Source organism: Thalassotalea fonticola (assembly GCF_032911225.1).
In the GTDB taxonomy this organism is placed as follows: Bacteria; Pseudomonadota; Gammaproteobacteria; order Enterobacterales; family Alteromonadaceae; genus Thalassotalea_A; species Thalassotalea_A fonticola.
Map to the genome: position 1 here is coordinate 3,344,946 of NZ_CP136600.1, position 922,746 is coordinate 4,267,691.

At 39.3% G+C, this 922,746-nt stretch carries 771 protein-coding genes, 9 tRNA genes, 7 rRNA genes, 3 pseudogenes and 1 riboswitch (2 of these 791 running past the window's edge); of the genes and pseudogenes, 396 read left to right on the top strand and 394 right to left on the bottom strand.

Annotated features, from left to right (window positions below; genetic code table 11):
• The 42 genes from RI844_RS13540 to RI844_RS13745 all read right to left on the bottom strand — a co-directional run.
• Nucleotides 1-30, bottom strand: partial view of a DUF1330 domain-containing protein gene (locus RI844_RS13540; protein WP_348395204.1) — the 5' portion only. The gene continues 276 nt to the left of window position 1, outside the view; only the first 30 of its 306 coding nucleotides appear in the window; the start codon lies at nucleotides 28-30; the stop codon falls past the left edge of the window.
• A 135-nt stretch (nucleotides 31-165) separates the two neighbouring features.
• Nucleotides 166-549: a hypothetical protein gene (locus RI844_RS13545; protein ID WP_348395205.1), complete on the bottom strand. Its 384-nt coding sequence runs from the start codon at nucleotides 547-549 to the stop codon at nucleotides 166-168.
• Between the two features lie 45 nt (nucleotides 550-594).
• Entirely contained in the window at nucleotides 595-936 is a 342-nt protein-coding gene (locus tag RI844_RS13550) for a TolB-like translocation protein (protein ID WP_348395206.1), read from the bottom strand.
• Between the two features lie 29 nt (nucleotides 937-965).
• Nucleotides 966-1,484 carry a hypothetical protein gene (locus RI844_RS13555; protein WP_348395207.1) on the bottom strand — a complete coding sequence of 173 codons (519 nt, stop codon included), beginning with the start codon at nucleotides 1,482-1,484 and terminating at the stop codon, nucleotides 966-968.
• Nucleotides 1,485-2,352: 868 nt separating this feature from the next.
• Nucleotides 2,353-2,700: a RidA family protein gene (locus RI844_RS13560; protein ID WP_348395208.1), complete on the bottom strand. Its 348-nt coding sequence runs from the start codon at nucleotides 2,698-2,700 to the stop codon at nucleotides 2,353-2,355.
• Nucleotides 2,701-2,820: 120 nt separating this feature from the next.
• Nucleotides 2,821-3,570, bottom strand: coding sequence for a type 1 glutamine amidotransferase domain-containing protein (locus RI844_RS13565; protein ID WP_348395209.1), 750 nt, complete (start codon nucleotides 3,568-3,570; stop codon nucleotides 2,821-2,823).
• Nucleotides 3,571-3,747: 177 nt separating this feature from the next.
• Nucleotides 3,748-4,194, bottom strand: a complete 447-nt coding sequence (locus RI844_RS13570) for a hypothetical protein (RefSeq protein WP_348395210.1) — start codon at nucleotides 4,192-4,194, stop codon at nucleotides 3,748-3,750.
• 111 nt (nucleotides 4,195-4,305) lie between these two features.
• On the bottom strand, nucleotides 4,306-4,890 hold the full coding sequence (locus tag RI844_RS13575) for a class I SAM-dependent DNA methyltransferase (protein WP_348395211.1): 585 nt from the start codon (nucleotides 4,888-4,890) through the stop codon (nucleotides 4,306-4,308).
• A 149-nt stretch (nucleotides 4,891-5,039) separates the two neighbouring features.
• A complete protein-coding gene (locus RI844_RS13580; protein WP_348395212.1) occupies nucleotides 5,040-5,231 on the bottom strand; it encodes a DUF3185 family protein in 192 nt (63 codons plus the stop codon).
• A gap of 112 nt (nucleotides 5,232-5,343) precedes the next feature.
• Nucleotides 5,344-5,646, bottom strand: a complete 303-nt coding sequence (locus RI844_RS13585; RefSeq protein ID WP_348395213.1) for a hypothetical protein — start codon at nucleotides 5,644-5,646, stop codon at nucleotides 5,344-5,346.
• A 78-nt stretch (nucleotides 5,647-5,724) separates the two neighbouring features.
• The gene (locus RI844_RS13590) at nucleotides 5,725-5,904 is read right to left on the bottom strand and encodes a hypothetical protein (RefSeq protein WP_348395214.1); all 180 of its coding nucleotides are present in this window, start codon (nucleotides 5,902-5,904) and stop codon (nucleotides 5,725-5,727) included.
• Nucleotides 5,905-5,992: 88 nt separating this feature from the next.
• Nucleotides 5,993-6,361: a VOC family protein gene (locus RI844_RS13595; protein ID WP_348395215.1), complete on the bottom strand. Its 369-nt coding sequence runs from the start codon at nucleotides 6,359-6,361 to the stop codon at nucleotides 5,993-5,995.
• 136 nt (nucleotides 6,362-6,497) lie between these two features.
• Entirely contained in the window at nucleotides 6,498-6,800 is a 303-nt protein-coding gene (locus tag RI844_RS13600; protein WP_348395216.1) for a hypothetical protein, read from the bottom strand.
• A 104-nt stretch (nucleotides 6,801-6,904) separates the two neighbouring features.
• On the bottom strand, nucleotides 6,905-7,645 hold the full coding sequence (locus RI844_RS13605; protein ID WP_348395217.1) for a carbon-nitrogen hydrolase family protein: 741 nt from the start codon (nucleotides 7,643-7,645) through the stop codon (nucleotides 6,905-6,907).
• Nucleotides 7,646-7,760: 115 nt separating this feature from the next.
• Entirely contained in the window at nucleotides 7,761-8,114 is a 354-nt protein-coding gene (locus RI844_RS13610; protein ID WP_348395218.1) for a GFA family protein, read from the bottom strand.
• Nucleotides 8,115-8,275: 161 nt separating this feature from the next.
• A complete protein-coding gene (locus RI844_RS13615) occupies nucleotides 8,276-9,034 on the bottom strand; it encodes an alpha/beta hydrolase (RefSeq protein WP_348395219.1) in 759 nt (252 codons plus the stop codon).
• A gap of 532 nt (nucleotides 9,035-9,566) precedes the next feature.
• A complete protein-coding gene (locus tag RI844_RS13620) occupies nucleotides 9,567-10,001 on the bottom strand; it encodes a hypothetical protein (protein ID WP_348395220.1) in 435 nt (144 codons plus the stop codon).
• A 131-nt stretch (nucleotides 10,002-10,132) separates the two neighbouring features.
• A complete protein-coding gene (locus RI844_RS13625) occupies nucleotides 10,133-10,489 on the bottom strand; it encodes a DUF2750 domain-containing protein (protein ID WP_348395221.1) in 357 nt (118 codons plus the stop codon).
• A 22-nt stretch (nucleotides 10,490-10,511) separates the two neighbouring features.
• Complete coding sequence (locus RI844_RS13630; RefSeq protein ID WP_348395222.1) at nucleotides 10,512-10,979, bottom strand: GNAT family N-acetyltransferase; 468 nt, start codon at nucleotides 10,977-10,979, stop codon at nucleotides 10,512-10,514.
• Between the two features lie 139 nt (nucleotides 10,980-11,118).
• The gene (locus RI844_RS13635; RefSeq protein WP_348395223.1) at nucleotides 11,119-11,505 is read right to left on the bottom strand and encodes a hypothetical protein; all 387 of its coding nucleotides are present in this window, start codon (nucleotides 11,503-11,505) and stop codon (nucleotides 11,119-11,121) included.
• Nucleotides 11,506-11,667: 162 nt separating this feature from the next.
• Nucleotides 11,668-12,288, bottom strand: coding sequence for a hypothetical protein (locus RI844_RS13640; protein ID WP_348395224.1), 621 nt, complete (start codon nucleotides 12,286-12,288; stop codon nucleotides 11,668-11,670).
• 260 nt (nucleotides 12,289-12,548) lie between these two features.
• The gene (locus RI844_RS13645) at nucleotides 12,549-12,929 is read right to left on the bottom strand and encodes a DUF2784 domain-containing protein (protein ID WP_348398356.1); all 381 of its coding nucleotides are present in this window, start codon (nucleotides 12,927-12,929) and stop codon (nucleotides 12,549-12,551) included.
• A gap of 146 nt (nucleotides 12,930-13,075) precedes the next feature.
• The gene (locus RI844_RS13650; protein ID WP_348395225.1) at nucleotides 13,076-13,444 is read right to left on the bottom strand and encodes a hypothetical protein; all 369 of its coding nucleotides are present in this window, start codon (nucleotides 13,442-13,444) and stop codon (nucleotides 13,076-13,078) included.
• Between the two features lie 203 nt (nucleotides 13,445-13,647).
• Nucleotides 13,648-13,896 (bottom strand): DUF3297 family protein, encoded by a 249-nt coding sequence (locus RI844_RS13655; protein ID WP_348395226.1) that lies wholly within the window; start codon nucleotides 13,894-13,896, stop codon nucleotides 13,648-13,650.
• Between the two features lie 177 nt (nucleotides 13,897-14,073).
• Entirely contained in the window at nucleotides 14,074-15,063 is a 990-nt protein-coding gene (locus RI844_RS13660; protein ID WP_348395227.1) for a M28 family metallopeptidase, read from the bottom strand.
• A 256-nt stretch (nucleotides 15,064-15,319) separates the two neighbouring features.
• The gene (locus RI844_RS13665; protein ID WP_348395228.1) at nucleotides 15,320-15,619 is read right to left on the bottom strand and encodes a type II toxin-antitoxin system RelE/ParE family toxin; all 300 of its coding nucleotides are present in this window, start codon (nucleotides 15,617-15,619) and stop codon (nucleotides 15,320-15,322) included.
• Nucleotides 15,607-15,864: a type II toxin-antitoxin system Phd/YefM family antitoxin gene (locus RI844_RS13670; RefSeq protein WP_348395229.1), complete on the bottom strand. Its 258-nt coding sequence runs from the start codon at nucleotides 15,862-15,864 to the stop codon at nucleotides 15,607-15,609. The genes RI844_RS13665 and RI844_RS13670 overlap by 13 nt, the downstream gene beginning before the upstream one ends.
• 178 nt (nucleotides 15,865-16,042) lie before the next feature.
• Nucleotides 16,043-16,558 carry a P-loop NTPase family protein gene (locus tag RI844_RS13675; RefSeq protein WP_348395230.1) on the bottom strand — a complete coding sequence of 172 codons (516 nt, stop codon included), beginning with the start codon at nucleotides 16,556-16,558 and terminating at the stop codon, nucleotides 16,043-16,045.
• Between the two features lie 335 nt (nucleotides 16,559-16,893).
• Nucleotides 16,894-17,139 carry a Rho-binding antiterminator gene (locus tag RI844_RS13680; RefSeq protein WP_348395231.1) on the bottom strand — a complete coding sequence of 82 codons (246 nt, stop codon included), beginning with the start codon at nucleotides 17,137-17,139 and terminating at the stop codon, nucleotides 16,894-16,896.
• A 92-nt stretch (nucleotides 17,140-17,231) separates the two neighbouring features.
• The gene (locus RI844_RS13685) at nucleotides 17,232-18,089 is read right to left on the bottom strand and encodes an alpha/beta hydrolase (protein WP_348395232.1); all 858 of its coding nucleotides are present in this window, start codon (nucleotides 18,087-18,089) and stop codon (nucleotides 17,232-17,234) included.
• Between the two features lie 263 nt (nucleotides 18,090-18,352).
• Nucleotides 18,353-19,078, bottom strand: a complete 726-nt coding sequence (locus RI844_RS13690) for an SIMPL domain-containing protein (protein ID WP_348395233.1) — start codon at nucleotides 19,076-19,078, stop codon at nucleotides 18,353-18,355.
• A gap of 139 nt (nucleotides 19,079-19,217) precedes the next feature.
• Nucleotides 19,218-19,529: a DUF3817 domain-containing protein gene (locus RI844_RS13695; RefSeq protein WP_348395234.1), complete on the bottom strand. Its 312-nt coding sequence runs from the start codon at nucleotides 19,527-19,529 to the stop codon at nucleotides 19,218-19,220.
• A 154-nt stretch (nucleotides 19,530-19,683) separates the two neighbouring features.
• Entirely contained in the window at nucleotides 19,684-19,989 is a 306-nt protein-coding gene (locus RI844_RS13700) for a DUF6966 domain-containing protein (RefSeq protein ID WP_348395235.1), read from the bottom strand.
• 109 nt (nucleotides 19,990-20,098) lie between these two features.
• A complete protein-coding gene (locus RI844_RS13705; RefSeq protein WP_348395236.1) occupies nucleotides 20,099-20,488 on the bottom strand; it encodes a hypothetical protein in 390 nt (129 codons plus the stop codon).
• A gap of 104 nt (nucleotides 20,489-20,592) precedes the next feature.
• Nucleotides 20,593-21,180: a hypothetical protein gene (locus tag RI844_RS13710; protein ID WP_348395237.1), complete on the bottom strand. Its 588-nt coding sequence runs from the start codon at nucleotides 21,178-21,180 to the stop codon at nucleotides 20,593-20,595.
• 130 nt (nucleotides 21,181-21,310) lie between these two features.
• Nucleotides 21,311-21,742 carry a hypothetical protein gene (locus tag RI844_RS13715; protein WP_348395238.1) on the bottom strand — a complete coding sequence of 144 codons (432 nt, stop codon included), beginning with the start codon at nucleotides 21,740-21,742 and terminating at the stop codon, nucleotides 21,311-21,313.
• A 3-nt stretch (nucleotides 21,743-21,745) separates the two neighbouring features.
• On the bottom strand, nucleotides 21,746-22,105 hold the full coding sequence (locus tag RI844_RS13720; RefSeq protein WP_348395239.1) for a hypothetical protein: 360 nt from the start codon (nucleotides 22,103-22,105) through the stop codon (nucleotides 21,746-21,748).
• A 119-nt stretch (nucleotides 22,106-22,224) separates the two neighbouring features.
• Nucleotides 22,225-22,506 carry a hypothetical protein gene (locus RI844_RS13725; protein ID WP_348395240.1) on the bottom strand — a complete coding sequence of 94 codons (282 nt, stop codon included), beginning with the start codon at nucleotides 22,504-22,506 and terminating at the stop codon, nucleotides 22,225-22,227.
• A 123-nt stretch (nucleotides 22,507-22,629) separates the two neighbouring features.
• Nucleotides 22,630-23,397, bottom strand: coding sequence for a DUF3800 domain-containing protein (locus tag RI844_RS13730; protein WP_348395241.1), 768 nt, complete (start codon nucleotides 23,395-23,397; stop codon nucleotides 22,630-22,632).
• 119 nt (nucleotides 23,398-23,516) lie between these two features.
• Nucleotides 23,517-23,966 carry a hypothetical protein gene (locus tag RI844_RS13735; RefSeq protein WP_348395242.1) on the bottom strand — a complete coding sequence of 150 codons (450 nt, stop codon included), beginning with the start codon at nucleotides 23,964-23,966 and terminating at the stop codon, nucleotides 23,517-23,519.
• An 84-nt stretch (nucleotides 23,967-24,050) separates the two neighbouring features.
• The gene (locus RI844_RS13740; protein ID WP_348395243.1) at nucleotides 24,051-24,482 is read right to left on the bottom strand and encodes a hypothetical protein; all 432 of its coding nucleotides are present in this window, start codon (nucleotides 24,480-24,482) and stop codon (nucleotides 24,051-24,053) included.
• 213 nt (nucleotides 24,483-24,695) lie between these two features.
• Nucleotides 24,696-25,247, bottom strand: coding sequence for a sugar O-acetyltransferase (locus tag RI844_RS13745; protein WP_348395244.1), 552 nt, complete (start codon nucleotides 25,245-25,247; stop codon nucleotides 24,696-24,698).
• Nucleotides 25,248-25,315: 68 nt separating this feature from the next.
• Between RI844_RS13745 and RI844_RS13750 the strand changes: the two are divergent.
• Nucleotides 25,316-26,280: pseudogene (locus RI844_RS13750) on the top strand (integron integrase).
• 97 nt (nucleotides 26,281-26,377) lie between these two features.
• Entirely contained in the window at nucleotides 26,378-27,286 is a 909-nt protein-coding gene (locus tag RI844_RS13755) for a nucleoside-specific channel-forming Tsx family protein (RefSeq protein WP_348395245.1), read from the top strand.
• A 100-nt stretch (nucleotides 27,287-27,386) separates the two neighbouring features.
• Here RI844_RS13755 and glmU read toward each other — a convergent pair whose 3' ends face one another.
• Both glmU and RI844_RS13765 read right to left on the bottom strand, forming a co-directional pair.
• Complete coding sequence (gene glmU / locus RI844_RS13760; RefSeq protein ID WP_348395246.1) at nucleotides 27,387-28,745, bottom strand: bifunctional UDP-N-acetylglucosamine diphosphorylase/glucosamine-1-phosphate N-acetyltransferase GlmU; 1,359 nt, start codon at nucleotides 28,743-28,745, stop codon at nucleotides 27,387-27,389.
• A gap of 55 nt (nucleotides 28,746-28,800) precedes the next feature.
• Nucleotides 28,801-29,697, bottom strand: coding sequence for a choice-of-anchor H family protein (locus tag RI844_RS13765; protein WP_348395247.1), 897 nt, complete (start codon nucleotides 29,695-29,697; stop codon nucleotides 28,801-28,803).
• Nucleotides 29,698-29,942: 245 nt separating this feature from the next.
• Here RI844_RS13765 and RI844_RS13770 point away from each other — a divergent pair, with 245 nt between their 5' ends.
• The 4 genes from RI844_RS13770 to RI844_RS13785 all read left to right on the top strand — a co-directional run bounded on the left by RI844_RS13770 (nucleotide 29,943) and on the right by RI844_RS13785 (nucleotide 33,993).
• A complete protein-coding gene (locus RI844_RS13770) occupies nucleotides 29,943-30,245 on the top strand; it encodes a PepSY domain-containing protein (RefSeq protein WP_348395248.1) in 303 nt (100 codons plus the stop codon).
• Between the two features lie 3 nt (nucleotides 30,246-30,248).
• Nucleotides 30,249-30,932 (top strand): response regulator transcription factor, encoded by a 684-nt coding sequence (locus tag RI844_RS13775; protein WP_348395249.1) that lies wholly within the window; start codon nucleotides 30,249-30,251, stop codon nucleotides 30,930-30,932.
• A 3-nt stretch (nucleotides 30,933-30,935) separates the two neighbouring features.
• Complete coding sequence (locus RI844_RS13780) at nucleotides 30,936-32,291, top strand: ATP-binding protein (RefSeq protein ID WP_348395250.1); 1,356 nt, start codon at nucleotides 30,936-30,938, stop codon at nucleotides 32,289-32,291.
• A 175-nt stretch (nucleotides 32,292-32,466) separates the two neighbouring features.
• Nucleotides 32,467-33,993 carry a DUF3300 domain-containing protein gene (locus RI844_RS13785; RefSeq protein ID WP_348395251.1) on the top strand — a complete coding sequence of 509 codons (1,527 nt, stop codon included), beginning with the start codon at nucleotides 32,467-32,469 and terminating at the stop codon, nucleotides 33,991-33,993.
• A gap of 639 nt (nucleotides 33,994-34,632) precedes the next feature.
• On the opposite strand, the gene RI844_RS13790 is transcribed toward RI844_RS13785, so the two are convergent.
• The 8 genes from RI844_RS13790 to RI844_RS13825 form a co-directional block, all read right to left on the bottom strand.
• On the bottom strand, nucleotides 34,633-35,784 hold the full coding sequence (locus RI844_RS13790) for a serine hydrolase domain-containing protein (RefSeq protein WP_348395252.1): 1,152 nt from the start codon (nucleotides 35,782-35,784) through the stop codon (nucleotides 34,633-34,635).
• Between the two features lie 139 nt (nucleotides 35,785-35,923).
• Nucleotides 35,924-37,198, bottom strand: coding sequence for an ATP-binding protein (locus RI844_RS13795; RefSeq protein ID WP_348395253.1), 1,275 nt, complete (start codon nucleotides 37,196-37,198; stop codon nucleotides 35,924-35,926).
• 3 nt (nucleotides 37,199-37,201) lie between these two features.
• On the bottom strand, nucleotides 37,202-37,891 hold the full coding sequence (locus RI844_RS13800; RefSeq protein ID WP_348398357.1) for a response regulator: 690 nt from the start codon (nucleotides 37,889-37,891) through the stop codon (nucleotides 37,202-37,204).
• A gap of 56 nt (nucleotides 37,892-37,947) precedes the next feature.
• The gene (locus RI844_RS13805) at nucleotides 37,948-38,397 is read right to left on the bottom strand and encodes a DUF3019 domain-containing protein (protein ID WP_348395254.1); all 450 of its coding nucleotides are present in this window, start codon (nucleotides 38,395-38,397) and stop codon (nucleotides 37,948-37,950) included.
• Nucleotides 38,398-38,410: 13 nt separating this feature from the next.
• Complete coding sequence (locus RI844_RS13810) at nucleotides 38,411-39,268, bottom strand: MipA/OmpV family protein (protein ID WP_348395255.1); 858 nt, start codon at nucleotides 39,266-39,268, stop codon at nucleotides 38,411-38,413.
• A 406-nt stretch (nucleotides 39,269-39,674) separates the two neighbouring features.
• Nucleotides 39,675-41,231: a sulfatase-like hydrolase/transferase gene (locus RI844_RS13815; protein ID WP_348395256.1), complete on the bottom strand. Its 1,557-nt coding sequence runs from the start codon at nucleotides 41,229-41,231 to the stop codon at nucleotides 39,675-39,677.
• Nucleotides 41,232-41,465: 234 nt separating this feature from the next.
• Nucleotides 41,466-43,529 carry a VIT and vWA domain-containing protein gene (locus RI844_RS13820; RefSeq protein WP_348395257.1) on the bottom strand — a complete coding sequence of 688 codons (2,064 nt, stop codon included), beginning with the start codon at nucleotides 43,527-43,529 and terminating at the stop codon, nucleotides 41,466-41,468.
• Between the two features lie 189 nt (nucleotides 43,530-43,718).
• Nucleotides 43,719-44,474, bottom strand: a complete 756-nt coding sequence (locus RI844_RS13825) for a helix-turn-helix domain-containing protein (protein ID WP_348395258.1) — start codon at nucleotides 44,472-44,474, stop codon at nucleotides 43,719-43,721.
• Nucleotides 44,475-44,634: 160 nt separating this feature from the next.
• Between RI844_RS13825 and RI844_RS13830 the strand changes: the two genes are divergently transcribed.
• Complete coding sequence (locus RI844_RS13830) at nucleotides 44,635-48,105, top strand: acyl-[ACP]--phospholipid O-acyltransferase (RefSeq protein WP_348395259.1); 3,471 nt, start codon at nucleotides 44,635-44,637, stop codon at nucleotides 48,103-48,105.
• A 228-nt stretch (nucleotides 48,106-48,333) separates the two neighbouring features.
• Here RI844_RS13830 and RI844_RS13835 read toward each other — a convergent pair whose 3' ends face one another.
• The 19 genes from RI844_RS13835 to rpmH form a co-directional block, all read right to left on the bottom strand.
• Nucleotides 48,334-48,759 carry a F0F1 ATP synthase subunit epsilon gene (locus tag RI844_RS13835; protein ID WP_348395260.1) on the bottom strand — a complete coding sequence of 142 codons (426 nt, stop codon included), beginning with the start codon at nucleotides 48,757-48,759 and terminating at the stop codon, nucleotides 48,334-48,336.
• 29 nt (nucleotides 48,760-48,788) lie between these two features.
• On the bottom strand, nucleotides 48,789-50,174 hold the full coding sequence (gene atpD / locus RI844_RS13840) for a F0F1 ATP synthase subunit beta (RefSeq protein ID WP_348395261.1): 1,386 nt from the start codon (nucleotides 50,172-50,174) through the stop codon (nucleotides 48,789-48,791).
• Between the two features lie 83 nt (nucleotides 50,175-50,257).
• Nucleotides 50,258-51,118: a F0F1 ATP synthase subunit gamma gene (gene atpG / locus RI844_RS13845; protein WP_348395262.1), complete on the bottom strand. Its 861-nt coding sequence runs from the start codon at nucleotides 51,116-51,118 to the stop codon at nucleotides 50,258-50,260.
• Nucleotides 51,119-51,142: 24 nt separating this feature from the next.
• Nucleotides 51,143-52,684 (bottom strand): F0F1 ATP synthase subunit alpha, encoded by a 1,542-nt coding sequence (atpA, locus tag RI844_RS13850; RefSeq protein ID WP_348395263.1) that lies wholly within the window; start codon nucleotides 52,682-52,684, stop codon nucleotides 51,143-51,145.
• A gap of 14 nt (nucleotides 52,685-52,698) precedes the next feature.
• Entirely contained in the window at nucleotides 52,699-53,232 is a 534-nt protein-coding gene (atpH, locus tag RI844_RS13855; RefSeq protein WP_348395264.1) for a F0F1 ATP synthase subunit delta, read from the bottom strand.
• Nucleotides 53,233-53,245: 13 nt separating this feature from the next.
• Nucleotides 53,246-53,716, bottom strand: coding sequence for a F0F1 ATP synthase subunit B (atpF, locus tag RI844_RS13860; RefSeq protein ID WP_348395265.1), 471 nt, complete (start codon nucleotides 53,714-53,716; stop codon nucleotides 53,246-53,248).
• A gap of 46 nt (nucleotides 53,717-53,762) precedes the next feature.
• A complete protein-coding gene (gene atpE, locus RI844_RS13865) occupies nucleotides 53,763-53,978 on the bottom strand; it encodes a F0F1 ATP synthase subunit C (RefSeq protein ID WP_143582908.1) in 216 nt (71 codons plus the stop codon).
• Between the two features lie 148 nt (nucleotides 53,979-54,126).
• The gene (gene atpB / locus RI844_RS13870; RefSeq protein WP_348395266.1) at nucleotides 54,127-54,918 is read right to left on the bottom strand and encodes a F0F1 ATP synthase subunit A; all 792 of its coding nucleotides are present in this window, start codon (nucleotides 54,916-54,918) and stop codon (nucleotides 54,127-54,129) included.
• A gap of 12 nt (nucleotides 54,919-54,930) precedes the next feature.
• A complete protein-coding gene (locus tag RI844_RS13875; protein ID WP_348395267.1) occupies nucleotides 54,931-55,326 on the bottom strand; it encodes an ATP synthase subunit I in 396 nt (131 codons plus the stop codon).
• A 249-nt stretch (nucleotides 55,327-55,575) separates the two neighbouring features.
• A complete protein-coding gene (locus tag RI844_RS13880; RefSeq protein ID WP_348395268.1) occupies nucleotides 55,576-56,466 on the bottom strand; it encodes a ParB/RepB/Spo0J family partition protein in 891 nt (296 codons plus the stop codon).
• A gap of 15 nt (nucleotides 56,467-56,481) precedes the next feature.
• On the bottom strand, nucleotides 56,482-57,267 hold the full coding sequence (locus RI844_RS13885; RefSeq protein ID WP_348395269.1) for a ParA family protein: 786 nt from the start codon (nucleotides 57,265-57,267) through the stop codon (nucleotides 56,482-56,484).
• Nucleotides 57,268-57,361: 94 nt separating this feature from the next.
• Nucleotides 57,362-58,000 carry a 16S rRNA (guanine(527)-N(7))-methyltransferase RsmG gene (gene rsmG, locus RI844_RS13890; protein WP_348395270.1) on the bottom strand — a complete coding sequence of 213 codons (639 nt, stop codon included), beginning with the start codon at nucleotides 57,998-58,000 and terminating at the stop codon, nucleotides 57,362-57,364.
• 46 nt (nucleotides 58,001-58,046) lie between these two features.
• Nucleotides 58,047-59,936 (bottom strand): tRNA uridine-5-carboxymethylaminomethyl(34) synthesis enzyme MnmG, encoded by a 1,890-nt coding sequence (gene mnmG, locus RI844_RS13895; RefSeq protein WP_348395271.1) that lies wholly within the window; start codon nucleotides 59,934-59,936, stop codon nucleotides 58,047-58,049.
• Between the two features lie 400 nt (nucleotides 59,937-60,336).
• Nucleotides 60,337-60,780: an FMN-binding protein MioC gene (gene mioC, locus RI844_RS13900; RefSeq protein ID WP_348395272.1), complete on the bottom strand. Its 444-nt coding sequence runs from the start codon at nucleotides 60,778-60,780 to the stop codon at nucleotides 60,337-60,339.
• A gap of 251 nt (nucleotides 60,781-61,031) precedes the next feature.
• Nucleotides 61,032-62,417 carry a tRNA uridine-5-carboxymethylaminomethyl(34) synthesis GTPase MnmE gene (gene mnmE / locus RI844_RS13905; protein WP_348395273.1) on the bottom strand — a complete coding sequence of 462 codons (1,386 nt, stop codon included), beginning with the start codon at nucleotides 62,415-62,417 and terminating at the stop codon, nucleotides 61,032-61,034.
• Nucleotides 62,418-62,723: 306 nt separating this feature from the next.
• Nucleotides 62,724-64,382: a membrane protein insertase YidC gene (gene yidC / locus RI844_RS13910; protein WP_348395274.1), complete on the bottom strand. Its 1,659-nt coding sequence runs from the start codon at nucleotides 64,380-64,382 to the stop codon at nucleotides 62,724-62,726.
• Nucleotides 64,383-64,388: 6 nt separating this feature from the next.
• Nucleotides 64,389-64,637 (bottom strand): membrane protein insertion efficiency factor YidD, encoded by a 249-nt coding sequence (gene yidD, locus RI844_RS13915; RefSeq protein ID WP_348395275.1) that lies wholly within the window; start codon nucleotides 64,635-64,637, stop codon nucleotides 64,389-64,391.
• Complete coding sequence (gene rnpA / locus RI844_RS13920; RefSeq protein WP_348395276.1) at nucleotides 64,604-64,927, bottom strand: ribonuclease P protein component; 324 nt, start codon at nucleotides 64,925-64,927, stop codon at nucleotides 64,604-64,606. Before rnpA ends, yidD begins: the two co-directional genes overlap by 34 nt.
• 65 nt (nucleotides 64,928-64,992) lie before the next feature.
• Nucleotides 64,993-65,127 carry a 50S ribosomal protein L34 gene (gene rpmH / locus RI844_RS13925; protein ID WP_143582920.1) on the bottom strand — a complete coding sequence of 45 codons (135 nt, stop codon included), beginning with the start codon at nucleotides 65,125-65,127 and terminating at the stop codon, nucleotides 64,993-64,995.
• Nucleotides 65,128-65,748: 621 nt separating this feature from the next.
• Here rpmH and dnaA point away from each other — a divergent pair.
• From dnaA to glyS, 6 genes are all read left to right on the top strand, one after another.
• Nucleotides 65,749-67,122: a chromosomal replication initiator protein DnaA gene (gene dnaA / locus RI844_RS13930; protein ID WP_348395277.1), complete on the top strand. Its 1,374-nt coding sequence runs from the start codon at nucleotides 65,749-65,751 to the stop codon at nucleotides 67,120-67,122.
• A gap of 14 nt (nucleotides 67,123-67,136) precedes the next feature.
• On the top strand, nucleotides 67,137-68,240 hold the full coding sequence (dnaN, locus tag RI844_RS13935; RefSeq protein ID WP_348395278.1) for a DNA polymerase III subunit beta: 1,104 nt from the start codon (nucleotides 67,137-67,139) through the stop codon (nucleotides 68,238-68,240).
• Between the two features lie 18 nt (nucleotides 68,241-68,258).
• A complete protein-coding gene (gene recF / locus RI844_RS13940; protein ID WP_348395279.1) occupies nucleotides 68,259-69,350 on the top strand; it encodes a DNA replication/repair protein RecF in 1,092 nt (363 codons plus the stop codon).
• Between the two features lies 1 nt (nucleotide 69,351).
• A complete protein-coding gene (gene gyrB / locus RI844_RS13945; RefSeq protein WP_348395280.1) occupies nucleotides 69,352-71,790 on the top strand; it encodes a DNA topoisomerase (ATP-hydrolyzing) subunit B in 2,439 nt (812 codons plus the stop codon).
• 287 nt (nucleotides 71,791-72,077) lie between these two features.
• Nucleotides 72,078-72,998 carry a glycine--tRNA ligase subunit alpha gene (glyQ, locus tag RI844_RS13950; protein WP_348395281.1) on the top strand — a complete coding sequence of 307 codons (921 nt, stop codon included), beginning with the start codon at nucleotides 72,078-72,080 and terminating at the stop codon, nucleotides 72,996-72,998.
• Nucleotides 72,999-75,065: a glycine--tRNA ligase subunit beta gene (gene glyS, locus RI844_RS13955; RefSeq protein WP_348395282.1), complete on the top strand. Its 2,067-nt coding sequence runs from the start codon at nucleotides 72,999-73,001 to the stop codon at nucleotides 75,063-75,065. It abuts the gene before it with no gap.
• Between the two features lie 334 nt (nucleotides 75,066-75,399).
• Here glyS and tusA read toward each other — a convergent pair whose 3' ends face one another.
• Nucleotides 75,400-75,645: a sulfurtransferase TusA gene (gene tusA / locus RI844_RS13960; protein ID WP_348395283.1), complete on the bottom strand. Its 246-nt coding sequence runs from the start codon at nucleotides 75,643-75,645 to the stop codon at nucleotides 75,400-75,402.
• A 134-nt stretch (nucleotides 75,646-75,779) separates the two neighbouring features.
• Between tusA and RI844_RS13965 the strand changes: the two genes are divergently transcribed.
• The 4 genes from RI844_RS13965 (at nucleotide 75,780) to RI844_RS13980 (ending at nucleotide 81,240) form a co-directional block, all read left to right on the top strand.
• Nucleotides 75,780-77,663, top strand: a complete 1,884-nt coding sequence (locus RI844_RS13965) for a transglycosylase SLT domain-containing protein (RefSeq protein ID WP_348395284.1) — start codon at nucleotides 75,780-75,782, stop codon at nucleotides 77,661-77,663.
• 66 nt (nucleotides 77,664-77,729) lie between these two features.
• The gene (gene pepQ, locus RI844_RS13970; protein ID WP_348395285.1) at nucleotides 77,730-79,049 is read left to right on the top strand and encodes a Xaa-Pro dipeptidase; all 1,320 of its coding nucleotides are present in this window, start codon (nucleotides 77,730-77,732) and stop codon (nucleotides 79,047-79,049) included.
• A gap of 3 nt (nucleotides 79,050-79,052) precedes the next feature.
• Nucleotides 79,053-79,676 carry a YigZ family protein gene (locus tag RI844_RS13975; protein WP_348395286.1) on the top strand — a complete coding sequence of 208 codons (624 nt, stop codon included), beginning with the start codon at nucleotides 79,053-79,055 and terminating at the stop codon, nucleotides 79,674-79,676.
• Nucleotides 79,677-79,788: 112 nt separating this feature from the next.
• Complete coding sequence (locus RI844_RS13980; protein ID WP_348395287.1) at nucleotides 79,789-81,240, top strand: TrkH family potassium uptake protein; 1,452 nt, start codon at nucleotides 79,789-79,791, stop codon at nucleotides 81,238-81,240.
• A gap of 114 nt (nucleotides 81,241-81,354) precedes the next feature.
• On the opposite strand, the gene trkA is transcribed toward RI844_RS13980, so the two are convergent.
• The 4 genes from trkA to def (RI844_RS14000) form a co-directional block, all read right to left on the bottom strand.
• Entirely contained in the window at nucleotides 81,355-82,737 is a 1,383-nt protein-coding gene (gene trkA, locus RI844_RS13985; protein ID WP_348395288.1) for a Trk system potassium transporter TrkA, read from the bottom strand.
• A gap of 61 nt (nucleotides 82,738-82,798) precedes the next feature.
• A complete protein-coding gene (gene rsmB, locus RI844_RS13990; protein WP_348395289.1) occupies nucleotides 82,799-84,094 on the bottom strand; it encodes a 16S rRNA (cytosine(967)-C(5))-methyltransferase RsmB in 1,296 nt (431 codons plus the stop codon).
• Nucleotides 84,087-85,073, bottom strand: coding sequence for a methionyl-tRNA formyltransferase (gene fmt, locus RI844_RS13995; protein ID WP_348395290.1), 987 nt, complete (start codon nucleotides 85,071-85,073; stop codon nucleotides 84,087-84,089). The genes rsmB and fmt overlap by 8 nt, the downstream gene beginning before the upstream one ends.
• Before the next feature lie 9 nt (nucleotides 85,074-85,082).
• On the bottom strand, nucleotides 85,083-85,595 hold the full coding sequence (gene def, locus RI844_RS14000) for a peptide deformylase (protein ID WP_348395291.1): 513 nt from the start codon (nucleotides 85,593-85,595) through the stop codon (nucleotides 85,083-85,085).
• A gap of 149 nt (nucleotides 85,596-85,744) precedes the next feature.
• Here def (RI844_RS14000) and RI844_RS14005 point away from each other — a divergent pair, with 149 nt between their 5' ends.
• From RI844_RS14005 to RI844_RS14020, 4 genes are all read left to right on the top strand, one after another.
• Nucleotides 85,745-86,842, top strand: coding sequence for a LysM peptidoglycan-binding domain-containing protein (locus RI844_RS14005; RefSeq protein WP_348395292.1), 1,098 nt, complete (start codon nucleotides 85,745-85,747; stop codon nucleotides 86,840-86,842).
• Nucleotides 86,843-86,927: 85 nt separating this feature from the next.
• Nucleotides 86,928-88,043 (top strand): DNA-processing protein DprA, encoded by a 1,116-nt coding sequence (gene dprA, locus RI844_RS14010; protein WP_348395293.1) that lies wholly within the window; start codon nucleotides 86,928-86,930, stop codon nucleotides 88,041-88,043.
• A 43-nt stretch (nucleotides 88,044-88,086) separates the two neighbouring features.
• Nucleotides 88,087-88,560, top strand: a complete 474-nt coding sequence (locus tag RI844_RS14015; protein ID WP_348395294.1) for a DUF494 family protein — start codon at nucleotides 88,087-88,089, stop codon at nucleotides 88,558-88,560.
• 77 nt (nucleotides 88,561-88,637) lie between these two features.
• On the top strand, nucleotides 88,638-89,195 hold the full coding sequence (locus RI844_RS14020; protein WP_348395295.1) for a DNA topoisomerase family protein: 558 nt from the start codon (nucleotides 88,638-88,640) through the stop codon (nucleotides 89,193-89,195).
• 78 nt (nucleotides 89,196-89,273) lie between these two features.
• On the opposite strand, the gene RI844_RS14025 is transcribed toward RI844_RS14020, so the two are convergent.
• Complete coding sequence (locus RI844_RS14025) at nucleotides 89,274-90,434, bottom strand: 5-(carboxyamino)imidazole ribonucleotide synthase (RefSeq protein ID WP_348395296.1); 1,161 nt, start codon at nucleotides 90,432-90,434, stop codon at nucleotides 89,274-89,276.
• Nucleotides 90,435-90,439: 5 nt separating this feature from the next.
• On the bottom strand, nucleotides 90,440-90,922 hold the full coding sequence (gene purE / locus RI844_RS14030; protein WP_348395297.1) for a 5-(carboxyamino)imidazole ribonucleotide mutase: 483 nt from the start codon (nucleotides 90,920-90,922) through the stop codon (nucleotides 90,440-90,442).
• 221 nt (nucleotides 90,923-91,143) lie between these two features.
• On the opposite strand from purE, the gene RI844_RS14035 reads away from it, so the two are divergent.
• The 3 genes from RI844_RS14035 to hemF all read left to right on the top strand — a co-directional run bounded on the left by RI844_RS14035 (nucleotide 91,144) and on the right by hemF (nucleotide 94,358).
• Nucleotides 91,144-92,790, top strand: coding sequence for an acyl-CoA synthetase (locus RI844_RS14035; RefSeq protein ID WP_348395298.1), 1,647 nt, complete (start codon nucleotides 91,144-91,146; stop codon nucleotides 92,788-92,790).
• Nucleotides 92,791-92,880: 90 nt separating this feature from the next.
• A complete protein-coding gene (locus RI844_RS14040; protein WP_348395299.1) occupies nucleotides 92,881-93,453 on the top strand; it encodes a Sua5/YciO/YrdC/YwlC family protein in 573 nt (190 codons plus the stop codon).
• The gene (gene hemF, locus RI844_RS14045) at nucleotides 93,450-94,358 is read left to right on the top strand and encodes an oxygen-dependent coproporphyrinogen oxidase (RefSeq protein WP_348395300.1); all 909 of its coding nucleotides are present in this window, start codon (nucleotides 93,450-93,452) and stop codon (nucleotides 94,356-94,358) included. The genes RI844_RS14040 and hemF overlap by 4 nt, the downstream gene beginning before the upstream one ends.
• Before the next feature lie 64 nt (nucleotides 94,359-94,422).
• Here hemF and RI844_RS14050 read toward each other — a convergent pair whose 3' ends face one another.
• Nucleotides 94,423-96,255 (bottom strand): DUF3413 domain-containing protein, encoded by a 1,833-nt coding sequence (locus tag RI844_RS14050; RefSeq protein WP_348395301.1) that lies wholly within the window; start codon nucleotides 96,253-96,255, stop codon nucleotides 94,423-94,425.
• A 126-nt stretch (nucleotides 96,256-96,381) separates the two neighbouring features.
• On the opposite strand from RI844_RS14050, the gene RI844_RS14055 reads away from it, so the two are divergent.
• The 3 genes from RI844_RS14055 to RI844_RS14065 all read left to right on the top strand — a co-directional run bounded on the left by RI844_RS14055 (nucleotide 96,382) and on the right by RI844_RS14065 (nucleotide 98,454).
• Nucleotides 96,382-97,086, top strand: a complete 705-nt coding sequence (locus RI844_RS14055) for an OmpW/AlkL family protein (protein WP_348395302.1) — start codon at nucleotides 96,382-96,384, stop codon at nucleotides 97,084-97,086.
• Nucleotides 97,087-97,417: 331 nt separating this feature from the next.
• The gene (aroE, locus tag RI844_RS14060) at nucleotides 97,418-98,239 is read left to right on the top strand and encodes a shikimate dehydrogenase (RefSeq protein ID WP_348395303.1); all 822 of its coding nucleotides are present in this window, start codon (nucleotides 97,418-97,420) and stop codon (nucleotides 98,237-98,239) included.
• Nucleotides 98,239-98,454, top strand: coding sequence for a hypothetical protein (locus RI844_RS14065; protein ID WP_348395304.1), 216 nt, complete (start codon nucleotides 98,239-98,241; stop codon nucleotides 98,452-98,454). Before aroE ends, RI844_RS14065 begins: the two co-directional genes overlap by 1 nt.
• A 21-nt stretch (nucleotides 98,455-98,475) precedes the next feature.
• Here the strand turns inward: RI844_RS14065 and RI844_RS14070 are convergent, their stop codons facing one another.
• Nucleotides 98,476-99,024 carry a gamma carbonic anhydrase family protein gene (locus RI844_RS14070; RefSeq protein WP_348395305.1) on the bottom strand — a complete coding sequence of 183 codons (549 nt, stop codon included), beginning with the start codon at nucleotides 99,022-99,024 and terminating at the stop codon, nucleotides 98,476-98,478.
• Between the two features lie 732 nt (nucleotides 99,025-99,756).
• Between RI844_RS14070 and RI844_RS14075 the strand changes: the two genes are divergently transcribed.
• The 5 genes from RI844_RS14075 (at nucleotide 99,757) to rrf (RI844_RS14095) (ending at nucleotide 105,332) form a co-directional block, all read left to right on the top strand.
• A 16S ribosomal RNA gene (locus tag RI844_RS14075) occupies nucleotides 99,757-101,299 on the top strand.
• Between the two features lie 117 nt (nucleotides 101,300-101,416).
• Nucleotides 101,417-101,493 (top strand) — tRNA-Ile (locus RI844_RS14080).
• A 133-nt stretch (nucleotides 101,494-101,626) separates the two neighbouring features.
• Nucleotides 101,627-101,702 (top strand) — tRNA-Ala (locus RI844_RS14085).
• A 411-nt stretch (nucleotides 101,703-102,113) separates the two neighbouring features.
• Nucleotides 102,114-105,002: ribosomal RNA gene (locus tag RI844_RS14090) — 23S ribosomal RNA — on the top strand.
• Nucleotides 105,003-105,217: 215 nt separating this feature from the next.
• Nucleotides 105,218-105,332 (top strand): 5S ribosomal RNA (gene rrf, locus RI844_RS14095).
• Together the 16S, 23S and 5S rRNA genes with 2 tRNA genes alongside form the textbook arrangement of a ribosomal RNA operon.
• Nucleotides 105,333-105,950: 618 nt before the next feature.
• On the opposite strand, the gene RI844_RS14100 is transcribed toward rrf (RI844_RS14095), so the two are convergent.
• Nucleotides 105,951-106,469 (bottom strand): CBS domain-containing protein, encoded by a 519-nt coding sequence (locus RI844_RS14100; RefSeq protein ID WP_348395306.1) that lies wholly within the window; start codon nucleotides 106,467-106,469, stop codon nucleotides 105,951-105,953.
• A 759-nt stretch (nucleotides 106,470-107,228) separates the two neighbouring features.
• Between RI844_RS14100 and yihI the strand changes: the two genes are divergently transcribed.
• From yihI to hemN, 4 genes are all read left to right on the top strand, one after another.
• The gene (gene yihI / locus RI844_RS14105; protein WP_348395307.1) at nucleotides 107,229-107,801 is read left to right on the top strand and encodes a Der GTPase-activating protein YihI; all 573 of its coding nucleotides are present in this window, start codon (nucleotides 107,229-107,231) and stop codon (nucleotides 107,799-107,801) included.
• An 8-nt stretch (nucleotides 107,802-107,809) separates the two neighbouring features.
• A complete protein-coding gene (locus RI844_RS14110; protein WP_348395308.1) occupies nucleotides 107,810-108,310 on the top strand; it encodes a DUF2489 domain-containing protein in 501 nt (166 codons plus the stop codon).
• Between the two features lie 16 nt (nucleotides 108,311-108,326).
• Nucleotides 108,327-108,638 carry a TraR/DksA family transcriptional regulator gene (locus RI844_RS14115; protein ID WP_348395309.1) on the top strand — a complete coding sequence of 104 codons (312 nt, stop codon included), beginning with the start codon at nucleotides 108,327-108,329 and terminating at the stop codon, nucleotides 108,636-108,638.
• A 143-nt stretch (nucleotides 108,639-108,781) separates the two neighbouring features.
• On the top strand, nucleotides 108,782-110,149 hold the full coding sequence (hemN, locus tag RI844_RS14120) for an oxygen-independent coproporphyrinogen III oxidase (RefSeq protein WP_348395310.1): 1,368 nt from the start codon (nucleotides 108,782-108,784) through the stop codon (nucleotides 110,147-110,149).
• 7 nt (nucleotides 110,150-110,156) lie between these two features.
• On the opposite strand, the gene RI844_RS14125 is transcribed toward hemN, so the two are convergent.
• Nucleotides 110,157-110,690, bottom strand: coding sequence for a DUF1285 domain-containing protein (locus RI844_RS14125; RefSeq protein ID WP_348395311.1), 534 nt, complete (start codon nucleotides 110,688-110,690; stop codon nucleotides 110,157-110,159).
• Nucleotides 110,691-110,773: 83 nt separating this feature from the next.
• A complete protein-coding gene (locus RI844_RS14130; protein WP_348395312.1) occupies nucleotides 110,774-112,591 on the bottom strand; it encodes a diguanylate cyclase in 1,818 nt (605 codons plus the stop codon).
• A 284-nt stretch (nucleotides 112,592-112,875) separates the two neighbouring features.
• Here RI844_RS14130 and RI844_RS14135 point away from each other — a divergent pair.
• Together RI844_RS14135 and RI844_RS14140 are read left to right on the top strand one after the other, a co-directional pair.
• A tRNA-His gene (locus RI844_RS14135) sits at nucleotides 112,876-112,951 on the top strand.
• A gap of 238 nt (nucleotides 112,952-113,189) precedes the next feature.
• Nucleotides 113,190-114,455: a hypothetical protein gene (locus tag RI844_RS14140; protein ID WP_348395313.1), complete on the top strand. Its 1,266-nt coding sequence runs from the start codon at nucleotides 113,190-113,192 to the stop codon at nucleotides 114,453-114,455.
• 30 nt (nucleotides 114,456-114,485) lie between these two features.
• On the opposite strand, the gene RI844_RS14145 is transcribed toward RI844_RS14140, so the two are convergent.
• A complete protein-coding gene (locus RI844_RS14145; protein WP_348395314.1) occupies nucleotides 114,486-114,722 on the bottom strand; it encodes a hypothetical protein in 237 nt (78 codons plus the stop codon).
• Nucleotides 114,723-114,833: 111 nt separating this feature from the next.
• Between RI844_RS14145 and RI844_RS14150 the strand changes: the two genes are divergently transcribed.
• From RI844_RS14150 to RI844_RS14165, 4 genes are all read left to right on the top strand, one after another.
• Nucleotides 114,834-115,412: an RNA polymerase sigma factor gene (locus RI844_RS14150; protein WP_348395315.1), complete on the top strand. Its 579-nt coding sequence runs from the start codon at nucleotides 114,834-114,836 to the stop codon at nucleotides 115,410-115,412.
• Complete coding sequence (locus tag RI844_RS14155) at nucleotides 115,413-116,471, top strand: FecR family protein (protein ID WP_348395316.1); 1,059 nt, start codon at nucleotides 115,413-115,415, stop codon at nucleotides 116,469-116,471.
• A 288-nt stretch (nucleotides 116,472-116,759) separates the two neighbouring features.
• Complete coding sequence (locus RI844_RS14160) at nucleotides 116,760-119,591, top strand: TonB-dependent receptor (RefSeq protein ID WP_348398358.1); 2,832 nt, start codon at nucleotides 116,760-116,762, stop codon at nucleotides 119,589-119,591.
• A 377-nt stretch (nucleotides 119,592-119,968) separates the two neighbouring features.
• Nucleotides 119,969-121,204, top strand: a complete 1,236-nt coding sequence (locus RI844_RS14165) for a PDZ domain-containing protein (RefSeq protein WP_348395317.1) — start codon at nucleotides 119,969-119,971, stop codon at nucleotides 121,202-121,204.
• Between the two features lie 107 nt (nucleotides 121,205-121,311).
• Here RI844_RS14165 and RI844_RS14170 read toward each other — a convergent pair whose 3' ends face one another.
• The 5 genes from RI844_RS14170 to RI844_RS14190 form a co-directional block, all read right to left on the bottom strand.
• Complete coding sequence (locus RI844_RS14170; protein WP_348395318.1) at nucleotides 121,312-122,610, bottom strand: sensor histidine kinase; 1,299 nt, start codon at nucleotides 122,608-122,610, stop codon at nucleotides 121,312-121,314.
• The gene (locus RI844_RS14175) at nucleotides 122,600-123,301 is read right to left on the bottom strand and encodes a response regulator transcription factor (protein ID WP_348395319.1); all 702 of its coding nucleotides are present in this window, start codon (nucleotides 123,299-123,301) and stop codon (nucleotides 122,600-122,602) included. Before RI844_RS14175 ends, RI844_RS14170 begins: the two co-directional genes overlap by 11 nt.
• Before the next feature lie 68 nt (nucleotides 123,302-123,369).
• On the bottom strand, nucleotides 123,370-124,482 hold the full coding sequence (locus RI844_RS14180) for a type 1 glutamine amidotransferase domain-containing protein (protein ID WP_348395320.1): 1,113 nt from the start codon (nucleotides 124,480-124,482) through the stop codon (nucleotides 123,370-123,372).
• Between the two features lie 71 nt (nucleotides 124,483-124,553).
• A complete protein-coding gene (locus RI844_RS14185) occupies nucleotides 124,554-127,037 on the bottom strand; it encodes an ABC transporter permease (protein ID WP_348395321.1) in 2,484 nt (827 codons plus the stop codon).
• Complete coding sequence (locus tag RI844_RS14190) at nucleotides 127,031-127,717, bottom strand: ABC transporter ATP-binding protein (RefSeq protein ID WP_348395322.1); 687 nt, start codon at nucleotides 127,715-127,717, stop codon at nucleotides 127,031-127,033. The genes RI844_RS14185 and RI844_RS14190 overlap by 7 nt, the downstream gene beginning before the upstream one ends.
• 171 nt (nucleotides 127,718-127,888) lie before the next feature.
• Between RI844_RS14190 and RI844_RS14195 the strand changes: the two genes are divergently transcribed.
• Both RI844_RS14195 and RI844_RS14200 read left to right on the top strand, forming a co-directional pair.
• Nucleotides 127,889-129,532, top strand: a complete 1,644-nt coding sequence (locus RI844_RS14195; RefSeq protein WP_348395323.1) for an amidohydrolase family protein — start codon at nucleotides 127,889-127,891, stop codon at nucleotides 129,530-129,532.
• Between the two features lie 63 nt (nucleotides 129,533-129,595).
• Entirely contained in the window at nucleotides 129,596-130,618 is a 1,023-nt protein-coding gene (locus tag RI844_RS14200; protein WP_348395324.1) for an HpcH/HpaI aldolase/citrate lyase family protein, read from the top strand.
• 74 nt (nucleotides 130,619-130,692) lie between these two features.
• Here the strand turns inward: RI844_RS14200 and RI844_RS14205 are convergent, their stop codons facing one another.
• Both RI844_RS14205 and RI844_RS14210 read right to left on the bottom strand, forming a co-directional pair.
• Nucleotides 130,693-133,764, bottom strand: coding sequence for an efflux RND transporter permease subunit (locus RI844_RS14205; RefSeq protein ID WP_348395325.1), 3,072 nt, complete (start codon nucleotides 133,762-133,764; stop codon nucleotides 130,693-130,695).
• A 10-nt stretch (nucleotides 133,765-133,774) separates the two neighbouring features.
• Nucleotides 133,775-134,875, bottom strand: coding sequence for an efflux RND transporter periplasmic adaptor subunit (locus RI844_RS14210; RefSeq protein ID WP_348395326.1), 1,101 nt, complete (start codon nucleotides 134,873-134,875; stop codon nucleotides 133,775-133,777).
• A gap of 137 nt (nucleotides 134,876-135,012) precedes the next feature.
• Here RI844_RS14210 and RI844_RS14215 point away from each other — a divergent pair, with 137 nt between their 5' ends.
• Nucleotides 135,013-135,633 carry a TetR/AcrR family transcriptional regulator gene (locus RI844_RS14215; RefSeq protein WP_348395327.1) on the top strand — a complete coding sequence of 207 codons (621 nt, stop codon included), beginning with the start codon at nucleotides 135,013-135,015 and terminating at the stop codon, nucleotides 135,631-135,633.
• Between the two features lie 34 nt (nucleotides 135,634-135,667).
• On the opposite strand, the gene RI844_RS14220 is transcribed toward RI844_RS14215, so the two are convergent.
• From RI844_RS14220 to RI844_RS14235, 4 genes are all read right to left on the bottom strand, one after another.
• Nucleotides 135,668-136,897: an alpha/beta hydrolase gene (locus tag RI844_RS14220; protein ID WP_348395328.1), complete on the bottom strand. Its 1,230-nt coding sequence runs from the start codon at nucleotides 136,895-136,897 to the stop codon at nucleotides 135,668-135,670.
• Between the two features lie 170 nt (nucleotides 136,898-137,067).
• Complete coding sequence (treF, locus tag RI844_RS14225; RefSeq protein ID WP_348395329.1) at nucleotides 137,068-138,606, bottom strand: alpha,alpha-trehalase TreF; 1,539 nt, start codon at nucleotides 138,604-138,606, stop codon at nucleotides 137,068-137,070.
• Between the two features lie 16 nt (nucleotides 138,607-138,622).
• Entirely contained in the window at nucleotides 138,623-139,861 is a 1,239-nt protein-coding gene (locus tag RI844_RS14230) for an MFS transporter (protein ID WP_348395330.1), read from the bottom strand.
• A gap of 110 nt (nucleotides 139,862-139,971) precedes the next feature.
• Nucleotides 139,972-140,994 (bottom strand): LacI family DNA-binding transcriptional regulator, encoded by a 1,023-nt coding sequence (locus RI844_RS14235; protein WP_348395331.1) that lies wholly within the window; start codon nucleotides 140,992-140,994, stop codon nucleotides 139,972-139,974.
• A 199-nt stretch (nucleotides 140,995-141,193) separates the two neighbouring features.
• On the opposite strand from RI844_RS14235, the gene RI844_RS14240 reads away from it, so the two are divergent.
• Nucleotides 141,194-143,458, top strand: coding sequence for a TonB-dependent receptor (locus tag RI844_RS14240; protein WP_348395332.1), 2,265 nt, complete (start codon nucleotides 141,194-141,196; stop codon nucleotides 143,456-143,458).
• 79 nt (nucleotides 143,459-143,537) lie between these two features.
• On the opposite strand, the gene RI844_RS14245 is transcribed toward RI844_RS14240, so the two are convergent.
• Both RI844_RS14245 and RI844_RS14250 read right to left on the bottom strand, forming a co-directional pair.
• Complete coding sequence (locus tag RI844_RS14245) at nucleotides 143,538-143,771, bottom strand: hypothetical protein (protein WP_348395333.1); 234 nt, start codon at nucleotides 143,769-143,771, stop codon at nucleotides 143,538-143,540.
• A 405-nt stretch (nucleotides 143,772-144,176) separates the two neighbouring features.
• Nucleotides 144,177-145,424, bottom strand: coding sequence for a c-type cytochrome (locus RI844_RS14250; protein WP_348395334.1), 1,248 nt, complete (start codon nucleotides 145,422-145,424; stop codon nucleotides 144,177-144,179).
• Between the two features lie 298 nt (nucleotides 145,425-145,722).
• On the opposite strand from RI844_RS14250, the gene yihA reads away from it, so the two are divergent.
• Together yihA and RI844_RS14260 are read left to right on the top strand one after the other, a co-directional pair.
• A complete protein-coding gene (gene yihA / locus RI844_RS14255; protein WP_405054488.1) occupies nucleotides 145,723-146,400 on the top strand; it encodes a ribosome biogenesis GTP-binding protein YihA/YsxC in 678 nt (225 codons plus the stop codon).
• Between the two features lie 494 nt (nucleotides 146,401-146,894).
• Nucleotides 146,895-147,017 (top strand): hypothetical protein, encoded by a 123-nt coding sequence (locus RI844_RS14260; RefSeq protein WP_348395336.1) that lies wholly within the window; start codon nucleotides 146,895-146,897, stop codon nucleotides 147,015-147,017.
• Between the two features lie 340 nt (nucleotides 147,018-147,357).
• Here RI844_RS14260 and polA read toward each other — a convergent pair whose 3' ends face one another.
• Together polA and gorA are read right to left on the bottom strand one after the other, a co-directional pair.
• Nucleotides 147,358-150,114 (bottom strand): DNA polymerase I, encoded by a 2,757-nt coding sequence (gene polA / locus RI844_RS14265; RefSeq protein WP_348395337.1) that lies wholly within the window; start codon nucleotides 150,112-150,114, stop codon nucleotides 147,358-147,360.
• Nucleotides 150,115-150,675: 561 nt separating this feature from the next.
• Nucleotides 150,676-152,025: a glutathione-disulfide reductase gene (gene gorA, locus RI844_RS14270; RefSeq protein ID WP_348395338.1), complete on the bottom strand. Its 1,350-nt coding sequence runs from the start codon at nucleotides 152,023-152,025 to the stop codon at nucleotides 150,676-150,678.
• A gap of 491 nt (nucleotides 152,026-152,516) precedes the next feature.
• Between gorA and prlC the strand changes: the two genes are divergently transcribed.
• The 3 genes from prlC to RI844_RS14285 are packed head-to-tail and all read left to right on the top strand — an operon-like array spanning nucleotide 152,517 to nucleotide 156,127.
• Nucleotides 152,517-154,559, top strand: coding sequence for an oligopeptidase A (gene prlC / locus RI844_RS14275; protein ID WP_348395339.1), 2,043 nt, complete (start codon nucleotides 152,517-152,519; stop codon nucleotides 154,557-154,559).
• A 42-nt stretch (nucleotides 154,560-154,601) separates the two neighbouring features.
• Nucleotides 154,602-155,318 carry a DNA-3-methyladenine glycosylase I gene (locus RI844_RS14280; protein WP_348395340.1) on the top strand — a complete coding sequence of 239 codons (717 nt, stop codon included), beginning with the start codon at nucleotides 154,602-154,604 and terminating at the stop codon, nucleotides 155,316-155,318.
• Between the two features lie 59 nt (nucleotides 155,319-155,377).
• Nucleotides 155,378-156,127: a class I SAM-dependent methyltransferase gene (locus RI844_RS14285; protein WP_405054489.1), complete on the top strand. Its 750-nt coding sequence runs from the start codon at nucleotides 155,378-155,380 to the stop codon at nucleotides 156,125-156,127.
• 1 nt (nucleotide 156,128) lies between these two features.
• Here RI844_RS14285 and ubiK read toward each other — a convergent pair whose 3' ends face one another.
• Nucleotides 156,129-156,383, bottom strand: coding sequence for a ubiquinone biosynthesis accessory factor UbiK (gene ubiK / locus RI844_RS14290; protein WP_348395342.1), 255 nt, complete (start codon nucleotides 156,381-156,383; stop codon nucleotides 156,129-156,131).
• A 170-nt stretch (nucleotides 156,384-156,553) separates the two neighbouring features.
• On the opposite strand from ubiK, the gene rep reads away from it, so the two are divergent.
• A complete protein-coding gene (rep, locus tag RI844_RS14295; RefSeq protein WP_348395343.1) occupies nucleotides 156,554-158,584 on the top strand; it encodes a DNA helicase Rep in 2,031 nt (676 codons plus the stop codon).
• 125 nt (nucleotides 158,585-158,709) lie between these two features.
• Here the strand turns inward: rep and RI844_RS14300 are convergent, their stop codons facing one another.
• The 6 genes from RI844_RS14300 to ftsY form a co-directional block, all read right to left on the bottom strand.
• On the bottom strand, nucleotides 158,710-159,792 hold the full coding sequence (locus tag RI844_RS14300; RefSeq protein ID WP_348395344.1) for a GGDEF domain-containing protein: 1,083 nt from the start codon (nucleotides 159,790-159,792) through the stop codon (nucleotides 158,710-158,712).
• Nucleotides 159,793-159,881: 89 nt separating this feature from the next.
• On the bottom strand, nucleotides 159,882-161,888 hold the full coding sequence (locus tag RI844_RS14305) for a putative bifunctional diguanylate cyclase/phosphodiesterase (RefSeq protein WP_348395345.1): 2,007 nt from the start codon (nucleotides 161,886-161,888) through the stop codon (nucleotides 159,882-159,884).
• Between the two features lie 187 nt (nucleotides 161,889-162,075).
• Nucleotides 162,076-162,945, bottom strand: coding sequence for an RNA polymerase sigma factor RpoH (gene rpoH, locus RI844_RS14310; protein WP_348395346.1), 870 nt, complete (start codon nucleotides 162,943-162,945; stop codon nucleotides 162,076-162,078).
• A 233-nt stretch (nucleotides 162,946-163,178) separates the two neighbouring features.
• A complete protein-coding gene (gene ftsX, locus RI844_RS14315) occupies nucleotides 163,179-164,159 on the bottom strand; it encodes a permease-like cell division protein FtsX (protein ID WP_348395347.1) in 981 nt (326 codons plus the stop codon).
• Nucleotides 164,159-164,845: a cell division ATP-binding protein FtsE gene (ftsE, locus tag RI844_RS14320; protein WP_348395348.1), complete on the bottom strand. Its 687-nt coding sequence runs from the start codon at nucleotides 164,843-164,845 to the stop codon at nucleotides 164,159-164,161. Before ftsE ends, ftsX begins: the two co-directional genes overlap by 1 nt.
• Nucleotides 164,846-164,882: 37 nt before the next feature.
• Entirely contained in the window at nucleotides 164,883-166,070 is a 1,188-nt protein-coding gene (gene ftsY, locus RI844_RS14325; RefSeq protein WP_348395349.1) for a signal recognition particle-docking protein FtsY, read from the bottom strand.
• Between the two features lie 170 nt (nucleotides 166,071-166,240).
• On the opposite strand from ftsY, the gene rsmD reads away from it, so the two are divergent.
• On the top strand, nucleotides 166,241-166,828 hold the full coding sequence (rsmD, locus tag RI844_RS14330) for a 16S rRNA (guanine(966)-N(2))-methyltransferase RsmD (protein ID WP_348395350.1): 588 nt from the start codon (nucleotides 166,241-166,243) through the stop codon (nucleotides 166,826-166,828).
• A 56-nt stretch (nucleotides 166,829-166,884) separates the two neighbouring features.
• On the opposite strand, the gene RI844_RS14335 is transcribed toward rsmD, so the two are convergent.
• The 3 genes from RI844_RS14335 to RI844_RS14345 form a co-directional block, all read right to left on the bottom strand.
• Nucleotides 166,885-167,100 (bottom strand): dodecin, encoded by a 216-nt coding sequence (locus tag RI844_RS14335; RefSeq protein WP_348395351.1) that lies wholly within the window; start codon nucleotides 167,098-167,100, stop codon nucleotides 166,885-166,887.
• Between the two features lie 77 nt (nucleotides 167,101-167,177).
• Entirely contained in the window at nucleotides 167,178-167,771 is a 594-nt protein-coding gene (locus RI844_RS14340) for a YjaG family protein (protein WP_348395352.1), read from the bottom strand.
• A gap of 48 nt (nucleotides 167,772-167,819) precedes the next feature.
• Entirely contained in the window at nucleotides 167,820-170,246 is a 2,427-nt protein-coding gene (locus RI844_RS14345; RefSeq protein ID WP_348395353.1) for a coiled-coil domain-containing protein, read from the bottom strand.
• A 200-nt stretch (nucleotides 170,247-170,446) separates the two neighbouring features.
• Between RI844_RS14345 and RI844_RS14350 the strand changes: the two genes are divergently transcribed.
• On the top strand, nucleotides 170,447-171,289 hold the full coding sequence (locus RI844_RS14350) for an EamA family transporter (RefSeq protein ID WP_348395354.1): 843 nt from the start codon (nucleotides 170,447-170,449) through the stop codon (nucleotides 171,287-171,289).
• 68 nt (nucleotides 171,290-171,357) lie between these two features.
• Here the strand turns inward: RI844_RS14350 and RI844_RS14355 are convergent, their stop codons facing one another.
• The 10 genes from RI844_RS14355 to RI844_RS14400 all read right to left on the bottom strand — a co-directional run bounded on the left by RI844_RS14355 (nucleotide 171,358) and on the right by RI844_RS14400 (nucleotide 182,567).
• A complete protein-coding gene (locus tag RI844_RS14355) occupies nucleotides 171,358-171,621 on the bottom strand; it encodes a YdcH family protein (RefSeq protein WP_348395355.1) in 264 nt (87 codons plus the stop codon).
• Between the two features lie 36 nt (nucleotides 171,622-171,657).
• A complete protein-coding gene (locus RI844_RS14360; RefSeq protein WP_348395356.1) occupies nucleotides 171,658-171,975 on the bottom strand; it encodes a TraR/DksA family transcriptional regulator in 318 nt (105 codons plus the stop codon).
• Between the two features lie 189 nt (nucleotides 171,976-172,164).
• On the bottom strand, nucleotides 172,165-173,943 hold the full coding sequence (locus RI844_RS14365) for a M61 family metallopeptidase (RefSeq protein WP_348395357.1): 1,779 nt from the start codon (nucleotides 173,941-173,943) through the stop codon (nucleotides 172,165-172,167).
• 36 nt (nucleotides 173,944-173,979) lie between these two features.
• Entirely contained in the window at nucleotides 173,980-174,396 is a 417-nt protein-coding gene (locus RI844_RS14370) for a GFA family protein (RefSeq protein ID WP_348395358.1), read from the bottom strand.
• Nucleotides 174,397-174,398: 2 nt separating this feature from the next.
• Nucleotides 174,399-174,623: a VF530 family protein gene (locus tag RI844_RS14375; RefSeq protein ID WP_348395359.1), complete on the bottom strand. Its 225-nt coding sequence runs from the start codon at nucleotides 174,621-174,623 to the stop codon at nucleotides 174,399-174,401.
• A gap of 193 nt (nucleotides 174,624-174,816) precedes the next feature.
• On the bottom strand, nucleotides 174,817-175,548 hold the full coding sequence (locus tag RI844_RS14380; protein ID WP_348395360.1) for a glutathione peroxidase: 732 nt from the start codon (nucleotides 175,546-175,548) through the stop codon (nucleotides 174,817-174,819).
• A gap of 273 nt (nucleotides 175,549-175,821) precedes the next feature.
• On the bottom strand, nucleotides 175,822-178,236 hold the full coding sequence (locus RI844_RS14385) for an ABC transporter permease (protein ID WP_348395361.1): 2,415 nt from the start codon (nucleotides 178,234-178,236) through the stop codon (nucleotides 175,822-175,824).
• Nucleotides 178,229-178,939, bottom strand: a complete 711-nt coding sequence (locus tag RI844_RS14390) for an ABC transporter ATP-binding protein (RefSeq protein WP_348395362.1) — start codon at nucleotides 178,937-178,939, stop codon at nucleotides 178,229-178,231. Before RI844_RS14390 ends, RI844_RS14385 begins: the two co-directional genes overlap by 8 nt.
• A gap of 39 nt (nucleotides 178,940-178,978) precedes the next feature.
• A complete protein-coding gene (locus RI844_RS14395; RefSeq protein ID WP_348395363.1) occupies nucleotides 178,979-180,247 on the bottom strand; it encodes an efflux RND transporter periplasmic adaptor subunit in 1,269 nt (422 codons plus the stop codon).
• Nucleotides 180,248-180,437: 190 nt separating this feature from the next.
• The gene (locus tag RI844_RS14400; RefSeq protein WP_348395364.1) at nucleotides 180,438-182,567 is read right to left on the bottom strand and encodes a winged helix-turn-helix domain-containing protein; all 2,130 of its coding nucleotides are present in this window, start codon (nucleotides 182,565-182,567) and stop codon (nucleotides 180,438-180,440) included.
• A gap of 337 nt (nucleotides 182,568-182,904) precedes the next feature.
• Here RI844_RS14400 and RI844_RS14405 point away from each other — a divergent pair, with 337 nt between their 5' ends.
• From RI844_RS14405 to RI844_RS14415, 3 genes are all read left to right on the top strand, one after another.
• Nucleotides 182,905-183,702, top strand: coding sequence for a type 1 glutamine amidotransferase domain-containing protein (locus tag RI844_RS14405; protein WP_348395365.1), 798 nt, complete (start codon nucleotides 182,905-182,907; stop codon nucleotides 183,700-183,702).
• 8 nt (nucleotides 183,703-183,710) lie between these two features.
• Complete coding sequence (locus RI844_RS14410) at nucleotides 183,711-184,103, top strand: hypothetical protein (protein ID WP_348395366.1); 393 nt, start codon at nucleotides 183,711-183,713, stop codon at nucleotides 184,101-184,103.
• A 251-nt stretch (nucleotides 184,104-184,354) separates the two neighbouring features.
• Nucleotides 184,355-185,392 carry an NADP-dependent oxidoreductase gene (locus RI844_RS14415; RefSeq protein WP_348395367.1) on the top strand — a complete coding sequence of 346 codons (1,038 nt, stop codon included), beginning with the start codon at nucleotides 184,355-184,357 and terminating at the stop codon, nucleotides 185,390-185,392.
• A 71-nt stretch (nucleotides 185,393-185,463) separates the two neighbouring features.
• Here RI844_RS14415 and glmS read toward each other — a convergent pair whose 3' ends face one another.
• Both glmS and RI844_RS14425 read right to left on the bottom strand, forming a co-directional pair.
• Complete coding sequence (gene glmS / locus RI844_RS14420; RefSeq protein WP_348395368.1) at nucleotides 185,464-187,296, bottom strand: glutamine--fructose-6-phosphate transaminase (isomerizing); 1,833 nt, start codon at nucleotides 187,294-187,296, stop codon at nucleotides 185,464-185,466.
• Nucleotides 187,297-187,320: 24 nt separating this feature from the next.
• Nucleotides 187,321-188,082 (bottom strand): DeoR/GlpR family DNA-binding transcription regulator, encoded by a 762-nt coding sequence (locus tag RI844_RS14425; protein WP_348395369.1) that lies wholly within the window; start codon nucleotides 188,080-188,082, stop codon nucleotides 187,321-187,323.
• A 216-nt stretch (nucleotides 188,083-188,298) separates the two neighbouring features.
• Here RI844_RS14425 and hutG point away from each other — a divergent pair, with 216 nt between their 5' ends.
• Together hutG and RI844_RS14435 are read left to right on the top strand one after the other, a co-directional pair.
• Complete coding sequence (gene hutG, locus RI844_RS14430) at nucleotides 188,299-189,090, top strand: N-formylglutamate deformylase (protein WP_348395370.1); 792 nt, start codon at nucleotides 188,299-188,301, stop codon at nucleotides 189,088-189,090.
• A gap of 19 nt (nucleotides 189,091-189,109) precedes the next feature.
• Nucleotides 189,110-190,483, top strand: coding sequence for a formimidoylglutamate deiminase (locus tag RI844_RS14435; RefSeq protein ID WP_348395371.1), 1,374 nt, complete (start codon nucleotides 189,110-189,112; stop codon nucleotides 190,481-190,483).
• Between the two features lie 18 nt (nucleotides 190,484-190,501).
• Here RI844_RS14435 and RI844_RS14440 read toward each other — a convergent pair whose 3' ends face one another.
• The gene (locus RI844_RS14440) at nucleotides 190,502-190,858 is read right to left on the bottom strand and encodes a hypothetical protein (RefSeq protein ID WP_348395372.1); all 357 of its coding nucleotides are present in this window, start codon (nucleotides 190,856-190,858) and stop codon (nucleotides 190,502-190,504) included.
• A 157-nt stretch (nucleotides 190,859-191,015) separates the two neighbouring features.
• On the opposite strand from RI844_RS14440, the gene ccoG reads away from it, so the two are divergent.
• Genes ccoG through RI844_RS14455 form a run of 3 tightly spaced genes read left to right on the top strand, consistent with a single transcriptional unit; the run spans nucleotide 191,016 to nucleotide 194,146 of the window.
• Nucleotides 191,016-192,461, top strand: a complete 1,446-nt coding sequence (ccoG, locus tag RI844_RS14445; RefSeq protein ID WP_348395373.1) for a cytochrome c oxidase accessory protein CcoG — start codon at nucleotides 191,016-191,018, stop codon at nucleotides 192,459-192,461.
• Nucleotides 192,462-192,472: 11 nt separating this feature from the next.
• A complete protein-coding gene (locus RI844_RS14450; RefSeq protein WP_348398359.1) occupies nucleotides 192,473-193,453 on the top strand; it encodes a serine/threonine protein kinase in 981 nt (326 codons plus the stop codon).
• A gap of 57 nt (nucleotides 193,454-193,510) precedes the next feature.
• Nucleotides 193,511-194,146: a thiol:disulfide interchange protein DsbA/DsbL gene (locus RI844_RS14455; protein ID WP_348395374.1), complete on the top strand. Its 636-nt coding sequence runs from the start codon at nucleotides 193,511-193,513 to the stop codon at nucleotides 194,144-194,146.
• Between the two features lie 86 nt (nucleotides 194,147-194,232).
• Here RI844_RS14455 and RI844_RS14460 read toward each other — a convergent pair whose 3' ends face one another.
• Together RI844_RS14460 and RI844_RS14465 are read right to left on the bottom strand one after the other, a co-directional pair.
• A complete protein-coding gene (locus tag RI844_RS14460; protein ID WP_348398360.1) occupies nucleotides 194,233-194,583 on the bottom strand; it encodes a RidA family protein in 351 nt (116 codons plus the stop codon).
• A gap of 42 nt (nucleotides 194,584-194,625) precedes the next feature.
• On the bottom strand, nucleotides 194,626-195,207 hold the full coding sequence (locus tag RI844_RS14465) for a TetR/AcrR family transcriptional regulator (protein ID WP_348395375.1): 582 nt from the start codon (nucleotides 195,205-195,207) through the stop codon (nucleotides 194,626-194,628).
• A gap of 129 nt (nucleotides 195,208-195,336) precedes the next feature.
• Here RI844_RS14465 and RI844_RS14470 point away from each other — a divergent pair, with 129 nt between their 5' ends.
• Complete coding sequence (locus RI844_RS14470) at nucleotides 195,337-196,392, top strand: alkene reductase (protein ID WP_348395376.1); 1,056 nt, start codon at nucleotides 195,337-195,339, stop codon at nucleotides 196,390-196,392.
• A 72-nt stretch (nucleotides 196,393-196,464) separates the two neighbouring features.
• Here the strand turns inward: RI844_RS14470 and RI844_RS14475 are convergent, their stop codons facing one another.
• The 3 genes from RI844_RS14475 to RI844_RS14485 all read right to left on the bottom strand — a co-directional run bounded on the left by RI844_RS14475 (nucleotide 196,465) and on the right by RI844_RS14485 (nucleotide 198,915).
• A complete protein-coding gene (locus RI844_RS14475; protein WP_348395377.1) occupies nucleotides 196,465-197,142 on the bottom strand; it encodes a TVP38/TMEM64 family protein in 678 nt (225 codons plus the stop codon).
• Between the two features lie 16 nt (nucleotides 197,143-197,158).
• Nucleotides 197,159-197,833 carry a single-stranded DNA-binding protein gene (locus RI844_RS14480; RefSeq protein WP_348395378.1) on the bottom strand — a complete coding sequence of 225 codons (675 nt, stop codon included), beginning with the start codon at nucleotides 197,831-197,833 and terminating at the stop codon, nucleotides 197,159-197,161.
• A 71-nt stretch (nucleotides 197,834-197,904) separates the two neighbouring features.
• Nucleotides 197,905-198,915, bottom strand: a complete 1,011-nt coding sequence (locus tag RI844_RS14485) for a LacI family DNA-binding transcriptional regulator (RefSeq protein ID WP_348395379.1) — start codon at nucleotides 198,913-198,915, stop codon at nucleotides 197,905-197,907.
• 166 nt (nucleotides 198,916-199,081) lie between these two features.
• Here RI844_RS14485 and RI844_RS14490 point away from each other — a divergent pair, with 166 nt between their 5' ends.
• From RI844_RS14490 to RI844_RS14510, 5 genes are all read left to right on the top strand, one after another.
• The gene (locus RI844_RS14490) at nucleotides 199,082-200,125 is read left to right on the top strand and encodes a UDP-glucose--hexose-1-phosphate uridylyltransferase (RefSeq protein WP_348395380.1); all 1,044 of its coding nucleotides are present in this window, start codon (nucleotides 199,082-199,084) and stop codon (nucleotides 200,123-200,125) included.
• Nucleotides 200,125-201,282, top strand: coding sequence for a galactokinase (gene galK, locus RI844_RS14495; RefSeq protein ID WP_348395381.1), 1,158 nt, complete (start codon nucleotides 200,125-200,127; stop codon nucleotides 201,280-201,282). Before RI844_RS14490 ends, galK begins: the two co-directional genes overlap by 1 nt.
• An 80-nt stretch (nucleotides 201,283-201,362) precedes the next feature.
• Nucleotides 201,363-202,937: a sodium/sugar symporter gene (locus tag RI844_RS14500; RefSeq protein ID WP_348395382.1), complete on the top strand. Its 1,575-nt coding sequence runs from the start codon at nucleotides 201,363-201,365 to the stop codon at nucleotides 202,935-202,937.
• Nucleotides 202,938-203,052: 115 nt separating this feature from the next.
• A complete protein-coding gene (gene galE / locus RI844_RS14505; RefSeq protein WP_348395383.1) occupies nucleotides 203,053-204,078 on the top strand; it encodes a UDP-glucose 4-epimerase GalE in 1,026 nt (341 codons plus the stop codon).
• Nucleotides 204,078-205,073: an aldose epimerase family protein gene (locus RI844_RS14510; RefSeq protein ID WP_348395384.1), complete on the top strand. Its 996-nt coding sequence runs from the start codon at nucleotides 204,078-204,080 to the stop codon at nucleotides 205,071-205,073. The genes galE and RI844_RS14510 overlap by 1 nt, the downstream gene beginning before the upstream one ends.
• Before the next feature lie 50 nt (nucleotides 205,074-205,123).
• Here the strand turns inward: RI844_RS14510 and RI844_RS14515 are convergent, their stop codons facing one another.
• The 6 genes from RI844_RS14515 to RI844_RS14540 all read right to left on the bottom strand — a co-directional run bounded on the left by RI844_RS14515 (nucleotide 205,124) and on the right by RI844_RS14540 (nucleotide 215,315).
• Nucleotides 205,124-205,327 carry a formate dehydrogenase subunit delta gene (locus tag RI844_RS14515; RefSeq protein ID WP_348395385.1) on the bottom strand — a complete coding sequence of 68 codons (204 nt, stop codon included), beginning with the start codon at nucleotides 205,325-205,327 and terminating at the stop codon, nucleotides 205,124-205,126.
• A gap of 39 nt (nucleotides 205,328-205,366) precedes the next feature.
• Nucleotides 205,367-206,221, bottom strand: coding sequence for a formate dehydrogenase accessory sulfurtransferase FdhD (fdhD, locus tag RI844_RS14520; protein WP_348395386.1), 855 nt, complete (start codon nucleotides 206,219-206,221; stop codon nucleotides 205,367-205,369).
• Entirely contained in the window at nucleotides 206,214-209,117 is a 2,904-nt protein-coding gene (fdhF, locus tag RI844_RS14525) for a formate dehydrogenase subunit alpha (RefSeq protein ID WP_348395387.1), read from the bottom strand. The genes fdhD and fdhF overlap by 8 nt, the downstream gene beginning before the upstream one ends.
• Nucleotides 209,117-210,742, bottom strand: coding sequence for a formate dehydrogenase beta subunit (locus RI844_RS14530; protein WP_348395388.1), 1,626 nt, complete (start codon nucleotides 210,740-210,742; stop codon nucleotides 209,117-209,119). Before RI844_RS14530 ends, fdhF begins: the two co-directional genes overlap by 1 nt.
• A 1-nt stretch (nucleotide 210,743) precedes the next feature.
• Nucleotides 210,744-211,250 (bottom strand): formate dehydrogenase subunit gamma, encoded by a 507-nt coding sequence (locus RI844_RS14535; RefSeq protein WP_348395389.1) that lies wholly within the window; start codon nucleotides 211,248-211,250, stop codon nucleotides 210,744-210,746.
• A 318-nt stretch (nucleotides 211,251-211,568) separates the two neighbouring features.
• Nucleotides 211,569-215,315, bottom strand: coding sequence for an Ig-like domain-containing protein (locus tag RI844_RS14540; RefSeq protein ID WP_348395390.1), 3,747 nt, complete (start codon nucleotides 215,313-215,315; stop codon nucleotides 211,569-211,571).
• Nucleotides 215,316-216,183: 868 nt separating this feature from the next.
• Here RI844_RS14540 and RI844_RS14545 point away from each other — a divergent pair.
• The 8 genes from RI844_RS14545 to RI844_RS14580 all read left to right on the top strand — a co-directional run bounded on the left by RI844_RS14545 (nucleotide 216,184) and on the right by RI844_RS14580 (nucleotide 226,897).
• A complete protein-coding gene (locus RI844_RS14545; RefSeq protein ID WP_348395391.1) occupies nucleotides 216,184-217,659 on the top strand; it encodes a tetratricopeptide repeat protein in 1,476 nt (491 codons plus the stop codon).
• Nucleotides 217,660-217,997: 338 nt separating this feature from the next.
• Complete coding sequence (locus tag RI844_RS14550; RefSeq protein ID WP_348395392.1) at nucleotides 217,998-219,464, top strand: Gfo/Idh/MocA family oxidoreductase; 1,467 nt, start codon at nucleotides 217,998-218,000, stop codon at nucleotides 219,462-219,464.
• 121 nt (nucleotides 219,465-219,585) lie between these two features.
• Nucleotides 219,586-220,896: a DUF3472 domain-containing protein gene (locus tag RI844_RS14555; protein WP_348395393.1), complete on the top strand. Its 1,311-nt coding sequence runs from the start codon at nucleotides 219,586-219,588 to the stop codon at nucleotides 220,894-220,896.
• Nucleotides 220,897-220,909: 13 nt separating this feature from the next.
• Nucleotides 220,910-222,463, top strand: coding sequence for a sulfatase family protein (locus RI844_RS14560; protein ID WP_348395394.1), 1,554 nt, complete (start codon nucleotides 220,910-220,912; stop codon nucleotides 222,461-222,463).
• A 760-nt stretch (nucleotides 222,464-223,223) separates the two neighbouring features.
• Complete coding sequence (locus tag RI844_RS14565) at nucleotides 223,224-224,762, top strand: hypothetical protein (RefSeq protein WP_348395395.1); 1,539 nt, start codon at nucleotides 223,224-223,226, stop codon at nucleotides 224,760-224,762.
• 21 nt (nucleotides 224,763-224,783) lie between these two features.
• Complete coding sequence (locus tag RI844_RS14570) at nucleotides 224,784-226,136, top strand: hypothetical protein (protein ID WP_348395396.1); 1,353 nt, start codon at nucleotides 224,784-224,786, stop codon at nucleotides 226,134-226,136.
• Between the two features lie 20 nt (nucleotides 226,137-226,156).
• Complete coding sequence (locus RI844_RS14575) at nucleotides 226,157-226,696, top strand: fibronectin type III domain-containing protein (RefSeq protein ID WP_348395397.1); 540 nt, start codon at nucleotides 226,157-226,159, stop codon at nucleotides 226,694-226,696.
• 12 nt (nucleotides 226,697-226,708) lie between these two features.
• Nucleotides 226,709-226,897, top strand: a complete 189-nt coding sequence (locus RI844_RS14580; RefSeq protein WP_348395398.1) for a hypothetical protein — start codon at nucleotides 226,709-226,711, stop codon at nucleotides 226,895-226,897.
• A gap of 439 nt (nucleotides 226,898-227,336) precedes the next feature.
• On the opposite strand, the gene RI844_RS14585 is transcribed toward RI844_RS14580, so the two are convergent.
• The 4 genes from RI844_RS14585 to RI844_RS14600 all read right to left on the bottom strand — a co-directional run bounded on the left by RI844_RS14585 (nucleotide 227,337) and on the right by RI844_RS14600 (nucleotide 235,944).
• Nucleotides 227,337-229,412: an ImpA family metalloprotease gene (locus tag RI844_RS14585; RefSeq protein ID WP_348395399.1), complete on the bottom strand. Its 2,076-nt coding sequence runs from the start codon at nucleotides 229,410-229,412 to the stop codon at nucleotides 227,337-227,339.
• 41 nt (nucleotides 229,413-229,453) lie between these two features.
• Complete coding sequence (locus tag RI844_RS14590) at nucleotides 229,454-230,416, bottom strand: putative Ig domain-containing protein (protein ID WP_348395400.1); 963 nt, start codon at nucleotides 230,414-230,416, stop codon at nucleotides 229,454-229,456.
• An 84-nt stretch (nucleotides 230,417-230,500) separates the two neighbouring features.
• Nucleotides 230,501-234,007, bottom strand: a complete 3,507-nt coding sequence (locus tag RI844_RS14595) for a putative Ig domain-containing protein (protein WP_348395401.1) — start codon at nucleotides 234,005-234,007, stop codon at nucleotides 230,501-230,503.
• 41 nt (nucleotides 234,008-234,048) lie between these two features.
• Nucleotides 234,049-235,944 carry a sulfatase-like hydrolase/transferase gene (locus tag RI844_RS14600; protein WP_348395402.1) on the bottom strand — a complete coding sequence of 632 codons (1,896 nt, stop codon included), beginning with the start codon at nucleotides 235,942-235,944 and terminating at the stop codon, nucleotides 234,049-234,051.
• A gap of 137 nt (nucleotides 235,945-236,081) precedes the next feature.
• On the opposite strand from RI844_RS14600, the gene RI844_RS14605 reads away from it, so the two are divergent.
• Nucleotides 236,082-238,013, top strand: a complete 1,932-nt coding sequence (locus RI844_RS14605) for a M60 family metallopeptidase (protein WP_348395403.1) — start codon at nucleotides 236,082-236,084, stop codon at nucleotides 238,011-238,013.
• A gap of 97 nt (nucleotides 238,014-238,110) precedes the next feature.
• Here RI844_RS14605 and RI844_RS14610 read toward each other — a convergent pair whose 3' ends face one another.
• The 9 genes from RI844_RS14610 to RI844_RS14650 form a co-directional block, all read right to left on the bottom strand.
• Nucleotides 238,111-238,419 (bottom strand): EF-hand domain-containing protein, encoded by a 309-nt coding sequence (locus tag RI844_RS14610; RefSeq protein WP_348395404.1) that lies wholly within the window; start codon nucleotides 238,417-238,419, stop codon nucleotides 238,111-238,113.
• Nucleotides 238,420-238,501: 82 nt separating this feature from the next.
• A complete protein-coding gene (locus tag RI844_RS14615; RefSeq protein WP_348395405.1) occupies nucleotides 238,502-241,405 on the bottom strand; it encodes an Ig-like domain-containing protein in 2,904 nt (967 codons plus the stop codon).
• Between the two features lie 369 nt (nucleotides 241,406-241,774).
• Nucleotides 241,775-244,084, bottom strand: coding sequence for an Ig-like domain-containing protein (locus tag RI844_RS14620; protein ID WP_348395406.1), 2,310 nt, complete (start codon nucleotides 244,082-244,084; stop codon nucleotides 241,775-241,777).
• Nucleotides 244,085-244,094: 10 nt separating this feature from the next.
• Entirely contained in the window at nucleotides 244,095-246,206 is a 2,112-nt protein-coding gene (locus RI844_RS14625; RefSeq protein WP_348395407.1) for a LamG-like jellyroll fold domain-containing protein, read from the bottom strand.
• A 72-nt stretch (nucleotides 246,207-246,278) separates the two neighbouring features.
• On the bottom strand, nucleotides 246,279-246,608 hold the full coding sequence (locus tag RI844_RS14630; protein ID WP_348395408.1) for an EF-hand domain-containing protein: 330 nt from the start codon (nucleotides 246,606-246,608) through the stop codon (nucleotides 246,279-246,281).
• Between the two features lie 27 nt (nucleotides 246,609-246,635).
• Nucleotides 246,636-248,111: a sulfatase gene (locus RI844_RS14635; protein ID WP_348395409.1), complete on the bottom strand. Its 1,476-nt coding sequence runs from the start codon at nucleotides 248,109-248,111 to the stop codon at nucleotides 246,636-246,638.
• Between the two features lie 3 nt (nucleotides 248,112-248,114).
• Nucleotides 248,115-249,590: an arylsulfatase gene (locus RI844_RS14640; protein WP_348395410.1), complete on the bottom strand. Its 1,476-nt coding sequence runs from the start codon at nucleotides 249,588-249,590 to the stop codon at nucleotides 248,115-248,117.
• An 81-nt stretch (nucleotides 249,591-249,671) separates the two neighbouring features.
• Nucleotides 249,672-253,007, bottom strand: a complete 3,336-nt coding sequence (locus RI844_RS14645) for a glycoside hydrolase family 2 TIM barrel-domain containing protein (RefSeq protein ID WP_348395411.1) — start codon at nucleotides 253,005-253,007, stop codon at nucleotides 249,672-249,674.
• 27 nt (nucleotides 253,008-253,034) lie between these two features.
• Entirely contained in the window at nucleotides 253,035-254,414 is a 1,380-nt protein-coding gene (locus RI844_RS14650; RefSeq protein ID WP_348395412.1) for a sulfatase-like hydrolase/transferase, read from the bottom strand.
• Between the two features lie 346 nt (nucleotides 254,415-254,760).
• Between RI844_RS14650 and RI844_RS14655 the strand changes: the two genes are divergently transcribed.
• From RI844_RS14655 to RI844_RS14665, 3 genes are all read left to right on the top strand, one after another.
• Nucleotides 254,761-256,260 carry a hypothetical protein gene (locus RI844_RS14655; RefSeq protein ID WP_348395413.1) on the top strand — a complete coding sequence of 500 codons (1,500 nt, stop codon included), beginning with the start codon at nucleotides 254,761-254,763 and terminating at the stop codon, nucleotides 256,258-256,260.
• Between the two features lie 110 nt (nucleotides 256,261-256,370).
• The gene (locus RI844_RS14660) at nucleotides 256,371-257,882 is read left to right on the top strand and encodes a sulfatase family protein (protein ID WP_348395414.1); all 1,512 of its coding nucleotides are present in this window, start codon (nucleotides 256,371-256,373) and stop codon (nucleotides 257,880-257,882) included.
• Nucleotides 257,883-257,908: 26 nt separating this feature from the next.
• Complete coding sequence (locus RI844_RS14665; RefSeq protein ID WP_348395415.1) at nucleotides 257,909-260,359, top strand: sugar-binding domain-containing protein; 2,451 nt, start codon at nucleotides 257,909-257,911, stop codon at nucleotides 260,357-260,359.
• A gap of 538 nt (nucleotides 260,360-260,897) precedes the next feature.
• Here RI844_RS14665 and RI844_RS14670 read toward each other — a convergent pair.
• The 3 genes from RI844_RS14670 to RI844_RS14680 all read right to left on the bottom strand — a co-directional run bounded on the left by RI844_RS14670 (nucleotide 260,898) and on the right by RI844_RS14680 (nucleotide 262,909).
• Nucleotides 260,898-261,257, bottom strand: a complete 360-nt coding sequence (locus RI844_RS14670) for a hypothetical protein (protein WP_348395416.1) — start codon at nucleotides 261,255-261,257, stop codon at nucleotides 260,898-260,900.
• Nucleotides 261,258-261,422: 165 nt separating this feature from the next.
• Nucleotides 261,423-261,830 (bottom strand): hypothetical protein, encoded by a 408-nt coding sequence (locus tag RI844_RS14675; RefSeq protein WP_348395417.1) that lies wholly within the window; start codon nucleotides 261,828-261,830, stop codon nucleotides 261,423-261,425.
• A gap of 794 nt (nucleotides 261,831-262,624) precedes the next feature.
• Nucleotides 262,625-262,909, bottom strand: coding sequence for a hypothetical protein (locus RI844_RS14680; protein WP_348395418.1), 285 nt, complete (start codon nucleotides 262,907-262,909; stop codon nucleotides 262,625-262,627).
• 578 nt (nucleotides 262,910-263,487) lie between these two features.
• Here RI844_RS14680 and RI844_RS14685 point away from each other — a divergent pair.
• Complete coding sequence (locus tag RI844_RS14685) at nucleotides 263,488-263,844, top strand: hypothetical protein (protein ID WP_348395419.1); 357 nt, start codon at nucleotides 263,488-263,490, stop codon at nucleotides 263,842-263,844.
• Between the two features lie 487 nt (nucleotides 263,845-264,331).
• On the opposite strand, the gene RI844_RS14690 is transcribed toward RI844_RS14685, so the two are convergent.
• Together RI844_RS14690 and agaR (RI844_RS14695) are read right to left on the bottom strand one after the other, a co-directional pair.
• Nucleotides 264,332-266,239: a family 20 glycosylhydrolase gene (locus RI844_RS14690; RefSeq protein WP_348395420.1), complete on the bottom strand. Its 1,908-nt coding sequence runs from the start codon at nucleotides 266,237-266,239 to the stop codon at nucleotides 264,332-264,334.
• A 4-nt stretch (nucleotides 266,240-266,243) separates the two neighbouring features.
• Nucleotides 266,244-267,017 (bottom strand): transcriptional repressor AgaR, encoded by a 774-nt coding sequence (gene agaR, locus RI844_RS14695; protein ID WP_348395421.1) that lies wholly within the window; start codon nucleotides 267,015-267,017, stop codon nucleotides 266,244-266,246.
• Between the two features lie 440 nt (nucleotides 267,018-267,457).
• Between agaR (RI844_RS14695) and RI844_RS14700 the strand changes: the two genes are divergently transcribed.
• The 8 genes from RI844_RS14700 (at nucleotide 267,458) to RI844_RS14735 (ending at nucleotide 278,330) form a co-directional block, all read left to right on the top strand.
• The gene (locus RI844_RS14700) at nucleotides 267,458-268,744 is read left to right on the top strand and encodes a D-tagatose-bisphosphate aldolase, class II, non-catalytic subunit (protein WP_348395422.1); all 1,287 of its coding nucleotides are present in this window, start codon (nucleotides 267,458-267,460) and stop codon (nucleotides 268,742-268,744) included.
• Nucleotides 268,745-268,756: 12 nt separating this feature from the next.
• Nucleotides 268,757-269,878 (top strand): SIS domain-containing protein, encoded by a 1,122-nt coding sequence (locus RI844_RS14705; RefSeq protein ID WP_348395423.1) that lies wholly within the window; start codon nucleotides 268,757-268,759, stop codon nucleotides 269,876-269,878.
• A 24-nt stretch (nucleotides 269,879-269,902) separates the two neighbouring features.
• Complete coding sequence (locus tag RI844_RS14710; protein ID WP_348395424.1) at nucleotides 269,903-270,817, top strand: ROK family protein; 915 nt, start codon at nucleotides 269,903-269,905, stop codon at nucleotides 270,815-270,817.
• On the top strand, nucleotides 270,807-271,997 hold the full coding sequence (nagA, locus tag RI844_RS14715) for an N-acetylglucosamine-6-phosphate deacetylase (protein WP_348395425.1): 1,191 nt from the start codon (nucleotides 270,807-270,809) through the stop codon (nucleotides 271,995-271,997). The genes RI844_RS14710 and nagA overlap by 11 nt, the downstream gene beginning before the upstream one ends.
• A gap of 32 nt (nucleotides 271,998-272,029) precedes the next feature.
• Nucleotides 272,030-273,739 carry a GMC family oxidoreductase gene (locus RI844_RS14720; RefSeq protein WP_348395426.1) on the top strand — a complete coding sequence of 570 codons (1,710 nt, stop codon included), beginning with the start codon at nucleotides 272,030-272,032 and terminating at the stop codon, nucleotides 273,737-273,739.
• On the top strand, nucleotides 273,732-274,361 hold the full coding sequence (locus RI844_RS14725; protein WP_348395427.1) for a gluconate 2-dehydrogenase subunit 3 family protein: 630 nt from the start codon (nucleotides 273,732-273,734) through the stop codon (nucleotides 274,359-274,361). Before RI844_RS14720 ends, RI844_RS14725 begins: the two co-directional genes overlap by 8 nt.
• Nucleotides 274,362-274,780: 419 nt before the next feature.
• Complete coding sequence (locus RI844_RS14730; RefSeq protein ID WP_348395428.1) at nucleotides 274,781-276,778, top strand: beta-N-acetylhexosaminidase; 1,998 nt, start codon at nucleotides 274,781-274,783, stop codon at nucleotides 276,776-276,778.
• Nucleotides 276,779-276,878: 100 nt separating this feature from the next.
• On the top strand, nucleotides 276,879-278,330 hold the full coding sequence (locus RI844_RS14735; protein ID WP_348395429.1) for an immunoglobulin-like domain-containing protein: 1,452 nt from the start codon (nucleotides 276,879-276,881) through the stop codon (nucleotides 278,328-278,330).
• Between the two features lie 191 nt (nucleotides 278,331-278,521).
• On the opposite strand, the gene RI844_RS14740 is transcribed toward RI844_RS14735, so the two are convergent.
• The 6 genes from RI844_RS14740 to RI844_RS14765 all read right to left on the bottom strand — a co-directional run bounded on the left by RI844_RS14740 (nucleotide 278,522) and on the right by RI844_RS14765 (nucleotide 287,525).
• Nucleotides 278,522-279,091, bottom strand: a complete 570-nt coding sequence (locus RI844_RS14740) for an outer membrane beta-barrel protein (RefSeq protein WP_348395430.1) — start codon at nucleotides 279,089-279,091, stop codon at nucleotides 278,522-278,524.
• Between the two features lie 155 nt (nucleotides 279,092-279,246).
• Nucleotides 279,247-280,701 carry a sulfatase family protein gene (locus tag RI844_RS14745; RefSeq protein ID WP_348395431.1) on the bottom strand — a complete coding sequence of 485 codons (1,455 nt, stop codon included), beginning with the start codon at nucleotides 280,699-280,701 and terminating at the stop codon, nucleotides 279,247-279,249.
• 236 nt (nucleotides 280,702-280,937) lie between these two features.
• Nucleotides 280,938-282,446, bottom strand: coding sequence for a sulfatase family protein (locus tag RI844_RS14750; RefSeq protein ID WP_348395432.1), 1,509 nt, complete (start codon nucleotides 282,444-282,446; stop codon nucleotides 280,938-280,940).
• Nucleotides 282,447-282,712: 266 nt separating this feature from the next.
• Complete coding sequence (locus RI844_RS14755) at nucleotides 282,713-284,212, bottom strand: arylsulfatase (protein WP_348395433.1); 1,500 nt, start codon at nucleotides 284,210-284,212, stop codon at nucleotides 282,713-282,715.
• A gap of 16 nt (nucleotides 284,213-284,228) precedes the next feature.
• Complete coding sequence (gene pgi / locus RI844_RS14760; protein WP_348395434.1) at nucleotides 284,229-285,893, bottom strand: glucose-6-phosphate isomerase; 1,665 nt, start codon at nucleotides 285,891-285,893, stop codon at nucleotides 284,229-284,231.
• Between the two features lie 297 nt (nucleotides 285,894-286,190).
• A complete protein-coding gene (locus tag RI844_RS14765; RefSeq protein ID WP_348395435.1) occupies nucleotides 286,191-287,525 on the bottom strand; it encodes a sugar MFS transporter in 1,335 nt (444 codons plus the stop codon).
• 291 nt (nucleotides 287,526-287,816) lie between these two features.
• On the opposite strand from RI844_RS14765, the gene RI844_RS14770 reads away from it, so the two are divergent.
• The 4 genes from RI844_RS14770 to RI844_RS14785 all read left to right on the top strand — a co-directional run bounded on the left by RI844_RS14770 (nucleotide 287,817) and on the right by RI844_RS14785 (nucleotide 296,303).
• Nucleotides 287,817-290,429: an alkaline phosphatase D family protein gene (locus RI844_RS14770; RefSeq protein ID WP_348395436.1), complete on the top strand. Its 2,613-nt coding sequence runs from the start codon at nucleotides 287,817-287,819 to the stop codon at nucleotides 290,427-290,429.
• Between the two features lie 110 nt (nucleotides 290,430-290,539).
• Entirely contained in the window at nucleotides 290,540-291,976 is a 1,437-nt protein-coding gene (locus tag RI844_RS14775) for a sulfatase (protein WP_348395437.1), read from the top strand.
• Nucleotides 291,977-292,187: 211 nt separating this feature from the next.
• Nucleotides 292,188-292,958, top strand: coding sequence for a transcriptional repressor AgaR (gene agaR, locus RI844_RS14780; RefSeq protein WP_348395438.1), 771 nt, complete (start codon nucleotides 292,188-292,190; stop codon nucleotides 292,956-292,958).
• 342 nt (nucleotides 292,959-293,300) lie between these two features.
• Nucleotides 293,301-296,303 carry a TonB-dependent receptor gene (locus RI844_RS14785; RefSeq protein ID WP_348395439.1) on the top strand — a complete coding sequence of 1,001 codons (3,003 nt, stop codon included), beginning with the start codon at nucleotides 293,301-293,303 and terminating at the stop codon, nucleotides 296,301-296,303.
• A gap of 162 nt (nucleotides 296,304-296,465) precedes the next feature.
• On the opposite strand, the gene RI844_RS14790 is transcribed toward RI844_RS14785, so the two are convergent.
• Nucleotides 296,466-296,542: transfer RNA gene (locus tag RI844_RS14790), tRNA-Arg, on the bottom strand.
• 233 nt (nucleotides 296,543-296,775) lie between these two features.
• On the opposite strand from RI844_RS14790, the gene RI844_RS14795 reads away from it, so the two are divergent.
• Nucleotides 296,776-297,834: a glycosyltransferase family 4 protein gene (locus RI844_RS14795; RefSeq protein WP_348395440.1), complete on the top strand. Its 1,059-nt coding sequence runs from the start codon at nucleotides 296,776-296,778 to the stop codon at nucleotides 297,832-297,834.
• Between the two features lie 44 nt (nucleotides 297,835-297,878).
• On the opposite strand, the gene RI844_RS14800 is transcribed toward RI844_RS14795, so the two are convergent.
• Entirely contained in the window at nucleotides 297,879-299,423 is a 1,545-nt protein-coding gene (locus RI844_RS14800; protein WP_348395441.1) for a hypothetical protein, read from the bottom strand.
• Between the two features lie 309 nt (nucleotides 299,424-299,732).
• Between RI844_RS14800 and RI844_RS14805 the strand changes: the two genes are divergently transcribed.
• A complete protein-coding gene (locus RI844_RS14805) occupies nucleotides 299,733-301,043 on the top strand; it encodes an O-antigen ligase family protein (RefSeq protein ID WP_348395442.1) in 1,311 nt (436 codons plus the stop codon).
• A gap of 28 nt (nucleotides 301,044-301,071) precedes the next feature.
• On the opposite strand, the gene RI844_RS14810 is transcribed toward RI844_RS14805, so the two are convergent.
• On the bottom strand, nucleotides 301,072-302,205 hold the full coding sequence (locus tag RI844_RS14810) for a glycosyltransferase (RefSeq protein WP_348395443.1): 1,134 nt from the start codon (nucleotides 302,203-302,205) through the stop codon (nucleotides 301,072-301,074).
• 603 nt (nucleotides 302,206-302,808) lie between these two features.
• Between RI844_RS14810 and RI844_RS14815 the strand changes: the two genes are divergently transcribed.
• On the top strand, nucleotides 302,809-304,770 hold the full coding sequence (locus tag RI844_RS14815) for an acyltransferase family protein (protein ID WP_348395444.1): 1,962 nt from the start codon (nucleotides 302,809-302,811) through the stop codon (nucleotides 304,768-304,770).
• A 72-nt stretch (nucleotides 304,771-304,842) separates the two neighbouring features.
• On the opposite strand, the gene RI844_RS14820 is transcribed toward RI844_RS14815, so the two are convergent.
• Both RI844_RS14820 and RI844_RS14825 read right to left on the bottom strand, forming a co-directional pair.
• Nucleotides 304,843-305,358, bottom strand: coding sequence for a hypothetical protein (locus tag RI844_RS14820; protein ID WP_348395445.1), 516 nt, complete (start codon nucleotides 305,356-305,358; stop codon nucleotides 304,843-304,845).
• 173 nt (nucleotides 305,359-305,531) lie between these two features.
• Nucleotides 305,532-306,470, bottom strand: coding sequence for a glycosyltransferase (locus RI844_RS14825; RefSeq protein ID WP_348395446.1), 939 nt, complete (start codon nucleotides 306,468-306,470; stop codon nucleotides 305,532-305,534).
• Between the two features lie 337 nt (nucleotides 306,471-306,807).
• Here RI844_RS14825 and RI844_RS14830 point away from each other — a divergent pair, with 337 nt between their 5' ends.
• The 4 genes from RI844_RS14830 (at nucleotide 306,808) to RI844_RS14845 (ending at nucleotide 311,737) form a co-directional block, all read left to right on the top strand.
• Nucleotides 306,808-307,692, top strand: coding sequence for a formyl transferase (locus RI844_RS14830; RefSeq protein WP_348395447.1), 885 nt, complete (start codon nucleotides 306,808-306,810; stop codon nucleotides 307,690-307,692).
• A gap of 10 nt (nucleotides 307,693-307,702) precedes the next feature.
• Nucleotides 307,703-308,866: a GNAT family N-acetyltransferase gene (locus RI844_RS14835; RefSeq protein WP_348395448.1), complete on the top strand. Its 1,164-nt coding sequence runs from the start codon at nucleotides 307,703-307,705 to the stop codon at nucleotides 308,864-308,866.
• A 227-nt stretch (nucleotides 308,867-309,093) separates the two neighbouring features.
• A complete protein-coding gene (locus RI844_RS14840; RefSeq protein ID WP_348395449.1) occupies nucleotides 309,094-309,996 on the top strand; it encodes a cupin-like domain-containing protein in 903 nt (300 codons plus the stop codon).
• 184 nt (nucleotides 309,997-310,180) lie between these two features.
• Complete coding sequence (locus RI844_RS14845) at nucleotides 310,181-311,737, top strand: oligosaccharide flippase family protein (RefSeq protein ID WP_348395450.1); 1,557 nt, start codon at nucleotides 310,181-310,183, stop codon at nucleotides 311,735-311,737.
• 96 nt (nucleotides 311,738-311,833) lie between these two features.
• Here the strand turns inward: RI844_RS14845 and RI844_RS14850 are convergent, their stop codons facing one another.
• Nucleotides 311,834-312,979, bottom strand: a complete 1,146-nt coding sequence (locus tag RI844_RS14850) for a glycosyltransferase (protein ID WP_348395451.1) — start codon at nucleotides 312,977-312,979, stop codon at nucleotides 311,834-311,836.
• Nucleotides 312,976-314,328, bottom strand: a complete 1,353-nt coding sequence (locus RI844_RS14855; protein WP_348395452.1) for a phenylacetate--CoA ligase family protein — start codon at nucleotides 314,326-314,328, stop codon at nucleotides 312,976-312,978. The genes RI844_RS14850 and RI844_RS14855 overlap by 4 nt, the downstream gene beginning before the upstream one ends.
• A 230-nt stretch (nucleotides 314,329-314,558) precedes the next feature.
• Here RI844_RS14855 and RI844_RS14860 point away from each other — a divergent pair, with 230 nt between their 5' ends.
• A complete protein-coding gene (locus RI844_RS14860; protein WP_348395453.1) occupies nucleotides 314,559-315,743 on the top strand; it encodes a hypothetical protein in 1,185 nt (394 codons plus the stop codon).
• Nucleotides 315,740-316,759 (top strand): polysaccharide deacetylase family protein, encoded by a 1,020-nt coding sequence (locus RI844_RS14865; RefSeq protein WP_348395454.1) that lies wholly within the window; start codon nucleotides 315,740-315,742, stop codon nucleotides 316,757-316,759. The genes RI844_RS14860 and RI844_RS14865 overlap by 4 nt, the downstream gene beginning before the upstream one ends.
• On the opposite strand, the gene RI844_RS14870 is transcribed toward RI844_RS14865, so the two are convergent.
• On the bottom strand, nucleotides 316,739-318,088 hold the full coding sequence (locus tag RI844_RS14870; protein WP_348398361.1) for a TIGR03013 family XrtA/PEP-CTERM system glycosyltransferase: 1,350 nt from the start codon (nucleotides 318,086-318,088) through the stop codon (nucleotides 316,739-316,741). The genes RI844_RS14865 and RI844_RS14870 overlap by 21 nt on opposite strands.
• Nucleotides 318,089-318,299: 211 nt before the next feature.
• Between RI844_RS14870 and RI844_RS14875 the strand changes: the two genes are divergently transcribed.
• From RI844_RS14875 to RI844_RS14895, 5 genes are read left to right on the top strand one after another with little or no spacing between them, the layout of a single operon-like run.
• Nucleotides 318,300-318,941 (top strand): XrtA/PEP-CTERM system exopolysaccharide export protein, encoded by a 642-nt coding sequence (locus RI844_RS14875; RefSeq protein WP_348398362.1) that lies wholly within the window; start codon nucleotides 318,300-318,302, stop codon nucleotides 318,939-318,941.
• A gap of 34 nt (nucleotides 318,942-318,975) precedes the next feature.
• A complete protein-coding gene (locus RI844_RS14880; protein ID WP_348395455.1) occupies nucleotides 318,976-320,562 on the top strand; it encodes an XrtA system polysaccharide chain length determinant in 1,587 nt (528 codons plus the stop codon).
• 2 nt (nucleotides 320,563-320,564) lie between these two features.
• Nucleotides 320,565-321,476: an XrtA-associated tyrosine autokinase gene (locus tag RI844_RS14885; protein WP_348395456.1), complete on the top strand. Its 912-nt coding sequence runs from the start codon at nucleotides 320,565-320,567 to the stop codon at nucleotides 321,474-321,476.
• Nucleotides 321,433-323,046 (top strand): TIGR03016 family PEP-CTERM system-associated outer membrane protein, encoded by a 1,614-nt coding sequence (locus tag RI844_RS14890; RefSeq protein ID WP_348395457.1) that lies wholly within the window; start codon nucleotides 321,433-321,435, stop codon nucleotides 323,044-323,046. The genes RI844_RS14885 and RI844_RS14890 overlap by 44 nt, the downstream gene beginning before the upstream one ends.
• A gap of 1 nt (nucleotide 323,047) precedes the next feature.
• Nucleotides 323,048-324,118, top strand: coding sequence for an XrtA/PEP-CTERM system-associated ATPase (locus RI844_RS14895; RefSeq protein ID WP_348395458.1), 1,071 nt, complete (start codon nucleotides 323,048-323,050; stop codon nucleotides 324,116-324,118).
• Nucleotides 324,119-324,428: 310 nt separating this feature from the next.
• Here RI844_RS14895 and RI844_RS14900 read toward each other — a convergent pair whose 3' ends face one another.
• The 5 genes from RI844_RS14900 to RI844_RS14920 form a co-directional block, all read right to left on the bottom strand.
• A complete protein-coding gene (locus RI844_RS14900) occupies nucleotides 324,429-326,672 on the bottom strand; it encodes an Ig-like domain-containing protein (RefSeq protein WP_348395459.1) in 2,244 nt (747 codons plus the stop codon).
• A 670-nt stretch (nucleotides 326,673-327,342) separates the two neighbouring features.
• A complete protein-coding gene (locus RI844_RS14905) occupies nucleotides 327,343-329,343 on the bottom strand; it encodes an Ig-like domain-containing protein (protein ID WP_348395460.1) in 2,001 nt (666 codons plus the stop codon).
• A 647-nt stretch (nucleotides 329,344-329,990) separates the two neighbouring features.
• The gene (locus tag RI844_RS14910) at nucleotides 329,991-332,405 is read right to left on the bottom strand and encodes an Ig-like domain-containing protein (RefSeq protein WP_348395461.1); all 2,415 of its coding nucleotides are present in this window, start codon (nucleotides 332,403-332,405) and stop codon (nucleotides 329,991-329,993) included.
• A gap of 1,353 nt (nucleotides 332,406-333,758) precedes the next feature.
• Nucleotides 333,759-334,154 (bottom strand): hypothetical protein, encoded by a 396-nt coding sequence (locus RI844_RS14915; RefSeq protein WP_348395462.1) that lies wholly within the window; start codon nucleotides 334,152-334,154, stop codon nucleotides 333,759-333,761.
• A gap of 598 nt (nucleotides 334,155-334,752) precedes the next feature.
• Nucleotides 334,753-335,541: a divergent polysaccharide deacetylase family protein gene (locus RI844_RS14920; RefSeq protein WP_348395463.1), complete on the bottom strand. Its 789-nt coding sequence runs from the start codon at nucleotides 335,539-335,541 to the stop codon at nucleotides 334,753-334,755.
• Nucleotides 335,542-335,853: 312 nt separating this feature from the next.
• On the opposite strand from RI844_RS14920, the gene RI844_RS14925 reads away from it, so the two are divergent.
• Entirely contained in the window at nucleotides 335,854-336,420 is a 567-nt protein-coding gene (locus RI844_RS14925) for an RDD family protein (RefSeq protein ID WP_348395464.1), read from the top strand.
• A gap of 43 nt (nucleotides 336,421-336,463) precedes the next feature.
• Here RI844_RS14925 and RI844_RS14930 read toward each other — a convergent pair whose 3' ends face one another.
• Both RI844_RS14930 and gpmI read right to left on the bottom strand, forming a co-directional pair.
• A complete protein-coding gene (locus tag RI844_RS14930; protein WP_348395465.1) occupies nucleotides 336,464-337,597 on the bottom strand; it encodes a murein hydrolase activator EnvC family protein in 1,134 nt (377 codons plus the stop codon).
• 45 nt (nucleotides 337,598-337,642) lie between these two features.
• Nucleotides 337,643-339,187: a 2,3-bisphosphoglycerate-independent phosphoglycerate mutase gene (gene gpmI, locus RI844_RS14935; RefSeq protein WP_348395466.1), complete on the bottom strand. Its 1,545-nt coding sequence runs from the start codon at nucleotides 339,185-339,187 to the stop codon at nucleotides 337,643-337,645.
• A gap of 243 nt (nucleotides 339,188-339,430) precedes the next feature.
• On the opposite strand from gpmI, the gene RI844_RS14940 reads away from it, so the two are divergent.
• The 4 genes from RI844_RS14940 to gpsA are packed head-to-tail and all read left to right on the top strand — an operon-like array spanning nucleotide 339,431 to nucleotide 341,719.
• Complete coding sequence (locus RI844_RS14940) at nucleotides 339,431-339,856, top strand: rhodanese-like domain-containing protein (protein WP_348395467.1); 426 nt, start codon at nucleotides 339,431-339,433, stop codon at nucleotides 339,854-339,856.
• Between the two features lie 23 nt (nucleotides 339,857-339,879).
• Nucleotides 339,880-340,137 carry a glutaredoxin 3 gene (gene grxC, locus RI844_RS14945; RefSeq protein WP_348395468.1) on the top strand — a complete coding sequence of 86 codons (258 nt, stop codon included), beginning with the start codon at nucleotides 339,880-339,882 and terminating at the stop codon, nucleotides 340,135-340,137.
• Between the two features lie 55 nt (nucleotides 340,138-340,192).
• Entirely contained in the window at nucleotides 340,193-340,711 is a 519-nt protein-coding gene (secB, locus tag RI844_RS14950) for a protein-export chaperone SecB (protein WP_348395469.1), read from the top strand.
• 3 nt (nucleotides 340,712-340,714) lie between these two features.
• Nucleotides 340,715-341,719, top strand: coding sequence for an NAD(P)H-dependent glycerol-3-phosphate dehydrogenase (gene gpsA / locus RI844_RS14955; protein WP_348395470.1), 1,005 nt, complete (start codon nucleotides 340,715-340,717; stop codon nucleotides 341,717-341,719).
• Nucleotides 341,720-341,822: 103 nt separating this feature from the next.
• On the opposite strand, the gene trmL is transcribed toward gpsA, so the two are convergent.
• On the bottom strand, nucleotides 341,823-342,287 hold the full coding sequence (gene trmL, locus RI844_RS14960) for a tRNA (uridine(34)/cytosine(34)/5-carboxymethylaminomethyluridine(34)-2'-O)-methyltransferase TrmL (RefSeq protein ID WP_348395471.1): 465 nt from the start codon (nucleotides 342,285-342,287) through the stop codon (nucleotides 341,823-341,825).
• Between the two features lie 125 nt (nucleotides 342,288-342,412).
• Here trmL and fieF point away from each other — a divergent pair, with 125 nt between their 5' ends.
• Complete coding sequence (gene fieF, locus RI844_RS14965) at nucleotides 342,413-343,315, top strand: cation efflux pump FieF (protein WP_348395472.1); 903 nt, start codon at nucleotides 342,413-342,415, stop codon at nucleotides 343,313-343,315.
• A 49-nt stretch (nucleotides 343,316-343,364) separates the two neighbouring features.
• On the opposite strand, the gene RI844_RS14970 is transcribed toward fieF, so the two are convergent.
• From RI844_RS14970 to RI844_RS14980, 3 genes are read right to left on the bottom strand one after another with little or no spacing between them, the layout of a single operon-like run.
• A complete protein-coding gene (locus RI844_RS14970) occupies nucleotides 343,365-344,423 on the bottom strand; it encodes an alpha/beta fold hydrolase (protein ID WP_348395473.1) in 1,059 nt (352 codons plus the stop codon).
• A gap of 50 nt (nucleotides 344,424-344,473) precedes the next feature.
• A complete protein-coding gene (locus RI844_RS14975) occupies nucleotides 344,474-345,877 on the bottom strand; it encodes an ATP-binding protein (protein WP_348395474.1) in 1,404 nt (467 codons plus the stop codon).
• Nucleotides 345,867-346,571, bottom strand: coding sequence for a response regulator transcription factor (locus tag RI844_RS14980; protein ID WP_348395475.1), 705 nt, complete (start codon nucleotides 346,569-346,571; stop codon nucleotides 345,867-345,869). The genes RI844_RS14975 and RI844_RS14980 overlap by 11 nt, the downstream gene beginning before the upstream one ends.
• 208 nt (nucleotides 346,572-346,779) lie before the next feature.
• On the opposite strand from RI844_RS14980, the gene RI844_RS14985 reads away from it, so the two are divergent.
• Nucleotides 346,780-347,292 carry a Spy/CpxP family protein refolding chaperone gene (locus RI844_RS14985; protein ID WP_348395476.1) on the top strand — a complete coding sequence of 171 codons (513 nt, stop codon included), beginning with the start codon at nucleotides 346,780-346,782 and terminating at the stop codon, nucleotides 347,290-347,292.
• Between the two features lie 6 nt (nucleotides 347,293-347,298).
• Here the strand turns inward: RI844_RS14985 and RI844_RS14990 are convergent, their stop codons facing one another.
• The 4 genes from RI844_RS14990 to RI844_RS15005 all read right to left on the bottom strand — a co-directional run bounded on the left by RI844_RS14990 (nucleotide 347,299) and on the right by RI844_RS15005 (nucleotide 351,927).
• Entirely contained in the window at nucleotides 347,299-347,679 is a 381-nt protein-coding gene (locus tag RI844_RS14990) for a BlaI/MecI/CopY family transcriptional regulator (protein ID WP_348395477.1), read from the bottom strand.
• An 87-nt stretch (nucleotides 347,680-347,766) separates the two neighbouring features.
• Entirely contained in the window at nucleotides 347,767-348,348 is a 582-nt protein-coding gene (locus RI844_RS14995) for an NADPH-dependent FMN reductase (RefSeq protein ID WP_348395478.1), read from the bottom strand.
• 112 nt (nucleotides 348,349-348,460) lie between these two features.
• Nucleotides 348,461-349,594: a glycerate kinase gene (locus tag RI844_RS15000; RefSeq protein ID WP_348395479.1), complete on the bottom strand. Its 1,134-nt coding sequence runs from the start codon at nucleotides 349,592-349,594 to the stop codon at nucleotides 348,461-348,463.
• Nucleotides 349,595-349,602: 8 nt separating this feature from the next.
• Nucleotides 349,603-351,927: a Tex family protein gene (locus tag RI844_RS15005; RefSeq protein WP_348395480.1), complete on the bottom strand. Its 2,325-nt coding sequence runs from the start codon at nucleotides 351,925-351,927 to the stop codon at nucleotides 349,603-349,605.
• A 195-nt stretch (nucleotides 351,928-352,122) separates the two neighbouring features.
• Here RI844_RS15005 and greB point away from each other — a divergent pair, with 195 nt between their 5' ends.
• The 3 genes from greB to envZ all read left to right on the top strand — a co-directional run bounded on the left by greB (nucleotide 352,123) and on the right by envZ (nucleotide 354,787).
• Complete coding sequence (greB, locus tag RI844_RS15010; protein WP_348395481.1) at nucleotides 352,123-352,599, top strand: transcription elongation factor GreB; 477 nt, start codon at nucleotides 352,123-352,125, stop codon at nucleotides 352,597-352,599.
• A 154-nt stretch (nucleotides 352,600-352,753) separates the two neighbouring features.
• On the top strand, nucleotides 352,754-353,479 hold the full coding sequence (gene ompR, locus RI844_RS15015) for an osmolarity response regulator transcription factor OmpR (RefSeq protein WP_348395482.1): 726 nt from the start codon (nucleotides 352,754-352,756) through the stop codon (nucleotides 353,477-353,479).
• A gap of 15 nt (nucleotides 353,480-353,494) precedes the next feature.
• Entirely contained in the window at nucleotides 353,495-354,787 is a 1,293-nt protein-coding gene (gene envZ, locus RI844_RS15020; RefSeq protein WP_348395483.1) for a two-component system sensor histidine kinase EnvZ, read from the top strand.
• A 17-nt stretch (nucleotides 354,788-354,804) separates the two neighbouring features.
• Here the strand turns inward: envZ and RI844_RS15025 are convergent, their stop codons facing one another.
• The 4 genes from RI844_RS15025 to hslR form a co-directional block, all read right to left on the bottom strand.
• Entirely contained in the window at nucleotides 354,805-355,176 is a 372-nt protein-coding gene (locus RI844_RS15025; RefSeq protein ID WP_348395484.1) for a hypothetical protein, read from the bottom strand.
• A 246-nt stretch (nucleotides 355,177-355,422) separates the two neighbouring features.
• Nucleotides 355,423-357,030, bottom strand: coding sequence for a phosphoenolpyruvate carboxykinase (ATP) (gene pckA, locus RI844_RS15030; RefSeq protein WP_348395485.1), 1,608 nt, complete (start codon nucleotides 357,028-357,030; stop codon nucleotides 355,423-355,425).
• 260 nt (nucleotides 357,031-357,290) lie between these two features.
• Nucleotides 357,291-358,148 carry an Hsp33 family molecular chaperone HslO gene (gene hslO / locus RI844_RS15035; RefSeq protein ID WP_348395486.1) on the bottom strand — a complete coding sequence of 286 codons (858 nt, stop codon included), beginning with the start codon at nucleotides 358,146-358,148 and terminating at the stop codon, nucleotides 357,291-357,293.
• Nucleotides 358,149-358,151: 3 nt separating this feature from the next.
• Nucleotides 358,152-358,565 carry a ribosome-associated heat shock protein Hsp15 gene (gene hslR / locus RI844_RS15040; RefSeq protein ID WP_348395487.1) on the bottom strand — a complete coding sequence of 138 codons (414 nt, stop codon included), beginning with the start codon at nucleotides 358,563-358,565 and terminating at the stop codon, nucleotides 358,152-358,154.
• A 341-nt stretch (nucleotides 358,566-358,906) separates the two neighbouring features.
• On the opposite strand from hslR, the gene gspC reads away from it, so the two are divergent.
• Genes gspC through RI844_RS15100 form a run of 12 tightly spaced genes read left to right on the top strand, consistent with a single transcriptional unit; the run spans nucleotide 358,907 to nucleotide 370,418 of the window.
• Nucleotides 358,907-359,857, top strand: a complete 951-nt coding sequence (gene gspC, locus RI844_RS15045) for a type II secretion system protein GspC (protein ID WP_348395488.1) — start codon at nucleotides 358,907-358,909, stop codon at nucleotides 359,855-359,857.
• Between the two features lie 12 nt (nucleotides 359,858-359,869).
• Nucleotides 359,870-361,996 carry a type II secretion system secretin GspD gene (gspD, locus tag RI844_RS15050; RefSeq protein WP_405054407.1) on the top strand — a complete coding sequence of 709 codons (2,127 nt, stop codon included), beginning with the start codon at nucleotides 359,870-359,872 and terminating at the stop codon, nucleotides 361,994-361,996.
• Complete coding sequence (gene gspE, locus RI844_RS15055; protein WP_348395489.1) at nucleotides 361,993-363,576, top strand: type II secretion system ATPase GspE; 1,584 nt, start codon at nucleotides 361,993-361,995, stop codon at nucleotides 363,574-363,576. Before gspD ends, gspE begins: the two co-directional genes overlap by 4 nt.
• Nucleotides 363,577-363,578: 2 nt before the next feature.
• Nucleotides 363,579-364,793 (top strand): type II secretion system inner membrane protein GspF, encoded by a 1,215-nt coding sequence (gene gspF / locus RI844_RS15060; protein ID WP_348395490.1) that lies wholly within the window; start codon nucleotides 363,579-363,581, stop codon nucleotides 364,791-364,793.
• A gap of 10 nt (nucleotides 364,794-364,803) precedes the next feature.
• Complete coding sequence (gene gspG, locus RI844_RS15065) at nucleotides 364,804-365,241, top strand: type II secretion system major pseudopilin GspG (RefSeq protein WP_348395491.1); 438 nt, start codon at nucleotides 364,804-364,806, stop codon at nucleotides 365,239-365,241.
• Nucleotides 365,242-365,275: 34 nt separating this feature from the next.
• Nucleotides 365,276-365,848: a prepilin-type N-terminal cleavage/methylation domain-containing protein gene (locus tag RI844_RS15070; RefSeq protein ID WP_348395492.1), complete on the top strand. Its 573-nt coding sequence runs from the start codon at nucleotides 365,276-365,278 to the stop codon at nucleotides 365,846-365,848.
• Nucleotides 365,838-366,236 carry a type II secretion system minor pseudopilin GspI gene (gspI, locus tag RI844_RS15075; protein ID WP_348395493.1) on the top strand — a complete coding sequence of 133 codons (399 nt, stop codon included), beginning with the start codon at nucleotides 365,838-365,840 and terminating at the stop codon, nucleotides 366,234-366,236. Before RI844_RS15070 ends, gspI begins: the two co-directional genes overlap by 11 nt.
• Nucleotides 366,233-366,856 carry a type II secretion system minor pseudopilin GspJ gene (gene gspJ / locus RI844_RS15080; protein ID WP_348395494.1) on the top strand — a complete coding sequence of 208 codons (624 nt, stop codon included), beginning with the start codon at nucleotides 366,233-366,235 and terminating at the stop codon, nucleotides 366,854-366,856. Before gspI ends, gspJ begins: the two co-directional genes overlap by 4 nt.
• 1 nt (nucleotide 366,857) lies before the next feature.
• Nucleotides 366,858-367,970 (top strand): type II secretion system minor pseudopilin GspK, encoded by a 1,113-nt coding sequence (gene gspK / locus RI844_RS15085; RefSeq protein ID WP_348395495.1) that lies wholly within the window; start codon nucleotides 366,858-366,860, stop codon nucleotides 367,968-367,970.
• Nucleotides 367,970-369,193, top strand: coding sequence for a type II secretion system protein GspL (gspL, locus tag RI844_RS15090; protein WP_348395496.1), 1,224 nt, complete (start codon nucleotides 367,970-367,972; stop codon nucleotides 369,191-369,193). Before gspK ends, gspL begins: the two co-directional genes overlap by 1 nt.
• Nucleotides 369,190-369,660, top strand: coding sequence for a type II secretion system protein M (locus tag RI844_RS15095; RefSeq protein ID WP_348395497.1), 471 nt, complete (start codon nucleotides 369,190-369,192; stop codon nucleotides 369,658-369,660). Before gspL ends, RI844_RS15095 begins: the two co-directional genes overlap by 4 nt.
• 2 nt (nucleotides 369,661-369,662) lie before the next feature.
• The gene (locus RI844_RS15100; RefSeq protein WP_348395498.1) at nucleotides 369,663-370,418 is read left to right on the top strand and encodes a type II secretion system protein N; all 756 of its coding nucleotides are present in this window, start codon (nucleotides 369,663-369,665) and stop codon (nucleotides 370,416-370,418) included.
• A 16-nt stretch (nucleotides 370,419-370,434) separates the two neighbouring features.
• On the opposite strand, the gene RI844_RS15105 is transcribed toward RI844_RS15100, so the two are convergent.
• The 3 genes from RI844_RS15105 to rsgA form a co-directional block, all read right to left on the bottom strand.
• The gene (locus tag RI844_RS15105) at nucleotides 370,435-371,172 is read right to left on the bottom strand and encodes a glycerophosphodiester phosphodiesterase (RefSeq protein WP_348395499.1); all 738 of its coding nucleotides are present in this window, start codon (nucleotides 371,170-371,172) and stop codon (nucleotides 370,435-370,437) included.
• 8 nt (nucleotides 371,173-371,180) lie between these two features.
• Nucleotides 371,181-372,053, bottom strand: a complete 873-nt coding sequence (gene asd / locus RI844_RS15110) for an archaetidylserine decarboxylase (RefSeq protein ID WP_348395500.1) — start codon at nucleotides 372,051-372,053, stop codon at nucleotides 371,181-371,183.
• An 86-nt stretch (nucleotides 372,054-372,139) separates the two neighbouring features.
• Complete coding sequence (gene rsgA / locus RI844_RS15115; protein WP_348395501.1) at nucleotides 372,140-373,171, bottom strand: small ribosomal subunit biogenesis GTPase RsgA; 1,032 nt, start codon at nucleotides 373,169-373,171, stop codon at nucleotides 372,140-372,142.
• Nucleotides 373,172-373,269: 98 nt separating this feature from the next.
• Between rsgA and orn the strand changes: the two genes are divergently transcribed.
• Together orn and RI844_RS15125 are read left to right on the top strand one after the other, a co-directional pair.
• Entirely contained in the window at nucleotides 373,270-373,815 is a 546-nt protein-coding gene (orn, locus tag RI844_RS15120) for an oligoribonuclease (RefSeq protein ID WP_348395502.1), read from the top strand.
• Nucleotides 373,816-373,924: 109 nt separating this feature from the next.
• On the top strand, nucleotides 373,925-375,589 hold the full coding sequence (locus RI844_RS15125) for a hypothetical protein (protein WP_348395503.1): 1,665 nt from the start codon (nucleotides 373,925-373,927) through the stop codon (nucleotides 375,587-375,589).
• A 32-nt stretch (nucleotides 375,590-375,621) separates the two neighbouring features.
• Here the strand turns inward: RI844_RS15125 and queG are convergent, their stop codons facing one another.
• Entirely contained in the window at nucleotides 375,622-376,767 is a 1,146-nt protein-coding gene (gene queG, locus RI844_RS15130) for a tRNA epoxyqueuosine(34) reductase QueG (protein WP_405054410.1), read from the bottom strand.
• A 10-nt stretch (nucleotides 376,768-376,777) separates the two neighbouring features.
• On the opposite strand from queG, the gene RI844_RS15135 reads away from it, so the two are divergent.
• From RI844_RS15135 to hpt, 13 genes are all read left to right on the top strand, one after another.
• Nucleotides 376,778-378,271, top strand: a complete 1,494-nt coding sequence (locus RI844_RS15135) for an NAD(P)H-hydrate dehydratase (RefSeq protein ID WP_348395504.1) — start codon at nucleotides 376,778-376,780, stop codon at nucleotides 378,269-378,271.
• Nucleotides 378,268-378,738 (top strand): tRNA (adenosine(37)-N6)-threonylcarbamoyltransferase complex ATPase subunit type 1 TsaE, encoded by a 471-nt coding sequence (gene tsaE, locus RI844_RS15140; RefSeq protein ID WP_348395505.1) that lies wholly within the window; start codon nucleotides 378,268-378,270, stop codon nucleotides 378,736-378,738. The genes RI844_RS15135 and tsaE overlap by 4 nt, the downstream gene beginning before the upstream one ends.
• Before the next feature lie 55 nt (nucleotides 378,739-378,793).
• Nucleotides 378,794-380,101, top strand: a complete 1,308-nt coding sequence (locus RI844_RS15145; protein ID WP_348395506.1) for an N-acetylmuramoyl-L-alanine amidase — start codon at nucleotides 378,794-378,796, stop codon at nucleotides 380,099-380,101.
• Complete coding sequence (gene mutL, locus RI844_RS15150) at nucleotides 380,101-381,966, top strand: DNA mismatch repair endonuclease MutL (protein ID WP_348395507.1); 1,866 nt, start codon at nucleotides 380,101-380,103, stop codon at nucleotides 381,964-381,966. The genes RI844_RS15145 and mutL overlap by 1 nt, the downstream gene beginning before the upstream one ends.
• A gap of 28 nt (nucleotides 381,967-381,994) precedes the next feature.
• Nucleotides 381,995-382,933, top strand: coding sequence for a tRNA (adenosine(37)-N6)-dimethylallyltransferase MiaA (gene miaA / locus RI844_RS15155; RefSeq protein WP_348395508.1), 939 nt, complete (start codon nucleotides 381,995-381,997; stop codon nucleotides 382,931-382,933).
• Nucleotides 382,934-383,040: 107 nt separating this feature from the next.
• Nucleotides 383,041-383,286 carry an RNA chaperone Hfq gene (gene hfq / locus RI844_RS15160; protein ID WP_348395509.1) on the top strand — a complete coding sequence of 82 codons (246 nt, stop codon included), beginning with the start codon at nucleotides 383,041-383,043 and terminating at the stop codon, nucleotides 383,284-383,286.
• A 32-nt stretch (nucleotides 383,287-383,318) separates the two neighbouring features.
• Nucleotides 383,319-384,605 (top strand): ribosome rescue GTPase HflX, encoded by a 1,287-nt coding sequence (gene hflX, locus RI844_RS15165; protein WP_348395510.1) that lies wholly within the window; start codon nucleotides 383,319-383,321, stop codon nucleotides 384,603-384,605.
• 102 nt (nucleotides 384,606-384,707) lie between these two features.
• Nucleotides 384,708-385,862, top strand: a complete 1,155-nt coding sequence (hflK, locus tag RI844_RS15170) for an FtsH protease activity modulator HflK (protein WP_348395511.1) — start codon at nucleotides 384,708-384,710, stop codon at nucleotides 385,860-385,862.
• Nucleotides 385,863-385,864: 2 nt separating this feature from the next.
• Nucleotides 385,865-386,749: a protease modulator HflC gene (gene hflC, locus RI844_RS15175; protein WP_348395512.1), complete on the top strand. Its 885-nt coding sequence runs from the start codon at nucleotides 385,865-385,867 to the stop codon at nucleotides 386,747-386,749.
• 81 nt (nucleotides 386,750-386,830) lie between these two features.
• Nucleotides 386,831-387,019 carry a DUF2065 domain-containing protein gene (locus RI844_RS15180; protein WP_348395513.1) on the top strand — a complete coding sequence of 63 codons (189 nt, stop codon included), beginning with the start codon at nucleotides 386,831-386,833 and terminating at the stop codon, nucleotides 387,017-387,019.
• 145 nt (nucleotides 387,020-387,164) lie between these two features.
• Nucleotides 387,165-388,463: an adenylosuccinate synthase gene (locus tag RI844_RS15185; protein WP_348395514.1), complete on the top strand. Its 1,299-nt coding sequence runs from the start codon at nucleotides 387,165-387,167 to the stop codon at nucleotides 388,461-388,463.
• A gap of 388 nt (nucleotides 388,464-388,851) precedes the next feature.
• Entirely contained in the window at nucleotides 388,852-390,099 is a 1,248-nt protein-coding gene (locus tag RI844_RS15190; protein WP_348395515.1) for a malic enzyme-like NAD(P)-binding protein, read from the top strand.
• A 502-nt stretch (nucleotides 390,100-390,601) separates the two neighbouring features.
• Nucleotides 390,602-391,129 carry a hypoxanthine phosphoribosyltransferase gene (gene hpt, locus RI844_RS15195; protein ID WP_348395516.1) on the top strand — a complete coding sequence of 176 codons (528 nt, stop codon included), beginning with the start codon at nucleotides 390,602-390,604 and terminating at the stop codon, nucleotides 391,127-391,129.
• A gap of 227 nt (nucleotides 391,130-391,356) precedes the next feature.
• Here hpt and RI844_RS15200 read toward each other — a convergent pair whose 3' ends face one another.
• The 3 genes from RI844_RS15200 to RI844_RS15210 all read right to left on the bottom strand — a co-directional run bounded on the left by RI844_RS15200 (nucleotide 391,357) and on the right by RI844_RS15210 (nucleotide 394,244).
• Complete coding sequence (locus tag RI844_RS15200; RefSeq protein ID WP_348395517.1) at nucleotides 391,357-391,596, bottom strand: nickel-binding protein; 240 nt, start codon at nucleotides 391,594-391,596, stop codon at nucleotides 391,357-391,359.
• 477 nt (nucleotides 391,597-392,073) lie between these two features.
• Nucleotides 392,074-393,297, bottom strand: coding sequence for an MFS transporter (locus RI844_RS15205; protein WP_348395518.1), 1,224 nt, complete (start codon nucleotides 393,295-393,297; stop codon nucleotides 392,074-392,076).
• Between the two features lie 119 nt (nucleotides 393,298-393,416).
• A complete protein-coding gene (locus tag RI844_RS15210; protein ID WP_348395519.1) occupies nucleotides 393,417-394,244 on the bottom strand; it encodes a helix-turn-helix transcriptional regulator in 828 nt (275 codons plus the stop codon).
• Nucleotides 394,245-394,444: 200 nt separating this feature from the next.
• Here RI844_RS15210 and RI844_RS15215 point away from each other — a divergent pair, with 200 nt between their 5' ends.
• The 5 genes from RI844_RS15215 to speB (RI844_RS15235) all read left to right on the top strand — a co-directional run bounded on the left by RI844_RS15215 (nucleotide 394,445) and on the right by speB (RI844_RS15235) (nucleotide 401,715).
• A complete protein-coding gene (locus tag RI844_RS15215; protein WP_348395520.1) occupies nucleotides 394,445-396,739 on the top strand; it encodes a TonB-dependent receptor in 2,295 nt (764 codons plus the stop codon).
• Nucleotides 396,740-396,898: 159 nt separating this feature from the next.
• Entirely contained in the window at nucleotides 396,899-398,284 is a 1,386-nt protein-coding gene (locus RI844_RS15220) for an aminotransferase (RefSeq protein ID WP_348395521.1), read from the top strand.
• A 60-nt stretch (nucleotides 398,285-398,344) separates the two neighbouring features.
• Complete coding sequence (locus RI844_RS15225) at nucleotides 398,345-399,760, top strand: aldehyde dehydrogenase family protein (protein WP_348395522.1); 1,416 nt, start codon at nucleotides 398,345-398,347, stop codon at nucleotides 399,758-399,760.
• 18 nt (nucleotides 399,761-399,778) lie between these two features.
• Nucleotides 399,779-400,735 carry an agmatinase gene (gene speB / locus RI844_RS15230; protein ID WP_348395523.1) on the top strand — a complete coding sequence of 319 codons (957 nt, stop codon included), beginning with the start codon at nucleotides 399,779-399,781 and terminating at the stop codon, nucleotides 400,733-400,735.
• A 32-nt stretch (nucleotides 400,736-400,767) separates the two neighbouring features.
• Nucleotides 400,768-401,715, top strand: coding sequence for an agmatinase (gene speB / locus RI844_RS15235; RefSeq protein ID WP_348395524.1), 948 nt, complete (start codon nucleotides 400,768-400,770; stop codon nucleotides 401,713-401,715).
• 89 nt (nucleotides 401,716-401,804) lie between these two features.
• Here the strand turns inward: speB (RI844_RS15235) and RI844_RS15240 are convergent, their stop codons facing one another.
• Nucleotides 401,805-402,035, bottom strand: a complete 231-nt coding sequence (locus tag RI844_RS15240) for a DUF2970 domain-containing protein (protein ID WP_348395525.1) — start codon at nucleotides 402,033-402,035, stop codon at nucleotides 401,805-401,807.
• Nucleotides 402,036-402,184: 149 nt separating this feature from the next.
• On the opposite strand from RI844_RS15240, the gene RI844_RS15245 reads away from it, so the two are divergent.
• Complete coding sequence (locus RI844_RS15245; protein WP_348395526.1) at nucleotides 402,185-404,005, top strand: acyl-CoA dehydrogenase C-terminal domain-containing protein; 1,821 nt, start codon at nucleotides 402,185-402,187, stop codon at nucleotides 404,003-404,005.
• 77 nt (nucleotides 404,006-404,082) lie between these two features.
• Here the strand turns inward: RI844_RS15245 and purU are convergent, their stop codons facing one another.
• Nucleotides 404,083-404,943 (bottom strand): formyltetrahydrofolate deformylase, encoded by an 861-nt coding sequence (gene purU, locus RI844_RS15250; protein WP_451923621.1) that lies wholly within the window; start codon nucleotides 404,941-404,943, stop codon nucleotides 404,083-404,085.
• 180 nt (nucleotides 404,944-405,123) lie between these two features.
• On the opposite strand from purU, the gene RI844_RS15255 reads away from it, so the two are divergent.
• Nucleotides 405,124-406,179, top strand: coding sequence for a cysteine synthase A (locus tag RI844_RS15255; protein ID WP_348395527.1), 1,056 nt, complete (start codon nucleotides 405,124-405,126; stop codon nucleotides 406,177-406,179).
• 10 nt (nucleotides 406,180-406,189) lie between these two features.
• On the opposite strand, the gene csiR is transcribed toward RI844_RS15255, so the two are convergent.
• The gene (gene csiR / locus RI844_RS15260) at nucleotides 406,190-406,861 is read right to left on the bottom strand and encodes a DNA-binding transcriptional regulator CsiR (protein WP_348395528.1); all 672 of its coding nucleotides are present in this window, start codon (nucleotides 406,859-406,861) and stop codon (nucleotides 406,190-406,192) included.
• Between the two features lie 209 nt (nucleotides 406,862-407,070).
• Between csiR and glaH the strand changes: the two genes are divergently transcribed.
• Together glaH and lhgO are read left to right on the top strand one after the other, a co-directional pair.
• Nucleotides 407,071-408,030 carry a glutarate dioxygenase GlaH gene (gene glaH, locus RI844_RS15265; protein WP_348395529.1) on the top strand — a complete coding sequence of 320 codons (960 nt, stop codon included), beginning with the start codon at nucleotides 407,071-407,073 and terminating at the stop codon, nucleotides 408,028-408,030.
• Nucleotides 408,031-408,057: 27 nt separating this feature from the next.
• Entirely contained in the window at nucleotides 408,058-409,254 is a 1,197-nt protein-coding gene (lhgO, locus tag RI844_RS15270) for an L-2-hydroxyglutarate oxidase (protein ID WP_348395530.1), read from the top strand.
• Between the two features lie 72 nt (nucleotides 409,255-409,326).
• Here the strand turns inward: lhgO and RI844_RS15275 are convergent, their stop codons facing one another.
• A complete protein-coding gene (locus RI844_RS15275) occupies nucleotides 409,327-410,745 on the bottom strand; it encodes an aldehyde dehydrogenase family protein (protein WP_348395531.1) in 1,419 nt (472 codons plus the stop codon).
• Nucleotides 410,746-411,552, bottom strand: a complete 807-nt coding sequence (locus RI844_RS15280; RefSeq protein WP_348395532.1) for a gamma-glutamyl-gamma-aminobutyrate hydrolase family protein — start codon at nucleotides 411,550-411,552, stop codon at nucleotides 410,746-410,748.
• A gap of 149 nt (nucleotides 411,553-411,701) precedes the next feature.
• Here RI844_RS15280 and RI844_RS15285 point away from each other — a divergent pair, with 149 nt between their 5' ends.
• Both RI844_RS15285 and RI844_RS15290 read left to right on the top strand, forming a co-directional pair.
• Entirely contained in the window at nucleotides 411,702-413,075 is a 1,374-nt protein-coding gene (locus tag RI844_RS15285; RefSeq protein WP_348395533.1) for an aminotransferase, read from the top strand.
• Nucleotides 413,076-413,396: 321 nt separating this feature from the next.
• Entirely contained in the window at nucleotides 413,397-414,215 is an 819-nt protein-coding gene (locus RI844_RS15290) for a helix-turn-helix transcriptional regulator (protein ID WP_348395534.1), read from the top strand.
• A gap of 99 nt (nucleotides 414,216-414,314) precedes the next feature.
• On the opposite strand, the gene RI844_RS15295 is transcribed toward RI844_RS15290, so the two are convergent.
• On the bottom strand, nucleotides 414,315-415,661 hold the full coding sequence (locus RI844_RS15295) for a glutamine synthetase family protein (RefSeq protein ID WP_348395535.1): 1,347 nt from the start codon (nucleotides 415,659-415,661) through the stop codon (nucleotides 414,315-414,317).
• A 71-nt stretch (nucleotides 415,662-415,732) separates the two neighbouring features.
• Nucleotides 415,733-418,000, bottom strand: coding sequence for a TonB-dependent receptor (locus tag RI844_RS15300; RefSeq protein WP_348395536.1), 2,268 nt, complete (start codon nucleotides 417,998-418,000; stop codon nucleotides 415,733-415,735).
• A gap of 354 nt (nucleotides 418,001-418,354) precedes the next feature.
• Between RI844_RS15300 and RI844_RS15305 the strand changes: the two genes are divergently transcribed.
• A complete protein-coding gene (locus RI844_RS15305; protein WP_348395537.1) occupies nucleotides 418,355-419,734 on the top strand; it encodes an APC family permease in 1,380 nt (459 codons plus the stop codon).
• Between the two features lie 275 nt (nucleotides 419,735-420,009).
• Here RI844_RS15305 and RI844_RS15310 read toward each other — a convergent pair whose 3' ends face one another.
• The 4 genes from RI844_RS15310 to RI844_RS15325 all read right to left on the bottom strand — a co-directional run bounded on the left by RI844_RS15310 (nucleotide 420,010) and on the right by RI844_RS15325 (nucleotide 423,684).
• On the bottom strand, nucleotides 420,010-421,224 hold the full coding sequence (locus RI844_RS15310) for a CaiB/BaiF CoA transferase family protein (protein ID WP_348395538.1): 1,215 nt from the start codon (nucleotides 421,222-421,224) through the stop codon (nucleotides 420,010-420,012).
• Complete coding sequence (locus RI844_RS15315; RefSeq protein WP_348395539.1) at nucleotides 421,224-422,405, bottom strand: acyl-CoA dehydrogenase; 1,182 nt, start codon at nucleotides 422,403-422,405, stop codon at nucleotides 421,224-421,226. The genes RI844_RS15310 and RI844_RS15315 overlap by 1 nt, the downstream gene beginning before the upstream one ends.
• Before the next feature lie 83 nt (nucleotides 422,406-422,488).
• Nucleotides 422,489-422,671 carry a hypothetical protein gene (locus RI844_RS15320; RefSeq protein ID WP_348395540.1) on the bottom strand — a complete coding sequence of 61 codons (183 nt, stop codon included), beginning with the start codon at nucleotides 422,669-422,671 and terminating at the stop codon, nucleotides 422,489-422,491.
• A 92-nt stretch (nucleotides 422,672-422,763) separates the two neighbouring features.
• Nucleotides 422,764-423,684, bottom strand: a complete 921-nt coding sequence (locus RI844_RS15325; protein ID WP_348395541.1) for a LysR family transcriptional regulator — start codon at nucleotides 423,682-423,684, stop codon at nucleotides 422,764-422,766.
• 97 nt (nucleotides 423,685-423,781) lie between these two features.
• Between RI844_RS15325 and RI844_RS15330 the strand changes: the two genes are divergently transcribed.
• From RI844_RS15330 to RI844_RS15340, 3 genes are all read left to right on the top strand, one after another.
• Nucleotides 423,782-425,239, top strand: coding sequence for an NAD-dependent succinate-semialdehyde dehydrogenase (locus RI844_RS15330; protein WP_348395542.1), 1,458 nt, complete (start codon nucleotides 423,782-423,784; stop codon nucleotides 425,237-425,239).
• A gap of 88 nt (nucleotides 425,240-425,327) precedes the next feature.
• Nucleotides 425,328-426,608, top strand: a complete 1,281-nt coding sequence (gene gabT / locus RI844_RS15335; RefSeq protein WP_348395543.1) for a 4-aminobutyrate--2-oxoglutarate transaminase — start codon at nucleotides 425,328-425,330, stop codon at nucleotides 426,606-426,608.
• Nucleotides 426,609-426,631: 23 nt separating this feature from the next.
• Entirely contained in the window at nucleotides 426,632-426,799 is a 168-nt protein-coding gene (locus RI844_RS15340) for a hypothetical protein (protein WP_348395544.1), read from the top strand.
• 103 nt (nucleotides 426,800-426,902) lie between these two features.
• Here the strand turns inward: RI844_RS15340 and RI844_RS15345 are convergent, their stop codons facing one another.
• Entirely contained in the window at nucleotides 426,903-427,820 is a 918-nt protein-coding gene (locus tag RI844_RS15345; protein WP_348395545.1) for a LysR family transcriptional regulator, read from the bottom strand.
• Between the two features lie 141 nt (nucleotides 427,821-427,961).
• On the opposite strand from RI844_RS15345, the gene RI844_RS15350 reads away from it, so the two are divergent.
• The 8 genes from RI844_RS15350 to RI844_RS15385 all read left to right on the top strand — a co-directional run bounded on the left by RI844_RS15350 (nucleotide 427,962) and on the right by RI844_RS15385 (nucleotide 437,111).
• The gene (locus tag RI844_RS15350) at nucleotides 427,962-429,299 is read left to right on the top strand and encodes an aspartate aminotransferase family protein (protein ID WP_348395546.1); all 1,338 of its coding nucleotides are present in this window, start codon (nucleotides 427,962-427,964) and stop codon (nucleotides 429,297-429,299) included.
• A gap of 66 nt (nucleotides 429,300-429,365) precedes the next feature.
• Nucleotides 429,366-430,856 (top strand): CoA-acylating methylmalonate-semialdehyde dehydrogenase, encoded by a 1,491-nt coding sequence (locus RI844_RS15355; RefSeq protein WP_348398366.1) that lies wholly within the window; start codon nucleotides 429,366-429,368, stop codon nucleotides 430,854-430,856.
• Nucleotides 430,857-430,866: 10 nt separating this feature from the next.
• On the top strand, nucleotides 430,867-431,538 hold the full coding sequence (locus RI844_RS15360; RefSeq protein ID WP_348395547.1) for a cupin domain-containing protein: 672 nt from the start codon (nucleotides 430,867-430,869) through the stop codon (nucleotides 431,536-431,538).
• A gap of 35 nt (nucleotides 431,539-431,573) precedes the next feature.
• Nucleotides 431,574-433,049, top strand: a complete 1,476-nt coding sequence (locus tag RI844_RS15365; protein ID WP_348395548.1) for an aldehyde dehydrogenase family protein — start codon at nucleotides 431,574-431,576, stop codon at nucleotides 433,047-433,049.
• Between the two features lie 63 nt (nucleotides 433,050-433,112).
• On the top strand, nucleotides 433,113-434,525 hold the full coding sequence (locus RI844_RS15370) for an NAD(P)/FAD-dependent oxidoreductase (protein ID WP_348395549.1): 1,413 nt from the start codon (nucleotides 433,113-433,115) through the stop codon (nucleotides 434,523-434,525).
• 13 nt (nucleotides 434,526-434,538) lie between these two features.
• A complete protein-coding gene (locus tag RI844_RS15375) occupies nucleotides 434,539-434,997 on the top strand; it encodes a GNAT family N-acetyltransferase (RefSeq protein WP_348395550.1) in 459 nt (152 codons plus the stop codon).
• A gap of 18 nt (nucleotides 434,998-435,015) precedes the next feature.
• Nucleotides 435,016-435,894 (top strand): hypothetical protein, encoded by an 879-nt coding sequence (locus RI844_RS15380; protein ID WP_348395551.1) that lies wholly within the window; start codon nucleotides 435,016-435,018, stop codon nucleotides 435,892-435,894.
• On the top strand, nucleotides 435,891-437,111 hold the full coding sequence (locus RI844_RS15385; RefSeq protein WP_348395552.1) for a serine hydrolase domain-containing protein: 1,221 nt from the start codon (nucleotides 435,891-435,893) through the stop codon (nucleotides 437,109-437,111). The genes RI844_RS15380 and RI844_RS15385 overlap by 4 nt, the downstream gene beginning before the upstream one ends.
• Before the next feature lie 138 nt (nucleotides 437,112-437,249).
• On the opposite strand, the gene RI844_RS15390 is transcribed toward RI844_RS15385, so the two are convergent.
• From RI844_RS15390 to RI844_RS15410, 5 genes are all read right to left on the bottom strand, one after another.
• On the bottom strand, nucleotides 437,250-437,603 hold the full coding sequence (locus RI844_RS15390) for a hypothetical protein (RefSeq protein ID WP_348395553.1): 354 nt from the start codon (nucleotides 437,601-437,603) through the stop codon (nucleotides 437,250-437,252).
• A 411-nt stretch (nucleotides 437,604-438,014) separates the two neighbouring features.
• On the bottom strand, nucleotides 438,015-438,296 hold the full coding sequence (locus RI844_RS15395) for a hypothetical protein (RefSeq protein WP_348395554.1): 282 nt from the start codon (nucleotides 438,294-438,296) through the stop codon (nucleotides 438,015-438,017).
• A 395-nt stretch (nucleotides 438,297-438,691) separates the two neighbouring features.
• Nucleotides 438,692-439,948, bottom strand: a complete 1,257-nt coding sequence (locus tag RI844_RS15400) for an aminomethyltransferase family protein (protein ID WP_348395555.1) — start codon at nucleotides 439,946-439,948, stop codon at nucleotides 438,692-438,694.
• A complete protein-coding gene (locus RI844_RS15405) occupies nucleotides 439,938-441,533 on the bottom strand; it encodes a phytoene desaturase family protein (RefSeq protein ID WP_348395556.1) in 1,596 nt (531 codons plus the stop codon). The genes RI844_RS15400 and RI844_RS15405 overlap by 11 nt, the downstream gene beginning before the upstream one ends.
• Nucleotides 441,526-443,157, bottom strand: coding sequence for a phytoene desaturase family protein (locus RI844_RS15410; RefSeq protein ID WP_348395557.1), 1,632 nt, complete (start codon nucleotides 443,155-443,157; stop codon nucleotides 441,526-441,528). Before RI844_RS15410 ends, RI844_RS15405 begins: the two co-directional genes overlap by 8 nt.
• A 167-nt stretch (nucleotides 443,158-443,324) precedes the next feature.
• On the opposite strand from RI844_RS15410, the gene RI844_RS15415 reads away from it, so the two are divergent.
• Nucleotides 443,325-444,347, top strand: coding sequence for an AraC family transcriptional regulator (locus tag RI844_RS15415; protein WP_348395558.1), 1,023 nt, complete (start codon nucleotides 443,325-443,327; stop codon nucleotides 444,345-444,347).
• Nucleotides 444,348-444,541: 194 nt separating this feature from the next.
• Here the strand turns inward: RI844_RS15415 and RI844_RS15420 are convergent, their stop codons facing one another.
• The gene (locus RI844_RS15420) at nucleotides 444,542-444,733 is read right to left on the bottom strand and encodes a hypothetical protein (RefSeq protein ID WP_348395559.1); all 192 of its coding nucleotides are present in this window, start codon (nucleotides 444,731-444,733) and stop codon (nucleotides 444,542-444,544) included.
• A gap of 205 nt (nucleotides 444,734-444,938) precedes the next feature.
• Between RI844_RS15420 and RI844_RS15425 the strand changes: the two genes are divergently transcribed.
• Complete coding sequence (locus tag RI844_RS15425) at nucleotides 444,939-447,002, top strand: winged helix-turn-helix domain-containing protein (RefSeq protein ID WP_348395560.1); 2,064 nt, start codon at nucleotides 444,939-444,941, stop codon at nucleotides 447,000-447,002.
• A 52-nt stretch (nucleotides 447,003-447,054) separates the two neighbouring features.
• Here the strand turns inward: RI844_RS15425 and RI844_RS15430 are convergent, their stop codons facing one another.
• Nucleotides 447,055-448,347 (bottom strand): NAD(P)/FAD-dependent oxidoreductase, encoded by a 1,293-nt coding sequence (locus RI844_RS15430; RefSeq protein ID WP_348395561.1) that lies wholly within the window; start codon nucleotides 448,345-448,347, stop codon nucleotides 447,055-447,057.
• A gap of 551 nt (nucleotides 448,348-448,898) precedes the next feature.
• Between RI844_RS15430 and RI844_RS15435 the strand changes: the two genes are divergently transcribed.
• Entirely contained in the window at nucleotides 448,899-451,331 is a 2,433-nt protein-coding gene (locus tag RI844_RS15435; protein ID WP_348395562.1) for a TonB-dependent receptor, read from the top strand.
• 73 nt (nucleotides 451,332-451,404) lie between these two features.
• Here the strand turns inward: RI844_RS15435 and RI844_RS15440 are convergent, their stop codons facing one another.
• Nucleotides 451,405-451,953: a cupin domain-containing protein gene (locus RI844_RS15440; protein WP_348395563.1), complete on the bottom strand. Its 549-nt coding sequence runs from the start codon at nucleotides 451,951-451,953 to the stop codon at nucleotides 451,405-451,407.
• A 230-nt stretch (nucleotides 451,954-452,183) separates the two neighbouring features.
• Here RI844_RS15440 and RI844_RS15445 point away from each other — a divergent pair, with 230 nt between their 5' ends.
• Both RI844_RS15445 and RI844_RS15450 read left to right on the top strand, forming a co-directional pair.
• Nucleotides 452,184-453,470: an NAD(P)/FAD-dependent oxidoreductase gene (locus RI844_RS15445; protein ID WP_348395564.1), complete on the top strand. Its 1,287-nt coding sequence runs from the start codon at nucleotides 452,184-452,186 to the stop codon at nucleotides 453,468-453,470.
• Between the two features lie 49 nt (nucleotides 453,471-453,519).
• On the top strand, nucleotides 453,520-455,241 hold the full coding sequence (locus RI844_RS15450; protein ID WP_348395565.1) for an amidohydrolase: 1,722 nt from the start codon (nucleotides 453,520-453,522) through the stop codon (nucleotides 455,239-455,241).
• A gap of 66 nt (nucleotides 455,242-455,307) precedes the next feature.
• On the opposite strand, the gene RI844_RS15455 is transcribed toward RI844_RS15450, so the two are convergent.
• Nucleotides 455,308-456,672: an MATE family efflux transporter gene (locus RI844_RS15455; RefSeq protein WP_348395566.1), complete on the bottom strand. Its 1,365-nt coding sequence runs from the start codon at nucleotides 456,670-456,672 to the stop codon at nucleotides 455,308-455,310.
• A gap of 242 nt (nucleotides 456,673-456,914) precedes the next feature.
• Here RI844_RS15455 and RI844_RS15460 point away from each other — a divergent pair, with 242 nt between their 5' ends.
• The 3 genes from RI844_RS15460 to RI844_RS15470 all read left to right on the top strand — a co-directional run bounded on the left by RI844_RS15460 (nucleotide 456,915) and on the right by RI844_RS15470 (nucleotide 459,374).
• Nucleotides 456,915-457,790, top strand: a complete 876-nt coding sequence (locus tag RI844_RS15460; protein WP_348395567.1) for a helix-turn-helix transcriptional regulator — start codon at nucleotides 456,915-456,917, stop codon at nucleotides 457,788-457,790.
• A gap of 154 nt (nucleotides 457,791-457,944) precedes the next feature.
• Nucleotides 457,945-458,778 carry a hypothetical protein gene (locus RI844_RS15465; RefSeq protein WP_348395568.1) on the top strand — a complete coding sequence of 278 codons (834 nt, stop codon included), beginning with the start codon at nucleotides 457,945-457,947 and terminating at the stop codon, nucleotides 458,776-458,778.
• A 2-nt stretch (nucleotides 458,779-458,780) separates the two neighbouring features.
• A complete protein-coding gene (locus RI844_RS15470) occupies nucleotides 458,781-459,374 on the top strand; it encodes an MOSC domain-containing protein (RefSeq protein ID WP_348395569.1) in 594 nt (197 codons plus the stop codon).
• A 78-nt stretch (nucleotides 459,375-459,452) separates the two neighbouring features.
• Here the strand turns inward: RI844_RS15470 and RI844_RS15475 are convergent, their stop codons facing one another.
• From RI844_RS15475 to RI844_RS15510, 8 genes are all read right to left on the bottom strand, one after another.
• Nucleotides 459,453-461,912: a TonB-dependent receptor gene (locus RI844_RS15475; RefSeq protein WP_348395570.1), complete on the bottom strand. Its 2,460-nt coding sequence runs from the start codon at nucleotides 461,910-461,912 to the stop codon at nucleotides 459,453-459,455.
• A gap of 165 nt (nucleotides 461,913-462,077) precedes the next feature.
• Nucleotides 462,078-463,679 carry a tetratricopeptide repeat-containing sulfotransferase family protein gene (locus tag RI844_RS15480; protein WP_348395571.1) on the bottom strand — a complete coding sequence of 534 codons (1,602 nt, stop codon included), beginning with the start codon at nucleotides 463,677-463,679 and terminating at the stop codon, nucleotides 462,078-462,080.
• Nucleotides 463,680-463,822: 143 nt separating this feature from the next.
• Nucleotides 463,823-464,095: a hypothetical protein gene (locus RI844_RS15485; RefSeq protein WP_348395572.1), complete on the bottom strand. Its 273-nt coding sequence runs from the start codon at nucleotides 464,093-464,095 to the stop codon at nucleotides 463,823-463,825.
• A gap of 11 nt (nucleotides 464,096-464,106) precedes the next feature.
• A complete protein-coding gene (locus RI844_RS15490; RefSeq protein ID WP_348395573.1) occupies nucleotides 464,107-464,772 on the bottom strand; it encodes a hypothetical protein in 666 nt (221 codons plus the stop codon).
• Nucleotides 464,773-464,824: 52 nt separating this feature from the next.
• Nucleotides 464,825-466,414 carry a phytoene desaturase family protein gene (locus RI844_RS15495; protein WP_348395574.1) on the bottom strand — a complete coding sequence of 530 codons (1,590 nt, stop codon included), beginning with the start codon at nucleotides 466,412-466,414 and terminating at the stop codon, nucleotides 464,825-464,827.
• Nucleotides 466,415-466,441: 27 nt separating this feature from the next.
• On the bottom strand, nucleotides 466,442-468,244 hold the full coding sequence (locus tag RI844_RS15500; RefSeq protein ID WP_348395575.1) for a sodium:solute symporter family protein: 1,803 nt from the start codon (nucleotides 468,242-468,244) through the stop codon (nucleotides 466,442-466,444).
• 8 nt (nucleotides 468,245-468,252) lie between these two features.
• The gene (locus RI844_RS15505) at nucleotides 468,253-469,464 is read right to left on the bottom strand and encodes an aminomethyltransferase family protein (RefSeq protein ID WP_348395576.1); all 1,212 of its coding nucleotides are present in this window, start codon (nucleotides 469,462-469,464) and stop codon (nucleotides 468,253-468,255) included.
• A gap of 11 nt (nucleotides 469,465-469,475) precedes the next feature.
• Nucleotides 469,476-470,777: an NAD(P)/FAD-dependent oxidoreductase gene (locus RI844_RS15510; protein WP_348395577.1), complete on the bottom strand. Its 1,302-nt coding sequence runs from the start codon at nucleotides 470,775-470,777 to the stop codon at nucleotides 469,476-469,478.
• Nucleotides 470,778-471,043: 266 nt separating this feature from the next.
• Here RI844_RS15510 and RI844_RS15515 point away from each other — a divergent pair, with 266 nt between their 5' ends.
• The 3 genes from RI844_RS15515 to RI844_RS15525 are packed head-to-tail and all read left to right on the top strand — an operon-like array spanning nucleotide 471,044 to nucleotide 473,821.
• A complete protein-coding gene (locus tag RI844_RS15515) occupies nucleotides 471,044-471,451 on the top strand; it encodes a GFA family protein (RefSeq protein ID WP_348395578.1) in 408 nt (135 codons plus the stop codon).
• A gap of 36 nt (nucleotides 471,452-471,487) precedes the next feature.
• Nucleotides 471,488-472,699, top strand: a complete 1,212-nt coding sequence (locus RI844_RS15520; RefSeq protein ID WP_348395579.1) for an MFS transporter — start codon at nucleotides 471,488-471,490, stop codon at nucleotides 472,697-472,699.
• A 36-nt stretch (nucleotides 472,700-472,735) separates the two neighbouring features.
• Entirely contained in the window at nucleotides 472,736-473,821 is a 1,086-nt protein-coding gene (locus RI844_RS15525; protein ID WP_348395580.1) for a 2Fe-2S iron-sulfur cluster-binding protein, read from the top strand.
• Between the two features lie 23 nt (nucleotides 473,822-473,844).
• Here RI844_RS15525 and RI844_RS15530 read toward each other — a convergent pair whose 3' ends face one another.
• From RI844_RS15530 to RI844_RS15555, 6 genes are all read right to left on the bottom strand, one after another.
• Nucleotides 473,845-474,696, bottom strand: a complete 852-nt coding sequence (locus tag RI844_RS15530; protein WP_348395581.1) for a hypothetical protein — start codon at nucleotides 474,694-474,696, stop codon at nucleotides 473,845-473,847.
• Nucleotides 474,697-474,794: 98 nt separating this feature from the next.
• Complete coding sequence (locus RI844_RS15535) at nucleotides 474,795-476,150, bottom strand: aspartate aminotransferase family protein (protein ID WP_348395582.1); 1,356 nt, start codon at nucleotides 476,148-476,150, stop codon at nucleotides 474,795-474,797.
• A gap of 88 nt (nucleotides 476,151-476,238) precedes the next feature.
• A complete protein-coding gene (locus tag RI844_RS15540; RefSeq protein WP_348395583.1) occupies nucleotides 476,239-477,582 on the bottom strand; it encodes a glutamine synthetase family protein in 1,344 nt (447 codons plus the stop codon).
• Nucleotides 477,575-478,345 (bottom strand): gamma-glutamyl-gamma-aminobutyrate hydrolase family protein, encoded by a 771-nt coding sequence (locus tag RI844_RS15545; protein WP_348395584.1) that lies wholly within the window; start codon nucleotides 478,343-478,345, stop codon nucleotides 477,575-477,577. The genes RI844_RS15540 and RI844_RS15545 overlap by 8 nt, the downstream gene beginning before the upstream one ends.
• Nucleotides 478,346-478,650: 305 nt before the next feature.
• Complete coding sequence (locus RI844_RS15550) at nucleotides 478,651-479,055, bottom strand: acyl-CoA thioesterase (RefSeq protein WP_348395585.1); 405 nt, start codon at nucleotides 479,053-479,055, stop codon at nucleotides 478,651-478,653.
• A gap of 206 nt (nucleotides 479,056-479,261) precedes the next feature.
• Entirely contained in the window at nucleotides 479,262-479,921 is a 660-nt protein-coding gene (locus tag RI844_RS15555; RefSeq protein WP_348395586.1) for a TorF family putative porin, read from the bottom strand.
• A gap of 295 nt (nucleotides 479,922-480,216) precedes the next feature.
• Between RI844_RS15555 and rpe the strand changes: the two genes are divergently transcribed.
• The gene (gene rpe / locus RI844_RS15560) at nucleotides 480,217-480,888 is read left to right on the top strand and encodes a ribulose-phosphate 3-epimerase (RefSeq protein ID WP_348395587.1); all 672 of its coding nucleotides are present in this window, start codon (nucleotides 480,217-480,219) and stop codon (nucleotides 480,886-480,888) included.
• 23 nt (nucleotides 480,889-480,911) lie between these two features.
• Nucleotides 480,912-481,916 carry a tryptophan--tRNA ligase gene (gene trpS, locus RI844_RS15565; protein WP_348395588.1) on the top strand — a complete coding sequence of 335 codons (1,005 nt, stop codon included), beginning with the start codon at nucleotides 480,912-480,914 and terminating at the stop codon, nucleotides 481,914-481,916.
• 63 nt (nucleotides 481,917-481,979) lie between these two features.
• On the opposite strand, the gene RI844_RS15570 is transcribed toward trpS, so the two are convergent.
• The 5 genes from RI844_RS15570 to bioH all read right to left on the bottom strand — a co-directional run bounded on the left by RI844_RS15570 (nucleotide 481,980) and on the right by bioH (nucleotide 486,110).
• Nucleotides 481,980-482,372, bottom strand: coding sequence for a VanZ family protein (locus RI844_RS15570; RefSeq protein ID WP_348395589.1), 393 nt, complete (start codon nucleotides 482,370-482,372; stop codon nucleotides 481,980-481,982).
• Between the two features lie 120 nt (nucleotides 482,373-482,492).
• A complete protein-coding gene (locus RI844_RS15575) occupies nucleotides 482,493-482,822 on the bottom strand; it encodes a DUF4144 family protein (protein WP_348395590.1) in 330 nt (109 codons plus the stop codon).
• A gap of 2 nt (nucleotides 482,823-482,824) precedes the next feature.
• On the bottom strand, nucleotides 482,825-483,946 hold the full coding sequence (locus RI844_RS15580) for a mechanosensitive ion channel family protein (protein WP_348395591.1): 1,122 nt from the start codon (nucleotides 483,944-483,946) through the stop codon (nucleotides 482,825-482,827).
• Between the two features lie 46 nt (nucleotides 483,947-483,992).
• Nucleotides 483,993-485,273 (bottom strand): NADH:flavin oxidoreductase/NADH oxidase family protein, encoded by a 1,281-nt coding sequence (locus RI844_RS15585; RefSeq protein WP_348395592.1) that lies wholly within the window; start codon nucleotides 485,271-485,273, stop codon nucleotides 483,993-483,995.
• 48 nt (nucleotides 485,274-485,321) lie between these two features.
• On the bottom strand, nucleotides 485,322-486,110 hold the full coding sequence (gene bioH / locus RI844_RS15590) for a pimeloyl-ACP methyl ester esterase BioH (protein WP_348395593.1): 789 nt from the start codon (nucleotides 486,108-486,110) through the stop codon (nucleotides 485,322-485,324).
• 61 nt (nucleotides 486,111-486,171) lie between these two features.
• On the opposite strand from bioH, the gene RI844_RS15595 reads away from it, so the two are divergent.
• The gene (locus tag RI844_RS15595) at nucleotides 486,172-486,918 is read left to right on the top strand and encodes a ComF family protein (protein ID WP_348395594.1); all 747 of its coding nucleotides are present in this window, start codon (nucleotides 486,172-486,174) and stop codon (nucleotides 486,916-486,918) included.
• 29 nt (nucleotides 486,919-486,947) lie between these two features.
• Here RI844_RS15595 and RI844_RS15600 read toward each other — a convergent pair whose 3' ends face one another.
• The gene (locus tag RI844_RS15600) at nucleotides 486,948-489,500 is read right to left on the bottom strand and encodes a M14 family zinc carboxypeptidase (protein WP_348395595.1); all 2,553 of its coding nucleotides are present in this window, start codon (nucleotides 489,498-489,500) and stop codon (nucleotides 486,948-486,950) included.
• 266 nt (nucleotides 489,501-489,766) lie between these two features.
• On the opposite strand from RI844_RS15600, the gene nfuA reads away from it, so the two are divergent.
• Nucleotides 489,767-490,345, top strand: coding sequence for a Fe-S biogenesis protein NfuA (gene nfuA, locus RI844_RS15605; protein ID WP_348395596.1), 579 nt, complete (start codon nucleotides 489,767-489,769; stop codon nucleotides 490,343-490,345).
• Nucleotides 490,346-490,425: 80 nt separating this feature from the next.
• On the opposite strand, the gene RI844_RS15610 is transcribed toward nfuA, so the two are convergent.
• Together RI844_RS15610 and RI844_RS15615 are read right to left on the bottom strand one after the other, a co-directional pair.
• Complete coding sequence (locus RI844_RS15610) at nucleotides 490,426-491,682, bottom strand: MFS transporter (protein ID WP_348395597.1); 1,257 nt, start codon at nucleotides 491,680-491,682, stop codon at nucleotides 490,426-490,428.
• 6 nt (nucleotides 491,683-491,688) lie between these two features.
• A complete protein-coding gene (locus RI844_RS15615; protein ID WP_348395598.1) occupies nucleotides 491,689-493,044 on the bottom strand; it encodes an MATE family efflux transporter in 1,356 nt (451 codons plus the stop codon).
• A 243-nt stretch (nucleotides 493,045-493,287) separates the two neighbouring features.
• Between RI844_RS15615 and RI844_RS15620 the strand changes: the two genes are divergently transcribed.
• From RI844_RS15620 to RI844_RS15640, 5 genes are all read left to right on the top strand, one after another.
• A complete protein-coding gene (locus tag RI844_RS15620; RefSeq protein ID WP_348395599.1) occupies nucleotides 493,288-493,725 on the top strand; it encodes a hemerythrin domain-containing protein in 438 nt (145 codons plus the stop codon).
• 20 nt (nucleotides 493,726-493,745) lie between these two features.
• Complete coding sequence (locus tag RI844_RS15625) at nucleotides 493,746-494,030, top strand: DUF2249 domain-containing protein (RefSeq protein WP_348395600.1); 285 nt, start codon at nucleotides 493,746-493,748, stop codon at nucleotides 494,028-494,030.
• Nucleotides 494,027-495,310, top strand: coding sequence for a hypothetical protein (locus RI844_RS15630; RefSeq protein WP_348395601.1), 1,284 nt, complete (start codon nucleotides 494,027-494,029; stop codon nucleotides 495,308-495,310). Before RI844_RS15625 ends, RI844_RS15630 begins: the two co-directional genes overlap by 4 nt.
• Nucleotides 495,311-495,673: 363 nt before the next feature.
• Nucleotides 495,674-496,723, top strand: coding sequence for a polysaccharide deacetylase family protein (locus tag RI844_RS15635; RefSeq protein WP_348395602.1), 1,050 nt, complete (start codon nucleotides 495,674-495,676; stop codon nucleotides 496,721-496,723).
• Between the two features lie 33 nt (nucleotides 496,724-496,756).
• Nucleotides 496,757-497,422, top strand: a complete 666-nt coding sequence (locus RI844_RS15640) for a glutathione S-transferase family protein (RefSeq protein ID WP_348395603.1) — start codon at nucleotides 496,757-496,759, stop codon at nucleotides 497,420-497,422.
• A 91-nt stretch (nucleotides 497,423-497,513) separates the two neighbouring features.
• Here the strand turns inward: RI844_RS15640 and RI844_RS15645 are convergent, their stop codons facing one another.
• From RI844_RS15645 to RI844_RS15670, 6 genes are all read right to left on the bottom strand, one after another.
• Nucleotides 497,514-498,233 (bottom strand): YebC/PmpR family DNA-binding transcriptional regulator, encoded by a 720-nt coding sequence (locus RI844_RS15645; RefSeq protein ID WP_348395604.1) that lies wholly within the window; start codon nucleotides 498,231-498,233, stop codon nucleotides 497,514-497,516.
• Between the two features lie 183 nt (nucleotides 498,234-498,416).
• The gene (locus tag RI844_RS15650; protein WP_348395605.1) at nucleotides 498,417-499,055 is read right to left on the bottom strand and encodes an SCO family protein; all 639 of its coding nucleotides are present in this window, start codon (nucleotides 499,053-499,055) and stop codon (nucleotides 498,417-498,419) included.
• A 17-nt stretch (nucleotides 499,056-499,072) separates the two neighbouring features.
• Nucleotides 499,073-499,987, bottom strand: a complete 915-nt coding sequence (gene cyoE / locus RI844_RS15655; RefSeq protein ID WP_348395606.1) for a heme o synthase — start codon at nucleotides 499,985-499,987, stop codon at nucleotides 499,073-499,075.
• 8 nt (nucleotides 499,988-499,995) lie between these two features.
• Nucleotides 499,996-501,018: a COX15/CtaA family protein gene (locus tag RI844_RS15660; RefSeq protein ID WP_348395607.1), complete on the bottom strand. Its 1,023-nt coding sequence runs from the start codon at nucleotides 501,016-501,018 to the stop codon at nucleotides 499,996-499,998.
• Entirely contained in the window at nucleotides 501,018-501,584 is a 567-nt protein-coding gene (locus RI844_RS15665) for a hypothetical protein (protein ID WP_348395608.1), read from the bottom strand. The genes RI844_RS15660 and RI844_RS15665 overlap by 1 nt, the downstream gene beginning before the upstream one ends.
• 53 nt (nucleotides 501,585-501,637) lie before the next feature.
• Nucleotides 501,638-502,414: an SURF1 family protein gene (locus tag RI844_RS15670; RefSeq protein WP_348395609.1), complete on the bottom strand. Its 777-nt coding sequence runs from the start codon at nucleotides 502,412-502,414 to the stop codon at nucleotides 501,638-501,640.
• Between the two features lie 41 nt (nucleotides 502,415-502,455).
• Between RI844_RS15670 and RI844_RS15675 the strand changes: the two genes are divergently transcribed.
• Nucleotides 502,456-502,665 carry a DUF2909 domain-containing protein gene (locus tag RI844_RS15675; protein WP_348395610.1) on the top strand — a complete coding sequence of 70 codons (210 nt, stop codon included), beginning with the start codon at nucleotides 502,456-502,458 and terminating at the stop codon, nucleotides 502,663-502,665.
• 189 nt (nucleotides 502,666-502,854) lie between these two features.
• Here RI844_RS15675 and RI844_RS15680 read toward each other — a convergent pair whose 3' ends face one another.
• The 7 genes from RI844_RS15680 to RI844_RS15710 form a co-directional block, all read right to left on the bottom strand.
• A complete protein-coding gene (locus RI844_RS15680; RefSeq protein ID WP_348395611.1) occupies nucleotides 502,855-503,736 on the bottom strand; it encodes a cytochrome c oxidase subunit 3 in 882 nt (293 codons plus the stop codon).
• Between the two features lie 17 nt (nucleotides 503,737-503,753).
• Entirely contained in the window at nucleotides 503,754-504,323 is a 570-nt protein-coding gene (locus RI844_RS15685; RefSeq protein WP_348395612.1) for a cytochrome c oxidase assembly protein, read from the bottom strand.
• Nucleotides 504,324-504,335: 12 nt separating this feature from the next.
• The gene (gene ctaD, locus RI844_RS15690) at nucleotides 504,336-505,871 is read right to left on the bottom strand and encodes a cytochrome c oxidase subunit I (RefSeq protein ID WP_348398367.1); all 1,536 of its coding nucleotides are present in this window, start codon (nucleotides 505,869-505,871) and stop codon (nucleotides 504,336-504,338) included.
• Nucleotides 505,872-505,940: 69 nt separating this feature from the next.
• Nucleotides 505,941-507,482, bottom strand: coding sequence for a cytochrome c oxidase subunit II (gene coxB / locus RI844_RS15695; RefSeq protein ID WP_405054417.1), 1,542 nt, complete (start codon nucleotides 507,480-507,482; stop codon nucleotides 505,941-505,943).
• Between the two features lie 378 nt (nucleotides 507,483-507,860).
• Complete coding sequence (gene lexA / locus RI844_RS15700) at nucleotides 507,861-508,475, bottom strand: transcriptional repressor LexA (RefSeq protein ID WP_348395613.1); 615 nt, start codon at nucleotides 508,473-508,475, stop codon at nucleotides 507,861-507,863.
• Nucleotides 508,476-509,056: 581 nt separating this feature from the next.
• Nucleotides 509,057-509,701, bottom strand: a complete 645-nt coding sequence (locus RI844_RS15705; protein ID WP_348395614.1) for a hypothetical protein — start codon at nucleotides 509,699-509,701, stop codon at nucleotides 509,057-509,059.
• Nucleotides 509,702-509,818: 117 nt separating this feature from the next.
• Entirely contained in the window at nucleotides 509,819-510,316 is a 498-nt protein-coding gene (locus tag RI844_RS15710; protein WP_348395615.1) for a TFIIB-type zinc ribbon-containing protein, read from the bottom strand.
• Between the two features lie 218 nt (nucleotides 510,317-510,534).
• Between RI844_RS15710 and RI844_RS15715 the strand changes: the two genes are divergently transcribed.
• From RI844_RS15715 to def (RI844_RS15725), 3 genes are all read left to right on the top strand, one after another.
• Nucleotides 510,535-510,912: a hypothetical protein gene (locus RI844_RS15715; protein WP_348395616.1), complete on the top strand. Its 378-nt coding sequence runs from the start codon at nucleotides 510,535-510,537 to the stop codon at nucleotides 510,910-510,912.
• A 72-nt stretch (nucleotides 510,913-510,984) separates the two neighbouring features.
• On the top strand, nucleotides 510,985-511,515 hold the full coding sequence (locus tag RI844_RS15720) for a hypothetical protein (protein ID WP_348395617.1): 531 nt from the start codon (nucleotides 510,985-510,987) through the stop codon (nucleotides 511,513-511,515).
• Nucleotides 511,516-512,013: 498 nt separating this feature from the next.
• The gene (def, locus tag RI844_RS15725) at nucleotides 512,014-512,559 is read left to right on the top strand and encodes a peptide deformylase (protein ID WP_348395618.1); all 546 of its coding nucleotides are present in this window, start codon (nucleotides 512,014-512,016) and stop codon (nucleotides 512,557-512,559) included.
• Between the two features lie 431 nt (nucleotides 512,560-512,990).
• Here def (RI844_RS15725) and RI844_RS15730 read toward each other — a convergent pair whose 3' ends face one another.
• Nucleotides 512,991-513,749, bottom strand: coding sequence for an alpha/beta hydrolase (locus tag RI844_RS15730; RefSeq protein ID WP_348395619.1), 759 nt, complete (start codon nucleotides 513,747-513,749; stop codon nucleotides 512,991-512,993).
• A 622-nt stretch (nucleotides 513,750-514,371) separates the two neighbouring features.
• Nucleotides 514,372-516,585, bottom strand: coding sequence for a DUF5916 domain-containing protein (locus RI844_RS15735; protein WP_348395620.1), 2,214 nt, complete (start codon nucleotides 516,583-516,585; stop codon nucleotides 514,372-514,374).
• A 156-nt stretch (nucleotides 516,586-516,741) separates the two neighbouring features.
• On the opposite strand from RI844_RS15735, the gene RI844_RS15740 reads away from it, so the two are divergent.
• The gene (locus tag RI844_RS15740) at nucleotides 516,742-517,614 is read left to right on the top strand and encodes a LysR substrate-binding domain-containing protein (RefSeq protein ID WP_348395621.1); all 873 of its coding nucleotides are present in this window, start codon (nucleotides 516,742-516,744) and stop codon (nucleotides 517,612-517,614) included.
• 139 nt (nucleotides 517,615-517,753) lie between these two features.
• On the top strand, nucleotides 517,754-518,374 hold the full coding sequence (locus RI844_RS15745) for an NAD(P)H-dependent oxidoreductase (RefSeq protein ID WP_348395622.1): 621 nt from the start codon (nucleotides 517,754-517,756) through the stop codon (nucleotides 518,372-518,374).
• Between the two features lie 267 nt (nucleotides 518,375-518,641).
• Here the strand turns inward: RI844_RS15745 and RI844_RS15750 are convergent, their stop codons facing one another.
• Complete coding sequence (locus RI844_RS15750) at nucleotides 518,642-519,559, bottom strand: LysR substrate-binding domain-containing protein (RefSeq protein WP_348395623.1); 918 nt, start codon at nucleotides 519,557-519,559, stop codon at nucleotides 518,642-518,644.
• A gap of 130 nt (nucleotides 519,560-519,689) precedes the next feature.
• On the opposite strand from RI844_RS15750, the gene RI844_RS15755 reads away from it, so the two are divergent.
• From RI844_RS15755 to RI844_RS15765, 3 genes are all read left to right on the top strand, one after another.
• Nucleotides 519,690-520,142: a DoxX family protein gene (locus RI844_RS15755; RefSeq protein ID WP_348395624.1), complete on the top strand. Its 453-nt coding sequence runs from the start codon at nucleotides 519,690-519,692 to the stop codon at nucleotides 520,140-520,142.
• A 79-nt stretch (nucleotides 520,143-520,221) separates the two neighbouring features.
• The gene (locus RI844_RS15760; RefSeq protein WP_348395625.1) at nucleotides 520,222-521,175 is read left to right on the top strand and encodes a glutathione S-transferase family protein; all 954 of its coding nucleotides are present in this window, start codon (nucleotides 520,222-520,224) and stop codon (nucleotides 521,173-521,175) included.
• Between the two features lie 96 nt (nucleotides 521,176-521,271).
• Nucleotides 521,272-521,979, top strand: a complete 708-nt coding sequence (locus RI844_RS15765) for a pirin family protein (protein WP_348395626.1) — start codon at nucleotides 521,272-521,274, stop codon at nucleotides 521,977-521,979.
• Between the two features lie 29 nt (nucleotides 521,980-522,008).
• Here the strand turns inward: RI844_RS15765 and RI844_RS15770 are convergent, their stop codons facing one another.
• Nucleotides 522,009-523,436, bottom strand: a complete 1,428-nt coding sequence (locus tag RI844_RS15770) for an alanine/glycine:cation symporter family protein (protein WP_348395627.1) — start codon at nucleotides 523,434-523,436, stop codon at nucleotides 522,009-522,011.
• Nucleotides 523,437-523,773: 337 nt separating this feature from the next.
• Here RI844_RS15770 and RI844_RS15775 point away from each other — a divergent pair, with 337 nt between their 5' ends.
• Genes RI844_RS15775 through RI844_RS15785 form a run of 3 tightly spaced genes read left to right on the top strand, consistent with a single transcriptional unit; the run spans nucleotide 523,774 to nucleotide 525,503 of the window.
• Complete coding sequence (locus RI844_RS15775) at nucleotides 523,774-523,932, top strand: hypothetical protein (RefSeq protein ID WP_348395628.1); 159 nt, start codon at nucleotides 523,774-523,776, stop codon at nucleotides 523,930-523,932.
• A 20-nt stretch (nucleotides 523,933-523,952) separates the two neighbouring features.
• Complete coding sequence (locus RI844_RS15780; RefSeq protein WP_348395629.1) at nucleotides 523,953-524,735, top strand: SDR family NAD(P)-dependent oxidoreductase; 783 nt, start codon at nucleotides 523,953-523,955, stop codon at nucleotides 524,733-524,735.
• An 18-nt stretch (nucleotides 524,736-524,753) separates the two neighbouring features.
• Nucleotides 524,754-525,503, top strand: coding sequence for an SDR family NAD(P)-dependent oxidoreductase (locus RI844_RS15785; protein WP_348395630.1), 750 nt, complete (start codon nucleotides 524,754-524,756; stop codon nucleotides 525,501-525,503).
• A gap of 30 nt (nucleotides 525,504-525,533) precedes the next feature.
• On the opposite strand, the gene RI844_RS15790 is transcribed toward RI844_RS15785, so the two are convergent.
• Nucleotides 525,534-526,913 (bottom strand): diaminopimelate decarboxylase family protein, encoded by a 1,380-nt coding sequence (locus tag RI844_RS15790; RefSeq protein WP_348395631.1) that lies wholly within the window; start codon nucleotides 526,911-526,913, stop codon nucleotides 525,534-525,536.
• Between the two features lie 168 nt (nucleotides 526,914-527,081).
• On the opposite strand from RI844_RS15790, the gene RI844_RS15795 reads away from it, so the two are divergent.
• From RI844_RS15795 to RI844_RS15805, 3 genes are all read left to right on the top strand, one after another.
• The gene (locus RI844_RS15795; protein WP_348395632.1) at nucleotides 527,082-529,520 is read left to right on the top strand and encodes a TonB-dependent receptor; all 2,439 of its coding nucleotides are present in this window, start codon (nucleotides 527,082-527,084) and stop codon (nucleotides 529,518-529,520) included.
• Nucleotides 529,521-529,598: 78 nt separating this feature from the next.
• Entirely contained in the window at nucleotides 529,599-530,747 is a 1,149-nt protein-coding gene (locus RI844_RS15800) for an MFS transporter (RefSeq protein WP_348395633.1), read from the top strand.
• Between the two features lie 36 nt (nucleotides 530,748-530,783).
• Entirely contained in the window at nucleotides 530,784-531,926 is a 1,143-nt protein-coding gene (locus RI844_RS15805; protein ID WP_348395634.1) for an Ldh family oxidoreductase, read from the top strand.
• Between the two features lie 100 nt (nucleotides 531,927-532,026).
• On the opposite strand, the gene RI844_RS15810 is transcribed toward RI844_RS15805, so the two are convergent.
• Nucleotides 532,027-533,094 (bottom strand): arginase family protein, encoded by a 1,068-nt coding sequence (locus RI844_RS15810; RefSeq protein ID WP_348395635.1) that lies wholly within the window; start codon nucleotides 533,092-533,094, stop codon nucleotides 532,027-532,029.
• A gap of 196 nt (nucleotides 533,095-533,290) precedes the next feature.
• On the opposite strand from RI844_RS15810, the gene RI844_RS15815 reads away from it, so the two are divergent.
• On the top strand, nucleotides 533,291-533,779 hold the full coding sequence (locus RI844_RS15815) for an SRPBCC family protein (RefSeq protein WP_348395636.1): 489 nt from the start codon (nucleotides 533,291-533,293) through the stop codon (nucleotides 533,777-533,779).
• Between the two features lie 90 nt (nucleotides 533,780-533,869).
• Here the strand turns inward: RI844_RS15815 and RI844_RS15820 are convergent, their stop codons facing one another.
• From RI844_RS15820 to RI844_RS15835, 4 genes are all read right to left on the bottom strand, one after another.
• Nucleotides 533,870-534,661 (bottom strand): SDR family NAD(P)-dependent oxidoreductase, encoded by a 792-nt coding sequence (locus RI844_RS15820; protein WP_348395637.1) that lies wholly within the window; start codon nucleotides 534,659-534,661, stop codon nucleotides 533,870-533,872.
• Complete coding sequence (locus tag RI844_RS15825; RefSeq protein WP_348395638.1) at nucleotides 534,651-536,171, bottom strand: aldehyde dehydrogenase family protein; 1,521 nt, start codon at nucleotides 536,169-536,171, stop codon at nucleotides 534,651-534,653. The genes RI844_RS15820 and RI844_RS15825 overlap by 11 nt, the downstream gene beginning before the upstream one ends.
• A gap of 2 nt (nucleotides 536,172-536,173) precedes the next feature.
• Nucleotides 536,174-537,496, bottom strand: coding sequence for a pyridoxal phosphate-dependent decarboxylase family protein (locus tag RI844_RS15830; RefSeq protein ID WP_348395639.1), 1,323 nt, complete (start codon nucleotides 537,494-537,496; stop codon nucleotides 536,174-536,176).
• A gap of 80 nt (nucleotides 537,497-537,576) precedes the next feature.
• On the bottom strand, nucleotides 537,577-538,962 hold the full coding sequence (locus RI844_RS15835) for an aminotransferase (RefSeq protein ID WP_348395640.1): 1,386 nt from the start codon (nucleotides 538,960-538,962) through the stop codon (nucleotides 537,577-537,579).
• Between the two features lie 140 nt (nucleotides 538,963-539,102).
• Between RI844_RS15835 and RI844_RS15840 the strand changes: the two genes are divergently transcribed.
• Entirely contained in the window at nucleotides 539,103-539,954 is an 852-nt protein-coding gene (locus RI844_RS15840) for a helix-turn-helix transcriptional regulator (RefSeq protein WP_348395641.1), read from the top strand.
• A 4-nt stretch (nucleotides 539,955-539,958) separates the two neighbouring features.
• Here RI844_RS15840 and RI844_RS15845 read toward each other — a convergent pair whose 3' ends face one another.
• From RI844_RS15845 to RI844_RS15860, 4 genes are all read right to left on the bottom strand, one after another.
• Nucleotides 539,959-541,140, bottom strand: a complete 1,182-nt coding sequence (locus tag RI844_RS15845; protein ID WP_348395642.1) for an MFS transporter — start codon at nucleotides 541,138-541,140, stop codon at nucleotides 539,959-539,961.
• A 27-nt stretch (nucleotides 541,141-541,167) separates the two neighbouring features.
• Nucleotides 541,168-542,796: a long-chain fatty acid--CoA ligase gene (locus RI844_RS15850; RefSeq protein WP_348395643.1), complete on the bottom strand. Its 1,629-nt coding sequence runs from the start codon at nucleotides 542,794-542,796 to the stop codon at nucleotides 541,168-541,170.
• An 85-nt stretch (nucleotides 542,797-542,881) separates the two neighbouring features.
• Nucleotides 542,882-544,135: a Zn-dependent hydrolase gene (locus RI844_RS15855; protein WP_348395644.1), complete on the bottom strand. Its 1,254-nt coding sequence runs from the start codon at nucleotides 544,133-544,135 to the stop codon at nucleotides 542,882-542,884.
• A gap of 249 nt (nucleotides 544,136-544,384) precedes the next feature.
• On the bottom strand, nucleotides 544,385-544,780 hold the full coding sequence (locus tag RI844_RS15860) for a Cd(II)/Pb(II)-responsive transcriptional regulator (RefSeq protein ID WP_348395645.1): 396 nt from the start codon (nucleotides 544,778-544,780) through the stop codon (nucleotides 544,385-544,387).
• Between the two features lie 104 nt (nucleotides 544,781-544,884).
• On the opposite strand from RI844_RS15860, the gene RI844_RS15865 reads away from it, so the two are divergent.
• From RI844_RS15865 to RI844_RS15880, 4 genes are all read left to right on the top strand, one after another.
• Nucleotides 544,885-545,274 carry a hypothetical protein gene (locus tag RI844_RS15865; protein ID WP_348395646.1) on the top strand — a complete coding sequence of 130 codons (390 nt, stop codon included), beginning with the start codon at nucleotides 544,885-544,887 and terminating at the stop codon, nucleotides 545,272-545,274.
• Between the two features lie 123 nt (nucleotides 545,275-545,397).
• A complete protein-coding gene (locus tag RI844_RS15870; RefSeq protein WP_348395647.1) occupies nucleotides 545,398-546,738 on the top strand; it encodes a TolC family protein in 1,341 nt (446 codons plus the stop codon).
• Nucleotides 546,735-547,748, top strand: a complete 1,014-nt coding sequence (locus tag RI844_RS15875; RefSeq protein ID WP_348395648.1) for an efflux RND transporter periplasmic adaptor subunit — start codon at nucleotides 546,735-546,737, stop codon at nucleotides 547,746-547,748. Before RI844_RS15870 ends, RI844_RS15875 begins: the two co-directional genes overlap by 4 nt.
• Nucleotides 547,749-547,758: 10 nt before the next feature.
• A complete protein-coding gene (locus RI844_RS15880) occupies nucleotides 547,759-550,887 on the top strand; it encodes an efflux RND transporter permease subunit (RefSeq protein WP_348395649.1) in 3,129 nt (1,042 codons plus the stop codon).
• Nucleotides 550,888-550,954: 67 nt separating this feature from the next.
• Here RI844_RS15880 and RI844_RS15885 read toward each other — a convergent pair whose 3' ends face one another.
• The gene (locus RI844_RS15885) at nucleotides 550,955-553,018 is read right to left on the bottom strand and encodes a CapA family protein (protein ID WP_348395650.1); all 2,064 of its coding nucleotides are present in this window, start codon (nucleotides 553,016-553,018) and stop codon (nucleotides 550,955-550,957) included.
• A 256-nt stretch (nucleotides 553,019-553,274) separates the two neighbouring features.
• On the opposite strand from RI844_RS15885, the gene RI844_RS15890 reads away from it, so the two are divergent.
• From RI844_RS15890 to RI844_RS15905, 4 genes are all read left to right on the top strand, one after another.
• Nucleotides 553,275-554,060, top strand: a complete 786-nt coding sequence (locus tag RI844_RS15890; RefSeq protein ID WP_348395651.1) for an alpha/beta fold hydrolase — start codon at nucleotides 553,275-553,277, stop codon at nucleotides 554,058-554,060.
• Nucleotides 554,061-554,283: 223 nt separating this feature from the next.
• Nucleotides 554,284-556,710 (top strand): glycerol-3-phosphate 1-O-acyltransferase PlsB, encoded by a 2,427-nt coding sequence (gene plsB, locus RI844_RS15895; RefSeq protein WP_348395652.1) that lies wholly within the window; start codon nucleotides 554,284-554,286, stop codon nucleotides 556,708-556,710.
• A 151-nt stretch (nucleotides 556,711-556,861) separates the two neighbouring features.
• Nucleotides 556,862-557,905, top strand: a complete 1,044-nt coding sequence (locus tag RI844_RS15900) for a Kelch repeat-containing protein (RefSeq protein WP_348398369.1) — start codon at nucleotides 556,862-556,864, stop codon at nucleotides 557,903-557,905.
• A gap of 113 nt (nucleotides 557,906-558,018) precedes the next feature.
• Complete coding sequence (locus tag RI844_RS15905) at nucleotides 558,019-558,147, top strand: hypothetical protein (RefSeq protein WP_348395653.1); 129 nt, start codon at nucleotides 558,019-558,021, stop codon at nucleotides 558,145-558,147.
• Between the two features lie 158 nt (nucleotides 558,148-558,305).
• Here the strand turns inward: RI844_RS15905 and RI844_RS20295 are convergent, their stop codons facing one another.
• Complete coding sequence (locus RI844_RS20295) at nucleotides 558,306-558,398, bottom strand: hypothetical protein (RefSeq protein WP_405054490.1); 93 nt, start codon at nucleotides 558,396-558,398, stop codon at nucleotides 558,306-558,308.
• Between RI844_RS20295 and RI844_RS15910 the strand changes: the two genes are divergently transcribed.
• Both RI844_RS15910 and RI844_RS15915 read left to right on the top strand, forming a co-directional pair.
• Nucleotides 558,393-560,348: an alpha/beta hydrolase domain-containing protein gene (locus RI844_RS15910; protein ID WP_348395654.1), complete on the top strand. Its 1,956-nt coding sequence runs from the start codon at nucleotides 558,393-558,395 to the stop codon at nucleotides 560,346-560,348. The two genes, RI844_RS20295 and RI844_RS15910, sit on opposite strands and share 6 nt — an antisense overlap.
• Before the next feature lie 25 nt (nucleotides 560,349-560,373).
• Nucleotides 560,374-560,685 carry a cupin domain-containing protein gene (locus tag RI844_RS15915; protein WP_348395655.1) on the top strand — a complete coding sequence of 104 codons (312 nt, stop codon included), beginning with the start codon at nucleotides 560,374-560,376 and terminating at the stop codon, nucleotides 560,683-560,685.
• 92 nt (nucleotides 560,686-560,777) lie between these two features.
• Here RI844_RS15915 and RI844_RS15920 read toward each other — a convergent pair whose 3' ends face one another.
• The 7 genes from RI844_RS15920 to cyaY form a co-directional block, all read right to left on the bottom strand.
• Nucleotides 560,778-561,578, bottom strand: coding sequence for a hypothetical protein (locus RI844_RS15920; protein WP_348395656.1), 801 nt, complete (start codon nucleotides 561,576-561,578; stop codon nucleotides 560,778-560,780).
• 93 nt (nucleotides 561,579-561,671) lie between these two features.
• On the bottom strand, nucleotides 561,672-562,802 hold the full coding sequence (locus RI844_RS15925; RefSeq protein ID WP_348395657.1) for an MltA domain-containing protein: 1,131 nt from the start codon (nucleotides 562,800-562,802) through the stop codon (nucleotides 561,672-561,674).
• A gap of 58 nt (nucleotides 562,803-562,860) precedes the next feature.
• Complete coding sequence (locus tag RI844_RS15930) at nucleotides 562,861-564,045, bottom strand: heme biosynthesis HemY N-terminal domain-containing protein (RefSeq protein ID WP_348395658.1); 1,185 nt, start codon at nucleotides 564,043-564,045, stop codon at nucleotides 562,861-562,863.
• The gene (locus RI844_RS15935; RefSeq protein ID WP_348395659.1) at nucleotides 564,042-565,379 is read right to left on the bottom strand and encodes a uroporphyrinogen-III C-methyltransferase; all 1,338 of its coding nucleotides are present in this window, start codon (nucleotides 565,377-565,379) and stop codon (nucleotides 564,042-564,044) included. Before RI844_RS15935 ends, RI844_RS15930 begins: the two co-directional genes overlap by 4 nt.
• A 33-nt stretch (nucleotides 565,380-565,412) precedes the next feature.
• Nucleotides 565,413-566,156: a uroporphyrinogen-III synthase gene (locus RI844_RS15940; protein ID WP_348395660.1), complete on the bottom strand. Its 744-nt coding sequence runs from the start codon at nucleotides 566,154-566,156 to the stop codon at nucleotides 565,413-565,415.
• Nucleotides 566,143-567,075 carry a hydroxymethylbilane synthase gene (hemC, locus tag RI844_RS15945; protein WP_348395661.1) on the bottom strand — a complete coding sequence of 311 codons (933 nt, stop codon included), beginning with the start codon at nucleotides 567,073-567,075 and terminating at the stop codon, nucleotides 566,143-566,145. Before hemC ends, RI844_RS15940 begins: the two co-directional genes overlap by 14 nt.
• Nucleotides 567,076-567,102: 27 nt before the next feature.
• Nucleotides 567,103-567,423 (bottom strand): iron donor protein CyaY, encoded by a 321-nt coding sequence (gene cyaY / locus RI844_RS15950; protein WP_348395662.1) that lies wholly within the window; start codon nucleotides 567,421-567,423, stop codon nucleotides 567,103-567,105.
• Nucleotides 567,424-567,573: 150 nt separating this feature from the next.
• Between cyaY and lptM the strand changes: the two genes are divergently transcribed.
• The 6 genes from lptM (at nucleotide 567,574) to RI844_RS15975 (ending at nucleotide 572,964) form a co-directional block, all read left to right on the top strand.
• Complete coding sequence (lptM, locus tag RI844_RS20300; protein WP_405054418.1) at nucleotides 567,574-567,723, top strand: LPS translocon maturation chaperone LptM; 150 nt, start codon at nucleotides 567,574-567,576, stop codon at nucleotides 567,721-567,723.
• Nucleotides 567,724-567,785: 62 nt separating this feature from the next.
• On the top strand, nucleotides 567,786-569,033 hold the full coding sequence (gene lysA, locus RI844_RS15955; protein ID WP_348395663.1) for a diaminopimelate decarboxylase: 1,248 nt from the start codon (nucleotides 567,786-567,788) through the stop codon (nucleotides 569,031-569,033).
• Nucleotides 569,034-569,064: 31 nt separating this feature from the next.
• Nucleotides 569,065-569,895 (top strand): diaminopimelate epimerase, encoded by an 831-nt coding sequence (gene dapF / locus RI844_RS15960; protein ID WP_348395664.1) that lies wholly within the window; start codon nucleotides 569,065-569,067, stop codon nucleotides 569,893-569,895.
• Nucleotides 569,892-570,623 (top strand): DUF484 family protein, encoded by a 732-nt coding sequence (locus RI844_RS15965; RefSeq protein ID WP_348395665.1) that lies wholly within the window; start codon nucleotides 569,892-569,894, stop codon nucleotides 570,621-570,623. The genes dapF and RI844_RS15965 overlap by 4 nt, the downstream gene beginning before the upstream one ends.
• Before the next feature lies 1 nt (nucleotide 570,624).
• Nucleotides 570,625-571,341: an HAD-IA family hydrolase gene (locus RI844_RS15970; protein WP_348395666.1), complete on the top strand. Its 717-nt coding sequence runs from the start codon at nucleotides 570,625-570,627 to the stop codon at nucleotides 571,339-571,341.
• A gap of 108 nt (nucleotides 571,342-571,449) precedes the next feature.
• Nucleotides 571,450-572,964: a S10 family peptidase gene (locus tag RI844_RS15975; protein ID WP_348395667.1), complete on the top strand. Its 1,515-nt coding sequence runs from the start codon at nucleotides 571,450-571,452 to the stop codon at nucleotides 572,962-572,964.
• A gap of 72 nt (nucleotides 572,965-573,036) precedes the next feature.
• On the opposite strand, the gene RI844_RS15980 is transcribed toward RI844_RS15975, so the two are convergent.
• On the bottom strand, nucleotides 573,037-573,483 hold the full coding sequence (locus tag RI844_RS15980) for a CBS domain-containing protein (protein WP_348395668.1): 447 nt from the start codon (nucleotides 573,481-573,483) through the stop codon (nucleotides 573,037-573,039).
• A gap of 248 nt (nucleotides 573,484-573,731) precedes the next feature.
• Here RI844_RS15980 and uvrD point away from each other — a divergent pair, with 248 nt between their 5' ends.
• Nucleotides 573,732-575,903, top strand: a complete 2,172-nt coding sequence (gene uvrD, locus RI844_RS15985; protein WP_348395669.1) for a DNA helicase II — start codon at nucleotides 573,732-573,734, stop codon at nucleotides 575,901-575,903.
• A gap of 15 nt (nucleotides 575,904-575,918) precedes the next feature.
• Here uvrD and RI844_RS15990 read toward each other — a convergent pair whose 3' ends face one another.
• The 3 genes from RI844_RS15990 to RI844_RS16000 are packed head-to-tail and all read right to left on the bottom strand — an operon-like array spanning nucleotide 575,919 to nucleotide 577,581.
• Nucleotides 575,919-576,791 (bottom strand): M48 family metallopeptidase, encoded by an 873-nt coding sequence (locus RI844_RS15990; RefSeq protein ID WP_348395670.1) that lies wholly within the window; start codon nucleotides 576,789-576,791, stop codon nucleotides 575,919-575,921.
• A gap of 18 nt (nucleotides 576,792-576,809) precedes the next feature.
• A complete protein-coding gene (locus RI844_RS15995; protein ID WP_348395671.1) occupies nucleotides 576,810-577,262 on the bottom strand; it encodes a YbjQ family protein in 453 nt (150 codons plus the stop codon).
• 1 nt (nucleotide 577,263) lies between these two features.
• Nucleotides 577,264-577,581 carry a YbjQ family protein gene (locus RI844_RS16000; RefSeq protein WP_348395672.1) on the bottom strand — a complete coding sequence of 106 codons (318 nt, stop codon included), beginning with the start codon at nucleotides 577,579-577,581 and terminating at the stop codon, nucleotides 577,264-577,266.
• 222 nt (nucleotides 577,582-577,803) lie between these two features.
• Here RI844_RS16000 and RI844_RS16005 point away from each other — a divergent pair, with 222 nt between their 5' ends.
• Both RI844_RS16005 and RI844_RS16010 read left to right on the top strand, forming a co-directional pair.
• Nucleotides 577,804-578,892 (top strand): YjgN family protein, encoded by a 1,089-nt coding sequence (locus RI844_RS16005; RefSeq protein ID WP_348395673.1) that lies wholly within the window; start codon nucleotides 577,804-577,806, stop codon nucleotides 578,890-578,892.
• Nucleotides 578,892-579,926, top strand: a complete 1,035-nt coding sequence (locus RI844_RS16010; RefSeq protein WP_348395674.1) for a M48 family metallopeptidase — start codon at nucleotides 578,892-578,894, stop codon at nucleotides 579,924-579,926. Before RI844_RS16005 ends, RI844_RS16010 begins: the two co-directional genes overlap by 1 nt.
• 71 nt (nucleotides 579,927-579,997) lie before the next feature.
• On the opposite strand, the gene rarD is transcribed toward RI844_RS16010, so the two are convergent.
• Nucleotides 579,998-580,897: an EamA family transporter RarD gene (gene rarD / locus RI844_RS16015; protein WP_348395675.1), complete on the bottom strand. Its 900-nt coding sequence runs from the start codon at nucleotides 580,895-580,897 to the stop codon at nucleotides 579,998-580,000.
• A 59-nt stretch (nucleotides 580,898-580,956) separates the two neighbouring features.
• The gene (locus RI844_RS16020; protein ID WP_348395676.1) at nucleotides 580,957-581,409 is read right to left on the bottom strand and encodes a thioesterase family protein; all 453 of its coding nucleotides are present in this window, start codon (nucleotides 581,407-581,409) and stop codon (nucleotides 580,957-580,959) included.
• Between the two features lie 152 nt (nucleotides 581,410-581,561).
• Between RI844_RS16020 and recQ the strand changes: the two genes are divergently transcribed.
• On the top strand, nucleotides 581,562-583,373 hold the full coding sequence (gene recQ / locus RI844_RS16025; protein ID WP_348395677.1) for a DNA helicase RecQ: 1,812 nt from the start codon (nucleotides 581,562-581,564) through the stop codon (nucleotides 583,371-583,373).
• A gap of 50 nt (nucleotides 583,374-583,423) precedes the next feature.
• Here recQ and RI844_RS16030 read toward each other — a convergent pair whose 3' ends face one another.
• From RI844_RS16030 to RI844_RS16065, 8 genes are all read right to left on the bottom strand, one after another.
• Complete coding sequence (locus RI844_RS16030; RefSeq protein ID WP_348395678.1) at nucleotides 583,424-584,260, bottom strand: 23S rRNA (adenine(2030)-N(6))-methyltransferase RlmJ; 837 nt, start codon at nucleotides 584,258-584,260, stop codon at nucleotides 583,424-583,426.
• A gap of 21 nt (nucleotides 584,261-584,281) precedes the next feature.
• On the bottom strand, nucleotides 584,282-585,139 hold the full coding sequence (gene ubiA / locus RI844_RS16035; RefSeq protein WP_348395679.1) for a 4-hydroxybenzoate octaprenyltransferase: 858 nt from the start codon (nucleotides 585,137-585,139) through the stop codon (nucleotides 584,282-584,284).
• 232 nt (nucleotides 585,140-585,371) lie between these two features.
• Nucleotides 585,372-585,785, bottom strand: a complete 414-nt coding sequence (locus RI844_RS16040) for a DUF3718 domain-containing protein (protein ID WP_348395680.1) — start codon at nucleotides 585,783-585,785, stop codon at nucleotides 585,372-585,374.
• A 309-nt stretch (nucleotides 585,786-586,094) separates the two neighbouring features.
• On the bottom strand, nucleotides 586,095-586,655 hold the full coding sequence (locus tag RI844_RS16045; RefSeq protein ID WP_348395681.1) for a chorismate--pyruvate lyase family protein: 561 nt from the start codon (nucleotides 586,653-586,655) through the stop codon (nucleotides 586,095-586,097).
• A 2-nt stretch (nucleotides 586,656-586,657) separates the two neighbouring features.
• Nucleotides 586,658-587,527, bottom strand: coding sequence for a rhomboid family intramembrane serine protease GlpG (glpG, locus tag RI844_RS16050; protein ID WP_348395682.1), 870 nt, complete (start codon nucleotides 587,525-587,527; stop codon nucleotides 586,658-586,660).
• A gap of 17 nt (nucleotides 587,528-587,544) precedes the next feature.
• Nucleotides 587,545-587,880: a thiosulfate sulfurtransferase GlpE gene (glpE, locus tag RI844_RS16055; RefSeq protein WP_348395683.1), complete on the bottom strand. Its 336-nt coding sequence runs from the start codon at nucleotides 587,878-587,880 to the stop codon at nucleotides 587,545-587,547.
• Nucleotides 587,881-588,000: 120 nt separating this feature from the next.
• Complete coding sequence (tdh, locus tag RI844_RS16060; protein ID WP_348395684.1) at nucleotides 588,001-589,026, bottom strand: L-threonine 3-dehydrogenase; 1,026 nt, start codon at nucleotides 589,024-589,026, stop codon at nucleotides 588,001-588,003.
• A gap of 23 nt (nucleotides 589,027-589,049) precedes the next feature.
• Nucleotides 589,050-590,243 carry a glycine C-acetyltransferase gene (locus RI844_RS16065; protein ID WP_348395685.1) on the bottom strand — a complete coding sequence of 398 codons (1,194 nt, stop codon included), beginning with the start codon at nucleotides 590,241-590,243 and terminating at the stop codon, nucleotides 589,050-589,052.
• A 233-nt stretch (nucleotides 590,244-590,476) separates the two neighbouring features.
• On the opposite strand from RI844_RS16065, the gene RI844_RS16070 reads away from it, so the two are divergent.
• Together RI844_RS16070 and waaA are read left to right on the top strand one after the other, a co-directional pair.
• On the top strand, nucleotides 590,477-590,905 hold the full coding sequence (locus RI844_RS16070) for an Lrp/AsnC family transcriptional regulator (RefSeq protein ID WP_348395686.1): 429 nt from the start codon (nucleotides 590,477-590,479) through the stop codon (nucleotides 590,903-590,905).
• Between the two features lie 106 nt (nucleotides 590,906-591,011).
• Nucleotides 591,012-592,295 carry a lipid IV(A) 3-deoxy-D-manno-octulosonic acid transferase gene (waaA, locus tag RI844_RS16075; RefSeq protein WP_348395687.1) on the top strand — a complete coding sequence of 428 codons (1,284 nt, stop codon included), beginning with the start codon at nucleotides 591,012-591,014 and terminating at the stop codon, nucleotides 592,293-592,295.
• A 13-nt stretch (nucleotides 592,296-592,308) separates the two neighbouring features.
• Here waaA and RI844_RS16080 read toward each other — a convergent pair whose 3' ends face one another.
• On the bottom strand, nucleotides 592,309-593,343 hold the full coding sequence (locus tag RI844_RS16080; protein WP_348395688.1) for a glycosyltransferase family 9 protein: 1,035 nt from the start codon (nucleotides 593,341-593,343) through the stop codon (nucleotides 592,309-592,311).
• 56 nt (nucleotides 593,344-593,399) lie between these two features.
• On the opposite strand from RI844_RS16080, the gene RI844_RS16085 reads away from it, so the two are divergent.
• Nucleotides 593,400-594,143: a 3-deoxy-D-manno-octulosonic acid kinase gene (locus RI844_RS16085; RefSeq protein ID WP_348395689.1), complete on the top strand. Its 744-nt coding sequence runs from the start codon at nucleotides 593,400-593,402 to the stop codon at nucleotides 594,141-594,143.
• A 4-nt stretch (nucleotides 594,144-594,147) separates the two neighbouring features.
• On the opposite strand, the gene RI844_RS16090 is transcribed toward RI844_RS16085, so the two are convergent.
• A complete protein-coding gene (locus RI844_RS16090) occupies nucleotides 594,148-594,813 on the bottom strand; it encodes a TetR/AcrR family transcriptional regulator (RefSeq protein ID WP_348395690.1) in 666 nt (221 codons plus the stop codon).
• A gap of 270 nt (nucleotides 594,814-595,083) precedes the next feature.
• Between RI844_RS16090 and coaD the strand changes: the two genes are divergently transcribed.
• Together coaD and RI844_RS16100 are read left to right on the top strand one after the other, a co-directional pair.
• The gene (coaD, locus tag RI844_RS16095) at nucleotides 595,084-595,557 is read left to right on the top strand and encodes a pantetheine-phosphate adenylyltransferase (protein ID WP_348395691.1); all 474 of its coding nucleotides are present in this window, start codon (nucleotides 595,084-595,086) and stop codon (nucleotides 595,555-595,557) included.
• A 73-nt stretch (nucleotides 595,558-595,630) separates the two neighbouring features.
• A complete protein-coding gene (locus tag RI844_RS16100) occupies nucleotides 595,631-596,047 on the top strand; it encodes a MaoC family dehydratase (RefSeq protein WP_348395692.1) in 417 nt (138 codons plus the stop codon).
• Between the two features lie 23 nt (nucleotides 596,048-596,070).
• Here RI844_RS16100 and mutM read toward each other — a convergent pair whose 3' ends face one another.
• The gene (gene mutM / locus RI844_RS16105; RefSeq protein WP_348395693.1) at nucleotides 596,071-596,886 is read right to left on the bottom strand and encodes a bifunctional DNA-formamidopyrimidine glycosylase/DNA-(apurinic or apyrimidinic site) lyase; all 816 of its coding nucleotides are present in this window, start codon (nucleotides 596,884-596,886) and stop codon (nucleotides 596,071-596,073) included.
• Between the two features lie 147 nt (nucleotides 596,887-597,033).
• Between mutM and RI844_RS16110 the strand changes: the two genes are divergently transcribed.
• On the top strand, nucleotides 597,034-597,555 hold the full coding sequence (locus RI844_RS16110) for a GNAT family N-acetyltransferase (RefSeq protein WP_348395694.1): 522 nt from the start codon (nucleotides 597,034-597,036) through the stop codon (nucleotides 597,553-597,555).
• Nucleotides 597,556-597,558: 3 nt separating this feature from the next.
• On the opposite strand, the gene RI844_RS16115 is transcribed toward RI844_RS16110, so the two are convergent.
• Nucleotides 597,559-598,011 carry an Lrp/AsnC family transcriptional regulator gene (locus tag RI844_RS16115; RefSeq protein ID WP_348395695.1) on the bottom strand — a complete coding sequence of 151 codons (453 nt, stop codon included), beginning with the start codon at nucleotides 598,009-598,011 and terminating at the stop codon, nucleotides 597,559-597,561.
• Nucleotides 598,012-598,110: 99 nt separating this feature from the next.
• On the opposite strand from RI844_RS16115, the gene RI844_RS16120 reads away from it, so the two are divergent.
• Nucleotides 598,111-598,704 (top strand): LysE family translocator, encoded by a 594-nt coding sequence (locus tag RI844_RS16120; RefSeq protein ID WP_348398370.1) that lies wholly within the window; start codon nucleotides 598,111-598,113, stop codon nucleotides 598,702-598,704.
• A gap of 168 nt (nucleotides 598,705-598,872) precedes the next feature.
• Here the strand turns inward: RI844_RS16120 and rpmG are convergent, their stop codons facing one another.
• The 3 genes from rpmG to radC form a co-directional block, all read right to left on the bottom strand.
• Nucleotides 598,873-599,028, bottom strand: a complete 156-nt coding sequence (gene rpmG / locus RI844_RS16125; protein ID WP_033078277.1) for a 50S ribosomal protein L33 — start codon at nucleotides 599,026-599,028, stop codon at nucleotides 598,873-598,875.
• Nucleotides 599,029-599,039: 11 nt separating this feature from the next.
• Nucleotides 599,040-599,276, bottom strand: coding sequence for a 50S ribosomal protein L28 (gene rpmB, locus RI844_RS16130; protein WP_348388116.1), 237 nt, complete (start codon nucleotides 599,274-599,276; stop codon nucleotides 599,040-599,042).
• Between the two features lie 265 nt (nucleotides 599,277-599,541).
• Nucleotides 599,542-600,213 (bottom strand): RadC family protein, encoded by a 672-nt coding sequence (gene radC, locus RI844_RS16135; protein WP_348395696.1) that lies wholly within the window; start codon nucleotides 600,211-600,213, stop codon nucleotides 599,542-599,544.
• A gap of 187 nt (nucleotides 600,214-600,400) precedes the next feature.
• Here radC and coaBC point away from each other — a divergent pair, with 187 nt between their 5' ends.
• From coaBC to RI844_RS16155, 4 genes are all read left to right on the top strand, one after another.
• Entirely contained in the window at nucleotides 600,401-601,606 is a 1,206-nt protein-coding gene (coaBC, locus tag RI844_RS16140; RefSeq protein ID WP_348395697.1) for a bifunctional phosphopantothenoylcysteine decarboxylase/phosphopantothenate--cysteine ligase CoaBC, read from the top strand.
• Nucleotides 601,599-602,069: a dUTP diphosphatase gene (gene dut, locus RI844_RS16145; RefSeq protein ID WP_348395698.1), complete on the top strand. Its 471-nt coding sequence runs from the start codon at nucleotides 601,599-601,601 to the stop codon at nucleotides 602,067-602,069. The genes coaBC and dut overlap by 8 nt, the downstream gene beginning before the upstream one ends.
• A 47-nt stretch (nucleotides 602,070-602,116) precedes the next feature.
• Nucleotides 602,117-602,701 (top strand): nucleoid occlusion factor SlmA, encoded by a 585-nt coding sequence (gene slmA, locus RI844_RS16150; RefSeq protein ID WP_348395699.1) that lies wholly within the window; start codon nucleotides 602,117-602,119, stop codon nucleotides 602,699-602,701.
• Between the two features lie 94 nt (nucleotides 602,702-602,795).
• The gene (locus tag RI844_RS16155) at nucleotides 602,796-604,256 is read left to right on the top strand and encodes an aminoacyl-histidine dipeptidase (RefSeq protein WP_348395700.1); all 1,461 of its coding nucleotides are present in this window, start codon (nucleotides 602,796-602,798) and stop codon (nucleotides 604,254-604,256) included.
• A 122-nt stretch (nucleotides 604,257-604,378) separates the two neighbouring features.
• Here the strand turns inward: RI844_RS16155 and yrfG are convergent, their stop codons facing one another.
• A complete protein-coding gene (yrfG, locus tag RI844_RS16160; protein WP_348395701.1) occupies nucleotides 604,379-605,053 on the bottom strand; it encodes a GMP/IMP nucleotidase in 675 nt (224 codons plus the stop codon).
• Between the two features lie 174 nt (nucleotides 605,054-605,227).
• Between yrfG and nudE the strand changes: the two genes are divergently transcribed.
• From nudE to RI844_RS16175, 3 genes are read left to right on the top strand one after another with little or no spacing between them, the layout of a single operon-like run.
• Nucleotides 605,228-605,791, top strand: coding sequence for an ADP compounds hydrolase NudE (gene nudE / locus RI844_RS16165; RefSeq protein WP_348395702.1), 564 nt, complete (start codon nucleotides 605,228-605,230; stop codon nucleotides 605,789-605,791).
• Nucleotides 605,788-606,615 (top strand): 3'(2'),5'-bisphosphate nucleotidase CysQ, encoded by an 828-nt coding sequence (cysQ, locus tag RI844_RS16170; protein ID WP_348395703.1) that lies wholly within the window; start codon nucleotides 605,788-605,790, stop codon nucleotides 606,613-606,615. Before nudE ends, cysQ begins: the two co-directional genes overlap by 4 nt.
• Before the next feature lie 16 nt (nucleotides 606,616-606,631).
• Nucleotides 606,632-607,216 (top strand): YceI family protein, encoded by a 585-nt coding sequence (locus RI844_RS16175; protein ID WP_348395704.1) that lies wholly within the window; start codon nucleotides 606,632-606,634, stop codon nucleotides 607,214-607,216.
• Here RI844_RS16175 and RI844_RS16180 read toward each other — a convergent pair.
• From RI844_RS16180 to RI844_RS16190, 3 genes are all read right to left on the bottom strand, one after another.
• Complete coding sequence (locus RI844_RS16180; protein ID WP_348395705.1) at nucleotides 607,213-607,437, bottom strand: YheU family protein; 225 nt, start codon at nucleotides 607,435-607,437, stop codon at nucleotides 607,213-607,215. The genes RI844_RS16175 and RI844_RS16180 overlap by 4 nt on opposite strands.
• Complete coding sequence (locus RI844_RS16185; protein WP_348395706.1) at nucleotides 607,434-608,408, bottom strand: hydrolase; 975 nt, start codon at nucleotides 608,406-608,408, stop codon at nucleotides 607,434-607,436. The genes RI844_RS16180 and RI844_RS16185 overlap by 4 nt, the downstream gene beginning before the upstream one ends.
• Nucleotides 608,409-608,473: 65 nt before the next feature.
• Entirely contained in the window at nucleotides 608,474-608,917 is a 444-nt protein-coding gene (locus RI844_RS16190; protein ID WP_348395707.1) for an META domain-containing protein, read from the bottom strand.
• Between the two features lie 172 nt (nucleotides 608,918-609,089).
• Between RI844_RS16190 and RI844_RS16195 the strand changes: the two genes are divergently transcribed.
• The 3 genes from RI844_RS16195 (at nucleotide 609,090) to RI844_RS16205 (ending at nucleotide 623,629) form a co-directional block, all read left to right on the top strand.
• Entirely contained in the window at nucleotides 609,090-609,665 is a 576-nt protein-coding gene (locus RI844_RS16195) for a PhnA domain-containing protein (RefSeq protein ID WP_348395708.1), read from the top strand.
• A gap of 289 nt (nucleotides 609,666-609,954) precedes the next feature.
• On the top strand, nucleotides 609,955-623,190 hold the full coding sequence (locus RI844_RS16200) for a thrombospondin type 3 repeat-containing protein (protein ID WP_348395709.1): 13,236 nt from the start codon (nucleotides 609,955-609,957) through the stop codon (nucleotides 623,188-623,190).
• 61 nt (nucleotides 623,191-623,251) lie between these two features.
• The gene (locus tag RI844_RS16205) at nucleotides 623,252-623,629 is read left to right on the top strand and encodes a hypothetical protein (RefSeq protein ID WP_348395710.1); all 378 of its coding nucleotides are present in this window, start codon (nucleotides 623,252-623,254) and stop codon (nucleotides 623,627-623,629) included.
• Between the two features lie 119 nt (nucleotides 623,630-623,748).
• Here RI844_RS16205 and RI844_RS16210 read toward each other — a convergent pair whose 3' ends face one another.
• Nucleotides 623,749-625,653, bottom strand: a complete 1,905-nt coding sequence (locus tag RI844_RS16210) for an ATP-binding cassette domain-containing protein (RefSeq protein WP_348395711.1) — start codon at nucleotides 625,651-625,653, stop codon at nucleotides 623,749-623,751.
• Nucleotides 625,654-625,729: 76 nt separating this feature from the next.
• On the opposite strand from RI844_RS16210, the gene RI844_RS16215 reads away from it, so the two are divergent.
• Nucleotides 625,730-625,921, top strand: a complete 192-nt coding sequence (locus RI844_RS16215; RefSeq protein ID WP_405054419.1) for a YheV family putative zinc ribbon protein — start codon at nucleotides 625,730-625,732, stop codon at nucleotides 625,919-625,921.
• Nucleotides 625,922-625,940: 19 nt separating this feature from the next.
• On the opposite strand, the gene RI844_RS16220 is transcribed toward RI844_RS16215, so the two are convergent.
• On the bottom strand, nucleotides 625,941-626,171 hold the full coding sequence (locus tag RI844_RS16220; protein ID WP_348395712.1) for a SlyX family protein: 231 nt from the start codon (nucleotides 626,169-626,171) through the stop codon (nucleotides 625,941-625,943).
• Nucleotides 626,172-626,446: 275 nt separating this feature from the next.
• Between RI844_RS16220 and fkpA the strand changes: the two genes are divergently transcribed.
• Nucleotides 626,447-627,205, top strand: coding sequence for an FKBP-type peptidyl-prolyl cis-trans isomerase (fkpA, locus tag RI844_RS16225; RefSeq protein WP_348395713.1), 759 nt, complete (start codon nucleotides 626,447-626,449; stop codon nucleotides 627,203-627,205).
• A gap of 160 nt (nucleotides 627,206-627,365) precedes the next feature.
• Here fkpA and rsd read toward each other — a convergent pair whose 3' ends face one another.
• Both rsd and RI844_RS16235 read right to left on the bottom strand, forming a co-directional pair.
• The gene (gene rsd, locus RI844_RS16230) at nucleotides 627,366-627,833 is read right to left on the bottom strand and encodes a sigma D regulator (protein ID WP_348395714.1); all 468 of its coding nucleotides are present in this window, start codon (nucleotides 627,831-627,833) and stop codon (nucleotides 627,366-627,368) included.
• Between the two features lie 163 nt (nucleotides 627,834-627,996).
• On the bottom strand, nucleotides 627,997-628,854 hold the full coding sequence (locus tag RI844_RS16235; protein ID WP_348395715.1) for a S1/P1 nuclease: 858 nt from the start codon (nucleotides 628,852-628,854) through the stop codon (nucleotides 627,997-627,999).
• Between the two features lie 367 nt (nucleotides 628,855-629,221).
• On the opposite strand from RI844_RS16235, the gene hemE reads away from it, so the two are divergent.
• The 23 genes from hemE to tuf (RI844_RS16350) all read left to right on the top strand — a co-directional run bounded on the left by hemE (nucleotide 629,222) and on the right by tuf (RI844_RS16350) (nucleotide 654,263).
• Nucleotides 629,222-630,289 carry a uroporphyrinogen decarboxylase gene (hemE, locus tag RI844_RS16240; RefSeq protein ID WP_348395716.1) on the top strand — a complete coding sequence of 356 codons (1,068 nt, stop codon included), beginning with the start codon at nucleotides 629,222-629,224 and terminating at the stop codon, nucleotides 630,287-630,289.
• Nucleotides 630,290-630,398: 109 nt separating this feature from the next.
• On the top strand, nucleotides 630,399-631,421 hold the full coding sequence (murB, locus tag RI844_RS16245) for a UDP-N-acetylmuramate dehydrogenase (protein WP_348395717.1): 1,023 nt from the start codon (nucleotides 630,399-630,401) through the stop codon (nucleotides 631,419-631,421).
• Entirely contained in the window at nucleotides 631,421-632,395 is a 975-nt protein-coding gene (gene birA / locus RI844_RS16250) for a bifunctional biotin--[acetyl-CoA-carboxylase] ligase/biotin operon repressor BirA (RefSeq protein ID WP_348395718.1), read from the top strand. Before murB ends, birA begins: the two co-directional genes overlap by 1 nt.
• On the top strand, nucleotides 632,395-633,111 hold the full coding sequence (locus RI844_RS16255; RefSeq protein WP_348395719.1) for a type III pantothenate kinase: 717 nt from the start codon (nucleotides 632,395-632,397) through the stop codon (nucleotides 633,109-633,111). Before birA ends, RI844_RS16255 begins: the two co-directional genes overlap by 1 nt.
• A 164-nt stretch (nucleotides 633,112-633,275) precedes the next feature.
• Nucleotides 633,276-633,351 (top strand) — tRNA-Thr (locus tag RI844_RS16260).
• A 32-nt stretch (nucleotides 633,352-633,383) separates the two neighbouring features.
• Nucleotides 633,384-633,468: transfer RNA gene (locus tag RI844_RS16265), tRNA-Tyr, on the top strand.
• A 31-nt stretch (nucleotides 633,469-633,499) separates the two neighbouring features.
• A tRNA-Gly gene (locus tag RI844_RS16270) sits at nucleotides 633,500-633,573 on the top strand.
• Nucleotides 633,574-633,586: 13 nt separating this feature from the next.
• Nucleotides 633,587-633,662 (top strand) — tRNA-Thr (locus RI844_RS16275).
• A 98-nt stretch (nucleotides 633,663-633,760) separates the two neighbouring features.
• The gene (gene tuf / locus RI844_RS16280) at nucleotides 633,761-634,945 is read left to right on the top strand and encodes an elongation factor Tu (RefSeq protein ID WP_348395720.1); all 1,185 of its coding nucleotides are present in this window, start codon (nucleotides 633,761-633,763) and stop codon (nucleotides 634,943-634,945) included.
• 1,071 nt (nucleotides 634,946-636,016) lie between these two features.
• Nucleotides 636,017-636,092, top strand: a tRNA-Trp gene (locus RI844_RS16285).
• A gap of 67 nt (nucleotides 636,093-636,159) precedes the next feature.
• Nucleotides 636,160-636,540: a preprotein translocase subunit SecE gene (secE, locus tag RI844_RS16290; RefSeq protein ID WP_348395721.1), complete on the top strand. Its 381-nt coding sequence runs from the start codon at nucleotides 636,160-636,162 to the stop codon at nucleotides 636,538-636,540.
• 3 nt (nucleotides 636,541-636,543) lie between these two features.
• The gene (gene nusG, locus RI844_RS16295) at nucleotides 636,544-637,092 is read left to right on the top strand and encodes a transcription termination/antitermination protein NusG (protein WP_348391016.1); all 549 of its coding nucleotides are present in this window, start codon (nucleotides 636,544-636,546) and stop codon (nucleotides 637,090-637,092) included.
• 406 nt (nucleotides 637,093-637,498) lie between these two features.
• Complete coding sequence (locus RI844_RS16300; RefSeq protein ID WP_348395722.1) at nucleotides 637,499-638,401, top strand: sulfite exporter TauE/SafE family protein; 903 nt, start codon at nucleotides 637,499-637,501, stop codon at nucleotides 638,399-638,401.
• Between the two features lie 290 nt (nucleotides 638,402-638,691).
• Complete coding sequence (rplK, locus tag RI844_RS16305) at nucleotides 638,692-639,120, top strand: 50S ribosomal protein L11 (RefSeq protein WP_348395723.1); 429 nt, start codon at nucleotides 638,692-638,694, stop codon at nucleotides 639,118-639,120.
• A 3-nt stretch (nucleotides 639,121-639,123) separates the two neighbouring features.
• A complete protein-coding gene (rplA, locus tag RI844_RS16310; RefSeq protein ID WP_348395724.1) occupies nucleotides 639,124-639,822 on the top strand; it encodes a 50S ribosomal protein L1 in 699 nt (232 codons plus the stop codon).
• 288 nt (nucleotides 639,823-640,110) lie between these two features.
• Nucleotides 640,111-640,605 (top strand): 50S ribosomal protein L10, encoded by a 495-nt coding sequence (gene rplJ / locus RI844_RS16315; protein WP_348395725.1) that lies wholly within the window; start codon nucleotides 640,111-640,113, stop codon nucleotides 640,603-640,605.
• 75 nt (nucleotides 640,606-640,680) lie between these two features.
• On the top strand, nucleotides 640,681-641,046 hold the full coding sequence (gene rplL / locus RI844_RS16320; protein WP_348395726.1) for a 50S ribosomal protein L7/L12: 366 nt from the start codon (nucleotides 640,681-640,683) through the stop codon (nucleotides 641,044-641,046).
• 242 nt (nucleotides 641,047-641,288) lie between these two features.
• Complete coding sequence (gene rpoB, locus RI844_RS16325) at nucleotides 641,289-645,317, top strand: DNA-directed RNA polymerase subunit beta (RefSeq protein ID WP_348395727.1); 4,029 nt, start codon at nucleotides 641,289-641,291, stop codon at nucleotides 645,315-645,317.
• Nucleotides 645,318-645,402: 85 nt separating this feature from the next.
• Nucleotides 645,403-649,635, top strand: a complete 4,233-nt coding sequence (gene rpoC / locus RI844_RS16330; protein ID WP_348395728.1) for a DNA-directed RNA polymerase subunit beta' — start codon at nucleotides 645,403-645,405, stop codon at nucleotides 649,633-649,635.
• A gap of 225 nt (nucleotides 649,636-649,860) precedes the next feature.
• Complete coding sequence (rpsL, locus tag RI844_RS16335; RefSeq protein WP_077343579.1) at nucleotides 649,861-650,235, top strand: 30S ribosomal protein S12; 375 nt, start codon at nucleotides 649,861-649,863, stop codon at nucleotides 650,233-650,235.
• Nucleotides 650,236-650,318: 83 nt separating this feature from the next.
• Entirely contained in the window at nucleotides 650,319-650,792 is a 474-nt protein-coding gene (rpsG, locus tag RI844_RS16340; protein WP_348395729.1) for a 30S ribosomal protein S7, read from the top strand.
• Nucleotides 650,793-650,869: 77 nt separating this feature from the next.
• On the top strand, nucleotides 650,870-652,975 hold the full coding sequence (gene fusA, locus RI844_RS16345) for an elongation factor G (protein WP_348395730.1): 2,106 nt from the start codon (nucleotides 650,870-650,872) through the stop codon (nucleotides 652,973-652,975).
• Between the two features lie 103 nt (nucleotides 652,976-653,078).
• The gene (gene tuf / locus RI844_RS16350) at nucleotides 653,079-654,263 is read left to right on the top strand and encodes an elongation factor Tu (protein ID WP_348395720.1); all 1,185 of its coding nucleotides are present in this window, start codon (nucleotides 653,079-653,081) and stop codon (nucleotides 654,261-654,263) included.
• A gap of 734 nt (nucleotides 654,264-654,997) precedes the next feature.
• On the opposite strand, the gene RI844_RS16355 is transcribed toward tuf (RI844_RS16350), so the two are convergent.
• From RI844_RS16355 to RI844_RS16385, 7 genes are all read right to left on the bottom strand, one after another.
• Entirely contained in the window at nucleotides 654,998-655,429 is a 432-nt protein-coding gene (locus tag RI844_RS16355; RefSeq protein WP_348395731.1) for a VOC family protein, read from the bottom strand.
• A gap of 37 nt (nucleotides 655,430-655,466) precedes the next feature.
• Entirely contained in the window at nucleotides 655,467-656,015 is a 549-nt protein-coding gene (locus RI844_RS16360) for a VOC family protein (RefSeq protein WP_348395732.1), read from the bottom strand.
• A 362-nt stretch (nucleotides 656,016-656,377) separates the two neighbouring features.
• Complete coding sequence (gene feoB / locus RI844_RS16365) at nucleotides 656,378-658,570, bottom strand: ferrous iron transport protein B (protein WP_348395733.1); 2,193 nt, start codon at nucleotides 658,568-658,570, stop codon at nucleotides 656,378-656,380.
• Complete coding sequence (locus RI844_RS16370) at nucleotides 658,570-658,794, bottom strand: FeoA family protein (RefSeq protein ID WP_348395734.1); 225 nt, start codon at nucleotides 658,792-658,794, stop codon at nucleotides 658,570-658,572. Before RI844_RS16370 ends, feoB begins: the two co-directional genes overlap by 1 nt.
• Nucleotides 658,795-658,921: 127 nt before the next feature.
• Nucleotides 658,922-659,689 carry a PepSY-associated TM helix domain-containing protein gene (locus RI844_RS16375; RefSeq protein ID WP_348395735.1) on the bottom strand — a complete coding sequence of 256 codons (768 nt, stop codon included), beginning with the start codon at nucleotides 659,687-659,689 and terminating at the stop codon, nucleotides 658,922-658,924.
• Nucleotides 659,690-659,694: 5 nt separating this feature from the next.
• A complete protein-coding gene (locus RI844_RS16380; protein ID WP_348395736.1) occupies nucleotides 659,695-660,213 on the bottom strand; it encodes an FMN-binding protein in 519 nt (172 codons plus the stop codon).
• Between the two features lie 211 nt (nucleotides 660,214-660,424).
• Nucleotides 660,425-661,600 carry a porin gene (locus RI844_RS16385; RefSeq protein ID WP_348395737.1) on the bottom strand — a complete coding sequence of 392 codons (1,176 nt, stop codon included), beginning with the start codon at nucleotides 661,598-661,600 and terminating at the stop codon, nucleotides 660,425-660,427.
• Nucleotides 661,601-662,028: 428 nt separating this feature from the next.
• On the opposite strand from RI844_RS16385, the gene RI844_RS16390 reads away from it, so the two are divergent.
• The 7 genes from RI844_RS16390 to RI844_RS16420 are packed head-to-tail and all read left to right on the top strand — an operon-like array spanning nucleotide 662,029 to nucleotide 675,719.
• Nucleotides 662,029-665,445 carry a c-type cytochrome gene (locus RI844_RS16390; protein WP_348395738.1) on the top strand — a complete coding sequence of 1,139 codons (3,417 nt, stop codon included), beginning with the start codon at nucleotides 662,029-662,031 and terminating at the stop codon, nucleotides 665,443-665,445.
• A gap of 25 nt (nucleotides 665,446-665,470) precedes the next feature.
• The gene (locus RI844_RS16395; RefSeq protein WP_348395739.1) at nucleotides 665,471-666,142 is read left to right on the top strand and encodes a NapC/NirT family cytochrome c; all 672 of its coding nucleotides are present in this window, start codon (nucleotides 665,471-665,473) and stop codon (nucleotides 666,140-666,142) included.
• A 23-nt stretch (nucleotides 666,143-666,165) separates the two neighbouring features.
• The gene (locus tag RI844_RS16400) at nucleotides 666,166-667,737 is read left to right on the top strand and encodes a cytochrome c3 family protein (RefSeq protein WP_348395740.1); all 1,572 of its coding nucleotides are present in this window, start codon (nucleotides 666,166-666,168) and stop codon (nucleotides 667,735-667,737) included.
• Nucleotides 667,738-667,761: 24 nt separating this feature from the next.
• On the top strand, nucleotides 667,762-668,700 hold the full coding sequence (locus tag RI844_RS16405) for a DmsE family decaheme c-type cytochrome (RefSeq protein ID WP_348395741.1): 939 nt from the start codon (nucleotides 667,762-667,764) through the stop codon (nucleotides 668,698-668,700).
• Between the two features lie 13 nt (nucleotides 668,701-668,713).
• The gene (locus RI844_RS16410) at nucleotides 668,714-671,095 is read left to right on the top strand and encodes an MtrB/PioB family decaheme-associated outer membrane protein (RefSeq protein WP_348395742.1); all 2,382 of its coding nucleotides are present in this window, start codon (nucleotides 668,714-668,716) and stop codon (nucleotides 671,093-671,095) included.
• A 17-nt stretch (nucleotides 671,096-671,112) separates the two neighbouring features.
• Nucleotides 671,113-673,461 carry an OmcA/MtrC family decaheme c-type cytochrome gene (locus RI844_RS16415; RefSeq protein ID WP_348395743.1) on the top strand — a complete coding sequence of 783 codons (2,349 nt, stop codon included), beginning with the start codon at nucleotides 671,113-671,115 and terminating at the stop codon, nucleotides 673,459-673,461.
• A gap of 14 nt (nucleotides 673,462-673,475) precedes the next feature.
• Complete coding sequence (locus RI844_RS16420; RefSeq protein ID WP_348395744.1) at nucleotides 673,476-675,719, top strand: OmcA/MtrC family decaheme c-type cytochrome; 2,244 nt, start codon at nucleotides 673,476-673,478, stop codon at nucleotides 675,717-675,719.
• Nucleotides 675,720-676,190: 471 nt separating this feature from the next.
• Here RI844_RS16420 and fusA (RI844_RS16425) read toward each other — a convergent pair whose 3' ends face one another.
• Nucleotides 676,191-678,284 carry an elongation factor G gene (gene fusA, locus RI844_RS16425; protein ID WP_348395745.1) on the bottom strand — a complete coding sequence of 698 codons (2,094 nt, stop codon included), beginning with the start codon at nucleotides 678,282-678,284 and terminating at the stop codon, nucleotides 676,191-676,193.
• 367 nt (nucleotides 678,285-678,651) lie between these two features.
• Between fusA (RI844_RS16425) and tuf (RI844_RS16430) the strand changes: the two genes are divergently transcribed.
• From tuf (RI844_RS16430) to RI844_RS16440, 3 genes are all read left to right on the top strand, one after another.
• Complete coding sequence (tuf, locus tag RI844_RS16430; RefSeq protein WP_348395720.1) at nucleotides 678,652-679,836, top strand: elongation factor Tu; 1,185 nt, start codon at nucleotides 678,652-678,654, stop codon at nucleotides 679,834-679,836.
• Nucleotides 679,837-680,582: 746 nt separating this feature from the next.
• Nucleotides 680,583-681,398, top strand: a complete 816-nt coding sequence (locus RI844_RS16435; RefSeq protein ID WP_348395746.1) for a mechanosensitive ion channel family protein — start codon at nucleotides 680,583-680,585, stop codon at nucleotides 681,396-681,398.
• Nucleotides 681,399-681,475: 77 nt separating this feature from the next.
• Complete coding sequence (locus tag RI844_RS16440; RefSeq protein WP_348395747.1) at nucleotides 681,476-681,910, top strand: hypothetical protein; 435 nt, start codon at nucleotides 681,476-681,478, stop codon at nucleotides 681,908-681,910.
• 51 nt (nucleotides 681,911-681,961) lie between these two features.
• On the opposite strand, the gene RI844_RS16445 is transcribed toward RI844_RS16440, so the two are convergent.
• Nucleotides 681,962-682,489 carry a phosphoglycerate mutase family protein gene (locus RI844_RS16445; RefSeq protein ID WP_348398372.1) on the bottom strand — a complete coding sequence of 176 codons (528 nt, stop codon included), beginning with the start codon at nucleotides 682,487-682,489 and terminating at the stop codon, nucleotides 681,962-681,964.
• Nucleotides 682,490-682,492: 3 nt separating this feature from the next.
• A pseudogene (locus RI844_RS16450) lies at nucleotides 682,493-683,599 on the bottom strand (acyl-CoA desaturase); the annotation flags it as partial.
• A 140-nt stretch (nucleotides 683,600-683,739) separates the two neighbouring features.
• Here RI844_RS16450 and fabR point away from each other — a divergent pair.
• Nucleotides 683,740-684,363 (top strand): HTH-type transcriptional repressor FabR, encoded by a 624-nt coding sequence (fabR, locus tag RI844_RS16455; protein WP_348395748.1) that lies wholly within the window; start codon nucleotides 683,740-683,742, stop codon nucleotides 684,361-684,363.
• Nucleotides 684,364-684,395: 32 nt separating this feature from the next.
• Here fabR and trmA read toward each other — a convergent pair whose 3' ends face one another.
• Nucleotides 684,396-685,490, bottom strand: a complete 1,095-nt coding sequence (trmA, locus tag RI844_RS16460) for a tRNA (uridine(54)-C5)-methyltransferase TrmA (RefSeq protein WP_348395749.1) — start codon at nucleotides 685,488-685,490, stop codon at nucleotides 684,396-684,398.
• A 172-nt stretch (nucleotides 685,491-685,662) separates the two neighbouring features.
• Between trmA and RI844_RS16465 the strand changes: the two genes are divergently transcribed.
• The 5 genes from RI844_RS16465 to RI844_RS16485 all read left to right on the top strand — a co-directional run bounded on the left by RI844_RS16465 (nucleotide 685,663) and on the right by RI844_RS16485 (nucleotide 694,343).
• On the top strand, nucleotides 685,663-687,015 hold the full coding sequence (locus RI844_RS16465; protein ID WP_348395750.1) for a YjiH family protein: 1,353 nt from the start codon (nucleotides 685,663-685,665) through the stop codon (nucleotides 687,013-687,015).
• Between the two features lie 102 nt (nucleotides 687,016-687,117).
• Nucleotides 687,118-689,175, top strand: coding sequence for an NADPH-dependent 2,4-dienoyl-CoA reductase (locus RI844_RS16470; RefSeq protein WP_348395751.1), 2,058 nt, complete (start codon nucleotides 687,118-687,120; stop codon nucleotides 689,173-689,175).
• Between the two features lie 307 nt (nucleotides 689,176-689,482).
• A complete protein-coding gene (locus RI844_RS16475; RefSeq protein WP_348395752.1) occupies nucleotides 689,483-690,583 on the top strand; it encodes an efflux RND transporter periplasmic adaptor subunit in 1,101 nt (366 codons plus the stop codon).
• A gap of 10 nt (nucleotides 690,584-690,593) precedes the next feature.
• Nucleotides 690,594-693,743, top strand: coding sequence for an efflux RND transporter permease subunit (locus tag RI844_RS16480; protein ID WP_348395753.1), 3,150 nt, complete (start codon nucleotides 690,594-690,596; stop codon nucleotides 693,741-693,743).
• A gap of 318 nt (nucleotides 693,744-694,061) precedes the next feature.
• Nucleotides 694,062-694,343, top strand: coding sequence for a hypothetical protein (locus RI844_RS16485; protein WP_348395754.1), 282 nt, complete (start codon nucleotides 694,062-694,064; stop codon nucleotides 694,341-694,343).
• 92 nt (nucleotides 694,344-694,435) lie between these two features.
• Here RI844_RS16485 and uvrA read toward each other — a convergent pair whose 3' ends face one another.
• Nucleotides 694,436-697,258, bottom strand: a complete 2,823-nt coding sequence (gene uvrA / locus RI844_RS16490; RefSeq protein WP_348395755.1) for an excinuclease ABC subunit UvrA — start codon at nucleotides 697,256-697,258, stop codon at nucleotides 694,436-694,438.
• 427 nt (nucleotides 697,259-697,685) lie between these two features.
• On the opposite strand from uvrA, the gene rpsJ reads away from it, so the two are divergent.
• The 30 genes from rpsJ (at nucleotide 697,686) to RI844_RS16640 (ending at nucleotide 715,137) form a co-directional block, all read left to right on the top strand.
• Nucleotides 697,686-697,997 carry a 30S ribosomal protein S10 gene (gene rpsJ / locus RI844_RS16495; protein ID WP_118958508.1) on the top strand — a complete coding sequence of 104 codons (312 nt, stop codon included), beginning with the start codon at nucleotides 697,686-697,688 and terminating at the stop codon, nucleotides 697,995-697,997.
• 15 nt (nucleotides 697,998-698,012) lie between these two features.
• The gene (rplC, locus tag RI844_RS16500) at nucleotides 698,013-698,651 is read left to right on the top strand and encodes a 50S ribosomal protein L3 (protein WP_348395756.1); all 639 of its coding nucleotides are present in this window, start codon (nucleotides 698,013-698,015) and stop codon (nucleotides 698,649-698,651) included.
• Nucleotides 698,652-698,668: 17 nt separating this feature from the next.
• Entirely contained in the window at nucleotides 698,669-699,274 is a 606-nt protein-coding gene (gene rplD, locus RI844_RS16505) for a 50S ribosomal protein L4 (RefSeq protein WP_348395757.1), read from the top strand.
• Entirely contained in the window at nucleotides 699,271-699,573 is a 303-nt protein-coding gene (gene rplW / locus RI844_RS16510; protein WP_348395758.1) for a 50S ribosomal protein L23, read from the top strand. Before rplD ends, rplW begins: the two co-directional genes overlap by 4 nt.
• 9 nt (nucleotides 699,574-699,582) lie before the next feature.
• Entirely contained in the window at nucleotides 699,583-700,407 is an 825-nt protein-coding gene (gene rplB / locus RI844_RS16515) for a 50S ribosomal protein L2 (protein WP_348395759.1), read from the top strand.
• A 30-nt stretch (nucleotides 700,408-700,437) separates the two neighbouring features.
• Entirely contained in the window at nucleotides 700,438-700,713 is a 276-nt protein-coding gene (rpsS, locus tag RI844_RS16520) for a 30S ribosomal protein S19 (protein ID WP_076420823.1), read from the top strand.
• Nucleotides 700,714-700,724: 11 nt separating this feature from the next.
• Entirely contained in the window at nucleotides 700,725-701,057 is a 333-nt protein-coding gene (rplV, locus tag RI844_RS16525; RefSeq protein ID WP_348388185.1) for a 50S ribosomal protein L22, read from the top strand.
• Nucleotides 701,058-701,068: 11 nt separating this feature from the next.
• The gene (gene rpsC / locus RI844_RS16530) at nucleotides 701,069-701,767 is read left to right on the top strand and encodes a 30S ribosomal protein S3 (RefSeq protein ID WP_348388186.1); all 699 of its coding nucleotides are present in this window, start codon (nucleotides 701,069-701,071) and stop codon (nucleotides 701,765-701,767) included.
• A gap of 11 nt (nucleotides 701,768-701,778) precedes the next feature.
• Nucleotides 701,779-702,192 (top strand): 50S ribosomal protein L16, encoded by a 414-nt coding sequence (gene rplP / locus RI844_RS16535; protein ID WP_348395760.1) that lies wholly within the window; start codon nucleotides 701,779-701,781, stop codon nucleotides 702,190-702,192.
• Complete coding sequence (gene rpmC / locus RI844_RS16540) at nucleotides 702,192-702,383, top strand: 50S ribosomal protein L29 (protein ID WP_033078134.1); 192 nt, start codon at nucleotides 702,192-702,194, stop codon at nucleotides 702,381-702,383. The genes rplP and rpmC overlap by 1 nt, the downstream gene beginning before the upstream one ends.
• Nucleotides 702,383-702,631: a 30S ribosomal protein S17 gene (rpsQ, locus tag RI844_RS16545; RefSeq protein ID WP_348395761.1), complete on the top strand. Its 249-nt coding sequence runs from the start codon at nucleotides 702,383-702,385 to the stop codon at nucleotides 702,629-702,631. Before rpmC ends, rpsQ begins: the two co-directional genes overlap by 1 nt.
• A 454-nt stretch (nucleotides 702,632-703,085) precedes the next feature.
• Nucleotides 703,086-704,984 carry a putative bifunctional diguanylate cyclase/phosphodiesterase gene (locus tag RI844_RS16550; protein ID WP_348395762.1) on the top strand — a complete coding sequence of 633 codons (1,899 nt, stop codon included), beginning with the start codon at nucleotides 703,086-703,088 and terminating at the stop codon, nucleotides 704,982-704,984.
• 408 nt (nucleotides 704,985-705,392) lie between these two features.
• Complete coding sequence (gene rplN / locus RI844_RS16555) at nucleotides 705,393-705,761, top strand: 50S ribosomal protein L14 (RefSeq protein WP_033079354.1); 369 nt, start codon at nucleotides 705,393-705,395, stop codon at nucleotides 705,759-705,761.
• 12 nt (nucleotides 705,762-705,773) lie between these two features.
• Nucleotides 705,774-706,088 (top strand): 50S ribosomal protein L24, encoded by a 315-nt coding sequence (gene rplX, locus RI844_RS16560; protein ID WP_348395763.1) that lies wholly within the window; start codon nucleotides 705,774-705,776, stop codon nucleotides 706,086-706,088.
• Nucleotides 706,089-706,105: 17 nt separating this feature from the next.
• Nucleotides 706,106-706,645, top strand: coding sequence for a 50S ribosomal protein L5 (gene rplE / locus RI844_RS16565; protein WP_348395764.1), 540 nt, complete (start codon nucleotides 706,106-706,108; stop codon nucleotides 706,643-706,645).
• Between the two features lie 11 nt (nucleotides 706,646-706,656).
• Nucleotides 706,657-706,962 (top strand): 30S ribosomal protein S14, encoded by a 306-nt coding sequence (rpsN, locus tag RI844_RS16570; RefSeq protein WP_348395765.1) that lies wholly within the window; start codon nucleotides 706,657-706,659, stop codon nucleotides 706,960-706,962.
• Between the two features lie 11 nt (nucleotides 706,963-706,973).
• A complete protein-coding gene (gene rpsH, locus RI844_RS16575; protein WP_348389487.1) occupies nucleotides 706,974-707,366 on the top strand; it encodes a 30S ribosomal protein S8 in 393 nt (130 codons plus the stop codon).
• A gap of 11 nt (nucleotides 707,367-707,377) precedes the next feature.
• Nucleotides 707,378-707,911, top strand: a complete 534-nt coding sequence (rplF, locus tag RI844_RS16580) for a 50S ribosomal protein L6 (protein ID WP_348395766.1) — start codon at nucleotides 707,378-707,380, stop codon at nucleotides 707,909-707,911.
• 9 nt (nucleotides 707,912-707,920) lie between these two features.
• Nucleotides 707,921-708,274: a 50S ribosomal protein L18 gene (rplR, locus tag RI844_RS16585; RefSeq protein ID WP_348395767.1), complete on the top strand. Its 354-nt coding sequence runs from the start codon at nucleotides 707,921-707,923 to the stop codon at nucleotides 708,272-708,274.
• Between the two features lie 10 nt (nucleotides 708,275-708,284).
• Nucleotides 708,285-708,788 carry a 30S ribosomal protein S5 gene (gene rpsE / locus RI844_RS16590; RefSeq protein ID WP_348395768.1) on the top strand — a complete coding sequence of 168 codons (504 nt, stop codon included), beginning with the start codon at nucleotides 708,285-708,287 and terminating at the stop codon, nucleotides 708,786-708,788.
• A gap of 6 nt (nucleotides 708,789-708,794) precedes the next feature.
• Nucleotides 708,795-708,974 (top strand): 50S ribosomal protein L30, encoded by a 180-nt coding sequence (gene rpmD / locus RI844_RS16595; protein WP_348388196.1) that lies wholly within the window; start codon nucleotides 708,795-708,797, stop codon nucleotides 708,972-708,974.
• A 3-nt stretch (nucleotides 708,975-708,977) separates the two neighbouring features.
• Nucleotides 708,978-709,412, top strand: a complete 435-nt coding sequence (gene rplO, locus RI844_RS16600) for a 50S ribosomal protein L15 (RefSeq protein ID WP_348388197.1) — start codon at nucleotides 708,978-708,980, stop codon at nucleotides 709,410-709,412.
• 6 nt (nucleotides 709,413-709,418) lie between these two features.
• Nucleotides 709,419-710,744 carry a preprotein translocase subunit SecY gene (secY, locus tag RI844_RS16605; protein WP_348395769.1) on the top strand — a complete coding sequence of 442 codons (1,326 nt, stop codon included), beginning with the start codon at nucleotides 709,419-709,421 and terminating at the stop codon, nucleotides 710,742-710,744.
• A gap of 16 nt (nucleotides 710,745-710,760) precedes the next feature.
• Complete coding sequence (gene rpmJ / locus RI844_RS16610) at nucleotides 710,761-710,874, top strand: 50S ribosomal protein L36 (RefSeq protein ID WP_348388199.1); 114 nt, start codon at nucleotides 710,761-710,763, stop codon at nucleotides 710,872-710,874.
• A 136-nt stretch (nucleotides 710,875-711,010) separates the two neighbouring features.
• Nucleotides 711,011-711,367, top strand: coding sequence for a 30S ribosomal protein S13 (gene rpsM / locus RI844_RS16615; protein ID WP_348390967.1), 357 nt, complete (start codon nucleotides 711,011-711,013; stop codon nucleotides 711,365-711,367).
• A gap of 15 nt (nucleotides 711,368-711,382) precedes the next feature.
• Nucleotides 711,383-711,772: a 30S ribosomal protein S11 gene (rpsK, locus tag RI844_RS16620; RefSeq protein ID WP_068544990.1), complete on the top strand. Its 390-nt coding sequence runs from the start codon at nucleotides 711,383-711,385 to the stop codon at nucleotides 711,770-711,772.
• Between the two features lie 22 nt (nucleotides 711,773-711,794).
• Complete coding sequence (rpsD, locus tag RI844_RS16625) at nucleotides 711,795-712,415, top strand: 30S ribosomal protein S4 (protein WP_348390966.1); 621 nt, start codon at nucleotides 711,795-711,797, stop codon at nucleotides 712,413-712,415.
• Between the two features lie 25 nt (nucleotides 712,416-712,440).
• Nucleotides 712,441-713,430 (top strand): DNA-directed RNA polymerase subunit alpha, encoded by a 990-nt coding sequence (locus tag RI844_RS16630; protein WP_348395770.1) that lies wholly within the window; start codon nucleotides 712,441-712,443, stop codon nucleotides 713,428-713,430.
• Nucleotides 713,431-713,469: 39 nt separating this feature from the next.
• The gene (gene rplQ, locus RI844_RS16635; RefSeq protein ID WP_348395771.1) at nucleotides 713,470-713,877 is read left to right on the top strand and encodes a 50S ribosomal protein L17; all 408 of its coding nucleotides are present in this window, start codon (nucleotides 713,470-713,472) and stop codon (nucleotides 713,875-713,877) included.
• Between the two features lie 357 nt (nucleotides 713,878-714,234).
• Nucleotides 714,235-715,137: a phosphoribulokinase gene (locus RI844_RS16640; protein WP_348395772.1), complete on the top strand. Its 903-nt coding sequence runs from the start codon at nucleotides 714,235-714,237 to the stop codon at nucleotides 715,135-715,137.
• A gap of 129 nt (nucleotides 715,138-715,266) precedes the next feature.
• On the opposite strand, the gene RI844_RS16645 is transcribed toward RI844_RS16640, so the two are convergent.
• From RI844_RS16645 to RI844_RS16680, 8 genes are all read right to left on the bottom strand, one after another.
• Nucleotides 715,267-715,671, bottom strand: coding sequence for an OsmC family protein (locus RI844_RS16645; protein ID WP_348395773.1), 405 nt, complete (start codon nucleotides 715,669-715,671; stop codon nucleotides 715,267-715,269).
• Nucleotides 715,672-716,216: 545 nt separating this feature from the next.
• On the bottom strand, nucleotides 716,217-717,014 hold the full coding sequence (locus tag RI844_RS16650) for a DUF1338 domain-containing protein (RefSeq protein WP_348395774.1): 798 nt from the start codon (nucleotides 717,012-717,014) through the stop codon (nucleotides 716,217-716,219).
• Between the two features lie 223 nt (nucleotides 717,015-717,237).
• The gene (gene astD / locus RI844_RS16655; RefSeq protein ID WP_348395775.1) at nucleotides 717,238-718,707 is read right to left on the bottom strand and encodes a succinylglutamate-semialdehyde dehydrogenase; all 1,470 of its coding nucleotides are present in this window, start codon (nucleotides 718,705-718,707) and stop codon (nucleotides 717,238-717,240) included.
• Nucleotides 718,708-718,734: 27 nt separating this feature from the next.
• The gene (gene astA, locus RI844_RS16660) at nucleotides 718,735-719,751 is read right to left on the bottom strand and encodes an arginine N-succinyltransferase (RefSeq protein WP_348395776.1); all 1,017 of its coding nucleotides are present in this window, start codon (nucleotides 719,749-719,751) and stop codon (nucleotides 718,735-718,737) included.
• Nucleotides 719,752-719,795: 44 nt separating this feature from the next.
• Nucleotides 719,796-721,001 (bottom strand): aspartate aminotransferase family protein, encoded by a 1,206-nt coding sequence (locus RI844_RS16665; protein WP_348398373.1) that lies wholly within the window; start codon nucleotides 720,999-721,001, stop codon nucleotides 719,796-719,798.
• Nucleotides 721,002-721,285: 284 nt separating this feature from the next.
• Entirely contained in the window at nucleotides 721,286-721,627 is a 342-nt protein-coding gene (locus RI844_RS16670) for a PilZ domain-containing protein (RefSeq protein ID WP_348395777.1), read from the bottom strand.
• A gap of 63 nt (nucleotides 721,628-721,690) precedes the next feature.
• A complete protein-coding gene (locus RI844_RS16675) occupies nucleotides 721,691-722,278 on the bottom strand; it encodes an anthranilate synthase component II (protein ID WP_348395778.1) in 588 nt (195 codons plus the stop codon).
• Nucleotides 722,279-722,310: 32 nt separating this feature from the next.
• On the bottom strand, nucleotides 722,311-723,144 hold the full coding sequence (locus RI844_RS16680) for an MOSC domain-containing protein (RefSeq protein ID WP_348395779.1): 834 nt from the start codon (nucleotides 723,142-723,144) through the stop codon (nucleotides 722,311-722,313).
• Nucleotides 723,145-723,282: 138 nt separating this feature from the next.
• On the opposite strand from RI844_RS16680, the gene RI844_RS16685 reads away from it, so the two are divergent.
• Nucleotides 723,283-724,476 carry a Bcr/CflA family efflux MFS transporter gene (locus RI844_RS16685; RefSeq protein WP_348395780.1) on the top strand — a complete coding sequence of 398 codons (1,194 nt, stop codon included), beginning with the start codon at nucleotides 723,283-723,285 and terminating at the stop codon, nucleotides 724,474-724,476.
• Nucleotides 724,477-724,685: 209 nt separating this feature from the next.
• Here the strand turns inward: RI844_RS16685 and RI844_RS16690 are convergent, their stop codons facing one another.
• The 7 genes from RI844_RS16690 to cutA form a co-directional block, all read right to left on the bottom strand.
• Nucleotides 724,686-724,850, bottom strand: coding sequence for an oxidoreductase-like domain-containing protein (locus RI844_RS16690; RefSeq protein WP_348395781.1), 165 nt, complete (start codon nucleotides 724,848-724,850; stop codon nucleotides 724,686-724,688).
• Between the two features lie 4 nt (nucleotides 724,851-724,854).
• Nucleotides 724,855-725,007, bottom strand: a complete 153-nt coding sequence (locus RI844_RS16695) for an oxidoreductase-like domain-containing protein (RefSeq protein WP_348395782.1) — start codon at nucleotides 725,005-725,007, stop codon at nucleotides 724,855-724,857.
• A gap of 216 nt (nucleotides 725,008-725,223) precedes the next feature.
• The gene (accC, locus tag RI844_RS16700; protein WP_348395783.1) at nucleotides 725,224-726,570 is read right to left on the bottom strand and encodes an acetyl-CoA carboxylase biotin carboxylase subunit; all 1,347 of its coding nucleotides are present in this window, start codon (nucleotides 726,568-726,570) and stop codon (nucleotides 725,224-725,226) included.
• A 23-nt stretch (nucleotides 726,571-726,593) separates the two neighbouring features.
• A complete protein-coding gene (gene accB, locus RI844_RS16705) occupies nucleotides 726,594-727,052 on the bottom strand; it encodes an acetyl-CoA carboxylase biotin carboxyl carrier protein (RefSeq protein WP_348395784.1) in 459 nt (152 codons plus the stop codon).
• A 29-nt stretch (nucleotides 727,053-727,081) separates the two neighbouring features.
• A complete protein-coding gene (aroQ, locus tag RI844_RS16710) occupies nucleotides 727,082-727,528 on the bottom strand; it encodes a type II 3-dehydroquinate dehydratase (protein WP_348395785.1) in 447 nt (148 codons plus the stop codon).
• Between the two features lie 260 nt (nucleotides 727,529-727,788).
• Nucleotides 727,789-729,615, bottom strand: coding sequence for a protein-disulfide reductase DsbD (locus tag RI844_RS16715; RefSeq protein WP_348395786.1), 1,827 nt, complete (start codon nucleotides 729,613-729,615; stop codon nucleotides 727,789-727,791).
• Nucleotides 729,616-729,618: 3 nt separating this feature from the next.
• Nucleotides 729,619-729,933: a divalent-cation tolerance protein CutA gene (gene cutA, locus RI844_RS16720; protein WP_348395787.1), complete on the bottom strand. Its 315-nt coding sequence runs from the start codon at nucleotides 729,931-729,933 to the stop codon at nucleotides 729,619-729,621.
• A 138-nt stretch (nucleotides 729,934-730,071) separates the two neighbouring features.
• Here cutA and RI844_RS16725 point away from each other — a divergent pair, with 138 nt between their 5' ends.
• The 4 genes from RI844_RS16725 to RI844_RS16740 all read left to right on the top strand — a co-directional run bounded on the left by RI844_RS16725 (nucleotide 730,072) and on the right by RI844_RS16740 (nucleotide 733,884).
• The gene (locus RI844_RS16725) at nucleotides 730,072-730,593 is read left to right on the top strand and encodes an FxsA family protein (RefSeq protein WP_348395788.1); all 522 of its coding nucleotides are present in this window, start codon (nucleotides 730,072-730,074) and stop codon (nucleotides 730,591-730,593) included.
• 156 nt (nucleotides 730,594-730,749) lie between these two features.
• A complete protein-coding gene (locus RI844_RS16730; protein WP_348395789.1) occupies nucleotides 730,750-731,040 on the top strand; it encodes a co-chaperone GroES in 291 nt (96 codons plus the stop codon).
• A 68-nt stretch (nucleotides 731,041-731,108) separates the two neighbouring features.
• Complete coding sequence (gene groL, locus RI844_RS16735; protein WP_348395790.1) at nucleotides 731,109-732,761, top strand: chaperonin GroEL; 1,653 nt, start codon at nucleotides 731,109-731,111, stop codon at nucleotides 732,759-732,761.
• 538 nt (nucleotides 732,762-733,299) lie between these two features.
• On the top strand, nucleotides 733,300-733,884 hold the full coding sequence (locus RI844_RS16740) for a DUF4202 domain-containing protein (RefSeq protein ID WP_348395791.1): 585 nt from the start codon (nucleotides 733,300-733,302) through the stop codon (nucleotides 733,882-733,884).
• A 70-nt stretch (nucleotides 733,885-733,954) separates the two neighbouring features.
• Here RI844_RS16740 and RI844_RS16745 read toward each other — a convergent pair whose 3' ends face one another.
• The 6 genes from RI844_RS16745 to nosR all read right to left on the bottom strand — a co-directional run bounded on the left by RI844_RS16745 (nucleotide 733,955) and on the right by nosR (nucleotide 741,703).
• Nucleotides 733,955-734,449: a nitrous oxide reductase accessory protein NosL gene (locus RI844_RS16745; RefSeq protein WP_348395792.1), complete on the bottom strand. Its 495-nt coding sequence runs from the start codon at nucleotides 734,447-734,449 to the stop codon at nucleotides 733,955-733,957.
• Nucleotides 734,449-735,267, bottom strand: a complete 819-nt coding sequence (locus RI844_RS16750; protein ID WP_348395793.1) for an ABC transporter permease — start codon at nucleotides 735,265-735,267, stop codon at nucleotides 734,449-734,451. Before RI844_RS16750 ends, RI844_RS16745 begins: the two co-directional genes overlap by 1 nt.
• Entirely contained in the window at nucleotides 735,264-736,190 is a 927-nt protein-coding gene (locus RI844_RS16755) for an ABC transporter ATP-binding protein (RefSeq protein ID WP_348395794.1), read from the bottom strand. Before RI844_RS16755 ends, RI844_RS16750 begins: the two co-directional genes overlap by 4 nt.
• A 13-nt stretch (nucleotides 736,191-736,203) precedes the next feature.
• Nucleotides 736,204-737,523 carry a nitrous oxide reductase family maturation protein NosD gene (locus tag RI844_RS16760; RefSeq protein ID WP_405054420.1) on the bottom strand — a complete coding sequence of 440 codons (1,320 nt, stop codon included), beginning with the start codon at nucleotides 737,521-737,523 and terminating at the stop codon, nucleotides 736,204-736,206.
• Nucleotides 737,524-737,594: 71 nt separating this feature from the next.
• A complete protein-coding gene (gene nosZ, locus RI844_RS16765; RefSeq protein WP_348395795.1) occupies nucleotides 737,595-739,484 on the bottom strand; it encodes a TAT-dependent nitrous-oxide reductase in 1,890 nt (629 codons plus the stop codon).
• Between the two features lie 86 nt (nucleotides 739,485-739,570).
• Nucleotides 739,571-741,703, bottom strand: a complete 2,133-nt coding sequence (gene nosR, locus RI844_RS16770; protein WP_348395796.1) for a transcriptional regulator NosR — start codon at nucleotides 741,701-741,703, stop codon at nucleotides 739,571-739,573.
• A 283-nt stretch (nucleotides 741,704-741,986) separates the two neighbouring features.
• On the opposite strand from nosR, the gene RI844_RS16775 reads away from it, so the two are divergent.
• Nucleotides 741,987-742,517, top strand: a complete 531-nt coding sequence (locus RI844_RS16775) for a DUF4136 domain-containing protein (RefSeq protein WP_348395797.1) — start codon at nucleotides 741,987-741,989, stop codon at nucleotides 742,515-742,517.
• Nucleotides 742,518-742,622: 105 nt separating this feature from the next.
• On the top strand, nucleotides 742,623-743,129 hold the full coding sequence (locus RI844_RS16780; protein ID WP_348395798.1) for a DUF3016 domain-containing protein: 507 nt from the start codon (nucleotides 742,623-742,625) through the stop codon (nucleotides 743,127-743,129).
• A 58-nt stretch (nucleotides 743,130-743,187) separates the two neighbouring features.
• Here RI844_RS16780 and RI844_RS16785 read toward each other — a convergent pair whose 3' ends face one another.
• From RI844_RS16785 to epmB, 3 genes are read right to left on the bottom strand one after another with little or no spacing between them, the layout of a single operon-like run.
• Complete coding sequence (locus tag RI844_RS16785) at nucleotides 743,188-744,090, bottom strand: transporter (RefSeq protein ID WP_348395799.1); 903 nt, start codon at nucleotides 744,088-744,090, stop codon at nucleotides 743,188-743,190.
• Nucleotides 744,091-744,126: 36 nt separating this feature from the next.
• Complete coding sequence (locus tag RI844_RS16790; RefSeq protein ID WP_348395800.1) at nucleotides 744,127-744,432, bottom strand: hypothetical protein; 306 nt, start codon at nucleotides 744,430-744,432, stop codon at nucleotides 744,127-744,129.
• Nucleotides 744,433-744,477: 45 nt separating this feature from the next.
• A complete protein-coding gene (gene epmB / locus RI844_RS16795) occupies nucleotides 744,478-745,494 on the bottom strand; it encodes an EF-P beta-lysylation protein EpmB (RefSeq protein ID WP_348395801.1) in 1,017 nt (338 codons plus the stop codon).
• A gap of 90 nt (nucleotides 745,495-745,584) precedes the next feature.
• Here epmB and efp point away from each other — a divergent pair, with 90 nt between their 5' ends.
• The 3 genes from efp (at nucleotide 745,585) to RI844_RS16810 (ending at nucleotide 747,771) form a co-directional block, all read left to right on the top strand.
• Entirely contained in the window at nucleotides 745,585-746,154 is a 570-nt protein-coding gene (gene efp / locus RI844_RS16800; protein ID WP_348395802.1) for an elongation factor P, read from the top strand.
• Between the two features lie 176 nt (nucleotides 746,155-746,330).
• The gene (epmA, locus tag RI844_RS16805; RefSeq protein WP_348395803.1) at nucleotides 746,331-747,305 is read left to right on the top strand and encodes an elongation factor P--(R)-beta-lysine ligase; all 975 of its coding nucleotides are present in this window, start codon (nucleotides 746,331-746,333) and stop codon (nucleotides 747,303-747,305) included.
• Nucleotides 747,306-747,381: 76 nt separating this feature from the next.
• A complete protein-coding gene (locus RI844_RS16810) occupies nucleotides 747,382-747,771 on the top strand; it encodes a MerC domain-containing protein (RefSeq protein ID WP_348395804.1) in 390 nt (129 codons plus the stop codon).
• 62 nt (nucleotides 747,772-747,833) lie between these two features.
• Here RI844_RS16810 and glnG read toward each other — a convergent pair whose 3' ends face one another.
• The 4 genes from glnG to glnA form a co-directional block, all read right to left on the bottom strand.
• Complete coding sequence (gene glnG / locus RI844_RS16815) at nucleotides 747,834-749,240, bottom strand: nitrogen regulation protein NR(I) (protein ID WP_348395805.1); 1,407 nt, start codon at nucleotides 749,238-749,240, stop codon at nucleotides 747,834-747,836.
• A 2-nt stretch (nucleotides 749,241-749,242) separates the two neighbouring features.
• Complete coding sequence (glnL, locus tag RI844_RS16820; RefSeq protein WP_348395806.1) at nucleotides 749,243-750,322, bottom strand: nitrogen regulation protein NR(II); 1,080 nt, start codon at nucleotides 750,320-750,322, stop codon at nucleotides 749,243-749,245.
• 89 nt (nucleotides 750,323-750,411) lie between these two features.
• The gene (locus tag RI844_RS16825) at nucleotides 750,412-750,936 is read right to left on the bottom strand and encodes a DUF4124 domain-containing protein (RefSeq protein WP_348395807.1); all 525 of its coding nucleotides are present in this window, start codon (nucleotides 750,934-750,936) and stop codon (nucleotides 750,412-750,414) included.
• Between the two features lie 197 nt (nucleotides 750,937-751,133).
• Nucleotides 751,134-752,540, bottom strand: a complete 1,407-nt coding sequence (glnA, locus tag RI844_RS16830; RefSeq protein ID WP_348395808.1) for a glutamate--ammonia ligase — start codon at nucleotides 752,538-752,540, stop codon at nucleotides 751,134-751,136.
• A gap of 379 nt (nucleotides 752,541-752,919) precedes the next feature.
• On the opposite strand from glnA, the gene RI844_RS16835 reads away from it, so the two are divergent.
• The 4 genes from RI844_RS16835 (at nucleotide 752,920) to RI844_RS16850 (ending at nucleotide 758,466) form a co-directional block, all read left to right on the top strand.
• Nucleotides 752,920-754,428, top strand: coding sequence for a tetratricopeptide repeat protein (locus tag RI844_RS16835; RefSeq protein ID WP_348395809.1), 1,509 nt, complete (start codon nucleotides 752,920-752,922; stop codon nucleotides 754,426-754,428).
• 208 nt (nucleotides 754,429-754,636) lie between these two features.
• Nucleotides 754,637-756,493 (top strand): translational GTPase TypA, encoded by a 1,857-nt coding sequence (typA, locus tag RI844_RS16840; RefSeq protein ID WP_348395810.1) that lies wholly within the window; start codon nucleotides 754,637-754,639, stop codon nucleotides 756,491-756,493.
• Nucleotides 756,494-756,872: 379 nt separating this feature from the next.
• On the top strand, nucleotides 756,873-757,505 hold the full coding sequence (locus tag RI844_RS16845; protein ID WP_348395811.1) for a urate hydroxylase PuuD: 633 nt from the start codon (nucleotides 756,873-756,875) through the stop codon (nucleotides 757,503-757,505).
• Between the two features lie 148 nt (nucleotides 757,506-757,653).
• A complete protein-coding gene (locus tag RI844_RS16850) occupies nucleotides 757,654-758,466 on the top strand; it encodes a hypothetical protein (RefSeq protein ID WP_348395812.1) in 813 nt (270 codons plus the stop codon).
• A 28-nt stretch (nucleotides 758,467-758,494) separates the two neighbouring features.
• Here the strand turns inward: RI844_RS16850 and RI844_RS16855 are convergent, their stop codons facing one another.
• Nucleotides 758,495-758,722, bottom strand: a complete 228-nt coding sequence (locus tag RI844_RS16855) for a hypothetical protein (RefSeq protein ID WP_348395813.1) — start codon at nucleotides 758,720-758,722, stop codon at nucleotides 758,495-758,497.
• Nucleotides 758,723-758,805: 83 nt separating this feature from the next.
• Here RI844_RS16855 and RI844_RS16860 point away from each other — a divergent pair, with 83 nt between their 5' ends.
• The 6 genes from RI844_RS16860 to RI844_RS16885 all read left to right on the top strand — a co-directional run bounded on the left by RI844_RS16860 (nucleotide 758,806) and on the right by RI844_RS16885 (nucleotide 763,654).
• Nucleotides 758,806-759,672, top strand: a complete 867-nt coding sequence (locus RI844_RS16860; RefSeq protein ID WP_348395814.1) for a virulence factor BrkB family protein — start codon at nucleotides 758,806-758,808, stop codon at nucleotides 759,670-759,672.
• Nucleotides 759,673-759,699: 27 nt separating this feature from the next.
• Nucleotides 759,700-760,656 (top strand): prolyl aminopeptidase, encoded by a 957-nt coding sequence (gene pip / locus RI844_RS16865; RefSeq protein ID WP_348395815.1) that lies wholly within the window; start codon nucleotides 759,700-759,702, stop codon nucleotides 760,654-760,656.
• A gap of 24 nt (nucleotides 760,657-760,680) precedes the next feature.
• A complete protein-coding gene (dtd, locus tag RI844_RS16870) occupies nucleotides 760,681-761,118 on the top strand; it encodes a D-aminoacyl-tRNA deacylase (RefSeq protein WP_348395816.1) in 438 nt (145 codons plus the stop codon).
• A gap of 18 nt (nucleotides 761,119-761,136) precedes the next feature.
• On the top strand, nucleotides 761,137-762,066 hold the full coding sequence (locus tag RI844_RS16875; RefSeq protein WP_348395817.1) for a bifunctional GNAT family N-acetyltransferase/hotdog fold thioesterase: 930 nt from the start codon (nucleotides 761,137-761,139) through the stop codon (nucleotides 762,064-762,066).
• Nucleotides 762,067-762,933, top strand: coding sequence for a Rossmann-fold NAD(P)-binding domain-containing protein (locus tag RI844_RS16880; RefSeq protein WP_348395818.1), 867 nt, complete (start codon nucleotides 762,067-762,069; stop codon nucleotides 762,931-762,933).
• Nucleotides 762,934-763,177: 244 nt separating this feature from the next.
• Nucleotides 763,178-763,654, top strand: a complete 477-nt coding sequence (locus tag RI844_RS16885) for a YcxB family protein (protein WP_348395819.1) — start codon at nucleotides 763,178-763,180, stop codon at nucleotides 763,652-763,654.
• A gap of 26 nt (nucleotides 763,655-763,680) precedes the next feature.
• On the opposite strand, the gene RI844_RS16890 is transcribed toward RI844_RS16885, so the two are convergent.
• From RI844_RS16890 to RI844_RS16905, 4 genes are all read right to left on the bottom strand, one after another.
• Nucleotides 763,681-763,977, bottom strand: a complete 297-nt coding sequence (locus RI844_RS16890; RefSeq protein ID WP_348395820.1) for a hypothetical protein — start codon at nucleotides 763,975-763,977, stop codon at nucleotides 763,681-763,683.
• A gap of 196 nt (nucleotides 763,978-764,173) precedes the next feature.
• Nucleotides 764,174-765,127: an SPFH domain-containing protein gene (locus RI844_RS16895; RefSeq protein ID WP_348395821.1), complete on the bottom strand. Its 954-nt coding sequence runs from the start codon at nucleotides 765,125-765,127 to the stop codon at nucleotides 764,174-764,176.
• Complete coding sequence (locus RI844_RS16900) at nucleotides 765,127-766,044, bottom strand: SPFH domain-containing protein (protein WP_348395822.1); 918 nt, start codon at nucleotides 766,042-766,044, stop codon at nucleotides 765,127-765,129. The genes RI844_RS16895 and RI844_RS16900 overlap by 1 nt, the downstream gene beginning before the upstream one ends.
• Before the next feature lie 83 nt (nucleotides 766,045-766,127).
• Nucleotides 766,128-766,580 carry an NfeD family protein gene (locus tag RI844_RS16905; RefSeq protein ID WP_348395823.1) on the bottom strand — a complete coding sequence of 151 codons (453 nt, stop codon included), beginning with the start codon at nucleotides 766,578-766,580 and terminating at the stop codon, nucleotides 766,128-766,130.
• A 240-nt stretch (nucleotides 766,581-766,820) separates the two neighbouring features.
• Here RI844_RS16905 and RI844_RS16910 point away from each other — a divergent pair, with 240 nt between their 5' ends.
• On the top strand, nucleotides 766,821-767,534 hold the full coding sequence (locus tag RI844_RS16910) for a CPBP family intramembrane glutamic endopeptidase (RefSeq protein WP_348395824.1): 714 nt from the start codon (nucleotides 766,821-766,823) through the stop codon (nucleotides 767,532-767,534).
• Nucleotides 767,535-767,621: 87 nt separating this feature from the next.
• On the opposite strand, the gene RI844_RS16915 is transcribed toward RI844_RS16910, so the two are convergent.
• From RI844_RS16915 to RI844_RS16980, 14 genes and pseudogenes are all read right to left on the bottom strand, one after another.
• Entirely contained in the window at nucleotides 767,622-769,634 is a 2,013-nt protein-coding gene (locus RI844_RS16915) for a urocanate hydratase (protein WP_348395825.1), read from the bottom strand.
• A 17-nt stretch (nucleotides 769,635-769,651) separates the two neighbouring features.
• Complete coding sequence (gene hutH, locus RI844_RS16920; protein ID WP_348395826.1) at nucleotides 769,652-771,154, bottom strand: histidine ammonia-lyase; 1,503 nt, start codon at nucleotides 771,152-771,154, stop codon at nucleotides 769,652-769,654.
• Between the two features lie 19 nt (nucleotides 771,155-771,173).
• The gene (gene hutC / locus RI844_RS16925) at nucleotides 771,174-771,875 is read right to left on the bottom strand and encodes a histidine utilization repressor (protein ID WP_348398375.1); all 702 of its coding nucleotides are present in this window, start codon (nucleotides 771,873-771,875) and stop codon (nucleotides 771,174-771,176) included.
• A gap of 201 nt (nucleotides 771,876-772,076) precedes the next feature.
• On the bottom strand, nucleotides 772,077-773,777 hold the full coding sequence (locus tag RI844_RS16930) for a Na(+)/H(+) antiporter subunit D (RefSeq protein WP_348395827.1): 1,701 nt from the start codon (nucleotides 773,775-773,777) through the stop codon (nucleotides 772,077-772,079).
• Nucleotides 773,764-774,093 carry a hypothetical protein gene (locus RI844_RS16935; protein WP_348395828.1) on the bottom strand — a complete coding sequence of 110 codons (330 nt, stop codon included), beginning with the start codon at nucleotides 774,091-774,093 and terminating at the stop codon, nucleotides 773,764-773,766. Before RI844_RS16935 ends, RI844_RS16930 begins: the two co-directional genes overlap by 14 nt.
• Before the next feature lie 270 nt (nucleotides 774,094-774,363).
• Nucleotides 774,364-775,620, bottom strand: a pseudogene (locus RI844_RS16940) (proton-conducting transporter transmembrane domain-containing protein); the annotation flags it as partial.
• A complete protein-coding gene (locus tag RI844_RS16945; RefSeq protein WP_348398376.1) occupies nucleotides 775,617-776,990 on the bottom strand; it encodes a monovalent cation/H+ antiporter subunit D family protein in 1,374 nt (457 codons plus the stop codon). The gene RI844_RS16945 and the pseudogene RI844_RS16940, both read right to left, overlap by 4 nt.
• Before the next feature lie 101 nt (nucleotides 776,991-777,091).
• Nucleotides 777,092-777,472, bottom strand: coding sequence for a cation:proton antiporter subunit C (locus RI844_RS16950; RefSeq protein WP_348395830.1), 381 nt, complete (start codon nucleotides 777,470-777,472; stop codon nucleotides 777,092-777,094).
• On the bottom strand, nucleotides 777,472-778,428 hold the full coding sequence (locus tag RI844_RS16955) for a Na(+)/H(+) antiporter subunit B (RefSeq protein WP_405054491.1): 957 nt from the start codon (nucleotides 778,426-778,428) through the stop codon (nucleotides 777,472-777,474). Before RI844_RS16955 ends, RI844_RS16950 begins: the two co-directional genes overlap by 1 nt.
• 53 nt (nucleotides 778,429-778,481) lie before the next feature.
• The gene (gene mnhG / locus RI844_RS16960) at nucleotides 778,482-778,847 is read right to left on the bottom strand and encodes a monovalent cation/H(+) antiporter subunit G (protein ID WP_348395832.1); all 366 of its coding nucleotides are present in this window, start codon (nucleotides 778,845-778,847) and stop codon (nucleotides 778,482-778,484) included.
• On the bottom strand, nucleotides 778,848-779,171 hold the full coding sequence (locus RI844_RS16965; RefSeq protein WP_405054421.1) for a monovalent cation/H+ antiporter complex subunit F: 324 nt from the start codon (nucleotides 779,169-779,171) through the stop codon (nucleotides 778,848-778,850). It lies immediately after the preceding gene.
• The gene (locus RI844_RS16970; protein ID WP_348395833.1) at nucleotides 779,153-779,626 is read right to left on the bottom strand and encodes a Na+/H+ antiporter subunit E; all 474 of its coding nucleotides are present in this window, start codon (nucleotides 779,624-779,626) and stop codon (nucleotides 779,153-779,155) included. Before RI844_RS16970 ends, RI844_RS16965 begins: the two co-directional genes overlap by 19 nt.
• A 411-nt stretch (nucleotides 779,627-780,037) precedes the next feature.
• Nucleotides 780,038-780,898 (bottom strand): universal stress protein, encoded by an 861-nt coding sequence (locus RI844_RS16975; RefSeq protein ID WP_348395834.1) that lies wholly within the window; start codon nucleotides 780,896-780,898, stop codon nucleotides 780,038-780,040.
• A 516-nt stretch (nucleotides 780,899-781,414) separates the two neighbouring features.
• Nucleotides 781,415-781,675, bottom strand: coding sequence for an RNA recognition motif domain-containing protein (locus RI844_RS16980; RefSeq protein WP_348395835.1), 261 nt, complete (start codon nucleotides 781,673-781,675; stop codon nucleotides 781,415-781,417).
• Nucleotides 781,676-781,992: 317 nt separating this feature from the next.
• Between RI844_RS16980 and RI844_RS16985 the strand changes: the two genes are divergently transcribed.
• From RI844_RS16985 to sigZ, 3 genes are all read left to right on the top strand, one after another.
• Nucleotides 781,993-783,201 carry an efflux RND transporter periplasmic adaptor subunit gene (locus RI844_RS16985; RefSeq protein WP_348395836.1) on the top strand — a complete coding sequence of 403 codons (1,209 nt, stop codon included), beginning with the start codon at nucleotides 781,993-781,995 and terminating at the stop codon, nucleotides 783,199-783,201.
• A complete protein-coding gene (locus RI844_RS16990) occupies nucleotides 783,201-786,350 on the top strand; it encodes an efflux RND transporter permease subunit (RefSeq protein ID WP_348395837.1) in 3,150 nt (1,049 codons plus the stop codon). Before RI844_RS16985 ends, RI844_RS16990 begins: the two co-directional genes overlap by 1 nt.
• A 552-nt stretch (nucleotides 786,351-786,902) precedes the next feature.
• Entirely contained in the window at nucleotides 786,903-787,439 is a 537-nt protein-coding gene (gene sigZ / locus RI844_RS16995) for an RNA polymerase sigma factor SigZ (protein ID WP_348395838.1), read from the top strand.
• 122 nt (nucleotides 787,440-787,561) lie between these two features.
• Here the strand turns inward: sigZ and RI844_RS17000 are convergent, their stop codons facing one another.
• The 5 genes from RI844_RS17000 to RI844_RS17020 form a co-directional block, all read right to left on the bottom strand.
• Entirely contained in the window at nucleotides 787,562-789,322 is a 1,761-nt protein-coding gene (locus RI844_RS17000) for a nitrilase-related carbon-nitrogen hydrolase (RefSeq protein ID WP_348395839.1), read from the bottom strand.
• 220 nt (nucleotides 789,323-789,542) lie between these two features.
• Nucleotides 789,543-792,872: an efflux RND transporter permease subunit gene (locus RI844_RS17005; RefSeq protein WP_348395840.1), complete on the bottom strand. Its 3,330-nt coding sequence runs from the start codon at nucleotides 792,870-792,872 to the stop codon at nucleotides 789,543-789,545.
• Nucleotides 792,872-794,029 carry an efflux RND transporter periplasmic adaptor subunit gene (locus RI844_RS17010; protein WP_348395841.1) on the bottom strand — a complete coding sequence of 386 codons (1,158 nt, stop codon included), beginning with the start codon at nucleotides 794,027-794,029 and terminating at the stop codon, nucleotides 792,872-792,874. Before RI844_RS17010 ends, RI844_RS17005 begins: the two co-directional genes overlap by 1 nt.
• A 369-nt stretch (nucleotides 794,030-794,398) precedes the next feature.
• Nucleotides 794,399-794,986, bottom strand: coding sequence for a TetR/AcrR family transcriptional regulator (locus tag RI844_RS17015; protein ID WP_348395842.1), 588 nt, complete (start codon nucleotides 794,984-794,986; stop codon nucleotides 794,399-794,401).
• A gap of 151 nt (nucleotides 794,987-795,137) precedes the next feature.
• Nucleotides 795,138-795,374 carry an RNA recognition motif domain-containing protein gene (locus RI844_RS17020; protein ID WP_348395843.1) on the bottom strand — a complete coding sequence of 79 codons (237 nt, stop codon included), beginning with the start codon at nucleotides 795,372-795,374 and terminating at the stop codon, nucleotides 795,138-795,140.
• Nucleotides 795,375-795,700: 326 nt separating this feature from the next.
• On the opposite strand from RI844_RS17020, the gene RI844_RS17025 reads away from it, so the two are divergent.
• Together RI844_RS17025 and RI844_RS17030 are read left to right on the top strand one after the other, a co-directional pair.
• Complete coding sequence (locus RI844_RS17025) at nucleotides 795,701-797,224, top strand: hypothetical protein (RefSeq protein WP_348395844.1); 1,524 nt, start codon at nucleotides 795,701-795,703, stop codon at nucleotides 797,222-797,224.
• A gap of 104 nt (nucleotides 797,225-797,328) precedes the next feature.
• Nucleotides 797,329-798,498 (top strand): hypothetical protein, encoded by a 1,170-nt coding sequence (locus RI844_RS17030; protein WP_348395845.1) that lies wholly within the window; start codon nucleotides 797,329-797,331, stop codon nucleotides 798,496-798,498.
• A 119-nt stretch (nucleotides 798,499-798,617) separates the two neighbouring features.
• On the opposite strand, the gene RI844_RS17035 is transcribed toward RI844_RS17030, so the two are convergent.
• Genes RI844_RS17035 through bglX form a run of 3 tightly spaced genes read right to left on the bottom strand, consistent with a single transcriptional unit; the run spans nucleotide 798,618 to nucleotide 804,277 of the window.
• Nucleotides 798,618-800,180, bottom strand: coding sequence for a glycoside hydrolase family 16 protein (locus RI844_RS17035; RefSeq protein WP_348395846.1), 1,563 nt, complete (start codon nucleotides 800,178-800,180; stop codon nucleotides 798,618-798,620).
• A gap of 41 nt (nucleotides 800,181-800,221) precedes the next feature.
• Nucleotides 800,222-802,048 (bottom strand): glycoside hydrolase family 3 protein, encoded by a 1,827-nt coding sequence (locus RI844_RS17040; protein WP_348395847.1) that lies wholly within the window; start codon nucleotides 802,046-802,048, stop codon nucleotides 800,222-800,224.
• Nucleotides 802,049-804,277 carry a beta-glucosidase BglX gene (gene bglX, locus RI844_RS17045; RefSeq protein WP_348395848.1) on the bottom strand — a complete coding sequence of 743 codons (2,229 nt, stop codon included), beginning with the start codon at nucleotides 804,275-804,277 and terminating at the stop codon, nucleotides 802,049-802,051.
• Nucleotides 804,278-804,693: 416 nt separating this feature from the next.
• On the opposite strand from bglX, the gene RI844_RS17050 reads away from it, so the two are divergent.
• Nucleotides 804,694-806,199, top strand: a complete 1,506-nt coding sequence (locus RI844_RS17050; RefSeq protein ID WP_348395849.1) for an MFS transporter — start codon at nucleotides 804,694-804,696, stop codon at nucleotides 806,197-806,199.
• Between the two features lie 114 nt (nucleotides 806,200-806,313).
• Here the strand turns inward: RI844_RS17050 and RI844_RS17055 are convergent, their stop codons facing one another.
• From RI844_RS17055 to RI844_RS17065, 3 genes are all read right to left on the bottom strand, one after another.
• Nucleotides 806,314-806,916, bottom strand: coding sequence for an MlaC/ttg2D family ABC transporter substrate-binding protein (locus RI844_RS17055; RefSeq protein WP_348395850.1), 603 nt, complete (start codon nucleotides 806,914-806,916; stop codon nucleotides 806,314-806,316).
• Between the two features lie 148 nt (nucleotides 806,917-807,064).
• Nucleotides 807,065-807,661, bottom strand: a complete 597-nt coding sequence (locus RI844_RS17060) for a TetR/AcrR family transcriptional regulator (RefSeq protein ID WP_348395851.1) — start codon at nucleotides 807,659-807,661, stop codon at nucleotides 807,065-807,067.
• Between the two features lie 160 nt (nucleotides 807,662-807,821).
• Nucleotides 807,822-809,951: a family 16 glycosylhydrolase gene (locus RI844_RS17065; RefSeq protein WP_348395852.1), complete on the bottom strand. Its 2,130-nt coding sequence runs from the start codon at nucleotides 809,949-809,951 to the stop codon at nucleotides 807,822-807,824.
• 509 nt (nucleotides 809,952-810,460) lie between these two features.
• On the opposite strand from RI844_RS17065, the gene RI844_RS17070 reads away from it, so the two are divergent.
• On the top strand, nucleotides 810,461-811,567 hold the full coding sequence (locus RI844_RS17070; protein ID WP_348395853.1) for an acyltransferase: 1,107 nt from the start codon (nucleotides 810,461-810,463) through the stop codon (nucleotides 811,565-811,567).
• 44 nt (nucleotides 811,568-811,611) lie between these two features.
• Here the strand turns inward: RI844_RS17070 and RI844_RS17075 are convergent, their stop codons facing one another.
• From RI844_RS17075 to RI844_RS17085, 3 genes are all read right to left on the bottom strand, one after another.
• Nucleotides 811,612-812,124, bottom strand: a complete 513-nt coding sequence (locus RI844_RS17075) for a phosphatase domain-containing putative toxin (RefSeq protein WP_348395854.1) — start codon at nucleotides 812,122-812,124, stop codon at nucleotides 811,612-811,614.
• A gap of 219 nt (nucleotides 812,125-812,343) precedes the next feature.
• On the bottom strand, nucleotides 812,344-815,361 hold the full coding sequence (locus RI844_RS17080) for a family 16 glycosylhydrolase (RefSeq protein ID WP_348395855.1): 3,018 nt from the start codon (nucleotides 815,359-815,361) through the stop codon (nucleotides 812,344-812,346).
• A gap of 258 nt (nucleotides 815,362-815,619) precedes the next feature.
• Entirely contained in the window at nucleotides 815,620-820,107 is a 4,488-nt protein-coding gene (locus RI844_RS17085; protein WP_348395856.1) for a putative Ig domain-containing protein, read from the bottom strand.
• Between the two features lie 412 nt (nucleotides 820,108-820,519).
• Between RI844_RS17085 and RI844_RS17090 the strand changes: the two genes are divergently transcribed.
• On the top strand, nucleotides 820,520-823,546 hold the full coding sequence (locus RI844_RS17090) for a di-heme oxidoredictase family protein (RefSeq protein ID WP_348395857.1): 3,027 nt from the start codon (nucleotides 820,520-820,522) through the stop codon (nucleotides 823,544-823,546).
• Between the two features lie 278 nt (nucleotides 823,547-823,824).
• On the opposite strand, the gene RI844_RS17095 is transcribed toward RI844_RS17090, so the two are convergent.
• A complete protein-coding gene (locus tag RI844_RS17095; protein ID WP_348395858.1) occupies nucleotides 823,825-826,128 on the bottom strand; it encodes a tetratricopeptide repeat protein in 2,304 nt (767 codons plus the stop codon).
• Between the two features lie 289 nt (nucleotides 826,129-826,417).
• On the opposite strand from RI844_RS17095, the gene RI844_RS17100 reads away from it, so the two are divergent.
• Together RI844_RS17100 and RI844_RS17105 are read left to right on the top strand one after the other, a co-directional pair.
• The gene (locus RI844_RS17100) at nucleotides 826,418-826,810 is read left to right on the top strand and encodes a DUF3718 domain-containing protein (protein WP_348395859.1); all 393 of its coding nucleotides are present in this window, start codon (nucleotides 826,418-826,420) and stop codon (nucleotides 826,808-826,810) included.
• A gap of 306 nt (nucleotides 826,811-827,116) precedes the next feature.
• Nucleotides 827,117-829,333 carry a Calx-beta domain-containing protein gene (locus RI844_RS17105; protein WP_348395860.1) on the top strand — a complete coding sequence of 739 codons (2,217 nt, stop codon included), beginning with the start codon at nucleotides 827,117-827,119 and terminating at the stop codon, nucleotides 829,331-829,333.
• Here RI844_RS17105 and RI844_RS17110 read toward each other — a convergent pair.
• The 4 genes from RI844_RS17110 to RI844_RS17125 all read right to left on the bottom strand — a co-directional run bounded on the left by RI844_RS17110 (nucleotide 829,330) and on the right by RI844_RS17125 (nucleotide 838,689).
• On the bottom strand, nucleotides 829,330-830,649 hold the full coding sequence (locus tag RI844_RS17110; protein WP_348395861.1) for a hypothetical protein: 1,320 nt from the start codon (nucleotides 830,647-830,649) through the stop codon (nucleotides 829,330-829,332). The two genes, RI844_RS17105 and RI844_RS17110, sit on opposite strands and share 4 nt — an antisense overlap.
• 36 nt (nucleotides 830,650-830,685) lie before the next feature.
• Nucleotides 830,686-832,599, bottom strand: coding sequence for a S9 family peptidase (locus RI844_RS17115; RefSeq protein ID WP_348395862.1), 1,914 nt, complete (start codon nucleotides 832,597-832,599; stop codon nucleotides 830,686-830,688).
• 304 nt (nucleotides 832,600-832,903) lie between these two features.
• Nucleotides 832,904-835,885: a TonB-dependent receptor gene (locus tag RI844_RS17120; protein ID WP_348395863.1), complete on the bottom strand. Its 2,982-nt coding sequence runs from the start codon at nucleotides 835,883-835,885 to the stop codon at nucleotides 832,904-832,906.
• Nucleotides 835,886-836,010: 125 nt separating this feature from the next.
• Entirely contained in the window at nucleotides 836,011-838,689 is a 2,679-nt protein-coding gene (locus tag RI844_RS17125; RefSeq protein WP_348395864.1) for a family 16 glycosylhydrolase, read from the bottom strand.
• Between the two features lie 615 nt (nucleotides 838,690-839,304).
• On the opposite strand from RI844_RS17125, the gene RI844_RS17130 reads away from it, so the two are divergent.
• The 6 genes from RI844_RS17130 to RI844_RS17155 all read left to right on the top strand — a co-directional run bounded on the left by RI844_RS17130 (nucleotide 839,305) and on the right by RI844_RS17155 (nucleotide 848,315).
• Nucleotides 839,305-842,766, top strand: a complete 3,462-nt coding sequence (locus tag RI844_RS17130) for a hypothetical protein (RefSeq protein WP_348395865.1) — start codon at nucleotides 839,305-839,307, stop codon at nucleotides 842,764-842,766.
• Nucleotides 842,767-842,990: 224 nt separating this feature from the next.
• Nucleotides 842,991-843,950, top strand: coding sequence for a glycoside hydrolase family 17 protein (locus RI844_RS17135; RefSeq protein WP_348395866.1), 960 nt, complete (start codon nucleotides 842,991-842,993; stop codon nucleotides 843,948-843,950).
• 161 nt (nucleotides 843,951-844,111) lie between these two features.
• Nucleotides 844,112-845,260, top strand: a complete 1,149-nt coding sequence (locus tag RI844_RS17140; RefSeq protein WP_348395867.1) for a sensor histidine kinase — start codon at nucleotides 844,112-844,114, stop codon at nucleotides 845,258-845,260.
• A gap of 4 nt (nucleotides 845,261-845,264) precedes the next feature.
• Nucleotides 845,265-846,098, top strand: a complete 834-nt coding sequence (locus tag RI844_RS17145; RefSeq protein ID WP_348395868.1) for a LytR/AlgR family response regulator transcription factor — start codon at nucleotides 845,265-845,267, stop codon at nucleotides 846,096-846,098.
• A 113-nt stretch (nucleotides 846,099-846,211) separates the two neighbouring features.
• The gene (gene hutI / locus RI844_RS17150; protein ID WP_348395869.1) at nucleotides 846,212-847,447 is read left to right on the top strand and encodes an imidazolonepropionase; all 1,236 of its coding nucleotides are present in this window, start codon (nucleotides 846,212-846,214) and stop codon (nucleotides 847,445-847,447) included.
• 232 nt (nucleotides 847,448-847,679) lie between these two features.
• Entirely contained in the window at nucleotides 847,680-848,315 is a 636-nt protein-coding gene (locus RI844_RS17155) for an OmpA family protein (protein ID WP_348395870.1), read from the top strand.
• 52 nt (nucleotides 848,316-848,367) lie between these two features.
• Here RI844_RS17155 and soxR read toward each other — a convergent pair whose 3' ends face one another.
• A complete protein-coding gene (gene soxR, locus RI844_RS17160; protein WP_348398378.1) occupies nucleotides 848,368-848,811 on the bottom strand; it encodes a redox-sensitive transcriptional activator SoxR in 444 nt (147 codons plus the stop codon).
• A gap of 269 nt (nucleotides 848,812-849,080) precedes the next feature.
• Between soxR and RI844_RS17165 the strand changes: the two genes are divergently transcribed.
• Nucleotides 849,081-849,500 (top strand): VOC family protein, encoded by a 420-nt coding sequence (locus tag RI844_RS17165; RefSeq protein ID WP_348395871.1) that lies wholly within the window; start codon nucleotides 849,081-849,083, stop codon nucleotides 849,498-849,500.
• A gap of 47 nt (nucleotides 849,501-849,547) precedes the next feature.
• Nucleotides 849,548-849,760 carry an acetyltransferase gene (locus RI844_RS17170; RefSeq protein WP_348395872.1) on the top strand — a complete coding sequence of 71 codons (213 nt, stop codon included), beginning with the start codon at nucleotides 849,548-849,550 and terminating at the stop codon, nucleotides 849,758-849,760.
• Nucleotides 849,761-849,910: 150 nt separating this feature from the next.
• Here RI844_RS17170 and rraA read toward each other — a convergent pair whose 3' ends face one another.
• A complete protein-coding gene (gene rraA / locus RI844_RS17175) occupies nucleotides 849,911-850,396 on the bottom strand; it encodes a ribonuclease E activity regulator RraA (RefSeq protein ID WP_348395873.1) in 486 nt (161 codons plus the stop codon).
• Nucleotides 850,397-850,560: 164 nt separating this feature from the next.
• On the bottom strand, nucleotides 850,561-850,773 hold the full coding sequence (gene rpmE, locus RI844_RS17180) for a 50S ribosomal protein L31 (protein ID WP_348395874.1): 213 nt from the start codon (nucleotides 850,771-850,773) through the stop codon (nucleotides 850,561-850,563).
• Between the two features lie 272 nt (nucleotides 850,774-851,045).
• On the opposite strand from rpmE, the gene priA reads away from it, so the two are divergent.
• From priA to RI844_RS17255, 15 genes are all read left to right on the top strand, one after another.
• A complete protein-coding gene (gene priA, locus RI844_RS17185) occupies nucleotides 851,046-853,268 on the top strand; it encodes a primosomal protein N' (protein WP_348395875.1) in 2,223 nt (740 codons plus the stop codon).
• 233 nt (nucleotides 853,269-853,501) lie between these two features.
• Nucleotides 853,502-853,972, top strand: a complete 471-nt coding sequence (locus RI844_RS17190) for an SPOR domain-containing protein (protein WP_348395876.1) — start codon at nucleotides 853,502-853,504, stop codon at nucleotides 853,970-853,972.
• Nucleotides 853,973-854,076: 104 nt separating this feature from the next.
• Entirely contained in the window at nucleotides 854,077-854,595 is a 519-nt protein-coding gene (hslV, locus tag RI844_RS17195; RefSeq protein WP_348395877.1) for an ATP-dependent protease subunit HslV, read from the top strand.
• A 62-nt stretch (nucleotides 854,596-854,657) separates the two neighbouring features.
• A complete protein-coding gene (hslU, locus tag RI844_RS17200) occupies nucleotides 854,658-855,986 on the top strand; it encodes an HslU--HslV peptidase ATPase subunit (RefSeq protein WP_348395878.1) in 1,329 nt (442 codons plus the stop codon).
• 30 nt (nucleotides 855,987-856,016) lie between these two features.
• Nucleotides 856,017-856,385, top strand: coding sequence for a gamma-butyrobetaine hydroxylase-like domain-containing protein (locus RI844_RS17205; protein WP_348395879.1), 369 nt, complete (start codon nucleotides 856,017-856,019; stop codon nucleotides 856,383-856,385).
• Nucleotides 856,386-856,398: 13 nt separating this feature from the next.
• Nucleotides 856,399-856,872: a YehS family protein gene (locus tag RI844_RS17210; protein ID WP_348395880.1), complete on the top strand. Its 474-nt coding sequence runs from the start codon at nucleotides 856,399-856,401 to the stop codon at nucleotides 856,870-856,872.
• A gap of 130 nt (nucleotides 856,873-857,002) precedes the next feature.
• Entirely contained in the window at nucleotides 857,003-857,374 is a 372-nt protein-coding gene (locus RI844_RS17215; RefSeq protein ID WP_348395881.1) for a YbaN family protein, read from the top strand.
• 168 nt (nucleotides 857,375-857,542) lie between these two features.
• Nucleotides 857,543-858,100 carry an RNA polymerase sigma factor gene (locus RI844_RS17220; protein WP_405054422.1) on the top strand — a complete coding sequence of 186 codons (558 nt, stop codon included), beginning with the start codon at nucleotides 857,543-857,545 and terminating at the stop codon, nucleotides 858,098-858,100.
• A gap of 2 nt (nucleotides 858,101-858,102) precedes the next feature.
• Nucleotides 858,103-858,603, top strand: coding sequence for a hypothetical protein (locus RI844_RS17225; protein WP_348395882.1), 501 nt, complete (start codon nucleotides 858,103-858,105; stop codon nucleotides 858,601-858,603).
• A 66-nt stretch (nucleotides 858,604-858,669) separates the two neighbouring features.
• Entirely contained in the window at nucleotides 858,670-859,623 is a 954-nt protein-coding gene (locus tag RI844_RS17230) for a DUF4097 family beta strand repeat-containing protein (protein ID WP_348395883.1), read from the top strand.
• 261 nt (nucleotides 859,624-859,884) lie between these two features.
• Complete coding sequence (locus RI844_RS17235) at nucleotides 859,885-861,819, top strand: PrkA family serine protein kinase (protein WP_348395884.1); 1,935 nt, start codon at nucleotides 859,885-859,887, stop codon at nucleotides 861,817-861,819.
• Nucleotides 861,820-861,837: 18 nt separating this feature from the next.
• A complete protein-coding gene (locus tag RI844_RS17240; protein ID WP_348395885.1) occupies nucleotides 861,838-863,136 on the top strand; it encodes a YeaH/YhbH family protein in 1,299 nt (432 codons plus the stop codon).
• A complete protein-coding gene (locus RI844_RS17245) occupies nucleotides 863,126-864,649 on the top strand; it encodes a SpoVR family protein (protein ID WP_348395886.1) in 1,524 nt (507 codons plus the stop codon). The genes RI844_RS17240 and RI844_RS17245 overlap by 11 nt, the downstream gene beginning before the upstream one ends.
• A 172-nt stretch (nucleotides 864,650-864,821) precedes the next feature.
• Nucleotides 864,822-866,249 (top strand): replicative DNA helicase, encoded by a 1,428-nt coding sequence (gene dnaB / locus RI844_RS17250; protein ID WP_348395887.1) that lies wholly within the window; start codon nucleotides 864,822-864,824, stop codon nucleotides 866,247-866,249.
• Between the two features lie 160 nt (nucleotides 866,250-866,409).
• Nucleotides 866,410-866,622, top strand: coding sequence for a DUF2375 family protein (locus tag RI844_RS17255; RefSeq protein WP_348395888.1), 213 nt, complete (start codon nucleotides 866,410-866,412; stop codon nucleotides 866,620-866,622).
• Between the two features lie 53 nt (nucleotides 866,623-866,675).
• On the opposite strand, the gene RI844_RS17260 is transcribed toward RI844_RS17255, so the two are convergent.
• Entirely contained in the window at nucleotides 866,676-867,119 is a 444-nt protein-coding gene (locus RI844_RS17260) for a transcriptional repressor (RefSeq protein WP_348395889.1), read from the bottom strand.
• Between the two features lie 214 nt (nucleotides 867,120-867,333).
• Here RI844_RS17260 and RI844_RS17265 point away from each other — a divergent pair, with 214 nt between their 5' ends.
• The 13 genes from RI844_RS17265 (at nucleotide 867,334) to RI844_RS17325 (ending at nucleotide 879,391) form a co-directional block, all read left to right on the top strand.
• Nucleotides 867,334-868,332 carry a hypothetical protein gene (locus tag RI844_RS17265; RefSeq protein WP_348395890.1) on the top strand — a complete coding sequence of 333 codons (999 nt, stop codon included), beginning with the start codon at nucleotides 867,334-867,336 and terminating at the stop codon, nucleotides 868,330-868,332.
• A gap of 10 nt (nucleotides 868,333-868,342) precedes the next feature.
• On the top strand, nucleotides 868,343-868,819 hold the full coding sequence (locus tag RI844_RS17270) for a hypothetical protein (RefSeq protein WP_348395891.1): 477 nt from the start codon (nucleotides 868,343-868,345) through the stop codon (nucleotides 868,817-868,819).
• 52 nt (nucleotides 868,820-868,871) lie between these two features.
• Nucleotides 868,872-869,852 carry a tRNA dihydrouridine(20/20a) synthase DusA gene (gene dusA, locus RI844_RS17275; RefSeq protein ID WP_348395892.1) on the top strand — a complete coding sequence of 327 codons (981 nt, stop codon included), beginning with the start codon at nucleotides 868,872-868,874 and terminating at the stop codon, nucleotides 869,850-869,852.
• 688 nt (nucleotides 869,853-870,540) lie between these two features.
• Entirely contained in the window at nucleotides 870,541-870,837 is a 297-nt protein-coding gene (locus RI844_RS17280; RefSeq protein ID WP_348395893.1) for a hypothetical protein, read from the top strand.
• 14 nt (nucleotides 870,838-870,851) lie between these two features.
• Entirely contained in the window at nucleotides 870,852-871,514 is a 663-nt protein-coding gene (pspA, locus tag RI844_RS17285) for a phage shock protein PspA (RefSeq protein WP_348395894.1), read from the top strand.
• Between the two features lie 213 nt (nucleotides 871,515-871,727).
• Nucleotides 871,728-871,940: a PspC domain-containing protein gene (locus RI844_RS17290; RefSeq protein ID WP_348395895.1), complete on the top strand. Its 213-nt coding sequence runs from the start codon at nucleotides 871,728-871,730 to the stop codon at nucleotides 871,938-871,940.
• 41 nt (nucleotides 871,941-871,981) lie between these two features.
• Nucleotides 871,982-872,317 (top strand): hypothetical protein, encoded by a 336-nt coding sequence (locus RI844_RS17295; protein ID WP_348395896.1) that lies wholly within the window; start codon nucleotides 871,982-871,984, stop codon nucleotides 872,315-872,317.
• A 123-nt stretch (nucleotides 872,318-872,440) separates the two neighbouring features.
• Nucleotides 872,441-872,869: a copper chaperone PCu(A)C gene (locus tag RI844_RS17300; protein WP_348395897.1), complete on the top strand. Its 429-nt coding sequence runs from the start codon at nucleotides 872,441-872,443 to the stop codon at nucleotides 872,867-872,869.
• Nucleotides 872,870-872,906: 37 nt separating this feature from the next.
• Nucleotides 872,907-873,899, top strand: coding sequence for a DUF2333 family protein (locus RI844_RS17305; RefSeq protein WP_348395898.1), 993 nt, complete (start codon nucleotides 872,907-872,909; stop codon nucleotides 873,897-873,899).
• A gap of 42 nt (nucleotides 873,900-873,941) precedes the next feature.
• Nucleotides 873,942-874,670: a TIGR04219 family outer membrane beta-barrel protein gene (locus tag RI844_RS17310; RefSeq protein WP_348395899.1), complete on the top strand. Its 729-nt coding sequence runs from the start codon at nucleotides 873,942-873,944 to the stop codon at nucleotides 874,668-874,670.
• A 437-nt stretch (nucleotides 874,671-875,107) separates the two neighbouring features.
• Nucleotides 875,108-876,922 carry an assimilatory sulfite reductase (NADPH) flavoprotein subunit gene (locus RI844_RS17315; protein ID WP_348395900.1) on the top strand — a complete coding sequence of 605 codons (1,815 nt, stop codon included), beginning with the start codon at nucleotides 875,108-875,110 and terminating at the stop codon, nucleotides 876,920-876,922.
• Nucleotides 876,922-878,658, top strand: coding sequence for an assimilatory sulfite reductase (NADPH) hemoprotein subunit (cysI, locus tag RI844_RS17320; RefSeq protein WP_348395901.1), 1,737 nt, complete (start codon nucleotides 876,922-876,924; stop codon nucleotides 878,656-878,658). Before RI844_RS17315 ends, cysI begins: the two co-directional genes overlap by 1 nt.
• On the top strand, nucleotides 878,651-879,391 hold the full coding sequence (locus tag RI844_RS17325) for a phosphoadenylyl-sulfate reductase (protein ID WP_348395902.1): 741 nt from the start codon (nucleotides 878,651-878,653) through the stop codon (nucleotides 879,389-879,391). Before cysI ends, RI844_RS17325 begins: the two co-directional genes overlap by 8 nt.
• A gap of 57 nt (nucleotides 879,392-879,448) precedes the next feature.
• Here RI844_RS17325 and RI844_RS17330 read toward each other — a convergent pair whose 3' ends face one another.
• The gene (locus tag RI844_RS17330; RefSeq protein WP_348395903.1) at nucleotides 879,449-881,443 is read right to left on the bottom strand and encodes a sodium-translocating pyrophosphatase; all 1,995 of its coding nucleotides are present in this window, start codon (nucleotides 881,441-881,443) and stop codon (nucleotides 879,449-879,451) included.
• Between the two features lie 342 nt (nucleotides 881,444-881,785).
• On the opposite strand from RI844_RS17330, the gene ppa reads away from it, so the two are divergent.
• From ppa to fadA, 3 genes are all read left to right on the top strand, one after another.
• Nucleotides 881,786-882,334 carry an inorganic diphosphatase gene (gene ppa, locus RI844_RS17335; protein WP_348395904.1) on the top strand — a complete coding sequence of 183 codons (549 nt, stop codon included), beginning with the start codon at nucleotides 881,786-881,788 and terminating at the stop codon, nucleotides 882,332-882,334.
• Nucleotides 882,335-882,601: 267 nt separating this feature from the next.
• Nucleotides 882,602-884,773 (top strand): fatty acid oxidation complex subunit alpha FadB, encoded by a 2,172-nt coding sequence (fadB, locus tag RI844_RS17340; protein ID WP_348395905.1) that lies wholly within the window; start codon nucleotides 882,602-882,604, stop codon nucleotides 884,771-884,773.
• Between the two features lie 14 nt (nucleotides 884,774-884,787).
• Entirely contained in the window at nucleotides 884,788-885,951 is a 1,164-nt protein-coding gene (gene fadA / locus RI844_RS17345) for an acetyl-CoA C-acyltransferase FadA (RefSeq protein WP_348395906.1), read from the top strand.
• 195 nt (nucleotides 885,952-886,146) lie between these two features.
• Here the strand turns inward: fadA and RI844_RS17350 are convergent, their stop codons facing one another.
• Nucleotides 886,147-886,875: a hypothetical protein gene (locus tag RI844_RS17350; RefSeq protein WP_348395907.1), complete on the bottom strand. Its 729-nt coding sequence runs from the start codon at nucleotides 886,873-886,875 to the stop codon at nucleotides 886,147-886,149.
• A 750-nt stretch (nucleotides 886,876-887,625) separates the two neighbouring features.
• Here RI844_RS17350 and RI844_RS17355 point away from each other — a divergent pair.
• The 4 genes from RI844_RS17355 (at nucleotide 887,626) to rrf (RI844_RS17370) (ending at nucleotide 893,217) form a co-directional block, all read left to right on the top strand.
• Nucleotides 887,626-889,168, top strand: a 16S ribosomal RNA gene (locus tag RI844_RS17355).
• Between the two features lie 546 nt (nucleotides 889,169-889,714).
• Nucleotides 889,715-892,603: ribosomal RNA gene (locus RI844_RS17360) — 23S ribosomal RNA — on the top strand.
• A gap of 215 nt (nucleotides 892,604-892,818) precedes the next feature.
• Nucleotides 892,819-892,933: ribosomal RNA gene (gene rrf, locus RI844_RS17365) — 5S ribosomal RNA — on the top strand.
• Nucleotides 892,934-893,102: 169 nt separating this feature from the next.
• Nucleotides 893,103-893,217 (top strand): 5S ribosomal RNA (gene rrf, locus RI844_RS17370).
• Nucleotides 893,218-893,867: 650 nt separating this feature from the next.
• Here rrf (RI844_RS17370) and RI844_RS17375 read toward each other — a convergent pair.
• The 3 genes from RI844_RS17375 to RI844_RS17385 all read right to left on the bottom strand — a co-directional run bounded on the left by RI844_RS17375 (nucleotide 893,868) and on the right by RI844_RS17385 (nucleotide 898,579).
• Nucleotides 893,868-894,797, bottom strand: coding sequence for a mechanosensitive ion channel family protein (locus tag RI844_RS17375; protein ID WP_348395908.1), 930 nt, complete (start codon nucleotides 894,795-894,797; stop codon nucleotides 893,868-893,870).
• 10 nt (nucleotides 894,798-894,807) lie between these two features.
• Nucleotides 894,808-897,429 (bottom strand): ATP-binding protein, encoded by a 2,622-nt coding sequence (locus RI844_RS17380; RefSeq protein WP_348395909.1) that lies wholly within the window; start codon nucleotides 897,427-897,429, stop codon nucleotides 894,808-894,810.
• Nucleotides 897,430-897,610: 181 nt separating this feature from the next.
• The gene (locus RI844_RS17385) at nucleotides 897,611-898,579 is read right to left on the bottom strand and encodes a class 1 fructose-bisphosphatase (protein WP_348395910.1); all 969 of its coding nucleotides are present in this window, start codon (nucleotides 898,577-898,579) and stop codon (nucleotides 897,611-897,613) included.
• Between the two features lie 235 nt (nucleotides 898,580-898,814).
• On the opposite strand from RI844_RS17385, the gene RI844_RS17390 reads away from it, so the two are divergent.
• The 10 genes from RI844_RS17390 (at nucleotide 898,815) to RI844_RS17435 (ending at nucleotide 913,633) form a co-directional block, all read left to right on the top strand.
• The gene (locus RI844_RS17390) at nucleotides 898,815-901,226 is read left to right on the top strand and encodes a zinc-dependent metalloprotease (protein ID WP_348395911.1); all 2,412 of its coding nucleotides are present in this window, start codon (nucleotides 898,815-898,817) and stop codon (nucleotides 901,224-901,226) included.
• A gap of 33 nt (nucleotides 901,227-901,259) precedes the next feature.
• Entirely contained in the window at nucleotides 901,260-902,621 is a 1,362-nt protein-coding gene (gene mpl, locus RI844_RS17395) for a UDP-N-acetylmuramate:L-alanyl-gamma-D-glutamyl-meso-diaminopimelate ligase (RefSeq protein ID WP_348395912.1), read from the top strand.
• Between the two features lie 68 nt (nucleotides 902,622-902,689).
• Nucleotides 902,690-903,307 carry a flavin prenyltransferase UbiX gene (locus RI844_RS17400; RefSeq protein ID WP_348395913.1) on the top strand — a complete coding sequence of 206 codons (618 nt, stop codon included), beginning with the start codon at nucleotides 902,690-902,692 and terminating at the stop codon, nucleotides 903,305-903,307.
• Between the two features lie 218 nt (nucleotides 903,308-903,525).
• The gene (locus tag RI844_RS17405; RefSeq protein WP_405054492.1) at nucleotides 903,526-906,711 is read left to right on the top strand and encodes an amidohydrolase family protein; all 3,186 of its coding nucleotides are present in this window, start codon (nucleotides 903,526-903,528) and stop codon (nucleotides 906,709-906,711) included.
• A gap of 143 nt (nucleotides 906,712-906,854) precedes the next feature.
• On the top strand, nucleotides 906,855-907,970 hold the full coding sequence (locus RI844_RS17410; RefSeq protein WP_348395915.1) for a transporter: 1,116 nt from the start codon (nucleotides 906,855-906,857) through the stop codon (nucleotides 907,968-907,970).
• Between the two features lie 268 nt (nucleotides 907,971-908,238).
• On the top strand, nucleotides 908,239-908,898 hold the full coding sequence (gene ssb, locus RI844_RS17415; RefSeq protein ID WP_348395916.1) for a single-stranded DNA-binding protein: 660 nt from the start codon (nucleotides 908,239-908,241) through the stop codon (nucleotides 908,896-908,898).
• Nucleotides 908,899-909,452: 554 nt separating this feature from the next.
• On the top strand, nucleotides 909,453-910,379 hold the full coding sequence (locus tag RI844_RS17420) for a glycoside hydrolase family 17 protein (protein ID WP_348395917.1): 927 nt from the start codon (nucleotides 909,453-909,455) through the stop codon (nucleotides 910,377-910,379).
• 30 nt (nucleotides 910,380-910,409) lie between these two features.
• The gene (locus tag RI844_RS17425) at nucleotides 910,410-911,582 is read left to right on the top strand and encodes a glycoside hydrolase family 17 protein (RefSeq protein ID WP_348395918.1); all 1,173 of its coding nucleotides are present in this window, start codon (nucleotides 910,410-910,412) and stop codon (nucleotides 911,580-911,582) included.
• Between the two features lie 166 nt (nucleotides 911,583-911,748).
• Nucleotides 911,749-913,107: a sodium-dependent transporter gene (locus RI844_RS17430; protein ID WP_348395919.1), complete on the top strand. Its 1,359-nt coding sequence runs from the start codon at nucleotides 911,749-911,751 to the stop codon at nucleotides 913,105-913,107.
• Between the two features lie 34 nt (nucleotides 913,108-913,141).
• A complete protein-coding gene (locus tag RI844_RS17435) occupies nucleotides 913,142-913,633 on the top strand; it encodes a GNAT family N-acetyltransferase (protein ID WP_348395920.1) in 492 nt (163 codons plus the stop codon).
• Between the two features lie 3 nt (nucleotides 913,634-913,636).
• On the opposite strand, the gene RI844_RS17440 is transcribed toward RI844_RS17435, so the two are convergent.
• From RI844_RS17440 to RI844_RS17475, 8 genes are all read right to left on the bottom strand, one after another.
• Nucleotides 913,637-914,401 carry a HesA/MoeB/ThiF family protein gene (locus tag RI844_RS17440; RefSeq protein ID WP_348395921.1) on the bottom strand — a complete coding sequence of 255 codons (765 nt, stop codon included), beginning with the start codon at nucleotides 914,399-914,401 and terminating at the stop codon, nucleotides 913,637-913,639.
• Nucleotides 914,402-914,403: 2 nt separating this feature from the next.
• A complete protein-coding gene (gene thiE, locus RI844_RS17445; RefSeq protein WP_348395922.1) occupies nucleotides 914,404-915,924 on the bottom strand; it encodes a thiamine phosphate synthase in 1,521 nt (506 codons plus the stop codon).
• On the bottom strand, nucleotides 915,924-916,727 hold the full coding sequence (locus RI844_RS17450) for a thiazole synthase (protein ID WP_348395923.1): 804 nt from the start codon (nucleotides 916,725-916,727) through the stop codon (nucleotides 915,924-915,926). The genes thiE and RI844_RS17450 overlap by 1 nt, the downstream gene beginning before the upstream one ends.
• A gap of 107 nt (nucleotides 916,728-916,834) precedes the next feature.
• Nucleotides 916,835-917,044, bottom strand: a complete 210-nt coding sequence (thiS, locus tag RI844_RS17455) for a sulfur carrier protein ThiS (protein ID WP_348395924.1) — start codon at nucleotides 917,042-917,044, stop codon at nucleotides 916,835-916,837.
• A gap of 19 nt (nucleotides 917,045-917,063) precedes the next feature.
• Nucleotides 917,064-918,182: a glycine oxidase ThiO gene (gene thiO / locus RI844_RS17460; RefSeq protein WP_348395925.1), complete on the bottom strand. Its 1,119-nt coding sequence runs from the start codon at nucleotides 918,180-918,182 to the stop codon at nucleotides 917,064-917,066.
• A 2-nt stretch (nucleotides 918,183-918,184) separates the two neighbouring features.
• A complete protein-coding gene (gene thiC / locus RI844_RS17465; protein WP_348395926.1) occupies nucleotides 918,185-920,182 on the bottom strand; it encodes a phosphomethylpyrimidine synthase ThiC in 1,998 nt (665 codons plus the stop codon).
• Between the two features lie 101 nt (nucleotides 920,183-920,283).
• A riboswitch (TPP riboswitch) is annotated at nucleotides 920,284-920,383 on the bottom strand.
• 119 nt (nucleotides 920,384-920,502) lie between these two features.
• Complete coding sequence (ggt, locus tag RI844_RS17470) at nucleotides 920,503-922,347, bottom strand: gamma-glutamyltransferase (RefSeq protein WP_348395927.1); 1,845 nt, start codon at nucleotides 922,345-922,347, stop codon at nucleotides 920,503-920,505.
• Between the two features lie 5 nt (nucleotides 922,348-922,352).
• Nucleotides 922,353-922,746, bottom strand: partial view of an ABCB family ABC transporter ATP-binding protein/permease gene (locus RI844_RS17475; RefSeq protein WP_348395928.1) — the final stretch only. Its footprint extends 1,397 nt past the window's final position; only the last 394 of its 1,791 coding nucleotides appear in the window; its start codon lies beyond the right edge, outside the window; it ends in the stop codon at nucleotides 922,353-922,355.

The following is a 922,746-nucleotide window of genomic DNA, read 5'->3' on the forward strand; positions in this document are numbered from 1 at the left end:
ATTTAAACCAACTAGTATTTCATACGACATTTAAACTCCAAAATTCAAATTGTGCAACTGACACCTAACGCTCACAATAATGGGCAAATAATGCTTGGCTAAAATTATCGACGCAGGAGCAAAGGCCAAGCTGTTATTTGTCCTGATTTGTTTGCTTGTTAGGTACTACTTTGCCCCCAAACCTTTAAACACAGTACGCAAAGCTATCACAAGACAAATAACATGAATAAAAACAGCCATATAAAACCCTGCTGGTTGTGTATTCAGATGATACACATGATCATTTTTGAAATGAATTGAACCATACTTATATGCATTAATTAATTGCCATGAAAAAAAAGGAATGCAAAGAAACATTAAAAACCTTGTAATGTAAGCTTTATTTATTTTATTGAGCTTCTGAGGCTCAGGTTCCTTCTCAGGATTTAATTCTCGCTTTCTTATTTCATTTAATAGTGAATCGTATCGTTCGGGATAAGACTCATTATCAATGTTATCTTTAACATCATACAACTCTACAAGTGTATATTTCGTATAATCTGGATTCATTCAACCATATCTGTTGTAATACCTAACGCCTAAATTGCTAATGCTTCACACTTTTGGTCTTAGGCTCTCAATAACCTTAGCATCCACCCAATATCTTTTTCCTACGTAATTACGACTTCCATCTTCTTTTACTTTCCACTCTCCCCGAGTAAAAAATAGATATTTTCCATCATGAGTCACATGAGGAGAGCTTTCCTGAAGTTCTGTGTTTATTAGTGAGCCCATACTCATTGCTGGTAACCAAGAACCACCTTTGCGCCTAAAACTGATATAGATATCCGATTGTCCATGCCCGTCTTCTCGCTCTACATCCCACATTAAATAGGATTCATCTGGCGCAATATAGGGGTGAGCAATGTATTTTCCTGTGTTTATCTCGGTATCCATTTTTACTGGATTTTCATGTTTGCCGCCTATCAGGCGTGAATAACCAAGATTGCCATGTCCGTTATCTTCTTTTTTAAAAAAAGGAAATAATAAGTTCCGTTAGATGAAACCGACATACCATGTGCCTGTTCCTTTAAGAACACTCCTGGGCTTTTGGGCTCCGACCAACCAGTGTCGGTTCGTTGTCTATACTCCTTTCCAACGTACATTATATTGCCATCAGCAGAGAATTGTGGCCATCTTATATCAGTCTCAGATTCCTGACCCCATCTATTGTTTTCATATCGAATAACAAAAAATGTGCGCTTTTTATATTTCCCATTTTTCCTAGTGAAATAGAACTCCTTCATATCTGGCGAAAACGTACCACCTTCAAAACTCCCTTCTGGGGATACTATTTTAGGATCAAAAAGTTTAGGAATTAAGGCCGGTGGCTTTTCGCCCAAATAGCGACTTTCTATGGTTGGAGGTTTATCTTTACTATAACTAATGCCACTTATGGTTATAGTAGAAAACAGTAATACAATTGCAATACAAATTCGATCCATAATCTACCTTTCCTTTAAATCAACGAGTTATTCAACTTCCATATTGAAGTCGCTTTCATTGATATTACGCTTAAATGTGATTGAGCAAGCAGTGACTTTAACCAAACAAGCTTTAAAATACCTGACGTCTATATGACTTTTAGATGATTTTGTACTGAAAGCGAGAATCAATTTATTAGGTGCATATAACGTCAAGCCAAGCGTTATGCGTCCATTTTAGTAACTTGTTATGAGTTTTATTTCCATTCGTCGACATGCGAGTGAATTTTTATTTCATCAACATCGGGAAGCTCACTTAATTTTAACCCGCAGTGAGCGCAAACACTTGCCCACATACCCGAATTAGCTAACTGTGCACCACCAAATAATATATTAAATAAGCCAAAATACTTTTTATCGCATCTAGGGCAAGTAGACAAAGATAAACGGTAGATTAAGAAAAAATAGAAATAAACTGCGATGGCGGGAATTATACCCAAAGGGGGTATCGCAAACGACAGTAATGCGAATATAAAAAACGCATAAATACAGGCTTTTTTATAAGAATGAAAATTGTCGGACCTGGTTTTTATTTTCCTTAATCCGTCGAAATACTTTTCCAACTAAATATCCTTGAGAAACATCATAACGCCTATTATTGCCTTGTTATATTTAAAATCCCGTACCGCTCCCATCGTGAGTACCACTATAACCAGGAGGATTTATATGTTTAGTGAAGAACAACTGGTTGAGAAGCTGATTGTCCCATCGTATTTCCCTAATCACATAACGCCCCAATAAGAAGCTAAAAATAGTTGGTTAAAATAAGCGACGAAGGAGCAAAAACCAACTGTTTTTTGTCCTGCTTTAATGACTTGTTAGCTGTACATTAACGCACAGCTGTGACTGTTACCTCAATTAACACATCTCCTTCCAGAGCTACACCCAAACATGCTCTTTGTGGCCAATGTTGAGAATTGTCCCCAAACCACTCACACCAGACAGAGTCCATTGACGGTTTAGAATTCATATCTGCTATATAAACTTGAGCTGATACTATTTTTGTTTTGTCGCTACCCAGTTCAACTAAGTTATCTTGAATTGTATCTAAAGTTAATTTAGTTTGTCCTTTGATACCTAAAGAAGTATCTGATGATGTAGCTACAGTCCATACTAAATCTTTATATGCGGAAGACTTATTTCTTCCATTATAAATACCAGATTTACGCTCTATCACTGAATTATCCTGTATTGCTAACGCCTTGCTACAAGGCAAAAAACAGTTGCTTAAAATAAGCGACGAAGGAGCAAAAAGCCAACTGTTAGTTGTCCTGCTTGAATGATTTGTTAAGTGCCATTACAACTTATTTAAGATTATCATTTCTTTTGCAACAAGTGCAGCTGAAGGCAGAAACATTGTTGAGATAATACGTTGATCTGCGATCACTGTGTGCTTATCTTTTAGGGTTTTCTTATTTTGAGCGATAGCACCATTCTTATTAAGCTGACTTTCAATAAGAAAAGGCAACAGCGTACCTTGCTTTGCCCATGACTTAGATGTTTCAGTAGAGTTAGGAAATCCAGCTATTTTTTTCCCTTTTACCAAAAACTCCCCGTTAGATAATGTCACGTTTGCAATACCTGCTGAGCCGTGACCACCAACCCCTACAACACCACCAGACTCATATACACTACTGATAATGGAATGGATTTTTATATTATCTGCAACGTCAAACATTACACCGTAACCACCACCAATGAATACGCCCCAATAGTCGTTAGGGATAATTTGAGAAGGTGTAAATGAACTGTTCGCTTTTTCTAAGAAACCTTCATGTTTGATGGTGTAGCTACTTATGCCTAGAGGGTCCATCATAAACTCGACTTTTCCACCTTCAGGCGATACAAAGTCAACTTCAAAGCCGTGACTAACAAAAATGTGATAAGGGGGCGCGAACTCCCATAAATTATTTCTTGCGTCATGCTTTTCAGGATCTCCCATATCTACCATATTCGATACTATGATTAGAACTTTCTTGGTAGGTTCTGCTACAGCATTTGTGGTAAGCAAAGCAGCCGTTATTAAAATAGTGATGAAAAATTTCATTGTCTTCCTTCGTAAATAATTAAAATCATTATTTAGACGATACAAATGAATAAAAGGTTTAAATGCGGAATCAGCTTAGGCACCTAACGCCTTACTACAAGGCAAATAATATTGGCATGTGTTTTTGCGTCTTTTGCAAAAACCATGGCGATGTTATTTGTCCTATTAAGTAACTTGTTAGGCATTTTTTACACTTAATTGTGACCAAGACTGAAAAGTACCAACGGCATATAACGTACCAATTATTAAACAAATCCCCGAACTGATAAGCCAAAACGTTAAACTATTTTCGGGAAATATTGGCATTATGGCCATAAATGCTACACCTCGAAGTAAATAAATAAGAGAAATAACAACCAAGCCTAATCGAAGAAACGGAAGCCGAAATATAACTTTTGAGCCAGAAAGGGCATAAAGTGACCACACAGACAGAATCAAAACAATAATTGATGTAACAACAGTTGGGTACCAATGTCCATCCTCGGCCATTCTTGCCATTTGTTCACCAGCACCAAAAAAACGATACCAGTCACCACCGAAAATGATACATCCCAAATGAGCTATAGCAGCAAGAGCACTACAAATCGAACCGATGATTAAATATTTATTATTGCATGAGTGCACGGTACTTCCCTGAATGCCTAACGCCCCAATAAGGGGATTATATTAGTTTGCTAAAATGTGAAACGAAGCGGAACTGAGCAAACTGTTAGCAGTCCCGTCTTCATTGGCTTGTTAGGCATTTTTACCACATGCCATCAAAACAGACATTTTTCCTTTTGAACTTTCCATTATGAATGGGCTGGTCACTTGGATATCTATAAATTGATTTGATTCAAATGCCTGTCTCACTCTTGCTTCAGATAACCCCATACTGGAAGAATCATCTTCTGCAAGCCAATCCCATTGAATAAATGTTCCCCCGACCTTTAAGACTGATTTTAGCAAAGTTAAAGTTTCCTCATAAGATGGAAGAAAACCACAGACTGAAGATGCCACAACGAGATCAAATTTATCATGAAACCTTGAATGCTTTTTAATGATACCTTCAGATAGATAATCGGAAATAGTTGCAACATTTTTCAATGATTTTTTATCTAGGCACTTAATCATTTCTGAAGAAGGGTCTATAGCTACAATATTTTTAACCTCAGGGCTGATAAGTTGCGTAAGTGCACCAGTCCCACAACCAAAATCGAGAACAGTTAAAGCATCAAGGTTTACTTTCTTTACTAGTTCAGCAAAAGCCTTATTAGCATATACTTCAACAGAAGGATCAATATCCCAACCTTCTGCATACTCATCCCATTCGTTACTCAAAATGCACTCCAAGTTTGATTACATGGCTAACGCCTTAATAAGAGGCTAATGATACTGGCATGTGGTTTAGCGTTTTTTGCTAAAGCCATGACAGTGTTATTTGTCCTATTGAGTAACTTGTTATGTGTTTATACACAACAAGCTCACTTTTACTTTAACCTTGTGATACCAATTAAAACAGAAATAACACCACCTACCATTCCTGCCCAAGCTTCAATGGGTGTATCGCCGTTTAATGCGCGACTAAGTTGAGAGCTAGCTGAATCATAAATGTTGTAACCCCACATAACTAAAACAACACCTACAATGATAAGTACGATCCCAATAATTTTATTAATCATTATTACTCCAAATATTTATAAGATTACAGTTTATTCAACCTGGTGATTACGAAAACACATAACGCCCTAATAACAGCCAACGGTTAATTGTCCTTTTGAATTACTTTTTAGGTTATTGTTTACGAAAAGTCGCATTACAATCAATACATTTTTTTGGTTTTATCGCAAATCCTCTTCGCGTAAAGGCTGGTGTAATGATGGAGTTGCAATTTGGGCACCTGTAATACCGGTAGCCCCAAATATTATAAAGAATAGCCGCAATGATAGGACCCGCCCATGGGTTAATAAACGAAACATCTAACCAATAAACAGGAAAGATAGTTAGCGCAATTAATGCCGCTGTGCGCATAGTTTTAAAGAACTTAGTTTCAATTATTTTGAATTCTTCAGATACGTCGACTTGTTCTAATTTCATACCTATTAACCTAACGCCTGAATAATAGGCAAAAACCATGACGATGTTATTTGTTCTATTGAGTAACTTGTTATGTTTTTAGTCACAACAACTACCGCCACTTGAGCGTCCGCCTAATAAATAGAAAGCTTTACCTCTTCTATATCCTCGCAACACACCAAACCCAATAAAAAAGAGGATCACACCTATGGCAGGGATGTTTATAAAAAATAAAAATAAGCTCAACACAACTAATATAACACCAATAAATACTTGCACTAATTTTTCCTGATTAATTTGAGCCTAGCAATAATAAAAAGCCCTGACACTTTAACGGGTCCGATGCAGCTACTTGTTATGTATATGTTTAGATGTAACAGTGAAAGTTGAGCTTGTTGCCATCTAGATCCCTGAAATAACCAACATAAAAGTTACTCCCTTTCAGATATGGCCCACCTTCAGTGGTAGCGCCAAGTTCTAATGCTTTAGCGTGTAATTTATCTACGGCTTCTTTACTTGATGCAGACAAAGCCACCATTACACCATTCCCCACAGTGGCATTGCTTTCATCGAATGGTTTAGTCACGGTAAATAAAGGTTTTCCTTCACCAAAACTCCACGCAGTCAATCGTTCAGCATCAAATGCTTTAGAAGCACCCATTTCTTTGAAAATAATATCGTAAAATGAAGCAGCCCTTACTAAATCATTTGTTCCAATGGTGATATAACCTATCATATCCTTCCTCTTCGCTGATGCTCACTGAGCACATAACGCCTCACTAAGAGACAAATAATTGTTGGCTAAAGTGGTGAGGCACGAACAAAAGCCAACTGTTTTTTATCCGATTGAATGCCTTGTTATATACCTTTTATTACAAAGTAAAGTATAGAAAAAAACCAACACAGAATATTGCTAAATAGGTAAATGTACGGCCTATTTTCTGTGCGTCTTCACTTTCTTTAATTCGTTTTCTTTTCGGTGCTTTCTGTCCTATGGCCCATGTTCCAACACCAATAGGAACAACTAAATAGAGAAAACCAATTATTGGATTACCAAATGAAATTTCATTAAATAGCTTACCGCATTCATCATAACAAGAATTAGAAATCACTCTTGCTAACGCATATTGCGGAAAAAATAATATTAGAAGTACGATTCCTTTTATCTTCACCATACCCTCATAGGTATATAACGCCCGAATAATGGGCAAATAATTGTTGGTTAAAATATTGAGGAACGAAAACAGCCAACTGTTTGTTGTCCTTGTTTAATTTCTTGTTATATTTCAAATACGTGCCCAGACCATTTGTCATTTAGTTTTTCGGCTACAACAAGAGCATTTTCATTCTCAGAGGCACTAGCAAGTAATCCTGTATTTGACCAAATTGCACTTTTACCGGTAGGAACCCAATTACCAGTTGGTTGATTATGATTAGCCATTGCAACAAGAATATTATATTTCTTAGCATAATCAGCCATTACTGCAGTATCAGCATCATAGCCACCTGCTGTAATTAATACTCCAGCAACATAGACAGACGCACCTAATTCAGAGCAAGTATGTACATGGTTTGTATTATTGGTATCAGCACAGATCGCATTCGCAATTTTCGTGTTACCAATAGTTATTAACTTATGATTAGTTCCATAATTAAAGTATACCTCTTCACCTGAATGCAGGTGCATTTTTTCATAAGTATCAACTGCGCCTAATTCGGAAATTACAATAAGTCCGATTTTTGGTAAACCATTCGACTGCAAGGGAGCACCAACACCAATTTTGATATTATATTTAATTGCTGAGGCAATTAATGGTTTTAGTCTTTTATCATCACTTGAGAAAGCTAAATGTGCTGCTATTTCAGGCTCATAGCCTGTAAGCGATAGTTCAGGGAATACGACATAGGAAACCCCAAGTTCACTTGCCTTTTTTACAGCCTTTAAATGGGTACTGATATTCTCGTCAACATCTCCCTTTACCGATGCTACTTGAGCTACAGCAATTTTTAAATTTGGCACCAAACTTCCTTTGAAATAACGCTTTGCTAATAGGCAAATAATTGTTGGCTAAAATGTGTAGCGAAGCGAAACCGAGCAAATGGTTAGCAGTCCCGCTTTAAATTCTTGTTAGGCATTACAGCTCATTTTTGCCATCAAAATGAATAATTTTAAGTTCTCTTGGTTCAATATCATCAACACAACCTAAATTAATTCTGTATTTTCCTGGATCATAAGAAGTATCATGGAATGGATAAATACCACATGTTTTACAAAAGTGGTGGTTTACATCATGATCTCCCCAGTGATAAGTGCCAAGGTTTTCCTCGCCACTTAATAAAGTAAACTCACTAGCTTCATAACTTTGTTTAGACATAATTGCATTTTTTCTTATGCAAATAGAGCAATTACATTGTAATGCTTCTTCTATTGTTTCGCTCTCAAATTCAAATTGAACAGCTTTGCAATGACAACTACCTTTATACTTCATCTTTATTCCTTGTAGAGAAAACCGACACAGCTGTATATAAAAACAGTTATTAAGTAAAGACCGAATTTAAGTAATGCCTAAAGCCCTAATAAGCGAAAAATAATGGTTGGCTGTAATCGCAGAGCGATGGCCAACCATTATTTTTCAGTTGGATTAACTTGTTAGGCATTTTTGCCAAACAACCACATGATTGAGGCTTCAAGTAAATCTCCACCATGCACTAAGTTATGCCCCTCTGAGCCAAACTCAAACCTATAGTCATAGCCTTTGAAGTTTAAAGCTGACTCCATCTGTTTGTTAGCGAGCGCCCAATTTCCATACTTGGTATTCAAGTCGTTAGAACCACTTTGAAAAAACATTCTAATGGGTTTGGGGTATTCATTTCTTATTAGATATGGAAATTTACCTCCTCCTCTAATATCAACAAAGCTACCACAGTGGCTTAGTACATTACCGAATAAGTCTGGACGAAACCATGCAATTGACCAAGCACATATTCCACCTGAGCTGAAGCCCACAGTTGCTCGCTCTTTTGGATCTTGCGATATGTTTAGGCCATCCAATGCCTCAGGTAGCAGCTCATTGATGAGAAAGCGAGTATATTGATCATTAACTGAATCATACTCGAAGCTACGTAGTGTGTCTGAATGATGTTCTGGTTTTGTTGGCTCTTTGATAATACCAGGATTAATAAAAACACAAACCGTGGGAGGGATTTTATTAGAAGCTATGAGTTTATCAATTACTTGGGGGGCCCTCATAGGTTTAGCTTCGTCAATATAGTAGTACCCGTCTTGAAAAACCATCAAATTAGCAGGGGTATCTCCTTTGTAGCGTTCAGGAATGTAAACCCAGTAATCTCTATGTGTTCCTTCATAAATCTTACTATGAAAGGTCCTTTTTGTTAATTTACTTACCATACTTAGTAGACTACTCCTTAATGCCTAACGCCCTCGTTAATGAGCAAAATTTAGTTGGCTAAAATTGTTGATGAACGAAAACAGCAAACTGTTTTTTGTCCAGCTTGAATGACTTGTTAGCAATACTTTACACGAACTGTTTTACAGTTAATGACTTGAGGTAATTGAATAGACGGCTCTTAACTTGTGGCGTTAAACCCAAACTAATTAAGAACGTTGAAAAAATAGAAATGAACATAATACTTTTGATTATTTTAGCGCCCGTAAGTAACGCTACTATTATTAATAGAGCAACATACCCTAAGCCAATCATGCCTAGAAAAAGGCACATTCCTTTAATGTCGTTATTCATAGTGTTCCCTTAACTTAATTATAAAATCACTTTAATTCTAACCTAAACGCGTGAAAATGCACTCATAATCGAGAGTGTTGCTAACGCCCTGTTAAGGGGCAAATTGTAGTTGGCTAAGATGTGAAGCGGAGCGGAACCAGCCAACTTTATTTGCCCCGCTTGAACAGCTTGTTAGTATTATTACTTAGCAGATAACGCTGACTTTCTAGCTAATACTTTTATTTCACCAGTTAATTCATCATCGAATGAAAATGAATAAACTCTCCATCCTTGTTTAACTTTGAAAAATTGAAATTCATAACGAATAGGTTGTCTGTCATATGTCACTAAATAAGTAACATGAACGAAATCATCTCCGACTGCATATGTATCAATTTTGCCGATATTATTAATTTCTCCAACCAGTCCTTTAAGAGATGAAAGTTGATTTTTTACATTTATTATTTGATCTGGGATAGATGAAACATATTTATTTGATTTGTATATTGAATCAACAGCCTCATTAATTTTTCCATTTTTATACAGTTCGAAAAACTCATCTATTTCTGATTGATAGTCGGATGCGAATGTATTTAAAGAAAGTAAGGTTGTGATTAATAATATTGATAACTTCATGTTAAGTAAAACTCCATTAATGCTAACGCCCAGCTAAGGGGCTGTTAATTGTTGGCTAAACTTTAGCGAGGAACGAGCGACAAGCCAACTGTTTTGTCTCCCGTTACTTAATGCGCTTGTTAGGAAATACCTTACGCAAAAGCTTCAACTTGATTGATTAGCGACTCTACAGATAAATCAATACCTGTAAGATTTTGACTACTGAGGTTAACACCAACCATTCGCTTTTTCTCGGTTAGTATAGGCGCTAAAACATCTTTAAAAAATAACCAAGAAATCTCTCTCGGCGAGTACTCCCCCAGCAAATCAGGATTTAGTTTTTTGAGCCTCATCACTCTAGATTTAGAAGACCAAAGAGGAAAAGATACTTTACCGCCATCGACATCAAATTCTAAAGCATCACCATCTCCAGTTTTTGCGAACCACAGTATTTTGCTTTCTGAGACTTCTTCGTAGAATTTATTTGCCCGGGAGCTTCCACTACTCATTTGGTATTCCTAACGCCTCACTCTATATAGGTTTAATCATGTGAACGGTTTCAGGCTGAAAACCTAAATTTTGATAGAAACCTTTTGCATTTTTATTATTTGCAAAAACCTCTAGATGCAATAACCTGCACCCTAAATCTTTAGCCCAGTTTTCCGCAAACTCAATTAAAACTTTACCTACCCCTAACCCTTGTGATTTTGGTGATACGGCAAGAAGCGGTATAGTTCCGCAAGTTTCACCTGAAATGCTATCTTTATGTGTGCGCACATGAATAAAACCCAACGGAACATTATTGGTTTCAGCGATCAATGTGGTATTTGGTTGCGATGTTTCAGCAAGCATTTTAGAAATATAATCGTCTTGCATTTTTTGAATGACTTCATCCGCGTGCCACTCTAGCAGTGCGACTTCTGCTAGGTTAGGTGAAAGCCCCAAAATAAACGGTTGATCACTTTCATTTGCTACTCTAATTATTACTTTATTCTTCATATAATTTTCTTGAATATTACTCTAAAACCCGAATTGCATATAACGCCGCATTAAGCGGACAAAAGTAGTTGGCTAAAATGTGCGACGCAGGAGCAACAGCCAACTGTTATTTGTCCTGCTTGAGTGGCTTGTTAGGTATTTATTGCACCATTTCTAAAGGTGACTTTTTATAAAATTTAAACTCTATCAAATTACTTGCTGGATCCTTAATAATAAATTTACCGGACTCACTACTATCATCGTTTATTTTTTCACTAGGTGAAAGAACAAAAGGAATACTCTCAACTTCTATCTTTTTAGCAATAGACAACCATTCTGATTTATCTAAAATAACACCAAAATGATCTATGGATTGAGCTTTCATATTTTCTGTTTCTTGATGAAGTGTTAGCTGATGCCCAAAAAAGATAATATCTATCCATTTTCCGGTATCCCTGCCTTTTCTACAATTAAGTAAATTGACATAAAACTCTTCAGCTAAACGTAATTTTGGAACAACAAAAGACAAATGAAATGGATTACTCAACTTGGCACTCCTATATGAAAAATACCTAACGCCCAAATAACAGGCTAAAAACTGTTTGCTAAAATTAGCGAGGCACGAGCAAAAAAGCAAACTGTTCTTAGTCCTGTTGATTTGCTTGTTAGGCGATATATTCCTCAACCTCACTAATTGTAGTAAGAGCTATCAATAAGCAAAAGAAAACTTAGCCCAAGTAGATTTATCTGTATCTACTGCTTTTTCGGGAAATGAGAATGCCGTAGAGCGCTTTTCATGATAAATGCCGCTTACGCTAATCATGATATTCCAAGTTTCACCAACAAATTTCTTCCGCAACACTTGCATTTCTCTATGTGATCCTTTCAAGAATTTTGGACGCCTTCCATCTTCGGAATCTTCGGTGCCCGCATAAGGTACCCAAAACCCACTCCAATCCTTTAGATTCCAGCGGTCAGGCTCACTCCACTTTTTCCCTTTGAATAATCTTTCGCTCAATTGAGCTGAGGCATGGAGTCTATGGAGGTGACCAGTTTCAGCGTTTTCTATATAGATATCAATAACTGCATAATCTTCTGATTTGCCTTTAGCACACACGTATAATGAGTATTTATCATGCATGAGATAAACGGAAGTTTGTGCTGGCAGTTCGAATTTTGTTGCTGATTGCCATTCCTCTTTGTCACAACGACCATCGAATAGCGGAGCTTTGTTGGTAGAATTTATTGCGATGACTTCGGAAGCGTTGGCTTCAGAAGTTACGAATGATAGAGAGGCGCACAATAACAACAGTTTTGACATGTTTTTCATGGGATTCCTCTTGGTGTTTCGTGTTTTGGTTCTTATTACAGTACACATAAATTAAAGTTCGCTCTTTTGATGTAAAATGGAGAGCTTAAGCCAACCGAAACTAAAACACATGAAGTTCAAATGAATTTTAGCTGACTTCTTGCTGACTCCTAACGCCCTGTTAAGGGGCAATAATATAGTTGGCTAAAATATTGAGCGGAGCGAAAACAGCCAACTGTATTTTGTCCCGCTTGAACAGCTTGTTAGGTGATTGACTCATATTACTTCTTTTTAAATTGGTTTGGGCGTACCAAAATCCAACTTGCTAGAACTAGGCCGCCAAAGCCTGTGTACAATACAATGAATACCCATTCAGGTGCGCTATAGTAAAGTAGACTCTGAATCCAGTATTGAATAAATGAACCCGAATAAATCTCAGAGCCAACCTCTTCTCGGAGCGACATTTCCCAAATGGTTAGGGGGCAAATTACACTAAACCAAGACTGCACGACCACAATTCCGGTAGCCACCAAATGTAATATCCGAAAAGCAGGATTTCTAACCCAACGCCACTTTAGATAATATCCCAAGTAAGTTGCCACAAGGCCAAAAACCACGAAGAACACGAATAATACATGCGTGACTAGAATTATATCTGCCATGAATGTTAGTAGTGATTCTCTGGGCAAACCTTTCACCTAACGCCCACCTAAGGGGCTGATAATAGTTTGCTAAAATTGTGTAGCGAAGCGAAACCGAGCAAACTGTTAGCAGTCCCGCTTGAAATTCTTGTTATGTGTATGAAAACCTAATCTTTATTTAGGCCCAGATCTATATACGCAATAATATAGCCATACTCCTTGTCACTTAGCTTTTTGTTACTATGTAATTCTTTAGCATAATCAAAAGTCCAAGAGTTACCGTTTGGTGATAAAGATATGCTTAAATCTATGTTTAGTAGGGATTCATCGACAACTTTATGACCCTTTTTTACCGCCTTTCTAGCACAATAACTCAAAATATACTCAACCGCATATTTATCGACTGAAGGCTCCCAAGTATATTCAGTTTCACATGCTGTTTTGTGCTCACCATTGGAAGTTATATATTCCAACTCACCTTTAGTTGCACAAGAAACTAAAAGCATCATCACGAAAAATGAAAAGAATAACCGCAATTTAGCATCTCCCTAGTGATACACATAACGCCTCAATATAAGGCTAATTATGCTGGCATTGTTTTTGCGTTTTTTTTGCAAAAAGCATGACAGCGTTATTTGTTCTATTAATTCTCTTGTTAAGGGACAAATTGTAGTTGGCTAAAATGTGAAGTGGAACCAGCCAACTGTTATTTGTCCCGCTTGAACAGCTTGTTATATGCTTAACTATAAAAAGCTTCAACCGTTCCTTTAAGCTTAATTAGCATTGGCTGCCCTCGACGATCCAATGCTTTAGGAGACGGGATTTTTACCCAACCTTCACTAATACAATATTCTTCAACATCAGTACGTTCTTTTCCGTTCAATCGAATACCAACATTGTGTTCGAAAATTTCTGCCACATGATGTGGACTACGAGGGTTTCCAGAAAGACGATCAGGTAAAGCAGGAAGAGATTTAGTATCGTTCATATTTTTGACTCAAATTTATATAAAAGTACGCCATTGTAGATAATATATATTTGGCGCTCAATAGCTTACTACTTGCCTAAGCATATAACGCCCATTTAAGGAGCTGATAAGAGTTTGCTAAAATTGTGTAGCGAGCGAAATAGAGCAAACTGTTAGCCGTCCCGCTTTAAATTCTTGTTAGGTTTCCTCTAGTGTTTTTCTGTCTAAATACTTTTCAGGAGTTAACAAGAAGGTAGAAAATACATTCACAGCTTGTTCAAGTTGCTCTTTAACTCGATTAGGAAATACTTGGTCAATTGTATCCAACCGATCAAATTTAGAATGTAAAATAATGCCCCAACGACTTTCAGTTTTTCGATCACAAGCGCCTTGAGATGACGAGTCGAAGCAATCCCAAAAAGCAGGATGCGTTGTTTGTGATAATCCATCTAATCCATACAGTCCATTAATTGAAAAATTTGTAGACTCTAAAAATGCAATTGGTATTCCAGCACAAGAAAAGGGGAAATGATCTGACCAAGGACCTGTTTCACCTTTTGGGTACTCCTTAGATTTTGGGTGCTCAAGGAATTGAATACTATTATTAAGTGAATCTGATGTTTTAATAATAGCTTTACGTAAAATAGGAGACCCATTATAAAGAGAAGTAGATTTACCACATGGATATGGCGTTGAAAGCGCGCTGTGAACATACATTTTATCGCCTCCAGCAATCATATCAAAATTAATCATGCCAGCTATATTTTGCAATGCTGTAGGGGTTAACTGTTTAACATAATGTTGTGAGCCTGATATCCCTATTTCTTCTGCTCCAAATGCAATAAAACGTATATTAAAATGTTTAGATGGCCTTTTAGAAATAATCTGGGCAATCTCCAGCATAGCGGCAACACCTGTCCCATTATCTATTGCTCCATAAGAACCATCGCCTTTAGAGTCGTAATGAGCACCAAGAATGATAGTTGGTAAATCATTACTATCTAATTCGGCAATTATATTATTTGACTTGAAATGTTGTTCTTTGTTTTTAAATTCAAAAGGTTGAACCTTAACTTTGAAGCCTAGTTCGCTAAGTGTTTTAGTTATAAATTCAGAGGTAATCTTTTCTTCTAAGGATCCTGAAGTTCGAACCCCAATGCCATCATTAGCAGATACCAATTGCTGCAAATATGAATAAGCATCTTTTTCATTAGCGAAAACTGAGGTGGTACAGCAACATAGGAGTATTATATTTACTATTTGTGAGATTCGAGTTCGAAACACTTTTTAATCCTTTCTTAAAGAGTATTGGCACAATCTTCGATTGATAGCTTTAAAACCTAACGCCTTACTAAGAGGCTAATGATGCTGGAACTGATTTTGCGTTTTTTGCAAAAGCTGTGACAGCGTTATTTGTCCTATTGAGTAACTTGTTAGCCGTTTATTAACTATTTAAAAGAAACTTCCTAAGATCTCGTTCTTGCCGCATCACATGTAAAATATAAACTTTATCCTTATCCACTTTATAGAAAACCCGACAAGGATTTACAACAATTTCTCTGTAATTGAAATTTTGTAATTCTAAGGGGATTCTTCCTGATTCTGGATGAGTCTCAAGACGATTTACTTTATCGAAAACTTTTTGGACTAGATTTTTAGCCGCCAATAAATTACTTAATGCAATGTATTCTGCAACTTCATCTAAATCATTGAGGGCTGGAGCTGTCCATATTACTTCAGCCATTTATTCATTTTCTCTTTAGCTTCCACATTAGAAAAAATATTACCCTTTCGAATTGCCTGCTCACCTCGAGCAACAGCTTCAAGTATAGCCATTCTTTGTTGCATGAATTCATAGTCATCAACATCAACAAGATATGCTGAAGGCTGTCCATGCTCTGTAATTAAAACAGGTTCTTTGGAAGTGTGAAGATCTGCCAATATTTTAGTAGCTTGTCGCTTTAGCGTTGTAACCAACTCTACTCTCATAGTACTTCCTATATTTTGCAAGAATTAATGTATCACTATAGTATCACATTATATTGAGGTTACAACATATACGGCTAACGCCCACATAACGGGTTTAAAAATTTTTTGGCTATAAAAACGAGCGCAGCGAGAGAAGCCAAACTTTTTAAATCCCTGTTGATGCGCTTGTTATATGCATTTATTTCACATTATTACGAATAAAACTACTTAATTCAGATATAGACCGAATTATATATATAGACTTACTAGTCGATATTTCTTCTAATTTTTGTAAAAAATCATCATTCCAAAACTTTGGACAAAGCTTCAACATTTTATAACTTTGTAAAGTTCCTTTAAAAACTGAACTACCATCCGGCCAACCTTCAGGCTTAACAAATACACTTTGTAGAAGTCGCTTGGCCACTAGCCAATAACTGACAATATAAGGTAAATCTATATAGATCAAAGTATCTGCCACATCTATTCGTTTATTAAATGATTCAATTCGATCGAAGCCATCAATAATCCAACTATCAGAGGATAGTATATTTCCATGTACCTTATCGTAAGTCTGCCGATCTACAAGATCGCCATTTTTTTTATATAAAATTGAATCTAATTGATGCAACTCAATACCTGTCACTGATGCTAAATTTTTACTTAACGTGGACTTACCACTACCAGGCTTACCAAAAACTGCTATTTTTTTCATACTACCTCCATTCACTGTGACTAATCCCTTGAGGCAGATATAGAAAACCCGCCTCTTGGGCGGGTTTGACAAATGTAAAGCGCATCAAAAGCCCACCATTCCTATGGAATGATAATAATTCGGGCTATTGTGCGAGTAACGTATATATTCATACGTTCATACTGATAGATCGTAATATATGTGTCAACTGAAAATAGATGTAAAAGTGTACACTAAGGCATATAACGCCTCATTAAGAGGCAAATTTAACTTGGTTAAAATTCCGGAACGCAGTGACAAAAACCAAGTTGAATTTGTCCTGCTTAAATGACTTGTTAGACAACAAGCCCCGTAATCTATTTAAAACTTACAACCTTAAAGTGTGGGTTATCTACAAGAGCTTCTATTTTAGAAACTGAATCCAATACAAACAAACTCTCTGTATTATTAATTTTAATCTTTACACACTCTTCTCGACTTTTATTACGTTTGACTTCAAGAGCGACACCCTCGAATTCATCACCTGAATTGAGAGTTAGTCTGATTAAATAATTATACATACACGCTATTTCTACATAATCATGTTGTTCACAAGAAATCATGAAAGTTCACCATTTAGAGTGTTGCCTAACGCCCTGCTAAAGGGCTGATAATAGTTGGCTAAAATGTGCGAGGAACGAAGCGCAGCCAACTGTTATTTATCCTCTTTTGACTTTGGCTGCAAGCTTTTTAACCATTTCAAACTGTGTGCCGCCACCAGAGGAGACGAATCGCTATGTCCATAGGACTCAACAACAATGCGCTTTATTGAAGCTAATCCCTTATATTTTTTATTTCTTAGTTGGCTAACAAAATCTTCGACAAATGGCCCTGACTCTTTCTCTAATTCACCATAAGAAATAAAGACATTAATCGCAGACTGTTTACTTTTTAAAGCGGCATGTTCTTGAGCAAAGAGTGTAGGAACTTTCTCGTCCAATGGACTACCGAGAATGTAATTTTTAAATGTGTCGGGTTGTACCATTAGTGCGTAAACACCAAATACTCCACCAGCGGAAAAACCGAAATAGGTTCGATTGTTCGGTTCGGTTCGGTAATTGCTTTCTACAAACTTAAAAACATCTTTGCGAATAAAAGCCAGGTGATTATCAGCTTGGCCAAATTTTATTTTGGGATGTCTTGGATTAATGGTCTTCTTAAATGTGTAATCCATATAACGACTGACATGAACCCCATATTGTTGCTTTAAATCCTCTGAAATGTCTTTCTGCCAGGAGATGCCTACTAAAATTACATCTTCCATAATCATATATGAGGCAGATGATAATAATTCGATATGCTCGACGGCATCAGTAAAGTAAACGACCGGGTAGTTTTTGTCCTTATTTTCCGCGTAATTATCGGGTAGTTTTATTAGTAGTTCGTATTGTTTATTCGATATCGTATCTTTAATCGGAATAACTTGTGTTCCAGGCATTTGGTATAATTTTTGCTCACTTGCTCCAACATTGATGAAAGGTAACAAAAACAAAAAAACTAAAATCTTTTTCATATCGAATCACTCACTTGTAAATTGCAAAATTGCATGACAGGTCCTTGTTATAAATCAACAAGGGTTTGAATGTATAGGATTAGAATGCAAAATACCTGACGTCCTTATGACTTTTAGATGATTTTACCCTGACGGCGATAAACAGCATATTAAGTGCATATAACGCTTTGCTAAGCGGCAATAAAATAGCTGGCTAAAATTAGCGAGGTACGAGCAAAAGCCAGCTGTTTTTTGTCCGTTTGAGCAACTTGTTATAAACAAAATTATTCCATTGTATAAACAACATAAACCGTTGCAGTAACACTCATTTCACCTATTTCAAAAATTCCAGGTGGAGGAGGTGGGACTCTACGTCGTTGCTCTGCAACAGCATACGACTGACCATAAATTCTTTGTTCAGGTCTTAGGCTGTAAGAATTATCGTCTCTTGTTTTAAACTCTGAGATTGAGTGTACATCTTTGACTTTTTTATTCTGAAGCTCTGCAAGGTTTTCAGCTTTAACTCTTGCGTCTTTCAAAGCAAGCATAAGAGCTTTTTTCTTTAGTTCATTCTCATTTGATACTTCAACAGTGGATGATATTTTTGAAGTAATCCCAACATTAACTAAAATATCATTTAGTTGTGGATATTTTTTTAGATCTTTCAGGACGATATCTACATTACGATTTACGCTTGTTCCTTTATCTATTTTTTTCCTATCTTCATATTCAAAAGCAGGATTTATTTGCAAAGGTGTAGCTGTTATATCACCTTTTTCAACATTTAATTTTTTTACTGCTTCAAATAGTTTTAGCGACTTCTGATCTACTTCTGATTTTGCGACTTCCGCATCAAGATTAACTGCTCTTAAAGAAACTGAGACTTTTATTTGATCTGGAAAAACACCAAACTCAGATGTACCTTCTACGTAAATATGAGGTTCATTAGGGATAACTGAGGCAAGAGAAGTACAAGATATGAGAGATAATACCAACAAAATTTTTTTCATAAATAATCCTTTAATAACACCCAAACTTTGATTTGCTTATAACGTCTCACTAAGAGGCTTTTTATAGTTGGTTATAATGTAAAGCGAAGCGGAAACGAACCAACTATGAAAAGTCCTGCTTGATTGCCTTGTTATGTGCTTATAGCCTTTGTAATTCTTTTGGTTCATAGCTAGTTACTTCAACTTCACTTAGCTGTTTGCGTATATAAAACTCTACGGCTATAAATGCAAAAGGAACAATAGATGCTAAGAATACAAGCAACCAGACAATTACAGACCAATTTCGTTTATGCGAAGCATGGAGGGATAAGATTAAATATGCAATGAATAAAGCACCATGCAAAGAGCCTAAATAAAACACATAATCTCGACTAATTATACCAAGCGTGATACTCAATATAAGTAAATATGAAATTCCCTCGAACAGACTAGCTAACCTAAATACTTTCAACTTTACTCTCTCTAATAATTAAATTGTACATTCAGAACCTTACATGTTCAGGTGTACATAACGCCCTAATAATGGGCAAAAAATTGTTTGCTAAAATGTTGAGGAACGAAAACAGCAAACTGTTTTTTGTCCTTATTAATTAGCTTGTTATGTGCTACAACTCCATAGCACGCTTTATAATACTTCGTTTAGATTTACATACAAGCCACAGGTTAGTTCTTAACTCAAAACCTAACTTGGCATCTTGTTCAGAGGCACCAGTAAAAGTTAATGAATCGTTGAAACTACCCATGCCACCATAAGCACCAAGAGAGTGAGAAATACTCTTCTGAGGTTTTCCCTTGTAAAGTAACTCCAATGACTTTCGGAAATAATTAGCCCAATGTTCTTCATTGTAAGCTCGAAGTAATTCGATGAGTTTCTCTAACTTATTTTGATAATCAGAATAATCAGTTTTCATCTAAACTCTAGTGGCACATAACGCCCTGTTAATGGGCAAAATATAGTTGGCTAAAGTAATCGACGAAGGAGCAAAAGCCAACTGTATTTTGTCCTTGTTAAACAGCTTGTTATGTATATATTTTACCTAAGCCTGATATTATATCTTCACAAATAATGTCATATATTTCGTCATAAAACATTATTTGAAAATGCTTACACTTAGATAAATGAATAGGTGAAAATGATTTAAGCCAAGCAGAGTCGACTATTTCATTTATAGCTGCATTTGATTCACCAGTAGCAACAATATTCCCATGAACTTCATCTGTGGCCATTGCATATGCTTGAACACCAATTAATTTAATATGCTTAATTTGGGGCTCTACATAATCGTCATCCGGATTAAAATACTCAAAGCCTTCAGGGATTACACCTGATGTTTTCCAAATAACATTTTGTGGTTCAGGGCCTCTTCCATCATGATAGAAAGATGACTCTAATATTGGATTTATACTCATACTTCCCTATATACATAACGCCTTGCTAAGCTGGAAATAATGGTTGGCTATAATCGCGAAGCGATGGCCAACTGTTATTTTTCCGTTTAAGCAACTTGTTATATTTATTTACAGTAATTTTCTATAACTTGATAATCGTTAACTTCGACTTTTGAGTATGTCTCAGGACTGTTTTCTACAATTTCGAAAAGCTTCACTCCGCAGGTTTCTTTACCATTAGGTAATTCTACATAATCATAAATAGCTTCATAATTTGAGTTAGCCATAGGTGTAAAGGCTACAGCTTTACGACACCAAGAATATAAAGCCCCACCAGAATCCGTTTGACCTGGAGCGAAACCACTTATACCGACGCCATTAAATTGAAAGAAGAATTTATTCTCGGCAGGAATATAAATTTCATTTTGATGCGAATCGGTAATATCGTTGTTATATGCTGGCATATCAATACGATTTAAACTACGTAAAAGATTTACTTTAAAACCTAGAGTTGCAATCTGAGATAATCCTTCATCACGTGAACCTGTAGGTATACACTCTCGTGGGCTGCCTTCATCAACAAAATTATTGTTACTTGGAATAGTAACCAAGCGTAACTTTGCATTAGCTGTATTTGGAATTTGCTGTAAATATTGATTATTCGCACAACCAGTTAAAGTAATAATAGCTAAACTCAATAAACTTTTTTTCACCTTGAAAAATTCTCCATAATTAGAATATAAATATAACGCCCTGCTAAGGGGCTGATAATAGTTGGCTAAAATGTGCGAGGAACGAAGCGCAGCCAACTATTAGCAGTCCGTTTTGAGCAGCTTGTTAGTATTACTTATACTCAAGGTCTTTAAATTTCTTAGTATTTTTAAAGCTTATTATAAAGGTTGGAATACCCCAAACCGCTAATAATTTACCAGAATGTTCAGGTACAAAAAAAGCTACTGTTGCAATACAAAACCCTATTAAGAACGCTATGAGCATGAATTTTTGGAAACCTTCGACTTTTGCTCTGTAAAACTTAAACACAGGATCTAAGTAAAATGATACAACAAAAATTAAAGAAGCAATTACCCCTATCTCCCAATATCCCTTACCAAGAGTAACAACGGACAATAAAAGTAAACCGAATGGATAATTCGCTAACCTTGAATTTACACGTTTAGAGTTTGAATTAATAGCTGAACTCTCCTGTAATACTAACGCCCCACTAAGAGGCAAATATTGCTTGGCTAAAATCTGGAACGCAGTGACAAAAGCCAAGCTTTATTTGTCCTGCTTGAGTGCCTTGTTATGTGTGTTTTTAACTAACCACCAGTTATATATAACAGATATTTTTAAAGGTACTACTAGAGCCAAAATTGTATAAAAAACAATACCATAAATTTTTGAAACTGTTGCATCTTTATCCTGGGATAGTTCCATATAGGAAGATAATGATTCAGCTAGTTTTTCTTTAGGTAAAGTCATTAATTCGGCTTGACTCAACTCTATAAAGTGATGATTTTCAATATTCCCAATTGCTGCCAAGTGGTAATAGATCGCTGCAAGCTTAATTCCATTAGCTAAGGCTAAGGCTGAACAAACTGATATTAATATAAAAACTATACGTTGAGTTTTAGTCATAACCTTAGATACACATAACGCCCTGTTAATGGGCAAAATTTAGTTGGCTAAAATGTTGAGGAACGAAAACAGCCAACTATGTTTTGTCCCTCTTGAACAGCTTGTTATACGTATTTACGCTACTCGCTGTTTTTATTATTTTTCAATTTAGGCTTCGGTCGCCACAATACGGGTTTTTTAATAAATTGAGGCTTACGCCATTTAATCAGTGAAATGGCTAATTCAACAAGCCACAAAATAAACCAAAGTATGACTTCTAAGAATAAAACGACTAGTAAAGCACCCAAATCAATCAAGGAAAGTGTTTCACCTGCAGCGACAAAAAATCCTGCAATAAATTCAACAAAGGCAGATATTAAAGCGAATACTGCTTCTGCTATTGCAGTAACTATTGAAAACAATCCTTCGAGCAATGCACATTATCCTTGATACGTATAACGCCCTAATAATGGGCAAAAAATAGTTTGCTAAAATGTTGAGGAACGAAAACAGCAAACTGTTTTTTGTCCTTATTAATTAGCTTGTTATATTTCACTTGGCTCTACTGCCTTGATACTAAAATTAGGGGTAATCGCTTTTGTAGCAGGTCTTGACCTATTTTCAGACGGAAAGCGCCAAATGTTAAAGTCTTTATTGGGATATGTATCATAAACCAGTTGATCCCAACTAAGCATATTTGCCATTTTAATGAATGTGGCTTCTTTTGCTACAGATAAACTTAACTTAGGGTTTAGGAATTTCATGTAACCTGAGTTTACTGCACCAGTTAAGATATCTACGACTTGTAAACCAAGGTGCTCTTTTGAATCATTCATTGTTACTTCTTGAATGGTTCTATCTGAGCCAAGTTTTGCCAACATATTGTTAGCAACTATACCAATAACTTCATCGTTCTTTTTATACTTGTCACACTTTTGATCTATCAAAACGATAAGTTTTGATTTTACTTGTTTTGCAGTGTTTTTTAATAAGTAGGTGTAAGTTTGATAAAATGCTTTTTCTCTATCTGATTTCCAGTTGTTGTAAATAGATTTTTCAACAACGATAGAGTGAAAACAACACGAACTTCTCAGAACCATTGAGAGGAGATCTACACAGATATTTGCTTGCCCAGCACTATTCTTAATTTTTGACCACTTTAGTTCGCCAACAATCCCATGTTTTTTCTTTAAATCAAGAACGTATTTATTGAACTCGTCAACCTTAGATTTTGGGACACAGAGCAAACCAATAGAGTAACAGCGGTCACTTCCTGTCGTTCCACTTTCGTCTCCGTATACTAGATAGTCCAAGTGAGCCTCCGTACTCTCTGTGAAATATAACGCCTTACTAAGAGGCAAATAATATTGGCATTGCTTTTGCGCTTTTTGCAAAAACCATGACGATGTTATTTGTCCTTTTGAGTAACTTGTTAGGCATACTTTTCACTTTCTTTCCAATTATACAGTGCTTCATCATTGAGATACTTACCTTTAAGTTCGTACCATTTCGAAAGTGTTAAAATCCATTGTTTATGTCTAATTGAAGCTGAATTAGCTTCAATCTTTAACTCATTATCACCTGTTTTTTCAGCTTCATATAGAGCATCTAACCGATATGAGTCCCAAAACTCTTTTCTATCTCTGCGGTTTGAAAAGTAAAAGTCGATAGCTCCTCTAATTGAAATTAAAACTCCAATCGACTTCCCATCTTCGAAAAGTTCGTTAATCGTTTTTTCGAACAAATCAACAAGGTTATCTAGATCAAAAACATCATTTGAATCAAACCCAGGTAAATTTACGACCAACATAAAAGCAATATCACTTTTATGTGCTGGAATTAGTGAAGAAAACCAAGAATTAAAATGATTAAGTGGACTCATAATTCTCCATGTATGCCTAACGCCCCAATAAGAGGCTAAAAATTGTTTGCTAAAATGTTGAGGAACGAAAACAGCAAACTGTTTTTAGTCCTTCTTGATTGGCTTGTTAACTTGCCATTTAAACTTTTCTGATACTGGTCCAATAAAGCACATAGCTATTAACGCACCCTGCATCATCTGGACAGACCACTCTAAATCGGTTACCCAATTAAGTTCATAGCCCCAACCCTTAGTATGCAATAAGGGGCCCGAAATACTAAAGATAAGAAAGCCCCATTTTCCGATATTATTGTGAATTGCCAATAAAGCTAAAGATATAAAAGCCAATGCTTTACGAATATCATATACATACAATAATATATCGTCAGATAGTAACCAATGAGGCATAGGTTGCATCATCCAGTAGTTTACTACTTGGTAAGGTATTATTGATTCATCATTATTGAAATACCAAACTGATATTAAATAAGCTGTAAAAACAGCAATAAACAATCTAAAAACGGAATTAATACTCATAGCTTCCCTGGCAAGTTAACAGCTTAATAGAAGGATATTACCTACATTTACCAGTGCAGTTAACCCATTCTAAATTTTAAAAATATATTTTACTTTATCGTTATTTCAATATTTATCAAACAGTTAATTTTACATGTTCATTAATTACATTTTTATACCTACGTTTCTATGTTGAAATGGAGGTGTTGTGCTTTTTGTCACATTAAATAAATTTTAATTAATTATTTTTGCCGGGTTTCCAACAACAGATACATCTTCTGGTATGTCTTTGGTTACAACACTACCAGCGCCAATAATACTTCGCGCGCCAATTGTTACTCCTGGTAAAATTATGGCGCCACCGCCAATCCACACATCGTCACCTATATTTATCTGTTTTGCTGATTCAAAAAATTTGCGACGTTCATTCGCATCTTTGGGGTGTATAGAAGTATAAATTTGTACCGCAGGGCCAATAAATACATTGTTGCCTATGGTTACTTTGGCAGCGTCTAGTACTACGCAATTAAAATTAAAAAATACTTGTTTGCCAAGTTCTATGTTGCTGCCGTAGTCACAATAAAAAGGCGGCTCTATCCACACTTGTACTTTTTTCTTAAAGAGTGCTTTTAGTAATTCTCGGCGCTGCTTTGTATCTTGCGGAGCAGAGTCATTAAACTGTTTTAGAGTAGTTTTGCATTCTTCTCGTTCTGCGCTTAATTGTCGATCAAGTGGGTTGTATTGTTCGCCGGCGAGCATTTTTTGTTTTTCAGATTTGAAGGTCATGTCTAGTTATCTACAAATTAAATTTATCGACTATACTGATAGTGATTAATTGAAAAGGAATTCAAATTATGAAATCAGAGTTTTTATTGCATATCAAACAATACATGTGGACCCGCAGATATGCAAAGCGCACTATAGAATCTTATCTATATTGGATAAAAGCATTTATAAATTATAACAACAAAAAACATCCCAAGTTTCTACATAATAACGATGTTGAATTATTCCTTTCATTTTTAGCAAATGAAATGTATGTAGCCCCTCGTACGCAGGCCCTAGCATTAAATTCTTTAGTCTTTTTATATCGAGATGTGCTGTTAAAGCCTTTAACTTTACAATTACGATTTAATAAAAGCAGCGCGCCCACTAAGTTGCCAGTTGTGCTTACCAAAGAAGAGGTTAAAATATTTTTTGCTCATTTACCCGCTAAGTGGGTTTTACCATGCCAGCTTTTGTATGGGAGTGGTTTACGGTTAATGGAAGTTATTAGGTTACGTATACAAGATATTGATTTTGACTATGTATCCTTGCAAGTATGGCAAGGAAAGGGCGGCAAGAATCGTCGAGTAACATTGGCTAAAGAGCTGCTTGAACCACTAGAAGAACAAGTATCATTCGCTAAACAGTTCGTAACCCAAGATTTAAAGAATAATGACTATGCCGGGGTTTGGTTGCCTTATGCGTTAGCTAAAAAGTATCCAAAGGCGCCTAAGCAGCTGGGTTGGCACTTTCTATTTCCGTCAACTCGGTTAAGCCATGATCCTGAAAATGGGTTATTAAGAAGACATCATATAGATCATACCGGCTTACAAAAAGCCGTTAAAAATACAGCAATAAAAGCTAAATTAAAAAACGGGTAACATGTCATACATTACGTCATTCTTTTGCTACCCACTTATTGCAACGTGGCGCCGATATCAGAACGGTGCAAGAGCAGCTTGGCCATAGTGATGTTAGAACAACACAAATATATACTCATGTAATTGAAAGAGGAGCAAGTGGCGTTCTCAGCCCGTTGTCAGATCTTCTTTGAGTAGCTGCAACCAAAGCCGGCTTCATAATGAAATATTTGAACTATAATTTTTTATCAACGTTAAAAACGTCTTAACTTTATTACTTGGAGACATTTCATGAGTGTGTTAACTCGCTTTATATTGTTATTAAGTTTGTTATATCCAAGTGCGCTGTTAGCCGCTGACGTTCCTGAAGATATCCATGACAATGATTTTTTATGGTTAAATCTGCATCTCTATCACGGTCAAGATCAACGTGGTGGTCCGTTTAAGTTTAACGACCAATATATGGAAATTGAATTTGGCGGACGCTCCGGTTTATTTGATTTATATGGCTATGTTGACTTTAAAGATGCATTTAATAATTCCGACAGTGATGCACACGATGGTTCAAATATGTTTGCCGATATAGAGCCGAGAATGTCGCTCGATTATTTATTTGATAAAGATCTGTCGGTTGGCATTATTAAAGAATGGTACATCGCTATGGATATTTATTATGGCGATAATGAATGTGCACAAACCTGTGTGGTAGATGTAGTCGATGAAGTGCCAGTAACCACCGCAAGTAGTGGTTTGAAAATTGTTTGGCTTGGTGTAGGTACCGACATGGATCTGCCTTGGCTGGGTAAAACTGGGGTTAATTTGTATGCCCGGTTAATTAGAGAAAATTATGGTGCCAGTAATGAAGATGAGTGGGATGGTTATGCCTTTCATATGAACTGGTTTAAAGCATTTTACAGTTTTAGTAATGATGGTTTTCTCGCCTTTCAGGGCTATTTTGATTATGAATTTGGCAGTGACTTAGATGAAGGCAACAGTTTTGAGCAAGAATATCGTACCGACACCTCTTTACAAACCTATTTGGGTGTTTGGTATCACTTGCCTAGCTCCCATTTTAAAATGGGCTATGGCTTGAAACTCTATGATGATATGACTCAGTGGAAAGATGGCACTATTTTAGGCGGTAAGGAGGTAGATACCAGTGGTGCAGGGCATTACTTTAATTTAACTTATTCATTCTAAACTTTCTCTACGACAGAGATGAAATCGCCGGCATTTGCCGGCGTTATTATACAAATTGAGAGAATTTATTGAGCAATAGATTATCGGACTTGCTCTTACATTACTTTTTAGTTGGTCTTGCCCAACCGTTAATGTTGCGCTGTTTCGCTCTTGAAACTGCTAAGGTTTCATCTTCAACATCTTTTGCAATAGTAGAGCCAGCGCCGGTTGTTGCCATTTTTCCAATGGTAACTGGTGCAACCAATGAGGCATTAGAGCCAATGAATGCACCATCACCAATGATGGTTTTTGATTTATTTACGCCATCGTAGTTACAGGTGATTGTACCGGCGCCAATGTTCACTTTTTTACCAATTTCAGCATCGCCTAAATAGGTTAAATGGCCGGCTTTGGCACCCTCATCCATTATGGTGTTTTTCATTTCAACAAAGTTACCAACATGTGAATTGGTTTTCATTACTGTGCCTGGGCGTATTCTGGCAAATGGTCCGGCAGAGCACAGCTCTCCAATTGTGGCGTTTTCAATAATGCTGTTTGGTTTAATTTCAGCACCTTCGCCAATTTGGCTATTAATGATGATGCAGTTTGCACCAACTTTAACATTGTCAGCTAAACTCACATTGCCTTCAAAAATACAGTTCACGTCAATTTGTACTTCATTGCCAACCGTTAAGTTGCCACGAATATCTATGCGCGATGGATCGCGTAAGCTCGCGCCAGCAATCATTAGTTCTTCGGCTTTGCGTAACTGATACGCTCGTTCAAGGTTAGCTAGCTGCACTCTATTATTAGCGCCTTCAACTTCAACCTCAGTGTCTGGGTGTGCGGTATGAATGGTTTGGCCATCGCTATGGGCCATAGCAATTATATCGGTAAGGTAGTATTCACCTTGGGCATTATCACTTGAAAGGTTAGACAACCAACGTTTTAAGTCGCCACCATTGGCTAATAATATGCCGGTATTACACTCAGTAATTGCCAATTGCTCAGCTGTTGCATCTTTTTGCTCAACAATACCAACAACATCATCGCCTAAGCGAACAATTCGGCCATAACCTGTAGGATTGGCTAAATGCACCGTTAATAACGCCATACTGTTTTCTTGCTTGGCTTGAATGAGTTTTTCAATAGTTGAAACTTTGGTCAGTGGCACATCACCATAAAGCACTAACACATCTTCATCATCTGTTAAAAATGGACTTGCCATATCTACTGCATGGCCAGTACCGAGTTGTTCGGCTTGCTCAACAAATGTTAAGTCATCGCCTTGAATACGTGCTTTGAGAACATCACCACCGAAACCATAAACTAAATAAATATTATCTGCATCTACGGCACGAGCCGAATCGATAACGTGCTCAACCATAGATTGATGAGCAACTGGGTGTAAAACTTTTGGCAAGTTAGAGCGCATGCGGGTGCCTTTACCCGCGGCTAAAATAACCACTGAAAGTGACATAGAAGATCCATTTTTATTGTAAAGATGTTGATAATTGCGCCTATTTTAGCGTTAATTACGCTTTATTTCTAACTAATTTACCGATAAAAGTGCAGCGTAGTATTGTTATCATCAGCATTACTATTAAACTAATAAAACCTGTACTGCCACTGTGATGATGGTGATGGTCATCGTAATAGTATTCATCATAATAAATATCGTATTCATCACTCTCAAGTGGCAGCGCATACAAAGCATCACTATCGTCAGAACTAAAAGTGGCCACTAAACCAGAATATCCCACTTCGTATAAATCTATTAACACATCATAATTATCGCTGTAATAACCTTCATAAAGGGTGGTGATTACCTCATATTCATCATTAATATTTTCTCCCTCTATAGTAAACACATCGGTGCTGTAGTAATGAGTCCAAGGGCCGCCATCTATACTTAAATATAATTCGGCATATACATCGGCTCGTTCATTAGCAATGCTGCTGATCACATCGGCATCAAACACAATACCAAACGTTTGGTAATAACCATCTTCATCAAAGTCATCGTATAAATAACTTTGTGCGTCATAAATAAGGAATTCATGACTATAGTAGCTGCTTACCGTTGCCATAGTTGTTGATTTACTGGCAAGCTTGTTTTCATCTACGTTCGTTGAATTGAGCCTTTGCGTACGAGTCATGCTGCTTGCCTTACCAATGTCCTGGTCACTAAATATTTGCTCGCGGCTTTGTTCAATAAAATTCAATTTATCTTGTTCATTAAAGGCTTGTTGCTTTTGACCATACGAAACAGTTTTCAAGACTGGGGTGGTTTGTTCTTGCGCATGAACTTTGTTGATGCCAAACAACACCATTAATATTTGAATTGCTAATAAAAAAAGTAAGACCGCTAAGGTAGATAATAGAAATTTATCTACAAAGTTAAATTTTTCAGGAATGTTAAATTTCGCCATAATAGTCACCAACTTGTTTTTCACTTTGTTGGCTTATTAAAGCGCACATTAACTGAACATTAGCTGAACAAGGTTTTTATTTTTTTGTTCAGCCTATATTCAGCTAACTCAAATTATCCTTATGGCGTTAAAAAGACAAAATCGAATTAACATTTTGGTTGTTTTAAATCTTGGTTTATTTAATTGATTCATTCTTTTACACTGGTATTACTTTCTAAATTGCGATTATTGTTTAAGGTTAGCGAATGAAAATTATTGTATTTTGCATTTTGTGTATTGGGGTATTAGCTTCGCCGCTCACTAAGGCCAAGTTAAACAACCCTTTGCCTAAAGCACAATACGTTCAACACATACCTTACAAAAGTGCGGCCCTAAAAGTTGCGAATAAACAACAAGCGGCAAAGTTAGTAAAATCCCGTATGGGCGGTAAAGTGCTTAGTGTAAAAGCGGTGAAGGGCCAACAGGCCTATAAAGTTAAATTACTTAAAGATGATGGCCGTATAGTTTCGGTATTTGTTAATGCAAAAACTGGAAAAATAAAGGGATGATCAATGCGCTTACTTTTAGTTGAAGACGACTTACAACTGCAAAGCCAACTACAGAACCATTTACAACTCGCCAACTTTTCAGTTGATGTGGCATCAGATGGTGAAATAGGTTTATTTCAAGGCACCGAGTATCCGTACGACGCGGCAATAATTGATGTCGGTTTACCAAAAATTGATGGCATTAGTTTAATAAAATCACTGCGTGAGCAAGATATTAAGTTCCCTATATTAATATTAACCGCCCGCGATCATTGGCAAGATAAAGTTACCGGCCTTGATGCAGGTGCTGATGACTACTTAGCAAAACCGTTTCAATTAGAAGAATTACAAGCAAGATTAAATGCCTTAATAAGGCGTAGTGCAGGGCAGGCAAGTCCTGTTATTAGTAATGGTCCGCTCACCATTAACACCAAAAGTATGCAGGTTGAAGTAAACCAACAAGTCATTAGTTTAAGCAGCTCAGAATACCGTTTACTCGAATACTTAATGCTGCACTCGGGCGAAGTAAAGTCAAAAGCAGAGCTTACCGAGCACATTTATAACGAAGACTTTGATCTTGATTCGAATGTTATTGAGGTGTTTGTGCGCCGCTTGCGCAAAAAGCTCGATCCTAACAGTGAATACGACTTTATTGAAACACTGCGTGGCCAGGGTTATAAGCTTAAACCTTGGCAAAACAAGGCCTAACCTGTGGCTTTAATTTCTCACCTAAAAGCGTGGTTTAATTCATTACAGGCGCGGGTAATGGTATCGGCACTGTTAATGATTTTAATCATAGTGCCCAGCCTGGCTATTATTTTAAATAATGCCTTTAGCGAACAAGTGCAAAGCTCAATTGAAAATGAATTAAATGCCAGCAGCTATGCAATTTTGGCACTCGCAGAAGTTGATAAGCAACAATTGCAAATGCCAGAACAATTATTAAATAATCAATTTAATGCCATTGGCTCTGGTTTATACGCATTAATTACCCAACAAGTAGACAATAACCAGCACACTCTTTGGTCGTCGTCTTCGTTCTTAGGCTTAACTGCCCCTGAAAATTTCCCAATACCTGCCATCGGCGACAGCCGTTTTAGTACGCAAACTATCGATGCTAAAAAACACTTAGTGTACAGCTTCACCGTCAGCTTTATACAGCAGCAACAAACCTTTACCGTAACTTTGCACATAATGAAAGACCAGTCTGACTTTATTCAGATGGTTGCTAAGTTCCAGCAAACATTGTGGTCCTGGCTAGGGTTTATCATGGCTGTGTTAGTTATATTGCAATTTGTGTGGTTAAAATTCACCTTAAAGCCGTTAGCTAAATTACAAAAAGAGCTTAAACAGATAGAACAAGGAAATAAACAGCAGATTGAACAACATTATCCGTTAGAGCTTGCCCGAGTTTCCAAGCAACTCAATACCTTGCTAACTGCACAAAAGAATCAACGTAAACGCTATCGTAATGCGCTGTCTGACCTTGCTCACAGCCTAAAAAACCCACTAGCTGTAATGCAAAGCCAAGGGAATTTAACCACCAGTTCTTTGCAACAACTGTCATTAATGAATAAAACCATTGAACATCAATTAAAGCGAGCGCAAAGTGGCGGGGAAACTGCTTGGCATGTAGGTATAAAAATAGCACCCATAGCAGAAAAGCTGGTAAGCAGCCTGCATAAAATTTACCGACAAAAGCAACTAGTCATTAACGTCAATATTGATGAACGGGCGACATTTAATGGTGAAGAAAGTGACTTGTATGAAATTTTAGGCAATTTACTCGACAACGCCAGCAAGGCCGCCCAAAAAATAATAAATTTAAATGTCACGCAAAGTGAATCACAACTCACGTTCACCATTAGTGATGACGGTAAAGGGGTAAGTGAAGCGCTTAGAGAAAATATTTTGCAGCGTGGGATCCGCGCCGATACTTATCAACAAGGCCATGGTATTGGCCTGGCAATTGTGCGTGACCTAGTCGACAGCTATCATGGCGAATTATCTATTGGCAAAAGCCCTGACCTAGGCGGCGCTTTGTTTACTATCGCCTTTAAACGCTAACCTGCGTTATCAATAATCAGCTACCAATTCATCAACCATTTCCTTCCTGAATTTATTTCAGGATCTATCTACCTCGTTTCTAAGTTACCATTCAGCTTATGTTCAGTTTCATTCAGTTAAAGTGGTCACACAATAACTATATTTGTCACCTTTAAACGTGGCTTAGGATGGAAAAATGAAAAGTTTAACGTTAATTTTTGCATTAGCCTGTTTGCTTAACTTGCCGGTTGGCTATGCTGAATCGGCACCTGAAAGCCCCCCTGAACCGATCGAATATAGCCAAGCCGAACTTGAGCAAATGTTAGCCCCAATAGCGCTTTATCCAGACAGTGTCCTAACACATATATTAATTGCGGCAACTTACCCATTAGAGGTTATTGAGGCGGAACGTTGGGTTACTAAAAATCCCGATTTATCAAACAATAAACTTATGGATAAAGGTGAACAAATGGAGTGGGATCCAAGTGTGGTTGCGTTACTCCCATTTGCCAACATACTAACCAAAATGAGCGATGAACTGACTTGGACACGCCAGTTAGGTGATGCTTTTTTATCTAACGAAGAGCAAGTTCTTGCAAGCATTCAATCACTAAGACAAAAAGCCGACAGTGCCGGTACGTTAGCGCAAATGGAAAATGTTGACGTTGCCCGAGAAGATAATAATATTGCCATCACTCCCGCTGATCCGCAAATTGTTTATGTACCCTATTATGATGCCCGAGTAGTTTACGGACCTTGGTATTGGCATAGTTATCCGCCGGTTTATTGGGCGCATTACCCGTCATATTACTCACCTCATTATTATGCTGCGTATCCTGCGCCATTTTATTGGCATAGCGCGGTGCATATTTCAGTAGGTTGGTTTTTCGGCGGATTTCATTGGGGTAACCATCATGTAGTGGTTAATCATCATCCGCACTCTTATTACTATCGCCACCATAACAACCATCATCATGGTCATGTCAGCCATTACAGTGGTGGTAAAAAACACTATAGTTCAGGTAAAAAACATTACAGTTCGGGTAAACCGCATACAGCCAAGCAAAGCTCTAAGGGTTATCAACGCTGGCAACATCAACCCAGCCATAGAAAGAGTATTGCTTATAAAAATGAGCGGGTAGCAAAACATTATAAAAGTAGTAAACCCAGTGTTAGCCAAGCCAGTAAATCTAGAAAGCAAGATAGAAAGTTACTGGCATTAAATAAATATAATGGCTCACAAAACACCAGTAGCAATAAGAATTATAAGGTGAAAAAAGGCAATAATATAACCAGTAGCCAACATCAAAAAGTTAAACAGCAGTTGGGTAAAACCAGTGTGCGCAGTAAAACCTATAAAAGTAACAATACTGTCGCGGCAACTAACAGCAACAATCGCAAAAGCAGTGCTAACAACCTAGGTATAAAGAGATCCAAACCAAGTAAATCAAGTACGGTTAAAGCAAATACGAACAAGGTTTATAAAGAGCAAAGTAGAAAACCGTCTTTAAATGCTAGCGCAAAACAACATAAGCAGCTATCTAACAAAAACACCTATAAAGCGCCTAGTTCAAATTATAAACAAAAAGCTAATAAACCGAGTTACAGCAAGCCAAGTTACAAATCGTCAAAACAACGTTCAGCGCCAAAGCAAAGGACAGCACCAAGCAGAAATTCGAGTCCTAAGTCATCTCGTAAAAGCTCTTCTAGGCCTAAGCATTAATTGACAGCTCGACAAAGCCTTCTTTGAAGGTTGGCATTCCTTCGTCCTTGAAGTGAGCCAACTTTATAACATCCATGTTAAGTTGGCATTCCTTCGTCCTTGAAGTAAAAAAAATGCCACCTATAGAGGTGGCATAAAAAATAGCATTTCAGGGAGGAAAACTATGAAAGTTAACTGTGTTTAATCATAAACCTTTGGTAAATAAATACCGTTAACCAAATGTAAAACATTATTATAATTTGTTGTATCTATACCAGTTAAAACTAAACAGGAGATCTGCGCCAGTGATTATAAAGACTGGTTAGTTTTCTGTGTTTGAATTGCCTCATTAATTTTTCTTATATCAGCTCTGCACTTCTCAGTTTCTTTTTTTGTCCCCGAATCACAGGTAGATTTTGTCTTATTGCTAGCACCTTCAAATTCATACTCAACGCCATAATAGACACAAGATGACAATAGAAAGACACAGACCAAACAGCAGATAATTCTCATAATGTTCTCCGGAACATAAATTTGTAAATCGTTTCGACCAGAAGTCGTACTCAGGCAGATTTAAACTATTAATTTGTCGACGACTCGAGAGAAAACTATCAGACGTTTTTTTGATAAAAGCGTCTGATATTTTGACCATACCTACCGTTAATAAAGCTCGTTAGCGATCACCTTTTTAATCAAACTGTCCATAGTGCGCTCACAAACAGGGGCTGTGCTACAGTTCATAAACGCGGTTATACTTAGGCCTTTTTCTTTGATATAGATATTTTGAGTGTGGTAACCATAGTCGAGCCCAGCATGATAATAAGCTGTGTTGTCGCCAATAGGATCTACATTAATGCCAAGGCCATAAACACCATTACTATGATTAGGTAGAGTGCCAACAAAGTCATTTCTTATACTATCATTGATAAAGCTCTGCTCGGCAGCAACACTTTTCATAAATAATGCCATATCTTCAACACTTGACACCACCGGCGAACTTGCTTCACTAATATTTTCCAGGTACGACTTAGTCTCGTAGGTTGTGTCGTGGTCATCAAATTGGTGATAGCCAGAAATAAAATCACCTTGATCTTTTTCTATACCAATATAATAAGTTGCATCCATGCCAAGAGGAACCAAGATGCGCTCTCTTAATGCGATTGAATGATGCATGCCTAGTACTTGGTCCATTATTAAACCAGCCAAAAGGTAACCTGTGTTTGAATATTTACTGCTATCACCCGGTTTGAAATGAGCGGGTTGATTCAATGCAAAAACTAAGAAATCAATGTCGGTTTTAACTTTGTCCGGATCGCTAATCAACAGATCAAGATAGCCCTCATTCTCAGTGTAATTATAAATCCCACTGGTGTGATTTAACAATTGTCGTAAAGTCATTGCAGCGCTATTAGGAATTTGATTAAGAATATCATCCGACAACCAGGTATCAATCGTATCATCCAGGTCTAGCAAGTTATCATCTGCCAGCATCGCAGCCAGTAACCCTATCATGGGTTTGCCAGCACTTGCCGTTGGCATGGTGTGATATATCTGCATCGGATTTTGTGTAGCTATATTTTCAACCCCGGCACTGCCGAGAAATCTTTTTTCCGGACTTTCGACTAACAGTATGATGCCAGGAATGGTATCGGAAACTGTTTCATCAATAATTTGTTGATAATCCATTGTTATTACTTCTTGTACTTCAGATATTTGTGGTTTCTTATCACCTGAACTACCGCCACAAGCGGTTAACAATAGCGCGATAGAAGTGCAGAGTAATTTTGATTTAAAGTTGTAGTTCGAAGTCATGTTTATTCCTTAAGTGTTCTTGATGAACACACTATAAGAAATAATATTGTTGGAATGCGTAACAAGATCCATCGTCTGTAACAAAGTGTATCAACTGGTGTTACAACAATTGATACACTTTTTATTACTAGCAGTATTTTTATCGGTTAAAGGTCAAACAGAATTCGGCACCGCCCAGTTCAACAGAGTCGGTAATAGAGAAGGTGGCATCGTGTAACTGGGCTATCCTTGAAACAATGGCCAGACCCATGCCGTAACCAGGGTTTTTATGAGTCTGTTCACCGCGCATAAACGGTTTCAATAATTCGCTGCGCTTTTCTTTTGGGATGCCAGGACCATCATCGCTAATAATAAATTGTAGTTTTGAACCTCTTTTTGCAATCCTTAACTTAATATTACTACAGGCATATTGTTGGGCATTATTTAGCAGATTATTAATTAACATGCTCAGGTAATTAACATCGCCGTTAATCATCGCAACGCTATCTGCTTGCCAGTTAATAACCTTGTCATCGTCAGTTACCGATTGAACGCACTGGCTGACCAATTCATTAAGGTCGACACTTTGTTGTTCGACGGCAATCATCGATTGTTCTATCCGCGCATAATTAAGTAATACGTTGACTAAACGTTCCATTTCATCAATGTCACGACATAGATGATGTTGGTATTTTTCTCTTTTTTGCGGGTTTTCAGTTTCCTGCAAAACCTCAATACCAAAGCGTAACCTTGCCAAAGGTGTCCGTAAGTCATGGGAAACAGCATCACTAAGCAGCTTATTGTCACTGACTAGGGTTTCAATCCGCAGGGCCATTCGGTTAAATTCATTTTCAATATCGGCGATATAAGATGTTGAGTTGATATTAATTCGTTGCTGTAGCTGGCCCTCGCCAAATGCTTTAGTCGTTCGCCGCAACTGCCTCAGTTGCTTGATCAATGGATAAAGCCAAATTAATACCACCATTAAAATGCCAATATAGAAAACACTGGTTAACAGTAGCTGAAATGAACTATTAATATTCTTCTTAACAACAGGCGGGATTATAAAAGTCAGTACTTTTTGCTGTGAAGACAAAATAAAATGCATTGATCGGTTGTCGTCTGTTTCTAATACCAGTGGCTCTCCGGCATAAAAGGATTGTTGTAACGAGTCTGGTAAAAAGAAATCGTCTAATTGCACTAGGGCAACTGAAAACTCATCTTGTTGCCGCCAATTGGCGATGAATTGTTGAGGTTCTTGTTGCTTGTCTAGGGTTGCAGCCAGCGAGTTGCCCAGTTGACGATAAGGAGATAATTCATCCGATTCATTGATGGACTGAGTCTGATATTGGTTAAATAAATTGTCCAGAGCCCCGCCTATGCCTATCACTGCAATTAATATCACCAATAACAGCGACAAGGTTAGTTTTGGCATAAGTTAGCCCCAGGCATTTTTAACAAATAAATAACCTTTACCCCACACTGTTTTAATTCGATACGGATTGCTGGCATCATCGCCAAGTTTTTTGCGAATTCTTGATACCAAAATATCGATTGAACGATCAAAACCATCATATTCAATTCCTCTACGCTGGATCACCAAGTCTTTACGACTCACGACTTTATCTGCCGCCTGGGCTAGTTGCCAAAGTACATCAAATTCATTCGAAGAAATTGCCACTTTAGTGCCTGCCAGAGTAGTAGTTCGGGAATTGGCATCGATGGATAATTTACCTAAGTTTATTTTATTTTGATTAGTTTCAGACGCAACTGCCGGCGAAGAAATTCGACGAAAAAGCGCTTTGATCCTTGATAATAATACTCTTGGCTTAACTGGCTTAACCACATAGTCATCTGCGCCTAATTCTAATCCCAGCACCTCGTCAGTTTCATGATCTCGTGCCGTCATCATTAAAATAGGTCCAAGATAAAAGGGTCGAATAGCCTGGCATACTTCAAAGCCATCTTTTACTGGCAACATAATGTCTAATATCACCAGATCAGGCTGATCCGATTCAATTAACTCAATAGCAACGTCTCCTCGGTTAGCCAAAGTCACCAAGTATCCCTGCTCGCCCAGATAGTCGCCAAACCATTCGGCTAGCGACATATCGTCTTCTACCAACATAATATGCTTAGCCCCGTCAGTGCCTTGCAAAAGGGTTTCGGTCAAAGTGGTTTCTGTCAAAATAATCTCCAGGTTGATTTCGCCCGTTTAGATGATTTGTATACCCAGGCCACAGGTATTCGTGCACGAGCTAAATCTGTTTCTGATTGCTGTTTACGTAAGGCAAAGTCATTGCTTAAAGTTGATTGGAAATCAAAATTGAGTTCACCTTTAGCCTGTTGCTGCCAGCACTTAATTGTTTTAATTGTTGTTATATTTACCAAGCAGTAATCGCCAACTTTTGGGTGTCGCCAGCTAAAGGTCACCTCAAGATAGCATTTTTGTCCTTTACGTAAGGCAATACAGCGCTTGGGGGTTACTTTCAATTGCGCTAACTGTGCTTTGTTGTCTTGAGTTCCATCGGCATTAGCCGAGACAGAGGTAAAACAGCAGGCAATACACAGAAAAACAGCTAGTTTTAGGTATGGTATCAGGCTATAGATTTTATTTGTATTTAGAGTCAGCATCTTTATGTTCCCCTTAAAATACATAACTAAGACTGGTACGAAATGATGTCGCTACTGAGTCCAATTTTGAAAATTTAGGACTATCGGTAATTTCATCGGATCTTGTCACGGCTCGGGCAGTCGCCCTGAATACCCAGTCTTCAGTAATAGGGTAAGTAACCCCGATTTCAGTACTAAAATTCACACTAGCATCTGCTTCATAATCATCTAAACTAGTCGTGGCTGCTGTCTCTGCTGATACTCCTACATAGTAGTCATTTAGCTTGGCTGAGACATATTCTGCGCCGATAATGCCGTGAAAATTCCAGTTTCGATATTGCCAGCTTCTGCCGATTAGTGCTGAAGCAGTGGTACCGTCATGATCACCAGATGCATCCTGATTGAGCGAAAATTGCACGATATTATTACCCCAATATCCAGACAGTCGACCGCCGACCATAAATTCACTTTTATCATCAGAATAGCGACCGTTAGATTCGAAGCTACTTTCCGCCCAATCAGTGGTCGCCATTAAGTCGAATGACCAATGATCATTGTTAAAGGCGTTATAACCAAAAACTATTCCATGGCCACTTTCACTATAGTTTTCAATAAATAAATTATTCCAAGCATAGTTACCATTAATAATCAGATCCGTAGAACTATTGCTACTTTTTCCGCCACTATCTCTAAAAGTCGCTTCATCGCGCACTATATGCATTAAACCAATTTCGAAGTAGTTTTCTGTGCTAACTACTGCCTGAGTATTGTTTCTGAGGTTTTGACTAATATCGTTAGCAAAGCTGGTACTAGAAAAACTAGCACCAGCAAAAATCATCGCAGCCAAAGGCATGCATGGGATAAGTGATTTGTTTATTTTTAAATTATTCATCGGTTTTTACTTGTCATGTTAAAGTCCATTTCATTATGCCGGCGTACAAAATAAATTGACGTAACAAGGTCCATCATCTGTAACAAAATGTAACAACTGATGTAAATTGCAATTGCAGCAGATATATTTATTACTTTGTTGCAGTAAATATGCAATCAATAGCCAACCAAACCCTATAAAGCCGTTACAACTGTATGTTTTATCAATTAAAATACTAATTATAAAAAGGCGGTTATTGAATCCTATTTGGCTGAAATTATCAAGCCTAAGACAGCTCAAAACAGACCAACAGATAAACCCTAATAGTCGATGTTTTTTTGGTAATTACAGTCAGAAAAAAGTGTAGTTTTGCAATAAAAGAATGTGCGGTTTAGACATTCAAACTCGCATTAATAGTTGTAGGTTTTTAGAGCTGACTTTGAGATAGTAGGGTGAAGTACAATGACTCCATTTTAGCAGATGTTATTTGTCTGTTATCTTCGCTTTTACTCAATCTATCCCAAATATACCAAGGCATTTCATAAAAGCGTTTCCCTGATACATCAATGGTTTTGCCATTTTCAATAAATAATGAAATGTTGGTTTTGTTGTCCAATGTATATTTAATCTCTTTGCCAAAAATTGACGGTAAATGATCGCCGGTAATAAAAATAATTGAGTTTGGATCAAGCTCAATCAGCGCCTTAATATATTCAGCGATGGCTTTAGTTCGATAATAAAACTGATTTGATATTCTTTTTACTCTTTCGTCTGCATGAATAACATTACTGATGTCAGGCCTTTTGTTTAAGTCCCGAGCAAATGGCATATGGCCGTACATTCCTAATACATAATTAAAAATGGGTTGGTCTGTTTTGCTTAAAGTAGCCCTGAGATTATTCAAATTATAATCAAACAGTTCACCGTCAAATATTGGCCCCTCACCATTTAGCCGCATAAAGCCTATTTGCTCTTCAATAAACGTTACCTTGCTAAAGTCCAAACTTTTATATGCTTGCTTGGAATTGAAAAAGGATGGGCTGGCAGCAATCGTTGCTAACGTTTGATAGTTATGTTGATTTAAGTGGTTAACAAAGCTGCTGGTGATATTGCCTTGCATGACATTAAATTCGATTTGATTTACTTTTGATAATGCCTTCACTCCGGTTAACAGTTCAAATTCAGCCTGCGCTGTGCCTCCACCGTAAATAGGAGAAGTAACGAACGAGAAACTCTTTTGATTGTTGAGATATTGGTTTAGCTCCTGCGCTAATATTGGCTGAGTAAATTCTATGTTTTGTATCAATCGCGGATCGAAAAAGCTTTCAAGCGCGATGATATGAATGTTTTTAGCTTGTTTAAGGTCGCCAGGAAATAATGTTTTGTGGATATCAATTTGACTCTCACTGGCTTTAAATTGGTTAAGTTGTTTATTATTACTATTTTCATTATTGGCATAATAAATAAAGCTTGAGAACTTACCATTTTCTCTGATGGTATCTTCTTGTGACCACACAGAATAATTAAATATTTGTTTATGGTAATGAATAAATGCGCTGGATGTTAATGCAAAGAAGGCTGAAGCTATTATTAATAAGCGCACTGTAATCGATAGATTATATTCACTTTTTTGTAAATTTTTTGATGCGCTGTAGGCTAATACCACTATCGAAGCAGGTATAAGTAAGAAAATAAACACTGTGCCTACTGCCATTTCTAATTCAAATTCAAATATCGAAATCATATTCTGAAAATCAGATGGCAGAGGCATGCGCATTAAATAGTTGTAAAACAGATCAAACATTAAATACAAAACTAAGAAAGGCACTAGAGGAAAAAAATAGCGTACAAAACGACTGTTAATTTTTGGAAAAAACAAGGTCAACGAACACATTATGATAAAAGGTACTTCTATCCAATAAAATTGTTCGGTGAAAAAACGACCAGAACTGCCAAGCTCAGACCATAAGTAGGAATAATCCATGTAAACAATTATAGAGAGGTAGGCTAAAACTAAAAATATGGTGGTACGGCTAAAAGCTCTCACTTTGTTATTATTAAGTCTTAAACTTGCGAACATATTTTTCTAATATCTTGGTTATTATTGTTTTAGTTTGTAAAATTAAATCAGCCATTTATTTAAAACTCCGAGGACAATATCAGCACAAATCAGGCTTCCTTGCCCAAATTGTGCATTTTACCAAGTTGATTATTAGTATTAACTTTCAGTTGTTGATAATAACCGCTTGGTTAACATTGGTAACAACAATATTAACATCCATGGCGTTATGCTACCACCACCGCCACCACCAAAACTAGGTCGGCTAGACTTGAACGCAGGTTTTGTCTTATCTACACGATTATTACGTACTGGCGCTTGAGCCCGTTTTTGTCTTGCTGCTTGCTCTTTTGCAACACGCTGCTTGTTGTTGCGGTCAATATTTTGCGCGGCAAATTGCTCTTCTCGCATTACTAACATAGAGGTGTAGTTTGTCACTAAACCATACTCTATCGCTAAGTCGGTAATTGCTTGCTCAATATCAGAGTCTTGACCAAAGTAATCCATTTTATCTTGTAAGTTTTCAATCGTTGCAAAGGCCCATAAGCGTTCAATTTCAGGATTTAACGTGCTTTCTTGAGCTAAATTAAAGCGAGTACTATAACGCTTATCTTGGCCTGACACTTTCCCGTTAATGATTAATTCAACGTCTTGGTTTTCATTGCCATAGTAGTGACCAAACACAATAAGCTGTTGGCCGCGGTATAAAGTATTTATTTGCTTGGGTGTTACATCCTTTACTTTTACACCTTTAATTTTCACATCAATATCATGAAATGCTTGAAAACCCAGTTTTGCTGTAGCCTGCATTAACTGCCCAACTATGTCATCGCTGTTTGAAACATTAATAGCAAAACCATTTGATACCTTCACCATTCCTTCTAGTAGAGGTCGGTTCGCACTGTTACCCATTACAAAGGTAAACAGTCTTACATCATGCTCACTTAATAAGTTAATGAATGCCTTTTTTTCTGTTGTGCCAACATTAGTAACACCATCAGTCACCAAAATAATGGCACTACTACGGTCATCATCTAAACTTTTAATAGCCAATTTCATCCCGTGATACATATTCGTACTGTTGCCCGGTACTTCAGCAGCTAGTTGATTAGCCCAATGTATAATATTTTCCTTTGTTGCATTAACATAGCCATTAGTAATTTCTTCAGCGCGGCTGTTAAAAATAACAATTTTAAAACGATCATTACTATTCATTTTATCTAAGCTTTTAGTAACACCGTCTACCATACTTTGATATTTAGCACTCATAGAGCCTGAATAATCGAGCACAAAAATCCAATCCCTACCTTCTGTAATTGGTGCTAAATCTTCAGCCGGCGTTACGGTCATCATAAAGGTACCGCGCTCTTTGCCTGGCTCTTTATAGGTCACCAGATCAACCGTTCCAGGTAAACCGTCTTGCAAGCGCCAATACACGACAATATCTTGCTCTAATGAAAACGCAGCCGGTGTGGTCAATTGACTCGTTTGAGTTGCAGCACCTTCTTCTGCTATGTGCTGACCACGCTTTGAATCAAAGTTAACGCTCCATTCGTTCGCTGATGTTTGTTGAATAAGCGCTTGCGGATGTTTAGGCAAACGAAATTCATCAATAGGGTAACTTGAACGAAATGTTAGGTTAAAACTAAAATGCTCTTGCACTTTATTTTGATAATTCCAAAATGACAGTTTTTGTTCGTCAACACCACCATCTTCAAGCGGGTATACATACCGTCCTATAGAAGTTTCAACGTGTGCGGCTTGTATATAAGTAAGCTTTATTCGCACATCTTGCCCGGCACGAACCGGATATACTTTTGAGTCAAAAGTTCGATAATCATCTTGCTCAGTGAGCGCGACTTCTCTACCGGCTTGTTTCTCTTGTTGGTATAGTTGGCGAGCTTGCTCTTTTTCAACCACTTCACCAATCACTGGTTGCCCATCTATCCAATAGGCAAATTCGCCAACCGCAGCTTTATCTGGTACTGGAAATGAATAAGTCGCTTCAAGATCGATAGCGTGCGGGTTAAAGAATACTTGCTCAATACTCGTTACCGCATAGCCATCTTCAATAACGACATTAACATGATGTTGTTTTATTTCTAACGGTGGTAATGAACCGTCCTTAGGGGTAAGCAAGCCACTGGCAAAGCTTACATGACTGCAAGCAATAGCCCCTAAACATAAGGTGTTAATCATTATTTTAGTGATAAAGTTGTTCATATGTTTTCCTTATTTTATAACGATAACAATTTGTTATCGGTTTGATTTGGAAATTGAACATTGAAACAACAGACACATATAGGCAACCAAAACACTAAAAGTTTAAAACCTGCAGCGGTTTAGTATCGTATATCGATACCTTTGGTTAATTAATTGTTAACTAAAGGTGGGGTTATAGCTGGTATGATTTTAGTCGCTACTTTGATATGGCTTATTTTTAAGTAGATGCTGCGATAAGCCAAAACGCCAACTGCGTATGGCAAGAACAACGGTGATGCCATTACGATCATCTAAAGGTAAGCTCGAGTCTTCATGATTTAGTACTTCAAACTCTTGCGCAATACGTTTAAGTTTACGTTGAAATTCACTATTACTGGCGCTTGATAACATTCCATTTAACACTAATAAACATTCATCATCTTGGCTAAATCTGGAATTGAAAAATTCTTGCCCGATGTATTGCTGGAAAAATGCTTGAATAGGGCCATTATCTCGCCAGCCAAAATTTGCGCCTACCAATAGCTTTATTCTATTTCCGGGTAATAACTCAATAATCTTTAGTTTATCTAAACGTGCTAGCTTTTGAATACAATAGGTTTCTTCGAGCTGGTAATACTCAACAATTTCCATCATTGTCCATTTATTAAGGACACAAACAGTGATTAATAATAACCCGAGATCTTTAGTAATTTCTTGTTCTTGTTCAACCGTTAATTGTTGTAGGTTGGTTTGCTGTTCAGACATTGCTCGCACTAAATCAGATATTTCCATATCCATCATTTGGCAAATTTGATCAAGTCTATTTAAAGAAATATTCTCTTCTGAAAACAATCGCTTAATACTTGCTTGAGCCAAACCTAAATGTTTTGCTACATCAGCATAAGTATAGCCATGCGCCTTTAAGGCTTTTTTCAAAGCAATTAATAGTGAACTTGTTTGTGCCATAGGTTACTCTAGTTATTGTTGATTATTTAGCCTCAAGGTATTAAATATTTATACCATAAGACTAATATAACGCAACAAACCGATTGATGGTAGCAACTAAAAACAAATAGCAGCATTATAGCTGCTCAGAACAAGCAATCATTAAAAACAAAGGGAATGTATGAAACAGTTATTCAGCTTTAAAGGCTTTTTTGCCTATATCGCCATGGTATTTATTAACGCGTTTGTTGATTTAGGCCATAAAATCATTGTCCAAAATACCGTATTCAAAATGTACGACGGTGATATTCAAATTGTTCTAACTGCAGTGTTAAATGCACTTATCTTATTACCATTTATTTTTTTGTTTTCCCCTTCAGGCTTTCTTGCCGATAAGCACCCAAAACCTACAGTGATGCGTAATAGTGCGATTGTTGCCATTGTTGCTACCTTGCTAATTACCATGTGCTACTACATGGGCTGGTTTTTAGGGGCATTTTTTTTAACGCTATTAATGGGCATTCAATCAGCAATTTACTCTCCCGCTAAATATGGTTATTTAAAAGAATTAATTGGTGTTGAAAACCTAGCGCAAGGTAATGCCATGGTGCAAGCTGTCACTATTGTTTCTATTTTAATGGGTACCTTCGTATTTTCAGCACTATTTGAATTTATGCTTAGTGGTATTGAATTAACTTCGACCGCGGTGATTTTAAAGGGCGTGGTTGTATTAGGGTGGATATTAGTTGCTTTGTCTATTATCGAGTGGTGGTTCTCTTGTCAGTTAAAAGATACCAAACCGGTCGACAACTCAATGAAATTTGATCTAAAAAAATACGCTAAAGGTCAGTATTTAGGCGGCAACCTTAAAAAGATTTTCAATAACCGTGTAATTTGGTTATCAATAGTTGGCTTGTCAATGTTCTGGTCTGTATCACAAGTGATGTTGGCAACATTTCCAGCATTTGCTAAAGAGGTATTAGCTGAAAACAATACCTTAATTATTCAAGGCATTTTGGCTTGTACTGGCATAGGCATCGTCATTGGGTCGTTATGGGCGGCTAAAATATCTAGAAATCATATTGAACTTGGGTTAGTACCAATTTCAGCTATCAGTTTTGCACTGTTATTAGGTAGTGTTGCAGGTTTAGATTCTCGCCTAGCTATGGCAGGCGCATTTCTTGGTTTAGGTATAACAGGTGGTTTGTTTATCGTCCCGCTTAATTCTTTAATTCAGTATAGCGCCAAAGAAAACGAGCTGGGTACAATTTTAGCCGGTAATAATTGGGTACAAAACGTTGCTATGCTCAGCTTTTTATTAGGGACCATTGCGCTAGTATCGCTGGGTTTTAGTAGTATAGATATTTTCTATTTATTGATGGCATTAGCGTTAATAGGCGCAACTTATACTGTTTATCAATTACCGCATTCAATGATCCGCATTGTTGCCTCATTTATTATGAAACGACGCTATAAACTGCAAGTGCTTGGTTTTGACCATTTACCAGCAGAAGGCGGCATGTTGTTACTAGGAAATCATATTAGCTGGATTGATGGCTTAATAGTACAAATGGCATGCCCAAGAAAAGTTCGCTTTGTTATGTTACGAAGCATTTATAATCGCTGGTACCTCAAACCTATTGTTAAGTTCTTTGGTTGTATTCCAATTAGTGAAGGTAACAGCAAAGAATCATTAGCCGCAGTAAACCAAGCGTTAAAAGATGGTGATGTTGTATGTTTATTCCCTGAAGGTGCTATTAGCAGAACTGGTGCTATGGGGGTATTTAGAACAGGCTATGAGCGCGTTGTAGACGGTGTTGAGGGCGTGATAATTCCATTTTACTTGCATGGTTTGTGGGGCAGTCGTGTGTCTCGGGCTAATAGTCGTAAATTGCGTGAAAACACCAAACAAGGGTTTCGTCGTGATGTTACCGTTGCTTTTGGTGAGCCATTAGATATGCAAACCCCAGCAGGCGAGCTTAAGCAAAAAGTATTTGAGTTGTCATTTGAAGCATGGGAGCAGCAAACCAATAATGCAGATCCTTTACCGTTAGCGTGGATCAAATCAGCAAAACAAAATTTATCTGCACTTGCTGTTAAAGATACTAGCGGTAGTGCGTATTCAAACCGTAAATTGCTAGCGGCAACCGTGACGTTTGCTACAACAATTAAGAAGCTGGATAAAAGTCAAAATATAGGTTTAATGTTGCCAGCGAGTAGCGCCGCAATTATTGCTAATAATGCGGTATTATTAAATGGTCAAACGGCGGTTAATTTAAATTACTCAACCAGTGTTAATGCCGTTTGCTCGGGTCTCAAAAATGCCAATGTTAAAACGGTGATAAGTTCAAAAAAATTCCTGCAAAAATTGCAATCTAAAGGCATAAATACTGACACTATGTTAGCTGGCATTAATGTTATATTTATGGAAGATTTGAAAGAGAAAGTGTCTAAAACCCGCTATATGTTTGCACAAGTTGCCAGTCATTTATTACCTGCTAATGTGTTTTATAAAGTGTTTGGTACTACCGTCAGCGTTAATGATGCCGCTAGTATTCTATTCTCAAGTGGCAGTGAAGGTACGCCAAAAGGCATAGTGTTAAGTCATAAAAACTTTATGGCTAATATTAAACAAATTAGTGATGTATTAAGAACCAATGATGACGATGTTGTCATGGGATCACTACCGCCATTTCATTCGTTTGGTTTAACTGTAACTACATTATTGCCATTAATTGAAGGTGTGCCGGTAATATGTCACCCAGATCCAACCGATGCGATAAACATAGCAAAGGCCATCGCAAAAAATAAGGTAACTCTGCTTTGTGCAACCGCAACATTCTTACGTTTATATACTCTTAATCGTAAAATTAACCCGCTAATGTTAGATAGCTTACGGTTGGTTGTTGCCGGTGCTGAAAAGCTGCCAAATGATACCCGCCAGGCATTTAAAGATAAGTTTAACAAAGTTATTTATGAAGGCTATGGGGCAACAGAAACCACACCGGTTGCCAGTGTAAATATTCCTGATCAACTTGACCCAAACGATTTAAAAGTTCAATCAGGCAGTAAATCAGGCTCTGTTGGTATGCCAGTACCCGGTTGTTCATTTAGAATTGTAGATCCGGTGAGTATGCAAGTACTGGCAACAGGTGAACAAGGGTTGATCTTGATTTCTGGTAGCCAAGTAATGTTAGGTTATTTAAATGATGAAGAAAAAACCAAACAGGCAATTGTCGAGCTTGATAACCGCCGCTGGTATAAAACAGGTGACAAGGGTTACCTTGATAAAGATGGGTTTTTAACCATAGTTGATCGCTATTCTCGGTTTGCCAAAATCGGCGGTGAAATGGTGAGTTTACAAACCATTGAACAAGAAGTGATAAACGCGACGATGAAAGTTGGTATTGTTGATGATAACGACACAGAGTTACTTGCTGTTAGCTTACCTGATGACAAAAAAGGCGAGAAAATTATTTTATTAACAACTGCAGATTTAACGTTAGAGCAAATAAGGCAAGCATTATTAGATAACAGCTGTAATCCATTAATGATCCCGTCTCAAATTTATAAAATAGATACTATACCTAAACTTGGTAGTGGTAAAACTGACTTTAGTGAAGCGAAGAAGTTAGCGATAAGCTTCGCTTAATTAACTATATTAACGAATATTGATTACTAACACCGTCATCCCACCGTGCTTTTGGGTGGGATCTTCTAGATTCATAAAGAGACTTTAACGAAGCCACCTTGTACTGGAGGACGTTCCGCACAACAACATTGCGGAATGACAGTGTATATTTTCTGACTTTGTATCAGCCAATAAAAAAGGCACCCTAAGGTGCCTTTTGCAGAAATATTGGTTGCTTAGTGCGACCGTCTATCTCTTATGTTTACTTGCTTCCTGGATAACACGTAATTGCGCTACCGCTCTGGCTAGCTCAGCAGCAACTTCAGCATAGTCAACATCGCCTGAGGCGTTGCTGATATGATCTTCTGCACGTTGCTTGGCATCTAAAGCAGCTTGCTCATCCAAGTCATCGCCACGTACAGCCACATCGGCTAATACAGTAACGCTGTTTGGTTGAACTTCCAACATACCGCCTGAAAGGTAAATAACCTCTTCAGCGCCATGTTGTTTAACAATACGCGCCATACCCGGTTTTAACGCAGTTAGTAATGGTGCATGACCAGGCATAATACCCAGTTCACCTTCACTACCTGAAATTTGCAATGATTCGATGCGACCCGAGAATAAACTCTCTTCTGCACTTACTACATCCAAATGTGTCGTCATGGCTGCCATATTAGTCTCCTGTACCTTATAAGGCCAAATTACATTTTGCTGGCTTTTTCAGCCGCTTCTTCGATTGCACCAACCATGTAGAACGATTGTTCTGGTAGGTCATCGTAGTCACCCGCTAGGATGCCTTTGAAGCCTGCAATTGTATCTTTAAGAGATACGTACTTACCTGGAGAACCAGTGAATACTTCAGCAACGAAGAACGGTTGCGATAAGAAACGCTCAATCTTACGGGCACGGGCAACAGTTTGCTTATCTTCTTCAGAAAGCTCGTCCATACCTAAGATAGCGATGATATCTTTTAGTTCTTTATAACGTTGTAAAGTCGACTGAACGCCACGAGCAGTTTCATAGTGCTCAGCACCAACTACTAACGGGTCAAGTTGACGTGAAGTAGAATCTAGTGGATCGATTGCCGGGTAAATACCTTGCGATGCGATATCACGAGAAAGTACAACAGTTGCATCTAAGTGAGCAAACGTAGTTGCTGGAGATGGATCGGTTAAATCATCCGCAGGTACATATACCGCTTGGATTGATGTAATTGAACCATTCTTAGTAGATGTAATACGTTCTTGAAGTACACCCATCTCTTCTGCAAGAGTTGGTTGGTAACCTACCGCTGACGGCATACGACCTAGAAGTGCAGATACCTCAGTACCAGCAAGTGTGTAACGATAGATGTTATCTACGAAAAATAGTACATCACGACCTTCGTCACGGAACTTCTCTGCCATTGTAAGACCAGTCATGGCAACACGTAAACGGTTTCCAGGAGGCTCATTCATTTGACCGTATACTAACGCTACTTTATCAAGTACGTTTGATTCGCTCATCTCGTGGTAAAAATCGTTACCTTCACGAGTACGCTCACCAACACCAGCGAATACAGAGTAACCACTGTGCTCGATAGCGATGTTACGGATAAGCTCCATCATGTTAACGGTTTTACCAACACCAGCACCACCGAACAAACCAACTTTACCACCCTTAGCGAATGGACAAACTAGGTCGATTACTTTGATACCAGTTTCTAGTAATTCATTTGATGCCGCTTGTTCTTCATATGATGGAGCTTCACGATGGATAGTCCAACGCTCTTCTTCACCAATAGGACCTGCTTCATCAATAGGCTCACCCAATACGTTCATAATACGACCAAGTGTTTTCACACCTACTGGTACTTGAATATTGGTGCCTGTATTTTCTACATTCAGACCACGACGCAGACCATCAGAAGAACCCATAGCGATAGCACGAACTACGCCACCACCTAATTGCTGTTGTACTTCTAGTACTAAACCAGCTAGGTCGCCTTCTGTTACTGTTAATGCGTCATATACCTGAGGTACAGCATTTTGTGGAAACTCAACGTCCACAACTGCGCCAATGATTGACACTACCTTACCTGTACTCATGTTTATTCCTCTAAACTATTAATTAAACTTTGCCTACATGGATGTAGGTACTTAGGCTCCGTCTGGAACCTAAGAGCCTGTGCCTATACCGCAGCTGCGCCAGCTACAATTTCACCCAATTCTTGGGTAATACTTGCTTGACGTGCTTTGTTGTATATCAATTGTAAATCATCAATTAAGTCACCAGCATTATCGGTTGCTGCTTTCATAGCAACCATACGTGCGGCTTGTTCACTGGCTAGGTTTTCAACCACGCCTTGATATACTTGAGATTCCACATAACGAACCAATAACTTATCAAGCAATGCTTGTGCGTCTGGTTCGTAAATGTAATCCCAACGATGCGAGATAGCGTCATCATCTGACTTAGGCAAAGGTAACAATTGATCGATTGTTGGCTGCTGGGTCATAGTATTAACAAACTTGTTACAAACTACAAACAGCTTATCGATTTCACCGTTATCATAGGCATCTAACATAACCTTCACAGAACCGATTAAATCGGTAATAGAAGGCGTGTCGCCTAAACCTGATTTTTGCGCGACTATATTTGAGCCAACAGTACCAAAGAATGCAGAGGCTTTAGAGCCCACTACAGCTAAGTCTACTTCAGCTCCTTGTTCTTGCCATTTGGCAGAATCTTTTAATACAGATTTGAACAAGTTAATATTTAAGCCACCACAAAGACCACGGTCGGTAGAAATAACGATATAGCCTACACGCTTAACTTCACGCTCTTCCAAATAAGGATGGCGATATTCAAGTTGGCCGCGTGCAATGTGACCGATCACGTTTCTAATGTTTTCAGCGTATGGGCGTGAAGCTGCCATCAATTCTTGCGCTCTGCGCATCTTTGAAGCAGCAACCATTTCCATAGCGCTGGTGATCTTCTGTGTATTTTTAACACTTCCGATCTTAGTTTTTATTTCTTTACCACCGGCCATGACTATTCACTCCGAAACTATTAATTACCAGGTTTGAGTTGCTTTGAATGTTTCAAGCAATTTAGATAAACCCGCTTCGATATCTTTATCGTAGTTACCAGTTTCGTTAATGGTAGCCATAAGCTCAGCATGCTCATTGTTTGCATAAGTTAACAAGGCAGCTTCAAAGTCTACAACTTTGTTGATTGCGATGTCATTTAAGAAACCTTTCTCAGCTGCAAATAATGAAACACCAGTTTCAGCCACTGACATAGGGCTGTACTGCTTTTGCTTCATTAATTCAGTAACGCGTTGACCGTGCTCTAATTGTGCACGAGTTGCGTCATCTAAATCAGATGCGAATTGAGCGAAAGCCGCTAATTCAGCATATTGAGCTAATGCTAAACGGATACCACCACCAAGTTTCTTGATGATCTTAGTTTGTGCCGCACCACCAACACGAGATACCGAGATACCAGCGTTAACAGCTGGACGGATACCTGAGTTGAATAGGTTTGATTCTAAGAAAATCTGACCATCAGTGATAGAGATTACGTTTGTTGGAACGAATGCAGATACGTCACCAGCTTGTGTTTCAATAATCGGTAATGCTGTTAATGAACCAGTTTGGCCTTTAACTTCACCGTTAGTGAATTTTTCAACATAAGCTTCGTTTACGCGAGCAGCGCGCTCAAGTAGACGAGAGTGAAGATAGAAAACGTCACCTGGGTAGGCTTCACGTCCTGGAGGACGACGTAATAGCAATGAGATTTGACGGTAAGCAACAGCTTGCTTAGATAAATCATCATATACGATTAGTGCATCTTCACCGCGGTCACGGAAGTATTCACCCATAGTACAACCAGAGTATGGTGCTAAGTATTGTAATGCTGCAGCTTCAGAAGCTGATGCTACTACAACAATAGTATTTGATAACGCGCCGTGCTCTTCTAGAGAACGTACAACGTTAGCAACAGTTGACGCTTTTTGGCCAATTGCTACGTAAATACTCTTAATACCAGTATTCTTTTGGTTAATAATTGCGTCTAGTGCGATCGCAGATTTACCAATTTGACGGTCACCAATGATAAGCTCACGTTGACCACGACCAATTGGAATCATTGAGTCAATTGACTTAATACCAGTTTGTACTGGTTGGTCAACTGACTTACGTTCGATAACACCTGGTGCTTGTACTTCAACAGGAGAGAAACCATCGTTGTCGATAGGTCCTTTTCCGTCGATAGGCTCACCAAGAGTGTTCACTACACGACCTAAAAGGCCGCGACCTACTGGTACTTCTAAAATACGTCCAGTAGATTTAACTTTTAAGCCTTCGTAAAGGTCCTGGTAAGGACCCATTACTACCGCACCTACCGAATCACGGTCTAGGTTTAACGCGATAGCGTAACGGCTGCCAGGAAGTTCGATCATCTCACCTTGCATTACATCAGCAAGGCCATTGATGCGAATGATACCATCTGTTACAGAAACGATAGTACCTTCGTTACGAGCTTCACTAACAACGTCAAATTGATCAATACGATTTTTGATCAATTCAGCGATTTCAGTGGAATTCAGTTGCATGCTCTGTTCCCCAATTAGGATTGTAATGTAGTTGCTAAACGGTTCAGTTTACCACGAACTGAGCCATCGATAACCATATCACCAGCCTTGATAACAAGACCAGATACTACGGTAGCATCTACTGTACAATTTAGCTTAACTTTACGTGCCAAACGCTTTTCAAGCGCGGCGCTTAATGTTTTAACTTCAGCTGCTTTCAATTTTTGAGCAGAAGTTACATCTACAGAAACTTCTTGTTCGTAATCTGCTTTTAATTCAACAAATTGGACAAGAATTTCTGGTAACGCCAACAAACGTTGATTTTCAGCCAACAACTTAATAAAGTTTTGGCCTTTGTCGTTTAATTGCTCACCACAAACACTGATGAATAAGTTTTTCACTTCTTCAACGCCTTTGTCACCATTAAGGTAACCGGCTACTGTGTCGTTTTGTGCTACTTCAGCGGCAAACACTAGCATTTCTAACCAAGTGTCTACTGCTTTAGCTTCAACGGCAAAATCGAACGCTGCTTTAGCATAAGGACGAGCAACGGTAGTCAATTCAGACATAGCTCATTTCCCCTTAAAGTTCAGCGACTAGTTTATCTAAGATGTCGCTATGTGCAGCGGCATCAATAGAGCGTTCAAGAATTTTCTCTGCACCAGCAACGGCAAGAACAGCAACTTGTTTGCGTAATTCTTCACGTGCACGGTGACGCTCTGATTCAATTTCTGCGTGTCCTGAAGCGATAATTTTATCACGTTCAGCAATTGCTTTGCCGGCAGCTTCTTCAATCATTTGAGTTTCGCGCTTTTTAGCACCTTCAACGATTTCAGCAGCTTGAGCTTTAGCTTCTTTTAATTGTGCTTTTGCATTGTCTTGAGCAAGCTCTAGATCTTTTGCAGCACGTTCAGAAGCAGCAAGTCCGTCAGCAATAGTTTTTTGACGGTCTTCGATGGCACCCATAATTGGTGGCCATACGAACTTCATGCAGAATATTACGAATACGACAAATGCGATTAATTCACCAACAAGAGTAATATTAATATTCATTTGTGTACCTCCTTTAAGTTATTCAAGTTTAATAAAAAATGTCTTATTAAAGAGCGAATAACATGTATAGACCAATACCTACACCGATCATCGCGATAGCATCGATAAGACCCGCTACGATGAACATTTTTACTTGAAGTTGTGGTGCTAATTCAGGTTGACGAGCAGCTGATTCTAAGAATTTGCCACCAAGTAGACCGAAACCAATCGCAGTACCTAAAGCACCTAAACCGATTAGTAAAGCAACAGCAATATATAACATGTGTATCTCCAGTTATTATTTAGTTAGTTAAGTTAAAAATTAAAGTATTTAATAAAATTAAATTTTGTACATTTGGGCTTCCTGCCCTAAACCATTATGGTTACTTCCTGTGTTACTAGTTCTTGCTAAGTAATTATCTTAGTAGGAACTAGTGATCTTCGTGCGCTAAGCTTAAATACACGATGGTTAACATCATGAAGATAAACGCCTGAAGAGGAATTACGAGTAAATGGAACGCTGCCCATAAAAAGTGTACCGGCAATTGGAACAAACCAATTGTGGCGATCAAAACAAAGATCAACTCACCAGCATACAAGTTACCGAACAAACGCAGAGCCAATGATAATGGACGAGCAAGTAAGGTTACTGTTTCTAGGATGAAGTTTACCGGAATAAAGGCCCAGTGGTTAAACGGTTGTAGTGTAAGTTCCTTCATGAAACCACCAAAACCTTTTATCTTGATTGAGTAGTATATGACTAGGAAGAACACCCCTAAAGAAAGGGCGAAAGTCATATTTAAATCTGTAGTAGGTACTGATTTAATGTAAACATGTTCAGGATCAACCCCCATAAAGCCACCAATAAATTGGGCAATAGTAGGAATTAAGTCAACCGGAACCCAGTCCATGGCATTCATCAACAATACCCATACAAAGATGGTTAATGATAATGGTGCAATTAGCTTATTTTTGCCGTGGAATGTTTCTTTGACAGAGCTATCGACAAAGCCAACTATCATTTCCACTGCACATTGCAGCTTACCGGGAACACCTGTGGTCGCTTTTTTTGCTACCGAGCGGAATGTTAAGAGAAAAACCAAACCTAGAAAGATTGACCAACCTAATGTATCTACATTAAGCGTCATAAAACTTCCTTCGCCTACACTAACTTGCCAGTTAGTAAGGTGATGTTTGATATAAGAGCCTGTATCTGCAGCCATCTTCTATCCTAATTATTGTTGATTAAAGTTAAATTTATTAACAACACCTGCCAAAAACGGCGCAAGCATTGTTAAGGAATATGTTGTAAAAAATGCTATCGGCGTCAAATCGAGAAATTTAAAACACAAAACAAATAAAATTGCCGTTAGTATCATTTTTAATTTTACGCCTTTGTAAAACGAGTCTACGACTTGTTGTGAGGCGCTGGCTCCAGCAAATTTAAATGCTTTAAGAGCAAATACAAAATTAGGGATAATACTTACTGCACCACCAGCTAATGCTGACTGGGCTAAAGTAAATCCCCAATTAAAATAAATAGTTATAAAACTTAGTAGCGTTACTATCAGCTGCATTAGCAGTTGAATATTGGCAACCTTTTTACCCGGTTTCGTTAAAATATTTGTCACCGGTGACTCCTAAGAAACACTGTCATAAAACGTATTTTTTAAGCGAATGTTTTTTTTATAGTCAAACGCGTGCGCAAGTATACTGATTTACAGCGCTTTTGCAACTTTTAAGCCAATAACAATACACTAATTCAGCAAATTTATTATTAGACATTTGGCTAAAAATGTCTGTAGTTGTGAATTATTTCATTAAAGCAAACTTTGGTAGTAACAAAGCACAACTTAATAACAAAAATCAGAAAAGAGTAACTATTGTATTTTTGCCAAAATACCTTCTAACTCATCAAGTGAAGCGAAAGAAATTTCCATTTTGCCTTTGCCTTTTTTGTTGTGCTTGATTTGTACTGGTGAGCCGATGCGCAGAGCTAAATTATCTTCAAGTTTTAAAGTATCAGGGTCTTTTACCTCAGGCTGTTTATCAACAATGGGTTGTTGGACCTTTTTGACTAACTTTTCCGTTTCACGAACGGTCAGCTCTTTGGCGGCAACGGTGCGAGCAGTAGTCGTTTGCAGATCACCTTGTAAGCTTAATAGGGCGCGAGCGTGGCCCATTTCAATATCGCCATTTTCGAGGAAGGTTTTTACGTCATCATTTAAACTATTTAAACGTAATAGGTTGGTTACTGTAGTACGCGATTTACCAACAGCAGTAGCAACTTCTTGATGGGTGAGTTCAAATTCACTTAATAAGCGCTCTAATGCGATGGCTTCTTCCATCGCATTAAGATCTTCACGCTGAATGTTTTCAATTAACGCAATAGCGACAGCTGATTCATCAGGCACATCTTTAATTAAACACGGGATAATGTCTAATTCAGCTAGCTGTGATGCACGCCAGCGACGTTCACCTGCAATAATTTCATATTTATCTTTACCAACAGGACGGACAACTACAGGTTGGATAATACCTTGCGCTTTTATCGAATTAGCAAGCTCTTCAAGAGCACCTTCAGACATATCTTTGCGTGGTTGATACTTACCAGGCTGTAACTGTTCAATAGGTAACTTTTGCAATTCACTTGGAATAACCGCTACATTATTTTCAGTTATATCTTGTTCAGATCTATCTGTTTTTCTAGGTGCTGAGGTTAATAGGGCATCTAAGCCTCTACCTAAGCCGCGACGTTTCGACGTGCTCATGAATATCCTTGCTTATTATTCGCTAACCGCTGCCGGTTGTGCTTGTTTTTTTAATACTTCACCAGCCAAAGCTAAGTATGCTTTTGCACCGGTTGCTGATTTATCATAATACATTGCTGGAGTACCAAAACTTGGTGCTTCTGCTAAACGTACATTGCGAGGGATAACCGTTCGATAAACTTTATCACCAAAATGACGTTTTAATTGCTCAGATACATCATTGGCTAAACGATTACGAGGATCGTACATGGTGCGGAGAATTCCTTCAATATGTAGATCTTTATTCACTACTGAAGAAAGCTTTGAAATTGTATCCATTAATGCGGTTAAGCCTTCAAGAGCGTAATACTCACATTGCATAGGAACTAATACAGAATCTGCAGCAGCCATAGCATTAACGGTGAGCATATTTAGAGAAGGGGGACAATCAATAATGATAAAGTCATAATTTTCTTTAAATGGTGCTAAAGCATTTTTTAAGCGTTGCTCACGAGCATACACTTCCATTAATTTTATTTCAGCAGCAGTAACATCAGTATTTGCTGCAATTAAATCATAATGACCTGTGGTTTCACTGCAGATAACTTCTGGCAGGGGTAATTCATCAATTAGCAACTCATAGCTCGTTGCGTGTACGTCGTATTTATCAATACCACTACCCATAGTTGCATTACCTTGTGGATCAAGATCTATAAGTAATACTTTACGTTTGGTAGCTGCCAATGAAGCGGCCAAGTTAACCGACGTTGTCGTTTTGCCTACACCACCTTTTTGGTTGGCAACTGCTATAATTTTTCCCACAATGTCCCCGCGCCAATAATTTTTTTAAGTTCAGCTGTTATTTTTGTCTGGCTGATTTGCTAATTTAGCAAACAATTCACAGATTAGCTGTTAATTATTTAATTTTCTTTAATTCAATTAAATGTCGTTGCCCTTCAAGCTCTGGCACATTTAGTGTAAAACTTTCAACCAGCTCAAAGCCAGCAGGCATGGAATTTAATTCTTCAGTTGGATACAAGCCTTTTAACGCATAAAATCGACCACTTTCATCAACTAAATGCTGACACCAAGTGATCATATCCTCTAATGAGGCAAAAGCACGACTTAATACCCCGTCAAATGGTATATCCGGAATATATTTTTCCACTCGAGATTGTACAGGCGTTACATTTTCCAGCTTTAATTGATAAACAACTTGCTTTAAAAATGTCACTCGTTTGCCTAAACTGTCTAATAATACAAATTTTTTGTTTGGGTACAAAATAGCTAATGGAATTCCCGGCAAACCAGGGCCAGTTCCAACATCGATAAAACTATTACCATTTAGGTGAGGGCCATTTACTAACGAATCTAAAATATGCTTTACCAACATTTCGCTTGGTTCACGAACGGAAGTTAAATTGTAGGCTTTATTCCATTTATGCAGTAACTCAACATAACCAACAAGCTTATTAATTTGATCTGTACTTAAATTTAAATCTGTTTTGTTTACTAATGCGTTAAGTTCAGACGTAAGTTGGGCTGTTAAATCCATGGATGTGATTGACCGTTAGTTGTTTAATGATAAAAGGCAAATCGACTTAAGCCGATCTGCGTAAAAGTCCGTGTTTCTTCAAGTATACCAACAATAAAGAGATTGCCGCAGGTGTTATACCTGAAATACGCGAGGCTTTGCCTAATGTTTCCGGGCGAGAGTCTGTTAGCTTGGCCACAACTTCGTTTGATAATCCTGAAATTTTTGAAAAGTCAAAATCACCAGGGATCAGAGTATTTTCATGACGTTTCTTTTTATTGATCTCATCTAACTGACGATCAATATAACCTTGATACTTAGTTTGAATTTCAACTTGCTCAAATGCTTGTTTATCAGTAATCCCAGGGCCAAATTCACTAATAGACATTAATTCTTCATAACGAGTTTCAGGACGACGTAACAATTCTTCCAAGTTAGCTTCTTTGCTTAATGGATTTTTAAGCATAGGGTTTAATTTATCTACCGCTGGATGATCTTTTTGTACCCATAAAGCGCGTAAACGTTGACGTTCCTGCTCGACATTTTCCATTTTTTCACAAAAACGTGCCCAACGCGCATCACCAACTAAGCCTAGGTCACGACCTTGCTCTGTTAAGCGAATATCGGCATTGTCTTCGCGTAGTAATAAACGATATTCAGCACGTGAAGTAAACATACGGTAAGGTTCTTTGGTACCTAACGTAGATAAATCATCAATCAAAACGCCCATGTATGCCTGTTCACGACCAGGAGTCCAAGATTCTTTATCTTGACTGCGACGAGCTGCATTTAAGCCGGCAACTAAACCTTGTGCACCAGCTTCTTCATAACCAGTAGTTCCGTTAATTTGACCAGCAAAAAATAGATTTTCAATATGCTTGGTTTCTAAGGTTTGTTTTAAGTCGCGAGGATCAAAGAAATCATATTCGATTGCGTAACCCGGACGTGTAATATGTGCGTTTTCAAAGCCTCTAATTGAGCGAACTAATTCCATTTGCACATCAAACGGTAAACTTGTGGAAATACCATTTGGATAAATTTCATGGGTTGTTAAACCTTCAGGCTCAACAAAAATTTGATGCGAGTCTTTATCACTGAAACGCATAATTTTATCTTCAATTGATGGGCAATAGCGTGGGCCAATTCCTTCAATTACACCGGTATACATTGGTGAACGATCTAAGCCACTACGAATAATGTCATGCGTATTAGTATTAGTATGGGTAATGTAGCAAGGGATCTGCTGCGGGTGATGTTCAGTTTTTCCCATAAACGAGAATGTTGGCACTGGTGCATCGCCTGCTTGTTCTTGCATCACAGAAAAATCAAGACTGCGGGCATCTAAACGAGGTGGGGTTCCGGTTTTTAAACGATCGATCCTAAATGGCATATCTCGTAAACGATCAGCTAAATTAACTGATGCAGGATCGCCTGCGCGACCACCTTGATAACTGTTTAAGCCAATATGTATCTGACCTGCAAGGAAAGTACCTACGGTTAATACAACAGTTTTACCAGTAAACTTTAATCCCATTTGCGTAGAAACACCGGCTACACGATCACCATCCATGATCAAGTCATCACATGCTTGTTGGAATATTGTTAAATTTTCTTGGTTTTCCAAATAGTTACGTACATAAGACTTGTATAATAAACGATCCGCTTGTGCTCTTGTTGCACGAACAGCCGGCCCCTTTGAAGAGTTAAGTGTACGAAATTGGATCCCGGCATGATCAGTTGCTTCAGCCATTAAACCACCTAGCGCATCAATCTCTTTTACCAGGTGACCTTTACCGATTCCACCTATTGCTGGATTACACGACATGGCACCCAAAGTGTCAATATTATGAGTAAGCAATAATGTTTTGCAACCCATACGAGCTGCCGCTAAAGATGCTTCTGTGCCTGCGTGTCCGCCCCCAACAACAATTACGTCAAAGGATTCTTGATACAACATGCTTGAGCACCTCTAAAAATTTATGAATGAAAAATATAAGATGTGTATTCTACCGTTATTTTTAGCTGAGGGATACGATCAAAGTGTTAAAAAGATCTAAGGTTTGATCGTTAAATAATATATAAAGATCTATTATTAGATCTTATTACTATTACTATTAAGGATCCTTATTTCTGTTGATAAGTAGTATTTTCATATATACAACATATGTTTAGGTAAGATCGGATCCTGTGATCAAAGCTTGATCAACTACCGTATAAGCTTTGATCAAAACATCTATTTATCCACAAGCACTTTTACTTAAATTTAATGTACACTGAATAATAATAGAAAATTAATATGTTTTACCCAGAGTTATCCACATTTGTATTTTAATGTGATCTAATATGTGAATAACTCTTTATAACTGATCAATTATTGATCGTACCCAATTGGCAGAAGCTTCTTCTGGATCATCAATATCGATCATATCTATGGTAAATATATTAGCTAGCTGTTTTGCACTTTTATCTAACATTATGTTTTGTATGCTTTTTCCTGCAGAACAAAACGTGTCATAGCTGCTGTCGCCGACAGCGATCACGAAGAAAGGTAGATCGTTAAAGTCTTGATCGTCAGCTTTTAGATCGTGGATAAAATTTTCGATGTTTTCAGGGAAATCCCCTGCACCATGAGTTGAAGTACAAAACAGCCAAGTCTGATCTTTTTTATTTATTTCAGAATAATTGGGCTGAAAGTGTATTTTTGTGCTGTGACCATGCTCTTTTAGTACTTCTTCAGCTGCTTCTGCAACGTACTCTGTACCACCTAACATACTGCCAACTATGATTTGAAATGAGGACATTGATACTCCCTATTTGGATAAAATATTGTGATTTTATATAGCGGAAGTATATAGGAAAACAGAAACGAGAGGCGAGAAACTAGAAACGAAAATCGTGGATAAATTCCAGTTCATGCTTAGAATTGCAAGTATTGTGGTAGGAGTAATGATGAAAAAATATTTTAATAGAATATATTTAGCCTTCTGCAAATAGAAAAGCCTAACAATATCAATTGTCAGGCTCTTCGTTTCTAGCACTCTCGTATCTTTCTTTATTTACCTATACAAAACGAAGAAAATATCTGGCCTAACAGGTCATCAGAAGTAAACTCACCGGTGATTTCATTGAGTTCTTGTTGGCATATGCGTAATTCTTCGGCTAAAATTTCGCCAGCAACATATGACTCAAGTTGATCTAAGCCACTAATTAAATGTTGGTGAGCATTATTTAATGCGACTAAATGACGTCGACGTGCCATAAAACCACCTTCAATATTACCTTCATAACCCATACATTCTTTTAAGTGATCTTTTAATGTCGTAACACCAGATTCAGTTTTTGCCGACAAAGAAACCGTTGGCGTGCCGTGATCTATCGTTAAACCGGTTGCTATACCACTGACATCGGCTTTATTTTTAACTATAGTTACTCCCATATTCGCAGGTAGCTTTTCAAAAAACTCAGGCCAGAAGGCTTTTGGGTTGTCGCCTGTTTCTTTACATGAGTCGATCATTAATAAGACTCTATCGGCTTGTGCAATTTCTTTCCAGGCACGCTCAATGCCGATTTGTTCCACTTTATCTGGACTTTCTCGTAAACCAGCAGTATCAATAATATGTAATGGCATGCCATCAATATGGATCTGTTCGCTTAATACATCACGAGTAGTACCTTCAATGTCAGTAACTATGGCGGAATCTTTTCCACTTAAAGCATTCAGCAAGCTTGATTTACCTGCATTTGGACGCCCTGCAATCACCACACGCATACCTTCTCTGATAATGGCGCCTTGTTGAGCTTTAGCCATCACATCGTCAACCTGGGTGATTAACGATTTTAAATCGGTATTAATTTTAGTATCGGCAAGAAAATCAATTTCTTCTTCAGGAAAGTCGATAGCAGCTTCTACGTACATACGTAAATGGATCACATCATCTACTAATTGATGTACAAGCTTGGAAAAATCACCTTGTAGGGAGTGTAAGGCGCAGCGAGCAGCTTGTTCAGAGCTTGAATTGATTAAATCGGCGATCGCCTCGGCTTGGGTTAAGTCAAGCTTATCATTCATAAATGCTTGCTCTGAAAACTCTCCTGGACGGGCCATACGAACAGCTTTTAAGCTTAATATATGTTTTAGCAACATATCCAAAATAACCGGTCCACCATGGCCCTGTAATTCTAATATATCTTCGCCAGTGAACGAGTTAGGACCTTTAAAGTAAAGTGCGATGCCTTGATCTATAACTTGTTTATTTTGATCATAAAATGGTAAATATTCTGCTTTTCTGATTTCTGGTACTTTACCTAATAAATGCTCGGCAACCATTTTGGCTAGGGGTCCTGAAACACGAATTATGCCCACACCACCTCTACCTGGTGCTGTCGCTTGTGCAGCTATGGTTTCAGTGTTGTGGCTTAGAGAGCTTGTGTTTGGCATTGGTTAATTCGCTAATTCGTTTAAATTGGATAATTGGTTGTATTATAAACATAAAAGAAACGAGAGACTAGAAACGAGGGACGAAGAGCCGAAAATTAACAGATATTAAATATGTTATTAGATAAAATATACTGTCATTCCATCACTCGCACTAGCGAGGGGGAACCTTGTGGGTAAATTATTAACATATTTACTCTTTAATTCGTTTCAACATCCAGCTTCCAGACATGCTCTTCGTTTCTCGCCTCTTAAAAGTAAAAAGGGTAGCTAACCAGCTACCCTTGTTTATTCATTTTAGAAGTTATATTACTTCTTCGCTAACAGTGCTTTTTCTTCGGCTTTATCTATACCTCTGAAAATAATCAGCATTTGAACAATAGTAATTACGTTTGAAATAAACCAGTAAAGTACTAATCCTGATGGGAACCATAAGAAGAAGAAGGTGAAAAACACTGGCATCCACTGCATCATTTTTTGCTGCATAGGATCTTGGCTCATCGCTGGTTGTAATTTTTGCATTAACAACATCGATGCACCCATTAAAATAGGCAAGATAAAGTAAGGGTCTTTTGATGATAAATCAGTGATCCATAGTCCAAACTCTGCATGACGTAATTCAACACTTTCCATAAACACCCAGTAAAGTGCTAAGAAAATTGGCATTTGTAGAATTAGCGGTAAACAACCACCAGCAGGGTTTACTTTCTCTTTCTTATAAAGCTCCATCATAGCTTGTGACATTTTTTGTCTGTCATCGCCATGGCGTTCTTTTAATGCAGCCATTTTTGGTTGAATTTTACGCATTTTCGCCATTGACGTATATTGCGTTTTAGTAAGTGGGTACATTAATGTTTTCACTACAATAGTGATACAAATAATTGCTAAACCCCAGTTTACCACGATATCTTGAATGAAAATTAGTAACCAGAATAATGGTTGGCTGATCATCCAAAGGAAACCGTAATCAACTGTTAAGTCTAAACCTTCAGAGATTTTTTCTAACTTGTCTTGGTCTTTAGGGCCTACATAGAAAGTAGATGTGGCAGTTTCAGAACTACCTGGAGCAATATTAATTAATGGTTCTTTAAAACCGATAACAGCTTGACCATTGTTGTCTAAATAACGGCTATATAGTTGATTGTTTGTTTCATTACTTGGTACCCAGGCGGTAACAAAGTAATGCTGAAGCATAGCTACCCAGCCAGCTTTAGTTGATTCTTTTAAATTTGCGTCTTCAATATCACCAAAGTCATACTTTTCATAACGAGTTTCGCTCGTAGAGTATGCAGCACCTCGGTAGGTTGGCATCATCATATTAGAGTCTTCATCAACATTGGTTGATTGCTTTAACTGACCGTATAACTGAACAGAAGCTGCGGCTGACGAGTTGTTGATAATTTTATAATTAACAGCTACGTCATATTTACCTTTAGTTAAAGTAAAACTCTTTACATAGGTGATGTCATTTTCAGAAAATGTTAATTCAACAACTAAGCTGTCATTGCTTTCATTTAAAGCATAACTTTGCGCAGCAGTTGAGTAAATTGGACGACCTGCAGGATTAGCATCAGGACCTTGACTACCGATTAAGCCACTTTGAGCAACAAAGGTATAACCTTGAGTGGTTAATATTGGCATTGGGATGCCACTGCCTTGTTCAGTTTCAAAGGCTAATAAATTAGCTGCAATAATGTCGCCACCTTGTGTATTAACTTTAAGTTCTAATACATCTGAAGTAATGGTAATTATGCCACCTTTAGTTTCAGCTTGCGGTACTGACGTTTGTTCGCCAGTTGCAGCAGGAATAAACTCGCCAGATTCAGCTGAGTTACTAGAAGGTACAGAAGTAGTTTCACTAACTTCTACCGGTGTTTGAATAGGGGCATTATCCATTTGCCATTGGTTGAATAGTAAATAACTAACAACTAACAATGCTACAAATAGCAAACCGCGTTGTGATTCCATAATGTGCTAATTCTCTTGTTTTGATTTTGGTACGGGATCTTCTCCACCCGCATGCAGTGGGTGACATCTTAATATACGTTTGCCTGCTAACCAACCACCTTTTAACACGCCAAAGCGATTAATTGCTTCAATAGCATAAGTAGAGCAGGTTGGATCGAATCGACAATTATTGCCTAAGAGCGGGCTAAGCCAACGTTTATAAGCAATTATGGGAGCAATAATTAACTTTTGTGCCGTTGAATTATTTTTCGCCATATTTTTTCCAGTTGTTGATTTATCGCATCGTTATCGAGTTTATCAATGCCAGACTTTACCATAACAACCAGATCGACTGCAGGTAATTTATGTTGATTTAATCGAAAACTTTCTCTGGTAAGTCGTTTTACACGATTTCTTTGCACAGCTAATTTAACTCGCTTCTTGGCAATAGCCATGCCTAAGCGATTATTATTGTCTGAATTTGAAGTAATTAAGATGGTGAAATGGTTAGAACCATAACGAGTGGGGTTGTCGAAGACTTGTTTAAAATGACCGGGAGTCAACAAACGTGACTCCCGATTAAATTCGTAGTTACCCATATGGGTTACTTATCCTTATTTTACAATAAGAATTAAGCGGTAAGCTTAGCACGACCTTTTGCACGACGACGTGCAATTACTGCACGACCGTTTTTAGTTGCCATGCGAGCACGGAAACCGTGGTTACGTTTACGCTTTAAGTTACTAGGTTGAAATGTTCTTTTCATTACGCTAATCCGTCTGTTTTGTTTGCTTTGCGAAAACAAACGTTTTCGAGCAGGGTGATAAAATTTGAGGCCGAATTCTAAGTTTAATTGCAACTAAAGTCAACGATAATTATAAATTAATAATAGAAAAGATCCTTTTCGCATTAATAGGGATCTTTTTGATCACAAATTACGATCGTTAATTATGATCTTTATCCTCTATGGCCAGTGTTTTTATGGTTAAAACAATAATGTCCACAGTTTTATAACAATAGAAAGTTTTAGCTTTAATAACTTTATATTTGGCAAGGAGTATTATAGTTTATTATATCGCTTAATTAATAGTAGTGATTACAATTTAATCTATTTATTATAACGTTTAATATCAACAAGTTATCTTTAATATCTATTTTTAGTAAAAGTTTTTTTTCATTTAATGCTTTTGCCGTATTGCACTTGTGGATAAGTAGGGAGATAATGACTTTAATCTAACAATTATTATTATAACTTAGATCGTTTCGACCATTATTTATTTAGCACTCAATTAGTCATTAAATTTATTGTTTTTCAATATTTTTATATAACTGATTCTTTTCTAGTTAGTGCCATCAGAGTTAAGCGATTTATTACAGGAGTTTTTGAGTGGAACATTCACTCTGGAAAAGTTGCTTATCTGTTCTTGAAGAAGAACTACCTGCCCAGCAATTTAGTATGTGGATAAGACCACTACAATGTGTTGTTGACAGCAACAGCATGACTTTATATGCACCAAACCGATTTGTCCTTGATTGGGTTCGTGAAAAGTACATGACCCGAATTACTCAGTTGGTTGCTATAGAAGAATCAAACCCACCAGAATTACGGTTCGATGTTGGTAATAAACCCGCCCAAGTTCAAAGTGTTGCTGCCGAGGTTGCCAATAAATTTGCAGCCAGCCACAACCAAAATTACGCACAAGCAAGTGCTAGTGCCGAAGTTGTTCCAAATATTCCTAAAACTACCAATGTAAGAGATAAGTATACTTTCGATAATTTCGTAGAAGGTAAATCTAATCAGCTGGCCCGTGCCGCAGCTTCACAAGTTGCCGATAATCCTGGTCAAGCATATAACCCGTTGTTTATTTATGGCGGCACTGGTTTAGGAAAAACCCACTTATTACATGCTGTTGGTAACGGAATTCTGTTAAAAAATCCAAAAGCCAAAATTGCTTACATGCATTCTGAACGTTTTGTACAAGATATGGTTAAAGCATTGCAAAACAATGAAATTGAAAAATTTAAGCAATACTATCGCGGTGTCGATGCCTTACTAATTGATGATATTCAATTTTTTGCTAATAAAGAACGAACGCAAGAAGAGTTTTTCCATACCTTTAATGCCTTATTAGAAGGTAATCAGCAAATAATATTAACTAGTGATAGATATCCAAAAGAAATCACTGGTGTTGAAGATAGATTAAAATCCCGTTTTGGTTGGGGCTTAACTTTAGCAATTGAACCGCCAGAGCTTGAAACAAGGGTGGCAATATTAAAACGCAAAGCGCAAGAGAGTAATACTAATTTGGCAGATGAAGTTGCATTCTTCATAGCCAAACGTTTACGTTCTAATGTTCGCGAATTGGAAGGAGCATTAAATAGAGTTATCGCTAATGCTAATTTTACCGGCCGCCCAATTACTATTGATTTTGTTCGTGAAGCATTACGTGATTTACTAGCCTTACAAGATAAACTTGTGACGATAGACAATATACAAAGGACTGTTGCTGAGTATTACAAAATTAAAGTTGCAGATATTTTATCAAAACGTCGCAATCGATCCGTTGCCAGACCAAGACAAATTGCAATGGCATTAGCAAAAGAATTAACTAATCACAGTTTACCTGAGATTGGTGATGCGTTTGGTGGTCGTGATCACACTACGGTCCTACACGCATGTCGTAAAGTTAAATCTTTACGTGAAGAAACACATGATATAAAAGAAGATTACTCAAATCTAATAAGAACACTATCATCGTAACAGGATATTAAAGAATGAAATTTTCATTATCTAGGGATTTACTTTTAAAACCACTTTTATTGGTTTCTGGTGCAGTTGAGCGTAAAAGCACTTTACCTATTTTAGGTAATATACTACTAGAAGTTAGTGGGCAGTCACTTACTATGATAGCCACTGATTTAGAGCTTGAAATGGTTTCTTCTACTGAAATTAACAATGAAGGCCCAGATGGGAAAGTTACAGTTCCAGCGCGTAAATTGTTGGATATATGTAAAAGCCTGCCTGATGATGCTCAAATCCAATTTGAACTTTCCGGTGAATCAATCAGTATTGTTTCCGGCCGCAGTCGTTACTCTCTTGCTACTCTTCCTGCTAATGATTTTCCTAATATTGAGCAATGGCAGGGGGATGTTGAATTTAGTTTGCAAAAGTCCCAATTGCTACGACTAATTGAAAGTACTCATTTTTCTATGGCGAATCAAGATGTACGTTATTATTTAAATGGTATGTCGATTGAAACAGAAAATAATGAAATACGTTCTGTTGCTACCGATGGTCATCGTTTGGCTATTTGTAAAATAGTTAATGACAGCTTAACTTTACCAGCGCGTCAAGTTATTGTGCCTCGTAAAGGCATTCTTGAAATTATCAGATTGCTTGACCCTATTGATGAAAATGTACAAGTTTATTTAGGGCCAAATCATATTCGCATCATAGATAATGACTTTTCATTTACCAGTAAACTTGTTGATGGCCGCTTTCCTGATTATCGTAGAGTACTACCAAGAAATGGTGATAAAGTACTGACTACAAATAAAGAAAAATTAAAACAAGTGTTATCACGAGCTTCTATTTTATCTAATGAAAAATTTAAAGGTGTAAGATTAAACTTTGCTCCTAATGAATTAAAAATCACTGCAAATAATCCTGAGCAAGAACAAGCTGAAGAATACCTTGAAATTGACTTTCCGTTTGATAGTTTAGAAATAGGCTTTAACGTAAGTTACATCCTTGATGTTCTAAATGCTATTAAAGAAGATGGGGTTAAGTTTACTTTGTCTGATGCAAACTCTAGTGTAGTACTTGAAGGTGAAGAAACCGGCGAAGCCCTTTATGTGATTATGCCTATGCGACTTTAGTTGTTGATTTAACCGTTAATGAGTATTAGCAGTTTAACAACCAGTCAATTTCGAAATTTAAGTTACATCAGTGTTAATTTTCATTCTAAATTAAATTTAATCACCGGAGATAATGGCAGTGGCAAAAGCAGTTTACTAGAAAGTTTATTTTTCTTGGGGCATGGGAAATCTTTTCGTACCACAAAAATTGAAAATTTAATTAATAATGTAAGTGACCATTTTGTTGTTAGTGTTAAAGATGACAGAAATTATCAACTAGGTGTACGACGAGACAATAGCGGTAATTTTGACATAAAAATTAATGGCGATTCTAAATTTAGATTATCAGATTTAGCCAAGAATATTGCCGTTCAAGTTATTACACCAGAGACGTTCAGATTATTTTTTGGTGGTCCTAAAGAGCGACGCAAATTTGTAGATTTAGGATTGTTTCACGTGGAACATCAGTATTCTGATCTTTGGCGTGATTTTAGAAAGGTTCTATTACAACGTAATGCTTGTCTAAAAACTAGAATTACGGGTCAGCAATTTGACTATTGGAATGAATTATTTTGTCAATATTCTCAGCATATTGCCGATGTTAGGGTTGCCTACATAGAACAACTTTCTGGCGAATTAAACAGATGGTTGAAGATTTTATTACCGACACTATCTGAAGATATTGTTTTACATTACTCGCAAGGTTGGAGTAGTAAGCGTAAGTTGATAGACGTTTTGAATGAAAATTCACAGCGAGAAAAAAAATATGGGCATAGCTTATTTGGGGCTCATAAATTCGATGTTAAATTTAATTATAAAAAATCAAACATTGAACAAGTTTTATCTCGGGGTCAACAAAAATTATTTTTGATGGCTCTGACAATAGCGCAGGCTAATTTAATTTTTAACTGCCAACAAATAGCACCAATAATTCTTATAGATGATATTGGCGCTGAGTTAGATACCAGTTCCAGAACTGCTCTAGCTCGAGCAATTGAGCAATTAAATTGTCAGTTGTTCATTACGGCAATAGACACAAATGCACTGGAACCAATAATTCCAGAACAACAAAATTATAAAATGTTTCACGTGGAACATGGCGTGATATCAGAACTAAAGCAAGGCGATTAAAATGAGTGTAGAAAATGAATACGGCTCGTCCAGTATCAAAGTCTTAAAAGGCTTAGATGCAGTACGTAAAAGACCAGGTATGTATATCGGTGATACCGATGATGGTACTGGTTTACACCACATGGTTTTCGAGGTTCTTGATAACTCAATTGATGAAGCATTAGCTGGTCATTGTCAGGACATTACTGTAACTATTCATGGTGATAACTCGGTATCTGTTAAAGATGATGGTCGTGGTATCCCAACTGATATTCACCCAGAAGAGGGAGTATCTGCTGCCGAAGTAATCATGACAGTACTTCATGCTGGTGGTAAATTTGGTGGTGAAGATTCTGGTTATAAAGTTTCTGGTGGTTTGCACGGTGTAGGTATTTCAGTAGTAAATGCGTTAAGTTCTAAACTGGAATTAACTATCCGCAGGGCTGGTAAGGTTCATGAACAAGCATATAGTATGGGTGATGCCGTAGCACCATTGAAAGAGATCGGTACAACAGAAAAAACAGGTACTCAGGTACGCTTCTGGCCAAGTGATGAAACATTCTCTGATACTATTTTTCATTACGATATATTAGCGAAGCGTATTCGCGAATTGTCTTTCTTAAACTCCGGTGTATCAATTCGTCTTAAAGATGAGCGTGATGGGCGTGAAGATCACTTCTATTATGAAGGTGGTATTCAAGCATTCGTTGATTATTTAAATACCAATAAAACACCTGTAAATGATCAAATATTTTATTTTGATCTTACCCGTGATGACGGCATTGTGGTTGAAATAGCAATGCAGTGGAATGATGGCTTCCAAGAAAATATCCACTGTTTTACTAATAATATTCCACAGCGTGATGGTGGTACTCATTTAAGTGGTTTTAGAACAGCATTAACTCGTACCTTAAATAGTTATATGACGAAAGAAGGTTTAAACAAAAAAGCTAAAGGCGGCGGTGAAACCAGCGCAAGTGGCGATGATGCTCGTGAAGGCTTAACGGCAGTAATATCAGTTAAAGTGCCAGACCCTAAGTTTTCTTCACAAACTAAAGATAAATTGGTTTCTTCAGAAGTTAAAACTGCTGTTGAACAAGCTATGGGTGAAAAGTTAGGTGAATACTTACTTGAAAATCCAACTATAGCAAAAACCATTATCATGAAAATTATCGATGCCGCACGTGCTCGTGAAGCGGCGCGTAAAGCTCGTGAAATGACTCGCCGTAAAGGCGTATTAGATATAGCAGGTTTACCGGGCAAACTTGCCGATTGTCAGGAAAAAGATCCTGCACTTTCTGAACTATATATTGTGGAAGGGGACTCTGCTGGCGGATCAGCCAAGCAGGGGCGTAACCGTAAAAACCAAGCAATTCTTCCGCTTAAAGGTAAAATACTAAACGTCGAAAAAGCTCGTTTTGATAAAATGATATCTTCACAAGAAGTGGGGACGTTAATCACTGCTTTAGGTTGTGGTATTGGCCGTGATGAATATAACCCAGATAAAATGCGTTATCATTCGATCGTTATCATGACCGATGCCGATGTAGATGGCTCACACATCCGTACATTATTATTAACCTTCTTCTACCGTCAAATGCCAGAAGTAATTGAACGTGGCTATATTTATATTGCTCAACCACCATTATATAAAGTGAAAAAAGGTAAGCAGGAAAGATACCTAAAAGATGATGAACAAAAGGAAGAGTACTTCACATCGCTTGCATTAGATAATTCATCTATACACGTAAATGAAGGTGCTCCTGCTGTATCAGGATTAGCGTTAGAAGGTTTATTTAATCAATATCGCGATACAATGAAAATTATTCAACGTGTTTCCCGACAAATACCGGAATCATTATTGAATCAATTAGTTTACGCTCCAGTAATTGGCAATGGCGACTTTGCAGATAAAGCTAAAGTTGAAGCGTGGACGAAGACTTTCGTAGAATTGCTAGAAGAACAAGGCGACAACGGTTCATTATACTCAGCAACGGTAGAGCATGACAGTGAACGAAACATCTACTTTCCGTCTGTTACAATCCGTATGCACGGCATAGACAACGTGCACAACTTTAGTTATGAACTCATTCATTCTTCAGAATTTAAAGCTATTATGGCGCTTAACGAAGCCATTAATGGTCTCATGGAAGAAGGTGCATACGTTAAACGTGGCGAGAAAGTTAAACCGGTTAAGTCGTTTGTAGAAGCTCGTACATGGTTAATGAAAGAAGCTGAACGTGGTCAATATATCCAACGTTATAAAGGTTTGGGTGAAATGAACCCTGAGCAGCTTTGGGAAACTACAATGGATCCTGAAACTCGCCGCATGTTACAAGTAACTATTGAAGATGCAGTAGGTGCTGATCAATTGTTTACTACTTTAATGGGTGATCACGTTGAACCGCGTCGTAAGTTTATTGATGATAACGCGCTGAACGTTGAAAACTTGGATGTGTAGTTAAATACCTATAACGTTATCATTTTCAAAACCCAGCTAACTAGCTGGGTTTTTGTTTTTAAGAGTTATAGTTTTAGAAACGAGAAACCCGAGTAAGTGAACACATTTATAAGTGTATATAAAAAGTAAATGTTCCGTCGCTTTCAAGTTATTGCTACAAGATAAAGAAGAGTGGCTCTTCGTTTCTCGTATATCGACTCTAGTTTCTGATATTTTTCACTAGGCGAAGAAGTAAACAACCGTTATAATTAGCGCAATTTTTTCACCTAACAAACAATACGGTATTCATGAGTACATTTGATATCAAAACATTTCAGGGATTAATACTTAAATTACAACAGTATTGGTCAGAGCAGGGTTGTGTAATTGTACAACCATTAGACTTAGAAGTGGGTGCTGGTACATTTCACCCAATGACATTCTTACGTTCAATTGGCCCAGAGCCAATGAGCAGTGCTTACGTACAACCTTGTCGTCGTCCTACCGATGGCCGTTATGGTGAAAATCCAAATCGTTTACAACACTATTACCAATTTCAGGTAGTGCTAAAGCCATCACCTAAAAATATTCAGGAGTTATATCTTAACTCATTAAAAGAAATAGGCATTGATACATTAGTTCACGATGTTCGATTTGTTGAAGATAATTGGGAGTCACCTACGTTAGGTGCTTGGGGATTAGGCTGGGAAATCTGGCTTAATGGTATGGAAATTACTCAGTTCACTTACTTTCAACAAGTAGGTGGCTTAGAGTGTGCTCCGGTTACTGGTGAGATCACATACGGCTTAGAACGTTTAGCCATGTACATTCAAAATGTTGATAGCATATATGACTTAGTTTGGGCTGACGGTCCATTAGGTAAAGTATATTACCGCGACGTATTTCATCAAAATGAAGTTGAGCAATCTAAATATAACTTTGAGCATGCCAATGTTGATGCGTTATTTAATCAATTTGATGTTTGTGAAGCCGAAAGTGCAAAATTAATAGAACTAGGCTTGCCATTACCAGCTTACGAGCAAGTGATGAAAGCATCACACGCATTTAATTTATTAGATGCCCGCCATGCAATTTCTGTTACCGAAAGACAGCGCTATATATTAAGAGTACGTACCTTAGCAAAAGCATGTGCACAAGCTTACTACGCAGCTCGTGAAGAATTAGGTTTTCCAATGTGTCGTGATAATAAAGACCAGGAGGGTAAGTAAATGAGCACTAATACTCTTCTTATTGAATTAGGTACCGAAGAACTACCACCAATGGCGCTCAAAAAACTGGCGACAGCATTTTTTGATTCAATCACTGAACAATTATCATCAGCATCATTAAATTATAGTGAAGCAAAATGGTTTGCTACTCCACGCCGCCTAGCGGTAATGGTAAAAGAGTTAGAACAACAGCAAGCTGATAAAGTTGTTGAAAAACGTGGTCCGGCTATAAATGTTGCTTTTGATGCTGAAGGAAATGCCACCAAAGCAGCTCAAGGTTGGGCTCGTTCAAATGGTATTACTGTAGAACAAGCCGAGCGTTTAGCTACAGATAAAGGCGAATGGTTACTGCATAAAGCAACACAAAAGGGTCAGTCAATAAATGACTTAATTGAAGTTATAGTAAATACAGCTGTAGGCAAACTTCCAATCCCTAAACCAATGCGTTGGGGCAGTAGCCGAATTCAGTTTATTCGTCCTATACATACTTTAACTATGATGTATGGCGAAGAAGTTATTGCTGGTGAAGTGTTAGGAATTCAATCTAGTAATCAATTGCAAGGCCATCGTTTTCATTTTGATGGCAATATTGAATTGCCAAATGCTGATGTATATGAAGCTACGCTTGAACAAGCATATGTAATAGCAGACTACGAAGTTCGTCGTAATAAGATCATTGCTGAGGTAAATGCGGCAGCTAATACACTAAATGCAACTGCATTACTGGATGATGAATTGGTTGATGAAGTAACATCAATTAATGAATGGCCATCAGTGCTAGTTGGCAGCTTTGATGAAGACTTTTTGCAAGTGCCAGCGGAACCATTAATCTATTCGATGAAAGATCATCAAAAATACTTCCCTGCAGTAGGGGCTAATGGTGAACTATTAGCTAAGTTTATTTTTGTCACTAACATTGAATCGAAACAACCAGAAGAAGTTGTTCGTGGTAATGAAAAAGTTATCCGTCCACGTTTGGCTGATGCTGAGTTTTTCTTTACAACGGATAAAAAACAAAGTTTAGAAGATCGTCTAGTTAGCCTTGAAAATGTATTGTTTCAAAAGCAGTTGGGTACATTAAAAGATAAATCAGAGCGTATTGCCGATTTAAGTAAACACATTGCTGGTTCATTAAAGGAAAATACTGAAAATGCCTATCGCGCCGGCTTATTAAGTAAAACCGATTTAATGACAGATATGGTTCTTGAGTTCCCACAAGTACAAGGAACTATGGGCAAGTATTACGCACAAAATGATGGTGAAGTTGAAGCTGTTGCCCAGGCACTAGAAGATCAATATCGCCCACGTTTTGCTGGTGACAAGTTACCGGAAGGCGTTATTGGCGCAAGCGTTGCTATCGCAGATAAAGTTGATACATTGGTAGGAATTTTTGGTATTAACCAAGCACCTAAAGGTGATAAAGACCCATTTGCATTACGTCGAGCGGCAATTGGTTTAATTCGAATTATTATCGAGAAGAAACTGCCTCTTGATATCGCTGAGTTACTGACAGTAAGTATTGCATCATATGGTGATAAGCTTTCTAATACGAATACTGCTGCAGACGTTATAGAATTCATCATGGGTCGTTTCCGTGCCTATTATCAAGAGCAGGGTATCACTGTTGATGTGATTCAAGCTGTCTTGGCAAATAAGCCTACTGCACCATTGGATTTTGACCAACGTGTTAAAGCCGTAAGTTTCTTCCAGACGTTAGATGAAGCGCAAGCATTAGCTGCAGCAAATAAACGAGTTGGTAATATTTTGGCTAAATTTGAAGGTCAACTATATAGCGAATTTAATCTTGAACTTGCAACTGAGCCTGCAGAATTAGCACTAGCAGAAGTATACAGTAATTTAAGTACTGAACTTACACCATTATTTGCTAATAAAGAATATCAACTAGCTCTAACAAAGTTAGCAAGCTTAAGAGCACCAGTTGATGAATTTTTTGATAATGTAATGGTTATGGCTGATGATGAAGCTGTTAAGACCAACCGTTTAACTTTGCTCAGTCAATTAAGAGAAAGTTTTTTTAATGTAGCCGATATCTCGTTGTTACAATAATTGCTAGGTAATTATTGTGTCGTCCTGAAATAGGGTTACACATTCAGGACTGGACATATATTAGAACAAAAAAAGACGCCAATTGGCGTCTTTTTTATTATGAGAGACGAGAACCGAAGAGCCATTGTTTGTAGGCACGTTTTGAATTTGGGAGGTCCCGTGCAAAAGCATTACGGGATGACGTGGTGTAAATTAACTAACATCATGAATACTAGTACATTATTAGAAAAAATAATCTGTCATTCCGTTGAACGACTGCATGGACGCAGGAGGTAGAGTAACGCAGGGAGCAGTTACCGAAAACGGAACCCCCTTTATTGACAGCGAGCGGTGCTTATTTCTTCTTGATCAAATACTGATAGGGCGAAGAAGCGACATCCTTTATTACTAACTCATGCTCCATAAAGTCGCAAAAACTGGGTATATCTCGAGTAGTTGATGGGTCATCAGCTATTACCAGTAAAGTTTCGCCCACTGCAATCTTACGAATATTCATTCGTACCATCATGACTGGCTCCGGACAACGCAATCCTATTGCATCGAGAGTATGGTCAGCATTATTTAAAGTAGCTTGCTTCATTGGTTATTTATTTTCTTGGTAAATTTATTGCAATTAAGTACGGCTATTTTATGTTTTTATAGCTAATATAAACAAGTATTATTTATTCACTCCTCCTAAGGTTATACATGTATTTACCATGGTTATTCAAAATTATGTTCGGAATAATTTTGTTATCGGCCTCTTTTGCACAAGCTGATGAGTTTAATGACCTTCGAGCTGATTTCTTACTGGCAGAAGAGGTTAAGTGGGATATTAATTCTGCTGCATATCAAACAAAGCTAAAAAAATTTGATGGTTATCCATTACAAGATTATTTTCAATTAGCACAATTGAAGAAAAACTTGTTGATGAAGAATGAGCAACAAATATCAGCATTTTTGAGTTTATATGATAACACGCCGTTAGATTGGAGCTTACGTAAACCATGGTTACTACACTTAATTAGGTATAAGTATAAAAAACGTTTTATAAAATATTATAAGCCGAGTCGTAATAAACAATTTACCTGTAACTATTATCAATATCAGTTAGATACAGGGGTAAATAAAAACACGGTATTGCCCAAAATAACTGAACTTTGGCTAAATGGTGAGTCATTACCAAAAGAGTGTGACAAGTTATTCTCGCTGTGGACTAAAAAAGGGTTCCGAACTAATGAGTTAATTTGGCAGCGAGTTATGCTGGCTCAGCAAAAAAGAAAATATGGTTTAGTAAAATATTTATTGAAACTGTTGCCGCAAAAAGAGCAGTATTTGGTTGAGTTGTGGAAAAAAATTAAGCGCTCACCCAAACAAATTGCGCAACTAAATAAGTTAAAACGTAATAATAAACAAGAAACACTAGTGATTGTTGATGGCTTGAAACGACTTGTTTGGAGAGATGAGGTGTTAGCCTTATCGGTGTTTGAAAAAGCTGATAAACAGGGCCGATTTAACAATGAACAAAAGGAACATATTCTAACGTCTTTGGTTACTGCTGTGGCTCGCTCTGAAGACCCGACGGCACAATTGTGGTTTACCAACTTAGAAAGAGAGCATATTCATAGTGGTGCTGTTCAATGGCGTGTTGCAGCACTTTTACGTAGCGGGAATTTTCGTAATTTAGCCACAGAAATTGAACAGCTAACTACAGATCAGCAAGCTGATAGACAATGGTTATACTGGCTAGCGAGATCGTTTGAGCAAACCAATCAAGCAGATAAAGCGCAGCAAATATACCAACAATTAGCCGACCAGCGCAGCTACTACGGCTTTTTGGCTGCAGCGAAAATAGGTGACAAATCCGTATTAAATCATAAACCTATAAATATCCCCGGGCATCTTAATGGTAGCATCAGCAACCTTAAAGCAGGACAAAGAGCTATTGAACTTTATCGTTTAAATCGCCTGACAGAGGCTAGACGAGAGTGGGGTTTTTGGATGACACAGCTGAATGAAACAGAACAAATGATGGCGGCTAAATGGGCGCATCAGCAAGGCTGGTATGATCGTGGTATTTATTCTTTATCGCAAATTGGTTCATTAAACGATATGGATGTGAGATTTCCGATGCCGTTTCAAGATCAGTTTTCTAAAGCGGCGAAGAAATATAACGTAAATGAAGCATGGGCTTATGCTATTGCTCGCAAAGAAAGTATATTTATGAGTGATGCAACATCTTCGGTTGGTGCATTGGGCTTGATGCAAGTTAAGCCAATCACAGCAAACTATATCAATAAATCTAAATTAAAACGCTGGCAAATTCTTGAGCCTGATACCAATATTGAGCTAGGGGTCAAATATTTAAGTTACTTACTGAAAAAGTTTGATAATAATATTGTGCTTGCCACGGTAGCCTATAATGCTGGACCTAAAAAGGTTTATCGCTGGCTAAAAGCTGAACCCAGTTTACCTGTTGACGCTTGGATAGAAACCATACCTTATAAAGAAACTCGCGGATATGTTAAAAGTGTTTTAGCATTTACCGAAATTTATCAACAAAAGCAGGGTAAGGGTGAGTCTCCATTTATCCAATTAATTGAAATGCAGATCGAATAGCCTGATCGACTGGTATTACTGGCTATGCTATTATCTGCGCATAATTTTTATCACTATGATACTGATATGAAAGATTTAGCAAAACACTACCCAGCTCATATAGCCGAGCTGCAACAACGCACCGCAATTATCCTTGAGCGTGAAAATATAAACGCCTTAGTCATTCACGCTGGTCAAGTAGGAAAAATTTTCCTTGATGACATGTATTACCCTTTTAAAACCAATCCTCACTTTAAAGCCTGGTTACCTATTATTGACACGCCAAACTGTTGGTTAATTGTAAATGGAAAAGATAAGCCTGTTTTAGCGTTTTACCAACCGACTGATTTTTGGCACAAAGTCACTAAATTAGCGGACGATTACTGGACTGCTTTTTTTGATATCAAGCTGATGAGCAATGCTGACGATATTTCAGCTATTTTACCAAGTAATAAACAAAACATGGCATATATTGGTGCCCATCAAGATGTTGCCCAAAATTTAGGGTTTGAATTGATCAATCCAGAATTAGTGTTGAATTACTTCCATTATCATCGCGCCTATAAAACCGAATATGATCTTGTATGTTTGCGCGAGGCTAATCGTATAGCGGTGGTCGGTCATAATGCCGCTAAAGACGCTTTCTATAGTAAAGCATCAGAGTTTGAGATCCAGTTAGCCTATTTACAAGCAACAGGTCAGGGCGAAAATGAAATGCCTTATGGCAACATTATTGCGCTTAATGAGAATGCGGCAATATTACACTATACCGTATTAGAGCAAACTAAACCGTTGCAGCACCATTCATTTTTAATTGATGCTGGTGCTAACTTTAATGGTTACGCAGCTGACATTACTCGTACTTATGCGTTTGAAGAAAATGAATTTCAGCTGTTAATTATGGCAATGAATGAAATGCAATTAGAGCTTGGTCAGAGCTTAAAAGCGAATAGTAGTTATGTAGATTTACACATCACCAACCACTACAAATTAGCAGCTATATTAAAACGCTTTGAATTAGTTAATTTAGAACCTGAAGCTATGGTCGCTAAAGGGATTACTTCAGCATTTTACCCGCATGGTCTTGGCCATCATTTAGGTTTACAAGTACATGATATGGGTGGTTTTATGGCTGATGAAACGGGCACTCATGTGCCTGCGCCAGCAGAATATCCTTTTTTGCGGACCTCTAGAGATATAGAGAGTAAGCAAGTATTCACTATTGAACCAGGTTTGTACTTTATTGACCAATTTTTAACTGACCTATCTTCTTCAGGAAATTCTAAATATATTAATTGGGCAAAGGTTGATAGTTTTCGAAAGTTTGGTGGTATCAGAATTGAAGACAACATAATTGTCCATGATTCCAGCGTTGAAAATATGACTAGAGATTGTAAGCTTTCTTAGTATATGCCTGTAAATACTAGCCCATATTTTATCCCGGTTGATGAATTAGAAGTCGAAACAATTGTTAATCGGAGTCGCTTTATTTGCTCAATAAAGCACTGTAGTGATAACACTCAAGTTAAAAACTTTATTGAGCAAATTAGACAACAATATCCTGATGCATCTCATCATTGTTATGCCTTTGTCTCTGCACGACCAGAAGATAGTCAACGTTACGGTTTTAGTGACGACGGCGAGCCAAGTGGTACAGCAGGACGGCCTATGCTTGCTGTCTTACAGGGTAGCAATATTGGTGAAGTTTGTGCTGTGGTCACTCGTTATTTTGGTGGCGTAAAACTGGGAACGGGTGGTTTACAAAGAGCTTATGGGAATAGCGTAAGGCAAGCTCTGTTAGAACTAACAACAATATTAAAGATCCCCAAGGATAAAGTGTATATCACTTGTGATTACCAACAAGTGAAAGATATCGAACATACGTTGCAAGGATTTGAGGGTGAGGTTATCAGCCAAGAATATGCTATGGAAGTTAGCCTGACAATTGAAATGCCGATTCCAAACATTGTTAAATTCTGCCAACGCATTACGACATTAACCTCTGGTAGAGTAATACCTAAAGTTAAAGAGTAGCAAAATAGCTGTAATTGCTTAGATAAAAAGCATATAAGTTGGCTAACAGGCAGGTTATGCTATATTCTTGGCATTAACACTCTGTAGAAAAATAAAATAATTAAAATAAACAATGCAGTATCGTAATATAACCCGAATTTTGGGCATGTTGGTAATGATCTTAAGTTCCACCATGTTACCACCAGGCTTAGTCTCACTTATTTATCGAGACGGTGGTGGTGTTGCTTTTATGACCGCATTTTTATTATGTTTAAGTGCCGGCTTTTTTGCTTGGTATCCAAACCGCGCACAAAAAGGCGATTTAAGGGCCCGTGAAGGTTTTCTTATTGTTGTACTATTTTGGACAGTATTGGCCAGTTTTTCCTCAGTACCACTAATGCTCACCGAAACACCTAATTTATCAATTACTGATGCATTCTTTGAATCCTTTTCTGGTTTAACGACGACCGGAGCCACAATTTTAACTCAAATCGATGGCTTACCACATGCAGTGTTATGGTATCGGCAACAGCTGCAATGGATAGGCGGCATGGGTATTATTGTATTAGCCGTGGCAGTTTTACCTATGTTAGGTGTTGGTGGCATGCAGTTATATCGTGCCGAAACGCCTGGACCTGTAAAAGATTCGAAAATGACTCCACGGATAGCTGATACAGCTAAGCACCTTTGGTATATTTACTTGTCATTAACTATTGCCTGTGCACTTTGTTATTGGCTTGCCGGCATGTCTGGTTTTGATGCAATATCTCATTCGTTTTCAACCATAGCAATTGGTGGGTTTTCAACTCACGATGCTTCCATGGGCTATTTTGACAGCACATTAATTAACATGATTTGTGTGTTCTTTCTGGTAATTGCCGGCGTTAACTTTGCATTGCATTATACGGCCTGGGCAAGTAAGAGCTTTCGTACTTACTTTTTTGATCCCGAATTTAAAACATTCATCTCAATCCAAGTTGTATTAACCTTGATTTGCTTTTTTTCATTATTAATTTATGGTGTTGAAAGTAATTTTGAGCAAGCCTTTGATGATGCCATCTTCCAAGCGGTTTCAATAAGTACAACCGCAGGTTTTGCGACAACAAACTTCTCTCAATGGCCAGCAATGCTTCCGATACTACTGATATTTGCCAGCTTTATCGGTGGTTGTGCCGGTAGTACTGGTGGTGGTATGAAAGTTATGCGAGTGGTGTTGTTATATCTACAAGGTATTCGTGAACTTAGCCGCTTGATCCACCCTAAGGCAATTATAACCATTAAACTAGGGCAAAAAGCACTGCCAGATAAGGTTGTTGATGCTATTTGGGGCTTCTTCTCAGCTTATGCAGCAATTTTTATTATTTGTATGGTGTTATTAATGGCCTCTGGTATTGACGAGATAACCGCGTTTACCGCTGTTGCTGCTTGTTTAAATAACCTAGGCCCAGGTTTAGGCGAAGTGGCTGCAAACTTTGCCAGCATAAATGATTTTAGTAAATGGGTGTTAATTATTGCGATGTTATTTGGCCGTCTTGAAATATTCACCCTGCTAGTATTATTCATGCCAGCGTTTTGGAGAAATTAAAAAAACGCCATTATTGCGCAGCAATAATATGTTTTTTTATCCCAAATTCATTTTGGGATCTATACTAGGTGGTTATCCCAAATTCATTTTGGGATCTATTACAATTTGTTGGTCCTAGAAAAATATCGCACTAACGGCAAACAGCTTCTCCACTTGATGAATATATTTCTTATCAACTAAAAATAAAATGACATGATCATCTGATTTTATTACCGTCGTGGAATGGGCTATTAATACCTCATCGCCCCTAACAATTGCGCCAATAGTCGCACCTGGCGGTAATTTAATGTCTTGAATTTCTCTGCCAATAACTTTCGATGATTGTTCATCACCATGAGCTATCGTTTCAACAGCTTCTGCAGCGCCGCGTCGTAAGCTATAAGCATTAACAATACCACCGGTTCTAACGTGGGTTAACAATGCCGATATGGTCGCTTGTTGTGGGGATACAGCAATATCTAAATCTAGAATGTTGCCATGAATAACATCGTGGTAAGCATTACGCTGAATTAGAGCGATGGTTTTTTTAGCACCACAACCTTTCGCTACCATTGAAGACATGATATTAGCTTCATCATCGTTAGTTACAGCAATAAATACATCTACCTGGTCGATATGTTCTTCAACCAACAACTCTTTGTCTGAAGAGTCGCCAATAAAAACTAAGGTATTATTTAATTCGTTCGATAATTTTTCAGCGCGTTTAGGGTTACGTTCAATGATCTTAACTTGATAATTTTTTTCAAAAATTTTAGCTAAACCTGAACCAATATGACCGCCACCAGCAATCATAATGCTTTTATAAGCAGCCTCAAGTTTCTGTAATTCACTCATTACGGCGCGAATATGTTTAGTTGCGGCAATGAAAAACACTTCATCATCGGCTTCAATAACTGTAGTACCGAGAGGTCTGATCGGCTTGCCTTTACGGTAGATTGCTGCAACTCGAGTATCTACATTTGGAATATGCTCACGTAAGGCTGACAGAGCATGGCCAACGAGTAAGCCACCATAGTAGGCACGGATACCAACTAAGGATACTTTACCGCCAGCAAATTCACGAACTTGTAAGGCGCCGGGGTAATCAATTAACCGAGCAATATCTTTAGTTACCAATTGCTCTGGGGCAATAACGAAATCAACGGGAATATCTTGATTATGGAAAAGAACTTTTTCATGCTTTAAGATTTGCTCCGAGCGAATACGAGCAATTTTTGTTGGCGTGCTAAATAATGAAAACGCGATTTGGCAGGCTAGCATGTTAGTTGCGTCATCGCTGGTTACTGCGATTAGCATATCGGCGTCTTCAGCACCTGCTTTTGCTAATACATCCGGATGGCTGCCATAACCCGTAACAACTTGCAGATCAAACTTATCCTGAAGCTCGTGTAATTTATTAGTGTCAGTATCAACTAGGGTGATTTCGTGTTCGCCCACCAGGTTTTCGGCTAAGGTTCCGCCGACTTGTCCTGCACCTAAAATGATGATCTTTTTCATTAATTTTTAACTACTTAATACTATTATTGTTTTTTGGTACATTTATGTCACTTGGTATAACTTAGCACTTTTTACTGAGTTTGGCATAATAAAAGCCATCCATAGAATTATCGCCAGGTAATATTTGCCAGTCATTACTTTGTTCAGCAATTACTAGTGACTCTAAAACTGCATCCGGTGTTTCAGCAATAAAGTTTGTTATTTGTCGGCAATTTTCTTCAGGTAATATTGAGCAGGTGGCATAAACCATTGTACCGCCCGGTTTTAATAATGCCCAAATAGCGTTAAGTATCTGTTTTTGTAATATTACTAGCGCATCAATATCGGTTGCTCGCCTTAACCATTTTATATCGGGATTTTTTCTAATTACACCAGTACCAGAGCAGGGAGCATCGAGTAAAATTCGATCAAACAATTCACCATCAAACCATTGCTCAGGGTTTGCCGCATCACCAGCTATAACTTTCGCATTTAAGCCCAAACGTGTCAGGTTTTCATTTACTCGTATGAGTCTTGACTCTTCAACATCGATGGCTGTCATTGCTTTAATGTTAGGCGCTAGCTCAAGTATATGACAGGTTTTACCGCCAGGTGCTGCGCAACAATCTAAAACATTGTCACCAGCTTGAGCATCTAATAGTGGCGCCGCCATTTGTGCAGCACCATCTTGAACCGATACCCAACCATCCTCAAAATGAGGCAACTTGGTAACATCAGTTGCTTGCTCTAGCAAAATAGCTTGGCTTACAGGGGCTACTTGTTTAACCACAATTTCTTGTTCAGTTAACAAGCTAAGGTAATTTTCAACGGTTGATTTTTGTTGATTTACCCTAAGCCACATAGGTGGACGTTGCAGGTTCTGTTCAAGAATATGCTGCCAATTATCAGGATAACCAGCTTTAATTTTGTTAATAAACCAGCCCGGATGGTTGTAACGAACAGGGTCGGCAAGTTGCTCAAGGTTAGCCAGCTCAGGATCTCGTTGGTAACTGCGTAATACCGCATTAACCATGCCTTTTAAATGGCGGTTTTTTAATATTGCTGTTGCTGCAACAGTTTCAGCTACGGCAGCGTGGTCGGGAATACGAGTGAACTTTATTTGATAGATACCAACCATCATTAAAAAGTGAAATACTCTTTGTTTGCCGGTTAATGGTTTTTTAACAAAGCGTCGTACGTGCTGTTCAAGCTCTGGTAAATAGCGCAGCACACCATAACAAAGCTCTTGCAGTAAGCCTTTATCTTTACCTGATTCAATCAATAATTGCTGTTTGGGTAACTCTTCTGAAAGTGAACGACCTTGATCGATAACAGCATAAAGGCAGCGAGCAGCAATGGCGCGAACGTTTTTACTCATTATTTGTTTCCACAGCGTTACCTGTTATCAGGTTACCGACGACAAACCAATCTGCGCGACCATTTAAAATATCGGCGACAGCCATGGCTTTTTTTCCTGGCAATTGTAAGCTGGTTAGTATTAAACAACCTTGTCCTGTAACCACTGTTATTCCAGTTTTATCAACATTAACAATTGTGCCAATAGGTTCTTTTGATTGTTCAGCTAATGGTTGTGCCTGCCACACTTTAATACGTTGCTCTTTGCCATTATCGTTAAAAGTGATTTGCGCAAAAGGCCATGGTTGATAAGCACGAATTTTTCTATCTAAAATATCGGCGCTTAATGACCAATCAAGTTCGGCTTCATCTTTACTTAGTTTTTCAGCGTAGTTTGCCAAAGTGTTGTCTTGTGGTTCAGCAATATGAGTTCCTGACGCCATTTGACTCATCGTTTCCAATAAAGCCTTTGGCCCTAACAGAGCAAGTTTTTCATAGAGAGTCGCACTGGTATCAATATTGGTAATAGGACAGCTGGCTTTTAACAGCATGGCGCCAGTATCTAAACCTTTATCCATTTGCATGATCGTAACGCCGGTCTCACTATCACCCATTTCTAACGAACGCTGTATAGGGGCAGCTCCGCGCCAGCGAGGTAACAATGAACCATGAACATTTACACAACCTAAATTTGGGGTATCTAATATCACTTGCGGTAGTAATAACCCGTAAGCAACCACCACCATTACATCTGCTTGGTAATTTGCTAAAACAAGTTGATCTGCCTCATTTTTAAAATTAACCGGTTGCTCTACAGGAATATTATGCTCGACAGCAAGTTGTTTAACCGCACAAGCGGTTAGCTTTTTACCTCTTCCAGCCGGTTTATCTTGCGGGCAGTAGACCGCTTTTACATTATGCTCAGAATTAATTAACGCTTGTAAATGCTCGGCAGCAAAATGTGGTGTGCCAGCAAAAATTATATCTAATGGTTTTGACAATACGGTTCCCTAAGCTTTGGCTTCTAAACGTGCTGCTTTTTCTAATTTTGTTTTAATGCGCTGGCGCTTTAATGGTGACAAATAGTCAATAAATAAAACACCTTGCAAATGATCCAGTTCATGTTGAATACAAATAGCGAGAAGCTCACTTGCTTGTCGCGTAAATTCCTTACCTTGAGCATCAAGAGCCGTTACCGTTACTTCAGTATGGCGGTCAACTTTTGCGTAATTTCCAGGAACAGATAAACAACCTTCTTCGTTTATCATTATTTCACCGCTTTTTTCGGTAATAACTGGGTTAATCAGTACTAAGGGATCTGACTTGTCGTCAGAAACATCGATTACCACAATTCGTTGGTGAATATTTACTTGTGTAGCGGCAAGGCCTACACCGTTTTCTTCATACATGGTTTCGAACATGTCTTCAGTAATTTTTCTAATGTCATCATTGACTTCGGTTACTTCTTTAGCAACAGTTCTTAGGCGTTCATCCGGGAAGCGTAATACATTTAAAATAGTCATAATATTTGCAAAACAATTAGCGATAATTGATATAGAGTGTTATGTTTTAATTTTAGCCATTATTTTCTAGTAATAATAGGGCTTTATACTCAGCAAGTAGAATTATCTGCTTACTGAGGCAGTAAATTGCTTGAAATGGACCAATCAGCATGTATAAAAAAATACTAATAACAATATTTTGTCTGTTTACATCATTACTTGTCCTCGCTGACGAGTTGCAAATTAAAGATGATGCTCCGAAAACCTATGTGGTCAAAAAAGGCGACACCCTTTGGGATATTTCTGGCATATTTCTAAATGAACCTTGGTTGTGGCCAAAGCTTTGGCGCATAAACCCTGAAATCAATAATCCTCATTTAATTTATCCTGGTGATGAGCTGCGCCTTGTCTATGATGAAAGTGGCCAACCTATGCTGGTTAAGGGCAAGCCTGAATTAAAATGGTCGCCACAAGGTAGAAAAACCTTAAAAGATAGCAATCCGATCACTATTTTACCGTTGGAGCATTTGGCGCCTTATTTAAATTATTCTACTGTGCTGAGCCAAGCAGATATTGACTCGTCATCTTATATTTTAGGTGGTGATGAAAAGTATAAATCAAATATGGAAGGGGCTAAAATTTACGTCAAAGGTGAGTTAAAAGCAGGGCAAAATTACGCGATTTATCATAAAGGTGATGAAATTTTAGATCCTGAATCTAAAGAGCATTTAGGTTATTACGCTATACTGGTAGGAACTGCCAAAGGCATTCGTAATGGTAACGAGGAAAATAAAGAGCCTTCAACAGCATTTTTAGAATCGTCTAAACGTGAAGTTAGAGCAGGCGATGTTGTTATTGCGGTTAATGAAGGACAGCTTTTGCCGTCATTTTATGCGATGCAAACAGTTAAGGACAAAGAGTTACAAGCACGGATGATTAGCTCATATAACTTGGCTCGTGAGTTTGGCAAATTTGAAATTGTATTGCTAAACAAAGGTGCCAACCATCAATTAAATATGGGTGAGGTTTACGCCATTAATCGTCAAAGCCCAGATGTTATTGAAACAGCAGACGGCCCAGTTTATGAAGAAGATGCATCATTTTGGTACCGTTTAACACGCCCAAATGATAGTGATAAACGTATTAGTATGCCAATGGAGAATATTGGCCACTTAATGGTATTTAAGGTAATGGAAAAAACCAGTTATGCCATTGTGTTATCAACAACTAAAGCAGTTCGCATAGAAGATTATGTAAGCGGCCCTTAATGAGGCAATAAAAATAATACTGACCTTGTTTTGAGGCAATGAGCAGATAATTAGTCAACTTGGTATAATTCTTAAGGATGAGAATATGTCAGAAAAAATATCTAACGATCATTACTGGTTAGCGCTGAAGCTAATTCCTCGTTTAGCCAGTAATATCAAAATCAATTTACTGGATGAATTTGGCTTAATCGAATTATTTCAGCTTTCAAAAAGTACTTTAACCAGTCTAGGGCTCAACCAAACCCAAACTAGCGCCATTTGTCAGCCAGATTGGCTAAAAATAAATGCAATCATCTCTTGTTGTCAGCAACATAAAATAACTGTTATCGGTTTACACCATGAATATTATCCTAAACTATTAAAGCAAACTGAAAACCCACCTATATTGCTCTTTGGCCAGGGTAACCTGAGTTTATTAAATCAGTATCAGTTAGCTATGGTCGGCTCTAGATCAGCAACAATCAGTGCAAGGGAGCTGGCTAAAAAGTTTGCCTATCAACTGTCTTTAGAAGATATTGTTATTACTTCCGGGTTGGCTTTAGGAATAGACTCTGCGGCTCATAGAGGCGCATTAACGGCGAATATGCCGACTATTGCTGTCGTCGGTACGGGGTTAGATATTGTTTATCCTGCCCGAAATAAACCACTCGCAAAAGATATACTTGCTTGTGGTGGTGCCATTATCAGTGAATATTTACCTGGTACTAAACCAAACCCCGGATGCTTTCCCAAGCGCAACCGTATAATTACCGGGATGAGTCTAGGTGTTTTTGTGGTTGAGGCACAGCTCAAAAGTGGTTCATTGATATCTGCAAGGATGGCAATTGAACAAAATCGTGAGGTATTTGCTATGCCTGGCGCAATTAATAATCCACAAAGCAAAGGTTGCCATAGTTTAATAAAACAAGGGGCAACGTTGGTGGATGAAGTAGAGGATATTTTATTCTTGTTAGATCTCCCCGTCACAACTGGTCTGTATAAAGATAAGGCCGAAAATGAGCAAAAAAAACACCAAAAAAGTGACCAACAAGACTTGTTTATCGATCCATTGTTGCGTAGTGTGGATTATGAAACTACTTCCGTAGACACAGTAGTTTCTCGGAGTCAGCTTCCCACAGAGGAGGTCTTAACCCGATTGATGACGCTAGAGCTTAGAGGTCTGGTAACTGCGGTACCGGGAGGCTATATCAAATTGAACTAAAACAATAAATTGCATAAGTTCAATCACTTAAAAGGGGCTAGTTATGTTCGATATTCTTATGTACCTTTTTGAAAACTATATCCACAGCGAAGCTGAGGTAATGGTAGATCATGATCTACTTACTGAAGAGTTAACCCGAGCAGGTTTTCATCAAGATGAGATCTACAAAGCTCTATCATGGTTAGAAAAACTGGCTGCGCTACAAAATACAGATGCTTACCCATACCTTACTCGTCGTCCGGGTACATCAGTACGTATTTATACACCTGAAGAAACTCGCTTTCTAGACGTCGAATGTCGAGGTTTTTTAATGTTTTTAGAGCAAGTTAATGTACTTGATTTTACTACCCGAGAAATGGTTGTAGACCGAGTCATGGAGCTTGATACTAAAGACTTTAATATAGATGATTTAAAGTGGGTTGTATTAATGGTGTTGTTTAATGTGCCAGGCAAAGAGTCTGCTTACTCTCAGATGGAAGATTTAATCTTTGATGAGTGTGAAGGCCCTCTACACTAACTAACATCAAAAAAGCATAACTTTGCTTTAATTAATTCGCTATTTTTATGTCATAATAGCCCCTTAACGGAGTTCTTATGACTAAAGATAGCAAACCATTATTTTCTCAACACGAACACGCTCTGGAAAAGGCCTATGAGGTATGCCCAGAATGTGGCAGTGAGCTTGCCGTTAAAAATTCTAAAGCTGGCGCATTTCTTGGTTGCGTCAATTATCCAACTTGTACCTACACTCGTCCTGTTATCGAACAAGAGAAATTTGAAACGCAAATCCTAGCAGGTAGTATATGTCCTGAGTGTTCAAGTGAACTGGCTGTTAAACAAGGTCGCTATGGTTTATTTATTGGTTGTACCAATTTTCCTGAGTGTTCCCATATCGAACAAGAAGCAAGTGAAGTTTTCGAAGATGTGCATTGCCCAAAATGTAAAAAGGGGCATTTAGCAGAAAAGCAGAGCCGTTATGGTAAAACCTTTTATGCCTGCGATAATTACCCAAAATGCAAGTATGCTATTAACCATAAGCCGGTATCTGGTAGCTGTGAAAAGTGTGGTTTTAAACTGTTGTTATCCCGCTCCATGGCCGCAGGTGATATTTTACAATGTGCCGATAAAAAATGTTCGCACATCCATAAATAATTATTCAGTCAAACATTCCTGAAGATAAAAAAGACGAGCAAATCTCGTCTTTTTTATTGTTTATTGTTGCAGTTCTAATTAAATACTAACTTTTTGTTTTAATTGCTGAGCAAAGTCAGCTAAATCAGGGTAAGCATGAGCATCTAAAATGTCTGCTAGCTGAACTAATTTATTAGCTAATTCGATGTCACTATTAGCACAAAGGTTGATATGACCCATTTTACGGCCAGCACGCTTTTCTTTTTCATACCAATGTATGGCAACTCCAGGCATGGCGAGTACCGCTTCAGGCAGTGAATCTTCACCTAAAATATTAACCATTGCTGTTGGGCGTATTAATTCAGTATTGCCAAGTGGTAGCGCACAAATTGCACGTAAATGATTTTCAAACTGACAAGTGTCAGCTCCTTGTTGAGTCCAGTGACCAGAGTTATGAACACGCGGCGCAATTTCATTTACCAATAATTCATCACCAACTTGAAAAAATTCGATGGCTAAAATACCTACATAATCTAGTGCTTGCGTTATTTTACTGAAGACCTCAAAAGCTTGTTGTTGTAATTCAGTACTAACAGGCAGTGCTAAAGATACGCTTAACACACCATTGGTGTGGTGGTTTTCAGTGACAGGATAAACAGCAATCTCGCCCTTACTATTACGAGCACCAACAATGGAAACTTCGCGATCAAATGGCACCATTTGCTCGGCAACAATTGCTTGTGGAACTGAGGTTTTAGCTTGTTCAATAAAGTCTGCCATCTCAGTCCAAATTGCTTCAGCCTGATCCATTGACTTTAAGCGCCATTGACCTTTGCCATCGTAACCCTCTAGAGCACTCTTGAAAATAATAGGCAAGGATAACTGGCTAAGCGCCATTTTAAAATCATCGTAATTGGCAATGATTTTGTGTGTGGCATTGGCAACTTGACAAGATTCAAGCAAGTCCTTCTCAAGACGGCGGTCACCACCAACCTTTATTGCTGTACTGCTTGGCAGCAATTTGCCACTGGCCTGACATTTTTCAAGAACATCATGAGCTAAATGTTCAAATTCAGCAGTAATGACATCGGCATTGTTGATGCCATCTTCTAGATTGCCCAAGACATAATCGTTAGCAATAGGGTGCACGACTCTATTCGTTCTTGGGTCAAATGCAGTTATATCAAGATTTAGTGGTGATCCTGCTAAATCCATCATTCGCGCTAATTGACCAGCGCCAAGCACAAGTACCTTTGTCATAACTTTTATTCTGCCGGGTTAGGGTTGTTTAAAATTGTTTCTGTTTGGGTTTTACGGAACGCGTCGATGTTAGCCATAATGCTTTCATCATGTGTTCCTAAAATTTGTGCAGCAAGTAAACCTGCATTTGCTGCACCTGCAGCACCAATTGCAAGCGTACCTACAGCAATACCTTTAGGCATTTGTACAATAGATAGTAAAGAGTCTTGACCGCTTAAGGCTTTCGATTGCACCGGAACACCCAATACTGGCAAGCTTGTATAAGCTGCTGTCATACCTGGTAAGTGGGCTGCGCCGCCAGCCCCTGCAATAATTACTTTGATGCCGCGCTCTTTTGCTGATTCTGAATATTCGCTCAACAAATGAGGCGTTCGGTGTGCTGAAACAACTTTGGTTTCATAAGGAACGTTTAATAAATCAAGCATTTCTGCCGCATGTTGCATTGTTGGCCAATCTGATTTTGACCCCATAATGATACCTACAGTCATCAAAGAATACCTTTTGGTTGTGTTTAAGTGGGTAATAAGTGCCGACCCAACGGGTCAAAAAATAAGCGCGCATTATACCCTTGTTTCACTAAATCCCCAACTTTTCTCAGTGATTTTATTCGTTCTCAAAATAACCAGATTGCTAGACTAAGGTAGAATTGTAAATTTACCTATCCTAATCCATTATTTATATAACATAGATAAATTATTCAGGTGAAACCATGTCAGATATGTATATTAATGGACTCGCTCAAGTTGCAGCAAATCATCAAGCCCTAAGTCCAGTCAACTTTCTTAAACGCAGCGCTGAGTTATATCCTGATAAAACCGCCATTATTCATGGTAATGAACAATATACTTACAGCGAATTTCAACAAAATGTAAATCGTTTAGCCTCAGCATTACAACTACGCGGTGTGACAAAAGGTACAACAGTAACCGTTATGGCAGCGAATATCCCTGCTTTTTTAGATGCCCACTTTGCAGTACCTATGTTAGGGGCAGTACTTAATTCTTTAAATACTCGCCTAGATGCCGAAAACCTTGCATTTATTCTTGATCATGCCGAGTGTGACGTTTTACTAACGGACACCGCCTACAGTGGGGTAATGAAAAAAGCCGTGGCGCTATCAAGTAGAAGCCCGCTTATTATCGATATCGATGATCCACAAAGCCAGGGGGGAGAACGCTTGGGTGAGGTGGAATATCAACAGTTATTAGCTGAAGGTGATTTATCATTCGAGCAACCAGTTATTGAAGATGAATGGCAAGCTATGGCGTTAAACTACACTTCGGGCACAACTGGCAACCCGAAAGGTGTGGTGTACTCTCACCGTGGAGCTTATTTAAATGCGCTTGGGAATAATATGATCTGGCCATTGGATGAAAATTCAGTGTATTTATGGACATTACCAATGTTTCATTGCAACGGTTGGTGTTTTCCCTGGACTGTTACTGCTATGGCGGCTACGCATGTATGTCTACGCCAAGTCGAAGTAGGCGCTATCATTAATTCAATATCTGAACATAATATTACCCATATGTGTGGGGCGCCTATTGTGTTAAATATGGTGTTAAATGGCCCAGAAGAACTGACTCAGAAATTAACTGGCAAGGTTAAAGCCATGACTGCTGGTGCACCGCCACCCGCAGCAGTGATCAAAGGTATGGAAAAACTTGGCTTTGATATTACCCAAACCTATGGTTTAACTGAAGTTTATGGCCCTTGTGTGGCAAGCTCATGGAAACAAGAGTGGGATCACTTAACCAGTGATGAACGTGCAGCTTTAAAAGCAAGGCAAGGGATCCGCTACCCAACTCAAGAGGATGTTGATGTACTGGATCCTGAAACAATGTTGCCTGTTCCTGCAGATGCGGAAACTATTGGTGAGATAATGTTTCGCGGTAATACCACGATGAAAGGGTATTTAAAAAATCCTACCGCCACAGAAGAAGCCTTTAAAGGCGGCTGGTTTCATTCAGGTGATTTAGCCGTTAAACATCCTGATGGCTATTTAGAAATCCGCGACAGATCAAAAGATATTATTATTTCAGGCGGTGAGAATATTTCATCTGTTGAAGTTGAAGGTGTTTTATATCGCCACCCGGCGATAATGGAAGCTGCCGTTGTTGCTCGAAAAGATGATACCTGGGGAGAAACACCTTGTGCTTTTGTTAGTTTAAAGCCGGGTGAGCATGCTACCCAATGTGAAATCATTGAATTTTGCCGAGAAAATATGGCGCGATTCAAATGCCCTAAAACAATTGTTTTTGCTGATTTGCCAAAAACTTCAACTGGTAAAATTCAGAAATTCATTTTAAGAGAAAAAGTAAAAAACTTATTTGAGAATATTTCAGAAACCGCTTAAATAAGCTCTGCCTAAACAAATCAATGCGGTCATTCGTTTAAAACGATATAATGATCGCATTTTTATTGACCGTAAAAGTTTAGTGCTTAGATGAACTCTGACAATCCACTTGCTACTTATTCTTCAGCCCAAGAAGCCTTCGAACAGGGCGGAATAATTGCTTATCCAACGGAAGCTGTATTTGGTATAGGTTGTGACCCTGATAACCCCTCGGCCGTAGAGTGTCTGTTAAAATTAAAACAGCGCTCGATTAGCAAAGGTTTAATTTTACTTGCGGGTAATTATTCGCAGTTATTACCTTACATAGATGACAGTAAAATCCCTCAAGATAAACGCTATAGCGTATTGTCTCGTTGGCCTGATGGCATTACTCAGGTTATGCCGGCAAACCCATCTATTGCGAAGTATTTAACCGGCGACTTTGCCACCATTGCGGTTCGAGTAACTAGCCAGCCGGATGTTGTTGCGCTATGTAATGCTACTAATAAACCAATCGTATCAACGAGCGCTAATTTAACCGGCGCTGCACCCGCAGATACATGGCAACAAGTGGAAGCAGCTTTCGGTGATCGAATCGATTTTTTGATTAAAGGCGAAACTTTAGGTTTTGATAAACCATCAACAATTATTAATGCACTAACAGGAGATGTATACCGTTCATGAGCCAAACTAATATTGAACAAGTGATTGAATTTTTAAAGTCATTGCAAGACCAAATATGTTCTGCTTTAGAACAAGCAGATGGGAGTGCTAAATTTATTGAAGATAATTGGCAACGTGAAGAGGGCGGCGGTGGCCGAACCCGAGTATTAACCAATGGTGCGGTAATTGAACAAGGCGGCGTTAACTTTTCAACCGTTAGTGGCGATAAATTACCTCCATCTGCTACAGCTCATCGGCCTGAATTGGCTGGCCGTACTTGGCAAGCATGTGGTGTCTCTCTGGTAATCCATCCTAAAAACCCTAATATTCCAACATCTCATGCTAATGTACGTTTCTTTATTGCCGAAAAAGAAGGTGAAAAGCCAGTGTGGTGGTTTGGTGGAGGTTTTGATTTAACGCCATTTTATCCAGTAAAAGAAGACGTTGTGCATTGGCATCAAACCGCTGCCGACTTATGTGCGCCGTTTGGTGATAATATTTACGATGAGCACAAAAAATGGTGTGATGAGTATTTCTATTTAAAACATCGAGATGAAACACGCGGTGTGGGCGGTTTATTTTTTGATGATTTAAATTGTTGGGATTTTGATACTTGTTTGAATTACATCAAAGCAGTAGGGCAAGGATTTATCGACGCCTATGTACCTATCATCAATAAACGTAAAGACACACCGTTCACCGAGCAACAACGCCAATTTCAACTTTACCGTCGTGGACGTTATGTTGAGTTCAATCTGGTATTTGATCGTGGCACTTTATTTGGCTTGCAATCGGGTGGCCGTACAGAATCTATCTTAATGTCTATGCCGCCACTGGCGAGATGGGAATATAATTATCAACCGACAGCTGGCAGCCAAGAAGCAGAGCTTTATGAGCATTATTTAAAACCACAAAACTGGTTATAAACTTACGTCAAATCCAATGACATAAAAGAGCTCTCTTGGTTCAACAAAGAGAGCTCTTTTTTTATTATTTATTAAAGCGGCGTAACTCTTCCATTGCTTCTAACACCACTTTCATATTCAATTTACCGTCTGGTATTTCTTGGTAGTCATTATCAAAAATTGTAAAGTTACCCAAACGATCCAATTCATTTAATTGTTGATTATCTTTTATCGCATAATAACCATCACGGCCAAAGATCAACCAGCTGTGTTCTTGTTTTGCAAATAATGACTGACCAGAACTATATTCATCGCTATTGTTGCTGCAACCAAGAGCATCTGTAAGTAACGTTGGTGCAATATCATAATGGCTCGTTTGAGCCTGATAGAGTTGCTGCTTAGCATCTGGCCAATGAATAATTAATGGCACCTGAGTCTGATACCTTGAATAATTAGAGTTATGTCCCCAAAACCCTTTTTTACTGTCATTGAACTCTTTGCCGTGGTCTCCGGTAATAATAATAATGGTATTGCTTATTTCATCGCCCAATTGTTCTATTACTTTCTTAATTTGTAAGTCGATAAAATAGATAGAATTTTTATACAAATTTAGAAAAGGTCCGGGATCATAATCATCATTCAACGCCATATAATTAATATCATCTAAAGAAGGTGTATATTTACGCTCAAAATCTTTAGGAATTGAAAATCCATGGGCAGCATCAAAAAGCATAAAAGCAAAAAAGGGTTTTTCACTGGTTTTATTTTTGTGCCATGCAATAAAGTCTTTAGTAATATCGATGTCGCGCTCAAAAGGCTTATCACCTTTTGAATGAGTTCGAAGATTATCTACATTACTAAATAACGTTTGATCAAATTCTGGGCTGGTAAGCTTTGCGCTGGCAAAAATGCCCATTTCAAAGCTTTGCTGTTTAAGCACATCCATCAAAACAGGTGAGCGTTGAGCATCTAAAATAGGTTGCCAGTAATGACCAGGAATGCCATAAAATAGGCTAAACATGCCATGCCGGGTGTTATTACTACCGCTGTGATGTTGCTTAAAGTGAGTACCTTTATTAGCAATGCTTTGAATGGCCGGAGCCATCTTGGCATCCATCATATCGCTACGCCATGAATCTAAAGTGATCATCAGTATATTTTTTTGTTGCTCTGGAGCCTTACACTGCATAGACATTATCGGATAATTAATTGCAGATTTAACCTTTTTCTGTTTTAACAAAGCCTGTTGTTTTTGCGCTTCTATATTAACCACCCCAAATTTGGCCATAAAGCTTTTTGCTGTTAATGGAAAGGATATAGGTAAATAACGCGCTTGCTGAGTAATGTTCTTTTCAAACATTGCATCTGCCCAGGTATGAATACCATGACTAAGTAATAACAATATAAACCATATTTTTAATGGCGTTTTTAATGAAAAGTGGCTTTGCACATATTTGTTTCTGAGCAATTCACTTAAAAATATTTGTGCGGCAAAAAACGCTAAAATAATTAAGCTGATCAAAGTCCATAGTTGCCATGAAAAGCTGAATATCTCAGTGCCACCTTCAACCATCAGTTCGAGAACAATTCCATTAAAATGAAATCGATATTGTTGATAAACAAAGGTATCGGCAAGTAACAGCGATAAGGCTAAAGAAACCAGGATGATGGCGATAAAGCGTATAGCCAGGTAGTGCCTTATTATTTTAGCCAATAAATGCAACACACCGGCAAGTAATAGAGCGAGTAATCCTAGGTGAGCAACACTGTAGGTAAGTAAGAAAATTGATGAGATAACACTATCTGGGTAGGGGTGCGGTGATAAATATCTTAAGGCTATAAAAAGCGTAATGATAAAGTTAACAATTAAGTACCGGTTTAACCAGCTTTTAACATTGTTCGGTTGGAAGTTATTCATAAGTTATTTATTTTATTATCTTTTGCCTAGTATCAGAAAAAATTTGTTTTAAATCAATATCCCTACTTTTTTTGTGGTTACAATCCATTACAAATTTTGACAATATTAACATGTAAGGCAAGAGCCATGAAAAAGAATTTAATGAGTTTAGCTGTAGTTTCTTTATTAGCTAGTAATGCAGCAGTAGCTGCTTCATACGAAGCTGGTGATTTTGTTATCCGTGGTGGCTTAACTATGGTTAGCCCTGATGATAGCAAAGCGGGTGTTAACGTTCCTGCTTTGGGCGGTGATACACCACTATCGGTATCAGTGGATGATAATACCCAATTGGGTTTAAATTTTGTTTACTTTTTTGACAGTAATTGGGCTATTGAGGTACTTGCCGCAACTCCATTTACTCACGATGTTAAGATTCATGATCCACAAGGGATCTCTGAAGGAGTATTTGGTGTTGATGTTGACGGCATAACTTTAGCCGAAGTTACTCAGTTACCACCGACCGTTAGTGCAATTTACTATTTTGATACTGGCTCTAACTTCATGCCTTATGTTGGTGCGGGTTTGAATTACACAATTTTCTTTGATGAAGAGTTTAAATCAGCCCCTGAAAGCCTTGGCTTTAATGATTTGGAATTAGATGGCTCATTTGGGTTTTCTGTACAAGTTGGCGCTGATTATCAATTAAATGATAGCTGGCATATCAATGCATCAGCTCGTTACATTGATATTGGTACAGAAGCTAACTTTAAAATTGGCGATTCAATTACTGGCTCTGCAGATGTTGATGTAGACCCAATGGTTTACTCGGTAATGCTTGGTTACAAGTTTTGATTAGTTTAAGTAAATAATACCATTCTGCATAAGGAATGAGTTACTCAGCGATACTAAGAGATTTTTAGGCAAGGCTTTCATTTTGTACTGTGGTTATTCCACTGAAAAAATGTTTAACGCAGCCTAAAATTCTTTTAGCATCGCCCTTTGGGTGATTATATACTTATGCAGACTGGTATAACCCTATGTGAGCCAGTTATATTTACTATATAACTGGCTTTTTTACTTCAGGGATGAAGGAATGCCATCTTAACAGGGATGTTATAAATTTGTAATTCCCATTCGCATGATATTTCGTTACTCTTAACAAAACTCATCATAATTAGTGCTCATGGACAAATATCTCGTATTTGGCAACCCAATTGCTCAATCAAAGTCACCACTCATTCATCAAATGTTTGCCGAGCAAACACAGCAAGATATAAGTTATTCAAAAAAACAACCAGAAGAAGTTGATTTTAAGGCTGAAGTATCAGCATTTATTATTGCGGGTGGTAAAGGGGCTAATGTAACAGCACCTTTTAAAGAGCAAGCAATGCAAATGTGTGATCAGTTAACAGATCGAGCAGCAAGTGCTGGCGCTGTTAATACCTTAAGTTTTGCTGATGGAAACATTTATGGAGATAACACCGATGGCGTTGGCTTAGTCAATGATTTAAAAAGCCATAATGTGCAACTAACTAATAAAACAATATTATTAATGGGAGCTGGAGGCGCAGCTCGCGGTGTCATTTTACCTTTACTGGCTGAATACCCTAAGCAGATTATTATTGTAAACAGAACAACCGAGAAAGCGGAACAACTGGCGGCTCGCTTTAATGATGAAAAAATCTGTGCAATCAGCTACTCAGAAACAGCAAAAACAACATTTGATGTAATCATTAATGCGACATCAGCAAGTTTGTCGGCAAGTTTACCCGACTTAAATCCTGCCTGTATTACTACAAATACAGTTTGTTATGACATGGTATATGGCGCTGAATTAAGTCCATTTTTAAAGTGGTGCTCTCAACATAAGTCTCAACTAGTGATTGATGGCTTAGGCATGCTAGTAGGGCAAGCGGCAGAAAGCTTTTTTATTTGGAGAAAAGTAAAGCCGCAGCAAAGCCAAGTATTAGCGAAATTAAGAAATAAATTGCAAGGCATTGATTAATGAACCAGGCTATTTTATTTAATGATGACCACTCCTATATAGTAGCTAAAAAAATATGGCACTTTACCGGATTAATGTCGGGTAACTTGATAAATATCTATATTGCTCATTCGACTTCAACAGCTAGCCAAGCAGATAAGTTTGACTGGGAAGAACAAGTCGAAGAGTGGTTAGAAGATAATGAGCCAGATGAGAATAATGAGATCTGGCTATAGTCAGGTTAAATCAATTTGTAACTATTTATCTTGAGCTTCAATATACTCATCTTTTAAGCGCACGTAATTTGCATTAGTTTCACGTAAAAAAGTTAACTCTTCATTGGTAAGCGGCCGCTTTTGTTTTGCTGGATTACCAACATACAAAAATCCAGGCTCTAATGTCTTATTTGGTGGTACAAGAGAACCTGCTCCTATAATACAATCATTACCTACAATTGCACCGTCCATTATAATGGCGCCCATGCCGACCAAAATACGATCTCCCAAAGTACAACCATGCAGCATTACTTTATGACCTACGGTAACTTCCTCACCTATAACTAGAGGATAGCCATCAGGAAATTTGGTGGTTTTGCGAGTGACATGCAATACACTACCATCTTGAATGTTACTATTTGCGCCGATAGTTATATGATTCACATCACCGCGTGCTACCACTAAAGGCCAGATACTAACGTTGGCAGCTAAAGTTATATCACCAATTAATACACTGCTCGGATCAATATATACTTTTTCAGATAATTTAGGGTATATGCCTCTATAAGGTCTAGTGGAAGAAACTGTCATAAATGAAGCCTATTAATTGATTTACTAATTACTCTATCAAAAAAACTAGAGCAAACTGATAAAAAAACACATTATCTAATATTAAAATGTATCTTAGAAATTAACTGTAACCGATAAAATGTAATTCAAATATAACTAAAAACGATCATATCGATATCACTGAGCTCAATAATAGCGCAGCTTGTACAGAATATAATCGAATTTGAGTTTTTTTCAAATTAATTTCAAAAAGCAGTTGACGGCAGCGCAAAAATCTCTAAAATGCGCTTCACTTCTTCGGGACATCCCAACGAGGCGTTTTAATAAGTTAAGTAATCCAATAGGGTACTTAATCGCTGATGAAGCATTTAAAAATAAACTTTTAAATAATTCAAAAAATCGGTTGACATTAAAACTAGGGTGCTTATAATGCGCTCCACTTCAAACAAGGCAGCTAGCCGGCTTGAAGCAAAGAGACTAACGAATGCGATTAGCTCTTCGTTCGAATAGAACGATTCTTTAACAATTAGTTATCATGCAATTTGTGTGGGCACTCACATTAAGATTGATTTACAACATAGATACCTCGGTATCGAAATCACTTAATGATGATGAACACACAAACAAATTAATTTTTCTTTATTTAGCGATGAGGATTAATTAGTACGTTTTAGTATCATTCGCTTCGATTGATACGAAACATTCAGAATTCATTGAGTAGCATCGCTTGTCGATGCATATGTAACAACTTTTTAATTGAAGAGTTTGATCATGGCTCAGATTGAACGCTGGCGGCAGGCTTAACACATGCAAGTCGAGCGGAAACGAGAAGTAGCTTGCTACTTCGGCGTCGAGCGGCGGACGGGTGAGTAATGCTTGGGAATATGCCTTTGAGTGGGGGACAACAGTTGGAAACGACTGCTAATACCGCATAATGTCTACGGACCAAAGGGGGGGATCTTCGGACCTCTCGCTCATAGATTAGCCCAAGTGAGATTAGCTAGTTGGTAAGGTAAAGGCTTACCAAGGCGACGATCTCTAGCTGGTTTGAGAGGATGATCAGCCACACTGGGACTGAGACACGGCCCAGACTCCTACGGGAGGCAGCAGTGGGGAATATTGCACAATGGGGGAAACCCTGATGCAGCCATGCCGCGTGTGTGAAGAAGGCCTTCGGGTTGTAAAGCACTTTCAGTTGTGAGGAAAGGTTAGTAGTTAATAACTGCTAGCTGTGACGTTAGCAACAGAAGAAGCACCGGCTAACTCCGTGCCAGCAGCCGCGGTAATACGGAGGGTGCGAGCGTTAATCGGAATTACTGGGCGTAAAGCGTGCGTAGGCGGTTTGTTAAGCAAGATGTGAAAGCCCAGGGCTCAACCTTGGAACTGCATTTTGAACTGGCAAGCTAGAGTATTGTAGAGGGTGGTGGAATTTCCAGTGTAGCGGTGAAATGCGTAGAGATTGGAAGGAACATCAGTGGCGAAGGCGGCCACCTGGACAAATACTGACGCTGAGGCACGAAAGCGTGGGGAGCAAACAGGATTAGATACCCTGGTAGTCCACGCCGTAAACGATGTCAACTAGCTGTCTGTAGACTTGATCTGTGGGTAGCGCAGCTAACGCGATAAGTTGACCGCCTGGGGAGTACGGCCGCAAGGTTAAAACTCAAATGAATTGACGGGGGCCCGCACAAGCGGTGGAGCATGTGGTTTAATTCGATGCAACGCGAAGAACCTTACCATCCCTTGACATCCAGAGAATTTTCTAGAGATAGATTAGTGCCTTCGGGAACTCTGAGACAGGTGCTGCATGGCTGTCGTCAGCTCGTGTTGTGAAATGTTGGGTTAAGTCCCGCAACGAGCGCAACCCCTATCCTTATTTGCCAGCGAGTAGTGTCGGGAACTCTAAGGAGACTGCCGGTGATAAACCGGAGGAAGGTGGGGACGACGTCAAGTCATCATGGCCCTTACGGGATGGGCTACACACGTGCTACAATGGCAGATACAGAGGGCAGCGAGGCCGCGAGGTGGAGCGAATCCCAGAAAGTCTGTCGTAGTCCGGATCGGAGTCTGCAACTCGACTCCGTGAAGTCGGAATCGCTAGTAATCGTGGATCAGAATGCCACGGTGAATACGTTCCCGGGCCTTGTACACACCGCCCGTCACACCATGGGAGTAGGTTGCAAAAGAAGTAGCTAGTTTAACCTTCGGGAGAACGGTTACCACTTTGTGATTTATGACTGGGGTGAAGTCGTAACAAGGTAACCCTAGGGGAACCTGGGGTTGGATCACCTCCTTACCTTAAGTAGACAACTTAATGAGAGCGCAAGCTCTGCGAGTGTTCACACAAATTGTATGATAACGATTGATGAAGAAGTATAGGTCGTGACTACTTAAGTTGCAGACCCATCATGATAGGTCTGTAGCTCAGCTGGTTAGAGCGCACCCCTGATAAGGGTGAGGTCGGCAGTTCAAGTCTGCCCAGACCTACCAATTAACGTTTTTTCGGCGTTATTTTATAACTCGTTTAGGTGAACTAAACGTCGTCATAAAATGCCTTGGAAAAAGCATTAATTATATTTGAATTAATATGATTAAGAGCGTTGATTACCATGAGTAACATCATGGGGCTATAGCTCAGCTGGGAGAGCGCCTGCCTTGCACGCAGGAGGTCAGCAGTTCGATCCTGCTTAGCTCCACCATTTACTCTTCTTCGATTAAAGAAACCAAATTTAAGACATCAGATTGATGATTTAAATTTGGTTTTTTACCAAAATCCTCACCGAATGCGTGTGTTGATTAACTCTTTAACAATTTGGAAAGCTGATATTAAACCCGGTGATTTGTGTTTATGACCTCCAATCATAAACGTCAGCAAGTCACCACGATAAACAATTTATTGTTTATCACTGAGTTGTTTTATACAACAACTCAACATTATAACTAGCAACTCTTATCGTGTTGTTAGTTGTTCTTACTCAAGGCCTAAACAGCAATGTTTAGGTTTGACATGAAGATGTCAACATTCTTATGAATGCGTGAAAATGTCAGACTTGCAACTTAGTTCGGTTTAGTCACCGAACAGTCTTAAAGGAAACTTTTTGGGGTTGTATGGTTAAGTGACTAAGCGTATGTGGTGGATGCCTTGGCAGTTAGAGGCGATGAAGGACGTGTTAATCTGCGAAAAGCTGTGTTAAGCCGATAAAAGGCGTTATAGGCACAGATGTCCGAATGGGGAAACCCACCCGTCATCAGGCGGGTATCGTAACGTGAATTCATAGCGTTATGAGGCGAACCGGGAGAACTGAAACATCTAAGTACCCCGAGGAAAAGAAATCAACCGAGATTTCGTTAGTAGCGGCGAGCGAACGCGAATCAGCCCTTAAGCTATTTGGGCGTTAGTGGAATGTTCTGGAAAGGACAGCGATACAGGGTGATAGCCCCGTACACAAAAACAACCTAATAGTGAAATCGAGTAGGTCGGGACACGAGAAATCTTGACTGAATATGGGGGGACCATCCTCCAAGGCTAAATACTCCTAACTGACCGATAGTGAACCAGTACCGTGAGGGAAAGGCGAAAAGAACCCCTGTGAGGGGAGTGAAATAGAACCTGAAACCGCATACGTACAAGCAGTGGAAGCCGGATTTAGTCCGGTGCCTGCGTACCTTTTGTATAATGGGTCAGCGACTTATGTTCTGTAGCAAGGTTAACCGAATAGGGGAGCCGTAGCGAAAGCGAGTGTTAACTGCGCGTTTAGTTGCAGGGCATAGACCCGAAACCCGGCGATCTACCCATGGGCAGGTTGAAGGTTGAGTAACATCAACTGGAGGACCGAACACACGTATGTTGAAAAATGCGGTGATGACTTGTGGGTCGGAGTGAAAGGCTAATCAAGCCGGGAGATAGCTGGTTCTCCCCGAAATCTATTTAGGTAGAGCCTCGCACGAACACCATTGGGGGTAGAGCACTGTTAAGGCTAGGGGGTCATCCCGACTTACCAACCCTTTGCAAACTCCGAATACCAATGAGTGATATGCGGGAGACACACTACGGGTGCTAACGTCCGTTGTGGAAAGGGAAACAACCCAGACCGCCAGCTAAGGTCCCAAAGTCATAGTTAAGTGGGAAACGATGTGGAAAGGCATAGACAGCTAGGAGGTTGGCTTAGAAGCAGCCATCCTTTAAAGAAAGCGTAATAGCTCACTAGTCGAGTCGGTCTGCGCGGAAGATGTAACGGGGCTAAACTATGCACCGAAGCTGCGGATTTGAACTTAGGTTCAAGTGGTAGGGGAGCGTTCTGTAAGCCGTTGAAGGTGAATCGTAAGGTTTGCTGGAGGTATCAGAAGTGCGAATGCTGACATGAGTAACGATAAGGGGAGTGAAAAACTCCCCCGCCGAAAGACCAAGGTTTCCTGTCCCATGTTAATCAGGGCAGGGTAAGTCGGCCCCTAAGGCGAGGCGGAAACGCGTAGTCGATGGGAAACAGATTAATATTTCTGTACTTCTATATATTGCGAAGGAGGGACGGAGAAGGCTAAGCAAGCATGGCGCTGGTTGTCCATGTGAAAGTATGTAGGTTGTGAGTTTAGGTAAATCCGGATTCACTGAGACTGAGATACGAGACGAGACTCTACGGAGTTGAAGTTGTTGATGCCATACTTCCAGGAAAAGCTTCTAAGCTTCAGATATATAGGAACCGTACCCCAAACCGACACAGGTGGTTAGGTAGAGAATACTAAGGCGCTTGAGAGAACTCGGGTGAAGGAACTAGGCAAAATAGTACCGTAACTTCGGGAGAAGGTACGCTCTCTAGTGTGAAGCCCTTGCGGCGTAAGCACAGGAGAGTCGAAGTAACCAGGTGGCTGGAACTGTTTATTAAAAACACAGCACTGTGCAAAATCGAAAGATGACGTATACGGTGTGACGCCTGCCCGGTGCCGGAAGGTTAATTGATTGGGTTAGCTCTGCGAAGCTCATGATCGAAGCCCCGGTAAACGGCGGCCGTAACTATAACGGTCCTAAGGTAGCGAAATTCCTTGTCGGGTAAGTTCCGACCTGCACGAATGGCGTAATCATGGCCACACTGTCTCCACCCGAGACTCAGTGAAATTGAATTTGCGGTTAAGATGCCGTATACCCGCGGCTAGACGGAAAGACCCCGTGAACCTTTACTATAGCTTGACAGTGAACATTGCTCCTACATGTGTAGGATAGGTGGGAGGCATTGAAACCGCGTCGCTAGATGTGGTGGAGCCAATCTTGAAATACCACCCTTGTATGCGTGATGTTCTAACCTAGGGCCCTTATCGGGCTTGGGGACACTGTCTGGTGGGTAGTTTGACTGGGGCGGTCTCCTCCCAAAGAGTAACGGAGGAGCACGAAGGTTAGCTAAGTACGGTCGGACATCGTACGGTTAGTGCAATGGCATAAGCTAGCTTAACTGCGAGACAGACACGTCGAGCAGGTACGAAAGTAGGTCATAGTGATCCGGTGGTTCTGTATGGAAGGGCCATCGCTCAACGGATAAAAGGTACTCCGGGGATAACAGGCTGATACCGCCCAAGAGTTCATATCGACGGCGGTGTTTGGCACCTCGATGTCGGCTCATCACATCCTGGGGCTGAAGTCGGTCCCAAGGGTATGGCTGTTCGCCATTTAAAGTGGTACGCGAGCTGGGTTTAGAACGTCGTGAGACAGTTCGGTCCCTATCTGCCGTGGGCGTTTGAGAATTGAAGAGGGCTGCTCCTAGTACGAGAGGACCGGAGTGGACGAACCTCTGGTGTTCGGGTTGTCACGCCAGTGGCATTGCCCGGTAGCTATGTTCGGAACTGATAACCGCTGAAAGCATCTAAGCGGGAAGCAGGCTTTGAGATGAGTTCTCACTGGGACTTTAAGTCCCCTAAAGGGTCGTTGGAGACTACAACGTTGATAGGTCAGGTGTGTAAGTGCTGTGAGGCATTGAGCTAACTGATACTAATTGCCCGTGAGGCTTAACCATACAACACCCAAGCAGTTTTGTTTGAGGCTGTATGGTCTGACAAAGAAATGTGGAAACACATCACGCATTAAAGAATAGAGTAAGTACGGTTTAATATTGTTTTTTCCAAATTAGTTAGAAGACTGATGCTCGGTAAGTGTCAGTAGGGCCTGAAATGAATTCAGGATAAAAAACTTCTAGCAAGCAAAAGAGCTTCTTTTGCGAAACGTTTTTTGTCTGGCGACAATAGCACTGTGGAACCACCTGATCCCATGCCGAACTCAGAAGTGAAACGCAGTTGCGCCGATGGTAGTGTGGGAGTTCCCATGTGAGAGTAGGTCATCGCCAGGCTTCCAATTCAAGAAAGCCCCTAGCTAACGCTAGGGGCTTTTTTACTTTTCAGCCTAGCTCCTAATTGAAAATGAAAAGGGCATCCGCAGGGTGCCCTTTTTGTTTGTCCGGAATAAAGTCAACTCTGCATACACTATCTAGTATGTACGGATGCCGTTTCCATTTTAAGAAGAGCACGTGATACCAATCACGCGTTCACAACTCTCAAACATCCCTGTTTTCGTTGCATATAGTATTTCCTATACAAAACACGATCCCGAAGGGGAGTCCCTGCTCACAACAAGTTGCTCCCGAAAATGAAATACGAAACATGTTTCGTCAAAAGCGTTTCATTTCCCCCATGTGAGAGTAGGTCACGAAAATATGCACCCTGCATTTTCGATATTCACCACATCCATGTGGCTTATCGCCAGACTTCCAATTCAAGAAAGCCCCTAGCTAACGTTAGGGGCTTTTTTATGTTTGGAAATCTTTGTTCGACCTCGATAACTGCTCCTGCGTTATTCTACCTACGCCCATCCATGGGCTAGTCCCCAGGGATGACGTGGTTTAAGTTGAGAAACTCTGTGTATGCTCAAATCCCTTTTTTTGTGTACTGTGCTTTGATAGCTTATGATTTCATTGCGAGGATAACTTCTTTAATATATCCATAGCGGTTACAACACCTACTAAACAATTATTTTCGGTAATGAATATGCGGTGAATGTCGTGCTTGGTGATCATCGAACAAGTGTCACTCACTGAGCTGGAACTGTCTAACGATAAAACTTCGTGGGTCATAATGGAATTAACCGTGCAATATTCGTTAGCTTTATCCTGTAGACGACTGACTTCTGCATCACTTAATTCACCGCCATATGGTCCACAATAAAATTTCGCTAACCTTTGCATTTCAACTTCTGTAGGCGTTCGGCTTTCGAACCTAATTACATCAGACTGGGTAACAACCCCTACCAATTCATCATCTGCGGCAATTACCGGGGCCCCAGAAATTCTATGTTTTACAAAAAAACTGGCCAGACGTTTAACTGACCAACCTTCATAAACAGTTAATACATTTTTAGAAATGATATCAGTAAGAGAAAAGTTACTAAGTTCTGATAAAGCAGTTGAGTTTGATAATGCCTGTGATCCCATATTCTACCTCGGATGATGTATGTTTAAATCCACCTAAATTAGTATGGCATACATATTCCAAATTTCTATTTAGTAAAGTAAACATCGATTTATTTTAATAGACTCGGCATAAGCAACTAAACAAGTAAAATTGCTTAACAGTCGCTTAATACATACCTATTAATGAGCTGATTTTGTTGTGCGACATTGACCATACCTTGTATAGACATTAGCGGAAACAGTTATTGATTAAATTAATAAAGTCAATAATAACAAGTGCTTATGGTGATTGTTTGTTTAATGACCAGTTACGACCTTTGTAACAGATTGTAATAAAGTGATGAAGGTTTAAACTTTATAACAGTTACAGGATGTAGCTTATTAGAAATCAAGAAGTGGAAATTTGGTAGGGATGCTATAAGGACAGACTTAATGGATTATTAAGTTAATCAGGAAGATTATTTATCAATGGATGACTTACCCCTCGGGGTTTATGGATAGCAACTAAGGTGTCAGGATGACCGAAAATAAAAAACAATGTATGGAAACGATTAAAATATAGGGACAGTATTTCAAGGATAGGTTCGGGGCTGGATTAACCAGAACAATGACAAAAGTATTTGTCGAAGAGCGATAGTTATTTAACTATCGTTTTTTTTGTCTTTCAAAAAGTAATTAGTATAAGACTAAGGATAAATTGTCAGTTTATTGAACAAAAACTAACAGTTTTAGCGAGAGATCGCGTAAAATAGACATAATTACTATTTATTTAAGATTATTATGAGCAGAACCAAAAAATCTCGCAAGCCAGGCCGCATGAGAACAATAAGCGAGCCAAAAAAGACCGTTATCGAAGAGAAAGAGCCTCGAGCTCGTAAAACATCAGGCAATAAAGCAGGTACCCGTCAGCAAGTTGCTTTTGTAAAGGAAAGTCCTGTAGATAATGTAAAAGATAAAGATCCCCGCATTGGTAGCAAGAAGCCAATAGATCTTGGTGTTGCCGCTACTCCTGTTAAACAAGCTAAACCGAAAGCTAAAGTTCTACAGCAACCGATTGCTGCGATTAAAGATGTTGAAGTAGACAACACTGAAATTGAGCTTCTAGAAAAAGAATTATTTGCCATAGAAGATAATGAAGAATTACAAATCCTAGCCGCTCGTGCAGAAGCTGGTGAAGAGTTAACAGAAACTGAAGCTCAACAACTCTCTGATAGCTTTGATCGTTACGAAGAGCTATTAGCTGCTTTAGGCATTGAAACAGAAGATGACGATGAAGAGTATGATGACGAAGATTCGGACGATCAACTTTGGGATAAATTGGACGAATCTGATTTTTCAGAATTTAAAGAGTAATTTTTATTGTGTCTTTTAGTATCATTTTACTTATTATTTTTGCTTCATTATTTCTTTTTGCTTTAGCGAGTTATGCTGCGTTTTTAATGTTTAAATTACGCAACCAAACAATAAATATGAAGCTTATTGAAGAAGAACATAAGCACCAACAAATCGTTCGTGATTTGAAAGCTGTTGACTCTATAGTACTGATAACCAAAGCAATTAATGAAAAACAATGTGATATATCTGAAGGCTGTTGGCGCCTATCTGTATTAATGGAATCATTGCCTCAACATAGTGAAGAGTTAAACATTAAATTTCCTGCTATATTTAAGTTATACAGCGAAATAAGTCATATGCCGATCCTTGAAGCACGCAAACAACTATCAAAGAAAGATAGGTTAGCGCTAGATCTAGAGCGTATGGGGATTGAACAAGAATTAGAGTCTGCTGTATATTCGGATGTAGCAGATTTACTACCCTTTGTTAAATCACTGCAAAAAGAGCTTAACCAACAAAAAAAATAGCAAGCGAGGCTGAATTATGTCAGAACAGCTAAAATCAGATTTTACCCAACGTATAATTGCTTTACAGGAACGTGTTAATTCAATTCATGGTGACTTTGCCGATGGTAGAGACGCGGACTGGGCTGAGCAAGCCTGCGAACGTGAAAATGATGAAGTACTCAATGCACTCGAATCTGAAGCTAAAATTGAAATACAGCAACTTTCCAATGCCATTACTCGTATAGAAGATGGCTCTTATGGTATATGCGCAGAATGTGGTGATGATATTGCAATCGGTCGATTAAAAGTCCAACCGTCAGCTACAAAGTGTATTCAATGCGCCGAATAGGGCGCAATAACAATAAACCCTATACTTCCTTAGGCTAAAATAAACTCAATTGTTAACCAAGTGCTAAAACATTGCGCTTGATCAATACGCATTATTATAATCTTTTTATACTAATCACGATTAGTATAAAAAGGTTTTTGTAAATGACGTCTCAAATGTTTTCTCCGGAATTATTAGCCAAATATAATGTAAGTGGGCCACGCTATACATCGTATCCAACTGCTTTAGAATTTAACGAGCAGTTTACCGATGTAGATTTAATTGCAGCGGTAAATAATTCAACAACAAAAGATTTGTCTTTATATATCCACATTCCTTTTTGCCATAGTCTTTGCTATTACTGTGGATGTAATAAGATTGTCACTCGTCATCGTGGTAAAGCCGATGAATATCTCGACTATTTATTTAAAGAAATAGACTCTCGAGCACAATTATTTCAAGACCACCAGGTAAAGCAATTACATTGGGGTGGTGGAACACCAACGTTCTTAACAAAAGAACAAATTAGCCGACTGGTAAACAAGCTTAAAGCAGTATTTAATTTTTCAGATTCAGCTGAATTAAGTATTGAAGTTGATCCAAGAGAAATCGAATTAGACTTAGTAGACCATTTATATGCTGAAGGCTTTAATCGCTTAAGTATTGGCGTACAAGATGTTGATACTAAGGTTCAAAAAGCAATAAACAGAGAGCAGAGTACAGAGTTTGTTACGGATTTAATTCATCATGCAAAAGCGGTTGGTTTTAATTCGGTAAATATCGATTTAATTTATGGCCTACCGCATCAATCACCTGAAACTTTCGCCAATACTATTGCGGCAGTAAAAGTAATGGATCCGGATAGGATTTCTCTTTTTAGTTATGCGCATATGCCTAGTCGTTTTGCCGCGCAGCGCAAAATAAGAGACGAATGGATGCCTAATGCAGACCAAAAATTTGCCATTATGCAGTACGCGATAGAATCACTAATTGACTTAGGTTATGACTTCATCGGAATGGATCATTTTGCTAAGCCTACGGATGAATTATCTATTGCCCAAAAAGCCGGAAAATTACACCGTAATTTCCAAGGATACACAACACTAGGTGACTGCGATTTACTCGCCATGGGCGTATCTTCTATTAGCGCTATTGGCCAAAGCTTTAGCCAAAACAGCAAAACCCTAAAAGAATATTATCAAGCGGTGGACGAGAAAGGCCATGCGCTAGAAAAAGGCATTGTGACTACAAAAGACGACGTGATCAGAGCTACAGTAATTAAAGAGCTAATGTGTAATTTTAGTTTGTCTAAAACACTAATTGAACAGCAATATGATATTAACTTTAATGAGTATTTCGCTGAAGACTTACACAGCTTACAGACTTTTATTAATGATGACTTATTAACTAACAATATTGATGAAATTATAGTTGCCGAGAAAGGGCGATTGTTAATTCGCAATATTTGTATGTCGTTTGATGCGTATTTAAAATCAAAAATCCATCAACAACGATTTTCTCGGGTAATTTAATCAGCGATTATATCTTACCTAGTATGTGATTAAGACCAGCACTGTTTATAACCAGATGCTGGTTTTTTTTGTCTTCCATTATTTCAGCTTGTTCAGCCCATTGATAAAATACATTGCGGTGAATCGACGCATATAGGTTTCGTCTTACTCGAACTTTTAATTCTCCATTATTACTAATTTCTAACTTATGCTCTTCATCAAGCAAGAGCATGTCTCCTAAGTTAGTGGTTAATTCAATTGTTGACGGAGTTACATCATCTAACCAATGCCAATGAGTAATCACAAAGGGCTCTTTGGTTACAGTGATCTTAATTTTTTCAACTGGAGTTACTAAAAAATAGTCATTCTCTTCCTTTTTCAAAACAGTAGAAAAGAGCCTAACCAAACGCTCCCGATTAATAACAGTACCCATATAGAACCAACTACCATCGGCTTTAATTTCCATAGGCATCTCACCACAATATGGTGGATCCCATAGTTCTACGGGGGGGAGTTTACCTTCAAGATCAGTTAATTGTTTACTAATATGTTCTAGAGACATGTAAGGTTTCTTTCGTTAGTGATTAGACAGCTATAAGTATAGCTGTTGGCGGCACAAGGTGTGTTACCGAGAATAATAAGACGTTAAGCGGCATAATTCGTAACTTTATTTTTACCTCCGGCTTTTGATAGATACATGGCTTCATCGGCTTTTTTAATAACTTCTTCTAAAGTGTCGCCTTCTTCGACTTGCGCTAGCCCTAGACTCACGGTTGTAGAAAATTCTGTACCATCGAAGGTAATGATGCATTCTTCAATCGCTTTTCTTATTCGTTCGGCTAAGTTATAGGCATCGCCTAAAGAGTTATTATGACAACCAATCATAAATTCTTCTCCACCAATTCGGCCACAAAAATCACTCGCTCGAATAATACTTCGCGTTAAATCGCCAACTTCTTTCAGAGTTTGATCGCCTGCAGGGTGGCCATATTGGTCATTAATCAGCTTAAAGTTGTCTATATCAAAGGCAATAAAAGCCAAAGGCTTTTCTTGGCGATTAGCCTGAGCGATAGCCATTTTGGCTAAATTCATAAATGCTCGGCGATTCGGTAGACTAGTTAACATATCTGTTCTGGCTTCAAACTCAGCCTGTTCTTTAGCCGCCTTAAGCATTTGGTTTTGTTGTTTAACTTGTTCTTGTAATGCATAAGCTTTTTCATAAGCATTACTTACCGTATCTAAATCCTCGGTTGAGCCATAGTTATAGTGAGCAATGGCTTTACCGTACATTGCCCAAATTAAACAAATAAGTTGCGCTAACATGCCTATTGTGGGTAAAAAGACTAAACCATAAGAAGGCGATACCCAACCCCAAGCTTGTAAGTTGGTGCTTAGTAAAATCATAAAAAACAAAGTCTTAGCCAACACCATAGTAGTGATTTTCTTTTCACCTAAACTACCACAATAAACCGCGGCAATAATTGCTGCAGGGAAAGTGAAAATTGCAAGTTGTTGAATTTTCATCGCCAATTCGTGAAAACCAATAATTGCTACAGGTAAAGCAATCAACACAAGTGTTAATGTTAAATGCATTACTTTGTCGGCCTTTATAGAATGATAAGATGCATTGCTATAAACGCGCATAAATTGTATCCCGGCAGCCATCATTATGATCATAGATATGGTTCCGAGAGGGTGATAGCCAAGATTTGGCACATACAAATTTAAAATACCTGTGGTTAACCCGAGTACAGGCAAGGAGCTTATAGCAAATAAGCTATACCACATAAAAAACTTTTCTTTTAAAAAGTTAAATAAAGCAAGACTAATAAATGCTGAAATAATAATAAAGCTTACTACTATTGTAAAAATCACGTGCTCAACATTAGACGCTTTAACAATTGCTTTGGTCGACCATATTCGAAATTCAGCAAATCTAGGAGTGGCAACATCACTGAATGTTTCTAACAATACCTCGACACTCTCATGTGGTTTTAACTCGAGCGGAAGTGCAACTCGCGGAAATGCAATTGAACGGTCAGCGGCACTTTCAAACAGGCTGTTTTTTGTAGAACTGAAATTTTCCTCACTATCTAGCGTGCGTTGATATAGCACTACGGTGGAAGGTTGGTGGTATGGATATTCTATATGAATGACTACTACAGAATCACTACCATTTGTTATGATGAATTTATTCCAAACAGAACCAGCAATGTTACCTAGCCAGGACTCTTCTGCACTACTTTCTTTAAAGTAATTTACTTTTTGCCATACTTGCTCAGCAGTTAAGCTGGATTGTTCATCAAGTAAATACTGAACAGGACCTTTAATTGAAGTACCATTTTCATTACCATGAACCAATAATACCGTTCGCTCTTCTGCACTAAAGCTAGGCAATGAAGAAAGGCAAATAAATACCAGAAGTACTGATCTTAGAAGGTAATTGAAAAATTTATTATTCAAGTAAGTATACTTCCATTAAGGCAAAATCAATTTGCTGTTATTGCATATTCTTCAAAAGAAAAATACGCAATACGTCCATGTTCTGATTTTTATTATTTGTATTGTTTTTATTTAATCTAGCAGACTTTTATCATAATTGTAAACGAAGGGTTAATTTGCCAAGCTTTCATTTCAATGTAAGGGTAAAAATATATTAAAAATGCTTGCAAAAAATCCGCCATCTAATATACAATCCGCGCACTGTTTCAAACCCTGATGCAGTTCATACGCGCAACACCTCAGTGGTGGCTATAGCTCAGTTGGTAGAGCCCCGGATTGTGATTCCGGTTGTCGTGGGTTCAAATCCCATTAGCCACCCCATTTTTCTTTTCTAGTTTCAAATTCAACATAAAAAATTATAGCAGTAACAGAATCACCAGTAATTCCATTCTTAATTACCGTGATGTTCAAATCCCATTAGCCACATTGCTTTCCACTAAATTAAAAAAATAACAAATGCTTTGATCTAGATCAATAAAGCCTGTGATGTATTCTAGGAATTACATATATCTTTTGCTATACCTAAGGACGACTTCCATAGTGAATTGACTACCAAATTATGAACTATTTAAGCAAAGATGTACTAACTAATAAATGCAACCATCCTGCAATAGTACTTCCTGGTGCGGCAACTGGTTTGGCAACGATTAGAGGTCTAGCAGAGGGACATCTAAAGGTATACGCAATTCTTTTTGAACACAGAGATGCTATTCAATATTCCAAATACAGCCAAACGGTAAAATTTAAAAATAGTATGCAGAATGAAAAACAGTTTATGGCTGAGTTATTGGCGTTTGTATCTTCGCTCGCTACCAAAGCCGTTATTTTTCCATCAAAAGATTCTCAAGCACTATTTTTGGCTAGACACAAGCAGGCATTATCGCCATTCTTAATAATGCCGAACACCTCCTATGAACAGTTACGAGATATAATCTGTAAAGATAGGTTGCATGGTAAAGCTCCTGCTAATGTCAATTTAATACCGTCAATCATTTCTCCCTCGGCTGCCGAATTAAAATCATGGTGTGCCGAAAATCCGGGTCCCTATTTTTTAAAACCGTTTTACCAAGGTATTGCATGTTGCCATTTTTCGGATAAGAATATTCAGTTTCCAGACAGTAATAGTTTAATCAGTTATGCCAAGCAAAATGGTTTGAATGGGGTTATTGTCCAGAGATTTCTAAAGGGGGGAGATGGATATATATTCGACTGTTACGGGCTTTGTAATTTTGATGGGGAAGTTGTCGTGCGGGCCACTCATCGCAGGTTTAGGCAATTACAACCAGACACCGGCACAACAACTTACGGAGAAATTCCTGCTAATCTATCTGTTGAAGATGAAAATGCCATTTTAGACGCGACTAAAGAACTGCTAGATACGTTACATTATCATGGCATATTTGGTATAGAATGGTTACAGGATAAAAACACTGGCAAATTTTATTTAATCGATTTTAATGCAAGGCCATTTAGTTCCATAGGCCATTTAACCAGTTGTGGCTTAAACCTCCCTTTGTTGTCTTACCAAGAACTTATTGGTGAAAACTTATCTTCAATACCTGAAATCCCTAAATTAAAACACAAATATTGGATGAGCTTTACCCGTGATTTGGATTCTTTTTTAACAAAAAGGACCCAAAAAGAGATCCATTTAGTGGCTTGGTTAACATCAATTTTAAAGTGTCGGAGCTTCGCCTATTGGGATTTTAGAGATCCATTGCCAGCATTATTCCAATTCGCTTTATTATTAAAACGCTTGACAAAAAAAATAATAAAAACAATTAGATGGAGGAGGTTGTCAGTAATTTCAGCTGAGAAAAAATAATTTTCAAGCTTGTTACCCAAAACGTGAAAACTATTCGTATTGTTTAATTTTCAGATCTGAACAGTCTGTAGCGCTGATGACATGTAAGACGATACCAACCATAAAGAAGAATGTAGCCACGCCAATATTTGCTGTATATACCTCAGTTACTTCGCCAGAATTAATCGCTAATAACACTCCTGTGATGGCATAAGATTCACCCTGATAAATGGATAGACTGAAATCGTTGAATAAAGTGACTTTTGATTCCGGTTGTCGTGAGTACAAACCCCATTAGCCATGCCCCTCACTATTTATGTTTTATATGAAAATTAGACTTTAGCATCAATTAGTGATTAATATGGCTATTAAAATATCTAATAATAAGCACATTTTTTAATGGATAAAGAAGTGAAGCTCTCCGATATATTTATGGGTTATCGCGGTAAAATTCGACAAATTATCAGTCGTATTGTTAAGCGTGATGATATTGATGATTTAATCCAAGAAACCTTTTTACGCACTTATCAGGCAGATCTTAAGAAAGAAATAAAATATGTACGCAGTTACATGTTAACTACTGCCAAGAACCTAGCTCTTAATCACATCGCAAAATGGGACAATAAATTTAATGATTCATTAGAGGATTTTACTGAGTCACCTGTCGAATTAAAGAGCTGCTCTTTTGAAGAAAATTTTGAAAGTAAAGAAAGGTTTCTATTTTTTTGTCGCGCCATTGAGCAATTGCCTAATTCGGTACGTAAGTGTTTTGTTCTGAAAAAAGTTTATGGTTTTAGCCAAAAGGAAATAGCCCAATATTTGCAGTTGAGTGAGAGCACCGTTGAAAAGCATATAGCGAAAGGTTTATTAAAAAGTGTACAAATTATGGAACAAATGGAGCATGTTCGTGGTCGAAACCCTGTGGAAAAGGATTCATACATATCCAGCAAAGGCAAAAAGAAAAGAGTTATCAAGTAAATGAGCAATGTTAGTCAGTTTTACAGTAAAGAGCATATACAAGAACAAGCCTGCTTGTGGATAAGTCGTATCGATCGTGGTTTATCATCTGCAGAAAAACTAGCGCTAGTTAATTGGTGTCAGGAAAATAACAAACACTATAATACATTACTTGCAATGGCTTCTTTTTGGGATAAATTAACGGTACTCAATGAACTGAGCAGATTGTTTCCAATAGAAAGCAGCCAGCCAAAAGCAAGAAAATTAATAGCTATAACAATGGCCGCAAGCATTGTGTTGTTCTCATTGATAAGTGTTAATACCTTGTTGGATGAATCATTTATACCCTTCTTACCATCGTACAATGAGCACAAGTTAACTCAAGTACAAACCTTTTCTACCCAAGTAGGCGAACAAGCAAGTTTTACTTTATCTGATGGTAGTCACATTCAATTAAATACCAATACTGCAGTTGCAATCAATTACAGCACTAAGCAAAGACAGCTAACTTTATTACAAGGCGAGGCGCAGTTTGACGTCATTAAGGATACCCGTAGGCCATTTACGGTTGTTGCCGGGGAAAAATCTTTTACAGCTTTAGGAACTATTTTTAACATAAAAAAAAATGACGATCAGGGTTTAGAGTTAGTTGTCACAGAGGGTAGAGTATTTATTGCTAAAGCTAATGAAAGAATTGAAATGATTAGACAGTCGTTTGACCACCCCCAAGCTAACTTGCTACCAGGTATATTAGTTAATTCAGGTGAAAAAGCGACAATTGCAAACCATGTTGATGCACCTGTACAGGACGTTTCTTTAATCCAGATGCAACGTGATTTAGCGTGGCAACAAGGGATGCTTATTTTTGAAGGAGAGCCATTAACTGCTGCTTTAGCCGATATCAGTCGATATACAAAAATTAACTTTGAAATTATTGATCCGCAAATAGCTAATTTTAAAGTTGCTGGTTACTTTAGAGCTGATGATATTGATGGTTTGATAGCTTCACTAGAAATTAACCTCAATATTGTTTCTAGCAAAGCGCCGAACAATACCATTTTACTCTCGTTAGCGAATTAATCCCTTTCTAAAAAATTAATAAACTTTGATAGTTAACATGTATTTTTTAACTATCCTTTTTTATTCCCACAAAACATAGCACTGCAGATTTGTATAATGCCACCCTGATTTATGGTGGTATTTTGTTGATATTTATAGGAAACTAAAAAAAACATAAAAAAATATAGAGGAAATTTCCTGCTGGCCTGTTTATTAATATTGCACAGTTGGCGAAAAGTTTTTCGTCTGTTTCATGTTACGACAAAGCTAAGACTTAAACCTTATATCATCGCGTCAGCCTTGATCACTATGATGTCGCCGATGGCTTTTGCCGATGATCTGATTCGCTTTGATATTGATAAACAACGAGCTGATAAAGCCATAATTGCATTTGCCACAAAAACAGATCAAACCGTTATTTTTTCGTTTGATTTGGCAAAGAAACATCAAGCCAATGCATTAAAAGGTTATTATTCGGTCACATCTGGCCTAGAAAAACTGTTAAACGGTTCGGGTTTAATCGCTGTTGTTAATAACTCTGGTCAACTGAGCATTCAAGTTGATACTAATAATGAGAGAATAACAACAATGAAAAATAAAACTATGAAAGCGGCTTTAGTACCTATTGTAATTGGTGCTGCAAGTCAAACAGCGTTAGCCCAGGAACCTGCCCAAGAACAAGAAATTGAACAAATATCTATTATCGGTAGTCGCGTATCTAGCCGCTCTGCCGATGAATTGCCTGTTCCTGTCGATATATTGTCAGCAGAGGCACTAGCCAATACTGGTCAAACGGAAGTGGGTAGAATGTTGCAAGCAATTGCACCTTCATTTAACTTTTCGAGCTCATCAATCAGTGATGGTACCGATGCATTACGCCCGGCAACATTACGCGGCTTAGGCCCGGATCAAACACTAGTGTTAATCAATGGTAAGCGACGACACCAAGCGAGTTTAATCCACATAAACACCTCTGTGGGTCGTGGTACCGCCGGGACCGATATGAATGCAATACCTGCATCTTCAATTAAGCGTATTGAAGTTTTACGTGATGGCGCGGCTGCACAGTATGGCTCTGATGCCATTGCCGGGGTAATTAATATTGTTCTTAACGATGCCAGTGAAGGCGGAAAGGTCGCCGTCTCTTATGGAGAGTATTCTGAAGGTGATGGTGAAACCACAAACGTAGATATTTCCAAAGGGTTTTCGCTAGGTGAAAACGGTTACTTAAACGCTACTTTAAACTTCCGTGATCGTGGTGTAACTAATCGAGCCGGCTTACATGGTTCGTGTCAATTCTCAGGTTGTACTGAGCTTGCCAATGGCGACATGTTATTAGGAGACCCTAGAGAAGCAACTGCCCCTAGAACCACATTTCGTATTGGTGATGCAGATTCACAGCAGGTCGGTTTGGCCATTAATACTGGTTATCAGCTAGGCGAAGGCGAACTTTATGGTTTTATTACCTACTCTAAGCGTGATAATCAATCGGCTGCTTTCTTCCGTCATAATGCCAACGCTGGTGGTAATGCACAGTTGCAAGACGGTGATGCAACAATCCCAGCAGGCTTCTTACCTAAAATCAATTCAGATATTAAAGATGTTTCATACAACTTTGGCTATCAAGTCGATTTTAGCAATGATGCGAGTTTAGATTTTTCATACACTTACGGTCAAAATAATATTGACTACACTACTAGTGATACTATCAACTCATCATTTGCCAACTCTTTACAATACACTACATCAATGAGTGCCAATGACATTCGTAATTCAGTTCCTCGTGAAGCCTTTGCCTACGGTTTAGAATTGACTTTGCAAACCCTAAACCTTGATTATACGAAAGAATTTGATTTGTTTTCATTGGCTATGGGCGCTGAAATTCGTACTGATGAATATCGAGTTACTCCTGGTGATGAATACTCTTATCGCGATTACGATACTGAAAATGGCAATAGTTTATTTGCAACCGATACAAGCGCAGGTAGTCAAGGTTTTGGTGGTATTGGACCAGTTTCTGAAGTAGATGAAACTCGAGATGTAATATCTTTTTATGTTGATGCTGAAACAGAAATTACTGAAGATTTAATTATCAGTGGTGCAATTCGTTATGATGATTATGACGGTTTTGGTGATAGTAGCAATTTCAAATTAGCAGCAAACTGGTCGATAACAGAAGATATTGCTATTCGTGGCGCTACCAGTACTGGTTTTAGAGCTCCGTCAATGCAGCAACTCTACTTCAATAACATCAGCACCCAGTTTATTACCAACCCGGATGATCCGGCAGGTGATCAAATTGCTGTGCAAGTTGGTACGTTCCGCAATGACAGTGTTTTAGCACAAGCCATTGGTATTCCGGAACTGAAAGAAGAAGAAGCGACAAACTTTAGTTTCGGTACCGTGATTCAAGTTGCTGATAATATTAACTTAACTGTTGATTGGTATTCTATTGATATCGATGACCGTATTGTTATTAGTAATAAACTTGGTTCGGGGTTATCGCCAGCCTTGGATGCCGCATTAATAGCATCTGGCGCCGGTGCTGGTCAGTTCTTCTTAAATGGAGCTGATACAGAAACAAGCGGCGTTGACATTATTGCAACCTGGAATACCGCAGTGTTGGGTGGTGATTTAGACTTAACTTTTGCCGCTAACTTTACTGAAACAGAAGTTGTTAATATTTTCACACCAAAAGACAGTGGTTTAGGTGATATTCCACCGGAAGATATTTTTTCTGAGCAGGACATATCCATTATTGAAGAATGGCAACCGGAAGATCGAATTAGCTTAAGCGGCTTATATAAGCTGGGTGATTTTACCATTAATTTAGCGTTGAATCGTTATGGTGAATATACAATCACCGATGGTGACAGCCAAACTTATGGAGCAGAAGTGTTAACTGATTTACGAGTTAATTATCAACTAACAGAATACTTATCATTTAATCTTGGTGGTAATAACATATTTGATGTTTACCCAGACAAAAATGAAATTGGCAACTCACGTACTGGCACCATAGTTGATGGTAGTGGCAATGTTATTGTTAGTAGCCCTGGAGTATTTACTTACTCTCGTCGTTCTGCACCGTTTGGGTTTAACGGAGCTTTTTACTACGCAGGCGCAGAGTATAAATTTTAGTCACATAGTTTGACCTAAGTATAGGGTTGTTGAACTTTCAAGCATTTATGAGTTAAGTTAATGCTTATTTATAGCGGAAGTTCAACAGCCCTTCTATATTCTAAAAATTATCTACTCCTCTGACTTAGTCGGTAAATTAATTTGCGATAGAACTACAATCAAATCCATCGCCTTGAAGTTCAAATTCCATTAGCCAAACTATTATTAAGCTTTTTATCCAACTTCACTATTTCCCCTGTAATGGCTAGTAAACGGTTGTTTGCCGTTTTTCACATCGATTTCACAACTCTAAAGTTAAGCTTGTTGCAATGGTCTTGCTAAGTCGATTGCACATGTTGATCCTTGATAAGACAAAAATAAATACAGGAGTTTTCAATATGAATGGTGTCGCTCGATCGTTAATCTTAGCCTTATGTTTGTTACTAGTCAGTGGCTGCAGCGTTGTAAATATTCTTAAATTAAGAAATGCGAATAACAATGTTGAACCAATATGGAGTCATTCCGAGGATCAATTTAACCTTGCTACTGATTATATCGGCGAAAAAGTCTTTATCTATGGCGCGATTAATGGCGTAGATGGATTCAAGTTTATGATTGATACCGGGGCTTCTTTTACCTACTTAATGGATACCCCAAAAGTTGTCGCGTTAAATTTACCTGAAGGCTATGAATTAAATCTTGGCGGTTGGGGTGATGAAGATGATTCTCTTGGCCATCAAACAAATATGATGTCGCTGAAGTTTGGCGAGATGGCGGTAGAGGATTTCCAAGGGGCTTTTCTTCGAATGAGTAAGACCCGTTATTTCAACAGCTCAGATGAACTTATTTATGACGGCATCATCGGTCATGATTTATTGCGTCACTTTGTTTGGACATTCGATAAAAAAACCAACCAGGTTAGTATCTCCAATAAACCTCATAGTGTAACAGATGGCATCAAAGGGCTGCCCTTCGATACGTTTATGAGCAAAATTAGTATTGTAGGAAATATTGACTTTGGCAATGGCCATAACGTCGAACATGAATTTATTATTGATACTGGCAGCAGACATTATTTTAAATTGAGCTCTGAATATCCAAAAGCCAACGGAATCGAATTACCAAATGCACAAGTGACTGCTGCAGATTTTGGGTTAAGTGGTAAAGCGGAACATCAGCGGGTAACTTTGCCACAAATTGAATTTGGTGATACTCAGATAACGAAGATCAAAACTAATATCATTAATACTGATGATGAAGACGATTATTGGATCATTGGCAACGGCACACTTAATCAATTTGTGACTACTATTGATTACCAAACTAGCAATATTTATATGCAACCCTATGAAAATCAGCCATTTCAATCTCGTTACAATCTTTTGGGTTTGGAAGTGAGAAAGTTGCTCTCAGGTGAATTTCTGGTGCGATATGTAATGCCGGCGTTGCCCGCAAAATATGCTGGTTTGAACGTTGGTGATATTATTACCCAAATTAATGGTGTTAGTGCCAAAGACATTTCGAAAGATGAATGGCTGTCAATAAGTGCTACGCCGGGTAACTATAAAATTTGCCGCCAGCCTTATGATTGTTTGCCATTGCAGTCTCGACATATCAAAGGGTATTCCAATTAATCAAGTTACTATAACTTGAACATACATGAAGCCGAAAAATGGTACTAGGAGCAACGAAGATAATAAACAACATTGTTCCTTTTCCATTTGTGAGGTTGAAATAATTTTTAGGCGAGTGTCTCGTCAGTAAAAGAAACAGATATTTTCGTCCCTCTGTCACTCACAACAGTTAACAACCAGGCTTGATGCTCACACAGCCGCTTAACAATAGATAAACCAAAACCATAACCAGTACTTTGACTGCCTTTGACATTTGGCTCAGTGACATTCTTTGAAATATCCTGCTCTATGCCCGGACCGGTATCCGTTATGGTTAGTTGCTCGTTGATAAAGCATATTGTTACCTTACCTAAATCAGTATATTGAAAGGCATTGCTGAGCAAGTTATCCAACAGCACTTTTAGCATGCCCGGCTGAGCAAAGACACTGGTATTGCAATTGTCATCAACAAAAACTTCCACTGATTTACCATCGAGTAAATGGCTATGATCGATTATTGATTGCTCTATCATTGGCAGCAGTTTTACCTTTTCTTTCTTTCTTGACGTTTGCTCTTCTCTCGCCAAAATTAACAAGGTAGTCACAGTTTGTTCCATTTGCATACTGGCATCGGCAATTCGGCTAACAATCTTTTTGCCATCGTCTTTCACGGCGCTTTTCTCTTGATATAGCTCTTGGTAAACTTCAACCGCATTTTTTATGATCGCCACCGGGGTTCTTAATTCATGACTGACATCACGAGTAAAGCATTTCTCTCTCTCAAGGGCCTGATTAATCCGTTGCATGGTCAATTCCAAGGTTCTAGCCAAAATGCCAATTTCATTGTTTGGAAATTGATAGGCAAAACTAGCAGGAATGTTTTCAGGATCGACACCATCAACCAAATCAGCTAATTGCTGTAATGGTCTTGCCGTCTTTCGTCCCAACATCCAAGCGATTAAAAAGGCGATGCATACTAAAATCACACCACTGAGCAATATGAACTTCAACACATCATCTCGTATCGGACGGACCAACAACATTTGACTCACTTGTGCAACAAGGTAAACATCTTTCTGCTCAGGTAAGGCATATATATGATAATGCCGGCCATGTGTGCCATAAAACTCTTTTTGCTGTGGCTCCTCGATAAATTGCAGGCGCACGTCCTCGGGTAAGTTGTGTTTCGAAAAATACAGCTTCATATATGAGTTTCGTGCCGTAGGCCATTGCTTTGTTTGACGAAAGCCCGCACTTAAATAATTAGCCTCTCGCAACACTTCACGCTCAATAAAGCCATCTTCTAAGTTATACAGCAGCAGAAAGCAGAAAGCACCATAGGTAGCCGATAATGCTAAAGTAAAAATACAGAATTGGGCAACAATTCGCCTGCTCAGACTATGAAACGATCCTGTATTATTTTTCATCTTTTATATCCAGAGTAAAACCAACACCATGTACGGTTTTTAATATTGGAAAATCAAAAGGCTTATCCAATACACAGCGCAGTTGATATATGTGAGAGCGCATTGCATCAGATTCCGTCGGTTCGTCTCCCCATAGTTTTTGCGATAACTGTGATCGACTGACAATTTGCGGGTAGGCTTGAGCTAATACCGTTAAAATGCGAAATCCCATGCTATGTAAATTAAGCAGTTGCCCTTCTCGGGTAACTTGTCGTCTTTTTCTGTCAAGGGTTAAAGGACCTAGGGTTAGAATATCAGTTGTTTGCAACAAATAGCGCCGAGATAACGCCATGCATCGCACTTCAAGTTCTTGTAATGAAAATGGCTTGGTTAAGTAATCATCAGCCCCTACGGTAAAACCAGATACTTTATCTTCAATACTGTCTCTGGCGGTCAGCATTAATATAGGAATATGACGATCGGATTTTGCTCTGATTTGCTGACAAACTTCAAGACCGTCCATCACTGGTAAATTTAAATCGAGAATGATCAAGTCATAGTGATTTTCCAGAGCGAGATCAAGGCCGTGCTGACCTTGATTGGCAAAATCAAAAACATGTCCTTTGGCTTCCATGTAATCTGAAATATTACCAGCAATATTAAGTTGATCTTCAACTAATAATACATAAAGTGATGTTGCCTGATTTGTCATAGCACTTCCCAAGTTAGCAAGCCGCGCCTCAAGCTCCAATGTTAAGGCACGGCTTTAATTTTTATACGTTATAAAGTTTTTAACATGTCTAAGGCGGGTTTGTAATCAGGTTTTGTTGCTAATAACTGATTTAAGGTAATTTTCGCTTCTTTTGCTTTACCTAATTTATACTGCGTTTTGGCAATTTTCATGTCTAACATCGGATTATTAATTGCTTTTTGGGCAACGGTCATCAAGGTAAGTGCATTTTCGAAGTGCTCATTTGTTTGTGCAACTTTCAAGTAGTAGAAGCCATACATGCCCACTAAGGCAATTTGATATTGGTCTTGGTTATCAGTCAACCTTTGTGCTGCTAACTTATCTCCTGCTAGTAAATCAGCCACAACTGCCAAGGTTTTATCTTCAATATCCTGCTTCGTAGTTACAGGTATTAACCCCAAGCTTTTAACCAATTCGGTTGCTACATCTACGGTCGATGTTGGATTTTGTCCAGTAATAAGACGCTCATCAACGGCCACATGGCTTAGCATTATTTCACTTGATTGAAACTTGCCTCCACGCTCGGTTAACTTATCCTCCAACATAAACTCAAACTTATTTAGCCACTTTTTGCCAAATAATTGTTCTTCTTTATTGGTAAAACCATTGATGGCTTTATTGGCAACTAGATAACTACCATCATTAAGCTTTACGTCAACTAATGCTGCAGGGCCATGACACACTGCAGCAACTGTACCTTGCTGCTGATAAATATCGGCAATAACGGATTGCAGAGCCTGATCTTTTGGCAAATCAAACATCGCTCCTTTGCCGCCCACGATAAATACTGCGTCATAGGCTTTAGCATTAAGTTTGTTGGTTGCTATGGTGTTGTCCAATTTCGCCATAATTGCTGTGTCTTTTAACACTTGCGCGTTGTATGATTTCTTTGGATCATATTTGTCAGCTTCCACCTTACCACCGTCTGGGCTGGCAATATCGACAGTAATGCCGTTTGCTTTAAACACCGAATATGCTTTGGAGAATTCATCAAATTCATAACCGGGTGTTGTTTCACCCTGTTGTTGGCCATGGCCACTAACGACCATGAGTATTTTTTTGTTTACTGCCGTTGCATTTACCTGCACCGAAATCACTAATAAAGTTAATAGGGTGACTAATTGTTGTTTCATCTGTTTCATATTTTACTCCTAAGGTTTCCTGCATGGTGACAAATTCGCAGTGAAACAAATGTGAAATGTTTCGAATTATTCTAATTTGCTGAAATTAATTGCCTAACAGAGCTACGAAGACTCTTTCTACTGGCGTAAACACCAAAACTAGTGACAACAATTAAAACGATGGATAGCGTAGCTATCAGCCAAATAAAGTCAGGTTTGTAGGTTAGAGAAAATTGCGACTGGTAGATCATCAACCCTGCAATATAGGTGCCCGATATAGCGCCTATTGCGGTAATTAGCGCGGTCACCAACCACTCAATAATATTAAGCCTTAAACAGGTTGATTGTGAAAAACCAAAGCTCATCACAACGCTGTTTTTTTTCATTTCTTTAGATTCAAGCGCATTAATAGAGGCTAGAATAACCACAGCTGAAAGACAAATTATCATTAAGGAAAAGCCGCTAATAACCTTAGTGATCATTGCCAAAATTGCATCAAACCGATCGGTCATTGCTTTTAACGAGACCATCCGCAGTGTTGGAAATTTTTGCCATAAGTTGGTTAAAAGCGGCCATTGTTGCTCATTAATCTCTATACTCGCCATGCTGTAATGAGGTGATTGAATATGTGGCAGGGCAGCTAGTGGCATTTGTACCCAAAAGGTAATGGAGCCTGCGCCTGGTTTAAATTCATGACTGGCGGTGATCTCAAAGTTAAAGCTTTGTTGGCCAATATAAAATCTTAACCAATCACCAAGCTCTAAGCCCATATCTGTCAATACTTCCTGCTCAACTGAAATTTGCTGCCAATTTTTATTATTAGATTGCCACCATTGGCCGTCGACGATTTTATTATTTTGCGGAATTGAATCATTCCAATGTAATCGAATTGGGCGGGTGAATGTGGCCAAACTATCACTTGGTTTTTGGCTAAATTCAGTTAGTGATTGGTCATTTACTGCGACTAACTTGGCGTACATATACGGTTTCGCCTGACGAATCATTATGTTTTGCTGTTTTGCCCAACCCTTAATAAATGTAAGTTGCGACTGAGTTGCTTGTGACACCATAACATTACCATCATGCTGTCGTTGATAGGATGCCATGGTAGCGCCGACATCTTTTAGCAGCATTAAGGTAAACAAAAGTAAAAAAGCGCAAAGTCCTACGCCCATTATTTGTGTACTTTTGCTGACCAGTCGTTGTTTCATCATAAATAAGGCAAAAGGAATTAACCCAGAGATATTCTGAGTGACTTTTTCTCCAACGGTTAAGGTGCCCCAACTCAACAGTATCATCAAGCCAATGGTAATAACGATAGCTGCTACCATCATCAAGGTTAATAAACCATTATCTGAATAGGTAATCACTATACCTAATAACACCAGTATACTACTCACTTTGCTAAACCAATGATCGGCCTCTTTGTTGGTGGAGATAAACAATTTGGCAACAGAGGCTTTGTGCAGAGCGAACCAAACTGGAGCATGAAATACTGCAAAAATAATAGTCACACAGCTGGTCGTTTTCAGCATCGAGAAAAAGTTAAACTGCCAGTGCAAATTGATAAATGTTTCTTGTAACCAGTAAGTTATCAGCCAATGAAAGAGCGCCGATAATAATAAAACCAAGGGTAACAACAACGCCAAAGAAATTAGCCATTTAAACAATGACACTTGCATGCCCGTTGTTTTTGATGCTCCTAGGCTCATGCAGATAGCTGAAAAGTATTGGTCTTTTTTGATGTGCACTTGTGCTAATTGATCAATGGCAATGGCCGCCATAAAAAACAAGATAATAGATGCTAATCCGATAAAGTTTTCTGTTCGCTGCCAAAAAAGCGCCAATGGGTGAGCACCTTGCTTATGGTGAACTTGTGCTGCGGGTAAATTTTTCTGTTGCCATTTGAGCAAGGTACTAATTTGATCACTAGTAGCTGCAATTAGGTATCGATAATGGATAAGATCAGGTGCAAACCCCAGGGCTTCAAAATCCATAGTATTAACCATAGCTCGCATATCAACATTATGACCCTCCATCAACCTATCAGGTTCATGTTGCAACACGCGAGAAACCACAAGGGGTTTATCTGCAACCAATATCTGATCACCAATAGTTAACGCTAAGCTGGCAAACAATCTGCTATCTAACCAGACACTACCTGGTTTAGGACCACCCAATGTTTGCTTTCCTTGCTGTTGTAGTGTCAAAGAAGTTAACAACTCACCCTGCAATGGGTAACTGTTATTAACGGCTTTGAGTTTTGCCGGTTGCCATTTGTCGTTATGGGTCAACGTCGCTTGAATTTGTTGAGTAACAACAATTTTATTGGTCAACTCATGCACTGCAGCGTATTGGTCTGCCGTTAACGCCTGTTTTTGGCTGAGCACAGCATCGGCGCCAAGCAAGCCTTGTAAATTATTTTCCAGATAATCTTGTATGCTCTCACTTGTTTGACTTAAGGTAACAATAAATAGCAACAATATTCCCTGGGTTAAACGCAATAGTCGTTGATGGGAATGTTGATACTCTTGTTTAAAAAAATGCCAAGCTAATTTAACATTTTTAGTTAACATGCGATCACCTTGAGTGTCTCGTTTGACGCCTGTTTAAATGTGCCATCCTCTAAAGAAAAAACATGCTGAGCACGATTGGCCAGAACGTCGCTATGGGTAACCACAACGAGACCGGCATTATTTTCTTGGCAGCAGGAAAACAAAATATCGGCAATTTCTGTTGCGCTTCTTTGATCTAAATTTCCGGTGGGTTCGTCAGCGAAAATAAAGTTGGGTTCAAAAACGAGCGCCCTTGCTATCGCCACTCGTTGCTGTTCACCGCCGCTGAGCTCACTGGGTTTATGATTGATGCGCTGGCTTAAACCAACCTTGTCTAACCAAGTCATGGCTTTTTTAAGCGCCTGTTTATCACCCCTTAACTTGAGTGGTAATGCCACATTATTAAGAGCTGTTAATTCAGGCAACAAGTGAAATTGTTGAAAGATAAAGCCGATATCAGCTCTTAGAAAGTCTAAGGTTTTACTTTGTTTTCCTTTTACATATAGGCCTTGTCCGGTGGTTGGTTGCTCCAATCCCGACATTAACATCAGTAAACTTGATTTTCCGGCACCAGAAGGACCCGTAATGGCATAAGATTCACCCTGGACTATGGATAAATTGAGATCCTCGAAGAGAGTGACTTGTGAGTCGTTCATTTGAAACGACTGACTAATATTCTTTAATGCAATGTAGTTGGACATGGTTTTGACCTGTAAAACAATAATATGCTTTACCTTAAAACGAAGGTTGTAAAATGAATGTGAAATAAAGCAGCTATTTCAAATTATTCTCGATAAATCTAAATGTTGTTTTTTATCTCGTTAAAATTTACTAAGATGAATGCATCCTAATATTCATCCAGTAAACCTATTATGTTTAAAATACTTATGTTTTCTACGTTAATGCTCGCGAGCACTATATCACTCAAAGCGTTCGCGCAAACTATAGCGCTAACCAATATTAATGTGCTTGATGTTGCTACGTTAGAAATAGTGAAAAATCAAACGGTAGTTATTGAAGATAATAAAATTAAATTGGTAACCAGTAAGCGCAAACCTAAATTGAGTCAAGATGCCATCTCTATAGACATGAGTGGTAAATATATTATGCCGGGCTTAATTGATACACATGTGCATCATGGAACTGAGCCTGACGCGGGAGATAACGATAAAATAACTCGCATGAGGTTACGTAATTTACTGCGAGGTGGTGTTACCTCTGTTCGTGATATGGGAGGAGATGTTAGAGCATTAAGTTCACTAAAACGACGAGCAGAAATAGATATTATTCAATCTCCTGATATTTATTATTCAGTTATTATTGGTGGAGAAGAGTTTTTTTCAGATCCTCGCACTGTTGCTTCAGCGAAAGGGCGAGTGCCTGGCAATGTTGATTGGATGAGAGCCGTCGATGAAAACACTAACTTTGATGAAATCATGCTACGGGCTTTAGGTACTGGTGCTACAGGCATAAAAATATATGCCAAAGTACCAGCTAAAGTAATTGTAAAACTTAGTCAATCAGCCAAAAAGTATGGCTTAAAAGTTTGGTCTCATGTATTTGTTGGCCCGGCGCGTCCTATTGAAGCAGTAACTTCTGGCGTTGAAACCATTTCTCATGCAGCCGATTTTTCAGCTGAGGTTATTGATAATTTTTATGAATTACGCCGAAAGGGCGAAAACATCACTGACCAACAACAAAAAGAATCGTTTGAATTATCCCGGTACCAAAGTCTAATTGCACAAATGAAAAAACACGGCACTATATTAGATGCGACTATGACCGTTTTTGAACAAAGACAAGAAGCACGCGGCGAACGTGGCACTCTAATGCATCAGTGGAGTAAAACGTTTACAAAACTTGCCTATGAAAATGGGGTACAAGTTTCTGCAGGCACCGATGGCGCAAGTGATTATTTCAACATGGATTATCCATTGGTGCATCATGAAATGCAGTTGTTAGTGAATGATGCCGGATTATCACCATTAGCAGCCATACAAGCTGCAACCTTGCACGGTGCTGAGGTCATTGGAATTGCTGAGCAATACGGAGAAGTAGTGGCAGGGAAAGTTGCCAATTTGGTTATTTTAAATGAAGATCCTACTGATGATATTAAAAAAACATTAGATATTGCTCATGTAATTAAAAATGGCGAATTTGTCTATTTAGGTGAAAACTCAAAGCTTCCGTTCTCAAGTGCTAAAGCTATTGGTGATACATTATGGTTATCAGGTCAGTTAGGTAACTTACCATCTACCATGACTTTAGCCAGTAAGACTATTGAAGGGCAAATGACACAAACCATGAAAAATATTGGTGTGTTATTGCAGGAACATAACCTGGATTATGAAGATATTGCTAAATGTACTTTGATGCTGGCAGATATTAATGAATGGCAAGCAGCGAATAAAGCTTACACGCCATTCTTTACATCCTTGCCTGCCCGTAGTGCTTTTGCCGCTTCAGGGCTAGCTTTAGGTGCTAAAGTTGAGGTGGAATGCGTAGCGAAGCTATAAATAATTGATTACACACTCGGCATTTATAGGCCGATTACATAAAAGTTAATGGAGAACGAATTAATGCAAACCAAAACCCCAAGAAACTTTTTTAAAGCTCTGGCTGTTGGCGCGCCAAAACCATATCAGGAGTTACCTACGCGCTTGGAGCGAATGATTCACTTTTTTCCGCCACAGATTGAAAAAATGCGCAACAAAGTGCCGGAAATGGCAAAAAATGTTGATGTGATTTTAGGTAATTTGGAAGATGCGATACCCGCTGACTCGAAAGAGGCTGCACGCGCAGGCTTGATAGAAGTCGCCCAAAGTACCGATTTTGGCTCTACTGGTTTGTGGGTACGTATTAACTGCTTAAACTCACCATGGGGCTTAGAGGACATTACAGAGTTGATGAATGCTATTGGCGATAAGTTAGACGTGATTATGTTGCCAAAAGTAGATGGCGCCTGGGATGTTCATTACTTAGATCAACTCTTAGCCCAATTAGAAGCTAGAAATAATATTAAAAAACCGGTGTTAATTCACGCTATTTTAGAAACGGCAGAAGGTGTGAAAAACGTCGAAGACATTGCTGCTGCTAGTCCTCGCATGCACGGTATGAGTCTTGGCCCAGCTGATTTGGCCGCTTCACGCGGAATGAAAACCACTCGTGTAGGTGGTGGTCATCCTTTTTATGGCATGTTGGCTGATCCAACTGCAGATGGTGCTGATCGCGCATTCTTCCAACAAGATCCATGGCATTACACCATAGCCAAAATGGTCGATGCGTGTATGGCCAATGGAATCAAGCCTTTTTATGGTCCCTTTGGTGACTTCTCAGATAATGATGCCTGTCGAGCGCAATTTCGAAATGCCTTTTTATTAGGCTGCATGGGTGCTTGGTCTTTGCATCCAAAACAAATTGAAATCGCCAAAGAGGTGTTTTCACCAGACCCTGAAGAAGTAGTTTTTGCTAAACGTATACTTGAAGCCATGCCAGATGGCACGGGTGCAGTAATGATTGACGGTAAAATGCAAGACGATGCTACTTGGAAGCAAGCCAAGGTTATTGTTGATTTAGCAAAACTTGTTGATGAAAAGGGTTAATACCAACCAGCATAAATATCTGATCATTTTGATTGGTATAACCTAAATAGAAAAAAGAAATATAAAGCGAGGTGTCAACTCGCTTTAACTTTATAAAAACTGCAATAAAGTACGGGTACAACGCCAAGGGTTAAAATAGTGCCGATACCCAAGCCAAATGCGATGACGTTAGCCATGCCGTAAAACATCGCATCGTTACCAATAATTAATGGCAGTAGTCCCATCACAGTGGTGATAGTTGTCATCGTAATAGGACGCAAACGAGTTAAACAAGCATCAATAACAGCTTGATAATCACTTTTACCTTCTGATATCTCTATCTTTATCCGGTCAATTAAGACTATGGCATTATTGATAATAATACCGGCTAAGCTATATAAACCAAGGGTTACCATAAACCCAAATGGCGCTTGCATTATTTGCAAGCCGATAACGGCACCGATAAAAGACAGTGGAATGGTTAAGGTGATCACCGCTGCTTTTCTAAATGAATTAAACTGGGCAACGAGTAAGATAAGGATAAACCCCAACACCATTGGCATGCTTGCGCTTAACGCTTTTTGAGCATCTTGTGAGTCAATAATTACCCCGCCATATTCAATGCTATGATTGACAGGAAGGTCAGCTCTTAAGGCGTTTATTTTATCATCAATCAGTAATTTCAGATCCTCTGCGGCAACCCTAGTATTACGCGCTTCAACACTAATGGTGGTGAACATATCCTCATGTTGAATCACTGAAAATTGATTGATTGGTGCTAACGTAGCCACTTGAAATAAAGGAATTGCTTTGCCTGTTTTTTCAGAATAAATATTAAGCGTTCTTAGCCGATCAAGATTGTATCGCTCGGCTTCTTGTGCGCGAAATACTACAGGGATAATCTCATCATCCTCTCTGAATTCGGTAATTTGTGCGCCGGAAAAATAGGCTTCAAGTGCTTGCGCAATGTCATTAGAGCTTAAGCCCGCACGCTTTGCGCGATGTTGATCAATTTGCACATCAATTTTAGTGATTAAGTTTTCCCAATCATTTCTTACGTCAACAGTGTCAGGTTGTTGATGTAACACGTCCATGATTTGTTGGGCTTTTCTGTAAATAACGTTTTTGTCAGGCCCTTTTACTTGGATCTTAATCGTACTGGAGTCAGACGGCCCTAAAAACATTTTCTTTACCCGCGCCGATACATTCACAAAAGTATGTTCTAGGCGAGTATCCAATTCAGCCACTTTTGCCGTTACATCAGTATGCTCTGCAACATTTAACACAATGAAGCCTTTATTTGCTGCTGGATCTTCCGGATTAAGTGATAACACAAATCTTGGACCACTAAAGCCAACATAACCTGAATAGCTTTCGATAAATTCAAGATCAGGGGCTGTATTTAGCCAAGTGAATATATCTCGCATTTGCCGATCAGTTTCTTTTGAGGAGGTACCATTAGGTAAATCGATGTTCACTACAATTTGGGTACGGTCGGAATCTGGAAAGAACTGTTTGGCGACAAACTGCATGCTAAATATCGAAGCAATAAATAAGGCCAACATTACAGTCATAAACAGTGCTTTATGAGTTAAAACCCAATGCAAAAACCGTTCATAACCTTGATATATATTATCCATTAACTTACTTGGAGACGCCCCAGTACTGGTTAACTGTTGAGTTTGATTACTTTCATGTTTAATGAAGAAATAACAAAGTAGTGGGGTAACACATAAAGCTAATACCCAACTGGTTAACAAGGTAATTAATATTACTAATGAAACTGAACGAGTAAATTCACCGGCTACATGTTCGGCCAACATTAGCGGTAAAAAGAATAAAATAGTGGTCGCAGATGAGCTCAGTAAAGGTATGGCTAATTCTTTGCTACCTTGTAACATTGCATCGTATCGCTTGATGCCTAATTCTAATCGACGCTTAAAGTCTTCTGCGATGACAATACCATTATCAACTAACAAGCCTAGTGATATGATCAAAGTCGCTAAACTCATGCGCTCTAATTTCATCTCAGTAAATTGCATAATTGACAGCGTAGCTAACATAACAAAAGGCACAATTGCACCGACGATCAGACCAGTTCTGAGGCCTAAAAATACAATAACCACCACCAGAACAATAGCCAGAGTTTGTATTACATTGCTAGAAACACCGTTAATGGTTTTTTCAACTTGCTCAGCTTGAAACGTGGCAACATCAAGTTGGTAGCCAATCGGTAATGTCGCCGTAATTTGCTCAACATGTTTCATAAAGCGGGGTGCATATTCTAAAATATTGTTATCGGCTAGCATTGATGTAGCGAAGAATATTGCCGGTTGACCGTTGAAATAGGCCAACTTATCGGGCGGATCAATAAAGTCTCTACGCAGTGTCGCGATGTCTTTTAAAGTTATATAGTTTTCACTGTTTGGAATGCTAATTTGGGTGTTGGCGATATCTTCAAACTTAATAAAGTTGCCCGATGGTTCGATAATAAAGCTTCTTGCTCCAGTGTCTATTTGCCCACCAGATTGAATTATATTTTGGTTGCGCAGTTCGTTAATTATTGTTGTTGGCGCAATACCTAGCTGAGAAAGCTTTGTATTGGAAATTTCAATAAAGATTCGTTCGGCTCTGCGGCCCATAATATCGATTTTCTTGGTGCCTGTTACAGCATATAATGTATCTCTTATATGTTGAGCGATATCATACATTTTCCCCATATCAAAACCATCAGCCGTAAGGGCCAGAGTAATGACCGAAACATCACCAAATTGATCATTAACAAATGGCAGAGAAGCCCCTTGTGGCATATTTGCATGGGCAGCTGCGGTTTTATTACGCAAGTCTTGCCATATTTCATCAAGATTAAAATACTTGTCGTAAACTTTTACGTGTATGGTAGACAGTCCTGTAGAAGAGGTTGATCTAATTTCTTTTACCTCTGCAATTTTACGAATTTCTTCTTCAAGCTTTTTGGTAATGAGCTGTTCTACCCGATCAGGTGCCATACCTGGGAATGCAGTACTTACGATAGCTTCTCGTATGGTGATAGTAGGGTCTTCTTGCGCTGGCAGGGTAAAGTAAGCAAATACGCCGTTAATCAATAATAAACCTACGACGAGTAGAACCGTTTTACGATAATTAAAAGCGATTTCAGTAAAGTTCATCATAACCCCTTTAATTAAACCGCTGTGTAGAGTTGTCTAATAGAGTTACCTGCTGACCATCACGCAAAAAAGCAACGCCGGCGGTAGCTATTATTTCTCCATCAGATAAGCCACTTGATAAATAGACTAAGTTATTAAGAATATTTTCCGTCTGCACTTGACGTAAACGAACAACACTGGCCTCAATATCATAGACAAAGACATAAGATTTTTGATCTAAGCCAGCACGTAATGCGGTCATGGGAACAGCAATCGTTTTGCCTTTGTAGCCAGTACGCCCGATACCATCAAAAACAAAATCGACCTCAGCGGTCATTCCTGCACGTAACTTATTATTGGTTTCGGCCAAAATTACCGTAACAGGAAAGGCATTCGCTGATTGTGCACGAGTACCAATTTCGTTGATACGGCCCTGCATCGTGACACCAGTTAACACTGGAAAACGAATAGCCAAGAATGTGTCTTGTTTTAACTCTTGAATTAGGGTTTCGGGGACGAGCACTTCAATTTCAAAACCATGATTACCTTCAACTTCGAAAGCGGCTTGGCCAGCGCCAATTTGTTGAGAGGGCTCAATTAAACGCTTGGTAATAACGCCATCATAAGGCGCGAGAAGGGTACTGTCTTGCAAGTTCTTATTGGCAATGTCAACCTGTGCTTGGGCGACACCTACGGCACTTTTATTTGAATCATAAGTGGCTTTGGCATTATCAAACCCAGATTGCGAGACTAACCCTTGCTTCACCAATTTGTCATAACGTTCAAATGTGTTTTTAGCTTCAGCCATTGCCGCATTTGCTTTATCTAACTGAGCTTGTGCTGATTGTAAGCTGAGATCAAAGCTGCGATGGTTTAATTGCGCTAGTACCTGACCAGCTATTACTATTTCACCAAGTTGAACCTCAACTGTTTCTACTTTACCAATTACTTCAAAGCTTAAATTGGTTGCTTCAACGGGAGCAACGACTCCTGATAAAGTGCGTAACTGTTTTAAATTAGTCTCTGAAACTTTACTCCAAGCAATCGGACGAATAGCCTTTTCTGTGACAACGGCTTGCTCATTACAGCCCAGTAAAACTGAGGCTAACAGGATAGTTAATAAAATACGCATAATAATTCCAATGATGAAGGCTACTAATGAGTTAAGTAAATAAACCCGAATAAGTAAATTGGTACTGCCAAGTACCGCGTATTCTGGTACTATGTAGTACCAATGTCAACAAATATTATAAAAGTGTTAATGCAATAATGCTAAATTGTGAACAAAAACATAAAAATGGATTAAGTGCGCGTGGGCAATTAATACTCGCTGCAGCGCAAAAATTATTTCTCAAACATGGTTTTGATGAAACGTCTCTTGAAATGATCATCAGTGAAGCTGGTGGTTCGCGGCGTTCTATTTACAATGAATTCAATAATAAGCAAGGCTTGTTGATGGCGGTTATGCAGCAGCAAGTTGCGATTCAGATAGATACTATTGCTGCTATCAAATATGATCTAGAGCCGAGTGCTGCACTAAAAGAAGTTGTAGTACGGTTTGTACAAGGGATGTTATCTGAAACTCTGGTCTCGTTGTTTAGATTAGTAACTCAAGTTGTGCCAAAAATCCCCGAAGTTGGCCAGCTTATTTATGAGCGAGGGCCTTTAAAAGGATGCACTCCACTAGCAGATTACTTAGCCTACCTAAATAAGCAAGGCACATTGGTAATTGACGACTGCAGTTTTGCCGCTCAAATGCTAATTGAAATGTCTAAAGGAGGTTTACACCTTAAGGCGATATTAATGCCCAGTGTAAAAATAACCGATGACGAAATTGTTCAGCATATTGATCGCACAGTAGACTTATTTATGAAAGCTTACCAACCATAAGCAAATAAAAGTATAAGTACAAATTAGTACTAAGTTACTTCATTTCCCATATTTGCCACATAGGTAGCTTTTGTTGCTGAGCTAAGGTCATTGCTTTTGTTTGAGCTTTATCAGCAAGCTCTATTTGGCCAAGCCCTGCTAAAGCTAAACTGTATTGATGATGCCATAAAGCTATTTTTGCACCCTCAGCTTTTACACGATCTAAAATGTCTTGTGCTTTTTGAAATTGTTTTTTAGCATTAAAACCTTTCGCCAAGTAATTAGTTACATTGACTATTGAGTTTGGAAATTGTTGATTAATGATCGTCAAAATTTCTTCAATTTTATCCGTTTGCTTTGAACCGAATACATACTTGGAAAACTTGTAGGCTTGTAACCACTCGATTCTAAAACCATTATAATTTTTCTTTTTATTTTCAAATGTTGCTAGCACAGCAAACACATCTTTATGGGCCTGCAGTTCATAACCGTCTTCGTAATAGCCTGCAAATAAATATCCCAATGCATCGTGTAGTGCTGGCAACGCAGTACTAAAGTGGTTTTCGTCAGGATATTGTTTATAGATTAATTTCCAATCATTTATGTTTTGTTCATTAAGGCTTTTATAGACTTTATCTACACCCATTCCTTGCTCATTAGCAACCGACAAAAATAGCGGTGAAGGGGGATTTTTATACTGTCTATAATATTCACCAATATAGTTTGCAATAGATTTTTCTGCGGAGTAATCATCAAACCAGTAGCTAGGGCTCATTGCTAAAAAGGCATTAAAAGGCGTATTATTTTGTACCATTGTATAGGTGGTAAATAACCCCCCTAATGAATAGCCAGACATTATTCTATTGCTGTTAGAGCGGTAGTTATCATCAATATAGGGTATTAATTCATCCGTGATGTATTGATAGAAAGTTGACGCGCCGCCGTAATCTTGTTCACCTTTGATCCGCCAAGTGGTTTGGTAAATATAATCCGCATTGCCCTGAGTCGCTATACCAATGACAATCATTGGCGGAATTTTCCCCATACGTGATAAGTTTTTGACAACCGCTGAAACATGTTGAAATTGAAAGTCACCATCAATGACATATAGGGTAGGGTAAGAAAGGGCATTATCATGATAATTTTCAGGTAAACCGATCATGAAGCGGCGATCCTGTTTCAATATATCTGAATGATGACTATCAACATAGCCAGCAACAATAGCCTCTTTTGCTTGAGCTACGCCGATAAAGTGCAATGTTAAAATGAGCAGCAAGCGCATCATATATTTTCCTTTGGTTAATGAACATGATAAGAAATAACTTTGGATAGCCATTTTTATTAAAACTTCATCGTAGTCAAAGACTTTAACTAAAACGACTTAACAATATCCAGTATTTATTTGTTACAAAATCTTGTGCATTAAAAAGGTACCCTCTACTCGGTTAACTAAAGTTATTTCTTTAATTCATTATAAAAAGCTTGGCTTACCCCATTTGTCCAACCAAAACCTTCTTGTACAGTATACTCTCCACCGCTGGCGGTATTCGACAGTTGACAGACGTTGTACTTTTCCATCATTTTTCCCGTCTGAGAAAAGTATGTTTCTACCGTAGATAACCACCGCTGCATAATGTCTTCAGCCAGAGGCCTGTTTTGATATTTTATGAGTCCTTGTACCGCAAACCAATGCAAAGGTGCCCAACCGTTAGGAGCATCCCATTGTTGTTCGCTTTCAATAGCGGTAGTGACTAAGCCGCCTTTTTTTAAAAATTGCTGGTTAATCACTTTTGCGACCTTATCGGCTTGCGCTTGCTCAGCTAAACCAACGAATAAAGGCAGTATGCCAGCCAATGATTTAACTGGACTATGAGTTTGTCTATCCAGATCATAATCTAAGAAAAATCCCTCATGCTCTGACCACATGTGGCTTAAAATAGCCGCTTTTCTTTGTTTAGCCAGGTCAGAATAAACTAAACTTTTTCCACCCTTACCTAGCATTGTGTAGTAGGTTGAGAGCAACATTTCTTGTTTGTACAATAAGCAGTTCAAATCTACGGGTAATATTCGGCTAGTGCGAATTGACGTCAATGAATTAGATTCATCAAGCCAGCGCGAACTAAAATCCCAACCAGATTCACAAGCGGCACGAACATTACGATAAAAGCGTATTTTTTCCTTGCCGGTTAGTCCTTCTGATAATTCCATGTCTTCCCGATACGATTCGGGTCTAGGCGTAGCACTGTCATCCCAGTATCGGTTTAACAGACTACCGTCAGGCATTTTAACCACTCGCGATTGTTCAGTGTGGTTATCAGATAATAGCTCACTACCATGCATCCAAAAATTATATTCAGCTTCAATTGCGTTAATATGAGCAGATAAAAATGAGTTCTTGTCAGCTTTTATAGGCAACAGTAATTCAACCAGTAGCGCCAAAATTGGTGGTTGTGAACGAGAAAGGTAATAACTTCTATTACCGTTAGGAATGCATCCAAATCGTGTTTGCAAATCAATAAAGTTCTCAAGCATCGATTCAACCAGGGCAACATGACCAGATTCAATCAGGCCTAATGCGGTAAAATAACTGTCCCAGTAATAAATTTCTCGAAAGCGACCGCCTGGTACTACATAAGGGTATTTAAGTGGTAATAAAGAGCTTTCATCTACTTCATCTGCCGGTTTCTGTAATAGCTGCCATAGGATTTTAATATGTTGTTTAACGTTTACACCGCGCTGATTAGACGATATCTCGGTTTGTTCCGGTAGGAAGAAAAACTCACTGATGAAATCTTCCAGGTTAAATTCATGATTAGTTTGTTTATTAACTTCATATTGTTGCAATATCTCATCTATCGGTCCTTTCGGAATCGCATCAGCAAAGGTTTTACTGTCTGCAAAAATCTGAGAGATTTGCACGGTTTTGAATAATTCACTATTGAAAAAGTCCAAACCAAGTTGAGATGTTTGAGCAGATGAATTGGTTTTTACCATGTCGATACCTTTCATGTTACGGCTTAGCTACAGAATGCTTTTGGGTTGAGGTTTTAAAGAAATATAAGCTAATTAAAATCAGCGCCATTGGTACGATAGACATATAAAATGCTCTTTGCCCGCCAAATTCGGCAAAGATAAAACCGGTAATGATAGAGCCCGTTGTGCCACCAAGAGCTGAAAAAATCACGATTAAGCCTGTCATCGCGGCATGTTTTGAGCGTTCTAAGCTACTTAACATCACCGAATTTAAAACAGGATAAACAGGTGCCATAATCAAGCCTATTAATGGTAATAGGTAAGCAGCAATAGGTGCATTAAATACGTTGGTCACTGGCTGGTTTGGCAGATCACTGGTTAAAGGTAATATCAGCAGAATAATCATCACCATCATGACTAAACAACCATTTAAGAATGGATACCAATTAATATAACGCAATATTTGACCCGCTAATAATCGTCCAATAGCAAGAGCTGCGGCAAATATACTGGTCATTTGCACACTGACGTCAGTTGGTAGTCGTAAAATTTCACTGTTAAATGTGGGTAACCAGGTGCCGATGCCTTGTTCGATTAACACATAAAGAAATACTGAGATCACAAAAACCAGTACCAGAGGCTGATAGCTCATTCTTATCATGTCAACGAAACCTTCAGTAGTAGATGACTTAATTTTATCAGTGTTGGGTTTACTGATAGGAGAAAAGCCAACCAATAATAAGGTTAGTAACGTTATTCCGGCAAGTGGGTAATATACGTTAAGCCAGTCGGTAGACTCAGCCGATAAAGGGTCGACATATAAACTGAATAACCAATAACCAGATAAACTGCCAAGCATAAATATGCCCTCTATGGTATTGAGCAATGATGAATGTGCTTTGGTTGAATTGGTTAATTGGCCAATTATCGAATATACGGAAACTTTAACTAAGGCAAATGAAACACCTATGCAGGCAAATAATAGCTTAATGATCAGAAAGTTACCGACAATGGGGGTAACCAAACAAGCAATGGTTACGATCAACAAACCTATCATTAAAGCCATTTTATAACCGATTCGAGGGATTTGTGATGCAATGAAAAATGAAACAAATGCGATCGATAAGTCTTTGAAGCCTTCTAAAGTACTCGCTTCCGGCTTAGTTATCCCCAAACTATTGATAGATTGTAAAATAACGGTACCTACGCTATTGAGTAATATAGCAAAGACAAAGTAACTCGTGGCAATTGCAGCAATGATAATAAATCGAGGCATCAAATAGACTCATCTTGTGGATATTTACCCTCAGTCTATATTCGAAATGAAATAATTGCAAACGTTTGCAATTATTTGTTGGATATTAATCCTTTTAATAATATGAGCAATTAGTGAGTACGAGAGGAGTTACGCTCAATCAATTCAATATCAATGACAGTTGATTGTGCCGCTTGCCCATTAAGTTGTTTAACAAGTTGCTGCACCATTATTTTTGCCGCCGATTTAGTATCTTGCTTGATGGTTGTTAAAGAAGGATGCAACAGTTCTGCCATAGCAATATCGTCAAAACCTACAATGCCAACATCGCTTGGAATGCCTATGTAGCGCTCTTTTAGTGCCTTTAAGGCTCCTAATGCAACCATATCACTGGTCGCAACAACACCATCAAAAAATAATCCTTTTTCCAGAATGGCGGCTGCTATTTTATCGTAGGCAGCTTTGCTGGTAATATCACAAGATAGAGTCAAATTGCGGCGAACATCAAGGTTGAATTCTGTTAATGCCCGAATATAACCTTTATGTCGTTCGCTCATTTCGGCATGTTCAGGATCACCTAAAAATAGAATGTTTTTACAAGCGCCTTCAATCAAGTGCTTAGTCGCGAGATAGCCACCTAATTCGTTATTACTCCCGACAACAGAATAGTTCGATAAACCTATAGGATCTCCCCAGACCACTAGAGGTGCGCCAGAGTTTGCTACTTTTTCAATGTTATCAGTGCTTTTACCCTGACCAATGACGATGATCCCGTCAGCTCTGCTACTGCTGATAAAATAATTAGCCCAATCTTCGGTAGCCATTAATGAATTGGAAAGTAAAAGTTCATAACCCATTTGGTTAAGCTCTTGGTTTAAATCGCCAACAACCTTCAGTAGAAATGGATCGCTAATACTCTGATCGGTACTGTCTGTCAGGTTTAAAATAACCGCGACAACATTGGTTTTTTGGGTTCGCAGGCGACTGGCTGCGCGATTCAAACTAAAATTATGCTCTTTCGCTAATGCCTGTAATCGTTCTCTAGTTTCTTTTTTTATCAAAGGGTTATCATTAAGTGCCCTTGATACAGTAGACGTCGAAACCGATGCTAGTTTTGCTAGTCCCGCTAACGTTATTTTATTTTCATTGGCCAATTGAAATTACATCCTAGATAGCATTTGTTGAATTATCACATAATCAGCCAGTTTTGCAATCGAAAGCAGATTAAATTACAAACGTTTGCAAAATTTAATTGCAAACGTTTGCATTTGGATCTATATTTAATTCGGGGAAGGAAAAATATTCAATAAATGCAACATTTGTTAATGTTGTTATATTAAGAGAGAACGAGACATGACCAATACATTTAAACTAACGTCCATTGCAATGGTAATTGCATGTACCTGCACAGTTCAACAAAGTTTGGCGGCAGAGCAACCGGCAGCAGATACAACTAATGATAATGTTGAAAAAATTATTGTTACCGGTACTTTTAGTGGTAAAGCGGTTAAAAAAGAAGAAGCAAGTTTTGCCATCAGCTCTTTTTCTGAAGATGATATTAAAAAATTAGCACCTAAAAGCACCGCCGATCTTTTCAAGGCTGTCCCGGGTATATGGGCAGAAAGCTCAGGTGGTGTTTCTGGAGCAAACGTATTTGTTCGTGGCTTCCCTGGTGGTGGAGATGCACCGTTTCTTACAGTTCAACTGCAAGGGGCACCCATTTTTCCACCACCAACTCTTTCTTTTCTTGAAAACTCTACGTTATTTCGTTTGGATGAAACGGTTGAGTTTATGGAAGCACTACGTGGTGGCCCAAACCCGGTAGTATCAAATGGACAACCAGGTTTAACCACCAACTTCTTATTGAAAGAAGGCTCTGAACTTACCGAAGGGCTAGTTAAATATTCAACCTCGGATTATGGCTTACAGCGCATTGATGGTGTCGTAAGTGGCAGCTTAGCCGACGATTTATATTTCATGATTGGTGGCTATATTAAAAGCTCTCCAGGAGTTAGAGATGCAGGCTTTAATGCGGAAGAAGGTAATCAATTTACCATTAACATTACTAAAAAATTAGACGATGGTAAGATTAACCTATATACCCGTCAAACCGATGATCACGGCGTTTGGTATCTACCTTCGCCATTAAATGTTGATTCAGTTGATAATGAATATACTCAAATTGGTACAAACAACCGTCAGGCGACTATTCAATATGGTGCCGATAACACGACAGAAACAATAGATTTCGGTAAAGGCCGAGGCTGGGATGGTTCAGTTTCTGGTGGTAGCGTTGACTTAACGCTGGCCAATGGCTGGGATTTGGTCGACCGCTTTATTTATACTAAAGGTAATGCAGATACCTATGGTTTAGTGCCAAATGGTGATCCTGCCATGCTGTCAACAGTGGCAGATAATGGTAATACTGCCTTTGGTGCAGTAACAGGAGCTGAGTATGATGGCTCTACTATGGTTCAACAAATTGGCCGTTGGGTAGTAAAAAAAGAAATTGAAGCATTCACCAATGATTTCACCTTAACCAAAAGTTTTGACAAAGGCACATTTACTGTCGGTTTTTACAATTCTACCTTTTCCGCAAAAGATTGGTGGGCACTAGGCAATCAAGCCTATCATGTGGTTGAATCTGGTGGTGAAATGTTAACTGGCATTGATTGTAATGATAACCAAGATAGTTGTGGTTGGAACTACGATATCAACAGTATTGGCGATGGCTCAACCCAAGCGCTTTACGCCGCAGCATCATACGATATAACTGACAGTCTCACCATAGATGCCGGTGTAAGAAACGAAAATCATGAAATTGAATACACCGTTGATGAAGGTTTAGATGGCGTTATAACCAAGGCGGTATCCTACGATGAAACAAGCACCGCCTGGACTGTTGGTGTTAACTGGATGTTTACTGATAAGCAGGGGGTCTTTGCCCGAGTAAGTGATGGTAGTAAAATGCCATTTTTTGATGATTTTAGAGATAACTTTAGTGCTTATCAAGATGGCGAAGATTTAATTAAAGAAGTGAGCCAATATGAATTGGGTTATAAACTTGCCAGCGACAATTTTGAATTGTATGCCACAGGATTTTTCAATGAAGTAAAAGGTGACACTTTTGTCACCCAGCCTGGAGCACCGGCGCAAGTATTAACGAACGAAGCCTATGGTATTGAGTTAGATTTAAATTACTACACGGATGGTGGTTTCTCTGTGAATTTGAACTCAACGGTGCAAGAAACCGAAATTACCGAAAGCCCGGATAATCTAGGAAATGAAGCACAAAGACAGCCGAGCTGGCAAGTACGGATGACACCGAGTTATGATATTGATTTTTCAAACGGAATGTACGCGACCATTTACGGTACCGTTTCTGCCGTAGGCGATCGTTATGCCAATAATGAAAATACGGTAACATTAGAAGGTTATGAAAAAGTTGATATTGGCTTGCTGTTGAACATCACTGATGAAGTTCAAATGCAGTTAGCGGTGAGCAATTTAACCGATGAAGATGCGTTAACTGAAGGTGATCCGCGTGATTCATTATCATCAAATGGTCGTTATATTTTACCAAGAACGATAGATTTTAGTGTCAGCTACCAGTTCTAACAACTAACTCTCTTCCAAATAAAACTTTAGGCTATTCGTGATGAATAGCCTTTTTTATCGAAAATATTTACATGCCTTGTTAAGCACCATCCTTTCTAATTTTCAAATCAGGGATATCGGTGGCACCTATTGCATGTAAAACAATGCCAACCATAAAGAAGAAAAATGTTGTGGCGCCAACGGTCGCTTTAAAAATTTCAGTGGCATCAGCAGAATTAATCACTAAAAAACCACAGGCAACAGCCGCAATAATAAAGCAACAAATGGAACAGAATGAGGAAATTTTTTGTAATAAACGTTTGTTGGTTTGCATAGTCTCTCTGTGGTTCATTTAATTATTTATACCGAAGTATACAGGCAAATAGGATTAATACCTTGATACGGGTCAAGCTCATATCGTTTATCATGAAATTCACACAAGGTTAACATAAGCAGATTTTGATCCTTATCAAGTACCTGACCAAATTAATCAAGTAATATAAGCCTATCTTTTAAATAGAGGGGAATATTATGGGTTGCTGTGGCGCTTGTGGTGGAGAAGAGAAGAAAGCTGTTGAAGAGCAGGAACAAACTCAAGAGACTGCTGATACAACAGAAGAGTAAATGTGATTAAGTAAAATACTTTTAAACAGATGTTTGTATGTAGAACAACAAAAAAGCGACCTAAAGGTCGCTTTTTTAATTCAGGATGATGTCCCGTCCTGAAATAAGTATTAGCTTATTTTAAAGAAGACATATATTCAGCAACTGCAGCAATATCAGCATCAGTTAATTTTGCGGCAATGTTTACCATCATTGAATTCATATCATTATGACGAGTACCATCGCGGAATTTAGCAAGCTGCGATTTCAAGTAATCTACATTTTGGTTGCTAACGGCAGGGAATCCAGCTAGTGCTGCGCCTTTACCGTCAGTACCATGACAGGCGATACAAGCAGTGATTGCTCGAGTCGCGTCACCGCCTTGGTATAATTCCATGCCAACTTTATTCGTTTCTGTTGTCGATACTCTAGCTTTTTGGCTAGCAAAGTAAGCCGCTAAGTCTTGCATATCTGTTGGTGATAAAGCCGCGACCATACCTGCCATTACTGGATCGTTACGTCCTTCAGGGCCTGCTTTAAAATCAGCTAACTGTTTAGCAAGGTAGTTTTCATGTTGGCCAGCCAAATTAGGATACATAGCAACTAAGGCATTACCGTCTGCGCCGTGACATGATGCACACATTGCCGCTTTAGCTTTACCTGCTTCAACATCACCAATAAATGTTAGTTTTGCAGCAGAAGGCTTTTTAGCCGCCACTGTGGCTACCGCTGCAGGGTCTTTAAAGTAAGCACCTAAATCAGCAACATCTTGCTCAGTTAAGTTTTTAGCAACAACATTCATTGAAACGTTAGTGCGTGTTTCATCTTTAAATGCATTTAATTGTTTTGCTATGTATTCAGGATGTTGCTTAGAAAGATTAGGGTTAATCAGCACATCCGAGTTACCTTCTTTACCATGACAAGCGACACAAGCAGTGATACCGCGAGCAGTATCACCATTTTCGTACAAACTTTTACCTGTTGCTGCGTCAGCAACCATGGTTGGCGTTGCTAAGGTAGCGGGTGCCGGCGTTGCAGATGTTGAAGAAGAATCTGTTGCTGCTGTTGCACTTTCACCACTACGGCTGAACGTTGCAAAGTAAGCTGCTATATCACTCATATCTTGATCAGATAAACCAGCAGCCATCGGTGCCATAACAGGGTCTTTACGAGAGCCATCTTTAAATGCTTTTAATTGCTTTGCAATGTAATCAGCATGCTGGCCAGCCAGGTTAGGGTAAGCATCCGCAATACCAATACCATTTGCACCGTGACAACCCGCACAAACGGCTGCTTTAGTTTTGCCTGCTGTCGCATCGCCTGCAGCAAATGCATTGCCTAATAACCCGCAACCTAATATTGCTGAAATAATGATTTTTTTCATAGATGTTCTGCCTGTTAATACCGTGGAATTCAGTTTTATACTGATTATTCCCTTTAAAAGCGCTTTTTACTAAGTGATCTGAAACGTTAAAGCAAAGTTTAATGTTTTCAGTTTACCTAGAGTGATAAAAAATTTACGCTATTTTACACAATTCCCACGTTTGTGTAATGGTTAATGGCTAATTTTCGACAAAAAGATTAGTTTATTGCCTTTGTGACCCCGATTACAAAAAAACACTGCCTCAAATTGTTAAAAACAGGATATAATTGAATAAGTTATTTTATTTATGTTTTTATTTATGGTGGATCCCGCTTTGACAACTCCTCTGGTTAATTTACATGTTGCCAAATTTGAGCTTAGTGCTCCTGACATTCGTCGACTTCCCGCTGACAGCGGTATTGAGGTTGCGTTTGCCGGTCGTTCTAATGCGGGTAAATCTAGTGCTTTAAACACACTAACGAATCAGAAAGCTTTAGCCCGAACAAGTAAAACCCCAGGTCGTACCCAGTTGATTAATGTTTTTGATATTCGAGAAAACCGTCGATTAATTGATTTGCCAGGTTACGGGTTTGCTAAAGTTCCTTTAGAAATGAAGAAAAAATGGCAAAAAGCATTAGCTGAATATTTAGAAAAGCGGATGAGCTTAAAAGGTTTGGTCTTATTAATGGATATTCGTCATCCGCTAAAAGATTTAGATGTAGACTTAATCAACTGGGCCAATGATTGTCAGTTGCCAACTTTAGTTTTATTAACTAAGGCTGACAAATTAAAACCCGGTAAACGAAATTCTGAAGTACTACAAGTTCGCAAGAAATGTGTGACTATGCATGACAATATCAAAGTCCAAGCATTCTCATCATTAACTAAAGTTGGATTAGAACAGGCTACTGCCGCCATTAGTGACTGGTTTATCAATATCGAACATCAAGAATTGGTCGATATTGAAGATGAAGAAGAATTCGACGAAAACGAGTAATTTAAAACTTATTTCTTACAAAGAGCCTAACGGCTCTTTTTTTTGCCTCGGATAGTCTATATTGAAAAATGCACTAATACTCAATGTATGTTGTTAGGACAATGTAGGGAACATTTGCTGAAGAGTAATTTTTTGTTTTTACTTCAAGGATGAAAATCACCAAGAAGGGTATTAAATTTGTAAAGTAGGGTGCAGCAATAGCAACTTAATTATGTATTGAAACTGCCCATATATTTCAGGCAAAAAAAAACCAACGTCAAGGACGTTGGTTAGAAAGCTTATGGGGAAGCTAGAAAACAAAAGTTATTACAACAAGAATTCCGTTAGGAATGAGGCTATATTAGAGTGTTCACTCTAGTTTGTAAAGTATTTATTCTAAGTTTTATTACATTTTTGTAAAAAATATGAAATAAATAGGCTTTTTTTCTTAAGTTTTATTTGTCGATTGAATGTTTATGTAGTTTTATTACATAAATGCTCGGCTAGTAAAGTGTTTGGCAGCAGGTGCTATTCGTGGTCTTGAGGTTAAAGGTGTATTTTTTTATGCTGAAATTTTAATAAATCTGGCAGTTTTTTCGATTGTTTCCACAATGTCGCGTTACCAAGGTAAAAAATAAGCTTATTTTGTATTAATGACGAGCGCTGTTTTCTTATAGTTTTGAATTTTTAAAGAGTGTAGAGAAAATTAAATTTAGATCTGACCCTATTTATTTCAGGCAAAAAAAACCAACGTCAAGGACGTTGGTTAGAAGCTTATGGGGAAGCTAGAAAACAAAAGTTATTACAACAAGAATTCCGTTAGGAATGAGGCTATATTAGAGTGTTAACTCTAGCTTGTAAAGTATTTATTCTAAGTTTTATTACATTTTTGTAAAAAAAATGAAAAAAAACAGCATTTATACGCTGTTTTTTATCTGCTTCTGTAACTTTTTGTAATTTTATTACATTTTTGTTTGTTTAATGCGCTTGCTGCCAGTTGTCGCCAGTACCGGCCTCTGAGATTAAAGGCACATTTAATTGCACCGCATTGTCCATAATTTCAACTAATTTTTCGGTTGTTTCCACAATTATGCTTTCTTCGACTTCAAAAATTAGCTCATCATGTACCTGCATGGTCATTTTTATGCGCGGATCATTATTTTCTATCAGCCATTTATCAACTGCGATCATCGCCTTTTTAATAATGTCTGCGGCGGTACCTTGCATAGGCGCATTTATTGCTGCCCGTTCAGCGGCTTTGCGTCTTGCACCGTTTCTAGATTTAATCTCAGGTAGAAATAGTCTACGGCCAAATAAGGTTTCAACATAGCCTTGTTCAGTCGCTAGTTGTCGGGTATCTTCCATATACTCTAATACGCCAGGGTAGCGTTCAAAGTAGGTGTTCATATAGTCTTGTGCTTTACCACGAGCAATGCCTAGCTGCTTGGATAAACCAAACGCAGACATACCGTAAATCAAGCCAAAGTTTATTGCCTTAGCACTACGACGGTGATCTGCCGTCACTTGCTCCAATTCGATGTTAAATATTTCAGCGGCAGTTGCTTGGTGAACATCCCTACCTTCAGCAAATGCAGACAATAGACCCTTATCATTCGATAAGTGCGCCATAATACGCAATTCAATTTGAGAATAATCTATTGCGAGTATTTTATAACCGGTTGGAGCTACAAACGCCTGGCGAATTTTTTTGCCTTCTTCACTACGGATAGGAATGTTTTGTAGATTAGGATCGGTTGAAGATAAACGCCCAGTTGCCGTTACTGCTTGATGATAAGAGGTATGCACTCGTCCAGATTTTTCACTCACCATTAATGGTAATTTATCTGTATAAGTAGATTTTAATTTACTTAAACCACGATGCTCAATAATCAATTTAGGCAATGGGTAATCTAAAGCCAGCTCTTGTAAAACTTCTTCAGCTGTAGAGGGAGCACCTTTTGGGGTTTTCTTGATCACCGGTATGCCTTGCTCTTCAAACAAAATTGTTTGTAATTGTTTTGGTGAGCTTAAGTTAAAGCTTTTACCGGCAACATTGTGCGCTTGGATTTCTAGTTCATCTAAACGCATGCCCAGTTGATGACTTTGTTCGATTAATAAATCAGAATCAATTAGTACACCCGTTTGTTCCATGCGCGCAAGCACCGGCATAAGTGGCAATTCGATTTCGTTGAAAACTTGCTTTTGCTCGGCTTGTTTAGCTAATTTTGGCCAAATGGCTTGGTGTAAACGTAGAGTAATATCAGCATCTTCGGCGGCATAATGACCAGCTTGCTCGATATCTATTTGGTTAAAGGTAAGTTGCTTCTTGCCTTTGCCGGCAATATCTTCAAAGTGTACGGTTTTGTAGCCTAGGTATTTCTCAGCCAAGGCGTCCATGTTATGGCGAGTAGACACGCTGTTTAAACAATAGGACTCAAGCATAGTATCAAAACCAATACCTTGAATTGTTATGCCATAATGACTTAACACATTGGTATCATATTTTAAATTCTGCCCGATCTTCAAAATTTTGCTGCTTTCTAATAATGGCTTAAATTGTTCTAATACCCAATCGAGTTCTAATTGCTCTGGAGCATCGATATAATCATGAGTAAGTGGCACATAAGCTGCTTTTCCAGCTTCAATAGCAAATGACAAGCCTACTAATTTGGCTTCCATATAGTTGACACTAGTGGTTTCAGTATCAAAGGCAAATTCGTTACAAGCGTTTAATTTATCCAACCAGGTTTGTAAATCTGCTTTGCTTAAAATGATGTCGTATGAACTTTCAATGGCGTCAGGCAATTCATCTTCTTCGTCAACTTCTGTTTCTTGTGCTGCACTTTTTGCTGTTGGGTTATCACTTGTCGTATTGCCTTTATCAAGATCGGCGAGCAAACGTTTAAGTTCAAACTCGGTATACATTTCACGTAATGTATCGGTATCTGCAGGTATCGCTTCTATTTCATTAATCGGCTGTTCCAGTTCTACATCCAGCTTGATTGTAGCTAATTCATAAGAAAGCGGTAATTGTTCAAGGGCTGCTCGCAGGTTTTCACCGATTTTACCTTTAACAGAATCAGCATTGGCAATAACATTGTCTAAGTTTTCATGTGCGGTGAGCCATTTTACTGCGGTTTTAGGGCCGCATTTTTCAACACCAGGGATGTTATCCACCTTATCGCCCATTAACGCCAAGTAATCGATTATTTGATCGGGGCGCACGCCAAACTTTTCAATTACACCATCAACATCCATTGCCACATTCGTCATGGTATTAATTAAGGTAACATGCTCGGTAACCAACTGTGCCATATCTTTATCGCCGGTTGAAATTACAGTTTCTAAGCCAAGGTTGCTGGCTTGGTCTGCCAAGGTACCAATAACATCATCTGCCTCTACACCATCTATAACTAATAATGGTAAGCCCATTGCTTTAATGATTTTATGAAGCGGCGCAATCTGGCAGCGTAAGTCATCAGGCATTGGTGGACGGTTAGCTTTATATTCAGGATATAAATCATTGCGGAAGGTTTTGCCTTTGGCATCAAAAATAACAACGATTTTTCCCGTAGGATAATCTTTTTGCAGACTTTTGATCATATTTAATACGCCAGTAATTGCACCGGTGGGATGACCATCTTTTGTCGAAAGCGCTTGTAAATAAGGCACATAATAAGCACGAAATAAGTAAGACGAGCCGTCAACGAGAATATAAGGGGAAGATTGAGTCATGATATTTTTTATTGTCTTTAAAATTACTGGCAATAGAATGCCATATATTTGCTGAGTTTGGTATTGGTACTAATCATAAAAAACTATGAATATATCGAGCATCTGTGGATAAGTCTGTTGAAGGAATTGCTAAGCCCACCTGCTACAAAGAAACTTAGCGAGTGTAAAGTGCCTGTAAGGCTTGTTAATTATGATGTTCGGAAGTTACAAATGACCGTTTCTATTTATTATTATTGGTAAAATAGATGTGGATAATTTTTCCATAAATCCCAAAAGGTAAATACTACTGAGGCTAATTTTTCCTAAATGGGACAATGATACTAGCAGAAAGGTTTTTTAAAACAAACGTTTATTTAACATAATATTAATAAAATAAGTTAATTTAAAAGTCGTCTTTTAATTAAAAAAAATGATTGCCCAGTCAAGCAAAGGCTTGCAGCTAAATTGAGTAAGGAAAACAAGAACTGCAGCTTTTTAGTGGGCAAAATAAAGAAGAAAAAAAGCCTGTTTATCCGAATAAAATTCTAATAAACAGGCGTGTTGAATTTGCGATCTGGAAAGTTAACGCATAGTAACGAATTCTTCAGCTGCAGTTGGGTGAATTGCAACTGTGTTATCAAAATCAGCTTTAGTGGCGCCCATTTTTACCGCCACCGCAAAACCTTGTAGCATTTCATCACTACCAAGTCCGATACAATGCATACCGACAATTTTTTCATTTTTTCCTTGGCATATTAATTTCATTCGACATGGTTGTCTATGCTGAGTAACAGCCGTATACATAGAAGTAAACTGCGATGTGTAAACAGTTATATCTTCATCACCAAATGAAGCGACCGCTTGCTGCTCAGTTAATCCGATGGTACCAATTGTTGGATGTGAAAATACCACTGTTGGGATCAAGTTGTAATCTAGATGTTCATCGGTTTTACCATTAAATAAACGCTCAGATAAACGACGCCCTGCCGCGACCGCTACCGGCGTTAACTGTGCACGTCCGGTGTTGTCACCAACAGCATAAATGTTATCTACGCTGGTGTTTTGGTATTTGTCAGTATCGATAAAACCGCGAGAATTTAACTCTAGGCCTGTCGCATTGATATTGATGTTATCGGTAGCAGGCTCTCGGCCTATGGCCCAAATAAGAGCATCAACAGTAATTGCTTCTCCATTTTCCAACTCAAGAGTTAAGCTGTTGTCTTCATTTTTAATGACTTCTTTTGGAGTACAATGAGTTTTAAGTGTTGGCCCCTCTGCTGCCATGATTTCAACCAAGGTGTCTGACATCATGTCATCAAAATCACGCAATGGTTTATGTTTACGCACTAATAATGTTGTTTCACTGCCTAAAGCATTTAATACTCCGGCAATTTCTACAGCAATATAACCCGCGCCAACTACAGCAACGCGTTTAGGTTGTTCAGTTAATTCGAAAAAACCATCAGAAGTAATGCCATATTCAGCACCTGGGATATCTGGCACACTAGGGCGCCCGCCCGTAGCAATTAAAATGTTGTCTGCAGTATAGGTTTCGCCATTTACTTCAATGGTATTTTTATCAATAAATTTACCAAAACCATTAATAACGGTAACATTATTTTTAGCCAGACCATTGTCATATGACTGATGAATTCGAGAGATGTAAGCTTGACGACTCTCAACAAGTTTCGCCCAGTTTAGTTTTCCTGCAGTCAAATCAAAACCGTAGTCTTGAGAGTAATGTACGGCATCGGCAATTTGACCGGCATACCACATTACTTTTTTAGGAACACAACCAACATTAACGCAAGTACCACCCAAAGCTTTTGCTTCTATTAATGCGCACTTCTTACCATGCATAGCAGCACGGTTTATCGAAGCAATTCCGCCACTGCCGGCACCAAGGGCGATATAATCAAAATGTTGACTCATGAATAATTCCTAAATAAGAGTTATACCCGCCACCATTCAAGATGCAGGTTTCAGAGTGCTTGAGCGATTCCAATACAAGGCGCAGTTATGTAGTAATGGTTATTCCCTTACAAATAGCTGCAACGAAGTAGTGGGATTGCTCAAGCGCTTCTTCGATGGGTTTAAAAGCAATTTATGCCGCGTTATTAAATTGAACAATGGAATAACCATTCTCTAAATTTAATACCTTGCCTAAATTGCTTTTAACTCCCACTGAAATCCCGCCTTTGAATGGCGGCGGGTATCTATACTAATAATTGTGCTCATTGACACATATTTCAACTATAAGAGTGAAGTTTCACGATTTTAATTTCAGCAGCACTGTCAATGGTAACGGGTATACATAAATAAAAGCGCCCATAATGGCTTTTTTTTGATTGTTACTTGAATAATTCCCTTAAAGCACTTATCTCTAGTAGTATTACTATCTCCCTAACTTTATAAGCAGCATTATGAGCAACCCATTATTAGAGCAAGCAGGCCTTCCTGAGTTTTCAAAAATTAAACCTGAGCATATTAAGCCGGCAGTCGAGCGAGCTATTGCTAACGGTAAAAAAGCTATTGAACAAGTAGTTGCCAGTAAAGGTCCTTATACCTGGGATAATTTAGTTGCTTTTATTGATGAAGCTGATGATCAGTTAGAAAAAATGTGGTCGCCAGTGTCGCACATGAATTCAGTAGTAAATAGTGACGAATTGCGTGAAGCGTACGATTCATGTTTAGCAATGCTATCTGAATACGGTACTTGGGTTGGTCAACATGAAGGTTTATTTAATGCTTATCAACAACTTGCCAGCAGTGAAGAATTCAACACTTTAAATAATGCACAACAAAAAGTCATTACCAATGCTTTACGTGATTTTAAACTATCGGGTATTGCTTTAGCTGATGATAAAAAAGCACGTTATGGTGAAATTCAGACCAAACTATCAGAGCTTGCTTCTAATTTTAGCAACAACCTATTAGATGCAACCGGTGCCTTTTCGGTAAATATTACCGATGAGAAAGATTTAACCGGCTTACCAGACAGTGCTCTAGCTGGTGCGAAACAAATGGCCGAAGCGCAAGAAAAGCAAGGTTGGTTGTTCACCCTTGATATCCCTAGTTACTTACCGGTAATGATGTATGCTGACAATGCTGATTTACGTGAAAAAATGTATGTGGCATACGTTACACGGGCATCAGATAAAGGTCCTAATGCAGGCGAATTTGATAATTCAGCATTGATCACTGAAACCTTGGCGTTACGCCATGAAGTTGCAAAGCTTTTAGGCTTTACTAATTACGCTGAAGAATCACTTGCCACTAAAATGGCCGAGAATACCGAACAAGTATTAGGGTTTTTAGAAGATCTGGCGAGTAAATCAAAAGCGCAAGGTGGTGAAGATTTGCAACAGCTAACTGACTTTGCAAAAGCTGAATTTTCTGTTGATAAGTTAAACCCATGGGATTTGGCTTATTATTCGGAAAAATTAAAACAAGCCAAATATTCGATTTCAGATGAAGACTTACGCCCATATTTTCCAGAAGATAAAGTGGTAGCGGGGCTATTTGAAGTCGTGCACCGTTTATATGGTTTAACCATTAAAGAACGGACAGGTGTTGATGTTTGGCATAAAAATGTCAGTTTCTTTGATGTTTATGACAATAGCGAAAACTTACGTGGTAGTTTTTATTTAGACCTATATGCTCGCGACAAAAAACGCGGTGGTGCCTGGATGGCAGATTGCGTTGGTCGTCGTCAACTAAGCAAGAATACCGTGCAATTACCGGTAGCATTTTTAACGTGTAACTTTACTAAGCCCGTGGGAAGTAAACCGGCACTATTTACTCATGATGAAGTCGTGACGTTATTCCATGAGTTCGGTCATGGTTTGCATCACATGCTAACCAAAATAAATGCTGCTGGCGTCGCTGGTATCAATGGCGTACCTTGGGATGCAGTAGAGTTACCAAGCCAATTTTTAGAAAACTGGTGCTGGGAGCCAGATGCATTAGCATTTTTATCCTCACATTTTGAAACCGGTGAGTCTTTACCGCAAGCTATGTTAGATAAAATGCTGGCGGCGAAAAATTTCCAATCAGCGATGCAAATGTTACGTCAGTTAGAGTTTAGTATTTTTGATTTTAAAATTCATGCTGATTTTGACGCTAATGTTGAAAATCAAGTACAGCTAATTCTCGATCAGGTACGCGCTCAATACGCCGTTGTTAAAGCGCCGGAGTTTAATCGTTTTCAACACAGTTTTGGCCATATTTTTGCTGGTGGCTATGCCGCAGGTTATTATTCTTATAAGTGGGCAGAAGTCCTATCAGCCGATGCATACTCGCGTTTTGAAGAAGAAGGCATCTTCAATCCTGTTACTGGTAAAGATTTCTTAGAATGCGTACTCGAAAAAGGTGGTTCACAAGAGCCTATGGCGTTATTTAAAGCATTCCGCGGCCGTGAACCGCAAGTAGATGCTTTATTACGTCACAGCGGCATTAACGCATAAAATAATTGGGGTCAGATCTAAATTAATAGGGTTAGGTTAAACATGGAAAAAATTCAGTCCATTTATCAGCGGGCAATTGATCGCAAAGGCGGAGCAGATAATGTTGAGCTTTTACTTTCGCCATACCAAACGCTGGCAAATTCAAATACAGAATTGGCTAAATTGGGCAACGATAGGTTTTTGGCTGAATTTACCAAAAAGGTCTTTCAATCTGGTTTTGTTTGGCGCGTGGTTGAAAATAAATGGCCGAGTTTTGAAGAGCATTTTTTCGATTTTAATATTGAAAAAATATTAATGATGCCCGATGAGATGCTTGAGCGTAAGGCGCAAGATCCTAAAATTATCCGCAACTTTAAAAAAGTGCAAACCATAAAAGCTAACGCTCATATGATTCATGATGTTGAACTAGAGCAGGGCAGTTTTAGTGAGTTTATTGCGGCCTGGCCTGAAGAAGATATTATTGGTTTGTGGGCTTACCTTAAAAAGCATGGCCAACGCTTAGGTGGTAATACTGGGCCATATGCGTTGCGAACTTTGGGGAAAGATACTTTCTTATTAAGCCGGGATGTGGAAAGTTATTTTCGTAATCATGAGCTAATTACTGGCGGGCTTACCAGCAAAACAAGTTTAAACACCATTCAGCAATGCTTTAATGAATGGCGCGCACAAAGCGGCTTTAGTTTAAAGAAAATTAGTGGATTGATTGCTTTAAGTACCGGTGATAATCATTTTCATGTAGAACAGGTTCCTGCAACGTAATGGCAGATCCTAATGCTATACCACATTGTTTAGTGTTTGCTGATAGTTTTAATAACATTATGCGAGCTGAAAATGCCGCGCAAAAATGGGGCTTACCTTATGGTGGTGAATTACGTGATTTAAATAAAGTGAAAAGCCCTTTTTACTTATTAGCTACCGATCACCAATTAGAACTGCATAAAACAGACGAGCCAAAATTAGATGGTATTGTTGTTGACTTTATTGGTGGCGCTGTCGCTCATCGGAGAAAGTTTGGCGGTGGTCGTGGTCAAGATATTGCCAAAGCAATTGGCTTAAAGCATGGCTTTCAGCCTAGTGTATTAGACGCTACAGCTGGCCTTGGCCGAGATGCTTTTTTATTAGCAAGTTTAGGCTGCAAAGTTACCATGATGGAACGTCAACTGCCTGTTGCGGCATTATTAGACGATGGCTTAGAGCGTGGCAAGCTTGATGCTGATATTGGTGACTGGCTCAGCGAACGATTAGGGTTAATTAACGCATCATCAATTGATGCTATGGCAAAGCTAACAGATATTGATGTGGTTTATTTAGATCCTATGTACCCGCATCGAGAAAAATCTGCAGCGGTAAAAAAAGAAATGCGCGTATTTCAAACCCTAGTAGGCAGTGATCCTGATGCCGATGAATTATTAGATCAGGCATTGGCTTTAGCAAAATACAGAGTAGTAGTAAAACGCCCTAGTTATGCAGAACCATTAAATGGCAAAAAACCATCCACGAGCATCAAAATGAAAAAAAATCGCTTTGATGTTTATGTCAACAAGGGCATTCCAAAAGCTGAACCTTAAATTATTCAGCGTTATCTATTTTTTCTTCGAGTTCGGCGATTTTAGCAGCCATTTCATCGAGCTTAGCTCGTGTTTTTATCAATACTTGCGTTTGCACATCAAACTCTTCACGGCTAACAACATCTAATTGTGATAATTTGCTCTGTAGTACTTGCTTTGCTTTTGCTTCAAAGTCTGTTGCTACATTTTTTACACCTGGTGGAATTGCTTCGGTAATTTGCTTGGCGATATCTTCAATTTTCTTCGCGTTAATCATAATGGTCTCGTTGGATTAATTTCTCAAATAGATAGCGCATATAATAGCGACTATTGACCGCTAAGCACAGACTTTGAATAAATTTGTTAACACTTCTTGGTAATTGAAGAATTATATAAAAAAAACAGGTAAAATTGCCTCTTTTAAAATCTGACTATAAAATCATATAAATGAAACTTAACCCTGGACAAAATGAAGCAAAAAACTACGTAAGCGGACCATGCTTAGTATTAGCCGGTGCTGGTAGTGGCAAAACAGGGGTTATTTGTCAGAAAATATCGTACTTGATTCAGGAATGCGGCTATAAAGCTCGAAATATTGCCGCGGTAACTTTTACCAATAAAGCTGCTCGTGAAATGAAAGAGCGAGTAGGGAAAATGCTTGGTAAGGATTTAACCCGAGGGCTCATGGTTTCAACCTTCCATTCTTTAGGCCTTGATATCGTTCGTCGGGAAATTAAAACATTAGGGTTTAAGCCTGGTTTTACCTTGTTTGATGATCAAGACTCGTTGGCTTTGTTAAAAGAACTTACTGAAAAAGAGCTCGATGGTGATAAAGAATTATTGTCACGTTTGCAAAGTATGATTTCCAATTGGAAAAATGATCTGATGTTGCCTGAGGTCGCCTTAAAAAGAGCGAGCGGCGCTGATGAGGTATTATTTGCTGAATTTTATCAACGTTATCATCAAAATATGCGCGCCTATAATGCGCTCGATTTTGATGACTTGATCATGATCCCAACCCTGTTATTACGTAACTATGAAGATGTACGTCAGCGCTGGCAAAAAAAAATTCAGTACTTATTAGTCGATGAGTATCAAGATACCAACACCAGCCAATATGAATTAGTTAAAAATTTAGTTGGTGAGCGCGCACGCTTAACGGTGGTTGGTGATGACGATCAGTCTATTTATTCATGGCGCGGTGCTAAACCACAAAATTTAGTGTTGCTTGGTAAAGACTTTCCACAATTAAAATTGATTAAACTGGAACAAAATTATCGCTCCAGTGGCCGCATATTAAAGTGCGCCAACATTCTTATTGCAAATAATCCTCATGTTTATGACAAAGCTCTTTTTAGTGAACTTGCCTATGGACCAGAGCTTCGAATAGTAAAAACAAAAAATGAAGACCACGAGGCAGAGCGAGTTGCCGGTGAGTTACTTGGCCATCGTTTTTTAAACAAAAGCCAATTTAAAAATTACGCTATTTTGTATCGAGGCAACTTTCAGTCACGAGTGATAGAAAAAGTACTAATGCAGAATCGCATTCCATACAAAATAAATGGCGGCACGTCATTTTTCTCACGTTCAGAAATTAAAGATATTATGGCGTATTTACGCGTTATTGTTAATCCTGATGATGACAATGGCTTCTTACGTATCGTCAACGTACCAAGGCGTGAAATAGGTCCGGCAACATTAGAAAAACTCGGTACCTATGCCAATATACGCCAAATCAGTATGTTTGCTGCTAGCTTTGAGTTGGGTTTAGAACAACATTTAACCGGTAGAGGTTTAGCGCACGTACAAAAATTCACTCGCTTAATTGTAGAAACAGAAGATAACGCCACCCGAGGTGATACCGCCGCAGTGCTTCGAGGTTTTATTCAAAGTATTAACTATGAAGATTACCTGTACGACACATCTCCTAGCGCGAAAGCCGCTGAAATGCGGATGAAGAATGTTACCCAACTTTTTAGTTGGGTCACTGATATGCTTGCTGGCGATGATGAAAATGAACCGATGACATTAGCGCAAGTAGTCACGCGCTTAACCTTACGCGATATGATGGAAAGGGATGAAGAGGAAGGAGAAGCTGATCAAGTGCAATTGATGACATTACATGCATCCAAAGGTCTGGAGTTTCCGTATGTCTTTCTTATTGGCATGGAAGAGGGCATGTTGCCGCATCAAACAAGTATTGATGAAGAAAATGTTGAAGAAGAACGTCGATTGGCTTACGTGGGCGTAACAAGAGCACAACGAGAGTTGATTTTTACCTATGCGCAAGAGCGCAGACAATATGGTGAAGTTATTCGCACCGAACCTTCAAGGTTTTTATATGAAATGCCGCAGGATGACTTAGCCTGGGAACAAGGCGGACAACGCAAACAAAGCGCAGAAGAAGCTCAAAATAAAGGCAAAGCAGGTGTTGCAGGTTTAAGAGCGATGCTAGACGCTAAAAAACAAGCTAAATAAGTTTTTGCGCCTGCGGATATGGTACTTCGTATCTTCGAATATATAGCTACGCTATTTCGAATACGCTGACGCTTCGATAGCTGCTGCGTAATTCGAAACGTAATGTCTTCTAGATTCGTTCCTGATTAAGCCATTTGCTCAATAATATCAATGTTGCCAACGCCCATACTTTTAGCTTGAAATAACGCGGTGTCGGCAATCGAAACTAATTCACCGATAGTGTTACTGGAATTACGAACCGCGATTCCCATACTAATGGTATTGAAAATGGTTTTATTACCAGAGCTGATAAAAGGCGAGTTTTCTATTTGTAGGTTTAACTTGTTAGCAAACTTTTCAGCTTCTGCTTTGGTATATTCAGGCAGGGTAATAACAAATTCTTCACCGCTAATGCGGCCAACCTTTTCTCCATTCTTACACATATGGTTGATTACATTCGCGAAATAAACTAAATATTCATCACCAACTAAGTAGCCATGTTCATCATTTACTCGTTTAAAGTTATCCAAATTGGTTAAAATTAACGAGAATGGCCGACTATTGGTATTGGCTATTTCTAGTTGTTTTTGACCTTCCTCAAAAAAGTAATTTCGATTTAAACAATTGGTTAATTTATCAGTTGTTGCGGTTTTATTTATTTGCATCTCGTGTTGACCAATTTGTTGATTAAACATTGCCGAAATCACCACCAGTTCAAGCATGATAAAAAATACTACTGATTGATAAATAGTGCTATTTAGGTCACTCGATAATATGATTAAAGGATCTGGATTTAATGTATTTTCACAATAAAAAAATAATAAAGTAGCCAAAATAGAAAGAGCTATTTTTTCTTTCTGCTGGTCTAATTCAAATAACAAAAATGCACCGGAAGGCACTAGAAAGTAGAATAAATGAAAGCCAGATTCTTTGCTGACAAAGATGTTTGTGCATACCCATACGTGTAACATTAGTACGCTAAAAAACCAGAGTTTTGCATTCGTTATGGCACGAAAGCGCATAAATAATAATCCAAGAGCGTAACTAATGGTAAAGGCTAAGTTAAACAGGCCGACTTTTACTTCATTTAAAATAAACAGATATAAAAGCGTATAAATGGCCGAGATGAACACGGTAAATAACGTAACCCAGTTGGTAGTCTTTATTTTATTAGCAACATTAAATGGTTGAAATTCAGCGCCAGTATTGATGATTTTGGAGATAGACATGAAAAAATTTGCTCAACTAGATCGCTTAAGGCCAACTAATCTTAGCTCATTAATAAATAAAATGTAAATAGAGCAATTCTTTATGCCTTTTATGCACAGTGGTCAATCCCGTTATCATCTTTATCGGCTTTGATAGCTTCTGGTTCACTAATAAAGAACCCCTGACCATATTCACAACCCGCTGCAATTGCTTTATCTAGTTGTGCTTGCGATTCTATGCCTTCTGCAATTAATCTAAAACCAAAAGACTCACCAAGAGCAGATAAACTTTTCGCTAACTCCCAATTTCTAATATTGTTGATAAATGAGCGAACAAAATGTTGTTCTAATTTAATAAATTCGAAAGGATAGTTATTTAAGTAGTTGATTGATGATTGACCAGAGCCATAATCATCAAGGGCAAGTCTTACTCCGGTTTTTTTAAGTAGTTTTAAATTTTTTAATGAACGTTCTGGTTGCTGGTTAAACGCTTGCTCATTAAACTCAATAATTAAGCGTTCTGGTTCATTAAAGTGATGTTGGATCAGCTTACTAAGTTGTTGTACTGGTTTTGTTTGAAATATGTGTTTGCCAGAAAGGTTGATGCTGATAAATATGCTTTTCAACTCAGGTTGAACGTCCCAGAGCGCTAATTGTTTAGCTACACTAGCAACTACCCAATTTTCAATTTCAATGATTAAACCTGTTTCCTCAGCTAACGCTAGAAAGCTAGAGGGTGTTAATAATCCTTTCGTCGGATGTTGCCACCTTAACAACGCCTCATAACCGATAATGGCTGAGCTATTCAAGTCTGCTATTTTTTGATAGTTAAGCACAAACTCTTTTTTATTAACCGCCTGGCGTAAGTCTTGCTCAAGAGTAAGGCTTGCTAACAATTCTTCCCGCATACTGTCGTCAAAGAACATTAAACGACCTCTACCCATAGCTTTAGCTTGATACATTGCTGCATCTGCATCACGTAATACATCAGTCGCTTGTTTATAATGTTGATCGCAAATGGCAATACCAATGCTAGTGCTTGTAAACAATTGTTGGCCATCAATCTGAAATGGCTGTCTAGTTGCATCAATAATACGGTTTGCAATATCTTCAGCGTCATCTGCATGCAGCAAAGTATCAAGCAATACGACAAATTCATCGCCGCCTAAGCGAGAAACTATATCGTTACTACGTATACATTCTAAAATACGATCAGCAATTTGAATTAATAGCTCATCACCGACATTGTGCCCTAAGGTATCATTAATTACTTTAAAGCGATCTATGTCGATAAATAGTACGCCAAATCGATGATTTATATGACGTTTTAAATGTTTAATAGAGTGCTCTAAACGTTCGGTAAACATTGCCCTGTTCGGTAATTTAGTCAGCGCATCGTGGTGAGCATCATAATAAAGTTTAAGCTCACTCTTTCGACGCTGCTCAACTTGTTGCCGCAAGTTGAAATTGCTTTTTTGCAGGTTTTTAGTCCGATCGAATATGATGTCTTCTATATCTTTACTGTACAGTTTCAGCTGGTCATTGGCTCTATTTCGATGAATTGCAGCTGCAATTTGCAACGCAACAAATTTAATCATTTCTAAATTTGTTTGTGCTTTATGGTTAGGGTTTATAAAACCCTTCACCCCAACTATGCCAATGGTTATGCCTTCAACTAATAATGGCGTAGCTAACCATACATCAATAAGATGTGTTTGCGATTTTCGTGTAGGGAAGGGCCTTTCAGTAATACTGTTGTCACTATTTAAAATACTAACTTGATCGTGATTGATTAATACCGGGTTTGAAATATGATGAATAAAGTCAATTATATCTGGGGTAAGTTGTTGTTCAATAGGAGAGCAATTAAGTTCATCAATATAAAAGTGTTCAGCCTGACTAAAATTTGCCTGTGTATATAACTGGATATATAAATTTTCAGCAGGAAAGTACTTTTGAATGACTTGTTGCAATGCAGGATAAAAGCAAGACATATCCGTAACTGAACAACAAAGCTCAGAAAGTTTTAATAAGCCAGTCTGAACTTTCTTAGTTTGTTTATATTGCGATAAAACAGACTTGAGCTTTTTTATTTTGGGGACTGTTCTTCCTGCCATATTCTGCCTTTGTTCCTTCAAAGTGCCTTTTTACATTGCTTATAAGTTTAGCAGTGAATCAAATCTTGTCGAATTTTAGATACAAGCCCACTCAAAAGGCCATCCCTGCCTGTCGTGGATAAAAATATCCATATACAAAAAAGCCAGGCTAAACCTGGCTTCTTCAATATAATACAGGATTGCACAATTAGTGTTCTGCAATAGAGCCTTTTAATTTGTTTAAGGCATTTTTTTCTAATTGGCGAACTCTTTCTGCTGATATTTGATATTTATCGGCTAAATCTTGTAGTGTTGATTTATCGTCGGTTAACCAACGTGCTCTAATAATATCTTGGCTACGCTCATCAAGACTGGTAATTGCCTGGCTTAGCTGATTATTAACATGGTTATCCCAATTTGAACTTTCAACTTGCTCTGATAAGTCTGAACTGTGATCTTCTAAGTATTGTGATGGCGAAAAGCTGCTAGTTTGGTGACCAGCATCATCATCGCTATCGGTTAGGTCAAACGCTTGATCACTACTTGCCATGCGGTTTTCCATCTCAAGTACGTCTTTTGTTGATACACCTAAAGTTTCAGCCACAGTATGTACTTCGTCATTACTAAACCAACCCAAGCGTTTTTTGTTTTTACGTAGGTTAAAAAATAATTTACGTTGTGCTTTCGTGGTTGCAATTTTAACAATGCGCCAGTTTTTTAGTACGAATTCGTGAATTTCAGCTTTTATCCAATGCACTGCAAAAGATACTAAGCGTACGCCTACTTCTGGATTAAAGCGCTTTACCGCTTTCATTAGCCCGACATTACCTTCCTGGATAAGATCAGCTTGTGGTAATCCGTAGCCCGAATAACCTTTTGCTACATGAATAACAAAACGTAAATGTGACATGATTAACTCTTGTGCCGCATTTAAATCGCCATCGTAATGTAGACTAGAGGCGAGTTCGTGCTCTTTTTCAGCCGTAAGCATTGGAATGCTATAAGCTGATTGCATGTATGATTCAATGCTGCCACTTTGTGGGACAGTAAGTGCCATTGATTGCATTGTATTACTCATTTCTACCTCTTCTAAAACCTTGTTTTTCGCTATTTCTGACACACCTATAAACTAGGTGGACTTTGGATACTATCATAGCTTTTTTGAGATCGCTAATTTAAAAAATAGCTTAATTTAATCGAAAAAAATGTAGCATTTAATTTGCTACTTAACTGTTTGATTAAAATAAATTTAATTAGTTCAATTAGCATGTTTTCAAATTGTAACCAATGATGAATTTTAGACAGAAATGACTAATCAGCGCTAGGTTCAATCGACTTAATATGTTGGCGAACAGAAATATAGCTGCCCAGTAAACCTAAACCAATAGCAGTAAACACCAGCAAAATGATCTCATCAAAGCTTAATGTTTGTAATGAAAATTGGCTTTGGTATAACTGAGCCAAATCAACAATAGCGTAATCGAGATAACTACCCAGAATCGCAACCGTTATTGAGGCAAGTAATCCGCCAAAAACACCATACCAAAAGCCGGTATACATAAATGGTCTCTGAATAAAGGCATCTGTCGCGCCAACCATTTTCATTACCGCTATGGCATCTCTTTGATTTAGTATTGCTAAGCGTATGGTATTGCCAATAATTAATACCACAGATAAACTTAATAAGATTGCTAATGAAGTAACGATATCTTGAATCAATACCATGATAGCTTCTAAACGTGTTAGCCACTCTAGATCGAGTTTACCTTGGGCCACACCTCTTTCTTTTTCTAATTTTTCCAGTAAAGCTTGTGCCGCTGTTGGTTGGCTGAAGCGTTTCGATGGGGTTACTAAAATTGTTGCCGGCAAAGGGTTATCATCTAAATAAGACAATGCCTTGCCAAACCCGGATAGTTTTTTGAATTCGATTAGAGCATCTTCAGCCGAAATATAACGTACGTCTTGCACTTCAGGGTACAGTTGTATGCGCTTTACCAGATTTTGTGCGTCTTTATCTTTTACCGACAGTTTTAGAAATACGCTAATTTGCGCCGCAGAATCCCAGTTTGAACTGACTTGTTGGGCATTCTTAGTAAATAAATGCAGGGTTGCCGGCAACGTTAAACTAATTCCCAGCACCAATATTGTCATGATAGACGCCATAGGCGTGCGCCATAAATCTCCTAAGCTGCCAATCGCTTGTTGCAGGTGACGAACAGGCAACATGATCAAAGTATTTAAAGAAAAGCCATTGCCTTTGCGAAGTAGAGCATTTGAGTCTTTCTTAGCCATTACTCTTCCTCCTCTTCACTATGACTTAAACCATCGGTGATCATCGTCCCTTGTTTTAGTGTAAGTGTGCGGTATTTCATCCGGGCGATAAGACCAAGATCATGGGTTGCAATAAGTACGCATACACCAACAGAATTAAACTCTTCAAATAGGCGAATAATGTCTAATGATAACTTCGGATCTAAATTACCAGTAGGTTCATCGGCCAAGATGATAGGGGGCTTATTAACAATTGCTCTGGCGATACCCACTCTTTGCTGTTCACCACCAGAAAGCATGTGCGGGTAGCATTTAATTTTGCTCGATAAACCTACTTTTTCTAATGCGGCTTCAACTCGCTTGCGAGTTTCTTTATGGCCAACGTTTTCAATAACTAATGGTAAAGCAACATTGTCAAAAATAGTGCGATCCATTAGCAAGTTATGATTTTGAAAAATCATCCCTATATTGCGGCGCATATAAGGAATTTGTGAATAATTAATCCGTGATATATCACTATTATTAATCAGGATTTGCCCAGCAGTTGGCTTTTCCATCACACTGATCAGTTTTAATAAGGTACTTTTACCAGCACCGGAATGGCCTGTTAAGAACGCCATTTCACCAGCGTCTAAATCGAAACTAATGTTTCTTAAGGCGTTAAACCCTCCAGGATAAGTTTTATTTACAGCATTAAAACGGATCATTATTTGTCACTTTTTATTTTTATATAAATTGTTTGCGCTATTCCTGTGTTTCAAATAGAGCTTCAATAAAATCTTCACCATGGAATGGGCGTAGATCATCAATACCTTCACCAACACCTAAGTAGCGAATAGGTACGCTGAATTTATCTGCTAGGGCGAAAATAACGCCACCTTTGGCGGTACCGTCTAGTTTAGTTACGTTGATACCGGTTAACCCAACTGCTTCATTAAACAATTGAGTTTGGCTTATTGCATTTTGACCGGTACCAGCATCAATTGTTAGCATAACCTCATGTGGTGCTTTCTGATCAATTTTTTTCATAACGCGCACAACTTTAATTAACTCTTCCATTAAATGTGCTTTGTTTTGCAGTCTGCCAGCTGTGTCGGCGATTAAAATATCGATGCCTTTACTTTTCGCCGAATTTATCGCGTCAAAGATAACTGATGCACTGTCGGCACCGGTGTGTTGCGCGACCACGGGAATATCGTTACGTTCTCCCCAAACTTGCAGCTGTTCAACGGCCGCAGCGCGGAAAGTATCACCAGCAGCTAGCATCACCGACTTGCCTTCGGCTTGAAATTGTTTGGCAAGTTTACCAATAGTTGTAGTTTTTCCTACACCATTAACACCAACCATTAAAATAACATGTGGGCCTTCAGTCGTTTCAGGTTCAGCTTGTTCGACGCTAGCAAGAATTTTTTGCAGCTCTGCTTTTAATAACTCGTATAGTGATTCTGCATCTTTTAGCTGTTTGCGCGATGCCGATTCTGTCAGTGAATTTATAATTTTGGTGGTGGTCTCTACGCCAACATCAGCTAATAATAATTGTGTTTCTAATTCTTCAAATAGCTCATCGTCAATTTTTTTGCCGCGAAATAAATCAAAAATTCCGCCACCAAGATTTTGTCTTGTTTTACTTAAACCTTGTTTTAAACGGGCAAAAAAACCTGATTTTTGTGGCGTATCAAGAACAACCGGGGTAGATTTTTGCTCTGGCTCTGGCTCTGGCTCTGGCTCTGGCTCTGGCTCTGGCCCTTCTTCAACCTGTGCCGGTTCAATAATTACTTCAGCCTCAGATGTAACGGCTTCTGCTATTGTGATTTCTGATTCATCAATTACAGCGTCTTCTGCATTAGGTTCTTGCGCTTCTATAGTATTTTCAGGAGCAACAATAGGTTTATCTTTTTTGAGCCAGCCAAAAAGGCCTTTTTTCTTCGACATAGTAAATAAATTCGATAATAAGTTGGTGGCTGCGACAACAATAATTTTACCCGGTTAGGTATATAGATTGGTATAATCGCCGATAACAATAAATTTGTGTTTATAATATCATCATACTTGGTTTGGCAAAACCAACCAAGATAAAATAAACTCGCAGAAGTGGTAAGTAAATGGCTAAAAATCGTAAAGTTATTGGGCAAAAACAACAAACTGGTCAAGTTCGGATTATAGCCGGACAATTTCGCGGCCGAAAATTGCCAGTCATTATGGCCGATGGCCTACGACCAACAACCGATAGAGTGAAAGAAACAGTTTTTAATTGGTTAATGCCTTACCTTTATAATGTCAAATGTCTAGATTGTTTTGCTGGCTCGGGCAGCTTAGGCTTTGAAGCTTTATCGAGAGGAGTGCGTAGCACTCAATTTTATGAATTAAATGCAATTGCGGCTAAACAAATTCAAGATAATATTCAATTATTAAAAGCGAGTAACGCTAAAATTAATAAAGGCAGTTGTTTGGCGCTATTAGAAAAAGAACAACAAGAATTTGATTTAGTATTTATCGACCCGCCTTTTAGAAAAGGTTTTGTAGGTCAAACAGCAGAGCTGCTTGAATCTAAACAATTACTTGCCGATGAAGCAGTTATCTATATAGAGGTTGAGTCTGAACTCGCCGACTTGCAGCTACCAGTAAACTGGCAGTTATTAAAAGAAAAGGTCTCTGGCCAAGTTGCTTATCGTTTATATCAAAGAACTTAAAAATCAGGGTCAGAGTCAGGTATTCATATGGATACCTGATTTTGCCCCTGGTTTATTTAGCTGTATTTAATTCTGAAACCTATTTTAATGGTTACTTGATAGTGAGCAACTTTGTTATCTACAAGGTGGCCTCTGGTTTCAATCACTTCAAACCAATTCATATCATTCACCGTTTTTGCACATTCGGCCAATGCATTTTCAATAGCTGCTTCAATACTCAGTGGTGAAGAACCAACGACTTCTAATTTTTTGTAAGTGTGATGATCTGACATGGCTATTCCTAATGTTCACGATAGATATATTAAGAATAGCTGAATTTTTATTAGTTCCTAGTTCTCAAAAAAATCTATTAAATTTCTATGCCTAAGTTAGACATACCTTCACTCAATGCCATTTCTTTTAATTGTTTGCAGGTTTGCTTATTTTCTTTACTAATTTTAACCGACATGAATAATTCTTGTTGGGTTTCTACTTCCCATTGCATTAACGGGTGATCTTCAATGTCTTGTTCGTTAATAACAATAGCTTGCAGTTTTTCCTGTTCAGAAGCTAGCAAAATACCTAGGTAATAACTCACGCTACTTTGCGATAGCAAGCCTACGTTATTTATCGTCTCTTCATCTTTATCTTGCATGCCTTGTAGTAATGAGCCTAAGGCCATACAAGTATCAAGCGCGGGGTGAACACCAAAAAAATCAAACTTGTCTACATCAGGTATTTCATCTTCAAGCTTTTCCAATTGTGCGGCAAAATTAATTTTTAACTGCCCTTGTTCAAGCAGTTGCCATACCAAGTCGAGCTGGTTGCGTAATATTTTGAAATTGCCAAAGTTGGCAGCTTGCGAGAACATTTGATAGTTAGGCAACATACGTTCAAGAATTGCAGCTGAAAAAGCGGTTTGCTGCCAAAGGGAAAGGTCTTGCAATGAAATATTTACTGGCACAATGAGTGTCTCAATGATGATAAGTGCGCTAATTATAGCGCATCTACTTTAACCAATTGCTATTTGTTTTTGGGCATACTCAAATTTTAAGCGATATTCAGTAACTTTTGATTCCATTTCGGCTAATTCATCGCTTAATTGACGTTTTAATTCATGGTTTTCATCACGTAAGTCTTTTAATGTATGACGAATTTGCACATCACTTGAATCTTGCCGAGATTTTATTGCAGCATTTTTTTGTACATACTCAGCAATTTTTTCTCGTTCAAATTCTAATAAGCGTTCCAGACGAGTTACTTCTGAAGTGCCGTTGGCGCTGCTGTGCTGTAATTGCTCATATTGTGATTGGATGGAGTCTTTATCTTTATTTAATTTTTCGATGATTTCATCAGTTTTATTTTGATGATTTTCAAGCCTTTTTAAAGCAGTAGATAGCTGTAATTCTAAATCACTAATTTTATTTTGTTGGCTATATTGCTTTGTTTCAGCTTGCAAATTAGCTTGTTCAAGAAGTTGCTTTTGTTCTTTATTTACGGCGTTGAGTTGTTTTTCTGATTTCTCGCGTTGGCTAATTAATTGACTATTAATTTGTGAGTTCTTACTTCTTAGCTCTTCTAATTGTTCGTCTTTACTGGTTATTTTATCTTTTAGAGCGCTGTTTTGCACCCAAGTAGATTTCTGTTGCTTTTCGCTTTGCTCTAATAAATTCTCTGTGTCTGCAAGCTGCTTTTTCAAGTTAGCGGTTGCACCGGCAACATCTTGTTGTTCAGCATTAAGTGACAGTGTTAATTTATCAACTTGCTGTTGCAAGTCTGTGGCTTGTATTTTAGAAGTAGAGAGTGAGTTCTTTAACGATTGTTCTTTATTACTGTAGTCATTATTGATTTTATTCAATTCAACTTGCTGAGCCGTTTTAATATCGCTAATTTGTTGCTTTAAGTTTTGTTGCTCAACATCTGCACTACTCAGTTTTTGTTCAAACTCTGCGATAGTCTCTGTAATACCATTTTTATCTTTGGCTAGGGTCGCTAGCTGTTTGTCAAAGCTTTGTTGTTGCGTTGACAAGGCTTTTTCATGGACTTCATTAATGCACTCACATTTGATATTTAAGTCGCTAATATCTGTTTCGAGAGTTTTGAGCTGTAGTGATTGCTTATTAATTTTAGTGTTTTGCTGCTGTTCTTTAGTTGCCAACTTGTCTAGAGCCAGTAGTTGTTTGTCACACTCTTTTTGCTTTACTTTAAGCAATTTATCTTGTGCACTAATCGCCGTTTTATGTTCCTTTTCAAGTTTAGCAATGGCTTGCTCATGAGCTTTAACTAAGTTTTTACTTTCAACTGTAAGGGTTTTACTTTCTTGTTTCAGGCTTTTAATCTGACTTTTTAAGTCACTTATTTCATTTTGTAAGTTATTAGTTGTTTGTTGCGATTTGTCTAATTGCTGTTCTAATGTTTTTAAGGCATCAGTACTCGAGCCGGAAGCTTGTTCGTAAACTTTTAAGCGTTCATTGTGAGACTTTAATAACTTATCAGTGGCTGTTTTGTGTTCTTTTTTTAAAGAAGCGGTTAACCTTTCAGCTGCTTTCTTGTCAGACTCTACTGCAATAATCTGATTTTTTAAGTTACTTATTTCACCTTGTAAGTTATTAGTTGCTTGTTTCGACTTGTCTAATTGCTGTTCTAATGTTTTTAAGGCATCAGTACTCGAGCCGGAAGCTTGTTCGTAAACCTTTAATCGTTCATTGTGAGACTTTAATAACTTATCTGTGGCTGCTTTGTGTTCTTTTTTTAAAGAAACGGTTAACTTTTCAGCTGCGGTCTTGTCTGATTCTACTGTAATAATCTGAGCTTTAAGAGACTCATGTGATTTGTTCAACAGGTCAAAATCAGTTTTTAATGTTTGCTGATTTTGTTGGCCGTCAATAAACGTTGCCTTAAGTTCAGCAATATCATGGTCAGATGATTGCTGTAATTGTTGATATTTGTTCTCTAGTTTTTCTACATCCTTTAACAGCTTTTCTTTATCTTTGGCTAAGCCGGTCACTTGTTTATTAAGGGGTTCTAATTGGCTTTGTAGTAATTCGCGATTTTCTTTGGTTAAGCGTAAATCTTCTAAAGCTTGTTGTTCATCTTTTAATTTAATTTTTAAGTGAGTTTCAATTTGAATCGCACGTTCTTTTAAAGCAGAGTATTTGGCTTCGTAGGTAAGTAGTTTCTTTTTGAGTTGTTCAATTTCGCTAAATTTAAGATTTACCGAGTCATGCTTAGATTGGCTCAGCTTTTCATGGACAGCACTGTTTTTTTCGTTAAGTTCAAGTTTTTGCTTTTTTAATGCTTGTTGTTTATCGATTTCAGCATGCTCACTAATTTTAGCGGCAAGTTGATTGAATCTATCTTCAAGTTGAATAAAAATATCGCCGGCAAGTAATTGTAATTGCTCGTCAATTTCGCTATTGATTTCTGCTTGAGTTGTCATACAAAATTCTTGAATTTGTTATTATTGTTATCGATAAACAAGTGTTGAACATGCTCATCACTCTGTAAGTAGTGATATTGTTATCTTCACTATTGTTTTACAATAGCAGAAAACATTGTGCTTGCTTACAACTTTTTAACAAGTCCGATGATTAGTTCTTTATAGCGGCATATTTCGCCAATAATTTTACCGGGAGTTCCATGCTTTATTTAGTATTGGTGTCTGTAGTTTGGGCATTTTCATTTGGATTGATTAAAGGCCAATTGACTGGTATTGAGCCCGAAGTTGTCGCCAGCATTAGATTATTATTATGTGTTGTAAGTTTTTTGCCTTGTTTACTATTTTTGAAGTCATTTAAGCCGAATAGTAAATTGATGCTGTTAGGGGCTCTACAATTTGGCGTAATGTATCTTGCTTATATCCAGTCTTATCAATATCTTCCTGGTTATTTAGTCGCAGTATTTACCATTTTTACGCCTTTGTATGTATTGTTAGTTAATTCAATTATTAATAAATATTTTAATGTTAAACACTTACTGCCTGTACTTATCTCAATTATTGGTGCTGGTGTTATAGTCTTTAAATCGCCCCAACAAGCCGAATTTATTACCGGTTTTTTATTGCTGCAGCTTGCTAATGTTGCATTTGCTATTGGCCAGGTAAGTTACAAATATGTAGCAAAAAATCAACCTGACAGTGAGAATATGCTGTGGATGTATATTGGCGCAGCGTTATTGGCCAGTATCTATACGGTAGTGAATGTTGATATGAGTTTGGTAAATATTGCGGCTAAGCAGTGGTGGGCACTTATTTATCTTGGTGTAATTTCTTCAGGGCTGTGTTTTTACTTTTGGAATAAAGGCAGCAAACAGGTAAATACACCAACCTTGGCAGTCATGAATAATGGTTATGTACCATTAGCGGTAATTTTTGCCATCACATTTTTTGCTGAAACTGCCGACTATACCCGTCTGACAATTGGCGGTTCATTAATCGCAATAAGTGTGTATCTGGCATATTCAATGCAGAAGAGGAATAGTTAAAATAATACGCTGATTGAAGTAACTCCCGATAGTTGAGCAACAACAATCGGGAGAATTTTTATTAGTCGTTAGATTGATTGAGCTAGTTTAGCCTGATGTTTTTTTAACATCAAAAACAATTCGTCTTTATGGTTAAGGCGTTGCATTTTAAGTTCATCTAAATATTCATCTGTAGTGTTTTCTACACCTTCTTCAATGCGAATTACTTCATGATCAAGCTCGTGATATTCTTTAAAAACTTTCGCAAAATGGTTGTTGTTCATTTTTAAGGTGCGGATCTCATCTCTAAACTCTGGAAATTCATGATGTAAATCGTGTTTTTGTATGTTCATTATCTCTTCCTGATTGTTAATGTGAACTGTAAATTTCTATTCTTGACTGCAATTAAAACAAGTTTTGGTGTATGGCAATGCTTCTAAACGCTCTTTTGATATTTGCTTACCACACTCCGTACAAATACCGTATTGTTCGGTTTGTAACATTGCCAGTGTTTGTTGAATTTTTTGTAGTTCAAGCAAAGTTTGCTGATGAATTTCATCAAGAACTTCATCGTTTTCGCGCTCGGCACTTTGCTCGGAAAAATCTTGACTACGACCTTTTTTAAAGTCATTTTCAATCGCCGCTAAGCGGCTTTTTAATTCATTTTGTTTGGTTATTAGTGAGGCTTTTAGTTTCTCAACAATCATTGCAATTCTCCTTATGCTGCTAGATTAGCTTGTCTGAAAAACTACAATTTGATCTGGCTCAAAAAAGCATCGGTTGATTACAATCAGTGATTAGATAAGGTGAAATGGCTAGGTAGACGCACACTTAACTTGGTTAAATGCAAGTTAAGTGTGCACTTTGGAATGATGAGTTATGGTGGTCGTTGATTGTTATATAATAGTTTGCCAGTTATTTACTAGTTCATCGTCAGCTACATCTAATTGCACAGCAAGTTTCGGGGCACACACAATTTTTAATTGCAAATTCAATAGCTTGTCATCTCTGAAAATATGGCAATCTATCAATTTGTTTTCGGGAATATGGTTAAGTAGCGATTGAAGAGATTTCTCATTAGCCTTTAAATTATCAACGGCAATAATAATATCATCCACACTTAAGCCTGCATGCTCGGCTGGGGAATTATTTTCTACAATCGTTACTTTTAAACCTGCAGGAGTCTGTTGATAAAATGCGCCTAAATAGGGTTTGTATTCAGAGTTTTTATCGCTCTCAAAACTATTTAATTTTTTATAAGGCGTATGTTCAAAAGCAATGCCTACTTTAGCTAAAAGTTGTTTAACGGGCACTCGGTTGGCGGTGTGGAGCAATTGGATAAATTGAGTACTTATATCACAGCTACACAATTGATTGGCAATATCAATAAAGTGTTGTTCATTGGTGCCTACGCCTGTCTTACCATGATTTAACCACAATGTTCTCATCATGTTATCTAAACTAAATTTTCCATTGCTGTATTGTCTTATAGTTAAGTCTAACCATAAGGCAATTAAAGACCCTTTCGTATAATAACTGACAATATTATTAACCGCATCTGGACCCTGTTTATAAAATTTAGTCCAGGTATCAAAACTTGATTCGCTGACTGATTGCTTAAGCTCTCCCGCGCCACGATAAACACGGGTCATGGTTTTCGACAATATCGTTAAGTATTCTTTAAACTCAATTATGCCAGCTCTGAACAATGAAAAATCATCATAGTAAGAAGTAAATCCTTCATAAGCCCACAATTGCTCAGTATGTACTTCTTTACTTAAATCGTATGGTACAAACTCTTCTGGTTTTATCCGGCAAACATTCCAGGCATGAAAGTATTCATGTGAGCAAAGTGACAAAAATGTTTTGTAATTGTCAGTTAGTTCTTTCGGTTTGTTTGGGTTAGGCAAGTCGAATCTACTGGCAACTAATACCGTTGAGTTCTTATGTTCTAAACCGCCAAACCCTTCTGCGAGCAGGTTAGTAATAAACCAATACTCTGTAAAAGGCGCTTCACCAAATAAATCGATATGATGCTGGCATAGCTTGGATAGATCATTTTTCAATCTTTCACGGTCACCAAAATGTCGGCCGGCAAAAACTAGATAGTGCGGTACATTTGCAACACTAAATTCAATAACGTCAAAGTCACCAAGCTCTACAGGGCAATCGATTAAGTGCTGATAATTGTCGGCAATATAGTCACCAAATTGATAAATATCGGTGCCATTCTCTCTAGGTAAGCCTGTAGCAACTTTCCAATTGCTTAACCCTTCGGGTTTAATTATTTGCAAACTACAAGAGTGCTCAGCTAATTCTTTTACTTCTAAAAACGTTGAACTACCATTGAAAAATCCACGTTGGTTATCTAAAAAAGCGGTGCGTACCGATAAATCAAAGGCATAAATGTCATATTCAACACTAACTGCTTCGCCGTTTGTTGTTAACAGCCAAGTTTGTTTATCTGTTTTGCGAAACTCTATTTGTTGTTGATGAGCTGATGCGTTAAACGTAATGATATTTTTGGCAAAGTCACGGATCATATAAGAGCCCGGTAACCATGAAGGCAAGCTTAGAGTAAGCTCAGAATGCTGATGAGCAGGTATATCTATAGTTACCGTAAATTGATGAGCATTAGGGTTACTGGCACTAATGCTATAAGCTATTGTCGTCATATTAGGAGATTACTCTTAATGGTAAATGCAAAAACGTTATTTAGGCCCTTGTTCAAACTTTGGTAGTTTTTCAAAGCTGGTATGCCAATTAGGTGTTTCAGAGCAAAAAATATTTTGTGTGGGTTTTAATTCAATTTCATCATCTAAGGTGCCAACAGGTAATACAAAAAGTTGTTCGGTTTGAGTTAACCATGGCATCGTTGAACCGCAATTTGTACAAAAGCTGGTGGCAAAGTACTTGGCTTTAGGCTCGGTATAACGCCCTAAAAAAGCTTCACCACTGAGCCATTTAAATTGCTCTAAAGGTACGAAAATATTGGGAGCAAAAGCACTACCGGTTATTTTACGACAGCGTGAACAATGACAGTACTGAAATATTTTTAAAGGTTCGCTTACTTGATAGCGAACTTGTCCGCATAAACAACTGCCTTTGTAGGTTTTGGCTTCGCTCATTTTTACCCCAGCTGATGTTTGTTTTTAATGTAAAGCTGCTCAACTTTTTCACGAGCCCAAGGAGTTTTACGTAAAAATTTCAAACTAGATTTGATGCTTGGGTCAGTGGTGAAGCATTTTATTTTGATTAACTTTCCAAGTTCAGCAAAACCAAAGTGCTGTTCAAGATCAGTAACGATTTTTTGCAAAGTAACGCCGTGCAAAGGATTGTAAGGTTGATTGTCCATAGTGCTTTATATTGAATAGACTCGATAACTAAATAGTAGCATTAATCTGAGATCATTTGAGCTGGTTTTTTGATCAAAATAAAAAAGCCCCTCTTAGAATTCTAAAAGGGGCTGAAAGTTGCAATAAGCAAGGAAGAGGCTCATTACTTTTCAAAGTGCGCGAGCACAATTCTATGGTTAAAAGCTATTTAAGTTACGCTTTTAAATAAGCAACTAGGTCTTCGCTGCTACCGATATGGTTATTGTCAATAAATACCTGCGGCACGGTGTCGCTGCCAGTGATTGCTTTTAATGACGTTAAACTTGCGTCTTTACCTAATTCTATTTCTTCAAAGCTGTAACCGTTGTCAGTTAAAAGCTGCTTGGCTTTTATACAAAATTGACAACCAGGCTTAGTGAAGATACTTACCGCTTGTGGTTTTTTCGCGGTTGGGTTGATGTAATCAAGCATGGTATCGGCATCAGAAACTTCAAACGGGTCGCCTGGAACATTAGGCTCAATAAACATTTTCTCTACCACTCCATCTTTAACTAACATTGAGTATCTCCAGCTGCGCTTACCAAAACCTAAATCAGCTTTGTCTACTAGCATGCCCATACCGTCAGTAAATTCACCGTTACCATCTGGAATTAACGTTACGTTGTCACTTTCTTGGTCGCTTGCCCAAGCATTCATTACAAAGGTATCGTTAACTGATAAACATACAATGTCGTCAACGCCATTTTCTTTAAACGTTGTTGCTAACTCGTTGTAACGAGGTAAGTGGGTTGATGAGCACGTTGGGGTGAAAGCACCAGGTAGTGAAAATACAACAACCGTTTTACCTTTAAATAATTCATCTGTAGTTACGTTTTTCCATTCGTTATTAACACGAGTTGGAAATGTTACGTTTGGGATTGATTGACCAGTTTTGCTATCTAACATAGATGCTCCGATAAAGTTTAATAAATGTAAGGTCAGTAATTAATACTGCTTGTTAATTCGATGGAGTAATTATGAAACAACTAGCTAATTAATTAAAATGATATAAATTGATTGTTGTAATTGGAAAAAGTGATTAATACTTTGCAGCTATAGATAAAACATATAGTGAACAGTGTTAAACTTTACCTTTATATTAGTGCTGAATTTTAAATGCCGCATAAAAATAAGCGGCTTTAAATTGAAAATTTAACGAATATTGCAACTGATAGTAAATTATTCACAAGACAGTGAGTCAACAGGCGGAGCTGTCGCAGCTCGATAAGCAATTACCATCACTGTGACGTAAGCGATAATTAAACTAAAAAAGCCACTTAAAATAAAGGCACTGTAAGGCATCTCTATCCGATAAACAAAACCGTTTAACCAATATCGCATCAGAAAATAAGCGACAGGTAAGGCAACAATATTTGCCAATACGACTAAGTTAGAAAATTGATTTACTAGCATAAAACACAATTGCGGTGTGTTTGCTCCTAGTATCTTACGCACTGCAATTTCTTTCACTCGCCTTTGGGTATTAAACGCAGCCAAACCGAACAATCCTATTGCAGTTACCATAATGGCTAATAAGGTAAATACATTAAGTAATTGAGTTTGTTGGTTTTCATTTCGATAAGAGGCTGAAAACAAATCGCTAAGCCAGTTATATTTAAACGCTAAACTGCCATCTAAATTTAACCACAACTGCTCAAGTTCTTTGACAGATTGCAAGTTTGAACCTGCTTTGAGTCTAATGGCTACCCAACGAAGCGGCCTATCTTGCGGTGCCGCGGATAATTCATAAGTCATTGGCGGCACAGTATTTTTCGCATTAACATAGTGGCTATCTTCAACAATGCCAATAATTTGATGATTATGTAAACCGTCATTGCCACCTCCTAAGGTGATCATTTGGCCAACAGCCTCTTCAGGGCTATAGCCTAATGTGGTTGCTAATGTTTGGTTGATAATTATCTTTCCTTTTGAGCTTTGCCAGTCGTCTTTATTTTCTTTATAGGCATCATTCACATACGCTGTTGAAAAATCTCTGCCAGCAAGTATCTTAATACCAAACGTTTGAAAGAAATCATAACTAACAGGGTTGTTTCCAGACCAAATTTCAATACTGATATCATCCGCGCGCCTAACAGTATTTGATGTGCGTGTTGCTTTGGTCGGCACCGTATGAGACATGGTTGTAGAAATAACGTCGGGATGGCGCATAGCTTGGCTTTTAAATGCATCAAAGATATTTTCTCCGCGGCTAACAATAATAACATTTTCACGATCAAACCCTTGTGGCATGTCTTTAATGAACTGCATTTGCCCATTTACAATTAAGCTAGATACAAGCAGGAATGCCGCGATACCAAATTGTAAGATAATCAGGCCTTGGCGAAGTAAGTTGCCAGATTTTGAACTACTCACTAGCCCTTTTAATACATGAGCAGGTGATAAGTGACTCAGGTAAAAAGCCGGATAACTGCCGGCTAAAATAGCAACTAATAGTGTTAAACCAACTAGCTGTAAGGCCAAGGGCAATGAAAGTACAAAACCAATATTGCTACTCATTAATAAATTAAATCCCGGTATAAACAACTCTACCACCACTATTGAGCAGCTTGTTGCGGCACTGGTGAGTAATATTGCTTCTAATAAGTATTGCGTGATAAGTTGACTTTTGCTGGCGCCAAGAGCTTTTTTGACTCCTACATCTTTTCCCCTACGCATAGCTGCAGCAGTTGATAAATTGGTAAAATTAACGCAAGCCAATATTAAAATCATTAGTGAAATAATACTAAATACGTTAACCATCACTTCACTACCCGGAGCAACAAGACTGTATGTAGTATTGTTGTCTAAATATATTTCAAGTAGGGGTTGGAAAGTCACACGTCTTTTTTTGTAAGACGATAACCCTTTTGCGCGTTCATCATAATACTCACCCGCGGTTAACGCTAAGTTTGAAATATTTTCAAAGTTAGTTATTTTGGCAAACGTCACCGTAGCAGCATAGTTCCAGCGTTCAGACCAGTCAGGTGCTGGTAATTGACGGTAAAAATTCTCCATTGGGATCAATAGTGTGACTGGCATTGTATTTGGTATAAATGTCTTTTTAACAACGCCAGTGACTTGATGGTCTTTACCGTTGATGATTAAGTGACTGCCTATAACTCCGGTACTTCGACCAAAATATTTTATAGCAATGTCCTCATGAATAACTAAGCTGTCAGGTGCATTTAATGCTGTATGGATATCACCTTCTAACAACTCAAAATCAAAAAATTCAAAATAGTTACTATCACCATATAAAGCACGCTCTGAAAATACGTTTTGTTGATGTTTCACTGAGATGGTAGATCTTGATACGCGGGTAGTATCAGCAACCTGATTAAAATTGCTTGCTAACGCTTTAGCAAAAGCTAAAGTTGTAGAAGCCTGCGGCCTTTTGTCATCACGGGTAAGGTTTACTCGGTAAATACTCTCTGCTTGACTAAATTGCGAGTTGTAACTTTTTTGATTGTCCACATACAGTTGCACTAAAATGAAACAGGCAATACCGATAACTAAACCAGATAATTGAATAAAACTAGTAAGTTTATCTCGGCAGAAATTACGCCAAGCAATTATTAATAATAACTTAACCACAAGCCACCTCCGAGATATCAGTGAAACTTGCGATATGTTCATCTTTTACAATTTTACCATCGAGTAGTTCCAGTACACGAGTTCCATAATGTACATGTTCTGGTGCATGGGTCACCATGACAATGGTCGAACCGGCCTTATTAAGTTGCTGTAATAGTTCCATTACTTGCACTGAATTTTTTGAATCAAGGTTACCGGTAGGCTCATCAGCCAATATTAATGCCGGCTTTGTAACGATAGCTCGTGCTATGGCAACTCGTTGTTGCTGACCACCCGACAATTTAGCAGGTAAATGCTTTCGACGATGAGTAATATCAACTCTTTGCAATACTTGATCGACTAACCGCTTACGTTCATCTTTAGCTACTTTATGGTAATACAGAGGCAGTTCAATATTCTGCTCTACGGTTAGCTCATCAATTAAGTTAAAGCTTTGAAAAATAAAGCCAATATTGTTTTTACGCAATTGTGCTCGTTGTTTTTCACTGCTTGTTTCAACTTGATGTGTTTGAAACTTAAATTCGCCTTGATCGATACTGTCTAGCATGCCTAATACGTTAAGTAATGTCGATTTTCCACAACCCGAAGGGCCTAAAACTGACAAGAACTCGCCTTTTTTTATAGTTAAACTCATTTTGTCGATGGCAACAGTTTCTACTTCATCGCCGATGAATGAACGGCTGATATTGTTAAATGTGATCATGAAATTTCCTTAATTTTAGATTGTTTTTATTGGATTTTATTAGTTGCTTGAAAGCTGTAAGCTTTCCGCATCAATAAAGCTGGCATAAGACGAAGTAATTACTCGCTCGCCAGGTTGTAAGCCTGAAACTACTTCGATGACTTGCGGGTTTTTTCTTCCTAAACGTACATTACGTTTGCTCGCAGAATTATTTTGTTCATCAAGAACAAACAACCAGCTACCTGCGGTATTTTGTAAAAATCCGCCATTCGCTATTTGCAGTTTTGATTCGCTTGATGAAAGATTGAACTTAAGCTGTAAACTTTGACCAAGTCTTAACTGCTTAGTGAATGCCTGCTCAGGCAACAGAAAGTCGATTTTGAACGTACCGTTTTCAATACCAGGGTAAACTTTTGCCACTGAAAGCTCATAGTCTTGCTGGTTAATGTTGAACGTCGCATTTTGACCTTTAAATACTCGGCTAACGTAAAATTCATCAACCTGTGCACTTACTTTATATTGTTCAATTAAATCAACTCGTCCAAGGCGCTGCCCATTGCTTTTAGATTCACCAACTTTGGCATCTAAAAACGTTAGTTGCCCTGAGCTTGGGGCACGAATTATCAATTTATCTAAACTCGATCTTGATATGGCTAGATTGCTTTCTAGTGTTTTAATACTTTGCGCTAATTGCGCAAGTTGTTGTGTTTGCAGTAATGCTTCTTTTTCTTGACTTTCTTTGACTAATTCTCGGTACTTTAATTGAAATGCTAGTTCGTCTTGTACTTTTTCAAATGCTTGGATAGAAATTAATTTTTGCTGCGTTAATGTTTGTATACGGGCAAATTCCTTTTCCAATCTAAGTACTTCAAAATCGAGTTCAATAACATCACGCTTAAGTTTTAATTGGTTTTGTTCTAGGGCTAATCGTGTATTACGCATGTTGTTTATTTGCTCTGAAACTTCAGCTTCTCGCGCCAAAACATTCAGTTGTAAGTTGGTATTGCTCAATTTAAGTATTGGCTGGCCTTTCTCAACAAGTGCGCCTTCTTGAGTGAATATTTCTTCAACTCGGCCGCCGTCTATTGCATCGATAAATACCATATCTTCTGGTTCAACAGTGCCACGTAAAGGTAGATATTCTGCAAATTGTGCTTGTGTAACTTTACTAATCACTAAATTTTTTATTGATACGTTATAGGTTTTTCCTGTATCGCTTGATGTATTGTTCGAGGCATAAACAATGCCAGCGATTCCAAAGACAAATAAAATAGAAAATATTTTTTTATAATTTACTTTAATTGCTTTCTTGCTTAGTGGTTTGTCCATAAAGATGATCCCTGTTTGAAAATGTTGAGCGTAGTGTCAGGGAAATTTGTTATGAAAGAAGGAACAAAGAAGGAATTAAGCGTGAACAACGATGAAATAATTGTGACCACTGCTCCGGTCACAAGTTTAGTGCAATAATATCAATGAGTTGAGGTTTATTTTAAGTGTTGTCAGATCTAAGTTTTAACAGTTATTGGCTAGAGGTTTGCATTACATCAGCAACTGATTGGCTCATTTTAGTATAAACAATACCGTCGCCGGTGCTATCAAAATCACTTTTTGGCAACGGGGAAAACCATGCATTTTGCAATTGATGTGGCGTATTGATGTCATAAGCAAGCAAGCCTTGTTCGGGCAAAGAGGATTTGCACACTATTGAATCACCTGATTGATGTAAATTTAGTTTTCGGTTGATAAAGCTAGAACTACAATACAATTTAGTTTCTTCAGGTTTTTCGGTAAAGTTTTTAAACTTCATTACTTGTGCATCCTTATCAGCGATAGCATAGTAGTGTTCATCAACTTTAGAGTATATTCCGCCTTGATAACCAGACGGTAATGATGATAACTGCTGAGTGCTGATTTGATAACGCATGAAATACCAGTCATTATTTTTAATGGTTGAAAATAGTAGTGTATCTTTGTTCTGCCAACTTAATCCACTGATGGCGATATTATCAAGAGGCAGCTTTTCTATCTCGTAACTGATTGTATCTGCAATAAATATTTGATTATCAGCCAAAATAGCTAATTGGTTGTCATCAGGTGAAAAAGCCAGGTGATATAGCTTTACCGGGTTCTTAAAAAAAGTTAGCTGTTGGCTTTCATTAGTGTCTATATTGGATACATAAACTTCAGCAGATGTTGATCGCTTAGATACAAATGCATATTTGTCACTGTTATTTGCTAGCGTGGGCAAGTAGTCCATCACTGATGAATTATCCAAACTGACAGCAGGAGTTTTTCCTATTAATGAGCGTGATTGGTAGTAAATATCTCTATTGAGTAAATAGGAAACAAACGAAAAGTCTTTACCATTATTAATTCTAGATACGTGCTTTACCCGAGAAGTATTACTGGCAAGAATGGACAAATTTTCACCTTTAAGGTTACTTTGCCATAACTCGTACGCAGGGTGAGGTGATGGATGAACAATCGTACTATTATCATGAGCCCAGCGAACCGAACGCATCAAATAAGGTAATTGCACTGTTTTAGTTAATCGTGAATCTTGAATATCGAGGGTGTAAATACGTGTTTGCGGCGAAAATTCACTATTAAGCAATATTAAACGTTCACCATTAGGCGATATATCAAACGCATAGTTACCAAGCCCACTAGTAATCGGCTGATTTACAATGTCTTTTTGCATCGTTTGTAAATCAACTCGAAATACTTGGTAGCCATTTGTATTCGATTGGCGATCATTAAAATAGAAAGATTGACCATTTGGAGAGAATACAAATTGAGGGCTACTGTCTGCGCCACATTCACTAATCGCTTGCCACGACTTTACATTCTTAATGTCACTTAATGCTGACCAATATATGATGCAAACGTGATTGTGTTGATATAAAAAGGCTATTTTATCCTCAATAGGTGACCAAACTGGCTTAGACAGTTTTCCTCTGGGATGGGAGATACTTTGCTTGTTTTTAGATTTTAAGTTTTCAATATTGATATAAGCACGTTTCCCTTCGTGCTGTTTAGTATATGCTAGTTTTGTTAAATCAGGAGATACCGATGGGTTTAGTTCCTCTGCAACCTCTCGCGTTAATGGTCTAATTTGTTTAGTCTCTAATGCCGTGGTGTTATCACTATACCAATACGCTTTGTAAATCATCGCGACTAAGAAAAAAATAATTCCAACAACAATCGCTAAACTTTTGTTATTCGTCTTAGTTGCCTTGTAGTTACCTTCGTGATTATGACTAATGGCAGAGTTGTCAAAATGCTGATTAAGTTGCTCAGTTTCTTTGGTGTTATTTATCGTTTGGATAGCATCATCAATCGCGGTAAATTCTGCGACCATGCGATAGCCTTTTTTGGGTACAGTGATGATGAATTGCGGATACTTAGGGTCGTCATCTAATACTTTTCGCACTTTAACTAAAGTACGACTTATGGCATTTTCTGTAACAATAGTGCCAGACCACACGTTATCCATAAGCTCATCTTTGCTAATGACGCGATGATGGTTTAGACAAAAATACACCAACAAATCATAAACTTTAGGTGCAAGTGGAATTTGAACGCCTGATTTAATAAGTAGTTGATTATTGGTATCGATACAAATATCGTTGTACTGAAGGTAACGCAAAGCGACTCCGGCTTTTATCTTTATAGCTTTTCTTTTAACGTATTAATGTTTAGCGCAGCTATAGTTCTTTTTAAGTGTACCCATACTACTTCACTTCAATTCGTATAGTAAATGCATTCACAAAACTTTTACAATTAAACGTTTTGACACTTAGCCGATTGCTTTCAATACGCAAAATTTTGTTATAAATAAATATCTAATCACTTGAAAAATAAAGTAATCATTACTTGGTCACAACTTTTTCATCTTAATTCCGATCTTGTTCATTCTTTTTGTTTATAAGCCAGTTAACGTAACGTTTGTCATTTAATATTAATAACCCAAAAGAGAGAAAATAATGCTAAAACGTATGCTGCAACAACAAACATCAATGAAATACCACGCCCTGTGGATCATGCTTGCTATGTCTTTTTACTTTATTTGCGGCAGTGTTATTGCTGCGCAAGTGAGTGGAGCAAAACAAGACATTGTTAATGATAAGGTGCTTATTGTTGTATCCAGTGACAAATATGGTTATTGGTTACCAGAAGTACTAGAGCCTTATCAAATATTACAACAGGCGGGTTTTGAAATAGATATCGCCAGCCCTAAGGGTGGTGAAGGAACCGCGAGAGGTTCGTCTCGATTGTCTAATAAGCAAAAAAAGTGGTTTGAAAACTCTACCTTACAAAATAAATTGTTACAGAGCATGCCATTAGCAATCATAGATAGTAATCAGTATATCGCCATATATTTTGCCGGTGGGGCCGGGCCAATGTTTGATTTAGTCAATGAATATGACGCACAAAGAGTTACTAGAGAAATATATGAGGCCGGCGGTATAGTGTCTGCTGATTGTCATGGTCCTGCTGCGCTTTTAAATGTTAAATTATCGAATGGTCAGCGCCTAATTGCTGACAAAGAAGTAACGGGCAAATCTAATATAGAAGAAGGTCGTTGGGCACTCAGTAATTACCCTTTCTTGTTAGAAGATAAACTTACTGAGGTAAGTAAAAAGTACAGTGCAAAGGGAAAAGGGAAGGTTCATGTAGTGGTTGATCAACGCGTTATTACCGGACAAAACCCTGCTTCAGCAGCCCCTATGGCTGAAGCATTGTTATCACAATTGAGCTTGCTGGTTGCAATAATTAAGTAAGGATCTCTATGTTAAAAGTTACCATGCTATTCATAGTAATCTTCAGCAGTGCATTGCATGCTGATGAAATTGAAAATAAACACTTAGATGGCGCATTTGGGCGAATATTAAAGATAGAGAATGATGAAAATAACTTTACTGAAAAGTTCAGTAGTACTTATATCATCATGCATAAAAAGTTATATGGCCCTAATGCCTACCTGAGTCAATTTAGATGTCTAGACGGTGTGGCGAATGAGTCAAAAGCAGCATTATTAGTTAGTGCTATCAATTCAACCGATAATACTCGTTGGACATATTTAATAAAAATGGCTTATGAAGAATCGCAGTGGCAAGTTATATCTATTGGCACTTATGATAAAATAAATTTTGAAAAAAATAAGAACAGTTATTTACAGTAATGAGCCAGTTACCGTAGACAGTCATTAACGTTTTTTGGTACACCTACACTCGATGAAGTGCTTTTTACCTTTATCTAATTTGATGGAGTATAGATACGACAACTTGTGCAAAATTAAAATGATATAAACTTATGTTTGTAAACGATAAAATAGATTAATGGTTTTGATAAAAATTGTAATGGCAATGAATACAAATTAAATATTGAACAGTGCTAAACTTTTACCTCCCTGTATTAACACTGGAGCTTTAAATGCAACATCAACAAGCGTGGATAATTAATGAGTATGCAAAGGGTGACTTAACCGGTAATGAATTGTCACTTGTTAAAATACCACAGCCAGATTTAAATGACGGTGAAGTATTAATTAAAACCTTATTGTTGAGTTTAGATCCCTCTAACCGTTTATGGCTAAGTGAAGAGAAAGATTATTTACCACAACTACAGATTGGCGACGTAATGCGCGGTTTGGTAGTTGGCAGAGTAGAAGAGTCTAAAGACGATCACTTTAAGGTAGGCGATCATGTTTTCGCCATGCTTGGCTGGCAACAGTACGCTGTAGTTTCTGCTAAGCAATTAACCGCGCAAAATGCGGCTATTAAATTTACTCCACATCCAGAAATACCACTTGAAGCTTATGTTTCTGCTCTAGGGTTAACAGGCTGGACAGCCTATGTTGGCATGCACCATATTGGTAATGTTAACCCCGGTAGTAAAGTGCTTGTTTCTGGGGCCGCTGGTGCGACAGGCCTGGCGGCATGTCAAATTGCTAAAGCAACTGGTTGTTATACGGTTGGTATTGCCGGCTCAGAGCAGAAATGTGATTTACTACGTTCAAAGTTTGAGCTGGATGGCACTATCGATTATCGCAATGAACAAGACTTATCTGCAGCGATGAAAGCCCAGTTTCCGAATGGCATCGATGTGTTTTTCGATAACGTTGGTGGTGAGATGCTTGATGCAGCTCTTGAAAATATGGCAATGAATGGCGTGGTTGTTGTTTCTGGCAGTATTTCTCAATATCAGACCTTGGAAGAAAAAGACAAAGTCTATGGCTTGAAAAATACCTTTATGCTGGCGAGTAAGCGTTTGCGCATGGAAGGTTTTTTAATACTGGATTACTTAGAGCAAATGGACTCGATTTTACCAACCATGGAGCAATGGTTGCTTGAAGGTAAACTACAATATCGAAATACTATTGTCGATGGCTTAGAAAATGCGCAAACGGCATTACCAAGATTATTTTCGGGTAAAAACACCGGCAAACTTGTTATAAATGTTGCTGGTTAAAATTGAAAGAAAACCATGCTTACCGGAATGTAAACATGGTATTTATACTTTAAATACGACTGGCAGATTAACTATTCAACCGTAACTGATTTTGCCAAATTGCGCGGTTGATCAACATCCGTACCTTTAATTATGGCTACATAATAGGACAACAATTGTAGGGGTAGGGTATACACAATTGGCGCAATAACATCATCACAGTGTGGCACGTTAATGACCTTCATTGTATCGTCACTGGCAAACTTTGCGTCAACATCGGCAAATACATACATTAAACCACCACGGGCACGTACTTCTTCCACATTTGATTTTAGTTTTTCAATCAAGTCATTGCGCGGCGCTACTACGATAACTGGCATGTCAGCATCGATAAGGGCCAATGGACCATGTTTTAGTTCACCTGCGGCATAAGCTTCGGCGTGAATGTATGAAATTTCTTTTAGCTTTAATGCACCTTCCATGGCGATAGGATATTGATCGCCACGCCCTAAAAATAATGAATGGTGTTTGTCGGCGAAATCTTCAGCTAAATCTTCAATGCTACTTGCCAAAGTCAGTACTTCTTCAAGCTTATTCGGTAAGCTCATTAGTGAGGTAACAATGTCTTTTTGTGCTTCATCATCCATGCATTTGTGCTGGCCAATGGCGATAGTCATCATCATTAACCCTACTAGCTGGGTGGTAAAAGCTTTCGTTGAAGCAACACCAATTTCGGCGCCCGCTTTAGTCATAAAGGCTAAGTCTGATTCACGCACCAGTGAAGAACCCGGAACATTACATATGCTAAGGCTGGCGCGATAGCCAAGATCTTTAGCTAAACGTAATGCTGCTAACGTATCGGCTGTTTCACCCGACTGAGAAATAGTAACAATCATGGCGTTTTTAGGAACAAATGATTTGCGATATCTGAACTCGCTGGCAATTTCAATGTTACACGATACGCCGGCGTGTTCTTCTAACCAGTAGCGGGCAACCATGCCTGAATGGTAAGACGTACCACAGGCAATAATCTGCACATGTTCTATGTCTTTAAAAATTTTATCTGCATCAGGACCAAACGCATCGCTATTAATTTTGCCATCGGTGAAACGGCCTTCTAAAGTGTTACGAATAGCGGTTGGCTGTTCATAAGTTTCTTTAAGCATAAAGTGGCGATACTCACCTTTATCACCCGCGTCATGACTAACCGATGCTTCAGTAATTTCACGTTCAACGCTGTTACCATCTTTATCTAATATGTTTACCTCAAAACGCGTGATTTCAGCCACGTCGCCTTCTTCTAAATAGGCAAAGCGACGAGTAACCGGTAATAAGGCCATCATATCTGAGGCTAAAAAGTTTTCGCCTAAACCGTAACCAATAACCAATGGGCTACCAGAGCGGGCAACAACAACCCTGTCTTTATCATTGGTATCCATTATTACCGTGCCGTATGCACCTTCAAATTGCTTGCTGGCGTTTTGCACGGCTTCGAGTAATGATTGAGCCGTTTTCAATTGGTGATGAACCAAATGACCAATAACTTCGGTATCAGTTTCAGAAACAAAGACATAACCTAAGGCTTGCAATTGTTCTCTCAGTTCTTGGTGGTTTTCAATAATACCATTGTGTACTACGGCTATGTTATTTCCTGAAACATGTGGATGAGCGTTAGCTTCGCTTGGTACACCATGCGTTGCCCAGCGAGTGTGAGCGATTCCGGTACCACCATGTACAGGTGTTTCATCTAAGGCATTTGATAATTCTTGTACTTTACCTAAACGGCGTACTCGTTGGAGGCTATTATCGCTGCCAATTACAGCAACACCGGCTGAATCATAGCCTCGATACTCTAAACGGCGCAAGCCTTCTACTAAGATGTCTGCTACATCACGCTGTGCTACCGCACCAACTATTCCACACATATTAAACCCTTAAAATTGTTATAATTAATTATATTTTGCACAAATCAGTTGAATGCCCTGTGCTTTAATTTTGTTTTGTAATTCTGTTGATAAACCATCATCGGTGATCAGCGTGTCTATGCTGTGCCATGGTAATTCTAAATTTGGAATTCTTCGCCCTATCTTTTCTGACTCAACCACAACAATTACCTCGCGTGCGACTTCGCTCATTACTTGTGAGAGACCAATTAGCTCATTAAATGTTGTCGTGCCACGATCTATATCGATACCGTCTGCACCAATAAATAATTGATCAAAGTCATATGATCTTAGTACCAATTCAGCCACTTTTCCTTGAAATGCCTCAGAACTTGCATCCCAAGTGCCACCGGTCATCAATAGAGTTGGCTCGTTTTCTAATTCATTCAAAGAATTAGCAATTGATAATGAGTTTGTCATTACCACTAGGCCTTTTTTTAATTTGAGCTCAGGGATAATCGCTGCCGTTGTTCTGCCACTATCAATAATGATGCGATTGTGATCACGAACATGCTTTGCTGCTTCTATAGCAATGGCAACTTTTTGCTTAGAGATTTTTTCAGAAGACGTTATTTCTTTAGGTAAAGGTACTGCGCCGCCATAACGGCGTAAGAGTAGCCCACTTTTCTCTAATGCTGATAAGTCCTTGCGAATGGTCACTTCAGATGTTTCAAATTGAACTGACAATTGATCAACACTCACTTCGCCGGTTTCGGTTAACTGGCTAAGAATATTGTGACGTCGCTGCTGAGTGTTTCTTTTTGACATAAGTTTCAGTTTATCGGCGTAAGTTTCGTTTCGAAAGAAGTGGGATTAAAACAAAACTTAAGTAAGAATGCAAATCAAATTGCTATAAATTAGGAATTCCTTTGCCTGTAAGCCGGCAAAATGTTAAATTGCCTTAATAATCTGTATATACAACTTGTGAGTGTTGATATTTATTCAATACAAATAAGCTCTTTTGAACTGCAACGTTAGGTTTTTATGACACATTCTACGTATACCTTAATAACCGGTCGAATCCCGCTATTAATTAGCATGCCGCATAATGGTGAAGAGATCCCGGATGATATTAAAGCTAAGATGACTGACATCGGTTTATCTGTGCAAGATACTGATTGGTACATGGATAAGCTTTATGATTTTGCTGTTGAGCTTGGCGCATATATTTTAATGCCTAAATATAGTCGCTATGTTATTGATTTAAACAGAGATCCTGCCGGCATAAATTTATACCCTGGCAGTGATACTACTGAGCTTTGTCCAACCACAAGTTTTGAGTCCAAAGCGCTATATTTACCCGGTCAACTACCTGACGAAGCTGAAAACGAGCGCCGGGTTAAACTTTATTGGCAGCCATATCATCAAGCCATTTCATCAACTTTAGATAAGATACAACAACAATTTGGTAAAGCCGTAATGCTTGAAGCACATTCAATTGCATCTGTAGTGCCAAGGTTTTTTGATGGACAACTACCGGATTTCAATTTTGGTACCAACAATGGAGTAAGTTGTGCTAGCGCATTAGTTGCAGCAATTGAAGCGGTTGATTACTCACCTTACAGTCAAGTAACTAACGGTCGTTTTAAAGGTGGCTATATCACCAGAGCTTATGCAGATTTAGAGCGTAACATCCATACTTTGCAACTTGAGCTGTCGCAACGAACTTACCTAAACGAAGAATCGTTAACCTATAATGAGCAGCAGGCTGATTTAGTTAAGCCTAAGTTAGCAATGATTGTCGATGCTATGGCAAAGTTTGCCTTAACCAGTTAACCAATAAAATAGATTTATTATGATGAAACTATTCGCAGAAAATATTTTGTTAGCCACAGGCTGGCAGCAAAATAAAACCTTACATATAGACAATGGTGTGATCAGCAACATTACTGATGGCCAAGAGACAGATGCAGAACTAGTCACTGGTGCGGTTATTCCAGGTATGGTGAATTGCCACTCGCATGCGTTTCAGCGTGGTTTTGCCGGATTTTCTGAGCAAGGCAGTGATCGCGGTGACAGCTTTTGGACTTGGCGCAAAATTATGTATCAGTTTTTGGATAATATTTCTACTGAACAAGCCGAAGTTATTGCCAAGCAGCTGTATATTGAAATGCTTAAAGCCGGCTATACAAGAGTGGCAGAGTTTCATTATTTGCATCATGAAAAAGATGGCAACAACCATCAGCAGCTTGCTGCTATGGCAAAAGCTATTTTTAACGCTGCAGATGATACAGGCATAGGACTTACCATGTTGCCAGTAATGTATCGATTTAGTGGCTTCGGTCCACTTGCGCCTAATGATGGTCAGAAGCGTTTTATCAATACAATTGAGCAATTTAATCAATTAGTCAGTGATTGCTTTGCCATGGCTAAAACCAGTCAAAACGCTAATGTTGGTATTGCTCCGCATTCATTACGTGCCGTAGATAAAGAATCATTAGTTGCGGCAGTTAAACACGTACGCAGTCTTGATGAAAAAGCGCCGGTGCATATTCATATTAGTGAGCAGCAAAAAGAAGTACAAGATTGCTTAGCTCACTATGGCAAGCGTCCAGTGCAATGGTTACTAGACAATATGGAACTCGATCAACATTGGTGTTTAATTCATGCCACTCATATCGATGAACAAGAGGTTGCCGGAATTATTGCAGCTAAAGCCATTGCCGGTATTTGTCCAACTACTGAAGCCAACTTAGGTGATGGTATTTTCCCTACTACCGAGTTTATGGTGCAAGGTGGTCAAGTTGCTATTGGCTCTGACAGCCATATTAGCGTGTCGGCAATTGAAGAAATCCGTTTACTTGAATACGCACAGCGCTTAATCAAGCAACAGCGCGCTATTTTAGCAAACAATGAAACCCGTTCTGTCGGGCAGAATTTATGGCAACATACCGCCAAAGCTGGGGCATTAAGCACTAGTAGCAATATTGGAGAACTCGCTATTGGCAAGCAGGCCGACTTGTTAGTACTTGATGAAAGTAAAACCCGTTTATTTGCCAATCAAAATAATTTTATTTTAGACAGTATGATGTTTGCCAGCCAAGACAATCCAATAAAAGACGTGATGGTAAATGGTCATTGGTGTGTTCTAAATGGCGAGCATAGTGAACAAAATACTAGTGCTGATGCGTTTGCTAAGGTGTTAAAAGACTTAGGTGATAATCGCTAGCCTATAAAGAGCATAAGGTTAAAGAATTCTATATTGATCAATAGTTGCACAAACTTTCAATTGATACTGTCTGCGTAACCGTGGGTTGTCTTTCGGCTCTACGCAGTACTCTTTATGAAATGTTTTTAATGAGTCACGTGTTTGCGCCACTTTTTTCACATAGGCAACTTCATTTTTAGAGAACTTTTTAAAGTCTTGCTGTAAAGCTGAAATCAGCTTAGATGGGGCAACTTTGGCCTTGGTATCAGCGATTTCAGCAAAGCTTTCCTGTGCTTCTTCTTTTGTTGTACTAAGCCATTCATTAAACTCTTCATTTGGATAAAAGTGTAAATACACGGCTATAGCAACAATTATTATTATTAGATTTTTAAACATGTGCGCTCTATTTTATCGAAATGAGTCATTAACTATGATAATAACTCATTTTGTCAAAATGTTAAAAAAATTCAGAAAACTTAATCTAAATCACGCTTTTACCCTATCTTTTGGTTATAATTAGCCGATAAAAACATATCTAAATTTCGGAATGGCCATGGTTGACAATAAAAAGCCTGCAGAAGTACAAACTCAAACAATACCGGTTAAAAATATTAAGGTTCATCGACCTAAATCTGGTGGTGTTGAGCAATATAAACCACGCGATCAAATTTATGTTCGTAAAGTTAAAGGCTTCTTCCAAAACATTCGTCGTAAAATGAATATTTTTTTCCTAGCCATGTTTGCCGCCCTTCCTTGGCTGCAATACAACGGCCAACAAGCAATTTTATTTGATGTTGGTGAGCAAAGGTTCAACATTTTTGGGTTAACGCTTTGGCCGCAAGATTTAACCTTGCTCGCTTGGATTTGTATCATTGGCGCGTTCTTACTGTTTTTTGTCACGACTTTTTTAGGGCGAGTTTGGTGTGGTTATTTATGCCCCCAAACCGTGTGGACATTTATCTTTATCTGGTTTGAAGAAAAACTTGAAGGTGCTGCCAATAAGCGCAAAAAACTTGATTCGCAACAGATGAATTTTGATAAATTCTGGCGTAAAGCGCTGAAACATAGCTGTTGGCTGCTATTCTCGTTGTTAACTGCTATTACCTTTATTGGTTATTTTACCCCAATGCAGCAGTTAACCATCGACTTTTTTACCTTTAATGCCTCAGTGATGATCACTCTTTGGATCTTGTTTTTTGCCTTTTGTACTTATGGTAATGCCGGTTGGATGCGTGAAATTATGTGTTTGCATATGTGTCCATATGCACGTTTTCAATCAGCAATGTTTGATCAGGATACATTAACCGTTTCTTATGATTACCGCCGTGGTGAAAACAGAGGGCCAAGAGGACGCAAAGTTGATCCAAAAGAATTAGGTTTAGGCGACTGTATCGATTGTAATCTGTGTGTTGAGGTTTGTCCTACTGGTATCGATATTCGTAATGGCCTGCAATATGAGTGTATAAACTGTGGTGCTTGTGTGGATGCTTGTGATGGCGTGATGGAAAAAATGAAGTATGAAAAAGGACTTATCCGCTATACCACCGAAACAGTTCTCAAAGGCAAAACTGTGCATATTCTGCGCCCAAAACTGTTTATGTATGCAATTGTATTGGTGCTAATGGTTGGCTTCTTTGTCAATGATATTGTTAGCAGGGTGCCGCTACAACTTGATATTATTCGTGATAGAAACGCCCTGGCACGTGAAAATATTGATGGCTTTATCGAAAATGTTTATACCTTAAAAGTATTAAATAAATCGCAACAGCAAGCCAGTTATAAAATAGATGTTGAAGGCTTGGCAGGCTATGAATGGCAAGGCGATAGAGTGGTAACTGTTGATGCCGCTCAAATGCATACTATTGCCATTAGTATTGCCGTAGACCCGTATGATTTGAAAGAGTATATGACCGATATATCGTTTGTCATTCATCAAACAAAACCTGCTAATAATGATGTGATCATTAAACAAAGCAGCGTGTTCTTTAATAAACGATGAGTACTAATAACTTGGCAGACTTTAGTTTTTCATCCCTTCGGCCGGAAACCATCATTGATGGATTAGAAGCCGCAGGTTTTAGTGTCGCCAGTGGTTTACTGGCGTTGAACAGTTATGAAAACAGAGTGTATCAATTTCATGACGACGACATGGTAAAGTACGTTACCAAGTTTTATCGACCTAATCGCTGGAGTCTTGCGCAAATTCAAGAAGAGCATGATTTTGCTTTAGAACTTGAAGCGCAAGAATTACCTATGGTTGCGCCACTGGTGAAAGATGGTCAGAGCATCTTTACTCATCAAGGCTTTACCTTTGCGGTGTTTCCTTGTCGTGGTGGCCGAATATTTGAAGTAGACAATTTAGACCAACTGGAATGGATGGGCCGCTTTGTTGGCCGTATACATGCAGTTGCCAGCACTAAGCCATTTGTATGCCGCCCTGAAATCAGCACTGAAGAAAGCTTAATTCAAGCTCGAGAGATAATTGCTAATGGCAATATGGTCAGTTCAGGTTTACATTTACCCTTTTTTACTGTCTTAGATCAAGTTATAGATATTGCCATAAGCCAATATAAACCGACTAAAAAGATACGTTTACATGGCGATTGTCATGCAGGTAATATTTTATGGACTGATGCTGGTCCACACTTTGTTGACTTGGATGACTGCCGTACTGGTCCTGCCATACAAGACCTTTGGATGATGCTTTCCGGCGACCGCCAAAATAGGTTGTTACAATTGGATACGCTTTTAATGGGCTATGAGGAGTTTTTTTCATTTGAACATAATGAGCTAACACTGATAGAATCATTACGTTCAATGAGATTAATTAATTATATGGCGTGGTTAACTAAGCGTTGGCAAGATCCAGCTTTTCCGCGAAACTTTCCCTGGTTTAATACCGAGAAATATTGGGAACAGCAAATTTTAATGTTAAAAGAGCAGCATGCTATTTTACAAGAGCCAAGTTTAAGTTTGAACTTAGGTAACTAAAACTTAGATACGACTAAGCCATAAATATAACAATATATGCAAGGAATTTGTTAAGTAATGAAAAAGTTTATTAGCTCAATTTTTATCGCCTTAATGGTATCAGCGTGTTCACAAGCTGCTGACTACAAAGAAGGCACACATTACACTGTAGTAAATGATACTGTGTCAGCAAAACCGGAAGTACGAGAATATTTCTCATTCTATTGCCCGCACTGTTTACGTTTTGAACCATTAATGAAAGACATCAAAAAGTCTTTACCTGAAGGTGCTACATTTGAAAAAAATCACGTAGATTTCTTACGTGCAGCAAGCCCTGAAGTGCAATTTAACATCACTAAAGCAATGATTGCTGCTCAGCAAATGCCTCAAGCAGAGCAATTAATTGCCGCAATGTTTGATGCCATTCAAGTACAGCGTAAGCCATTAGCATCTACTGCTGAATTACGTAAGTTATTTGAAGGTGTTGGAGCCGATGGTGAGAAATTCGAAAAATTAATGTCTAGTTTTGGCGTTAATTCAAAAGCTAAGCAAATGAAAAAGTTTCAAGATGAAATGACTCGTAAGGGCGCGATTACTGGCGTACCAACCATTATTGTAAATGGTAAGTATAAAGTTGAAGCTGGCGGTCTAGATCGAGCAGACTTCTTAAATGATTATAAAAACGTGGTAATGTATTTACTAACGTTAAAATAATTTAAACGCTAAGTACTAAATTTTAAAGGCCCTGTTAGGGCCTTTATAGTATCTAGGGGAGGAGCAATACTTAAATGCTATAAACGTTACTTTTCTGCAGCAACAACTGATATTTCAACTAATAGCGCATCGCGGGCCATACTTGCTTCTACGCAGGCTCTTGCTGGCGCAAATCCTGCCGGTACCCAGTTATCCCAAACTTCATTCATTGCGGCAAAATCAGCCATGGTTTTAACATAAATGGTCGCCGATAAAATGTGTTCTTTATCACTACCCGCTTGCTCTAATAAGGTTTCAACTTTATCCAACATGGTTTGTGTTTGTTCAGTAATGCCTTGCTCAGCATCTTTACAAACTTGCCCACATAAATAAATGGTGCCGTTGTGTTTTACAATACGGCTCATCCGTTGCTTGGTTTCAATACGTTCGATCATAATTTTTCAGTGATTTAGTCATTAATTAAATTGAATTTTAACAGCTTAGGCAGAAATGTCATGATAAAGCTGTTGCGCTAATTGTTCTAATACATCTGCTTTAGGATGGGTGTGCGCAAAAGTTCTTAAACCGTAAATCCCCATCAAAAAATAGCGGGCTAAATGAGTACTATCTTTTTCGGCGTCGATGCTTTGTTCAGTTTTTGCTTGCTCAAATTTTTCAGCGAGAGCCTGCTGTAACATTAACAAGTTATCACTAATAATTTTTTGAATTTCTTCATCTTGCTCTGCTATTTCATTTAATGCTTTGGTCAGTAAACAAGATTGTGCGCTGTCGCAACTTAAGCACTCGGCCACCACATTATCAAGATAAGCCTTTAAATTAATTAGTGTTGGTTGGGTACCTGAAAAAAATTGCTCAAACTCGGTTTTTCGATCTAACCGATATTGCTCAAGTGCAGCCAATAATAAACCTCGTTTATTTTCAAAGGCACAATAAATAGAACCTGGATGTAATCCTGTTGCCGCTTTGAGATCTTGCATGCTGGTTTTAGCATAACCTTTATGCATAAAAGCATTCATTGCTGACCTTAGGACTTTTTCTTTATCAAATTCTGCATTACGCATTAATTCTATAACCTTAAACACATTATATTTTCGATTGTACGCAATTTTGAATGAACATTCAAAAATAATAGTTGAATGTTCATTCAAATAAGGTTATCTTGAACGCACATTCAAAAAAGAGATTCCGCGATGACTGAAAATTTATTTAAACCTTATGCGCTAAATAATACGATTAATTTGAACAACCGTATTTTAATGGCGCCGTTAACACGCTGCATGGCAGATGATGATTTAGTGCCAACCCAAGCTATGGCCGATTATTATGCTCGCCGAGCAGAAGCAGGTTTGATCATTTCTGAAGCGGTGATAATTCGCCCTGATGGTCAAGGCTATCCCAATACTCCTGGATTATTCAGTCAGTCACAAATAGAAGGTTGGCAACGGGTAACGTCAGCAGTACACAATAATGGCGGTAAAATATTTGCCCAGCTTTGGCATACTGGCCGTGTCGCTCATCCTTACTTTTATAGTAATGGCGATGATAATGCTGCAGTCATGGCACCATCAGCTATTGCTGTTGAAGGTAGCGTACCAAGAATGCGTGAACTCACCTATAAAACGCCGAAAGCCGTAACAATAGATGAGATCAACACCTTAATATATGATTATGCGCAAGCGGCCGAAAATGCGATTGCGGCAGGTTTTGATGGCGTCGAAATTCATGGCGCTAATGGCTACCTCATCGATCAATTTTTGCATCATGACAGTAACCGTCGTACTGATGAGTACGGTGGCAATAGTGAAAATATGAGTCGCTTCGCATTGCAAGTTGTTGATGCCGTTATTGACCGAATTGGCCATGATAAAACTGCATTAAGAGTTTCGCCAGGAGCCTATTTTAATCTGGAAGGGGACAATCGAGACCGTGATGTATTTGATCACCTGCTACCTCAACTAGAAAAGCGAAATTTAGCGTTTCTGCATATTGGTATATTTGACGATAGTATGGAGTTTGACTATTTAGGTGGCCGCGTTTCTAGCTATGTAAGAGCTAACTATAATAAAACATTAGTGGGTGTGGGCAGTTACAGTGCAGAAACTGCAAGTAGCGCAATAGATACTGACAAATTTGATCTTGTCGCTATCGGTAGGCCTTTTATCGCTAACCCTGATTATGTTGCAAAAATTAGAAATAATGAGCCACTAGTCAGCTATTCTGATGAAATGTTAACGAGCTTAGTTTAAGCGTTATAGTAATTCTATTAAGTTAAAAACAAGAGGCTTCGAAACGAACAACCTCTTGTTATAGTGCTCTAGTTATTTGCTAGTTTCTAACTCAATTTTATATTTATGATACAAGCGATAACTTAATAAACAAGCGACAACACTTAGTACAGCACTTGCCCCTATTTGCCAATAAGACATCATTTGAATGCCACTGCCGGCCAAGGCAAATATTGCCATTTGTGGGAAGAAACCTAAATATGATGCGCTAATGTATTTTTTAGCTGAAATATCACCAACACCGGAACATAGGTTCAATAGAAAGTTATTACCGGCGGGAATAAGACGAATAATAAAGGTTTTTTGGAAGGTGTCTTTTTGCAGGAAATTGTTAAAGATTTCAACTTTGTCACTAAAGCGTTTTAAAACTAATGGTCTGGCAATAAATCGGGCCGTATAAAAGGTGATGCAACAACCTAATGCTGCCGCAAAGGTAGCAACTAAAGTGCCTTGCCATATACCAAACGCATACCCTGCGGCAAAGGCGGCCACTTGTCTTGGCAAACCTACACTTGTTGCTAAAGCAATCACCGTAATAAAATACAAAATGCCGGAATTACCTTGCTGCTTAATGCTGTTATCGACCCAATTCTGATCAAATTGAGATAGTAGGCCTGAGTAATTGAATAGCAACCCTATGGCTGCACTGACTATTAAGAAAAAGCCTAAAAATGTAATAGCGGCTTTATATTTCAACCAAAAAGATTTCATCAACAATAGCCAAAAATTAAGGTGCAGGGCAAATGATAACTTTCTTGGCTTCAATCAATTGCTGTTTTTTATTGGTGCTAAGGTAACTTACCGTCCCTTCTATAAGGATTTGCTCTTCAGGTTGAGCTTTACTGGCAAAAAACTCTGCGCTTTTGCCCCAAAGATGAACTAAGCGACTGATCTTTTGACCTTTAAAGTGATGATCGGATTCTACAAAGCCTGGCTCATTAATTGTTACGGTAAATTCAGCCAAACTTACGTTGTTTTCAGTGGTTACTAACTTAACTGCAGAGCTTAAAGTCGCATTACAAATAAGCTGGTTAATACCGTTGTGGATACCTTTACCAATTAACGACAAAGACTCAATTTGAATGATATCTTTATTACGTTTTTTACTGGTACTCATCGCGCCATGTATTAATAGTAACTGGCCTTTGTCAGCATAAAGAAAGTGCTTTTCTACGTCATGACCTTCAAAGTGACAGGTATGATAGCTAGTCCAGTCTTTAAACGAGTTGGTTCTCTTATCAAACCAAGACTGATTAGTCGCAATTACGAATTCTGCAATAGGCACAACAGGGTTTGCCCGATAACGAATTTCAGGCTTGGCAACTAAATTACCGGCCAAAATTACATGACATTGTTGTTGTTTTTCTACCGGTTTATCAATAGGTCTGGTTTTATCTGTCATAACTTGAATTAGGGATTAAAAGTTAACCGCTATAATAAGAAAAAATTACCTGGATGAACACTAAAATTATATTATTGATCATTTATACTGGTTGATTCACGCTTTGTCAGTGTTGGAATATATTTAAAGTCTTTTGTATTGTTGTTTTTGTCATTCTTATTGGCTAAATCAAGGGCTAAATTTGCAGCTTGAATTGCCATTTCTTCAATAGGGTAGTTAAGTGTGGTAAGCTTAGGTCTTGAATAACGTGATAGTAATACATCATCAAAGCCTATTACTGAAATGTCAGTAGGTACTCTGTAACCATTATCTTCTAACGTTGAAATGGCACCAATTGCCATTGCATCGTTATAAACAAACAAGGCGGAAAACTTTTTACCTGAGGCTAATAACTTCTGCGTGGTAATTTCACCACCTTGTAAGTTAGGTTCGCCATATTCAACCAGTTGTTGATCAAGGTTAAAGCCAGCAGCATTTAGCTCACTCTGAAAGCCTTGCAGTCTGAGGCTCGGATCATCAATTTGATACTTACTGGAAATACAGGCAAAAGTTTGATGCTTTAACGTTAGTAAATGTCGAGCTGCTATTTTGCCGCCTTCTAAATTATCTAACCAAACACAGCGATGAGCAACTTGTTCAATATATCTGTCGATGAGCACTAACCCTGATACTTTATTTGTTAATGCAATCAGTGCGTCATCAGATAATTTTTTACTATGGATCACCATCACATCACAGCGTCTTTCAATAAGTAAATTAATGGCTTGTTGCTCAGATTCTGCCGTAACTAAGCCGGTACTTAATAGCAGTTGCATGTTTTGCTGGCGAGCAACTTGCTCAACGCCATGGGCAAGAGAAGCAAAAAAAGGGTCGGTTAAGTCAGGAATAACAACACCAACAGTGGTACTTTTCTGTGTCACTAATGCACGAGCATTGGCATTAGGTGTATAGCCTAAATCAGCCATTACCTTATTAACATTCTCAATGGTCTTCTTACTGACTTTCGGTCCGTTATTTATAACTCTGGATACAGATGCAACTGAAACACCGGCAATTCGAGCGACATCTTTAATGGTGGCCATTAGGGGTAAATGTTTACCTTCACTGTCTTTTAAACTTAACCATAATATATATTATTTGGCATCTGATAGGCAAGTTATAAGTGTTTTAACGAAAATTAATACTTGCATCACAAAAGGTAAACGTTTACCCTTTGGTGCATATGGTATAGCGAGGCATGTAAATATTATGACAAATGAATTTGACCCTACCGAACATCCGCATCGAAGATATAACCCATTAATCGATGAGTGGGTGTTGGTTTCACCTCATCGGGCAAAGCGCCCTTGGCAAGGGCAAGTAGAAGCCCTTGATGAAGAGCAAAAGCCGGCGTATGACGAAAAATGTTTTCTTTGTGCAGGTAATATCAGAATAAATGGTGAAGTAAATGCTGACTATAAAGAGACGTTTGTGTTTACTAATGACTTTGCTGCGATTAAACAAGATACCCCAGTTGTTGAAAGTGATGATCCGCTGTTTAAAATGGCCACTGAACAAGGTGAAAGCCGAGTGATCTGTTTTTCTCCTGATCACAGTAAAACCTTACCGCAGCTGTCAATAAGCGAAATTTCCAGCGTAGTAGATACTTGGCAAGAACAGTGTGACGAGTTAGGGAAAAGCTACACTTGGGTACAGGTATTTGAAAATAAAGGTAGCATAATGGGCTGCTCTAACCCTCATCCACATGGGCAAATTTGGGCACAGCAACAATTACCCACTTTGGTGATGAAAAAGCATAAAGCGCAACAAGCTTACTTTGACCAGTATGGCAGTAACTTGTTGCAAGATTACGTCGCCAAAGAGGTAAAAAACCAAGAAAGAGTTGTGGTAATTAATGATGATTGGTTGGTAGTCGTACCGTATTGGGCTGCCTGGCCGTTTGAAACCTTACTTTTACCACGATTCCCAGTAACCCGAATTACCGAACTAAATGCACAGCAGAAATTATCTTTAGCTGACATTCTCAAACAAATCACGATCAAGTATGACAATTTATTTAATTGTTCTTTTCCTTATTCTATGGGTTGGCATGGCGCTCCTTTTGATGGTGAGAATCACGATTCCTGGACCTTACACGCTAGCTTTTTCCCGCCGTTACTGCGCTCCGCTACGGTTCGTAAATTTATGGTTGGTTATGAAATGATGGCTGAAGCACAACGCGACCTTACAGCAGAGCAAGCTGCACAAAGGTTACGTGACTTATCTAATATTCATTACAAGGAGCAAAACTAATGACTCAGCAAAGCCCAGATCAACAGCAGCTTGCCCAACAGTTATTTAGCCAACAATTTGAAAGAACTGCAGAATTAGTTTGTCATGCCCCGGGCCGGGTGAATTTAATTGGTGATCATACCGATTACAATGATGGCTTTGTATTACCAGCCGCGATTAATTATGGCACTACTATTGCCGCATCAAAGCGCGAAGACTCAATAGTTAAAGTGTATGCTCATGATTGTGACGAGCAAACCAATGAATTTAACCTGAATGAAGTATTGTTTGATCAGCAGATGATGTGGAGTAACTACGTAAAAGGCACATTACTAGCATTGATGGAAAAATACCCTGATATTAAAGGCGCTAACCTTGTTGTTACGGGGAATGTGCCACAAGGCGCGGGCTTAAGCTCTTCAGCCAGTTTTGAAATTGCCATTTTAAAAACCTTTGCCGAGCTTTATCAATTAGATCTAGATGGCATCAGGGCAGCTCTAATGGGGCAAAGGGCCGAAAATGAATTTGTTGGTTGTAATTGTGGCATCATGGATCAACTTATTTCTGCAATGGGTCAGAAAAGTCATGCCATGCTGTTGGATTGTAAAGACTTGTCGTTTGAAGATGCGCCTATTCCGGATGACTTAGCGTTGTTCATTGTTAATTCAAATGTAAAACGAGGCCTGGTCGACAGTGCATACAATTTAAGACGCGAGCAATGTGAACAAGTGGCCCAATTCTTTGGTAAATCGGCGTTACGCGAAGTTACCATGGAGCAGCTTAACGATGCTAAAGAGCAAATTGAACCTGAGTTGTTCAAGCGTGCCCGCCATGTAATTAGTGAAAACGCTCGAGCAGTTGCTACGCTAACTGCTCTGAAAAATAATGATATTGCCAGCATTAGTGTGGCAATGAAAGAATCTCATAATTCTTTGCGTGATGATTTTGAAGTGACCACCAAAGAAATGGATGGCCTGGTAGAAATTATTGATGGCGTTGTAGGTGTCAATGGTGGAGTACGAATGACCGGTGGTGGTTTTGGTGGCTGTGTTGTTGCCCTGGTGCCAAGGGCTTTGGTGACAAAATTAACAGATGTGGTTAATAATGATTATCCACAGCAATTTGGTTTAAAACCAAGCATTTATCTATGTACGGCAACGCAAGGCGCATTTAGATAATTACAACAAACGAATAACTCGAGACAACGAAAGTTAGCTAGAAATTACAATTATAATTAAAAGTAAAAGGTGAACAAATTATGGATTTTGCAAATAAATTGGGGACGATAGACAGCACAATTTTTATTGTCTATGTCATAGGGCTATTATGCTTGGCCTTGTGGATTTCTCGTAATGAGAAGAAAGAAGGCGCGAATACCGAAGATTACTTCTTAGCTGGTAAAGCATTGCCATGGTGGGCTATCGGCGCTTCATTAATTGCAGCCAATATTTCTGCTGAACAAATTATCGGTATGTCAGGCTCTGGCTACGCCATTGGTTTAGCGATTGCTTCTTATGAGTGGATGGCAGCCATTACCTTGATCATAGTCGGTAAATATATGCTGCCTATTTTCCTGGAAAATAAAATTTTCACCATGCCCCAGTATCTTGAGCAACGCTTTGACAGCAAAGTAAAAACTACGTTGGCAATTTTTTGGCTAGCGGTATACACCTTTGTTAACTTAACCGCCGTGTTGTGGCTGGGTGGCTTAGCAATTGAAACTGTTGCTGGTGTAGACTGGATGTTTGGTATGATATTCTTAGCCGTGTTCTCTGTTGCCTACTCGTTATACGGTGGTCTAAAAGCCGTTGCTTATACCGACATATTCCAAGTTGTGTTATTAGTGTTTGGTGGACTGTTCTTAAGCTATTTAGCCTTAGATGCTGTATCTGATGGTCAAGGCATATTAGCTGGTTTTGGCGTACTTACTGATAAAATGCCTGAGCATTTTGACATGATCTTAAGCCCTGAAAATGAACACTATATGAGCTTGCCCGGTATTTCTGTGCTAATTGGTGGCATGTGGATCATGAACTTCAGCTATTGGGGATTCAACCAGTACATTATTCAACGCGCACTAGCGGCGAAAGACATTAAAGAAGCACAAAAAGGTATCGCCTTTGCTGCCTACCTTAAACTGTTAATGCCAGTTATTGTAGTGTTACCTGGTATTGCTGCCGTGGTGTTATATCCTACCTTAACGACACCTGATCAAGCTTACCCATCAATGATGGCGTTAATGCCAGTTGGTATTAAAGGGCTAGTATTTGCTGCATTAGTTGCTGCCATCGTGTCGTCTCTTGCGTCAATGACAAACAGTATCTCAACCATCTTTACCATGGATATTTATTCACGCTTTAAGCCGAACCAAAGCCAACGCCACTATGTGCATATTGGCCGTATTGCTGCGTTAATTTCTTTATGTATTGCCTTAATCGTGGCTGAGCCATTACTGGGCAAGTTTGATCAAGCGTTCCAATACATTCAGGAATTCACTGGGTTCTTTACACCAGGCATCGTAGTGATATTTGTGATGGGCATGTTCTGGAAACGTGCTACCTCAATGGGCGCTCTTTCGGCCGCAATTGGCTCGGCTGCATTCTCTTTCATCTTTATGAAATTCTGGCCTGAATTACCGTTTATGGACCGAGTGGGCTTAGTGTTCTTACTGTGTTTAGCGCTTTGTTACCTAGTCTCTATTATGGGTAAACCGAATACAGAAGATAGCAGTGTGTCTTTAGATACAGTGAGCTTTGCTACCAACAAGTCATTTAACGTTGCTACCGTTGGTGTAGTACTTATCCTTACCGCTTTGTATGCCACTTGGTGGTAAATAGTCAGCTGAGTTTGAGGTAAGCAGCAAGGCTACTTTCAAAATCAGCTTATATACGTAATTTAAGTAAGGTCAATTGGTTATCGATTGGCCTTACATTTTTAAAGGTAACAACATGCAAGTATTAGTCACTGGTGGCGCCGGATATATCGGCTCGCATACGGTTTTATCATTATTAACTCACAACTACGATGTGGTCGTGTATGACAATTTATCTAACTCAAGTGTTGAGTCAATTGCCAGAGTGGAAAAGCTGACCGGCAAGTCAGTAAGTTTTGTTGAAGGTGATATTTGTGACAAAGCAAAGTTAAGTGACGTATTTGAGCAGTTTAACATTGATGCGGTTATTCACTTTGCTGCACTAAAAGCCGTAGGTGAATCGGCGCAAATACCACTAAGTTATTATCAAAATAATGTGCATGGTTCGGTGTGTTTGCTTGAAGTGATGCAACAGTACAATGTTCATAATTTCATTTTTAGCTCGTCAGCCACCGTTTATGGTGAAGAGAATGACGTACCTTATGTTGAAACAATGAAGTTAGGCACGCCATCAAGCCCATATGGCGCAAGTAAAGTGATGGTTGAGCGGGTGTTGGCTGACTTTGCGTTGTCAGATACAAATTTTAGAGGTGTATCATTACGCTACTTTAACCCTATTGGTGCCCATGAAAGTGGCGACATTGGTGAAGACCCCAAAGGTATTCCCAATAATTTATTGCCTTATGTAGCGCAGGTTGCTGTTGGCAAACGCGATAAGCTCAGCATCTTTGGCGATGATTATCCTACCGCTGATGGCAGCTGCGAACGCGATTATTTGCACGTTATGGATTTAGCGCAAGGACATGTTGCAGCACTAGATTGGCTAAATAGCAATAATGAATTTCGCGGTGTTGAAGCATTTAACCTGGGCACAGGTAATGGTGTTTCGGTGTTTGCCATTGTAAAAGCATTTGAACAGGCAATTAATAACTCCATAGCATTTGAAGTTTCGCCACGAAGAGCCGGCGATCTCCCCGCTTTTTGGGCTAACGCTACAAAAGCCAATAACGAACTTAACTGGCAAGCAAGCCGAAGTTTAGAGCAAATGATGAGCGACACCTGGCGCTGGCAATTAAACAACCCCGATGGGTATCAAGCTTAATGGCTAATGTGATGGCAGCATTGAACACTGTGACACTTGCCAATGATAATGGCATGACGGTTGAAATCATTAATTTCGGCGCACGGATAAAATCAATTAAATTTCCGGTTAATTGCAAGCCAACGGAAATGACTTTAGGCTACTCAACGGCCCTCGAGTATTTAACCGATGAGTTTTATCTAGGGGCTACGTGTGGGCGAGTGTGCAATCGCATTGCTGAGGGAAAGTTTGAACTCAATGATCGTGAATATCAGTTGTCATTAAATGATGGCAAAAACTGTTTGCATGGCGGTGACAAAAACTTCTCTGTTCGTTATTGGCAAATAGACAGCCAATCTCAGAGTCGTTCAAAGGTTACTTTATCGCTTATTTCCAAAGATGGTGATCAAGGTTTCCCTGGTACGTTAAAGGTATCGGTTACCTATACATTAAGCAGCGATAATAAACTAAGCATAAAATACCTGGCCAATACAGATGCAGCCACGCCAATTAATTTAACCAATCATGCTTACTTTAATTTAGGCGAAGAAAACTGCGAGTCTTTAAACTTACAAATTATGTCTTCGGCCTATCTTGAATCGGACAGTGCTAATCTTGCTACGGGCAACCTATTACCTGTAGCAGGCACTGATTATGACTTTAATGAGCCGACTCCAGTTGGCAAGCGGCAGAGTAATAGCCGGGATAAATCATTGCAAGAGAAGCACGGGTTTGATCATTGTTTTGTTTTAAATGATGGGGCATTTGAACAGCCAAAAGCGGTGTTAACATCATTAAAAAACCGAGTAAGGATGTCGGTATATACTGATCAGGCGGCTATTCAGCTATACACCGGCTTCTACTTAACCGGGCAATTTAATTCATATCAAGGGCTGTGTTTAGAAGCGCAAAACTATACTGACGCGATTAATATTAAGCATTTTCCAAATAGTGTTTTAAACCCCAATGATCAATATCAGTGTGAAATAGTCTTTGCTTTTCAGTCAATTGATTAAGCTTTGTGAGTTAATTAAAAAAGTTTGATGCTGATATTTATCGTCTAGAACTAATCAGCTGCTTGCATCTCAGCTAATTTAATTGTTGCCAGTTTCGACAATTCATTAAGCAGTTGCCCATCATTTTTATAATAGGCGATTAAATCGTTTTTCATCGATTGTGCCCAAAACAATTGGATGTGATTAACCACTTTATCTACGGCTTGCTCAGCGGATAGATGTAAACCAATATTGTCTGAAATTTGGTTGCTCATTTTTATTATACTAGTTAGTTTGGCGCTCATAACGGTTCTCTAAATTTTGTGATGTTTGCTATTGCTAGCATTCATGTTTGTATACTCGACCAGTCGCTCTGAGCGGGCGAAACCAATTAAATTTAACTGGTGTTGCAATGCCCATTGTATAGCCTTACTCGTTGCTGCGGAGATACTGACTAAATGATTAATGCCTGCTGCAATTGTTTTATCAACCATTTCATAACTGGCACGACTGGAAACCAAGACAAATCCTGGTGTAATTTCTTGCTCTGGCAATTCATCTTTTAGCTGGGCTAAATTGCCCATTAGCTTATCCAGCGCATTATGTCGGCCAACATCTTCCCTGATCGCAATAATCTCGCCCGTTTGTATTGAACAATAGGCTGCAGCATGAGCCGAACCGGTTTTATTGTTTAATAACTGTTGTTGAGTAAACTCAGATAGAGCCTGTTGGATCACTTCATTTGGTAATACCGCAGTAGGTGGCAGTGTAGCTCGGGTTTTAATCGTTTGTTCTAAAGATTCTACGCCACACAAGCCACAGCCACTATTACCCATTAAGCTGCGACGTTTGTGCTTCAATTCACTAAACAATCGAGAGCTGATACTTAGCTGTATTTCAATGCCATGTTCAGCTTCAATGATCTCGTGCTCTAATATATCAGCAGGCTGGCGAATAATACCTTCTGAGAGACTAAAACCGATAGCAAAATCGAGCAAGTTGCACGGTGTTGCCATCATTACCGCATGTGAAATGCCATTATAAACCAGGGCAATGGCTTGCTCTTCAATTACCCAGTCATTATCTGCTTTCACTTGGTTAGCATCGATAGTTCTTACCTGCCGACGCACCTGCTTTATGCCATTGCTGAGATTTTGATTGTTACTCATGAGCATGTGTTCTGCCTTTGCGTGTTTTTGGCAAAAAATCGATTTGCTTACGAGAAAAGTCTTTATTGCGTTGCTGCCAATTTGACGGCGATGAGACCTTCTCTACTTGCACAGCGGTTACTTTATATTCTGGGCAATTGGTCGCCCAATCTGAATTGTCAGTGGTGATCACATTTGCACCACTTTCAGGGTGATGAAAGGTGGTATAAACAACGCCGGGTTGCATACGACTGGTGATTTTTGCCGTTAAAACGGTATTACCTGCACGGCTGCTGATACCTAAATTGTCACCGTCTTTAATACCTCGCTCTTGGGCATCGTGCGGGTGAATTTCTAATTGATCTTTATCATGCCACATTTGGTTGTCAGTACGGCGAGTTTGAGCGCCAACATTATATTGTGACAAAATTCGCCCTGTAGTGAGCAACAATGGGAACTTACGACTGGCACGTTCGTCGGTAGGCACATACTCAGTGATGGCAAAGGTGGCTTGACCTATAGGAAAGTCGTTAATGTGCATAGTCGGTGTACCTTGCGGGTTAAGGTCATTACACGGCCATTGAATACTGCCTAATTGCTCGAGCTTTTCATAACTCACCCCAGTGAATGTCGGTGTTAACTCGGCAATTTCAGCCATAATTTCTTTTGGATGTTGATAGTTCATTGGATAGCCAAGTGCATTCGACAAGGCCATGGTCGTTTCCCAATCGGCTTTTCCGGCGAGTGGTGTCATTACCTTTCTAACCCGATTAATTCGACGTTCGGCATTGGTGAAGGTGCCGTCTTTTTCTAAAAACGAAGAGCCAGGTAAAAAGACATGTGCAAATTTAGCCGTTTCGTTTAAAAAGATATCTTGCACAATCAAGCACTCTAATGATTTTAATGCGGCTTCAACATGGTTAGTGTTTGGGTCCGATTGGGCAATATCTTCACCCTGACAATACAAACCTTTAAAGCTGCCATCAATGGCGGCATCAAACATATTTGGAATACGAAGCCCTGGTTCATTATCAATGTTAACTTGCCAATGCTGCTCAAATTTCTCTCTTGATGCATCGTTATTGACGTGCTGATAGCCGGGTAATTCATGAGGAAATGAGCCCATATCACACGAACCTTGCACATTATTTTGGCCACGTAGTGGGTTCACGCCAACACCTTCACGGCCAATATTTCCGGTTAACAAGGCCAAATTAGCAATACCCATGACCATGCTTGACCCTTGTGAATGCTCCGTTACTCCCAAACCATAATAGATGGCGCCATTGTTAACACTGGCATATAAACGGGCAGCTTTACGCAGTTGCTCAGCATCAATACCGGTAATGTCTTGGGTGTTTTCAGGTGAGTGACGGCTATCACTGATAAAACTATGCCACTGCTGGTAAGCTTGTGTTTGACAGCGCTCAGCAATGAACGCTTTATCTTCTAATCCTTCATCAACAATGACGTGCGCCATAGCGTTAATAAAGGCAACATTTGTACCTGGACGCAGTGGTAAATGATGATCTAAGGTTACGTGTGGGCTATTGCCTAAATCGATTTTTCGAGGGTCGGCAATTATCAAGTGCGCGCCTTGGCGTAAGCGTTTTTTCAACAAAGAACCAAATACCGGGTGGGCATCAGTCGGGTTAGCACCAATGACAATAATTGTATCGGCTTGCATCACTGAATCAAAAGTTTGCGTACCTGCTGATTCACCTAAAGTGGCTTTTAAACCATAGCCCGTAGGAGAATGACATACGCGTGCACAAGTATCGGTATTGTTATTGCCAAAAGCGGCGCGAACAAGTTTTTGTACCAAATAAGTTTCTTCATTAGTACAACGTGAAGAGGTGATCCCACCAATACTGTCTTTGCCATATTTTGCTTGTACTGATTTAAGCTTATTTGCGGCAAAGTCAATTGCTTCTTGCCAGCTGGTTTCTCGCCAAGGTTGATCAATAGAGTCTCGCACCATCGGTGAGGTGATACGATCTTGATGGGTGGCATAACCGAAGGCAAAACGACCTTTAACACAAGAGTGACCGTGATTGGCTTGGCCATCTTTAGCCGGGACCATGCGAATGACTTCCTCGCCTTTCATTTGCGCTTCAAAAGAACAACCGACACCACAATAGGCGCAAGTAGTGGTAACACTGCGTTCAGGCTGACCTTGCTCAATCACACTGTTTTCCATTAACGTTGAAGTAGGGCATGCTTGTACACAGGCACCACAGGAAACACAGTCGGAACTTAAAAAGTCATTGTTATCGCCGGTTGAAACTTTGGAATCAAACCCACGACCATCAATAGTTAGGGCAAAGGTACCTTGTACTTCTTCACAGGCGCGCACGCATCGTGAACAAACAATACATTTACTTGGTTCAAAGGTGAAATAGGGGTTGGAGGTATCTTTGGCAGCGTCAAGATGATTTTCACCGTCAAAGCCATAACGCACTTCTCGTAAACCTACGGCACCAGCCATATCTTGCAGCTCGCAATCACCATTGCTGGGGCAGGTTAAGCAATCTAGTGGATGATCTGAAATATACAGTTCCATGATATTTTTACGCAAACGAGCTATTTTTTTATTTTGAGTACTAACCTGCATATCTTGCTCTGCAGGGGTGGTACACGAAGCTGGCATACCTCTTCGGCCTGCTATTTCGACTGCACATAAACGGCAAGAGCCAAATGCTTCCAGATTATCAGATGCACATAATTTAGGAATGGTAATGTTAAGCAGTGCAGCCGCGCGCAATACAGAAGTACCTTCAGGTACAGAAATCTGTTGACCGTCAATGGTTAAGGTTACGTGCTGATCAGATAGCACTTCAGGCGTACCTAAATCTACCATCACATTAGCTTGCGTGGTTTGATTTTGTGCCGCATTAGGATCGTAAAAACTGACCATTATTTTTGCTCCTTAGCCGTAACTTTTTCATGGTACTGAGTAGAGTTGTCAGTAATGAAATCATCGGCAAAATGAGTCATAACACTTTTAACTGGGATCGGCGTCATACTGCCCATTGCACATAATGAGCCATCAATCATAGTGTCGCATAAATCGACTAATAGCTCGTTAAGCGCAACGCTCTGTTCAGTCGGTGATTGATTCTGGTGTGCGGCGATCATATTATCAATTACTTCAACGCCTCGGGTTGAGCCAATACGACAAGGGGTACATTTGCCACATGACTCCGCCGTACAAAATTCCATGGCAAAACGTGCTTGTTCAGTCATGCTAATGCTGTTATCAAATACCACGATACCACCATGACCAAGCACCGCACTGATGGCCGAAAATGCCTCGTAATCCAGAGCGGTATGCCATTGTTGTTCTGGTAAATAGGCACCTAAAGGGCCACCTACTTGTATAGCTTTGATAGGTTCGCCGGTATATGTTCCGGCGCCAAAGTCATTAACAATATCGGCTAAAGTTGTACCAAAGGCTAATTCAACGAGTCCGCCTTGTTTTATGTTACCGGCCAATTGAAATGGCAAAGTACCGCGTGAACGGCCTACGCCAAAGTCTTGATAATATTGTGCACCCTTGGCCAAAATAATTGGCACTGTTGCCAAGCTGATCACGTTGTTAACAATGGTAGGCTGACCAAACAAACCTTCAATGGCAGGTAACGGCGGTTTAGCTCGAACAAGGCCGCGCTTACCTTCAAGACTTTCCAGCAAAGAGGTTTCTTCACCACAAATATAAGCTCCAGCGCCTATTCGTACTTCTAGATCAAACTTGTGCCCGCTGCCTTGGATGTTGTCACCCAAATATTGCTGTTGATAAGCCGTCGCTATTGCTTGCTCAAGTATAAGTTGCGCTTGTGGGTATTCTGAACGCAGATAGATATAACCTTGTGTGGCACCTACAGCAAGACCTGCGATAATCATACCTTCGATTAAGCTAAATGGATCTGCTTCCATTAATAAACGATCTGAAAAGGTGCCAGAGTCGCCTTCATCGGCATTACACACAATGTATTTCTGCTGTTCTGCGCCGGTTGGTTTTGCATCAAGTACGGTTTGCCACTTTATTCCTGTCGGAAACGCTGCGCCGCCACGGCCGCGTAGCCCTGAAGTTTTAATTTCATCGACTATGTTTTGCTGATCTTCAGCTAAAAGTGTTAAGGCATTGTTTAAGCCAACAAAGCCATCATGAGTTATGTAGTCATCAATGCTAACCGGGTTAATAATTCCCGCACGCTTAAAGGTTAAACGCTGCTGTTTTGCTAAATAGGGAATGTTTTCGGTAAGGCCTAAATACAATGGATGATCGGCATTGCCTGTAAGCATTCCCTGAGTAAGTAGAGATTCAACATCATCAACTGAAACAGGGCCGTAAGCAACACGGCCTTGCGGCGTTTCAACTTCGAGTAAGGGTTCTAGATAAAACATGCCGCGCGAACCATTACGGATTAGATTAACTTTTTCGGAACTCTCTTTTGTTTGAAAGACGATAGCTTTAGCCACATCGTCTGCGCCCATAGCTATTGCTGTGGTGTCCATAGGTAAATATAGAGTGGTAGACATCTTATAGTTCCTCGCCAAGGTTGAGTTGATAAAGCGAGAGTGTTTCAGTCAGCTCAGAAAACTTGCTACTGGTCATTCGGCCATAGGTTTTAACGCCTACTTTGATTGAAGGAGAACAGGCACAATTCCCTAAACAATATACTGGCTCAAGGGTAAAGTTTTTATTCGCTGAGGTCTGGCCATAATCTATGCCTAATTGATTTTTAACCGCTTGCTCCAGCGCTTTAGAGCCCATAGCCTGGCAGGCTTCACCGCGACAAATCTCAATAGTATGTCTGCCCGGCTGTTCGAGGTGAAAATGAGCATAGAAAGTTATCACACCATAAATTTCGGCTTCTGTTTGTTGTAACCCTTGCGCGATAATGGCTAAAGCCGATTTCGGGATAAATCCAAATTGGTGCTGAATGTCATGCAATATTGGTAATAGTGCTCCAGGTAAGTCTTTTTTATTATCAACAAGGTTTTTTATGGTTTGCTCTGGGGATTGTGCCTTCGCATTGGTGTTCATCTTCAGCTCTCATTTACTCGGGTTATTCACTATAGATAATATGCTTATTGTATCACTACCGCCAATAAACTTTCTTATCGCAGCATAAGTAAAATTAGTCAAAAAGATCATTGCGCTAAAATGCCATGAAAATTATTTCACCTAGTTTTTTATAAGAGTGACTCAAGATTAATCTAATAGAGACTTATATAAAAGGTGCACAGATAGGACTAATTTTTAAAAGAACTGATATCTGATAGCTCAAAAAAAGCCCCTCATCACAAAATGATGAAGGGCTTTTAATTATTTTAAAGAAATTAAAAAGTATTTACAGACTTGCTATTTCTTTCTCGCAAACACTCGAATAAATGCTAACAACCCAAGCAGATAACCGAATGAACCACTGCTGGTATCTGTTTTCTCAGTACGGGTACTGTCGAATGGGAATTTATCGGCATTATCGCCAACACCATCTTCGTCAGAATCGATAGTTTCAGTCGCATCTTGTGGGAAGGTATCGAATAAATCTGGCGTGCCATCACCATCTGTATCGGTTACATCATCTTGCCATTTAGAAGCGTCATTTGGGTAGTAGTCGGCATTATCACCTACTTCATCACCATCGCTGTCTTTTGTTTCTGCTGCATCCTGAGGGAATGCATCATATAAATCAGGTGTGCCATCACTATCTGTATCGGTTACATCATCTTCCCATTTAGAATTATCGTCTGGGTAGTAATCTGCGGCATCTGGAACGCCATCGCCATCGGTATCTTTACCATCAATTGACGTTGCGATTAGGGCTGTGCCATCTTCAGATAAGGTAATTTCAAAGTAGGTGCCACCAGCTTCAATAATTTTTGCAGAGAACTGTTCTAGCAAGGTACCAGGTGTATTGCCACCATCCGTGCTATTAACACTGAGTAAGGTAAAGCCTGTACCTTCTGCAAATGCAGCGCCAGTGGGATTAATGACTAACGTACTGTCAGCTAAATTTGCATTACCGTTTATTGCCAGCATTGGTGTATCACTTACATCTTTGGCTGCAACGCTTGAGTTTGTTACGTTAAAAGTTAACTCACCGGCAAAGTCCAAATCGCTGTTGATAGTGCTGGTAGTTTGAGCCGTACCTTCAACAATAATAGAGCTGGTATGTCTTATCGAGCCAACCGTACCTCCATTTGTCGTGTACGTTCCGCCAGTATCAGCACCAAAGGCTAATACGCCGCTAATAACGCCTGAGTTAGTCACAGAATTAATGGTAACACTAGGGTAGTAGGCGTCTACGTAATCTTCGATAGGATCACCGATTGGTGAGGTCGCATTACCATGGTTATCAATCACATAAACTTTTTTCGCAGCCTTGCCTTGGGTACTTTTTAAGGTACCAACGTGGCCATTTATAGTACCGCTGTTAGTAATTGAATCAATTGTTGCGCCCATTGCCGTAGACAAATCACCAGTAATGGTGCCGCTATTATCAATAAAATCAACGCTGTGAGTATAATTTTCTTTACTCTCGTGACCTAATCTAATTGAGTAACCTGCAATGGTGCCACCTTTCTCATCTAAGTATTCAATGGTACCTGAGTTTGTAATACCGCCGATTACTGATGTAAAGCTGCCATCACTACTGGTTATTTCAATACCTGAACGAATATAGGTTATCTTGTTCGATGTATGACCAGTAGAAATTAAACCTTGATTCACAATACCATTCGTTACGGTAACATTATCCAGTCTTATTGCTGAGTCGTTACTTCTTATTTTAGAGTTTACGCCACTGTTAGTTAGGCCATATATGGTTAAACCTGTCGCGCTATCTAAGTTAATTGCCCGAGCAGCTGTTCTATCATCGCCATCTGTTACTTCAATGCTGCCTTCGTTAAGAATATATAAGCTACTTAAAACATCGGCACCACCACTGATACAAGGTAAATTAGTATCGTCAGGTCTTTGACAATCAATAACCACATCTTTTGCTATATTTACTGATGTTACATCAGCTGGTATAGCGTAAGCCTCTGCTAAGGCTTCAGTTACAGCAAAATCTTTTGGATTATCACCACGTAAGTTTTTGCTTTTTGACGGGTCTTCCGGATAATCATCGCTATTATCACCTACGCCATCGCCATCGGTATCGGTATCTTCAGTTTCATCTTCCGGGAAGGCATCGGCATTATCACCTGTACCATCACCATCAGTATCGACTGATTCATTTGGATCTGAAGGGAATTCATCGTATAAATCAGGTGTGTTATCACCGTCAGAATCGGTGACATCATCTTGCCATTTCTCTGGGTCAGTAGGATAGTAGTCACTATTATCGCCTGTACCATCAGCATCGGTGTCAGTATTTTCTGTTTCATCTTCAGGGAAGGCATCAATCGTTAGTGTTGAAGAATCTTGACAAGTTTGATCACAGTCATCATTGTACTCATCCGGATAACCATCGTCATCACTATCAACCGATGCCGATATATCAGTTGGGAATTTGTCCAGCTCATCTGGTACACCATCACCATCTTCATCGGCAGCATTGTTGTCTACAACATTCACTGTGATCGTTTGCGTAGTTGTACTACCTTTACTATCGGTAGCTACTGCATAGATAGTTCTTTCTCCAAACTCAGCGATTGTTGGCGTCCAATCTGCACTAAAGGTAAGGTTATCACCTTGTAAAGTTGCTGCTGAAATTAAGGTTTCACCATCAAAGAATTCAACTTTAGTAACATCTTCAATGCCATCGGCATCAGTCACTTCAACACTTAAGGAAACCTGTTCATCAACATTCAATTCAGCCTGTGCAAGCGGGCTAGCAAATGAAACAATGGTTGGTGCGTTAGGCGTAATATTTAACGTTAACGCCGTCGTCGTTTGTGTAGTAGAAACCACATAACTGTTTTCATCAAAGCCGGTGATGGAAATAGATTTAGGTTCAACTTTATAGTTAGCTAAATCAATCTCAGCTTCTGGATCAATAACAACGCCGTCTTTTACATCACATACTGAATTAGCAATGAAAGCGTCAGCCGTGATTAAAGGTAAAGTTACTGCGCCGCCAGTGTAGCTACTACCATCAACGGTAATGTTACTGTTACAAATTGCGGCATTACCGTCATGGGTTGTTGGGTCAAATGGCGTTGTTAATTCAGAAAAATCTAAGCCACTGTCTTGTTGAATATCTGCTAAAGATTTAGCAGATATTGCTATAGGACTAATGCCTGTTTCACTCAAGTTAAATTGAATACTAGCTTCTGGATAGTTACCACCTTCAACAGCAGCGACCTTTAAGCCGGCAAAATTGACCGTCGCATCTGAGCCACTTATTTGAATTCCACCTGCTGACCTCATTGCTAGTAGGTTCACTATGGCGTCGCCACTTACGTTTAATGTACCACCGCTTCGTAACGTTGACTGACCGGACGTAAGAGCTAAACTACCAGATGAAATATTATATTGACCATCAGAGGTCACTACAAAAGTGTCAGCAACAGTGTCGGCGTCAGTATCTATATTGATACCATTACCACCTAAAGTTAAAGAACCTTTGGTAACTACAACAGTCCCTTTCTTAACGTTAGTGGTTAAAGTGGCATTAACTTTAACTGCCCCACCTGTTTGATTGATTTTACTGGTCGCTCTAGTTAACTCATTGCCTGCAGAATCGTAGGTTACATCGCCAGGGATAGCTGCTGTGCCTGCGTAAGACACGTTAATTTGTTGCATGGTTAAATTTGCAGCGGCAGGAATAATTAATTCACCAGAAACTCCCGCATGCTCTGGAAAATTACCATCGATTTTACCCGTTTTGGAACCAACGTCTAATGGACCAATGCTTAAAGGACTTGCAAGATCAAAGGTAACAATGTCGTTACCAAGAATACCAATATTATCAGCATTGTCAGCACTGGGGGCGACACCACCATGCCAACAGGCATTATCAGACCAATTACAAGTATCGCCAGAATTTACCATGTCGGTTACAACTGTAGCTGCATGTGCTGTAGCTGCGCCGGTTAAATATAAACTTGCAATCGCCAGAGCTATTTTACTTGGCTTTGCCGTGATTCTTTTCGTCATCATTTTTATTCCTATCCCTATTCTTGTTGCCTGACAGATGCTTGTGCAGCCCTATATCTAAGCCAATGTATTGTGAAATAAGCGTGTGCTATTTAATTTGTTTTTATCGTTATATGTAAGAACATTAATTAAACAATGACACTTTTGCAAGCTTTTTGTTTCAAAAACTTTCATAAATAGTGTTTTTGTCACAACAAAAAAATTTGAAATAAACAGTAACACGGTCTATTTATCGTAATTACTCTGCCTAAAAGTGTTTTAAATTTAAAGTTTATCTAAGTCTAGAGAATCATTAGACTTTTATCTGTTTCCTGGCTATTTCCGTTGTTAATGTAGTGTTAACCTTGCGAGGTTGCAGGGTGATTGGAAATAATGCCCTTTGAAATTAGTAAGAAAAATATCGCTTGAAAAACAAACAGAGGCACCTTGGACATAAATGTTAATATCATTATTTACGAAACCAAATGAAAGTGGTATATTGGTATTGTCTTGCGATAAGTTGAATAAAAAATTTTAATTTAAAAATGCTCTTTCAGCTTCTCAGTTAATCTGTATTTCGTTGTATCATTGACTGAATCAGCATTACATTAGTAGATTTTTTATTTAGCTGAGGCACTAAATTATAATGAATGTTAAGTATAAGTTAATGGTGTGTTAATGGCGCGGATCCCTCTAACACTCTATCTTTGGTTTTGAAGCAAAGTGAAGATGCATCCAACCATTTTAAAATATTACTGCTGTGGTGTTTAAATATTGCCTCTATTTAACCTGACCTCAGCTTATATAACTTATTATAAAGTGCGTATTACTAGCTGGTAGATAATGAGTCAATGATTTTACTTAAAAGTAATAAAGATAATAAAGGTAAGAAATGAAGAAGTTTAATGCTTATGTGCTGTTCATGTTGTTCAACTGTACCATCTCCTTTCCTGGTTTAGCAGCAAATATAATACATGCAGATAATGCCTTTTTGGAAAAGGATTACGTTACCGCGTTAGCGGAATATAAAAAAGCGGCAAAAATTGGTAATGCGAAAGCCTTTTATCAATTATCCAAAATTTATCATCAAGGCCTGGGAACTGAAAAAAATGAGTTGCTTGGCATCGTTTGGATGGCCGTTGCTGCCGAGTACCAATATGATAATGCTGTGGTCAATTTGGAAAAAATGCAAAAAAGTTTGGCACCTAACAAACGTAGTAAAATAGAAACTATCATCAATCGATATGTGCAGGAGTATAGTAAGCTAAGTATTAACGAAAAGTTCTTCCCAAAACTTATCGACAATAAACTCGCCGAAAAAATTCAGCTTAGTAGTGACGATTCAGTCGAGTTTTTTAGCGAACAAAACGTAACCACAGCTGTTGATGAGCCGTTAGATCTAAGTGATGACTTATTATCTGAAGATGGCGCAGAAGAAGATTTCGCCGAAGATGTAAGTGAATTACCTATAAATATGCCTTACTACCTTGTTGCAGAATACGACATCGGTCCAGATGGCTCGGTAAGAGACGTTTATGCTGCATTTAGTATTGGTGATGATGAATATGCGCTTGAACAACTTAGTATTACGCCTGTATCAAAACCTGTGTTTGCCGGTAGCAATGTGTATTTCATCAACCGTTCTATTATGGGGATCAGCAACACAGATACCATCTCGATGCGTAGAAACAATACCGAGTTTTACACCTCTACACTAAGGTATGTGGGCAAAATAAAAGATAGTGATCAGGCCGTTGATAATTACAATCATGCATTAGCATTAATGCACTTCCCTTGGTTAAGAGGAAAAGATGAAACCATAGATGAATTATTAATAAGTTCTGCTAAACAAGGATTTGCCTTGGCCCAATATGAATATGGTTTGAAATTATACCGACAGCAAACTGCGCCTAAACAAGCTGTTTATTGGATAAGCGAAGCCGCAAAACAAGGAATTACTAAAGCGCAGTACCGTCTTGCTCGACTTTTACTTGATAGTCCCTGGGTAGAGAGGGATATAAACAAGGCTTATTTCTGGTTGTCACAAGCGGCACTAAAAAAACACACCGTAGCTGTACGTAAACTTGCTGAGCTGAAACTCACCACAAAGGGCAGTTCTGTTTATGATCCAAAAGGTGCGATGATGCTGTTAAATACAATCGCAAGCGAACAATCGGGCAATCCAGAATATCGTTATGCACTGGCCCTTGCTTATGCCAAACCTGAAAATCGTCAGTTTGCCTACGCAGTAGCAAATTTGAAAAAAGCGATTTCTCTCGCGGAAAGTTTTCATTGGGACACTCAGGATTGGCGTGCCTTACTGAATAAATGGACTTCGGGCGGAACGGTAACTGTTACCGATATATAATTAAGTACCTAATTACTCGCGTCCTTATTGAATGCTATTGGCTACAATACAATAGCATTCAATCCAACACATCAGGCTTTTCACTTCCTTTCATCTTTCAGCGAATATCAAGTTTCGTTTCTTTACGTAATATTTACAATAACAATATTTATTGTGTATGTTGTTGTTATGGTTGTGTTTTGTTGTCAAGTGACTTTTGTTTCATATCGTTAAAAGTGCTCATACCGAAAGAATATGAAAGTTTTGTTGTTGCATTTCCTGTTGTTGTACGGTATAAAAGTATCGTACAGTTTTAACTTATAAAAAAAATAGTTAACAAATATTTAATTGGATCATTTATGAAAAACTTAGATCGTCGTAATTTTCTCAAAGGAGCTGCACAATCTGCAGCCCTTGTTGGCTCAGCAGCAGTAATTGGCGGCTGTGCCAAAGCCAGTGCGCAAAAGTCATTTCCCAAGGCACAAGGTGCCACTGTTATGGGCCTTACAGTACCTAAAATGGACGTAGTTCGTGTCGGTTTTATTGGTGTAGGTCAACGTGGTAAAGGCCATGTTAAACATTACTGTCATCTTGAAGGTGTGGAAATTAAGGCTATTTGTGATAGCGACACGCGAGTAATTGACCGTTCAGTAAATTATGTTGTTGAACAAGGCTTTGCAAAACCTGACGTCTACACAGGCTCAGAGTACGCATACCGTAAAATGTTAGCACGACAAGACATTGATATTGTGATCATCTCAACTCCTTGGAAGTGGCATACGCCAATGTCGGTAGAAACCATGGAAAGCGGTAAACATGCATTTGTAGAAGTACCGGCGGCTACTACCCTTGAAGAATGTTGGCAATTGGTTAACACCGCAGAGCGTACGCAGAAAAACTGTATGATGATGGAAAATGTTAACTACGGTCGTGAAGAGTTAATGGTACTTAATATGGTACGCCAAGGTTTATTTGGTGACTTATTGCATGGTGAAGCGGCTTACATTCATGAGCTTCGTTGGCAAATGAAAGAAATAGATCAAAAGACAGGCTCATGGCGTACTTACTGGCATACTAAGCGTGATGGAAACTTATATCCAACACATGGCTTAGGTCCAGTTTCACAGTACATGAACATTAACCGTGGTGACCGTTTTGATTATGTTACCTCAATGAGTTCTCCTGCTCTTGGTCGCGCCGAATATGCGAAAGAACAATTCCCTGCTGATCATGAACGTAATAAATTAACCTTTACTGCTGGTGATATGAATACCAGTATCATCAAAACAGTAAAAGGCCGTAGCATCATGGTACAACACGATACCACCAGTCCACGCCCGTACAGTCGCCATAACTTAATTCAAGGCACTAACGGTACCTTTGCCGGTTTCCCAAATCGCGTTGCGGTAGAAGATGCACCAGATGCCATTAAAGCGGTATACGAAAAAGAATATCAACAACAAATGACTGACTGGAAAGCGAGTGGCAAAAAAGGCCGTAAGCCGCGTAAACCAAGTTTTCATAGCTGGGATCAGGACATGGATAAATGGTATGACGCCTATGATCATCCGCTGTACGTGCGCATGGGTGAAGAAGCCAAGAAAAATGGTGGCCATGGCGGCATGGATTTCTTGATGATGTATCGTATTGTGTATTGTTTACGTAATGGTGAGCCACTAGATCAAGATGTTTATGATGCAGCAGCATGGTCTGCAGTCTTCCCTACGAGTATGGCGTCAGTTGCCGATAGAAGTAACAGTAAAGACATACCAGACTTTACTCGTGGCGTGTGGGAAACAGCAAAACCGTTAGGTGTTGTGGCTTAATCGCATTAGCGAAAACACATTGTAAAAACTTAAAATGCATATGGATGTGCATTTTTACAATTATTTTTATTGCATATCTCATCATTTCAACAAGCAAGTCAATTAAGGTAGTCCTATTAAAATGAAGAAACTGTTTTTATATTCATTATTTTTTTTGGGTGTGCAAGCTTGCAGTGGTGGTGAAACATATTCGCAAGCGAGCATTGAAGAGTCTGCGCTATTTCAATTTTCAATGCCGTTTGCTCCCAATGTTTGGGTGGTTGATGATCAGCAAGCAACAGAGGCTTTGGTCGATGTCAGGCAGGCCAAACTTAACGGTTGGCAAGACGCAAAGCACCAACTGGCATTCTATTTTTATAGTGATACCAGCGGCGATATTAATTTATCACTAACCGGCACTTTTCCACAAAAAGGCGAGTTATCAATATCTCTTGCTAAGCAGAAAAGAAAGGTTAATTTTGCTGATAGCAAAAACGGCAAACTTACCCTCGGAACATTCACCCTGACAGAGCCGGGTTACCATCAACTCATTTTATCTAAATCGTTACTCGATGAAAGTAACGTGAATATCAAAAATGTAGACGTTGCATCGAATGACGTTGCCAGATTTAATTTTATAACTGAAAAAGAAGTGTATTTTGCTCGTCGAGGGCCTTCTGCTCACCTTAAATATCAGCTGCCTAATAATGAGCAAGATTGGCAATGGTTTTATAGTGAACTGGAAGTACCAAAAGGCTTTGATCCAGTCGGCTCGTACTTTATGGCCAATGGCTTTGCCCAAGGCTATTTCGGTATGCAGGTGAATTCTCAATCTGAACGACGGGTATTGTTTTCAGTATGGAGTCCGTTTAAAACGCAAGATCCAAAAAATGTACCGCCGGAGCAACAAATTAAGCTAATACGTAAAGGTGATAATGTACATACCGGTAAATTTGGCAATGAAGGTGTTGGCGGCCAAAGCTACAAAAAATTTAACTGGCAAGCCGGCACTAAATATAAGTTTTTGCTGAAAGTATCACCAAGTGGCGATAACCGTAGCGAATTTACCGCCTACTTTTATGCGCCAGAAATTCAGCAATGGCAATTAATTGCCAGTTTTCAAAGACCAAAAACATCGACATATTTACAGCGTCCACATGCCTTTATTGAAAACTTTATTACCTCACAAGGTGACAAAATACGTAAAGCGAACTACTCGAATCAGTGGGTAGCAGACACTAATGGTAACTGGACTCAAATTAATCAGGCAAATGTAACTTATGATAATACCGCGCGTAATAAGTACCGTTTTGATTACCAAGGTGGCAGTGAAAACAGCAGCGTTTATCTGCAAAATGGCGGGTTTTTCAATGACCCGACGTCGTACAATAAATTATTAACAATAAAAACAACAAATTCAGCACCGCAAATCAATTTTGATTTGCTGCCTTAGTTTAGGAACATTTATGAAAATACAATTAGCACATTTAAGTTTACTCTCCGCAGCGTTATTTAGCATCGCGGGTTGTAGTAATGCTGCAACCGAGGCTACTGACATAACAACAGCAACTTCTAGCACTGTGGCAAAGCCAAATATTGTCATTTTATATACCGATGATCTTGGTTATGGCGATGTAAGTGCCTATAAATCAGGTACATTACCAACACCTAATATCGATAAGTTAGCCAATGAAGGCATATTATTTAACCGAGGCTACGCTACCGCAGGTACATGTACACCGAGTCGTTATTCACTATTGACTGGTGAATATCCATTCAGGAAAAAGCGTGCTCGAGTTTTACAAGGCGATGCGCCTATGCTGATCACTCCTGAACAACAAACGTTACCTAAAATGCTACAAGGTGCAGGTTACACTACAGGTGTTATTGGTAAATGGCATTTAGGCTTAGGCGATGGCAATATCGATTGGAATGGTCATATTACCCCAGGTGCCAATGAAATTGGCTTTGATTACTCATACATAATGGGAGCGACGAACGACCGTACACCCAATGTTTACGTTAAAAATGGCCGTGTGGTTAATTTAGACCCGAACGATCCTTTAGAAATTAGCTACAAGAAAAACTTCCCCGGTGAGCCAACTGGTAAGAAAAACCCTGAATTGTTAAAAATGAAGTTTAGCCAAGGCCACAATAGCTCTATTAATAATGGTGTGTCTCGCATTGGTTATCAGCGTGGTGGTAAATCTGCCATGTGGGTAGATGAGGATATGGCAGATTTATTTAACGATGAAGCGTTACAATTTGTTGAGCGCAATAAAGCTAAACCATTTTTCTTATTCTATGCGTTTCATCAACCACACGTACCAAGAATGCCAAATCAACGTTTTGTTGGTAAATCTGGGCAAGGACCTAGAGGTGATGCAATCCTAGAAGCTGATTGGCAGGTAGGTCAATTTATGCAAAAACTTGATGACTTAGGTTTAAGTGAAAACACTATTGTTATTTTCTCATCAGATAATGGCCATGTGCTGGACGACGGCTATCACGACGATGCCGAAGAAAAGCTAGGCGACCATACCCCGTGGGGGCCATTTAGAGGTGGTAAATACAGCTTGCTTGAAGCGGGTACTCATGTGCCTTTCATCGTGCGTTGGCAGGGCAAAGTAAAGTCTCAAACGTCTAATGCCTTAGTGTCACAACACGACTTTATTGCTTCTTTTGCTGCCTTAACCGGACAGAAAACAACAGCAATGGATAGTGAAAACCAAATTGATGCCTTACTGGGCAAAGATGAAAACGGTCGTGATCACTTAGTTGTGCAGGGTACTAAGAACTCGTTCTCTTATCATCAAGATGGCTGGGTATACATTCCGCCACATAAAGGTAAAGGCTACGCAACATTTGTTGGCAATGAATCAGGCTTTAGTAAAGAAACACAGCTTTATAACTTAAGTAAAGATCCTGGCCAAACAACAAACTTAGCTGAAAAGCACCCTGAAAAAATTGCTGAAATGAAAGCAGCCCTTGAAGCGATAAAAGCGAAATCGAATGCATAAGTTCGCGAGTTTTATCCTCTTCATGTAAAAATTTGTCCACTCTGAGGGATGTGTTTAGAACCATCTCCCAATCGCGCTATTTGCAACCTTCAGGGTAGACAAACTCCTCATCAAATTATAAGAAACAACATTTACACAATCAGTTATCTTAGCCCGTAAAAATTCAAATCCTACTGCCTCAAACAGAATATATTTTAACCCTCTAGATAATCACTATGCGAATAGCAAAAGTGTTATTAATCAGCTATTGGCTGCGCTTGTTTAAGTAGTGCTGTTTTTAGGAGTTTTTTACTTGCAAATGGATGAAATTGAAGTGAGATTTTATCGAATAAAGAGCTGGTTACAAAACATTTCATTTCTTGTATTTATAAATATCAAAATAAAATAAAGCAGCTTTTGTTGGTGTAAGTCTGTGAAGTTTTTATTGTTGTCTTTAATTGCTATCGATCTGATTTGTTTGGGTGTTACGTGTTGTCTACATGTTTATTAGTGGTGGTAATGTATATCTGTAGCTGAGTAGTTAGAATAATAAAAATTCAAAACGAAAGAAAGTGAAATCTTTCAGTTGTTATTTTTATATTCGCATTGTAGTATCGTTGTATACGTTTTAATCAACAGTGGAGCATTAAGTTAAATTGACTTTAAAGGAACTTAATATCACCCATAGAATTGAACAGCCGTAAGTTGTTAGCGTGTGGTGAATAAAAAAATAAAAAAATCAACAAGGCATTTGTTGAGCATATAACTAGGAGAATAATTAATGAGCAAACCCAACACTCATTCTTTAACACATACGATAAAATATGGACTAATGTGCCTTGCACTGTGTTCACCATTTGCTAACGCAAATAACACGTTTGATATAACAACCACTGAACTTGTAGGGGGGAGTGTAACTATTGCGATAGATGCTGATGGACACGTAAGATCAACCGAAACAGATGTTGCAAATAGTAGTGGTGTGATAATGCAAACTCTCGAAGCAACTGGTGATACTAGATACTCGATTGTTCGTTTTACAGTGCCGGGTAGTGTCGACTTTAGTGGTAGCCCAAGCGTAATTTTAGAGTTGGTAACTGACAGAGTTAATAAAGCAGATAAAGCAGCTGGAGTAAATTACACATTACATAAGGTTACTAACGCGGATATAAGTGTAAGCGCAATTAACGCATTAACGTATCAATCACTAACGTTTAACCCAACTGCAGTAGTTGGTGCTGATTTTACCGTTAATGCGAATAACACAGTTCATGAAATTGATTTAGCTGCCGATGTTACTGCCTCAGGTGATTACGCTTACGTGATAAAAAGTGGTGGTAATTCAGCTTATTTAAATTTTGACACTTCTGAATCAACAGAAAATGATTCAGGTAATGCTAATACCGACATCGGAGATAGCCCTCGAGTTGTCATAGAGACTGCGGCTACCCCAGTAGAAGTAACTACTAACTATGGCTTTAGCGTTTCGCCAAGCACGTTTGTGGTAAATGCTGATAAAACTGATGGTAACAGCTCACAAGTGTTTACTGTTACTAATCATGGTGAACTCCCCCTATTGATAACATCCCTTAATCCAAATGCTGGTTTTTTTGCTAACGACTCTTACACCGAGGAGGATGTTGACTGTGTTGATGTTGAACTTGCGCAAGGTGCAACTTGTACTTTTAAAATGACAAAAAATTATATTGATGATATCTACCCAGGAACCGAAGGAGATATTACAACAGGGCCAGTGGGGATCTCCGTCGGCAATAATTCCAGTCAGTACGACAATATTACTATAAGGTATGACTACACTGGGGGGGCTACGAATCAAGCTTACGCTATTTTAGCTGTAGATAGTGATTTTGAAAACACAGCAAGCCAAGCAAAGCGTCGTATTGCGCCACTGTTAACTGGCTTAACTGTTAATGATAGTACACCTGCAGGCTATCAGGTTACTGTTGATGTAGATGGTTATTACGATGACTATGAACTTATCGTTGCATTATTTGATTGTGTGACTGTTGATGATACTTGTGCACAAAGTTATAGCTCAAAACTTACTTCTGAGCAGGTAAGTGTTGGCGGCGCAGGCAGTGGTACTAACAGCTATGATGGAGTCCCATCAAACCCTAAAACCTTTACCGTAGATTTTACTGATGATGTTACTTTTTCTAACACAGCCGTAGCCCGCATATACTACAAACCAATTGATAGTGAATTTGTAGAAACTAATTTTATTTCAGTGATTGGCGCAGGTGGCGCTGGTATGGCATTTACGGATAGTTTAGGCCGTAAAGTAATCATCGCACCATAAATAAACTAGGAGGATAAAATAATGAAAACAACTATGATAAAAAAATCGTGTAATGCAACTCTTAGCGTATTGTGTTTATTGTTACCGGCGACAAGTTTTGCCGCACTTGAAATAGAAAAGCAAAAAGTTAGCTTTGAAATTGATAGTGTTGTTCAACCATCGGACCCAGTTCATACCGCTGTAGAAACCGTTACCATAACAAACCCTAGTACTACAGAGCCTGTTAGTTTTACTGTAAGTGAGCTTCGTAAAGGCAATTATTCAGGCTCTGTACTTTCGAACACCAATTTTTCAGTGTCGGGATGTGAAGGTGAAATTACAAAACCTGATCTATCAACTGCTGGTGGAACTTGTGCAAGTACCTTAAGCACGTTAGCTTCCTTAGATGTAAAAATAGATACACTAAACAAAGTAATCACTGATGTTGGGGATGGAACTCCTGGTATCTTGAAAGCAGATGCCACAAGTATGGAAACTACCCGAGTGGTTGCTGATACGGAACTTTGTGTTAAAACATTAGCCCCTGAAGCGTCATGCCAGTTAACCATAACCTACAGCCAAAATGTTGATGAGTTTCAAGCAATGTTCTTAGATATAAAAGAACGTGAAATGGTCGCGAGCACAGATTCTGGAACTGTGACTTATGCGGATCTACAAAGGTATACAGAAGTAGTTTTAGATGATCCTGAAACCCCAGAAGACGAGGGTAGCACTGTTAAAGATGGTACTAAAACAATAGATGTATATGACAGTTTACCAGCTAATGGCCCTTTACCTATTGCGGGCGTAACCTATCCATTGTTTATCTCAAACTACAACACAACCGGCATTGCAAAAAATGAAATTGCTCGCCGTGCGTCACCTGTGGTTGAACAAGTGTTGTTTTCTGATTTAGCCGATACAACTTTTACAACACCAATTACCGGTGTTCTTGCCCCGGGAACTTATAATGTTCGTTGGACAGTATTAAGTTACGGAGCAGTTAAATCAAAAGTTGTTGCATATGATTGTACAGGTATTGTAAGCCCTGGCTGTGCTCTTGCAGAAGATTCTTTAGAGGGAGTTGATTCGGGTTTAGTTGAACGTACACAGATAGTTGAAGGAGTGTTCCCTGATTACCATTACAGTGGCCGTCAAGCTCAGCATTTTCAATTTGATGCACAAGTGACAGTAACTGCTTCTGCTGACCCTATCGCCTTACGATTTTTCCATACCACTACTGAAGATGAAAAAGACGGTGTTGATAAAAACATTAGTACGTTACTCGGTGGAGGCTTGGATTTCTTAGGTCAAGATACTGATGGTAATGGCGGTACAAAAGGTTACTACACTACAGATGGTCGCCGTTTACAAGCAACAGTTACAACGCCATAAAATAATAACGAGGAATAAACATGAAAGCATATCAATTACCTTTACTGCTTAGCGCGTTATTATTAACCGCATGTGGTGGCAGCAACTCTAGCGATGCTCCAGAAGAGCAGGCACCAGTTGAGCAAGTTCCAGAAGAACAAACGCCAGAAGAGCAAGAGCCAGCAGTTGAGCCAGAGGCACCAACTGAGCCAGAGGCACCAACTGAGCCTGAGACACCAACAGAGCCACCAACAGAGCCAGAATCACCTACTTTAACTTTAGATGAAAGTGCCGCGGTACCTGGTAAATTACGCATTACTAATACGGAAGATACCGTTACCTTGTCTTGGGGCCCTATAGTTGGTGCTACCTCATACAATGTGTTTTATAGCGAAATAGGTACGGCTGATGAAAACTCGCAAAGTTTTAGTGCCAATAGTACGCGCTTTACTCATCAAGATTTAGCCGTAAATGTTCATAACTATAAAGTACAAGCCGTATTTGCCGGTAACGATACTGTTAGCTCTCTTTCTGCAACGCTAACTGCAGATTTAAACAATCAAGTTTTCCTTCAGGATTAAATGGTGAAAATTATGAAAAATAACACTGATAATACCAATAGCCAAAAGCAAGAAGTTGCTAATGAACGTCGCAAATTCATTACTAAGTACGGTAAACTTGCAATTGTTACTCCTGTTGCTGTGACTGCTTTGATGTCCCCTAAAACATCATATGCAATGAGCTCTCAGGGTAACGATGGCTCTGACGATGGTGTAATTTAATTTAATTAAATTACTATTTTTGTAAAACGTTATTGGCTTAGGCTAATAACGTTTTTTTATGATTTTTATTCACCTACTAATTCTCACTTTGTCAGCAATATTCCTAATTTCAATTTCGTTTGTGTTATGAGCAAATTCAGAGTTACATGTTCCAAGTATACATAGCACGCTCAATGGGGTACCGGCCTCGACCCTAGCATCCTCGACAATTGCTCCTGCATTGTTCTACCTACGTACATCCTGTACTAGGGCTTAGCTCTACCTTCAGTATCCATACAGTCGTTCGCTAATCTAAGACGGTGTACTTTTTCTATGTTTTGTAAGGATTTATCAAACGTCAGAAACGAAAAAGAATTACGAGAAATAAAAAGCGGTAATGACATTCTTTGTTGTCATTACCGCTAAGGGGGATTGATAAGTGAAGGGGGGTAATCCTGTATTAGCTAACCCACGGTTGCTTGCCATCTATAGGGATTGCTTTCACATCTAACGTTTCACAGTATTGTTTGGCCGAAAAATTGAAAAATACATTCGGTACCACTTCATGCTTGAACGATTGCACTTGTGCTTTGGCCGTATCAGTAAAGTTGATGCCCCACATCTGATAGTAATCGGTAAAATCAAGCTTTGCCGCGTGTGAAGTGGCAATTAATAACCAGTCGTTTTGTTTGATTTTTTTCGCTTGTTGTAAACTGTATTGTGAAAAACCCAGGTTTGCTCTTTTGGCTAGCCAAGTGTTTTTGTTCTTTATCGCTTGTTTAAATTCACGATGAATAATGTGCTGACGTGGCAGTAAGTGCCAACCGTTTTCCAGCTCACCGTATTTTTGCGCCGCCATGCGGGTTTGAATACTAATGCTGGCGCCATCTTTCCAGCCGTTCAGTTTTGCCGAGGCCATTGTCGCACTAGGATCATCACTTACCGCAGCCGCTTGTAGCTTGTTAAAATAACCTTTTTGTTCAATGGCTTTACAAGCTCGTTCATAACCTTGCTCAACAGGTAAGCGTGATTTCACGTAAAAGGCGTAATGGTTGGTCGAGGTATGCGTTTCCCAGCCTTTAAAACGCAATTCTTTACGTTCAATAGTATGACCAATTTCGTGTAAATCGCCATGTCCGGTTGGTTGGAAATGCCAGCGTGCATCATAAGGGTTGCCAGAGCAGCCTACACCACAGCTAGGTTGGTCGGCATTAAAGTGATGAACAGTGTCCCATTCAAACATGTTTAATTGGTGCTCTTGCGCAAATTGAGCTATTTCTTCAATTACGTCAATGTCATCACCACGGTAACCGGCTTGAATACGCAAGTAGTTATGGGTGTATTGATTAATATCTGCTGTTAAAGGAATTAACTCTTTATAGTTTTCGCGTAGCGCTAACGTTTCACGCATTTTGCCTATGGTCGAATGTACTTCAAAATAGCGCGTGCTAAATTCGGCCCAATCGTAATCATTATCTTTTAGTTGCCGATTAAATTGTGCAATGGCTTGTGGCGAGGTGTCGCCATCATAATATGGGTGTTCACCAACCTGTTGAAAACTAAATTTAGTTAAGTTACCGGCAGAGCTATTAAAACCAATTTGAATAGGGCCGCCATATGGCGACGTTATCGACACGCTTTCTCCCGGCTCAATGTCATACTGCACCGAACGTAAAAATTCCGGACGGTTGTATTTACCACCCTTTTTGTTGCTGTCACTAAATGCTTGTGTTGCCCCAGGGCGCAAAGTATTGATGAAAAAATAGGTTTCTTCTTCAGTTGTGTCGGTACGGGTAATGGTAAAGGTTTGCCCTGGTAGCGCATAAGCGCCACTAGCACGGAATTTTTTACGACTTGCTAACTCTATACCTTTGGTTTGTGGTGTGATGTGCGAAAAGTTTGAGCGACTAAAGTTCCCCATATCACGCTGGGCTGGGTTTAATGCTCGTGCACCATAAACAATATGATCGGCAAAATAAGAGTGCATAAATTCTGCTTGAGTTGTGGTGCTTATGCCCATTGGAAATGTTGCCTGCTGGCGATAGTGATCGGCGAGTAAAACAATATTTTTTAACCAGTTGTTGCCGGTTATTGTAAACAAATCAACTTTATCTTCATCAAGCTTGTCTACTGTGCGTTTTAGAAACATGGCCGGTTTATTAAAGTCTTGCATAAAGTTGGGTGCATCACACTTATTTGGATTGCTACACTTTGCTAAATCAAAATTGTATTTATTATCTCTTAGGCTAATGAGTAACGCAGTTATGCTGCTATTCATGGCCGGCTTTATATCAACAATTTGCGCTGCGCCTTGCTGTTTTTTTGCGATGTTATTTAGCTCAATAAGGGCTGCATCTAGATAATGAGTCGCCGTTGGGTCTAACCTCGCATCGCCAGTTTGTAGGGCGTTAGCATGATTCTCAGATAGCGTTTGCTGAGACACTTTACTCGATTGATTTGCTTGACCATCACTACTACAAGCGACAATCTGGCTTGTTAATAGGGTGAAGAGTAAAAAAGAAATGCGTTTATTCATGGTTATGCCTTTATTCTAAATTTTGTTATTTCAAACCGAGTTTATTCACAACTTATCATTGCAGGTAATGGCACAGGCGCAATTACCTCAATATCAAAGTTAACCTGAGCTGTGTTTTCACCATCACTCACGGTTAAACTGATATTTTCAAAGATGCCTTCATCAATATCCTGAGCTGTGCCATATATTAAACTTTGTTCGCTATCTATTAATAACCAAGACGGGGCATTGGCCAAGTTAAGTGTAAGCTTGTCACCGTCAGCATCATAGATTTGTGGGATGAATTGATAATATTGTCCCGCTAGCATTGAGGTAACAACGAGTTCGATGGTTGGCGGTTGATTAGTTGTATTTTCAATCGGCAGTACAGCGATTTCAAACAATAACTCTGTGCTGTCGGTGCCATCACTTACCATAAGGCGGATATCTTTATATATCCCCTCATCGCTAGGCTGCGCGGTGCCGTAAAGGAAGTTTTGCTCGCTATCTATTAATAACCAAGAAGGGGCATTCGCTAAGGTAAGAGTAAGCTTGTCACCGTCAGCATCATAGATTTGTGGGGTAAATTGATAATATTGCCCGACTAACATCGAGGTAACAACAAGGTCAACGGTTGGCGGCTGATTAGTTGCCATCTCACCAGGTAGTACAGTGATTTCAAATAGCAGCTCTGTGCTATCGGTGCCATCACTTACGGTAAGGATAATGTCACTAAATAGCCCTTCATCGCCTGCTTGCGGTGTACCACTTAATCGTTGATTTTCACCATCTAAAATCAGCCATTGAGGCTGGTTTTCAATACTAAGGGTTAAAGCATCGCCATCTGCATCAAAAATGCTAATTGCCGAACTGAAAGTTTCACTAACAACAGCTTCGGTAAATTCAACGCTAAGTATTGGTGCGTTATTTGTTTGTTGTGACGGTTCACTAGAATTGTCACCACCACAAGCGACTAAACATTGTAAAAGTAGGGCAGTGATCGTTATTTTTATCTGCTTTTTCATCAAGGTTATCTCGTGTTTAGTTATTCAGATTGTTGTATTTGTAAGCTATTCCACCCCATGGCTGAGGTGGAATAATTCGGCTTATTAATCGGTTATTTGCGTCATTTGTATATTATCGAGTAATACCCGGCCAGAGCCGGTATCGGCAACATCAATTTGCAGCCATAATGGCGCACCAAGCTGGTATCCTGTTGCTGTTGACAAAATTAGAGACTGCTCCGCCATTTCCCCTTCTGTTTCAAGAGCTGGTATTACCGGGGCACTGCTAATAATCGTTGCACCTACAACTTCGATTAATGGATTGCTCTCATATTTAGTATTTGCATCACTAGCTAGTAACGGATCGCCACCTACAAGTAAACTTACCTGAGTATCAAGACCTGCCTTATCAGTTCGACGGCCCAGTAAAAAGCTGATATTCAGCTCCATATTTTCTTGGTAAGTGCCTATTTGTTGGTAGATCCAACGACCACGAGCCAACTCTGCCCAGTTATTTCCATATGTAGAGTCTGGGTGAGTCGCTATTTCATCATTTTGGGTATAGGTATAATTTGTAGCGTCGTGCCAAGTAGCTATGCTATTACTGGTTTCTTCAGCTTCTAATCCAGGATCTTCAAAACTATTGTTAATCAATGGAGGATTGGTTAAACCAGTGATAGGAGCCTCAGGCTCAGCGGCATCAAACCACCAAACATCACCGTTGAGTGTTCCTGAAGAAGTAATCGTGTCAATACGCCAGTAATAACGACCAGCATTAGCAATATTAGGTGTAAAAGATGTCGCAGTTTGTTGCCCCTGATATTCAGCTGAAGCTGTCGTAGCGTTAAGTACACTCTCGTAACTATTGCCAAAATACACATCAAACTGATAACCAGATGGCTTGCCAGTAACCCAGCTAAGCTCTTTACTGGCATCAACATCGACCATGCCGTTGGCTGGTGTCGGAGCACCTGCGCCAATATCGGCGCCAGGGTTGCTATATAGTTCCTGAACATCATCCATAGAAAGCGCTTTATGGTAAATGCGCACATCATCTACGGTAACCGGTGTGTCGGTACTCTGAGTTTGTTGGCTAACAGAATCGAAGATCACCAGAGGGTGATGTGAGTTATCAATTGCACCATCAGCAATGGTCGTGCCAAAAGTGGTGTTTGTTATTTCTTGATTATCGACCCAGGCCCGCAATTGTTTGCTGGTACGATCCATCACCATCACAAGGTGATGCCAGGTATCGTTCTCAATCAATGATGTTGCTTCCAGATCAAACTGTGGATTGGTATAGGTATATTGTGAGTCACGATTTAGGTTACCTTCAAAACGGAAACGACCATCGTCGGTATGACCAATGTCCCAGCCACCACGCGGGTTGCCAAAACGAGAGCGGATCACCGCGCCACCTTTGGCGATGATTGGGCCTGAAACTGCAGGGATCCCCGATTGAAATTTCACCCATAACGACACGCTTAAATCGCCATCGAGAGGATCACCCGTGCCCCGAAAATCGGCACTGGTTTTAATGTCTGCGCCGCCGGAATTCTCATCGACGTTTCGCTCTAGCGCGTTACCGACCATGCCGGCAACTGAGCCACCAGGACCTGTGCCGTCAAAATCAATTCCGTCGGTTAATTTACCATGTGCCTGAAATGGACCGATGTCATGAGTAGTTGTACCGGTAGTTTCGTCAAAAGTAATGTGTGTGGCTAAACCATTATTATGCACGGCCACTTTGACGTACCCCGTGCGGTTGGCGATACCGGTTTCATCCATTACATGATAAACAAACGTATCTTGCCCTTGCCAATGCACCGGTGGCGTATAGCGGACTTTGTTATCGATAATTGTTGCGCTGCCGCCTTTTTCAGTCACGGCGTCAACATAAGAAATGCTTAAGCTATCGCCGTTACCATCATAGTCGTTTTCAAGCACGTCTATATCTTTACTGGTATTCATTACCATAGTGGCTACATCTTCCATGGCAAATGGCGGCAATGGACTGGTGTAATTTAACGCCGGTGATTGTGCTTCAGTAGCAATGTGGGCATTACCTATCATCCGCTCTACTGTACCAGAGCCGAGTGCTGAATTTGAGCCACTCATGGCATCGCCCCAAGAAGACCAGTGGCCTGCGCCTAACGTATGGCCTAACTCATGGCCGTGACTTTTTGAATATGCGGCTAACGTACCTGTGGTATGACGGCCCCCCATAAACAGATCGCCAGAAGCACCGGCACCACCAGGTTTTTTAAACAAACCGCGAACTTCAAACACGGCACCATTAGGCTGGTGCACATTAGTCCATTCATTCTGCCATTTTTCTGGGTTATCTTCTAAATTAACCACCATCCAATTGACTTCGTGGGCAAGGCCCATATCACGGGCATAGAAAAAGTCGGTGTCGTTCATACGTTGTTCAACCCGGGCGACAGATGCTTCTATGCTGCTGTCCATGCCAACATAATAGTCATTGTTTATTGTTACTGCGTAATCGAGTCGGCGCATATTGTGCGCTGGCACAATATAACCATTGGCAGTAGGGGCTATGCGATCAGCTACAAACGGAACAACTTGATTACCGGTGCCAGGCTCGGCAGTACCTGCAAGTCCAGTAATAGTTACCGGTACCTGAGTTAAGCGAATGTTGATATGGTGGCCATCGCTAAGGTTGGCATTCATGGTGACATTACCCGGTTCAATATTAGCATTAACGCGCATGTCTGGATCGTCTTCAACAAATCCCCGGTATGTTCTTACCTGTGGCGGAGTAACCTCAAGGTAGCCGTTAACCGAATCCCAGGTAAGTAGTTTATGCCCATTGGTCGAGCGCATTGAACGTTTCTCTAAGACTAACACTTCATCCTTGGAGTCATTATCAATATCGCCAACATTCAAACTAAGGCTATCGGGCAGGATGGCACCATCGCTATATGGCGTTGCCGCGGTCACTTTAATAGTAAATATTTCTTCGGTTTGATCTTTACCATCACTGACAATAAGCGATATGCCAAAATAACTGCCTTCATCTTCAGCTGTCGGAGTCCCAAAAAGTTGGTTGCTACTTGAGTCTAGACTTAACCAGTTCGGCTGATTGCTTAAGGTTAAGGTTAAAGCATCGCCGTCGGCATCAAATAATTGTGGAGTTAACTCGTAGCTTTGACCAACTTTTGCATCAGCAACGGTTAGGTTAATGGTCGGTGCTCGGTTAAGCGAAGGTTCAGGTGTTACCGGTTTCACTTCTATATCAAACAGTTGTTCAACCTGATTCACGCCATCACTAACCACAAGAGAGATATCGGTAACATTGCCAATATCTGCAGTCGTTGGTGTACCCGAAAGTAGGCTACTTTTGTGATTAAGGCTAAGCCATGCTGGCTGGTTAGTTAAGCTTAAAGTTAAAGCATCGCCTTCAGCATCGGAGGTAGTAATTACTGCATTATATTGCTCTCCACTTACCGCCGTACTAATATTAATAGCAAGAGTTGGAGGCGTATTGGTTGTTGGCTCTGTTGTGTCTGAGCCTGAGCTAGAACCGCCACAGGCAACCAGAGCGTTTATCATTAGCAGTGATAGCGAGAGTTGAATTCCCTGTTTCATTATTTTGATCCTGTTCTGTACTTGTCAGCCGTATATGGCGATTATGACGCGTTGAATTGCTGGGTAAAAAACTTCAGCTGATTTCTTATGTTTAGTGTGCTTTCTACTTGCAAGTTGATTTTACTTGGGTCTACTTGATAGTTTTTCCCGTAATACATTTGGTAAAAGGTCAAGCTACCCATAACTTCTACCGCAAATATTTCATTGTTGGTGGCGTTTAATAGTGCAATTAAAGTATCAGTCATATTGCTTTGTTCAACTTGGGCTAAATACTCCGCGGCTGCATATTTTACATAAGGGTTATCGGCTTTTAATAACGCTGTAATTTGTGCTGACAGACTTTTGGCTTGCTGTTTAAACGTTGCTGCGGTTTTAATCGCCCAGAATTGTTGCATTACATCCTTGCTGGTAAGTAACTTGGCTAACCGCTGTTTTACTTGGTCAAAAGGTTGTAATGCCATATCGGCAATGGTGATTAACTTGGCAATATCTTTTTGCTGTTGCTGGCTAAATGTTGTCGGGTTTTCGAAAGCGTGGGTCAGTAAATAGCTTTCTGGGTAAAAACCCAGATCAGGCATGGCTTTTAGTTGTCGTTGCAACGATTGGCGCAAATTCACAAGCAATGCTTTGTATTCTGCTTTTCCCGCCAGGTTATTCACCTGATGCGGATCGTTTTCTACGTCATACAATTCTTCTAATTGTTTAGGTTCAAAAAATTGGCTTTGCGCGGCATTTAATTTACCTAGTTGGTATTGTTCACGCCAGTCGCGATAGGCCATTTGACGATAGCGATACTGGTTTTGCGCGCCATGCGGTAAGTGCGGTTGGTAATTACGGTTATATAAATACTTACCTTTGCGTAATGAGCGGATAAGGTCTACTTTTTCATCAAATCTGTCGGCATAAGCGATAGACTCATCACTTTCTGCGACCATTTTTGCCGAAGTATTTACTCCTAAAAACGGCGTGCCATCTAAATGTTCTGGAATAGGAATGCCAGCTAAGTTAATTGCAGTGGCACTTAAATCGACAAAATCAACAATGCCAGCAGTACGAGAGCCTTGCTTAAAGTCGGTTAAATGGGCGTAATTTTTCGGGATATGCACTACTAACGGCACCCTTAAGCCTGAGTCAAATAAGTAGCCCTTACTTCTTGGTAATACGCCGCCGTGATCACCAAAATAAAAGACAAACGTATCATCGAGTAAGTTGTCCTTGGCTAATTTGCTCACTACTGAGCCAACCCAATCGTCCATTGCTACCATTCGGTCTAAATAGTGCGCATAGGTGTAGCGACTAATTTCAGTATCTTGCAAGTAGTCGGGCAGAGTAACGGCTTTCGGATCATGACCTAACTTTTCAGGCGTCATTTTTTTAAAATGTAAGCTGCCTTCATGCGTATGACTTTTGCTTTCCATATAAAAGAATGGTTGTTCTGTGTGTTCGCGATCTTGCCATGAAGATTTGCGTTTACTTTTGCTCCAACCGTTATCGTCAATCAAAATGTTGTAATCGGTTTTAGCGTTATTGGCAGTAAAGTAGCCTGCTTCACGCAAATATTGGTGGAAAAATTTGAAGCCATTTTTAGGCTCTGAATGTGCCATTTTTCGGTGGTATTGTGCTGCCAGCTTTGGCGCATAAACACCGGTAGCTAGTGTCGTTCGGGCAACTGAGCATACTGCACCATTGGAAAACGCATTGTCAAAGGTGATTCCAGTCTCAGCAAGAGCTTCTATATTTGGTGCTTTGGCACCGCCTTTAAAAAAATGCGCCAAATAATGACTGGAGTTATCTTCTGATACTAACCAGACAATATTGGGCTTACCTTTACTAGTCTTTTCATTAACTTGTTGTTTTTGATGGGCTAAGCCGCTAGCCGAAGTCAATACAAGGGAGAGCTGGATAATAGTGATAAATGATTTTTTTAAGAAACACATAAATAGATTAATACTTTGTTAATGAAAGTTAACATACTTACACAATATTTCATTCAGTGCAAGTTTGTAGGTTTCACTATCTTTCGAAAGTGCGCTGATGTATATTGCTGTTAAACAATATCACATGAGAAACTTCTATGCCCCGACGTTTATACAAAGGAATTTATCTAGCCGCTATTGTGCCAGCATTAGCCAGTAGTCAACTTTTTGCTAACCTTGACGGTGCAGCTACTTCAAATACTAAGTCATTTACCGAGCAACTTATTGTTAGCCAAGCATTATCATCTTCGTGTCTTGATGCAGTAAATTCAACCGTAACTTTGAGCTACTGTAATGCAAACCAAACTAGTCAGTTATGGAGTTACAATGCAGCGGCGCAGCAATTGGTGAATAAAGCCAGCGGTCAATGCGTTAGCAAGCATAAAAACCAGCTGAAGTTATTCCGCTGTAATAATAGCGATGAACAAAACTGGTCTTTAGATAACGACTCATTTAGTCAAAACCGATGGGCATTTGATGTAAATGCTAAAAATAACACTGTTATTATCTACCCTGCACATGGTGGCAGTAATCAGCGTTGGTTAGTACCATCACAAGCGAAAAGTTATATTAAGCAGCACAATTTGCCCGCAGCTAATTACCCACTTAAGCTTGAAGATAGTACAGCAATCGAGCTTGATGTTAAAAAAGATCTGATTAACCGATTAACGCCGCTTAACCAAGCATTTCCTTACCCTAGAGATGTCAGTGAATTTCCTGGTGCAGTTAAAGACAGCACGCCTAGGATCAGTAAAACCGTATCGATTGACAGGCATTATTATGAAATGGACATCCCCAGTATTATCACCCGTAAGCACTGGACCAGTACTGGTTTATACGCCGCTGCCGGCGATATTATCAATATAGATGTATTAACAGACGACTTGGCCAAGACAGACAGCTTATTTGCCATAATCAATGTTCATACCGACGTGCTCAGTGCTGGCTCTGGCAATGTTAAGAAAACTGGAGAAATCAGACGCTACCCGAATGTCAGCAGTAAAACTTTATTAAAGCCGGGTAGTAACAAGTTACGCAGCCAATATGGCGGACAAGTGATCATCTATTCTGCCAGCCCAGTAAACACCTCTATTGATATTGCCATTAGTAATGTTGTGGAAGCACCTCATTTTAAGTTAGGTCGTGATAGCAATGCTGATTGGTCAGCCATTCAATCTAAGCCTGCTCCATGGGGTGTGTTAGAGGGCAATGGTGTGTATCTTGATTTACCTAAATCAGCACTTGAACAAATATCCGATCCAGAAGCATTGTTAAGTACCTTTGATCAAGGTCTCGATATGATCCATTACCTTGCCGGCTTTGATAATAATACCAGCAAAGGGCCACACCAAAAACCGACAATAAAAGAGCGTTTTGTCGATGATGTACAAATCACTGCCGGATTTGCTCATGCTAATTATCCGATCATGACCAGTCCTGGCTGGGAGCTTCATTCGGTAGAAAAGGTGCAACAGCAGGGGTGGGGGAACTGGCATGAGCTAGGCCATAACTATCAACAGTTTTGTTTATGGAGCAGACCATTTGGCAGTGAATCTACCAACAATATTTATTCGCTATTCGTACAAGAAAAGTTAAACGCACAATCACGAATCCAAAATGAGAAGCGCTACAGCAAGGCAATAAAAAAACTTGCCAGCAATGACTTTGATTTTGTCAAAGATGCTGGTGCTTGGGATAAGTTGGTATTTATTATGCAAATAAAACATGCATTTCCTGATTTGGGCTGGGATGTGTTTAGACAGCTTAATCGTCGTTTTCGTGAATTAAATAAGCGGCAACAAGATCTGGTTTGTGCAACGGATGCGGCCAGTTTTGATATCACTTTTGAACTGTTAAGTGAAATCACCCAATATGATTTAACTCAGCACTTTAAAGCCTGGAAAGTACCTGTTTCAGAGCAAAGTTACGCTAAAGTCGCTAGCATGAAATTGCCAAGCCCTACGCTCGATATCTCTGCAATTAACCCTGAACCTAAAAGTGGTCGCAATGTTCAGCGTATTGCTAAATAACCATTAGATGAGCATTACGTTAATCTAATAAAAAGTCCGTATTCAGTTAACTGAGTACGGACTTTTTTTAAGCTGAGAACTGAGGTATTAGTTCAGACTATTTCTTTTTCTTCGTTTGCTTTTCTTTCATTTTTTGCCAATAACTTGAATATTCATCAAGGCTAATTTGTTTATCGCTGTTAGCATCGATGGCTTTGAATAATTTTTGTTTTTTCTTAACCTTATCACCTGATAAGGTTTTGCCTTTGGCATTCTTAACACTAAACTCTTCCATAGAAAGAACGTTATCGTTATTGCTGTCGTATTGTTTGAAATTTGCTAACTGCTTTTCGCTAGCCGCTTGCACCGATAATGGGCTTGCAATAGCGACAACTAAACTGGCTATGATCATTATATTCTTTAACATTTTGACTCCCAATAGACTGGTTTTGTAGTTTTTTTTAAGGGGTATTAAGCAGACACCTCACCATGAGGTGCCTGCCTAGGCCTTATGGATTACTAATTTCACTGACCTGAATGTTATCAATTAAGGTACGGCCGGCACTTTCTTCAACCGAAATTTGCAACCAAAGTGGTCCTCCAACGGTATAACCTGAGCCTGTTGACAGTGTTATTGTATGCTCCGCCGTACTACCTGAACTTGGCGGCGTTATAATTGCTGAGCTGGTAATTAAGCTGGCACCAACAATATTGATCAATGGGTTACTACTAATTTTGGCATTCGTATCGGCCGCTAAAGCCGGGTCGCCACCAGTTAATAAATGCACCGTTACATCATGAGCACCAGTATCGGTTTTAGCACCTAAGATAAAGCTAATGTCTAAATCCACATTTTCTAGGTAAGTGCCTATTTGTTGATAAACCCAACGACCATTACCTAACTCTATCCAGTTAAAACCATACGGTGTTTCTGGGTGAGTAGCACTGTCTTCATGCTGCGTATTCGTATAATTTAGCGCATCAAACCACTCATCAATATCGCTAGACATTGCCCCTGATGCTAAAGTCTCATCTTCAGCGCTGCCATTCTTAATTGGCGGGTTAGACAATACACTAGGCGTTAACGTATCAAACCACCATACATCACCAGTAACTCTTGAGCTACCACCAATTTTAGCATCTATACGCCAATAGTAACGTGTACCAGCATCTAATGTAGGTGTATATGATGTGCTTGAAACTTTCCCCATATAGACACCATTTTGGTCATTCTTTTTATGACCTGCCGTTGCTACCGCAGTTTGGTCAGTACCAAAATAAACTTCGTAATCTGAGGCATCCGGATTACTTAGCCAATTCAAGCTACTATTTAGCGCAACGTCAATATATCCAGTTTCTGGCGTGTGATCACTGGTCGTATCCTGAGTACCAGGGTTGTTATACAAATCACTGACTTCACTGCTTGATAATGGCTTAGTATAAATACGCACTTCATCAATGGTCATCGAACTATCCACTTGTTTTTTATCTTTATACCACTCAAAAATGGTTAATGGATGATGACTTTCAATAATATGATCATAGATGGTTGTGCCAAACGTCGTGGTTGATAGTGCTTGATTGTTAACCCAGGCACTCAGTTGCCCAGTGTCACGGTCGATAACCATGGCTAAATGGTACCAAGTATCAGCTTGAATAGCGGTATCTGAATCTAAATTAAATTGACCATTTTGATAGGTGGCAAGATTATCAACATCGAAAAGTGTATTGCCAACAAACCTAAACTTACCTTCTTCAGTTAGTGCAATTGTCCAACCAGATCGTGGGTTATCAAGCTTCGCTTCGTTAAATGCGCCGCCTTTTTGAATGATGGGCGTATTCGTTGTCGGTACCACTGGGAACTTAACCCAAAGTGAGACACTTAAATCGCCAGCCATAGGGTCACCTACGTTATTGAACTCTGCTAAGACCTGTTCATTATTACCAGAGACCGTACGCGCAAGTGCACTACCAACAACGCCGGTAACGGAGCTGCCATCGTTTGAGTTGAACGTCATGTCATCAACAAGTTCACCGTGAGCTTGAAAAGGACCGCTATCGGTAATCGTTGTGCCCGATGTTTCATCAAAGGTAAAGTGTGACGCAAGGCCATCATCATGAACCACCACTTTTATGTAACCTGTACGGTTACTAATACCGGTAGCATCGGTAACGTGATAGGCCAAGGTATCTGTACCTTGCCAGTTAGCTGCAGGTGTATACGTTACTTTGCCATTACTAATAACCGCACTGCCACCGTTACTGGTTACAGCATCAACATAAGAGATGTGAATGGCATCACCATTACCATCATAGTCGTTTTCTAATACGTCAATATTGATACTGGTATTTTTGTTTCCTATAACGTAATCCTCCATCGCATAAGGCGGCAAAGGCGAACTGTATATTACGCCTGGCGAGTCAGTTTCTGAAATGGTGTCGATATACGAAAAAACTTGCTGTACTGATTTAGTCCCCATATTAGAGCGGGTAGAACCGACAGATAAATTACTGCCCATAGCATCTAACCTATCCATATAATGCCCGGCTCCCAACGCATGGCCTAATTCATGCGGAGATGACTTTGCATTGGCAGACGTTGTACCATTAGTATGTCTACCGCCCGCCCAAGCTCTGCCTGAAGCGCCGGCTGAACCTGGTGCTTTAAAAAATGTCGGTATACTAAACTTTTCACCCAATGGCGCTAACTCGTCATACCAAACCTTATGGTAGTTGGTCGGATTTACCTCTAAATTAACTACCATGCCATTAAATTCAAGCGCTAATCCAACATCACGCGAATAAGCAAAGTCATGATCATTAAAGCGTTGCTCTGCACGAGCAACGGCGGCTTCAACACTGCCCATTTCAAGGTAATACGAATTATCGATGGTCGCTGCGTAATTCAACCTGCGCATAGCACTTGACGGCACTAAATAATTGCTGGTTGTAGGCACCGTGCGAGTAACCACTAGCGGCGTTTCAATATTGCCGGTGCCAGTGGGGTTGGTACCATCCCCACCTGAAATGGTTACAGGAACACTTTCTAACATATAGTTAATTATCTTCCCGTCACTAAGGTTAGCATTCATGGTTAGGTTGCCAGGTTCAATATTGGCATTAACCCGCATTGACGGATCATCCTCAACGTAACCACGATAAGTACGCACTTCTGGTGGAGTAATTTGCACAAAACCATTAACCGAATCCCACGTCATTAACTTATAATCGGTGGCAGAACGCATAGAGCGTTTGGTTAAAATTAATGTTTCGTCTTGACCATCGGCGTCAATATCACCAACGTTAATGGTGAGATTATCGGGCAAAACGGCATGACTCGCCATCGGTAAAGCGAGCAATAAGGCTGCTGAGAGCACTTTGATTGCGGGGAGTTTTGATAACTTTTGTACCATAATTACATATCCTTCTACTTGTTATATTTTTATTTGCTTTTCACCGTCCTTAGTGTTGATAGTCCATCATTGTTTTATTGTTGTTTTATTCTGTTGAGCATTATTAAATATCATCTATAGATACTTAATGAATAATTATATATTTACATAACTTTACAAAACTAGCAAATATATCTTTCATATGATTACGGTGATAGGTAATTTTACTTTCACTTTGTGTGAAGGGTTAGAAGGAAGAGGTTGGTTAATCTGAAATAAGCTTAACGAAACAGAAATTAAAATAGCGGTTTAGAAGGAGTTATCAGACGCGAGTTTAGACAAGTTAACCCGAGCCCTAAATAGTAGGATCAGGTTAACTTAGTTAGGTTATTATTTAGTAGGAGAGGCTGATGGTAGTGCCTGTAAATTATACAAAGCGCTTATTTCGACAATTGATAAGCTTTTGTTATAGATACTTACTTCATCCATAACGCCAGCAAATGGTCCGAATTTCTTTGGTTTGTAAGTATTGATACCTAAACCCGCAGAAATGTATTTATCCCCTGAAGGTTTGCCTTTAATAAAGCTGCCCGGCTGTAATTTTTGCGGTTCGCTCAGTTGCTTATTGTTAACATAAGCTGATAGCGTATCGGTTGTGCGGTCGATGACTAATACTAAGTGATACCAAGTATTGGCTCGTAAACCACCTGCAGCTTGATAACTTAACTGTTTAAGGGGCATAGTATCAGTATCGTTAGTGGTAGATAGTTGCTCCCGCACTTCAAAGTTTATTTGGCCTTCTTTAGTGTCGGCATAGATGGTGTAACCGTCAATTAATGCACTTTTGGTGCTGGATGAGTTAGAAATAACATAACTGTCCATACCTGACTTAATAACCTCTGGGGCGAATTTGACCCAAAGAGATACACTATGATCGCCGTTAAAGGGATCGGCAACATCGTCAAAATCAACAAAGGCACGGGCTTTATCGTCATCTTCTTGTCCTTGTGACATTATCCAAGGGAAATGTAAGCCTGAACCAGATACACCTTTGGTGATTTTATTAGCGTCAGTAAAGTTCACTAATTTACCGTGCAATTTGGAGCCTGAAATATCTTGAATTTCAGCACCATTATTACCAAGTTGCTCAAAATCATAATGTACTAATAATTCACTACCAACATCTATTTGCACCCAAGTGTCGTTAGTAAACTGGTGGTCGGCAACACGATAATTAAAGGTATCACGACCGGTAAAACCTTTTGGTGGGGTATAAAGAAGTTGTTGATCGCTTATTTGTTTAATAACACCGCCTTTGGCTGTTTTTAAATCAAATTGGCCAATAGCAATAGCATCACCATTACCGTCAAAATCATTGGCCAAGACATTAATTTTAACTGCTTGGTTGTTGGCAGTGCGCACTAAATCTGGTGTTGCATAAGGATGAACATTCCAGTTATAGACTTGGTGCGAAACTTTAGGCAATTTACCACCAACTTGCGGATCTTCTTTTAAGTGGATCATACGTTGTGCTGTGGTTGGGCCAAACCAAGGGCCACCGCCCGACATTGAATCTCTCGGGTAAACAAAATGACGCCCCCCCCAGTTATGGCTGATTTCATGACTCATGCCGCCGGCATCAAATGGCTTTAATGTCACTTGCGCGAAGTTACCGCCTGTTAACGGTGCTTTACTGGCAAACGCCGCCGGGTTACCACCAACAAATGCTAATACTAACTGTTGAAATGGAATCGATTTTTCTTTCGAATAATTTTCTGAACCGGGATTAATGCCTAACCCATTCGTGCGCCATGTGGTTTTGGTATCTGAAGCGCGTTTGTGTAAATTGGTATCGCTGCGTTGAATATAACCGGTAATAACATGACTCATAGAAATGTCACGCACATAAGAAACATCCAATACGTTAACGCTATGCTCGGCAATCGCCACGCCTTTTTCAATGGAATTATTGGCCATTTTCTCTAACCATTCTGGTTCAGCATCTACTGCCACCTGCACTCGAGTGACGCCATTGTCAGTATTAGGTTTCAATGACCAACCATGAGCCTTAGTGCGATCAATCGTTTTAGGGAAAGTAATATTATCTAATGAGATGGGGGCTTGATTAAAACTCGGTACCCAATCAGGTGATTTGCCACTTATACTGACAAGCGGCTTTTGTTTTTTACCTTTCTTCTTTTTACCTTTACTTCGTTGAGCGTTAGCTACTTGAATTGCCGCATCATTGATGGCTTTGACATTAGCGCTCACTTTACCTGCTTTATCAATTATGATTGGTAAGTCATCGACTTTCCACAATACCCGTTTTCCCTCATCAATGGCGGCCGACATGGTATCATCACCAGGCCAAATGCTGGCGACGACAGAGCTATTGGGCTGCTCTAATACTTTGCCGCGATAAGTTCGAACTGGAAACTGAGCTAAGTCCATTTTTTTGAAGTTACGTTTATCAGCCCCTTTAGGAACTTTATTATTATCGTAACTTTGCTCGTCTAAATACACTTCAAAATGGTTAGGGTCGCGTACCGAAAATCGTGTTAACTCAAGGGTAATTGTGCCTTTTACCTCATCCGGACGTGGAACTTTAATGGTAAACTGCTCCGGCAACGCCATCACATCAAAACCCCAGCTTGATACAAATAAGCTGGTAATAAATAATAACTGAGCTCTTGTCATCATAATTTCCTATTTATTCCGTAACCAATGAGACGTTGCCGCTGACGATTTGATTACCGGGCTGTTGATATAAGGCCAATACGTCTTGTTGTGATAACACTGAATGATAAATTTGTACATCATCGACGGTAATTGGCGTATCTACTTTATAGGCACCTTTCATCGCATTAAAGATCACCAACGGATAATGGGAATGGTGAATAGCCCCTTGGCCTATGGTCGTGCCAAAGCCTGTTTGGGTTAATGGCTTGCCATTAACCCAAGCTTTTAATTGCTGGCTGCTGCGATCAATCACCATCACTAAATGGTACCAAGTATTCTGCTTGATCTGCTCACTCGACTCTAAGTCAAATTGAGGTTTATTAAAGGTATATTCTGAATCACGGGTTAAGTTACCTTCAAACCGGAACCGGCCGTCTTCGGTATGACCAATATCCCAGCCGCCTCTAGGGTTACCAAAACGTTTTGTGATTACCGCGCCACCTTTGGCAATGATCACTCCTTCTGTTTCAGGAGCTTTATCTTGATATTTAACCCATAACGACACCGACAAGTCACCATCTAATGGATCACCTGTTCCCGGAAATTCTGCGCGGCCTTTTTTAGCATCTACTTTTGCCATCGCACCACCGATAATACCTTTAACCGCGCCACCTGAGCTTTTACCATTAAAGGCCATTTTACCGCCTAACTCGCCGTGAGCTTGAAATGGACCGCTGTCTTTAATGCTGATGCCACGGGTTTCATCAAATTTTATATGACTGGCTAAACCATTATTGTGCACCGCAACTTTCACGTAACCGTGTCGGTTGCTAATGCCAGAGCTATCGCTGACATGGTAGGCAAACTCGTCTTGTCCTTGCCAATTCTTAGCTGGGGTATAACGCACTTTGCCATTAACGATTTTTATTGAGCCGCCATTTTTGGTTTTGCTATCAACATAACTGACGTGGATATCATCACCATTGCCGTCATAATCATTTTCTAATACATCAATGTCTTTGCTGGTATTGACCAACATAGTGGCAACATCTTCCATTGCATACGGGGCAATTGGACTGGAATAGTGAATTTCAGGAGACTGTTGTTCTGTGGCTATTTGCGCGTTACCTATCATGCGCTCAATCGTACCCGCTCCTAAATTAGAGTCCGCGCCACTTAAGGTATCAGACCAAGAGGAATAGTGACCGCCACCTAGGGTATGACCGAGTTCATGACCGTGCCCGCCGGAGTAGGCGATTGGTCGGCCAAGTGAATGACGAGCGTCTTTAAATAAATCTCCCGCGGCACCTGCGCCGCCTTTTTTCTTGAATCGGCCACGAACATCAAACTTAGCGCCATTTTCTGCATGAACATTAGTCCATTCATTTTGCCATTTTGCTGGATTTTCATCTAAGTTGATCACCATCCAGTTAATTTCCAGCGCTAACCCCATATCTCGGGCGTAAAAGGCATCGGTGTCATTCATCCGCTGTTCGGTGCGAGCGACAATCGCTTCTATGTCGGCATCTAGTGCCTCAACATAAGTATTATCAACGGTTAACGCGTAATCCAAACGGCGCATAATATGTGGAGGGATAATATAACCATTTTTGGTTGGTACAACGCGATCTGCCTTAAAGGCTACCATTTTATTGCCGTTGCTGACTTGCGCTGTTGTATTTGATTTAGTTTTAGATTTTGCTTTGTTTGAGCTTTTCGGCAGTTTCACTTTTAATTCAGTTAAACGATAATTCAAGCCACGACCGTCACTTAAGTTGGCGTTCATGGTTTTATTACCTGGTTCTATATTGGCATTCACCCGCATTGAAATATCGTCTTGCACATAGCCGCGATAAGTGCGTACTTCTGGTGGCGTAATTTCTTGGTAACCGTGAGTTGCATCCCAAGTTAGTAACTTATGGTTTGTTGCCGAGCGCATAGAACGTTTGGTTAACACCACCGTTTCTTCAGCACCATCGTCGTCGATATCACCAACATTCAGGGTGAGTTGATCAGGTAAAGCCGCGATGCTGCTCATTGGATAAGTTAATAACAGCATTACCGAAAACTGTTTAAGCGATAAGTGCGTTTTACCCAATTTCGAAGTAAAAGGCTGCGCACGTTTAGAAAATATTTCAAACATGGGAATAAATCCTTGATTTGCGATTTTGATTTTTAACCCACCTAGGTGACTAAGTGGGCGAGATAAGCGAAGTTATTTTTTCTTCTTTTTCGACGCTTTTTTAGCGCGTTGTTTAGACTGGTAGCTTGAAAATTCACCGTTGGTAATTTTCTTATCTTTGTTACCATCTATTTGTTTAAACAGCTTCTTCTTCTTTTTTATTTGCTTATCTGATGGTGTTTTGCCTTTTTTCGCTTGCATCGAAAACTCTTCAATAGAGACATTACCATCTTTATTGTGGTCAATTTTTTGAAATGCTTGCTTATCTTTACGTTCTGCTAAAGCCTCACTTTTGGCATACACAGATTGAGACATTAATGCCGTGGTAATAATCGCTGTTGCAATAACTTTTGTGTTGAACATGACGTTCTCCTTATTTCACTTTTGCTGTTATTTTAATTGTTGTTGTACTTGTGGCCAGGTCACATAAGAGTCGCGCTTCAGTTCATATTTTGTACTGAACTTAGGGTTTAACTCTGTGGGTACTGGAGCATTAGTAGATTTACGCCACTGTAGTAACTTCTGGTATAGTTTTGCGGTTACTTTAGGCTCTACTAATGCGAGGTTTTTAGTTTCTTTTAAATCGCTAGCGACGTTGTAAAGTTCTAACTGGCCATACTCGAAATACTCGATCAGTTTGTAGTCGCCCATGCGGATCATACTGCTTGGCGAATTACGCCACAGGCTTTTGCTTTTTTTACCGCCTTCTAAATACGCCGGAAAGTGAAAGAATATTGCCTCGCGATCAAAACTTTTATCGCTTAATAACGGTAAAATATTGTCACCATCTATCGGCTGCGTTGTCGGTAATTTACCGTTAGCCAAGGCAACTAAAGTAGGGTAGAAATCTAATGTTGATACAGGTTCTTCAATCACTACTTGCTGTTGCTGTTTAGGTGCTTTTATTAACAGCGGCACGCGGATACCACCTTCGTATAACATGCCTTTGGCGCCGCGCAAATCGGGTGCTTGAGTCACGCCACTGTGACCGCCGTTATCCGATGTTAAAATAACCCAGGTATTATCGCTAATACCTTTATCCTCTAATGCCTGCAAAACATTGGCGACACTATTGTCGCTGTGTTCAATCATTGCCGCATAAATTGGATGGTTTTGGTATTCATTACCTTTTCGGTCTTTATGCTTAGCGATAGTTTCCTTTGGTGCCTTCATTGGCGTATGTACGGCATAGTGTGATAAAAACAAAAAGAACGGTTTATCGTGATCTTGCTTAATATAATCTGCCGCTTCTTTACTTAATCTATCCGGCAGGTATTCACCCTTAGGACCGTCCTTAATGGTTGAGTTTTTATATGGTGAAAAATATGACTTTGGTGTGCCTGTGTGATTGCCGGCAACATTAACGTCAAATCCCTGTACTAACGGACCACCTTCATCACCAGCACCTAAGTGCCATTTGCCCATAAAGGCAGTGTGATAGCCGGCGTTTTGCATACTTTCACCTAACGTGACCACATCATCTGCCAGTACCTTGGTGTTTTGTGTTGGTACTAAACGACGTTTCTGTGGTTTACCGCGAGCAGAGCTGTTTACTGTAAAAATTCCAGTACGCTGGCTGTATTGTCCCGACATAAATGCTGCCCGTGTTGGTGCACAGTTTGGAGAGGCACTGTAAGCTTGGTTAAAGCGATAACTATTTTCAGCTAATTTATCAATGTTAGGTGATTGGTAATATTCACTACCCATGTAACCAACATCTTGCCAGCCCCAATCATCAAGCATGATAAATACTATGTTAGGTTGTTTGGTTTTGGCTGTTTCAGCTTGGCCATGTGCTTGCGCTGTTTGGCTCACTGCATGACTGAGAGCAAGACTGGCAACTAAGGGGATTAATAACTTTTTCATTTTCTATCCTTTATTACTGCTCGGATTCCACGATGCTCTAGCTGATGGTGTTCTATCTTGCATCGCCAGTTTCATTTTTTTGATAATGTCCGGGTGTTTTTCGGCAATATTATTTTGCTCGCTTGGATCTTGGGCTAAATTATAAAGCTCAATGGCAGCGTCTGGATTTTTCTTAACGTTTAAACGAACGCCTTTCCAATCTCCCATACGCACTGCTTGTTTGCCTTTACCTTCCCAAAACTCCCAGTACAAGTGAGGATGTTGAGGTTGTTTTTCACTTTCGCCTATTAACGTAGGTAAGAAAGACACACCATTGCTATCGTTATTGCCTTGGTTACCAGTGATTTCTGCAAAGGTATTCATCAAATCCCACTGAGCAGAAATATGCCCAGTGACCGTATTAGCTTTTACTACACCTGGCCATTTGACGATCAATGGCGCACGAATGCCACCTTCGTAAAGATCGCGCTTTCGGCCTCTTAAACCGCCACTGGCATCAAAAAACACATTGTCATAGCCGCCTTCAACCGATGGGCCATTGTCGCTAGAAAACATCACTATGGTGTTGTCATCCAAACCTAATTTTTTAAGTTCGGCCATTAGTGTACCTATGTGTTTATCCATATGAGTGACCATGGCGGCATGAGCTGCACGCGGGTACTGATGAGGGGTATAACCTTTGCCTGTATAGCCAACTTCTTCAAATTTACCTACATATTCTTTCAAGCTTTCTTCCGTGGCTTGCAAGGCAACATGAGGGATAGTAAGTGGGTAATAGACAAAGAATGGTTTACTCTTTTGTTTATTGATAAACGTTAATGCATCTTCAAGCATTAAATCAGGTACATATTCTTTACCTAGGTAACTTTTGTAATCTTGTGAGGGCTTTTTACCTAAACCATGCACTTTAACATTGTTATCTAACTCAACTTCCTTACCAAAGCGGTAGATATAATCTGGATAGTAGTTATGGGCGTGTTTATGATCTAAATAACCAGAAAATACATTGAAACCTTGTTTCGCTGGATGGCCAGTAGAGCTTTTGCCGCCTAAGCCCCACTTACCGAAAATGCCGGTGGCATAGCCTTTTTCCTGAAATATATGACCAATAGTGCGCGAATCTTGTGGTAATGGGTAATTACCTTGCTCACGACCTTTACCGGTTTTCCAATTACCACGAACGGTAGAATGGCCGGTATGCTTACCTTCCAAAATGGTTGAACGGGTAGGGGCACAAACCGTTGAGCCTGAATAGTGCTGAGTAAAGCGCAAGCCATCTTTGGCAAGCTGATCGATGTTGGGGGTAAGAATTTTGTCCTGGCCGTATACACCTACTTCGCCATAACCTAAGTCATCAGCAAGAATATAAATAACATTAGGTTGTTCTTTGACCACCTTGTCTGCCAATGCTGGTGAACTTGTTGTTATGGCAATCGTTGCAGATAAGCTCAACCCGATTAAGGATAATTTTGTCTTCATTTTCGTTTTGCTCTTTAATTTATACTGGTACTTAAGTCAGGCACTTAATCATAAATTAAGTGCCTGTTGATGGTATTTTCTTTACAGTTTTTTACTTAACTTAAGTAATGCGTCTATATTGGCTTTTGTTACTGGCATCAAGGTGAAGCCGTAACTGATAGTTTGGTTGGCATAATCTAGGTAAGCCTTTTCAGGTTTGGCTCCCCAACTGTTGTTACCACCGACTCCGCGATTCATTTGATCAATATTTAACTGCACTAAATCTTGTTCAACAATATCTACCGTGTGCTTACTTAAATCACCAACAAGTTCACCTTTGTCGTTGTATTTATGATGCTGATTACGATTGATACCCTTGTATTCAAGGCTGTTAGTAATATCAAAATCTTCGTTCGGTGTATGTAAAGCGCTGAACCCGATAGGTGCGTTTATATCTTTACTAACAACAAGCAAACCATCACTTGATTCGTTAGTAAGTGCCAACCAACGAACGTCAGTTTTATAACCGTTTTCCTGTGGTCTTATATAAGGTACGTATTGCTCGGCTACTGTTGAGTGATAAAGATCAACGAATGCTGAAGCTTTTCTGTCCTGATAGTTTTCCCAAGGCCCACGACCAAAATAGCTTAAATTACTGTACTGCTTAGCCAGTTGCATACGCATACCAAATCGCGGTAAATCGGATTTTTCTTTGGTTGCAGCTAAGGTATTTTTAACACTAACTTGTCCATTAGCGTAAATGTCATACACTGTGGTTGCGCTAGTGTTAATACCCGGCAGTTGGTAAGTAGCAGTTACTTGGTAGTTATCACCTACTTTTTTGTGTGACAATTTAGTTAGTGATTGTTGCAGCGTTGCTTCTTTCCAATTGATATTTTTATACATCATTTTACTACCAACATCATTGTCGGTAGGTGCTCGCCAGAAGTTTAATTGAGGTCCTTGCTCGTCATTCAACAACTCTTTGCCTTGATGTTGGTACGATACAATTTGTCCGTTGCTCTTGTTTATTACTAGCTGTAATTGCGAAGAGGTGAACGTAACTTGCTGTTTTGTTTCGGCCAAATTCAATTTGCCACTGTTGTTGTCTGCAATTTGTGTGGTGTGAGTTAGTTGTTTCAATGCCACTTGTTCACGAGCTACTTCAAAACCTTTGTTTAGCATGCCCCAGTCTTTATTTAATCGTGCCGAAAAGTGCAAAAAGTACTCGGTATTTGGCTTGGCATTAATCGCAGAAATATCTAAGTTAATTACCTTGTTTTGATGTGGAGCCAATGAAATTTGGTCTAAGTCAATGGTTTCAACAACGAGTCCATCAGCTTTTATTTCAGCACTAAGGGTAAAATCTTTCAGGTTGGTGAAGTCATAAAGGTTTTCCAACAAAACTTTAACGGATTTGCTGTCTTGTTGTTCAACTTTAAAGTTTATGTACTCGTGCGCTTTACGCACTTCATATAAACCCGGTTGCGGCGTACGGTCTGGGAATACAATACCGTTATTTAAAAATGTATTGTCGGTTGGTACGTTTTCACCAAAATCACCACCATAGGCGTAGTATTTATTGCCATTCTCGTCGGTCTTCCAAATTGACTGGTCAACCCAGTCCCAAATGAAACCACCTTGCAGGTTGTCATATTGCTCAATTATGTCCCAGTAATCCTGGAAGTTACCGGTACTGTTACCCATTGCATGAGCGTATTCACTCGGGATATACGGGCGATCACCTGGATTTTTACCTTCTTTTAAAAATCGGTCAACGCTTGGGTACTGAGGTACAATAATATCGGTATTTCTATCTCGAACTGCGCGCTCATATTGCACAGGGCGTTTACTGTGGTCAAAAGCTTTTATCGCGTCGTAACCGTCATGAAAATTCACCCCATTACCGGCCTCGTTACCCAGTGACCAAATAATCACTGATGCGTGGTTTTTGTCACGTTCAACCATGCTCATAATACGATCTAAATGAGCTTTACCCCAGTTAGGCTTTTTCGCTAATGAATGCTCGCCATAATACATACCGTGCGATTCAATGTTTGCTTCATCGACAACGTATATGCCATGTTTATCGGCGAGTTTATAAAACATTTCAGGTTGTGGGTAGTGGCTTAAACGGGCCGCATTAATGTTATTTTCTTTCCACATACGGATGTCTTTTTCAATCAATTCTGCAGTGATCACATGCCCGGTATCTGGATTATGTTCTTGCGTATTAACGCCTTTTAACGTCACGCGAACGCCGTTTACTAACAATAAACCGTCTTTAATTTCAACACTGCGAAAACCAATACGGTTACTGGTGGCTTCTAGAGTCGTGCCTTTATCATCTTGCAATTCTAGTACTAAGGTGTACAGGTTAGGATGTTCGGCGCTCCAGGATTTAACGTTTTCAATAGTGGCATTGAAGTTTTGTAGACTGGCTTGCTGCTTTATGCTGATATCTTGCTTGCCAGTGGCCACGACTTTTTGTTGCTCGTCGATAATTTTATAATTTACGTTAACGGCTTGATTAGCCGATAAGTGATTTTTCAAATCAACGGTTAAAGCAAACTTACCGTGTTGGTAACTACTGTCTAATGTAGATGTTACTTGAAAATCTTGGATACGAATTTTCGGCTGTGCATAAACACTTACACTACGCTCTATACCAGAAATGTCCCAAAAATCTTGATCCTCTAAATAAGCGCCATCGGTCCAGCGATAAACCTGAATAGCTAGGGTGTTTTTCCCTTCCTTGGCAAATTTTGACAAGTTAAACTCTGCCGGCGTTTTACTGCCTTGTGAATAGCCCACGTAATTGCCATTTAACCAAACAAAACCGCCGGATTTCATGCCATCAATTTTTAGGAAGGTTTCTTTTTCTAACCAGTTTTTCGGCAAGTTAAAATCTTGTCGGTAAGAGCCTACAGGGTTGAAATCCATAGGTACTTTACCTGGATGTTTAGGCACGGCGCCGATGTGTTCCATTTCTGTTGATAATGGCGCTTTTTTATCGGCAAACGGGTAGGCATGGTTGGCGTATAAAGGTAAACCATAGCCTTCAACTTCCCAGTTACCTGGCACTGTGATGTTATCCCATTGGCTAACATCGAATTCAGGCTTGAAAAAATTTAATGGCCGTTGCCCAGGGCTTTTTGCCCAATGAAATTTCCATTGACCGTCGAGCAGTTGATGAAAGCTGGCGGCACTAATGTCGTCATTGATTGCTTTAGCTACTGAGCTATACGAGGTAAAAGAGGCACGAGCGTCTTCTTTGTGTTCATTAATAAGCTGCTCATTCGAAATATAGTGTTTTACTTGCTCGATTGAAAAATCACCGGCTAGACTTGCTGTATTAGTCTCTTTACTGGTATTTTCACAAGAAAACAATAATGAACTTATTGTTGCTGCTAGGAATATTTTTTTATAGTTGGACATAATTAACTCTTGATCTGGTGTTATTTATTATTGAGATACTTGTTTAAAAGCTCTATCCAGCTTTTCAATGTACTCATTGTTAAAATTTTTTTTAGTTTGCCACTTGGCGTGTTGATGTTTTCGTTCCCATTGCCAAAGGGCTTTTAGCATAGCTTTTACTTTGTCTGGATGTTTTTCGGCTAAATTTATATGTTCACCAGCATCTTCATTGACGTTAAATAATAAGGCTGGGCGATCACTTAAGCGGATTAATTTAAAGTCTCCCTGACGCACAGCGGCATACCCGTGACGTTTCCAGAATAATGTACGCTCAACTGCAGCTGATTTTCCGGTCATCACAGGTAAGAGATTAATACCATCGTATTCTCGATCTTTGGCTAGCTCGCCGCCAGCAGCTGCTACTGCAGTAGCAAATATGTCTAATGAAGATGCTGGCATGTTCACTACTTGACCGGCTTTTATCTGTGCAGGCCAACTCACAGCATACGGGACTCTTAAACCACCCTCTAATACAGTACCTTTATAGCCCGTAAGAGGGCGATTACCTGCTGAATTAGATTCAGTACCGCCATTATCATTTAAAAAGAATATTAAGGTGTTTTTGTCTATACCTTTATCGTTCAGGTTTTTTAATACGCGGCCAATATTTTGATCAAGCGAATAAGTCATGGCAGCAAGGGCGCGTCGTTTTTTATCTTGTATATCTGCAAACATAGCTAGGTGCTCTGGTTTTGCATGTAATGGCGTATGCGGCGCGGTATAAGACAAATACATGAAAAACGGTTGCTCACCTTGCTTGTTAAGGTAGTTAATGGCTTTGTCTGTTAAGGTGTCAGTGAAATAACCTTCATCTTTAACGGTAGTCATATTTTCTTGTGCCGGGCCTAGCCCTTTTTTATTCGGCCAGTAAGATCGTGAGCCACTTTCAATGCCGTAAAAATAATCAAATCCTTGTACATTTGGGTGAAATTTTTCACCATAACCTAAATGCCATTTACCTATGGCTGCCGTCTGATAGCCTTGCTGTTGCAATGCCTCGGCTAGCGTTATTTCACTTGCGGGTAGACCGGCATATTCGGGTGAATATATTTCAGGCACTTTACGTGGCAAATTATCAAAATAACCAAAACGTTGTTGGTTTCGGCCAGTCATAAGGCCGGCGCGAGATGGACTACAAACAGACGCACTCACATACCCTTGCGGAAAATGAACACCTTTTTGACTGATGCTGTCTATATTCGGTGTATTGAAATTTGCTTCACCACTAAAACTAAAGTCACTATAACCAGCATCATCACTAATAATCACTAAAATGTTTGGTTGTGCGCTGCTCGTATATGCCAATACTTGCCACGGGGTAAATACAAGAAATGCAAAAGTAAATGTTAATAAAGTACTAGGTTTCATATTTTTCTTTCACTGGTTTATCACCAGTCACTCAATGTTAATAATATGTTTATCTTTTCTCTATCATAACAGAAAGATTTTCTTTCACAAGCTTTCAGATTGTGTTACTTATATTTACACTTGATTGTTGTGGGTTCATTTGTAAAGTAATGTAAATTCACTTGTGTGACTGTTGTTTACAGGGTTTTTGTGTTTTCTAAACCTAGGCGGTGTAACTTGGTTTTAGCCTGTACATAGTTAGGTTTTGAAATGTAAATACATTAAATGAAAGCAATGTGACTATTGTTTATCTTATTTTTTAAGGCGGTCAATAGTCCATTAATGAAAGATTAAATAAGAGAGTACTATGAAAATCCTTTTGAAAAAATGCTTGTCGGCATTGATGCTATTAAGCAGTGTTGCAGTGATTCCAGCTAAAGCTAGCGAGCAGCAAATTAATATGATTAATGATGTGAGTCATCATTATTCATTTTTTTATGCATGGAAAAATCCTAACAGTTTTGGTGGTAAGTATGGTTATGTAGATTGGAATAATAATCAACAATTTATACAAAGCCAAGCGACTATATCTACCATAAATTTAACCGATATTAATCTTTTTAATGTATTACTTGGTGCTAACCAAGATTTGCTTTACACCGCAAAAGATGTCGCTCATTTAAATAAGTATTTAACCGCAGGTGGAGGTCTGTTTTTGGTAAACACTGCAATTATGCAAGAGTCTCCTAATGCTCGAGCACTTTTACAAGAATATGGTGTCGCTATTGCAAAAGAAATGAGCAATGGCCGAATTTTTAGCGCTGACGGTGAAGAATATGAAATTTCAAAACAAGTAAACCTATTGGCACTTGATGATAAATATGAGTGGGAAGTATTGGCGGCAGATGAAAGTGATAATCCAGTTATTGCAACTCGTGAACAAGGTAAAGGCCATGTAACGGTATCAAGCTTTTCGCCATTTAAACGAATTCAAACGAAAGGCAAGCAGCTTGCTGATGATTTTAGGTTTCCTAATTATGAATTGATGCAGCCTATATTTAAACAAACAGCGTCGGGAAAAACCGTTAAAAAAGAAATCAACCTTGACAGTATTCCTACCGACAAAGTGAAAGATATGGGTAGTTTTCAGATTCGCTACACTGATTATTCAGCGCATATCGTGGAAAAAGTGTTAAAAGATTATAACGTGATTTATCCAGAGCTTGAAAAATATATGGGCGTACCTATGGCTGCTGGCCATGGTGAAGGCGAAATTTTTGCCATTGATTTATTAGCCACTGGCGGCGGTGGTGTTTCATATGGTAAACGCATTGGCATTAGCATGTTCAAAGATAACTACTTTGGTATTTTAGGTCATGAGTTAACCCATTCTTGGGTGTTACCTCATGGCGAACCATTATCAGGGGAGGGCATAGCGATTCATGTTGGTAGTAAAACCCAAGCTCTGGCATCAAAGAAAATTGGTTATGAAAAAGGCGTTAAAATTGGTTCTACTACATTAACAAACCGCATATCTAAAGCGGTTAAAGCTGAAGGGTTTAAGCAATGGGATCCGATAAATATGAGCGCTAAGGAAGGAATTAGTTTTGGCAAGACAATTACTCATGGTAAGTACTTATATATAATTGACCATTTTGAAACAACCTATGGTGAAGATGTTGTTGCTCGCTATTTTCAATTAAAGCGTAAATTAGTACCAGCAACCGAATTTAATTTTACTGGCCATGACAGTGTTTGGTTGTGGAGTAAAGCCACCGGTGAAGATCAATTTACCTATTTCCAAAAGCTCGGTATTGCCGCTGACAAAGCCAAGGTTGCCATTCCGGCGGCGCTTGCTGAAAGCTAAAAATTCGTCTTAATTATTCGCAGCCAATCAGATCAATATTGTATCTAAATGGCTGCGGTTGAACCCGATTTTTAATCAGGTTCGACGGTTTATTAAAAGAGAAACTGAAGATGTTAAAAAGCAAAACTATCTTAAGGTCTTTACTGACCATGTTTTTTATCGGTCAAACTGCCTTGGCTAATGCACAGCAGCGACCTAATGTGTTATTGATTATTGGTGATGACCAAGGCTATGCCGATATTGGCGCTACCGGTTTGGCCAGTGATGTTAACACGCCAAACTTAGATGCATTAGCCAAAACGGGTGTTCGCTTTACTCAGGCTTATGTAGCTGCGCCTATTTGTAATGTTTCGCGCACCAGTTTAATTACAGGCTCTTATCCGCAGCGCTTTTCCGGGTATTGGTATGGTGGCTCAGGGTTAGAAAATGCTAAATTTGCAACGTTAGCGGAAGTTATGCAAAGCCAAGGTTACCAGACCGGATATATTGGCAAATACCATTACGGCAGAAACTTATCTACTAACAATCGTAATTTTCCATTACGCCATGGATTTGACAGTCTGTATGGTTTTGCCGGTGGGCGTAAGCATTATATGATCCACAATGCTGAGCAAGAAACTAATTTTAAGCAGCGTATTAAGCAAGCCTCGAAAAAATCAGGAAAAAACCTAGGTTCGGCCAAGGCGCTGAAAATGGAGCCGATGTGGGTAAATGACCAGCAAGTTGATCAACAAGGGTTTTCCACTGAATTATTTGGCGAGCAGGCGCAAAAATATTTAACCGATTACAGCAGTCATGTAAAAACAGTTAATGCTGAAGACCAGCAACCATTTTTCTTACAAGTGTCTTTTAATGCCATACACAATTTTACCCATCAATTGCCAGAAAAATACCTCAAAGACAACGGACTTACAGCTCGTCAAGATTGGCAACCAGAAAAAGAAAGCTTTATGCAGTGGTATAAAAGCACTATGTATCCTAATAACCCACAAGGGCGGGAGTATTACTTAGCGCAATTGTCTTATCTTGATAACGAAGTGGGCAAAATTATAACCACATTAAAAGCACAAGGTTTAGCCGAAAATACCTTAGTTGTGTATATCAGTGACAATGGCGGTTCTACCTCCATTTATGCTAACAACGGGCCGTTAAATGGTAGTAAGTATACGTTATATGAAGGCGGACTACGCGTGCCAATGATAGTGAATTGGCCACAAAAATACCCAACAGCAAAAGTATTAGACAATGTTGTTAGTGCCATGGACTTATATCCTACAATATTACAAGCCGCAGATATCGCAGTGCCCACGCATATTGATGGTCAAGATCTTAGCCCTTTATTAAGCGGTGCTAAGCCAAATTTATCGCATGACATTTTGTTTTGGGATACTGGTCATGCAGTTGGCGTACGCGCTGGTAAATGGAAATATCGTTTTGCTAAATCTGATCAGTATGCAAACAGACAACAGGTGAAAATAGAGCTTGGTGAATTTTTATATAATTTAGATAACGATCCCGGTGAAAAAAATAATCTAATCAAAGATTTTCCCGAAGTTGTTCAGGAGCTAAAGCGTAAATACCTAGAGTGGGCGAAGAATAATATTAAAGGCTCATCTCTTTAGGTTTTGGTGTAATAAAGGTTTAAAAAATGAAAGCATTACTAACTGCAATATTACTCACAGTGCTTTGTGCCAATAGTTATGCAGAAACTGAGAAAAATGTTGGCCGACAGCGGGTTAACATTGACTTTGACTGGCTATTTTATTTAGGCGATGACGCAGAGGCAAAACAGAGCAGTTTTGCCGATCAAAACTGGCGCAAATTAGACTTACCGCACGACTGGAGCATTGAAGGGGAGTATCAGCAAGATAATCCTGCAGGTTATCGTGGGGGGTTTCTACCTACGGGGATTGCCTGGTATCGTAAGCACCTGCAATGGGATGAACGCTGGCGTGACAAACACGTTGAAATTGAATTTGACGGCGTTTATATGAACAGTGAAGTCTACATCAATGGTCACTTACTGGGCAAACGGCCTTATGGCTATATTGGCTTTGTCTATGATCTGAGCCAATACCTTAAACCTGGCGATAATGTCATCTCGGTACGTGTTGATCACAGCAAAGCGCCAAGCGGTCGCTGGTATACCGGCTCAGGCATATACCGTCATGTTTGGTTAACAACTAAAGCCAAGGTACACATCCCCTATAGTGGCACTTGGGTGCGTAGCGAAAATGTCAGTGAAACTCAGGCTGACTTAATGGTGACTACAGAAATTAGTAATCGTTTAGCCCAAGCGCAACAAGTAATGCTAAGCACCGAAGTGATTGATGATTCAGGGCAGATTGTTGCACTATTAACTACACCAGTAGCGTTGCCAGCAGGCGTAACAAAGTCGACAGAACAAAAATTTACAATCAAAAATCCCAAGTTGTGGTCAGTTGATCAAGCCAAATTGTACACCGTACGCAGCAAAATCAGCCAGAATCAACGATTATTGGACAATGTAGATACCAGCACTGGTATCCGCAATATTGAAATTAGTGCCGCCCGTGGCTTTGTACTGAACGGGAAACCGTTGATTTTACAAGGTGCTGGTATGCACCATGACGCTGGGCCTGTAGGCTCTGCCGTACCCGATGATGTTTTGCGCGGCCGATTAATCAAGCTCAAAGCTATGGGGGTTAATGCCATTAGGACCACCCATAACCCGTTTGCCCCAGAATTTTATCAAATGGCCGATGAAATGGGCTTTGTTGTGATGAATGAAGCGTTCGATGGTTGGTGGACACCTAAAGCCAAATTCGACTACGGACTGTATTTTGATAAATGGTGGCAGCGCGATCTTGAAGACTTTATCAAGCGTGATCGTAATCATCCCAGTGTGGTGATGTGGAGCATTGGTAATGAAGTGCCAAAGTACACCAGTGAGCAACAAAAGCGGATAAAAACTTTTGTTGAGCAGCTTGATAGCACAAGGGCAATAACTCAAGGCCGCGGTTATGCGGGAGGGCATCTTGATATTGCTGGCTTTAATGGTCATGGTGAATACCTTAATGCCATGCCTGACTTCCATCAAGAATATCCGAATTTGCCAGCGATAGGCACTGAAATGACTCATACCATGCATACTCGCGGCGTATACCGTTCTAAAACGCGCTACCGTACTCGTGACAATCCAGCTCCGTGGGAAGTTCAAAACAACGAAAAAAAATGGCAAGCACTAAAACCTAGTGTCTATCCCTTGGCGGATTTCACCGAAACGGAAGTGTTTCCAGAGGCGAACATAAAATATGGCTCGTCATTTGATAATTCGGTGGTGCGCATGCCTATCAGAGAAGAGATCAGATTGGCGCGTGATCTGCCGTATTTGCTAGGGACGTTTCGCTGGACTGCTTTTGATTACATTGGCGAGTCTTTTGGCTGGCCAGCACGCACAGCCAACTTTGGTGTGCTGGATTTAGCCGGATTTCCTAAAGGCGTGTACTACCTTTACCAGAGTCAGTGGGCGAAAGCTCCTATGGTGCACCTAGACCCTCACTGGACCCATCCAGGTAAAGCGGGTATTGAAATTCCTGTGGTTGTTTACAGCAACCAATATTCGGTTGAGCTGTTGTTAAATGGCCACTCCCTAGGCGAGAAAATCATGACCGACGAGATGCAGTTGCTGTGGAAAGTGCCATATCAGTCAGGTACTTTAACCGCCATCGCCAAAAATGCAAACGGCAAAGTGATTGTCAAAGATATAGTGCAAACTGCGGGTAAAGCTACCGGGTTAGCGATTAAGGCTGATAAAACAATGATCAGTGCTAATCGCCGCGATGTTGTTCACCTAGAAATCGATATAGTCGATGACAAAGGTGTAATGCTCCCTAGTGCTAATAATCTAGTAACAATAAATATCGAAGGTCCTGGGCGGCTGATTGGCGTTGAAAATGGAGATATTTTGGATTTGGCACCGCATAAAGTGCCAACCAGAAAAGCGTTTATGGGTAAAGTATTAGCACTGGTACAAGCCACAGATCAAAGTGGTGATATTGAAGTAACGATAAGTGCTGCGAGCCTGACTAGCCAACACATTACTATTGTCGCCCATTAGCAAGGTTAGTTTCTGACGCTTTCTATCTTGAAATGACTAAAAATAGGAGATGAACTTTCACAAAGTTACCGTCGAGAAAAACCTAATCAAAGATCATTATGAACTAAGAAAGCATAAACTCCCTGAACTTGTTTCAGGGCCTATCAATTGATCTGACAAGTGTCACAACCAGCTATACAAGATTAGAAAAAATACACCGTCTTCCCGTTGAAAAACGGGATCTCATTGATCGTATTGTAAATCGATAAATTAGATTTTTGGACTTGAATTGAAATCTTCAATTGGTCGGCTCAGGGCCCGAAACGGCAATACAATATCAGAAAAAATACTCCGTCATATCCCCCCCACGAGTGGAACGAGATGAGGGACCTCCTTAAGCGTGCTGTGACTTAATTAAAGTAAATCCTGAACGGTAATAAAGTGCCAGGAGCTGCCTGTTAGCAATTTCTAATATATTGGAGTTAACGCCAAGCTAACGTGCAATTAATGATGGCACTGCTTTTTGCGTCTTTTGCAAAAACTGTGACAGTTTTATTTGTCATGTTGAGCGCCTTGTTAAATTACCATTGCGAAAAACTATACCTTTTTCAGGTTGTTGCCTGCCATCAATTTCTGGATGTCCTGCAATATAACCAAGAAAACCAAATACACTGTACTTTTTACGAATATGCTCCGCAAAAAACAAACCAATAATGATACCGAAAAAACCAGAAAAGCGTAGAAGAATAATAGCCTTTTCAATAGACACAAAGCTAAAACTTATAGAACATAGTAAAGCCAACAAAAAAGCTGGCGCTAAAACTAATTGGGCATAGCACCAAATGAATATTGAGTAGGCTGTTAGGCTCACAAACCAATCTAGTGGTGCAATTAGAATTTTAGAAACGAATTTGAACACAACACTCTTCCATGTGGTAATTTAACATCTTATTGTAAAGAAAAAATCGGCATTTAAGCTGTAGAAATGCCGACTCTGTATTCAAAGGCTTATGTCGCCTAATCACTCATTTAAGTCATTCACTTTCAATAAGCTACGTTGTTTTTCTTATTTGAAAAATTGTTCTTATATCGAAATTTCAGTTGCTAAATCATTCCAAGTTTCTTCAGAAAATAAATTAGAATTCACGCTAAAACTATCACCATTTATTAGACAGAAGATAGTGTAATTCTTTTCTTTTTTGACTTTTGATATTAGGTTTTTCTTTACCCGCCAATAGGTAGACTTATCATTCTTGTAAATCAGTTCGTCATTAGTTAATACTAATTGGTCAGGTGTAGATGTTTCAATATTGAATAAGGATATTAAAACATTAACGACAAAAAACGTAATAACCATAATTAGCATATCAAAACTAACTATTTCTAATAAATACAAAGCAAATAATACGCAAATAATAAAAACAAACATTAACCTTATCCGTTTATTATAAAGCTTCCTATCAACTATTATTTGAGATTTAAATTCTTTCATTCAGATTGTTTTTACTTTCGATTTTCGCTCTTAGTAGAATAACCACTTTCAGCTTTTAGTCTATTGAATGCATGTTAATTTTTTATTAATTATTTATCTAATGACAGGTATATGAAGGAAGTGAATTGTTTCTAAGTCATTTGAGTATTCAAACGGTCCGCTAATCGCTCTTATGAGACCTTAACCTTTTCAGTAGCTTAAGGTCAAATTTGTGCCATTTGTAGGTATTAACACTACAATCTCATGTTACGTGTATCTATTGATAATATAGACATGAAATAAGCTTGTGGTTTAACTTATGATACCTACATTCATGATCTTTACCACTTGGGTTGCCTACTACACGGTTATTATCAGGTATGTAAGTATCTTGATGGGTAAGAATAAATATATACAGTTCATCATTTTCTGTGGTCTTAACAAAAAACTCTTTCGGCGTATGGCCTCTAGCAATAAGACTACTAATTATTGACTCAATTGCTTTCGACTGTGTAACTGAAGTAGCCTTTAGTTCCGTTAACCTGATTTCACTTTGTGCTTTTACGTTTAGAGTAAGAAATAAAAGTAAAATTAACAATGGGATTTGATATTTCACTAGCTAACTCTCCTACACATAGTAATTTTAATAAATGGGAAGGTGTAAGAAAAGCGCATTTCCCCACCTTTTTGACACGTTAAACTTATCAACAACAATCATTCTTTGAGTGACCGCTGCTCGCTCATTCTAGCCGTTAGATGGCTGTTCATAAATTGATGTACATATATCGAATCTATCGCACCAAAAGTATTCGATTTTATGAATTTGGTGAAAATAATGAAAACAGAATAAATACAACGAACATAACCGCAACAATTCTATTAGCTAAACCGAACGAAACAACAGTTCCCTTTTTTACATAATAAATATCACCAAATACCAATATACCAAGTGCTACTGGACTGATTGTAAAGTACATCAACCAAAATGCCCATTGCCTCCGAAACCATGGGACATCTGAATACGTTTTAAACTTAGCGTTAGAAAATCCCCCCTTCAATTCGAAGTTGTAATCGGGAGTTTTGTATGGTTCTTGAGACATGATTACCCTTGATTATATCAACAGTTTTATTAAGTGGAAAAATGTATGGAACATGGAATTATTCCACCTTCCCACATGATTTTAATCCATAACGACCGTCTGTAATGACTGACCGTTAATAGCTCTTAACCGCCGTTGGGCAGGTTAATTATTTGTAATATCACTATATCTGATGTTATTGTAAAAACACAAGTTTTTAGCAGTCGTCTTCGTCTGCAATGAGCGACAAACGGCCGTTGGTTACATCACCAGCATAATCTAATTTATGCTGTCTTCAGTTCATTCGTTAAATACCGTAATTTTCCAATATGGATAACTTTACGACAAATACAACATTTATCTTACTTGATTTTTTTAGATTTTGAACTATACCTTACGCCAAAGATTACATTGAGCGACTATATACAAAATTTAGTTTAAGTCATTTATGCAACACAGCACCCTAATGTACAAGTTCAATTAACTCTTTTGAAGTAGAACCTATGGTTTGCAACTAAATTATATTGGAATTGCAAAGTTGTTGAATGAGTTTCAATTTATTTATTGCAGGTAATTTTACCCTATAAAAGGAAATTGAAATGACCCCCTTCAGTAAAAAATCAATTTTGATAATTTCAGCAACTACACTATTTGCCTTATCAGGCATTGCAGTAGCAGGAAACAATGCCGAAAAACAAGTCAAAGCTGGCTTTGATTGCTTCAATGCTGGCCCCAGCAATTGGACACATTGCTGGCGAGCGAAAGATTTCTCACAACCAGCCATACCTGTCAATGTCTATTCAGAGGATGGATCAGAGTTTCTAGGAACTGAGCTACTCATTCGTCAAGATCTTTATCATGGACAGCCTTGTCCACAGGATAATGGGGAAGAATGGGAACTTAATGAATCTTTAGGTTATTACGCATGCCACCACTTTGAAACAGGGCATCATTAATTATTATATTGATGAATAAAGCCTCTCTCCTTTATTCATCATATTTACCTCTATCTGATTTAAGATAAACTCTAATAAATATTTAAATGGCAGTTCATGGCACAAACCAGCCTGTTCAAGTCACCTTAAAACTGGAGGAGATCCCACTCAAAAACACAGTGGGATGACGGTATATTTTTTCTAATATCGTATGGCAGTTCCTGGCACAAAGCAGCCGAAATCATGGATTCCCGCTTTCGCGGGAATGACGGTGTTTTTCTACTACCGCTGATGGCACTGAAGGGACGGATGAGTTTCAATGGGATTACCGAAAGGTAGTCCCATTTTTCATGTCAAAAAGCTGGAAATGTTATACGAATTTTACTCAAGTGTTGTCTTTCAACAATTAACGCTAATAGAGCCAAAATAATCCATTTAGGATTCGCTTTGTTGTAAAAACATAGAGTGAAACGTTAAGCACTCACTCTAACTGAGATCAGCTTACTTGCTAAATCTCATCAATCCAGGCACTTACTTGCCAAACTTGGTGCTTATAGCCGAGTTGACTGTTAATTTTTAGCTCATTATTACCTGCCTTTAACTCAACAATAACGGGGTCACGCAACCAATACAGATCTTCTGTTGACCAAGGTTCTTCTTTAATGGGAGAACGCCAAACGCTTCTAAATATTTTTAGATTGCCTGGTTTACGCCATGTTGGTGGTGCTAACGATTTACCATTGAGGCTCACTGTTGAGCCAAACGCATCCCATTGACCTTGTTCTGGAACACCTTGCCACATACGATGCGATCGTTCTGGCATATTGATACCCACAAACAGTTTAACTTTTTTGGCACTATCACTGTGGATAACTCTAGTCGCGGATAGCTTAGTGCCCACTGCGACATCTTGAAAATAGCCAGCGCTGATATTGCCTCGTGATTGACGGGTTTTGAATACCAGGGTATTACCACCATACAATTGTTCTGAATTGCTGATTTTATTGGCATCATTTCCTGGCTTAGAGTTAGCGTTATTGTTCAATCTTACCTGCCATTGCGCATTGGCTTGCGGGCGATAAAAGAAGATTTCATCATTGTCATAAAAATAGCGGCGCTTATGGAGCAATAATCGCTGTTCAAATTCTGCCAGCATAGTGTGCTCAACAGAGCCAACTGGCGGAAACTGAAACTGGTATTGGTTACTGCCGGTTTTGTTGCCTTTCCACAGAACTTCCGCACCAGTCAGCGCTGATGTGTAAAATGGATTGTTACGCAGAATTTCACTTTCGTCGTCGACGTTCACATCATTCCAGGTGGCAATAATGCCACCTAGGCTTACCGTTTTATCAGCGCTGTATTTACCATTTATACGTTTAAAATACACTTGGTTTAAGGTATTAAACGGGTCCATTTTGTTGGTATACAAATCAACTGAATCCAGTGTTTGACGTTCAGGGTAATGATTTTGACCTTTCCAGGTATGCGATATGGTCTTTGATAGCGGCGCAAGGCCTGGGGCCCATACCACGGCCGTTCGACCTTGGCTTTCAATTTTATCGACCATCAATTGAATAAAGACCTCTGGATCTTTTATTTTTACTTCGTCGGCACCAAGGTGAATTATAGGAGCCAATGAACGAGGTACTTGTTCAAAAAACTCCTGTAATAAATCCAGACAAATTTTTCGGCCTTGTTCAGAGCCCATGGTAAAACCAAAGGTGTTAGTAAAAAACTGACTGTGGCCAGGCATATCTAGTTCAGGTATAACGTTAATATTGAGCTGATTGGCAAACTCAATTAATTCGATAATTTCTGCATAACTATAAAAACTACCCGGAGCACGGCTTTGACGGTAATTGGCTTTGTCATTAAGTTGTGGGTATTTAATCGACTCAATGCGCCAGCCTGGATGATCACTTAAATGCCAATGGAAGGTATTTAATTTATAACGAGATAAATGCACTAATTGCTCTTTAAGTGCAGCTATAGACTGGAAATTTCGGCCTACATCATGCATTACACCACGAATTTTGTAGGCTGGAGCATCTTCAATCTCGACAAACGGGTATGAAGTTTCGTTTTCACCGACAAGCTGTTTTAATGTTACTTTGGCATAAAATAAACCACGTTGGTGATTGGCGTGAATTTTAATACCGTGTTCATTAATACTTAGTTTATATGCCTCTTCACTTTCAGAGAAGTGCAACGGCTTAATCACCTCAGTGATATGATTGCCTTGATAAGTCCTATTACCCCAACGAATGTTTTCAGGGTAGGGGATCAACGCAGCTTTGGCCGAACGTAGATTTTTGATATCAGCCATTGGGGCATAAATTTCAGAGTTAGAGTTGCTGTCGGCTTGAGCGCTGCAGCATAATACGCCTACTAACAGGCTTAAAACTATTTTAATCATAATTTTAATCAATATCTACCAGACGTAACTCGACATTCATCTCGGTCAGGAGTTTAGTAAACTCTTCTGGGATACCGCTGTCGGTTACTAGAATGTCAATTGCATTTAAGGGCAGGATTGAATGTAAAGAGCGACGGCCAAACTTGGCTGAATCAGTTACCACAATAATTTTTTCTGCGCTATTACACATCACTCGATTTAATTTGGCTTCCGGTTCAAAATGAGTGCTTAAACCAGTATTGATATCAATACTGTCTACCCCAAGAATAACTTTATTGAAGTTAAAGTTATCAATACGTTCTTCTGCATGCGAGTCATGAAACGACATCGATTTATGCCTAAGTTTGCCGCCAGTCATGTATACATCACAGTTTGAATTTCGGGCTAATTCATTCGCAATATTTAAGCCATTGGTCATCACTACTAAATTTTCTTTAGTAGACAGACAGTGGGCAACTTCTTCGGTTGTTGTGCCTGAGTCGATGATAATGGATTCACCATTTTCTATTAAGCCGGCAACTTCAATAGCGAGTAGTTTCTTACTGCGGTAGTTGTCTTTTTGCTTTTCTTTAATTGATAATTCTTTGGTTAATCGGTTACTGGCAATAGCACCACCGCGTGAACGAACTATCAGGCCTCTTTTATTGAGTTCATTTAAATCATAGCGAATAGTAACGGTTGAAACATCAAATTGCTCCGATAACTGTTTCACCGATACCTTGCCATTGCGCTCTGTTAGCAAAACAATTTCATGACGTCTTTCAATGGTGTTCAACATTGTGCATTCCTTTTCCATAATTATTTGTAACCGTTTTAAAACTGTTGTTGATTTTATCTGGCCAGATTTAAGAAATTTTCAGTTTCACTAAGCTAGCCATTTTTCAGTTGTTCTATACTGGTAAATTCAATATTGCATTGTGATTGTTAAATTAATGTTATATATACAGGAGAAAAAATCAGCACTCAATACTTTATTTCATAAAGTTTCATTTTTGTGTTGTTATGCCCTACTAAATTAATTCGAAAACATTGCTGAATATTTTGTGTAAGCCCTTACAGTTACCTTTAATGTATTGTGGTTATTGAGTTTTGTAAGGTTTTTGTAATTTGCTAACATATTTGTAGCGAAAGCATTTGAAAGGTGGTATAGTTTCGTTAAATCCAATTGCCAAGGTTAGAAATAAACTGACCTTTTTACTTAATTATATGGCTGGAAACATGCAGGAAATTGTAAATATTATTCAAGGCAACTTGAGCGGAAATCAAACTGGAATATATGCGGTGTGTTGTGCACAGCCTTTAGTGATAGAGGCTGCAATAGTACAAGCCAAACAAGATAATAGTCCTTTATTAGTGGAAGCTACTGCCAATCAGGTTAACCAGTTTGGTGGCTATACGGGTATGTACCCAAAGGACTTCATCAACTTTATTCATGCCATTGCCAACCGATTAGATTTTCCTGTTGAGCATATTATATTAGGTGGTGATCACTTGGGACCAGTGTGCTGGGTTGATGAACCAGCCGCCAGTGCAATGGAAAAATCGAAAGACTTAATTGCTGCTTATGTTGAAGCAGGATTTAAAAAGATACATCTAGACTGCAGCATGGGCTGTCTAGATGATCCTGAAATATTATCAGATGAAATCGTGGCCAGGCGTGCGGCCGAGCTTTGTGAAGTTGCCGAAGAAACCGCAAAAAGAATGTTTGGCAGTTCTGACATAGTTTATGTTGTTGGTACTGAAGTACCACCACCAGGTGGTGCAACAGAAGAACTGGATGGCCTTGAACTTACCTCACCAAGCGAAGTAAAAGCAACGGTGGAGATTCACCAGCAAGAATTTTATAAACGCGGCTTAGGTGATGCGTGGCAACGGGTGATTGGTTTGGTTGTTCAACCTGGCGTTGAATTTGACCATACTAGCATCATCGACTACGAGACCGATAAAGCGACAGACTTAAGTGCTTGCATTCACCAGTTTGATGGGATCGCCTTTGAGGCACATTCAACGGATTATCAAAATGCACAAGCGTATCAAGAATTAGTTACTGACCATTTTGCAATATTGAAAGTTGGACCACAGCTAACTTATGCCATGCGCGAAGCATTGTTTGCGCTGAGCTACATTGAAGACATATTGGTACCTAAAGAGCAGCAATCTTGTTTGCGTGATATTTGTGAAGCACAAATGCAGGAAGAGCCGAAAAATTGGCAACGATTTTATCAAGTACCAGCAAGCCAAGGTTTACTGTATCGCCGCTATAGTTACAGCGACCGTATTCGTTATTACTGGAATGATGCAAGGGTGAATAAGGCTGTTGAGCAATTATTGGAAAATCTATCAGCGATTCAAATTCCCATGCCATTGATAAGCCAATTCTTACCTGATCAATATCAGGCAATTAGGCAGGGCAAGCTATCTGCTGATCCTAAACAATTAGTATTAAATAAAATTATGCAAGTAACCGCAGTATATGCCGAAGCTTGTTACAAACAAGAATTATAATAAGGGCTAAAAATGACGACATATTTAACCATTGAAGAAGATATTCTTAAGCAGAAAAAAGCATATTGGACCGCCAAAGAGATAGCGCAACAACCTAGAGTATGGCAAGAAGCACAGCAAACTGTGCAAGATAACCAAGCTGAATTAAACGCATTTTTAACACCTATCTTGGCAATCGCTAACTTACGCATTATTTTAACTGGCGCTGGTACGTCAGCTTATATTGGTGATGCAGTAGCACCTCACCTATCTGCGGTAAATGGCCGGTTATTTGAAGCGATTAGTACAACAGATTTAGTAAGCAATCCGAATCAAAACTTATTGAAGCATGTACCAACATTGCTGATTTCTTACGGACGTTCAGGTAATAGTCCTGAGAGTGTCGGAGCGGTAGAAATTGCCGATCAAGTACTAGATAGTTGCTATCACTTAGTGCTCACCTGTAATCCAAAAGGTGAGTTAGCCGAAAGCGCTGAAAAAAATCCTAAGGCATTTAGTTTACTAATGCCAGAAGGGACATTGGATGAAAGTTTCGCCATGACAAGTAGTTACTCGTCAATGCTAGTATCAACATTATGTATTTTTTCTCCCGATACTAAGCAATTAAACATGGCTATTAATACGACAGAAAACTTGTTAGCAAACAGCATAGATGCCATTAAAGAGCAGGCAAAAAATGGTTGCGATCGTCTAGTGTTTCTTGGCTGTGGCTCATTGCTTGGTATTGCACGTGAAGCGGCATTAAAATGTTTAGAACTTACCGCGGGTTCTGTACTTAGTTATTGTGAGAGCCCTCTGGGCTTCCGTCATGGTCCTAAATCTTTGGTAACCGACCGCACAGAAATTATTTTATTATCATCCTCTGACAAGTACAGCAAAGGTTATGACGATGATCTTTGGAATGAGCTAGTTCGTGACGATGCGGCGCTTTCTGTTTTCAGACTAGACAGTCAAAGCTTTGGTCAAAATATGGATTTAGATGATATTTGGGCAGGATTACCTTATATTGTTTATTGTCAAATCTTATCATTTTTCAAATCAGTAGATTTAGACATTTCACCGGACAACCCATGTCCAAGTGGTGAAGTAAATCGTGTTGTGCAAGGTGTTACTATATATCCTTTAGCATCATAAAATAGTTTTTGTCAGGCGTTTAAAATGGCTGTTTATGGATTAGATATTGGTGGTACAAAAATCGAAACAGCGATTTTTGACCACAATTTAAATGTATTAAAAAGTTGGCGGATAGATACGCCAACTGAAGATTATCAAGTTTTTCTTGAAACGATTGGGCAGTTAGTTGCACAAGCGGATAGCTATACTGGTGAGCGCGGCAAAGTTGGTATAGGCATGCCAGGATTAATAACCCCAAAGGGCCAAGCGTTATCGGCTAATATTCCTTGCGCCAGTGGTAAATATATACGTGATGATCTAATAAAAATATTATCCCGCCCGGTGGCGCTTGAAAATGATACTCGCTGCTTTGCTTTATCTGAAGCCATTAGTGGCGCAGGCAAAGGCCACGACAGAGTGTTTGGTGCCATTATCGGCACGGGGGCTGCTGGCGGATTTTGCCGTAATGGTCAGCTCGATATTACTGGGCAGGGCTTTGCTGGTGAGTACGGGCATATTCCATTGCCCGCAGATATTCAGGCTCAGTACAAGTTACCAGTATTGAAATGCGGTTGTGGATTACAGGCTTGCGTAGAAAGTTATATTGCTGGCCCTGGCATCAGCCGATTATATAAACACTTCAGTGGCAAACACATTTCTCCTGAGCATTGGGTTGCTCGTTTAAAGCAAGGTGAGCAACACGCTAAAACTGTTTTACAGTGCCATCTGGATATTCTTGGTTCGACATTTGCTTCCCTTGCTAAATTTCTCGAACCAGATGTGATTGTACTCGGCGGCGGTGTTTCATTAGTCGATGAAATTGTTGAAAATTTACCGCAGGCTATTGAAAAGTACCTGTTTGCTGGCTTTCGAGCACCACTGTTAAAAAGGGCTTTGCATGGTGATTCCAGTGGCGTTAGAGGCGCCGCTTTACTAGGAGCTGAAATTAATGACCAATAAACGTTTTTATTTAAAAGCAAAACAGGTGTTTACCGAACACGGTATTAAAACTGATCATTATGTACTCGTTGACAAAGGTCTGATCAAAGATATTAGTGCTACAGCTAATTTGGACATTCAGGTATTTGACTTAGGCGACAGCCAGTTAATGCCGGGTTTTATAGATATGCATATTCATGGCCGTGAAGGCTGTGATGTTATGGATGCGAAGCTGTCTTCATTAAACACTATTTCAGCATCTCTGGCCAAACATGGCGTGGTAGGTTTTTTAGCGACAACGGTTACTGCAAAATGGCAGGACAGTATAAAAGCGTTTGGCACAATAGGCGAAGCTGCTCATTCTTCATTAGATGGTGCACAGGTATTGGGTGCCTATAATGAAGGGTTGTTCTTCACTGATGAGCATAAAGGTGCTCATAATGAAAAATTCTTTTTAAGATTAACTAAAGAGCGAGTCGATGCAATTTATGCGGCAACTCAAGGTACGCTAAAAGTTGTGGCGATGGCACCAGAGTTTGAAGACTCAAAAGAGATGATCACCTATCTGGACTCTCTCGGAGTTAAAGTAATGCTCGGCCATACCAATGCCAATTATCAACAAACCGTGGATGCATTGGATGCAGGAGCCTGTGGTGGTGTTCATATCTTTAATGGTATGAGTGGTATACATCATCGTGATCCAGGTTGTGCCGGCGCGGTGTTAATGGACCCAAATGCAATTGCTGAAGTAATCGCTGATGGCGTACATTTACATCCAACGATTATGCAAATGGTGTACAAACTAAAAGGTCCGAACAAAATGGCTCTGATCAGTGATTGTATCAATGCTGGTGGTTTTAGTGATGGCACTTATCGTTTAGGTGAATTAGATGTTTATGTTAAAGACGGTGTTGCTCGAACGGCTACTGGCTCTTTAGCAGGTAGTACACTTACTCTTGAAAAGGCTATTGATAATTTGGTTGAACTGGCACAAGTACCACTGTTAGAAGCTGTACATATGGCGAGTTTAGTACCGGCAAAGTTCTTAGGGTTAGCTGACCAAATTGGCAGCATAGCGGTTAATAAGCGTGCTAACTTCGCCATTTTAAAAGATAATCAGCAAGTACAGGCAACCATGATTGACGGTAAAGTGGTTTATCAACAGGAAAGTTTTCATTCACTTGCCACATTAATACGCTGATCGACAGGTGATCGTTATTCAGGGAGTTGCTGGTGTCTGTAGATAATCACTCAACATTTGATGCTATCGTCATTGGCTCTGGCATGACCGGTGGCTGGGCAGCAAAAGAGCTCACCGAGCAAGGTTTAAATGTTCTACTGCTAGAGCGTGGTCGCATGGTCGAGCATGGCAAAGATTACCCTACGGCACACCAAGACACTTGGGATCTACCTTTTCGCGGTAAGCCGACACAAATCGACCTTGAACAGCAGCATAAGCAAGCCCGCAGTCCCTTTCTGGTAAATCAGGCAATCAAGCACTGGTTTGTTAATGACCTTAAACACCCTTATAGCGAAACCAAACGTTTTGACTGGCACCGAGGCTATCATGTTGGTGGTAAAAGTTTAGCCTGGGGGCGACAATGTTTACGGTTGAGTGATTTAGATTTTTCGGCAAATAAACTTGATGGTCATGGTATTGACTGGCCAATACGATACCAAGATATTGCCCCCTGGTACGATAAGGTAGAGCAGTTTATTGGTGTTATTGGAGAATCACTCAATTTGCCACAACTCCCCGATGGTAAATTTTTACCTCCTATGGCGTTAAATTGTGTTGAACGACACTTTCGTCAAAGCCTTAATCAAGAATTTACTGATCGCACTTTAACCATAGGTAGAATTGCTCATTTAACCGATGACAAAGGTTTTGCCGGACGCAGTAAATGCCAGTACCGCAATCGTTGTATGCGCGGCTGCCCAACAGGCAGTTACTTTAGTGCTAATTCATCAACGTTACCCGCAGCGCATCGTACCGGTAGATTAACCTTAAGAACCGATTCTATCGTCAGCGAAATTTGCTATGACGATAGCAGCAAGTTGGCAACTGGGGTGAAAATAATCGATGCCAAAAGCCATGAGCAATTAACTTTTAATGCCAGAATAATATTCTGTTGTGCCTCTACCATAGCAACCACATCGTTATTGTTACAATCTAAATCGAAACGCTTTCCCAACGGTTTAGGCAATGATAGTGGTGAACTTGGTCATAACCTGATGGATCATCATTTTCAGGTTGGTGCTCGCGCCGATGTTGATGGTTTTGATGACAAGTACTATAAAGGCCGTCGTCCCGTTGGTTTTCACATACCGCGCTTTCGTAATATAAAAACACAAGATGAACCGCTTGATTTTGTGCGAGGTTATGGCTTTCAGGGCTATTGCAGTCGTAGCAACTGGCAGCGCGGCATTAAAGAAATGTCGTATGGCAAAGAGCTAAAAGAATCATTATTAAAACCTGGATCTTGGCGTATTGGCTTGGTTGGTTTTGGCGAATGTTTACCTTATCACGACAATAAAATTAGTTTGAATTACAGCCTGCTGGATCAGTGGGGCTTGCCTACGGTCAGCTTTGATTGTCAATTTAAAGATAATGAACAGAAGATGCGTGCTGACATGAAGGCGCAAGCGGTTGAAATGCTAAGCAAAGCGGGTTACAAAAATGTGACTCCTTATGAGCTTGAAGCTATTCCGGGTCACGCCATTCATGAAATGGGCACGGCTCGTATGGGGCACGATCCCAACACCTCGGTAGTAAATAAGCACAATCAATTGCACGCAGTGGCAAATGTTTATGTTACTGATGGCTCATTCATGGCATCTTCTGCTTATCAAAACCCATCGCTAACTTATATGGCATTTACCGCCCGGGCGGCAGCACACGCGATAAAACAATTTCAAGCAGGTGGTTTCAATCATGGATAGACGAGCTGCAATAGGCTTTTTGCTTAAGTCTCTCGGCGTTACTGCGACTATACCTACACTGGTAACGACTCTTTCTGGCTGTGTTGAGTCTCCTGTCGCGGCGAATGAAAAACTTACTTTTCTAAGCTCTGAACAATACTCACTTGTGCAGGGGATTGTTGATATTATCCTTCCTAAAACTGACATTGTCGGCGCTACTGAACTCGATATTGCTCTGTTTATCGATAGCATGCTCACCCATACAGTCGATACCGAATTAAAGAGTGTTTTTAAACAGGGAGCACAGCAGTGTTCAGCTGAGCTTTTTAGGCAGACAAAACGGTCTCCATTACAGGCCGAATTTGTTCATTACCAGCAACTTATAGCAGAGTTTTTTGATATTGATGATACCCTACAGCAGGATATTTTTATTCAGCAGAGCAAAGTTGTTAGTGAGCTCAATGATGGTCAACGCCAGCAATACAATTTGTATAAGTTCCTATTAACAACACGTCAGCTTTGTTTACTTGGCTTTTATACCAGTGAATATGTAGGCGAACATATTTTAAGTTATGCTCCAATTCCTGGCGAGTATGACGCATGTGTTGACCTTGACCAAATAGGTAATGCCTGGTCAGCATAACCTCTATTATTTATTTTAATTTCAAAATTATCGCCATTTTCAAGCGGTGAAAATAGCTGCACAAGCAAGGTCCTAATTAATACCAATCTGCTAAACCCATTATTTAAAACAGATAAATCCTCAATTGCTGGTTGTTTCACATTGTTTCATATTTGCCTAGTTCTAATGTATGCCTAACTCTATGAAATATATAGATATGGTCATTGTTTTATTGCCTGTTGGTTTTGGTACTGATAATGAGCAAGTTGTTTTTATTTTTAAGTGAAAGTTATTGAAAGTTTCGCTGTGTTCTGTAGTATAGGGTTGACTTATTTAGCATTAACCCAATTCTTGCAGCCACGCTATAGCGTCATGAATAAAGCAGCCATGCGTAAGTTTTCGGAAGTGGCTTTTTCAAAAAACAAACAGGTAAATCAGCAATGAAAACAATGATCAACAAGGTCTTTTTAATATTCTTGATATGGTGCAATTGGAGCAGTGCTTGGGCTTTATCTGAGCCGTCTATTATTCCCCGCCCGGCGCAATTGAAAATGATAAAGGGTAACTATCAGATCCCACAGCAGTTGTTAATTTCCTCTGAGCCACGCTTTAGTAATGAAGTGGCATATCTTAGCCAGTTGTTGTCAAACCACCTTACCGTTATTAGCCAGACAAGTAATGTTGCTGAAAAACATGCTGGCATCATTATCAGTACGAGTAAAAAAGACTTAGGTAATGAAGGTTACCGTTTACAGGTAGATGCTACAGGGGTGAAAATTCAGGCAACCACTGAGACTGGTGTTTTCTATGGCATTCAAAGTTTACTGCAAATGCTGCCTGCAACATTACTTGCAGAAAATTCTACCGTAGAGCAATTAACTTTACCGTATATCAACATAACTGATACACCACGTTTTTCATGGCGTGGCTTTATGTTGGATGAAGCGCGTCATTTTCAAGGTAAACAAGAAGTAAAACGTCTACTTGAGCAAATGGCGCAACTTAAAATGAATGTGTTTCATTGGCACTTAACTGACGATCAGGGCTGGCGTATTGAGATCAAAAAATATCCGCGCTTAACTGAAATTGGTTCAAAACGTAGTGACACTCAGCTTGGCGGTTGGAACAGCAAAAAGCGCTCAGGTGAAGTCCATGAAGGTTTTTATACTCAAGACGATATCCGAGAAATAGTTGCCTACGCTGACAAGCGTCATATCACTATAGTGCCTGAAATTGGTATGCCGGGTCATGCCAGCGCTGCCGTTGCCGCCTATCCTGAGCTTGGCACCGGCCGTCGTCAAATTGAAGTCCCTGTGGTGTTTGGCAAAATGGTCGATAGCTACAATGCCGCGGATGAAAAGGTTTATCAAATATTAAGCGACATTCTCGATGAAGTGGTCGCATTATTTCCTGGGCAGGTGATCCACATTGGTGGTGATGAAGTGCGTTTTGACCAGTGGCAAGAGAGTGCTGAGATTAAAGCATTAATGACTCGAGAAAAGTTGCAAACCATGGCCGATGTACAGATTTATTTCACCAACCGCATGTCTAAAATCATTGAAGCTAAAGGTCGACGGATGATGGGCTGGAATGAAATTATGGGTGATGATCTGCATGGCTTCCTTAAGGATGGCCAAACCGGAAAAGCGGCAGAGCTGTCTAAGAGTGCGTTGGTTCATTTTTGGAAGGGCAATAGAGAACTGGCCGAAAATGCCATTAAAAAAGGTCATCAGGTAGTGAACTCATGGCATATGTACACCTATTTAGATTACGGTTATCGCACCATTAGTATGGCTAAAGCTTATCATTTTGATCCGATATTTTCCGGTTTAGAAAAAAAGTACCACAACAAGGTTGAAGGTTTAGGTTGTCAAATGTGGGGCGAATGGATCCCAACAGTAGAGCGCATGTATAAGCAAGTGTTTCCACGCCTTAGTGCCTGTGCGGAAGTTGGCTGGACAGACTTAGCGCGTAAAGACTTTGGCGGATTTCAACAGCGGATGAAAACCCAGTACCAACGCTGGCAAATTCAAGGTATTCCTTATGCCGACAATAACGACAAAGTATTAACTGCAAAAGACTTTTTCAATCAACCTTTGGTCGCTAACTGGACTCCTGCAGAGCTGACGACTGGGTTTAACAAGTTATCTTGGGAAGTTACTGAACATGTTAAAAAACAAGGCAAAATTAACGTCGCCATGCTTTATCGTGAAGGCAAAAATGCTCTTGAAATTGAATCCCTAGAACTTTATGAAAATGGCAAACGCATTGCCAAAGATAGGCACTATGCATTAAGTGGCGAAATACTATCAAATATTGTCTACAAGCTAAAACTACCTGAGTATAAATCAGATGCCACTTATACGTTAAAAGCGTCGGTAAAAGGCAGCCTAGGCATCGATTCATTCGGACAAGTGAAAATGTGGCAAGCGGATTGAAGTTTGCAAGCATTTTGCTGTTCCAGACATTGAAGGTAATTCTAGATATTTTGGCTAGCCCCTTTTATTTCTAAACATATAAAAACATTAAAGGATTAAAATGAAACACTTATTAATCATAGTATTAAGTTTATTAACGGTTGCTTGTGGAGGCGGCGGTGAAAGTGATACTGACACTTCACCAAACATTGAGGTTGTTGGTGCTGCAGTTATTTCAATTTATATTGGTGAAACCTATAAAGACCTAGGTGCAACAGCTGAAGATGATATTGACCAAGATATTAATGATAAAATAATCATAACTACCGATTTAGATACATCTGTTGAAGGGGTCTATGAGGTAATTTATACCGTGACTGATAGCGGAGGAAATACCGCAACTACCACTAGAGCTGTAGAAGTGAAGAGCCCTATTTATGCTTTAAGTTTTACAGATCCTAATTTAACTTTATATGAAGGTAGCTACACGCATCGATTTTATTTTGAATTTGATGTAATTGAAAAGGTCGATAAAGTTGTAAATTTTAACATTCAAGAAAGTTCGACAGCTGAAAGTGACATAGACTATCGCTTAATTTCAAGCGAATTCACCGTATTCAAAGGTTTGAATCGAGGTTATATCGAATTAGAGTTGCTTGATGATGATTTCGATGAAGGGAGTGAAGTTATTGATATATCGCTAGTTGATCCAAATTTAAAAGAAATAGTATTCATTCAGATCACTCTCGACGATAAAACTACTACCGCAGTTGCACATAATGATTTACCAAGTTCTGCCATCACATCACCTGTATCTATTATTGATGATTATATGTATATCATGGGGTCTAGGAGCATAGATAAGTATAACCTTATAGATGAAGTTTCTAGCACTAATAGCGCACCTGCTGTGGACAATTCATATGGTGATTCTATCGTTTATAACGAAGAAATATATTTTTATACGGGCGGCAGTTTATATAACGTTAATGAAAAAGATTTTAATTATGAGCTAATTTCACAAGCACCAATATTTCTAGAATGGACAGCAGAATTACAAGTCTTAAATAACGAATTATATGTTATTGGTGGAAAAACCATCGATGAAAGTTCATCAACAATAGTGCAAGCTTTTAACTTTGATACTCAAACCTGGAGCAGTAAAAGTGATTTAAACCATAACAGGTATGGTGGAGCGACAGGGATAGTAAATGGAGAAATATTTGTTTTTGGTGGAAATTATAGTAGTGGTACGTCAGAAAAATATGATCCTAAAAGCAATACTTGGGTTTACATAACTGCTAATGCAAAATTAGCTGGATCTTTTAGTTTTAGTACTGCGATTAGTAATGGCAATTTTATTGAAATTATTACTTCTGATATATCGGCTGAAACTTCTGTTTTAAGATATAACGCGCTAGCTGATAGTTGGTCAGAGTTTGTGGTAGACACCCCATCTAAAATGAGTATGGACTCAATGCTTTATAAAGGAAGAACATACTTAGTAGGCGGTTTCAGAGGTGATGAGGGAAGCAGTAAAGGCCTTCACTCTTATTATATCGGTGATAATTAATGCTGATTTTAAAGCCTTGATAACTAACCCTAAATTCAAAGAGTTAATTGCACCTGCAAAAGCAGAGTTAGTTACAAAAATATAAGCCACTCAAGTAGAGCAAATAAAGCTTGGCTTTTGTCATTGCGGCATTAAAACAAGAAAAGGCATAAACCGATTAACGGCTTATGCCTTTTTTTAAATCAAGCTAATTAGAAACGGTAGGCGATATTTAGTGAAGACGTTGCTGCGCTGATATCATCGATTTCAGCAAAATCTTCGTAGTCACTCGTTGTACGTAAAGATAAGGTGAAGTCCAAAGCGACTTGTTCCCAATTGTAGCCAATGCCACCACCTAGCTGAGCACCTGAGAAGTCTTCATCAATATCATCATATTCCATTGATTCGGAATAAAAACCAAACGAGCCATAGATTTTAAACCCGGTACTTGCCAAACCCGTACCAGCTAACAGTTGCAATTCACAACCACTTAATTCCAGCTGAGAAAAATCGTCATGTTCAGTATCATAATAAGAAGCCTTGATTGCAACATTATCAGTTGCGCCATAGGTTAATGACAAGTTGTAACCAGTAAACTCATCTTCATCATAGTCACTGTCGTCTGGCTCAAGCACAAGCGCATAAGTACCAATACCCACTTGCCATTGCTTGTCTAGTGCAACTTGGGTTGAATTATCTTCGCTGTTGCTGGGTTGTTCGGCGAATACGACAAAACTAGTGAGTAAAAGGGAAGTAAGGGTAGCGACTTTAATATTTAGCATTTCATTTCCTTATGCTGTTTGTGTGTAAAAAATAGTAATTAATGTTCTTGGTTTAATTTTTTGAAAACCGTGCTGAGACAGCAAGAGTCGTTGGCAAAAAAAATACCTAACCAAGATGATGTTAAGTATTTAAATGCCAACTAGTCCTAGCTGTATCAGTCGCTGGCGATAGCTTTTTCTACTTCCGCTTGCATGTGCTCATGGTTGTAGAAAACATCGTTATGTTCTAGTGCATAGGCTTTTAACGCTGTAGCCATAAAGTGAACAACAGCACGATATTTAATGTCGGTGTAATAGTTAATTAACTCATCGGGGTCGTTTTCCAAATCAAACAACCATGGCTCACCTTCAGGGTTAAAGACTAGTTTGTAGCGATCAGATATTGCGGTGATCCAGCCTTCGCCGGTTTTTGATGATTGGCGCATAAAGGCAAGATCTTGCCATTCCTGGCAATTTTCAGGGTCCATTAATAATGGTGAAGCATCACGGCCGTCTTCGTTACCACTGGCTGCTATGCCGGCTAGTCCCAATAGCGTTTGCTGAAAATCAACTGTGGTAAGTGCTTGAGTTACTACAGTTTTTGCAGGAATCTTCTCTGGATAATAAACCAAGAAAGGAATACGTGCTGAACCTTCAAAAGGTACACCTTTGTTCTGGCGAGCATGTTCACCTTTTAAGTCTCCATGATCTGAGGTAAAGACGATTATGGTGTTATCAAGCAGTTGCAACTGTTCTAACTTGCTATATAACTGCGCCATTTTATCGTCAATGAGCTTGATCATGCCGTAATATCCCTGCATTGAATTGGATTTTGAAGCAGGTTGACCCCAAATTGGCGCATCGGCAGGATCGACATTCATCGTATGGGGTAAGCTAAATTCAACACTCTCGTACATAGTGTCATAAGGCGTTCGTACGGAGTCGGGTCCATGCGGGTCACCTAAACTTAGCATCATTGCAAAAGGCTTAGCTTTATTCAATTCGATAAAATCAAACATTTTATTAAACAGGTAATCGGTAGAAAAAGACGTTTCATCGGCAGCACTTGCGCCTCCATCAGCTACTTTAGGTCCATCAACTGTATCTTCAAATATCTTCCAATGACCTCTATTAAACATATAACGATTGTCGTCAAAACCAAATTGACGCTCTGGTGCCCATTGTGGTTTGCCACTACCATCTAAATGCCACTTACCAATGTAGCCCGTGGCATAGCCACTTTCTTTTAATACTTGCGCAAAAGTAATGGCATCGCCACGAAGTGGTTCGTTATTTTGTACTGCATGATTATTTTGTGGGTACATGCCGGTGACGAATGCACCACGTGATGGTGTACAAACGGGCGCAGCAGCATAGAAACTAGTGGCAATAGCTCCATTGTCTGCTAACCAATCAATGTTTGGTGTTTCTACTACAGTATCACCCCACATTTTAGCCTGTTGTTCGACTAGTCCCTGCCGATATGCACCGAGCGTGCGAAAATTGTGCTCATCGGTCATAACAATAATGACATTAGGCTGAACTGTTTGCTCTGCAGCTGTTACGGGGTGAATGCATAAGATGGTTGTAATAGCTAAAAACAATCGTTGCATCAAGCTTGTTTTGTTCATGATTAAATTGTAATCCTGTGTCGATTTATAAGTCTATGGCGTCTAATTTTTTGTACGACTACACATTATTTCTAAATGCCAGTCTATTTATAGCGTAAATACAGTTCGAAATCAATCGTAGCTTTCGTACGGTTTCGGCTCGGGTTGGCTATAGATAATTGATTTGTTGTTTTATTTAGGTGAGTAGTAAAAAAATACCCGCCGAAGCGGGTATTAAAGGGAGTAGCAGAATAAATTTATTTTGCGTTTATCGCTGAGTTTACTTGCTTGGTCATATGTTCGTTATCAAGGAGGAAAATATCATTGCGTTGCATCGCATAGTTTTTCATCTCGGTTGCCATAAAGCGAACCTGTTCTTTATAAGCAGGTTGTTTGTAGAAGTTAATTAACTCGTCCGGATCTTTTTCCAAGTCGAATAACCAAGGTTCACCTTCTGGGTTGTATACCAGCTTATAGCGCTCGGTAATAGCTGTTAGCCATCCCTCTCCGGTCTTAGATGATTGACGCATAAAGGCGATGTCTTGCCATTGTTTACTGGCATCTTTTACTTTGCTAAGTAGAGGCGTAGCATCGCGACCTTCTTCATTGCCGCTTGGATTAACCCCTATTAAGCCTAGTAGAGTTTGTTGAAAATCTACTGTCGTTAATGCTTGAGGTATCACTGTTTTTGCTGGGATTTTACTTGGGTAGTAGACTAAAAATGGAATACGTGCAGAGCCTTCAAACGGATTGCCCTTATTTTGACGACCATGCTCCCCTTTTAAATCACCGTGATCTGAAGTGAAAACAATGATGGTATTTTCCATCAAGTTTTCATGACGAAGTTCTGCGTATAAACGTGCCATACTATCGTCAATTAACTTAACCATGCCATAGTAATTTTTCATGTTAGGCGCTTTTTTACTGCCACTTGGCTGAGCCCAAATAGGTGCTTTATCTGCATCAACTAGTTGTGTACGAGGTCGTTGAAATTCGATATCTTGGTACATTGTATCGTAAGGTGAACGTACAGTATCTGGGCCATGCGGATCACTCAAACTTAACATCATCAAAAACGGCTTATCTCTGTTGGTGTCAATAAAGTTGATCACTTTGCCAAATTGGTAATCAGTGGAAAATGATCTGGAATCAGCACCTTTTGCACTATATGTTGGTTTGCCTTTTTCGTTTGTTGCAGCAATTTTTGAGCCAGTTTCAGTATCGACAAACTGCTTCCAATGGCCACGGTTATACATATAACGATTATCGTCAAAACCAAAGCTGCGTTCAGGAGCCCAGAGTGGTTTAGCACCGCCGTCTAAGTGCCACTTACCAATATAACCAGTAGCATAGCCTTTATCTTTTAATATATGAGCAAAAGTAATAGCGTCTTCACGTAACGGTACATTGTTTTGCACGGCACCATTATTTTGTGGGTACATGCCAGAGAAAAACGACCCACGTGCTGGTGTACATACAGGTGCAGAAGAATAGAAGCTTGTGGCTATGGCGCCATTATCGGCTAACCAATCTATATTTGGTGTTTCAACAACTTCTTTGCCCCACATTTCACCCTGCTCTTTACTCATCAGCTTGCGATAAGCTCCTAAGGTGCGAAAGTTATGCTCATCGGTCATAATTACCACCACGTTCGGCCTTTCAGCTTTGTCCTTTTCAGAACGCTTACTTGCTGCAAAAGCTGAACTAAGTAAACTTGTCGTAACAAGCGTAGTAATCGTACAGGATAAAATTATCTTTTTGATCATGTCATCTACTCATTTATCAGTATTGTGAAAACGTTAAATTAGTTATAACCCAAAAGTAAGCTAATAACAATTTAATTCTTTCACTTGCTTTCGTTTTTACAAGATCTTTACAATTTAATTGTTTGCTAAGGTTTGTGGGACGTGTCGGGTTGGAGTGACTACACATAATTGTGTAATCACTATTGATGTTATACCAATCTACATAAGTATATAGTCAACTCATTCGTTATGCAGGTTGGTATTAGATGGCAAGCAATCGCTTAAAGCTATTCGCTTGCATCATTTTTTACTTTATAGCCATCAAAATCCCAGCGTTCCAGGCTCGCTGGCGATCTGTTTGTTAAAGCTGCTTTGATTTTAGCAACCACGTCTGGGTGTTTGCTGGCAACGTCATTGTTTTCGCTAATGTCGGTTGATAAGTCAAAAAGCTGAATAGGCGCATTAGGATCTTGCTTCAAATTGGTACGAATACCTTTCCATTTACCCATGCGGATTGCTTGTTGGCCACCTTTTTCTGGGTATTCCCATAACAGGTACTCATGTTGCTGTTGTTCGCCTTTACCCAACAGAGTAGGCGCGATAGAAATACCGTCAGTATCTTCATTGGCTTTTACACCAATTAAATCAGCAAAAGTTGCCATCATGTCATATTGTGCAGAAATTAGATCAGAACTTTGCCCAGGCAATATTTTCCCTTTCCAGTAAGCAATGAACGGCGCGCGAATGCCACCTTCATACAAATCCATTTTTACGCCACGAAATGGCTTGGCACTTTCAAAAAACTCAGAATCTGAACCGCCATTAAAAGTTGGGCCATTGTCACTGGTGAAGATAATTAGGGTGTTATCTTCTATGCCATTCTTTTTCAGAGCAGCAAGCATTTGACCAACATAATCGTCTAATAAGGTTACCATGCCAGCATAAGCTGCGCGTGGGGTTTGATGTGGGAAGTAACCTTTATTGCCAATATATGGCGTTTCATCAAAGGCACCGTCATATTTAGCCAAAGCTTGCTCAGGTAACTGCAGGGCCGCATGTGGGATTGGTGTTGGAAAATACAAGAAAAACGGTTTGTCGGCCTTAGCATTGCTGTTAATAAAGTTAATCGCTTCATCAGCCATTAAATCACCGCTAAACTCTTTGCCTTTAAAAGCAGCATAGCTCTTTGGATCATTAACGGCATCGCTTTTAACGTTACCCTTTTTGATCATTTCAGGATTATCTAGCTCAACAAACTCACGATTTTTTACTAAATATGTTGGGTAATAATTGTGCGCGTGGCGCTGATCAAGGTAACCATAAAACAAATCAAAGCCATGGTCATTTGGATGGCCAGTACCAACCATGCCGCCTAGTCCCCACTTCCCAATGGCTGCAGTAGCATAACCTTGCTCTTTGAACATATCGGCAATGGTACGCGTATCTGGTAAAGGGTGATTGCCGCGCATACGGCCTTTGTTACCATCGCCAGTGTTGCCACGAACATGAGCGTTACCAGAGTGTTTGCCTTCAATAAATGTTGAACGTGAAGGCGCACATACAGCACTGCCCGAGTAATGTTGGGTAAACTGTATCCCTTCTTTTGCCAGGTTATCAATATTCGGCGTTTTAATTTTTGTTTGCCCGTACGCGCCGAGTTCGCTATAGCCCAAATCGTCAGCCAATATATAAATAATATTTGGCGCTTGCGTGGCTTTATTGTCCGCACATGCAGATACACTGAGTAAGCAAGCGGCAATTGTGGATAATGCTGTTAATGTTTTCATAGTTGTTCCTATGTGTTTAAGTATGCTGTAAATTTTGTTTTTTTTCGATATTTTTAAAGTAACGAAGCAGGTTCGTAGTTGAACAGTCATGATTGGCGCTAATACTATCGGTATCTAACTCTAGGTTAATCTTATGCGCTAAGCCTTTACCTAGCTCAACCCCCCATTGATCGAAAGAACAGATACCAAGAATAATGCCTTGTACAAAAATTTTGTGTTCATATAAGGCGATTAGCTGGCCTAAGGTACTGGCGTCAATACGATCGAGTAGTAAAGTATTTGTTGGTCTATTACCTTTATGCACTTTATGGGGAGCAACCATATTGATGTACTCTTCGGTGCGGCCTTTTGCTTTTAAGTCTTCACGTACTTGCTCTTCGTTTACTCCGGTCATTAATGCCTGAGTTTGTGCAAAAAAGTTGGCCATTAGCGTTTGGTGATGATCTTTTACCGGGGTCACGCTTTGTACCGAGCCGATAAAGTCGGCCGGTACTATATTATTGCTTTGGTGCAAATATTGATAAAATGCGTGTTGACCATCTATGCCCAGTTGTCCCCAAATAGTAGGTACTGTCGCATAATCTATTGTGTCGCCATGCCAGGTAACAGACTTACCGTTACTTTCCATTTCTGCCTGTTGTAAATAAGCGGTGAGCATATGCAATGTTTGGTCATAGGGTAGGATCGCTTGTGATTTGGCACCCAGAAATGTGGTGTTCCACACACTCAATAGCGCCATGATAACCGGCATGTTTTTATCTAACGGAGCGTTTTTAAAATGTTCATCCATAGCCTTGGCGCCAGACAATAGTGCCTTAAATTGGTCAAACCCTAAACTTATAGCAATGGCTAAACCTATGGTTGACCATAAAGAAAATCGACCGCCAACCCAGTCCCACATGGTAAAAATATTGTCACTGTCTATCCCCATTTTTGTTGCATTTTCGGGTTTTGCGGTTACCGCGACAAAGTGTTTAGCAATGGCTTTGTCATCAAACGAGGCGGACGTTAACCAGTTAATTGCCGTTCGTGCATTAGTGATGGTTTCAGTTGTGGTAAAAGTTTTAGATGAAACAATAAATAGTACTTTTTGCGGATCAAGCGGTTTAAGCACATTCGCAATTTGCGTGCCGTCAACATTTGATACATAGTGAACATTAATGCTGTCGTCACTATAGTTTTGCAGTGCTTCCGTAACCATTTGCGGCCCTAAGTTAGAGCCTCCTACGCCAATATTGACTACGTCGGTAATGCGCTTGCCTGAATAGCCTAACCATTGTCCCTGTCGAACTTTATTAACAAAAATTTCCATTTTGTTTAATTGCTGCTGTACTTGCTCACCAACATCTATACCTTCAACAATAAGTGGCGTTTTCACGCTGCCTCTAAGGGCACTGTGCAAAACCGCGCGTTGTTCAGTTTTATTGATTTTTTCGCCATTGAACATGCTGTCACGCCATTGCGGTAACTCACATTGGTTAGCTAAGGTAATCAGTGTATCGATCACTTCCTGATCAATCAGGTTTTTTGAATAATCGAGCAGCATGCTGGGCAGCTTGATTGAAAATTTGCTAAAGCGCTGATCATCTGCAGCAAATAAGTCATTCATATGCTTATTTTTGTTTAATACAGCAAGTTGTTTAAGATGCTTCCAGCTAGCCAAATGTTGGCGACTTGTCATAAGTTTTCTCTGTGTTTCATTAGATGGATATGGTTGTTAACGCGTGGTGAGTGATGCCATATACCAGTTCTCTTAATTAAGTGTTCTACTTTTTCATGAGAGAAAAAGGATAAATACAAGGCATGAAATTTAGTAAGTAGTTATTCTACTTATAAATTTTATAACGCTGTAGTTATTCATTTTAACCATTAAAAATGACCAGTTAGTTATGAGGATTGGTATTAAAGTATGTATCTTCAAACCAGGCAATTCAGAATGCATTCGCTCAATTACGAGCGAATGCATTCTTTAAAATGGTTACTTTTTTGCTGACCATTGCTTGATTTTATGGCCTTTTATCGCATAAAAAAGAATAAAGCCGTAACAAGGTAGCATGATCCAATAAGAGGCTTGGGCATTGTTGGTAGACTCAGCAAGTGCTCCGTATAGAAGTGGGAAAATAGCACCGCCAGAAATACCCATAATCAATAATGCCGAGCCTGAGGCCGTGTGTTTACCCAGATCTTTTAATGCCATAGGCCAAACGGCTGGCCAAACCAAAGCATTGGCAAAACCTAGCAGTGCGACAAATAACACAGTGTTAGGGATCGCATTAACACCGGTCCAAAAAAACATGCTGTCCCAAATTCCTGTGCTGCTAGTACTGGTGGTGGTAATTAATAGTGAAAAAAGCAAGCCAAGCAGCGCCGAAGTTACTAAAGCTTTTTCTTGGCTAATCCAACGAGGTATTGCAATCATGCCGATAATGTAAGCAGAAACCATAAATGCCATAGTATAAGCCGTTAATTCTCCAAAGTTTTCAACGCCCATTTGTTTACCATAAAGACCAATGGTATCTCCAGCAACAACTTCGGCACCTACATAGAAGAATAAGGTGATCACGCCAAGAATTAATTGTGGAAATTGTAAGATGCTTTTCTTATTTCCATGGGCATTGTCAACTGCTTCATCATCAAAAGTAGGCTCCGGTAGTGGTGAAACTTTTATCGCTAAGGCTAAAACAACTAGCATAACGGCCATAATGATATAAGGCGTAATCAATCTTTCTGAAAGTTCTTGTAATTCTAGTAATCGTTGAGCGGTGTCTAGCGAGGCTAGACGCACTTCGTTAAATTGTGACATATCAGTCAATACATATGCGGTAAAAACGATCGGTGCAATAATTCCTGCACTTTTATTAAGAATTCCCATCATGCTAATGCGGACAGCAGCTGTTTCGCGTGGTCCAATTAGTACAATGTAAGGGTTGGAAGCGGTTTGTAGTATGGTTAAACCAGTACCTAAAATAAACAGGGCGGTTAAAAATATACTATACATTTTAGTTTGCGCTGCCGGAATAAAAATTAATGCGCCGATGGCCATTACAAATAAGCCAATAACGAGTCCGTTTTTATAGCCTGTTCTTTTTAAAACCGCAGCCATTGGCAGTGCCGTAACTGTATAGGCAATATAAAATACCAAGGTAACAAAATACGCTTCAATATGGTTCAGTTCACAGGCTATTTGTAAAAACGGTATTAAAGAGCCGTTTAGCCAAGTGACAAAACCAAACATAAAAAACAAACCACCAATAATAAGCATTGGTACCATACTTGACCTAGGTTTTTCGGATGCTGTAGCGCAAACGTCCATTATTTTCTCCTGACTAATTTTTGTTGTAAGAGAGAATTTCACTTAACAAATTTAGTTGTATCTATGGTTTAGTGAAACCGCTCTGCTTTCATTTGCTTTCTGTTTGTAGGGCATTTGTAGCATGTTAGCGAGGTAAATGCCATGTTAATTTTACTTTAACCTGTTGTGAAATGAAATGAAAGTGTTATTATGTTGGCGATGATTTTACCAAACACGCGGAATTTTCGTTTATTAGCGGCATGCTTTATCATCATTAAAAGCTGCAGAAAACTTCCCCGATAAGAGAGTAATATGAAAATAAAAACACTATCTCATTTAAGTAGCATGATAGTTGCTGCCATGCTGTCGGTAGGCTGTGACGCCGCTAAAAAAGACATCGTGGTAGAACAAAGCCAAGACAATAGTTACAGCAGCTCTTGGTCAAACATTAAAGATGGTCATTATTTAGGCAGCGATCTTTGGGCTAACCCAGTACAAGACTGGCGCATTAAAAATGGTGAATTAGAATGTAATGTCTCTGGCGGCGAACGCAACATTTTCTTACTGACTAAATCATTAAATGATGCCAGTGGTAACTTTGACATGGCGGTAACGGTTCGTCCTTTAGCTGAATTTTTAGCACAACCTACAAAAGGGTATGTTGGCTTTCGTTTAGGTGTGAATGGCCAATTTAATGATTATCGAGATTCAGCTGTACATGGTCGTGGTATGAAGGTTGGTATAGATAGCAAAGGCACTTTGTTTATCGGTAAACAGGAAGGTGAGCAAATAAGCTTGAATGAACAGCCTATTCGGTTACATTTTACTGGCACAACAGAAGCGAAAAACAGTGCACTTACGTTAACCGCATTTGATGCAAACAATCAGCAACTTGCCCAACTTACCCGAAACGTAGCAAGCAGCGTTGTTGCTGGCGGGACTGGCTTAGCTTGTCATGCGGGTGATAACAGAACTCGTGAAGGCATGCCTTTTCAGCGTGGTAAAACCAAACGTGCTGGTAACATCGGATTTGCGTTCAGTGACTGGACTATTAATGGTGATGTGATTGCCACGAATGCTGACCGCACCTTTGGTCCGATTGCATTTAGCATGTATACCTTAGATAAAAACACCATGAAAATGACGGCACAAATGCTGCCTGTGCCTAAAGAAGCGGGTACCCAAATAACTTTAGAGTTGCAATCTGCTGATACGAAAACATGGCAACAAGTGGCATCATCTACCATGGTGGATGATTCCCGCACGGCTCATTTTAGTATTGAGGACTGGCTGTATAAACAAGATATGCCGTACCGCATAGGTTACCAAATGGCAGATCGCGCCGGTAACACTAGTCAGCATTATTATCAGGGTAAAATCAGTAAAGAGCCGGAAATTGGTTCACAACTAAAAGTAGCCAGTTTAAGCTGTCACTTGGATTTAGGTTTCCCTCATCAAGATATGGTCAGCTTTATTGATTCGCATAATACTGATTTAGTATTGTTCACAGGTGATCAGTATTATGAAGGTAATGCTGGCTATGGCGTGCAAAAAGCCCCTCTTGCTGCCGCAAATTTAGATTATTTGCGCAAATGGTATCAATTCGGTTGGGCATTTCGTGACCTTTATCGAGATGTGCCGAGTGTTTTCTTAGTTGATGATCACGATGTATTTCACGGTAATATCTGGGGCGATGAAGGTAAAGCGGCTTCAGGTAAACCCGGTGCTGACATACAAGACTCAGGCGGTTTTAAAATGCCTGCACCTTGGGTTAATGCTGTACAGCGTTCGATGACTTCACATATGCCGGATCCGGTTGATCCTACTCCGGTTAAGCAAGATATTTCGGTTTATTATACTGATTTGAATTACGCTGGTGTGTCATTTGCGATTTTAGAAGACAGGAAATGGAAAACCTCGCCACGCAAAGCCTTGCCTGACGCTAAAATTAAAAATGGTTTTTCCAATAATTTAGACTGGGATGCGAAAGAAAGTGGCGATACGGCTGGTTTAAATTTATTAGGCGAACGTCAAATGAATTTCTTGAACGAGTGGGCGCAAGATTGGTCTGCAGATGCGAGAATGAAATCGGTGGTTTCACAAACTTTATTTTCCAGTGTTCAGACCCGTCCGAAAAGTGACATTATTAACTTTAAAGACAGAGGCATGGGCCCGGTCGCCGTAGGCGACTATCCTGAAGAAGACATAACCGTACAAGATTTTGACACTAATGGCTGGCCACAAACACCACGTCAAAATGCATTAAAATTAATGCGTAAAGGCTCTGCATTTCATATTGCTGGCGATACTCACTTAGGAGTAACGTTCCAATATGGAATTGATGGTTGGAATAATGGTGCATGGGCGATAGGTTCACCGGCTATCTCTAATACTTGGCCTCGTCGTTGGTTTCCAAAATCTTTACCACTTAATTATGTAGAAGGTCAGCCGCGTAATCTGGGTGAATATTATGACGGTTTTGGTAATGAAATTACTGTTAAAGCCGTTGCCAACCCGACAGTTACTGATATCGAGCCGGTTAGAATCAATCAACGAGCACCGGGCTATAATATTTTAACGTTTGATACCGCCGCGCAAACCCTTAAAGTTGAAGCCTGGCCACGTTGGGTAGATCCACAAGCTGATGATGCAAGTCAATTTAAAGGTTGGCCGATGACATTTAATCAAAAAGATAATGGCTACCCAAGTAATGGTCATGTTTTACCTACGATTAGCGGTTTATCAAAATCTGGTGCGGTTATTCAAGTAGAAAATCAACAAACTCAGGAAATTGAATATACCTTGCGTTTTACCGGTGAAACCATTTCTCCTAGAGCGTTTTCTGATGGACTTTATACCGTGCGCTTGTACAACGAAGAGATGGAGTTAATAAAGACCTTAGCCGATCAACGTACTCAAAAGTAAACGATAGTAAACTGTAAACCATCATTGTTTGTGTTAACGCTGCTCTTTGAGAATAAGAGCAACGTTAACACATACTCTTATTTATTCGAACCAAAAAACAGGTAAAAGTTATGAACTTTAAACCCTTATTTGTACTTGGCATTATTGCGAGTTTATCTTTGTCGGTCGAAAGCAAGCAACAAACGGCTAACCAAAGTAAACCCAATGTATTAATTGTTTTTGTTGATGATTTAGGCGCGATGGATATCGGCAGCTATGGTGCATCGTTTCATGAAACACCAAATATTGATGCGTTTGCCAAGTCGGCAGTACGTTTTAGTGATGCCTACTCGGCATCACCTGTTTGTTCGCCAAGTCGCGCGGCACTTTTAACTGGCAAAGCTCCGGAACGGGTAAAAATTACTGATTGGATACCAGGTGCCAAGCTTGCGGAAAACGCACCGCTGGTTACACCGAAAATATTGAATGAATTGCCGTTAACTGAAACCACTTTGGCTGAAACGTTCAAAACTAATGGCTATAAAACATTTTTTGCCGGTAAGTGGCATTTAGGTGATCAAGGTTTTTTTCCAGATCAACATGGTTTTGATGTTAATATTGGTGGCTACCACAAGGGCTCACCGAGAAGTTACTACTCACCCTATAAAAACCCAAAGTTAGAAAACGGTCCTGACGGAGAGTATCTAACCGATAGGTTGACCAATGAAACTTTAGACTTTATGAAAGAGCAGGGCGATACTCCGTTTTTTGCGATGTTGTCTTTTTATACTGTGCACACTCCCTTACAGGCTGCGAAACCTTATTTATCGTACTATCAACAAAAAGCCGAAGCTTTACCTGCGCTGAGCGTAACGACAGAAAAAGAACGCAATGACACCAAAACACGATTGCGCCAAGACAATGCAAAGTATGCCTCTATGGTACATGCTATGGATGTAAATATTGGCCGTTTACTTAAAGGTATGAAGGATACTGGTCTAGATCAAAATACCATTATTGTATTTACTTCTGATAATGGCGCCTTGTCGACATTGAAAAGACCTGGGCCGGCCAGTAACAAACCGTTCAGAGCAGGGAAGGGCTGGATTTATGAAGGTGGCATTCGAGTACCGATGATCATTCATGCCCCTGGTGTGGCTCAACAAGGCACTGTATCTGCAGAGCCAGTGATCACCACAGATATCGCACCAACTTTGCTCGAACTTACCGGGATCAACAAGCATCAAATGACTACTCTGGACGGTGTTAGCTTAGTGCCAGTATTAACACCTAAAGGCAAAATTGGGCGAAAAGCCGTGCGGGTTTATTATCCACATTATCATGGTTCAAAATCAAAGCCGTCTTACATGGTACGTGAAGGTAATTGGAAGTTAATATATTTTTATGAAAGTGGTGATACAGAATTGTATAACTTAGCTGATGATATTGGCGAGCAAGTCAATTTAGCCAATGTTAACCCTAAAATGGCCGCTCGAATGAAATCAGAGATGCAGCAATGGTTAAACTCGGTCGAGGCTGAACAGCCGAAATTGAAAAATAAAAAATAAATACCTTAGCACACTCCATTTCTCTACATGAGTGCACTGGTGCTGTCTGCGTTGGTGCATTTTTGTTAAAAAAATTCAATCATTTATATTTCTTAGCTGACGAACAACATTTTATCGGTTACTCTAACCAAAAAGAAAGCTATATTCAGTTTCCTTAGCTTATACAGGCTTAGAAATAACGAATAAAAACCTTACTGAAAGGAAATGTGAAATGTTAAGTACAATAGAGCGCCGACAAGAAATTGTGATGCTAACGGAAAAATTAGGCAAGGTTTCGGTTAAAGAGTTGGCCGAAAAGTTTGAAATTTCAACGGTCTCAATCAGACACGATTTAAATGAACTTAATAATCTTGGTTTAGTAGTGCGTTCTCGCGGTGGCGCTGTTGCCAGTAACCGCTTAACTAAAGAGCTGTCAATTAAAGAAAAGCATAAAAGCAATCATGCTATTAAGCAGCTCATTGGTAAGGCCGCGGCTAACTTAATTAACGATGGCGAGTCTATAATCATTGATTCAGGCTCTACAACGGAAGAAGTAGCGCCTTACCTATCGACCAAGAAAGACTTAACGGTGATGACAAATGGCTTGAATATAGCCAATGAGTTGAGCAATATTCCTGAATGTGAAGTATTGGTTGCAGGTGGCAGTTTACGAAAAAAATCATTATCGTTTTATGGCGCAGATGCGATAAAGCAATTAGGAAATTATAACTTTTCGAAAGTTATCCTCGGCGTCGATGGTATAGATGCAAAATGTGGTATAACTACGCATTTTGAACCAGAAGCCAACGTTAATCAGGCAATGTGTAATAGTGCACAAACGGTAATTGCAGTTACCGACTCTTCTAAGTTTAATAAGTACTCACTCTATTCAATTTTACCGCTAGAAAAAATTGATATTATTATTACCGACAAGGGTATACCACAAGAATACATAGATATTTTTGAATCTTTAGACATCGAATTACAAATCGTTGATGCATAGTTATAACCGATAACATGTAAAAATATAATTATTGTAAGACTTTGAAACCACCGAATATTTATAGTTACGGTGGTTTTTTTATTTCATCAATAAACTCATACCTCACCAAAACGCATATAAAACAAGGGGCTTTAAGCCTTGCTCAGCGTAAAACAAGCTATTGTAAATTTATTGTAAACTTTTTACTTTCGAAAGCTTGTGAAATTTTCGTGTTGTTGTTATGATGATTTCGATAAATTAAATAAAATAATAATAAATAGGCCAAGTTGCCTACTTAGAAAACAAAAAATATAGCATTTTGGATAGCTTGAACCATAGCTGGTTTAACTGTTAGGAGAGAACATGAAATTTAATAAAAGTAGTTTGTCTATTCTAATTTCTGCGATCATTACCGGAAGTATTACACCTTGTGCCTTTGCTCAAGAAAATACCAATGAAGCAAAAACAGAGCTTACCAGTGCCGAGCAAGCTCGCGCACTAAAAGAGCAGCATGAAAGTGAAGAAATAGAACGCATTATTGTTCAAGGCTATGAAGCCAGTTTAGATGCCGCAGAAGAAAATAAACGCAATGCCGACCAATTCTTGGATGCCGTAAGCGCGTCAGGGCTAGGCGAGTTTGCTGATGATAGTGTCGGCGATACACTAAATGGCATTGCTGGTGTAGACATTGATAGTAATGATGGTATTGCTGATGGCATTTACGTTGGCGGTTTACCTCCAGAATATAACCAAATTCAAGTTAATGGTAACACCTTAGGTGCGGGCACCAATGATAGTGCTTCATTTGTCAGTGAAGGTGCAACAACCTCTGGGATATTTTCTACTGCAGTACTTTCAGGGCTGGAAGTATTTAAATCGGCACGAGCAGATAAATCTGAGGGTTCACTTGGTGGTACAGTTAACTTTAAAACCTGGAAACCACTAAATTTTAAAAAACCTAAGTTTAATGTCAACCTGACCGCCGGTTATCATGAAATGGATGAGTCAAATGATGGCAAAGCCAGCTTCCTGTATGGTGATCGTACTAATGATGAAAAATTTGGTTGGGTGATCACTGCCTCGCACGATATCACCAAGGGGCGTATCGATACGTTCTCGGCAAGTGACCAAAAGCTAAGGATCTATGATTTGCGAGATTCTACCGATCTTGCTGGAAATCCAGTGGATGATGGCAGTAGAGAAACAGCATTGGCAGGTGATTATCATTTTAGAGTAAAAGACAGAGAAACTACTCGTACTAACTTAGTGACAGCGTTTCAATACCAAGTAAATGATGATTTAACTTTGAGCATAGAAGCAAATTATGCAAAATTTTCTCGTTGGTTCCACGAAGAAAAAAATTCATTTCAATTTAAAACAAATGCAAAATACTACGTTGATGACAGTGTCTTTATTGATGAACCAATGTCTACTCCTAATGAAGCTGTAGAACGTTTCATTACTTCTGGTGTTGCATTTGATGGTTCTCAAACTTTAATCAATTTTGAGCGTGAAACTGAAGATGAAGCGAAAGGCTTAAACTTTCAGGCCGATTGGATAATAAATGCTAATTGGGACATGCAGCTAAAAGCAACCTATTCTGAAAACAGCTTTGAATGGACACCAAATGATAAAGCGCACCAGTCGATGAAACGTGATGGTGTGCCTATGGTTTATCAAACCGATGTTAATGGTGGCATGCCTGAAATCTATTTTTTAAACTCTGATATTGATGCCGGTGGTTATATGTTTAACTACGCTCAATATCCAAATTTTGATATTAATGACAAAAATACCTGGGCACCTGCGATTGATGCGACAGCAAATGAGAATAATGAATATTTGTCTAATGCACAATCAGCTGATACCAAAGATAATAGTGTAGAAACGGCAACCTTAGGGACTGATTTTACCTATTACATGGACAATTCAGATTATTTTAACTTGATCAAGTTTGGCTTTAAATATACCAACAATGAAAGTCATTTTGCTTCACAAACGACTAATAACAAAAAAGTATTTCCGGCCAGTAATTTTAAAGAAGATTTTTCGCTGGATGATTTAGGCGAGCTAACGGCAACTGAAGAGTTTATGGGCGGTCACAATTATCAGGGCATTCCATTAACGTGGCAAAGCTGGAATTGGGATACGTTCAATGACATCGTCTGGAACAGTGGCGCAGGCACTTGGCCTGGTCTAGGTATCACTGATATACCTGCGTTTATGGCTCTTGATGTACAGCATGTGACTGAATTGAACAGTATTGCCGCCTATGCCATGACTTCATTTGAAGTTGGCCAGTTATCGGGTAATGTCGGCGTAAGATACGTTTACGATGATTACGAAGCGTATTCATACAACTTAAAAGATGAACTTGTAGATAGTATGGAAGCCATGGTGTATTTGCCAGGTGAAGCACCGGAGGGGGAAGATTCAATTAATGAAGAGGCAATGGCCGCCTGGAATAACCCTGATAACTTTAATAAGTTAACCGGAGGCCGCCAGGAAGATTATCTACTACCAAGCTTTAATGCGCGCTATACCTTAGCTGAAGATTTATTCTTACGCTTCTCGGCGGCGCTAACAATGAACCGTGCCCCTTATGCGGCCACCAAAGCAAAAGCCAACTTTAGTTATGGAGAAGATGATGAGTCGGGTGATGATATCTTATACATCAATGGTCAAAACCCAGCACTTGAGCCTACCTTCTCGCGTAACTACAATCTAGGTATCGAATGGTATTTACCAAAACAAGGGTCAGTGACTTTAGCCGTTCGACATAAAAATTTATACAACGTGCGCAGCAAGGAAGAGGTTGAGCTTGAATTAGATGAAAATCCATTCACTGGCGAGCCATTAACTGTTGATAAAGTTCGAATTACTCGCCAAGCTAATGACGGCTCAGGCACCGTTGATACGGTAGAATTTGGTGTACGTCAAAAACTTAAGTTTTTACCAGGTTTTTTACAGCATACCGGCTTTAACTTTAATACCAGCTACAGCGAGTCTGACGTAACTAAGCCAACCACAAATGGTAAAGCAAAATTACCAAGACCACCAAAGGTTGGGTTTAACGCGCAACTGTATTACCAACACAAAGCTGTTACTGCCCGTTTATCCTACAAATGGCGCGAGGAGCGTTTGACCAGAGCCGCAAATGATAACTCTTTGGCGACGCTAGACGATTACCGTCGTAATTTGGATTTTTCTACAAGTTATAAGTTTAACAAGAACTTTAAAGTAAGTTTCAATGTGAGGAACGTACTAGAAGAGAATCATCGTCGTATAGCTGAAGAAGGTGGGCTACTTGTCGGTGAGGTATATAATAGCCGTCACTTCATGTTGACAGGTCACTATACAATGTAACCGTGAAACACTATTAAAAAAGCCAGGAATATTCCTGGCTTTTTTGTTTGTAGGAAATACCCGTAATCAGCAATTTCGCAGATATTGCAGCCAACTTTTTGAACTAATTAATTGTTCATTAACTTTACAGTGAATGGAAAATAGCTTTGATAATAAAGGAGATGGCCCACCCGACAGGAGTCGAACCTGTGACCTCGCCCTCCGGAGGGGCGCGCTCTATCCAGCTGAGCTACGGGTGGTTTAGCTAACCTATAATACTAAAAGGATTATCAGTATCTTTACGGTAAGTAACGCCATTTTATAGATCAGATAGTTACTGTCAACCAATGAGTTAAGGTATGAGCTTGTTTGTTGAAATAAGAAGCGTTTTTGAGGGTTTAAGTCGTTTAGCAATAAGCAAAATAGATATTATCAACTACCCTTTAGGAATACTGGATTTAAAAATTATAGCAACTAGTTGGCAATGCATTCATTGAATTTATCAGTAACCCATTTAGTATCAAGCTTAAACTTTGGCGGTGCAGAGCGCTTTGTCATTGATTTAAGTCAACAGCAAAAAGATGACGGCATAAATGCTAACATTATCTCCTTTGGAACTGACACTGATCCTTTATTGGAGCAGTGTAAAAAAAACCAACTGGAAGTGCTAACCATTAATGCGATTAAATTAGTGGCGCATTATCGATTCTATATAGCGGTAAAGGATGCCGATGTGGTCCATATTCATTCACCTCATGTGTTAAAGTTTTTGGTTCCTATCTTGCCCTTGCTGATAAGTAAAAAAATAATCTACACTCGCCATGGCGCACATCCTTTTAATCAACGCTTGTGGTTAATCGTCCACCGTTTCTGTCAAAAGTATATTGATCACATTACCTTTGTTTCCGAAGAAGGTAAGCAAATATTCACTGATAACCATGGCTGGCATAGTAAAAATAAAAGTGTAATTGATAATGCGGTAAGGCTTCCTCGCATCATTAAACGACAGCAAAATAATAAACAAATAAGCTTAGGTTCAGTTGGGCGGATGGTCGATTTAAAAAATCAAATTTGTTTATTAGAGGCGCTAACTAAACTTAGTATGGAAGAATTACAGCACATTAATTTGCATTTCTTTGGTGATGGCCCATGTATGGGAAAATTAAAGACCTATCAGCAGCAACATTTAGCTGACTGTAGTATTTATTTTCATGGCTCTGTGGCTGATCGGCAAAAGATTTACAGCTCATTCGACGTGTTAGTTGTTACCTCGGAGACGGAAGGATTATCTTTAGTAATAATAGAAGCTATGGCTTCTGAATGTTGTGTGATTGCGACAAACGTAGGCGGTAATCCTCTGTTAGTGAGTGACAATGAGACAGGGTGGTTATTTGAGTACAACGATAGCACTAGATTAGCGAACTTAATTAAACGTTGCCTAGAAGATAACAATGATGTGAAGGCATTTGCGCAAAAATCAAAACAAAAGATTTCTGAGCAATTTTCATTATCCAAATGTGCTCAAGCGTATCAAAATATATATGTTGATTAGCGCATCTATCTGCACGGTTCTGCTTATATTCTGTAAATTAAATACTACTTTAACTTAGCACTCTCAAATTCTTCAGCAAGTTCCGTTAAAACCCAAGGCATATTTCCGGTAGTACCAAACCACCAATTGAATTTTCTTACCGGGCTTAACTGCCATCGCGTTCGATTTTTATCATTCACCTGTAGGCTATGCTGGCATGATAACAGCAGCTTATCCGCAAGACGAACTAGTTGAGTAATATCTTCACCGTCTAGTTTTGACAAATACGCAGATAAACTGACCATCCCTGCTACATCGCAAGCGTGTTGTATATCTGACCATTGCTCATTATTTTCCAATGTAGGCCTTTCCAGAAAAATTAAATATTTAGGTACTATTCTTCCTTTGATTTGCCCATCTGATGCAGTATAAGTTCCATGACGGAGTACTGATTTTCCCAGAGATTTAATGATATTCTTACTTTTTTCATTCCCGGATAATTGAAATAAACGCCAAAACTGATAACTTGCTAATGCACTCATCCAGGGGGAGCAAACCAAGTCATCCGCCTTTCCTCCTTCATGAACTCCATAGGGATGAGCGATACAATCATAAGTATTCGCATTGAATGAATACAGTGCGGAAGAGGTACCATCAACCAAGTCCTGAATACGAACTAACGCTGTGATGCTTTGATTCAACTCCCATTGAGTAATCGCTGCTGCCAGTGCTACCGCTAAGTTACGTTCGGTCCAGAACCCTACCTTTTGAGTATACTTACTCGGCCAACTTAATGTATTGATAAATATTTTATGAATGGCTTTTTTTAAAGACAGTCTTGGGTAAAACATATAATCAATTAACAAACCAGTGTTCAATAAGTATTTATGATCTGCATTTTTTTTTAATCCAAAGTAGCCCTGTTCGGTTAAATTTTGTTGATAAAACAGCGCCGCTTCATGAGCCTTATGTTTGATTGTTATATCCCCTGTTTTAAAATAGAGTTGATATAAAACGTATACACGGTCATATAACCAAGGTGCTGGGTCCGTTAATTTTTCCTGGATTTTTTTATGTTCGGCAATCGCTTTATCATCAGTAACAAAATCAGAATAATTTATATAAGCCTTATTGAACCAATAGAAGTCATCACTTATAGGAGCTAATAATGGCGCATATAAAACGTTACTAAGCCAATCTATTGGAAATTTTGCATCAATTGTTTTTGTTATGTGGTTATCATAAGGAGCTATTTGTTTACCTAGCTCGGGGTGCCAGGTTAACTTGTAAATGTCGCCTTTACGGACACCACTAAACGGTGTCAATAACAAGCTACGCAGAAAAGGTTTGTTATTATTTTTTGATGGCCAAATTAGCGAAGATTGTGCATCAAATTTAACGCTTTTACCATTAATTGTTAATTGCAATTTTTGTGTTAAATCCAAGACTTCATTTTTGAACGGAACGACAATTGAAGCATGTTCAGAAAGTGAATTTAATGCTTGAAAATGAACAAAATTCTCACCAAAAGATATTTCGTCACTCGCAAAACTGTATGAACCCCCTAAGGCGATCGCTAGCAATATCAATCCAATAAAAGGTAATTTCATACCATACTCCTATTGCCCTTCTTTAGATTATTAAAATAAACCTTTGAATACGACATAACATAACTGTAGAGCAGAAAAGTATTTTTTATTACTTTTTTCATACTTTTTGTGACGAATTTTAAATTTACAGCTAATACTATAATGAGGAAGGCAAAGTTGAAGTGACCGCCATTGAGTTTGAGCTAGGTGTTTATTTTTATCAAGTTGTTGGCTTTATTAATCTGGACTATGGTTAAAATACATCCGTATGCCACTACAGCCTACCCATCATACTGTCTGGTAAATACAAAAATTTAGGGATAAATATTAATGCAAAAAAAGCAAGATGAGGAACTAGAAAATTCAAGTGTAGGGTTCTTCTTTTTATTTTTATACAGCATTGCCATTTTTATCAGGCCACATGAGTGGAACTATACTACTGTTGAACCAATACCTTTGGGGCGCTATTTATTGATCGCCGCCTTTGTGTTCTATCTGTTTTTCCAGAAAAAGAAAATCTGGGGCTATCAATGTTGGTGTTTATTAGGGGTATTTCTAATCATTCCTTTGTCTGGGTTAAAGAATGGTTGGCTTGGTGGTGGAGTATTTCAAGCGATTGATTTTTTTATCTATTCATTATTACCTTTTTTATTATACGCGTCATTAATAAACAGCAGCAAAAAGCATCACGCGATATTTTTAGTGTTCACAGTCGCTTCTCTCGTTATGCTCCATCACGGCATTTCGCAAAAAATGTCCGTAGATGGGACCGGTTGGTCTGGAATTCAATTATCGGTAGGCACGCGTATTACCTTTTTGGGGTTCTTCAAAGACCCAAATGATTTAAGTATGTTTTTTGTGATGAATATACCGGTTATGTTTTATTTAAGACATAGTGCGACTAATTGGTTTAGCAAATTTTTCTTTTCATTGATGATTATCGCTTTGTTGGTGGGGATTTATTTAGCCAATTCTCGAGGTGCGATGGTGGCTTTATTCGGGCTTGGGCTAACTTATTGTTTTTTTAATTGGGGTAAACTGAAAACATTATTCTTCAGTTTAGTTTCAATTCCTATTGTAGTAATTATAATGTCGGTGTTTCGCACTATTGACTTGGATGATGGTAGTACTTCTGGCCGAATCAGGGCTTGGTACCAAGCTATTCAAATGTTCAAATCTAGCCCGCTGATCGGTGTTGGCAAAGAAAATTTTGACAAACACCATTCTTTGACCGCCCACAACTCGTTTTTGCTTATAATTGCCGAACTTGGTGCCATAGGCTATGCCTTATGGTTTTTCACCATAGCGTTGACTATGTGGATGCTATATAAGGCATTCAACCTTGAACCAGAAAAAAATAAAGGCATTCTTGCCGACCCTAAAGTTAGGCAAGATGTTATTCTTGCCAAGACATTGTTTTTCTCATTGGTGGCATTTTTATATACAGCATTCTTTTTAAGTCGCAGTTATATTGTATTTTTATATGTTTTTCTTGGTTTGTCTTATGCGGTATTTATCCGCTTGGCTAGGCAAATACCGGAACTTCAAGAAGTCACAGCTTCGAAAAATTTATTACTCATATTTATGGCTGCACCATTGACTATGATCCTATTATATCTGCTAGTTAAAATATTATTATGATGAAGTTGGCATTATCATTTTTGCTCTTTTAGTGTTTACGCCATAAGTTTTGTGTAGAGGTGAAGTAATACTTCCATCCAGCCAGAAATGCTGCGTAATTTAAACTGCAAAAACTCACGCAGATTGAGCCTAAAGGTAAGTTAATATTTTTTTTAGTCAAAACAAGTGCCAACAGACTATAACTGTAAAAAATTAGCTGAATGAACAAGATGATTTTCCCTCCAATGTGCTGGCTTAGCATTGAAGTTAATAGCAAAGAAATAAGTGCATATGGAATCACCAACCGCAAAATTTTATGTGATATAAACTGAAAAAAAACAGGATTTTTAAATGGATTTAATAACCATGGTAATTGATGAATTAACTGAAAATTTCCCGCAAGAGTACGCACTTTTCGGGTAAATTCTTCTGTTATCGATGAGGAGCTTTTATCGTAGGCAATAGCATCGTCAATAAATTTTATCTTGTATCCATTTTTAATGATAGTAAGCGGAATATACATATCATCAAGTAAGCAGTTATCAGGGATCTTCGGTATTAGTGATTTTCTTGCCATATAAATTGCCCCAGTAACGCCTATTAAAGAATCGGCATCACTTTCACTTCTTCTGATCCACTTTTCATAAAGCCAATATAATCCAGGTTCGGATTGAATATTTTCATCATCACCAGTAATGTGTAAGTTGCCACTAACTGCGCCAATATTTTCATTCGCAAATTGTGCTTGAAGTGCAGTTAATGCTTGCGAATTAAAAGATTGTCTGACATCTGCAAAAGCGACTAAATCAGTATGCACATTTTTGAACGCAATATTTAAGGCATATGACTTACCTCGATTTTGAGCATATTCGATGAATTTTATGTTAAGTAAATGATGATAGCTTTTAATAACCTCTTCGGGCTGGTCGGTTGAGCCGTCGGATACTATTATTAACCTCAATTTGTCCAGAGGGTAATCAGTATCTAAGATGTTCTCTAGTCGTTTGAGCAACAAATTACGGCTGTTGTAAATACATAATACAATGGATATTTCAGGTAAATCATCGTCTGAATTGTCGATAAATTGCACCGCCCTTATTTTTCCAATTAAAGCGATTAATAACGGATAAGCGATAAAAGTATATAAAATAATGACTATACTCAGATAAAAAATGGATTCCATGGCAATATTATCTTTCCAATAGTTTATTAGTAGATGACTGCTATTTATCTAGCCAAATCAATATACAATTCTAGTCATCAGGCAAGAATAAACAAAGTTAATACTCATCTTATTTATATTATTCAAAAGGGTGAGGTAATTAATAAGCTTCAAATCAGTGAAGTCAGTATCATTGCCATAGCTAAAATAATGCTATGCCTAATAATATGAATAAGAAAGTTCGTAAAATAAAATTCAACTAACGAATTGTGACTGATTTCGCTGTGAACTCAGCCCAATGAGACGAAACAACCTGTTCAAATCAACCTTGCTAACCTTGACTGAGCCTTGATCCTTTCTATACTCAGATATTCGGTATTGTAAGTAAAATGACGAGTGAATAAACCCATAATAACTCGAACTGGTTAAATGCAGGAGTCAGCGATCGAACAAGAAAAAGCTTCTAGTAAATATAATAATTAGCACTAGATAAAACGCAAAAATAGCTATAGTCAGTATGTTAATTCTTAAATTTGGGTTGCAGGTTTTGCTGAACTTTTACTGTAAATCAGACCAACGAAAAAGCTAACGTATGAAATGCACTAGTGGCTTAAGGATGGAACATTGAAATATAGAAGTGATATTGATGGCTTGAGAGCAATTGCTGTCGGTTTAGTCATCCTTAACCATGTTGGCTTTAGTTTTTTTACCGGTGGCTTTGTCGGCGTTGATGTTTTTTTTGTTATTTCTGGTTTTTTGATCACATCCATCATTTTTCCAATGATAATAGAAAATAAATTTAGTTTTACTTGGTTTTTAAGTCGCCGAATAAAGCGATTAATGCCGGTATTGCTGTTTGTCATATTTATAACAATAATTGTTTTTTCATTTGTACTGTTACCTAGAGATTTAATGCTGTTTTATCGCAGTGTTATTTGGGTTGTTCTGTATGTCGGGAATTTTTTCTTTTGGCGCGAACATGGTGGTTATTTTAATGGTGGTTCGCAAGAAGCTCCGTTATTGCATACTTGGTCGTTAGCGGTAGAAGAGCAGTACTATTTGTTGTGGCCTTTGATGCTATTAATGGCGGTTAAATTCTTAGGCGCTAAAGTAACAGCCTACTTGTCGTTAGTTGTATTTGTGGCAGCTACCGTTTTCTCTCAATGGGGAACCGAGGTAACCTTAGGCGCTGCTTATTATTTGCTGCCGACCCGTTTTTTTGAACTGTTAATGGGCTCATGTTTAGCCATTTTTTGGCAAAAACTACCAACTATCTCAGTTAAGGCGCAGCACTTACTGTCTATCATAGGGTTATTTTTAATCATAGCTAGTGCTTTGTTTTTGAGTGAGCATTCGCCATTTCCAGGCTACAACGCTTTGTATCCTGTTGTGGGTACCGCACTGTTAATATTTTCAACAACGGGCGTTGTAAATAAGTTTTTATCATTAAAATGGATGGTATTTACCGGCAATATTTCTTATTCCCTTTATCTATGGCATTGGCCTGTTTTTGTCTTGGTGCGCTATACCGCGATTGAATTTACTCTGCCAGTACAATTGTTTTGTATTGTTTTTATTTATGCTCTTTCAGTTTTATCTTACAAGTTTATAGAGCAACCTATGCGTAGTATGAAGTTGAATTCGTTTGCGCCAATTGCCCGAACAATGTACGTTATCCCTGCGGTTGTGCTAATTTTTATTGCGTCCAGTGGCGTTTATTTCAATGGTTATAAATATCGATTTTCTCCAGAAGTAGTCAAAATGGATGAGGCATTAAACTCGTTTGCCAGCAAATCCAGAGTTGGCTGTCATGCTGCTTTTAGAAATAGTGAACAACGACCAGATGATAAATGTATTTTTGGCTTGGCTGAGCGTGAACAAACAGCAAGTTTCTTTATTATTGGTGATTCACATGCGAATCACTTACTTCCTCTGTTTCAGACATTAGCGGCGGAAGGTAATTTATCTGGTCAAGATTATACTCTCGATCGCTGTATTCCTATTCTGGATTTAAATTGGGGCACTAATGAATTTTTTGCCAAAAAATGTCGAGCAAGAAATGAATTAGCCAAACAGCATATTCAAAGCAACAATTTTGACTATGTCGTTTTGGCGGCTTCGTGGCCACACTATACGTCGAAAAGGCTTTATACTGAACAGCAAGTGTTCGACGAAAGTGAAAAAAGAGCGTTGCTGAAAGAAAAGCTCTCCCATACATTGCAAGTTATTGTTGAGGCGGGATCAGTACCTTTATTTGTTGAGGATACGCCATCACTTCATGGTAAAAGTCATAAATGCCCTATTAAGAAAGAGGTTTTTAACAATGCTCTTGATTGCTCGATGACACGGGTAGAAAATATCATGTTAGACGGTATTCTTGACGAATTAAAATTGAAATTTCCGACTCTGGTGGTTATGCATCCGCATCAATTGTTTTGTAATGATAACCAATGTGTCATGGCATTAAATGGCTTACCACTTTATAGAGATGACAATCATTTAAATGAACAGGGAGCTAAGTATTTGGGTAAGTTGTATTCACAAAATTACTCTAATCCATTGCTCAATAATTTAATGACAAAATAACCTAACGTTGACGAAATTTGTCGACTAGTTTAAGTACTGGGCGTATTTACGAGTTTATCAGTATCCTGCATATTATTGACTTGTATCATCTATATGACCATCTTTGTTGATTAATTCTCGAATTGCAATTGTCACCACAGCACAACTAAGAAATAAAGCACCAAATGACTCTAGAAACTGTTCATAACTAATAACTCGCCCCAGTAATACTACAGTGCCTTCGGTATATAAAAAATCTGCCACTTGTGAAAAAATGGTACATACAGTAAAAAGAACCAGAAAGAAAAAAGTATTCTTTGTGAACGTTTCTTTTAAATTAAATAATAGTAATACTCCAAGCAATACCCCATAAAATAAAAATATAAGAGTATCTTTGAACCCCATCTGAGAGCCTAAATACTCATGGATCATATATAACTCATCAAAAGCCAATAATGCTAGTAATAGACACATTGACCACCACCAAAGTGGTTTATTTAGCGGTTTAGTTTTCAGCTTTAAAGTACATAAAATAAAGATAAAATATGCTACAAAAGAGCCAAATATAAAGTTTAGCGCGGTGATAAAATCACCTAATTCACTTTCCATTGTTGGTTGAAACCCTTTGATTCTAATAATTATAAATAATGCATATAAAATTATTGGAAATGAAAAAAGTTTTACTAAATCTAGACTGTGTAACTTAAACATATATCCCTCTTCTTAATATCATCTGACTATCGATAAATCCATTGAATCTACGTTAACCCAGATTGGCATCATTATTTTCCGTGGATGGTCTTGTATTCTTCGTGTTTAATGCCAAAAAAACCTGCAATTGTGCCAATTGCAGAAGAAAAGCGGAATAAGCCATTAATTACTTTTGTTTTATTTCGGGTGATCAAACCAAGCAAGCAATACCCAAATCCTCTCAAAATTCTTATCCCGCACATGAATAGACAATTAGCAATGGCTTTAATCTTTGGCTCCTCAAACAAATGGCTGCGGGTGTAGCCAATACCAGATCTAAACCCCCGCTTTAAAAACCATCTAATGGTTGCTCTTGATTTAGGAAATTCCTCTATTACTGGAGCGTCGGTATAAAAAGCACTAAAACCTGCTCTGGTACACTTTAAAGCGAAATGATAATCACTAGCACCTGTGGTGGCGAATCTAGCATCAAAAGCGGGGACAACTTGTTCAAGAACATGCCTGCTGATCAGTAAGTTGTTGGTGTAGTATGTTGTTAAAATGTCGCCTTCGTGGTGAGTGTTCTTTCCGTAAATTAAATCGATGGCCCAGTACGGTGTGCCCTCTTCACCAACTGAAATAACATGACTAGTCATTATGTCGGCTTGATATAATGCTTGCCTGTCCAGCAGTTTCTGTGCCCAGCTTTCATCGGCCGGCCATTCATCATCGTCTATAAAGAATAGAAATTGAGAGTCGCTTGCTAAAAACGTTGTTACACATCGATTGCGGGCGGCAACGATGCCTTTAATTGGCTCTGTTTGATAAATAATGGTGTGAGGGGAATCTTTCTGCAGTTTAATAACGACTTCTTTAGTAGCCAGGTCACAATCATTATCAACAACCAAGATATCAAGAGTAATGTTGTTGCTAACGATTTGTTTACAAAGCGCCTGTAATAATCTTTTCAACCAAGCGGGACGTTTACAGGTTATCACTGCTATGGTTGCGTGCTTGTTATTACTGGCCATTTTGAACCCTCGATTTATTGCTCATCGCGGAGCCTTTATTTTATTGTCTTTAATGATAGCACTTACTCGAAAAATCACTTGCTAATTGCTCGTTATTTTTACTGAAAAATATCGTTCACCGATGAGCGCCACAAGACTGAATTGACAAAATCGAAATCAAAAATTTGTAATTAATAGCAACTAAGTGTATTCGGATCTGTGCCTAGCTTGAAAGAGGTATTTATTATTCCTATACTTTTAGAAATCCAGCTTAAAGAGCATTTGATCATTGACTTTTGAATCTCCAAATAGCAAAGGAATAATGAAATAGGTATGGTTTCTAAACCAAGGAAAAACAATGAAAAGCCTAAGAATCGCCGTATTGGTTAGTCCGGATCCATCAGATATTTATTTTGCCAATAAAATAATGGAAGCCATTGATGTGGAAGTGGTTTTTGTCGAAACTAAATTTAGGGAAGAAAACAATCTCCAGCGCTATCTAAAGTTTTTCAAGGCATTGTTTAACCCTGTTAAAGTCATTACTAAATTGCGCGATTCCCGTTTAAGAAAACAATTAGACCACCGTAGTGGTACGATTGCCGCCGAAGGATTTGGTGATGCAGGTAAGCAGATATTCCCTAAGAACGGGACGACCGTTATCTATACTGACGGGCCAAAAGATTTAAATTCATCGATTAACGTGGCGCGATTAAAGGCGTTTAAAGTGGATCTAATTGTCTGTTGCGGTTGCTCTATCCTTAATAATTCTGTCATTAGTATTCCCCGCTTAGGCGTTTTAAACCTTCACGGCGGACTGTCGCAACGTTACCGAGGAATATTACCTATCCTCTTTTCCATCAATAATAATGAACCTGAATATATCGGTTTAACTGTACATTACGTTCGCCAGGGTATAGATGACGGGGAGGTTATTTATCAAGCCCGGCCAGTAATTTGCCTGGATGATAATCCAGAAAGTATTTATATAAAAATTGTAAAGTTGGGCATTGAAAATATGCTCCAGGCTATTGCTGATATAGCATACGGAAAAATTAAAAGTTACAAACTTATAGAAAAGGGGAAGCTGTATACGGCAAAAATGGCTACGGCAGAAGTTATTGCCAAAGCATGGGAGGGCAGTGAATTGGTGATTGCTAGCTACCTCGCAAATAAAGATGAACAAGATAAAGAAGTGCTGATGATGTTAAATAAACATTATTCAACGGATAGCATTTCGACATGAGATTAGTGCTATGAATTCTAAAATTCAATACCGTCTTATCGATGATCCGGAAATTCTGGCGAAAATGCGCCCTTCTTGGGACAGGTTGTTACAACAAACCAATAATGACAATATTTATATCACTTGGGAGTGGTTAAGCCACTGGTGGCAGGTTTACCATGAGGGGCGTTCGCTTTTCATTGTTATTGCTGAGCGGGATAATGAATTAGTTGGTTTGCTCCCTTTACTGCGCCGTAAAATAACCTATTATCGCTGCTTCAAATTTAGACGAATTGAGTTTCTCAGTACCGGCGAAACTGAAGAAGAAGAAGTGTGCCCAACAATAATGAATTGTTCAATTCTACCTGGCTTAGAACAGCAAGTTTGCGAAGGTTTCATCCATTTTCTTGTTGACGAGTTAGGAGATGAATGGGACGAGTTGCGGATGACTCCTCTAGTAATGGATGATCTGAAAACGAAGCATTTTTCCCGCTGTTTTGCGACACAACGTAACTATCTGTGTAGAACAGAGGAGCAGGGGATTAATGCTTATACCGATTTAAGTAATGGTTGGGATGAGTTGTCAAAATCTTTCGGTAGGAAAACCAGAAAAGGTCTTAGAAGGGGGCGAAAATTTATCGCTGAGACTCAGGACTCAGGCTATAGATTTCTAGAAAATACCGAGGATTTTGATTATTTTTATGACGCGTTTGTTGAACTACACAGTAAACGTTGGAATAACAGCAGTATCTTTGATAACTCAAATTTTGCTAGGTTCCAACGACAAGTTTGTAAGGACATATTTGAAAAAGGCTGGTTAATGTTATCGTTGCTCACTATTGATAACAAAATTATATCGGGAAACCTCGATTACTGCCACGGTGATACTGTGTATGGTTATCTTACTGCTTATGATCCTGATTTTAAAACAAAACTCAGTTTGGGGTTACTTGGCATGAGTTATTGTCTGGAACACTCATCAAATAATACTTATAAGAAATATGATTGGTATCGGGTAACCGATAAAGGCAATTATAAAAAACACTTTTCACCGAATATTCGATATATGGTGACTTTTAATTGTCAAAAGCAAACTTTGAACTCTATATTGTATACAGGGGCAAGAAAAATTGTTTTGGCGCTTAAACGCCTGCGTAGACAACAGTTAAAAAGATTTTCTCTTGGCAATGATTGAGTGCCGAATATTGAAGGGTGGATGTCAGAGAAATGATAATTCTATGACTTAACTGGAAGCTCAGTCATTTTTTGTATTGTTTCACGATAAAGAAAAAGTAGGAGGTATAACAATTCGCTAACGATTGTCTACCGTCCTAATTGAGAAATATAGGCTAAAAGCCTGTGATTGATAATTTATCAAGAAGTTTAATTATCTCTGTAATTGCTACAAACGCGAGGTAAATAATGAAAATTCATGATCTAAATTTAGAACAAATTGAGCGGGTTGAGATCAAATCGGAAGATAATGTGCGAGAACTTTTAGCGACGGCTCGCCGTCCAATAATTTTAACTGGTTTGGAGAATGACCTCAGCTTTCTCAGTGACTTCAACCTTGACTCTCTATCTCAATTAAACGAAAACGTCAGAACCCAGCGTCCGAATTCTGATGGTGTTAACTATTTCTTCCAGTATACCAATATGCCGATGTCGGAATTTATCGAACGAATTCGTAATGGTGAAAACCTTTATGCCGGAGCTAGAAAAGTATTGGATTCGGGAGGGGTACCAACAAATTTTGCCGGACTGTTAGATATGGCCGACAAGCTAAAAATACCATCATGGATAGAGCGTTCACGCATCTATAATGCCTGTCTTTGGGTGGGGGCCGGCGGCAATCGAACCCTGCTGCACTACGATGCATGGGATACTGTACAAATGATTGGCGAAGGCGAAAAAGAGTATTTTGTTTTTCCACCTGAAGAATCTGAGCGATTACATCAACACGGTATTTTTGATTTTAAGGCATTAATTGCCGGGCAAGTACTGCACAGTAAAATACGTCCGCTAGATGTTCAGGAGCGCTACCAGGAGACGTTTTCTAAACTTAAGGGGTTTCGCGGTAAGTACTCTGCGGGGGAAGTCATGTTTGTGCCAGCGGGTTTCTGGCATTATGTTGAATCATCGGGCTTAAACATTGCGGTGAACTTTTTTATTCATTTTGTTGATCGTAGTTTGCAATTTAAAGAGCCATTGAGAACATATTGGATCAAGGCCAATATAACGAGCCGACCTATCGACTGGTATTGGGCGCTGCGAGGGCGTGCTGGCACATTATATCGTCGACTGTTCAAACCGCAAAGAGTGTAGGTAGTTGCTGGCAGAGAACATTCTCTATCGGCAATTTGGTCAATGCCTAACCTAAAGCGGGCACTGTGGTTTTCGACTGCGTAGCTGCTCATTCGTAATAATGTTATTAATTCGTCTACAATTAATAGTACCTAAAGCTATAACATCCCCTTTTTGGTGTTAAGTACTTATCGAAAGAATAACAATGAAGAATTTATCTACCGAACGAAGACTTATTACCAGCTCAGTATTTCGATTTGTCGAGAAAGCCGTAATCGTAATATCATCATTATTGCTTACCCCTTTTCTAATAAATACCTTAGGGCAATCTCAATATGGTTTATGGATTTTAATTTTATCCATATTGGGTTGGTTTAGAGTTATTCAATTAGGTTTTCCAAGTGCAGTACAGCGCTATATCACCCTTTACTTGGAGCAACAGAAATTTAACGCTGTCAATCAAGTCTTTTCCACCAGTCTTGTCTTATTTTCAATTCTAGGTTTAATTGCGGCTAGTTTATTAATATTGTTATCTCAAACCCCCGAAGTTTTAGGAGCCCAAAGCAGCCATCAAGTAACTCTTTCCTTGGCATTCTTAATATTTAGCTTGAAGGTGTTCTGGGATCTTTGCATGACCTCAATTAATGCTTTTTTCTCCGGCTTAATACGTTTTGATGTGGACGCGAATTTATCATCACTAAATGTCATCATAAAGTCGGTGCTCATTTATCTACTTATTACAGATTTAAATATTTCGGGCGCTATCATTGCTGTGATGGTCGCTGACATAACCTCCAACTTGGCAAAAATATATTATGTTAAAAGACTTTATCCCAGGTTAGAATTTAAATTTAGCTTAGTGAGTCTTGCCGAATTGAAAAAGCTTTTTTCTTTTGCTAAGCATATTATCGCAGTAGGGTTTACGAAAGCCATTAACACCCGCATCGATCCCTTTATCATCAGTAAAATATTCGATTTAAACGCAGTAGCGTTCTACAGTGTCGCCGATCGGCTGGCAAGCCATGTTGAGCAATTCAGTTTAACAGTATCAGGAGTCTTTCAACCGGTATTTACAAAAATGGTCGCTAGTAAGGAAAACATGGAAGGTTTATTTTTACAAGTGTCTTTTTTAAATCTATTTATTGCGAGTGCTTTATATTGCCCCTTGCTTATTTTTGGTGAAAGTTTTTTAACGCTATGGATCGGGAGTGAATTTAGCCAGGCGATTGTCTTAATAAACATCTTAGTATTTGCTTTAATATGCTCGGCGTTTTCGATATCCATAACCCATGTGTTGATTGCCCAGGCTAACCATAAACTTGTTGCCCCTCTTTATTTTGTCGCAGCTTTAATCAATCTGGGCCTTTCTATTTTATTAGCTCAGTACTTTGGTTTAAAGGGAGTAGCGATAGGTACTGCTATAGGTTCATTTTTAGCTAACGTTGTATTTTGTCTGTTAATGTTAAAACGCTACAACCATTTTGATTTAAGGGCGTTGATTCAACGATTTTTATTTTGCATATTAATGCTTTTTGTTATTGGTTTATCCGGGCAGTATATGGTTAAAACTTATCTACAACTTACTTGGATAAGTTTGTCTTTATCTGTATTAGTGTGCCTGCCATTAACTACCTGGATTTTCTGGTTGATTATTTTGCCGTCAGCAATGAAAAAGCAAATCATTAAATACCTAAAACAAAATATAAAAACAAGCGTAGGGTTAAAGTTCTCCTTGTTCTTTAAAAGCAAAGATCTAAGATGATCCGAAAATAGTGCATTTATATTTGTTACAATGAGATAACGAGTTATGCCTATTTGATTAAAAGTGAGCAGATACTTAATCAACTCAGTATTAGATTCAGCCCTTGGTTAAAGATCTTTTGTTAGTGAGTAGTTGCTCTGCCAGAGCAAGGGCATTTAAATCCCAGTCAAATTTTGCCGCATGTATACTGATTTCATTGCTTGACCACGTTTTGTTTAATGCTGTTTCAATACCTAAGGTTAATGCTTCTACATTTTTTGGGGCAACTAAAACGCCCACCTTACTATTGACTACTTCGGGTATTCCCCCAACGGTTGTAGAAACAACCGGTGTGCCGCAAGCAATTGATTCTAATATGATATTTGGTACCCCTTCAGCGTAACTCGGTAATATGACCAGTTTGGCAGGGCGAATAAGGTTGGCAATGTTTTTATGTGCGACAGAGCCTAAGAAATCAACCGCAGTGTTCAAGCCGGCTTGCGCAATTTCCTTTTGCATCACCGGTAGCATTGGCCCGGTTCCTGCAACTTTCAATGTTAGGTTTGGATGTTTGGCACGCAAAGTCACGAACGCTGATATTAATTCGGTAACCCCTTTGTTGGCTTTTAGGTTACCCACATAAAGCAAATAATTTTGACGGTTTATTTGTTGATCGGCATAGAATATTTCTTTATCAACGCCATTGTAAATCAAATGAACCTTGTCTTTTTTGACCCCCAGAGACACTAACCTTTTTTTCAATGCCTCGCTCACAGCAATAACACCTTGCGCTTGATTACATGCCCAGACGACTTGTTTCGCACGCAGTGGATACTGGCAAGAGTCATTGATATCGCTGCCATGAACTTTAATGAAAAAACCTTTGCGGAGTAATTTGGCTAAACATGAGGTAACCACGCCTTCCGGATATGCCCAACTTGCTAACAAGACTTCGTGCTTGCTTCGTTTAATCCAACGCCATGAATTAATTAATAAAGACAGCAACATAAACACACTATATAAACCAGGAAACATTTTCGGTGTATAAAAATACCATGGATACCGAATATCAATGCCACATTCAGACACTTTAGGCCGTCTTTGTGTTTTATTTGCGCGCAACCACTCTGGCCATGCCACTGGCACTAAAATTGACAATTTACAATGCTTCGATAAATGGTCGAATTGTTGCTTATTAAATGTTGCCTTGTTTGGCTGCCAATCAGATGGGTAAAGGTTTGAAATAACTAATACTTTTTTCATTGTTCTAATTCTGAAATGGTAACCCTGTGCTTTCCGCTTTTCGATAAGGCGATACTCTCGACCAAATGAAAATTAACCTTAAAACTGTCACTCAACAGAAGCTTAACCTGCTGCTCTATTTGTGTTAGCTCATCACCAATGAAATGCTTATTGACCTGATAGTAAAGATCGATTGAAGCAAGCATTTTTTGTTTAACCTGAAAGCGTTCAATTCCTTTGAAGTCTTTAATTAAGTGTGGAAAAAATTCACCAGGTAATACGCCACCTTCGACATTACGAATGATATCCAGTTTTCGCCCTGATATATTTTCCATTATTGGCAAAGGGTTGCCACAACTACAAACACGGTTCGACAAACAAGCTTGATCGCCATTCATATAGCGTATTAATGGCATACCGTAATTATGTAGATCCGTAATTAAAATATCACCAGGTTCATCGTAAATTTGTTGTAATTGTTCATCTACGGTTTCAACGACTAATTGATCAATATTAATGTGCAATCCTTGCTGCTTTGCACATTCAGCGGCGATTAACATAAATTCACGACAGCCATATGTATTTATGACTTTGCACTTAAATGCCAACTCAATTTCTTGTCTTTGGTATTCAAGTAACGCCTCGGCGCCGGTGAGTATAATTTGTGGGGGAAAGACGGTTATTTTTTGACTATTAATAAATTTTGCTAAAGCATACAAGGGAGCAACGTAACTCACTATCGCTTGTGGTTGATATGCGTTAATCTCTTCAATATAATCACAAAAAGTATGTTGGTTTAATAAAAATGAATTGGCAATTTTGCGATTGTGAAAACGATGGTACGACCAATCTTTAACGCGCTTGAGCCAATTCAGCTTTCCAAGTTCGACTCCCCAAAGGTACCAAGTCTTTCGACCAAGACCAGCCTGTAACCAACCATAGCCTCGCCACATAATAGCTTGCCGAGTCTCATCACTATATTTATCTAATTCAAAATGAAATGGTCGACCGGTTGAGCCTCCGGTAGATTTTTTTATGTTAGTTTCCCGTTTTGTGCTAGGAATAAGCTCATCATAATGCTCGCTTACCAACTGTTTGGTGAGCACTGGTAACTGTTGCAAATCATCAATAGAATTTACATCCTGAGGATTAAACCCTAATTGCTGCCATTGTTTTTGATAATAAGGAACTTGCTGCTGACAAAAGCTTAACAATTTTTTTAACTGGGCTAATTGAAAGAATTTGAGATGTTGTAGATCACCATTAAGGCGCTGCTGTGCGGCTTTTAGCAGTGTAGTAGTATTTCTACCATGCAACTTTTCATAGACTGGAAATAAGCAAGATTTAAATAATTTCTCATATACATTCATAAAAAATTTCAATTTTTTGATTTCGTAAAAACTATTAATCACTATAGTCAACATTTATGAGTTGTCATAAATTAATCCAAGTTTTACTAATTATTTATCTTGTTAACTACAATTTTTTAGATAGTGATATATAGTTAAATTTAATATTATTTATTATCGCGCAGCTATATTGTGGAATGTATTTTTGCTTTATGCACATAGCAAGGAAATAGGGAGAGGACCTTTAAAAAATGACATTTTTAATTAGCTTGTTAGTTATTTTTATCTTCATTTTTATTTTTATCATAAAGGCTAAAAATATAGATTTATGGTTAGGCCATTATTTACTGCGCAAGTTAACCACTAAGAAATACTCTGGAACTAAGCACATCATGTTTTGTGTTGTCGATCATTTTGAACCACAGTGGGGTGACAATATATCTATAGGACAAGAACGAGCAAGGGTTGATCGTTGGTTAAATGATTACCCGAAAGTGGCAAAGAAATTCAAAGATGCAGACGGTTGCCATCCAAAGCATTGCTTTTATTATCCCGAGGAAGAGTATCGACAAGAACACCTGGATAAAATTGCCAACATCTGTGCGCAAGATCTGGGAGAAATAGAAATTCATTTACATCATGATAATGACAACAGTGAAAATTTAACAAAAACCCTGAGCAACTTTACCCAGATATTACATGAAAACCATGGCGCATTTACCCGGCACCCAGTAACCGGACTTTTACAATATTCATTCGTCCACGGCAATTGGTGCTTAAATAATTCAAATCCTGACGGTACAATGTGCGGAGTTAATGATGAACTGATTATTCTTAGAGACACTGGTTGCTATGCCGATCTCACCTTTCCATCGGCGCCTAGCCCTACCCAACCAGCCTTTGCCAATGAAATATATTACGCTTCCGATAAGCCTGGAATGCCTAATTCTCATAATAAGGGGAAACCGGTAACCTGTAGTAAGCCAGCCTCAGGCGATTTAATGATAATAACCGGTCCATTAGGATTAAATTTCAAACAAAGAAAAAAAGGAGTTTTCCCAAAAATAGAAAATGCTGATATACGTAAAAATTTGCCAGTAACGTTGAATCGAATAAAACTCTGGGTTGAAACCGCCATTTCAGTAGCAGGGCGGCCGGAATGGATCTTTATCAAAGTACATACCCATGGTGCGCAAGAAGAGTCGATGGATACTCTTTTAGGCACACCATTTGAGCAAATGTGTCATGACCTAGACACGCATTACAACGATGGCAAAAACTATGTTTTACATTATGTCTCAGCGCGTGAAATGTACAACATAATAAAAGCAGCTGAAACGAATAAAAAAGGAAATCCAAATCAATATAGAGACTTTTTGATTGCTAAACCCAACTATAAGAATGCATCTGAAAATGTTCGAGTAGCTTGCTCATGATGAGTTATTATCAAAGGATTTTACAATTATCTGTGGTAGAAAAACTGTGTTGGCATTTTAAACCACATGGTTTGTACGTTTTTAATTATCACCGAATTGGTGATGAAAATGATACCGCCTTTGATCCTCACCTATTTAGTTGTACACAAGAGCATTTTAAAGAACAGTTAGAATTTTATAAAAACAATTTTGAAGTTATTAATATTGAAACATTAAATTCTTTAATACATAGCAACAAAAAAATTAACAAGCGACTCGCATTAATTACCTTTGATGACGGCTATCTTGATAATTATTTACATGCTTATCCTTTATTAAAAGCAGCCAATCTTCCAGCTTGTTTTTTTATAGCGACTGATTTTATTGACCAACAAAAAGTCCCTTGGTGGGATGAAATTGCCTGGTTATTAAAAAATAATGAATTACATCAAGAGTTTATTAAAAAATGGCAATTACCAAATGGTTTTCAAACATTAGACTCTCGTGAACAGATATATTTGCTTTTGAAAAAAGTAAAAAGTGACACAAAAACAACTATGGAAGAAAAACTTATCCAAATAAGAATGGACTTAAATATTGATGAACGGCAGGTAATGCCTAAAGAACAATTGTTCATGGACTGGGATATGGTGCGAGAGGTTTCAGCAAATGGTATTACTATAGGTTCACATACTTGCTCGCACCGAATACTTTCCCACTTAGAGGAGCAAGAGCAAACATTTGAAATTTTACAATCCAAACAGAAACTTGAGACGCAATTGAACGGCCAGCCAGTGCGTAGTTTTGCTTACCCTGTTGGTGGGGAAACATCCTACAACAAAAGCTCGACTAAGTGCCTTGAAGAATTTGAATATCAAATGGCTTTCACTTTTTTACCTGGGATAAACACGCGACTGAACAAGAATAGATTTACGTTAAAACGATTCGCAATATCAGATAATTGCAATGTTGAAACACTGAAATCTTCCCTTTGTTTACATTTCATCAAGGAAACACTATCTGCCTCTACCGAATAAGACCACTTCGGCAGTTTGAATTAGTATTAGTAAGTCCATCATGAAGCTGCGATGTTTAATATAGTAAAGGTCATATTTGAGCTTTTCCATTGCATCCTCTTCAGTTGCGCCATAAGCATATTTAAGCTGTGCCCAACCGGTGAGCCCTGATTTAACGGTATGTCTTGCAGAGTAATAAGGAATATTAACTTTTAACCTGTCTACAAATTCGGGCCGCTCTGGTCTTGGCCCAACAAACCCCATATCGGCGGTTAATATATTATAAATTTGTGGTAATTCATCGAGCCTATACTTACGAATAAATCGACCAACTTTAGTCACTCTCGTATCATTCTCTTCTGCCCATTTTGCACCATCACATTCGGCATCTAAAGTCATAGAGCGAAATTTAACGATTTTAAACACTTTGCCATTAAAGCCGATTCTTTCTTGCCAATAGAGGATGGGAGCATCAATACCATCCTCTATTTTAATGGCGAAGGCGGCTAACAGCATAAAGGGCCAAGTGAGAATGAATAAGACAATGGCCAAACCGCTATTAAATAACCTGTCAAAGGTGGCTCTTAAATCATTACTGGAAGTAAATCCTTGGGAATAAATGACCCAGCTTGGATAAATTAAATTTACGGCAATTTGGCCCGTTTCATTTTCAATAAAATCAAGGATTTCGGTAACTGAAACCCCCCGAATTTTACAGGCGAATAACTCATCAATTGGAAGAGTTCCCCGTCGTTCATCGGTAGCAACGACTATTTCATGAATTTGATTCTGTAAAACAAATTGGACGAGACTGGTGGACAATATTACGATATGTTCCTCTGCGATTTCTTTATTTATATCCCCCCCCATAGGTACAAAACCAATCAAATTGTAGCCTTGTCGATCAACTTCTCTGCGCATGCGAGTTTCAATAACTAAAGCCCTTTGGCCAGAACCTAGAACCAATATATTACGCTTGGCGAAGCCTAACACATTAAACTTAAACAGCAATAAACGAAATATTGCCGTAGAGATAAAACTGATAAAACAAGCAGTTAGGACAAAGTCAGTGTGCAGATAAGGATTGCCAGTAAGTTGTCCAAAAATAGTCAATAATATATAACTTATTGCGCTAGCTATGAGCAAGCGCCTTAAAATCCCCCATAACTTTTCCCGAATTTTAGACTTATAAAGACCTAATCCTAAAAAGCTAAGTTGCATAATAAAAACAAATAAAACGGTACTGGTAATTATCTCTATTGTTAAAGTTTCGGAAAATGAGTCAACATTCGAAAGGAAAAATGCAATGAAAAATAAACCTATATCACCGAGTAAAAGTAGCCTTAGCATGAGGTTGGAATAATTCACGTTATTGTTATGCAAAATTTACTACCTTGTAAAAATTAGATTATCGGAAACAATTAATCATTGGACTAAGATTTAATAATAGACCAAGCAAATAAAATAGAAGCTTTTTTGAGTGAAATTTATGCAATTTTTTATCTATCGACTAATCTCAAAGCTAGTAACAATATTTAAATTAACAATAAGGCTTTTAGTTATGACGAAAGTTTTTTTGCTCTTAAAGTCTGTGATAGCGGCTATTTTTTTGCTAAATTTATTAGCAAGTTGTAGTAGCGTGGGCAGGACATTGCCGACTGCAACTGTCTATCCTGCACAAACTGATACCGCCACGGCTTATAATTATTTAATTGGCCCCGGTGATACCCTCAATATCTTTGTTTGGCGAAACCCCGAGGTATCGGGAAGTTTTATCGTACGGCCAGATGGAAAAATTACGACATCACTAGCGGAAGATATACCAGCCTCGGGAAAAACCCCGACCCAATTGGCCAGAATCATTGAAGAAAGATTATCTATTTACTTAAGAGAACCAATAGTTTCCATCACCATTGAAGATTTTGTCGGCCCGTACAGTGAGCAAATCAGAGTAATTGGCGAAGCCACAGAACCTAGTGCGGTGAGTTATGGTAAAAATATGACTTTACTTGATGTCATGATTGCCGTTGGAGGGCTAACTGACTTTGCCGATGGTAATGATGCTGTTTTAGTAAGGATTGAAAATGGTAAACAAAAGCAATATCAATTATTTATCGAAGATTTAATTAAATACGGTGATATTAAGGCAAATGTTGATCTACTTCCGGGCGATATTATCGTGATACCAGAAGCATGGTTTTAATGTAATTCAATACAATACAAATAAAGATATATAGATGCAATATCAACTAGAACAATTAAAGGAAATCTTACTTGGTGTTTGGAATAAAAAACATTATGTGATTATTTCTACTTGGTTAATTTGCCCGATTGGCTGGTTTGTGGTTGCCTCTTTACCGAGCCAATACGAAGCCTCCGCTCGTGTTTATGTTGACACTCAATCATTGCTTAGGCCATTAATGAAGGGGGTAATGGTTGAAACTGATCCCGATCTTCAGATCCAACTAATGATTAAAACCTTATTGAGTCGTTCGAATTTAGAGCGTATTGTTAAGATGACAGAAATGGATTCAATGGTGAAAAATAGTGATGAATTTGAATCTCTTATAGAGGATCTTAAAGATGATATTGTCATATACAGTTCCGGCCAAGAAAATATTTATACACTTTCTATTAAGGAAAAAACTCCGCAATTAGCGCAGAGTATTATCGAAGCCGCGTTAGCTGTTTTTATCGACAACACATTAAGTGAAACTCGCAGTGATACTGAGAGTGCGCAATTTTTTTTACAGCAACAAATTGAAGATTACGAGCAACGTCTCGCTGAAGCCGAAAGTCGTTTAGCCGAATTTAAACAAAAATATATCGGCATAATGCCCGGTAATTCCAAAAGTTTTTATTCATCACTTGAAAAAATCAAGCTTCTCCTTAAAGAGACCAATTTAGAGGTACTTGAAACTCAAACTCGATTGTCATCGGCGCAAGAGCAACTAAGTAAAGAATTTGGTGAGCAAGATAAAATTTCAGATAATGTGATGGAAGATGGCGCAATTATCACAACATACGACGAAAGTATTTTATCGTTGCAAGCCAATCTCGACAATCTTTTAATTGGTTATACTGAGCAGCACCCAGATGTAAGAGAAGTTAGACGTCGGTTAATTGAATTGAAAGCGCAGAGAAGAAAAGAAATTGAAAATTATTACACAAATAACAATGGCGAATCGAACAGTTTAAATGCAACTAGAAAAAATCCAGTATATCAAGCGATGAAAATTGATATAAACAAATTGGAAAATGAAATTGCCTCTTTACGAGTAAGGGCCCTAGATTATCAAAGAGAAGTTGATGAATTAAATTCCAAAATACATATATTGCCTAAAATTGAGGTCGAACTTGTTGCTTTGAACCGGGACTATGAAATCAACAAAACAAAATATGAAGAATTGCTATCAAGAAAAGCAACTGCTGCTCTGGCAAAAGAAGCCGATGCGACAGCGGAAAGAATTCAATTTAGAATAATAGATCCCCCGAGGGCACCGTTGAAACCCGTAGGTCCATATCGAATGGCTCTGTTTTTCGCCGTGTTAATTGCCGGTTTTAGTGCTGGCCCTAGTTTAGTGATTTTAATGTTGCAAATCAATCCTTTAGTTATGTCAGCACCGCAACTTAGCCGAATGGTAGGGCTACCGACATTTGGCATAATTACGGCGTCTGAAAAATTGCAACTGGCTAGTAACCTAAAACAGAAAAACCGTATATTTCATATTTCAAATTTACTCATACTACTTATGTTGATGGCTTTCATTAGCTACTTTTGGGCAGCAAATATTCTCCAACCGCAACAGTTAAGGAACTTTTAATAATGTCGACAATTGAGCGGGCTCTGGCCAAGAAGAAAGCGTCTAGAATACATGAAGTAGAGCTAGAATCGGCGCTCGAGAAAAACATTGAACAAAAAAATGAAGCTGAACAACCCGAAATTGCAAATCCGCAAATAAATACTCCAATCAGTAGCTTAGAGCAAACAAATTGTTTAGAAATAAATTTAGCGAAACTGGCCTATAATGACTATATTGTGCCAGAGACAATGGCAGACAATCGAGCTCTTCAAGAGCAGTTTAGACAAATAAAACGTAAGCTTCTTAATAATGCTTTTGGCGTAGTATCGAGAACATTGGATAATCCGAATTTAATCATGGTTACCAGTGCTAAAGCTGACGAAGGAAAAACCTATATTGCGATCAATTTAGCCTTAAGTATTGCCTTGGAACAAGATAAAAAAGTGTTATTAATTGATGCCGATGTATTAAAGCCTAGTGTTATTTATGAATTTGGCCGTAGCGGTAAATCGGGACTAATCGAATACTTGCTTGGCGAAAAGGAACAGGTTTCAGATATTATTTACCATACCAATATCGATAACTTAAAATTCATTCCTGCCGGCACGCCAAACTATCTGTCCAATGAATTATTGGCCAGTGAGCGTATGGCTACTTTAGCCAAAGAACTATCAACCAGGTATCCCGACCGGGTAGTTATATTCGATTCACCACCGCTGTTAGGGGTAACAGAAACCTCCGTATTAGCACGCCTAATGGGACAGGTGCTTATTGTGGCCGAAGAAAATAAAACGTCGGTAAATCAGGTAAATCAAGCGTGCTTGTTACTACCTGATGAACTAGCCAAAGGGCTAGTCATAAATAAGGCAATTAATTCACAAAAGGAATTGTATGGCTATTACGGATACGGTTATGGTAACAAACCGGAGAATTAAATTATCTGTAGTTTCTGTTCTAATGTTATCTACTTGTTCAACTTTCGCTGGTGATTTACAGGTGACCCCAAGGTTGAGTGTCGATGAAATTTATAGTGACAATATAGAGCTGCGACCGAGAGCAAGAAACGATAACTTTGTGACACTACTAACGCCAGGGTTAAACCTTCAATACCTAGCCGACGGGGCGAGCGTTGATCTGGATTATGCTATAACACAAACTTGGTATAGCGATAATCATGACTTAGAGGACACCTACAATACTCTTCTCGCTAATGGCAGTATCGATTTGCTGCCTAATGGACTATCACTTCAAGCTTCAGCATCTATAACTCATGTTAGTCGAAGTGATGCCCGTAGCTCTTTTGCAGATTTTGTATCCGCCAATACTGTTGAATATAGCAGCTACAAGGTTGGATTGGCTTACAATATTATTTCTTCAAGTTTTTCCGTCGACTCTGCTATTAATTTGGTTTTAGATGAGGCTGAAGATAATGTTGGTGAAAGAGATGGCTATAACGCGTCATTTGCCAGCGAAAGTGGTCATAATTCACGACTGTTATTTTGGGATGTAAATAGCAATTATTTTGATTATGAAGAAAGTAGCCGCGAGGGACGGTTTTATATGGCCGATATGAAAATTGGTTATATTACTAACTCAAAAATCAATCCATTTCTACGCTTTTATGACGAAGATTTCAGCGGCAATTTAGACGTGAGTGAAATTCAAGGCACATCTTCTATCGGAGCAGGCTTACGTTGGCGTGCTGCCGATCACCTAACTATCGATGTTTCTTACAATATTGTGGATGAAAAAAATGACTCACAAGGGGAAGCAGGCGATGAAACAGATGATTATTTCAGCGGTTCAATCGGGTGGAAACCGTCAGCGAGAACCGATTTGTTCGCTAAATACTATAAACGCTTTTTTGGCGATGCGTATCAACTGGCATATAGGCACAGAACAAAACGTTTGACCACAACAATTAGTTATAATGAAGTAATCGATGCATTTGATCGTGCTGAATATGTGCCGACAGACATTCAAGAGTTATGGTGCCTAACTGGAGAGTCGGTAGAATTAGACAATTGTCTGTTATCGCCCGATGAAAGTGTTGATTTGAGCCAGTATACTTTTGTCGATACCGTATCCCAATTAGAATTGCAAAAATCTAATGCTTTTAGTTTAATTAAAACATTTAGTTTTACTACAGAACTAAGTTTAAGTCGAACTACTTACCAATTAAATTTAAAGACAGACAAAAGAGAAAATCTCGAATTTGGAGATTACGACACTTATGATAGCGCGGGCTTTACAATCACTCGGCTTACCTCGAGAAGCTCGGAATTATCCTTTAAATTTAGCTATTATGAAAATAGCCTGAATGAAAACGATTTACTCTCCTCTGCTCAGAATGACTATTATCGTCGCTACAATATTGGATGGACCAAAACCTTAAATCGGACTCTCAATGTCACCTATTCTGTTCTACACCTTAATAAAAGCTCAAACCTTTCTGTTAATTATGAAGAAAACCGTGTTTACCTGCAGCTAGTAAAAGAGTTTTAATATGTACGAAGAATATTACGATATAAAAACTAAACCCTTTCAATTAACCCCCGATCCAAAGTTTTTCTTTGCTTCGAGTAAGCATAAACAGGCACTTGCCTATTTACAATATGGTTTAGAGCAAGGCGAAGGGTTTATCGTGATAACGGGTCCTGTAGGTACCGGTAAAACAACTCTGGCACTTAGCTTATTACAACAGATTAAAAACAGTAATATTAAAGCCATCCAAATCGTTACATGTCGATTATCGCCAGAAGATTTACTTGCTGTTATCGTCAAAGAATTTGGCCTGACTCCGTCTTCAAACAATAAATCAGAGTTGTTAAAATCAATTGAGCGGCACCTGATTTATTTAGCTGAGCAGGGCAAGCGTGCCTTATTGCTGGTGGATGAGGCACAAAATCTACCTACAGATACCGTTGAAGAGTTAAGAATGTTGTCCAATTTCCAAAAGAATGGCAAACCGTTATTGCAAAGCTTTTTACTCGGTCAAGAAGAATTAAGAACCATCATCCAAAGTCCAGAGATGGAACAATTTCGGCAACGAATAATTGCTTCTTGTCACCTCCAACCACTTTCAACTGATGAAGTTAGCAAATACATTAACCATCGATTGAATCTTGCAGAGATAAAAAATCCGAATCTATTTTCAGAAGACTGTTTTACCATAATTCAACAAAAAACCCTTGGGGTACCGAGAAAAATCAATTTACTCATGGATCGCACCTTACTTTATGGGTTTTTGAATAATGTAAAATTCTTTGAAGTAAACGATGTATTGGCCGTGATTGATGAGATGGCGGATGAACTGAGTGCTTCTATACACACTAGTCACTCTATGGAAGCCGCGGCCGTAACTAGAGGGTTAATAAATACTCAAGAGAATCAGCAAAATGTAAATTATGATAACGAGAATATAATGCAGTTATTAACAAAAATGGACGACTTTTTACAAGAAAACATTGAAAAAAAAATTAAAATGAATCGTTATTTGGACAAGTTGATTAAACAAAAAAATTTAATAGTCGCCAAGCCTAATGGCAGAGACGAGAATACGGAAACAAGGAATTAACAAGGATAGGTTGGACTATACTTCTTATACGAAGCTGACTAAATATCTGTTCATTTTTTTAATGGTTAAAACAAATAACTACGGCTTTATAAAATTGAAAAGAGGGATAACTACTTACTAAATTTCAGGCAGGGTAATTACCCGTTTTTCCTCATGAAAATAGGCCATATACTTAATAAAATTGGTATAAACTAGGTCAATTTTAGGGGCAGACAAAACGAGACTTTGTGCGCATAGATTCTTCGTACTTAATTAAAAGTAAAGGCGTGTAAACCAATTAAAACGGGATTACACACCTCTATGAGTGTTGCTAGCTACTCGTTTTCAAGAATAAGTAAGTGCCCCAGGCATTACTACGGTTATTCCAGTTAAACTTTCTTTCAGTTGCGCCGTTACTTCCGCATGACTGGGTAAAGTAACTGTTATGAATGTCTTCAATTAAATTATTAAATTCTGCTTTTTCAGCCGTATCGTTGCTAAAGTGATAGCCCATCGCTAAGGTTAAAACAGCTTCAGCGTTATGTGCATCCGAAGACTGACCGTTACTATTCTGCGTCGAAATCAATGCTTGGTCATCCGCGGTAGAAGAGCCTGAATATAAGACGATAGGCTTATAACCGTTAGTTTCTACAGAGCAGCTACTGTTCCACTCATCACCATTAGGTAAATCAGACAAGCCGCTGCCAAATTTATCGATATAACCGCTCGATGTGTTAAAGCCCCATTTCAGTGCGCCTCTGGCCATACCTAACAACATCTGTTTGATTTTATCTGAAGGCGCTATTTGATATTGATGCCATAGGGCATCGACAATATTCTCACTCATCCATGGCGAGAAACGTCTATCGTCGGCAATAACACCCGGATAGCTCTGACCTTCATGACGTGCCCATGAATGACGGAATGTACCATCAACAGCAAAGCCATCCGGCGGAGTTTGTTGCATATCATAGAGCACATCAATACGCTGGTTTATATCCGTTAATATCGACTCGGCGTGTTCTGGTAACAGTTCGTAAGCGATAACTTTCGCCAATAAGGTAATACCGGCACTTCGTTCCGTGAAACTACCGTCGGCTTCGTAATTATCATAATTATCCCCTTGGTAGTGCGTTTCATCGGCCAAATCTGCCATTTTCTTCAGAAAAACTTTATCACTAAATACGTTGTCGATACCGGTTAATGCCGTATGAAGTTTGATCGGCTCTAGGTATAGGTATTTAGTATCGCAAGCTTTGCTCGAACCATTGATATTTAAACCGCCGGCACAATCTGGGTATGATGCTTGCCCCTGGGTGACTAAATTGCTTTGCCAATAATGATATGACTGTATTGCCTCAACATAACAGTCAGTTTGACCGTTTCTCATACACATTTTATAAAGCGCTGTTGGACGGTCAAATAACCAGTCGGATAAAGAAGAGCTGTCAAAATTAAGGTCTTTGGCCCAACTAAACTGCGCTGTTGTATAGGTTTTATGATTATCACTGGCTTCTGGTTTAAACGGCTCGATCAGTTGCGAGTCGGCAAGGTATTGAGGTTTATGGATAGCAACGATTTTCGGAATGTCGACGCCGGCTTTACCCGAAACTGTACTGGCGGTTAAGGATTGTGACAACGACTGTTCGCTAAGATCTTGGGCTGTATCACGCTCTTCGCTGATATCCCAACTGTAAGTTTGTTCTTCACCGCTATTCATATCGGCGTAAAACTGTACTTTAACCGCACGTATTGTATTGTCAGGAGCGGTTTTAAAGTGCCATTGCAGGGTTGGTTTCACAAAAATGTTTACTTCCTGACCTGACTCGTCAAATATTTTAACCATATCGGTGCTGGCTAGTGCGCCAGGAGCAAATGGAATGCCCATCGTAACCAGAGTATTACCCGAAGAATCTATCGAACTTAAAGTGAAGTGTTCAGGATCTGTAGGCACAGGGTCCACAGGGTCCACAGGGTCTGTTGGGTCTACTGGATCAGTTGGGTCTACTGGGTCAGTTGGGTCAACTGGATCAGTTGGGTCTACAGGGTCAGTTGGGTCTACTGGGTCAGTTGGGTCTACTGGGTCAGTTGGGTCTACAGGATCAGTTGGGTCAACTGGATCAGTTGGGTCTACTGGCTTTGAAGCGGTGGTGAAAACCGAACTGGTTTCGGTGATTTCCCTTGCAGATGTTTCTTCGGAGCCAATGGTAAGTGTATACTTACTTGAGTAATCTAAATCTTCTGACGGGGTAAAAATAAGCTGGTCATCAGAGATGACACTGCTACCGGCGACTTCCCCTTGTGAATTTTCCAATATGACCGTTGATTGCACCCCTGGTGATTCGATTGATTCTGAGAATGTCACTTCGATATTTGGGCTTATAGTGATTTCATCAGCATTAGCTGCTGGGGTATGACTATCAACAGTGATCGGGGTATTTGGATCTACAGGGGCATCGGATTCATTATCACCACCTCCACCTCCACATGCAGTTAAAGTAATCAACACAAGTGCCTGCACCAGCAATGAACACTTTCTTTTGTGATAATTGAATTGAATTTTATTGTTTAACATTCTAATTTACCGTAATGATGTTTTTGTTTTCAAAAGCTGAGTTACCTTAACTACTCCCTTCAGGTACTCTTTGTATGGCCTTTAATGAATTTACTTCCATTGCAATTGATGGCCAATCAATCCGAGCAATTAATTAAATTAGAAACAAGAACTCCACTTGTTTATATTGCTCATTTTTAATTCGATCCACTAGCCGTTTCCACTACTGCTTTTCCCTTCGTCCTATATTTAAAACACCTTCAATCGCGATTTGTTCAGGCACAGTAATCCCGTGCAAAAGTGATTGATTTAAATCTCATGGATTATGATGTACTTCAAATAATGGCGCGTGTTACAGGCGGGGCTGCTGCTTACTATTATTGAACCGATTAAATTTCCTACAAAGATTAACAGGATTGTTTGTATCAATTTGTAACGATTTGTACAAAACTTAAGCGGAATTGGACTTAAAAAGCAGCAAAAATAAATTTCTTATATGAATCAGTAAGTAAAAATACAAGTTTAGAAAAATTTTTTTTTGCATTTAAACAATATAATGACGTTTGTCGCTATTGTGGGCATAGTTCCACAATTTTATTTCAAGTCCGATAATTAGTAATGTCATCATTTCGCTTAAAAATAAAGGCGTGTAAACCAATTAAAACAGGATTACACACCTCTATGAGTGTTGCTAGCTACTCGTTTTCAAGAATAAGTAAGTGCCCCAGGCATTACTACGGTTATTCCAGTTAAACTTTCTTTCAGTTGCGCCGTTACTTCCACATGACTGGGTAAAGTAACTGTTATGAATGTCTTCAATTAAATTATTAAATTCTGCTTTTTCAGCCGTATCGTTGCTAAAGTGATAGCCCATCGCTAAGGTTAAAACAGCTTCAGCGTTATGTGCATCCGAAGACTGACCGTTACTATTCTGCGTCGAAATCAATGCTTGGTCATCCGCGGTAGAAGAGCCTGAATATAAGACGATAGGCTTATAACCGTTAGTTTCTACAGAGCAGCTACTGTTCCACTCATCACCATTAGGTAAATCAGACAAGCCGCTGCCAAATTTATCGATATAACCGCTCGATGTGTTAAAGCCCCATTTCAGTGCGCCTCTGGCCATACCTAACAACATCTGTTTGATTTTATCTGAAGGCGCTATTTGATATTGATGCCATAGGGCATCGACAATATTCTCACTCATCCATGGCGAGAAACGTCTATCGTCGGCAATAACACCCGGATAGCTCTGACCTTCATGACGTGCCCATGAATGACGGAATGTATCATCAACAGCAAAGCCATCCGGCGGAGTTTGTTGCATATCATAGAGCACATCAATACGCTGGTTTATATCCGTTAATATCGACTCGGCGTGTTCTGGTAACAGTTCGTAAGCGATAACTTTCGCCAATAAGGTAATACCGGCACTTCGTTCCGTGAAACTACCGTCGGCTTCGTAATTATCATAATTATCCCCTTGGTAGTGCGTTTCATCGGCCAAATCTGCCATTTTCTTCAGAAAAACTTTATCACTGAATACGTTGTCGATACCGGTTAATGCCGTATGAAGCTTGATCGGCTCTAAGTAAAGGTATTTAGTATCGCAAGCTTTGCTCGAACCATTGATATTTAAACCGCCGGCACAATCTGGGTATGATGCTTGCCCCTGGGTGACTAAATTGCTTTGCCAATAATGATATGACTGTATTGCTTCCACATAACAGTCAGTTTGACCCGTTCTCATGCACATTTTATAAAGTGCTGTTGGACGGTCAAATAACCAGTCGGATAAAGAAGAGCTGTCAAAATTAAGGTCTTTGGCCCAACTAAACTGCGCTGTTGTATAGGTTTTATGATTATCACTGGCTTCTGGTTTAAACGGCTCGATCAGTTGCGAGTCGGCAAGGTATTGAGGTTTATGGATAGCAACGATTTTCGGAATGTCGACGCCGGCTTTACCCGAAACTGTACTGGCGGTTAAGGATTGTGACAACGACTGCTCGCTAAGATCTTGGGCTGTATCACGCTCTTCGCTGATATCCCAACTGTAAGTTTGTTCTTCACCGCTATCCATATCGACGTAAAACTGTACTTTAACCGCACGTATTGTATTGTCAGGAGCGGTTTTAAAGTGCCATTGCAGGGTTGGTTTCACAAAAATGTTTACTTCCTGACCTGACTCGTCAAATATTTTAACCATATCGGTGTTCGCTAGTGCTCCAGGAGCAAATGGAATGCCCATAGTAACCAGAGTATTACCTGATGAATTGATCGAGCTCAAGGTGAAGTGTTCAGGCTCTACTGGATCTACCGGCTTTGAAGCGGTGGTGAAAACCGAACTGGATTCGGTGATTTCCCTTGCTGATGTTTCTTCAGAGCCTATAGTAATAGTGTACTTGCTTGAATAATCTAAATATTCTGACGGGGTAAAGGTAAGTTTTTCATCAGAAATGATACTGCTACCGGGGATGGCCCCTTGTGAATTTTCCAATACAACGGTTGTTTGCATCCCAGGTAATTCGATTGATTCTGAGAATAGTACTTCGATGTTTGGAGTTATATCGATATTATCAGCATTAGCTGCCGGAGTGAGGCTGTCAACAGTGATCGGGGTATCTGGATCTACAGGGACATCGGATTCATTATCACCACCTCCACCTCCACATGCAGTTAAAGTAATTAACACAAGTGCCTGCAACTGCAATGAACACTTTTTTTTATAATAATTGAATTGAATTTTATTGTTTAACACTTTGATTCACCGTAATGATTTTTTAATTTTCAAAAGCTGAGTTACCTTAACTATTCCTTTCAGGTACCCTTTGTATGACCTTTAATTAATTGCTTTCCATTACAACTGATGGCCAATTTATCCGGGCAATAAGTAAAATTAGGAGCAAGAACGCCTTTCACCAAAATTGCTCATTTTTAATCCGCCCGTTTAGCTGTTGCCGCTGCTGCTGTTGTTTCCCTCCTATATTCAAAGCATTACAAATCGAGTTTTGTCCAGGCGCAACAATGCCAGGCAAAATTGAGCAATTTAAATCTCATGGATTATGACGTACTTCAAATAATGACGAGTGTTACAGGAAGTTCTGTTCTTACTATTATTGAACCGTTTAAGTTTCCAACAGATGTTAACAGCATCGCTTGCGCCAATCCGTAACGAATTGTAGGAAGAATGTACAGAAAGCGACTCAAAAAACAGCAGCTGATATTTTCTTATATGAATCAGTAAGTAAAAAATATGCAGAAAAAATAAAGGCGTGCAATCCGATGAACAACAGGATTTGCACGCCTCTATAGATATTGTAAGTAACTAGTGGTTAGTGATTAGCTAGCATCTTTAATGAATAAGTAAGTGCCCCAGGCATTACTACGGTTATTCCAGTTAAACTTTCTTTTAGTTGCGCCGTTACTGCCGCATGATTGGGTAAAGTAACTGTTATGAATGTCTTGAATTAAATTATTAAATTCTGCTTTTTCAGCCGCATCGTTGCTAAAGTGATAGCCCATCGCTAAGATTAATACGGTTTCAGCATTATGTGCATCCGAAGACTGACCGTTACTATTTTGCGTCGAAATCAATGCTTGATCATCCGCGGTAGAAGAGCCTGAATATAAGGCAATAGGCTTATAACCATTAGTTTCTACAGAGCAGCTACTGTTCCACTCATCACCATTAGGTAAATTAGATAAGCTGTTGCCAAATTTATCGATATAACCGCTCGATGCGTTAAAGCCCCATTTCAGCGTACCTCTGGCCATACCTAACAACATCTTTTGGATTTTATCTGAAGGCGCTATTTGATATTGATGCCATAGAGCATCGACAATATTTTCACTCATCCATGGCGAGAAGCGTCTATCGTCGGCAATAACACCTGGATAAGAAGTATATTCATGACGCGCCCATGAATGACGGAATGTATCATCAACGGCAAAGCCATCCGGTGGTGTTTGCTGCATATCATAAAGCACATCAATACGCTGGTTTATATTACTTAATATTGACGCTGCATGCTCTGGAAGCAGTTCGTAAGCGATCACTTTCGCCAATAAGCCAATACCGGCGCCTCGTTCGGTGAAACTATCGTCGGCATCGTAATCATCAGAATGATTGCCCTGATAGTAAGTTTCGTCAGCCAAATCTGCCATTTTCTTCAGAAATACTCTATCGCTGAATATTTTGTCGATACCAGTAAGTGCGGTATGAAGTTTAACCGGTTCTAGGTATAGGTATTTGACATCACACGCTTTGCTCGAACCGTTGATGGTTAAACCGCCGGCACAATCCGGGTATGATGCTTGCCCTTGAGTGATTAAATTGTCTTTCCAATAATGATATGACTGGATTGCTTCCACATAACAGTCAGATTGACCGTTTCTCATACACATTTTATACAGCGCTGTTGGACGGTCAAATAACCAGTCGGATTGGCTAGAACTTCCAAAGTTAAGATTTTTCGCCCAACTAAATTGTGCCGTAGTATAGGTTTTGTGCTTATCATTAACTTCTGGTTTAAACGGCTCGATAAGCTGCGAGTCTGCTAGGTACTGAGGTTCATGGATAGCAACGATTTTAAGAATGTCGACACCGTCTTTACCTGATGCGGTACTGGCGGTTAAGGATTCTGACAGCGACTTCTCGCTAAGATCTTGACTGGTATTACGCTGTTCACTGATATCGAAACTGTAGGTTTGTTCGTCACCGCTATTCATGTCGGCGTAAAACTGTACTTTAACCGCACGTATTGTATTTTCAGGAGCAGCTTTAAAGTGCCATTGCAGGGTTGGCTTCACAAAAATGTCTACTTCTTGGCCTGACTCGTCAAATACTCTCAGCATATCTGTGTCCGCGAACACGCCAGGAGCAAAAGGAATGCCCATGGTAACCAGAGTATTACCCGATGATTTTATTGAGGTTAAAGTGAAATTTTTAGGAGCTGAAGGTGCAGGGTCCACTGGATCTACTGGGTCAACTGGATCAACCGGATCAACCGGGTCAACTGGATCAACCGGTGCAGCAACGGTGATGAAATCAAAACTGGTTGCTCTAATTTCTCTTGCAGATTCGGCAGCAGAGCTGATAGCAACTTCGTATTCACTGTTATTTTCTAAATCAGCTGAGGGGGTAAAGGTAAGCGTTGCACCAGAGATAACCGTGCTGCCAGCAACTGCGCCTTGTGCATTTGTCACAGCGATAATTGCTTGAACCTCAGACGATTCAATGGACTCTGAAAAGTTCACTTCTATGCTTGGATTGATTGCCACACCTGTAGCGTCATGTCGTGGAGTATGGCTGCTAACTGTGACTGGCTCAACAGGATCAACCGGATCAACGGGATCAACCGGATCTACTGGATCAACCGGATCAACGGGATCAACCGGATCTACTGGAACTTCCGGAGCTGCTGCTGTGGTGAAGGCCCAGCTGGTTTGAGTTATGGTCTTTTTAGATGATGATGCAGACCCAACGGTAACTGAGTATACGCTCTCAGGATCTAGATCTGCTGCTGGGGTAAAGGTAAGTCGAGCATCCGTGATGCTAGTCGTTCCGCTGACGGTCCCCTGTGAATTTGATACTTTTATCGTTGCCTTAACTGAGCCGGACTCGATTGATTTTGAAAAATTCACTTTAACGTTGGTGTCTATTGCAACATTATCAGCGTTAGCAGCAGGTGTATGGCTAGTAACTGTGATAGGTTGTTGACCTTTTGGTGACCCTTTTGCTGCTGATGCTGTCACAGAATATGACACTAATGAAGCTATCAGCGAGGCAGTTATTATTTTTGTCGAACTGCTTTTTATTTTTATTAAAATATTATTTAAGAACACTTCAATGTTCCTCCAACTTTTAATTGATATATGAAAACTAATAAGGCGGTTTTAAAAATTTGTTGTTCTTAAACCGCCAAATAGATAATAATCAAAGCTACGGCTTACCTTCGAAAAGTGAGGTAAATTTAGCCAATAAAAACTTGATTAGCATCTGGCGAAAAACACTTAAAAGCATTAGTTCAGCACAAAGCCTTAAAATAACTATTTAAGCATTAACTGCATTGTAAAAATGAAGGGATTTAATGAATTCGATAGTGTGTTGAAGCACCTTAATAATTAAGGTAAGTCGGGGAAAGTGCACAATAAAGTGCATCGTCAGTAATGACGACTTATGTAAAAACACTGTTCCTGTCGTAAAAAACGACAAACGTTATTTTTACCAAGCTTTAGTAAGTAAAAACCAAGCAGTTGGTCATACAAAACATTTCAGACTCCACTATTAGGTGAAATCTACACACATGCTAACGCATTAAATTGTCTATTATTATTTTTATGTTAATCAAAGGTTAACATGCAATAAATTCCTGACAGTTCTGAAAGCTAGGAAAAGTATCGTAGTCTATTTTTTAAAAATAAATTAAGTATTTGTACCATTCATTTCAAAATCGAATACGGTTTCTTTAGCTAAGTTACAAAACCCCTTAAAAGCTCAATTTTATTGGTTTAACTCCAAAAAAACCGACCTAAAAGTTGTTTATTCTTCTTATATCCTGATAAGAAAGGTATGATAAAACTGGTGGAGAGGTCAACAGTGGAGGTTGATTTTTAGTCAGTTGTTAACTCTGCTGTTTTAACTTACGAACCACTAAAGTTAATAAATGTTTAATTTAAAACGAGTTAATTTTATACAATTGAAAAAAAAATAATTGCATATTTTTTGTAATCAAAATGTACAGTTAACATATTTTTTACAGAGAATTATATAAAACAAGCCATTTGACCTATATAATCACCCGACTGCTTAAAAGCTATACTTTACTTTATTTGTGATAAAACAGCGCAAAGCAACTAAATTAACAACTGCATTGAATACATTCTAATTTGCTATGATCAGTGCACCGTTCCAATTTCCGATGACAAAAAAAATAAGCTGCGATGAGTAGGTATAGGTTGAAGGCATTTTGACTTAGGTAGGTCACGACAAAGAACGACCGCATATCGAGACAAAAAAAGTGAGACTTTGTCCTATCAGGCAGCCTTTTTGCCGACAATAATTTCTGGATAGTTTGAAAATTTATAGATACAACCAAGCATATCAAACTACCCTTGATTGAGGTAATTCCATAAAAGCTGTTCTTCCACGTTTAAAAATGCAACAAGAGCCGCGTGATCATCACTATACGCTTTCACGTCGATCCTCTTTATTACTACAGGGTTAGTTCGTATTTCTTGTAGTCGGCAAGTCTTGTCAAAATCAATATCGACTAAAAGAAGTTGCGCACCGTTAAAGCACCAATTGTTCTCATTATAATCAAGGTTAACAATACCATGCTTTAAAGACCAATCTAGAAGTTGAGAAAAAAAATCAATTATGCAATCGCGTGTATTGATTTTATCAACGCTTATTTGCGGTCCGGCATCGTCAACAATCATGGCGCACCCTCCTAAGTATTCACACTTAGGAGCCAAACCTTCATCAGCAAGTTGATTCATCATCAGACAACTCTGCTCCGTTCTATATGCGTTTTTATTATCACATTTGTGATAAAACTCCTGCCGAGTTATTTTAAGTAATCTGCTGCTACCAAAAATCTTGAAAACATAAAAATATTTACCCTCAGCATAATACTTTACTTTACAACTCTGGTTATTCCTTAATACTAGTTTGTGCCATACGGGAGTATTCTTTAAAAAGTACCTATGGAGTTTCCACAGTAAAACATTGGAATTAGGGGAAATTTCCGAAAATAACCACTGAGTGGGAATCGGGGTTGAAATTAGTGATAAGACTTTTTGCAAAAGTAAACTTCCTATTCAACGTAAGGATATAATTATTGTTTAAATTTACCTTTGTACATTCTTGTAAAAATAGAATTACTGCAAAGGTTATAGAAAGCATAGTTTCCATTTTGAATCCAAGCAAGTTTGCAATCATTTATAGGGAATTGACTCAAATAGAAGGTATCCCTAGCATTCGTTTGATTAAGCAAAAATATATTATTGACTCATAAAAATGTAACCAGTTATGGGGCATATTTATGTTTCTAAAAGATACTAGAGGTTACCTATAACTGCATTAATGTGTGGAATTAGGCTATTCGACCTGTTTATGACTGTAGTCAATATTCATTTGTTGACTGATTTGAATACTGGACTCGGTAGGTAATAACTGTGAAATTGTAACCAACTCAATATTACGCTTTGCCAGAGTTGGGATCATTCTCTTTAAGACTTTCACTGTCGTGGGATGTGGGTGAGCGATGGCAATTACCGCGCCATTTCTCTTACTACTCGAAATTAATTTTTTAAATTGTTGTTCAATGTATTGCTCATCAATTTTATTATCCAAGAAGATATGCCGATGTAAACTTGGTACACCTACATGTTGCGCAATATATTCTGCCTGGGAATATTTACTGGTTCTTGAGTCTAAGAAAAATAAATCATTATCTTTTAAAAACTGCATAGTCCAAGACATAGGAGCAGATTTTTGCGTAAGTAAACTACCCATATGATTATTGATACCAATTACATGAGGGATATCAGCAATAGAAGCCGCTAATGTTTTCTTAACGTTGGCTTCGTCCATGGTGCTTGTTAAGGCGCCCGGGCCTAGCAATAAATTGTTGATTGATTCCATTGGTACATGCAACAAAATTTCACGTTGTTGCTGGTTGCCTTGTTCAGCTAATTCACGACCAAACGGGGTATGTGGCAGAACTGAAAAAGTAACTTGTTTGGGGAGTTGCAAGGCAGTTTTGTCGGTTGCTCTATAGCCGATGTCATCAATAACAATGGCTATTTTATCTTTGCTTTGTGCATTGGCACCTACAGCAAATAGATTAAAGGATACAAAAATAATTAAAGAGAAAAATATACGCACTGAAAAATTCTTATTTTTATAAAATGCATTGGTCTAAAGCCATGCTTGTAAATGTCAGAATAGCAATATTAAATCCTAAAATCGAGTGGTAAACGTTTTTTTTAAATTTAATTAACCTTTAGTTTTCAATAAGTTTACCAGGCCTTTAAATATGCGGGTTACAGCTTGATATTGTTCAGTTACAGCTTGATTACAGTTATCAATGGGGGTACTGTTTATACTGAAAAAAGGTCAATTGAAAAATAATTCAATAATAAATAAGTACGGGTTACTATTTATTGAACATATTTATATGTGGTTTAGGAGTCTTAAATGAAGTCAGTTAGTTATGCAAATATTTGGCAACGTATGATGGCCAATGTGATTGATGGTTTGATAATTTTGCTCTTTATATTACTCATTTCAAGTTTGGCTTATGTGCACATTTCTTTTGCTTTCTTTGCGATAATTTTTAGTCATTTTGCTTATTGGTATTATGGCTATTATTTTAATGGTAAGTACGGCGCTACTTTTGGTAAACATTTTTTAGGTTTAATGATTGTCGATAAAAATTTACACCGCTTTGACTTTAATACTTCCTTTAAGCGCAGTTCAGTAGATCTTGGTTTTGCAGTATTTGGCGCTGCTTTTGCTTTAACGGCATTATTTACGATGGACTTCAGTCATTATGCCAATATGGGCTTTCATGCTCGAGAGGCGTATTTAGCTAGTTTTAATCCTGCTATTTCAGCCCTGTGGGCACAATTATTTGGGTATTGGCTAATGAGCGAATTTGTGGTGATGATGTTTACTAAACGTAATCAGGCAGCGCAAGACTTGTTAGCGGGTACCGTCGTTATAGTAAAAGCGCCCAGCAAAGAACTTGCCAGCTCAAACTAATTAACCGTAGGTCTGAATTTATTCGGACGTTATCCTCGAAGAGTTACTTACACCAGAGTTTTGGGTTTACTGGTTTACCTTTATGGCGAATCTCAAAATACAGGCCAGACTGACTTTGACCACCACTTTGACCAACCAAAGCAATAGGCTCACCAATTTCAACCCGATCTCCTACGCCTTTTAACAGTGTTTGGTTATGTCCATACAAGCTCATGTACCCTTCACCATGATCAATCACTATGACTAAGCCATAACCTTTGAGCCAATCAGCAAATAATACAGTGCCATTGTGAATGGTTTTAATACTTTTACCTACGCCAGCATTTAATAACACACCTTTCCAGCGTAAGTAGCCTTGCTTTTTTGTACCAAAGCTATGTGCTATACGACCTTGTACCGGCCATTTCAGTTTTTTCTTAAGCTTGCTTAGGCCTTTCAGTTCTTTCTCTTTTTGTAGCTGAGCTTGAATTCTGGCTAAGGTTTGAATTAAAGATTTTTCTTCACCTTCAAGTTTATTAAGACGTTGTTTGCTAGACAATATTTGTGAATTTAAGCTTTTCAACGTTTGCTTACGTTCTTGCTGCTTTGTCTCAATCGCCTGCTTTTGTTGTTTTTGCTCGGCAACTAATATTTGCAGCTGCTCTGCTTGTTGCTGCTGTTGTTGTTCAATTTTACTTAGCTCAATCAATACTTGTTCAAAATTTTCGATGCTGGTCATCCGAGCATCATTCAAGTATTGGTAATAGGTGAGGGTACGCTGAACTTTACTAGGACCTTGCTGATTAAGTAATAGTTTTAAATAATCGTGATGGCCGGCAGAATAAGCACTGCGAATTTGTTCCGCCAGTACATCTTCTTGCTGTTTCTTTTTAGTTGCTAATATTCGCTGTTGTTGATTTAGCTTATTTATCTTTTCTTTAGTTTGTTTTTGTTTTACTTGCGTTTCATTCATCTTTGCCGCAGTTTTGGCTATGGCTAAGTCATCTTTTTTGAGTTGCTGTTGAATGCGTTGTTGTTGTTCATTGGTAAGTTGAATTGCGGCTTTTTGTTGTTTTATTTTTTGTTTAACCGAAGATAAATCTTTTTTAGTCTCATCATTTTGCGCATGGGCAGTACCTTGATTCAAGCACAAAAAACATAACACACACAATGAAAAAAGCTTAATTGCTTTATTCATTGTGTGGCTATTTTGTATGAATGCGTACAACAAGGTCACTTAAGTTTAATCACTCAAAGTCATTAATGGTGTGCCAGTCATTTCACTCGGTTGTTCCATTGCCATAAGGTGTAGCAAGGTAGGTGATATGTCACTTAATGCGCCTGTTTTAGCAACCGTTGCATTTCGGCCAACATAAATTAATGGTACTGGCTCACAAGTGTGGGCAGTATGAGCTTGTCCACTGGCGGCATTTACCATCATCTCAGCATTACCATGATCGGCAGTAATCAAACATTCACCGCCGTTGCGTTTTAGTGCTGCAACGACTCTACCAATAGAATGGTCGACAGCTTCACAGGCTTTAACCGCGGCATCAAATTTTCCAGTATGACCGACCATGTCACCATTTGGATAATTACAAACGATTAAGTCATGTTCACCACTATCGATTGCCGCAACAAGTTTATCGGTAAGTAATGTTGAATTCATTTCTGGTTGTAGGTCGTAAGTAGCTACTTGTGGAGAAGGGATTAAAATTCGCTCTTCGCCATTAAAGGTATCTTCTTTACCGCCACTGAAGAAAAACGTTACATGAGCATATTTTTCTGTTTCAGATATACGTAATTGGGTTTTGTCATGTTTTTCTAACCATTCTCCCATCACATTGTGTAATGGTTCTGGTGGGAAAGCTGCTGGCGCATCTATATCTGCAGCGTATTGAGTAAGCATGACAAACTCAGCGAGTTTTGGTTGTGCTTTGCGTTCAAAACCAGAAAAGTCAGCTTCAGTAAAGCAACGGCTGAATTGTCTAGCTCTATCAGCTCTAAAGTTCATAAAAATTAGCGAGTCACCATCGTTTACAGAAATCGCATTACCATTGACATCTGGAATATTTGTAGCAGATACAAATTCATCGTTTTCATCTCGGTCATACGCAGCTTTTAGCCCAGCAACTGCAGATTCTGCTGTAAATAGTGATTCGCCGCTTACTAATAAGTTGTAAGCTGCTTCAACACGATCCCAACGTTGGTCTCTGTCCATAGCAAAATATCGACCAATAATAGACGCGACTTGTCCATTACCTAACTCGGAAAATTTTTGTTCAGCTTTTTTCAGTGCGGACTCTGCACTACGTGGCGGTGTATCTCGGCCATCTAAAAATGCATGTAAATAAACTTTATTTGCCCCGCGCTCTTTTGCCATATCTAATAAAGCAAGAATATGATCATCATGACTGTGCACGCCGCCTGGCGACATCAAACCAAATACATGTACTGCTTTGTCGTTTGCTACGGCTTTATCAACCGCACCTGTAAGAACTTGGTTTTGGCTAAATTCACCTGTTTCAATGGCTTTAGTAATGCGAGTGAAATCTTGATAAACAATTCGGCCTGCGCCTAAATTTACATGGCCAACTTCTGAGTTACCCATTTGACCGTCAGGTAAACCTACCGCCATACCTGAGGTTTCAATTAACATGCTCGGGCAATTTTTCATTAAATCATCAATTACAGGTGTATTGGCATGAAAAATGGCATTTGAATTGCGATTTTCACGATATCCCCAACCGTCGAGAATTAATAACACCATAGATTTTTTGTTGTTCATGAGATTGCCCTGTTAATGCAGTAATGAAATTTATCTGGATAAGGCTCTAATACTATTAAATATCAGCCCTCAGGGCTATAGTTGAGAGCAAATCAATGAGTATTTTTTTAATTAACTGGCATCTTAATGCTCAAAAGGTATACTTGTCCCCTTTAAATGGGTGTGCAGGATGTCTGTTTTACGCCAAAAGTAAATGTATATCGATAAGTTGAAATTGATATTAAGCATAGAGTAAATAGTAGTATGGAACAATACATTGAATTTGCTGGAAATAATCCAGTATTAAGTATGGCGTGGTTGGCAATTGTAACTATGTTGTTGGTAATTACCATCAAAAGTAAGTTGTCTAAAATTAAAGAAATTAATAACCAGCAGCTAACCTTATTGGTTAACCGTGAAAATGGTGTAATTGTTGATATTCGCAGTGATAGTGATTTTAAAAAGGGCCACATTATTGGTTCAAAGCAAGTATCAATTGAAAAAATTACCAACAATGAGCTTACAAGCCTTGAAAAAGAAAAAGCTAATCCCATTATAGTTGTATGTGCTGCTGGAATGAGTGCTAGCAAAGCCGCAAGTAATCTGGCTAAATCGGGTTTCGAACAGGTAAGCATTCTAAAAGGTGGTTTTGCCGCATGGCAAGGCGCTAATTTACCAGTAGCTAAATAGCTCGTTTCAAGTAAGGCAAACTGATGGCAAATGTTGTTATATACACCCGAATGACTTGCGGCTTTTGTGTTAGAGCTAAGTCTATTTTTACACAAAAGAACGTTGACTTCGAAGAGATAAGCATCGATTTACATCCAGAAAAACGTGCCGAAATGATTCAACGCAGTAATGGCGGTATGACAGTTCCACAAATTTTCATTGACGATCAGGTTATTGGTGGCTGTGATGATTTAATGGACCTTCATTATTCACAAAAATTAGATGCGTTATTAATAAATTAATAAGTTAGAACAGCTGTTCAGCAGCGATATTTAATCAAATTAGGAAGTACAGAATATGTCTGAAGAAAACCAAAATCCAGCGACAAATGGCGCTGATGAGCAACAAGCACAACCACAATTTGCTATTCAACGCATTTTTACAAAAGATGTTTCTTTTGAATCTCCAGCAGGCCCTGCTATTTTTCAAAAAGAATGGCAACCAGAGATCAAATTAGATCTTGATACACGTTCTAACAAATTAGCAGAAGGTACGTTTGAAGTAGTGCTTGCGTTAACTGTTACTGCTAACTTAGGCGAAGAAGTTGCATTTTTATGTGAAGTTCAACAAGCGGGTATTTTCACTATTGGTAATATGCCTGAGCAACAAGTTGCACATACACTAGGTTCTTTTTGTCCTAATACGTTATTCCCTTACGCTCGTGAAGTTGTTAGTAGCTTAGTTTCGCGTGGTACTTTCCCGCAGTTAAACTTAGCACCGGTTAACTTTGACGCACTATTTGCATCATACGTACAAAAGCGTGCTGCAGAAGCTCAAGCAGCTCAAGGTGATTCAGCGCAACAATTAGACGCATAATTTATGTCAGTATCAGCTGATATTAGTGTAATTGGAGCAGGGTCGTACGGCACTGCTTTAGCTTTTTGTCTTGCACGTAATACTCATAAAACTCTTTTATGGGGCAGAAGTGCTGAGCATGTAACGGCTATGTCTGCTGCACGCTGTAATGAAAAATACCTTCCGGGCTTTATCTTTCCCGATTCTCTATTTTTAGAGGCTGATATTGAAACTGCTGTTAAGGCGAGCACTAATATTTTATTAGTGGTGCCAAGTCATGCCTTTGTCGATATGTTAAAACAAATTAAACCATTTTTGACTAGCGAACATAAAATTGCCTGGGCGACTAAGGGGTTAGATCCGCAAGAGGGTCGACTTCTGCAAGATGTTGCGGCTGAAATTCTCGGTGACAGGGTAAGTCTGGCGGTATTATCTGGACCAACGTTTGCTAAAGAAATGGCAGCCGGTCTACCAACGGCAATCTCACTTGCATCTACCGATGACGCTTTTGCTGATGTCTTGTCTGATTTACTGCATTGTGAAAGAACTTTTCGAGTTTATAAAAATGACGACTTCATAGGTGTTCAGCTTGGTGGTGCGGTTAAAAATGTGATCGCCATAGGTGCCGGTATTGCAGATGGCATAGGCTTTGGAGCTAATGCTCGTACAGCACTTATTACTCGTGGTTTAGCTGAAATGTCTCGTTTAGGCGCTGCTGTAGGGGCTGAGGCCTCTACTTTTATGGGCATGGCCGGCTTAGGTGATTTAGTCTTAACTTGTACGGATAATCAGTCTCGAAATCGACGTTTTGGCTTAGCACTTGGCGGTGGCGATACAGTTGAAAATGCCATTGAAAATATTGGTCAAGTCGTTGAAGGTTATCGCAATACTAAAGAAGTACACATGTTAGCCAAGCGTCATAATGTTGAGATGCCGATAGTGGAGCAAATTTACCAAGTGTTATATCAAGGTAAACCAGCCCAAGATGCTGCAATAGCATTATTAGGTCGAGATAGAAAAAGCGAGTAATATTTTATCAGCTATTATCAATTAAAAAACGTCCAATTGGACGTTTTTTTATATATGTTTTTTAACTTTAGAAACGAGAAACGAGAAACGAGAAACGAGAAATTTAAACCGCGCCTTTAAAGCCAAACTGACGCCAAGATTCATAAACAATAACAGATACTGAATTAGCTAAATTCATACTTCTCGAGTTTTCAACCATTGGGATACGAATTTTGTGTTCATCCGGGATCAAGTCTCTTACTGAATCAGGTAAGCCACGGGTTTCAGCGCCAAAGATAATATAATCACCTTCTGCAAAGCTTACATCACCATGAAAACGTGTTGCCTTAGTGGTTGAGGCAAAAATGCGTTTCGGTTGTTCATTTTTGATAAACTCGCTGTAATTCTTATGAAGCTTTAAGTTCGCAAATTCATGATAGTCTAAACCGGCACGTCGCAGCTTTTTATCATCGATATCAAAGGCTAACGGTTCTATTAAGTGTAAGCGAAAGCCACTATTGGCACATAAGCGGATAATCGCTCCGGTATTTTGTGGAATTTCGGGCTCAAAAAGAACAATATCTAACATAAGTAAGTCGCAAAATAATTATTTAAAATTTATAAACTGATTATACAATGAGTTATTCACCTTACCAATCTATATGATGTAAAATACGATTAATTGTAGCCTTTAAGTCTAGAGATCCTCCGTTAATGCAAAACAAAGATTATGAAAGTTTAGTTAAGTTAGCCAGCAAAGCAGCGGTTACTGTGGCATTTATATTGGTAACGACTAAAATTTATGCTTGGTGGATTTCAAATTCAGCTGCAATGCTGGCCTCTGCAACCGATTCCTTACTAGATGTGTTTGCTTCTTTAACCAGCTTTATAATTTTACGTTTTTCGTTAGCGCCCGCAGATGAAGAGCATAAGTTTGGTCATGGTAAAGCAGAAAATCTGGCGGCACTAATGCAATCGTCATTTGTATTGGGGTCGGCAATATTGTTGATATTTCATGGCATCGAACGTGTGCTCAATCCTAGCCCAATTGAGCACAGTAACGTAGCAATTGGCGTTAGTATTTTAGCTATTTTATTAACATTAGCATTAGTCCTTTTACAAAAATACGTTATAACCCGCACAAAATCGGTTGCTATAGCCGCTGACTCTTTACACTACCAAAGTGATTTATTTTTAAACTTGGGAGTGATTATTGCCTTAGTGTTAAGCCAATTTAATATGGTTTATGCCGATGGTATTTTTACTATATTAGTCGGTGTGTTTCTAATTGTTGGTGCGATACAAATTATCTACCACAGCGTGCATGACCTGATGGATAAAGAGCTGGATGACAGTGATTTAGTTGTAATTAAAGATATAATTAACGCTAACACTGATGCACTTGGTTTTCATGAATTAAGAACTCGCCAAGCGGGTAAAATGAAGTTTATTCAATTTCATTTAGAATTGCCCGACCAATTGGTTTTAGTTGAGGCGCATAAAATAGCCGATCAAATAGAGCAAGCTCTACTGGCGCGTTTTGAGCATACTGAAGTGCTTATCCACCAAGATCCACATTCAGTAGTGCCTAGTGAGTTATCACGTCAAAAAGCATAGTTAATCAGCACTCAGTATTTGAGTGCTGCTTAGCTCGAGTTCAGGTTGGTTATTCGTGGCTGTGTTGATTAAACCAAATCAATGTCTGGTTTAATGCTTCATTGCGGATTTCATCAATTTCAAATAATAACTCATGCAGGGCATTGTTTAAAACCGTAGGTTGCCCATTCGGACAGGATTGCGAGTGTAGAGCATGTAATTGCTGACAAAACTGGTTTTGTTTAGCATTACTTACCACAGTGTCGTTTTCGGCTTGCAAAACTAGAGTTGGCGTTTTAATTCTAGCTAAATTCTCAAAAATTAAAGCTTCAGCTGCTACCGCACTATTTAACCAAGCCCATGTTACGCCGCCAAGTTTTAATTGCGGAAACTGTTGGTAGGTTTGTTTAAATAGCTGAAAACGAATTTCTGACTGCATTAAGTCATTATCTTTAAAGAATTTTTCTTTATAAGGGCCATGACCAAAAAAATATGCCGATTGCTCACTAAATAAGTCATCAATAAAATGGCTGGTTTTAATAAACGGTCTACCAAACCAGTCAGGAATAGAGCCACCATTTACTGAAATCATCGGTGAAGATAGCACCACTGCATTAAATGTTTGCGGAAACTGTTGTATATATCGAGCAGCTATTGTTCCGCCCATAGAATGAGCCAAAAGAAACATGTCATTACTACATTTTGGTTTAACAATATCACTCAACCATTGATGCATATCGAGTACGTAATCATTAAAATCTTTGACAAAACCTTTATCTCTATCAAGCAGCTCTCGCTCTGACAGGCCTTGTCCCCGGTGATCTATCATCGCAACGTTATAGCCATTACTTGCTAGATCAAAGGCAATTTCTTTGTATTTTAAATAACCTTCAGAACGGCCTTGAGCGACGACTATGCATTGAGTATTTTCAGGTTTGAAAAACAAAGCGTAATGAATATCAAGTTGATCATAACTTTTAAAGCTTGAGAATTCACCTCGTTGCCAAAACTCTTCAATAGTCGGTTGTTTGGCAATTAATTCGTACTCTTGGGTTAATTGAAATGGAGTGGCCATTGCCTGGATATTTCCTAACAGGGTAGTGATGATTAAAATAACAATTATACGCATTGATTAACCCATTTTAATAGGGTAACACCCTAGGTATATTTCAATCTAAGTTAGCTACTAGGATAAGGCAATTTGATGGTAACTTTCAATCCCGGAAATTCATCATTTTCACTAGCGGCTTGTGCAAAAATTTTACCGTTGTGAGTATCAACAGCACGACTTGCAATTGCTAGTCCTAAACCCGTGCCGCCACTTACTCTGTCTCTAGCTTGAGCTGTACGATAAAAAGGTTTAAATATGTTCTCTAATTGCTCTTCTGGAACACCCTTGCCTTGATCGCTTATGGTGAAAATTACTATATCTTGTTTTATGATTAAAGAGATTTCTATACTTGTTGATTTAGGGCTGTAGCGAATGGCATTATTGAATAAGTTTTCAATTGCACTGGATAATAATTGCTGATCTCCTAATACGGAGATTGGCTCAGGGTTAATAAAGTTCACCGTTAGCTGTTTGTCTTTTAACACATATTCAGCATCGTTGATAATGTTGCTAATTAATACATTTATATTAACGGGTTGAAGATTAATTTGGTGTAATTGATTTTCTATTCTCGATAATTGTAAGGCTTGGGCAATCATGCTGTCCAAACGATCAATTTCCACTTTAAAGCGATCGAAGTATTTAGCGAGTTCTTCTGGCTTATTGTCGACTTTATTCGCTAAAGACAAAGCTAGTTGTAAACGGGTAAGCGGTGACCTTAATTCATGCGAAACATCACCGAGCAAACGTTGTTGTGCGCATATCGAGCTTTCTAGGTGTTCAGCCATGCCATTAAAGGCTTGTCCTAAACGGCCAACCTCATCATTGCGTTGATTAAATTCTGGTAGTCTTGTAGCTAAATCACCTGAACCAAAGCGATGACTTGCCTGTGTTAACTTATTTAACGGTCGGATTAAATACCATGATAATAGCCAAGTTAATCCGCCGGTTATTGTTAATATGGTAAACACACGAAGCCAGATCGGCATTACATAGATAAAACCCACGAAATCTTTCGGGCGATTATGCTTACCAATAAATAAGTTAAACTGCTGTTGCTCAAGAGTAACTTGAATGGGGCCTACTAACTCATAACCTCTTAAGTTTGTTACTACAGCTTGGGTAAATTGCTGTTGTTCAATGGCTTGAAAAACTTCAGGCTTTGCAAGTTTAGCGTTAGTGAAAATTTTGTTGGTCGTGTGAGATTTAAGCCATATATCTTTAGGTAATCGCCTATCTTTATTGGCAAGAAGCCTTAGGATATTTAATTTCGGCTTTTTAGATAAGGCTTTAATACGATTACTAGTTTTATCAATTTGTTGTTGCTGGAAGGGGGTTATAGCCGATACGCGATCTAAATCAATAAATTGAAGTGAGATCCAGCGCGTGATAAACATTGCTGATAGAGCAATAATCCAGAATCCTAAAAAGACTTTTAATGTTAATGAGCTAAAGAGCTTTTTAAACCCCATTCTCATCACCACTCATAAAAACATAACCTACACCGCGAATAGTTTTGATCTTATCTAATTCAGCATGAACTTGCAGTTTTTTACGAATGTTTGAAATGTGCATATCAATACTTCTATCATAAGCACTTAAAGGCCGCCCCAATATTTGTTCAGAAAGCTGTTCTTTTGACACTATAGTATCTAAGTTTTCCATTAATAAGTGCAGCATTTCAAACTCGGTACCAGTAAGTAGCAGTAACTGGTTGTGACAAAAGACTTCTCTACTCGCACCTTTTATTAATACCTGATTATGTTCAAGTGTAACGGCTTTATCTTTATTTTGAATAATCTCTATGCGACGTAAAATTGCTTTAATGCGAGCGAGTAATTCACTTGGGTTATAGGGTTTAGGCAAATAGTCATCGGCGCCGAGCTCTAAGCCCAACACCCTGTCAGTATCATCGCCCTTTGCGGTAAGCATTAGTATTGGCGTATGGTGTTTGTCGCCCAGTGCTTTGAGCAATTCGAAACCATTTAAACCTGGCAACATCACATCGAGTAAAATTAAGCTGTATTTTTCAGTTCTCGCTTTCTCTAGGCCACTAATGCCATCAAAAGCGCTACTTACTTGATAACCTTCGCTTGCTAAAAACTCAGTCAGTAACTCGACCAATTCTTGGTCATCGTCTATTAGCAATAATTGTTTATCAGTCATGAGCTTAAATTCTATAATTTATAAGATTAAATTCATCATAACGATTTAATTGATATTCGTCACGACTTTACCCAATATTTACGCAAGCTTTGCGCATCTTTGCATTGTTATTGGCTATTATATTTATAATCGCTATATTGCAGTGAGATTAGAAAGTTATACTTTCAATTGTAGCGAGTATTTATACTTTAAATAAGGAATTAACAAGATGACTAAGCAATTATCAAAAATCGTACTACTGATTTGTACAATAGGCGCGTTAAGCTTCAATGTCTTGGCAAAAGATCAGGGTGGCCCTCATCGAGGAATTGATAAAAGGGATGATATGCACAGGGTAATGAGTAAACTTGATTTAACTGACCAGCAAAAACAGCAAGTTAAAGATATACAGTCAGCTAAAAAAGAACAAATGCAGACTTTAATGGCTAAACAAGGCGACAAAAAAGCAAGTCGAGATGAGTTCACCGCGTTAATTCAAGCTGAAGAGTTTGATGAAAATGCATTTATGTTATTGCAGCAAAAAAAGTCTGAACAGCAAGCACAAGCTAGTTTGATTTCAGCTAAGAGCATGCATCAAATGTATCAATTGTTAACTGCTGAGCAAAAACAACAATTAACTGAACTGAAACAACAGCACATGGAAAAAAGGCAGTTGAAGAAAGAGAAAATGAAGCAAAAAAAGCAGAAAAAAAATAACCAAAAAGATAAATCCGAAGGTTAATTTATATTAAGCTAACTGTTGTTCTAATACTTGCATAATATCAACAACATCAGTTTTAGATTTAATTTGATTCAATGCTTGTAAAACCAGCTGTTTGCTCGAGCCTGAAAATGCCGAATTAATTAAATCTTCAATGAGTTCGGCCTGTGTTTGATTCGCACTTACTTTTGCAGAATAAACATGGGCTCTCATACTTTCATCACGCTCGACCAAGCCCTTATTAAACATAATTTGCAGTATTTTTAATACCGTGGTGTAACCGCTATTTTGTTTTTTAGAGACAGTTTCATGCACTTGACGAACGGTTGCTGGGCCAATTTCCCATAGGGTTGCCAGTAAATTGAGTTCTGCTGATGTTGGTTTTTTGGTGGCAGTAATAATAGTCATTTTCAGCTCTTATTTTTTTTGTTCTTTAGACTATTTAATGTAGTATGTTTTTTAATCACTATCAATATTTTGAGTAGGAATAATTGATTATTCAATGTCAGGATTGAGTCTTGTTAACAGTTTATGCAATTTCGCCCCCATCTCTCGTACCTGATTATGCTTAATTTCATCAATAAGCTTTCCTTGCTCAAATGCTGAATAGGCATGTGCAATTGCTATTTGTTTGGGAAGCACGGTAACGTCAATATTGCTAAATAGCATGCGCAGTGTAACTAACCCGCGTAAGCCACCTAAAGCCGCCGGAGATGCGGCCATTATTGTTGCGTATTTTCCTTGGAATGCACTTAACGGCACTTCATCAGGAGTGTTTGCTCTTGAGGCCCAAGTTATGGCATTAATTAGTAACGGGCTGCATGAACTATTATATTCCGGAGAAGCGATTAATAACGCATCATGTTCGCTAACAAGCTTTTTAAATTGCTGAGCAATTTCAGGCATACCTTGCTCAGTTTCATCATCTTGGTTGAAAATAGGCATAGGAAAATTTTTCAAGTTTATAACCGTCACCTCTGCACCATCGGCTTGTGCACCTCTTGCAGCAATTGACACTAATTGCTGGTTAAAAGAGTTTTTTCGAGCGCTGCCTGAAAACGCTAATATCTTACTCATAATTAATATCAACTAATAAAAATTTAGGGTAAATATTACAATAGGACAGAGATTTAAACTTTGCCAGTATTTGTTTTAATAGACTGTGGTTGTTTTTTTAAAGCATTAATTATCAGTTGGTTAGCTTGATGGTTTGAGCGATATTGAATGCGGTACGTTCAATGTTAGTTGCGCCATTAGCTAATGCATCAGCTAAATTACCGGGCTCTGACAAAATCGGAAATACTGCGTCTATGCCATGTTGAAGTACTATTTCATAATCAGCGCTAACTGAGCCTGCAATTGCGATAACAGGGCAGTTATTGTTTGTTGCTACTTTAGCTACACCTATCGGGGTTTTGCCAAATACTGTCTGGCTATCAATTCGACCTTCACCGGTTATTACAACGTCAGCACCTTTAACTTGCTCATTTAATGCCAAAGTATTAATGACAAGCTCGACACCCGATTGCAACGTTGCATTACAAATTGCTAGTAAACTTGCTGCCATGCCTCCTGCGGCGCCAGCACCGGAAAAATTAATTATGTTCTTGCCTGTTAAGGCTTCCAGCTTTTGACCAAAATGTAATAAATTAGCATCCAGTAAAGCAATATCTTGCTTTGATGCGCCTTTTTGGGGGCCAAAAACTGCGCTAGCTCCGGTGACACCACATAAAGGATTTGTAACATCACAAGCAACTTGAAAACTTGCCTTGCTTAATTTTGGATGCAACGCGCTTACGTCTATATTGCTGACTGAATGAAGGTGGGCTCCACCTGGCGGTAATGCATCGCCATTCCTATCGGTTAACATAGCACCAAGCGCGGTTAACATCCCGGCACCACCATCATTGGTCGCACTACCTCCAAGCCCTATGATAAACTTACTAATGCCCTTTTCTAGGGCGTCGATAATAAGTTGACCAGTACCAAAGCTGCAAGTAAATTTGGCATCTTTATTATCTTCATTGAGCAGGTGTAAACCCGATGCTGCAGCCATCTCTATAACTGCGGTTTTACCATCACCCATTATGCCGTAGAAACTGTCCACAGTGGCATGTAAGGGGCCTTTTACTGAAGTATGCACAATCTTACCGTTGGTGGCATCAATAAGCGCTTGTACTGTTCCTTCTCCGCCATCGGCCATTGGTACTTTAATGTACTGGGCGTCAGAAAAAACTCGCTTAAACCCAGATTCAATGGCATTGGCAACTTCTAACGCCGTTAAGCTTTCTTTAAATGAATCTGGGGCAATAACGATCTTCAAAGCAGCCTCTATTTTTTAGCCTTGGCAAACGCATCAGCAAAGGCATTACCCATCATGCTGTTTTGCGGCTGTTGCTGTGGCTTTTTCTTGGCAGCATGATTCTTACCTGCTTGCTGTTTTGGTTTGTTATGTTGCTTGGCTTTTGGTTGGTTATTGGTATTCGCCACTTCCTCAAGTCGCATGGTCAGGCTAATGCGTTTTCTGCTTGGATCAACCTCTAATACTTTCACTTTTACAATATCACCAGCTTTAACTATTTCACGCGGGTCGCTAACAAACTTATTGGTTAACGATGAAATATGCACTAAACCATCTTGATGGACGCCAATGTCAACAAAAGCACCAAAGTTGGTCACATTTGAAATAACCCCTTCAAGAGTCATATTAAGTTCAAGGTCGTTAATGGTATTCACACCTTCTTTGAAGGAAGCTGTTTTAAATTCTGGGCGAGGATCTCGACCTGGTTTGTCCAACTCACTGATAATATCTTTAACTGTAGGTAAGCCAAATTGGTCATTGGTAAACTCTTGTGCGGATAAATTACTTAATAAGTTCGAATCGCCAATCAAGTCATTAATTCCTACTGCAGACTTAGCAATAATACTTTCCACAACACTGTAACTTTCTGGATGCACGCCTGAGCTGTCGAGTAGGTTTTTGCCGTTATTAATACGTAAAAAGCCTGCTGCTTGTTCAAATGCTTTTGGGCCTAGGCGAGCAACCTTTTTTAGTTCACTGCGTTTTTCAAAGCGGCCATTTTGTTCACGGTATTGCACAATATTTTGAGCCATGGTTTTAGATAAACCTGATACGCGATTTAACAGTGGCACTGATGCAATGTTAAGATCTACACCGACGGCGTTTACACAATCTTCTACTACGCCATCTAGAGTTTTACTTAACTGACTTTGGCTCACATCATGTTGATATTGTCCCACACCAATGGCTTTAGCCTCAATTTTTACCAGTTCAGCCAATGGATCTTGTAAACGACGACCAATGGATACAGCACCACGCAATGACACATCTAAGTCTGGAAACTCGTTTGCGGCAAATTCCGAGGCAGAGTAAATGCTGGCGCCAGCTTCTGAAACAATAATTTTATTTGGTTTATTGCCTGCAAGTTTGGCGATTGCTTCACCGGCAAGTTTATCGGTTTCACGTGAGCCTGTGCCATTACCTATGGCAATAAGTTCAACCTTGTACTGCTGCACTAAAGTCGAAATTGTGCGTAATGATTTTTCCCAATGTTTTTGTGGCTCATGGGGATAAATGGTGGTGGTATAGAGTAATTTCGACGTAGCATCGACGATTGCAATTTTACAACCCGTGCGAATGCCAGGGTCAATGCCCATAGTCACTTTTGCGCCGCCTGGTGCTGCCATTAATAAATCGTTTAAATTATCGGCGAAAACTTTTATCGCCGCTGTTTCCGCGCGTTCACGCATTGCGGTTAATAACTCGTTTTCAAGCGATAGCGCAAGCTTTACTCGCCAGGTTAAACGCACAACTTTGTTAAGCCATTGTGCTGCTGGTTGACTGGATAAACGTAAGCTGAAATGATCGCGGATAATTTGTTCACAACTTGATTCGGCATTTTTTTCAAAGCCAGGATCTACATCTAGATTTAACTGTAATAAGCCCTCGTTACGGCCTCTAAGCATAGCTAAACCGCGGTGTGATGGAACTTTAGCGAGCATTTCCGAATGTTCAAAATAATCTTTGAATTTTTGTGCGGTTTTTTCTTTGCCCTTAACTACATTACTGGTTAAATAGGCCTGTTTAATAAGATGCTTACGCAACTTTTGTATCAATGCTGCGTTTTCACTTAAACGCTCCATTAATATATAACAAGCGCCTTCTAATACTGATTTGGTGTCATTGAATTTGGCATCAGTGTTGATATATTCGCTAGCCGCTTGTTCCGGTTCTAATGACCAATTTTGGTAAAGCTTGTTTGCTAAAGGTTCAAGGCCAGCTTCTATGGCAATTTGCCCTTTAGTTCTGCGTTTAGGGCGATAGGGAAGATATAAATCTTCTAATTCAGTTTTATTATCAACACTAATGATTTGTTGTTTTAAAGAGTCGCTTAACTTGCCCTGTTCTTTGATGTTTTTTAACACCAGTTGCTTGCGCTCATCTAATTCGCGCAAGTAGCTTAAACGTTGTTCTAAATGACGTAAATGATTGTCATCTAGGCCTTGGGTGGCTTCTTTACGATAACGGGCAATAAATGGCACGGTAGAGCCATCATCAAGCAATGAAATTGCAGCATTAATTTGGGTTTCTTTAACGTTTAGCTCTGCGGCAATTTGCTGCGAAATATTTATCATTACTCAATAATCCTGATTTTAATTTCCGTGCTAGCCTGCATTTTGCAATCGCACGGGTATATACTGTAGTTCTGGAGAAAATTATATCCTCCTAGAGCAGTGAATTTGCCAAAAATTTTCTAATTGTTACTAAAAAACTCCTCGGCGATAGTGATTATACAGTATTAGCCTGATTAAATTTAAGAAGTTTACGTTGTGAAAACAAAATTAATAACCCGTGAAGGCTATCAAAAACTGCAAAAAGAGGAAGATTATCTTTGGCGGGTAAAACGTCCTGAAATTACTAAAATTGTATCTTGGGCTGCAAGCCTTGGCGATAGATCGGAAAATGCCGATTATCATTTTAATAAACGCGTGCTTCGCCAAATAGACAGTCGCGTGCGTTTTCTGCGTAAACTTTTACCAGATTTAAAAATTGTTGATTATTCGCCACAGCAAGACGGCAAAGTATTTTTCGGTGCCCGCGTAGAAATAGAAAATGAAAATGGTGATAAAAAAGAGTTTCGTATTGTTGGGCCGGAAGAAATATATGGTGAAGCGAAAGATTATATTTCTATCGACTCGCCTATGGCACGGGCATTACTAAAAAAAGAAGTAGATGATGAAGTTGAAGTCATTACTCCTGATGGACCGGTTACTTGGTATATCAATAAAATTGGCTATCAAAAATAGGTTTTTGCTAAACCTAAGGATAAACATTGCTTATATCATTCATAACTTGTAACAATCTAGCTTGCCTAATTTAGTTATTAGTTTTTGAAAAACAACAAAATTAGCTTATAGTCGATATTATATTAATTAGTAACATTAAGTGATAGAGGGTCATATGGGACAGGAAACCCCGAAAATATTAGTCGTTGATGATGATATGCGTTTACGCGCATTGTTAGAGCGCTATTTAGTTGAGCAGGGCTTTGTTGTTAGAAGCGCAGCTAATTCTGAACAAATGGATAGGTTAATAGAACGTGAAAATTTTCACTTGCTCGTTCTTGATTTAATGTTACCTGGTGAAGATGGTTTATCTATTTGCCGTCGTCTACGCCAAGAAGAAAATCAAATCCCAATTATTATGCTAACTGCAAAAGGTGATGAAGTAGATCGTATTATCGGTTTAGAACTTGGCGCCGATGATTACATGCCTAAACCTTTTAACCCGCGTGAATTACTCGCTCGTGTGAAAGCGGTATTACGACGTAAAACTCAAGAGGCTCCGGGTGCCCCGTCACTGGAAGAAGAAGTTATTGAGTTTGGTGAATTTTCCCTAAACTTAGCAACTAGAGAAATGTCTAAGGGTGATCTGTCTATGCCACTTACCAGTGGCGAATTTGCTGTATTAAAGGCGTTAATCACCCACCCAAGAGAGCCATTGTCTCGTGATAAATTGATGAACTTAGCTCGTGGTAGAGATTATTCTGCGCTCGAGCGCAGTATTGATGTACAAGTTTCACGTTTACGCCGTATGCTTGAACAAGATCCGGCTAATCCTCGTTATATTCAAACTGTTTGGGGACTTGGTTATGTGTTTGTACCCGATGGAAGTAGAGTTGCTTAACTAATCTGATCACAAATGAAAATATTACCACGTAGTGCTTTCGGCCAAACCGTATTGTTGATAGGTTTTTTGTTATTAATAAACCAGGTAGTGTCATATTTATCGGTTGCCATTTACGTTATTAAGCCTAATCTAGAGCAAATAAATCAGCTGCTTGCCAAGCAAGTTAAAGTGGTATTTATCGATGGCGGTAATTCTAAGTTTAACCCTCAATTAGCCGAAGCGTTTCATCAAGAAACAGGCATTGGTGTGTATCGGGAGCGAGACGCTTTAATGTTAGGCTTGGCTGAGGCTTCATATTATCCTTATTTGTCTATGCAAATGAGTGAGTTACTCGAAGGTGAAGCAGAAGTTCGGATCTCTCAAGGTGATGAATATTTGTTCTGGATCAGGCCGCCACAAGCACCAAGCTTGTGGGTAAAAATTCCTTTGCATGGTTTAGATGAAGCCAGTTTTTATCCATTAATTTTTTATCTTGTTTTGATTGGTGTGTTAAGTGTCGCCGGGGGCTGGTTATTCATTAGACAATTAAACCGCCCGTTAAAAGCGTTACAAAAAGCCGCTATCGACGTGGGTAAAGGACAGTTTCCTGACCCACTGAAAGAACAAGGTTCAACAGAAGTTACCGCCGTAACGAGAGCCTTTAATCATATGTCAAAAGGGATAAAACAATTAGAGGCTGATCGTAGTTTACTAATGGCCGGTATATCTCATGACTTACGTACTCCGCTAACACGCATTCGTCTTGCCAGCGAAATGATGAGCGAAGATGAAGATTATTTAAAAGAGGGTATTGAAAAAGATATTGACGATATGAATGCCATCATTGATCAATTCATAGATTACATTCGTCATGACATGATGGATAAAACACAACCAATCGAACTCAACCAGATGATAAAAGATGTGGTTGAACTTGAAAGCGGTGATGGTACAAATATTCACCTGCAACTTGGCCCAAATACTGAAATTCCGATGGTTTATGCGGCAATGAAGCGAGTCTTGGCCAATTTAATTCAAAATGCATTTAAATATTCTAACAACGATATTGAAATCAGCAGCGGTATTAACCAAGAAACCAATAGAGCTTATTTCAGCGTTGCAGATAATGGCCCTGGCATTAGCGATAGTGAAATAGAACGTTTATTTCAGCCCTTTACTCAAGGTGATACGGCAAGAGGCACAGAAGGCAGTGGCTTGGGCCTTGCCATTATAAAGCGAATTGTTGATGGGCATGGCGGCAGAGTTACCTTGCAAAACCGCAGCAGTGGCGGCTTGATAGCTACGGTTGAATTACCAATAAATTAACCGGATTTTTATCGCTTCTAGCTAAAAGCGGTATTAATATAGATAGCCGCACAATTTAATAATATAATTAACAGCAATACAGCTCTTGATAACTCTTTTGATAAGGCGCAAAAAGCCATGGCTGAAAATATTTGCAAAAGTTTGCCAATCAATACCCCTGCAAATATGCCAAATTCATAAGCTAAATATCGCACTACTAAGTTTGCTTCCAGAGCAATGCTATCCTTAATCATAAACTGCAGAGTCGTTACGTAATCTAAGGTGGCGGTTAATAGCAAAATAAACCAGAAAATCCGATACTTCTGTAAAGCATAAAATAGGTTTTGCTGTAAGGAAACCTCTCTGTCTAATATGGTCATAGTGATTTGAGCGGAAAAAATAAAATCCATTTTAAAGCAATCCGTGCGGGGACACACTCACTCCAAAGTAATGATAATAGACTAAGAAGTTTAGCTGGCTTTGCTAATTTTTCCATGTTTGCGGCAATTATATCCACTTTCAAATAAATAGAGTCAGATCTAAATTAAATCATATTTAATTTAGATCTGACTCTATTTATTTCCTTGCTGCATTCAAGGCCAAAAAAAACCTGCAGTAGCAGGTTTTTTAACAACAATTGGATGCAGATTTAAATTCTACAGTTGCGGACCTGCAGCAACTAAACCAGCACCGTGGTCATTGTCGGTAAATTTGTCAAAGTTGCTTACAAAGCGTTTTGCTAAGTCTTCAGCTTTAGTATTCCATTCACTTGCATCTGTATAAGTATCACGAGGATCCAAAATGCTGCTGTCTACGTTATTTAGAGCTTTTGGTACAGATAAGTTGAACATTGGTAATGTTTGAACTTCAACATTATCAATTGAACCATCTAAAATGGCATCAATAATTGCGCGAGTATCTTTAATTGAAATACGTTTTCCTGTGCCATTCCAACCAGTGTTTACCAGGTAAGCTTCAGCACCAGAGGCTTGCATACGTTTAACTAATACTTCGGCGTATTGAGTCGGATGTAAACTTAAAAATGCTGCGCCAAAACAACTTGAAAAAGTAGGCGTTGGCTCTGTTATACCACGTTCAGTACCAGCTAATTTAGCGGTGAAGCCTGACAAGAAGTAATATTCAGTTTGCGCTGGAGTTAATTTAGCAACAGGAGGTAGTACACCAAATGCATCAGCTGTTAAGAAAATAACTTTTTTTGCATGTCCTGCCTTAGAGACCGGCTTAACGATGTTTTCAATGTGATGAATTGGGTAAGAAACACGAGTGTTTTCTGTTTTTGAACCATCATCGTAGTCAATTGCACCGTCGTTGTTTACTACAACGTTTTCTAATAGAGCATCGCGACGAATAGCATTAAATATATCTGGTTCGTTTTCAGCGCTCAAGTTGATGGTTTTTGCATAACAACCACCTTCAAAGTTAAATACGCCGTTATCATCCCAACCATGCTCGTCATCACCAATTAGTTGACGTTTAGGATCTGTTGATAATGTTGTTTTTCCAGTACCTGATAAACCGAAGAAAATCGCCGTGTCGCCATCTTTACCAACATTGGCACTACAGTGCATTGAGGCGATACCTTTAAGAGGTAATAAGTAGTTCATCATTGAGAACATACCTTTCTTCATTTCGCCGCCGTACCAAGTACCACCAATTAACTGCATTTTTTCAGTTAAGTTGAAGGCAACAAAGTTTTCTGAATTTAAACCATGCTCTTGCCAATCTTGGTTATTCGTCTTAGCACCGTTCATTACGATGAAGTCAGGCTCGTAGCTTTCAAGCTCTGCATCCGTTGGACGAATAAACATGTTTTTAACGAAATGCGCTTGCCAAGCAACTTCTGTAATGAAGCGTACTTTTAAGCGAGTGTCATCATTAGCACCACAAAATGTATCAACAACAAATAAACGTTTACCAGAAAGTTGCTCGGTAACGAGTCCTTTAATATGCGACCATGTTTCAGGTGTCATTGGTTTGTTATCGTTTTTACCTTGATCAGACCACCACACAGTGTCGCGACTTACGTCATCACGAACAATGTATTTATCTTTAGGAGAGCGTCCTGTAAATATACCCGTATCTACAGCAACAGCACCTGATTCAGTGACTGTGCCTTTTTCATAACCTTCGAGGTTAGCTTTAGTTTCTTCTTCGAATAATAATTCATAAGAAGGATTGTAAACAATCTCAGCTGTTTGGTTGATACCGTATTGCGATAAATCGATGGTCTTCGCAGTAGTCATTTTGACAAGCTCCTGGCCGCGTTAGAGTAAAAGGTCTAAAAAACATTTGTATTGTGTGAATAGTAACGAAATTGTTAGGAGATTAAAAGGTAAAATGTAGCCAATAATGAAAGTTTTTCAAGGCCATTACAAAAAAGGCGCTAACATTAGCTGTAATGGGGAGTTTAGCTATATGTTAGTGCCGTTTATTATAAGAAAAATTATATAATTTAAAGTTAACTTTTCTAACTTGCAAAGTATAATTTTATTAACCTAATTACTTAGTTTGGGTTAAGTAATGGATTCAATTTTTCTTGATCGAAGTGGTAATTAGTTTTACAAAAATCACAAGTGATGTTGATTTGTTGGTGCTCATTTAAATGTTCAATAATTGCCTCTTTGCCCATGTTGGCAATGGCCGCTAAACATTTATCTTCAGAGCAACCACAAACAAAACTCACTACTTGTGGTTCGAACAAACGCACTTGTTCCTGATTATACAAGCGGTACAGCACTTCATTTGCGTCTAAATTAAATAATTCATCTGGCTTAATTGTCGCAGTTAACTGACTGATATGCTCAAAATCGCTCATTTGTTGTTCTTTATCTTCTGAATCAGGTACCACTTGCAGTAAACACCCTGCGGCTTGAATTGTAGTGGTATCAGCAAATAACCAAATTTTAGTGGCAAGTTGTTCCGATGTTGCAAAATAATGCTCTAGACATTCGGCTAAGGTTTCACCTTCAACAGCAACCACACCTTGATAGCGTTCGCCTTGTTTTGGGATAATAGTAATAACCATATTGGCTTTACCCATTAAATCTTGCAAGCTTGTACCCTTGATTTCGCCTTCTATACTGGCTATGCCGCGCATTTGTTGTAAATTATCACCATTAATGACAGCATATTTTACTGGGCCATTGCCTTGAATTTGAACAGATATTTCACCTTCAAATTTTAATGTTGCCGTTAGTAAGCAAGTCGCCGCCATTAATTGGCCGAGTAAATCGGTTACTGCAGCCGGGTAGTCGTGGTTGGTAATGATCTCTTTAAAACTTTTATCTAATTGTACTAACTCACCACGAGCATGGGTGTTGTCAAATAAGTAACGATTTAATACATCAGTATTGGTGCTCACTAATTACATCCTTTCTTTAAATTCACGTATTTTACGACGCTGTTTTTTGTCTGGTTTACTGTCACTTGCTGGGCTTAACAATATGCCCTGCTTTCTCGCCGTGCTGACTTTTTCGCGTGTTTCGATACTTTGCTTGGTTTCTTCATAAAGTGTCTGTGCGAATGTTGCATCACGGCGCCTGTCCGCGAGTGCGATAACAGTGACTTCTTTTTCATCAAAGCCTTGGCGAATTCTAATTTTGTCGCCAAGTACGACATGTTTACTCGACTTACTGCGTTGACCATTGTAAAACACTTTACCACCATCAATCATTTGTTTGGCAATGGCACGAGTTTTATAAAAGCGAGCAGCCCAAAGCCACTTATCAAGGCGAAAGTGTTCAGTATTCGATAATTCTTTGTCTTGATGCTTGCCCATACTAATGACCCTGGTAAATTTGCGCGAAAGTTAACATATTTAGCAGCAATTCTCTACAATAGAGACTATATTTTAACTGATTAATTGCATAAAAAATGCACTAAAAAGTTACCGTTTGTAATAACTTGCGTAAATGAAGGGGGCTTGGGTAAGATTAAAGTGAATTATTGGATAATATCTTGGTCTGTACACTATAGGTTACAGGAAACATGTAAACCAACTGTAAACCTATGGAATATGACAAAAAAAATGCCCAAAGTAACTTGTTGCTACGCGCTCGGTCACGTATTATCAGGAGCAGTTAAAATTTATTACCTTTTATATAAGTATTTAAAAACATCATGGATTTAGCGCAAATTACAATTCGGTTACAGTCTTTATGGCAACAAGTGCCACAAAAACGACTAACACAAGCGTTAATCTCTTTGTTGGTAGTTTATATCGCTTATTGGAGTGCCAACTTTAGTTGGACGCTTTATCCTGAAGCTGAAACTAAATTATCAGCTTCAGCGCTCAGAGCGACAACAACTACTTCAAATCAACAAATAAATACTTCGGCAATTCGAAATTTAAACCTGTTTGGCGAATACAATAAAGAACAACCAGTCGTTAAACAGATTGAAAAAATTGAATCAGCTCCAGAGACTCGTTTGAAACTTACTTTAACCGGTTTAGTTGCTTCCGATGACCCGGCCACAGCAGCTGCTATAATTGAATCTAAAGGTAAGCAAGAAACTTACGGAATTGATGACAAAATCGAAGGCACTCGAGCAATTTTAAAACAAGTACAAAACGATCGAGTGATTATCGAATCATCGGGCCGTATGGAAACGTTAATGTTAGATGGCTTTGAATATACACAGGGCAATAGCCGTGACGTTATTGAAACTGAGCCAACTAGAAAAACGGTAAAAAATAGTGTTAAAACTAGTTTAACCAATAAAAATGCCAAGGACTCTGAAAAAAGCGCTCGTATTAAAGAGCGAGTAGCTAAAGCGAGAGCTGATATTTTAGATAATCCTGGTAAATTAACCGATTACATTAAAGTGTCGCCTTATCGTAAAGACGGTAAAGTAACAGGTTATCGTTTGATGCCAAGTAAAGATCCTGAATTTTTTGCCGGAGTAGGTTTATTACCAGGTGATATTGCCATACAAATCAATGGCAAAGATTTAACTGATATGCGTGAAGCTCAAAAAGCGCTAATCGAACTGCGTAAAGCAGAACATGTAGACATACTAGTAGAACGAAACGGTGAATTACACGACGTTTCTTTAGGCTTAAATAATTAATTGGAGAGTTTCATGCGCCTGAATCTTAGCGCAAAACAGTTTAAACGTGCATCCGCAAATATATTGGCGGCAATAACCATGGCTTGTACCTTGTGCATTGCATCAGCATCTGCTGCTCAATATTCACCTAACTTTAAAGGCACGGAAATCACTGAGTTTATCAACATTGTTGGTAAAAATTTAAAGAAAACCATCATAGTTGATCCAAAAGTGCGCGGTAAAATTAACGTACGTAGTTATGATTTATTAACTGAGCAACAGTATTACCAATTTTTTCTGAACGTTTTAGAGGTCTATGGTTTTGCCGTTGTTGAAATGGAAAATAACGTAGTTAAAGTAATTCCAAATAAAGATGCTAAAAGCGCTTCTATTCCTGTAGTTGGTGATAATAACCCAGGCATGGGTGATGAAATGGTTACCCGCGTTGTTGAAGTTAAAAATGTATCGGTGCGTGAATTATCTCCGTTATTGCGTCAATTGAGTGATCAGGCTGGTGGTGGTAACGTAGTTCACTATGAGCCGTCCAACGTAATTATGCTTACCGGTACTGCTGCGGTAGTGAATCGTTTGGTGAATATTATTACCCGCGTTGACAGAGCTGGTGATCAAGACGTACAAATAGTGAAGTTAAAATACGCATCAGCCGGTGAGATGGTACGTATTATTGAAAACATTAACAAACCTACTTCTGGTAAATCTGACACTCCTGCATTTCTAATCCCTAAAATTGTTGCCGACGACAGAACCAACTCGGTTATTATCAGTGGTGAAGGCCAGGCTCGTGATCGTATTGCTCGTTTAATCGAAAAATTAGACAGCGAATTAGAATCGTCAGGCAACACTCGTGTTTATTATCTTAAATATTCAAAAGCTGAAGATTTGGTCTCGGTGTTACAAAGCGTCAGTGATTCGATGCAAAAGAGTGCTACCGCATCAAAAACCACCTCTAAAACTTCGACTAGTCGTAGCCGCTCATCTGGTACTCGTAATGTCAGCATAGAATCGCATGAAGACACTAATACCTTGGTAATCACTGCTGAGCCAGATATGCTGCGTTCGCTTGAATCAGTTATTCGCCAACTAGATATTCGCCGAGCACAAGTGCTCGTTGAGGCTATTATCGTTGAAGTGTTTGAATCTGATGGTGCACAGTTAGGTGTGCAATGGTTCCATGAAGAAGGCGGTTTTACTCAGTTTAATAATGGCATAGTGCCAATTAGTGGTGTTGCTGCTGGTGCAATCGCAGCTGAAGGTGAAGAAGGTAATACCGTAACGACTATTGATGGTAATGGTAATCCGGTAACAACTACAAACCCTGATACCGATGGTGACTTTACCATTTTGGCGCAATTATTAGGTAACGTGAACGGCATGATGTTTGGTGTTGTAGAAGATAACTGGGGCGCTATTGTGCAAGCGGTTAGCTCTGATGTTAATTCTAACATTCTTGCTACGCCAAGTATTACTACCTTAGATAACGAAGAAGCCTATTTTATTGTCGGCCAAGAAATACCAATTATTACTGGTTCTGCTACGGGCAGCAATAATACTAACCCATTCCAAACGGTAGATCGTAAAGAAGTTGGTATTAAATTAAAGGTAACACCACAAGTAAACGAAGGTTCAGGGGTACAATTAACCATTGAGCAAGAAGTGTCTAGTGTAAGTGGTGCAACAGGCGTCGATGTTTCAATCAATAAACGTGAAATCAAAACTACAGTAATGGCTGATAGTGGCTCTACTATTATTCTTGGTGGTTTAATTGATGAAGACGTGCAAGAAAGCATGCAAAAAGTACCGTTTTTAGGCGACATTCCTATCTTGGGGCATTTATTCCGCTCAACCGGTAGTACAACTCGCAAGCGTAATTTAATGGTGTTTTTAAAGCCCACGATTATTCGTGACGGCGATTTAATGGAATCCATCTCAAAAGAAAAATATAACTATATTCGTGCCGATCAAATACGGAAACAAGAAAACGGGTTAGCCTTGATGGATAACGCGGTGCTGCCGTTGTTACCGAGTTGGAGTGATGAATTAGAATTGCCACCAACATTTGATGAATACATGGAAGAGCGCGCGATAGAAGAGTTAGGGAAAGACTTAACCGAAGCTGAAAAGCAAGATGCAAAAAAATGAGTAGTACCGATACATTATCCTCTACAGACAGCACAATTAATGAAGAATCTGTAGTGCTGACAGAGCAAGAATTGCTTGCACAAAATGAGCTCGCTGAGGAGGAAATACCACAGCTACCTTATCAACTACCGTTTGGTTTCGCCAAGCGCCATAGTGTGCTGGTTGAATCAGATGATAATGATTTAATCTTGCATGTTACTGAAACTTTAAAGGCCGATATTCTACTTGAAGTACGCCGTTTTTTAGGGCGCAGGTTTAGTGTTAAGAGTCATAATGCTGAAGAGTTTGAACGATTACTAACTCTTGCATATCAACGAGACTCATCGGAAGCACAGCAAATGATGGAAGATATTGGTAATGAGGCGAATCTATATTCGTTAGCCGATGAAATTCATGAAGCTGAAGATCTGCTTGAAAACGAAGATGATGCGCCAATCATCAAATTAATCAACGCGATGTTGTCTGAAGCTATTAAAGAAAATGCCTCAGATATTCACATTGAAACCTTTGAGAAAGTGTTAAAAATACGCTTTCGTGTCGATGGTATTTTGCGTGAAATATTAAAGCCAAATCGTAAGCTGGCATCAATGTTAGTATCGCGTATTAAGGTTATGGCCAAGCTCGATATTGCTGAAAAACGTGTACCACAAGATGGTCGTATTTCATTAAGAATCGGTGGTCGAGCAGTGGATGTTCGTGTATCAACAATGCCATCTAGTCATGGTGAGCGCGTGGTACTGCGTTTATTAGATAAAAATGCCGCCCGTCTGAATTTACAAGATTTAGGTATGACTGATAAAGGTCGTGAAACCTTTACCAGTGTTATTAATAAGCCACACGGCATTATTTTAGTGACCGGGCCAACCGGTTCAGGTAAAAGTACAACGCTTTACGCTGGTTTAACCCAAATTGATGCCAATGAAAGAAATATTTTAACGGTAGAAGACCCTATCGAATTCGCTATTGAAGGCATTGGCCAAACGCAAGTAAATACGAAAGTGGATATGACATTTGCCCGCGGTTTACGGGCAATATTACGTCAAGATCCGGATGTAGTTATGGTTGGTGAAATTCGCGACCTTGAAACGGCTCAAATTGCTGTGCAAGCAAGTTTAACGGGTCACTTAGTACTGTCAACATTACATACCAATACTGCCGCTGGCGCTATAACCCGATTAGAAGATATGGGCGTTGAGCCATTCTTATTATCATCGAGTCTGTTAGGTGTGTTAGCGCAGCGCTTGGTGAGAACCTTATGTGTGCATTGTAAAGAAGCGCATGTGGCTTCCGATGAAGAAGCTAAATTATTAGGTATCACTAATAACAAAGAACATTTAATTTATCGTGCCACCGGGTGTGATAAGTGTAAAAATCTAGGTTATAAAGGCCGTACTGGCATTCATGAATTGTTAGTTGTTGATGATAGTGTGCGTGAGCTTATTCAAAATAACGCTGGTGAGCAAGCCGTTGAAAAACTTGTGCGAAGCCATACACCAAGTATTCGTGATGATGGTTTTGGAAAAGTGTTGGATGGGCAAACTACCCTTGAAGAAATTTTACGAGTAACTAGAGAAGACTAGTTATGCCAGCATTTGATTATCAAGCGGTAGATTCCCGCGGTAAAAATAAAAAGGGTGTTGCGGAAGGCGATAACGCACGGCAAGTACGCAGTCAATTGCGGGAACAGGGCTTAATTCCAATTGAAGTTACGCCCAGTTTAGAAAAAGCTAAAAAAGACTCAAGCCGTCCAAGTTTTGGTGAGAAAAAAATATCAGCTGGCGAGCTGGCTTTGATTACTCGTCAACTAGCGACGTTGGTTGAGTCGGGCCTGCCACTAGAAGAAGCCTTGATTGCCGTTGCTGAACAGTGTGATAAAGACAAACTCAAAAGTATGTTGATGTCGGTACGCTCAAAAGTTACCGAAGGATATGGTTTAGCCGAATCGATGGCAGAATTCCCCAGCGTATTTGATAATTTATTTCGCGCCATGGTTTCTGCCGGAGAAAAATCAGGCCATTTAGATAATGTACTAAACCGTCTTGCCGATTACACCGAACAACGCCAACACATGAAGTCACAGTTGGTGCAAGCACTTATCTACCCGATAATTATGACTATTGTTGCTACTGCGGTGATTGTTATTCTATTAGTTGCGGTAGTACCGCAAATTGTTGGTCAGTTTGAGCATATGAGCCAGGAATTACCAGGTACAACGACCTTTTTAATTGCGGTCAGTGAATTCTTACAAGACTACATTCTATTTATTATTGGCTTTATCGTTATTGCCAGCATGTTGTTTAAGCAAATGATGAAAAAAGCGGCGTTTAAAATGCTCGTACATCAACGCGCATTGGCTTTACCTATATTGGGGAAAGTGACGCGGGGCTTGAATACCGCGCGTTTTGCCCGCACATTAAGTATATGTACAGCGAGCGCCGTGCCTTTACTGGAAAGCATGAAAATTGCAGGCGCAGTATTGACCAATGTTCATATTGCCGAGAAAGTTGAAGAGGCATCAGGGCAAGTGCGTGAAGGCGCAAGCTTGCATGCATCTTTGAAGAAAACAAAATTGTTTCCACCAATGATGTTACATATGATCGCCAGTGGTGAAAAGTCGGGTGAATTAGAAAACATGTTAGGTCGCGCGGCCGATAACCAAGATCGTGAATTTGAAGCTGTGGTGAGTATTTCACTGAAAGTGTTCGAACCGGCGCTCATGGTGAGTATGGCTGCGGTGGTATTATTTATCGTTATGGCTATTATTCAGCCAATAATGCAATTGAATACATTAATTTAGGTAGTAAAAAATGAAAGTTACACACAAAAAAGTAAAAGGTTTTACCTTACTGGAAGTTATGGTTGTTATCGTAATTTTAGGTATTTTAGGTGCTATGGTTGTACCTAACCTTATGGGAAACCTTGATACTGCAAAGATCAAAACTACGGTGTCTGATATTGGCGCGTTAGAGCAACAGTTAAAACTATATAAAATGGCCAATTATAATTTTCCGTCGACTGAGCAAGGATTAGAAGCTCTTGTCGAAGAAACTGATATTGAACCATTACCCCGTCGTTTTCCTGAAGGTGGTTATTTACCACGTTTACCGATAGATCCTTGGGGCAATGAGTATGTATTATTAAACCCAGGAGAAAACGGTATAATTGATGTATTCAGTGCGGGTCCTGATGGTGAAGTAGGTACTGAAGATGACATTGGCAATTGGAATGTTGAAGAATTTAGATAAGCTCTAATTTTTCACAAGTAATGAACAATGAATAATGAAAAATGATAGGGGATTTACACTACTGGAAGTGATGTTAGTACTGCTGGTTATCGGTATGCTGTTAAACACACTTGTTGGTAATCTAACTCGTTCCCCTATTGAAGATAAACTTGAGCTTGATAGTCAAAAATTTTCGGCTTTGTTTAATTTGGCAAGTGAGTATGCGTTATTAAATAATATTGAGTTAGGTTTACTCGTTGAAGAAGATAGCTATCAGTTTTTGGCGTTTGATGGCATCAAGTGGGTACCCGTTCCCGAGCAAGACAGCCTAATTGAAGAAATATTCGAAGAGCCTTTTTATCTCACCCTTACCTTAGATGAACTGCCTGTAGATGGGCAAATGATCATCAGCCAATCAATGTTTGAAGAATTTGAAGATGAACAGGCCTTTGAGGATGAAGAAGAACTGCTTTATCCACAAGTGTTCATATTATCCGGCGGTGATATCACCCCGTTTAAGTTAACCTTCAGTTATGATGATGATTTTGACGAGCCGATGTACTTCGATGTAACAGGTACATACACTATTCCACTGGTTATCGAAGGGCCTTTTTTTGATGAACAGTAATAAAGGTAGGGGCAGAGTAATAACCAAAGGGTTTACCTTAATAGAGGTTATGCTGGCATTAGCCGTATTTTCTTTTGCTGGGGTCGCATTATTGAAAGTAGCTGGTTCAAGCTTATTGGGCACCGCGCAATTAGAAAAATTAAGCGTAGCGGGCTGGGTCGCTGCAAACCAGTTGGTTGAGGTTAACCTTGATCAATCATGGCCACCAAAGAAAAAAACGGGTAAAACTGAAATGGCTGGCCGCGAATGGCATTGGCAACGAATTATCACCCCGACCGAAGATAAAAACATGCGTGCGGTAAGTGTTGAAGTACGTGAAAATGAAGCTGATAAACATTCAATCACCAGTATCATGACTTATGTCAGTAATCCTAAGGCGCAAAAATGACAAATTCGCGCGGCTTTACGTTACTGGAAGTACTTATTGCTATTGTACTGTTTTCGTTTATATCACTGTCCGGCGCTAAGCTATTAACGACAATAATAGACAGTAGCGAGCAAGGTAAAGTGCACAGTGATAGACTGGCTACCCTGCAACGCGCATTTTTAGTGATGGAACGAGATTTCATTCAAATGACCCGCCGCAGTGTGCGTTTAAACGGCGATACACCATTAAAAACATTCATCCATACTAATGAATCAACATACTCTTCTAACACTCATGGTATAGCCTTTGTGCGTCAAGGCTGGCGTAACCCAGCGTTATTATTACCACGTAGTGATGTACAAGCCGTGGCCTATCAATTAGAAGAAGATGTATTGAATCGTCTGCATTACATATTTGTTGACTCAGTCACCGGTGAAGAACCCAAAGTTAGGCCATTAATTTCTGACGTGGAGAAAGTAGACTTTGAATTTTTTAATGGTAAACAATGGGTAAGCGAGTTGCCTGAAGAAGATTTGCCTATGGCAGTTGCTATTGAAATTGAAATTAAAGATATAGGCTTAATTAGACGTCAATTCTTAGTTCCGGGTAGTGCAGATCCAAATGCTGAAAGTGATGATTAAGATGACTATACTTAAACTTCAGCGACAAACGGGTGTGGCGTTAATCACAGTTATGTTAGTGGTGGCTATTGCAGTAGTGTTAGCGACTAAAATGAGCAGTGCATTAATTTTTCAAATACAGCGTACTGATAACCTTAACTCTAATCAACAAGCGTATTGGTATGCTATGGGAGCAGAGGCATTTGCCAAATCAGTGTTAACTCTTTCGTTTAAAGAAAAAGACGATAAAGCGGTTACTCATTTAGGTCAGCCTTGGGCGTCTGGAGAAACGAGTTTCCCTGTAGATTTAGGTACTATTAGCGGTGAAATAACCGACATGCATGCCTGTTTCAATTTAAACTCATTAATAAACAAAAAACAAAATAATGATGAACAAGGAAATGTTCCAGGCTCAAACCCTGATGAAAATGAACCACCAGAAGAAGATGATAAACAAGGTGGAAGTAATAAACCACCTGGTAATACTGGCAGTAGTGGTAAAGTAATAGAAAATAAAGCCAAAGTCGCTTTTATTGAGTTGATAAACTTATTAAATATTGACGGTATAGGCAGCTTTGAGGCTGAGTCGATGGCGGAAGCATTAATCGACTGGCTTGATGAGGACTCTTCTATTGCAAGTGCCGGCGGTGCTGAAGATAACGACTATGCCGCCAAAGAGTATCCTTATTTAGCGGCAAACAGTTTATTAGCGAGCGTGAATGAATTAAGGTTAATAGAGCACTTTACTCCACAAGTGATCTTTGCGTTAAAAGATTATGTCTGTGTGATCCCCAATTCGGATACACATAAAATAAACATCAATACAATTGATGAAGAGAATATAGAATTATTACAAGCTTTATTAGGCGGCGTAGACGCCAGTGCCGCAGAAGAAATATTTTCTGAGCGTGGTGAAGAAGGTTTTAAAGATATTAGTGAATTTACCAGTTTACCTGCAGTAAAGTCACTGAAAGATTTTAGTCAGTTCAAACAACAATTTGTTGTAGATAGTGAATACTTTAAACTGACTACTAAAACATCATTTAATGATAGTTACTTTAGTATGAATTCAATTATGAAAATAAATAAAGACGAAACCATTAGCGTGGTTAACAGAAGTATTGGAGTGAATTAATGCGAGAAAATTTATATATTCGCATTGGTAGTCAAGAGTCAGATCCAATTCAGTGGTTAATCACTGCTGAAGGTGAAACCGATGAAATAGCCAGTGGTGAGCTCGCCAATAAAGAAAACCTTAGTGAGCTGACAGAGAAAGCGAAAAGCCGCACCGTAAAAGTGATTATTAATGGTGCTGACGTGCGCTTGCATAGCATAACTGTGCCGGGGAAATCTGAGCGAGCGATAAAAGCTGCTGCGCCATATATGCTAGAGGATGAGTTAGCGGATGATGTAGAAGACTTATTTTTTGCATTTTCCAGTAAACCAAAAAATCATAGCGGTGATGAAAATTGCTTTTTTGCTGTACTTGCTCACCAACAACTGGAAACTTGGCTGTCTTGGTTTAGCGAAAGCGAAATCACCGTTAAAACTATGGTGCCTGACTTTCTCGCTTTGCCAATTGTCGAAAATAGTTGGACTGCACTTGCTATTAACCAGCAAATTATCATCCGCAGCCAAAGTTGGCAGGGGTTTGTGGTAAATGACACCATTGCAGAATTGGTTTTTGCGCAGTTATTAGCTGAACAAGAAGAACCGCAACAAGTTGCCACTTATTCACCAATAACTGTTACTGAAGAACAAATTGAAATTACGGCTATGCCAGAAGAGTTACCACTACTATTACTGGCTAAAGGGTATGAACAGCAATCATTTAACCTTTTGCAGGGTGAATACTCAGTAAAAGAACAGCGTTCACCAGAGCTCAAAAATTGGTTATGGGTTGCCGGCATTGCAGTGTTTGCTTTATTGCTGAATTTGACCGGTAAAATTGTTGAGTTAAACCAATTACAAGGTAAATACGAGCAAGTTAGCAATGGCATAGAAACTGATTATAAAAAGGCATTTCCAAAAACAAAGCGCGTGCGCTTATCTACGGTTAAACGCCAAATTACCAGTAAACTAGCTGAGCTTGGTGGTGCAACAGCTGATTCAGGGTTGCTGGCAATGCTAGAGAAAGTCCAGCCTGCATTTATGAAAGTTCCAAAACTTAAGCCAGAATCGTTACGTTTTGATGCGAAACGAAATGAGTTGCGTTTATCAGTAACGGCAAACGATTACCAAAGTTTCGAGCTATTTAAACAGGCATTAGAGCAGGCGGCATTAACGGTTGATACCGGAGCACAAAATAACCAGGGTGATGTAGTAACCGGGTCATTCAATATTAGGAGTAAGTCATGAAACAATGGTGGAAGGGCTTAAATCCAAGAGAGCAACAATTAGTTGCTGCTATGTCTGTTATCGTAGTGGTTTTTTTATTTATTAGCGTCGTTTGGCAACCATTGAATACTAATATTGAAAAATCACGAATTAAGCTAGGTAAGCAACAAGAGCTTGCCGTCTGGGTAAGCGAAAATTTAGCTCAATATAAGCAATTACAAAAAAGTGGTGGCAATAAATCATCTGGCGGCAGCTTATCAAGTGTGGTAAATCGTACCGCTAAGCAGAGAGCAATTGCAATTGCAAGAATGCAACCGCAAGGTGACGACTTACAAGTATGGATTGACGAAGTTGCTTTTAACGATTTGATCACTTGGCTCGAGCATTTAACCACTAACGAAGGCGTTATTATTCAAGCTGCAGATATTGCTGTGGGCAACGTTGCCGGTACTGTTAAAGTCAGACGTTTACAATTAGGAAAAGCATAATAATGCAACTGCAAGACATTAAGAAGTATTCGGCTATTGGCGCCGGATTTATTGCCTTATATTTAATATTTTTAATTTCATCAGCACCCGCAGATAAATTGATTACACAAGTACCACTGCCTAAAGGGGTGAGCTTACAAGGTATATCTGGGTCAGTGTTTTCAGGCAAAGCCAGAACGGTCACCATAAATAAATATACCGTCAACAATATTGAATGGTCAGTGAGTCTATTATCGCTGTTAACCTTTGATCCAAGTATTACCATTAATTTTGGTGATCGTTTAGGTAGTGTGTCTGGCTCAATGGATTTATCTAATCTGGGACCAGAAATACTTATTGAAAACGCCCAGATAATTGTTGATGCCAATGAGATCGTAACTCAGCTTAACTTACCAATAGATCTAAATGCTGGCGGCCAAATAAAGCTTAATGTTGCTTCTTATGGCATGGGTAAGCCGGTTTGTGCAGTTGCCAATGGGATTATTTTATGGGATAACGCTAATGTGAACGCGATGGACGAAGATATCGACTTAGGTTCATTACAAGCTTCTTTATCCTGCAATAAAGGCGCGTTGGAAGTTACCGTTGATCCAAAGAATGATTTAGGTCTAGAGCTTACTGCTAACGCATACAGCATGAAAAGAGTCACGGCAGATGGTTACCTAACCCCAGGAGATAAATTTCCTCATGCTCTTAGACCCGTACTCGGTTTTATTGGTAAAAAAGATTCGAAAGGGCGCTATACCATTCGTTTATAAACTGGTTGGTTTAACCTTAATAAAACGCTGCAGGGCTATCGTCGATAAGCGGTAGCCCGTTTAAATGAGCAATTTTTACTAATGACTTGGTTGGATAATTAGTGAAAATTCCATCGACACCTAAATAATGCATCTCGCTGATATCATCCTCATCATCAACGGTGTATACAAATACTTTCAAGCCACGCTGATGAGCATCATTTACAAATTTTTGATTAATAAAATCTATATTAATATGTACACTGTAAGCATTTAAGTGTTGGGCAAACTCGGCGTAAGTTAACGGGCAACTTGCGGTTAACGCGCCAATATTTAATTCTGGCTTGATCGATTTAATCTCAAAAAGTAGATGATGATTAAATGAAGAAAATAAAAACTGATTATAGCTAAAATTATATTTGATAATGGCTTCATCGATAAGATCTAAAACCGGTAGTACGGTTTGATCTGCTTTTAATTCAATGTTTAGATGGCATCTGCCATTTATAGTCGCTAACACTTCTTCTAGAGTCGGTACTTGCTGACCTTTGCCGGCATCCAGCTCACGTATTTCCTTAAAAGACAGTTTATTAATTTTACCCTGGCCGTTAGTGGTTTTATTTACCCAACGGTCGTGGATCACAATAAGTTCACCATCGCTAAGGTGGACATCAACTTCGATGGCATCTACCTGCATGGCTAATGCTTGTTTTATTGCTAATAGCGTGTTCTCTGGCTCATGGCCACTTGCACCTCGATGCGCAAAAACAAGCATACTTATTCTTACTCCGAAGTTGTTACATTTGCATAGGTATCACCTAAACGAGTTACCGTTTCAGGACCTGCATCTTCGGTAAACTCTATAGTGTTTGCTGGGAAACAACACACGGTAGTTGAGCCCAGTTTGAAACGCCCCATTTCTTCACCTTTAGCGAGGTGAATAACACCTTCGCCTTCACTTGGATAAGTCCAGGTTGTGACTTGCTTTTCTTTGCTTGGTGCAATCGTTCCTGCCCAAACGGTTTCTATACTGGCGACAATTGTTGCGCCAACTAATACCATCGCCATAGGGCCAATAGCCGTATCGAAAATAGCGACTACTCGCTCGTTTCTGGCAAATAAATTAGGAACATTTTGCGCGGTTAAAGGGTTAACTGAAAATAAATCACCAGGTACAAAAATCATTTCACGTAAGGTACCGGCAATTGGCATATGAATACGATGATAATCTTTAGGAGCTAAATAAATGGTAGAAAACTTACCCCCCCGAAATGGTGCCGCGGTTTCAGCTTTACCACCTAGTAGGGTTTCTAAGGAATAGTTGAAACCTTTAGCTTGAATTAATTGATCATTAATAATGTCGCCCTGTTGGCTAATTGCGCCATCAACCGGGTAACAAATTTCATTTTCATCAGGGTTAATTGGGCGCGCGCCGTCAACTAATTCACGAGTAAAAAAGTCGTTAAAGGTAGCAAACTCTTTAGGGTCTTGTATTTTTGCCTGACTCATATCTATGCCATAGGCTTTTATAAAACGCTTTATTGCAAATGTTGTTAATGGCCCGCCTTTACCAGCAGCTAACTTACCAACTAAGCGTGATAAACCATGTTTTGGCATTGCATATTGCAAAGCAATTTTTAAATTATCAACTGACACTAGAGTTTCCTTTTTCATTTTAGAAAACGCCAAGCAGGAAATAATGTCTACTTGGCGTAATTTATTATAGGTTATTTATATACAGATTAATTAAATCTTGAGGTTAATTTATTATCACCAAGGCTCGCTAAAATTCGTTGATAACTAGCAAAGCGTAACGGATTAATTTTACCATCGCTTACCGCTTGTTGTAGCGCGCAGCCCGGGTCATTTTGATGTTTACAATCTCGAAATTTGCAATAACCAAAGTAATCTTGAAACTCAATAAAACCTTGATCTACTTCCTCTGGCGATAAATGCCAAAGACCAAATTCACGAATACCAGGCGAGTCAATCAATCGACCACCAGTAGGAAAGTGGTACAAACGAGCCACGGTAGTCGTATGTTGCCCCAGGCCTGAGTTTTCAGAAACCTCTTTGGTGCCAATACCTAATTCTGGCATTAAAGAGTTGACTAAGGTAGATTTACCAACACCTGATTGACCAACAAAAATACTGGTTTTATCATTTAATCGTGCGGTAATGTTTTCAATGCCTTCTTGTAATTTACTGCTGGCAAAAATTACTTCGTAGCCTATTTCTTGGTAAAGCGCGATGTGTATATCGATTAGTTCTTGATGCTCTGCACTGAGCAAATCAATTTTATTTAAAACGATAACTGGTTTAATACCAGTTAATTCAATTGCAACTAGATAACGGTCGATAATATCGGGATTAAACGCTGGCACCACAGACGAAACAATAAATATTTGATCAATGTTGGCAGCAATTGGTTTTAACCCATCATATACATCTGGTCTGGCTAATTCTGTAGTGCGCTCATGCACAGCTTCAATAACGCCGCTAATGCTGTGCTCTGTTTCTTTGCCCTGACGCCAGACTACTGAATCACCACAAACGATACTTTTAACTGTACGGCGAATATTACAGCGAAATATATCACCATTACTCGCTTCAACATCAGCATGCTGGCCAAAGCGGCTGACAATGATGCCATTTTTCTGTTCGCTTAATTCGCTATCTTGCCAAGCAAGATCTTTATCTTTACTAAGTTTATCAGCAAGATTTTTTTTAATGCGCCGGTGTTGACCTTTGGTCAATTTTTTTGCTTTAGCCACGGGTATATTTCATTTGTTACCTGTTGAGCATATAAATGCTTTAAATTATGCCGTATTATACAAAAAGAAAAGTGATAATGAAAATATAAGGCGTTTAAATGGCTGTAAATGCAAATAATTTAATCTGGCTAGATCTAGAAATGACAGGCCTGGAACCTGAGCAAGATGTAATATTAGAGATAGCTTCAATCGTTACTGATGGCGACCTTAATATATTGGCACAAGGACCGGTATTTGCCATTCATCAAAGTGATGACGTGCTAGCCAATATGAATGAATGGTGTGTAAAACAGCATGGTGCTAGTGGCTTAACTCAGCGTTGTCGTGAATCAAAAGTTACCTTACAACAAGCTGAGCAAGCGACGATTGAATTTATTGAGCAATACGTAGCAAAAGGTATTTCTCCTATGTGCGGTAATTCAATTGGTCAAGACAGACGCTTTATTAATGCCTACATGAAGGATTTTGAAACCTGGTTTCACTATCGCAATATTGATGTAAGTACGATCAAAGAATTGGTCAGACGCTGGCAGCCTGCAGTGTTAGATAAGGTTACTAAACAAGGAACTCATCTAGCATTGGATGACATCATAGAATCTATTGCAGAATTAAAAGTTTATAGACAACATGTATTTAAAATATAACAATAACTAGTAAATATTTTGTTAATAAGTTCAAGGTGTTGAAGATTTGTACTAGTATTAACTGATACCGTCACTGAAATGTAGAATAACAATAAAAGGATTTGTGACTATGCAAGGCTCTCAAGCTTTGGTGAAAACACCAAGCTATATTATCACTAAGGCCGTACTGTATGTTGCCTTATTGCTTTCCACCATGGGCTTATTGGTGGCAACTTCATTATGGCTTTATAATCAGCAGGCTGAAAAAGCAGAGTTCCTGCATAAGCAGCAAATTCCCTTTATTAAAAATAATGCTCAATTGATGAAAAGTGTCGCTGAATTAGAAAATCAGCTGGTCGCTCAGCAACTGGCTATTCGTCACCAACAACTTGACCAACCTCTAGATGATGTCAAACAAGCTTGGCTAGAAATTGTCGACTTAAGTAAGCAACATGTGTTGATGGTTAATGATAATTTACGAGATAATACTGCCGACGAAATTGCCAAAACAGCGCAATCTTTTGCTGATGGTTATAAAAAATTTGTTATTTTAGTTGATGACTTAATTCTTATTCGTCAATCTCGCAATGGTCAATACAGTGCCAACACTAAAACCTTAACTGAAATTATTGAGCATGTTGATTCTATTCGCCGTGATAAACAGCGGCAACTTAATAAAAACTCTTTAGATTTTGTAAATAGTCAAAATAGAGTCGGAACTAACACTTTTAATTCCGTTATAGCATTGATGAATGAAGGACAATTCTATCAATATATTTATCAAGAATTATTGAAATTACAAAACCAATTAACAGCATTATCTTCAACTGTATCGTCGTATCAATTTAATCAAATATCTACACAAATTGCGACGTTAACCAAGAACATTAATAAAGAATTACAAACCAGTAAAGCCAGTGATAAAAAGTTAGAGCAATTGACTGATGATATTCGAGAGATTACCAATCAATTGATGGGCTCAGGACAATTGTTTGCTAAGTGGCGCGATGAAAATATTACGACGAATAAAGTGATAAGTCAGTTAAAAGATTATCAAGATTTTTTGAAGCAAACAGCTATGTTAATTGAGCGGCCTAACTTTTATGACCTGCCTGAATTTGAATTAAACCTGCCAATTATCGGGATTAAGGTAAAAGAATCAACCATGCTACCAATTGGCTTTATATTTATTCTGGTATTGGTATTTTCGAGTGTTTTTTTAGCATGGCGTATTTTAAATCTGGTAAATCGTACATTCCATGCCGGCGCCGACCACATGCAACTTGAGCATGAGAAAGAATTACAGGCCGAACAAGCATTAATTAATGTTAAAAAGAAAGAAAAAAACCAGCTTAAATCAATCATGGAAACTAATACTCATTCAGAGCTTAAGCAAACTGAAAAACAAGCAATTGCTGAGTTAGATGAAGAGATTGAAGAAGCACAACCGAGCTTCTATCAAATTAACAACCTGGTGATGAACCTTGAAAAGTTTAACCAATACCATGGTTCAGCTGAAATGGCAGTATTTATGCTTGATGATTACATGGATCGTAATAAACAAAACTTTGAAAAACTAAAAGATGCCCTCGCTCATGAAAACTTATCCCGAGTTAGCGAAATTAATGATTCTATTTTAAAAACCGCAGTTATTTTGTCGGCGCCACGCTTAATTAAATCGTGTGAACAGCTTAGCGATATTTGTGCAAAACAAGCAATCCATCAGGCAGTGCCAATTATCGTAGAAATGAATGAAGCTATTCTAGAAGTAGCTAAATTTGTTGAAGAGAGTTAATAGTTTCTGATTATTGCCGGAATATTTGCAAGTTAAGCATCTCTTGATAAGCCTTTTTCGATAGTACGTATTAAACGAGCGGTTAATCGCTCGTTTTTATTTTCAGCTAGTTTTTCAAGTTTTAATTGCTGTTGTTCTAACGCCCAATCAATATGTTCTTGTACCATTTCACTTGTTGTCTGTTGTTCGTTTAGGGCATCTACGATCTTTTGATCAAAAGGTGCGTTACCTAATGCCACCGCTATGTTGCGTTGCCAACAGTCAAAACCAATGCGGCGAATGGGTGAGCCTTGAGTATTTTTTAAAAACTGTTGTTCATTCCAACTAAATATTTCTAATAAGGTGATATCGTCAAGTTGATTGCGCGGTTGAAAGTCACCTTCGACTGAAAGTTTGGCAAATTTGTTCCATGGGCAAATTAATTGGCAATCATCACAGCCGTATATCCTGTTGCCGATTAATGGCCGAAACTCTTCAGGAATGGCATCTCTTAGTTCAATGGTTAAATAGGAAATACAACGCCTGGCATCAACAACATAAGGTTCAACTATGGCATCAGTAGGGCATATTTTGATGCAAGATACACATTGCCCACATTGGTTCTGTTTGGGCTCGTCAATTGGCAACGGGATATCAACCATTAGTTCACCCAAGAAAAACCAAGATCCAGCTTGTTGATTGATTAATAGCGTGTGTTTGCCTACCCAGCCAAGACCTGCTTTTTCTGCTAATGGTCGCTCTAAAACTGGCGCTGAATCTACAAATGGGCGAAAATTAAGGCTATGACAATAGGCTTCAATCTTTTGGCCAAGTTGTTTTAAACGGTTACGCATAAGCTTGTGATAATCGCGGCCTAGCGCATAACGAGATACAAATGCATGCTTAGGTTGCTTTAATATTTTGGCAAATTTAGCTTGCGTAGGCAGGTAATCTAAACGAGCGGAAATTACTCTCAGTGTGCCGGGTAATAATTCGTCAGGTCTAGCGCGCATCAAATCATGTCGCGCCATGTAATCCATATTACCGTGATAGCCTTGTTCAAGCCATTTGCTCAGGGCTTTTTCATGATTTTTTAAATCTACGTCACAAATACCAACATCACTAAAACCAAGCTCTTTTGCCCAAAGCTTGATTTTTTCCGCTAGATGCTGATAGTTAATAGATGAATGATCAATCATGGATGTTTAGATGAAACCCGTTAAATTTTTGGCAAGCATACCACACAATGCCTATCAGGCTGAAGATGTCCAAAAAAACGAAGGGAAAATAGCGGCACTTGCAAACTTGAGTTTGTACCAATTAATGGAAGCTGCTGGTGTAGCTGCATTTCAATTACTACGAACACAATGGCCTGATAGTAAAACCATCCTAGTGGTTTGTGGTAAGGGAAATAATGCTGGCGATGGCTTCATAGTAGCAAGGTTGGCATTAGAGCAGGGCATGCATGTTTATCTGCATAACTTAGCCAATATTGATGACTACCAAGGTGATGCTAAGCTTGCGTGTACAAAGTACCTCGAGGCGGGCGGTAATCTGCATAATCTTGATGAGATAGATTTAACCAAAGTAGAGCTTATCGTTGATGGCTTACTTGGTACTGGCTTATCTGGGCAAGTCAGAGATAACTATCAAACGGTTATTGAATTATTCAACTCGTTAAAAAAGCCAATTTTGAGTCTGGATATTCCTTCCGGATTATGTGCCAACACTGGGCAGGTCCTCGGGTGTTCGATTAAAGCGGATATAACCATAACCTTTGTCGCGGTTAAACAAGGGCTGCTAACAGGTGTAGCGAGTGATTATTGTGGTGAGATTTATGTCTCAGGTTTAGGTATTGGAACCAGTTTTAGTAAAAATATACCATCATCTGTAACGGTTAATTCTCAACACTCTTTAAAAAAATTGACGAGTAGGCGACAAAGCGCTCATAAGGGTAATAGCGGTTTTGTATTAGTTGTCGGAGGTAATCAAGGGATGCCAGGGGCGGCAAAGTTATCAGCCGAGGCTTGTTTGCGCAGTGGTGCAGGTTTGGTTGCGGTTATGTGCTATCACACTAATGAAGTCATAATATTAGCCAATCGACCGGAATTAATGTTACTAAGTTTTGAGAATGACTCGATTGATAACCAACAAAAAATTGCTAAGGCGAATGTGGTGGTGCTTGGCCCTGGCTTAGGCTGTGATATTTGGGCCGAAAATAATTTTCAACAAACTTTAGCACTCAACAAACCTATGGTGATTGATGCCGATGGATTAAATTTATTAGCAAAAAAACCACAGTACCGAGATAACTGGGTGTTAACTCCCCACCCGGGTGAAGCCGCTAAATTATTGAATTGTTCCGTAGCTAATATAGAGCAAGATAGATTTGAGTCAGCCCGAGCTATTGCGTTAAAATATGGCGGTATTTGTGTATTAAAAGGCGCTGGTACCTTAATCAGTGATGGCGAACGTATTGCCATCAATATAACGGGCAACCCAGGTATGGCTGTTGGTGGTATGGGTGATGTCTTGTCTGGTATCATTGGCGCTTTAATATTACAATCAAGTAATATATTTCAGGCAGCTAAATACGGTGTATATTTACATGGTCTAGCAGCTGATATGGCAATAATTGATGGTCAAAAAGGCTTACTGGCCAGTGATCTATTTCCTTATATTCGACAACTGGTAAATGAATGAACGAAGTAACATTAGCATTAGCCGATGAGCAAGCAACCGTAGCTATGGGTAAACAATTAGCTGACATTACAAAACAGCTTAATTTAGATAATTTATTGGTATTTTTAAATGGTGACTTGGGCGCGGGAAAAACTACTTTAACGCGTGGTTTTGTACAAGGCATGGGCCATAATGGCAACGTAAAAAGCCCTACATACACTTTGGTAGAACCCTACGAGCTATCACCATGGCATGTTTACCATTTTGACTTATATCGCTTGAGTGACCCGGAAGAGTTGGAATATATGGGGATTCGCGACTATTTTGCCCAGAAATCTTGCAGTTTTATCGAATGGCCTGAAAAAGGTTCTGGTATTTTGCCCCAAGAAGATCTTATTATTAATTTACAGTATAATGACACGCAAAGAATCATCACACTATTGGCTGTAACCAGCCGAGGTGAGCAAATAATAAATCTAATAACATAAAAGCCAGTTATAGCAGTTGATATCTAGAGCTTTTTGGAAAGCGTAAATACAAATCATGAGAAGATGTAGCCTAAAAGTTGTCGTTGTTTTTTTTAGCATGTTTGCCATTAATGCTTGGGCAATTAATGTTATTGAAGGTGTGCGAATTTGGCCGGCTCCTGAAAATACCCGAGTAGTATTCGATTTAAGCGATAAACCCGACTACAGCTATTTTTACCTTAGTAACCCGAATCGTTTAGTTATTGATTTTAAAAATACCCAAAACATTTCTAACTTAACGAATCTTGCTAAAAATGATACTCGTATTAAATTAATTCGAACCAGCACCAGTAAGAATAACACTGCCGTGCGATTAGTCTTAGAACTCAATAATAGCTACGACGATAGTATCTTTGTACTTGCCCCAACAGGACCATATGGTGATCGTTTGGTCGTTGATTTACTTGATAAAAAACGTAAACAAGTGGCCACTCATAAACCAAAAAATACCAAACGTGATGTGATCATTGGCATAGATGCAGGACATGGCGGTGAAGATCCCGGTTCTATTTCTAAAAATGGCACATATGAGAAGAAAATAACCCTAGCTATCGCTAAACGATTACAAGCTATTGTGAATAAAGAGCCCGGCATGAAAGCGGTAATGATCCGCAGCGGTGATTATTTCGTAAACTTAAATCGTCGCACCGAAATTGCCCGAAAACAGCAAGTCGACTTTTTAGTATCTATCCATGCAGATGCATTTCGTACCTCACAGCCACGAGGCGGTTCGGTATGGATTGTAAATAATTCTCGAGCTCAATCAGAATTATCGCGTTGGTTGGTTAATCGTGAGAAAAACTCAGAATTACTTGGTGGCGGTGGTGAATTAATTAAGCGAACCAATGATGACAATCTTGCGGTTTTCTTAGCCGACCTAACCAAAGACAAGTCATTAGAAATAAGTGATCGTATGGCGAATAACGTCATCAAAGAAATGAAAAAAATCACTAAAATGCATAAGTCGAAACCACAAAATGCCAGTTTAGCAGTATTAAAATCTTCCGATATTCCATCCATGTTGGTTGAAACCGGCTTTATTTCTAATCCCCATGACTTTAAAAATTTAATGTCTTCTAGGCATCAAGGTAAATTGGCTAATGCCATTTTTACTGGTATGAAAAACCATTTTGTCCGTTATCCGCCTGAAGGTTCGCTACTTGCGAGTCAAAAACCTACTCAGCACAAGATTAGCCGGGGAGAATCACTGTCAGTGGTTGCCCAGCGTTATAAAGTGTCAGTAAAAGAAATAAAACTCGCTAATAACTTGAAAACTGATGTTGTTCGTATCGGTCAAACCCTGACAATTCCAAGAGTAAATTAATGTCTATTGCTGTATTACCCGCTCGCCTTGCTAATCAAATTGCAGCTGGTGAAGTGGTGGAGCGTCCGGCCTCGGTAGTAAAAGAATTAGTGGAAAATTCCATTGATGCCGGCGCAACCAAAATAACTATTGAGATAGAAAAGGGCGGCTCAAAAAGAATTAAAATTACCGATAATGGCAAAGGTATTGTTAAAGATGAATTAACCCTGGCTTTATCTCGTCATGCGACCAGTAAAATTAAAAGCTTGGATGATCTAGAGTCTATTCACAGTTTAGGCTTTCGCGGCGAAGCATTGGCCAGTATTAGTTCGGTCTCTCGGTTAACGTTAACCTCTAAACCTGTTACACAAGAATCTGCTTGGCAAGCAATAGCTGTTGGGCGTGACATGCAGGTAGATATTAAACCTGCTGCACATCCTGATGGTACCAGCATTGATGTTGAGGATTTATTCTTTAATACTCCAGCCAGACGAAAATTTTTACGGACCGAAAAAACCGAGTTTACTCATATTGATGAAGTGGTGCGCCGTATTGCTTTATCTAAATTAGAAATTACCATCATCCTTTCTCATAACGGTAAAGTTATTAGGCAGTATCGTGGTGCCAAAACAGAAAAACAAATTGAAAAACGTATCGCTTCCGTATGTGGGCAAGGGTTCATTGATAATGCCATTGCGTTAGACTTTAAACATGATAATTTGCACTTGTGGGGCTGGATTGCCAAACCTGAGTTTTATCGCAGTCAGAATGACTTAAGTTACAGTTATGTCAACGATCGAATGATGCGCGATAAATTAATAAACCATGCGATAAGACAAGCGTATGCCGATCGTTTAAATCATGATGGTTATCCTGCATTTGTGCTGTTCTTTAATTTAGATTTTGCCGATGTTGATGTAAATGTGCACCCGGCAAAGCATGAAGTGCGTTTTCATCAAGCTCGCTTTGTGCATGACTTTATTTGCTCCGCAGTTGAGCAAACACTTAATAACGAGCAAGCAAACGTATCCGAAGCGCTTTTATGTGATGAGCATGGTGAAGTTATTGCAAGTGCGAATCAACCTTATGCCCGAGATTATGTACAGCCCTTACAGATGGTCTCAGAGCAAACAAGTGGGCAAAGTAACAGTGCGGCAAATACCTATCAACACAACCAACGTCCATCCAGGCAAGCGGTTGGTAATTATCATTCGCTGTTAACAACGCCGCATACAGCTAATGTAGATGCCGTTGCAGTAGCAACAGAGGAGTCTGTTGCAGCAACTGCACTTTCTACCGCCACTGAATATGCTTCAACAGTAACTGTGAATCAAGCACTGATAAATGATGAATTACGTTTATTAACCATGATTGATGACTTTGTTGCCGTAGTTGAATACAAAAAATCTATATGTTGCGTGCAGTTAAAGCCATTGTGCAGAGCAGTCAATAGTGAACTATTAGGCCAATCCTTTGCCGTCGGCATTGTCTCTCAGCCACTATTATTACCGGTATCTGTTGCGCTTGATAAGGCTTCGGTAAATTTTGTTGATACCAACCTAGAGCTATTCGAGCAAGCGGGAATAAAATGCGCATTAAAAGGCCTGCAATGTATTATCCGCCAATATCCTGCGCAATTTAGAGATAAAGACATCAGCCAGAGCTTTTTGCAATTGCTTAATTTACTCATAACAGCAGAAACATTAACCAAGCAGTCATGGATATCAGCTTTCGCTGAACTTAAAATGCCAGAGCAATTAGATTTAACTTATGCTCAACAGCTGTTATTAAATCGTAAAACTTTACAAAACTTTGATCTTTCTGATTATATGCGCTTGAATTCTATTGAAGTAGACCTTACTTCATACATTAACCAGCTAGCATAAATCCAACATCTAAGAAGATATGAGCGAAATGCAACAACAAAAGTTACCACCAGTAATTTGTATTATGGGGCCAACTGCCTCAGGCAAAACTGATCTTGCTTTTGGCTTAAGTGATCGTTTACCTTGCGATATCATTAGTGTTGATTCAGCACTTATCTATAAAGATATGAATATCGGCAGTGCTAAACCAACTAAAGAAGAGCTGGCCAAGTACCCACATCGGTTGATAGATATCATTGACCCGAGTGAGAGCTACTCTGCAGCAGATTTTTGTCGGGACGCAAAGCGCGAAATCGATGAAATTCGTAGTCGTGGTCGTATACCTATTTTGGTTGGTGGAACTATGATGTATTTCAAGAGTCTACTGGAAGGTATTTCACCTCTGCCCGCTGCGAATGCAAAGATTCGTGCAGATATAGCCGAACAAGCAGAGCAAAAAGGTTGGCAACATATTCATGACTTACTCAATGAAGTAGATCCTGTTTCAGCCGAGCGAATTCATCCTAATGATCCACAAAGGTTAACTCGAGCTTTAGAAGTTTATCAACTAACAAATAAAAGCATGACCGAGCTAACCAAAATCAAAGGTGACACTCTAGATGGCGATGTTTTACAATTTGCAATTAGCACCACTGAACGCGCTGAATTACATCAACGCATAGAACTTAGATATAACATCATGTTGGAGCAGGGCTTTCAACAAGAAGTCGAACAATTAAAACAACGCAATGATTTACACGAAGACCTACCGTCAATTCGTTGCGTTGGTTATAGACAAATGTGGCAACATTTAAACGGTGAGTTTGATTATGACGAAATGATCTTCCGCGGCGTTTGCGCTACTAGACAGCTGGCCAAGCGGCAACTTACTTGGCTTCGTGGTTGGCCAAAGTTAACTTGGTTAACCACAAATGATGAAACTAATCTCCAACAAATATTAAGTTGTTTAGCAAAGTTGAAATCATAGTGTATACTTAAAAAGCTCGTTGTGTAACTAACTAAATTTGCACAATTAATTTACTCTAATTTGGTTATAGTAAATCGGATTAACAATAACAATAAGGGGCCAATACAATGGCAAAAGGTCAATCTTTACAAGACCCATTTTTGAATGCTTTACGTCGTGATCGCATTCCCGTGGCAATCTATTTAGTCAACGGTATTAAATTACAAGGCCAAGTTGAATCATTTGATCAATTTGTGATCTTACTTAAAAATACGGTAAGCCAGATGGTATATAAGCATGCTATCTCAACGGTTGTGCCGTCTCGTGCAGTTAACACATCTAATCCGGCTGAATTTACTCAACCGGGGGAATAACGCCTAAATGAAATTGAATTGGAATTGCTCATTTGTTTGATAGACATCAAGCAGGTGAGCAAGCTGTACTCGTTCACATAGATTTTCCGCAAGAAAACGCTCGTGAAGACTTACAAGAATTTGAAATGTTGGTTTCTTCTGCCGGCGTAAATTCTTTAACAGTAGTAACTGGTAAACGAAGTACCCCTCACACTAAATTTTTTGTCGGTAGCGGTAAAGCTGAAGAAATTCGCGATGCAGTGAACTTGTATAATGCTGACGTGATTTTGTTTAATCATGCGTTAAGCCCTTCACAAGAAAAAAATATCGAAGCATTATGTGAATGTCGAGTCATCGACCGCACTTCACTTATTTTAGATATTTTTGCCCAACGTGCTCGCACCCATGAAGGTAAGCTGCAAGTAGAACTTGCCCAGCTTCGCCATATGAGTACTCGATTAATTCGAGGTTGGACACATTTAGAACGACAAAAAGGTGGTATTGGTTTACGTGGGCCAGGTGAAACTCAGTTAGAAACTGATAGACGTTTACTGCGTGATCGGATGCATAATATTCGTGGTCGATTGGAAAAAGTTGAAAAACAACGACATCAAGGCCGTAGAGCACGCGAAAGAGCAGAAATACCTACTGTGTCATTGGTCGGTTATACCAATGCTGGTAAGTCTACAATATTTAACCGTATTACCAATGCAGATGTGTATGCAGCCGATCAATTGTTCGCAACCCTTGATCCAACACTAAGAAAGCTCCATATAGAAGATGTAGGGCGTATTATATTAGCCGATACGGTTGGGTTTATTCGTCATTTACCTCATGATTTAGTTGCTGCCTTTAAGGCGACACTGACAGAAACCCGAGAAGCTGATTTACAGTTACACGTAGTTGATATTGCTGATGAACGCCGCGCTGATAATATGGCGCAAGTAGATGCCGTGCTGGAAGAAATTGAAGCGAATGAAATCCCGCAATTGCTGGTGTGTAACAAAATTGATAACTTGCATGACATTGCGCCGCGTATAGATAGAGACGAGCTGGGCAAGCCGATTAGAGTTTGGTTATCTGCCAGAGCGAATATTGGTTTAGAGCTATTAAATGTTGCTTTGTCTGAATTATTAGCAACAGATATTGTCAAACACACACTTAAAATACCAGCAAGCGCTGGAAAATTGCGTGGCAAGTTATACCAGCTAAACTGTATAAAAGACGAAACATATGATGAGCAAGGTAATTGTTTACTGGATGTGACATTACCATTGCGAGAATGGAATAAATTGTTGAAAGCAGGTAAAAGCGAATTACAAGGCTTTATCCTGAATTAAGCTGCTGTTACTATTGAAGTAACAAAGATAAATGAAGGTAAATATCTGCATATTATATTTGCCAATATAGATTTTTAAACATTGCACCAAACGGAGAGCAAAATGGCTTGGAATGAACCGGGGAAAAACGATAATGATCCCTGGAAAAATAAAGGCGGTCGTGATCAAGGACCACCAGATTTAGACGAACTATTGAAAGATCTTGGCAATAAATTTGGCGGAATTTTCGGTGGTAATAAGCCAGGTAAATCTGGCGGTTCTAACAGTTTCAGTAGCTTTGGTGCTGGTATTGTGATCGCAATTGCTGTTGTTGTATGGGCAGTAAGTGGTTTCTATACGATTAAAGAAGCAGAGCGCGGCGTAGTGTTACAGTTTGGTGAATTTAACGGCTTGGTCGAGCCGGGCATTCATTGGCAACCTACCTTTGTGCAAAAAGTTATTCCTGTAGACGTACAAACAACTCGTAACCTTCCTGCTAGCGGCTTTATGCTAACTCAGGATGAAAACGTTGTACGTGTAGAGATGCAAGTTCAATATCGTATTGTTAATGCGCGTAACTACTTATTCAGCGTAACCAACGCCGATGAAAGTTTAGAGCATGCTTTTGATAGTGCTATTCGCTATGTTGTTGGTCATTCTGAAATGGATGAAGTGTTAACTTCAGGACGTGAGGCTGTACGTCAATCGGTATGGGCTGAACTTGAAAAAGTAATTGAGGCTTACAGCTTAGGTATCATCATTTCAGATGTTAACTTTAAGGATGCCCGTCCACCGGAGCAGGTTAAAGCTGCGTTTGATGATGCGATTGCTGCAAAAGAAGATGAAGAGCGTTTTGTGCTAGAAGCCGAAGCTTATGCTTTATCGGTAGAGCCAGAAGCGCGTGGTCGTGCTAAGCGCATGGAACAAGATGCCATTGCTTACAAGCAACAAGTTGTACTAGCCTCAGAAGGTGAAGTAGCTAAGTTTGAAAAGCTTTTACCAGAATATAAAGCGGCGCCAGAAGTTACTCGTCAACGTTTATATATTACTACGATGGAAAAAGTATATTCAAATACGTCAAAAGTTATGGTTGATGTAGATGGTGGTAATAACATGATGTACTTGCCACTTGATAAAATTATGCAGCAACAGCAACAAACGTCACCTTATAAAAGAGAAATCAATCCGTTGACGCAAGCACCAGTACAACAAGGTAAAAATTCATCAGTGAATTCATTATCTGGCCGTGCTGATCGTTTTAGCCGAGGAGATAACTAATCATGAAAAACTTTGCAATTATAATCCTGGTAGCGCTAGGTCTATTAACGGTTTCATCAATATTTGTTATTAATGAAGGCGAGCGCGGTATCGTGTTTCAATTCTCAAAAATTAAACGTGACTCTGCTGGAGAAATGAAAATTTATTCTCCAGGTTTGCATTTTAAAATTCCATTAATTGAACGTGTTAATAAAATTGATGCACGTATTCAAACCCTTGATGGTGCTCCGGATCGTTTCGTTACGGCCGAGAAAAAAGATTTATTAGTAGACTCTTACGTGAAATGGAAAATCGTTGATTTTTCTACCTTCTATGTACGTACAGCTGGCGGTAACATTGATAACGCCCGTGCCTTGTTAAAACAAAAAGTGAACAATGGTTTACGTACTGAGTTTGGTTCGCGCACTATTAAGCAAATTGTTTCTGGTGATCGCGATTCACTTATGGAAGAAGCAATGCTTAGTGCTGAATCGAGTAAAGCTGACTTAGGTATCGAAGTTGTTGATGTGCGTGTAAAACGCATTAACCTACCTGAAGAAGTAAGTAATTCGATTTATGAACGTATGCGTGCTGGCCGTATCGCTGTCGCACAAGAACATCGCTCACAAGGTCGTGAGAAAGCTGAAGTATTACGTGCAACCGTTGATGCTAAAGTGACGGTAATGATAGCAAATGCTAAAAAGCTGGCATTCACTTTACGCGGTGAAGGCGATGCCTTAGCCGCTAAAGTATATTCAGATGCTTATAACAAAGATGCAGAGTTTTTCTCTTTCGTCAGAAGTTTAGAAGCTTACGAGAAAAGCTTCAGTTCTAAGAGTGATATCTTAGTTGTTAAGCCCGACAGTGACTTTTTCAATTACTTAAAAGCCCCTAAAACAGGTAAGTAATGGATTGTTCATGTTTTTAAATTTATAGCCCACCTTTTGGTGGGCTATTTATTTCTGACATAAAAACTAAAAGGTAGTGACATGTCATTTGAATTATTGTTAAGTGCATTTGCCTTAATGCTTGTTTTTGAAGGGCTTGGCCCGTTATTATTCCCAAATCGTTGGCGCAGTTTTATCTTAAAGCTGGCCGAAGAAAAACCAGATAATATCCGCCAGATTGGCCTAGTGTTGGTTGTTATTGGCGCCATCTTATTGTTTTTGAACAATTAAAGTCTAATTTCTACTTGCTAATCTAACTAAGCCATCACGCTGCTAACAAGTTAACTACAAAAAAATAAATAAAGTTGATGATCTAGGCATGCTTGTTTGTTAAAATCCCCGCCTAATTTTCTTTCGAAATATGTAAATTATTATTATGGGCAAAAACGTCGTTGTTCTTGGCACCCAATGGGGTGATGAAGGTAAAGGTAAGATTGTTGACTTACTAACTGATAAGGCTAAATTTGTAGTTCGTTATCAAGGTGGTCACAATGCTGGACACACATTAGTAATAGACGGTGAAAAAACCGTGTTACACCTTATTCCATCAGGTGTTTTACGTGATAACGTAAAATGTATGATCGGTAATGGTGTTGTATTATGTCCGAAAGCACTTATGACTGAAATTAAAATGCTTGAAACTAAAGGCATTCCAGTTCGTGAGCGCTTACTAATTAGCGACGCATGTCCATTAATCATGCCTTATCACAACGCCTTAGATGCAGCTCGTGAAGCAGCACGTGGTAAAAAAGCTATCGGTACTACTGGTCGTGGTATTGGTCCAGCTTACGAAGATAAAGTAGCCCGTCGTGGTTTACGTGTTAGCGATCTGTTCAACGCTGAAACATTTGCCGATAAGTTAAAAGAAATTATGGAATACCATAACTTCGTGTTAACTAATTACTATAAAGCTGAAGCTCTGGATTTTGATACTGTATTAGCCGATGCATTAGCAGTTGCCGATATCATCAAAGCAATGACTGCTGATATTAGCGAAATACTTGACCAAGCTCGTAAAGCTGGTGATTCAATCATGTTTGAAGGTGCCCAAGGTACGCTTCTAGATATCGACCACGGTACTTACCCATATGTTACTTCTTCAAATACTACTGTTGGTGGTGTTTCAACAGGTAGCGGTTTTGGTCCATGTAACCTTGATTACGTATTAGGTATTACTAAAGCTTATACAACACGTGTTGGTTCTGGTCCTTTCCCTACAGAGCTTGATGATGAAATTGGTCATCACTTAGGTACTGTTGGCCATGAGTTTGGTGCTACAACTGGTCGTGAACGTCGTTGTGGCTGGTTTGATGCCGTGGCTATGCACAGAGCTGTACAAGTTAACTCAATTACAGGTTTTTGTTTAACTAAGCTTGACGTATTAGATGGTTTGAAAGAACTTAAAATTTGTACCGGCTACAAAACTGAATCAGGTGAAATCATAACTGTACCGCCAATGGCTGCAGAAGGTTATGAAAATATCACTCCTGTTTATGAAACAGTTCCTGGTTGGTCTGAAAATACTGTTGGCGCAACAAGTGTTGATGCATTACCCGCTAATGCAATTGCCTACATTAAACGTCTTGAAGAAATTACCGGCGTGCCAATTGATATCATTTCAACAGGTCCTGATCGTAACGAAACAATGGTTTTAGTTAACCCTTTCACTGAATAACTAACAACACGTTTAGTTAACAAAATAGGGACCTAATAGGTCCCTTTTTTTACTTCAAGGATGAAGGAATTCAAACTACCATGGACGGCATTATGTTTGTAGCTTCATAATATGCGAAAGTGTGCGCCGTCATCCTGTGGAAGCCTAAGCGAGACACGAGACCACCTACAGCATATCGTGGCTTTAAAAATTAGCATAACAGTCATTTCAACTATTGTTTAATAGGCTTACTTTATCAGCTCATAACTTTAATTTATGGTTATACCTAGTATTGGTATGAGTTATAACGAATTAGTTATAATTATGGGTAACTTAGATGAAAGTTTTCAGGTAGTATTACAAACCCTAACATTAGGTCCTAGCTATTTCTTACTAAAAGGTACATTCCATGGCTGATTTTCGTCAACAAGCACTTGATTATCATGAACACCCAACTCCAGGTAAAATCAGTCTAGCACTCACCACTGCTGCCGAAACCGCTGAAGATCTAGCTCTTGCCTATAGTCCCGGTGTTGCCGAGCCCGTGCGTGAAATAGCTGCCAATCCTGATGATGTATATCGCTACACCAATAAAGGCAATACGGTTGCAGTTATTACCGATGGCACAGCCATATTAGGTCTAGGTAACTTAGGCCCATTAGCATCAAAGCCTGTTATGGAAGGCAAGGCATTGTTGTTTAAACGCTTTGCTAATATCGATTCATTTGATATTCAGGTGAAAAACACTACAGTTGAAGATTTTGTTAATACAGTTGCTAATATTGCCGACAGTTTTGGCGGTATCAATTTAGAAGATATTAAAGCACCAGAATGTTTTGCTATTGAGAAAGCATTGATTGAACGCTGTAAAATACCAGTATTTCATGATGATCAACATGGTACTGCAATTGTTACTGCAGCAGGCATGCTTAATGCTCTTGATGTACAAGGAAAGCAACTTAAGCACGCTAAAATTGTGTGTATGGGTGCAGGAGCAGCAGCTATTGCTTGTATGGAACTATTGATCAGCTGTGGTGCGCAACGCGAAAACATTTACATGCTTGATCGAAAGGGTATTATTCACACTCGTCGTGATGATTTAAACGAATATAAAAAGTTATTCGCTAACAACACCGATAAACGTACATTAGAAGATGCTATTGATGGCGCCGATGTTTTCGTTGGTGTTTCAGGACCAAATGTATTTTCCGCAGAGCAATTAAGCCTTATGGCTGCTAACCCCGTAGTTTTTGCTTGTTCAAACCCTGATCCTGAAATTAAACCTGAATTAGCGCACGCAACTCGCGATGACTTAATTATGGCAACTGGTCGTTCAGACTATCCTAACCAAGTAAATAATGTGCTTTGTTTCCCGTTCATTTTCCGTGGCGCGCTTGATGTAAGAGCAAGAACGATCAATGCAGAAATGAAAGTTGCTGCTGTTAATGCAATAAGAGAAATAGCTAAAGAGCCGGTACCGGCAGAAGTTCTAAAAGCAAGTGGCAGCGTTAGCCTAGAATTTGGCCCGCAATACATTATTCCTAAGCCTATGGATCCAAGACTTCTCGAACGTGTTGCTTATGCAGTTGCTAAAGCCGCTGTTGAAACCGGAGTAGCCGCTGTCGATATGCCTAAAGATTATATGGGCAAAGCGTAAAGTCAACGAACTAACCCTCAAAAAAGCAGCATTTTCATGCTGCTTTTTTTATTCCAAGTCCATAATTAATGGATTTGGTCTTATACCAAACGGATTAAATATCTGACCATTTAGCGAAAATTAAAAGGTTTAAATACAAGGCATTGATTGAAGAGAATGGTTATTCCCTTGTCAAAATCAATAACGCAGTAGTTAAGCCTATTAAATTCGCCCATCGGGAGCTTGAAATAGACGAGATAACTGCCCTAAATTCATATAAATGTAGAATAACTATATCAATATAAATTTTGATTGTTCTCCCATCCATTTCAATGCTCTAAATGACCAGATATTTAATCCGATTGGTATTACTTCAAGGACGAAAGAATGCAAATCATCATGGGCAGCTTATAGATGTGTAACTTTAACAAAAATTAGCCGTAAATTTTCCTTCTTTAAATTCATATCGCCATAACTTACTTGGCAAGCTATAGTTACGTTAATTATTTAATACGAGAACACTATGAAACATAAAGTTGAAGTGATGATTTCTGAGCAAGAAGTCAGTGAAAGAGTGGCTGAACTTGGTCGGCAAATAACCGAATTTTATCAAGACCGTGACAATCTGGTTATGGTGGGCTTATTACGAGGCTCATTTGTATTCATGGCAGACTTAGCACGAGCAATTGATATCCACCACACCGTCGATTTTATGACCGCATCCAGTTATGGCAATAACATGGAAAGCTCACGCGACGTGCATATTCTGAAAGATTTAGATGATGATATTCAAGGGAAAGATGTACTTCTGGTGGAAGATATTATTGATACAGGGAATACTTTAAGCAAGGTCCTGCAAATACTAAACTTACGCGAGCCTAACTCGATTGAAATTTGTACGTTACTTGATAAACCTTCTCGACGAGAAGTGCCGGTAAATGTGAAGTGGATAGGCTTTGAAATACCAGATGAATTTGTGGTTGGTGTAGGAATTGATTATGCTCAAAAGTATCGCAACTTACCTTATATTGGAAAAGTGATCCCGCTTTAATCGCCTTGAAATTAAAATCGTCGAAAAATAACTAAACAAGATATTTTTATATTTGACATTAAGTCTTTGAAAAGCTTAATGTCTCTTATGAGCGACAAGGCGACAAGGCGACATTAAGAAAATTAGTAGATGCTTGGAGTTTTTTTAAACACAGCCACCTTATCCACCTATCACAGACGGTAATATATTTTATTCTATAGCTGTTTCAGTGCGTCATAGGCAATCTCTCACCCACGCGTCGACTCCACTTCGTGGATACAGTCACACTTGATGCCAGCCTTTGCATGATGTTTTTCAATCGCTTCTTTGTTTGGGGCATCCAACACACAATATATCTTGTTGTCTTCTGAGCTAAATAGAATGTCGTGGTGTGTGACCCCGAACTCATCAGGCGGTGCATTCTGCAAGCTTTTCAATTCGTCCGCAGTGAATGGTTCCATGGGGTGGCTATCGATAAACTTAGGCATGATCATTCCTCCTATTTCCTATAAAGATAGGCTCATGCCGGAGATCTCTTATCAACACTCAACCCGCTAATAAAAGGCGTCCAGCTTAAGCTTCTTTGTCACGTTTGTTGATAACGACAACCTTATTATAGTGTGACATTAACAATTATAATAATAATCGCTGGCCAACGATTGAATTAAGCTAGTATAAGGATAGCGTTGCATTCACTAGTTGAAATCACAGCACTTTTCAGCCGGTCAGGGATCACCTTTTTATATCCACAGCACGCTCAATGAGGTCCTCGATTTCGCTTGAGCTCCTCGAGGATGAAGGTGTTCTTTTTCTATTTTCGCGTTGTCGCAATAATGCTCATTTTAGAATCGGATTAACTAGGTCGGATGTTAAAAGTTTACATTGTCATACGTATAAACTTGAAATAAAAAGGGAATACTTTAGCAGCATTCCCTTAAGTAGTGACACTTGCGTTATATTTAAGTCTAATTTGAATCGGCAATATCTGGCGCAATACTTTTAAGTTTTGCATACACCACAGTATATATAATCATTGCGCTTATTGTGCCTACCGCACACAACATCATCACACCTGAATAACCATAGCCTTCACTGAGAATATAACCGGCCACGGCAGGAGAAACAGACTGTGTTAAACCTTGTGCGCCAGGTACAAGCGCAGCGTATTTGCCTGTATGGTCAATATTACCTATGGTACCTAACTGAAATACATCGATGAATAACCAGCAAAAGTTAAATACTGTTGCCGCTACTACATAGCTGGTGGCGTCTACTTTAAATGCTAATAAAAACAAAATAGCGGTCATCAAAATAAATGCTGCCAATAATGGTTTTGACTGACCAAAACGATTGCTCATCCAAGTCGCAATTGCACAACCCGTTAAGGTAAATAAAGTGCCTAAAGCTAAGGTATTACTAATAAAATCATTACTTAAATTTGCATCTACACCTAAACGTTCAATGAAAGCCCAAAACGCACCAACATTAATATAAACACAAGCAACTGCGGCTAAACATAACCAAGGGATCCATGATGGAATTTCAGTTGCTGATTGTTGATTTGCATCTTGAAGTTGTTCATCACTTTCTACTTCACTGTTTTCGATTTTATTGTGTTCGTTTGTTTTTGGTAAATAACGGACAAAATAGTAGGTGCCAACAAAGGCTGCACAGAAAAATAGGAATATCCCATCTACTCCCCATTTGGCTGAAATATCAGGGAATGTATATAGTTCAATGGCATTAACTGCTACCAGAACAAATAACAAAATACTAAAATTACGGGCGGTTTTATGTGTTCCTGCCAAGCTGGCAACGCCAACCGAGTAACAGATCCCACCACCTAGACCCGAAATGATCCTAATCATGAATAAGGTGTCAAATTGATGAAATAAGGTTGAACAAAAGTTAGCGATGATAGCGATGGTGATACCGATATAAGCTAAGGTTTGTCGATTAACTTTATTTATGAGCAGTGAAACAGCAATTGAGGCAACAAAAATACCCATTAAATCCGCTGAGGCTAACCAGCCTAACTGTTGTTCATTAAAACCAAGGGTATCGGCTAATGAACCAACCAACATGGGCATACCAATAAATACAGCATTACCAACAATACTGATAATTACTGCGGCGGCAATAACCATAGGTTTATCGAAAATGGATTCTTGGGTTCGCGACTCTAGCATATAACGATCACTTAATTTTATAGTAATAATTTGTTAACAGACTATTTCAAAAAACCACGATGCAGAACATCCCCTGATAAGGTGATGGGCTAATAACGTTTGAGATAATACTGGTCAAATCAGGTTAAGTAAGTAAGTGGATCAAGAGCAGCATCTGCTGGCATGGCTTTAAGTGAAGCAATAAATAAATAAAACAATTCTGATTGTGAGCTTACATCCAGTTTCATATAAATGCTTTTTCGATGGTGCTTTATTGTTTCCAAGCTATTTTCAAGTTTCTCAGCGATAAACTTAATGGCATAGCCATGCAAGATATAGTGTAAAATTTTGCATTCTCTTGGCGTTAATATCGAACTGCCAAATTTAACCAAGGCGTTATCTAAATGCCGCTCAAGGTTGAGTTGTTCGGGTTGAGCAATATTTTGCTGACATTTAACTATAATGCTTTTCAATAACGGGAAGACGATGTTCAGTTGCTTAATGTGTTGAGCTTTAAAAGGCTCTTCATTGGTATGTCTTACTAGAGAAATACTGGCTATGTCATGTTCATTCAACTGAAATATTATACAAATTTCATCTAAATAGCCTTGTTTCTTATAAAACAGATCAAAATATTCAGATTGCTCAAAACCTTGTGGAGCAACATCGCTCATCGCATATGGCCCTTCAATTTTTTCATCTATAGCCATGCGATAAAACGGGTCTAATAAATAAGCGCCACTGTCATAGGGATCAATTTGGTGCTGAGGATTCTCGTTTGCTAAAAGTCGATAATGGGTAGTTTGCGGTTGCTTACCTTCAGGAAAAATAGTCAGCATTGCACTACTCGCATTAAGTAAATGTTCTAATCCCCTTAACAAATCAGAGATGGATTCGGAATTGAAATCTTTACTGATTACAGTTGCAAGTACTTGGTGCCAGTAGGTTAAATCTTTTATTGTGGCCATTTGTAGACTTATATTCTCTAGTTAAATTTGCGTAACTTAAATTATCCCCTGATGAGGTGATAACCAAATGTCTCGCATTTTGCGATAGTTATTAAAACGTTAATTCAAAGAAAACTAAGCGTTACAGCAAACATCTTAATGAACTAATTAGACCAAGTAAATTGGCAACGTAAATAACTATAACCCGTGGAGAGAAGATTGTGAAAACTAATCTTATATTTTCTAAATCAGCATTAGCATTAGCTGTTTTAGCAACAATAACATCAACTGTACACAGTGAAGAGATTGAAAAAATATCTGTTACTGCCCAAAAACGCACACAATCTATTACTGAAGTAGGAGTAACAACTACCGCTTTTAATGGTGACGCGCTTGAAGATTTAGGTGTTGAAAATGCCGTTGACCTTGGTGCTCATACTCCAGGGTTAGTTGCCGTTAATGCCACGTCAGGTGGTACACCAATTTTTGCCATACGTGGTATTGGCTTGGATGATTTTAGCCCAAACAATAGCAGTGGTGTAGGTGTATATACGGATGAAGTATTTGCCAGTAGCCCGGTTTATCTTGGCGGTCAATTGTTTGATATTGAACGTGTTGAAGTGCTAAAAGGTCCGCAAGGTACTTTATACGGTAAAAATACCACGGGTGGTGCAATTAACTTTATCACCAAAAAGCCTACTGATGACTTTGAAGCGTTTGTTGAGGCTGATTACAGCAGCTATGACACTTTAGAGCTTACCTCTGCTGTTGGAGGTGCGTTAACCGATACGGTGAATGCTCGTTTATCAGTGAACTACGCAAAATCGAACGAAGGCTGGCAGGAAGATGTTAATACTGGCGAAGAATTTGGCCTGCAAGACAGTTTTGCAATACGAGGTCAGCTTGGCTTTGAACTGGGCAGCAGTGGCACTGGTTTATTACGAGTATATGCAAGCCAAGATAAAGGCAAGCCGTTATCTCCAGACAGCGAAGGCAATGAAATTACTTGGGGGGACCCAGCTTTTTCGGCCTTAAACTCTCCTTCCGCACCTGACAAAGTTAGTGTTGGTGAGCTTGATGTGCAACGTGATGAAAGCGGCTCAGGTGTTGCATTAACGTTAGATTATAGTTTTGATAATTTTGACATTGTTTCAATCACCTCGTTTGATCAATACGAGAAATTTATGATTGATAACTATGATGGTTCAGCCGCATCTACAATGGAACTTATTCAAGATGATGAATTAGAGCAATGGTCGCAAGAAATTCGCTTTATCAGCACTGGTAATGACGATTTTACTTGGGTTTTAGGCGCTAATATCTCAAATGAAGAAGTCGACGCAGTAGATTTATTTGATGATTCATTTTTCGTGTCTGACTCCGGTTTTGATGGTGTACTCTACCCAGAAGATATCAATTTCTTTGGTGAAGACCGATTTGTCGCCGCCTATGTACAAGAAACTGACTCATACGGCGTTTACTTACATACCGAAACTCAGCTAAACGATAGTTGGAAATTTATTGCCGGCGTTCGTTATTCATTCGACGAACGTACTTTTAATGGCACTGCTACCAATGAAAGCTTTGGCGATGTTTACCCGGTAACTGAGTTACATGAAACCAACGATGAAGATGCTATTACCGGTAAAGTAGGACTTGATTGGAAGGTTAATCGTGACTTATTAGTGTTTGGTAATGTTTCGACCAGTTACAAAGGTGGTGTTTATTACGGCGGGGCAGTGTTAGACAGCAGTGCTTGGAGCTATGTTGAACCTGAAGATGTAACGTCTGCTGAGCTTGGTTTTAAGTGGACCCTTTTAGAGGGGAGCATGCAACTTAATGGTGCTGCGTTTGCTTTAAAATATGAAAACCGTCAATCATTACTGACTTTTACTTCAGATGAATTTAGTGATTTTAGTGGCTTTGCGGTTTCAGATACTACTTTAGCAAACATTCCAGAGTCTGAAACTAACGGTTTTGAGTTAGATATTCATTGGTTACCAATTGATGATGTAACCATTCAAGCTGGAGTCTCTTACTTAAATTCAGAAGTAACAAAAGCACCTACAACTGACGATTTACGTGGTATTAATGCAGATCCATCAGTAAATGATTTAGCAAATGAAAATGGCTATGGTTTTGTTGATGCGCTGGCTGCACCTTTAACCAATGGTACCGTGTTAGCACAAGCACCAGAGTGGAGCTATAACGCCTTAGTTGCTTATGATATGCCATTAGAGAATGACAAGTATTTAAGATTTCAAACCAGCTATAGTTGGTCTGATGAACAATACGCGCAACTTGCTGACAGTAATGCATTATATGGCAGTAATAGTTCATTAAACGGTTTAATCAAATTGAGTTCAGATAGTGATGGCTGGGCAGTAACATTATGGGCCAGAAACTTGCTTGATAATGACGCAGAAACATATTCATTTACCGGTTTCTCTGGTCGTACTGTCTATCGCCAACAGCCTGCTACTTTTGGCTTAACGTTTAAGTATGATTATTATTAATCACTAGCTTATTAAAGCTCAAGTTAGCTGTTAAATCAGTTAGCTTGGGTTTTATAAGCGCCCTAATTCATATAAGTGCTCCCCCTTTCAGGGGATTTATCCTTTTTTTCCTATCGCTATACTATTTAACTAATAGCACCAATATTATAAGAGGTTTAAATGAACAACTTCACCAAAGAAATAATGCAAAAAGATAAAGATCATTTTATGCATCCATGGACAATCTTTGATGTTTATAAAACCGACGGCGCGTTACCAATTGAAAAAGCTTCTGGTAATTATCTTGAAGATACCGATGGCAATCGTTATTTAGACGCTGTTGGAGGTTTGTGGTGTAATAATATTGGCACTGGTCGTAAAGAAATGGCCGATACAATCGCTGAGCAAGTAATTAAAATGTCTTATGCTAATCCATTTGTCGATATGACCAATGTGCCAGCGACATTACTGGCGGAAAAAATTGCTGAGTTAGCGCCTGGCGCTCTTAACCATGTATTTTATAGTTGTGGTGGTTCTACGGCTGTAGATACCGCTTATCGTTTAATTCAATATTATCAAAACTGTCGTGGCAAACATGCTAAAAAGCATATCATTTCTCGTGATATGTCTTATCATGGCTCGACTTACGCAGCTATGTCAATTGGCGGTAAAAAAGGCGATCACCCGGAAGAGTTCGATTTCATTGAAGACACTATTCATCACCTAACTGCGCCTAAGCACTATGGTCAGCATGAAGATAAATCCACTGCTGAATTCTTAGAGTTTTTACTAAACGAGCTCGAACAAAAAATACTGACCTTAGGCGCAGATAATGTCGCGGCATTTTTTGCCGAACCCATTATGGGGGCCGGAGGCGTTATTGTACCGCCTGCGGGATATCATAAAAAAACTTGGGAAATTTGTAAAAAACACGACGTTCTTTACGTTTCCGATGAAGTTGTTACAGGTTTTGGCCGCCTTGGCCACTGGTTTGCATCCGAAGACGTTTTTGACATTCAACCTGATATTATCATCAGTGCCAAAGGCTTAACCTCTGGCTATCTTCCTTTGGGTGCAACCATTTTTTCTGATCAGATTTGGGATGAGATTAGTGAAGATGGTCATGGCCGTTGTTTCGCCCACGGCTTTACTTATTCAGGTCATCCGGTTGCCTGCGCCGCAGCGTTAAAGAATATAGAAATAATGGAGCGCGAGCAGTTATTAGATAACGTAACAACGCTTGCCCCGTATTTCCAAGAAAAGCTTACTACCTTAGCTGACTTACCTATTGTTGGTGATATTCGAGGTCATGGGTTTATGTGGTGTGTTGAATTTGTTGCCAATAAAGAAACCTGTGAATTATTCCCGGAAGAAATGGATATAGGCAAACAAATTTCTAATCATGCAGATGCAAAAGGCTTAATTGTTCGACCGGTAGTGCACTTAAATGTGATGTCGCCACCTTTGACTTTAAACAAAACTGAAATCGACTTTATTGTAGATACGTTAAGGGCAAGCATTGAAGCAACCTTAATTGACCTTGAAGACCAAGGTTATCAGTATTAGTAAAAACATACTTATCAGGTTACTTCAACGTACGCAAAATACTTTAAATAGAGTAAAACAATGAAAGATTTAACGAAATTATTTATTAACGGCCTTTGGGTTGAACCGCAATCAAAACAAACCTTGGACGTGATTAATCCAAGTAATGAAAATGTTGTCGCCAAAGTTGCCAACTCGAATGTTGATGACGTGAATTTGGCTGTCGCTGCAGCGAAAAGTGCTTTCGATGATTGGTCTTTAACTCCCGCTACCGAGCGCAGCAAAATAATCAATAACATTGCCACTCGTATGGAAGAGCGAAAAGCTGAATTAATTACCGCAGTATCACAAACAATGGGCTGCCCTGAACACATCGCCGGCTGGTTACAAGTGGATGGGCCTATAGAAGGTATGACATTATTTGCCGACAAAGCCCATTTAACTGAACAAATCAAAGACGCAGGGTCATCGCTAATTATTAAAGAAGCGGCTGGTGTGTGCGCGTTTATCAATCCATGGAATTACCCATTGCACCAGTTCGTTGGTAAAGTGGGGGCGGCACTTGCTGCCGGTTGTACTATGGTCGTTAAACCTTCTGAGCAAACACCATGGCAAGATTATATTATGGCGGAAATTTTTGTTGAATGTGGTTTACCAGCAGGGGTGTTTAATTTAGTACCAGGGCTTGGAGCTGTAGTTGGTGAAGCCTTATGTCGTCATATTGATGTTGATGTAGTGTCATTCACCGGCTCTACTCATGCAGGTATCAAAGTTGCACAAGCAGCAGCCCCAACAGTAAAGCGTGTTACCCAAGAGTTAGGTGGCAAGTCGCCTTTTATCATTACCGATGATGCTGATTTAACTGCAGCGATTAAATACGGTGTTGAAGATGTAATGCTTAACAGCGGTCAAACCTGTACCGCCTTAACCCGCATGCTTGTGCCACAATCTAAATATACAGAAGCGGTAGCATTAGCAAAATCTTGCGCTGAAAGTTTAGTGGTGGGTAATAATGAGAATGCTTTCTTAGGGGCAATGAGCTCAAAAGCGCAACAGCAACGAGTATTAGAGTATATTAGAATTGGAGTTGAAGAGGGCGCCGAGTTGATTTGCGGTGGCTTAGAATCTCCTCTTGTTGAGCAACCGGGATTTTATGTTGCGCCAACTATCTTTGCTGGCGTCAACAATAATATGCGTATCGCCAGAGAAGAAATATTTGGTCCGGTGCTTTGCATGATCCCATACCAAGATCTTGATGAGGCCATTACTATTGCAAATGATACTCCTTTTGGTTTGTCCTCTGGGGTATATGCAAATGATGAAGCAAGTGCCATTAGCATTGCTCGAAAAATTCGCGCCGGGCAGTGTTATATCAACGGTGCTTTTTTTAACTATTTAGCCCCATTTGGTGGTTATAAACAATCTGGCAATGGTCGAGAATTCGCTGATATTGGCGTTGAAGAATTTCTTGAAACCAAGGCGATTCAACGCGGTTAATTTTTAGAGGTAAATTTTATGTCAAACAACACTTATAACCAGCCATTAGGCGGAAATGAAATGCCACGTTTTGCTGGCCCGGGTACTATGTTTCGCCTGCCTAGTAGTGCAGCTACTGACGAAATCGATATTGGTATTGTTGGAGTGCCTTTAGATATTGGTGCAAGTAACCGCAGTGGTACGCGTTTTGGTCCTAGGTCGGTACGCAATGAATCGGTATTGGTACGTCCGTATGGTATGTATACCAAAGCCGCGCCGTTTGATAGTTTTCAAATTGCAGATATTGGTGATGTCGCCATCAATACATTTAGTTTAGCCGATTCAATTAAAATTATTGAAGCTCATTATGACAACATCATGGTGCGAAATATTAAGCCGGTAACTGTTGGTGGTGACCATACCATTAGCTTGCCTATATTACGGGCGTTATACAAAAAACACGGCACTATGGCATTAGTGCATATAGATGCTCATGCCGATATCAATGACAATATGTTTGGCGAAAAAGAATGTCATGGCACTATTTTTAGACGCGCTATTGAAGAAGGTTTAGTAGACCCTAAAAAAATGGTGCAGATAGGACAACGTGCTACAGGATATAGCTCAGATGATTTTCAATGGGCAATTGATCAAGGTGTGCGAGTTGTGCAAGCTGAAGATTGTTGGTTAAAATCTTTATCGCCATTAATGAGTGAAGTGCGCGAATTAATTGGTACTGAAATGCCGACCTATTTAACCTTTGATATTGATGGCATTGACCCCGCTTTTGCTCCAGGCACAGGAACCCCAGAACCTGCTGGTTTAACCTCACCACAAGCGTTAGAAATTATCCGTGGTATGTATGGTACTAATCTTATTGGTGCCGATTTAGTTGAAGTTTCCCCGCCTTACGATACAACAGGGAATACCTCGTTATTAGCGGCCAACTTAATTTTTGAAATGTTATGCAGCTTTCCAGGCTGTATCCGTCGATAAACATTTAATTAGTATTATAGAGAAGATTTAAAATGACTAGAGCTACTGATTTTGCAATCACCAGAGAAGAGTTATTAGGTACCGACATAGAACCAAGTTATTCGGGGGTGTTAAGTTTTGTCAGACGAAAATATAGCCGAGACTTAACGCATGCCGATGTTGCGGTAACAGGTATTCCTTATGATTTAGCCTGTACTAATCGCCCTGGCGCCCGCTTTGGTCCACGAGCAATTCGTGAAGAGTCGTCCGCTATAAACTGGGGTACAGTACCGCATTGGGGTTTTGATCCATTTGACGAACTTGCCGTGGTTGATTTCGGCGACTGTGGCGTTGACAGCAGTTTGCCAGAAAGTATTCCTAATGAAATTGAAGCTCATACCAGCAATATTATTGCTAACGACTGTGCAACATTGACTTTAGGTGGTGATCACTTTGTCACTTATCCCATTTTAAAAGCATATGCGAAAAAATATGGCAAAGGACTGTCCCTTATTCATTTTGATGCGCATTACGATACCTGGAACGACAGAGCCGGAAAAATTGAGCACGGCACCATGTTTTACCATGCGGTAAAAGACGGCATTATTGACCCTGCTAAGTCAGTACAAATAGGTCAACGCACATCAATTGAAGACACTATGGGCTTTAACGTCTTGAATAATCAGTGGGTGCATGAACATGGCGCCGAGCAAGCAGCCGCTAAAATTAAAGAGCTTGTTGGCGACAACCTGTGTTATTTAACGTTTGACATTGATTGTTTAGATCCAAGTTTTGCACCCGGTACAGGTACACCTGTTATTGGCGGTTTATCTACCTACCAAGCACAAAGAATTCTCCGTGGGATTGAAGGTATAAATGTTATTGGCATGGATGTAGTCGAGGTCGCACCCGCCTATGACCATGGCGCCATAACTGCTTTAGCCGGAGCTTCATTGGCTTTAGATATGCTGTGTTTATTCGCTCGTAAGCCAAGTGCGTAGCAATAACGTAAAAAATAATTAGGCATTGCTATTTGAGTTGCTCTCTTTTTAATAAGTTGTGAGGGTAATAAAAGTAGTAATGCCTTTTTTCAATTGGGTAAGACCAAATTCACAATCGCAATCAATGCGCCTACAAATAGCACTACCCCAATCAAGCCAACTACAACGAAGTGACTGAACTTACCTTTAGTAAAGTCTCGCTCGCGATTTTTATCACTTTGTACACCAATAAATGCTGCAGCGACACTTCCTGCAACATCTTTTAGTGATGATTCAGGCTCATCTTTTGAAGGTGTTTCAGGCTTTTTATTATCGTCCATAATTAGTCCATGCGATTGATCAGAAAACTAGATTAACAGTCAGCGCATGAAAATTAAACTAATAAAGTGGTTGGACCAGTTAGAATTTCTGTTATACTCAATGCCAAATTATATGCGATAAGATAAATTTCAGGGCTAGGATTTCCACTATGTTGAGCTATAAAGCACCAGTAACAGATATAAAATTTTTACTTGAAGACGTGTTTAAATATTACGATCACTACCAAAAACATGCTGAGTTCGAAGAAGCAACTCCTGATCTTGTTGATGCAATTGTTAGCGAATGCGCCAAGTTTTGTGAGAATGAATTATTACCGTTAAATCAAAGTGGCGATAAAGAAGGTTGTACATTTAATGATGGTGTTGTGACCACACCAAATGGCTTTAAAGAAGCCTATAAACAATATGTTGATGGTGGTTGGCAAAGCTTGTCACATCCAATTGAGCACGGTGGTCAAGGTTTACCACCATCGTTAGGCATGGTGAAATCAGAAATGATGGGCACTGCCAACTGGTCTTGGGCTATGTACCCAGGTTTGAGCCATGGCGCAATGAATACCATTCAAGTACATGGCAGCGATGAGCAAAAAGAGCTTTACCTTACCCGTTTAACGACAGGCACCTGGACCGGTACTATGTGTTTAACTGAACCACAATGTGGCACAGATTTGGGCCAGGTAAAAAGCAAAGCTGAAGATAACGGCGACGGTACCTATAACATTACCGGTACCAAAATATTTATTTCTGCCGGTGAACATGATTTAACCGACAATATTATTCATATCGTTTTAGCCCGCTTACCAGGCGCCCCTGCTGGAACAAGAGGTATTTCGTTATTTATCGTACCTAAGATGCAAACAGATCAACAAGGCAATATAGGTGCAGCAAACAATGTCACTTGTGGCTCTATTGAAGAAAAGATGGGCATTAAAGCGTCTGCAACAGCAGTGTTAAACTTTGACAATGCTAAAGGGGTATTAATTGGCCCGGAAAATAAAGGCTTAGAATGTATGTTCACCTTTATGAATACCGCACGTGTAGGCACGGCGTTACAAGGTGTTTGTGCCGCAGAACTCGCTTATCAAAACTCACTTATTTATGCGAAAGAGCGTTTATCAATGCGCTCTTTAACGGGTAAAAAACACCCTGATAAGGTTGCGGATCCTATTATTGTGCATCCAGATGTTCGTAAAATGCTGATGACGCAAAAAGCTATTAGTGAAGGTGGTAGAGCAATGATCTATTACACCGCTAAATTAGTTGATGATATCGAAATGGCGAAAACTGAAAAGGAGCGTAAGCGCGCCGATTACCGATTGGGATTTATCACTCCAATTTTAAAAGCCTTTTTAACCGAGTTAGGCTCTGAAAGTGCAAATCTCGGCCTGCAAATATTTGGTGGCCATGGTTATATTAAAGAATGGGGCATGGAACAAATTGTTCGTGATGCACGCATTTCTACCTTGTATGAAGGTACAACCGGAATTCAGTCTTTAGATTTGTTGGCTCGTAAAATACTGCTAAATCGCGGTAAGTCGTTCAAACAGTTTGCTTTCGAAATTTTAGGGTTTTGTAAAGATAAATCTATGGTATCAAGCAACCCGCATAAAGCCGCAATGAATCGCTTCATTTGGCCACTCAGTAAAGCGACAGCAAATTGGCAGCAATACACGTTGCGTTTAGCTTTGAAAGCGAAAAAAGACCGAGACATTATCGGCTCAGCTTCTGTCGATTATCTGATGTATTCAGGTTATGTGACCATGGCCTACTTTTGGGCGCAAATGGCTCAAGCCGCTTATGAAAAACTGGCAACTGATGTCGAAAATAGAGATTTTTACCGCGCTAAAATCAAAACTGCGGAATTCTATTTTGAACGCATGCTACCAAGAACTAAGTCGTTAGCAGAAACCATGATGGCTGACCCTAAAACCTTAATGCAACTTGATGAAGAATTGTTAAGCTTTGTCTAAGTAGGGCGATAAATTCGATTGAAAAACAATTACCACTGGAAATTGAGTAAATTTTCAGTGGCTTTTTTATTGATAAATTAACCAAATACAATGGTTTTGTTGTTGTGCACCAATACTCGCTCTTCTAAATGATTCCTTAAACCGCGCGACAATACACTCTTCTCTACATCTTTACCCAGACGAACAAGATCATCCACTTGATGATAATGATGCACTCGGGCAATATCTTGATCGATTATAGGTCCAGCATCGAGATTTTCAGTAACATAATGACAAGTGGCGCCAATCAGTTTTACGCCGCGTTCAAGTGCTTGATGATAAGGTTTTGCCCCCATAAATGAAGGTAAAAAACTGTGGTGAATATTAATCACCTGATTTTGATATTTTGCACACATCCAGGGTGGTAGTATTTGCATATATCTGGCCAATACTACTGTGTCAGGTTGATATTTATCTATGATATCAGATGTCGCATTAAATGCAGTTTCTTTGCCTTTCTCATCTTTTGGTACGGCTATATGAAAGTATGGTATCCCAAACCATTCAACGTACTCTTTTAAGTCTGGATGATTTGAAATGACACAGGGAATGTCAAAGTCTAATTCGCCACTTTTCCAACGGTATAATAAATCCTTTAAACAATGATCAATCTTACTGACCATCAACAACACTTTGGTTTTCTTCTGCGTGTCGGTTAACTTAAAGTTCATTGCATAGCGTTCAATAATAGGTAAGAACAACACCTGAAAATCTTCAGCATTCATTCGCAAATTTGCCGGGTCAATAACGTAGCGCATATGAAACATGCCACTGCTATCGTCACTGTACTGATGCGACTCAATAATATTGCCGCCATGACCGGTGATAAATCCACTAACGTCGGCAATAATACCTGGCCTATCGGCACATGAAATGGTTAAGCGGTAGGGATGTATCATGGCTATTCCTTAAATAACTTATTAAATTTTCTATTAAATACAGTTTTATCATTAGTTTAGGCTATTTACCTAGAATTATGTTTTATATCTAATACCAATCGTCTTAAGTAATGCCTTATCTTGACTTGTGGCTTGCACAATCTAGTATTTAATATATTCAATCATACTGAGTTTTGATTTATGGCGGCTCCCCCAATACGCGAAAACGTTGCACAACTTATTGGTAACACCGATCTAATGCGTATCAATAGTGTTTCTGATTTAACCGGTTGTGAAATCTTATTAAAATGCGAACAACAAAACCCTGGGGGATCAATAAAAGACCGAGCAGCGCTGCAACTTGTTGAAGATGCTATTGCTAGTGGTAAACTGAAACCGGGCATGACCATAGTTGAGGGCACAGCGGGTAATACTGGTATTGGATTAGCATTAGTGGCAAGGGCTTTGGGGTATAAAATGGTAGTGGTGATGCCCACTGGCCAAGCTCGAGAAAAGGAACAAATGGTAGAACTATATGGCGCAACATTAAAATTAGTGCCTGCTTGTGGTTTTGCTGATCCTAATCATTTTTACCATACGGCGAAACGCTTGGGGGAAGAAAATGATGATTATTGGTGGGCCGATCAATTTGAAAATATCAGTAACACTAAAGCGCATTACGAGCATACTGGTCCAGAAATATGGCATCAAACACAAGGTCAAATTGACGCTTTAGTGTCAGTTGTTGGTACTGCCGGCACGATTGCTGGTAATTCCCAATATTTGTCAGAGCGAAATCCTAATTTAAAAACTTGGCTTGTCGATCCTGATGGCTCAGGCCTGTATAGCTACTTAAAAAACGGTAAATTTGTCAGTGTCGGCAGTTCATTTACCGAAGGAATAGGGATAATGCGCAGTGTTGAAAATTTTCGCCAAGCCAAAATAGATTGTGCCATTACCTTGCCTGACCAAGATTTAATCGATATTTCACGTCATGTTCGCAACTGTGATGGGATTTTATTAGGTAGTAGTTCAGCACTTAATGTTGCTGGTGCTATGTATGCGGCGGCAAAAATGGGGCCGGGTCATACCATAGTGACGTTTTGCTGCGATCTGGCCGAGCGTTCTTATGCAAAGCTTTATAACCATAACTTTTTACAAGAAAAACATTTGCTCGAAACCAGCGAAACTTTAGTTGAAAAGTTCACTCGCTATCAAGCAGAACCAATAGATAACGTGGTGCGAGTGACTAAATAAATTATTATAGTTAATTGTGTGCCTTCATTAACGTTTTGATGATTGCTACTGGTGTCATTAAATGCTTAAAAATTAGATTTTGCGCTTGTTGCCCATCTCTATTTAACACTGCATTTTGTATTTTCAGATGTTCTTGTTGATTGGCTTTTAGCACGTCATCTTGGCCTATATTAGCTCTGAGCCAAATATTGCGATAGCGTGTGGCTTTATCTGCAAGTGACTGGCGAACCTGAATTAATTGATGTGAACCGCATCCTTCAGCAATTGCATCATGAAAGTCTTTATGGCGTTTCTGCCAAATAGTAACATCGATATTTTCACTGTTGCCATACTTATTTAAACAATGCGCAGCGGCAATAATTTTTGCTTCCCAATCGTCATCGCCCAGTTCGACTGCCATTTTAATGCATAAGGTTTCAATTTGTGCTCTTGCCTGATAAATGTCTTCAAGCTCATCTATCGATATTGGACTGACGCGAAAGCCACGCTGATTCTCTACAATCACTAGCTCTTCAACTAAAAGTTGTGATAAGGCCTCCCGCAATGGGCTTGTACCAACAGCATAACGCTCTTTGAGCTTACTCATTAATAACTTAGTGCCAGGGGCGAATTCACCACTAAGGATGTCATTTTTAAGGTTACCCAACACTTGGCTGGCAAAATTACTGCTTTTTGTAGTCATTACTCGATCATTTTTATCACAATGGCGTCAATATTATCCTAATGCGTTTTTATTAATAAATATATATGTATTAAAAATAATACCTAACACTTCTGGGGTATCGTTAAAATTACATAATGTTGATATTTTTATAAAATGTCGACATTATTATTTTGTCGCATAAAATCAATAAATAAGAATTTCTTTAAATTAATGAATAGAGGTTTACAATGAATGCAACAGCCCAGCAAATAGCAAACGAGTTCGATCATAAAGGTTTTACAATTAGTCCCTATGCGAATAATTCACGCTTACAGTTAATAACATTGCATGCAGATACGGTTAAATTATTTATTAAACAAGTATCGCCTTATGGTTTACAGGCAATTGAATACAAACCATTCTTACGTTTTAAAGTTGCTGACATTCTTAATAAACTCACTAATAATCAATTGGGTGAATTTTTATTAGGTACGATTAAAAATCGTGAAACCGGTGCATTTTTATTGCAATACGAAGCTAGCCAAGAGCAAATTGCCGATAATGATTTTAAGGTTATTTTATCAACGGCAATATCGCACTTAATTGGTGTGCCAAATTTTGACTCTATGTACGGTAAGTTTTATGCGCGCTTTAGTGTCAATAATACCGACAATAGTGACAGTTATTTACGCCAACCACACCGTCGCATGGAGCTGCATAATGATGGTACTTATGTAAGTGAACGAACTGATTGGGTGATAATGCAAAAAATGGCTGAAAAAAATATGGAAGGCGGTGATTCTTTGCTATTGCATGTTGACGATTGGCAACAGCTCGATCAATTTTATCGTCATCCTTTAGCGAAAGAAGATATACAATGGATGTCACCAGCAAGTAAAAATGTTAACTACAAAACTCATCATCCAGTATTTTTCGAAGAAGATGAACAGGGTCGACCAAAAATGCTATACATAGATCAGTTCTGTGAACCACTTAACATGCGCCAAGGCCAATACTTACATGATATCGGTGAATCACTAGAAGCTGAGGCTAATACCTTTAATGTTCGAGTACCAACCGGTAGTTTACTTGTGGTAAATAATCATTGCTGGTTACATGGCCGTGATAAATTTATTGCCCATCAAGGGTTACATCGTGAATTACTTCGTCAACGTGGTGCATTTTATGAAAATGCCAAATCTGATTAATGCAGCAACTGATATTAAGGAACCATTATGATGTATGATTATATTATTATTGGTGGCGGGATTGTCGGGGTTTCTACTGCTTGGCAGGTACAACAGCGTTATCCCGATAAAAAAGTATTATTAGTCGAGAAAGAAGATGAATTTGCCTTCCATCAAACGGGTCACAACAGTGGTGTGATCCACGCAGGCGTTTATTATGAGCCAGGAAGTTTAAAAGCCAAGTTTTGTCGTGAAGGTGAGCAGGCGACGGTGAACTTCTGTCAGCAACATAATATCCCGTTTGAGCAATGCGGTAAGCTATTAGTGGCGACTAATGCACTCGAATTGGAGCGTATGCAGGCTCTTTATAGCCGCTGCGTGCACAATGATATTGAGGTGCAATTACTTGACCAACAAGAGTTAAAGCAACATGAGCCAAATATCAGTGGGCTTGGTGCTATCTTGGTAAAATCTACCGGCATTGTTGATTACCAGCTAGTCACTATTAAGATGGCGGAAGAATTTAAAGCTTTGGGTGGCGAGTTTAAATTAAATACTAAAGTTACTGACCTTGTAGAGCATGATGGTTATGTTTCGATACAAACGAATCAAGGTATTTATCAAAGCCGATATTTGATTACCTGCTCGGGATTAATGGCTGATCGTACGGTGAAAATGCTGGGCATTAAAACCAACTTCAAGATCATCCCGTTTAGAGGTGAATACTATCGTTTACCACCTGATAAAAACACTATTGTGAAGCATTTGATTTATCCAATCCCAGACCCTGAGTTACCCTTTTTAGGGGTACACCTGACTCGTATGATTGATGGCAGTGTTACTGTTGGCCCCAATGCAGTATTAGGGTTTAAACGAGAGGGCTACGGAAAAATTAATATCAGTATAAGGGACATTGCCGATATGGTTACTTTTGTAGGCTTTTGGAAAGTGTTACGGCAGAATCTAAAATCAGGCATCACTGAGTTTAAAAACTCCATCTTCAAACGTGGTTACTTGGCATTAGTGCAAAAGTATTGCCCGCAAATTCAGCTGACAGATTTACAGAGTTACCCTGCTGGCATACGCGCGCAAGCGGTTATGGATGATGGCAGCTTAGTGCATGACTTTTTATTTGCCAATAGTAAACGGACCATTAACGTGTGTAATGCCCCGTCGCCGGCGGCAACGTCGGCAATACCGATTGGCCATTACATTTTAACCAAAATTGAAGAGCAATTTAATTAACCTCAGGCTAATTTAAAAAAAGGGGGGATAATTAACCTGAGGTTAATTATTCCCCCTTTGCTGTCAAAGCGATTAACTGCTTATTGATTTTGTTTCTAAAAAGTCTTCAAAACCAAATTCACCCCATTCTCGACCATTACCTGACTGCTTATAGCCACCAAAAGGTGAGGTGTAATGATGAGCTCCGCCGTTGATGCTGATCATCCCTGCTCTAATTTGCCGTGCTATGCGTTGAGCACGTTGCGGGTCAGCCGATTGAATGTAAGCCGCAAGCCCGTAGGGTGTGTCATTAGCAATTTCGATCGCTTGCTCTTCACTGTTATACGGGATCATAACCAATACAGGACCAAAAATTTCTTCTCTGGCGATAGTCATATCATTATTTACATCAGTAAAGATAGTCGGTTTGGTGTAGTAGCCTGTTGCCAAACCATCTGGTTTACCCGTGCCGCCGGTTAATAAGGTTGCTCCTTCATCAATCCCTGCCTGGATCATTGCTTGTACTTTATTAAAGTGCAGCTCACTAACGAGTGGGCCAATGTGCCCGCCACTTTCAGCAGGGTTGCCTACTTTAACTGTTTCTGCCGCAGCTTTGGCGACTGAAATTGCCTGCTGATATTTACTTTCAGGCACTAGCATACGAGTCGGGGCATTACATGATTGACCAGTATTACTCATACACGATTTAACGCCACGGGTAACCACTGCATCGATATCTGCATCATCAAGGATAATGTTTGGCGATTTTCCGCCTAACTCCTGTGCGACTCGTTTTACCGTATCTGCTGCTGATTTTGCTATGGCAATACCCGCTCGGGTTGAGCCGGTAAATGAAACCATATCAATATCTGGGTGTGCAGATATTGCCGCCCCCACTTCTAAACCGTCACCATTTACCATGTTATACACACCGGCAGGGTAACCGGCATCATGAACCATTTGAGTAAATAAATGCGCAGATAATGGTGCAATTTCACTAGGTTTTAATATCATCGTACAACCTGTAGCCAAAGCTGGCGCTACCTTACAGGCTATTTGGTTAATCGGCCAATTCCATGGGGTAATAAAGCCGCAAACACCAATGGGCTCTTTAATTATTTGCGCATTAGCTAAGGTGCGTTGAAATTCAAACTCTTTCAGTGCTGCCAGTGTTGCTTCAATATGGCCTTTACCGCAATCAGCTTGAGCATTGATGGAAAAATCAATTGGTGCGCCCATTTCCAGTGAAATCGCATGCGCCATTTCATCATATCGGTCCATATATTGTTTAAGCAGAGCTTCAAGTAATGCAATACGTTGTTCAACGCTGCTATTGCCATAGGATGCAAACGCTTTACGAGCTGCGGCTACCGCAGTATCAACATTAGCACTTGAGCCTAAAGTAATGTTGGCGATCACTTGTTCATTTGCTGGATTAATAACAGCAAAATCGTTAGTGATAGCTGGGTTTTTCCAGCTACCATCAATATAAAATTGTCTACAGTCTTGCATTTATTTCTCCATATGTTTTTGTAAATATCGTTTATGTACCGCATCACCAAAAGCACCAAACAATGCTGTTGATAACTTGTCTTGATTAAATTTCCATTCAGGATGCCATTGCACCCCAACAGCAAAGCTGTGCTCATCTTGGCTTTTGTCACCTTGATAACGAATAGCTTCCACTAATCCATCTGGTGCATAGGCTTCAGCAACCAATCCTTGGCCAAGTGTTTTAATACCCTGACCATGTAAAGAATTTACGTTGTGGCTTGTTGCATTCAGTAAACTAGCAAATAAGCCATCCTCTGCGAGAGTAACTTGATGAGCCGTTTGATACTGCTCGTCACGTGTCCCATGTTTGTCTTCTCGGTGTTCAATAAATTGTTCGTGCTGATGTAAACATTGGTACAACTCTCCGCCCAATGCAACGTTTAATTCTTGCATACCTCGGCAAGCTGCCAATAATGGAATACCATTTTCAATCGCTAATTTAATTAACGGTAAGCTTGAACCATCACGTTGAGCGTCGTGGCTTTCAGGTGTTGCTGATGCTTCATTTGAATAATGGCTTGGCTGTACATTTGACGGACTACCGGGCAGAAAAATACCATCAAGTTGTTTAAAAAAATCACTATTGAAATGTTTTTCCAGCGACTCTAAATCTTCGCCTGCGGGTTGTGCCGGGATCAAAATAGGTATGGCATTAGACCCGTGTGCTAATGCATTAATATATTTCTCTCCAGCGCCATGAAATCCATTGGCACCATATTTGATGACATCACATACAACACCAACAACAGGTTTAGTTAAATTCATTTTATTTGGCTCCTATACAACTCTTTAGGGGTAATCCAATTGGATATTTTTTATGTAAGACTATTAAACATTAAGAGAGCAAGGTCGACTATAACCCCAAAGAGTAGTTAATACAGACCTTGTATTCATAACGTGCAGAGGATAGAAAATTGAATATAGCAAACAATACTTTTAAAACTTTGAAGGATTTGGATAAGGCTCATTACTTACATCCGTTCACTGATTTGCAAGAACATAAACAAAAAGGTGGAGATATTTTCTCTCGTGCTGAGCATATTTATATTTACAATTCAGAAGGTAAACAATTACTTGATGGGATGTCAGGTCTTTGGTGTAGTAATTTAGGTTACAGTCAACCAACAATAAATAAAGCCATTACTCAGCAGTTAGAAGTACTGCCTTATTATAATAGTTTTTTCCAATGTACTCATCAGCTTGCCGTAGATATGGCGAAATCATTGGTTGAAGTAACGCCTCCTCAGTTCAATAAAGTATTTTTTACTAACTCAGGCTCAGAGGCAAACGATACCAATATTCGCTTAGTACACCGTTACTATAATTTGCTTGAAAAGCCTAACAAGAAGCAGATTATCAGTAGAAAAAATGCTTATCATGGTTCTACTGTTGCCGCAGGCTCTCTTGGCGGTTTCAATGGCATGCATGAGCAATATACCGGTGTAAACTATGTTCACCATATTGCTGAACCGAACTGGTTTGGCTATGACGGCGAGCTTGATCGTGATGCATTTGGTAAGCATGTGGCGCAAGAGCTGGCGGCTAAAATTGATGAATTAGGCGAAGAAAATGTTGCCGCTTTCATTGCTGAGCCTATTCAAGGTGCTGCTGGTGTTATTGTTCCTCCAGAAACCTATTGGCCAGAAATATCAAAAATTTGTAAAGAGCGTGATATTTTACTAATTCTTGATGAAGTTATTTGTGGTTTTGGTCGTACTGGTAATTGGTTTGCTGCAGAAACTTATAATATTGAACCTGACTTATTAACGTTTGCGAAAGGGGTTACCAATGGGTACCAGCCTTTAGGTGGTGTTATGGTGAGTGATAAAGTCGCTGATGTGATCACCTGCAATGAGGGCGAGTTTACTCATGGCTTCACTTATTCAGGACATCCTCTTGCTTGTGCTGCTGGTATTGCGACTCTAGATATTCTAAAAAATGAACAGGTTATTGAAAAAGGCGCAGCAGATATCATGCCGTACTTTCAAGCCAGATTAAGAAGCTTAGAAGATCACCCGATTGTCGGCGAGGTTAGGGGCGTAGGCATGTTAGCCGCTTTGGAGCTGGTGAAAAATAAATCATCAAAAGAACGTTTAGCCCCGGACTGCGAAGGCGGTGCTATTTGTAAAATGCATGCGATAGAACATGGTCTAATGGTGCGTTCGGTTGGTGATGCTATTGTTACTGCGCCACCGCTTATTTGTAGCCGTGAAGAAATTGATTTATTGATCACTCGCTTAACTATTGCTCTGGATTACACCGCCAAGCATTACGGTATTAAGTCCTAAAAAATCACTTAATCACTTAATATAAAAGCAATACTCCTAATGGGTGTTGCTTTTTAATTCATGGAAGAATTAATGCAAACCACCAAGGATGGTTCTAGGTTTGTAAATTCATGGAAGAATTAATGCAAACCACCAAGGATGGTTCTAGGTTTGTAAATTCATGGAAGAATTAATGCAAACCACAAGGATGGCTCTAGGTTTGTAAATTCATGAAAAAATCACTGCAATAAACTGATAATTAACATAAGTCGTTACATTGTTAATATTTAGCATTATAGTTATATCCTCTATTTTTGATTTTGCTATGTAACAAAGATAATTATGAATTATATCGCCCAATTCGCCCAAATCTCTGCCGACTTGATTGATGAATCTGCTGAATTAGATTTTATCGAACGCTTGGCTCTGGGGTTTAAAGCGTTGGTTGAAACCAACGATGTTACCTTCATTTTATATCGTAAGTCTGCCTTGCCGGTAATTGAGTATTTTGATGAGCCAATGAAAGGTGGTAGCTCTAACCTCGATATATTTCTTAAAGGAGCCTTCTTGCTTGACCCTTATTACCTGCATGCAACACAAAAAAATCAACGTGGATTTTTTAGTCTGGAGCAGATCTCTCCAAAAGGTTTTAAGCAAACGGAATATTATCGAACCTGGTATAGCAAATCTGGCTTACAAGATGAATGTGGCTATCTTATTTCGCTAAGCGATGATGACTTTGTCAACATATCGATTGGTCGCACGAGCTCACTTAAGCGCTTTACTAAACAGGAATTGACTTTGCTTAATGATATAAAGCCAATGATTGAAATGTTGGCTAAGCAATATTGGAATAAAAACCATCTTGCCGCCGGTGACTCAGATATTAGAGAAAGAATGCAACATGCGCTGGATAACTTTGGCGTGTCAATTTTAACGAAAAGAGAACAACAGGTTGTGCATTTGATCTTACATGGTCATACCACGAAAACGGTGTCTGAAGAGCTTAATATCGTCGTTGAAACGGTAAAATTACATCGTAAGCATGCCTACGCCAAACTTGATATTAATTCACAGTCAGAATTATTTTATTTATTTATTGATTCATTAATGAGTGTTGAAAAGTATGTCGAGGGCGACCCGTTATCCAACTATATGTAGTTAAGTAATATAACTAACTTGCACCCAGCATAAACAGTCTTGGCTATACTGGGGTCAAGTTAATCAATTTGGTATGAACAGCGAGCAAGCTTGTTTCAGCTATAAGTAGGTTTCATACTCAAGTGTGGTGATCTGACGATTAAATTCGGCAATTTCTTGCTCTTTAGTGGCACTAAATACTCGTTGAAATTCAGTACCAAAATATTCCGCAATAAAGTTTGAATTTTTAAATAAAGCAACAGCTTTCGACCATGAATTTGGCAAACTAGCTGCTACTTGATCGTAGGCGTTGCCTTCAATTGGCTCAGGCGCTTCAAGTTTATTTTCTATCCCATAGAGCATGCCCGCAGTGATTGCGGCAGCAACTAAATGTGGGTTAGCATCTGCTCCGGCAACTCTGTGCTCAATACGCATGGCTTTATGACTTCCGGCCGGAACTCGCACTGCAACGGTTCGGTTTTCATAACCCCAGGTTGGCGTCATCGGCACATGGCTGCCATTTTGAAAACGACGGTAAGAATTTAAATGCGGAGCAAATATTAACATGCAGTCATTTAGGGTTGCTAAACAACCGGCAATCGCATAACGCAATAGGTCATTACCTTCGCTGGTGCCATTATCAAAGGCATTATTACCTTCATTATCAAGTAAACTACAGTGCATATGCATACCATTACCGGCTAAATCAGCGAAAGGTTTAGCCATAAACGAGGCACGTAAATCTAATTGCTTAGCCACACCTTTTATGGTTCTTTGCAGCATTATTGCTTGATCAGCAGCAACTAATGCATCAGGTTGATGATATAAATTTATCTCATACTGAGAAGGTGCAGCTTCAGTGATTAAGGTGTCAATTGGCAGCTTTTGCGCTTTCGATGCATCACGTACGCCATGCATAAATTCAGCCATATCTTGCATAGAGTCCAAGCCATAGGTTTGCCCAGCATCAATGCCTGATGAATTTACCTGAGTATGCAGGGGGCGACCGTGGGCATCATTATCTTGCTCAAATAAGCTAAATTCCATTTCAAATGCCGGCATAGGAGCTAAAGCAGACTTGTTAAAACGAGTAATCACCTGCTTTAATACATTGCGAACATCGTAACTGCATGGAGTATCATCAAAGTTATTAAGCGACATTAGTATTTGTGCTGTCGGACGCTTTAACCAAGGAACGGTTGTTAAGGTACGAACATCGGCGATACAGACACCATCTTCGTCACCACTTTGATAAACCCAACTAAACGGGTCTCGGCCCCAAATATCGAATGCAAGTGCTGTTAATGGTAATTTGAGGCCGCCGTTTAGCACTTTAGCAATGTTATTGCGTTCAATCCATTTGCCACGGAGTTTTCCGTTTATATCGGGCAGTATAACTTCGAAAACCTCCACCTCAGGATGCGCGGTTAGAAATTTCTCTAATAATTCAATATTTTGTTCAGACATAATTAACTCAAGATAATTAAGGGAAAAAGAAAACCCTAGGAAAGTGTTCCTAGGGCTAGGACAAAAAAGGGTTAAAAGTCCATATCGAAGCTGATGCCAACGGTACGAGGTTTTGATGGCCATACAAAAGTATTCACTAAGCCAAAACCGTTTAGGTTATCGGCATCTGCATTTTCCCAACCACGTTCGAAGTAGCTCTCATCGGTAACATTGTCTACGTATAAGCTTACATTCCAGTCAGAGTTACTTGCATAGGTAGCACGCAGACCTAACTCATTCCAGGCATCTACTTTCGCCGTTTCATAGTTGCCTGGACCGCCGTAAACATCATCTTGGAAAACCCACTGAGCGATTAAAGAAAGTTCACCATCGGTTAGCGGATACATGTAAGTGGTAATAATTGAACCACTAAAATCTGGCGCCATCGGTAATTTATTACCAACAGTACCGTCACCTTCTTCAATTTCTTCGGTAATTTCACTGTCCATCCAAGCACCCGCGACACGAATATCCCAGTTATCGCCTGGAGTCCAACGCATATCCATTTCAATGCCTTGGTTTTCTGCTTCACCAACGTTTTTCACTAATTGTGAACCGCTTTCAAAGATGATCATTTGCAAATCTTCATACACATAATTGAAGTAAGCAACATTAAGCTGTACGGTATTGTCAGCGAGCATCATTTTACTACCAATCTCATAACTGGTGCTGGTTTCAGGGTCGAATGCTAATGGCTCACTTCCCTCGGCTAGCACGCCGCCATATTCTTGTGAACCGTCGTTTTGTATGCCAAATGTTGAGTAGCCCCCTGATTTGTAACCTTGAGAAATGTTACCGTAAAGGTTTGTTGTATCAGTTAAGCGATATACTGCAGCAACGCGAGGAGTAAATTCACTCCAAGATTCATCGGCTTGGGTAAAGCCATCGGTATACCATTCAAAAACAAAAGTATTGCCTAAGGCGCCACCTGAATCTAGTACGCTGATCGACATATCCTTTTCGTCAGTGGTATAACGACCACCGAAAGTCAGGTCAAGTTTTGCTGTAGCTTGCCAAGTGATATCGCCATAAACAGACCAGCCAGAGTTTTCTAACTTATCAATATTCGTTTCCGGCTTATTTACTAATAAGTCGGCCGGGTCAATATCATCTTCCCAGTAGGCTTCAAAAATAGGGTCGTCACAACCTAGTGCACCCCCAACGTCATCGGTTTCAATTACAGCAATACACAAGGCATCTTCAGTGTAATAATTGGAAAAAGTCGCATCGATGTCTTCTTGATAGACACTTGCTCCCAAGAACCAGGTAAAAGCACCATCACCTTGATAGTTTAAGCGTAATTCCTGGCTGAAATAATCAACCTCTTGGTCTTGACCATAATTGTTAATTAGACTTGGCTGGGCATCAAAATCTTCCAAATATTCAAAGTCATAGGTTTTGTAGCCGGTAATTGAGGTAAGTAGATATTCGTCTGAAATTTGCCATTCAATATTAGCTTGAACAGTTAATATTTCGCCGCGGTCATAACCTTGGTCGTCCAGGAGGTCAATATTGGCTTTATCTTCAGCGGCATTAGTTTTTTCAGTCCAGTAAACCGATGGATCTTGATCTCTATCTTCATAAGTAACCCGCAATATTGCATCGGTAGAATCGCCTTCATAGCGTAATGACAAGCGAGTTGAATTCACTTCGCTGCCACCTAAATCACCACCGCCAGCTTCATTTTCTAACCAACCATCTTCTCTGACAATGTTACCGGCAGCGCGAAAATATAAACTTGATGTTAACGGAATGTTCACCATACCAGTAACTTCTTGCGCACCATGTTGTGCAACTGTGGCACCAACGCTCGCTTCAAAATCAGAAATTGGTTTATTGGTTGTAATGTTAATGCCACCGGCAATTGCATTACGACCAAATAGTGTACCTTGTGGGCCTTTTACAACTTCGGCTCTTTCCATGTCGTAAAAAGACATTTGTACGCCGCCATTTCGACCAGCCCATACACCATCGGTAAATATGGCAACAGAAGGGTCACCACCAATACCAAAATCATTGGTACCTATACCACGAATGGATAACGCATCAATAAAGCTGTCTTCGGTTTTACCATTGAATCCTGGGGTTAAATCGACTAAATCACGTACATCGGCAATGCCTAACTGATCCATCATATCGCCATTAAATGCCGAAACGGCAATGGGTACTTCCTGTACTGATTGAGTACGTTTCTGCACGCGTACTTCTATTGTTTCAATTTCCCCTGCCTGGACACTGATACAGCCTAATGCCAAAAATATTGGCGACAGTTTAAATAACTTCTGTGATTTTGAATTCATGGTTAAACCTGCTTTAGTTGTAATTAATCTTTTAATGAGTCGCGGTTATACAGTGCTACTCGAAGTTTTATTATTGATATTGTTATTGGTTTGTTAAGCTGGAATTAGATTAAGTAAATTTTTATAAGCGGAACATACCCCCATCAGGTTAGATTTTTTATCGGTAGTTTTAACTAATTATTTGAGAGGAGCATGTAATTGCAATTCATTTCTCCCCCTATAGGGGTAACTTAATCGTGTTAAATTTATGTAACACTGGGGTCTTTGTAGTTCTAGAATTATATAAACCATACCTTTTATAGCATGCATTATGTGTTAGAGGTCGCTTGTTGGTTTAAACGTGGAGAATTGTTGATGAAAGATAAAACGTTGGGAAAAAAGGACCTGGTCCTATTTACGGTTTCCGCTATATTATTGTTGGATACTCTAGCATCAGCTGCCACTGTTGGTGTTTCTAGTATTTTTTGGTGGTTATTTCTCGGACTGACATTCTTTCTTCCTTTTGCCTTAATTAGCGCTGAAATGTCTTGCTCTTACCCTGAACAAGGTGGAATTTATGCCTGGATAAAAACAGCATATGGTAGCCGTTGGGCTGCAAGGGCCTCATGGGGGTACTGGGTTAACACTGCAGTATGGATCCCGGCAATTTCAATTTTATTTGCTGGAATTTTTAAACAATTATTTTTCCCTGATTTAAGTTTATCCAGCCAAATAGCAATAGGTATCACGTTGACTTGGATAACCGTCGCAGTAAATATTGTCAGTTTAGATATAGGCAAATTTGTTCCTGATTCAGGCGCAATTTTAAAAGTACTGATCTTTCTGGTTTTAATCATTGCTGGTTTTAATCATGTTAGTGAGCATGGCATGGCTAATGATTTTTCAATGGCTGCACTTAAGCCTGACTGGCAGGCTAGTTTTCAGTATATTCCGGCCATAATTTACGGCATGTTAGGTTTTGAATTAGTCAGTGCCAGTAGTCAAGAAATGAAAAATCCGGCCCGTGATATGCCAAAGGCAGTACTTATATCGGCACTAATTATTATTCTGTTGTACATTTTTGGCACTATTGCCATGTTAGCTGCCATACCGTCGCAAGATATCAACTTAGTTGAAGGCTTGATGGATACTTTGTATTTATTAATGGGTGATACGCCGGCTGGCAAAACCTTCGCTTTTGCTCTTGGCATTGCAGCCTTATATACCTTCTTTACTAATGGGGTTACTTGGGCATTAGGTTGTAATAGAGCCGCTGCAGAAGCGGCAAAGGTTGGCGAATTGCCGAAGATATTTGCCTGGGAAATCAAAAAGACCGGTACACCACTGGGAGCAAGTATCATGATGGGCTTAGTCAGTACTGTCACTATATTACTTTATGGCGTTTTAGCGGGTTCGAATGAAGATTTATTCTGGTCATTGTTTGCCTTCAGTGCGGTTATTTTTATGTTGCCATATATAGCGATGATGCTAGCGTTTATAAAGTCACGTATTGATGATCCAGAACATGTTCGCCCTTATAAAATTCCTGGAGGGATATTCATCGCTCGCTTATTTGCCTTTTCTTGTATCACTATTTTGAGTATGGCGATTGTGTTATTTATTTACTCACCAGAAGAAGGCATGCAATGGATGGTTCTGGCTGGAGTGGTGGTGACCATTGCGATTGGTGAAATGATTATTTTATCGACAGAGAAATCAAAGGCCTCTACAGCAAGTACATCGATTACAATATAGGGTGTTGGTTGTAAAATAACTGATACCAAGTCCATTAATTATCTGCTCATTTTTACTGGTTAAAATGAATAACTACCGCGTTATAAAATCTTTAAGTAGAATAACTACTTATAAAATTTTATGCCTTGTATTTATCCCTTTTTCCTCAATAAAAAGTAGATCACATAATTAATGGAATTGGTATGAAACAACTTTTAACGCGGATAACGAAAGGCTAACTAGGTAACTAGTTAGCCTTTTTAGGTTTGTAAATTTATTGAAGAAATGTTTGTTATCTAACTAATTACGCCTTGCGTAAATAAATTATTAACTTGTGCATCACTGTAGTCAAGAACTTGCTCTAGTACTTGTTTGCTATGTTGTCCCAAATCAGGAGCAGCGTTATTGTACTGCAAGGGGGTATCTGAAAGGTTAATTGGCGAAGCAATAGTAGAAATAAATTTACCATTATTATCAGCCACCTGCTGCACCATATTGCGGTGTTTAATTTGCGGATGCTCAAATACTTGTTCTAGGGTATTCACTGGTCCACAAGGTACTTTAACTTGCTCCAGAAGAACAACCCAATTCTGCGTGGTATTTTGGGCAAGAATATAAGCAAGTTTTGGAATAAGCTTTACTCTGTTGATAACGCGCTTCTCATTAGTGTGAAACAACACATCATTGGCAAGCTCTGCGCACTTTGCAACAGCACAAAATTTGGCAAATTGACTGTCATTGCCAATCGCTAAAATAATACTGCCGTCTGCTGTGGCGAATGTTTGATAAGGCACGATATTTGGATGGCCATTACCTAGTCTATTCGGGCTTTGACCAGAGGCTAAATAATTCATGCCTTGATTCGCCAATGTGGCAACTTGGACATCAAGCAAGGCGATATCAATGTGTTGGCCAGCATTAGTATGCTGGCGAGCCATTAATGCCGCTAATACGGCATTGGCACTGTAAAGGCCGGTCATCACATCAACTAATGCTACGCCCACCTTCATTGGTTCTCCTTCTGGCTCTCCAGTTAAACTCATCAGGCCGCCTTCGCCCTGAATCATCGCATCGTAACCAGCTTTATGGGCGCTTGGCCCAGTTTGTCCAAAACCGGTAATAGAACAGTAGACCAGTTTAGGGTTAATTTCTTTTAGTTGCGCATAGTTCAAGCCGTATTTAGTCAAACCACCAACTTTGTAGTTTTCTATAAGGACATCAGCTTTAGCGACTAAGTCTTTAATCACTTGTTGGCCTGCACTGGTGGTAATATCGATGGCAATAGATTGTTTATTACGATTGGCACAGTGATAGTACGCAGCCTGTGGTGGCTGCTCGTTACTTGCCGGTTTAATAAATGGAGGCCCCCAGAACCTAGTATCGTCACCTTTTTCTGGACGCTCGACCTTGATAACCTGCGCACCCATATCCGCAAGCATTTGCGAGGCCCAAGGCCCAGCTAAAATTCGACTTAAATCGACAACTTTAATACCATCCAGTGCACCAGTCATTAGCAGAATGCCTGAATACCGGTTATCGCTCGGCCAAGAATTAAAGCATGCACATCATGTGTGCCTTCATAGGTATTTACCGCTTCAAGGTTCATTACATGACGAATTATACCAAACTCATCGCTAATACCATTGCCGCCATGCATATCTCGTGCAACACGGGCTATGTCTAGTGATTTTCCACAGTTGTTACGTTTTAATAACGAGATCAGCTCAACCGGACATTGTCCTGCATCCATCAATCTGCCCATTTGCAAACAGCCTTGTAAACCTAAAGAAATCTCAGTTTGCATATCGGCTAATTTTTTCTGAATCAGTTGATTAGCGGCTAATGGACGGTTAAATTGTTTACGGTCCAATGTATAGGTGCGCGCACTTTCAAAACAATACTCAGCAGCACCTAAAGAACCCCAAGCAATGCCATAACGAGCTTTATTTAAACAGCCAAATGGCCCGGCCAATCCTTTAATCTCAGGAAACATATTTTCTTCAGGCACAAAAACATTATCCATTACAATTTCACCGGTAATGGAGGCTCGAAGTGAGAATTTACCTTCGATTTTCGGTGCCGATAAACCAGCCATGCCTTTGTCAAGAATGAAGCCACGGATCACACCATCAAGTTTTGCCCATACCACAAAAACATCGGCAATTGGAGAATTGGTGATCCACATTTTATTACCTGTAAGTGAGTAGCCACCATCAACTTTTGTGGCGCGGGTATTTAACGAGGCAGGATCACTACCAGAATCGGGCTCGGTCAAGCCGAAACAACCTACCCATTCACCACTGGCAAGTTTTGGCAAATACTTCATTCGTTGTGCTTCACTGCCGTAGCTGTATATAGGGTGCATAACTAGGGAAGATTGCACACTCATCGCACTGCGGTAACCGCTGTCAACACGTTCAACTTCACGGGCAATTAAACCATAACTCACGTAATTGACTTCACTGCCGCCATACTTGCTTGGTAGTGTTGCGCCTAATAACCCCAGTTCACCGAGTTCGCTCATGATGTTTCGATCAAAATGCTCATTGCGATTTGCATCAAGTACTCTGGGCAAAAGCTTTTCTTGGCAAAAATCAAAGGCGGTATCTCTTATCATCCGCTCTTCTTCAGTAAGCTGACTGTCTAAAGACATAGGATCTTGCCAATTGAAAGGGGATAGTGTTTGACTCATGTGTCGCTCCATTGATGGATTTATATTAGAATTTTGAGCTATATAAAATCGCCGTAAATCTTGCTGTTAAATTAGCTTAGCGCTTAATTATAACCGAGTTCATAACAGCAGTTTATCTCACTGTCAGAGGTGTTTAGTTCTGCATGATTGGCCGATATATTCGAGTCTTGACGCACTTTAACCGTTGTTGCATTAACATAAACGTTCGAATGATTGAATTCAGTAACTCGTTCATCATTAGTAATATTTATTGGTTTGTTCATCATGATCTCACTCATTTGTATAGTGTTTAGCTAATACTATTTCAAATATCTGTATTTAAGAACATACCCTTATCGGGTAAGGAATTGATCCTGGTTTATTTAAATACTTCCGCAAAGGCTGTTTTTAATAGCTTAACTTTATTCACTTCTCTTGGTACTTTCTTGTGCACCATAGATAGCTTGAACTGGTACGTGCGCGTACTTGGTTGTATTAATCTAATTTGACCCTGGTTTAACTCATCCTGAATGTAGCTTTGTGACATAAAGCCAATGTAATGTCCTGATAGAATCATCGCTTTACGGGTATCAAATTGATAAGCCTTGGCGACCAAATTTAATTTTTGCAGTTGTTTACGCCCTGAATCATCAATATCTATGCCTGGATGAATAGCAGCTACTTCAGCCAGATTTGCGTCAGTAATTTGGCTATCAACTTTATTAAAAAATGGATGTTCTTTGCCGCAACATAAATAAATGGGCTCGCTGTATATTGGGGTGTAGTTAAGCCCCTCAATTTGTTGGTACCCAGGAAATAAACCTATATGCGCTTTATCTTTTAATAGCGATTTTTCGATATTGGAAATAGAGTCACCATCTAAGACTATATGTAAATTTGGTGCATTATCATGAATATGACGGATAACCCGGGCTAATTTTTGTTGGCGTTTGGTGTCGAGTTGATCGGCACAAAGAATGACTATTTCACCACTGAGTTCTTTACCAAGGGTTCCTACATATAAAGAAAAGTCATTCAAGGAATCAAATAAACTGATCACGGCACGATAAACTTCTTGGCCTTCTTCGGTAAGTGAAAAACCACCTCGACCACGTAAACACAGCTTTAAATTCATCCGCGCTTCAAGATTTGACATATGCACACTAATCGTTGAACGCGTGATACCTAAAGCAACCTCTGCTGCGGCAAAACCGCCATGTTCAACCACAGATACAAAAATACGCAATAAGCGCAAATCGTATTCTGCTATCGGTTTTGGAATGATAGATGTATTACTCAAAGTTTTACCTGCCCCAAACTTAAGGTTTAATGTTTAGTATTTAACATCAGTTTGAATTGTTATTCAATAGAAAAAATAGTTCGCGTTGGAGATAAACATGCAACAGTTACAAGATAAGCATTTGCTTAAACCCTTTTCATACATTAATGGTAGTTGGCATAGCAGCGAATCATCATTCTTGGTGACCAACCCCGCTACGGGCGAAGAAGTTGCCAAAGTAAGTGATGCCGGTGTTGCTGAAACTGAACTTGCAGTTAAAGCCGCAAAAGATGCATTAAAGTCATGGTCATCAAAGTCAGCAAACGAAAGAGCCACGTTAATGCGTAATTGGTTTAATCTAATGATGGAGCATCAAGATGACTTAGGCCGAATTTTAACCGTAGAGCAAGGTAAACCACTAGCCGAAGCTAAAGGTGAAATTGCCTATGGCGCGGCTTTTATTGAATGGTTTGCTGAAGAAGGCAAGCGTGTTTACGGTGATACCATTCCAGGTCCATCTGGTGATAAGCGTATCGTTGTGATCAAACAGCCTGTTGGTGTAGTAGCATCGATAACACCTTGGAACTTTCCAAATGCAATGATTGCCAGAAAAGCGGCAGCAGCATTAGCTGCTGGTTGTACCTTTGTGGTACGTCCGGCAACCCAAACACCATTATCTGCATTAGCTATGGCTGAACTTGCTGAAAGAGCCGGTATTCCTGCAGGTGTATTCAATGTGGTTGTTGGTATGGATGCTCGTGGTATTGGTAAAGTACTTACTCAACACCCAGATATTGCTAAATTCACTTTTACTGGCTCAACACCTGTTGGCAAGTTGTTAATTGAACAATGTGCGACAACTGTAAAAAAAGTATCGATGGAACTGGGTGGCAATGCGCCATTTATTGTTTTTGATGATGCAGACATCGATGCCGCAGTACAAGGCGCAATGGCATCAAAGTACCGTAATGCCGGTCAAACCTGCGTGTGTACCAATCGAATCTTCGTACAGCAAGGTGTGTTGGCTGAATTTACTGAAAAATTCAGCCAGGCAGTTGCCGCATTACAAATTGGTAACGGCTTGGATGCCGGGGTAAGTATTGGCCCGATGATTTCATCCTCTGCGGTTGCCGATGTTGATAAGTTGGTTACAGCAACGATTAAAGCAGGGGCAACGTTAGTTGCTGGTGGCTCAGGTCATAGCCAAGGTGAAAATTATTATCAGCCGACAATATTAACTAACGTTACTACTGATATGCCTATTGCCAGTAACGAAATTTTTGGCCCGGTGTCGCCTATAATCGCGTTTAGCGACGAAAGCGAAGTGCTCGCTATGGCTAATGATACCGAATACGGTTTAGCTGCTTATTTTTATACTCGTGATATTGGCCGTGTTTGGCGTGTCGCAGAAGGTTTAGAGTTTGGCATGGTTGGTATTAATGAGGGCATTATTTCTAATGCTGCCGCACCTTTTGGTGGGGTAAAGCAATCAGGCAATGGCCGTGAAGGCTCTAAATATGGTTTAGATGACTATATGGAAATTAAGTATTTATGTATGGGCGGCTTAGACAAATAAGCTAGCCAGAGTAACGCTTTATATAAGAGTTAAAGCGTTAAATATATAAATAGAACGTATGAAATTAAAAGATTAATAGGTAAAGAAAATGAACAATCAACAACTACAAGATAGAAAGACTAAAGTAATTGCTCGTGGTCAAGGTAACATGTACCCAGTATATGTTGAACGTGCAGAAAACTCAGAGCTTTGGGATGTTGAAGGTAAGCGTTATATTGACTTTGGTACGGGTATTGCCGTTTGTAATACTGGCCATAGTCATCCAAAAGTCGTTGCTGCGGTAAAGGCACAAGTGGATAAGTTTAGTCATACTTGTGTAATGGTAAATCCATATGAAGTTGCTGTTGAACTTGCTGAAAAACTGACGGCTATCGCCCCAGGTGATTCAGAAAAGAAAGCCATTTTTGTTTCTACTGGCGCTGAAGCAGTAGAAAATTGCGTTAAAATTGCTCGCGCTCATACTGGTCGTCGTGGTGTTATTGCATTTAATGGTGGTTTCCATGGTCGTACAAATCTAACAATGGCATTAACAGGGAAAATACTACCTTATAAAAACTTATTTGGTCCATTTCCTGGCGATATTTTTCATGCACCATTCCCGATTGATTGTCATGATATTTCAGTTAAAGACTCATTAAAAGCCGTAGAAAACTTGTTTAAAGTTGATATTGCTGCAACGGATGTTGCCGCAATTATAGTTGAACCAGTGCAAGGCGAAGGCGGATTTTACGCTGCACCGGCAGAATTTTTACAAGCGCTGCGTAAACTTTGTGATCAACATGGCATTGTATTAATTGCTGATGAAATTCAAACCGGTTTTGGCCGTACAGGTAAAATGTTTAGTTTTGAACATTCCGGCGTTGAAGCTGATTTAATGACTATGGCCAAAGGTATTGCTGGTGGTTTTCCAATTGCTGCAGTAGTTGGCAAAAGTGAAATCATGGATGCTCCATTACCAGGTGGCCTGGGTGGAACTTACGGTGGCTCTCCTGTTGCCTGCGCAGCAGCATTAACTGTTTTGGATGTGATTAAAGAAGAAAATCTAGTTACTCGCTCTAATGAGGTTGGTGCATTATTCAATGAGCGCTTAACGCAGTTACAAACTCAATTTCCAAGCCTCATTGGTGATGTTAGAAATCAAGGCAGTATGATAGCAATTGAGTTAGTCAAGGAAGGGGATTTTGAGCAACCTAACCCTGAGCTAACGCAAGCGATAATTGCTAAAGCAGCGGAGTATGGTTTAGTGCTGCTTGCATGTGGTTTTTATAGTAACGTTGTTCGATTCTTACCGGCATTAACCATTAGCGATGAATTAGCGAATGAAGGTTTAGACAAATTTGCTGAGTTATTTGCCTCTGCAGCCAGCTAGTTGAATAAAGGATATATCATAAAATGAGTGAGATGAAATTAGCTCAAAGCAATGTACTAACTGAGATAACTGAACGGGCGCCTAATGTAGTGCTACCTTCAGAAAATGACGAGCAAACAGCTTTGAATTTTTGTTTATTTCTAGATTTTGCCGATGCTGAACAACAGTGCTTTATTTTAGGATATAACTAACCTGATCTTAGGTTAACTAAACAGCTACAGCTATAAATTTTTTATACTCGTGCTACTGTAAAGTGCTAATAATTGTGCATTTTATAGTGGTACGAGTATATTTTTATGTTTGCTGTAACGCTTCCAAATACGCCTCTAGAATTAAATTACCACGTGCCCCTTTGCGGGTAATTGCTGAAAATTTAGTGGCGAAACTTCTAGTATACGCTCCTATGCTCCGCATTTTATCTTGGCTCACCCAGCGCTCGGCGAAATGGGTCGGTAAAAAACCAATAAACCTGCCGGTTAAAATTAAAAAAGCGATACCTTCTCTATCAGTCGATGTTGCCGTAGCATTGAGTACACTTTGCTGGTGCTTAATGGCGACAGTTTGCGCATAACTTGGTACAACGGCATCATATTGTGCAAGGGCGCTATCACTAATGCTATCTAAATCTTGGGTAAACAAAGGGTGTTGAGCACTACAATAAAGTTCAGACTTTTCTTTATATAAAGCTTCATAGTTTAAACCGGGCAACACTTTAAGCTCAGGTACAACTCCTATGTGTAAATGGCCATCAAGTATTGCTGCTTCAATGTCTGTAGGCGGCATCATGCGAATATTGATGATCACATCGGGCGCCTTATGTTTGAGCATACTTAATGCTTGCGAGATACGCATCTGGGGAATTGTGACTAAGTTATCGGTAATGCCAATATTTAATTCACCGACCAGATCAGTATTAATCGCATTGATTTGTGCTTTAAACGTTTCTAACCCCGACAATAGTTGCATTGCAGATTTATAAACTTGCTCACCTTCTTTGGTAATAGAAAATCCAGCACGACCGCGATGACAAAGCTTCATATTCATTAAGCTTTCTAGCTCAGTGATTGCCTGACTAATAGCGGGCCTGCTGATATTTAATTCTATTTCAGCTGCGGCAAAACCACCTGCTTCAATAACCGCTTTGAATATTCTTAGCAGTCTAATATGAGCATCACCTATTTGTCTGGGCAATAAATTTTTATTTGCTGGCATCTTTTATAATCTTTAGTTAAGTAAACAGTTAACTTAGGTTAATTAATTGTGGATTTAATAATCTAACAGTTTGGCGATAATAACTGCAACTTTTAATTAATCACTTGTTTACATTATTTGCAGACAATACTGAGGTGATAGATGAATAATAACCCTGCCTATTGTGGTTTAAGCCAAGAGCAACTCGACGCACATTGGATGCCGTTTACCGCCAATCGTCAATTTAAACAAGATCCGCGCTTAATCAAAAGTGCCCAAGGGCGCTATTACACTGACGCTTTTGGTCGAAAAATATTTGATGGTTTGTCGGGCCTTTGGACATGCGGCGCTGGACATTCGCGCGACAAAATTACAGAAGCAATAAGCAAACAAGCTAAAGAGTTAGATTATGCTCCTGCCTTTCAATTTGGCCACACTAAGTCATTTGAATTAGCCCATCGCATCACTGAATTTATGCCGGCAAATTTAAATCGTGTGTTCTTCACTGGCTCTGGCTCCGAATCGGTAGAAACGGCATTGAAAATTGCCCGGGGTTATTGGCGCAAAAAAGGTATGGCAAGTAAAACGCGTTTTGTCGGCCGTGCTAAAGGCTACCATGGGGTTAATTGGGGCGGTATCAGTGTTGGCGGTATTGGCGCTAACCGAGCCATTTATGGGCAAGGCATAGACGCAATCCATTTACCTCATACGATGACGGCTGAGAATCAATTCAGCCAGGGCATGCCAGAGCATGGCGCACATTTAGCTGATGAATTAGAGCAGATGATTGCGGTTAATGATGCTGCCAATATTGCTGCGGTTATTGTCGAACCAATGGCTGGCTCGGCCGGTGTTATTCCACCACCGGTTGGCTATTTAAAGCGCCTTAGAGAAATTTGTACAAAACATAATATATTACTGATCTTTGATGAAGTCATAACCGCCTTTGGGCGAGTAGGGGCTAACACTGGTGCGGAAGAATTTGATGTTATTCCAGATATCATGACCACAGCAAAACAAATAACCAATGGTGTAATACCAATGGGCGCGGTAATTTCTAAACAAGAAATTTACGATACATTTATGGATACCTCAGGCCCTGATTACATGTTGGAATTGCCACATGGTTATACCTATTCTGCTCATCCAATAGCTTGTGCTGCAGGCCTGGCAACGCTTGAACTGTTAGAAGAAGAGCAGCTTATTGCTCGTTCAAAAGCGTTGGCGCCAACATTCGAACAAAAGTTACATAGCTTACAAGGCAGCAGCCATATCACTGATATTCGTAACTATGGCTTAGCCGGCGGCCTTACTCTTGCGGCTAAAGATGGCCAACCAGCGTTGCGCCCATATGAAGTCGCGATGAAGTGTTGGCAAAAAGGCTTTTACGTACGCTATGGCGGTGACACCATCCAGCTGGGCTTACCATTTAGCACTGAGGATAGCGAAGTCGATAGCTTGATCAATGCTATTGGTGAAGCACTTAGCGAAACTGAATAATTTTAAAGAATTAATTACCAAGGAAATGACATGACAGCTCAACTAGCGACCAAAACGACAACTCAAATGACAACGATAGGCCATTTAATTAACGGTGAAATGGTCACTGACGGCTCTCGTTCACAAGATGTATTTAACCCGGCAACAGGTCAGGCTGAAAAGCAAGTATTGTTAGCCTCTAAACAAACCGTTGAGCAAGCGATTGCCAGTGCCCAAGCGGCCTTTCCTGCATGGCGTAATACGCCGCCAATTAAACGAGCGCGAGTGATGTTTCGTTTTAAAGAGCTACTCGAAGAACATGCCGACCATATTTGTAAATTAATTGGTCAGGAGCACGGTAAAATAAGTCACGATGCCGCGGGAGAATTACAGCGTGGTATCGAAAATGTTGAGTTTGCTTGTGGCGCGCCGCAATTACTAAAAGGTGAGCATAGCCGTAATGTCGGCCCTGGTATCGATTCATGGTCAGAGTTTCAACCATTAGGTGTTGTTGCCGGTATTACGCCATTTAACTTTCCTGCTATGGTCCCGATGTGGATGTTCCCGTTAGCCATAGTATGTGGTAACACCTTTATTTTAAAACCGTCCGAACGCGATCCGAGCTCAACGCTATACATTGCGCAACTGTTAAAACAGGCAGGTTTACCTGATGGTGTATTAAACGTTGTTAATGGCGATAAGGAGGCGGTTGATACATTACTAACTGATCCGCGCATTAAAGCAGTGAGCTTTGTCGGTTCTACACCTATAGCTGAATATATCTATGCTACTGCTAATGCTAATGGCAAACGCTGTCAAGCATTGGGCGGCGCGAAAAACCACGCTATTGTAATGCCTGATGCTGATATGGATAACGCCGTTAATCAATTATTGGGCGCTGCTTTTGGTTCATCCGGGGAGCGTTGTATGGCGTTATCTGTAGCCGTAGCGGTTGGTGATGAAGCCGGAGATGCATTAGTAACTAAAATGCAAAATGCCATGCAAGGGCTGAGTGTTGGCGCTTACGACAACGCCAGTAATGATTTTGGTCCGGTAATTACTTGTCAGCACAAAGATAAAGTAAATGGCTATATCAATAGCGCCGAGCAACAAGGTGCCAGCATAGTTGTTGATGGCCGCAACCCTAAAGTCGATGGTTATGATAATGGTTATTTTGTTGGCGCAACGCTAATTGATGGTGTAACTGCCGAGATGGACAGCTACAAAGCGGAAATTTTTGGTCCTGTTTTGCAGGTGGTTCGAGTTAAAACCATGCAGGAAGCAATGCAGTTAATTGACGATCACGAATATGGCAATGGCACCTGTATTTTCACTCGCGACGGTGAAGCGGCGCGTTACTTTTCAGACAATATTCAAGTGGGTATGGTTGGTATTAATGTGCCATTACCTGTACCTGTTGCTTACCATAGTTTTGGTGGTTGGAAGCGTTCATTATTTGGTGATTTACACGCTTACGGTCCTGATGGTGTGCGTTTTTATACTAAACGTAAAACCATTACCCAGCGCTGGCCATCAAGCGGTGTGCGTGAAGGGGTCTCATTCGCGTTTCCAAGTTAAGAAATTTTTCATGATTAATACAATAATCGAACTATCAGCAGAACCTGTTGGTTTTCATGATGTAGCCGATGAATTAACTGCTGATATGTTTGTTTCTAGCATTCCAACTCAGCATAGTCATGACTATTACTGCGATGAAGAATTAGGCTTGTATATAGGAGTATGGGATACAACTGATATGCAAGAAGCACCGGGTGCCTATGAATTGGAAGAATTTATGGTGATACTTGTCGGCGAGGCAAGTATTAAAAACAATCAAACAGGGCACATAGAAACAGTGCAAGCGGGAGAAAGTTTTGTTATTCCTAAAGGCTACGACTGTCAGTGGCAACAGCAGGGATATTTAAAAAAATTCTATGTTATTTTAGATAATGACAAGCTCGCAGCTAATAATCAAAACGTAAATTCGATTGCTCATTTTAGTGCTAATCAAAACAATGAGAGTTATGAGAATGAGCAACACACGCTAAAAGCAGGTGTAAGCAATACTAATGACAACCTTAACTGTAGTAAAGATTATCGCTTCGTCAGTGTGTTAAAAGGTAGATTAACCCTAACCGATAGCAGCGAAAATAATCAAAGTTTTGGCGAAAATGCTACGATATTTATCAAAAAAGGGCAGGTAGTTAGCAGCAGTATTTCGGCAGATTATAAACAATATTTTGCCAATATCAGTATCTAAATAGCAACACATAGAATTAACGACAAGGACTAACAATGCATTACCAACACTTTATTAATGGCCAGTGGGCAAAATCTGCAACAACCAATACCTTTGCCACCATTAATCCTGCGACTGAAGAAGTAATAGCGCAATTACCTGCAGGCAATAGTGATGATATCAATTTGGCCGTAGAAGCTGCACGTGATGCTTTTGATCATGGACCTTGGCCAAAACTTTCTGGAGCAGAGCGTGGTGCTTATTTACAAAAAATGGCTGAAATTATTAATCGCCGTTTAGTTGAACTGGCAAAGCTGGAGGTGCTCGATAATGGCAAGCCTTATCCTGAAGCTGAATGGGATATTGAAGATACCGCAGGGTGTTTTGAATATTACGCAAATCTTGCTAAAGAGCTAGACAATAATAGAGAAACTGACATTGAATTACCTGAACCAAGGTTTAAATCTAAAGCAATTAAAGAACCCATTGGAGTAGCAGGCGCTATTATTCCGTGGAATTTTCCAATGCTTATGGCGGCATGGAAGGTCGCACCAGCGTTAGCCGCTGGTTGTACTATGGTGTTAAAACCTTCTGAAATTACGCCTTTGACTGCGCTTGCACTAGGTGAAGTTGCAGAGGAAGCAGGCTTACCTGCAGGCGTTTTAAATATTGTTACTGGCCTTGGCCAAGACGCCGGGCAGCCATTAGCAGAACATCCCGATGTGGATAAAATGGCGTTCACTGGCTCGGTACCCACTGGCAGTAAAATAATGGAAATGGCGGCTAAACAGGTTAAAAATATCAGCCTGGAGCTTGGTGGAAAATCGCCGTTGGTTATCTTTGACGATGCTGGTATTGAAGCCGCGGTTGAGTGGATCATGTTTGGTATATTTTGGAATCAGGGCCAAGTATGTTCGGCGACTTCCCGAGTACTGGTCGCTGAATCTATTTACCCGCAATTACTTGAACGATTAACGATAGAAGCGAAAAAAATTACTATTGGTGAAGGCAATAAAGACGATGTTTTGTTGGGGCCTTTAGTTAACGAAAGCCAATACGAAAAAGTACTAGCGGCTATTAAGCGTGGCGAACAAGAAGGCGCAACAGTTGCCTGTGGTGGTAAACGGGCGGTTGGTTTTGATAAAGGTTACTTTATCGAACCAACCATATTAACTGACATGAGCGATGACAGTTGGATTTGGCAGGAAGAAATCTTCGGCCCGGTAGTTTGTGTTAAACCATTTAAAGATGAAGCACAAGCGCTGCGTCTGGCAAATGATACTCGTTTTGGTTTAGCTGCGGCCGTGATGTCAAAAGATGAAGGCCGCTGTGAACGGGTTGCAAGAGCATTTCGCGCGGGAATTGTTTGGGTTAACTGCTCACAGCCTACCTTTGTCGAGGCGCCATGGGGCGGCTACAAACAATCGGGAATTGGTCGTGAATTAGGTCAATGGGGCTTAAACAATTATCTTGAAACTAAGCAAATAACAACATTTAACAGCGATGAACCCTGGGGTTGGTACATTAAATAAATCTCGACAATCGAGAGTAAACAAGCAAAGAAATCATTTATATAATTACATTAAGGCGTTGTAATGCAAGCTCATATTGAAGCAATTAAAGACTCAAAGTACTGTTCTATTTGGCATGACCAAGACGACATCCGGCCTGATGAGTTACCAGCATTAGCGGCTGATGAACAATGTAAATTATTAATTGTTGGTGGTGGTTTCACCGGCCTTTGGGGCGCATTGCAGGCGAAAGAAAGAGCACCAAATGCTGACATAATTCTGATTGAACAAACATTTATTGGTGACGGTGCTTCGGGTCGTAATGGCGGTTTTTTAAATGCCAGTTTGGCTCATGGTGAAACCAATACCGACCATCACTTTCCTGGTGAAGCGGATAAATTGCATGAGCTTGGCCTTGAGAATATTAAAGGTTTATTAGCATCCCTTAAAAAATATGGCATAGATGCTCATCATGAAAATGTTGGCGAAACAGAAGTTGCCCTGAGCCAAGGAGCCGCTGCGGATCTAAAAAAACACTATGAACACGCAAAAGCCCAAGGAGATGACGTAACCTGGTTTGACCAAGCGGCCATACAACAGCAAGTAGGTTCACCGAAGTTTTTAGCGGGCTTGCAATATAAAGATGGCCATACCGGTATTGTCGATCCTATTCGAATCTGTTGGGGGCTGAAAAAAGTACTCTTAGAACTTGGTGTTAAAATTTTCGAAAATACGCCGTTAACTAAACTCACGCCTTTGGGAAAATCGCAAATGACGGCGGTTTGTAATGGCGTTACTGTAATCGCTGACAAAGTATTAATGGCGACCAATGCCTATAACGTCTGCCTTAAAAAAGTGAACGTTAATACCATTCCTGTTTGGGACTATCAACTGGCAACAGAGCCATTAAGCCCGGAACAAATGGAATCTATCGGCTGGTTTAAAAGCCGTCATGCATTGGGCGATCATGCCAACATGTTTCATTATTTTCGCTTGACCAAAGATAATCGTATTACCTGGGGCGGTGGTGGCTCGGTTCGTTATTACTTTAATAAAGATACTGGCAGTCACTGTGCCGATATACCTGAGCGCTTTGAGCAGCTATCGAAAGAGTTTTTTGAAACATTTCCGCAATTAACTGGCATAAAGTTTAGCCATCGTTGGAGCGGTATACTGGCTACTTCTACCCGTTTTTGTATGGTGCCGGGTGTTGCATTTAATGGGCGCGTAGCTTGGGCCGTTGGTTATACCGGCTTAGGTGTTTGCGCTTCAAGGTTTGGTGCCAGGGTAGGAATTGAGTTATTAGGCTATCAACCCAGCGATATTTTGAATATGCAGTTTGTCAAAAAAGCACCTATGCCATGGGCACCTGAGCCAATTAGATGGTTGGGCTATAAAGTAACCCATAATGCCTTAGTAAAGGCTGACGCTAATGATGGTAAACGTGGTTTATGGCTCAAATTTTTAGATAAACTTAATCTTGGTTTTACCTGTTAAATAAGGCATTAAAATGAACTATCAAATAAAACAAGCAGGCATCGGTGACCATCAACAAATTGCGGTTTTATTTGATCAGTATCGACAATTTTATCAACAAACCAGCAATATCAAACTTGCCGAGGCGTATCTTAAAGAGCGACTTGAGCTTAATCAGTCAATTATTTTCCACGCTGTAGACCATTCTGGTTGCAGCTTAGGCTTTACTCAGCTTTATCCCAGTTTTTGCTCCGTTGCTCTTAAACCGGTATTCATCCTTTATGATCTTTATGTGCTTACATCGGCAAGGACTTTTGGTGTTGGCCGGGCATTAATGAACGCCGCGACTGAACATGCAAAAGCTCATGATGCGACTTATATATCATTAGAAACTGAAACGAATAATACTAATGCTCAAGCCTTATATGAAAGTTTAGGTTATGCCCAAGATGATGAATATCTGAAATATTTTTTAGAGTTAGATAATAAATAAAATAATAAGAAAATTACTATGACAGTTACAGCAAACCCAAATAATAACATTTTCAAAAATTTCAGTGTGTTTCAGCTGTTTAAATATTCGGTATATGTTTTACTTTCAATGAACATTTACTTTTTTTTCGTTGAAGATTACAGCGCCAGTTCGCAAACCTTTGCTCAAGGCGTGTCGGGCTTGCAAGTTATCGAAGCATTTACTGCAACCATAGACACCGCAGCCTGGGTTATTTTATTACTGTTGTTTGAACTTGAAACTTATGTGCTTGATGATGACAAAATCAAGGGCTGGGTAAAATACAGCATTAACGCGATTCAAGCGTTGTGTTATCTGGTTATCGTGTCTTCTTTTTACGGCTACATTACTAAATACAATATGCTGCATAGCATTAGCCCCTTTATAATCGATGATATTTGTAGTTTAGTGGGGAGTTCATTTACCTACGTTCGAGACCTTGACGATTACCTGCCTTTAACGAAAGAAGTGTGCGAAAGTTTTGCCAATGTGCCGTTATTGCAAATAAACGACACGCAAATAATTGCTGATCAACTTCACCTCACCGAGGCGCATCGTTTATCAACCGTGGAAGTAATTAACTCAGCGACTTGGTTATTAGTGGTTATTATTCTTGAAATTGAAGTGTATTTACAATTGAAAGGGCAGTTATCTAAACGCCGTATGTTTGCCCATAAAGTTATCAAGGCAGTACTTTATGCTACCTTGTTTATTGCTGCAGCGTATTGGGGCGTGAAAGGTGGTTTTATTGATTTTTGGGATGCGTTCTTGTGGCTAGTTGCATTTGTATTCATTGAATTAAATATTTTTCAGTGGAATGCAGAAGGCGAAGAAGATACTGCCAAGTTAACACAACAAACTAAGCAGGCTAAGGCATGAAAATAATAACGTCTAAACCCAGCTATGTTATTGAGCAAGCGCTAAACATAGGTCAGCATAATTGGGACTCGCCTGATCACTTAGGTATTGGCCAGCTGTCAATGGATAAGCTGTTTAAAACTGTAGCGATAGAATGCAATGAAACGCTGGTGTTACCACAAAGCAATAAACCGCTTAATGTTGAACAGTTACAGTTTAATGATCCATTGATGCAAGGTCGCATGATAACGGGTGAGCAACTGTTAAACCGGCGAATTTTTAATGACGGTTTATTAGTGATGCACAAAGGTGAGGTTGTCCATGAGTCTTATCGAAACGGTATGACCCCGACAGATCGGCACGTTATTCACTCATGTACTAAGTCGTTATGTGCAATGCAGATAGCTATTGCTATCGAACAAGGTTTAATCGATGCATCAGCACAACTAACCTTGTATTTACCTGAATTTTTACAACACCATGCTTGGCATGGGGTGACTGTACAACACGTACTTGATATGCAAGCCGGTATTGAATATGACGAAGATTATACTAACCCAAATGCTCATTATTGGAGTTATGCCAGGGCGGCCGGATATTATCCGGTGAAACCAGGAGAGCAAGCCATTGGCGCGAGAGCGTGGGCTTTGCAAAACCTACATACCCGTGCACACCCGCCGGGTAGTTGCTTTTCATATAACTCTTGTTTAGCCAATGTATTAGGCATGGTGCTTGAACAAGTTTATCAAAAAGACCTGACAGAAATATTTGAACATCTACTTTATCAACACATAGGCGCTGAGGCTTCAGGCTATTTTAATACCGACCCGCAAGGTTTTGCGATTACTGAAGGTCAGTTAAACTTACGTTTGCGTGATTTCGCCCGCGTGGCATTTTTAATGATAAATAACGGTAAAACATTAAGCGAAGAGCAACTACTGCCAAAGGCATTTATTCAGGATTTGGTAAAGCCCGATGACTTTTACAAACAAGCGTATCAAGCAATAACACCAGATAGACTGTTTACCAAGGCGCAATATAAAAACCAGTTTTGGGTGTTAAATCCGGAACAACAACAGTTCGCTATGTTAGGCATACATGGTCAATTTGCCTGGTTTGATTTATCAAAGGACTTAATGATTGTAGGTATGGGCTCATACCCAGTGCAAGATGGCGAACTACTGATGAGGAGCTTAGATACGCTTTGGCAGACAATCGCAACGGAGTTAACTGAATAAAAGACAGGACAAAAAATAAAAAACACACCGTCATTCTACACGAACACTAGCGAGGTGAGGCTCCTCCTGAAGTTTGCTATGACTTAACTTAAGTGAATCATGAACGACAAAAAAGTGCCATTCAGAGACGCTCAATAATTATCTATTAGATAGTTTTTTACCAATAAACTCGCCGAAAATTTGAAGGGTTATTAGTCCAAGCAGACCCATTGGATAAATAAAATACCAGCCCATGAAAAGCTCTCTTTTTCCAATAGTCCATGCAGATAAAACGTCAAACATAAATAAACCCGCTAACCCACACCAAAGCCACGTTGAATGTTTGGACCGAGTGAACCATTGTTTTTCTGCTGCAAAAGTGCCACCAACATATGCTAAAAAGAAGCTGCATATTAGCGAGGCATGAACTCTTAAAGGGGCACCACTAATTGATAGATAAGCTATAGACAAAATAATAAAAATTACGATACTTGTGATTAAAGTTTGTTTCATTGTCCTGTGCCTACTAAGGTTTACTATTCCGCCATTTAACTCCATAACAGAGTGAGGCAAACAGTATTGTTCCACCTGGAAAAAATGGATTTATTGAAGAGTCGACGACTAGAACAATTGGTGCTGTTACAAAAAACAAAATCATTCCCCATCGTCCCCAAAAACCTGTAGCCCAAACGGTGATTAGAGAGCTAGCAATCAAAACAATACTAGATATCAGAATTGAAGTTAAATTTATTGGAGTTGAAGTCACTGAAGTAAATATAAAAATTAAAGCGAACAATGTAACAACAGCGAAAATGCCACCTACAAAGATAGCTAACAAAAATCGCTTAACATCCCTTTCCATTCCTGATACTTCCTAAAATTTATAATTTTTCACTGGCGGGTTATCGCTCTTTTCTGCCGTAGTTAAGGCTTAATTTCAGCTTGAGTTTTAATATTATCAAGAGGTAAATCGTCATGTTTAACGAGAGCCAATAATGCTTTAAATCTGCTATTTATGTGAACCATCAATTGCAGAAATAAACATATAACCAAACCAACATCTGCATATTGAATTTGAGGCTCATAGAATACGTGCATTAACAGCATACATAAATTGCAAATACAAAGAATCCATTCTCGGATTGATAAAGAAGTACCTTTCAAAATTTGATACATTCTCTTTTTATCGTCAGGCGCTAAATACATAATAATTTCCTTTTATTTTATTTCCACTTATCGCTCTTTGTAGATTAACAACTTTTAGCTTTGAGTCTATTGATAGGATATTGATTTTTTCTTAATTATTTATCTAATAACAGATAGATGAAGGATGTGAGCTATTATTGGGTTTTCTTACCAAATTATTTGAGCCATCAACGACCGTTTATCGTTGTGAGTTCAACGGGTGAATGTAGTGCTATCCGTATAGTCGCTTTAGGAACGTTAAAAACAATTTGTTTTAACTTGTCTTTTTTCTGTGCTTGATATTTTTAATCAGTGACTTGTAAACCTATAAAAATACCAGTAACAACGATCAGAAAATCGAGCGAAACAGCAAACCATTTACCTACTGATTAGATTTGCTGCAATAAATGCGTATTTTAACAATCGGGTGGCGGAGTTTGTTTTGCTCGTTTAGGTGCCCAAAATGCGCCAACCTGTACCGTACATTCTGCTATTTTATGTTGCCACCTAAGCTCTTTTTGGTAATAAATTTCGGCCCAAATCTTGCCTTTGGTTGATTTACCATCAACATAGTCGCCCTTGATAAATGCATAAGCAATATTTTGCTTTAATGCTGATGACCAAGCGGCAGACGTCACATAACCAATTTCTTTAGTGCAGGCTTTATCACTATAAAGAAAACTGCCATCGGCGGGCTTATTGCCTTCTATATCGAGTTTGGTCAACTTAAATTTTGAACCTTGTTGCTTTTCTTTAAGCAGGGCTGCACGGCCGTTAAAATGTGCTTTTTTAAAATTGACAATCCAGTCTAAACCCAATTCAAACGGTGACTGACTAAAACCTAAATTTACGGTGTGCAAGGCGCCATGAAATTCAAGCTCCGGTAATAAAAATCCAGCTTCTAAACGGGCAACGCCTAACGGTTCATCCCCCAATGGTTGAATACCGTATAAATCACCTTTACTAAACAATATATCCCAAAGAGCTATAGCATTACTTGGGTCTACCCATAACTCATAACCAAGATCTCCGGTGAAGCCGGTGCGTGAAATCATCAGTTCAACAATGCCGCTTTGTGTTTCCAGGTTGAAATTGCCGATATCAAAAGGTTTCAATAACTCAACGTCGGTTATGTTTAATGCTTTTAATAGCGCACAAGAGGTTGGTCCTTGCAATGCCAGACCAGCGATATTGTGGCTTTCATCAGTAATTTCAATGTCAGCAAAACCAACCGCACTTAACATAAACCAATCCATGGCAGGTTCAGCACAGAAGATGATAAATTCATCCTGGCTCAAACGAAACAAGGTGCCATCGTCGATTACTTTACCGCTGTCATCACACCAAACATTATAGGCAACACGATTAAAGCCCTGCTGGGCAACATCACGGGTAACCATGCGGTTTAACATCCGTTCAGTATCTTTACCTTTAATACGATATTTACACATTGGCGAATTATCAAAAACCGCACAGGCATTACGGGTAGCCATATATTCAGAAAATGCATCAAAATAATATTCTGGAGTACGATAACCATTCCAATCGATCCAACGTTCAGATAGATTCATCGCACTAATACGTTGATCAAACGGTGAACGACGCTTGGTCATTAAAGTATGATTAATATCTTTGGCCGTTTTTATCAAAGTATTGCTGTTGTTAGAATTCATGAGTTAATACCTCTTTTGCCGCATTTTTGCCAGCCGCGCCCATTATGCCTCCGCCAGGGTGAGCACCCGCGCCACATAAATAAAAGCCAGACATCGGCGTTTTATACTGAGCTGAGCCGTACGTTGGCCTGTTCATCCACCATTGATCTATTGCCAACTCTCCGTGATGCCAATGACCGCCATCAACGTTAAATTGTTGCTCTAAACCTTCAGGGGTGAGTAATTCATGGGCAATTACGCAGTCATCAATATTTGGCGCATAACGTCTAAGTACTTGCATTACATTTGCGAGTAGCTGCTCTTTATTCGCTTGCCAACCACCTTTTACTGTGTGCGGTACGTATTGAATATTAATCGACATCACATGCTGATCTGGCGGTGCAATTGAGCTGTCATGCATTGAAGGGATGACAATTTCCAGGGCAGGCTGTTCCGGTACTTCGCCATATTTGGCAAAATCGAAGGCATTTTCAATGTAGCTCATACTCGGGGTGATTAATATTCTTGAATCAGGGCTTTCAACACCGGTAAAGTTCGGTAGCTTAGCTAAAGCGATATGCATTTTTGCCACCATGCCTTGATTACGAATTCGATTAATACGATGGGTAAATTGAATTTGCAGGTGCTCAGCGCCCAGTAATTTAAGAAAACTGGTTTTCGCGCCAGCATTAGATATCACAACATTTGCCGATATTTGTTCGCCGTTAGTTAACACAACGCCAGTGACTTGTTGGTTAACAACGTTTACTTTGCACACTGCTGTACTATAAATAATATCTACGCCTTTTGCCTGGCATGAATTTACCATTGCATTAATTAAGCCCCCCATGCCACCTTTAGATAACGGCATGGCAGCAGAAAGGTAATTGTTGTTATTAATATCGCCAGCGCTGCGGTACCAAAGGTTTAACAGTGCATTATTTGGCGATCTTGGCGCTAATTTATTACCAATATTAATATCCCAACTTAATGCTGCTTTTAATAATGGGTTGCTAAAGAACTCATCCATTAAATCTTGTGCTGGCAAGGCAAACATACGAGTAAATTCACGCATGTCGGTTTTGCCTAAGGTGCGCAAACGTAGTGCAAATTGCCCTAAGGTTAGGTTCTGCTGTAAATCTTTTACGCCAATTCGTGGCGGCATTTTATGCCAAAATGGCGTTAAGGTTTTGCTAAATTTATTCATTAATGCGATGTAGGTGTGATAAGCCTGTTGCTCATCGGCCGTAACGCCTTTAACGCCGTGTTCGCTAATAGAAATATGCTCGCCATTATTGCTAGGAGCTTGTGGATCATCGAGAACTACAGTTGCTAAAGACTGTTTTGCCCACTTAAAACCAAACAACCCTAAGTTCATATCGTCTATTAGTTTTTGGTTCATTTGTGGCATCAGGTGGGCAACCGAAGCGCTAAAGCCCGGGCTGAACTCACGTGTTGCCGCTAAACCGCCAGCTTGTTCGTTAGCTTCCAATACTAAAATTTTCTTACCTTTATTGGCTAGTTGGTAAGCACACACTAATCCGTTATGCCCTGCGCCAATGATTATGGCATCATATTTCTTTGAAAAGTCTACTGGCTTATTCATCATCATCGTCCTCGGGTACTAGCGGTTTACCATTTTTATTTAATCGGTTTAAATCCATTAATATTTCTCGTGCACTATTGGCACCACAGGCAGACGATACACCACCGCCAGGGTGCGAACCAGAGCCACTCATATACATACCTTTAGCAGGGCCACGGTATTGGGCGTAACCCGGGAATGGTCGATTAAACATTAATTGATCCAAGGTCAACTCTCCCTGGAATATATTGCCTTCGGTCAGACCAACTTCGTTTTCAATTTCAAATGGCGTGCGTACTTCCATATGAGCGATTAGTGAACGAAAGTTTGGACAATTTTCTTCAATTCGATCAAGTACACTTTCGGCGAAAGCTGCACGTTTGTCTGTCGTCCAGCCCCCCTCAATATCGGCAGGACAATACTGTGTAAAGCAAGAAACAAAATAGTGACCAGGGGCGGCAATGGTTGGATCCCAGCAAGATGACTGCGTCATTTCAATATAAGGACGCTTGGAAAAACGTTTATTTTTCCAATCATCATAAGCTCTTTCCATATTTTCAAGTGAATCGACAAAGCCAAATGAACCTTTGGTTAACCAATGATTTGCCGGTAAACCACAAAACACCGGCATGCCTGTTAAAGCAATATTCAATTTGCCACTGGAACCACGTATTTTATAATTTTTGGCCTTATTATATAAATCGTCAGGAATATCTTCTTTAGCCATTATTTGCGTGAATGTGCGTTTAGGGTCTAAATTTGACACCACAATTTTGGCGTTTAACACCTCGCCATTATCGAGTAATACCCCTTGAGTTTTATTATTGCTAATGAGGATTTGTTGTACCGCAGAATTGGTTTTGATTTCACCGCCTAACTCTTCCAGGGCATTAGCAAGAGCTGCCGAAATTGCACCCATACCACCACGAGCCAAACCCCAGGCGCCAACGGCACCATCAACATCGCCCATCACATGATGTAATAAAACATATGCTGTCCCAGGAGAATATACCCCTAAGGCCGTGCCAATAATACTTGCTTGGGCAAAGGAGGCTTTGACCAAATCATTTTCAAAATATTCATCTAGAAAGTCTGCTGCACTCATCGTTAAAAAACGCATGATTTCATAAATTTGCTCTTCACCAAGTTCAGCAAACTTACTGCCCATATGAATTAATTCTTTAATATCTCTAGGTTTTAATGAACTTGGATCGGCCGGTGTGCGCATGAGGAAATGGCGGATTAGTTTCGCATAGCGCATTAAATCGGTTTCATAGCGATGGTATGCTGCAGCATCTCTAATGCTGTGACGAGCAATTTCTTTGTAATTTAATGAGTCGCAAGGATAGGCGGAAATATAATTACCATCACTGGCAAAAGAAATAGTACCGCCGTATGGCACAATTAATAAACCATGTTTGGCCAGTTCTAAATCGCGATGAATTGATTGGCGCAACAAGCTACATACATAGGAGCAATTTGAATATATCCAGCCCTTGTGCAGCTCTCTTGAAACAGCAGCGCCGCCAATATAATCATTCTTTTCTAGCACTACTACTTTCAAACCAGCTTTAGCAAGGTAGGCAGCATTGGTTAAACCATTGTGGCCGGCGCCAATAACAATAGCATCGTAATCTTGGCTCATAAATTAACCTTAGTTGAGATGATGGTGTTGCAAACTTTAGTCATTGCTAATCCTTAATTTAGACTTGATATAACGTCTATTAACAATAGGTTATTGTTTTATGACTAGTATTGGCAGAGAAAAAATAGGACAATAAGGGGATGATAACGGACATAGGTTAGCCGAATTTGAACCCTGAAGCGCTGTGGTATGGCCACGAGATACAGCAATTAGTAAAAGCCCTTACCGAGCAACAGGGGGTTGATGTAGCATTATTGCTGGCATCAACAGGAATTAGTGCTGAGCTGTTGCAAGATCCATCGCTGCGTTTATCCATTGAACAAGAAGGGAAAATTTATGGCCAAGTAGCTAAATATAATCGTGATCCTTATTTGGCTATTGAACAGGGAAAAAGGTTAGGGGTAAATCATTATGGTGTCTTGGGACAAGCTATGTTGGGTGCCAATACGTTACGTGAAGCGTTACTGTTAATGCAAAAATATTCCTCAATCATTAGTTGGGCAATGAGTATGCAACTAAGATATGAAACTTATAACGGTGAGGACGTCGTCAGTATTGCTCTGCAAACTGGCGCAGCAACAGAAAAAAATGTGGCGTTTGAACTAGAAAATATCATTGCCTCGGTTCATACCATAATAAACCAAATTGTGCTTGCACCGGTTAACTTTACCGCCATTCAGCTAACCACAAAACAATATGTCGATAACCTTCAGCCCTACCAGCAACTATTTAAGTGTGCCATTGAATTTAACGCCAAAACTACAAAAATAATTATAAACCGTGCATTACTACGAAAGCGCCTGCCTTATGCGGCACCAGAGTTGAGTGAATTAAGAGTACAACTGTGCCAAAAAGTACTGGATTCATACCACCAGCAGCATGGTTTAGTTAACGCGGTTAGAAAATATATTGAAGACTCTCAACAAGGTGTTCCTACAATAAAGCAAGCGGCCGAGCAATTTCATCGTTCTGAACGAACCCTGCGCCGGCAATTAACTGAATTGAACACGTCATATCAGCAGTTACTTGATGGGTATCGATATGAGCAAGCAAAACAACACTTAGGCAATAGTAGCTATAACACAGAAACAATCGCAAAATTATTGGGGTTTAGCGATAGCAGAAGCTTTCGCAAGGCTTTTAAACGCTACTCGGGTAAAACTCCGAGTGAATTTAGAAAGCACTTATAAGGTTAATGAATGCAAGGTAATTGTTGGCGAGAATATTGAAGAACGATATAGCCAACAGCTTTGTGCTGATACTTTTAACTTATAGAAATAGGGCAAGAAAAAGTTATTTAATGTGAAATTAAACTTCAACCTAGCCCTTTGTTATTTGGGTAATGTCATTCAATTATAGAAAATAGAATCTTTGGATATCCGTATTAGTCCGATTTTTTGCTGCTTCTTACCCCGCCACTACACACTCTTTTAGCCATTTTACTACCAGTCGTTTTAATCATTCTACAGTTAGAACCTTCAGACTTTTTAGTTAATTGCTGTCCTTCTCCTGTTCCGTTATTACTAGCGCAAGCGCTTAGGAAGAGTGCGGCAGCACATATAATAATTTTATTCATTTGCTTATATATTCCTTTGGGTTCAATTTTTGGTTATTCATATTAAGCTGATCTTTTTATCTCTCGGCAATAGGGGAATTAGTTTCTTTCCCTTTTATGCGTTGGTCAAAAGTGAGTTCTTTATAATTGATATGAGATTAAAAGCCATAACCTTGATATAATGTAATTATTATGTATTTATTCATCAATAATATCAGTTGGTTACATGAGCGGCTTAAAAAATAAAAATTTTAGATTAGGAGAGTATTTAGTACAGCCAGAGCATAATAAACTAAGATTAGATGATGAAGAGTTCAAAATTGAACCTAAAATTATGCAAGTATTGTGTTACTTAATAGAGCACAAGCAAGAAGTTGTTAGTCGTTCACAAATTGCTGAAGACTTATGGCCGAATACAGTTACGGGTCTTGAAGTCGTCACTCGAGCAATTTTTGAATTAAGAAAAACCTTAAAAGATGACCCCAAAAAACCTATTTTTATAGAAACGGTTGCGCGCAAGGGGTATTGTTTTATTTATGATGTCGATGACATAGTCATTGCCATGGATTCAAAGATATTTGGGCAAGGTTTTTCAAAACGTCACGCTAAGCTAGCATTCCTTGTCTCATCGGTTATTTTAACCTTGGTTCTCATCTTTTTATACACTCCAAAGAACAATTCAGTTGATATGAAGCCTTCCATATTGACTGATTTAAGCACCTATTCTGATATGCCGGCAATCTCACCTGACGAAGAGCAATTATTGTTTGTCAGAAAAAAGTCTTTTAAAGATACCTATAGCCAACTGGTGTTGCTTGATTTTGCGTCGCAACAGCAAAAAGTAATTACTGTTGCAAATGCCGAATATAAGAGCCCTGTTTGGTTGCCAGATAGTGAGTATTGGTTTTATATTCGTTGTGAAAAACCAAGCTCTTGCGAAGTGGTTAAACACCATATTAACAATCATAAAACCGAAACTATCTTTTCATTGGAACAACAAATTTTCTCTTTTGCTATTTCAAACGATAACAATCATTTAGTGTTGACGCTGTTAAAGAAGAATAGAATGGAACTGGCCTTGGTTGATATCACCAGCCAAGATACTCAACTGAACTTCCTTGATGCCCAGACTGAGTATACCTTTAGTAACCATCCAATTTTTAGTCATGATGATAAGTCAGTGTATTATATTTCAACCATTCGTGGTGATGATTCACAAATATACCGCTATGATCTTGCAAGTCAAAACTCTATTCAATTATCAGATAATTACGGCCGCATTAGAGGGTTAGCGCTTAAGGATGAAAGTTCACTTTGGGTGTCTGGAAACATTCAGAAAACAAAAGGGATATGGATATTTAACTTGCTTGATAAGCAATCAAATAAAGCATTTGAGACATTTCCCGGTGGTGTTCCTGCTTTACTTAGCAGTCAACTAAATGCTGATAAGTTGGTGTATACAAACTTTTCCAGAACAACCAACCTAAGCGCTGCGGGCATAGACGATTTAAAATCTTTAGCCGATATCAATAGCTCAATGATAGATATGAATGCAGTTTATTCAACTGACATGCAAGCCCTGTACTTTGTCTCTAATCGTAGTGGACTTTATGACATCTGGCGCTATAAAAATAACATTGCAGAAAGAATGACAAATATTAAAGCGAATATGATCGAACGGCCCATTTTAAACTTACAACAAGATAAAATCGCCTATTTATCAAGGGAAAATTCACAAACCCAAATGACCCTATTCGATGTTATTGATAAGGTAGAATTAAAACGTATTTCATTGCCAAATAAAGCATTTTTACTAAGCTGGTCAAATGATCAAAAGTATATTTATTTCAATCGCTTTGAAGACGGTCAATATAATGTCTACACCTTAAATGTTGATACTTCGCAAACCCATCAAATTCTGTTAAATGCCGGCGGAATAGTTCAAGAAAGTAAAGATGGCAAGTCATTATTTTATGGTGACAGGTTAAACCGACAATTAATGCAGAGAATGGAATCTGGCGAAATCAGATTAATGTTTAAGATACCAGAGAACGAAAAAGGGTTAATTTCTCATGGTTTAAAGGTGATTGATGATGGTCTTTATTATGCGTCACAACAACAAAATAGATACTCTTTGAAATATTATTCATTTGCACATAAAACTCTGAGTGAATATATGAAATTACCCGACGATGTTTTTGTCACCGACATCGTCAAAGGGAATTCAGTCGGCGTGATATATGACAAATTCGTTATCGAACATGCTAATTTAATAGAATTAACAAACTAGTCCTCCTTAGATTGAAAACCTAAAGCAGTCAGTCGGGTATTACTAAGCCCCTTTAAAACCCTAGAGAATCTCGCAAGCCATAATACCAAGCCCCCATCATTGTAAATGGCACACGGAATAACCTACCGCCGGGGAAGGGGTAGTGAGGTAGGTTGGCAAATACGTCAAAACGGCTGCTATCGCCGTGAATTGCTTCAGCCAACAATTTACCGGCCAAGTGGCTGGTATTGACGCCATGACCACTATAACCTTGGGTGTAATAAACGTTTTCACCAATGCGACCAAGTTGTGGTAAACGGCTCATTGTTAATAAGAAATCACCACCCCAGGCGTAATCAATTTTAAAATCTTTCATTGCCGGAAAAATCTTATTCATGTGCGGTTTGAGGAGTTTTTCAATACTTTCAGGATCGCCGCCGCCATAGCTTACACCGCCACCAAAGAGTAAGCGGTTGTCTGCTGTGATGCGGTAATAATCAAGTTTGTAATTCATGTCTTCAACACAATATTGTGATGGGATCAAACTTTGCGCTAATTCTGTGGGCAGTACTTCTGTGGTAACAATTTGCGTACCACAAGGCATAGATTTTCTCGCTAGTTTAGGCTCTAAATTGCCCATATACGCATTTCCGGCCAGTACCACTTTTTTGGCGCTAACACAGCCTTGTGCTGTTTTAACAAGCGATTTTATATTATCGGATTGTTGCAGATGTTCAATGTTAATCACTTTCGATTGTTCAAATATCTGGCCACCTATTGAAGTGAATGCTTCAGCTTCACCAAGTGCTAGTTTTAATGGGTGAATATGGCCACAATGTTCGTCAACTAAGCCACCAACATAGGCATTGGTATTAACAATATCACTTACGCCATTGTTATCAATCATCGATAGTTTATTGTTACCGTAATGTTGCCAAAGTTTTTGTTTTTTCTCTAGTTCATGCATTTGCTTGTCAGTAAATGCAGCAAAAAATCCACCGTTTTTATAATCACAATCAATGTTATAGCGCTTTATAAAATCACGAATAATATCGGCACCTTCAAAAGCCATCGCGCCCATGGCATTGGCCGTAATTTTACCGTAGTGCTTTTCGATATAATCAATATCACGACTAAAACTATTAACTAACTGACCGCCGTTTCTTCCTGAAGCACCAAAACCAATTTTACTACCCTCAAGTAAAACTACCTTATAGCCTTTTTCTTGCAGGGTAATTGCGGTTGCAAGGCCACTATAACCGCCGCCAACGACACAAATATCAGCAGATATATGCTCGGTTAAACAAGGATAGTCAGTGTTTCGTTCCAACGAGGCCGCGTAATAAGAATCAGGGTAACAAGTCATAGTTCACTCTTTGAATTAGTTAATGGTGTTTTATATTTTGAACGATTTTTTAGATGTTAAGCTAATTTATGCCGGTTTTAAACAGTTTATTGCGCTTTTTAGTGAGTTTATTGTTTTAGTGTAAAATATATTGAATTATATTTGGTTATTCGTTAGTTTAGCCCTATGATTCTAATTCTTTACTCAGGAATCTTTACACGCATTTAAAAAGTACACCGAAGTGAAAGCAACGTGGATGAAATTATAAACTATCAGTGTAAAAAATAACCAACACGACAGTGTGAAATAAAATTCTTCACCTTACATTGTCTTTACATTCAATTCTTTGTTACATAAAATTAAATTAATATATTTCAAATAATTACGTGCCTGACTTGCAAGGCGATGGTGTGTCTGAAATATTCATTTTTAAATTTTCTTCAATAAATGTTTACAAAAATACAAGATAAGTGTTTGATTTATTTTACGCTGTGTGTATTATCTTGGAATGCATAAAAAAACATCAAATTTATAAAAACAAGAATATTTAAATTTAGGGGAAGTTAAACGCTATGAATCACCGTAAATCGTTACTCGCTTTAGCCGTAGCATCCATTTTGTTACCACACTCTGTTTTTGCTGAACAAGAGGCTACAGATAAAGATGACTATGAAGTTATTGTTGTTACTCAAAAACGAGCACAATCACTGAAAGAAGTACCGGTTTCGGTTAGTGCTTTCAACGAAGAGTTTATCGATGACTTTAATGTTGATAACGCTCTCGAGTTATCGAAATACACACCCGGATTAAATGGCGGCACAACCAATGACAGTTTTGTCGACAGTATCAGCATTCGCGGTATTATCACCCAAGATTATGGCATTGGTGGTGACCCTTCAATTGGTCTTTACCTCGATGGCGTTTATCAGGGCAGAAGCGGCGGAGCAATATCGTCTTTTTATGACATTGCCAGAGTAGAAGTTACTAAAGGTCCACAAGGTACTTTATTTGGTCGAAACGCCGCATCTGGGGCAATAAGTGTTTATACCAATGAAGCGGTTGATGGTACCGAAGGCAGCGTCGAACTAGGCGTTGGTAGTGATAATTTAATGGAAGTTACTGGGGTGTTTAATACCGCGCTTACTGATGATTTGTTTGTTCGTGTTGCCGCGTATCATACTAGTGAAGATAACTACATTGACAATATAGCCGGCACTGGAATGCGTGATAAAGAAGTTACTGCACTGCGCGGCACGTTATCCTATGAAGGATTTACCGATACCAAAATTCGTTTAACGGCAAATTATGAAGACCGTGATATGGATGGTGGTATATATCGTTCTATTTGGACCGAAGGTCCAAAAGATGCGATCGAAAGTGATTTAGGAAAAGACGGCAAAGACGTCGCTGAAGTTGAAAGCCTGACCTTAGATATTACCCATGATTTTGGTTCGGTAATTTTCACCTCGCAAACTGCACTTAAGAATTACACTTGGGACTATTTGGAAGATTATGATGGTACTGGTAAAGCTTTTGGCAACTATGCACAAATGGATGACACCGAATATTTAAGTCAGGAGTTTCGTTTAAACTCAGACAATGATTCTGATATTTATTGGTTTGTTGGCGCATCTATATACGAAGAAACTATCGACTCGCAATTTTATAATCAATATGACGATGATGCCTTCTGTTCTTATTTACCTTACTTTGAAGAGTGGGATGAGCCACTAGCAAACATTACCAGCGATCCTGGCGCTTATTACAGCGATTGTCATGAGTTTATGGTTGATGGCTGGTATGGATTAGATCCTGTTGCCGATGCTGCAGAAATTCAAATGTTAGTTGATGATGAAGAAATTCCCGGTCCTGGTGATGGTGTTAACGGCGTAAAAGAAGAAACTTTCGCACGTGGCACTAATCGAGGTTGGGGGGTTTATGGTGACATCACTTGGTCAATGACCGAAGCTACCGACATTACTATAGGTGCTAGGTACTCATTTGATGAGAAAGAATTTGGCTTAAACAATCCAGAACCAGATGGTTGGTTAGGTCACTACTGGATTGTTGGCGCTCACACTGATGGTGAATGGATTGATGATAAAACTGATTGGTCAGAATTCACTCCTCGTATTGCCGTTAATCACCAGTTGACGGATGAAGTAAACATATACGCGAACTATTCTCGTGGTTATAAATCGGGGGGGTATAACACCTTTGCCTTTAATATTAATTACATGGACTGGACCGGTTGGGATGAAAACGAGGAATGGTTCGATTACGAAGCTGATGGCGTAATTGACGAAACAGATGAGGAGTTTTGGGCGTCTGAATTATATGGTGGTGCGTTACCTGAAGGTAGCACTTTGGCAACTTATGACCCTGAAATTGTCGACAGCTATGAAATAGGCATGAAAGGTGACTTTCTCGACAATAGCTTGCGCGTAAATATTGGCGCCTACTACTATGACTATACTGATTTTCAAGGGATTTTTCCTAGCGGTGGCGGTGTCATTATCAAAAATATCGGCGAAGCACAAGGCAAGGGCCTTGAGTTTGATATGACTTATATGGCAACTGAAAACTTACGCTTATTTTTATCCTCAGCGTTTCAGGATACTGAGGTGATAGATGGGGAAAGTGCTGAAGGTGAGTCCGTTAAAGGCCAACAGTTAGCCGGACCAGAAGTAAGTGCAGCATTTATTGGTACTTATTATTACGAGTTGTCAGCAGAACTGGAAATGTCGCTACAAATGTCTTACACCTGGCAATCTGCAACTGGTGGTGATGATTTCTTAGGCGGTAGTGATTTAATTGAACAGGATGCTTATGGGATTTTAGGCGCACAAGTGGGCATTGAAGGTGAGTCGTGGGAGTTATCAGCTTATATCGATAATATTACCGATGAATTGTATTATGAAGGCGGCGTAGTTGATACTGGTTACACTGGGTACGGTATTGGCAAAGGCAGTAATGGTGGCGTTAAAGTTAAATACAGCTTCTAATACCAAGTCCAATAATTAGTTATAAAAACCTTTACTGGCAACAGTAAAGGTTTTTAATTTACACGAGCTGAAACTAGAAATTGCCGGGAGTTGTTGCACTAACAATTTTACAAACCTTTTTATAAGGGTTGTGAAAACGATGCGGTTTATTATTGTCAAAGTAGTAGCTGTCACCTTTGGCCAAGGCATACACTTCGGTACCTATGGTGATTTCTATTTTTCCTTCAATAATATAGCCACCTTCTTCGGCATCATTTTGCAACATTTCAGTACCTGTATCGGCTGTTGGCGGATAGGTTTCCAGTAGAAATGTCATTTGTCTGCGGGGGAATGCTTTACCGACTAATTGCATGCAAATATCGCCGGTACTGATATCCATCAAATCTTCAGGTGGGTATATTACTTGTTGGGTTTTTTCGACATTCGTATCTTCTGAGAAAAAATCTACCAGAGAAATTGGAATGCCATTCAGCACTTTTTTTAATGAACTGATTGATGGACTAACACTGTTTTTTTCAATCATTGAAATAGTACTGTTTGTTACGCCTGCTCGCTTGGCAAGTTCACGTTGTGATAAGTTATTTAAAATTCTTACCGCTTTTAATCTAGCGCCAACATCCAATTGGATTTCCTCAATTTTTTTAAGAGAGATATATAGTGGCTAATATATCTTATGTAGCATAAACAAAGCAATTGTGTTCAATATATTTCACAAAATTGTGGAAAATAAAGTGTTAGCTCTTGGCATACTTGTAGGGTTATTGTAGTATCAAATGGGTGTTCAATATAATTTACGTCGTATGTTTATATTTTACACTTGTAGCCTTTACGATAAATTATTAACGGTGTTTTATGACAGCAATACACACAGATGACTATCCTCAGTCTTACTACTTTTCTTCAGTCAATCAACGTTTTGATTATCCGCAACTGACTGAATCTATTGATGCCGACGTTTGTATTATTGGTGGTGGTTTTAGTGGCGTTGCCAGTGCGTTAGAGTTATCGGAAAGAGGCTTTAAAGTGGTCGTACTCGAAGCCCATAAAATTGGCTGGGGCGCATCGGGCCGCAATGGCGGGCAATTAATTCGCGGTATCGGTCATGATCTGGAGGTATTTCGTAATTCGATAGGGCAAGAAGGTATTGATGCTATAACCAACATGGGCTCAGAGTCGTTGAATATCGTTACTGAGCGTATTAAAAAATACAATATAGATTGTGATCTTACTATGGGCTACTGTGATTTTGCTAATAAAGCAAAGCATGTTAAATGGCTTGAGCAAAGCTATGAACAGCTACAAAAAAATGGTTATCCACACGCACTACGTTTACTTGACCAAAATGAGGTACAGCAGCAAGTTGTTGGTTCGGCCACGGCATTAGCTGGTCTTGAAGATATGGGCAGCGGTCATCTTCATCCGTTGAATTTATGTTTAGCGGAAGCACAAGTAGCCAGCAATCTTGGTGCGCAATTTTTTGCAGATTCAAAAGTAACAAGAATTGATAAGGGCGCAATCAATACCGTGCATACAGAACAAGGGCAAGTGCAAGCAAAAGACATCGTGCTCTGTGGTAATGCGTATATTGAAGGGTTAGAGCCTAAGCTCGCAGGTAAAATATTACCTGCCGGCAGTTACATTATTGCCACTGAACCGCTGAAACCCGAAGTGTATAACAATATTTTACCCGGCAATCATGCGGTCTGTGATCAGCGGGTGGCGTTGGATTATTTTCGCTTGTCCGCAGATAAACGACTGTTATTTGGCGGTATGTGTAATTACTCAGGACGCGATCCAAAAGATATTTGCGATGTGTTATACCCAAAAATGCTGCAAGTATTTCCAGAGTTAACCGGCATCAAGATTGACTATAAATGGGGTGGTAAAATTGGTATTGGTGCCAATCGACTGCCTCAGATAGGTCGCTTGCAATCTAATATTTACTTTGCCCAAGCCTATTCTGGACATGGTGTAAATGTCACCCATATGGCAGCCAAGTTGTTAGCCGAGGCTATAAGCGGCGAATCTAATCGTATTGAAGTATTCAACCAGGTGAAGCACATCACCTTTCCTGGCGGTAAATATTTACGTTCGCCTTTGCTCGCGTTGGGCATGCTTTATCATAAAATGTTTGATTGAGTTTAAATCAGGCAGTTTCATTCGCAAATAACAATAAATAGGAATTTTTATGAACAAGGTTTTAGCAATTGTTGCACTCTCGATTCTATTGTCTGCCTGTACTGAACCTGTGCCAGAAGCAGAGATGTCTTTAATAGATAAAGCAGATTTAGTGTTTTTCGGGGGCGATATTTATACCGTCAATGAAGCTCAACCATGGGCAGATAGCGTTGCTATAAAAGATGGAGAGATAGTTTATGTTGGCGATAAAGCTGGTTTAAAAGTATGGGTAAATGCTGACACCAAGCAGCGCGACCTTAAAGGAAAAATGTTACTACCAGGTTTTATTGATTCACACGCACACCCAGTAATGGGCGGAGCCTATGTTCGCAGTTTATCGTTGGATACGTTTGCAACGCCAAAACAATGGCAACAGCAAGTTAAAGATTATGCTGAGCAAAATAAAGATGCGACTGTGTTATTTGGTTATGGCTTTCTCGCCAGTGCTTTTGGACCCGAGGGACCAAATAAGGCGATGTTAGATGAAGTTGTTGCCGATAAGGCGGTTTATATTATGGATGAAGGTTTTCACGGTGCCTGGGCAAATAGTAAAGCAATTGAACTTTTGGGCATCAATAAAGACACCCCTGATCCTGTTCCCGGGTTTAGTTATTACAAACGCGATGATTTTGGTGAGCCAACAGGTTATCTACTCGAAGATACTGCAACGGCCGCAGTTAAAGCTTTAGACATTATCACCACCGAAAGCGTGGCAAAAGGCACTGCCGATGTCATCGATATTATGAATAGCTATGGTATCACTTCGGTATTCGATGCCGGTGCATTAGATGTTGAATCATTACAGCTCAATGTCTTAAAAGAAATTGTCGCTCAAGATCAAATGAGTATTCGATTAGTTGGGGCACATATGGTGAGCAGCGTTGCGACTATGGATGAGGCTGTTGCTACGGCGGCACATAAAAAAGCCATCACCAAGAATGAGCGTTTTCATATTAATATGCTGAAAATCATGAACGATGGCACCATTGAAGGTAAAACGGCTGGCATGTTTGAAGATTACCAGGGCGAGCCAGGTAATAAAGGTGAAACCGTGTTTAATCAGCAGCAAATGAATACCATGTTAACGGCCGCGGCGGCCAAAGATATTGATGTTCATATACATGCGTTGGGTGAGCGGGCAATTTCAGAAAGCTTAAACGCCATTGAAGTGGCCAGACAAACCTATCCGAAAAGTACCAATCGTTATGCCATTTGCCATATACAAGTTATGGCTGATGCAGATATTGAACGCTTTGCCAAGCTCAACGTTATTGCTCAAAGTACGCCACTTTGGTCTTCATATGATGCATACGGTAAAGAGTTCGTTAGTGATGATCAATTTAATCGTTATTTTCGTTTTAACAGTTTAAAGCAGGCAAAAGTAAAAATGTCATTCGGTAGCGATTTTCCAGCTTCAGGTGCAGGAACCTTGGGTATCTCGCCAATTTTTAATATGGAAATTGGTTTAACTCGCCAAGAAGTTGGCAATCCTCAGGCGCCAGTGCAACCAGGAAAAGATGAACGTTTAGATGTAGCAACATTAATCAAGGGATACACTTTGGATGCTGCTTATCAATTGCGTTTGGAAAACAGTGTCGGTTCAATTGAAGTGGGCAAAAAAGCCGACTTGGTATTATTAGATAAAAACCTGTTTGCGGTCGACTCGTATGATATTCACAAGGTCGTAGTGCTTGAAACTATTTTAGAGGGCAAGACTGTTTACGGCGATTAAGCCTTTACAACTTCTCTTCGGGATATGTAGTGGCCACCTGCAGCCTCTAGGTATCCCGATCTCACCTTATTCAATCAAATTACTTATGTATCGAGTCGCCTTTAAATACAATCTTGTGCAAAGTAAGCAACTGGCGAGGAAAATACCGGCTAGAAATCCGCCCCAGAAGCCATAAATACCATAACTTTGTCCCCATACATCGGTAGCTCCCAAGCTATAGCCCAATGGAAACCCGATTAACCAGTATGAGGTTACTTGCATGAGCATAGGGATTTTTGTGTCTTCAAAGCCGCGCAGTGTTTGTGCGGACCACACTTGTAGAACATCGAACAATAAATAAAACGGAGCAAACCACATAATCGCCATAGATATTGCTGCAATCGCCGGGTCTTGGGTAAATAAATTTGGCAAATCAGCGCGAAACACAAATACCAATATACCGACCAACGAGCCAAAACATGCAACCATACTAAGACCTGCCTGCATGTGGTGATGCATAGCCCTAGGCTTGCTCTGGCCGATGCTTTTAGCAACTAAAATAGACGTTGCCTGGCCTATGCCCAAGCCAAACATTAAGACTAAAGACACCACTTGAATGGTAATTTGATGCGCACCTAACGGTTCAGTGCCAAGCGGCGCGATAAGTAGAGCGGTAAAACTAAAAAAACCTTCTTCGGCTAAAATAGCCAGGCTAATTGGTAGCCCTAATGCCAGAATTGCCCGCCAACGCGTTAGTTTAATGCCTGGCCATTTACTGTATATATTATACAGTTTGGTTTGTTTATGCTTGGCTGTATAGATAATTGCCGACAGTCCCCAGAGCCAATAAATGATAGTTGTTGTCCACGCACAACCAATACCGCCAAGCGCTGGAAAACCAAACTTTCCAAACACAAAGACATAATCTAAAAACAGGTTAAGGGTAACCGCTAACAGACTTGATATTACTACATAGCGTAAGAAGCCATGGCCTTCTAATACGCCGCACAATGCCCAGCAAACCCCGCTAATTGGTAATGAATAGGCAATTATTTCAGCATAGCCTTCGGCAATAATAGTAACTTCTGGGGTAGCACCTAAGAGGTGGATGAAAGGTATGATCGCCAGCATAACAAACATAGCGATAATACCCAGCATACCTGCTAATAGTAGACCTTGTTGAGTTTCATCGGTAATTTCAGCGTAGTTTTTAGCGCCATAAAATTTGGCTATTCTTGGGGTTATGGCACAAACGATGCCATATAAGGTCATTTCAATTACCAGCCAAATATTGCCGCCAATAGCAAGGCCAGCAAGATCTTGTTTGCTGGCTTGACCTGCCATCATAGTGTCGATAACTTCCATGCCAATCATCGCCACATTAGCGATGATCAAGGGCACGGCTAAGCGCAAAATTTTATTAATTTCAGCAAACCATAACCGCTTGTGCATATGTCCCCCGTAATCCAAGTTGCTTCAAGTTATGGCATAATGTTATGTATAAGCCAGCTGAAATCCGCAAGTTGTTTTTGAATAACAACAAACTCAAAAAATAGCGCAAAGTTGTAGTTTATAGTAAGTGTATCTTGATGGTTAATAAATAACCCAATTGGGTGTAAGTTTTTGTTGTTAATTGCTTTTAAATGCTGTTAAATGGAATTAACCTTAGCAGTAGTTAATGGGTATTTTGTATTATGCCGAGTAAAATATATCAGCCAATAAGCCAGTCTTTTCTCGCTACATTTAGTGAACAAATAGCGGCTTTAATTCCTGCGACTAAAACGCCTGAATTTGTTGAAAAACTTGCTGCTATGTTTAAATTGTTGGTGCCTACTAACAATGTAATGATTATTTCCAACCCAAGTAAAAACCTGCCTGTATTGGAATATAATGATCTTCCCCCTGAAAGTCGTACATCTATCGTTAGTGAATATGTTAATGGTACGTTTTTGCTTGATCCATTCTATTTAGCCGCCCGAAAACATGGCAAACAAGGTTTTTTTCATCTAAAAGATATCGCCCCTGATGGATTTGAAGACAGCGAATATTATAAAAGCTACTTTAAACAATCTGGCCTGTCTGATGAATGTGGTTATATAATTCAATTAGCAGATGAAGGTGATAAATTTATCATTATCTCCCTTGGTCAAATTGAAGTATCTGAAACGTTCAATGATGTTCATTTAAAATGTATGGCCGATATTAGCCCACTGATTGACTCGTTAGTTAAGCAACACTGGCAAAATGCAGAGCATGAAGCTGATGCTCAATTTGATGTCCGTCAGCAATTGGAGACGGCCCTTGAATGTTTTGGTACCAGCATGCTAACCGAGCGTGAGAACCAAATGGTACAAATGATCTTGCACGGTTATTCCGGCAAAGCGATTGCCGAGCGTTTTCATATCTCGGTAGAAACCGTTAAATTGCATCGTAAAAATGCTTATGCCAAGCTTGATCTTAGCACTCAAGGTGAGTTGTTTAATTTATTTATTAATTCATTAATTAACATTGAACACTATGAAGGTGGCGACCCCCTTATCGCATATTTTGGCTCAAGCGTAGCCGTTTAATTTTATGCTGTTGTTAACATTTGTACCGTAAAGGGGTATTCCTTTAATCTTTATTATTGGCTTTAATGAAATCTTGTGCAGTTCATGAACGCAATTAACAAGGTTGATAATTATCCATTGGCTAATCACTAAACTTAATATTTCAGCTACTGACTTGCAACAAAGAGTTAAGTGGCTGGTTTACTCGCTGCTGTTGATTAATTATGCCTTGTATTTTCGCGATGATTTAACCATTGCTGCACATACTTTGCGCAATGGTGGTTCGTTTTTCGAATGGACAGCAGCGTTTGCTACAACCATAGATGAAACTGCCTGGCTGTTCTTGCTGATCTTATTTGAGCTAGAAACCTATATTCTCGATGACGAACCTTTGTCTCGAGTAAAAAGTATATTGATGCATACTATCAGAGTGGTTTGCTATGTCTCATTGGCCCATACTCTTTATGCCTTCAGTGTTTATGCCTTAGATTTACAGCAGGTGGTTGTTATTGAGGGGATCACTAACCTATGTCAACTAGTGGAAAAAGATGTCTCATACGCGTTAAATTTTCACTACACCTTGTTAGATGCCAGTAACTGTAAAATTCTGTCGACGGCAACGCAATTCTACTACCTCGATCCGCCAAATTTTCTTATTGTTACTGATAGTACTGGTCTGGTTATTGAAAAACAACTTGCCTGGTTAGATGTGTTTGAAGTGATCGCTTGGTTTGTTATTTTATTTACCATCGAAAGCAGTATCTATTTACAAGATCGTGGTATCACTACCGGGGTATTAACAACGGTACTTAATAAAGCTAAATTTATGTTTTATACAGTCCTTTGGGGCGCCATTATCTATTGGCTTTATCGTGAGCACTGGATGTATGCCTGGGATGAATTCCTATGGATAGCCGGATTTGCGGCGATTGAAATGAATGTGGTTGCTTGGCGAAATGAACTAATTGAAACCGATGATCCGGTAAAGAACAACTCGTTAAAGGAATGAAAATGAAGAAGTTAATTGGCAAACTCGTCGCAGTTAATCTTGGTAAAAAGGAAGATGATCTAAATAAGAGTCCATGTGATTTTTTGCAAGCAGAGCTCGATGGTTTTATTGGTGACAGGCACCGCTCTATACAAAGAGAGTGTTGGCAGGGGGATAAACAACAAGAAGGTTCAATAAGGAGAAATGAGCGGCAGTGGTCGGCAACCTCGGTTGAAGAGCTGGCTGAAATTTCTGAGAAAATGGATCTTAGTGAGCCGTTAACTGCCGATAAGGTAAGCGTTAATTTATGTTTTGCAGGTATACCTGACTTGTCTTTATTAGCAAAAGGTTCAATTTTAAAGTTTCCTTCCGGCGCCGAATTGATGGTGGAAGAATATAATCCACCGTGTGTTGAAATGGGCGAAAAGTTGGCAGAGATCTATACGACCAATTCAGGTAAGGCATTAACGGCAACCGACTTTACCAAAGCGGCTGCTTTTTCTCGTGGCTTGGTTGGGGTAATTGAAGTTGCCGGTAAAATTAATGCAGGTGATGAAGTAACTGTGATTATCTATCAAACTCCTCGCTGGATCACTAAAATGAAAAATAACCGCTAAGTTATTTAATCCGATTGATATTAGACTTTAAAATGAAAAACAGCCCGTAGGCTGTTTTTATGTTTAGGAGTTAAAGCATTACTCCCAGGTCATGCCCATTCTTACACCCATGGTACGCGGTTTAAACACTGACCAATGTACAGCTGGTACTACACCAACGCCATTGTATGCACTGTCATAACCTTCTTCATCGGTGACATTATCGACATATGCCTGCACCCACCAGTTAGAGGCTGATTCATAGCCCAGTCGCACCGCTGCCGTATAAGTAGCTTCAAGTTCTGTTTCTGGTAGATACTCAAAACCACCGCCACGTTCGTCTTCCCAATAGACTTCAAGGCTGGCAGTTATTGCTGCGCCACTATCAAGAGGGTAAGCGCCGTCCAGAACTGCCGCACCGGTAATTTCTGGTGCCCAGTACAACGCTCTTCCTTCACAATGATCCGAGCCAGGTTCGCCAGTACCAGTTGGTCCAAGACATACATCGTGTAAATCGGTAACTTCGGTATCAAGATAGCTTAACCCTAAATAAAGCTTCCAATATTCACCTAAACTACTGGTGATAGTACCCTCAAGGCCATAAGCTTCGGTGGAGCCCACGTTTTTAACAATTGAGGCTCCGGTATTGGGCTCTGAAGCGTTTACTTGTAAGCCTCCGTAGTCGTAATAAAACGCGGTAAGAGCAATATCAGTATTGCCTTCAAAGAATGAATCTTTATAACCTATCTCATATGAGTCAATCGTTTCGGGGTCAAAAGTCTCCAGAGGGTAACCAGATTCATTGGTAAGGTCGTAAGTTTGCCATGGCACATCTTCACCTAGTGCATTTGTACCTAGCGAGAAGGAAGCAAAACCACCGGCCTTATAACCTTCGGTATAACTCGCATAAAACATCATATCATCTTGCGGTCGCCATCTAACAAGGGCTTTAACTGCGGTGTCGGTCCATGTTTTGCTGTCCTTAATCGGCTCAGCAGTAGTGAAGCCATAGTACCACCACGCTCCAAGGTAACTATCCGGCGCTGGCACATCGATTGAAAACTCTTTTGAATCTGAGCTATGTCGAGCACCAAATTCAACATTAACAGTTTCGGTTATCTGATAATCAAGGTTGGCATACACCGCCCAGCCATCAAATTGACCGTCGTGTATTACCGATTCAACCAAGGCATGATCTTCCCGATAATGAGAGAATTCATAATAAGTACCAGCGTATCCATAGTAGTCATTAAAGAGTTCATCACATCCTGAAGTACCGAGATCATAGTAAGAAGAGTAATAATAATCACATAAAATATCTTCATTGAAACTATTCTCAACATAAACATCGAGTGACTCTTCATAATAAGATGCACCAACGTACCAACCTAATTTACCATCACCATTGGAATTAAGACGAGCCTCAAGTTGCGTGTAATCACCGGATTGATCCATCTTCCAGTCTTCAATCGGCAAAGGACCGCCATCAAGATCTTCGGCATAGAAATAGTCATGATCTTTGTAACCGGCACTGACAGTTAAATCGGCAAAGCTGAATTCTTTTTCAACCCTGATTTGGATGTTTAGTGCTTCGGCGTCATCAATAGTGCCGTAGCCTTTATGGTAAAAACCACCATCAAGATCGACATCAGCACTGCCACCTTTTAAACCATTGCCGCCATTGACTTGATCGCCAAAGATTTCATCCCACATCTCCCAATGTTCGCCTTCTTCAACCGCGCGATAACCAGTACCTGGCTGGTTACGCTCTTCATATTCAACCATGGTATAAATAGCTAAAGTATCAGATGGTTGGTAAGTGGTGGATAATCGAAATGCGGTAATTTCTCTATCGGGTAAATCGCCACCTGGGCCTAGGTTATCAATATAACTTTCTTCATTGTGAGATAGACCAGCAAGACGTACCGCCAAATTGTCACTGACATCAAAATTTATAGCGCCATCAACTCTGATCAGGTTATTTTCACCTAAATCAAGATTTACATGACCTTCACTGCTGCCTATTTCTGCGCGCTTAGTGTGTAAGCTAATCGCTCCGCCAATAGAGTTGCGTCCAAACAGGAAGGCTTGTGGACCACGAACAATTTCCGCCCGGTCCATATCATACATGCTACTCACCGCAGAGCCGGTTCGTCCTTCATATAGGTCATTTTTAAATAGGCCATTAGACATATCGCCACCTGAGCCGTAATCCTCGGTGCGAATACCACGAATACTTAACGCATCGAGGAAGCTGTCGGCACTGTTACCGGTAGCGCCTGGGGTAAATTTAACTAACTCTTTCACATTGCTCAGGTGCACATCTTGAATAAAGTCCCCGGTTAATGCCGTGATGGCAATGGGCGCTTCTTGTAGAGTTTCATTTTTTTTCGTTGCTGTTATAACGATCACTTCAACTTCTTCTTCTTCCTGTTCGGTAGCAAAAGCAGGGAGTGAGATCATTGATGTGATAATGGCAGCTGAAACAGCCTTAGCTAGCGAGCTTTGTTGAAAGGTTTGTGTCGACGGCGTGCGACTACGGGCATTTTTCCTAGACATTATTTACCTCGATATTTTATTAGTATTATTATTTCGGCTAAATAACAGCATAATGCTGATACAACTTTTTTAGCTTTTCATTTAACAGTAGCCAATGAAATGGTTAAATTGTATACCCCCTAGGGGTAGGTCATTGGTAAATGATGTTGGTTTTGTTAAATTATTTTATTCAGTTATATCAATAGCATGCTCTTGCAGTGTGGCTAGCATAGGTTGTAAGTGCTGTTCGTATTTGCGCCAGCGGCCAATAGAGCGGGTATGCGCAGGCTCGCGTACTTGCACCGCGCTGGCGGTAGTAACTGCACTATCTTGTTGATGGAAATTTAGACAGTTGTCTTGCCAAGGTAGCCCAAGAAATTCAATTAATGCTCTGGCATTCGGTTCTAAATTACGAGCCGTTTGTTCATAACTAATGTCGAAGAAACGCCCGGGAAATCGTTCTCGCCACACTTGCATTAATTTTAAATATCTAACATGGTGGCGCGCCATTTCTTCCTGATCATAGGAGTGCAGATAAGCATCGGCAAATAATTGTTTATAACTGGCAAAACAGGCATCCATGGGATTGCGCACCAAATGTACTATTTTCGCGTTTGGAAAGGCTTTTAAAATAAGCGGAATTAGTAGGTAATTTTGTGGTAGTTTATCAACAAACCTCGGAGTGTCACCTTGCATTCGTTTAGTACTTTGCAGATACATATTGGCGACTTTAGTCATATCTAAATCTTTCGCGGCTAGGAGTAACTCGGGCGAAAATCGTTGTTTACTAGTGGTGCGACTAAGCCGGCGCAACGCCAAACCAAATTGCTGTAACTCACCTGCTGAATGCACATCTGAATGAGCGGTGATAATCCGCTCGATTAGCGTTGTGCCAGTACGAGGTTGACCTAAAACAAATATAGGGGCGGTTGTTGGGTTACCGGTGTGTCCCTGTTCGAGCCATTCTTCATTGTAATTATCAATTAAACATTGAAATGATTTAATTTCAGCTTGCTCATCAAAATTGTTGGCTTCACGTTTGGCCTTAGCACCTTGCTCAAAAGCAGCAAAGGCTTGTGGCCATTGCTGTAAGTCTTCATATTCTTTACCTATCGCATACTGATAAAACGCGAGTGCATTATTATTGCTATTTTCGTTGTTCGCTAACATCATTTGCATTTCATCAATATGGTTTTTATCTTGGGCTTTTATTGATTTTGAAATAGACCAATGCGCTTGTGCTGAGTTTGCTCTAAGCTTAATAATATCTCTCAATAAAGCTTCAGCTGCCGCTGTTTCGCCATGAAAGATTAAACAATTTGCCAAGTTCCCCATAAACAATGGGTGATTTGGTTTTATTGCATTGGCTTTGCTAAAGAACATTTTGGCCAGGCCGTGTTCGCCCATCATGGATAAGGTTGTGCCAATTAAATCTAATACTAATGGATCCTCGGTTTTAATGCGCCTTGTGTGTTGCAGCGCCTGATCGGCAAGATTCACTTTGCCTTCATCCATGTAAAGTTTGGCTAAATTTGCCCAGGCGGCAACATGGTCATTATCTAATTTTACTACTGATTGAAACGCACTAAAGGCAATGCGTTTATTTTTGCTAGCCAGGCCAACCAAACCAACTAAGAAATGACCCGGGACCAAGTCGGGCTTAAGAGTTAATATTTTTTGACAAATCTCACTGGCGGTATCAAATTGATGCTTTGATAAAGCAAAAAATCCTTGTTTAAGTAAACTTTGCAATGTTGGCTGAAGGTTTTGGCTGGCGATACTATTCATCAAAGCTATCCGGAAATTATTATTGTTTTTAGTTGTTTATGAAACTACATAGATGAAGCATGTCTATTAATTAGACTCTTTATATCTACACTATCATGAACACTAACTTAATCAAGCGGCAAAAACGTAATTGCTATTCCACATTAATGTCGAGATTTCACTATTAAATAAGCCCCAAGCATGATGATAAATATTGATAGAAATGGCACAACAACTTCAAATGAACTGTTGATACCTATGTTCGTCATAAAGGCAAAAATTGGCGTACTCCAATATGAACCAAAACATATAGTTAAGAAGCCAATGGTTATGGCAACAACACCTAGGGTGATTAATGCGTATTGTTTGCTATTTCTATTTTTACTATTGGGCACCGCAGGTGTTGTATCTACGCCTTGATGATTTACAGTATTCATTAGAAAAATTCCTAAGCTGGTTTTCTTTTATCAGCTAGCTGCCAGCGTTTTTTGCTCCATGCCGTCATACGTAGAGCCCAAACGATAAACCCGCACCAGTAAAAAACATAATCAATAGGCTGGTCAATGCCAACGTAATAGAAAAGTTCGTACCAATAAGTACTCCATACCGTTGCCCAGAGAAAATAAATTCCCCATTTGTGCAGTATGCGCCATTGCATCGGGCTGATTGCTTTACGGCCAAAATTAAACGACGTTACTGTCATGGCGAACAAGATAATGTAACCAGGAAGCTGAATAATAATGTCGCTAAATAGATAGACATTATTAATATAGTGTTCTTGAAAAATGGTAACTAGCCAAACGATAAACAATAATTGCCAAGCCATTGCTGCTGAATAGGCAACACCTATAAATTTGCGATTTCGTAACAACCAGCGACTGAATACTCCTGGAAATAGCGCATGATAAGCAGATGCTACAAAGCTAAAATAAAGCAAAGGTACTGAGCAGCGTACGGTGAACTGGATCATTGCCGAAATATCTTCAGCTTTGCTCAAATCGACAGTGCTGATCGTAAAAAATACGGCTATTGAGATCGTTACGCTGATAAGCCAAAAAAGTTGCCAACCATTAATAAGTTTATTTTTAAGAAAAACATTCATCTTACTAGTCATATAGGTCACTTTGTTTTCACATTTACGTTGCAAGCAACTACTTAATTATAGTTTATAAGTCTTGTAGAATTTTCTTTGCTGCATTATGTCCTGGTGCTCCGGTAACACCGCCACCGGGGTGCGAACCAGAGCCGCATAGGTACAAGCCTTTTATTGGCGTTGAATATTGGGCAGCATCTGGATGGGGACGCATGCTGAACAGTTGATCGGGCTCTAATCGGCCATGACAAATATCACCACGGGTCATACCAAACGTACGCTCAATATCTAAAGGAGTTAAGCACTGATAACCGACTAGAATATCTTGCAGGTTAGGAATGTACTTGCGCAAATAGGCGAATATATTTTCTACTACTTTATCTTTTTCTTGATCCCAGTGTTTGCCATCGGCTAAATCATAAGGCATATATTTACACAATAAACTCATTACATGGTGCCCCGGCCCTGCTAATGAGTCGTCAACGGTACTGGGGATAAAAGCTTCAATAATAGGTGGGTCTGCCGGTATACCTGCTCGGGCCGACCGATAGGCACGCTCAACATGATCTTTGCCTTCTATAATTGAGATTGAACCTAAATGATGGGCACTTATCCCTTCACTTGGCAGGCAAGCAAATTGTGGTACGCCATTTAACGCAAGATTCATTCTTAATGACGCCGATTCTTGTCGAATAACTTTAATGTCTTTACTGAAACTTTTCGGTAAGTGTTGTTCTCCAACAAGTGTTAAAAAGGTTGTTTTTGGATCTGTATTGGCAGCGATGATCTTGGCTGATAACGTCTGGCCATCATCGAGTGTTACCCCTGTTGCGGTGTTATTTTCGATATTAATTCTTGCTACACCAGCATTGGTTTTTATCATCACACCTTTGTCTCGCGCAGATTCTGCCATTGCTTGGGTGATGCTACCCATGCCACCTTTTACATAACCCCAAGCACCTTTCTTACCATCTATGCCACCAACAGCATGATGTAACATTGCCATGGACGCACCGGGTTGATGCAATGAAGTAAAACTGGCTGGCAGACAATGCTGCGCCATCACAGCTTTAATTTTATCGCTTTCAAACCAACGCTCGATCATGGTTTCCGGGGCGCCAATAAATAATTGCAGCATCCGGTAACGGCTGTCGCTGTCTAGCTTGTAAAAATCTAAGCCTAATTTTACCGTGCTTAGCAAATCAGTCGCGCCACCGCCGCTCAGTTTTGGCGGTGCTTGTAGCCATTGCTTGGCAACAACGTCACCAACTTTATCAATGATGCTATGCAGCTGTTGGTATGAGTCATAATCAGTCGCGGAAAATTTACTGAATTGTTGGCGGTTTTCGTTTTCATCACTACCAAGTAACAGGTAATCGCCGTTAAGGTTTGGATAAAAAGCATTGTCGAGTGGCAGGGTTTGATAGCCATATTTTTTTAATTGTAGATCGGCAATAATTTCTGGTCGCAATAAGCTAACGACATAGGATGCAATTGAATTTCGATAACCAGGGTAAAACTCTTCACTCACTGCGGCGCCGCCAACAATATGACGTTGTTCCAATACACATACTTTTAAATCTTGCATCGCTAGGTAGTTGGCTGTTGTTAGGCCGTTATGACCACCGCCGACAATAATGGCATCAAATTGCTCATTGCTCATCTCTGAACCCCTACTGGCAGTGTTAATTTAAGCATTGCTACCTTCACCTTCTATGCTCGTTTCACTGTCAGTATTAACTTTAGGGTTAGCGGTATAAGAGCGATTAACGATCCGGTAGGTTAATATGCCTAAAGGTACATATATAGCCGCCCAACCAAGCGCTAATAAAGCTTCTGCGCTAAACCAATCTAAATTACCATTATTTAATAAAGTCCCAGTCCCCTTTTGATATGGATATACGTAGTAAATCATTAGCATTGTTGATAACAACAGGCCAAAAATGATCACTGCGATGCCGGCCCATTGGGTTTTCTTGGTTTGAATTTTGCTTTGTTCTTCAGTTGGCATTTGGTGTAATTCAAGCCGGCGTTGTTTTTCAATATCGCTAACTTGACCTAATCGAGAAACCACGATAATGGTTATCAGGCTTATTATACAGCCGACTAGAATAGGGTTTAGATACGAAGGCAGATCAATTATGCCCGACACATCAAGAAATCTTGGAATAATATTGCCGACAAAACCACTGATGATCCCCCAATATGCACCGCGCTCGGTAATGGATTTACTCCAAATACTCATAAAGGCAATGGGTCCCCAAGACGAGGCAAATACAGTACCGACATAGTTGCTTAACCAAAAAATATCTACCACTGTGACAAAGCTGATTAACAAGGTGACTACACTGACCACAAGCATAACAATCCGACTAAAGCGCAATAGGGTTTTGTCGTCAGCTTGCTCGGGACTTTTTTGTTTACTAGGAATAATATCGTTACTAACGCTAAAGCCTACCAAAGATAAAAATGTCGTCGATGAGGAAAGCGCTGCTGCCATGATACCCGCAAGAAGTAGACCGCCAACGATTGCGGGCATCATATTCATCGCCGCATAGATCATGGTTTGTTCAAATGGGAAAATATCATCTTTGCTTAGGTTTACTGCCGTGGCGGCAGCAAATAGTACTAGGTTACTTACTGCAATCACAATAGCGGCTATGCAAGCTGAGCGAACAACCACATGCTCTGATTTTGCCATTAAGTAGCGACTCGATTGCCAAGGGCTAACAGCAGTTACCAACCCCCAGGCAATACCGGTGATTAATGACCAAATGGCGTAGTCGGCAGGTGTTTGCCATTCGGTTCCTGCGCCAACCTGTCCGTGCCAGCTCATAAGATCAGGCTTACTCTCCAAGTTTATTAAGCCTTCAAACGCGGTCAACCATCCACCGTGCAGGTCAATGATGTAATAAAATGCGACAAAACTCATTATCGTAAATAATAAAAACATTATGGTGTCAGTGATAATTACGCCACGAGAGCCCGAATATAGTGTAAAAAACGTATAACAAAACCATGAAGCTATTAATGCTTGTTCATAATTTAATGGAGTAAGATTAGTCAAGATAACAGCTGTACCTTGGGTAACAGCCAGCAAATAGCCACCTAAACCTAATACCACGGTGATCCCAGCTGCACGGCGCACTGCTTTACTATTAAAGCGGTGACCAAAAAATTCAGCGACGGTTAATACCCGGCTGCGTCTCAGGTAACGGCCAAAAAATAGCGCGCCAAAAATATAACCTGCTACCCAAGTAGCAGGCCAAAGAATATAAGAGCCACCCTGCGATGCATAAGAAAAACCGGTTTCACCTAAAAAGGCATTAGTGCTAAGGACACTTGCCACCAAGGTGCCAACAATTAATATTGTTGGCGCTTTTCGACCAACAACAAAATAATCATCAAGGTGTTTTACTTTCTTACCAGCATAGCTGCCAACAAAGAGGTAAATGAGAACACTGATAAGAATGCTGGTGGTATATATGTCCATAATCGTATTTATCTGTTTCCATTAAGCGGTGCTGGAGTTTGATTGCGTCTGGCTAAATTAATAAACGGCAGTTGATGCAAACAGCAATGAATGGCCTCTCTGGTTTTTTTATCTATGACGTAGGTATCATTAATATCCACGCAACTACTCTTGATTGAAGCGAATCCTATCCATTGCTGTTCGGTTTCGTGCCACACCAGAGAGGGCAGGTGGCCAACTTGAATTTCAATATTATCAACTAGTGCAAATAGCTCTTGTCCTTCAGCAAGTATAGATTTGTTATTTACTTTGATGCCTTTCATCTTATAACGAGGGCCGATAACTTTGGCTTGTTGTAATGCCTGTTTACCGACAAAATATTCATCTCGTTCTGCTTTTACGTTCCAGCCTAAGGTAAGCTCGAATGGCGTGCGTTCATCAATTACATCAGTAAAGCTACCAGCAGTATCCCAGCCTGGTACGATCATGCCGGCTTCAATGCGACACATTTGCAAGGCACTAAGACCATAACCCGGCAATGTTATCTGCATTGCCTGCTCAGTATTAACAATCGCTTGTTCTACAGTACTAATAGCTTCAGGAGAGAACCAAATTTCATAGCCTAAATCACCGGTAAAACCAACTCTGCCAACTAGCACCTGTTGACCGGCTAGCTGGAAATATTTAAGTTCAAAAGGGGCTAGCTGTTCCACATCAGTAAAGCCAAATTGCTGTAATACCGCACAAGATTTTGGTCCTTGTATGGCAAGTCCGGCAAGGTTTTCTGTTTCTTCCTTAATGAATAGATCGGTAAAGTCATTATATTTGGCAAAATGGCCATGCAGATCTAATTCTGAGATAAGTAAAAGGTAATCAGTGTCGTTGTACTTGTATACGATACCATCATCAATTAGATAGCCTTGCTCGTTACAAATAAGACCATAAGCTGCATGCATCCAGGGTAGCTGGCTTACTGGTGAGGTTAAGATGCGATCTAAAAATGCGCCGGCTTCAGCGCCCTTTATGCGTATTTTCTTCATTGGAGAAGCATCAAAAAGCGCACAACTTTGACGAATTGCCTGGTATTCATCAGCTGGGGCAGTGTATTCCATCGGCAGACAAAACCCGTTCCAAATATCGTATTCTTCAGGCTCATGACTGGCAATATAATGGTCAAAATCAAAGGCGCTATGCCGTGAAACCAGGTCGCATAGCACACTTTTTTTTGCAGTATTGTTCATCTGAATTCTCATTACAACTCATCTAAAATTTTATAATACATCATCCCTATAGCTAAAGCCGGTCGCCTGAACAGCTTTCCTCCGGGGAAGGAATAATGATGAATTTTCGCTAAAATATCGAACCTTTCAGATTTGCCATCTATTGCTTCAGCGATAACTCTTGCCATCATATGGGTAGGTGCAACTCCATGACCTGAATAGGCTTGCACGTAAAAAACATTATCGGCGAGTTTGCCGAGTTGTGGCATACGGTTAAGGCCGATGCCCATTTGCCCGCTCCAGCCAAAATCAATATTGATGCCTTTGAGTTCAGGGAACACTTTCAACATCTTTGTTGCCATCGTACCTTTTAAATCTTTAGGCTCTAAACCGGTATAATTTGATAAACCGCCAAACAACAAACGTTTATCTGCTGATAAACGAAAGTAATCTAGTGCAGTACGCGGATCACATACCGCAACATCAGCCGGCATAATGGTGTTAATTATTTCGCTTGATAATGGCGCAGTGGCAATAACAGAGCTATTTGATGGTAAGATCTTTTTCGCCAGCTTTGGTACCAGCTCGCCCATATAGGCATTACCACATAACACCACATATTTAGCATTTACCGAGCCGCAATCGGTATGTACAGTCACTCTGCTGCCATGTTCAATATTAATTACTTTTGATTGTTCAAAAATTTCTACGCCAAGCTCATTGGCCGCATGGGCTTCACCGGCACATAAATTTAGCGGGTGTACATGACCATTGCCGGTAGGGTTGAACAGGCCGCCAATGTAGTTATCGGAATTAACAAATTGTTTAACTTCTTTTTCATCAAGCAGTTGTAATTGATGAGGATTTCCATTTTTTTTACTGTGCGCCTGCCATTGGGCAAATTCTTTCATGTGACGAGGTTTAATTGCTACATCGCAATACCCCCATTTTAGGTCACAATCAATAGTGTATTTAGCAACGCGCTCTCGAATGATATCACCCGCTTCATAGCCCATATCATAAATGGCGGTAACACCCTTTTTACCAATAGTACGGCTAAATTTATCCGGGTCACCAATACCGCAAATTATTTGCCCACCGTTACGACCAGTTGCCCCCCAGGCTATACGTTTTGCCTCCAATAGCACCACAGAAAACCCTTTTTCGACCAATTCTAATGCTGTATTAACGCCGCTAAACCCGCCACCAATCACCACAACATCGGCTTTTTTATTTCCTTCTAATTTAGGGTAATGGCTAGTGTCATTAGCGGTTGCCGCATAATAAGAGCTAGTATGCTCTTTTTCAGTTACGGTTTTCTTTAATCCAAACATATTTTCTCCACATCAATGTACATAGCTGTAGTACTGGCAAGGTTCGAGTAAGTACAAATGAAAAAATCTTGATAACGGCTATTAAATTTCATGATGATGACTTTACGCTTTCTATAAGTAGGTAAACATAATAACTGTATCAATGAAAAATCGTGAGGTCAGTACCCCTTAGGGGTATATACCTAAGGGGTATATACATTGTTGTTATAACTTCCTATTCTTTTGATATTACTATTCTTTTATTTGTATTTTAGAGGCCTGTAAAAATGTTCACGGGTAAGTGTGAGTGCACTAAAATTCAGTATCAGGTTGATGGCGAAATTAATGATTTTAGTCATTGTCATTGCAGTCAATGTCGGCGACTTCATGGCGCAGCATTTGCGACTTTTGCCGGGGTTAAGCGTAATGATTTTTCTTACCTGTGTGGTGAAACAGAATTGGCCTGTTACACCTCATCCAAATCGCAGCAACGGGTGTTTTGTCGAAACTGTGGTTCTAATATTATGGCTACCCTAACGGACGAACCGGATACATTTTATTTAGCTATGGGTACTATAGACGGTAATCCGCCATGTCCACCTCCTTATCATATCTTTGTCGGTTCGAAAGCGCCTTGGTATGTCATTAATGATAATGCCAAACAATTTGATACGTTTCCCGAAGATGAACGTTAATACCAGTTAATTAAATAGGCAGACTAAAGGTAATTTATGATTATAAGCTCTTATCTCCTTAGGGAGTCTTCAAATATATTTGATGGCTGGCGATCGGTTTCTATCGCTTTGTTTATGGCTTTGGTGGGTTACTCGGTTATGGTAAGTATTCCTGTACTAAGTACCGCCTGGGTGGAAATGCTCGGCTTTACAGAAGAGCAAGTAGGGCGAGTTGCTGGCGCCGATCTTGGTGGGTTTTCAGCTGGCGCGATATTGGCTGCGACGTTAGTTGGCCGGATGAACCGCCAAATCTTGGTTTTACTCGGACTGGTGATATCTATTGCGAGTAACTCTTTATGCATGATTTATGTCGATTACGAACAGGTTCTGTGGCTACGTGTAGTGGCTGGGCTTGGTAGTGGAATTTACACTTCAGTTGCGGTGACTTCTTTAGGCGGAACAACCAATCCGGCACGGGCCTTTAATTTATTGTTATTCGCTTTTGCATTCTCACAAGCTTTGGAATTATATATATTGCCAAAACTGACGATGAATGGGATTTACCTTTTTTTTATTGGCTTATCAACAGTCTGCGTATTGTTTTTACGTTGGATACCAAAACGGCCGCTTAATGAAACTGAATTGGCAGAACAGGAAAAGCATGAAAATAAAATTGAAGATTGGCATGTGCCAAAAATAGTACCTTGGCTTTGCCTTGTTGCTATAGGGTTCACTTATGTAAATATTGGTGGCTACTGGACTTATATTGAACTGGCAGCTTTGGCGGATGGTATTGCAGATGATTGGATTGGTAGCTTGCTGGTTTGGACCTCTTTTTTCTCAATTGTTGGTTGCCTGATTGCCACCATACTTAGTGATCGTTTTGGCTTATTTAAACCGTTAATCGTTTCATTACTCGCAATGGCGACAATTGTTGGCATGCTCGGTGGCGGTATTACTGAAACCAATATTATGTTCAGTTTATTCTCTTTTAACCTGTTATGGATATTTGTTGATGTTTTTCAAACGGCAATGGTTGCTCATATGGACAGAAGTGGCTCTTTTGTGGCGTTAGTACCAGGCGCACAAGGTTTTGGACAAATTATCGGCCCTAACGTAGCCGCTTCAGTATTAGGGGCAGAATTAGGTTATAGCACAATGTTTATTGTCAGTGGTTCAATGGCGTTAGTGGCAATGCTTATCTACATAGGTGTATCGTTTTATATGCATCGGCACGTTAAAAAATCTGTATTATCAAATGCCAGCTAAAATTAGTTATAGGCAAAGTTAAAAATTCGAGAACATATGAGTACAGACTTTTATCCGTTAACTATTGCTAGTGTGGAGCACCTTACTGAAGAGGCAATTCAGGTAAGGTTTAATTTTCCTGCTGAATTAACGACAAAATTTTACTACAAGCAAGGTCAGCACCTAACCTTAAAGGCGATTATCGATGGCGTAGAGGTTAGGCGATCGTATTCTGTTTGTAGTGGTGTGCATGAGCAAAAGTTAGTGATTGCAATAAAATGTATCAACAATGGCATTTTTTCTAATTATGCTTTCGCAAATTTTACCCCAGGGATGATCTTAGAGGTAATGCCACCCCAAGGACATTTCCGCTCAGAGTTATCAATAGACAACGAAAATAACTATTTATTAATTGCTGTCGGTAGCGGTATTACGCCAATTATATCTCACATTCAGTCAATTTTGGCCGCTGAACCGCAAGCAAAAGTGACCTTGATTTACGGTAATAAATCTGCTGAAAGTGTGATGTTTTATAAAACCTTATCAGTAATTCATCATTATCATAAAGACAGGTTTCAATGGTTAAATATTTTTTCTCAGCAACAACAATCTATTGCGCTGTACAATGGACGAATTAACCAGCAAAAACTTCTCGATTTAGCCGCAGCCAAGGTGATCGATCTTGCTGTCGTTAGCGATGTTTTTCTTTGTGGTCCAGAAATTATGATTGATGAACTGAGCAATGCATTTAAAGCTTGGCAACTTGATCAGCACCATATTTATTCTGAATTATTTTTCTCTCAGCAAAATAGTCGCGAAATTGCAGATGCTAACATCAAACGAGAACAGCAATATCATAACGAAACTAGTGCTGTTAGCGTGAAAATTGATGGCGTCAAAACCATATATGAAATACCTAAAGCGGGCGATAGTATCGTTGATTCGGCAATGGCGCAAGGTGCTGATTTGCCATATTCCTGTAAAGCGGGAGTTTGTGCAACGTGCATGGCTAAGTTGATTAAAGGTAAGGTTGAAATGGATGAAGATCATGTGCTTACCGACGAAGAGTTGGCACAAGGGATGATCTTGGCTTGCCAATCACATCCCCAAACAGATGAAGTAGAAATAAATTTTGACCTATAAATTATCGAACTTGCTAAAACTTTTTAGTTCGTCAAAACGGTTTGCTTTTTTTCACTCACTTCAGCTTGCCACTCAAAAATATTAAGCTCAATCAAGAAGAAAGCCACTAGCCAGAGAAAACTATCCCAGAAATCTACAAATGTTCCTTCAAAGCCCCAATATACAGATGCAACAAACAAAATCAGATATACACTGCTTTTAATTACTTTACTGTACTTTTGCCAAAATGCACTTGAATATTTACCTAGCTGTACTCGCACGTCATATTCCAACATTAGCACTACCACAAGCCAAGCCGCGGCGTTAATAACATCAACCCAGGCTAATGCTTGCGTCCAGAAAAGATCTTCTTTCGAGCTTAGGATACTTAAACTGTCATGGCTCAGGTAGCTAGTAGCATTATAGCCATAGTCGCTACAATTTTGTTGAGTGAGCTGTATATATTCATTTAGGGTTTCCATATATTTGAAGTCACCGCTTATTGTACATAAATCGCTGAATTGAACATCGCTAAAATTAAACGTTAGCCCAAGTTTTACCATATAACCATAAAACGCATAAACGATAAAAAAATAGCAAAAAATACGAAAACCATGCATCGCTCTTTTGGTCCAGCCGGTTATTTGCTCATCTTCAATAGTGTATGTTTCTAATTCAAATAATAGCAGTAATAGAACCCATGCAGCGGTATCCACTGTCGCTGAAAATGCTTCAACAAAGTTGGATAAGGTGAATCCTGCGGCAAATGTTACTACAGCAGCTGTAGATTCTTCTTGGTAAAACAGCACTAAATTATAGGCAAGTAACAAGTAGACTAGATACTTGAAGGCTTGATAGCCCCAGGCATTAAAGTGATGTTTTAGTAATGCTTTCATATAAGGCCCTAGCGTTTTTATTATTATTTATTTGAAAAAATAAAGGCAAATTACATTACTATAATTTGCCTCTAATTCGATACTTTTGTCAATTAGCACTAACCTATTTGATAATGAGCAGCGGTTTGATCTAGGGTGATTTTCGCTTTTTCAATAAGCTCATCAATTTCTTTCTCATTAATAACTAAAGGCGGCGAAATAATCATGGTATCGCCGCAAGGCCGCATAACCAAGCCATTATTAATGGCAAAGTCTCGGCATACGCCACCGCCTTTTGATTCTGGTTCAAGGCGTTCTTTGGTTACTTTATCTCTAACTAACTCGATGGCAGCAACCATACCTAACCCCCTGGCTTCACCAACTATTGGATGGTCTGCAAGTTCTTGCCAACGCTTTTGTAAGTAAGGAGAAGATTCTGCTTTCACTTGTTTGATAATGCCTTCCTCGTCCAATATATTGATATTAGTTAATGCAACTTTTGCTGCAACCGGGTGACCTGAGTAAGTAAAGCCATGGTTAAAGTCGCCGCCTTCTTCAATAAGAACTTGTGCCACTTTGTCTGAAACTATGACGCCACCAATTGGCACATACCCAGATGATAAGCCTTTTGCTATGGTCATTAAGTCAGGTTTTAAATCAAAGGTTTGAGCAGCAAACCATTCGCCGGTTCGACCAAAACCAGAGATAACTTCGTCAAGAATAAATAATATATCGTACTTGGCTAAAATGCGTTTTATTTCTGGCCAGTAAGTGGCTGGAGGAATGATGACACCACCTGCACCCTGAAATGGTTCGGCGATAAATGCACCAATTTTATCTTCACCAATTTCAAGGATTTTAGCTTCTAATGATTGTGCCGCCTTTATACCGAATTCTTCAGGGCTTAAACCGTCACCTTCGCCAAACCAATAAGGTTGATCAATATGAACTATGCCCTCAATAGGCAAGTCGCCTTGTTCATGCATATATCCCATCCCGCCTAAGCTAGCTGCCGCTACGGTAGAGCCATGGTAGGCATTTTTACGACTAATAAATATTTTTTTGTCAGGCTTACCTTTTAAATCCCAATAACGACGTACCATTCTAAAATTAGTATCGTTTGCTTCTGAGCCTGAACCAGTAAAGAACACTTTATTCATATGATCTGGGGCAAGGGATGCTATTTTTGCCGCTAGTTCAGTCGCAGGTGTGGTCGTCGTTTGAAAGAACAAGTTGTAATAGGGCAGCTCACGCATTTGTTCTGCTGCGGCATCACAAAGTTCCTTACGGCCATAGCCAATATTGACGCACCATAGACCAGCCATACCATCAAGAAACTTATTACCTGCGCTGTCATAAAAATATACACCTTCGGCTTTTGTTATAATCCTTGGGCCTTTTTCTGCTAAGGTTTTGTTGTCACTAAATGGTTGAAAGTGATGTGCGTTATTCTTTTGTTGTAATTCTGTTTGCATAATACTTCTCTATAACGCTTTGCAGCGCCTTTATGTAAATGATAGATATTTTAATAACCTAGTGCGTTATTGTTGGGCTATATAAGCGCTATACCGTAGTTAATAAAAAATGTCTTTCCCAGCTGCTGATCACATTTTTATAATTTTCATGATCGGCTTTGCGGGTTTCAATAAAGCCTTTTACAAATAGTTCGCCTAAGTAATATTTTACTTTTTCACTATTTTCCATCCTGCTGATAGCGTCATTAATATTTAATGGCATGTCGCTGGCGCATTGTTCATTTTCTTTGCCCATTTTTTCTTGGCTGGGTTTAATTTTTTCCTCCATACCTATAAAGCCACACAGTAATGTCGCCGCAATGGCTAAATAAGGATTGGTATCTGCACCGGGAAGGCGGTTTTCAACACGCCTCGCTTGTGTGGGAGAGTTAGGTATACGTAAGCCCACAGTGCGGTTTTCAATGCCCCAATCTAAATTAACGGGGGCAGCAAGACCGGCAACAAAGCGTTTGTAGGAGTTTATATTTGGCGCGAAAATCGGCATCATTTCAGGGATGTATTTTTGCAAGCCAGCTATATAGTGGTGAAATGCTGCAGTATCACCTTGCTCATTGGCAAAAATATTTTCACCCGTGCTGGCATCGACCAAGCTTTGATGAATATGCATGGCATTGCCAGGCTGGTCTACCATAGGTTTGGCCATAAACGTGGCACTAAAACCATGTTTGATCGCTGCTTCTTTAACCATACGTTTGAACATGAATACTTGATCGGCTAGTGATAGTGGCTCACCGTGCATAAAATTGAATTCAAATTGCGCTCGACCTTCTTCATGGACCACGGTTTCTAACTTAAGACCTAATTGCTTAGCCCAAGCATATACGTCATCAATATATTCACTAAATTCAGTAATCGAGTCTATACCAAATGATTGACGGCCGCGTTCAGCATAACCAGAGCGGCCAGTTGGCACCTCGAGTGGTAAATTGGAATCGGCGTTTATTTTGGTCAGATAAAGCTCCATTTCAGGAGCAACAACGGCTTTTAGGTTTTTTTGCGCATACAAATCGATAACTTTTTTTAATATGGTGCGCGCCGATAATTGAAAGGGTTTACCTTGTTGATCAAAGCAATCATGAATGATCATTGCCGTTGGTTTTTTAGTCCAGGGTAAAATATAACAAGCATTGGCATCTGGTGTTAATACCATATCAATGTCGCGTTCATCAATTAAGGTAAATAGCAGGTCATCGTCAATCAAGTCACCACAAGCCGCTTGCAGCATTATGGCTTCGGGGATGCGAAAACCTTCATCTTGAATAAAGGTTTTAACCGGTAAAATTTTACCTCTTGGGATCCCTGTATGATCGCAGGTAATACACTGGACTTCTTCGATATTATTTTCTTCTAGCCAGGTTTTAATACTATCCATTTTGCTGTTTCACCTTATGTCTTTTTGCGCAAGCATTGCCAAATTCGGCAAAGATTTTTTTACTGTATTTATTATTATGATATTGCCATTCGGGATGCCATTGAAATGCCATGGCAAAGTTGTTAGCCGCAGTAACTGAAAAAGCTTCTATTAACCCATCTTCAGCGACTGCTTCAATTGTTAATCCGGCCCCCAAATTGTTTATGCCTTGAGTATGCAAGGAATTAACAGCAATGTTCTGCTCGCCTAATAGTTGGCTTAATTTGCCGTTCTCTCGTAACTGTATCGGATGACTTGCACCGTATTGCTGTTCTAATGTTTGCTCTTTATCTTCACGGTGTTCAATAAAAGAGCCTACTTCATGTAGTTTTTGATGCAAGCTACCACCAAATGCGACGTTCATTTCTTGGAAGCCCCGGCATATACCCATAATAGGAATGCTCTGAGCAATTGCTGACTTTATTAACGGTAAGCTCGAGTTGTCACGATGAGTATCAAGTTTCGTACCTGTTTCTGCGGCATCATTCTGGTAATGTAGCGGGTCAATCATTGAGTAGCCGCCGGTTAATAAAATGCCATCAACTAGCTCAAGTAGTTGCTCAATCTGCAGGCTACTGGATAATGCTGGAATAAGGATCGGTTGGCATTGACTGCCGCCTATCATCGACTGTAAGTATTTATCGCCGGCAATGTGATACGCATGTGGACCAATGATTTCTCGGTCACAGATAACGCCTACAATGGGCAAACTTGATTGTTTCATATACTAAACCAAAAAATAACAAAGTGTTCGATTTAATATACACTAGCATACATTTTAATGCACAGTCGAGTGCTGTTTTTAAATGTAATGGTTAACTTTTATAGCTTTGTTTTTCGCGAGTGTAGGGAAAAATAACCTTTGTTATGATTAATTTTATAGATAAAACAAAGGGTTGGTAGTTGGTGTCGGGTAGTCGTAAAAATTATTGGCAGAGTGCAAATTAAGTGATTGATATATTTTACAATCATCTACCAATAGTGCAACGTCGACAGAATCGACGTGTGTATTATACCCATTGGTATTAATTACATTGAGTGGACAAAATGGACGTGCAATTTTTGTTTGAAATCACTAGTGATCGGCTGTGGCTTTTTATTGGTGTAATCGTAATGCACCATTATTGCTGTTCCGGAGACATGCAAGACATTGTTTTGCCAAGCTTCCTGATAAATATCCAAAGAAGTGTTACCAATACGTTTTATATAGGTTTTTATCTCAACATCTTTACCAAACTTTAATGGCACATGAAAATCGATGCTCATGTTGGCTAAAATTAAGTTCCATTGGTTCAGGTTTAATGCTGAATCGGGGCTGAATAGTTTAAATATAGGATTGCGAGCAGCTTCAAACCATTGCGGAAAAACAGTGTTGTTAATATGCCCTAATGCATCGGTTTCGCCGACCCTTGGCTTGATAATTTCGTAAAACATAAAAGGCTTCCTTGGAAACGATAACATTGAGATGTACTAAAGATTCACCTTACACGCATTAAAATTAATGTTCAATAAACGAAACACTTTAAATGAAATAATTTACACAAAAAAGGCAACTGCACGCAGTTGCCTTTTAACGATAAAACCAGTTCGCGTAATGATCAGATCATTATACGGATTGGTATAAGTACTTCAGTAATTATTTAGAAAGATTTACCAATGCTAAATACTAATGATTCTTCACCTTCACCAGTTTCAACATCTAACTCTTCAGAGTTAATAATTACAGCAACGCCAACATCAAAACCTGCTACTTCTGCGCCATAACCTAATTCAACGTAGTCACCTTCAAAGTCTTGGCCCCAAGTACCTACAGTAGCGTAGAAACTTTCGTATTCAGCCGTAACAGCAAGGAAGTCATAATCTGATTCTTCGATACCTAAATCATCATCTTCCTCGTGAACACCAACATTGTATGATACTGATAAAAAGCTGTAGCTTAAACCAAGGTTAACTTCGTTATAGGCTGAATCGAAATCACCTGTATATTGATACGAAGTAAAACCAGCACTTAAGCCTAAACCACCATCAGTTTCAAAACCGTAAGCTCCGTAGAAATCAATTTCTAAACCGTCTTGAACGTCAGCTGCCCAAGTACCTACAGAGAAGTTACCGTTTTCATAATCGAATCCGCCACTTGCTGAAGCTGTGGCTGTTTGTGCTATACCGCGAAAGAAGTATTGTGATACCACACCAGCATTACCGCTTACGCCTTCAATTTCAATTGCAGATGCTGTCGTTGATACTGCTGTGCCAAGAGTCATCGCCGTTAATAGTAATGATGCAGTAAATAATTTTTTCATAATGTTTCCCTGATTTAATTTTATTTTTAATAGTTTTAAAGTAACTGGCTATTAAGTTTGCAAGGACAGTGCCTGAATGAAGAAAATAATGAAAATAGAGCTGCAGAGTGCTATTTATCTGATGTTAATAATTTGTTAGTGAAGATTGATTTTTAATCAATAATTGCTCTTGCTCAGAAGTGGTGCGCACCATGCACTTATTTTGCACAATTATTATTGAATATTTACGCAATGTTACTTCAACTTAAGCGCATCATTAGGTAAAGTACGCGTAAATGTAAAATAGAGTATTACTATGTCTTCTTATTTAATTGCACCATCCATTCTATCAGCCGATTTTGCTCGTCTTGGTGATGATGTTGCTAAAGTATTAGCCGCTGGTGCTGATGTTGTTCATTTTGATGTAATGGATAATCATTTTGTGCCTAATTTAACCTTTGGTCCAATGGTGTGTAAATCGTTAAGGGACTACGGTATTACCGCGCCTATCGATGTGCATTTAATGGTTAAGCCGGTTGATAGTTTAATACCTGGATTTGCCAAAGCAGGCGCAGACATAATTACTTTTCACCCGGAAGCCAGCGATCATGTCGACCGTACTTTGCAACTTATCAAAGACCATGGTTGTAAAGCCGGCTTAGTGTTAAATCCTGCGACGCCTTTACAGGTACTCGATTTTGTTATGGATAAATTAGATGTTATTTTATTAATGTCTGTGAACCCGGGTTTTGGTGGACAATCATTTATTCCATCAACGCTAGATAAATTAAAGCTAGTAAAAGAAAAAATAACTGCCAGTGGGCGTGATATACGTTTGCAAATTGACGGTGGTGTAAAAGTAGATAATATTGCAGAAATAGCTGCAGCGGGCGCTGATATGTTTGTTGCCGGCTCGGCCATTTTCTCAAATAGCGATTACAAAGCAGTAATCGATCAAATGCGCAGCAATCTTGCGCAAGTAGATTAACAGTTTAAGTTTTAAGGATATACATGTCTAAGCCAGTTGTATTAAGTGGTTGTCAACCATCAGGTGATTTAACTATTGGTAACTATTTAGGTGCTCTGAAGCAGTGGGTGAACATGCAAGAGGATCATGACTGTTATTATATGTTGGTAGATCAGCATGCGATAACAGTTAGGCCTAACCCGGAAGCATTACGCAAAGCAACGTTAGATGGCTTGGCTCTATATTTAGCCTGTGGTATCGATCCAGGCAAGAGCACTATCTTTATTCAATCGCACGTTCCTGAGCATGCGCAATTAAGCTGGGTATTAAATAGTTATACGCAAATGGGCGAGCTTAACCGCATGACCCAATATAAAGATAAATCGCAAAAATCAGAAGCGAATATGAATAGCGGTTTATTTACTTATCCGGTATTGATGGCAGCCGATATTTTATTGTATCAAGCTGATCGTGTTCCTGTTGGTGATGACCAAAAGCAACATCTTGAACTGGCGCGTGATATTGCTACTCGCTTTAACAATATTCATGGTGATATTTTTAAAGTGCCAGAGCCATATATTCCTAAATTTGGTGCGCGGGTGATGAGTCTGCAAGAGCCGACTAAGAAAATGTCAAAATCAGACGATAATCCTAAAAACTTTATTGGCTTGTTAGAAGACCCGAAAAAAATCAGTAAAAAAATAAAGAGTGCTAAAACAGACGGTGATGAGCAAGCGAACATCTATCATAATGTTGCTGAAAAGCCAGGTGTTTCAAATCTGCTATCTTTATTGTCTTGTACTACCGGTAATTCAGTTGAGAGTTTAGTGCCTCAATATGAAGACAAGATGTATGGTCATTTAAAAGTAGATGTGGCTGATGCAGTTGTTGCTATGCTAGAGCCTATCCAGGCAAAGTATCATCAATACCGTGAAGATCAGGCATTCCTTAATCAGGTAATGCGTGAAGGTGCAGAAAAAGCATCAGCGAAAGCAAGTAAGGTACTTAGTTCTGTTTATGATGCGGTAGGCTTTATTCCACGCCCATAAATTTGATAAATCGAATAAAGAAAGGGGTCAATGATATTTATCATTGACCCCTTTTGGCTATTATTAAGCTGTGAGAAGACGTTGGTTATAACGACTACTTTGTTTGCCGAGATAAATCGATAATAAGGTAAATACCGCAATACCGGTTAAGTTTGCCGTCAGATCAAATAAGCTAAATGTACGTGTTGCGATAAATATTTGGCTGAATTCTTCACTTGTACTAAATAAAAGCACCAATACTGCGCCGTATTGATTCATTTTAATATTGCCGAAATAACGAAACTTAAATGCATAGTTCGCCAAGAAAGTTAGGCTGCCATACATAAAAATATGACCGACTTTATCGCCGTAAGGCAGGGAATTTTTTATATCCATTACAATACTTTGCTGACCTGTATTGGCCATGAATAACACAACACATAAGAATGTAAAAAATAGCGCAGCGATAAATTTCATTTAATCGGATACCTGAGAGAGTTATTGCTTATATTGTAGGGATTTGAAAAAGTAATACTGTATTCGTATGTTAGTAATTTGTTAACAAAGTGCCTAGATCAATCCGATCTGTATATTTGCTTAGTCAGTTAAATCTTTTACCAGTGCAACTGCTTGACTTATTGTTTGGCAATTAATCTTTTCGATACAACATTCTCCCACTGTAGCAGCGTGTGCTCGCACCAGCTCAACAATATTCCCTACACTAGCAACGGCAAGGTAGTCATTGCTGTTAATGTTTTGTTGCAGTATTGGCAGAGAATAAACTTTACCGGTAGAATCAATCAATACGTCACGCTCGCTAAATATATAAAGCAACATTTCTTCATCATTTTGCCACTCGGTAAGTGAGCTTATATAGATAAGCTCATCTTCACCGTCGTGTTTAATAAAAGCAGGCCAAGTGATCATAATTAACCGTTGTTTTCACTGTCAGCTTTTGCAACGTTAACATCTGCAACTCTGCCGGGAAACTCTTTAATATAAAGGTCTTGTTTAGCATAGGGAATTTCAATATTGTGCTCGGCAAATTTTCTATAAATAGCGCTGTTGAGTTGATGAATTATGCGGCCCCTGAATGCAGGTTCACTGATCCAGCCCATTAATTCAAAATCTAAACTGGAGCCGCCAAACATTCTAAATCGCACTACCGGTAGTGGGTAAGAGCAGATATCAGCATCTTCTTTCGCGACTTCCATCAAGATCTGCTCAACTAAATCAATGTCGCTACCATAGGCAGCGCCAACCTTAGCTCTAATTCGATATTTAGTACTAGGCCCGCCAGATTCATTGATCACCTTGGTATTACCCATTACCGAATTAGGCACGGTAACCTCAATGTTATCGCGGGTTAATATGCGAGTACTGCGTAAGCCAATATTCGTAACCTCACCACGCTCGCCTGTTTCTAGCACAATGTAATCGCCAATTTTATATGGCGCATCGGCCATAATAAATACCCCGGAAAACAGATTAGCCAGAGTGTCTTTAGCGGCGAAACCGACCGCGATACCGACGATACCGGCAGAGGCAAGCCAGGCGGACATATCGATATCCCAGGAAGAAAATATGTAAAATACCGACAGGATAACAATTAGAATTAAGGCTAAATTTTCAAATAAAGGCAGCGTTTGATTATGTAAAACCTGGAAGTGTTTATCATTGGCGGCCATATTTCTTAATACCACTTTCGTGATCCTAAGGAAAAACATGGTCCATAAAATGAGTAAAATAGTATATAAAACCGGAAACATTATTGAGGTAATAGCTTCAGGTAGTTTGATAATGCTAGTGGCAACGGATAAACCGATCACCAAAATAGAATAAAACAATGGTTTATGCAGCAAATCAACAAGTTGATCATCTAGTTCGGCATTGGTCTTTGCGGTGTAACTTTTTACCCAGGCAATAATTACTTTGTCTAATATCCAGGCAAAAATAAGAGAAATTAGAATAATTACCGAAGCTTGTAATGCTGGGTCGTCACCAATATAACTTAGGTACTTCATTAGTTCTTGTTTCCAAGTTGCTTCCATTATTAATTCCTTTCTCAATGTTTACTGGCTAGAGGTTAGTTACAATTTATACTTTGTTTCTGCGAGCTTTATTACGACGTAAGTTTAAACAAGTGTCATTAATTAAATGTTGCCAAAATAGTGTAAACACTTTCAATGAAGTGTCCACGGGTTTGTTATTGGCTAAGCGAATAATTTGTTGATAGTAAAAACTCACTTGCCCAACGGTGTTCACCGACTTGATTAACGCGATAGGACTATTATTGCCCAAAACCCCATCTCCTATTTTTAATGTTGTTTCAAAGTCATCGATGCTATCTATGCTTTGCTCCAACAATAATTGCGATACATTTGGTTGCGTACATAATGGTCGCGCTAACCCAACCATGTCAATTTCACCACCCGTTATTGCTTGTTCCATAACTGCACGAGAACGAAAGCCGCCAGTGATCATTAACGGTACATTGGCAGAAGCTTTTATTGCATGCGCATATTCTAGAAAATAGGCTTCTCGGCGACGAGTACTTTCCCGAACTTCATTAGCTTCAACGCCCATTAAACTTAATTGCTCGTAAGTGCCGCCAGATATTTCAAGTAAATCGATACTATCTTCACTTAACCAAGCCGCGACTTGCACGCAGTCCTCTAAACTAAAGCCGCCTTTTTGAAAATCAGCAGAATTTAACTTTACTGCGACAGGAAAATCATCACCAACCGCTTTACGTACGGCTTTTACAATGGCACGAGCAAAGCGTGCTCTGTTTTCAAGGCAACCACCCCATTGGTCAGTTCTTTGGTTGGTTTTAGGTGATAAAAATTGACTGATCAAATAGCCATGCGCACAATGCACCTGCACACCGGTAAAGCCAGCTTCTTTAGCCAAGCTTGCGGTATTTGCGAAGCGTTGAATAATGTCTTCAATTTCTAATTGGGTTAGTGCTCTTGGTTTTGAAAATGAGCCAAGCATTTTTAGCTGCACATCGGATGGAGATAATGGCTCACTGTTAACCAAAGTGGGGCATTGACGGCCCGGGTGGCTGATTTGCATCCACAAATGGTTGCCATCTGTTGTACCAGCTCTTGCCCAATCTTTAAATTTATCCAGGGCTGAATCATCTTCTAGCACCACGTTTCCAGCGCGCTCTAAATAACGCTGATCAATCATTACATTACCGGTTATGTGAACACCTGTGCCGCCTTGTGACCAAGTTTTATAAAGTTGATTATGTAATTTGGTAGGACGATCTAAAGAGTCAGCTAAACCCTCTGTCATCGCGCTTTTGCCAATGCGGTTATTAATGGTCGCACCGCATGGTAAGGTTAAAGGTTGAGCAAGTGGAGATGTCATGGCTTTCCCTGTAATGCTTGTATTTTTATGTTTTATCCCGAGTTCAGGTTATTTAACAATTATGTTACCAGTAATCCAATCGGTTAACACGGTATAAAACTCATCGCTGTGAGATATGAAAGGTGCATGCGAAGCTCGATGAAAAGTATAACTGTCACTGTTTGGTAGTAATTTGTCCATTTGCTCAATCATTGCTTTTGGAACTAACGAATCTAATCGGCCATACATGCGCAGTATTGGTAAATTAAGCGCTTGTATTTTTGCTCGCAAATCAACAGTTTCTAACAGTGACAATGATGCATCCAATGTAGCCGTATTAGGCTCTGGATGTTGATTTATCAAGGTTTTTATTTGCTTAATGTCATTACGCACATGCTCTGAACCCATGGCTTGAATTTTTAGAAATCCTTCAATAGTTTTATGAGCATCAACACTTAATTGTTGATGAAATGCTTGTAATAACTCTGCTTTGATTCCCGGCCAATTGGCTTGCTCAATGAAATACGGAGAGCTAGTGACGCTGACTAAGGCATGAGCTTTTTCTTTGTGGTGTAAAGCGATGTTAGTGGCAACTAGCCCACCTAAAGACCAACCAATAATAATGGCAGGTTTGGCGATACATTTTGCAACCATAGCAGTGATATTTTCCAGCGAATAATCTGCCAAAAGTACATCGGTATTTTGACCAAACCCAGGCAAGTCGATGGTAGTCACTTGATAATGAGCGCTAAGCTGTTCTGCTATTGGCGAAAAAATAGCACTGTTAAGTCCCCAGCCATGGATAAAAACTAGCGGGAAACCATTGCCAAAGGTGTTAAATTTTAATTGTTCTGCCATGCTTATTTAATATCGTTTGGGTATACAGTTATATTCATATATTAAGCAAAGGAAGGCTTGAATGGAAATTAACCGAGCAAAAATATCAATTTTTCTGCAAAATTCTTTTTTGAACGTAGGCAAAATAACCAAAAAAATCACAGCTGCCTTTCATTGTTGTGATTTATGTAATCAGCCCAGTGATAAATTTTCATTATTATGTAGCACCTGCTATCAAGATATCAGTCGTTTTAATTTAACCACAGTAAATAGTAATTTATTAAACCATCCGAGAATCAACAAAAATTTACCAAGGATCCGTTTTCAGCAGCTAATTGCATTAGCGCCCTATTGTTGGCCTTATACCCGCTGGATTAGTGAGCTTAAATATCAACAACGCTTTGAATTAGCACCCTTGTTGGCACAAATGCTGGCCGTGCATATTAAACAATACATCACATCCCAAGACCTACCCAGGTTATTGATTTGTGTTCCTATACACCACAAACGTTTAAAAGCCAGGCAATTTAATCAAGCTGCGTTGATTGCGAAAGCTTTAGCTAAACAATTAGATTGTGAATACAACGAAACAATGATTGTTCGCCAGCTTAAAACTGACCCACAAGTAGGGCAAAGTGGTGTGGCTAGAAGGCGCAATCTAAAAGGTGCATTTGCAATTGATAAATCAATGCAGCTCCCCAAACATGTTGGTATTGTCGATGATGTGGTAACTACAGGAGCAACAGTTAGCGAAATGAGTAAATTATTAACTCAACACGGTGTTCAAAAAATTACCGTGTTGAGTGTTTGTTTATCTATGCCAGCTTAAAGACTTTGGCATAAATTTATAGAACAGCTTTATTCTTTACCATTAACACTAAATGCTTTTGAGAAGAACAACGCGTTAGCAACAATTTTTGCCGTGCCTTGCCAGTAGCCTCGAAAAACTAAATTACTGGTACTTGCTATAATTCGGCCTTTGCCAACATTATGCGCAATTATCGCCGCATTACCGCTAACTTTATCAACCATTTCTGGCGCAGCATAACCGCTGAGCAGAGGTGAATTGGTAAAACGTGCAACTGTAATAAACGGTTTTGATGGTTGCTCCATGATCACCGTACTATTTTTAAAAATTGGCATTGTTTCATCGCTATAGCCATAAGCTAAAGGATGGCTTAAATCGAGGTTGGTCGAAAATATTGTACCGGCAATAAGTTTTTGTGCGCGCAAAGCTGTTTTATCAGCATAGGTTAAATTATTCGTGCTAAATAAGCGGTTGATTTCATTTTTACTGGTAAAACTTGCATCCAATAAATTTTTAGCGGCTAAATATTTTAACGCTCGCTTTTGCGCATAAATGCTGCCACCTTGCTCTAACCAAGCCTTCAGTTTTTTACTGCTGCCTTCAGGCATCGCTTTATATTCACCATCGACCATAATAATATGGCTGTAGGCGGATAAATCAATATTAGCTAATCGACTTGTTTCAACAATGCTCACCGGGATATTTAAGGTGTTATCAAGGTAATAAAGCATATGACCGGCTTCATTAGGCGTTACACCTTGACCGCCCATCATCAAAACTTTTACCGGGGCCAGTGACTTTAATGAAGGGCTGCCTAAGTCGATCCCTTGCATCGTTAAGCCGGTGGCGATAGCCGTTAGCTCAATAGATACCTGTTGTTGAATAGATGTTAGGGTCTCAAACCATGTATCGCTTTGTTGTAATCCTTGTGGAATTACAATAGTTCCGGCTGAAAAACTCTCGGTTTTCTGGCCAATTTGGGCAGTAAATGCTTTGGTTGCTACCTTTGCACTGATACCACTGTTTAATAACTTATTCAGCATTTTCGGTGCCAAGTAATTGTCCCATTTAAATGCATAGGCGTATGCTGGAGTTGTTGGAAAAATTACATTTTCTTTAACAGGTTGCCACGGAGTTGAAGCAAACTTTAAACTTCTACTGCTTTCTATCTGCACTGAATTAATATTATAAGCTAGTGGTAAAGTCCAACCGGAAACATCATAAAAGGTGTTATCTTTAAATGAAGTTACTCGCTCGAAAATCGTTTTAATTAAACGGTATTGGTTTTGCTTCAACGGAATATAGTAACTCTTACCTTGCTGGTAACTTTGCTCATCACCTTGATAGGTTTTTGTTAGCGGGTACGCTTGTATTTGATGTTGATTTAACAGAGCTAAAAATGTGTTTAATCGATAAGAGTCTTTGTCTTCATTAATCAAATAACCAACGTAGTCTTCATCACTCACCAAGTTATCGATGCTTTTATAAAACTCATTTCTATGACGATGTAATTTATCTTTATTTTCTTTTGCTGCGGTTAGGGTTGAAAAAGACGTTAACACATGATTTTTAATACCAAAGCCAAACGTGAGTTCACCGTTACTACTGTCGGTTGCAAAGCCTCGAGAGCTGGCTTGCTCAAATAGAATACCTACGGCAGCATTAATGTCTGGGTAAGTAGAACCTTTACCATAATAAAAATCATCAAAACCTTCTTCGCTGTAATATAAACGATTATCAGCATCGAGCGCTTTTGCATGATAGCTAGCAAACAGCTGAGTTAAAGCAATTGTTTTAGCAGGTGTTATTGGGTTATCACGCGAAGGGACGCCGGGCTGAAAAAAATAATTGCCATCTTTGCCCATCTCATGAAAATCGGCTAACACATTAGGTTTGTAATAATGAAAATTCTTTACTCGGTTTTGGCTCTCTACTTGCGAAAGTGGTAACCAATCACGATTTAAATCAAACATAAAATGGTTCGTTCGCCCTGATGGCCATTGACGAATATGAGTACGATGATTAGGGTCAGTATTAAAAGATTGGTTACGGTTTGAATTAACCCAAGTGGTGAATAAGTCCATTCCATCGGGATTCAAGCTTGGCTCAATAACAACAATGACATTATCTAGGATAGCATTAATGTCGCTTGATATAGCTGCCGCTAATTGATAAGCAACAAGCATAGAGGCATTGGCGCCAGATATTTCATTGCCATGAATACTGTAACCTAACCAAACAACAACAGGAGCATTAGGATCTTGTTTGCCGGTTGCTCTGCGGTTAGCTAGAATCTTATCTAAATTTTCAATGTTAGCTTTACTACTGATAGTGGCGACTACTTGACGACGATGTTCATTGGTATACCCAATGTCGGTAAGAAGAACATTGTCGCTGGCGTTCGCCAAAGCATCAAAATATTGCATTAACTGATCGTGGCGTACATGTCTGTCGCCAACGTTAAACTTTAAAATAGACTGCGGAGTTGGAATGTCTACGCGGTATTGGGTTTGCTTACCAAAGTAGTAATCCAGCGGTTCTGCATGTACAAATGTAGCTGCACTAAGGCTGCAAAGTATCAAAGCTTTAATTAATTTGAACAACACAAGGCTCCAGAATATAACAGTAAAATTTAATTAATGACTTAAAATTATAGTCTTTTTAATGGCTTAACAAAACAAAGAATATTAAATAGCTATTTATTATTGAAATAGAGCAATAAACTGCAGCAAAAATAACGACAAAACTAGCTTGTCGGCGCTGACAATAGTATTATAACAACATACTTGAGTTGTTTAGTCGGGTATTGTCATTTTTAAAACGGCACTTTCAGCGCTAAACAAAGTAGAACTATTTAATGGAAACAAAGATGATTAAAATTTCAGATACCGCACAAGAGCATTTCGCCAAGTTATTATCACAGCAAGCCGAAGGCACTTGTATTAGAGTTTTCGTGGTAAACCCTGGCACTGCACAAGCTGAGTGTGGTGTATCGTACTGTCCTGTTGAAGCTGTAGAGCCTGATGATATTCGTATTGAATATAAAGGTTTTGCCGCGCTGGTCGATAAAGACAGCGAAAAATTCTTAGTAGATGCTGAAGTTGATTTTGTTACTGACCAAATGGGTTCACAGCTAACTCTGAAAGCACCAAATGCCAAATTACGCAAAGTAGATAACGATGCACCATTATTTGAGCGAGTTAATTACTTCATTCAAGCCGAAGTTAATCCACAGTTAGCTGGTCATGGTGGTGATTGCCAATTAATGGAAGTGACTGAAGATGGCTATGCAATTTTACAATTTGGTGGTGGCTGTAATGGTTGTAGCCAAATCGATTTAACCGTTAAAGATGGTGTAGAAAAACAGCTAATCGAAGTTATGGCTGGTGAAATCAAAGGTGTTCGTGACGTAACTGAACATCAACGTGGTGAGCACTCTTACTACTAAAACTTCAATGCTTAAGATAATATTTTAAAACCGGCATCAGCCGGTTTTTTTGTGCAGAAAGGTAAAGCAGAAAAATGGGTTTAGGTTTCTAATTTCAAATTCTTTCTTTGTTTGTAATGCCATGTAGATACCAGTAGCATGATTATTATAAATGGTACTGTGCTGTATATCAGAATCGTCCAATTACTGCTGAATAAAATCCACCCTGCCAGCAAAGACACAAATGCTTGTACTGTAAAGATTATAAAATCATTTAATGCTTGCACCTTAAAACGTTCTTTACCACGGTAACTTTCAGGTAATAATACTGTGCCGGTAATAAATAAGAAGTTCCATCCAATTCCAAGTAATACCATCGCCCACCAATAGTGCATTACTTGTTGGCCATTTAAAGCAACAATGGTAACTACAGCGAACATTAAAGTGCCAACAAATAGAACATTTGCAGAATGGAATCGTTTAATTAATGCGCCAGTAAATAATGAGGGCAAGAACATGGCAGCAATATGGCTTTGAATAACCCATTTCGTGTCTACTAACGAGTGCCCGTCCATAGCATGCATGCTAAGTGGTGTTGCGGTCATGACGAAGCTCATTAGACCATAACCAATGGCTGCTGAGAGTAAGGCGATGATAAATATAGGCTGTTTTATAATCTCACTTAGTGGTCTTTCCTGAGCATCTTGCATATCATGCTGCTCAACTTTTGGATCGGTAAACAATTGAAACACCGAAAGTGAAATTACTAGTAAAATTAACAAACCTAAAAAGGAACCAGCATAACCATGTGGTGCTGTGATCCAGTCTTTCGCCATTAAGGCTATTTCAGGCCCTATCATGGCGGCAAATATACCTGAAAGCATTAACGCCGAAATAACTTTAGCCGCATTTCCCGAGCTTACACTTTCTAGGGCTGCAAAACGCATTTGCTGAGCAAAGGCCATACTTGAGCCCATTAAGAATGTTGCCAATATAAACAAATTAAAATTGGCTATTGTAGCGCTGAATATAGCGATTAGAGTACCAATGATGGCAATGACAAAACCTATATTGGTTGCAGTTTTTCGGCCTAATTTGCTCGATAATTTAGAGACTAAAAAGGTACTGGCCGCCATTCCTACGATCATTATGGTCATGGGTAATGTCGCTAAACTTGGATCCGGGGCAATTTTACTCGCAAGTAACCCGCCAATGAAGGTAATGGTTGGGGTGATACACATCAATAATGGCATAGTAAAGAAAAGTACTGCAACATTGCGCGGTAGGTGTAGTACTTTTGTCAGTGTAAGTAAGGCAATTATCATTGCCAAAATTACTATTGCCAGGGTAATAAACATTTAGCTCTAAACCTTTTTGTCATTTTCGCAAAAGCGATGTTTGTTTTTGTTGAAATGATAGAAAAGAGTAATTCCTCGTGCCACCATAAATAGACAAAATGCGGCCCATATACCATGATTTCCGTAACCTTGTAACAGCAACCAACATGGGAAGAAACAAGCGAATGTTGAAATTACCATTGAATTTCGCATTGTAGCGGCTTCGGTCAAACCTATATACACACCATCATATAAATAACACCAGCAAGCTAATATCGGCAAGGCAATAATCCAGGGGAGAAACTCACTGGCATAAGCAACAACTTCAGGTATATCAGATAAAATGTTAATAAATTCTAAGCCGAACAAGTAAAAGAAAAAACTATAAATAATCGCGAACATAAAGTTGTATTTTAATGCCGTATTTACTGCAAGAGATAAAGCTACTGGATCTTTAGAACCTTTTGCTCTACCAACTCTGGCTTCGGCCCCATAAGCAATTCCGTCTAAACCAAACGAAATCAGTAACAAAAAATTAAGTAAAATAGCATTGGCAGCAACTACCGTATCGCCTAGTCTTGCACCTTGAAAGGTAATAAATACAAAACATATTTCTAAACACAATGTACGAATAACAATATCGCGATTAAGTTTTAAGTAAGGGCTAAAAGATACTCTGTTGAACAATGAGGTTTTAGTCTCAGTTAACGTTTTAATTAAATCTTTATGATGAATATTTAGGGCTTTAGCAACAAAGTATAAACCTAAGATCAAACTTGAATACTCGGCAATTAAGGTAGCGACTGCTATGCCCATTATTTGCCAGTTAAATCCTAACACAAAGAGTAAATCCAAGCTTAAGTTAACGACATTGGTGACAATTAACAGCCACATAGCAAGCTTGGCTTTATGCAGGCCTAATAACCAACCTAAAATCACTAAATTAGCTAAAGCGGCAGGGAAACCCCATATTCTTATTTCAGTGTACTGACGGGCATAAAATTGCACCTGTTCACTACCACCAGACAACCATAAAGAGGCATTTATATAAGGGGTTTGTAGAACAATCATTAGCAGGCCGATGATGAATGCAACGACTAGTCCTCTGCTTAATACTAGGAGTATCTGTTGTCTGTCTTCACTACCGTAAGCTTGCGCAGCAAGGCCCGAAGTAGACATGCGGAGAAAGCCGCAAAACCAAGTAATGAAGGTAATTATCATTGCGCCAACAGCTGTAGCTCCTAAAAAGTAAGCTTCGGGTAGATGGCCAATTACGCCGGTGTCTACCAAGCCTAATAATGGTACCGTAACATTAGATAAAATCATCGGAATGGCGAGTGCAAATAACGCCTTTCGTTCTTGTTGTTGCTTACTTGCCGTCAAAAGCTCACCTTAATTTTAAAATTATCATTTTATTAGTAGAATCAAGCGAATGAATTAATTCATAAGCCAACATAATACGGGATCCGATGAGCAAATAGCTATGAATAATGATTCCATTTCATTTGAAATTTTAAAAATAGTAACTGAAATTTAACATTCCTTAATATAGGTCAAAGTCCTAAATGGTTATGCAGGTAGAATGCATTCAAGCTGTTACCTTAATTGAACTCTCAGGAATTGAAGATGAATGCTATCCCCGATTATATGACTGATAAACACCGCCATTGTGATGATATTTTTGCTGAAGCGGAAGCGGAAGTTGCTAAATCTAACTGGAACTTGGCTGAGCAAAAGTGGCAGGCGTTTACCCTAGAACTTGAACTGCATTTACAGGCAGAAGAGCAGATACTTTTTCCAGAGTTTGAACAGGCAACAGGCATGACTTCTGGTCCTACACACGTTATGCGCATGGAGCATGAACAAATGCGTGGCTTATTGACATCGTTAAATAAATCATTAGCTGAGAAAAATAGTGAAGACTTCCTCGGTTTTTCAGAAACATTAATGGTGTTAATGCAACAACATAATATGAAAGAAGAAATGATGCTTTATCCTATGTGCCAGCAAAATATCAGTGATACTGAACAAATGACAGCACAATTAAAACAACATTGCGATTGATGCTGCACTAGGTAATGTAAATGCAGCAAGTATATTTAGATGTAAGTGAACTAGAACCGCCAAAACCAATGACTGAAATTATAACCGCATTGGCTAGGTTGCAAGTAAACGAATACTTACAGGTATTTCACCGGCGCGAACCGTTTCCTTTATACGAAAAGCTTGCCGCAGCCGGTTGGGCTTATCAGTGTAAAAAATTAACTGCACAGCAATTTCAAATTTTTATTTATCGTGCAACAGATAAAGATAAATTTAGCCTGCAGCTACGTAACAAAGCCGAGCAACCAGCATCTGAGCCGCAATGAATCTGAGTGGTCTTAATTTTTCTGCTTTACCCGAAATAAATATCATTTTTCGGTTCTTTGTTTGTGCCGTATTATTTGCGCTTGGTGGTGCCTTGTTAATACTGATTTCAGGCCATGAAGTCTGGCAAACTCGTTGGCACCCGAATATGCTGGCTATCACCCATTGCTTTACCTTAGGCTTTATTACAACAGTAATGATGGGGGCGTTGTTACAAATTTTACCGGTGATTGGTGGCATTGGTATACCGAAAGTAAAACAAGTTGCTAATACATTTTTAATATTCCACGTATTTGGCACATCTAGCTTAATCGCGAGTTTTATTTGGCCAATTTCCATATTAAAAATAGCAGCAGTTATTCTTCTCTCTTTTGGTTATGGCATATATCTGGTGGCTTTGATTTCGGTATTGGTAAAAAAATTAAGCCAAGGTAGCAGTATAGTCACCATCCGTTTTGCACTATGTGCACTTTTATTTACTTTAATTTTAGGTTTATTGATGCTGGCGCGAAACTTGGGATGGCATATCATTCCTTTCGACAAGTATGTCACCGACTTGCACGCCATATGGGGGATTGCTGGTTGGTTTTCGCTTTTGATAATCGCCGTTAGTTTTCAAATTATTCCAATGTTTCATGTAGCACCAGAATTTAATGAGAGGATACGTAACTATTTACCCTGGCTTATTATCGTATTGTTATTGTCGGTAATAATCAGCAAGGGGCATGTGCAAGAATTAGTATTTTTACTGCTGATAGTGAATAGCTTATTCATCTGTTACTTATGTTACTTACTGAGTTTACGCAAACGCAAGATCCCTGATACTACGGTAAATTTTTGGCGTTTCTCGGCAGTTTCGATGATCACTGTATTTATACTGTATTTGCTGCCAGAAAATTTGCTAATGGCCTTCGGGGTAGAGCAACCAACATTGACGTTAGCAGCCATGGTGATCTTCTTATATGTGATTTCTATCATTTTTGGCATGATGTTAAAAATTATGCCTTTCTTGTCTTATACTCACCTACAACAGCGTTGTCTTCTTGATTTTTCTTTGATGCAATTGCTCCCTAACATGCATCAGTTTTTACCCCCCAAACACGGCAAGAAACTTTTTTATCTACATTTGTGTACAGCCTTAGTTTTAGTGCTTACTTTAATTTTTAATCAATTTTACTTGTTATTGGCATTCACTCTACTTATGGAGTTTTGCTGGTTGCTTGTTTTATTAGTGCGATGTAAAAGGCTATATAATGCAACGATAAAGCAAATTGAAAATTAAACTTACCTGAAATAAAAATAATCACCTTTTTATTAGCAAAATCAATTAAATGACTCTATTCTGAATGAAACATACCCGTTACCATTCAATATGATGGTTTCAGAGAGCTTGAGCGATGCCAATACAAGGCGTAGTTATGTAGTAATGGTTATTCCCTTACAAATAATTGCAACGAAGTAGTACCGCTGCTCAAGCTATTCTTCGATGGATTTAAAAGCAATTTATACTGCGTTATTAACTTTAACAATGGAACGACCATTCTCTAAAATTAATGCCTTGTCTAAATTGCTTTTAAATTCCACTGAAATCCATCACTATGAAAGGCAACGGGTATATACTACGGGATCTCACTAAATATTATCTATGAAAGAAACATTATTTGTAATTTTACTGTCTTTGTTTTCAAGCCTTGCGCAAGCAACCGTTATTTTGGTGTATCACCATGTAAGTGACAAAACCCCAAAAAGCACGTCAATTAGCCCGCGACAGTTTGAACTACATCTTAATTATTTAAAAGATAATGATTTCAAAGTGATCCCACTATCTGACATGGTCAACAAATTAAAAGCCAAGCAACCGTTAGAAGATAAAACTGTGGTGATCACTTTTGACGACGGTTATAGCGATATCTTATACAATGGTCACCCGTTATTACAAAAATTTGGCTACCCATACACTATGTTTATCAACCCGAATACGGTACCGAATAAAAGTGGCGTGTACTTAGATTGGTCGCAAATAAAACAAATGTCAGATGACGGTGTACTTATTGCTAATCATGGCTTGGTACACGACTCTTTAATTAAAACGCCTAAAGGAGTCGATGGACAAACCTGGCTTGAACAAAAGCTGAAGGAGCTTGAACAATCTGAACAGATAATTAATGAAAAAATAGCACAAAACTGGAAATATTTTGCTCTGCCTTACGGTGAATATACCCCGCAAGCGCAGAAAAAATTAGCGTCAATGGGCTACGCTGTATTTACTCAGCAATCGGGCCCAGTAGGTGATACTACCGATATTACTGCAATTCCACGCTTTCCTGCATCTATGCCCTATGATCAACTTGGGCCGTTAAAAGATAAGCTTAACTCGTTGGCTTTTAAGGTGTCGGCGAAAAGCCAAAGAGCCCAAACAATAGTGCCTTATGGAGAGCAGCCAGAAAAAACAGTAGAAATCAGTCTTGATGATTTTTATCCGAATATGCTTGCTTGTTTTATTGCCGGTGGCGATAAGGCTGAAATAGTTTGGCAAGGTAAAGAGAGCTTTACCATGAGCTTTGACGCTAACTTTAACCCCGGCAGAAATCGAAGTAATTGCACCGCGCCAAGCATTTCAAAGCCTGGGCGTTTTTATTGGTATTCAAAACCTTGGTTTGTACCAAAAGCAGACGGTAGCTGGTACACAGATTAACAGTATTTAGATAAACATTTACAAGGAAACATTATGGCTTCATTAACATTGTATGGCGCTGAGCCTGCACCATTTGTTAGAAAAGTTCGCTTAACGCTGGCTTTTAAAGGTCTAGATTATACACAAGTACCGGTTTTTCCGTTTAGCCCCGATAAACCACAAACTTTTGTCGATAATAGCCCAACGGGTAAAATTCCATTATTTCAAATTGACGACAATTTTATTACCGATTCTGATGTGATCATTGCTTTTCTTGAACGTGAATATCCAAATAATTCTCTGCTACCAGCGGATAACATTCTAGCGGCGCGAGCACTTTGGTTTAATCAGTATGCGAGTAGTACCATTGTAAGCTCTCTGGGTGGACACTTGTTTGTTGAGATGTTTTTAGCAAAAGCATTCTTTAATCGAGAGCCAATACAAGCGGATATTGATTTGGCATTAAATGAAGAAATCCCAAGTATTTTTACTTATTTAGAAACGGAACTTAGTGATGATTACTTGGTGGGGAATGAATTTACCTTGGCCGACTTAAGTGTAGGTGCAATGTTTGTGTTTTTGAAACATTGTAAAGTTGATTGTGATGCAAGCAAGTGGCCAAAAGTTGCAGCTTACATTGACCGAGTTCATAGCTTGCCTATATTTGCCAAAGTAATCGCTGAAGAAATTGCAGCTTTTAAAGCAATGGGTGTAATGTGATCAATAAATAGGGTCAGAACTAAATTAAATTTTGCTATAAAAAAGGGCTGAAAAATTAAATTTTCAGCCCTTTGTTTAGCAATAAACTAAATTACAGTTCAGCGTTATGATAAATATTTTGTACATCATCACTGTCATTTAACATTGCCATGAATTTTTCAAATGCAGCAATATCATCTTCATCGGTAATGGCTTTATAATCTTGTGGGATCCAAGTGATCTCTTCCATTTCAAAAGTAATGTCAGGCATTTCTTCTGATAAAGCTGTTTTTACTTTAAAAAATTCAGTATGCGGTGCAAATACACTGATCAAACCTTCTTCTAGTTCAACATCAGTAACGTCAACATCAGCCATCATTAACAGCTCTAGAATTGCATCTTCATCATCGCCTTTAAATACGAATAATGCTTGATGATCAAACATAAAAGAAGCGGAACCTGGGCCACCAATTTTTGAATTGGTTTTAGTGAATGCCTGGCGTACATCTTTAATCGTACGATTAGTATTGTCGGTTAAACAATCGACAATAACCATGCAACCACCAGGGCCAAAACCTTCATAACGTGCAGGCTCGTAGTTTTCACCACCAGCACCGCTAGCTTTGTCGATTGCATTTTGAATTACGTGCGTAGGAACTTGATCTTTTTTGGCTTTATCAATGATGCGACGCAACGCTAAGTTACCATCTGGGTCTAAACCACCATTTTTGGCAATTACGTAAATTTCTTTACCGTACTTTGAATAAACTTTAGTTTTTTGTCCCGCCGTTTTTGCCATGTCGGCTTTACGGTTTTGGTAAGCTCTGCCCATCTTAATCTGCTCTTATAAATTTTAAATGTGGATGATTTTATCAATAATAATGCGAATTATACCACTAGCTTTCAACATAGCTCAAAATTATTGTATTAAATACTCAGTTACTTGATTAAATAGGGACGCAATTACTGATTTTCAAGGCTTATGCCTAAACCGAAATTTAATTTAGAGCTGACCCTATTTATTTTTTTGTTGGTAAATTTTTTCAAAATCACTGAGCATTATTTCTGAATCAATGCTTGGTATGGCCATAGGATCGGTTTGTACCGGTTTGAATATCGCTTGGATTTGGCCGTGTGGGTTCGTTAACACAATGGATGCACTGTGATTGACTAAATAATATTCATCACTGGTATCTTCAACAATGCCGTACATTAGGCCTAAACTGCGGGCAAAGGGAAATAACACTTCATGGCCGGCACGAAGGGCAAAAAATTCTTCATTGAAATAGCGTATATAACTGTTCAGTTTTACTTGAGTATCACGCTTAGGATCAGCTGTAACTAACGCAACTTGAACATTATTAGCGGTAATTTCTTTAAGTTGTGGATAAATATAATTCAACTCTTGTAATGTTACCGGGCACACATCGGGGCATGATGTATAACCAAAAAAGAACAACGTCCATTTTCCTTTTAGTTGCTCGTTAGTAAATGCGTTGCCATGATGATCAGTAAGCTCAAAGCCTGGGATAGTACGAGGCTGTTGATACATTAAAGCATGCTCAGGCTGTTGGTTATTAAAATGGTGTTGGTATACAAATGCACCTATGGCTGTTGAAGCAACAGCCAAGATCAGTATTAATAGCTTATTCATAGTGTGTGAAAGTATCCCTAACCGGCCGGCAAAATGTAATGGTCTGCTAACAGCACAACAAACAGCACCATTAAATGCACAATAGAAAAACGGAAAGTTTTCATTGCGGTATCTTTTTCGGCATTAAACTTTAATTTCCATGCATAGGCGAAAAATGTGAGGTTTAACCCACAAGCGCCAACTAGATAAATCCAGCCACTCATGCCGACTAAATAAGGCATTAAGCCAACAATAAATAATAAAATTGTATACAGCAATATTTGAGTTTTGGTAAAAGTAATTCCGTGGGTTACTGGTAGCATTGGAATGTTCACCTTGGCATAGTCGTCGCGGCGATGAATTGCAAGTGCCCAAAAATGTGGCGGTGTCCACACAAAGACCAATAACACCAATAACAATGCATGCGGATGAACTTCATTGGTCATTGCCGTCCAACCTAACAGTGGTGGTATTGCACCAGCTAAACCACCAATGGTGATGTTTTGCGGGGTCGCTCGTTTTAAATACATAGTATAAATTACCGAGTATCCAACTAAACCAGAAAACGTCAACCAAGCGGTTAACGGGTTAACTAACGCATAGAGCATAACGAAACCAATAATTGATAATGCACTGGCAAAGATGATTGCGTTTTTATTACTAATACGGCCATTGGGGAGTGGACGGTTATGGGTGCGCGCCATAATGGCATCAATTTTTTGATCAACAATATGGTTTATCGCAGCTGAAGCCGATGATAATAAACCTATACCTAACATTGCTGGCAAAAGAATTTGCCAAGGAATTGCTCCAGGAACAGATAAGCTCATGCCGACTAACGCTGTTAACACCAATAAAGCGACAACTTTAGGTTTGGTTATTTCGTAATATTCGCGCCAAGAAACTGGGCTAGTATCTATCGCATCGATTGTATCTACGCTTGCTTTACTCATCTTGGCTCCTAAATTTTTCGTCTTAAGCTATAGCTTAAAGTGATCATGCTTAACATTAGCAGTGCGGCCACAACGTTGTGACTTACGGCAACTGGCAGCGGTAAAGTAAATACAATATTGCTCACGCCAAGGGCAACTTGGCAGGTTAATATAAAGCCAATAAATAGTGCGTTTTTCTTGAAAAAACTTGATTGTGCATTGCTAAACACACTAAACGCTAACCAAGCAAGGTAAAGCGTGGTAACGATCGCGCCAATGCGATGCATGGCATGAATAGTGATGCGTTCAGCGTGACTTAAAAAACCAAATTCGTAGGTTTCACGCTCCGGCGGTATTAAATCAAATGAATTGGTAAAGGTAAGTTGTTCCATCCAACCATCCTGACAAATGGGCAGCTGTGTACAAACCAGTGCCGCATAGTTACTCGACGTCCAACCGCCAAGCGCAATTTGTAGTGTTAAAATAGCGATACCAATAAAAGCAAAAACCTGATATTTGCGTAAGTTGTAATCTTCGCTGGGGACCCGGTAAGGAGACAGACGCAGGTACAATAAATACAATAAGCATAAGGTGACAAAACCGCCCAGCAAGTGTCCCATCACTACAATAGGCATAAGCTTCATCGTTACTGTCCACATGCCAAGTGCAGCCTGAAATATCACCGTACATACCAGAATTAACGGTAAAAATAACGGTAAACCTTTATCACGATGTTTAAATGAAAAGATGAATATTGCCGCAATCAATAACCCTAACGTGCCGGCAAAGTATCGATGGATCATTTCATTCCATGCTTTTTCTGGTTCTACGGGACGTTCTGGGAATGCAGATTCAGCTATTGCTATTTTATCAGCAGTTTCAGGTACATCAATAAAACCATAACAGCCAGGCCAGTCAGGGCAACCTAAACCGGCATGAGTTAAACGGGTATAAGCGCCAAGGGTGATAACGACTAAGGCCAATAAAATGGCAACAAAGACTAATTTACGGGTGTTGGCGGCTTTGTTGGGAGCTTGTATAGAATTGTGCATTAGCCAATCCTCGAATATTTTAATAGCTTCTTCAAGTCACTTAACATAGCTTTGCCAAAGGCTGGAATATCCTCAACAGTTGCTGGTTGGGTGTAGGTTAGAACAATATTCCCTAATGGATCGGCTACATAAATTTGGTTTGACGATAACGCACTTTGCGCGGCAACAGGAGTATCAATAACGCGCCAATGCTTATCATTAATGTACTGTAATTGTTCTGCGTTAAATGGTGAGTTGCTCAGGGCAATAGGGGTTACCCGTGGTGTTTCTCTGCCAAGCGCTAAATAAGCATGTTCAATACCCATTAAGGTTTGTTGACAATGCTCATCGCAATTTTCTGGTAACGAATAAATGACAAACCATTGCTTAATATCAGCTTTTTCAAGACCAATTTCTTCAAGCGTTAATGGTTGTTGTAATAATTGACCTTGGTTTGTTACACCATAGTTAAACCATTGATTATCTAAAGCCAACTTGGCTAATACTATTGGCAGAATAAATGCGGCGAGCACCAATAATAATGTGCGTCTTGATTTTCGCTGATTGTTTGTTGCTGAAGAGGTCATTAGTAGCCTTGTTGTTTTTATTATTGTTCTAGTTTTATTATTAAGGTTGCTTTTTATTTCTTGCTATCAATTTGGCTTCGATATGTTTTAAAGCTTGCCCAAATCATTAAGCTTAACCAAGCAATAGCCAAAGTTAACCACTGCACCGCATAACCTGTATGTTTTTCGGGTGGCATAACAATTGGTTGCCAGTTTTTTATATAACCGATATCTTCTTTTTTATCTAAGAAAACCACAAAGGGCAAGAGCTTAATGTTAATTAGTCGCGATATTTTATCGATGTTTATTTGTTGAATTCGTTGCGGCCAATTGTCTATACTTAATTGTTCTTCAGTTAAAACAATGCCTTGCTCAATAATTCTGATATTGCCGAGGATGTTTTTAGTGTTTTTTATGTCACTTAGCGTAGGTATAAAACTTCGGTCAATTGAGCCTTGTACCCAGCCTAGATTAACCAATACTGATTTTTTTGAACGAATATCATGAAATACTTGCAGCACTCGATAACCTAATTTCCCTTTATGGGTTTGGTTATCGAGTAGGAACTTATATTGGTTATTAAATGTTCCTGCTAGCGCCACAGGGATGTCGTTAATTGAACCTGCATTAATATTGGTGTCAGTTAATACAACATTAAGATCCAAAGCTTGTTGCTGGCTTAATACTGCAATATTACTCAAACGTTGTTGTTTTTCAGCGCTGCGTTCAAACTGCCAAAGACTTAGCTTGATTAATCCAGCAAATACAAGCAAGGTAAAGATAACCCATGGCAAGCTCCATGAAGCTAAATAAGAGGGCAGCTCTGAGGTTTTAACAGATTTAGTATTCATGAATTAGCCACTACAACATTAATAAAAATAAGGGCAAAACATTGGTTTATAAAATTTTCATCGCTGTTTTTTTAGCGTTTATGATTTACAACTTGTTTCGAGCGATGGTGGTAATGAATAAAAACTCATCAGCACAACCACCTATGTCTAAATATATTGGCCGCAGAGTTATGCTCTCAGCCATTATTGTGTTTATCTTGCTTATTGGTATTGCAACAGGATTAATAACTCCAAACCCAAGACCATATTAGCGTTCGATTATCAACCGTCCTGAACTCAACCAACACACCAGTGTCGTCCTGAACTCAACCAACACACCAGTGTCGTCCTGAACTCAACCAACACACCAGTGTCGTCCTGAACTTGTTTCAGGATCTATTTCTAGATCGATAAAATTAAAAAACCGCGCCAATTGTTAAGCGCGGTTTTTTATTAAGTTACTACAGTATATAAACGAATAAAAACAGTAGTACCCATACCACATCGACAAAATGCCAATACCAGCTAGCCGCTTGGAAAGCAAAATGGTTGTCAGGGGTAAAGTGACCTTTTAATACACGGCAGAACATCACAATTAACATGATGGTACCTAAGGTAACGTGCATGCCGTGGAAACCGGTGAGCATAAAGAAGGTATTACCATAAATACCACTTGCCAGGGTTAATCCCATCGATGAATAAGCATGAATATATTCTTCAACTTGAAGCACTAAAAACGCTAAACCGAGTAAAACGGTGATCCCCAACCAGACTTTCAATGCACCACGCTTGTTTTGCTCTAAAGCAACATGCGCAAAGTGAGCCGTAACTGATGAGGTCATTAGCAAAATTGTGTTATACAGCGGTAAGCCGCTCCAACCCATGGCTTCGGTAGTCGTGCCATCTGGCGTAGTCGTTAATGGCCATGCAGCATGAAATTCAGGCCATAATACTTGGAATGTTTCTAAGTTATTACCAGCACCGCCAAGCCAAGGCACACTGATCATTCGTGCGTAAAACAAGGCGCCAAAGAATGCAGCAAAAAACATTACTTCAGAAAATATAAACCAGCTCATCCCCTGGCGAAATGAATTATCCATTTGCGCACTGTATTTACCACTCATTGATTCGTTTATTACATTGCTAAACCAACCAAAACACATGTATATAACCAAGGCGATTCCGGCCAGTAACACCCAACCACCAATACCCTCGCCGGTATCTAGGTTAGCCACATAATTACCCGCACCAACTGCGATTAAAAATAAAGCAACGGCGCCAACAATTGGCCATTTACTTTGATCTGGTACGTAATAACTTTCATAATCTTTTGTTGTTGTCATTAGTTTTCCCCTACGCGTTATTCTGCAACTTCGGTCGAAGTTTCACTCGCTGTAATGTCATACAAGGTATATGACAAGGTTAGCTCAGTGATATGTTCTGGCAGTTCTGGATCCACATAAAATTGCAGTGGTAACCAGGCATCTTCATTTGCTTGTAATGGTTGCTGATTAAAGCAAAAACATTCAATTTTTTGAAAATAATTAGCTGCCTGACCTGGTGAAACAGATGGTACTGCTTGCGCAACACCATCTCGACCTGATTCATTTTTAGCGTAATATTTTACAAATTTCATTTCCCCTGGGTGAACATCAATAGAGTTCATTTCTGGCTTAAATTGCCAAGGCGCACCTTTTGCAGTACGACTTATAAATTGAACTCGAATTGTTCTTGAAGTGTCTATGCCATCTTCATTAACGGTTGCAGCAGTGTTTGCTGTTTTACCGTTTAACCCAGTGATATCACAAAACACATCGTATAAAGGTACCAAAGCAAAGCCAAAAGCGAACATAGCAAATACAGTAACAACAAGTTTCGTTACTCCTTTTTTCACTTTTTTGTTCATTGGCTGTGCCTGATCTTTAGTCATGTGTTTTCCCTATTACTTAATTTCCGGTGGTGTTGAGAATGTGTGATAAGGCGCAGGAGATGGAACTTCCCACTCTAAGCCTTCTGCACCATCCCAAGGTTTCGCCGGCGCTTTCTCACCGCCACGAATACATTTGATCACCAACACTAAGAATATTAGTTGTGACAAACCAAAGGCAAAACCACCAATGCTCACCCACTTGTTAAAGTCAGCAAATTGTAGGGCGTAATCTGGAATACGACGTGGCATACCAGCAAGGCCTAAGAAATGCATAGGGAAGAACAATAAGTTTACTGAAATTAGTGAACACCAGAAATGGAATTTACCTAACTTCTCGTTGTACATGTTGCCTGTCCATTTAGGTAACCAGTAATATGCTCCGGCATAAATAGAGAACAATGAGCCGGTAACCAATACGTAATGGAAATGCGCTACTACAAAGTAAGTATCATGATATTGAAAATCTACCGGCGTCATCGCCAACATCAATCCAGAGAAGCCACCAATAGTAAATAAAATCACAAACGCAATTGAGAACAACATCGGTGTTTCAAAGGTCATAGACCCTTTCCACATTGTTGCTACCCAGTTAAATACTTTAACCCCTGTTGGCACGGCAATTAACATGGTGCAGTACATAAAGAACAATTCACCAGCAAGCGGCATACCTGTGGTAAACATGTGATGCGCCCATACAATAAATGACAGGAAGGCAATCGATGATGTTGCGTAAACCATAGAGCTGTAACCAAATAATTTCTTACGTGCAAACGCAGGAATAATGGTTGAAACAATACCAAAGGCTGGCAATATCATGATGTAAACTTCAGGGTGGCCGAAGAACCAGAAAATATGCTGGAACATTACCGGGTCACCACCACCGGCAGCATTAAAGAAATCTGTACCAAAGTAGGTGTCGGTTAATACCATAGTTACGGTACCCGCGAGCACCGGCATAACGGCAATTAATAGGTAGGCAGTAATGAAAAAGGTCCACACAAATAATGGCATTTTCATGTAAGTCATACCTGGAGCACGCAAGTTCATAATGGTAACAACAATGTTGATTGCCCCCATAATTGACGAGATCCCCATAATATGAACAGCAAATACGAAGAACGCAGTACTACCATTTGAATACGTTGTCGATAGAGGTGCGTAGAACGTCCAACCAAAGTTAGGTCCGCCACCTTCCATAAACAATGAAGACAATAAAATGCCAAAGGCAAATGGTAATATCCAGAATGACCAGTTATTCAAACGAGGCAGTGCCATATCTGGAGCACCAATCATCATAGGTAACATCCAGTTAGCCAAACCGGTAAAGGCTGGCATGATGGCGCCAAATACCATGATCAAACCATGCACTGTGGTCATTTGGTTAAAAAAGTCTGGTTCTATTATTTGTAGGCCGGGCTGAAATAGCTCGGCCCGTATTACCATGGCCATTGCGCCGCCCGTAAGCAGCATAATGAATGAGAACCATAGATAAAGGGTACCAATATCTTTGTGGTTTGTTGTGTATAACCAGCGCTTAATGCCAGTCATTTTATGATCATGATGATCGTCTTCATGATGATCTAGTGTGTCTGTTGCTGTTGTCATAATCATTCCCCCTTATTTGGCTACATCTTTAGCTTGAACCATATCACCGGTGCTATTGCCCCAGGCGTTACGTTCATAAGTAATTACTGCGGCCATCTCTTGTGGAGATAACTGTGCAGCAAAGCCCATCATGGCAGTACCTGCTTTACCATCGGCTACCATGCTAATGTGTGCATTAACATCGCCAGTGGCAATGGGGCTACCTTTTAAGGCTGGGAATGCTGGTGGCATACCAGCGCCTGAAGCTTGGTGACAAGCGGCACAACTGGTGTTGTATACTGCTTCACCTTTGCTCATCAACTCATCCATAGATAAGTCGTCTAAACTAACTTCTGCTGTCTCAACGGCTACTGCTTCTTCAACCGCTGCAGCAGGTGCCGCGTCAGAAATCGATGCGCCATCATTACCTGAAACTGCAGCCTTAACATCGGCAGGTTGTACTGCTTGGCCTGTGTTGTTATCCCAGGCGTTACGCTCATAAGTTACAACGGCAGCAATTTCTTTAAGTGATAATTGCTTGCCATAACCTTGCATACCTGTACCAGAACGGCCATTGAAAACTACATTAATGTGATCGCCAAGTTTATCTGCACTTGTTGCCATTTCGCTGCCTTTAAGAGCAGGGAATGCAGGAGGTAAACCCATACCTGTAGGTTGGTGACATGCAGCACAGTGCGCGGCATAAGTTTGTTCACCCAGTGTCATTAATTCTTCCATAGGAAGTTTAGCGGTAAGCGATTGTGCTTCTGCTTCCGCGGCTTTAGTCATGGCAATTTTTTGCTCATTAATCCAAAGCTCGTAATCAACTTCCGAGCGAACATCAACAACTATCGGCATGTAACCATGATCTTTACCACAAAGCTCAGCACACTGGCCGCGATAAATACCTGGTTCATTTACAAGTGTCCAAGCTTCATTGATGAAACCTGGGTTAGCATCTTGTTTAACTGCAAATGCTGGTACCCACCACGAATGGATTACATCATCGGAAGTGATCAAGAAACGAACTTTGCGGTTTACTGGGATTACTAATGGCTTATCTACTTCTAAAAGATAATTTTCATTTGACCACTTTTCGCCATTGTCACCTTCACGGTTATCAAATTGTGATTTAGGTGTAGACAAAACACTGTAAAACTCAATATCTTGATCAAAATATTTGTAATGCCATTTCCATTGTGAACCAGTAACCTGAACGGTGATATCAGAATTACTGTTATCTTCCATATTAATTAATGTAGTGGTCGCAGGCCATGCCATACCGATAAGGATTAAAATTGGAATCGCGGTCCAAAGAATTTCTACTTTGGTGCTTTCATGAAATGTGGCAGGTTTTGCCCCTTTGGACTTTCGATGGAATATCATTGACCAGAACATAGCGCCAAAAACAACGACACCAATTACCGTACAAATCCACATTACCAACATATGCAGTTCATAGACATTTTGGCTGACATCTGTCACCCCTTTTGTCATATTCAGTTGCATATCTGCCCAAGCTGAACTGGAAATTAAACTTCCCAACAACAGCCAACCCAGGTTACGTCTCTTCACTCGACATCTCCTCTGCTTTATTAGCCTAGAAAATACAGAAATAAGGACAAGATACATCTTTATTCGATGTCTCTAATTTCCGTAATTTATTTTTATTATTGTGTTACGTAAAAAACCTACATCGATGAATGGGGTAGGGAGTCTACAGTGTAATATTTGTATATTATCCACTCTAGAATTACTTAATTTTTAAACAAGGTCTAGTGCTTTGTTAGAAAAAAGTTAATTTTTTTAATGAGAAATCTGTAGAGCAAATACTACTAAATTTGAATGGGTTAGGCGAAATTAAAGGGGTGCAGGCAAAAGAAAAAGGCTAAATTAAATAAATAATTCAGCCTTTTTGTAGTTCGTTTTTTGTACTGGTAAAGTCGCTATAGACTACATCCAGTCAGCACTACGAATAACACCAACAGCTAGACCTTCAATATTGAAATGTTGGTTGGCTAAATCAACAACGATAGGTGAAAAATCTTCATTTTCAGCATGTAAATAAACCACATTACCGTCACGTTTATAGCGCTTTACGGTGACATCATCTTCAACTCGAGCAACAACAACTTGCCCATTTTGAATATCAGTTGTTTGATGCACCGCTAATAAATCACCGTCTAAAATACCAATATCCTTCATGCTCTCGCCATTTACCCGTAATAGGTAATCAGCGGCAGGATGAAACAGGTTGCCATCTATTTTGTAATGCTCTTCAACATGCTCTTGCGCCAATATTGGTTCACCGGCGGCAACTCGGCCAATTAATGGTAAACCTTCTTCTTCAATATGCTCTTCGGCTAAACGAATGCCACGAGAAGTACCTGGCAACATTTCGATAAAGCCTTTTTTAGCGAGAGCCTTTAAATGCTCTTCAGCCGCATTCGCCGACTTAAAACCAAAGAAGTCAGCAATTTCAGCACGCGTAGGTGGCATTCCGGTATCGGCTATCTTTTCTTTAATGAGATCAAATATTTGTTGCTGTCTATTGGTAAGTGGGCGCATATTATTTTTGAGTAACCTGTTTTTCTGTACAGTACATTGTACTGTCAGTATATACAGCTATAAATTAAACGCAACTTATTATTTTTAAATACTAATTTGTGTGTGTGGTTTCCAGTTCCAATTGATATTTTGTCCAGAGGGGGGAAATTGCATATTTAAGTCAATTCCCAACTATGCAAAGTAGGAATGTTTATAAAGTATTGTTATATTTGACTTTATATGGATGGTCTATGTGAAATAGGAGCTGACAGTAAAAATACTTTATGTTGGGTGAGCTTATAAGCGCGATAACGGTGAGTAGAGTTACATAGCACTAACCAATAGGCATCATTGAGAGGTTTAAAAAAATGAAATGTGAAATTTGGTTCAAGGCCCTTATATGCTCCCATGCAGGCTATTGAGTAAAGCAACCAATGCCCAAGTTTGCACCTCGATCCGTCCCTTCAGTGCCATGAGCCACCATTCGATATTAGAAAAACACTCCGTCATCCCATCATGCTTTTGGATGGGATCTCCTCCAGTTTTAAGGTGACTTCATCCGGCAGGTTTGTGCCATGAACGGAAGTATTGAACGAACCAATTTAGCCATTAATGATTTCGACATATAGGCTTTGTATATCATGTTTATTTAAATCTTTTACTAATTTTTGAGTATATTTTGCGTATATTTCGGAGTCGGGGTTTAAATTCAATATTTTGAATAATGGAATTAGCGCTTTTTTTAAATGAGATAACTTAATTTCTAAAGGTACTTTGTCAGTTCTTCCAAACACATAAAAAACATGCTCATATTTTTTTGAATAATCTATGTACTCAGCACAAATAGAATACCTTTCAGCCTCTATCAAGTATTCATACGTAGGGTCAAAAGTTAGTTGGGCATATTGCTTGTTTGATAAGTGATATTGATAAAAAATGTCTAGGACTTCATTACCTAAACCTAAGTATCTACAAATACTTGCAAAGGTTTTAAACTTTTCCTTTGTGGGATCAGAATTATACTCTTTTAAAGCTATATTTTTTCTTGCTACCAGCTTATCTTTTGCGTCAGGGTATACCTTAGCAAGCTCACCCCATGTAGATAAACCAAATGATAATCTAACTCCCGCCCATTCACTACTCTCAGAGGTATTGTCAAAGAAGTATACAAACTTATCTAATGCTGATTGATATTTTTCACTGTAAAAATCACTTACGCCATCGGTTAAAACACTCTTTAAATCCATGTAGCAGCTTCCTATAAAAGTAAAAGCCTGTACAAGAAGAACAGGCTAAAATGATAGCTTCAATATTAAATTAAAACACAATACTGAATGGCGGGTTATCGCTCAAAGCCGACTATTCTAATAATCATCAATAATATAAGTAGCCATCTCAAAAACTGATGCTAACCGATTTTCACCATTTCGCATAATTCTATGAAGAGGAGCGTCAATATTGGGTATATAGATATCGTTCTTCATTTCAATTCTAAGTAAAGCTCGTTCACGTTCCGTTAAATGATTTTCATGAAGTTTTTCTAATTCAGCGGTATCTAACCAAATACCAGCACAACCAGGACACTCATCTATTTCTAAGACTTTTAATGGACTAAAATACCGTCTCATCATTACTGTATTTTCACACTTAGGGCATTTAATCCTCTCTTTTTCGTTCAGAGAAGTGTTTTTGAATTGTCTTAGATGTTTTACTAATGCGGAACCACGAACACTTTTAGGGTCTTTAAATTTATCCAATTCAGAGTTATCAAAGAATGCTCCACCGCAGCTTTCAGATATTTCAATTTCCATACCGCCAACCTTAATGGTTTTAAGTTGAGTACCTGTTCTTGGGCATTTCATTTAACTGCTTTCCTTGTTCATTTGAATTTAAACTACGTAATACTGAAAGAGACACAACTTCAGCTATCATCTCTCAATATAGCCTCTGGGCGACCTTAATCATTTGTAAATATACAATACATGATGTTATTGTAAAACCACAAGTTTTTAGTTGTCGCCACGGTCGGCTTTGAGCGAACAGCAGACCTTTTACACCTAACAAATTAGCCTACGAGAAAATGGAAGTTATCAAGTTATACACCCAGCCCAAACATGACCGAAAACCATTTTACGATGGTGGCAAAGGTGCACCGTATAAATTTAAATGCCCTGTTTGCAAAGCTAAAAATATTATACCGTTCGAGTCATTGTTACATGCTACCTGGAACTGGAAAGAAGATTTTTCAAAAGAAGAGTTACTAAATATCCAAAACTTGTTTGGCTTCGGTCCAACAGGGAATTCTCATGAAGGTGGATGGACTTGTATTAACTTTGTTTCTTGCAAAGGATGTAGTGAACAATTGATTTCATATGTTGGTTTTAACGAATACTACAACTCATTGTATAGGCTGACTGAACAAGGCTTAGCACATATTAGAACCGATAATTTGACCTAACACTTTGATTTAGTTAAGGTCAGATAAGAGCGAACAGCAGCCCGTCAACAATCTATTCATGGATGATTATCAATGAAGTATTTATTATTATTTTTAAGCATAATGCCATGTTTATCGATGGCTCAAAATCAGTTAATTGGTGAGTGGCATTACGACAGTGAAAGAACACTTTCTGAACTGGATTTATCTAATGAATATTCAAAAAAGATAAAGAAGTGCTACGAAGTGAAAATGTGTGGAGATGGTTTTTATGTCTTTGATGACGAATCTTATGTATTCACCCAATTAATGACAAGTGGAAACAAAACTATTGAAGGTACTCACAGTTACTATAATTATAAGGTTTTAAGCTCAAATGCTGAATTAATAACCATCCTTCATAAACCAATTGATTTTAAGTTCTACTCTGAATTAAAAGACGACAAATCTAAAAAGAAATTGAACGAACTTAACGAGCTATTTAGAAAGGCAAACGATTGGGAAGAGGTTGAAGAAACAGCACCCCTGGAGTTTAAGTTTTTCTTAACAGACAACGGCAACACCTTCTTTTTTAAGTTCCCTAATGGTCAAAAAGAGTATTTTTACCGAAAAACAAAGCAATAATATCAAGTCTTCACTGGCAGGTTATGGCACAAACCAGCCCCTTTGAGGTCTGGTTTTTCAATTCAGAAATCTTCCGCTTTGTATATGGACACCTCCATTTCCGCAAGTATTACATTATTACTCAACTATAGGTTAGTGAGAATAATTTCTAAGTTCATTATCATGTGAATTTATCTATTAATATTATTAGAAACTCTATCGATTACAGACTAACAATTATGATCACTAGAGTTTATTTACGAGCATTAATAATAAGTTGAATATATAGCAAATGATCACGAGCACTTATACAATGCAGTGGATACGTTAAATAAAGGTTGAACTAGTTGTGGATGAGAAAGTAATTAAATTCGAATTTGAAAAGCTCAATAAAAACAGTATTCGGTATAAAGAGGTACCTGAAAACGGAATGCCACCTGTTTTGGGGTCTATCTACGTGCAAAAATGGTTTGCGGGCGATAGTAAAAATATTGAAGTGACAATTAAGACTAAGGCAAAATGAATCAAGCTAAAAGCAGTACGTATTCCATTGCTCAATTAGGCCATGCGGTATTAAGACAAAGAGCGGCTGAGGTTGAAAATATACTTGCCGATGAATGCCAGCAATTAATTAATCAAATGATGTTGGCGGTGTCAGAAGCCGGAGGTGTAGGTATTGCCGCGCCACAAATTCATCACAGTGTGCGCATTTTTATTATGTGTTCTAAACCCAATGCACGTTATCCCGACGCGCCCTTAATGGCACCAACAGCAATCATTAATCCTGAAATATTGCATTGTTCGAGTGAGAAAGTAAAAGGCTGGGAAGGTTGTTTAAGTGTGCCGAGTATGCGTGGCTTAGTGCCAAGGCATAGTCAGATCACTGTACGTTATTTTGACCAACAAAATAATGAACATAAAAAAGAATTTACGGGTTTCATTGCACGTATTTTCCAGCATGAATTAGACCATTTGAACGGGCTAACTTTTATTGACCAATTGGAATCGACGAAAGACTTGATCAGTGAAGTCGAATGGTATCAGCAGTTCGCTAAGACTCCGTAACTCTAGGTGTTAAATAAACAACTTGAAGGTGCGGGTATTTTTTATTCGACAAATATCACCCTCACTTAAATGGAATATAGCCATTTTTGCGACCTAAAGCCCTCCTCACTGTGGCAGTAGTAGCACTTAACTTTATGATTTAAAATTAGAATTTAAGACAGGTGAAAACTTCATTTAGTAACATTCATAGTAACAATTACTAAAGAAATTTATAGTTATTACCTTAAAATCATCGGCTTAACCATCCTATTCAGATGTGGAAATAGCAGTTGAATCAATATTCAGGAAAAAAATTGGGAAATTAATGGCCGTTTTTACCACGATTGGAACTTAGGTTATGTATTGCGACCGTCACTAATGTGACAGGTGCGAAAATAAAACAATTAACTATTCGTTTCAGCTATTGCCACATATAGTCAATTGAATTAGTGCTATTTGGATTTCAAGTATTGATAAATCGCGTTTGCATATTCTGGGTGATCTGAAATATCGTTGTGCCCAGCCTCTTTTATGATCACCGATTGTTGTTGTTTTCCAAAAGCGGATATTAAATTCTCACTATGTTTTCTTGGGATCACCTGATCATACTCGGCCATTAAAATGAGTGGCAATGTTTCAATTTGTGCTACCTGGCCGAGTGAATTGTATTTATCTTTTAATAACAAAGGGAGCGGGAACATCCAGTAGGCTCCTTTAGCGACGTTTTCAATGCTGTCATAGGGAGTAACTAGAATAAGGCTTTCAATGTTGCGTCTTGCAGCAACATAAGTTGCGATGCCAGAGCCTAGACTGCGCCCCAAAAGAGAAATTTTTGTATGCTGCGTGACTAGTTGATCATATATATGTAAAGCATCGCTATACAAACCGTTCTCTGTTGGTTTTCCCATACTTTCACCATAACCCCTGTATGGGATCAGGTAAACGCTATAATTAGGTAGTATATTTTGGAAAAATGAGATGTTTTGCTCGATGGCTTCGGCATTACCACCGTAGTAAAGAAGCGCCTCATCTTGTTTTGGGTTAACTATCCAGCCTCTCAGTTCAATACCATTATTGGTAAAGCTCACTTTAGTTGCGTCAACGAACTTGTCACTTGGTTGTGGGAAATATAATAAGGCTCTTTGACCAAAATAGAGCCAAATACAACAAATAACATAGGCAACGAGTGTGGCCAATAAAATACTTTTCATCTCTCGATTTCTCCCAGCCTCTAACATTCATATCGCCACATTCCAGCAGAAATGGTGGAATATTGTATTTCATGTCTAGTCTCTACTGTAAGTAGTTATACTATTAAAACATAGCAGAGAGATAAAAATTTAAAGAGTTTATCTAGCTTTCAATCTCTTACAGGAATATATGTAAAAGGATTTCAGATAAACTCGTTAAAGTCATTACTGATTACAAGCTTCTTCCTTCCACTACTAGCATCTGCTTATGAGTTAAAGGCTCGAATTGTTGACTGAATTGACACCATCTAGCCATTTTGAATAACGGGCATTGCGAGCAGGAGAATTTTATTAGGATTTTCTAGCCCTTGTTTAACTTTGATACGAAGACATTTTAGAATATCAAGTTCAATACTGGTCAGTTCGCAAAGAAGACGCTAGCCATCGGTTTCTCTTTAGGTCAACTGAACGCTATTAGCTGACATTTTTTTTGCTCTGGAAATGCTAACTACTGCCACAGAACAGTCCAAAACATTAGAACAATTGATCTCATTTTCACCATCTTCAGGCTAGCTTACATTATAAGTATAGTTCTATAACATTTGCTCCCCAAAAACGCCATAAAAACAAATTACCAAAAGACCTAATACATGTAACGTATTTTAAACATTAATAAGTTAACATCTGGTTCTTCAAATTGAGCTTTAATGACATCGCCATGACTGGTGAAATGCTGCCCTTGTTCAAAGTAACTGCCATTTCTTGCGTACACTAAATACACATCTGATAAAGGAGCAAAACGGTAGCGATAACGCAGTTGTAAGGTTAATTGGCTTTGCTTAAAGTTAGGCTCTTGCTCAGTGATGGATGAATTTTGCATTTTGTTATTAGCAAAAGTAACGTTTTTTCCGTTTTTTGCTTCAATACTGTACCACTGCCCTTTAACACTAAGCTCTTGATTTTCAAACATTGACCAAAGAATTTTAAAGCTAAATTGATCAAAAATACGTTGGTAACTCGTTAATTTACCTTGAGAGTTCCCTATTAACCAGTCATCACTGTTTAAATGGGATATGCTACCTGAAAAAATGGTTTGATCGGTTAGTGCGTAGTCAGCCGATAACTTTACGCTATTAGCCCAGCCATCAATACCTTCTTGTAGATAATTTAGATCAACTTCGTAGTGAAAGTCTCCAGAATAAGGGCTGATATATTGCAATAAGTAATCTTGTCGTTCAGTTAATTCTATGCTGCCATTACCACGTGAAATGAGGTCGTCATGACCAGATGTCGCATAATTAATTTTCGTGACAATCTTTGAACTATTTTGTGTTTTTGCCGTCATTTTTACGGCATATTTTTGTGGTAAATCCTCATCTTGAAAGTTGTTAGACAACGTTGCCGAGCCATACCAATCAATTTGTCTAAATAGGCTATTACCACTTGGGATAAAGAAATAATCACTTGATAAATGGAATTCACGTAGATTATTCCGAGCTAAATAGCCCATATCATTTAGGTTTAAGTCTTCATCTAGCCATGTAAGTCTTAGATCTGTTTTCCATTGACGATTGGTTCGATAATTAAGGTTGAATGTAGCTCCTAAACCATTTGATGTTATTTCATCTTTAATTTTTGAAAATAAGAATGTTCCGTCAATACTTAAGTCACTTTCGTCATAACCATAATCAATTGCTGAGCTCAGAACACTACGACTTATCGTTGGACGGTCAACCCAATTAAGTATTTGCCCAACATAACCTTGTTCACCTTTGTATAACCAACGGGTACTGAGGAACTGCTTGCCTTTTGCATCACTGCTATCATCTTCACTAACTGCCATAATGCCAAGATCTATCTGTTGATTGGTATTAAGATATTTTACGGCGGCAAGAATATCGGATGGTTCACTGTTATCACCGTCGGAATTACCTCCGATACGTCGTGTATTCAACATCTCAAAGTTATTACCTTTGATATCAAATAAGCTTTGATTTTCAGTAAAGAAGGCGCGTTTATCACTATATAAAGTTTCAATCGCTGAAAAGTTTGCAATTAACTCGTCACTTTCTGCTTGACCAAAATCAGGATTAATTGTCGCCGTTATTTGCTGATTCACCGTTGGCTTCCATAATAAGTCCGCACCGATTCTTAATTTAGATTCTTTTTCATTAAAATCTTGTGTCAGTGAGCTGTATGGAAAAAGCTGCATCGTTGAAGTTTTAGGTTTATTGACTTTAACACTGTAAAGAGATTGCATGAAATTAGCTCTTGATGGTGAGGTATCTGGAAATGAATAAGCCTCTCCTTCTCCAATGTTATATCTTGAAAAATAAAGTTTTATTTCACTCAAATTGTTTTTAATTGCTAATGGAAATGGGGCTATTGTCCAAGGAATAAAAATCTCACTATACCAATTAATTTCATCTTCGGAGACTTTGAAATCCCACGCACCTTCCCAGTCATCATCGAAATTATTACCTCTTGAATAAACACCATCCATACTGCCATTGCCTAATGTGGTAACAAAATCATAGATGGTATCTCCTTGACCTGAAAAATCGATGGAGACAGAATTAAAGTCTGCTGAAGTATGTTGATCTTTGCCACTATACTTCCTTGAACGTGTTGCCTTTTTTTGTTGATTTTCAAAAGCAATGTATAAACCAGCACCTGTAGTAATGACTCGAACAGTTGTATTCTCTTTAGGGGCTAAGCCGGTATCAGGAGAGGTAACAACAAAAGATGAAAACACTTTTGCTTTAGACCAAGCCGGTTCATCTATTTTTCCGTCCAAAATTATTTCAATGGAGGAAGGTGGTGTACTAGTATCTTCAGCTCTGACACTGTTACTCATTAATAATATTATCAGCAAGGATATTCTATAAATAAATTTCATAGGGAGGAGTTTCTGGGTAATGTAATTTAGTTATTATGTTAATTCGTAATCACACCTTCTAATAAATGAAATAAAGCGTATCATTATGAATTAAATTCATATGAGATTGTTACCATGTTTAGAAAGCTACCACCATTAAAGTCGTTATTAGCATTTGCCGCAGCTTCCCGAAGCCAGAGTTTCAGTCATGCAGCGAAAGAGTTGTATATAACGCAAAGTGCTGTCAGTCATCAGATTAAAAATTTAGAAGAGTTCTTAGGGCACAAGCTTTTTTATCGTGAGGGGAAAGTCTTAAAGTTATCCATTGAAGGGCAGCTTTACGCACAAAAAGTTAATCAAAGTATTGAACAACTCATCTCTGCAACACAAGAGTTAATTGGTCAGCCTGATAATGTTCTGCAACTTGGTGTAAGTAGCACTTTTGCCATTCATCGTATAGCCCCTGAATTAGATGGATTGTACCAGCAGCACAATGAGCTTGATATTCGTTTAAGAATGCTAAGTTGTAGCGATGTTATTACAGCATTAGATTTAGATGTTATTTTATATGACCACCCCATTGAACATATTTCTTATGAATGCATTCAACTAAAAAAAGAAGTTTACTATCCTGTTGCCAATGCTGAACTAGCCAAAAAACTAGGCACTTATCCTATTGAGTGGCAGGAAAAAACCACATTAATTGATATTGAAACGGTTGATTTATGGCGAGACTGGTTCAAAGAGCAAGGACTTGAGTTGGTTGATTCAAATATTCAGTATTTTCTCCATTCCATTTTGATTTTGAAAGCCGTTCTTGCTGGGCAGGGTATTGCTTTACTGGGTGAAACGTTGATATCCAATGAATTAAAAAGTGGTGACTTAGTTAAGTTGATTGATACTCCCGTCGTCTTTCCAAATGACGGCTTCTATTTTGCTTGGCATAAACGTCGGAAAAATGATGCCAATATTAGATTACTTAAAAATTGGTTAATAGGTTTGTTGTAGCTTATTTTTTGAAATGAAGGTTCTTCTCTATTTCTTGAGTGCTAGGTGTATGAATAATATTCACGTAAATTAAAAAAGTTCATTAGTAACTTTCAGATGTTTCTCATAAAGTAAGGTTTTAGTTTTATGAGGAATTGTTATGAAAAATGCTTTATTAGTTACTGCCCATCCATATACTGAATCTTTCAATTTCACTTTGCGTACTCAAGCTATTGAATTACTAAATAAGTTTGACTGGCAAGTAAATACGTCTGATTTGTATCAACAGGGTTTTAATCCCATTTTAGGGCCTGCTGACTTTCCAAATATATCAGCATCTGTTCCTCTCAGTTTGCCCAAGCAACAAGAGATTGCTCATCAGCAAGCGCTATTTAGTAATGATATTAGCAGTGAGCAAAGTAAATTATTAGATGCAAATTTACTTATTTTACAGTTTCCATTGTGGTGGGGAAGTTACCCTGCAATATTAAAAGGTTGGATTGAAAGGGTTATTAGTCGAGGGTATGGCTATGGTAGTAATAATTTATTGTCAGGAAAAAGAGTTTTGCTATCTGTGACAACGGGTGGTGCTAACGACGACGACGAAATTGAATATTACCAAAAAAAGATTCAAGAGCTTGGTGTTGATGTTTTTCCTTATGCGAAAATGGAAGTACTGAAACCAATTATTAATCATGGACCAAGTCATAGTAACGAGAAACAAAGAAAAAACTTACTTAGTAGCTCAAAAAATCAGCTAATTTCGTTGTTAAGTGCTTAGTCATCAAAAAGTGAAAGCAGAAACTAGATTCAATGTACCATTAGATATTGCCTAGGTTGCATCAAGAGAATATCTTTTGATAATACGAGGTTTTTGATATTTTGGACTTATGAACTGAATTATCGTTATTGTCACAGGTAATTTCCGATTTGAGAACGAAAGCCCAAATTTAAAATGAGAATTCTATCTCACCAACACAAATAATTTGGAAGTTCTGTTATAAACTCTAAGGTAAATATACCTCATGGCACCATAATTGTGTGAAATTTATCCCTGCTGTATGATCGGAAAGTTGACCTTCATATTTGATAAGATAGCTATTAACTTATTTAATCCTTTGCCTTTATTCGTTATTTTCCATGCAATGAATAAATCTTGTGGAGCTGGTTCTTCTTCTAATGCAACGATAACAAGTTGACCTGACGCAATATGATGTTGAATCAAACATTTTGGTAAATAACCAATGCCTATTCCAGCAATAATAGCTTCAATTTTCTGAGCAATAGAACTGACAAAAAAGTTCTGGCTTCCTTTAATCAGGTTAACTGACCATGGAATTTCGCGCTGTGCAGAGTCATGCACAACAACGCTGCGATATTTTGTTAACTCGCTAGGCTGAATCGGCTGCTTAGCACTCGATAACTCATGTGATTTACTAACAACCATGACACTTTCTAACTCCTCTGTTTTTATTGCTCGAATACCTTTTTGATTAGGTACTGGCGACGGAGCGCCAATAACTAAATCGACCCTGTCTTCAATTAACGCTTCCCAAGTACCATTCATGACTTCTTCTTGCACGTCAATTTCAATACTTTCATGCTCAGCTAAAAATCGTTGTATGCCTCTAAATATAGGTTTGATATCAATTATTGAATCGCAAGCAATACGAATTTTCGGTTCCCAGCCATTGGCAATTGTTTGAGCTTGCTCTGACAGTGAATTGATCGCGTATAAGACTTTGCGCCCCTCTATTAATAAATGTTTACCTGCTGGAGTAAGAACGGCACGACGACCTTGGCGCTGAAATATTGTGACATTTAACTGCTCTTCCAGTTTTTGCACTATATAGGAAAGCGCTGAAGGCACTTTATTTAATTGCTCTGCCGCCGCAGCATAACTGCCACGATATTCAATGGCATCTAATACCAGTAACGCTTCAATGCTGATAGGTGGAGTATTCACTATGTTTAATCCAAATATTTAATTGTTCAAATTATTTGAACATATCAAACAAATAATAGGGGTTATTCAATTCCAATACAACTTGCATAATAGCTCCATACTCAATTAACAACACTTTAAGGCAACTATTATGAACATTAAAACTCTTACTAACATCATCACTAAAACTGAACAATCTTTTTCGGCTCTACCATTACGACTAATCGCAGGTATTCTTTTTGTGGCACATGGTGCACAAAAACTTTTCGCTTGGTTTGGCGGCTATGGTTTAGAAGGCACAGGGCAATGGATGGAGTCTATCGGACTTGCCCCAGGTTACTTAATGGCATTAATGGCCGGTAGTGCAGAATTTTTCGGTGGTTTGTTTTTAATTGCCGGCTTCCTTACGAGACCTACAAGTTTTGTTTTAGCCATTACCATGATTGTTGCCATTTTTAGTGTGCACATTGATAACGGCTTATTTATGGCCACCAACGGTTACGAATTCGGCTTATCGTTAATAGCAATCACCTTTGCTTTGTTTATTCAAGGTGGCGGTAAGCATTCAGTTGACGAAAAAATTTACAACACGTTAAACAAGTAAGTTTAATTAGCACTTAATATCTTTTTATAGGAGCCAATTGCAATGTGATTGGCCAATCAACATTTTTTAGGAGTTTCTCATGGGGTTAATCGTTAACGGTAAATGGGTCGACCAATGGTATGACACAGATAAAAGCGAAGGTAAATTTGTTCGTCAAGACAGTCGCTTTAGAGCTCAAATATCAACAGCACAAGGCAGTCAATTTAAACCTGAAGCAGGTCGCTACCATTTATACGTTTCATTAGCGTGCCCTTGGGCACATAGAACCTTGATATTTCGCAAGTTAAAGCAACTTGAAGATGTTATTTCGGTAAGTGTAGTTGAAGCACAAATGATGGAAAATGGTTGGGAGTTTGGTGAGAGCGGTGACCCGCTTTATCATTTAGATCATGCGTACCAGTTATATTTGAAAGCAGATCCAAGCTATCAAGGCCGAGTAACCGTTCCTATTTTATGGGATAAGAAAACTCAAACGATCGTAAATAATGAATCGGTTGAAATTATTAGAATGTTTAACTCAGCATTCAATGAATTAACCGGTAACGTGGATGATTATTTCCCTGTTGCACAAAGAGAAGAAATAGAAGCGGTAAACACTCGCATATACGACACCATTAATAATGGTGTTTATAAAGCCGGTTTTGCAACGACTCAAGAGGCATACAATGATGCATACCATACATTATTTGACAGTTTAGATTGGTTAGAAAATCGCTTATCTAAACAGCGTTACCTTGTCGGTGAGAATATTACCGAAGCTGACTGGCGTTTATTTACAACCTTGATTCGTTTTGATGCGGTTTACCATGGTCATTTTAAATGTAATCGAAACAAGCTTAGTGAATTTCATCACATTAGTAATTACGTTAACGAACTTTATCAAGTACCTGGCGTTAAAGAAACGGTTGATTTGGAATATACCAAAATCCACTATTATGCGAGCCATTTGACCATCAATCCAACTCGTATTGTACCTTTGGGAGCTACTCAAAACTTTGATGCACCACACGATCGTGACCGCCAATATTTTTGAATAAATCCAGTTACTCGTTTATTTATCAAATGAAGCTATAGAACACTAAAGCAGTGAACCTATTAAGCTTCATGACCTTAATGATTAGGAAATATTATGATCAAACATTATCCATACAAAAAACTAGGTAGCGCTAACCACGGTTGGCTTAAGTCAAAACATCACTTCAGCTTTGCTAATTACTATAATCCCACTCGTATGGGCTTTGGAAAATTACGTGTTGTAAATGATGATTGGGTTGAGCCTGGTATGGGCTTTCCTTCACATCCACATCGTAATATGGAAATTATTAGTTTTATTCGAACCGGTGCGATTTCTCATCAAGATAGCGCGGGTAACAAAGGCATAACTAAAGAAGGAGAGATACAGGTGATGAGTGCTGGTACAGGTATTGTGCATTCAGAATATAATCGAACTAAAAAGCCTTTAACGTTTTATCAAATTTGGATTGAAACCAACAAATTTAACGTAACGCCTCGCTGGGAAAGTAAAAAATTCCCGACAAAAGATGCTTCAGAGCTTATGTTGTTAGCCTCAGGTTATCCGGAAGATAAAAATAAAGCTCTTTTTATCAACCAAGAGGCACGTATATATGCTGGTAAATTAGCAAAAGGCAGCATTATTGAGCATGACATTAAACACCAAGCTTATATTTTAGCATCTGCTGGTATGTTTAAAGTTGAAGACAGCTCAGCAAATATAACGATGCATAAAGGTGACGGGGCTGAAATTAGTCAGACTAAGTCAATTAGATTAAGAGCATCAACTGATTGTGAAATTATCATCATCGATACTATCGAGTAATCAAACTAATACCTAAATACAATTACGTCCTAAATTGAGCTCTTTGACTTGATCGGCCAAACATCCTTTTCTGTCTTGCCTTGTATTTCAACATCGTCAAGTGAAAAACTAGGTTGATCATTTATCTTCAGTTTGGCCAGATAATCTTGGGTTATATTTACTATGGTTGGGGTGAGCAAAACAATGGCGTAAATATTAACTAAGGTCATCAGGCCTAATGCCATGTCTGCTAAACTCCAAACCTGTTTTAATGTTGCGCTGGCTCCCCAAAATACCATGATCAAATAAACACTGGTATACAGCAGGCGGCCCGCCTTATTGTCTAGTTTAAATAAATGTAGGTTACTTTCTGCATAGGCATAATTGGCAACTACTGAAGTAAAAGCAAATAAAGTGATTGCTGCCGCGACAAAGTAGTTTCCGCCAACGCCAAAGTGACTCGTCATGGCATTTTGCGTCATTGAGATGCCTTCCATTTCGCCGCTGATATTAATATCAGATAATAAAATCACGACAGCGGTGCAGCTACATAGCACCATGGTATCTAAGAAAACCCCTAGCATTTGCACATATCCTTGCGCGACTGGGTGGTTGGGAACTGGTGTAGCACCCGCCGCCGCATGAGGCACACTGCCTGCACCTGCTTCGTTAGAATATAAACCGCGTTGAATGCCGTTTTTAATGGCTGCGCCCAAGGCGCCTGCGCCTGCTTCAGTTAAGCCAAACGCAGAAGAAAATATATCAATGAACATTGCCGGTAATAATTGAATATTCATTAAAGTGATAATAAGTGCTGTACCAACAAAAGCTAACCCCATAAAAGGAACAACAAGCTCGGCAAACCGAGCGATACTGCGCATACCACCTATAACTATGCTACCCGCCAGTAACACAATGACCGCACCTGAGTATTGTGTGGGAATGGTAAAGGTATTGTTTAATGCTTCGGCAATGGTATTAGCTTGCATTGCACTGAAAGTAAGGCCATAGCCAAGAAAAAGGCATATTGCAAAAACGATGGCCAACCAAGGCTTATTCAGTCCCGCTCGAATGTAATAGGCAGGTCCACCTCTGAACTCGTGATTGTCGTCTCGTACTTTATATAATTGGCCAAGTACGCTTTCTGCAAACCCTGTGGCCATACCTAAAAGCGCAATGACCCACATCCAAAATACGGCGCCACTGCCACCGAGAGAAATCGCCATAGCAACACCAGCTAAATTGCCGGTGCCCACCCGGGCAGAAAGGCCTGTACATAAGGCTTGAAAAGAGCTGATCCCCGATTTGTCAGATTGGGTACTGCCTTTCATAACAGTGAACATATATTTGAATTGCAGTAATTGGACGAAACGCAGTTTAAACGAAAACCAACAGCCGGCAAAAATTAGCAAGTAAATTAATATTTGACCTTGGCCCCACAAAACATTGTTGATGGAGTTTACAATTTCACTGATCATTTACTTTCCTTTTCCCTTTCGATTAAACTGAAATACCGGCTTTATTCTACATTTCAAAGAGTCTTTCATTTATCCCTTCAGATAAATTTTATCGTACAGCAATCCCGAGTAGTCGACTACATTTTGTGTACGATATTATCTTATGTAATTGCATCTCATAGAAAATATACGATTGGAGTCAAAGATAGATTTATGCTCATGAAATCGACAATTAAGCACATTAATCACCTTATACCCCCTTAGGGGGATTATCTTAAACATTAGATGGACTATGATTCTAATGCGTAGCTATCACAGCTTGTTAAGGTATTTAACTCACCTAATTAAGGGGTATAACATGAGTATTTCAAATGAAAATGATTATTTAAATTATTCGGAAAAAACAGAAATTAATGATGCTAAGCAGCATGAATCTTCAATTCCTAGTTATAACGTTTATGAACGAAATGAAGATCTATATGAATCAGAAGCAAGTTATATTCGCGGTTATAATTAAACTCCAAATAAGAGGTTTTTATGTCTAATGTTTTTTCGTTAAAAAATAAGGTTGCTGTTATAACTGGTGGCGCCTCCGGTATTGGTTTAGCTATGGCCAAGCGGTTTATTAGCTCTGGTGCCAAAGTGGTGATCGGAGATTTATCCGACGCGACTAAGGTCGCTGAACAAATCGGTGCTACGTTTATAAAAGTTGATGTCTCTGACGAAGAGAGCGTTAAAAAATTATTTGAAAATACCCGTGCCCAGCTCGGACCAATCGATATCGTGGCAAATAACGCTGGCATTTGTCCAGAGTTTAAAACTCTAAATGAAGCAACTAAAAACGATTATGAGTTTGCATTTAAGGTTAATACTCTAGGTGTTGCCTTTGGTCTTAAATATGCGCCACGATATATGAATGATGGTGGCAGTATCATCAATACTTCTTCTCTTTCTGGAAAAATGGGCGTTTTTGGTTTAGGTGCATATTGCAGTTCTAAATTTTCAGCAATTGGGTTAACTCAAACTGCAGCGGTGGAATTGGGCGATAGAAATATACGGGTTAATGCAATATGTCCCGCTTCGGTAAATACTGCTATGGCACAAGAAAATGATCAAAGCCAACTGGAAATGGAAAAAATCATGATCCCGTTAAACCGTATTGCTGAGCCGGAAGAAGTTGCTGCGGTTGCCCACTTTTTAGCCGCAGATGATTGTGCCTTTATAAATGGCCAGGCAATAAATGTGTGTGGCGGAATGACCGCGGGCATAGGTCCAAGACTATGGGAAAAGCTTGCCGGTAGCGCTGGCGATGAAAAATAACTACTTTAGGTAAATTTGATGTTTAACGTTAAAGATAAGCACGTATTAATTACTGGTGCGGCAAGTGGTATTGGTTTAGGTTTAGCTGAGCATTTTGCTACACAAGGAGCAACCGTTAGTACCGTCGATATAAGTGAAAAAAATCCGAACCCAAGTCTGGGGTTAAATCATTTTAAAGCGGATGTTTCAAATAGCGAAGAACTGCATAGCGCATTTGAAAGTGCGGTAAAGCGTAATGGCGTACTCGATGTTGTTATCAATAATGCCGGTATCGCTATTGAAGAAGGTGCAATAGAAAATGCTGATATAAGCATTCTCGAAAAAGTATTAAATATTAACGTTAAAGGTGTTTATTTGGGCATACAAAATGCGGCCAAATATCTAACTGATGGTGGTAGTATTATTAATACAGGCTCGCTTGCTGCTAGTGTTACCTTCCCAGAATATTGCACCTATTCAATCTCTAAAAGTAGTGTCATTCAAATGACCAAAAATGCGGCGCTGCAGTTAGGTAATCGAAAAATTCGTGTCAATTCCGTTTCGCCAGGTACCGTTTTAACCCCTATGGAAGCTGAGTCAGGCGATGAAGCGAGAATAAGTAAAACATGTACGGCCCTAGAGCGTCCTGCCGATATTAGCGATTTAATTGGTATTTATCATTTTCTAGCATCCGATGCCAGTCGCTACATTACAGGAATTGATGTAAAAGTCGACGGTGGCTGGAGTGCCGGCGTTACCAATAAGGCACTTGCTTGCTTATTAGATTAACTGCCGACCTCTCATTTCCCTTATTGTGCTTTAAATATATGGTGGAATAATGTCCCTTTGAAAAACGTCATCGACTGTTTCGTGACGTTTTATCATGAAGCTTTTATCATCCGAGACCAATAACATTCCTGGACGTGGTAAAGCATTAAAGTTCGCCGCCATAGGCTCAACGTATGCACCGGTATTTAACAATGCAATAACGTCTCCTTCTATTAGTTTCGGCACCATGACTTGCTCAAATATCCATTCCGCATTACAGGTAGAACCAACAATATCTAAACAATCTTCAACAATGCTATCGGGCTTACTTGCAACAACAAAATCAAATGGTGGAGTAGGGTTTACGCCCATAATACTGAGAAAGACTTCTGATGTATCCACTTCAGCCCAGGTGTGCTCAATATTGATGGCTTCATGTTTTATGTTTTTTACTGAAGTTAAATGCAGGCCTGTTTGATTATGGGTTGCCCTTCCTGGTTCAACTTCAATTAAGATATCTTTAGTTGTAAGACCGTGCGCATTCATATTATCTCTAAACGCTGATGTAATTGATTTCGCGTAATCTTCTACCGTAGGGGTAGGGTAATCAGTTACTGCTACTCTGGTTTCTCTATCTAAACTGGCGGCAAAGCCGCCACCAAAATTAACTACTTTTGGGTTCCAACCATCGAGTTTTATACTTAACTGTTTGATCAGGTTTGTATAAGCCGCAATCAACTGCTGCCAAACTTGTAATTTTTTGGAGTGTCTGCCCATATGAATGTGTACCCCAAGCAAGTTAACGTCATTACAACCTTTTAACGTTTCTACCATTACCATCACTTCCGTTGTCGGAATACCGTACTTTATCGTTTGCGTTAACTGTTTAATTTGGGCACTAGGAAGAAAGTCTGAATTGTCATCGAGATCTTTAATATAAGGTTTAAGTCGCAGTAAAATATTGGCTTTCTTGTTGAGCTTTCGCGATTCTTCAATACAAAGGTCTAACTCTTTCGGGCTGTCTAAGATGATAGTAGCGCCAATGGATATGGATTTATTAATGATGTTGTTATCTTTAATAGAGCCATTTACTGAAATGTTTTCGCCTTTTACTCCGGCCCTAATCGCACATTCTAATTCGCTTGCGCCAAATATGTCACAACCGGCACCTTCACTATCGACAATTTTACGAATAGCAATGTTAGGGTTAGCTTTTACTGATGGTAAGACTTTTACGTTTCCTTCAGGCCAATATTTTTCAAATTGCTGTTTATAGTGCTGAATGTTTTTGCGTAAATAGGTTTCAGAAACTACAAATAATGGTGTGCCATGAGTTTTTGCCGCCTCGACTAAATCGACACCCTCTAAATGTAAATGCCCGTGTTTAACCGATAAATACGGATGTTCTGCAATAATATCTTTGAAATTCATGTGTTTCCCCAATTTCCAAATTAATCGTTATGCTTAATTAAGCATGATTTTTAACTGTTATTGCATGTTACCTAATATTTTAATTAAGACAGTACCCCCCAGTGGGTATTCACAGGATCAGCCTTTAATCGTTAATGTATAGTTAATGAACAGTTATAGGACATTAAAATGAAACATATTAATAACTTTAGAAAACTTACAACAACGACGTTATCAATAAGTATTGCTTTAGCTTTATCAATGGGTAGCTCTCAAGTATTAGCAGAAGAGCAATCTGTAGAAGTTGAAGACAATAATAACGCGCTTGAGGTGATCACAGTTACATCGCAAAAGCGATCTCAACGCATTCAAGATGTGCCTACTAGTATCAACGCATTCACTGAAAATGAATTAAAAGACTTAGGTATCAGCAACGCGGTAGATATTGCCAATGCGATTCCTAATATAGAGTTAAATTCAGCTGGTGGTAATGGGAACCAAATAATTACCATTCGCGGTGTTGGATTAAATGATTTTAGCTTAAATAACACTCCTACTACAGCGGTACACATCGACGAAGTGCCACTGAGTTCCAATGCTATGACTGGTTTTAGCTTATTCGATTTAGAACGAGTAGAAGTATTAAAAGGTCCTCAAGGTACATTATTTGGTCGTAATTCAACCGCGGGTGTCGTCAACTTTATTACCAAAAAACCAACTGATGTCACAGAAGGTTATGTTACAGCCACAGTCGGTAACTACCAAACATTTAACCTAGAAGGCGCCTTTGGTGGTGAATTAACCGATTCACTAACGGCAAGAGCTTCATTCAAATCAGAATCATCTGAAGAGGGCTTTCAAACTAACACAAATCCTGACGCTAGTTGGAATGAAAATGGTGAAGTAGACAAGTTTGCCGCAAGGGTACAATTATTGTGGACTGGTGATAATACAACTGTATTAGCTAATATCCATACGGGTTCAGATAAATCTCAACCATGGCTGCCTCAATCAGAAGGTACTACTGGACTTAATGGAGCACCTTGTGCTTCTGCACTGGTTGGTAGACCAGATCCTTCTGAATGTTATATTGACGGTTTTTTTGGCGCATCTTATCAAGGGATCTCTGATACAGATGGAGATGTTCATTCAGGCAGTTATGATTTTCAACCTGTTGCTGACGATGAATATAATGGATTCTCTTTAAGAGTTGATCATGAATTATCTTTTGCAACATTCACTTCTTTAACAGGTGTAGATAATTTCCATTATAGACACAAAACAGACCTAGACGGCATTGCCGGAATGGATTTACAAGAAATTGCCGGCTTTATCGGCCTGCCAATTAATGATACATGGCAAAAAGCAAATATATTGCATCAATACGAAGATTTTGAAGTTGATCAATTTACTCAAGAATTCAGACTAACCTCAACCACTGACGGTGATCTGAAGTGGATTACCGGTTTATTTATTGCCACTGAAGATATGAAAAACACTTCAGGTTACGCTTCTGATAATTTTGGTCTATTTGCTTCTCTTCCTTTTGATTTTGGTGGTTATGGTGCTGTGATAGAAAATACAGGTGCTGTTTTCAATCATACATTCGAACAAGAAAACACCAGTTATGCTGTTTTTGCTCAGTTCGACTACGCCCTTTTTGATAAAACAAATATTAGCTTTGGTACTCGCTATACTGAAGACGAGAAAGACTTCGAAGATGAAGCTTATGGTCTTGATGACGCAGGAAATCGTGTTGTTAAATTAATGCCTTATTCTGACAATGGTGCAGATGAAACTACGTTTAAACAATCCATGGACACTTCGCATGTTTCTTGGAAAGTAGGGATGGATCACAAAATAGAAAAGGACTGGATGATTTATGGAGGAATTTCTGAGGGACATAAATCAGGTGGCTTCCCTGGAACCATTCCTTTTGCTGAAGCTGATGTAGCGGCTTATGATGATGAAACAATTTTGGCTTATGAGTTAGGTTCAAAACTATCAGCGCTAGATAACTCCTTAAGATTAGATATCACCGCTTTTTATTATGATTATCAAGATATGCAAGGCGTATACGCAACTGCGGAAGGGTTTGATACTTTAAACCGCGTAGGTGATGCCGAAGTTAAAGGACTAGAGCTTAGTGGAACATGGTCATTAACTGAATCACTTACTTGGTCATTTGGAGCTGCAGTTTTAGACACCGAAATATCCGATAGTGTAGAGAATGTAGGTGATGCATTAGGCAACCCTACTGACTTTAATGGCAAAGAGTTATCCCATGCACCAAAACAATCTGCTTCAACTTCATTCAATTGGACTAATGAGGTGTCAGATAGCTTACTCCTATCAGTACAAGTTAATGCGGCTTATAAATCTGATTTCTATCTAAGATATGATAATGATCCTTCATCACACTGGGATGAATCATCTCTGGTACTAGGTTCAAGAATTACCTTATCAGATATAGATGACACATGGAGCGTAGCATTATGGGGAAGAAATATCACCGATGAAGAAATACCAGCTTACCAAAGTTTCAGTTTAGCTAAACAAGATCACTTTGTTTTTTATAATCAACCATCTACCTACGGTATAGATTTCACTTATCGATTTGGAGATTAAATTTTTAGGCCGCAATCTATAATGTGTTAAATTATAAATTGCGGCAAATTCTTTAAACTCAAGTCAATCAGGGTGAACATGAATTTCACGACTAAAGAAGTAATATCTACTAGCATCATTTCAGCTTTGGGAGCATTAATGTTCCTTTTACTTCCGGTGATCATTGGTATCACAACAGACAATCTCAATCTTTCTGAGCAACAAAGCGGCTTATTAGTATCTTTTTATTTCTTAGGATTTTTAGTTGCTTGTGTTCTATCACCATTTATCACAACAAAATTCGATTGGAAAAATGTCGGTTACTTAGGGGGGCTGTTTATGACTACAGGCCTTATTTTGATTGCTTTTTTACCTTCATATCAACTGGTATTAATATTTTTAAGTCTTATTGGGTTAGGCTCAGGCACTTTATTTAGTCTAGCAATAGTGATTTTATCTAAGGCTGAGAATGCTGAACGATATTTCGGTATAAAAATAATGTTTGAGCAAGTTTTAGGGGCACTTTTACTATTCATCATTCCAGCTTTTATTGTTACTTCATTTGGTTATCAAGGTTCATTTTTGGCGATATCATGCACTGTGATTTTACTTGGTTCGGCGTCATACGGCTTACCGAAAACTGCTAGGATTACAAATAAAGGCATCATGAAAGTTGCTGACAAAACCTCATCTTCACTTTCATGCAATATAAAATTATGGATTGCATTATTTTGCCTTTGTTTATTTTTTGGTGCGTTATCTACCCTTTGGTCGTTTGTTGAAAGGCTAGCCGTTACCAATAAACTTGCTGGCGATGACATTGGGCTGGGTTTGTCATTATCCGTTATGGGTGGTGCAGTTGGTGGGTTTTTAGCAGCCTATATTGGCAATAAGCTTAATTTAAAAAAATCTATTCTGTTGATCACCCCTTTAATTCTATTAATCGTTTGGGCCTTTTATCTACAGTTCACATTTGTTGTGTTTACGTTAGCTGCCTTTTCACTGTCTTTATGTTGGAACTTTAGTTTGGCTTATCAAATGAAAATAGTGATCAATCAGGATGAATCAAAAGCATCATGGCTTGCTTCGTTTCTCGCGATAGGGGGAATTATATGCCCTGCTGTAGGTGGCTTTTTATTAGGGGGGGCAGGTTGGCTGGGTCTATTCAGCGCAATTACTTTTATTCTTATTATTTGCTCAATCGGTTTTTATAACGTTTGCTCTAATAAACGAGCATTAGCCTCGTAAACAATAAAAAATTATTATACTTTTGGAGAACACATAATGTCATCAAACTTAACTCAAACGGAAAATGTTAATTTTTTGGAGTATGCAATTAAGAGAATTGCCATGGCAAAAGGTATGACAGAAACGCACGCAACTTGTATCGCTGACGCGATTTGTTTTGCTCATATTCAAGGGAAACTTAATCAAGGGTTAGGCGTATATGAATGTATAGAGTTAGCGTTTCAAACCGGCGCTTTAGACGTTAATAGTATCCCTTCAATCGTAAATGAAGACAGTAACTGGGCAGTGTTTGATGGTAAAAAATCTAGCGGATATTATGCCTTAACATTAATGGCCCAATGCGCGATAGAGAAAGCCAGAACTACGGGGATTTCTATTGTTTTTGGTAGCAATCATAACGACGCAGGAAGCTTTGCTAAGTATGTTTATATGGCATATGAGCAAGGCATGGTTGGAATGGCTTCAAATAACACAGTACCATTAGCCGCGCCTTATGGTGGTATGGAAAACAAACTATCGTGCCCGCCTTTTGATGCCATTATCCCCTCTGGAGAAAAGCCACCGATTTGGACCTCGACAAAATTTGCAGAATTTTATGATGCGGATATCGCTGAAGCGGTTCTTTTTGATAAGCCAATGAAGGGTAAATGGTTAATTGATCCAAAAAGTGGAGAATTAACCGATGATGCGAAATCATTCGCTCGTCCCATTCCTGGATTCGGGCGGGTAATGGATTATTCTTGCGGCGGTCAAATAGAAACGCCAAGAACCTATGCATTAAATATGTGGAATGAAGCATTAACAAGTATTATTAATCCGCTTGGTATCCCTTCTACATCAATGCCTTCTATTGAAGAGTTTGAACATGCTGAAGAGCCTATACCTAGTGTCGGCGGTAGCTATTTTATCTGTATCAACCCCGCTGTATTTGGTTCATTAGAACAAGTAAAACAAAAGTCTGATGATTATGTTTCTGCTATTAAAAGCTCAAAAGCAAGACCTGAACACAAAATAAGAGTTCCCGGGGAAGCTGGATATGTGAATATAACGACTGGCAATAAACAAGTCGAAGTTTTAACGAGTCATTGGCAGCCTTTTTTTGAGAATATAGCGTCAGGTTATGACATCACAGAACAGCAGTTAAGAGATGAATTTAATCGCTTATCATTAAATTCATAGCAATAATCATTTATGAAAAAGGTCATAATGTATCGCTCATTATGACCTTTTTAATTTGCATTGTTCTTTGTCAACTACACAAGATTCCAATAATAAATAATTACCATTGAGTCGGATTATCTTTACCATTTTGGCGACGGCGCACATTGGTTAATAAATTTAGCAATTCCCAATATAACCCTGTAGCAACGTTAGCAAAAGCACCAGAAGGGTCTCGAGCAGGGTTAAACTCAACCATGTCAGCGCCAATAATATTTAAATCATAACTACCAAGGATCATATCGCGCACTTGTCTTGGTGTTAACCCGAAAGGCTCTGGTCCGGTAGTTGCCATCATCTCAGTGCTGCATAAACCATCAACGTCAAAAGAAAAATAAGTTTTATCCAGACCAACAATTTCTTTGGCCTTATCTAAAACGTAAGGAACACCTTTTTCAAATACTTCGTCAGCGGTGATAATTGTCATGCCAGATTCTTTTGAGAAATCCCAAAGAAAGTTTGAACGACCACGAATACCAATTTGTACAGTACGTTCAGGGTCGATAAACCCTTGCAAAACAGCTTGTCTAAATACTGAACCATCGTTTACTGCGTCACCGCCCCATGAAGCCATAGTGTCGCAATGCGCATCAATATGGATTAGGCCAAAGGCTTCGTCATTGTTAGCCTTAGATAGCCCTTTTAGCACACCGTACGCAGTTGTATGTTCGCCACCACAATTTAATGTTGCACAACCCGCTTCTCCTAATGTTTGAAATACTGTAGCGATGTCTTCTAATCTAACTTGTAAATCAGTAGCGGACCATGGCACATCGCCATAGTCGGCAATATGGCACTGCTGAAAAGGAATGTTGCCAGAGTCATCATGAAATGGTCCCATAACGTGACTCCATTTTCGTATAGCCTCAGGACCATGACGTCCACCGGCTAAACCAATGGCACCTAAGTCAAGTGGAGAGCCAACAATGGCAATGTCGACATCGGTTAAGTCTGATTTATGCGGGGCTTGAAAGAAACCTGATTGCGGAAAAAAACCCGCGTTATCAAAGCGTACACCAGCAGCGGAAGAGCGAGCAAAGAAATCATTGATGCTCTCATCTTCAAAATCAAATGCTGGACGGTCTAGGGTTTTATAATGGGCTAATTTTTCGGGGCTTAATTTAGGCATATTCAATCTCTCAATTAGTTTATAGATATAAGTTAATCTAAATTTCTAATAATTTCCTCCCCCTTTGTGGGTATGCTAGGGGTGTCTTGGCAATTTCTATTTTTGATACCCTGCATTGGGTATGTAAATTAACTAAAATAAGGTTATAAATAGGCATAATTTATTTATCCATTTATGTATTAGATAAGGAATAATAATGGCATTCGATATAACAGAGTTCACTAAAGCCAAGCTACAAATGGAGTGTAAGATTCATTTTAAAGACAATTCAGCTCAAGAAGTCTTTGATATAATGGGAAATCCTGAATTGATCACTGAATGGTACCTACTGGCTGAAAGCGTGAAGATGCATCCTGCTATAGGAGATGAAGAAGCTAGCTTTAATGTAGTTTTCACTTTCTTTGGTGATGTATATGAAAAAGTTTTATATTGGCAGCCGCCGCTGAGATATGTATATTTAGCCCAAGGCCCTAATTTTCCAATTAAAGATTATGTTGCTGAAATTGAAGTTGTTGCGGATGAAAACAACTGTGGTGTTATGACTTGGCGTTTATATTATCAAGATATTGAAGGTGAAAATTTTAAACGGATCATCCCTACGCTTATTCCGGCGATGAATAAAGCTAGTATGGAAAAGTTATCTGAATTCATCGGAGGCTACAAAGTCGACTGTGTTATTTATTAAGATTAACTCATTGAACAGAAATTAATGCATATTTACTGAAGAATATGCATTAATTATTTACGTTTAAAGGGTATTTTTTTAAATTGTGAATTACAAACCAGGGCTCATACCGCCTGCAACAGGTAACGCTACCCCGGTCATATAACGGCTACTATCACTTGCCAAATAAACCACGGTATCACCGACAACATCCGGTTTTCCAGTAAAGCCTAAAGGTATATTACTGTCTTCAAGTTTTTGAGCCTCGGCTATGCTGATGTTGTTTTCATTGGCTATCATATCAAGGACTGTTTCATGCATTTGGGTATGAATTGAGCCAGGACAAATAGCGTTAACTCTAATGCCATCTTTAGCGTACTGCACAGCAAGTTGCTTGGTTAAACCAATAACTGCAAATTTACTTGCGGTATAGCACACTGGAATATCTTCAATTGCGCCTAAACCAGATAATGAGGCTATGTTTATGATACAGCCGGCATTATCTTGACTTAACATTTCAGGAATAGCGGCTTGACAAAAATCAGCAAGCCCTTTTAAGTTTACAGCCAAAGATATATTCCAATCTGTATCAGTCACCTCGAGAAAATTGGCACTGCCCATTCCTACACCGGCATTGTTGACTAAAATATCAATAGCCCCAAACTTTAATTTGGTTTCACTGATAACACGTTCAATGTCTTGCTTAGAAGTAACATCACAAGCAATCGCATGACCTTTTACACCATGACTGGCAATCTCAGCTGCTATAGTATCAAGGCCTGTAGAGCCTTGAAGATCTGTTGCGACAACATTGACGCCAGATCTTGCTAAGCAAATGGCAATGGCTCGACCAATGCCTTTGGGGTGGCTAGCACCTGTTACAATAGCTGTTCTATTCGTCATTTTGATTTCCTATTTTGATCCAAACTGATTTGGTTTCTAAATATAATTCCAATTGCTCAGGACCTAGATCTTTACCTACACCACTTAACTTTACTCCGCCAAATGGCATTGAAGGGTCACCTGGATCATGAATATTAACCCAAACACTACCTGCTTTTAATTGTGGAATAATTCGATGGGCACGAGAAATATCTTGCGTCCAAATGCTGGCAGCAAGGCCATAAACATTATCATTTGCTAAGTGAATAACTTCGGCTTCATTATCGAATGGTATGACTACTAATACCGGGCCGAAAATCTCTTCTTGTACAATTCTCATTGAGTTATTGGTATCAGCAAAAAGTGTTGGTTTAATAAAGAAACCATTTTCATTAAGGCTATAGCCGCCAGTGACTAACCGGGCACCTTCTTGTTTACCTATATCGATATAATCCATAATTCGTTGTTGTTGAGTTGCTGAAATAACCGGGCCCATTTGGGTTTGTGGATCTAAACTTGTGCCAAGTTTAATGCCTTCAGCAACCGCTTTTATTTTCTCAATTACTTCATCATAAATGCCACGCTGTACATAAAGGCGCGAACCGGCGCTGCATACTTGCCCAGCATTAAAATAAATACTGCCCAATGTACCATTAGCCAAAGCATTGGTATCGGCATCATTAAAAGCAATCATTGGTGATTTGCCACCTAACTCCAAAGTCACATGTTTGACGCCGTCAGCAATATTTTTACCGACTAACTTGCCTACGTCGGTAGAGCCGGTAAAAGATACTTTGGCAATGCCCGGATGTTGGGTGAGTGCATTGCCGATCGTACTGCCTTTGCCGGTAACGATATTGATCACCCCTTTAGGTAAACCAGCTTGTTCACATAATGTCATAAAGTACAACATGCTCAGTGAGGTTAACTCTGCGGGTTTTAACACAACGGTGCAACCTGCAGCTAAAGGCGCTGCTAATTTCCATGTAGCCATAGCAAAAGGCCAGTTCCAAGGCACGATAGCGCCAACTACACCAACAGGCTCTTTTTGCGTGTAACTAAAGTAATTACCTGGCATTGAAGTACTGCGAGTCGACCCTTGAATTTTAGTCGCCCAACCAGCGAAATATTCCCAAACATTAGCCGAACCGGCAATATCAACAGCTTTGCAGCCACTAATAGCCTTGCCGCTATCTAAGGACTCTAACTCTGCAATGGTTTGTAAATTAGCGCGAATTAACGCCGCTAATTTATGCATTACTTGCTCACGCTCACGGGGTTTATAATTTGACCATTCGCCACATAATGCATGTTGCGCGGCAGTTACTGCATCATTAATATCTTCACTTGTACCTTCAGTAATTTGTGCGAGTAGCTGTCCGGTAGATGGTTCAATAACTGCGATGTTTTCAACGCTATGACCTTGAGTAAATTGGCCATTAATATACATACCTAGATCACTATTTAAAAAATCTTTTGTATCTTGAGTAGCATTGTATTTTGCCAATAACTCAGTAACTTTAATATCCATGACTATTTATTCTCTTTCTCAAATATTTCCATGGCACTTAATAGCCATTTCGGTGCAGTTTCAACAGTCCCAACGCCGCCGTAGCTAAGTAAGCCCTCTTTATCGATGTTTCCAGACTTTATTTCACTGACAACATTTTCAAGATCGGTTAAAAATTGCTGTAAATATTCTTCTTCCATAACATCCAAGGTTAAATGAATAGCCGCCGGTTCTTGTACGCCAAGTAAACGCCAACCTAACTCTTCCATACCACCGACCACAAGCTCAATATTGAATCCTTCTGCAGCGATCATTAACAAGGGGCCATGGGTTTGCCAAGTAGTTAAGCCTTCAATTTCATTACACTTGGCAATAATAGAATCTTTAACATGCAAGATACGTTTAGCATTATTTATATAACCTTCTTTACCCCAGTAATGCATTAGTGCCCAAGCCCCTGCGACAGGACCTAAAGTGCGGCTACCAACAAACCCTTGAGAAAGATATAAACCACATGCCCATTCAGTGATTGGCATGTAATGATATTTCTGTTCTTCTTGAGAACGCCAGATCACAGTTGAACAAGGCTTTGGTGCATAGCCGTATTTATGCAAGTCAGCGGCAATGGAACGTACCCCCGATACTCTAAAATCATAAAGTGGCATTTCGACACCAAGCTCTCGAAAAAATGGCAAGATGTAACCACCAACACAGGCATCTACATGAAGCCATAAATCATGCTCGGCACACATAACACTAAACTCTTCAATTGGGTCTACTGTGCCGTATGGCCAATTAGGAGCGGAGCCAACAATGGCAATGGTATTTTCATTAATAGCGTTACTAATACCGTCAAGATCTACTGATAAATCGGCTAATTGTGGAACTACAATGACTTCTAAATCCAGGTATTTGCATACTTTGTGTACGGTAGAATGGGTAGAGTAGGGAGCGACAATATTAGGTTTAGTGATGCCTGGTTTAGTTTCTCTTGCCCATTTTCTGGCTGCATGTAAGGCGTTAAAGTTACTTTCAGTACCGCCTGAGGTTAAATTTGCACGACCTTGTTCACCGCCATTCATCACATCAACACAGATATCGAGAATTTCGTTTTCCATTTTGGCTGCAGACGCTTCTTGAAAGGTAAATAAACCATTCCACTCTAAAAATTCTTGAAAGGCATCATGTACAACCTTTTCCATTTCTTCTTGGCCTTGGAAAGTTGTACTGGCCAATTTTCCGCGTTGACCAGGAGTCATTTTAGCTCTGAGAGACTTCACTTGTCCCATAATGTCATCATAGGATTGCCCTTGAGTCGGCAGTGTGTAAATTGTATTTTTTCCCATGGTATCTCCAGATTGAAACTTAAATAATTTAAAAATAAAAAAGCCGTACATCAATGTTTAACGTACGGCAAACAGGCGAATTAAACTAGGCCTTCAGCAGAAACTTCTTGATAAACTTCTTCGATACTCTCATTCACTATTTGTAGTAGAGCTTGCACATCGTTTTCTGTAAGGGTTAATGGTGGTGAAATTACTATAAGGTTAACTATTGGGCGAATGACTAAACCACGCTCCATACACTTAGTGAACACTCTGCTGGCAACATTTAATGGTTCTTTAGTGTCTTTATTGCTAACCAGATCAATGCCAAGCATAAAGCCTTTGCCGCGGACATCACCAACAATTGGATTTGTTAATAATTCTTTTGCGCCATCTTGCAAAACAGGGCCAAGGTTGCGAACATTTTCTAAAATATTTTCTTCTTCAATAATTTCAAAGTTTTTTAATGCCGCCGCACACGCGGTTGCATGACCAGAATAGGTGAATCCTAAAGAAAGCACGCCACCATCACTTTGCGGTTTACTGATAACGTCATAAATGTCGCTAGATAAAATTGCCGCACCAAGTGGTACATAGCCAGAGTTTATGCCTTTAGCTACAATTAAAATATCAGGTTGGTAATCAAAAATTTCTTTAGACGCAACCCATTCACCTAAGCGTCCAAATGCGGTGACTACTTCATCAGCAATAAACAGTACGTCGTGCTTTTTACAAATCTCCCAACAACGACGATGATAACCTTCAGGTGCAACTAATACTCCGCCAGCTCCCATTATAGGCTCAGCAATAAACGCGGCTACATTATCGGCACCTAATTGTTGAATTCTATTTTCTAATTCAGCCGCTAAAAAGTTGCAATATTCTTGTTCAGTTAAGTTTTCAGCACCAGCTGGTCTTCTGTACATATCAGCAGCTGAAATATGGCTAACTAAATCTTGAGCAATTTGATCAAAGCAATCTTTAGTGCCATGAATGCCAGTTAAATTGGCGGCAAAATAAGTTGAACCATGATAACCATAATTACGGGAAATGATTTTTTTCTTATTCGGCTTGCCCCTTAAATTGTTGTAGTAATGCACTAATCTAAGAGCGATATCGTTGGCTGTAGAACCTCCACATGTATAAAATACATGGTTAAGGTTACCTGGTGAAATCTCAGCAAGCTTACTTGCTAATTCCGCCGCTGGCTCATTGGTAGTATGACCAAAAGGATTATAGTATTGCATTTTGGTGATTTGTTGATGGATTGCATCAGCCATATCTTTTCGACCATGACCAATATTTGCACACCAAAGACCAGCAATACCATCGAGCATTTTATGGCCATTAGAATCATAGATATAGTTACCATCAGCTTTAGAAATTACTTGGCTACCTTCGTCTTTGAATGTTGCGTAATCTGTATATGGGTGGATAAAGTGTTCTTTATCTTTTTTCCAAAAGTGATTGTTACTAGTTGTATTCATGTTGATTCTCCTCGCATTCTTAATAGCCCTATAAAATCATATTAAGCAAAGTTTATGTATCACCCTTCGGGGGTAATGGCCTTGCTTTTATCAATTAAATTTTGCAAAGTAGGAGAATATAAACATTAAAGGGTGCAACAGTGTCACAAATTAATTCTCCATTAGAAAAATGGTCTAATTCATTGGCTAATTTGATTGAAAATATTGGCACACAGGAGTTTTACCCATTTCTTTCTGATGTGTTAGAAAGCATCTCGCCTTTTGATGACATGGTTGTGATTGCATACCCTGAAAGTCAAAAGCCATTTTTAGTATTTCATGATTTAGCCGACAAACATAAGCAGACAACCCTAAACTTATATTTTAGTGGTGGTTATTTCCTCGACCCTTTCTATAACCTACAGTCTAACGTTGCTGAGGAGGGCATATATCATTTGTCAGATTTGGCGCCGGATGAGTTTAGTGAGTCTGAATATTTTAAAAACTACTATGCGGGCACTGAGCTAAAAGATGAGTTGGGATTTTTATTGAATTATGATCAACAATGCAAAGTCATTCTGTCATTGGGTGTCCGTAATAAAGATAACGTAGTGACCGAGCAAGATATCTCCAGATTAAAAAACACATTTAAAATTGTTAAGGCGCTTTGTCACCAGCATTGGCAGCGGGTTAGCCTGCCATTTCCAAACACGGAAGGACAATATGAAGGTGAAATGGGGTTGCAGTTGAGTAAAGCTTTCAAAAATTTCGCTACTGATTTTCTTAGTGAACGGGAATGCGAGATTGTAAGATTAATATTAAAAGGTTATTCATCAAAATCAATCGCAGAGCTATTAGGAATAAGCCCTGACACTGTAAAAGTGCACCGTAAACATATTCACTTAAAGTTAGAGGTTAGCTCACAAGCAGAACTGTTTTCGCTATTTTTATCATCATTGTCATTAACCGAAATTGGCTCTGACGTAGACCCTCTGACATTATACTTTCAATAACTAGCTAAGCGGTTTGAATTAACGTAACGGTTGAAGTATGAAGATTACTTCTTTCAACAAATATTGTAATTAACGAGCCGGTTACAATTGTAATAAAAGCAAAGCCAAAAGCCATATTCAAACTTACGTATTCCATTACGGCTCCAAAAATAAATGATCCAAGCATTGAACCTATCGCTAGTGCAGCTGAACTTAATACGGCCAACTCTCCGGTAATATCAGCTTTGGCAATGATCGCAAACACATAAGGTAGCGCAAAGAAATAAAACAATATTAGTAGGACGATAAAAGTTCCGAAAGAATATAAGGTAATGTCTAAAAACAATATTCCGAAGGTCAACACCATAAACAGCAATGCAAAGGCGATAGGCTTTATTCGGCCATATCGTTCGCCAATCAGGCCACTAATAAAAGGTGCTATGGTAGAAGCGATTAAAGATAATGCAAGTAAAATTGACGAATCATTATGATCAATATTGTATTCTCTGGCGATAATTTCTACGAAGCCCCATAAACCTAAAAAACCAGAAAATGAAATAAGCAATCCGCCTAAAGCAAACAAGGGAAGTTTACTTTTGAACAGCCCTTTGAAGTCTATCTTTTTGCTGTGGATATTGTTTTCTGGAACCCAAGATGAAAAAAGCGAAAGTAGTAAGTAAGTACAAATAATTGCCCAGTCTAAACCTAACAGGCCAAAATTTTCTATGACAAAGATTGGGATCAGGACAACAAACAATGATGGAATGAGTTGTTCGGGCACCATTTTAAAAGCGTAGTTTCGATCGATTTTCTCGGTTTTAGCAATAATTCCCATGCTGACGGAGTAAAACAAAGCACCAGAAAAGCCAAGGAACAACATCGAAATAACGATGCCTTCATAATCATCAAAATACATGGTGGAAAAAATGCTTAAGGCAGCTAACAAATACCCGAAGCGTACAGTTTTTCGCCAACCTAGCCGATTAAACCAAATAAACGATGTAATTGCTATTAGGCTATATCCCGCATAATAAGTACTGATAATAGTACCTGATTGCAAGGGATTAAGAGCAAGGGTTGTTGAGATAGTACCAATTAGAAGAGGAAGAATAGAAAAAATAAATACCCCCGCTAAACCAAGCGCACAACAAGCTACGAAGGTTCTTTTGGTATTGATTGATTTTATTTCTTCAATTGCAGAGTTCATATATTTACCACTTTATTGTAATTCTAATTATTGCTCTAATCGCATATCTGCAAACTGTTTTCTTAGGGTTTTTTTATCAAGTTTTCCTGTTGCAGTATGTGGAAGTTGATCAACAAAAACAACAGCATCTGGAGTCCACCATTTAGCAATCTTGCCTTCAAGAAAGGAAAGCAATTCCGCTTCACTGACATCTGTATTAGCATTTTTTATGGCAAACACAACAGGTCTTTCATCCCATTTTGGATGAGTTATGCCTATTACAGCTGCCTCATTAATTGCTGAATGATCAGAAGCCAAGTTTTCAATCTCAATGGTACTTATCCATTCCCCACCAGATTTTATTACGTCTTTTGTTCGGTCGGTAATTTGCATATAACCTTCTGAATCAAATGTACAAACGTCACCAGTATCAAACCAGCCTTTTTCATCAAATGCATCGCTATCGGCCAATTGATAATACTCAGATGCAACCCAAGGACCTTTTACTTTGAGCGTTCCAAATTTAACTCCATCCCATGGTAATTCGTTATCTTCATCATCAACAATTTTGGTTTCAACTCCGTATAAAGGAATGCCTTGTTTAACAATCAATTTATCTTGATCTGTTTCATCAATACCCTGAAGATTAGATTTTAAAGTATTTACCGTACCAACAGGACTCATTTCTGTCATGCCCCAGGCTTGTTGGAGATCAACATCAAAGTTTTGTTTATAATTTTTCATTAAGCTCAACGCACAAGCTGAACCACCGACAATACAACGATTTAATGTTGGGACTGATTTATTGTTTTCGACCAAATAGTTATATAAAGAAAGCCATACTGTTGGCACGCCTGCACTAAAGGTGATTCTCTCGTCATTGATTAATGAAGTAAGAGTTTCCCCATCAGCCATTTTATTTCCAGGGAAAACAATTTTAGCACCCGCCATGGCGCAGATATAAGGCAAGCTCCAAGCATTTACATGGAACATTGGTACAATTGGCATCACCACTTCATTGTTGGAGATATTGAAAGCATTTGGCACCATAGCACCTAAGCCATGTAAAATAGTTGAACGATGGCTGTAAAGAACTCCTTTAGGATCACCGGTTGTTCCTGAGGTATAACACAGTGAACTTGCTTCATTCTCATCAATATTTGGAAATTCAAATTCTGTTGATTCGTTGGCGATTAGTTCTTCGTAACAGTGTACGTTGTTTAAATTAGTGTCAGGCATATTGTTTTTGCTAGTTAAAACAATAAAGCCTTTAACTGATTTTAGTTGCTCTTGCAGAGGCTCAAGCGCACCAATAAACATAGGATCTAAAAATACATATTGATCTTGTGCATGATTGATAATGAAGTTAATTTGTTCTGAGAAAAGCCTTGGATTAATGGTGTGGCAAACATAATTAGAACAGGACACCGCGTAATATAACTCAAAGTGACGATAATCGTTCCAAGCCAATGTGGCAATTCTGTCACTAGGGCTTACATCTAATTTTTTTAAGGCATTTGCTAATTGTCTTACCCTTGCAAAGGCATCTTTATATGTATATCTATGTCTAGGGTTGTCTGAGGTGACTGATACAATTTCAACATTAGGATGAATTTTTTCAGCATAATTCATTACCGAATTAATCGTTAATGGAGAGTTCATCATTTGACCTAACATAGGTTCTTCCTTTTCAAAGTGTAACTAATTAAACCAAAGTAACTTGATATTGATATTAAATCAGTACCACGTAGGTGGTATAAGTTTATGAACATCTGTTTAACATAGCATGAAGTAATACGTTACAACCGGCTTTAAGATCTTCGGCTTTAGCATTTTCGGCCTCGTTATGGGAAAGACCTTTTTCACAAGGTACAAATATCATGCTAGCTGCAGCCACTTTTGACACATAAACAGAATCGTGACCCGCGCCACTAACCATATCCATATTGCTATAGCCAAGCATATCAACAGCTTTTCTAACCGCTTGGATGCAACCTTTATCGAAAGCAACGGCGGGTGAGGTCCATTCATCATGAATAGTGCCTTTTAAATTAAGTTTTTGTGATTCTTCTGCAACGATGTTTCTAAAATGTTTATCCATTTCATTTAAGATTGATTGCTCAGGGTGGCGTAAATCTACGGCTAAAATAAGCTGCTTTGGTACTGTATTGCGTGCGCCAGGCTCAGCTTTAATATCGCCAAATGTTACTCTTGACCATGGTGCGTAATTGGCAACCATGTCATACAGTTTTTGTGTAATTGTAGATAATCCCATAAATGGGTCTTGTCTAGACTCCATGGGACTAGGACCTGCATGACAAGGTTGACCTTCAAGAATTAAATCATACCAATTCATCCCCTGCACACCCGATAGCACACCTATTTGTAAATTTTCATTTTCTAAAATAGGACCTTGCTCTATATGTACCTCAAAAGCGGCCTTTACTTGTGAAGGCTTAAATGAGTCATCACCTAAATAACCAATATTTTCTAATGCATTTAAAATGCTAGTGCCATCTTTATCTGTACGAGAGTGACCATACTCTAAGTCAAATTCCCCAGACCAAACTCCAGACCCAATCATTGCAGGACTAAAGCGAGCACCTTCTTCATTGGTCCACACTACTACCTCGATAGGCTCTTCGGTTTCTACCTTATTATCATTTAACGTTCTGATAACTTCCAAACCCGCTAATACACCATAAACACCATCAAATTTACCGCCTGTTGGTTGAGTATCTAGGTGGGAGCCTGTAATAACTGTTGGCAAAGTATTATTTTTTCCAGTCCGACGAGCAATGATATTACCCATTGAGTCGACTCTTATCGTACAGCCTGCACTCTTGGCCCAATTGCTGAATAAATCACGACCTTGTCTATCTAATTCAGTAAGAGCCTGACGGTTGCACCCACCTTTAGCGGTCGCACCGATTTTCGCCATTTCCATCAAACTGCTCCATAATCTGTCACCATTGACTCTCATGTTTGGATCAAATAATTTGTTGGCAGCGGTCATATGTTTCTCAATATAGTGAATTGTTAATATCTATTAAGAGTAAGGCTGAACTTGTGTTTTGCCTATACCACGCTGGTAGTAGTGATGATTGTTACTTTACGCAATTAATCGGCTGAGTAACTGCAATTAGTAATTTCTCAAGGGAGCAAAATTGTGGTTTTAAGCATTATTTGTAATTAATTCATGGAAATGACATTCCATAATTATAGTAGGATTTAGATGAATACTATTTTTTCATCTAAATTTTGATTAGTTGCTTTCTTTATTTAAGCTTTTTAAAATTTCGCATTCCCCGACAATTTCATTGGGGCATGATGTTGCTAATTGATGCAACGTTTGCTCAAGTAACGTTAATTCCGCTATGGTTTTTCGAACCTTTTCTAACTGCTGCTCAATAAGAGAATCAACTTCTTTACAAGATGATTTCTTATCAGCCTGTACGGCGATTAACGTTTTAATTTGCTCTATCGGTATTTGTAATTCACGGCAGCGTCTAATAAAAATCAAGCGTTCGACATCATTTGAACTGTATTCTCGGTAGCCATTGTCATTGCGCAACGCTTTAGGTACTAAGCCAATGTCTTCATAGTAGCGAATGGTTTTATTGGGTAAATTGGTTAATTTAGCTAGCTGGCTAATTTTCATCGAATTTTCTCACAAGTTTTCTGATAACCGTTGACCTTACTGTTACTGTAAGGTTTATAATGCCGCAATGACAACAATAACTCAATTGAATCGTTGCTGAACCAATGACTCGACTCTTTAACATATTCCGCTTTAATATCGCGCTAAGTGGTTTGCAACTGGCTCAATATTTATTGATTGCCAGCCTAGTGTCACAATCTGCTTTTGCCGCAACAGATATGTGTTCAGTATATGAGAGTAATACCTTGTCAGCTGAATTCAACGCTCAATTAAATCTGTCAATAAACAACACCGATTCGAACTTATATCAAGACAATACTGATGATTTGTGCGCTGAGCAAAGTGGTGAATGCTGTGCTGCATGCAGTAACGTTATGTTCACCTCGCTCACCTTACCTACAACCGGAAAAACTTCTGATGCATTACTGTTAAACAATAACCGAATGCACCTCGCAGCTCCGTATTATGCATTGCTCCGCCCTCCTAAATACTAGTTAACCGTTTTATTTATTACTCGCGTAACTTTAGTGACCTGATGTTTAGGTGACTAGTGGTGTAAGTGGCAAGCAAAGTCTGCAACTTATTCATCTTTAAAATATTTATCCATAGGAAAACTCATGTTTTTTAATTTTCGTGCCGCTTGCAAGCAGGCACATAAACTAAGGCGTACACCAAAATGGCTAGTTTTTATTAGCGCTTTGCTGCTTAGTCATTGCTCCATAGCACAAGAGCAGGGGGGAACGTCATTGCTCACATTGTCTTCCGCAATTAAACTTACACTTAAAGAAAACCCGTCTTTAAAAGTATTCAAGTTCAAAGAAGAAGCGTTGGCAGGCCAACAAAAAACGCAAAATTTAACTCCGGGCTATGAGCTTGGTTTTGAAATTGAAAATTTTGCTGGTAGCGGTGATTTAAGTGCTGTTGACAGCGCAGAGTTTACCGTATCTATATCATCCATTGTTGAAATGGGAGATAAGCGAGCAGCTCGTACGGGTTTAGTACAAAACCACAGCTTAGTACTTGCCGCAGAGCGTAAAGTACAAGCGCTAACCTTGCTTGCTGAAGTAACTCGTCGCTATATTAATGTCCTCACTGCCCAAGAACGTTTGGCATTAGCACAACAATCTAGCCAATTAGCCGAAGAAACGTTAGAGGAAGTTGAAAAACGAGCTAAGGTGGGCAACACCCCGAAAGCGGAGATAAAACGTGCTTTAGCGGCGTTAGGTAATACACGTCTTACCCTATCCGCTGAGCAACAAAATCTTCAATACTCTAAAATTGCCTTAACCATGATGTGGAACGAAACTACGCCAGAATTTACACACGTTGAAGGCAATTTGTTTCAATTTTCACCTGATGTTGCGTTTGATACGCTGTTTAACAAAGTAAAACAAAACCCAGCAATTTTAGTGTTTGCCAGTGAGCAACGGCTAAAAGATGCGGAGTTACGTTTAGCGCGTACCAGTTCAATCACCGACATTAAATGGAGTGTTGGCATTAAGCATATTCAAGAGCTGGATGATACCGCACTTACGGCAAGCTTTAGTGTGCCGTTATTTGCCGCAAAAAATAATGCTGGCGCGATCATTTCGGCGCAAGCTGCCAGGGATGAAGTTGCGGCCAGAAAAGAGTTAAGTTTAGTGAAAATGCACAGCCAGTTATACCGTGCTTTCGCCAATAGAAAACAAGCCATTTTTACCGTCAACAGCTTAAATAATACCATTATCCCAACCCTTGAAGAAGCGCTCAGTGAGACCCAAATCGCTTATCAAAATGGTATATACAGTTATTTAGACTATATCACCGCGCGGCAAGAGTTATTGTTTGCCCAACGCGCGAAGATCGACGCCGCTGCTGCCGCTCTGCAATATGGTACCGACATAGAAGAACTCATCGCCGAGCCGTTACCGGCATCGCAACATCGCACTAACACCACATTTCAAGGAATTGCACAATGACTGCCATTACTTTATCGAGAATAATAGCAACACTGATCTTTTGCAGCACTTTTACCGTTACAGCAACCGCCAACGCCAGTAAAGATAAGCACGCAGAGCATACTGATGAACACATCGAGCAACGAGCTGATAACAATTCAGATGAACACGCAGATGAGCACTCTGATGAACACTCAGATGAGCATAGTGACGAACATGGTGAAGAAGGGCATATTGAATTGTCTGCTGACATGGCAAACCAAGCAGGTATTGTATCAACAACGGCTACGTCCGGTGAACTAAAACAAACCATAACCGTTTATGGAAAAGCCGCGATGGAACCAAGCGCGGTGAGCCAGGTGCGTGCACGTTTTCCCGGGATGATCACCAAATTATCAGTCAATGTTGGTGATCGCGTTGTGGCCGGAGATGTCGTTGCTGAAATCGAATCCAGTAATAGCCTTATGCGTTATAGCATAAGCTCGCCTATATCTGGTGTTGTCACACAGCGTAACGCTAATCCGGGCGAGTTAGCCAACGAACAAGTCTTGCTTAGTATTGCCAACTACAAACAGTTATGGGTTGAATATAAAATTTTCCCAAATCAGATGTCGCAGCTGGCAGTTGGGCAAGACGTTACCATATATAACGAATATCTGCGGGTAAACTCACAGGTAAAGCACTTAGTAGCTAGTAATTCCGCATCGCCATTCACTATCGCCAGAGTGCCTTTAAATAACCAACAAAATCAATTCTTTCCTGGTTTAATACTCTCTGGCTCCGTGGTGGTTAAACAAGTCCCCGTACCATTGGCAGTCGATAACCGTGCGGTCCAGCAAATTGACGATACACAGGTGGTGTTTGTGAAAAATGCGCATGGCTATGAATCTCGACAAATCACCTTGGGGCAAACAGATGGCAGCTTTTCTGAGGTGCTTTCTGGTTTGCAAAACGGTGAGCAATACGCCGTTGAAAACAGCTATTTACTGAAAGCCGATCTGGGTAAATCCAGTGCTGCGCATCATCATTAGGAGATAGTAAATGATTGAATCAATTTTACGCCTGTCTATCGCCAGGCGGTGGCTAATGATGTCATTGGCCCTGTTGCTCATTGGACTAGGATATTGGAGTTACCAAAAGTTACCCATTGACGCTGTGCCTGATGTGACCAACGTACAAGTACAAATTAACACCAAAGCAACCGGCTACTCACCACTGGAAACTGAGCAACGGATCACTTATCCAGTCGAAACGGCATTAACCGGGCTGCCTAATTTGGCTTATACGCGTTCATTATCGCGCTATGGTTTGTCGCAAGTGACCGTGGTATTTGATGAAGGTACCGATTTATATTTTGCCCGTAACCTGATTAATGAGCGACTAAACGCCATTAGCAGGAAACTACCGGCTGATCTCGAGCCGGAAATGGGGCCAATTTCCACCGGCTTAGGTGAAATATTCATGTATACCATTGAAGCGGCGCCAGATGCGACGCAAGCCGATGGTAGTCGCTACAATGCAACAGTGTTACGGGAGATTCAAGACTGGATCATCAAGCCACAACTTGCTTTAGTTAAGGGCATTACTGAAATTAATACCATCGGCGGTTTTGACAAGCAGTATCACATCACTCCAACGCCTAGAAAAATGCTGCAATATGGCATTAGTTTTGCGGACATCACGCGAGCGCTAAACACCAATAATAGCAACCGCGGTGCCGGCTACATTGAAACTAACGGCCAACAACTTACCGTTCGTTCACCAGGACAACTGAAAACTATTAGCGACATTGAGCAAGTAGTGGTTAAACACAGCAATAGTGTACCTATAACGGTTGCCGATGTGGCCGAAGTGGCTATTGGTAAGGGGCTACGAACTGGCGCGGCAACTCGCGATGGTAAAGAAACGGTACTCGGTAGTGCAATGATGCTCGTCGGCGAAAATTCAAGAACGGTCGCTCTTGCTGTAGCAAAAAAGCTCGAACAAGTGAAAGACTCTTTGCCTGAAGGCATTATCGTTAAGGCTGTATATGATCGTACCACCTTAGTGGACAAGGCGATTGCTACTGTTCAAAAAAACCTGGCAGAAGGCGCACTACTGGTGATTGCCGTGCTGTTTTTGTTATTGGGCAATGTTCGGGCAGCGTTAATTACAGCCGCGGTTATTCCATTAACCATGCTGGCAACCATTACTGGTATGGTGCAAGCCGGAGTGTCGGCAAACCTGATGAGTTTAGGGGCGTTAGATTTTGGTTTAATTGTTGATGGTGCGGTTATTATTGTTGAGAACGCGATCCGAAGGATGGCCCAGGCGCAACGCCATAAAGGCAGTCGTCTTGATATAAATGAGCGATTGCATACGGTTTTTCAGGCCACCAATGAAGTGATCAGACCAAGTTTATTTGGCGTTATCATTATCACTGTAGTGTATATTCCACTATTTAGCTTAACCGGTGTGGAAGGAAAAATGTTCCATCCGATGGCAGCTACTGTGGTTATCGCATTATTATCTGCCTTGGTGCTGTCGTTAACCTTGGTTCCTGCTGCTATCGCGTTGTTTATGACTGGTGATATCAGTGAAAAAGAGAGCAAAGTGATCATCGCGGCAAAGTCTATATATAAACCAATACTTATTGCGGCGATGAAAATCCGTTGGTTGGTGCTAGCTATAGCATTTGCACTTGTGGCATTTTCAATTTGGTTAGCCACCACCTTAGGCTCTGAATTTGTGCCACAACTTAATGAAGAAGACATTTTATTACAGGCCATTCGCATCCCCGGCACAGGTTTAGACCAATCGGTTACCATGCAAAAGGCGCTGGAAGATAGCATCAAAGATTTTCCCCAAGTAAAAAATGTATTCTCTAAAATAGGTACGCCAGAGGTTGCTAATGATCCGATGCCGCCGAATATCGCCGATACCTTTATCATGCTGAAACCTCGCAGTGAATGGCCAAACCCAAGTATGACCCATGCTGAATTGGCAACAGAAATTGTTGCGGCGGTATCTGGTCAGCCGGGAAATAACTTTGAATTAACCCAGCCCATTGAGATGCGCTTTAATGAACTGATTTCTGGTGTAAGAGCCGACCTGGGTATTAAAGTGATAGGTGACGATCTTGAGCAGTTATTAACTTCGGCCAATGCGATAAGAGAAGTGCTTGAAACCGTTGACGGCGCCACCGATATTCAAGTTGAGCAAGTCACCGGTTTGCCAATGTTGTCAATAGAGCCAAAGCGCATTGCTATAGCGCGCTATGGTTTAAATGTATCACAATTACAACAAACCGTTGCCGCTGCCATAGGTGGTGAAACCGCGGGCATGATATTTGAAGGCGATCGTCGCTTTAACATGGTGGTGCGCTTGCCAGAATCTATTCGTCAAAATGTTGCACGATTAAACGAATTACCAATCTTGTTACCTAATGATAGTTATGTGCCGTTAGCTGAGCTTGCCAACTTAAATATTGCGCCAGCGCCGAATCAGATCAGCCGTGAAAATGGTAAACGCCGCATTGTGGTCACCGCCAACGTACGCGGCCAAGATTTAGGCACATTTGTAAAACAAGCGCAGGCAAAAATAAACCAGCAAGTAAACATTCCCGCGGGTTACTGGTTAGAATATGGTGGTACCTTTGAGCAGTTGGAATCGGCAAGTAAGCGCTTATCCATTGTTATTCCACTCACTTTGGCCTTAATTCTTGGGCTGTTAGTGATGGCATTTAGCTCAGTAAAAGATGCGTTGATCATTTTCACTGGTATTCCTTTAGCGTTAACTGGCGGGGTGATCTCGCTATGGTTAAGGGATATGCCATTATCGATTTCTGCAGGCGTTGGTTTTATTGCGCTATCTGGCGTTGCTGTTTTAAACGGGTTAGTGATGCTCTCCTTTATCCGCGATTTATGCAAAGAGCGAGGTGAGCTTATCTCTGCCATTATTGATGGTGCCATGATCCGACTCAGGCCGGTATTAATGACGGCATTAGTTGCCGGCTTAGGCTTTGTGCCAATGGCGCTGAATGTAGGCACCGGTGCTGAGGTGCAACGACCACTTGCTACCGTGGTTATTGGCGGCATCATTTCTTCAACCTTATTAACTTTACTGGTATTGCCAATTCTGTATAGAATTGTACATCAACGTGCTTTTGCGAAAACCGCTACGAGCCTGTAACGTTACCAATCAGCCAAACAAAAGGGCTGAATAATCAGCCCTTTTTTTACCCCATTACTTTTCAAATTTATTGAAATGTAATCTTTACTGTTTCACTCGTACTCTTACTGATGCCGATATAAGATGCTTGCTTCGATTCTACACTGGTATGAAATGGTGTTGGTAGTTCAGTAAATGCGCTTTGCCATTCAATAGCTGCAAAATCATCAATATCGACTTTGCCGGTTCGGCCATCGGTTAATTCAATCTCAGCGATTACTCGATAAGAGCGATACCCCTTACTCGGATAATTATGTCGCACTGATTCAAAATCTAGCTCAATTGTTTGCCATGCTGACTTTCCTTGTAAATCAACAGAGCCAATTAACTGTTTTTCGCTTTCTTTACGAGCCTGGAAAAAGCCTTGTCCATATCGTCGGCCTTGCCAGTAAAAACTTATTTTCGCCACATTATCTGTTTTCACTTTAGCTGTAACTGTGGTTGGAATATCACCTTTAAATTTGCGGCGAAACGCCTGCATGCCAACTGTACTGGTTTGATTACTATTTACCGTTACCCCTAAACTCTTGTTGCCACTAGCACCGTAGTTATTAATTACTGTATGCTCGCGATCAAAAAACCAGCTGCGTTCATTACTATTAAACGTGTCGAAACTTTCAAAGTCACTGCCATTGATTAAATTAATACCTAAACGATAGGATACATTTTTAGGCGTATTTACCTGTGCTAAGTTCTTTTGCCAAGGCAATAGGTACAATGGGGCGGTTCTGGTATTTTCAGGAAAAGAAATTGTTGCAGACTGGTTGTTTGATGGTGTTTGCTCTGTGCTAATAACGCCGTGACCGCCAGATAGGCCGATATGAGTGTTACGTTGAGCCGACAATGTAGTAATACGTTTCATCGTGGTATAACGGTTAATGCCGGTTGCCGGTGTTGGCTTGTAGCCTTTTAAATAAATTGGCACTATTTCTGCGCGATGAAATTCGCCTTTGTCCATCCAAACATACAGTAAAAAACTATAAGGGGTTGATGGGATATATTGATCAAAAATAAAATTACCCATTGAATAAGCAATCAACTTACCTTTGTATAACTCTATGCCTTGAGTTACATGAGGATGATGAGCGATAGCTAAAGCAGCGCCATGATCGATGGCTGCTTTTAAGCGTTTTTCTGTTACCCCTGTTGGGTTGTTCGTGTATTCCTGGCTGCCATGGTATTGCACTACAGGCACACGACCAGCATCCACTTGTTTTCCAACCGAAGCAATAATATTGTTCAATGAACCAAAAGCTGCACCACCTTTGTCATGCTCGGCAACTTGGTTGGGATCTGCCCGACCTTCCCAGCCAACATAGCCCAACATGCCATAATCAACGCCGTTAATATTTGTTACATGCGCCTTTAATGCTTCTTCTTCATTAATCCCTGCGCCAGAGAAAGCAAGTTTTGACTCGCGCATATGTTTTAGCGAAGTCTCTAATCCAGATTTTTTATAATCATAGGTATGGTTATTCCCCAAGGTGACATAGTCAATTCCTGCCCAAGTTAAGGCATCAAGAATTTCAGGTTTAGAGTAAAATGCCACTGATTTAGGCGCGGCATCACCTGGTTTATTAGCAAAGATCTGTGTTTCTAAATTAACTGCAGCAATATCAGCCAAGCTCATATAAGGCTTAACGTTTTCAATAACGGCTCGGCTATCTACTATGCGCGAGTCATTGTGTATTAATACCTCATCACCAAAATAAGGCTTATAATAACGTCGCCCCATCATGGCATCACCGCCAAAAGCAAACATAACGCGTCCTTCTGCTTTTTCAACGAGAGTAATATCGGCAATGGTCAACGGTGCGGCTTGATTGGTTAATTCAAAATGACTAAACGTTTGTACGCTTGGGTAAAACCCTTCCTTGCTATAATCGAGTCGGTAAATGTCAGCATCAGCAACGTTAATTTGATAGTAACCTTGCTTATCTGTATTGGTGTTTGATCCTGATAAACTCACCTTAGCTTGTACAATTGGTTGTTGGTTTTCAGTGAGCAAACGGCCTTTAATTATCACTTCGGCAAAAGCAAATTGACTAATAAGAGCAAAGAAGACTAGGCTGGTAAATATTACTTTTTTCATTGTTGTATTCACTTTCTAAGACGTTTAATGTGGATTAATGTTAGTGCTAAAATTTAGTATATCGAAGTGTAGTAATATCGAGCATTCAATTTCTACCGTTAGGTATAACCTAAGGTAATGCCTATCGGCATAAGTATATATTCAACTCATTCCTTATGCAGAATGGTATAAACCTTTCAATTGTATTAAATACCCTTCATAATAAAATTTAAACAACTGTTTGAATCTATCGTTGTATTTCCATTTAGAGATTTTTATGACAAAACCAATTATCAACTTCGTCCATGCAAATGGTTTTCCCGCAGGAAGCTATCGTACATTTTTAGAGGAGTTTTCTCCGCACTACAAAATAATAGCACATGATAAATTTGGTCATAATCATAACTACCCCAGCCACAACAACTGGCAGCATTTAGTCACGGAGTTAGTCGAATTTATTAAAAAGCAAGACAGCAAAGTTATTTGTGTGGGCCATTCCTTTGGTGGGGTAATTTCTTTTATTGCTGCGTGCCAGCACCCGGAGCTTTTTCAAGGCTTAATCATGTTAGATCCGCCGGTGTACACCGGGCGCCTCTCTTGGTTATTACACCTAGCTAAAAAGACCCCGCTTATTGATAAAGTATCTCCCGCAGGCAAAGCAAAGAGTCGTCAACGCCATTGGCCTATAGAAACTAATTTAGTCACTAACTTCGGTCGGAAAAAGTTATTTCAAGACTTTGATAGCCGCTGTTTGCAAGATTATGTTGATAGTGCAGTGACAAATAGAAACAAGCGTTTTGAGTTAATATTTTCCCCCGAAGTAGAAGCCGATATTTTTAGGCATTTACCGTCTAATTTACTCAAATTTAAAAATAAACTTACCGTGCCTGCCGCACTGATTTATGGTGAAAAAACAGATGTTTTACCTATTCGATATTTCGAACGTTTTGCCAAACTTAATCAAATCGAGTTAACTATGATGCCAGATGGAGGGCATATGTTTCCACTTGAACAGCCCGAAAAAACCGCAGAGCTGATAGGTAAGCTAATCAAAAACTGGTGATATTTCGATAAAAAGTAAGCAAAATCATTTTTTAAAAGTTCTATATAGGGGTTTTAAACATTGTTTAAAACGTATCTGCCGCTAAGTTCATTTAAACCTTCAGTTAACTAGTAGCTTGTCTTTTGTTTGCTTAAAAAGTACTCTCTATAGAACAACTTGCGTCATTAATGCTAGAATTACACTTACTTCGAACTTTCACTATATATCCTGAGTTTTAATACACATGAGAGCATTGTTTTACTTTTTACTATCTTGGCCAGTACGCTTATTGGTACGTTGCAATATTATCCCTGATAATGTTGAGGCGCTTGAACTTGGCGACAATAAAGATGTTTTCTACATTGTAAGATATCAATCAGCGAGTGATTTAATTGCACTGCAAATGGCCTGTAAAAAACTTAATTTACCCGATCCGCTTGCAACTGTTAGCGTAAACGGGCAATCAATGAACCGCTGTATCTGTCTCGAAAAACCTCGCTCTGTGATCCCTTGGATAACAAGAAGTCAAACTAAAGCGCTCTCTCAAGGTTTAGCTTTATTAAAAGATCATGAAACAAACCTCACGAAAAATGCAAAATTAATTCCAGTAAATTTGCTTTGGGGCAGGGCGCCTGCAAAACAAAAAGCCAATATGGGAGACGTGCTAGCTGATGAAGCGTCGCCAAGTATGTTCCGAAAATTTTGGATGGTGATTTTTTTAGGTAGAGATACTTTAGCTCGCTTTAGTTCTGCCGTATCTTTTCGAGAAATGGTTGAAACTCAAGGTAGTGATAAAATAGCAGCACGTAAATTAATACGTATGGCACGTATCCATTTTCATCGCCAAACAGTTGCCGCTACAGGGCCACGTTTGATGGATCGCCAGCAAATGTTCACCGCATTATTTGCCAACCCGGCAATTAAACGATTGATCAAAGACGAAGCAAAATCAAAAAACATCAGCGAAGCAGAAGTGAAGAAAAAAGCACTTGGAATGATGAAAGAAATTTCTGCTGATTACCGTCAAACTGTAATTCGTTTAGGTGAGCGAATTTTAGGTTGGTTATGGAACCGATTATACGATGGCATAAAAGTTCAAAATGCAGATCGTTTACGTACACTATCACAAGAAGGTCATGAGATAATTTATGTACCTTGTCATCGCTCACACATGGATTACTTATTACTTACTTATGTGATTTATCATGAGGGCTTGGTCACGCCAAGAATTGCTGCTGGAATTAATTTAAATTTTTGGCCTGCCGGTCCAATATTCAGAAAAGCGGGAGCATTCTTTATTCGCCGTAGCTTTAGAGGCAATCGTTTATATTCAACTATTTTTCGTGAATATTTAGGTTTGTTATTTAGTCGTGGCTATTCGGTAAAATATTACACTGAAGGTGGTCGTAGCCGTACTGGTCGTTTATTACAGCCAAAAACAGGTATGTTGGCAATGACGGTACAAAGCATGCTTAAAGGTATTGATCGACCGTTAACTTTAGTTCCTGTTTATATTGGCTATGAACATGTAATGGAAGTAGCGAGTTACCATAAAGAATTAAAAGGCAGCTCAAAACAAAAAGAGTCTATATTTGGCATAGTTAAGGCTATTCGCAAATTACGAAATTACGGAAAAGGTTTTGTCACCTTTGGTGAGCCAATTAATATCAATGAATTTTTAAATAAAGAAGTACCACAGTGGCGCGATAGTATCGACCCTATCGACCCGCAAAAACCTAAATGGTTAACCCCTGCAGTTAACGTCATGGCCAATCAGGTCATGACTGAAATAAACAAAGCAGTTGCGCTTAACTCTGTTACCTTAACGGCACTTATTTTGCTAACCGCAGAGAATAAAGCATTAACTCGCATAGAGTTAGAAGAACAGTTAGATTTTTTCCTTGAATTACAACGCGCTGCGCCATTTAGTAGTGAAATGTATATTCCTGAAGAATCAGGAAAAGAGCTGGTTGATTCGGTCATTCGATTGAATAAAGTCGACGTTACTGATGACAAACTCGGGCAGATTATCTCATTATCGGAGCAGGCCTGTTTAGAAATGAGCTACTACCGTAACAACATTGTTCACGCCTATATGCTGCCATCGGTTGTGTGTCGTTTATTACGAACCTACGAAAAACTCACCACTGAAGAAATTGATAATAAGGTAGAGCAGCTAGCCCAGTTGATCAAAGCTGAGCTTTATTTATGGCAAAGCCATGACAACATTGTTGAGCAAACAGAAAGCATTTTGGCAGCATTGCAAACGCAAGGGTTAATTAAATTAAGTAAAGCCGGTTACTGGTCTATTAAAGAGGACTGTGAGCAAGCCTATATGCTTAATTTGATGTCTTCTTGTATTAGTGAAACAGTACAACGTTACACTATAGTGCTTAATATTATTAAACAAGCGGCGCCAATCAGTCGCTCATCGCTTGAATCTGATGCAACTACATTAGCTAAGCGCATGTCTAAATTACATAATATTAATGCCCCTGAGTTTATTGATCGTAAAGCGCAGGCAGCAGTGGTGAATGCATTACGTGAATATGGTTATATTGAATCAGATGATATAGGTTGTTTTATTGCAACCGAGCGTTTAACTGAATTAAACGAAACCTTAGTGCACTTAATTGAACCTGATGTACTGCAAAGCATCTTACATTCATAAATAACTAGTTAAACAGGGCGAAAGCCCTGTTGTTTGCTTCAGGGATGAAGGAATGTCAAACTGCCATGGAAGGCTTTAAGTTTGTAATTCAGGCATAAGTTCTATAATCATTATCAACCAGTGAATTTACATGCAAAACATTTTATTCGTCATGCTTAGTCTCTGCTCCCCCATCATTTGTGCCAAGCCTTTGGAATTACCTAATCTCCCCGAGCCCGTTACTAATAATGCTATTGCACAGGTAACAACATCACAGGGTGAATACTTTATTAGTTTTATGGGTTTAGGTAAAAATAAGACCTATAAAGATGTGCACAATAAAGTTTGGGCGTTGAAGTTAGGTGACAAACAATGGCAAGCTAAATCACCTGTTCCTGCTACTCTGCCTTTACCTGGTCGACTCGCCTCAATCGCAGTTGGGGTTGGTCAATATGCTTATGTCTTTGGTGGCTATACAGTCGCTAGCGATCATCAGGAAATTTCCAGCCCTGATGTATACCGTTATGATGTAATAACAGATAGTTATAAAGCCTTAGCTACAATGCCTGTACCGGTTGACGATAGTGTCGCCCTAGTTTATCAACAGCGTTATATATACTTAGTCAGTGGTTGGCATAACGCCGGAAATGTGAACTTAGTGCAAGTGTATGACATTAAAAATAATAGTTGGCAACAAGCATCGCCATTTCTTGGAAAGCCGGTATTTGGACATGCTGGCGCAATTGCTGATAATAATATGCTAATTTGCGACGGCGTAATTGTACAACCGCAATTATTACAGCGCAGAACTTATCAAGATATTGCCCAATGCTTAAAAGGTATAATCGATGCTAACAACCCATTAAACATTGCTTGGCAATTAGTTGAACACCCAACCGGTAAAGGCAGATACAGAATGGCATCTGCTGGTGTAGATGGACAAATGGTTTTCATTGGTGGTTCTACTAATCCATATAATTTTAATGGTATGGGTTATAACGGCATTGCTGCTCCGGCAACGTCTGAAATTTGGCTCTATAATATTGAAACCAATCAGTGGCGAACTCAACTTGGCCATCATGCTAAATCAATGGATCATCGAGGTTTACTGAACTATAAAAATCAGCTCATTATTATTGGTGGGATGGATGATAAACAGCAGGTACTTCAACACGTTAATTCAATTTCATTAGAAAATACACAATCCAACAACTAAATCACAAAGAGTTACGTCAGTTAATGCTTTGTTGATCTAGATCAGAACCCGCAAATCCATGCTCTTCTATTATCTACCCATAAGTTTGAACAAGCTCGAAACAGGAGAGTAGCATGAACAATTTATCATTTTTATTATCAGATCCTATTGTATTATTTTCTGCAGGTGGCTTAGTAACTGTTTTGGCTATTTGTACATTTTATGTAGTTTTCTTTTTAAAGAAAATTAACAACAACGAATAGGAATTTATTGAAAATACCAGTTTAAATAAACTGGTGATGGAAACCCTCTTCACACCCTTTTGCAATGCTAATATTCTCTCTGTGTAATTGATAGCATTGCTTTTTTTTGTCCTTTTTTCGTTAAACCGTCCATAAACTTGCATTTGTAGCTCACAAGGTTAAGCTGTTGATATAACAAGTTGAACAGTCAACTTAGTCTCAACTAACAAAAATAATAATGCCATTGTTACGGCTGGGAATTTTCCATGGATAAAGTCAAAACCTTAATAGTTTTCATTGCTATGTTTTTATTTAGTAGCATGGCTAATGCTGCCTTGGTAAGTCAAACCATTAATAGCGAAAAGTCGTTTAGTTTAAAAGACAAGAAGATGGAAGCAGTAAGCGGCGAATTTATCTTTCTTATTGATCCTAAAAATCCTAGTAATAAACAGATTGTTGATATTGATAAGGCGCCGACCAATAGCGACGGCTTAGTCGAAGCTAAAGCGAACTTCTTTATAATTCAAAACAAAGACCCCAAGCAACGCAGAGGTGCTTTAGTTGAGGTGAGCAACAGAGGCTCAAAAGCATCACTTCGTTACTTTAATCATGCACGAAACTCCGATTCTCCAAATAAAGCATCTCTTTTAGGGGATGGTCTTATTCAAGATCTTGGATTGTCATTGGTTTGGGTTGGTTGGCAAGGTGATTTAACCGTTAACGCTAACAATATGCATGCCTCACTACCCAGAATTCATGGACTTGATGGCTGGGTGCGCAGTGACTGGACTGTGGATACGGCCAAGTCTTTGTTAACCCTTGCGCACAAAAAAGGGGTAGAAACAATTTATCCAGTGGATTTTGCCAAACAGCAAGATGCTTGGCTTACCAAACGTATGGGACGCGATAATTTGCGTGCTGTCGTGCCCCACTCTATGTGGCAATTTAGTTCTGACGGTAAACACATTGCCGGAGATTTTTCTCCTGGTATTTATGAGTTGGTTTACCCTAGTCGTGCGCCTATGGTTACAGGCATAGGTTTAGCCATTTTACGAGATACTTCTGCCTACATTAAACAAGTTGATAGTGCTTTTTCAGTGCCGAAAACCATAGCGTTTGGCGTGTCTCAAACCGGGCGTTTTTTACGTCACTTTTTGCATCAAGGTTTTAATGAAACTGAAATGGGGACTATGGCGTTTGATGGTATGTTAATTCATACTGCTGGCGCAGGGCGAGGAAGTTTTAATCATAGGTTTGCTCAACCATCACGTGATGCACATCGCATGTCGGCATTTTTATACCCGACGGATGTTTTTCCATTCACCAGTGCTCGCGTACGTTCTAATATCACCAATAAAAAGCTTGGTTTATTGAAACGCCACCATGAGGACTTTTACCCTAAAATTTTTTATACCAACACCGGTTATGAATACTGGGGCCGAGCTGCAGGTTTAATACATACCCACAATGTATTTGATATGGCGCCATTAAAAAACGAGCGAATTTATCATTTTGCTTCGGCTCAGCACTTTGTAGAAAATCCAAATGATTTGACCTTACTTAATGAAAAAACAGGCTTGTTCCGTGGCAATCCTTTAGACTTTAAATTACATTTACGAGCGTTGTTATCACATTTAACTAACTGGGTAGTTAGTGATGAAGAACCACCGAAAAGCGCTTATCCACGTTTTGCTGATCAAACACTTACCACCTTCTCTCACTATCAATTGCCAGAATGGTTGAATATGGAAAAGCCATTTAAACCTCATACTGCCTACGAAGTCGATTATGGTAAAACTTGGGAGCAAGGGATAATTACCAATCAACCACCAGTGATCTTGGCTGAAATTATGCCGCCAGTACCGAAAGTGGATAACAATGGTCATGAATTAGGCGGCATAAATCATCCGCTGATTAAGGCACCCATTGCAACTTTTTTACCTTGGGTACTTAGGTACAATAAGTTCTCAAATAACGAAATTGAAGATTTTCGTGGCGCGGTTAAAAAGTGGACTAAAAAACGCATTTACTCGCGGTATTCGGATAAAAAATCATATTTAAACCACCTCAATAAAATGACTTTAAAAAGCTTGGCTGAAGGTTGGATTTTAGCTCGCGACGTGTCTAGAGTTAAGCAGCAAGGAAGTTGGTTATGGGACTGGAGTATGGATCAGCCTGATCCTATTTATGCTTCGGTAGGCGAAAATTCATTAGAAGAATAATGCTGCGCTATCCAAGTGATTTGAAATGAACAATATTTTTGCCAAAATCCCTACTGATTTAAGTTTAGAAGTTTGTGACATAATCGCTCAGAACGATATTATAAAAATTGAGCGGATAATTTCCAAAGGTCAATGCTCACCAAAAACAGGCTGGTATGAACAACAGCATCATGAGTGGGTGATAGTTTTACAAGGTGAAGCCATATTAACTTTTTCAGATGATAAAAAAGTAAAACTTAGTGTAGGCGATTACCTAAATATAGAGCCTTTACAAAAACACAAAGTGAGTTGGACAGATCCAGACACAGAAACAATTTGGCTAGCGATTCATTATTGATAAAGCTCAATAATTCAACAAATACAACGGTAGTCGTTACGGCGCGAAAATGATGACTGCCGGAACAGGTCTGGATTACTCCAGAAAAAGCATTAATAGTTACAGTTTTCGTTTTCAGCAATCACTTGACTTGCTATCTGTCCTAAAAATGATTGGGTTGCTTCATCCGCCGGCAATTCTTGTATAAATGGCAATAAATCAGCTGATTGTCCAGTGATCATTTCATAAAAAACCAAAGCGGTTAATAGTGAGCCGATACTTGTTGCATGGTTACCATCACTTGAATGCAATTCTAATTGAGGTTTTAACTGTAACGCTCTATCCCAGACAAGGCCTACGGGAGCAACACAGCTTGCTTCTTCTTCAGCAATTGCAACATGGATATTATGAACATATTGCCCTTCTACAAGATCTCCTTTTTGAGGGTGTTCTGGGAATAGCATTGGTGTTGCAGATTGATGTTTAACTCTTTGAATCCAAAGTTTAGTCGCCGAAGTAGGATAAGTATGTTCACGGCTTTGAGAGTATTTTTGCCCTTGTAAAATAACATGGCTCCAACTGTTGCCCTGCAGTTGCTCAATTAAATCTTCACTGTGCAGAGCTACATCCAAAAAAGTGCCATGACCGACCTCAACTGTTACGACTTTTTCTGCCAAGCCCTTTTCAATTAGCGTCGAAACTAGGCTCTTTAGTGGTTGAACATGGCTATTACCTATGAATAGAACTTTATAATGATTTACTTCGGAATTATCCGTTATAGGTAAATCCTTAACATACTGTTCAGATACATTAGATTGCTTGTTCGCTTTGACATCACTCTCAACATCATTATTGTCTGAACCACAAGCAGTCAGAAGTGCGATAAACATAACTAACAGCCAATAATCTTTCATTAATTTCTCCCTTTTCAATTGAATGTGCAGTTCTAAACAGTCGGTGATGACCAATCTTTGTGCAAATATAAATCTGAATGTTCTATTTAAAATCTATTTTTTCAATAGCATGATCCAGGTATTGGCATAATCAGGCAGGTGTTTATTTGCTTGATGGTAATCAGCCCAACCGTAATAGCTATCGACTAAAAAATCTAATTGAAAACGGTTATTATCAAAAGCGCCGCCAGTATCGGCTAAAATCCCCATTTGGCTCACTGAACGACCATTTAATGGGTAATTGACCATGATTAACTTACCTAAGCCTAAATCAGCCATATTGCCGGCAAAAGTTACCTGTGGTTTAACCGCTATTTTACTTTCTAAGGTTTGACCATAGCCCATAACCGATGGCACTTCGGCAAAATACCAATAACGTGCTTGCTCACTTTTTCCAATGCTGTAATCGTAGCTAATGCCATTATTACGGTGAACGTTGAAGTATCTGGTTTTCCCTTCTACCTCTAAAACGCCAGTGCCTTGTAATAACACATCATGTAAGCCAGCTTCACTGATCCACACTAATGGCTTTGCCAGATTAAACTCAGCTATTTTACCTTGAATGATATCTTGGCGAGTATATTTAAACCTTGTCAGCGAATCTTTTTTCAGTTCGGCCTGAGCCGCAGTTAGACCTTGCTCATCAAACGGTAATTGGTAAAGTGCTTGATCAAACTCAGTGGTTTTAACTGGGCTGGCTTTTAATAACTTGGTGTAGTATTTAGTGATAAATAACTGATCATCAGGAATGCTGGTTAATAAGCGATTTTTTGCCGCATTGGTACTTTTTTTACTAATATTAACTGCAGTTGTGATATCTGGGTACCAACGATAAAAGTCAAAGTGCTGTGTTAAAAACTCAGCGTTTTGTAAGCGGCTTTGTTGTTTGGTTCGAACATCTGATAGGTAAGTGGTGCAGATGAAATTTAGAGTGCTCTGCACTCTATCTAATGATATATCGGCAGTTATTAGCTTGCCGGCATGAACCGCTAGCGGATCAGTGTTGCTACCTGTTTTATGATTATTAATGTAAGTGTTGGTGTTATTAGCCACAGCACATAAATCACTGGTTTTAAATAACTGCATGTTGCCAATATTTGGGTTTGGCTCTAACACAAAACGGGCATTGTCAGTAAAAGCATTAAAGCTGATGCTGGCTAAAAATAGGGTAGTAATAAGTTTCATTGTGCTCTTTATACTGTGCTCTTTAAACAGCGATCTAATATTTATAAGTCTTAGTTAATTAGCCTTGCGCAATAAGCTCTTGATAAACGCGATTAGCTTGTTGGTGCTCACCCATTAGCTCTAATAATTTTGCATAGCATTGTAAATCATCGCTCGCTTGCTCAATTTTTAGTAAAGAAGTAAATGCTTTATGAGCTTTGTCATATTCTTTATTAGCAACACAAAGGTGCGCAAGCGCACTTAACCATAGAATATTTTCAGGCTGTTTTTGCAGGATCTTTTGCACCGCAAAAATAATATGTTCGCTATTTTGTATGGGTAATTGTTTAACCGCATTAATGAAACTAAGCGATGCATCTTTTTTAATTAGCGGTAGCACTAAGTTTTCTAAATTGGTGACTAAACCATTGGCTACTAAACAATGGGCATAAGCTAATACGATGCCTTCACTTTGACGCTCTTTTCTTGATAGAGCTTTGTAATACTTGGCCACTGCATCAACACTGCTTTTTGCAATTAACTCAGAAAAATAACCGGTAAAAGCACGAACTTCCCAATCGGTGATTTTTTCTTTATCTAAATTCTTATCCTTACGTGCAATTTGTAAAAGTGCAGTTGCTTGTTCAAATTTATCTTCATGGATATTAATTTCAATATCTAAACCTAACAAACGACCGTCATGACCAATCAATTTATGGTTTTCATTTAACAATGCACGTGCTTTAGAAAATTGTTTATCATCTAAATTTAATCGACCTGCAACCAATAAAGTTTCAAAACTGAAATTCTCCTGAGCTTGAGGGTGCTCTGCAATAAACTGTAAGTAATTCGCTGTTTTCGCCGACTCTCCCAACTTGTTCGCCGAAGATGCTGCAACTAACCAAGCACTGTTTGCCATATCGGTATGCTCGGCGCATTTAGCCATCAATGCTTCAGCTTGTTTATAATCTTCAAGTAAATAGGCGCCTAAACCTTTTTGAAATTCGCGTTTTGCCTTCGCTCTATTACTGAACGCCAATTTGCGCCATGCGCTGGAGCTAAATTTAAAGCCAATACGAGTGCCCCAAAATAAAAATGCAAAAATGAAACTGGCTAAAACCATTAATAGAATTGCACTTACTACGGTTAGCTCATAAGTTAAATCGCCCATGGCGATCAATATGTAACCTTTTTCATCAATTAAAAATGGCGCAATAGCGATAAGTGCTAGTAGTAAAACTAATTTGATGATTGAACGTATCATGCTTCACCTTCCTCTTGTGCAAGGGAAGTTGGCTTTTGTTCTGGCTTTGTATCTGGTGCAATTACTGCTGGATTTTCGGTAACTGGCTTTATAGTTTTTACTGGTTGTGGCTTAACGCCGCCCAGTCTTTTCTGGGGTTTGTTTTCTAATATTGCTCGCAGTGCTTGTTGTGATGCTAATGTCTGCGGGTAATCTACTGTTACCGGCATTGCTTTTATTTCGGCCAAACGGGCATTAAATTGCTGAGTATTAACTTTGGTCATATCAAAATGAAGACTTAACCAACGCTGGATGTCGGTAACCGTTTCAATAAATAAAGCTTTTTTACCTTGGCTAACTGCCCACTGTACTTGTTGAAATTTTAACTCTAAATTATGATATAAGTTTTGTTCAAATTCAGGCTCCATTAATGGTTCAACATTCCCTGAGCGGCGGCGAACAGTAATAAACTCGTCTTTAAATTTCGCCCAGCTTTTCGCTAAGTTAGCTTGCCAGTCATTAACATCTTCGGTTAATGCGGTACTTTCTGTAAGTTCTGTTTCTTCAGGTAATTGCACTGTCGCCAAAGGCAGATTGTTAACCTGTTTACTTAACCCCATTAACGTTAAGATAATATCGTCACGTTGCAGCTTTGGTAGTACTTTAAGTTTTTCGATATCTTCATTTATCAACTCTCTGACTTTCATCATGCGCGGATCTTTTAAATCTTTTATACGGGCATCGGCGTCTTGCATAAGAGTAATGGCCGTGCTGGCATCTTTTTCAAGCCACAACACTCGGCCCGCCATGCGTGTCAGGTATTCAGCTTCGGTAATTTGCCAGTTGTTTGGCTGACTATCTATTAATTGTTCAATTTGTTGCTCTAACTCGTTAATGCGACTACCGCTACGCTGTTCTACTTCACTGATTAATTGGCTAATTTGTTGTTGTGAACGTTTTTGTAAGGCACTTATTTGTTGCTGTAAATGTAGATCAAGTTCTTTTACGCTTGTTTTAGTTTCATTGGCGAGGCGCTGTTCAAGCTCAGTATTTTGTTGCTGTTGCCACCAATAGTGTGCACCAACACCGCCACCTGCTGTAGCTGCTACTAACAAAGCGAATACTGCGGTTTTAGAAATTCTTTGTTTTATTTGTGAAGATTTTATTTGTGCTTTAGCTGTTGTTTTTTTTGATAGCTTAGAAGCCGTTGATGAGGTTTTACTCATTTCAGGGCTTTGAGCTTGCTGTTTTGCTTTTGCGGCAATTTTAGCTGCATCACTTGCACTTATTTTAACTGATGGCTGATCAGTTTTTTTATCACTAGTTTGCGCTTTGTTATTTTCTTTTTCGGTCATAATCAACTTCCATTGGCCGCTTTAAAGTAGCGTTTAAATAAGTGGTGTCATTGCTTGAAAAATTTGTTGGTGACTTGCACCATTGGCATTAATTACTTGTTCTAAACCATGCGCTTTGGCTTGCTCGGCAATTCGTGCACTAGCAACTATCCAATAGCAGCTATTTGCCCAGTTTATGTCAGCGACTAAATCTAAGGTTTTGTTTAATAATTCACTTGATGTAATAACAATACAGTTAATTTCATCTTTACGCCATTTATCAATGGTTTGCTTAGCAGATAAAGTTAACCATTGGCGTTTATATACTTCATTATAGGCAACTTTAGCGTGTTTAAGTTCAAGCTGCTGTTTTAGAAACTCTCTGCCGCCATTGCCGCGGATAATTAACACCTGCTTGTTGGCAATATTTTGCAACTGGACTAATGCCAATAAACCTTCACTTGTTTCGAGATTAGGTACGACTACATCTTCTATACCATGAGCAATTAATACGTTAGCGCTGGCTTGGCCAACAGCAATGAATGTAGTGGTTTTTATATGGTTAGAAAAATCGGTAGCTTGCAGAGCAAAGTTAGCCGCCGCAGGGCTGATAATTATTATGAAGTCGGGGTTTAAACTGTTGAGCTGTTGTTCTAATGAAGCTTGTTGTTCGCCTGGTTGATAGGCGAACAAAGGAGTGATCTCTATATTGCTGGCAATAGGTGCAAGTACCTTTGCCAGCTGTTGAGATTTTTGTAAGGGCCTGGTTAATAAAACGTTGAGTTTATCTTTGCTCATATACCTGCTTTAAAATAACATCGGCGCCATCTTTCAATAATTTTTCAGCAAGTTCAGTACCCATGGCATCTCCAGTGGTTAATGCGCCGCGTATTTCATTATGTAAAATTTTGCTACCGTCTGTAGCTCCTACTAGACCACGTAAGTATACTTCATTATTTTCTATAATAGCGTAACTGCCAATAGGAACCTGACAACCACCTTCTAAAGCGCGGTTCATTGAACGTTCAGCTAATACTCTAATACGAGTTTCATTGTGCTCAAGTGGTGCAAGTAAAGCTTTAACGCGTTCGTCATCAACGCGACACTCTATACCAACTGCGCCCTGGCCATTTGCTGGTAACATTACTTCAGGTTCAATAAACTCTTGAATACGTTCAGGCATTTCTAAACGAATTAATCCCGCCGCCGCTAAAATAATGGCATCGTATTGACCATCGTCCAATTTTGCTAAACGAGTATTTACATTGCCACGCAAGTCGCGAATATCTAGATCTGGACGTAATGCTTTAATTTGACATTGGCGACGTAAACTTGAAGTACCTACTATTGCGCCTTGCGGTAACTCAGCTAAGCTGGCAATAGTGTTCGAAACGAATGCATCACGTGGATCTTCACGTTCACAAACTATTTCTAGGCCTAAACCTTCAGGAAATTCTACCGGCACATCTTTCATTGAATGCACTGCGATATCTGCGCGGCCTTCAAGCATAGCCACTTCAAGCTCTTTTACAAATAAACCTTTGCCGCCGACTTTTGATAATGGCGAGTCGAGAATAATATCGCCTTTAGTGACCATAGGTACTAATTCAACAGTGAGATCAGAATGGAAATGTTCTAAACGTGCTTTTACAAATTCAGCTTGCCAAAGGGCAAGAGCGCTTTTTCGAGTTGCTATTTTTAACGTTTGTTGAGTCATGTTGTTCTCGGTATTTTTTTACTACTTTTATTCGGCTGCTAAAATCACTTCGGTGTCAGCTTGAACACTTACTGCTGCGGATAAAAACTGCCAAAACTCGTCACCACCGCGTTTATCAATCCATTGTTCATTTTGATAGGCAAAATGGTGACCATTAAATTTTGTCGCTACCCAAACTTCCTGCAAGGGTGCTTGCTTGTTAATGATTATTTTTGTGCTATTTACGAAGGTTAATGTTAATAAACCACTAACACTTTCATAATCAATGTCGACTCCACAATCTTCAATGGCTTCTTCAACCGCTAAAAGTAAGTCGTCGGCAATTAGATTATACTGGCTATCGTTCATTATTAACCCTTATTTTTTATCATTTCTGGCAGAATTGTGAGGTATATCAATATTTCTTGGCAATATTGTGTTCTACAACTTGGTATTTATTGTATCGCATGCGATTATATACGGGTATAAATCTATTAATCAATCGATGCGATCAATAAAATGCTTAATAATAAACTACTTGTTGTTGTATTATCATTTCTTCTTTGTTTAGTTTCCTCATGTGGGCTAAAAGGTCCTTTATATGAGAGCGATTCGTCTGAAGAAAACAAGGCTGAAAAGCCTAAAGAAACAGTAAATAATAACCAATAAATTAGCTATAACCGTATTTAAGCTTCATTATTACCCAATAAGAAATTTCAGGACTGATACCAGTGGACTTTTTTAACCGTCAAAATAATTCATTGTATGCTGAAGATTGTTCAGTAACAGAATTAGCCAAAACTTATGGCACACCACTTTACGTATATTCACGTGCAACCATTGAACGTCATTGGCACGCATTTGATCAAGCTGCTAAAGACAGAAAGCACTTAATTTGCTACGCAGTGAAAGCAAGCTCTAATCTGGCAATTTTAAATGTATTGGCTCGTTTAGGCTCAGGTTTTGATATTGTTTCAAAAGGTGAGTTAGCGCGAGTGATCCAAGCTGGTGGCGACCCTGCGAAAGTCGTATTTTCTGGAGTAGGTAAAAAATCAGAAGAAATTGCCTACGCATTAGAACAAGGTATTCATTGTTTTAATGTCGAGTCTGAAGCAGAATTATCTCGTATAAATGAGGTAGCAGCAGGTATGAATATGCCAGCTTCAATTTCAATGCGCGTTAACCCTGACGTAGATGCTGGTACTCACCCTTATATTTCAACCGGTTTAAAAGATAATAAATTTGGTATTCCTATCGATCATGCAGTTGAAATTTATCAAAAAGCAGCAGCGATGTCACACCTTGAGGTAAAAGGTGTAGATTGTCATATTGGTTCACAACTTACTGAAGTTCAACCATTTCTAGATGCGTTAGACCGAGTATTAGTTTTGGTCGATAAACTGGCCGAAACTGGTATTAAGTTAAGTCATATTGATGTTGGTGGTGGTTTAGGCGTGCCTTACCAAGGCGAACAGCCGCCTCACCCAAGTGAATACGCTAAAGCGATTGCCGATAAATTGGCAGGCTACGACTTAGAGCTTATTTATGAACCTGGGCGTGCCATTATGGCCAATGCGGGTATTTTGGTTACCGAAGTCGAGTTTTTAAAAACCAACCAAGATAAACATTTTGCTATTGTTGACGGTGCGATGAACGATTTAATTCGCCCTGCGTTATACCAAGCATGGCAAGAAATTGTTCCTGTTGAACTTAATGCAGCTGCAGCGACTCAAAACTATGATGTTGTAGGTCCAGTTTGTGAAACTGGGGATTTCTTGGGCAAGAATAGAGATTTAGCGATTGCCCCTGGCGATTTGCTTGCAGTGCGTAGTGCCGGTGCTTATGGTTTTACCATGAGCTCAAACTACAACTCTCGCCCAAGAGCGGCAGAAATTATGGTTGATGGTGAGCAATCACATTTGATTCGTCAACGTGAGTCCCTTGAGTCTTTATGGCAAGGCGAAGCGGTTTTACCGTAAATCGTTTGTTAAGAATTTAGTTGGTAGAATAATGTTAATGAACTTTTCCAAAATGCACGGCCTGGGTAACGACTTTCTAATGTTGGATAACGTTACACAAAACATTTACTTGTCGAATGAGCAAATTCGCAAGTTGGCTGATCGCAACTTTGGTGTCGGCTTTGATCAGCTACTAGTTGTTGAGCCGCCTTATGATCCTGAATTAGATTTTCACTATCGCATCTACAATGCAGATGGTAGCGAAGTAAGCCAATGCGGTAATGGCGCCCGTTGTTTTGCCCGTTTCGTGAAAATGAAAGGTCTGACTAACAAAAATAAAATTAAAGTTACTACAACATCAGGCAAAATGACCTTGCACATCGAGCGCGATGGACAGGTAACTGTGACTATGCCAGTGCCTGATTTTGAACCTAATAAAATACCGTTCACCGCTCAAAAAGTTGAAGGTACTTACATATTACGCGCTGATGAAGAAACCGTGCTTTGTGGTGCCGTTTCAATGGGGAATCCGCATTGCGTATTAACTGTAGATTCAGTAGCCGATGCTCAGGTTGAAACGTTAGGTAAAGCACTTGCTGAGCATGACCGCTTTCCTGAAGGCGCAAATGTTAGTTTTATGGAAGTTGTGTCGCCTAAATACGTAAAACTTCGTGTTTATGAACGTGGCGCGGCCGAAACATTAGCCTGTGGTAGTGGTGCCTGTGGCGCTGTTGCAGTTGGTATAACCCAAAACAAATTAGCTAATAACGTTACGGTAGAATTACCGGGCGGAAAACTTAAAATATATTGGAAAGGCCCTGGTCACCCAGTAAAAATGACAGGCCCTGCCGATCACGTATTTGATGGACAACTTTACCTATGAGTGACAACAAAGTAGCAAATAATAATAACAACTTACTAGAACCGATGACAGCAGATGCAGAAATGGATGTGCTAAATGATGAGCTAGTTACTACTTACTTACAAGATACCCCTGATTTTTTCAGTAGGAATCCACAGTTATTAGCATCTCTTCGATTTAACGACAGTAACCGTGGTGTGGTGTCATTAGTTGAAAGGCAGCAACAAATACAACGCCAGAAAATTCATTTACTTGAAGAAGAGATCACACAGTTGCTAACCGTAGCCAATTATAATGAGCAACTGTTTAGCGTTTATAATGATCTATATCTTAGCTTGATTGAAAGTACCGATTTATCTAATTTCTTAGATTGTTTAACTCAAACTACTACGCAACTGCTCAATCTTGCTTCTTTTAAACTTTATTTAACCAATAAAGACTTTGAAATTGGTCATGATTCGATTGTGAAAAGTGATTGTAGTACAGTGATTAATAAACGTTTCAATCAACAAGACTATTATTTTGGCCGTTTACAGCAACAAGAAAAAGAATTGATTTTCAATGAACAGGAAGTGGGCTCTGTTGTTTTAGTGCAATTAAGCGAAGGTGAGCAGTGTTTAGGGTTTATTGCGATTAGCTCTAATGATGCAGAACACTTTAACCCATCCATGGATACGTTATTATTAAACCAATTTCGCACACTTGTTGCTAAACTATTAGTACAACAGTTGCAAAAAATAGGACTTTAAGGTGCGTTTTTATCGCCGGCTTTCATCATTTAAAGCAATAAGCTTTGATCTAGATGATACCTTATATGACAATCATCCGGTCATTGCTAAAGCAGAACAAGAGCTACAGCAACACCTTAAAGATGTTGCGCCTGTGTGCGCAACATTAAGTCCAGAGTTTTGGTGGCAACATCGAAATGTTTGCTTAACCAATCAACCTGAACTTTGTCATGACGTAACTGCATTGCGCCTTGCTTGTTTGCAATCAGGTTTTGAGGAATTAGGTTTTTCTGCTAGCGATGCCAAGAAAAAGTCTACGCAAGCATTCGAATACTTTTTATCGCACCGCAATAACTTGCAAGTACCCGATTCGGTCAAAAATTTACTAGCAAAATTAAAAGATAAATTTCCTCTAGTTGCTATATCTAACGGTAATGTCAGCATTGAAGATATTGGTATAAGTGACTATTTCAGTTATAGCTTTTTTGCCGGCGCTGGTAATTTACAAAAACCTGAAAATGACATGTTTGAGCAAGCCTGTAAGAAACTAAATATTCATACCAGTGAATTGTTGCATATTGGCGACTGTACTCATGCCGACGTATATGGTGCGTTGCAAGCTGGTTGCCAGACTATCTGGATCAACAATGATGAATTTGGCATTAGAAAGAAACCGTTAAAGGTTTTGCCCAATGCTGAGTTTGATCATGTTGAGCAGTTAGGCATTTTTCTACGATAAATCAGCTATTTAACTATCATATCTGGTGCTTCGTCGCATCGACGTTGCATTTGCTTATTCGCAGCTTTCTAATAAACTTGTTCTTATTAAAATAACTTAGAGAGTCCTATGAGAAATATAATCTTTTTGACGTCTATACTTTGTTTGCTTTCTAGTTTGGCATTTGCAGCTGAAACAGATAATAGTCGTAACCTTGAAATTGACCACAAAGTTGTTTCAAAACATAAAACCAAAGTAAATGGTGAAAAATTTTCTTACACTGCCACTGCTGGCACCCAACCGGTGTGGAATGATAAGGGCGAGGCTATTGCAGCTTTGCACTACACCTATTATCAACGTGATGATGTAAAAGACAGAGCGTCTCGCCCACTGCTTATATCATTTAATGGTGGCCCCGGTTCAGCTTCGGTCTGGATGCACGTTGCCTACACTGGACCTCGTGTTTTAAATGTAGATTCAGAAGGATACCCACTGCAGCCATATGGCGTTAAAACAAACCCATACTCTATTTTAGACACTGCTGACATTGTTTTTGTAAACCCAGTTAACACTGGCTATTCACGCATCTTAAAAAATAAAGAAGGTAAGTTGCCAACTAAAGAAGAGCAGAAAAAAATGTTCTTTGGCGTAAATGCTGATGTGAAATATCTGGCCGAGTGGTTAAACACGTTTGTTACTCGTAATAACCGCTGGCGTTCACCCAAATACTTAATTGGTGAAAGCTATGGTACAACTCGAGTTTCTGGCTTGGCACTTGAACTGCAAAGCCGTCAATGGATGTATTTAAATGGTGTCGTGTTAGTTTCGCCAACCGATATCGGTATTGAACGTAATGGCCCAGTAAAAGCGGCTAATCGCTTGCCATATTTTGCAGCTGCTGCTTGGTATCATGAAGCGCTAGGAACGGAGCTACAAAGCAAAGACCTAGCTGAAGTGTTACCTGAAGTTGAAAGCTTTACTATTAATGAGTATTTACCTGCGTTAGCAATGGGCGGCTTTATTGCCCCAGAGCAAAAGAAAAATATTGCTGAGCAAGTTGCTAAATATTCAGGTTTAAGTGTTGATGTAGTGTTGAAGTCTAATTTAGATATTTCGACTCGATTTTTCTGGAAAGAATTACTCCGTCAACGCGGCCAAACTATCGGCCGTTTAGATTCTCGTTATTTAGGTATTGATAAACAAGATGTAGGTGAAAGCCCCGACTATAACTCGGAACTCACCTCATGGCTGCATTCATTTACCCCGGCAATTAACTATTACATGAGTGAAGAGTTAAATTATAAAACAGACATAAAATACAATATGTTTGGCAATGTTCACCCATGGGACAGATCAAATAATAAAACTGGCGAGAATTTACGGTTAGCCATGGCGCAAAACCCCTACTTGAACGTAATGGTACAAGCCGGGTACTTTGATGGCGCAACGAACTACTTTGATGCTAAATATACCATGTGGCAGTTAGACCCAAGTAGTAAGATGAAACAGCGTTTAAGTTTTCAAGGCTATCGAAGTGGCCACATGATGTATTTGCGTCAAGAGGATTTAAAACAATCGAATAACGATTTACGCGCATTCATCAAGGCAAGTCTTCCTGCGAAAGAGCAAGCGGCGAAATACTAAAGAATAATTAGGGTCAGATCTAAATTAGATCTATGCAACATTTAATTCAGAACTGACCCCATTTATTCCAATTTAGCTGTAAAGGTTTTCTTCAGTCTCACTAAGTACTTCCAGTAAATTAATGGCAACATTTACAAAATCGCTATCAGTAACTAAGCCTTTCAGCTTGTTGTCTTCTACAACGGGTAGACAACCTATTTTATGTTTTTGTAGATATAGAGCTGCTTGATGGACAGTTGCTTGCGGCGGAATAGTCACTAGATTGTTGTGATAAAAGTCAGCTATTTTAATGTTTTGTTCACGTTCAAGGCGTAAATCTTTTTTAATGCCATATAGGCTGGATTCTTCAGCAGCAAGTACATCTCGTTGACTAATTAAGCCCATAAGCTCATTGTTGTCATTTACAATGGGGATATGACGAATTCTATTTTCCATCATCATTAACCTAGCTTCAGACAAACTATGTTCAGGAGTTAATGTTAATACTTCTGTTGTCATTATTTTAGTAATATTAGTCATTATATTTCACTTTTTTAAATCAACCTCATAACTATAAGTATGCGTTAATTTAGAGAAATTACCCGATAATTATGAGTAATTATTTTGCGATATATCAAAAACAACGAAGATATTTAATTGCTGTAGAAATACAGGTAAAATCAGCAGCATTAAATATTAGTTTACTGTTATTACATACAGTGATAAATTTGCTTGTTATACTGGTATAACAATTTTCTTTTTCTCTTGCTACGCGAATAAAAATAATTATGGATGTTTCAGAATTACTCGACTCTTTAAATGATAAACAGCGTGATGCTGTTGCTGCTCCTTCTAAAAATATGTTGGTGTTAGCGGGTGCCGGCTCAGGTAAAACACGAGTGTTGGTACATCGTATCGCTTGGCTTGTACAAGTTGAGCAAATTTCGCCGCACAGCATTTTATCGGTAACTTTTACTAATAAAGCAGCGGCGGAAATGCGTGGTCGGGTTGAACAATCCATAGGTGGTAATATTCATGGCATGTGGGTTGGTACGTTCCACGGTTTAGCTCATCGCTTGTTAAGAATGCATTTTCAAGAAGCAAAGTTACCTCAAACTTTCCAAGTGCTGGATTCCGACGATCAACTACGGATGATCAAACGCGTAGTTCGCTCATTACAACTTGATGAGAAAAAGTGGCCGGCTAAGCAGGCGATGTATTACATCAATGGTAAAAAAGATGAAGGCCTAAGGCCGCAGCATATTGATTGTCAATTTGATCCAACTGAACAAACCTTTGTCAAAATTTACCAAACCTATCAAGACACTTGTGATCGTGCCGGCTTGGTTGATTTTGCCGAGTTGTTACTGCGTGCCCACGAACTTTGGTTGAATAACCCTATTTTATTAGAGCATTACCAACAGCGTTTCACTCGTATTTTAGTGGATGAGTTTCAAGATACCAATGCCATTCAATACGCTTGGTTAAATATGCTCGGTAAAAAGCATGGCAATGTGATGATTGTTGGTGACGATGATCAATCTATTTACGGATGGCGCGGCGCTAAAATTGAAAACATTCAACGCTTTGTTAAAGACTTTGATGCAGAAACTATTCGCTTAGAACAAAATTATCGTTCAACCGCAAATATTCTAAATGCAGCCAATGCATTAATTACCAATAACAACAATCGTTTAGGTAAGGATTTGTGGACTGAAGATGATGCCGGTGAAACCATTTCTTTATACACTGCATTTAATGAAATTGATGAAGCGAGATTCATTTCAGGGCGCATTAAGCAATGGTTGGAAGAGGGCAATTCATTAGACGATGTCGCCTTGCTATATCGTTCAAATGCACAATCGCGGTTACTGGAAGAAGCATTATTACAGGCTCGATTGCCATATCGTATTTATGGCGGTTTACGCTTCTTCGAACGTCAAGAAATTAAAGATGCTTTAGCTTACTTACGCTTGATCAATAACCGCAATGACGATGCATCATTTGAGCGCATTGTTAATACGCCAACTCGTGGCATAGGCAATAAAGCGTTAACGTTAATTCGAGATTGTGCGCGCAGCCAAGGTTCTACGCTTTGGGATGCTTGCCTACACATGATAGAACAAAATGAATTAGCCGGGCGTAGTGCAAAAACAATCAAGGCATTTGTTGACTTAATCGTGCAACTTGAAGACGACTCAAGCAATTTAAATTTAGACCAGCAAGCTAACCATGTAATACAGCACAGTGGTTTAAAGGCCATGTATCAAGCTGAAAAGGGCGAGCGTGCTGCGGCAAGAATAGAAAACTTAAATGAATTAGTCACCGCTTGTTCAACTTATGAAGTTGACCCTGAAGTAGAAGACGAACTTACACCACTAACCGCATTCTTAACTCATGCTTCATTAGAAGCAGGCGAATCGCAAGCGGATGAGTACGAGTCTGCTGTGCAACTGATGACACTGCATTCTGCTAAAGGCCTAGAGTTTCCTCTGGTGTTTATTGTTGGTATGGAAGAAGGCATGTTCCCTTCACAGCAGTCAGCTGAAGATATTGTACGTTTAGAAGAAGAGCGCCGTCTTTGTTATGTTGGCATGACCCGAGCAATGAAAAAACTCTACTTAACGCATGCTGAATCACGTCGTTTATACGGCCAAGAAAAGTATCATCGCCAAAGCCGGTTCTTAAAAGAAATTCCTGATAAGTTTATTGATGAAATCAGGATGAAAAATCAAGTTGCCAAACCTAAAACTACCGGCCGATTTAGCAACACAATTACTATGGAAACGTTTGAAAATACCGGTTTTAAGCTCGGTCAGCAAGTCATGCATCAAAAATTTGGTGAAGGTGTGGTATTAAACTTTGAAGGTACTGGCGCGCAATCACGGGTACAGGTGAATTTTAGCGATCATGGTACCAAGTGGCTAGTTGTTGCTTACGCCAGATTAGAAGCGATTTAATGCACAGTGAGAATGCTATTTAGTCGTTTTTTCGAGTTTAATTAAATCAGGCAGGGGTGTTAATGTTTTTGCAGCAGAGCTGTGCACCTCTAACCGCTTTAAATTCTCAATTCTTTCAGCAGTTAATGGGTGAGTGCTTAAAAATTTTGGCGGGTCTATTAACTTGTCTACAGAGTGTAACGCTTCAAATAGCTCGAGTGCGCCTTGTGCATGTCCGTAGTGCTTAACCACGGTGTTGTATGCCGCTTCGTCTGCTTGCCTTTCCTGTTCGCGATTATATGCCAAGACTGTTAGTAAACTTATTTGCCCCAGTATGTTGCTAACAAAACTACTGTCGCTAACTCCTGCTATTGTCGTTAAAGCAACGGCTACTGTTAAACCTCTGCCCATAGCAATAATTGGGTGTCGATATTTAATATGGGCAAGTTCATGAGCCATAACCATGGCGAGAGTATTTTCATGATCAAATTTTGCTAGTAATCCTTGGTGAATAATAATATTGCCACCTAAGGTTGCAAAAGCATTTACTGTGTCGTCAGCAACATAGTGAACTGTAATGGTCATGTCGCTTGGTAAATTTTGTACAATGCTGAGTTTGTTGGCAAGCTGCTGTAAGTAAACTTGAACTTCAAGCTGTGAACTTTGCTCATCCTTTGTCTGCTGGTTAATATGTTTTTCAACACTGGTTATCGCAGGCATATTTTGTACTAACGAATATTCAGCTGAAAAAGGAATGAACTTCACTAGCCAGCCTGCAATAACAGATAACACTATAATAACTAAAGAAATCACTATGCCAACACCAAAAAGTAGAATAAAAAATTCTTTTAGAGGGTTTTCATCCTTAACATTTATACCTTCAGGAATGATCGGGTTAGTATATTTCATTAGCTGTTCGGTTTATCATCAATTTAAATCAGCGTTTAAAGCTGTGCCGTAAGCATACACTTCGACACAGCTCACTTGATTATTTTGACCTTTAGTGATTGATGAAGTTTCAAGTTTTACATTAATGATGGTGTTCATGCCTTTGTTGTTGGCACTTTCTTTCATCCGCAATATTGCTTCGCGGCGAGCTCGTTCTAATAACGATTCATAAGCGGTTAAACGTCCGCCAACTAAACCTTTTAGTGCCGCTAAAATTGTTTTGAAATAATCATTAGCAATAACCACATTCCCTTCTACCAACGCACCTTCGCTGTGATTGGTGATACCTTCTGGAAAGCGTTTTGAAAACGTTAATATATTACGGTATTGCTGCTCGCGTTCAATAATCGAATTAAAGTGTTTTTTCTCCGCCATGCGGCCAAACACATAACCTAACAGTAACAAGGTGACAAATAATATGATCTCAAACATATTATTCCTCCAATTTTACAGCGGTACCGTAAGCAAATAATTCAGCCGCACCGGCAGTGATTGAAGATGTTGAAAAGCGTACGTTTAATACCGCATTGGCGCCAATCGCTGCCGCTTGCTGTACCATTCGTGCCACCGCTTCTTCGCGAGCTTCAGTAAGTAATTCGGTATAGCCAACCAATTCACCACCAAAAATATTTTTCAAACCGGCCATTAAATCACGTCCAACATGTTTAGCTCGAACAGTATTACCTTGCACAAGGCCTAAATGAGATTGAATATTGCGCCCAGGGATCACTTCAACATTACTTATTAACACGGCTAAGTTCCTTTTATTATTTATATAGTTAAGAGTTGATTTAATATCATGCTAACAACTAATTGCCATGTCTACAATTAGTAAAATAAAACTTAGCAGCTAAAGGTTTAAATAAAAATAAAGTTTTCAAATCAAAGGTTGAAATTCTAATGAATAATCAACAGAATGAGTATTACTAGTACAAATGTCTAGTAAATAATAATAATCAAGTTGGGACACAACATGGAAAAAAATATAGAAAACGGCACTGAAAATATTGCCGAAAATGAAGTTAAGCAAATGATCACTCACCCAGTTGAATTCAATTTTAACGGTAAGTCGGGGGAATTCTTTAAAATTTGGATTGTGAATATCTTGCTGAGTATTTTAACCTTAGGTATTTATTCTGCATGGGCGAAAGTAAGAACCAACCGTTATTTTCAAGCGAATACCGAAATCGATAATCATAGCTTTTCTTATTTAGCGACACCGTTACAAATTTTAAAAGGTCGAATCATCGCCGTCATTTTATTTGGTAGTTATTACCTTGTATCAATGATATCTCCCATTGCAGGTATGGTTATTATGGGATGTCTACTGCTCGCTATGCCTTGGCTAATTTGTGCGAGTCTACGATTTAAAATGCGTATGACGAGCTATCGTAATGTGCGCTTTGACTTTACCGGTCAATATGGAGAAGCATTTTTAAACTTTTTAGTATTCCCTGTAATTAGTGTGTTTACCCTTTATTTATTATTTCCTTATGCGCTAAAACGTATGGATCAATTTATAGTTAATCATACGCGTTATGGCGATCGTCCATTTAAAGCAGAACTTTGTACCACAACGTATTATATGACAAGTATAGTTACAGCCGTTATGGGAATTGCCATCTTTGGCTTATTTGCTCTTGTTATTGGAATGTCAGCTACCGATATGCAGGCTGAAGCTGCAGAAGGAATGCAATGGATGACTATTTTAATATTCGCAGCTTATGTTCTGGTGTTTAGCTTTATTCAAGCATTTTATATAACGCAAATTCGCAATCATATTTTTGCATCTACTGAATTGGAAGATATTGCTACCTTTAAATCGAACTTTACCTTTAGCAGTCTAGCGGTTATTCAGTTAACCAATATGTTAGCGTTACTGTGTACGTTAGGCTTGGCATTTCCATGGGTTAAAATCAGGATGATGAATTATACGGTTAATCGCACCGAAGTTCATATGAATGATAATAAAGAGCAAGTGTTCGATATCATCAGTGAAAATGACTCAGCGATATCAGAGGAAGTTGCCGATGTATTTGATGTGGATGTTGCATTAGTTTAATGGCTGATTTAGCTAATTATTATTTCGCGGGCAGTAATAGTGCCCGCGAAGTATTTGTTTCGATTGAAAATGGTTGTATTACCATTGCTTGCCCTAACTCTGATGATGTTTTGCTTTGCCAAGGCATAACCTCGTGTAAGGTCAGTTCTGCATTAGGCTCAGTTCCTTGTGAAATTAACTTCCCTGATGGTGAATTATTAGTTCTTGCAGCAGATCATCCCATGGTAACAATGTTACGTAGGCAGCTGTCAAAAAGTAACTATATTTTACATCTGCTTGAACAAAGCAAAGTATTTTGGCTTGTTGCTCTGTTGCTAGTACCTGTGAGTTTTTATTTTCTGGTCAATCATATTATTCCTTCAATGGCTGAAACGGTTGCTGGGCACGTACCCCATTCCGTTAAAATTGAAATAGATGATGAAATATTAACTGTCTATGATGAAGTAATGTTCGAAGCCACCCAGTTAGAACTGTCTAAGCAAGAAGAAATAAAAAATCAGTGGCAATATTTACTTGAGGATTTAGCACTAGATGGTAATAGTTATTCATTAGAATTTCGTAAAAGTGAAGCTATTGGCGCCAATGCTTTTGCTTTACCAGGTGGTACGGTAGTTGTTACCGATGAATTAATAGAGCTTTTTAAGGATAAACCGGAAGCTATTACGGCAATATTATTGCATGAAATCGGCCATGTTGAGCTTAATCATAGCATGAAAATTCTCACCGAATCTGTGGGTACTACCTTGTTAATGACTTACTTTTTTGGCGATTTAGAAGGCTTAGTTGAAATTTTCTCCGGGACAGCAGTAACATTATTGCAAAATACTTATTCAAGGGACTTAGAAAGTGAAGCAGATGATTTTGCCGTAACTAAGTTAACGCTTTTAGGAAAATCGCCACAAGCGTTCGCTGATGCAATGCGAGGCCTGTCAGGAGAATCGAAAAAATCACATAAATTACTAAAGTATTTTAGTACTCACCCAGATGTCAAACAGCGCATAAAAAAAGCAGAACAGGCAGCAAAAGGCTTCTAATGATGCCTTTTGTGTATCAAGGGTGAGGTAATGCAAACTACCATGGACGGTTTTTAAGTTTGTAGCTTGCTTTATTTTTTTGCTTTTGCTTGTTTTAGTTTAGCTATTGAATCCCAGCTGTAAATGGCAATTGCACACCAAATAAAGACAAAAGTAAGTAATTTTTCAACAATAAGCTGTTCTTTAAACAGCACGATTGCCAAGATAAACATCAGCGTAGGGCCTAGATATTGGAAGAAGCCTAACGTTGCTAATGAAAGCCTTTTAGCCGCTGCGGTAAAACAAATTAATGGCGCAGTCGTGACTATGCCTGCGGCAATTAAGGTAATGTTTAAAGAAACGTCATTGTTCATCATATTACTGGTTGGAGTGTCCATAAATAATAACCAATAAACAATCCCTAAAGGTAGCATTAGTGCTGATTCAATTAATAATCCTGGTACCGATTCTACCATTAACTTTTTACGAAAAAGTCCATAAATGCCAAAGGTACCGGCTAGCCCAAGTGCAATTATTGGTATGCTACCAATACTTATTAATTGGATTATCACTCCAAGCAGTGCAAAAACAACAGCTACTTTTTGCCATTTGCGCAGGCGTTCGCCAAGAAATAGCATGCCCAGTGCAACTGAAAATAACGGGTTAATAAAATAGCCTAAGCTGGCCTCCAGTAAGTGGTCATTATTTATCGCCCAAATGAATATTAGCCAGTTAGCCCCTAAAATTACCGAGGTCAATAATAACCAAGCAAGCATTTTGGGGTTTGCCAGTATTCGCTGAACTTTGCGCCAATTGCCCATGGCCAAAACTATGATAACCAGAAGAACAAACGACCAAATAATGCGATGCACTAATATTTCAGGAGCTGAAATGTGTTCAAGTAATTTAAAGTATAGTGGTGCCAGTCCCCACATGGAATAAGCTGCAAGCGCATTTAATACTCCACTATTATTTTCATTTACTTGCGTCATAACGTTAAGATCATTTGTTGAAGAAAAACTCGCGCCGATTCTAACACACAAGCAAACAATTAAACCATATAAGTTCCCGTACCAAAGGCAATATGTTCCCCTTTTTCATTATGCAATTCCATGCGAGCAACCGCGACTTTGCTGCCATGGCGAATAATGCGCGCAGTGGCGATAAATGTTTCACCTTTGCCAGGGCGAAGAAAGTCAGTGCGTAAGTCTATGGTACTTAATTTACTTAATTTATCGGCAATTTTTTTATGATCTGGTTTAGCTATTCGGCTGATCATATTAGCCGAAATAACCACACCTCCCACCATATCTAATACCGATGCAGTAACACCGCCATGAAGAATTTTTTGGACAGGGTTGCCCATGAGCTTATCTTGCCAGTTAAATTTAATTTCAGCGTGTTCCTCAGTCATTTCTGTAATATTAAAACCAAGTAATGAATTAAAGGCGATGCTGTTATTCCACATCTCTTTTACTTGTTCAAAAATAAATTGTTTTTCCATAACATCCTCAAAAATAAGCGTTTCTATAACAAGGATAAATTATACCAACTGATTTAAATAATCCAGTTGGTATTAGTTACAAGAAATGTCTACCTGTCTGCTGATGAGCTGGGGTAAAATAACACTACTTACCTAATAATAATGATAATGACTTGAAACCTGACGCTAGTACTGAACAACAATTGCCTGACTTACATCACTCTTTGAATCACCATTTTGGTTATCAAAGTTTTCGCTCTGGTCAGCAGCAAGTGATCGAACAATTACTGCAGGGCAGGGATTGTTTAGTGTTAATGCCAACTGGTGGTGGTAAGTCTTTATGCTATCAATTACCCGCTACATTAATGCCGGGCTTAACTATTGTGGTTTCGCCGTTAATTGCCTTGATGAAAGACCAAGTAGATGGCTTGAGCAGACAGGGCATAACTTCAGCCTATATCAATTCAAGTTTAGATGGTCAAACTATTAACCAGACCATGCAACGTATTGCTAGTGGTGAGATAAAAATATTATACGTAGCACCGGAGCGTTTACTAAATCATTATTTTCTACAAAGCATTCAACAAGTTCAAATCAGTTTTTTTGCTATCGATGAAGCGCATTGTATTTCCTCATGGGGGCATGATTTCAGGCCTTCCTATACCCAGCTTGGAAAATTGAAGGAGTATTTTCCTTACACTCCCGTTATTGCGTTAACCGCTACAGCTGATGTGACTACTCGTAAAGACATATTGAATCAGCTGCAATTAAATAACCCTTATGTGTTGCTCGACAGCTTTGACCGACCAAACATTCGCTATACCCTGGCGGACAAATATAATGGTGAAACACAGCTTATTGAATATCTTAAAGAAATGGGCGATGAAAGTGGCATTATTTATTGCAACAGCCGTTGGCAAGTCGATAAATTAAGTGGCTTTTTAGCATCGAAAGGCTACAACTGTGCCGGTTATCATGCTGGTATGGAAACTGAAATTCGCGGTGTTATTCAAGACGGTTTTACCAAAGATAATATTAAAATTGTTGTTGCAACCGTCGCCTTTGGATTAGGAATAAACAAGCCTAATGTTCGTTTTGTCGTACATTATGACATGCCAAGAACGTTAGAGTCTTATTATCAGGAAACTGGCCGGGCAGGTCGTGATGGTTTAAAAGCCGAGGCCTTATTCTTATACGACAGCCAAGATATTGAGCGCATTAAAAAACGTATTTCGCAAAACGAAAATGAACAACGCATAAATGTCGAATTACAACGTTTTGCTGCCATGTCAGGTTTTGCTGAAGCGCAAACCTGTAGAAGGCAGGTCTTACTTAATTACTTTGCTGAGTACACTAATAACGGCTGTGGTAATTGTGATATTTGCCTAGACCCGCCAAGTCGATATGATGCTACGGTTGATGCGCAGAAGGTACTGTCTTGTGTGTTCAGAATTAATCAAAGCGGTGATATACATTATGTTATTGATGTTCTGCGGGGCCGTGAGTTAGACAAAATAATTCAAAAAGAACATGACAAAGTCAGTACTTTTGGGATAGGCAAGGATAAAACTCGCGGTTATTGGTTTTCAGTTATTAGGCAATTAATTCACTTAGGCTTTTTACAGCAGGATATCGAACAACAATCTAACCTGTGTTTAACCAATGCTTCAAAATCAGCACTTAAAGGTAGCGAGCCTTTAATGATGGCGAGACCTAGATTACAAAGCCAAGGGTACTGGCAGCAAAATAAAGCCAGCTCAGCTTATGACAAGGTATTGTTTAAACAATTACGTACTTTACGTAAAGACATTGCTGATAGCGAAGATATCGCTCCATTTATTGTATTTAATGATGCGTCATTAATTGAAATGGCCAGATTAAAACCGAGAAATTCGACCGAATTTTTGGCGATAACCGGTGTAGGTGATACTAAACTAGCTCGTTATGGCAAAGCGTTTATAGACTTAATTAAAGAGCAGTTATAGTGATATACCAATCAGTATAATGAACTGGTATTTCTTGACTCTGACCCTAGTTATTCTGGTACCCAAGTGTCACATTTATAAAATGCGCTGCGATTTTCATCAATTGCTTGTACTAGTTTAGGCAAGAGTTTTTCCATTTTTGCTTTTAATGTCCAAGGTGGGTTAATTACTATCATACCTGATGAAGTCATACCGCGCTCAGTGGTGTCAGCTGATAAGCCTAATTCGAAACGAACAATGTCTTTTATAGCACTATTTTGAAAACTCTTTTCCAACTTTTCAATGCGATGTCTATCAACAACTGGGTACCAAATAGCATAGGTACCCGTTGGAAATTTTTTGTGTGCTTTCGCAACAACTTTAAATACTTTATCGTAATCGCTTTTAATTTCATATGGCGGGTCTATTAACACAAATCCACGACGTGAAATCGGTGGTACTACGGAAAGTAGCCCCTCAAATCCATCACCTTGCTTCACTCTTACGCGACGAGTTTGTCTAACATTTTCACTAAGTAATTCAAAATCAGTTGGATGTAACTCATATAACCAAGCTTTATCTTCATTGCGCAAAAAGTGTTGGGCAATTAACGGCGAGCCAGGATAAAACTGCAATTGTTTGTTATCGTTATGCACTTTGATGGCACGAAAGTATTCTCTTAACTCTGGAAAATCACTCTCGTTTAATTTTGCTATACCATTTAAGTATTCGCCTAGCTTTGTTGCATGCTCAGATTTTAAATTAAATAAACCGGCGCCAGAATGGGTATCAATGTAATCGAATACTTTATCTTTTTGACCTAAATAATCCAAAATTTCCACTTGTACAATGTGCTTAAGTACATCGGCAAAATTGCCGGCATGAAAAGAGTGACGATAGCTGAGCATGTATTATCCTAAGTGAAAAATTTAGTACTGGATTATTATACCGAGTAATACAATTAATAACCCGTAATGATTATTCAAAAATGCTTTAAAGCAGTTATCTCGTTGCCTTTTTTTGATTAAGTGTTGTTGGTATATGAATGAACTACCAGCAACAATCAACCCCAAATAATAAAACATATTAAATTGCTGAATTTGACCAACTTTAACTAATAATGCAAGTACTAATATTTGTAATAAGGCGATAATTATCTTGTCTAGTTTGCCAAAAATAATTGCCGTTGATTTTACCCCAATTAATAGATCATCATCTCTATCTACCATGGCATACATAGTATCGTAAGCGACCGTCCACAGTAAATTTGCAAAAAATAGTAACCAGGCAGTAACAGGAATGTTTTGTTGAGTTTCAGCAAACGCCATGATCATTCCCCAACTAAAAGCAGCACCTAAAACCACTTGTGGAAAATGGGTGAGTCGCTTCATAAATGGGTAGCTGGCTGCAAGTAATAATGCAATGAGAGATAAACTGATACTGTACCAGGAAAGAGTTAAAACTAGCGCTAAAGCAACCGCTAATAAAGAGAAGAACAGGGTTATGGCTTCTTTGCTTGTCATTAGGCCACTAACTAAGGGGCGTTGTGCAGTACGCTTAACTTTGCCATCTACTTTTCTATCAGCAATATCATTAACAACGCAACCTGCACTGCGCATAATAAACACACCTAAAGCAAACACGAGTGTTAGATGCCAACCAGGAAAACCTTCAGCCGCAACGTATAACGCCCAAAATGTTGGCCAAAGTAATAAGTAGGTACCTATCGGTTTATCCATGCGGGTTATTAATTTAATACCCTGCCAAGATGGCGCGAAAGATGTCATTTGATGATCCCGAAGTGGAGCTGATACAACGTAGAATTGTAACGGGTATGGTATCGCAATCCAATTAATAATTTTAATTGCTACGAAAATGGACTTAGATGCTAATTGACTATCCCCTGAAGTAAACAGAACTTATGCCGTCCTTGGCAATTCTAAGTTAATTCCTCCATGAATTTAAATGGTTAAGTAAACACTTAACCATTTAATTTATTGGAACTATTTACAGGAAAATTTACCTGCTAGTTATTACAATAATTTGAGGTGCACTGTTGTTACTGTTCACTCTTGCTAAGTCGATGATTTTAATTTCATCATCGCTTAACTTATATTTATTCATGGCGTTATTATTGAGAAAATCATAGGTTTTATCGGCATTATATTGCGCTGTAAACTTAATTAAATTAGCGTCATTACAAGATACATCGCCTAATACGAAGTTTGTCTTTTGGCGCATTCCTGTTTGTTGCCAGCTTAATCTTTTGATGTATTTTTCTGTTTTGACTAAATCATTACTTACTGCAGCTACACAAAGCATAGTGGCTGTTGAATTATCTCCGGCTATAAATGTGACGTTATCAGCATACGATTTAACGCTGAACAGGGTAAAAATTGTAACAAACAAAAAAGCTATATTAATTGATTTCATAATTATCTCTCCATGTAATATGTCTTCAAATTGTAGGCATAGGCGTATATTACTTATCAAGAAAAGGTAATAATTGGATGATTTTTTTAAAAGTTATTATGTAGTTGAATTTATGGAGTTTATCAATGAGATTAATTAAAAACTGATAATGTCATAAGGTTTCCAACCTATTTAAATTTGATAAAAGACTAGTTCCAGTATAAAAATCAACCCTATAATATTAAAGTATATTGATATACCGAATAGGTTATTTATTTTTTGGTTTTAGGGCGTAGTGAAAATTTTCAAATATTTTTAATCGTCAAAATTTTATAGATAGGCTCTTGCGCTTGGTAAAAAAACTTCAGCTACCATTAACGGTTTACCTTCAATAAAGAATAATGAACGGCGCCCCCATAAATTTTGCTTAACTTGTAAATTTAACATAGAGGCTAACTCGCACACTCGCAAGCTAGGCTCAATTTCAGCAACTTCAACCACTTCACGGTGCAGTTTAGGGTTATTAAAAAGTACCTGCCCTAATGATTGTTCACCTAAACTTGCTAGTGCCTGTTGTTCGCCAGTTAAACTTTTTAACGGAAGTAAACTGCGTGCAAATACATGTGGCACATTATCACAAAACAATATGACTTCACGCACCAGTACTTGTTCACCAAGTTTGATGTCTGCATTTGCTTCATGGGATTGGCAGGCTTCAACTCGTTGACCCAATACTTTGATCTTAAAATCGTTGCAATGACTTTTAAGGCGGGCCGTCAAGGACGTTGGATCAAGTAACCAATCATTTAATCGCTTTGTTTGTGGCGCATTTTTAGCACTTATCCAGTTAACGTCTATGCCTATGGGAAATTGCTGTTTTAGTTCAAACATAGTTAATCAATTTTCTTTGCTTTAATCATTTGAGTAACGAGAAGGGCATAAACAACACCGGAGATTAAGCCAATTAAATGCGCTGTATTTGCAACATTAATCGGCATGAAATCGGTATAGCCTAATACTAACCAAAATAGCATGAAGCCAATGATAGAATTAGATAAACCTATTCCCTTACCTGGATTTAAATAACCAAACCACCATACGAATCCTACCGTTGCATAAACTACACCTGACAGGCCGCCAAAATTTGGCCCTGACATGTAAAATTGCGCAATATTAGAAAGTACAGCTGAGCCAATAAATAAGGTGAATATGTGTTTAAGTCCCAAGTTTTTTTCAACTTGTCCACCCAGTTGCCACCACCACATGGTATTAAACGCGATATGCAATAAAGAGTAATGAAACAAAGCTGGGGTTAGTAAACGCCAGGGCTGGGCAAGGGTTTGGTTTATATCACCTGCTTGGTTAAATATCACTAATTGATACAAGCTATTGCCAAACAATAAAAATGTTGCAGCAAATACTAACCAACAAGCGGTGAAAATACCTATAGTGAAAGGCCCGGCCTGAGCGAGAAAATTTTCTTTAATTTGCTTGGTTAAACCAGAGCTGCCATTAAGCTTTACTGACTGGCCACTTTGCCAGGCAGATTGTTGATATTTTGGATGGTTAGGCTGGGTAATAAATTGATCAAATTCATGTTTTGCTTTGTCTATCTGTTGTGGCTCGCAGAGAATTGACCAGCCATCGATTGTTTGATTATCATCTAATGCTGGTTTAATTATGCAATTAACACCGATACTTTTTAAATAATCGGCAAAGATAACTGCAATAGATTTTTGTTGAATGTTAACCAATATATGCATAGTCAGCTTAAGCTCAGTTATGCTTTTTCTATGTTTTGCGGGTAGTTATTAGCCCATAATTCAAAGCCACCATCAAGCGAGTATACGTCAGTAAAGTCATGGCCAATTAAAAATTGAGCTGCCTGTTGGCTAGAAATACCGTGATAACAACAAACAACTGTTGGCGCATCAAAGTCAGCCTCGCGTAAAAAGTCGGCTAACGCATCGTTGGTTAAGTGGATTGCCCCAGGAATATGGCTTAGAGCAAATGAATTTGCATCACGAATATCTAAGATCACATGTGCCTTAGTGGCTAAACCACTTTCAACATCTGCTACATTAATATGCTTAAAATTGCTGTCGTTTTCTAACACCGTTTATCTCTTTAATTTTATATAAAGTTATCTTAGCTAGATTCTATCAAAAAAAGCCTGTTGAGCTAACAAAAACTCAACAGGCTTTAATAAAAAATACACTTATTTTTAAATCTGCTACTAATCCCAGCTTAAAATTACTTTACCAGAGTTGCCAGAGAGCATGGCATCAAAGCCTTGCTGGAAGTCATCAATTGGAAAGTGATGAGTAATGATAGGCGATAAGTCTAATCCTGATTGAATTAAGCTCGCCATTTTGTACCATGTTTCAAACATTTCACGGCCATAAATGCCTTTGATGGTTAAGCCTTTAAAAATTATTTGACTCCAATCTATCGCCATGTCTTGCCCTGGAATACCTAGCATGGCTATTTTACCGCCATTATTCATATTCGCTAACATGTCTCTAAATGCCATAGGTACGCCCGACATTTCCATACCAACATCAAAGCCTTCAGTCATACCAAGTTCATTCATCACATCTTTTAGGTTTTCATTAGCAACGTTAACTGCGCGGGTAGCACCCATTTTACGCGCTAATTCTAAACGATATTCATTGATATCTGTAATGACTACATGGCGAGCGCCAACATGTTTAGCAACGGCTGCGGCCATAATGCCAATAGGGCCTGCACCGGTAATAAGTACATCTTCACCGACTAAATCAAATGAAAGAGCGGTATGTACGGCATTACCAAACGGGTCAAATACTGCTGCTAAATCGTCTGAAATTTCATCCGGTAATTTAAAGGCATTATATGCAGGAATAACCAAATATTCGGCGAAGCTACCCGTCCTATCAACACCGACACCAACAGTATTACGACATAAATGGGTACGACCACCGCGGCAATTTCGACAATGGCCACAGGTGATATGGCCTTCACCAGAGACTCTGTCACCCTTGGTAAAACCCTTTACTTCCTGGCCCATATCAACTACAACACCAGCATATTCATGGCCGACAACCATAGGCACGGGAATAGTTTTTTGTGACCATTCATCCCAGTTGTAAATATGAATATCGGTACCACAGATAGCAGTTTTGTTGATTTTAATTAATAAATCGTTATGGCCAACCTCAGGTTTTGGTGAATCAGTCATCCAAATACCTGGTTCAGCCTTTAATTTTGCTAATGATTTCATTTTTTTATCTCTTCGGTAAGCGGTTAAATCACGCCCATTTCTTTACCAATACGGATAAAGGCTTCAATAGCTTTATCTAATTGTGCACGAGTATGAGCTGCAGAAATTTGCGTACGAATACGAGCCTGCCCTTTTGGTACAACCGGGAAAGAGAACCCAATAACGTATATACCTTCGCTAAGTAAACGGTTTGACATATCTGCCGCTACTTTAGCATCACCTAACATTACTGGCACAATCGCGTGATCGGCACCGGCACAAGTAAAGCCAGCAGCTTCCATATTGTCACGAAAATATGCCGCATTGTCTTTTAATGTTTTACGTAATTCACCGCCCTGGGCAAGCATATCAATTACTTTGATTGATGCTGTTACAATTGCAGGTGCTAATGAGTTGGAGAAAAGGTACGGGCGCGAACGTTGACGTAACCATTCAATGACCTCTTTACTTGCTGATGTGTAGCCGCCAGATGCGCCACCCATAGCTTTACCTAACGTACCGGTAATAATATCTACGCGGCTCATTACGTCGCAGTACTCGTGTGAACCACGACCTTCTTCACCAACAAAACCGACAGCGTGTGAATCATCAACCATAACCATGGCACCGTATTTATCGGCTAAATCACACACACCTTTAAGGTTGGCGATAACACCATCCATAGAGAATACACCATCAGTCGCAATCAATTTAAAGCGTGCACCGGCATCATTTGCAGCAATCAGTTGTTCTTCAAGGGCTGCCATGTCGTTGTTGGCATAGCGAAAACGTTTTGCTTTACATAAACGTACACCGTCAATAATTGATGCATGGTTTAATGCATCAGAAATAATAGCATCTTCAGCGCCTAGAATGGTTTCAAACAAACCGGCATTGGCATCAAAACACGAAGAATAAAGAATGGTATCTTCCATACCGAGAAAGTTACTCAACTTACCTTCTAACGTTTTATGTATATCTTGCGTGCCACAAATAAATCGCACTGAAGCCATACCAAAGCCATGGTCATCTAAGCCGCCTTTAGCGGCGTTTATCAGCTCAGGATGATTTGCCAAGCCTAAATAATTGTTCGCACAAAAATTAATAACTTCTTCACCACTGCTCACGGCTATATCAGCTTGTTGAGCGGTAGTGATAATTCGCTCTGCTTTATACAGGCCTTCATCTTTTACTTGGTCGATTTGTTGTTGTAGGTGGTTAATAAAATTAGATGACATAGTAGCCTCAGTAAAACCTTTTATTTAAAAACATGATTAGTAATTGTAGTTTCTGGCGAGTATTTTGCTGCAGTTATTACAATACTTTCGATTTATGATGGAGGTATTATTCACTTTCTTTAATATAAAAAAAAGTTTACAGATGTTCAAAACGACTTATAATTATTGCGAATTGACACTGCTTGGTGTCACTTTGTAAGGTTGGGGCAAATTGATAACAAGGTAGTAGACAGATGATCAGTGAAAAAGACGAAGAGTTGCTTTCAATTCTTAGGTGTAATGCCAGAGCTAGCGTTTCTGATATTGCCAGAGCTTTAAATGTTTCTAGAACCGCTATACAAAATAGAATTAACAAGCTTGAAAGTAACGGCGTGATAAAGTCTTACGGTGTTGAATTGGGCAGCAATTATACAAAGCATTTAATCACCATAAATGTATCGTTGAAAGTAAACCCGAACTTACGCGAGAAAATTTGTATTACTTTAAGAAAAATACATCAGATAAGCCATATCTACTCAATTAGCGGTGAGTTTGATCTGCTTGTTGTACTGCAGATCCAATCGCTCAAACACCTTACTGCTATTTTAGATAATATTTGTCATTTAGAAGGGGTAGAGCGAACCAATTCATCGATTATCCTTGATGCCATTTTTGAAAGGTAATACCAATTATTTAATGGACTTGGTATAAACTTGACCTTAATATTTATTAAGCTAATTCAGTCCATTGTTAGTATGATGATGGCTCATTCATTTAGAAGAAAACAAATTGAACAAACAAAAACTTTCATTACGGCTTTACCAATTGGTCATTATGCTAATAACACCAATTTTAATTTTGGTGTTTTTAATTCGCTCTCTAAACCATAAAGAATATAGACAGCGTTTAAGTGAGCGCTTTGGCTGGACCTCTTCAAATTTAAAACCGGGTGGTATTGTTGTGCACGCAGCCAGTGTGGGCGAGGTTATTGCGGTTACTCCTTTTGTTGAAGAGTTGTTGGTTCAACAACCTGATTTACCAATTACAGTAACTACATTTACACCAACTGGTTCAGCACAGGTTATTAAGTCTTTTCAAAATCGAGTTCAACACTGCTACTTACCGCTAGACATTTCATTTTGTGTGCACTTATTTTTCAAGTTTTTAAAACCTAAAGCCGTTGTTTTAATGGAAACTGAAATTTGGCCAACACTTATCCAACGTTGCCATAAATCGGGTGTTAAATTATTACTTATCAATGGCCGGTTATCAGGCAAATCATTAAAAAGCTATAAAAAGATATCCTGGTTAATTAAGCCTGCTTTAAATAAATTCTCAGCTATTTTATGTCAAAGTGAAGATAATCTTGAAAACTTTATTCACCTTGGTGCAAAGCCTGAAATTCTGTCAAATTCAGGTAATTTAAAATACGATATAAGCATTACTGATGACGTGCAAAACAAGATTTCCAAACTGCAGCAATGTATTGCAAATGATAGAACAATCATGGTGGTAGGGAGTACTCATCAAGGAGAAGAAATACAACTGATTAATGCCTTTAAGCGACTAAAAGAAAATCATCAAAACTTACTTTTAGTACTTGTTCCGCGCCATCCTGAACGTTTTTCCTCGGTTGGAAAAATATGCCAAGAGCAAGAGTTAAACGTTGTTACTCGATCTTCAAAGCAACAAGTTAATGCTGAGCATGACGTATGGCTGATTGATACCTTAGGAGAGTTATTGCCGGTTTATGCCTTAGCGGATATATGTATTGTTGCTGGCAGCTTTTCCGATGTAGGCGGGCATAACCCGTTAGAAGCGGCATTATTTTCCAAGCCTATTTTAGTGGGTGAAAATATGGCTAACTTTAAAGATATCAATGCTAAGTTCATTGCAGCAAAGGCTATAGTACAACTGAAGGACAATCTTGATTTAACCGCCGAGCTTAGTACTTTAATTGATGATCAAGCGTTGTGTATAGAACTGGGCAAAAATGCAGAAAAGTTAGTAAAAAGTAATCAAGGTGCAACAGTAACCAGTGCTAACACCCTAAAAAGTCTTATAAATATATAAGCCTAAATAACTATTAGAGTAGATTATCTATTTGCTCTTTTACCATTTCGAAACTAATGCGATGCATTAATTCACCTTTGGCGCGAGTATTCCAGGGTAATTGCGTTGATGGCTTACCGCGTTGCTCTAAAACGCATTCTTCATATACACTGGCAACATTGTTCTGGCAAGTGTATGGGCCAGTACGTTTAGGGTTTGAGTGGGCGTATAAACCTATCACCGGAGTTTCCACCGTAGTCGCCATATGTGTTGGACCTGTATCAGGTGCTATAACGAGCTTCGCCGACTCTAATACCGCCATTAATTGCTTTAAGTTGGTTTTACCGACTAAATTTATCAATTCAACATTCGCATGTTTGATAATATCTTCTCCGAGGTTAACTTCAAGAGCTCCTGGGCCGCCGCAAAGAACAACGTGATAACCTTTTTCACTTAAATACTCGGCTGCTTGTGCGTACTTTTCTGGCTGCCAATTGCGCTCTGCTTTACTGGCAGCGGCAGAAATAACAACATAAAACTTATCTTGTGGAATACTATCTTTAGCAAAAGCTCTTTCACTTTCACCAAAAGGCATAAGCCAATGTGGCGCTTCGGTTTTAACTCCTATGGCATTAGCGAATGCCATAAAGCCTTCAAGTACGTGCGGTTGCTCTTGTGCGGCAATTTTTTTATTAGTGAAAAGCCATTGGCCTTCTCTTGCTCTGGCCCTGTCAAAGCCAATTTTTATTTTTGCCGAAATACATAAACTGGCAATACTGGCTCTAAGCGCTGCTTGCATATGAAATAGTACGTCAAATTTACGTCCTTTCATTACCGCTTTAAGTTCTTTAAAAGCAGCAGTACCTTTTGATTTATCGAAAATTATAAACTCAATACCCGGTAAATCTTTTAGCAGCATGTGCTCTACTTTGCCTAACACCCACGTGATCGCAATTTCTGGATATTGTTTTTGAATTTGTTGTACCATAGCAACTGCATGGCAAACATCACCAATGGCGGAAAGCCTTAAAATACAAAGAGATTTTGGGGTAGGTATTTGACCTAGCATAAACGAGTTACCAAAATAGCAATTAAGCAAAATATAATTAAGTAAGGTCTATTATCTTGAACCTGTCGAGATTTGTAAAACAATCATCTGTAAATTTTTTCAAAGAAGGTAGCTATACCTGTATTTATGAGCGCGAATTACTACCAGACTTTTGCTTAGAAATGTTTAATGCGCAATATTGGCAACAAAAAGATGCTATTTTAGGTAAAGCTGTTGGTCGTGGTACTGCTTGGTTTATTAAACACTCCAGCACAGATATGGTGCTAAGACATTATTATCGCGGTGGCTTAATTGGCAAGTTAATAAATGATAGTTATATTTTTACCGGAGTAATGAATAGCCGCGCCGCAAAAGAGTTTGTTTTACTTAAAGAAATGCAGCATTGGCATTTACCTGCACCTAAGCCTGTTGCGTTTCAAATAAAACGCAATGGTTTTACCTATCAAGCAGACATACTAATAGAGTTAATCCCTGGCGCCACTGATCTTGTCGGCTTATTAACTCAATCAGAACTGCCGGATGAGATTTGGCAAAGCATTGGAAGATGTATCAAGAGATTCCATCAAAGGCATATTTATCATCACGACTTAAATGCACATAATATTATGTTAGATAGTGATAATAAGGTTTGGTTAATCGACTTTGATCAAGGCAAGATAATGCCTAAGGCTGGTAAATGGCAGCAAGAAAATTTACAGCGTTTATTACGTTCTTTCAGAAAAGAGTTGGCTAAATTACCTGAGTTTCATTTTACTGAAACTCAGTGGCAATTATTATTACAAGGTTACGAATTAGTATAAATAACTAAATGGCAATTTGCTGTGTTAAAGCATCTTGTTTTAGCGCTTTGTACTGATCACGTGCATTTTCAAAATCTTGACGAGCCCCATCTGTAACATATGGGCTTAATAAGGCGAAAATTTTCAATAACCCTTCATATAAACTAGCATCATCAATTTTAGGGTTATCTTCTATTTGTGTTTGTAAATAGCTTAACCAAAATGTCGTCGTGATCCTTAGTAAACAAGTTAAATCCTCTAATTCATCATCTTTTATGCTTAGAATTTCAGCTTCGTTTAAAGACTGTAACATGCTCGAAACTTTTTGGATGATTTCTTTTTGAATCTCGCTGTAGCGTTTTTTAAGGGCTGGATTTTTGCTTAGTAAGACGGGTAAGTTGCTATAGAAAAATCTAAATTTAGAAATAAGCTGAAATACAATATCCATATACAACAATATACTGTCTAATGGATTAATAGCATCTGATAACCCTTTAAACTGATTAATTAGATCATCGGCATATTCGCTGTATATTGCATTTATGATGTCTTCTTTATTACGAAAATGATAATAAAGGTTACCCGGGCTTATCCCCAAATGAGCAGCAATATGGTTAGTGGTAATGTTGCGTTCGCCCTGCTCATTAAAAAGCTCAATGCTGGCGACGATGATCTTATCTCTGGTTTTCATTTCTAGCGAAACTCTTTAAATATAGATATTAACTCGATACCAACATCATACTATCAAAATCGTTTAAAATGGAACTTTTTTGAGTAATTACTTTATTTTTTTCTAAGTGATATATTTTCTACCATGCTGATTAATTGCATAATAAGTTTTTCTAAAACCCTTTGCTTTGTCTACAAGCACAGCTAAAATAATGAAATTACTAAGATATCCGTACTTTGAATGTTAGCGGGTATACATTTATTTAATGACTAAATTCAGCTAAGTGACATTATGAAAAATACCGCCATATACCCAGGCACATTTGATCCAGTTACCAATGGCCACTCTGATTTAATAGAACGTGCCTCGTTATTGTTTGATCAAGTAATTGTTGGCGTTGCTGCCAGCCCAAGTAAAAAACCAAGGTTTAATTTAGAAAAAAGAGTAGCAATGCTCACTGAAATAACTGCTCATCTCAACAATGTAACAGTACAAGGTTTTAGTGGTTTATTAGTTGATTTTGCCAAACAAGCTAATGCTCAGGTATTAATTCGAGGTTTACGGGCTGTATCTGATTTTGAATATGAATTTCAGTTAGCGAATATGAATCGTCGCTTATATCCAGAGTTAGAAAGCGTGTTTTTAACACCAGCGGAAGAAAACTCATTTATCTCTTCAACCTTAGTAAAAGAAGTGTCTTTACATGGTGGAAATGTAAGCGAATTTGTTCATCCGGTGGTTAAAGAAGCATTAGAAAACAGTTAATAAAGTTAACTGCTAAAGACAATATTTATATTAGTTAAAAACCTTTTATATTACAGAGATTCAAGGAAATATCATGACACAACCTTTAGTTGTAGGTGCAAATGCATCTTTAAAGAAATCGTTCACTTCAGCAGATGTTGAAAAGTTTGCTGAAGTATCATTGGATTCTAATCCAATCCACCTAGATGAAGAAGCGGGCAAAGCATCAATATTTAAACAACGTGTTGTGCACGGAGCTTTGGTGAGCAGTTTGTTTTCTGCTCTGTTAGGTTGTGAATTACCAGGTGAAGGCACTATTTTTTTAGGGCAAACAATTAAGTTTTCAGCACCTGTATTTTTAAACGAAGAAATTACAGCAACGGTTGAAGTTGCCAGCATTCATTCTAGAAGACGAATTGTTACATTCAATCTAACTGCTGTTAACCCCGAAGGTACTGTGGTGATCAGTGGAGAAGCAACGGTTATGGCACCTAAGCATTTATTAAGCTAATTGCGATAGAAAAATTACTAAGACTAGTTTTTCTGACAAGTTGGACAAAATACACTGGCTCGACCCGACTGGCGAATCTCTTCTAACCGAGTTTCGCAAATCAAACACTTTTCGCCGCCCCTACCATAAACCTGTAATGACTGAGCAAAATAACCGGGACGACCATCAGTTTGAGTAAAGTCTTTTAAGGTGGTGCCGCCTTGATTTATTGCTTTAGCCAACACTTGTTTAATAATTTCGGTCAGGTTGTTGTAGCGCTTTTGGCTTATTTTACCGGCAGGAGCTGTTGGTAATATACCGGCTTGAAACAAGGCTTCGTTGGCATAAATGTTACCGACGCCTACAACCACATGGTTATTCATAATGAAGGTTTTAATCGGTACTGTTTTTTTCCGTGATTTTTTAAACAAATAACCTTTATCGAATTCATCTAATAATGGCTCTGGACCAAGCCGTGCTAATAAAGGGTGTTCGCTTACATCTTCAGTTAACCACAGCACTGCGCCAAATCGCCTTGGATCGTTAAGGCGCAAGGCAACTCCAGAAGTTAACACTAAATCAAAGTGATCATGCTTAGCAACGATGGTATCTTTCGGAATGACTCTAATAGTACCTGACATGCCTAAATGCAGAACCAACGTACCTTTTGCAGTTTTTAATAGTAAGTATTTTGCCCGACGACTTACTTCAATAATTATTTCTCCGCACATTTCATCTATATTTGGTGTTATAGGCCAACGCATTTTTGCATTACGCACAATAACATCACTAACTGTTTGGTTTAATACATGAGGACTAATGCCTTTTCGGCATACTTCTACTTCTGGTAACTCTGGCATGTGAACAATCGATTAATTTACGTTAAATAGAGAAATATTAGGTTTTTAATTTATATAAAACCCTGAGGTTAGACTACATATTGTTACCCAATGCAAAGTTGATATCAACTAGACTAATATCAGTTTTTATTATTAATTGGTGATCTAATGAAATTTGTAAATTGTTGCCACGAAAAATATGCTAGTGAAATTCTTGAAATTTTAAATCAAGCAATTATTTCATCAACAGCTTTATATGATTATAAACCCAGAACATTAGATACTATGATTGATTGGTTTGAAGTAAAGCGTGTTAATGATTTTCCGGTAATTGGTGTGCTAGATGCCAATAACACACTGATGGGATTTGCCACTTATAGTACATTTCGAGCTTGGCCAGCCTTTAAATATTCAGTAGAACATTCAATTTATATTCACCATGATCATCAAGGCAAAGGACTTGGTAAAGTGTTACTGAGCAACATTATTGAAGCCGCTAAACAGCAGCAATACCACACCATTATTGGTGGTATTGATATAACCAATACTGGCAGCATTGCATTGCATGAAAAACTCGGGTTTGTACATGCAGGGACGATTAAAGAAGCTGGCTTTAAATTTGGCCGGTGGCTAGATTTAGGTTTTTATCAATTAATACTCAATACACCTGAAACCCCGCTTGATGGTTAATACCTAAGCTCTTTCATCTTTAGGAGAATCCATAACTACATGAGTAGAAATAGTATGTACTTGCGGCAGGGTACCAAGTACATCGGTATGGAATGTTTTATATGTTTTCAGATTAACTGTTTCTACCCTAAGAATGTATTCAAATGTGCCGGTAACATTGTGACATTCTCTGACCTCATGGGCTAAAGTAATAGCTTGCTCAAAAGCTTCTTGTGAGCCTTTCGTATGCTCACCTAAACCAACCGTCACATAGGCAATAAAGCCATTACCGAGTAATTCGTTATCTAATACCGCGCGATAGCCCTTAATAACACCTGAGCGCTCTAGCTCTTGCACCCGTCTTAAGCAAGCAGAAGGGGATAAACCAACTTTTTCAGCTAATTCTAAATTAGAAATGCGGCCATCAAGTTTTAGTTCTTGCAATATTTGCTCGTTATATCTGTCTTTTTTAGTCATAAGTTGTGTAATGAGTTGTTAATACGTGAAAATAGCACATTAATTTCATCTTGAAAGGCGTATTATTGTTTTATCATAATAAACAAGGAAATTAAAGTGATGAGCTACGAGACTATTCCTGCTTTGATGATGTTTGCCTTTGCATCATCAGTAACTCCTGGGCCAAATAATTTAATGCTAATGGCTTCTGGCGCTAATTTTGGCTTTAAGCGTACTGTGCCGCATGCTTTAGGGGTTGGCATTGGCTTTACATTAATGGTGTTTTTAGTCGGTATTGGCATTATTCAAATATTTGACCAATTTCCGTTAAGCTACGACATTTTAAAGGTCGCCAGTATTGGTTATCTATTATATTTGGCCTATAAAATTGCCGGTGCTGGCTCGCCTGTAGATGATCAAAAACCAGACACTAAACCTATGACATTTATGCAGGCCGCATTATTTCAATGGGTGAACCCAAAAGCATGGACGATGGCCCTTACTGCGATTAGTATTTATGCGCCGACACAAAGCCTGCAAGCGGTGCTATTAGTAGCTGCAATTTTTGGTTTAATTAATTTACCATCGGTGAGCACTTGGGTAATGCTTGGTAAACAAATGCAAAAAATACTGACCAACCACAACCGACTTAAAATGTTTAATATAACCATGGCAAGTTTATTGGTGTTGTCGCTATACCCAGTGCTAATTTAGTCTATGGAATTGATATAATTTTCAACGTTCCGGAGTCATTGAAATTGAGAGTAGATATTTAGCTAAACTTGGGGGCCGCAGAAACTTCGCTCCATGCTCTATCTGCACTTTCATACAGCCAAAAAAAAACCTAGCTAATAGCTAGGTTTTTTTATAGAAGATTATCAATTACTTGATTTTAGCTTCTTTGTAGATCACGTGCTTGCGAGCTTTCGGATCAAACTTTTTGATTTCCATCTTTTCTGGCATAGTCTTTTTATTCTTATCAGTAGTATAAAAATGACCAGTACCTGCAGATGAAACTAAACGGATTTTATCGCGCATGATTCAGTTCCTTAGATCTTTTCGCCACGGGCACGGATATCTGCTAATACAGAATCAATACCATTCTTATCGATAATACGCATACCTTTCGGTGTTAAACGTAATTTTACAAAACGGTTTTCACTTTCTACCCAAAAACGGTGAGTTTGTAGGTTTGGTAAAAAACGACGACGAGTAGAATTCAACGCGTGAGAACGGTTGTTACCTACCATCGGTTTCTTGCCTGTTACTTGGCAAATCTTAGACATGTGAGTCACTCCAAAAAATATTTCAGCTCGAGCTTGTTTAAATCCCAAGGCCGTCGCCACGGGATCCTGAAAAAGGTCGCAAATTATATATACGTCTTTTCAAATGATCAAGCTTTATCGGCTACAAATTAAGCTGTTGTTTGTAATGGCCGCGATTATACTGATTTTTCGACGAGATCCCAATCTAAATTACGTTTTTATACAATTAATTTTAGTTAATGGGTTAAAAAACATTCATTTTGACTATTCTTATCGTAAAACGACGTTACATGTCGCCACGTTCGGCTAGTGAACATGTTAAGTGACCAGCAATTATTATGTGATCCAGCACCCTAATATCAACTAATGCCAATGCTTTTATTAATCTTTGGGTTATTTGTTTGTCAGCCAGACTCGGCTCAGCAATACCAGAAGGGTGATTATGCGATAAAATAATGGCTGCCGATTTAAACTTTAACGCACTTTCTACCACTACCCTTGGATATACAGTGGCGGCATCGATAGTACCAAAAAATAATTTTTTAAAACAAATGATGTTATGTTGGTTATCTAAAAACAAAATAGCGAACACTTCATGAGGTTCGTGTTTTAATTCTGAGATCAAATAATCTTTAGTTTGACTAGATGAAGTTAAGCTTAAACCTTTAGTTAATTTTGCTGCTAAATATCGTCGAGACATCTCTAGGCAGGCTTGTAATTGCACATATTTAGCTTTACCTAAACCGTATTGTTGGCAAAAGCTGTCACAGTCGGTAGCTAATACATTATGTAAACTACCAAAATGTTTTAGCAAGTGTCGGGATAATGCAACGACATCATAACCTTTTACTCCGGTGCGTAAAAAAATAGCCAATAATTCAGCATCACTTAAACTGTGGGCACCTAAAGACAGTAATTTTTCACGAGGGCGTTCTTGAATGGGCCAATCTTTTAACATAAAACTGCTTCCTTGCAATTTGTGTAGTATTAAATTTACATAGTGGTATAACAGCGCACTGATAAATGTATGTAAATACTCACTAATAGTATTTAATCTACTATCCAATCCGTGGTATCTTATCGCCATTAAGACATAACATGGTTTATATCACTATATAAGTCATTAATAATATTAGCAGGTGTAGATGTTTTTACAGAATAAAAATATCGTTTTAGGCGTTACTGGCGGGATTGCTGCCTATAAAAGTGCAGAATTAGTACGACGCTTAAAAGATCAAGGTGCCAATGTAAGAGTTGTCATGACTAATGGTGGTAAAGCATTTATTACACCACTTACACTTCAAGCTGTGTCTGGTAATCCGGTAGCTGATAGCTTACTTGACCCGGCGGCCGAAGCTGCAATGGGACATATTGAATTAGCCAAGTGGGCTGATTTAATTCTAATTGCCCCTGCAACGGCTAATACCATAGCTAGATTAAGCGCCGGTATGGCCGATGACCTACTAGCTACTATTTGCTTGGCTACTGCTGCACCTATTGCTGTAGCACCTGCAATGAATCAACAAATGTGGCATGCTATAGCTACTCAAGAAAATATGGCAGTAATCACTCGCCGTGGTGTTCATGTTTGGGGACCAGGCGCAGGTGAGCAAGCATGTGGTGATGTCGGGTATGGCCGTATGATTGAACCGGATGACATTGTAGAGCATTGCATTAAACACTTTAATACTAATCACTCTTTAGCCGGGCAACACTGGGTAATAACCGCGGGCCCTACTCGCGAAGCGATTGACCCTGTGCGTTATATTTCGAATCATTCTTCTGGAAAAATGGGCTTTTCGATAGCCGATGCTGCGCAAAGCTTTGGCGCAAAGGTCACGATAATAGCCGGTCCGGTAAATTTACCAACACCAAACAACTGCACTCGCATTGACGTTCAAAGCGCAGAAAATATGCATGAAATTGCTTTAGCACAGGCAGTAAATGCCGATGTCTTTGTTGCTTGCGCAGCTGTAGCCGATTATAAAGTGGCAAAAATTAGCGAACATAAGCTTAAGAAAACCAGTTCTAATGATGCCATGAGCATTGCGCTGGTAAAAAACCCAGATATTGTGGCTAGTATTACCGCATTAAAAGATAAACCCTTCACGGTTGGCTTTGCTGCTGAAACGCAAGATGTAGAGCACTATGCTAAAGGTAAACTGGTACGTAAAAATCTAGACATGATTGCCGCTAATGATGTTGCCAAGCAGGGGCAAGGCTTTAATAGTGATGATAATGCTTTAAAAGTATTTTGGCATAATGGCAGTAAAGAGTTACCGTTAACGGCTAAAAAACAACTTGCCGAGCAATTAGTAGCTTTAATCCATGACAGGGTGCAAAATGATTAACGATCTCGATAAAAAGCCAATAAAACTAAAAATATTGGATCATCGGATTGGCAGTGATTTTCCGATGCCAAATTATGCCACGCTAGGATCGGCGGGTATTGATTTATGTGCTTGTATGGCTACAGAGTTAGTAGTTAAGCCTGGTGAAACTCAATTGATTCCTACCGGAATTTCAGTTTTTATTGAAGATCCAAAACTTTGTGCCACTATATTACCGCGTTCAGGTTTAGGCCATAAACACGGTATAGTCTTGGGTAACTTGGTTGGTCTAATTGACTCTGATTATCAAGGACCATTAATGGTTTCATGTTGGAATAGAAGCCAAAAAAGTTACACTATTACTCCTGGCGATAGAGTTGCGCAATTAGTATTTTTACCAGTTGTGCAAGCTGACTTTGAAATTGTGAACAGTTTTGAAACAAGCAGGCGCGGTCAGGGCGGCTTTGGTCATACCGGTAGTTAGGCTAACAAGCCAACGAAAAAAATTTATAAGTTAAGAAAAATAAAAATATGTCAGATAATAAAAAACCAAATCGTAAACAACAAATATTAGAATGTCTTGCTCATATGTTAGAGACAAGCCCTGGACAGCGAATAACTACAGCAAAATTAGCTGGCGAAGTTGGCTTTTCAGAAGCGGCTTTATATCGTCATTTTCCTTCTAAAGCGCGTATGTTTGAAGGACTAATTGAATATATTGAAGAATCGCTATTTTCGCGTATTAATTTAATTCTAACGGATCAAAAAGAAACCATGGTGCGCTGTCATCATATTACCCATGTCATTCTAGTTTTTGCTGAGCGTAACCCCGGTATGAGTCGCATACTGGCTGGCGATGCTTTGGTTGGAGAGAATGAACGTTTACGTGTTCGAGTGCATCAGTTATTTGAAAAACTGGAAACACAATTTAAACAAATTTTACGCGAGCGTAAATTACGTGAAGGTAAAGGCTTACCCATTAATGAATTGGCCCTAGCCAATATTATTCTTGCCTTTTGTGAAGGAAAAATTAGCCAATACGTGCGCTCTGGTTTTGAGAAAAAACCAAGCGACAGCTTTGCTGAACAGTGGCAGTTTTTAATGTCAGGTTGCTAGTAGGCAGACTTACATTCAACTATAATATTGTTAAACACAAATGGCTGATTATATATTTTATATAATCAGCCACTTTTATATCTAAGAGAACATCATGAGCGATTTAAGCCAATTATCACCGAGCAGTTTATGGCAAATTTTTGCCAATATTTGCAGCATTCCACATCCATCTAAGCACGAGCAAAAAATTTCGCTTTGGATCCAAAGCTGGGCCCAAGAGCAGGGTTTAAGTGTGAAGGAAGATGCTGTTGGTAATTTATTTATTAAAAAACCAGCCACTAAAGGTATGGAAAGCCGCAAGGGTGTTATTTTACAAGCACATATGGATATGGTGCCGCAAAAAAATAACGATACCAAACACGACTTTTTAACCGATCCAATTCGCCCTTACATTGACGGTGAATGGGTTACTGCCCAAGGTACAACCTTAGGTGCAGATAATGGTATTGGTTTATCTTCGGCTATGGCAGTACTTGCCAGTGCCGATATAGTACATGGCCCATTAGAATTGTTGGTTACTATTGATGAAGAAGCGGGCATGAGTGGCGCTTTTGGTTTAGAAGCTGGTTGGTTAGATGGTGAAATTTTAATTAACACTGATTCTGAGCAAGAAGGTGAAGTTTACATGGGCTGTGCCGGCGGTGTTGATGCCAGTGCTACCTTCACCCTTGAGAACGAAGCTGTTCCAGCAGGGTATGAATCATTTAACTTGTCTATTTCAGGCTTAAAAGGTGGTCATTCAGGTGTTGATATCCACACCGGACGCGCTAATGCCAATAAATTGTTAGTACGTTTTTTATTGCAGGCAAGTAGAGAGTTTGGCATTCAATTAACAGAGCTTAATGGCGGCAGTTTACGTAATGCTATTCCACGTGAAGCAAATGCCAGTTTTGTCGTTGCCAGTGAAAATGTTGAAGCACTAAAAACTGCTTTTGGTGCTTATTTATCAACGATTAGAGCCAATTTACATATTGTTGAACCTGATATTTCAATGCTACTTATTCAACCGGAAACGTTTGAACAAATGTGGACACAAGCTTGTCAAAATAAAATATTATTAGCCTTAAATGGCTGCGTGAATGGTGTTGTTCGGATGAGCGATGATATTGACGGCGTGGTAGAAACCTCTTTAAATTTAGGCGTTCTGCGCTGCAAAGGCCCTAAATTTGTTGCTTTATGTTTGATTCGTAGTTTACATGATGATGGTCGTACTGAAACCGAAGAAATGGTTGAGTCTGTATTTACTTTAGCTGGTGCAAAAGTTGAATTCTCAGGTGCATATCCTGGCTGGAAGCCGAGTACCAATTCTGAAATTATGAATATTGTGCGCGACACGTACCAAGAAAACTTTAATAAAATCCCTGAAATCATGGTGATTCATGCTGGTTTAGAGTGCGGGTTATTTAAAACTGAATACCCGCATTTAGATATGGTGTCTATTGGACCAACAATTAAATTTCCGCATTCTCCTGATGAGAAGGTTGAAATAGCAACTGTTGGCGAATATTGGCAGCTATTAACTGCTGTGTTAGCAAACATTCCAGAGAAACACTAAAAAATTTAAACCTTAGTAAAAAACTCCCTGATTAAGGTCAGGGAATTTTTACTTTACCCGCGCAGCTATTGCTTGAGCTGTTTTTTCGTATCCCCGCTATCATTTCATTTGCCTTGCTAAATTCAATTTAACTCAAAGTTAGAGATATCATTTAGTAACACACTGTAGTCTGTAATAGCAGGGTATTCGGTAATTTCCCTGATCGCTTGTTTACTGTCAGGATTAGCTACTGCTAACAAATGCTTAATTCCGAAATCTTTAGCTGAGTCAAGAATGTTAATGCTGTCATCGACAAACAAGGTGTTAGCATTATCAAATCCAACATGTTGCTGTAACCGTTGCCATAATAATTGTGACTCTTTAGTAACCCCAAACTGATGGCAAGAAATAAGCTGATCAAAATATTTATTCAATTCTGTACGCTCAATTTTCAGGGATAAACTGTCTGGATGAGCATTAGTGACTAATATTACTTTGCGGCCAGATTGCTTTAACGCGACTAAAAAGTCATGAGCATCTTCTCTTAACTTGATTAAATGCTGAACTTCTTTTTTGAGTTCAGTAATCGGCATGTTGGTTTGTTCAGCCCAATAATCTAGGCAATACCAAGAGATAGTACCTTCTACCTGTTGGTAACGAGATTTTAAGTATTGCTCTGCTTCTGCGATGGAAATGTTGCTGTGCTCGGCATATCTTTTTGGTAAATGCTCCATCCAAAAATGATTATCAAAGTGGAGATCGAGGAGTGTGCCATCCATATCAAGCAACACGGTATGAATTTTTGACCAATCAAACATGGATTTATTCCTGTAAAACAACGGATTAATTGCGTATATTAATGACAATATCAATTAGCCTAATGCTAAATGGCTTTAATCGTATTGTAGATAGTGAACATGGTAGGCATTATTTACACGTAGTGAAAGCATTAGTTATCAAAAATTCCCCAAATGTGTTGTAGGCAAAAATAAATGGATAAATCAACTAAACTTACATTACCAGAGATACTTGCTTCAAAAGAAGTGGCAAAAAGTCGATTGGTTACCGTTGAACAAATTGAATTAAAGTTTAGTAATGATGAACTACGCAGTTATGAAAAAATTAAAGGTGCTGGCAGAGGCGCTGTTTTAATTGTTCCGATGTTAGATGATGACACTCTTATATTAATTAGGGAATATTGTGCTGGAACTCATTCTTATCAGTTAGGTTTTCCAAAAGGACTAATTGATGCCGGCGAAGAGCCAAGTGAAGCTGCGAACAGAGAGTTGCAAGAAGAAATAAAAATGGCGGCAACGACGTTAACTTATGTGCATACAGTTAGCTTGGCGCCAGCATTTTTCAATGCCACTATGGAAATATTTATGGCAAGTGGCTTATATGAAAGCGCTCTTGAAGGTGACGAACCTGAACCATTACAAATAGTACATTGGAAACTCAGTGATTATAAAAATTTATTAGCTCAACCTGATTTTACTGAAGCTCGCAGTATTTCAGCGTTAATGTTAGTAAACGACATACTTAAGGGACACAAATGACAATAAGCCAAAGCTTATTAGATATTGCGATTGCTAGTGCCAAAAAAGCTGGTGTAGAAGTGATGCGATTTTACCATAAAGGTGACTTTGAAAAATTCACCAAAGATGATGAGTCACCGGTGACCAGCGCAGATTTAGCCGCTAACAAAATATTGGAAGATGAATTAGCACGATTAACGCCAGACATTCCAATTATATCTGAAGAAAGCACTTATTTACCGCTGGCTGAACGTGAACAATGGACTCGATATTGGCTATTGGATCCAATAGACGGTACCGGTGAATTTATTGCTGGTAGTGGCGACTTTGCTGTTAATGTTGCTTTGATTGAAAATGGTTGGCCTAAAATTGGCGTGATTCATGCGCCTGCGCATGAGATCACATATTTTGCTGAAACCGGTAAAGGCGCATTTAAACAAGACTCGTTGACTACAACAGCAATTAATGTGGCTGAATATGATGGTAAAAGAGCATTAAATGTTGGCGTAAGTCGTAGGCAAAAGCTTGCAGTAATGGGGCAATATTTGAATGATGATTATACTTATAATCACATTCCTTTAGGGAGTTGCTCTTTGAAAAGTTGTCAGATAGCCGAGGGTACTACAGACTGTTATTTACGAATAGGCCCAACGGGTGAGTGGGACACAGGAGCTAGCCAATGTATTTTGGAAGAAGCTGGCGGTACGATATTAGATAGTGAATTAAATGCACTTTCTTATAACAAACGAGAAAGCTTAATGAACCCTGATTTTATTGGTCTAGGTAATCAAAAAATCAATTGGCAAGATGTTATTAAGCCACACCGCTGCGATCGCGACTATTAATTTTATAGAGACTATTATGAAAAAATTTATCAGTTTAATTTCCTTTTTACTTTTATTTGTAAGTTCATCAACTTTGGCAACTTGGCAGCTAGATAATGAACAATCGTTGGTCAGTTTTGTCAGTATTAAAAAATCTGACGTGGCTGAATCTCATCATTTTGACTCTTTAAAAGGGATAATTAAAAGTAATGGCGAAGCCCAAGTAAGTATTTCTTTAGCAAGTGTTAATACCGGCATATCAATTCGTAATGAAAGAATGCAGGGAATGTTATTTGAATCTGAACTTTTCCCAAAAGCGATAATTACGGCAAATATCGGCACTAAGCTTATTGAAAAATTAGCTCTAGGTGAAAGTTCTGAATTAATGTTGCAAGGGCGCTTAGAATTGCACGGCATGAAAAAGAGCTTACAAATACCAACTTATGTAACAAAAGTAAGCAATACTAAGTTAATGGTAACAAGCATAAAGCCCGTGATAATTAATGCCAAAGATTTTGGTTTAGAAGAGGGTGTTAAAGAATTACAAAAAATAGCGTCTTTACCAAGCATTAGTAATGCTGTTCCGGTTAATTTTGTATTAACTTTTATTCGTGAAGGTTAATCGGCTTGGTTAAATTGTTCAAACGGTAAAATATTTACCGTTTCATGAAGCTCAGAATACACTAAGACAATTTGTTTGCTGGCTAACTGAGCTTTAATTTGTTGTTTTTTTTCATCCAAAGAACATTCAAACTCACCATAATCGGTACCTTCTCTGAAAATATAGTCTTCAATAATTGCGTTTAATGCTTCACTGCTGATTTGGTTAATATCGATAATCATTGGCTAAACTGCTCTGCTATAAAATTTAATACTCGGCGTTCTAGCCAATATTGAGGCTTAAAAGGATTATTACCACTGATATATCCAACATGACCGCCGTGATCACTAACTTCAAAATCAATCAAATTATTGTCTGGAATTTTATCCAAGTATTTATGGCAAAGGAATGGGTCGTCCATGGCGTGAATGATTAAAGTGGCTTTAGTGATTTTATCAAGTCGGTATAATCCACTGGCTTTTTCATAATAATCTTCAGCACTTTCAAAACCATTAATTGGCGCAGTCACTTTTTGATCGAACTCATATAGGGTTTTAATCTGCTCTAGTTCAGCTAGCTCGATATGAGAAATTAGCTTTAAGTTAATTTTTTCAGTGGTACTGTCTTTAAGCATATCTACCAAGTATTTTTGATACACTTTGGAAAACCCCTGATCTATTTGTGTACTACAACTGGCAAGATGTAATGGCGCACAGATAACGGCTGCACAATGAAATGGATTGTTAGGATCTTCGGCTAAATAATTAGCCAAAACGTTACCACCAAGTGAGAAGCCCAATATGGCTAATGGTCGGTTAACAAAGCGCTCCTTTAAATATTCAGTACAATAATGAATGTCCCAAGTGTCGCCGCTATGATAAGAAGGACCCTGACGATTAGGGCGACCACTACAACCTCTAAAATGCATTAATAAGCCAATCCAGCCTTTGGCTTTAATAGCGCCCATCATGCCTTTTGCGTAGTGGCTGTTAATTGAACCTTCTAACCCATGCAACACATAAACAATGGGTTTTAATGGGTGTAAGTTAGGATCTTCAGTCCAGGCAAGGTCTACAAAATCACCGTCTGGTAATTCAACCGTTTCGTTAATTACAGCAACAGTTTGCTTGCGACGTAAAATTTTGGCCGCCATAGTTTGTAAATGGCGGTTACTTAACCACCAGGCAGGTTTGAATGAACTGGATTTTAACATTTGACTCTCTATCTTTTATGGAAAAATTATAACCAAAAAAGTGTAGGGAGAATAGTTAAGAAAGCTTAATTAGCGGTAAATACTGCTAAGATCTGATTTAAATCATTGGTTACGGTCAATGTTTTATCTACAATTTTGTAATTATCAACAGCGCTTAACGCATTAAACAGTTTACTTTCTTGCTCAGAGGTATTTTGACAGAACTTGCGAGTGGCTCTGGCTGGACCAATTTCTAGTTTCCTCCCCGAGGAGTCGTAACTGCCTGAATAATTGTTGCAACCTGCATACCCTCTATAGGTGTTTTTTTCGGTTAAAAACTCAATGTTAACTGACTTTTTGTTTTCTCCTGTCTTAGCTGGAATACCGGCTAGAGAGGTTAGTTGCCATACTTGTCCTGTTAATGTTAACGCCATAGGATTTGCTTCTGGTTTTACGTCATTAGTTTGACAGGCAACACACAATATTGATGCCGCTATAGTGAGGCAGATTTTTGTTAGTTGTGGGCTCATTATGTTTCCAAAAATTTAAAATGCTTAAGATAATCATAGTGCTAACAACGGAAATAGGAAATGTGAGTTACGTTATAAATTGTAAATGAAGAATAATACTTGGCTTATACTTGTTGTCTTGAATTTTGTGGCATAATACGCGACATTAATTTTACCTATTTAGGATACAACAATGTCTATCGAACAGACCTTAAGAGATCGCAGTGGCGATAAATGTGAGCTTTGTGGCGCACAAGATACCCTTTCAGTTTATGAAGTCCCGCCGGTTGCAGAGCCAAACTCTGATAAGAGTGTTTTAGTTTGTTCTACTTGTGATAGCCAAATAAATGCTACTGACGGTGTATATGACACAAATCATTGGCGTTGTTTAAATGACAGTATGTGGTCACAAGTGCCAGTAGTACAAGTGATGGCATATCGTATGTTAAAACGGTTAAACGCAGAAAGCTGGGCGCAAGATGCGTTAGATATGATTTATCTTGAAGACGATGTACGCGAATGGGCAGACTCAGCTGCCGGTGATGCATTAGAAGAAGATGAACCAACATTAGATAACAACAAAGCACCATTAGCCGGTGGTGATAATGTAGTACTTATTAAAGATTTAGTGGTAAAAGGTGCTAACTTTACTGCTAAACGTGGTACTGCAGTTCGAAATATTTCTTTAACTTCAAACCCATTACACATTGAAGGCCGAGTAAACGGCACTCGTATTGTAATAATCAGCGACTACGTTAAAAAAATGTAATAAAATCAGGGTCAGAGTCAGGTTTTAAAATAAAACAACCTGACTCTGACCCTAAATTTTATCGCGGCTATTTTTATTTAACTGTCTGTTTTACTGTAAATTTTATTCTTTCCTCACAACTTTACATATTATACCTTTCTTAATTTTGTTGCTAAAAGTTGCAAAAATGTAACAAAAGTGTTGGAAAACTTCTTTTAAAACGTTACCCTTCTAGATTATGCGGAAAATGTAAGGATTCGGATTTACCTTACATTTAAAATAAAAACAATAAATAAAGGGACTTATCTATATGCTTGCTATACGCATTGCGATCTCTAAATACCTAAAAACTCTATTTTTTATTCTCTCTTCAACTATTTTAGTTGCTTGTGGCTCTGACTCAGATTCAAAGCCTGATGTCGAAAAAAAACCTGTACCTGTGATTACGCCAGACCCAACACCTGAGCCTGAGCCTGAACCTGAACCTGAACCTGAACCTGAACCTGAACCTGAACCTGAACCTGAACCTGAACCTGAACCTGAACCTGAACCTGAACCTGAAGAAATTAATATTACGGGTAGTGCCGTAAAAGGCCCTTTAGCTTTTGCTGACGTTAAAGTTTATGCAATAGATCCAGGCCAAGAAAATTTTGTTGGCGCCACTGTTGGCACAGGTAACACCGATGCAGCCTCGCAGATAGAAAATTTATCATTACCTTTCCCTTTGTCTCCACCATATATTCTAGAGATAAGTGCGGTTGAAGGCACTATAGATATTACAACTCAGCAATACCCCGTTATTGAAGTAATGAAAACATTACTTACTGATGAAATGTTATCTGGCGGTCAACAAATATTTGCTACGCCTTTAACCGATATGACCGTTTCTTTGATATTTAAAAATGCTGACTCGAACACTTTACCTTATACCGGTAATGCAGATGGCACTATTACTGATGCAGAAATTCTAGCCGCCGTTGAGCCAGCGCAAGAGCAGGTTAAATCTACCTTAGGCTTTGGTCTTGAAAAAGATGTTGATTTATTCAACACTCCACCACTTATTAATGCCGATACTGACTCTGCAGATGAACAAGCTTCTACAGCTGCTTACCGTAGTGCGGTTGAAGCATTAACGGCTGTTGTATATGAAATTAAACAATTAAGTGGTGATAGCGATATTAGTACCGATAGCATTGTTGATGACTTAGCTGCCGATTTATCTGATGGTGTTATTGATGGCGCGGCAGATGGCGTTGAAACTGAAAGCTACCCAGAAGCAGCACTTGAAGTATTAGAGCAAGATCCTGCTACATTGCCTATCCCTAATGATCCTGACGGACGTACCGTTGCGGATGTTAAAGAGTTAATTGTTGCCGAAACTGCTGATACAGGTAATGCTGAAACAGATACTTCTGCATTTGAAGCAAGTGAAGAGGTGATTGTATTAGCTCCTGCTGAAACCTCTCCTGATATTGATGGCGATGGCGTATTAAACTCGGAAGATGACTACCCAGAAGACGCGGCTGCGGATAGTGATTTTGATCAAGATGGTATGCCTGATGTGGCTTTTATAGTCGTTGATGGTATTCGAACTTCTGATGTTGATTTTGACCGTTCCGATAGTGATGATGATAATGATGGCGTAATCGATGATGATGATGCTTTTCCATTTGATGCAAGTGAAACCACAGATACCGATTTAGATGGCACTGGTAATAATGCCGATACTGACGATGATAATGACACCGTATTAGATGCAGCAGATGATTTCCCGTTAGATAGCACTCGCTCGAATGCTGTTGACCAAGACAATGATGGTTGGCCTGTAGGGCAAGATAGTGATGACAATAATGCGACTGTTCCAAATGTAGCTTATGTTGATAGCGATGGCGATGGTCAAGCAGACACTGGTGGTTTAGCACCAGATAGCGATGATGATAATGACGGTGTTGCTGATATTGATGACGTATTTCCGTTAGATGCCACTGAATCAAATGATTTAGATTTAGATGGTACTGGTGATAATGCCGATACCGATATTGATGGTGATAATATTGCCAATGAAGATGACCTTTTCCCATATGATGGTTTTGCATCAATTGATACCGATAATGACGGTATTGCTAACTATTATGACAATGATGATGATGGCGATAGCTTAGCTGATGATACGGAAGCATTATTGGGCACTGACCCACTAAATAATGATACAGATGGTGATGGTGTATTTGATAATGTTGATGCCTTGCCACTTGATGATACTGAGCGTTTTGATTCTGATAAAGATAGCGTAGGTAACAATTCTGATAATTGTCCATTAGTTGCCAACACCTTCCAGGTTAACTCAGATAATGACGATTTTGGTGATGCGTGTGATACTGATGACGATAATGATGGCGTTTTAGATACAGAAGATGACTTCCCATTAGATGCAACTAAATTTAATGCAGTAGATGCCGACAATGACGGTTGGCCTACAGAGCAAGATTCAGATGATAATGATGCAACTGTTCCTACAGTAGCATTTGTAGATACTGATGGTGATGGTCTTGCTGATAGTGGCGGTTTAACACCAGATACTGATGATGATAATGATGGCGTAGAAGATGCTAGCGATGTTTTCCCATTAGACGTGAATGAGTGGTTAGATACCGATGCTGATGGCACTGGTAATAATACCGACCTTGATGATGATAACGATGGTTACTCTGATGTAGATGAAAGTGCGATTGGCTCCGATCCATTATTGAATACAAGCTTACCTGCCGATTTTGACAGTGATGGTATTCCAGATGTTAGCGATGCTGATATTGATGGAGACGGTGTGCAAAATGGTGCTGATGCATTCGATTTTGATGCAACAGAAACTGTTGATACTGATGGCGATGGCACAGGTAATAACACTGACCCAGATATAGATGGTGATGGTGTTGCCAATGACGAGGATAGCTTCCCATTAGATGCTGCAGAAAGCACAGATACAGATTCTGATGGTAAAGGCGATAATTCTGATACCGATATAGATAATGACGGTGTAAACAACGCAAGTGATGCATTCCCGACAGATGCAACTGAATCTGTAGATACTGATTTAGATGGCACTGGTAACAATGCTGATACAGACGATGATGATGATAAATACACTGACACTGATGAAGCAGCAGCGGGTACAAACCCGCTAGCAAGTTCAAGTGTTCCTGCTGATTTAGATGGCGACTTCATTTCTGATGCCACAGATACAGATATTGATGGCGATACAGTATTAAATGCTGAAGATGCATTTCCGACAGATGCTACTGAAACTATAGATACAGATAACGATGGTGTTGGTAACAATGCCGACACTGATGATGATGGTGATGGCTATTCAGACAGCGATGAAAGTACTGTTGGCACCGATCCTCTTTTAGATTCTAGTGTTCCAAATGATTTAGACAGTGATTTTATTCCCGATTCATTAGATGCCGATCGTGATGGCGACGGTGAAGATAATGTAACTGATGCTTTCCCTGATAATGCCGCTGAAACTTTGGATACAGATTCTGACGGCACAGGTAACAATGCTGACCTTGATGACGATAACGATGGTTTCTCTGATGCTGACGAAATTGCAACTGGCTCAGATCCACTATTAGCAAGTAGTGTTCCTGGCGATATGGATGGCGATTTCATTCCTGACTCTATTGATGCTGATAGAGACGGTGATGGTGAAGATAACATCACTGATGCATTCCCTAATGATGCCAGTGAAACCGTTGATTCAGATTCTGATGGTACTGGTAACAATGCTGATCTTGATGATGATAATGATGGCTATTCTGATGCTGATGAAATAACTGTAGGCACAGATCCGTTATTAGATTCAAGCGTTCCAAATGACTTAGACAGTGATTTTATTCCTGATTCGCTTGATGCTGATCGTGATGGTGATGGTGTTGACAACGAAATAGATGCTTTCCCTGATAATTTTGCCGAAACAACTGATACGGATGGCGATACTATTGGTAACAACGCTGATAGTGACGATGATAACGATGGGTACTCTGATGTAGATGAAGCTGCTGCTGGCACCGATCCATTAGTAAATTCAGATGTGCCTGCTGATTTAGATGGTGATTTCATCTCTGATGCTACAGATACTGATATTGATGGCGATAGTGTTCTAAATGATGATGATGCATTCCCTACAAATGCTGCTGAAAGTGTTGATACAGACTCTGATGGCACGGGGAATAATGCTGATTTAGATGATGATAATGACGGCTACTCTGATCTTGATGAAGTTGCTGCCGGCACAGACTCTTTATTAGATAGTGATGTACCAGCAGATTTAGACGGCGATTTTATTTCTGATGCAACAGATACTGATATTGACGGTGATACTGTACTAAATGCTGATGATGCATTCCCTACAGATCCTACAGAAAGTAAAGACACTGATTTAGATACTGTAGGTGATAACGCGGATAACTGTCCGGTAACTCCTAACACAGACCAATTAGATACAGATACCAATGGCATTGGAGATGCTTGTGAACAAGCTGTTGATGTTCTAGAGGTACTTGAGTTTACTTATAATTTCAATTCTGGAGATGTGTTCACCGGTGTAATTAAAGGTTATATCCAAGAAGATAGCGATACAGTAATTGTTGAGTCATTTGTTTCTGCCGCAGTCAATGGTGAAGATTACCCATCAGTTACCATGGATGAAGTCAGAGCGACAAATATTGCTGATGCTGCGTCAATGAGCTTCAGTGGTGATGTGCTAGATTTCTGGGGTTGTCCATCTGGATTTACTGGTAGCTATTTAGACGGCGGTGATTGTAACTTCCGTAATGAGGGGGGGTTCTTATTAACTCATAGTATTGAATATCAACCAGAAGGTACTGCAAATGTAGCTATTGGTAATGGTGTAGATAAATATACCGAAGTAGGTATTACTATCGAAAATTGGTCATTAACTTATGTAGATAGTGATTCAGATACATTACGTGATGGTGTTGATAATTGTCCATATATCTCAAACATTGATCAAACTGATACTGATTTAAATGGTACTGGTGACATTTGTGATAACTATACGTTTGACTTAAATGGTCGCTGGTTAATTGAACAACAATACACACAAACAGGCACTGATGGTCAATGCCAACCAGAGCCAGTAGAAGCAGATATTGTGATCGCAACAATGAATGGATCACTATTTCACTTAGTGGGTCATGAAGACGCAGGTGAAGAAGGTGAAGGGATTAATGGCGTAATTAAATCTGATGCTACATTCACATTCAACGATGGAACATTTGTCTCAACAGATGGCGTTTATGATGCGAATACTGACTCTTTAACATTCTCATTTACTGAATTTGATGACGAAGAAAACTGTACCGAAGTTGGTAATATTTATGCCACTCGTATAAACGAGGTCAATGAACAAACAGCGATGGCTGGTGGCGTTAGCTGGTTTGAAGGTGATATTGAAGATGACAATGGTGAAATCATTGAAGTTTTCTTTGATAAAGGCGATTTGATTGAGAGCCAAGTTGAAGTTATTTATTACTATGATTCAGTAAGCTCAGCTTGGGTTGTTGATAATGAATCTGATGACGACATGTTGGTAACTGACCAAGGCGTCGTATCAGACGCTGACCTATTAACCGCTTCAGGTTATATAGCAGCTGGTGAAACATTAGTTTTATCTGATAATAATAAAACCCTACATTTAGACTTTGAAGAACTAAACCTTGAAGGTTATTCAATGGTCGGTATTCTTGGCGAAGAGTTTTCGACAGTAATGGCTGAATCGGATACTTTCTCTGCTAATGCAAAAGGTTATTTCACTGGTATTACTTCAGCGAATGATACCTACCAGTTCTGGTGTGGTGAGGATTGGGACCAATGGTTTGCTGAGAATTTAATTTGTGATAATGCCATACCAATTAGTTGGGATCCTGAGTTTACCCCAGCAGAGTCAATGAATGATGTTGTTGTACCTTCTGGAACCTCTGCGGACGGCTTTTATGTCGGCAGTTGGATTGGTGGGGATGGATATGGTTCTATGCAAGCATATCTCGCTTCAGACGATGGCACGATTACCGGTGGTAACTTAAGCGCAGTATTCGTAGAGCGTTCTTATGATGGATATTCTGAAATAGTTGCTCAAGTTGCAGTTATAACCACACAAGTTGGCGCTAATACTGTTTATAGATTCACTGTACCTGATGCTTTCAATGAACAATATGATAGAGACCCGGAAGAAACTCATATGTTCCTAATGGAAGACAGTGAGACAGAAGTGGACCGAACAATTGTTCGACGTGGTAATTATTTACCTGCAGGCTCGGCATTAGAAACTTTTGTACTATTTGATGCTACGGCTAAAGCTGAAATTGAATCGGCGTTTAACTATGTTGATACAGATAGTGATTTTATTCCAGATTCTGTAGATCCGGATCAAGATAACGATGGCTATGCTAATGATGATGATGCTTTCCCATTAGATGATACTGAATGGTCAGATTTAGACGGCGACGGAATTGGTGATAATGCCGATACTGACCGCGATGGTGATGGTGTTGATAATGATTTAGATATTGCACCTGATGATGGCGATATTTCTTCAGCAATGACATTCACTGCAGCTGAATTGAAATCTCACTATGTGAATATTTCAGCAGGTTATCAAAGTGAACCAACGTTTAGGTTAGGCACTGGCTCAGGTAGACAATACACTTTTGATGGTAGTGCAGGTGAAGTGATATCTTCAGCCGGTAATGCAGCATATACCTATAGCATTGCCGCTGATGAGCTTGTGATGACAATTGATTCGGCAGTAGAAAGTACGTCGTACTGGACGCCATATCAATTAGCGAATATGGGTGTTGTATCACAACAAGCTGCGGATGATTTTGTTACTGCCAATGGTGAATATCAATTAGAAATACTGTACACGATAACCTCAAGTAAATGGTTATTGGTAAATAGTACTGAAAATACGCAAACATTCTTCATCACAGACACAACTGAATATCGGTTTGCCCAGCAATGGGAGCAAGAAACGTTAATTGGTTTAGAAAGTGATTTTGTTGCAGCAGATAGCGACTCTAGTCTGGTGTTAACTGATGCTAGCACACTGACGCAAGTTGATTTCACTGAAGGTGAATTAACGGCAGGTAATTGGGCCATGCAAGTGAGCCTTGATGAGGCCAGCTTTGACGGTCAAAGTCGTTTATCGGCTGATGTTGCAACATTTAATGGTGATTATACAGGTACGGCATTTATCAGTGGCGCGACATTTGATTGGGCGGTTGCTAATGGAGTGCTAACACTGACGTATCCAGGTGGCAGTACAGTATCGTTTACTCGTTACCAAGATTTTGCTCAAATTGATGAAGTGTTAATTACCACCGACAGTAATGGTTTTGTTTCTAGCTCATATCAAATGATAGCCCCATGGGGTGGTGCAAATCTTGATTCTCTCATTAATAGCTTTGCCCAAAACAGTTTCTCATTAACTAATCCTGACGCGTATGACGAGGAAGGTAATTTTGACTTGGGTCAGGTTTTTGGTTACCGCTTGCAAGATAATGGTGTTGCGACTCGTATTTGGTCGGGAGATGTAGATTTCAATAATTATAAATCTGGTTGGGATACTTGGCAGCTAAGTTGGGGCGGTTTCGGTGAAGCGATAATGACCTCATACATGGATGGCAATGGTGCTTGGCAGGCCGATTGTAATCCAAATGACTGGGATTGTAGTCCATCACGTAAGCGTGTGTGGGTACCTATCCAACAAGTCGGTAATCGAGTATACGTAATTGAATACGAAGAGCGTAATAGCGAAGCGTGGAATTACGGAGCAGAGCCAATTTGGTACATGGCCATTGCGCCACGTATTCAATACTACGAAGCAATGGACATTGGTTTAGACAGTGATTCAGATGGCATTATCGATAGCCTTGATGATGATATGGATAACGACGGTTTCACCAATGATGTTGATGCGTTTGTCTTTGATGCCAATGAATGGGCGGATGGAGACATGGATGGCATTGGCGATAACTCTGATTGGGATTGGGACAATGATGGCGTAGATAACGACAACGATGAATTCCCAACAGATGGTACTGAATGGTCAGATTTAGACGGTGATGGCATTGGTGATAATACTGATACCGACCGCGATGGTGATGGTGTTGATAATGATTTAGATATTGCACCTGATGATGGCGATATTTCTTCAGCAATGACATTCACTGCAGCTGAATTGAAATCTCACTATGTGAATATTTCAGCAGGTTATCAAAGTGAACCAACGTTTAGGTTAGGCACTGGCTCAGGTAGACAATACACTTTTGATGGTAGTGCAGGTGAAGTGATATCTTCAGCCGGTAATGCAGCATATACCTATAGCATTGCCGCTGATGAGCTTGTGATGACAATTGACTCGGCAGTAGAAAGTACGTCGTACTGGACGCCATATCAATTAGCGAATATGGGTGTTGTATCACAACAAGCTGCGGATGATTTTGTTACTGCCAATGGTGAATATCAATTAGAAATACTGTACACGATAACCTCAAGTAAATGGTTATTGGTAAATAGTACTGAAAATACGCAAACATTCTTCATCACAGACACAACTGAATATCGGTTTGCCCAGCAATGGGAGCAAGAAACGTTAATTGGTTTAGAAAGTGATTTTGTTGCAGCAGATAGCGACTCTAGTCTGGTGTTAACTGATGCTAGCACACTGACGCAAGTTGATTTCACTGAAGGTGAATTAACGGCAGGTAATTGGGCCATGCAAGTGAGCCTTGATGAGGCCAGCTTTGACGGTCAAAGTCGTTTATCGGCTGATGTTGCAACATTTAATGGTGATTATACAGGTACGGCATTTATCAGTGGCGCGACATTTGATTGGGCGGTTGCTAATGGAGTGCTAACACTGACGTATCCAGGTGGCAGTACAGTATCGTTTACTCGTTACCAAGATTTTGCTCAAATTGATGAAGTGTTAATTACCACCGACAGTAATGGTTTTGTTTCTAGCTCATATCAAATGATAGCCCCATGGGGTGGTGCAAATCTTGATTCTCTCATTAATAGCTTTGCCCAAAACAGTTTCTCATTAACTAATCCTGACGCGTATGACGAGGAAGGTAATTTTGACTTGGGTCAGGTTTTTGGTTACCGCTTGCAAGATAATGGTGTTGCGACTCGTATTTGGTCGGGAGATGTAGATTTCAATAATTATAAATCTGGTTGGGATACTTGGCAGCTAAGTTGGGGCGGTTTCGGTGAAGCGATAATGACCTCATACATGGATGGCAATGGTGCTTGGCAGGCCGATTGTAATCCAAATGACTGGGATTGTAGTCCATCACGTAAGCGTGTGTGGGTACCTATCCAACAAGTCGGTAATCGAGTATACGTAATTGAATACGAAGAGCGTAATAGCGAAGCGTGGAATTACGGAGCAGAGCCAATTTGGTACATGGCCATTGCGCCACGTATTCAATACTACGAAGCAATGGACATTGGTTTAGACAGTGATTCAGATGGCATTATCGATAGCCTTGATGATGATATGGATAACGACGGTTTCACCAATGATGTTGATGCGTTTGTCTTTGATGCCAATGAATGGGCGGATGGAGACATGGATGGCATTGGCGATAACTCTGATTGGGATTGGGACAATGATGGCGTAGATAACGACAACGATGAATTCCCAACAGATGGTACTGAATGGTCAGATTTAGATGGCGATGGCATTGGTGATAATACTGATACCGACCGTGATGGCGACGGTGTAGATAACAATAGTGATATTGACCCAGACGATGGTGATGTTTCTGCAACGCAAACCTTTAGTGACGCTGAGCTTAAATCACACTATGTGGCGGTCTACCCTGGTACTCAATCAGAGCCAACTCACAAAGTCGGTTACATTGGCGGTGCTCAGTACCAGTTTAATGCTGGTGCGCTGGAAGTCACGACACATACAAACGGTTCAACATCAACGTATGTGTTTGCTAACGATGTGATGACGGTAACGCCAGATGCTGTAACAGATAATTATCAATGGATGAATGCTTATGACTTGGCAAACCAAGGTTTAATCAGTCAAGAGCAAGCGGATAATTTCTGGAATGAACACGGCGATTATGGTTTTGACCTTGTAAGTCAGATAACGTTAGAAGAATGGCAGTTAGTTGCTAGCGATGTTAATAGCCAAAGTTTTTATGTTACTGAGCACATGCAGTACTTTATTAGCGATGAATGGGTAAATACTTACTTCTTTGGTGAAGGCGGTGTTACAAATAATTCATCAAGCTCAACAACAACGTTAACCGATGCGACAACACTGGCGTCTAGCCCATTCACAGAAGCGGACTTTAGTGATAAACAATGGGCAATTTCGTCGGCGTTAGATGAATTCTCAGATAATGGTGATACGCGTTTAGGTGCGGATATAGCCACCTTTAATGCGGATTACTCGGGTAGCACGCATTTTTATGGTGCTAACTTTACTTGGGCGGTTTTTAACGGTGAACTGCAATTAACCTATGCCAACGGCGGTATGGTGAATATCTCGCGTATACAAGACCAAGCTAATGTAGATGAAGTGTTAGTGGTAACGGAAGCGAATGGCATTCGAACCAGTCATTACTTAATGGCAACCGAATTTAGTGAAGCAACAATTGACCCGTTAATGAACCAGTTTGCGATGAATAGCTTCGCGCTAACTAATGACGGTGAGCAAGATAGCGAAGGAAATGTGTTATCGGAAGAAGTATTTGGCTATCGTTTAGAGTCAGGTGGTGTGGCCACTCGCATCTGGACAGGTGATGTCGACCTTAATAATGGTCACGGCTTTGATCGTTGGTCATGGCAATGGGGCGATTTTGGCTCTGTAGAAATGCGTGCAACGTGGTCAGAGTTTAATGGTAATTATGCTCTGTGTAATGAACAAGATTGGGGATGTAATGCGTTCCGTAAACGTACTTGGATCCCAATCAAAGAAGTTGGAAATAGAGTTTACTTGCTAGAGATTGGCGAGTGGAATGATAACGCTTGGGAGCCAAGTGGAGAAAATCCAGCATGGCGTAATTATATTCCTGGTCGTGTAGTGTTCTACGAAACGTATGAATTAGGCTTAGATTCAGACAATGATGGTATTGTTGATTCATCTGATGATGACTGGGATAACGATGGTGTTGTTAACTGGGAAGATGCGTTTGCCTATAACGATATGGAATGGGCCGATTCTGATGGTGATAACATTGGCGATAATTCAGATGCATTCCCTAATGACGATACAGAGCAATATGATTCAGATGGTGATGGTGTTGGTGATAATGCCGATGACTTTCCATATGATCCAAATATAACCACTGGCACGTCAATGGCAACGATTTCTTTTGCCGATGTTGAGCTACAAAACTGTGTTAATGATACTGGTATTGGCTATATAGAGCAGCTAACCTATCTTGATTGTAGCTACCGCGGCCTGACTAATATCTCTGACATTGATCAATTATCGAGTCTTGAGCAAGTTAGTTTAAATGGTAATAGAGACATAACCGATTTTAGTGCTTTGGCTCTGATCTCTAGCATTAATAGCGTTGATGTTTGGGATACAAACTTTGCTAATAGTGATTTTGCTGCCTTTGCTGGTCATGGCACAATTAGTCGTTTTGGTACGGACAGTAATTTGCTAACCAGTATTGCCGACGCTGCAAGTATGCCTAATTTGCGTGGTATGCATTTATGGACAGGCCAACAGTATGACCTAAACGTGTTAGCAGGTTTAGGTAATTTTAATGAATTAGCGTTATCCACAGATCAAGTACAAGATTTCAATGCATTTAGTCAATTAACTCATATTGAACACTTATGGCTAAATGGTGAGCTGGAGCAATGGCAAGTTGATATTATGCTTAGTTTTTCAAACTTGCAGCAGTTATCTCTTGCTTGGAACAGTTATTTAACTAATGATTTATTGGCTCAATTTGTGAGTAATAACCCAAACCTTTCTAGCTTAGGTCTTGAATACACTCAGATCACTGATTTATCCGGTTTATTTATAAATGGTTTTTATTGGGAAGGTTTAGCGATTCCTTTACAGCATATAAATATTGATAATATGGCTGTTGTTGATGTTTATGATTTACAATCTCAAGTGCAAGAGTTATGGAATCTTGGTGTACAGGTTGATGGTGAACTAGCTTATGGTTGGTTAATTGCTGATGCGTTGGCAAATATTAATGATAATGAACTTAAGCAATGTTTAATCGATCATACTCAAGGTATGCAAGTTTCTGGACAACTTCAGCACTTAGATTGTGATGGCCGTAACATTCATGAAATTTGGGGCTTATGGGTATTTGATAACTTACGTACTCTTATATTAAATAATAACCCTATAATGGACCTTGGCGGTGAGCTGAATAGTATGCAGCGCCTACAAGATTTGCATATTCACAACACCTTAGTTGCTGATATTAGCACATTGTCGAATAACCCAGAACTGACCTATGTAGGGGTAAGCAACTTACCGTTAACTGATCCTGAGCAGGTAAATAACTTACCAGGTAACATCATTGTTGAAGGTACTGTACAGCAAATCGTAGCTTTAAATACTTTAGGTTTTAATGATAGTCAATTGCTACAGTGTGTGACTGATTCGGGTGCAACGAATGTTGTGGATTTAACTTGGCTTGATTGTAGTAACTATGGTATTACCGATATTACTGATATTAACCAGTTAAGCAACCTCAATGGGTTAACGCTAAATGGCAATGATGGCATAACTGATTTGGCTCCATTAACCCAACTTCCAGCTTTAACAAACGTCAGTTTAAGTGAGATGGCGCTAGACGACGGGCAAATGGATAACATTGCTAATATTTCACGTTTAGAAAATCTGGACCTTTCTAGCAACGATAACCTAACTCATTTAGCGCCTCTTGGTGGTGTGAGACAGTTAAAAGCTGTTCACTTATGGGGAAGTAATGTTTATGACATTTCTCCATTGACCAATTTACCAGCCTTGGATACGGTCGCAATGAGCTATTCGCAGCTGAGTAATGGCGTAGATGTGTTTGCACAAATGCCAGCACTAAGAAACTTATACCTAAATGGTGACGTTCCTTATGTTGACTTTGAGAGCATATTAATGAGTACGAGCTTAAGCTCGTTAACTCAAGCATGGAGTAATCTGTTTGATGATACTTATATGCAACTTATTATCACCCATCAAACAGATATTTCTAGTTTGGGGATTGATAATAATGCGTTGTTAACCAATCTAACTGGCATTGATGCTTTAACGGGTCTTAATGATGTTAGTATCCAGTTTACTCAAGTAACCGATCTACAGCCATTAATTGATTTACGTAATGCACAAGATGTTTTATCAGTTGATAACGAATGGCAGACTCAGTTGAATTATGTAAATATTGATGCATTGTCAATTACAGATGGCGCTCAAATTACAACACTGCAAAATTTGTTTGTAACTGTTGATGGTGCCCCACAATAGTATTGCGTTGAATATTATTACAAAAGGGGTAGTGATACCCCTTTTTTTATAGGAATAAAAAATGAAAAAAATACTAATATCATTATCTGCAGGTTTAGTTTTGGGTTATGGTGCATCAACAGCAGTTGAACGTTCAGAAATTGCAAAACTAGAGGCTGAAAACATTAAAGCTAAGCAGCAAATTTCAGCTTTGTCTGAACAGTTAGTAGTGGCACAAAATCAGCCTAAGCAAGCTCCTCCTTTACTGCAACGTACTAAGCTAAGAACTTTAACGAATGGCAGCTTAAATAATACTAGCCGAAGTAAAGACCAATCAGGTGCTCAACGCAAACAAGCGACAGAACGCATGCGAGCACAACAAAAGCAGCAAGTTCAACAAAATGCTAATGACTTGAACAATCAAAAAATTAAAACCACCGAAAGTGGCATTGTGCTATAAAGCATTATCTGTTGGCTGTGAGGTTAGAGCATGCTGAACAAAGCAGAATTTGAACCTTCCCTGAACAAAAAAGGCAGAGTATAAAAACTCTGCCTTGTTATATTAAATGGGGTGTAAAACTAATCTTCAGCCATGATATCTTCAATCTGTTCTTCAAGCTCCATCCATTGCTCTTCCGCCGTTTCAACTTGCGGTTTTAACTTGCCTTGTTTTAGCATTAATTGGGCTAGTTTGGCTTTGTTTTCGTGCTCGTAAGTTTCAGGTTGAGCAAGTTCATTTTCAATGGTTTCTAGCTCGGTCTGCCACTTTTCCACCTGCTTCTCTAGTTTTTCAACTTGCTTGCGCAGTGGCGCTGCTTTTTTACGAAGTTCAGCTTGTTGGCGACGTTGCTCTTTCTTATCGACCTTCTCAACATTTACGTCAATCGACTTTGATTGTGCCAGTGCTGATTTCTTATCGTCATCAAGCCATTGCTGATAATCATCAATATCACCGTCAAAACTATCAACTTTGCCATTGCCAACAATGTAAAATTCATCAACGCATGATTCCAGTAGGTATCTATCATGGGCAATTAATATTATGGCCCCGGCAAATTCTTGAAGCGCGAGGACGATGGCTTGACGCATTTCTAAATCTAAGTGGTTAGTAGGTTCATCGAGAAGCAATAATTGTGGTTTTTCGAGTACGATGAGTGCTAATACCAAACGAGCTTTTTCGCCACCTGACATAGTATTTATCACATTCAAGGCCTGTTCGCCACTAAAGCCAAAGCGCCCTAGGTAATTTCTTGCCTGCAATTCAGTAAAGTCAGTTTTTGCTAACATGATTTGATTAATTGCGGTTTCATCCATACGCAATTGTTCAAGTTGATGCTGGGAGAAATAACCAATTGTTAATTCTTGTGCACAAAAGCGTGTACCACTTTGTAATTTGAGTTCACCCGCCAAAGACTTAATCAGCGTTGATTTACCGGCACCGTTTCGGCCTAATAAACCAATGCGGCTACCTGGTACTAAATTTAAAGTCACACCTTTGAGTATAATCGCGTCTTCAGAGTAGCCACAATCCGTTTGTTCTAACGATAATAAAGGATAAGGCATATAACCTGGATTATCAAAACTAAAGCTAAATTGGCTGTCTACGTGCGCAGGCATTAAATCAGGCAGCTTTTCTAAACGTTTTAATCGAGATTGTGCTTGTTTGGCTTTGGTAGCTTTCGCCCTGAAACGGTCAACAAATGAAGTTAAGTGTTTCACTTCTCTTTGCTGCTTTTGATACATAGCATCTTGCTGAGCTAGCTGTTCAGCACGTTGGCGTTCAAAGCTGGTGTAGTTACCAGAGTATAACTTCGCTTTCTGATGTTCTATGTGCAGGATTTGGCCAATAACATCATCTAAAAAGTCACGGTCATGAGAAATAAGTACTAAGGTACCATCAAAGCGTTTCAACCAACGTTGTAACCATAAAACCGCGTCTAAATCTAAATGGTTAGTTGGTTCATCTAGCAATAGCAAATCGGCTCTACTTATAAGTGCTTGCGCTAAGTTTAAGCGCATACGCCAACCACCCGAAAAACTGCTGACACTATTATCAAGTTGATCTTGCATGAAGCCTAAGCCGTGCAACAATTCACTTGCTCTTGCCGGTAGGCTATAACCATTGATTACATCTATTTTGTTAAGCAAATAGGCTTCTTCACTACCATCATCATTACTTCGTGCTTGTTCTAACTGAGCTTCAAGTTGGCGATATTCAATATCGCCGTCCATCACATAATCTAAAGCACTTGAGCTTAATGAAGGCGTCTCTTGTTTTACGGTGGCAATTTTCCATGCCTTTGGCATGTCTAAAATTCCGCTGTCAATTGACAGTTGACCTAAAAAGGCAGCAAATAACGAAGATTTACCACAACCATTAGCGCCAACAAGGCCGACTTTATGGCCTGGATGAATGGTAAAGTTTGATGATTTTATTAAAGTTTTTAAACCTCGGTCGAAGCCAAGTTCTGATGCCAGAATCAAGTTAATATCCTTCGCTATATTTAAAGTTATTTTAAAGGTAAAATAGCCACTTTAGTTTAGCTGTTATTTAATTTTTATGAAAAAACGATTTATTGCTGGTGCAACCTGTCCAAAATGTAATGCTATGGATACTTTGGCGTTAACCAAAGACCAAGGCGTTGAAAAAGTCACTTGTGTTAGCTGCAATATGGAAATGACTCAACCCGAAGAGCAAGTAGAGCCAGAGGTTCGCAGCGAAGAACAAGTTATTGGTGTTTTCAAACCTTAAACATTATTTTCCTAATTTATTAATAATGAGGAGGAGGCGTTTCATCTTCGACTCGGCCAACAGCGGTTGTATTCATATCTTTGACTCGTTGACCAATTAAACGTAATTGTTCATTAACATTGTTTAATTTATCATGATGTACTGAAATCTCATGATTTAATTGCTCAATGATATCATCTTGAAAAGCGAGTTTTGTTTCAAGAGTATCAATACGCTCTAGTAACTTAGTTAATTGTTGTTCTACCGACATGTTTACGATCCAATTTATATTTGCCGTTATTATCGCTAATTAAACCTAAGCAATAAAGATTTATTCAATTTGATAACACTTTTAAGCAAATTTAACCTTTAAAACTGCAATTTAAACGCTATATAATATTTTTAACTGTAAAGATCTCGAAAATGATTATTTTTGAGACTATTTTTTTGAAAAAATAGTCGCTAGTATATGGTGTCTTTTTAATATTAAATTTAATGTAATCGGGGTTTTCTCCTTTTATGTGGTACTTATTTTTGGAGAAAAAAATGAAATTCATCGTTAAACCAACATTGGTAGCGGTTGCTGTTATGGCATTAATGGGCTGTAATGAAGCCGCAGAGAAAAAAGCTGTTGTACTTGAAACTGAAGATCAAAAACAATCTTATGCGTTAGGCGCATCGATTGGTAGTTACATGAATAACAATTTAACTGAACAAGAAAAGTTTGGTGTTGTTTTAGATAAAGAACTACTAATGGCTGGTTTTACCGAAAGCTTAAATGGTAGTGCGCAATTAGAGCAAGAAGAAATTCAACAGCTTCTTATGGCTTTAGATCAAAAAGTGAATGAGAAAAAACAAGCTCAAGCTACTATTGATAACGAAAAAAGTTTAGATGCAGGCAAAAACTTTTTAGCTGAAAATGCTAAAGTTGAAGGGGTGCAAACTACAGAGTCTGGTTTACAATACCAAGTAATAACGGCTGCTGAAGGTGTAAAACCAACTGCAACTGATACTGTAAAAGTTCATTACACTGGTAAATTAATTGACGGTACTACATTTGATAGTTCTGTAGATCGCGGCGAGCCAATTGAGTTCCCACTAAACCGTGTAATTAAAGGTTGGACTGAAGGTGTTCAGTTAATGAACGTTGGTTCTAAGTACAAGTTTGTTATTCCTTCAGAACTTGCATACGGTCCAAACGGTACTGGCCCAATTCCTGGTAACGCAACACTAGTATTTGAAGTTGAGTTAATCGACATCGTTACTCCTGCTGCACCAGCAACTGAAGAAGCCGCTGCTCACTAAATAAATACAGGATGTATTTATGCTGAACTTTCATGGATGATTACCGTTTCAGTATCTAGGATGTATTTATAATAAAAAACCAGGCATTGCCTGGTTTTTTTAATTTGTCGATACTTCTAGTTAGATCCCGTATCAAGTACAAGAAGGCAAAAATCGGTTGCTAACTATGATTTGTATAAAGCGCTTCAATCAGCTGATCTTCTAATTCAAATCTATCTTCCAAAAATTGTCCCAACGCCGATAGGCTTTGATCAAAATTGTCTAATGTTTCATCTGAATTAATATCAGCAAATTTATCATTAAAGGTGAGGCCAAAGTCTGTTGTTTTAGCAATGTTTGGATAAATTCGTTGGGCTAATGCCAAAGAGTTTGGCCCGTTCTTTTTACATTGTGCAACTACTTGATCGAATACTTCAAAATGACCAGCCGACATGTAGTCCATTAATAGTTGGCAAAAAGATTGAATATCATTACGCTTAGGTAACGCTTTATCAGTTTGATCAAAAGGAGGTAATCCAGCTAATTGGCAATAACCAACTAGAACATCCTGACGCTCAGTTAACCAGTTGTCGATGGCAGTTAATGAACCGCCCCATTGTTGTTGTGCTTGTTCTAAACGACTTAGCATTGGCCCTCCGGAATTCGTGCTGAAATCTATGAGATTAACTATATAACACTGAATTTTAATGGAAATTGCAACAATTATTTTCCAATCAAATTAGAGTTGAAACTCAAAAAATACTACTGATGAATATTGCTTTTTTGATAAGCGTATATTTTTATTCAATAAATTATAAATTTTCTGATAAAAATAAATGTAGTCTGACAGCGGCAAGATTTAACTGTTTTTTTAATGTTAGGTTATTTTTATTCAGATATGCCTGATCAAATATAATTTTATCTTGTGTAGGCACACATGCTCTATTGTTATCATCGATTTTACAATATTGTACTGATTTACTTCTACTGATTGTTAAAGATTGGTTCGCCCAAACTAAAAGATTCTTTGCTGTAATAAAATCTGAACTGGGGCTTTCAAATGAGGGGGCTAAGCTGTTTAATAGCAACGTTTTATTGCTGTTTCCTAATAAACAACGATCCCAAACTTGATGTAAATTTTTGCATTTTTGCTTGGTCGAATTTAGCCTGTCTATTACTTTAGTTTTATTACCACCTAAATCTGATTTAAAACTTATATGCAAAGGCTGATGAATATCACCGAGCCAATGAGCAAGAAATAGCAGAGCTTGAATTTTTGTTATTGGATTTTTAGCGTTAATATATTGCTGTTGATGGAATGTAATAGCATCAAGAATACAATTACTTTGACAGTCACTTTTTCCTATTTCAGTTTGTTCACGAGCAACATTTAAATAATGCCAACTTTTGTACACTGCAAACGGTTCTTCATGTCGAATTGCATCTGGCCAACTACAGGCATCTGCGAAAGTTACTTGGTGATTAATAGAGCGCTTTAAAAAAATGTTTAATTGCTGTTTTTGGGCAAGTGGAAGATAATTAATTAAATTTGATAAAGAGTCTTGTTGAGCGAGGGGAAGATTATTAACGGCAAGTTGGCAAACCAGCCAATGGCCTTTACTTCCAAGTGCGTAGGTACTGGAGCTAAAACAGAAAATAAAAAGTAACAATAATCGCACCATTCCCTTGCACTCCTTATTCAGACTATGATCTAGTATAGTTTAGATAAGTAATTATTATTTCTTTAGAAATAAAAAGGCCTTATCAAAGATAAGGCCTGAAATGCTCGCTGTATGGTCTAGTAAAACTAGCTTCTTATTAGTTATTCTTTAAAGCTTGTAAAGTTTATAACAAAGCATTTTCTATTGTGCAACACTTTTTTACAAAATAATTAAAATACGGCATCTTACTTTTGTTTAACAAATCATCAACATTGTTTTTAAATATGCAATAAAGTTTGCCCTAGATCATAGTAACTGTGATTAACATTGGGTAGAATGACGCCCATATTTATTCATCAACATTTCAAGTATTAAAATGACAACATTAAAGAATGACACTTATTTACGAGCCCTTTTACGTCAACCAGTTGATTACACTCCTGTATGGATGATGCGTCAAGCGGGTAGATATTTACCTGAGTATAAAGAAGTTCGTAAAGATGCAGGTGATTTTATGGCGCTTTGCCGTAACACTGAACTTGCTACAGAAGTGACAATTCAGCCATTACGTCGTTTTCCTTTAGACGCTGCTATTTTGTTTAGTGACATTTTAACTATCCCAGATGCGATGGGATTAGGCTTGTACTTTGAAACTGGTGAAGGCCCTAAGTTTGAACGTCCGATCACTTGCGCTGCTGATGTTAAAAAAATTGGCCATCCAGATCCTGAAGGTGAATTACAATACGTTATGAATGCTGTTCGTTCTATCCGTAAAGAACTTAACGGTGAAGTGCCTTTAATTGGTTTCTCTGGTAGCCCATGGACACTTGCAACATATATGATTGAAGGTGGTAGTTCGAAAGCTTTCACTAAAATCAAAAAGATGATGTTTAGCGACCCACAAACATTACATTTATTACTTGATAAACTAGCAGATTCAGTTATTTCATACTTAAATGCACAAATTGCTGCTGGTGCGCAATCGGTGATGGTGTTTGATACTTGGGGTGGTGTACTAAGTCCTGCAATGTATAAAGAGTTCTCATTGCAATATATGGCGAAAATCGTCGACGGCTTAACCCGTGAAAATGAAGGTCGAAAAGTCCCGGTTACCTTATTCACCAAAAATGGTGGCATGTGGTTAGAATCTATTGCTGCTACAGGCTGTGACGCTGTAGGTCTTGACTGGACTATTAATATTGAAGATGCCAAAGCACGAGTAGGCGACAAGGTTGCACTTCAAGGCAATATGGATCCGTCAATGCTATACGCCCCTAAAGAGCGCATTGAACAAGAAGTACAAACGATATTAAATGGTTTTGGAGACACAGGTACTGGCCACGTATTCAACCTAGGTCATGGTATACACCCTGATGTGAACCCTGAACATGCAGGTTACTTTATTGATGCCGTACACAAATTTAGTAAACCATTTCATAAGTAAATGATAAACAAGAGGAGCTTCGGCTCCTCTTTTAGTTTAACTTCCTAGTTCCTAGAATCTATTTCCCTTATCCGTTACAATCGGATCAAACCTAATAAAAATATTTTTCATGCACCACAAAAATTACCCACTTAAAGAATTAAACAGTTTTGCACTAAATGTGACAGCGAATGATATTATTTTTGCTGAAACCATTGAGCAGGTTAAAGCTTTTGCCCAAAACTTACCTGAACAGTTTTATATTCTAGGTGGCGGTAGTAATTCATTGTTCGTTGAAAACTATCAAGGCACAATTTTTTGTCCGAATCTTCGCGGCATTGATGTTGCCGATGGTGAAAATAGCTTTTTTCTACATGTAGCAAGCGGCGAAAATTGGCATGAATTAGTACAGTATTGTTTAACTAAGCAGATGCCTGGCCTGGAAAATTTAGCCTTAATACCAGGTAACTGTGGAGCTGCGCCAATACAGAACATCGGCGCATACGGAGTAGAGTTCGCCAGTATTTGTGAATATGTTGATTGGTTTGACTTTCAAAGCTTGAAAGTAGTCAGAATGCAAGCTCAGCACTGCCAGTTCTCTTATCGAGACAGTATCTTTAAAGGTGCATTAAAAAATAAAGGGGTTGTCGTTGCTGTAGGCTTAAAGCTAGCTAAATCTTGGTCACCTACTTTGAAGTATCAAGGCTTAAGTGAACTTGGCGATAGCCCTACACCGAAACAAGTTTTTGATAGCGTCATTGCTATTCGAGAAAGTAAATTACCAGATCCAAAGGTTATCCCGAATGCTGGTAGCTTTTTCAAAAACCCAATTGTTGACCATCAATTATTTGCAAAAATTAAAGCTGAATTTCCAGAGCTGCCAGCTTACCCTGCTACAGGAGCTGATATGAAACTTGCAGCCGGTTGGTTAATACAAGAAAGTCACTTGAAAGGCGTGTGTGTAGGCGATGCTGCTGTGCATAAATTACAAGCGTTGGTATTGATTAATAATAATAGGGCCACGGGCAAAGATGTGATAGCACTGGCTCGTCATGTGCAAAAAGTAGTAAAGCAAAAATTTAACGTATGCCTCGAGCCGGAAGTTAGGATAATTTCGGCACAAGGCGAACAACTTATAGAAGATATCACCTAATGGCAAAAGTAGTGCGAGAAGAGTTGATTCGTCAATTAGCGGATGGAAAATTTATTTCCGGCCAGCATTTAGCTGAGCAATTAAGTGTTAGCAGAACGGCTATTTCAAAACACATTAAAGTGTTAAACGAGATGGGGCTAGATATATTTTCAGTGCAAGGCAAAGGGTATAAATTAGCTCAAAGCATTACTTTATTAGACTTGCATAAAATTACTAGTGAACTAGCAACGTTTAACCGCAAGAACTTTGTTGAAGTACACAGCATTATCGATTCGACCAATTCGTATTTAATGCGCCGGTTACCAAACAATGTCGCCCATGGACAAGCTTGCGTATCTGAATTTCAATCGGCAGGTAGAGGCCGAAGAGGCAAAGAGTGGATTTCACCGTTTGGCTCTCACTTGTACCTTTCAATGTATTGGTATTTAGAGCAGGGCATGTCTGCTGCTATGGGCATATCTTTAGTCGTTGGCCTAGCCGTGAGCGATGTCTTACAGCAAAGGTACGCTCTTGATGTGCAATTAAAATGGCCAAATGATATTTATGTAAATGGTAAAAAGCTTGCCGGGATTCTAGTTGAATTAGAAGGCCAAAGTATTGGCCCAGGTAATTGCGTAATAGGCTTAGGCTTAAACATAAATATGCCGAAGCAAAGTGCCGAAAAAATTGATCAACCATGGACCGATTTAGCGACTGAATTGGGCGATGAAATTGATCGGAATGTCCTTTCTGCGCAATTAATAGCAAGGATCAGCGAACGCTTAGAGCAGCATCATCAATTCGGCTTAACGCCAATGCTAGATGACTGGCAACGACAAGATTTTTTCTACAATAAACAAGTGAAACTGTTAACTGGTGAAAAAGAAACCCGAGGTGTTTGCAAAGGTATAAACAGCAGCGGTGCTTTATTATTAGAAATAGATGGTAAACAGCAACCAATTTATGGTGGCGAAGTAAGCTTGCGAGGTGCTTAATGAATTTATTGATTGATGTAGGTAATACCCGAGTAAAATATGCTTTAGTTGAAAATAACCAACTGTCTAACATTAATCACTGCTCTACTTTTGATTTTTTAAAGTTATTAAGTAGCTTTAATCATATATCGTCAATTATCATTGCTTCTGTTTCTAATCAGCTTTTTTCACAAGAAATACACACATGGGCAGATTCAGAAGATATTTACATTAAAGCTTTATCGACTGAAGCTGAGTCGTTTGGTATTAAAAATAGTTATAAAAACTACAATACTATGGGGGTTGATCGCTGGTTAGCGGTGATTGGTGCTGAATTGCTTTACCCAAATGAAAACATTTTAATAGTCGATGCTGGTACGGCTATTACCTTTGATTTATTAGATAAATACAAGCAGCATCAGGGCGGGTGGATCATTCCTGGAGTTGATTTGATGATGCAAGCTCTGTGTAAAAATACTGATAATGTATTTGCACAACCAGGTGAAATTGAAGTTTTGGCGTTTGGCAAAAACACTAGTGACAATGTTAATTTAGGCTGTTGGTCTACAGCCACTGCGGCAGTACATGGCGCTGTAGCGATGACAAAAAACACTGAGCATAGTGTTGAAAGAGTTATTTTTACAGGCGGTAATGGCTCTGACCTAAATCGTTTAGGCCAATTTAAAATGGATTACATCGACAATTTAATTTTTATCGGCATGCAACGATTTTTATAGTAGCTTAATTCGCTCAGCTGATGTGTAAATGGAGCGAATATATTAATATCTTTATAACAATATCGGCTGAAAAAACAGCAACTAGAAAAAAAACAGCATTTTTTTTAATTTAGCTATTGCATGGTGCAAAACATTCCTCTAGAATTCGCTCCACTTAATGCAGTGCCGTCTTAGCTCAGTTGGTAGAGCAACTGACTTGTAATCAGTAGGTCGCCAGTTCGACTCCGGCAGACGGCACCATTAATACACTTTTCAAAGTGTTAAAAAATATTGGAGGGGTTCCCGAGTGGCCAAAGGGATCAGATTGTAAATCTGACGGCTCAGCCTTCGGTGGTTCGAATCCACCTCCCTCCACCATTTTTTATTGTAAAGATAGTCTAATAGATATGCGGACGTCGTATAGTGGTAATACCTTAGCCTTCCAAGCTAAAGCTGCGAGTTCGATTCTCGCCGTCCGCTCCATATTTTTATAAGCGCTGATATAGCTCAGTTGGTAGAGCGCACCCTTGGTAAGGGTGAGGTCGACAGTTCGAATCTGTCTATTAGCACCATTCTCTGTACCCTCTGAAATTACTTATTCAATATATATCTTTCGTCTTTACCTTAAAAAATAAACTCATTTTTATAATTATTTTAAAGGTATTTAACAATGGCTAAAGAAAAATTTGAACGTTCGAAACCACATGTAAACGTAGGTACAATCGGACACGTTGACCACGGTAAAACAACATTAACTGCTGCAATCTCAGCTGTACTTACTAAAGTACACGGTGGTGAAGTTAAAGATTTCGCACAAATCGATAATGCTCCAGAAGAGCGTGAGCGTGGTATTACAATCAATACTTCTCACATTGAGTACGATACAGATTCACGTCACTACGCACACGTAGATTGTCCTGGTCACGCCGATTACGTTAAAAACATGATCACTGGTGCTGCTCAAATGGACGGCGCAATCTTAGTAGTTGCTGCTACAGATGGTCCTATGCCACAAACACGTGAGCACATCTTATTATCACGCCAAGTTGGTGTACCATTCATTATTGTTTTCATGAACAAATGTGACATGGTAGATGACGAAGAGTTATTAGAATTAGTAGAAATGGAAGTTCGTGAACTTCTTAGCGAATACGATTTCCCAGGTGATGACTTACCAGTAATCCAAGGTTCAGCATTAGGCGCCCTTCAAGGTGAAGCTAAGTGGGAAGAGAAAGTAGTTGAGTTAGCTGATGCACTTGATTCTTACATTCCAGAGCCAGAGCGTGCAATTGATGGTGACTTCATTCTTCCAATCGAAGATGTTTTCTCAATTCAAGGCCGTGGTACAGTTGTAACAGGTCGTGTTGAACGTGGTATCGTAAAAGTTGGTGACGAAGTTGCTATCGTAGGTATCAAAGACACTACCCTTACTACATGTACAGGTGTAGAGATGTTCCGTAAGCTTCTTGACGAAGGTCGTGCTGGCGAGAACTGTGGTGTATTATTACGTGGTACTAAGCGTGAAGACGTACAACGTGGCCAAGTATTATGTAAGCCTGGTTCAGTTAACCCGCACACTAAATTCGAATCAGAAGTATACGTGTTAAGTAAAGATGAAGGTGGTCGTCATACACCATTCTTCAAAGGTTACCGTCCACAGTTCTACTTCCGTACAACGGATATCACAGGTGCAGTAGAGTTACCTGAAGGTGTTGAAATGGTAATGCCAGGTGACAACCTTAAGTTTGTTGTTGAGCTAATCAACCCAATCGCGATGGAAGAAGGTTTACGCTTCGCTATCCGTGAAGGTGGCCGTACAGTAGGTGCTGGTGTTGTATCTAAAATCATCGACTAATATCGATATTTTATAGAATACTGAAAAAGGTCGCGTTGCGGCCTTTTTTATTGCCTGTTCTACCAGCTTCACGGTGTTCCGTGATGAGAAAATGCGTTAAGAAATTAGTCCGAATGGTACTAATTTTAGTGATTTTCACGAGGGTCTCTGACCCGAAGTTAGAGTCGTACAGTAGGTGCTGGTGTTGTATCTAAAATCATTGACTAATGATTTGGTAAACCCCAAACCTTAAAAAAGAGCGCTTCGGCGCTCTTTTTGTTTGTACGGCCAGCTTCACGGTGTTTCGTGATGAGAAAATGCGTCAAGAAATTAGTCCAAATGGTACTAATTTTAGTAATTTTCAGGAGGGTCTCTGACCCGAAGTTAGAGTCGTACAGTAGGTGCTGGTGTTGTATCTAAAATCATCGACTAATATCGATATTTTATAGAACACTGAAAAAGGTCGCTAACGCGGCCTTTTTTATTGACTAAAATTTAGAAACGAGAAACGAGAAACGAGAAACGAGAAACGAATTACTGCGTATCTAACATATTCACAATGTGCTTGAGGAGGTCCCGTGCCTCGCTTAGACTCACACGGGATGACGTGACTTAAGTTAACAAACTCTGCGGAGGCTCAATCATATTTCGAAAAACTATGACGTCATCCCGGAGGAGCTCAAGCGACATCCGTGACCTCCGTATTTGACAGCGAGCTTACTAACATCCATGTAACCGAAACCAGATAAAACCCTCACTACTTTCCTGAGTTTATTTCAGGATCTTGGTTTTTTAAATAAGATATGTTTAAGTACCCGCTCTTAGATTCCCGCTTCTAAGTTCTAGTACTTTATCTATATTGTTCCCCTAATCCACCGTAATTACCCTAAACGTAAAGAAAATTCTGCACTTCGTTTCTTGTCTCTCGTTTCTTTTTTTAGTTTTCCTCTATTGATCAACAATTATCACTTGAGTAATAGATTTTACAACGTATAATGGCCCCTCACTTCTGATGTTACTCTTAATTTTCCAAACAAAATCTAAGAACCACATGATAAGTGTATGTGTACCTTTTTAAGGTATAAAAAATTTAGGGGTGTAGTTCCAATGGCAGAACGTCGGATTCCAAATCCGAATGTTGGGAGTTCGAATCTCTCCACCCCTGCCACATATTATCCAAACCTCGTCATTAGACGGGGTAGTTTTGTCCTAATGACAGGAACAGGTTGTAAGTTATGAATGCAAGTGCAGAAAACCAAACTAGTGGTTCTCTAGATTCAGTAAAGTGGGCATTAGTTTTCCTACTTTTAGGCGGTGCCGTTTTCGGTAATTATTATTACGGTGAAATGTCTCCATTATACCGTGCCCTTGGTGTAGTTGCGGCGGTTGTTGTTGCTGGCTTTGTTGCTATGCTGACTGAAAAAGGTCGTAACGCAGTTTCTTTCGCTAAAGAATCTCGTACAGAAGTACGTAAAGTTGTTTGGCCTACTAGACAAGAAGCAATTCAAACGACTGCTATTGTTCTTGTAGCAACAATGATTATGTCACTAATTTTATGGGGCTTAGATAGCGCATTATTTGCTATTGTAAACTTCATCACTTCATTACAGGTGTAACTTATGTCTGAAGATAGAAAATTAAGATGGTATGTTGTGCAAGCGTTTTCAGGCTATGAAGCTCGTGTACAAAAAACTCTTTTAGAGCATATAGAAATTCAAGGCTTAGAAGACAAATTTGGCCAAATTTTAGTACCGACTGAAGAAGTTGTTGAAATGCGCGCTGGTCAAAAGCGTAAAAGTGCACGTAAATTCTTCCCTGGTTACGTTCTAATTGAAATGGTTCCAGATGATCTTGAAGCATGGCATTTAGTTAAAAGTGTACCTCGTGTACTAGGTTTCATCGGTGGCACTACTGATCGCCCTAGACCTATTTCTCAAAAAGAAGCTGATCGTATACTACAACGTCTTGAAGAGTCTGTTGACCAACCAAGACCTAAAACATTGTTTGAACCAGGCGAAGTTGTTCGTGTTATTGACGGACCATTTGCAGACTTTAACGGTGTTGTTGAAGAACTTGATTATGAGAAGAGCCGCATTAAAGTGTCGGTATCTATCTTCGGTCGTTCTACACCAGTTGAACTTGAATTTGCTCAAGTTGAAAAAGGCTAATAGCCAATTCAATTTTGTTAAAAAACCAGGCTTTTGCCTGGTTTTTTTTATTTCATGGATGAAATAATGCAAATCACCATGGATGGTTTTAGATTTGTAATCAGGGACTAACGTATGCAAATCGCCATGGATGGCAATAGATTTGTAAATGTTCAAGGATGAAATAATGAGAATCGCCATGGATGGTTTGAGATTTGTATATGTTCAGGGATGAGCGAAAGCTAAGCCCCACGGACCTTTTAACTTTGTAAAGCCTTAACGTCACCCCGCAATGTTTTTGTGTGGGCTCTCCCAAATTAAAATGCGCTACTAAATTAATAAAACGCAAAGCTTTTCAACTAAAGGGTTTTATCTACTAGAAAGCTGCATTAAGATAACTACAATTTCCCTAAAAGCTTCTTTATTAATGTTGCCCTCATCATTCTCTAAACAGCAAAAATATTTACTTATTTTAGCCTTATTATTTATCGTGCTTTGGTCTGCGCTATTTATTCAGTCTGAAAATCCTTTCGCTAAACTGCAAGAATTTGGCGCGTTTTTTTTGTTAGGGATTGGCGGTGCTATCACTGCAAATTCGACCGGTGCTGGTGGCGGAGTCGTTTTCGTTCCTTCGTTTGATGCATTGGGTATGGCAATTGAACAAGTGATCGCCACAAGTTTTGCTATTCAATGTTTTGGCATGACAGTAGGCAGCATTTCTTGGCTGATATTTTTCAACAGTCACGATAAACAAAAAATTGAACGAGTTAATTTATTGTACCAAGCACTTGCTTGTAGTGTTCCTTTTTCTATTTTAGGTATAGTTTGCGTTCAATACATGCCTATCATTCCTATCGCTTCGATAGATCTAATTTTCAGTATTTTTTCATTGGTGTTTGGCTTAATAGTATTATATCACTGTGTATATTTAGGTAAGCGTTCAACCCATAGAGGGGTCACCCTTTTAACAAATAAAGAGAAAGCATTAATTGCTATAACAAGTATTCTTGGTGGTATCATCACTGGATGGATATCAGTAGGTGTAGGCGAGATCTTGGCTGTTATATTGTTATTAAGAGGGTTTTCAGTGATGTTTTCCGTTGCCGCCGGTGTGATAGTTACTGCAACAACGGTAGTCGCGGGCATTTCTTACTTTATCCAAGCACAATTAATTCATCTTGATGTCTTAATGTTTGCTGCACCTGGGGCGATCATTGGCGCATTTGTTGCTCGTTTTATTGCTCAGGCGCTAGGAGCAAAAAGGCTAAAACTATTTTTAGGCAGCTGGATTTTATTCGTTGGTTTAGTAGGCCTGCTCGATTTTATATAGTCGCTTGGCAATAACGCGATAATATAGAATTTAAACCATCCATGGTAATTCTAAGTTAACTCCCCATGAATTAAATTTCCCACCAACCAAGCTTTTCGTTCTTAGTTTCTAGCTTCTCGTTCTTTCTTGTGCTTTTTTTAAACAAATTCACAATTCATCCTTGCACTTTTACCTCTGGTTAATATATAATCCGCTGCCGATTTTATTTGGAGACAGATAGAATCGTTTTTTGTTAACGGGGAGCTGTTTTAACTAATAGCGTTTGAACCCATACTAAAGGTATAAAAACCATGGCTAAAAAAGTTACAGCTCTAATCAAGCTACAGGTTGCTGCTGGTGCAGCTAACCCGTCACCACCAGTTGGTCCTGCACTAGGTCAACACGGTGTAAACATTATGGAATTCTGTAAAGCGTTTAACGCAAAAACAGATTCTTTAGAAAAAGGCGCTCCAGTACCAGTAGTTATTACTGTATACAACGATCGTTCTTTCACTTTTGAAACAAAAACTCCACCTGCATCTTACTTACTTAAGAAAGCTGCTGGTATCAAAAGTGGTTCAGGCCGTCCTAACACTGAAAAAGTTGGTACAGTTACTACTGCACAACTTGAAGAAATCGTTAAGACTAAAGAACCTGATTTAACTGCAGGCTCTCTTGAAGCTGCAGTGCGTATCATTGCGGGTTCTGCTCGTTCAATGGGTTTAGTGGTAGAGGATTAATCAATGGCTAAATTATCAAAACGCGCTCGTCTTATCCGTGAAAAAGTAGACGTATTAAAAGAATATGAAATCAATGAAGCTTTAACACTTCTTAAAGAATTAGCAACGGCTAACTTTAGAGAGAGTGTTGATGTAGCTGTTAAGCTAGGCATTGACGCACGTAAATCTGATCAAAATGTTCGTGGCGCAACAGTATTACCAAACGGTACTGGTCGTGACGTTCGTGTTGCAGTATTTACTCAAGGCGCAAATGTTGAGAAGGCTAAAGAAGCTGGTGCTGACATTGTTGGTATGGAAGACTTAGCTGAACAAGTTAAGGCTGGCGAAATGAACTTTGACGTTGTAATCGCTACTCCTGACGCAATGCGTGTTGTTGGCCAATTAGGTCAAGTATTAGGCCCTCGTGGTTTAATGCCTAACCCTAAAGTTGGTACAGTTTCTCCAGACGTAGCTACAGCAGTTAAGAATGCTAAAGCTGGTCAGATCCGTTACCGTAACGATAAGAATGGTATCATCCATTCTACAATCGGTAAGGTTGACTTTGAGAACGCTCAATTAGAAGAAAACTTAGTAGCTTTACTTGCTGCACTTAGCAAAGCTAAGCCAGCACAAGCGAAAGGCGCATTTCTTGCGAAAATTAGTTTATCAACTACTATGGGCGCCGGTGTTGCCATCGCTCAAAACTCGTTGACAATCGCTTAATTTAGCGTTTTACAAGGGGTATAAATTAGACTATAATTTCGCCCCTAAAAATTTGGTAGGCGCTGAGATTTTCTTTATGAATCCTCAGCTCCCGTCCAAGACCGTAGGTGTAGTTAAAACCTTAAGTACTTTATGAGTATGGTGGCAATTACTTAATGTCCTACGTAGATGGTGATTACCCAGATATTTTCCTAAATTTCTGGCTCTCGCCGTAATGGCCTAAGGTAAATGATTGCCTTAGGAGTTTTAAATATCGGATTCGTCCGGTGAAACCAGGAGTTAAAGCCAATGGCTATCAATCTTGATGATAAAAAAGCAATTGTTGCTGAAGTTCAAGAAGCTGCTACTGGCGCTCAATCAGCTGTAATCGTGGATTCTCGCGGTGTAACAGTTGAAGCAATTACTACTTTGCGTAAAGAAGCTCGTGAAAACGGTGTATGGATGAAGGTTGTTCGTAACACGTTAGCACGTCGCGCATTGGAAGGTACTGAGTTCTCATGTATTTCTGATACATTAGTTGGTCCTTCATTAATTGCATTTTCAAACGAGCACCCAGGTGCTGCAGCACGTTTGTTCACAGATTTCGCTAAATCAAACGAAAACTTTGAACTTAAGTCAGCAGCATTTGAAGGCAACGTTGTAGATATTTCGTTATTAGCGAAATTACCTACGTACGACGAAGCTATTGCACGTGTAATGAGCGTTATGAAAGAAGCATCTGCAGGCAAACTTGCTCGCACTATTGCTGCAGTTCGCGATCAGAAAGAAGAAGCAGCAGCATAATTACGCTGTTTGTTTATATTTATATAGTTATATATAACAGCGCTTTAGCTGTTAAAAAGAAATAGGAAAAACATTATGTCTATCTCTCAAGAAGATATTTTAAACGCAATTGCAGACATGTCTGTAATGGATGTTGTTGCTTTAGTTGAAGCAATGGAAGAAAAATTCGGCGTAACTGCTGCTGTTGGTGTTGCTGTTGCAGCTGACGCTGGTGGTGCTGCTGAAGAGCAAACTGAATTTGACGTTGTAATGACTTCATTCGGTGAGAAGAAAGTTGCTGTAATCAAAGCTGTTCGTGGCGCTACAGGTCTAGGCCTTAAAGAAGCTAAAGACATGGTTGAAGCAGCTCCTAAAGCTATCAAAGAAGGCGTTGAGAAAGCTGAAGCTGAAGCTCTTAAAGCTGATCTTGAAGCTGCAGGCGCAACTGTTGAGATCAAATAATCTGTATTTATACAGATTAGCTGCCTAAATTAGGCAATGGCTGGTGATTTATATCACCGGCCTTTTTGCGCTAAAAGAGATTGGTTTTTAACCAATTCAATATTTTGGTTTTTTTTTAAACCAAAACAGTGCATTATTGACTATTAACCAAAATTTAACAGGGTTATTTTTTGGTTTTTAATCAGTTTTATTCCTGACTTATTTAAGTCAGACTTGGCCATAACCAGCTAGATGAGGAACCCATGGTTTACTCTTATTCTGAGAAGAAGCGTATTCGAAAGGACTTTGGTAAAAGCGTTCAGGTAATGGATTATCCATTCCTGTTGTCAATCCAACTCGAATCTTTCCGCAAGTTTATTGATATCGATGCAACGGGTGCAGTAGGCTTAGAAGCCGCTTTCCGTAGCGTATTTCCAATAAAAAGTTATTCTGGTAATTCAGAATTACAGTATGTTAGCTACCGTTTAGGTGAGCCGTTATTTGATGTTAAAGAATGTCAAATTCGCGGTGTAACTTACTCTGCCGCTCTACGAGTTAAATTACGCATGGTAATTTACGATAGAGAAGCCGCAGCCGGTACAGTTAAAGATATTAAAGAACAAGAAGTCTACATGGGCGAAATCCCATTAATGACGGAAAATGGTACCTTTGTAATTAATGGTACTGAACGTGTTATTGTTTCACAATTACATCGTTCTCCTGGTGTTTTCTTCGATCACGATAAAGGTAAAACCCACTCGTCAGGTAAAGTGTTATATAACGCCCGCGTTATACCTTACCGTGGTTCATGGTTAGACTTTGAATTTGATCCTAAAGATAACTTATTTGTGCGTATCGATAGACGTCGTAAGTTACCTGCATCAATTATTTTACGTGCCTTAGAATATACGACAGAACAAATTCTGGAAATGTTCTTTGAAACGACACGTTTTGATATTAAGAAAAACAAGTTAGTTATGGAACTTGTTCCTGAACGTTTACGTGGTGAAACCGCAACGTTTGATATCAAACTGCCAAACGGCGATGTACTTGTAGAACAAGGTCGTCGTATTACTGCTCGTCATATCCGTGCTTTAGGTAAAGAAGACGTTGATACTTTAGAAGTACCAGCAGATTATATTGTTGGTCGTGTACTTGCTAAAGAACACGTGAACAAGAGCACTGGTGAAGTAATCGCTGAAGCGAATGCTGAATTAACCTTAGAGCTATTAGCTGAATTAACTGAAGCTGGCTTTAAGTCTTTTGATACCTTATACATGAATGAATTCGATTGTGGTTCATACATGTCTGACACCTTACGTGTTGATAACTCAACTAACCGTTTAGAAGCGTTAGTTGAAATTTATCGTATGATGCGTCCAGGTGAGCCACCAACAAAAGATGCTGCCGAAGCATTATTTGAAAACTTGTTCTTCGCTGAAGAACGTTATGACTTATCAAATGTTGGTCGCATGAAATTTAACCGCCGAGTTGGTCGCTCTGAAAGCACTGGCTCTGGCATCTTATCGCACGATGACATCATCTCGGTAATGAAAACGTTAATTGCAATCCGTGACGGTAAAGGTGAAGTGGACGATATCGATCACTTAGGTAACCGTCGTATCCGTTCTGTTGGTGAAATGGCTGAAAACCAATTCCGTGTAGGTTTAGTTCGTGTTGAACGTGCCGTACGTGAGCGTTTAAGTCTTGGTGATCTTGACGCAGTAATGCCACAAGATTTAATCAATGCTAAGCCTATTTCTGCCGCTGTTAAAGAATTCTTTGGTTCTTCACAGTTGTCACAGTTTATGGATCAGAACAACCCGTTATCAGAAGTTACTCATAAACGTCGTATCTCAGCGTTAGGCCCTGGTGGTTTAACACGTGAGCGCGCAGGTTTTGAAGTACGTGACGTGCATCCAACCCATTACGGTCGTGTATGTCCAATCGAAACACCGGAAGGTCCAAACATCGGTTTGATCAACTCGTTATCATGTTATGCCCGCACGAACGACTATGGTTTCTTAGAAACTCCATATCGTAAAGTGGTAGATGGTTTAGTAACTGACGAGATTGATTACTTATCTGCAATTGAAGAAGGTAACTTTGTCATCGCTCAGGCGAATGCTGCAGTTGATTCTAAAAAGCATTTAGTAGAAGGGCTAGTTAACTGTCGTCATAAGAATGAATTTACGCTTATGTCTGCTGAACAAGTTCAATACATGGATATCTCTCCACAGCAAATTATCTCTGTGGCGGCATCATTAATTCCATTCCTAGAGCACGATGATGCTAACCGTGCCTTGATGGGCGCGAACATGCAACGTCAAGCTGTTCCAACATTAAAAGCTGATAAGCCTTTAGTTGGTACTGGTATGGAAAAAACAATTGCTGTAGATTCAGGTGTAACTGCTGTTGCCAAACGTGGCGGTGTTGTTGATTATGTAGATGCGAGTCGTATCGTTGTTCGTGTTAACGAAAACGAAATGCATGCCGGTGAAGCTGGTATCGATATTTACAATTTAACTAAATACACTCGTTCTAACCAGAATACTTGTATTAACCAACGTCCAACTTGTAATGTTGGCGAACCAGTGCAACGTGGTGACGTGTTAGCAGATGGTCCTTCTACCGATTTAGGTGAGTTGGCTCTAGGTCAAAACATGCGTATCGCCTTTATGCCTTGGAATGGTTATAACTTCGAGGATTCAATGCTGATTTCTGAACGTGTAACGAAAGAAGATCGTTTCACTACTATTCATATTCAGGAATTATCATGTATCGCTCGTGACACCAAATTAGGCTCAGAAGAAATTACTTCTGATATTCCTAACGTTGGTGAGTCTGCATTATCTAAACTAGATGAATCTGGTGTTGTATACATCGGTGCAGAAGTTAACGGTGGCGATATCTTAGTGGGTAAAGTTACTCCTAAAGGTGAGACTCAGTTAACTCCAGAAGAAAAATTACTACGCGCTATCTTCGGTGAAAAAGCTGCTGACGTTAAAGACAGCTCTTTACGTGTACCTAACTCAGTTTCAGGTACTATCATCGATGTTCAAGTATTTACTCGTGACGGTGTTGAAAAAGACGCTCGTGCGATGGAAATCGAAGAAATGCAATTGAAAGAAGTTAAGAAAGATCTTGGCGATGAATTCAGCATTTTAGAAGATGGTATTTTTGCCCGTGCTAAGAAACTTTTATTATCATCTGGTTTAAATGAGTCAGACCTTAACGGTATGTCTCGTGACCAATGGTTAAGTCAAAGTTTATCTGATGAAGCGCAACAAACTGATCTTGAGCAAATTGCCGAGCAGTATGAAGCAATCAGAGCTGACTTTGATAAGAAATTTGAAGTTAAGCGTCGTAAGATCACTCAAGGTGATGACTTACAACCTGGCGTACTTAAAATCGTTAAAGTTTACCTTGCTGTTAAGCGTCGCTTACAACCAGGTGACAAGATGGCTGGTCGTCATGGTAACAAAGGTGTAATTTCAAACGTAGTTCCAATTGAAGATATGCCTCATGACAAGTATGGTGAGCCGGTTGATATCGTGCTTAACCCACTTGGTGTACCATCGCGAATGAATATTGGTCAGGTTCTTGAAACTCACTTAGGTATGGCGTGTCGCGGTATCGGTGAAAAAATTGACCGCATGATCAAAGAGCAACAAGAATTAGCGAAACTTCGCACATTCTTGAAAGATGTTTACGCAGTTGGCGAAACTCGCCAAGTAGTTGACATTGATAACTTCTCTGATGACGAAGTTAGACGCTTAGCCGATAACTTACGTGCCGGTTTACCAATTGCAACACCAGCATTTGATGGTGCTGCAGAGAAAGAAATTAAAGAACTATTCCGTTTGGCAGATATGCCAGAAAGCGGCCAGTTCACTCTATTTGATGGCCGTACAGGTCGTGCATTTGAGCGTCCTGTTACCGTTGGTTATATGTACATGCTGAAACTGAATCACTTAGTTGATGACAAGATGCATGCACGTTCTACTGGTTCTTATTCACTAGTTACGCAACAACCACTTGGTGGTAAAGCGCAATTTGGTGGTCAACGTTTCGGTGAGATGGAAGTATGGGCACTTGAAGCATACGGTGCTGCATATACTCTACAAGAAATGCTTACGGTTAAATCAGATGACGTTAACGGTCGTACTAAAATGTACAAAAACCTTGTTGACGGTGATCACCGTATGGAACCAGGCATGCCTGAATCTTTCAACGTATTGTTGAAAGAAATCCGTTCGTTAGGTATCAATATCGAACTGGATAAAGAATAAGCTTGCAGCTGACTAAATAGAATAAGTTAGTACATGGAGAGGGCGTTTGCCCTCTCTAGATGTTAACTCCGACAGGAGATAGAGTGTGAAAGATTTACTTAAGTTTCTTAAGCAACAAAATCAAACTGAAGAATTCGATGGTATTCGAATTGGCCTAGCGTCACCAGACATGATCCGTTCATGGTCATTTGGTGAAGTTAAAAAGCCAGAAACCATCAACTACCGTACGTTCAAGCCAGAGCGTGACGGCCTTTTCTGTGCCCGTATTTTCGGACCAGTAAAAGATTACGAATGTTTATGTGGTAAGTACAAACGCCTTAAGCATCGTGGTGTAATTTGTGAAAAATGTGGTGTTGAAGTAACGCTAACTAAAGTTCGTCGTGACCGCATGGGTCACATTGAATTAGCTAGTCCAGTTGCCCACATTTGGTTCTTAAAATCATTGCCATCTCGTATCGGTTTATTACTTGATATGACCTTGCGTGATATTGAACGCGTATTATATTTTGAATCTTATGTTGTTACCGAACCTGGTATGACAACACTAGAGCGCAGCCAAATTTTAACCGAAGAAGAGTACTTAGATTCTCTTGAAGAACACGGTGACGAGTTTGATGCGAAAATGGGTGCTGAAGCCGTTTTAGCCCTATTGAAAGAAATTGACCTTAACGCTGAAATTGATCAAATGCGTGAAGAACTACCTGAAATAGGTAGTGAAACTAAGCGTAAAAAAATCACTAAACGCCTTAAGTTAATGGAAGCATTCGCTCAGTCTGGTAACAAGCCAGAATGGATGATTATGTCGGTTCTTCCGATTCTTCCACCAGATCTACGTCCACTAGTTCCACTAGATGGCGGTCGTTTTGCAACGTCTGATCTGAACGATTTATATCGTCGTGTTATTAACCGTAACAACCGTCTTAAACGTCTACTAGATCTAGTAGCACCAGACATTATCGTACGTAACGAAAAACGTATGCTACAAGAGTCTGTTGATGCGTTATTAGATAACGGTCGTCGTGGTCGCGCTATTACTGGTTCTAACAAACGTCCTCTTAAATCTCTTGCTGATATGATCAAGGGTAAGCAAGGTCGTTTCCGTCAGAACTTACTAGGTAAGCGTGTAGATTACTCTGGTCGTTCTGTAATCACGGTTGGTCCAACACTACGTTTACACCAATGTGGTCTTCCGAAGAAGATGGCATTAGAGTTATTCAAACCTTTCATCTACGGTAAATTAGAAGCCCGCGGTCTAGCGACTACGATCAAAGCTGCTAAGAAACTTGTTGAACGTGAAGGTGGTGAAGTTTGGGATGTACTTGATGAAGTAATCCGCGAACATCCGGTTATGCTTAACCGTGCACCAACGCTTCATAGACTTGGTATCCAAGCGTTCGAACCGGTACTTATCGAAGGTAAAGCAATCCATTTACACCCACTAGTTTGTGCGGCATACAATGCCGATTTCGATGGTGACCAAATGGCGGTACACGTTCCTTTAACTATCGAGGCTCAATTAGAAGCTCGTGCGTTAATGATGTCTACCAATAACGTATTATCACCTGCCAACGGCGACCCAATCATCGTTCCTTCACAGGATGTTGTATTAGGTCTTTACTACTTAACACGTGATTGTGTTAATGGTAAAGGTGAAGGTATGGTTTTCACTTCTGTTAAAGAAGCTGAAAAAGCTTACCGTACTGAAGTTGCAGAATTACACGCTCGAGTGAAGATTCGTATCACTGAGTACTTTAAAGACGAAGAAGGTAACTTTACTGTTGCTGAAACTGCATTACGTGACACCACTATTGGTCGTGCACTTATGTGGCAAGTTTGTCCTAAAGGCTTACCATACGAGCTGATTGATAAGCCATTAGGTAAAAAGCAAATTTCAACGCTTATTAACCATGCTTATCGTAACTTAGGTCTTAAAGACACAGTTATGTTTGCTGATCACATTATGTATACCGGTTTCCACTATGCGATGGTAGCAGGTGCTTCAGTTGGTATTGACGATATGGTAATTCCAGATGCGAAATACACTATCATTGACTCTGCTGAAGAAGAAGTTAAAGAAATCCAAGAACAATTTGAATCTGGTCTTGTAACTGCTGGTGAGAAATACAACAAAGTAATTGATATCTGGTCATCTGCTAACGAAAAAGTTTCGAAAGCGATGATGGATAACTTATCGAAAGAATCAATCTTAAACCGCGACGGTGAGATGGAAGAGCAAGACTCATTCAACTCTATCTTCATGATGGCTGACTCTGGTGCTCGTGGTAGTGCCGCTCAGATTCGTCAATTAGCTGGTATGCGTGGCCTAATGGCTAAGCCAGATGGTTCAATCATCGAAACGCCAATCACTGCGAACTTCCGTGAAGGCTTGAACGTATTACAATACTTCATCTCTACTCATGGTGCTCGTAAAGGTTTGGCCGATACGGCACTTAAAACAGCTAACTCGGGTTACTTAACTCGTCGTCTGGTTGATGTAGCACAAGATTTGGTTGTAACTGAACAAGATTGTGGTATCGAAGAAGGTCTATTAATGACGCCACTTATTGAAGGTGGTGATGTTGTAGAGCCTCTACGTGAACGTGTTCTTGGTCGTGTTGTAGCACAAGACGTGTTGATTCCAGGTACTGAAGACGTGCTTTATGCTCGTAACAGCTTACTTGATGAAGCTGATTGTGATGTATTGGAAGAGCATTCTGTTGACCAAGTTTGGGTTCGCTCAATTATTACTTGTGACACTGACTTTGGTATTTGTGCATTATGTTACGGTCGTGACTTGGCGCGTGGTCACCTTATTAACGAAGGTGAAGCAATCGGTGTTGTGGCAGCACAATCAATCGGTGAGCCTGGTACACAGCTAACGATGCGTACGTTCCATATCGGTGGTGCTGCATCTCGTGCATCTGCTGAAAACAGCGTACAAGTTAAAAATACTGGTACTCTTAAACTGCAAAATGCGAAGTTCGTTACTAACTCTGAAAAGAAACTTGTAATTACTTCTCGTTCATCTGAAATTACTGTTATTGATGAGTTAGGTCGTGAGAAAGAACGTTATAAAGTTCCTTATGGTTCAATTTTAAACAAAGCAGACGGTAAAGAGATTGCAGCTGGCGAAACTATCGCTAACTGGGACCCTCATACGCATCCAATCATTACTGAGGTTGGTGGTAAAATTCAATTCGTTGACCTTATCGATGCGGTAACTATGACACGTCAAACTGATGAACTAACTGGTTTATCAAGCATCGTTGTTACAGACCCTGCTCAACGTGGTACTGCGGGTAAAGAAATGCGCCCAATGGTTAAGCTTGTTGATAAGAAAGGTAATGATGTAATGATCGCTGGTACAGAAATTCCAGCTCAGTACTTCTTACCTGGTAACGCAATCGTTAACCTTGAAGATGGTGCAGAAGTTAATATCGGTGATGCGTTAGCACGTATTCCACAAGAGTCTTCAAAAACTCGTGATATTACCGGTGGTCTTCCTCGCGTTGCTGACTTATTTGAAGCTCGTAAGCCAAAAGAGCCTGCTATTCTTGCAGAGAAAACAGGTATCATTGGTTTCGGTAAAGAAACAAAAGGTAAGCGTCGTCTATTAATCACTCAACCAAGTGGTGAAGTATACGAAGAGATGATCCCTAAATGGCGTCAACTTAACGTGTTTGAAGGTGAATCTGTACTTAAAGGTGAAGTTATCGCCGATGGTCCTGAATCACCACACGATATATTACGTTTACGTGGTATTGACCATGTTGCTAACTACATCGTGAACGAAGTACAAGACGTATACCGTTTACAAGGTGTAAAAATCAACGATAAGCACATCGAAGTAATTGTTCGTCAGATGATCCGCAAATGTGAGATCATGACAGCTGGTGACAGTACGTTCTTACCAGGTGAGCAAGTTGAAGTAGCACGCGTTAAAATTGCTAACCGTGAATTGGAAGCGCAAGGTAAAGCTCCAGCTGAGTTCCAAACTCTAATGCTTGGTATTACTAAAGCGTCGCTTGCAACAGAATCATTTATTTCTGCTGCATCGTTCCAAGAAACAACTCGTGTACTTACTGAAGCTGCTGTTGCAGGCAAGAAAGATGACTTACGTGGCTTGAAAGAGAACGTAATCGTTGGACGTCTAATTCCTGCCGGTACTGGTTATGCGTATCATCAAAATCGCATGAACAAAGCCAACATACCTGTTGAAGAAGAAGTAACAGTTTCTGCTGAAGATGCTGAACAAGCACTAACAGATGCATTAAATGCAGACTTGTTAGGCGGTTTTGCACCAAGCGGTGACGAATAAAGCATAATCATCAGGTAAAAGGTCTGCAGTGATCTTTTACCGTTGATCACAAACTGTACAAAAAAGATCAAGGATCTTCCTTGTATAACTTGACAGTTCGGTGCTTGACCTATAAAATTCCGCGACCCTATAAGTAGGGTCGCGGATTTTCACGTTTAAGAGCGTGCTAAAATTACAGAAATAAACTGTAACTAAGCACATGTTTAACTAATTTGGAGCCCATTAATGGCAACTATTAACCAATTAGTACGTAAACCACGTGTAAGACAAGTAACTAAAAGTAACGTTCCTGCGTTACAAGCTTGTCCACAACGTCGTGGCGTATGTACTCGTGTGTATACAACTACACCAAAAAAACCTAACTCAGCACTACGTAAAGTAGCTCGTGTTCGTTTAACTAACGGCTTCGAAGTTACTTCTTACATCGGTGGTGAAGGTCACAACTTACAAGAGCATAGCGTAATTTTAATTCGCGGTGGTCGTGTAAAAGATTTACCAGGTGTGCGTTACCACACCGTTCGTGGCGCACTAGATTGTTCTGGTGTAAACGATAGAAGACAAGGCCGTTCTAAGTACGGTGCTAAGCGCCCTAAATCTTAACGGAACTCCGTCAAGTAAGGCCAAACAACCTAATTTAACTTTTGTTTTGGGAAATTCCTGAAATTACAATCGGAGTACATAAAATGCCAAGAAGACGTGTCGTAGGACAAAGAAAAATCTTGCCAGATCCGAAGTTCAAAAACGAACTTTTAGCAAAATTCATCAACATCCTTATGGTTGATGGTAAAAAATCGACAGCAGAAAAAATCGTTTATGGTGCACTAGACATCTTAACTGAGAAAAATACTGATAAAGAACACTTAGAGTTGTTCGAGATCGCTTTAGAAAACATCCGCCCTTCAGTGGAAGTTAAATCTCGTCGCGTAGGTGGTTCAACTTATCAAGTACCAGTTGAAGTTCGTCCAGTACGTCGTAACGCTCTAGCCATGCGCTGGTTAGTTGACGCTGCTCGTAAACGTGGTGAAAAATCAATGGCTCAACGCCTAGCTAACGAAATGTTAGATGCTTCTGATAACAAAGGTTCAGCTGTGAAGAAACGTGAAGACGTTCACAGAATGGCTGAAGCTAACAAAGCATTCGCTCATTACCGTTGGTAAAATAATATGGCTGGCCAAGCAATTGGCCAGCCTTTTTCTGTTATCTAAGCTCAAGCTTAGAACAAGGATTAAGTAAAGTGGCTCGTACGACTCCTATTGAGCTATACCGTAACATCGGTATCTGTGCTCACGTAGATGCTGGTAAAACCACAACTACTGAACGTGTACTCTTTTATACTGGCCTATCTCATAGGATCGGTGAAGTACATGACGGTGCTGCAACCATGGACTGGATGGAACAAGAGCAGGAACGTGGTATCACTATCACATCCGCTGCGACTACCTGTTTCTGGAAAGGCATGGAAGGTCAATTCAAAGACCACCGTATCAATATCATCGACACTCCCGGCCATGTAGACTTTACTATTGAAGTAGAACGCTCTTTGCGTGTACTTGATGGTGCCGTACTAGTACTTTGCGCTTCATCTGGTGTTCAGCCACAAACTGAAACCGTATGGCGTCAAATGGAAAAATACGAAGTACCACGCCTGGTATTTGTTAATAAAATGGACCGTACCGGTGCAAATTTCCTAAGTGTTGTTGAACAAATGAAGGATCGCCTTGGTGCGAATCCTGTACCAATGCAGCTAGCTATTGGTAGTGAAGAAGAATTTACCGGTGTTGTTGATCTTATCAAGATGAAAGCAATTAACTGGAATGAAGCTGATCACGGCATGACTTTCTCATACGAAGACATCCCAAGTGATATGCAAGATTTAGCAGAAGAGTGGCGCGAGCACTTAGTTGAATCAGCAGCAGAAGCTTCTGAAGAATTGATGGATAAATACCTGGAAGACGGTGAGTTATCTGAAGCAGAGATCAAAGCAGGTCTTAGAACTCGCAGCCTAAATAATGAAATCATCCTTGTGACTTGTGGCTCTGCTTTCAAGAACAAAGGTGTACAAGCGGTACTTGACGCCGTTGTTGAATATTTACCATCGCCTACTGAAGTTAAAGCGATAACCGGTATTAATAATGACAAAGACGAAACCGAAGGTACTCGTGAAGCTGACGACAGCGCGCCATTTGCGGCTCTGGCGTTTAAAATTGCAACGGACCCATTCGTAGGGACGCTAACTTTTATCCGCGTATATTCGGGTGTGGTTAACTCTGGCGATGCGGTTTATAACGCAGTTAAAGCGAAGAAAGAGCGAATTGGCCGTATTGTGCAAATGCATGCCAATGATCGTGCTGAAATCAAAGAAGTTCGCGCTGGTGACATCGCGGCCTTAATTGGTATGAAAGAAGTAACAACAGGTGATACTTTATGTGATCCAAACAAAGTAATTACTTTAGAGCGTATGGAATTTCCAGAGCCAGTTATTTCTATTGCAGTTGAACCAAGAACAAAAGCTGACCAAGAAAAAATGGGTGTAGCTCTAGGTAAACTTGCTGCCGAAGACCCATCGTTCCGCGTAGAAACAGATGATGAAACCGGTCAAACGATTATCTCTGGTATGGGTGAATTACACCTAGATATCATTGTTGATCGAATGAAACGCGAGTTTAAAGTTGACTGTAATGTTGGTAAACCACAAGTATCTTATCGTGAAACCATCCGCAAAACTGTGGAAGTGGAAGGTAAATTCGTACGTCAATCTGGTGGACGTGGCCAATTTGGACATGTTTGGCTTAAAATTGAACCTTTGGCTGAAGGCGAAGGCTTCCAATTTGAAAGCGAGATTGTTGGTGGCGCTGTGCCCAAGGAATACTGGTGTGCAGTTGAAAAAGGTTGTGAAGAGCAAATGCAAAACGGCGTTTTAGCTGGTTTTCCTTTGTTAGATATTAAAGCGACTTTGTTTGATGGCTCATTTCATGATGTTGATTCAAATGAAATGGCTTTTAAAGTAGCTGCTTCAATAGGCTTTAGGCAAGGTGTGCTTGACGCAAAACCTGCTCTGCTTGAGCCAATGATGAATGTTGAAGTAACTACACCGGAAGAAAACATGGGTGACGTAGTTGGTGATTTAAACCGACGTCGCGGCATGATTGAGGGTATGGATGAAGGTCCTGCAGGCTCTAAGATAGTTACGGCATTAGTGCCACTTTCTGAGATGTTTGGGTACGCTACCGATTTACGTAGTGCAACACAAGGCCGCGCATCATACTCAATGGAGTTCAAGCAGTACAATGAAGCTCCAAAAAATGTAACAGAATCGATTTGTCAGCCAAGCGGATATTAACTGCAACTGGCGAACCAAATAAGATAAACCATTTTATTTGGTAATTTAATTCGAGCTTGCCTATATAGCGCATGCTTATTATAAACTTTAAGGTATTAGAATAATGGCTAAAGAAAAATTTGAACGTTCGAAACCACATGTAAACGTAGGTACAATCGGACACGTTGACCACGGTAAAACAACATTAACTGCTGCAATCTCAGCTGTACTTACTAAAGTACACGGTGGTGAAGTTAAAGATTTCGCACAAATCGATAATGCTCCAGAAGAGCGTGAGCGTGGTATTACAATCAATACTTCTCACATTGAGTACGATACAGATTCACGTCACTACGCACACGTAGATTGTCCTGGTCACGCCGATTACGTTAAAAACATGATCACTGGTGCTGCTCAAATGGACGGCGCAATCTTAGTAGTTGCTGCTACAGATGGTCCTATGCCACAAACACGTGAGCACATCTTATTATCACGCCAAGTTGGTGTACCATTCATTATTGTTTTCATGAACAAATGTGACATGGTAGATGACGAAGAGTTATTAGAATTAGTAGAAATGGAAGTTCGTGAACTTCTTAGCGAATACGATTTCCCAGGTGATGACTTACCAGTAATCCAAGGTTCAGCATTAGGCGCCCTTCAAGGTGAAGCTAAGTGGGAAGAGAAAGTAGTTGAGTTAGCTGATGCACTTGATTCTTACATTCCAGAGCCAGAGCGTGCAATTGATGGTGACTTCATTCTTCCAATCGAAGATGTTTTCTCAATTCAAGGCCGTGGTACAGTTGTAACAGGTCGTGTTGAACGTGGTATCGTAAAAGTTGGTGACGAAGTTGCTATCGTAGGTATCAAAGACACTACCCTTACTACATGTACAGGTGTAGAGATGTTCCGTAAGCTTCTTGACGAAGGTCGTGCTGGCGAGAACTGTGGTGTATTATTACGTGGTACTAAGCGTGAAGACGTACAACGTGGCCAAGTATTATGTAAGCCTGGTTCAGTTAACCCGCACACTAAATTCGAATCAGAAGTATACGTGTTAAGTAAAGATGAAGGTGGTCGTCATACACCATTCTTCAAAGGTTACCGTCCACAGTTCTACTTCCGTACAACGGATATCACAGGTGCAGTAGAGTTACCTGAAGGTGTTGAAATGGTAATGCCAGGTGACAACCTTAAGTTTGTTGTTGAGCTAATCAACCCAATCGCGATGGAAGAAGGTTTACGCTTCGCTATCCGTGAAGGTGGCCGTACAGTAGGTGCTGGTGTTGTATCTAAAATCATTGACTAATGATTTGGTAAACCCCAAACCTTAAAAAAGAGCGCTTCGGCGCTCTTTTTGTTTTACGGCCAGCTTCACGGTGTTCCGTGAAGACGATAAAGTTAAGAAAATAGATACTATTTTTAGTTATCGCTGTAAGCCTCTGGCTTACAGATAAATCATTTATGATTTACTTGAGTCGTACAGTAGGTGCTGGTGTTGTATCTAAAATCATCGACTAATATCGATATTTTATAGAACACTGAAAAAGGTCGCGTTGCGGCCTTTTTTATTGCCTGTTCTACCAACTTCACGGTGTTCCGTGATGAGAAAATGCGTTAAGAAATTAGTCCGAATGGTACTAATTTTAGTAATTTTCACGAGGGTCTCTGACCCGAAGTTAGAGTCGTACAGTAGGTGCTGGTGTTGACAATTAATTGCTCCCAGCATTAATTGCATTCCCGCCATGACGTAGAGGGAATTACTAATGCTGTGGATTCAGGGATGAATTAGAGCAGTCCATGGCGGTTTTTCTAAAATCATTGACTAATATCGATATTTTATAGAACACTGAAAAAGGTCGCTAACGCGGCCTTTTTTATTGGCTAAAATTTAGAAACGAGAAACGAGAAACGAGAAACGAGAAACGAGAAACGAGAAACGAAGAGCTATTCTTCCTGGTTCGTTATGAATTTGGGTCCTCCATATTTGACAGCGAGGATATTTTTCAATCCCCCGCATTTGCCTTCTAACATCTTTTTTTATTACTTTGGAGCTGTTGGCCAGCCACGCTCACATACATCGATCATGATACCGTTTGGATCATAATACTTTTCTTCATAAACAACGGTAGAAGTATCACCTTCAGAGGAGGAAGGTCGGCCAGCAAAATGTTCACCGCCAGCGGATGTAACTGAGTCTTTAGCATCATCAAGGTTGTTAACGTGAAAACCCATATGGTGGATGCCACGATATTTTTTACCGTTTTGTCCTGCCCAGTAGTCGTTTTTAAAAGCCAAAATTGCTAAACATATCACCCCGTCCGAAACATATACACCTCGGGCTAGTGGAGAGTCTGTTTCCCCAACTTTTTCCATGTCAAAGGCTTGTATATAAAAATCTGCGGTAGCAAAAGGGTCGTCTACTGAAATCGCAATATGGCGTAATTTTGGTCTATCTAGTTTTGTTGAGGTCATATTATATCTCCAAAAGTTTTTATTAAGTAATTTAACATTAAGCCTTTTTAGGCTGATTAATCTGCGCAAGTTTTTTCTTGATACCGGCGGGTGGTTCAACCACAAAGTTCTTACAACGCCAGACATCGAAAGTATCTATGTCATCATTCCAAACGCTTGGTTCATATGGATTGTCTTTAGTTATTTGCCGCATGTCGGAATAGAATTCAAGGTTGTTACCATCAGGATCTTGAAACACAATAAAATAATTCTCACCTGAGCCATGCTTGCCCGGACCACGAGTTATTTTTATGCCTTTTGAAAGCAACATTTCTGTCGCTTGTTCAATTTCTGCATAGCTATCAAGTTGGTAAGCAAAATGCTCAACATTGTGAAATACATTAGCTGCCTGCTCGATTTCAGCATTACTCATTTGTACTAACGCTAAATCGTGATGATCGGGACCTGCATGTAAAAAGGCCATCCTATTGCCAACTTTATCGGACACCTGCAGACCAACAATTTGTTGATAGAACTCTATAGATTCGCTCAGGTTTGAAACTCGTAATACAAGATGGCCAAGCTTTTTAGGTTTAGGTTTAAACATATTGCTGCTCAAATAAGTGATTGATGAGTTTATTATTGATGAAAAACTTTTAAAAAAATTGATCTAGATCAAGCTCGGTATAACAGGGTTATAATCGATTGCGCGCTGGATATATCTATTTTGTTATGGCTCGTTTGGGATTATTCAGTGATTAAATCAACATCGATAATAGTGAAAATTACTGATAGAGGAATGTGGTTGTGTTGTTAGGTAACGCCTTGTACGAAAAAGCCATATTGGATAAATCGAAGGAACAGAATTCGAGCTATCCTTGGTAATTCTAAGTTATTCTGCCTGAAATAAAAAAAAGAGCGCTTCAGCGCTCTTTAGATAGTCAAAGTTATTAAATTAATTTTCTTACATTAACGAAATGATACTTGTACTGGAATTGTTAGAATCTGTTTACCAAATCGTTTTAACCAGCCATAAATAAGTACAAAGGTGGTAACAACAGCAAGCAAACAGATACTGGCGTATACCGGCTGCGCTGCAATATTAAATATTTGGAAAGTAAATACAGCGGCCAAGTATGCAAGAGCCAGACTCCAGAGTGCGGCGAATGTCGCCCAGCGGCTACCAACTTCATTCTTAATCGCGCCCATGGCTGCAGCACATGGTGTATAGAGTAAGATGAATAACAAATAACTGAACGCACCAATAGTGCCAGCAAATGCAGATTGCATGATGGTAATCGTGCTCTCTTCAACGCCTTGTTCAGCAGCTGCAATATGGATATCAGAAACATCACCAATATCTGTACCAAGTGGATCATCTGGTTTAATGCCGAGCAAGTTTTCCAAGACAGTGGCAGAGGCTTCATCCCATAGTTCAGCCATTGAACTTAATTGTACGCCTTCCTGTTCAGGGGCCGAATATAAGCTGTTAAACGTTGCTACAAGAGCTTCTTTGGCAAATATACCGGTGATGATACCTACACTTGCTTGCCAGTTATCTTCTTTTATACCCATAGGGGCTAGAAGAGGCGTAACTACTTGTGCACTTTGACTCAATAATGATTGCTCTGTATCTTGATGACCAAACTCACCATCCGTACCTAAGGAGTTAAAAAAGTTTAAGATACAAACAACAATAATAATGATCTTACCTGCACCTAGAAGGAAAGAACGTGTCCTTCGCCATACTCGCATTATTAAGTCGGAAAGTTTAGGCAGTTCGTATAATGGTAATTCCATGATATTTACAGAATTAGTGCCCATCAATATCGTATGTTTAAGCAATAAACCGGTAAATAATGCTGCTGCAATACCAATTAAATATAATAAAAATACTATGTTCTGCCCTGAGTCAGGAAAAAATGCTGTGGCAAATAACGCATAAACAGGTAACCTGGCACCACAAGACATAAATGGAGCCATCATAATCGTAGTAATGCGCTCACGTTCGCTATCTAATATACGCGCCGACATAACGGCAGGTACAGTACAACCAAAACCCACAATTAACGGCACAAATGCTTTGCCAGGCAAGCCAATTTTTTGCATCAAGCTATCGACAACAAACGCTGCTCTGGCAAGATAACCACTGCTTTCTAAAAGTGATAATCCAATAAATAAACAGGCAATAACAGGAATAAATGTTGCGACTGTTTGGATGCCTAACCCAGCCCCTTCGATAATCGTTAATATCCATATTGGTAAATCTAATTGGACGAGGTAATGCTGTGGGTAATCGACGAAAATGGCACCAGCAAAAATATCGAAAAAGTCGATGAATGCACTACCAACATTGATTGCAAACATAAACAACAAATACATCATTAATAAAAATACGGGTAAACCGAGTAATGGATGCAAGATGAATTTATCTAATTTATCACTAAATGAATGAGATTCTTTGGCAACAATTGTCGCTTTAGCCAATAAATCATTAATGAAGTTGTAACGTGACTGCATTATCGCGATAGTATCTTCATTATGACTTTGGCATTGATTATTCTGACAACCGCCTTGTTCTAATTCAAGTAAGTCGCAATTGTTTTCTGTTATTTGAGCTAAAATATTTTCAGGTAAAACAAGATTTTTAGGGCGAGTAGTATTGCTTTTTGAGGCCCCCATAACTGCTTCAATTTGAGCTGTAGTGTTTTTATCAAAACTGTTTACCGCAATAACAGGGCAGCCTAATTGCTCGGATAAAATATCAAAGTTTAGTTCATCAGTTTCTTTACGATCAGATTTATTTAATACCACACACATTGGCAAACCAAGCTCTAATAATTGCGTGGTTAAATATAATTGCCTTTTTAGTTGGGTAGCATCGACAACATTAATTAGGTAATCAATGTTTTCATTCTTTAGGAAGTCTTGGGTTATCGATAGATCTTTACTTTGCTGTGCTTTCGCGGTTAACGAGCTTATCCCAGGTAAATCTGACAATAGTCTTGATTGGCCAAGTAAATTACATTGTTTTTGCGTACTGGCAACAGTTACACCGGTCCAGTTTCCTGTTTTTTGTTTTGAACCAGTTAAATTATTGAAAAAAGTGCTTTTGCCGGCGTTTGCAAAACCGACCAGGGCAATATGGGAAAGTTGAGACATTAGACTAGTTCTATACCGATTTGCTTGGCAATGTTAGTAGCAAGACAAATCTTTGTGCCATGGAGGTTAAATGCAATAGGACCGTTAAATGGTGCTTTTTGCGCCATACAAATTTCAGACTTTAAGGCAAACCCCTGTTCCATTAATTGCGCGGTCAAATCAAAGTTATCTGGGAGATAACTTATTTTAGCTCGTTGGCTTTTTTGCAATTCAACTAGGGTCATAAAACTACCTTAAATAATAATGATTCTCATTACATTTTATAAAATCATGGCCATTTCAGCAATAAAATAATGAATAAATCAGATAAAAATTGATGTAAAGCAAGAAATTTAGCGTGAATTAGGCTAATTATCGCTTGGCTCTGGCGTAACGAATCCAAATATACAAACCACTGAGCGAAAGAATAATAGTTGCTAGGGCAACAATATCCATAAATAGCACCATAAAATCGCCAAAAATACGACCTGAATGTGCATCTAGCACTATTCGTTCTAACGAGAGGAACTGTGATTTATAACGTAACTTGGCAGCATCGATATCTGCACTGGAAACTTGGTCCGATTTAATCCATGAAGGTTCAGTGATGAAATCTACTTTTTGCCAATCAAGTAAGTTCTGGCCGCTTTGGTAGTAGCCAGTCTGGCTTTTTAATGTAATTGTGCTCTTGTTGGTATTAATAATCATGGCTTTAATGCCAATGGGCAGGCCATCACTTGCGGTTATCTGATCAACCAATGCATTGGTGTCATCATAAAGTGCTAATGTATTTTGACTCAACACTAGATAAAAATCTGAATACCGGCCAATAGCGATGACGCTTTCTGAGCCAGCTTGCAACAATATATCGCCGTTAAAGATATAGCCATCGCTTACACTGAACTGTTTATTCTGAAAATACCTGGTATTGCTTGGGTCTTTGATCCCGTAATGTTGCAGTAACCATTGGTTGGTAATGGCAATATGGCCAAGCTTGAAACCTTCCGTATGGTTCAGGGCGATACCTGAAATAGATAAAAAGATCAGTAGTAGCGCCGCAAAAATACCCGTTTTACGATGCCATTCACGTAAATGACGAATGAGTTTTGCGTGTAGAGTTTTTTGAGATGCTTTAACCATGGTATTTATTGCTTTGTTTGGGTTTTATTATTGAGCCAAAGAGCAAGTCGTGCGACTTTTTTTAAAGCCCTAACCGACAAAGTTGCACCGGTAATTCCATCGATATGTTGAGTTAACTGATTTTCTTCATTTAATTCGGCATTAATAAACTGCTTAGTAAAGAATTGATGACGAACTTCATCACCACGACTTTCACGAAATGCCAGTACTTTAAGATCAACAATTTTTTCGTCTTTTATATGAATGCCAATGGTGATCGGCTTTTCTTTGCCTATTTCATCCAATATCCACACTGTTGCACCATCTTGTTGCCAAAAACGTACGCGCAGTTGGTTGAACGTGCGATTCATTATGGCACTTATTGCTGTTTTATCATCAGCAGTTAACCATAAAGCCTTTGGCTTTGGCGTTTCAGCATTAAATGCTTGCGCTAAAAATTCATCATTCGACTGATAAATATCGTCAGCAAATACTGAAAATGTACTTCCAGTTAATATTAACAGAATGATGATAAATTTTTTCACGTGTATCTTTTACCTAATGCAATTGTGGTTGCTAATTTAACAAAAAACAATCGGCAATGTAGTACTATTTTTTGTTTTCTATTCATTTAAGAAATAAATTGTATTAGCCATTTATTTGTTAAATAAACAAAGTGAATAAGAGATTAGCCCTTATCCACTTAAGTGTTCATTATGCGTTATCAATCAAAATGTGATTATTTAACTTTTGACATTAAAACTGGTAACCAAAACCTAAATTAAAGCCTTTAGAATCTTTAGAACCGCCTAACTCTTCAACGTCAGCTTTAAATACTACGTTTTCATGTAAGTAGTAGTTGATACCTGCACTAGTTGACTCTACAGCGTCAGAAGAACTATCACCTGCTTGGTTGTTGTACTCAGCATAACGTGCAAATACACCAAACTCTTCATTAATTTTGTAAGAAGGCTCTACATACCAGCCTGTTTGCTCATCACGACCAAGTGAGGCAGCTTCATCACCATCAATATCCCATGTGGCGTATAATGCACGAACAGTAAAATCATTAACTTGATAAACTGCGTGTGCTTCAATTAATGTCGCAGCAGCTTCATCAACACCTGCTGCACTTTGAGTAATATCGGTTTGATATTGCACTGTAGCTGCTAATTCTAAACCTGAAATCGCTGTGTATTTTACCCGAGCTGTGTACGCTAAATTCTCAGCGCTTGCTTCAGCCACTTTTTGACGACCCTTACGGATCAAATAGGCATTCTTATTTGTTACATCATTAACTACATTTAAACCACTTGTAATTGCCGCATCAACGCTTAAACCAGGGGCGACTTTAAAGTTACCGGCAAGACCCGCTTCCCACCAAGTAGCTGGAATAATGTTCTTCTCAACACCATTACGTTCAACACCGTAGAATGTTGGTGGCTCATGAGTTTCATTAATTAGACCAACAGGTACAAGGAACAAACCTGCTTTAGTAGTGATGCTTTCGCTGTAATCGTATTCAACGTATGCCTGTTCAAGTTCAACTTCGCCTGGTTTGTCGTCACCGGCCAGTGAATGCTCTAATTCAAACTCAGAGAAAAAGCGAGTTTTTGAATCAAATTCATGACCAAAGAATAAAACAAAACGGTGAAAGTCAATTTCTGCGTCTTCATCTTCGTAGTTGTTATAGTGCAATTCACCGTAACCACCAATAGTTGTATTAGCGAAAGGGCTAGCAGATGAGTTCGCATCGATTTGATCAGCAGTTGCTTCAAGACGACTTTCAGTTTCGTTTAGACGTTTTTCTAAAGACTCTAGAACTTTTTGCTGTTCTGCAATCACATCACGCAATTCTTGAGTTTCTTCAGTAGCCATTGCATTGGTTGCAAACAAAGACATAAGCGCAGTTGCGATAATTGATTTTTTCATCGTTGGTATTCCCTGATAAAGATATTTTTAATAGATAATTATTTTATGGCGAGACTATAACGAATGTTAAATCTAAATGCAAACAATTCTCATTTGTATTTATTGATTTAGATCAAGTTTTTACTAAATGTTAAAAAAAGTCACCAAATTGCTATTTTTGTGTGAGGTTGGCAACGCCTAATAGGTATTAATTATCCTATAGGGATGAGAGATGAGGGATGAGGGGGTAGGATACAAATTGTAATCATTTTAAAAATAGAGAGGGATAAATGTGTAGAGCATAAAATAATCCCTTGAATTATCTATTAAATTATCGAAAAAATTACCCAATTTTTGAAATCCCGACTAATATTTTACTAGGGCATTTTTTATACTGTCACAGGATTTTTTTGGCAGGTCAATTTTATCAATAAAAATCAGGATGAAGCATGCGTTCAGGTAATAGTTCAGGGTTACTCTCAGCAACATTATTTCATTTAGAAAATTTTTATAAACTCTTATTAGTCATTAGCTTGTTATCATTAGCTGGCTGTGATCATGACGACGATGATGATAACGATGAAAACCCTGACACCAACATTACCGCGAATGCTGGCGTTGACCAGCAAGTAAATTCACAAGTAATTGTGACTTTATCCGGCTCTGGCTCTACAGATACCGGAACTATCAGTAGTTATGCCTGGACTCAAACCTCTGGTGATACTGTTTCCCTATTAAACTCAGACAATGCAACAGCAAGTTTCACCAGCCCAAGCAATCCAATAGATAATGCTTTAACTTTTGAACTAACTGTTACCGACTCAGAAAGCAATTTTGCCACCGATACCGTAAATATTACTGTTCAAGTTGATGGTGGCGGTGGTACAACTCCGCCAACAGCAGAAGCTGGAACCGATAAGAGCGCAATGTATGGCGATGTTGTTAATCTATTCGGCCTTGGTACCGATTCAGATGGCAATGTTGTAAGTTACCAATGGCAGCAAACATCTGGTACAGCAGTAACCTTAATCAATCCAACCTTTCCCACAACCAAATTTACAGTTCCTGATATTGAGCCTACCGATTTAGTATTTGAACTTACTGTTACTGACAATGATGGTTTAACTGCGACCGATACAGTAACTGTTTCTATTGAGGGGGAGATTGTCGAACCACCGGTAGATGGTGTGCTCCTATTTGAAACAAACTGTGGTGGTTGTCATACAGCAAATGGGTTAGGTACCCCTGGCGGGAGTGATAAAACAGGTAGAACAGCTCAGCAAATTACGGATGCTATTGCCAATGTAAGTGCGATGAATTCGTTGGACTTCTTAACAGCAGAAGAAATACAGGCGATATCAGAGGCTATAACACCTGAAACTATTGACGGCGCAGCATTGTTTGAATCTGATTGTGGTGGCTGTCATACGGGCAATGGACTGGGCTCTGGTAGCTCAGGACCGGATTTAACAAGTTATACCTTTGAGCAGTTAACTGCACGCCAAGATATGGTTGGGCATTTAACTGACCCTGAAGTGCAAGCAATTGCAGATGCACTTGTGCCTGAAATTATTGATGGTGCGGCATTATTTGAAAGTGATTGTGGTGGCTGTCATACGGGCAATGGACTGGGCTCTGGTAGCTCAGGACCGGATTTAACCAGTTATATCTTTGAGCAGTTAACTGCACGCCAAGATATGGTTGGGCATTTAACTGACCCTGAAGTGCAAGCAATTGCAGATGCACTTGTGCCTGAAATTATTGATGGAGCGGCATTATTTGAAAGTGATTGTGGTGGCTGTCATACGGGCAATGGACTGGGCTCTGGTAGCTCAGGACCGGATTTAACCAGTTATACCTTTGAGCAGTTAACTGCACGCCAAGATATGGTTGGGCATTTAACTGACCCTGAAGTGCAAGCAATTGCAGGTGCACTTGTGCCTGAGATTATTGATGGTGCACAAGTGTTTACTGATACCTGTGGTGGATGTCATACCGCGAATGGTCTTGGCTCGGGCAGTTCAGATAAGACTAATCGCAATGTTACTCAAATAATGAATGCCAGTATGACACAAGGTTTGTCCGACTTAGAATTACAGGCTGTTGAAGAAGCTATCACTAATCAAACGCAACTATTTGATGATAACTGTAGTAGTTGTCATAGCCGAGCAGATAAAGCCAATCGAAGTAGCGCTGAAATTGCCAATGCGATAGCGACAATCGGTTCAATGATGACGGCGAGTTTAGAGGTGTTAAATGAGCGTCAACTTGACGTCATTTCTACAGAGTTAATTGATGGTGCTGATTTGTTCACGAATACTTGTGGCGGTTGTCATACGGCAAACGGTTTAGGCTCGGGCAGTTCAGATAAAACAAATAAAAATATTGAGCAAATCAAAGGCGCCAGTATGACGCAAGGGTTGAATGATACTCAGTTGCAAGCCATTGAAGAAGCAATCACCAATCAGCCACAGCTGTTTGATGATAACTGTAGTAGTTGTCATAGCCGAGCAGATAAAGCCAATCGAAGTAGCGCTGAAATTGCCAATGCGATAGCGACAATCGGTTCAATGATGACGGCGAGTTTAGAGGTGTTAAATGAGCGTCAACTTGACGTCATTTCTACAGAGTTAATTGATGGTGCTGATTTGTTCACGAATACTTGTGGCGGTTGTCATACGGCAAACGGTTTAGGCTCGGGCAGTTCAGATAAAACAAATAAAAATATTGAGCAAATCAAAGGCGCCAGTATGACGCAAGGGTTGAATGATACTCAGTTGCAAGCCATTGAAGAAGCAATCACCAATCAGCCACAGCTGTTTGATGATAACTGTAGTAGTTGTCATAGCCGAGCAGATAAAGCCAATCGAAGTAGCGCTGAAATTGCCAATGCGATAGCGACAATCGGTTCAATGATGACGGCGAGTTTAGAGGTGTTAAATGAGCGTCAACTTGACGTCATTTCTACAGAGTTAATTGATGGTGCTGATTTGTTCACGAATACTTGTGGCGGTTGTCATACGGCAAACGGTTTAGGCTCGGGCAGTTCAGATAAAACAAATAAAAATATTGAGCAAATCAAAGGCGCCAGTATGTCGCAAGGGTTGAATGATACTCAGTTGCAAGCCATTGAAGAAGCAATCACCAATCAGCCACAGCTGTTTGATGATAACTGTAGTGGTTGTCATACACGCGCGGATAAAGCCAACCGAAGTGCTGCCGAAATTGCCAATGCAATAGCGACAATCGGTTCAATGATGACGGCGAGTTTAGAGGTGTTAAATGAGCGTCAACTTGACGTCATTTCTACAGAGTTAATTGATGGTGCTGATTTGTTCACGAATACTTGTGGCGGTTGTCATACGGCAAACGGTTTAGGCTCGGGCAGTTCAGATAAAACAAATAAAAATATTGAGCAAATCAAAGGCGCCAGTATGTCGCAAGGGTTGAATGATACTCAGTTGCAAGCCATTGAAGAAGCAATCACCAATCAGCCACAGCTGTTTGATGATAACTGTAGTGGTTGTCATACACGCGCGGATAAAGCCAACCGAAGTGCTGCCGAAATTGCCAATGCAATAGCGACAATCGGTTCAATGATGACGGCGAGTTTAGAGATTTTAAATGATAGGCAGCACATTGTTATATCAAACGAATTAATTGATGGAAGCTCATTATTTACAAATAATTGCACTGGCTGTCACCAAGGTAATGGAATGGGAAGTACAGGCTCCGATAAAACTGATGCGACAGCTGCTGAAATATCGGGTGCTATAGAGGGCGATTTTGGCGGTATGGGACAGTTTTCAGATTATACGAGTGCTCAAGTTCAAGCAATAGCCGATGCTCTCTTATCAACACCATAATGAATAAAAATAAAGGTAATAACAAATGCTAGATTTTATGGAATGGATTTTTGACTTACTAGAACCGTTTGGTCTGGTGATCGTAATATTTGCCATTGTGGTTGTTCTACTAATTATTGCATTTTTTGTTTCGCGGTTTTTCAACAAAACTGCTGCTTATACCAGTTTTTTTCTGCTCACTGTTGGCATCTTTGTTGGAGTCGGTAGTGTTGTTGGTTTTGAAGTTGGCATGGGAATGACAAATACAGAGGAGTTCTGTACCGGCTGTCATTTACAGCCTAACGCTACAGCTGAAACTTACCATAAATCTACTCATTTCAAGAATAAAACAGGCGTACGCCCTGTGTGTTCTCAATGTCATGTGCCGGTGGAGTTTGGTAATAAAATGTGGCGAAAAATTATTGCATCCCGTGAGTTATGGTCATATTTTTCGGGTGAGCTAGATACAACTGAACAATATTTATCAAAAGTAGTACATATGCGTGATAAAGAAATTGCTCGTTTAAAAGCTAATGACTCTCAAGAGTGTCGAAATTGTCATGAAGTGTCGCAAATGGTGTTTGAATTGCAAACAGCGAAAGCGCAAGAGTTTCATGCTGTAATGAAGAGTGAAGGTAAAACCTGCATTGATTGCCATCAAGGCCTTACTCATTTGTCTGAAGATGTTGCTGTAATTGTTGAAGCAGCCAGTCATTGATTTTTGTTTTGGAGAAAGGAAATATGCAACAAAACACTTTGTTTAAATTACCTTCAACAGTAGTTTTTATATTATTGGCTTTGCTTAGTTTATTTATAACTTGCGGAGTTAATGCACAACAAATATCGGCAAAAATTGAATGTACAAGCTGCCATGATCCAGATGTGATCCCAAAGATAAAAGCGATGCACAATAGCAAGCATTGGGATGAAATGATCAAAGAATCGCCGGTGAATAATGAAGGGTGTGTCGCTTGTCATGGCGACAGTCAAACCCACGCAGCAACGCCAACCAAATTTCAGCCTAAAACAAGTTACGGTCCAAGATGGACAAGTACGATTGATCAACAAAATAATACCTGTTTAAACTGCCATGAAAAAACCGCAACTCATAAACAATGGCGTGCTGGTAAACATGCAGCGCAAGAGGTTACCTGTGTAACCTGCCATGATGTTCATGTAGATCTTGATCCCGTCCGAGAAGAGAGTACTCAGGCAGAAGTATGTACTGTTTGCCATAAAGTTCAAAAAAATGGCATCCATCATTTTAAAGATAAAATAGAAGATAATCCTAAATGTTCAACTTGCCATAATCCCCATGCGAATCCTTTACCACAATTTATGATGTTGGAAAATAGATCATTAGGTTGCCGAAATTGTCATGACTTTAGAGAAATGCAGCTGAGCAGTGAGGTAAGCCTTAAGGCAAAAAATTATCATTTAGTGATGCAGCATAAAGACAGAACCTGTGTCGATTGTCATCTTGGTGTTGCTCATGTTGATAAAGATAATTTTTCTAAATTACGGGAAGGTGGATTAGCTTCAATGTTGGTTGATGTATTCCATCCTGGGCAATCAGATGGCGACTGGTTACTGGAAGAGCATCCCGGTGCGCAAGCACTACGTCAAGGTAGAAATTGCCGTCAATGCCATTTGGGCGAAGCTAAAGAGCTTGGTAAGGCCCTTGCTCCTAAAGGCGTTATTGCAAGTATAGAGTCTAAAGTGTCGGTTAAAAAAGTGGCATCGGCAGTGCAGTTTACTATTACTTGGCAGGGTAGTGAAAATGATACTAGTCTCGCAATAATGTATGACAATGGCCAAATTGATGCCTTTTCAAAAGGTGGTTGCTGGGCATCGTGTCATGGTGATTTACCTGACATGAGCCGAGATAGAAACCTTGAAAAAACTAAATATTTATTAAGCTCATTAAAGCAACAATACAGTGTAGGTTTTCCCAGTGTTAAATATGATCAAAAAACACTTGATAAAATGATAGCTAGTGGTGAATTTGTTGAATTATGGAAGGTTAATTTAAGCAAAGGTAAATTTGCTAATCTACAGCGCTTTATAATTTTAGATGAGCGCAAAGAAACCGAGCTCGGGCAATTAACGGCCAGTGCAAACTTTGTTAATGGTCTGTGGACTGTAATTATTAACAAAGCAATAGATGATGAAGTGAAACCGCTTATTGAGGGTAATGATATTACCTTTGGCGTAGCCATTCACTTAAATGGTAAGTCAGGTGCTGAACATAAAGTTTCATTACCATTGACCATCTCTTCAGATGGTATAGATACCGACTTTATTTTGCAGTAATAAGTTCACAAGGAAAGTTAAAGCGTGATTAAAAAAATAAAAATAGCTAAAGCTTTAAGCGCCAGAGTAACTAGTAGGGTCGCAGCCATCTTAATGGTATTTACGCTCAATAGTGTATTTGCAGCAGAGCAACCTGTTGCTGAACCTGCAGCAGAAGTTAATTGCATGGGCTGTCATCAAGAAACACAGAAAACACCTATTCATGCTATTTGGCAAACACCGCATGGCAAAGTGCTTGGCAAAAATAATCAAACTTGTGTTGCTTGCCATGGCCCAAGTGTGGAGCATGGCAAGGTGCCAAGAGATAATTCTCCAAGTTTAAGTTTTGGTCCTAAATGGCCAAGTCAATTTAACGAGCAATCTGCAGTATGCTTAGGCTGTCACGAAAAAGGAAATCAATTAATGTGGTTAAGTGGAGTACATAATGACGAACAGTTATCTTGTTTATCATGCCATAACATCCACGCCAGAATAGATGATGTTCTCGTTCGATTAGAGCAATCAGAAACCTGTTTTACCTGCCATAAATCAGTGCAAGCGTCTGCTCATATGCAATCGAATCATCCAATTTTAGAAGGCAAAACAACCTGCGTAGATTGTCATAATCCACACGGTAATATTAGCGAGCATTCTCTGAATGAACCTACGGTAAACGATACTTGCTTTTCATGTCATGCCGAAAAGCGGGGACCATTTTTATTTGAGCATGCACCTGTTGCTGAAGAGTGCACTATTTGTCACAAACCACATGGTTCGGTTAATGCTAGCTTACTGAAAACTCGTGGCCCGTTTTTATGTCAACAATGTCATTCTGCAGCATTTCATCCAAGTGTTCAACATGATGGTTCAGGGCTTCCCAATTCTGGGCAGGGCTCTGAATTCTTAATAGGAAAAAATTGCTTAAACTGTCATTCTCAAATTCATGGTTCAAATCATCCTTCTGGCTCAAGGTTAACGAGGTAGTAATGGTATGAGAATGAACGGATGGCCTTCTACTTACTTGTTTGTATTGAGCTTATTCAGCATTAATGGTTATGCGCAGCAGGCCAGTGAAGAAGAAGATCCGTTCGCGTTTTTAGCTGAAGAGAAATATCAACCTAAAGCTATTGTTGAAAAAGGTGAAATCAAGAACTCACCAGAAAGTGAAGAAGACGAAGAGGAAGATCCCTTTGCTTTTTTAGCTGAAGAAAAGTATCAGCCCAAGATGGCAGTGCAAGAAGTAGATTCACCAGGTTTTGTACAAGTCGATGTATTGAATGTAAGTGCAGACACGTTTAGTTTTGGTCAATATAACGGCTTAAGCGAAGAAGGTACCCATGTTAATTTATCTGGCTACTATAGAGATTTTAATACAGCTTCTTCATTAGTCGATTATTGGCATCTTGACGCACAAAATTTAGCTTTAGATAATCGTGATTTGTCCTTGGCATTAGGGCAAGTGCGTGCCTATAACGTTGAGTTTAATTTTAATCAAACACAACAAGTAAAAAATCTCTCCGGTTTAACCCCATATACAAATAATGGAGGGTTATTTACTTTACCGAATAGTTGGGTTGCCGCACAAACTACAGATGGCATGACTGCATTTAATGCCATAGCTAGTTCATTTGAGCAAACCTTGGAAAGAGAAAAGCTAAATTTAGAATACTCCCAGTACTTTGGCAAAAACTGGTTTTTAACCTCTGATTTCAGTACAGAAGAAAAAACCGGCACAAAAGCGACTGGTGCGGCGCTTTATGCAAATGTTCAAAATGGTCATTCGGCAATTTTACCGCAAGCTATTGATCAAACCACCAATAAAATGGAATTCTCGATAACTTATAACCAATCAAATTATTCAGTAAAAGCTGATTATCTGTTTTCTCAATTTGAAAATGAGCAATCATCGCTTACCTGGCAAAATCCATATTCTTCTTTAATCGGCCCTAACGTGGCTTACCCTGATGGAATAGGGCAAATTGGTGTTGCACCAGACAATGATCTTCATCAAATAAGAGTATTAGGCCATTATATTCATTCGCCAAAATTACGCATCATTGCTGATACGTCATATTCATTAGCTAGCCAAGATGAGAACTATTTACCCTATACCATTAATAGCCAACTTGTAACGGGAGCATTACCGCGCACAAGTTTAGAGGGTGAAGCTGTAACTATCACAGTAAAAACGTCTGTGCTTTATCGTTATTCAAATAGCTTAAATTTTAAGGGGATATACCGATATAGCGAACGCGATAATCAAAGCCCAAGAGATGCGTATCAAGTTGTTTTTGCTGACACCTGGGCGCCACTTGAGGAAAAATTCAGGCACTATAATGCACCGCATAGTAAAAATTCCAACTACTTTGAATTAACCACAAATTATCGGCTGCTAAGTCGCAGTAAGGCGTCATTAATTTATGCTTATGAAGAAATTGAACGTTATAACTATGCGGTTAACAGCACAATTGAAAACAGCATTAAACTAAAATTTAGAGTCCATTCTGAAACTAACCTGGCAAGTAGGTTCGAGTTAGGGTTTAAAGATAGAGCCGCATCGTTATATCACTGGGAACGTTCTTATTTTTCATTATTTGATGCTCAGCTGATTAACCAAACACCAGAAAATCAACGATATACCAATCACCCATTATTGAGTCAGCACTATTTATCAAACCGAGAACAATTTAATGGCAAGGCGAATTTAAATTATCCAATAGCAGATAATATTCACCTTAACTATGATATTAGCTATAAAGAAAATGATTATGATAAATCGACTTTAGGCTTAATTAACGACAAATCAATTTTCAGCTCTTTAAATGGCATTTGGATTTACTCCAATACAATTAATTTTACAAGTTATCTCACTTATGACCGTTATGAATTTGAACAAGCTGGCAGGGAGTTTACTGGCGGCTATGAAAAAAGTGCTTTCGAGCAATATGCATCATTGCCGCAAGCTAGCGACAGTGCAAAAAATTGGCAGATAACGCCAGATGACAGCACAATTTCTTTAGGCTTATCGGCACATTGGGATTATTTACCTAAGGTAATTGAAATGGACTTTGATTATCGCTTTAGTGATTCAACCAGTAAAAATGACAATTTTTTATCAGGTGGGGCAGCCGATTTAACTAACGTCGGCTTGCCCGATGCAAGCAACAAAGAACATCATTTTGAATTTAATACCTTATATCATTATAAACCCAATATGAGTTTTTCATTTAGTTACCAGTATTACCGCTTTGATGGTAAAGATTGGGCATATGATCAGGTAAATCCAAATTCAATTGCAAAAGTGGTAGGGACAGGTCAACGCCCGGCTAATGACCAACTGCATGTGTTTCAACTTTCTTTTAAGTATCAAATTGAATAGGGCTTTTGAGGTGAACAATGTTTAGCAAATCTACATTTTTAGTCATTATCTCTTTGCTAGGAAGTATGGCTCTTTCTGGATGTGATGGTGATACTGGTGGTGACAGAGCTCAGGGAGTAGAATCAACTCCACCACCTGCAAGTGGCACACCACCAACTTCGCCACCGCCAGTGCCTTTACCACCACCAAGCAATGGGTTAATTGAGTCGGGTGATATTGTTGAGGGCGATACAATTGCAACGGGGTTTTCTGGTGTTGTTATTGAGCAAAGCTTAACGTTAACATTTAATTTAATGGTAAATGGCAATAGCCAAATTGTTGATCTAGGCTCGAGTAATGCCAGATTCACCTTGGCTAAATTAATTGCAAATCCTGGTGATTCTCAAGGCCAAAGCTGGACCAGCTACTTTATTACATCTGAAGACCCTATTTGCCGAAGTCAAGCAGACATTGATGACAGTAATAATGCTTGTACGTCATTTAGCACTGAGACTGATCCTGAGTTAATCGATGACACCGCCAAAAAAGTGCAAAATATATCAGCATTAGGAAAAGCAGTATTAACGCAGGCAACTTCTGACAATAATGGTCAATTTGAAAATAACGGTGATGGAACATGGAGTTATACATTCCCGTTTCAGTTTGCAGACGTACCAACTCTAACAGAGGTTCATCGAAGCTGTATTCAGTTTAGTTTCAATGCTGATGTTGAAAATATCTGTGTTGACTTTGTGCCTGCAGAGGTTGTTATTGCAACTGATGGTATTAGTGGTACATCTTTGTCTGACAGCTTTTATCAAACCCATAATGCTCGCCAAATTGTTACTGAAGCAACCTGTAATACCTGCCATGACAAATTGGCTATACATGGCGGCGGCCGCACTCAAACCGATTATTGTGTGACGTGTCATAACCCAGATTCAAATGATAGTAACAGTGGTAATTCAGTCGACTTTAAACAACTGGTCCACAAAATTCACTTTGGTAGAAACCTACAAAACTTTGTTGATGACGGTAAACCTTATACTATCTGGGGTTATCGAAATGGTGAACACAACTACTCAACAACCAGTTATCCACAAAATGTGATGAATTGTGGGCGTTGCCATGCCGGCGATGAAGATGTTTTGTTCTCGCAAACACAAATGATCCCAGAGCCAATGGCACAATTAACTAAAGATGGTCACAGCTGGGTAGCAAGTCCGACTAAACAAGCGTGCGAGTCTTGTCATGAAAAGCTGTTTACAGAAGGCATTAGACTTAATGGTGAAGAGTTTACTTTACATATCTCTTATACAGAGGAAACTAATTGTGCGGGTTGTCATGCTGATTTAGGGGCTGAAACACCTGATGCTAAACAAGCGAATCAGGCTCATCGTGATAGCGCAATTGAAAAAGCAATAGCTTATGCGATGAATATTGAAAGTGTAATTAATACCGGGCCAGGAGAAAGTCCAATAGTGACTTTTAATGTTACTGAAAACGGGACTCCAATAGATATAAAAACGTTTGATGGCAAAATTAGAGTCGGTGTTGCTTGGGATGCTGCAAGTGATTTTGATAATGAAGGCTTGTCAGGGTTTGATGCATTAAATATAGAAATAGATGCAATTACAGAAAGTATTTTAAAGGAAGGCTCAAATAATAGCTTCGTTTTAGATATTGCCACTGTAGGCCTAACACCAAAAACAATTCCAGATGGTCAGGATAGCGTAGCGGTGTTAATGCTAGGCCATGCAAATGGTCCTGAAACAACTGCCACTAGCTTTGATGATGTCAGCCCGATTAAAAGCCCTATAGAGTTTTTTGCAGGTAGTGCTGCCACGGTAACACCACGAAGAATGATTGTTTCTATCGATAAATGTAACAGCTGTCATAACCGCTTTTCTATGGTTGAAAAAGGCCATGTTAATTTCCATGCAGTACCAAGTGGGGAGCCTTTAGTTTGTGCTTCATGCCACGGCGCAAGTCTTGGCTTTGGTGAATATGCAGATTTTAGGTACCTCATCCATGGTGTGCATGCTAGCGATATAAGAGAAGAGCCATATAGAGGTGAATTTTCTGAAAATATCCGCTTTCCAGGCAACCTAGCTAATTGTGATACTTGCCACATTGAAGGTACCACACAACTACCTTTGGCATTTAATACACCAATATTTACTGGCATTACAGATCAATATACAACAGTAACGGCAACGACTTGTAGTTCATGCCATGACTCAGCAGAAGCGCAAACGCATATGATTTCAACCGGAGGAGCAAAATTCAATGAAGGTTATGATTTAGTACAAAGCACTACTGAAAGTTGTGCACTATGTCATGGTCCAGGTGAAGCGGCCGATGTTGAAGTGGTCCATAAACGGTAGGGTGGTAACTTAATATGCAAATGGCTAGATATAAAAAATTATCATTTCAGTGTGTTTTTGTAATGCTGTCAGCATTTTGGGTTATATCTTGCGGAGGAGAAAGTGGTGACAGTTCTGGAATAGATAGCGCTAGCCAAAATTTAACTCAGACAGCCGAGGTAGAAGAAATTACTCCAGGTCATTTTATAACTACTGCAACTGTAGAGTCAGGTAAATTAATTGTTCAATTTCAACTTTTTAACGCAGATAGTACGCCAATCACAACGGTTATCGCCGACGATGTGCAGTTTACAGTGGCCAAATTAATGATTGGCGCTGAAGGCAACCTAACTGGTAACTGGCAATCTTACATTAATAAAATAGAATCTCCCGGAGTAGGTACAGGCACAAATCCTAAATTACAGGCCACAACTGAGAAGGCAACTACTGGGAGTTTTGTTAATTTTAATAATGGTGTATATCAATATACTTTTAGTCAACCGCTTGAAACAAGTAACCAAACTATTCTGCAACAAGCTGAAATAGAAGGGTTAAATTTAAGTTATCAAGAAAACTTTACCCATCGAGTAGGTTTACAAATTGCTAATTTAAATGAGTCGGTAAATGTAACGTTTGATTGGGAGCCTAGCACAGAGAAAACTCAATACGATGGTATTTTCAGCCAACATATAGTTGCAACAGAGAACTGTAACGCTTGTCACGGGCGATTAGCCATGCACGGCGGTGGCCGGGTCGAAGTAGATTATTGCGTTACTTGCCATAACCCAGGCAGTACTGATGCTAATAGCGGGAATACGGTGAATTTTAAAAACATGATCCACAAAATTCATCGAGGTAAAGATTTACCCTCTGTACAAGTCGGTGAACCTTACATAATTTATGGCTTTCAAGACTCTGCGCATGACTATAGCACTGTTACTTTTCCAAACGATATTCTTGAATGTGCTCAATGCCACGCTGGTGGTGCCACGGTAATTCCAGGAATAACTGTTACTACAAGTGGTGATAACTGGCGCGAAGTTGTTACCATGCAAGCTTGTGGCTCTTGTCATGATGACCTCGATTTTGACCTGCATATGGGCGGCCAAGTTGACAACACAAATTGCAGAAGCTGTCATCAAAACTCGGCAATCGCTGGTTCTATTGAAGACAAACATAAGAACTTGGTGGCTGAGGCTAAATCCCAATTTGCGGCAACTATCTTAAATATTAGCCAGACAGCCCCAGGAGAGTTTCCTTTAATACAATTTAGCATCAGTAACCCAGAAGATAGTGATGCTTTGTATGATATTTTAAACGATGAAGAGTTTAGCAATGAGCTAAGTTCATTAAACCTCGATATAGCCTGGTCGACAACTGATTATACTAATACGGGTAATCAAGGTGATAATGCCAGTGCGGTACAAGTAAACGCATTAACAGAGGCTGTACCAGTAGGAGATGGCACCTTTACAGTGTTATCTAGTGTGGCAGTGCCAGATGGCAGCCAAGCGCCCTTAATTGCGGCTACAGGCAGCGGTTCGGTAAATATTGAAGGCCACCCTACGGTTAACTTTGGTGATGTTAATAATCCTGACTTTCAAAGTGTCCCGTTAACTAATGTTGTTGGTTACTTTGCCATAACCGACACTGCCCCAGTTGAGCGCCGCCAAGTGGTAGATTTAAATAACTGTTTTGGTTGTCACAGTGAGTTATCACTGCATGGTGGTAACCGAACCGACAATATTGAAGCCTGTGTCATGTGTCACAACCCTCGCAACACCGATAAACGAGTAAGAGCAATAGCAGCTAATCCACCTACGGATGGCAAAGCAGAAGAATCGATAGACTTTAAAACCATGATCCATGGAATTCATGGGACTAATATTCGTGAAAACCCGTTACAGGTTGTAGGTTATAAAGGATTCACTACTCATATATATGAAGGTACTTTCCCTGGCGAAGTAGGAAACTGCGTCATCTGTCATAGTGAAGGAACTTATAACTTACCACTTTCTGATGGCGTTTTAGCTACAACATCTGACACTGGTGCCGATATAGCAAATCCAAACGATGACATGGTTACTTCACCAACTGCTGCAATATGTAGTTCTTGTCATGACAGTGAGCTTGTAAAAGGACACATTGAATCTAATGGCGGTAGTTTCTCTACTACACAAAATGATATTGATAATGGAATAGTGTTAGAGCAGTGTCAGTTTTGTCATGCTTCAGGTGCACCATATGATGTTAATGCGGTACATCCGATTAGTAATTAATTACTGTCTCCTCTAGAGCAGCTTTTAGATTGAGGCTTCTTCTATATGAGTGTTTTTTCTGAGTATATTTTAATTATTGTTAATTTCAGGCAATAAAAAAAGCCGCTTATAGCGACCTTTTATTAGAAGTAATAGCGTTATCTATTTTTTCTTAGCAGCTTTACGTTCTTTAACTTCAGTGATAACTGTTTCAGCTACGTTGTTAGGGCATTGGTTATTTGTATTGGTGTGAGAATTCCATGCAGAAAGAGTAGGCAATAAAAAAGGCCGCTTATAGCGACCTTTTATTAGAAGTAATAGCGTTATCTATTTTTTCTTAGCAGCTTCACGTTCTTTAACTTCAGCGATAACTGTTTCAGCTACGTTGTTAGGGCATTGGATATTTGTATTGGTGTGAGAATTCCATGCAGAAAGAGTAGGCAATAAAAAAGGCCGCTTATAGCGACCTTTTATAAGAAGTAATAGAGTTATCTATTTTTTCTTAGCAGCTTCACGTTCTTTAACTTCAGCGATAACTGTTTCAGCTACGTTGTTAGGACATTGGCTGTAATGCGAGAATTCCATAGAGAATTGACCACGACCTGATGTCATTGTACGTAGAGTTCCGATGTAACCAAACATTTCTGAAAGAGGTACGTCAGCTTTAATGCGAACACCAGAAACACCAGCTTCTTGGTCTTTGATCATACCACGACGACGGTTTAAGTCACCAATAACGTCACCAACGTGATCATCTGGAGTAAACACATCAACGTTCATGATAGGTTCGATTAGTTGAGCACCAGCTTTTGGAATTGACTGACGGAAAGCGCCTTTAGCAGCGATTTCGAAAGCAACAGCAGATGAATCGACAGCATGGAAGCCACCATCGAATAATTCAACTTCAACGTCTAACACAGGGAAACCAGCTAATACACCAGTATCCATCATAGATTTGAAACCTTTCTCAACAGCTGGGAAGAATTCCTTCGGTACGTTACCACCAACAACAGTTGATGTGAAAGTGAAGCCTGAATTTGGCTCGCCTGGCTTGATGCGGTAATCAATTTTACCAAATTGTCCAGAACCACCAGATTGTTTCTTATGTGTATAAGAATCTTCAATCTCTTGCGTGATAGTTTCACGGTAAGCAACTTGTGGCTTACCAACGTTTAAGTCAACGCCGTAAGTACGCTTAAGGATATCTACTTTGATATCTAAGTGAAGCTCACCCATACCGCGTAAAATTGTTTCGCCTGAATCTTCATCAGTTTCAACTTTGAAAGTAGGATCTTCTGCAACCATTTTACCGATAGCGATACCCATTTTCTCAGAGCCACCTTTATCTTTAGGTGCAACAGCAATTGAGATTACTGGTTCTGGGAATACCATGGCTTCAAGAGTACATGGTTCTTTAACAGAACATAATGTATGACCTGTTTGTACGTTTTTCATACCAACGATAGCAAGGATATCACCAGCTTGTGCTGAAGAAAGCTCTGTACGATCTTCGGCTTGCATTTCTACCATACGGCCAACACGCTCAGTTTTACCTGTAAACGAGTTTAAAATTGTATCACCCTTGTTAAGCACACCAGAGTATACACGTACGAAAGTTAAAGCACCGAAACGGTCATCCATAATTTTGAATGCTAATGCACGGAAAGGCTCTTCAGTATTAACATGTGCGAATTCGCCAGTTGGCTCGCCTTCTTCATCAGTTAATGGTTGAGGATTAACTTCAGTTGGAGATGGTAAGTAATCAACAACAGCATCTAGTAAAATTTGCATGCCTTTGTTTTTGAATGCAGAACCACAGAATGTCGGGAAGAACATTAATTCACGAGTACCTTTACGGATACACGCTTTAATTTGTTCTTCAGTAGGAGAAACTTCACCTTCCAAATATTCCATTAATAAATCTTCATCCGCTTCTAAAGCAGTTTCAATTAATTGCTCGCGGTATACCGCAGCGTCATCAGCCATATCAGCAGGGATGTCTTTAATTTCGTAGTTTTCTGGTTGACCTGAATCATCCCAGTAATAAGCTTTTTGGCTTAATACATCTACAACACCAACGAAGTCATCTTCTTCACCAATTGGTAAAGTCATTACAAGTGGGCGTGCGCCAAGTACTTTTTCAACTTGCTCGGTTACGCGGTAAAAGTTAGCACCTAAACGGTCTAATTTATTAACGAAAATTAAACGAGCTACTTTAGATTCGTTAGCGTAACGCCAGTTAGTTTCTGATTGCGGCTCAACACCACCAGAACCACAGAATACACCGATACCACCATCAAGTACTTTTAATGAACGATAAACTTCAACTGTGAAGTCAACGTGACCAGGAGTGTCGATTACGTTAAAGCGATGTTTTTTCCACTCACAAGTTACAGCAGCAGATTGGATAGTAATACCGCGCTCAGCTTCTTGTTCCATGAAGTCAGTTGTTGACTCACCATCATGTACTTCACCAATTTTATGGATCATACCTGTTAGTTTTAATATACGTTCAGTTGTTGTGGTTTTACCAGCATCAACGTGAGCGAAAATACCAATATTTCTGTATTTTGATAAATCTGCCATTGTTGTATTACTCTATTTAATAAAAAGTTACGTTAAAAAAATTTTGCGCGGATTATACATCAGTTGTGGAAAACTAACATCATAAATTGATAAAAAATAATCAACTTAGTTGTATATCTTTGTAAAAAATCGTCTTTAGGCGGCTAAATAACCTGTTTTTACAATTATTTTAGTTATTTTTGCACTATAAAAGCATAAAGTTTAGACAATATAGAGAGAGTTTGGTAAATTGTGCCCCTGAAAAAGACTCTCTGTATAATTGTTGGTCAATTTTGAATTGTTCGACTAGAATTTGTTGGGAATATAGTAAACAAAAAAAAGATTGGGTTGCCGCCCAGTTGTATATAACTTTTAAGGTATTAGAAAAATGGCTAAAGAAAAATTTGAACGTTCGAAACCACATGTAAACGTAGGTACAATCGGACACGTTGACCACGGTAAAACAACATTAACTGCTGCAATCTCAGCTGTACTTACTAAAGTACACGGTGGTGAAGTTAAAGATTTCGCACAAATCGATAATGCTCCAGAAGAGCGTGAGCGTGGTATTACAATCAATACTTCTCACATTGAGTACGATACAGATTCACGTCACTACGCACACGTAGATTGTCCTGGTCACGCCGATTACGTTAAAAACATGATCACTGGTGCTGCTCAAATGGACGGCGCAATCTTAGTAGTTGCTGCTACAGATGGTCCTATGCCACAAACACGTGAGCACATCTTATTATCACGCCAAGTTGGTGTACCATTCATTATTGTTTTCATGAACAAATGTGACATGGTAGATGACGAAGAGTTATTAGAATTAGTAGAAATGGAAGTTCGTGAACTTCTTAGCGAATACGATTTCCCAGGTGATGACTTACCAGTAATCCAAGGTTCAGCATTAGGCGCCCTTCAAGGTGAAGCTAAGTGGGAAGAGAAAGTAGTTGAGTTAGCTGATGCACTTGATTCTTACATTCCAGAGCCAGAGCGTGCAATTGATGGTGACTTCATTCTTCCAATCGAAGATGTTTTCTCAATTCAAGGCCGTGGTACAGTTGTAACAGGTCGTGTTGAACGTGGTATCGTAAAAGTTGGTGACGAAGTTGCTATCGTAGGTATCAAAGACACTACCCTTACTACATGTACAGGTGTAGAGATGTTCCGTAAGCTTCTTGACGAAGGTCGTGCTGGCGAGAACTGTGGTGTATTATTACGTGGTACTAAGCGTGAAGACGTACAACGTGGCCAAGTATTATGTAAGCCTGGTTCAGTTAACCCGCACACTAAATTCGAATCAGAAGTATACGTGTTAAGTAAAGATGAAGGTGGTCGTCATACACCATTCTTCAAAGGTTACCGTCCACAGTTCTACTTCCGTACAACGGATATCACAGGTGCAGTAGAGTTACCTGAAGGTGTTGAAATGGTAATGCCAGGTGACAACCTTAAGTTTGTTGTTGAGCTAATCAACCCAATCGCGATGGAAGAAGGTTTACGCTTCGCTATCCGTGAAGGTGGCCGTACAGTAGGTGCTGGTGTTGTATCTAAAATCATTGACTAATGATTTGGTAAACCCCAAACCTTAAAAAAGAGCGCTTCGGCGCTCTTTTTGTTTTACGGCCAGCTTCACGGTGTTCCGTGATGAGAAAATGCGTTAAGAAATTAGTCCGAATGGTACTAATTTTAGTGATTTTCAGGAGGGTCTCTGACCCGAAGTTTGAGCCGTACAGTAGGTGCTGGTGTTGACAATTAATTGCTCCCAGCATTAATTGCATTCCCGCCATGACGTAGAGGGAATTACTAATGCTGTGGATTCAGGGATGAATTAGAGCAGTCCATGGCGGTTTTTCTAAAATCATCGACTAATATCGATATTTTATAGAACACTGAAAAAGGTCGCTAACGCGGCCTTTTTTATTGACTAAAATTTAGAAACGAGAAACGAGAAACGAATTACTGCGTATCTAACATATTCACAATGTGCTTGAGGAGGTCCCGTGCCTTGCTTAGGCTCACACGGGATTACGTGACTTAAGTTAACAAGCTCTGCGGAGGCTCAATCATATCTCGAAAAACTATGACGTCATCCCGGACGAGCTCAAGCGACATCCGGGACCTCCGTATTTGACAGCGAGCTCACTAACATCGCTGTAAACTGCACTTGATAAACTAAAACCTTTCCTGAATTGATTTTAGGATCTTTTTAAGTAGCCCTCCCAACTCATAATCTATTGTTTTTAAGATATTAATTTCATAAATAAGCTTCTATACTTACTCGCATAATCAAAATTTATTTAGGATGCACCCATGGACCATGAAAAATTGATCACTCAGCTAACTACTATCGTAATGGATTTTGGTCCCAAGATTGTAGCGGCTATCTTTGTCTGGATTATAGGCGCATGGATAATAAAAGCCTTAATCCTTGGATTAAGTAAAGTCCTAGATAAAGGCAATGTTGATGAATCATTAAAACCATTTGTTAAGGGCTTATGTTCAACGTTGCTGAAAGTACTGTTGGCAATAACTGTGCTGGGTATGATTGGTATTGAGATGACTTCGTTTATTGCTATCTTAGGTGCCGCAGGTTTGGCTGTTGGTATGGCATTATCTGGCACCTTGCAAAATTTTGCTGGTGGGGTAATGATCTTAATTTTCAAGCCGTTTAAAATTGGTGATGTAATAGATGCGCAGGGCTATATTGGTAAAGTTTCTGAGATCCAGATTTTCAATACTGTTTTAAAAACACCAGATAATAAAACTATAATTATACCTAATGGTGGTTTAGCTACCGGTTCAATGACAAATTATTCCACTGAAAGTAAGCGCCGTGTTGATTGGACTATTGGCATGGGCTACGGTGATGACGTTGATAAAGCAAAAGCCATTATTCAAAAAATGTGTGATGATGATACGCGCATTTTAAAAGAGCCTGAAGTATTTATTGCGGTATCTGCTCTAGCGGATAGTTCTGTTAACTTTGCAGTCAGAGCTTGGGTTAAGGCAGAAGATTATTGGGATGTATATTTCGCGATGAACGAAAATACTTATAAAACCTTTAATAAAGAAGGCATCAATATACCATTTCCACAAATGGATGTTCATGTACATAAGTCAGATTAGTTATTTATTGTTAATATTTTTCTAAAGATTCAGTAACTGTTAGACTCATTTAAAGTGACAACGTTTAAGGTCAAAATATGAAAAAGCTTTTAACTACATTTGCGATAACGTTAGCAACGTTGGTTACCTACGCTTGTGCCCATGAAAAGTCTTTCACGGAAAACCCTACGAAGGTATTAAATACTAAAGAGGCTTTACCAATGAAACATCACACACCGCCGCCTCCTAGTGAATTGAGCAAAGCGCCAGTTCATACAGAATGGTATGTAGGAACCTTAAAATATTATAATTTAGAAGGCGGGTTCTTTGGCTTTATTGGTGATAATGGCGAGCGTTTTTTGCCGCTAAATTTAGATAAAAAATATCAACAAAACGGTGCCAGAATAAAAATGCTAGGTAAGGTGGATAACGATATAATGACTATTCAACAATGGGGGCAGCCGTTTAGAGTTGAACAAGTTGAAATTATCAAAGCTGGCAATAAATCAACGGTAAACCCTGAAGATATCTAGATAATAATGCCAACCCATATAATCATCACATCATTACGCGAGCTGGTATAACTATTCAGTACAAACAAAGCTTTGTTGCAAAATGTTTAATTGCACAGAGCTTTTAAAGATCACCACTTGGTATATTCTGTCGTATATTGACTCTTCAAAACTGCCTAAAGGTTGGTTGGCTAATAAACCCGCTAAAAGAGCTGTAGTGTTACTATGTCCAACCACCACAGCATTATCTTGCTTATGCTTTAACTGAGTTGCGAATTGTTGTAACTCTGTTGGATTATAAGGCTCAATTTCAATGTTTTTCATTGTTGCAATTGGCTTAGCTGTTTGCATGGTACGCTTGAAATTAGTGCTATAAAGTTTATCTATATTGATAAGCTCTAATTGCTTAGCAATACCTCCTGCTCGTTTAAGACCACAAGCTGTTAACTCTGGATCTTTTATGTTTAATTGTTTTTCAGCGTGTCTTACTAAATATATAGTAAAACTGCTGTCAGAATCTTCAGTCTGAGTGCTAGCAGCAATTACTGAACTCATACCTAGGTAGAAACAAATCAGTCCTAAGCTTATTTTTCTAAGCATATGCGCTCGCAAAGAATCCCAATTTCTATAACGCTGATTTAAGTTCTCTTTTAATTCTTTGTAATGCTTAACTAAGCTGGATTGTTCAACATCTTCAGAAAGTTGATTACCTTTTTGAGCTAACAGCTTTTTCTTGGTTGCGTAATACAAAGTCATATGTTCAATAAGTAAATCATATTCGTGTTGAAGTTTGCCAATTAACTCTTCAGCATGAATCGAGTGCTGCAACTTATTTTGACTGTTTACTAACTGCATATGAGCTTTAGCTTTGGCAATTTTATCTTCAGGTGTTTTACGTAATCCATGTGCTAACTTAAAATAACTACAGCCTTTAATTAACCATTTAGTTGGGTCAAAATGAAACCAGCGTATGCCATTACGATAATCATTCTCAAAAATGTGATGGAAGTTATGGTAACCCTCGCCAAACGTGAAAAATGCTAATAGACCATTATCACGAGCAGTATTTTTTTCGGTATAGGTTTGTTTTCCCCATATATGCGCAAGCGAGTTAATGAAGAAGGTTGTGTGATGGCTAAGTACCAAGCGCATTACACCAATTAAGAGAATACTTGACCAAACATCGCCGTGTAGTAAACCAAGACCAATAGGAATACCGAAATTGGTGATAATAGTGAGCAATAAATAGTTTTTATGTTGCCACATAACAATTTTTTCTTTCTGCAAATCTCGTACATTCTCGTAATTATTGTAAGTGTCGCGATGATAATCTCTTAACATCCAACCAATATGTGAAAACCAGAAACCCTTTTTCGCTGAATACGGGTCAATATCATTTTTATCAACATGCTTGTGGTGCACTCGGTGATCAGAACTCCAATGCAATATGCTGTTTTGTAAGGCAAATGCACCGCCAATAGCATATATAAGCCTTACTGAAGCATGAGCCTTATAGGTACGATGAGACCATAAACGGTGATAACCTGCAGTAATAGAAATACCGCAATAACAAAAACAAATTAGTGCAGCTATTATTTCAAAACTGTCGAATCCATGGGTAATTGCTCTATAAGGTACGGCAATGGCAGCAATAAGGAAAGTGGCTAAGAAAACTAGGATATTTATCCATAGTAAACGAGGCTTGGTCATTAAGATCTCTTCTATAGTTAATTTGAGCGTACAAGTGTACACCATTTTAACTTTTGTTTTGATTGAGTCAAGCACCAGTTTGAAAAGTTGTGTTATCATCTAGTCCTATAAAATTTAATCTTATTTGAAATCAGTAAACTATGTCTGGAATTAGAGCTCAACAAAAAGAGAAAACTCGGCGTTTATTAATTGATGCAGCATTAAATCAATTAAGTGCAGAGCGTAGTTTTTCAAATTTAAGCTTACGTGAAGTCGCTAAAGAGGCTGGACTTGCCGCTACATCTTTTTATCGACACTTTAATGATATGGATGAACTTGGTTTAACGCTTGTTGATGAATCTGGTTTAACGCTAAGACAGTTAATGCGCCAGGCTAGACAACGTATTGAGAAGGGGGGGTCGGTAATCCAAATTTCAGTAAAAACCTTCATGGAGTTTATTGAATCTAATGGTAATGAATTTAGATTACTACTGCGTGAGCGCTCTGGCACTTCTCCTGAATTTAGAGCAGCGGTAAGCCGAGAGATCAGATATTTTACTATGGAGCTTTGTGATTATTTACAAAAAGCCAATAAACTAGATGCTGAAACAAGTTACCTGCAAGCTAATGCTGCGGTAACTATCGTCTTTAGTACTGGCGCTGAAGCGTTAGATGCCAGCGCCGAGGAAAAGGCCTTGCTTGCCGAGCGCATGATAAAGCAATTACGTATTATTGCTCGTGGCGCTATGGATTTAAGTTCAAGAGCAAAGGGCCCTAAAGGTTAGGGCCTATCTGGTTTTGATAATATAGGTTTAAATTACTTACGGCTTAATATCACACCACATTCAATATGTTCGGTATAAGGGAATTGATCAAATAAAGCAAAATTATCTACTTTATGAGTTTTGCAAAGAATTTCTAAATTGTCATGTAAGGTATTGGGGTTACACGAAATATAGATAATTCGCTCAAAACGGGATACCAATTCACATGACGCATCGTCCATGCCAGCTCTTGGCGGATCAACTAACACTGTGTCGTAACTATACTTTGTCAAATCAAAGTCTTTTAATCGTCTAAATTCTCGCTCACCATTCATTGCCTGACTAAACTCTTCACTCGACATTCTAATGATATCTAAGTTGCTAATATTATTCGCGGCAATATTCACTTGCGCCGATGTTACTGAGCTTTTCGAAATCTCTGTTGCTAATACTTTTTCAAAGTTGGGAGCTAAAGCAATACTAAAGTTGCCGTTGCCACAATACAGTTCAACTAAATCTCCTTTTGAATTCTCTGTTGCATCACTGGCCCAGGTCAGCATTTTCTCGTTAACACCACCATTGGGTTGGGTGAAGCTATTTTCTACTTGCTGATATTTTAACTGTTTACCTTTTACGTTAAGTATTTCAGTAACATACTCTTTATCTAATACCATTTTTAATTTGCGAGCTCGGCCAATGATATCAACCGGGGCAATTACAGACAAAGTTGCCTTTAATTGTTGTGCTTGTTCAAGCCATTCATCATCTAATTGTTTGTGGTACAGTAAACTAATTAGCAGCTCACCGCTTAGCGTTGAAAGAAAATCTACCTGGAATAATTTCCGGCGTAATATTTCATTATTTCTAATATTAGCTAAAAGCGCTTTCATTGCATCATTTATAAGTTGGCTCGCAACCGGGAAGTTTTCTACTTTATATTTTTCACGAGTGTCTTTATTAAACATGATGTAATAAAGATCTTCATCGTCATGCCATACTCGAAATTCAGCACGTAATCGATAATTCAACGGCTGAGAACTAAATACCTCTGCCTCTGGCATTGAAAACTGAGCAAATAAATCTGTAATGGCAGATTTTTTAAGATCAAGTTGAGCTTGATAGTTGTCTGGATGTATGTGACTGAACATGGATAAAAGTGCCGTATATAAATATTAGGGCAGAGTGTAGCGACAGTTATTATTTTGTCTAGTAAATCATGATTAAATTTTCAGTGATCAGGCTAAAACCGCCACGAATAGTGCATATTTACCATAATGTGCCATAGTTTTGGTTAGTTCATCGGTTTATAAAAAATAAAAAATGAAAGATTTAATATCAAAGCGCAATATTGTAATGTTTTTAATACCATCACTTGTTGGTGTAGTGTTTTTTATGTTTCCTGTTGAATACTCAGGTCAAACCAGCATTCCTGTCGCCGTTGTTGCTCAAATATTACAAAAAACTCTGGCTAATTTTATTATTGAATTGGTTTGCTGCATTATTTTTATTAGCGCAGCGTTATCGATTATTTGCAGTGTATTTCGTCCCAGCAATATCCATCCTACTTCATTTTTAGGAAGTTTATTTTATGTAACTCCAGTATGGCTCATTATTCGTTGCTTGGGCGCTGGATTTGCCGCCTTAGTTTATTTGCAACTAGGCTCTGAGATGATTTGGAGTAAAAATACCGGTGGCTTATTATTGCATGATTTAATGCCAATTTTATTTTCTGTATTTATCTTTGCTGGTTTATTTTTACCGTTGCTTTTGAATTTTGGTCTATTAGAATTTATTGGTACTTTGTTTAGTAAGGTTATGCGACCATTATTTAACTTACCCGGGCGTTCTGCTATTGACTGTACTACCTCTTGGTTAGGTGATGGCACCGTTGGCGTATTGCTTACCAGTAAACAATATGAGCAAAAAATATATACCCAGCGAGAAGCGGCTGTTGTAGGCACTACTTTTTCCGCGGTTTCTATCACCTTCAGCTTAATTGTTATCGCTGAAGTTGGGTTAGTACATATGTTTGTACCATTTTATTTTGCCGTGTGTTTAGCCGGATTTGTCGCTGCCCTCATTGTTCCTCGATTACCACCACTGAGCCTAAAAAAGCAGCTATATATAGATGGTACTCAGCCTGACCCCGACGCTCATAAAATCCCTGAAAATGAAAATGTGTTCAGTCATGGTTTTAAATTGGCATTGCAACGCTCTGCACAGGTGAAAAGCGTATCCAGTGTTTTAGAACACGGCATTCAAAATGCGCTAGAAATGCTGTTTGTCGTGATACCTGTTGTGATGGGGATAGGTACCATTGCTTTAGTATGCGCCGAATACACTCCTATTTTTGATTACTTAGGATTACCGTTTGTACCATATTTAGAGATTTTACAAGTTCCTGAAGCTGCAACTGCAGCCAAGTCTGTTGTCATTGGCTTTGCCGATATGTTCTTACCCGCTATTTTAATTGCTGGAGTTGAATCAGAATTTACTCGTTTTGTTGTTGCTGCCTTATCAATTACGCAATTAATTTACCTTTCTGAAGTGGGCGCTATGCTGCTTGGTACTAAAATACCGGTTAATATATTGGATTTATTCGTTATTTTTATTTTACGAACTGTCGTAACTCTACCGGTTATAGTCGCTGTAGCGCATTTTGTTTACCCTTAACAGATAACTTTGCACCAGTTATTTTCAAACAGGTGTTTACATTGAGTTAATAATCTGTGTTAATAAGAGGATTATTTACACTGGTAAGACCTCAGGTTTAGTATGACAACAACTACAAAGAACAGTACAAAGAGCGCTAAAAATCCTTATCCAAATTTACTTTCGCCTTTAGATTTGGGGTTTACTCAATTAAGCAATAGAGTGTTAATGGGGTCAATGCATACTGGTCTTGAAGAAGAGAAGAATGGTTTTGCCAAACTTGCAGCTTTTTATGAAGCAAGAGCAAAAGGCGGAGTTGGTTTAATTGTTACTGGCGGCATCAGTCCTAATTTTCGTGGTCGTGTTTCACCATTTGGCGGTGAGCTGAGTAAATGGTGGCATGTTAAAAAGCATAAAGCAGTAACAGCTGCTGTACATAAATACCCAACTAAGATCTGTTTGCAGTTACTGCATACTGGCCGTTATGGATTTCATCCATTTTCTGTTTCAGCAAGTAAAATTCAAGCACCAATAAACCCTTTTAAGCCAAAAGCTTTGTCGGAGCGGCAAATTTGGAAAACCATAAATGATTTCGCAAAGTCTTCAAAACTTGCTCAAGATGCCGGCTATGATGGTGTTGAAATTATGGGGTCAGAAGGCTACTTAATTAATCAATTTAGTTGTAAACGCACAAATCACCGTACAGATGCATGGGGTGGAAGCATTGAAAATCGTATGCGCTTAGGTGTTGAAGCGGTCAAAGCAACACGTGAACGGGTTGGTGAAAAATTTATTATTATTTTCCGTTTATCGATGCTGGATCTTGTTGAAGGTGGCAATACCTGGGAAGAAGTTATTACTATGGCTAAGGCTATAGAAGCTGCTGGCGCGACAATCATTAATACCGGTATAGGTTGGCATGAAGCACGGGTACCGACTATTGCTACCAGTGTTCCAAGGGGCGCTTTTACCTGGGTTACAGAACGATTAATGGGAGAAGTAAATATTCCCCTAGTATCAACTAACCGCATTAATACACCTGACGTTGCTGAAGAAATACTAGCTTCGGGTCAATCCGATATGGTTTCAATGGCCAGGCCATTTTTAGCCGATGCTGACTTTGTTAATAAAGCGGCAAAAAATAAAGCGGATGAAATAAACACCTGTATTGGCTGCAACCAAGCTTGTCTTGACCATGTATTTAAACAACAGCGTGCATCTTGCCTAGTTAATCCGCAAGCGTGTTATGAAACAGAGTTAACTTTTGATAAAACTAAGCAGTCAAAATCTATAGCTGTAATTGGCGCCGGACCAGCTGGTTTAGCATTTAGTTGTTATGCCGCCGAGCGAGGTCATAAGGTTGAGCTTTTTGATGCTGCGAGTGAGATTGGCGGGCAATTTAATTTTGCTAAGCAAATTCCAGGTAAAGAAGAGTTTTACGAAACGTTACGTTATTTTACTAAACAACTTGAACTATTGAAGGTGAAGGTCACTCTTAATAGCCATCAAACTGCTGAAACGTTAGTTGAAAAAGGTTTCGATGATGTTGTTGTTGCCACAGGTATCTCACCACGTACTCCACCTATCGAAGGTATTGATAACCCTATGGTGCTCAGTTACCTTGACGTATTACGCGATCGGAAACCGGTAGGCAAGCGTGTTGCCATTATTGGTGCTGGTGGGATTGGCTTTGACGTTGCAGAGTTTCTGGCTGAGGAAGATTCATTAACCAATAAGCCGGAAGAGTGGTTAAAAGAGTGGGGCATAGATAAATCCTACCAACAAGGTGGCGCATTGGTTACCAATCATGCCCACACAAAAACTGAGCGCGAAATACATTTAATGCAACGAAAAACCACAAAAGTTGGAGCCGGATTAGGAAAAACAACTGGTTGGATCCATAGAAGTACATTGAAAAACCAAGGGGTTAATATGATCCCTGGAGTCGAATACTCTAAAATTGAAGATAATAATTTGTTATTTATTGTTAACGGTAAAGAGCAAAAACTTGAGCTTGATAACATAATTGTATGTGCAGGCCAAACGCCAAACAGAACACTTTATCAACAATTAATTGATCAAAATCAAAACGCACATTTAATTGGTGGGGCAGATGTAGCTGCAGAATTAGATGCTAAAAGAGCAATTCGTCAGGGAGCAGAATTGGCAGCTCGCATCTAAATAAACTCTTAAGCTTTTGCAAGGGGTTTAACTAACCCTTTGCAAATAAACAAAAAAATATTCCTTTCTGTTATATAAAAACACACATTATTTATCCGAAATAATTTAAATCTCTCAAATTTGAACTACTATAAAACTAATTAAATATAGTTAATTAAATATTATAAAGCGGTTAAATATATTTATTCTTTTGGTTAGAAAATTGATTTTTCGATTACATTTGATTGCTCTTTCGATCATCTCGCTTGCCAAGTGACTGATATAGTACAACGGTTAAAAAATAATTTAGAGTTCGCAGGAGATAATAATGCGCTTCAAAATTTTAGGTGTTTCAGCACTAATGGTGCTAATGGTTTCAGGTTGCGGTGAGCAGCAAAAATCCACCTCAGCTGCAGCTCCAGCCCCAGAGGTTGGTGTACAAGTAATTAAACCAGAAAAATTAACAATTTCAGAACGCTATGCTGGTAAAACAGCAGCACTGTCGAAAGTGTCGGTTGTGCCACAAGTTTCTGGTGTTATAACCAAAGTTCACATCATAGAAGGTCAAGAAATTAAACGTGGACAAATCATGTTTGAAATTGACTCACAACCATTTGAAGCGGAAGTACTTCGTCAACAGTCGAACTTTAAACAGGCTGAAGCTGCTTTGGCATTGGCTGAAGTGAAGTATGAAATGTCGAAAGGCCTAGCCGGCAGCGAAGCAATGAGTAAGTTAGATGCCGAACAAGTCAAAGTAAATCGTGATGTAGCTGAAGCCGCTCTTGCTGCAGCGAAAGCATCTTTAGTACAAGCGCAGTTATCACTTCATAAAAGTAAAGTACCAGCACCAATTGATGGTGTCGTTGGTATCACTAAGTTTGGAATTGGTGACTTAGTTGGTACAGCACTAGGCGGCATTGTTGATATCGTTGCTAACGGACAAATTGAAGTGTATACCCAAATTGGTGAAAAAGATCACTTTGCATCAGTATCAAAAAAGCTAAAAAATAAAGAAATATTACCTGATACTCTAGAGTTAGAATTAGCAGATGGTTCAATGTACAACCAAACTGGTCAAATTAACTTTATTGGTAGTGAAGTAAGTGCCGGTACAGTAACTTACCGTGTTTTATTCCCTAACCCGGACGGTCTATTACTTGGTGGCCAAAATGTTACTATTGTTGCTACAGCGGGCAAAGCAACAAGTTTCCACTACATACCACAAATGGCGGTAATGGAAGATCAACTAGGTCGATTTATCTACGTAGTTGGTAAAGATAATATCGTTGAAAAACGCGTTGTAAAACTTGGTAAACGCTACGGTGTTAACTGGATTGTTGAAGATGGTTTGCAAGATGGCGAAAGAGTTATTGTTTCTGGCATCTTAAAAGCAAAAGTTGGCCAAGCCGTAACTCCAGTTGAAGAGTAGGGGGTAACTCATGATTGAATTTTTCATAAACCGCCCTAAATTTGCAATAGTTATATCTATTGTAATGACACTTACCGGTATATTGACCATGCTGAAAATGCCGGTATCACTATACCCAACAGTGACTCCGCCGACTATTATGATCACGGCTACTTTTCCAGGCGCCGACCACAACACTATTCGCGATACTGTTGCTTCTGTATTAGAGCAAGATATCAACGGTGTTGAAAACATGATTTATATGGACACTAAATCGGCGAATGACGGTACCTATATTGGTCGCGTTACCTTCGATATTGGTACTGATCCAGATCGCGCTCAATCTTTAGTACAAAACCGGGTGAACAAGGCTTTACCTAAATTGCCGGGTATCGTAAAACAATTAGGTGTGACGGTGCAAAAGTCATCGCCATCAATGCTAGTTTCAGTAAGTTTGTACTCGCCAAATAACACCTACGATGACGTATTCTTATCGAATTACGTGACATTGAATATTTTAGATCAACTGTTACGGGTAAACGGTGTTGGTGAGTTGAAAATGCTTGGCCAAAAAGATTACTCGTTACGTATCTGGATTGATAATGAAAAAATGGCCGGTTTTGGCATCACCGATACTGAAGTCAGTAATGCCGTTGCAGCGCAGAATGCGACAATCTCTGCCGGTAAAATTGGTGAATCACCTAATCCACAGGGAACTACGTTTCAATATACAATCAAAACTAAAGGTCGTTTGAAAAACGTTGAAGAATTTGAAGAAATTGTTGTCCGTGTAATGCCTGATGGTAGTGATATTCGCTTAAAAGATATTGCCCGCATCGAACTAGGTTCAAAAGCATATATGGCACAAGCAAGCTGGAGTGATAAGCCATCTCCTCTGCTAATTGCCTATCAAGCGCCAGGCGCCAATGCAATCGTTGTTGCAAATGAAGTTAAAGCTAAAATGAAAGACATAGCTAAATCTTTTCCTGACGATATCGAATACGATATCGCGTTTGACTCAACGACATTTATTTCAGCATCGATGAATGAAGTATACAAAACGTTATTTGAAGCATTAATACTGGTAGCGATTATCACCTTCATTTTTTTACAGAACTGGCGGGCCACGATTATTCCTTTAATTGCTATCCCGGTATCACTTGTTGCGACATTCTTGGTATTCCAAATGATGGGTATTGATATTAATACCATTTCAATGTTTGGTTTGATCCTAGCAATTGGTATTGTCGTTGATGCCGCGATAGTGGTAATAGAAAACGTTGAACGATTAATGCATGAAGAGCATTTACCAGCTAAAGAAGCAACGTCGAAAGCAATGAAAGAAGTTACCGCGCCGCTAATTGCATCTGCACTAGTTTTAATGGCGGTGTTTGTACCGGTATCACTAGCACCAGGTATGGTTGGTATTCTTTACGCACAATTTGGTGTGGCAATTGTAGCCTCAACTGTATTATCTACAGTGGTTGCTTTAACCTTAACTCCTGCGCTTTGTGCTACTTTAATGCAAGTAAAACCGCTTGCAACTAAAGGACCATTGGGTTGGTTTAATCGTTTTGTCGACACTACCCGTGAAAAGTATGGCTGGTTAGTTAACTTCCTTGGTCGTCGTTTATTATTAACCATGGTTATCTTTGTCGCATTACTTGCTTATATTGGTTACTTAGGTAAAACCATGCCAACCGGTTTTATTCCTGAAGAAGATAAAGGTAACTTTATTGTCGATGTTTCACTACCCGAGGCGGCTACTTTAGAACGTACAATTGAACAAGTGAACGAAATGACTCGTCAAATAGAAGCTATCCCAGGTGTTGCTCGTGTCGTTTCGGCATCAGGTTTTAGTATGCTTAAAGGTGCTTTGGCAACCAACTCGGCGATGCTTATTGTGTCACTTGATGATTGGTCATTACGTAAAACACCAGAGTTGTCATTAATGTCAGTACTAGCACAAACTCGTGGTTTGTTAGCAGGAAATAAAGAAATCAAAGGCTTGGCTATTACCACTCCAGCAATTCCTGGTATGGGAACATCATCTGGTTTGAGTATTGTTCTACAAGACACTATGGGGCGTTCAACTGAGTCACTTGCTCCTGTATTACAAAAATTTTCTATGGATTTGATGGCTCGTCCTGAAATTGCTTTTGCCTTTTCTACTTATACCGCTAATGTTCCACAACTGTATTTAGACATTGATTATGAGTTGGCAATGAAACTCGGTATCGAGCCAACGGCGATTAACGCAACACTGTCGACTATGTTTGGTAAAAAGTATGTCAATGATTTCACTAAATTTGGTAAAAACTATCAGGTTAATATCATGTCTGATGGCCAATTTAGAGATGATGAATCAGATCTAAATACACTGTATGTAGCCAATAAGACTGGTAAGTTAATTAAGTTTTCGACCTTTGCTGAATTTAAACCAGCAATTGGCGCGGATGTGTCTGCCCGTTATAACTTATACAATGCTACTCAGCTTATGGCCGCCGCAGCTCCTGGTTATTCATCCGGTGACGCAATTAATGCGGTAAAAGAAGTGGCGAAAACATTACCTGACGGTTACACCACTGACTGGACTGGGCAGACGTATCAGGAAGTTAAAACTGGTGGAGGCATTATCTTCCTATTCGCACTGGCTATATTATTCACATACTTGTTTTTAGTTGCTCAATATGAATCATGGATGACCCCGTTTGCTATCATACTTTGTGTACCAACAGCATTATTTGGAGCATTATTTTTGGTAAGTATGATGGGGGGAACATTGAATATTTATACCCAAATTGGTTTAGTTTTGATGATTGGTATGGCTGCTCGTAACGCAATATTGATTGTTGAGTTCGCTAAAGTGTTACGTGAAGAAAAAGGCTTGTCAATTTTAGAGTCTGGTATTCAGGCGGCTAAATTACGTATGCGCGCAGTTGCGATGACAGCATTTGCCTTCATCTTAGGTGTTGTGCCATTAATAATCGCATCTGGCGCAGGTGCCGCTTCTCGTAATGTTATGGGGCAAACGGTATTCGGTGGCATGTTATCTGCCACTATCATAGGTTGTATATTTGTACCTATTTTCTTCATCATGTTCCAAAAACTTCGCGAGAAATTTGGTTCTAAAACTCGAATTGCTTCGGTTGCTGATGCCGCAAGAGATGGTAAAGAATAGCGTTTGATTTTTAAACGATGTCAAAGCGGGCCAATTGGCCCGCTTTTTTTTAATTCAAGGATGAATCAATCCAAATCACCAGGGATCATTGATACAGACCTCTGCGACATTGTTTTCATTACGCTTTGTAAATAATGACTTCTAATATGTAATCCAGAATGACTCCTAGTGCGCTCTGAATAATCTTTACTTAGGGTGTAAGGCTATAAGTAATTTGTGTCTAAATATTAATATCGATAAAATATTTAAGCTGTCTTAAGTCAGAGTGATATGATGGAACTTGTATATTAAGCACAATAAAAAATCCGGTTGTTTATAATGAAATTTTACTATTTTTTGCCATTACTCATGCTTTTATTCTCTTGCAGCGAATCTACAGGCACCAAACTGACTGAAAATTTAGATCACCTTGAAAGATCGCTTGTTGAAAACCTGGATGAATCCAAGTTGGCTATTGAACAAAAGTTGGATAAAAGTGTTATTGAACTTGAAGCTAATTTGGATAAGTTTGTTGGTGATTTAGAGAGTAATTTAGATGAATCAAAAAAGGTGCTGGTTCATCACTTAGAGCAATCAACAGAGGACTTGGTTGATAAATAAAAAGGCCTAATGGGCCTTTTACATTATTTATTTTCTGTATATTTCAACGTACTGGAAGACTTGAAAGAACAATTTATCAATATAGAATTGTTTTACAGTAAAGGTTTCAAAAATCTCGCAGTATGTGACTCTTTATGCTCGGCGACTACTTCTGGAGTACCTGTAACAAGAATTTGCCCACCACCAGAGCCACCTTCTGGACCTAAATCAACAATCCAATCGGCAGTTTTAATCACATCCAGATTATGCTCAATGATCACTACAGTATTTCCATGGTCACGCAGGCGATGTAATACATGCATTAATTGCTTAATATCATGAAAATGCAAACCCGTGGTCGGCTCATCTAATATATAAAGTGTTTGGCCAGTATCTCGCTTAGATAATTCCTTTGAAAGCTTAACTCTTTGCGCTTCACCACCAGAAAGTGTTGTAGCTGATTGGCCAAGCTTAATATAAGACAGGCCAACATCAACTAACGTTTGCAGTTTACGTTTAACCGCTGGAATAGCATTGAAGAAATCGAAACCATCTTCAATAGTCATATCCAACACTTCGTGAATGTTTTTGCCTTTATAACGAATTTCTAATGTTTCACGGTTATAGCGCTTTCCTTTACAGATATCACAAGGTACGTACACATCAGGTAAAAAGTGCATTTCTACTTTAATTACGCCATCGCCCTGACAAGCTTCACAGCGACCACCTTTAACGTTGAAACTAAAGCGACCAGGTTTATAACCACGTGAACGCGACTCTTGTGTTGCTGAGAATATGTCACGAATGGCAGTGAAGATTCCTGTATAAGTTGCAGGGTTAGAACGAGGAGTTCTACCTATAGGGCTTTGATCAATATCGATTACTTTATCAAGTTTCTCTAAACCGGTAATTGTTTTATAAGGAGCTGGTTCATCTAAAGTCGCTCGATTTAATTCAATATGAGAAATCTTATATAAAGTGTCATTAATTAATGTCGACTTACCTGAGCCAGAAACGCCGGTTACACATGTCATTAAGCCAAGCGGAATGGTTAAATCAACATTTTTAAGGTTGTTACCTGTAGCTCCGGTTAACTCAATTACTTCTTTATTATTAAAAGGAGTGCGCTTTTCAGGTATTTCAATTTTTAACGCGCCGGATAAATACTTGCCGGTTAATGAATCATCACTTGCTAAAATATCATCGATGGTGCCTTCAGCAATGACTTGCCCACCATGCACTCCAGCTCCCGGGCCGATATCAATGACATGGTCAGCTTCTTTAATTGCGTCTTCATCATGCTCTACCACAATGACGGTATTACCTAAGTCGCGTAAATGAATCAAAGTTTTTAATAAGCGTTCATTGTCTCGTTGATGTAATCCTATTGAGGGTTCATCAAGTACGTACATTACCCCAACTAAGCCAGCACCTATTTGCGAGGCTAAGCGTATACGTTGCGCTTCACCACCAGAGAGAGTATCGGCACTTCTAGAAAGGGTTAAGTAATTTAAACCAACATTAACTAAGAAACCTAAACGATCATTTATCTCTTTTAAGATTTTTTCGGCAATTTGTCCACGTTGGCCGGCTAGCTCTAATTTTTGGAAAAAGCTGGCAGCTTGGGCGATTGAATACTCAACAACTTCATCAATGGTTTTATTATCAACAAACACATTACGAGCTTCCAGGCGTAAACGACTACCATTACAACTAGGGCAAGATTGATTATTTAGATATTTAGATAACTCTTCCCTTACCGCGTTTGATTCTGTTTCGCGATACCGTCTATCCATATTGACCAAGATCCCTTCAAAGGGATGTTTGCGTTTTACTATGTCACCACGGTCATTCATATACTTGAATTCAATATCTTGACGACCACTGCCTAAAAGAATGATGTGCTGAATACCTTCCTCTAAATCCTTAAAAGGCAGGTTTAAATCGAAGTTATAATGATCTGCCAAAGAGGTGAGCATTTGGAAATAATAAAAGTTACGCTTATCCCAACCACGGATAGCGCCACCGGCTAAGCTAAGTTCATCGTTCGCGATAACACGCTGTTGATCAAAGAATTGCTTATGACCAAGACCATCACAGGTTTGACATGCTCCCGCAGGATTGTTAAATGAAAATAATTTTGGCTCTGGCTTTTGCATGCTGTAGCCACATTGCGGGCAGGCAAAATTAGCAGAGAATAATAATTCTTCTTTGTCAGGTTCATCCATAAAAGCGATTGCCGCAATACCGTCGGTAAGTGACAGTGCTGTTTCGAATGACTCTGCTAATCGTGTTTGAATGTCTTCGCGAACTTTTAAGCGGTCAACGACAACTTCAATGGTATGTTTCTTGTGAAGATCTAAAGTTGGAGGATCTGATAAATCACAAACATCACCATCGATGCGTGCTCTGATATAACCTTGTGCAGCCAAGTTATCTAATAACTTTATATGTTCGCCTTTTCTGTCTTGTACAACCGGCGCTAACAACATCACCTTGGTACCTTCTTCTAGGGCTAAAACATTATCAACCATTTGACTGATCGTTTGTGCAGCTAGAGGCTCATGATGAGTAGGGCAGCGCGGCTCCCCAACACGAGCAAACATTAATCGTAGATAATCATAAATTTCCGTAATGGTACCTACAGTTGAACGAGGGTTATGCGATGTTGATTTTTGTTCGATTGAAATAGCCGGCGACAGGCCTTCAATATGATCAACATCAGGCTTTTCCATCAGTGATAGAAATTGGCGTGCGTAAGAAGAAAGAGACTCAACATAACGACGTTGACCTTCAGCATATAAGGTATCGAAAGCTAAAGATGATTTGCCCGAGCCAGAAAGGCCAGTAATAACAATAAGCTTATCGCGAGGAATATCTAAGTCGATATTTTTTAAGTTATGAGTGCGAGCACCACGAACTTCAATTTGTTTCATCTTACGCCCTGTTACTACCTATACACCACGATATTGGTTAAGGTCAGCCTGAAATTTTGAGAATCGGCTATTATGGCATAAAACTTAGTTAAAAATCAGCTAGGGTGGTAATTATTTCATTTCAATCGCTCTATTATGTAACAAGGTAATGCTTAGTTAAATTCGTTAACAATATAACTACAAATTTATAGAGCACAGTTCATAATTTATACTTGCAACAAATTATCAGTTCTGTATAATACGCCGACCGAAACCGATATGGTTTAGGTTTTTGTTAGTGACTAATAGCTTATAGCTAGAGGAAAATTCTAACCGACAGCAACTCCGATTTGGAGTTGAATGTATATATAGCAGTACGCTCCCCTACACCAAAACGTAGGTGATGAGCCGTACTTTGTTCGTTCTTTTTATATTGGGGATTTGATAAATGTCAAATCAAAGAATTCGCATTCGTTTGAAAGCGTTCGATCATCGTCTGATTGATCAATCAACAGCTGAAATCGTAGATACTGCAAAGCGCACTGGTGCTCAGGTTCGTGGTCCTATTCCACTTCCTACACGTAAAGAGCGTTTTACTATCTTGATTTCTCCACACGTAAACAAAGATGCTCGTGATCAGTACGAGATTCGTACTCACAAGCGTATGATTGATATCGTTGAACCAACTGAGAAAACTGTAGACGCATTAATGCGTTTAGATTTAGCAGCTGGTGTTGACGTTCAAATCAGCTTGGGTTAATAAGGGGATTTAACTATGACTATTGGTTTAGTCGGACGTAAAGTTGGTATGACTCGTGTCTTCACTGAAGATGGCGTTTCTGTACCAGTTACAGTCGTAGAAGTTGAAGCTAACCGCGTTGCTCAAGTGAAAACTCTTGAAAACGATGGTTATCGTGGTTTACAAGTAACAACTGGCTCTCGTAAAGCTAGTCGTGTTACTAAGCCTTTAGCAGGTCATTTTGCTAAAGCAGGTGTTACAGCTGGCCGTGGCTGCTGGGAATTCCGCTTACAAGATGGCGAAGGTGAAGGTATTGAAGCTGGCAGTGACATCACTGTTGAGTTATTCAATGAAACCAAATTAGTAGACGTTACCGGTACTTCAAAAGGTAAAGGTTTCCAAGGTGGTATCAAGCGCTGGAATTTCAGCATGCAAGATGCAACTCATGGTAACTCTATATCTCACCGTTCTAACGGCTCTATCGGCCAGTGTCAAACACCTGGTCGTGTATTTAAAGGCAAAAAGATGTCTGGTCACATGGGTGCTGAGAAAGTTACTACTCAAAACCTTGAATTGGTTCGCGTTGACGCTGCACGTAACTTGCTCCTTATTAAAGGTGCGGTTCCAGGTGCAATAAATGGCAACGTAATCGTTAAACCAGCTGTTAAAGCCTAACGTCCAGGAGATTAGTGATGGAATTAGCATTAAAAGGCGCATCTGGCGCTCTTGAAGTGTCTGAAGCTACCTTCGGACGTGAGTTTAATGAAGCTCTAGTACACCAAGTAGTTGTTGCTTATGCAGCAGGCGCTCGTCAAGGTACTGTGAAGCAAAAAACTCGTTCAGAAGTTAGTGGCGGTGGCGCGAAGCCATGGCGTCAAAAAGGTACTGGCCGTGCACGTGCTGGTACAACTCGTGGTCCAATCTGGCGTTCAGGTGGCGTAACATTCGCTGCTCGTCCACAAGATCACAGCCAAAAAGTTAACCGTAAAATGTATCGTGGTGCGATTCAAAGCATCCTTTCAGAATTAGTACGTCAAGAACGTCTAGTTGTGGTTGAGAACTTTTCGGTAGAAACACCTAAGACTAAAGAATTAGTAGCCAAGTTAAAAGGTCTTGAATTAAAAGACGTTTTAATCGTAACGAAAGAAGTTGACGAGAATTTATTCTTATCAGCTCGCAACTTATACAAAGTTGACGTTCGTGACGTAGCTGGTATTGATCCTGTAAGCCTTGTTGGTTTTGAGAAAGTATTAGTTACAGCTGATGCGATTAAGCAAATTGAGGAGATGTTAGCATGATAAACGAAGAACGTTTGTTGAAGGTGATCATGGCACCTAACATTTCTGAAAAAGCAACTATGTCTGCTGAGTTAAACAACACTGTTGTTTTCAAAGTAGCTACAGATGCTAATAAAGCAGAAATCAAAGCAGCAGTTGAGAAACTTTTCGAAGTTGAAGTTACTGGTGTTCGCACTTTAAATGTAAAGGGTAAAGTTAAACGTACTGGCGCACGTTTTGGTCGCAGAAGCGACTGGAAAAAAGCTTACGTTACTCTTGCAGAAGGTAGCGACATCGATTTCGTTGGCGCAGAGCAATAGGAGACTATAATGGCTATTGTAAAATGTAAACCTACTTCTCCGGGTCGTCGCCACGTTGTTAAAGTGGTTAACTCGGAATTGCACAAAGGTAAGCCTTACGCTCCTCTTTTAGAGAAAAACTCTAAATCTGGTGGTCGTAACAATACTGGTCGTATTACAGTTCGTCACGTTGGTGGTGGTCACAAGCATCATTACCGCGTAATTGACTTTAAACGCAATAAAGATGGCATTCCTGCAAAAGTAGAACGTTTGGAATATGATCCAAACCGTAGTGCAAACATTGCACTTGTACTTTATGCAGATGGTGAGCGTAAATACATCCTAGCACCAAAAGGTGTTAGCGCTGGAGATACTCTTCAGTCTGGTGTAGACGCACCTATTAAAGCAGGTAACACATTACCACTTCGTAATGTACCTCTTGGTAGCGTAATCCATGCAATCGAACTTAAACCTGGTAAAGGTGCACAAATCGCACGTTCAGCTGGTACTTATGCACAATTAGTTGCAAAAGACGGCCAATACGTGACTTTACGTCTTCGCTCTGGCGAAATGCGTAAATTCTTAGCAGATTGTCGCGCAACTTTAGGTGAAATCGGCAACGCTGAACACATGCTTCGCTCTTTGGGTAAAGCAGGTGCTACACGCTGGCGTGGTGTTAGACCAACTGTTCGTGGTGTTGCCATGAACCCAGTTGATCACCCACACGGTGGTGGTGAAGGTAAAACTTCAGGCGGTCGTCACCCGGTATCACCTTGGGGTGTACCAACTAAGGGTTACAAGACTCGTAAAAACAAACGTACTGATAAATTTATCGTACGTCGTCGTACTAAGTAGTACTAATTAAGTAATTAAAGAGGAATTACCATGCCACGTTCTCTCAAGAAAGGTCCTTTTATTGACCTGCACTTGTTGACGAAGGTAGAGAAAGCTTTGGAAAGCGGGAATAAAAAACCAATTAAGACTTGGTCCCGTCGTTCAATGATCATACCTAACATGATCGGATTGACCATCGCTGTCCATAATGGCCGTCAACACGTTCCAGTATTTGTTACCGATGAAATGATCGGACATAAACTGGGTGAATTTGCACCTACTCGTACTTATCGCGGCCACGTCGCTGATAAGAAAGCGAAAAGATAAGGGAAAATAAGATGGAAGCTATCGCTAAACATAAATTTGCCCGAGGTTCAGCACAAAAAGCACGTTTGGTTGTAGACCAAATTCGCGGACTGCAAGTTGAAAAAGCTCTTGAAATATTAAACTACAGCAACAAGTCTGCTGCAGATTTAGTAAAGAAAGTTCTTGATTCAGCTATTGCAAATGCTGAGCACAATGAAGGTGCAGACATTGATGAATTATTCGTTAAAACCATTATGGTTGACGATGGTCCAACAATGAAACGTATTAAACCTCGTGCGAAAGGTCGCGCGGATCGTATCCTTAAGCGCACCAGTCACATTACTGTGATTGTAGCTGATCACTAGGAGATATTAGTATGGGTCAGAAAGTACATCCTACCGGTATTCGCTTAGGTATCACTAAACCTTTCGCGTCTACTTGGTATGCAAGCAGCAAAGAATATGCAGCTAACATTAAGGGCGATCACGAAGTTCGTGCCTTCCTTACTGAAGAATTAAAGCGTGCATCATTATCGAAGATTGTTATTGAGCGTCCAGCGAAGTCAATCCGCGTTACTATCCATACAGCCCGTCCAGGTGTTGTAATTGGTAAGAAAGGCGAAGACGTAGAGAAATTACGTAAGAAAGTTTCTCAAATCGCAGGTGTACCGGCACAAATCAACATCGCTGAAGTTCGTAAGCCAGAAATGGATGCGCAACTTGTAGCTGACGGCATTGCTAGTCAGTTAGAGCGTCGTGTTATGTTCCGTCGTGCAATGAAACGTGCAGTACAAAACGCTATGCGTTTAGGTGCTAAGGGTATCAAAGTTCAAGTAAGTGGTCGTTTAGGCGGCGCTGACATCGCACGTGCAGAATGGTATCGTGAAGGTCGTGTACCTTTACATACATTACGTGCTGACATTGATTACGCAACAGCTCGTGGTGACACTACATATGGTGTTATCGGTGTTAAAGTCTGGATCTTTAAAGGTGAAGTAATTGGTAAAATGCCACTAGTGGCAGAACAACCAGCGGCTAAACCTAAAGGTAAAGGCAAGCGCAAGAGCAGTAAGTAAGGAAATAAGTAATGTTACAACCAAAACGTACTAAATTCCGTAAGCAATTTAAACTACGCAACCGTGGCCTAGCGCACACTGGTAGCTCAGTTAGCTTCGGTACTTATGGCTTAAAAGCTGTAGCTCGTGGCCGTATGACTGCTCGTCAAATCGAAGCAGCTCGTCGTGCGATGACTCGTCACGTTAAGCGTCAAGGTAAAATTTGGATTCGAGTTTTTCCTGACAAGCCAATTACCAAAAAACCTCTAGAGGTTCGTATGGGTAAAGGTAAAGGTTCTGTTGAATATTGGGTTTGCCAAATTCTTCCAGGGCGTGTTCTTTATGAAATGGAAGGTGTTGATGAATCTTTAGCGCGCGAAGCATTTGCTTTAGCTGCAGCTAAAATTCCATTCAAAACTACCTTCGTAACTCGGACGGTAATGTAATGAAAGCTACAGAACTTAAAGATAAAAGCATTGAAGAGCTTAATGCTGAATTACTAGGCTTATTGCGCGAACAGTTTAACTATCGCATGCAAGCAAGCACTGGTCAGTTAGCTCAAACTCATTTGCTACGCAACGTACGTCGCGATATCGCACGTGTTAAAACTATCCTAACTGAGAAGGCAGCATCATAATGAGCGAATCTATTCGTACTCTACAAGGTCGCGTTATCAGTAACAAGATGGAAAAGTCTATCACTGTTCTGATCGAGCGTCGTGTTAAACACCCTATGTACGGCAAATTCATGATCCGTTCAACTAAGTTGAAAGCACATGATGAAGCTAACGTATGTAACGAAGGTGATGTAGTGACAATTCGTGAATGTGCACCAATTTCAAAGTCTAAAAACTGGACTTTAGTTGATGTAATCACAAAAGCTTAATTTTTTAAGCTAATTGTACTATCTAAAAGCGGCTCCTTAGGGAGCCGTTTTTTTTGTCTAAAATATATAGCTATGAAATGCACATTCGATGAATGTGGTGGCACTTTCAAGTTTCAAAGTCTGCTCTTAACTTACTAAAGATGGACTTTAGTTGATGTAATCACAAAAGCTGCTCATATTACATCTAAGTATTCTTGTTACTTGAAAAAGCTCCCAATCGGTGGCCTTCTGTATGTCTGAATTTTGACATGCACATTCGCAAATCTAACACCCCATTAATATCCAAAGCCGACAATATGTTTTAAAAATAGGTCCTGCAGATAAGTTTATGAACATCTGAATATTATTAGTCATTGAAATTAAAAGTTTTTTTTGATGAAAAATATATCGCTTTTTTAATACCAGACTTTTGTGCTAATTTAGGAGTTCAAATAATAAAAATAATAAACTTCAAATGACTACTATATCGCTGAAATTTTTCGACAACTTGTCGAACTCTCTTATTGCTACTGGCTTTTATCGAGAAAAGTCCTTTCAAGTATTTTTGGTATCACAGCTGGCATTACTCATCGCATTTATTATTGAATTGACAAATGCTTCCTATGGATTGGCAGCATCTATATTTTTGGTGTTTTTGACAATAGGTGTGAGCTTTTTATATTTTTATAAAACTCACCCTAAAACAGCCACTGGTATTTTATTGTTCGGTCATACTTGCTTGGCGACAGTTTTGATGTGGTTATATGGTGGTTTACGAGATGAAGTGATATTTGTATATCCAATGGTATTAATATTTGCAACATTACTTGGTTCAACTACTGTCGTTTCAATGCTGTTTGCTTTCATTAGTTTGGTTGTTTTTGCTAATGGTTATGCAAATCAATTTGGTATTTATACTAACTATGCACCACAAATAACCCTTCAGTCGGCAGCTGTCATTAATTTGATTCTGTTGGTTATTTTTGTGTGCAGTTATTTCGCCGCTCAAAATATAAAGGAGTTAATCAATAAGCTAGTTAAAGAAAATGAGAAGGTTGAAAAATCAAAGCGTGAAATTCAAAAGTTGGTTCATCAAGATGCTTTAACCGGCCTACCAAACAGGGTGGTTGCTGAAAGTAGGTTTGAACAATTGATTGTTGCAGCGAAAAATGAACCAACTTCGTTGGCTTTGTTGTTTATAGACTTAGATGACTTTAAAAATATTAATGACACCTTAGGTCATCATGTTGGCGATAAGTTTTTAAAAATTATATCAACAAGAATGGCTGCTAATATTGCTGGCATTGGTTCAATATACCGTTTAGGAGGGGACGAATTTATAATAATAGTAGACTCTTTTTCATCTACGAAAGAAATCAAAAATATTGCAGAAGGAGTATCAAAGGCAGTTAGTGAACCATTAACGATTAATGATTGTCATTTATCCGCTTGCTGCTCTATAGGTATAACAGTTGCACCAGATGATGCAGAAGATTTTGATAGCGCATTAAAATATGCCGATATTGCCCTTTACGAAGCAAAGAGTGCTGGTCGTAATCAGATTTGTTTAATAACCGACAAAATGATCGAGAAAACTGAAACTGAGTTTATGCTGTTAGAAGAGTTACGCAAAGCGCTTCGTGATGAGTCTTTCAAAGTTCATTTTCAACCAAAATTCGATCTCAAAACAAATAAAATTATTGGTGCAGAAGCGCTGCTTCGTTGGTGGCACCCAACCCTGGGCCAAATCACGCCAAATCAATTTATACCATTAGCTGAAAAGTCTGGGTTAATTAAAGAGTTGGGCTTTTGGGTACTTGAGCAATCCATTAAAGAATGTGTTTATTGGCATAAACGTGGCTATAAAGACTTGATCATTGCGGTAAACCTTTCACCAATTCAATTTAACTCGCCTGATTTTACGAAATCAGTATTGCAACTGCTGGGGCGTCATGGACTGGCAGAGTCTTATTTAGAATTAGAAATTACTGAAAATGTACTGATTGAACAAAATGATGTGCAAAAATCTAATATCAATATGTTGGCCATGGCAGGGATCAAATTAGCCATTGATGATTTCGGTAAAGGCTACTCAAATTTAGCCTACATTAAAAAGCTAAATATTGATTCGATAAAAATCGATTATGAATTTGTAAAAGGTATGACTTCAAATGAAGATGATATGGCGATAGTCACAGCTATCATAGATATTGCCAAACGTTTAGGTATTAAGAGTGTTGCAGAAGGCGTGGAAGCAGAAGAAACCGTAGGGTTGTTAAAAGAACTTGGTTGTAATTCTGCACAAGGTTTCTTATGGTCGCATGCCCTGGAGTCCGCAGCATTTAATACATTCTTAGATGAATATAAATTTTAATGAAATCCACAGGGTTAATACAAATCTAGGTTAATTTGATTCCGTGCAAAGGAAATCATTAACTGAAACTTTTTTGGAGCTACTATTCATTAGTAGCTTTAATTACGTAATAATCTAAAAACTAACATTCAATAAGATTAATTTTAAAGCTTTATAAGCTATTGAATTAGTAACAATTTGTAATCCATATTTGTTCAGCATTATAGAACAAAAACAAGTAGATAGCATGTTAATGCATTAACACTTGATTAACTCGCCAATATTCCCTCTATTTTTTGTTTAAATAAAGTACCACTTTTTTGTTAGTGGTGTTATAATCTCGCGCCCACTGACTATAGGGTTAGTGGATAAAGGCAGTGACGGGTCAAATTTTTGGCCTTAAATTTATAACAGCGGAGCACATATAATATGATCCAAATGCAATCACAGCTAGACGTTGCTGACAACAGCGGCGCTCGACGCGTGCAATGTATAAAGGTTCTAGGTGGCTCGCACCGTCGCTATGCAGGTATTGGTGACATCATTAAGGTTTCTGTTAAAGAAGCTATTCCTCGCGGTAAAGTGAAGAAAGGTGATGTTCTTAATGCGGTAGTGGTGCGCACTAGAAAAGGCGTTCGTCGTTCAGATGGTTCAGCCATTCGATTTGATGGAAACGCGGCAGTAATGTTAAATGCTAACTTACAGCCAATTGGTACACGTATTTTCGGACCAGTAACTCGTGAATTAAGAACTGAAAAGTTCATGAAGATCGTTTCACTAGCCCCTGAAGTACTTTAAGGAGTCACGAAAATGGCCTCTAAAATTCGTCTAAATGACGAAGTAGTAATCCTAGCTGGTAAAGATAAGGGCAAAAGTGGCAAGATCACTAAAGTTCTTACAGCTGAAGGAAAAGTTTTCGTTGAAGGCATCAACTTAATCAAGAAACATCAAAAGCCTGTACCTCAGTTACAGCAACCTGGTGGCATTGTTGAGAAAGAAGCTGCAATCAACGTATCTAACGTTGCGATCAAAAACCCTGCTACTGGCAAGGCTGATCGTGTAGGTTTTAGAATTGAAGACGGCAAAAAAGTTCGTTTCTTCAAGTCTAATAACGAATTAGTTTAATTTTTGGAGTAAAAACGATGGCGAAACTGCATGATTTTTACAAAGATACAGTTGTTGCTGAACTTGCCAAAGAGTTCGGATACAAAAGTGTCATGCAAGTCCCTCGGATTGACAAGATCACACTTAATATGGGTGTTGGTGAAGCTATTGCTGATAAAAAAGTATTAGACCACGCCGTAAATGATCTTACAGCAATCTCTGGTCAAAAGCCTATGGTGACTAAAGCCCGCAAATCTGTTGCTGGTTTTAAAATCCGTGAAGGCTATCCAATTGGTGCAAAAGTAACTCTACGCGGTGAACGCATGTGGGACTTTTTAGAGCGCTTAATAGCGATCTCGGTTCCTCGTATCCGTGATTTCCGTGGCTTGAACCCTAAATCGTTCGATGGTCGTGGTAATTACAGCATGGGCGTGCGTGAGCAAATTATTTTCCCTGAAATCGATTACGATAAAATCGATAAGATTCGCGGTATGGATATTACTATCACTACTTCAGCGAGTTCAGATGCGGAAGGTCATGCTTTGCTGACTGCCTTTAACTTCCCGTTTAAGAAATAAGGTGTAGAGTTATGGCTAAATCATCAATGAAAGCACGTGAAACGAAACGTGCAAAATTAGTAGCTCAATATGCTGAAAAGCGTGCAGCACTAAAAGATATCATCTCAAGCGTAAATTCTTCTGAAGAAGAGCGTTGGGATGCAGTACTAAAACTACAAGCTTTACCACGCGATTCAAGCAGCAGCCGTCAACGTAACCGTTGTGTTGTTACTGGTCGTCCACATGGTTACTTACGTAAATTCGGTTTAAGCCGTATTAAATTACGTGAAGCGACTATGCGCGGTGAAGTACCTGGTCTTAAAAAAGCAAGTTGGTAAGGGAGTAATTAATTATGATGACTGATCCTATCGCGGATATGTTTACACGCATCCGTAACGGTCAATCTGCAGCTAAAGTTGCAGTATCTATGCCATCTTCCAAGCTAAAAGTAGCAATTGCTAACTTGCTTAAAGAAGAAGGTTACATTAACGGTTTTGAAGTAACTGAAGGCGTAAAACCTTCATTAGAAGTAACTTTAAAATATTTCGAAGGTAAAGAAGTAATCGAGCAAATCAAGCGTGTTTCACGTCCTGGTCTTCGCGTATACAAAGGAAGCAATGACCTTCCTCAAGTATTAGCTGGTTTAGGTATTTGTATCGTTTCTACTTCTAAAGGCCTAATGTCTGACCGTGCCGCTCGCAATGCGGGTCTTGGCGGTGAGATTCTTGGTATCGTAGCGTAAGGAGCAAGAATATGTCTCGTGTTGCAAAAGCACCTGTGTCTATCCCTGCTGGCGTTACAGTTACGTTATCTGGACAAGACATTACAATTAAAGGTCCTAAGGGCGAATTAACTCGTACGATCCATAGTGACGTAGCTGTTTCTCAAGAAGAAAACAGCATCATCACAGGTATCGTTAGCGACGTTAAAGGCGCTTGGGCTCAAGCCGGTACTACTCGCGCATTAATCAGTAACATGGTTGTTGGCGTGAATGCTGGTTTCGAAAAACGCTTAATTTTAAACGGTGTTGGTTACCGTGCAAAAGCTGCAGGTCAGAACTTAAACTTAGCTTTAGGTTTCTCTCACCCGGTAGAGCACGCTATTCCAGCTGGTGTTAAAGTTGAAACTCCTAGTCAAACTGAAATCGTACTTACCGGTACTGATAAGCAGGTGATTGGTCAAGTAGCAGCGAACATTCGCGCTTACCGTAAGCCTGAGCCTTATAAAGGTAAAGGTATTCGTTATAGCGATGAAGTTGTTCGTCGTAAAGAAGCTAAGAAGAAGTAGGATAATACTATGGATAAGAAAACATCTCGTCTTCGCCGTGCAAAACGTACACGTGCAAAGATCAGCGAGTTGGGTGCGAATCGTTTAGTCGTTTTCCGTACTCCTCGTCACATTTACGCGCAACTAATCGCAGCAACTGGTTCTGAAGTAATTGCATCTGCATCTACTTTAGATAAAGAAGTTCGTGAATCAGTTAAAGCTACTGGTAACAAAGAAGCAGCAGCAGCAGTTGGTAAAGCAATCGCAGAACGCGCTGCCGCCAAAGGTATTACTAATGTTGCATTCGATCGTTCAGGTTTCTTATACCACGGTCGTATCCAAGTGTTAGCAGAAGCAGCTCGTGAAGCTGGCCTTAAATTCTAGGAGTTAGATAATGGCTAATGTAGAAAACACACAACAAAGTGAATTTGCTGAAAAGTTAATTGCTGTTAACCGCGTATCAAAAGTGGTTAAAGGTGGTCGTATTTTCAGTTTCACTGCACTAACAGTAGTTGGTGACGGCAACGGTCGTGTTGGTTTTGGTTACGGTAAAGCACGTGAAGTGCCTGCTGCAATCCAAAAAGCAATGGAAAAGGCTCGTCGTAATATCGTAAACATTGATCTTAAAGGCACTACTTTACAGCACGCTGTTAAAGGTAAGCACTCTGGTTCTAAAGTTTACATGCAACCGGCTTCTGACGGTACAGGTATCATCGCCGGTGGCGCGATGCGTGCAGTACTAGAAGTTGCGGGCGTACAGAACGTACTTTCAAAAGTATACGGTTCTACCAACCCAATTAACGTTGTACGCGCTACAATCGGTGCTCTTGCGGATATGAAATCGCCTGAGACTGTTGCAGCTAAGCGTGGCTTAAACGTTACAGACATTCTGGGGTAACTAGACATGGCTAAGACTGTTAAAGTAACACAATTAAAGAGTTCTATCGGACGTTTACCGTCACATAGAGCTACATTGAAAGGATTAGGTTTACGTCGTATCCGTCATACTGTAGAGTTAGAAGATACTCCATCAGTACGTGGCATGATCAACCTAGTTCATTACATGATTAAGGTGGAGGATTAAGTTATGCATTTAAATACATTATCCCCTGCACCTGGTGCTAAGAAAGATAAAAAGCGCTGTGGTCGTGGTATTGGTTCTGGAATCGGAAAAACTGGTGGCCGTGGTCACAAAGGTCAAAAGTCTCGCTCAGGCGGCGGCATTCGCCCTGGTTTTGAAGGTGGTCAGATGCCACTTAAACAACGTTTACCTAAATTCGGTTTTACATCGCGTAAATCTTTAGTTCGCGCTGAAGTTCGTTTACACGAATTAAACCAAATTAACGGTGATGTTGTTGATATTCACGCGCTTAAAGACGCAGGTCTAATCACTCGTAACATCGTATCTGCAAAGATCATGTTATCTGGTGAAATCAGCCGTAAAATTACGGTTCGTGGCCTAGCAGTAACCAAAGGTGCACGTGCAGCGATTGAAGCTGCCGGTGGTACAATAGAGGAATAGTACACAATGGCTACACCAGGAATGGAAAACAAAGCTCAAGGCGGTTTGTCTGAGCTTAAACAAAGATTGTTGTTCGTACTCGGAGCGCTTATTGTGTTTCGTTTAGGTTCATTTGTACCAATCCCTGGTATTGACGCCGCTGTACTAGCTCAGTTGTTTGATCAACAAAAGGGCACCATTGTAGAAATGTTTAACATGTTCTCTGGTGGTGCACTTGAGCGAGCCTCTGTATTGGCACTTGGTATTATGCCGTACATTTCAGCTTCGATTATCATGCAGATCAGCACACATATTGTGCCTAGTATGCAAGAATTGAAAAAAGAAGGTGAAGCTGGACGTCGTAAAATCAGTCAATACACACGCTACGGCACACTGCTTCTGGCAACAGTGCAAGCGATTGCAATATCAAAGAGTTTACCTGGTATGATGCCTGGCCTAGTAGTTAATGCTGGCTTTGGTTTCTACTTTACTGCGGTAGTATCTTTAGTAACCGGTACCATGTTTTTAATGTGGTTAGGTGAACAAATTACTGAACGTGGTATTGGTAATGGTATCTCTGTGTTGATTTTCGCAGGTATTGTTGCTGGCATGCCATCAGCTGTTGGTCAAACAGCAGAAATGGCGCGTCAAGGTGAATTGCACCTATTAGCATTATTAGTAATCGGCGTTGTTGTCTTCGCCGTTACATGGTTTGTAGTATTTGTAGAGCGCGGCCAACGCCGCATTGTGGTAAACTACGCCAAGCGCCAACAAGGTCGCAAGGTATTTGCTGCTCAAAGTACTCATTTACCACTTAAAGTAAACATGGCGGGTGTTATCCCACCTATCTTTGCTTCAAGTATTATCTTGTTTCCTGGTACCATCGCAAGTTGGTTCGGACAAGGTACTGGTACTGTGGCTGACGTATTGCAAGAAATTTCTCTTGCTTTATCGCCAGGACAACCTTTGTATGTAATGCTATATGCTGCAGCAATAATCTTTTTCTGTTTTTTCTACACGGCATTGGTTTTCAATCCGCGTGAAACAGCAGATAATTTGAAGAAATCTGGTGCGTTCATTCCAGGCATTCGCCCGGGTGAGCAAACATCTAGATATATCGATAAAGTAATGACTCGCTTAACATTAGCGGGTGCTTTATACATTACTTTTATATGTTTGGTACCTGAGTTCATGATGATATTTATGGATGTACAATTCTACTTCGGTGGAACATCCCTACTAATTATAGTAGTTGTTATTATGGATTTCATGGCGCAAGTACAAACTCATTTGATGTCTCATCAATATGACAATGTACTGAAGAAAGCCAACCTTAAAGGCTATGGCCGTTAGGCCAACGGAGTATTAAATGAAAGTTCGTGCATCCGTGAAAAAGATGTGTCGTAACTGCAAAGTTGTAAAGCGTTCAGGCGTTGTACGAGTTATTTGCAGTGAGCCAAAGCATAAGCAAAGGCAAGGCTAATCTTTTACTAAAGTGTCACTAGTTGTTTTATTTTGCAATCTGTGACACTTTATATTGCAAAATTGTTGCTGGTTGAGTATCCTTACGGGCTTTTCAACCGGTTATCTTTTAACCTTAATAAATAGGAGATGTGTTAGTGGCCCGTATCGCTGGCATTAACATCCCTGATCGTAAACACGCAGTAATTGCCATTACTGCTATCTACGGTATCGGTGCAACACGTGCAAAGTCAATTTGTGCAAGCGCAGGTATCGCTGAAGATATAAAGATCAGTGAATTAGACGAAGCTCAAATAGATTTGCTTCGTACAGAAGTGGCGAAATTTACCGTAGAAGGTGACTTACGTCGTGAAGTTTCAATGAACATCAAGCGTCTGATGGACCTTGGCTGTTATCGTGGTTTACGCCATCGTCGCAGTCTCCCTCTACGTGGTCAACGCACTAAGACTAATGCGCGCACCCGTAAAGGTCCTCGTAAGCCGATTAAAAAGTAGATCGAGGAAATAGACATGGCTAAAACACCAACGCGCACGAAAAAGCGCGTAAAAAAACAAGTTGCTGATGGCATGGCTCATATCCATGCTTCTTTCAACAACACAATCGTAACTCTTACAGATCGTCAAGGTAATGCTTTATCTTGGGCAACTGCAGGTGGTTCAGGTTTTCGTGGTTCACGTAAATCTACTCCATTCGCTGCACAGGTTGCTGCAGATCGTGCTGGTAAAGTAGCACAAGAGTTTGGTTTGAAGAATATTGAAGTATTCGTTAAAGGTCCAGGTCCAGGTCGTGAATCTGCAATCCGTGCCTTAAATGCTGCTGGTTTTAAAATCACCAACATTACTGACGTTACTCCTATTCCTCATAATGGTTGTCGTCCACCTAAGAAACGTCGCGTTTAATAGGTAAGTTGGAGAATATAACATGGCAAGATATTTAGGTCCTAAGCTAAAACTTAGCCGCCGCGAAGGAACAGATTTGTTCCTAAAAAGTGGTGTTAGGGCAATTGATACGAAATGTAAGATCGAAACTATTCCAGGTCAGCACGGCGCCCGTCGCGGTCGTTTGTCTGACTATGGTGTGATGCTTCGTGAGAAGCAAAAAGTTCGTCGTATTTACGGTGTACTTGAGAAACAGTTCCGTAATTACTACAAAGAAGCTGCTCGTCTAAAAGGCAATACAGGTGAGAACTTGTTACAACTTTTAGAAAAGCGTCTAGACAACGTTGTTTACCGTATGGGTTATGCATCTACACGTGCAGAAGCTCGTCAACTAGTTAGCCACAAAGCTATCGTAGTTAACGGTCAAGTTGTTAATATTCCATCTTTCGCTGTTAATGCAGATGATGTGATCTCAATTCGTGAAAAGTCTAAAACTCAAGCGCGCATCGTTGCTGCTTTAGAATTAGCTGAACAACGTGAGAAACCAATCTGGGTTGAAGTTGATAACAAGAAAATGGAAGGAACGTTCAAACGTATTCCTGACCGTTCTGACTTATCAGCAGAGATTAACGAACAGTTGATTGTCGAGCTTTACTCGAAATAAAGCTGAACTTTAAGAGAGGACAATAATGCAGGGTTCTGTAACCGAATTCCTAAAGCCGAAATTAGTAGGTATTGAAAACCTATCTGATACTCGTGCAAAGGTAACTTTAGAGCCACTGGAACGTGGTTTTGGTCATACTTTAGGTAACGCACTACGTCGTATCCTACTTTCTTCAATGCCAGGTTGTGCAGTAACGGAAGTAGAAATTGATGGTGTATTGCATGAATACAGCAGTAAAGAAGGTGTGCAAGAAGACATCATCGAAATTCTGTTAAACCTAAAAGGTTTGGCTGTTGGTTTAGAAGGCAAAACTGAAGCAGTTTTAACTTTAACTAAGTCGGGTGAAGGCCCTGTAACGGCCGCTGATATACAGCATGATGGTGATGTAACAATCGCTAATCCTGCTCACGTTATCTGTAATTTAACAGGTGACGGTTCAATCAGCATGCGCATTAAAGTAGAAACGGGACGTGGTTACGTTCCAGCATCTATTCGTCGCAATGCCGAGGAAGAAGAGCGTGCAATTGGTCGTTTACTAGTTGACGCATCTTTCAGTCCTGTTGAAAGAATTGCTTATGACGTTGATTCGGCTCGTGTTGAGCAGCGTACTGACTTAGATAAACTTGTTATCGACATGGAAACTAACGGTACGTTAGATCCAGAAGAGGCGATTCGTCGTGCATCAACAATTCTAGCTGAACAGTTAGATGCTTTTGTTGACTTACGCGATGTTAAAGAAGTTGAACCGGAAGAAGTTAAACCTGCTTTCGATCCAATTTTACTTCGTCCTGTTGATGATTTAGAACTAACAGTTCGTTCAGCTAACTGTTTAAAAGCAGAAGCGATTCAGTACATTGGTGACTTAGTACAGCGTGCAGAAGTAGAACTTCTTAAAACACCTAATTTAGGTAAGAAGTCTCTAACTGAAATCAAAGACGTGTTAGCGTCTCGTGGCTTATCTCTAGGCATGCGCCTAGAAAACTGGCCACCAGAAAGCATTGCTGATAACGACTAAGTCGATCACATTTAATAGTTAAGAGAGAAGGATTAACTTATGCGCCATCGTAAAAGCGGCCGCCAGTTAAACCGTAATAGCAGTCATCGCCAGGCGATGTTCCGCAATATGGCAAGTTCTCTAGTTAAGCACGGTGTTATTAAAACTACCGTTGCTAAAGCTAAAGAACTACGTCGCGTTGTTGAGCCATTAATTACATTGGCTAAAACAGATAGCGTTGCAAATCGTCGTTTGGCATTTGCTCGTACACGCGACCAAGAAGTAGTTGGTTTATTATTCACAGATCTTGGTCCTCGTTACCAAGAGCGTCCAGGTGGTTACACTCGCATTTTAAAATGTGGTTTCCGTACTGGTGATAAAGCACCTATGGCTTATATTGAGCTTGTTGACCGTCCAGCAACTGAAGAAGTTGTTGAAGACGTTGAAGAAGTTTCAGCAGAAGCATAATCGAATTTTTATTCGAGTAGAAAAGAGTCCTTCGGGGCTCTTTTTTTTGCCTGAAATTTGAGTGTACGTTGTATTTGTTCGCATACACCACGTCATTCTGGCGAAGGCCGGAACCTCCATGATCGTATCGTGTGTTCTTACGATACGCTTATTACGTTATGGTTAAAAATAAAAATTTCTATCGAGCATACTGTCAAGCAAGGAGGTCCCTGATTCGCTTATGCTCCTCTGGAATGACGGTATATTTTTCTAACTATGTTAAATCCCTTGTTTAACATCTTTCTTTTGACCCCTATCCTTGACCTTAAACCCCATACACCGTACTGTGGTAAGTCAATTTTAATTTAAGCGAATACAATGTCAGAACGAAATCCTATAATTGCAGTTACTGGTTCATCTGGTGCTGGTACGTCTACTACCTTAGGCGCATTCGAACACATTTTTCGTTCACTCGGAATTAACGCCGCGATGGTTGAAGGCGATAGCTTTCATCGATTTACTCGCCCGGAAATGGACCTTGAAAAAAGAAAAGCTAAAGCTGAAGGTAGCAAAGTTAGCTACTTTGGCGATGTAGCGAATGATTTTGACGCCCTTGAAAAACTGTTTACCGATTTTGGTGAACAAGGGGTAGGAACCATGCGACGCTATTTGCATACATTCGATGAGGCCGTACCATATAATCAAATGCCCGGTACATTCACCCCTTGGGAGCCTCTAGGTGCTGATTCTGACTTACTATTTTATGAAGGTTTACATGGGGGGGTTGTTACAGAAAAAAATGATGTAGCACGCCATGTGGACTTGCTTATTGGAATGGTGCCTATTGTTAATCTTGAATGGATTCAAAAAATCATTCGCGATACCAATAAAAGAGGACATTCACGCGAAGCTGTTAATGAAAGTATTGTTCGCAGTATGGAAGATTACTTTAATTTTATAACCCCGCAATTTTCTCGAACCCATATTAATTTTCAACGGGTACCAACGGTTGATACTTCAAATCCCTTCAGTGCTAAAGTGATCCCTAGTGCCGATGAAAGCTTTGTGGTGATACGTTTTCGTGAAATGAAAAATGTAGATTTTCCATTTTATTTAAGAATGATAGATGGTTCTTTTATGTCTAGAGTGAATACCCTAGTTGTCCCTGGTGGCAAAATGAGCTTTGCTATGGAACTAATTTTGAAACCGTTGATCGCCGATATTCTTGAAAAGAAAAAAGCTGCCAGTCAACAAATGGACTGGATGCAAACGTACGATTAAGTATAAATTATTTATTCCCTGAATCTGTACAAATCTCTTACCATCCATGGTGATTTGCATTGATTATTCCCTGAATCAAAAAAAGGAGCCAATTGGCTCCTTTCTTACTAAGTGCTTTAATTAAAAAATTTAAGCTTCTACGATTTCAAAGTCATGAGTGATATTTACTGCTTTTTCTAGCATGATAGCAACCGAACAGTATTTATCAGCAGATAAAGCTACAGCACGCTCAACGTGTTTAGCAGCAACATTGTGACCTGTAATAACAAAGTGTAAATGAATTTCAGAAAATACACGCGGTATAGTATCTACACGCTTTGACGTAATTTCTACCGAACAAGCAGTGATCTTTTGACGAGTTTTCTCCAATACACTTACAACATCCACAGAGGAGCAGGCACCGAGAGAAAGTAAAATATTTTCTAATGGGCTTACAGCATGATTACCACCATTAGCGTCCATTACTACTGTATGTCCACTCTCTGAAGTGCCCATGAACTTCTCTTCACCAACCCATTGTACTTTCGCTTGCATATATAATTCCTGAAAATGTTAAACCGTCATATATTTTATACTAACAAACCTTACTAGCACATTACTAAATTTAAGACTTTTTCCAATTATCGAGTTTAGTTAGCATTACCTGATTATTTTCAGTGCATTTACGTCTATCAATGTTACAAACTAACACAGAATATTTAAATCAAAGCAGTTAAAATCGGTCATGTTAAATAAAGGTAGCCGTGATGACATATTTCCTATTATTCTTAATAAGCACAGTATTAGTCTTGCTTTCAAAAGTAGCTTATAAACAAATCAAAGATCAGAAAGAGCATAGATTTATTGCTCTGTTGGCATGTGTACTAGCAGTAAGTATTTTATTTATACTATTTGCTTCAAACTCGTTAGGATTCGGTTTTCCTGTTGCTTTTTCTGCAGTTAGTGCAATGTTTATTACAACGGTAAGCAGCTTTTACCTATATAACAAGGCACTTAAAGTGAGTTCTTTAAGAAATTACTGACAGAACAGAAGGGCTGTAATATAAAACTTTGATATTACAACCCTATAGGTAACAGCTTTACTGAAGGTTTGTACTTTCGAAAATTTTGTCCGCAGATGCGGCGACAAAACCAGTATAAATATTTCCACAGGCCATTGGGTAGCGTTTTGCAAACTCATAAAAACAGCTTGGAATTTCCACTTCTTTATCTGTAAACTTTACTTTAATACTATCTGCCATGGTCGACGATTGTTCTAAGAATACTTGTGCACTACCTTTAACTTCGCCGCCAGAGCTATTAAGTTTAAAACCACCATCTTTAACTAGGCTATTAACTTTGTTAATGCACTCAAAGTCATTTAAATGATTAATGCTAACGGTGAAGTGATTCGCTCTATAACCCCATGCTGCAAGCCATGCTGCATACTCACTCTCATTTAAAAGTGTTTTGTACTCATCATAGCTAATGTCCCAATGAGTTCCTGAGAATAAGAAACTGCTACCTTCAAAGGCTTTATCATCTACTTCTGCCACTATACGCTTAATAATGGTTTGTACTTCAGGTGAGAATTCTTCAACCAGTAATTCACTGATGAATACCTTAGGTAAAGTGTCATCTTGGTGTTCAAAATGCTTAGCGTTAAGCTTTTTAGCTTCAAAATTATATTGGCCACACTCTTTATAACCTAGGTTTAACAGCTGCGCTGCAAGCTTATCGATATTTACTTTTTCTAAATTGAAAGTGCGATAGGCTACATGATCATTAATTAAATCATTACCCGATCCCAGTAATTGATGCACTTTATCTGCCGATGGTGTTACGGCTAAATATTGTTGCCAGATATTGTCAAAAAGTTCTATAACTTGTTTTTTCATGATGGACCCTTCAAATCATTAGATTGAATTAATTAAATTAAATTAAATTAGTTTTGTTGGGCGAAGGGTTTTACTATTGCGGGAAAATTACGTGCAGAATTACCCGACGAAGGTGTTGCCTTCGCCAGGTTATTAGATATTATCGATAGCTTTAAAAAAGCAAGGACGTAGGCCTGCTATTTGTAATATGTACGATAAATTAAGCATTAAAAATTTTAACCGGTTAGATTGTTAAGCCAGGGCTTAGTTGTGCTGGTAATTGTACCTTTTCAGCTTCTACTGAAGCAACAGGGAATGCACAATAATCAGCCGCATAATATGCGCTTGCTCGGTGATTACCACTGTCACCAATGCCGCCGAATGGCGCTGCACCACTCGCGCCGGTAATTGGTTTATTCCAATTTACAATGCCAGCACGAATACGTTTAAAGAAGTGATTGTAATGATCTTCGCTATCACTTAATAAACCGGCAGATAAACCAAAACTAGTGTTATTAGCTTCTTTGATGGCACTATCAAAGTCATCATAACGATAAACCTTTAATAACGGACCAAAGTGTTCTTCATCTGGCATATTTTTAATTGCAGTAACATCAACAATGCCCGGAGCAACAAAGCCGGTACCTGGCTTTTGGTGGGTTAGCTCAACTAAAGATGTGCCACCAAGCTCTACCAGTTGATTGTGCGCTGCAACTAAACCTAACGCTGCCCGTTCAGAGATCATAGACCCTATAAACGGTTGTTCTTCATCATTAAAGTAACCAATTTTAATTGCTTTAGTGGCAACAATCAGCTTTTCTAAAATAGCATCACCTGTAGCATTATTCTCAATAAACAAGCGACGAGCACAAGTACAACGTTGGCCTGTGGTTATAAAGGCGGATTGTAAAATGTCGTGGACCACAGCATCTACATCAGATACATCTTTAACAATAAGAGGGTTATTACCACCCATCTCTAAAGCTAGAATTTTACCCGGCTTATCAGCAAATTGTTGATGTAATAACTTGCCCGTTGTTGAACTACCGGTAAAGAATAATCCATCAATACCATTATGGCTCGCCAGTGCTTTGCCAGTTTCAATCTCACCTTGTACAAGGTTTATTACCCCTGATGGCAATTCAGCTTTTTCCCATAGCTTAAGCATCAACTCTGCTACCATTGGCGTTAATTCTGAAGGTTTGAATACGACAGTATTACCGGCAATTAATGCAGGTACGATATGACCATTTGGTAAGTGGCCAGGGAAGTTATATGGACCAAATACGGCGACAACGCCATGAGGCTTATGACGAATAAAAGCTTTGGCACCTGGAATAGGATTTTCAACAGTTCCTGTTCTATCATTATACGCTTTAATTGATAAGTTAACTTTCCCTATCATTGCACCAGCTTCAGTACGCGTTTCCCAGATAGGCTTACCTGTTTCTTTTGCGATGGCCGTAGCCACCTCTTCTTTGTGTTCGGTTAGAATGTCCATGTAGCGTTTTATCACTACCAGACGTTCCTCAACACTGGAAAAACCCCATTCTTCAAAAGCAATTCTGGCACTATCTATGGCGGCATCAACTTGCTCTTTTGAAGCTGATTCCCCTTGCCAAATTACTTCATTCAATGCTGGGTTTAATGAATTCATTGTGTGACCTTGGCCTGGTAGCCATTGTCCGTTAATAAATTGTACTGAATTTGTCATTTTTACCTCTCGCTGGTTAAACAGCAATTAACTTTTTGCAACTCTTACAAAATCACCGTTGGTGACTTGTAACGCTTCTGCAGTTTCTTGATCTATGATTGCAATACTATCGATTTGATTGATTTCAATTGACATTTGTACTGCTCTAAAGTCTTTCACTTTAGTGTTACATATCATAGCTTTAGTTGAGCTTTGTATTGCGCCTATCTGCACTTTTAGTCTGAGGGAGTTACGCACAGTTTTTATAGTTTTTAGTTCCGCTTCGACCGTTGGTCCAGCATCAAAAATATCGACATAACCGCGATTAACAAAACCTTCATTTTCAAGCAAACGTAATGCCGGCACGGTATTTTGATGCACTTTACCTATTACTTTTTGCGCTTCTTTACTTAATAAACTTACATAAATAGGGTATTTAGGCATTAACTCGGCAATGAACTCTTTTTTACCTATGCCGGTTAAATAATCAGCAGTAGGAAAGTCCATAGAGAAAAAGTGTTCTTCTAACCACTGCCAAAATGGTGAGTTACCATTCTCATCTGATACACCACGCATTTCAGCTATTACCGTATTATTAAACCGTGCAGTATGCTCTGCCATAAATAACATGCGACATTTAGATAAAAAACGACCATTGTTATTTACTCGATAATTATCTCGCAAATAAAGAGTACAAAGTTCTGAAGACCCGGTGTAATCATTATTCAAAGTTAATGTTTCAACAGTATTATAAATATTAAGTTCACGAGAAGAATGAACAACTTTGCCTACGTGGTAATGATAAAATGCATCGTGTAAGCCTACTGCGGTCTCGATGCCCGTAGTACCAACGACTTCACCTGTTTTAGTGTCTTCCATAACAAATAAGTAGCCTTCATCCCTACAGTTTTCTAATTCTGTATGAAACGATTTAGTCGCACGATTTATACGGCTAAGTAATAGTTCTTCATTTACCGGAAGCGAAGTGAAACCATGTCCTGACTCCACCGCAATTTGGTGTAAAACATCGTAATCACTATTGCGGATAGGACGAATGATGATCATAGTATATTCTCTTTAAAGTTCGTTGAAATTGGTTAAGATTATCCTTAACCCTTTGCAATATTTGCTACAGCTTTTTCAAAGCGAAGTAGGCCTTCAGCAATATCTGCGTCAGGGATCACTAGAGAAGGAGCAAAACGAACTATACTTGCACCGGCAACTAAAGACATTAAGCCTTCAGACATTGCCGCATTAAGGAAATCTTTCGCTCTGCCTTGGTATTCATCAGTTAAAACTGCACCGATTAATAAACCTTTGCCGCGAATTTCTTTAAAGACATTATATTTTGCGTTGATTTTGTTTAAGCCATCTTTATACAGTGTGGCTTTAGCAACTACGCCGGATAAAACTGCAGGATCATTAACTGTATCAAAAGCGGCTTCAGCAACGGCACATGCCAGAGGGTTACCACCATAAGTACTACCATGGGTACCTATTTTCAAATGTTGTGCAATGTCAGCAGTCGTTAGCATTGCACCAATTGGGAAACCTCCACCTAGCGCTTTCGCTGTAGTTAGAATATCTGGAGTAACATTTAATCCCATGTATGCATACAATTCACCGGTACGGCCAACACCTGTTTGCACTTCATCAAATACTAAAAGTGCATTATGTTGATCACAAAGTTCACGCACACCTTGAATGAATTCATTTGTCGGAGAAATAATACCGCCTTCGCCTTGTAATGGCTCCATTACTACCGCACATGTTTTATCAGAAATAAGTTCTTTTACAGAATCTAAATTATTGTATTCTGCATGGAATACATCACCTGGTTTAGGGCCAAAACCGTCTGAGTATGCTGCTTGACCACCAACAGTCACAGTGAAGAATGTTCTGCCATGAAAACCTTGTTTAAAAGCGATAATTTCACTCTTACCTGCGCCATGTACATCTAGTGCCCAACGACGAGCAAGCTTTAATGCTGCTTCATTTGATTCTGCACCAGAATTGGCAAAATACACTTTATCAGCGAAAGTATTATCAACTAACTTTTTAGCAAGACGAAGAGCCGGCTCGTTAGTCATAACATTAGATAAATGCCAAAGTTTTTCACCTTGGGTTTTTAATGCTTCCACTAATGCCGGATGACAATGGCCTAAACAGTTAACAGCAATACCACCAGCAAAGTCGATATATTCATTGTTGTCTTGGTCCCAAACCTTTGAACCTTTACCGCGTACAGGAATTACTGCAGAAGGTGAATAGTTAGGCACCATTACTTGATCAAATAAATCACGATTTGCCAAAATTTGTTCTGTCATACCCTAAATCCTCGTTTTAAAATGCTAAATGTTGAATACGTTGTTTATGATTGCTTCTCTAATAACGTATAGGCTCAACTGAAAATGAGGGGATATTATGCCAGAAAAATTTACATTTGTCTTGAATGAAATCTCTTGAAAGCCAGTAATAATAAGGGGTTAGAAGGTTTTATTCAATATTTATGCATAACTATACTTGTTAAAAGAGTGTTTATTAATAGCTTAAATATTAATTGCTGATTAACAATTATAGTCAGTAATAGCGTTTGAATTTATTGGTTTATGATAGTTTCTAAGATTGCTAGTTGCTCGACAGAAATGTCGATAAATTTTAGGCCTAACAGGAACTGGTTTTGAGATATGCGGCGATTTACAATTAAACGTACAGTAAATCGATCAACTTTATTGTCATCGTTAAGCCGTATTTGAAATTGAGCCGGATGACTGCATTGACTTAAAATTAAATCAACACCAGATTTATCAACACTGAGCTGGATACCTGATAAAGAAAGGTTAATAGCAGTACTTGATAATTGCTCGTTACTATTCTCTAAAGTAATCGATACGGAAAAATTTACATCTTTTCTAGGATGAAACCTTCTTTCAATCGACATATCAAGCCTCTAATGTTGTTATTATAAATATACTTTAGCAAATCTACAGATAATGTATCTACTTTAATTTGAACTTAAGTTCAAAAAGTTATCAAGCAATTGGTGACCTTGTTCTGTAAGGATAGATTCTGGGTGAAATTGCACACTCATGATCGGCAATTTTTTATGTGCAAGGCCCATAATTTCATCAACTTCGCCATGTACTGTTTCGGTCCATGCAGTAATGATTAAATCATCGGGTAATGATTGCTTATTAACTACTAATGAATGATATCGGGTAACTTGTAATGGATTATTCAGACCGAAAAATAAGTCTTTATTGTTATGTTTTATTAAAGACGTTTTACCGTGCATTACCTGCTTGGCTTTTTCAACTAGACCACCAAAATGCTGAGCAATACACTGGTGTCCTAAACATACTCCTAAAATCGGGATTAGCCCGGAAAATTTTGAAACAATTTCCAATGAAAGCCCCGCGCTATCTGGATCGCAAGGGCCAGGTGATATAACAATATGATCCGGGGCCATTGCTTTTATTTGAGCAATAGTGACTTCATCATTTCGAACTACATGTACTTCTTCACCTAAATGCTGAAAATAATGCACTAAATTGAAAGTAAAAGAATCGTAGTTATCGATCATTAATAACATGAATGGTCCTAAAGCTTGTTAAGTAGAGCTAATTATATCTTCAAGTTTGCGTATTGAGGAGCAGTTTGTTCGGTTATTATTTCAATACTATCGCCAATATGAATACTGCCTTCATTTAAAGCGATAAGATTTTGGCCAAAATAGATTTCACCATCGCTCCCTTGTCTGTAGCTTTTTAGTGTTGCGAGTGGTTCTTTTTGTTTATTACGCTGACCAGTAACTTCATTGACGGTAGTAAAGATACATCTGCTGCAAGGTTTGACAATTTCAAAAACAACGTCACCAATTCGAATTTTATGCCAACCGTCTTCAGCAAACTCTAAACACTGTGAGACCACTAAATTTGGCCTGAACTGCGCCATAGAGACAGGTTGCTCTAATTTGTTATTTAATGCCGCTAATGACGCTTCACTAATCATTAACAAAGGGTAACCATCTGCGAAGTTTAACTTATTGGCATAGCCCTTGACTGTACGATGAGAATGTTCACCTAAATAATACACTTTACATGGTAATTTTAGGTAAGTAGAAAACCAGTTGTCTATTTCTCTGGAGCAGTGCTGTGCAGATATTTCATCACTCCAAACTCGCACATTTTGATAATCATCAGAGAAATTCTTAAAAATAATTGCCAACTCAGACATGCCCGGTGCATTTAATATTAATCCTGTAGTGGTAATTTTACTTTCAACTAATACTAAGGACGATTTTGTTCTGCCGGTAATAAACTTACCATTTGAATCAGTAATAACAAAATGTCTATCAAGTGCTAATCCGCTATCTTTTACCAATGTTTTATGAAGGGAGATGCCTTGAGTTGATTTTATCGGATAAGTAATGATGCTTGAAAGAAATGCAGATGTCATGGTTGTTTGATACCCAAAGTAAATTGTTTAAGGCCTATCCTAACTTACTTATAAATATTAATAAATTAACTGATTTAAATAACACTTAAGCTATAATGCTTATACATTTTTTAAAACTTGAATAAGTAATCCAAATTAATGGTAGAGCAGGATAAGAATAATAATATTTCATTAAGTTTATTATTGCCGTTACTAGCGTCAATTGTCGCAATTACTCCGTTTGCTGTCGATTTATACCTTCCTGCAATGCCTGTTATCGCTCTTCATTTTAATAGCTCAATTGCTGCCGTACAAAACTCATTAAGCGTATATTTAGCAGGTTATGCTTGTGGACTTATTCTTTTTGGCCCTTTAGCGGATATAATTGGTAGACGAAAACTGGCCATTTTTGGGTTAAGCTTTTTCTCCTTTATATCTTTTGCTCTGCCTTTATCAGAAACCATTGACCAGTTTATCGGATTAAGGTTTGCTCAAGCATTTTGTGGTAGTGCTGCAACAGTAGTTGTGCCAGGTATCATTCGACAATTCTATGGAGAAAATACGGCAAAAGGAATGTCATATGTAAGTATGATCATGATGTTTGCTCCTATGCTTGCGCCTACTATAGGTAGTGCAATTTTAGTAATTGGCAACTGGCAGGCAATGTTTTATTTCCTTGGTGTTTACTCGATGATCATATTAATCGCTAGTGTGGCAAAACTGCCCGAAATGATCAGAAATGTTGAACCTGATATCGAAAAAGTTTCATTTTTTGGTAATTACAATGTGGTGCTTTCCAACAAAGCCGCACGTAAATATATACTTAGTTCTATGTTGGTATCGTTGGCATTTTTTGCTTATTTAACCGCAATACCATTTGTATATCTAGAAGTGTATAAAACCAGCGAATTTGTTTTTAGTTTTTTATTTGGTATTAATGTTGTCGCACTTATGATGGCGCAATTCATTAATACTCGTTGTGTAGGGAAATATGGTTCAGAAAAAATGCTTTTGTCGGGCCTTTTGGTTGCCCTTATTTTTGCACTTATCTTGGTGATTGTTAATATTCTAGAACTGTCTTTGTTTTGGACGGTAATGTCTATTTTGCCTTTAATGGGAAGTATTTCACTGATCGCGGTAAATTCTGATTCGTTAATATTACTCACTTTTGCCAATCAAACGGGTACTGCAACAGCGGTAATTGGCACTCTACGGTTTGGTATAGGAGCGTTGGCCGGACCAATATTAGCTTTTTTCCATACTGATTCTGCACTACCGTTTACTGTACTCATGTTAACTTCAATTATCCTTGTTGGTTTATGCCAATATTCACCGTTAAAGCAAAAGTTATAGTTCTAGTTATAAAGTATTAGCCGTCTGACTTTTGATATTGTAAAACTAAAATGTTTATTACTTTTAAGATAAATAAGGGAATATCTAGTTCGTAAGGTTTTATTCTTACGAAAAAGCGTAATAAAATAATTTAATTTATATTTTCAAGTGCTTACAAGGAGGTTTGAGGAATTATAAGGGGCCTAAAAAAGCTGGCATAAAAAAATAACTTATTGATTAATATCTTTATTTTCTTTTGTTTTTAAATCACTTTGCTGAATGCGCCATTTTTGTAATTCTGCATAGTAATGGTCCCAAACGCAAGGGTTGCAGACACCACTTTCACAACATTCGTTGCTATTAGGAGGGGTAGGTTTTTCAAATAAATCAGTCATTAGTTTATGATTCTACTTGTGATTTTATTTCATCTTGTTGAATCCGCCACTTTTGCAGTTCAGCATAATAATGATCCCAAACGCATGGGCAACAAGAGCCGCCGCCACAGCAATCATCATCAGCTGGTGGGTAAGGTTTTTCTAATAATTTCGTCATGGCGTTCTTTCAAATATTTCTGGGTACTTTATGGCCGTTATTTTACCTGAATGTTTGCTTAGGTACTAGAACTTAGATCCTGAAATAAGTTCAGGAAGTGGTGTGTATATTTGTTAAGGCTTTAGACAATAAAAAACCCTGCGCTGCAGGGTTTTAAAAAGAGTTGATACAGAGATCCTGCGTCAAGCTCGTGACGTCGCTAGTGCGTCGGTTATACTACTCAATTTCAGCTAATTTCATCTCTAGGTAGTGAATGTTAGCACCCCCACGAGCAAAACCTGCATCATTCATGATGTCTTCTTGCAAGGCGATATTAGTTTTAATACCGTCGATTACTAGCTCATCCAGGGCATTTTTCATGCGAGCAATTGCGACTTCACGAGTTTCACCGTAAGTGATTAGTTTACCAATCATAGAATCATAATGAGGCGGTACTGAATAATCAGTATATACGTGAGAATCCCAACGAACACCCATACCTCCCGGAGGATGGAAGCGTGTTACTTTACCCGGTGAAGGGATAAATGTGCGTGGATCTTCAGCATTAATACGACATTCAATCGCATGGCCGTTAACTTTAATGTCTTCTTGTTTGATTGTTAATTTTTGACCAGCAGCAACACGAAGCTGTTCTTTAATTAAATCAACACCAGTGATCATTTCTGTTACCGGGTGTTCAACTTGAATACGGGTGTTCATTTCAATGAAATAGAACTCACCGTTTTCAAATAAGAACTCAAACGTACCAGCGCCACGGTAATTAATTTCATTACAAGCGTTACAACAACGAGCGCCAATTTCAGCACGTAGCTCTTCAGAAATACCTGGTGCTGGCGCTTCTTCAACTACTTTTTGGTGACGACGTTGCATAGAACAATCACGTTCAGCTAAGTGAATTGCGCTACCTTGGCCATCAGCAAGAATTTGAATTTCAACATGACGCGGGTTTTCAAGGAACTTTTCCATGTAAACCATATCGTTGTTGAAGGTATTTCTAGCTTCAGTTTTAGTTAACTGGATTGACTCTAGTAAGTCTGCTTCGCTGCGTACAACTCGCATACCACGACCACCACCACCACCAGAGGCTTTGATGATTACTGGGTATCCAATACGGCGACCATGAGCAATATTTGCATCAGCATCATCTGTAAGAGGGCCATCTGAACCAGGTACACAAGGTACACCAGCAGCTTTCATTGCCGCAATAGCAGAAACTTTATCACCCATTAAACGGATGCTGTCAGCTAAAGGACCAATAAAAGCAAAACCTGAATCTTCAACTTGCTCGGCAAAATCTGCGTTTTCAGCTAAAAAGCCGTAACCTGGATGAATAGCATCGGCGTCAGTTACTTCTGCGGCAGTAATTAAACGAGGGATGTTTAAATAGCTGTCTAAGGCAGATGCTTTACCAATACAAATAGTTTCATCTGCTAATAAAACGTGTTTAAGGTTTTTGTCAGCAGTAGAGTGAACAGCTACGGTTTTAATACCTAGCTCTTTACATGCACGTAATATACGTAATGCAATTTCGCCTCGGTTGGCGATAACTACTTTCTTTAACATGGAATTAACCTTCTTTATCGGGCTTATTCAATTACGAATAGTGGTTGGTCAAATTCAATTGTGTCTTCATTTTCAGCAAGAATTTGTTTAATAACACCAGATTTGTCCGCTTCAATTTGGTTCATCATTTTCATTGCTTCAACAATACAAAGTGTATCGCCAGCATTTACATGTTGACCGACTTCAGCAAATGCAGGAGCCTCTGGAGAAGCTGATGCATAGAAAGTACCAACCATAGGTGAGCGAACCACATGACCTGATAAAACAGCGCCTGCTGAAGCTTCTGCTGCCGCTGGAGCCGCAACTGGAGCAGCAACTGGAGCAGCAACTGCTGCAGGAGCTGCCATAGCCACTGGAGCTGCAGCTACTACTGGGCCGCCACGACTGATTCGAACCGACTCTTCACCTTCAGAAATCTCTAATTCATTGATCCCAGACTCTTCAACTAGTTCGATTAGTTTTTTAATTTTACGAATATCCATTAGTACACCTTTTAAATGTTTTTTGTAATTTATTTGTTTAGGGTTTGGCTTGCTGCATCAAGAGCATATTCATAGCCCTTAGCACCCAAACCGCATATTACCCCTTCAGCAATGTCTGAAAGGTAAGAATGTTGGCGAAACACTTCACGTTTATGCACATTTGATAAGTGAACCTCAATAAACGGAATACTTACTGTTAATAACGCATCTCGAAGTGCCACGCTAGTATGAGTAAATGCCGCAGGATTGATGATGACAAAATCCACTTTGTTATGCGCTTGATGAAGGGCATCAATTAATTCATGCTCTGCATTACTTTGCAGATGCTGTAAATTCATTTCTAAAGATTGAGCTTTAATTTCTAACGAAGCAATAATATCGGCTAGTGATTGCGAACCATAAATTTCAGGTTCACGTTTACCTAACATATTTAAATTAGGGCCATTCAACACTAAAACATTAAACTTTGTCGTCATTTGCAGCTAAATCCATGTTAATTATTATTATTGAAAATATTATCGGCTATAAACACTTTCATTGCTTATATTTTATGCAGAAAATATGATTTTTTCCAAATATCTGCACATTATAGTCATTTTCGCAGAAATTAGCAGCAAAATACTGGTCTAATCACTGAACTTGATTTTAATTAACGCTTTATTTACATCCAAACACAAAAAAGGGGCGTATGCCCCTTTAGTAAATAATTAATGCTAGCAGGGTAAAGCCCTGATGTTTACTGATTAAACAAGAAGTTTATGTGGTTGGCAAATTTATCTGCCCCCATAAAACCGGTAACTCGTTGTTGGCTTAATTCTTTACCGCTTAAGTCAAAAAATAAAATCGAAGGTAGTCCAAACACTTCAAAGTGCGACATTATTTCAATGTTTGTCTGTGTCCCTGTATCAGTTAAGTCAATTTGGATTAATACCGTATTATGTAAAGCTTGTACTACTTCCGGTTTTGGGAAGGTGTATTTTTCAAATTCTTTACAAGCAATACACCAGTCGGCATAAAGATCTACCATCACCGTTTTACCATTTGCGTTAGCGTCTGCCACTTCATCTGTTAACTGCTTTAACGTTGACACTTTAGTAAACTCTTGATGTGCAGCTTGCTGAGCTGTTGGTTTATCAAATACAGTGTTATAAGCCAGGTTAGCACCGAAAAACATCATTAAGAAAATTAACAGTGAGCGTAATCCGTACCAGGTACCTGCCGGCGATTTACGATTATCGTTATTTACCATATAGAAGTAGGTAGCAGTTATTAGTATTAGCGTTGCCCACAACAAGTTTGCAATTGTTTCTGATAAGAATCGTTCAAGTAAAAAGACTGGCACAGCAAGTAATAAGAAACCAAAGATGTTTTTAATTACGGTCATCCAATTACCGGCTTTCGGTAATAGTTTTCCACCAGAACTGCCTAAGGCTAGTAATGGTAAACCCATACCTAAGCTCAATACATATAATGCAGATGCTCCTAAGAATAAATCACCAGTTTGAGCAATATAAAGTAACGCACCGGTAAGCGGCGCTGTGGTACAAGGGGAAGCGACTAAGCCTGAAATAGCTCCCATGATAAATACCGATGGGATCGAACCACCTTTTTGGCTACGGCTGAAATTGTTCAGTTTGTTTTGCAGGCTTGCCGGCAGAGCTAAGTTAAATACACCAAACATCGATAATGCTAAAAATACAAATAAAACACTTAAACCAATCAAAATAGCCGGGTGTTGAAATGCTGCTTGAAATTGTGCGCCAGCTAAAGCAACTACAATGCCTAAAGCGGTATAAGTAATGGCCATACCCTGAACGTATGCCATAGAAAGGGTAAACGCTTTTCGGGTAGTAAGGTTTTTACCGTGACCAACAATAATCCCCGTTAAGATTGGATACATTGGAAATACACAAGGGGTGAAAGATAGCAGTACACCTAAGCCAAAAAAGGTTAGTAGGGTCCAAAATAAACTATTGCCACCAAGCATTGAAGCAAGTTCATCTTGCTCACTTACTGATGTTAATTCATTGCTAGCATTTTTTGATGAGCCAGTTGCGGCATTATCAATCGCGCCAAGTATTGAGCTGGCAGTACTTTCATCATTGCCACTATAATCATTTAATGGAATAACATGTTTTGTTGGTGGGTAGCATAAACCTTTTTCTGCACATCCCTGGAAAGTAAGTGTTAACTCACCATTAGGGCCAGACTGACTAATAGGTATGGTAAACTTAACTTGCTTATAATAAACCTGCTGAATACCAAAATACTCATCTTCATGATCCTTACCTAGTGGTAAACGGGGCGCAGAGAACTCAACTCGCTCGGCTTTAAATTTAAGCTTGTCTTTATATAAATAGTAGCCATCGGCGATGGCAAAATATACTTCAAGTTGATTACCTTGCTGACTAAAGTCAAATTGAAATGCTTGATCAACAGGCAAAAACTCTTTGTCGTTACTAAACAAAGAATCCATCGAAGTATCAAAAATTGAATCTTGAGCATTGGCAACATTACCGAACAGGGTAATCGTTAATAGCAATGCATGTATTATTGTGCGCATAGTTTAATTTTTCACAGTATTATTTATCCAGTTTAAATACAGCTCATTACCTTGCTGGATATTCAAGGCAATAATTTCAACTACATCGTAAGGGTGTAGTTTTATTATGGTTTGTTCAAGGTCAACAAATGCCGAAGTTTTCGTTTTTATCAATAGCATGACTTCTTCATCACAATAAATTTCGTCTTGCCAATGATATACTGATGTCATAGTAGGCATAATGTTAACACAAGCGGCTAATTTTTTAGCCACTAAGCTGTTAGCAATTGTTTTGGCTATGTCATTATTTGGACAGTTACACACAACAATTTGATACATAGTAATTTCTATACCTTAATTATTAATTCAATAAACATTTATGATATTGATAGAGTAAACCATAATCAAATGCTAACGGTTGAAATAGACCCGATAACCCCCATATTAGTTTCATCATTATAAATATTTGGACCATTAATGTTTAAAGTTTTATTTTTATTATTTATTGTCATGCCTATTGTTGAAATTATGGTACTGATGAATGTTGGTAGCTTAATTGGCGCTTTACCTACTATTGCTATTGTAATTCTTACCGCTTGGGTTGGCGCTGCTATGGTTCGTCAGCAGGGTATGGCCACATATCAATCGGTGCAAAATAAATTGGCGCAAGGGCAAGTGCCTTCCGATGAAATTATTGCGGCAATGTTATTACTGGTTGCCGGCGTACTATTGTTAACCCCTGGTTTTATTACTGACGGATTTGGACTCTTACTATTATGGCCAGCCTCACGTGGCGTTATGGTTAAAGCCGTACAACAACAAATGGCAAAAAGTAAAGCTAGTGGTGCGCAAGGTGGCGCCTTCTTTTACAGCAATTTTCAGCAATCAAATCATCAACAGCCACCTTTTAGTGATATTGAAGAAAACCAGCACGCTACTCATATTAATGATAACAAAGACAAGCAAACTATTGATGGTGAATTCGAGCGAAAAGATTAACCTTCCTATAAAATCTTATTAATTAGCGCTTTTTTACAAATTAGCGCTATTTTTTTAGCTAATTTTTAGAAATCCCCTTGAAGAGTAAAATAAACATCCCCATCTGTTTATTAATAAAAAATTTAATTATTTAATTTACCTAATTTGGAGATCGTAATGAGCATTCGTCCTTTACATGACCGCGTAATTGTTAAACGCAAAGCAGTAGAATCAAAATCAGCTGGCGGTATTGTTTTAACTGGCAGCGCTGCAGAAAAATCAACTCGCGGTGAAGTTGTTGCTGTAGGCAATGGCCGTATTATGGAAAACGGTGACGTTCGTGCATTAGACGTTAAAGTTGGCGACCAAGTTATCTTTAGTGAAGGTTACGGCGCAAAAGTTGAAAAAATTGACGGCGAAGAAGTACTAATTCTTAGCGAAAATGACATTCTAGCAATAGTAGAATAGAACTGCTGCGCATTTCTATTAAGACCACTTTGTGGTTGTTTTAATGAATATAAATTAAGGAAAAAATAATGGCTGCAAAAGACGTATTATTTGGTAATGACGCAAGAGCAAAAATGCTTAACGGCGTAAATATATTAGCTGACGCGGTAAAAGTAACATTAGGCCCAAAAGGTCGTAACGTTGTTTTAGACAAAAGTTTTGGTGGTCCAACTATCACTAAAGATGGTGTAAGTGTTGCTAAAGAAATTGAACTTGCCGACAAGTTTGAAAACATGGGCGCGCAAATGGTTAAAGAAGTTGCTTCTAAAGCCAATGATGAAGCCGGTGACGGTACAACTACAGCAACAGTTTTAGCCCAATCTATTGTTAATGAAGGTCTAAAATCTATTGCTGCCGGTATGAATCCAATGGATCTTAAACGTGGTATTGATCAAGCTGTAATTGCAGCAGTTGAAGAGCTTAAAGCTGTTTCACAACAATGTTCAGACACTAAAGAAATTGAACAAGTAGGTACTATTTCTGCTAACTCAGACACTTCGGTTGGCGAAATCATTGCAACAGCAATGGAGCGCGTTGGTACTGAAGGTGTTATCACTGTAGAAGAAGGCCAAGCCCTAACTAACGAATTAGACGTTGTAGAAGGTATGCAATTCGACCGTGGTTACTTATCGCCATATTTCATCAACAACCAAGAAAGCGGTAGCGTTGAATTAGAAAATCCATTCATTTTATTAGTTGATAAAAAAGTATCTAACATTCGTGAGTTATTAACTACTCTTGAAGGTGTTGCTAAAGCTGGTAAGCCACTACTTATTATTGCTGAAGATGTTGAAGGTGAAGCATTAGCAACATTAGTTGTTAACAACATGCGCGGTATCGTAAAAGTTGCTGCAGTTAAAGCACCTGGCTTTGGTGATCGTCGCAAAGCCATGTTACAAGACATCGCTACATTAACTGCCGGTACGGTAATTTCTGAAGAAATTGGTATGGAGCTTGAAAAAGCAACATTAGAAGATCTTGGTCAAGCCAAACGCGTTGTTATCTCTAAAGACAATACAACAATTATTGATGGTATTGGTGAAGAAGTTGAAATTAAAGCACGTGTTGCTCAAATTCGTGGCCAAATTGAAGAATCATCTTCAGACTACGATAAAGAAAAATTACAAGAACGTTTAGCTAAATTAGCTGGCGGTGTTGCGGTTATCAAAATTGGTGCAGCAACTGAAGTAGAAATGAAAGAGAAGAAAGCTCGTGTAGAAGATGCATTACATGCAACTCGCGCAGCGGTTGAAGAAGGTGTTGTTGCCGGTGGTGGTACAGCCCTAGTTCGTGTTGCTGACAAAATTAAAGATTTAGAAGGCGCTAACGAAGATCAAACTCACGGTATTAAAGTTGCCCTTCGTGCAATGGAAGCACCACTTCGTCAAATCGTATCTAACTGTGGTGATGAAGCGTCAGTTGTTTTAAATGCCGTTCGTGACGGTGAAGGTAACTATGGTTACAATGCTGGTACTAGCGTTTACGGTGATATGTTAGAAATGGGTATCCTTGATCCAACTAAAGTTACTCGTAGTGCACTACAGTTTGCAGCATCTGTTGCTGGCTTAATGTTAACTACTGAAGCTATGATCACTGACAAACCAGAAGATGCTTCTGCAGCTCCTGCAATGCCTGATATGGGCGGCATGGGTGGTATGGGCGGTATGGGCGGAATGATGTAATTTATGCTTGTTTAAATTGCTAATTTCTTCGTTGCTTTATAGTTCGTTTAAGAAACACTAAACGTCACTATAAAGCGCCTTGAACTGAACAATTTACCCTTCACATAAAATATTCAACGTTTATCGTACTAAAGCTCACTTCGGTGAGCTTTTTTATTTTTTTGGTCATTGATAGCTGCGTTACTTTGTAGCTCGTTTAAGAGACACTAAACGTCGCAATAAAGCGCCTTGTACTAAACGATTTATCCTGCGCAAAAAACTGTTAAGATATCCATATTAAAAAGCTCGAAAGCTCAAACTTTCGGGCTTTTTAACTTCAGGAGGAAAAGGAAGGTTCTATAACGTCCGATTAGAATCGGACCAACCAAGTTTTTAATTTATGGTTGGTGTGAATTTATTCGCGCGTCATTGCGCAGCAACGCTTTGTAGCAATAAATCCAGTTATTTCTATCTTAGAACAATCAAATACTAAAACTGCCTTGAAAGTCAGGCATTGATTAGCTACTGTTTTACTAAACTTCCTTAATATCTCAATATCATGAATACTAGCAAATTTAACCAAGCCATCACGTTGATAGATCAAGCTAACAGCGAAGACCCTAATACTGAAACCTGGCAGGGGCTTGAATACCCAAAAGAAGTGTTGTACTCAATGCGAATGACTGAGATGTTGGCAGAATTTTCCCCAACAGCATCTACACCACTACAACTTGCGGCGCGTAGTCAGCATATTTGTCGTTGGCAACATCCTCGTAAAGATTACGAGATGAATAGATCGGGTTACCTATTATGGCGCAAAGAATTAAACAAGTTCCATGCACAAAAAACTGGGGAAATTCTTGAGTCTCTAGATTTTGATGTTGAAACCATCGAAAAAGTGCAGTTTTTATTGTTGAAAAAACAGTTGAAAAGAGACACACAAACACAAGCTCTAGAAGATGTGATCTGTTTAGTGTTCTTACAGTATTATTTTACTGATTTTGCCGCTGAACACACTGAAGAAAAAATTATCTCTGTGTTGCAAAAGACATGGGCAAAAATGTCTGAACAAGGTCATCAGAAAGCACTAACATTGTCATTACCCGAACATGACCAAGCGCTAATTGCTAAAGCCTTATCTTAAAGTTTTGTTTTAAAACTTAAATAAAGCCCTAATTTACCAATTAATTAGGGCTTTATAATTACTGCTTAAATTACATTAAGCTCGCTTGATCTACCTGACTAAAATCAAGTACCTCACCACCAAACTCTAGGGCAAAAGCCGAAGCATCACTTTGTTTGCTGAAACTTGCCAGAGTTTTACCCATAGCACCGGTTTTTTCTGAGTCAACCACAAACCATGCTGTTTTAGCATCGATAAAATAACCATCATCTGGCTCATTCCAAGGCATTTTACTCATGTCGTGTACGTACATAGTGGTCACATTACGTTTGTTTTCCGGATCTAAATAAAAACTGAACATGTCCCTAGTTGAACAAAATTTATGGACTTTATCGCCTCTGTCCTTTCTGTATAACTCACCTTTAGGGCCTGAGAAGTTGGTGATTAACATGCCACATAAATGGCATTCATCTGAGCTTTCAATCGCTTTAGCTTGATGAATAATTTGTTGTTGTGCTTGCTCTCCACAGGCAGTAAAAAAAGATAGGGTGATTATGATTAAAGTGCTTTGTAATAAAAATTTCATTATAGAGTTTTCTTCTTGAGGATAAAAATTGCTAGGCTTAAAGGGACGATAACCCAGGCAAACATTGAACTTAATAACGTGGTTTGTGACAAGCTAGAGTTTATTGCAATAGCGACCGCGCCATTCAGATCACTACTATCTAAACCTGAAAGGTTCACTAAGCGAAAAATATCCGCTGGATTTAACAACATTACTTGCGTTAAACCTTGTTGGCTTAAGCCGTTGTCAATTCCTACTAATAAGGCTAATAGTGCTAAATCAAATACCAGGGCAAATATAAACCAGGTGATTAACGCAAAGCCTGCTGCCTTTGATTTTTCACTTACAGATAAGCTGATCAAATAAGCGATAGCAGTAAAACTCAAACCAAGCAAAATAGCACTGCAGATAAATAAGGCGAAACTGCTAATAACCTGGCTATTATCTAATTGAAAATATAACAACGCAGCGGAAGTCCCAAAACCAATTAATATAGCTAACGCGATGATTGCTCCTTGACCAAAAAATTTACCTAGTAACAGTTGTGATTTGCTTAATGGGTAAGTTAGCAGCAGTAAAAGGGTACCACTTTCTTGTTCGCCAACAAAACTGTCATAACTGATCAATAAAGCAATTAACGGGATAAGAAATACTGCCAAGCTGGCCAGACTGGCTATCGTGGTAGATAACGATGCAATGCCAATACTGCCAGATGCAGCGCCGCCAAAATAGGTTAAGCCTAAAGATAAAATAGTAAAAATAATGGTGATAGATAAAAACCAACGATTGCGTAAGCCATCTTGAAATTCTTTTAATGCGACATTGATAATTTGCATCATGACTTGTCTCCCTCAAGGGTGGTAACTTCTTTTGTCAGATAGTGCTGATAAAGCTGCTCTAAGTTTGCAGGTTCCACGTGCACGTCATTCATCGCATCATAAGAAAGTAACTGTTTTAATGTTGCTAACTTGTCTTGTTCTGGTACAAACAAGGTTTGTGAATCAAGCTTGCCCGTTAAAAATTGTTTTAACTTAGGATCACTACTAACCGCACCATTTAAGCCCTTCGGTTTTATCCTAACGGGTAAGTCAGCATGTTGACGTAGCTCTGATAATGTACCTGCCGCTAATACTTTACCTGAAGATAAAATCATCGCTCGGTCGATGTGCTGTTCAACGCCTGGCAATACATGCGAACATAAGATAACGCTAGAGCCATTGGTTTTTAGTTGATCAACGGTGCTATAAAAATCAGATGTTGCTATTGGGTCTAAGCCGACTGTTGGTTCATCCAACAGTAATAATTTTGGCTCGCCAATAAATGCTTGGGCTAAGCCTAGACGTTGCCGCATACCTTTCGAATAGGTTTTAACTTGGCGCTTCATTGCGTGGCTGATACCAACTTGTTCAAGTAAGGCAATGGCTGTTTTTTTATTATAGCCTTTAAGTTTTGCAAAGTAAGTGAGTACCTCCAAACCTGTTAGCTGTTCATAAAAGCTAACGTTCTCTGGCAGGTAACCAATTTTTGCGCGGCTATGCCAGGCCTCTTTAGAATCTGGTGCCATACCCATAACTTCAACACTACCACTCGATGGAGAAATAACGCCCAGAATTAACTTCATCATTGTTGTTTTACCGGCGCCATTGTGACCAAATAAACCAAGCACTTCGCCTTGGTTGAGGTTCATGCTAACTGATTTAAGGGCCGCTACTTGTTGGTAATTCTTACCTACATTTTGTAAAGATACTAAGGGAGTATTCATGTTAATTCGACCTTTATTGTTGCGCATCTGGCAGTTCTGCAATGGCTGCTACAGACGTAGTATTTACTTGGTGCGGTGACTGCATTAATGGAAAGCTGTCTTTTACACCTGGTGGCTTTAATATCGGAAATTGCCGTTGTACCCAGCGTAAAATCACTATTGCCGGGCTGTCCATCAACATTTTCATTTCAGGGTACTGCCACACGAGTTTATCAATGCCATCGTTTGGCTCAAAAATTACATCACCCACATTGTCATTATCCATATCCCAACCCAAATAATTACTCCAGAAATTACCTTTGCCATCAAGGCTCCATTCCTGTTTTTTATTGGAAACGTATTTCACTTGTGTTGGGTTATTAATAAAGCTATTACCAAATACCTTGGTATTCTCAGAGCCTGCGGTTAAATGAATGCCAATCTCGCTGGTATTAATCAAATTATTACTAATGGTATTGTAGGCTGAGTTGTAAACAAATAATCCTTTACCATCACGGCCTAATACCTTGTTTTCGGGTTTGGTCCAAACATTTTCAATTACGTTATCGGTAATTGTTGAAGAGGTTATAAAGTTCATTAAAAAGCCATAGTCTTCGCTATTCTTGCTGGTATTTCCTGACACAATTAAATGCTTTGAACTCATTAATGCATAACCTGCGCGAGTGTTATAAGCGAGGTTGTTAAGTACTTTATTACTATGCGAATACATATAGTGAATGCCATAGCGTAAATCATGCATAGTGTTATCTTGCAGGGTATTTTCTTGGCTAGAAATTATATACAGGCCATCTCTGGTATTAGATACATTGTTACCACGCACGAGTACATGTTTAACCATAGATAATTGAATGCCATTACCTCTATCAGCAGAACGTAGGCGGGTATCGCCGGCAATGGTATTATTGAGCACCTTTATATGCTCAGCTTTTTGTAACCAAATACCAAAGCCACTGCCTTGTAATTGGTTATTTTGAATTAGAATGTTCTCGGCTTTTTTATCTGAGTAGATGCCTGAGTTTTGTTCGGTTAAGTCATCGCCCCAGTTGATTATGGTAAGGTCTTCAATGGTTATGTTTGAGCTGAAAAGGTGAATACCATTGCCTTTACCCATGGCATCAATAATTGTTTCATTACTACCACGTAACGTAATTCCGCTGTTGATAATAAAGTTTCCAAAGTAGTTTCCTTCGGCCAAAATGACGGTGTCGCCATCCTCGGTATTATCGAGAATTTGTTGTAAGTTGTCTTGCGTTGAAACTTGCCATACTTGTGCTGTAGCTGTGTTGATAACAGCCATTGTCAACATTAAATAAAGCAGTATATTTCTCATCATTAAATTATTAACCCCTCTTAAATCATTAAGAGATAAAGGCGTAATACCAATAAGTATTACGCCGTATCAAACTAAGCTTCTACAAGCATACGACCACGCATTTCCATGTGTAGTGCATGACAGAACCAGTTACAGTAATACCATTGTACACCCGGCTTATTGGCGGTAAAGGTGATTGATGATGTTGCTTGTGGACCAACTTCCATTTGCACACCATGGTTCGTCATACAGAAACCATGAGTTACATCTTCAACTTGGTCAAGGTTAGTAACAACAACAGTTACTTCATCACCAAGCTTAACTTTAAACTCACTCATACCAAAAGTAGGCGCTACAGATGTCATGTATACACGAACTTTGTTGCCATCGCGTATGACTTTGTTATCTGTTTCTAAAGTTACGCCATCTTTCTTCGCCATAGCTACTGTAGGGGCAAAGATAGGATCATCACGTGTCCAAAGCTTATTAGGTTTCATTCTACTGCGATGAACTATCATACAGTCATGTGGTTCAGCATAGGTTGGACCATCATGTACAAGTTTCATTTCATCGCCTGAGATATCAATTAATTGATCGTTTTCAGGACGCAGTGGACCAACAGGTAAGAATCTATCTTTAGAGAACTTACATAACGATATTAGCCATTTACCGTCGGCGTCACGAGTTTCACCTTGTGAAGTATGGTTATGACCAGGTTGATAATGAACATCCAGTTTTTGACGAATGTAATTAACTTTCTCCCCGTTATGCGCTTTAATCGCATCTTCCACATTCCATTTAGCTATTTGGCTATCAAGGAATAATGTTGTATAGGCATTACCTTTGTTATCAAATGCTGTATGCAATGGACCTAAACCTAATTCTGGCTCGGCAACAATAGTGTCACGCGGTTTAATTTTATCGCTAAATAAGGCATCGAGTTTATCAATTGCAATAATTGAAACTGTTGGTGATAGCTTACCGTTTGCAACAAAGTACTTACCATTTGGCGATGTATTCATACCGTGTGGTGATTTAGGTACTGGAATATAACGAGTTAAGTCTGAACCTTTACGGCCATCTAATACTGGTACGTCATTACCATTGTAAGTTTTGAACTTACCGGCTTTAAGTGCAGCTTCACAACGAGCAAGGTTAAATACCACTACGTGATCACGTTCAGCAGAGATCATCTCACCCAAGTTCATGCCCATTTCTGAGTTGTAACAAGTTGAGGCAAAGTACTTACCATCGTAATCAGCATCGGTATTATCTAAGTTACCATCAACCATTACCTGAAAAGTTACTTCCATGGTTTCGGCATCAATTACGTTGAATAATGAACGGTAGGTACTTACATCTTCCATTGAAGATTTACCATCATTGTTCATTGGAATTTCAAATTCACCATTACAAATAACGTATTTGGTATGTGGCACTTTTTGCACACGCAAACCGTGAATCGCTTGTACGTTTGGTACAGTGATCATTTTGTCAGTTTTCATCACATCACAACGGATACGAGCAACGCGCGAGTTGGCTTTATCGTTAATGAATACGTATTTACCATCGTAACGGCCATCCTGCATACTCATATGCGGGTGATGTGAGTCACCGGCATGTAAATGCGCGCTATCACCTTTAATGCGTTTACTCTCGTCGGTTAAACCCCAACCAGTAGCACTGTCAGTATTAAATACTGGAATGCGCATTAGTTCGCGCATTGATGGTAAACCCATGATACGTACTTCACCCGAGTGACCACCACTCCAGAAGCCGTAGTATTCATCTAGGTCACCAGGATGAACAAAGGCACTGTTACCAGCTTCTGCGGCATTCGCTTTTGCCATTGAAGCAAACATTGTTGCTGTCATTGGCGCAGCAATTGCGCCAGCACCTAGTAAAGCAGTTTTACCAAAAAATTTACGTCTTTCTTTATTTTCAAGCTCCAATTCAGTAGAGCGTTTATCTTCGTTACTCATTCTAATTCTCCGTCTTGTTGTTTCTAATTTACTAATTTTAAATACAGCGTTGTTTAATACTTACTGCTGCTTATTCGTTCAGTTACTCAGGTAACTTCAACTGTTTGAATTTGTGCTTCTTTGTATTTTTGTTTTTTGCGCGCCAGTTTTTTCAGCGGCGGACATTTTTCATCATTAAAATAGGTGATTTGGCAATCTAAACAGTAATGACATTCACGCATGTTTATCGTGCCATCGGGATGTATTGCTTGAATTTCACATTCTTTTGCACAAGTCTTACAAGGCTGACCACATTCAGGGCGGCGTTTTAACCAGTCAAATAATCTTAGACTGTTACCTGTTGATAAAGCGGCGCCAAGTGGACACAAATAGCGACAGAAGAACTTGCGGGTAAAAATATTGATTATTATTAGAAATAGCGCCCAAAAAATAAAAGGCCATTCACGATCAAACTTTAATAAAAATGTGGTTTTAAACGGTTCTATTTCAGCAAACTGCTCAGCTAATGCTAGTGAATCTAGGGATAAACCGAATAGGGCAAGTAAAATAAGATACTTAATCGCCCACAAGCGCTCATGCACTGCAAAAGGTAAATCAAATTGCGGTACTTTAAAATGTCTGGAAACAACGTTGACCAATTCTTGTAATGCACCAAAAGGGCATAACCAACCGCAATAAACCGCGCGCCCCCAAAGTAAAATAGTTACTGCAGCGGCACCCCAAAGGATAAAAATAACCGGGTCAAGTAAAAACAAATCCCAAGAGAAGTCCGACATAAATGCTTGTAAAAAGGTAAATACATTTACAATTGATAATTGTCCCCCCCAAGACCAGCCTATAAATACAACGGTGACAACTAAGAAACTATGGCGGAAATTATGTAAAAAAGTAGGGTGGCGAACCAAAATATCCTGGAAAAACAAGGTTGCCAATAAAATAAGCAACAATATGGCTAAAATAATGACTTCTACATTTTTTTCTTGCCACACTTGTTGAGTAAGAGTTAGCTCAGACTCAGGTAAAACAATAGGTGGACGATATACATAGCTATCTAAGGCATCATAGTCGCCTTTGAAACTAGTGAAGGTACTTTCAATTGCGCCCATTTGACGACGAACCAAAAGTTCTAGTTGCCAATTTGTTCCAGGGTTAAATTCATGGTGCTGGCGCACAATAAATAGCGACATTTCTTTAAAAGAGGGAGCACCATCCAAGTAAATATCTGTTATACGGTTATGGTCTAAATCACGAAAAGCAATTGCATCTTCATTTTGTAATACTTGAATGCGATCAAATATTCCGCCACGCACATAACCCGAGCCTTTAAATGAATAGCCATTGCCCATAATTGCAATAGCATGCTCGTTCGGTTGTAAGGTGCTTATTAACCATTGGTATTCTGCATCACCTAACAAGTTGCGGCCAACGTTAGGTAAGTTGGCTTGGGCGAAATACACTTCGGCAAACATATCTTGCTTTTGTGCAGCTGATGCGACATCTATATGTTCAACTGGGGTGCCAATAAATGCTTGATCAACAGTATCTCTATTTAGGTATAGTTTTCTTATCGAACCGTCACCAACTAATGTTTGCCAGTCAGATTTTTGATAAACATCTGGCAGGATTGTTGCCATCGGCAAGGTAACTTCATCACTCGCACTTATAATACCTAAAGATCTGGCGACTTTAGTGGCCGATTTAGTAATTGCTACATTCATTACCATTACTGTTACGGTTGCACCCGACAGACCGTCTATATGAATCATGTTATCGGTTTTATTACCACCCACTTTTAATCGGTCACTTACATTAAGGCCAGGGTATTGATCAACAAATTTGTACAGCTTTGATTCTGGAATTCCAGCAAGAATGATGGGTTCATGGTGTTCGAGAACTTTTGCCCCTAGATACATTCCTTCTGGGTTTATTGCAACGAGCATATTTACTGGTTCGCCCGAATAGGCTGGAATTTTATTTATGTCGTTGGTTTCAAAGGCATAACCGATAATCTCGTCATTCTTCTTAATTGACCAAATCGGCACGTCTCCTGATTTCTCACCTATTTGAGTCGCACTCGGAAATATTTGCTTTATTAATGGGATCGGATCTTTCGGCGGACTAACAAATAACGCTTGAGCTGGTAAGGTAAAAGCCAGTAAAAACACCAAACCGACCAGAGACTGGAACAGTTTTATTTTAGTTAGTATTTTTATGAACATAGCGTAAATGTACCTTTCTTACTAATTTGTAGCTGCGACAAAATGCCACAGCTAAAATGATTTTTTCAGTTTACGCTTAAGCACATTCGGCCTAATGATCTAGATCAACTTAATGTTAATGAAATGTAGAGCCAATATTTACAAGGTTTAGTTGCTAACAATGAAAAGCTTTTGGTGTGGGATAAATGAACGACTATTGGGCTACAATTAATAACAGTTTATTATTTTTAAAATTGTAAAGTTATTGTTATTATTAATAAAAATAATGTTGGAGAAAATAGTAATGCATAAGTTAATAATGGCTCTATTCGCCTTAACTTTATCAGCCTGTGTGCAAGTGAATACAGAAGTTGAGAATGCTGGCTCACAACTGGCCATTTCAAGCATTCATGATCATGATATTGTGCTTGATGAAAACTCAACCTACGCCTTCACGCCTTTGCAGGTAAATGAACAAGGTGCCACTTTCCCCTTGGTCACTGCTGAAATTGAAAAATATTTAGCGGTTAAAGGTTTTCAGCAAGTTACCCCAGAGCAAAATCCAACATTCTATATTGGCTATATTCTCGAACGTGAAGAAGATTTATCTGACGAACAGCTATCTGAAACATTTGGTTTAAATCCAGGTTTACCTGATCTACCAAGTTTAGATAAAGGCACCATGCTTATGTTTGCCCTTGAAGGTGAATCTAAACAATTTGCGTGGCGAGCGGCTGCACAAGGTTTTATTATTGAAGATATCTCTGCCGAAGAGCGCCATTTAAGAGTTCAGCAGTTAGTAAATTCAATGCTGCACCAGTTTGTTAACAAATAACAACAAACTGGTGCCAAAGTACTACACTTTAATTGAAACTTTCCTGAATAAGTGTCGGTCTATGTACCTAATGAATGTAGTTAAAAATTGAAAGAGGTTGTAGTTATGAATAAGTTATTGAAAGTTTTTGCGACAGTAATTACTGTTTCTATGTTTGCTCCTGCGGTGTTCGCCGGGCAAGCTGAAGTTGAATGGATTAAACCTGAAAAATTCACCGATATAAAGCCAGCTAATGAATCACGTAGTCACTTGCAAAAACGTATTTTTAAAGAGTTAGAGCAACACTTTTCAGAGCTGGCAGAAAAATTACCAGATGGCCAAATGTTAAAAGTTTCAGTCACTAATTTAGATTTAGCTGGTGATGTTCGTTATATGGTGGGACCCAATAATGCGACAATTCGGGTTGTTGAAGATTTGTATTTCCCTAAAATGAAGTTCGACTACCAATTAATTGCCAGTGATCAATCTGTTATTAGTACGGCAAAAGCAGATATAAAGGATATGTCATTTAATACTGGCGTACGCAGTAGTTTTAGCTCTGAATCATTTCACTATGAAAAAACTATGATTGATGATTGGTTTTATCAAACATTTCCAGAAACTAAAAAATAGAAATAATAGCCAACCTGTCCCGTTCAGAAAACTTTTACGGGACAGCTAAGCTGAACAGTTAATCCCAGCGGTAAGCCCATGCAATCGCATATACAACAGAGTCGTTACCACGATTTGTAGTAACCCCTTTATTAGCAAGTAGCTTGATACTGTGTTGGCTATTTAACGCTCTACTGTAAGTAATGCCAGCTCGGTAATTACCTGCTTTTTTTGCCGTTTTTGCGCCATCGACAAATGTGTCACCACCCCAAAAATAATTACCGTTAAGAGATATCCAGTGTCCAGGACCAAAATCATATATCAAATGAGATTGAACATTGTAAATTGGGTCTTGCTCAAATTTTTTGTCACCTTGTAAATCATTATTATCGGTGAATATTTTAGCTGAAATTGCAAGATCTAACTCCCAAGAGCCGAAAGGCATTGAAGTACCAATTTCAGGTTTGAAAAACCATCTGTTTGCGCCAATATTCAATATGTATTGCTCGTCATATTGCCCTGTAGGAGCGCTTACTTGCAAACTAGCACCTACTACAATGCCTTTAGGTTGTTTGACATACTCCGCCATAGTTTTTGCTTTAGCACCATAAAAGTTATAGTTAAGCCTTACTCGGGTGTCGGTCATGCCACAATATTTTCTCGAAATATTTTCACCTTGATAAATAGCCTCACCATAAGAGCAAGCTTGCCCACCTGCTATATCTATCTTACTGGCGTTGCCAAATAGTTCAAAAGTGTGTGCGTAAGCAATTGCGGGTCCATCTATTTCGAGAGTCAGATCTTCAACAGGTACATCCGGAGACGTATATATATCCCCTTCGGTATAAATGTATAAGGCACCAAAAAAGTTTTGTCCGGTAGGCAGATCAACATATGAACGTGGATCGAGTTCCTGAGCCGCAAGGTTTGATGATTGTAGGCATAAAAAGACGATTGTTATAGTTTTAAATATTGTCTTCAAAGGTATTCCTTTACACAGTTTATAAAAGCCGATTTATTATTTTTGATATAAGGTTTCAAATTCAGCGATTACTTTAAATAGTTGCTCAATCTTTTTTACCAAAGCAACTAACAATTGTTGATCTTTATTTTGCTGCCATTGCATTAATTCATCGGCAACTTCTTCAATATAGGGCTGAAAAGTCATCGCCGTACATTTGAACACTGACCCCTTAGGGAATATAGCACTGAAGTTACCTTGCTTGTCTTCTTTAAGTTGTGCCAAGGCACTATCGGCAATAATAGAACGTTTTAAAAGCTGCGAAATATTATCAATAAGTTGTTGTTCAATTTTAAGCATCATGATGAATGGTGTTCTTGTATAGTGTAATTAATTTAATTGCCATTATTATGACAAATTAATGGCTGTCTTGTTAGCCTCTCCTGCAATTTCTTGCACTATTTTAGGCATTAGGAAGCCGGGTAGGGTTGCCATCATTTGTGTTGCTATAGCAATGGCGCTTTCACGTTTAACATCAAAGTGCGCGGCGCCAGCTACCGGATCAAGTAAATGCAAGTAATAAGGTAATATACCAACGCTAAACAGTTTTTCCGACAATTGACAAAGAACGTCGCTGTTATCGTTGATATTTTTTAACAAAACACTTTGATTTAACAAAGTTATACGCTTTTCTCTAAGAGGCTCCAGAGCTTTTTCAAATGCATCATCAATTTCATTACTGTGATTGATATGAAAAACTATCACCGGCTTTAATCGGCAGTTAGATAAAATAGTCGTCAGCTCTTGGGTGATACGTTGCGGTATAACAACGGGCAAACGAGTATGAATTCTTATTCGTTTCAAATGCTTTATCTGTTCTAGTTGTTTAATCAACCAGGAAAGATGTTCATCTTTAGCCATTAATGGGTCACCACCGCTAAAAATTACTTCATTAATTTCGCTATGGGCATTTATATATTGCAGCGCTTGTTGCCAGCGTTGTTTATTCGGGCTGTTATCTTGATAAGGGAAATGTCGGCGAAAGCAATATCGACAATTGACCGCACAACCTGATTTTACAATCATCAATACTCTATGCTTGTATTTATGTAATAACCCTTCTGCTACAGTGTCATGCTCTTCTAACGGATCACTAATGTAACCAGGTACATCCATATGTTCTGATGAATGTGGCATGACTTGTTGCAATAATGGGTCGTTAATATTGCCTTTTTCCATTTTGTTAATAAATGGTCTTGGTACGCGCACAGGAAAAAGCTTACGGGCTGAAAAGTGATCGCAGTATTTTTTATCGTCTATTTCTAATAATGACAACAACTCTTTTGGGTCGGTAACGATATTTGCTAATTCTTTTTGCCAAGAACAGTGCAAATTGTCTTCAATCTGCGGTATTATTTGCAGCATTAATTAATCTCTGCTTACTTTTCGTTAAATGCGAATATTAATATACGAATATTAATCTATTAGTGAGCGCAAATATAGTAAGAGAACTCTATGGCTAACTTTAGTACCAACGAATTCAAAAACGGTCTTAAATTAATGATCGATGGCGAACCATGTAACATTTTAGATAATGAAACTGTAAAGCCGGGTAAAGGCCAGGCATTTAATCGTATTAAAATACGTAAACTTATCTCTGGTAAAGTAATAGAAAAAACATATAAATCTGGCGAGTCTGTTGAAGGCGCTGATGTTATGGAAACTGACTTAGCCTATCTGTACGAAGATGGTGAGTTTTGGCATTTCATGAATAACGATACGTTTGAGCAAATTGCCGCAGATGCAAAAGCAGTAGGCGATAGTGTTAAATGGTTAAAAGATGGTGACTTATGTGTGATCACCCTTTGGAATGGCGCACCTATTACAGTAACGCCTCCTAACTTTGTTGAGTTAGAAGTTACCGAAACTGATCCAGGCCTAAAAGGTGATACTGCAGGCACTGGCGGAAAACCCGCTACGTTAAATACCGGAGCCGTTGTCCGAGTACCACTATTTATTCAAATTGGCGAAGTAGTGAAAGTAGATACACGTACTGGCGAATACGTTTCTCGTGCTGGTAAGTAATAGCAACTAATCGTTGAATACTAAAGGGAGCTTGTGCTCCCTTTTTAGTTTAAGAATGACTATTGATGGTATAAAAGGGTATGTAGTTTTTAGAAACGAGAAACGAAAATACTGATACACCTTAACCATAACCACTTCCTGAACTTGTTTCAGGATCTAAAAAGCCTGGATACTTAATGCACTGGCAACCAACAGCTTCTATAAATAATCTAAAAAAACGAGCTAAAACTCTGGCTCAAATTCGCGAGTTTTTTGCACAACGAAAAATTTTGGAAGTAGATACCCAAGCTCTGTCACACGCTACGGTAACAGATCTACATTTGGTTAGTTTTGAAACTCAGCTGCTTGATGCTGGCTGTGGTGCTGAGTCAGGTAAAACACTTTATTTGCAAACGTCGCCTGAATTTGCGATGAAACGTCTTCTTGCTTCAGGCAGCGGCTGCATCTATCAGATCTGCAAAGCCTTTCGCAATGAAGAGTCAGGTCGTTATCATAACCCTGAATTTACTATGCTTGAATGGTATAGAATAGGCTTCGACCATTTTGATTTAATGGCTGAAGTTTCAGAGTTAGTTGAACTAGTTCTCGGTTGCAAACCCGCAGAGCAAATGACATACCAACAAGCTTTTATTAATAATGTTGGCTTCGATCCTTTGCAATGCACAATAGGTGATTTAAAAGAAGCGGTTTTAGAGCACCAATTAAATGCCGACTGGGCACAACTTGAGAACAATTTAGATACATTGTTACAATATCTCTTTGTTGAATTAGTCGAGCCCCAAATTGGCCAGACCGTGCCATGCTTGATTTATAATTTTCCAGCCAGTCAGGCCGCCCTTGCTAAAATAAGTGCTGAAGATAATCGTGTAGCCGAGCGCTTTGAGCTTTATTTTAAAGGAATGGAACTTGCCAATGGTTTTCACGAACTTACCGATGAATCAGAGCAGAGACTGCGCTTTATAGCTGACAATGAACTTAGAGTTGCTAACCAATTAGAGCCCAAGCCCATCGATGAAAATTTACTTTCTGCTTTGCAGTCTACATTGCCTAATTGTGCAGGGGTAGCTTTAGGTATTGACCGGTTATTAATGCTTGTTTGTGCAGTTAATAGTATTGACGAAGTGATAGCTTTTCCTGTTAACAGAGCGTAACAAAAAAACTCTGCACTCTAACTTTAAATGTGATAATATCACTTTTTAAACGATATTATAGAACAGAGATCCACTTATGCTTGATAGACTTGGTATTACGGCAACATCAATATGTGCATTACATTGCATTTTGCTGCCTGTATTAGTGCCGTTATTATCTTTATTTGGTCTAGAGTTTCTTGGTGATCACGAGTCAGAGCATATCTTTTTGTTTGTGACTTTAATTCTCGGTTCAGTAGCACTATTTTCTGGCTTCAAACGCTATCATCGTAAAATTTACCCTTTTTACTTATTGTTTTTAGGTGGATTTATTTACTGGCATAAACACAGTGTCGATGAAAGTTTGCAACCAATAATGATTATTGTTGGGGCATGCTTATTAATCGCTGCACATGTAGTGAATTTAAAGCTATGCAATAACTGCAGAACTTGTAGTGATCATGAGTGCGGTGGCGAATTAGAATAGAATATAATTTATTTTTATACAAAAAGGGGAGCTACAGCTCCCCTTTTTGTGCAAATAATAAATTAATCTTGCAGCTCTTTTAGCTTTCTCGTCAGCGTATTTCGCCCCCAACCAAGCTTTCTTGCAGCTTCCTGCTTATGCCCATGAGTAAAGTTTAGTGCTCTTTCCAAGCAAATCTTTTCAAATTCAGGAGTAGCAGTAGATAATATATCCGTAGCACCTTGAGTTAATTTATCATCTACCCAGGCCGATAATTGCTCCTGCCAACCACCACTTGTTTGCTCTGCTATGGTTGTTACTGGATTTTGTGATAACTCTTCTGGCAAATCACTTTCTAGAATTTCTTGGCCACTGGCCATTACTGTTAAATAACGACAGGTATTTTCTAACTGACGAACATTACCTGGCCAGTCACATCGTTGCATAAATTTGATTGCATCGGTAGAAATTGACTTACATTCCACGCCTAGCTCATTGGCAGCTAAGTTTAAAAAGTGTTTAGCCAATTGTTCAATATCTTCTTTACGCTCTTTTAAACTCGGAATTTGAATACGAATAACGTTAAGGCGATGAAATAAATCTTCTCGAAATTCACCTTTATTAACTCTTTCTTCAAGGTTTTGATGAGTCGCCGCTATTATTCTAACATCCACCTTAATTGGGTTGTGACCACCGACTCGGTAAAATTGACCATCAGCAAGTACACGTAATAATCGAGTTTGTACATCAATTGGCATATCGCCAATTTCGTCTAAAAATAACGTACCACCATGAGCTTGCTCAAATCGACCTTGACGGACTGCATTGGCGCCGGTGAATGCGCCCTTTTCATGACCAAATAATTCCGACTCAATTAAATCTTTTGGAATTGCCGCCATGTTAAGCGGGATAAACGAATTTTTCTTCCTCGGGCTATGCAAATGTAGGGCATGAGCGACTAACTCTTTACCTGTACCCGACTCACCATTAATTAGCACACTAATACTTGAACGAGAAAGACGCCCTATGGCTCTGAATACCTCTTGCATTGCTGGCGCTTCGCCAATAATACCAACACCGTCTTCTGTTTTAGTCACTACTGCTTTCTTGGCATTTTGCTCTTGTGCATGAATTAGCGCTCGCTTAGTTAAATTCAGTGCATCATCTATATCAAAAGGCTTTGGCAAATATTCAAATGCACCACCTTGATAGGCATTCACTGCGCTGTCTAGATCAGAGTGGGCGGTCATGATGATAACGGGCAGATCAGGAAATTTATCGTTGATAATGCTAAGTAATGTCATGCCATCCATTTTCGGCATACGAATATCAGAAATAATAACTTCAGGTTGGCTATACTCAAGTGCTGCTAATAAATCATCGGCATTGCTAAAAGAGGCACAGCTTATGCTTTCTCCTTTGAAGGCTCGCTCTAGAACCCAGCGTATTGAGCTATCATCGTCAACAATCCAAACTTGTTCTGAGTTCATGGTTATACTCTCTTCGGTAAAGGTAATAAAATGGTAAATTCGGTACGGCCAGGGTAGCTATGACAAGCTAACTTTCCTTTGTGTTGATGTATTAGTGTTTGCGCAATTGAAAGCCCCAATCCAGTGCCATCAGCGCGGCCAGAAACCATAGGGTAAAAAATAGTATCTTGAATTTCAGCAGGGATACCTGGGCCGTTATCTATGATTGATATTTTAACCGCCAACTTCACTTGTTTGCCGTTAATGGTTTGGTTGGTCGCTATTCTGGTTTTTAAGGTGATAACACCGCTTTCATCCAGTATTTGCGTCGCATTGCGGATGATATTTAGTAAACTTTGTTGCAGTTTTTCAGTATCAATCTCTATGTCAGGGATTGAAGGGTCATAATCCCTTAACATATCAATGTGCTTGGCATTATCTAAACTAACTAATTGACGAACCTTTTCCAGAATTTCATGAATGTTGTGTAATTCTAAATTAGGTAATTGATTTGGACCTAATAACCTGTCGACCAAATTCGTTAAACGATCTGCCTGCTCAATAATCATTGAGGTAAACTCTTGCTGATCAGGATTTAGTTCTTTATCGAGTAGTTGTGCTGCGCCACGTAAACCACCGAGCGGGTTTTTGATCTCGTGGGCTAAACCTCTGATCAAATCTCGAGCGGCTTCCCACTGTTGTTCTTGAAAAACTTCTGCACTGATTTGTTTCTGTTTATCGATTTGTTTACATTCTAATAAAATGTGATCTCTATCATTAAAAAGTGCTGCAGAGGCAGTCACTTCAATAGTAATATGATAGTTTTCAATGAACTCCAAAACCACATCTGAATCAGTAAAGTCTTGACCGGTAAGCAGAACTTGCTTTAACCGTTCACCTGTTATGGAACAGTGCGTGAAAATATCTAGAAAAGCTTTTTGATATAAGCGGTTAAGACTTTTTGAAAATAGTGCTTCAGCGGAAGAGTTTAAATATTGAATATTTAAATTGTCGTCAATTATTACTACCGCGGTTACAAGCTGTGGTAATAATTGCTGAGCGTAAGCTGCTCTTATCTCTTTTAAACTAGCGTTGGTGTACAAGGTAATCTCCAATGCACCAATTTGGTGCGACCATTTATAGCAGTGTAATAAATAGTCAGGTGTTTTGCACCTAAACAGAGAAAATTAGTTTAATTAACCCTAGCTCGATGCAAGTAAACAGTTCTTTCTTTAGAAGATGCAATAACCTTGCCTTGATTGTTAAGTAGCTCTAATTTAATTTTATGTTCGCCGCGATCAACATCTCTTAAGATAAATACTGAACGGGTTTGAGGCTCTCCATGTGCTTTGCCATTCATTAACAAACGTACTTTAAAGCCACGCTTGAAAACAGGTGCAACTCTACCTGAGATGTATATAGAGCCTGAGTTGTCGCGTATGGTGGCATGATCTTCTGGCTGCGAGATTTGCACTTGGTATTCTTCTTGTACGACCCTGGGACTTATATCTAGCACCGTGGTATTAACCGAAGAGATCACAGTTTGTTTATTTTTTATTTCAATTTGCTCGGCAGTTTCTTCAGCACCAGGTTTTGGGCTATCAGAATAAACTAAATCACCATTTGCATTACGCCAAACGTATATCTTTGAAGACGCCGCTGAAGCTGGTGCTAGTAGTGTAAAAAACAGTATTACAAAAATTGTATACTTTGCCATCGATTAAAATTTTCCTTTTCAAACCGTTTACTTAAATAAATTAATAGCCATGCTATTACTAACTAATTTAACGAAATAATCAACATAGTGCTAGTAAATATTTTGGTAGATAATCAAAGTATAGCCGCATATTTAAACCGTATTAAATAAAAAAGCCCGCATAAGCGGGCTTTAATAAGTTTTATAAGCGGTAGCGTTTAAACGCTGTAGTACATATCAAATTCAACTGGGTGAGTAGTAGAGTTCAATAATTCAACTTCTTCACGCTTAAGAGCAATGTATGCATTGATCATATCGATATCCATTACACCACCAGCTGTTAAGAACTCGTTGTCAGCTTCTAGTGAATCAAGTGCTTCTTCAAAAGAAGAACAAACTTGTGGGATTGCTAAAGCTTCTTCAGCTGGAAGGTCGTATAAATCTTTATCCATAGCATCGCCAGGGTGAATTTTGTTTTTGATGCCGTCAAGACCAGCCATTAACATAGCAGTAAATGCTAAGTATGGGTTTGCTGTAGGATCAGGGAAACGAACTTCGATACGCATTGCTTTAGGGCTTGGCACAATTGGAATACGAATAGACGCTGAACGGTTACGTGCAGAGTAAGCAAGCATTACTGGCGCTTCAAAACCAGGTACAAGACGTTTGTACGAGTTAGTTGATGCGTTAGTAAAAGCGTTAAGTGCTTTAGCATGCTTGATAATACCACCGATGTAGTAAAGAGCATCTTGCGATAGTCCGCCGTATTGATCGCCAGAAAACAAGTTAACACCGTCTTTAGCTAAAGATTGGTGAACGTGCATACCAGTACCATTGTCACCAACAAGTGGCTTAGGCATGAAAGTAGCTGTTTTACCGTATGCGTGGGCAACGTTATGGACAACATATTTGTATATTTGTACTTCATCAGCTTTTTTAACCATAGTGTTAAAACGACAAGCGATTTCGTTTTGACCGGCCGTTGCTACTTCATGGTGATGTGCTTCAACAACTAAGCCCATTTCTTCCATTACTAAACACATTGCTGAACGTAAATCTTGAGATGAATCAACTGGAGAAGTTGGGAAATAACCACCTTTAACACCAGGACGATGTCCCATGTTACCTTCTTCATATTCAGTACCTGAATTCCATGAAGCTTCTTTATCATCTATTTTGTAAAAAGAACCAGACATGTCAGTGTGGAAACGAACGTCATCAAAAACGAAGAACTCTGGCTCTGGACCAATTAATACTGTGTCTGCAATACCTGTAGAGCGCATGTACTCTTCTGCGCGGTTAGCAACTGAACGTGGATCACGGCTGTAACCTTGCATAGTTGCCGGTTCAACGATATCACAACGTAAGTTTAAAGTAGCTTCTTCGGTAAATGGGTCTAATACGGCTGTAGATGCATCTGGCATCATAACCATGTCAGATTCATTAATGCCTTTCCAGCCTTCAATTGAAGAACCATCGAACATTTTACCGTCTTCAAAAAAATCTTCATCAACTTGATGATGAGGAATTGAAACGTGTTGCTCTTTACCTTTTGAATCAGTAAAGCGTAAATCAACGAACTTTACGTCGTTATCTTTGATTAAATCTAATACTGCTTGTGACATGAACGTCTCCGTAATTATTCTGCAGGTTAATTTTGAAATATTTAAAATTTCTACTTGGCAAGTACTAAGCTAGAAATGTGCCAACTTTACATGCGCTGAAATATAAGGCTTTTTTAAATGCACTTAAATTAAATTGCACTTCGTTGGTGCGTTGGTGGATCTTTGTGGTGCACTATTGCTGTTTGTATAACTTTCACTATAGCGACTATAAAACACTATCTCTGTAAGATGAATCTTTTTAAGGCGATATCGCTAGAATTATTTTCTTGTTGGAATATTACAGGTATGTAAGTAAAGAAACGTAAGTGTCGTTTCTTTTTTATTATTCAAGGATTAACCTGTAGTCAATTTTAAATGAACCTAGTTCTGTGGTGAGTAGTTGAAATCTTTACAAAAATATTTAGTGTTTATATCAATATTTATCTGTTTTAGCTTGCAAAACTCTTGGGCAAAGAGCATTGAGCAGGCGGATATATATTTTCAGCAACAACAGTATAAATTAGCTATTGATGAATATTTATCACTTGCCGATGCAGGTAATGCTAGAGCCTATTATCAGCTTGGAGCTATTTATTATAATGGTTTTGGAATTGAAAAAAGCGAAGCCCAAGCGCTCATTTGGTTTGCCTTAGCTGCTGAATATGATTTTGAAAATTCCGCAGAGATTGTAAATGAATTACTTGCTGGTGCGTCAGCAGCAGACCAAGATAAACTTCTAGGTATCATAGCTCAATTTAAAAAGAACTATGGAAAACAAGGAATTCAAGATAAATACTTTCCTCAATTTAATGAAGCAAACCTTTCTGAAAAAATTATCTATTCAAATGGTAAACAGTTAGACGCTTCTTATGAAACGACTGATGAAGGCTTTATTGAAAGCGATGACAGTTCGACAACATTTGAAGAAGAATTATTTGATGATGAGGAAGGTTTTACAGAGCAAACTTTTCAGTCGTCAAAGGTCTTAGAAAACTTTAACAATAGACCTTATTTGCTGGTCGTTGACTACGATATTGCTCCTGATGGATCTCGCAGAAACTTTAATCCGGTACAGGTCATTGGCAACCCTAATAAAGGTATATTAGATCTTTCTTATAGCAACTCCTTAAAGCCAACGTTTAAAGGGAAAAGTGTGAATTTTGTGCATCGTTCCTATTTAGGTGTTGCTAATTACGGTCCATTTGAGATTCGTCGAGAAATGGGGTTTTTATATTCTCGCGTAACACGGTATGTGCGCAAACTAGCTGATAGTAAAGTTCCTAAGGAACAATATCAACATGCGGCCGCATTAATGTATTTTACTTGGTTAAAACAAGAAGAAGGGCAAGTGGAAGCATTGTTAAAAAGTTCATCAGAAGGTGGTTATATCCCGGCACAATTTGAATACGGTTTACTACTTTATAGAGAGCAAAAAAATATAAAATTAGCTGTCGAGTTGATCTCAAAAGCCGCGCTACAAGGCTTTACCCAGGCTGAATACCGACTAGGAAGGTTAATCTTAGATAGTCCTTGGATTATTCAAGACGATAAGAGGGCGTTATTTTGGTTAGAGTTAGCCGCTCAAAAAGCGCATGTAGGAGCTACTTTAAAAACCAGCGAAGTTAAGCTGTTATCTAAGAATAAAAAGCTACTTGATGCTTTAGGTGCAATTGATTTATTAGCTAAATTGCCCGAGACAGAAGCAGAAAACCCTGAATATCTTTATTTACAAGCATTGGCTCATAACAATATGAGACCACGAAAATTATCCGTAGCTGTTACTTATATACGCGAAGCAATAGAGCTTGGCAATGATCGAGGCTGGGATGTGACTCTTTGGCAAGATACTTTAAAAAGGTGGACGTCTGGAGGCTCTGTAACCATTGTTGAAATGGCAACAGATGACTAACTTCTATGCTCTTATATTTCTGCAAATTAATCACTACATTCCGATGAGTATTTAATAAATAACAACAAATAAATGCCGTTAAACCAGAATTTAATAACGGTTTTTTTATTTGTTGCCGTTTAAAAACACAATAACCACACTATTTATTTTCTTTATTGGCCTTACTCCTGTACAATACGCGCCCAAATGTAGTGCTGTGCATAAATGCATGTGCACAGTAGATCTATTAAACCTAAAGGCTAATACAGTGTTAGACAAATTACGTAACATCGCAATTATTGCGCACGTTGACCATGGTAAAACTACCTTGGTTGATAAACTTCTTGATCAATCTGGAACGCTAGATTCTCGAGCTGGTCATGACGAACGAGTAATGGACTCAAACGATATTGAGAAAGAACGTGGTATCACTATCCTTGCTAAAAACACTGCAATCAACTGGGGCGACTACCGTGTAAACATCGTAGATACTCCTGGTCACGCCGATTTTGGTGGTGAAGTTGAGCGTGTTATGTCAATGGTTGACTCTGTACTTCTTATTGTTGACGCACAAGAAGGTCCTATGCCGCAAACTCGCTTTGTAACTAAAAAAGCGTTTGCTCAAGGTTTAAAGCCAATTGTTGTAATCAACAAAATTGACAAGCCAGGCTCTCGTCCAGAATGGGTTATGGATCAAGTTTTCGATTTATTCGACAACTTAGGTGCTACTGATGATCAATTAGACTTTCAGGTTGTTTACGCTTCAGCGATTAACGGTTGGGCATCTATGGATGCTGATGAAGAAGGCACAGATATGACGCCTTTATTCCAAACAATTGTTGACCAAGTACCAGCACCTGATGCAGATACTGATGGTTCTTTCCAAATGCAAATCTCGCAGCTTGATTACAGCTCATACTTAGGCGTAATTGGTGTTGGCCGCATTACTCGTGGTTCTGTTAAGCCTAATCAACAAGTTACTGTTGAAGGTTCTAACGGTAAAATTCATAACGGTAAAGTAGGTAAAGTATTTGGTTACTTAGGCCTTGACCGTAATGAAACAGATAAAGCTGAAGCTGGAGATATTATTGCAATTACCGGTTTAGGCGAATTAAAAATCTCTGACACAATTTGTTGTCCAAATGAAGTTGAAGCATTACCGCCATTGTCAGTAGACGAACCTACTATTAACATGACATTCCAGGTAAACACTTCTCCGTTTTCTGGTAAAGAAGGTAAATTCGTTACTTCACGTAACATTAAAGACCGTTTAGACAAAGAGTTAGTTCATAACGTTGCATTACGTGTTGAGCAACTTGACGATCCTGATAAATTTAAAGTTTCAGGTCGTGGTGAACTTCACTTAGGTATTTTAATTGAAAACATGCGTCGTGAAGGTTTTGAACTAGCCGTATCTCGCCCAGAAGTTATCATGCGCGAAGTTGATGGCCAAATGGAAGAACCATACGAAACCGTGACTATTGATGTTGAAGAGCAACATCAAGGTACCATTATGGAACGTATGGGTGTTCGTAAAGCCGAATTAACTGATATGGCCCCAGATGGAAAAGGCCGTATTCGTATGGACTTTATCATGCCATCACGTGGCTTAATTGGTTTCCAAACTGAGTTTATGACTATTACTTCTGGTTCTGGTTTAATATACCATACGTTCTTACAGTACGGTCCTCATAAAGGTGGCGAAATTGGTCAACGCTTAAACGGTGTTATGATCGCTAATGCTACTGGTAAAGCCCTTACTAACGCTATCTTTAACTTACAAGCACGTGGCCGTATGTTAATTGGTCACGGTGTTGATATTTATGAAGGCCAAGTAATTGGTATTCATTCACGTGATAACGATTTAACCGTAAATGCCCTTAAAGGTAAGCAGTTAACAAACGTTCGTTCATCAGGTACTGATGAAGCGCAAACCTTAACGCCGCCAATTATCATGTCTTTAGAGCAAGCGCTTGAATTCATCGATAACGACGAGTTAGTTGAAGTAACACCTGACAGCATCCGTATACGTAAAAAGTCTTTAAAAGAAAATGAACGTAAACGTGAAGGTCGTGCAGCTAAATAAATATATTTAGTGCACTGAATTGATGTTTAAAAATGCCAGCTTTTGCTGGCATTTTTTATTTCAGGGAAGAAATAATGCAAATCGCCATGCATGGCAATAGGTTTGTAATTTCAGGGAAGAAATAATACCAAGCTTACAAATACACCATGGATTGCAATAAACTTTAGCCTGAGCATATGAAAATACTATATCCATAATTTACATAAGGTTTTATTGCTTTAATAATCAGCAGTTACGCCGTGTTTTGCGGTAAAAAGTTGCTTATTGACTGCATTAAGGGTATTTTTGACAATGGTAAATACAATAAGAATAAGACGCATTTCAACTTTAATAATATGAAAGCGAACTTATTCATTTAAATCATTATTAAGGGTGAATTATGGACATCATGGAAATTATTAATTTCTTGGCTCGCTGGGGCCATTTACTATTCGGTATGACCTGGATAGGACTTTTATACTACTTTAACTTTATTCAAGGTGGCTATTTCAAACAAGCTACTCCTGAAGCATTAAGCGACGCGAAAAAACACTTAGCACCTGCTGCTTTGTGGTGGTTCCGTTGGGGCGCAATGTTCACTTTCCTAACCGGTTTAGTGTTACTAATGGGCGTTACCAAAATGAATGTATTAAATGATTACATCGTTGTTGGTGCTGTTATGGGTACATTAATGTTTTTAAACGTTTGGTTAATTATCTGGCCGAACCAAAAGATTGCTTTAGGCATGGTTGAAGGCGATGGCCCTGCTGCTGGTGCAAAAGCTCTTTTAGCATCTCGTACTAACACTTTATTCTCAGGTCCAATGGCATTCTTCATGATGGCTGGTCCACACTTTGGTGGTTACGGTTTAGGTTGGGGTTCTACAGCAATGTGGGTTGCCTTAGCTATTGTTGCTGCTTTAGAAGTAAATGCAGTTGCTGGTAAGCAAGGTACTATGACTACAGTTCGAGGTGTTATCACTTCAAGCTTAGTATTAACTGCAGTATTAGTTGCGGTATTAAAATTAGTTTAATTTTAACTAATTAACTATTCGAAGAGCCGAGTTTAATACTCGGCTTTTTTATTTAAGGGATGATGAAATACGAACCTTATTAATCTAATTAGGTTTGTAAATTTTTTTGGTATACACTTCTTATTAATATCAATCACTTAATCACTCTATGAAATTACGATTAAATTCTCTTCTTGTTACTGTTGCTGTGATTAGTTTTTCAGGCGAAGGGAGTGAAAAAACCATTGCAATAGATGCCGGCTCTGCGGCAGGTCAGAAATTGGCAGAACAAAAAAAGCTCGCAGCGCAACAAGAAAAAGCGAAAGGGACGGGGTTAGATCCTACTGAAGTGATTGGCCGAGTTGAATTTAACTACACCTATTTAGAGCAGAAAACTGGCACAGAACGCCACAGTGGCGTATTGAAAGTTGATACCGACTTAGATGATAAAACTATTGTTGGTTTTGAAATGCCATTATCGTCAGCAAAAATACCTGACGGTAGTGAGCAAAATGGTATTGGTGATATTGGTATAAATATTCGTCGTTCGGTGTATGTAAGCCCATCTTTTTCAGTGATGGCGGGCGGTGGGATTACTTTTGATACAGCCAGTGATGACCAACTCGGTGAAGGCAGTCATCGTTTAAGTGCAGGTGTATTTACTGCTTGGCGTCACGGTGAGTGGATGATCGCTAACATAACCTCACTTCGGCTTTATGAAAGCCATGCTGAAGATTTAAATTCATTTAGCTTAGTACCTTTAATTGCATGGCAACCGATGGGAGAGTATTTAAGTTTTATATCTCTTGGCTTACCATTTTCATATCGCTATGAATCGGAAGAAGAAGTGATGAATGGCTTTTTAAGTTTCGGTAAAGTCATGTCTAATAAAGATGTTTATTCAATAGGATCAAAATTTAATATTAGCGGCCCAGACAATGATGATTTTGTTTTAACTTTAGGCTATAAACGCTTATTTTAATATTTAAATCGTTATAGATAGTGCAGGGCTATTCTAATAGCCCTGATAAACTTCTGTACCTTGCGGCATCAATGATTGACCAAAGGTGTACAAAAGCACCGGCAATCCATAAAATAAAACTAAAATATAAAACTCCGCTTACAACAAAAAATAGTAAAGCCGCAATAACTCGGCCTTGCACTAATTGCCCAAGACCGGGGATAAAAATACAACAAATTGCGGCTATCACATTGCCACCTGATCCAGGTTGCGCCATACATTTCTCCAAATGATTTATTTAATTAAAACTAATATATCTAGTATAGTTAATATAACACTAAGAAAACCATAGAATTATTAATGAAATTGTCACAAATTATTGCACGTTATCCAAAAGTGATCCCACTGATTCGGTTTGCTCAACATTACGTTAAGCGTTGCAAGCATGATCAAATTCAAGTGTCGGCTGGATATTTGTCTTATGTAACCTTGATGTCATTAGTACCGTTAATTTTAGTGATGTTCTCTATTGTTACCGCATTTCCAATTTTTGGCGAGATACACAACGATATTGAACGCTTTATCTTTAGTAATTTTGTACCAACAGCTTCAGAGCAAATACAAACCCAAATAGATGGTTTTGTTACCAATGCTTCGCAAATGCCAGGCATGGAAATATTCTTCCTGTTTATTCTGGCCATGTTACTTATATCGACAGTAGATAAATCTTTAAACCGTATTTGGCGCATCCACACCCGCCGAAAGCGCATCACTTCGTTTGCGGTTTATTGGATGATACTGACATTAGGTCCTGTGCTTATTGGTATTAGTATATTGGCAACATCTCATATTATTTCACTTGTTTCTGGTAGCGGTGTTGATGCCACTACTTTAAATGATTTACTACTGCGGGCCTTACCATTTGTTGCGTCGATGGCCGGTTTTTTAGTGCTTTACATGTTAGTGCCCAATACTGCGGTTAAATTTAAGTATGCGCTTTTTGGTGCAATTGTTGCGACGATTTTATTTGAATTGGCAAAAAGAGGTTTTGCTATTTTCGTTACCAAATTGCCTACATACGAAGCAATATATGGTGCTTTGGCGATTATTCCTATTTTATTTATCTGGGTATATTTATCATGGTTGATTGTATTTTTAGGCGCAGAAATTACCGTTTGTTTGCAAGAAATTAGTGCTGGCAAGCATAAATCAGCTAAAATTAATTAGTATTAAATTAATATCAGGATCATCGCGTTGCATAGTTTATATCCAAAAATTAAACCTAACCAATCACAATACTTAAGTATTGGAGAGCATAATATTTATATTGAGGAAAGTGGTAATCCTGATGGTATTCCGGTGTTATATCTACATGGTGGGCCTGGGGGCGGCAGTAGTAGTGATCATCGCCGTTATTTTAACCCGGAAAAATACCGGATTATTATCTTTGATCAACGCGGTTGCGGTAAATCAACTCCCCATGCAAGTACGAGCAATAATACTACTTGGGACTTGGTCGATGATATTGAAGAGATCCGAGAGTATTTCTCAATTACAAAATGGCTAATTGCTGGAGGTTCTTGGGGGACAACACTAGCCCTTGCTTATGGTATTAAACACAGTGATAGGGTCACAGGCTTTATTTTACGTGGTATCTTTTTAGGTACCGAAGAAGAAACACATTGGTTATATGGAAAAGACGGCGCTGGTGCAATTTATCCTGATCATTACCTAGACTTTATCGCGCCCATTAAGCATCAGCACTTTAGTGATCCGGTTAAAACCTTTCATAAACTATTAACTTCAGATAATGAAATTGCCCGAATAGCGGCTGCTAAAGCATGGACACTATGGGAAACTCGCATTTCAGCATTGCAAATTGACAAAGCTGAATTATCGAGCCCAGAGGAAACCCACGGGGCGATAGCTATGGCATGTTTAGAGAATCATTATTTCATTAATCAATGCTTCTTTGAGCCTGACTTTATTATTAAAAATATTGCTAAAATTGCTCACATCCCTGGCTTTATCATTCATGGTCGCTACGATATGGTTTGTCAGTTAAAACAAGCGCATATTCTTGCTCAACATTGGCCTAACGCGCAATTACAAATCATTCCAAAATCAGGCCATAGCGGCTTTGAAGTCGCAATAATTGATGCCATTTGCCAGGCATCTGATAAAATGGCTGCCTTTATTGAATCGAAGTAAACCTAGTAAAGCCTAAGAAGTATTATGATCGCGTTAATTCAAAGAGCAAGCCATGCTCATGTGTCTATTTGTGACAATATCAATGGCGAAATAGGTAAAGGCCTAGTGGTGTTACTAGGTGTTGAAAAAGACGATGACGAAGCCAAAGCTAAGCGGCTTGCCCAGCGAGTAGCCACATATAGAGTTTTTGAAGATGAGCAAGGTAAAATGAACCTAGACGTTGGGCAAGTGGGAGGCGATTTATTAGTTATTTCACAATTTACCCTAGCTGCTGATACTAAGCGCGGTAAAAGGCCAAGCTTTTCAGGCTCCGCAGAGCCTGCTTTAGGTGAGAAACTGTATGAATATTTTTGCCTGCAATTAAGAGAACTTGGTTTTAAAGTGCCAACCGGAGTTTTCGGCGCCGATATGCAAGTGACCTTAACTAATGATGGTCCTGTCACCTTCACCCTAACCACTTAAACCATCAGAAGTAGCATAATGTCAGAGCCTATATTTACTGTAAAACAACCCGTGAGTGAAGATGAGTTCAACGCTTATCATCAAGTTCGATTTGAACAATTAAGACAACCTTGGAAGCAACCGAAAGGATCCGAAGTTGATGAACTTGAAAATCAATCAGTACACCGTATGGTGGTTGATCAACAAGGTAATGTTGCTGCTGTAGGTCGATTGCATAAGACCAGTTGTTTTGTCGCACAGATTCGTTTTATGGCAGTAAGTGATAAATATCAAGGCAGGGGATTGGGTAGAATAATACTGCAAGCTCTTGAACATGAAGCTGCAATTCAAGGCGTTGAAACGATAGAGCTTAATGCCAGAGAGGTAGCGTTAAATTTTTATCAAGCCTGTGATTATCAGTTACTTAGCCAAGCTCATACTTTATACGGTGAAGTAAAACATTTCACCATGGTTAAACAGATAAAGCGCATAGAGAATTGTTCTAGTAGTTGGCTAGCAGAGTTAAAAGAGGTTTGGCATAACACCATCCCGATGTCAAAACATATGAAGATTCATCCTGCTTCATTAGTCGATGAACAATTTACCGTTTGTGCTAACCGAGAAGCAAATATTAACCTGCACAACACTATGTTTGCCGGGAGCATTTATACATTAGCAACATTGACTGGTTGGGGCTGGGTGCACCTACTGCTAAAACAGCATGAATTAGCGGGGGATATAGTTTTAGCTGATGCTGATATTCGCTATAAACACCCTTTACATGGTCAGCCACTGGCAAAAACTCAACAACGCCTTACTTCCGGTAAAATAGACGTTTTAAGCAAAGGACGTAGAGCCCGCATACAAGTACAGGTAGATGTTTATGATGGCGATAAAGTTGTGGCAATATTCAATGGTAAGTACGTAGTACTGCCACTTAGTAAACTTGAACAGAGTGAGGAAAATTAATTGACCGATTGTACCCATAGTACTGGCAGCGTAGCTATTATTGGCGCCGGTTGGCTTGGCTTACCTTTAGCGTTAACATTACAAGAAAAGGGCATAAAGGTAATCACTAGTGCAACAAGTTTGGATAGTGTAAATACGCTTGAGCAACTAGGCTTGAATGCTTGTTTGTTAAATTTACCTCATATAGAAAATGATTCTGCTGTACTGCAATGCCAGCACCTTGTGATATGTATTCCTCCGGGTATTCGCTATGGTAAAAGTGACTATGTTGCCAAGATTTCAGCCATTGTACATAAAGCTGAACTAGCGTTTAGTGCTGTTGAAAGTATCACCCTATTAAGCTCTACGGCTGTTTACAATGGTTTGGACGGCGAGGTTTATGAAGACAGCGCACTAAATTTACATGCTGCAAAAGTTGCGATAATACAGCAAGCTGAAATGGCTGTTTTGAATTGCCAGTGCGCTATAAAAACAGTGTTAAGGTTGGGTGGCTTAATGGGCTATGATCGCCAACCAGGACGATTTTTTAAAAACAATCGCGCAATACCTAATCCAGAGTCGGTTATTAATTTTATTCACCGTGATGATGTGATTGGCATAATTTGCCAACTACTTGAACATATTCAAAATAAAAACAACTTGCATAACCCAACGAATATATTTAACTGTACTGCACCATATCACCCAACTCGGCGCGACTTTTATCAAAAAGCAATAGCCAATTTGGGCCTGCCTGAGGCAAGTTTTAGTAAACAAGAAGAAGTGCAGGGAAAGTTAATTAACAGTTTATATATTGGCAATTTACAATATCAATTCAAATATCCTGATATAATAGCTTGCCTTGAAACTCAAACTAACGCGGATTAAGTTTTTGTCAACAAAAAGCCCATTAACGACTAAAAAATTATTGCAGTTTTTTATCATTATTTTTATCCATATTTCTTTATTAGATCTTTTCATGATCTCGGTTAATGGACCGTTTTTTCTATGGCAAGAAAATTTACAAATTACCACAATCTCTGTGCACCTAAGTATTGTCTTGTGCTGTTGTCTTTTGTTATGGGTTTTAAATTCCCTTCATAATAAAATAGCCAAATAAAAAGAATGTATTATGCAATTTGAAAGTAAATTTACCCTCAGTAAACGCCATTTTCGTGAATGTTTTGAACAGTCAAGCTCGTTACAGCCAAAAAGTAAAAAGCGCTACCTAAAAGCCTTAGCCTTATTTTGCTTTGGGTTATTCTTTTACTGGAGCCAAATAGAAGGTATAAGTGCCCATCTTGGCATGTTCTTTTTTATACTTGCTTGTGTGGACGCGCTAAGTGTTAAGTTTGCAAAAAGTTGGTGGGTTACTCGGCAAATGTTAAGCAAAGCTGCTGGCAATGAAGTAGTGATCATTTTATCTGATGAGGGTATTAATATTGAATCCGACTTTGCTAAGCAATTACTTGCCTGGTCAGATATAAAATCTCATCAACAAACAGAAAAAGGCATTATTCTAATGCCTAACAATGGTGCTAATAGCTACATATCAAAAAGCTGCCTTAATGATAATGCTTGGCGTTATTTACTAGAAAAGCTTTCATAAAACAAAAAGCTTTGTAGTTCATACATCTATCCAGCCTTTGAGGCTGCAGCGTTTTCCGCTTTCTCTTTGGCATGGTTTAAATCAACCCCATCCATCAATAATAACAAATCGGCGAACGCTTCTCGTAATTTAGAGGATAACTTTTGTGGGTAAGGGGTGTGATTTAAAGTCGCTTTTGAATTGCCGATGTAAATTGATTCAAACACTTTTTCAATAGATTTAACATCCTTAAAATCTATCTGTTTGGGAGTGATCTTTAATGAAGTAACATACTCATCGTATAACTCTGCGACTAGTTTTTGAGTTTCTTTTATTCTATCCATGAAGAACCTTAGTTGAATGTTTTATTAAAAAAAAGCACCTAAAGTTAGGTGCTTATAATTCAGGACGAGAGATAACGAATCAGTTAGTAACGCTGTGTTAACAATTACTTAAGCTGATAGTTGCAACCAAAATGGAATTAACCATTACAAGTTGTACTCGCCGTGTATATATTTACTACCTACTTGCTCTATATAGTTATACCTTGTTTTTATTAGTATTTGCAAGACCCATACTATTCATCCATTGTTGGTAGTCGAGTAAGTTAGCCGGTAATATCACTTTACGGTTCTCTTTACTGAGCCCTTCCATCTGTTTTAAATATTGCTCACTTAATTGCATTTCTAAGGCTTTTTGACCGCCTTCTTGGTCAATTACATTCGCAACTTTCTTTATTGATTCTGCCGTTGCTTTCGCTAGCGATAATATTTCACTCGCTTTACCCTCTGCGGCGTTTATACGGCGTTGCTTTTCACCTTCAGAAATATTAATTGTTTCTCGTTTAATACCTTCAGAGCGATTGATAACACTTTGCTTATCACCTTCACTTTTTGCCATAATTGCTCGGCGTTCGCGTTCGGCATTGACTTGCATTTCCATCGCTAAACGTACAGTTTGTGGCGGTGTTATGTTTTTGATTTCATAACGATGTACTCTAATACCCCAAGCTTCGCCGGCTTTATCTAATACATCCACTACCTTGGCACTGATCAGATCACGCTCTTCAAAAGTTCGGTCTAAGTCTAGAGTACCAATAACAGAGCGGGTAGTTGTTTGTGCCAATTGCATTGCGGCAAAGCGATAATCAACAATACCGTAACTAGATTTAATAGGTTCAGTTACCGAAATATAAATGACCCCGTCAACTTCAACATTTACTTCATCTTTTGAGAAACATTCTTGCGGCGGCACATCTATGGTTTCTTCTTTTAAATCTTGAATGTATGCCACACGATCAATAAATGGGAGTAACGCATGAAAACCAGCATCCAATGTTTTGTGATATTTACCTAACCGCTCAATAACGTAAGCTGATTTGGTCGGTACTAAACAAATAGATTGAAATAACTTAACAATGAAGGTTAAAAAAATTGCCCCCCAAATGATTAGTACGATTAAATCAGCAGGATTAGAATTGTTTAAAAAGTCCATTATTTAGCTCCTTGTGCCGTGGCGGTTACTTTATCCATACCTTCAAAAAAACCTTCAAGTTTGGCTATCTCACTTGGTAAAATTGACACATCTGCGGTATTTAATACGTTGCCAACTTGTTGGATGTACTCTTCCATCAGGCGCATCTTTATAGCGTCATCGCCACAAGGTTGGTTTGCCGCGTCGGCAATTAGGCTAATGCCTTGCGCAGTCGCATCGGCAATAATTTCAATTTCCTTGGCGCGGCCTTCTGCTTCGTTAATTTGTTTTTGTTTATCACCTTCAGAAAGGTTAATGGCTTCTTGGCGATCACCCTCTGATAAATTAATCATCGAATCACGAGCAGCGTTTGCTAAGGTGATTTCAGCACGTTTATTACGCTCTGCTTCCATTTGTTTTTCAAGCGTATGAATTACATTTATTGACGGGGTAATATTACGCACTTCATAGCGCAAAACTTTTATGCCCCAAGGATCTGAAGCTTTATCAATTTCTCTGACAATGGTTTCATTTAAAGTGTCACGCTCAGAGAAGGTTTGACTTAAATTTAACTTACCAATCTCACTACGCATTGTTGTTTGCGCTAAGTTAACACTCGCCCGGCGATAATCTTCAATACCGTAACTGGCTTTAGCGCCATCCATCACCTTAATGTATACCAAGCCATCAACATCAATTTGAATGTTATCTTTGGAAATACAGCTTTGTGCAGGTATATCTAGCACCTGCTCACGTGTTTCGTGTCGGTAGGCAACTCGGTCAAAAAATGGAATTAAAAAGTGCAGTCCCGGGTGCATTACCGCCCTGAACTTGCCTAATCGCTCAATAACACAAACTTCGCGCATTTCAACAATGAGCACCAGCTTGAATAAAATAAATAGTATGCCTAATAAGACAAAAGTTAATACTGCAAACACATGACTCTCCTTAGTTAGAAATTGCTGGTACACAGCCATTTCTAGGTTTATTTAGTTTGTTAATTTATTGTGTGTGGGTTTTATTAATTTAATTTTTCGACCACATAAGATATGTTTTCTCGGCAAACTATTTTTACCTTTTCGCCTGACTGAATTTCACTGCCATCACCAAGGGCACTCCAATTACTCCCTTGAAATAAGATCCGCCCTTTTTTATTGCCTGGCCCTATTGTTTCAATGACATCGACTTCATAGCCAAATACATCCAGGTTCTCATCGGTATTTTCAATTCGGCTATCACCTCCGACCATTTTTTGGCCAACGTTTCTAAATACAATGAGCAGCACCATAGAAAGAATGAACCACAAGGTAAAAGCGTGCATCCAGCTGGTAATAATGCCAAATTGCAGGGTAAGCGCTACGGCCAAAGCCGAAGTTCCTAAAAACACTACAATACCACCTGGAATAACCAGCTCAGCCAGCATTAATACAATACCAACACTGCCCCAAGCGAATACATCATTACTAAAATCCATAAGGCACCTCTAAATATTATTAACGGCTTTAATTAAGCTTGAATGTGAGAATAAAAACAATCATTTTGTTAATAAAGCATTAATCAATATAACAGCGTTTTTATTAAAATGCGACATATTATGTCAAAGAGGTTTTATCTGAACGGTAAATAAATATTTGTAAATTCGCTTAACACAGGCTTTTGACATGCTAAATTAACTCTATAATTAACATAACGTTTTTATTGAAAGGAATATCGTTTGCCGAATTCACCAGAGCAACCAACCCTTAACTCTTATGAGCCACTTTCACATGCGGTTTTATGGATTATGGGACTATACGTTCCAACCATATTTTTAAGCATTATCATTGTGATGTACGCCGAGTCTAATCCGCAAATCATTGATACCGCTAAATGGTTAACTGACGGTGATGTAACCACTGTCTTTTCAATTTTAATGGCGATTTTTACTGTGCCTTTATTAGCTTACGGTACTAGGAATTTATCAACTAAACAACGGCTTGATTATTTTGCTTTGCAGCATAGATTTAATTTTAATGAGTTTAAACCTTGGTTAATGCTTACACTCGTATATATAGTACTGAGTTACTTGATTAACATTCTGCTTGATGTTCGCATGCCACAGTGGATGTTAGATATGAGGGACACCATAGACTATGGCTGGTTAAGCTTGTTATCCGTCTGCCTTATTGCCCCTATATTTGAAGAGTTAGTGTTTCGCGGTTTTATCTTTAGCAAAATAGAACGAACTCGGTTAAGAAAGTCAGGCGCGGTTGTTGTTACAGCTATTATTTTTACTCTGATCCATACCCAGTATGACGGCATAGTATTAGCCGATTTATTTGTCCTATCTGTATTGCTATCTTTTATTCGTTTAAAAACCAACAACCTTAAATATTGTATTGCCGTGCATATGCTAAATAATATGGTGTCTGCACTTTTTCTAATTTAAAAAATAAAACCGCAGTTGTATAAACAACTGCGGTTTTATAATTTGCTTGTAGCTTGTAGCTTGTAGCTTGTAGCTTGTAGCTTGTAGTTACAGTGATAAGTTATTTAAAACTTCGTCATCAACTAAGTTAGCCAAGGTAACTTTTAGCTTAGGCGTTCTTGCCATTTCACGTTTAATGGCAAAATTTGCTTCTTCATTTCGTGCCCAGCTGCGTCTGGCAATACCGTTGTTTACATCAAATAACAGCATAGATTTAAGTCTACGCTCTGAGTCTTCGCTGCCGTCGAGCAGCATACCAAAGCCACCGTTGGTCACTTCTCCCCAGCCAACACCACCACCATTATGGATAGAAACCCATGTTGCACCACGGAAACTGTCACCAATAACGTTGTGGATAGCCATATCTGCGGTAAAGCGACTGCCATCATAAATGTTAGATGTTTCGCGGAACGGTGAATCTGTACCACTTACATCATGATGATCACGACCTAATACCACAGGGCCAATTTCGCCGCGATTAATGGCATCATTGAATGCTTTTGCTATTTCAATTCGACCTTGTGCATCGGCATAAAGAATTCGTGCTTGCGAGCCAACTACTAATTTGTTTTGCTTAGCGTCTTTAATCCAGGTGATATTGTCCTGCATTTGTTGCTGAATTTCTTCAGGTGATTCTTCTTTGATCTTAGCTAATACACTTGCTGCGATTGCATCGGTTTTATCCAGATCTTCAGATTTCCCTGAAGCACATACCCAACGAAATGGTCCAAAGCCATAGTCGAAACACATAGGTCCAAGAATATCTTGAACATAAGAAGGGTATTTAAAGTCGATGCCGTTTTCAGCCATTACATCACCACCGGCGCGAGATGCTTCTAACAAGAAAGCGTTGCCGTAATCGAAGAAATAAGTGCCTTTAGCTGTATGCTTATTCACGGCATCAGCATGACGCTTCAACGTTTCTTGCACTTTAACTTTGAACACTTCTGGCTCTTCACGAATTAGTCGATTCGATTCTTCATAGCTGATGTCTACCGGGTAATAACCACCTGACCAAGGGTTATGCAAAGATGTTTGGTCTGAGCCTAAATGAATAAAGATTTCTTGCTCAAAGAAAGATTCCCAAACGTCAACAATATTACCTATGTAAGCAATAGATACGACTTCTTCATTTGCTTGCGCTTCTTTAACACGATTAATAAGCGCATCCATGTTATCGATAAGCTCATCAACCCAACCTTGCTGATGACGCTTAGTCGCAGCTTTCGAGTTCACCTCAGCACATACAGTAATACAGTTAGCTATATTACCGGCTTTTGGTTGAGCACCACTCATGCCGCCTAAACCTGCGGTTAGGAAAATTTTACCTTTCGAAGTTTCACCTTTGTTTAAGACTTTACGGAACGCGTTCATCACCGTAATTGTGGTACCGTGAACAATGCCTTGTGGGCCAATATACATAAATGAACCAGCTGTCATCTGTCCGTATTGGGTAACACCTAAGGCGTTAAACTTTTCCCAATCATCAGGTTGTGAGTAATTAGGGATCATCATGCCATTAGTAACAACTACACGCGGCGCATCCTTAGAAGACGGAAACAGTCCCATAGGGTGGCCAGAGTATAGATGTAACGTTTGGTCACTTTCCATTTCACTCAAATACTTCATGGCTAGCAGGTATTGCGCCCAGTTTTGAAACACTGCACCATTACCACCATAAGTAATAAGCTCTTCAGGGTGCTGTGCCACGGCTGGATCTAAATTGTTGTCAACCATCAACATGATAGCTGCTGCTTGCTCACATTTGGCCGGGTAATCAGCAACCGAGCGTGCCTTTAATTCATAGTTCGGCTTGAAGCGGTACATATAGATGCGGCCAAAGTCTTTTAATTCCTGAGCGAACTCTTGCGCTAGTTCCTGATGCCACTCTTTTGGGAAGTAACGCAGTGCATTTCTCAGCGCCAGATGTTTTTCGTCGCTATTAAGAATATCTTTACGTTTAGGAGCGCGGTTAGCGTTCTGCGGATAAGGCTTAGCCACGGGTAATTCAGTTGGAATACCTTGCTTAATTTGTTGTTGAAAATTGATCAAATTTGTCATTGTTAATGGCCCTATAATTAATGTTCAACGTTAACGGTAAACGCTTGTGATTTAACCAAGGTTATCATGGCATCAATATCAGGTTTTAATAATCGGTCTTCTTCAAGCTTATCGACTTTACTTCTGATCAATGCAAAGTTTTTCTCAATCAAATCTGAACATTTGTTTGGTCGTCTAAACTCAATTGCCTGTGCAGCATACATTAATTCAATGGCAAAAATTTTATCCACATTACCTAAAATTTGATTTAGCTTTCTGCCTGAAATACTCCCCATAGATACGTGATCTTCTTGACCCATAGAGGTTGGTACACTGTCAGCCGAAGGTGGGAAACACAAAGATTTGTTTTCTGTTACTAAGGCTGCTGTTGCATATTGCGGGATCATCATACCTGAATTTAAGCCACCAGCTTTTGTTAACAAGCGTGGTAAACCGTGCAAGCCTTCCAATAATAAATAACAACGTCTGTCTGAAATATTACCTAATTCAGAAGCTGCAATTGAGGCGTAATCTAACACCATAGCAAGAGGTTGACCGTGGAAACTGCCGCCAGAAATGGCTTCTTCACTACTGATAACAATTGGGTTATCAGTTACCGAGTTCATCTCTATTTCAGATAATTCCTTTAAGTGATAATAAGCATTGCGCGATGCGCCGTGCACTTGCGGAATACATCTTAATGAATAAGGGTCTTGTACACGATCACATTCTTCGTGATCAGCCATATTTTGTGAATCTTTAAAAAAGCTTCTCATCCGCGCTGCAACTTCCAAATTACCCTTAAATGCCCGGGTCTGATGGAGCTCTTCTCTAAATGGTGATTCACTGCCTTGCATGCCTTCAATACTCATCGCACCGGTTAAGTCTGCTAAGTCCAGTAAGTAACGCATTTTGGTTAATGCAGTGATGGCATGAGATAAAATAAATTGCGTACCGTTGATAAGGGCCAAGCCTTCTTTGGCATGCAAGTCTAGTGGTGCTAAACCATGTTTGCTTAACACTTCTGCCGCAGGAACAATTTTATTGTCTTGCCAAAACTCACCTTCACCAAGTAGCGGTAAGAACAAATGAGAAAGTGGCGCTAAATCGCCGGAAGCGCCTACTGAACCTTGCTCTGGTACAACTGGAATTAGGTCTAGTTCGATAAAGGTTAGCATGCGCTCAACAACTTCAAGACGGATACCTGAAAAGCCACGACTTAAAGCATGTACTTTGGTGATCAGCATTAGTTTTGAAATCGCTTTAGCAATAGGCTCACCTACACCTACCGCGTGGGTAATGAGTAGATTTTTTTGTAACAAATTGGTCTCACTAGGCGAAATTTGCGTATCACACAAAGGACCAAAGCCAGTATTTATACCATATACTGGCTTGTCTGAACTCGCCATTTTTTCGACATTTTGGCGACTTTTATTGATTTGATCTAATGCTTCTTGGCAAAGCTCTGCCTTGATACTACCGTCGGCTATGCCGTTTACAATATCAAGTTCTAGGCGGTCAACACCATATTTAAACGTCACATTGTTCTCCTAAATATTTTTAAAGTTTTAAATGCCCACCAAGGCGATACTTATCACCCGGTGAGGTTAAAATAGCTAAGCTCACCACACCGGTTCTTGACCAAGTGCGACGCTTTACTTGTAAACAAGGTTGTTGGCTTTCAATTGCCAATAACTCAGAAATTTTTGCTTCAGCAATTATTGCTTCAATTTGATGAGTTGCTTCGGTAAGCGGTGCTTCTTTGCTTAAATACTCATGTGAAGTGATAACGCTAAAGTCTTGATTGATATACTCAGAAACTAATGCAGCATTCACAAATCGTTGCTCTAACTGAATTGCAACGTCATTTTGCTTGTGCAATATTTTTGATAAATACACAGTATCGCCAAGGGCAATATCAAGCTCTAAGGCCAATTCGGCATTTGCTTTAATTTGTTCTAAACTGATTACCTTCGCGGTATATTGATGACCCGCTTCTCTGATCTCATCGGCAATGTTGCGAATTTCCATCAGAGATGATTGCGACTTTAAACATGCTACAAATGTACCTGAACCTTTTGAGCGGTTTAAAACACCTTCATCGGTTAACTCTTGTAATGCCCTGCGAGCAGTCATTCGTGACACCTCAAATTGTTCAGCTAACTCATTTTCAGAAGGCACGCGTTGATGCTCGGCCCACTTACCAGACTCAATCTGTTCAAAAATAAACTGTTTAATTTGTGTAAATTTAGCGGGTGCCATCATAATCCTTAGAAATAACCAAGCTTAAGTTGTATATACAATTAAGTGCGATGGCTAATATCGCATAAAAAATCTGTATATACAAGTTGTATGATTAAGTTAAGCCTTATTCTTGTGTCGTGTGTGTTGGTTCTAGCTCGTGGCGAGTTCTTTTCATGAACGACGAACTCTTCAATTTCGCCATGTCCATTACTGAATATATTATTGAATAAAACTAAGAAATAAATATGTCGCTAGCATTATTGCGACCCACATAGCCATACTTCCTGACGGATAATTTCGCGAAAGCAAGTTGCTCAGTCGATTATTTTTTTCTGCGATATAAGTTAAGCAAATAGTTAACTTTAGCTTAACCTCTTGTCGTAATGTGCGATCTATTTGCCAAATGATGGTAAACATATTTTGCAACACTGTTGGCAACGCACGGCGATAAATCCAATCGAAATCTAAATTGGTTGCGCGAAGCTCAGGAGGGTACAGCCCTTTGAGGTTAAGCCAGACAAAAGCTAAAGCTGAAAAAAACAATAACTGAGTCTGCGCTAGCACATGACTTGCATCATAAGGGTTGTATCCTGTGTCATACGGCAATAAGGCATATAATCCTTGCGGATAGATACCAATGGCAATGCAAAGACTAGCAGCTATCGCCATTGCCAATAACATATTTTTAGGGGGATCGTTTGCTCGAATGCCGCAGTCGTGGGCGAAGAAGGCGAAATAGGGAATTTTTATCCCGGCATGATGAAATACACCTGCAGAGGCAAACAGTAATATAAGCCAGATCCAATCAAACCCTTCTTCAATAGCCGCAGACATAATCATTGATTTACTCACAAAACCGCTAAACAGGGGAAAAGCTGAAATTGAAGCTGCACCGATAATGCAGAGTATCGTTGTTTTAGGCATGGTTTTGTATAAACCACCGAGTTCAGAGCCATTTATCCGTCCTGTCATGTGCAATACCGCCCCCATCGACATAAATAGCAAGCCCTTAAAAATTACATCATTAAAGGCATGAGATACTGCGCCATTAATAGCAAGCGCAGTGCCAATACCGATGCCGACCACCATGAATCCCACTTGGTTTATCAGGCTATAGGCCAATACCCGGCGTAAATCATTTTCAATGACAGCAAAAAATATTGGGAAACAGGTCATGGCAGCACCAATATATACCAGCAACTCAGTCCCAGGGAATGCACGGGCAAGTGCGTAAACAGCGACTTTTGTAGTAAATGCACTGAGAAATACTGTTCCGGTCACGGTTGCTTCAGCATAGGCATCAGTTAACCAGTTATGGACCATAGGAAAAGCACACTTGATACCAAAAGCAATGAAAACAAGCCATCCTGCTACACTATCTAAACCAATATAACCAAACTCTAATGTGTTGTTTTCAGTGAAGTAAAAAAGAGTACCGGCAAGAAGAATTACACCAGATAAAACTTGAATAACGAGATAACGCATCCCTGAGGCATATGAACGCTGTGTTCTGCGTGCCCAAATAAGAAACACTGAAGTAAGAGCTAACAACTCCCAGAAAATGAATAAAGTTAACAAGTCGCCGGCAAAAACAGCGCCCAAACCGCTGCCAATATACATCATTGCTGCCACTTGTTGCATGGAATCGCGCAGATGTAACGAGTAAATAATGCCCATGAGTGCAGCAAGATGAAATACATAGCCAAACATTAGACTTAACTTATCGACACGGTAAGGAATAAGATGATAGTCAAATAAGGAAAACTGCAGATGAATACTTTCTGGTATCATCCATAGATGTACTGCACTGGCTATGGGGATCACTATCATTATCACGCCACGCAACATGCCGCGAGTGAGCGCTACAAGTAATGCACCGATAAAAAAGGGAACAAAAGCAGGGATCTCAATCATCCACATGGTGATCCCCTATGTCTTTGCTATTTTTTACATCATCATTATGGGATATTGCGCCATCATCCATACCTTCATTATCATAATAGTCTTCTTCTCGCCTAAGAAACGTTCGCATCCAGGTAGCAACACGTACGAGAACAACGCAACTAATAAAACCATAAATGGGGTAAAATCCCCATAAACTTTCCCAGCCATGACTAACATCACGAGGAATAACAAAATCTAAAATAAACAATAAAATACAGCAGCTATAAAGCAAGTATAAAGCTCGCTTTATGTTTTTAGGATGATCAAATAGGTACTTTTTCTTATCTTCCATTAATTATTCCCTACTGCTTAAAACATTTGATGCCAACTCAAACAAAGGCTGAGGATAAATAAATAACGTTAAGCAACCTAGAGTGGTAATAACAATGGCAATTAGTAATGTTAAAGGTGCTTCTTTTATTGGTATTGTTGTTAACATACTGCTCGAAGATGTCGCTTTTTTAGAATATTTATTCGACTCTCTATTGGTGATGAGAACGGGGAAAAATGCGTGAAAGGGGATAGGTAACAAGTAAGCAATGTTAACTAAAGAGCTAAGCATTAACACCACCATTAATAGCCATTGCTCGGTTTCAACTGTAGCCATCATTAAAAACCACTTGCTCCATGTTCCCCCTGTAGGCGGAACCCCAATAATACTGAGACTGGCAATAAAAAATGCAACCATTGTCAGCGGCATTTGTCGGCCTATACCGCGCATTTCGCTTATTTTTGATTTATTTAGGGTGACTAAAATAGCCCCTGCACAAAAGAACAAGGTGATTTTGCCAAACGCATGCATGGCAATATGCATGGAACTGCCAATAATACCTGACGAAGTCGCCAACAAAGCGCCAATAGTGACATAACCTAATTGACTGACGGTAGAATACGCCAACCTTGCTTTTAAATTATCTTGTTTCATCGCAACAAGTGAAGCAAGCAACACAGAGGCAGCTACGAGATAGAGTAAAAATTGGGTGGTTGATAATACCGACAGTAAATCCAGTCCAAAAATAAGCACGCATATTTTTACAATGCTAAATACACCGGCCTTCACCACGGCAACCGCATGTAAAAGGGCACTCACTGGAGTTGGTGCAATCATAGCTGCGGGTAACCAGCGATGAAAAGGCATAATAGCAGCCTTACCAATACCAAAAATGAACAACACTAGCAGAGTTCCAGCTATGGTTTTGTCAACATCTGCATCAAATATACCGCCAAGTTTAAAATCTAATGTGCCAGCGACAAACCAGGTACTGACGATAGCTAACAGAAAAAACACGATTGAAGTGCTAAGTAGAATGCCGAGATAGGTTCGACCAGCTCTTTTGGCTTTAGCGGTACCTGCATGCGTAACTAAAGGATAAGTAGATAAGGTCAATACTTCATAAAAAATAAATAAAGTAAACAGATTCGCTGAAAAAGCAAGGCCGATCACTGCACCAATGGCAATGGCAAAACAACTATAAAAACGGGTTTGATTATGCTCTTGATGAGAGCGCATATAACCAATGGCGTAACATGCAGTGACTGGCCAGAGGAAGCTAGCCGTTAAAGCGAACAACATGCCGAGTGGCTCAACATCAAAACTTACTGTTAAACCGGGTAAAAGTTCCCACCAGAAAACACCGATTGTTGCTCCTAAAGAGAGTCCTTGGTATAGATTAACAACCAAATAAACCAATATTAAACTGCTAGTGATGGTCACAGCTTCTCGAAGATTTGGTTTATTTCCAGCCGCTACAATAATGAGTGGTGTCAACAATGGGACAATAATAGATAGTTGTAGCATCAGCTCTAAAGAAAGTTTCATGGGGTTATTCCAAACAAACTCTGAGCCGCCGCCTGCGCCACCTGTACACTAAGGCGAGTATCAATACCAAAATAAAAGTTGGCGATTGTTAGTGTCCATATGGGGACTAGAAACAGCATTGGCGCTTCTTTTACTGCTGCGTTATTAACGGGTGGCTCCTTAAAATAAGCGACTTCGATGATTCGCCAGACATAAATAACAGCTAATATTGCCGCTAACAGAATAAGCACAGCAACTGGCCACCACCCCTGTGCCAACAATGCGGTTAGCAGATACCATTTGCTGACAAAACCAACGGTTAATGGCATACCAATTAAACTTAAGCCACCAATTACGATAGCAGCCATAGTCAGTGGCATCTGGCGGCCTAAACCGTGAAAGTTATTGAGCTGAACATTACCCAACCGATACATCACAGCAGCTAAGGCTAAAAAAATCGCGCTTTTCATCAACGCGTGATTAAACACGTGCAATAGAGTGGCGGTTAAACCGGTTACTGTACTGATGCTAAAACCAACAATCATATAGCCAATTTGAGCTATGCTCGAATAGGCAAACAGGTGTTTAATATTTTTTTGATAAATTGCCGAAATTGAGGCAATAAAAATGCCGATTAGGCCAAGTGCCATAAACAAAGTTTGTAAAGGCATGGTGGTGAAAGAAAAAGACAGGCCAAAAACCGAGAACGTAAAACGAACAAGTAAATAAATAGCAACTTTTGTTGCTGTTGCGGCGAAGAAGGCGGTGACAATTGAAGGCGCGTAAGCGTATGCATTAGGTAACCACTGGTGAAGGGGGAACAGTGCAAGCTTCAAACATACGCCGACAATAATAAAAGCAAAAGCAGTAAATACGGTACGTGTTTGTGCAACTTCAGGTAGGCGCTGGGAGAGATCCTGCATGTTCAGTGTTCCCGTCATTTGATACATCAAGCCAACACCAATTAAGATAAAAGTTGCACCGATAGTTCCCATAACCAGGTATTGATAAGAGGCCCAAAGCGCGCGTCTGTCTTTACCCATAGCGATTAAAGCATAAGTAGAAAGTGAAGATACTTCTAAAAAGACAAAAACATTAAATGCATCACCAGTAACGACAATACCCAACATACCGGTGAGTGATAACAGATATAAAACATAAAAGAGTGTGTGTTTGTTTTTATCTATTTCTTTTTCAATGCTAGTTTGAGCGGCGAATAAAACCGTGGTACTTATTGCTGAAACAATCAGTAAAACAAAGGCATTAAGCTTATCAATTCGGTATTCAATTCCCCAAGGTGGCTGCCAGCCGCCTAATTCGTAACTCAGCACTCCAGACGTCATTACTTGTTGTAATAACAAAATACTGATCAAAAATGTCAAGCTACTCACCAATAGAGAAAACAGCCAGACCAGCTGAGCACGCTTTAATAGCAGGCAAATCGGTGCAGCCATGAGCGGGACAATCACTTGCAAAACCGGAAGATGTGCTATCACTCTTCTTTTCTCACTTTTTTGTCTGCCTCGAATTGATTATCTTGTTGTTGAATTTCGTCTTCTTCAATGCTGCCATAAGCTGCTTTTATGCGAACCACTAATGACAGCGCCAAAGCGACGGTGGCAATACCGACCACAATAGCAGTAAGAATTAAAGCATGCGGTAAAGGGTTAGAATAGTGCATGATATCGTCTGCTAATATAGGTGCTGTACCACCATCAACTTTTGCCATACTGATATAAAATATGAATACAGAGGTTTGGAAAATAGTCAGCCCAACGATCTTTTTAATTAAGTTGCCATGAGCAATCACGACATATAGTCCGCTCATCATCAGCATTACCACAATCCAATAATTAAAAAGCCCGGTTAACATTAAGATGACTCCTGATTATATTTGTGTTTATTACTCTGTAGCATCTCCCTATAGTCGGCAAAGTTGAAAAAAATAATGATCATGACTGAAGCTACAGTACAGCCAACGGCCCACTCGATTAAAAGAATGCCCAAATGCTGACCAGCAATGGGATCATTGGATAAGAAATTATAGTCAAAGAAATTCCCTCCGTTGAGTAAAGAGACGAGACCAACGCAGCTATATAGCAAAACACCAGCAGCAGAAATTAACTGGATAAAAGGTTGATTAATGACAATACGTGCGCTGCTCAAACCAAATAACATCGCATACAGAATAATAGCCGCAGCGAAGATCACCCCTGCCTGAAAACCACCACCAGGGCCGAAATCGCCATGAAATTGAACATAAAGGGCAAACAACAGAATAAACGGGATCAACATTTTAGTAACAATGCGGACAACAAGGTGCTGCTCATGCATTGAATAATTGATGCACGCAATTTTGTCATCATCAACTGGACGGCGAACGATGGACAACAATGCCAACACCCCAATACCAGCAGTAAAGATGACAACCAGTTCACCGAAAGTGTCAAACGCTCTATAGCTTGCCAGTATAGACGTTACGATATTGACGATACCAATCTCTTGCATTGAATCGTTAATATACCTAGGTGCAACATGGTTGTGGATCGGTGCATCGGCAGAGCCAAAATATGGCATATCTAACGTGCCATAGATCAACAAGCCACCTGTTATGATTATAATAAGTAGTGCCGGAAAAGGGTTATGTCGTGTTGTCTTCTCACTGCGTCCGGTTATCGTAATGACCACTAACATTAGCAAGGTAGATATACCCGCTCCCACTGCGGCTTCAGTAAAGGCGACATCGACTGCATCCATAGCAACAAAAAAGCTAGCGGACAATAAACCATAAATACCTGAGAGCATAACGACTGCAAACAGGTCTTTCATTCTAATTATGGCAATAGCAACAGCCGACAATAAGGTTAATAATACGATATCAATCACGATTTCGATGAGGTAGTCTCCTTACTTTCTAAATCAAGAGAACTTTGCTCAACACCGTTATGGTTAAGTTTTGGCATCAGCCCATTATGCAAAGCTGCTTTAGCTAATACATGGCTTGTGGTAGGGCTAATCAACAAGGTCAGTAATAAGATCATTACTAACTTGGCAAACACTAAAAGATCGGTACTGTGCATCATCAGACCGAGCAAAATCATGCCCGTACCAAGGGTATCTGTGACGCCAACTGCATGCATACGAGTATAGAAATCGGGAAAGCGTAAAATGCCAACACCACCTGAAACACAGAGAAAGCTACCGATAAATAAACACACGCCACTACTGATATCTAAAAAAGCATCCATTTAGCGCTCCTTTTCTGTCGATTCATTATTGGATGTTTCTGCGCTAGGCGTATGCTTGAATTGATTAGAATCTGAATAACGTAATACACCAATTACACTGATAAAGTTGATCAGTGCATAGACAATCGCGATATCCAAGAATTGCGGTCGCCCCATGACAAAGCCTAATAAAGAAATCAGCAGTACCGTTTTAGTGCCAAACATATTGACGGCCAAGATTCGATCATAAAGTGTTGGCCCGACCATACCTCTGATGGTTGCTAAAATCATGGCGATAAAAATGGCAAGTGTGGCAGCAACTAACATTAGTGTTCCAACAGGCATACTCGGCGATCCATCTCACCGGCTTGTAAGGATTCAATATCCATAGAGAGTAGGGCATGCACTATAATTTCGTCGTCTACCAGATCGATTGTTACCGTTCCTGGGGTTAAGGTAATGGAGTTTGCATAAATGACTTTTCCCATATCAGTTTTTTGATTGATTTTAATTTTTTTTAGTGTCGGTGATATGCTTTCCTTACCAAGCCAAATGTGCTTTACCACTTTGATATTGGCTTGAATAATCTCTTTGATAAGCCACAAATAGTAACCAAATATATTACGCGTTAAATATAGCGGTTGAGATTCATGATCAACAACATCCATTTGATGTGAAATAATTAACACTAAGATAATAGAAGCAGCCGCAAGCAACAAAATGAGTGCGCTATAGTGACCTGAATTGAGTAACCAAAATGCAGCTAATGTCACAAACAAACTGATGGTATGTCGTTTCATGAATCCTAACCTCTAGTTATTTAAAAAAAATTACATAATTACCATTGTGGCTAGCAAAATCAGATATGTTAAATGCGATGAAAAGGTATTCTATTGGGAGTAATTCAAGTCTATATCTTCGCTGAATATACGCCTTTACTGTTTGCTCGAGTTCAACTTAACAACTTTAACTATGAGCACCTCTAACTCTCCCTCTGTGAACAAAACAGAGTTTTAGCTTTATCTGAATTGGTTTTGAAAGCGATACAAGGTTCATTTAAGAATTGATCACCATCGAGCCATTTTGTAATCTGTAATAATCTGTTCCTCATTTGAAAAATATAATGTCGTCAGCTGGAATTTTTTGCTTATAAATACAAATTAGAGTGACATCAATTTGACTACGTTTTTGAAATTATTTTGTGAGATTATTTAATTTTGTGCTGGTTTAATTATCAAACAATCGGTGCGTAAATGATGCATCACCTTTTCGGCAAGATTACCCAAAAAGAAGCCACTAACGCCTTCTCGGCCAACGCAGCCTATAATTACCAAATCACTATTTAATTCGTTGGCCTGATGAGGAATGGTTCTATCCGGTGGTCCTGCGGTGATATGATTGGTCACATAACTCATATCAAAGTCAGCGAGCAGTTGCTGCATTTTTTCAGTCGCAGCGGGTGCTTTTTTTTGTTTGACTGAATGTTTATTCACCACGTCAAATTCCAGCAGCGGTTTGGCAATGGGAATACTATACATTGCGTGTAATTGGTTGTGGGTAACTCCAGACAAGGCTTTTCCCCAGCCTAGTATTAAAGAGTTTAGTTGTTGATGAGTTTTTTCATCAGTTGATAAGTCTAAAGCTAATAAAATATTGGTTTTACTGTTCCACTTAACGTGGCTGGCGATTAATATTGGACAGGGTAAGTGACGTGTTAATGTCCAGTCGGAAGGGGTGTGAAACAACGATTCACTACGGTGCCCGCCCTTAATCACTAGATCTACAGGCTGTTGAACACAGCGATTAACCACCCAGTCAGCAATATTATCACTAATAATCACTTCGCTAGTGATTTTTGATTCCCCATCAAAAATGCTCTTAATATTTGAATTAAGTGACTGTTTAGCCTGTTCTATATGTTGTTCGAGGGTGATATCTGAGTCGTTGCTGGGATGAATAAATTTGATTATTTCTACCGTCGCTCGCATAGGTAGGGTAATATCACGAGCCTTTTCTAATGATAGTATATCGTCGTCTTCTATATCAGCAATAACCAATACCAGTTTACTCATGGATTTCACTCCTGTTGTACTACTATATGAGAGCATAATCTAGGCTTTAGCAATTATAGATTGATTGCTCTGTAACACATTGCTCTTAAATAAACAGCAAGTTCATAACCAATAAGTATAATCCATGAATACAAAAGGTGTGAGTGAATGTAGCTCGCTCAATATAGATGATTATTGGACTACTTAGTCTTCCTACTTTGCATAACATTATTTATAGCAACGTTCAGGTTGTCAGCTATACATTAAAATGATATTAACCGCTTTAATGTATAGTCCTTTTTATCTTGTTTATGTATTTATCTGACTTAAAGATGTTTCAAAAGTTCATCCCACTTCACTAGAGAGCTCTAATACAGATGGCTTTGAGTATTTTAACGATTATAGAAGTTCACAAGTTGTTGCTTCGAAAAATGCCCGTTAGGTTGTTTAATAACCTAATGGCGAATTCATTGCACGAACAATAGCCTGAAGCACAAGCAAACTTATCAAATGGCATTGCAGCATTATTAGTTAGTATTAGTGACCAAATAACGCGGCATAACTGCGAATGCGCTGGCCATGCCAGTACCGTCCATCGAATTTGTTAGCTAATGCAACTGCAGCTTCTCTGCTAATGTTCAACCTGACCCACGCCTCGCTATTATTTGTTTCAGCCCTATGAACAATTATTATCTGTTCTATACTGCTTCGCTGAAAATGTAACAACAGGCGAAGCTCTTCTTCATAGACCTTTAGCGGCAGGTTAGAAAATTGTAATTCCCATGATTTTATCATCATTAACAATACCAAACTTAATACTTATTTATCGCCCTATAGATTATAGACGATGGCGTTGTTAATTTAGCGCCTGCCTTAGGATTATGTGATGATTTTGATATAAAAATGCAAATGTTTATTTTGAACATCGTTTCAATAGTCGTATATGACTTTAATGTAATTGTATAGTGATATTGGTTAATCTTTCTTTACTTACCGTGCGACGAAATCTTGTAATAGACAGTTACATTTTTAAAGTAGCTGATAACAAAGATTTCTGTATCCTTACATCATTGCAACGAATGTAACATCTAATCGATTTGATTAAGGGATAAACTGTGACACGTAAAAAGCAAATTATTGTACCGATCGTCATTTTAGCAACTGGGATTTTGTTGTTTGTTGGCTTTTCAAGCATGAAAAAGCCACCGGAAGAAAAGGCTGATGTTGATATTACACCAATTGTCGCAGTTGAAGCCGTTACGGTTGCACCAATGACTCTGCAAGTAAGCTCGTACGGTATTGTGAAGCCTAAATATGAAACAGCATTAGTCGCGCAAGTTAGTGGTCAAATAGTTGCGCTGTCTGAAGACTTTGTTCGTGGTAAATTTGTTAACAAAGGGACATTACTCGCTCGTATCGACCCCAATGATTATGAAGCAGCCCTTATTGAAGCTCAAGCCAATATGGCATCTGCTCGTGCCGCACTAGAAACCGAACGTGCGCAAGGCAAGGTAGCCGAGAGTGAATGGAAACGCATTACTAATACTTCACCAACAGAATTAAGCTTACGTAAACCTCAACTTGCTCAGGAAATTGCTCGAGTTAAATCAGCTCAAGCTTCAATTTTAAGAGCTCAGCGTAATTTAGAGCGTACAGAAATACGCGCGCCGTATGATGCGATGATTGACAGCAGAACTATAGGTTTAGGATCGTTTGTTGGGGTTGGTACAAATATTGGGAAACTACTCGGTACAGCTCTAGCAGAAGTTCGATTGCCTGTTGCAGATAACCAATTACAATATTTGACCAATCAAGGTAATGGTGCAGTTGTTAACTTATTAGGTGCTTTTGCTGGTGTGGATGTGCAATGGAGCGCAGTCGTTGCCCGTAGTGAAGGCATTGTCGATAACAATAGCCGGATGACTTATCTAGTCGCTGAGGTAAAAGACCCATACGCCTTGATTGAAGGTGAAACTACGCAAAAGACAGCGTTACGTTTTGGCTCTTATGTTAATGCCGAAATTGTCGGCGTTAAAATAGCTCAGGCTAGTTTGGTACCTCGTTATTTGGTTGAAAATGGCCGTGTGGCGGTATTAGATGCTGAGTCAAAGCTACATTATGTAGATATTGAAATTGCCCGCCAAGAGGGAGGTAATGTAGTTGTTTCTAATGGCTTGTCTGATGGTGACCAACTTATTATCTCTGCCTTAGATTACCCTGTTAATGGCATGAAATTAGCTGTATCGAGCACCTCAGAAGAAAACGAAGTTGAGCAAGATGTCGAAACATCAGCTGTCACTGTGGCGAGTGTAGGAGTTAACTAATGGAAGAGACTAACAAAGGCTTAATTGCTTGGTTTGCCCGCAATAGCGTAGCAGCGAATTTGTTGATGATCTTTATATTAGTGGGTGGCTTTTTAACCATTCAGACGATTAACAAACAGATGTTTCCACAAGTAAAAATCAATTGGATTTCTTATGCCGCGCCTTATCCGGGTGCTGCCCCGCAAGAAGTTGAAGAAGGCATCACTATTAAGATCGAGGAAGCCCTCGAAACCGTGCAAGGCCTTAAACGAGTGATTACTTACTCAAATCGAAATTATTCAAATGGCTGGTTCGAGGTAGAGCTAGACTATGATCCACAAGTGGTTTTAGAGGAAGTTAAATCAGCGATTGATTCAATTTCCAGTTTTCCAGCTGGTATGGAAAGAATCAAAGTTGAACGAGAAAAATTTCGCCAAGAAGTGATGTACATGAGCTTATATGGCGATCTAACCAATGCAGAATTAAAAGAGTTAGGCCGTAAAATTCATACCGAAATACAGCAACTCCCCTTAGTCAATGTGTCGGAATTTTTCAGTGGCTTAAATTATGAAATTTCAATTGAAGTCAGTAAAGATAAACTACGCGAATACGGAATAAGTTTTAGGGATGTTGCGCAAGCAGTACGTAATTATTCAAGAAACATGTCAGCAGGGCAAATTCGTGCTGAAAATGGCTATATAAACTTACGCGTTGAAAACCAAGCTTATCGTGGTCATGAGTTTGAATTAATTCCCGTTATTACCTTAGAAGATGGCACTAAGATTTTACTTGGCGATCTGGCTACTATCATTGATGGCTTCGAAGAAGGCCTACAGTATTCTAAATTTAATGGTAAGAATTCTGCGACCATTTTCATTGGTGCCGCAGACAATCAAAGTATTACTGATGTTGCTGGCGCAGTGAAAAACTATGTCGAAGAAAAACAAGAGGAGTTACCTGAAGGCGTTCAGTTAGAAACATGGGTAGACATGACTTATTACCTTGAAGGCCGCTTAAACATGATGTTAGACAATATGAAAAGTGGCGCGGTATTAGTTTTTTTAATGTTGGCGATATTTCTTCGTGTTCGTTTGGCCTTTTGGGTGATGATGGGATTGCCGGTCTGTTTTTTAGGCACGCTTTTAGTGATGCCGATGGAATTTGTCAATGTAACCATTAACGTGATCAGCTTATTCGCCTTTATCTTAGTCTTAGGTATTGTCGTCGATGATGCCATTGTTATGGGCGAAAGTGCCCATGATGAAATAGAGGAGCATGGCCATACCACTGAAAACGTGATTAGAGGGGTGAAGCGAGTTGCTATGCCTGCAACCTTTGGCGTGCTGACAACTATCGCGGTATTTGTGCCCTTTCTTTTTGGTGAGGGGCCGTCATCAGCCTTTGGCAAAGCCATAGGCGCAGTGGTTGTCTTATGTTTAATTTTCTCTTTGATTGAATCTAAATTAATCCTGCCTGCGCACTTAGTGAAAATGAAAGTGAAGGAATTTAATCCTAAAAACCCATTGGATAGAATTCGCCGTGTGGTTGATGTGAAGTTGAAAAGCTTTATCGAGAATGTGTATCGCCCAGCGCTGGTTATATGTATTGAGTATCGTTATGCGGTATTAATGTTCTTTATTAGTTTGATGTTAATTAGTGCCGGTTTATTTTCTGGTGGTTTTGTTCGCTTTATCGGCCAGCCTAAAATACCTCATGATTTCCCACGTATTAATGTTGAGATGAATGTCGACGCCTCTGAGAAAGCAACACTGAACACCTTATTAAATATTCAACGTATTATTTATCAAATTGATGAGAAAATTGAAGCCGAGCATGGCACTTCAATGATTTCTGATATGCAAGTCGATCTACGCAGCCGTACCAGTGGTCAGGTTATGGTTAAATTGGTTGTGCCTAAACTAAGAGTAATGAACACCTTTGAATTAGCCGACTTGTGGCGTAACGCCATTCCTGATTATCCAGGTGTTAAATCGTTAACGATTGGTGATAACTTTTTTGGTGGTGGCCGCGATGATGGTGACATTGCCTTTCGACTAGAAAGTTTGAATGACGCACAATTATTAGCTGCGGCCCAAGAGCTGAAAGTGAAACTGAATACCCTTAAAGGTGTTGGTGATGTCAATGACAGTCGACAAACCAGCGCCAAAGAAGTACAGCTTGAATTGAAACCTCTAGCCAATAGTCTAGGTTTGACACTGGCGGAAATAGCTTCACAAGTGAGTTACAGCTTTTATGGTTTAGAAGCACAGCGAATTTTACGTGACAGTGAAGAAATAAAAGTTATGGTGCGTTATCCACTTGAGCAACGCAGTAGTGTTGGCCATGTCGATGATGTCATGATCCAAGCTCCGAATGGCGCTGAGCTACCCTTGTCAGAATTAGCAGACATCGTGTTAACTGACGGCGTTACCCGCATTCGTCGAGAAAATGGTAATCGTACTATCAATGTCTGGGCTAGTGTTGATGCTGAACAAGTAGAACCTTTTGAAATTGCTAAAGACATTCGCGATAATTTTATTCCACAATTGTTAAGACAATATCCGCAAGTGCAAAGTGAAGTGTCAGGTAGTATCCAGGAAGAAATGGAAAGTGCCGATTCACAATTACGTGACTTTGTGATTTCGTTAATGGTGATCTTCTCACTTTTAGCTATTCCATTAAAATCTTACTCACAAGCCGTGATGATTATGGTGGTGATCCCCTTTGGTGTCATCGGTGCAGTATTTGGACACTTCATTTTAGGCATGGATTTAAGCGCGCTATCTGTGATGGGGATTCTCGCAGCAGCTGGCGTGGTGGTGAATGATTCTCTAGTGATGGTCGATTACGTCAACAATTCTCGTAAAGCAGGTGTGCCTTTGAAAGAGGCGGTTACTCATGCGGGTACGAAACGTTTTCGGGCCATTATGTTAACCTCGATAACGACCTTTATTGGTTTGGTACCGATCATCTTCTTTGAAACCAGTGCCCAAGCTCAAATTGTGATCCCAATGGCTGTTTCATTATCATTCGGCGTACTGTTTGCCACGATAGTGACCTTAATCTTCATTCCAAGTTTGTATGCCATAATTGAAGATTTGAAGAAGCTGTTTCCTCGTAAAAAATCAGCGTTGAATGTTGCTGCTGATCAGCTAGAAACAGCGAATTAAGTTACGAGACGTGTAAAATAAAATCGTTAGGTGAGTTACTCAAATAAGTCGCGTGCTGTTGGGTAGCTCATTAACCTCACTTAACAAGAATCCCTTTGTATTGATTTCTCAGCTTAAAGGTTCACGGCAAGCCATGTTGATATCGGCTCTCTAAACTCGTAGTTAACGCCTAAATATGCCAACCCATTATCAATGATCGCTATATATCAAATGGTACAATCCCAAAAAACTACAAAAATATTTAGAAAACAGCATCCTTTTTATAAGTTGTCCGTCTTTAGAGCTGAACATACATTTTTTACTAGCAATAAAGAGGTGCTAAAATGAATTATCCTAACAATGAAAATCAAACTAAACTGATAACTTGTGGTTGTTGTAACTGTAAGTGCAATGATACGCAGTGTCATTGCAGTGGTGATAGTCAAACAGATCAGTCAATATGTGAATGCAATAACTGTACATGTACATCTCATAACAGTTGTTGTGACTGATCTTTTGAATCTAAAATAAGGTAATAGTCGCTTTAATAAGCGGCTATTAATACAGTAGAAGATGATAGAAACAATTTGGAAAACCTTTCACCAACAACTATTCAATTTTATAAATAGCAAAGTTAATGACCCCGCAACTGCAGAAGATATACTGCAAGAAGTATTCATTAAAGTTCATAAAAATATTGAAAATTTAACTTCAAAAGATAAATTGCAACCTTGGCTATACCAAATATGCCGAAATACAATTATTGATTTTTATCGAGTTAAAAAACTAGATACAAATAGTGAAGATTTAGAGCTAATTGCCGATGAACAGCAAGATGAAAGTGATCAAGTACAACTGAGTCGTTGCATACGAACGTTAATTTCAGATTTACCAGACGGCATAAGCAGTATTTTATTCGATAGTGAATTACAGCAAGTTAAACAACAAAACATAGCCGATAAACATCAATTAAGCTTGGCGGCGGTTAAATCTAGAATAAAACGAGGCAGGGTACAGTTGAGAAATAAGCTTCAAGCTTGTTGTGACTTTGAGTTCAAAGAAAGTGGACCTGAAGCTGACTGTAAGAATAACTGTGGTTGCGAAGGCTGAGAAGGATTAATATTTTATTGGGAGGCTGCAACCAATTGTATTTAGTTGATGTTAATTTTAACGTTTTAGCCTAATCTCCAGTCGTTCATCGAGGCTCTATTTATAGCAGCTAACAGTTCTGTTTAAATATATTTGTTTGCCATAAGTTTATTACACGCGGCATTAGGGTGAATCACGGCTTTGGTAATTTTTCCGTGCTGGTGTGTAATAATAGGCTTGTTAATGTAGCCATTAAATTTTCGTGATTTCCACTGGGATGATAGGGCAAAGTCGGTGCTTAAATTGGCAATTAACCCTGTAGATTTATGAACTTTTTGTTTGTTTTTACTATAAATATTGTCGCTTTCGTTAACGCTAGACAACTCATCGATAAAGGTTTTCTCACGACTTGCGGCAACAATGCAGATCCTATTTTCAGCTGCGCGAGATAACAAACTATATTCAACCTCGCACGACTCTTGAATATCAAAAGGCACAAGTAACAAGTGGATGTCATTCAAAGCCGCCACTTTGACTATTGCAGGTATGTTAGCATCATCAGCTGTTAGCATAGCGACGTTTATGGTTCCTTTCTCTAAGGGCAACTCAATAATGTTTAAATCGTTACCTAGCACAGCCCATTGATATCTTCGACAAAAATGTAATTGTTGCTGTGTTGCAAATAAACCATGTTCACTTATCAAAACCGCCTGGTGCACTCCCTCAACCACTACACTCGTGCACACGTATTGAAACGGTCTCAGCACTGTGCTGACTTGTGAAATTAGCTGCTTACTCAAACAGGCTATTTGGCTAAGTTGTTCAGGATCATTGGTGATTGTTTTATCCGCGACAAAGAATAGTTCAGGTAACTGGATTATGTCACTGAGGTTATTTTCAATATAATGACATACATCTTCAATGGCTTGTTCATTAGATTTATAAGTTGCAAAGATAGCAACATTAGTGGTCTCTGGAGCGTTATTATCATGGTCAGATGTTTGTTTTTGCTTGGCGAGTATTTGCTCTTGGTAAAGTTCAGGACGCAGCTGTTTACTCAACTCAGTACCATCAGGTCGAAATTTATTGTTGATACTTAAGCCTGAACATTTCATCTCTATGTCAGCAAACACAAAACCTTCTTCATTGTTCACTATTTGGGCTAGTACCTTACCATCAGGTGAAACTATTTGGCTTTGACCAACCCCAACGAGATATTTTGGGGGAATAAAACTTTGCGCTGAAAAAATGTCACTTTGCTGTTGTGGCATAAGAGGTCCAATTTTATTTGCAGTAGCTAAAAATACCTTATTTTCATGCGCTCTTGCTGGATCATGTAAACCACTTTGATCTAATGCGTATGAATTCATCGAATTACATAATAATTTTGCACCACGTATGGCCAATTCGTTCGGGATCTCAAAGGAAGCACCATCGCTATCGATTAAAAAACCAAGCTCACCAAATGGCGTTGCTACAACTTCCTGTACTTTATTCGCGCAAATAAAAAAGTCATTTTCATGTTCAGTCAATGTTGGTTTATCCACTTGATGAATAAGTTCTCCAGCCGGTGAAAATAAGCATGAGGTCACACTAATATTTGATTTAATTAAGCCGTTTTGATGATCTCGCAATAGACCTCTTTGCACCGTTACATTGATCACGATATAGCAGGCATGTTTTTTTGCTTGCTGCGCTATACGCTGTAAAAAAGTACCATTAATCGCTAAGGCTTGCTCCCATGCATGATTATGATCGACGTACCAAGGCTGAGTATTACAAAATTCAGGAAGAACGATTAATGATGGTTTACACACGGCTGCTGCATTTATCACACGAATACAAGTTGCTAGGTTTTCTTGAGTATTTAATGATGTGGCAAATTGAGAAACGGCTACTCGCATGATTTATAATTTCCATCTAACTAATAAATGTTTGAATTTTGACTTATGAAAGCATTAGGCTTTATCGACGAGATTTTACATTAAAAAGTTATCGTTGCGGGTATTATTACTACTTTAACTAAAGTTAGCTTTAACCTGTAGGTTATCTTTAAAGAATTAAACCTAAAATCCCAGCAAAAGCTGGGATTTTATCTAAAGAAAATTGAAGTTCAACAATAAGTTAAGCTGCTTCTAGAAACCTTTGTTGTTCAGAACTTGTGTCTCGTTCCGGCTCAGTGATCATAAAGCTTAATATGATTGGCACTAAAATCAGAGTGAACACAGTTGAAACTACAAGGCCGCCAACTACTACTGCACCTAAGCCTCGATACAGTTCACTTCCCGCGCCTGGCATTAACACCAGTGGCAACATGCCACCGACTGAAGTTAATGTAGACATCATAATAGGGCGAACACGGCTTTCAACCGACTCTCTAATTGCTTGGCGAGGACTGATCGCTTTCTCTTTTAAAATGTTCAACGTTTGATGCACAATTAAGATAGCATTGTTTACCACTACACCAGCTAAAATTACGAAGCCTAAAATAGTAAGTACATCTAAATTTTGAATAGGTGTGTAGCGGTCCATTACACTGGCCCAATGCACACCCGCCAGACCAATAAAACCGCCTAGAGTTGCCAGTGGCACCGTCACTAGAATAACCAATGGGTATTTCCAGTTTTGAAATAATACCACCATAACTAAATAGATCACTAACATCGCTAAAAAGAAGCTGGAAGCTAACATGCCAGTTATTGAACCATCACCAAGTAAAGCTGTTTTAATATCGTTAAGTTTGCCCGCACTGCCTGCAAGGTTAACCTCAACTAATGGTGATATAGCACCTGCACTGCGCAATTCATCTACCATGCTGTTGATTGACACAATTGCTTGTTCTAAAGGCATGCCTGCTGGCGGTGTAAACTGCAAAGTTACCGCTCGTTGGCGAGCTACATGCTTGATTTGGTCCGCACTTTGAGTACGTTCTAATAATGCTAATGACTGTATATCGACAACCTGTCCTTGTGGCGTCGCTAAAGGCGTTTGCAATAATTCATCAATAGGGAAGTCACCTTGCTGAGCATTACTAACAATTTTAATGTCTTTAAGTTCGCCACCAATTTCAAAGCCATTCATTAAAATAATGCCATCGCCATTCGCTTGTACGGCTAAGCCTAAATCACGACGTGTCATGTCTAATTCAGCCAGCCTTTCATCTATTGGAGCAATGGCTAATTCTGGTGTCGGCAATAGAAAGTTAGCTGGCTCAGGCAACGTTGCATAAGGGCCGTAATTACCGATCAATTTAAATAATAATGCCATTGCACCTTGGGTAATTTGCGGTAAATCATCACCGACTAAATCAATTTGAATGGCTGACCCGGTTGTACCGCCAGTATTAAATAATGGAAACTGAAAGGCAAAACCGATAACATCTGGGGCATTTACCCCCATTAATGTTTGATTAAGCAAATCGACTGCGTCGACAGTTTTTTCAGCATCCATCGGGATCAAACCGTGCAGCACTTGTCCGCCCATAGCGACTAAAAAGTAATGGTCAATTGCTGGCGCAGTAATTACTGAACCATCGCGTAAACGTACGTCTGGGCGATTGTCTTCGGTCGGAAGTGGACCATTGCGCAACTTAGTTTCTGCAGTAAATCGGTCGCCTGAAATTTCCCATGCTGGTCGTAACTTATCTTCAATGCGATCGCCTATTTCAGAAATTTGATCTAAATTATAACCAGGTGGTGGCACCATAAAACCAAAAGCGAAATTACGATTGCCCTTTGGCAAGTAGTCCATTGGTGGGATTAATAGTGCAATGCCGACCAACGTTAATACGGCAAAGCTGGCAATTACCATTACACGCTGTTTTGTACTGCCCGATATTTTATAAACCAGACCGGCTATTTGTTTAGGTACCTTGCTCGCTTTTGCTGAAAGTCGGTTTAATAATCGGTTATTTATGTTTACCTGCTTACTGTCAGTTTTAGCTCTTAATAAATGGGCACCAGCAACTGGGATCACTAACACTGAAACAATAAAACTGATAAGTACTGCGGCCATAATTGCTAAGGATATATCTCTAAATAACTGACCTGCGCTATCTTGAATGGTTAATATTGGAATAAACACCACTAGCGTTGTTAACGTTGACGCAAAAACTGCACCGGCAACTTCTTGTGTACCTTCAACACTAGCTTTTAGAGCGCTTTTGCCCTTTTCTAAATGACGAAATATATTCTCAATTACCACAATGGCATTATCAACCACCATGCCTACGGCAAAAGCCATTCCGGCTAAAGAAACAATATTAATTGAACGGCCTAATGCCACCAAAACAACAATTGATCCAACCATAGAAATGGGAATAGCAATGGCAATAACACCAATTGTGCGTAAAGAGCGTAAGAATAATAACAAAGTAAATACTGCAAGAAGGCCACCAATTAATATATTGCTTTGTACCAAATCAATGGCATTTTCTACATAATTTGAAGAGTCCCAGGTCTGCACCAGTTCAAAGGTACCTGCAAGACCAAGTTTTTTGGCATGTTGTTCAAGTAAGCCTCCAGAGGCATTAAGCTTGCTAAATTCAGCCTTCAGTTCATCCATTGTTTCCAGTAAATTAGCGCCATTAGCTAATTGGAAATTGAAAAAGGGCATCTTCACACCACGCGCTCGCACCCAATCAGTCATTTCTTTATAGGTTTCAACAACTTCCCCTATATCTTTAAGGTAAACTGGTCCGTTTTCATCACGACGAATAACCGTATTCGCTACGGTCTGTGCATCGCTAAATCGGCCCATGGCACGCACCCGAATATCATTTTTGCCATCAGGTAATTTACCGCCGGAGTAGTTGCTATTAGTAAGTTGAATTGCATCCACTAATTGACTGTAACTGATGCCATAGTTGGCTAGACGAATAGGGTCAAAACGAATTTGTAACTCCCGTTCACGAGCTCCCAAAATGCCAACTTTTGAGATCCCTTCAATGTTTTCCAAACGTGGTCGTAACCGGCGCTCCATAAAATCATAAAGCGTTGTATTATCAAAATTGGGATCTGTTGCTGCTAATCCTACCCAAGCTATGTAGTCAACCGACATAGGATCAACACCTTCAACGGTTGGCTCACTTACACCGTTAGGGTAAGCCGGTACCTCATTCAGTTTTTGCACGACTTCAGCTTGGGCTTTACTAATATCAGTGCCTGTAGCAAATTCTAACCGTAATTGTGCTGCAGATGTTTGGCTGATACTGGTCATTGAAATTAAACCGGTTAAATCAGACAGCACCTTTTCTTGTTCTGCCACCACATCCGATTCAATTTCTTCTGGTGAGGCGTTTTCCCAAAAAGTTCGTACACTAACAACAACAGAGTCAACGGTTGGTGTCATTTGCACCGGCACTTGGTTAAAGGCCAATATACCAGCGAGTATTGATAAAATAACGCCGACAATAACGCTTATTGGTTGATTTACTGCGGTTTCTACCATTTTCATTATAGAGCCCCGCGCGCTACTGAATTATTCGTTGTGTCAGCTACAGCAACAACCGGTCCTGGCATTAAGCGTTCATTGCCTTCGGTGATCACCTTATCATTTGCTTTTAAGACAGGGCTCATCACTGCTGCTATTTTACCTTGATGAAATAGCACTGAAACAGGCACTGGCTCGGCAGTTTGTTTATCGTCTGCGGTATGAACCTTGTAAACTAACGTATTGCTACCACGGCGAACAATAGAGTCTTTAGGAACGGTTAAATAGCGAGATTTCATCCCTTCAGGTATCCAGCCGGCAACTGACATTCCTGGCATTAAACCAAAAGACTCAACTTGAGTTACTAACTTAAATGTACGAGCTCGTGCGTCCACATTACGTAATACTTTACTGTTATAGCCGCTAAGCATTTTGCCACCAACATTCAAGCCCAAACTCTCTGGCGCCGTGTTAAGGTGCTGAGCAAAACGCTCTGGCACGTCCAGCCAAGCTTCAAGCTTGCCTTCTGAGGTTAATGTTAGAGCGCTGTCGCCTGCACCTAACCATTGCCCTGGCTCTGCCAGTCTTTGCGTAATTTGGCCATTAAATGGAGCTTTAATAGACATGTCATCTAAACGCACTTCAACAATACGTAATTGCGCCTGCAAAGCTTTAACTGCTTCATGCGCCGCAAGCACTTGAGCTTGTGTGATTAAGGCGGCAGCTTTGCTTTGACGTAATCTCTGCTCTGAAATAGCATTTTTAGTTGCCGATTGCTTATAGGCAACAAAGTCTTCTTCGGCTAAGTCAAACTCGGCTAAGGCTAACGTATGCTGCGCTTTTGCTAGAGCCAGTTCTGAAGTTAATCGAGATTTTTCTGCTAACATCTTACGGTCATCAATTTGTAGCAATGCTTGCCCGGCTTTAATCGTGTCACCTTCATTAACAAATACCTTAATAACAATACCAGCTTCAGCAGAAGCAACACTTGTTTGGGTAACTGCTTTTAAAGTGCCTGTTACACGTTTATGCGCTTGCAGTTCTTGTTCAGTAACTGTAGAAAAGCGCACCACTTGATTGGCCGATGCCGCCGTAGAGAAAAACACCGAAGTAACAGTGCTAATAAAAAGAAAAGATAATGCAGATGCTTTAATTAAATTTAAAAATGAATATGGACGCAAGTTATTCCCCTGATAATATTATATATATTAGACCAGTCGTCTAGTGGGCGCATTTTTGATCTTTTTAAGCTTAGATGCAAGTCATTCACTATGCTTTTTTGCTATGGATATGTTTTTTTAGTTATAAAGAATTCGTTAATAGAGTGCTAAATTATTGTAAATAACGGAAGGGTAAGGCTTTTCCTGGCTATATAAGGTTGTCGACTTTGTATTTGATGATGTGCTTTTTGCTGATTTTAAAATGTTACTAATTATGAATAAATCACAATTTAAATAACCGTTATAAAGATAACGGTTGTAATAAATTTAATGTTTTTAAGGAGAAACGGTTGGGGATTTGAAACTGAGTAATAGCAGAATTTGGACAGTTTATTGTTTAACTAATAGAAAGTTAAAGATGATCTCAACAAAATTATCATAGGCTTGAGTACTATTTTCTACTTGCATTTGAATTGACGCGCCATTACTGGCATTAAATAAAAAACTGGCCATTTTAGCGGCATCAATATTATCACCAAGTTCTTTCTCTGCTTGAGCTTCGTTGATCACTTGCGCAAGTTGTGCATTCATAGAGTCTTGCGAACATTTTAAAGCGCCACGCATCGATTCACTTAGCTTTGACTGTTCAAGTGCGAGCTTGGGTATCAAACATTGACAGTCTATGCCTTCTTCTTCATGAAACTGTTGGATACGAGCAAAAAAGTTTTTTATTCGTGTTAGTGGACTGTATTTTCGGTCACGAAATATCTCTCGAAAGAACTCACTGTTTTCATCAGTAGCTCTTTCGATTAATGCCATGCCAAAGTCTTCTTTAGACTTGAAGTAGTGATAAAATGACCCTTTAGGCACGCCAGCGCTGTCTAATATTTCTTTTAGACCACAGCCGTTATAGCTTTTTTCAATAATGAGACTATGACCTGCAGCCAGTATCATTTCACGGGTATCTTGTTTAACCATTTTCTATCTCAAGTATTATTAAAAACGTTATATAATTGATTATTATTGGACCAGTCGTCTTGAATGTCAATTACTACGTGTATATTTTTAATCGATGCTGCAGAAAGAGATAAAATATTGGTCATATTAATTAACTTTTATAAAAATAGCCTTACTGAGCTACTTTTACTCGGATTTTATTCTTGGCAATGCGTTTTTCATGCAAGCTTTTTAATGCTACTGCAGCTTCTTTTTCATCAGGCATTTCTACAAAAGCAAAGCCTTTAGATTTTCCTGTAGCTTGGTCTAACACTAAGGTGCATTCTGTGACGTAGCCATGTGCAGTGAATAGTTGGCGGATTTCTTGTTCTGTTGTCGAGCGTGAAAGGTTACGAACTAAAAGTTTCATAATGATCCAGGTGATAAGTAAATATAATCTGAATTATCGCAATAATTTCTACATTTACCAAGTTATTGTTTAAATATAGTATGTTCGTCAATATGCCAAGGTTATAACATACATATTGTTAAATTATATGATTTCCACATCCCTGCATCGCCAGTGTAAGTTACCGTAAGGAAAGGTAAAGAAAGGTAAATCCCCGCTCTGTTTGTGAACAAAATGTAAAAACACAACTCTACAAATTGCAACAATTTCCACGCTACTTTGAACGTCTGTTCAAGCAATTGACAGGTTTTCAAATAGCAGCATTTTAATTTTTTATGGTGCCCAAAATGAGTTACAAACAAAACAATTTCTTTTCCCAAGTAGTAAAATCAATACTATGTACAGGTATTTTTCTATTCACCATCACCGGTTGTGAATCTGATGACGACAGTGATGACACCTTAGGCTCAGTTCGTTTATACAACGCTTCCGCAAATGCTCCTGAAATATTCTTAACTGTAGATGAAAATATTGATGAATACGATGATGACGAAGCAGATGATTTTGAAAAAACATTTTCAAGCATTGAACTTGGTGAATCTACCGGTAACTTTGAGTTAGAAGCCAAAGAATACTACGTTGAACTTGCATGGCAGGACGATGATAGCTCTTACCGGGACGATTTAGAGGTTATTTATCAAACTGAGCATAAAATAACGAAAGACAACATACATCTCATCGTCATCGCTGAAGATATTCAATCACCTACGGTATTATCTTATGATATTGCTGAAATAGATGACGATGATGACGCAGATGATGAACTGTTTAATCTCAGTTTATTAAATATGCACCCTTGGTCTGATGGTATCGATATTTATCTATCAAAATCGGATGAATCATTTAACCAAGCCAAGTTATTGGGGGAGTATAATTACACCGAACTATCCGACAATCAAAAGCTTGAAATAGATGAATATGTCTTTTACATTACCTCGGCTGGAAGTGAAGAAGTATTGTATCAGTCAAGTGAAATCGATTATCAGTATACGAACCAATACGTTATGGTAATTCGAGAAAATCCAGGTGTTGGCGATTCACCTTTTGTTATTGACCGGGTTTCATCATCAAATGTTGAACTTTACCAGCACGAAGGAGACAGCGCTCAATTTCGTACGTTTAATGCGATTGTAAATCACGATTTGCTGCCAAATTATCAAGGCGAATTTGCGTTATCGTTAAATTCTGTTGATGACTCAATAGAAATTTCAGCTACTGAGTTTGGCGAATTTAGTAATTCAGTGGGTACCGCTGAGGGTGACTACAGTGCTGATTTGAGCATACCTGATACTGGCGAAATCATTTTGCAAAATCATTTAATTACTTTAGCCGAAAACACCGATAAAACAATATTCTTTTACCTCGAAGAAGATGATGTTGATTTAGACGGTGACGGCGATGTTGATGAAGATGGCGATGGTTATGTGGACGAAGTTGAGATCACCGTAAAGTCATTAGTCGTAGATAACAGTACCAGTGCGAGTATTTATAATCATGAAATTAAAATTATCAATTTCGTTGATAATGATGATTTTAATGCCGTTGGTTTTTATTTCGTCAGAAGTGATGAATTGATTGAAACAGCAAGCCTATACCAAAACGTATCATATTCATCTCCGGCAGCGATTACGTTAGTGAACAATACTTACAGCATTTATGCGGTAGCACAAGATGGTAGTAGTGATGTTATTCTGGTTAGCACGCAATTGACCCTTGATGAAAACAGTGAAGCAATGTTTCTGATTTTAGAAGAAAACATAGATGCACCGAGCGGTTATAATGTAAAGTTTGCTAACCAAAAAGGTTATTAACTTTAAAAAATCCGATTAATTGATTTGTGGCGACGTAAGACTTTCTCAAGCTGTATAGTGTAATATCGCCACAAATAAAACCATTTTGTAAATGTTGGATCTTTATGCATAAAATTAACTATGGGCTAGCGTTAATCTTCACCGTAATATTTAGTGGTTATTCGCTGGCAAATACAAATACATACGTAACAGTTGAAGAAGTTAAAATTACTAAAGCCAAAACCGAGCTGCCAAAGATCACCAGTCAGTTTGAATTGCTAATTAGCCAATTTACTGCTGAATTAGAAAAACCTGCTATAGAGAGCCGTCTAAGCACTGTAGCCACGCAATTTGCCAATAGCTTATGGCAGCAAGCAACTGCTTATATGCAAACCAATAAAACCTTTGATGACAGAGCGCTTTATTGGGGCCGATTACAAATGGCGAAACAGCTAAGAATATCAGCTGCATTTTATCAACTGTCTCTGGCTGAGCAGTCAACGTTGATGAGCGATTTTGAATTAGCCAGTCGCGGTTTAAGTGATGTGAAATTCACTAAAAATACAGATAAAAAAATATTGGTTACCGGCTTTGACCCGTTTTATCTGCATCGAAATATTGCGCAAAGTAATCCATCGGGTATTGCGGCAATAAACTTAGATGGTGTGGTTATTGAACATAATGGCGTAACCGCTGAAATCCAAACGCTGATTGTGCCGGTGCGCTTTAGCGACTTTGATCAAGGCATGATTGAAACCATGCTGACGCCTTACATTAAATCAGGTGAGGTTGATATGGTAACTACTATAAGTATGGGCCGCAAAGAGTTTGACTTAGACCGTTTCCCTGGCCTTCGCCGTAGCTCGGTAGCGCCAGGCAATTTAGGTGTTTATACCGGCGCTACTAGTAAAAATCCGTTAATCCCTTTTTATTTAGGTAAACCATTAACTGGCCCTGAGTTTGTTGAATTTAGTCTACCAGTTGCGGCAATGCAAAAAGCCAAGGGTAAATACCAAGTGATAGATAATGGCGCGATTAAAACTATACAAAAAGGCAAATTTTCAGCGACATCTTTAGCTGAGTTAGCTAACGAAACAGCAGTGCAGGGCTCTGGTGGTGGCTATCTTTCTAATGAAATTTCGTATCGTAGTATTTTAATTCGCAATCAATTTAATCCAAAATTGCCGGTTGGTCATATTCATACGCCGAGAATCAAAGACTGGGTTAAAGGTGAAGTAAAAGTCATTGTTGAGCAAATTCAGCAAATGTTTACTCAGGCAGTCACTGCCATTTAAATATTGCTTAGGAAAAATTATAGGACTAGGTATGAGAATAGATTGGACAAATATGGCTATTATTTGCCATTTCAAGTTTGTCCAATCTATGAATAAAAGATATGTTTTTTTGTCTATATTTAAACGCTTATATTATCTTTGCGGCTAGCAAAAAACCTCATCGGTAATGCCAAGGTTAATAAGATTAAATAACCAAAGCTGCCACTGCCACCACTACTGTCACTTTCATCAGAAGCAGTCTCTATATTATTTGCCGTTTCTTCTACAACAGGGAAAATATCCAGTGTAGTTACCGCACTATTGGTTAACTCGCCATCGGTTACTTCAACTGTAAAAGAAAAGCTCGTTTTTGAAGTTACCTCTGGTGCTTTAAAAGTTGGTGAGATACTGGTGATGTTTAGCAAGTTTACTTCTGGTCCCGCGGTTTGACTCCATGAGTATTGCAGAGTATCACTGTCAGGATCAGCTGAGCCATCTGCCGATAACTGTACATAGTCACCAACATAAATTGTATCTGTAGGACCAGATGCTACGGCCACGGGAGCTTGATTTGGCTGTTCAGGCTCTTCAGGTTGCTCCGGCTCTTCAATGACAATACAGCCGTCGCTATCAACAATACTATTTATTGGTGTATCAGGACATAAATCTAGATCATTACTTACGCCATCTTGATCATTATCCAGTACTGGTGGTACTGTGAGAACGCAGCCATCGCTATCTACAACACTGTTTAACGGTGTGTTTGGGCATAAATCGAGATCATTGTTTACACCATCCTGGTCATCATCAAGTATCACAGTATTATTTGGCGTAGCTTCGTCACAATAAGCAGATGAATTAGATGGATCTGGACTGCAGTGAGCAACATAATCTACTTCCATTGTTGCTGTGTTCAGACTTGAGTCAATACTGCCACCTAAGTTGCCACCCATGGCGACATTTAGCAAAACGAACATCGGCTCTTTGTATTGAGCACAAGTGCTTACATCTTGCGTGGTGACCAGGGTGTCATCAATATAAAAACTAATATTGTTTGCATCCCATTCCATCGCGTATTTATGCCACTGTAAAACATCGTTGCCACCATTTGGGTAGGTATACCTCACTTCACTGGCACAACCATTGGTATTGAAAAAGTTGGTGATATATGTGTTTGGCTGATTGGAAAACCATTCCCAGACGTCTATTTCACCTGCACCCGGTTGTGGCCAGGAGCTAAAATCATCATCATTTTTAATGGGCTGTTGGTTGATACGATTTTCCAGCATCCAAAAGGCCGGCCAGGTGCCACCTTCTAAATTGTGAAATTTTATTCTAGCTTCAATGCGCCCGTATAAGAATTCAGCCTTGTCTTTGCTGTTCAGTCTGCCGGAGGTCCAACTTTTTTGTGACCCACCTAAGCCTGGACAACTTATAGATTGCTTTCTGGCGATGATTTTAAGAGTACCGTCAGATACTTGGTAGTTTTGATTGGCCGTGCTGTCATCGTCGGTATAACATTGTACTTCGTTGTTATAATTCGCATTGGTTTGCGCAGTCCAGTTATTCCAGTTAACGCCATCATTATCGAACTTGTCAATCCACTCTACTTGCCAGCCAGCCTGTGCGCTTGCGGTTAACATAAGAAATGAAAATGTAGTTGCAATGTATTTAAACTTTTTTGAAGCAGTATTTAACTGCATAAATGAAAAGGTTTTGATAATGTGTACTCCTGATACATAAATTAATAGCTTAAGCCAAAGCCGTAACTGAATAGCGGGCAGTAGGGACTATCGCCAATACTGCTCGTAGAATGTGCTTTTTTGGGCCAACTGAATGACAGTTTGCCTTGAAAATTATAATCACCAAATAGCACGTCACTGATGCCTTGACCTTCTGAACCAGGTAGCCAGGCTGAAACAAATGCATTAGATGCAGCAAGTTCCTTATTGACGACTAACGGCCGGCCAGAGATTAAAACGGTAATAATTGGGATGTTTTTAGCGTTAAGGGTTTTGATTGTTTGGTAGTCTTCCGGGTGCAAGTTTGCCAACTCTAAAGAATCGCCGTAAGGTTTAATGATATTTATTTCACCGTTAATCAACGAACCGGTTTGAACAATAATATCGTTACCATTTCGTATATCGCCCATCCCTTCGGCATAAGAGCATTCACCAATAACAACAATTGCCGCATCAAACTCAGCTGAATTAACCGTGTCGGCAGAGACGTCACTAAGCAATGTGGCATTCGGTGCAACCTTTTCAACTCCCTGCCAAATAGAGGTACCACCTTCAATAAATTCATTTCCCGTTACGCCTTGCCAGTCGATGGTAAAACCACCACATTGATGGCCTAAATTATTGGCGTTTTTACCAGTAACCAAAATTTTCTGTTTTTTATCTAACGGTAATATCCCGTTCTGATTCTTTAACAAGACTAAAGATTTTCTCACCGCTTCCCTGGCTACTTCGCGATGAGCTAAGGAGCCAAAATCATCGTGGTTTGCCCATGTTCGGTGTTTTGGTCGTGGCATATCAAATAAACCACAATGAATTTTTACACTAAGAATTCGTCGAACCGCATCATTAACTCTTTCAATGGTTACAGTTCCCAGCTCAATATGGCTAATTAAGTGCTCAATAAATTCACGCCAATTTTGTGGCAACATAAACATGTCAATTCCGGCGTTGACACTAATACCGATAGATTGATAAAAATCACTGGATAAATAATCTATTGCATCCATATCGGACAGAACGAAACCAGAAAATTGCATTTTGTTCTTCAACACATCGGTGAGTAAGTATTTGTGACCATGGCATTTATCGCCATTCCAACTGCTGAACGAGGCCATCACAGTAAGTGCGCCAGCATCAAGAGCGGACTGAAAAGGTGGGATATGAGTTTTTGCCAACTCACTCCAACTGGCAACAGTATCACCTTGGTCAACACCATGAGCTGTACCGCCATCGCCTACCCAGTGTTTAAGGCAAGCAATAATAGAATGCTCGGCAACGTTATTTTGCATCCCCTTGATTATTCTCGGAGCATACTGAGTAGTAATTTTAGGGGTTTCAGCGAAACTTTCGTAAGTCCTGCCCCAATGATGATTTTGAGCAACGGCTAAATTAGGTGCAAAAACCCAATCTATGCCGCTGGCCAGAACTTCTTTAGCGGTTACGCTCGCGACTCGTTCAATGAGTTCGGCATCATTCATTGCGCCTAAGCCGATGTTATGGGGAAATATTGTTGCCCCTTTTACATTGTTATGGCCATGAATAGCGTCTGCACCATAAATGATTGGGATCGCTAAATGGTCTTTATCTGCGCTTATAGATGCACACCAATAATCATCAACCATGTTTAACCAGTCAATTGGTGAATTATCTTCAGGCAAGGATCCTGCACCACTTAATACAGAGCCTATGTGATATTTTTTCACATCTGCAGGGGAACAGGTTAAACGTTCAACCTGAACCATTTGACCAATTTTTTGCTCAATGTTCATGCTTGAAATCAGCTTTTCTACTTTCTCTTTTATGGTTTTGCTGAATTTAATCTGAGTCATTTATAGAACATCCGAAATATAAAATTCAGTTCTAAGTGTCGCCTCTGAGCTGCCACCTACCCATAAATGAAATTGCCCTGGTTCAGCATTTAATTGCATTTTCCGATCATAGAATGCTAAATCATCGGTAGATAATTCAAAGGTGATTGTTGTCGTTTCGCCAGCAGTTAAGTGTACTCGTTGAAAGCCCTTTAGTTCTTTTATCGGGCGGGTAACGCTACCGACCAAGTCTCTAATATAGAGTTGCGCTATTTCTTCGGCTGCAAATTCACCGGTGTTGGTTAACTGCGCTGAAATAGTTAATGTTTCGCCGAGAGAAATATTAGCATCACTTAGAGTAATGTTACTGTATGCAAATTGGCTGTAAGACAAACCAAAGCCGAAATGAAATAACGGCGAAAAATGCGTATCTAAATGCGTGGCCGCCATGCCTAAAGAGGTTTGTGCTGCTCTTTCGGGCACATCATTCATATGCACGAAAGAGGCTTCGGTGGCCGGCTTGCCAGTATGCTTTTGCGCGTAATATAACGGGATTTGGCCAACCGTACGTGGAAACGTAACGGGTAATTTTCCAGAAGGGGACTCAACCCCAAAGATTAAATCAGCAATAGCCGGGCCGCCCATAGTGCCAGGGTGCCATGCATAAAGAATGCTATCTACTTTATCAACGATGTTGGTTAGCGTTAACGGTCTGCCCGCCATAACAACTAGCACAATTGGCGTACCGGTCTTGCTAATAGCTGAAATTAACTGTTCCTGACAACCGGGTAAATCGATAGTAGAACGACAATGCGCTTCACCTGACAATATCGATTCTTCACCTAAAAATAGCATTGCTACATCAGCAGAAGTGGCGATTGCTACCGCGCGCTCAAATTCATCTTGGTTGTGGCTACGAGAGTTTGTTAATGCTTTTTCATAGTTAACTTCAACAGATTCACCAACAAAGTCTTTTATTGCCTGTAAGCAAGTTTGACTGTGCTGCGCTTCGCCATCAAATATCCAGGTACCAAGTTGTTCATAACCATCGTCCGCCAGAGGACCAATAACGGCTAAAGAGTTAACGGTGTTGGTAGAAATCGGCAGCAGGCTATTCGAGTTTTGTAACAATACACAACTTTTAACCGCAGCTTGTTTAGCCGCGGCCAAATTTTCTTTATTTAGAATGGTTGGTAAAGAGGCTGGGTCGGTATAGGGATTATCGAATAAGCCAAGATCATATTTTAACGTTAAAATTCGGCCAACCATAAGATCAATTTTTTCGAGGTCTATTTTTCCTTCCGATACTAGGGCTTGTAGATGGTCATGATAAGTTGAACTAACCATTTCCATATTTATGCCAGCATTCGCTGCTTCAAAAGCCGCTGCTTTATCGTTAGCTGTAAAGCCATGTATGGTAAGTTGGCGAATAGAATCCCAATCGCTAACAACAAAGCCCGGATAATTCCATTCTTCTCGTAATACTTCCTTCATTAGCCACTCATTGCCTGACGCTGGTACACCATTTAGATCGCTAAACGATGCCATAAATGTTGCAACACCTGCATCTGCCGCGGCTTTAAAAGGTGGCAAATATACATTTCTTAATTCATTTTCTGGAATATTGGCGGTGTTATAATCTCTGCCGCTTTCGCTAGCACCATAGCCGGCAAAGTGCTTTGCGCAGGATGCAATAGAGCCAATATCTTTTAAATCTTTGCCCTGAAAGCCATTTACCATAGCAACGCCAAGAGCTGAGCATAAATATGGATCTTCACCTAAACTTTCAGCAATTCGGCCCCAGCGCGGGTCGCGGCTAATATCTATCATTGGCGCAAAAGTCCAATTTACGCCACAAGTAGAAGATTCTAATGCGCTTATTCTGGCGCCTTGCTCTATTACTTTGGGGGACCAACTTGCCGCTTGTCCTAAAGGGATTGGAAATATGGTTTTAAAGCCATGAATTACATCTCGGCCAATTAACAGTGGTATCCCTAAACGGCTTTCTTCAACGGCAATTCTTTGTAGTTCATTTACTGTGGGTAAATCTACTTCATTTAATACTGAGCCAACCTTGCCAGCTCGTAGCGCAGCAGATAAATTCTCGGGTATCCAACCTTCATGGCCTGCTAATTGGCTCATTTGACCAATTTTTTCTTCAATGCTCATTTGCGAGAGCAGCTGTGAAACCGGCAAGTCAAAATGGGAATTAAGCTCAGTCATAATTTTTAAACAACTATTTGCAGACATGGGTGTACCTTAATGAAGACAGTGAAATAATCATTAGCGGTAACGGAAAGTCATTATTTGTACCGCATAAATTATTAAGTCTTATATTCAATAAAAAATTTTTATGAATCTAAGACTATAACGACTCATGAAAGAAACAATGCAAACACGTTAAAGCGGACTCAGCTTGAGATGACTTGGTTTTTCAAGCATATTTCATCTCAAATAACAAATTATTGACGCCTCTCACGACTGATTTTCCATTGCTGTCCTATTCACCGTTGATTAATCCCCAACTCATCGTTTATCTATTGTTTTGCCAGCATTTATATATAAGGTCAGGGTTACCTTTTATTTGGTAGTTTCTATAACAAGCGATGAATTAACCACGTAGTTGTGAAAATATCTTCGAACAGAATTTGCAAGGGAACAGTTAGATGAGTACAAATGGACACTATGAAACCGCTGCGGCAGATAAAGTTTCTCTTGCACAAAAATTTGTTTATGGTTTAGGGGCGTTAACCAATAATTTACTTGGCGCTGCTATTGGCAGCATGTTAATTGTGTTAAACCTTGGCTTAGGGATGAACCCTGCTTTGGTTGGTTTACTCGCCTCCCTTCCTCGTTTAACTGATGCAATAACCGACCCGTTAATGGGCTATATATCTGATCACACAAAATCAAGGTGGGGCAGACGTCGGCCTTACATTTTTTGTGGTGCAATTGCATCTGCCATAATTTTTACCTTACTTTGGCAACTGCCAACCGATCAAAGTGAAACGTTTTTATTTTGGTTTTTTCTGCTTGGCTCTATTATTTTTTATCTGGCTTATACTATGTACGCCACACCATGGGTTGCCTTAGGCTATGAGTTGACCCCGGATTATCATGAACGAACGCGAGTAATGGCGGTGCAAAATTTCATGGGCCAATTTGCCTGGTTAATTGCGCCTTGGTTCTTATGGTTTATGCAATCGGATATGTTTTTTGAGGACATGATTGAAGGAGCTAGCTGGCTAGCTTTGCTTATCGGTTTGTTTACCATTACGGTGGGAATTTTACCGGCAATCTTTTTAAGAGAACGTTTCGGCAAAGAAGCTGAAGCCAAAGCCGAGATTAAGTCGAACAAAAAAGATGATGCAGAGGAGTTTCCGGCAAGTATAGGTAATTTTGTCAAAGGTTTTATCACCACTATCAAGTTCAAACCATTCTTGTATTTATGTGTAGCAACCTTTTTGGTGTTTAATGGCTTTATGTTGGTAGCGTCATTTCAAACCTATGTCATTATTTACTATGTTTTCGGCGGTGATCAATCACTGGGGGCAGAATACGCCGGGTGGTCAGGAACAGTTTCGGCAATTGCGACGTTTTGTGTGATATTTTTAATTTCGAAAGTTTCGACTATTGTGGGCAAACGTAGGGCATTTTTTATTGGTACTGGTATTTCAATTATTGGTTTCGGCTTAAAATGGTTTTGTTACACGCCTGAGCAACCATTGCTGTTATTAATACCGCCCGTATTAATCGCGTTTGGCTTAGGTGGCTTGTTTACTATAATGCCGTCTATGGTTGCCGATGTTTGTGATATGGATGAACTGGAAACAAGTCAGCGCCGTGAAGGCATGTTTGGCTCTATTTATTGGTGGGTGGTTAAATTGGGTATGGCACTTGCGTTAGCAGCTGGCGGTTTCTTATTGAATGCCACTGGCTTTGATGTTGATTTAGGTGGTCAACAATCAACCGATACCATATTCTTAATGCGTATATTTGACGTTGTTATTCCTATGATCACCTCTGCTATTGCTATCTGGATGATCACAAAATATCCAATAACGGAAAGCTTGGCACACGATGTGCGCGAAAAACTTGAACTTAAGCGGGGCAAGTCTGTGCCAATAGATGATGATTATTCTGAACGTGACGCAAGTTTGGTGACAAGTTAACATTTACAGAAATAGATGAATGTGAAATCGACCTGTTGGTTGAGCAGATAAAAAGGGATCTAGCTAGCTAGATCCCTTTTTTATAAGTTATTTATTAATTGCTATAAAGTACGGCTAGTCGCCAACTGCGGCTAATTCAAGAGTAACTTGTTCGATACCATTTTTGGCTATGCGACTATCAATTTCCGCTCGTTTGCTGGTTAACAAAGAAATACCTTCTACTATCATGTCATAAGCTTTCCACTGCTTAGATTTTCTGTTTTGGCGCATTTGAAAAGTAATCGTGATATTTGGCGCATTGGCAGCTGAAATAATCGCATCTACCGAAACAATTCTGGCACCATTAATTGGCCGCTCTGGCTCAAAAGTAACTTGTTGATTTTTATATTGTTTAAGCGCCGTGGCGTAGGTTTTAACCAAATAACTACGCATAGAAACAATAAAATTTTGTTTTTGAGTTCTATTCATTGTTTTCAAATGTTTGCCTAAAATTTTGAATGCGGCATATTTATAGTCGATTGCCGGCATTAATTCTTGTTCAACAATATCACGCATTAGTTGTGGCGATGTTTTCAACAGTTGTTGGTCATCTGCTATGCGAGTAAATAATTGCTCACCCGTATTGGCTATTACCTTATAAGGAGATATTTCCTGCTCAACAGCGGTACTGTTAAAGCTGAACATGATAAATAGGATGATTGCAAAAAAACGCTTCATGGTCGTTCCTTATTTTATGTGAGTCAATAATTAATAAATTAAAGGACTTGGCTTAATATGGTGCTCAGTATACATACCGACCGGGCGGTCTGTAAATGGTTAATTAATATTACTTATGCAATTAAGTGCTATGAGCAGTTATTTTTATTTAAGAAAGCTGATTGTGGCGCAAATTAGTAATATATAGGCAGAGCTCGTTGATCACTTTGCTAAACAGTTCTTTGTTTTGTGAACTCTTGCTCAAACTCGATGCACCATGAAAACTGGCAGTGATGAAATAAGCCACTTGGCTGAAATCAAGGTCGGGGCGTAATTGCGCGGAAATTCGTTGTAAATTTATCGCGATGAGTTGATTGAGTTGTTGCTGCATATTGAGAATTCTCAATCTGAAACCCTCATCAATGCCAGACATTTCTTGGCAAAGGTTGTTCAGCGGGCAACCGCAAACAATATCATCACAGCTAGAGTCTGTGCTCATCAAAGTAAAAAACTGACATAATCCTGCAATCGGGTCATCAACCTCTACGGCAGGTTTCCAAGTTTCTAAAAACATTGGCGTATAAATTTCTTCAAATACCGCGTACCCCAACTCCATTTTATTGGGGAAATAGTGATACAAAGCGCCTTTGGAAACTTTGCAACGTTTGAGAATTGAGGACAAACTGGTTGCAGTGAAACCATGTTTATGGATTTCATCAGCACTAATTTCTAATATTGTTTGACGAGTTTGCTCTGCATCTCTCATAGACTACTACCTTAGGTTAACTATTTTATTGTAACCGACCAAAGGGTCGGTTGTAAAATGGTAGTTTTGAGCCGATTAAAATTAACTAGCCGAGAAAATAGCCCCTGTTGATGATAAAAAACCGGCCGAAGCCGGTTTTTTACTTTATTGCTTAGCAATATTACGGACAAATATCTGAGCTAGCAGCGCTATCCAGTGGTAGTGCTGCAGAAACACTGCTTACACAGAAATTAACGCTAACACCGCCTGATACTGATGTGCTGGTAAGGATATCGACCACACCACTGGCATTTGTTAATGCTGAGGCTGATTCTTCCCAGGTACCACTGAAGTTACCGGTCACCGTTGCTCCTGCCACTGGTACGCCAAGATCATCCAAAACGGTTACCGTTGCCTTACCGTATTTCTTACCTTTACCTGCACTCTGAGTTCCCGTTACCACAGAGCTCACTACAGTGCTGGTGGCTTCACCGCCGCTTCCCGAAGTTACAGAAACCAAGGTTGAGCTAGCATCGGTTGCACCTTCGTTATCCGTTACCGTGAGAGTCACCGTATAGTCTCCGGCGGCGATAAAGCTGTGGTTGGCCGTTGCACCTGAGTCAATGTTGCCATCACCATAATCCCAGTCGTAGCTGACGATAGAGCCATCGCTGTCTGAACTGGCTGAGCCATCAAAACTGCAGGCAAGATCGGTACAATTGTTGGTAAAAGATGCTGTCGGTGAACTGTTGCCAGAAGTCCCGTCTGCGCCCAAGATCTCGATGTTATCAATAATATAGGTATCGTTGGTAAATGCATCCGGGTCAATCAGGAAGATGATTGAGTCAACTGCGGTGTCTGCAGTAGCGGCATCGAGACGATCCAACATTTGAAAACGAAGAGTCTGCCAGCCATTGGCATGTTCGATGAAGGCTTCAAATTTACTGTGACGACCACCAGGGTAGTTATTTGGTGTTGCTACACTGCTGTTTTCCAACTGGATCAGCACTTGTTTACCAACCAGTGCAGGATTTGTGTTGTTGAAATCCATACTAATGGCTTTTGAACCGATAACAAAACCGCTGGCATCTGCAATTGCACTGGTACTTGCGGCTATTACATCCCATTGGCTGGCCGCATCGCGGGTATAAGTCAATTCGCCAGCATTTATATTGTAAATGCCAGTACTCGAGGTAATGGTCATATTGGCCGTGCCGTCATAATTTTCAAGCACTGTTTCAGTAGACAAGTTTGGTCCCACAAAAACAGATGTTGGCACCGAGCAGGTGCTGGTTACCGCTGTCAATGTATGATTACTGCTGGCACTACTTTGATGCCACTGAACATCAGCAGAGGTTGCGCTGGAAGCTACTATGGAACCGCCAGTAACCGTCCAGTTAGAGGCAACACCATTGGCTAGAGTGTAAGTCTCTGTAGCGCCAGGATTAACCAAATGATCACCTAACAGAGTAGGCTGGCTATCACCGTAAACCCGTACATAATCTACTTGCAGCGTTTGTGGCAGTGCGCCATTATCAACTGTTCCTCCCCAAGTGCCACCGACAGCCAGATTCAACAAAATATGAAAATTATTCCTGCCATCAAATGGCCAATCTTCAGGGATAAGATCTGTTGCCGTTTTTACCGAGTAAAGCATGTTGTCAACGTACCAGCGGATCTCATCTGCTTGCCATTCAATGGCGTAGGTATGAAAATCATCAGACCATCGGTCTGGTTGCTTCAACATACCTCCTCCGGTATGTTGGTTATTCGGATAGGGTTGCCCGTAATGAAGCGTGCCGTAGGCAAACATAGACGACTGTCCTGTTGATTCGAAAATGTCTATTTCTCCGCTTACTGGCCATACCTCGGTAGGATCCGTTGGCAGCATCCAAAATGCTGGCCACATTCCTTGTCCGCCGGGAACCTTCATTCTTGCCTCAACACGACCAAATGCCCATTCACCACTGCCTGGCATATTCGCTGTACGTATGCGGCCTGATGTATATTGGGTTGCTTTGACCCGCTGTTTTTTGGCGGTGATTGTTAATTGTCCGTTCGCAACGACAGCATTCTCGGCCTTGTAGTACTGAAGCTCACTGTTGCCCCAGCCGCACATCCCCGCCCCCTGATCACAGCCATCACCTAACTGGGCTTCCCAGTTGAGCTGGTCAAGAGCAGAACCATTAAATTCATCACTCCATATCGGAATTTGGCACTGTTGCGCAACGGCCGTGGTGGAGATAATAGAGAGTGTGGAAGCCAACAATAAACGTTTTACCCCCATTGGTGCAATCATAGTGTTTTTCATCTTTTCATCCATTTTTTTTAGTTATTATGCAATGTCTTTTATTTGTGCTCGTTTTTGCCACAATGAATTCTAAGATTCGTTTTATAAAATCAATGAGTGACTAAATTCTGAACAGCAATATTTAATAGAACGAAAAATAATCACCCGGTCAATACGGTTTACGGCGAGATGGACTGTCAAGGAGACGGGTTGGGTAAGCTAATATTGCTTTACGTTGAGCAAGGCGTAACATAGCGCTTTGATCTAGAACGTAAAAATCATTTTTATCTGTTTTGGGGTTATATCAATATAAATTTAGCTTGTGGTGGGCGCGTCTAAGATCGCTTCACCTATCAAACAAAGTTAATAGGGTAGCTTTTTGCAGCATAGCTAGTTTACATCTAAACTGTGATCTTATTCAGTATTAATCAAGTGAACTGTTTGTATCAAATGGCAGAAAAGTTGCTGAGCGTTTAAGTTAGCTCATTTACCATTTCTGTTTTTTATTTAAATGTAAATAAGGAATTACGGTGAAAGCACCGGATATGGATCATAGTCGAACCACGAAATTGGCTACCACTAAAACGTTTCACCGACATCTACACATATTTCGTGCGCTAACCATTATTCTTATTGTTGCTGCACATAGTTGGTCTACGCCGATATTTTATTACACCCCTGATTTTAGTATTGAGCCAAAGCTAAAATTATTATCCAGTGTCACAGAAACCTTGTTTCATGATGGCACTATTATATTCGCCCTTATCTCGGGTTTGTTGTTTTCATTAGTGTTAAGAGGCAAAGGCTGGCACAGGTTTTATGCAAGTAAAATTAAAAATGTGTTATTCCCTTATGTGATAATGACATTTATCTATACCTTTATACATTGGAAAGTAACCTTTATCGGTTTCTACGAAATTAAGCCCGATACTATTATGGGGTATTTAACCGCTGGTTTAGCCAATATCCCATCAGGTTTAGCTGGTTTTCATTTATGGTATATCCCGGTCTTATTGATATTATTTATAGTTACGCCAGTTGTCAGCGTTATAATAAACAAAAAGTCCTGGTTGCTACTCTATCTTATTGTGTTCGCTCCATTTGTGGCATCCCGTGTTTGGCCTGAGTTTAGTTGGTTATCGGTGATATACTTTGGCGGAGCTTACACCCTAGGGGTCTTTATTGGTGCTAACTATGAAAAGTCGCTGCAATTTATCCGGCAACGTACGATAACCTTAGTTATTATTTTTATTGTCACTAGTCTCTTTTTAGTATTTTTTTATCAAATTGATTTTGACAAAATTGGTTTCGTTTCAATACTCGAATCGGTATTTTATTTGCAAAAATTAGCAATGGCTGGGCTGTTATTAAGTATTGTGTATCGTGTTGAAGAACATGTTCCGAAATGGATTGATAGGATTGGAGATTACTCTTTTTCTATTTACTTTATTCACCCGGTATTGGCCATTACCCTGGTGGAGTTGCTAAAATCTCAAGGTTATTTGTCTAATGAGCCATTTTTCGTCATTGTGCTGGGAATGCTGATTTTGCTTTATTGTGTCGGTATTTCCATGCTGATCAGCATGATGATAAAAAGACTGCTTGGCAAATACTCTCGAATGATAATAGGAACTTAGGTTAGGCACTGGAAATATCAGCCGTTGTTGATGCGCATTGGTATTTAGAATCTGTCTTCTGCAGTGATTAACTTCGCATTTAAATAATCTAACTGAGCCTGAATTTTTAATGCCTTAGGTTTAATCGCCTGTATTTCGGCAACGATTTTGGTTACCGAACAGCCCAGGTGCAACAGTAACAGCGCAATAACGGTTCCTGTTCTGCCGGTGCCGCCCTTACAATGAATCGCCACCACCCCTTGGTTATTTATTTCATCCAAAATCGCCTGTTTATGTTTACTCCATTGTCGCTCGAATGGGAGTTTAGGTGCTTCATCGTCAACAATTGGCAGTTGCAGCCAAGTGATTTGCTGTTGATGGCAAATGCCAGGCAGTGCAAGCACATCGTTTGCCATCATCTCTGCATCAGTCATTAAGGTGATTAACATCGAAGTTTGGTTTTGCTTTAACTGCGTTATTGAGTCTTCAAGGCTCATCGATTTGGTGCCAGGGCAGGGGGTAAATATTAGCTTAGAGTCATTACCTAAAGTTAATGTTTGAAATGGGTGTGTATTCACTTACTACTCTCTCGTTAAAAATACAGAACAGTTCTATTTCGAAATTATTATTGAATGATCATCACCTAGTGATCAGGAAATCAATACAGTGGTATTACGCTAAAGTGGATTATTGCAGCGGCAAGGCGAATATAATTCAAAAAAAGGTTCAGCAATTGCTGGACCTTTAGCATTTTTTTGTAGTGCTAAGTTTAAATAGCAATAGTGATGTTACACCTGCTATTTTGATATGTTTAAATCGGTAACATATAATTTATCACCGGCATTTCCACCCACAGCAAATATCGCTATTTGCGTAAGTTTGCTAAGGTTTAGAGGGATATCAGCCGTGTTTATACTTACATCAGACCAGGCACTTGTAACCGTTAGCGGCACTTTATGCTCGGCGCCATCAACAAGGAAATCAACTGTGTATTCGCCCATAGCACCGATGGCAGCAACTTTGAAATTAATGGTGTTATATTCAGCCACGTCAATTTCATAAGTTTGCACGCCGCCATAAATATCGCCCATGATGGCTAATACGGCGCCCCAGCCATTGCCTTTTGTTACTTCAAAAGCATTTAGTCCACTATATGTAACGTCGCCGGCAAGCATTGAGCCTGTTGACCATTCGCTAAAGGTGATATTACCTTCGTTAACTAAGTTATTATCATCAACTCGTAAGTCTACTTCTTCATTAGTAGAAGTAAATATCACAAATTTATCATCTGTACTTGGTTTTGCTGGCGGCTGCGTGCCATTGTCATACATGATCATATCAGTCAGGTATAATTTTTGATTTGACGACACACCATCTGCGTAAACACCAAACACTGCAATTTGACTGACATTGGATAAATCAACGCCATATTGCTCTAGGTTAATATCAATCTCATTCCATTGTGCTTGTTCAGCTAATCCAAAACCAACTTCTTGTGCTGGGCTAGAATCACCAATGGTCGATACAATAGATATCGCATAGCGGTCAAAAGCACCCGAGGAAGCAACTTTGAATTTAATATTGGTATATTTTGCTAAATCAACATCATAATTATCGATGTTTGTGCCGTCTGAAATGTCACCTTGTAATGCCAGTACTGCGCCCCAGCTACCACCAGCGGTAAGCTCTATTGCACTTAAGCCGTTATAAGTAGTACTACCAATTTGCGTACCTGTGCTCCACTCGCCAAAAATTACGTTACCTGCGGCGCTGTTGTTGTCATCATCAACAATCAAGTCACTAGCGACACTTTCATTAGAAGAGATAAAGACAAAATCGTTTTCAAGCTCGCTGTCTACAGCAATACCTTTATCGGCATAAATGGCAAGGTCGGCAATATAGATTTTAGATACAGCAGGGGTACCACCAATACCGTATACTGCAATTTGCTCAATTGACGACAAGTTTAAAGCAAAATTAAACAAATCAACGCTAACATTTTGCCAATCAGAACTACTGTCATCTACCGGTATGGTAACTTTTGAAACGACACCATTGGCGCCTATGGCAATTTCATAACTTGAATAACCGCCGGTTGTGGCAAGTTTAAGCTGCAACGTGGTGAATAGACTTAGATCGCCATTAATGCCGCCGGTAAACGCCAGCACAGTGCCCCAATTTCCCGCTTCAGGTGAATTGCTCCCTGAGGTTATTTCCCAGCTTGTGCTGCCATTATAAACAAAATCTCCAGCTATTTGAGAGCCGGTACTCCATTCATTGACTAATGTTTCTTCAAAATTAACGTCGCTAGTTTCTGTCGCAGAGATAATGTAAAACGAATCACCTGTTGGTTCAACTGGATCAGTTGGGTCGGTAGGATCAGTTGGATCAGTTGGATCGGTTGTAGATGGAATAGGTCTTGGTGCTTCACCTTTAACTAACGTTCCTCCACGTGAAGTGAATTCATCATAGCCAGGAAAAATCGTTGCACAACCTTTACCTGTAGTTGAATCTACTGAACATTCATAAACCCTGACATAATCAATTTCAAAATTATTGTTGGTATTAAATGCCGATGCATCAACACCACCTTGGTTGGTGTTTTCTGGCCAGCTACCACCTACGGCAAAGTTAATTAGTAGGTGAAAACGCTGATCAAATGGTGCATTGTTCCAAACAAGTTCACCGTCAATTACTGTATACCAGCCTTTATGTAACAGGCCATCGGCGTAACCATCGGCGTTTAATCTTACTTCTGTTTTTAATTGCGTTTCATATAACACATCATCAACATACCAACGTATTTCACCTTCTTCCCATTCAATCGCATAAGTATGGAAATCGTCTGCCGGGTTGACCCCGTCAGGTAAAGTGTAATTTAAGCCTGAATGATCGTTATTTGGCCAGCTCTTGCCATAATGCAATGTGCCATAAACATCAGTTTGTACGGCACCGCTATCATCATTTAACGGTACTCCCAGGTTAACCGATTCAAAAATATCGATTTCCCCAGAATGTGGCCAACCACCGTAAGCTTGATCGGTTGGCAGCATCCAAATTGCTGGCCATGAGCCTTGCCCGGTAACTGATTTTGCTCGTACTTCAAAGCGACCATATTTCCAGTCGCCTTTGTCTTTAGTATTTAAGCGTGCCGAGCTATACGGTAACGTTTGACCATTTTCAGACAGCGCAGCTATTTTTAAAATACCGTCTTCAATGTAAGAGTTTTCTGCGTTACTGGTATAACATTGTTTTTCGTTATTGCCGCCACCGTTACAATTTACTTCGTGGCTCCATTTGGCATCGTCAATTTCATCAGCTGAAAATTCATCATTCCACACCATAACCCATTCGCCGCCGGTTCTAGCAACACTAACGGTGATAGTAAAGGTTTGAGTGGCATCATCGCTACCATCACTTGCCATTAATGAAATGGCATGGCTACCAATATCACTGGCTGAAGGTTCGCCTGTTAGTAACCCTGTTGTCTCATTAAATGTTAACCATGTAGGTAATGCGTTTACTGACGAAAAACTAAGTTCATCAGCATCAGCATCACTGGCTGAAAGCGTATAGTTATAAGTTGTGTCTAATGATGCTGTTAAAATCGCCGTACTGGTAATTACCGGCGCATTATTGGTCGGCGTATTATCACTTGGTGAATTATCAATCGGTGGAGTATCAACCGGCGTAGTATCACTTGCTGGATTATCAACTGGAGCGGATACTCCATCTCCATATTTGGTATCAGCACCACAACCCGCTAGGGTTAAACTGGCTAAAAGAAGTGATAATTTAAAATTAATATTTATCATAAGTAAATGCCATCTTTTTGTTAAATTGGTTATCGGTATATAAAAAATCGCTAAATAACGGGCTGATACCAACTTAACTTGATTGTTAAGTTAATCAATAGAAATGCGTTGAGGCGGTTGTTAGGGTGAGTTAAACCGGACTTTACCGTTATCTGCTTGGATTTGTGCGGGAAAATGTTCTATTGAAGTGGATTTAAAAAGGCTTACAACATGCATTGTAAGCCTTTTTATTTCTCCTCAGCTTTTAAAGTATGAGGGCTAGTTTACTACTACGCTGACTTCATCCCAGTAGTAAGTTTTCTCACCAGCGGTAGCACCATCAGTGCCGAAGTTAAAGAATATAGAAGCTTTATTAAATACCCAATCGGCATGAATTAAAGGCTCTGTACCTGTTGCTTCATTGTTGAAGTTAAACGTTAATTCTTCCCAAGTATTTGCAACTGTGGTTACCGTTTCTGTTTCAACGGTATGAGTAACATCGTTACTATCTTCAATTTTCAATCGAACTGCTATACCAGCATCTGGAGAGTAAACCCAAACTTTCATGGTATTAGTCGTGTTAGACGGATTGATTGGAATTAGCGTTGCAAATCCAGAATCTGTACCCATCGTAGTACCGGCCCATAATGCTGCGCTATCAGATTTAACTGACATAGCAACAGTGCCATGAACACCAGCAGGATCGGCTACTAATGTTGTGGTATTACCGCCAAAGTCCGTCACCGTATAATCAACATCTAGCGCTTCAAAATCTAACGGTAGGTCAATTTGATCGCCCGATGGTGCTGGTGGTGGTGGCGTTGAGTTACCATCATTTAAAATGGCTACGTTATCAACGCGATATACAGCGCCTGTACCCGTACCCCAAGCTGGGAACATCATTACAACATCAATGGCACTTACATCTAAGCCGGCAGTCGCTAAGTCTGCAATGTTGTAAGTATAAGTTTGCCATGTATCTAATACCGGAGCGACATGACCTTCTTTGCTGGCTGATAAATCAAGTTCTACTGCAGTGGCTCCTTCGTTACTTTCGATTTTAAATTTCCACGCCGTATCACCAGGTGATGCGATCATTTTCAAATCAAACGTTACGGTTCCTGTGTCAGCAATTGGACTGGCATTAAATGGTAAGCCGCCTACTGCACCATGAGCTACTCGAGTACTAAAGCCCATTACCGTGTCGCCGCCAATACTAAATTCAATAGTATTAGTATGATCAACATCATCTACAGCGATTGCTGGAACAGAGCCTGCACAACAATCCCATGCTAACCAGTCAGCACGATTGGTTTCATCGAAGATAATAATTTCATCAGGTTGTGGCTCAACTGGTGGCTCAACCGGAGGTTCAACAGGTGGTTCTACAGGCGGTGTTACACCTGTTGGCAAGAATTGCACATTATCTACACGGTAAACCGCGCCAGTACCTGTACCCCATGCAGGGAACATCATTACTACATCAATAGAACTTGCATCTAAACCTGCCGTTACTAAATCGGCAATGTTAAATGTGTAAGTTTGCCATGTATCTAACACTGGTGCCGCATGAGCCTCGATGCTAGAAGATAAATCAACTTCTACCGCAGTTGCACCCTCGGTACTTTCAATTTTAAATTTCCAACTAGTATCACCAGGTGAAGCAGTCATTTTCAAATCAAAGCTAAAGGTGCCATCAACAGCAATTGCAGTAGCATTAAATGGTTCGCCATCAACTGCGCCATGACCGTCACGACTACTAAAGCCCATTACCGTATCACCATTAATGCTAAATTCCATTGCATTAGTATGATCAACATCGTCTACAACTAAAACTGGTGTAGAAGCTGCACAACAATCCCATGCTAACCAGTCAGTACGAGCGGTTTCGTCGAAAATCATCAAGCCTTCTACTGGTGGCTCTACCGGTGGTTCTACAGGCGGGTTTTCACCATCTGAAAAGCGTAGGTTATCGATTAAATACACGGCACCTTCACCAGTACCCCAAGCAGGGAATACCATTAGTACATCAACGTTTGTGATGTCTAAGCCTGCTGTTGCAAGATCAGCAATGTTAAACGTATAAGTTTGCCAAGTATCCAAAACTGGTGTTGGATGAGCTTCGTTGCTGCTTGATAAATCTACTTCTACTGCAGTAGCGCCACTATTACTTTCAATTTTGAATTTCCAAGCTGTATCACCTGGTGATGCAGTTAGTTTTAAGTCAAACGACACTGTACCTGTTGCTGCAATTGCGGTTGCATCATATGGCATAGGGTTAATTGCACCATCACTAGCACGAGAAATAAAGCCCATTACCGTAGGTGATGCGCCAATACTGAACTCTACAGCATTGCCATTACTACCGCCGGCATCAACTAGCGTTGGCGTAGAGCCTCCACAACAATCCCATGCAGGCCAGCTTTCAAGAATATTGTCGGCAAAGATCACTAGATCAGTTACTGGCGGCTCAACAGGTGGTTCAACAGGAGGCTCAACAGGCGGTTCTTCGCCAACTGCTACTACACTGATATCGTCTAGGTAGACGGCTCCAACTTCGCCACCCATATCAAATAGTACTCGGCTATTATCATCACCAGCTTCAGGCGTGATGGTATAAGTGTAAGTAACCCAATCTGTTGTTAACGTTACTACTTCGGTAGTCGCTGTCCACGGATCATGGTTAAAACCAAGACCTGCAACAATCGTACGAGGGACCTCTGCTTTTGCTTTAAACGTTAACGTATAAGCTTGACCTGCTTCAAGTGTCATCACTTGGCTTAAGTTAACGTCCCAAACATTACCGGCTGTGTCAACCGTAGCTTGGAAAACGTTATTGTCACCTTCGGCGATAATAGCACCTGAACCCGGCATAACCCAACTTGCGGCATCATCGAAACCAGCATTCACCACTAATTCAACTCCTGGTTCAACAGGTGGCTCTACTGGCGGTTCAACCGGTGGTTCAACAGGTGGCTCTCCACTCGTTACTACGCTAACTTCATCCCAGTAATAAGTTTTCTCTCCAGCGGTTGCACCGTCGGTGCCAAAATTGAAGAATATCGAGGCTTTATCAAATACCCAGTCGGCATGAATTAATGGCTCTGTTCCTGGCGCTTCATTGTTGAAATCAAAGGTTAATTCTTCCCAAGTATTTACTACTGTGGTTAACGCTTCTGTTTCAACAGTGTGAGTACCATCGTTACTATCTTCAATTTTCAAACGAACCGGTATACCGGCATCAGGAGAATAAACCCATACTTTCATAGTATTCGAGGTGTTTGACGGGTTGATTGGAATTGCTGTTGCAAATCCAGAATCTGTTCCCATAGTAGTACCCGCCCATGCTTCTGCAGAATCAGATTTAACTGACATAGCAACAGTGCCATGAGCACCTGCCGGATCGGCAACTAATGTTGAAGTATTGCCACCAAAGTCGGTTAGAGTGTAATCAACATCCAGAGCTTCAAAGTCTAATGGGTAATCTATTTGTGGATCAACTGGCGGTTCAACAGGTGGCTCTACTGGAGGATCTATTGGAGGAACTGTTGGAGTAATATCATCGGATTCAAAGCTTACATTATCAACTAAGTATGTTGCTCCTTCACCTGTGCTCCAGGCTGGAAAAACCATAATGACATCAATTATAGAGGCATCTAAACCCGCGGCAACTAAATCCGTTAGGTTAAATGTATAAGTCTGCCATGTATCTAATACCGGTGCAGCATGTGCTTCGATACTCGTAGATAAATTGATTTCAACGGCCGTTGCAGCGTTATCACTTTCAAGTTTCAGCATCCAATCAGTATCACCTGGGGAAGCTGTTAATTTTAAATCAAAAGAAAATGTACCATTGCCAACTAATGCAGTTGCATCATAGGGTACAGGGTTCACGGCACCATCACCTGCACGAGCAATAAAGCCCATAACAGTTGGTTGTGCACCAATACTAAATTCTACGGCATTGCCGTAGTCACCGCCGGCATCAACTACCGTTGGTGTAGAGCCGCCACAGCAATCCCATGCTGGCCAGCCAGGTAATGGCGTATCAGAAAAAACGACATAACTTACCGGGTTTTTAACCACACCATCAACTACAGTAATGGTAAATGTTTGGTTAGTTTCAAACTCACCATCACTCACCGTAAGCACAACACTATGCTCACCTAAGTCGTCATTAGTAGGAGTACCAGAAAGCACGCCTGTTACGTTATCAAAGTTTAACCACACAGGTAATGTTGTGGCACTTATGGTTAATTCGTCACCTTCATTGTCACTCGCTGCCACTGTGTAGCTATATGATCCGCCCACTGAAACATTTTCAATGGCTGTACTAGTAAACGCTGCGGCTTGGTTTCCTGCGTTTACCGTAATGGTAAATGTCTGTCTTACCACATCCATACCATCACTAACTGAAAGGGTTATATCGTAGGTTCCTGCATCTGTTGTAGCAGGTGTTCCTGATAATATGTTGGTTGCACTGTCAAAAGTTAGCCAGTCTGGCAGATCACCTGCACTTGCTCTTAAAGTGGCATCGGTATCGGCATCACTTACAACAAAGGCGTAAGAGTATTCAGTACCGGCTGCAATAGTAAGTGCAGCCGTACTATTAATTTCTGGCGCGGTATTCTCTGTAATTGTCATTGGTTCGTCTAATACATCAGTATCATCCGATGAATCACTGCCACCACAGGCTGTCATTGCTAGCGATAAGCTAGCCACTAACATGGTCTGTTTAAAGTGGTTTCTTTTATTTCTTTGTTTCATTATTTCCCCACTGAACCTCGTTGTAAATATTGATCATTAACTTTGGTTACTCATTTTTATTTTTCATTCATATGAATAAAAAATATCCACGTTGACCATGGAACAAACATTTTTAAGAGGCAATGATAAAACGATGAAGGGGTATTTCAGCTGCGATGAATTGGAAAATCATGTCTTTTTAAGGGGATATATCAATATTTTAATCGCAAAAGTACAGCGCAGTTTACTTAGGCTGCGTATGGTGAACTCCGCCAAATATCCGCTTTACCTTAACGGTAATCCGTTTGGTCTTATTTAGCTTGCTTAAATAATAGGCCGGAATATTGTGAGTTAGTACAAAATTACAATAATTTAAGCTCGGAGAACGGCTTTGAACTTACAGCCAATTTACAAATTACCTAAAAGCATAAGTTTGAATTTCAAACATTGCCTTGCCATCTTTTTATTTTCCCTATTAACGGCATGTGGAGGCGGGGGCAGTGATAAAACTGAAATCGAGAATACTCCACCAGTCGAAAATACCACACCTGCAGATGAGCAAGATAACTCTGCAGAAGAACAAGATAATACTGAAACAGAAATACTAGATGTTGATAATGATGGCGTTTTAGACTCTGTTGATAGTTGTCTTGATTCAAAACCAAATGACCTAGTCGATGAAACTGGTTGCATCAACACAGAAGAAGTTGTCGATGAGTTCGTGGAAGTTGCAGTCGATGCTGGTATCTTAATCGCCGGTAAAGATGCAGGCAATCCAGGTTTTACTTTATATGTGTTTGATAACGATTTAAACAAATCAGGCAGTAACTGTATTGATGGTTGTGCGGTAAATTGGCCGCCATTGCTGGTTACCGATCAAGTGGCTACTGGCATTGAGAATTTAACCACAGTTATACGTGATGACGGTGCTTTGCAGGCAGCTTATAACGGTAGGCCACTATATTATTTTATTAATGATGCGGCTATCGGTGATACAAAAGGTAGTCGGGTTAATGGCTGGGATGTACAGCCCGTTAATAGTGATTCAGTAGACACTGATAATGATGGTGTAATAGATGCTATCGATGTTTGCCCTGATACAGAGCCGGCTGTTGAGGTTGATGCAACTGGTTGTGCCATTGTGGTGGAAGTGCCTAGTCCGTTAATAGAAGTTGATGTTGCTAATGGAATCTTAATCGCAGGTAAAGATGCACCAAACCAAGGGTTTACACTCTATGTATTTGATAATGATTTGCAGCAAACCGGCAGTACCTGTAACGGTGGCTGCGCGGTTAATTGGCCACCATTATTGGTTACCGATGAAGTGGCTAATGGAGTAATAAATTTAACCACAGTGGTACGTGATGATGGCACTTTACAGGCGGCATACAAAGGTAGACCATTATATTACTTTATTAATGATGTTGCCGTTGGTGATACCAATGGTAGCCAGATAGATGGTTGGGATGTACAACCATATAGCGTCGATGTATCTCTTGGTGATATCGTGCCTTTATATAATGACACTACAGTTCAAGAGCCGGCAATTATTTATGAAACTAATGACGCGGTAATTACGAAGTTTGCCGATAGAGGACGAGACCGACACGCCAAGGAAGATCAATTTCAGCAGTATGATCACTACCTATCGCATTATTGGACCCACCGTACGGCGCGTTTTAAATTTACTGATCACGTTGCCAAAGGTGGCTCAAGCATTAAGGTTGAATGGGTTTCAGAATGGAAGTTACAAGCATTAGAATTTAGGGCCTGGTATTCAGGCATGAACACCGTTGCACAATATCATGGTAATTATGAACCCGAAGTGGTTGTTGAAGGGCATGGCACTTATGATAATGATTTAGTACAAACCAGCACGACAGGCGAGCAATATAAATACTCACTAACCATCAATGATTACAGAGCATTAAATGGCAGTGTATCGCCATTAGCTATAGGTCAGCATATGGAAATTGAAGTGAGCCAATTTCTTGATGGCGTGCCTGAAGGCAGAAGCAATTATTATGGTACGACTTATCTTTATCAAGTAGGTAAAGGCGGCATGGTACCTTGGAAAACCCTTGGCGATTTTGATGATAAATCTTCAGAGCGTGAAAATTCACACCCGATTGCCAAAAGCGGTTGGTTGGGTGGCAATACTACTTTACCTTATCAATATACCAATGAGCCAAATGATCATTTCATGCAAATGGCCACCAATTTATCTAGCGTTAACGGTCAGCCATTTGTGCTCGGTCGCCGTATTTTGCATACCTCATTTGTTAATGGTCAGCATGATGAAGACCCGGCTAACGGTAGCTTTGCTGAATTGAGCGGTAAAGCCGGTACGCATTTTGTTAACGATAGTTGTTCGAGTTGTCATGAACGAAATGGCCGAGCTGCACCGGCAGAAGTTGGTGTAAATCTGGATAAATGGGTATTTAAAATTGCCGATAGCAATGGTGAACCAGATGCTGAAAGAGGAAGAGTATTACAGCCGAGCAATGTAGGTAATGTTCAAGGAGAAGGAACTGTATCTTTAGCGGCTTGGACAGAGTCTAATGGTTTGCGTTCGCCAAACTATCAATTTTCTACCGGTACGCCGGCTAAGTTTTCTGCACGGATTGCGCCGCAGTTAGTGGGTATGGGATTATTAGAAGCAATACCAGAGCAAAGCATTTTGGCACTCGAAGATGTAAATGATGAAGTTGCCCCATTTGGTATTTCAGGTAAAGCGCAAAAATCGACAGACCCAGTAACCGGACAAACTCGTTTAGGTCGGTTTGGTTGGAAAGCGGGCGCGAGTAGCGTGAAGCATCAAATCGCCGGAGCATTAAATACCGATATGGGGGTGATGACCAGTGTTCTATCCAACCCAGACTGTGGAGCCAACCAGCAAGCGAGGGGCGAATGTGGCGTAAACACTGTTGAATTAGCTGATCAACACTTAGATAACCTGGTTAAGTATATTGCTCTATTAGGCGTAAGGGCGCAACGTGATCTGGATGACACGCAGGTGCAAAACGGACAAGCATTATTTTCAAACATTGGTTGTAATGATTGCCATGTTGAAACTCTGACTACCACTGAACACCATCCACTAACGGAATTAGTCGGTCAAACGATTCACCCATACACAGATTTGCTATTACACGACATGGGCGAGGGTTTGGCCGATAACTTAGGAGAAGGCCTTGCTACAGGTGCTGAGTGGCGCACCACTCCATTGTGGGGCATAGGTTTATCTGCCTGTGTTACCGGTGGCGTAATTAACCCTGTTGGCGGTCAAGGTAATGAAGTATGCACGCCAGTACACAGCTACTTGCATGATGGCCGCGCCCGCACTATTGAAGAAGCAATCCTTTGGCATGGCGGCGAATCACAAGCATCAAAAGTGAAGTACCAACAGCTTAGCACTAGTGATAAAAATGATTTGTTGAGTTTCTTAAACTCGCTATAAGATTATTAGATAATAGTTGATATAAATGTAGGCGTTTATATCAATTAACATCTGAAGACCTATAAATTAGAACCGAGTATTTATACTGTTTCCTGTAGAACTTAGATGATAAGAAGCCAACGAGAAATAACAAAACTGGTCACTCGTAAATTGATTAGGATCTTTCTAAGATTTTGATTATTGTCAATTTGAAATCATCAAAAAACCAAAATAAATCACCATTTTCCCGATGAAAATCGGGAACTCGAATTTACAACGCAATACTAGTCTGATGTTCACTAGGGTGTTGCCGGGATAGGAGGTAGCTCTCCTTTAGATTCCATCTTCCTGATCTTTTCTCGCTCTGCCTTAAGATGAAATTGCATTGTCTGCACTAGCTGTTGATATATTGGCTCATCATAAAATACGTGATGATCAGGATCATTAATAAGTTTCTCTGAATGCCAGCCTTCTTCAACAACTTCAGAAAAAGCGGCCAATGCGGCCTCTTTATTTCCCATTGCCAAGTAAATTTTAGCCTGCCAGTTGTTATGATTATCCGCCCAACCCCAATGTATTTCGGCCTGAGCAGCTATAAGGCTGCCTTCTAATAGCCTAGTCGACTGCACTATTTTTCCTTGTTGCTTAAGCAATCTGCCAAGAGCTAATGCAACGACAAAATTGGTGGTATCTACATTCACATCGGCCTGAAAAAGTTCCGGGTAAATCTTTTGATAATACTCTATCACTTCTGCTGAGCGCTGTGTTTGTAAACTGGCTTTCATTAGGTTGTACATTGACAGGTTAGCCAGCGCGAAGTCTTTTGATACCTTAAAGTACGAATCGATTGCTGCATTATGGTCGCCGCGAAGTTCATAGATTAGTGCTTGACAATAATTTGCCCCACTAAACTCCGGTGCAAGCTCTAATGCATGGTTAAGCCATGCTATTGCTTGCTCATTATCGCCTAAGTGAATATAGGTCAAGCCCATTAACATTGAATTAAAAGGCACATCAGGATCTAGTTGAATGGTCCTAGAAAGTGAGCGCAGAGCTTCTGCAATTTTATGATCACCGTAGAATTCAATAAAAGTTAATAATCTATGGGCGGTGGCATAAGTTGGTTTTCGAACAATAATATCCACTACTATTTTTCTTGCTTCATCGAAACGACCCGCCACGATAAGTGCCTGGGCTAGAGCGGCGGCCAAGTTATCATCTTTTGGATTTAGAGTGTAAGCCTTTGATAACAAGATAATTGCTCGAGGAATATTGTCTAAAGATCTCAAATATAATTCTGCATATGACGCATAAGCTTCGGCGTTATTGGGGTTTAGCCTAATTGCTCTTTTAAAAGCTGAATCAGCAGCTTTAAAGTCTTGTTCATAGATCTTAAGTCTGCCAATAGCTCGATACAGTTCACTAATGTTGCTATCAAGTTTCATCGCGATTGCGATTAAAGATTTAGCTTTCGCAATCTGTTCATTGGCCGGTAGGCCAGTCCAGAAAATTTGTCCTACCTGCAAATTAGCTAACAGTGCATAAGCAGTGGAAAAATTAGGGTCTAGATTTACTGCATGCTCTAAATGCACTATGGCCTGCTGATGACCTTCATGAGTGTTTTTTCTACTGCTTTCTTTAGCCCGAAAGTATTCTTCTAAAGCTGACAAGTTTTGGGTTGGTAGCTTTTCAATGTAAGCTATTTCTCGTGGCAAGAGTACAGTTTCAAGTGCCGCTGCGATGGTTTTCGCTATTTCTTCTTGAATATCAAAAACATTTTTAGCGGTGAGTTTTCTGGTATAGCTCTCAGCCCAAATATTTTCATCGGATAAGGCATTGATTAAATGAACATTGATACGGATTTGGTCCGTTGCCCGTTGCACACTACCTTGCAATATTGTCGTCACTCCCAGTTCTCTGCCGATAGTTTGTACATCCTTACTACTGTTAAGGTAGGTCATAACCGAAGAACGCGATATTGATTTGACGGCACTAATTTTTGAAATGTGCACCAGTAAATCATCGTGCACGCCCCTGGTAAAGAATACATCCTTTTCTAAATCGCTATGATTTTTAAACGGCAAAACAGCAATGGCTTTAGCGATGTGATCGTTAGCAGCATTACTTACAGCAACTTCGCTAACAGGAGGCCAGATTTTATAACTGATAATAAAGATTAGCAGCAAGGTTACCGCAAATAATGGCCCTAAATAACGTTTAGGGTTGAATGGTAAAGTTCCCGGGCTAGTAGCTTTAACATTGGCTATAGACGTACTTGAGTGATCAATTTTATTAGGTATTACTACGTCGGCAATAAATTGATAACCTCGCCCTCGAGTTGTTTTTATAATGATTTGCCGTTCACCGTCATCCCCTAACGCAGCACGTGCACATTTTATATTATTGCTTAAAGTGGCATCACCGACTTCACGACCAGCCCAAAGATTTTTGAATAATTCATCTCGCGATACCAATCTATTCCGATGTTCAATCAAGTATAAAATTAAATCAAATACATGGGGTTCTACCAACTGCGGCACGCCATTTATCTGCAAAGTGAAGTTTTCAGTATTTAGCTCACAGCTATCGAACCTGAATATCATTTGGTTTGTGTCATCCTAGTTGGCATTTTAACGTTGCTCAACCTATTTATTTTTACTAACGATAACAATGAGATATTAAATCAATAGGTAATCCATAACTATTCCATAGCTATTAATAGATAACGAATAGGTTAAGCAAATTCACTCTTACTATAGTGAAAGTGTAGTCTAGCTTTTGTAACAATGTTCATAAGGCATTTTTGTTGCGAACTAATAAATTGTTTTAATTAACTAAGCTCAATGATGGCAATCTACATGCTGTCATGAGTAATGATAGGAGTACGAAGTTATGAAACCAATGACATTACTACTAATTATCGTGACTATTTTCATGGTGAATAGTGCCTACGCCGCTCAATATAAATTTATTGCCAAGGATGATTCTATCTACACCAAAATGTGTGTGCTTGCTGGAAATAATGAGCAAAAGGCACTAAAAAGAATCTTGAGGCGCCATAGAGATAGCGAAAAGAGTATTACAAATAGCACCTTTTGCAATGATATGTATATTGCAAATTTTGCCCAGAAGTATAATGCCAGTATGACTTTCAATTACTTAAAAAGGCATACCTATAGAAAAAACCTAGATAAAGCATCTGACATAACGATTAAGGATATTGTGACTCGTGTCACGGAGGATAATTCAGCGGAAGAAATTATTTTAGTTTATGTTGGTCATTAGGTTTTGAGTAACTACCTAGAGTGGCTAATTGAATTTAGCCACTTGGTTGGAGGTGATAGTCATACAAATATTACAACCAATCGCAATTTTTTATTCAAGCGTAAATTGTGCGGGGATATATAAGGAGCTCTGTGATTGGCCAACAGCAATTAGATGTGCGTATTCCTATAATCGGTGTAATCGAAATAAGTTTAAAAGTGCGATTGTTGTACTATAATTTAGTGACCTTACCAAGGGCAGAAACGAATTTGATTTAACCACATTAAAATAAAAATAATTAGTGATAACAACTAAAGGACTAACCTGTTGAAAGTTCACTTATTATTAATTTTAATATTAGTATCGATGCCTTGCTATGCTGAAAATTTATGGTGGATAATTGACCATGATGAAGAAGGGATAGAATATTATCCAAAAAATGAAGATGGTATTTCCCTTTCGCATAGAATAACGCTTAATCGAGATCAGTTATCAAAGTTATCTCCAGCTACCACTATCAACCTTCCTATTCATAGCTCACTTAGCTATTTAGCGACAATCAAACGCATTAAACAAAATGCCAATGGTAGTAATACCTATATAGGTGAAATTGCTGTGAGTAATAAGTCATATCCGGTGATATTAACGATAGGAGAGGCCTCATTTTATGGCTTCATAGCTGCTGATGATAAAACCTATTTAATAGAAGGAAGTAAAGACACCGGAACACTTACTGAAGAGCGCCGTGATACCATCGCAATTGATGAAGATTTTATTGTTCCAATCTCAAGCTCCGCCGCTTCATCCGTTGATCCTTTGGTGAAATCAAAAACGACTAGCAATAAAGCTTTAGTAGCAAAAAAAGCAGAGGTTATCGCAAATATTGCCAATATAAAATTACTTATTATTTATAATCAATATGTTAGAGATAGATATGGTGGTTCTCCATTAACCAGGGTTCATCATATTATTGAGGTTACCAACCAGATATTTTTCAACAGTGGGGTATATATAAATTTACAATTAGCGGCAACCTTAGAGGTTGATTACCCAAATGAAACAAATTTATTTACCGCACTTGATGATTTAACAAAAGCAAAATCACCTATATTTTTGCCAGTTAGAAAACTACGCTATGAAGCTGGTGCCGATATGGTGATGTTTTTACTTATTTCAGCTAATTCGTCAACTACCGGTTATGCATGGGCTAACGGTAAAAATGGCAGTATTTCAAGGTTTTCAGATAAAATGTATAGCGCGATTTATTTGAATAGGTCTGATTATATTGCTGCCCATGAATTGGGCCATAATTTGGGATTACATCACTCCCGTAAACAAGACCCGTATAAAGGTGTCAGCTTTGATTTTGCCTTAGGTTATGGGGTTGAACATCAATTTGCTACGGTGATGGCATACCAAAGTGTATTTTCAACATCTAATAAAATATATCAATTTTCTAACCCCGATAAAGAGTGTGAATTTTTACCTTGTGGCATATCAACTGACAACACTTCTGCAAGTGCTGATGCCAGTTACGCACTTAATTTAGTTCGTTTTCAAGCCGAAGATTTATATCAAGATAGCCCGAGTTTAACGTTAACACAAAACACCGTACCTGCTTTACATGATCAAGCTTTACAAACTTGCATTAATAAGCTTCATTCGAATGATATTTATCTATATACAGGAATGATTAATGATATTGATTGCAGGGTCAAAAAAATAGATTCACTTGCTGGACTTTCAGCATTTGATAATTTACACACGATAAATTTGTATAATAATTTTTTGACTGATTTATCACCATTAGCAAATTTAACAAAGCTAAAATGGTTAAATATTCAGGCAAATGAAATACATGATATTTCTGCACTTTTTCACTTAAATTATTGGGATTATCTGAACCTGTTGGGTAACCCAATTTATTGCTGGCAATTGCGTTATTTTGACCAGTTTGAAACTGTGTATGATTGGAGTCCTCCAACGCAATGCGATGATAGTGATGATTTAAATGACTATGACTATGATGGTGTAAATAACCTGGACGAACTTAATAACAATGAAGACCCTACTCTAAACAGCAATGGTGGCGGCAAATTACAGTTTAGCCAAAACGTTTACCGCTTTGATGAACAAACGGGCAGTATACAAATAAGAATTGAACGAGTACAAGGCAACTTAAATACATTAACTGCATCGATAGAGATAGAAGATCAAAGTACCAACCGAGATGTCGATTATATCATCAGCCAACAAAGTATCTCTTTTGAGCACGGAGAAAGTAGCCAATTTCTACTATTAACAATTATTGATGATGAGGAAGCCGAAAGTATTGAAAGTTTTAACATTGAATTAGTCAGTAAAAACAATACTGATATGACTAGAGTTGAGATAATAGACAACGATTATGATCCCTCTATGGCCGAAAAAAAATCATCTGGAAGTGGTATTTACGGCATATACTTACTGTGTTTAGCAATACTATTTTTGTTTGTTAAAATATTAATTACCAATAACCATTTCAAACGGGACTCTAACTTTTAATCAAGCCAACGTTGTTTAATTTCAAAATAAACATCTCTAAATTCAGTGCTGTACCAATAACCAGAATCTTTAAGTTTTGCTATTCCAAACCACTCTTCGATATCATTGGGGTCTTGTGTATATGAATCTTCTAAACTAAATTTCCACCATGCATCTAAATATTCATGAATAACAACACCCGCCACTGGCAAGGCCGTGCTTTGAATATCAGTTAAGTTTTGCAACAAGCCGTTTGTTTGATCTTCAACGGTATTGCCACCATAGCCATAATTGGGTGGGCCTACTCGGTAAGCATTTGGCGAGACACTTAAGCCGGTTTCAGTAATTAACAAAGGCATGTCTGGGTGACGTGATTTTAATTCTTCAAGCCAACCTTGAAAGTAAGTACCCGTTGCGCTACCGGGTAATGTTGAAGGTCGATAATAAGGCACAGCATATGAATAAGCATTATGACTGCGAAAATCAAGAAAGGGAGTTTCAACATGATAAGCAGTACGTATATCATTGGCATAAGAGACCAGTGAATGTTTGCCATACTGTTCAAATTCGTAACTTAGTGCATAATCAGCCATTTCGGCGATAAACGCCTCGGTGGCATTTATACCTGCGCCAGTGGCAATATATTTCCCTTGGTATTGATTTATTTCTGGGTGAGCTGCATTTGTACTTTTAATGCTTTGTTCACTTAACTCATTACCAATAAGGTAAGCTACCAGTGGGGGATTATTATCAGTATAAACGCTGTAAATTCGATCAATAACCGCTTTAATATATGTTTTACTTTGTTGCTTAAAGTGACTATTTTGAAAATCAGCAACACTTCCGTCTAGCCAAATGGTTTGAATGAAGTTTAATCCGCCAATATTCTTAAGCGCATGGTAGCTGTATGCTGGTGTGCCCCAAAACCGAACAGTATTGGCGCCCATCGCTTTAATATCGGTGATATCTTGTATGATGCTATATTGCAACTCAGCAGAAAGTTGCTTTGATGTTTCTAACTCCCAGGGCAAATGGCCAGGATAACCTGGTACATAAACAACACCTTTAACGTTAAACGGCAAACCATCTTTTAGGATGTAGTGTTCATTAACCGTGAAGTTATTGATTTCAGGCTCAGGTTCTGGTTCAGGCTCAGGTTCTGGTTCAGGCTCTGGTTCAGGCTCTGGTTCAGGCTCTGGTTCAGGCTCTGGTTCAGGCTCTGGTTCTACAATTTCAAGTAATTCTTCGGATGTGGAAGAATTACCTCCTCCGCCACAAGAAAATAATGTGCATGAAAGCGCAATAATTAAGAAAACAGACATTCTTTTTACTAGCATGACTCACTCTCTTCTGGTTTAAATATAACCAATCAGTTAGATATGTTGGTTAATAAATTTATCAATGGCCTTAAGTGCTCTCATTCGATTTTTAGCGTTACTAAGATTATGGTCGCCTTCTTCTAACTCGATGAAGGTGACATTCTTGTCAGCATCTTCCAGTTCATCAAACATATCTTCTGACTGCTCTACTGGTACTGTTTGATCGAGTTCTCCATGAATCAATAGTACTGGTGCGATTACGTTCTTTACATAATTGATTGGCGATATTTGTTCTAAATGATCTTCGTCAACATCTCCTTTTGAAATTACATCTTGCCAATAAGACACTACCCAATGGTCACTACCGTAATCACGTTGTTCTGTGTCTAACATCTGTTCTACATCAGAAACACCGTTAATAGAAACCACACACTTATATAAATCGGGAGTAAACGTAGCTCCGGCTAGCGCTGCATAACCACCATAACTGGCACCTACAATGCACACACGAGCTTTATCAATCAGGCCTTTTTTCGATAAGTCGTGCACTGCATCGGTCAAATCATCTTGCATTTTACGGCCCCATTCACCTCTTCCTTTAAATAGGTGCTCAGTTCCAAACCCTTTAGAACCTCTAAATTGCGGCTGAATTACTAAATATCCTTGGCCAGCAAAATACTGAGTCATCCAGTCAAAGCCAAGTTTATCGTAAGATTCTGGTCCTCCGTGAGGAAGCATTATGGCTGGAAGATTTTTAACTGTTTGACCAATTGGTGTGGTAATAAGCGAAGGAATGGTTAAACCGTCTCGTGCTTTAAAGCTATACTCTTTTACCGGGTGAACAGCTTGTGGCGGAATATCTGGTCGAGCAGGTGATAATAAATCAAGTGCGCCTTTTTCATAGAGTACGTAATCGCCAGAGCTTAATTCGCCATCCATATAAAACACCATAGAATTCCAATCAGGTGTGTTGTCTTTAATCACAAAGGTATTGTTTGGCATGGCCTTATTAATACCACGCATGCGAGCATTTAGTTTTTCATCAAAAAATTCATAGGTTGGCGTAAAACCAGAATATTGCACACCATGTATTACTCGTTGTATGTCGGTTAATACATGTTCAACGTCTTTATCTTTGTGACTAAATATAGGACCCGAAATAGTCCCATCAGCTAGCGTCATAGTATAATAAGCCCAACGACCATGCTCATCGTCTTGGCTGATCATAACTAAGCTTTTTCGATCAGGTGTTACGCCATTAAACCCTTTGGTACGATAAGGCGTTTCTTGACGAAATATTTCTTGCCAGTCATCATCTATTAGCGCTTCAATACGGTGTAAATTGGTTTTATTGTTATATCGTTCACGAGCAAGAATTTCACCATTTTTATCTAAAAAGAAGTCGATGGTATCAGAGGTGCCTTTGCGATAAATGCTAGGTTTTCTTTTTTTTTCTAAATTAACTTTATACAAGTTATATGCACCAAGATTTTTATAAGCGGGCATATAGGCGTACTTCTTATCCGGGGAAATTCCAATAATACTCCCTAATTGCGATTGACCGTCATAAATGCCATAGCCTTGGATCAAGAGTTGATGTATTTTTTCCGTTGTTAAGTTATAAACAAATGCAGCACTTATATCATGTCGTCCTCTATAACCCCAGATATGCTTATTTTTTGAAGCTACAAAAATCAGCCTGTCATCATCAATAAAATAGACATTATCCGGTTTCACCGATGACACATCAACAGCAGCCAGAAGAGAGCCACTTTTTAAATCTATGACTACCATGGCGTCGTTATTATTTGAAGTGTCTCGGTAAGCCATTCGCTCAGCATTTGGCGATATAACCACCATACTTTTACTCGGTAATTTTCCATAAGCTTCAACAGGTACTTGCAACTGTTGAGCAAAGAGGAAAAAAGGTTGCATCGAAAGCACGATGAGTAAAATTAAGTTAAGCATAAAACCATCCTTGTTTATTATTTTTTATGTGTTTTACTTTATAATTTTCAACTTGTTAGGTCAACTAGGTAGTTGTTTATTATCGTTGACTATACGTACTAAAACTAAATGGAAAGGGTGATGCATATAAGGCTGTTGGGAGATAAACCTTATATGCATCATAGGTCTTTGTTTTTCTAGGAACAATTGGACCTATTAACTTGTACTTACTAATCTATTTAAGACAAGGTAAGTTGAGATCATTACAAAATATTGTTAGTAGAATGGCGTTCATTGTGATCTGAACGCCAAACTACATAACTAGCTATTTAAAGCTATAACGGGCACCAATTGTATACCTTGGACCATATTGACGAGCACTTAAGAATTGCTCCTCGTAACGACCAAACAGTTGCTCGGTTTCGTTATTTATATTTAATCCTTCAAAGAACACCGTTAGGTTTTTAGTTAAGTTATAATTAACGCTCATATCAATTTGACCGAACTCTTTAGCAAATTGCGGTGGCGCATCTGAAGAACCCTGAGATTGGCCAACACCAACTAAGTACTCATCACGCCATGCGTAAGTCACTTTTACCGACAAGTCATGTTTTTCATAAAATACTTGGAAGTTTGCCGAGTCGCTTAAGCCTGTTAACGGCGTTTGCTGCTCTAAACTTTTTACATCAAATTCAACGTCACCATCAACGAAGGTGGCATTTGCACCAACACCAAAGCCTGTTTCACCAAACAAGTGTTGAATTGCCAGCTCAAAACCATCAACTTCTTTTTCTTCCGAGCTATTAAATGGACGTGAGATATCCCAATTCATTACTGGATCATCAGCGTTTGGTACTAAGTACCCTTGCTCATTTAGCGCAGAGCCGTTGTCTTGAATTTGCTGAAAAATAGCGTCATTTGTTGGTTGTATACCATTAGCGACAAGATCTGCTTCAGCTTGTTGCCAGCGAGGACCTTGGTATATGTCAAGAAACTCTTCATATTGTTGTGGCACAATTTCGTTACCAATAAAGTTTTCAACTTCTTTTTTAAAGTAACCAATTGCGGCATAACTGCCTTCTGCGTAGTAATATTCAAGTGCCAAATCTAGATTAGTCGCTTCATAGGGTTGTAAGTTAGTATTACCCGAACCACCATTGCGAGAACCAATTTTCGGACTACCTGATAACGATAAACCACCAGCCAGGCTACCTAATGGTGCTCTAGCAATGCTTTTACCCCAAGAAGCCCTACCAACTAACTCATCAGTAATATCAACTTTAATATCCAGCATAGGTAAAAACACATCATGTTTACCGGTATCTTGATAAAAATTGCTATTGCCATCAAGATATTGAGTATGCCACTCACTGCCGCCTTTCCACCAAACAGCAGTTGGTACATCTTGCAATACGTTACTGGTTACTTCTGTTTCTTCATAACGCAATCCGATGTTAACTTGCACTGGAATTTCAGCTATTTCAAAGTCCCATAATGATTGTACGTAAACGCTATCTGTTTCTTCTTTTACAGCGCCTTCTCCGTATGTCCCCATGTCATGATAAGCCGTGGCTTCAAAATAATCATCACCACCTAGCTCCTCATTAGTTAAGAATGCAGCAGAGCGTGCCGCTACTTCATCAAAGTCAAAGGTGTAGTAATAACTTGGCGCTAAGCTGCTACCGCCACCGCTGAACTCATCTAAAAAGCCACTAGTGGTATGATAGTTAAACATACCGTCTGGTAACATTGCAGTATAATCAGGGTTAAATAAGAAGCCACCAATCAGACCACTCCAGGCATTAGAGCCACCCATTTCTTGCTCAGTATGAGCAACACCAAATTTGATATTCACCAGAGGAATGTCAAAATCATTATTGTCCCAAGTACCATGCAGCTGAATTTGTTCAACGTTTGATTCGCCAGGGCTATGTACAAACTGACTAAAATGAGAATCTATCTCACTAGGTGCTAATGTCGTTGTACCATTATTCCAGTAAATTTGGGCGTGAGGTACTTCGCCATTGCGATAATCATACGTTTTTGTTGTTAATTTATTTGACCCTAAAACTAATGTGCCATAAGCATTCATGCCATCATCGGCGCCATTATCAATTTCATTGGTTGAGTCGTGATAATCGAGTTCAAAGTGAAATGAATCCGTGGCTTGCCATGCTACATTAAAGCCAAATGATTCCTCATCTACTTCCGTGGTACCACGTGAAGCCGAATAAGAGCCATCATTGCCGCTAATGTCAGCAAAAATAGCGGTACCATTTTCATCTAATTCATAAGCATTAATGTTGCCGCCATAATCATTCCACATACCCCAACCAATTGAGTTGCTGGCGGTGATCGCATTTGTGGCGGTGTAATCTAGGGTTACAATTAAGTCATCTATAGGCGCATATTGAAACGTCACATTACCGTTGGTTCTTTCGCGTTCAACATTATTAATACCGTAGTTCATATCCCTTGGGAAAAAGTAATCGCCTGTATGGTTACCTTCTAAATCGACAGGTCTGGCATCTACTACATTTTCAGGATCTAAATCTGGTAAAGCAACGTTTGCTTGCCAACCTTGAATATTTGCCGATTGTTGTTGGAAGTCACGGCGATGATGATTGATAGAAAATGCAAAACCAAACGTTTCATCAGCAAAGGTGTTGCTATAAACAGCACTCAGCTCAGGTGTAACGTCATCACCTTCTTCAACAGATGTGTCATGCATAGCTTTAGCGGAAATAGAGTATTTTTCACCAGGGCTATTAAGCGGTTTCATTGTTACAATATTAACCGTTGCACCTAAACCACCACTTGGGTTTTTCGCTCTTGCAGTTTTATGAACTTCTAGTGCACTAATACCATCAGAAGAAAGGTTTTCAAAATTATAAGAGCGGCTGTTACCTGTACCTGGCATTGTACGGCCATTAAGAGTAACTAGGTTAAAGTCGGGACCAAAACCACGTACGGTTATTTGGCTACCTTCACCATTTGAGCGACTCACAGTTACACCGGTAATACGTTGTAATGATTCCGCTAAGTTAGTATCTGGGAATTTACCCATATCTTCCGATGAGATAATATCCATAACACCAGAACTGTCACGCTTTAAATCCATTGATCGAATTAAACCGCCACGAATACCTGATACTTCAATGACTTCTATTTCATCTTCTTGCACATCTTCAACAATTGCAGCAGTTGTTTCTTCTTCTGCAGCATAACTTGGTGTTACTACACCTGTACCTAGTAACATAGATATTGCGACTGCAAGTCGTTTTTTACTAAAGTTAACTTGTTTCATAATTTTCCTACTTATTTTTTAAGTATTTATTTTCAATGTGTTGCTAACGTATGAACTGTTTTGTGTTTTAGTTTTTCAGCCATACGTTGCACATTAATATTCTCTAAATTTCTTACTGATTAGCTCTAAGGTGTTGCGATCTTCACATTGTCAACTCGATAAACTGCGCCTTCACCAGAGCCCCATGCAGGGAAAATCATAAGCACATCGATTTCGCTTACATCTAGCCCTGCATCGTATAAACTTTGTAGAGAAAAAGTATAGGTTTGCCAAACGCCTGCAATAGGTGCTGCGCCTTCAAGGCTGTCGGTTACTGGCAATTCAACCTCGGTAGTCGCATCACCACTTTCAATTTTGAAAATCCACTCTGCACTTGCATCATTAGGAGCAGTAACCACTTTCATTTCAAACTGCACTACGCCTGTGCTTAATAATGCCGATGCGTCATATGGAACCCCGCCTGCATTATGACCTTCGCGAGATGTTATACCCATTACCGTTGCGGTCTCGCCAATAACAAATTCAGCGGTATTGCCGTGTTCTGCGTCATCAGTTTCAACTGTTGGTGTTGAACCCGCACAACAATCCCAAATTACCCAGCCAGTTGTAGCAGCTTCTTCAAATAAGGTTATGCCAGAAGCTGTTGGTGTATTTGGGGTATTCGCAGCACTTGGTGAGTAAATTTTGGCATTATCAACACGATAAACTGCACCGTCACCTGTGTCCCAAGCTGGAAATATCATGATGACGTCAATGGCACTAATATCTAGCCCCGCAGTTTGTAAATCAGATAATTTGAATGTATAGGTTTGCCATACACCGGTAGCAGGTGCTACGCCTTCATCACTATCGGTAATTGGAATTTCGACAGCTTCTGTTGTGCCATTACTCTCAATTTTAAACATCCAGGTAGAGCTTGCATCATTCGGTGCAGTTACCACGTTCATATCAAATTGCACAACACCATCGGTTAATAATGCTGATGCATCAAATGAAATTTCAGAACCATCTTCTGGTTTGAAACCCATTACCGTAGCGGTCGCGCCGATAGAAAATTCAACTGTTAAACCATGCGCATCATCATCAAACTCTTCGGTTGGAGTAGAACCGCCACAACAATCCCATGGGGCCCAATCAGCATTGGCTTCATCTTCAAACAATACTAACTCTGGTAAACTGCCCGCGCCTTCTTGCGAAATTTCTACGTTATCAACAAGGTAAACTGCACCTTCACCGGTACCCCAAGCAGGGAATATCATTAATACGTCAATCGCAGACAGGTCTAAGCCTTCATTGGCAAGAACCGATAAATCAAAGGTATAACTCTGCCATTCTCCAACGGTAGGTGCTACGCCTTCATTACTGTCGGTAAATGGCAATTCAGCAGCCGTGGTACCATCACCACTTTCAATTTTGAACATCCAGGTAGATGATGCATCTGCAGGTGCTGTTACTACTTTAATATCAAATTTAACGCTGCCTGTATCAATCATAGGTGATGCATCAAAAGGCCCACTGCCTTCTACGCCATGACCTTCACGTGTGGTATAACCCATTACTGTAGGCTCTGCACCAATAATAAATTCTGATACCGCGCCATGAGCAGGATCATCATCTGTTACAACCACTGGCTCTGAACCGCCACAACAATCCCACATTTGCCACAATGGGTTTTCAGCATCTTCAAAAATGGTAAGGTTAACCGGAATACCAGTAGATGGAGGAGAAGGAATTGGTGCTAAACCTGGTACTAATGTATCTTCATCTTTATAACCGGCGCGAATGGTTTCACAACCTTTACCGGTATCAGGGTCAATAACACATTCATAAACACGCACATAATCAATTGCAAAGGTTTGACCGTTGGCAAATGCAGCAGCGTCTACACCACCATCATTTACGTTTTCAGCCCAATCACCACCAACGGCTAAATTAAGCAGCAGATGAAAGTCTTGGTCGAAAGGGGAGTTATCCCAATGAGTTTCCAACTCACCGCTAATAATGTCATGGTATTCACTGTACCAACCTCGGTGAGCCAAGCCTACAGCCTGTTCTTTTGAGTTGTATCTTACCTCTGACGCCATTTGTGTTTGGTACAAATAACCGTCAACATACCAGCGCATTTCACCTTCTTGCCATTCTATCGCATAGGTGTGGAAATCATCGGCTGGGTTAACGCCCTCTGGGAGTGAATACTCTTTGCCAGACCAAATGTCATGTTCACCATAGTGTAACGTACCTACTACTTTTGATTCGGTAACGCCTTCATCATCAATAGTTTTAAGGTTAACCGCTTCTAGAATATCGATTTCACCAGAATCTGGCCAACCGCCATAAACGTTATCGGTTGGTAACATCCAAAATGCCGGGTGAGAGCCTTGACCAAATGGTAATTTGGCGCGCATTTCAAAACGTCCGTACTTCCAATCACCTAAGTTTTGAGTATTTAAGCGAGCTGATGTATAAGCTTTTTCAGTGGTGTCTTCAGCTGGCAATGCAACAATATTTAAAATGCCGTCAGCTACAAATGAGTTTTCAGCACTGTCGGTGTAACATTGCTGCTCTTCGTTACCGCCACCATTACAATTAATTTCATGGAACCATTTGCTTGAGTCAATCTTGTCACCGTCAAATTCATCATTCCATACCATTTGCCAGTCATTTACTGGTACCGTGGTATCTATTGATTCAAAATCAGTATCGGTATTGGTTTCCTCACAGCCTGAAAGGCCTAAGGCTACTGATATACCAATTAAACTTGCAATTGCGCGGGACTTGCGTTTAGCGCTACCTATTGTAGTCATGTTCTCTCCCCTAGAGATATCCTAATTCAGTATTTATAACCATTCTTATGCTGAATGTTCCTTGGTTTTACTTTAAACCAACCATGTAAATATAAATACGATCGTAAACAAAATGTAAATGCCTGAGTATAGTGTTAGCACAAGAATTTAATGATTAGCATTGAAATGCGGTCAGGTGGATTAGTGCAAAGCTGAAATGGACAAAATGGCAAAGTTTTCTGTTTTTATTAGCGTTTTTCTAGTTAAAAAATCTCGGTTGCAAGCAGCTAAAACAGTGATTTATATAACCCGTAGTACTTCTTATCGCAAGCCAAGTCCGCTTTAACTTGTTTTGATTGAGTTTCATTTCTCTTAGCTTATTGTCAGCTTATACAAGTACTGTCTTACTCAGCGATTTTGAATCTAGCCGTTGAAGGTATGTGGGGGAGGGCCAGTGGTCCAATCGACATTAGTATATTTCCGGTAAGAATGGAAGTTGACTACGTTCGAGTCTATGAAAAACAAAATAAAAATAACATTGAGAAAATATAGAACAAGTATCAGCCAATGCTGCTGAACTGTTTTAAATTTGCATTTATCAATATAAACATGCCTGAAACTTAGGCGGGAAAGAACATGAATATTAGTAACAAAAAAGAATTTGAAGTAGCGGGTGAGTTCGTCACATTAGCGGGTGAACGATACTATGCTATTCGCAATATGGATAAAATGGACCCATTTTTTATCAGCGTGATCTCAAATAGCGACCATTGGTTATTTGTCTCTTCAACTGGCGGCTTGACAGCTGGCCGAGTATCTCCAGAAACTGCGTTATTTCCTTATGTGACCGTTGACAAAATACACGAAAGTAATCTTCATACCGGTAGCAAAACTCTGTTCAAAGTAGAAAAGCAAGGTCAAACAATTTATTGGGAACCGTTCAATCGCGAGCACGACAAAAGCTTTAATTTAACTCGTAATATTTATAAAAATGTTTTAGGTAACAAACTTTGCTTTGAAGAAATAAATCACGATTTAAACTTAACGTTTCGTTATACCTGGCTAACGAGCGATCAATACGGCTTTGTGCGTAAATGTGAGTTAGTTAACAGCGCCAGCGACGATGTTTCGCTTGAATTAATTGATGGACTGCAAAATATTTTACCTGCTGGTACACCGCGTTTTACCCAAACCAATTCAAGTAATTTAGTCGATGCCTATAAGTGGAGTGAAGTTGATGCACAAACTGGTTTAGCCTTTTTTACATTGTTTTCAGGTATCACCGACAGAGCAGAGCCTTGTGAGTCATTAAAAGCGAATACTGTGTTTTGTTTAGGATTAGATAATGCCAAAGTGCTGCTTTCTAATGAACAACTTGAGGATTTTCGTGCCGGTGAAGTAATAAGCTCTGAAGATCATAAACGCGGTATTAGAGGTGCATATCTAGTTAATACTGAGATAACACTTGCTGCTGGGGCAACGCAAAGCTGGCAGTTGGTCGCCAATGTAGAGTTAAGCCAAGGGCAAGCGGTTGCGATTAGACAAAAATTAAAAGAGAGCCGTTCGAACTCTGGTGAATTCGCCAACGATATCGAAAATACAATCAGTCAAGGCAGTGATGATTTGGCGCGTATTATGGCATCAGGTGATGCCTTTCAACTTACCGGCGAAGAACATGTGGCAGTACATCATTATGCTAACGTGCAATTTAATTTGCTACGTGGCGGTGCGTTTGATGATCAGTATACGGTTTCTTCGAAAGATTTTTCTCAAACCATTAGTTTATTTAACAGTGATGTATACCTACGTCATCAAGCTATGCTTTTGGCACTGCCAGAAAAAATAGGCTTTGCTGAACTATTAGCTACCATCAAAGAGCAAAATGATGCGCAATTAGAGCGTCTTTGTTATGAATATTTACCAATTTCATTCGGTCGTCGCCATGGTGATCCAAGTCGTCCGTGGAATCAATTTGCGATAAAGCTGGTTGATGAGCACAACAATAAACTACTTACTTATCAAGGTAATTGGCGCGACATTTTTCAAAATTGGGAAGCGCTAACGTTTAGCTATCCTGAGTTTATTGAGAATGTGATCAGCAAATTTGTGAATGCATCAACTATCGACGGTTATAACCCATATCGAATTACCAAAGAAGGTATTGACTGGGAAGTGGAAGATGAGAGTGATCCATGGAGTTATATCGGCTATTGGGGTGATCATCAGATCATCTATTTGCAGAAAATGCTCGAGCTTTCTCAGCAATTTCATCCATCGCGTTTGACCGAGTTACTGAGAAACCCAATATTCAGTTATGCCAATGTGCCTTATAGAATCAAGCCGTTTGCAGACTTGCTTGAAAATGCAAAAGACACCGTTACTTATGACGATGATCTAGCAATGCGGATAGAACAACTGGTTGAAAAGGTTGGCGCTGATGGCAAATTAATCCAAGATCAAAATGATAATGTTTATCTGGTAAATTTATTTGAAAAATTACTGGTAACGTTACTTTCTAAATTAGGGAATTTTGTTGTTGATGGTGGTATTTGGTTAAACACCCAACGCCCAGAGTGGAATGATGCCAATAACGCTTTAGTTGGTCAGGGTTTATCTATGGTGACCTTGTCTTATTTACGTCGTTATATTTGTTTCTTACAAGAACTTATCAGTAACGAATCTGATTCAATCGCCATTTCAACAGAAGTGAGCCAGTGGTTTGCTGAAACTGCTGAAGCTTTGGCTAAATTACGTCCTTTACTTGGCTCTACTGCGATTGGTGCCGAGCAGCGTTATTTGAGCATTGCTGAACTTGGTAACGCCGCCAGCAGATATCGTCAAACGGTTTATCAACAAGAGACGTTTTCTGGGCAAGTTTCTGAGCCTATCAACGCCATCAAGTCTATGCTTGCAGATGCTTTAGCGGCAATAGATCATACCGTGTTGGTAAACCAGCGTGATGATGGCTTATACAACGCTTATAACTTGTTAGACATACAGACCGAATCAATGAATATTGACAGTTTGTACCCAATGCTTGAGGGCCAGGTTGCCGCTCTAAGTGCTGGTACTCTTTCACCGAAGGAAGTGATATCTGTTGTCGAGTCTTTATTTGCAAGTGATGTTTATCGGGCTGATCAACAGACCTTTATGTTGTACCCCGATCGTCAACTGCCGAGCTTTTTAGAAAAAAATACCATTGCCGAAGAGCAGTTTTACCAGTTACCAGTTTTACCAGAAATGCTAGCATTAAACGATAAACGTATCGTCGAACAAGATGTTGATGGCACATTACGGTTTAACGCAGAATTTGGTAATGCCAGCGACTTAGCAGTACAAATAGATTTGTTGGCGGTTGATTATGGCGAGCAACTTGTTAGCTGTAAAACCGAAATACTCGATCTTTATGAGTCAGTATTTAATCATCAGGAATTTACCGGCCGCTCAGGCGGTATGTTTGGTTTTGAAGGTTTAGGTTGTATCTACTGGCATATGGTTGCCAAGCTGTTACTAGCCGTTGAAGAAAACGTCTTTAATGCCATTGCACAAGGTGAACCAGAAGCTGTATGTCATAAATTAGCTCAGCTTTATTATGCCGTGCGCGAAGGCATTGGCTTTAATAAAACGCCAGCTGAGTATGGTGCATTTCCAACTGACCCTTATTCGCATACGCCAAAACACGCAGGTGCCCAGCAACCAGGAATGACCGGCCAGGTTAAAGAAGAAATACTTGCTCGTTACGGTGAGTTTGGTATTCGAGTTGATAACGGTTGTGTGCAATTTATGCCTTACTTGCTGCGCAAATGTGAGTTTTTAAGCAAGCCGGACATATTCCGTTATTTAGATGTGAGCAATAACTGGCAAGAACTGCCAATAGCCGCGCAAAGTTTAGCGTTTACCTGGTGCCAGGTTCCAATCGTTTATCGCCTTGATGACAATTGCCAGCCATCAATAATCGTTAGCTTTAACGATGGTACCGAGCAAGTAATTCCGCAATTGGCACTGCCGGAAAATTTGAGTTCTGAGTTGTTTGCTAAAAATGGCTGTATACAACAACTTACTCTAGTACTAGGTAGCAAGCAATTGTTTGCAGAATAGTTACAGGTATCTGTTTGTTGTAAACAATAAAAACTCGTTAATTACATATTGAACGGAAGATAAACCTGTCGAGACACCTTATAACTAAATGTCTTTGGCAGGTTTTAATTTTAAAAATTTAAGAAGTGATTAGCTGCGTGGCCTTGCATATTGGGCCTTGTAGGGTACAGATGAACAGCTGAAATATGTTTAATGCTGATAATAATAATGAAGGTGATAGAGAAATGAACATAGTACATGGTAACGCAATTTGCTATTCAGGCTATCGAGAAGGGCAAAGCCCACGCGAAGGGGTTTACCCGACTTATGCAGAAATAAAGCAAGATTTACTCATTTTATCGCAGAACTGGAAATTTCTTCGACTTTACGACTGTGGACCTCATGCCGAAATTGTACTGGACGTAATTGAGTCGGAATGCTTTGATTTTAAGGTAATGCTTGGTGTCGATATGGCTGCTGAAATGAGCAATCCTCATTGCCCATGGGGAGCCGACTTTAGTGAGCAAACGTTAAGTGATAATAGACAAGCTAATTGCGCTCAAGTTGATAAATTAATCGAATTGTCTAGTCGTTATACTGATATTGTGTTTTCGGTATCCGTGGGTAATGAAGCCAGTGTTGAGTGGACAGATCATATGGTTTCAGTTGATAGCTTGGTGAGTTACGTTCTTAAAATTAAAGACAGCATTAAGCAGCCAGTCACCTTTTGTGAAAATTATGTGCCTTGGACCTACAAGTTAGAGCCATTAGTTGCGGTGTTGGACTTCATTTCAATTCATACATACCCTGCCTGGGAATATCGCACTTTAGATGATGCCCTGGAATATACCAAACAAAATTATCATTCGGTTGCCCTGCATTACCCTGGTAAACCTGTTGTTATTACTGAAGCCGGTTGGACAACACAATCAAATGGTCGCGGCATTGAAACTTGGAATGCGTCGCAAGAGTTGCAAGCGAGCTATTATGAGCAATTGCTTGCCTGGACTAATGATGAAAAAATTCTCACTTTTGTGTTCGAGGCATTTGATGAGCCATGGAAAGGATCGCCGCACCCACAAGAGCCAGAAAAACATTGGGGGTTGTTTACTGTTGATCGTAAGCCTAAATTAGTCATGGAAAGCCTTTACAATACAGAAGATCCTCTAGTTATCGCTAGTGAAGAATTAGCGGTTAGTTGTTAACTGCTTTAGTGTTTCTTAGCAGGTAAAGTATAGGATTACTATTTACTGGCATTAGCCAGTGAACTTAAGTACGATAAATTATTACCAGAAAATAATAGCAACTAATTAATTTTAATTGCTATAACTGATTAAAAATAAAACTAGGCAGAGTAATATAATTAATGCAGAACCAAATCGCTAATAATTCAAATTATCAATATTGGGTACTACAGTTATCTTATTGGTTCTTTATTGCTTTACTTAGCCTATCTACATTAACAATTTGGTATGCACAATTTAATTGGGCAAATGTAGCCCATACATTTGTGCAATCGTTACTAGGGTTATTGCTGTCTTTACCTTTGTATTTTATGTTTATGAAATATTGGGAACATTCAGTAAGGCGAAGATTGAGTGTACTCATTTTAGGTGTACTAGTAACATCATTTGCCTGGACCATTGCTAGGATGCAAGCTTTTATCATGATGACGCCTGAATACGATATTTGGGTCGATTTTGGTGGTTGGTATTTTGGTAGTATCTTAGTTTTTTTGAGTTGGGCTGGATTAGTCCATGGTGCTAAGTATTATCAGTTATTGCAATTAGAACATCAGCATATGCTGCAAGCGGAAGCCGAAGTTAAAGAAGAGCTATTAAAGCGGATAAGTGCACAAACGATTGCCCGAGATGCGCAAATAAAGATGTTGCGTTATCAATTAAATCCGCATTTTTTATGTAATACTCTAAATGCGATTAACTCGTTAATAGAAACAGAAGAGTCAACCATCGCGCAAAGCATGACAGTAAAATTAAGCAAATTCTTACGTTACTCTTTAGATCATAATCCCGATAATAAAATAGCCTTAAAGAATGAAATTAATGCGCTAAACTTATATTTAGACATTGAAAAAACTCGATTTGGCGAACGATTAAAACTCGATTTTCAAATTGATAAACAGGCACAAGCGGCGAAAATACCAAGTTTGTTATTACAGCCAGTTATTGAAAATTCAATGAAACATGTTATCGCTCAAAATGAAGACGGCGGAACGATAAGTTTAAAAGCTAAGGTCGTTGAACAGCAGTTAATTCTTGAAATGTCAGACACTGGCTCTGGGGTGAAAATGGGGACAAGTAAGTTACAAATATCTCAAGGTCGAGGAGTCGGATTACGAAACATTGATGAACGTTTAAAAGTGCTTTATCAAAACAACTATTCTTTCGAATTAAATATTTCAGCTGCTGGTGGTTTAAAAACTATTATTAAAATTCCTTATGAACCACAAACAGATTCATCCTTGAACCATTTGAACCAAGTAACACTGAGCTAATTTTATGACCAAATTAAAAGCGATAATAGTCGATGATGAACCACTAGCTCTTAAGCTCTTACGTTCTAAACTTAATAAGTTTGCCGAGCTGGACATCATCGCTGAATGTAAGAATGGCCGCGAAGCAATTCAAGCCACCATGGATTTAGCTCCAGACATTCTGTTTTTAGATATTCAAATGCCAGGCATTGATGGTTTTGGCGTAATTAAAAAATTACAAACCGATGTTGTGCCTATGGTGGTATTTACCACTGCATTTGAACAATATGCGTTAGATGCATTTGACGTGCATGCGGTTGATTATATTCTAAAGCCGATAGATGAAGAACATATTCAAAGAGCGGTTAATCGAGCGTTAAATCGTTTTGCTCGAGGCGAAAACAACGATAATAAAACTAACATAATTGGTGCTATTGATAGCATTAATGAAAGGGAAAATGCGTCTTTAAGATTTCCATTAAGTAGCGATCATAGTGACGACCAAGCCGGCTCTTCTGGTAGCAATGTAGAGCGAAAAGTTGTGATTAAAGACCGAGATGATATTACCTTGTTAAAGCAGTCTGAAATCGAATGGGTTGATGCAGCAGGTGATTATGTTTGCTTACATTCCGAAGGTGTTACTCATATTAAGCGCAGTACTTTAAAGAGTTTACTGGAAGAACTAGATCCGACAATTTTCAAACGTGTTCATCGCTCTACCATAGTTAACCTTAACTTTATTCAAAAAGTTATTCCCCATACTAAAGGAGAATTCTTCCTTAAACTTGGTGAATATGATCAAGTAAAAGTAAGTCGTAATTATCGTGATGTTATTAAAAGCTTTTTAACCGACATGTAAACTCTTAGCAACCAATCGACAATTAATAATATTTGGCTTGTATATACAAGCCTTGCGTGAACCAACAATTTACGCTACATTTCGCTTTATTATTACTGTAATTGGAAATCTAAATGACCTTACCAAGTGCCAACTGGCAACTGCTGTTTATCAATGTAAATATTGCCACTATGAGTCAGGGCGGAACATCTTATGCTGCTATTGAAGATGGTGCTTTAGCAATTAACGACGGCAAAATCGTTTGGTTAGGCAATAAAGCGCAACTTCCTGATTATGATACTGAGCAGGTAACTGTGGTTGATGGTATGGGCAAATGGATAACTCCAGGGCTTATCGATTGTCACACCCATATTGTTTATGGCGGTCATCGCGCCAATGAATTTGAACTGCGCCTGCAAGGTGCGAGTTATGAAGAGATTGCCCAAAGTGGCGGTGGTATTGTATCAACAGTAAAAGCTACTCGCGCTGCAACTGAAGATGAATTGTATGCGAGTGCTTACAAACGCCTTAATGCTTTACATAATGAGGGTGTAACAAGTTTAGAGATAAAATCTGGCTACGGCTTAGATTTAGACAGCGAAGTTAAAATGTTGAAAGTCGCGAATCGTTTAAGTGAAAATTTACCAGTAACTGTGCAAAAAACATTTTTAGGAGCGCATGCGCTGCCGGTTGAATATAAAGACGATGCCGATGCTTATATAAAACTGGTTTGTGAGCAAATGATCCCAGCAGTGGCCAAGCAAAACTTAGCCGATGCCGTAGATGTATTTTGCGAAGGGATCGGCTTTTCACTTGCGCAAACTGAAGCGGTATTCAACGCAGCGAAAGCGCATAACATTCCGGTCAAAGTTCATGCTGAACAGCTATCTGACTTGGGCGGTACCGAGCTTGCGGCAAAATATAATGCCTTATCAAGCGATCATTTAGAGTTTTTATCAGACGCTGGCGTTAAAGCCATGCAAACCAGCGGCATGGTAGCAGTGTTACTACCAGGCGCGTTTTACTTTTTACGTGAAACAAAGCTACCACCAATAGAAATGCTGCGAGAAAACAATGTAAGAATTGCCATTGCTAGTGATGCCAACCCGGGATCGTCGCCAATCAACTCGTTGCAATTAATGCTTAATATGGCCTGTACGTTATTTAGATTAACGCCAACAGAGGCATTAGCCGGTGTTACGTGTAATGCTGCAAGGGCTTTAGGTATTGATGACAAAGTTGGTGAGTTAGTTGTGGGCATGGATGCTGATATCGCCATGTGGGATATCGAGCAACCCGCTGAACTTTGCTACCAATTTGGAGTAAACCCATTAGCCGCTTTATATAAACAAGGCAAGCAGGTTATTTAATTTAGGCTGTAGTCTATTGTAAATTTATTAATGTTCAAAAACGTGTCGCTGTTGAAAACAGTTACACGATTTATTGTTTAAAAAACACCCAGATTTATATTCAATGGCGTAAATATTGATGAATTCATGGTTTTTTACAATTTTTTATTACAACGTTCATCTCATGTTCAGTTTTGTTTGTTATCATCACTCATCATAAACATTATTCATAATAATTACTTTGGACTTTCATATGTCGACTAAAAAATACATCGTTCCGGTGCTGGCGCTTTCATTAATCTTTTCTGGTTGTGCATCTACTTCTTCAAATGCTGGAAAGGGAGCTGCTATAGGTGCCATTACTGGTGCTGTTATAGGTAAATCAACGAGTAATCACAAAAACAAACGTGCTGTATGGGGCGCAGCCATTGGCGCACTTGCAGGCGCTGCTATTGGTGATTATATGGATAAGCAAGAAGAAGAATTTCGTCAAGAACTTGCGGGTTCAGGGATTGAAGTTGTGCGCGAAGGTGATAACTTGCGCTTAATAATGCCTGCCAATATTACTTTTGCTTCGAGCCAATCTAATATTACCGCCAGTTTTCATACTACCTTAAATGATATTGCTAAAGTACTAGGCAAATATGACAAAACGTTATTAAAAATTGAGGGCCATACCGATAGTAGCGGCAGTGAAAGCTATAACCAAAAACTATCAGAGCAACGCGCCGAGAGTGTGAAAGTATACTTGATGCATCAAGATATTTTAGCGAGCCGTTTACGTACCAAAGGCTTTGGTGAGTCTCGTTCTATTGTGAGTAATGATACAGCTGCAAATCGAGCTTTAAACCGTCGTGTTGAAGTTAAAATCATGCCTAATGAAGCATAGATAAATTTTTATCGTTTCTAATGAGGCTAGGAGTGTTTACTTCTGGCCTTATTTATTTTTTATCGAGAATTAACGGCCCAATTCCGTTTTCACCGAGTATATCCTCAGGATTATAAATTGGACATTTTGTCATCGACAAACAACCACAACCGATGCAACCGGTTAATGAATCTCTTAATTTTTCCATATAAGCAATACGTTGATTAAGCTGCTGCTGCCAATTTTTTGATAGTTTTTCCCAGTCATCCTTATTCGGAGTACGTTTATCAGGTAAGTTGGCAAATACGGTTTTTATTTCATCTAGGCTAACCCCCATTTTTTGCGCGGCTTTAATCACTGATATCCGCCTTAAAACATCTCGTTTATAGCGTCTCTGATTACCGTTATTGCGCCAACTTCTGATCAAGCCCTTTTCTTCATAAAAATGCAGGGTTGATACTTTCACTCCGCATCGCTTCGCTACACTACCAACAGCAAGATTTGCTTCTTCTAACATCATAAATTTATATAACTCTTGAAAGTTTTTTTCATAATAATGAAAAAAACACTTTACCTCAAGTTTGGTTGAGGTTTTAAACTGTACCTAGTTAATAAACAGGAGCAAAAAATATGACTACTAATCACAAACAAGCGAGAAACCTTACATTAGACCATAAAGATATTAAACACCCGTATATCAGCGCGTTTTGTCAGTTGTTTATCCAAACAATGCACAATAAATAAAACCAATATTTAACAACAAAAACAGAACAAGGACATCCTACAGTGTATTTAGAGCATTTAAATTTAGTCGTACAAGACATTCCAAAGGCGTTAAAATTTTATCAAGCGGCATTTCCACATTGGCAAGTACGTGGTGGCGGTGAGGCGTTATGGTATGGCAAACCGAGAAATTGGTTACATTTTGGTGATGATAATCAATATTTAACATTTAATGATGCGGGAGTTGGTGAAAACCGAAACCTTAGTAGCCATCAAATCGGGTTAGCTCACTTTGCCTTTGTAACCACAAACCTTTACGCTTTGATTGAAAGATTGGCGAAGGCTGGTTTTGAAAAAGCTAAAGGTGGCGCTATTTCAACTCATCGTAACAATATATATTTTATTGACCCTAGCGGTTATGAAGTCGAATTTGTTGAATATTTTAGTGATATCCCAAAAGAGCGCAATTGTTATGATGAATGACTATACTTATTATAATTAACGGTTAGCTTTTTTTACCGAGGTGACTTATGTTTTTAAAAAACAGAAACAATGGTGATATGGTTGATGTTAGCGATATTAGTGACTTAACCAATTTATTTCATCAACGCGTTTCAGGAAGATATCAGGCTGGCGAAGAGTTACAAGATCCAGAAGAGTTTAATAAAGCAGACTTAGTTTTTCTTTCAGGTGAAGAATTACCTCGTTGCTGGCTGGACCCTGAATATCGAACTCACAAATAGCTTTAAAGCCATTGCAAAACAATGCAATGGCTTTTACTTCAGGGATGATGGAATGCAAATCGCCATGGACCTTTCCTACGCATCCATGCGTTCACGGCATTCATTACATCCTGTAAATCATGGCAATAGATTTGTACCTTTTAATCGCTGTTAATCAATGTCGAGTGCATCTTGCGATAAGATAATACCGGTATTATCTGCATAGATGTGATCGTCAGGAAGAATTGTCACGCCAGCAAAATTTACCGCTAGATCTGTTTCGCCAACATCTGTATCTTCAGCGCCGACAGGAATTGATACCATTGCCTGAATACCAAGTTCTATCTCTTCAAGTAAATCAACTTCGCGCACACTGCCATAACATATAATGCCTTCCCAGCCATTTTTAGCTGCTGTTTCTGCAGTATAAGAATCAACTAAAGCACGTCTGGTAGATCCTCCACCATCAATAACTAACACTTTTCCCGTACCATCTTGCTCTACAACTTCATTAATAATTCCGTTAGATTCAAAACATTTAATTGTAACTACTGTGCCACCAAATGAACTGCGCCCGCCATAGTTACTTAACATTGGCTCTAGCACGTCAATTGAATCGGCATAAAGATTACAAAGTTCTGAGGTGTTATATTCCATGATTTACTCCACGTGAGCCATTCGGTTAACTTATTGAATTAATTCTAGTATAACCATTGATGGTGAAGGAACAAGAGATAAAATTTAACTTATTAAATTTGAAGGTAAATTTTAGACAATAAAAAAGCACCCTAAGGTGCTTTCTTGTTCGGTAAATAAGTCGATTATTTAGACTTAAGAGCACCGAAACGTTTGTTGAATTTATCAACACGACCACCAGTCTCAGCAGCTTTTTGCTTACCTGTGTAGAACGGGTGACATGCAGAACATACATCTAAGTAGATGTCTTTGCCGCGTGTAGATTGTGTTTCAATAACGTTACCACATGAACAAGTTGCTTTCATGCTTGTGTAATTTGGGTGGATATTTTCTTTCATGGAAAACCTCTATTTTTTAAGGCCGTATCGCCGCTTGATCAAATGCCAAGTACCATACGAGTTACAATTTAAGTTGGCGGATCATACGGGATCGCAAGCCTATGTTCAACTAAAATAGTTAAAAAATAGACAATTTATTAGCTTTGGTTATTATATTCGAATTTACCAATAAATATCAGTCTAAATTAATTAATTGATAAGGTAGGAATTAGCTTGGCAAATTGCTCTTAACTCGTCAGAATAAATTAAAATAATATAACTAGACCAGCATCTTGGATAATCAGCTAACTTACTTACAAATAGCCATACCAGTACCCATGCGCCAAAGTTTTACTTATGCAGTGCCAGAGGCATTAATCAAGGTAAACTTTATAAAAGGCGATCGGGTTTTAGTACCTTTTGGCCATCGTAATTTAATTGGTGTGGTACTTGCGGTAAGTCATGAATGTGATGTGGATAGTACTAAGCTTAAAGCCATTATTGAACGTTTAAGTGATGAGTCACGATTATCTGCACAGCAAGTTGATTTTTTAAGTTTATGTGCTCGCTATTATCACCATCCTATTGGCGATGTCGTCACGCAAGCATTGCCGGTTTTGTTAAGGCAAATTAAACCGATAGATTTAAGCCCTCCTGCTTGTTGGTTAAAAAATTCAAAGCTAACGGATGAAGAATTTACTCTCGCAGTTAATGGCTTTAAAAAGGTTGCGGCAAAACAAAAAGCATTACTTGAGTTTATTTGTGAACATGATGAGCTCACCTGGCCGGAAATTAGAATGGCCGGCTATAGCAAAGCGCAATTAAATGCTCTGCTGGGCAAAGAGCTTATTGTTGAACAAAGTGTTAAGCAAGAGCCTTTTGTTTGTAAAGAAAACTCGATAAACCATGACGATAAGCCGCAACTGTCGGTTGAACAGTCACTTATTGTTAGTAGCATAAGCCAACAGCTTAATAGTTTTTCTTGTCATTTAATTGATGGTATTACCGGAAGTGGTAAAACCGAAGTGTATCTACAAATTATTGAGCAAGTATTACAGCAAAATAAACAAGTACTCGTACTTGTGCCAGAGATTGGTTTAACGCCGCAAACATTATCCCGATTTGAAAAGCGTTTTCGTGTACCCGTTGTATTACATCATTCTGGTTTAAACGATAACGAGCGTTTACAAACATGGCACCAAACTAAGCAAGGTAGATCGGCAATTATTATAGCTACGCGCTCAGGTGTGTTTACGCCGTTGGTAAAGCCAGGAATTATTATCATAGATGAAGAGCATGATGGTTCATTAAAGCAGCAAGAAGGCTTTCGTTATCATGCAAGAGATGTAGCCATACTGCGAGCAAGACAGCTTGATATCCCTATTGTGCTTGGCACTGCAACCCCTTCGTTAGAATCATTACAAAACGCACTTACGGGTAAGTATCAATATCACCAGTTAACCAAACGTGCAGGTAAAAGTAACAAAGCAAGTCTTACTCTGATTGATATGGCCAAAGAACAAGTTGAATTTGGCTTGTCGGGTACTCTTAAAAAAGCTATTGAAGATACGCTAAAACGAGGTGAGCAAGTATTAATATTTTTAAATCGCCGCGGCTTTGCACCGGCAATTTCTTGCCAGGAATGTAATTGGATTTGTGAGTGCCAACGTTGTAATAAATCTTATACGCTGCACCAAGGTCAGAATTTACTTGTTTGTCATCACTGTGGTAGTCAAAAGCGCATAATCAGGCAATGTGATAATTGTGGTAGTGTGCGTATTAAGCCATTAGGGCAGGGCACAGAACAGTTAGAACAGCGTTTAGTTGAACTGTTTCCAGATTACTCCTCGGTAAGAATTGATCGAGACAGTACGCGCCGTAAAGGTGAGCTGGCTAAGTTGTTACAACAAGTGAGTGATAAAGAACACCAGATATTAGTGGGCACACAAATGCTAGCCAAAGGTCATCACTTTCCTGATGTTACTCTCGTGGCCGTGCTGGATGTTGATGGTGCGTTGTTTAGTTATGACTTTAGAGCACCAGAGCATATGGCGCAATTATTAGTACAAGTTGCAGGTCGTGCAGGCAGAGAAAGCAAACCCGGCAGAGTAATGGTACAAACTCAATATCCTGAGCACCCATTGCTACAAGATTTAGTGCAAAATGGTTATGAGCACTTTGCCAAGTATGCATTAATTGAACGTGAGCAGGCGATGATCCCGCCTTTTGCTTTTCAGGCATTATTTAGAGCGGAAGCAAATTACCCAAGTACACCACAAACGTTATTGAGGGAAGTAAGCCAACAAGATTTTGTCGGGTGTATGGTTAGTGGACCAATAGCTGCTGCGCAAGAAAAGAAAGCCGGAAAATATCGTTTTCATTTACTGTTACAAGCAAAAGATCGTAAAGATTTACACAGAGCGGTGCAGCAAATACTCGCAAATATTGCTAACCATGCATTAAACACCAAAGTGCGTTGGAGCATAGATATCGATCCACAAGAATTGAGTTGGTGATCTATTCGTTAATATTAAGTAGACAATTAGATACAACTATCGCTGTACATTGCTGTCTGGTTCGTTAAAAATAGTAATTAAGCATATTTTCCTAAGTAACCTGTATTCAGGTTCAAAAATAACAATTGTAGAGTGCTATGGCTCATCAAGATTATGTTGCTCGCCCCCGCGCAACCAAAAAGAAAAAAAATCCTTACAAACCTAAGGCTAACAAACAGGCGCAGAAACCATCAATGAAACCTTTGATAATACTCGCCGTTATTGTGGTGTTAGTCTCTGGTTTTGTTTTTAGCTTAAACTTCATGAGCGACAATGCGCCAGATGTTGAAGTGGCTGAAATTAAATTGTCAGAGCCAAAACCTGCAGTCGTAGAAGATATCTTGCCTGAAATACCCACTGAAAAATGGACTTATATGGATAACTTGCCTAATAAAGAAGTTGCGGTAGGTGATTATGAAGTCAAAGAGAAAGGCCCTTATCAGATGCAATGTGGCTCATTTAGAAAGCAACAACAAGCAGAAGAATTGAAGGCAAATATTGCTTTTGCTGGTTTAGGATCGAATATACGTAAAACCACTGGCAAAAATGGTGTTTGGTATAAAGTAGTACTCGGTCCATTTGAACGTAAACGCATGGCGGAAAGCGCTAAACATAAATTAAAGCGTAATAAGATCAATTATTGCCAAATCTGGCTTTGGACTTGAAAAGCTAAGCATTCATTCCCACATATCCTATAAGTATGTTTTTCGGAGCGTCTTGTCTGCCAAAATAGCAGACCGCGCTCCGATTTTATTTATAGAGGTTTAATGTGACTACTATCGTATCTGTAAGACGCAACGGTAAAGTATGTATTGGCGGCGATGGTCAAGTGTCGTTGGGCAACACCGTAATGAAAGGCAACGCTAAAAAAGTACGCCGTTTATATAATGAAAAAGTATTAGCTGGTTTTGCTGGCGGTACTGCCGATGCGTTCACCTTATTTGAGCGGTTTGAAAGTAAACTTGAAATGCATCAAGGCCATCTTACTAAATCAGCTGTGGAACTGGCTAAAGACTGGCGTAGTGATCGCGCCCTAAGAAAACTGGAAGCTATGCTTGTAGTTGCCGATGAAACTGCGTCGTTAATCATTACAGGTAATGGCGATGTTGTACAGCCGGAGAATGACTTAATTGCTATTGGCTCAGGCGGCAACTATGCACAGGCGGCAGCACTTGCTTTATTGGAAAATACTGAATTATCTGCTCGTGACATTGTTGAAAAATCTTTAACAATTGCCGGTGATATTTGTGTATTTACCAACCAGAATCAAACCATCGACGAAATTTAAATTTATTACCATGATAGTGGTTTTTGCTCGCTGTAATGGCCAGTATCAAAGAGGAATTTTCCATGTCTAATATGACTCCACGTGAAATTGTTCACGAATTAGATTGCCATATCATTGGCCAAAATGACGCTAAAAAAGCGGTAGCTATTGCCCTTCGTAATCGCTGGCGCCGGATGCAACTTAATGAAGAGTTGCGCACTGAAGTTACCCCAAAGAATATTTTAATGATTGGCCCAACAGGTGTGGGTAAAACAGAAATTGCACGTCGTTTAGCGAAACTTGCCAATGCGCCATTTATAAAAGTAGAAGCAACAAAATTTACTGAAGTGGGCTATGTTGGTAAAGAAGTTGAGACGATCATTCGTGATCTTGCCGATATGTCGGTGAAATTAACGAAAGAGTTGGAAATGACTCGGGTTAAGCATTTAGCCGAAGAAGCAGCGGAAGAGCGTATTTTAGATGTACTTATTCCGAACCCAAAAAATTCGTTCGGTGAAGATGAATCAACTGACAATTCATCTACTCGCCAAGTATTCCGTAAGAAATTACGTGAAGGCAAGTTAGACGATAAAGAAATTGAGATTGATGTTGCTCAGCAACAAATTGGCATGGAAATCATGGCGCCTCCAGGTATGGAAGACATGACGAACCAATTGCAAAGCATGTTTCAAAACATGTCTCAAGATAAAACCAAAAAACGCAAATTGAAAATTAAAGATGCGTTTAAAGCTTTGCAAGAAGAGGAAGCCAGTAAAATGGTTAACCCTGATGAGCTTAAAGAAAAAGCCATTCATGCAGTAGAGCAAAACGGTATCGTATTTATTGATGAAATCGATAAAATTTGTAAGCGTGGTGACACCTCTGGTCCTGACGTTTCTCGTGAAGGTGTACAGCGTGATTTATTGCCATTAGTTGAAGGTTCAACAGTAAGTACGAAACACGGCATGGTAAAAACGGATCATATCTTATTTATTGCCTCAGGTGCGTTCCAAATGGCGAAACCGAGTGACTTGATCCCTGAGTTACAAGGTCGTTTACCTATTCGTGTTGAACTTCGTGCACTAACCGTTGAAGACTTCGTTCGAATTTTAACTGAGCCTAATGCGTCATTAACCGAGCAGTATATTGCGTTATTGGCGACTGAAGGAGTGAAGGTTGAGTTTACTGAAGATGGTATTCAATCAATAGCCAAAGCTGCCTGGCAGGTAAATGAAACTACTGAAAATATTGGTGCTCGCCGTCTACATACTGTGATGGAGCGTTTAATTGAAGAGTTATCGTTTCAGGCTGATGCTAAATCAGGTGAAACAATTGTTATTGATAAAAGCTATGTTGAAGGTAAACTTGATATTCTGGTTAAAGATGAAGATTTAAGTCGCTTTATTCTATAATTGCTTTATAAATAATAACTTGGAGAGTAGATGAAAATTACGCAACTTGTCTTAAATGAACAGACAGATGAACTAACGTTAAATTTTGCTGATAATTTTAGCCAAAGTTTAAGTTTTGAATTTATGCGTGTTTACTCTCCTAACGAAAAAACTTCGAAAAAAGGCCAAGCGAAAGCACCGGTAAGTCATAAGAAAATGGTTAAACTATTGGCTATAGAACCTTTGGCTAAACATGGCTTTCGTTTAGTCTTTGATGATCAACACAGCGCAATTTACAGCGCCCAATTGCTGCAAGAGTACGCTCATAATAAAGCTCGACTGTGGCAAGAATATATTGATGCCTTAGCGCTTACCGGCCATAGCCGAGAAGCAATGATAGACATTACCCAAATCCAGTAAACAGTGAGAGATCATGACTAACAACGATATTTTACGCCGCATTCGTTTTGTATTTAATTACGACGATAGCACCATGTTATCTATTTTCGCTCAAGCTGAACTGAAAGTTGATATTGAAAAGTACCATCATTGGTTACGTAAAGAAGACGATGGCAAGTATGTAAATTTAACCGACACTCAATTAGCGACGTTTTTAAATGGTTTAATCAATAAAAACCGCGGTAAACGTGAAGGCCCACAGCCTAAACCGGAGTCCAGGTTAAACAATAATATTATTTTACGTAAGCTTAAAATTGCCTTAAATCTTAATGATGAAGACATGCTGGCTATTTTAGCTTCAGCTGATTTACGCATTGGTAAGTCTGAGCTTAGTGCTTTTTTCAGAAAGGTAGGACATAAGCATTACCGTGAATGTAAAGACCAAGTGATGCGTAACTTTTTACAAGGTATGCAAATTAAGTACCGCGAAAGTAACCCTTACGCTTAGATAGAACGGCTATAAAGTAGGGTCAGAGTCAAGTTTTAACAACAATACTTGACTCTGACCCTACTTTATTTCTCCCTGCAATCCCGCATCTTGAATGGTGTTAGGTAATTACTGGTTTAGGACAACGATAATGAAGCGGTTTCTCTATCTAGCAGTTGGATTTGGCTTTGTTGTCTTAGCTATTATTGGCATCGCCTTACCCGTACTACCTACCACACCATTTTTATTGGTGGCCGCTGCATGTTTTGCTAAATCATCTAAGCGTTGCCATAAATGGCTGATAAACAATAAACTATTTGGTCCAATAATTCATAACTGGCAAAAAAATCGTTGTATTCCTAAAAGAGCTAAATCTGTAGCGGTATTTTCAATTCTTATCTTTGGTGGTTTTTCTGTACTTATCGCAGTGCCAAATATCTATGGAAAGCTAGCAACACTGACATTATTGGCAATTGGATTATCGGTTGTTCTTAATATTAAAACCTGCCCAGATTGCAAATAGTAATTCCCCTCTATTTTTATACTTTTTAAGTTCTTGATAACTCGCTATTATTAATGTTAGTTGTGAAAAATAAATTAATTTTTATTGCTCTAAACCTTTTTAATCTTTACTGCATCTTACTTAATAACAAAACATTAAAACAAAATAGCTTTTTAGGATTTAAATAATTTGTCTGCTCCGAACACAGTGATAAATGCCGAAGATGTTTTTGCCCAAAAACAAGAGCAAGAATGGGTCACAAACGCCAAGGCCGGCGATCGACACGCATTTAACCATTTGTATAAGTTACATATTGGCCGAGTGTATGCATTGTGTTTACGTATGTTGTCTAACCGTGACCAAGCCGATGACGTGGCGCAAGAAGTATTCGTGCAAGTGTGGTTAAAAATGGAGAATTTTCGTGGCGATGCTAAGTTTTCTACCTGGTTGCATTCAGTAGCTACCAATACGGTATTAACCCATATGCGCAAACAAAAAAGCTGGGTACAAAAAGTTTTTAGTATTGAAGATAACCCGCAAGCGGAGCAAGCAGGTAATGAAATTGAAGATTTATCAGACTTGGACAAAGTGATTTTGCGTTTACCTGAAAGAGCTAGAATTGTGTTTGTTTTATTTGCCGTAGAAGGCTACAGACATGAAGAAATAGCAACAATGCTAAATATGGCGGTGGGTTCGAGTAAATCTCATTATCATCGTGCCAGAACATTATTAAAAGAGTGGTTGTAACTATGAACAAGTCAATAACAGATCAACAATTACAAACACAAATAGACAATCTTGCCAAAGAGATAAAGCCTGAACGTGATTTATGGGCAGGTATTGAACATGCTATTGAACATAACGCCCAGCATGACAGTACACCTAAAAAAACTCCGTTTACACCTTACGCATGGGCTGCATCTGTTGCCTTAGCTGTAGTTCTGACTTGGAACTTAAATACTGAACAGCCTGTTCAAGTAGCCCAAGTGAGTGCGCTAGATATTATTGTGCAGCAATATGGTCAAGAAAAAAACAGCATGTTAGTTAGTTTTGGTGAACCAGATATTAAAGCACTACCAACTGAGATTCAGGAGCAGTTTAATGAGCTGGATTCAGCCAGAAAGTCATTAATTAAAGCTTTGGCAGATGACCCCGATAACGCTGACTTGCTAAACCTATTAAAGTGGACACAACAGCAAGAGCTGAACTTGATTGAGCACTTGTATAGTCCCCAATGGCAAACCATATAACGGCAAAAAATAGTGCTAAAAACTATTTAGAAGATAATTAAAGTCAGTAATGATATCGAGAAATGTATGAAGTTTTATAAATTACCGTTAGCAATTTTAGCACTCACATTCGTGCTTCCTGTATTTGCAAAAGACGTAGATCAAAAAATATCAGTTAGTAGTAGTGCCAACATTAGTGTTGATAATTTACGTGGCAAAGTTGTAATAACAGGAACCGATACTAACCAAGTATGGGTGTCGGGAAAATTGGATGAAAAAGCGACTGATTTTATTCTAAAAGCCGATGGCGATAATGTTTTCGTGCAAGTTAAAATGCCTGCCCAGATGAATAATAGCTTTTGGGAACATGACGGTCAGGAAACTGACATCGTTATTGAAGTACCACAAAGTGCAAAACTTAGATTCCAGGGGGTATCAAGTGATATTTCTGTGAGTAATATGAGTAATGATGTAAGAGCGAAAACCGTAAGTGGTGATGTAATTGTTAAGCAACTTAGCGGAAATCGAGTCGATGTTGAAACGGTAAGTGGCGATATAGATGCTAAAACCTTAACAGGCCGTATAAGCTTATCTACCGTTAGTGGCGATATTAAAGATAATAATTCTACCGGTCGTATTGAATATTATGCCGTAAGTGGCGATATAGAAGTAAATGGCTCGGCCGAAGAAGTTGTTGCTAATGTAATTTCAGGTGATTTAGAAGTTACCTTAAATAATGTGATTGATGCTGAGCTATCAAGTGTCAGCGGAAACGTTGATGCTAAGCTTGATCTTAGTGATGACGGCCTGTTAAAAATGTCGTCAGTAAGTGGTAATCTGAATCTTGCTTTGCAAAAGGAAGTTAATGCCTATATCAAAGTTAATTCAAATGCCGGTGGCAAAATAACTAATCAACTAACCGATGATAAAGTGGAAAAAGACAAATACGGGCCACACTCGAAATTATCAACTCAAGCTGGCTCTGGCAGCGCTTCAATTAAAATGTCGACAGTATCGGGTAACGTTAAATTGCATTATTAAAGATTTTTATTTCAATGATTTCAAACTAGTTAAGCCAATCTTTTGTTATTTAGACTGGCTTTTTTATCACTGAATTACCCGCTCTTTTACACTTTCATAACCATAATAATTATTTGTTTTAACTAGACTAATCCTTATCTTGAAGTATTCTTAAATGAAAGGTTATTCAATTTTTTACAAAATAAAATAATTTTTTTTGCTATCAAAACCCTGTTTTAACGGTCTAATTGAATAACCGCAATGAAATCTGTAGGGGTGATTATGAGTATTTTTAAGCATTATCAGAGCCGCTACGACTTAGCTAAAGAAGAGGAGCTAACGTTAACAGAATTTCTTCAGCTGTGTCGTAATGACAAACTAACCTATGCTAATGCAGCAGAGCGATTATTGGCTGCCATAGGTGAACCTGAGTTAATTGACACTTCGCAAGATCTGGTATTAAGTAGACTCTTTTCTAATCGAGTGATCACTCGTTATCCTGCTTTCGCTGAGTTTTTTGGCATGGAAGAAGCCATAGAACAAATTGTGTCTTATCTCACTCACGCATCGCAAGGTTTGGAAGAAAAGAAACAAGTATTGTATTTATTAGGGCCCGTTGGTGGTGGTAAATCTTCATTAGCTGAAAAACTTAAAGAGTTAATGCAGCAAATACCAATCTATGTACTGAGTGCCAATGGCGAACGAAGCCCAGTAAATGATCATCCTTTCTGTTTATTTGACCCTGAAGCTGATGGCAAAATTCTCACCGAAGATTACAACATCCCTTCGAGATATTTAAATACAATTATGTCTCCTTGGATGGTTAAACGCTTACATGAGTTTAATGGTGATATCTCAAAGTTTAAGGTGGTGAAATTACACCCTTCGATTATTAATCAAGTTGCCATAGCTAAAACTGAGCCCGGTGATGATAACAACCAAGATATATCATCACTTGTTGGTAAGGTAGATATTCGACAGCTAGAGCACTTTGCTCAAAATGATGCTGATGCTTACAGCTACTCAGGTGCTCTGTGCCGAGCAAATCAGGGGCTGATGGAATTTGTTGAAATGTTTAAAGCGCCGATTAAGGTGTTACACCCGCTATTAACGGCTACTCAAGAAGGTAATTACAATTCAACGGAAGGACTTTCTGCTTTGCCGTTTTCAGGTATTATCTTAGCTCATTCTAATGAGTCGGAATGGGTAACGTTTAAAAATAACAAAAACAATGAAGCGTTTCTCGATAGGGTTTATATCGTTAAAGTTCCATACTGCTTAAGGTTGTCAGAAGAAGTAAAAATTTATCAAAAATTGCTCGACAACAGTGAGTTAAGCGATGCCCAATGTGCACCATCTACGTTAAGTATATTAGCGCAATTCTCTATCTTATCTCGTCTGGTAACGCCGGAGAACTCAAGCATTTATTCGAAAATGAAGGTGTATAACGGTGAGTCATTAAAGGATACCGATCCGAAAGCAAAATCTTATCAAGAATATCGAGATTATGCCGGTGTTGATGAAGGTATGTCGGGGGTTTCAACTCGATTTGCCTTTAAAATTCTTTCTCGGGTGTTTAATTTTGACCATCTTGAAATCGCTGCAAACCCAGTGCATTTGTTTTATGTGCTTGAACAGCAAATTGAGCGAGAACAATTAGCTAAAGAAACGGCTGATAGCTATTTAGAGTTTATCAAAGATTATTTGATCCCTGAATATATTGAGTTTATTGGTAAAGAAATTCAAACCGCTTATCTTGAATCTTATTCAGAGTACGGACAAAACATATTCGACAGATATGTGGTGTATGCAGACTTTTGGATCCAGGATCAAGAATATCGCGATGCTGATACTGGCCAAATACTTAATCGTTCAACCTTGAACAGTGAATTGGAGAAAATTGAAAAGCCTGCCGGTATATCTAATCCGAAAGATTTTCGTAATGAAATTGTCAATTTTGTCTTAAGAGCGAAAGCCAATAATAATGGTAAAAACCCGCTTTGGACCAGTTATGAAAAACTTCGCACAGTGATAGAGAAAAAAATGTTCTCCAATACCGAGGACTTGTTACCGGTGATTTCATTTAACACTAAATCTTCTTCGCAAGACCAGCAAAAACATGATGAATTTGTGCAGAGGATGATCAACAAAGGCTACACCGCTAAGCAAGTTCGGTTATTGTCTGAATGGTATTTACGAGTTAGGAAATCATCTTAATGCACAGGGAGAATGTTTATGGCTGTTTTTATCGACAAACGTTTGAATGCAAAGAACAAATCAATGGTCAATCGCCAAAGATTTGTACGTCGTTATAAAAGTCAAATTAAACACTCTTTAGCTGAATCGATTAATCGCCGTAAAATCACCGATCATCAATCTGATGAAGATGTCACTATCTCTAAAAAAGACTTATCTGAACCTACATTTAAGCAAGGTGATGGTGGTATTAAGCAGCGTATATATTCGGGTAATGACCAATTCAGTGAAGGAGATAAAATACCAAGGCCTAACGACCCTAAAGGCAAAGGACCAGGTGAAAGTGGGGCAAGTGATAGTGGTGTAGGTGAAGATGATTTTATTTTTTCTATCTCGGCAGATGAGTATCTAAATTTATTGTTTGACGATTTAGCACTTCCTAATTTGCAATTCAATCAAGTTGATAAACTCATCGATTATAAAACAGTACGCTCTGGCTATAGCAATGAAGGCGCTATAGCAAATGTTGATATTGTAAAATCATTGCAAGGCTCTATAGCAAGACGTATGGCAATGACTAGTGAAAAACGTAAACAACTTAATGATTGTCTGCAACAACTTGAATTACTAGAGCAGGAAAACAAAGAGCCTAGTACAGAGAAAGCCAGATTAATGAAAACGATTGCTTCTTTGCAAGACAAAATAGCGAAAGTGCCGTTTATTGATACCTTTGATTTACGTTTTAGAAACTACGACAAGCAGGCAATTCCATCCTCAAAAGCAGTTATGTTTTGTTTAATGGATGTATCTGGCTCTATGGTGCAAGCGACTAAAGATATGGCGAAACGCTTTTATATTTTGTTGTATTTATTTTTAACCCGAAATTATGAAACTATTGATGTGGTGTATATCATTCATCACACTCAGGCAAAAGAAGTAGACGAGCAGGACTTTTTCTATTCGAAAGAAACAGGCGGTACCATTATCTCCAGTGCACTCACATTACTCTATCAAATTATCAAAAAACGTTATAACTCAAAAGACTGGAATATTTACGCTGCGCAAGCTTCAGACGGAGATAATTGGCAAGATGATACGCCCAAATGTTATCAGTTATTGGCAAACAAGATCCTGCCGATAGTCCGATTTTATAGTTACATCGAGATAAACAATAGTGATCCAAAGTCATTATGGTTGGAGTATCAAAGACTAGCTGATAAGTACCCAAACTTTGCGATGAAACAAATTACCGAGGTGACCGACATTTACCCGGTGTTCAGAGAGCTTTTTAAAAAGACAGAAAGTATTAACGCTGCTTGGGGGCAATATGGCGGTTGATTTTAGCTTTGATAAATTACCCGATTGTGCCGAGTGGACATTTGACTACCTGGAAAAGTATAAACAACAAATCGATCGTGTAGCGAAATTTTATGGACTAGACACATATCCAAATCAAATTGAAATGATCACTTCCGAGCAAATGATGGATGCTTACGCCAGTGTGGGTATGCCAATAGGATATAACCACTGGAGCTTTGGCAAGCGGTTCCTGCAAACACAACAAAACTATATGCGTGGTCATATGGGATTAGCCTATGAAATAGTAATTAATTCAAATCCTTGTATAACCTATTTGATGGAAGAAAATACCTTAACTATGCAAGCATTGGTTATGAGCCATGCAAGTTACGGCCATAACTCTTTTTTTAAGGGGAATTATTTATTTAAAACTTGGACTGAGGCCGACTCTATTATTGATTATTTATTGTTTGCTAAGAATTATATTCATCAATGTGAGCAAACGCATGGCATAAGTGAAGTAGAAGCCACGCTTGATGCTTGCCATGCGTTAATGAATCATGGTGTCGATCGATACAAAAGACCGCAAAAAATCTCTTTAGCAGAAGAATTGGAGCAACAAAAAGAGCGAGAAATGTATTTGCAATCGCAAGTAGACCAATTGTGGCAAAAGTTAGATAGTAGCAACACTGAGCGCAGTAAACAGAAAAATAACCCCCTCATCTTTCCTGAATCACCACAAGAAAATATATTATATTTCATTGAAAAAAATGCGCCTTTACTTGCGCCGTGGCAAAGAGAAATTGTGCGTATAGTACGTAAAACCGCTCAATATTTTTATCCACAAAAACAAACACAAGTGATGAATGAGGGGTGGGCTTGTTTTTGGCATTACACCATTATTAATCACCTTTTTGATGAAGGCTTATTAACCGATAAATTTATGTTGGAATTTTTACATCACCATTCAAGTGTTATTAATCAGCCAGCATATAACTCTCCCCAATATTCAGGAATTAATCCCTACGCGTTAGGGTTTAACATGTTTATCGATATTCGCCGTATTTGTGAACATCCTAGTGATGAAGATAAACAATGGTTTCCACAGCTTGCCGGCAGTAACTGGCTAGATGCAGTTAAATCAGCGATGCATAATTACAAAGATGAGAGTTTTATTAGTCAATATTTATCGCCACACCTTATCCGAAAATTTAAGTTTTTTGAGCTCACCGATGATGCCAGTAAAAGTCACTTTGAAGTGGCCGCCATACACAATGAAAAAGGCTACCAAAAAATTCGCACCGCATTAGCCAAGCAATATGATTTGAGCCATATTGAAGCTAATATTCAAATCATTAACGCTGACATTGAAGGCGATCGTTCATTAACTTTGGAGTATATACCGCATAATGATGTCAGCTTGGCTGATACTAAAGACGAGGTAATAAAACATTTACATTATTTGTGGCAGTTTGATGTTAACTTAGTGATGCAAGATAAAGAAATGCACACTAAGGTATTGAGTCATTGTCCTGAAGATGTTGAGCCGTAACCTGTTTTAATATTAATTAGGTTAATTTTCATAACTAATCAAGATTCTCTTCAATTATTTTCATTAATAGCTTATCTTAAACAGTTAAATTAGCGATAATAGCCAATCATATAAAACCTGCATTTTTTGTATGTGAAACCAAGTATATTTTCGATATGGAACTCAAGTAATAATGGCGCAAAAGCAAGAATTCAAAAAAGACTTCAAGAAAGACTTTAAGAAAGCAAATGATAATCAAGTTGAACAGCTTAAAATTGCTCCTCACTCATTAGAAGCCGAGCAATCAGTACTTGGTGGTTTATTACTTGATAATAGCTCTTGGGATAATGTTGCCGAACGAGTTGTAAGTGATGATTTCTATTCTCGTGCTCATCGTACTATTTTTGAGAGCATTGGCGAGTTACTTGAAAAAGGCAATCCGGTTGATCTAATTACCTTATCAGAAGAATTAGAAAATCAGCAACTAATCGATGATGTTGGCGGTTTCGTTTATCTCGCTGAAATGATGAAGAATACCCCAAGTGCGGCCAATATTAGTGCCTATGCAGATATTGTACGTGAGCGTGCTGTTACTCGTGAATTAATAAAAGTTGCTAACAATATTGCAGATGCAGGTTACGATACGCAAGGTCGGCCAAGTAGTGAATTACTTGATTTTGCTGAATCTGAGGTTTTTCAAATTGCCGAGCAACGGGCGAGTAAGTCAGAGGGCCCTGAAAACATTCATTCAGTAATGGAAAAAACGGTTGATAAGATAGAAAAACTTTATGGTCAACCACATGGCGGTGTAACAGGTGTTTCTACTGGTTTTACCGACTTAGATAAAATGACAGCAGGTTTACAGCCTTCTGATCTGATCATTATAGCGGCAAGACCGTCGATGGGTAAAACCACGTTCGCGATGAACTTGGCTGAAAATGCGGCAATGATGCAAGATAAACCGGCACTAATATTTTCACTAGAGATGCCTTCAGATCAAATTATGATGCGTATGTTGGCATCACTTGGCCGCATTGACCAAACCAAAATTCGTACCGGTCAGTTAGGCGATGAGGATTGGGCTAAACTATCAAATACCATGTCGCTGATTGTTGATAAAGGTAAAATGTTTGTCGATGATGCAGCAGGCCTTACACCAACAGAAGTTCGTTCTCGTGCTAGACGGGTTGCTCGTGATAATGGTGGTCTATCTATGATCATGATTGATTATTTGCAACTTATGCGTGTTCCACAATTTAGTGATAACCGTACCTTAGAAATAGCCGAAATCTCTCGTTCATTAAAATCTTTAGCCAAAGAATTACAAGTACCAGTGGTAGCACTGTCACAGTTAAACCGTAGTCTAGAGCAGCGTGCCGACAAAAGACCGATTAACTCAGATTTACGTGAGTCGGGTTCAATTGAGCAAGATGCCGACTTGATTATGTTTATTTATCGTGACGAAGTGTATAACGAAGATTCTGCCGACAAAGGTACGGCAGAAATTATTTTGGGGAAACAACGTAATGGCCCTATTGGCCGGGTGCGATTAACGTTTCAGGGGCTATATTCTCGCTTTGATAATTTTGCCGGTCCTGGTGGCATTATGGATGAAGATTAGCTGAGAACTTCCAAGGGCGGCTTAAATTCTATTTACTTTACGATCAACATAGACGTTATTTAATTACCAAGCTATATTAGTATATAGGCTTTAAATTTCGGTAAACAGGCAGCATCCGCATTAAAGTTTTTAAGTCATTAAAAATCAAAGGGATAATGTGATGGTAAGCAATACAAGTACGGTAACAGTGTTGTATTATGACCAAAGTGATATGACGTCTATTTGTTCAGACGTACTAAATGATCTTACAGTAAAAACTGATAATCGAGTAATTTTTCCAAGCTCATATCGAGATGATAAAATTATTATTGCAGTGTTAGATGGTGTATGCCAAGTTCGTAATTCGCTTGGCGACAGGCCGATATTTTCTTAGTTATAACTAAAGAAATATCGTCTTAATACATTGATGACACAAGCTAATATTATCTAGATTGCTCTGTTACAGGTTTTACACTTTCCGTGCGCCTCAACAACCTGTTTGTTAATGCTAAAACCACTGGCATCTGCCATTGCTCTTAATGCCAAATCAAGATTATTAGATTGAATCTCCTCCACATTGCCACAGTTATCACAAATCAATAATTGTACCGGGTGGTTACACTCACTAAAATGATCACACAATAAAAATGAGTTAATAGATTCAATTTTGTGAACAAAGCCTTGCGCGGCTAAAAAATCTAAAGCGCGATAAACCGTTGCTGGTTTTGCGCCAGGGTCAACGATTTTTAGTTTCTCTAATAAATCATAAGCACCAATAGCACCATCATTTTCAGCTAATAATAAAAATACTTGCTCGCGAGCAGATGTTAACCTTGCGCCCGATTGTTGACAGGTTATTCGAGCTTGTTCAAGTAATTGCTTTGCATCCATCTTTAATTAACGTGTTGTATCTATACTTAAACGCTAGTGTAACACAGTAAATATGTTGCGCTAGTATCGAAATGAATACCAGAACAGCATTAATTATTGATTAATAAATGTCGATATAATGATTGATCAAAAATTATAAAAACCGTGATAGAATGAGTTATATTTATAGGTAGATTATTAATAAATAGTTCAGTAACTCAAGAAGGTTTTGCACATGTCCCACATTCAGCACTTTGATGTTGAAGATGCCGTTAAATATGGCGTTGAAGTAGCTATATTACTACAATATTTTCGTACCAATTTGCGAGAGAATAAGGTAAATAATAAGCATATTTACGATAGATATGTGTGGGTACAGTTTTCTTTCGAAGCACTTACTCAGTTATTTCCTTATTTTAAGCTGGATAAAATAAAGCGTATTTTATATAAGATGGAAAGTGAAAAAATTGTCGTGACAGGTGATTTTATTTCGACGTCGCATAGTCATAGCAAGTGGTATTCATTACAAGAGTTTTGCAATGACCATTCAATGGAAACTTACATCGCTAAAAATAATATCAAAGTGAGCAGTTTTAAAAGCAATGCTCCTGCTCCGAAAGCTCAATTTAACCAAGAAAGCTTTTCAGAGCAACGAGGTTATAGCGATACCAATTCAACAAATAGTATGACTTGGTCTGAAATCATGCCCGTTGCGGTAAAAGAGCAAGTTACTAAGTTGAAAATGCAGCATGGCTACGACGATAATTTCTATTTAGATATTTGGAATACATTTGCTGCCAAAATGGACGCTGATGATGAGCCCATAACGACCATGGATTTTACCCGAAAAAGATTTATGGCATACGCTCAAGCTGTTATGTTGAAATTCAAGCAGGGCACGCACCGTTATAATACAACAACCGATAGAAATGCTACAACACGACAAAATTTAGTGAATAAATGGCAGAATCATATTGGTAAACCTAATCAGAAAATTATTGAGCAATTAGACCTTAGACAACTAAAAACACCAATTGGCCAAGTTTGGGACTCTTTTATTAATAAGAACTTTGAAAAAGAAGTGCCATTAAAAAATATCGGCCAGCTAGAGGCTGGCTTTAAACTTTATGTTGCTGCTTGGATCAAAAATGAAAATAAAAAAGGTTATACCCAAGGTGTTACTAAGCAGGATTATGAAGACACAAGTTGGGCAGATAATTTAATTTTAAAGTAAAGGGGGGAGCATGAAAGATATAAAAGATATAGCGGTTGTAATTAACCAAGGTTCATCAAAAATTGTAAATAAAGAAGAAGGCATTACTCCGCCTGAAGCTGTGGTAAACCTAGTAAATGTTATCGTAGGCCGCTTTGATGGAATTTACCAATTTACCGGTAATAAAAACCCAGATAAGTTAGCTGTACATAAACAAGAATTAACCAAAGCACTATTTAAAGTTCGCGATCAATTTAACGAACAAGATATCGAAAATGCCATCGATTTTTTTGCAGTTAACGGTGGTAAATTTCCTCCAAGTGTTCCTGAATTTATTCAGGCAGTATTAGGTAATCATGCTGATATGATTTCCCACCCTGAGCATAAATGGTTTGATCCGAGCAGAGCGTTAACGCAATACACACCTGAACAAATTCAAACGATGGGTAAAAATGGCATCGCCAAAATTAGAGAGATGATGAAGCAAAAAAGTAAAATAAAAAATTAAGCTAGGTTTACTTTTTAGCGAATTCATACTTTAAACAGGAACATCAAAAACATTGAATACCAAAACATTTTCTGAAGCACTCTCTGTCGCGCCTATGCTCGATTGGACCGACAAACACTGTCGTTATTTTTTACGTCAGTTATCCAGCCATACTGTGATGTATACCGAAATGGTAACCACCGGGGCTATTTTATTTGGTAAAGGTGATTACTTAACTTACAACCAAGAAGAGCATCCATTAGTGTTGCAACTTGGCGGTAGTGACCCTAAAGCTATGACTGAATGTGCTAAAATGGCCGAACAGCATGGCTATGATGCGATTAATATAAATGTTGGTTGCCCTTCAGACAGAGTGCAAAATGGTCGCTTTGGTGCTTGCTTAATGGCCGAGCCTGAGCTTGTTGCCCAATGCGTACAAACTATGCAAAATGCCGTTAACGTACCGATAACGGTTAAATCGCGAATTGGTATTGACGATTTGGACAGTTATGAGTTTTTACATAATTTTGTCGATGTTGTTGGCAAAGCCGGCTGTGAGCATTTTATTGTTCATGCCCGTAAGGCCTGGTTAAGCGGTTTAAGCCCTAAACAAAACCGTGAAGTACCGCCATTAGATTACTCTCGAGTTTATCAAATCAAACAAGATTTTAACCATCTTGATATTTCAATTAATGGCGGTATTAAAACTTTACAAGAGAGTGTTGAGCACTTAACTCATATTGATGGGGTAATGATAGGCCGTGAAATCTATCAAAACCCATATATGTTAAGCCAAGCAGATCAAATCATTTTTGCTGATGAAAAGCCGATTATTACTCGTGAAGAAGTTATTGATGCGATGTGTGATTATATTGATCGCAACGTAGCAAATGGTGGCCGGGTATGGCATGTGGTAAGGCATATGCTTGGTTTATGTAACGGCTTACCCGGTGCAAGGCGCTATCGTCGCTATTTAAGTGAAAATGCCGGACGAGAAGGCTCTGATTCAAATGTATTGCGTGAAGCGTTCGCATTAACGGGAAAACATTCTTAAACCACTTTAATATTCGAACAGCAAAAATCCTCATTTGCCCAAGTATGGCTGCAAGTGGGGATTTTTTTTGATTATTTTGCTATGTAAAATAAATGTTAAAAAACTAAACCTTTTCCTTACTTATTACGACTAACTATTAACACCATACCTATGTGACATTGAAAAACGGGGAAATAAAATGTTCAGTTTAGTCGAAATGTTTTTAATGCTTTTACTACCAGTACTTTGTTTAATAGGCTGTTCAATAGTTGTGAGTATGATTGAACAACCCCCGCAAACTAACGATAATGACGCTTTGCAACGTATTTAAATAGCCTGTTCGGGGCTACCTTCTTTTACTAACTCTTTCTTTTTATTATTAAAATAACCTAAAGTCTTTTATCTGCAGCCATTTGAAGTGATTGTTTCATACCATCTTATTAATACTTTTTCTCCGTTATTTAATTTAGTTTTAACTGATTGGTTAAATCCGCTAACCATGTGGTTAAAAAAACCAATCAACAGCATGTTAAATAAATGTTAACTTCATTAAAAAATAAAGAGTAAAAATAAAGCCTAGCAAAAACAACCACTTAAAAAATAATTAAAAGTTGGCACAGCACTTGTATTGTATAAATTATTATTAGCAAAATTTACAATTAATACTAACTACTACCTAGTTGTTAGTTAAATAAATAAGGATTGAAACATGAACACGTTAACTACTAAAGCATCAGTATTCGCAGCATTAATGGCAGCAAGTGCAATGGCAGCAACATCTGCTAAAGCTGAAGAACTTGTGTCACTTGAGAGCGCCATTGAAATGATGGTATCTCAACAATCTAAAGCTGTGTTTTATCAAATAACTCAACAAGTAGCCAATAGCATTGAACAAGAGGTTGGCAACTTTAAATTAGATTCACTATTTGCTTCAGAAAATGGTTTACCAACAGTAAGCATATCTGAAACAACAAAACTTAACGATGAAGAAGATTCACCAGAATAATAAGGAGTAACATTATGGGTATGTTTTCAAGATTAACCGATATCATCAACGCCAATATTAATAGCTTATTAGAAAAAGCTGAAAATCCGGAAAAATTAATTCGCTTAATTATTCAGGAGATGGAAGAAACGTTAGTTGAAGTTCGCTCGCAAGCAGCAAAAAGCATTGCTGAAAAGAAAACTCTAACTCGTAAATTACGCAGCTTAGAAACTAAAGTTACTGACTGGCAGAATAAAGCTGAACTTGCATTAGCAAAAGGCCGTGAAGATTTAGCGCGTAGTGCGCTAATTGAAAAACAAAAGTCTGAGCAAGAGTTTGATTCTTTACAGCAAGAAATGATCAGCATTGATGAAATGCTCAATGGTGTACAAGACGATTGTAGCCGTTTACAAGAAAAGTTAGCTGAAGCCAAACGTCGTCAAGAGTCTTTTACCCTGCGTCAAAAGTCAGCAGAGGTAAGGTTAAAAGCGCGTCAAACAATTGATACTGGCAATATTGATAATGCCATTGCGAAGTTTGAACGCTACCAACAAAAAGTCGATGAAGTTGAAGCACAAGTAGAGGCTTATGACCTTGGTAAAAACCAAAGTTTGGAAAGCCAGTTTGCAGAGCTTGAGAATCAAGATTTAATTGATGAACAACTGCAACAAATGAAGAAAAAAGTAGTTAACGGATAATACCCATTTAGTATAAACCGTTAACTTTAACTAAACCATTAATCGGAAAGGTAAAGTTGGAATAAATTATGTTTCCATTTTCAATCATTTTTACATTATGGCTTGTGCCAGTAGCAACATTTTTTATCGGTGCTGGCGTATTTAGTATTGCAAGATACATGCAAGCATAAATTGAGATTAAAATTAAAAAAGTTTATTTGTAAGGAGTAAGCTATGAATACCAATAAATACCGTGTAGAGCGTCCATTTAGTAAAGACTTAGTCAATAAAAAAATTAGTGGTGTTTGTGCTGGTCTTGCACGTCATTTTGAATTACCAAGATTGGGTGTAAGAGCTGCAGTTGTTGTGATTGGGTTTATGATGCCATTAGCAACAATTGTTGCTTACTTTGTCGCAGCATTATTAATGTCAAACCGTCATTATTAATTCGTTTAGCATTATAAAATATTACAAGTTAAGGAGTAGGCATGACATTTTTTAAATCTTTATTATTAGCTATAATTGCAACATTAATGCTTACTTATGCATTTGGAATAAGTTTAATTGAACTGTTTAATGTCAGCTTTTATATGGGGCATCAAGAAGTTGAACCATTAAAGGTTATTAGTTTGTCTGCAATCGTTGCAATTCTGCTTGTCTTTGCTGCATTGGCAATAGTGTTAAGTGTATTCGGCACCATTATTTTTAGCATTTTATTAGTCTGTGGTGGTGTATTAATGGTTGGGGTAGGTGTATTTTGGCCGATTATTTTAATTGCCGTGCTTATTTGGGCATGTACACGTCAAAAAACAGTCACTAATTAAGTGGTCTATTTCGGTAATGTGAATGTTGATTTGCATTTATTTTATGTTTTTCAATAAATTTTATTGTCGAATCTGTTGAAATAGGCGATTATTCAGCTAATTACACCACATTGGTCATTTACCATGAAGCTTAACTATTTCTTAACAACACTTATTTCTTTCTTTATTTCTTCAAGTGTACTGGCAGCAGATATTAGTGTTAGCGAGCAATATGTTAGAGAAACTATACCTGGTACTACTATCAGCTCTGCCTACATGAGTTTGTCAAACCAATCGAATAAGCCTGTTACTCTTACCTCTGTTAGCTCAACTATTAGCAAAAGAATTGAAATGCATGAGCATATAATGACAGAAGAAATGATGAAAATGCAGCAAGTCGATTCTATAGTTATTAATGCAAATGACCAAGTAGTACTGCAACCACATGGATATCACTTAATGGTGTTTAATTTGCAACAACCATTACAAGCTGATACTGAAATTACTATGACGTTACACTTTGATAATAAAGAAAATGTTACTATTAAAGTGCCCGTGCAGGGACTTAAGTAATTAAACAAATAACGGCATCATCACTAAAGGATAAATTATGACTGTTAATTTCTCGTTTAAATCTATCACCATAACGTCAATAGTTGTGGTTTTTCTTTTTTATATATTAGGTGTGTTTTGGAGTTTTGAACCTGGTACATTCGATGTGCGGGAGCAGGCAGTAAATGATGCTAAAGTCGCAAATGTAAAACCCGTTGTAGGTTATACCACCACCACCACTTTAATTCGAGTCGCTGAAAAGTTGCAAGATAAGCCAGGCGGTTATTTATCAAATGATAAAATACCCCCTTCATTGTTTCTGGATAATATTCCTGCATGGGAGTTTGGCGTACTAGAAATGGTTCGTGACTTATCTCTAGTAATGCGTCAATCATTTAGCCGATCACAATCACAATCTCTTGAAAATAAACATTTAAAAAATGCACAGCCAAAATTTAATATAGACGCTTATACATGGGCCATCCCAAGTGCAGAAGGTGAATACAGCTCTGCAGTTGAAGATTTATATGCTTATCGTCAAGATTTAGCTGACCCTTTAGTACAAGATGCGCAGTTTTATGCTCGTGCCGATAATCTTCGTGATTATTTACGAGAAATAGAAAAACGATTAGGTAGTTATTCGCAACGCTTAAGCGCCAGTGTTGGTCGTAACCAATTGAATACAGATTTGGCCGGTGATAAAGATGCGGTGCAATCTACATTTTCAGCATCGGCTGTTATAGTAAAAACCAGTTGGTGGAAAATTGACGATGTGTTTTACGAATCACGTGGCGCTTGTTGGGCATTGTTGCATATGCTACAAGCCATCGAAGTTGATTTTGCCGATGTATTGGAAAATAAAAATGCCACCGTAAGTGTGAGCCAAATAATTAGAGAATTAGAAGCTACTCAAGCTGCTGTTTGGAGTCCTATGATTTTAAATGGTAGTGGTTTCGGCATAGGTGCTAATCATTCATTAGTAATGGCAAATTATATTTCCAGAGCTAATGCAGCATTAATTGATTTGAGGGAATTATTAAGTCAGGGTTAATAGAAATACAAATATAAATAAAAATAACAGGGTAAAAATAAAATGAATAAAACAGCTGCGTTAATTAGCTCGCTAATGTTGTTAACCAGTACTACAGCTGCGGCCGATGCTATCGGTGTTTATGTTGGTGCTCAAGGGTGGGATATGGCTGCAGAAGGTAGCCATGGTGAAAATAACGAGTTAGTAGAATATAACTTTAAAGATGAATCACAAGCTAGGTTTTATCTTGCTTTTGAACATCCGGTACCGTTTATTCCGAATATTAAAATTGCTCATTCAGAGTTAATGACTAAAGGGTTAGAAGTTGATACAAACAATGAATTTGCCAACCTAGTAGTTGAGGGTTCTGAAGTTGATTTTACTTATACTGATTACACCCTTTATTACGAACTGTTTGATAATGGTTTATTCTCTTTTGATTTTGGTTTAACGGCTAAAGATTTTGAAGGTGAATTACTTACGAGCGATACTATGGGACTTGATGAAGACTCAGTAGATGAAATTATTCCTATGCTTTATGCGTCAGCGCAAGTGTCTTTACCTGGTACTGGCTTAAGTGTATTTGCTGAAGGCAATTTTTTAAGCATTGATGATCACACTCTTGCTGATTACCAAGCAGGTATCGCTTACGCATTAATTGATAACATTGTTATCGACGTTAACCTTTCAGCAGGTTACCGCGTAGTAGATCTTGAATTAGATGACTTAGATGGTGTTTATGCCGATCTAGAATTTGATGGTGCATTTGCTGGTGTTGAAGTTCACTTCTAATAAACCTGCTACACACCTTTATATAATAAAATCCTGTACAGCTCTGCTGTCAGGATTTTTTACTTCATGGAAGAAGGAATATCAATTTGCCATGGACCGCTCAATCACATCCCTGTGAACACGGCATTCATTACATCGTGTAAATCATGGCTTGAAATTGATTCAATTCAAGGATGAATTAACTTAGAATTACCATGGATCGTTAATTCACATCTTCGGTAATAACTTCTCTGCTTAACTCTGATATTCCCTCCTGTTGAAATGTAAATTATTGTTTGCAGATTGAATTAACCATTATTGCTCTAAGTTATTCCAAAATAGATAAATAATTCATATTCTATTTTGGAATAAAAAAGCTTTATCTATTCTTTTATGTTTTCCTTAAGCCTGTATATCCTTTATGCATTGTAAAATTAATGTAATTTGGGATAAACGCCATGTTGGTAAAAGCCAATAATGATATTCAAGCCAGCTTAGGTAGTGATCAACTGCTACAGCTGCAACAAGTCATTCATCAATATTCACCATTACAACTTGCTTGGGCAAGTGGTTATTTGGCTGCTAAAAGCGAAAATCCGGCAAACCAAGTTATGCCGCAAACTAGTGCCAGCCCTGCGGGTAAATTGACTATTCTTTTTGGTTCGCAAACCGGTAATGCTAAAGCTGTTGCACAGCAGGTTCATGCAGAGGCCGAAAGCCAAGGCATTAATGCCAGCTTAGTAAACATGGCCGATTACAAGCCAAAGTCGTTAAAATCGGAAACACACATATTAATTGTTACTAGCACTAATGGTGAAGGTGAAGCACCAGATGATGCTATGGCGTTGCATGAATTTTTAGATTCAAAAAGAGCGCCTAAATTAGATTCATTACAATATTCAGTATTAGCTTTGGGTGATTCAAGCTATGAATATTTTTGTCAAACAGGTAAAGATTTTGATGAAAGATTAGCTAAGCTTGGCGCTAAACGCATAAGTGACCGTATTGATTGTGACGTTGATTACGTTGCTCAAGCAAAAGCTTGGCAAGAAGAAAATTTAAAACTCGTTGCCGAAACTTTAGTGGCTAATACTGCTGAGGTAGTGCAATTACCGGTAGGAAATGCAGCTATAGCTGAAAACGTAAGCGCATATAACAAAGAAAATCCATTTTTAGCTACTATTGTTGCTAACCAGAAAATTACCGGACGAGATTCGAATAAAGTTGTACAGCACATTGAAATTGATTTGGAAGGTTCAGAGATAAGCTATCAACCAGGCGATGCTTTAGGTATCTGGCCTGTTAATGATCAAGCTTTGGTTGCAGCAATTACTAATGCGCTAAACCTAGATTTAACTGAATTAGTCACAGCAAATGGTGAAGAAGTAAGCTTGCAGCTGGCTTTACAAGAAAAGCTTGAAGTAACCGGTTTAAGTAAAGTAGTCATTACTAAATGGGCAGAACTTGCTAATAACCAAACTCTTACGGATTTATTGACTGATGCTGATAACTTACGCGATTTCATCAATAACAAACAGCTTATCGATTTAATTACTACTTATCCTGCGACTTTATCTGCGCAGACATTGGTTGATAGTCTAGCTGCGTTAACGCCTCGTTTGTACTCAATAGCATCAAGCCAGGAAGAAGTGGAAGAAGAAGTGCACTTAACTGTTGGTTTGGTTGACTATGTTGAACAAACAAGCGAAGGCGATGTACGTCGCTTAGGTAGTGCTTCAGGATTTTTAATTGAACGTTTGCAAGAAGACGACCAAGTAAAAGTATTTATTGAGCATAATAATAACTTCCGTTTACCAGAAGATACCGAGACATCAATCATTATGGTTGGTCCTGGAACTGGTGTTGCACCATTTAGAGCTTTTCTACAGCAACGTGAAGCACAAGATGCAAATGGTGGTAACTGGTTAGTGTTTGGCGACCAAACGTTTACTCAAGACTTTTTATATCAAGTTGAGTGGCAAAGTTACCTAAAATCAGGTGTGTTATCTCGTTTAGATGTGGCCTTTTCACGAGACCAAGCTGAAAAAGTGTATGTACAACACAAGTTAAAAGCGAATGGCAAAGAAGTATTTGCCTGGTTAGAAAATGGCGCACATTTTTATATCTGTGGTGATATGTCCCGCATGGCTAAAGATGTTCATCAGACTTTAGTTGAGATTGTTAGTGAGCACGGTAATAAAACCGCTGCCCAAGCCGAAGATTATTTAAAGCAATTACGCATTAATAAGCGTTACCAGAAGGATGTATATTAATGTCTAATTTAGCCGATAAAATTGAACTAAACCCTAATGTTGTACAAGGAAAGCATGCCGACAATGAACGTCTAAAAGCTGAAAGCAAACATTTACGTGGCACGATAGTTGAAGATTTAAAAGATGAAATTACCGGTGGCTTCACCGCTGATAACTTTCAGTTAATCCGTACTCATGGTATGTATCAGCAAGATGATCGTGATATTCGTGCTGAGCGTGCTAAGCAAAAATTAGAACCTCTGCATAATGTTATGCTTAGAGCTAGGATGCCTGGTGGCATTATTACTCCTAGCCAGTGGTTAGCTATTGATAAGTTTGCCGATGAGCACACTTCTTATGGCAGTATTCGTTTGACAACTCGCCAAACGTTTCAGTTTCATGGTGTGTTGAAACCGAATATTAAATTGATGCATCAAACGCTTAATAAAATAGGTATTGATGCTATTGCAACTGCTGGTGATGTTAACCGTAACGTATTATGTACTTCTAACCCGGTTGAGTCGGTTTTACATCAAGAAGCCTATCAATGGGCTATCAAAATTAGTGAGCATTTACTCCCTAAAACTCGTGCGTATGCTGAGATTTGGCTTGATGGTGAAAAAATTGAAGAAACACCTGGCCAAGAAGTTGAGCCTATTCTAGGTAGTACTTATTTACCGCGTAAATTTAAAACTACCGTCGTTATCCCACCAGATAATGATATTGACGTGCACGCTAACGATTTAAACTTTGTGGCGATTAGCGACGGTAAAAAATTAATTGGTTTCAACGTACTTGTCGGTGGCGGTTTAGCCATGACCTTTGGTGATGACTCTACTTACCCAAGAAAGGCTGATGATTTTGGCTTTATCGAACTTAAAGATACCTTAGCATTTGCCGAAGCTGTTGTTACTACGCAACGCGATTGGGGTAACCGTGTTAACCGTAAAAATGCGAAAACTAAATACACTTTAGACAGAGTAGGTATCGATACTTTTAAAGCTGAAGTTGAAGCGCGTACTGGCGTTAAGTTCGAAGATTCAAAACCTTATGAGTTTACCAACCGCGGCGATAAAGTTGGCTGGGTTGAAGGTATCGATAATAAGCATCATTTAACCCTATTTATTGAAAATGGTCGTTTAAAAGACACGCAAGATGACAAGCTTAAAAGTGGTGTAAAAGCTATTGCTGAAATTCATCAAGGCGATTTCCGTATGACGGCGAATCAAAACTTGATTGTTGCTGGTGTGTCTCAAGAGCAGAAAGCTGTTATTGAAAACATTGCTATTGAACATGGCTTAATTGATAGCAAGCAATCGAATCAGCGTCAAAATTCGATGGCCTGTGTTGCATTTCCAACTTGTCCGTTAGCGATGGCAGAAGCAGAGCGCTTTTTACCAAGTTATGTAACAGATATTGAGGGATTATTAGCCAAACATAATATTGCAGATGAGCATATTATTTTCAGAGTAACGGGTTGTCCTAATGGTTGTGGCCGTGCAATGCTTGCCGAAGTTGGTTTAGTTGGTCGTGGACCAGACAAATATAATATGTATTTAGGTGGTAATGTTGCCGGTACCCGTGTGCCAAAACTTTACCAGGATAATATCAGTTCAGCGCAAGTGTTGGTTCATTTAGATGAACTAATTGGCTTATGGGTAGAAAAACGCAATGAGCAGGAATGTTTCGGCGATTTTGTAATACGTGAAGGCATTGTCAAAGAAGTGATAGTTAGTAAACGGGATTTTCATGGCTAACATAGCAGTTAACAACAGATTTCCGGCATCATTGCCCGACTCATTATTAGAAAGTTGGAATGAACAACTTGAGAAAATGAGTGCCAGTGAACGTGTTGCATGGGCATTTGAACATTTACCAAACAATTTTGCCTTAACTTCAAGTTTTGGTATTCAATCTGCGGTAATGTTACATATGATGACGCAGATAAAACCTGATATACCGGTGCTGTTAACCGATACAGGCTATTTGTTTGCAGAAACTTATCGCTTTATTGATGAGCTAACCGAACGTTTAAATTTAAATTTAAAGGTATTTCGTGCTGATATTTCTCCAGCTTGGCAACGTGCTAGGCATGGTGAACAATGGCAGCAGGGTGAAGCAGAGTTAAAACAATATAATTTAACCAATAAAGTAACGCCGTTAGAAAAAGGCTTGGATGAGATAGGTGTTAACACTTGGTTTTCTGGTGTAAGACGCAGTCAAACAGATCATCGTAAATCATTACCTGTATTGCAAGTTATTCGCGGTCGCTTTAAATTACATCCAATAATTGACTGGAGTAATAAAGACGTTCACGAATATCTAACCAAGCATAATTTACCGTACCACCCTTTATGGGATGAAGGTTATGTATCAGTAGGTGACGAACATTCATCATTGCCATTGTCAGCGCAAATGGATGAGCAAGATACTCGTTTTAATGGTATGCAACGTGAGTGTGGGTTACACACTGATGGTGATGGGATATAAATAACTAGGGTCAGAGTCAGGTTTATTGATAATAAACCTGACTCTGACCCTCATTTTTTAAAGGACCGGCGCAATTACCAGAGACACAATTGCCATTACGTTAATTAAGATATTCATTGAAGGTCCTGAGGTATCTTTGAACGGGTCACCAACGGTATCACCTACTACGGTTGCCGAGTGAGTATCGCTACCTTTACCGCCAAGGTTACCTTTTTCAACGTACTTTTTGGCGTTATCCCAAGCCCCACCAGCATTTGCCATCATTAGTGCCATTAATACACAACCTAACAATGCACCACCTAGCATGCCACCCAGTGCTTGCGGGCTAATACCAAAACCAACAATTACCGGTACACTTACTGCTATTACGCCGGGTAAAATCATCTTTTTCAGTGCTGCAGTTGTGGCTATATCAACACAACGAGCCGTATCAGGATCAGCTTTACCTTCAAGTAAGCCATCTATCTCTCTAAACTGGCGACGAATTTCATGGATCATTTCAAATGCAGCATCACCAACAGCCGTCATCGTTAATGAAGCAATTAGAAATGGCACCATACCACCAATAAATAAGCCAATTAGCACCTGAGGATCGCCTAAATGTAAGCTGAAATCAGGAACTTTTAGAGTCATAGTTTCAACGTAAGCGGCAATAATAGCTAATGCTGCTAGCGCAGCTGCGCCGATAGCAAAACCTTTACCTATGGCGGCGGTGGTATTGCCAAGTTCATCTAATGAATCAGTAATATTACGCGTTTCTTCACCGAGGCCTGCCATTTCAGCAATGCCACCGGCATTATCAGCAACAGGTCCATAAGCATCAATTGCCATGGTAATACCGACAGTTGCCAACATACCTACCGCGGCAATACCTACACCATATAAGCCAGCCATTTGTGTTGAAGCAAAAATAATGGCACATATAGTTAAAATTGGTACGACAACAGATTCCATACCAACAGAAAGGCCGGTTATCATTACCGTTGCAGGTCCTGTTTCACCGGCTTGGGCTATCTTCTTAACTGGTGAGCTAGAAGTATAATATTCGGTTACCAAACCGATAATGATACCGCCAATAGCACCGGCTAAAACTGCACCCCAAACTTTACTACTAATACCTAAAAACTCTATTGTGAAGTAAGAAGCTACGATAAATAATACTGCAGCAACAATTGTTCCGGTACGCAGCGCAAGCTCAGCTTTACTGGCGGACATAGATTTAACTAATAAAATGCCCAATATTGAACATATCAAACCGACAGATGCTAGCATTAATGGCAAAGCCATAAGAGCCGAACGATCGCCTAAAGCTTCAACTGCCATTGTTGAGGCAATTGCTATTGAAGCAATCATGGAGCCACAATAAGATTCAAATATATCAGAGCCCATACCAGCTACGTCACCGACATTATCACCAACATTATCAGCAATAACTCCTGGGTTTCTCGGGTCATCTTCTGGAATACCAGCCTCTATTTTACCGACTAAATCGGCACCAACATCGGCGCTTTTAGTAAAAATGCCACCGCCAACACGAGAAAACAGCGCAACGGAAGATGCACCCATACCAAAACCATGAATATAATGCGTTGTGGTTGGATCTCCACCAAAATACCAATACAGCGTACCTAAGCCGATAAGGCCTAAAGATGCAACGCATAGCCCCATTACTGAACCGCCGAAAAACGCTACGGTCAATGCTGGCGCAGCACCTTTTTCATGAGCAGCATTAGTTGTTCTTACATTCGCTTTTGTTGCAGTGAACATACCTATATAACCGGCAAGTGCAGAAGATACAGCACCAACAAAAAATGCTAGAGCAGTATTTGGATCAACAAACAGGTAAAGTAATACTAATAAAATACCGGCAAAAATAAATAGCATCTTATATTCACGATGCATAAATACCATCGCACCGAGATGTATTTGATCAGCAATTTTCTTTAATGCCTCGCCTCCTGCATCATATGATTTAATTATATTATAAAGAATGAATGCAAAAATAAGGCCTGCAACGCCAAGGGCCGGCGGCAAGTAAAACATGTTATCCATAAAATCCCCGTTTATTATTGTTATTGGCCACAAAATCATATTCATGGCTTTGTTTTTTTTATATTCGATTAATGTGTTAAAAACACTACCGTATAGACATCAAAACAATGCGGTGGAGTACAACAAGAACACTTTTTATATAGAAGCAATATTTACATTACTCCTACCATTAATAAAAGTGTAGTTAAAAATGTTAAAATAAAGTTAATTTTCGGGTGCAGATCAGGAAAAAACACCGGTATTAGACTAAAGTTTTCAATTATTTGCTGAGAATAAGTCGAATTTTAAATAAAAGTCGTTATAATAACGCCCTTTAAATATTGTACTTAAGTGGGAAGAGCCATGAGCCTTAATAGTGTACCAGCTGGTAAGAACTTACCAGAAGAAATAAACGTTATCATTGAAATTCCAGCACATGCTGATCCGGTAAAATACGAAGTAGATAAAGAATCAGGTGCTATTTTCGTAGACCGTTTCATGTCAACTTGTATGCACTACCCAACTAACTACGGTTATGTACCACACACTTTATCACTAGATGGTGACCCGGTAGATGTTTTAGTACCTACTCCTTTCCCATTATTAGCGGGTTCTGTTATTCGTTGTCGTCCAATTGGTGTATTGAACATGACAGATGAGTCTGGTGAAGATGCCAAAATTTTAGCGGTTCCTGTTGATAAATTATCAACTATTTACCGTGGTATTGATGAAGCTACACAAATGCCAGAGCTTCTGTTAAACCAGATTTCTCACTTCTTTGAACATTACAAAGATCTTGAGCCAAACAAATGGGTTAAAATTGAAGGTTGGGCAGGTGCTCAAGCTGCAAAAGATGAAATCACATCAAGTGTTGCCCGTTATGAAGAAACAGAAGATAAACCAGCATTCTAATTGCGTGTATATGTTCTGTTAAAAAAAACCGCTTCGGCGGTTTTTTTTGATTTTGAAACCCCAAAAAAATACCTCGTTATCTAAAATTCATTCAAATAAAACAATTAATTTAAACGATCGTTTGAAAAAATGGTTGCTTTGCTTAATTAGACAAGGCAAACTCAAGCATCTATAAATATAGCCATAAAGATAATTTACTCGTCATTTTTATTATACTTATGAATATAAAATACTTTTCAAACCTCATGAGAGCTAAGGAGTTTAGGGATGATTTATCAAGGCAACGGCCTTTCTGCCCAATTACTTGACGATGGAATCGTTGAGTTATGTTTCGACGCGAAAGGATCAGTAAACGCATTAAATATCGCAACACTACAAGAATATAAAAGCGCAATCATTGCTATTGGCGAATGTGCCCAAGCAAAAGGTGTTGTCGTGACATCGGCCAAGTCCACCTTTATTGTTGGCGCAGATATCACTGAATTTACCGAATTGTTTAAAACTCCTGATGATGAGATCGCAGGAGTGTTCAAAAGCAGTAGTGATATTTTTGATATGTTTGAAGATCTCAATATACCTACTATTGCCGCAATAAATGGTTTTGCATTAGGTGGTGGTTGTGAAGTTACTCTAGTCTGTGATTATCGAGTTGCAGATACTACTGCTAGCATAGGTTTACCTGAAGTTAAATTGGGTCTTATTCCAGGCTTTGGCGGTACGGTTCGATTGCCACGGGTGATTGGCATCGATAATGCACTTGAATGGATGACTACTGGTAAGCCATATAAAGCAGCGAAAGCATTAGAGTTTGGAGCTGTTGATGCTGTTGTAGCACCTGAAAACTTGAAATCTGCAGCAATTGAGATGTTAAAAGATGCAATCTCTGGACAGTTTGACTGGCAAGCCAAGCGCAAAGAGAAGCTAGTTCCGGTTTTATTAACACCAATAGAACATGCGATGAGTTTTAATACTGCTAAAGGTATGATTTTTGCGAAAGCAGGCAAACATTATCCTGCTCCGATGATTTTAGCTAACTTACTTGAAGAGTCCGTTAAGTTAGAACGACAAGGTGCAATGCTGCTAGAAAATGCTGCATTTGGTCAAGTTGCTAAAACTGATGCATGTGCGGCCCAAGTTGGTTTGTTCCTTGCTGACCAAGTTGTTAAGGGCAAAGCCAAAAAAGCCGGTAAAATGGCAACTAAAAAAGTTGAACGTGCGGCAGTATTAGGTGCTGGTATTATGGGCGGTGGTATTGCATATCAGTCTGCTTATAAAGGTACGCCTATTGTTATGAAAGATATTAACAATGCAGCTCTTGATTTAGGCTTAACTACTGCAGCAGGTATCTTAACAAAGCTTGTTGATAAAGGTCGGTTAAATGCTAAGAAAATGGCGCATACATTAAACAATATTACACCAACACTTAGCTACGACAGCGTAAAAGATGTAGATATTATCGTTGAAGCAGTTGTTGAAAATCCTAAAGTAAAAGCTGCAGTTTTAAAAGAAGTTGAAGCTAATGTCAGTGATGATGCGATTATTACGTCAAATACATCAACTATCTCTATCGATTTACTTGCCGAAAGTATTGCTAAACCTGAACGCTTTTGTGGAATGCACTTCTTCAACCCGGTAAATAAGATGCCATTGGTTGAAGTTATCCGTGGTAAAGATACGTCTGATGATACTGTTGCTGCGGTTGTTGCCTATGCCGCTAAAATGGGCAAATCAGCAATTGTTGTTAATGATTGCCCTGGTTTTTATATCAATCGTGTTTTGTTTCCGTACTTTGCTGGCTTTAGTCAACTATTACTAGAAGGTGCTGATTTTACCGCTGTTGATAAAATCATGGAAAAACAATTTGGCTGGCCTATGGGTCCTGCATATTTATTAGATGTTGTAGGTTTAGATACCGCCGATCATTGTACCGATGTAATGGCCAATGGTTTTCCTACACGTATGCCTAAACAAGAGAATGATCCTGTTAAGGCTCTTTATAATGATAATCGCTTTGGTCAGAAAAATGGCGTTGGTTTTTATGAGTACTCAAAAGATAAACGTGGCCGACCTCAAAAAATAGCAAGTGCTACAAGTATTGAGCTTATGTCTGCTATGTGTGCTGACACAATAGCTTTTGACAAAGAAGAGATTATTGCCCGCTTAATGACGCCAATGGTTAATGAAACTATTCGTTGTTTAGAAGAAGGTGTTGTTGATACCGCTGCCGAAGCAGATATGGGGTTAATTTACGGTTTAGGCTTCCCACCATTTAGAGGTGGTCCAATTCGTTACCTAGAAACTGTTGGCTTGCAATCATTTATTGATACTGCAGATAAATTGACTCATTTAGGTGAAATTTATCAAGTAACCGATGGCTTACGAGAAATGGCTAAATCTGGTCAATCTTATTTCAACACTGATGTTAAAACAGCTAAATAGAGCGGAGAGTTATTATGAATGAAGTAGTTATTATCGATTGTATCCGCACTCCAATGGGACGTTCAAAAGGCGGTATGTACCGTAATGTTCGTGCTGAAGAGTTATCGGCTAGCTTAATGAAGAAAATTTTACAGCGTAACCCTAAACTGGATCCTAACGACATTGAAGATGTTATTTGGGGTTGTGTAAAGCAAACTAAAGAACAAGGTTTTAATATTGCTCGAAACGCAGCATTACTGGCTGATATGCCAAAACATATTGGTGGCGTAACGGTAAACCGGTTATGTGGTTCATCAATGGAAGCTTTACATAATGCAAGTACGAGTATTATGGCAGGCCAAGGAGATGTATTTTTAATTGGTGGTGTTGAACACATGGGGCATGTTCCTATGATGTACGATATCGACTTTGCTCCAGCAATGGCTAAGTATATGGCTAAAGCTTCCGGTAATATGGGGTTAACCGCTGAATTACTAGGCCGTCAACATGGTATCAGTCGTGAAATGCAAGATGCTTTTGCTGCACGTTCTCATCAACGTGCACATGCAGCTCAAGTTGAAGGCCGCTGGGATAATGAAATTGTCGGTATGCAGGGGCATGATGCTAATGGAACCTTAAAAGTATTTACTCAAGATGAAGTTATTCGTCCAGAATGTACACCTGAAAGTTTATCAACGTTACGCCCGGTATTTGATCCGGTAAACGGTACCGTTACAGCAGCATCTTCGTCTGCTATTTCGGATGGTGCCAGTGCAATGTTGATAATGTCAGCAAGTAAAGCGAAAGAACTTGGTTTAACACCGAGAGTGAAAGTTCGTGGTATGGGTGTATCAGGTTGCGATCCAGCAACTATGGGTTTTGGTCCAGTACCTGCAACGAAAAAAGCATTAAAGCGTGCGGGTTTAACAACTGCCGACATTGACCTAGCCGAGTTCAACGAAGCTTTTGCTGCACAAGCGTTATCATGCATTAAATCATTAGACATGATGGATGTAATTGACGATAAAATTAATCTTAACGGTGGCGCCATTGCTCTAGGTCACCCACTAGGTTGCTCTGGAACACGTATTTCGGGTACGTTAATAAACCTTATGGAGGCAAATGATGCCAATATAGGCTTAGCAACCATGTGTATAGGTTTGGGGCAAGGAATTGCAACAGTCTTTGAACGGGTTTAATAGCTAGTACTATTTGTTAACCAGTTAAATGTAAAAAGGGAAGCAATAAGCTTCCCTTTTTTGATTCAGGGATGAATCAACTTAGAATTACCATGGATGGTTTAAATTCTGTTAATTCAGGGATGAATCAACTTAGAATTACCATGGATGGTTTAAATTCTGTTCAATTTAGGGATTATCCCGTCCTGAAATAAGTTACATATTTAAGGCAAGTATATCGGCACCACCTTTAATCGCGGCATCTGTGGCTTCTTTTTCACTTAATCCTGATTGAATAGCATTATCAATAATTGCTCTTACATGTTCTTTGTCTAGAGACTTAACTGCAATCTCTACTACCTCATTACTTTGCTCAGGAAAATTATTAAAAGCATTATTCAGTAATGCAATGAACATATCAGGCAACTCTTCAAATGCCATACCTATATAGCTAATAAAATCTTCAGGATAACTTTTAGCAGAGGCATTAACGATACTAGATGCCATTACCGGTTTTGTATTTAATGCCATTCTAAAAATTGCGTGCTTATCTTCGGGATGAAGTTTACTTGCTACCAAGACAATATCATCGGCATAAGCAGGCTCTGCATTAATAGCAGTTTTGATCACTTGCGCACAAGAAGCAACATCATGTTCTAACGCTAACTTAATAACGTCTTCGCTGTGATTTGGGTTTGCGTGCAATGCTCCTCTAATGATTTGTTTATACTGGCTCGGGTATTTAGTAAATGCTGTTTCCAATATAATATCATCGCCGTCAGGATAGCTTTTCAATAAGCTGCTAACACTGCGCTCAACTGATATGTTTTTATCAACATGTTTTTCAAGTAACCTACCAAGGAACTTTTCTTTAGATTGTACATCTCCAGCTAACGCGATTGTGCTGGTTAACATGAGACTAATGGTAATTAATAGCGCTTTCATTTCTTGTTCACTTATTTTAGTAAATCAACGGCTTTTAAAGCCTTATAGTTTTTAGTACATATATCTAACTATAAGTTCAATATTTAAGCAATAGTCCATTTGGGTAAAAAATGTGTTAAATATTGGTGGTGAGTGTAAGTATTTTGTTGGTAAAAGTTGTTTCTAGTATAAATATCAAGCGAAAAAACATTTATTTTAATTTATTTGCAAAAAGGTATTGACGGCGGCGCAAAAATCCCTAAAATGCGCATCCACTTCCACAGGGAATCTCACCAAGTTACGGTAACGTTACTGCAGAGCAACCAACGGTAAGTTGTGTAGATAGTTTGTAATGATGAAGGTAAGTTTTACTGAGTTGCAAACGACAACAATTAAATTCGAAATTATTGAAATTAACTGTTGACATCAACACTGGATGACGTACAATGCGCATCCACTTCAGGCAAGGCTACTAGCCGGTTTGAAGCAAAAGAGACTAACGAATGCGATTAGCTCTTCGTTCGAATAGAACGGTTCTTTAACAATTAGTTATCATGCAATTTGTGTGGGCACTCACATTAAGATTGATTTACAACATAGATACCTCGGTATCGAAATCACTTAATGATGATGAACACACAAACAAATTAATTTTTCTTTATTTAGCGATGAGGATTAATTAGTACGTTTAGTATCATTCGCTTCGATTGATACGAAACATTCAGAATTCATTGAGTAGCATCGCTTGTCGATGCATATGTAACAACTTTTTAATTGAAGAGTTTGATCATGGCTCAGATTGAACGCTGGCGGCAGGCTTAACACATGCAAGTCGAGCGGAAACGAGAAGTAGCTTGCTACTTCGGCGTCGAGCGGCGGACGGGTGAGTAATGCTTGGGAATATGCCTTTGAGTGGGGGACAACAGTTGGAAACGACTGCTAATACCGCATAATGTCTACGGACCAAAGGGGGGGATCTTCGGACCTCTCGCTCATAGATTAGCCCAAGTGAGATTAGCTAGTTGGTAAGGTAAAGGCTTACCAAGGCGACGATCTCTAGCTGGTTTGAGAGGATGATCAGCCACACTGGGACTGAGACACGGCCCAGACTCCTACGGGAGGCAGCAGTGGGGAATATTGCACAATGGGGGAAACCCTGATGCAGCCATGCCGCGTGTGTGAAGAAGGCCTTCGGGTTGTAAAGCACTTTCAGTTGTGAGGAAAGGTTAGTAGTTAATAACTGCTAGCTGTGACGTTAGCAACAGAAGAAGCACCGGCTAACTCCGTGCCAGCAGCCGCGGTAATACGGAGGGTGCGAGCGTTAATCGGAATTACTGGGCGTAAAGCGTGCGTAGGCGGTTTGTTAAGCAAGATGTGAAAGCCCAGGGCTCAACCTTGGAACTGCATTTTGAACTGGCAAGCTAGAGTATTGTAGAGGGTGGTGGAATTTCCAGTGTAGCGGTGAAATGCGTAGAGATTGGAAGGAACATCAGTGGCGAAGGCGGCCACCTGGACAAATACTGACGCTGAGGCACGAAAGCGTGGGGAGCAAACAGGATTAGATACCCTGGTAGTCCACGCCGTAAACGATGTCAACTAGCTGTCTGTAGACTTGATCTGTGGGTAGCGCAGCTAACGCGATAAGTTGACCGCCTGGGGAGTACGGCCGCAAGGTTAAAACTCAAATGAATTGACGGGGGCCCGCACAAGCGGTGGAGCATGTGGTTTAATTCGATGCAACGCGAAGAACCTTACCATCCCTTGACATCCAGAGAATTTTCTAGAGATAGATTAGTGCCTTCGGGAACTCTGAGACAGGTGCTGCATGGCTGTCGTCAGCTCGTGTTGTGAAATGTTGGGTTAAGTCCCGCAACGAGCGCAACCCCTATCCTTATTTGCCAGCGAGTAGTGTCGGGAACTCTAAGGAGACTGCCGGTGATAAACCGGAGGAAGGTGGGGACGACGTCAAGTCATCATGGCCCTTACGGGATGGGCTACACACGTGCTACAATGGCAGATACAGAGGGCAGCGAGACCGCGAGGTGGAGCGAATCCCAGAAAGTCTGTCGTAGTCCGGATCGGAGTCTGCAACTCGACTCCGTGAAGTCGGAATCGCTAGTAATCGTGGATCAGAATGCCACGGTGAATACGTTCCCGGGCCTTGTACACACCGCCCGTCACACCATGGGAGTAGGTTGCAAAAGAAGTAGCTAGTTTAACCTTCGGGAGAACGGTTACCACTTTGTGATTTATGACTGGGGTGAAGTCGTAACAAGGTAACCCTAGGGGAACCTGGGGTTGGATCACCTCCTTACCTTAAGTAGACAACTTAATGAGAGCGCAAGCTCTGCGAGTGTTCACACAAATTGCATGATAACGATTGAAGAATGAGTGAGGCAGAATGTCTCCTGAATTTATTTCAGGATCTCCATTAGCCCACTGAGAATTCAAAACTAAATAGAACCTGAAACAAGTTCAGGAAGTAGATATTTAGTTTTGAGTTTTTAACTCAAATTAATGCCGAGTGCGTGCATTGATTATTTCTTTAACAATTTGGAAAGCTGATATTAAACCCGGTGATTTGTGTTTATGACCTCCAATCATAAACGTCAGCAAATCACCACGATAAACAATTTATTGTTTATCACTGAGTTGTTTTATACAACAACTCAACATTATAACTAGCAACTCTTATCGTGTTGTTAGTTGTTCTTACTCAAGGCTCACAGTTGTTTGTGAGTTTGACACCTAAGTTAAATTGGGATGTCAACATTCTTATGAATGCGTGAAAATGTCAGACTTGCAACTTAGTTCGGTTTAGTCACCGAACAGTCTTAAAGGAAACTTTTTGGGGTTGTATGGTTAAGTGACTAAGCGTATGTGGTGGATGCCTTGGCAGTTAGAGGCGATGAAGGACGTGTTAATCTGCGAAAAGCTGTGTTAAGCCGATAAAAGGCGTTATAGGCACAGATGTCCGAATGGGGAAACCCACCCGTCATCAGGCGGGTATCGTAACGTGAATTCATAGCGTTATGAGGCGAACCGGGAGAACTGAAACATCTAAGTACCCCGAGGAAAAGAAATCAACCGAGATTTCGTTAGTAGCGGCGAGCGAACGCGAATCAGCCCTTAAGCTATTTGGGCGTTAGTGGAATGTTCTGGAAAGGACAGCGATACAGGGTGATAGCCCCGTACACAAAAACAACCTAATAGTGAAATCGAGTAGGTCGGGACACGAGAAATCTTGACTGAATATGGGGGGACCATCCTCCAAGGCTAAATACTCCTAACTGACCGATAGTGAACCAGTACCGTGAGGGAAAGGCGAAAAGAACCCCTGTGAGGGGAGTGAAATAGAACCTGAAACCGCATACGTACAAGCAGTGGAAGCCGGATTTAGTCCGGTGCCTGCGTACCTTTTGTATAATGGGTCAGCGACTTATGTTCTGTAGCAAGGTTAACCGAATAGGGGAGCCGTAGCGAAAGCGAGTGTTAACTGCGCGTTTAGTTGCAGGGCATAGACCCGAAACCCGGCGATCTACCCATGGGCAGGTTGAAGGTTGAGTAACATCAACTGGAGGACCGAACACACGTATGTTGAAAAATGCGGTGATGACTTGTGGGTCGGAGTGAAAGGCTAATCAAGCCGGGAGATAGCTGGTTCTCCCCGAAATCTATTTAGGTAGAGCCTCGCACGAACACCATTGGGGGTAGAGCACTGTTAAGGCTAGGGGGTCATCCCGACTTACCAACCCTTTGCAAACTCCGAATACCAATGAGTGATATGCGGGAGACACACTACGGGTGCTAACGTCCGTTGTGGAAAGGGAAACAACCCAGACCGCCAGCTAAGGTCCCAAAGTCATAGTTAAGTGGGAAACGATGTGGAAAGGCATAGACAGCTAGGAGGTTGGCTTAGAAGCAGCCATCCTTTAAAGAAAGCGTAATAGCTCACTAGTCGAGTCGGTCTGCGCGGAAGATGTAACGGGGCTAAACTATGCACCGAAGCTGCGGATTTAATCTTAGGATTAAGTGGTAGGGGAGCGTTCTGTAAGCCGTTGAAGGTGAATCGTAAGGTTTGCTGGAGGTATCAGAAGTGCGAATGCTGACATGAGTAACGATAAGGGGAGTGAAAAACTCCCCCGCCGAAAGACCAAGGTTTCCTGTCCCATGTTAATCAGGGCAGGGTAAGTCGGCCCCTAAGGCGAGGCGGAAACGCGTAGTCGATGGGAAACAGATTAATATTTCTGTACTTCTATATATTGCGAAGGAGGGACGGAGAAGGCTAAGCAAGCATGGCGCTGGTTGTCCATGTGAAAGTATGTAGGTTGTGAGTTTAGGTAAATCCGGATTCACTGAGACTGAGATACGAGACGAGACTCTACGGAGTTGAAGTTGTTGATGCCATACTTCCAGGAAAAGCTTCTAAGCTTCAGATATATAGGAACCGTACCCCAAACCGACACAGGTGGTTAGGTAGAGAATACTAAGGCGCTTGAGAGAACTCGGGTGAAGGAACTAGGCAAAATAGTACCGTAACTTCGGGAGAAGGTACGCTCTCTAGTGTGAATCCCTTGCGGAGTAAGCACAGGAGAGTCGAAGTAACCAGGTGGCTGGAACTGTTTATTAAAAACACAGCACTGTGCAAAATCGAAAGATGACGTATACGGTGTGACGCCTGCCCGGTGCCGGAAGGTTAATTGATTGGGTTAGCTCTGCGAAGCTCATGATCGAAGCCCCGGTAAACGGCGGCCGTAACTATAACGGTCCTAAGGTAGCGAAATTCCTTGTCGGGTAAGTTCCGACCTGCACGAATGGCGTAATCATGGCCACACTGTCTCCACCCGAGACTCAGTGAAATTGAATTTGCGGTTAAGATGCCGTATACCCGCGGCTAGACGGAAAGACCCCGTGAACCTTTACTATAGCTTGACAGTGAACATTGCTCCTACATGTGTAGGATAGGTGGGAGGCATTGAAACCGCGTCGCTAGATGTGGTGGAGCCAATCTTGAAATACCACCCTTGTATGCGTGATGTTCTAACCTAGGGCCCTTATCGGGCTTGGGGACACTGTCTGGTGGGTAGTTTGACTGGGGCGGTCTCCTCCCAAAGAGTAACGGAGGAGCACGAAGGTTAGCTAAGTACGGTCGGACATCGTACGGTTAGTGCAATGGCATAAGCTAGCTTAACTGCGAGACAGACACGTCGAGCAGGTACGAAAGTAGGTCATAGTGATCCGGTGGTTCTGTATGGAAGGGCCATCGCTCAACGGATAAAAGGTACTCCGGGGATAACAGGCTGATACCGCCCAAGAGTTCATATCGACGGCGGTGTTTGGCACCTCGATGTCGGCTCATCACATCCTGGGGCTGAAGTCGGTCCCAAGGGTATGGCTGTTCGCCATTTAAAGTGGTACGCGAGCTGGGTTTAGAACGTCGTGAGACAGTTCGGTCCCTATCTGCCGTGGGCGTTTGAGAATTGAAGAGGGCTGCTCCTAGTACGAGAGGACCGGAGTGGACGAACCTCTGGTGTTCGGGTTGTCACGCCAGTGGCATTGCCCGGTAGCTATGTTCGGAACTGATAACCGCTGAAAGCATCTAAGCGGGAAGCAGGCTTTGAGATGAGTTCTCACTGGGACTTTAAGTCCCCTAAAGGGTCGTTGGAGACTACAACGTTGATAGGTCAGGTGTGTAAGTGCTGTGAGGCATTGAGCTAACTGATACTAATTGCCCGTGAGGCTTAACCATACAACACCCAAGCAGTTTTGTTTGAGGCTGTATGGTCTGACAAAGAAATGTGGAAACACATCACGCATTAAAGAATAGAGTAAGTACGGTTTAATATTGTTTTTTCCAAATTAGTTAGAAGACTGATGCTCGGTAAGTGTCAGTAGGGCCTGAAATGAATTCAGGACAAAAAACTTCTAGCAAGCAAAAGAGCTTCTTTTGCGAAACGTTTTTTGTCTGGCGACAATAGCACTGTGGAACCACCTGATCCCATGCCGAACTCAGAAGTGAAACGCAGTTGCGCCGATGGTAGTGTGGGAGTTCCCATGTGAGAGTAGGTCATCGCCAGGCTCCTAATTCAAAAAGCCCGTTCAATGAACGGGCTTTTTACTCTAAGTTTTAAGATAAGTTATTTTAACAAAGCTAATTTATCTTAACGTTTAGAAATTCTGATACATGCTCAGCATCTGTCAGGAGACCCTGAAATGAATTCAGGGTGTTACTAACGTAACAGTTTTTGTCTAGCGACAATAGCACTGTGGAACCACCTGAACCCATGCCGAACTCAGAAGTGAAACGCAGTTGCGCCGATGGTAGTGTGGGAGTTCCCATGTGAGAGTAGGTCATCGCTAGGCTTCCAATTCAGAAAAGGCCCGCACAATGTGCGGGCCTTTTTGCATTTGGAAACCTAGCTCGACCTACTTCTTTGCAGTCATAGCATTGCGTATCCAACCTAAGCACGCTTCTGCCTTATGAGGTCCCCGATATCGCTAAAGCTCTTCGAGGATGACGTGGTGTAAGTTAACAACCATCGCGTATACTCAAATATTTTCAAAAGAATACTCCGTCACCGACATAATGCGTTCATGCCTGAATCTGTCGGCATTAGCACTTCCTGTACATCATTCCGCAATGCTCTTGTGCGGAACCTACTGCCGCGTATTGTGCTTTGAATGTATATGCTTTTAAAACCACAACATACTGGAGGAGGTCCCGGATATCGCTTAAGCTCTTCCGGGATGACATGGTTTAAGTTAACTTGCAGCGTGTATGCTTCAAATACATTTAGAATAAATATGCCGTCACCGACATAATGCGTTCATCCCTGAACCTGTCGACATTAGCACTTACTGTACGTCATTCTAGACGACGACTGCAAGGATGCAGGAGGTAGAGCAATGCAGGAGCAATTGCCGAGTAACGAGATTTGGGACCTCCTTCAGGATATAGTGTGCATTTAAATAATAGCGCTTTAAGCCTGCTAGTTTATCTATATAATGTTTAACTAATTTACAGCGCGCTGAACGGTATTCATAACTTGCATTGATGGTGCTAGGATATTGGCTTTTCTAAACTCCTCATTAACTCGTAGAGTAATGTCGGTTTCGAGCGCTTTTTCATACTTGGTATCGAGCACATACACTTTTAAAGTGAGTTTATAGGCAATGAAATTATTAGTTAATACTTGGCAAATTAATACGTTGATAGGTTTGTTTAGGTAAGCGAATTTACTTAATGCGGCACATTCCCGAATAATCCCCTGTGCTTGTGATAAATCTTCATCTATTCCTATATGGAAGATAATGGCAACTTGCATATCTAACTCGCCGTAGTTGCCACATGAGGTAAGTTGATTTAAAAACGTATTGTTAGGAATCGTTACTACATTATCATCGAGGGTATTCATTTTTACAGACCGCAAGCCAATAGCCACAATATCCCCATACTCACCGCCGAATAGTACCCTGTCGCCTACTTGAAATGGTCTATCGAACATTATGATAATGCCGGCAACTACAGACGCCGCTAAATCTTTCATTGCAAAACCAACTGCAACTGCTAAAGTACCACCAAGAATTGCTAGCAGCTCTTTGCTAAATTCAAAGCTCATTAGTACGGCTGTTGATATCGCAAAGAAATAAATTAGAAACTGGAAAAATACTAATGCTTTTTGCAGCAACAAACGTCGCTCTGCAAATACTTCACTTAAGTCGTTTACCACGGTTTTTACTACCTTTAGTATTGCCCAAACAACAATAAATAAAATGACTGACATAAATAAACCGCCGGGTTTAACTACTTCAGCTAGTGTGGTTATCACTTGTAGCTCTTTTGAGTCAGGAATAGCCATTTGCGCATTAGCAGGTAATGCTATGAGCAAAGTGAAAATAAGTAACCCGCTAGTCTTTAAAAGCTGTACTATTTTAACAATCATGTTTTGTCCTCTAGCGTGTTAATAAATTTTGACGGGCTAAGTATTTAGATGCCGTTCGGAACCAAAACCAGGTAATTTGGAAACGGCCATTTACTTGTTCAACGATACCTTGTGCAACACATGCAGCAAGCGCGCTATTAACAACTAAACCATGCAGACGCAGGTTTTTAACAATATCATTTACACTACAGCGACCAAACTGACACAGCACTCGCAACACTAGTAGTGAATTAATATCGAAGTGTTCAATTATTTTCCCATTTGGTGATATAGGTAATTTAGCGACAAGCTTACCTTCACTATAAATAATAGAATTAGCAAAAGCCCGACAAGCAACTGCGGGATTACCATCGGCATATCCCCAAATAATTCGGTAAATACCTGACTTGTTTCTGCTTTCAATTGAGTCATCTTCTATATCGGCAAGCTGCCTTGGAATAACGAGTTGAGCAAAATCGATGTCTATTTCCGCTTCTTTACAGCGCAGCTCAAATAAATCGCTAATTTGATCTTCAGTCCAGCTTTTTAATTGAATATTGGTTGAAAAGAAACCGGTTGCTATGCCAAGAGCGTTTAAAAGGCTCCACGAGCTACTATCAAAGGTGAGTACCCAAAGAGCTAAACCTTTAAGTTCATTTATCCAACCGTATAAACGGCGAATTTCACGCTGTCCACTAGCCTCTGCAGTTAATAATCTATGACAGTTATCGAGTAAAACTAAATCAATCTCTTGCTCTTTAAGCGCTTTTACTATTTCAGAAGTCTTAATGTTTTCGCCTTCCAAACCGAGCTGATCTTTGACGGATTGTAAAATATCACTGAAATCCTCTGTACAGTTTAAAGTGATAGCCTTGCCATGTTGTTTAGCTAAATCCTGTAAAAAATGTGTTTTACCAATGCCTCGTTCACCGGTGATTGCGATATGACTGCGTTCTTTATTTTCTAGCATCGTCATTACTTTACTAACGGGACCTTCAAATACTGATGCTACATTTGAGTTATCACTATCGATAAGTATTTGGTAGATATCAGGATACAAGTTGGCTGCAGATTTTGTTTTTTCTAAAAGTTCGGTATTATCATTTAATAGCTTCTTGCGGTATATTTCAGCGGTAATTCTGCGGCCAGACTCAACTTTTGATATTAGGCTTAGAAAAACTTTTGTGGCGACAAAGTAAATAACAAACACTAAAGCAACATTAGCAAAAATAAATCCTTTAATTCCTTTTCGCTCTGTGATCATTTTTTTGATTAATTCAGGGGCGTCTCGCTCCTCGTCGATGTAGTTGAAGCAATCTTTGCGCCATTGCAAAATAAAGAAGATATAAACAGGCAGTAGCAACAATCTGAATAGAGTTTCTAGCCACGCGAAAATGGTACCGTTGGCAATAAAAATTCCAGTTAATTCAAATGAAAGCTTATACCAACCCGCCCACCAAACAACTACTTTTAGTGAAGAAGACTGATTTTTAGTGATGTTTTTTAAAACATTTTGCTTACCGCGCTCAATCATTTTACTGAGGAAACTAAAGACAAAATAAGTTAAACATAACCAAAATGTTAGGGTACTAATTACGTCAATAAGGATCTGTATTTGAACTATATCAATACTGCTTAAAATAAAATTTACAAACAGTAACCACTCTATTGGCGTACGAGTATTCTCAAAGTACCAAATAGCTCTCGCTGCTTTCATTCTGCCGGATGTTCTTGGACGAACAGCAAGAATTTTTTGTCGCCACTGTGGTAATCCCAATTTTGCCCAGCTTCGCCACTTTTTGAGTACAACAATAGCGATAAAAATCATCACTAGGTTGATGAATATATCTACCGGAGCTAAAGTGAATCTTTCTGGGATTTCAATAACGCGTTGGAAGGTCGCTTTAAAGATGATCAGTATTTGCAAGCGAACATAATCAAATTCAAGTTTTGCTTCATTAATACCATTTAGTTTTGTACTGGTGAGCAGTTCTCTAAATTCATCCGTAGCTTCTTTGAAAATATTATGACGAAGTAAGTAAAAGTTTTTTATTTCACTTGCTCGGCTAAATAGTTCGATAAATTCTTCATCATTTCTAACTTGAGTAAGTAATTTTAAATCAACACCTTTATGTTTTATTTTTTCATACAGTTGTGCTGTTTTTTCAGCCATAACAGGTCGGATTCGGCCATATAGCTCTTCGTAGTCATCAGCACTTCGGCTTAAACTGGCAACCTTATCTTGCAATAGATAAAATTCTTGCTCAAATTTTTCTAAACTATTGTCGGTAAGGTAATCTGAGTTTATTGGTTCAGGTTTATATTGATTTTCTTCTTCATTTTGTTCTGCCGCATTTTGTGCTTCAACATCACCTTCACCTGTTTCATCAATCCTCGACCCCACATCATCTTCAGCTGTGTTTGGTAATTCTTTCTCTACTACTTGTTCTTTATTTTCCTTTATCGACTGAGCCTGAGTAATTTCTTGTTTTGAATTTTCGCTTTCAACCTTTTCAATGTTTTTATCTGATTTTGATTCTGCAGCGAAAGCTAATGTCTGGCAGCAAAAAATAAATAAAAACGTGATAAATAAAGCAGGGAAGTTCGCACATAATGTAATGGGCGATAAGCTGTATTTAGGGGGCAAACTCATAAACAATCTCAACCAATATTTATTATTATAAAAATATACTTGCTATTAGTATGTATTAGATTGTTATTTTTGCTAGTAAATAGCTGTAATAAAAGGTTATTTTTTTATATTTTAAATACAAAAAATCCAGCACTTGGCTGGATTCCCTGATGATTGAATTAATTTACTTTTAATTAATTTGTTATTTGTAGTAACTCAAACATTTTTCAACTTCGTTTTTAGAGCCTAAAATCACTTCAACTCGTTGATGAATATCGGTAGGTTGCATCTCCATAATTCTACCTTCGCTAGTAACACTTAAGCCACCGGCTTGTTCTATTAAGAAGCTCATTGGATTTGCTTCATACATTAAACGTAATTTGTAAGGTTTCTTAGGATCTTTAGTATCTGCAGGGTAAGTAAACAAACCACCTCGAACTAAAACACGATGAACATCGCCCACCATAGCCGCAATCCAACGCATATTAAAATTACGTTCACGTGCTCCATCGGTACCAGCTACCAGGTCATTGATATAGTTTTGCATTGGTTTATGCCAAAAACGTTGATTAGACATATTTGCCGCAAATTCAGATGTTTCTTCACTAACCATTACATTGCGTTCAGTTAACATAAAACTACCATGAGTTTTATCTAAGGTATAAAAATGTGTACCTTTACCTGTGGTCAAAGCTAAAATTGTTGCTGGACCGTATAGTACGTAACCGGCACAAACTTGGTTAACACCAGGTTGTTTGAACATGTCAGGGTTATCTGCCGACATCCCTTCTGGTGCTTCCATAATTGAAAAAATAGTACCAATTAATGAATTAATTTCAATATTTGAACTGCCATCTAACGGATCAAAAGAAACGATGTACTTGCCATTTTCATTGCCAGCAACAGAGGTATCTTCTTCTTCTGAAGAAATGGCCTTAACAAAACCAGATTCGAGTAGAATATCTTTTAGTAGTTGGTTAGAAACAACATCTAATTCTTTTTGCACTTCACCTTGAATATTTTCATCCAAAGTAGAGCCCATAACACCACTTAAGTGTCCTTGGCCTACGCGAAAAGATATTTCTTTACAGGCGGCAAGGACGGTTTTTATTAAAGAAATCAAATCTAAAGGAACATTATCTTGACGTAACGCGGGAGCAATTCGTTGCATGGTATACCTAGGCTTATGTAATAATTTAATGGAAGTTAACAAAACTTTTAACTGCACTTATTGTACTAAACAATCCACTAAATCTCTAAATAAAAGTCTATTAATTAACATGAAATGAATTATTTTATTAAAACTTAATCAATTTGGGTAAAAAATTGAAGTTAGCGAAGTATTCAAATCATCTGCTATAAGGTATATTGCTTAAAAATAAAGTTATCATATTTATAGGATTATTATGAAAAATGTAACTGTTACATTTTTATTTATTATTACGCTATTGAGTTGCAATAGTTTGGCATTTTCAGCTGAGAAATTTAGCAAAGGTAAAGATTATCAGCAGGGGTTTGTGCCGTTTTATCTTGATAAAGAAAGTGGAAAAGTATTTGTTGAAATCAGTAAGTTTGAACAACAGTTTTTATTTCAAAGTAGTATGCCACATGGAGTTGGCTCTAATGATATCGGTTTAGATCGTGGTCAATTAGGTCAAACTCGTTTGGTGCAATTTGAACACGTTGGCAATAAAGTGTTTTTACGCCAACTTAATACGTATTATCGTGCAGATAGTGATAATACCTTAGAGCGTCAAGCTATTGATGAGGCTTTTGCATCATCTATTCTTTGGGGCTTTAAAGTAGAAAAAGTGGTGAATGATAAAGTTATCATCGACTACACCCCGTTCCTGTTGTCAGATATTCATGATCTGGCTGCTTCATTAAAATCTAGTAAGCAAGGCAATTATTCAATTGATGCTAGCCGCAGCGGTTTATATGAAAAGCGCACAAAAGCGTTCATTGATAATACTGAATTCGAAGCGATTGTTACCTTTAAAGGTAAAGATGCTGGTAAACACTTACGTTCAGTAACACCTGATTCTAATGCGCTTACAGTTAATTTTCATCATTCATTAATACGCTTGCCAGATGATCAATACCAAGCAAGAAAGTTTCATACCTACTCGGGTATGTGGTCAGTGGAATATGCTGATTACGCGAGCAACATCGACGAGCCATTATTACAACGAGTTATTCCAAGACATCGTTTAAATAAAAAAGATCCCAATTCAGCAATAAGTGAAGCTATTGAGCCAATAATTTATTATCTTGACCCCGGTGTACCTGAGCCTGTGCGCTCGGCATTACTTGAAGGAGCATTATGGTGGGATCAAGCATTTTCAGCCATAGGTTATAAAGATGCGTTCCAAGTAAAAATGCTACCTGCAGATGCCGACCCAATGGATGTACGCTATAACGTTATTCAGTGGGTGCACAGAGCTACTCGTGGTTGGTCATATGGTGCGTCAGTTGTTGACCCACGCACTGGTGAAATATTGAAAGGTCATGTTACTTTGGGCTCATTACGCGTGCGCCAAGATTACTTAATCGCTTTAGGGCTAACATCACCGTTTAAAAGCAGCGATGTAAATACCAACGATCAAAAAGAAATGGCGTTGGCTCGTATTCGTCAATTATCAGCTCATGAAGTCGGTCATACGCTGGGTATTGCCCATAACTTCTCGGCGAGTGTGAATAACCGCGCCTCGGTTATGGATTATCCTCATCCACTAATTACTTTAGATGCACAAGGCGATATTGATTTATCTAATGCGTATGCAACCGATATAGGCGTGTGGGACAAACACGTCATTAATTATGCTTACGCTGATTTTGATAATGAACAGCAAGGTTTAGCTCAGGTAATAAAAGCAGCCAAAGCACAAGGATTGCAATACATGTCTGATCCTGATGCTCGTCCAAAGTCGGGTGCTGAAGCGGCAGGGCACTTATGGGATAATGGTGACGATCCTGTTACTGAGTTAACTAGAGTTATGGCTGTTAGAGCGAAAGCATTGGGCAACTTTGGCATTAACAGTATCGAACAAGGTACGCCTTTTTCTGAACTTGAAGATACTTTAGTGCCAGTGTATAACTTTCATCGTTATCAAGTCGAAGCTGCAGCTAAAGTAATTGCCGGGGTTAATTACTCCTATGCGGTTAAAGGCGAAGATAATGCCGCACAATCAGTAGTTTCAGCCGAAAAACAGCAGGCGGCAATAAATGCCTTATTAACGACAATTGCGCCAGAGTTCTTAACGTTATCAAATGACCTAATTAGCCTGATACCGCCCAAAGCATATGGCTATAATCGCTCTCGTGAAAGCTTTAGTTCAAACACTTCGTTATCGTTTGATCCGGTAACCGCAGCACAAGCAAGTGCCAAACATACCTTGTCATTAATGCTTGCACCACCAAGACTTGCTCGTTTAAACCAGCAGCATATGTTAGATAATCGTATTCCATCGGTGCACAATTTAATGTCTGAAATTATTACGGCAACAATTAAACAAGATAGCAAAACAGGTTTAGAAATCGCTGTACAGCAACGGATTAACCAACAAGTACTCGATAGTGTCTTGGCGCTGTTTCATAACGATAAATTAGTTGCTGAAGTTCGTAGCCAAGTTTATGCGAGCTTGCTTGATTTACAAATGTGGTTGAAAGGCAAAACTTCATACCACTTCAAGAGCAATGCTTTGTATGCTCAATATCATTTATTACAACAACAGATTGCTTTTAGTCTGCAACAAGGTAAAACTATTATCAAAGAAGTACCAGTAAACATGCCTCCTGGTTCACCAATCGGCGGGTAACAAGGTATTAAGCAACGGATTAAGTAAAGTTTAATGAGCAAACACGTACATATTTTAGGAATTTGCGGCACATTTATGGGCGGTATTGCCGCCATCGCTAAACAGCTTGGCTTTCGAGTGTCAGGTTGTGATGCCAATGTGTATCCACCAATGAGCACCCAACTCGAAGAGTTGGGTATTGAGCTAATGCAAGGCTATAAAACCGAGCATTTAACTGATGAACCCGACATTGTTATTGTGGGCAATGCCATGTCGCGTGGTAACCCAATGGTTGAGTACGTAATGGCACGTAATATTCCCTACACTTCTGGGCCACAATGGTTATTGGAAAACGTATTAAAAGACAGGTGGGTATTGGCAGTTGCGGGCACACATGGCAAAACGACTACAAGCTCTATGCTGGCCTGGATCTTAGAATATGCACATTTAACTCCGGGATACCTGATAGGCGGCGTTCCACAAAACTTTGATACCTCGGCGCGGCTTGGTAATTCGCCGTTTTTTGTTATTGAAGCCGACGAATACGACACTGCATTTTTTGATAAACGTTCTAAGTTTGTTCATTATCGCCCGCGAACATTAGTAATGAATAACCTTGAATTTGATCATGCCGATATTTTTGATAGCTTAGCTGATATTCAGCGCCAGTTTCATCATGTGGTGAGAATGGTACCGGGTAATGGTTTGCTGCTTGCTCCGATAAACGAGCAAGCATTAACTGAAACATTAGCTATGGGCAGTTGGACTCCAGTTGAGTATTCGGGTGATGAGTCCGGTTGGCTTGCAGAAAAAATTAATACTGATGGTAGTAAATTTCATGTTTATTTTAATCAGCAACTACAAGGCACTGTGCAGTGGAATTTAATTGGCGACTTCAATATTGATAATGCGCTAATGGCCATTGCTGCAGCAAGACATGCTGGTGTACCTAGTCACGTGGCAATAGATGCTCTGGCTGAGTTTGTTAACACTAAGCGCCGGCAGGAGTTAATTGGCGAAGTAAATGCGATAAAAGTTTATGATGATTTTGCCCACCACCCAACCGCAATTAGTAAGAATCTTGCCGGCTTTAGAGCCAAGGTAGGTAGTGAGCGCATACTAGCTGTGCTAGAACCAAGATCAAATACAATGAAATCTGGCGTTCATAAAGATACCCTCGCTGCTTCATTAGATGATGCCGATATGGTTTACCTATACCAGGATGAAAATGTTAAATGGTCGGTCAGTGATCTCATTAATGATTGTAAAGCTCCTGCGCAATGTAAAGATAACATAAATGATTTAATCGAGTTAGTTGCTAATGAAGCTAAAGCAGGCGATCATATTGTAGTAATGAGCAATGGTGGCTTCGGCAGTTTTCATACTAGACTGATAGAAACACTTAAGAAGCCATAGCGCAGGTACAAATTTCTATCATCCCGTACTTGTTACGGGATCCATACAAAAACTAAAAGAGAATACACTTGGCAGACTTTAACGGAAAAATTACATTAGCAATCACAGGCGCGTCAGGCTCTTTGTATGCCCTACGGTTATTAGAATGCTTAGTTGCAGCAAATTATCAAGTGTATGTTCTTGTCTCTAGTGCTGCTCGCGTTGTTCTTGATACCGAAGTGAACGTTAAACTACCTGCTAACCCGGATGCGGCTACAAAGTTTTTAACGGATAAATACCAAGCAAAAGCTGAGCAAATTACCGTGTTTGGCAAAGAACAATGGTTCTCACCGGTAGCTTCAGGATCTGCCGCGCCTAAACAGATGGTTGTTTGCCCATGTTCAACAGGAACGCTTGCCGCAATCAGCCAGGGTATGAGCGATAATTTAATTGAACGAGCCGCTGATGTAGTAATTAAAGAGCGTGGTCAGTTGATTATGGTACCAAGAGAAACACCATTCTCAACCATACATTTAGCCAACATGCATAGCCTGTCGCAAATGGGCGTAACCATTATGCCTGCCGCACCTGGTTTTTATCATAATCCTGAATCCATCAATGATTTAATCGATTTTATGGTGGGGCGCATGCTTGACCATATCGGCATCGAACAAACCATTATGCCACGCTGGGGATATTCGAGTTAACAGCAACATACTATTGCTTTATTGCACCCTGTAACTCACCGCTAAAACCCTGTCACTCGCCTTAAAAATGATCATCATTTTGTAACCTTTCTTTACACTTTGTCGTCAATGTGTTCTATTTTGTGCAACTAAAAAAGCTGGCTACGTTAGCGAGTTAAATAAGAACGAGATAGGGCAGATACATGTCACTTTTTAAAATGAAAACAAAACCGTCAATTATAGCCGCTACGCTTAGTGTGTTGTTGGCATCTACAGCATCTTTTGCTGCGGAAGAAACAAATGAAGTTGCCGGCAAAGAAGAAAAGAAAGCCGAATGGATCGTGGATGAACCGCAAGGTGAATTTATTACCGCAAAAGTAAACGTTAACCAAGGTACTTGGATGAACGTTGATATTAGCCCCGATGGCAAAAATATTGTCTTTGATTTATTAGGTGATATCTACATCATGCCAGTAAGTGGTGGTGAAGCTAAAGTGCTAACTTCCGATATTGCTTGGCAAATGCAACCAACCTTTTCTCCTGATGGTAAGCATATTGCATTTACCTCAGATCAAGGTGGTGGCGACAACATTTGGGTAATGGAAGTTGATGGCTCAAATCAAACTGCTGTTACTAATGAGACATTTCGTTTAATTAACTCTCCTGCATGGAGCCCCGATGGCGACTACATTGTTGCTCGTAAGCATTTTACCGGTAGCCGTTCATTAGGTGCTGGTGAAGTGTGGATGTACCACAAAACTGGTGGCGATGGCATGATGTTGACCAAACGTCCTAATGAGCAAAAAGATTTAGGCGAACCTGCATTTTCACCTGATGGCAAATATGTTTATTTTTCTCAAGATGCCACACCGGGCAAAACCTTTCATTATTCAAAGGATAGTGAAAAGGGTATTTATAAAATCAAACGACTTGATCGTGAAACTGGTGAAATTGAAGTTATATTATCTGGTCGCGGTGGTGCTATTCGTCCTACGCCATCACCAGATGGGACAAAAATCGCATATATATCCCGTGTCGATTTTCAAAGTACCTTATTCATTTATGATCTAAAAACTGGCGAGCAAACACCTGTTTACAATAAACTTGATCGTGATATGCAGGAAACTTGGGCTATTCATGGCGTTTACCCAACTATGGCCTGGACTCCTGACAATGAAGACATTATCTTTTGGGCTGGCGGTAAAATTAACAAGCTAAACCTAGAAGATAAACAATCGGAAGTTATTGAGTTTAATGTTACGGCTGAAAAGCAAATGCAAAAAGCGTTACGTTTTAGCCAAAATATTGATGTTGAAAATTTTGATGTAAAAATGCTTCGCGATGTTGAAATATCTCCTAACGGTAAAAAAGTATTATTTGAAGCATTAGGTCATGTTTATACACGTTCTTTACCTGATGGCAAACCAAAGCGTTTAACTAAGCAAACCGACCATTTTGAGCTTAACCCAAGTTTCTCACGAGATGGTAAACAAATCGTTTTCTCAACCTGGGATGATGATAAACAAGGTAATATTCGTGTAGTATCGGCGAAATCTGGTAAAGGCAAAAACTTATTATCTGAGCCGGGCAAATATGTCGAAGCGACGTTTTCACCCGATGGTAAAACAGTAGTTTACTCAAAGGTTGAAGGCGGTTTTATTACTAACCCGAAATGGGGGGTAAATCCAGGTATTTACCAAGTGCCTGCAAAAGGCGGTAAAGCTAAACTAATTACTGATAATGGTAGTGCCCCGCAATTTGCCGATAGAAACGATCGTATATACATACAACGTTATGGTAAAACCCCAGAACTGGCCCGTGTAGATTTAGATGGTCAAAATGACAAGACGCTATACACCGGAAAATACGCTACCGAATTTAAAGTTGCGCCAAATGGTAAATACCTTGCATTTGCTGAGCGTTTTAAAGTTTTTGTAACACCTCTGGTTGAACGTGGTGATGTTATTAACATTGGGCCAAGTGCAAAAAACATCCCGGTACGTAAGCTATCAGTTCGTGCTGGTGAGAGCATTAGTTTTAATGCAAAAAGTGATGAAATTTATTGGAGCTTAGGCCCTGATTTATATCAAGCTAGCTTAAACGGTATGTTCGATATTGGTTATAAAGTTGATGAAGAGTTAGAGCCAACTATTACTTCTCTGGGCTTTAGTAAAGCAGCCGATGCGCCAAAAGGTTTAGTCGCTTTAGTTGGTGGCCAAGTTATTACTATGGAAGGTGAAGACGTTATTACCGACGGTGTGGTATTAATCGAAGGCAAGCACATTAAAGCGGTAGGAAAAAAAGGTGAAGTAAACATTCCATCTGACGCTGAAATTATTGATGTTACTGGTAAATCAGTAATGCCTGGTTTAGTCGATGCTCATGCCCATGGCCCACAAGGGTCAAATGAGATCATTCCGCAGCAAAACTGGAAAAACTACGCAACACTTTCTTTAGGTGTAACTACTATTCATGATCCATCTAACGATACTACTGAAATTTTTTCAGCAAGTGAGCTGCAAAAAGCTGGTGATATTGTTGGTCCGCGTATCTTTTCTACCGGTAGTATCTTATATGGTGCATCTGCCGCAGGTTATACCTCGCATGTGGATAGTTTAGATGATGCAAAGTTCCAACTAGAGCGCTTACAAAAAGTGGGGGCGTTTTCAGTTAAATCATACAATCAACCGCGTCGTAATCAACGTCAGCAAATTATTCAGGCTGGCCGTGAAATGGGCATGATGGTTGTGCCTGAAGGTGGCTCATTATTGCAGCACAACCTTTCTATGGTTGCTGATGGTCATACGTCTCTAGAGCACTCAATCTCAACCGCTAAAATTTATGATGATATTCGTCAGTTCTGGCAACAATCTGAAACTGCGTATGTACCGACTTTGGTTGTGTCTTACGGTGGTATTTCTGGTGAGCATTACTGGTACGATAAAACTGAAGTTTGGAAACACCCTCGTTTAAGTAAGTATGTACCGGCTGATGTTTTAGCACCACGGGCAATGCGTAGAACAACGGCGCCGCATCATCATTATAACCACTTTAGTGTGGCCAATGTTGCTAAAGAAATGCAAGATATGGGCGTATTAGTCGGTATTGGTGCGCATGGTCAACGCGAAGGTTTAGCGGCTCATTGGGAAATGTGGATGATGGCACAAGGCGGGATGACGCCTTTACAAGCATTACGCACAGCAACTATCGACCCTGCTAAACATTTAGGTTTAGATGCAAACATAGGTTCATTAAAAGCGGGTAAACTTGCCGATATTATTGTCGTTGATGGTGACGTGACAAAAGACATTCGTGTTAGTGACAAAGTAAGCCATGTAATGATTAATGGCCGTATTTATGATGCAGATAGTATGAATGAAATTGGTAATTACGATAACAAGCGTGAGCCGTTCTACTTTCAATAACAGCATATTCGTTTGACATGTATCAATGCCGTGGCAATTAATGTCGCGGCATTTTTATTTTCGCTGTTTAAATGAAATAAATCCTGATAACTTCTTTTTTACAAAATATTTCTGTTAACTTGTATACAATAAGAAGTCTCGTTATGAACATATTTAATCTTTCCAAAACCGCTTTAATTTTATTACCTTTACTTACTTCTGCTAGCTTTTCGAGTTTGGCCAACCCACATCAGCATCATCATATGCCAGATGAAAATGGCGATATGACCATACCGGCTTCTAAAACCCCAATTTCAATTATGGGCGATCACCTACATCATAAAGGTGGCTGGATGGCATCTTATCGTTACATGACCATGGAAATGAAGGGCCTACAAACAGGCACGCACGACACCAGTACAACTGATGCTTTGCAAGACTATTCTATGGTTCCTGATGAAATGACGATGAATATGCACATGCTTGGCTTAATGTACGCTCCTACTGATAATATAACCCTAATGCTTATGGCAAACTTTATTGACCAAGAGATGACTTCATTGATGCAGTCAATGCCTATGGAAAACAATATGGATACTGGCATGGACAGCGGTATGAATATGACAGAAATGCCGATGATGACGCATTCAATGGAAATGGAAAGTGACGGCTTAGCCGACATATCGATTAGTGCATTAATCAATGGTTTTAATGGTGACAATTACCGCAGCCACTTTACTTTAGGTGTACGTTTGCCAACAGGCGATATTGATCAAACTCGTATCAACATGATGGGCGAAGAAGTTCTAATGGGTTACCCAATGCAGCTAGGTACTGACACCATGAATATTCTTGCTGGCTATACCTATGTTTATGACGAAGGTAACTGGCAATTAGGCACACAAATAAATTATGAAACGGCTATTGAAGAAAACGATGCTGACTATAAGCCAGGCGATAAATTACAATGGCATAATTGGGTAAGTTATGGGGTGAGTGAGTCGTTAAGTTTATCTATGCGTTTAAGTTATTTAGATAAAGACAATTATTCAGGCCACGATGAACGATTAAACGCAATGATGATGCCAACAGCAGATCCAAAACAACGTGGTGTAAGCCAAGTTGATTGGGCAATTGGTGCAACTTATGGTTTTACCGATGGTTTGCTTAAAAATCAGCAGGTTTCATTTGAATATTCTCAACCAATAGAGCAAGACTTTGACGGAACACAACTAAAAACTGACTGGCAAGCAACATTAGGCTGGCAATTGAGTTTTTAATTTTTACGGACAATTATTTTATTCGAATAAGCCTTAATACTTGATTATATTAAGGCTTTTTTTATGGTGCCGGTGAACCTTTTTATAAATGCGAATTAAGTATGCTTTATCGCTTTTGAAAATTAAATTTCAGTGGTACACTGATCGACTAAATCTGAATATATTTAATAAATATTTTGGATGAAAAAAAACAAAACTGCGTAGCTCGTTCACACTCCTTATCGGCGAGTTATTATCATATAATTAAAAAGTAAAAACAGGATTTTTCATGGCCAGTCGTGGTGTAAATAAAGTAATAATTGTAGGTAACTTAGGGCAAGATCCTGAAGTTAAATTTTTCCCTAGCGGTGGTTCAATTTGTAACATCACTGTTGCAACATCTGAAAGCTGGAAAGACAAGCAAACAGGTGAACCAAAAGAGATCACTGAATGGCACCGTGTTGTATTTAACAACCGTTTAGCTGAAATTGCTGGCGAGTACCTGAAAAAAGGTTCTAAAGTTTATGTTGAAGGCCGTTTACAAACTCGTAAATGGCAAAATGCGCAAGGTGTTGACCAATACACTACTGAAATCCGTGCTAACGAAATGCAAATGTTAGACTCACGTGGCGCAGGCCAAGGTGCTCAAGCAGGTGGTTTCCAACAACAAGCCCCACAAGGCGGTTTTAACAAGCCAGCAGCACAGCAAAATACTTATAGCAAACCTGCAGCACAACAAAATTCAGGTATGCAACAAGGCGGTTACCAACAGCAAGCGCCTCAACAACCCGCTGCACAGCAGGGCGGTTATCAGCAGCAAGGCCAACAAGGTGGTTATCAGCAGCAAGGGCAACAACAAGGTGGTTTCCAAAAACAAAACCAACAACAAGCTCCTAAAGTGAATCCACAAGAGCCGGTAATGGATTTTGATGACGACATTCCGTTTTAGCACACATATATTTTAAAAGTGTAAATAAAACACTAAAAATTTCTAAGAACCCAGTATTTTTACTGGGTTTTTTTATGGCTGAAATAAAGTTTATAACGTAACTTTTAAGTTGATTGTTCTGGTAGAGGTATTGTGCCACTCGTTGATTGTAACCTTAGGTGAATGGGAGGGACATATAAGTGTATGGGCAGGAAATGCGACGAGCTGGCCATAATGAGATGAACCGGTATTGACTCCCCCACCTATCAGATATATTTTTCTACCATCGTTCGGGTAGTGGTTTTACTCCCGAGCTTAATAATAATACTTGCACTTGTACGGAGTTAAATACCGAACAGGGCAGCTGTGTTTTTACAGTGACACTTCCATGGCGTACTTTACAGTGCGACGTTGCCAGAGACTGGCAGGGCAAAGTAGTCGTGATAAAAGAGCATTAAATTTCTGGGGAAATGTGACGTCCAAATGTAGATGGCATTCCTCGTCCTGGATTGAATCCAGGAACACAGTTACGGCTGTGCAACCTTTTAAAATAATTACAAGTTAGGAGAATTGAAATGTCTAGGCAATATCATCACAGATTACAAAGTCAAGGTAAGGGGAGTAATTACAGCCACAGAATGGTGCTGTCAGGTCTCGACCTGTCGGGCCTTGGTGAGGTCGAACTGAACACGGTTGTTCGCAAAATACTTGCAGACAAGATACACGGTATTTCTTTCAGTCCGTATATTGCAGGTCAGGGGCCTGGTACGATCATTAGTGAAGCGCAAATCCGCGAGCGCTTGAGCATTATCCAGCCTTACGTTAACTCGGTACGCTCTTTTTCCTGTACAGATGGCAATGAGCTGATCCCTGCGATTGCCAAGAAAAATGGTCTGGATACCATGGTTGGTGTTTGGCTGAGCGATGATCTGGATAAAAACGAAGAAGAACTGGCCAATGGTATAGCTGTCGCCAATGCGGGCCACGCGGATATCCTTGCTATAGGTAATGAAGTATTGCTACGTGAAGACCTGACTGAAGATCAACTAGTTGACTACCTCAATCGCGCCAAAGTTGCTTGCCCGAATGTTGAAGTAGGATATGTAGATGCCTATTACAAGTTCGTTAATTACCCGCGTGTGACAGAAGCCTGTGACGTTATTCTTGCCAACTGCTATCCATTCTGGGAAGGCTGCCCTGCAGAGTATGCGCTGCCATATATGAAGGAAATGTATAAGCAGGCGAAGTGCGCTGCAAATGGTAAGCGAGTAGTGATCAGCGAAACAGGCTGGCCCGATCGTGGTAGCCCGTTCGAAGGTTCGCAGCCGGGATATGAAAACGCAGTAAAATACTTCATCAATGCCTATAAGTGGGCTGAAGAGGAAGGCATCGATATTTTCTACTTCTCTTCATTTGACGAAGACTGGAAAGTTGCATCAGAAGGTGACGTTGGCGCCTACTGGGGGCTTTGGGATAAAGAAGGCATCCTCAAGTACACCTAGTGAATGTAGAATGACTAACAGGATAACCAAATGATGAAAACAGCAGCAGAAATTTTAGGAAACCCAGATTGTTTGGCAATTTCCTATGGTGGCTATCGTGAACAAACACGCGACGTCCAACCAACTGTAGAACAGATTAAAGAGGATATGAAGATCCTCGCGGCAATGGGCATAAAAATCCTGCGCGACTACAATGTGCAACTTCAACATGCCCCAAATCTGTTAAAAGCCATTAAGCAGCTGAAAGATGAAGACCTGAACTTTGAAATGTATGTGATGTTGGGCGCATGGATCGACTGCCAACATGCCTGGACTGGTAGGGAGCCGAATCATGAGGTTGAAAGCGCGCAAGCTAATGCAGCAGAAATTCAAAGGGCTGTTGACCTGGCAAATGCCTATCCGGATATTGTGAAAGTAATCGCCGTTGGCAATGAAGCAATGGTCAGGTGGGCAACAAGCTATTTTGTGCGGCCTGATGTTATCCTTAAATGGGTAAATCATTTGCAGGATTTAAAAAGATCCGGCGACCTTGCTGCAGATTTATGGATCACCAGTTCTGATGACTTTTCGTCTTGGGGTGGCGGCGATCCAAGTTACCACTGTTACGACCTGGAAAACCTGATCAGGGCCGTGGACTATGTATCTATGCACACCTATCCCATGCACAACTCGCATTACAACCCGCAATTTTGGATTGTGCCTCCTGAAGAAGAAGGATTATCTGAACAACAGAAAATACAAGCGGCGATGCTCCGTGCAAAAGCGTTCGTTATTGAGCAATATTATGGTGTGTTGAATTATATGCACAGTCTGGGGGTCGACAAACCCCTGCACATTGGTGAAACGGGGTGGGCCACGGTTTCGAGTGACGACTACGGTGCGCATGGCTCAAGAGCAGCAGATGAGTTAAAAAGCGGACTTTATTACCAACACATGCGTGAATGGACAAATGAAAATAATATTTCCTGTTTTTATTTTGAAGCGTTTGATGAATGTTGGAAAGACCAGAACAATGCAACCGGATCTGAAAACCATTTCGGTTTAATAAACTTGCAAGGCAATGCTAAATTTGCCCTATGGGAGCTAGTAGATCAAGGTGCTTTTACTGGCTTGAGAAGGGATGGCAAAGCGATTACAAAAACATATGAGGGTAATGAAAAAGTTCTGATGGAAGAGGTTTTAGTACCACCAACGCATTATTAATGTGATCAACTGAAAAAATGGCGAAAATGACAATACAAGGATGTTTGTCATTTGTCCAAATACCATTCGAATTCAATAAATTATTCGCCAATCATATCTATGAAACTGTTTATATTCACTATTCTGTCTACACTAAAGTTAGATAATAATTGTAAATATGGTATCTATGGCAAGTTCAAGAGGTGAATTCAGCTCTCGTATTGGTTTCGTACTAGCGGCAGCTGGTTCAGCAGTTGGGCTTGGAAATATTTGGGGATTTCCCACGCAAACAGCGAGTAATGGTGGCGCAGCGTTTGTGTTTGTTTATTTGATTCTAGCGTTTACCTTAGCTTACCCAGCATTTATGGCTGAATTATTAATTGGCCGCTATGGTCAAGCCAATGCCGTTACTTCTTTACAAAAAATGTCGAAAACAACATTTCAAAAACGCTTTGCTTTTATTGTTGGCTTTAGCGGTATTATATTTGCCTCTTTAATTTTAAGTTTTTACGGCATTCTTGCTGGTCAAATGATGTCTTATGCCGTTGAACCTGTGATCAGAACGGTTGGCTTCGAAGGTATTGCTGATTGGGTAGTTGCCGGATCATTATCTCGAAATTTACTCTTTACAGCATCCTTTATGTGTTTAACACTTTATATCATCAGAAAGGGTGTACAAGAAGGTATAGAGAAATGGTCAAAACGATTAATGCCATTGTTAATTATGCTACTCATTTGTTTGATCATTTATGTGCTTACATTAAAAGGTGCAAGCTTAGGTCTGAATGCTTATTTAAATCCGGATTTTAGTCGTATTTTAGAACCTAATTTATTAATTAGCGCGTTAGGTCAGGCGTTTTTCTCTTTATCTATTGGTACCAGTACAATGGTAATTTATGGCTCCTACATTTCAAAAAAAGAAAATTTGATCAGCTTAGGCGCGCAAGTCACTTTGATTGATGTTTCTATCGCTTTTATTGCAGGCCTTTTAATTATTCCCGCAATGTACGTGGCACAAGCGCAGGGAGTCGCTATTTTTGCTGAAGATGGCAGTCTTATTTCAGGAGCCAATGTGGTCTTTGTTGTTTTACCAAGTTTGTTTAATACCATGGAAACTGTTGGCTCTGTTGTTGCGTTTATATTTTTTGTACTAATGACCGTAGCGGCACTAACATCTTCAATATCGATGCTTGAAACTCCGGTCTCTTATGTGGTTGAGCGCCATAATATGGAACGTAAAAAGGCAAGTACGATTATTGGCGGAGTCATTTTTATTATCAGCCTTGCTATTATCAGTAATATAGAAGTACTACTTGGATTAGTTATTGCCACGGCTACTGAATATGGACAGCCAATTGTTGCCATGCTTGCTTGTATTTTTGTAGGTTGGATTTGGCAGAGAAATGAAATATTAAAAGAATTGCAGCAAGGTAATGCTGATGTCGAAAATAGTTTTTTCTGGAAAATTTGGCCTTGGTACGTAAAATTTATTTGTCCAACTGCCATCGCCATCGTATTTATACATTATCTTAATATATCTATTTGATTTTAGGCGTTAACATTTTATGAAGGTAGAAAATATGTTCCAGTTAGTTGCAACCAGCGAAGACATTGATGAAGTTGTTACCGTTGCACGAATCATTTGGACTGAACACTACAAGCCAATAATCGGCGCTGAACAAGTTGAGTACATGCTTGATAATTTTCATTCAAAGCAAGTTATTGCCGAGCAAATAGCCAACGAAGGTTACCAATATTATCTTCTTAAAAATGACTGTAGCACTGTCGGTTATATTGGCTTACAACTAAAAGAAAAAGAGTTGTTTCTCAGTAAAATATATGTCCTTTCGACTCAGCGAGGCTTAGGTCTTGGCAAGTTATCTATGGCGTTTATAAAAAGGATAGCAGAGCAGAATAAACTGGCTAAAATCACCTTAACAGTGAATAAAAATAACAGTAATACCATTGCTGCTTATTATAAGTTTGGTTTTATAAAAACAGGGGAAGTGTGTGCTGACATAGGTTCAGGTTATGTCATGGATGATCTACAAATGGAATTAACACTTTCATAAATCTTATCCTGTTAATGTGGCACAGCTCGGACACAATGAGTTGTGACTAAGCTTAATTGCATTGAATTTAAGTTGCCAGGCATCAAACAACATCAATTTATTGGCCGTCACCTGCCCTGGTTGAACCAACAGTTTAATCGCTTCTATGGCTTGCAAACTTCCCATCACGCCAAGTACCGGTCCGAATACTCCAGTGTTTTGACAATTTAAGGCTGTGTCCTGCTGCTCCAAATCGGGATATAGGCAGCGATAGCAAGGCGATTTATGCTGGTTAAAATTAAACACTGCTAATTGACCGTTACCACCAATGGCGGCGGCACTTACTAACGTAACGCCTGCTTGTTGACAGGCTTGGTTAATGAAATAACGTGAGTTGGCATTATCGGTACAGTCGAGCAGTAAACCTGCTTTTTCTAATAATTTAACTAGATTGACTTGCTCAACTTTCTTATTAATAGCGTTTATCTTTACTTGGGAGTTTAAGCCGTAAAGTTGCTGCTCTGCCGCCTCCACTTTTGCTTTGCCTATATGATTACTGCGATAGAGAACTTGCCGTTGTAAATTCGATAAATCCACTACATCGTCATCGATTAACGTTAACTCACCTATGCCGGCAGCTGCTAAATATTGCAGGGCAGGGCAGCCAAGACCGCCTAGGCCGACGACAATAATATGACTGTTTTTTAAGGTGATTTGCCCTTGCTCGCCAACTTGCTCAAGCATTACTTGCCGAGAATAACGAATATACTCTTGATCAGATAAATTCATGACTAATTTCCTGCTGGTATCGACATCAGTTGCTGAAAATCTTTTACTGCTTGTTCTGGTTTTTCAGCTTGTGTTATTGCGGTAACAACTGCCAAACTATCAACACCGGTTGCCCACACGTCTTCGCTGCGCGTTAGGCTTATTCCGCCAATGGCAACTACGGGAATATGTCTGGCTAGTTTTAATGTGTGGCTTAGAGTATCAACTCCTTGGATTTGCCCGGTCATGTTTTTGGTCACGGTTGGGAAAATTGCTCCTATAGCTAAATATGATGGCTGTAATTGTTGAGCCAGTAAAAACTCATAGCAACCGTGAGTGCTAATCCCAAGCCGAATTCCAGCCTGCTCTATTGCATGCAAGTCTGCAGTTTGTAAGTCTTCTTGGCCTAAGTGCACACCATAGGCTTGATATTTAATCGCTAGCTGCCAATAGTCATTAATAAATAAGCGTGTGTTAGTAGCTTGGCACAGTGCAACCGCTTGTTTGATTTGCTGCTCAAGTTGATCTTGTTCTAAATTTTTAAGCCTTAATTGAATTATTTCGAGGCCAAGTGGTAATAAGTGAGTAAGCCACTCTAATGAGTCAACAACAGGATATAGGCCTAAGCCTTGGCTGCCGTCACGTTCAATGCCAAGTGATTTAAACGCAGGTAACGCTTTATAATGCTCTGCCAGTTGTCCGCAAATTTGTGGGTAATCATTGGCATTATTTGCCTTACCTAGTTGTTCAAATGCACCATAATAACCTTTTATTCCTTGATGATGCTTCAATCCTTGATTTATGAATGCTTTGGTTAAGGTTAGTGCGTCGCGTAGTAAATGATTATTTGCTAAATATGCAGCTAGCGCCGAGGCAAAAGAGCAGCCACCGCCATGGCTGAAATCGCTGTTAACTTTTTCACTGGCAAGTTGAAAGACATGTTGTTCATCATCAATATTCGCCAAACAATAATCTTCCATGACTTGTTGATTGCTATGACCGCCTTTAATTACTACGGCCGTAGCGCCAAGCTTTAAAATGCCCTTGGCCAGTAAATCAACTTTGTCAGTGTTGTCATTTGCCAGCACTTGCGCTTCAAGCATATTGGGGGTGACAACATCGATTAGTGGTAATAATACGGTTAGGGAGTCAGCCGTTAAATCATGAAACTTACCGCCAACACTGGCACTGCCAACAGGATCAAACACCACTACTAACTTTTCGTTAGCGGCTTTTAACTGAGTGAGTACTGCCACTAACCAATGTACTTGTTGCAACGTTACTATCAAGCCTACTTTAATCACGGCAGGGGGCTTGTCTGTTTTTAGGGCGTCAACTTGTTGCTGTAAAACTTGGCACTCAGTGGCATTAACCGCGATAAGCTGATTGGAGTTTTGCACGGTATTTGCGGTAATAAAGTGGCAGACTTCACAGCCTAACGAGTGCAAGGTTTTTATGTCTGCGGAAATACCGGCACCGCCAGAACAGTCGGCACCAGAAATAGTCCATACTATTGGTTTTAAAGACACAGGCTTTATCGTCATCAATTAACTCCAGGCTGGTGCCAAAACGGTGTATCTAATGTAGGCGTACTTGGCTGTGCGGTTTGGCGTTTATCCATAATGCCGGCAAGGTAACCTTGCTCTCCGGCCGTTATGGCAGCACTAAATGCTTTTGCCATTAAAACCGGATTATCTGCTAATGCCACAGCACTGTTTAGTAACACTCCGTCATACCCCATTTCCATCGCTTGGCAGGCATCAGAAGGTCGGCCAATACCGGCATCGACTATTAAGGTCGCATCAGGCAAGCGGGCGCGAATAGTTTCCAGATTGTATGGCGTCAGTAAGCCTTTGCCAGTACCGATAGGGGAAGCCCAAGGCATGATCACCTGGCAACCCAAATCGTACAGGCGCTGGCAAAGCACCAAGTCATCGGTGCAATACGGTAATACTTTAAAACCTGCAGCGAGTAATTCTTTGGTCGCCGTTAATAGTTCTATCGGATCAGGCTGCAAGTTATAATCGTCTCCAATTACCTCTAATTTGATCCAGTCGGTAGCAAACAATTCTCGGCTCATTTTGGCTAACGTAACCGCTTCTTTTGCTGATTTGCAACCAGCAGTGTTTGGCAGTAAATGTATCTGCTTTTCTGTGCTTAGTTGTTGAATGTATTGCCAAATTTTAGCGCCGCCATTATCGCTTGGATTTTGTCTTTTTAATGATAGTGTCACCACTTGTGCGCCACTGGCGATAATGGCGTTTTTCATCACCTCAGGTGAGGGATATAACGCTGAGCCTATAAGTAAACGGCTTTCTAGCTCTGTACCATAAATATTAATAGTCATAATTGTCTGCTCTTTTTAACCGCCCTGAAACTAGGCAAAATTATCAATACTTTCATATTTATTAACCGCCCTGAAACTAGGCAAAATTATCAATACTTTCATATTTATTAACCGCCCTGAATAGGCGCAAAAATATCAATACTGTCGCCTTGCTTTACCGCTGTTATAGGGTAATCAGCTTTACTGATAAAATCGCCATTTAGTGCCAAAGCAAAATTGTTTAAGGCATTGTCTTGTTGCTGATAAACAGCTAAAGCTGATGTTAAGGTGTTGCTATTATCTAAGGTGATGCTTTCACCATTTATATAAATATTCATAAGGTTACTGTTCTTTACTTTAATCTTTAAGCTGTATTAACTCAGGGTGTTCAACTAAATTGTATAACTCTGCCAGTGGTTTTGTCTGCTTGATATGAGCAACAATTTTCAGTAGTTGTTTTAGTAAAACTGGCGCAATTAAAAAACCATGGCGAAATAAACCATTTACCTGAATAAGTTGATTGCTTACTTTGATTTGTGGCTGATTATCACTAAAGGCAGGACGAGTTCCGACCACATGCTGGCGTATTTGTGCTTCAGCAAAGCTAGGGTGAATACTATAAGCCGCTGACAATAATTCTAATGAAGAACGTACAGTCATTGGCCCCATATCGTCACTTTCTATTTCAGTCGCACCAACAACAAAGTGTCCTTTGCCTTTGGGGGCGATATACAGTTGATATCTAGGGTGCATTAACCGAATTGGCCGCTGTAAGCGTATATCAGGGGCATATAATTGAAATAATTCACCGCGTACCGCGCGTAAATCGCTAAGTGCACCAATAGTGTTGCATGCTGCTTGAATTGCCCCTGTACCACGACAATCGATGATCAAATCAAATTGTTGTGACTCACCATTCACTTGTAAAGTATCGCCATTAATTTGCTTTACGTAGTGATTAGTCAGCCAGTTTACCTGTTCATCTTCGAGTTGTTGTTGCAAGGCTAATAGAAGTTTTCGATTTCCTATTTGCCCCTCTTCGGGCAAATACAAAGCGCGATTAAAACTGCGTCCAAGCTCTGGCTCAAGTTCGTTTATTTGCTCTCTATTGAGCAAGTGACAAGGATGTTGAGCATAATTACGTTGAAGATGTTTGCTAAAACGTTGAAAATCACCATTGTCTTGGGCATGACTCACTAGCAATGAACCTTGCTGCTGAAAGAAATTGTAGCCGTTTAGGCTAGCGAGTATTTCTGGCCACAACGTCAAAGACTTAAACCCCATGGCAACAATATTTTCTTCACAATGCAAAGATTCACCCAGCGGCGTTAACAAACCGGCAGCAGCTCGGGCAGCGCTTAGCTCGCCCTTTTTCTGATCTTTATCGAACAAGGTGACTTGCTCACCTTGTCGATGCAAAAACAGCGCTGCCAACCGACCCATTAAGCCGGCGCCAACAATAGCAATGTTTGCCATTGTTAATCTACTTTGTCGGTTTCTGGTTGCTGTGTGGCCGAGTGATACAGCTCGCTGCCAAGCTCTTTAAACTCAGCTGATTTGGCCTGCATGCCTTGTTCAGCGCTATATGCAGGCTCTGAATGGGCGCTTTCTCCAGATTGAATTATTTTATCAAGACTATCTAGCACTTTTATTTCAATTGCATCGCTTTCCAGATTCGCCGCATAATCGCGTACTTCCTGAGTGATTTTCATCGAACAAAATTTAGGACCACACATCGAACAAAAATGCGCTACTTTGCCAGATTCTTGTGGTAGCGTTTCATCGTGGTACTGCAAGGCGCGTTCTGGATCTAAGCCTAGATTAAATTGATCATGCCAACGAAATTCAAAGCGTGCTTTTGATAAGGCATTATCACGCACTTGTGCACCAGGATGACCTTTCGCTAAATCACCGGCATGAGCGGCAATTTTATAGGTCATCAAACCTTCTTTTACATCGTCTTTATTCGGTAAGCCAAGATGTTCTTTTGGCGTTACGTAACACAGCATGGCACAACCGTACCAACCAATGTTAGCGGCACCAATGCCTGAAGTTATATGGTCGTAACCAGGAGCAATATCGGTTGTTAATGGTCCGAGTGTGTAAAATGGAGCTTCATGGCAATGTTCAAGTTGCTCTTCCATGTTTTCTTTCACCATGTGTAATGGTACATGACCAGGGCCTTCTACCATTACTTGCACGTCGTGTTGCCAGGCAATTTGGGTTAGTTCGCCTAAGGTGCGCAATTCTGAGAACTGTGCTTCATCATTGGCGTCCGCTATTGAACCTGGGCGCAAACCATCGCCTAATGAAAACGATACATCATAGGTTTTCATGATCTGACAGATTTCTTCAAAGTGCGTGTACAGGAAGTTTTCCTGATGATGGGCCAAACACCATTTCGCCATAATGGCGCCGCCGCGCGAGACTATACCGGTTAAGCGTTTCGCTGTCATTGGTACATATCGCAATAATACACCTGCATGTATGGTGAAGTAGTCGACGCCTTGCTCCGCTTGTTCAATTAGCGTGTCACGGAAAATTTCCCAAGTAAGGTCTTCAGCAATGCCGTTCACTTTTTCTAACGCTTGATAAATCGGCACGGTACCAATTGGTACGGGTGAGTTACGGATGATCCACTCACGAGTTTCATGAATATAACGACCTGTAGATAAATCCATCACAGTATCTGCCCCCCATTTGGTTGACCACAGCAGCTTTTCTACTTCTTCTTCAATCGATGAACTGACCGCCGAGTTACCAATATTGGCATTCACTTTAATTAAAAAGTTACGGCCAATGATCATTGGCTCAACTTCCGGGTGGTTAATGTTGGCAGGTAAAACCGCACGACCACAAGCAATTTCCTGACGAACAAATTCTGCAGTAATTTCTTTGGGAATGCTGGCGCCAAATGAGTTGCCCGGGTGTTGATGCTTCAATAATTCATCTTTAACGTCTGCCAATTTCATATTTTCACGAATTGCCACGTATTCCATTTCTGGAGTGATAATGCCTTGGCGGGCGTAGTGCATTTGGCTGACATTTTGGCCGCTTTGGGCCTGACGAATTTTCGGTAAATGCTCAAAGCGAATGTGATCCAGGCCTTCATCGGCTAAGCGTTGTTGGCTAAAGTTTGAAGAAACGCTGCCGATAAATTCGCTGTCATCGCGCTGGTCAAGCCAGGCTTTACGCAGTTGCGGCAACCCTTGATGGACATTAATATTGATAGTGTCATCAGAGTACGGGCCTGAGGTATCGTATACACAAATAGGCTCGTTCGGCTCAAATACCGGGTTATCTTTGCCGCCGCCAACTAAGCTGTCGCTTTGTGTAACCTCACGCATGCCCACTTGAATATCATGCAAGGTACCTTGCACGTAAATTTTTTGAGAATTGGGATATGACTGACCAGTCACATTGTTGATAAACGCCTCGGCTTGTTCGCGACGTTGACGACGATTGTTTGAACTCATGTTCTCTCACCTGTAATTAATAATGAATTAAAAACCAGGCGGAGCCTTTAGATATAAACCAGGAGGAAAAAAAGACCCAAAACACTTGTTCTGCATCAACGGGACTTTTCCTACTTGTTCCCTTCGCAGATACTAATCTGATTCAGGTTCTACGGATCTCGCTATTGCGATCTCAGCTCTTTGGCACTCCGACAAGTTATGTAGTTGCTAACTTGTCGTTAGCAACTGCCGGAGATTCTAACTCACAAAATAATATTTAAGCAAGTATAAAAATTGCCATCCCTTATATCATTATAATTATAAAGCAGACGTTAATTATATTAATAACCTATGGCCATACCGTCTTTACGCATTTCACTGGCGCCATGATAAACACTTGTTTTTGGATCGAGCCAAATAGCTTGGTAGCCACCAAATGGGCCACTGGTGATGTTTATTTTATGGCCGCGCTTTTGTAGCTCTCTTACCACATCTGCTTTAACGCCACTTTCTAGTTCAAGTACGCCGCCGTCTTTCATTCGTGCCTGCCAAGTTGGCTCGGTAGAGCCATTGTGATGATATCTGGCAGCATCACCAGCTTGTTGCACCCCCATGCCAAAGTCGATGATATTGGCGACCATTTGCACGTGTCCTTGGGGCTGCATTGCACCGCCCATTAAACCAAAGCTCATTAATGGTTTGCCATCTTTGGTGATAAATGCCGGGATGATAGTGTGGAAAGGGCGCTTATCTGGAGCGTATACGTTGGGGTGATCTTCATTTAAAGAATACTGCGCACCACGGTTTTGAAAAATAAAACCAAGGCCATCAGCCACAAGGCCAGTGCCCATACCGCGATAGTTACTTTGTATTAGCGACACCATCATGCCGTCTTTATCCGCTACCGTAAGGTAGATAGTGTCACCTTTAAGTAATTTAGGATCGCCATGGTCAACTGCTAACGATGCTTTATCCATACTGATTAGACTACGACGTTGAGCTGCGTATTCTTTAGAGAGTAATCCTTCTAATGGAATATCGTAATAATCGGGATCGGCATAAAAACGAGCCCTGTCCTCAAAGGCGAGTTTTTTTGCTTCTGTCATTACATGCAAGTAATCGGCGCTATTATGACCCATTGCTTTTAAATCATAGCCCTCAAGGATATTGAGCATTTGTAGAGCGGCTATGCCTTGGCCGTTCGGTGGTAGCTCCCAGACATCAACACCACGATAATTTACCGATACTGGGTCTATCCAAGTACTGGTGTGTGAGGCAAAGTCTTCTTTACGTAGTGGCCCATCGATGCGTTTAAAATAGGCCTCGATGGTGTCGGCAATGTTGCCTTTATAAAAAGCATCACGACCGCCTTTGGCGATCAATGACAAAGTGCTGGCTAAATCAGGATTTTTAAATATTTGCCCTTCTTTGATGTACTCGCCATCAATTAAATAAGTGCTTTGATAATTGGCAATTTCTTCTATTTCACCCGCGGCAAATAACTTTTCATAGCGGGCTTGGTAAATGCCCATATAGTAAGAAACGACTTCCGTTACCGGGAAGCCATTCCTAGCGTATTTTATTGCTGGCGCTAGGTTATCGGTCATTGAAATTGTGCCAAACTTGTCGTGCAGCTCATACCAGGCGTCAACCGTTCCTGGTACAGTAACTGGCGCAGTACCCCAATTTGGTATTTCACTGACATCACCAATTTTTGCTTTTAAATCTGCCAGGGTTTGGCCCTTAGCACTGCGACCCGAGCCATTTAAACCATACAATTTTTCCGTTTTTGGATCCCAAACGATGGCAAATAGATCGCCGCCAATACCGTTACCTGTAGGCTCCATTAAACCAATCGCAGCATTAGCTGCTATTGCAGCATCTACAGCAGAGCCACCTTTTTTTAGAATATCAATGGCGATTTGACTCGCTAGAGGATGAGATGTTGCTGCCATGCCGTTAGTTGCAAGCACTGCCGAACGAGTTGCCCATGGCGCACTGACGACTCTGTCCCCTCGGCCATCTTCACGCAGGGTTACCGGTTCATTATTTTCCCCTACATAAACCACTCGATTATCGATTGGAGCCACGATCGGAACATCATTAGAATTATTCTCAACTCCTTCATTACAGGCCATTAATAATAAAGCTGCGCAGGTGGTGATGACTTTTACTTTAAATTTCATAATTGTTATTCATCTTCATGTTGTTGGATTGTCCAAAGCTTAGCGTAAGCACCATTTTGTGCAAGCAATTGGCTATGTTTACCATGCTCAATCACCTGGCCTTTATCGATTACTATGATCCTATCTGCATCACTAATGGTTGATAAGCGGTGGGCAATAACCATGCTAGTAACGCCTTGTGATAAATCTTTTAGTGCCGCCATAATGGCTTGCTCTGACTTACTGTCCAGTGATGATGTTGCTTCATCAAAAACTAAAATAGGTGGCTTTTTAAGAATGGTTCGTGCTATTGCTACGCGCTGTTTTTCACCTCCGGATAACTTCAACCCGCGTTCGCCAACCATGGTATTGACGCCATCTGGTAGTGATAGAATGAAATCATCTAAATGTGCCAGTTTA

Excerpts from the sequence above, each read along its gene's own strand:
- RI844_RS13545 (WP_348395205.1), bottom strand. The coding sequence starts at position 549 with ATGAATCCAGATTATACGAAATATACACTTGTAGAGTTGTATGATGTT.
- RI844_RS13550 (WP_348395206.1), bottom strand. The coding sequence starts at position 936 with ATGGATACCGAGATAAACACAGGAAAATACATTGCTCACCCCTATATT.
- RI844_RS13555 (WP_348395207.1), bottom strand. The coding sequence starts at position 1,484 with ATGGATCGAATTTGTATTGCAATTGTATTACTGTTTTCTACTATAACC.
- RI844_RS13565 (WP_348395209.1), bottom strand. The coding sequence starts at position 3,570 with ATGAAATTTTTCATCACTATTTTAATAACGGCTGCTTTGCTTACCACA.
- RI844_RS13580 (WP_348395212.1), bottom strand. The coding sequence starts at position 5,231 with ATGATTAATAAAATTATTGGGATCGTACTTATCATTGTAGGTGTTGTT.
- RI844_RS13585 (WP_348395213.1), bottom strand. The coding sequence starts at position 5,646 with ATGAAATTAGAACAAGTCGACGTATCTGAAGAATTCAAAATAATTGAA.
- RI844_RS13595 (WP_348395215.1), bottom strand. The coding sequence starts at position 6,361 with ATGATAGGTTATATCACCATTGGAACAAATGATTTAGTAAGGGCTGCT.
- RI844_RS13600 (WP_348395216.1), bottom strand. The coding sequence starts at position 6,800 with ATGGTGAAGATAAAAGGAATCGTACTTCTAATATTATTTTTTCCGCAA.
- RI844_RS13610 (WP_348395218.1), bottom strand. The coding sequence starts at position 8,114 with ATGAAGTATAAAGGTAGTTGTCATTGCAAAGCTGTTCAATTTGAATTT.
- RI844_RS13615 (WP_348395219.1), bottom strand. The coding sequence starts at position 9,034 with ATGGTAAGTAAATTAACAAAAAGGACCTTTCATAGTAAGATTTATGAA.
- RI844_RS13620 (WP_348395220.1), bottom strand. The coding sequence starts at position 10,001 with ATGAAGTTATCAATATTATTAATCACAACCTTACTTTCTTTAAATACA.
- RI844_RS13625 (WP_348395221.1), bottom strand. The coding sequence starts at position 10,489 with ATGAGTAGTGGAAGCTCCCGGGCAAATAAATTCTACGAAGAAGTCTCA.
- RI844_RS13630 (WP_348395222.1), bottom strand. The coding sequence starts at position 10,979 with ATGAAGAATAAAGTAATAATTAGAGTAGCAAATGAAAGTGATCAACCG.
- RI844_RS13640 (WP_348395224.1), bottom strand. The coding sequence starts at position 12,288 with ATGAAAAACATGTCAAAACTGTTGTTATTGTGCGCCTCTCTATCATTC.
- RI844_RS13645 (WP_348398356.1), bottom strand. The coding sequence starts at position 12,929 with ATGGCAGATATAATTCTAGTCACGCATGTATTATTCGTGTTCTTCGTG.
- RI844_RS13655 (WP_348395226.1), bottom strand. The coding sequence starts at position 13,896 with ATGAACGATACTAAATCTCTTCCTGCTTTACCTGATCGTCTTTCTGGA.
- RI844_RS13665 (WP_348395228.1), bottom strand. The coding sequence starts at position 15,619 with ATGGCTGAAGTAATATGGACAGCTCCAGCCCTCAATGATTTAGATGAA.
- RI844_RS13670 (WP_348395229.1), bottom strand. The coding sequence starts at position 15,864 with ATGAGAGTAGAGTTGGTTACAACGCTAAAGCGACAAGCTACTAAAATA.
- RI844_RS13675 (WP_348395230.1), bottom strand. The coding sequence starts at position 16,558 with ATGAAAAAAATAGCAGTTTTTGGTAAGCCTGGTAGTGGTAAGTCCACG.
- RI844_RS13680 (WP_348395231.1), bottom strand. The coding sequence starts at position 17,139 with ATGATTTCTTGTGAACAACATGATTATGTAGAAATAGCGTGTATGTAT.
- RI844_RS13685 (WP_348395232.1), bottom strand. The coding sequence starts at position 18,089 with ATGAAAAAGATTTTAGTTTTTTTGTTTTTGTTACCTTTCATCAATGTT.
- RI844_RS13690 (WP_348395233.1), bottom strand. The coding sequence starts at position 19,078 with ATGAAAAAAATTTTGTTGGTATTATCTCTCATATCTTGTACTTCTCTT.
- RI844_RS13700 (WP_348395235.1), bottom strand. The coding sequence starts at position 19,989 with ATGAAAACTGATTATTCTGATTATCAAAATAAGTTAGAGAAACTCATC.
- RI844_RS13705 (WP_348395236.1), bottom strand. The coding sequence starts at position 20,488 with ATGAGTATAAATCCAATATTAGAGTCATCTTTCTATCATGATGGAAGA.
- RI844_RS13720 (WP_348395239.1), bottom strand. The coding sequence starts at position 22,105 with ATGACTAAAACTCAACGTATAGTTTTTATATTAATATCAGTTTGTTCA.
- RI844_RS13735 (WP_348395242.1), bottom strand. The coding sequence starts at position 23,966 with ATGAGTCCACTTAATCATTTTAATTCTTGGTTTTCTTCACTAATTCCA.
- RI844_RS13740 (WP_348395243.1), bottom strand. The coding sequence starts at position 24,482 with ATGAGTATTAATTCCGTTTTTAGATTGTTTATTGCTGTTTTTACAGCT.
- RI844_RS13745 (WP_348395244.1), bottom strand. The coding sequence starts at position 25,247 with ATGACCTTCAAATCTGAAAAACAAAAAATGCTCGCCGGCGAACAATAC.
- RI844_RS13755 (WP_348395245.1), top strand. The coding sequence starts at position 26,378 with ATGAGTGTGTTAACTCGCTTTATATTGTTATTAAGTTTGTTATATCCA.
- glmU (WP_348395246.1), bottom strand. The coding sequence starts at position 28,745 with ATGTCACTTTCAGTGGTTATTTTAGCCGCGGGTAAAGGCACCCGCATG.
- RI844_RS13765 (WP_348395247.1), bottom strand. The coding sequence starts at position 29,697 with ATGGCGAAATTTAACATTCCTGAAAAATTTAACTTTGTAGATAAATTT.
- RI844_RS13770 (WP_348395248.1), top strand. The coding sequence starts at position 29,943 with ATGAAAATTATTGTATTTTGCATTTTGTGTATTGGGGTATTAGCTTCG.
- RI844_RS13775 (WP_348395249.1), top strand. The coding sequence starts at position 30,249 with ATGCGCTTACTTTTAGTTGAAGACGACTTACAACTGCAAAGCCAACTA.
- RI844_RS13785 (WP_348395251.1), top strand. The coding sequence starts at position 32,467 with ATGAAAAGTTTAACGTTAATTTTTGCATTAGCCTGTTTGCTTAACTTG.
- RI844_RS13790 (WP_348395252.1), bottom strand. The coding sequence starts at position 35,784 with ATGACTTCGAACTACAACTTTAAATCAAAATTACTCTGCACTTCTATC.
- RI844_RS13795 (WP_348395253.1), bottom strand. The coding sequence starts at position 37,198 with ATGCCAAAACTAACCTTGTCGCTGTTATTGGTGATATTAATTGCAGTG.
- RI844_RS13800 (WP_348398357.1), bottom strand. The coding sequence starts at position 37,891 with ATGTTGGTAGAAGACGATATGTCGCTAGCCGAATGGTTTGGCGACTAT.
- RI844_RS13805 (WP_348395254.1), bottom strand. The coding sequence starts at position 38,397 with ATGCTGACTCTAAATACAAATAAAATCTATAGCCTGATACCATACCTA.
- RI844_RS13810 (WP_348395255.1), bottom strand. The coding sequence starts at position 39,268 with ATGAATAATTTAAAAATAAACAAATCACTTATCCCATGCATGCCTTTG.
- RI844_RS13815 (WP_348395256.1), bottom strand. The coding sequence starts at position 41,231 with ATGGATTATTCCTACTTATGGTCTGAGCTTGGCAGTTCTGGTCGTTTT.
- RI844_RS13820 (WP_348395257.1), bottom strand. The coding sequence starts at position 43,529 with ATGAACAACTTTATCACTAAAATAATGATTAACACCTTATGTTTAGGG.
- RI844_RS13825 (WP_348395258.1), bottom strand. The coding sequence starts at position 44,474 with ATGGCACAAACAAGTTCACTATTAATTGCTTTGAAAAAAGCCTTAAAG.
- RI844_RS13830 (WP_348395259.1), top strand. The coding sequence starts at position 44,635 with ATGAAACAGTTATTCAGCTTTAAAGGCTTTTTTGCCTATATCGCCATG.
- RI844_RS13835 (WP_348395260.1), bottom strand. The coding sequence starts at position 48,759 with ATGGCAGCCATGACGACACATTTGGATGTAGTAAGTGCAGAAGAGAGT.
- atpD (WP_348395261.1), bottom strand. The coding sequence starts at position 50,174 with ATGAGTACAGGTAAGGTAGTGTCAATCATTGGCGCAGTTGTGGACGTT.
- atpG (WP_348395262.1), bottom strand. The coding sequence starts at position 51,118 with ATGGCCGGTGGTAAAGAAATAAAAACTAAGATCGGAAGTGTTAAAAAT.
- atpA (WP_348395263.1), bottom strand. The coding sequence starts at position 52,684 with ATGCAACTGAATTCCACTGAAATCGCTGAATTGATCAAAAATCGTATT.
- atpH (WP_348395264.1), bottom strand. The coding sequence starts at position 53,232 with ATGTCTGAATTGACTACCGTTGCTCGTCCTTATGCTAAAGCAGCGTTC.
- atpF (WP_348395265.1), bottom strand. The coding sequence starts at position 53,716 with ATGAATATTAATATTACTCTTGTTGGTGAATTAATCGCATTTGTCGTA.
- atpE (WP_143582908.1), bottom strand. The coding sequence starts at position 53,978 with ATGTTATATATTGCTGTTGCTTTACTAATCGGTTTAGGTGCTTTAGGT.
- atpB (WP_348395266.1), bottom strand. The coding sequence starts at position 54,918 with ATGGCTGCAGATACAGGCTCTTATATCAAACATCACCTTACTAACTGG.
- RI844_RS13880 (WP_348395268.1), bottom strand. The coding sequence starts at position 56,466 with ATGAGCACGTCGAAACGTCGCGGCTTAGGTAGAGGCTTAGATGCCCTA.
- rsmG (WP_348395270.1), bottom strand. The coding sequence starts at position 58,000 with ATGGATTTAACAGCCCAACTTACGTCTGAACTTAACGCATTAGTAAAC.
- mnmG (WP_348395271.1), bottom strand. The coding sequence starts at position 59,936 with ATGTTGTATCAAGAATCCTTTGACGTAATTGTTGTTGGGGGCGGACAC.
- mioC (WP_348395272.1), bottom strand. The coding sequence starts at position 60,780 with ATGTCCTCATTTCAAATCATAGTTGGCAGTATGTTAGGTGGTACAGAG.
- mnmE (WP_348395273.1), bottom strand. The coding sequence starts at position 62,417 with ATGCCAAACACAAGCTCTCTAAGCCACAACACTGAAACCATAGCTGCA.
- yidC (WP_348395274.1), bottom strand. The coding sequence starts at position 64,382 with ATGGAATCACAACGCGGTTTGCTATTTGTAGCATTGTTAGTTGTTAGT.
- yidD (WP_348395275.1), bottom strand. The coding sequence starts at position 64,637 with ATGGCGAAAAATAATTCAACGGCACAAAAGTTAATTATTGCTCCCATA.
- rpmH (WP_143582920.1), bottom strand. The coding sequence starts at position 65,127 with ATGAAAAGAACATTTCAACCTAGTAACTTAAAGCGTAAACGTAACCAC.
- dnaN (WP_348395278.1), top strand. The coding sequence starts at position 67,137 with ATGAAATTTTCATTATCTAGGGATTTACTTTTAAAACCACTTTTATTG.
- recF (WP_348395279.1), top strand. The coding sequence starts at position 68,259 with ATGAGTATTAGCAGTTTAACAACCAGTCAATTTCGAAATTTAAGTTAC.
- gyrB (WP_348395280.1), top strand. The coding sequence starts at position 69,352 with ATGAGTGTAGAAAATGAATACGGCTCGTCCAGTATCAAAGTCTTAAAA.
- glyQ (WP_348395281.1), top strand. The coding sequence starts at position 72,078 with ATGAGTACATTTGATATCAAAACATTTCAGGGATTAATACTTAAATTA.
- glyS (WP_348395282.1), top strand. The coding sequence starts at position 72,999 with ATGAGCACTAATACTCTTCTTATTGAATTAGGTACCGAAGAACTACCA.
- tusA (WP_348395283.1), bottom strand. The coding sequence starts at position 75,645 with ATGAAGCAAGCTACTTTAAATAATGCTGACCATACTCTCGATGCAATA.
- RI844_RS13965 (WP_348395284.1), top strand. The coding sequence starts at position 75,780 with ATGTTCGGAATAATTTTGTTATCGGCCTCTTTTGCACAAGCTGATGAG.
- pepQ (WP_348395285.1), top strand. The coding sequence starts at position 77,730 with ATGAAAGATTTAGCAAAACACTACCCAGCTCATATAGCCGAGCTGCAA.
- RI844_RS13975 (WP_348395286.1), top strand. The coding sequence starts at position 79,053 with ATGCCTGTAAATACTAGCCCATATTTTATCCCGGTTGATGAATTAGAA.
- RI844_RS13980 (WP_348395287.1), top strand. The coding sequence starts at position 79,789 with ATGCAGTATCGTAATATAACCCGAATTTTGGGCATGTTGGTAATGATC.
- trkA (WP_348395288.1), bottom strand. The coding sequence starts at position 82,737 with ATGAAAAAGATCATCATTTTAGGTGCAGGACAAGTCGGCGGAACCTTA.
- rsmB (WP_348395289.1), bottom strand. The coding sequence starts at position 84,094 with ATGAGTAAAAACGTTCGCGCCATTGCTGCTCGCTGCCTTTATGCTGTT.
- def (WP_348395291.1), bottom strand. The coding sequence starts at position 85,595 with ATGACTATTTTAAATGTATTACGCTTCCCGGATGAACGCCTAAGAACT.
- RI844_RS14005 (WP_348395292.1), top strand. The coding sequence starts at position 85,745 with ATGTATAAAAAAATACTAATAACAATATTTTGTCTGTTTACATCATTA.
- dprA (WP_348395293.1), top strand. The coding sequence starts at position 86,928 with ATGTCAGAAAAAATATCTAACGATCATTACTGGTTAGCGCTGAAGCTA.
- RI844_RS14015 (WP_348395294.1), top strand. The coding sequence starts at position 88,087 with ATGTTCGATATTCTTATGTACCTTTTTGAAAACTATATCCACAGCGAA.
- RI844_RS14020 (WP_348395295.1), top strand. The coding sequence starts at position 88,638 with ATGACTAAAGATAGCAAACCATTATTTTCTCAACACGAACACGCTCTG.
- RI844_RS14025 (WP_348395296.1), bottom strand. The coding sequence starts at position 90,434 with ATGACAAAGGTACTTGTGCTTGGCGCTGGTCAATTAGCGCGAATGATG.
- purE (WP_348395297.1), bottom strand. The coding sequence starts at position 90,922 with ATGACTGTAGGTATCATTATGGGGTCAAAATCAGATTGGCCAACAATG.
- RI844_RS14035 (WP_348395298.1), top strand. The coding sequence starts at position 91,144 with ATGTCAGATATGTATATTAATGGACTCGCTCAAGTTGCAGCAAATCAT.
- RI844_RS14040 (WP_348395299.1), top strand. The coding sequence starts at position 92,881 with ATGAACTCTGACAATCCACTTGCTACTTATTCTTCAGCCCAAGAAGCC.
- hemF (WP_348395300.1), top strand. The coding sequence starts at position 93,450 with ATGAGCCAAACTAATATTGAACAAGTGATTGAATTTTTAAAGTCATTG.
- RI844_RS14050 (WP_348395301.1), bottom strand. The coding sequence starts at position 96,255 with ATGAATAACTTCCAACCGAACAATGTTAAAAGCTGGTTAAACCGGTAC.
- RI844_RS14055 (WP_348395302.1), top strand. The coding sequence starts at position 96,382 with ATGAAAAAGAATTTAATGAGTTTAGCTGTAGTTTCTTTATTAGCTAGT.
- aroE (WP_348395303.1), top strand. The coding sequence starts at position 97,418 with ATGGACAAATATCTCGTATTTGGCAACCCAATTGCTCAATCAAAGTCA.
- RI844_RS14065 (WP_348395304.1), top strand. The coding sequence starts at position 98,239 with ATGAACCAGGCTATTTTATTTAATGATGACCACTCCTATATAGTAGCT.
- RI844_RS14070 (WP_348395305.1), bottom strand. The coding sequence starts at position 99,024 with ATGACAGTTTCTTCCACTAGACCTTATAGAGGCATATACCCTAAATTA.
- RI844_RS14100 (WP_348395306.1), bottom strand. The coding sequence starts at position 106,469 with ATGGGATCACAGGCATTATCAAACTCAACTGCTTTATCAGAACTTAGT.
- yihI (WP_348395307.1), top strand. The coding sequence starts at position 107,229 with ATGAGCAGAACCAAAAAATCTCGCAAGCCAGGCCGCATGAGAACAATA.
- RI844_RS14115 (WP_348395309.1), top strand. The coding sequence starts at position 108,327 with ATGTCAGAACAGCTAAAATCAGATTTTACCCAACGTATAATTGCTTTA.
- hemN (WP_348395310.1), top strand. The coding sequence starts at position 108,782 with ATGACGTCTCAAATGTTTTCTCCGGAATTATTAGCCAAATATAATGTA.
- RI844_RS14125 (WP_348395311.1), bottom strand. The coding sequence starts at position 110,690 with ATGTCTCTAGAACATATTAGTAAACAATTAACTGATCTTGAAGGTAAA.
- RI844_RS14140 (WP_348395313.1), top strand. The coding sequence starts at position 113,190 with ATGAACTATTTAAGCAAAGATGTACTAACTAATAAATGCAACCATCCT.
- RI844_RS14150 (WP_348395315.1), top strand. The coding sequence starts at position 114,834 with ATGGATAAAGAAGTGAAGCTCTCCGATATATTTATGGGTTATCGCGGT.
- RI844_RS14155 (WP_348395316.1), top strand. The coding sequence starts at position 115,413 with ATGAGCAATGTTAGTCAGTTTTACAGTAAAGAGCATATACAAGAACAA.
- RI844_RS14160 (WP_348398358.1), top strand. The coding sequence starts at position 116,760 with ATGATGTCGCCGATGGCTTTTGCCGATGATCTGATTCGCTTTGATATT.
- RI844_RS14165 (WP_348395317.1), top strand. The coding sequence starts at position 119,969 with ATGAATGGTGTCGCTCGATCGTTAATCTTAGCCTTATGTTTGTTACTA.
- RI844_RS14170 (WP_348395318.1), bottom strand. The coding sequence starts at position 122,610 with ATGAAAAATAATACAGGATCGTTTCATAGTCTGAGCAGGCGAATTGTT.
- RI844_RS14175 (WP_348395319.1), bottom strand. The coding sequence starts at position 123,301 with ATGACAAATCAGGCAACATCACTTTATGTATTATTAGTTGAAGATCAA.
- RI844_RS14180 (WP_348395320.1), bottom strand. The coding sequence starts at position 124,482 with ATGAAACAGATGAAACAACAATTAGTCACCCTATTAACTTTATTAGTG.
- RI844_RS14185 (WP_348395321.1), bottom strand. The coding sequence starts at position 127,037 with ATGTTAACTAAAAATGTTAAATTAGCTTGGCATTTTTTTAAACAAGAG.
- RI844_RS14190 (WP_348395322.1), bottom strand. The coding sequence starts at position 127,717 with ATGTCCAACTACATTGCATTAAAGAATATTAGTCAGTCGTTTCAAATG.
- RI844_RS14195 (WP_348395323.1), top strand. The coding sequence starts at position 127,889 with ATGTTTAAAATACTTATGTTTTCTACGTTAATGCTCGCGAGCACTATA.
- RI844_RS14200 (WP_348395324.1), top strand. The coding sequence starts at position 129,596 with ATGCAAACCAAAACCCCAAGAAACTTTTTTAAAGCTCTGGCTGTTGGC.
- RI844_RS14205 (WP_348395325.1), bottom strand. The coding sequence starts at position 133,764 with ATGAACTTTACTGAAATCGCTTTTAATTATCGTAAAACGGTTCTACTC.
- RI844_RS14210 (WP_348395326.1), bottom strand. The coding sequence starts at position 134,875 with ATGCGTATTTTATTAACTATCCTGTTAGCCTCAGTTTTACTGGGCTGT.
- RI844_RS14215 (WP_348395327.1), top strand. The coding sequence starts at position 135,013 with ATGCTAAATTGTGAACAAAAACATAAAAATGGATTAAGTGCGCGTGGG.
- RI844_RS14220 (WP_348395328.1), bottom strand. The coding sequence starts at position 136,897 with ATGATGCGCTTGCTGCTCATTTTAACATTGCACTTTATCGGCGTAGCT.
- treF (WP_348395329.1), bottom strand. The coding sequence starts at position 138,606 with ATGGTAAAAACCAATTCATCTGCTCAAACATCTCAACTTGGTTTGGAC.
- RI844_RS14230 (WP_348395330.1), bottom strand. The coding sequence starts at position 139,861 with ATGCCTCGATTTATTATCATTGCTGCAATTGCCACGAGTTACTTTGTC.
- RI844_RS14240 (WP_348395332.1), top strand. The coding sequence starts at position 141,194 with ATGACCAATACATTTAAACTAACGTCCATTGCAATGGTAATTGCATGT.
- RI844_RS14245 (WP_348395333.1), bottom strand. The coding sequence starts at position 143,771 with ATGCAAACCAACAAACGTTTATTACAAAAAATTTCCTCATTCTGTTCC.
- RI844_RS14250 (WP_348395334.1), bottom strand. The coding sequence starts at position 145,424 with ATGAAAAAAATCATTATTTCAGCAATATTAGGTTGCGGGTTATTAGGC.
- yihA (WP_405054488.1), top strand. The coding sequence starts at position 145,723 with ATGGTGGATCCCGCTTTGACAACTCCTCTGGTTAATTTACATGTTGCC.
- polA (WP_348395337.1), bottom strand. The coding sequence starts at position 150,114 with ATGACTCAATCTTCCCCTTATATTCTCGTTGACGGCTCGTCTTACTTA.
- gorA (WP_348395338.1), bottom strand. The coding sequence starts at position 152,025 with ATGAGTCAACATTTTGATTATATCGCCCTTGGTGCCGGCAGTGGCGGA.
- prlC (WP_348395339.1), top strand. The coding sequence starts at position 152,517 with ATGAGCAACCCATTATTAGAGCAAGCAGGCCTTCCTGAGTTTTCAAAA.
- RI844_RS14280 (WP_348395340.1), top strand. The coding sequence starts at position 154,602 with ATGGAAAAAATTCAGTCCATTTATCAGCGGGCAATTGATCGCAAAGGC.
- RI844_RS14285 (WP_405054489.1), top strand. The coding sequence starts at position 155,378 with ATGCGAGCTGAAAATGCCGCGCAAAAATGGGGCTTACCTTATGGTGGT.
- ubiK (WP_348395342.1), bottom strand. The coding sequence starts at position 156,383 with ATGATTAACGCGAAGAAAATTGAAGATATCGCCAAGCAAATTACCGAA.
- rep (WP_348395343.1), top strand. The coding sequence starts at position 156,554 with ATGAAACTTAACCCTGGACAAAATGAAGCAAAAAACTACGTAAGCGGA.
- RI844_RS14300 (WP_348395344.1), bottom strand. The coding sequence starts at position 159,792 with ATGTCTATCTCCAAAATCATCAATACTGGCGCTGAATTTCAACCATTT.
- RI844_RS14305 (WP_348395345.1), bottom strand. The coding sequence starts at position 161,888 with ATGGCAGGAAGAACAGTCCCCAAAATAAAAAAGCTCAAGTCTGTTTTA.
- rpoH (WP_348395346.1), bottom strand. The coding sequence starts at position 162,945 with ATGAGTAATACAATGCAATCAATGGCACTTACTGTCCCACAAAGTGGC.
- ftsX (WP_348395347.1), bottom strand. The coding sequence starts at position 164,159 with ATGGCTAAGAAAGACTCAAATGCTCTACTTCGCAAAGGCAATGGCTTT.
- ftsE (WP_348395348.1), bottom strand. The coding sequence starts at position 164,845 with ATGATCCGTTTTAATGCTGTAAATAAAACTTATCCTGGAGGGTTTAAC.
- ftsY (WP_348395349.1), bottom strand. The coding sequence starts at position 166,070 with ATGTCGAAGAAAAAAGGCCTTTTTGGCTGGCTCAAAAAAGATAAACCT.
- rsmD (WP_348395350.1), top strand. The coding sequence starts at position 166,241 with ATGGCTAAAAATCGTAAAGTTATTGGGCAAAAACAACAAACTGGTCAA.
- RI844_RS14335 (WP_348395351.1), bottom strand. The coding sequence starts at position 167,100 with ATGTCAGATCATCACACTTACAAAAAATTAGAAGTCGTTGGTTCTTCA.
- RI844_RS14345 (WP_348395353.1), bottom strand. The coding sequence starts at position 170,246 with ATGACAACTCAAGCAGAAATCAATAGCGAAATTGACGAGCAATTACAA.
- RI844_RS14350 (WP_348395354.1), top strand. The coding sequence starts at position 170,447 with ATGCTTTATTTAGTATTGGTGTCTGTAGTTTGGGCATTTTCATTTGGA.
- RI844_RS14355 (WP_348395355.1), bottom strand. The coding sequence starts at position 171,621 with ATGAACATACAAAAACACGATTTACATCATGAATTTCCAGAGTTTAGA.
- RI844_RS14360 (WP_348395356.1), bottom strand. The coding sequence starts at position 171,975 with ATGATTGTTGAGAAACTAAAAGCCTCACTAATAACCAAACAAAATGAA.
- RI844_RS14365 (WP_348395357.1), bottom strand. The coding sequence starts at position 173,943 with ATGACGACAATAGCTTATAGCATTAGTGCCAGTAACCCTAATGCTCAT.
- RI844_RS14370 (WP_348395358.1), bottom strand. The coding sequence starts at position 174,396 with ATGAGCGAAGCCAAAACCTACAAAGGCAGTTGTTTATGCGGACAAGTT.
- RI844_RS14375 (WP_348395359.1), bottom strand. The coding sequence starts at position 174,623 with ATGGACAATCAACCTTACAATCCTTTGCACGGCGTTACTTTGCAAAAA.
- RI844_RS14380 (WP_348395360.1), bottom strand. The coding sequence starts at position 175,548 with ATGTTAGATAGCAAAACTGGTCAATCAATCCCAAACGTAACATTTCCA.
- RI844_RS14390 (WP_348395362.1), bottom strand. The coding sequence starts at position 178,939 with ATGATCACATTTAACAATATCAGCCGTTCATTCATCGGCGATGAAGTA.
- RI844_RS14395 (WP_348395363.1), bottom strand. The coding sequence starts at position 180,247 with ATGGACAAACCACTAAGCAAGAAAGCAATTAAAGTAAATTATAAAAAA.
- RI844_RS14405 (WP_348395365.1), top strand. The coding sequence starts at position 182,905 with ATGCTAAAACGTATGCTGCAACAACAAACATCAATGAAATACCACGCC.
- RI844_RS14410 (WP_348395366.1), top strand. The coding sequence starts at position 183,711 with ATGTTAAAAGTTACCATGCTATTCATAGTAATCTTCAGCAGTGCATTG.
- RI844_RS14415 (WP_348395367.1), top strand. The coding sequence starts at position 184,355 with ATGCAACATCAACAAGCGTGGATAATTAATGAGTATGCAAAGGGTGAC.
- glmS (WP_348395368.1), bottom strand. The coding sequence starts at position 187,296 with ATGTGTGGAATAGTTGGTGCGGTAGCACAGCGTGATGTAGCAGACATC.
- RI844_RS14425 (WP_348395369.1), bottom strand. The coding sequence starts at position 188,082 with ATGTCAAAAAGAAACACTCAGCAGCGACGTCACAATATTCTTAGCCAG.
- hutG (WP_348395370.1), top strand. The coding sequence starts at position 188,299 with ATGACACATTCTACGTATACCTTAATAACCGGTCGAATCCCGCTATTA.
- RI844_RS14435 (WP_348395371.1), top strand. The coding sequence starts at position 189,110 with ATGATGAAACTATTCGCAGAAAATATTTTGTTAGCCACAGGCTGGCAG.
- RI844_RS14440 (WP_348395372.1), bottom strand. The coding sequence starts at position 190,858 with ATGTTTAAAAATCTAATAATAATAATTGTTGCTATAGCCGTGTATTTA.
- ccoG (WP_348395373.1), top strand. The coding sequence starts at position 191,016 with ATGGTTGACAATAAAAAGCCTGCAGAAGTACAAACTCAAACAATACCG.
- RI844_RS14455 (WP_348395374.1), top strand. The coding sequence starts at position 193,511 with ATGAAAAAGTTTATTAGCTCAATTTTTATCGCCTTAATGGTATCAGCG.
- RI844_RS14465 (WP_348395375.1), bottom strand. The coding sequence starts at position 195,207 with ATGCGTAATGCAGAATTTGATAAAGAAAAAGTCCTAAGGTCAGCAATG.
- RI844_RS14470 (WP_348395376.1), top strand. The coding sequence starts at position 195,337 with ATGACTGAAAATTTATTTAAACCTTATGCGCTAAATAATACGATTAAT.
- RI844_RS14475 (WP_348395377.1), bottom strand. The coding sequence starts at position 197,142 with ATGAAATCTTTTTGGTTGAAATATAAAGCCGCTATTACATTTTTAGGC.
- RI844_RS14480 (WP_348395378.1), bottom strand. The coding sequence starts at position 197,833 with ATGACAGATAAAACCAGACCTATTGATAAACCGGTAGAAAAACAACAA.
- RI844_RS14485 (WP_348395379.1), bottom strand. The coding sequence starts at position 198,915 with ATGGCCACCATTAAAGATGTCGCTCGAATTGCCGGTGTTTCAGTTGCA.
- RI844_RS14490 (WP_348395380.1), top strand. The coding sequence starts at position 199,082 with ATGACAAATGAATTTGACCCTACCGAACATCCGCATCGAAGATATAAC.
- galK (WP_348395381.1), top strand. The coding sequence starts at position 200,125 with ATGACTCAGCAAAGCCCAGATCAACAGCAGCTTGCCCAACAGTTATTT.
- RI844_RS14500 (WP_348395382.1), top strand. The coding sequence starts at position 201,363 with ATGGATTTTGCAAATAAATTGGGGACGATAGACAGCACAATTTTTATT.
- galE (WP_348395383.1), top strand. The coding sequence starts at position 203,053 with ATGCAAGTATTAGTCACTGGTGGCGCCGGATATATCGGCTCGCATACG.
- RI844_RS14510 (WP_348395384.1), top strand. The coding sequence starts at position 204,078 with ATGGCTAATGTGATGGCAGCATTGAACACTGTGACACTTGCCAATGAT.
- RI844_RS14515 (WP_348395385.1), bottom strand. The coding sequence starts at position 205,327 with ATGAGCAACCAAATTTCAGACAATATTGGTTTACATCTATCCGCTGAG.
- fdhD (WP_348395386.1), bottom strand. The coding sequence starts at position 206,221 with ATGAGTAACAATCAAAATCTCAGCAATGGCATAAAGCAGGTGCGTCGG.
- fdhF (WP_348395387.1), bottom strand. The coding sequence starts at position 209,117 with ATGGTCAGTTTTTACGATCCTAATGCGGCACAAAATCAAACCACGCAA.
- RI844_RS14530 (WP_348395388.1), bottom strand. The coding sequence starts at position 210,742 with ATGTCTACCACTCTATATTTACCTATGGACACCACAGCAATAGCTATG.
- RI844_RS14535 (WP_348395389.1), bottom strand. The coding sequence starts at position 211,250 with ATGAACACCAATGCGAAGGCACAATCCCCAGAGCAAACCATAAAAAAC.
- RI844_RS14540 (WP_348395390.1), bottom strand. The coding sequence starts at position 215,315 with ATGATGACGAAAAGAATCACGGCAAAGCCAAGTAAAATAGCTCTGGCG.
- RI844_RS14545 (WP_348395391.1), top strand. The coding sequence starts at position 216,184 with ATGAAGAAGTTTAATGCTTATGTGCTGTTCATGTTGTTCAACTGTACC.
- RI844_RS14550 (WP_348395392.1), top strand. The coding sequence starts at position 217,998 with ATGAAAAACTTAGATCGTCGTAATTTTCTCAAAGGAGCTGCACAATCT.
- RI844_RS14555 (WP_348395393.1), top strand. The coding sequence starts at position 219,586 with ATGAAGAAACTGTTTTTATATTCATTATTTTTTTTGGGTGTGCAAGCT.
- RI844_RS14560 (WP_348395394.1), top strand. The coding sequence starts at position 220,910 with ATGAAAATACAATTAGCACATTTAAGTTTACTCTCCGCAGCGTTATTT.
- RI844_RS14565 (WP_348395395.1), top strand. The coding sequence starts at position 223,224 with ATGAGCAAACCCAACACTCATTCTTTAACACATACGATAAAATATGGA.
- RI844_RS14570 (WP_348395396.1), top strand. The coding sequence starts at position 224,784 with ATGAAAACAACTATGATAAAAAAATCGTGTAATGCAACTCTTAGCGTA.
- RI844_RS14575 (WP_348395397.1), top strand. The coding sequence starts at position 226,157 with ATGAAAGCATATCAATTACCTTTACTGCTTAGCGCGTTATTATTAACC.
- RI844_RS14580 (WP_348395398.1), top strand. The coding sequence starts at position 226,709 with ATGAAAAATAACACTGATAATACCAATAGCCAAAAGCAAGAAGTTGCT.
- RI844_RS14585 (WP_348395399.1), bottom strand. The coding sequence starts at position 229,412 with ATGAATAAACGCATTTCTTTTTTACTCTTCACCCTATTAACAAGCCAG.
- RI844_RS14590 (WP_348395400.1), bottom strand. The coding sequence starts at position 230,416 with ATGAAAAAGCAGATAAAAATAACGATCACTGCCCTACTTTTACAATGT.
- RI844_RS14595 (WP_348395401.1), bottom strand. The coding sequence starts at position 234,007 with ATGAAACAGGGAATTCAACTCTCGCTATCACTGCTAATGATAAACGCT.
- RI844_RS14600 (WP_348395402.1), bottom strand. The coding sequence starts at position 235,944 with ATGTGTTTCTTAAAAAAATCATTTATCACTATTATCCAGCTCTCCCTT.
- RI844_RS14605 (WP_348395403.1), top strand. The coding sequence starts at position 236,082 with ATGCCCCGACGTTTATACAAAGGAATTTATCTAGCCGCTATTGTGCCA.
- RI844_RS14610 (WP_348395404.1), bottom strand. The coding sequence starts at position 238,419 with ATGTTAAAGAATATAATGATCATAGCCAGTTTAGTTGTCGCTATTGCA.
- RI844_RS14615 (WP_348395405.1), bottom strand. The coding sequence starts at position 241,405 with ATGGTACAAAAGTTATCAAAACTCCCCGCAATCAAAGTGCTCTCAGCA.
- RI844_RS14620 (WP_348395406.1), bottom strand. The coding sequence starts at position 244,084 with ATGATGACAAGAGCTCAGTTATTATTTATTACCAGCTTATTTGTATCA.
- RI844_RS14625 (WP_348395407.1), bottom strand. The coding sequence starts at position 246,206 with ATGTTTGAAATATTTTCTAAACGTGCGCAGCCTTTTACTTCGAAATTG.
- RI844_RS14630 (WP_348395408.1), bottom strand. The coding sequence starts at position 246,608 with ATGTTCAACACAAAAGTTATTGCAACAGCGATTATTACCACGGCATTA.
- RI844_RS14635 (WP_348395409.1), bottom strand. The coding sequence starts at position 248,111 with ATGAAAAAGTTATTAATCCCCTTAGTTGCCAGTCTTGCTCTCAGTCAT.
- RI844_RS14640 (WP_348395410.1), bottom strand. The coding sequence starts at position 249,590 with ATGAAGACAAAATTATCCTTAATCGGGTTGAGCTTATCTGCAACGATT.
- RI844_RS14645 (WP_348395411.1), bottom strand. The coding sequence starts at position 253,007 with ATGTCCAACTATAAAAAAATATTCCTAGCAGCAACAATAAGTTCATTA.
- RI844_RS14650 (WP_348395412.1), bottom strand. The coding sequence starts at position 254,414 with ATGAAACCTAGTACTTTATTAACATTTACTTTTGCATTTCTTGTATTT.
- RI844_RS14655 (WP_348395413.1), top strand. The coding sequence starts at position 254,761 with ATGAAAATCCTTTTGAAAAAATGCTTGTCGGCATTGATGCTATTAAGC.
- RI844_RS14660 (WP_348395414.1), top strand. The coding sequence starts at position 256,371 with ATGTTAAAAAGCAAAACTATCTTAAGGTCTTTACTGACCATGTTTTTT.
- RI844_RS14665 (WP_348395415.1), top strand. The coding sequence starts at position 257,909 with ATGAAAGCATTACTAACTGCAATATTACTCACAGTGCTTTGTGCCAAT.
- RI844_RS14675 (WP_348395417.1), bottom strand. The coding sequence starts at position 261,830 with ATGAAAGAATTTAAATCTCAAATAATAGTTGATAGGAAGCTTTATAAT.
- RI844_RS14680 (WP_348395418.1), bottom strand. The coding sequence starts at position 262,909 with ATGTCTCAAGAACCATACAAAACTCCCGATTACAACTTCGAATTGAAG.
- RI844_RS14685 (WP_348395419.1), top strand. The coding sequence starts at position 263,488 with ATGACCCCCTTCAGTAAAAAATCAATTTTGATAATTTCAGCAACTACA.
- RI844_RS14690 (WP_348395420.1), bottom strand. The coding sequence starts at position 266,239 with ATGATTAAAATAGTTTTAAGCCTGTTAGTAGGCGTATTATGCTGCAGC.
- agaR (WP_348395421.1), bottom strand. The coding sequence starts at position 267,017 with ATGTTGAACACCATTGAAAGACGTCATGAAATTGTTTTGCTAACAGAG.
- RI844_RS14700 (WP_348395422.1), top strand. The coding sequence starts at position 267,458 with ATGCAGGAAATTGTAAATATTATTCAAGGCAACTTGAGCGGAAATCAA.
- RI844_RS14705 (WP_348395423.1), top strand. The coding sequence starts at position 268,757 with ATGACGACATATTTAACCATTGAAGAAGATATTCTTAAGCAGAAAAAA.
- RI844_RS14710 (WP_348395424.1), top strand. The coding sequence starts at position 269,903 with ATGGCTGTTTATGGATTAGATATTGGTGGTACAAAAATCGAAACAGCG.
- nagA (WP_348395425.1), top strand. The coding sequence starts at position 270,807 with ATGACCAATAAACGTTTTTATTTAAAAGCAAAACAGGTGTTTACCGAA.
- RI844_RS14725 (WP_348395427.1), top strand. The coding sequence starts at position 273,732 with ATGGATAGACGAGCTGCAATAGGCTTTTTGCTTAAGTCTCTCGGCGTT.
- RI844_RS14730 (WP_348395428.1), top strand. The coding sequence starts at position 274,781 with ATGAAAACAATGATCAACAAGGTCTTTTTAATATTCTTGATATGGTGC.
- RI844_RS14735 (WP_348395429.1), top strand. The coding sequence starts at position 276,879 with ATGAAACACTTATTAATCATAGTATTAAGTTTATTAACGGTTGCTTGT.
- RI844_RS14740 (WP_348395430.1), bottom strand. The coding sequence starts at position 279,091 with ATGCTAAATATTAAAGTCGCTACCCTTACTTCCCTTTTACTCACTAGT.
- RI844_RS14745 (WP_348395431.1), bottom strand. The coding sequence starts at position 280,701 with ATGAACAAAACAAGCTTGATGCAACGATTGTTTTTAGCTATTACAACC.
- RI844_RS14750 (WP_348395432.1), bottom strand. The coding sequence starts at position 282,446 with ATGATCAAAAAGATAATTTTATCCTGTACGATTACTACGCTTGTTACG.
- RI844_RS14755 (WP_348395433.1), bottom strand. The coding sequence starts at position 284,212 with ATGAAAACATTAACAGCATTATCCACAATTGCCGCTTGCTTACTCAGT.
- pgi (WP_348395434.1), bottom strand. The coding sequence starts at position 285,893 with ATGACAAGTCGCCAACATTTGGCTAGCTGGAAGCATCTTAAACAACTT.
- RI844_RS14765 (WP_348395435.1), bottom strand. The coding sequence starts at position 287,525 with ATGGACGTTTGCGCTACAGCATCCGAAAAACCTAGGTCAAGTATGGTA.
- RI844_RS14770 (WP_348395436.1), top strand. The coding sequence starts at position 287,817 with ATGAAAATAAAAACACTATCTCATTTAAGTAGCATGATAGTTGCTGCC.
- RI844_RS14775 (WP_348395437.1), top strand. The coding sequence starts at position 290,540 with ATGAACTTTAAACCCTTATTTGTACTTGGCATTATTGCGAGTTTATCT.
- agaR (WP_348395438.1), top strand. The coding sequence starts at position 292,188 with ATGTTAAGTACAATAGAGCGCCGACAAGAAATTGTGATGCTAACGGAA.
- RI844_RS14785 (WP_348395439.1), top strand. The coding sequence starts at position 293,301 with ATGAAATTTAATAAAAGTAGTTTGTCTATTCTAATTTCTGCGATCATT.
- RI844_RS14800 (WP_348395441.1), bottom strand. The coding sequence starts at position 299,423 with ATGAAATTACCTTTTATTGGATTGATATTGCTAGCGATCGCCTTAGGG.
- RI844_RS14805 (WP_348395442.1), top strand. The coding sequence starts at position 299,733 with ATGCAAAAAAAGCAAGATGAGGAACTAGAAAATTCAAGTGTAGGGTTC.
- RI844_RS14810 (WP_348395443.1), bottom strand. The coding sequence starts at position 302,205 with ATGGAATCCATTTTTTATCTGAGTATAGTCATTATTTTATATACTTTT.
- RI844_RS14820 (WP_348395445.1), bottom strand. The coding sequence starts at position 305,358 with ATGGAAAGTGAATTAGGTGATTTTATCACCGCGCTAAACTTTATATTT.
- RI844_RS14825 (WP_348395446.1), bottom strand. The coding sequence starts at position 306,470 with ATGGCCAGTAATAACAAGCACGCAACCATAGCAGTGATAACCTGTAAA.
- RI844_RS14830 (WP_348395447.1), top strand. The coding sequence starts at position 306,808 with ATGAAAAGCCTAAGAATCGCCGTATTGGTTAGTCCGGATCCATCAGAT.
- RI844_RS14835 (WP_348395448.1), top strand. The coding sequence starts at position 307,703 with ATGAATTCTAAAATTCAATACCGTCTTATCGATGATCCGGAAATTCTG.
- RI844_RS14840 (WP_348395449.1), top strand. The coding sequence starts at position 309,094 with ATGAAAATTCATGATCTAAATTTAGAACAAATTGAGCGGGTTGAGATC.
- RI844_RS14845 (WP_348395450.1), top strand. The coding sequence starts at position 310,181 with ATGAAGAATTTATCTACCGAACGAAGACTTATTACCAGCTCAGTATTT.
- RI844_RS14850 (WP_348395451.1), bottom strand. The coding sequence starts at position 312,979 with ATGAAAAAAGTATTAGTTATTTCAAACCTTTACCCATCTGATTGGCAG.
- RI844_RS14855 (WP_348395452.1), bottom strand. The coding sequence starts at position 314,328 with ATGAATGTATATGAGAAATTATTTAAATCTTGCTTATTTCCAGTCTAT.
- RI844_RS14860 (WP_348395453.1), top strand. The coding sequence starts at position 314,559 with ATGACATTTTTAATTAGCTTGTTAGTTATTTTTATCTTCATTTTTATT.
- RI844_RS14865 (WP_348395454.1), top strand. The coding sequence starts at position 315,740 with ATGATGAGTTATTATCAAAGGATTTTACAATTATCTGTGGTAGAAAAA.
- RI844_RS14870 (WP_348398361.1), bottom strand. The coding sequence starts at position 318,088 with ATGCTAAGGCTACTTTTACTCGGTGATATAGGTTTATTTTTCATTGCA.
- RI844_RS14875 (WP_348398362.1), top strand. The coding sequence starts at position 318,300 with ATGACGAAAGTTTTTTTGCTCTTAAAGTCTGTGATAGCGGCTATTTTT.
- RI844_RS14880 (WP_348395455.1), top strand. The coding sequence starts at position 318,976 with ATGCAATATCAACTAGAACAATTAAAGGAAATCTTACTTGGTGTTTGG.
- RI844_RS14885 (WP_348395456.1), top strand. The coding sequence starts at position 320,565 with ATGTCGACAATTGAGCGGGCTCTGGCCAAGAAGAAAGCGTCTAGAATA.
- RI844_RS14890 (WP_348395457.1), top strand. The coding sequence starts at position 321,433 with ATGGCTATTACGGATACGGTTATGGTAACAAACCGGAGAATTAAATTA.
- RI844_RS14895 (WP_348395458.1), top strand. The coding sequence starts at position 323,048 with ATGTACGAAGAATATTACGATATAAAAACTAAACCCTTTCAATTAACC.
- RI844_RS14900 (WP_348395459.1), bottom strand. The coding sequence starts at position 326,672 with ATGTTAAACAATAAAATTCAATTCAATTATCACAAAAGAAAGTGTTCA.
- RI844_RS14915 (WP_348395462.1), bottom strand. The coding sequence starts at position 334,154 with ATGATGAATCAACTTGCTGATGAAGGTTTGGCTCCTAAGTGTGAATAC.
- RI844_RS14925 (WP_348395464.1), top strand. The coding sequence starts at position 335,854 with ATGAAGTCAGTTAGTTATGCAAATATTTGGCAACGTATGATGGCCAAT.
- RI844_RS14930 (WP_348395465.1), bottom strand. The coding sequence starts at position 337,597 with ATGAATAAAGCAATTAAGCTTTTTTCATTGTGTGTGTTATGTTTTTTG.
- gpmI (WP_348395466.1), bottom strand. The coding sequence starts at position 339,187 with ATGAACAACAAAAAATCTATGGTGTTATTAATTCTCGACGGTTGGGGA.
- RI844_RS14940 (WP_348395467.1), top strand. The coding sequence starts at position 339,431 with ATGGAACAATACATTGAATTTGCTGGAAATAATCCAGTATTAAGTATG.
- grxC (WP_348395468.1), top strand. The coding sequence starts at position 339,880 with ATGGCAAATGTTGTTATATACACCCGAATGACTTGCGGCTTTTGTGTT.
- secB (WP_348395469.1), top strand. The coding sequence starts at position 340,193 with ATGTCTGAAGAAAACCAAAATCCAGCGACAAATGGCGCTGATGAGCAA.
- gpsA (WP_348395470.1), top strand. The coding sequence starts at position 340,715 with ATGTCAGTATCAGCTGATATTAGTGTAATTGGAGCAGGGTCGTACGGC.
- trmL (WP_348395471.1), bottom strand. The coding sequence starts at position 342,287 with ATGTTAGATATTGTTCTTTTTGAGCCCGAAATTCCACAAAATACCGGA.
- fieF (WP_348395472.1), top strand. The coding sequence starts at position 342,413 with ATGCAAAACAAAGATTATGAAAGTTTAGTTAAGTTAGCCAGCAAAGCA.
- RI844_RS14970 (WP_348395473.1), bottom strand. The coding sequence starts at position 344,423 with ATGCGTATAATTGTTATTTTAATCATCACTACCCTGTTAGGAAATATC.
- RI844_RS14975 (WP_348395474.1), bottom strand. The coding sequence starts at position 345,877 with ATGGGGTTTAAAAAGCTCTTTAGCTCATTAACATTAAAAGTCTTTTTA.
- RI844_RS14980 (WP_348395475.1), bottom strand. The coding sequence starts at position 346,571 with ATGACTGATAAACAATTATTGCTAATAGACGATGACCAAGAATTGGTC.
- RI844_RS14985 (WP_348395476.1), top strand. The coding sequence starts at position 346,780 with ATGACTAAGCAATTATCAAAAATCGTACTACTGATTTGTACAATAGGC.
- RI844_RS14990 (WP_348395477.1), bottom strand. The coding sequence starts at position 347,679 with ATGACTATTATTACTGCCACCAAAAAACCAACATCAGCAGAACTCAAT.
- RI844_RS14995 (WP_348395478.1), bottom strand. The coding sequence starts at position 348,348 with ATGAGTAAGATATTAGCGTTTTCAGGCAGCGCTCGAAAAAACTCTTTT.
- RI844_RS15005 (WP_348395480.1), bottom strand. The coding sequence starts at position 351,927 with ATGATAAATATTTCGCAGCAAATTGCCGCAGAGCTAAACGTTAAAGAA.
- ompR (WP_348395482.1), top strand. The coding sequence starts at position 352,754 with ATGGGACAGGAAACCCCGAAAATATTAGTCGTTGATGATGATATGCGT.
- envZ (WP_348395483.1), top strand. The coding sequence starts at position 353,495 with ATGAAAATATTACCACGTAGTGCTTTCGGCCAAACCGTATTGTTGATA.
- RI844_RS15025 (WP_348395484.1), bottom strand. The coding sequence starts at position 355,176 with ATGGATTTTATTTTTTCCGCTCAAATCACTATGACCATATTAGACAGA.
- pckA (WP_348395485.1), bottom strand. The coding sequence starts at position 357,030 with ATGACTACTGCGAAGACCATCGATTTATCGCAATACGGTATCAACCAA.
- hslR (WP_348395487.1), bottom strand. The coding sequence starts at position 358,565 with ATGGGCAAGCATCAAGACAAAGAATTATCGAATACTGAACACTTTCGC.
- gspC (WP_348395488.1), top strand. The coding sequence starts at position 358,907 with ATGGATTTAGCGCAAATTACAATTCGGTTACAGTCTTTATGGCAACAA.
- gspD (WP_405054407.1), top strand. The coding sequence starts at position 359,870 with ATGCGCCTGAATCTTAGCGCAAAACAGTTTAAACGTGCATCCGCAAAT.
- gspE (WP_348395489.1), top strand. The coding sequence starts at position 361,993 with ATGAGTAGTACCGATACATTATCCTCTACAGACAGCACAATTAATGAA.
- gspF (WP_348395490.1), top strand. The coding sequence starts at position 363,579 with ATGCCAGCATTTGATTATCAAGCGGTAGATTCCCGCGGTAAAAATAAA.
- gspG (WP_348395491.1), top strand. The coding sequence starts at position 364,804 with ATGAAAGTTACACACAAAAAAGTAAAAGGTTTTACCTTACTGGAAGTT.
- RI844_RS15070 (WP_348395492.1), top strand. The coding sequence starts at position 365,276 with ATGAAAAATGATAGGGGATTTACACTACTGGAAGTGATGTTAGTACTG.
- gspI (WP_348395493.1), top strand. The coding sequence starts at position 365,838 with ATGAACAGTAATAAAGGTAGGGGCAGAGTAATAACCAAAGGGTTTACC.
- gspJ (WP_348395494.1), top strand. The coding sequence starts at position 366,233 with ATGACAAATTCGCGCGGCTTTACGTTACTGGAAGTACTTATTGCTATT.
- gspK (WP_348395495.1), top strand. The coding sequence starts at position 366,858 with ATGACTATACTTAAACTTCAGCGACAAACGGGTGTGGCGTTAATCACA.
- gspL (WP_348395496.1), top strand. The coding sequence starts at position 367,970 with ATGCGAGAAAATTTATATATTCGCATTGGTAGTCAAGAGTCAGATCCA.
- RI844_RS15095 (WP_348395497.1), top strand. The coding sequence starts at position 369,190 with ATGAAACAATGGTGGAAGGGCTTAAATCCAAGAGAGCAACAATTAGTT.
- RI844_RS15100 (WP_348395498.1), top strand. The coding sequence starts at position 369,663 with ATGCAACTGCAAGACATTAAGAAGTATTCGGCTATTGGCGCCGGATTT.
- RI844_RS15105 (WP_348395499.1), bottom strand. The coding sequence starts at position 371,172 with ATGCTTGTTTTTGCGCATCGAGGTGCAAGTGGCCATGAGCCAGAGAAC.
- orn (WP_348395502.1), top strand. The coding sequence starts at position 373,270 with ATGGCTGTAAATGCAAATAATTTAATCTGGCTAGATCTAGAAATGACA.
- RI844_RS15125 (WP_348395503.1), top strand. The coding sequence starts at position 373,925 with ATGCAAGGCTCTCAAGCTTTGGTGAAAACACCAAGCTATATTATCACT.
- queG (WP_405054410.1), bottom strand. The coding sequence starts at position 376,767 with ATGATTGATCATTCATCTATTAACTATCAGCATCTAGCGGAAAAAATC.
- RI844_RS15135 (WP_348395504.1), top strand. The coding sequence starts at position 376,778 with ATGAAACCCGTTAAATTTTTGGCAAGCATACCACACAATGCCTATCAG.
- tsaE (WP_348395505.1), top strand. The coding sequence starts at position 378,268 with ATGAACGAAGTAACATTAGCATTAGCCGATGAGCAAGCAACCGTAGCT.
- RI844_RS15145 (WP_348395506.1), top strand. The coding sequence starts at position 378,794 with ATGAGAAGATGTAGCCTAAAAGTTGTCGTTGTTTTTTTTAGCATGTTT.
- mutL (WP_348395507.1), top strand. The coding sequence starts at position 380,101 with ATGTCTATTGCTGTATTACCCGCTCGCCTTGCTAATCAAATTGCAGCT.
- miaA (WP_348395508.1), top strand. The coding sequence starts at position 381,995 with ATGCAACAACAAAAGTTACCACCAGTAATTTGTATTATGGGGCCAACT.
- hfq (WP_348395509.1), top strand. The coding sequence starts at position 383,041 with ATGGCAAAAGGTCAATCTTTACAAGACCCATTTTTGAATGCTTTACGT.
- hflK (WP_348395511.1), top strand. The coding sequence starts at position 384,708 with ATGGCTTGGAATGAACCGGGGAAAAACGATAATGATCCCTGGAAAAAT.
- hflC (WP_348395512.1), top strand. The coding sequence starts at position 385,865 with ATGAAAAACTTTGCAATTATAATCCTGGTAGCGCTAGGTCTATTAACG.
- RI844_RS15180 (WP_348395513.1), top strand. The coding sequence starts at position 386,831 with ATGTCATTTGAATTATTGTTAAGTGCATTTGCCTTAATGCTTGTTTTT.
- RI844_RS15185 (WP_348395514.1), top strand. The coding sequence starts at position 387,165 with ATGGGCAAAAACGTCGTTGTTCTTGGCACCCAATGGGGTGATGAAGGT.
- RI844_RS15190 (WP_348395515.1), top strand. The coding sequence starts at position 388,852 with ATGGCTGATTTTCGTCAACAAGCACTTGATTATCATGAACACCCAACT.
- hpt (WP_348395516.1), top strand. The coding sequence starts at position 390,602 with ATGAAACATAAAGTTGAAGTGATGATTTCTGAGCAAGAAGTCAGTGAA.
- RI844_RS15200 (WP_348395517.1), bottom strand. The coding sequence starts at position 391,596 with ATGCCTAAGTTTATCGATAGCCACCCCATGGAACCATTCACTGCGGAC.
- RI844_RS15205 (WP_348395518.1), bottom strand. The coding sequence starts at position 393,297 with ATGCTAGAGTCGCGAACCCAAGAATCCATTTTCGATAAACCTATGGTT.
- RI844_RS15210 (WP_348395519.1), bottom strand. The coding sequence starts at position 394,244 with ATGGCCACAATAAAAGATTTAACCTACTGGCACCAAGTACTTGCAACT.
- RI844_RS15220 (WP_348395521.1), top strand. The coding sequence starts at position 396,899 with ATGAACAACTTCACCAAAGAAATAATGCAAAAAGATAAAGATCATTTT.
- RI844_RS15225 (WP_348395522.1), top strand. The coding sequence starts at position 398,345 with ATGAAAGATTTAACGAAATTATTTATTAACGGCCTTTGGGTTGAACCG.
- speB (WP_348395523.1), top strand. The coding sequence starts at position 399,779 with ATGTCAAACAACACTTATAACCAGCCATTAGGCGGAAATGAAATGCCA.
- speB (WP_348395524.1), top strand. The coding sequence starts at position 400,768 with ATGACTAGAGCTACTGATTTTGCAATCACCAGAGAAGAGTTATTAGGT.
- RI844_RS15240 (WP_348395525.1), bottom strand. The coding sequence starts at position 402,035 with ATGGACGATAATAAAAAGCCTGAAACACCTTCAAAAGATGAGCCTGAA.
- RI844_RS15245 (WP_348395526.1), top strand. The coding sequence starts at position 402,185 with ATGTTGAGCTATAAAGCACCAGTAACAGATATAAAATTTTTACTTGAA.
- purU (WP_451923621.1), bottom strand. The coding sequence starts at position 404,943 with ATGATACATCCCTACCGCTTAACCATTTCATGTGCCGATAGGCCAGGT.
- RI844_RS15255 (WP_348395527.1), top strand. The coding sequence starts at position 405,124 with ATGGCGGCTCCCCCAATACGCGAAAACGTTGCACAACTTATTGGTAAC.
- csiR (WP_348395528.1), bottom strand. The coding sequence starts at position 406,861 with ATGACTACAAAAAGCAGTAATTTTGCCAGCCAAGTGTTGGGTAACCTT.
- glaH (WP_348395529.1), top strand. The coding sequence starts at position 407,071 with ATGAATGCAACAGCCCAGCAAATAGCAAACGAGTTCGATCATAAAGGT.
- lhgO (WP_348395530.1), top strand. The coding sequence starts at position 408,058 with ATGATGTATGATTATATTATTATTGGTGGCGGGATTGTCGGGGTTTCT.
- RI844_RS15275 (WP_348395531.1), bottom strand. The coding sequence starts at position 410,745 with ATGCAAGACTGTAGACAATTTTATATTGATGGTAGCTGGAAAAACCCA.
- RI844_RS15280 (WP_348395532.1), bottom strand. The coding sequence starts at position 411,552 with ATGAATTTAACTAAACCTGTTGTTGGTGTTGTATGTGATGTCATCAAA.
- RI844_RS15290 (WP_348395534.1), top strand. The coding sequence starts at position 413,397 with ATGAATTATATCGCCCAATTCGCCCAAATCTCTGCCGACTTGATTGAT.
- RI844_RS15295 (WP_348395535.1), bottom strand. The coding sequence starts at position 415,661 with ATGTCTGAACAAAATATTGAATTATTAGAGAAATTTCTAACCGCGCAT.
- RI844_RS15300 (WP_348395536.1), bottom strand. The coding sequence starts at position 418,000 with ATGAATTCAAAATCACAGAAGTTATTTAAACTGTCGCCAATATTTTTG.
- RI844_RS15305 (WP_348395537.1), top strand. The coding sequence starts at position 418,355 with ATGAAAGATAAAACGTTGGGAAAAAAGGACCTGGTCCTATTTACGGTT.
- RI844_RS15310 (WP_348395538.1), bottom strand. The coding sequence starts at position 421,224 with ATGACTGGTGCACTGGATGGTATTAAAGTTGTCGATTTAAGTCGAATT.
- RI844_RS15315 (WP_348395539.1), bottom strand. The coding sequence starts at position 422,405 with ATGAGTCAAACACTATCCCCTTTCAATTGGCAAGATCCTATGTCTTTA.
- RI844_RS15320 (WP_348395540.1), bottom strand. The coding sequence starts at position 422,671 with ATGATGAACAAACCAATAAATATTACTAATGATGAACGAGTTACTGAA.
- RI844_RS15330 (WP_348395542.1), top strand. The coding sequence starts at position 423,782 with ATGCAACAGTTACAAGATAAGCATTTGCTTAAACCCTTTTCATACATT.
- gabT (WP_348395543.1), top strand. The coding sequence starts at position 425,328 with ATGAACAATCAACAACTACAAGATAGAAAGACTAAAGTAATTGCTCGT.
- RI844_RS15340 (WP_348395544.1), top strand. The coding sequence starts at position 426,632 with ATGAGTGAGATGAAATTAGCTCAAAGCAATGTACTAACTGAGATAACT.
- RI844_RS15345 (WP_348395545.1), bottom strand. The coding sequence starts at position 427,820 with ATGCCAGCAAATAAAAATTTATTGCCCAGACAAATAGGTGATGCTCAT.
- RI844_RS15350 (WP_348395546.1), top strand. The coding sequence starts at position 427,962 with ATGAATAATAACCCTGCCTATTGTGGTTTAAGCCAAGAGCAACTCGAC.
- RI844_RS15355 (WP_348398366.1), top strand. The coding sequence starts at position 429,366 with ATGACAACGATAGGCCATTTAATTAACGGTGAAATGGTCACTGACGGC.
- RI844_RS15360 (WP_348395547.1), top strand. The coding sequence starts at position 430,867 with ATGATTAATACAATAATCGAACTATCAGCAGAACCTGTTGGTTTTCAT.
- RI844_RS15365 (WP_348395548.1), top strand. The coding sequence starts at position 431,574 with ATGCATTACCAACACTTTATTAATGGCCAGTGGGCAAAATCTGCAACA.
- RI844_RS15370 (WP_348395549.1), top strand. The coding sequence starts at position 433,113 with ATGCAAGCTCATATTGAAGCAATTAAAGACTCAAAGTACTGTTCTATT.
- RI844_RS15375 (WP_348395550.1), top strand. The coding sequence starts at position 434,539 with ATGAACTATCAAATAAAACAAGCAGGCATCGGTGACCATCAACAAATT.
- RI844_RS15380 (WP_348395551.1), top strand. The coding sequence starts at position 435,016 with ATGACAGTTACAGCAAACCCAAATAATAACATTTTCAAAAATTTCAGT.
- RI844_RS15385 (WP_348395552.1), top strand. The coding sequence starts at position 435,891 with ATGAAAATAATAACGTCTAAACCCAGCTATGTTATTGAGCAAGCGCTA.
- RI844_RS15390 (WP_348395553.1), bottom strand. The coding sequence starts at position 437,603 with ATGAAACAAACTTTAATCACAAGTATCGTAATTTTTATTATTTTGTCT.
- RI844_RS15395 (WP_348395554.1), bottom strand. The coding sequence starts at position 438,296 with ATGTATTTAGCGCCTGACGATAAAAAGAGAATGTATCAAATTTTGAAA.
- RI844_RS15400 (WP_348395555.1), bottom strand. The coding sequence starts at position 439,948 with ATGAATTCTAACAACAGCAATACTTTGATAAAAACGGCCAAAGATATT.
- RI844_RS15405 (WP_348395556.1), bottom strand. The coding sequence starts at position 441,533 with ATGAATAAGCCAGTAGACTTTTCAAAGAAATATGATGCCATAATCATT.
- RI844_RS15410 (WP_348395557.1), bottom strand. The coding sequence starts at position 443,157 with ATGAGCCAAGATTACGATGCTATTGTTATTGGCGCCGGCCACAATGGT.
- RI844_RS15420 (WP_348395559.1), bottom strand. The coding sequence starts at position 444,733 with ATGAATAAAATTATTATATGTGCTGCCGCACTCTTCCTAAGCGCTTGC.
- RI844_RS15425 (WP_348395560.1), top strand. The coding sequence starts at position 444,939 with ATGAGCGGCTTAAAAAATAAAAATTTTAGATTAGGAGAGTATTTAGTA.
- RI844_RS15430 (WP_348395561.1), bottom strand. The coding sequence starts at position 448,347 with ATGACTTGTTACCCTGATTCTTATTACGCGGCCTCGTTGGAACGAAAC.
- RI844_RS15435 (WP_348395562.1), top strand. The coding sequence starts at position 448,899 with ATGAATCACCGTAAATCGTTACTCGCTTTAGCCGTAGCATCCATTTTG.
- RI844_RS15445 (WP_348395564.1), top strand. The coding sequence starts at position 452,184 with ATGACAGCAATACACACAGATGACTATCCTCAGTCTTACTACTTTTCT.
- RI844_RS15450 (WP_348395565.1), top strand. The coding sequence starts at position 453,520 with ATGAACAAGGTTTTAGCAATTGTTGCACTCTCGATTCTATTGTCTGCC.
- RI844_RS15455 (WP_348395566.1), bottom strand. The coding sequence starts at position 456,672 with ATGCACAAGCGGTTATGGTTTGCTGAAATTAATAAAATTTTGCGCTTA.
- RI844_RS15460 (WP_348395567.1), top strand. The coding sequence starts at position 456,915 with ATGCCGAGTAAAATATATCAGCCAATAAGCCAGTCTTTTCTCGCTACA.
- RI844_RS15470 (WP_348395569.1), top strand. The coding sequence starts at position 458,781 with ATGAAGAAGTTAATTGGCAAACTCGTCGCAGTTAATCTTGGTAAAAAG.
- RI844_RS15475 (WP_348395570.1), bottom strand. The coding sequence starts at position 461,912 with ATGTCTAGGAAAAATGCCCGTAGTCGCACGCCGTCGACACAAACCTTT.
- RI844_RS15480 (WP_348395571.1), bottom strand. The coding sequence starts at position 463,679 with ATGAATAGTATCGCCAGCCAAAACCTTCAGCCAACATTGCAAAGTTTA.
- RI844_RS15485 (WP_348395572.1), bottom strand. The coding sequence starts at position 464,095 with ATGAATACTGTAAATCATCAAGGCGTAGATACAACACCTGCGGTGCCC.
- RI844_RS15490 (WP_348395573.1), bottom strand. The coding sequence starts at position 464,772 with ATGACTAGTAAGATGAATGTTTTTCTTAAAAATAAACTTATTAATGGT.
- RI844_RS15495 (WP_348395574.1), bottom strand. The coding sequence starts at position 466,414 with ATGAGCAATGAGCAATTTGATGCCATTATTGTCGGCGGTGGTCATAAC.
- RI844_RS15500 (WP_348395575.1), bottom strand. The coding sequence starts at position 468,244 with ATGGACATATATACCACCAGCATTCTTATCAGTGTTCTCATTTACCTC.
- RI844_RS15505 (WP_348395576.1), bottom strand. The coding sequence starts at position 469,464 with ATGAACAATACTGCAAAAAAAAGTGTGCTATGCGACCTGGTTTCACGG.
- RI844_RS15510 (WP_348395577.1), bottom strand. The coding sequence starts at position 470,777 with ATGTTTGGATTAAAGAAAACCGTAACTGAAAAAGAGCATACTAGCTCT.
- RI844_RS15515 (WP_348395578.1), top strand. The coding sequence starts at position 471,044 with ATGTTCACGGGTAAGTGTGAGTGCACTAAAATTCAGTATCAGGTTGAT.
- RI844_RS15520 (WP_348395579.1), top strand. The coding sequence starts at position 471,488 with ATGATTATAAGCTCTTATCTCCTTAGGGAGTCTTCAAATATATTTGAT.
- RI844_RS15525 (WP_348395580.1), top strand. The coding sequence starts at position 472,736 with ATGAGTACAGACTTTTATCCGTTAACTATTGCTAGTGTGGAGCACCTT.
- RI844_RS15530 (WP_348395581.1), bottom strand. The coding sequence starts at position 474,696 with ATGAAAGCATTACTAAAACATCACTTTAATGCCTGGGGCTATCAAGCC.
- RI844_RS15535 (WP_348395582.1), bottom strand. The coding sequence starts at position 476,150 with ATGCAAACAGAATTACAACAAAAGAATAACGCACATCACTTTCAACCA.
- RI844_RS15540 (WP_348395583.1), bottom strand. The coding sequence starts at position 477,582 with ATGGATAGTATTAAAACCTGGCTAGAAGAAAATAATATCGAAGAAGTC.
- RI844_RS15545 (WP_348395584.1), bottom strand. The coding sequence starts at position 478,345 with ATGAAACAATCAAGTTTGCCCATTGTAGGCGTTATCTGTGACCGAGAA.
- RI844_RS15550 (WP_348395585.1), bottom strand. The coding sequence starts at position 479,055 with ATGTTTTACGAAATTATCAAGCCAAGGGTCGGCGAAACCGATGCATTA.
- RI844_RS15555 (WP_348395586.1), bottom strand. The coding sequence starts at position 479,921 with ATGAAAAAATTATTTACTGCATCATTACTATTAACGGCGATGACTCTT.
- rpe (WP_348395587.1), top strand. The coding sequence starts at position 480,217 with ATGTCTTCTTATTTAATTGCACCATCCATTCTATCAGCCGATTTTGCT.
- trpS (WP_348395588.1), top strand. The coding sequence starts at position 480,912 with ATGTCTAAGCCAGTTGTATTAAGTGGTTGTCAACCATCAGGTGATTTA.
- RI844_RS15570 (WP_348395589.1), bottom strand. The coding sequence starts at position 482,372 with ATGAAATTTATCGCTGCGCTATTTTTTACATTCTTATGTGTTGTGTTA.
- RI844_RS15575 (WP_348395590.1), bottom strand. The coding sequence starts at position 482,822 with ATGATCACTTGGCCTGCTTTTATTAAACACGACGGTGAAGATGAGCTT.
- RI844_RS15580 (WP_348395591.1), bottom strand. The coding sequence starts at position 483,946 with ATGGAAGCAACTTGGAAACAAGAACTAATGAAGTACCTAAGTTATATT.
- RI844_RS15585 (WP_348395592.1), bottom strand. The coding sequence starts at position 485,273 with ATGACATCTCCACTTGCTCAACCTTTAACCTTACCATGCGGTGCGACC.
- bioH (WP_348395593.1), bottom strand. The coding sequence starts at position 486,110 with ATGGCAGAACAATTAAAATTTAACACCTTTGGCAATGGTTTCCCGCTA.
- RI844_RS15595 (WP_348395594.1), top strand. The coding sequence starts at position 486,172 with ATGGAAATTAACCGAGCAAAAATATCAATTTTTCTGCAAAATTCTTTT.
- nfuA (WP_348395596.1), top strand. The coding sequence starts at position 489,767 with ATGATTAAAATTTCAGATACCGCACAAGAGCATTTCGCCAAGTTATTA.
- RI844_RS15610 (WP_348395597.1), bottom strand. The coding sequence starts at position 491,682 with ATGTTTATTACCCTGGCAATAGTAATTTTGGCAATGATAATTGCCTTA.
- RI844_RS15620 (WP_348395599.1), top strand. The coding sequence starts at position 493,288 with ATGAATGCTATCCCCGATTATATGACTGATAAACACCGCCATTGTGAT.
- RI844_RS15625 (WP_348395600.1), top strand. The coding sequence starts at position 493,746 with ATGCAGCAAGTATATTTAGATGTAAGTGAACTAGAACCGCCAAAACCA.
- RI844_RS15630 (WP_348395601.1), top strand. The coding sequence starts at position 494,027 with ATGAATCTGAGTGGTCTTAATTTTTCTGCTTTACCCGAAATAAATATC.
- RI844_RS15635 (WP_348395602.1), top strand. The coding sequence starts at position 495,674 with ATGAAAGAAACATTATTTGTAATTTTACTGTCTTTGTTTTCAAGCCTT.
- RI844_RS15640 (WP_348395603.1), top strand. The coding sequence starts at position 496,757 with ATGGCTTCATTAACATTGTATGGCGCTGAGCCTGCACCATTTGTTAGA.
- RI844_RS15645 (WP_348395604.1), bottom strand. The coding sequence starts at position 498,233 with ATGGGCAGAGCTTACCAAAACCGTAAAGCCGACATGGCAAAAACGGCG.
- RI844_RS15650 (WP_348395605.1), bottom strand. The coding sequence starts at position 499,055 with ATGAATAAGCTATTAATACTGATCTTGGCTGTTGCTTCAACAGCCATA.
- cyoE (WP_348395606.1), bottom strand. The coding sequence starts at position 499,987 with ATGAGTAAAGCAAGCGTAGATACAATCGATGCGATAGATACTAGCCCA.
- RI844_RS15660 (WP_348395607.1), bottom strand. The coding sequence starts at position 501,018 with ATGCACAATTCTATACAAGCTCCCAACAAAGCCGCCAACACCCGTAAA.
- RI844_RS15665 (WP_348395608.1), bottom strand. The coding sequence starts at position 501,584 with ATGACCTCTTCAGCAACAAACAATCAGCGAAAATCAAGACGCACATTA.
- RI844_RS15670 (WP_348395609.1), bottom strand. The coding sequence starts at position 502,414 with ATGAATACTAAATCTGTTAAAACCTCAGAGCTGCCCTCTTATTTAGCT.
- RI844_RS15680 (WP_348395611.1), bottom strand. The coding sequence starts at position 503,736 with ATGACAACAACAAAAGATTATGAAAGTTATTACGTACCAGATCAAAGT.
- RI844_RS15685 (WP_348395612.1), bottom strand. The coding sequence starts at position 504,323 with ATGACTAAAGATCAGGCACAGCCAATGAACAAAAAAGTGAAAAAAGGA.
- ctaD (WP_348398367.1), bottom strand. The coding sequence starts at position 505,871 with ATGACTGGCATTAAGCGCTGGTTATACACAACAAACCACAAAGATATT.
- lexA (WP_348395613.1), bottom strand. The coding sequence starts at position 508,475 with ATGCGCCCACTTACCAATAGACAGCAACAAATATTTGATCTCATTAAA.
- RI844_RS15705 (WP_348395614.1), bottom strand. The coding sequence starts at position 509,701 with ATGGATTTAAAGAGTGTTTTAACCGATGGCGTAAGTGATTTTTACAGT.
- RI844_RS15710 (WP_348395615.1), bottom strand. The coding sequence starts at position 510,316 with ATGAAATGCCCAAGAACAGGTACTCAACTTAAAACCATTAAGGTTGGC.
- RI844_RS15715 (WP_348395616.1), top strand. The coding sequence starts at position 510,535 with ATGGAAGTTATCAAGTTATACACCCAGCCCAAACATGACCGAAAACCA.
- RI844_RS15720 (WP_348395617.1), top strand. The coding sequence starts at position 510,985 with ATGAAGTATTTATTATTATTTTTAAGCATAATGCCATGTTTATCGATG.
- def (WP_348395618.1), top strand. The coding sequence starts at position 512,014 with ATGAATCAAGCTAAAAGCAGTACGTATTCCATTGCTCAATTAGGCCAT.
- RI844_RS15730 (WP_348395619.1), bottom strand. The coding sequence starts at position 513,749 with ATGAAAAGTATTTTATTGGCCACACTCGTTGCCTATGTTATTTGTTGT.
- RI844_RS15735 (WP_348395620.1), bottom strand. The coding sequence starts at position 516,585 with ATGAGTAACAGTGTCAGAGCTGAAGATACTAGTACACCACCTTCCTCC.
- RI844_RS15740 (WP_348395621.1), top strand. The coding sequence starts at position 516,742 with ATGTTTAGAAAGCTACCACCATTAAAGTCGTTATTAGCATTTGCCGCA.
- RI844_RS15745 (WP_348395622.1), top strand. The coding sequence starts at position 517,754 with ATGAAAAATGCTTTATTAGTTACTGCCCATCCATATACTGAATCTTTC.
- RI844_RS15755 (WP_348395624.1), top strand. The coding sequence starts at position 519,690 with ATGAACATTAAAACTCTTACTAACATCATCACTAAAACTGAACAATCT.
- RI844_RS15760 (WP_348395625.1), top strand. The coding sequence starts at position 520,222 with ATGGGGTTAATCGTTAACGGTAAATGGGTCGACCAATGGTATGACACA.
- RI844_RS15765 (WP_348395626.1), top strand. The coding sequence starts at position 521,272 with ATGATCAAACATTATCCATACAAAAAACTAGGTAGCGCTAACCACGGT.
- RI844_RS15770 (WP_348395627.1), bottom strand. The coding sequence starts at position 523,436 with ATGATCAGTGAAATTGTAAACTCCATCAACAATGTTTTGTGGGGCCAA.
- RI844_RS15775 (WP_348395628.1), top strand. The coding sequence starts at position 523,774 with ATGAGTATTTCAAATGAAAATGATTATTTAAATTATTCGGAAAAAACA.
- RI844_RS15780 (WP_348395629.1), top strand. The coding sequence starts at position 523,953 with ATGTCTAATGTTTTTTCGTTAAAAAATAAGGTTGCTGTTATAACTGGT.
- RI844_RS15785 (WP_348395630.1), top strand. The coding sequence starts at position 524,754 with ATGTTTAACGTTAAAGATAAGCACGTATTAATTACTGGTGCGGCAAGT.
- RI844_RS15790 (WP_348395631.1), bottom strand. The coding sequence starts at position 526,913 with ATGAATTTCAAAGATATTATTGCAGAACATCCGTATTTATCGGTTAAA.
- RI844_RS15795 (WP_348395632.1), top strand. The coding sequence starts at position 527,082 with ATGAAACATATTAATAACTTTAGAAAACTTACAACAACGACGTTATCA.
- RI844_RS15800 (WP_348395633.1), top strand. The coding sequence starts at position 529,599 with ATGAATTTCACGACTAAAGAAGTAATATCTACTAGCATCATTTCAGCT.
- RI844_RS15805 (WP_348395634.1), top strand. The coding sequence starts at position 530,784 with ATGTCATCAAACTTAACTCAAACGGAAAATGTTAATTTTTTGGAGTAT.
- RI844_RS15810 (WP_348395635.1), bottom strand. The coding sequence starts at position 533,094 with ATGCCTAAATTAAGCCCCGAAAAATTAGCCCATTATAAAACCCTAGAC.
- RI844_RS15815 (WP_348395636.1), top strand. The coding sequence starts at position 533,291 with ATGGCATTCGATATAACAGAGTTCACTAAAGCCAAGCTACAAATGGAG.
- RI844_RS15820 (WP_348395637.1), bottom strand. The coding sequence starts at position 534,661 with ATGACGAATAGAACAGCTATTGTAACAGGTGCTAGCCACCCCAAAGGC.
- RI844_RS15825 (WP_348395638.1), bottom strand. The coding sequence starts at position 536,171 with ATGGATATTAAAGTTACTGAGTTATTGGCAAAATACAATGCTACTCAA.
- RI844_RS15830 (WP_348395639.1), bottom strand. The coding sequence starts at position 537,496 with ATGGGAAAAAATACAATTTACACACTGCCGACTCAAGGGCAATCCTAT.
- RI844_RS15835 (WP_348395640.1), bottom strand. The coding sequence starts at position 538,962 with ATGAATACAACTAGTAACAATCACTTTTGGAAAAAAGATAAAGAACAC.
- RI844_RS15845 (WP_348395642.1), bottom strand. The coding sequence starts at position 541,140 with ATGAACTCTGCAATTGAAGAAATAAAATCAATCAATACCAAAAGAACC.
- RI844_RS15850 (WP_348395643.1), bottom strand. The coding sequence starts at position 542,796 with ATGTTAGGTCAAATGATGAACTCTCCATTAACGATTAATTCGGTAATG.
- RI844_RS15855 (WP_348395644.1), bottom strand. The coding sequence starts at position 544,135 with ATGACCGCTGCCAACAAATTATTTGATCCAAACATGAGAGTCAATGGT.
- RI844_RS15860 (WP_348395645.1), bottom strand. The coding sequence starts at position 544,780 with ATGAAAATTAGCCAGCTAGCTAAATTAACCAATTTACCCAATAAAACC.
- RI844_RS15865 (WP_348395646.1), top strand. The coding sequence starts at position 544,885 with ATGACTCGACTCTTTAACATATTCCGCTTTAATATCGCGCTAAGTGGT.
- RI844_RS15870 (WP_348395647.1), top strand. The coding sequence starts at position 545,398 with ATGTTTTTTAATTTTCGTGCCGCTTGCAAGCAGGCACATAAACTAAGG.
- RI844_RS15875 (WP_348395648.1), top strand. The coding sequence starts at position 546,735 with ATGACTGCCATTACTTTATCGAGAATAATAGCAACACTGATCTTTTGC.
- RI844_RS15880 (WP_348395649.1), top strand. The coding sequence starts at position 547,759 with ATGATTGAATCAATTTTACGCCTGTCTATCGCCAGGCGGTGGCTAATG.
- RI844_RS15885 (WP_348395650.1), bottom strand. The coding sequence starts at position 553,018 with ATGAAAAAAGTAATATTTACCAGCCTAGTCTTCTTTGCTCTTATTAGT.
- RI844_RS15890 (WP_348395651.1), top strand. The coding sequence starts at position 553,275 with ATGACAAAACCAATTATCAACTTCGTCCATGCAAATGGTTTTCCCGCA.
- plsB (WP_348395652.1), top strand. The coding sequence starts at position 554,284 with ATGAGAGCATTGTTTTACTTTTTACTATCTTGGCCAGTACGCTTATTG.
- RI844_RS15900 (WP_348398369.1), top strand. The coding sequence starts at position 556,862 with ATGCTTAGTCTCTGCTCCCCCATCATTTGTGCCAAGCCTTTGGAATTA.
- RI844_RS15905 (WP_348395653.1), top strand. The coding sequence starts at position 558,019 with ATGAACAATTTATCATTTTTATTATCAGATCCTATTGTATTATTTTCT.
- RI844_RS15910 (WP_348395654.1), top strand. The coding sequence starts at position 558,393 with ATGGATAAAGTCAAAACCTTAATAGTTTTCATTGCTATGTTTTTATTT.
- RI844_RS15915 (WP_348395655.1), top strand. The coding sequence starts at position 560,374 with ATGAACAATATTTTTGCCAAAATCCCTACTGATTTAAGTTTAGAAGTT.
- RI844_RS15920 (WP_348395656.1), bottom strand. The coding sequence starts at position 561,578 with ATGAAAGATTATTGGCTGTTAGTTATGTTTATCGCACTTCTGACTGCT.
- RI844_RS15925 (WP_348395657.1), bottom strand. The coding sequence starts at position 562,802 with ATGAAACTTATTACTACCCTATTTTTAGCCAGCATCAGCTTTAATGCT.
- RI844_RS15930 (WP_348395658.1), bottom strand. The coding sequence starts at position 564,045 with ATGATACGTTCAATCATCAAATTAGTTTTACTACTAGCACTTATCGCT.
- RI844_RS15935 (WP_348395659.1), bottom strand. The coding sequence starts at position 565,379 with ATGACCGAAAAAGAAAATAACAAAGCGCAAACTAGTGATAAAAAAACT.
- RI844_RS15940 (WP_348395660.1), bottom strand. The coding sequence starts at position 566,156 with ATGAGCAAAGATAAACTCAACGTTTTATTAACCAGGCCCTTACAAAAA.
- hemC (WP_348395661.1), bottom strand. The coding sequence starts at position 567,075 with ATGACTCAACAAACGTTAAAAATAGCAACTCGAAAAAGCGCTCTTGCC.
- cyaY (WP_348395662.1), bottom strand. The coding sequence starts at position 567,423 with ATGAACGATAGCCAGTATAATCTAATTGCCGACGACTTACTTTTAGCG.
- lptM (WP_405054418.1), top strand. The coding sequence starts at position 567,574 with ATGCTTAATAATAAACTACTTGTTGTTGTATTATCATTTCTTCTTTGT.
- dapF (WP_348395664.1), top strand. The coding sequence starts at position 569,065 with ATGTTAATGAACTTTTCCAAAATGCACGGCCTGGGTAACGACTTTCTA.
- RI844_RS15965 (WP_348395665.1), top strand. The coding sequence starts at position 569,892 with ATGAGTGACAACAAAGTAGCAAATAATAATAACAACTTACTAGAACCG.
- RI844_RS15975 (WP_348395667.1), top strand. The coding sequence starts at position 571,450 with ATGAGAAATATAATCTTTTTGACGTCTATACTTTGTTTGCTTTCTAGT.
- RI844_RS15980 (WP_348395668.1), bottom strand. The coding sequence starts at position 573,483 with ATGACTAATATTACTAAAATAATGACAACAGAAGTATTAACATTAACT.
- uvrD (WP_348395669.1), top strand. The coding sequence starts at position 573,732 with ATGGATGTTTCAGAATTACTCGACTCTTTAAATGATAAACAGCGTGAT.
- RI844_RS15990 (WP_348395670.1), bottom strand. The coding sequence starts at position 576,791 with ATGAAATATACTAACCCGATCATTCCTGAAGGTATAAATGTTAAGGAT.
- RI844_RS15995 (WP_348395671.1), bottom strand. The coding sequence starts at position 577,262 with ATGTTTGAGATCATATTATTTGTCACCTTGTTACTGTTAGGTTATGTG.
- RI844_RS16005 (WP_348395673.1), top strand. The coding sequence starts at position 577,804 with ATGGAAAAAAATATAGAAAACGGCACTGAAAATATTGCCGAAAATGAA.
- RI844_RS16010 (WP_348395674.1), top strand. The coding sequence starts at position 578,892 with ATGGCTGATTTAGCTAATTATTATTTCGCGGGCAGTAATAGTGCCCGC.
- rarD (WP_348395675.1), bottom strand. The coding sequence starts at position 580,897 with ATGACGCAAGTAAATGAAAATAATAGTGGAGTATTAAATGCGCTTGCA.
- RI844_RS16020 (WP_348395676.1), bottom strand. The coding sequence starts at position 581,409 with ATGGAAAAACAATTTATTTTTGAACAAGTAAAAGAGATGTGGAATAAC.
- RI844_RS16030 (WP_348395678.1), bottom strand. The coding sequence starts at position 584,260 with ATGCTCAGCTATCGTCACTCTTTTCATGCCGGCAATTTTGCCGATGTA.
- ubiA (WP_348395679.1), bottom strand. The coding sequence starts at position 585,139 with ATGACATCTTTCGCGCCATCTTGGCAGGGTATTAAATTAATAACCCGC.
- RI844_RS16040 (WP_348395680.1), bottom strand. The coding sequence starts at position 585,785 with ATGAAATCAATTAATATAGCTTTTTTGTTTGTTACAATTTTTACCCTG.
- RI844_RS16045 (WP_348395681.1), bottom strand. The coding sequence starts at position 586,655 with ATGTTTGAACTAAAACAGCAATTTCCCATAGGCATAGACGTTAACTGG.
- glpG (WP_348395682.1), bottom strand. The coding sequence starts at position 587,527 with ATGCATATATTGGTTAACATTCAACAAAAATCTATTGCAGTTATCTTT.
- tdh (WP_348395684.1), bottom strand. The coding sequence starts at position 589,026 with ATGAAATCATTAGCAAAATTAAAGGCTGAACCAGGTATTTGGATGACT.
- RI844_RS16065 (WP_348395685.1), bottom strand. The coding sequence starts at position 590,243 with ATGTCATCTAATTTTATTAACCACCTACAACAACAAATCGACCAAGTA.
- RI844_RS16070 (WP_348395686.1), top strand. The coding sequence starts at position 590,477 with ATGATCAGTGAAAAAGACGAAGAGTTGCTTTCAATTCTTAGGTGTAAT.
- RI844_RS16080 (WP_348395688.1), bottom strand. The coding sequence starts at position 593,343 with ATGCTAGGTCAAATACCTACCCCAAAATCTCTTTGTATTTTAAGGCTT.
- RI844_RS16090 (WP_348395690.1), bottom strand. The coding sequence starts at position 594,813 with ATGAAAACCAGAGATAAGATCATCGTCGCCAGCATTGAGCTTTTTAAT.
- coaD (WP_348395691.1), top strand. The coding sequence starts at position 595,084 with ATGAAAAATACCGCCATATACCCAGGCACATTTGATCCAGTTACCAAT.
- RI844_RS16100 (WP_348395692.1), top strand. The coding sequence starts at position 595,631 with ATGACACAACCTTTAGTTGTAGGTGCAAATGCATCTTTAAAGAAATCG.
- mutM (WP_348395693.1), bottom strand. The coding sequence starts at position 596,886 with ATGCCAGAGTTACCAGAAGTAGAAGTATGCCGAAAAGGCATTAGTCCT.
- RI844_RS16110 (WP_348395694.1), top strand. The coding sequence starts at position 597,034 with ATGAAATTTGTAAATTGTTGCCACGAAAAATATGCTAGTGAAATTCTT.
- RI844_RS16115 (WP_348395695.1), bottom strand. The coding sequence starts at position 598,011 with ATGACTAAAAAAGACAGATATAACGAGCAAATATTGCAAGAACTAAAA.
- RI844_RS16120 (WP_348398370.1), top strand. The coding sequence starts at position 598,111 with ATGAGCTACGAGACTATTCCTGCTTTGATGATGTTTGCCTTTGCATCA.
- rpmG (WP_033078277.1), bottom strand. The coding sequence starts at position 599,028 with ATGCGCGATAAAATCCGTTTAGTTTCATCTGCAGGTACTGGTCATTTT.
- rpmB (WP_348388116.1), bottom strand. The coding sequence starts at position 599,276 with ATGTCTAAGATTTGCCAAGTAACAGGCAAGAAACCGATGGTAGGTAAC.
- radC (WP_348395696.1), bottom strand. The coding sequence starts at position 600,213 with ATGTTAAAAGATTGGCCCATTCAAGAACGCCCTCGTGAAAAATTACTG.
- coaBC (WP_348395697.1), top strand. The coding sequence starts at position 600,401 with ATGTTTTTACAGAATAAAAATATCGTTTTAGGCGTTACTGGCGGGATT.
- dut (WP_348395698.1), top strand. The coding sequence starts at position 601,599 with ATGATTAACGATCTCGATAAAAAGCCAATAAAACTAAAAATATTGGAT.
- slmA (WP_348395699.1), top strand. The coding sequence starts at position 602,117 with ATGTCAGATAATAAAAAACCAAATCGTAAACAACAAATATTAGAATGT.
- RI844_RS16155 (WP_348395700.1), top strand. The coding sequence starts at position 602,796 with ATGAGCGATTTAAGCCAATTATCACCGAGCAGTTTATGGCAAATTTTT.
- yrfG (WP_348395701.1), bottom strand. The coding sequence starts at position 605,053 with ATGTTTGATTGGTCAAAAATTCATACCGTGTTGCTTGATATGGATGGC.
- nudE (WP_348395702.1), top strand. The coding sequence starts at position 605,228 with ATGGATAAATCAACTAAACTTACATTACCAGAGATACTTGCTTCAAAA.
- cysQ (WP_348395703.1), top strand. The coding sequence starts at position 605,788 with ATGACAATAAGCCAAAGCTTATTAGATATTGCGATTGCTAGTGCCAAA.
- RI844_RS16175 (WP_348395704.1), top strand. The coding sequence starts at position 606,632 with ATGAAAAAATTTATCAGTTTAATTTCCTTTTTACTTTTATTTGTAAGT.
- RI844_RS16180 (WP_348395705.1), bottom strand. The coding sequence starts at position 607,437 with ATGATTATCGATATTAACCAAATCAGCAGTGAAGCATTAAACGCAATT.
- RI844_RS16185 (WP_348395706.1), bottom strand. The coding sequence starts at position 608,408 with ATGTTAAAATCCAGTTCATTCAAACCTGCCTGGTGGTTAAGTAACCGC.
- RI844_RS16190 (WP_348395707.1), bottom strand. The coding sequence starts at position 608,917 with ATGAGCCCACAACTAACAAAAATCTGCCTCACTATAGCGGCATCAATA.
- RI844_RS16195 (WP_348395708.1), top strand. The coding sequence starts at position 609,090 with ATGTCTATCGAACAGACCTTAAGAGATCGCAGTGGCGATAAATGTGAG.
- RI844_RS16200 (WP_348395709.1), top strand. The coding sequence starts at position 609,955 with ATGCTTGCTATACGCATTGCGATCTCTAAATACCTAAAAACTCTATTT.
- RI844_RS16205 (WP_348395710.1), top strand. The coding sequence starts at position 623,252 with ATGAAAAAAATACTAATATCATTATCTGCAGGTTTAGTTTTGGGTTAT.
- RI844_RS16215 (WP_405054419.1), top strand. The coding sequence starts at position 625,730 with ATGAAAAAACGATTTATTGCTGGTGCAACCTGTCCAAAATGTAATGCT.
- RI844_RS16220 (WP_348395712.1), bottom strand. The coding sequence starts at position 626,171 with ATGTCGGTAGAACAACAATTAACTAAGTTACTAGAGCGTATTGATACT.
- fkpA (WP_348395713.1), top strand. The coding sequence starts at position 626,447 with ATGAAATTCATCGTTAAACCAACATTGGTAGCGGTTGCTGTTATGGCA.
- rsd (WP_348395714.1), bottom strand. The coding sequence starts at position 627,833 with ATGCTAAGTCGTTTAGAACAAGCACAACAACAATGGGGCGGTTCATTA.
- hemE (WP_348395716.1), top strand. The coding sequence starts at position 629,222 with ATGACAACATTAAAGAATGACACTTATTTACGAGCCCTTTTACGTCAA.
- murB (WP_348395717.1), top strand. The coding sequence starts at position 630,399 with ATGCACCACAAAAATTACCCACTTAAAGAATTAAACAGTTTTGCACTA.
- birA (WP_348395718.1), top strand. The coding sequence starts at position 631,421 with ATGGCAAAAGTAGTGCGAGAAGAGTTGATTCGTCAATTAGCGGATGGA.
- RI844_RS16255 (WP_348395719.1), top strand. The coding sequence starts at position 632,395 with ATGAATTTATTGATTGATGTAGGTAATACCCGAGTAAAATATGCTTTA.
- tuf (WP_348395720.1), top strand. The coding sequence starts at position 633,761 with ATGGCTAAAGAAAAATTTGAACGTTCGAAACCACATGTAAACGTAGGT.
- secE (WP_348395721.1), top strand. The coding sequence starts at position 636,160 with ATGAATGCAAGTGCAGAAAACCAAACTAGTGGTTCTCTAGATTCAGTA.
- nusG (WP_348391016.1), top strand. The coding sequence starts at position 636,544 with ATGTCTGAAGATAGAAAATTAAGATGGTATGTTGTGCAAGCGTTTTCA.
- RI844_RS16300 (WP_348395722.1), top strand. The coding sequence starts at position 637,499 with ATGTTGCCCTCATCATTCTCTAAACAGCAAAAATATTTACTTATTTTA.
- rplK (WP_348395723.1), top strand. The coding sequence starts at position 638,692 with ATGGCTAAAAAAGTTACAGCTCTAATCAAGCTACAGGTTGCTGCTGGT.
- rplA (WP_348395724.1), top strand. The coding sequence starts at position 639,124 with ATGGCTAAATTATCAAAACGCGCTCGTCTTATCCGTGAAAAAGTAGAC.
- rplJ (WP_348395725.1), top strand. The coding sequence starts at position 640,111 with ATGGCTATCAATCTTGATGATAAAAAAGCAATTGTTGCTGAAGTTCAA.
- rplL (WP_348395726.1), top strand. The coding sequence starts at position 640,681 with ATGTCTATCTCTCAAGAAGATATTTTAAACGCAATTGCAGACATGTCT.
- rpoB (WP_348395727.1), top strand. The coding sequence starts at position 641,289 with ATGGTTTACTCTTATTCTGAGAAGAAGCGTATTCGAAAGGACTTTGGT.
- rpsL (WP_077343579.1), top strand. The coding sequence starts at position 649,861 with ATGGCAACTATTAACCAATTAGTACGTAAACCACGTGTAAGACAAGTA.
- rpsG (WP_348395729.1), top strand. The coding sequence starts at position 650,319 with ATGCCAAGAAGACGTGTCGTAGGACAAAGAAAAATCTTGCCAGATCCG.
- tuf (WP_348395720.1), top strand. The coding sequence starts at position 653,079 with ATGGCTAAAGAAAAATTTGAACGTTCGAAACCACATGTAAACGTAGGT.
- RI844_RS16355 (WP_348395731.1), bottom strand. The coding sequence starts at position 655,429 with ATGACCTCAACAAAACTAGATAGACCAAAATTACGCCATATTGCGATT.
- RI844_RS16360 (WP_348395732.1), bottom strand. The coding sequence starts at position 656,015 with ATGTTTAAACCTAAACCTAAAAAGCTTGGCCATCTTGTATTACGAGTT.
- feoB (WP_348395733.1), bottom strand. The coding sequence starts at position 658,570 with ATGTCTCAACTTTCCCATATTGCCCTGGTCGGTTTTGCAAACGCCGGC.
- RI844_RS16370 (WP_348395734.1), bottom strand. The coding sequence starts at position 658,794 with ATGACCCTAGTTGAATTGCAAAAAAGCCAACGAGCTAAAATAAGTTAT.
- RI844_RS16375 (WP_348395735.1), bottom strand. The coding sequence starts at position 659,689 with ATGGTTAAAGCATCTCAAAAAACTCTACACGCAAAACTCATTCGTCAT.
- RI844_RS16385 (WP_348395737.1), bottom strand. The coding sequence starts at position 661,600 with ATGAAAAAATCAATTATCGCAACTGCGCTTATGTCTTTGTTTGCAACC.
- RI844_RS16390 (WP_348395738.1), top strand. The coding sequence starts at position 662,029 with ATGCGTTCAGGTAATAGTTCAGGGTTACTCTCAGCAACATTATTTCAT.
- RI844_RS16395 (WP_348395739.1), top strand. The coding sequence starts at position 665,471 with ATGCTAGATTTTATGGAATGGATTTTTGACTTACTAGAACCGTTTGGT.
- RI844_RS16400 (WP_348395740.1), top strand. The coding sequence starts at position 666,166 with ATGCAACAAAACACTTTGTTTAAATTACCTTCAACAGTAGTTTTTATA.
- RI844_RS16410 (WP_348395742.1), top strand. The coding sequence starts at position 668,714 with ATGAACGGATGGCCTTCTACTTACTTGTTTGTATTGAGCTTATTCAGC.
- RI844_RS16415 (WP_348395743.1), top strand. The coding sequence starts at position 671,113 with ATGTTTAGCAAATCTACATTTTTAGTCATTATCTCTTTGCTAGGAAGT.
- RI844_RS16420 (WP_348395744.1), top strand. The coding sequence starts at position 673,476 with ATGCAAATGGCTAGATATAAAAAATTATCATTTCAGTGTGTTTTTGTA.
- fusA (WP_348395745.1), bottom strand. The coding sequence starts at position 678,284 with ATGGCAGATTTATCAAAATACAGAAATATTGGTATTTTCGCTCACGTT.
- tuf (WP_348395720.1), top strand. The coding sequence starts at position 678,652 with ATGGCTAAAGAAAAATTTGAACGTTCGAAACCACATGTAAACGTAGGT.
- RI844_RS16435 (WP_348395746.1), top strand. The coding sequence starts at position 680,583 with ATGGACCATGAAAAATTGATCACTCAGCTAACTACTATCGTAATGGAT.
- RI844_RS16440 (WP_348395747.1), top strand. The coding sequence starts at position 681,476 with ATGAAAAAGCTTTTAACTACATTTGCGATAACGTTAGCAACGTTGGTT.
- RI844_RS16445 (WP_348398372.1), bottom strand. The coding sequence starts at position 682,489 with ATGCTTAGAAAAATAAGCTTAGGACTGATTTGTTTCTACCTAGGTATG.
- fabR (WP_348395748.1), top strand. The coding sequence starts at position 683,740 with ATGTCTGGAATTAGAGCTCAACAAAAAGAGAAAACTCGGCGTTTATTA.
- trmA (WP_348395749.1), bottom strand. The coding sequence starts at position 685,490 with ATGTTCAGTCACATACATCCAGACAACTATCAAGCTCAACTTGATCTT.
- RI844_RS16465 (WP_348395750.1), top strand. The coding sequence starts at position 685,663 with ATGAAAGATTTAATATCAAAGCGCAATATTGTAATGTTTTTAATACCA.
- RI844_RS16470 (WP_348395751.1), top strand. The coding sequence starts at position 687,118 with ATGACAACAACTACAAAGAACAGTACAAAGAGCGCTAAAAATCCTTAT.
- RI844_RS16475 (WP_348395752.1), top strand. The coding sequence starts at position 689,483 with ATGCGCTTCAAAATTTTAGGTGTTTCAGCACTAATGGTGCTAATGGTT.
- RI844_RS16480 (WP_348395753.1), top strand. The coding sequence starts at position 690,594 with ATGATTGAATTTTTCATAAACCGCCCTAAATTTGCAATAGTTATATCT.
- RI844_RS16485 (WP_348395754.1), top strand. The coding sequence starts at position 694,062 with ATGAAATTTTACTATTTTTTGCCATTACTCATGCTTTTATTCTCTTGC.
- uvrA (WP_348395755.1), bottom strand. The coding sequence starts at position 697,258 with ATGAAACAAATTGAAGTTCGTGGTGCTCGCACTCATAACTTAAAAAAT.
- rpsJ (WP_118958508.1), top strand. The coding sequence starts at position 697,686 with ATGTCAAATCAAAGAATTCGCATTCGTTTGAAAGCGTTCGATCATCGT.
- rplC (WP_348395756.1), top strand. The coding sequence starts at position 698,013 with ATGACTATTGGTTTAGTCGGACGTAAAGTTGGTATGACTCGTGTCTTC.
- rplD (WP_348395757.1), top strand. The coding sequence starts at position 698,669 with ATGGAATTAGCATTAAAAGGCGCATCTGGCGCTCTTGAAGTGTCTGAA.
- rplW (WP_348395758.1), top strand. The coding sequence starts at position 699,271 with ATGATAAACGAAGAACGTTTGTTGAAGGTGATCATGGCACCTAACATT.
- rplB (WP_348395759.1), top strand. The coding sequence starts at position 699,583 with ATGGCTATTGTAAAATGTAAACCTACTTCTCCGGGTCGTCGCCACGTT.
- rpsS (WP_076420823.1), top strand. The coding sequence starts at position 700,438 with ATGCCACGTTCTCTCAAGAAAGGTCCTTTTATTGACCTGCACTTGTTG.
- rplV (WP_348388185.1), top strand. The coding sequence starts at position 700,725 with ATGGAAGCTATCGCTAAACATAAATTTGCCCGAGGTTCAGCACAAAAA.
- rpsC (WP_348388186.1), top strand. The coding sequence starts at position 701,069 with ATGGGTCAGAAAGTACATCCTACCGGTATTCGCTTAGGTATCACTAAA.
- rplP (WP_348395760.1), top strand. The coding sequence starts at position 701,779 with ATGTTACAACCAAAACGTACTAAATTCCGTAAGCAATTTAAACTACGC.
- rpmC (WP_033078134.1), top strand. The coding sequence starts at position 702,192 with ATGAAAGCTACAGAACTTAAAGATAAAAGCATTGAAGAGCTTAATGCT.
- rpsQ (WP_348395761.1), top strand. The coding sequence starts at position 702,383 with ATGAGCGAATCTATTCGTACTCTACAAGGTCGCGTTATCAGTAACAAG.
- RI844_RS16550 (WP_348395762.1), top strand. The coding sequence starts at position 703,086 with ATGACTACTATATCGCTGAAATTTTTCGACAACTTGTCGAACTCTCTT.
- rplN (WP_033079354.1), top strand. The coding sequence starts at position 705,393 with ATGATCCAAATGCAATCACAGCTAGACGTTGCTGACAACAGCGGCGCT.
- rplX (WP_348395763.1), top strand. The coding sequence starts at position 705,774 with ATGGCCTCTAAAATTCGTCTAAATGACGAAGTAGTAATCCTAGCTGGT.
- rplE (WP_348395764.1), top strand. The coding sequence starts at position 706,106 with ATGGCGAAACTGCATGATTTTTACAAAGATACAGTTGTTGCTGAACTT.
- rpsN (WP_348395765.1), top strand. The coding sequence starts at position 706,657 with ATGGCTAAATCATCAATGAAAGCACGTGAAACGAAACGTGCAAAATTA.
- rplF (WP_348395766.1), top strand. The coding sequence starts at position 707,378 with ATGTCTCGTGTTGCAAAAGCACCTGTGTCTATCCCTGCTGGCGTTACA.
- rplR (WP_348395767.1), top strand. The coding sequence starts at position 707,921 with ATGGATAAGAAAACATCTCGTCTTCGCCGTGCAAAACGTACACGTGCA.
- rpsE (WP_348395768.1), top strand. The coding sequence starts at position 708,285 with ATGGCTAATGTAGAAAACACACAACAAAGTGAATTTGCTGAAAAGTTA.
- rpmD (WP_348388196.1), top strand. The coding sequence starts at position 708,795 with ATGGCTAAGACTGTTAAAGTAACACAATTAAAGAGTTCTATCGGACGT.
- rplO (WP_348388197.1), top strand. The coding sequence starts at position 708,978 with ATGCATTTAAATACATTATCCCCTGCACCTGGTGCTAAGAAAGATAAA.
- secY (WP_348395769.1), top strand. The coding sequence starts at position 709,419 with ATGGCTACACCAGGAATGGAAAACAAAGCTCAAGGCGGTTTGTCTGAG.
- rpmJ (WP_348388199.1), top strand. The coding sequence starts at position 710,761 with ATGAAAGTTCGTGCATCCGTGAAAAAGATGTGTCGTAACTGCAAAGTT.
- rpsK (WP_068544990.1), top strand. The coding sequence starts at position 711,383 with ATGGCTAAAACACCAACGCGCACGAAAAAGCGCGTAAAAAAACAAGTT.
- rpsD (WP_348390966.1), top strand. The coding sequence starts at position 711,795 with ATGGCAAGATATTTAGGTCCTAAGCTAAAACTTAGCCGCCGCGAAGGA.
- RI844_RS16630 (WP_348395770.1), top strand. The coding sequence starts at position 712,441 with ATGCAGGGTTCTGTAACCGAATTCCTAAAGCCGAAATTAGTAGGTATT.
- rplQ (WP_348395771.1), top strand. The coding sequence starts at position 713,470 with ATGCGCCATCGTAAAAGCGGCCGCCAGTTAAACCGTAATAGCAGTCAT.
- RI844_RS16640 (WP_348395772.1), top strand. The coding sequence starts at position 714,235 with ATGTCAGAACGAAATCCTATAATTGCAGTTACTGGTTCATCTGGTGCT.
- RI844_RS16645 (WP_348395773.1), bottom strand. The coding sequence starts at position 715,671 with ATGCAAGCGAAAGTACAATGGGTTGGTGAAGAGAAGTTCATGGGCACT.
- RI844_RS16650 (WP_348395774.1), bottom strand. The coding sequence starts at position 717,014 with ATGAAAAAACAAGTTATAGAACTTTTTGACAATATCTGGCAACAATAT.
- astD (WP_348395775.1), bottom strand. The coding sequence starts at position 718,707 with ATGACAAATTCAGTACAATTTATTAACGGACAATGGCTACCAGGCCAA.
- astA (WP_348395776.1), bottom strand. The coding sequence starts at position 719,751 with ATGATCATCATTCGTCCTATCCGCAATAGTGATTACGATGTTTTACAC.
- RI844_RS16670 (WP_348395777.1), bottom strand. The coding sequence starts at position 721,627 with ATGTCGATTGAAAGAAGGTTTCATCCTAGAAAAGATGTAAATTTTTCC.
- RI844_RS16675 (WP_348395778.1), bottom strand. The coding sequence starts at position 722,278 with ATGTTATTAATGATCGATAACTACGATTCTTTTACTTTCAATTTAGTG.
- RI844_RS16680 (WP_348395779.1), bottom strand. The coding sequence starts at position 723,144 with ATGACATCTGCATTTCTTTCAAGCATCATTACTTATCCGATAAAATCA.
- RI844_RS16685 (WP_348395780.1), top strand. The coding sequence starts at position 723,283 with ATGGTAGAGCAGGATAAGAATAATAATATTTCATTAAGTTTATTATTG.
- RI844_RS16690 (WP_348395781.1), bottom strand. The coding sequence starts at position 724,850 with ATGACTGATTTATTTGAAAAACCTACCCCTCCTAATAGCAACGAATGT.
- RI844_RS16695 (WP_348395782.1), bottom strand. The coding sequence starts at position 725,007 with ATGACGAAATTATTAGAAAAACCTTACCCACCAGCTGATGATGATTGC.
- accC (WP_348395783.1), bottom strand. The coding sequence starts at position 726,570 with ATGTTAAAGAAAGTAGTTATCGCCAACCGAGGCGAAATTGCATTACGT.
- accB (WP_348395784.1), bottom strand. The coding sequence starts at position 727,052 with ATGGATATTCGTAAAATTAAAAAACTAATCGAACTAGTTGAAGAGTCT.
- aroQ (WP_348395785.1), bottom strand. The coding sequence starts at position 727,528 with ATGACGACAAAGTTTAATGTTTTAGTGTTGAATGGCCCTAATTTAAAT.
- RI844_RS16715 (WP_348395786.1), bottom strand. The coding sequence starts at position 729,615 with ATGCGCACAATAATACATGCATTGCTATTAACGATTACCCTGTTCGGT.
- cutA (WP_348395787.1), bottom strand. The coding sequence starts at position 729,933 with ATGTATCAAATTGTTGTGTGTAACTGTCCAAATAATGACATAGCCAAA.
- RI844_RS16725 (WP_348395788.1), top strand. The coding sequence starts at position 730,072 with ATGTTTAAAGTTTTATTTTTATTATTTATTGTCATGCCTATTGTTGAA.
- RI844_RS16730 (WP_348395789.1), top strand. The coding sequence starts at position 730,750 with ATGAGCATTCGTCCTTTACATGACCGCGTAATTGTTAAACGCAAAGCA.
- groL (WP_348395790.1), top strand. The coding sequence starts at position 731,109 with ATGGCTGCAAAAGACGTATTATTTGGTAATGACGCAAGAGCAAAAATG.
- RI844_RS16740 (WP_348395791.1), top strand. The coding sequence starts at position 733,300 with ATGAATACTAGCAAATTTAACCAAGCCATCACGTTGATAGATCAAGCT.
- RI844_RS16745 (WP_348395792.1), bottom strand. The coding sequence starts at position 734,449 with ATGAAATTTTTATTACAAAGCACTTTAATCATAATCACCCTATCTTTT.
- RI844_RS16750 (WP_348395793.1), bottom strand. The coding sequence starts at position 735,267 with ATGATGCAAATTATCAATGTCGCATTAAAAGAATTTCAAGATGGCTTA.
- RI844_RS16755 (WP_348395794.1), bottom strand. The coding sequence starts at position 736,190 with ATGAATACTCCCTTAGTATCTTTACAAAATGTAGGTAAGAATTACCAA.
- RI844_RS16760 (WP_405054420.1), bottom strand. The coding sequence starts at position 737,523 with ATGATGAGAAATATACTGCTTTATTTAATGTTGACAATGGCTGTTATC.
- nosZ (WP_348395795.1), bottom strand. The coding sequence starts at position 739,484 with ATGAGTAACGAAGATAAACGCTCTACTGAATTGGAGCTTGAAAATAAA.
- nosR (WP_348395796.1), bottom strand. The coding sequence starts at position 741,703 with ATGTTCATAAAAATACTAACTAAAATAAAACTGTTCCAGTCTCTGGTC.
- RI844_RS16775 (WP_348395797.1), top strand. The coding sequence starts at position 741,987 with ATGCATAAGTTAATAATGGCTCTATTCGCCTTAACTTTATCAGCCTGT.
- RI844_RS16780 (WP_348395798.1), top strand. The coding sequence starts at position 742,623 with ATGAATAAGTTATTGAAAGTTTTTGCGACAGTAATTACTGTTTCTATG.
- RI844_RS16790 (WP_348395800.1), bottom strand. The coding sequence starts at position 744,432 with ATGATGCTTAAAATTGAACAACAACTTATTGATAATATTTCGCAGCTT.
- epmB (WP_348395801.1), bottom strand. The coding sequence starts at position 745,494 with ATGCTGCAAATAATACCGCAGATTGAAGACAATTTGCACTGTTCTTGG.
- efp (WP_348395802.1), top strand. The coding sequence starts at position 745,585 with ATGGCTAACTTTAGTACCAACGAATTCAAAAACGGTCTTAAATTAATG.
- epmA (WP_348395803.1), top strand. The coding sequence starts at position 746,331 with ATGCACTGGCAACCAACAGCTTCTATAAATAATCTAAAAAAACGAGCT.
- RI844_RS16810 (WP_348395804.1), top strand. The coding sequence starts at position 747,382 with ATGCTTGATAGACTTGGTATTACGGCAACATCAATATGTGCATTACAT.
- glnG (WP_348395805.1), bottom strand. The coding sequence starts at position 749,240 with ATGAACTCAGAACAAGTTTGGATTGTTGACGATGATAGCTCAATACGC.
- RI844_RS16825 (WP_348395807.1), bottom strand. The coding sequence starts at position 750,936 with ATGGCAAAGTATACAATTTTTGTAATACTGTTTTTTACACTACTAGCA.
- glnA (WP_348395808.1), bottom strand. The coding sequence starts at position 752,540 with ATGTCACAAGCAGTATTAGATTTAATCAAAGATAACGACGTAAAGTTC.
- typA (WP_348395810.1), top strand. The coding sequence starts at position 754,637 with ATGTGCACAGTAGATCTATTAAACCTAAAGGCTAATACAGTGTTAGAC.
- RI844_RS16845 (WP_348395811.1), top strand. The coding sequence starts at position 756,873 with ATGGACATCATGGAAATTATTAATTTCTTGGCTCGCTGGGGCCATTTA.
- RI844_RS16850 (WP_348395812.1), top strand. The coding sequence starts at position 757,654 with ATGAAATTACGATTAAATTCTCTTCTTGTTACTGTTGCTGTGATTAGT.
- RI844_RS16855 (WP_348395813.1), bottom strand. The coding sequence starts at position 758,722 with ATGGCGCAACCTGGATCAGGTGGCAATGTGATAGCCGCAATTTGTTGT.
- RI844_RS16860 (WP_348395814.1), top strand. The coding sequence starts at position 758,806 with ATGAAATTGTCACAAATTATTGCACGTTATCCAAAAGTGATCCCACTG.
- dtd (WP_348395816.1), top strand. The coding sequence starts at position 760,681 with ATGATCGCGTTAATTCAAAGAGCAAGCCATGCTCATGTGTCTATTTGT.
- RI844_RS16875 (WP_348395817.1), top strand. The coding sequence starts at position 761,137 with ATGTCAGAGCCTATATTTACTGTAAAACAACCCGTGAGTGAAGATGAG.
- RI844_RS16885 (WP_348395819.1), top strand. The coding sequence starts at position 763,178 with ATGCAATTTGAAAGTAAATTTACCCTCAGTAAACGCCATTTTCGTGAA.
- RI844_RS16890 (WP_348395820.1), bottom strand. The coding sequence starts at position 763,977 with ATGGATAGAATAAAAGAAACTCAAAAACTAGTCGCAGAGTTATACGAT.
- RI844_RS16895 (WP_348395821.1), bottom strand. The coding sequence starts at position 765,127 with ATGGACTTTTTAAACAATTCTAATCCTGCTGATTTAATCGTACTAATC.
- RI844_RS16905 (WP_348395823.1), bottom strand. The coding sequence starts at position 766,580 with ATGGATTTTAGTAATGATGTATTCGCTTGGGGCAGTGTTGGTATTGTA.
- RI844_RS16915 (WP_348395825.1), bottom strand. The coding sequence starts at position 769,634 with ATGACAAATTTGATCAATTTTCAACAACAAATTAAGCAAGGTATTCCA.
- hutC (WP_348398375.1), bottom strand. The coding sequence starts at position 771,875 with ATGGCACCCGCTAAATTTACACAAATTAAACAGTTTATTTTTGAACAG.
- RI844_RS16930 (WP_348395827.1), bottom strand. The coding sequence starts at position 773,777 with ATGTGGATGATTGAGATCCCTGCTTTTGTTCCCTTTTTTATCGGTGCA.
- RI844_RS16935 (WP_348395828.1), bottom strand. The coding sequence starts at position 774,093 with ATGGAAGATAAGAAAAAGTACCTATTTGATCATCCTAAAAACATAAAG.
- RI844_RS16950 (WP_348395830.1), bottom strand. The coding sequence starts at position 777,472 with ATGTTAACCGGGCTTTTTAATTATTGGATTGTGGTAATGCTGATGATG.
- RI844_RS16955 (WP_405054491.1), bottom strand. The coding sequence starts at position 778,428 with ATGAAAGACCTGTTTGCAGTCGTTATGCTCTCAGGTATTTATGGTTTA.
- mnhG (WP_348395832.1), bottom strand. The coding sequence starts at position 778,847 with ATGGATGCTTTTTTAGATATCAGTAGTGGCGTGTGTTTATTTATCGGT.
- RI844_RS16965 (WP_405054421.1), bottom strand. The coding sequence starts at position 779,171 with ATGCCTGTTGGAACACTAATGTTAGTTGCTGCCACACTTGCCATTTTT.
- RI844_RS16970 (WP_348395833.1), bottom strand. The coding sequence starts at position 779,626 with ATGAAACGACATACCATCAGTTTGTTTGTGACATTAGCTGCATTTTGG.
- RI844_RS16975 (WP_348395834.1), bottom strand. The coding sequence starts at position 780,898 with ATGAGTAAACTGGTATTGGTTATTGCTGATATAGAAGACGACGATATA.
- RI844_RS16980 (WP_348395835.1), bottom strand. The coding sequence starts at position 781,675 with ATGATGATAAAATCATGGGAATTACAATTTTCTAACCTGCCGCTAAAG.
- RI844_RS16990 (WP_348395837.1), top strand. The coding sequence starts at position 783,201 with ATGGAAGAGACTAACAAAGGCTTAATTGCTTGGTTTGCCCGCAATAGC.
- sigZ (WP_348395838.1), top strand. The coding sequence starts at position 786,903 with ATGATAGAAACAATTTGGAAAACCTTTCACCAACAACTATTCAATTTT.
- RI844_RS17000 (WP_348395839.1), bottom strand. The coding sequence starts at position 789,322 with ATGCGAGTAGCCGTTTCTCAATTTGCCACATCATTAAATACTCAAGAA.
- RI844_RS17005 (WP_348395840.1), bottom strand. The coding sequence starts at position 792,872 with ATGAAAATGGTAGAAACCGCAGTAAATCAACCAATAAGCGTTATTGTC.
- RI844_RS17015 (WP_348395842.1), bottom strand. The coding sequence starts at position 794,986 with ATGGTTAAACAAGATACCCGTGAAATGATACTGGCTGCAGGTCATAGT.
- RI844_RS17020 (WP_348395843.1), bottom strand. The coding sequence starts at position 795,374 with ATGAAACTTTTAGTTCGTAACCTTTCACGCTCGACAACAGAACAAGAA.
- RI844_RS17025 (WP_348395844.1), top strand. The coding sequence starts at position 795,701 with ATGAGTTACAAACAAAACAATTTCTTTTCCCAAGTAGTAAAATCAATA.
- RI844_RS17030 (WP_348395845.1), top strand. The coding sequence starts at position 797,329 with ATGCATAAAATTAACTATGGGCTAGCGTTAATCTTCACCGTAATATTT.
- RI844_RS17035 (WP_348395846.1), bottom strand. The coding sequence starts at position 800,180 with ATGCAGTTAAATACTGCTTCAAAAAAGTTTAAATACATTGCAACTACA.
- RI844_RS17040 (WP_348395847.1), bottom strand. The coding sequence starts at position 802,048 with ATGACTCAGATTAAATTCAGCAAAACCATAAAAGAGAAAGTAGAAAAG.
- bglX (WP_348395848.1), bottom strand. The coding sequence starts at position 804,277 with ATGTCTGCAAATAGTTGTTTAAAAATTATGACTGAGCTTAATTCCCAT.
- RI844_RS17050 (WP_348395849.1), top strand. The coding sequence starts at position 804,694 with ATGAGTACAAATGGACACTATGAAACCGCTGCGGCAGATAAAGTTTCT.
- RI844_RS17055 (WP_348395850.1), bottom strand. The coding sequence starts at position 806,916 with ATGAAGCGTTTTTTTGCAATCATCCTATTTATCATGTTCAGCTTTAAC.
- RI844_RS17060 (WP_348395851.1), bottom strand. The coding sequence starts at position 807,661 with ATGAGAGATGCAGAGCAAACTCGTCAAACAATATTAGAAATTAGTGCT.
- RI844_RS17065 (WP_348395852.1), bottom strand. The coding sequence starts at position 809,951 with ATGAAAAACACTATGATTGCACCAATGGGGGTAAAACGTTTATTGTTG.
- RI844_RS17080 (WP_348395855.1), bottom strand. The coding sequence starts at position 815,361 with ATGATAAATATTAATTTTAAATTATCACTTCTTTTAGCCAGTTTAACC.
- RI844_RS17085 (WP_348395856.1), bottom strand. The coding sequence starts at position 820,107 with ATGAAACAAAGAAATAAAAGAAACCACTTTAAACAGACCATGTTAGTG.
- RI844_RS17095 (WP_348395858.1), bottom strand. The coding sequence starts at position 826,128 with ATGATATTCAGGTTCGATAGCTGTGAGCTAAATACTGAAAACTTCACT.
- RI844_RS17100 (WP_348395859.1), top strand. The coding sequence starts at position 826,418 with ATGAAACCAATGACATTACTACTAATTATCGTGACTATTTTCATGGTG.
- RI844_RS17110 (WP_348395861.1), bottom strand. The coding sequence starts at position 830,649 with ATGCTAGTAAAAAGAATGTCTGTTTTCTTAATTATTGCGCTTTCATGC.
- RI844_RS17115 (WP_348395862.1), bottom strand. The coding sequence starts at position 832,599 with ATGCTTAACTTAATTTTACTCATCGTGCTTTCGATGCAACCTTTTTTC.
- RI844_RS17120 (WP_348395863.1), bottom strand. The coding sequence starts at position 835,885 with ATGAAACAAGTTAACTTTAGTAAAAAACGACTTGCAGTCGCAATATCT.
- RI844_RS17125 (WP_348395864.1), bottom strand. The coding sequence starts at position 838,689 with ATGACTACAATAGGTAGCGCTAAACGCAAGTCCCGCGCAATTGCAAGT.
- RI844_RS17130 (WP_348395865.1), top strand. The coding sequence starts at position 839,305 with ATGAATATTAGTAACAAAAAAGAATTTGAAGTAGCGGGTGAGTTCGTC.
- RI844_RS17135 (WP_348395866.1), top strand. The coding sequence starts at position 842,991 with ATGAACATAGTACATGGTAACGCAATTTGCTATTCAGGCTATCGAGAA.
- RI844_RS17140 (WP_348395867.1), top strand. The coding sequence starts at position 844,112 with ATGCAGAACCAAATCGCTAATAATTCAAATTATCAATATTGGGTACTA.
- RI844_RS17145 (WP_348395868.1), top strand. The coding sequence starts at position 845,265 with ATGACCAAATTAAAAGCGATAATAGTCGATGATGAACCACTAGCTCTT.
- hutI (WP_348395869.1), top strand. The coding sequence starts at position 846,212 with ATGACCTTACCAAGTGCCAACTGGCAACTGCTGTTTATCAATGTAAAT.
- RI844_RS17155 (WP_348395870.1), top strand. The coding sequence starts at position 847,680 with ATGTCGACTAAAAAATACATCGTTCCGGTGCTGGCGCTTTCATTAATC.
- soxR (WP_348398378.1), bottom strand. The coding sequence starts at position 848,811 with ATGTTAGAAGAAGCAAATCTTGCTGTTGGTAGTGTAGCGAAGCGATGC.
- RI844_RS17170 (WP_348395872.1), top strand. The coding sequence starts at position 849,548 with ATGTTTTTAAAAAACAGAAACAATGGTGATATGGTTGATGTTAGCGAT.
- rraA (WP_348395873.1), bottom strand. The coding sequence starts at position 850,396 with ATGGAATATAACACCTCAGAACTTTGTAATCTTTATGCCGATTCAATT.
- rpmE (WP_348395874.1), bottom strand. The coding sequence starts at position 850,773 with ATGAAAGAAAATATCCACCCAAATTACACAAGCATGAAAGCAACTTGT.
- RI844_RS17190 (WP_348395876.1), top strand. The coding sequence starts at position 853,502 with ATGAAACCTTTGATAATACTCGCCGTTATTGTGGTGTTAGTCTCTGGT.
- hslU (WP_348395878.1), top strand. The coding sequence starts at position 854,658 with ATGTCTAATATGACTCCACGTGAAATTGTTCACGAATTAGATTGCCAT.
- RI844_RS17205 (WP_348395879.1), top strand. The coding sequence starts at position 856,017 with ATGAAAATTACGCAACTTGTCTTAAATGAACAGACAGATGAACTAACG.
- RI844_RS17210 (WP_348395880.1), top strand. The coding sequence starts at position 856,399 with ATGACTAACAACGATATTTTACGCCGCATTCGTTTTGTATTTAATTAC.
- RI844_RS17215 (WP_348395881.1), top strand. The coding sequence starts at position 857,003 with ATGAAGCGGTTTCTCTATCTAGCAGTTGGATTTGGCTTTGTTGTCTTA.
- RI844_RS17225 (WP_348395882.1), top strand. The coding sequence starts at position 858,103 with ATGAACAAGTCAATAACAGATCAACAATTACAAACACAAATAGACAAT.
- RI844_RS17230 (WP_348395883.1), top strand. The coding sequence starts at position 858,670 with ATGAAGTTTTATAAATTACCGTTAGCAATTTTAGCACTCACATTCGTG.
- RI844_RS17235 (WP_348395884.1), top strand. The coding sequence starts at position 859,885 with ATGAGTATTTTTAAGCATTATCAGAGCCGCTACGACTTAGCTAAAGAA.
- RI844_RS17240 (WP_348395885.1), top strand. The coding sequence starts at position 861,838 with ATGGCTGTTTTTATCGACAAACGTTTGAATGCAAAGAACAAATCAATG.
- RI844_RS17245 (WP_348395886.1), top strand. The coding sequence starts at position 863,126 with ATGGCGGTTGATTTTAGCTTTGATAAATTACCCGATTGTGCCGAGTGG.
- dnaB (WP_348395887.1), top strand. The coding sequence starts at position 864,822 with ATGGCGCAAAAGCAAGAATTCAAAAAAGACTTCAAGAAAGACTTTAAG.
- RI844_RS17255 (WP_348395888.1), top strand. The coding sequence starts at position 866,410 with ATGGTAAGCAATACAAGTACGGTAACAGTGTTGTATTATGACCAAAGT.
- RI844_RS17260 (WP_348395889.1), bottom strand. The coding sequence starts at position 867,119 with ATGGATGCAAAGCAATTACTTGAACAAGCTCGAATAACCTGTCAACAA.
- RI844_RS17265 (WP_348395890.1), top strand. The coding sequence starts at position 867,334 with ATGTCCCACATTCAGCACTTTGATGTTGAAGATGCCGTTAAATATGGC.
- RI844_RS17270 (WP_348395891.1), top strand. The coding sequence starts at position 868,343 with ATGAAAGATATAAAAGATATAGCGGTTGTAATTAACCAAGGTTCATCA.
- RI844_RS17280 (WP_348395893.1), top strand. The coding sequence starts at position 870,541 with ATGAACACGTTAACTACTAAAGCATCAGTATTCGCAGCATTAATGGCA.
- pspA (WP_348395894.1), top strand. The coding sequence starts at position 870,852 with ATGGGTATGTTTTCAAGATTAACCGATATCATCAACGCCAATATTAAT.
- RI844_RS17290 (WP_348395895.1), top strand. The coding sequence starts at position 871,728 with ATGAATACCAATAAATACCGTGTAGAGCGTCCATTTAGTAAAGACTTA.
- RI844_RS17295 (WP_348395896.1), top strand. The coding sequence starts at position 871,982 with ATGACATTTTTTAAATCTTTATTATTAGCTATAATTGCAACATTAATG.
- RI844_RS17300 (WP_348395897.1), top strand. The coding sequence starts at position 872,441 with ATGAAGCTTAACTATTTCTTAACAACACTTATTTCTTTCTTTATTTCT.
- RI844_RS17305 (WP_348395898.1), top strand. The coding sequence starts at position 872,907 with ATGACTGTTAATTTCTCGTTTAAATCTATCACCATAACGTCAATAGTT.
- RI844_RS17310 (WP_348395899.1), top strand. The coding sequence starts at position 873,942 with ATGAATAAAACAGCTGCGTTAATTAGCTCGCTAATGTTGTTAACCAGT.
- RI844_RS17315 (WP_348395900.1), top strand. The coding sequence starts at position 875,108 with ATGTTGGTAAAAGCCAATAATGATATTCAAGCCAGCTTAGGTAGTGAT.
- cysI (WP_348395901.1), top strand. The coding sequence starts at position 876,922 with ATGTCTAATTTAGCCGATAAAATTGAACTAAACCCTAATGTTGTACAA.
- RI844_RS17325 (WP_348395902.1), top strand. The coding sequence starts at position 878,651 with ATGGCTAACATAGCAGTTAACAACAGATTTCCGGCATCATTGCCCGAC.
- RI844_RS17330 (WP_348395903.1), bottom strand. The coding sequence starts at position 881,443 with ATGGATAACATGTTTTACTTGCCGCCGGCCCTTGGCGTTGCAGGCCTT.
- ppa (WP_348395904.1), top strand. The coding sequence starts at position 881,786 with ATGAGCCTTAATAGTGTACCAGCTGGTAAGAACTTACCAGAAGAAATA.
- fadB (WP_348395905.1), top strand. The coding sequence starts at position 882,602 with ATGATTTATCAAGGCAACGGCCTTTCTGCCCAATTACTTGACGATGGA.
- fadA (WP_348395906.1), top strand. The coding sequence starts at position 884,788 with ATGAATGAAGTAGTTATTATCGATTGTATCCGCACTCCAATGGGACGT.
- RI844_RS17350 (WP_348395907.1), bottom strand. The coding sequence starts at position 886,875 with ATGAAAGCGCTATTAATTACCATTAGTCTCATGTTAACCAGCACAATC.
- RI844_RS17375 (WP_348395908.1), bottom strand. The coding sequence starts at position 894,797 with ATGATTGTTAAAATAGTACAGCTTTTAAAGACTAGCGGGTTACTTATT.
- RI844_RS17380 (WP_348395909.1), bottom strand. The coding sequence starts at position 897,429 with ATGAGTTTGCCCCCTAAATACAGCTTATCGCCCATTACATTATGTGCG.
- RI844_RS17385 (WP_348395910.1), bottom strand. The coding sequence starts at position 898,579 with ATGCAACGAATTGCTCCCGCGTTACGTCAAGATAATGTTCCTTTAGAT.
- RI844_RS17390 (WP_348395911.1), top strand. The coding sequence starts at position 898,815 with ATGAAAAATGTAACTGTTACATTTTTATTTATTATTACGCTATTGAGT.
- mpl (WP_348395912.1), top strand. The coding sequence starts at position 901,260 with ATGAGCAAACACGTACATATTTTAGGAATTTGCGGCACATTTATGGGC.
- RI844_RS17410 (WP_348395915.1), top strand. The coding sequence starts at position 906,855 with ATGAACATATTTAATCTTTCCAAAACCGCTTTAATTTTATTACCTTTA.
- ssb (WP_348395916.1), top strand. The coding sequence starts at position 908,239 with ATGGCCAGTCGTGGTGTAAATAAAGTAATAATTGTAGGTAACTTAGGG.
- RI844_RS17420 (WP_348395917.1), top strand. The coding sequence starts at position 909,453 with ATGTCTAGGCAATATCATCACAGATTACAAAGTCAAGGTAAGGGGAGT.
- RI844_RS17425 (WP_348395918.1), top strand. The coding sequence starts at position 910,410 with ATGATGAAAACAGCAGCAGAAATTTTAGGAAACCCAGATTGTTTGGCA.
- RI844_RS17430 (WP_348395919.1), top strand. The coding sequence starts at position 911,749 with ATGGCAAGTTCAAGAGGTGAATTCAGCTCTCGTATTGGTTTCGTACTA.
- RI844_RS17435 (WP_348395920.1), top strand. The coding sequence starts at position 913,142 with ATGTTCCAGTTAGTTGCAACCAGCGAAGACATTGATGAAGTTGTTACC.
- RI844_RS17440 (WP_348395921.1), bottom strand. The coding sequence starts at position 914,401 with ATGAATTTATCTGATCAAGAGTATATTCGTTATTCTCGGCAAGTAATG.
- thiE (WP_348395922.1), bottom strand. The coding sequence starts at position 915,924 with ATGACGATAAAGCCTGTGTCTTTAAAACCAATAGTATGGACTATTTCT.
- RI844_RS17450 (WP_348395923.1), bottom strand. The coding sequence starts at position 916,727 with ATGACTATTAATATTTATGGTACAGAGCTAGAAAGCCGTTTACTTATA.
- thiS (WP_348395924.1), bottom strand. The coding sequence starts at position 917,044 with ATGAATATTTATATAAATGGTGAAAGCATCACCTTAGATAATAGCAAC.
- thiO (WP_348395925.1), bottom strand. The coding sequence starts at position 918,182 with ATGGCAAACATTGCTATTGTTGGCGCCGGCTTAATGGGTCGGTTGGCA.
- thiC (WP_348395926.1), bottom strand. The coding sequence starts at position 920,182 with ATGAGTTCAAACAATCGTCGTCAACGTCGCGAACAAGCCGAGGCGTTT.
- ggt (WP_348395927.1), bottom strand. The coding sequence starts at position 922,347 with ATGAAATTTAAAGTAAAAGTCATCACCACCTGCGCAGCTTTATTATTA.